Origin of the sequence: Pseudomonas sp. NFX183 (genome assembly GCF_047943075.1) — a bacterium.
In the GTDB taxonomy this organism is placed as follows: Bacteria; Pseudomonadota; Gammaproteobacteria; order Pseudomonadales; family Pseudomonadaceae; genus Aquipseudomonas.
The window spans coordinates 1928796-2810000 of record NZ_CP181333.1 but is presented as its reverse complement, the minus strand read 5'-3'; the positions used below and the strand labels follow the sequence as shown (position 1 = coordinate 2810000).

The window sequence follows — 881205 nt, the reverse complement described above, 5'->3', positions numbered from 1 at the left end:
TGAATGCAGTTCCCAGGTTGAGCCCGGGGATTTCACATCCAACTTAACAAACCACCTACGCGCGCTTTACGCCCAGTAATTCCGATTAACGCTTGCACCCTCTGTATTACCGCGGCTGCTGGCACAGAGTTAGCCGGTGCTTATTCTGTCGGTAACGTCAAAACACTAACGTATTAGGTTAATGCCCTTCCTCCCAACTTAAAGTGCTTTACAATCCGAAGACCTTCTTCACACACGCGGCATGGCTGGATCAGGCTTTCGCCCATTGTCCAATATTCCCCACTGCTGCCTCCCGTAGGAGTCTGGACCGTGTCTCAGTTCCAGTGTGACTGATCATCCTCTCAGACCAGTTACGGATCGTCGCCTTGGTGAGCCATTACCTCACCAACTAGCTAATCCGACCTAGGCTCATCTGATAGCGCAAGGCCCGAAGGTCCCCTGCTTTCTCCCGTAGGACGTATGCGGTATTAGCGTCCGTTTCCGAACGTTATCCCCCACTACCAGGCAGATTCCTAGGCATTACTCACCCGTCCGCCGCTCTCAAGAGAAGCAAGCTTCTCTCTACCGCTCGACTTGCATGTGTTAGGCCTGCCGCCAGCGTTCAATCTGAGCCATGATCAAACTCTTCAGTTCAAACATCTTTGGGTTTTTAAGAAACCCTAAACTTGGCTCAGCAATCGTTGGTTACATCTTTGATTTCTCGCGGAGTAACTTGTGATGCTGATAATCTTGTTGACTATCAGTCTGACTCCACAAGCACCCACACGAATTGCTTGATTCAGTTGTTAAAGAGCGGTTGGTTAAGATCTTTCGTCTCAACCGAGGCGCGCATTCTACAGCAGCCTCATTTGCTGTCAAGTGATTATTTTCAGAAGTTTTCGAAGATTTCTTCAACAACTTCAACCACTTGCGCTTCCGATCTCTCGTTAGCGGGAGGCGAATTCTACAGCGTTACACGCTGCTGTCAACACCTCTTTTTCTCCGCTTTCGACCGAGAAGATCGAAACGTTAATAGAGCCAAACAACACTGCCCTACCAACTCCTTCTGGGCTTCGATGAACTGAAGCAACTCGCTGTCGAATCTCGCTTAACTCTTTGTTTACCAAGGAGTTTTCCGTTTCGACTGCGCCGGAAGTGGGGCGAATTATAGACAGATATAAAACGCCGTCAACACTTAATTTCAGGTTTATTCGGATTTAAGCGTAATACGCGCAAATGCCTTCTTACCTGCCTGGCAAACGTGGGTAGCCCCCAGCTCGTATATAAAGGTGCGATCAACAACCTCACCATCTATACGCACGCCGCCGGAACCCAGAAGGTCACGCGCAACCGCCGAGTTCTTCACCAGGCCAGCCTTATTAAGGACAGCAGCGATCGGCATCGCTTCAGCAGCAGTCAGCTCGATCTCCGGCAGATCATCCGGCAACTCGCCATCCTTCATGCGATTGCCTGCCGCACGGTGAGCACTTGCCGCAGCCTCTTCACCATGAAAGCGCGCCACAATCTCTTCGGCCAACTTGATCTTCACGTCACGCGGATTGGCACCCGCCTCGACATCAGCACGCAGCGCATTGATCTCGTCCATCGAGCGGAAACTCAACAGCTCGAAGTAACGCCACATCAACGCATCCGGAATCGAAACCAGCTTGCCGTACATCACACCCGGCGCTTCCTGGATACCTACATAGTTACCCAAGGACTTGGACATCTTCTTGACGCCATCCAACCCCTCCAGCAACGGCATAGTCAGAATGCACTGCGCCTCTTGCCCATACGCACGTTGCAGCTCACGCCCCATCAGCAGGTTGAACTTCTGATCAGTACCCCCCAACTCAACGTCCGCGCGCAACGCCACCGAGTCATACCCTTGAACCAGCGGGTACAGGAACTCGTGAATCGCGATCGGCTGATTAGTGGAGTAGCGCTTGTCGAAGTCATCGCGCTCAAGCATGCGTGCCACGGTGTACTGGGATGTCAGGCGGATAAAGTCAGCCGGCCCCATCTGGTCCATCCAGGTGGAGTTGAAGGCCACTTCGGTCTTGGCCGGATCGAGAATCTTGAACACCTGAGTCTTGTAGGTCTCGGCATTGTCGAGAACCTGCTCACGGGTCAGCGGCGGGCGCGTCGCGCTCTTGCCGCTTGGATCACCAATCATCCCGGTGAAGTCACCTATAAGGAAGATGACTTGATGCCCCAGCTCCTGGAACTGACGCAGCTTATTAATAAGCACGGTGTGACCCAGGTGCAAATCCGGCGCCGTTGGATCGAAGCCAGCCTTAATACGCAGGGGTTGGCCACGCTTGAGCTTTTCGATCAGCTCGGCCTCGACCAACAATTCTTCCGCACCACGTTTTATCAGCGCTAGCTGCTCTTCAACCGACTTCATAACAGACCCGCAAGGCTCAGATTCAAAAGGGAACCAACCATACAAGATCAGGGACTAATTACAAGTTTTGCCCTGCGCACGGACACCGTTCAGCAAGCCCAGCATTCGCAAGCTTGCGCCACAGATGATTTGGTTATATTTTATACAGTTATTTCATCTTCATCATGTCATTCATCTTTTCCATTTCATCTTCAAAGTCAAAATTACTTATGACCACAGAACCGTCTAAAGCGCCGCCGCTTTACCCGAAGACCCACCTGCTCGCCGCAAGTGGTATCGCCGCTCTTCTCAGCCTGGCACTCCTGGTATTCCCTTCCAGTGACGTAGAAGCCAAACGAACATCCCTGAGCCTTGACCTGGAAAGTCCAGTTGAACAACTGACACAAGATCAAGACGCTGCCGACGCGCAACAAGCCACAAATGCACCCACTGAATCACCCTTTGCGCAGATAGAAAGCACTCCCGAAGACACTCAACACGCCACTCAAGAGCCGCCTGCGGCCGTCGCGGCCAAGAATTCCCTGCACCGCGAAGTGATCGTGGCCAAAGGCGACACTCTCTCGACGCTGTTCGAGAAAGTGGGCCTGCCCGCCTCTACTGTTAATGAGGTGCTGGCCAGCGATAAACAAGCCAAGCAGTTCACACAGCTCAAGCACGGGCAGAAGCTTCAGTTCGAGTTGGCACCCAACGGCCAGCTGAACAACCTGCACAGCAATGTCAGCGACCTCGAAAGCATCACGCTGACCAAAGGCGCCAAAGGCTTTGCCTTCAACCGCATCACCACCAAACCGGTGATGCGCTCGGCCTACATACATGGCGTGATCAACAGTTCGCTGTCGCAATCGGCCGCCCGCGCGGGCTTGTCCCACAGCATGACCATGGACATGGCCAGCGTGTTTGGCTACGACATCGACTTCGCTCAGGACATTCGCCAAGGCGATGAATTCGACGTGATCTACGAGCAGAAAGTCGCCAACGGCAAAGTGGTCGGCACCGGCGCCATCCTTTCGGCGCGTTTCACCAACCGTGGCAAGACCTACACCGCCGTTCGCTATACCAACAAACAAGGCAACACCAGCTACTACACGGCTGATGGCAACAGCATGCGCAAGGCCTTCATCCGTACGCCGGTAGACTTCGCCCGCATCAGCTCGCGTTTCTCCATGGGCCGCAAACACCCGATCCTCAACAAGATCCGCGCTCACAAAGGCGTCGACTATGCCGCCCCGCGTGGCACGCCGATCAAAGCAGCCGGCGATGGCAAGGTGCTGCTGGCCGGGCGTCGCGGTGGCTACGGCAATACCGTGATCATCCAGCACGGCAACACCTACCGCACGCTGTATGGCCACATGCAAGGGTTCGCCAAAGGCGTATCCACAGGCAGCAACGTCAAGCAAGGCCAGGTGATCGGCTACATCGGCACCACAGGCCTGTCCACTGGCCCGCACTTGCACTATGAATTCCAGGTGAACGGCGTTCACGTCGATCCATTGGGCCAGAAGCTGCCAATGGCCGACCCGATCGCCAAAGCCGAGCGCGCACGCTTCCTGCAGCAAAGCCAGCCGTTGATGGCCCGCATGGACCAGGAGCGCTCTACCCTGCTGGCCTCGGCGAAGCGCTAAGGTATGCCGCGCTATATAGGTGTGATGTCCGGGACCAGCCTTGATGGCCTGGATATCGCCCTGATCGAACAAGACCCGGCGATCAACTTGATCGCCACGCACTACATCCCGATGCCCGGGACCCTGCGCGCCGAGCTGCTAAGCCTGTGCGCCAGCGGCCCGGACGAGATCGCCCGTTCAGCGATTGCTCAGCAACACTGGGTAACGCTCGCCGCCCGAGGCATCCATGCCTTGCTGCAACAGCAGAACCTCAAGCCCGAAGACATTCGCGCCATTGGCAGCCACGGGCAGACGATCCGCCACGAGCCGGCCCGCGGCTTTACCGTGCAGATCGGTAACCCTGCGCTGCTCACCGAGCTGACAGGCATCACCGTGGTCAGCGACTTCCGCAGCCGCGACGTCGCCGCCGGCGGCCAGGGCGCGCCGCTCGTGCCGGCTTTTCATGAGGCGTTGTTCGGTGAACGTACCGGCAACCGTGCCGTATTAAACGTTGGCGGGTTCAGCAACCTCAGCCTGATCGAGACCGGCAAACCGGTAGCCGGCTTCGACTGCGGCCCCGGAAACGTCTTGCTGGATGCCTGGATTCACCAACAGCGCGGCGAGCACTTTGACCTTGACGGCCAGTGGGCCGCCAGTGGCAAGGTTGAGCCTCAGTTGCTCAGCCGCCTACTCAGCGACCCCTTCTTCCTCACCCAAGGCCCGAAAAGTACCGGACGTGAAGTCTTCAACCTGAGCTGGCTGCAGCACCACCTTGGCACACTGCCCGCGTTTAAGCCTCAGGACGTACAGGCAACCCTGCTTGAACTGACGGCGCTGACCATCGTTGAATCCTTGCAAACTGCACAGTCCGAGACTGAAACGCTACTGGTCTGTGGGGGCGGCGCGCATAACGCCACACTGATGAACCGTCTGGCGGCGCTGCTGCCGTCCACCCAAGTCAGCAGCACCGCCACTTATGGCGTCGATCCCGACTGGGTCGAGGCCATGGCCTTCGCCTGGCTGGCCCATTGCTGCCTTGAAGGCATTGCCGCCAACCGCCCCAGCGTCACCGGCGCACGTGGGCTGCGAGTACTGGGCGCGATTTACCCGGCCTAACTCCCAGACAGCAAAACGCCGCTTGGCTTTCAAAGCCAAGCGGCGTTTTTTATCTGCCGTGGATCAGATCGAGAACGAAGACCCGCACCCACACGTCGTGGTGGCATTCGGGTTCTTGATCACGAAACGCGAACCTTCCAGACCTTCCTGATAATCCACCTCGGCACCTGCCAGGTATTGGAAGCTCATCGGGTCCACGACCAGGCTGACGCCTTCGCGCTCGACGATAGTGTCATCATCGGCCACATCTTCATCGAAGGTAAAACCGTACTGAAACCCTGAACAACCGCCGCCCGTAACAAATACGCGCAGCTTCAAGCGATCATTACCCTCTTCATCGACCAGGCTCTTCACCTTGTGCGCAGCACCGTGGGTGAATTGCAAAGCCGTGGGGGTGAAGGACTCAACGCTCATGCTGATAATCTCCCGGCGTACCGCCGCCATATGCGTAATGGCGGGCATTATCCGCTTCTCCTAGAAAAGCGGTCAACTATTGTTACGGTATATCAATCTGCGTTGCCGCCATTAAAAACACAAAAGGCCCGATCAACGGGCCTTTTGCACACCAGCAGTCAAGCCTTACGGCAGCATGCCCGCGTGGGACAGGCCCAGCTTCTCATCCAGACCAAACAGGATGTTCAGGTTCTGCACCGCCTGGCCCGAGGCGCCCTTGACCAGGTTGTCGATGACCGACAACACCACCACCAGGTCGCCATCCTGGGGACGGTGCACGGCGATGCGGCAAACGTTGGCACCGCGCACGCTGCGGGTTTCCGGATGGCTGCCAGCTGGCATTACATCGACGAACGGTTCGTTGGCATACCGCTTTTCAAACAGCGCCTGCAGATCTACCGAACGATCGACCACGGTTGCGTACAGCGTGGAGTGAATGCCACGAATCATCGGCGTCAGGTGCGGCACGAACGTCAGACCGACATCCTTGCCCGCAGCACGCCGCAGCCCTTGACGAATTTCCGGCAAGTGGCGGTGCCCTTTTACCGCATAGGCCTTCATGCTTTCCGACGTTTCGGAGTACAGCGAACCTACAGCTGCCCCGCGACCTGCGCCGCTCACACCCGACTTGCAGTCTGCGATCAGGCGCGAAGTGTCCGCCAGCCCGGCTTCGAGCAATGGCAGGAAACCCAACTGCGTGGCAGTCGGATAGCAACCCGGCACCGCGATCAGGCGTGCCTGCTTGATCTGCTCGCGATTGACTTCAGGCAGGCCGTATACCGCCTCTTCCAGCAATTGAGGCGCGCCGTGCGGCTGGCCGTACCACTTGGCCCATTCGTCAGCATCCTGCAGACGGAAATCGGCCGACAGGTCGATGACCTTGGTGCCCGCCGCCAGCAGTTCACCGGCCAGTGCATGCGCCACCCCGTGAGGCGTCGCGAAAAACACCACGTCACAGGCGCCAAGGGTCTTGATGTCCGGCACGCTGAACGCCAGGCCGTCGTAGTGGCCTCGCAGGTTCGGGTACATATCGGCCACGGCCAGCCCGGCCTCGGATCGGGAAGTGATAACCACCACCTCAGCTTGCGGATGCTGAGCCAACAGACGCAGCAATTCGACACCGGTGTAACCCGTGCCGCCGACGATACCGACCTTGACCATAAACCTGCCCTCAACGAACCCACTGGAAAGCCGTCGATAATAGGGGCCACATCGTCCTGCGACAACCGTCAACGTGACGTACGGGCGCATGAGCCACTACTATCTTCAGTTACCGTGAACCTGGGAATAACTAGAAATGCTCTATCTATGGATCAAAGCCTTCCACATCGTCGCCATCGTCTGCTGGTTTGCCGGGCTGTTCTACCTGCCACGCCTGTTCGTCTATCACGCCCAAAGTGAAGACACCGTCAGCAAGGAACGCTTCAGCGTCATGGAGCGCAAGCTCTACCGCGGCATCATGGGCCCGGCGATGATCGCTACCCTGATATTCGGCAGCTGGCTGATCTACCTCAACCCTGCGATCTTTCAATCCGGTGCCTGGATCCACGCCAAACTGACCCTGGTCGTGCTGCTCATCGGTTACCACCATATGTGCGGCGCACAGGTAAAACGCTTTGCCCGTGGCGAAAACACCCGCAGCCATGTCTTTTATCGCTGGTTCAATGAAGTACCGGTTCTGATATTGCTGGCTATCGTAATTTTGGTCGTGGTCAAACCGTTCTAACTTCAATCACTCGGGGTACCTCCAATGTCGCTGCCCGCTTTGCTTGAACAACGTCTGCGCCTGCCCGTGGTGGCAGCGCCGATGTTCCTGATTTCCAACCCGCAACTGGTACTGGCCTGCTGTCGCAATGGCGTGGTCGGGAGTTTCCCGGCACTGAACCAACGTGAAAGCAGCGGCTTCAAGGCCTGGCTGGAAGAAATCGAAGCAGGCCTGGCGCAGCTGGATAACCCCGCGCCGTATGCAGTCAACCTGATCGTGCACAACAGCAACCCTCGCCTTGAGGCCGATCTGGCGATCTGTGTGGCGCACAAAGTGCCGATCGTCATCACCAGCCTGGGTGCGGTGAAAGAACTGGTCGATGCCGTGCACAGCTACGGCGGTCTGGTGTTTCACGATGTCACCACCCGGCGCCACGCCGAGAAAGCCGCAGAGGCCGGTGTCGACGGCCTGATCGCGGTGGCTGCAGGCGCCGGCGGCCATGCCGGCACCTGGAGTCCGTTCGCGCTGATCGCCGAGATTCGGCAGTTCTTCGACAAAACCCTGCTGTTGGCAGGCTGCCTCAACCATGGCCACGAGATCCTCGCCGCCCAGCTGTTAGGCGCAGACCTCGCTTACTTCGGTACACGCTTTATCGGCACCACTGAAAGCCATGCCCCGGATGCGTATAAAGAGATGCTGCTCACATCGCGTGCCGCGGACATCGTGCACACTCCCGCTGTGTCCGGCGTGCCCGCCAGCTTTATGCGCCAGAGCCTGGAAAACGCCGGTTTCGACCTCGCAGCCTTACAGGGCAAAGGCGAAGTCAACTTCGGCTCCAAGCTCAAGCCGTTGAGCGACGAGGCCAAGGCATGGAAAACGGTGTGGTCTGCGGGCCAGGGCGTCGGTGAGATTGATGATCTGCCCGGCGTCGATGAACTGATTGCCCGCCTGGATGCCGAATACCGCAAGGCCCGCGAACAGGCGACACAACTGCGCTGGCCACGCTGATACACTCGCCAGGCCTGCCGATTGAAGCGGGCCGGCAACTCCCCTCCTTTACCAGTGACAAGGATGCCCGCATGAGCGACAACCGTTTCAAGATCGTGTTTGACGGAGCCTTGCTCCCGGGCGTCGAAAGCACCACGGCCAAACTCAACCTGGCCGAGCTGTTCAAGAGCGATGTCGAGTCGATCGAAAAGCTCTTCACCGGACGCCCGGTTGCGCTCAAGCGTGACCTGTCGCGCGCCGATGCCGAGACCTACCTGACGGCGCTGAAAAACGCCGGTGTTGATGCCCGCATCGAAGATGAACAACCCGTGGCATTCAGCCTTGCCGAAACCCATGAAACGCAGACCAGCGCCGCTGATTTTTCGCGCGCCGCCGCCTCGCCTTACGCGCCACCCCGTGCAGCCGTGGGGGATAACACCGAGGCATTCGCAACGCTCAAGGTTTTCACCATTCACGGGCGTATCGGTCGTCTGCGCTACCTGGCCTGGACGCTGGTATTGACCCTCGCCATGCTGGTCGCCGCGGGCATCATCAGCACCGCCAGTTTCGCCGTGGCCACCGCCTCGCCAACAGCCGGCGCTATTCTCGGCGCGCTGCTGGGTTTCGCGCTGTTTGTTGCGCTGGTCTGGGTCAGCGTGCAAATCGGCGTGCAACGCCTGCACGATCTGGGCTGGTCTGGCTGGCTGTATTTCCTGAACCTGGTGCCATTTGTGAACAGCATTTTCCCGCTGTTGCTGCTGGTGCTGCCCGGTAATCCAGGTGCCAACCAATACGGCCCTCCGCCACCACGCAACTCCACTGCGGTGAAGGTGCTGGCGACCTTGTGGCTGGCGTTCATTCCGGTGATGCTCGCCATCCTGGTCACACTGGGCATGAACGGCTACCTGAATCAACTCGAAGCCAACATGAGCAATAGCTACGAAAGCAGCTCCATCAATGCCGATGACGACACCGATCAAAGCGTCATCGTTGATGAAGAAGACGGCGCGCAAAGTGCTGACGACGCAGCCGAACCTGTAGACTCTCCAGAACAGTGAGAAACGCCCGGCGCCTGTGATGCCTCTGTCACAGGCCCGGCGGCGTTGCGATGGAGAAAGGCATGACCCGTTACGCTCTGATCACCGGTGCCTCCAGCGGCATTGGCCTGGCCTTGGCCGAAGCATTGGCCCGTCGCGGCCGCAGCTTGATTCTGGTGGCCCGCCAGCGTGATCAGTTGGAAAGCATTGCAATCGAATTGACTCAACGCTTCGGCGTCGAGGTGTTGTTTCGCGCCTGCGATCTGGGCGAGCCGCTGCGCTTGTCCGGGTTCCTGCTGGAGCTTGAAGAGGGCGAGCGGCAGATCGATCTGCTGGTCAACTGCGCCGGCATCGGCACCAGCGGACCGTTCCTGGCCCAGGACTGGATGACCGAACAAGACCTGATCGAAGTCAACATCCTGGCCCTGACCCGTATGTGCCATGCCCTGGGCAATGCCATGGCGCTGCATGGCGGCGGGCAGATTCTTAACGTTGCTTCGGTCGCCGCGTTTCAGCCGGGCCCCTGGATGAGCAGCTATTACGCCAGCAAGGCGTATGTGCTGCACTTCTCCGAAGGGCTGCGCGAAGAATTGAAGACCTGTGGCATCAAGGTCTCGGTGCTGTGTCCTGGCCCTACGCGCACAGCCTTTTTTGGTACCGCGCAAATGGACACCGCCAAACTCGACCGCAGCCAACAACTGATGAGCCCGGAAGAAGTCGCGCTCTATACCGTGCGGGCCTTGGAAAGAAACAAAGCCATCATCATTCCCGGGCGGCGTAACCGTTGGCTGGCGTTCAGCCCACGCCTGAGCCCCCGCTGGATGACGCGCAAGATTGCCGGCGCCATCAACAAGGCCTATTGCCCACGTTGACGGCCTGGGTACACTCCCCTGCACTTTCACAATGGAGAAACAGCTGTGGATACTCTGTTCACCAAGATCATCAACAGGGAAATACCGGCGAAGATCATCTATGAAGATGACCAGGTCCTCGCTTTCCACGACATCGCCCCGATGGCGCCCGTGCATTTTCTGGTCATTCCAAAAAAGCCGATCCGCACCCTCAATGACCTCACCGAAGACGATAAAGCCCTGGCCGGCCATATTCTGTTTACCGCTCAGCGTCTGGCTGTGGAACAGGGCTGCGAGAAAGGCTTTCGCGTGGTGATGAACTGCAATGAAGAAGGCGGGCAGACCGTTTATCACATTCATATGCATGTGCTGGGGCAGCGCCAGATGAACTGGCCACCGGGCTGATCAGCCTTCCTGCAGAGGTCGCGGCCCAGGGCTGCGACTTCATGCCCTTAACTCAGCGCAAACGCTTCGCCCTCTCTTGCGGTAAACTGGCCGCCGAGATTCTTCCCGGAGGTCAGCATGACTACCCAACGTCACTACTCGCCGATTGACCGTCTGTTGCTGCAAGCCGACATGGCCATGCGCACGCTGTTGCCGTTCAGCGGCCAACCGTACCGCCCATCGCCCGCAATCGTGCAGCCGGATTCGCAGATGAGCGAGAGCGACACCCGCCACGTCGTCGGCCTGATGCGCATCAACCATACCGGCGAAGTCTGTGCCCAGGCGCTGTACCAGGGCCAGGCGCTGACCGCCAAGCTGCCGCAGGTGCGTGCGGCGATGGAACACGCCGCCGAGGAAGAAATCGACCACCTGGCCTGGTGTGAGCAGCGCATTCGTCAGTTGGGCAGCCATACGAGCGTGCTGAACCCACTGTTTTACGGTTTGTCGTTTGGTATCGGCGCCGCTGCCGGCCTGATCAGTGACAAGGTCAGCCTTGGCTTTGTCGCTGCGACGGAACATCAGGTGTGCAAGCATTTGGATGAACACCTGGAACAGCTGCCGGCCGAGGATGAAAAGTCCCGGGCCATCCTCGAGCAGATGCGCATCGATGAAGAACACCACGCAGAAAGCGCACTGGATGCCGGCGGTTTCCGCTTCCCGGCACCGGTGCGGTTTGGCATGAGCCTGTTGGCCAAAGTCATGACCAAGAGCACCTATCGCATCTAAGTGCATTGAATCTGACCCACAAAAAAGGGCGCCACACAGGCGCCCTTTTCTTTTGCCGCTTGGCGATCAACCCAACTCGATGATTTCATAATCATGAGTGATTGCCACACCGGCCGCGCCCAGCATGATCGACGCCGAGCAATACTTCTCGGCCGACAGCTCGATGGCACGCTTGACCTGGGCTTCTTTCAGCGCCCGGCCCTTCACCACGAAATGCATGTGGATCTTGGTGAACACCTTCGGGTCTTCAGTGGCGCGCTCGGCTTCCAGGAAGGCTTCGCAGCTTTCCACGGCCTGGCGGGATTTCTTCAGGATGCTGACCACGTCGAAATTGCTGCAACCGCCGACACCCAGCAGGAGCATTTCCATCGGACGTACGCCCAGGTTACGGCCGCCGGCTTCCGGCGGGCCATCCATGACCACCACATGGCCACTGCCCGACTCACCGAGGAACATGGCTTCGCCCGCCCATTGGATGCGTGCCTTCATCGCCCAGACTCCACTGCTAAAAAAGGGTCGCCAGCTTAGCACAGGGCCCTGGAACCGCAGCGTCCTGCCTGCAAAGCGATCAATGACAGCGTTTGCTCGGTAAATTCCTTAATCGAGGCAGAATGTGTCTGGTAAGCTGGCGCCAATTCAATGGCGCATTGCCATCCTTTGTACAGCGTGTATCAATGCCGACATCGCTGGATAAAAAAATAAATCCAACCACACCGTGCAGTCTTTCCGGGATACAACCATGGTTGCTCTTACTCCCACACCCAAGATCAAGAATCTCGACAAGCTGCTGATGCATTGCCAGCGCCGGCGTTATCCGGCCAAGCACAACATCATCTGCGCGGGCGAACGTTCCGAAACACTGTTCTTCATCATCAAAGGCTCGGTCACCATCCTGATCGAGGATGAAGACGGTCGCGAGATGATCATCGCCTACCTCAATACCGGCGATTTCTTCGGGGAGTTGGGGCTGTTCGAACAAGCCGGCAAAGAGCAAGAGCGCAGCGCCTGGGTGCGCGCCAAGATTGAATGCGACGTTGCCGAAATCAGTTACGCGAAATTCCGCGAATTGGCCCAGCATGATCCCGACATCCTTTACGCCCTGAGCGGCCAGATTGCCCAGCGCCTGCGCGACACCACGCGCAAAGTCGGTGACCTGGCGTTCTTTGACGTCACCGGCCGCGTGGCCCGCTGCCTGCTGGAGCTGTGCAAGCAACCGGATGCCATGACCCATCCGGACGGCATGCAGATCAAAGTCACGCGCCAGGAAATCGGGCGCATTGTCGGCTGCTCACGGGAAATGGTCGGTCGCGTACTCAAGGACCTGGAAGAGCGCAACCTGGTGCACGTCAAAGGCAAGACGATGGTGGTGTTCGGCACGCGTTAACCCGGCAGAAAGCCGGCCAGCATTTGACGGTACAAGGTATCCAGCCGGCTGATCGCATCCGGCGCGGGAAAGGCTTCATGCAGTGCGATATGGCTGTCGGCACGTACGCGCTGGTCGAGGCCGCAGGCTTCATTGAAACGGTTGACCGCTGCAATCAATTCTTCGCGATCGTCATCCAGCAACAGGGCGCCGTGCACCAACCCCACCGGGCGGCCGCCGCTCTGTCGCCAGCGCTGGGCGGTGCCCACCATCTTGCGACCGTTGAGATTGACGTTGTAACGACCGTCGCAAAACGCTCCGTCGACTTCACCGACGGACGCGTCACCGCCCAACTCAATCAATAAGTCGCAGATCGGCTGGCACAAACGCTGGTAACCGGTTTCGATGCGCCCTTGATCGCCTTCGCTGCGCGGCGGCGCGTAAACCAGGGCGATATTGACGGTAGCGCCAGACTGCGGCACCGGCTCGCCGCCGGTTTCACGTAGCAACACCGGCCAACCGGCATCGGCTGATACGCGGCTCGCGGCTTCAAACGCGGGCAAGCGGCTCAAGCGGCGCGGCATGACCAGTGCTTGATCGCAGGGCTGCCAGAACAGCAGCCCGAACGCTCGCTCGCCAGCGCAAACGGCCGCCAACAGGTCTTGTTCGGCAGCGAGGCCTGCTTCTACGGTCATCGATAGGGGTCGAATCATCAAACACCTACTTCTCTGGATAGACACAAAACTAATGTGGGAGCTGGCTTGCCTGCGATACAGGCACCGCGGCGTATCAGTTACACCCTGGTGATGCTATCGCAGGCAAGCCAGCTCCCACACAAGCCCGCTCGCGCATTTTTGACCGTGTTTCAAATCAATCCAGGGTCGAACCGCTAACCGCCACACCACGCTCAGGAAAAAACAAACGCTGCAGCTCCGCCCCCGGGTTCTCGGCGCGCATAAAGGTCTCGCCCACCAGGAACGAGTACACCCCGCTGATTTCCATCAGTTCCACATCAGCGCGGTTGAGGATGCCACTCTCGGTGATCACCAGACGGTCACGCGGGATACGCGGCAGCAGGTCCAGCGTGTTTTCCAGGCTGACCTCGAAGGTGTGCAGGTTACGGTTATTGACCCCCACCAACGGTGTATCGAGGGTTTTCAGTGCACGTTCCAGCTCATTGCCGTCGTGGACTTCCACCAGCACATCCAGGCCAACGCTTTTGGCCACGGCCGCCAACTCAGCCATCTTCACGTCATCCAGTGCAGAGACGATCAGCAGCACGCAGTCGGCGCCCAAGGCACGGGCCTCGACGATCTGGTACGGGTCAACCATGAAATCCTTGCGGATCACCGGCAACTTGCACGCCGCGCGGGCCTGTTGCAGGAACAGGTCGCAACCCTGGAAGAAGTCGATATCGGTCAGTACCGACAGGCAGGTTGCGCCGCCCTTCTCGTAGCTCTTGGCAATGTCTTCAGGATTAAAGAGCTCGCGGATCACGCCCTTGCTGGGTGAGGCTTTTTTGATCTCGGCAATGACCGCGGGCTGCTTGTCCTTGGCCTGCTTTATCAGGGCGTTGGCAAAACCACGCGGCGCATCGGCGATCTTCGCTTGAGCTTCCAACTCGGCCAGGCTGACGCGGGCGCGACGCTCGGCGACTTCTTCAGCCTTGCGGGCCAGGATTTTTTCCAGAACGGTCGGCACACTCATCCTTCATTCTCCATCTTGAACACCGCAGTAAAGGCACCCAGTTCTTCGAGCTTCTCGCGAGCGAGCCCGGTGTGCAATGCATCATGTGCGAGGGCCACGCCCTCTTTGAGACTGTAGGCGTGATCGGCGGCGTACAGTGCCGCGCCGGCATTGAGCACGATCATTTCGGCAGCTTTCTGGCCGTTTTCCGTTTTGCGACGCCCCAGGGCATCCCGAATCAGTTCAAGCGAGGCGGCCGGGCTTTCCACCGCCAGGCCATGCAGGCTCTGGCTTTTCATGCCGAGGTCTTCGGGCTCGACCCAGTACTCGGTGACTTGGTCGTTCTTCAGTTCCGCCACAAAGGTCGGGGCGGCCAGGCTGAACTCGTCCAAACCGTCTTTGGAATGCACCACCAGCACGTGCTTGCTGCCCAGGCGTTGCAACACCTCGGCCAACGGGCGGCACAGCGCCTGACTGAACACACCCACCACCTGATGTTTCACACCGGCCGGATTCGTAAGCGGGCCGAGCATGTTGAACAGAGTGCGCAGGCCAAGGTCCTTGCGCGGGCCGGCCGCGTGTTTCATCGCACCGTGGTGGGATTGGGCAAACATGAAGCCAATGCCGACGCTGTCGATGCAGCGCGCCACTTGTACCGGCGTCAGGTTCAGGTAGATCCCGGCTGCTTCCAGCAAGTCGGCGCTGCCGCTCTTGCCAGAGACCGCGCGGTTACCGTGCTTGGCGACGGTGCAACCGGCCGCCGCGACCACAAAGGAGGAAGCCGTCGATACGTTGAAGATATTCGCACCGTCACCGCCGGTGCCGACCACGTCGACCACGCCGTCGAGGGTCTTGAGTTCGACCTTGTCGGCCAGCTCACGCATCACCGACACGGCGCCGACGATTTCGTCGATGCTTTCGCTCTTCATGCGCATCGCCATCATGAACGCGCCGATCTGCGCGTCGGTGCATTGGCCGGTCATGATCTCGCGCATCACATCGCTCATTTCAGCGGTGCTCAGGTCCAGATGGCCGACGATACGGCTCAGGGCAGTCTTGATATCCATGAAAAGTCCTTAGCGCGTGCCGCCGCTCTGCTTGAGAAAGTTAGCGAACAGCTCGTAGCCCTGCTCGGTCAGGATCGACTCGGGGTGAAATTGCACCCCTTCGATATTCAGTGTCTTGTGGCGCAGGCCCATGATCTCATCGACCGAACCGTCTTCCAGCTGGGTCCAGGCGGTCAGCTCCAGGCACTCGGGCAGGGTCTCACGCTTGACCACCAGCGAGTGGTAACGGGTGACCGTCACCGGCAGGTTCAGGCCGTGGAATACGCCCAGGTCTTTATGGAACACCGGGCTGGTTTTGCCGTGCATTACCTGGCGCGCGCGAACCACATCACCGCCAAAGGCCTGGCCAATGGACTGGTGGCCCAGGCACACGCCCAGGATCGGCAACTTGCCGGCGAAATACTTGATTGCTTCCAGGGACACACCGGCTTCGGTCGGCGTGCAGGGGCCTGGCGAAACTACGATGCGCTCCGGGTTCAGGGCGGCGATTTCGGCGACCGTCAGTTCATCATTGCGCACGACCTTGACCTCGGCACCGAGCTCGCCCAGGTACTGCACAACGTTGTAGGTAAAGGAGTCGTAGTTATCAATCATCAGCAACATGTGGGTTCAAACCTCTTGAATTCACTGATTTCGAATGACCGCCTTCCAGGAGTGACCCGCTGCCAGACGCACGTTCCGGTTGCCAGGGTGAGCCGGCAAGGGGCGTCAAACAACGGGTGAAGAAGGCAAATCGGTACAGGTCCGGCCAGGCCGGCAGAGAAAAATGTCAGGCGCGCCAACGCCAACGGGCGTGTGCCTTGACTACTCGCATCAAGAGTTTGCTGATGATCAACACGGGGAGGGTCTCGTTCATACGTTCAGGCACAGTAACGTAGCCTCGCCAGCGGTGCAATATGGAGCCGCGAATACGGGGTAATCACGACGAAATCTTTATAGGAAAAAACTGTTTTCTTCACGGAAAACCCTCACTACATTGCTAGTGTTTCGCTTCCGATACAAAAACAACTAAATGGAATTTTGCATGTTCAGACCTCCGTTTTTCGCACCGCTTGCCGGCTGCCTCTTGTCACTGGCCTGCACGCAGGCGTTCGCAGCCTCCTCACCGTATTCAACCATGGTCGTTTTCGGCGACAGCCTGGCCGATGCCGGTCAGCTCCCCGATGGCTCGAATGGCGCCACATTACGCTTTACCAACCGCACCGGGCCGACCTTCCAGGGCGATTACGGCCTGGTTTCGTCGACCTTGCTCGGTTCCCGGCTGGGCGTTACGCCAAACGACTTGAATGCCTCCACCTCGCCGGTTCGCGCGGCGCAAGGCTTGCCCGACGGCAACAACTGGGCAGTCGGCGGCTACCGTACCGACAACATCCTGGATTCCATTACCTCGGTCTCCAACGCGGCGATTCCGCCTGGCAACCCGGGTGGCGGTACGGTGCTTCGCAGTCGCCAGGGTTATCTCCCGGCAAACGGCGGGCGGGCCGACCCCAACGCGCTGTATTTCCTGTCCGGTGGCGGCAATGACTTCCTGCAAGGCCGCGTCCTCAGCCCAGGCCAGGCCGTTGCCGCCGGCGGGCGCCTGGCCGACAGCGCCCAAGCCCTGCAACAAGCCGGCGCGCGCTACATCATGGTGTGGATGTTGCCCGACCTGGGCCTGACTCCGGCCATCAACGGCACGCCGCTGCAGGCGTCGAGTTCGGCCCTGAGCAACCTCTTCAACCAGTCACTGGTGCAGCGCCTGTCTCAGATCGACGCGCAGATCATCCCGTTGAATATTCCGCTGCTGCTCAATGAAGCCTTCGCCAGCCCGGCCCGCTTTGGCCTGGCCACCGGACAAAACCTCACCGGCACCTGTTTCAGCGGTAACAGCTGCACCGCCAACCCGACCTACGGCATCGGCGGCACCAACCCGGACCCGACCAAGCTGATCTACAACGACTCGGTCCACCCCACCATCGCCGGGCAACGCTTGATCGCCGACTACGCCTATTCACTGCTTGCGGCGCCGTGGGAACTGACCTTGCTGCCGGAGATGGCCCAAGGCACGTTGCGCGCCCACCAGGACGAACTGCGCAACCAATGGCAGGCGGACAACGGCAACTGGCAAGCCGTGGGCCAATGGCGCGCCATCGTGGCCGGTGGCGGCCAGCGCCTGAACTTCGATGATCAAAACAGCTCGGCCAGCGGCGACGGCAGTGGCTACAACCTGAATGTCGGGGGCAGCTACCGGCTCGACGAAAACTGGCGCGTAGGCGTGGCAGCCGGCCTGTATCGGCAGACGCTTGAAGCCGGCGCCAGCGATTCGGACTACAAGCTCAACAGCTACATGGGCACCGCCTTCGCCCAATACCAGCAAAACCATTGGTGGGCCGATGCCGCGTTGACCGGCGGCAAACTGGACTTCGACAGCCTCAAGCGCAAGTTCGCCCTGGGCGTCAGCGAAGGCTCGGAAAAAGGCGACACCGACGGCTGGCTCTGGGCCCTCAGCGGCCGAGTGGGTTACGACATTGCCGGCGCCGGCAGCGACTGGCACCTGTCACCGTTCATCAGCGCCGACTATGCGCGGGTCGAGGTCGATGGCTATTCGGAAAAGGACAACCGCTCCACCGCACTGACCTTTGATGATCAACAACGCGACTCCAAGCGCCTGGGCGTCGGCCTGCAGGGCAGCTACCGTGTCACGCCGCAAACCCAGGTGTTTGGCGAAGTAGCCCATGAGCATGAATTCGAAAACGATACCCAGAAGGTGAAGATGTCGCTCAACAGCGTGCCAGGGATCGATTTCAAGCTGGACGGCTACACGCCGCGCAGCAATTCGGATCGCTTAAGCCTCGGCGTCAGCCACAAACTGACTCAAGAGCTGGCGTTACGGGCGGCGTATAACGTGAGGAAGGATGACAATTTGACCCAGCAAGGGGTGAGTGTCGGGGTGAGCCTGGATTTCTAAAACGGTCTAGAGCACATCACAAAACAACTGTGGGAGCTGGCTTGCCTGCGATGCAAACACCTCGGTGATCAGTTAGACCGAGGTGATGCTATCGCAGGCAAGCCAGCTCCCACAGTTGGATCTCTATCTGGCTTTAGTTTTGCGGGGTTTGCTCGGCCAACGCCACCGCACGGAACATCGCGCGGCGCTTGTTCAGGGTTTCTTCCCATTCCAGCGCCGGCACCGAGTCAGCCACAATTCCGCCACCGGCCTGCACGTGCAGCTCACCGTCCTTGATCACCGCCGTACGGATCGCAATCGCGGTGTCCATGTTGCCGTTCCAGGCGAAATACCCCACGGCGCCACCGTACACACCACGCTTGACTGGCTCCAGTTCGTCGATGATTTCCATCGCACGAATCTTCGGCGCGCCCGACAAGGTGCCCGCCGGCAGAATCGCGCGCAGCGCGTCCATGGCGGTTAAGCCTTCCTTTAGCTCGCCGGTCACGTTGGAGACAATGTGCATCACGTTGGAATAGCGCTCGATGACCATCTTCTCGGTGAGCTTCACCGAGCCGATTTCCGAGACGCGGCCAGTGTCATTGCGGCCCAGGTCGATGAGCATCAAGTGCTCGGCGATTTCCTTGTCGTCGCTCAGCAGGTCTTCTTCCAGCGCCAGGTCGGCCTCTTCGGTCGCGCCACGTGGGCGTGTGCCGGCAATCGGGCGCACGGTGATCAGGTTGTCTTCGACGCGCACCAGCACTTCCGGCGAACTGCCCACCACGTGGAAGTCGCCGAAATTGAAGAAGTACATGTACGGCGTCGGGTTGAAGCAACGCAGCGCGCGGTACAGGTCGATCGGTGCGGCCTTGAAGTCGATGGACATGCGTTGCGACGGCACCACCTGCATGCAGTCACCGGCGAGGATGTATTCCTTGATGGTATCCACCGCGCGCTCGTAGTCATCCTGGGTGAAGCTGGAGCGGAACACCGGGTCGGCAGCCGGTGGACGGCTGAGGTCCAGGCCACGGCGCGGGGTGATTGGCTGGCGCAGTTTTTCCAGCAGCGCTTCAAGGCTGGCCTGGCCTTGCTCGAAGGCGTCGGCCTGGGAAGGATCCGCCAGCACAATCGCGTGCATTTTGCCGGCGAGGTTGTCGAACACCACCACCGCGTCGGAGACCATCAGCAGAATGTCCGGCACGCCCAGCGGGTCCGGGTTCGGGCATTTGCCCAGGCGTTTTTCCACGTAGCGCACGCAGTCGTAGCCGAAGTAGCCCACCAGGCCGCCGTTGAAGCGCGGCAAGCCAGCGATGGTCGGCACGTTGTAGCGCGCCTTGAAGGCTTCGACGAAGGCCAGCGGGTCTTCAACGTCGTGGTTTTCGATCTCGACGCCATCGAGCGTGATGCTCACATGATGGTCGTGCACCCGCAGCACGGTGCGGCACGGCAGGCCGATGATCGAGTAACGGCCCCACTTCTCCCCGCCCTGTACCGATTCCAGCAGGTAGGAGTTGGGCTCGTCGGCCAGTTTCAAGTAGATCGACAGCGGCGTATCGAAGTCGGCCAGGGTTTCGCAGGCCAACGGGATACGGTTATAGCCGGCAGCGGCCAAACGCAGGAATTCTTCGCGGATCATGAGGTGCCTCGTGGCTTGAGGGTCAAACGGTCAGGTGTGCAAACGTGCCGCAGCGCGGCCAGGATCAGTCAGGCGCGCCAACGCCAGCGGGCCAGGGCCTTGATGACTTTCATCCAGAGTTTGCGAGTGACCACCACGATGGCGTTTCCAGAAGGGGTTGGTTCGATGTCGGGCAACGTTATCTCAGCGCCCGCTCCCAAGCAACCGGGGATTAGCAGCCGCAGGTCATCAATCACCAGCGCCGGCGCTTCTTCGGCAATCGGTCGGCCATGGTTATAGCCATAACTGAGCGCCACACACTGCACGCCCGCGGCTTTGGCGGCCAGCACATCACTGCGCGAGTCACCGACAAACAACGACTGGGAGGCCGGAATATTGGCCATTTTCATCACGAAGAACAGCGCCGCCGGGTCGGGTTTCTTCTGCGGCAACGTATCGCCACCGATGATCCAGCGGAAGTAACGGCCAATCTTCATGTGATCCAGCAGCGGCGCGACAAAACGCTCCGGCTTGTTGGTGATCAGGGCCATTTCCACACCCTGCTTGTGCAGCCACTTGAGCGTGTCGCGTACGCCGGGGTAAACCACGGTCAGCTCGTGGCCATTTTCATAGGCCGCGTTGAACAATTCCAGGGCGTGTTCGGCCTCCACTTCATCGACACCTTCAGCATCGATGTTGTTGGCCAAGGCCCGGCGCACCAGCATCTGCGCGCCGTTGCCGACCCACATGCGTACCGACTCGATCCCTGCAGGCTTGCGCCCCAGCTTGAGCAGCATCTGGTCCACCGCCGCTGCCAGGTCCGGCACCGAATCGATCAACGTACCGTCCAGATCGAACATCACCAGCCGTGGCAGTTTGCCGGGGAACAGCTGCTCAAAGCCGCTCATGGACGCGCCAGCGCCAGCTCGGCACGCATCTTGTCGATGACGGCCTGGTAGTCCGGGGCATTGAAGATCGCCGAGCCGGCCACAAAGGTGTCGGCGCCGGCGGCTGCGATTTCGCGGATATTGTTGACGTTGACCCCACCGTCGATTTCCAGGCGGATGTCACGGCCTGACGCATCGATCAGCGCGCGGGCTTCACGCAGTTTGTTCAGGGTGCCGGGGATGAATTTCTGCCCGCCAAAGCCTGGGTTGACGCTCATCAGCAAGACCATGTCGACCTTGTCCATCACGTACTCAAGCACGCTCAGCGGAGTGGCCGGGTTGAACACCAGGCCTGCCTTGCAGCCGCCTTCGCGGATCAGTTGCAGGGTGCGATCGACGTGCAGCGTGGCTTCCGGGTGGAAGGTGATGTAGGTCGCGCCGGCCTCGATGAAGTCACCGACAATACGGTCCACCGGGCTGACCATCAGGTGCGCATCGATGGGCGCGGTGATGCCGTACTTGCGCAGCGCCGCGCAGACCATCGGGCCGATGGTCAGGTTGGGCACGTAGTGATTGTCCATGACATCGAAGTGCACGAAGTCGGCGCCGGCGGCCAACACCTTGTCCACTTCTTCACCCAGGCGGGCGAAATCGGCGGAGAGAATCGATGGAGCGATAACGAAGGGCTGCATGACGCACCTTTTTTGAGCTAAATCACGATGGCGCGCATTGTATACCTCATGCTTTGCTGCGCGCACCGTGACCTAACTCAACGGTTAATACGCAGCCCGGTAGATTTTCTCGATATCCGCCGCGCTGAGCTTGCGCGGGTTGTTGCGCATCAGGCGTTCAATGCCCGCCGCTTCCGTGGCCATGGCGGGGATTGCGTCCTCGGGCACCCCGAAGCTGCGCAGGCCTGCCGGGATCTCCACGGCGGCGCACAGTCGCGTCATCGCCTCGACGGCCTGGTCGGCGGCGTCGTTGACACTCAAGCCGCTGACATTCACGCCCATGGCCTGGGCAATGTCCTGCATGCGCTCCACACACGCCAGCTTGTTCCAGTGCATCACGTAGGGCAGCAACAGCGCGTTGCTCACGCCATGGGCGATATTGAAACGCCCGCCCAGCGGGTACGCCAAGGCGTGCACCGCGCCCACTCCGGCATTGCCGAACGCCATGCCGGCCATCAGGCTGGCGGTGGCCATGTCGTCGCGGGCCTGCAGATTGGCCGGGTTGGCGTAGGCTTTGGGCAGCGCGTTGGCGATCAGCTTGATCGCGCCAATCGCCAGGGCGTCGGTGATCGGCGAGGCATTCAGCGACAGGTAGGATTCGATGGCATGCACCAACGCATCCACGCCACTGGCAGCGGTGACACTGCGCGGGCACGTGAGGGTCATTTGCGGGCTGATCAGCGCGACGTCCGGCAGCAGGTAATCGCTGACGATGCCCTTTTTCAGCTGTGCAGCCTTGTCGGAGAGGATCGCCACATTGGTCACCTCCGAGCCGGTGCCGGCCGTGGTCGGGATAGCGATCAGCGGCGGGCCCTTGCGCGGCACCTGGTCGACGCCGAACAAATCCGCCAGCGCGCCGTGGTAACCGGCGTAGGCCGCGACGCTCTTGGCAATGTCGATGGCACTGCCGCCGCCCACGCCGATCAAGCCGTCATGCCCGCCTTCGCGGTACACGCGCATGCAGTCTTCGACGATGGCGATTTCCGGGTCGGGCAGCACGCGGTCGAAAATTTCATAGGTACGCTCGCCCAAGTGTTCGAGCGCCAGCGCCACGGTGCCGGATTTGACCAGCGCGGCGTCGGTGACAATCAGCGGGTTATCCACATCCAGGCGCGTGAGTTCAAAGGCCAGCTGTTCGATGGCGCCGGCGCCGGTCAGCAGTTTGTGGGCGATCTTGAATGAGGAAGTACTCATGTGCGCGGCCTCTTATTAATGATGGGCTGGCACAAGAGTAGCTGGGGATTTTCGGTTGTGAACTATTCACCCACTGAATGGCACGATCAATGTGGGAGCTGGCTTGCCTGCGATGCGGACGACTCGGTGTCACAGGCAAACCGAGGTGATGCTATCGCAGGCAAGCCAGCTCCCACAGTTGATCGGGTTGCACAGTTAGACCTGGGCGGTGCGCAGTTTCTCGCTACGGCCGCGCAGCCATTCAAGCGTCAGCAACAACAGCACCGAGAAGGCAATCAGCAGCGTGGCCGCCGCCGCAATCGTCGGGCTGAGGTTTTCGCGGATGCCGCTGAACATCTGCCGAGGCAGGGTGGCTTGCTCGGGGCCGGCGAGAAACAGCGTTACCACTACTTCATCAAACGAGGTGGAAAAGGCAAACAGCGCCCCCGATATCACCCCCGGCGCGATCAGCGGCAAGGTCACGCGGCGGAACGCGGTCAGCGGCGAAGCGCCCAGGCTGGCTGCCGCCCGCACCAGGTTATGGTTGAAGCCCTGCAACGTCGCCGACACGGTGATGATCACAAACGGCACACCCAGCACCGCGTGCACCACGATCAACGAGAAGAAGCTGTTGCCCAGCCCCAACGGCGCAAAGAACAAGTAACTGGCCACACCGATAATCACCACCGGCACCACCATCGGTGAAATCACCAGGGCCATCACCAGCGCCTTGCCGGGGAAGTTGCCGCGCGTCAGGCCAATCGCCGCCAGCGTGCCGAAGACCATGGCCAGCACCGTGGCCGCCGGGGCGACGATGATGCTGTTCTTCAGCGCGCGCATCCATTCGGCCGAGGCGAAGAAATCCTGATACCAGTGCAGCGAGAAGCCTTGCAGCGGGTACACCAGGAAACTGCCGCTGTTGAACGACAGCGGGATAATCACCAGCACCGGCAAAATCAGGAACAGCAGGATCAGGCCGCACAGGATCCGCAAACTGTAGAACCACACCCGCTCCACCGGTGACATATAAGGGCTCAGCATCGCAAGGTCTCCTCAGCTCAGGCGCAGGCGACTGGCGCCCACCAACCGGTTATAGATCAGGTACAGCACCACAGTCGCCAGCAGCAGCAAGCCGCCCAAGGCCGTGGCCATGCCCCAGTTGATGCTGGTGTTGGTGTAGAACGCGACGAAGTAGCTGACCATCTGGTCGTTCGGGCTGCCGAGCAGCGCCGGGGTGATGTAGTAACCAATCGCCAGGATGAACACCAGCAGGCAACCGGCGCCCACCCCGGCGTAGGTCTGCGGGAAGTACACGCGCCAGAAGCTGGCGAACGGGTGGCAACCCAGGGAAATCGCCGCGCGCATGTAGGTGGGCGAGATGCCTTTCATCACGCTGTAGATCGGCAGAATCATGAACGGCAACAGGATGTGCACCATCGAGATGTAGACCCCGGTGCGGTTGAACACCAACTCCAAGGGCTGATCGATCAGGCCCATGCCCATCAGTGCGCTGTTGATCAGGCCGCCGGACTGCAGCAACACGATCCACGCCGCCACCCGCACCAGAATCGAGGTCCAGAACGGCAGCAGCACCAGAATCATCAGCAGGTTGCTTTTACGGGCCGGCAGGTTGGCCAGCAGGTAGGCCAATGGATACGCCAGCAGCAGGCAGACGAAGGTAATCACCAGGCCCATCCAGAACGTGCGGGCAAAGATGTCCAGGTAGATCGCCTGATCAGGCGTGGCCGGGGCCACTTCGCCGAGGTCGTCGATGCGGTGATCGACCGCCGCCAGCAGGTAGTAAGGCGTGAGGCTGCTGGTGTTGCGCCGGATCGCCTGCCAGTACGCCGGGTCGCCCCAGCGTTCGTCGAGGCTTTCCAGCGCTTCCTTATAAGAGCCGGGCGCTTCGGTAAACGGCAGCGCCCGCGCAGTTTTGGTCAGCAGGCTACGGTAGCCGGCCAGTTCCATGTTCAAGCGTTTGGACAGATCGCCCAGGGTCTGGTTTTTGCGCGCTTCGCCCAGGTCTTCGCTGAGCGCCTGGTAGACCGGCTCACCTGGCAGGCCACGACCGTCCCAGGTCTTGACCGCCACCACGGTACGCGGCAAACCGCCCACCACTTCCGGGTTGCCGACGCTTTTGTAAAGCAGCGCAACAATCGGCACCAGAAACACCAGCAGCAAAAACAGCACCAGCGGCGCAATCAAGGCCTGGGCCTTCCAGCGGTTAAGCCGCTCGGCACGCGCCAGGCGCTGCTTGAGGGTGGGGCTGTTGACCTCGTTGGAGGGAACGGCGATGGCCATGGCTGACTCCGGAATACTGAAAAATGACCACAAACCTATGTGGCCTGGGCCTACGCTGTGGCGAGCGGGCTTGCCCCGCGTTGGGCTGCAGAGCAGCCCCAAACCAACCGCCGCGTTCTGGCTGAACGAACTCGGTGAATTCAATGGGGCCGCTGCGCGGCCCAACGCGGGGCAAGCCCGCTCGCCACAGGGAACAGGCTCGACTGAAGGCCGTTACTTGGCCGCCCACGAATTGAAGCGCTGCTCAAGCTGCTCGCCGTTATCCGCCCAGAAGCTCACGTCGATCTGCACCTGGTTGGCGATGTTTTCCGGCGTGGTCGGCATGTCCTTCAGCACGTCCTTGGCCAGCAGCGGCACGGCCTGGGTGTTGGCCGGGCCGTAGGCGATGTTTTCCGAGTAGGTCTTCTGCTGCTGCGGCTGTACCGAGAAGGCGATGAACTTCTTCGCCGCTTCGGCGCGGTCCTTGGCCAGGCCCTTGGGAATGGCCCAGGCATCGAAGTCGTAGATGCCGCCGTTCCACACCACTTTGAGGTTGCTTTCTTTTCGCACGGCAGCAATGCGGCCGTTGTAGGCCGAGCTCATCACCACGTCACCCGAGGCGAGGTACTGCGGCGGCTGTGCGCCGGCTTCCCACCACTGGATCGAAGGCTTGAGCTCGTCGAGCTTTTTGAACGCGCGGTCCTGGCCGTCTTTACCGGCCAGCACTTTGTACACGTCTTTGGGCGCCACGCCGTCGGCCATCAAGGCGAATTCCAGGGTGTACTTGGCGCCCTTGCGCAGGCCGCGTTTGCCCGGGAATTTCTTGGTGTCCCAGAAATCCGCCCAACTGGTCGGGGCGGTGGCCAGTTTGTCGGCGTTGTAGGCCAGCACCGTGGACCACACAAAGAAGCCCACACCGCACGGCTGGATCGCGCCCTTCACGTAGTCGGCGCTATTGCCGAACAGTTTCGGGTCGAGCGGCTCGAACATGTCTTCGTCGCAGCCACGGGACAGTTCCGGCGATTCCACTTCCACCAGGTCCCAAGACACGCTCTTGGTGTCGACCATGGCCTTGACCTTGGCCATTTCGCCGTTGTACTCACCGGCGACGATCTTGCCGTTGCCCGCGCTTTCCCACGGTGCGTAAAAGGCTTTGACCTGGGCCGCCTTGTTCGCGCCACCAAAGGACACGACTGTCAGGTCCGGGCCTGCCATGGCCTGTGTCGCGCCCATCAAGCCGATGACTAGGGCGGAATATTTAAGGGATCTCAACATTGTTGTTCTCTCCACGTGCAGGGTTGGTGAAGCCATGGGGCGATTAATTCGCCTCTAGAAGTGGGTCGAGTGCGCGAACGTGCTCGACTTGCCAGCCAATCGGTACCACGTCGCCGACCGCCAGGGCTGGGTCCAGCTCGGCAATCGGTTGTTTCACAAAAAAATCGGTCTTGCCGCAGACTTCCAGGCGCACGCGCACGTGGTCGCCCAGGTAAATAAATTCCGCCACGCGCCCGGAGAAGCGGTTCACGCAGGACTCGCTGGAGCCATTGAGGCTGACGCGCTCCGGGCGTACCGATAACGTCACCGGGCCGCCGAGCTGGCCGACATTCACCGCCAGCGCCTCGACCTTTTCACCGCGCGCCAGCTCCACCACGCAACGCTCGCCTGTGTGGCTGTGCAGGCGGCCATTGAGGCGGTTGTTCTCGCCAATGAAGTTGGCCACGAAGGTATTTTTCGGCTCTTCGTACAAGGTGCGCGGCGCGGCAATCTGCTGGATCTCGCCCTGGTGAAACACCGCCACGCGGTCGGACATGGTCAGCGCTTCGCCCTGGTCGTGGGTCACGTACACCACGGTGACGCCCAGGCGCTGGTGCAGGTGCTTGATCTCCATCTGCATGTGTTCGCGCAGTTGCTTGTCGAGGGCGCCGAGGGGTTCGTCCATCAGCACCAGCTGGGGTTCGAACACCAGCGCTCGCGCCAAGGCCACGCGCTGTTGCTGGCCACCGGAGAGTTGCGCCGGGTAACGCTGGGCGAAGGCATCGAGCTGGACCATGCTCAGCACGCGTTTGACCCGCTCGCTGACGTCGGTTTTGCTCAAGCCACGCACCGACAGCGGGAACGCCAGGTTCTCGGCGACGGTCATGTGCGGAAACAACGCGTAGTTCTGGAACACCATGCCGATGTCGCGTTTGTGCGGCGGCACGTGGTTGATGGCGCGCCCGGCCAGCAGGATTTCCCCGGCGGTGGGCGTCTCGAAACCGGCGAGCATCATCAGGCTGGTGGTCTTGCCCGAACCGGACGGCCCGAGCAGGGTGAGGAACTCGCCCTTGCGAATCTCCAGGTTGAGGTCTTTGACGATCAGGTTCTCGCCGTCGTAGCTCTTCTGCACGCCACGAAAGCTGACCAGCACATCATTTGAATCCACCTCGCTCATACCCACACCTTTTTGTTTTGGACGGCTGTGGCACAAGCGTAGTCCAGGCGCGAGGCCCCGGAAATCGGGGGCCAGGAGAGATTTGCATCAGCAGGATGGAAGGTTCGGGGTAGGGATTGCCCTACACGGATGGCGGGCACAGAACAGTGCAGCGGCAATCATCAGCGCCTGCCGGCAAAGCCCATGTCGTAAACAGACACGCGCCCCTGTTGGAGCCGGTTTGCCGGGCTTACAGAAGTTTGTGCTCCATGGCGTATTTCACCAGCTCGGCCAGCGAGGTGATATTGAGCTTTTGCATCAAACGCGCTTTATGCGTGCTGATGGTCTTGCTGCTCAGCGCCAACTGCTGGGCGATGTCATTGACGTTGGCGCCCTGGGCCAGGCGCTCGAACACCGAGAACTCACGCTCCGACAGCAGCGAATGCAGCGGCCGCGCATCGGTAAGGCCGACCTCAAAGACCTTGCGGTCGGCCAGGTCCGGGTCGATGTAACGCCCGCCCGCCGCGACCTTGCGAATCGCCGTCAGCAGCAGCGCCGGGTCGCTGTCCTTGGTGGCGTACCCCGCCGCGCCGACCTTCAAGGCGCGGGCGGCCATCTGTGCTTCATCGTGCATCGACAGCACCAGAATCGCCGGCGGATTGTGCAGCGCGCGGATGCGCGCAATTGCTTCCAGGCCATTCACGCCGGGCATCGAGATATCCAGCAACACCACCTCGCACGCGACATGGCGCAAGGTCTCCAGCAATTGCTCGCCGTTGCTGGCCTCGCCGACCACCAGCAGGTCTTTGGCCAGGCCGATCAATTGCTTGATGCCTTCACGGACAATGGTGTGGTCTTCGGCTACCAATACGCGAATCACAGGGGCTTCCTCTTGTGGTTATGCATCCAACGGCACCGTGACACTCAAGGTGGTGCCCTCCCCCGGTTCGCTGTGCAGGCTCAGTTGCCCGCCCATCATCAATACGCGCTCGCGCATGCCGACGACGCCAAAGGACACCGGGCGGCCCTGGGTTTCGACAAACCCGACGCCGTCATCGCTGATGGTCAGCCGCAGGTCTGCGCCCTCCACGCTCAAGGTCAGCTCGACAGTATGCGCCTGGGCATGGCGCATCACATTGGTCAGCGCCTCCTGCAGGATGCGGAACAGGCCGATGGCCTTGGCATCGCTCAGGGCCGGCAGGTTTTCCGGGACTTGTACCAGGCAGGGGATGTGGGTGCGGGCCTCGAAGCGCCGGGCTTGCCATTCGATGGCCGAGGCGATGCCGGCGTCAAGAATCGGCGGGCGCAGCGCGGTCGCCACATCGCGCACAAGCTGAAACAGCTGGGCGATCAGGCGCTTCATGCTGTTCAAGCGCTCGTTCAGGCCTGGGTCCAGTTGGGCATAGGCCAGCTCGCACATCGAGGTTTCGAGCTTGAGTACCGTGAGCATCTGCCCGAGTTCGTCGTGCACCTCACGGGCGATGCGCGCCTTTTCTTCTTCGCGCACGGTTTCCAGGTGGGCCGACAGCTCGCGCAATTGTGTTTCGCTTTGCAGCAGGGCAGCCACATAACGGCGGCGCTCGGTGACGTCATTCAGGTAGACCACCAGGTATTCGGCATCGGCAAAGCGCAGGAAACTCAGCGACACGTCGGCCGGCAGGATGCTGCCGTCGGCGCGCACGCAATCGGCCGCGAAGGTTTGCGGGCCTTCTTCGCTGGCACGCGCGCGCTTCCACACATTGAGCCAGCGGTCCATGTTCAAGGTCGGGTCGAAATCGATCAGCGGTCGCTCGATCAGCGCGCCCGGCCCATAACCCAGCATGGTTTCGGCGGCGCGGTTGGCGTAACGCACGTGGCTGTCCCAATTGACCCACAGGATGCCGACGGTGCTTTGATCGATGGAGAACTGCGTCAGCCGCAAGGCTTCGGCGCCGGCAGCGCGTGCGGCACTCTCTTCGCGGGCAGCCAGCAGGTTGTGTTCGAGCACGCGCTGGTGACGGCGTTGCCAGAACACCACTGCGAGGCTGGCGAGCAAGAACATCGCCAACAGCAGGCTGAGGTTTTGCCACAGGCCCGGCGATTGCGTCAGCTGCGGGTATTTAGGTTGCAGCCAGCGGCTGTGCAATTGGTCGAGGTCGCGGGCCGGTATCGCGCGCAACGCGCTTTGCATGATGCCGGCCAGTTCCGGCCATTCGCGGCGGGTGGCCACGCGCAGCAATTGCGGCAGGCCGATATCGCCGACCACCGTCAGCCCGGCAAACTCGGCCTCACCGGACAAACGGCTCAATTGCGCCTCATCCACCACGGCATAACGCGCCTGCTGGCTCACCAGCAATTGCAGGGCCTGGCGCTCCATGGGCACGCCTTGCAGATTGAGGTTGGGATAGTTGCTGCGCAGGTAATCGGCCAGCGTGCTGGGCATGCGTACGGCAACGCGAGAACGCTCGTCGAGTTTTTCCAGCTCCACCGCGCCGCCGCCTTCGCGGATGCCGACGATATGCTGGGGCACGCGCATATAAGGGTCGCTGAATAACCACAGGCGCAAGCCGGCCGGTGTTTGCTGAAGGCCAGGGGCGATATCCACCTCGCCGTCGCGCACCGCAGCGTCCAATTGCTCCTGGCTGGGGAAGTTGCGCCAGGTCAGCTCGATGTTCAGCGCCTTGGCCAGCCACTGCATCAACTCGACATTGGCCCCGAACAAGCGCTGCAGGCGCCGATCGTATTGCGCGTAAGGCGCCTGCAATACCAGGCCCACGCGCAGTTCCGAATGCTGGGCCAGCCACTCACGCTGCTGCGCATTGAGCGGTGCCTGCGGTATGGCAGGCGCGGGCGCAGCGTTCGCCATCAAGGCCAAGCACAAACCGCCGATAACCAGCAGACAGCGAAAACCCATGATCCACGTCTCACATCACTGACAAATACTGACCAACCCATTAGGCTGCTGGAATCACTTCTGGCCGGGAATTAACGATGCCCTTTATCCACCGTTCGGCACTGCCAGCATTGTGCCTGTCGCTGCTATTTACCAGCGCCTTTTCTGTTCAGGCCGCCGATGCGCCTGCACCCGCCGCCGAAAAGCCGGTTGAACGCCAACCCCTGCCCGAGCGCAGCCAGGAAGAAGCCAGCGCCCTGGAGCGTCAAGTGCCGCAACAGGAACAGCAACAATTGCAGGCCGGCAGCGATTCATTCCTGGCCCTGTGGAAGCCGGCCAACAGCGCCGAGCCCGAAGGCGTGGTGATTATCGTGCCGGGCGCCGGGGAAAGCGCTGACTGGCCGCAAGCAATCGCACCGTTGCGGCGCAAATTACCCGACGCCAACTGGGGCACGCTGAGCCTGTCACTGCCGGACGTGAACGTCGACACCTTGCCGCCGCGCGTCCTGGAATCGCCCAAGGCCGCCGTCGATACCAGCAGCAAAGACGGCAGCACCGCGGCCAAACCCATCGAACAAGCCGCCAGCGCCGAAGCCGAAGGCACTGATCCTGCAGTAGTGCCGGGCGCCGATGAACAAGACAAGACCGACGCCAAACGCATCTTCGACCGTATCGATGCCGCCGTTGCCTTTTCCCAGACCCAGAGCGCGCGCAGCGTGGTACTGCTTGGCCATGGCACGGGCGCCTGGTGGGCGGCGCGTTACCTGAGCGAGAAACAACCGGCCCAGGTGCAAAAGTTGGTGATGGTGGCAGGCAAGACGCCGGCGGCCAGGCAGCCAGACCTGCAACAACTGGCCCCGGCGCTGAAGGTGCCGACGGCGGATGTTTTCTACCAGGACGACGCCCAGGCGCGCAAAAACGCACTGGCACGCGTCCAGGCCGCCAAGCGCGGGAAGAATGACAGCTATAAGCAGGTGTCACTCAAGACCTTGCCCGGCAACAGTTCGGCTGAGCAGGAGCAGTTGTATCGGCGGATCCGCGGGTGGTTGAGCCCGCAGACTGCTGCTGAGTAACCTTGATCTGATAACCCAATCAACTGTGGGAGTTGGCAACTCAGGATTTGTGCTGGCTAGCGAAAATCCCGGCGCTCGCGAATCAACGCATAGGCGTTATGCAACTCACGGGTTCGCTCGGTCGCTTCGCGCACCTGTGCGGCGCTGGCGCCAGTGCCGGCAATCTTGTCCGGGTGGTGGCGACTGAGCAGGCGACGATAGGCGCGTTTGATCACACTCGGCTCGCTGGTGGACGTGACCCCCAAAATTCGCATCGCATCCTGATAGGCGCCCGCGCGATTGGCCAACGGCTTGCGCTCCTGCACGTAGTCGGCAGCCAGCGCCTGCAACTGTTGCGGCGTCCAGCCTAGCCATTTGCCCCACAGGTCGATCAAGTCGCGCTCGGCGTTATCCGCCTTGCCGTCCGCCCAGGCCATGCGCCAACAGGCGCGCAGTAAACCCTCTGCGGCATGGGGCTGGGCCTTGAGCACGCGCAGGTAATTGCGCACCCGGTCGGAACCGGACTTGCCCCGATTGAACGCGCTGATCGCCCGGCGCTGGGCCGACTCGGTCATGTCCAGCGCACGCATCTCCTGGCGCGCTTGCTGGATATGCCCATCCACCACGCGGCCATTGCTCTTTGCCAGGCGCCCCAACAGCACGAACAGCAGTTCGTCATTGCGCAACGCCGGGCGCCCGCCCAGCCGCTCGCGCAGTTGCGCCCAACTTTGCAGCTGAAGGCGGCGATCCAGCGCCTGCCCCAGCAATGCCCCCAACAAGGCCCCCGGAATACTGGCAATGGCAAAGCCAGCCCCGGCACCGATCAGTGTCCCTGGCCACAACATCTTATTGCCCCGCAGTCAGCAAGGTTTCAACCTGTGCCAGACGCTCCAGCGTGCCGACATCAATCCAACGCCCCGTCATGTGTTCCCCCGTTACCAGACCTTTGACCATGGCCGCCCGCAGCAGCGGCGCCAGCTTGAAGGCACCGGCACTGCAACCCGCGAACAATTGAGGGTCGAGCACTGAAATGCCACTGAAGGTCAGGTTATCGGCACCGGGCGCCGCATCATGAAGCAACCCTTGATCCAGGTAGAAATCGCCGCCGGTGGGGTGATGCGCCGGGTTATCCACCATCACCAGATGCGCCAGGCCCTGTAGTGGCCGGCGCAATTGGGTGAAGTCGTAGTCGGTCCAGATATCGCCGTTGACCACCAGGAAGGGCTCATCCCCCAGCAACGGCAACGCCTGGAAAATCCCCCCGCCGGTTTCCAGCGGCTCGCCTTCGGCCGAATACTGGATGCGCAGGCCAAACTGCGCACCATCGCCCAGGTAGCTTTCGATCTGCTGGCCGAGCCAGGCATGGTTGATCACGATTTCGCTGAAGCCGGCCTTGGCCAGCGCCTCAAGGTGATACTCGATCAGCCGCTTGCCGCCCGCCTGCACCAGGGGTTTGGGCGTGTGCAAGGTCAGTGGGCGCATGCGCTCACCCTTGCCGGCCGCCAGGATCATGGCTTTCATACGCTCGCCTCGACAGGTTGGCGCAGGCTGGCGAGCAGTTCGCCCAACTCGGCCAGCTCAGGACGGTCTGCCAGCACCGCTTCTATATAAGCAAAGAAGCGCGGCACGTCCGCCAGGTAGCGTGGCTTGCCGTCGCGATGGCAGATACGCGCGAAAATACCGATCACTTTGAGGTGACGCTGCACGCCCATCAAGTCACTGGCACGCTGGAATTCTTCGAAATCGGCCTGCACGGGAATGCCCAGTTGCCCGGCACGTTCCCAATAGCCCCGTTGCCACGCGCGTACGCGCGCTTTCGGCCAACTGAGGAAGGCATCCTTGAACAGGCACGTGATGTCGTAGGTGACCGGGCCGTAGACGGCGTCCTGGAAATCCAGCACACCGGGGTTCGGTTCGCTGATCATCAGGTTGCGCGGCATATAGTCGCGATGCACCAGCACTTTAGGCTGGGCCAGGGCGCTGTCGATCAAGTGATCGCTGACGCGCTGCCACAAGGCCTGTTGCTGGGTATCCAACTCGATACCCAAGTGCCGGCGAACGTACCATTCCGGAAACAGTTCCAGCTCTCGGCGCAACAAGGCGACGTCATAGCTGGGCAGCGGCGCGTCCATCGGCAATTGCTGAAAAGCCAGCAACGCGTCGATGGCATCGGCGAACAATTGATCGGCGTTTTGCTCGTCAATCACGTCCAGATAGGTTTTTTTGCCCAGGTCATTGAGCAAAAGAAAGCCGCGCGGCAAATCTTCTGCATAAATTTTTGGCACATTTATTCCTGATTTCGCCAGCAAATCAGCGATATCGACGAAAGGTTTGCAGTTTTCCTGGGGGGGTGGCGCATCCATAACGACGAAACTTTGCCCACCGCCTTCCCACCGGAAGTAACGCCTGAAACTCGCGTCGCTGCTGGCCGCGGTCAATGTGGCCGGGGGTACGGCGCCCCAGTCCTGAGCGTTGAAAAGGATCGGCAACTGCTCATCCAGCCAGACTTTCAGCTGTTGTAAACGTAGATCTTGCTCGGGCATTACAAGGGTCTCCGACGGCGCTAGCCGTCAAGCGGGTCATGCTTTATTATCACGCATCTTTTTCAGACCATCGAGAGGCGTGCGGCCCACACCGCGGGCAGATGGCACGCAGGAAGCCCGGACTAATAAGATGGCATTGAAATCCCCCGCGTTTCGTAGAAAATTTCCGTTGCTGGTAACCGGCAGTCTGCTGGCCATGCAACCTTTCGCCACCTCATTCGTGGTCGCCGCGGAACAGTATGACTGCTCAGTCTCTGCTTCGGGTGCCTGGGATTGCGCGCCAAAAACCGCCGCAGCCCCGTTGCCACCACGCCCGGTGCATGACGGCGCAGCCGTCAGCTCGGCCGGCAGCACGGCGCAAGCCAATGCTGGCGGCAGCGCCGAGGCCGAACCGAAGACCGCTCTGGTCACCGAAGCCAAGGGCCGTGGCCTGCGTTCGCGCAGCGCCGACTACAGCCACCTGGACTGGGTGCCTCGCGAGAAGCTGACCGCAGCCCAACTGGCTGAAACCGGTCCTTATTGCTCCGGCGCGTACATCGAACCGGTTCGTCCTGGTATGAACGACAAGACGAACAAGAGCGATGCGCCCACCTTCATCGGCGCCAAGGCCTCGCGTTACGAGCAGGAACAACAGGTCGCGACCCTGGCCGGTGACGTCGTCATGCGTCAGGGCAGCATGCAGCTGGAGGCTCAGGAAGCCAGCCTGTATCAGGCCGAGAACCGTGGCGAGCTTAACGGCGACGTGCGTCTGCGCGACAACGGCGCCCTGATCGTGGGCGACCATGCCCAGGTCCAGCTCGACACCGGCGCCGCCCAGATCGACAACGCCGAATACGTGCTGCACAAGTCGCGTATCCGCGGTAACGCGCTGTACGCCAAGCGTGCCGAGAACGCGATCATCCGTCTCAAGGACGGTACGTACACTACCTGCGAGCCGGACAGCAACGCCTGGCAGCTCAAAGGCAACAACATCACGTTGAACCCGGCCACCGGTTTCGGTACGGCGACCAACGCGACGTTGCGGGTCAAGAACATTCCGATCCTGTACACCCCGTATATCTACTTCCCGATCGACGACCGTCGTCAATCCGGCTTCCTGCCGCCGAGCTTCAGCACCGGCAGCGAAACCGGCTTTACTCTGGTTACGCCGTACTACTTCAACCTGGCACCGAACTACGATGCCACGTTGTATCCGCAGTACATGACCAAGCGCGGCATGATGGTGGAAGGCGAATTCCGCTACCTCACCAAGTCCAGCGAAGGTCAGTTCGGCGGCGCGTACCTGAACGATGACAGCGACGAGCGTAAAGGTCAGAGCGACTACGAAAAAGACCGTTACATGGTCAACTGGCAGCACAAGGGCGGTCTGGATTCACGTGTAGCGACGCAGGTCGACTACACCAACATCAGCGACCCTTACTTCTTCCAGGATCTGAAGACCTACCAAGAAGGTGTTCAGCCGCGAGACTACGTCAACCAACAGGGTTCCGTGGCTTATCGTGGCGACGATTTCCAGGCGCGCCTGAACCTTCAGGCCTACCAGCTGGCGACGATCTCTCAGATCACCCCGTATAACCGGTTGCCGCAGATCACCTTCAACGGGTCTCTGCCGTACCACCCGGCCGGGCTGAACTTTACCTACGAGACTGAAGCTGTTCGATTCGAACGCAGCCTCGATAGCGGAAACTTTACCGACGAGAACGGCTTCGTCTCGCCACGTCTGGATACCTACGTCACCGGCCTGACCCGTGCAAACGGTACTCGTCTGAACGTTGCGCCGGCTGTTGAATACCCGATGAACTGGACCTACGGCTTTATTACGCCGAAGCTCAAGTATGTCTACACCAAGTACGATCTTGACCTTGATAGCACGGGCAAGAACGACATCGCTATTGCGCAAGCAAACTCAACTGCGGCGAGCCCTTATGCAGGCGGCGTCTTCAAAAGCTCACAAGACCGTGCAATCCCGATTGCCAGTATCGACAGCGGCCTGTACTTCGACCGCAACACGAACTGGTTCGGCAAAGACTATCGCCAGACCCTGGAACCACGTGCCTACTATCTCTATGTGCCTAACAAGGACCAGAGCGATATCCCGGTATTTGACACCAGTGAATACTCGTTCAGCTACGCCTCGCTGTTTCGCGATAACCGCTTCAGCGGCTCCGACCGGATCGGCGACGAGAACAAGCTGTCGCTGGGCGTAACCAGTCGCTGGATCGAAGACAACGGTTTCGAGCGTCAGCGCGTGTCCGTGGGCCAGGCGGTGTACTTCAAGGATCGCCAGGTTCAACTTCCAGGCATCCTTGCGTCCGACCGTGCAGATGCACAGTCTGACGTTTCCCCTATTGCCCTGGAATACGAATACCGCTACAACCGCGACTGGCGCGCAACCGCCGACTACAACTGGGATACCGAGGAGCACAGCGCTCGTTCCGGCAGCGCGATGCTTCACTATCAGCCAGAAGACAACCCGAACAAGATCATCAACGTCGGTTACCGCTATCGCAACGACCAAGTGGTCTACAACCAACTGACCGGCAAATGGCAGTTTGGTGGCGATTACGGCCAGCCAGGCGATCAGAACTTCATCAAGGATTACTACAAAATCCAGCAACACGATTTCTCGATGATGTGGCCGATCATTCCTCAGTGGAACCTGATCACCCGTTGGCAGTATGACTATGCACGCAACCGTACCCTGGAAGCCTTTGGTGGTTTCGAGTACGACAACTGCTGCTGGAAACTGCGCGTCATCAACCGTTACTGGGTTTCCAACGACGAATACAGCCAGATCGCCCCGCTGAACGAAAAGGGTGACCACGGGCTCTTCTTCCAGATCGTCCTTAAAGGACTCGGCGGCCTGACCGGCGCCAAGGTAGAGAGCTTCCTCGACAAAGGCATTCAAGGTTATCGTGAACGTGAAGATCAAGCTTTCTGATTGTCTGCGCCCACTCGTGCTGGGCGCACTGTTCCTGGGGACCGCTTCGGCACACGCTGCGGTCCAACCGCTGGACAAGGTTGTGGCCATCGTCGATAACGACGTGATCATGCAGAGCCAACTCGACCAACGGGTCAAGGAAGTTCAGCAAACCATCGCCAAGCGTGGCGGCGGCGTACCGCCTACCAGCGTGCTGGACCCGCAGGTTCTGGAGCGCCTGATTGTCGAAAACCTGCAACTGCAGATCGGCGATCGTTCCGGCATCCGTATTTCGGACGAAGAGCTGAACCAGGCGGTCGGTACTATCGCTCAACGCAACAACATGAGCGTTGACCAGTTCCGCGCGGCGCTGGCTCACGACGGTTTGTCCTATGAGGACGCCCGTGACCAGATCCGCCGTGAAATGATCATCAGCCGTGTGCGTCAGCGCCGTGTGGCCGAGCGGGTTCAGGTGTCCGAGCAGGAAGTGAAGAACTTCCTGGCATCGGACCTTGGCAAGATGCAGCTTTCCGAAGAACTGCACCTGGCCAATATCCTGATCCCGACGCCAGACAGCGCCAACGCCGAACAGCTCAATGCTGCCGCCGCAAAAACCCAGGCTGTTTATGACCGCCTGAAAGCCGGTGCAGACTTTGCCCAGACGGCAATTGCCGTCTCCGGCAGTGACAACGCTCTGGACGGTGGTGACATGGGCTGGCGTAAAGCTGCTCAACTGCCACCTCCGTTCGACCGTGAGCTGAGTGCGATGAACGTGGGTGACATTACCCAGCCAGCACGTACGCCGGGTGGCTTTATCATCCTCAAGTTGCTCGGCAAGCGCGGCGGCGAGACCTCGCTGAAAGACGAAGTGCATGTTCGTCACATCCTGGTCAAACCAAGCGAAATCCGCACCGAAGCGCAAACCAAGGAACTGGCCCAGAAGATCTATGACCGCATCGAAGGCGGTGAAGACTTCGCTACATTGGCCAAGAGCTTCTCGGAAGACCCGGGTTCGGCCCTCAACGGTGGCGACCTGAACTGGATCGACCCGAAAGCGCTGGTGCCTGAGTTCCAGGACGTGATGGCCAAGACCCCGCAAGGCGTTCTGTCCAAGCCGTTCAAGACCCAATATGGCTGGCATGTACTGGAAGTCCTTGGCCGTCGCGCCACTGACAACACCACGCAGGCCCGCGAGCAGCAAGCACTGACCGTGTTGCGTAACCGCAAATACGATGAAGAGCTGCAAACCTGGTTGCGTCAGATCCGTGACGAAGCCTACGTGGAAAACAAGCTGCCAGGCGCCGAGCAAACAGGCACCGACCAGGCAGCACAGTGAAACCCCAGCGTTTCGCGGTAACACCCGGCGAGCCGGCCGGCATTGGTCCTGACCTGTGCCTGCTGCTCGCCTCGCACCCTCAGCCACACCCCCTGATAGCCATTACCAGCCGCGACCTGCTCCTTGAGCGGGCCGCGCAGCTGGGTGTGGCCGTCAATCTGCTGGACGTGTCGCCGGGCAACTGGCCCGACCTGCCGGCACCTGCGGGCAGCCTGTACGTTTGGGACACGCCGCTTGCAGCCAAGGTGGTTGCCGGGCAACTGAACAAGGCCAATGCGGCCTTTGTACTGGAAACCCTGACGCGCGCCGGTCAAGGCTGCATCGACGGCGACTTCGTCGGCATGATCACCGCGCCGGTACACAAAGGCGTGATCAACGAATCCGGTATCGCCTTTTCCGGCCACACCGAATTCCTCGCCGAGCTGACCCATACCGCTCAAGTGGTGATGATGCTGGCCACACGCGGCCTGCGCGTTGCACTGGTGACGACGCATTTGCCGTTGCGTGATATCGCCGATGCGATCACCGCCGAGCGCCTGGAGCGCGTCACGCGCATCCTGCACGCCGACCTGCAACAGAAATTCGGCATTGCCCAACCGCGCATCCTGGTCTGCGGGCTCAACCCGCACGCCGGTGAAGGCGGCCATTTGGGCCATGAAGAAATCGACATCATCGAACCGACATTAGAGCGTCTGCGCCAAGAAGGCATGGACCTGCGTGGGCCGCTGCCTGCAGACACTCTGTTTACCCCCAAGTATCTGGAGCACTGCGATGCAGTGCTGGCGATGTACCATGACCAGGGGCTGCCCGTGCTGAAATACAAAGGCTTCGGCGCCGCAGTCAACGTGACACTGGGCCTGCCGATCATCCGTACCTCCGTCGACCATGGCACTGCCCTGGACCTGGCGGGCAGCGGCAAGATCGATACCGGCAGCCTGCACGTGGCCCTGGAAACCGCCTATCAGATGGCCGAGACCCGTATATGACTGAGCATTACCAACACCGGGCGCGCAAGCGCTTCGGGCAAAACTTCCTGCACGATGCTGGCGTAATCGACCGCATCCTGCGCTCCATCCACGCCAGGCCGGAAGACCGCCTGCTGGAAATCGGCCCGGGCCAGGGCGCCTTGACCCAAGGCCTGTTGGCCAGTGGCGGGCAACTGGACGTGGTGGAGCTGGACAAGGACTTGATCCCGATCCTCAACCAGCAGTTTGCTGACAAACCCAATTTCAATCTGCACCAGGGCGACGCGCTGAAGTTCGACTTCAACAGCCTTAACGCCGCGCCCAACAGCCTGCGGGTAGTGGGCAACCTGCCGTACAACATCTCCACGCCGCTGATTTTTCACCTGCTGAACAACGCAGGGATCATCCGCGACATGCACTTCATGCTGCAAAAAGAAGTGGTTGAGCGTTTGGCGGCCGGCCCTGGCGGTGGTGATTGGGGCCGTCTGTCGATCATGGTTCAGTACCATTGCCGCGTTGAGCACCTGTTCAATGTCGGCCCTGGCGCGTTCAACCCGCCGCCGAAGGTCGACTCGGCCATTGTGCGCCTGGTGCCTCACGCCGTGCTACCGCACCCGGCCAAGGATCACAAACTGCTGGAGCGCGTGGTACGCGAGGCGTTCAACCAACGTCGCAAAACCCTGCGCAACACGCTCAAGGCACTGCTCAGCAACGCCGAAATCGAAGCCGCCGGCGTCCATGGCAGCCTGCGCCCCGAGCAACTGGACCTGGCCGCGTTTGTGCGCCTGGCTGATCAGCTTGCGATCCAGCCCGCGCCGACCGTGGAATAAGCTGTAATTCGATACAAATGTGGGAGCGGGCTTGCCCGCGATGGCGGTGCATCAGTTACACATTCAGTGACTGACACTGCGCATTCGCGGGCAAGCCCGCTCCCACATTTGCTCAACGTTATACCGATAACGCTTGCCGGCTGCCCGACACATGTCTGGCCTAGTGCCCTCCTCATGGCCTAGACTGATCCGCATCTGCTGTCCTCCGCTTTTGCTTTTAAGGCCTCTTGCATGTCCGATCCTCGCTACCAGATCGACGTCAGCGTCGTCACCCGCTTCCTGGCGGACCAATCGCAACCCGAACACAACCGTTTCGCCTTTGCCTACACCATCACGGTGAAGAACAACGGGCAGGTGCCGGCCAAGCTGCTGTCGCGCCATTGGGTGATCACCGACGGTGACGGCCAGGTCGAGGAAGTGCGCGGCGCCGGCGTGGTTGGCCAGCAGCCGTTGATCGACATTGGCGCCAGCCATACGTATAGCAGTGGCACGGTGATGACCTCCAAAGTCGGCACCATGCAGGGCACTTATCAGATGAAAGCCACTGACGGCAAACTGTTCGACGCTGTCATCGCGCCCTTCCGGCTCGCCGTGCCGGGAGCCCTGCACTGATGACGACGTACGCGGTCGGCGACCTGCAAGGCTGCCTGGAACCCCTCAAGTGCCTGTTGGAGCAAGTTGCGTTCAACCCGGCGAGCGACCGCCTGTGGTTGGTGGGTGACCTGGTCAATCGCGGGCCCGAATCCCTGCAAACCCTGCGCTACTTATATAGCCTGCGTGATTCGCTGGTATGCGTACTGGGCAACCACGACCTGCACCTGCTGGCGGCCGGCAATAACATCGAGCGTTTGAAAAAGGGCGACACGCTGCGCGAGATCCTCGAAGCGCCGGATCGCACCGAGCTGCTGGAGTGGCTGCGTCGGCAAAAGCTTATGCATTACGACGAAGGCCGCAACATGGCTTTGGTCCATGCGGGCATCCCGCCCCAGTGGACGGTGAAAAAAGCCCTCAAGTGCGCCGCCGAAGTCGAGAGCGCCCTGGCCGATGACAACCTTTACACCGCCTTTCTCGACGGCATGTACGGCAATGAGCCGGTCAAATGGGACAACGACCTTACCGGCGTGGCCCGCCTGCGCGTAATCACCAACTACTTCACCCGCATGCGCTTCTGCACCGCCGAAGGCAAGCTGGACCTCAAGAGCAAGGAAGGCGCCGACACCGCCCTGCCCGGCTACAAACCCTGGTTCGCCCACAAGGAGCGCAAGACCCGTGACACGAAGATCATCTTCGGCCACTGGGCGGCCCTGGAAGGCAAATGTGATGAACCCGGCGTGTTTGCCCTCGACACCGGTTGCGTGTGGGGCGGCGCCATGACCCTGATGAACATCGACACCGGCGAGCGCCTGAGCTGCCAGTGCGAATCCCCCCTTTCTGTGACACAGCCGGCCGCCAAGCCATAGGAGCCCGCCATGAGCGAATTCAAACGTATCCCTCCCGAACAAGCCCAGGCGCTGCGCGAGCAAGGCGCGGTGGTGGTCGACATCCGCGATCAGCCGACGTATGCCGCCGCGCATATCAGCGGTGCGCAGCATTTGGATAACACCAACATTGCGGACTTCATCCGCGCTGCCGACCTCGACGCGCCGGTGATCGTCGCCTGTTACCACGGCAACTCCAGCCAGAGCGCGGCCGCCTACCTGATCAGCCAGGGCTTCTCTGACGTGTATAGCCTGGACGGCGGCTTTGAGCTGTGGCGTGCGACCTATCCTGCAGAAATTGCCTCAGGCGATTCGCAATAATTTTTTTCACACCCCGCTACCCCGCGTGACGCTTGGGCTCGCGCCGTTTCTGACGAACGGCGCAGCCAAACTAATTACGTATCCCGCCTTGACCTCCCGGATTCCGAACTATCCTTAAGCGCAGGCCATCCGAATCAGGGGAGAGCCGGTACACCGGCGTGCGGGTCATCGGTAGCGTTTCAGGGTGTTTGGGGGGAAAACGGCCATTGGTTGATCACCAATGACTGCCAGCATCGACTGATTGACCCGGCGTCGGCTCCACGTATCGAGCGAGGTGACGACGTCATGAGTATCTTTAGCCACTTCCAACAACGCTTCGCGTCCACACAGCAGGAAGAACTCACGCTGCAAGAGTATCTCGAGCTGTGCAAACAGGACCGCAGTACCTACGCGTCTGCCGCCGAACGTCTGCTATTGGCGATTGGTGAGCCGGAGCTGGTGGAAACCGCGAATAATTCGCGCCTGTCGCGAATATTTTCCAACAAGGTGATCCGCCGCTATCCGGCCTTTGAAGACTTCCACGGCATGGAAGAATGCATCGACCAGATCGTCTCCTACTTCCGCCACGCCGCCCAAGGCCTGGAAGAGAAGAAACAAATCCTCTACCTGCTCGGCCCCGTCGGCGGCGGTAAATCGTCTCTGGCTGAAAAGCTCAAACAGCTGATCGAGAAGGTGCCCTTCTACGCGATCAAGGGCTCGCCGGTGTTCGAGTCGCCTTTGGGCCTGTTCAACGCCACGGAAGATGGCGCGATCCTCGAAGAAGACTTCGGCATTCCACGGCGCTACCTCAACACCATCATGTCGCCCTGGGCCACCAAGCGCCTGGCGGAGTTTGGCGGTGACATCAGCCAGTTCCGCGTGGTGAAACTCTACCCGTCGATCCTCAACCAGATCGGCGTGGCAAAAACCGAACCGGGCGATGAGAACAACCAGGACATCTCGGCGCTGGTGGGTAAGGTCGATATCCGCAAACTCGAGGAATTCCCGCAGAACGACGCCGACGCCTACAGCTACTCGGGCGCGCTGTGCCGGGCCAACCAGGGCCTGATGGAATTCGTGGAGATGTTCAAGGCGCCGATCAAGGTGCTGCACCCACTGCTGACCGCCACCCAGGAAGGCAACTACAACAGTACCGAAGGCCTGGGCGCGATTCCGTTCACCGGGATCCTGCTGGCCCACTCCAACGAATCGGAATGGCACACCTTCCGCAACAACAAGAACAACGAAGCCTTCATCGACCGGATCTACATCGTCAAGGTGCCCTACTGCCTGCGCGTCAGCGATGAGATCAAGATCTACGACAAGCTGTTGTTCAACAGCTCGCTGGCCAAGGCGCATTGCGCGCCCGATACCTTGAAGATGCTCGCCCAGTTCACCGTGCTGTCGCGCCTCAAGGAGCCGGAGAACTCGAACATCTATTCGAAGATGCGCGTGTACGACGGCGAAAACCTCAAGGACACCGATCCCAAGGCCAAGTCGATCCAGGAATACCGCGACACCGCGGGTGTGGATGAAGGCATGAACGGCCTTTCCACTCGTTTCGCGTTCAAGATCCTGTCCAAGGTCTTCAACTTCGACCCGCACGAAATCGCCGCCAACCCGGTGCACCTGCTGTACGTGCTGGAACAGCAGATCGAACAGGAACAGTTCCAGGCCGAAACCCGCGAGCGCTACCTGCGCTTCCTCAAGGAATACCTGGCGCCGCGCTACATCGAGTTCATCGGCAAGGAAATCCAGACCGCCTACCTGGAGTCCTACAGCGAGTACGGCCAGAACATCTTCGACCGTTACGTGCTGTATGCGGACTTCTGGATTCAGGACCAGGAATACCGCGATCCGGAAACCGGCGAAATCCTCAACCGTGTGGCCCTCAACGAGGAACTGGAGAAGATTGAAAAACCCGCCGGCATCAGCAATCCGAAGGATTTCCGCAACGAAATCGTCAACTTCGTGCTGCGCGCCCGCGCCAACAACAACGGCAAGAACCCAACCTGGCTCAGCTACGAGAAGCTGCGGGTGGTCATCGAGAAGAAAATGTTCTCGAACACCGAGGATCTGCTGCCGGTTATCAGCTTCAACGCCAAGGCCAGCAAGGAGGACCAGCAAAAACACAACGACTTCGTCACTCGAATGGTCGAGCGTGGCTACACCGACAAACAGGTACGGCTGCTCTCCGAGTGGTACCTGCGGGTTCGTAAATCACAGTAAGGCAGCGACAGGCGTGTACTGCCGGGCCTTTGGCCTGGCAGCTGACCGCTTGTCTCTAAGCTTCCAGCTCGCGGCTTGAAGCTTGTAACGTGAAGCTGCCCGGAGGGCTCCCCATGAGCTATGTGATCGACCGACGCCTCAATGGCAAGAACAAGAGCACGGTAAACCGCCAGCGTTTCCTGCGGCGTTACCGTGACCACATCAAAAAGGCCGTTGAAGAGGCCGTCAGCCGCCGCTCCATCACCGACATGGAGCATGGCGAGCAAATCAGTATTCCTGGACGCGACATTGACGAACCGGTGCTGCACCACGGTCGCGGCGGCAAACAGACCGTCGTGCACCCGGGCAACAAGGAGTTCACCACCGGCGAACATATCCAGCGCCCCCAAGGTGGCGGCGGCGGTAAAGGCCCAGGTAAAGCGGGCAATTCCGGCGAAGGCATGGACGAGTTTGTGTTCCAGATCACCCAGGAGGAATTCCTGGAGTTCATGTTCGAAGACCTGGAGCTGCCCAACCTGGTCAAACGCAACCTGACCGGCACCGACACCTTCAAGACCGTGCGCGCCGGCATCAGCAACGAAGGTAACCCTTCCAGGATCAACATCATCCGCACGCTACGCTCGGCCCATGCCCGGCGTATCGCGCTGTCAGGCAGCAGCCGCGCCAAATTGAAACAGGCGAAGGAAGAGTTGGCGCGCTTAAAACGCGAAGAGCCAGACAACTTCGGCGATATCCAGGCAATCGAGGCAGAAATCGAGAAGCTCAGCGCGCGCATTCACCGCGTGCCGTTTCTCGACACCTTCGACTTGAAATACAACCTGCTGGTCAAACAACCCAACCCCAGCTCCAAGGCCGTGATGTTTTGCCTGATGGACGTGTCCGGCTCGATGACCCAGGCGACCAAAGACATCGCCAAGCGCTTTTTCATCCTGCTGTATCTGTTTCTGAAGCGGAACTACGACAAGATCGACGTGGTGTTCATCCGCCATCACACCAGCGCCCGGGAAGTCGACGAAGAGGAGTTTTTCTACTCGCGGGAGACCGGCGGCACCATCGTATCCAGTGCGTTGAAACTGATGCAGGAGATCATGGCCGAGCGTTACCCGGCCAATGAATGGAATATCTACGCAGCTCAGGCGTCCGACGGCGACAACTGGAACGACGACTCGCCGATCTGCCGCGATATCCTGATCAACCAGATCATGCCGTTTGTGCAGTACTACACGTACGTCGAAATTACTCCCCGTGAGCACCAGGCCCTGTGGTTCGAATATGAGCGTATCGGTGAAGCCTTTGCCGACACTTTCGCCCAACAGCAACTGGTCTCGGCCGGCGATATCTACCCGGTCTTCCGTGAACTCTTCCAGCGCAGGTTAGTGACATGACCGCCAAAAAAGAGCATAAGCGCCAACCCATTTCCACCGGCTCCGAGTGGACCTTTGAACTGATCCAGGCCTATGACCGGGAAATCAGCCGCATCGCGGCAGGTTATGCCCTGGACACCTACCCCAACCAGATCGAAGTGATCACCGCCGAACAGATGATGGATGCCTACGCCTCGGTCGGCATGCCGTTGGGTTATCACCATTGGTCCTACGGCAAACACTTCCTGAGTACGGAGAAGTCCTACACACGCGGCCAGATGGGCCTGGCCTACGAGATCGTCATCAACTCCGACCCGTGCATCGCCTACCTGATGGAAGAAAACACCATCTGCATGCAGGCGTTGGTGGTCGCCCACGCGTGCTACGGGCACAACAGCTTTTTCAAGGGCAACTACCTGTTCCGCACCTGGACCGATGCCAGTTCGATCATCGATTACCTGGTGTTCGCCAAGCAGTACATCATGCAATGCGAGGAACGCCACGGCATCGACGCGGTTGAGGACCTGCTCGACTCCTGCCATGCGCTGATGAACTACGGCGTTGACCGCTACAAGCGCCCGTACCCGATTTCCGCCGAGGAAGAGCGCCTGCGCCAGAAGGAGCGCGAGGAGCACCTGCAGAAGCAGATCAACGACCTGTGGCGCACCATTCCGAAGAAAACCGGGAAAAACAGCGATAAAGACAATGCGCGCTTCCCCGCCGAACCTCAGGAAAACATCCTGTATTTCCTGGAAAAACACGCGCCACTGCTGGAGCCATGGCAGCGCGAAATCGTACGTATCGTGCGCAAGATCGCCCAGTATTTTTATCCACAGCGCCAAACCCAAGTGATGAACGAAGGCTGGGCGACGTTCTGGCACTACACGTTGATGAATGACCTGTACGACGAGGGCCTGGTCACCGACGGCTTTATGATGGAGTTCCTCACTTCCCATACCAGCGTGGTGTTCCAACCCGGCTTCGACAGCCCGTACTACAGCGGCATCAACCCCTACGCGCTGGGCTTTGCCATGTACCGCGACATCCGGCGCATGTGCGAACACCCCACCGAAGAGGATCGCCGCTGGTTCCCGGAAATCGCCGGCAGCGATTGGTTGTCGACCATCAAATTCGCCATGAGCAGCTTCAAGGACGAGAGCTTCATCCTGCAGTACCTTTCACCCCAGGTAATTCGCGACCTCAAACTGTTCAGCATCATGGATGACGACCTCAAGGACGACCTGCTGGTGCCGGCAATTCACGACGAGCCCGGCTACCGCACCATCCGCGAGACATTGGCGGCGCAATACAACCTGGGCAACCGCGAGCCTAACGTGCAGATCTACAGCATCGATGTGCGCGGCGACCGCTCGTTGACCCTGCGTCACCAGCAGCACGACCGCAAACCCTTGGGCGAATCCACTGAGGAAGTGCTCAAGCACCTGCATCGGTTGTGGGGCTTCGATATTCATCTGGAAACCCTGCAGGGCGACCAGGTGATGAAGACTCACCATGTGCCACCGCGCAGTGATCACGGCGACAACGACTACGGCCGCCTGGACCTCGCCGTCGTTCATCTCTGACACAGCAAAGCCTCCATTGGTCAGGCGCAGGCGGTATCCTGTGCCGCTAATGGAGGCTTTTTCATGAAAATCTACACAGTTGGCGGCGCGGTGCGTGATCGTTTGCTCGGCATCGAGGTCACCGACATCGACCGCGTGGTCGTCGGCGCAACCACTGAAGAAATGCTCGCCAAGGGCTACAAGCCGGTGGGTGCTGACTTCCCGGTGTTCCTGGACCCGAAAAACGGCGATGAGTACGCCCTGGCCCGCACCGAGCGCAAGAGTGGCCGGGGTTATGGTGGCTTTGTGTTTCATGCCAGCCCCGAGGTCACACTGGAAGAAGACCTGATGCGTCGCGATCTGACCATCAACGCGATGGCGGAGGACGGCGACGGCAACCTGACCGATCCTTACCACGGCCAGCGCGACCTGCAGGCGCGCATTCTGCGTCATGTTTCCCCGGCGTTCGCCGAAGACCCCTTGCGTGTACTGCGTGTTGCGCGCTTCGCAGCGCGTTATGCCTCCCTGGGTTTCACGGTAGCGCCCGACACGCTCGGACTGATGCGCCAACTCAGTGAGTCCGGCGAGTTGGAAGCCCTGACGCCCGAGCGAAGCTGGAAGGAAATCTCCCGGGCCTTGATGGAAGATCAACCTCAGGTGTTCATCCAGGTGCTGCGCGACTGCCATGCGCTGAAAACCCTGATGCCGGAAGTGGACGCGCTGTTCGGCGTGCCGCAGCCGGAGGCCCATCACCCCGAGATCGACACCGGCCTGCACACCCTGAGCGTGCTGCAACAGGCCGCCCTGCACAAACAACCCCTCACGGTACGCTGGGCCTGCCTGCTGCATGACGTGGGCAAGGGCCTGACGGCTGTGGATAAGTTGCCGCAGCATATTGCTCATGAAAAGACAGGCTTGACGCTGATCAAGGCGGTCAACGAACGCTTCAAGGTGCCAAGGGACTGCCAGGAGCTGGCGCTGCTGGTGGGCCAATATCACACCCATGGTCATCGCGCCCTGGAGCTGAAAGCCTCGACATTGCTGGAGCTGCTGCAGAGTTTTGACGTGTACCGCCGGCCGCAGCGCTTTGAGGAATTTGTGGCGAGCTGTGAAATGGATGCACGCGGCCGCAAAGGCCTTGAGCAACGAAGTTATCCACAGGCGGATTATTTACGCGGCGCGGCCAAGGTTGCGCGCGAAGTCGCGGTGGCGCCCTTGCTGGAGAAAGGCTTCAAAGGCCCCGAGCTGGGCGAGGCGCTCAAGCGCGAGCGGCTCAAGGCGCTGAAAACTTACAAGGAACACCACAACGCTTAGCCGGCGAGCTGTTGTGGCGAGCGGGCTTGCCCCGCGTTGGGCTGCGCAGCGGCCCCAGTAAAAACACTGAGATTTTCCTGGTAAACCTCAGCGCCTGTTGTGGGGCTGCTACGCAGCCCAACGCGGGGCAAGCCCGCTCGCCACATGGGATTTGCTAGCCAGCGTCCACGTTTGAATCCGGGCAGACGAGCGTTACAGGAGATTTTTCGGGGTGAGTGGCTGGTTTTGCCATTCAAACGCGACAGGTGCCAGCACCTGGTCGATCTGCGCATCGCGCCACAGCTCGGCCAATGTCTTGCCCACCTCAGGATGCACGCGATCCGGCGCCATCAACGACAGCGGCCACAGCACAAAGGCATTTTTGAGGATTTCTGCGCGCGGCAGGATCAAGCCGTCGAAATTCCCGACCAGTTCGCCATACAGCAGCACATCGATATCCAGCGGCAGCCCTTTGCGGTCCGGCGCATAGCGGCCATTGTCGGCCTCAATGAATTTCAACCGGCGATCCAGCTCCATCAACGGCAAGTCGGTATAGGCCGACACCACCAGGTTGAAAAACGGCCCGCTTTTGATCCCCACCGGCTGGCTTTCGAACACGGGCGAGCAGCGCATATCCGTCAAGAAGCTCGCCAGCGTATCCAGGCCAGCGCGCAGATGGCGCTCACGCTCGATATTGCTGCCAAGGCCAAGGTAAACCTGAGTTAGCGACATCCGCGCTCGATCTCCACGCCCACGCCTTTGGCTGCCGGCACGGCACCCGGCTTGGTCAGCTTGAGGCGCAACCAGGGAATCTGGAACTCGCTCATCAGCACTTCGGCCAGGCGTTCGGCGAAGGTTTCTACCAGTTGGTACTGGGACTGCTCGGCAAAGGCCTGAATACGCGCGGACACGCTGGCGTAATCGAGCGCCAGGGTCAGGTCGTCACCCGCAGCGGCAGGGCGATTGTCCCAGGCGAAGCTCAGGTCCAGGCGCAGGCATTGCTTGATGCCGCGCTCCCAGTCGTAGGCCCCGATCACGGTGTCGACTTCCAGGCCTTCGATAAACACTCTGTCCAAGCTCTTCTCCGCAGCACGACAAGGGCGCGTTGCCCCGTTAGAATCAGGGCGTCCTCGCCCGGAATAGTTAGCATGTTTTGGTCACTGGCGATTCTCGCCTACCTGCTCGGCTCGCTGTCCTTCGCCATTTTGCTCAGCCGCCTGACGGGAAATCCCGATCCGCGAATGAGTGGCTCAGGCAATGCCGGTGCCACCAACGTGTTGCGCCTGGCCGGCAAAAAACTCGCCGTGCTGACGCTGCTGGGCGATATCTGCAAGGGCCTGTTGCCCGTACTCATCGCCAGCCTCGCCGGCCTCACCCTGCAACAGCAAGCCTGGGTGGGCGTGTACGCTGTCCTCGGCCATCTGTTTCCGCTGTACTTCCGCTTTCGCGGCGGCAAGGGTGTCGCCACGGCGGCCGGCATGCTGCTGGGCATTTACCCTCCAGCAGCGCTGCTGGCCGTGCTGGCCTGGCTGTTGACGTTCTACCTGACCCGCACCAGCTCATTGGCCGCATTGATCGCCACGCCGCTCACCCTGCCATTGCTGGCCTGGCAGGCGCCTGCAGCGCTGTTGCCGATGAGCGTGCTGACACTGCTGATCGTCTGGCGCCACCGCGGCAATTTACGCGACCTGTTTGCCGGGCGCGAACGGCATTTTTAAATACGTTCGATGAGCCCGGCTCACGTGAGCCCTTACAGCGGTGAAAGTTGCTCCATCGGCCAGCGTGCCTGCACGCTGATCGCCAGGCTTTCATGCTGGCCGGCCTGCAGACGCTGGCAACCGGCGTAGGCGATCATTGCACCGTTGTCGGTGCAGAACTCAGGGCGCGCATAAAACACGTCGCCCTGCATGTCGCCGAGCATTTTTTCCAACGAGGTGCGCAACGCTTTGTTGGCACTGACGCCGCCGGCGATCACCAGGCGCTTCATGCCCGCCTGTTTCAGGGCGCGCTTGCACTTGATGGTCAAAGTCTCCACCACGGCCTGCTGGAACGCCAGTGCGATGTCGCAACGGGCTTGCTCACTGTCGTCCCCGGCGCTGACGCTTTGCTGCCAGGTGTTGAGTGCGGAGGTTTTCAAGCCGCTGAAGCTGAACATCAGGCCCGGGCGATCGCACATTGGACGCGGGAAGGTGTAACGGCCCGGCACGCCTTTTTCGGCGAGACGTGCGATTTCCGGACCGCCCGGATAATTGAGGCCCATCATCTTCGCGGTCTTGTCGAACGCTTCACCGGCGGCATCGTCCAGAGACTCACCCAACAGCGTGTATTGGCCAATCGCATCGACCTGAACCAGCTGCGTATGCCCACCGGAAACCAACAAAGCGACGAACGGGAACTGTGGCGGTGTTTTTTCCAGCATGGGTGCCAGTAAATGGCCTTCCATGTGGTGCACGCCGAGGGCCGGAATGCCCCAGGCAAACGCCAGCGCCTGGGCGCAAGAAGCCCCAACCAGCAGGGCTCCGACCAATCCGGGGCCGGCGGTGTAGGCAATCGCGTCGATCTCGGTCGGCACGCAGCCGGCCTCGTCCAACACCTGGCGAATCAACGGCAGCATGCGCTTGACGTGATCGCGGCTGGCGAGCTCCGGCACCACACCGCCATAGGCGCGGTGCAGGTCGATCTGGCTGAACAGTGCATCGGCCAAAAGCCCGCGTTCACTGTCGTAAAGTGCGACACCGGTTTCGTCGCAGGAGGTTTCAAGTCCCAGTACTAGCATGGGTTTGCGCCTTGTAGAGGCTGAATTCGAAGGCGCGCATAATAGTCGCCACTCCCCCTCCCGACTAGCGGTTTTCGATCAGAGGCTTTGCATTCCGGGCAATGAGGGGTTAACATCCGCAACCCTTAAAAACCGACGACCTCAGCCGCGAATTTTTTGCGACGAGAACGTTGATTCCCGGTAATGAAAGAAGGTAGCTCTGGATGCCAGCCGTCAAAGTAAAAGAGAACGAACCCTTCGACGTAGCTCTGCGTCGTTTCAAGCGCTCCTGCGAAAAAGCCGGTGTTCTGGCTGAAGTTCGTAGCCGCGAATTTTATGAGAAGCCAACTTCTGAGCGTAAGCGCAAAGCAGCAGCCGCTGTTAAGCGTCACGCTAAGAAAGTTCAGCGCGAGCAGCGCCGCGCCGTTCGTCTGTACTAATACACAGACTTACGTAGCAAGCTTCTGCCAAGCCCGGCCCTCAGCCGGGCTATTGGCATTTGCGGATATCGCTTGATGCTTCACCGTCGACGCCGCACACGCGACCGAGACACTGCTTCACACGTCAGGACTGGCTCTTTTGCCAGCGGTGCGCGTCTCTTCTGACGAGCCTAACAAGGCTACTGACGAGCACACTCATTCTTCAAACAGACGATCAACCGTGTCGGCTGTGCCCAACGATGCGTTTCCGAGGCCCGCCATTGGCCAACACCGGACGCCCGGGCAACATTTCCAGGCCGAACACTGATAGAAATTAACGTCAGTGAATGTTCGGCAGATACACTCCCTGACAGCCCAACCAGACGACAGTTGATCGAGCCGCACAATGTGTGCGCCTGAACACTTCGCGGGCCTCATTGATACGCAGTGATGACGAGAACGCCATGGCCGGGCTAATTCCCCAGAGCTTTATTGACGACCTTCTGAACCGCACCGACATCGTCGATGTTGTCAGCTCGCGTGTGCAACTGAAAAAAGCCGGCAAGAACTACACCGCCTGCTGCCCGTTCCACAAAGAAAAGACCCCCTCGTTCAGCGTCAGCCCCGACAAGCAGTTCTACTACTGCTTCGGCTGCGGCGCGGGCGGCAATGCCCTCGGCTTTCTCATGGACCACGACAACCTGGACTTCCCCCAGGCTATCGAGGACCTGGCCAAAGCCGCCGGCATGGAAATCCCCCGCGAAGAAAGTGGCCGCACGCACAAACCGCGGCAGCCCACCGACTCGCCGCTGTACCCGCTGCTGACGGCCGCTGCCGACTTCTACCGCCAGGCGCTCAAAAGCCATCCGCAGCGCAAGGCCGCTGTCGAATACCTCAAGGGTCGCGGCCTTACCGGTGAAATTGCCCGGGACTTCGGCCTGGGTTTCGCGCCGCCAGGCTGGGATAACCTCTACAAGCACCTGAGCAGCGACACCCTGCAGCAGAAAGCCATGATCGACGCCGGCCTGCTGGTGGAAAACGCCGAGACCGGCAAGCGCTATGACCGCTTCCGCGACCGCGTGATGTTTCCGATCCGCGACAGCCGTGGCCGGATCATCGCGTTCGGCGGCCGAGTGCTCGGCGACGACAAACCCAAGTACCTGAACTCCCCGGAAACCCCGGTGTTTCACAAGGGTCAGGAACTCTACGGTCTGTTCGAAGCGCGTAAAAACAACCGCAACCTCGATGAAATCATCGTGGTTGAGGGCTACATGGACGTGATCGCCCTCGCCCAGCAAGGACTGCGCAATGCCGTGGCCACCCTGGGCACCGCCACCAGCGAAGAACACATGAAGCGCCTGTTTCGCGTGGTGCCCAGCGTGCTGTTCTGCTTCGACGGCGATCAGGCCGGCCGCAACGCCGCCTGGCGCGCGCTCGAAGCCACGCTGTCGAGCCTGCAGGATGGCCGCCGTGCACGTTTCCTGTTTTTGCCCGAAGGTGAAGACCCGGACACCCTGGTGCGCTCCGAAGGCACCGATGCGTTCCGCGCGCGCATCAATCAACATGCGCAGCCGCTGGCCGACTATTTCTTCCAGCAATTGACCGAAGAAGCCGATCCGCGGTCCCTTGAAGGCAAGGCCCACATGGCCACGCTCGCGGCACCGTTGATCGACAAAGTACCGGGCGCCAACCTGAAGTCACTGATGCGCATGCGCCTGCTGGAAATCACCGGTTTGAGCGGCGAGGCCGTCAGCCAGCTGGTGCACAACGCGCCGCAAGACGCACCGCCGGCTTACGACCCAGGCATGGATTACGACGCCATGCCGGACTACTCGGACTTTCACCAACCGCAGGAGGCCTACGCGCCCCAGCAGGAGTGGACACCGAAGAAACCCGGCGCCGGCGGCAAGAAATGGGACAAGAAACCCTGGAGCAAGAACGGCAAGCGCGGCGATCGTGATGAGGCCTACGCGCCACGCACGCCGGTGGCGGTGGAAGCCCCTACGCTGATTGCGTTGCGTACGCTGATCCACTACCCGCAATTGGCGAAGAAAGTTGAGAGCGCCGATCATTTTGCCAACGAGAGCAACACTTACGCTCAGGTACTGATCGCCTTGATCGAGGCGGTACAGAAAAATCCTAAGCTAAACTCAATTCAGTTGATGGCTCGCTGGCATGGCACCGAACAAGGCCGCCTCTTGAAAGCACTCGCAGAAAAGGAGTGGCTAATTGACGGCGATAACCTTGAACAACAGTTTTTAGACACCATTACTAGGTTATCCGCGGGTCAGCACACGCAGACCCTCGATGAACTCATCAAGAGAGCAAGGCAGCCGGGATTATCGGCTGAAGAGCAGATTCAGATAGCAAAACAGATGCGCGACCTCTTAAAACAGAATGTTTCCGCATCAAACCCGACCTCAGCTGGCGTGTGAGGTCATAGCTCGGGTATAATCCTCGGCTTGTTTTTTGCCCGCCAAGACCTTCAGTGGATAGGGTGTTATGTCCGGAAAAGCGCAACAGCAGTCTCGTATCAAAGAGTTGATCACACTGGGTCGTGAGCAGGGTTACCTGACTTACGCCGAGGTCAACGACCACCTGCCTGAGGATATTTCAGATCCAGAGCAGGTGGAAGACATCATCCGCATGATTAACGACATGGGGATCAACGTATTCGAAACTGCGCCAGATAAGGATTCCCTTATGCTGGCCGACGCCGATACTGACGAGGCTGCGGCCGAAGAGGCAGCAGCAGCGTTGGCAGCAGTGGAGACCGATATCGGTCGCACGACGGACCCTGTGCGCATGTACATGCGTGAAATGGGGACGGTCGAGTTGCTGACACGCGAAGGCGAAATTGAAATCGCCAAGCGTATCGAAGAGGGCATCCGTGAAGTGATGGGCGCAATTGCGCACTTCCCTGGCACGGTTGACCACATTCTCTCCGAGTACACCCGCGTTACCACCGAAGGTGGCCGCCTGTCCGACGTTCTGAGCGGTTATATCGACCCGGACGATGGCATTGCGCCGCCTGCTGCCGAAGTACCGCCGCCTGTCGATGCGAAAGCCGCGAAAGCCGACGACGATTCCGAAGACGACGATGCTGAAGCCAGCAGCGACGACGAAGATGAAGTTGAAAGCGGTCCGGACCCGATCATCGCGGCCCAGCGTTTCGGTGCGGTTTCCGATCAAATGGAAATCACCCGCAAGGCGCTGAAAAAGCACGGTCGCAGCAACAAGCAGGCGATTGCCGAGCTGATCGCCCTGGCTGAGCTGTTCATGCCGATCAAGCTGGTGCCGAAGCAATTCGAAGGCCTGGTTGAACGTGTTCGCAGTGCCCTTGAACGTCTGCGTGCCCAAGAGCGCGCAATCATGCAGCTCTGCGTACGTGATGCGCGCATGCCGCGTGCTGACTTCCTGCGCCAGTTCCCGGGCAACGAAGTTGACGAAAGCTGGACCGACGCACTGGCCAAAGGCAAGGCGAAATACGCCGAAGCCATTGGTCGTCTGCAGCCCGATATCATTCGTTGCCAGCAGAAGCTGACTGCGCTTGAGACTGAAACCGGTCTGACGATTGCCGAAATCAAGGACATCAACCGTCGCATGTCGATCGGTGAGGCCAAAGCCCGCCGCGCGAAGAAAGAGATGGTTGAAGCGAACTTGCGTCTGGTGATCTCCATCGCCAAGAAGTACACCAACCGTGGCCTGCAGTTCCTCGATCTGATCCAGGAAGGCAACATCGGCTTGATGAAGGCTGTGGACAAGTTCGAATACCGTCGCGGCTACAAGTTCTCGACTTATGCCACCTGGTGGATCCGTCAGGCGATCACTCGCTCGATCGCCGACCAGGCCCGCACCATCCGTATTCCGGTGCACATGATCGAGACGATCAACAAGCTCAACCGTATTTCCCGGCAGATGTTGCAGGAAATGGGTCGTGAACCGACCCCGGAAGAGCTGGGCGAACGCATGGAAATGCCTGAGGATAAAATCCGCAAGGTATTGAAGATCGCTAAAGAGCCGATCTCCATGGAAACGCCGATTGGTGATGACGAAGACTCCCATCTGGGTGACTTCATCGAAGACTCGACCATGCAGTCGCCAATCGATGTCGCCACTGTTGAGAGCCTGAAAGAAGCGACTCGCGACGTACTGTCCGGCCTCACTGCCCGTGAAGCCAAGGTACTGCGCATGCGTTTCGGCATCGACATGAATACCGACCACACCCTTGAGGAAGTCGGTAAGCAGTTTGACGTGACCCGTGAGCGGATCCGTCAGATCGAAGCCAAGGCACTGCGCAAGCTGCGCCACCCGACGCGAAGCGAGCATCTGCGCTCCTTCCTCGACGAGTGATACCAGAACCCCCGGCCCAGGCCGGGGGTTTTGCTTTGTGCAGATCACTTTCTACAGATTAACTGCCGCGCAACACCCCACCCCCGCAATGCCCGTCTACACTCGAAACATTCCCCGTGCCATAACGAGACCGTTATGCCCAGACTGCCGACCGTGATACTGCTGTCGCTGCTCACCTGGACCGCAACGGCTGGCGCGTTGACTCTCACCGATGAAGAGCGTGGCTGGCTGGCGGACCATCAAGAGCTGCGACTGGGAGTGGACACCTCTTGGCCACCCTTCGAATACCGTGACGAAAATGGCCGTTATCAGGGCCTTGCCGCCGACTACGTACGCCTGATCCAGGACCGCCTGGGCGTCAGGATCAACCTGATCGAGCCCGCCAACTGGACCGCCGTGCTCGAACAGGCCAAAAACAACCAGCTCGACCTGCTGCCCGGCATCATGTCCACCCCGGAGCGCCAGGGCTTCCTGGCCTTCACGCGGCCTTATCTGGACTTTCCCATTGTCATCCTCGCCCACGAAGGCGGCGCCAAACCGCGCAACCTCAAGGACCTTTACGGGCTGAAGATCGCCGTGGTGGAGAACTACGCGCCCCACGAATTGCTACGCACCCACCATCCCGACCTCAACCTGGTCGCCATGCCAAACGTCAGCTCGACGCTGCAAGCCCTGGCCACCGATGAAGTGGATGCCGTCGTCGGTGACCTTGCCTCCAGCGTCTGGAGCCTGCGCCAACTCAAACTCGATGGCTTATACGTCAGCGGTGAAACGCCCTACCGCTATCAACTGGCAATGGCCGTACCGCGCGATGAGAAAATGCTGGTGGGTATCCTGGACAAGGTGCTCGCCGACCTCAGTTCGGACGAAACCGACGCCATCCAGCAACACTGGGTAGGCAGCTTCACCGATCACCGCATGTTCTGGGCCGACCTGCTGATGTACGGCCTGCCAGCCGTGCTGCTGTTGAGTACCGTGCTGGCCATCGTGATTCGGATCAATCGTCGGCTCAGTTCGGAAATATCCCGGCGGGTTGCCCTTGAGCAAGAACTGCGCAGCAGCGAATACCACTACCGCGGCCTGGTGGAGAGCCTGTCCGCCATCGCCTGGGAAGCCAGCATCACGGACTTCACCTACAGCTATGTATCGCCGCATGCCGAAGAGCTGCTCGGCTACCCCCGCGCGCATTGGCTGATTCCAGGGTTCTGGCGCAACATCATCCACCCCGCCGACCTGACGCGCGCCGAGGCTTACTGCTACCGGGAAACCCGCGCCAACCGCGACCACAGCCTCGATTACCGAGTGATCACCGCGGACGGGCGCTGCCTGTGGGTACGTGACATTGTCAGCCTTATCGAACACGGGCATGAGCCGGTGCTGCGCGGCTTGATGATCGATATCAGCGAAGCCAAGCGCACCGAAGAAGCCCTACAGCTTTCCGAGCAGAAATTTGCCTCGGTGTTCCAGCAATGCCCGGACATCCTGGTGATTGCGCGGATGTCCGATGGCTGCCTGCTGGAGGTCAACAAGGCGTTCGAAGACCAGATCGGCCTGAGCGCCGAGCAAGTGGTGGGCAAGACCGCCACAGAACTGAATATCTGGGGCATTCAGGGCGTCGGGCCCGACCTGCTGCAACGCGTGCAGACCACCAGCATCCGCAACCTCGAAATGTCGTTCCGACGCAGCAACGGCCAGGCGTTTACCGGGCTGATCTCGGCGCAACCGTTCCAACTCGACACCACCGAAGCCCTGGTGGTGGTGGTGCGCGTATCACCCAGCTCAAAGAAACCCAGCAACAGCTGCAAACGTCCGAAGAGAAATTCGCCAAAGCCTTCCACGCCTCACCCGATGGCCTGCTGCTGAGCCGTCAACGTGACGGGCTGCTGATTGAAGTGAATGAGGGCTTCAGCCGTATTACCGGTTTCACCAGTGTGACCTCGCTCGACCAGTCAACCCTGGACCTGGGTATCTGGGTCGACCTCAACGAACGCAAACACATGTTGGAGCTGATGCAGCGCGACGGGTTTGTGCGCGATTTCGTCTGCCATATACGCCGCAACGACGGGCAGATTCGCCTCTGCGAAGTGTCCAGTCGCCCACTGCCCATCGGCGATGAAGATTGCATGCTGACCATTGCGCGAGACATCACCGAACGCCAGTTCATGCAGGAAAAACTGCAACAGGCCGCCACGGTGTTTGAGAGCACTGCCGAAGGTGTGTTGATCACCGACACCCGGCAGAACATCAGTGCCGTCAACCGCGCGTTCAGCGAAATCACCGGCTACAGCGAAGCCGAAGCCCTTGGCAGCACGCCGCGCCTGCTCGCCTCCGGCCTGCACGACAGCGCATTCTATGCAGCCATGTGGCACCAGTTGACCGCCCACGGGCACTGGCAGGGCGAGATTTCCAACCGCCGCAAGAACGGCGAGCTGTACCCCAGTTGGCTGACCATCAGTGCCGTGCGCAACCGCGAGCAATTGATCACCCACTTTGTCGCCGTGTTTGCCGACATCTCCAGCCTCAAGCACGCCCAGGCGCGCCTCGACTACCAGGCACACCATGACCCACTGACCGGCTTGCCCAACCGCACCCTGTTCGAAAGCCGGTTGCAGGCCGCACTGAATGGCCAGCAGGAAAGCGGTAACCAAGGCGCCGTGCTGTTTCTGGACCTGGACCGCTTCAAACACATCAACGACAGCCTTGGCCACCCCATCGGCGACCTGCTGCTCAAGGACATCGCCGTGCGCCTCAAGGAGCAACTGCGCGATGTCGACACCGTGGCACGCCTGGGCGGCGACGAATTCATCATCCTGCTGCCCGGCCTGCAACACGCCAGCGATGCCGCGCACCTGGCCAACAAGCTGCTCGCTTGCTTCACCCCGCCGTTCCAGGCCGGCGAGCACGAGTTCTTTATCAGCGCGAGTATCGGCACCAGCCTGTACCCGCAGGACGGCACTGACGTCGCCACCCTGGTGAAAAACGCCGACGCGGCGATGTACCGCTCCAAGGCCAAGGGCCGCAACCGCGTCGAAAGCTACACCCGTGACCTCACCGCCCAAGCCAACGAGCGCGTGGCCCTGGAACACGAACTGCGCCGCGCCATCGAACGTGACGAACTGAGCCTGTATTACCAACCCAAGCTGAGCCTGGCGACCCACGAACTGATCGGCGCCGAAGCCCTGATCCGCTGGCGCCATCCAACCTTTGGCGACGTGCCGCCTGAGCATTTCATCCCCCTCGCCGAAGAGAACGGCATGATCCTGCAGATCGGCGATTGGGTACTGGAACAGGCCTGCCAACAACTGCACGCCTGGCAAACGGTTTATGAGGATTTCGGCCCACTGTCGGTCAACCTCGCCGGCGCACAACTGCGCCACCCCAACCTGCTCGCGCGCATTGAACAGCTGCTGCGCGACTACCGTCTGGAGCCCGGCTGCCTGCAATTGGAGATCACCGAAAACTTCATCATGAGCCAGGCCGAGGAAGCCCTGGAAGTGCTGCACCAACTCAAACGCCTGGGCGTGCAGCTGGCGATTGACGATTTCGGCACCGGCTATTCATCCCTCAGCTACCTCAAGCGCTTGCCGCTGGATTTCCTCAAGATCGACCAGTCCTTCGTGCGCGGCTTGCCCGACGATCCGCACGACGCCGCCATCGTGCGCGCCATCATCGCCCTGGGCCACAGCATGCAATTCACCATCATCGCCGAAGGCGTGGAAAACCCCGCGCAACAAGCCTTTCTTGCCGCCGAAGGCTGTGAACAGATGCAAGGCTACATCGTCAGCCTGCCCCTGCCGCCCGAGCTTTTTGCCGAGGCTTTTCTTCATCTGAGGGTTTCAGACTTTTCGGATGGCACAGCGGGGAAACCATCGTTATAATCCGCGACCTGTTACAAGGGCCTATAGCTCAGTTGGTCAGAGCAGAGGACTCATAATCCTTTGGTCCACGGTTCAAGTCCGTGTGGGCCCACCAAACAAAAAAGCCGCGCAATGCGCGGCTTTCGCGTGTCTGGCGTATGGAAAAGGCGACGCTGACTCCCACGCCTTTTCCAGCAATGAAAGATTTGTTAATTGTCCTCAACTGCTGCGGCACAGACCATGGCCGGCCACTCAACCAGCACGAGGAACCTGGCTCCATGCCTCAGGCCAACCGTTCACCCCGCGCCTTTTTTACCCTCAGCCTGCGCACCGCAGGCGCTCTCGTAATCACCTTCGCCACCCTGAACTGCGCACACGCAGCATCGCCCGCCCCGGCCACCATCAAGGCGTACAAGCTCTGCACCGGCGCAGACAACGCCTCGCACGTTTTGGAGGGCACCATCGACCCGAGCATGCGCAACGACGTCACTGCCATTCATTTCAAGACAACCCCGGCGCACGCTTCTTACGATTGGCATAACGATCCCGAGCCGCAGTACGTCATGACACTCTCCGGCACCTTGGCCTTCGCTACCCGAGGCGGCGAGACGTTCACCCTGCACCCCGGTGAAGTGCTGGTCGCCGAAGACAACACCGGCACCGGCCATCGTTGGAAGCTGATCGACGACCAGCCATGGCGCCGTGGCTACGTGGTGCTCAAGCCTGGCGCGCCGGACTCGTTTATCCCGAACGATCCCGCCGCCGCGAAAGTCTGCAAGGCGCCTTAATCTCGCAGATCGCAGCGCTCCAGACGGGCGCAAGCCTGTAACATGGCGACCCATTGCCGCCCGCACTGGAGCCCTGCCCTTGCCCGTCCTCGATGAAATCGATCGCCAACTGATCGCCGCCTTGCAGATCAACGCCCGCGAAAGCGTGGCCATGCTTGCCCGGCAATTGGGCATTGCGCGCACCACGGTGACGTCGCGCCTGGCGCGCCTGGAGAAAACCCAGGTGATTACCGGCTACGGCGTGCGCCTCGGGCAGCGTGTGGTCGACGGTGGTTTGCAGGCGTATGTCGGGATCACCGTGCAAGCGCGCTCGGGCAAGGAAGTGTTGCGTCGGTTGAGTGCAATGGCGCAGGTGCAGCAACTGTGTGCGGTGAGTGGCGAATTTGATTACGTGGCCTGGCTGCGCACCGATTCACCGGAGCAGCTCGATCAATTGCTGGACCAGATCGGCAGTGTCGACGGCGTGGAAAAAACCACCACGTCGATCATCCTCAGTAACAAATTGGACCGTGGCCAGCCAGTCTGACCACCCTCTTCGTCACTCTGACTGAAAACAATCCAATCCGACGACACTTTGCGTCTTATTAACGAACGCTACGCTCCCTAAACTGGCTGCCATCTTTTCCTATACTCAACGGGCCACATCCCGCCGAGTCGCCAGTAAGGTCAGCCATGAGCATTCCGTCCAGCACCATCAGCAAGACCCATCGCCACCCCGCCGACGGTAAAAAACCCATCACCATTTTTGGCCCGGATTTTCCGTTTGCCTTTGATGACTGGATCGAGCATCCGGCCGGCCTGGGCAGCATTCCGGCCGCCAACCATGGCGCCGAAGTGGCGATTGTCGGTGCGGGGATCGCGGGCCTGGTGGCCGCTTACGAGCTGATGAAGCTGGGCCTCAAGCCGGTGGTGTACGAAGCGTCGAAGATGGGTGGCCGCTTGCGTTCCCAGGCGTTTGAAGGTGCCGAAGGCATCATCGCCGAGCTGGGCGGCATGCGTTTTCCGGTGTCGTCCACCGCGTTCTACCACTATGTGGACAAGCTGGGTTTGGAGACCAAGCCCTTCCCCAACCCGCTGACGCCAGCCTCTGGCAGCACGGTGGTCGACCTCGAAGGCCAGACCCACTACGCACAAAAACTCTCGGACTTGCCGGTGCTGTTCCAGGAAGTCGCCGACGCCTGGGCGGATGCGCTGGAAGCTGGTTCCCAGTTCGGTGATATCCAGCAGGCCATCCGCGATCGCGACGTGCCGCGCCTCAAAGCGCTGTGGAACAAGCTGGTGCCGTTGTGGGACGACCGCACCTTCTATGACTTCGTCGCCACGTCCAAGGCCTTTGCCAAACTCTCGTTTGCGCACCGCGAAGTGTTTGGTCAGGTAGGTTTCGGCACCGGCGGCTGGGACTCGGATTTCCCCAACTCGATGCTCGAAATCTTCCGCGTGGTGATGACCAACTGCGACGACCACCAGCACCTGGTGGTCGGCGGCGTGGCGCAAGTGCCCATGGGCATCTGGCGCCACGTGCCGGAGCGTTGTGCGCACTGGCCGGCCGGCACCAGCCTCAGCTCGTTGCATCGCGGCGCGCCACGGGCCGGTGTGAGCCGCATAGCCCACGCCGCCGATGGCCGCTTCGCCGTGACCGACAACTACGGCGACACCCGCGAATATGCCGCCGTGCTGACCACCTGCCAGAGCTGGCTGCTGACCACCCAGATCGAATGCGACGAAACCCTGTTCTCGCAGAAAATGTGGATGGCCCTGGACCGCACCCGTTACATGCAGTCGTCGAAAACCTTCGTGATGGTCGACCGCCCGTTCTGGAAAGACAAAGACCCGGAAACCGGCCGCGACCTGATGAGCATGACCCTCACCGATCGCCTGACCCGTGGCACTTACCTGTTCGACAACGGCGACGACAAGCCGGGCGTGATTTGCCTGTCGTACTCGTGGATGAGCGACGCGTTGAAAATGCTCCCGCAGCCCATCGACAAGCGAGTGAAACTGGCCCTCGACGCCCTGAAAAAGATCTACCCGAAAGTCGACATCAAGGCGCGCATCATCGGCGACCCGATCACTGTGTCCTGGGAAGCCGACCCGCATTTCCTCGGGGCTTTCAAAGGCGCGCTGCCCGGCCACTACCGCTACAACCAGCGGATGTATGCGCACTTCATGCAGAAGGACATGCCCGCCGAACAACGTGGGATTTTCATCGCCGGTGACGACGTGTCCTGGACGCCGGCCTGGGTTGAAGGCGCGGTGCAAACCTCGCTGAACGCGGTGTGGGGCATCATGACCCACTTCGGCGGCAGCACGCATCCGGAGAACCCAGGGCCAGGTGATGTCTTTGACGAAATCGGCCCGATCGCCCTGGCCGACTAAGGAGTTGAGCATGCGCGTTGCCCTGTACCAATGCCCGCCGCTGCCACTGGATGTGGCCGGTAACCTCAAGCGCCTGCACCCACTGGCGCATGAGGCCTCGGATGCCGATGTGCTGGTGCTGCCGGAGATGTTCCTCAGCGGCTACAACATCGGCGCCGAAGCGGTCGGCGCCCTTGCCGAACCTCAGGATGGGCCGTCCGCGCAAGCGATTGCCACACTGGCCAAAAGCGCCGGGTTGGCGATTCTGTACGGCTACCCGGAGCGGGCCGAGGACGGGCAGATCTACAACGCCGTGCAGTTGATCGACGCCCACGGCCAGCGCCTGTGCAACTACCGCAAGACCCACTTGTTTGGCGACCTGGACCACTCGATGTTCAGTGCTGGGGAAGATGATTTCCCGTTGGTGGAATTGAACGGCTGGAAGCTTGGCTTCTTGATCTGCTACGACCTGGAGTTTCCGGAAAATACCCGTCGCCTTGCGCTGGCCGGTGCCGAGTTGATCCTGGTGCCGACTGCCAATATGGTGCCGTTCGACTTTGTCGCCGACGTCACCGTGCGGGCGCGGGCCTTTGAAAACCAGTGTTATGTGGCCTACGCCAACTACTGCGGGCAGGAAGGCGAGATTCAGTATTGCGGGCAAAGCAGCATCGCCGCGCCGAATGGGCAGCGCATCGCCCAGGCCGGGCTGGATGAGACATTGATCGTCGGTGCGCTGGACCGCCAGTCCATCCTCGACGCCCGCGCCGCCAACCACTACCTGCAAGACCGTCGCCCCGAGCTGTACGGCGCACTGCACAAGCCCTGACCCAGCCGGTTCGCCAGCGGTTTGATAACATGGCCACCTCCTACGTTTCGGAAGTGCCCATGCCTGCGCCGGCCCACCCTCATCACCTTCACCTGACCCTGGCCAATGGCCTGCGGGTTACCCTGCGCCATGCGCCACGTCTGAAGCGTTGCGCTGCGGTGCTGCGCGTGGCTGCCGGCAGCCATGACGTGCCCTTGGCCTGGCCGGGGCTGGCGCACTTTCTTGAGCATTTGTTGTTTCTCGGCACGCAGCGTTTTCCCGCAAATGAAGGGCTGATGGCCTACGTGCAGCGCCATGGCGGGCAGGTCAACGCGAGTACCCGGGAGCGTACGACGGACTTCTTCTTTGAATTGCCGCTGACGACCTTTACCGACGGGCTTGAGCGCCTGGCGGACATGCTGGCCCACCCGCGCCTGGCGATTGAGGACCAGTTGCGTGAGCGCGAAGTGTTGCACGCAGAGTTTGTTGCATGGTCCCAGGATGCCCAGGCTCAGCAGCAGGTCGCGCTGCTGGAGGGCTTGGCCGCCGATCATCCACTGCGCGGTTTTCACGCCGGCAACCGGGACAGCCTGCCGGTGGAGCGTGAGGCATTTCAGCAAGCATTGCGCGAATTTCACACGCACTTCTATCAGAGCGGGCAGATGACGTTGAGCCTGGCCGGCCCGCAGCCGCTGGACGAGCTGGAAGCCTTGGCGCAGCGATTCAGCGAGGCACTGGCTTGCGGGCCTTTGCACCCACAGGCCGAGCCGCCTGCGCTGTTGCCCGATCAAGCAGTGAGTTATCAATACACCGCCGATAATCATCGGCACCACGTCATTGCCTGTGACGTGCCCCGCGAAGCGCTGGATTTTCTCTGCACCTGGCTGAACGCCCCGGCGCCCGGCGGGTTACTGGCCGAGCTGCAGACGCGAAACGTGGCCCACGCACTGCACGCGTCCGTGCTGTATCACTTCGCCGGGCAAGCGCTGCTGGATATCGACTTTTCCCTCTTCGCTCAAGACGGGTCGGCTACTCAGGTCGAAGCGTTATTGCACGACTGGTTGAGCTTTTTCGCACAGAGCGACTGGACGCCGTTGCGAGAAGAGTTCGCCTTGCTGAACGCTCGCCAGCAGCAAATCCAGGGCGCCCTGGCGCTGGCCCGCAACGACAGCGAGGATCTATCGGAACAGGGCGTGGCGGCCCTGAAGAACCTGCTCGATTCACTGCACCTACCGCCCTCCGAGCACGCTTGGCAACTGCCGCCCAACAACCCCTTCCTGCGCCCAGCGGTCAAGCAAGCGCGCGCCGGCCTGATTCGCGGCCAGACCAGCGCCCACCGTGGCTTGCGCACGTTCGCCCAGGATCGCTCGCGGGGACGACGGGAAGTGTCGGCGCTGACGTTCAGCCAGGCCTTGGCGGATGACACCAACGAAGGCGCGCTGTACCTGCAATGGCGCTTTGATTCGTTGGTACCCGCAGGCCTGGAACATGCGTTGCAGCCGTTGCGTGAGCAGGCCCGTCAGGCGGGCGTCGAATTGGCCTTCGAAACCCTCGGCAATGAATGGCGCGTGAAAATAGTCGGCCTTCACGAACCAATCGCGGCTGTGGTCGAGGCGCTGGCGCTTAACCTCAGCCAGTCCGATAGGCCGCTGCCGTCACCCGCACAAACGCCGATGATTGCCATTCGAGAGCTGCTCAAGGCGTTGCCTGCCTGCTGTGCCGGCATCGCTTCCGAGGCCGGTGAGACGCCAGCGTCATGGACCACCGCGCGTTGGCAGGGCCTGGGCACAGGTTTGCCCGCTGCCAGTGAAGCGGCGATCAAAACCGCAGCCGCGCGATTGCCAGGCCAGCCGGAAAGCTTCGAACACACGCCGAAAACCCTCGACGGCCAGAGGCTCTGGCACGAAGTGAATACCGACGCCCGCGAAGCCGCGTTGCTGCTGTTTTGCCCAACGCCAAGCCAATCCCTGGCCGATGAAGCGGCATGGCGACTGCTCGGGCATCTGCTCCAGGGGCCGTTTTACCAAAAACTGCGCGTCGAACTGCAAATCGGCTACGCCGTGTTCAGCGGCATCCGACAGATCAACGGGCAAACCGGCCTGCTGTTTGGCGTGCAATCACCCAGCGTATCCCTGGCCGGGATCTTCGAGCACGTGCAGACCTTCCTGGTGCAGCTTCCGGCGTTGATCGACAACAGCGCCGAACTGGGCAACCAAACCCTGGCAGAGCAATTCACGGCCCAGGCATTACCGGTCGCCCAAGCCGCCGAATTGCTCTGGCAGGCACAGCTGGCTGGCCATTCGTCGGGTTATCTGGCGCCACTTCAGCAGTTGATACAAACCTGCACGCGCGAGGATCTGCAACGTGCCGCAGGGCAACTCAATGACGCTGCAGCCGGTTGGCGCTGTGTGGCCAACGGCCCGCCCATCAATGGTTCCTGGCAAACGACAGGCTGATCATTGCTGGCCCTGCAAAAGGCTTTTGCCACCAAGACAGCGCTAACTTGAAAAGAATTGCGTAACATTCATCCGCACACCTCTGAACATCTCCGATTGGAGGTGGACTATATGTATGAGTAGTGAACGTCCCATCCCTTCGTAGGAGTATGAATATGACCTGGTCCAAGCCTGCTTACACTGATCTGCGTATCGGTTTCGAAGTCACCATGTACTTCGCCAGCCGTTGATTGGCTGAGTAATACAACGCCTCGGTTCGCCCGGGGCGTTTTTGTTTTGAGCTTTGCGTGATGGAGCAATCATGTTTGTCCAGATTCTAGGTTCCGCCGCCGGCGGTGGCTTCCCGCAGTGGAACTGCAACTGCGTGAACTGCGCAGGTTTTCGTGACGGCAGCCTGCGGGCCCAGGCGCGCACTCAGTCGTCCATCGCGATTTCCGACGATGGCGTGAATTGGGTACTGTGCAACGCTTCGCCGGATATCCGCGCGCAACTGCAAGGCTTCGCCCCGATGCAACCCGGCCGCGCGCTGCGCGATACCGGTATCAGCGCGATCATCCTGATGGACAGCCAGATCGACCACACCACCGGCCTGTTGAGCCTGCGCGAAGGCTGCCCGCACCAGGTGTGGTGCACCGACATGGTCCATGAAGATTTGAGTACCGGTTTCCCGCTGTTCACCATGCTCACGCACTGGAACGGCGGCCTGGCCTGGAACCGCATCGAGCTGGACGCCAGCTTCACCATCCCGGCCTGCCCCAACCTGCGTTTCACGCCGCTGCCATTGCGCAGCGCCGCGCCGCCCTACTCGCCGCACCGCTTCGACCCGCACCCAGGCGACAACATCGGCCTGATCGTCGAAGACCTGCGCACCGGCGGCAAACTGTTTTACGCCCCTGGGCTGGGCAAGGTCGACGCGCCGTTGCTGGAGATCATGGCCGGCAGCGATTGCCTGCTGGTGGATGGCACGATGTGGGACGACGATGAGATGCAGCGCCGTGGCGTCGGCACCCGCACTGGCCGCGAGATGGGCCACCTGGCTCAGAACGGCCCCGGCGGCATGCTCGAAGTGCTGGAGCAGTTGCCCGAGCAGCGCAAGGTGCTGATCCACATCAACAACACCAACCCGATCCTCGATGAAGACTCCCCCGAACGCGCCGAGCTGGTGCGGCGCAATGTCGAAGTGGCTTACGACGGCATGAGCATTGAATTGTAGGAGCAGACCACATGACTGACACACCGCTGACGCCCGCCGAGTTCGAGCATGCCTTGCGTGCCAAGGGCGCGTTTTACCATATCCATCACCCGTACCACGTGGCGATGTATGAAGGCCGCGCCACCCGCGAGCAGATCCAGGGTTGGGTCGCCAACCGTTTCTACTATCAGGTGAATATCCCGCTCAAAGACGCCGCGATCCTGGCCAATTGCCCGGACCGCGAGATCCGCCGCGAGTGGATCCAGCGCCTGCTCGACCACGACGGTGCTCCCGGTGAAGACGGCGGTATTGAAGCCTGGTTGCGTCTGGGCCAGGCCGTTGGCCTGGACCCGGACCATCTGCGGTCTCAGGAACTGGTGCTGCCCGGCGTGCGTTTTGCCGTGGATGCCTACGTCAACTTTGCCCGCCGTGCCAGTTGGCAAGAAGCCGCCAGCAGCTCGCTGACCGAGCTGTTCGCGCCGCAGATCCACCAGTCGCGCCTCGACAGCTGGCCGCAGCACTATCCGTGGATCGACCCGGCCGGCTATGAGTATTTCCGTACCCGCCTGGGCCAGGCCCGACGCGATGTGGAACACGGCTTGGCGATCACGTTGCAGCACTACACCACTCGCGAAGGTCAGGAGCGCATGCTGGAAATTCTCCAGTTCAAACTCGACATCTTGTGGAGCATGCTGGATGCCATGAGCATGGCCTATGAACTGAATCGCCCGCCGTATCACAGCGTGACTGATCAGCGTGTATGGCATAAAGGGATCACCCTATGAGCTTTGATCGCAGCAGAACACCGACCTGGCGCCAGGGCTATCGCTACCAGTACGAGCCCGCGCAAAAAGGCTACGTATTGCTCTACCCCGAAGGCATGATCAAGCTCAACGACAGCGCCGCGTTGATCGGTGGTCTGATCGATGGCGAACGCGACGTGGCTGCCATCATCGCCGAGCTGGATAAACAATTCCCCGGCGTACCTGAACTCGGTCAAGACATCGAGGATTTCATGGAGGTCGCCCGTGCTGAGCACTGGATCGAACTTGCCTGAAAAGCCACCCGTTGGCCTGCCGCTGTGGCTGCTCGCCGAGCTGACATACCGCTGCCCGTTGCAGTGCCCGTACTGCTCAAACCCGCTGGATTTCGCCGAGCAGGGTAAAGAGCTGAGCACCGAGCAATGGATCAAAGTGTTTCGCGAAGCGCGGGAAATGGGCGCCGCGCAACTGGGGTTTTCCGGCGGTGAACCGCTGGTACGCCAGGACCTTGCCGAACTGATCGCCGAGGCGCGCAAGCTGGGCTTCTACACCAACCTGATTACCTCCGGCATCGGCCTCACCGAGCAGAAAATCAGCGACTTCAAGAAGGCGGGCCTGGATCATATCCAGATCAGCTTCCAGGCCAGCGACGAGCAGGTGAACAACCTGCTGGCCGGCTCGAAAAAAGCCTTCGCGCAAAAGCTGGAAATGGCCCGCGCGGTGAAGGCGCATGGCTATCCGATGGTGCTGAACTTCGTCACGCATCGGCACAATATCGACAAGATCGACCGCATTATCGAGCTGTGCATCGCACTGGAAGCAGACTTTGTCGAGCTCGCTACCTGCCAGTTCTACGGTTGGGCACAGCTCAATCGTGTGGGGTTGTTGCCGACCAAAGAACAACTGGTGCGCGCCGAACGCATCACCAACGAATACCGGGCCAAACTCGAAGCCGAAGGCCACCCGTGCAAGCTGATCTTCGTTACACCGGACTACTACGAAGAACGCCCAAAAGCCTGCATGAACGGCTGGGGCAGTATTTTTCTGACCGTAACACCGGACGGCACCGCCCTGCCCTGCCACGGTGCCCGACAGATGCCGGTGCAATTTCCCAACGTGCGCGACCACAGCATGCAGCACATCTGGTACGACTCGTTTGGCTTCAACCGCTTTCGCGGCTACAACTGGATGCCCGAGCCGTGCCGTTCATGCGATGAAAAGGAAAAGGACTTCGGCGGCTGCCGCTGCCAGGCGTTCATGCTCACGGGCGACGCGAGCAACGCCGACCCGGTGTGCAGCAAGTCCGAGCAGCACGGCATCATCCTGCAAGCGCGGGAAGAAGCCGAACACGCCACCCAGACCATCGAGCAATTGGCCTTTCGCAACGAGCGCAACTCGCGGCTCATTGCAAAAGGCTGACAGTTCTAGCGTTTGGCGATGATGTACACGGCGTGAATGATGCCCGGGAAGTAACCGCACAGGGTCAGCAGGATGTTCAGCCAGAACGCGCCGGCGAAACCCACTTGCAGGAACACACCCAGTGGCGGCAGCAGAATGGCGATGATGATGCGAATGATGTCCATGGGTCAGCTCCAGATAATCGGCTCGTGTGAGCCGTGTAGCTAATCGACCTTGGGCATTCGTGAGGGTTCAGTGGGATCTGGCACTGGGCCAGCTTGAAGTGCGCGGGCAAAAAAACGCCCCCAGCCAAAAGAATCAGGCTGAGGGCGCCGCGTAGGCCGCGAGACGGTTCTGGAATGTGGGTTAAACGGCGATGCCCTTGCGGCATTGCAACTGCGCGGTGCGCACTCGGGAGAAGGCGCGAGCCAGGCGCAAAAGCATTTCGTCGATATTGCTTTTGCTGACCGTCAAGGCTGGGGTGAAGCGCAGGCCGTTGGGTTGCGCGGCGTTAAGGATCAAACCTTCGTGCAGTGCTGCTTTTACGACGGCATCTGCAGAATCATCCGACAATGTCAGGCCCCACATCAGGCCATGGCCGCGCAATTGGCCGTGATCGTAGCGATAAGCCAGGCGGGCGAGGCCTTCGCCAAGGTAAAGGCCGGACTCGCGCACCTGCTCCAGAAAGCCCGGCTCCAGTACCGTTTTTAGTACCGCCTCCCCGGCCGCTGCCATCAACGCGTTGCCATGGTGGGTGCCATCCAGCTCGCCCAGCTCGAAGCAACAGGCCTTGCCACGCGCCAGCAGGGCCGCCAACGGCACGCCGCCGCCCAGGCCTTTGCCAAGGGTGATGATGTCGGCGCGCACGCCGTACTGTTGTTCGACGAGCAGAGTGCCGCAGCGGCCGATGCCGGTGTGCACTTCATCAAGAATCAGCAGGATGCCCAGCTCGCGGCACAGGCGTTCAACACCTTTCAGGTAGTGCTCGGTGGCGGGGATCACGCCGGCTGCGCCCTGAATCGGCTCCAGCATGATGGCCACCGTCTGTGCATCGACCGCCGCGTGCAACGCAGGCAGGTCGTTGAAAGGCACATGGCTAAAGCCCGGCAATTGCGGTTCAAAACGGTTGCCGCCCGCCCCGGTCGAAGCCGCCATCGCCGCGAAACTGCGGCCATGGCAACCGTTGCTGGCGCTGATGATGTGGTACGCGCCGCCGCGGTGCTGTTGGCCCCATTTGCGCGCCAGCTTGATCGCAGCCTCGCAGGCTTCAGCGCCGCTATTAAGCAGGTATCCCTGATCACTGCCCGTGTACTGGCACAACCGGTCGACGAGGTTCAGTTGGGGGCGATTGTGCAAGCCATTGCCGGGGTTGATCAGCGCCTGAGTCTGATCGGCGAGGGCCTTGATCAGCACCTGCGGGCTGTGGCCCAGGCTGTTGGCGGCGCTGCCCTGACTGAAATCAAGGTACGCACGGTTGTCGCTGTCCCAGAGCCAGGAGCCCTGGCCGCGCACGAAGACCTGCGCAGGCCTTGCGACGGTGGGCATCAGGGCATCGCTGGGCAGATCCTCGTGCGGCGCGTCGAGGATCAGATCGTCCAGGCTCGGTGCAGGGCGACGAAACAGATTCACACCTCACCCCCAATGGCAACCTGACCTTGGTCGCAATCCTGTGCGAAGACTGCCTCGAGGTTTTTTGTCTTGCCTATGTAAACGCCATCAACATAAACGCTATTCATTGCCAGATCCGGCCCTGTAAGCCTTGCGAATAGGCGCTAGACTAGGCGTCTCGGGGCCCCACCGGCCATTTCGATTTTCCAGCTTTTTCGATAAGTAAGCCTTATGGATTTCAAGCAACTGCGTTATTTCGTCGCGGTGTATGAGGAAGGCCACGTGGGCCGCGCTGCGGAGCGTCTGTCGATCTCTCAACCGGCCCTGTCGCAACAGATTCGCCAGCTGGAACAGAACCTGGATGTGAGCCTGTTCGAGCGCAGCAGCAAGCGCCTGCTGCCGACGCTGGCCGCGCATACCTTGTACAACCACGCATTGCCGCTGATCGACGGTATGCAACAGGCCGTCGAAGCCCTGCGCAACTTCAAGGGCCAGGCCATGCGCACGCTGGCCATCGGCGTGCTGCAAACGGTGCACACCAGCCTGGTCCCGCAAATGCTTGAGCGCGTGCGCAAGGCCCAACCGCATCTGGTGGTGCAGATCTACGAATTGACCGGCCTGGAGATTGAACGGCGCTTGCTCAACGGCTCGCTGGACATCGGCATCAGCTACCTGCCGCCGCGCCAGCCGGGGCTGCACGGCGTGCTGTTGTATGAAGACGAATTAAAGGTTGTGATCCCGGAAGACCACCCCTTGCGCGAATTCAAGAAGGTCTCGCTGAAACAGGCGGCCGAATTACCGATGTTGCTACTGGGAGAGGAGTTTCAGGTGCGGCAGATCTGGCAGGGCCAGCTCGCCAACCTCGGGCGCCGGCCACAGGTGCAGGCCGAACTGAATACCATGGTCGGCATTCTCGACAGCCTGCCCCATACCAAGCTGGCCACGGTTCTGCCCGGGCGCTCCCAGGATGAGCACAACAGCAAGGCGCTATTGTGGAAACCCTTGAGCGAACCCCGGGTGGCGCTGAAAGTAGGCTTGGTGTGCCGCGATGTACAGCGCCAGCAAGCAACGGTGGCGTTATTGCGCACGCTGCTGGAAGACGTGATGAATGCCCCGCAGGCGCCTGCCTGACTTTTTCGCGGGCAAAAGAAAACCCCGCCGAAGCGGGGTTTTGCAGACTGTTTCCCTGACATCCATTTCACTCCGCCGTCCTGGCAGAATCCTACGTGTCCGTGTTGTTGCTTTGCGCTTCCTGCGCGACGTCCATGTGAAGTAGATTATCCGTGGATCCAATTTGGCGATAGAGGACGAATAGCAGCACGTCATGTAAGAGAATGCTTACACGCCCTCCAAGCCCTTAGAACAGTGCCTCATCCAGCAAAAACAGCGATTCGCTACCGGCTTTTACCGACGCACTCAGCGAATGGATACGTGGCAGCAGGCGGGCAAAGTAGAAACGCGCCGTGCCCAGCTTGCTCGCGTAGAAGTCTTCCTCAGACTCTTTGCCCCACGCGGCCTTCGCCATGCGGGCCCACATGTAGGCGTACGCCATGTAGCCAAAGGCGTGCAGGTATTCCACCGACGCTGCACCGATTTCATTCGGGTTGGTCTTGGCGCGGTCCAGCACCCAGGCGGTCAACTCATCCAGGTTATCCACCGCCGCGCTCAGCGGTCGGGTGAACTCAGCCAATTGGGCGTCCGCTGTGGCAATGAACTGACGGATCTCGTCGGCGAACAGGGTATAGAACGTGCCGTTGCTGCCGACAATCTTGCGCCCCATCAAGTCCAGCGCCTGAATGCCGTTGGTGCCTTCGTAAATCTGCGTGATGCGCACATCACGCACCAGTTGCTCCTGACCCCACTCGCGAATGTAGCCGTGGCCGCCAAACACTTGCTGGCCGAGCACGGTGGTTTCCAGGCCCAGATCGCTTAGGAACGCCTTGGCGACGGGTGTGAGCAGTGCCACCAGATTGTCCGCACGCTCACGGGCGGCGGCATCCTCGCTGAACTTGGCGATGTCCAATTGCGTTGCCACGTACGTGGAGAACGCGCGACCGCCTTCATTCGCAGCCTTCATGGTCAGCAGCATGCGACGCACGTCCGGATGCACGATGATCGGGTCGGCCACTTTGTCTTTAGCCTGGGCGCCGGTCGGTGCGCGGCTTTGCAGGCGATCACGCGCATATTCAATCGCGTTCTGATAGGAGCGCTCGCCGGAGGCCAGGCCCTGGATACCCACCCCCAGACGCTCGTAGTTCATCATGGTGAACATCGCCGCCAACCCACGGTTGGGCTCGCCCACCAGGTAACCCACGGCTTCGTCGAAGTTCATCACGCAGGTCGCAGACGCCTGAATGCCCATCTTGTGTTCGATCGAGCCACAGCTCACCGGGTTACGCGCGCCCAGGCTGCCGTCGGCATTGACCATGAACTTGGGCACCAGAAACAGCGAGATACCTTTCGGACCGGCCGGCGCGTCCGGCAGCTTGGCGAGTACCAGATGGATGATGTTTTCGGTGAGGTCGTGTTCGCCGCCGGTGATGAAAATTTTGGTGCCGCTGATCGTGTAGGAACCGTCCGCCTGCGGCTCAGCCTTGGTGCGGATAATCCCCAGGTCGGTGCCCGCGTGCGCTTCAGTCAGGCACATGGAGCCGGCCCACTCGCCGGAATACATCTTCGGCAAGTAGGTGGCCTTGAGTGCTTCACTGGCGTGAGTGTTGATCGACACGCAGGCGCCAGAGGTGAGCATCGGGTACAGGCCGAACGCCAGGCTCGACGAGTTGATCATTTCCTCAACCTGGGCCGACACCGCCTTGGGCATGCCCATGCCGCCAAAGACAGGGTCGCCGCCTACACCCACCCAGCCACCTTCGGCGTAGGTTTTGTAGGCCTGGGGGAAACCATCCGGTGTGCTGACCACGGTATCGGCCCAACGGCAGCCTTGCTCGTCGCCATTACGGCTCAGCGGTGCGATGGATTTGGCGGTGACCTTGCCGGCTTCCTCAAGGATAGCCTCGACGGTTTCGGCATCCACGGTGTCTGCCAATGCCGGCAATTGGGCCCAAGTGGTGGCGACCTCAAAGACTTCGTTGAGGACGAAGCGCATATCACGCAGCGGCGCTTTGTAATCAGCCATGGCAAACCTCGTGAGAACGTGAAAAGTAAGTCGGTAGGATCGGTTTTACAGGCTCCGAGTGTACCCGAACAACTTTTCAGACACATAGGGTCCGTTCGTGACTATTAAGTATTTATAAGTCACACACAGATCTAATGTAGGAGCTGGCTTGCCTGCGATGGCATCACCGCAGTTTCACTGACCTACCGAGGTGACTGCATCGCAGGCAAGCCAGCTCTCACACAAGCCCGCACACAGTTACCCGCAGAAGCATCAGCCGCCTACAGGGCAAACAACTCAGCAGGCAAGCTCATCAGGCACTCGCTGCCCGCCTCCACCGCGGCCCGGTGCGTGGCCGTACGCGGCAGCAAGCGCTTGAAGTAGAAGTCGCAGGTCGAAAGCTTTGCCTGGGCAAACTCGGCGTCGTCGTGTGCCTGAGCCGCTATCGCCATACGCAACCACAGGTAGGCGAGGATGATGTAACCGCTGTACATCAAGTAATCCACCGCCGCGGCGCCCACTTCATCCGGGTTTTTCATGGCGGCCATGCCGACCTTCATTGTCAGCTCGCCCCATTGCTGGTTCAGTTGATCGAGTTGCGCCACGTGGGCCTTGAGCTGCGGGTGTTCGGCATTTGCCGCGCAGAATTTATGCACGATTTTGGTAAAACCACGCAGCAGCTTGCCCTGGCTACCGAGCACCTTGCGCCCCAGCAGGTCGAGCGCCTGGATGCCATTGGTGCCTTCATAGATCGGCGCGATCCGCGCATCGCGTGCCAGCTGTTCCATGCCCCATTCGCGAATATAGCCGTGGCCTCCGAATACCTGCATGCCGTGGTTGGTCACCTCCAGGCCCGTGTCGGTCATAAAGGCTTTGCAGATCGGCGTGAGGAACGCCAACAGGTCTTCAGCCTCCTGGCGCTGACCCGCGTCGTTGCTCAGGTGCGCGGTGTCGAGCAATTGCGCGGTGAAATACGTCAGCGCGCGGTTGCCTTCGTTGAAGGCTTTCATGGTCAGCAGCATGCGGCGTACATCAGCGTGCACGATGATGGGGTCGGCGGCTTTTCCCGGGGCCTTGGCGCCGGTCAGCGAGCGCATTTGCAGGCGGTCGTTGGCGTATTTGATTGCGCCCTGGAAGCTCGCCTCGCCATTGCACAGGCCCTGCATGCCGGTCCCCAGCCGTGCGTGGTTCATCATGGTGAACATGCAGTTGAGGCCTTTATTCGCCTCGCCAATCAGGAACCCCTTGGCACCGTCGAAATTGAGCACGCACGTGGCCGAGGCCTTGATGCCCATCTTGTGCTCGATGGAGCCGCAGTGCACCGCGTTGCGCTCACCCGAATCGGCATGGAACTTGGGCACGATAAACAGCGAGATACCTTTGGTGCCCGCCGGCGCATCCGGCAGTTTGGCCAGCACCAAGTGGATGATGTTCGCACTCAGGTCATGCTCGCCGGCCGAGATGAAGATCTTGCTGCCGGTGACCGCGTAACTGCCGTCGGCCTGGGGCACGGCACGGGTCTTGATCAGCCCCAGGTCGGTGCCGCAGTGGGCTTCGGTCAGGCACATGGTGCCGGTCCATTCGCCGGCGGTGAGTTTGGTCAGGTAGGTGTCTTTCTGCTCCTCGGTGCCGTGGGCGTGGATCGCCGACATGGCGCCATGGGTCAGCCCCGGGTACATGCCCCAGGACGTGTTGCTGGAACCGATCATTTCGCTCAACACCAGCCCCAACGAGTGCGGCAGGCCTTGCCCACCGTAGGCTGGGTCCGCTGCCACGCCATGCCAGCCGCCTTCCACGTACTGGGCGAAAGCTTGCTTGAAGCCCTTGGGCGTGGTGACCACGCCGTTGTCGAAATGGCAGCCTTCCTCATCGCCGCTGCGATTAAGCGGCGCGAGCACGTTTTCGCAGAATTTGGCGCCTTCTTCGAGGATCGCACTGACCATATCCGGGCTGGCGTCTGTGGCGCCGAGGGCCGCGTAGTGGCCGTGAAAATCAAACACGTTGTCGATCAGAAAGCGCATGTCGCGCAGGGGAGCTTTGTACTCAGGCATGGCGATGTCTCCGGCAGCAGATGGTTTCAACCTACTGCCGGCCACCGCCGCAAACAATCACTGTAGAACCGCTGAATACACCGCCATCACTCAACCGGCAGCACTCGCCATACGCACCGCGCCTCGCCGGGTTTGCCCGGCCGCGACCACACAGTTACGTCCGGCGCCCTTGGCGGCATAAAGCGCCTGGTCGGCGGATTTGAGCACTTCTTCCGGGGTGCGCTGTTCCGCCTGGCGTTCGGCCACACCGATGCTGACGGTTACCGACACGCTCGACGCGCCGCTGCCCGCGCGGCGTTGGCGGCCCTGCTGGTCGTCATGAGGGCGGTCGGGGTTGCGCAGCTTGATGTCGTAGTGGGCGATGATCTCGCGAATTTCTTCGAGGTACGGCATGCACTCATCCAGCGTCTTGCCGGCGAAGACCACCGCAAACTCCTCGCCGCCGTAACGGTAGGCACGCCCGCCGCCATTGACCTTGGAGAGCTTGCTGGCGACCAGGCGCAATACCTGGTCGCCGACATCATGGCCGTGGGTGTCGTTGAAACGCTTGAAGTGATCGACGTCACTCATCGCCAGCACGTAGTTGCGCCCAAGGCGCTGCATGCGTTCGTTGAGCGCGCGGCGGCCCGGCAAGCCGGTCAGCTCGTCACGGAAGGCCATTTGATACGCCTCATGTGCCACGCCCGCGGCGATCATCAGCATCACCTGGCTGCACATGATGTTCAGGGTGAACGGCAGGATGAAGGTCTGCGGCAACATCCAGAACAACCCGAGCAAGCCAACCAGTTGCGCGGCATGCAACGGGCGCGGCTGATACCAGTACTGCGCCGCCAGGGTGACAAATCCAATCAGGAACATCTGGTACGACAGCTGGATCAGGCTCATCCAGCTGCCGTGCAAAGCCGGCCAGCGAATCTCTGCCAGCCAGCTCAACAGCGCTTGCGGGAAGCTTTGCTCAAGCGCCAGCGCCACGCTGCCGACGGCGAAGAGCACGGCGCAACGGGCCACGAAGTCGCGAAACAGGTGGGTTTTTTCCTGCCACAGCGCGTAGATGCTGAACAGCAGCGGCAGCAACAGGCAGCACAGATGGAACACCACCGCCGCGTCTTCCCGGACTCGGCCATTGTCGCGGTAGTAGTCGGTCTGGGTGTCCAGCAGGAAATAAACGACGTACACCGTGATCATCAGGAACAGTTCACGCTGGCGCCGATACACCGCGCAATACGAACCGCCGAGCAGCAGCACCAAGGTCGGCAGCACGTTGAACAGCGAGGTGAAGAACACATTGAGGTCCTTCACGTACGCAGCCGATAGCCCCGCCAGCAGTAACAGCAGTGAAGGTAGGAAATGACTGAAACGTACAGCGGACGCGCGTGACAAGGGTAAAGCTCCGACCCACTCAAAAAGATGGCACAGTGCCTTCACTGATCACAGTTAAGCACATTCAATGTGATGCGTATCACATTGCCATCACTTTAACGGCCGCTCGGCCTAATCCCTGAGCGCCACGCTGCGTTTTTTTATAGGTCATTGCGCAAAAAACAGGCGGATGCAATGCGCAGGCCATCCCGTACTGTCAGTTATGACAGTAGTCGCCGACAGGATTGGCATGTTTACTTGCGGGTACCACTCAATACCGCCCAGCGAGTATTCGGGACAGGGAGTGTCCCTTAAACACGATGGGAGTGACCCTCATGGAAACCTTGGTATCCGAACTGGTGAGCACCAGCTCTCAGTTCCTGATTCGTAACGCCATACCCTCGCTGCCGCCCTTGATCGTGGTGGATGCTCTGCCCGGAACCGGCGGCATGGTGCCTCTGACGGCGGCTGAACGTGACCTGCGAATCCGGATTCCAGCGTTGCCGCAACCGGGGCCTGCCGGGGCCCAGCCCATTATCCGGGTGTATGCCGAGCTGCCCCCGCCGAATGAACACCAAGTCATCGCTTACCTCCAGTTGCCGTCTTACCCCACAGCAGACATTGAAATGCCAGTGCCGCGCCGCTTCGTGGGCAGTGAAGGCGATTATCTGCTGACCTACATTCTGGAAGCCGGTGACAACGTTCTGCGCGCCAGCGCCAGCACCCCGCTGCGGGTGCATAAAACGCCACCTTTTGGTTACCTGACCATCACACCGCCAGCCCCGCTGCTGCCATTGAACCTGGCAACTGCGACGATTACCGATGAGTATCTGGCCAGCAATGACCCGGTCGTGTTCCGGATTCCCGAGCACACAGAGATCAACACCCAGGTTGCGCTGAGGGTCATTCCCTACTACGGCATTACCGACCGGCACATGCAGTTTCCTTTCGCACCTCCGGGCCCTGTTACCTTGCCCGACTATCCGGCCCCGCGCCTGATTTCAGTACCGGCCTCCGTGATTCGCGAGCGCGGCAACGGCCTCATGCAACTGACCTACCGCTTCCTGGACCGGCTAGGCAACCGCTCTCGTGATTCGTTGATTCTGGAACTCAGGGTCGCGCTGCAATTGACCCCTTCAAACATTGCCGCTCCGCGCGTGACACAGGCGATTGCGCCCGACAACACGGTGACACAGGCCGATATCGACCTGAGCGGGCTAGGCGGGATGGAGGTTTGGCTGGACAGTGTCACCAATTTGCAGATCAACGACGCTGTGGCCGTTGTGGTGGGCACGAATACCGTCTTGGCGCCGCCTGTGGTTTACGTGGGCCAACCACTGCCGCTGCGCCTTGTGATCACGACGGCGCAATTACTGGCCATCCTTCCGGGCGCCGCCAGCAACAACACGCCCGCCCAGATAAAATTCCGCATCACCAGGGGGACCACCTTCGTGGAGGGACCTACCAGAAATCTCATCTTGAACTTCTCGCCGTTGATGACGCTGGCGCAGCCGCAGGTGCTCAACCTTATCGGCGGCAATCTCACTTGCGCCTCGCCGCAGCCTTCGAGCCTGACCTTTTTAAACCGATCTATCGGTGTATTTATCCCGCCCTCTGCGCTCCTGCGTGCCAACACGGCGGGGACATTGACGTGCGTAATGAGCCGTCAGGATGACGGTTCGAACCCCATTACGCCCCCACTGACTGTCCCGATTGTGTGGGCTGCCGCGGCTTCCACCACCGGGCAAACCGTGTACCTGCAGTATTCGGCCACCATGCGGGTGATCGGCAGGGGCGTCATGTACCTCAGCTACACGACGCAGAATGCCGCCGGGCAATTGCTTCAGTCGCCACCGACGGACATTCCAGTCAGGGGCGTTTTGCCGGGCAACACTTACTGCGACGGCGCGCCTTATATCCCGACACCTTAAGCGCCACGTTGCTGGCCCCACAAAAAAGCCGCCGCTCCCGAAAGAGCGGCGGCTTTTTCATGAACTCGCCGAGGTTTAGTAGCCCAGGTCGAAGTTCTCTTCCTTCATGTCCATCAGGTTGTTGGCGCCCGACAGCATGGTTGCAACGTGGGTGCGGGTACGCGGCAGAATGCGCTGGAAGTAGAAGCGCGCAGTCTGCAGCTTAGCGGTGTAGAAGGCCTCTTCGCTGGTGCCGGCAGCCAGTTTCTCGGCAGCCAGGCGCGCCATGTCGGCCCAGAAGTAAGCCAGGCACGCATAACCGGAGTACATCAGGTAATCCACCGAAGCGGCACCGACTTCTTCACGGTCTTTCATCGCGGCCATGCCGACCTTCATGGTCAACTCGCCCCATTCCTTGTTCAGTGCAGCCAGCGGTGCGACGAACTCTTTAACCGCTTCGTTTCCTTCGTTGGCCTGGCAGAACTTGTGCACGATCTTGGTGAAGCCCTTGAGCGCTTCGCCTTGAGTCATCAGCACTTTACGGCCGAGCAGGTCCAGCGCCTGGATACCGGTGGTGCCTTCGTACAGCATCGAAATGCGGCTGTCGCGAACGTTCTGCTCCATGCCCCACTCGGCAATGAAGCCGTGGCCGCCGTAGATTTGCACGCCGTGGTTGGCGGCTTCAAAACCGACTTCGGTCATGAACGCCTTGGCGATCGGGGTCATGAATGCCAGCAGGGCATCGGCCTGCTTCTTCGCTTCGTCGTCGGTGCCGTATTTGACGATGTCCACTTGCTTGGCGGTGAAGTACACCATCGCACGGTTGCCTTCGGCGAAGGCTTTCATGGTCAGCAGCATGCGGCGCACGTCAGGGTGCACGATGATCGGGTCAGCGGCTTTGTCCGGTGCTTTCGGGCCGGTCAGCGAACGCATTTGCAGGCGATCGCGGGCGTATTTCAGGCCACCCTGGAAACCGATTTCAGCGTGGGACAGGCCTTGCAGCGCAGTGCCCAGGCGTGCGGTGTTCATAAAGGTGAACATGCAGTTCAGGCCTTTGTTCGCCGGGCCGATCAGGAAACCGGTGGCCGCGTCGAAGTTCATCACGCAGGTGGCGTTGCCGTGGATACCCATCTTGTGTTCCAGGGAACCACAGGACACCGCGTTGCGCTGGCCAATCGAGCCGTCTGCGTTTGGCAGGAATTTGGGCACGATAAACAGCGAAATGCCTTTGGTGCCAGCCGGTGCGTCCGGCAGGCGGGCCAGCACGATGTGGACGATGTTGTCGGCCATGTCGTGTTCACCGGCCGAGATGAAGATCTTGGTGCCGGAGACTTTGTAGGAACCGTCGGCCTGAGGCTCAGCCTTGGTGCGCAACATGCCCAGGTCGGTACCGCAATGGGGTTCGGTCAGGCACATGGTGCCGGTCCACTCGCCCGAGACCAGTTTAGTCAGGTAGGCATTTTGCTGCTCTGGGGTGCCGTGCTCGGAGATGGTGTTCATCGCACCGTGCGACAGGCCCGGGTACATGCCCCACGACCAGTTGGCAGTGCCAACCATTTCGCTGACTGCAAGGCCCAGGGACTCCGGCAGGCCTTGGCCGCCGTGCTCCACGTCGTGGGCCAGGCTTGGCCAGCCGCCTTCAACGAATTGTTTGTAGGCTTCTTTGAAACCCGTCGGGGTCTTAACGCCTGACTCGCTCCAGGTACAGCCTTCGATGTCGCCCACGCGGTTCAACGGTGCCAGCACTTGCTCACAGAACTTGGCGCCTTCTTCGAGGATGGCGTCAACCATGTCCGGGGTAGCGTCCTGGCAAGCCGGCAGGCTCTGATAGTGCGCTTCATAACCGAGCAGTTCGTCACGAACGAAGCGAATATCACGCAAGGGGGCCTTGTAGTCAGGCATAGCGATAAACCTCTGCTGATGTATCTGGGATGAACAACCGCGTGGATGCGTCGTGGCGGTCAAACAGGTGTTTGAAACATACGTTTACGACCTGGGGTTGTCAAGCATCGTCCCGCTGCCATTTGTCATGACGCGGATCAACATCAGGCACGGCAAGGCCTGCGGCAAGGCGCCACATGATTGAGCGGTGTAAAAGTTCAGTCAGACGAAGCGGGGCCAATGTGGAAGCGGGCTTGCCTGCGATACAGACGCCGCGGTGTACCAGGGGGACCGAATAGAAGCTGTCGCAGGCAAGCCAGCTCCCACACAAGAGCCGGCATACCTGGAAAGAGAGGGGTTAAGCGTAGGTATCGATCAGCGTGCCCAGCATTTCATCCGAAGCCTTGGCGACTTTGACGCCCAGCTCCACTTGAAACTTGCCTTGGGCCATTTCAACCATGTTGCTCGCCGAGTTGGATGGCTGGGCACGGTCGTTGGCTTGTAGACGGTCGCTTTGTGCGTCTGATGGCTGGGTCGTCGCGGCGCTGGCAATCTTGCCGGCGGCCTGGTCGACGCGGTTCTGCCCGGCCTGAATCGTGCTCAGCCCCGAATAAAACGCGCTGCTTCCAGAGATTTCCATGGCGTAAGCCTGCCTTTAGAGAATCGTGAACCTGAATTGAAGCAGACATCCCGGCAAAACGCCCGTCAAAAACACTAATGGCATAATGCCTTAGCGATAGCCAAAATCAGTCAAGCAGGTCCAGTTCCAGGTATTCGGCGACGGCTTCGGCGCTGGCCTGCTTGAGTTTTGGCACGCGCCCAAGGCAAGGCGCAGGTAACCGCTCAGCCAGGGTGGCGAGGTTCTCTTCCAGACGAGAGGTCTTGGGGTCGATGATATTCGCCACCCAGCCTGCCAACGGCAAGCCGTCTCGCGCTATGGCTTCCGCAGTGAGCAACGCATGGCTGATACAGCCCAGACGCACGCCCACTACCAGGATCACGGGCAGCTTGAGCGCCTTGGCCAGGTCCCACAGGTTGTCCTGATCGGCCAAGGGCACCCGCCAGCCACCCGCGCCTTCAATCAAGGTGAAATCCGCCTGCCGCGCCAGAATCTGCTGCATCGGTTTCAACAGCGATTGCACCGTCAGCGCCACGCCCGCCTCCCGCGCCGCCAGGTGCGGTGCAATCGCGGGCTCGAACGCCACCGGGTTGACCTCGGCATAGCTCAACGGCAACGAACACTCAGCCAACAGCGCCAAGGCATCGGCATTGCGTAATCCTTTGGGGGTGACCTGGCAGCCCGAAGCCACGGGTTTGCCAGCGGCGGTGCTTTTACCCGCAAGCCTTGCGGCGTGCAGCAGGCCAGCGGCGATGGTTGTCTTGCCGACATCGGTGTCGGTGCCGGTGATGAAGTAAGCGGCGCTCATAGAGGTTTCTCCAGTACGGCATACACCACTTGGTAGGTGGCGGGCAGGCCTTGGGCCTGACGGAACTGCTCGTAAGCGCCCACCAGTGCAACAATCCTCGCGCGCCCCGTCAACCCTCCCGGGCGGCCCGGGTTCAGGTTATGCGCGCCCAATGCTTTGAGCTCGTGGGTCAGACTGCGCACATCCGGGTAATGCAGCACGTGCGGCCGGCGCTCCAGGCTCACCACCCGCAAGCCGCTGGCGGCGCACAGCTGTTGATAAGCCTCAAAAGTGCGGAAGCGATTGACGTGCACCAGGCCATCCGCGGCCCGCCAGCTTTCGCGCAGCTCGCTCAGCGTGCCCACGCACAAGCTGGCAAACGCCAACACCCCGCCAGGTTGCAGCACGCGATAAGCCTCGCGGAGCACGGCGTCAAAATTTGCACACCACTGCACCGCCAGGCTGGAGAAGATCAGCCCGCAACTGTTGCCCTGCAACGGCAGGCGTTCAGCATCACCGGCAATAAAGTGCTCGGCGCCGCCCAATGGCCGCGCGTGGTTGAGCATGCCTTCGGCAATATCCACCGCCACGCCCTGGCTGGCGGGCAATCGCTCGCCCAGCACGCGGCTGAAAAAACCTGTGCCCGAGCCCAGGTCCAGCCAGCGTTGCGGCGCGGCGCCCGTCGGCAGGCGAGCCAACAGCTCGTAACCCACTGCGCGCTGCAACGCGGCCACGCTGTCGTAACTGGCGGCGGCGCGGGAGAAAGACGCCGCCACCTGGCGCTTGTCCGGCAAGGCGCCCGGCAGTGTTGGGTGGGATAAATCAGTCATCAACGCACTCGTGCAAAAAAGCCTGTATGGCCCCCGCTACACCGTGAGGGTCTTCCAGAAGAAAAGCGTGACCGGCCTGTTCAATCAGGCCGATTTCTACATCGGGGAGCAGCGCCAGCAAGTCGCCAGCCGCCTGCGCGGGCACCAGACCATCCAAACCGGCGAACAGATGCAACTGTGGGCCGCGATAGCCGAGCAAGGCTTCGCGGGTATCCAGTTGAGCCAGCAACTCAAGGCCGGTCATCAATTCGCTGGAAGGCGTATTCGGCGCGCCGCTGACCAGCAAACGCGAGAGCCCGCGCGGGTCTTGCGCCCCCTTGGCACACAGCAGGCCGAAGCGTTTGAGGGTGACCTGGGAGTCGGCATGGCAGCCGGCGAGAAACGCATCGAACGTCTCAGCCGGCATCGCGCTGGGCCAGCCGGCATGGGCGACGAAACACGGGTTGCTCGCCAACGTCAGCAAGCCGCAGCAACGTTCGCCGCGGCGCGCCGCCAGCTCCGACGCGAGCATGCCGCCCAGGGACCAACCACCCAGCCAGGCGTTATCGGGCAGCGTGGCGTCGAGTTCGTCGAGCCATTCACCCAAGTCACTCGATTGCAGCGTCGGCAATGGCTCGATCTGCACCTGCAGGTGTTCGTCGAGGCCGCGCAAGGCTGCGGCCAGGGGCTCCAGTGGCGATACGCCAAGGCCCCAGCCGGGCAGCACTATCAGTCGATCACGCATGGTTGGGCTCCATGGCGCCTAACAAGCGGAAACACTCTTCCAATGCGTTTAACAATAGCTGCACCTGCGCCACGCTGTGGGCCGCCGTCAACGTCACGCGCAAACGCGCACCGCCGGCAGGTACGGTGGGCGGGCGGATCGCGGTGACCATCAGGCCGCGCTCGCGCAACAGCTGCGACAGGCGCACGGCGCGGGCACTGTCGCCAATCAGGATCGGCTGGATCGGCGTGAAGCTGTCCATCAGGTCCAGGCCGAGCTGTTCGGCGCCCCGGCGGAACTGGCGGATCAGACCATTGAGATGCTCGCGTCGCCAATGCTCGGTGCGCAGCAGCTCCAGGCTTTTCAAGGTTGCGCAGGCCAACGCCGGCGGTTGGCTGGTGGTGTAGATGTAAGGCCGGGCGAACTGGATCAGGCTTTCGATCAGCTCTTCGCTGCCCGCCACAAACGCTCCGGCGGTGCCAAAGGCTTTGCCCAGCGTGCCGACCAGCACCGGCACATCCTCCTGACTCAAGCCGAAATGCTCGACGATCCCGCCGCCAGTGGCACCCAGCGGGCCGAAGCCGTGGGCATCATCCACCATCAACCAGGCGCCTTTGGCCTTGGTTTCACGGGCCAGCGCGGGCAGGTCGGCCAGATCGCCGTCCATGCTGAAAACGCCGTCGGTGACCACCAGCGTGTTGCCGGTAGCCTTCTCCAACCGCTTGGCCAGGCTGGCGGCGTCGTTGTGCAAGTAGCGGTTGAACCGCGCACCGCTGAGCAAGCCGGCATCCAGCAACGAGGCATGGTTCAACCGGTCTTCCAGCACCGTGTCGCCCTGCCCCACCAGCGCCGTGACGGCGCCGAGGTTGGCCATGTAGCCGGTGGTGAACAGCAACGCGCGCGGGCTCCCGGTCAGGTCGGCCAGGGCTTCTTCCAGTTCATGGTGCGGCGTGGCATGGCCAACCACCAAGTGGGACGCGCCACCGCCCACGCCCCAACGGGACGCACCGGCGCGCCAGGCTTCGATCACGTGCGGGTGATTGGCCAGGCCCAGGTAATCGTTGTTGCAGAACGCCAGCAACGGTTGGCCGTCCACCACGACTTCAGGGCCTTGCGGGCTCTGGAGCAAAGGGCGTTGACGGTAAAGGTGTTCGGCACGACGGGCAGCGAGACGCGCGGCGAGATCAAAAGACATGCAGGCCTCGGATTAGCGGTTCAACTCGGTCAAAAATGTGGGAGCGGGCTTGCTCGCGAATGCGGTGCGTCAGTCAACCTATCTTTCACTGATCCACCGCATTCGCGAGCAAGCCCGCTCCCACATTTGGAATGCATTCCAAATAGGGGGATCGGCGTCAAACCGCAGCGTTATAGAACTGCTCGCTGCTCTTGTGCTCCACCAGCGCCTGCTCGATCGCCGCCTGATGCACTTCATCGGCATGCTCTTCACGGGCTTCCGGCAGGATGCCCAGGCGCGCAAACAGCTGCATGTCCTTGTCAGCCTGCGGGTTGGCGGTGGTCAGCAGTTTGTCGCCGTAGAAGATCGAGTTGGCACCGGCGAAGAATGCCAGGGCCTGCATCTGCTCGTTCATGGCTTCGCGGCCGGCCGACAGGCGCACGTGCGACTGCGGCATCAGGATGCGCGCCACGGCGAGCATGCGGATGAAGTCGAACGGGTCGATGTCATCGGCGTTTTCCAGCGGCGTACCGGCCACCTTCACCAGCATGTTGATCGGCACCGACTCCGGATGCTCCGGCAGGTTGGCCAGCTGGATCAGCAAGTTGGCGCGGTCGTCGAGCGACTCGCCCATGCCGAGGATGCCACCCGAGCAGATCTTCATGCCCGAATCGCGCACATAGGCCAGGGTTTGCAGGCGTTCGCTGTAAGTGCGCGTGGTGATGATCGAACCGTAGAACTCAGGCGAGGTGTCGAGGTTGTGGTTGTAGTAGTCGAGGCCGGCCTGGGCCAGGGCCTCGGTCTGGTCCTGGTCGAGACGGCCGAGCGTCATGCAGGTTTCCAGGCCCATGGCCTTCACGCCTTTGACCATTTCGAGCACGTACGGCATGTCTTTGGCCGACGGGTGTTTCCACGCGGCGCCCATGCAGAAGCGGGTCGAACCAATAGCCTTGGCGCGGGCGGCCTCTTCGAGGACCTTCTGCACTTCCATGAGCTTTTCTTTTTCCAGGCCAGTGTTGTAGTGGCCCGACTGCGGACAATATTTGCAATCTTCCGGGCAGGCGCCGGTTTTGATCGACAGCAACGTCGACACCTGCACGCGGTTGGCGTCGAAATGCGCGCGGTGCACGGTCTGCGCCTGGAACAACAGGTCATTGAAAGGCTGCACAAACAGCGCTTTGACTTCGGCTAAGGACCAATCGTGACGCAGGGTGGCAGTGGTGCTGGCGCTCATGGGCGATTCCTTGATTATGCTTGGGCTTTCGCTGCGGGAAGGGCAATACCCACAGTCACGACACGGATGCTCGGCATATTTAAGGAAGATTCATGCACTGTCAACCAGGATACAAACTCGAGGTTTACATCTGGCTAAAAAACAACCAGACCTGTTTAATTTGCGATGAGGCCACAGAATCGGCCGATTGTGTGTGCAACGTCTGCGAAACAGAGCTGCCATGGTTGCTGGCGCAATGCGAGGTGTGCGCCTTGCCGCTGCCAACCAGTGGTTTGATCTGCGGCCAATGCCTGAAAAACCCGCCTGCGTTTAAACACGTCGTCGCACCGTGGTCTTTCAGCTTTCCGGTCGACACCCTGATCAGCCGCTTCAAGCATCAGTCACGCTGGCCCCTCGGCCACCTGCTCGCGCGCCTGCTGGGGCATCACCTGCAACACCGTTTTGACAACGCCGAACTCGAGCGCCCCGACTGCCTGCTGCCCGTGCCCCTGGCGCGTAAACGCCTGCGCGAACGCGGCTTCAACCAGGCGCTGATGCTGTCACGCTGGCTGAGTGAACAGCTTGATATCCCACACAATGACCACCTGTTGTTACGCCCCCATGAAACCGTCGCGCAACAAGCCCTCGACGCCAAAACCCGCAAACGCAACCTGCTCGCCGCATTTGCACTGGCTCCCGACGCTCAGGTGCAAGGCCGCCACCTGGCGCTGGTCGACGACGTACTGACCACCGGCGCCACCGCCCACAGCCTGGCGCGGTTGTTGATGGACGCGGGCGCACGGCAAGTCGATGTGTACTGCCTGGCACGCACACCTAAACCCGGGGCATGACTTGACTCGCGTGCGCCACGCCTGCAACGTCCGCTGACCTTATAGAAGCGTATCCACATGTCTCTGCCGACCTCGCTCAGCCAACACATCATCCGCCGCCCCCAGCGCATCGCCTTGCTGGCGCACATCGCCGAGCAAGGCTCGATCACCCGTGCGGCCAAAAGCGCCGGTTTGAGTTACAAGGCCGCCTGGGATGCCATCGACGAGCTGAACAATCTGGCGCAAAAACCGCTGGTGGAACGCAGCGTCGGCGGCAAAGGCGGCGGCGGCGCCAGGCTGACGGCCGAGGGTGAGCGCGTGCTGCGCCTTTACCAGCGTTTGCAGGTGTTGCAGGCCCAGGTGCTGGGCTCGGATGAAGACGCGAGCGACTTCAACCTGCTCGGCCGGCTGATGCTGCGCACCAGCGCGCGCAACCAATTGCACGGCCGGGTCATCGCGATTGAAAGCCATGGCCGCAATGACATGATCCGCCTGCAACTGTCGGGCGACTTGAGCCTGAGCGCGCAGATCACCCACGACAGCACGCAGCGCCTGGAACTGGAGACCGGCGTGGAAGTGGTCGCCTTGATCAAGGCCGGCTGGCTGGAGTTGCTCGGCCTGGAGCAGGCAGCAACACCTGGACACAATTGCATGAGCGGCATGATCGAGACGATTCTCGACGCCGACGATGGCCCCAGCGAGGTGCGCATCACCCTGCCCAACGGCCAGGTTTTATGCGCCCTGGCGCAGCCCGCCGCGCTCAAGGCACTGAAGGCCGCCGAGGGCCAGCCGATTCAGGTGCAGTTCTCGCCCAGCAACGTGTTGCTCGGCACGCCGGTGTAGCGCGAGGGCTACTTCAAACTGCAACAATTTCGTCACGCGCGCTCCTTAAGGTGTCTGCAAAAACCGCAGGGAGCCTGAAATGAGCCTATTAGAAGACAACCAAGCCACCGACCTCGAACAGATGGTCGGCCTCACCCGCCGCCGTTTCATCGGCGCGGGGGCCTTGTGCGGCGCCGCGATGTTCCTCGGCGGCAACCTGCTGAGCCGCAGCGCCCTGGCTGTCAACGCCGCGTCCAGCAGCCCGTTGCTGGGCTTCCCCAGCATCGCCGCCGACACCCGCGACGCCATCAGCCTGCCACCCGGCTACAGTGCTTCGGTGTTGATCAGCTGGGGCCAGCCATTGCACAAAAACGCGCCGGCGTTCGACCCCTCTGGCAACGGCACCGCCAAGGCCCAGGAGCAACAGTTCGGTGACAACAACGACGGGATGAGCCTGTTCGCCTTCCCCGGTGACGACAACCGCGCGCTGATGGCGATCAACAACGAATACACCAATTACCGTTACCTCTACGCCCACGGCGGCGCGCCGCAATCGGCCGAAGACGTGCACAAGGCTCAGGCCAGTGAAGGAGTGTCGGTGATCGAAGTGCGGCGCACGGGCGACACCTGGCAGTTCGTGCAGGACTCGCGCTACAACCGGCGCATCCACGGCAACTCGCCGATCCGCCTGAGCGGTCCGGCGGCCGGCCACGACTGGCTGAAAACCCGCGCCGACAAAACCGGTGAAAAAGTCCTCGGCACCTTCCAGAACTGCGCCAACGGCAAGACCCCGTGGGGCACCTATCTGACGTGCGAAGAGAACTTCACCGACTGCTTTGGCAGCAGCAACCCACAACAGGCCTTCGACGCCGGGCAAAAACGCTACGGCGTGGTGGCAGCCAGCAAAGAGATCAACTGGCATCAACACGACCCGCGTTTCGACATGGCCAAGAACCCCAATGAACTCAACCGCCATGGCTGGGTAGTGGAAATCGACCCATTCGACCCGCAATCCACGCCGACCAAACGCACCGCCCTGGGCCGCTTCAAGCACGAAAATGCCGCCCTGGCTGAAACCCGCGATGGCCGCGCCGTGGTGTACATGGGTGATGACGAGCGCGGCGAGTTTATCTACAAGTTCGTCAGCCGCGACAAGATCAACCACAAGAACCCCAAGGCCAACAAAGACCTGCTCGACCACGGCACCTTGTATGTGGCGATCTTCGACGCAGGCGATGGCAACGCCGACCACCCCAAGGGCACCGGCCAATGGGTCGAACTCAGCCATGGCAAAAACGGCATCGACGCCAGCACCGGTTTCTCCAGCCAGGCCGAAGTGCTGATCCACGCGCGCCTGGCCGCCAGCGTGGTCAAGGCCACGCGCATGGACCGCCCGGAATGGATCGTGGTCAGCCCCACCGACGGCCAGGTCTATTGCACCCTCACCAACAACGCCAAACGTGGTGAGGAAGGTCAGCCGGTAGGCGGCCCGAACCCGCGTGAGAAAAATGTCTACGGCCAGATCCTGCGCTGGAAAGCCGATGCCGATAACCATGGCTCCAACACGTTCTCCTGGGACCTGTTTGTAGTGGCCGGCAACCCCGGTGTGCATGCCGGCACGCCGAAGGGCGGCTCGTCCAATATCAACCCGCAAAACATGTTCAACAGCCCCGACGGCCTGGGTTTCGACAAGGCCGGGCGCCTGTGGATTCTCACCGATGGCGACTACAGCAACGCGGGTGACTTCGCCGGCATGGGCAACAACCAGATGCTGTGCGCCGACCCGAGCACCGGGGAAATCCGCCGATTCATGGTCGGGCCAGTGGCGTGCGAGGTCACCGGCATCAGTTTTTCGCCGGATCAGAAGACGCTGTTTGTGGGCATCCAGCACCCGGGCGAAACCGGTGGGTCGACCTGGCCGGAGCATCTGCCGAACGGCAAACCGCGTTCGTCGGTGATGGCGATTCGGCGCGATGATGGTGGGATTGTCGGCGCCTGATAGGCCCAATCGGGGGCAAGCCCCCTCCCACACTTGACCGCGTTCCTACAGGTTAAACGCGGCCTGCTGTGGGAGGGGACTTGCCCCCGATGAGGCCAGTACAGACACCACCTATCTATCGCCGTGTGCGTTACCATACCGGGCCGGACGCGGCGCCCTGCTGCGCGCAGGAGTTCGCATGGCCCATCCGTTTGAAACACTCACCCCCGACCTGGTTCTCGACGCTGTCGAAAGTATCGGCTTCCTCAGCGATGCTCGCATTCTGGCGCTCAACAGCTACGAAAACCGCGTCTACCAAGTGGGTATCGAAGACTCTGAACCGCTGATCGCCAAGTTCTATCGGCCGCAGCGCTGGACCAACGAAGCGATCCTTGAAGAACACCGTTTCACCTTCGAATTGGCCGAGTGCGACGTACCGGTGGTCGCCCCGTTGATCCACAACGGCGAAAGCCTGTTCGAACACGCGGGTTTCCGCTTCACCCTGTTTCCGCGCCGCGGTGGCCGTGCGCCAGAGCCGGGCAATCTTGATCAGCTGTATCGCCTGGGTCAGCTGCTCGGCCGTTTGCACGCCGTCGGCTCAACCCGCCCGTTCGAACACCGTGAGGCGTTGGGGGTGAAGAACTTCGGTCACGACTCCCTCACGACCTTGCTGGAAGGCAACTTCATTCCGAAAAGCCTGCTGCCAGCCTACGAGTCCGTGGCCCGCGACCTGCTCAAGCGCGTGGAAGAGGTCTACAAAGCCACGCCGCACAAAAACATCCGCATGCACGGCGACTGCCACCCCGGCAATATGATGTGCCGCGACGAGATGTTCCATATCGTCGACCTGGATGACTGCCGCATGGGCCCGGCCGTACAGGATTTGTGGATGATGCTCGCCGGTGATCGCCAGGAATGCCTGGGCCAGCTGTCGGAATTGATGGACGGTTATCAGGAATTCCACGACTTCGACCCGCGCGAGCTGGCGCTGATCGAACCCCTGCGCGCCTTGCGCCTGATGCACTACAGCGCCTGGCTTGCGCGGCGCTGGGATGACCCGGCGTTCCCTCACAGCTTCCCGTGGTTCGGCAGCGAACGCTATTGGGGCGACCAGGTATTGGCGTTGCGTGAACAACTGTCGGCGCTCAATGAAGAACCGTTGAAACTGTTCTGACCCTGCCGCTACGCTTCGTGGGCACTGGCTTGTCGGGTCGCCGCATCGCTGCGATGCAGGCACCTCGGTGTATTAGTCACATTGAGGTAACGCCATCGCAGGCAAGCTCCCACAGAAAAGCAGCGTCCCATCGCCTGACAAAAATCCTTACAATTGCGCCTTTGTCAGCTGCCTATGCAAGGATTCTGCAATGCAACCCGCCAACCCCCGCAAGGGTTACATCCTGGGCCTGAGCGCCTATGTCATCTGGGGCCTGTTCCCGATCTATTTCAAAGCCATCGCCAGCGTTCCCGCCGCCGAAATCATTGTGCACCGCGTGCTGTGGTCGGCGCTGTTTGGCGGTTTGCTGTTGATGGTGTGGAAACACCCGGGCTGGCTTCGTGAACTGCGCGATAACCCCAAGCGCCTGGCGATTCTGGCACTGAGCGGTGCGTTGATTGCCGCCAACTGGCTGACGTATGTGTGGTCGGTCAACAGCGGGCGCATGCTCGAAGCGAGCCTGGGTTATTACATCAATCCGCTGGTGAATGTGCTGCTGGGCATGCTGATTCTCAGCGAACGCCTGCGGCGCTTGCAGTGGATGGCCGTCGGGCTGGCGGCGGTGGGTGTGGCGCAGCAGGTATGGCAGGTGGGCAGTTTGCCGTGGGTGTCGCTGGTGCTGGCGCTGACCTTTGGCTTTTACGGGCTGATCCGCAAGCAGGCGCCCGTCAAGGCGCTACCGGGGTTGGTGGTGGAAACCTGGATGCTGGTGCCGATCGCTGTCGCCTGGCTGCTGTTCAACCCGTCGGCGCACAGCGCACAGCTTGAATTTTGGGGCACTTCCGAAGCCTGGTGGCTGGTGGCGGCCGGCCCGGTCACGCTGATCCCGCTGGTGTGTTTCAACGCTGCTGCGCGGCATTTGCCCTACACCGCCCTGGGGTTTTTGCAGTATGTGGCGCCCACTCTGGTGCTGTTGGAAGCGGTGTTCCTGTTCGGCGAACACTTGGCCACCAGCACGCTGATCGCGTTCGCGTTTATCTGGGCCGGCCTGGTGGTCTACAGCCTGGACGCCTGGCTGACCCTCCGCAAACGCTGATCAAATAACGTACAAACCTCTGCAAGCCACAGCGGGCCTGGCTTGCAGACATCAACCCCAAGGTTATCCACAACCTGATCCCCGCCATTTGTGCACAAGCCCTTGAAACTGCTCGTTTTTTGCTCAACTCGAGAAGAAGCCCGGCCGGCGTGGCCTGGCGCCGGGTCTCTACAGGTTATCCACAGGCCCATGCAAGATTTCCATGCATAACCCTGTGGGCCGTTATTCTTCGTGGTGCAACTCCACCATCAAGTCATCCGCCAGGGTTTCCAGGGACAGTTGCAAGGTATCCAGGGATAACGCTGTCGGCACCTGCAGCAATGCCTCGGCGGTAAACAACGGATCACCGCTCATGGGCGCCGGGCGCACATCCGTGCTCAGGCTTTCAAGGTTCACCCCCTGCTTGCTCAACAGCGCCGTGATCTCGCGCACGATGCCCGAACGGTCGTTACCCACCAGCGTCATCAGGATCGCCTTGGACGCCGCGGTCTGCCCTGAACTGCCCTCACCCACCTGCACGCGAATGCCGTGTGTGGATAAGTCCTCCAGCGCGTTCACCAAACCCTGACGACTTTCGGCGGGAACACTGACCCGCAGGATCCCGGCAAACTGCCCGGCCATGTGCGCCATTCGGCTCTCCAGCCAGTTGCCATCGTGGGCGGCAATATTCTGCGCAATGCGTTCAACCAGGCCGGGTTTGTCGGCGGCAATAATAGTGAGTACAAGATGGTCCATGGCGAAGCCCTCTGAATTCAATCTACAAGGTGGACGCAGGCGCCCTCGAAAACAAATCGTGTACCATTTTTATATTTATCTGGAACAATCTGATAGTTTTTTGAGAACATCCAATACCCCACTGTGACCGCACGACCAAAGTGGGTCGCTAAACGACGTATTTAGTCAAATTTTCACAACCGCAACTCATCATGTAGTATGCAAAACCGCGCACTACATAACGTTAGGTCGATGTCTGCCAAGGCACCAACGTATCGCGACAACCCGCCAGCCCAGCCGCCTTAACGGCATGTACTGGGGGATCGGGTTCGTGGTTTAAATGGCCAGAGGCTTCATTGGTAAATTGAAAAGCTGAAAAGCGCATAAGCTCCGCAGAGTGAGGCAAGCAATGACTGAACACGTTCAAGTCGGTGGCCTGCAGGTCGCCAAAGTCCTGTTCGACTTCGTGAACAACGAAGCCATTCCCGGTACCGGCATCACTGCCGACCAGTTCTGGGCCGGCGCCGACAAGGTCATTCACGACCTGGCACCGAAGAACAAAGCCCTACTCGCCAAACGCGACGATTTCCAGGCGCGGATCGATACCTGGCACCAGACCCACGCCGGCCAGGCCCACGACCCGGTGGCCTACAAAGCCTTCCTGCAAGACATCGGATACCTGCTGCCAGAAGCCGCAGACTTCCAGGCCTCGACCCAAAACGTCGATGACGAAATCGCCCGCATGGCCGGCCCTCAGCTGGTTGTGCCGGTGATGAACGCCCGTTTCGCCCTCAACGCATCCAACGCGCGTTGGGGCTCGCTGTATGACGCGCTGTATGGCACCGACGCCATCAGCGAAGCCGACGGCGCCGAGAAGGGTAAGGGCTACAACAAAGTGCGCGGCGACAAAGTGATTGCCTTCGCCCGTGCTTTCCTCGACGAAGCCGCACCGCTCAGCGCCGGCAGCCATGTCGATTCCACCGGCTACAAGATCGCTGATGGCAAGCTCATCGTCAGCCTCAAAGGCGGCAGCAACAGCGGCCTGCGCGATGATGCACAACTGATCGGTTTCCAGGGGCCGGCGGACCAGCCGATCGCCATTTTGCTGAAACACAACGGCCTGCATTTCGAGATCCAGATCGACGCCAGCACGCCTGTTGGCCAGACCGATGCGGCCGGCGTCAAAGACGTGCTGATGGAAGCCGCGCTGACCACCATCATGGACTGCGAAGACTCCGTCGCCGCCGTGGATGCCGATGACAAAGTGGTGATCTACCGCAACTGGCTCGGCCTGATGAAGGGCGACCTGGCCGAAGAAGTGGCCAAGGGCGGCAAGACCTTCACCCGTACCATGAACCCCGACCGCGTCTACACCGGCGTGGATGGCCAGGACGTGACCTTGCACGGCCGTTCGCTGCTGTTCGTGCGCAACGTTGGCCACTTGATGACCATCGACGCGATCCTCGACAAAGACGGCAACGAAGTACCGGAAGGCATTCTCGACGGTCTGCTCACCAGCCTGGCGGCAATCCACAGCCTCAACGGCACCAGCAGCCGCAAGAACAGCCGCACCGGCTCCGTGTACATCGTTAAACCGAAAATGCATGGCCCGGAAGAAGCTGCGTTCACCAACGAGCTGTTTGGCCGTATCGAAGACGTGCTGAACCTGCCGCGCAACACGCTCAAAGTCGGGATCATGGACGAGGAGCGCCGCACCACGGTCAACCTCAAGGCTTGCATCAAGGCCGCCAGCGAGCGTGTGGTGTTTATCAACACCGGCTTCCTCGACCGCACCGGCGACGAAATCCACACCTCCATGGAGGCCGGCGCGATGGTGCGCAAGGCGGCCATGAAGGCCGAGAAATGGATCGGCGCCTACGAGAACTGGAACGTCGATATCGGCCTGAGCACCGGCCTGCAAGGGCGTGCGCAGATCGGCAAAGGCATGTGGGCGATGCCCGACCTGATGGCGGCGATGCTTGAACAGAAAATCGCTCACCCACTGGCCGGCGCCAACACCGCTTGGGTACCTTCGCCCACGGCGGCTGCACTGCACGCGCTGCATTACCACAAGGTCGATGTGTTCGCGCGTCAGGCCGAACTGGCCAAACGCGAGCGCGCGTCGGTGGACGATATCCTGACCATTCCTCTGGCCAGTAACACCGATTGGTCCGATGAAGAAATCCGCAACGAGCTGGACAACAATGCTCAAGGCATCCTTGGTTATGTTGTGCGCTGGATCGATCAAGGCGTCGGCTGCTCGAAAGTGCCAGACATCAATGACGTCGGCTTGATGGAAGACCGCGCCACCCTGCGCATCTCCAGCCAGCACATCGCCAACTGGCTGCGCCATGGCATCGTCAACGAAACCCAAGTGATGGAAAGCCTCAAGCGCATGGCGCCGGTGGTAGACCGTCAAAATGCGGGGGATGCCCTGTATCGCCCCTTGGCGCCGGATTTCGACAGCAACATCGCGTTCCAGGCAGCGGTGGAGTTGGTGATTGAAGGGACCAAGCAACCCAATGGTTACACCGAGCCGGTGTTACACCGTCGGCGCCGTGAGTTCAAAGCCAAAATGGGTGTGTAACTAGCGAATGGAGACGTCCCTGATCAAAAGATCAGGGACTGATCCTGCAAGAGCAATCAAGTCACGGATAGAGGTAGTTCAACTCAGCCGTCCCCTTGATCTCCAGGTCGCGCCTTCCATCGTTAAACTTCCCACTGAACGTATATTTTAAGTTGTCGGTTGAGTTGGCGGACGTCACTTCAACCGTACCGGCAACAGGCAGAAGCATATCGCCCATGCTGCATCCGAATCTGGAATCAGCCTCCTCGAACTTGTACGTCGTGGTGCCATCCTCGATGGCGGGAACAAATGACATCGAGACTGAAGTACGGGTCGCAGAATCTGTACTTTGAAAGTGATTACTGTCACCCGAAACGCTCGTGGAGCTGGTGGTGCGTAAAAGCTTACCGTTGTGGAAAATGTCCGCTTTAATCTTGCCAGCGATTTTCATGACTGACTCCTGGTGGTGAGTGAAGGGGGCGACCATTCCCGACCGCCGCGCACTCATCCAGTAAACAGCCCCACCTATTGCTTGCCTACTGTCAGAATTGACAGTGCTCGCCTGATACCGACCAGTGGAAGTTACTGCGCCATTCCCAACTCGCGCTTGACCATCTTCGCCAACTTCACGCTGTCGATAGGCTTGAGCAAAAAGTCCACCACACTCAAGTGCATTGCATCGATGACATCCGGCGCTTCAGCGTCCCCGGACATGATGATGATCGGTAGCGCCGCCCGAGGAGAGCTGCGCACTTGGCGAATCAATTCCAGGCCATTGCTCGGCGCCATGCGCAGGTCGGTGATCAGCAAACCGATGGAGCTGCTGGAGCTCAACAAATCCCACGCCGCCTCTCCACTGTCGGCGGTCATGCAGCGAATGCCGTCCAGGCCCAGAATCTCCGCCAGCAATTCGCGTGCATCTTTGTCGTCGTCGACGATCAACACACGTTGTGGCGGTAAATCAGGCTCCAGCATCACAGCGCTCAGTGCCTCGCGCTCTGCATCACTCAAAATATCGTGGTCGGGCATACGTTTCTCAGCAGTTTTCATCAATCTCCCAGCACACTCGTCAGACATCTGCGGAAGGGCGAACAATGTGCACTTCGTCGGAAAGTTTGACTAGTGGGCGTTCTACGGGGTTTGCACGATAGCCATGTAAGGTTTTTCCCTAGTCGCCAATGGTTTGACCGCTACCTAGACTTACGTCCAATGGGCACCCAGGGCACGGGGGCCGACCATAAAGGACGATAACGACAAGAAACTGCGGTCACTGTTATGAGTAAAGCTGATGCTTTCACGCAGGCGGGAAAAACCGCCGTGTTGCAGAACATCCACGGCACCCTGCAATTCCTGCAACGCTTTCCCCCGTTCAACCAGATGGAAAACGCACACCTGGCGTATCTGGTCGAACAGTGCCAACTGCGCTTCTACGGCCAAGGCGACAGCATCCTCAAACCGTCGGGCGGGCCGGTGGAGCACTTTTTCATCGTCAAGCAAGGCCGCGTGGTCGGCGAGCGCCCGCTGCTCAATCAAGATGCGACGCAAACCACCTTCGAAATCACCACCGGCGAGTGTTTCCCCCTCGCTGCGCTGCTGGGCGAACGCGCGACCCGCACCGAGCACAAGGCCGCCGAAGACACCTTCTGCCTGCAACTGAACAAGCCGGCCTTTATAAAGCTGTTCGCGCTTTCGAGCCCGTTTCGCGACTTCGCCCTGCGCGGCGTCAGCAGCCTGCTGGACCAAGTGAACCAGCAGGTGCAGCAAAAAGCCGTGGAAACCCTCGGCACCCAATACTCGTTGAACACGCGCTTGGGCGAATTGGCCATGCGCCATCCGGTCACTTGCAGCCCGAGCACGCCGCTGCGCGAGGCGGTCACACTGATGCATGAGCAGCAAGTGGGCAGCATCGTGATCGTCGACGCACACAAGGCGCCTCTGGGGATTTTCACCTTGCGCGACCTGCGTCAGGTAGTGGCCGATGGCATCAGTGACTTCAATCAGGTCATCGAATGCCATATGACCCAGGCGCCGTTCTATTTGAGCCCGGACCACAGCGCCTTCGACGCCGCGATTGCCATGACCGAACGGCACATCGCCCATGTGTGTCTGGTCAAAGACCAGCGCCTGTGTGGCGTGGTCTCCGAGCGCGACCTGTTTTCCCTGCAGCGGGTGGACCTGGTGCACTTGGCGCGCACCATCCGCAATGCGCCACGCGTGGAAAACCTGGTGGCGATTCGCGGTGAGATCGGCCAATTGGTCGAACGCATGCTCGCCCATGGCGCCTCGTCCACCCAGATCACCCACATTATTACGCTGCTCAACGATCACACCGTGTGCCGGGTGATCGAACTGACCCTGGCCGACAAGGGCGACCCCGGCGTGCCGTTCAGTTGGTTGTGTTTTGGCAGCGAGGGCCGCCGCGAGCAGACGCTGTATACCGACCAGGACAACGGCATCCTGTTCGACGCCAAGGATGCCGCCGAAGCCGCCGAGATTCGCGGCCGCTTGTTGCCCTTGGCACAGCAGATCAACCAGAGCCTGGCGTTGTGCGGCTTCAGCCTGTGCAAGGGCAACATCATGGCCGGTAACCCCGAACTGTGCCTGTCGCGGGCCGAATGGGCGCGGCGCTTTGGGGCGTTTATCCGTGAGGCCACGCCGGAGAACCTGCTGGGGTCGAGCATCTATTTCGATTTGCGCGTGGTGTGGGGCGATGAACAGGGCTGCGAACAACTGCGCCAGGGCATTCTCGATCAAGTCGCGGACAACCGGCTGTTCCAACGCATGCTGGCCGAAAACGCCTTGCGTCAACGCCCGCCGGTGGGGCGTTTCCGCGATTTTGTGCTGACACGCAAAGGTGGCGAAAAGGCCACCCTCGACCTCAAGGTGCAGGGCCTCACACCCTTTGTCGATGGCGCGCGCCTGCTGGCCCTGGCCAACGGCATCCACGCCAACAACACCCTGGAGCGGCTGCGCCAGTTGGTGGACAAAGAAGTCATCGAGCGATTGGACGGCGCCGCGTACGAAGAGGCCTACCACTTCATCCAGCAAACCCGCATGCAGCAGCACCAACTGCAAACCCGCGAGAATCAGCCGTATTCCAACCGCGTCGACCCCGACAGCCTCAACCACCTGGACCGGCGCATCCTGCGTGAATCCCTGCGTCAGGCGCAGCGCCTGCAAAGCAGCCTGACCTTTCGGTACCAACTGTGAGTTTGTTCAGCTGGCTGCGTGCGAAAAAGCCCGGGCTCGACGCGACTCAGCAGAGGCGCCTGGCGCAGTTGCCCGCACCTGCCGTGCTGGGGGATGGCGCCTTGCGCAACCAGCGCTGGGTAGTGGTCGACCTGGAAACCAGCGGCCTGAACCTCAACCGCGACCACGTGCTGTCCATTGGCGCGGTGGTGATTGAGGACGGTGCGGTGGATTTCTCGCAAATGTTCGAGCGCACCTTGCACCGTGCCGAAACGAAGCTCAGCCCCAGCGTGCTGATTCACGGCCTGGGCCCCAGCGCCATCGCCGCCGGCACCGACCCGGTCGAGGCGCTGCTGGACTTCATGGCGTTTGTTGGCGACAGCCCGCTGCTGGCGTTCCATGCCCCTTTCGATCAACACATGCTGAGCCGCGCGCTCAAGGACAGCCTGGGCTATCGCCTGGCGCACCCGTTCCTCGACGTCGCCGACATCGCCCCGCTGCTGTGCCCCGACGCGAATATCCGTGAAGCCGGGCTGGACGACTGGATCAACCACTTCAAGCTGCAGGTCGGTGAGCGCCATCACGCCAGCGCCGACGCCCTCGCCACGGCAGAGTTGATGCTCATCCTGTTGAGCCGTGCGCGTGCGCAGCACATCGACTCCCCGCAGGCGCTTCAAACGCGCGTGAGCCAATGGAAACGGCGTAAACAGGCGCCATCGTTTTAATAGCACCGCCCGACAGACGCCAATTGCGCGCGTTCCTTGCCTCTGACACAATCGCGAATAATTCTCGTTAGTTTAAACCTCTTGTTTATTCGGTGATGCCTTGTCGTCGGTCCAGACCCCACACACTGAGCTTGTTGGCGCGTTGTATCGCGACCATCGTGGCTGGCTGTTGGCGTGGCTGCGGCGCAATGTGGCCTGCCCCAGCCGCGCCGAAGACCTGAGCCAGGACACGTTCATGCGCCTGCTGGGCCGTGACGAGTTGCGCGAACCCCGCGAGCCGCGGGCGTTTCTGGTGGCTATCGCCAAGGGGCTGCTGTTCGACTACTTCCGGCGCGCGGCCCTGGAACAGGCCTACCTCACTGAACTGATGCTGATCCCGGAAAGCGAACACCCGTCGCCGGAAGAACAGCAACTGATCCTCGAAGACCTCAAGGCCATCGACCGCTTGCTCGGCAAACTGTCGAGCAAGGCCCGCGCCGCCTTCCTCTATAACCGCCTCGACGGCCTGGGCCACGCCGACATTGCCCAGCGTCTTGGCGTGTCGGTGCCCCGCGTGCGCCAGTACCTGGCCCAAGGCATTCGCCAGTGTTACATCGCACTGTATGGCGAGCCGCTGTGAGCGTGGTCAGCGCCAAGCCGGTCTCGGCGCGCGTGCTGGATGCCGCGATTGCGTGGCAACTGTCTCTGGATTCAGATGACGGCAGCTTCGTTGCACAGGAAGAATTCGCCAAATGGCTGGCCAGCGATGAAGAACATGCGCGCGCCTGGCGCCAGCTGGGCATGCTCGACCAGCGCTTCAGCGTGGCCTCAGGGCCCGCGCGCGCAGCGCTGCTGCAGTCGCGCGAAGGCATTCGCCAGCGCGTGCGCAAACTTGGACGCGGCGTGGCAAGCATCGCGCTGCTCTGCGCCCTGGCCTTGTTTGCCGGCGAGCGTTATGTGCCGATCCATTATTGGCTGGCCGACCAACGCACCGCCACGGGCGAGCAACGCACGCTGAAACTGGCGGACGGCACGCTGATCAACCTCAATACCCACACGGCCATCGATGTGCGTTTCGACGAAAAACGCCGGCTGATCGTGTTGCAGGAAGGCGAAATTCTGGTCGAAACCGGCCACAACGATGCGCGCCCGTTTTATGTACAAACCCGCGATGGCAGCCTGCGAGCGCTGGGGACGCGGTTTATCGTCAAGCGCGAAGACCATGCCACACGCCTGAGCGTGCTGCAGTCCGCCGTGGCTGCTCAGCCCCAGGCGCTGCACAAGGAACAGATTTTCAAGGAAGGCCAGCAAGTGCTGATGCGCAGCGACAGCCTCGACCCTGCGCGTGCCGTCTCTGCCGCCGCCGACGCCTGGACGCGCGGCATGCTGGTGGTCGACAACGCCCGCCTGGGCGATGTCGTCGAGGACCTCAGCCGCTACCGCAGCGGTTATCTGGGTGTGGATAAAACCGTGGCCGATCTGCGCATCACCGGCAGCTTCCCGCTGCACGACACGACGCTGGCGCTTAACGCGCTGCTGCCGACGCTGCCGGTACAGATCGAGCAGCACACACCGTGGTGGACCCAGGTGGTCGCAAGGCCGGCACAAGGCGGTTCGGTTAGCAATAATTGAATCGAGCCTATCTCGAAACGTTACAAAAAACTGTCATTTCTCACAGGTACGCCGCCCAGTTTTTTGCCATCCAATGAGCCTTCGTTTTTTCCAGCGTCCTGCTGGTGAAGCGATCCTGTTCGGCTAACGAGGATGGACCCATGTCAACCCAACTCAACATCTACAGTCAAAACTATGTCTTCGCCTTTCCTGGCCAAGGCAGCGATCCGTGCGGCGCTCTGGCGGAGCTGTATCAGCATGTACCCGAAGCCAGAGACCGAATTGACACGATTCTGGCAATCATCGAAACCGAGGCAGCGGCGCACGAGCCTGATCCCCATCCAGGGTTAATCACCCAGGTTCTGTTGACCCGCGATCACGCCCTGCCGCTGCCTTCAGGTGTGGCGCAACTGGCGCTGTATGGTGCTGCGGTGGTGCTGAACCAGTTGCTGCAGGCAACGGGCATTGTTCCCTCCCTGATTGTTGCGCAAAGCTTCGGCGAAATTGCTGCCCGAGTGTGTGGTGGCGTGCTCGACATTGCGCAGGGTGCCCGCGCGGTCTGCGCCCTTAACGCCGCCTACCGCAGCGAGGAGGGGCGAGGCAGCATGCTGCTGGTCAACCTTTCAGCGCAGGACACGCAAGCGCTGCTGGACCGCTACCCCGAGTCGAATCTGGTGCTGGGCTCCGTCAACGCGCCAGCCCAATGCATCATCAGCGGCGAGACCGCAGACCTGGAGCACTTGCTTGCTCACCACGATGACAGCGCGCACCCCTTGCGCCCGGTCTCGATCGCTTACGCGTCGCACTATCCGCCTCACACGGAGGTCGCCCGGCGACTTCACGAAAACCTGCAGCCACTGGCACCCAAACCCTTCAAAACACCGATCTACTCAACCGTGCTGGGGCGTCGCTACGAACCCGAGGACGATTTGCATCACATGTTTACCCTGGGCGTCACGCAACCCACCAACCTGCCCCACACGTTGGCGCAACTGCCGACGGACAAACACACCGTGTTTATCGACCTTGGGGTGAACAGCGGCCTGTCGGTGTGCATACGCAAAAGCCTGCACCCCGCACAGACCTACGCGCCGCTGGCGCAACCCATCGAAACCCTGCGCCATTTGCTGGTCAATGCGCCCGAAGCACACAAGGCCGTGGTTGCCTTGCGCCAGCTGGCCAACGGGCCAGTCGATGCCGAGGTTCACGCGCAGATGGCGAAGATTTTCAGCGACCCCGAACTCCATCCTCGCGCCAACCAGAGTTTTCATGAGGGCCATCGGCACACCTACCAACGCCTGCAGCACCTGATGCGCCAGCTGCCCGACGGTATCCATGGCTTCGCGCAGCCGCAGTTATTGATGGCCGAGGCCACCCACGCGGCGCTCAATGATCCCTCGCTGTTCATGGGCTGCGTGATTCAGCAGGGGTTGTGTATCGGTACGCTGCTGGCGTTCGAGCAGGATCACCCGAGCGCCACCCAGTGGCGACGCAAGCTGGAGGCCGGTGAGAGTCTAGGGGTTTACGCGCTGACCGAGATAGGTCGCAGCAACTCCCACATGGGCGCGTGTGTCGAGGCCTTATTCGACGCCGACACGCGCACCTTCGTGCTCAACACACCGAACAAGGCCGCGCTTAAATTCGCCAACGTCGGGATCAGCAACCTGGACAAGCTGGGCGTGGTGTTTGCCCAAGTGATCGTTCAGGGCCAGCCCTGTGGCGTATTCGCGTTCATGCTGCCATTGAGTGACGCCAACGGCCCGCGCCCGGGAGTTTCCATGTCGTCACCGGCGGAAATTCGCGCAGTGCCGCTGGATTACGGCCTGGCGAGTTTTGACAACGTGCGCCTGCCCTTCGACGCGTGGCTGCGCGATGGCGCTTCGATCGACGCGTCCAATCACTTCCACGACCCGCTGGGCAGTACGGACCGTCGCCTGATTCGCTCACTGTTTGCGCCCAAGAATGTGTGGGCGATGGTCGGCGTCGGCTTGAGTTCGGTGATGCTTGCCTGTGCAACCCTGGCCCTGACCCACGCCAACCGACGCACGACCCAGGCGCGGATCGGCAACGGCACCGGCCTGTTGGCTTTTCGCACCCAACGCCGCGCGCTGTTCGGTTGCCTGGCCACGGCGTATGTCATGAAGTGCTTTGCCAACGACTCCGCCCGCCTGTGGATTGAAGGCACGGCCAGTCAGGCGTCACTGCACACCACCGGCACAGGCGACGTGACGTGGACACCGTGGGCCGCCATCAGCCAAACCCTGGCGCTGACCAAGGCGCTGTGTGCACCCGCCGCCGAGGCGCTGGCGACAGAGTGTCGGTTGCGCTGCGGGGTGGCCGGTGCGCTCAACCTCAATCGCTTCGCCGACTATGAAGGCATGGCCAAAATCTATCAGGACGCCGGTGGCAATAACCGCATGATCCTGCTGGACGCCGCCAAGGTACTGATCGGCCAACCCTTGAGTGAACCCACACCGCCCAACCCCCAGGCCGGGCTGGATGACACCGAATACTGGCAAGCCATGGCTCACACCCTGGAGTACCGTCTGCTCAAGCAGGTGGCCGACCATGTTGCCCGGCACCGTGGCGAGGGAGAGGACGACATGCAGGTCTGGAACGCGCAGTTGATGGTCGTTGCCCGCGCAGGAGAGGCCTACGCCCAGCGTCTTGCCATCCAAAGCGCAATCCGCGCCGGCAGCTTGCTGCCCCAAGGGTTGGCCAAGGAACTGGGCAACGCGCTATGCGGCCTCTACGTGTTGGACTACCTGAACAAGCATGCTGCCTGGTTCATCAGCGAAGGCCTTATGGACATCGCCCGCTACCGCGCCCTTGAGTCACGGCTTGATTCGCTGAGCGACTTGCTGGCCACACAGGTTGACGTGTTGATCGAGGCCTTCGGTCATGGCGCAGCCACACGCGCGGCAATCGCCCAGACCGATCACTACCCCGACGCCCTGGCCGACAAACTGCAGTGGGCGGTCGGCTGAAGAACCCAGCTACCCTGAGCCTTGAGGGCCATGCCGTACGAACAGTTGCGCACATCCGCAGATTTATTTTCGCTTGGCCCTATCACTTTTTGATTCTCGTCCGGCACCTAGGCAATTGAGAAATGTTTCCATTCAGGAGCCGCCCTATGTCCCGCACGCTAGACACCTTGTTGCGCCCCAGCCTGTTAGCCGTGGCCATCGCCCTGAGCGCCCCGCTGGCGAGCACCACGCTGATTGCCGCCGAACAGGCTTCCAGCGTGCGCGCCTACAACCTGCCGGCTGCGCCGTTGGCCAGCACGCTCAACCAGATCGCCAGCCAGGCTGGCCTTGCGCTGACCCTCAACCCAGCATTGGCGTCGGGCAAGACCTCGGCACCGGTCAAAGGTCAGTTCGATGCGCAGGGCGCGCTGCGAGAGGCGTTGCGTGGCACCGGGCTGCAACTGGAGCAAAGCATCGCGGGGACGTTTACGCTGGTGGCGATTCCGGAAGGCGTTGTGGCGTTGGCTGAGACCAGTATCACCGGGCAAGGCAGCTATGAAAGTGCGTGGGGACCTGTGGACGGGTATGTCGCAACGCGCACAGCTGCGGGCACCAAGACAGACACACCAATCATTGAGGCGCCCCGCTCAATGTCTGTGGTCACGCGTGCCCAGATGGAAGACCGCGGCGTGCAGAACCTCGATGACGCTGTGCGCTACATGCCTGGCGTGATCGCCAGCAGCTACGGCAGCGATTCCCGAGCGGACTGGCTTCGAGTACGTGGCTTCGAGCCGACGCAATTCCTCGACGGTTTGCCGTTGCCCAAAGGTTCTTATGCCAACCCGAAACAGGAAACCTGGAACCTGGACCGCATCACACTGTTGCGTGGTCCAGCGTCCTCGGTATACGGGCAAACCCCGCCGGGCGGTATGCTCGACATGGTCAGCCGTCGCCCACAGGCGGAAAGCAGCAACGCCGTGCGCGCCGAAGTCGGTAGCAACAATCGCAAGCAAATCAGCTTCGACAGCACCGGCAAAATTGATGACCAAGGTCAGTTTCTCTACCGTGTCGATGGCGTAGTTCGCGACAGCGGTACACCTATCGACCATATCGAGGATAAGCGCTACAACATCGCGCCGAGCCTGACCTGGAACATAAACGACGACACTCACCTGACCCTGCTCTCGCAGTTCACCCGCGACGATACCGGTATCAGCGGTCAGTTTTTACCGTTGCAGGGCACCAAGCTGAGTTCGCCGGCGGGTAAGATTTCCCATCACAAGAACCTTGGCGAGCCGGACCAGGACTACTACGACCGCACATACTATGCCTTGGGTTATGCCTTCGATCATCGCTTCAACGATGTGTGGCAGTTCAAGCAAAACCTGCGTTACACCAAGAGCGAACTGGCTTTCAACACCACCTATTCCAGCTATGGCGATACCGCCGTCGGCGCAGATGGAATGCTCAAACGCATTTACGACAAAGTGGACGAAGACATCGCCCAACTGGCTGTCGACAACAACTTCCAGGCCGACTTCCAGACTGGAGCCCTGAGCCATACCCTGTTGCTCGGCCTGGACCACCAGCGCTCCAATACCGACTACCACTGGATCGAAGGCAACGCGGCGAGCATCAACCCGAACCGCCCAATTTACAACCAGCCACGCCCAGCGGGTGCGCCGTTCACCTTCTACGATTACAACCAGAAAACCGTGCAGACCGGCCTCTACATCCAAGACCAAATTGCCCTGGATAAATGGCGCCTGACCCTGGGAGGACGCGAGGACTGGATTCATACCGGCACAACGTTCTTCAACATGAATGACGCCACCAACACCCAACGTGACAAAGCCTTCAGCGGTAATGCTGGCCTCAGCTATGTATTCGACTCTGGCATCACGCCGTACATCTCCTATACCGAGTCGTTCCAGCCCACTGCTGGCGCCAGTGCAAGCGCGACCGAGTCGTTCAAGCCAACTCAGGGTAAGCAGACCGAAGTGGGTGTGAAGTACCAACCGGTAGGCAGCAAGACCCTGTTGACCGCCGCCGTATTTGACCTGCGCCAGCAAAACGTTTCGGTGACACAGAACAACATCACCAGTCAGATCGGCGAAATCAGCGTGCGCGGCCTGGAGCTGGAAGCCACGTCGGAAGTCACCGACAATCTGAAACTGGTGGGCTCGTATACCTACACCGACACCGAAATCCTCAAGGGTGACGATAAGGGCAACCGCATGAAGCTGGTGCCACGTAACCAGGCGTCGCTGTGGTCTGATTACACGTGGCATTCGGGTGTGCTGGATGGCTTTGGCGTAGGCGCTGGCGTGCGTTACGTGGGCGACACCTACGGCAATACTGCTAACACCGCCAATGGTCACGTTGGTTCCTATACCGTTTACGATGCTGCCGTGCATTACGACTTGAGCCGTATCAACCCGGTACTCGCGGGTGTCTCGGTGGATGTCACCGCCAAGAACATCTTCAACAAGGACTACTTGTCGACCTGCGACGGCGCTTGGTGCTACTACGGTGATGAACGCAATGTCGTGGCAGCTGTGAACTACAAGTGGTAAACCACTGACGCGGTCACCCAAGGGTCACGGTAACGCCGTGGCCCTTTTGCATTTGGATGAACCATGAAAAGCAAAACCATCCGCCGCTGGTCCTTCATCCACACCTGGACCAGCCTGATCTGCACAGTCTTCCTGCTGCTGCTCGCCCTCACCGGCCTGCCGTTGGTGTTTCACCATGAGATCGATCACCTGCTGGGCAATGAGCCTGAACTGGCGCAGATGCCCGCCGATACCCCGCAGCTGAACCTTGAGCAACTGGTGGCCAAAGCCCAGGCGCATCGCCCGGGTGAGGCGATGCAATACCTGGCGTGGGACGAAGACGACAAGAACGGCGTGATCGCAATCATGGCCGCCACGGCTGGCACCGAACCCAACTCGTCGCACACTTTCATGCTCGATGCGCGCACCGGTGAAGCCGTCGAAACCCCAGCGGCCAATGGCGGGCTGACGCTGTTCCTGCTGCGCCTGCATGTGGACATGTTCGCCGGCCTGCCGGGCAAGTTGCTGCTGGCCTTCATGGGCCTTTTGTTTGTGCTGGCGATTGTCTCGGGCACGGTGCTGTACCTGCCGTTCATGCGCCGCTTGAAGTTCGCCACCGTGCGCCAGGACAAGTCCACGCGCTTGCGTTGGCTCGACCTGCACAACCTGATCGGCGTGGTCACGCTGACTTGGGCGCTGGTGGTGGGCGTGACCGGTGTGATCAGCGCCTGCGCCGACCTGATCATCGCCGCCTGGCGCCAGGACAGCCTCAGCGCGATGATCGAACCCTACAAAAACGCGCCGCCACTGACCCAACGCGCGCCGGCCACCGAGCTGCTGAGCATTGCCGCCAAGGCCGCGCCCGGCATGGAGCCGGACTTTATCGCCTTCCCCGGCACGCGTTTTTCCAGTGAGCACCATTACGCGGTGTTCATGAAGGGCAGCACGCACCTGACCTCGCACCTGCTCACGCCGGTGCTGATCGACGCCAGCACCCTGGCCGTCACCGCTATCGCTGAGCGGCCGTGGTACATGGACGCCATGGGCATGTCGCAGCCATTGCACTTTGGTGACTACGGCGGCATGCCGATGAAGATTCTCTGGGCGGTGCTCGATGTGCTGACCATCATCGTGCTGGGCAGCGGCGTTTACCTGTGGATCGTGCGGCGCAAGGCGGCCAGGGTATGAAGCCGCGTCAGTCGAACTTCTGGAAGGTGTTTGGCATTCCGCTGGGAATTGGCGTGCTCAGCGCGGCCGGGCTGTTTGCCGCGTTGCTCGGCGATGGGCTGTGGGATTCATTGAGCTGGGTCGGTTTGGGGATTCCTGCAGTCATTGGTGTTTGGGCGTTATTCAAGCGGCGCGGCTGAGGGCGCTATCGCCGGCAAGCCAGCTCCCACCTTGAAATGCATTCCCCGAGTGGGAGCTGGCTTGCCTGCGATGAGGCCCTCAAAAACACCCAAAGCCCCTCTCGCCAGCCACCGCGCAACCCTCTAGGCTAGCCACTGCCCATTTCGAGGAATGCCCATGTCCACGCCCAGCATGACCTTGTTCCACAACCCTGCCTCACCCTTTGTTCGTAAAGTCCGCGTGCTGCTGATCGAAACCGGCCAGCAGGACCGCGTGGCCCTGCAAGGCTGCATGCCGACACCGGTCAACCCGGACGCGCAGCTGGTGCACGAAAACCCCGTGGGCAAGATCCCGGCCCTGCGCCTGGCCGACGGCAGCGCCCTGCACGACAGCCGGGTGATCCTCGATTACCTCGACCACCAGCATGTCGGCAACCCGCTGATCCCTCGCGACGGCTCGGCGCGCTGGCGCCGCCTGACCCTGGCCTCAATGGCCGACGGCATCATGGACGCCGCCGTGCTGGTGCGTTACGAAACCGCCATGCGCCCGGCAGAAAAGCACTGGGACCAATGGCTGGATGAGCAGCGCAACAAGATCCGTCGCACCCTCGCGGAGTTGGAAGCCAATGCGATTGCCGAGCTGGCCAGCCACTTCGACATTGCGTCGATCAGCGTGGCCTGCGCCTTGGGCTACCTCGACTTCCGCCACCCAGACCTGCAATGGCGCGCTGCGAATCCCCAGCTTGCCGATTGGTACGCCAAGGTCAGCCAGCGGCCTTCGATGCTGCAGACCCAGCCGCCGATCTGACCTTGTGCAGTGAGCCCGCTTCCTGTGGCGAGCGGGCTTGCCGTGGCGAGCGGGCTTGCCCCGCGTTGGGTGGCGAAGCCGCCCCAATCAATCAGAATGCGGTCCATCAGGCACTCCTCTGTGATGGGTTCTGGGGCTGCTGCGCAGCCCAACGCGGGGCAAGCCCGCTTGCCACTGCAACAGGGAACAGCAGGTTAATCCTCGCCACCAATTGCGTCTTTATCTGCTGATCTTCCCGTAACCCGATCATTGCACGGCCTCCAGGTCAAACTGCAGCGGCTCGGCCACCTTGCGCTTGCCCACGCCATACCAATCGAGTTTGCGCGTCAGCACCATCACTGTGCCCAGCAGCCCGAACAGCAACAGCGAGCCCATCAGCAGCGCGTAATCCTCGGCACTGAGCAGCCCGTACAACAGGCCATACAGCGCCGCCAGCCCCGCCGAAAAGCCCAGCCCATGGGCAATGCTGCGCAGCACATGGCACACGTAAAAGCCGATCAACAACACACAGGCGCTCGCCGACAACAGGTACGCCGGGCCAAAGCCGATGTGCTCGGACAACGACAACAACAGCAGGTAAAAGAACGCCAGGGCAACGCCCACCAGCGCGTATTGAATCGGGTGCACCGCCAGGCTCTTGAGCACTTCGAACAGGAAGAAGCCGGCAAACGTCAGGGCGATAAACAGCAGCGCGTATTTGATCGCGCGGTCGCTCTTGAGGTACTGGTCCACCGGGTCAATGAAGTTCACGCCAAAGCTGCGGTTGCTGAAACCATCACAGCTTCGCCCGTCCAGGCAGGTTTGCAGGGCTTGCTCCAGGTTGGTGGAGAAAAATGTGGTCTGCCAGTTGGCCGTGAAGCCTTTGTCGGTGACGGCCCGTTGAGCCGGCAGGAAGTTGCCGATGAAGCTTGGGTGGGGCCAGTTCGATGCGAGCGAGACCTCGCTGACCTTGCCCACCGGCACCACTTGCAGTTGTTCGGTGCCTTGCAGGCGCAGGTCAAAAGCGAAGTCCAGCACGGCCGGTTTCTTGCTGTCCTGTTCCGGCAATGCCACGTGCACGCCCTCCCCCAGCCAGTCCACTTGAGTACCCGGCGAGAAGTCCAGGCGTTGGTCGCCCAGCTCCAGTTTCAGTGCGTTTTCAATGCCGCGAATATCGCTGATGCCCACCGCCAGAAACGCTGGATCAAAGCGGTAATCGGCAAAGTCTTGCGTGATGCCCAGCTGCGCAGGCAGCTCGAAACGCCCACTGATGCGGGTGTCGGCATGGAACAGTCGCGCCTGGTAAATACCCCGCGACCGCAGCTCGGTTTGCACCTTGCCATCGAGTTCAAAACGGTCCGGCAGGAAATACAGACGACCGCGCTCTTCACGGTTTTCCTCGTAGCGTTTATTGAGCTTTTCATTGAGTTTCCACTCGCGCACGGTCTTGCGGTAAGGCACCACCATCACCGGGCCGTTGAGGTGCTGGCTGTAACTGGAGCTACGGGCGATATCCATCAGCACGCTGTCGCGGGCGTATTGGCGGTCAGCAATGATGCCGTTGATCATCAGCAACGGAATCAGCAACAGCAGAATCAGTAGCGCAATTGCGCCAAGTTTGAAAAGCAGGCTGCGGTTCATGGGGCTCTCCCTGTTTTGATGGGCAGAGCGTGAACCGCGCAGATGGGAGATTTATGTGGGCAATGTGGAGACTGTGTGGAGATGCAGCACCACTTGCACCCCGCCCTGCACATTGCCGATCTGCAACGCGCCGCCGTGCAGCTTCATCACTTCTTCAACAAAGTTAAGGCCCAGGCCGGTGCTTTTGCGCCCGCTCGCCGGGCGTGGCAGCGAGTAGAAACGCTCACTCAGGCGCGGCAAGGCGTAGTCGGGAATGGCCGCAGCCTGGTTGAACAGGCTGACCTGCACGTCGTTGTGCTGCGTGCGTGCGCTGAACCTCAACGTGCCACCGGGCGGCGTGAAGTCCAGGGCGTTATCGAGCAGATTACCCAAGGCCTGGCGCAGCAGGAACGGCTCGCCAAATACCTTCACATCCGCGCCAATCGCCTGTTCGACCTGCAAGCCGGCGCCTTCAATGCGCGCGCATTGAGCCTTGATCACCTCGTCGACCAAGGTCGCCAACGGCATGCTGACTTGCTCTTCCAAACCTTGGCGCTGCTCCACTTGGGCCAGGTTCAGCAGGCGCTCGATCAACTGTTGCAAGCGCGCGCTTTCACTGTCGATATTGCCGACGAAGCGCTGCTGTTGCTCACGGGTCATGTCGCCCTGCAACAGTTCCGCCGCACCACGAATTGCCGCCAGTGGGCTTTTCAGTTCGTGGGTCAGGGTGTGCACATAACGCTCGACGTAGGCCTTGCCCTCCAGCTGCGTGCGCATGTGCTCGACGGCGGTCGATAGCTGCTTGAGCTCGCCGCCGCGGTAATGCGGCAACTCGGCGCGCCGACCTTCGCTCACGGCCTGGGCATACGCCGTCAGCCGATGCAGCGCCACGCTCAGCCACCACGACAACAGTGCGCCGAGCAGCAGGCCGAGGATCACCAAGCCGGCGCCGTACCACAGCAGGCGGTGCTCGGTACGGTCGACATAGGGCTGCAACGAGCTGTTGGGCTTGGCCACGGTGACCACGCCGATGATCTGGCCGTTGTCGCGGATCGGCGCGCCCACGTGCATCACCGACGAGTTAGGGTCATTTAGCTCATTACGGGTCGACCGCGCGCCATATTCGCCGCGCAGGGTCAGGTACACGTCGTTCCATTTGGAATAGTCCTGGCCGACCGCCTCGCCCGTGGAGTCGAGCAACACAATGCCCTTGGCGTCCGTCACGTAGATACGGTGGTTGACCTGGTTTTTCGGCAGGCCCCAGATCGTCGCGCCCGGCTGGCGGCTGCCGTACGCCTTGAGCAGCTCCGGCCAGTGGCTTTGGCCGAGGGTGCCGTTCTTCACGTCCAGCCGCAGGATTTCGGCCAGCAGGTTGGCCGTGTCCACCAGGGTTTCTTCGGTGGACTGGCGCACGCCAGGGCGGATCTCTTTCATCACGGTGTTGAGCACAAAATAGCCGGTCAGGCCGATAAACAGCGCGTACACCAAAAAAATCCGCAGCCCCAGGCGCATCAGCTATGGCTCGGGCTGTAGCTGTAACCCAGGCCACGGTGGGTCTGGATCGGCTCGGCGTCGGCGGCCACGCTTCGTAGTTTGCTGCGCAGGCTTTTGATATGGCTGTCGATATTGCGTTCGTAGCCAGCGTCGGCAGGCACGCCCACCGCGTCGAGCAGTTGCTCGCGGCTGAACACGCGTTCGGGTTGCTCGAGCAGGCTTTGCAGCAAGCGAAACTCATGACGCGTCAGGCTCAGGGGCTGACCGCGGTAATGGATTTGCACGCGTTCCAGGTCAACCTGGAACACAGCAGGCGCAGCGCCTGGGCTGACGCGCTTGAGGATGGCCCGCACCCTCGCCGCCACTTCCCGCGGGCTGAACGGCTTGACCACATAATCGTCAGCACCGATCTCCAGGCCCACCACCCGATCAATCTCGCCGTCACGGGCGCTGAGAAACATCACCGGCACTTCACTGAAACGGCGCAATTGCTTGCAGGTTTCAAAGCCGCTGATGTCTGGCAGGCCGATGTCGAGGATGATCAAGTCAGCGGGCGACTGGCGCTGATGGGCCAGCGCCTCCTGGCCAAGGCTCAGCCAGGTGGTGGTGAAGCCCTCGCCTTGCAGGGCGAAAATCAGCGTGTCGGCTATCGCCGCTTCGTCTTCGACAATCAGGATATGCGGCATGTGGGTCCGTCAGCAGTCCGGTTTGTCGGCAGTGTAACGACGCGCCGGGTTCACCGCTGCGCCGAATTCACGCAGGGCCTTGGCGCCGATCAGCAGCGGGTAGTTGAAGCTGCTGCGGTCAGTGAGGTTGACCTCAACGGTGCGCTTGACGTTGCCCAGGCACATTTCCAGGTCGATCACCGGGCGCTTGGCCACGGTGGCCTCGTCCTTGTCATCGTCTTCGTCGGCGCGGCTCTTGATTTTGCTGATGCGCGAGACTTTGTGTTCGTAGACTTTGTTGGAAGCGTCCTTGCCGCCGAGGCGGAAGCGCACCCAATCGTCGCCATCGCGGGTGAAGGTCTCGATGTCTCGGGCCGACAGCGAGGCGGTCAGCGCGCCGGTGTCCATCTTGGCCTTGAAGGTTTCGCCGATCTCCGGCAACTGGATGTATTCGTAGCGACCGTAAAGGGTCGGTTCGGCGGCCAGGACAGGCTGGGCAGCCACAACAGGAAGAACGAGGGCGAACGCGGCAAGGAGCAATTTCACGAAGTGATTTCCTCGAAAGAAGTAGGCGGATTCTAGACCGCAAAGGCAGCACTTAGTTAGTTCTCAACCATACCGGGAACATTGTGAAACATTCGTCCAGCGATTTGCGATTTGGCCTCTAGACTCAGCTTGCTTATCATGGCCCGCCCACAGGATTCCAAGAGTTACTTATGCGCCGCCTGCTCACCGGCTGTTTCGTCACACTGCTGCTATTGCTCAACACCCTGGTGCTGTTCGGGCCGTTGATGCTGTTTGCCCTGCTCAAGCTGGTGGCGCCCGGGCGCTATCGCGACTATGCCTCGTGGGCCGTGATGTGGATCGCCGAGACCTGGGCTGAAATCGACAAGCTGATTTTTTCGCTGTGCATCCCCACCCAGTGGGACATCCGCGGTGGCGCGCAGCTGCGTGGCGACACCTCTTACCTGGTGATCAGCAACCATCAGTCCTGGGTGGACATTCCGGCGCTGATCCAGGCGCTCAACCGGCGCACGCCGTTCTTCAAATTCTTCCTGAAAAAAGAGCTGATCTGGGTGCCCTTCCTCGGCCTGGCGTGGTGGGCGCTGGATTACCCCTTCATGAAGCGCTACACCAAGGCGTTCCTGGCCAAGCACCCGGAGCTGGCAGGCCAGGACCTGAAAATCACCAAAGAGGCCTGCGAGCTGTTCAAGCGCCAGCCGGTGACCGTGGTGAATTACCTGGAAGGCACGCGGTTTAACGCGGCCAAACACAAGCAGCAGGATTCACCGTATGCCCGGTTGCTCAAACCCAAGGCGGGCGGCGTGGCGTTTGTGCTGGCAGCGCTGGGTGAACAACTGGATGCCGTGCTCGACGTGACCGTGGTCTATCCGCAGCAAAAGATTCCAGGTTTTTGGGATTTGATCAGCGGCGCGGTGCCCAAAGTGATCATCGACATTCGCACTCGGGAGCTCGACCCGGCGCTATGGCAGGGCGATTACGAGAATGATCCGGCCTTTCGCCAGACCGTCCAGAACTGGGTGAACCAGCTCTGGAGGGAGAAGGACGCGCGCATCGCCCAACTGCGCGCGGAGCCTATTTAGCTGCCAGTACCCCAGGCCGAGGCCAGCTTGCCCAACACCGATTCGTTGGCGCCCTGACCACCCAGGTATTGCAGGATCACCGGCGCAAACTTGCCGATCATGCTGTTATCCATGCCCAGCGCGCTGAAGGCGGTGTTCAGGTCGTTGGTGTTCTTCACGTTACCCAGCACGCTGTCCAGGCCGCTGGTCTTGCTGCCGCCGCTCTGGCCGAGCATCCCGCTCAAGGCGCCGAGGCTGCCCAGGGAGTTGTTCCCCGCGAGCTTATCCAGGCCGGGCACGCTTTTGCCCAATTGCGAATAGTCGGTGCTGCTCAATTGGTTCTTGGCCAGGCCCAGCATGGCGCCGGTACCGCCGACGGCTTGTTCAGGGGTGACGTTCAGTTGCGAAGTCAGGGCGCTCAGCAGGCCTGCGGTCTGAGAACTTGGCGCTGCTGCAGCCGCCTTGTTGTTGCTGCCCTGGGCGCTGGAAACGGCGTTGGCCACGTCACCGAGGCTGAAACCTGCGGCAAACACCGGGCTGGCGGCCACGGTCATCAGGCAGGACAGGGCAAAACCGCGTGAAATCTTCATCAAGACAACCTCTGAATGTAGGAGCTAAAAGCAGGCGTTGGACTGACAGTCCCGAAGGATTGTTCCCACCTGAAGATTAGTTCAGAAAAAGCTGCATCCAAATCACCCTACCGCGCGTATACCCAGCATGCACCGCTCGGAGTCGGATGGAATGAATGCTCAAGCTGGACTACCCTCTGCCTACCGTGCGCAGTCCCGTCGCCCTCGTTCGAGAGCCTGGAGAAGCCCTATTTCCACCAACGATGCTGACCCGTTGCAGCCCCTGCTGGCGCAGTGCGCCCTGGGCAACCGCCAGGCGTTCGAGACCCTCTACCGCAGTGTCTCGCCACGCCTGCACGGTGTTGCATTCCGGTTCATGGGGCGCAAGGACCTGGCTGAAGAAGTGCTCCAGGAAGCCTTTGTGCGCATCTGGTACAACGCTTCGCGCTACGAGGCACACTTGGCGGCGCCGATGACCTGGATGGTGAATATCACCCGTAACCTGGCCATCGACCAGTTGCGCAAGCACCGTGAACAGCCCTTGGCCGACGGCCAGCAGGACGCAATGCTTGACGACAGCCCCAGCGCCCACGAGCAACTCGACAGCGAGCGCGAGGCCCGCGCCCTGAACCGCTGCCTCGACACGCTCGATGGCATGCAGCGCCAATCGATCACCGTGGCTTACTTCCAGGGCCTGTCGTGCTCGGAACTGGCCGACCACTTGGCGGCGCCCCTGGGCTCGGTCAAATCCTGGATTCGCCGTGGCATGGAGCGCCTGCGCAGGTGCCTTGAATCATGAACTACCAAACCACCGCCCTGCGCCGCGCCCTCGCCGCCGACTACGCGATCGGCCTGATGCCGGCTACCGCCCGTCGGCGCTTCGACGCCCTGTTACTGGAAGACGCCGCGCTGCGCGTCGAACTCGGCCACTGGCAGGATGCGCTTGCCAGCCTGACCGGCGCGTTGCCCGAGCGGCCGGTGCCGAATCATGTGTGGGCAGGCATCAAGGCACGGATCGAGCCGCAAGTGCTGCATGTGCCAGCGAAGAAGCCGTTCTGGATGAACTTCCGTCTGCTGGCGGCTGCGTGCGCGGTCGTCGTCGCCGTGTTGGTCGGCGTGCTTTATCAGCGTGATATCGGCGCCGAGTACAAAGCCACGCTGGTCGCGGCCAACCAGCAACCGGCGCTGCAGATCCAGGCATTTGGCGATCACCTGCAAGTGGAGCCGTTGACGTTGGCGGCTGTAGAGCCGACGCGCGCTTTGGAACTGTGGGTCATCCCGGCTGGCGGAAAGCCGATTTCCCTGGGCTTGGTGCCTAGTGCCGGCAAGGGCCGAATCCAGTTGAGCAAGGAACAACAGGCACTGCTGACGGCACCCGTGACCCTCGCGGTCAGCCTGGAACCACAAGGCGGTTCGCCAACGGGCCAACCAACCGGACCGGTGCTGTACCAAGGCGCACTGGCTTCCCGCTGACACCACTCACCCCCTGTGGGAGCGGGCTTGCCCGCGATAGCGGTGGGTCAGCCAAGGATAGGTCAACTGGCCCGCCGCCATCGCAGGCAAGCCCGCTCCCACATTTTAATCTTCGTCGGCCAGGCGACTTGCTCACGGCGCTTGCAGGCCTAAGCACTCGACGCAAAAAGGGCGACCCATGGGTCGCCCTTTTGTTTGGCCTAAGCCTTACGCCGCACTGAACAACTTATGCGGGTCGATCACAAACTTCTTCGGCACACCCGCATCGAACTCGCCGTACCCACGCGGCGCGTCATCCAGGCTGATGACCTGCACGCCAACGATTTCGGCAATGTTGATACGGTCCCACATGATCGCCTGCATCAGCTGGCGGTTGTACTTCATCACCGGGGTTTGGCCGGTGTGGAAGCTGTGGGATTTAGCCCAGCCCAAACCGAAGCGAATGCTCAGGCTGCCCATCTTCGCGGCGGCGTCGACAGCGCCTGGGTCTTCGGTGACGTACAGGCCAGGAATACCGATTTTGCCCGCCACGCGGACCACGCCCATCAGCGAGTTGAGCACGGTGGCCGGCGCTTCTGCCTTGGCGCCTTCATGGCCGTGGCCACGGGCTTCGAAGCCTACGGCATCGACGGCGCAGTCAACTTCCGGCTCGCCCAACAATGCGGCGATCTGTTCGTGCAGAGGCGTGTCTTTGGACAGGTCGGCAATTTCAAAACCCTGGGCCTTGGCATGGGCCAGGCGGATCGGGTTGACGTCGCCGATGATCACCACAGCGGCGCCCAGCAACCGTGCCGAAGCGGCTGCGGCCAGGCCAACCGGGCCGGCGCCGGCGATATACACCGTGCTGCCCGGGCCGACGCCGGCGGTGACGGCGCCGTGGTAGCCGGTGGGCAGGATGTCGGAGAGGCAGGTCAGGTCGCGGATTTTCTCCATGGCCTTGTCGCGGTCCGGCAGTTTCAGCAGGTTGAAGTCGGCGTACGGCACCAGCACGTATTCGGCCTGGCCGCCGGTCCAGTCGCCCATATCGACGTAGCCATAGGCGCCACCGGCGCGGGCCGGGTTAACGGTCAGGCACACGCCGGTGTGTTGTTCCTTGCAGGAGCGGCAGCGGCCGCACGCGACGTTGAACGGCACCGAGACCAGGTCGCCGATTTTCAGGTTTTCGACGTCGCTGCCCTTTTCGATCACTTCGCCGGTGATTTCATGCCCCAGGACCAGGCCGGTCTGGGCGGTGGTACGGCCGCGCACCATGTGTTGGTCGGAGCCGCAGATGTTGGTGGAGACCACGCGCAGGATGACGCCGTGCTCAATCTTCCTGCCACGGGGGTCCTGCATTTTGGGATAGTCGATTTTCTGTACTTCGACCTTGCCGTTGCCGAGATACACGACACCACGATTACCAGACATGCTTTCACCTCGCTGTTGTTTTTATGGAACCGCGTTGCCCAGGCAGGCAGCGCGTTTAAGTGCTCGGGTTACAGATGCTGTTTTTGCGTTGTTTGTGAGGGCCTCATCGGGGGCAAGCCCCCTCCCACAGGGGAATGCATTTCACCATGTGGGAGGGGGCTTGCCCCCGATGGCTTCAGTCAGAGCACCACCGTTCTATTGGCATTCAAGAACACCCGTCGCTCAATGTGATACCCCACCGCCCGGGCCAATGTCAGCCCTTCGATATCCCGCCCCTTGGCAATCAAATCCTCGGGATAGTGGCTGTGGTCCACCACCTCCACGCCTTGGGCAATGATCGGGCCCTCGTCCAGGTCATTGTTGATGTAATGCGCGGTAGCGCCGACCAGCTTCACGCCCTTGTTGTAGGCCTGGTGATACGGCTTGGCGCCCTTGAACCCCGGCAGCAACGAGTGATGAATGTTGATGGCCTTGCCATCCAGCTTGCGGCACAGCTCCGGCGACAGCACTTGCATGTAGCGCGCAAGAATCACCAGTTCGGCGCCGGTCTCTTCAATCACTTGCCACACCTGACGCTCCTGGGACGGTTTGTCGTTGGAATCGAGGGGGAAATGGTAGTAGGGAATCTGGTGCCAGTCAGCCAATGGCTTGAGATCAGGGTGATTGGACACCACCGCGACCACGTCCATCGACAATTGGCCGATGCGCTGGCGGTACAACAGGTCGTTGAGGCAGTGATCGGCCTTGGAAACCATGATCACCACTTTTGGCCGGTAGTTAGGCGCCGTCAGCTCGAAGATCATGCCAAAGGCTTCACCGCGCGTGGCCAGGCCGTCGCGGAAGGCTTGCTCGTCAAAACCGTCGGGCTGGCGGAATTCCACACGAATAAAAAACCGGCCCGAGAGGCGGTCATCGAACGAATGGTGCTCGGTGACGTAGCAGCCCTGTTCGAACAGGTAGCGGGTGACCGCGTCCACCGTGCCGAGCACGCTGGGGCAGTCGGCAGTCAAAATCCATGTATCAGGTGCGCGGCTCATCGTGTGTAACTCCTCAGGCTTGAACACTCAGGCCGAATTCGGCGGACGCATCCTGCAGCCACAACCACCAGTAGTCCGAGAAGCTGCGACGAATCACCAGTTCCCAGGTGTCTTCGGCCGTGTGGCGGATCACCAGTTGCGACTTGGCGAACACCGTGCCCACCGCCTTGCCCACCGGGAAATTGTTGGGGTGCACGTCGTAACTGGTGGACTTCATCAGCACGTCGCGCACATTCGGGCCGCTGAGTTCGAGGATTTGCTGGCCGCCGCTGACGTTGACGACCTGGATGTGCAGGTCGCCCAAGGCGGCGCGCAGGTTTTGCTCGGCGGCGAATTCTTCACCGCTTGGCACCACCAGCAGCCACTCATCCGGGCCGAGCCATTGCAGGCTGGTTTCGCCGTTGATGATGACTTGCAGGGCGCCAGGCAGTTCGATGCCGAGGGCTTTGTGCACGCCGGCAGCGAAGGCCGCATCGTGGCCATCGCCACGAAGGGTCAGGTGGCCGAGCAGTTTCTTTTCACGTACGGTCACGCCGGCATTCTTGCGGCCCTTGCCGACCAGGCTGGCGAGGTCGGCATGGTGCAGCGACGACTCGGCCTTGGCACCGGTGGTGGGGCGTTGTTGGTAAACATTGGCTGCTGTCATAAAGCACCTATCTGAATTCTGTTGTGCGGCTAATGGCCTCATCGGGGGCAAGCCCCCTCCCACAGGGGAATGCATTTCAACATGTGGGAGGGGGCTTGCCCCCGATACAGGCGCCTCGGTCTATCAGATGTTCTGCCGCTCACCTTTCGGGTCAAAGAACACCGAGGACACAATCTCCGCCTCGATCACGCTGCCATCGGCCTGCGGTGAGAACACCCGCTCGCCGATGCGCTTCAAACCGCCCTTCACCACCGCCATCGCAAACGAGTAACCCAGCGAGTTATGCGCATAGCTTGAGGTGACGTGACCGACCATCTTCATCGGGATCGTCTGCTTCGGATCGAACACCAGCTGCGCGCCTTCCGGCAGCCACACGGTCGGATCAATCGGCTTCAAGCCCACCAGTTGCTTGCGCTCTTCACGCACGCAGTCTTCACGGTTCATCCCGCGCCAGCCGATCCACGAGAACGGTTTGGTACGGCCTACGCACCAGCCCATGTTCAGGTCGTCCGGGGTCATCGAGCCGTCGGTGTCCTGGCCGACGATGATGAAGCCCTTTTCGGCCCGCAGCACGTGCATGGTCTCGGTGCCGTACGGCGTCAGGTTGTACTTCTTGCCGGCCTCGACGATCTGCTCGAGCACGCCCATGGCGTAGTCGGCCTGCACGTTGACCTCAAACGACAGCTCACCGGTAAATGAGATACGGAACACCCGCGCCGGCACGCCGCCGACCAGGCCTTCTTTCCAGGTCATGAACGGGAAGCCGTCCTTGTCCAGGTCGATGTCGGTGACCTCACTCAGCAGCTTGCGGCTGTTGGGGCCGGACAGGGTCATGGTCGCCCAATGGTCGGTGACCGAGGTGAAGTACACCTTGAGGTCCGGCCACTCGGTCTGTTGGTAGATTTCCAGCCACTGCAATACGCGAGCGGCGCCGCCGGTGGTGGTGGTCATCAGGAAGTGGTTGTCGGCGAGGCAGGCAGTCACGCCGTCGTCGAAAACCATGCCGTCTTCCTTGCACATCAGGCCGTAGCGCGCCTTGCCCACGTCGAGCTTGGTCCAGGCGTTGCTGTAGATGCGGTTGAGAAACTCGCGGGCGTCCGGGCCTTGAATGTCGATCTTGCCCAGGGTGGACGCATCCAGCAGGCCGACGCTGTCGCGCACGGCCAGGCATTCGCGTTTGACGGCGGCGTGCAGGTCTTCGCCATTGCGCGGGAAGTACCACGGGCGTTTCCACTGGCCGACGTCTTCAAACTCGGCGCCGTTTTTCACGTGCCAGGCCTGCAGCGCGGTGTAACGCACCGGCTCGAAGATGTGCCCACAGTGGCGGCCCGCAACGGCGCCGAAGGTGACCGGCGTGTAGTTGGGGCGGAACATGGTGGTGCCCATCTGCGGGATGGTCACGTTCAGCGAACGGGCCGCAATCGCCAGGCCGTTAACGTTACCCAACTTGCCCTGGTCGGTGCCGAAGCCCAGCGCGGTGTAGCGTTTGACGTGCTCGACCGACTCGAACCCTTCGCGGGTCGCCAGTTCGATGGCGGCGGCGGTCACGTCGTTTTGCAGGTCGACAAATTGCTTCGGCGCCCGTGCAGTGGCTTTCTCGTGAGGCACCTGGAACAGTGCCAGCGTCGGCTCTTCCAGACGGCTCAAGGCTTTGGGCAGCGTGCCTTCCACCGGCGAAAAACCGGCTTCGCTGGCCGCGCGCACGCCGCCTTCAAAACCGTCGGCCAGGGAATCGCCAAGGCCGTAGACGCCATTGATGCCACCGACGCACACGCGTTTTTGCGGCGCTTCGCCCGGTACGAAACCGAGAATGTCTTCACGCCAGGTCGGCTTGCCGCCCAAGTGCGAAGCCAAGTGCACCACCGGGCTGTAACCGCCGGAGCTGGCGACCAGGTCGCACTCCAGCCACTCGCCGGGGCTGGTGACTTTGTGCGCTTTGACGTCGATGGCCGCCACGCGGGCGCCGGTCACGTGCTTGCTGCCACGCGCTTCGATCACGGCGCTGCCGGTGAGGATGCGAATGCCTTTGGCGCGGGCTTCTTCCACCAGCGCACCGCGAGGGTTGTGGCGCGCATCGGCCACAGCCACGACGGTGAGGCCGGCGTCGAACCAGTCCAGCGCTACGCGGTAGGCGTGGTCGTTGTTGGTCGACAGCACCAGTTTTTTGCCCGGAGCCACGCCGTAACGGCGCACGTAAGTCGAGACCGCGCCAGCGAGCATGTTGCCCGGCACGTCGTTGTTGCCGTACACCAAAGGGCGCTCGCAGGCACCGGTTGCCAGCACCACACGCTTGGCACGCACACGGTGGATGCGCTGACGCACCACGCCAATCGGCGCACGGTCACCGAGGTGATCGGTGAGGCGTTCGTGAATGGTCAGGAAGTTGTGGTCGTGGTAACCGTTGACGGTGGCGCGAGGCAGCAGCACCACGTCCGGCAGGGCTTTGAGTTCAGCGATCACGCTGGCAACCCATTCGGTGGCGGGTTTGCCGTCGAGGCTTTCACGGGAATCCAGCAGCGAGCCGCCGAATTCTTCCTGCTCATCGGCGAGGATCACACGGGCACCGCTGCGCGCGGCAGCCAGTGCGGCGGCCAGGCCAGCAGGGCCGGCGCCAACCACCAACACGTCGCAGTGACGGTTGAAGTTGTCGTAGGTGTCCGGGTCGTTCTCGGTCGGCGAGCGACCAAGACCTGCGGCCTTGCGGATGTACTTCTCGTAGGTCATCCAGAACGATTGCGGGTACATGAAGGTTTTGTAGTAGAAACCCGGCGGCATCAGCTTGCCGCCGACCTTGCCGAGAATGCCCATCATGTCGTTGTTCACGCTCGGCCAGCCGTTGGTGCTGGTGGCGACCAGGCCTTGGTACAGCGCCTGTTGCGTGGCGCGCACGTTAGGGATTTGCGTGGCTTCGGTGGCGCCGATCTGCAGCACCGCGTTCGGCTCTTCGGCGCCGGCGGCAAAGATGCCGCGCGGGCGCGAGTACTTGAAGCTGCGGCCGATGATGTCGACGCCATTGGCCAGCAAGGCGGCGGCCAACGTGTCGCCCTCAAAACCTTTGTAGCTCTGGCCGTTGAAGGTAAACGTCAGGACTTTATTACGGTCGATGCGACCACCGTTGGACAGGCGATTGATCTGGCTCATACCTTCTCTCCAGAAGCCTTGGCGGTGAATTGCGGCTGGGTGCCTATCTTGTAGGTTTCAAGAATTTCGTAGGTCACGGTGTCGCGCGTGGCGTTGAAATACTGGCGGCAACCGGCGGCGTGAATCCACAGCTCGTGGTGCAGGCCACGCGGGTTATCGCGGAAGAACATGTAGTCGCCCCACTGCTCATCGGTGCAGGCGTTGGGGTCCAGCGGGCGCGGGATATGCGCTTGGCCGGATGCGTGGAATTCCTCTTCGGAGCGCAGTTCGCCACAGTGAGGACAGAAGATATGCAACATAGGAATTTCTCCTGTTAGTGGGCGACGGCCGCAGCGCCGTGTTCGTCGATCAACGCACCGTTGTGGAAACGGTCGATGGAGAAAGGCGCGGCCAGCGGGTGCATTTCACCCTTGGCCAGGCTTGCGGCAAACACGTTGCCTGAGCCCGGCGTGGCCTTGAAGCCACCGGTGCCCCAACCGCAGTTGAAGAACATGTTCGGCACCGGCGTCTTGGAGATGATCGGGCAGGCGTCCGGCGTGGTGTCGACGATGCCGCCCCACTGACGGTTCATGCGCACGCGCGACAGCACCGGGAACATCTCGACGATGGCCTGGATGGTGTGTTCGATCACCGGGTACGAGCCACGCTGGCCGTAGCCGTTGTAGCCGTCGATACCGGCGCCGATCACCAGGTCGCCCTTGTCGGACTGGCTGATGTAACCGTGCACGGCGTTGGACATGATCACGCTGTCGATAATCGGCTTGATCGGCTCGGAAACGAGCGCTTGCAGCGGGTGGGATTCGATCGGCAGGCGAAAACCCGCCAACGAAGCCATGTGCCCGGAGTTACCGGCCGTCACCACACCGACGCGCTTGGCGCCGATAAAACCCTTGTTGGTTTCCACGCCGATGCACACGCCGTTTTCTTTGCGAAAGCCGATCACTTCGGTCTGCTGGATCAAGTCCACACCGAGTGCGTCCGCCGCGCGGGCAAAGCCCCAGGCCACGGCATCGTGACGGGCCACGCCGCCGCGCCGTTGCACGGTGGCACCGAGTACCGGGTAGCGGGTGTTTTTCGAGCAGTCGAGGTACGGGATCTCGTCGGCGACTTGTTTGGCGTTGAGCAGTTCGCCGTCCACGCCGTTGAGGCGGTTGGCGCTGACGCGGCGCTCGGAGTCACGGATGTCTTGCAGGGTGTGGCACAGGTTGTAGACGCCACGCTGGGAGAACATCACGTTGTAGTTCAGGTCCTGAGACAGGCCTTCCCACAGTTTCATCGCGTGTTCGTACAGGTGCGCCGACTCGTCCCACAGGTAGTTGGAACGCACGATGGTGGTGTTGCGCGCGGTGTTACCGCCGCCCAGCCAGCCTTTCTCGACCACGGCCACATTGGTGATGCCGTGTTCTTTGGCCAGGTAGTAGGCGGTCGCCAGACCATGCCCGCCACCGCCGACGATGACCACGTCGTAGACCTTTTTCGGCGTGGGCGTGCGCCACATCTTCTGCCAGTTTTCGTGGTGGCTGAGTGAGTGTTTGAAGAGGCCGAAGCCCGAGTAGCGTTGCATAGTCATTACTCCAAAACCGCGCTCAGCGATAAACCGGGAAATCAGCGCACAGGGCAGACACGTGCTTGGCCACGTTGGCCTCGACGTCGGCGTCGCCGAGGTTGTCGAGGATGTCGCAGATCCAGCCGGCAAGCTCGATGCATTGCGGCACTTTGAAGCCACGCGTGGTCACCGCCGGGGTGCCGATGCGCAGGCCCGAGGTCACGAACGGCGACTGCGGGTCATTCGGCACGGCGTTCTTGTTGACCGTGATGTGGGCGCGGCCAAGGGCGGCGTCCGCCTCTTTGCCGGTGAGGCCCTGACGGATCAGGCTGACCAGGAACAGGTGGTTGTCGGTGCCGCCGGACACCACGTCGTAGCCGCGCTTGATAAACACACTGGCCATGGCCTGGGCGTTTTCGATCACTTGTTGCTGGTAGACCTTGAAGCCAGGCTCCGCCGCTTCCTTGAAGCACACCGCCTTGCCGGCGATCACATGCATCAGCGGGCCACCCTGGGCACCGGGGAAGACGGCGGCGTTGAGTTTTTTCTCGATTTCTTCATTGGCCTTGGCCAGGATCAAACCGCCACGCGGACCGCGCAGGGTCTTGTGGGTAGTGGTGGTAACCACGTCGGCATACGGCAGCGGGTTCGGGTACAAACCAGCAGCCACCAGGCCGGCGACGTGGGCCATGTCGACAAACAGCAGCGCGCCAACCTTGTCGGCAATCGCGCGGAAACGTGGGAAATCCAAAGTCTTGGAATAGGCAGAGAAACCCGCCACCACCATCTTCGGCTTGTGCTCCACCGCCAGGCGCTCGACTTCGTCGTAGTCGATCAGGCCGGTGTCGGTGTTGATGCCATATTGCACCGCGTTGTACAGCTTGCCCGAGGACGACACTTTGGCGCCGTGGGTCAAGTGACCGCCATGGGCCAGGCTCATGCCGAGGATGGTGTCGCCGGCGTTCAGCAGCGCCAGGTACACCGCGCTGTTGGCGGACGAGCCGGAGTGCGGCTGCACGTTGGCGTAATCGGCGCCGAACAGCTGCTTGGCGCGCTCGATGGCCAGGGCTTCAACCTTATCCACATGCTCGCAGCCGCCGTAGTAGCGCTTGCCGGGGTAGCCTTCGGCGTATTTGTTGGTGAGGCCGCTGCCCTGAGCTTCCATCACGCGTTTGCTGGTGTAGTTCTCTGACGCGATCAGCTCGATATGATCTTCCTGACGCTGCTCCTCGGCATTCATCGCCGCCAGCAAGGCGTCGTCATATCCCTGGATCTGGTCTTTTTTGCTGAACATCGCGTCTCTCCCAGCCTTTCGTATTGTTGAGGCCCGTGCAGGGCCCTTTGATGCGATGGTAGGGCTGGCGCAGACAGGTCAAATGCCTACGGACGCCACGCAAAGGTGCGTTTACGACATAGCGGCAACAACGCAGAACAAATGTGGGAGGGGGCTTGCCCCCGATAGCGGTGGATCAGCTTGCACATGTGTCGGCAGACACACTGCCATCGGGGGCAAGCCCCCTCCCACACGGGTTAGGCGATGATCTTGCGCACAAGTAGCAACATCAGGAAATGCAGTGGATACAGGGCATACGCCCAACGGCGCATGGCCGGAGGCGAGACGTTTTTGGCCTGTCGCAACAAGACCAAACCGGCCAACGGCGCGATCAGGCAAGCGGCCAATCCCAAAAGCGCCACGGGCGTGCCGCTGTTGAGCAAAATCTGCCATTGATTGGCGGCCACACAGACCAACCCTGGCAACGCGCTGAAATACCAAGGTCGACGAAACACCATCAGCATCGCCAGCGGCAGCAAGACACCGAAAAAACCGAACATCAACTGCGTGGAAAACACCGCGGCCAAAGCGAGGGCGATCAGCGCCAATGCTCGATCAAAAAGCGCCTTCTGCTGCCATCCTCGGGCAACCAGCAGGCCCAGCGCCAGGGTCGGCAGCACGTTCAAGGTATCGGCATCGTCGATAAACAGTCGGTACGGCACTTCGCTGATCACACTGAACAGCAGCAGCCAGCCCAGGTACCGCCATTGGCCCGTTACCGGCGCATCTTTGACCCGGTGCAGGTTCGCCGCAATCGCCAGGCAAAACCACGGGAATGCGAGGCGCCCCGGCACGTACAGGCCATCCAGGCTCCAACCCACATAGCGCAGGTGATCCAGGACCATGCTCAGCAGCGCCAGCCACTTGAGCAGGTCCAAGGCGCCATCGCGCGCCTGCTTGGCAGGAATCGTTTCAGTACCGTGCATAATTCCCCAGTGACTTTGCATTTACAGTGCGTGCGCCCGCCCAACATTCTTGGTTACAGTGCGCACCAACATCGACCACAGGAATGGGCCATGACCGACAAGAGCCAACAATTCGCCAGCGACAACTATTCCGGCATTTGCCCGGAAGCCTGGGCCGCCATGGAACTCGCCAACCAGGGCCATCAACGCGCCTACGGCGATGATGAATGGACCCACCGCGCCGCCGACGGTTTCCGCAATCTGTTCGAAACCGACTGCGAAGTCTTCTTCGCCTTCAACGGCACCGCCGCCAACTCGCTGGCGCTGTCCTCGCTGTGCCAGAGCTACCATAGCGTGATTTGCTCGGAAACCGCCCACGTCGAAACCGACGAATGCGGCGCGCCGGAGTTTTTCTCCAACGGCTCCAAGCTGCTCACCGCCCGCACCGAAAACGGCAAGCTGACCCCGGAATCGATCCGCGAGATCGCGCTCAAGCGCCAGGACATTCATTACCCCAAACCACGCGTGGTCACCCTGACCCAAGCCACCGAAGTCGGCAGCGTGTACACCCCGCAAGAAATCCGTGCGATCAGTGCCACCTGCAAAGAACTGGGCCTGAACCTGCACATGGACGGCGCACGCTTCTCCAACGCCTGCGCGTTCCTCGGCTGTTCCCCGGCCGACTTGACCTGGAAAGCCGGCGTGGACGTATTGTGCTTCGGCGGCACGAAAAACGGCATGGCGGTGGGTGAAGCCATCCTGTTCTTCAACCACAAGCTGGCCGAAGACTTCGATTACCGCTGCAAACAGGCCGGTCAGCTTGCATCAAAGATGCGCTTTCTCTCGGCGCCGTGGGTGGGCCTGCTGGAAAACGACGCCTGGCTCAAACACGCACGCCACGCCAACCACTGCGCGCAATTGCTGAGCAGCCTGGTGGCAGACATTCCTGGTGTGGAATTGATGTTCCCGGTGCAAGCCAACGGCGTGTTCCTGCAACTCTCGGAAGCGGCCATCGAGGCCTTGACGGCCAAGGGCTGGCGCTTTTACACCTTCATCGGCAAAGGCGGCGCGCGGTTCATGTGTGCGTGGGATACCGAAGAAGAGCGCGTGCGCGAATTGGCGGCAGACATCCGCGAAGTGATGGGCGCCTGAATTCACCACTGAACAAAATGTGAGAGGGGGCAAGCCCCCGATAGCAGTCTTTCAGTCAATGCATCAGTGACTGTTCCACTGCCATCGGGGGCAAGCCCCCTCCCACATTTGACCCTGCCCGTTTGAGGGTTTGGCCTATCAGAACTCGATCCGCACATCACCCTTCGGCACACTGCAGCACGACAGGATGTAGCCTTCGGCCTCGTCTTCTTCGGTAATCCCGCCGTTGTGGTCCATCTCGACCTCCCCGCCCAGCTTCATCACCTTGCAGGTGCCGCAGATGCCCATGCCGCAGGCTTTGGGAATCAGCAGGCCAAGCTTGGCCGCAGCGGCGTGGACGGTTTCGCCCGGCGCCACACGAATGCTCTTGCCCGACGCAATGAATTCCACCTGATGCAGGTCGGCCAAGTCGATTTCCGGTGCGTCGGCCGCCTGTTCGGCTTGCTCCACCGCGTCGGCACGCGCTTCCGGCGGTGTCGCGCCAAAGGACTCTTCGTGGTAGCGCGTCATATCAAAGCCCGCCACTTCCAGCAGGCGCTTCACCGCGTTCATGTACGGCGTAGGGCCACAGCAGAACACTTCGCGCTCAAGGAAGTCCGGCACCATCAGTTCGAGCATCTTGTGGTTCAGGTAGCCGCGATAACCGGCCCAGGGCTCGCCCAGGCCGTGTTTTTCACAGATCAGGTGCAGGCTGAAGTTGTCGATCCGCGACGCCATGTGTTCCAGCTCGCGGTGGTAAATGATGTCTTTGGGTGAGCGCGCGCTGTGGATAAAGGTCATGTCGACATTGGCGTTGGTGTCGTAATACCACCGCGCCATGGACATCACCGGCGTGATGCCGACACCGCCGCTGAGGTAGAGAACCTTGGGGTTGCTGAAATCGATGGCATTGAACAGCCCCACCGGCCCGTGCACCGCCAACTCCTGGCCTTCATGCAGTGTGTCGTGCAGCCAGTTGGAAACCTTGCCGCCCGGCACGCGTTTGATCGTCACCGAAAAGCTGTACGGCACCGACGGTGAACTGGAAATGGTGTAGGAGCGCATGATCGGCTGGCCGTCGATTTCCAGCTCCAGGGTGACGAACTGCCCCGGCTTGAAAAAGAACAGGATCGGCTGGTCGGCCATGAAGCAGAAGGTGCGCACGTCCCAGGTTTCCTGGATGACTTTGACGCAACGGACAATGTGCCGACCATTGGCCCAGGTCTGGGTGGTGACCGGATTCAGGAAGCTGTTGGACATGCTGTTCTCCGCAGCCGTATATCGGCCTGATGGTGGCGATTCTGCGTAACGCGAGAAACGTCCATTTACCTATCTGCGACATTCACATACTTATCGCGACCAGCCCCCATACCACGGGGGTTGCGCGTCGGGATCAGAGTGGGCCATGTCGCTAATGGACAAGGTTCTGGCCTTTGCCGGGCCCACACTCGCTCCCAACAACGACGCTTTCTTTACGCCTTGCTGCAAAACCTGATCAGCCACTATTCGCCGGCCACACAGAATGGCCCTGAGGACACACACGATGGACGTCACCGCAACCTTAAGCTTGGGCGATCCGCTGGAACCCGCACGCAAGGCCACCGCGCAAATGCTGCAAGAGCGCGAGCGCACTTTTTCGCTGCCGCAGCCGTTTTACTCTGACGAGCGGCTGTTTGATATCGACATGCAGGAGATCTTCCAGAAAGAGTGGTTGATCGCCGGCATGACCTGCGAGATCCCCACCAAAGGCAATTACCTGACCCTGCAAGTGGGCAAGAACCCGATCATCGTAATCCGTGGCGCCGAAGGCGTGGTGCATGCCTTTCACAACGTGTGCCGCCACCGTGGGTCGCGCTTGTGCACCAGCGACAAGGGCAAGGTTGCCAAACTGGTGTGCCATTACCACCAGTGGACCTACGAGCTGGACGGCCGCCTGCTGTTCGCCGGCACCGAGATGGGCGCCGACTTCGACATGAAGCAGTACGGCTTGAAACCCGTGAACGTGAAGACCGCCGGCGGCTACATCTTCATCAGCCTGGCCGAGAACCCGCCGGCCATCGATGACTTCCTGTCGACGTTGAACCACTACATGGAACCCTACGACATGGAAAACACCAAGGTGGCGATCCAGACCACCTTGTTCGAAAAGGCCAACTGGAAGCTGGTGCTGGAAAATAATCGCGAGTGCTACCACTGCAACGCCTCGCACCCGGAATTGTTGAAAACCCTGCTGGAATGGGACGACGTCACTGACCCGCGCGCCGACCAGGCCTTCAAGGACCACGTCGCCGCTTCCGCCGCCGCCTGGGGTGCCGAGAAGATCCCTTACGCCCACGCCAGCTTCGGCCTGCGTAACCGCATCGTGCGCATGCCACTGCTCAAGGGCACCGTGTCGATGACCCTGGACGGCAAGCAAGGCTGCAACAAGCTGATGGGCCGCATCAAGAACCCGGACCTGGGCTCGATGCGCATCCTGCACCTGCCGCACTCGTGGAACCACTGCATGGGCGATCACATCATCGTGTTCACCGTGTGGCCGATCAGCGCTCAGGAAACCATGGTCACCACCAAGTGGATCGTGCACAAGGACGCCGTCGAAGGCGTGGACTACGACGTGGAGCGCATGCGCAAAGTGTGGGACGCCACCAACGATCAGGACCGTCGCCTGGCCGAAGAAAACCAGCGCGGGATCAACTCCACCGCCTATCAGCCAGGGCCTTACTCCAAGACGTATGAGTTTGGTGTGGTGAATTTTGTGGATTGGTACAGCGAGCGCTTGCTGAGCAACCTGGGCGCTGCGCCGGCGCCATACCTCAAGGGCGTGGCCGCACACGAGTAACTGACACGCGACCGATCAAAATGTGGGAGCGGGCTTGCCCGCGAATGCAGTGGATCAGCCAGCCCATCGGGTGACTGACACACCGCCTTCGCGAGCAAGCCCGCTCCCACATCAGGTTTCCACACTGCTCAAGAATTGATCAACTCCCTTGCAACCCTTTCCCGCCTTGCCCTCCAGCCTTCGCCCAACAACTTATCCACAAAGCCACCCACAGCAATTGTGGGCAAGTGCGCGGTCTTCTGAAAATAAATGAAGAAAATCCGTGACTTATTCCAGCCGTGCGCTTTCGTAATCGTTTGATCACTTATTGATCAACTCTCTGATAGCCGCTAAATACGTGGCCTGTGGCAGTACGCGAACACCTTATCCACAGAAGCACCAACAGACTTTGGGGGCAACTTTACCGATGCTGTGGAAAACCGCGTCAACCCTTCATAAATCGCGGGTTTCAAGGTTTTGATTGAGCAAATAGCGCGAATTGATCAAATTTTGATCGCATCAATGAAAGCCTTTATCTACGTGGCCTGCAGCCGGTAGCGAACATCTTATCCACAGAAGCGCCAACAGACTTTGGGGGCAAGTCGGTACCGGCGAAAGAAGTTATTCATAGAAAAACCCCAGGAAAAACCGCTGGTTAGCCTGGTTGTTTTTCGTACAGGGGGCTACAGGGCTTGATTTACCGGGGTTGTGGACAACCGCGAACAGGTTATCCACAGACGGGTCAACAGGGATTGTGGGTAAGCCCACTAATCAATGTGGGAGCCGGCTTTTCTGTGGGAGCCGGGCTTGCCCGCGATGCAGGCAACTCGGTTTATCAGTTAGACCGAAGTGAGGCTATCGCAGGCAAGCCAGCTCCCACACAAACCAGCTCTCACAGGGCATCAGCGCACCACGCCTTCTTCAATCAGCAGCTTGAGAATGGCCTCAGCACCCGCCTCGGGACTAAGCCCCTTGAGCACTTGCCCGCCGCCGCCGCTGGCCTTGGCCGTGGCGGCCTTCATGCGGTCGGCGCCGCTCTTGGCCTTGATCACCTTGAGGCGCTTGGGCCGAGGCTTGGCCGGCTGCAGCACCGCACCTGTGAATAACTCATCCTGTTCAATCTCGACTTCATGGGCGGCCAATTCTCCGCGCTGCCCAGGGCCGTAGGCGCTTTGCCGTGGCTTGGGCGCGGCGTTATCCACCGTGGCCAGAAACGGCAGGCGCACCTTCAAGCGCCGCCGCTGCCCGCGCGGCAAGGCTTGCAGCACGTGGGCGATGCCGCCGTCGATGGACTCCACCTGCGCCAGGCCGACAATCAGCGGCCAGCCCAGTTGCTCGGCCAGCAGAAACGGCAACATGCCCGAGCCCTCGCCGGTTTCCGCCTGGCTGCCGGTGAGCACCACCTGGGCACCGGCACCGCGCAGGTAATCGCTGAGGGCAGGCAAGGCGTCAGCGCCGTCCGGCTGCTCAAGCACATGCAATTGCGGCAAACCCATGCCCAGGTAACTGCGCAACGTCGGCTCGTGAATGTTGCCGGCGTGCAGCACCTGCAACTTATCCCCAGCCATTTGCAGGCCCAACTCGACGGCGCGAGCATCCTGCTCCGCGCGGCGTGGCCGGCCAGAAGTGGGGTGGGCGCCGATGGATACCAAGCTGATTACAGGTGTTGTCATGGTCATGTCCTTAAGCCGCATCGCGCTTGGCGCCGTTTCGGTAGGCCTCGACCGCAGCGATCAAGGCTTGCAGAATCGCGGCGCTCTCGCCGATCACCGACAGGTCGGCACGCTTGATCATGTCGCAGCCGGGGTCGAGGTTGATCGCCACCACCTTGTCGCAGGCGCCAATGCCTTGCAGGTGCTGGATCGCCCCGGAAATGCCCACGGCCACGTAAACCCGCGCCGTGACCCAGGTGCCACTGGCGCCGACCTGGCGATCACGCGCCATAAAGCCATCGTCCACCGCCACCCGCGAGGCGCCTTCGGTGGCGCCCAGGGCCGCGGCGGTCCGGTGGAACAGTGCCCAGTCCTTCACGCCATTGCCGCCGGAGAAAATAAACTCCGCTTCGGCCATGGGAATCGCGCCGGGGTCCACCGCCACCGCACCGAGGTCTTCGATACGCGGCAAGCTGCGCGCCAAGGGTGTGGATAACTCCACGGGCAATGCCTCGTGACGTGTTTCGCTGACCGGTTCGGCGCACTCCACGGCCGCCAGGATCAGGCGCGGCAATGGCCGGGCCAAGTCTTCCTGGCCCGCACCCGCGCGGCCGATGCATTCTTCGCCCTTGATCTGCCAGACCCGCGTGGCCGGGCGCTCCTTGAGGCTGGCGGCAAAACGCCGACCCAATTCACCACCACCGCTGCGGCTGTCCGGCAGCAGCCAGTGGCGCGGGTTGAACTGGTTATCCACAGCCCGCAGGCCCTGGACGCGTTGCTCCGGTGAATAACCGTCGAATTCGTGGCCTTCCAACACCAGCAGGCGATCAACGCCGGCCGTGGCAAAGGCACTTTCCTTGTGTTCGCCAAACACCACCGCCAGCACAGCGCCGTCGCTGCCGGCGAGTTGCCGCGCCATGCCGAGCACGTCGCGGTCGTGGCTGCTCAGGCGGCCGCCGACCATGTCCGGCACCACGCTGATATAAAACGCCGGCGCCGGTACCTGATGCAGCGGCAACTGCACTTGCACCGCCGCTGTGCGCTTGGCCGCGCCGCCCTGCTGGGCACCGCTGCGGTCAATGCGTTTGATGCCGTTGGGGCCGATAAAACCGACCCCATGCATGTTCTTGCGGATGACGCCGTTGGGTCCCATCCAGCTGTGTTGCAGCGGCTGCATCGCCGCATGCAGCGGGTGCAGGCGGTTGCGGGCAATCCATTCGGCCCGTGGGTCGCGGCGGATAATGTCGCTCATCAGTGCACCTCCGCAGGTTCACGCTTAATCGGGGCTTTTGCCGGGGCGGCGTCTTCGAGCAAAGCGTCAGCCACCAGCTCGGCGATGTCTTTGATCAACGGGCGCGGTTCAACCACACCTTCGAGCATCGCCGTGCACTGCGGGCAACCCACAGCCACCAGCTCGGCGCCGGTTTCGCGGATGTCTTCCATGCGCATATCGGGAATGCGTTGCTTGCCGGGAATGTCAGTGATCGGCGCACCGCCACCGCCACCGCAGCAGCGTGAACGGAAGCCCGAGCGTTGCATCTCCTTGACCTCGATGCCCAGCGCGCGCAGCACTTGGCGCGGCGCCTCGTATTCGCCGTTGTAGCGGCCCAGGTAACAAGGGTCGTGATAGGTCACGCTGTCGCCTTTGTGCTGGCCCAGGTTCAACGCGCCGTCGCCGATCAGTTCGGCCATGAAGGTGCTGTGGTGCTGCACCCGGTAGCTACCGTTGAAGGCGCCGTACTCGTTTTTGAGTACGTGGAAGCTGTGCGGGTCGCAGGTGACGATGCGCTTGAAGCAGTATTTTTCCAGGGTCTGGATATTGCGCGTAGCCAGCAACTGGAAGGTGGCTTCATCGCCCAGGCGGCGCGCGACGTCGCCGCTGTCGCGCTCTTCCAGGCCGAGCACCGCGAAGTCGACCTTGGCCGCTTTCAGCACTTTGACGAAGGCGCGCAGGGTGCGTTGGTTGCGCATGTCGAAGGCGCCGTCGCCGACCCAGAACAACACGTCGGCGCTGCCTTTTTCACTGAACAGCGGCAGGTTCAAATCCGCCGCCCAGTTCAGGCGGCCGCCCGGTGCAAAACCGCCGGGGTTGTCGGTGGCGATCAGGTTTTCCAAGACTTCGGCGCCCTTGTTCGGCGTGGCGCCTTTTTCCAGGGTGAGGTGGCGGCGCATGTCGACGATGGCGTCCACGTGCTCGATCATCATCGGGCACTCTTCCACGCAGGCGCGGCAGGTGGTGCACGACCACAGGGTTTCGGCATCCACCAGGCCGTTGACGATCGGCTGGTGCGGGTTACCGGCATGTTCGCCCACCGGTTTGCCGGGATACGGGCTGCCGGCGAACTTGGCATCGGTGCCACCGGCCAGGCCGACCACCATGTCCTGAATCAACTTCTTCGGGTTCAGCGGCTGGCCGGCGGCGAACGCCGGGCAGGCGGCTTCACACTTGCCGCACTGCACGCAGGCATCGAAGCCGAGCAGTTGGTTCCAGGTGAAATCCTTGGGTTTTTCCACGCCCAGCGGCGCGGTTTTATCGCTCAAGTCCAGCGGCTTCAAGCCGGTGGAACGGCCGCCACCAAAACGTTCGGCGCGGCGGTGCCAGGCCAGGTGCAGTGCACCGGCGAAGGCGTGTTTCATCGGGCCGCCCCAGGTCATGCCGAAGAACATTTCCGACACGCCCCACAGCACGCCCAGGCTCAGCAATGCCGCCAGCAGCCAGCCGCCGAAGTCGGCCGGCAGAATCCCGGCCACCGGCAACGTCACCAGGAAGAAGCTCACCGAGAACGCCATCAGGCTTTTCGGCAGGCGCATCCACGGGCCTTTCGACAGGCGCGACGGCGGGTTGCGACGGCGCAGGTAGACGAACGTGGCGCCGACAAACATCAGCACCGAGGCCAGCAGCAAGGCGTAGCCGAGAATGCGGTTATGCAGGCCGAAACCGTGCACCAGAATCGCCAGCAACGCCGACAGCACAAAGCCCAGGGCGGTGGCGACGTGGGTGTTGGCGATGTATTTGTCGCGGGCGACCACGTGGTGCAGGTCGACCATGTAACGCTTGGGCATGGCCAGCAGACCGCCGAGCAGGTCGACCTTGGAGGCGCGGCCGCGGCGCCACATGTTCACCCGGCGCAGGGCGCCCAGCAAAGCCAGGCCCAGCGCCGCGAACAAAAGAACAGGCAGCAAGGTGTTCAACATGGTGAAGCTCCCACAAACCGCACATATCTACTGTGAAACTGGCCTGAATGTGGGAGGGGGCTTGCCCCCGAAAGCGGTGGGTCAGCTACAGCTGTATCACCTGACCCGCCGCCATCGGGGGCAAGCCCCCTCCCGCCTTTTTGACCGAGTTCACCTCGTCAGAAATCCTTGCACAGGCGCAGGGCGTCATAGATCGCGGCGTGGGTATTACGCTGCGCCACACAGTCACCGATGCGGAACAGCAAGTACCCCTCGCCCGGCTCGCTCAGGCACGGCTGCGGCTGGATCGCGAACAGCGCTTCGATGTCCATCTGGCCTTTGTTGCGTGAACCCTGCTTGAGCGCGTAGTAGATCTCTTCATCCGGACGCACGCCGTTCTCGACCACCACTTGATCGACCACGCGTTCTTCCTTGGCGCCGGTGTATTCGTTCTCCAGCACCGCCACCAGCTTGTCGCCTTCGCGGTAGACCTTTTCCAGCATCATGTCGCCGGTCATGATCACTTCTTTCGGGTACATGCTGCGGTAGTAGGTCGGGAACGACGTACCGCCCACGGCCACGCCCGGCTTGATGTCGTCGGTGACGATCTCGACCTGGCTGCCTTTGTCGGCCAGGAAGTCCGCCACCGACATGCCGGTGAATTCGCAAATGGTGTCGTACACCAGCACGTTCTTGCCCGGCGCAACTTTGCCGTCGAGCACGTCCCAACTGCTGACCACCAGGCCTTCGGCCGCGCCCCAATGTTCGTTCTGCTCCAGGAACGGGTGCCCGCCGACGGCCAGCACCACCACGTCCGGGCGCAAGTCGAGGATCGCATCGGCGTTTGACGCCACGCCCAGGCGCAGGTCGACGTTCAAGCGCGCCAGCTCCAGCTGGAACCAACGCGTAATACCGGCAATCTGGTCGCGCTGCGGTGCTTTGGAAGCGGTGGTGATTTGCCCGCCGATAAAGTCTTTCTTCTCGAACAACGTCACGTCATGGCCACGCTCGGCGGCGACGCGTGCGGCTTCCATCCCGGCAGGGCCGGCACCGACCACCACGACTTTGCGTTTGGGCCCGGTGGACTTCTCGATGATGTGCGGCACGCCCATGTATTCACGCGAGGTCGCGGCGTTCTGGATGCACAGCACATCCAGCCCTTGGTACTGGCGGTCGATGCAGTAGTTGGCGCCGACGCACTGTTTGACCTGGTCGATCTGGCCCATCTTGATCTTGGCGATCAGGTGCGGGTCAGCGATGTGCGCACGGGTCATGCCAACCATGTCCACGTAGCCGCCTTCCAGAATGCGCGTGGCCTGGTTCGGGTCCTTGATGTTCTGCGCGTGCAGCACCGGGGCCTTGACCACTTCCTTGATACCGGCGGCCAGGTGCAAAAACGGCTCCGGTGGATAACTCATGTTCGGGATCACGTTGGCCAGGGTGTTGTGGGTGTCGCAACCCGAGCCCACAACGCCGATAAAGTCGAGCATGCCGGTGTCGTCGTAATACTTGGCGATCTGTTTCATGTCCTCGTGGGACAGGCCGTCCGGGTGAAATTCATCGCCGCACAGGCGGATGCCCACGCAGAAATCCGGGCCGACCTCAGCCCGCACAGCCTTCAATACCTCAAGGCCAAAACGCATGCGGTTTTCAAAGCTGCCGCCCCATTCGTCGGTGCGCTTGTTGACGCGCGGGCTCCAGAACTGGTCGATCATGTGCTGGTGAACCGCCGACAGTTCCACGCCATCCAGGCCACCGGCCTTGGCGCGCGCCGCCGCGCTGGCGTAGTTGCCGATCACCCGCCAGATTTCTTCCGGCTCGATGGTTTTGCAGGTGGCGCGGTGCACCGGCTCGCGGATGCCCGACGGCGACAGCAATGTGGGCCAATGCTCGCCATCCCAGCGCGAGCGACGGCCCATGTGGGTAATCTGGATCATGATCTTGGCGCCATGCTTGTGCATGGCATCGGCCAGGTTCTGGAAGTGCGGGATGATCCGGTCATCGGCCAGGTTCACCGATTTCCACCAGCCTTGCGGGCTGTCGATGGCCACACTGGAAGAACCGCCGCAGATCGCCAGGCCGATCCCGCCCTTGGCTTTCTCTTCGTAATACTTCACATAGCGGTCGGTGGTCATGCCGCCGTCGGTGGCATACACCTCGGCGTGGGCGGTACTGAGCACGCGGTTGCGGATGGTCAGTTTGCCGATCTGGATCGGCGCGAACATTGCTTCGAAAGCCATGGCACGGTTCCTCGACTTACAACGGCTTGACGGTGAACAGGCCGTCGTCGTGGCCCTCTTCGGAGCCTCCGTACACTTGCTCGGCCACGGTGCGGATCTGACTGCCACGCGCCTGCAGAATCTGGTCCATGGCGCCGGCAAACCAGCCGGTGAACATGTAGTCGACCTTGCGCCCGACCTTGCCGTACACGTAGACAAATGCCGAGTGTTCGAGCTTGACGCTGGCGGTGCCTTTGTCGAGGTCGATGTCCTGGATCTTGAACAGGCCCCAGCCGCGTTGCGACAGGCGCTTCATGTAGTGCTCGAACACCGCGACGCCTTCCAGGCCGTGGCATTCAGCTTCTTTTTCACACCAGTGCCAGGCGGATTTGTAGCCGGCCTTGTAGAGGATTTCGGCGTAGGCATCTGCGCCCAGCACTTCCTCGATACCGATGTGGTTGTTGACGAAGAAATGGCGCGGCACGTACAGCATCGGCAGGGCGTCGGAGGTCCAGACACCGGTTTCGCTGTCGACTTCGATTGGCAATTGCGGGGCGATCTTGGCCATGGAAACTTAACTCCAGAAAATTCGTTTGAATGCCCCAGGCACCGAATGGCCTGGGGAAAAGAAGTGTTGGCGGTGGCTTATTCGCCCCAGACGTCCTTGAGGACGTTGACCCAGTTTTCGCCCATGATCTTGCGCACCACGCGCTCGCTGTGGCCGCGCTTGAGCAGGGTCTCGGTGAGGTTGGGGAACTCGCCCACGGTGCGGATGCCCAGCGGGTTGATGATCTTGCCGAAGCTGGTCAGGCGGCGGGCGTAGCCCTTGTCATGGGTCAGCATTTCGAAGAAATCCTGGCCATGGCCCTGGGTGAAGTCGGTACCGATGCCGATGGCGTCTTCGCCGACGATGTTCATGGTGTATTCGATGGCTTCGGCGTAGTCATCGATGGTCGAATCGATGCCCTTGGCCAGGAATGGCGCGAACATGGTCACACCGACAAAACCGCCGTGGTCGGCGATGAACTTCAGCTCTTCATCGGACTTGTTGCGCGGGTGCTCTTTCAGGCCGGACGGCAGGCAGTGGGAGTAGCACACCGGCTTTTTCGATTCGAGGATGACTTCTTCGCTGGTCATGGAGCCGACGTGGGACAGGTCGCACATGATGCCGACGCGGTTCATCTCGCCGACGACTTCACGGCCAAAACCCGACAGGCCGCCATCGCGCTCGTAGCAACCGGTGCCGACCAGGTTTTGGGTGTTGTAGCACATCTGCACCACGCCCACCCCGAGCTGCTTGAAGATCTCGACGTAGCCCAGCTGGTCTTCAAACGCATGGGCGTTCTGGAAGCCGAAGATGATGCCGGTTTTGCCCTGTTCCTTGGCTTTGCGGATGTCGGCGGTGGTTTTCACCGGGATCACCAGGTCGCTGTTCTCACGGATCAGGGTCTGGCTGGCCACGATGTTATTGATCGTGGCCTGGAAGCCTTCCCACACCGACACGGTGCAGTTGGCGGCGGTCAGCCCACCTTTGCGCATGTCCTCGAACAGGTCGCGGTTCCACTTGGCAATGATCAGCCCGTCGATAACGATGCTGTCGGCGTGCAATTGCGCTGGGCTCATCAGGCGTCCCCTTATTGGCGATTCATGCGCCGAATCGTCTGCCGGCGCTTTGGGGCCAGCATATGCCCAGGGGCTGAACGAACCGGGTGCAAAAACGACAGGGGAATTGCCGAAAGCGTCAATCTGCGACAAAGGCCTACATGACACGTCTGACTGACGACTGTTCTTTGTCTTACGCTTGAGCCAGAATTCCGCATCACCTGATATGAGACGGCGCAATGAAATCGATTTTCCTGGCTTTGGCACTCATCGCAACCGGCGTCCACGCGGCCGAAGACACCGACAACACGCCCTGCGATGGCATCGAAAACGACAAACAAACCCTGGAATGCGCCACTTACAACAAAACCACCGCTGAACAATTGCTCAAAGACAACTATCAAGGCCTGCTGGAACGCATGGGTTCGACCTATGGCAGCAACAAGTCGCAACTGGCCGACATTACCGCTCGTCTGAAGGATGCTCAGCAAAAGTGGGAAAAACTGCGTGACGCCGATTGCGCAGTGGACACCTTCCCGGCAGTCAACGGCAGCAAGGAATACGCGATTCAACTCAATGACTGCCTGGCGCGGATGAGTGATGAGCGGTCGGAGTTTTTGGAGTCGATCGGGCAGGAATAAGCGACAATCTCTGCCACTTTCCTCTGTATCAAGGCCATTCATGACTATCTGCGGCATCGAAATCAAAGGCAGCGAAGCCATCATCGCTGTCGCCTCCCTGGACAACCAGGCGCTGACCCACGTCGCCCTGGCCACCAAGAAAATCGCCCTGGAAGACGACGATGAGGCAGCCAACGTCAAAGCCTTCGCCGCGCAGGTGAAAGCGTTTGTGCAGGCAAACGCCATCACCCGCATCGCGATCAAGAAGCGCAGCAAGAAAGGCGAGTTCGCCGGTGGCCCGACCACGTTCAAGATTGAAGGCGTGTTTCAGCTGCTGGAGGGGGTTGAGGTGACACTGCTGTCGCCGCAGACCATCAATGCGCAGAACAAGAAGCACAATTTTGATCTGCCCGCTTCGCTGAACAAGTATCAGCATGAGGCCTACAAGGCGGCGTGTTCGGCGCTGGTAAAGAAATAAGCCACGACGCCTATCAAATGTGGGAGGGGGCTTGCCCCCGATGTCGGTGTTTCAGTCACTTATAGGCTGCTGACCCACCGCTATCGGGGGCAAGCCCCCTCCCACATTGGTTTTGTGGTGCGCTTCAGCGCTTGTGCAGCAGCCAATCCCCGAAGGATTTGTCTTCCAGGGCATAGCCGCCCCGGCTCGACTTCCACACCAGCTCCTTGTCGCGCAAAGCATCGATGCACGCCTGAATGGTCTGGGTGCCCGGCACCACATCGCTGCCCATGTCCTCCAGCGCTTTGCTCACCGCTGTGAGGGTGCTGTCGGTGAACGGCGCAAAGGGTTCGTTGTTCTGCGAACGCTCCACCATCACCTCCAACACGGCGCGCTGGGGGATGGTGAGGTTGTTCCAGGCGCTTTCGAACTCCGTCCACACGCCCGCGCGCAGGAATTCAGCACGACTGTGCAGCAACTGGCCCAAGTTGCTCGCTTCGCCCAGCTCCAGCGCCACTTCGCCAATAATGGTGCGCAGCATCTCGGGGCGACGGCCTACCAGCTCGAAGGCCTCGTCGATATCCGCCGCATCGAATTGATTGGTGCTGGCCAAATGCGCGTTGAGGTGCGCGGTGTAGGCTTGGGTGAACGCTTTGCCGAGCAAGGGAAACGGCGTGATGCTGGAGCCGAAGAACGGCTGGCTTTTGCCGAGGACCAAATGTGCGAGCTTGTCGCGGTTGGAGCCGGTGAACACCAGGCGCAAGCCGCTGCCCTCTTCGTCACGGCCTTGGTTGAGCTGATCCCGGGCGGCTTTCAACGCGAACATCGCGTTAATACCGGACTCGGTGGTTAAAGCATGCTGCGCTTCGTCAATCACCAGCACCACGGGTTTTTCCGCGGCGCTGTGCAGCAACTCCAGGGCTTGGGTCAGTGTTGCACCGACGGGCAATTGTGGCTTGGTGAAGTCCCAGGACAGGGTGCGCAGAAAGCTTAGTTTCTCGATGCCGATGTTCTTGGCGAGTTTGCGAATGCCCTTTTCATAAGGCACCAGCGCAGCGGCAATGGCGCTGGCGATCAACTCCGCCGGATCTTTCTCTTTATCGGCCCAGAGATCGACATACACCGTCAGCCAACCCCGCAGCTCGCACTCGGGGATCAGGTCTTCACGCAAAAAGGTGCTTTTGCCGGTGCGGCGCGGCGCCGCGAGAAACAGGCCAGAGGTAAAATCCTGAATACCGGCCCCCACCAAACCGTCGGCAATGCTGCCTGCCAGGGCGGGGCGGCGGAATACGAAGCCGCTGTTCTTCGACATGCTTTTATACTCAATTATGGAAAGGACTATAAATTATAGTAGCGAGTATAATTGACTATAATTACCCGTCAAACCACCTCCCGTCGCCGATCCTCCCTTGGGCACTTGGCAAACCGCGCCCGATAGCTGCGCGTGAAATACGACGGCGACTCAAACCCGCACGCAATACTCACCTCCAGCACACTCATGTCGCTCTGACGCAATAGCTGCCGGGCTTTTTCCAGGCGTAGGCCGAGGTAGAAATTGCTTGGTGTGTCGTTCAGATGCAGACGAAACAACCGCTCCAACTGGCGCCGGGTGACTTTGATCGCCTCGGCCAATGCCAGGGTGGTCAGCGGCGGTTCGGTGTGTTGTTCCATTTCACCGATCACTTGCACCAGCTTCTTGTTGTTGATGCCGTAGCGCGTGGCGATCTGCATGCGCTGGTGGTCTTTGCGTGGGCGGATGCGGCCGAGCACGAATTGTTCGGAAACCTGAATCGCCAGGTCCGGGCCGTGGGCCTGGGCGATCAGGTCGAGCATCAGGTCGATGGACGCCGTGCCGCCCGCGCAGGTGATGCGACGGCGGTCGATTTCGAACAGCTCCTGGGTCACGGTGAGCTGTGGATAAGACTCCTTGAACGCATCGATGGCTTCCCAGTGCAGCGTGAGGCGGTGGCCATCGAGCAAGCCGGCCTCAGCGAGCACACAGGCGCCCGTGTCGATGGCGCCAAGGGTGACGCCGTCGTGGTCGAGGCGGCGCAGCCAGTGCTCCAGCGCGGGCGTGGTGAACTTCAAGGGTTCGAAGCCGGCGACCACCATCAGCGTCGCGCCTTTTTTCAGCGGCTCCAATGCGGCGTCGGCGTTGACCGACATGCCATTGCTCGCCAACACCGCTCCGCCGTCGGCGCTCAGCACGTGCCAGCGGTACAGCTCGCCGCGAAAGCGGTTGGCCACGCGCAGCGGTTCCAGCGCAGAGATAAAGCCGATGGCCGAGAAACCCGGCATCAGCAGAAAGTAGAAATCCTGGGACATGGTGGCGCTCTCGTAGGACGGGCAGCGTGGTCACTGTGATACGCCAGTTCAACCGGCCATTCAAGAGCACAGGTCGCTGCAGTGCAAGAGCTGGTCGCCGCCGTGCGCTTTGCCGCCCCTCAAGCTGCGTAACTTGATCCCACGGCGCACAAAGACGCCGGAACCCACAATAACGACCTGCCGAGGGATCCACCATGAACCGACTGATCAGCCGCTGCGTGCTTGCACTCAGCGCCAGCGCCATTTTGAGCACCCACGTGATGGCAGCCGATGCGGCGTCTTGCCAAAACGTGCGCATGGGCGTGGTGAACTGGACCGACGTGATCGCCACCAGCGCCATGACCCAAGTGTTGCTCGACGGCCTCGGCTACAAGACCAAACAGACCAGCGCGTCCCAGCAAATCATCTTCGCCGGCATTCGCGACCAACGCCTGGACCTGTTCCTGGGTTACTGGAACCCGCTGATGACCCAGACCATCACGCCATTCGTCGACGCCAAGCAAGTCAAAGTCCTCGAGAAACCCAGCCTGGAAGACGCGCGCGCCACCCTCGCCGTGCCGACTTACCTGGCGAACAAGGGCCTGAAAACCTTCGCCGACATCGCCAAATTCGAGAAGGAACTGGGCGGCAAGATCTACGGCATCGAGCCGGGCTCGGGCGCCAACACCCAGATCAAGGCGATGATTGCCAAGAACCAGTTCGGCCTGGGCAAATTCCAGCTGGTGGAGTCCAGCGAAGCCGGCATGCTCGCCGCCGTCGACCGCGCGGTACGCCGCAAGGAAGCCGTAGTGTTCTTTGGCTGGGCGCCACACCCGATGAACGTCAACGTCGCGATGACCTACCTCACCGGCAGCGACGATGCCCTGGGCCCGAACGAAGGCATGGCCACGGTGTGGAGCGTCACGTCGCCGACCTACGCCGAACAGTGCCCGAACGTGCACAAGCTGCTGACCAACCTGACCTTCACCGCCGCCGACGAGAGCCGGATGATGCAGCCGTTGCTGGATCACAAGGACGCCATTGAGTCCGCCAAGCAGTGGCTCAAGGACCACCCGCAAGACCAGCAGCGCTGGCTTGAAGGCGTGACCACCTTCGACGGCAAGCCCGCCGCGGCCAACCTGCAACTGACCAGCAAATAACCCTATTCGAATCACCGTGTCGCAGCCGCTGTGGGCTGCGAACGGCATCACTACGCCCGCCTGTAAGGAACCGACTCATGAACCACGACGTCATCATCACCTGCGCACTCACCGGTGCTGGCGACACGACCGGCAGAAGCCCACACGTGCCGGTCACTCCCAAACAAATCGCCGCCGCCGCCGTGGAGGCCGCCAAGGCGGGCGCCACCGTGGTGCACTGCCACGTGCGTGATCCGCAAACCGGCAAGTTCAGCCGCGACGTCGCGCTGTACCGCGAAGTGATGGAGCGCATCCGCGAGGCCGACATCGACATCATCGTCAACCTCACCGCCGGCATGGGCGGCGACCTGGAAATCGGCGGCGGCGAGAACCCGATGGAGTTCGGCCCCAACACCGACCTGGTCGGCCCGCTGACGCGCCTGGCGCACGTTGAAGAGCTGCTGCCGGAAATCTGCACCCTGGACTGCGGCACGCTGAACTTTGGCGATGGCGACACCATTTACGTGTCCACCCCGGCCCAGCTGCGTGCTGGCGCCAAGCGCATTCAGGAACTGGGCGTTAAGGCTGAGCTGGAAATTTTCGACACCGGCCACCTGTGGTTCGCCAAGCAGATGATCAAGGAAGGCCTGCTCGACAACCCGCTGTTCCAACTGTGCCTGGGCATCCCCTGGGGCGCGCCGGCCGACACCACCACCATGAAAGCCATGGTCGACAACCTGCCCGCCGACGCGGTGTGGGCCGGCTTCGGTATCGGCCGCATGCAAATGCCGATGGCGGCCCAAGCGGTGCTGCTGGGCGGCAACGTGCGAGTCGGCCTGGAAGACAACCTGTGGCTGGACAAGGGCGTGCTCGCCACCAACGGCCAACTGGTGGAACGCGCGAGTGAAATCCTCAGCCGCCTGGGCGCGCGGGTCATGACCCCGGCGCAAGGCCGAATCAAGATGGGCCTGACCAAGCGCGGCTAATTTTTCCAAACACTACTGCACCCTGTGGGAGTCGGGCTTGCCCGCGATAGCGGTACACCAGCACCGAATACTCCAACTGACACACCGCAATCGCAGGCAAGCCAGCTCCCACATTGATCACCGAATTATTCAGGGAACGTCGACATGCGCTTTATCACCGAAATCAAAACCTTCGCCGCCCTCGGCAGTGGCGTTATCGGCAGCGGCTGGGTGTCCCGCGCCCTCGCCCACGGCCTGGATGTAATCGCCTGGGACCCGGCGCCCGGTGCCGAAGCGGCCCTGCGCAAACGCGTCGCCAATGCCTGGGGCGCCTTGGAGAAACAAGGCCTGGCACCGGGTGCATCCCAAGACCGCCTGCGCTTTGTCGACACTATTGAAGCGTGCGTGAAAGACGCCGACTTCATCCAGGAAAGCGCCCCGGAACGCCTGGATCTGAAACTGGAACTGCACAGCAAAATCAGCGCAGCGGCCAAGCCGAATGCACTGATTGGGTCGAGTACTTCGGGTCTGTTGCCGAGTGAGTTCTACGAAGGTTCCACCCACCCGGAACGCTGCGTGGTCGGCCACCCGTTCAACCCGGTTTACCTGCTGCCGCTGGTGGAAGTGGTGGGCGGCCAAAACACCGCGCCCGAAGCGATACAGGCGGCGATCACGGTGTATGAATCCCTTGGCATGCGCCCGCTGCATGTGCGTAAGGAAGTGCCGGGGTTTATCGCTGACCGCTTGCTCGAAGCGCTGTGGCGTGAGGCGCTGCACCTGGTGAATGACGGAGTGGCGACCACCGGCGAAATCGACGATGCGATCCGCTTTGGCGCCGGCTTGCGCTGGTCGTTCATGGGCACCTTCCTCACCTACACGCTGGCGGGCGGCGATGCCGGTATGCGCCACTTCATGGCGCAGTTCGGCCCGGCGCTGCAGTTGCCGTGGACGTATTTGCCGGCACCGGAGTTGACCGACAAGTTGATCGACGATGTGGTCGATGGCACCAGCAATCAGTTGGGCACACACAGCATTTCGGCGCTGGAGCGCTATCGTGATGATTGCCTGTTGGCGGTGCTGGAGGCGGTGAAGACCACCAAAGCCAAGCACGGTATGAGCTTCGCCGAGTAACTGCTGTTGATTTCCTGTGGGGGCTGGCTTACCTGCGACAGCGGTGTACGACTCACCGCCGCCATCGCAGGCAAGCCAGCTCCCACATTTAACCGAGTACATAGCCGGAATTTATGTGATGCCAGCACTCACCACCTACACCACAAAGATCCAGCCCGACTGGGTGGATTACAACGGCCACCTGCGCGATGCGTTCTACCTGTTGATTTTCAGCTACGCCACCGACGCGCTGATGGACACCCTGGGTCTGGACAGTGAAAACCGTGAGGCCAGCGGCCATTCACTGTTCACGTTGGAACTGCACCTGAACTACCTGCGTGAGGTGAAACTCGGTGCCGAGGTCGAGGTGCGCACTCAGCTGATCGCCCACGATGCCAAACGCCTGCACCTCTATCACAGCCTGCACCTGGTCGGTGAGGAGAAGGCGCTGGCCGGCAACGAACAGATGCTGCTGCACGTCGACGTCGCCGGTCCGCATTCGGCGCCGTTCACCGAGGCCACCCTGGAAAAACTCAGCGCGATCAGCGCGCAGCAGGCCGAGTTGCCACGCCCCGCCCTCCTCGGCCGCGTGATTGGATTGCCGCCCAAAAAACAATAAGGAGCCCCCATGCAAACCGCCGCCGCTGTTGCCGATTTTCGTATTTACCCAACCATCAGCGACCTCGCCGAGGTGCAGGTGCTGACCGATCAGCTACGCGTGCGATGGGCCGATGGCCGGGTGAGCCCGTTTCATCATCAGTGGCTGCGCGACAACTGCCCGTGCACGCAATGCGTGTACAGCGTGACCCGCGAGCAGGTGTTCGAGATTGTCGATGTGGACGAACACCTGACTGCCGTCAGCGCGCAGATCGATCAGGGATGCCTGAGTGTGCAATGGAGCGGCGGCCATCGCAGCCACTACGATCCGGGCTGGTTGCGGGCCCATGCCTATGACGACGAATCACGCGCCGAACGCCGTGCAGCCAAACCAGCATCGCAGCGATGGGACAGCACCTTCGTGTTGCCCGTTTTCGACTACGCAGGCGTGATGGAGGACCCGAACATCTTGCTGCAATGGTTGCTGGCCTTGCGTGACTCGGGCCTCACGCAAATCCGTGGCGTGCCCACCGAACCTGGCTCGCTGGCGCTGATCGCCAAGCGCATTTCGTTTATCCGCGAGAGCAACTTTGGCGTGCTGTTCAACGTGCAGTCCAAGGCCGATGCCGACAGCAATGCCTACACCGCTTTCAACCTGCCGTTGCACAGCGATTTGCCCACGCGCGAGCTGCAGCCGGGACTGCAATTTCTGCATTGCCTGGTGAACGAGGCCACGGGCGGCGAGAGCATTTTTGTCGACGGGTTCGCCATCGCCCATGCACTGCGCAGCGAGGCCCCTGAAGCGTTTCGTGCGTTGTGTGAAATCCCCGTGGAGTTTCGCAATAAAGACCGTCACAGCGACTACCGCCGCCTGGCGCCGATCATTGCGCTGGATGCCTTGGGTGACGTGGCGGAAATCCGCATGGCCAACTTTCTGCGCGGGCCGTTCGAGGCGCCGGTGGAGCAGATGCCGTTGTTGTATCGCGCGTATCGGCGCTTTATTGCGATGACCCGCGAGGACCGTTTCAGGCTGGTCAAACGGCTGAATCCGGGGGAGTTGTGGTGCTTTGATAACCGCCGCACCTTGCATGCGCGCAATGCGTTTGACCCGGCTTCCGGGGCGCGGCATTTCCAGGGGTGTTACATCGATCGGGATGAGTTGCTCTCGCGGATTCTGGTGTTGCAGCGGTAGACGGCGGCGCGGCCATCGCGGGCAAGCCCGCTCCCACATTTGACGGCGTTCACAACTCAAAAGGTGGGAGCTGGCTTGCCTGCGATGAGGCCAGTGCAGTCACCACAAAACCCAGGCAAAAAAAGCCCCGATCAAGCCGTGACAAGACCGGGGCAGAGTGCTTGGTGTGAGCGTGACATCCCGAGGGTGACCAAACCTTCAAGCTGCGTGCCTGGCATTCAGTGTGCCTATTACTTCTGTCGGTAAATGACCCGAAAACGACCTGCTCATAGCCATATGAGCCATTCGTCAATTCTGCCCTTGCCGACCGGCCGGGGGCCTACCAGAATCCCAGTCAGTCCCCGCTCCCTACACCAGGATGAACGTCATGATGCACGCGGATTTGATTGACCAGGATGACCTGCTGGGCCAACTGCGCTCGCTGGGTTTTGAAGTCGCCAGCGGTGCCACCGCCGAGCAGGCTTGCGAGTGCGCGGTACGTGGTTTGAGCGCTGCGCGGGCCAAGGCGCTCAAGGGCATGGTGGAACAGATGTACACCGGCAGTGCGACGATCTTGCCGGCTGTGCGCCAGGCGATCGACAAGCAGTTGTTGCCTGCTTTGGTGCAGTTCAAGCAGAACTCCGGCGCCTGACAATCCCCTGTGGCGAGCGGGCTTGTCCCGCGTTGGGCTGCGCAGCAGCCCCATTCCAGGCAATGCGGTGTATTAGACGAACCTCAACACGCGGTTTTGGGGCCGCTGCGCAGCCCAACGCGGGGCAAGCCCGCTCGCCACCAGGTTGGGTTAGAGCCTTACACTCGCAAACGTCGACTCGTTCCTGGCCTGGCTCAACGCCGACATCGGCCCGGACAACGGTGACAACACCAGCGCCTGCGGAATCGGCATCATCGCCACTTGCTGGGTAGTGTTGGACCCTACGCGCTCATCGCGCGGCGGAATGCCGAAGTATTCGCGGTAGCACTTGGAGAAGTGCGGCGTGGACACAAACCCGCACACCGAGGCCACTTCGATGATCGACATCGGCGTTTGCTTGAGCAACTGCCGTGCACGAATCAGGCGCAGCTTGAGGTAGTAGCGCGACGGCGAGCAGTGCAGGTATTTCTGGAACAACCGCTCCAGCTGACGACGCGACACGGCGACGTACACCGCCAGCTCGTCCAGGTCGATCGGCTCTTCGAGGTTGGCTTCCATCAGCGCGACGATTTCCTGCAGCTTCGGCTGGTTGGTGCCGAGCATGTGCTTGAGCGGCACGCGCTGGTGATCCTGTTCGTTGCGGATGCGTTCGTACACAAACATTTCGGAGATGGCGGCGGACAATTCACGGCCGTGGTCGCGGCTGATCAGGTGCAGCATCATGTCCAGCGGCGCGGTGCCGCCAGAGCTGGTGAAGCGATTGCGGTCGAGGGTAAACAGGCGCGTGCTCATGGCCACGCGCGGGAAGGCTTCCTGCATCGACGCCAGGCATTCCCAGTGCACGCTGCAATCAAAACCGTCGAGCAAACCGGCGCAGGCCAGGGCCCAACTGCCGGTGCACACCGCGCCAAGACGACGCGACTGACGCGCCTGGCTTTGCAGCCACGAGACGTGCTCACGGGTAACGGTACGCTGGATTCCCACGCCGCCGCACACGATCACAGTGTCCAGGGCCGGGGCTTTGTGCATGGAGGCATCGGGGGTGATTTGCAGGCCGTCGCTGGCCCACACCTGGTTGCCGTCGACACTCAGGGTTGTCCAGCGATACAGCTCGCGGCCGGACAGCTGGTTGGCCATGCGCAGCGGTTCCACTGCCGAGGCCAGGGAAATCAGCGTGAAATTGTCCAGCAGCAAAAAGCCGATGGATTGAGGCGCACGGTTCTGGGGTTGAGCCCCGGAGTTGAACGACGTCATCGCGGTATCTCCTCACACAAAGCGGGTGATGGCCTCAGGCGAGGCTCTTGTTATTGCGCTCACCCTGGAAAGGAGAGGCTTTGAATTGATAGAGCAAATGCCATGCCTAAAATTGAATGGCCATTCAATAACTCCTGAAAACGACCTGATGACGCGTCTATATAAGCCCGCGTAAGGAGTGCGGGATAGGCCCCGAAAAGGCCGTTGGAGTGAGCCTGCTCACGGGGTGTGAGCAGATCGGTAGCACTTATGGGAAGGCGCTTTGAGCGCGTGGGAAAAGTCTGTCACCGCACGCACAGGTGACGGGTGGTCGGGCGAGGAATCGTCTGAGGGCTACTTGTCTGTTTGCGACGCGCTAAAAGGTGGCGCTTTTGGGTCCGGGTGTTCACTTTATGAGCAGTGTTGGACGGACTACCGCTATCGGGGGCAAGCCCCCTCCCACCTTTTGAATTGTGAATACCTTCAAGTGTGGGAGGGGGCTTGCCCCCGATTAGCCGCAACTCGGTCTCAGCACTCGACAGCACTCACCGCCAACCCGCCCCGCGAGGTCTCCTTGTACTTGTCGTGCATGTCCGCGCCGGTATCGCGCATGGTGCGGATCACCCGGTCCAGGGAGATAAAGTGCTGGCCATCGCCACGCAGCGCCATCTGCGCCGCGTTGATGGCTTTTACCGCGGCAATCGCGTTGCGCTCGATGCACGGCACTTGCACCAGCCCGCCCACCGGGTCGCAGGTCAGGCCGAGGTTGTGTTCCAGGCCGATTTCGGCGGCGTTGCACAATTGTTCCGGCGTGGCGCCAAGGATTTCCGCCAGCCCCGCCGCGGCCATGGCGCACGCCGAACCCACTTCACCCTGGCAGCCGACTTCGGCGCCGGAGATGGAGGCGTTCTTTTTGCACAAAATTCCCACGGCCGCCGCGCTGAGCAAATAGTCGACCACGTTGGCTTCGGTCACCTCGTCGCTGAATTTCATGAAGTAGTGCAGCACCGCCGGGATGATCCCCGCCGCGCCATTGGTCGGTGCAGTAACCATGCGCCCACCCGCTGCGTTTTCCTCATTCACCGCCAGGGCGAACAGGTTGACCCACTCCATCGCGCTCAAGGTCGAGCCAATCACATTGGGCTTGTTCAACTCCTGCAAGCTGCGGTGCAACTTGGCGGCGCGGCGCCGCACGTTCAAACCACCGGGCAGGATGCCTTCGTGCTTGAGGCCCTGCTCCACGCAATCCTGCATGGCGCGCCAGAGTTTCATCAGGCCGCTGCGGATTTCTTCTTCGCCGCGCCAGGTCTTTTCGTTGGCCAGCATCAACTCGGCCACGCGCAGGTTATGGGTTTTGCACAGCTGCAACAGCTCTACAGCGCTGGAAAAATCGTACGGCAGCTCGGTGCGGTCCATATCCGCCACGCCGCTTTGCGCCTGGGCTTGGTCCACCACAAAACCGCCGCCGACCGAATAGTAGGTATCGCGGTGCAGCTCGCCGTCATCGCCGAACACCACAAGGGTCATGGCGTTAGGGTGAAACGGCAGGTTTTCGTCGAGCAGGCGCATGTCGCGCGCCCAGACGAAGGGCACCGGCAGGCGGCCGTCGAGCAAGAGCGTGTCGGTCTCGCGCAGGGTATGAATACGCAGGCCGATGTGCGCCGGGTCGATTGCGTCCGGCCATTCGCCCATCAGGCCCATGATGGTGGCGGTGTCGCTGCCGTGGCCGATGCCGGTGGCCGACAAGGAGCCGTACAGCTGAACTTCAACACGCCTGACCTGTTCCAACAGTTCACGTTCACGTAATGCCTGGACGAACAACGCCGCGGCGCGCATGGGGCCGACGGTGTGAGAACTAGAAGGCCCGATGCCGATCTTGAACAGGTCGAAAACACTGATAGCCATTGCGGTAGAACTCCTCGATAAGCACGGCCAGGCTTGAACGAGGTGCTACGCTCAGATCGCCCAGATGGCGGCATCATCAAGCTTTTGCTTGCCCTCACGGCGTCTCACACCGACGTAACCATGCTCACCAACGCCGCCCTCGTGCGATCGGGCGTTTTGGCCGTTTTTAGCGGTGCAGATCGGCAAAAACTGCGGTTTTGCCATTGGAAAAACCTGTAAGCGACGTCACCGACACTGGATACGACCATCCCTGTACTGGATACGACGCCCCCTGTAGGCGTCAGATTTTCACTGGTACATGATCAGTCTCGACTCGTTTGCAAGGCACCGTGCCGTCGCCTCGATGCACGCCCCAACCGCAACACATATAAAGCGCGGCGAATGCCGCCAGAAAAGACACAGGAGTCTACCCCGATGAAAGGTTCACCCTCGTTGTTGTTGGCCGCCATGCTGAGTCTGCCAGTTGTGGCACACGCTGCAGAACCGGAACAGTGCAAGACCGTCAACTTCTCCGATGTCGGCTGGACCGACATCACCGTCACGACCGCGACCACCAGCGAAGTCCTCAAGGGCCTGGGCTACAAGCCGCGCACCACGATGATTTCGGTACCGGTGACTTACAAGTCACTGGCCGACGGCAAGAACATGGACATTTTCCTCGGCAACTGGATGCCGACCATGGAAAACGACATCAAGCAGTACCGTGATGCCGGCACCGTGGAAACCGTGCGCGCCAACCTGGAAAACGCCAAGTACACCCTGGCGGTCCCGGAGGCGCTGTACAACAAGGGCCTGAAAGACTTCGCCGACATCGTCAAATTCAAGGATGAACTGGGCGGCAAGATCTACGGGATCGAGCCGGGCAACGACGGCAACCGCACCATTCAGACCCTCATCGACAAAGACGCCTTCGGCTTGAAAACCGCAGGTTTCAAAGTGGTCGAGTCCAGCGAAGCCGGGATGCTCTCGCAAGTGGAACGCGCCTCCAAGCGTGACCAGGCCATCGTGTTCCTGGGCTGGGAACCGCACCCGATGAACACCCGCTTCAAGATGAAGTACCTGACCGGCGGTGACGACTCGTTCGGCCCCAACTACGGCCAGGCCACCATCTACACCAACGTTCGCAAGGGCTACACCCAGGAATGCAGCAACGTTGGTCAATTGCTGAAAAACCTGTCGTTCACCTTGAACATGGAAAGCACCCTGATGGGTAACGTCCTTGACGACAAGATGAAGCCTGACGCCGCGGCCAAAGCCTGGCTGAAGAAGAACCCGCAAGTGCTCGACACCTGGCTGGCCGGTGTGACCACCGTGGATGGCAAACCCGGTTTGGAGGCCGTCAAAGCTTACCTGGACAAGTAATCGCTGACCCCGGGCCGGTGCGCTGGCCCGGGATGTTTTCCCCTTCGCATGTGGACATTCACTACCATGCTGACTGAACATAAAATCCCACTAGGCCAGTACATCGCTGCCTTCGTCGAATGGTTGACCCAACACGGTGCCAACTACTTCGACGCAATCGCATCGACCCTGGAAACGATGATCCACGGCGTGACGTTTGCGCTGACCTGGTTCAATCCGCTGGCATTGATCGGTCTGATTGCGCTACTCGCTCACTTCATCCAACGCAAATGGGGCCTGACGGTGTTTGTCATCGCCTCCTTCCTGCTGATCCTGAACCTGGGGTACTGGCAGGAAACCATGGAAACCCTCGCGCAGGTGCTGTTCGCCACCCTGGTCTGCGTGGTCATCGGCGTGCCGCTGGGCATTGTTGCCGCGCACAAACCGATGTTCTACACCCTGATGCGGCCGGTGCTCGATCTGATGCAGACCGTGCCGACCTTCGTCTACCTCATCCCTACCCTGACCCTCTTCGGGCTGGGTGTGGTGCCTGGGCTGATTTCCACGGTGGTGTTCGCGATTGCCGCGCCGATCCGCCTGACCTACCTGGGCATCCGTGATGTGCCGCAAGAATTGATGGACGCCGGCAAGGCCTTTGGCTGCTCGCGCCGTCAGTTGCTCTCACGCATTGAACTGCCCCACGCCATGCCGAGCATTGCCGCCGGCATTACCCAATGCATCATGCTGTCGTTGTCGATGGTGGTGATCGCGGCCCTGGTGGGCGCTGACGGCCTCGGCAAGCCAGTGGTCAACGCACTCAACACCGCCGACATCGCCCTGGGCTTTGAAGCCGGCCTGGCTATCGTGTTGCTGGCCATCATGCTCGACCGCATCTGCAAACAACCCGACGCCAAAGTAGGGGGTGATGCATGAGCATTATCCGATTCGACAATGTCGATGTGATCTTCTCCAAAGACCCGCGCGAAGCCCTCAAGCTGCTCGACCAGGGCATGCACCGCAACGAAATCCTGAAAAAGACCGGGCAGATTGTCGGCGTTGAAAAAGCCAGCCTGGACATCGAGAAAGGCGAGATCTGCGTGCTGATGGGCCTGTCCGGCTCCGGCAAGTCGAGCTTGCTGCGCTGCATCAACGGCCTCAACACCGTCAGCCGTGGCCAACTGTTTGTGGAGCATGAAGGTCGCCAGATCGACATCGCTTCATGCACGCCGGCCGAGCTGAAAATGATGCGCACCAAGCGCATCGCCATGGTGTTCCAGAAATTCGCATTGATGCCGTGGCTGACGGTGCGTGAAAACATCAGCTTCGGCCTTGAGATGCAGGGCCGTCCGGAGAAAGAACGCCGCGCGCTGGTGGATGAAAAGCTCGAACTGGTGGGCCTGGCCCAATGGCGCAACAAGAAGCCCGACGAGTTGTCCGGCGGCATGCAACAGCGCGTCGGGCTGGCCCGCGCGTTGGCGATGGATGCCGATATACTGCTGATGGACGAACCCTTCTCCGCCCTCGACCCGCTGATCCGCCAGGGCCTGCAGGATGAACTGCTGGAGCTGCAACGCAAGCTGAGCAAGACCATTGTGTTTGTGAGCCACGACCTGGATGAGGCGCTCAAACTGGGTAGCCGCATCGCGATCATGAAAGACGGCAAGATCATCCAGTACAGCGTGCCGGAAGAGATCGTGCTGAACCCGGCGGACGACTATGTGCGTACCTTCGTCGCCCACACCAACCCGCTGAACGTGCTGTGCGGCCGCAGCCTGATGCGCACGCTGGACAACTGCACGCGGGTCAACGGCTCGGTGTGCCTCGATCCGGGCGGCGATTCCTGGCTGGACCTGGCCGAAGGCAACACGATCCAGGGCGCCCGCCAGAATGGCGCGGTGATGAACCTGCAGAACTGGGCACCGGGGCAAGCCGTGGAAGGGTTGGGCCGGGTACCGACGCTGGTGGATTCCAATATCGGCATGCGCGATGCATTGCAGATTCGTTATCACACAGGCAACAAGCTGGTGCTGCATAACAACAACCAGGTGGTGGGGATTTTGGGGGACAGCGAGCTTTACCATGCCCTGCTAGGCAAGAACCTGGGCTGACAAACACTGCACATCTCAATGTAGAAACTGGGTCAATGTGGGAGGGGGCTTGCCCCCGATTGCGGTGTATCAGTAACAGAAGTACTGACTGACACATTGCTATCGGGGGCAAGCCCCCTCCCACATTTAGTTCTGTTTACATATTTGGACTCAGTGGTGTCGGTGAGGACACCACCCGTCTTCAACTATCAGCTATAGACACGGCCAAGGAGCTGCCGATGGCTTTCAAACTGATCGAGCACGTCCCGGGTGATCTGTTCCTGGGCAAAGCCCATCAGGTCGTACTCTTGAGGTCCGTTATGCAGGTAGACCTCGGCCCGGTAGTAACGCGTGCGCTCTTCTTCAGGCAAGTCGCTCGGTGCCGACGAGTAAGCATCCAGGCTCACCTCATAGACAAACGGGTTGCCCTCTTCCATCTCGATGCGCACACCGATGCAACGCTTGGATTTGCCCAACAAGGTCTGCACTTCCAGCCCTTGCTCACGCAACGCCGTCGCCGCCTCTTCCAACGCCGGCGTGACATGCTTGTCCATAAAGCGCTGCACGGTGGCCTGGCTCGGTTGCAGGTCCAGGGCAGTCAAACGCTCGCTGAAACCACGGCGGCCACGCTCAGCCAATTGCGCTTGCTCCTGTTCGATGGCCACGTCCTGGCGCATGGCCTTGTGCAAACCGAACATGAACAGAATCAGCACCACCGAGAACGGCAGCCCCGCCAGCACCACCATGGTTTGCATGGCTTCGAAGTTGCCGGCAAACAGCAGGCCGATGGTCACCAGAGTGATCACGACCGACCAGAAGATCCGCAGCCAGTGCGGCGCATCTTCGTCCACATTGCCGCCTTTGCACGACAGGTTGGCCATCATCACCGCGCCGGAATCCGCCGGGGTCAGGAACAGCACAAAGCCCACGAAGATCGACACGCCGATCACAATTTTCGACGCAGGGTAATGCTCCAGCAATTGGTAGATGGCCATCGACGGTTGTTCCAGCGCCGTCTTGCCCAACTCCACGGCACCGTGGTTGAGCACCAGGTCCAGCGCCGAGTTACCGAAGATCGACAACCACGCCAAGGTGAACCCCAGCGGGATCAGCAGCACGCCGGCCACCAGTTCACGCACGGTGCGGCCACGGGAAATACGCGCGATGAACATGCCCACGAATGGCGCCCAGGAAATCCACCAGGCCCAGTAGAACAGCGTCCACAGGCCCATCCAGCGCTCGGTCTTGTCGGCGTCGCCTTCGTACACATACAGGTCGAAAGTTTTCAGCACGATACCGTTGAGGTAGTCACCGGTGTTCTGCACCAAGCCATTGAGCAGGTGCAGGGTCGGGCCGAACAGCAGCACAAAGATCAGCAAGCCGCTGAACAGCACGATGTTGAGGTTGGACAGGCGGCGAATGCCGTTCTCCACACCCGACACGGCGGCGATGGTCGCCACGGTGCTCATCACGACGATCACGATCAACAGGTTGGTGTTGCTGTGCGCCATGCCGAACAGGTTTTCAAGCCCCGACGACACCTGCATCGCGCCAATCCCCAGGTTGGTCACCAGGCCCAGCAGGGTCACGAACATGCCGAAGCCGTCCACCGCGTGGCCGGCCGCGCCCTTCACCCAACGCTCGCCCACCAGCGGGTACAACGCCGAACGCAAGGCCAGCGGCTGGTTATGGCGATACGCGAAGTACGCCACGGCCAGGCCGACCAAGGCATAGATCGCCCAGCCGTGCAGGCCCCAGTGCAGGAACGTCAGTTGCAGCGCCTGGCGTGCCGCGCTATTGCTGGCAGCCGCGCCTTCGGGCGGGTTGAAGTAGTGGTCCAACGGCTCCGAGGCACCGAAGTACAACAGCGAGATGCCGATGCCCGACGAGAACAGCATGCCGGCCCAGGCGCCGTAGCTGAAGTCCGGGGTGTCGTCCTTGCTGCCCAGTTTCAACTTGCCGTAGGACGAAAACGCCAGGCCGACCACAAACACCAGGTAGGCAGCGATGACCACCATGTAGTACCAGCCGAAGCTTTTCGACAGCCACGCCTGTGCTACGCCGAGCATGCGCCCGGCCTCCTGCGGGGCGATGATCAGAATGGCGGTCAACAACAGAATGAGCGCGGTGGAGGTGTAGAACACCCAACCGTTGACCCGGACCTTTTCCGGCGGGGTCTTTATAAGAGAGGCAGAACTCATGGCGCAGATGCTCCGGGCAGTGCGAGAGAGAAACACAAGGCAACGGTTATCCCGGGACATCGATTTTTCGGCAGTCGACGGACGGGTGTTATAAAGACACCCCGAAAATTCTTGAGCCGCGCCGAAGCAGTGGCCAGGCCCTGATACGGCCTGTTTCAAGGGTTTTTGCAGGTGTCAGAGGCAGTGGCTCACAGGTAGGAAATATCTGCAGGTCGCGACCATTTGTCGCAGATCTTATTCTTTGTTGATTGAACGTTCAATCAAAACAAAATAGACTGGCCTTCAAGCCGACGGACGTTTATCGCCCAACGGCAGGCCTAAGGAGAGGTGCTACATGCCCAAGGTCGGTATGCAACCCATACGCCGCCAGCAGTTGATCGAAGCCACCTTGACGGCCATCGATCAGGTCGGAATGGGAGATGCCAGCATTGCGCTGATCGCCCGTTTGGCCGGCGTCTCGAACGGCATCATCAGTCACTACTTTCAGGACAAGAACGGCCTGATCGCCGCGACGATGCGGTACTTGATGAATGTGCTGATCGAGAACGTCCACGAACGCAGGCAAGCGCTGAAGGACGACAGCCCACGGGCGCACCTTCGGGTGATCATCGAGGGCAACTTCGACGCCAGCCAGGTCAACGGACCGGCAATGAAAACCTGGCTGGCCTTCTGGGCCGCCAGCATGCATCACCCGTCATTGCACAGGTTGCAGCGGATCAACGATCAACGTCTGTATTCCAACCTGTGCTGCCAGTTCCGCCGAGTGCTGCCGCTGCCGCACGCACGCAAAGCAGCCAGAGGACTGGCGGCCCTGATCGACGGTTTGTGGTTGCGCGGCGCCCTGTCGGGAGACGCTTTCGACACGGAGCAGGCGCAACGGATCGCTTACGAATACATGGATTTCCAATTGGCCAAGCAGGTGAGTTAGAGCACACATAACCGCTCAATCCCTGAACGTCTGCCGCTCAGTGTTGCCAGAAACCCCATGGCTCACCGGCGGCGGGTAACGCCAACCACTTATGCACTTGCGAGGACTTTATGGCCCGTTTCGAACTGCAAAAACTCTACATTGACGGCGGCTACAGCGACGCTGGCAGCGATGCCACCTTCGAAGCCATCAACCCGGCTAACGGTGAAGTTCTCGCCCAAGTGCAACGTGCTACCAAGGAAGACGTTGAACGTGCCGTGGTCAGCGCCGAAAAAGGCCAGAAAATCTGGGCCGCGATGACCGCCATGGAGCGTTCGCGCATCCTGCGTCGTGCCGTCGACATCCTGCGCGAGCGCAACGATGAGCTGGCCGCCCTGGAAACCCTGGACACCGGTAAAGCCTTCTCCGAAACCCAATACGTCGACATCGTCACCGGCGCCGACGTGCTGGAATACTACGCAGGCCTGGTGCCGGCCATCGAAGGCGAGCAGATCCCGCTGCGCGACACGTCGTTCGTCTACACCCGCCGCGAGCCGCTGGGCGTGGTCGCCGGTATCGGCGCGTGGAACTACCCGATCCAGATCGCCCTGTGGAAATCCGCACCGGCCCTGGCGGCGGGTAACGCAATGATCTTCAAGCCAAGCGAAGTCACCTCGCTGACCACCCTGAAACTGGCCGAGATCTACACCGAAGCTGGCGTGCCGGCTGGCGTGTTCAACGTCCTGACCGGCAGCGGCCGTGAAGTCGGCACCTGGCTGACCGAGCACCCGCGCATCGAGAAAGTCTCGTTCACCGGCGGCACCGACACCGGCAAGAAAGTCATGGCCAGCGCCTCGAGCTCCTCGCTCAAAGAAGTCACCATGGAACTGGGCGGCAAGTCGCCGCTGATCGTGTTCGAAGACGCCGACCTGGATCGCGCGGCCGACATCGCGATGATGGCCAACTTCTACAGCTCCGGCCAGGTCTGCACCAACGGCACTCGCGTGTTCGTGCCTAAGCACCTGCAGGCAGCCTTCGAAGCCAAGATTGTTGAGCGTGTTGCGCGCATCCGCATTGGCGACCCGCAAGACGAGAACACCAACTTCGGCCCGCTGGTCAGCTTCGCCCACATGGAAAGCGTGCTCGGCTACATCGCCAAAGGTAAGGAAGAAGGCGCCCGCGTCCTGTGCGGCGGCGACCGTCTGACCGATGGCAACTTCGCCAAAGGCGCCTACGTGGCCCCGACCGTGTTCACCGACTGCACCGACGAGATGACCATCGTCCGTGAAGAAATCTTCGGCCCAGTGATGAGCATCCTCACTTACGAGACCGAAGAAGAAGTGATCCGCCGCGCCAACGACACCGACTTCGGCCTGGCTGCTGGCCTTGTGACCAAAGACCTGAACCGCGCTCACCGCGTGATTCATCAGCTGGAAGCGGGTATCTGCTGGATCAACGCCTGGGGCGAATCCGACGCCAAGATGCCGGTCGGTGGCTACAAGCAATCCGGTGTGGGCCGTGAGAACGGCATCAGCTCGCTGAACAACTTCACCCGCATCAAATCGGTACAGGTTGAGCTGGGCGACTACGCCTCGGTGTTCTAAATCCCGAGCTTTGTGTTGCCTTTGAGGCCGCCATCGGGGGCAAGCCCCCTCCCACATTTGAAGGTATTCACAATTCAAATTGTGGGAGGGAGCTGCCCCCGATGAGGCCCGACCTGACCACACTTCAAAGAGGGTGCATCCAATGTCCCAAGAATACGATTACATCATTGTGGGTGCCGGCTCCGCCGGTAACACCCTGGCGACCCGTCTGACCGAAGACGAAGGCGTCACCGTCCTGCTGCTGGAAGCCGGCGGCCCGGATTACCGTTTAGACTTCCGTACCCAAATGCCGGCCGCGCTGGCGTTCCCGCTGCAAGGCCGCCGCTACAACTGGGCCTACGAAACCGATCCAGAGCCGCACATGGACGGTCGCCGGATGGAATGCGGTCGCGGCAAGGGCCTGGGCGGCTCCTCGCTGATCAACGGCATGTGCTACATCCGTGGCAACGCGATGGACTACGACAACTGGTCGAAACTGCCAGGTCTGGAAAACTGGACTTACCTCGACTGCCTGCCGTATTTCCGTAAAGCCGAAACCCGCGACATCGGCCCGAACGACTACCACGGTGGCGAAGGCCCGGTCAGCGTGACCACGCCGAAAGCCGGCAATAACCCGCTGTTCCACGCCATGGTTGAAGCCGGCGTGCAGGCCGGCTACCCGCGCACCGAAGACTTGAACGGCTACCAGCAAGAAGGCTTCGGCCCGATGGACCGTACTGTCACGAAAAATGGCCGTCGCGCCAGCACCGCACGCGGTTACCTGGACACGGCTAAAAAGCGTTCGACCCTGACCATCGTCACCCACGCCCTCACCGACAAAGTGTTGTTTGAAGGCAAGCGTGCCGTTGGCGTGCGTTACCTGATCGGCGCTGCCGAAGAGCGCGTTGAAGCCCGCGCGCGCAAAGAAGTATTGGTATGCAGCGGCGCAATCGCTTCGCCGCAACTGCTGCAACGCTCCGGTGTGGGCCCGGCCAAACTGCTCGAAAGCCTCGACATCCCGGTGGTTCATGACCTGCCAGGCGTCGGCGAAAACCTGCAGGACCACCTTGAGCTGTACCTGCAATACGCCTGCACCCAACCGGTGTCGCTGTACCCGTCGCTGCTCTGGTACAACCAGCCTGCGATTGGTGCCGAGTGGCTGTTCAACGGCACTGGCATCGGCGCCAGCAACCAGTTCGAGGCCGGCGGTTTTATCCGTTCGCGTCCGGAATTCGAATGGCCGAACATCCAGTACCACTTCCTGCCAGTGGCGATTAACTACAACGGCAGCAACGGTGTGAAAGAGCACGGCTTCCAGGCACACATGGGTTCCATGCGTTCGCCGAGCCGTGGCCGCGTGCAATTGAAGTCGAAGAACCCACGGGACTACCCGAGCATCCTCTTCAACTACATGGCCACCGAGCAGGACTGGCAGGAATTCCGTGACGGCATCCGCCTGACCCGTGAAATCATGCAGCAGCCGGCGCTGGACCCCTACCGTGGCCGCGAAATCAGCCCGGGTATTGAAGTGCAAACCGATGAGCAACTCGACAAGTTCATCCGCGAGCACGCCGAAACCGCGTTCCACCCATCCTGCTCGTGCAAGATGGGCACCGACGAGATGGCTGTAGTGGATGGCGAAGGCCGTGTGCATGGCATGCAGGGTCTGCGCGTTGTGGATGCGTCGATCATGCCGATCATCACCACCGGCAACCTGAACGCGCCGACGATCATGATCGCCGAGAAAATCGCCGACAAGATCCGTGGCCGTCAGCCGCTGCCGCGCAGCACCGCCGACTACTACGTCGCAGGCGATGCGCCGGTGCGTGGCAAGCCGATGCGTGAAGTCGGCCCGACCGCGCAGTAACTGATACACCGCGGCGCTCCTATCGGGGGCAAGCCCCCTCCCACACTTGATCGGGTGCACAGGGTCAAAATGTGGGAGGGGGCTTGCCCCCGATAGGGCCCGACCAGACGCTGCAAAACCTCTTTCCTTGATCAGCTCCCCGCCCCAGGCCTACTCTGTTGCCTGCCCGCGATGAGCCGCCCACAAGGAAGGCCCCATGTTTGACCACCACGCCACTCTCAAAAAGCACTTCAGTGCCCTGCGCACCCGCGCCGAATTTTTCTCGCTGCGTTACGTCCGCGAATCCGGCCAATACCTGTCGGTCCGCAAGAACGTCGCCGAGCCGCCACACCTGAACCACGACGAGGGCGCCATGCTCACCGTGCGTCTCAACGGCGTGGAAGCCTACGCCGCTACCAACGACATCTCCCTTGCCGGCCTGCAAGCCGCCCTTGAGCGCGCTGAACAGCAAGCCCGGCGGATCTTGCCCCACGCCCTGCTCGACCTGCACACGCAGCCGGTCTCCAGTGACGTCGCCGACTACCTGTCACCGGACCTCGACCAGCCCTTCCCGTCCTTGAGCGACTGCTACCAACTGTTGGGCGATGAGTCTGCCAGCGTGCCCAAGGACGAGCGCCTGGTCAGCTGGGAAGTCAGCCTGGGCACCACCCGCGTGGAGCAGATCTACCTCAACAGCGCCGGTGCCGAACTGCGCCAGGCTCAGCGTTTCGTCTACCCGGGCCTGAGCGTCACCGCGTTTGACGGCAACGACAGCCAGACCCGCACCCTGGGCGGCACCAACTTCGGCCAGCAAGGCAGTGCGAACGTGATTCGCCGCTTCGGCCTGGCCGGCGCCGCCCGCCAGGTGGCCGACGAAGCCCTGCAACTGCTGCTCGCGCCCAACACACCCAACGGCCCGCGCGACCTGCTGCTGATGCCCGACCAGATGATCCTGCAGATCCACGAGTCCATCGGCCACCCGCTGGAGCTGGACCGCATCCTGGGTGATGAGCGCAATTACGCCGGCACCAGCTTTGTGAAGGCCAGCGATTTTGGCCACCTGCAATACGGCTCGCCCTTGCTCAACGTGACCTTCGACCCGGACATCCCCGAGCAGCTCGCCAGCTACAGCCATGACGACGACGGCACCCGCGCCACCAAGCAGTTCCTGATCCGCGACGGTTTGCTGCTCAAGCCACTGGGCGGCGCGCTGTCGCAATTTCGCTCGGGGCTCGGCGGGGTCGCCAACAGCCGCGCGTGCAGCTGGAACCGCGCGCCGATCGACCGCATGGCCAACCTCAATATCGAGGCCGGCGACAAAACCCAGGCCGAGCTGATCAGCGGCATCGAGCACGGCATTCTGATGAGCACCAACCGCTCATGGTCCATTGATGATGCGCGCAATAAATTCCAGTTCGGCTGCGAGTGGGGCCAACTGATCGAAAACGGCGAGCTTAAAGGCGTGGTGAAGAACCCCAACTACCGTGCGATTTCCGCGCAGTTCTGGCGCAAGCTCAGCGCCGTCGGCGACGCCAGCACGTTCAAGGTGTTGGGCACGCCGAACTGCGGCAAAGGTGAGCCCAACCAGGTGATTCGCGTAGGCCACGCGTCACCGGCGTGTGTGTTCAGTGATGTCGACGTATTTGGGGGAGATGCCTGATGAACAACTTCAAGGCACTGGTGGACTGGCTCAAGCAGGCCATCACTGACAAGGAACAATTTCACCTCGGCTACGCAGACGAATCATCCGAGTTCGTACGCTTCAACCACGCCCAGGTGCGCCAGGCCGGCCAGGTGCAACAGGCAAGCCTGAACCTCAAGCTGATCAACGACGGCCGCCACGCCGACCTCGGCATTACCTTGGCCGGTGAGCCGGAACTGGACCGCCAGCGCCTCGCCGATGGCCTGCAACAGTTGCGCGAAACCTTGCCTTTGCTGCCACAGGACCCGTACCTGCTGCTGAACCACAATGCCTGGCAAAGCCATAACGAGCAGCTACGACCGCTGCCGGAACTGGCCCAAGTGCTGGAAGACATCAGCCAGGCCGCAGAAGGCGTGGACCTGGTCGGCTTTTACGCTGCTGGCCCGATCACCCGAGGGTTCGCCAGTTCGGACGGCGCGTTTGGCTGGCATCAGGCCAACAGCTTCAACTTCGATTTCAGCCTGTTCCACGCCAACGGCGAAGCGGTCAAAGCCAGCTACGCCGGGCACACCTGGGACAGCGCCGAATTCAGCGCACGCTTGCAGCAGGCTCGCGAGCAACTAGAGTTTCTTGGCCGCCCACTGCACAAGCTCGCCCCCGGGCAGTACCGCGCCTACCTCGCCCCCGCGGCGCTGGAAGAAATCATCAGCATCATCACCTGGGGCGGGTTTTCCGCTCAGGCCATCGCCAGCAAAGCCAGCTCGTTGCAAAAGCTGTATGCCGGTGAGCAGTCGTTGAGCCCATTGGTCAAAGTCGATGAGCAGATCAGCGGCTCGCTGAGCCAGGCGTTCTCCACCGAAGGCTACCCGCGCGGGGACGTGACGCTGATTAACGCGGGCAAGGCCGAGGGCCAGTTGATCAACTCGCGCAGCGCCGCCGAATACGGCCTGAGCACCAACGGCGCCAGCAGCGACGAGTCGCCCAGCGCCTTGCAGATGGCGGCGGGCGGCCTCGCCCAGGCCGATATCCTCAAGCAGTTGGGTACCGGGCTGTACATCAGCAACCTGTGGTACCTGAACTATTCGGATTTGCCGGCCGCCCGCCTGACCGGCATGACGCGCTTTGCCACGTTCTGGGTGGAAGACGGCGAGATCAAGGCGCCGGTCAGCACCATGCGCTTTGATGACAGCGTCTACAGTTTGCTCGGCTCGCAGCTCGAGGCGCTGACCGCTGAGCGGGAGTTGCTGTTGTCGGCCAGTACGTATAGCCAGCGCAATACCGCGTCCAACTTGTTGCCAGGCGCGTTGGTCAAACGCCTGACTCTCACCTTATAAGCACTGCGACTCCCCTGTGGGAGCTGGCTTGCCTGCGATAGCATCGCTGCGGTGTCACTGATACACCGATGTGACTGCATCGCAGGCAAGCCAGCTCCCACACTGTTCTGTGCTCGTTCCTTACACCCTCGTTTAGCTCCTTCCTACCGCAAAATCCCATCTCACCCATCTGCTCGTGCGGCATGTTGTCGCCCGTAAAAAACCTCGTTATAACGGTTAGTGGCACCCCGCCACCAACCCCACGTGTGCGCACGTGATGCATGACCTTGCCTGGATTGGGCAAGCTGGAGCGTTGACATGGACCATGGAAGTTTTGTCATAGAAGGGCTGTTCAAACACTACAACGTTCACGTTGAGCAGCTCGGTAACGATTCGGAAAAGAAAACCGTCCTGATGGTCAATGGGGCACTGTCCACCACCCGCTCCTTCGCCCGCACCAGCAAGTGCCTGGCGGAACACTTCAATGTGCTGCTGTTCGATCTGCCGTTCTCCGGCCTTTCGCGCGAGCACAACAGCAACCTTGACCTGGTCACCAAGGACGACGAAGTCCAAATCCTGCGTGCCCTGGTAGAACGCTTCCAGGTCAGCCACCTGGTGTCGGCCTCCTGGGGCGGCATCTCCACGCTGCTGACCCTGGCGCACAACCCGCCCTCTATCGAAAGCTCGGTGGTGATGGCCCTGGCGCCCAATCTCAACCAGGCCATGCTCGACTACGTGGAGCGCGTGCGCGTGCTGATCGAAGCGGATGACAAGTCTGCCGTTGGCCACCTGCTCAACGAGACCGTTGGCAAGTACCTGTCACCGCGCCTCAAGCGCAATAACCACCGGCACCTGTCGAACATGGCCACCACCGAGTACCGCCAGGCGCGCTTTCATATCCACCAGGTGCTGGGCCTGGGCGATGGCAATTACCTGCCGGCGCTCACGCAGATCGAAACCCCGGTGCATTTCATCAACGGCGCGCTGGATGAGTACACCCCGGCCGCGGAGGCCCAACTGTTCAAAAAATACGTGGGCCGCAGCACCTTCGCCGTCGCCGAACACACCGGCCACTTGCTCGACCTTGAATCCCGCGAGGCTGCGCTGGCGGTGCACCGGGCGCTGCTGGATTTCCTCGTCGGAGCGCACGCGACATTGTCAGATTTAGACGAACCGCCAGTGGGAAAAGGAGCGACGGATGGCGCATAATCGCCGACACATAGCCTGCTAACAAAAAGGTAGCTCATGCCCAATCGCGCCCCTCTCGACGCCAAGACCGCCCGCTGGCTCCCCTGGGTGGTGGCGATTGCCTTCTTCATGCAGTCGCTGGATGGGACGATTCTCAACACAGCACTGCCGGCCATGGCCCGGGACCTCGCGGAAAACCCGCTGCGCATGCAAGGCGTGGTGATTGCTTACATGCTCACCGTCGCCTTGCTGATTCCGGCCTCGGGCTGGGTCGCCGACCGGTTCGGCACCAAGAAAATCTTCTTTGGCGCGATCATGCTGTTTAGCATTGGCTCGCTGCTGTGCGCCCTGTCCAGCAGCTTGACCATGCTGGTAGGCGCGCGGGTCATCCAGGGCTTGGGCGGCGCGCTGATGCTGCCGGTGGGGCGGTTGGTGGTCTTACGCGCTTATCCGCGCTCCGAACTGGTGCGGATCATGGGCTTCATTACCATTCCCGGCCTGCTCGGCCCGTTGCTCGGCCCGACCATGGGCGGCTGGATGGTGCAATACCTGACCTGGCACTGGATCTTCCTGATCAACCTGCCGGTGGGCATGATCGGTTGCTACGCCGTGTGGAAACTGATCCCCGACCTGCGCGGCAGCGAGCGCACGCGTTTCGACAGCGTGGGGTTCGTGCTGTTTGGCGCGGCGATGGTGCTGATCACCATCGCCATGGAAGGCCTGGGCGAATTGCACTTGCCGCATTTGCGCGTGATGTTGCTGCTGTTTGGCGGGCTGGCGTGCCTGGCGGCGTACTGGCTGCGCGCCGGGCATATCGACAACCCGCTGTTCTCGCCGGTGCTGTTCAAGACGCGCACCTTTGCCGTGGGCATTCTCGGCAACCTGTTTGCGCGACTCGGCAGCGGCGCGCTGCCGTTCCTGGTACCGCTGCTGTTGCAGGTGGCGCTCGGTTACTCGCCGTCCGAAGCCGGGATGAGCATGTTGCCGCTGGCGGCAGCGGCGATGTTTGCCAAGTCCATCGCCCGGCCGTTGATCGAGCGCTTGGGCTACCGCGTGGTGCTGACCGGCAACACCCTGGCGCTGGGCATCATGCTGGCGAGCATGGGCCTGGTCAGCGAGCACACGCCCTATCCGCTTCTACTGGGAATGCTGGCGGTGCTGGGCGCGATCAACTCCTTGCAGTTCACCGCGATGAACACTGTCACCCTGATCGACCTCGATGACGCCCAGGCCAGCAGCGGCAACAGTTTGCTCTCGGTGGTGGCGCAACTGTCCCTGAGCCTTGGGGTAGCGTGCGCCGGTGCGCTGCTCGGCGGTTTTACTGCCGAAGCGGGCAACGACGGGGTGGAAAGCGTGCTCGGCGCGTTCCAGCTGACCTTTCTCACCGTGGGCATCATGGCGATGCTGGCGGCGGCGATCTTCCTGCAACTGTCGCCAAAAGACGGCAAACGCGTGGTCAGCCCCGAGCACGACATTGAGCATTAGCAGCAGCGGCACGCTTCAAGCTGGAAGCCTCAAGCCTGCGGCTTGCAGCGCGTAACTTGCCGCTGCCCGCCTCCCCTCGTCTAGAACTTGCGAAGAAATCCGTAGCGGGCTGTTACACTGCGCGACATTTTGTTTTGCAGAGCCAGTCCCGTGACTACCATCGCCACCGCTTTTAATACTTTGCCGCTCTCCGCCGCCATGCTGGCTAACCTCGACTCGCTGGGTTATGTCGAGATGACGCAGATCCAGGCGCAAAGCTTGCCGGTGATCCTCAAGGGGCTGGACCTGATTGCCCAGGCCAAGACCGGCAGCGGCAAAACTGCCGCCTTCGGCATCGGCCTGTTGAACCCGATCAACCCGCGCTACTTCGGCTGCCAGGCGCTGGTGATGTGCCCGACGCGTGAGCTGGCCGACCAGGTCGCCAAGGAAATCCGTCGCCTGGCGCGTGCCGAAGACAACATCAAGGTGCTGACCCTGTGCGGCGGCGTGTCCCTCGGCCCGCAGATTGCCTCGCTGGAACACGGCGCCCACGTGATCGTCGGCACCCCGGGCCGTATCCAGCAGCACCTGCGCAAGGGTTCGCTGGTGCTGGACGGTTTGAACACACTGATCCTCGACGAAGCTGACCGCATGCTCGACATGGGCTTCTACGACGCCATCGAAGACATCATCAGCAAGACCCCGCCACGCCGCCAGACCCTGCTGTTCTCGGCCACCTACCCGGTGAGCATCAAGCAGCTGGCCTCCAAGTTCATGCGCGCGCCGCAGCAAGTGAAGGCCGAAGCGTTCCACTCCGACGACCAGATCGAGCAGCGTTTCTACGAGATCTCGCCGGAAGAGCGCATGGACGCCGTGACCAAGGTGCTGGCGCATTTCCGCCCGGCCTCGTGCGTAGCGTTCTGCTTTACCAAGCAGCAAGTGCAGGAAACCGTGGATCACCTGACGGCCAAGGGCATTTCCGCCGTCGGCCTGCATGGCGACCTGGAACAGCGCGACCGTGACCAGGTACTGGCGATGTTCGCCAACCGCAGCACCTCGGTGCTGGTCGCCACCGACGTGGCCGCGCGTGGCCTGGACATTGACTCGCTGGACATGGTGATCAACGTCGAATTGGCCCGCGACTCGGAAATCCACATTCACCGTGTAGGCCGTACCGGCCGCGCTGGCGAAACCGGCATCGCCATCAGCCTGGTGGCGCCGTCCGAAGCGCACCGCGCCCAGGCCATCGAGCAACTGCAGAAGTCGCCGCTGAACTGGGACCAGCTGGACAACCTCAAGCCACAAAGCGGCGGCCCGTTGCTGCCGCAGATGAGCACCCTGTGCATCGCCGCCGGCCGTAAAGACAAGGTTCGCCCGGGCGACATCCTCGGCGCATTGACCGGTGACGCCGGCATCCCTGGTGCCCAGGTCGGCAAGATCGCGATCTTCGACTTCCAGGCCTTTGTGGCCGTGGAGCGCGGGATCGCCAAGCAGGCGCTGCAGCGTTTGAATGACGGCAAGATCAAAGGCCGTTCGTTGCGCGTGCGCATCCTGTAACAGCACCGCGTAGCCACTGTGGGAACCGAATCAATGTGGGAGCTGGCTTGCCTGCGATAGCATCACTTCGGTGTAACTGATATACCGAGGTGCCTGCATCGCGGGCAAGCCCGGCTCCCACAGAAGCCAGCTCCCACATTTGATTGCATTTCAGATCAATTTTTTTGTGAGGACATTGCTGTGCGCTCGACCGAAGTTGTGATCATTGGCGCCGGCGCCGCAGGCTTGATGTGCGCGCTGACGGCCGCCGGGCGTGGGCGCAAGGTGATGTTGATCGACCACGCGAACAAGGCCGGCAAAAAGATCCTGATGTCCGGCGGTGGCCGCTGCAATTTCACCAACATGTACACCGAGCCGGCCAACTTCCTCTCGCACAACGCGCATTTCTGCAAGTCTGCGCTGGCCCGCTACACCCAATGGGATTTCATCGGGCTGGTGGCCAAGCACGGCGTGCCGTACCACGAGAAAAAGCTCGGCCAGTTGTTCTGCGATAACAAGTCCAGCGACATCCTCGGCATGCTGCTCGATGAATGCATTCAAGCCGGCGTGAGCATGCACCTGGACACGTCGGTTCAGGAGATTGCCAAGCTGCAAGCCGGTTATCAGTTGCAAACCACCCTGGGTGAGTTGCGCTGCGAATCCCTGGTGATCGCCACGGGCGGCCTGTCGATTCCGACCCTGGGCGCTACCGGGTTCGGATATCAGGTAGCCAAGCAGTTCGGCCACGAACTGCTGCCGACCCGCGCAGGGTTAGTGCCGTTTACCATCACCGACCAGCTCAAGGACTTGTGCGGCGAGCTGTCCGGCACCTCGGTGGACTGCCTGGTCAGCTGCAACGACCAGAGTTTTCGCGAGAACATCCTGTTTACTCACCGCGGCCTGAGCGGGCCGGCGATCCTGCAGATTTCCTCGTACTGGGAAACCGGCGACACCGTGGAAATCAACCTGCTGCCCGACCACGACGCCCACGCCTGGCTGCAACAGCAACAGGTCGAGCGCCCCAACAGCGAGTTGAAAACCCTGCTGGGTGAGATCTTCACCAAGAAGATGGCCAACCTGCTGGCCGACACCTGGTTTGCATCCAAACCGATGAAGCAGTACACCCACGCCGAAATCGCTGACATCGCGCAAAAGCTGTCGAGCTGGCAACTGGTGCCGGCGGGCACTGAAGGCTATCGCACGGCCGAGGTAACGCTGGGTGGCGTTGACACGCGCGAAGTGTCGTCCAAGACCATGGAATCGCTGAAAAGCCCGGGGCTGTACTTCATCGGCGAAGTGCTGGATGTGACCGGTCACCTGGGCGGGTTCAACTTCCAGTGGGCTTGGGCGTCGGGTTATGCCGCCGCGCAATATGCCTGACGCCGCTTAAACCTTGAAATGCAAAACCCTGTGGGAGCTGGCTTGCCTGCGATAGCGGTGGTGAATCCAACATCGCTATCGCAGGCAAGCCAGCTCCCACATGTGTCTTGTGGTGTGCCTGGAAGTTATTTTGCGCATCGATGTGATCGCTACGCTTGCCGTGGCGTCCTTGATAGCTCAATTTAGCGGCATCGTCCCGGAAGACTCCAGACTTCATGTCATCGACCTCGTTCAAGCAGTCCATGCGGCGCCTGTGGGCGCTGGATAAATTCAGCTACAGCGTACGGGTGTTCATCGCCCTCACCGGCAGCATGGCGCTGTGCTGGTATCAGGACGAAATGACGCTGCTGATCCCGCTGTTCCTGGGGATTATCGCCAGCGCCCTGGCCGAGACCGATGACAGTTGGCAAGGCCGCCTCAACGCTCTGGCGGTGACGCTGGTGTGCTTCAGCATCGCCGCGCTGTCGGTGGAGCTGCTGTTCCCTTACCCGTGGATGTTCGCGATCGCCCTGGCCCTGGCCAGTTTCTGCCTGACCATGCTGGGTGCGCTGGGCGAACGCTATGGCGCGATTGCTTCGGCGACGCTGATTCTGTCGGTGTACACCATGATTGGTGTGGACCAGCGCGGTGGCGCCGTCTCTGATTTCTGGCATGAACCGCTGCTGCTGGTGGCCGGTGCTGCCTGGTATGGCGTGCTCTCGGTGCTGTGGCAGGTGCTGTTTTCCAACCAGCCGGTGCAGCAAAGCCTGGCGCGGCTGTTTCGCGAGTTGGGGCGTTATCTCAAGCTCAAATCGTCGCTGTTCGAACCGATTCGGCAGTTGGACGTGGAAGCGCGCCGCCTGGAACTCGCCCAGCAAAACGGGCGCGTTGTGGCAGCGCTGAATGCGGCGAAGGAAATCATCCTGCACCGCGTGGGCAATGGTCGGCCCGGCTCGAAGGTCAGCCGCTACTTGAAGCTGTACTTCCTCGCCCAGGACATCCACGAACGCGCCAGTTCCTCGCACTACCCGTACAACGCCCTGGCTGACGCCTTTTTCCACAGCGACGTGCTGTTCCGCTGCCAGCGCCTGCTGCGCCAGCAAGGCAAGGCCTGCCAGACCCTGGGCGAGTCGATCCAGCTGCGCCAGCCGTTCATTTATGACGACAGCTTTGCAGAAGCGCTGGGCGACCTGAATGCCTCGCTGGAACACCTGCGCATCCAGAGCAACCCGGCCTGGCGCGGCCTGCTGCGCTCGTTGCGCGCCCTGGCAGCCAACCTGTCGACGCTCGACCGCCTGCTCGGCGACGCCAGCAACCCCGACGCCCTCGCGGACGCCACCGACAGCAACCTGCTGGACCGTGCGCCACGCAACCTCAAGGAAATGTGGACGCGGCTGCGCACGCAACTGACGCCGACCTCGCTGCTGTTCCGCCATGCCTTGCGCCTGGCCCTGGCGCTGACCATCGGCTACGGCACCCTGCATGCGATTCACGCCTCTCAAGGTTATTGGATCATCCTCACCACCCTGTTCGTGTGCCAGCCCAACTACGGCGCCACCCGGCGCAAACTCGGCCAACGGATCATCGGCACGGCTATCGGCCTGACCGTGGCCTGGGCACTGTTCGACCTGTTCCCAAGCCCGCTGGTGCAATCGCTGTTCGCCATCGCCGCCGGCCTGGTGTTCTTTATCAACCGCACCACCCGCTACACCCTGGCCACGGCGGCAATCACCTTGATGGTGTTGTTCTGCTTCAACCAAGTGGGTGATGGCTACGGGCTGTTCCTGCCACGGCTGTTCGATACGCTGATTGGCAGCCTGATCGCGGGCTTGGCAGTATTCCTGTTCCTGCCGGACTGGCAGGGCCGGCGCCTGAACAAGGTGCTGGCCAACACCCTGACCTGCAACAGCATCTACCTGCGCCAGATCATGCAGCAATACGCCGCCGGCAAGAGCGACGACCTGGCCTACCGCCTGGCCCGGCGCAACGCGCACAACGCCGATGCGGCGCTGTCCACCACGCTGGCGAACATGCTGATGGAGCCTGGGCACTTTCGCAAAGAGGCTGACGTAGGCTTCCGCTTTTTGGTGCTGTCGCACACCTTGCTCAGTTACCTGTCGGGGCTGGGCGCACACCGCGAAACCCAACTGCCGGCCGAAGTGCGTGAGCACTTGATCGACGGCGCCGGCAACAGCCTGGCAGCGAGCATCGACGAGATCGCCACGGGGCTGGCCAACAAGCAGCCGATCGCGATTCAAAGCGACGCCGAAGAAGCCCTGGCAGCGGACCTGGAGCAGATGCCGGATGAGATCGATGAAGGGCAGCGGTTGGTGCAGACGCAGTTGGCGTTGATCTGCCGGCAGCTGGGGCCTTTGCGCACGCTGGCGGCGCACCTGATCAAGGACACCCGCGCGGCTTAATGGCTGCGGTGCTTCCTGTGGCGGGTGGGCCTCTTGTGGCGGGTGGGCTTCCTGTGGCGAGCGGGCTTGCCCCGCGTTGGGGCGCGAAGCGGCCCCAGAAAAGACCGCCACGGTGCATCAGTTAAATCAAGGTGTCAGGTATTGGGGCTGCTGCGCAGCCCAACGCGGGGCAAGCCCGCTCGCCACAAGAAGCCCGCTTGCCACAGGAAGCCCGCTTGCCACGAGAAGCCTGCTTGGCACGATAAAGCATTCACCCCGTTCACATCCCATGCGCCTTCATCAGCCGCGCATAACTGCCATCGACCTTCATCTTGGCAATTTCCCGGTCGAAACCGGCAACAATCTGCGCATGCTCGGGGTTCTTCAGGCTGACCAGAATATGCAGGCTGTTTTCGCTCAACGCCTGGGGTAAAAACTCCACCGCATTGCGCACCCGTGGCGACTCGCGCGCCAGGTAATAGCGGGCGACATATTCGTCTTCCAGCGTCAGCCTCACGCGTTGCGCCGCGAGCATGCGCACGGCCATGGCGAAGTTATGCACCGGCACTTTCTGCAACTGCGCATCCTGGTCGAACGCCGCCGAATAGGCATACCCGCGCACCACGGCGATGGGCTCACCGTGCAGCTGTTCCAGGTTCTGATACTCAATGGGGTCGTCCCGGCGCTTGATAAACCGCACGCGGTTGAGCAGGTACTCAGCGGAAAATTGCCCCAGTTGCGTGCGCGCCTCGTCGTACCAGGCATTGATCAACACGTCATAGCGGCCATCACCCACGCCCATCAACGCGCGTGCCCAAGGTACCTGCTCAAAATCACTGGCGTAGCCGGCGCGCGCCAGGGCCGTGCTGACAATGTCGGTGGCCAACCCACCGTTGATCAATGTCGAATCAGTAAACGGTGGCCAGGCATCCGCCACCAAACGCAGACGTTGTGCGACCGCTGGCGTGGTCAGCAACAACACTCCTATCAAAGCAACGGCACGAGAAAATCGCGGCATGCTTAAAGTCCTTGGCGGGCAGGCAGTGGCTTGGTAACAGTAGCTCATCAATGAGCCTGCATTGCAGATTACACAAAGAACCGGGCCGCGCGCGCACGGAATGATGGCAAATTGACGCCATTCACAAAAATGCTGAATTTAGACAGTTCTGACCGTCACGCTTACTATCGGCTCCAGCCATTAACAAGAGAACACACCATGACGGTTAGTTGGGTCTGCAAACACCAGGAAGACTTGGGCAAGGACCAGCTCTACGCCCTTTTGCGCTTGCGCAGCGAGGTCTTTGTCGTTGAACAGCAGTGCGTGTATCCGGACCTCGACGGGCAGGACCTTTCGGGTGATACCCACCACCTGATGGCCTGGAAAGATGACGAGCTGGTGGCCTACCTGCGGCTGCTGGACCCGCAATCCCAGGGCGGTGACGTGGTGATTGGCCGAGTGATCGTCGCGCCAGTGGCACGCGGCACCGGGCTGGGCCATCAAATGATGGAAGAAGCCCTCAAGCGCATTGACGACATCTGGCCTGAAACGCCGATCTTTCTGTCAGCCCAGGCGCATTTGCAGGGGTATTACGGGCGGTACGGTTTTGTGGCTGAGGGTGAGGAATACCTGGAGGACGATATTCCGCACATTGGTATGCGGCGTCAGTGAGGGCCCCATCGCAGACAAGCCAGCTCCCACCTTTGGCAGCGTTCACAACTCAACAGGTGGGAGCTGGCTTGCCTGCGATGAGGCCAGACCAACCACCAGCCGGTGTCAGGGATAACCCAACACCTGCTTGATCGCCCCCAGATTCGCCTCGATCCACTTGCGGTCAATCGCCCCCCAGCTACGAATCCGATAGCGCCCGGCATGATTGCGCGCGCCGTCTTCCTGCTCGAACTCACACAGGATATCCAGGTCGGCCAATGCCGCAATCGTGTCCTGCGCCGTGCGCCGCGGCATGCCGGTGGCGTCGGTCAACGCCGGGACGCTGCTGGCCAGCCCGCTGTCGATCAGGTACGCCACGTACAGGCGGCGATAGAAACTGCTTTTGGTCTTGCTCACGTCCATGCTTGGTCGCCTGGTGAGGTTAGGGCTTGCCCTGCAAGTCGCGATACGTGAGGTACACCCGCAGGTCGAATTCCACCTGATGGTAGCCGGGCATCATGTATTCGCAGAGTTTGTAGAACGCCTTGTTGTGGTCCGATTCCTTGAAGTGTGCCAGCTCGTGCACCACGATCATGCGCAGAAATTCCGGCGCCGCCTCTTTGAACAACGCCGCGATGCGAATCTCTTTCTTGGATTTGAGATTGCCGCCCTGCACCCGTGAAATCGTGGTGTGCAGGCCCAAGGCGCGGTGGGTCAGGTCCAGGCGGTTGTCGAACAGCACTTTGTCGATGGCCGGCGCGTTACGCAGGTGTTCCTGCTTCAAGGCCAGGGCATAGCTGTACAACGCCTTGTCACTTTGCACCGCATGGCGCTCGGGGTAGCGTTGCTCCAGGTAGGCGCCCAACTGATCCTTGGCGATCATCTGGCGCACTTGCTCCTGGAGCGCTGCGGGGTAAGCCTGGAGGTATTTCAGCGCGGTCATGGGGTCTGCAACAGGGTTCGAATGGGCGCCAGTGTAGCGAATTCAAAGCAGACGGGGGTGAGACCAATCGGCCACTTCGTCAGCAATCAGGGGCTGAGCCGCCCATGCTCCTTGGACGAACGAGCAACCATTGGCCTTCAGCCATTGCGCCTGCTCGAGTGTTTCCACGCCTTCGGCGATCACCAACACATCAAAATGCCCGCACAACTGGATGATGCTGCGGGCCATCGCGGCGTCCCGCACCGAACCCGGCAGACGCGCCACCAATTGCGGGTCAAGCTTCAACGTGTCGAACTCCAGGTCACGCAGATGGGCCAGGGAACACTGGCCCAAACCAAAGTCATCCAGGGCGATACGCACGCCGATCCGCCGCAGCAACCTGAGCTGCTTGTTGGTTTCATCAAGGTTGCTCATCAGGCTGTCTTCACTGATTTCCACCTCCAGCTGCCGCGCCTGCAACCCATGTCGCTCGAGTACCTGCTGCAGCTGGCCGGCCAGGTTGGGCATGTTGAACTGACTGCTGCTCAGGCTCACGCTCAGCACCAGTTCTTCATCGAAGCTGGTTTGCCAGGCCTGGCGTTGGGCGGCGACCTGCTGGTAGATCCAGGCGCTCAACTGGCTGATCAGCCGCGCCTCTTCGAGCAACGGCAAAAACAAGCCCGGCGGCACATCGCCGACGCTCGGGTGCTGCCAGCGCAACAACGCTTCGACGCCACGCAAGCGTCCGTCTTCCAGCGAGACCTGGGGCTGGTACACCAAGGTGAAATCCTTGTTTTGAATCGCGGTACGCACGCTGTCTTCAAGCATCAGACGCGAGCGGGCGCGGCCGTTCATTTCCTGATCGTAATAGCGATATTGCTGACGCCCCGCACGCTTGGCTTCGTACATGGCGATGTCGGCCGCGCGCAGCAGGCCATTGAGGTCAGAGCCGCAGTCCGGGAAAGTCGCAATGCCAATGCTGACGCCGAGCATCACATCCAAACCGTCGACCTGCTGACACACCGACACGCGCTCGATCAGTTTTTCCGAAATCTTCGCCGCCTGTTCCGGGAATTCCAGCTCCACCAATGCGGTGAACTCATCCCCGCCCATCCGCCCAAGAATGTCGTAGGAACGCAGACACGCCTGCATTTGTTCAGAGACCCAACGCAGCACCCGATCTCCGGCGTCGTGGCCCAACGAATCGTTGACCCGCTTGAAGCCGTCGAGGTCCAGGTAGAGCAGCACCAGCGACTGCTCGTTTCGCTCGCTGCGCAGCAACGTGTTTTCCACTGCCTGGTGAAAGCCGCGTCGGTTCAGCAGGCCGGTCAACGGGTCGGTCACCGCCTGGAACTCCAGTTGCTGGTGCAGATGGCGCACCTCGGACATGTCCAGCACCGTCACGACCATAGCCTTCTGCTCGGCGGGTAACGGCGCGCAGGACAACGCCACCGGCACCTGCTGGCCGCGACTGGTGCGTAAAATGGCGTCGTGCTGGCGCCATGTCTCACCCTTGCGATACGCCTCGTACATCGGGAACCCCAGCCAGGCCGGCACATGGGGCTTTTGCAGAAAGCTCAAAAAGCTTTCGCCCTGCAACTCGGCCATCGTCGCATTCAGCAGCCGAGAAATGGCCGGGTTGGCGTACTCGATCACACTGCCCTCGCCCACCACCAGGATGCCCTCGGCGGCGTTGTCGAGCACCGAGGCGTTAAAGGCGCGCGCGGATTCCAGGTCATGGCTCAGGCGCTGCAAGGCACGGCGGTTGCGCTGGTGTTCCAGCAACGCCTGCACCTTGGGCTTGAGAATGTGTGGGTCGAAGGGCTTGAACAGGTAATCAATGGCGCCGCTGGCATAGCCTTCCAATACGGAGGCAGGCGACTGGGCATGGGCGGTCAGGAAGATAATCGGCGTCATGCGTGTGCGTTGGCTGCCACGCATCAGGCGCGCAACCTCAAAGCCGTCCATGCCGGGCATGCGCACATCCAGCAAGACCAGGTCGACTTCGTGTGCGAGCAGTAACTCCAACGCTTCCAGCCCGGAAGCGGCGGTCATCACGTGCCAATCTTCACGCTGCAAAAGCGCACGCATGCTGATGAGGTTTTCCGGGTAGTCATCAACCACCAGAAGAACCGAACTGCCGTCGCCGGGGTGTGGAGCGCAATCCATGCTACGTCTCTTCCTTGAAGGGCTGTACCGGTCACTTCTGATATAAAAACCGGACAAACACTGAGGCCTCACTCTAGCCCCGGTTCTAGAAAAGCAGAAGTGACCCGGGTGCCATCATTGCGCCAAAGCTCAGGAAGCCGACTAACGGTCAAGCGCTACAGCCCGCGCCCCATGGGAAACATGGCTTTTTGGCATTCCTCTGACGCCAATAAATTGCCAGCAATTGTTTAACAACCGGACGATCACCGCCTATAAAGAACCTGAATGGCCCCCGGGCCAAAGCCTCACCTCTGTAAAAAGGCCAACACCATGATCGACCTTTCCACCTGGAACCTGAGCATTCCGGTCGGCTCGCCGCCCACGACCATCGACACCCCGAAACTGCTTAGCGGCTTCAAGGACCAATATTTCCAGGCCGAAGGCAGCGACGTGCAATTCTGGACACCCGTGACCGGCACGCGCACAGAAAACGCCGTCTACCCGCGCAGCGAATTGCGCGAAACTTACGCCGACGGGCGTCTGCGCAACTGGACCTACCCCGACGCCGACAACTTTCTGCGCGCCACCCTGGCCGTCAACCAGGTGCCCTCCAGCGGCAAAGTGGTCATCGGTCAGATCCACGCCTATGACAGCCAGAAACCCCTGATCAAGCTCGAATATCAATTCAAGGAAAAGACCCAGACCGGCAACATTGTCGCCAAAGTGCGCATGCGCCCGGACGAGGATGACGGCCGCGTGATTATCGTGGCCTCCAATGTGCCGCTGGAGAAGAGTTTCACCTACGTGATCAACCTCAATAAAGCCGGGCTGCTGACCGTCGAGGCCGCCGACGGCCAGTGGAATGAGCGCATTGGTGCCGCGTGGGGCGCCAAACCGCTGTATTTCAAGGCCGGCGCGTATGTGCAGGACAACAGCGGTAATAGCAAGGAAGGCGCGCGGGTGACGTTTGCGAAGTTGGATATTGATCACGAGTAATGATTGAGAGAAGCCCCGGCAATACCGGGGCTTCTGAGAAGTAATATTTATTCAACACACATCAACATGAAACCCATCGACGAATCACCCGCCGGTTTATTATCGCCCACCTTAAGTGTCAAGACATTCACGTAGTTAATTGCCGGCAGACTGCCCAACTTCGCATGGCCATAGAAGATATGATCATTGGAGCTTACATCTGTTACTGAAACTGAACAGAAACGCGGCGGCTATTTGAAAACAGCCGGGCACAAAGCGGACTTTGTATTCTGAGAAGTAATCAGGCTGCGCCGTTAACTTCACCTCTTTCAGCCACTGGGGCGATTGCGCAATGACCTGGCCTTTATTATCAACAGACGCGGTGAATATCCGGCCATCCGCGTAGGCAAAAGACCCCGTTGCCGCCAACACCAGAACAGCGCCAACGACTTTAATAAAATCCATCATCAATTCTCCATCATTGAATATCATCAAGGCCGAACCTTAAATGATTCGATTCCGATAAAAGCGCACTTTCAATGACGCACGACTAAGACAGAAAAACTGGAGAAACAAAGAGAACATAACATATCTCTTCACGGAAACTTCTGATTGTGAATTCGGGGGCCTTTCGATTTGTAGGCAATGTCCGATTAGCCAAAGAACAATTCACCGGTTAATCCAAACGATCAAACCCTTCACTATTCCCTGGCGCTCCTGCCAACGGCCGTCTTGTTATGGCGGCTGTGCGTGGGAGACCTTCGGGTCTGCCGGGTCTTAACTCCTCGGTCTGCGAACCCGCGTACAGCTGCCACCCAATTTGTTTCGCAGCAAACGGTGGTCATTCTTCTGTCGAGTTAAGGATTCACCATGACCCAACAACTACCACCCCGCCGCTTCACCCCATGCACCGAAACCGCCACCGATTACCCCGTGCTATTAATCGACAGCGACGCCCCACTGCTCGACCTCCACCCCTGCCTGCGCGAACGCCTAAACGCAGCCCTTGAACACCTCAACCTGATCGCCTGCTCCAGCCTGCCGGACTTCGCCGAGCGCGACCTGAATAACATAGCCAACACCGCGCGCATTCTGGTGCAGGACGTGAGCGATGTGTTTCGTGTCATCGAACATCGAGGCTTCGATAGGCCAACTGCTGGCTAATCAAGGCCTCACTTCAAAAAAAACCAGATGTCCCCTATATCGGACATTTTTTGGAAAAGCGTCCCAAATGTCCGCTTTAACGGACATTTCAATAAATACAACAGATAAATCCCGACCATAAATAAGCCCGCATTAGTGCGGGCTTAATTTTTAACATCTGATACTCAGTTCATCTTGGCGTTCTATTCGCCTTTTAAAGAGCGCTGGCACATCGTTCCCTTCAAGATCGGCTGGTTCTTCGAAGAACTACCCGCAGTACCGAACGCATCATAACGCGCAATAGATATCACGTACGCCGGTATCGGCCGCAGGGTAATTGCCAGCCACAGGTCAAAATCAACGTAGGCTCCCCATGGCCATGCTTGGCGTCCTCGACTCAACGCTTCTAGCATTGACCACCCGCGAAAAACATATGTGTACCACGACGTCATTGGGCCCTTGACTTAAATGCAACCAGATATTACAGGACTGTATAAAAATCAGTATTTTTTAAAACCAATGGTGGGACTATATGTAGGAAATACCAACCAGAACACTCCGACACGCTTCCGAAAAAACACACAAAGATTCAACTGAAAAACAATAAAACTTCAAAAATTGAAATTGACAATTACAATAGGCACTCATACGGTTTAAGCGCATCGCAACTCTGCGAATGCAATACCCCTGAGGAACTATATATGAAACGAGTAATTATAGAACCGACGCTTAACAATCAGTCAAACGACGCATACCAGACCCCTCACTTCTCAATCAAGACGGTGACTGTGCCCCACTACAAGTTTACTCCCAACGACGGGAGGAGCATTGTCGAAGCTTCAGACAGCAGAAAGCTAGACGTTAAATAATGATGTACCGCCTGGGCTCCGGCCCAGGCAGCCACTAAAAATAAACTTCACTAATAGGTGGTCAGGCGGCTATGTGTACTGCGAAAAAAAAATGGCTCTCGAACGACATATTTTTGGTGCTTAAAGATGGCGCGGCTTATTTGTGGGATTATAGAAATCACGCTCAATATCAAATAAGTACTGGAGAATTTGAGCGGCTAGTGAATTTTTCCGCAGGCGATTACGTATCAGACACAGACGATGACATAGCCATAGACACATCTGGAGTACTGCATGAAGTCAAACCAACCGATGAATGGGGTTGGGACGTGCTATCAAAAATATTCCATATTGGAACATCTCATCCAAATTCGCCAACTCCAGACAAGCCTGAAATGTACATTGAATACGCTAAAAGCTACTTGAATTTTTGTGAGTCAATACATAAAAACGAACCTAATATTTCTTTAATAAAAGGTGGCGAAAGAACATTACTGCCACCTCCAAACATTTCAGCCATTAAGGAAGCGAGCCTTTGGGAGACCCTTTTGGCACGTCATACATGCCGAGACTTCTTTGATACTTCAGTGTCAATATTGTCACTGGCAACCATACTGTATGGAACTTTAGCAGACAAAAAAGATACCGATTACGACGCTCCGGTTGGCGCTCAAAAGTTCGGCTTCAGAAGGACATCTCCTTCAGCCGGAGGTCTACAGGCGACGGAGGGTTATGTATGGGTACGAAACGTCGAGGATCTCGCACCTGGCATTTATCATTATATAAGTGAGCAGCATACGTTGGAGAAAGTACGTGATCTTCCTCCTGAAGTGCTGTCTACTTATTTATGCGGCCAGCACTGGGCAAATAATTTAGCATTCGCAATTTTTTTCACCTCTCGCTTTGACAAGCTTTGGTGGAAATACCCCCACTCTCGTGCCTATCGCCCAATGCTGCTGGACGTTGGACATTTATCACAAACTGCAAATTTGCTAATCACCGCGCTTGGCTTACATCCTTGGTTGACCGGTTACTTTCATGACAAAGAAATAAATGAACTCTTAGACGTAAACATTCCCTCGGAACAGGTCATTTTTTTGGTGGGGGCGGGGCATGGAACGGGGAGTTCGTACACCACCGAAGTAAGGGAACTGCTAGACGGAATCAGATGAGGGACTGGGCATGTTCAATGCAAAACATGATGACATTGTAATTCTTGGCCTTAAAGATGGACATGACGGGGCAGTAGCTCTCATTATTGGTAACCACTTGGAGTTTTCCGTCGAAGCAGAAAAAGATAACGGCCTTCGTTTTTCAAGTGTGACGGCCGACACACTTTTGAAAATTTTTCACATGATCAATAAACCCGTGGACATAGTAGCTCAGAGTGGATGGAGTACAGGCCTGAGCTCAGAAAGCGACAGCATTGGCGCAGGTTACTCTGGATTAAAGCAGATCATTCATCACAAACGCTCAATATTTGGTCACGACGTTACTTATTTTTCATCTTCCCATGAGCGCTCACACCTTTTATGCGGATACGGGCTCTCCCCCTTCCCACAAGGACAACCTTGCTACGCATTACTCTGGGAGGGCTACTTCGGTGCATTCTATCGAATCGATGAGAACGTGAATATTATTAAATTAGGTAGTGCACTTGATAACCCCGGGGACAGATTTGCTTTTTTATATGCGCTCGCGGATCCTACTTTTAATCTTGGCGCCGGACAAATTCGTTTGAGTGATGCTGGCAAACTCATGGCGCTCGCTGCTTATGGTGAAAACGGTGAAATTGATGAGGACGCCAAGCACATAATAGCGACACTACTCGACGAGAACATGAATTTTAGACAGCTTCACAAGCAACATTTCCGCAACAGTGAATATTACAACATTGGACTTGACGACCCTCGACTTGCATCACTTGCACATCACCTGTCAAACGCAATTTTCAATCTATTTCGTGACGCCGTACAGCAACTAGTTTTTGATGATGCCCCTTTATTGATCGTCGGCGGATGCGGATTAAACTGTGACTGGAACTCCAAATGGAAAGAAACACAACTATTCTCTGATGTATTTATTCCTCCGTGCACAAACGACAGTGGATCTGCAATTGGAACTGCGATTGATGCGTTATTGCATACCAAGGGACTTGCTAAGATAACTTGGTCACCCTATGCAGGTGAGCCATCACACACTGACATAGATAGCACCGGCACCTTCATTAGTGAACCCTATGATAGGCGACGTGTTGCGCGATTGCTTCATGAAGGCTGCATATTTGGCTGGGTACAAGGCAGATATGAAATGGGGCCTAGGGCCTTGGGAAATCGCTCAATATTAGCGGCGCCCTACCCTAGAGAAAACCTCGTTAGATTGAACACAATCAAGAAGCGCGAGGGATTTCGGCCTATTGCGCCGATATGTTTAGAAGAATGCATGCCTGAATACTTCTACCCGTCTAACCCCTCACCCTTCATGCTGGAATTTCGCAAAGTTATTTCATCTAAAATTCCAGCTGTAACGCATGTTGATAACTCTGCGCGACCCCAATCAGTGAATGCATCGCAGAATCTTCGCATGCACCAGTTACTGAGCGCCTATCGTGATGTGTCAGGAGTCGGAGTACTTTGTAATACCTCCCTAAACTTTAACGGCCGCGGCTTTATTAATAGGTTGAGCGACCTGTATCGATTCGCCAGAGAACATGAACTCGACGGTTTCGTATTCGAAGACACACTTTTTCTTAATCCAGTGCGGCACAATGAAAATGTCAAGTAAAATCATTTACGTGCAAGCGCTATCTAGCCTATCACTATGGCTTGATATCTTTTTGATCTTCACGGTTCCCGTTTATCTATGGCATGCCTCTCCTTCCTCGATAGCGCTTCTGGCTTTTTGCTTGGGCGCCCCAATGTTGTTTCTTGGCCCTATCGTCGGAACGCTGATAGATCGGCATGACGTAAGGAAAACACTGGTATTTGGCGCCTTACTCCGCACACTATCTACTGTAGCGCTAGCATTGTCTCCAGACCTTCAGAGCTTTCTGTTCTTCGTTTTGTTCAAAGGTGTGTCAAACTTATTCTACTTCCCCTCAATAACCATTATGGTTCGACAGCTGATACGCTCTGAAGAGCGTAAATCTTTCTTCAGCTACGTTAGTATATTTGATCAATCCGCCAAAATTTTTGCGCCGCTATTTGCAGGTTTATTAACGCTAATATTATCACCTAAGGATTTATTCTTTCTGTCTGCTGCCGCCGTTTTATTAACCCTTCCACCCCTAAGACTTATTTGTCTGACATTCCAAACGCAAATGAACGACTGCTCTACGAACACTCTCTCATTCTATCGCGACATAGCAAGAGGGCTTTCCATATTCAACGCCTTGCCCTTTCAACTACGCATAGGCTTTTTGTATTCCCTACTGACGTCGCTGGCTTTAGGAATTTACGACCCGCATCTGGCGTCCTTTCTAGCCTACGAAGGCTTACCTCCAGTTAATTTTTCAGTAATCGTTTCCGCAACAGCCGGAGGCGCGATAGGTGCCGCGCTGCTGATGAAGTTAAAATTGAACAATGTCGATGAGATTCTACTTCGATCACACGCATTAGCTATTTTCTCCGCAGCATTAATACTGACTGCTGCTTTAGTATTTTTCAAAGTCCCTGGTAGAGCTTACCTCTATCCGTTTGTTTGGTTTGTGAATGGCTTTAGCTATGAGATATTAATAATATCTTCAAACATAATCCTCCAACAATTATGCCCTTCTGAAAATATCGGAAGAGTCTCCATGTCGTTCAGAAGTATCCAAATGCTATGCGTTATAATTGGACCTTCCTTAGGGACACTGCTAATAATCGCAGGCGGTCGCCCAGCGCCTTTTATTTTGGCTGCATGCATGGCTTTTTTAACAGCGTCAGTGTCAATTGCAGTCTATTTATACTTGTACAGAAAACAGCCGCCTCCCCCTATCAGTTAGTGCAGAAGCGAACGATTCATCTGGTGTGCCTCCTGTCACTTAAAAGTGCCTAATCAATTTCCAGCCACAAAAAAGCCCGCATCGCTGCGGGCTTTTGTTTAAACGCCTGAGGCTCAGTTCACCTTGGCGTTCAACTCACCTTTCAGGTAACGCTGGTACATCGCTTCCAGAGAGATCGGCTTGATCTTCGAAGCATTACCGGCCGTACCGAACGCTTCGTAACGAGCGATACACACGTCACGCATCGCGGTCACGGTGGCACCGAAGAATTTACGTGGGTCAAATTCGCTCGGGTTGGTGGCCATCAGGCGACGCATTGCGCCGGTGGACGCCAGGCGCAGGTCGGTGTCGATGTTGACCTTGCGCACGCCGTACTTGATGCCTTCGACGATTTCTTCAACCGGCACGCCGTAGGTTTCTTTGATGTCGCCACCGTACTGGTTGATGATCGCCAGCCACTCTTGCGGCACCGAGGAAGAACCGTGCATCACCAGGTGGGTGTTCGGGATGCGTTTGTGGATTTCCTTGATGCGGTCGATGGCCAGGACGTCGCCGGTAGGCGGCTTGGTGAACTTGTAAGCGCCGTGGCTGGTGCCGATGGCGATGGCCAGGGCGTCAACTTGGGTCTTTTTCACGAAGTCAGCGGCTTCTTCCGGGTCGGTCAGCATCTGGCTGTGATCCAGCACGCCTTCGGCGCCGATGCCGTCTTCTTCGCCGGCCATGCCGGTTTCCAACGAACCCAGGCAGCCCAACTCGCCTTCAACCGAAACGCCGCAGGCGTGAGCCATGGCCACGGTTTGTTGGGTCACGCGTACGTTGTACTCGTAGTCGGTTGGGGTCTTGCCATCTTCGCCGAGGGAGCCGTCCATCATCACCGAGCTGAAGCCCAGTTGGATGGAGCGCTGGCACACGTCAGGGCTGGTGCCGTGGTCCTGGTGCATGCACACCGGGATGTGCGGGAATTCTTCGATGGCGGCCAGGATCAGGTGACGCAGGAAGGGGGCACCGGCGTATTTGCGGGCACCGGCCGAAGCCTGAACGATCACTGGGGAGTCGGTCTTGTCAGCGGCTTCCATGATGGCGCGCATCTGCTCAAGGTTGTTGACGTTAAAGGCTGGGACGCCGTAGCCGAACTCGGCTGCGTGGTCCAGCATTTGACGCATGCTGATAAGTGCCATTGTGTTGTCTCTCCCGATCGTGGGTCGTTAATCGTGCAAGCCTGCCGTAGCGGCGGCTGCTATTCAAGTTATTGCAGATCAAGGGGTTAAGGCTTGGCCTGCTGAATCGTTATTGCAGTGTCCGATTCAAAATCCATGTCACTTTGGAACCGGATCTACTGTGGGAGCGGGCTTGCTCGCGAAGGCGGTGTATCAGCTACCTGATGCTTACCTGACCCACCGCTTTCGCGAGCAAGCCCGCTCCCACATTTGGATCTCATCACATGAGAGATCGCGTTCTGTGTTACTGGGCCTTGCAGCCTCGCCCAATCAAATCATCAGTGGCGACCCAGTAAATCAGGCCTTCCTCACCTTTTTGGTGAAACGCCAACTGGTCGTTGCTGTACAGCACGCCCGAGGCAGCAACGTCCTGTTTAAGACGATAAACCTGGTCCGAACCGCCGAGGCGTACATCCACCTCGGAACGCGCCTGGTTGGCAAAGCGCCAGTTGACCTCGGCCTTGCTGTCGCACGTCCAGGTGGTCCACTTGTCGGCCGGCTCTGCCTTGTTGAACATGTTCATGCTGCTGCAGCCGGCCAACAAGGCCAGGGCTGCCAGGGCGAAAACGCCTTTCATTGCCAATCCTCGAACGGCGACCCAAAAGGCCGCCAAAGCTGTCGGTTAGTTGATCAGACCCGTCAAGGGCAACCCTGTTCCTGACCGTTGGGCGCGGCGTCGTATTGCTCCAGCCGCTCGTTGCCGATGCGCTTGTTGATCACCGGCATGGTTTCGGCTTGCCAGTCAGCCTGGTAGCAGCTCTTTTTCTGCGTAGGCGCAGGCTCTGCAGCGGCAGGCTTCGCGCTTGGCGTGCTGCCGCAGCCGGCCAACAGGCCCGCTGCGATCACCAGTGCCAACGACTTGATCATGGGAATACTCCTTTTCCGGATCACGAGCCTTAGCCTTTGGCTCGAGTTTCCAGCACTTCAACGGCCGGCAGCACTTTGCCTTCGACGAATTCGAGGAACGCGCCGCCACCGGTAGAAATGTAGGAGATCTGGTCAGCAACGCCATATTTATCGATGGCGGCCAAGGTGTCGCCACCCCCGGCAATGGAGAAAGCCGAGCTTTCAGCAATGGCGTGGGCCAGTACTTTGGTGCCGTTGCCGAACTGGTCGAACTCGAACACGCCAACCGGACCGTTCCACAAAATGGTCTTGGACGACTTCAGCAGTTCAGCGAAGTTGGCCGCGGTTTGCGGGCCGATGTCCAGGATCATGTCGTCGGCTGCCACGTCGGCGATGAGCTTGACGGTGGCTTCGGCGCTCTCAGCGAACTCCTTGGCAACCACCACGTCCACCGGCAGCGGCACGCTGACTTTGGCCGCGATGGCGCGCGCGGTGTCGAGCAGGTCCGGCTCGTACAGGGACTTGCCCACCGGGTGGCCGGCTGCGGCCAGGAAGGTGTTGGCAATGCCGCCGCCGACGATCAATTGGTTGCAGATCTGGCTCAGGCTGTTGAGCACGTCGAGCTTGGTGGACACTTTGGAACCGGCCACGATGGCCGCCATTGGCTGCGCCGGAGCGCCCAGGGCCTTGCCCAGTGCATCCAGTTCTGCGGCCAGCAGCGGGCCGGCGGCGGCGACTTTGGCGAACTTGGCCACGCCGTGGGTCGAACCCTCGGCGCGGTGCGCGGTGCCGAAGGCGTCCATCACGAACACGTCGCACAGGGCCGCGTATTGCTGAGCCAGTTCGTCGCTGTTCTTTTTCTCGCCTTTGTTGAAGCGCACGTTTTCGAACAGCACGATATCGCCTGGCTTGACGTCAACGCCGCCCAGGTAGTCAGCCACCAGCGGCACGTCGCGGCCCAGGGCCTTGCTCAGGTAGTCGGCTACCGGCTTGAGGCTGTTTTCGGCGGAGAACTCACCTTCGGTCGGACGACCCAGGTGGGAGCAGACCATCACGGCCGCGCCTTTTTCCAGGGCCAGCTTGATGGTCGGCAGCGAGGCCAGGATTCGCGCATCGCTGGTGACAACACCGTCCTTGACTGGGACGTTGAGGTCTTCGCGAATCAGTACGCGCTTACCTTGCAGATCGAGGTCGGTCATCTTCAACACGGTCATGGGTCGCAGTTCCTGAATTACTGTTGAGGTTGTGTGGAGGCGATGTGCAGATAATGTTCGGCAACATCCAGCATTCGGTTGGCAAACCCCCATTCGTTGTCGAACCAGGCCAGGATGTTCACCAGCCTGGGGCCGGAAACGCGGGTCTGGCTGGCATCGACAATCGCCGAATGCGGGTCATGGTTGAAATCGCAACTGGCATGCGGCAACTCGGTGTAGGCCAGCAAACCCTTGAGCGGGCCGCTGGTGGCGGCGTCGCGCAGAATCCGGTTGACCTCCGTCGCGTCAGTGTCGCTGACAGTCTGCATGGTGATGTCCAGGCAAGACACGTTCACCGTCGGCACCCGTACGGCTTTGGCTTGAATTCGCCCGGCAAGTTCCGGTAACAATCTTTCGATACCTCGCGCCAGGCCGGTAGACACCGGAATCACTGACTGGAAGGCCGAACGCGTGCGGCGCAGGTCTTCGTGGTGATAGGCGTCGATGACCGGCTGGTCGTTCATCGCCGAGTGAATCGTGGTGATCGACACGTAATCCAGGCCAATCGCCTGATCCAGCAGGCGCAACAGCGGCACGCTGCAGTTGGTGGTGCAGGAGGCGTTGGACACCAGCAGCTCGTTGCCGGTCAGGCAATCCTGGTTGATGCCATAGACGATGGTGGCGTCGACATCCGCCTCGCTGGCCATCGGCTGGGAAAACAGCACACGCGGTGCGCCGGCGTCGAGAAAACGCTGGCCATCGGCACGGGTGTGGTAAGCACCGGAGCATTCCAACACCAGGTCGACGCCCAGCGCCGCCCAGTCGATGCCCTCGGGAGTGGCACTGCGCAGGACTTTCACGCAGTCGCCATTGATATGCAGACAGTCGCCTTCTACGCGCACTTCGCCGGGAAACCGGCCGTGGGTGGAGTCAAAGCGTGTCAGGTATTCGATGCTGGCCATGTCGGCCAAATCGTTGATCGCAACAATTTCAAACCCTGCCGCCGCCCCTCGCTCAAACAGAGCACGCAAGACGCAACGACCAATGCGGCCGTAGCCGTTGAGTGCAACTTTGTAGGGACGCGGTTGGGGCATGGGGTTCTCGATCAATGTTAGTTCGGTGTTGAATGTTCTGACGCCATCGCGGGCAAGCCCGCTCCCACCTTAGACCGAGATCGAATGTGGGAGCGGGCTTGCCCGCGATAGCGCCAGTACAGACAACGCAGACTGACTTAGTCTTCCAGCAGTTCTTCAGCCTGACCCAGGATGTTTTCCAGGGTGAAACCGAACTCTTCGAACAACGCTGGCGCCGGCGCCGACTCACCGTAGGTGGTCATGCCGATCACGCGGCCTTCCAGGCCCACGTACTTGTACCAGTAGTCGGCGTGAGCCGCTTCGATGGCGATACGCGCGCTGACCTGCAACGGCAGAACCGATTGCTTGTAGTCGGCGTCCTGGGCTTCGAACAGGCTGGTGCACGGCATGGACACAACGCGCACGTTGCGGCCCTGGGCAGTCAGCTTGTCGTAGGCCTGAACGGTCAGGCCGACTTCGGAACCGGTGGAGATCAGGATCAGTTCCGGCTCGCCAACGCAGTCCTTGAGCACGTAGCCACCACGGCTGATCGCAGCGATCTGCGCGTCGGTACGCACTTGGTGCTGCAGGTTCTGACGCGAGAAGATCAGCGCCGAAGGGCCGTCCTTACGCTCGATGGCGTGCTTCCAGGCCACGGCGGATTCGACCGCGTCGGCTGGGCGCCAGCAATCCAGGTTCGGCGTGGTACGCAGGCTGGTCAGTTGCTCGACCGGCTGGTGCGTCGGGCCGTCTTCGCCCAAACCGATGGAGTCGTGGGTGTACACATGGATCACGCGCTTCTTCATCAGCGCGGCCATACGTACGGCGTTGCGCGCGTATTCCATGAACATCAGGAAGGTCGCGCCGTAAGGCACCAGGCCGCCGTGCAGAGACACGCCGTTCATGATGGCGCTCATGCCGAACTCGCGCACGCCGTAGTACATGTAGTTGCCGCTGGCGTCTTCGGCCGAGACACCTTTGCAACCTTTCCACAGGGTCAGGTTGGAACCGGCCAGGTCAGCCGAACCGCCGAGAATCTCCGGCAGCAACGGGCCAAAGGCGTTCAGGGTGTTCTGGCTGGCTTTACGGCTGGCGATAGTCTCGCCCTTGGCCGCCACTTCGGCGATGTAGGCCGAGGCTTTTTCCGAGAAGTCGGCAGGCAGGTCACCGGCCAGGCGACGCACCAGTTCGTTGGCCAACTCTGGGAATTCGGCGGAGTAGGCCGCAAAACGCTGGTCCCACTCGGCTTCGGTCGCCAGGCCTTTTTCCTTGGCGTTCCATTCGGCATAGATGTCAGCCGGGATTTCGAACGGGCCGTGGTTCCACTTCAGCGCTTCACGGGTCAGGGCGATTTCCGCGTCACCCAGTGGGGCGCCGTGGCAGTCTTCTTTACCTTGCTTGTTCGGCGAGCCGAAACCGATGGTGGTCTTGCAGCAGATCAGGGTCGGCTGCTCGCTCTTGCGCGCGGTGTCGATGGCGGTCTTGATCTCTTCCGGATCGTGGCCGTCGACGTTGCGGATCACTTGCCAGTTGTAGGCTTCGAAACGCTTCGGGGTGTCATCGGTGAACCAGCCTTCGACTTCGCCGTCGATGGAGATGCCGTTGTCATCGTAGAAGGCAATCAGCTTGCCCAGGCCCAGGGTACCGGCCAGGGACGCCACTTCATGGGAAATGCCTTCCATCATGCAGCCATCACCCAGGAACACATAGGTGTGGTGGTCGACGATGTTGTGACCAGGGCGGTTGAACTGCGCGCCCAGGACTTTTTCAGCCAGTGCGAAGCCAACAGCATTGGCCAGGCCTTGGCCCAGGGGACCGGTGGTGGTCTCGACGCCTGGGGTGTAGCCGAATTCAGGGTGACCCGGGGTGCGGCTGTGCAACTGGCGGAAGCTCTTGAGGTCATCGATGGTGACGTCGTAGCCGGTCAGGTGCAGCAGCGAATAGATCAGCATCGAGCCGTGGCCGTTGGACAGCACAAAGCGGTCACGGTCGGCGAACGACGGGTTGCTCGGATTGTGTTTCAGGTAGTCACGCCAAAGTACCTCGGCGATATCCGCCATGCCCATCGGGGCACCGGGATGGCCGCTGTTGGCTTTTTGCACGGCATCCATGCTGAGGGCACGAATGGCGTTGGCACGCTCACGACGGCTGGGCATCGCTGATCTCCTGGGGTTGCTTAAAAGAAACGGAAAAAAGGATCGGCATTTTCCCTCAGCCACCGCCTGCGGGCAATCACAGATAGTCACTTGAGGTGTTTTTCCTGCGGTTTGCCCGCCAATCGCTTGCAGAAAAGCCTGACTGCTTCGTCTAAAGGTTATAGCGGGTGCTTATAACTACCGATTATCGACCAATATCAAAACTTTTTGATATTGACCTTGCGGGGATATCCACCCGTCACTAGACTGCTGGCCTTATGAACCTACCCGTGCCCTCCCTGCGTCCTGACGACGGCGACGACCTGGCAGCCTTATGCAAGGCCGCTGGTGATCCGTTACGTCTGAACGTATTGCGCGCGCTGGCCAACGATTCTTTCGGCGTACTGGAACTGGCGCAAATCTTCGCCATTGGCCAGTCCGGCATGAGCCACCATCTGAAGGTCCTGGCCCAGGCTGACCTGGTGGCCACCCGCCGCGAAGGTAATGCGATTTTTTACCGTCGCGCCCTGCCCCACACCGAACTGCTCGGCGGCAAACTGCACGCCGCGCTGCTGGAAGAGGTGGACAGCTTGGGCTTGCCCGGCGACGTGCAGTCACGCATCAGCCAAGTTCACGGGCAACGCGCCGCCGCCAGCCAGGATTTTTTCTCACGGGTCGCCGAGAAGTTTCGTGCCCAGCAGGACCTGATCGCCGGCTTGCCGCAATACCGCGAAAGCGTACTGGCGCTGTTGGACAAACTGAGCTTCAGTCATTCGGCCACGGCGCTGGAAGTGGGCCCTGGCGATGGCGGTTTCCTGCCGGAGCTGGCGCGCCGCTTCAAGCAGGTGACGGCGCTGGACAACAGCCCGGCGATGCTCGAACTGGCGCGCCAGTTGTGCGAGCGCGAGGCGCTGGGCAATGTCAGCCTGCAGCTGGCGGACGCGTTGAATGACACAACCCTGCGGGCCGATTGCGTGGTGTTGAACATGGTCTTGCACCATTTCGCCGCCCCCGCCGACGCCCTCAAGCAGATGGCAAACTTGCTGCAACCCGGCGGTAGCCTGCTGGTCACAGATTTATGCAGCCACAACCAGAATTGGGCCAGGGAGGCCTGCGGTGATCTCTGGTTGGGTTTTGAACAGGACGATCTGGCCCGTTGGGCCACCGCTGCGGGACTCGTTCCCGGGGAAAGCCTCTATGTAGGTTTACGTAATGGTTTCCAGATTCAGGTCCGCCATTTTCAGCGGCCGGCTGGCGACACTCACCATCGGTAAATATCAGGAAAACATCGAGATGAGCGAATACTCCCTTTTCACCTCCGAGTCCGTGTCTGAAGGGCATCCGGACAAAATCGCCGACCAGATTTCTGATGCGGTGCTGGACGCCATCATTGCTGAAGACAAGTTCGCCCGTGTGGCGTGCGAGACTCTGGTGAAAACGGGCGTGGCGATCATCGCCGGTGAAGTCACCACCACCGCGTGGGTCGATCTGGAACAGATCGTCCGTGACGTCATCACCAAGATTGGCTACAACAGTTCCGACGTCGGTTTCGACGGCGCAACCTGCGGCGTGATGAACATCATCGGCAAGCAGTCGCCCGACATCAACCAGGGCGTGGACCGCGCCAAGCCTGAAGATCAGGGCGCTGGCGACCAGGGCCTGATGTTCGGCTACGCCAGCAACGAAACCGAGGTGCTGATGCCGGCGCCGATCACCTTCTCGCACCAGCTTGTGCAACGTCAGGCCGAGGCTCGCAAAAACGGCCTGCTGCCGTGGCTGCGCCCGGATGCCAAATCCCAGGTGACCTGCCGTTACGAAGGCGGCAAGGTGGTGGGTATCGACGCCGTTGTACTGTCGACCCAGCACAACCCGGACGTGTCCTACGCCGACCTGCGCGAAGGCGTAATGGAGCTGATCGTCAAGCACGTGCTGCCGGCCGAACTGCTGACCAAGGACACCCAGTTCCACATCAACCCGACTGGCCAGTTCATCATCGGTGGCCCGGTGGGCGACTGCGGCCTGACCGGCCGCAAGATCATCGTCGACAGCTACGGCGGCATGGCCCGTCACGGCGGTGGCGCGTTCTCGGGTAAAGACCCATCCAAGGTTGACCGTTCGGCGGCCTACGCCGGTCGTTATGTGGCCAAGAACATCGTCGCGGCCGGCTTGGCCGAGCGTTGCGAGATTCAGGTTTCCTACGCTATCGGTGTGGCCCAGCCTACGTCGATCTCGCTGAACACCTTTGGCACCGGCAAGATCAGCGACGACAAAATCGTCAAGCTGGTGCGCGAGATCTTCGACCTGCGCCCTTACGCGATCACCACCATGCTTGACCTGCTGCACCCGATGTACCAGGAAACCGCAGCCTACGGCCACTTCGGCCGTACCCCTGCGCAGAAGACTGTCGGCGACGACACCTTCACCACGTTCACCTGGGAAAAAACCGACCGCGCCAACGACCTGCGCACTGCCGCCGGCCTGTAAGCACGCGCTCCCCCAAAAGCCCCGCGGGTTCGCCCGGCGGGGCTTTTTTATTGCCTGCGCGACAGGCATCACGCGTCTGGCGCCCTGAGCACTCAACCGGGAGGCAAACCCGGCGACTGCCAGCCGCAAGCCAACAACGACTTGCTGAGCGTGCAGGCTTTTAACGCCGCACAAGAGCAGGTCAAAAGTTGTAACAAACTGGCCGACGCCCAAGCCAAAGCCGACGCCAGGCAGCAAACACAGGAAGCCAAGATGGATAAGAACGACGCGGTGAAAGCGTTGGGCGATCTGTTCAAGTAGTTCGAAACACCCGGTAAAAAGCCCCGCACTGTCGGGGCTTTTTTGTGGCCGCCTGGATCACTTAGGCTGGGCGCCCCTTCCGAGCAAGGATGCTCATGATGCGTTTATTGATTGCTCTGTTACTCAGTGCCTTGCCCTTTCTGGTGTGGGCAGAAGACTGTCCCGAGGACGCCAGGTCACAGGTCAGCGCGCTGGCCAGGCAGATCACGCTGTGGGATGACAGCTACCACCGGCTCGGCCAATCCCCGGTCAGCGATGAACTCTACGATCAGGCGCGCCACCGCCTGGACCACTGGCGAACGTGTTTCCCCAACAACAGCCTGACGGCTGACAAGCCACTCGCCAGCTCGCGGGGCACACGGCCTCACCCGGTCGCGCATACCGGCCTTGAAAAGTTACTGGATGAACAGGCGGTCGATGACTGGCTCAGGACCCGGCAAGACGTATGGATTCAACCCAAGGTCGATGGTGTTGCGGTGACGCTGGTCTATCGTCAGGGCCGGTTGAGCCGGCTTATCAGCCGAGGTGACGGACGCCTCGGCCAGGATTGGTCGACTGCCGCACGCCGGATCCCCGGCATTGTCCAGCAACTGCCGGAGCCCATCGACCTGGTGCTGCAAGGCGAACTCTATTGGCGCCTCGACGCTCATGTGCAGGCGACACAGGGCGGGCTGAATGCTCGCAGCAAGATGGCCGGGCTGATGAACCGCCTTCAGTTGAGCGACACCGATGCCGCGGGGATCGGGCTTTTTGTCTGGGCCTGGCCCGACGGCCCGACCGACTTCAACGAGCGCCTGAACACCCTGGCACGCTGGGGCTTCACCGATAGCCATCGCTACAGCCAGCGCATTCAAAACATCGCTGAAGCCTCACACTGGCGCAGTTACTGGTACAACCACCCGCTGCCTTTTGCCAGCGATGGCGTGGTATTGCACCAGGCTGTGCATGCGCCCGCCAAACGCTGGCAAGCCAGTGCTCCCTACTGGGCGGTGGCCTGGAAATACCCGGCCGCCAAAGCGCTCGCGCTGGTACGTAAAGTGCGGTTCAACATCGGCCGCACCGGGCGCATTACGCCCATTCTTGAGCTGGAACCGGTGCGACTGGATGACCGGCACATTCACCGCGTGAGCGTCGGCTCCCTGAAACGCTGGCAGGTGCTGGATATCCGCCCCGGCGATCAGGTGTCCATCAGCCTTGCCGGCCATGTGATCCCCCGGTTGGAGCACGTGATCCTGCGCAACGAAAACAGGGTGGAAGTACGAGCGCCCGATGCCCGAGACTTTCACGCCTTGAGCTGCTGGCAACTGGACCCCGGTTGCGAGGAGCAATTGCTGGCCCGCCTGACCTGGCTGAGCGGCAATCAAGGCCTGGCCATGCCGCATATTGGCCGCGAAACCTGGAACATATTGATCCAGGCCGGTCTAATCGCCGGCATTCTCGATTGGTTGACCCTGGATGCGGCAGAGCTTGCTAACATTGACGGCTTAGGCGAACGCAGCCGCGCGCGGATGCTCGAAAGCATTCAAAACGCTCGGCAACGTCCCTTTGCACAATGGCTCAAAGCCTTGGGTGTACCGCCCTCGGCACGTAACGACCTGGACGGCGGCTGGCAGACCCTGGCCGCCAGAGACACCCAGGCCTGGCTGGCCACCGATGGCATCGGCCCGGGCCGCGCAGCGCAATTGAGCGCCTTTTTTCGCGACCCGCAGGTACAGGCGTTGGCTCAGACACTCCGCGAGGCGGGGATAGACGGGTTCTAACCTGGCCCGACCACTTTTTAACCAACGGCAGAATTCATCCTGCCATTTGATTGCACCCTGGAGCCTTTATGAAATTTCTTGCCCCTTTTGCCTTGTTAACGGTTGCAAGCTTCATGGCGACACCGCTGCTGGCCGCCGAAGAGGTGCCGGAACTCACCGGCTGCGCCGCCAAGCGCCAAGCCATCAGCACTCAGATCGAGCAAGCCAAGGCACACGGCAACAGCGAACAACAGGCTGGCCTTGAAAAAGCCCTGAGCGAAGTCACCGCCAACTGCACCGATGCATCCCTGAGAAAAGAACGCGAAAACAAGGTGCTCGACGCCAAGCACGAAGTCAGCCGCCGTCAGGCCGACCTCGACAAGGCGATGAAAAAGGGTGACGCGGACAAGATCAACAAGCGTAAAGACAAGCTGGCGCAGTCACGCAAAGAGCTGCAGGACGCTGTTGAAGAACTCGACCAGTAAACCCGGTCAGTGATCCCGAAACTGCTTATGGCAAGCCGTGCAAGCATCTTCGACTTTCTGCACCGCAGGCCCCAGGTTGCTGGCTTTGTAAGGCTGCACCTGGCTGGCGATCACCAGCTCACCGGTGGCCGTTTCAAGGTTTCGGGCCAACGCCTGGAACCGTGCCTGTTGTTGCCACACGCTGTCCTTGGCGCTGGTGTGATCTTCTTCGCGCACGCTGGGAAAATGCTTCCAAGGCTCGTGGGACAACGCGTCAAGCTTGACCGCGCCTTCGGCGAACTTCGCGCCATCAAAAGGAATGCGCCCACGCAACATGCCGCCCAGGTCCTCACCGGTCTTGAGCATTTGCTTGAAGATTGCCTTGCGCTGACCCAGAGGTGAATTCGGATCAACACCGCCACAGGCGGATAACGTCAGGCAGGCCAGCAATACAACGGTCAGTGTTTTAAAAGTCATGATGGCTTCAGGTCACGGGAACGGCGGCCAGTATCCTCGCCCCGCCCGTAAAGACCAATAGCCCTATTAATAATAAGGGTTGCCCAAACGTGCTGCGGCGCGGGCAATCGCTTCAGGAAGTGTTTGTATGAATGTCACCTTGAAACCCTGGAGCCGCCGCCTGGCGTGGGCTCTGCCGATCATTGCACTGCTGGCCGGCTGCGATGGCAACAAAGACGCCGGCAAAGATGAAACCGTTAAACCCCATGCTGTCGCCACGTATGTGAGTGCACCGTGGGAAGCCTTGCCGGCTGTTTCCGACAGCGACCTGCTCGCCGGGTTTGAATCCTGGCGCAGCGCCTGCCAACGCCTGAAGGCCGACCCGATCTGGGGCGCGACCTGCGCAGCAGCGACCAGCGTGCCGGGCAACGCCCCGGCAGTGCGCAGCTTTCTCAAGGAGCGCCTGGATGTGTTCGGCCTGCGCTCGGCAGACAACACACCGAACGGCCTGATCACCGGCTACTACGAACCGGTCTACCCCGGCAGCCTGACCGAAACCGCCACCGCCCATGTGCCGGTGTACGGCGTGCCGGATGACCTGATCATCGTCAACCTGGAAAGCATCTACCCGGAACTCAAGGGCAAGCGCCTGCGCGGCCGCCTCGAAGGGCGCGTGCTCAAGCCTTATGACGACGCCAGCACCATCAACGGCCAAGGCTCCACTGCCAAGCCGATCGCCTGGCTGACCAACCCGATGGACCTGCAGTTCTTGCAGATCCAGGGCTCGGGCCGCATTCAACTCGCCGGCGGGCGCCAACTGCGTGTGGGGTATGGCGACCAGAACGGCTACCCGTACCGCCCGATCGGGCGTTGGCTGGTAGAGCAAGGCGAGTTGAAAAAAGAAGACGTGACCATGGGCGCCATCAGCGCCTGGGCCAAGGCTAACCCACAACGCATTCCACAACTGCTGGCGAGCAACCCCAGCTACGTGTTTTTCAGCGCTCGCCCGGACAGCAATGAAGGCCCGCGCGGCTCACTGAATGTGCCGCTGACGGCTGGCTACAGCGTGGCGGTGGATCGCAAGGTGATTCCGCTGGGCAGCCTGTTATGGCTGTCGACCACCCAACCTGACGGCTCGCCCATTGCCCGGCCCGTGGCCGCACAGGACACCGGCGGCGCAATCACCGGCGAAGTGCGCGCAGACCTGTTCTGGGGCACCGGTGATGCAGCGGGTGAGTTGGCGGGGAATATGAAGCAGCAGGGTCAGATCTGGATGCTGTGGCCTAAAGGCGCAGCGTTGCCGCAGGTGCCGGATGCGCCTGCCGGCACCTGAGTGCTTTCTGATAGACGCGATTCATGGTGTTGAGCAGGCCAGTGTGGCGAGCGGGCTTGCCCCGCGTTGGGCTGCGAAGCAGCCCCAATAGAGGCGCCGAGCTCTTTCAGGAGGAACTGGGTGTCCGATTTTAGGGGCGCTTCGCGCCCCAACGCGGGGCAAGCCCGCTCGCCACACCAAGTTCGCTCGCCACAACAAGCCAGCTCACACGATGAAATCGCATCGGGCCTTAGATCGAGACAAAAAAGAAACTCGCGATCAATGCCATGCCCAATGCCCAGACCAGCGAACGCAGCATCGCCCAGTCTGCCAGGTAGCAAATGATGTACAGCAGCCGACTGGTGATAAACAGCACCGCCAGCACATTGATGGTCACCAGTGATGCCGTGCCGGCCAAGTGCGCAATGATCACTGCCGCCGCAAATGCCGGCGTCACTTCAAAGCTGTTGAGTTGCGCACTGTGAGCGCGTTTGGCGAACCCATCGAGGGTGTCCAGGAAAGCCCGAGGGTCATGGTTCTGCCGAGGCCCGAACTTGCCGCCGCTGAACTTGGCCACACCCGTGCACAGATAAGGCAGGAAAATTGCGATCAACACACACCAGAAAGCCACCGTCATCACCGATTCCTTTTGTAGTTTTTAGCCAGCGGTTAGAGTTTTAGCACTAAAAATGCCACACCGCACTTAACCGCTATGAACCGCGCCACCGCCAAAGGTTCTACCGGCCTTTTGCCCTATGGCCTGCAACATCCCGCCGCTGCTGCGGTCCATCCACCCATTAACCAACGCTCACTTCACCTTCCAAGGACCCCGGATGCTTGAACTTGTCGCCGCCTTCATTTGCCTCACTACCCTGCTCACGTATGTGAACTTCCGTTTTATAGGCCTGCCGCCCACCATCGGCGTGATGGTCACTGCCCTGCTGTTCTCACTGATCCTGCAAGGCCTGAGCTTCATCGGCTACCCAGGCCTGGAGGAGCGTATTCAGCAATTGATCGGCCAGATCGACTTTGGCGATCTGCTGATGAACTGGATGCTTTCGTTCCTGCTGTTCGCCGGCGCCTTGCACGTCAACCTGAATGACTTGCGCAGTTATCGCTGGCCCATCGGCCTGTTGGCAACCTTCGGCGTGTTGATTGCCACCGTGGTCATCGGCAGCCTGGCGTTCTACATCTTTGCCCTGTTCGGCTGGCACGTGAGCTTCCTCTACTGCCTGCTGTTCGGCGCGCTGATCTCGCCCACCGACCCGATTGCGGTGTTGGGCGTGCTGCGAACGGCCAACGCATCGAAACCGCTGAAAACCACCATTGTCGGCGAGTCGCTGTTCAATGACGGCACGGCGGTTGTGGTGTTTACCGTGCTGCTGGGCATCGCGCAGTTGGGTGAAACGCCAACCGTCGGCGCCACGGCCATGCTGTTCGCCCATGAAGCGATTGGCGGGGTGGTGTTCGGCGGGCTGATCGGCTACCTGGTGTACTTGATGATCAAAAGCATCGAGCAGCACCAGATTGAAGTAATGCTGACCTTGGCGCTGGTGATCGGCGGCTCGGCGTTGGCCACCGAGCTGCACGTCTCGGCACCGATTGCGATGGTGGTTGCCGGCCTGATCATCGGCAACCTGGGCCGCAAGCTGGCGATGAACGACATGACACGACGCTACCTGGACGGTTTCTGGGAATTGCTCGATGACATGCTCAACGCGCTCCTGTTCGCGTTGATCGGCATGGAGCTGTTGCTGTTGCCGTTCAACTGGCTGCACGTATTGGCAGCCAGTTTGCTGGCGGTGGCGATCCTGCTTTCACGCCTGCTGACCGTGGCCCCGGCGATCCTGTTGCTGCGCCGCTGGCGCACCGTACCGCGCGGCACTATCCGCATCCTTACCTGGGGCGGCTTGCGTGGCGGGGTGTCGGTGGCACTGGCATTGGCCTTGCCGTTGGGGCCGGAGCGTGACTTGTTGCTGAGCATCACCTACATCGTGGTGCTGTCGTCGATCCTGCTGCAGGGTTTGAGCATCGGCAAGCTGGTCAAACACGTGACCAAAGATGAACCGGCTCCGCAGACCGATACCCACTGATGGACGCGGGCGGCGAGCTGACTTCGCCGCCCGCATTACGGTCAGAGGGTCTGCACGATGATCTGGCTTTTCAGGTCATTGAACATCGCCTCGATCATCGGCTGCATCGCCTTGAACTACGCAGGGCTGCACACCGCTTCGGGATGACTGAACGCCAGGGTGCGAAAAACCAGTACGGTGTTGCCGCTGCGCTCGTAACGGGCGTCGTAGGTAACATCCGCGCCCTTATGCGAAACGGCCTTGGGCACCTTGAGTATTCTTTTCGATGGTCACCGAGCGATCCGCCGCATCGTCCCTGGCCTGCGCCATGCCGAACACGCCCAGCGCCACGGTCAGCGCGCACCCTCAAAAAAGGGGAAACCCGCATTAAGATCCTTCTTTCATGAATGGCAAAGCCGCGCAGCGACTTTGCCATTCATTTATGACGAATCGGCTTACCGCTCCTTGTTGACCTGCTGGGGATGGCGCGGGTCTGCGGTCTCGCCCGGCAGACTGTTTTCGCTGCGAATCTGTGCGTGGCTGATCAGCGCAAAGATGAAACTGCCGCCGATGATGTTGCCCGCCAGCGTCGGCCCGGCGAACACCAGCCAAAAATCCTTCCACGGCAGTTCGCCCGCAAACACCAGGTACGAGACTTCCGCCGAACCGACGACGATATGGGTGAAGTCACCCAGCGCCATCAGGTAGGTGATCAGGATGATGATGAACATTTTCGCGCTTTCCATGGACGGGATCATCCACACCATGGTGGCGATCATCCAGCCGGAAATAATGCCCTTGGCGAACATCTGACCGGTGTCGTTTTCCATGACTTTGCGACCGATTTCGAGGAAGGCCATGTCAGTCTTGGTGTCGAAGATCGGCAAATGCAGCATCACATACGCCACCAGCAAGGTGCCGCACAGGTTGCCCACCAGCACCACTGCCCACAGGCGCAGCAATCGTGCGGCGTTGGCCAGGGTTGGCTTGCTCATCACCGGCAGCACGGCCGTCAGGGTGTTTTCGGTAAACAACTGCTGACGGGCGAGGATCACCGCCAGGAAACCTGCGCAGTACCCGAAACTGGCGATCACTTTGAACCCTTCGCCGTCCGGTAGCCGCGAATTGAGCAGACCCATGCCCATCAACGACAGGCCCATGGTCAGGCCGGCGGCCAGCGCCGACCACCACAATGCGGCCACGGTGCGTTCCAGTTCCTGGTCGCCCTGGGTGCGGATGATTTCATGCAGAACCGCCGCGCGGGGCGGCTGATTCTTGTCGACGTCGTGCTGTTCTTCCTGCGACAGGTTAGGGGTCTTGCCGTCTGCTTGCGTAGCCATGGTGATACCTGAACGGGGGGCGTTGTTCAGGTACGACCTTTGACCTATCAATAGCGTTCACTGGCCAGCGACAGGATTAGTCCTTGATGCCGTCTTCCTGGAACTGGTCCTTCACGTACTTGATCTCTGTGCGACCGTGGGGCGCCGGCAAGCCGTCTTCGCCGAGGTTGACGAAGACCATTTTTTCTACGGTCAGGATGCTTTTGCGCGTGATCTTGTTGCGCACTTCGCAGGTCAGGGTGATCGAGGTGCGGCCAAACTCGGTGGCGGTGATGCCCAGCTCGATGATGTCGCCCTGGCGCGAGGCGCTGACGAAGTTGATTTCGGAGATGTACTTGGTCACCACCCGCTGGTTGCCCAATTGCACAATCGCGTAGATGGCCGCTTCTTCGTCGATCCAGCGCAGCAGGCTGCCGCCGAACAGGGTGCCGTTGGGGTTGAGGTCTTCGGGTTTTACCCATTTGCGGGTGTGGAAGTTCATGTTCACTCCAAAGCGCGTTGCGAAATGATGGGCAACATCATGGCAGAGCCCGGGCCCAAGCTCTATGAGCCATTGCCTATCAAGCCCATGAGCGATCTTCATATGCCCGACAGAAAGGCTTGGGAAGTCTGGCGCACACAGCTATAATCGCCACCGCTTCAAAACGGTCATCTGTAATTGATACCGTTCTCCCGCCACCTGTCCGAGGGGCGCTGCAGCAGGCTCGACCTGTCAGGCTCGGATGGGGCGTTGTCAGGCCTGGTTTATCGGGTTTGATACTAAACGCACAACGGCGCCCATTCGCACACTACGAATGGAGGCTCTTCATGAGCGCTGTAATCTCGCCTGCAGGTTTTACCGACTACAAAGTCGCCGACATGTCCCTCGCTGCCTGGGGCCGTCGCGAAACCTTTATCGCCGAATCCGAAATGCCTGCCCTGATGGGTCTGCGTCGCAAATACGCCGCTGAGCAACCGCTCAAAGGCGCGAAGATTCTCGGCTGCATCCACATGACCATTCAGACTGCCGTGCTGATCGAAACCCTGGTTGCCCTGGGCGCCGAAGTGCGTTGGTCGTCCTGCAACATTTTCTCGACTCAAGACCAGGCCGCTGCTGCTATCGCTGCTGCCGGCATCGCGGTTTATGCCTGGAAAGGCGAAACCGAAGAAGAGTACGAGTGGTGCCTGGAGCAAACCATCCTCAAAGATGGCAAGCCATGGGACGCCAACATGATCCTCGACGACGGCGGCGACCTGACTGAGCTGCTGCACAAGAAATACCCGCAGATCCTCGACCGCGTCCACGGCGTGACCGAAGAAACCACCACCGGCGTGCACCGCCTGCTGGACATGCTGGCCAAGGGCGAGCTGAAAATCCCGGCCATCAACGTCAACGACTCGGTGACCAAGAGCAAGAACGACAACAAGTACGGCTGCCGTCACAGCCTGAACGATGCCATCAAGCGCGGCACCGACCACCTGCTGTCGGGCAAGCAAGCCCTGGTGATCGGCTACGGCGACGTGGGCAAGGGTTCGTCCCAGTCCCTGCGTCAGGAAGGCATGATCGTTAAAGTCTCCGAAGTTGACCCGATCTGCGCCATGCAAGCGTGCATGGACGGTTTCGAAGTGGTTTCGCCGTTCATCAACGGCCAGAACGACGGCACCGAAGCGAGCATCGACAAGGCCCTGCTGGGCAAGATCGACCTGATCGTGACCACCACCGGTAACGTGAACGTGTGCGACGCGAACATGCTCAAAGCCCTGAAAAAGCGCGCTGTGGTGTGCAACATCGGTCACTTTGACAACGAAATCGACACCGCTTTCATGCGCAAGAACTGGGCATGGGAAGAAGTGAAGCCGCAGGTACACAAGGTTCACCGTACCGGCGCCGGTGACTTCGACCCGCAGAACGACGACTACCTGATCCTGCTGGCCGAAGGCCGCCTGGTTAACCTGGGCAACGCCACTGGCCACCCAAGCCGCATCATGGACGGCTCGTTCGCCAACCAGGTACTGGCGCAGATCTTCCTGTTCGGCCAGAAGTACGCCGACCTGTCGCCAGCCCAGAAAGCCGAGCGCCTGACCGTGGAAGTACTGCCCAAAAAACTCGACGAAGAAGTGGCCCTGGAAATGGTCCGCGGCTTCGGCGGCGTGGTGACTCAACTGACCAAGACCCAGGCCGACTACATCGGCGTGACGGTTGAAGGTCCGTTCAAGCCGCACGCTTACCGCTACTGATATGCCTGCTGCCCGCTCCCCCTGTGGAGCGGGCTTCTAATGTGGGAGGGGGCTTGCCCCCGATAGCGGAATGTCAGTTAACAACTATGTCGACTGATACATCGTCATCGGGGGCAAGCCCCCTCCCACATTGACGGTGTACATCTCCCGGTTTTATGAGTTTCCAAGGGTATTACCATGTCCCAAGACCGTCGCTACAGCTTCGAGTTCTTCCCGACCAAGACCGACGCTGGGCATGAAAAACTGATGGCGACTGCCAAGCAGTTGGCCAGCTACAACCCCGACTTCTTCTCCTGCACCTACGGCGCCGGCGGTTCGACCCGTGATCGCACGATCAACACCGTGTTGCAGCTGGAAAGCGAAGTCAAAGTTCCCGCCGCTCCGCACTTGTCGTGCGTGGGCGACAGCAAAGCCGACCTGCGCGGCCTGCTGACCCAGTACAAGCAAGCCGGCATCAAGCGCATCGTCGCCTTGCGTGGCGATTTGCCGTCCGGCATGGGCATGGCCAGCGGTGAGCTGCGCTACGCCAATGACCTGGTGAGTTTCATCCGTGAAGAAAGCGGCGATCACTTCCATATCGAAGTGGCGGCGTACCCGGAGATGCATCCCCAGGCACGCAATTTCGAAGACGATCTGCGGAACTTCGTTCGCAAGGCCAACGCCGGTGCCGACAGCGCGATCACCCAGTACTTCTTCAACGCCGACAGCTACTTCTACTTCGTCGAGCGTGTACGGGCCATGGGTGTGAACATCCCGATCGTGCCGGGCATCATGCCGATCACCAACTACAGCAAGCTGGCGCGTTTCTCCGACGCTTGCGGCGCTGAGATTCCGCGCTGGGTGCGCAAGCAACTGGAAGCCTACGGCGACGACGTCAAAAGCATCCAGGCGTTTGGCGAGCAGGTCATCACCCAGATGTGCGAACAACTGCTGCAAGGTGGCGCGCCAGGGTTGCACTTCTACACCCTGAACCAGGCCGAGCCGAGCCTGGCCATCTGGAACAACCTCAAGCTGCCACGCTGAGGCTTGCTCCGTGACTCAAAGGCCCTCGTCAATACGAGGGCCTTTTTGTTTTAAATGCGCTACATCAACGTGGCCGCGAATGCGTGTGCCAGCGCTTCTCTTTAGCGCAAGAGCGTCGTAACCTCAGGGCATGCCTGTCATTCTCAAGTTGTTGACTGCTGTGTTTTTTACTTGCCTGAGCCTCACCGCTTTCGGTGAGAAACTGCGCATTGTCACCGAGCCCTGGGCCCCCTACGTCTACGACGACAAGGGCAGCATGCGCGGGCTGGATTACGAAACCACGGTAACCGTGTTCCAACGCCTGGGCGTGGACGTGCAATGGCAATTCCTGCCCTGGAAGCGCTGCCTGGCGATGCTCGACCAGGGCAATGCCGATGGCGCGCTGGACATCTTTCACAGCCATGAGCGCGACGCCTTGCTGCTTTACCCCAGCGAGCCGCTGTCGGATGTCGAGTTCGTGCTGTTCTACGCCAACGACCGCCCTCATCCGGCCGAAACCCTCGATGATCTGCGCGGGCTCACAATCGGTACATCCCCGGGCTACCTCTACGGCGAAGATTTCAGCGAGTCGACCTTGTTCAACCGCGAGCCGGCGCCCAGCCATGAGGCCAACTTCGGCAAGCTGTCGCTGGGGCGCATCGATCTGGTCATTACGGACCGCCGAGTGGGCCAGCATGTGATCAAGGCCATGGGCCTGGAAGGCAAGGTCAGCCAGGCGCCCGTGGTGGTCAGCCGCCAGCCGCAGTTTCTCGCGGTGCGCCGTGGCGCCGGCATGGATTTGCTGGTGCAGCGCTTCGCCGCCGAGCTCAAGCGCTTCAAACAAGAGCCGGCTTACGCCGCCTTGAGCGCAAAATACGGTGGAATCCAGGCCATTACGGCCTCTGAACACACCGTTGAGCAGCAGGAAAGCAGCGCGCCGTGATTGCTCTGTTATACTCCGGCCTTTCCGCCAGGCTCACGCCCGGCCGCTGAGGTCTTGAAAAAGGCACCTAACCCAGCTACTGCGCAGCTTTCAGCCCGCGCGAGCCGGTGGAGTGCCCGCCAGACGCAGCAGGACCGGACGGGGTTGCGCTCCCCTAAGCGCCATTCACGCCCGGCAAGATTATCCCTTTGGGCCAAGCCCTAACTAAAACAGGATTACTCATGTCCTTTGCTTCCCTCGGTCTCTCCGAGGCTTTAGTCCGCGCCATCGAGGCAGCGGGCTATACCGAGCCTACTCCGGTGCAACAGCGGGCCATTCCCGCCGTGTTGCAAGGTCGCGACCTGATGGTTGCGGCTCAGACAGGTACTGGTAAAACCGGTGGTTTCGCCCTCCCGATTCTGGAGCGCTTGTTCCCCAACGGTCACCCGGACAAATCCCAGCGTCACGGCCCGCGCCAACCGCGCGTACTGGTCCTGACCCCTACCCGCGAACTCGCCGCCCAAGTGCACGACAGCTTCAAGCTGTATGCCCGCGACTTGAAGTTCGTCAGCGCCTGCATCTTCGGCGGTGTCGGCATGAACCCACAGGTTCAGGCCATGTCCCGCGGTGTTGACGTGCTGGTCGCCTGCCCGGGTCGTTTGCTCGACCTGTGCGGCCAAGGCAGCGTTGACTTGTCCCACGTGGAAATCCTCGTGCTGGACGAAGCCGACCGCATGCTCGACATGGGCTTTGTCCATGACGTGAAAAAGGTCCTCGCCCGCCTGCCGGCCAAACGTCAGAACCTGCTGTTCTCGGCAACGTTCTCCCAGGACATCACCGCCCTGGCCGGCAAGCTGCTGCACAACCCGGAACGCATCGAAGTCACGCCGCCGAACACCACGGTCGAGCGGATCGAGCAACGCGTATTCCGCCTGGCTGCCAGCCACAAGCGTGCGCTGCTGGCCCACCTGATCACCGCCGGCGCCTGGGAACAAGTGCTGGTGTTTACCCGCACCAAGCACGGCGCCAACCGCCTGGCCGAGTACCTGGACAAGCACGGCCTTACCGCCGTCGCCATCCACGGCAACAAGAGCCAGAACGCGCGCACCAAAGCCCTGGCCGATTTCAAGGCCGGTGAAGTGCGCATCCTGGTCGCCACCGACATCGCCGCGCGCGGCCTGGATATCGACCAGTTGCCGCACGTGGTCAACTTCGAGCTGCCAAACGTCGACGAAGACTATGTGCACCGTATCGGCCGTACTGGCCGTGCCGGTCGCTCGGGCGAGGCCATTTCGCTGGTCGCCCCGGACGAAGAAAAACTGCTGAAAAGCATCGAGCGCATGACCAAGCAGAAAATCGCCGACGGCGACCTGATGGGCTTCGATGCCAGCGCCGTAGAGGCTGAAAAGCCTGAAGTGCGCGAGCGTCCGGATGTGCGTAACCCACGCAACCCGCGCGGTCCGAAGGGCGATGGCCCGAACGGCGGCGGTGGTGGCGGTGGCCGTCGCGACAAGGGCAAGGACAAGGGCGGCAAGGAAAAAGCGCCCACCAACGGCCGTGGCGAACGCCCAGCCCGTGAGCAAAAGCCCCGTGAAGGCACCCCGGCCCGCGAACAGCGCCAGCCAAGCCAGCCGCCACGCGCCGCCGCCGACCGCGCCCCGGACGAGTTCCTCGACGACGACGTGGATAACTTCGGTAACCGCGTCGACTACGTGCCTCAGGCCAAACCGGCCCAGGGCCGTGGCCGTCGTCCAGGTGCACCGGCACAGGGTGCAGGCGCAGGCGCTCCACGTGGCGGCCAGCCGCAGGGCGGCCGTCAGAATGGTCCGCGCAACAGCAGCGGCGGCACCACCGGCACGCCGCCTGCCAAACGCAGCGGCCCGCGCAATGGCGCACCGCGTGACGGTCAAGCCCGTCGCGAAGACTCGCGCAGCAACAACCGCCGCCCGTCCCGTGACGACCAGCCACGCTCGTCCGAACCTGCCGTGCAGAACCCGCGCGGTGGCCCGGCGCCGAAAATCATCCACAAGGAGTCGAAGGCTGACCGCTTCCCGACACCCGAGCAGTTGGATCAACTGCCAGGCCGTCCTCGTGGTGAAAAACCCGCGTTGCTGACCCGCAACCGCTGATTTTCAACGCGCCATAAAAAATGCCCCGCATCCAAAGATGCGGGGCATTTTTGTGTGCGAGGCGAAAATTACTTCGCTTTCACACCTTCAAACGTCACGTACAACTCAACCGAGTTGGACGCTGGGCCCAGGTCCATCTGCTTGCCGAAGTCCTGGCGATTGATGGTGGTGGTGCCTTCGAAGCCGGCACGGTAGCCGCCCCATGGATCCTTGCCTTCACCCAGGAACGTGGCCTTGACCACCACTGGCTTGGTCACGCCCAGCAGGGTCAGGTCGCCGGCTACGTCAGCAGTGACTTTGCCATCAGCATTCTTGCCGGTTGGCGTGACCTTGGTGGACACGAACTTGGCGTCGGCAAACTTGGCAACGTCCAGGAAGTCTTTGCTGGCGATGTGCTTGTCACGTTCGGCGTGGTTGGTGAACACGCTGGCGGTGCGCACGTTCACTTCGATCTTGGCATCTTCAGGCTTGGCAGCGTCGAAGCTGAACTTGCCGTCCAGGTCCTTGAAGGTACCGGTGATGTAGCTGTAGCCCAAGTGGCTGATCTTGAAGTCGACGAAGGCGTGCTGGCCTTCTTTGTCGATCACGTAGTCAGCGGCCATCGCTGAACCGGCGGACAGCAGAGCAGAACCGATTGCCAGAGCGGCGAGTGTCTTTTTCAACATGCTTTCTATTCCTTGTGAGTCGAGGTTGAACATCAGGCTTTGCGCCCCAGCATTCGCAGGAGGGTCGCATCACGATCGATAAAGTGGTGTTTCAATGCAGCCACGCCGTGCAAACCGGCAAAGACCACCAACACCCAGGCAAGGTACAAGTGCACCACACCGGCTGTGTCTGCCTGGTCCGGTAGCCCGGAAACCACGGCAGGAATCTCAAACAGGCCAAACACCGGGATACCGACACCGTCTGCGGTGGAAATCAGGTAACCGGCAATCATCACGGCAAACAGCCCGAGATACAGGAACGCATGGCCAAACGCAGCACCCAAACGGGTCAAACGACTGTAGCTGGCCAGCGGCGGCGGTGGCGGGCTGACCAAACGCCAGACGATGCGCACGAGCATGATGGCGAACAGCGTGATGCCGATGCTCTTGTGCAGGTCGGGCGCGTCTTTGCGCCAGGCGCTGTAGTAGTCGAGACCGACCATCCACAGGCCCAGCGCGAACAACCCAAACACCACCAGGGCCACGCCCCAGTGCAAAACCATGCTGACCCAACCATAGCGGGCCGGTGAATTACGTAGCTGCATGTCCCAAATCCCGTAAGAACTGTGCCCAAGACTAGCGATTTACCTATCGAATTAAAGCGGAAAATTTCGCTTTGAAATATCGAGAAATACGATCAAGAGGTTATGCACAGTACGTTAACAATGGATTAAGGACTATTCCTGAGAAACGTGACAGACCGTCCCGCGTTTACTGCCAATTCATCCGTAATGGGTTGTGACACCGCCTGGCATTGCATAGGCTTGCGCGATTGTTACGCCTGCGCCGGCCGCAGGACCGCTTCGAGGAGATAACCGATGGGCTTGAATAACCAGTGGATGCAACGCGACCTCGCGGTGCTCTGGCATCCCTGCACCCAAATGAAAGACCACCAGCAACTGCCGCTGATCCCGATCAAGCGCGGTGAAGGCGTGTGGCTGGAAGACTTCGAAGGCAAGCGCTACCTCGATGCGGTCAGTTCCTGGTGGGTCAACGTATTCGGGCACGCCAACCCGCGCATCAACCAGCGCATCAAGGATCAGGTCGACCAACTGGAACACGTGATCCTCGCCGGGTTCAGCCACCAGCCGGTGATCGAGCTGTCCGAACGCCTGGTCAAAATGACGCCCGAAGGCCTGACCCGCTGCTTCTACGCCGATAACGGTTCGTCGTGCATCGAAGTCGCGCTGAAGATGAGCTTTCACTACTGGCTCAACCGCGGCCTGCCGAACAAAAAGCGCTTCGTGACCCTCACCAACAGCTACCACGGCGAAACCATCGCCGCGATGTCGGTGGGCGATGTGCCGTTGTTTACCGAGACCTACAAGGCCTTGCTGCTGGACACCATCAAGGTGCCGAGCCCGGACTGCTACCTTCGCCCCGAAGGCATGAGCTGGGAAGAACATTCCCGGAACATGTTCCTGGCCATGGAACAGACCCTCGCCGAAAACCACGCCAGCGTGGCCGCCGTGATCGTCGAACCGCTGATCCAGGGCGCCGGCGGCATGCGCATGTACCATCCGGTGTACCTCAAGCTGCTGCGCGAGGCCTGTGACCGCTACGGCGTGCACCTGATCCACGACGAAATCGCCGTGGGCTTCGGCCGTACCGGCACGATGTTCGCCTGTGAACAGGCCGGCATCCGTCCGGACTTCCTGTGCCTGTCCAAGGCCCTCACCGGCGGCTACCTGCCGTTGGCCGCCGTGGTCACCACCGACGACGTCTACGACGCCTTCTACGACGACTACCCGACCCTGCGCGCCTTCCTGCACTCCCACAGCTACACCGGCAACCCGCTGGCCTGCGCGGCGGCCCTGGCGACCCTGGATATTTTCGAAGAAGACAACGTCATCGAAAACAACAAGGCGCTGGCCCAGCGCATGGCCACCGCCACCGCGCACCTGGCGGACCACCCGCACGTGTCCGAAGTGCGCCAGACCGGCATGGTGCTGGCCATCGAGATGGTCCAGGACAAAGCCACCAAGACCGCCTACCCGTGGCAGGAACGCCGTGGCCTGAAAGTCTTCGAACATGCCCTGGAGCGCGGCGCGCTGTTGCGGCCGTTGGGCAGCGTGGTGTATTTCCTGCCGCCGTATGTGATCACACCGGAGCAGATCGACTTTTTGGCGCAAGTGGCCAGTGAAGGCATCGATATCGCCACCAACGATAAAGTCAGCGTTGCGGTGCCGAAAGACTTCCACCCAGGCTTCCGTGATCCGGGCTGATAGCACCTACTTAAATTTTCCAGAGAACAGAAATGAGACTGTCCCGCTTTTTCACCGACACCCCGCTGAGCCTCGGCGAACACGAACTGCCCGAAGCCCAGGCCCACTACATCAGCCGTGTATTGCGCATGGGCGAAGGCGATGCCGTGCAACTGTTCGACGGCTCCGGCCAGGAGTTTTTGGGCACGTTGCTGGAGGTCGGTAAAAAACGCGTCAGCGTGCAGCTCACGCAAAGCTTCGCAGGCCAGAGCGAATCGCCGCTGCACATTCACCTCGGCCAGGGCCTGTCCCGGGGCGAGCGTATGGACTGGGCGATTCAGAAAGCCACGGAGCTGGGCGTGAATGAAATCACGCCGATTTTCAGCGACCGCTGCGAAGTGCGCCTCAAGGACGAGCGCGCCGACAAACGCCTGCTGCACTGGCGCCAGGTGGCGATCAGCGCATGCGAGCAATGCGGGCGTTCGACGGTGCCGGTGATTCATCCGCCGCTGCTGCTGGCCGACTGGTTAAAGCAGGCCGAGGCGGAGTTGAAGCTGGTGCTGCACCCGGTGGCCGCGCCGATGATCAGCCATGCCAAGCCTGCCAGCCTGGCGTTTTTGATCGGGCCTGAAGGTGGCTTGACCGATAACGAAGTCGACACCGCCCAAAGCGCCGGCTTCCACGCCGCCCGCCTCGGCCCGCGCGTGCTGCGCACTGAGACGGCGCCAGTGGTGGCGCTGGCCGTCGCCCAGCAACTGTGGGGCGACTTCTAACCCCGCTGTGCAAACCCAAACCCAATGTGGGAGCGGGCTTGCTCGCGAAGGCAGTGTGTCAGTTGATAAATAGGCTGACTGATCCACCGCATTCGCGAGCAAGCCCGCTCCCACATTTTGGATTGGGTTGTCAGTCCACCGGGTCACTGACCGGCCTGGCAATAATCGCCTTCAACTCAGCCGTCATCGGGAACTCCAGGTTCAAGCCCTTGGGCGGGATCGGCTGTTCAAACCAGCGCTGGTAGATCCCGTTGATTTCCCCGGAGCGGTAAAGGTCAGCCAGCGTCTCGTTGACCACCGCCAGAAACTGCGGGTCGTCCTTGCGCACCATGCAGCTGTAGATCTCCCGCGACTGCTCCTTGCCCACCACCACCCAGCGGTGCGGATCGCGGGCCTTGGCGCGCTCGCCGTAGAGCAGCGCATCGTCCATGTAAAACGCCGCCGCGCGGCCGGTCTCGAGCATCTTGAAGGCTTCGCCGTGGTCGTTGGCACTGATCACCGACAGGTTGCTTTTGTGTTCGGCGTTGTAGTGCTTGAGGTACCGCTCATTGGTGGTGCCGGCGGTGGTCACCACGTTCTTGCCCTTGAGGTCGTCAAACCCGTTGATGCCGCTGTCCCTGGCGGTCAGCAACTGGCCCTTCACGTAGATAAACCCGTACGAAAACGCCACTTGTTTCTGGCGCTCGGCGGTCACCCCGGTGGAGCCGCATTCCAGGTCCACAGTGCCGTTCTGCACCAGCGGGATGCGGGTCTGGGACGTCACCAGGGTGTACTTCACGCCAAGGTTGGGCACGCCGGTTTTCTGCTGGATGCGCTCGACGATCTTGCTCGCCAACTCCACTGAATAACCCATGGGTTGGCCGCTGTGGTCACCTACGTAGGAAAACGGCACAGACGCATCGCGATAACCCAGCGTGATGGACTTGGCGCTGGCGATCTTGCCCAACGTGCCGTCCAGAGGTGCTTCAGTCGCCTGAACCTGAGCGCCCAACAAAAGCCCCAGGGTGCAGCCGGTCAACAGGATTTTTTTCATTGTTATCCTCCGTTGGTGGTGTGACGAATCAAGCCGCGCGGGGCGCCAGGCCCTGCATATCAATGGAAGGCGCAAGCTGGCCGATCAGCTCGGCCAGCAGTTGGCCACTGCCACAGGCCAAGGTAAAGCCGAGCGCACCGTGGCCCAGGTTCAGCCACAGATTGCGATAAGCACTCGCGCCAATCAGCGGCACACCGGTCGGCGTGGCCGGGCGCATACCGGCCCATTCGACGGCGTGGGCGTAATCGCCGCCATGGGGAAACGTCTCCAACGCGTGGCGTTTGATCAGCGCCAGGCGCTTGGGCTCAAGGCGGGCGTCAAAGCCGACAATGTCGACCATCGCGGCCACACGCAGCTGCTCGCCGATCCGCGCGTAGACGATCTTGCGGTCGTAGTCGGTGATGCTCACATTCGGCGCCCGGTGCTGCACGCCAATCGGCACGCTCAGGCTGTAGCCTTTGAGCGGATACAGCGCAAGGGCCAGGCCCGGCAACGCTAACTCGGCGCTGCGATGCCCGGCAGCGATTACAAGCTGGTCGACCGGCATCGTTTCATCGCCTAAATCGATGGCCTGCACCGCACCGTCGCCGTGACGTAGCCCCGTAACCTTGCGGCCAAGCAAAAAGGAACAGCGCCCGGAGGCCTCAAGCCGCGCGGCCAGTCGTTGGCAGAAGGCATGGCAATCTGCGACCTCTTCATTTGGCGTGTAAATACCGCCGACAAAGCCATCCCCCACAAGCGCCGGCTCCAGGCGCGCGCAATCGGCGGCCGACAGCACCTGTTGTTGCAGAAAATCGGTGACCTTGCTGCGCGCAAGCTCAAAGGTGCCGGTACTGCGAAAGGTCACCAGCTTGCCGTTGCGCCGCCAATCGAAGCCGTCCAGTCGATCATCCTCGCGCCATTGCTGCAAAGTGGCCTGGCTCAAAGACGCCAGGCGCAGCAGGTGAGCGGCGTTACGCTTGTTCACCGAACCCCGGCAGGCGCCCAGAAAGGACGCCATCCAGCGCCATTGTCGGGGATCGAGACGCGGGCGCAGGGTCAACGGCGAGTCCCCACGCAGCAGCCAGCCCAGCGCTTGCAGGGGCACGCCGGCGTCGGCCAGCGGCGCGACATAGCGGTAAGACAGTTGCCCACCGTTGGCAAAACTGGTTTCGCTGCCCAGGCTGTCGCGCGCGTCGATCACCGTGACTTCATGGCCTGCGCGCACCAAAGCGTATGCACTCGCCAGACCGATGACACCGCCGCCGATGATGCAAACCCGCTTGGCCATTCCCCTCACCCGCACTTGAGTTAACAGGCCTCAAGCCTAGGGGCAGGTGACAGGCCACCGACAATGAATAAAGATGGCTCACCTATAAACAAAGGTTATGGACGTGCCATGCGCTTGCGTCATATCGAAATCTTCCAGGCCATCCGCCAGACCGGCTCCGTCAGCGCCGCCGCGCAGTTGCTGCATGTCTCGCAACCGGCGGTGACCAAGGTATTGCAGCATGCCGAGCTGCAACTGGGCTTCCCGCTGTTTCTGCGCGTGCGCGGCAAACTGCAGCCCACCCCGGAAGCCCTGGCGCTGGAAAGCGAAGTCGAGAAGGTCACCGAGAGCCTGCAAGGTGTGCGACGGCTGGCCAAGAGCTTGCGCCGCGAGCCGGGCCAGAGTGTGCGCATCGGTGCGATCCCTGCCCTGGCATTGTCACTGCTACCGCCTTCGATTCTGGAGTGGAAGCGCGCCTACCCGGACATCGCCTGCGAGCTGTCCAGCGACCATAGCCGGGAGCTGGTGCAGAAGCTGTTGATGCGTGAGATCGACCTGGCGCTGACGCTTAACTTCTCCGGCCATCCGGGTTTGACCACGCAAGTGTTGGCCAATGGGGGGCTGGTGGCGCTGGCTTCCAAGGGTTACTGGCCTGAGGCCCAAATGAGCAAACCGTTGCCACTGACTGACCTGGCGGGTGCGCCGTTGATTGGCCTGTCCAGTGCCGACCCCTTGGCGGCAAAGCTCGACAGCTACCTGGAAAATGTCGACCCGCCGCCACGAGTGACCATTTCTGTCCAGACCTATTCCCTGGCCCGGGCCATGGTGGAGTCCGGCGCCGGCCTGACCGTGATCGATCCCTTCACCGCCCTCGGCGCATCGACGGCCACCACCTGCATCCGCACGCTCACCCCGCCGCTGCCGATCACCCTGTACGCGCTGACCCGCGCCGATGAACCGCCGCCGCATATGCTGGCGAACCTGCTGCAGATTTTCGGCAAGCGCGCGTGTGAACTGCTGGAACGCTTGTGAGAGCACCATACAACCAATGTGGGAGCGGGCTTGCTCGCGAAGGCGGTGGGTCAGTCAGCTCATGTGTCACTGACAACCCGCCTTCGCGAGCAAGCCCGCTCCCACAGTTTTTGACCGCATCGGCTTTTAAAGCACGTAATGCATGATCGCCACAAAGTGCAGCAGGCTGCCGCCGATCACGAACAAGTGCCAGATCCCATGGGAGTGGCGCAGGCGATCTTCCAGGGCAAAAAAGATAATCCCGACGGTGTACAACACTCCGCCCGAGGCCAGCCATACAAACCCCGCCGTGCCCAGCGCAGCAATCAGCGGCTTGACCGCCACCAGCACGATCCAGCCCATCACCGCGTAAATCACAATCGACAGAATGCGCGCCTCGGAGCGCGGCTTGATCTCTTGCAGGATGCCGATCACCGCCAGCCCCCACACGATTCCAAACAGTGTCCAACCCCACGGCCCGCGCAGCGTTACCAGGCAAAACGGCGTGTAGCTGCCGGCGATCAACAGGTAGATCGAAAAGTGGTCGACCTTCTGCATGATCTCTTTTCGTCGCCCGCGCACGCTGTGGTACACGGTGGACGCGCTGTACAGCACCAGCAGCGTAAAACCATAAATCGCCACGCTGACGATCTTCCAGGGGCTGCCGTCCAGGCTTGCCACCACCAACATCCACACTGCGCCAACAAAAGCTGCTACGGCCCCGACCAAATGGCTCCAGGCGTTAAATCGTTCCCCGTGATACATGTGTCACTCACCTCGAATAACCGTTCCCACCTTGAGCATTCTGACGCCACCCTACCGATATCAGGTAACACCCTTTCTTCATTTGCCCAAATACACACGTCCATAGATGATTCGCTTCATCCTGTGGGAGCAGGCAAGCCGGCTCCCACGTAAAAGCGTCCTATCGGTAATTGCCATGCCCGAGCTAGAACCCGCCCCACCTCATCCCAGCCTATGGCAGCTGTTTTACAATTTTGCCATGGTCGGCCTGTTCGGCTTTGGCGGCGTGATGCCCTGGGCGCGGCAAATGATGGTCGACCGGCGCCGCTGGGTCAGTGAGCAAAGCTTCAATGAGCTGCTGACCACCGGCCAGTTCTTCCCCGGCCCCAATATCGCCAACGTCGGCATCATCTACGGCCGGCGCCTGCATGGCTTGCCCGGTGCGGTTGTGACCGTGTGCGGGCTGTACCTGTTCCCCTCGTTGATCACCGTGCTCGCCGGATTTGCCTATGCCAAGTGGTGGAGCCACGACGTGGTGCAGCAGATCTTCGGCGCGGTGATGCCGATTGCCACGGGTTTGATGCTCGGCACCACGCTGCGCCTGCTCAAGGCCATGCCTCGCACGCTCGCCAACTACAGCGCCTTCGTGTTGACCTTCGTATTGATGGCTGTCTTCGTGTTGCCGCTGTGGATGGTCTTGCTGATCTGCATTCCCAGCTCCCTGGCCTTGAGCTTTATCGGTTCGAACAAGGTGGCCGGCTGATGCAAACCGTGCTGTTGCACCTGATGATCCAATGCGCGCTGTGGTCGCTGATGGCGATTGGCGGCAACACGGTGGCCATCGGCGATATCCATCGCTACACCGTGGTCGATATGCACTGGATCACCGACGCGCAATTTGTCGCCTTCTTCGCCTTGTCCCAGGCGCTACCGGGGCCCAACGGCATGTTCCTGGTGTTTATCGGCCAGCAGGCGGCGGGCTTGCCTGGCGCGCTGGTGGCGTTATTGGCCAAGCTGGTGCCCTGTTCGGTGCTGGCTTACCTGGGCGCCGGCTGGCTGGAACGGCACACCCGAACGCCGTGGGTGCAACGGGTTAAACGCAGCCTGCTGCCGATCTCCATCGGCCTGATCCTCGCCTCAACCTACATCCTGATGAACAGCCTGGAAAACAACGCGACCAGCCTGGTGCTGACCCTGGCCAGCGCCGCCGTGGTGTATTACACGCGGCTCAACGCGATCTGGCTGATCATCGGCGGCGTGCTGCTGGGCCTGGGCAGTGCATGGCTGGGAGTGAACTGCTTTTAGAGGCACAATCGACCGCATTCGACTAAGAGCCACGGCCATGCTGATCGACGAAGAATTCACCCTCAAGAAGCTCGAGATCTTCCTGGCGTTCATGCGCACCGGCAACCTGGCCCGCGCCGCCGCCGAGTTGCAAACCAGCAACGTCAGCGTGCACCGCGCCATCCACTCGCTGGAAAACGCGCTGCGCTGCCCGCTTTTCAAACACGAAGGGCGCAACCTCACCCCGCTGGAAAGCGCGTACGTGCTGGAGGAGCGCGCGCAAAAGCTGGTGGCCGACGTGGTCGACAGCGTGCGCCTGACTCGCGAAGCCGCGGGTTTCTCGGCTGAGCGCTTCAAGCTCGGCTCGCTGTATTCGCTGACGGTCAAAACTGTACCGCAGCTGATCATGGGCCTGAAAATCAGGCGCAGCGAACTCAATATCGACCTGATCCTGGGCTCCAACTTCGACCTGCTCTACAAGCTCAAGAACATGGAAGTGGACGCGATCCTGATCTCCCTCGACGAACGCGCCAACGACCCGGACTGCGAACAGATCGCGCTGTTCACCGACGACATCTTCCTCGCCACCCCGGCCGACTCACCCTTGGACCGCGAGCAGGAAATCGACCTGGCCGATGTGCGCGACGCGACCTTCATCACCCTCACCCAAGGCTTCGCCACGCACCAGGACGGCAACCGGGTGTTCAACCAGGCGGGGTTTGAGCCGAAGGTGGCGATGCAGGTCAATGACATCTTCACGCTGTTGAGCATGGTCAGTTCGGGCGTGGGTTATGCCCTGCTGCCGGGGCGGATTGCGGCGGTGTATGAGAACCGCGTGAAGCTGATACCGCTGCAACCCAGGTATCGGTTGCAGCAGCACATTGGTGTGGTGTTTTTAAAGGCCAAGGAGCGCGACCCGAATTTGCTGGCGTTGCTGGCAGAGTGTCGGATGTATGCCAATCGGCAGCCTTGAGACCGCCATCGCAGGCAAGCCAGCTCCCACAGTTGACTGTATTCACACATCAACATGTGGGAGCGGGCTTGCCCGCGATGAGGCCCTCAAAACCAACAGCAATTAGCCGACTAAACCGCGCACGATGAAGTACAGCAACGACGGCCCAAGCAAACACCCAAGCCCGGTATGGAAAGTGGCAGTCAGCGCGCCATACGGCACCAACCGCCGATCTGTCGCCGCCAGCCCCGCCGTCACCCCACTCACCGTACCGGCCAGCCCACCAAACACCATCGCCGAGCGCGGGTTATCCAGGCCCATCCAGCGCGCCGCCACGGGCGTGCCGACCATCACCAGAATCGCCTTGATCAGCCCTGTCGCAATCGACAGCGCCATCACATCCGAGGTCGCGCCAATCGCCGCACCGGTCACAGGGCCAACGATGTAAGTCACGGCGCCCGCGCCGATGGTGGTCATGCTGATCGCATCGCGATACCCAAACGCCCAGGCCATGCTCGCGCCAACGATGAACGGCAGGATGGTGCCCAGCAGCAACGCAATCACACCGATCAGCCCGGCTTTGCGCGCCTCAGTGGCCTGCACTTCAAACGCGGTGGCAACAATGGCGAAATCGCGCAGCATCGCGCCGCCCATCAAGCCGATGCCGGAGAACAGCGCCATGTCCGCCAGGCCTTTTTGCCCGCCGGTGAGTGTGCCGCCGACCCAGGCCAACACCAGCCCGATCACGATGGCAATCGCCGAGCCATGAATGCGCCCGAACGTCAGGCGCTTGGACAGCACCACGGAAACCCACATCACCACACCGACGAAGGCAAACGCGGTGACCAGGCTGTTATTTTCCAAACCTTTTTCAATCAGAGGCCACATATCAGCGACCTCCCGCAGCAGCGATCAGCGGCTCTTCGGCGGGCAAGGGTTCACCCTTGTGCGTGCGGCTGATCAGAGCAATGGTGCAACCGCAGACCACCACCGAACCGATGGCGGCCAGCACAGCGACCGGGCCGCCGTGCAGCGCGGTCACCACGTTTTGTTGCGCGGCCATCGCCACCACCACCGGAATGTACATGGCGCCCCAAAAGCCCACGCCCATTTCGCAGTCCTTGGTCATGCCACCGTGTTTTTGCATCCACAAGCGCGCGCAGATCAACAGGATCATGGCGATCCCGACGCCGCCCACATTGGATTTGACGCCCAGCAACACACCGAGCATGTCGCCGAGGATCACTCCCGCCAACATGCAGATCGCCAGCAAGGCCACACCATAAATAATCATCGTTGTTGTCCTCAAAGTGCTTCATCGAAATTGTTGTTTTTGTGCTTCGAAAGCCTTGGGTGCAGCTTTATCGGTGGCGGCGTTCCTCCTCTTGCAGCAGGGCCTGCAGGGTGTCCAGGCGCGCGCCTTCGCAGGCAATCACCGTGCCCTGCTCAAACACGCGGCGTGACAGGCCAGTAAGCACCGCGCCCGGCGGCAGTTCGATTTGCAGGCGCACGCCACGCTCGTAGGCGCCTTGCACGGTGCCGCGCCAATCGACGATGCGGCACATGTTGAAGGCCAGGTCGTCGCGCAGTTGCTGGGGGTTGTGAATCGGCCGCGCGCGGGTGCTGCTCAGGTAGGTAATGCGCGGCGCCTTGAGCGTGACGAATGCTTGCGCCAGCGCCTGGGCAGGCGCCTCCAGCAGCGCGCAATGCGACGGCACGCTGACCGCCAGGCGCTTGGCGACGCCGTTGCCCTTGATGCGCGCTGCGACGAGCTTCATCGCCGCATCGCTGCCAGCAATCACGGTTTGGTTATCGCCGTTGATGTTGGCCAAATACACCGGCGTTTGCGGGCTGTGGATGTTGCTCAGTATGTTTTCGACTGTGGATAACTCAGGGCCGATCAGCGCGGTCATCCCAAAGCCTTGTGGATAAGCGTTTTGCATCAGCTCGCCGCGCAAGCTGACCAGTTTTACCGCGTCGGCAAACGCCAGGGCGCCCGCGATAACTGCCGCCGGGTAGGCGCCGATGGACAGGCCCGCCACGTAATCCGGCGTGTGTTGCAGCTGACGGGCATGGGCCACGCCGACAATCAGCAGGCACAGTTGAACAGCGCGCGTACTCGCCAAGGCTTGCGCCGAATCGAGCAGGCGAACGTCTTCACCCAAGGCGTCACTGGCCTCATCCAGAACGTCGGCCGCCAGCGCGCGGAGCATGCCCGTACGCTGGGCGCCCTGCCCCGGAAACACCAGAAGGCTGCTCATGCCACCGCCTGCCACGGGTCAACCACCAAGTGCGCGCCGCTGACGGTTTTCAGCAGTACTCGGCGCGAGCCTCCCGCCCACTCGCGCAAGGCGACGGCGCCAAACGGGGTTTGCAGTTGCAGGTCCACGGCACACGGCGCCGTGTCCAATAACGCGAGCAGGTCCTCGGCATCACCGCGCTCCAAACGCTGGGGCGTGCGCAGGATCAAATCCAGGTCGCTCTGCGCATGCAGTGCTTCAACTCCACTGGCCAACTCAAAACCCGCGCTGCCCGTGACGCCCCACGTCTCCTGCGCCAACACTGGCCGCAGTAAATCGAGCGCGCGCAACGCGGGTAAATCCCGTGGTGAGGTCACAGCGCGCAGCGCCTCGGGCACTACTCGCCGTTGCACCGCCGCGATGGGCATCACCGCCGCAAATCGCTGCTCACGCAAACGCCCGCGTACGCCGACGGCCACCCGGCCCGGCTCGGCGATGGCGCGGCGCACCACCACCGGATGACCGGCGTTGATCGCGTCCACCGCCCAAGCCGGCGCGTCGGCGGGCAGATGCGCCGGGGCCATGCCCCAGAGCAAATCGTGAGCGTTCACCATTGCTCCCGCAGCAGTTGGCGTACGTGGCTGGAAGCGGCACGGTGGGTGGCGCCCAGGCGTCCTTTTAAATCGGGGCCCGCGACATCGTCGATGGCATGCAGCAGGCAATCACTGACGCGCACCACATCGTCTGCCGTGGGGTGTTCAATCTGGCTGACCGACAGCGTCTCCCAGAGCAAACCAAGGCTGGCATAACTGTCGATGTCGTAGGCCATCGGCGGCACGCTGGCGGCCAGGGCTTCCAGCTCTTCGACACTGCGCAGGGTCACCCGCGCCGCCGACGACTTGCCCATCGCATGCACCATCACGCCGGGATCGCGCAGAGCAATCAGGCGGTTGGCCTGGTAGCCGTGGGCGAGGAACGCGCCGGACATGGCCTTGCCCACCAGCAGCGCAATCACCGGGTGCCCGGCCAACCGAGCGCGGGCGTAGCTGTCGGCGGCGGCGGCCAGGGCTTGATGGATGCCCAAGGCTTCTTCGCGACGGCCATAGGCTTGGCTGGGCACATCGACGATGGCGATGATCGGGCGCTTGTCGCCACGGGCGATGGCACCGTCCACGGCTTTGGCCAGGCCCCAGCCTTCGAGCAGGCCGACTTCGCCATTGCGCGCACGCGGGAAACGGTTGTGCGCGTCGGTAACCACGGCGATGAAGCGCACGGCTTGCTCACCCAGTACGCCGTCGGCGACTTTCAGCGAGGCCGGCAAACCGTCCACAGGTGTGGCGCCGGCACTCAATGCGTTGAACCACTGCAGGCCTCTCATGAGCGATCTCCTTGGTACAGGTCGCGCACCGTCGCCGCGTCAATTTGCGGCGTGGCGTCCAGCTCGGTCAGGCGCGTCAGGTAGAAATCGACCTGACGGCTGCGCGGGTGTTCGGGCATACCTTGTTGCAACAGCGCGGTAACCGTCTGTTGGATCTGCGCCACATCGTCCGCCACGTAACGGTCAGCCAGGCCGCTGTTGAAGCGTTGCTCGCCGCCGGTGAGGCTCCAGATAAACGGGCGGTCGCGGGAGTCGTATTCTTCCAGGCCTGCCTCCTGCTCGATCACTTGCGGGCCATTCAGGCCCAGGCGTGCTTCGCGAGTGACCACAAGGTAACTGCACAGCCCAGCGGCGATGGACATGCCGCCAAAGCAACCGACACTGCCCGCCACCACGCCGATCACCGGCTGGTACTGACGCAGGTCGACAATCGCCGCGTGGATATCGGCAATCGCCGCCAGGCCGAGGTTGGCTTCCTGCAAGCGCACGCCGCCGGTTTCCAGCAACAGCACCGCGCCGGTCGGGATGCCCTTGCGGTTGTCTTCAGCCGCCAGCTCCAGGGCACCGGCAATTTTTGCACCGCCGACTTCACCAAGGCTGCCACCCTGAAAGTTGCCCTCGATAGCGGCCACCACCACCGGCTTTCCGGCGATGCTGCCTTTGGCGATCACCACGCCGTCATCGGCCTGGGGCACCACGCCTTGGCGGCTGAGCCAGGGCGACATCACGCGCTGGAAGGGGTCGATCAGTTCGCGGTACGTGCCGGCGTCGAGCAAGGCCTTGGCCCGCTGCCGGGCTCCCAATTCAACGAAGCTGTGTTTGTTGAGCAAGTCAGTCATGGCCGATCTCCTCGAAGCCTTGCTCCAGGCGCAAACGCACCACGCCGGGCGTGGCGCCGAAGTCGTGGATATCGATTTTCAACGCCGGCGGCGTGTGTTCCTGAAAGATCCGCTCGAACAGATGCTGCCAGCGCTGTTCGGCGCCATTCACCGAGGTCTGCACCTGGATGGTCAGCGTGCCGGGCGTGCCCGGTTCCAGCAGCACTTCCAGGTCGCCGGAGCCGACGCAACCCACCAGCGCACGGCCTTTGGGCGGCTGCCCGGCGGGGAATTCAAAGGATAAGGTTTCCATCAAAACGCTCCGTCGAGGCGGTCGATAAACAGGCAGGCGGCCAACAGGTCAGCGGCGCCGCCGGGGGAGGCATTCAGGGCCAGCAATTGGTCGTCCAGTTCGTGCAATTGGCGGCGACCGGCGAGGGTCGCGCTGCCGCCTGCGTCCAGTACCGCTTGGGCGCCGCGTTGCATGGCGTGCAGGCCTTCGGTGCCGGCGCGGTAGAGCACGCAGGTGTCGGCCAGGTCGGTCATGATGGCGAGCAAGGCATCCAGGCGTGCGTTCTGCTCACCCGCGTTTTGCTGACGGCTTTTGTGCAGTTGCGGCAGGCCGCGTTGCATTACAGACGGGAAGCCCAGTTGTGCTTCTTCACGGGCGCCGCGCGCGCCGTAGCGTTGAGCAACCTGGGCGCCGTGGCTCAGTGGCTGCGGGGCGTAGCGGTCGTTGAGCAGTGCCAACTTGGCCGCCGTCAGCGTGACGCTGCGTGGCTCCAGCGCCGCAGCAGCAGTGAGCAAACCGAGCGCCCAGATCGCGCCGCGATGGGTGTTCACGCCGTTGGTGGTGGTGAGCATCGCCTGCTCGCCTTCACGGCCGATGCGCCCGAGGGCTTCGCGCAAAGGCAAACCCACTTCGCCGAACTCAAGCGCGGCTTCCGCCATTTCCTTGAACATCGGCCACAGCGACAACGCCGAAGCGTGCATCAACCCCAGGTGCAAATCGCTGTGGGCACCATTGCCGCGGCGGTCCACCAAGGCGGGTTTGGGCGACAAGTCGGCCTCATCGATCAGCGCATCGACGGCCATGTCCGCCAGGCGATCAGCCAGGCTCAGTTCGTGCAGTTTAAGGGCGCGCATTTACCAGCTCCTGAACTTGGCGGGCGGGTTGTACAAGCCACCGGACCACTCCACCAGGTCGGCCACGCTTTTGGCGGCCAGCAGTTCGCGGGTGGCGTCGGTGCGGCGAATGCCGAGGTCTTCAGGCAAAGCGATCAGACCTTCGCGGCGCATGCGCGCGGTGTCCTTGGGGTTGTGGCGCAGGCCGATGGCGGTGACGCCAGCGACGGCGGCGATCATCGCCTGGCGCTCTTCCAGCGAGCGCGCCTTGTACAGGTAGGCGATGCCTTCTTCGGTGAGCAGGTGGGTGACGTCGTCGCCGTAGATCATGATCGGCGCCAGCGGCATGCCGCTTTTGCGCGCCACTTCCACCGCGTCGAGGGTCTCGACGAAAGTGGGTTTGCCGCCTTCCTGGAAGGTTTCGACCATTTGTACGACCAACTTTTTGCCACGCTCAAGCAAGGCTTGCGGCGCGTCGTCGTGGCGCATGTCCAGCCAGGCCGGGGTGCCATGGCGACGGCCGCGCGGGTCGTGGCCCATGTTCGGCGCGCCGCCAAAACCGGCGAGGCGGCCACGGGTCACGGTGGAGGAATGCCCGTCGCCATCCACTTGCAGGGTGGCGCCGATAAACAGGTCCACGGCGTATTGGCCGGCGAGCTGGCAGAACATCCGGTTGGAGCGCATCGAGCCGTCGCGGCCGGTGAAGAACACATCAGGCCGCGCGGCGATGTAGTTTTCCATGCCCAGTTCGGTGCCAAAGCAATGCACGCTCTCCACCCAGCCGCTTTCGATGGCGGGGATCAGGGTTGGGTGCGGGTTGAGGGTCCAGTTGCGGCAGATTTTGCCTTTAAGGCCGAGGGATTCGCCGTAAGTCGGCAGGATCAACTCGATGGCGGCGGTGTTGAACCCAATGCCGTGGTTGAGCGACTGCACATTGTGTTTTTCGTAGATGCCACGGATCGCCATCATCGCCATCAGCACATGCACCGGCTTGATATGGCGCGGGTCGCGGGTGAACAGCGGCTCGATGTAGAACGGCTTGTCGGCCACCACCACAAAATCCACCCAGCTTGCGGGGATGTCGACGCGGGGCAAATCGGTAACGTCATCCACCAACTGGTTGACCTGCACGATGACGATGCCATCGCTGAACGCGGCAGGCTCGATCAACGCTGGGGTGTCTTCGGTGCTGGCGCCGGTGTAAATGTTACCGGCGCGGTCGGCCATGAAACCGGCCGAGAGCACGACGTTGGGGATCAGGTCCACCACCAGCCGCGCGTAGAGTTCGATGTAGGTGTGGATCGCGCCGATTTCCAGCAGGCCGTCTTCCAGCAGCTGGCTGATGCGCAGGGATTGGGTGCCGGCGAAAGAGAAGTCGAGCTTGCGGGCGATGCCCTTTTCAAACAGGTCCAAGTGCTCGGAACGGCCGACACTGGGCATGATCATGTGCAAATCGTGGAGCTTGGCCGGGTCGGCCTTGGCCAGGGAGCGCGAGAGGAAGTCGGCCTGCTTCTGGTTGTTGCCCTCCAGCACCACGCGGTCGCCAGGGAGGATCAGCGCTTCCAGAGCCTCGACGATTCTGTCACTGGGCAACACCGCCCCGTTTGCGTATTTTTTGACCAGCCCGAGGCGCCGCTGCTTCTCGTCGCGCCGCCGCGTCCAGCGCGAGTCGGGGGTGATGGTTGTTGTCATGGTCGCTCCACGGGGTTTGCTGTCGTGGGCTGTACCTTAGGAGTGAACGTGGGGGGTATCAATCAAGCCCAACGGCGGATCGTTACGGTTGGAGTAATGGATCGTCAGCAATCGCGGACTCAAGCCGAACAAAGATTAAAAATGGGGGAGCTCGCTGCCTGCGATTGCGGACTGTCAGTCGACATATCTGCAGCTGATCTACCGCTATCGCAGGCAAGCCAGCTCCCACATTTGATTGGCGGTGTTGCGAAGAATCACGTCATTGCCACTGACGCACAGCCAACACATCTTCCACTCTATTCAGCAGAGACATCGCGCCCCCCATCAACTGCCCAAGCAACGCCTCATCCTCATCCATATACCCTTCATATTCCGCCAGGTTTCGGCGCTCATGACATAACGCCAGTAACCTCACCTGCACCCTGCTCACGTCGGCGGAGTGAATCAGACATTGAAAGACCAGATAGCGTTTGTCAGAACGATACCCTTGCAGGCGCAAGGCCGTGAGCGCGATGGCGTGGGCGGCGTTGTAGGCCAAGTCGAAACGACTGGCGAACGATAGCTGTGGGTTACCCGCATCCCTTAACCGATCCCGCGCCGAGCGCATCAGCCCGTCACACTCCTTGCGATCCGGCGGCTCAGCCTTCAAGCCACCGCTACGTTGCAGATTTTCCAGATTTGCCTTGCTGTCCATCCATGGATTCCAGGGGGTTGCCCCCGATCAGATTGATCTTGTCCTGCTGCACGACCCGCTGCACAAAACTGTTCCCGGCATTCCATTTGCCGATCCAGTCTTCAAGGGTGTAAAGCGTCGGGTTGATGGTGCGGCCCAGTTGCTCTTCCAGCGGTATGAGCTGCTCCATGACTTCACTGTAGTTGAGGCTTTGGCCGATCAGCATCAGATCTATGTCACTGGATGAGTGCGCCTCACCCTTGGCGATGGAGCCGTAGATAAAGGCCCAGGTTATCTGCTCGGCGAACGGTGCCAATGCATTGCGCAGGGGTTCATCCAGGCTCAGGGTCTTGCGCACGATGGCCAACAACTCCGAGTAAATTGGGCATTGGGAATTAGCTTGGTAGTGGGTCTGATTGCCTTGGCGCGTCATGCTCAAGATACCCGCCAACTGCAAACGCTCGAGCTCGCGGGTAAGGCTGCCCTTGCCCACCTGGGCCCAGCGCGCGATCTCGTTGGTAAAGAAACTTTGATCGGGCTTGCCGAAAAGCAGGCCCAGCACTTTCTGCTGAGTGTTGGTGAAGAGTGCAGTGCTGAGCGGCAAGGTTTGCATGGCAGCGGCCAAAGAGTCCCAAAAAGGGAACGATAGGTCCCTTTTTGGGAACGATCAAGTTTTAAGGGGATGGGATATTGGAAATGATCAATCAGCAAATACTGGATTTGAGCCGAATGAAGATCGAAAGGTGGGAGCTGGCTTGCCTGCGATAGCGGTGGGTCAGCTATTAAGATGTCGACTGACACGCCGCCATCGCAGGCAAGCCAGCTCCCACATTTGTTCGGTGGTGTCTGTTAAAAATCGGTCCCTGTTTGGGACCGCTTCAACCTACCGGCGCAGGGCTGACGTGTTCCAGCGCTCTATCGACCAGCAACTGACTCAACTCGGCCATTTGCTGAATGCCGAGCATGATTGCGCGCTGGGAGGTGTCCAGGTTGAAGGCCAGATTGCAGGTCATGGCGTTTAGCGAGGACAAAGTTTCGCTGGCGTTGACCAGCAGGGTTTCAGTGTTCTGATGGGGGTCTACGGTGAAAAGCTTGGAAGCAGGTGGATTAGGGGTAGGTTTGACCATGATGAAACTCCTAAACAGTTAGTAAGGAGCGCCACCGTTCGCTTGCACGCGAATGAGGGTGGCGACCGTGCGCAGGTGTGCAAGACCGGGCCTGTTTAGGACACCCAGCAGGTCCGAAGACCTCCTGCGCGCAGCCGCCATAAAGCAGCGAGCACAAAAAACGCCCGTGGTTGGCTGGGCGTTTTTACGCCTAAACAGTTTCGTCGGACTTGCACGTCCGTGTCACCGTTTTTTTCGATGACGGAGCGAAGACTAGCCGCCATGACTACCCACAACAAGTTCACGCACAGCCCGAAATCTTGCAGGAAAAATCCGAGGCCCTCCTACAAATCTCAAAGCAAAAGCGCTTCCCGTGGCGAGCGGGCTTGCCCCGCGTTGGGCTGCGAAGCGGCCCCATTAAGGTAAACGCAGTGTGTCAGGTTTATAGAGACGGCAGGTTTGGGGCTGCTACGCAGCCCAACGCGGGGCAAGCCCGCTCGCCACGAAAAATGGTGCAAGCCACAAGGGTCAGGCCAGGCCGGATTCGACCAACAAGGCTTCAAGCCCCATAAGGTCGGGCACCTTCGCCACATGTTCCCCCACTTGCACCGCTGCCAGCTCCAGCGGGCACAGCGGCACGTCCACGTAACTCAACTGGCTATCCAGCTTGTACGAACGCGGAATGCCCTGAATCACCATCGCAATAAACTTCAACGTCGGCCGCCCGCCCAGCGCGTTCAGCACCACAATCCGCGAGCGCTCGCCGGTCACGCTGGCCTCGCCGCACACGGCTTCAAAGCTGATCAACGGCAACTGCCGGTCGCGCCATGTGACTTGCCGCAGGTACCACGGCGGTGCGTCGCTGGCCGGTTCGCCGCGCTGGAAGTCGATCAGTTCGGCGATGGCGACGTTGGGCAGCACCAGGTGGCGGTCGGCCAGGGGTAGCAGCAGGCCAGTGAGTTGGCTGGTGCGGTGGTCAAGCATGGGACTTGCTCCAGTAGGCGATGCTTTCCAGCAGCACCGACTCTTGGTACGGCTTGCCGAGGTAGTCGTTGACTCCGATGGCCATGGCGCGGTCGCGGTGTTTTTGGCCGGTGCGTGAGGTGATCATGATGATCGGCAGGCGCATCAAGCGTGGGTCGTTGCGCACCTGGATCGCCACTTCGAAGCCGTCCATGCGCGGCATTTCGATGTCGAGCAGCATCAGGTCCGGGGTGTGTTCTTCGAGCAACGCGATGGCGTCGATGCCGTCTTTGGCGGTGAGCACGTTCATGCCGTTGCGCTCCAGCAGGCGGCTGGTGACTTTGCGCACGGTGACCGAGTCGTCCACCACCAGCACCAGCAGCGGGCGCTTTTTCAACGGGTCGTTGAGGATCAGCGGCGCGTCCACCGACTGGGCCGGCAACGCCGGTTGACGGGCGCGGATGTGCGCCAGCAAGTCGATAATCAGCACCACGCGACCATCGCCCAGAATGGTCGCCCCGGACAAACCCTGCACGCCGGCAAACTGTGGCCCCAGGCCCTTGACCACGATCTCGCGTGTACCGGCCATGGCGTCCACGTGCACAGCCACGCGCCGCTCGTTGCAATGCACCAGCAGCACCGGCACGGGCTGGTATTGGCCGAGCAGTCTGGGCCGGGCGACGGTGTGCAGCAGGTCGCCCAAATAGAACAATTCATAACGCTGGCCGGCGTATTCGTAACGCGGCGGATCTTGCTGATAGTGCCCGGCCAGCTCGTGGGGCAACACGCGCACCAGGCCTTCAATGGTGTTGAGCGGGATCGCATATTGGTCGTCCGCGCATTGCACCATCAGCGCGCGATTGACCGACACGGTAAACGGCAGGCGAATGCGAAAGTGCACGCCCGCGCCCGGCGTCGAGTCGATGAACATCGAGCCACCGAGCTGGCGCACTTCTTCGTGCACCACGTCCATGCCCACGCCGCGCCCGGAAATCTGGGTGATTTTTTCGGCGGTGGAAAAGCCCGGCTGCAGGATGAACTGCAACACGTCGCGGTCGCTCATGTCTTGATCAGGCGCGAGCAGGCCGCGCTTGATCGCCTTGCGCCGCACCGCGTCCAGGGGCACACCGGCACCGTCGTCGCGCATGTCGAAGACGATGTCGCCGCCTTCGTGGGTCAGGTCCAGGCTGATACGGCCCTTCTCGGGTTTACCGGCCAACACGCGCGCCTCGCGGGACTCCAGGCCATGGTCGACGGCATTGCGCAGCATATGTTCAAGCGGCGCCACCATGCGCTCCAGCACGTTGCGGTCCATCTCGCCTTCGGCATTGCCGACCACGAATTCAACGTCCTTGCCCAACTCCTCCGCCACCTGGCGCACGATGCGTTTGAGGCGCGGCAGCATGCGTTCGAACGGCACCATGCGCGTGCGCATCAGGCCTTCTTGCAGCTCGGTGTTGATGCGTGCCTGTTGCTGCAACAGGTTGTGTGCATCCCCGTTGCGACGGTCGAGGGTTTCCTTGAGGTCCAGCAGGTCGGAGGCCGATTCGGACAGCGCGCGCGACAGCTGCTGCAGCTGCGAATGCCGGTCCATTTCCAGCGGGTCGAATTCTTCATAGCCCAGGCGCTCGGCCTCGGCCCGCTGACGACTGAGAATGCGGCCCTGGGTTTCGGTGTCGAGGCGGCGCAGTTGGTCACGCATACGCTCGATGGTGGTTTCGACTTCGTTGAGCGCGATACGCGCGTCGTTGACCTGCTGCTCGATACGGCCACGGAAGATCGAGGTTTCACCGGCCAGGTTGACCAGATCATCAAGCAAGTCGGCGGAAATTTTCACCATGTCGGCGCCGGGGTCCACCGCCGCTTCGGCCTTGCCGGCCGGCAAGGCTACGGGCGCCAGCGGCTCGTCACCGGGGTGCACCAGGCTCCTGATGCGCTTGATGAGTTTATCCACCGACCCCACCGGCAAACCGCCCGCCACCGCGTCGATCATCTGCGCCAGGCGGTCATGGCAGCCTTGCAGCAAGGCGAACAGTTCCGGCGACGGCGCAAGCAAACCGGCAGACAGGCCTTCGTAGAGAAACTCCAGCTCATGGGCCAAATCGCCAATCGGCCCGATTTCGACCATGCGCGCGCCGCCCTTGAGGGTGTGCAAGTCGCGCAGCAAGGTTTCCACCTCCTGGCGATTGCTCGGCTCGGCCTGCCAGCGCAGCAACGCGCTGCTTGAACTGTCGAGAATATCGGCGGCTTCTTCGAGGAAGATATCCAGCAACTCGGGATCAGCCGCTGCGGTTTCAGGTTCTGTGGGCGTGTTGGCGGGCGCGTTGTTCTGGCGCAACGCGCGCAACTGGGCGATCAAGTCACTGGAGTCGCTCAGGGGTTGGTGGTCTTGCAATTGATCGAGCTGCAAGGCCAGCCGCTCATGGCTGGCCATCAATACTTGGGACAGTTCGGTCGAGTAACTGTAGCGGCGGTCCACCAGGCCTTCGTACAGGCATTCCAGCTCATGGGCGAGGTCGCCAATCGGGCCGATTTCGGCCATGCGCGCGCCGCCCTTGAGGGTGTGCAGGTCCCGCTGCAACGACGACAACGGCGCCGCGCTGTCCGGTTCCAGCAGCCAGCGTTTCAGCGACTGCCCGGCGCTGTCGAGGATGTCGACTGCCTCTTCCAGGAAAATCTCGACGATCTCGTCGTCCATCGCCGTGTCCTGGCCCAACCGGGCCGTGGCGGCGCCCAGTTCGGAGATGCTTGGGGCGCGCCCGCCGTCGCTTTTGATCAGGCCGGTGGCGGACGGGTCGAGGGCTTCGTCCAGCAGTTCGCGCAGGGCGTCTACCCGAGCCGGCGCCGGGCTGATTTCCTGGCCGGCCGCCAGTTGGTCGAGCATGTTGATCAGCGCTTCATGGGCCTGTTCGGCCTCATGGAAAAACCGTTCGCTGACCGCCAGGCTGCTCTCTTCCACAGCGCCATAGAGGTCGAGCAAGGCTTCGCAGAGTTCGTCGATGGCGTGCAGGTCGGCGATGTGTGCGCCCTCGCCCAAGGTGGTCAACTCGTCCAGCAGCGCGGTCAGCTCCTGGCGTTCGCCGGGGTGTTGCTGCCAGCGGCGCAGCAGGCTTTCGGCATCCAGCAGGATGTCCATGCCCTGGGCCAGGAAGTTGCTGATCAACTGCGCGTCGCGCTTGATGCGCAGCCCGGTGTTGGGCGCGTCGAGCAAGGCTTGCAGCTGCTGGTCGAGCAGGCTTTGCGTGCGGCTGATCAACTCTGCCGCGCCCTTGATCGGCACCAGCGGATCACTGTCCAGCTGACGCAACCCGCGCTGGAACAGGGCTTCGGCTTCCAGCAGCAGTTCCACTTCATCCAGGTCCAGCGGCAGGCGGTGGGCCTTGTATTCGCGGGTCAGGTGATCAAGCGGTCGCGCCAGTTCGGCCATCGGCAACACGCCGGCCATGTAGGCGCTGCCCTTGAGGGTGTGCAGGGCACGTTGCAGTTCATCGCTGACTTGCAGCGGCATATGCTCGGCGGCCTGTTGCAGAAAGTGGTTGAGGCTCTCCAGGTGGCTCTGGGCTTCGTTGCGAAAGATCTCCAGCAACATCGGGTCATGGGGCTCTGCGGCCGGTTGAGTGCCGCTGGCCAAGGCGTGGGCACGGGCCGCCAGGGCGTCGACTTCATCGCGCTGGCGTTGGTCGTCGGCCGCAAAGTCGGCGATCAGCTCCGGCAGCAGGGCCACGGCCTCATCCAGCACCTGTTGCACGTCAGCGTCGAGCGCCACGCTGCGTTCGAGCACGCGGTTAAGCAGGTTTTCCACGGCCCAGGCCAGCTCGGCCAGTACCAGGGCGCGGACCATCCGGCCGCTGCCTTTGAGCGTGTGGAAGGCACGCCGCATCTCGCTTTGCGCGGTTTTGTCGGCGCTGTTGGGCAAGTAGCGGTGCAGCACTTCAAGGACTTCATCGGTTTCTTCGAGGAAGACTTCGCGCAGTTCATCGTCGACAGGTTCTTCGCCAACGGGCGGCGGCAAGAGGCTGCCCGGACGGTGCAGGGCAGGCGGATTCAGGCGTGACGTGGGGTTGGCCAACGCATCGAATTGGGACTGGCTCGGCGCGATCTCTGTCGACAGGGCGCCATCCGGCGCGGCCAGGGCCTGGCGCCAAGGCTTTTCGACCGGCAGATAGCCGAGTGCAGCCAGGCCTTGGGTGGCCAGCTCCAGCACGCGTTCGCCGGCGGCGTCGGGGTCCTGGAGCATGCGTTCCAGGTAGTATTCCAGGCTGCTGACCACGTCGGCGAAATGCGCCAGCTGCGCCTCGGGCGGTGGCGCAGCACCGGTCATTAACTGTTCATCGACATAATCGGTGCAACCACGCATCAGGCTCGCCGCGCGCGGCAGCGGAATCATCGCCAACGCGCCGCGCACCTGGCTGAGCAGCTCGGGCAGTGACTCCAGGCGCTGGCGGTCCCAATCGGCCTCAAGGCAATCGATCACCAGCTCTTTGGCCTGGCGCAGGCATTGGCAGGATTCGCGGATCACCAATTGATGAATCTGGATCAGGTCGGTGGTGGGCAGGCGGCTTTCTTCGCGGCTCTCCGGCTCGACGGTGCCGGCCATGCCCGCCAGCGTGGCCTCGACGTAGAGCAAGGCGCCGGCAACATCCATCAACACCGCGTCATTGGGCTCGCGCTGGCCCTGCACCAGGCTCAGCACCACCGCCAGTTGATCGATGATGACCTTACGCGGCTGGCCGAAACCCAGCACCGCCAAGGTGTCGGCGATCTGGCGCAGTGGCGCCAGCAAGGCATCGAGGTCGTTGGTGTGTTGGCGGTCGCTGCGCACGAACAGGTCGAGGCGCTCCTTGACCCGCACCAGTTCCTCGCACAAGGCGCCGAGCACCGAGCCCATGGCATTGCGGTCCGGTCCGGCCAAACGCGCACGCTCGGCATCGACCACGGCGCTGTCGGGCAAGGCTTCATCCAGCCCGTAACGTTCCTTGAGGCTTTGCATGCGCGGCGTCGGGCGGGTGACCTTGGCCACGTAGAACAGCAAGCTTTTTAGCAGTTCATCCGGCGCTGGCTGGTTAATGCCGCCGATGCCCTGGACCAGCAGACGCTTGAGTTGCTTGTCGCTGGCCTTGAGCAGGCTGCGCAGCGCCGGGCTGTTGGCGATCACGCCGGTGAGCATGCCTTCGACCAGCGCCGAGGTGACTTGCCACAACGGCAGCAATGGCGCGCCCTGGCACAACGCTTCGAGGCGCGCGAACACCCGCGCCATGTCTTCCAGGTTGCTGGGGCCGTGGTCCTCGCGCAACAGACCGGCCAGGGCCTGTTGCAGCAGTTGATGCCACTGGCGCAGTTGCTCGTGAAGGTCCGGCAGTGTGCGTTGGGCCAAGGCCTCGTCGGGCAACGGCGCAATCGACAACAGCTGCGGGCTGAACAGGCTGGTCTCCGACAGCAGGCTTTCACCGCGCGCACTGCGCAGGTCGTTGAGCAGCGGCAACACCACCAGCGGCAGGTCGCGGCGGGCGCTGTGCACGCGGTCGAGGTACAGCGGCAGTTGCCCGAGGGCCTGTTGCAGCAGGCGGATGCTTTCATCGCGCTGGCTGACGCGCTCGGCTTGCAGGGCCAGGGCCAGCGCTTCGATCTCTTCGGCCAGCAGCGCTGCGCCGTAGAACTCGACCATCTGCAGCGCGCCATGCACTTGGTGGATACCGGCCAGGCACTCGGCAATGGCGTCGCTGTCGCGGGTTTCGACAAACGCGTCCAGCGCCGAACGGGCCTGTTTCAGGGTTTCGGCAATGTCGCCCTTGACCCATTCGAGGGCCACGTAGTCGTGCCGATCAACCATAACTGCTCCGCTTAGAATTCGTGAATTGCGTGTGTTGCCAAGATCTGAAGACCAATGAAGATCTAGTGTGGGAGCGGGCTTGCTCGCGAATGCGGTGGGTCAGCTAATAGATCAGGTGACTGATGCACCGCATTCGCGAGCAAGCCCGCTCCCACATTTGGATAGCATTTCAATCATCGGCCGGTTTAGGCGGTGGCAGGGTGAAACCCGACACCGACCGGCGCAACTGGCTGGCCATTTTTGCCAGGTTGCCGATGCTCTCCGCCGTGGCGGTCGAGCCCGATGACGTCTGCGTGGTGATCTGCTGGATCACGTTCATCGTCAGGGAAATCTGCCCCGCCGACGAGGTCTGTTGCTGCGCCGCGTTGGAAATACTCTGGATCAACGCCGCCAGGGTTTTCGACACGCCTTCGATCTCTTCCAGCGCCACCCCGGCGTCTTGCGCCAGCCGCGCGCCGCGCACCACTTCGGTGGTGGTCTGTTCCATGGAAATAACCGCTTCATTGGTGTCGGTCTGGATCGCCCGCACCAGGGTTTCAATTTGGCGTGTGGCGGCGGATGAGCGCTCGGCCAACCGCTGCACTTCGTCGGCCACCACGGCAAACCCGCGCCCGGCGTCACCGGCCATGCTCGCCTGGATCGCGGCGTTGAGGGCCAGGATGTTGGTCTGGTCGGCAATGTCGTCGATCAGGCTGACGATGTCGCCAATCTCCTGGGACGACTCGCCCAGCCGTTTGATGCGCTTGGCGGTGTCCTGGATCTGCTCGCGAATGTTGTCCATGCCGTGGATGGTGTTGTGCACCACCTCATTGCCCTTGTTGGCAATTTCCACCGAGCGCTCCGCCACCGCCGAGGACTCGGCGGCGTTGGCCGACACCTGGTCGATGGATTGGGCCATCTGATTGATCGCGGTAGAGGCCTCGGCGATTTGCTGGGCCTGATGCTCCGAGGCCTGGGCCAGGTGCATGGCGGTGGCCTGAGTTTCCTGCACCGCACCGGCCACTTGCCCCGCCGTGAGGTTGATGGTCGCCACCAGATCGCGCAGCTGGTCCACCGAATAATTGATCGAGTCGGCGATGGTGCCGGTGAAGTCTTCGGTGACCGAGGCGGTCACCGTCAGGTCACCATCGGCCAGGTCCTCGATTTCATCGAGCAGGCGCATGATCGCGTTCTGGTTGCGCTCGTTTTTCTCGGCGGTTTCATGCAGCTGGCGGTTGGTCTCGCGCACCATCACCAGGCCAATCAGGATGATCGAGGTCAGCGCCAACAAGCCCAATACGTAGCCGCCGATGGTGTCAAAGCTGCGCCCGCTGGCGAGGTTTTCAAACCCGGTGGCCAGGTGCGAGGCTTCATCGAGCAGGGTTTGCGACAGGTTGAAAATATTGCTCGCCGAGGCGCGTACCTGGAACAACTGCGGCGAGGTTTCGAGGATTTCATCCACGGAGCCGGAGACAAATTCAAACAGCTCGGCGATTTCCGCCAACCGTGCACGGGCGTCGTGGTCTTCAACCTGAGCAATGCGCAGGCCGGCGTTGCCCTGGAGCATGCCGTTAAGCACTTGGCCAAAACGGTTGGCGTCGCGGCCAAAGGCATCGGCGGCCTGCACCGAGGTTTCGTCGCCGGCCAACACGGTGTTGACTGCGCCGAGGATGCGTTCGGCCAGCAATGATTGGCGCTGGGCCAACACCACCTGGCTGGCCGGGGCGCCGCGTTGCAGCAGAATGTCGACGACCTTTTCCGATTCCATCTGCAATTGCGGCACGGTTTCGGCAAGCGTCGCGGCCACTTGGTGCAACGACAACACGGTCTGTTCGCTGGCGAGAATCGCGTCGGTGTTTTTCAGCAGTGCTTCCCAATCGGTCTGCACCGCGCGCATTTCGGCGCGTACCGCGTTGGGTGCAGCCGGCAGGCCGGTCTCGGTATCGCCTTTTTTCAGATAGCCCCAGCGCTGAGCGAAGTCGTTGCGTGCATCGCCCAGCAGCTTGAACGCGGCCGCCTTGCCGGCGGCGGCTTCCGTGGCGTTTTTGGCGATGCGCTGGGACAGCACGCGCAGCTCACCGGCGTGGCCGATGTACTGCTTGTCGTACGTGGACTGGGTATTGAGGTACGCGAAGTTGGCGAACAACAGCATGATGAACACGATCAGCGCGATAAACAGCACGATGATCTGCGAACGGCTGCGCGATGCGGCTTGCGGTTTGGGCGTGGTAGCGGTGGTCATGCGGCAACATCCATGAAGCCTGGGGCCTGGGCCAAAGCAAAGGGGCTGAAGACCTGCCACAGCTGGTCACTGTCGAACTGGCCCTGGATAAACGGCGCAGTGGGCGCGGTGCTCGCCAACAGTGCGTCTTGTGCGAAATGCTGCATGCCCACCACCTCGTCCACCAGCAGCCCGACAAACAAGTCGTTGAATTCCACCACCAGCACTCGCCGTTGCTTGCGGGCCCTGGACAGCCCGAGGTCGAGGAACCCGCCCAGGTCCATCACCGGCAGCAAACGCCCACGCAGGTTGGCCACGCCTTTGACCCAGGGCTTGACCCCGGGCATCAAGGTGCAGCGCGGTTCATGCAACACCTCGGCGACTTCGCCCATCGGCGCCACGTACCAATACGGCCCCAGGCGAAAACCGATCCCGCTCCAACGTTGCAGGCGGGTTTCCTGGGACGGCAGGTCGGCGGCCAGCAGGCGGCAGCGGCGGTCGATGTCCAGCAGCAGCTCGAAGGCGGTTTGTGACTCGGTCATGATGGCGTGCCGTCAGCCGGCCAACACCTTGTTCAGGGTGGCGATCAGGGTTTCTTCGTCCACGGGTTTGGTCAGGTAATCCTTGGCGCCCTGGCGTGCGCCCCAGATCTTGTCGGTTTCCTGATCCTTGGTGGTGATGATGATGATCGGGATGCCGTTGGTTTCCGGCTCCTTGGACAGCTGGCGGGTAGCCTGGAAGCCATTGAGGCCCGGCATCACGATGTCCATCAGTACGGCGTCGGGCTTTTCCTGACGGGCCAGGGCCACGCCGTCTGCGCCGTTTTCGGCTTTGAGGACCTGGTGGCCGTGCTTTTCCAGCATGCCGGTCAGTTTGTACATTTCGGTCGGCGAATCGTCGACGATCAGAACACGTGCCATGGTTTTCCCCACTACATTGGTGGACGCCGGCCCTTGTGAGGCGGTGTCAGTGTGCTTGTTCTACTGCGGCGAAGCCGGGCACGTAGGCCTTGATCGCGCTCAGCAGTTCTTCCTTGCTGAAAGGCTTGGTCAAAAACTGATCGACACCCACGATGCGCCCCTTGGCCTTGTCGAACAGGCCGTCCTTGGAGGACAGCATGATCACCGGAATCGACTTGAACGCCGGGTTGTTCTTCACCAGCGCGCAGGTTTGATAGCCATCCAGGCGCGGCATCATGATGTCGACAAAGATAATGTGCGGGTGATGATCAACAATCCGGGCCAGTGCATCGAAACCGTCGATGGCCGTGATGACTTCGCACCCCACGTTCTTCAACAGGGTCTCGGCGGTGCGGCGGATCGTTTTCGAATCGTCGATCACCATCACTCTCAAGGCGTTGGAATGCTGTTCCATATCTGCTCTACCATCGCCACAGCGAATCGGTTTTCGGTGTGTACTGCCTGATGTTGCACAGGATGAGCGCTGCAAGCCTTGGAATTCAAGGGCTGCTGCACCGTGGGAGTCTTTTTAGCACAGTCTCCGGGCGCAATCTATCGAGCAACCGGCCAGGTGGTTTTTCCTTGACCCACAACAGCCGCAGCGCCACTCTGACGCCACTTTTATGCGCCCTAATTTGCTAGAGGAAATCCCCCATGAGCGTTCGCGTCGGCATTGTCATGGACCCTATTGCCAGCATTTCCTATAAAAAGGACAGTTCGCTGGCCATGCTCCTGGCCGCCCAGGCCCGCGGCTGGACGCTGTTCTATATGGAGCAGCCGGACCTTTACCAGGGCGACGGCGAGGCCCGCGCACGCATGCGCCCGCTGCAGGTGTTTGCCAACCCTGAAAAGTGGTTCGAGCTTGCGGATGAAATCGACAGCCCCTTGAGCGATCTGGACGTGATCCTGATGCGCAAGGACCCACCGTTCGACATGGAATTCGTCTACTCCACTTACTTGCTGGAACAGGCCGAGCGGGCTGGCGTGCTGATCGTCAACAAGCCGCAAAGCCTGCGTGACTGCAATGAAAAGCTGTTCGCCACCCTGTTCCCACAGTGCACGCCGCCTACCGTGGTCAGCCGCCGCGCCGATGTGTTGCGTGAATTCGCCGCCAAGCACGGCGACGTGATCCTCAAGCCGCTGGACGGCATGGGCGGCACGTCGATCTTCCGCCACCGTGCCGGCGACCCGAACCTGTCGGTGATCCTGGAAACCCTGACTGCGCTGGGCACCCAGCAGATCATGGGCCAGGCTTACCTGCCGGCGATCAAGGACGGCGACAAACGCATCCTGATGATCGACGGCGAGCCGGTGGATTACTGCCTGGCGCGTATCCCGGCCGCAGGCGAAACCCGTGGCAACCTGGCAGCCGGCGGTCGCGGTGAAGCGCGACCACTGTCGGACAAAGACCGTTGGATCGCTTCCCAAGTCGGCCCAACCCTGCGCGAAAAAGGCCTGCTGTTCGTAGGACTGGACGTAATTGGTGAGAACCTCACCGAAATCAACGTCACCAGCCCGACCTGCATTCGCGAGATCGACAACGCATTTGGCACGAACATCGGCGAAATGCTGATGGCGGCCATCGAGCGCAAGCTGCAAGCCAAGTGACATAGAACAGCCGGACACACACCAACATTGCGTTATCATGCGGCACCTGTGAAACGCGCGATGTTGGTTTTTTTGTCATGACGCTCCCGCCCGATCTGCCCCCCGAACTCTCCCACAGCGGCGTGCGCCCGGCTGATCGGCTCGGATTTACCCTGTTTCTGGCAGCGCTGATCCACCTCGCCTTGTTACTCGGCCTGGGTTTCACCTTTGCCGAGCCCAAGCAGATCACCAAAACCCTGGAAATCACCCTCGCCACGTTCAAGAGCGAAAAAAAGCCCGAAAAGGCTGACTTTCTCGCCCAGGACAATCAGCAAGGCAGCGGCACGCTCGACAAAAAGGCGGTGCCCAAGACCACCGAAGTGGCGCCGTTCCAGGACAACAAGGTGAATAAAGTCACCCCGCCGCCGACGCCCAAGCCTGAGGTCAAGCAGGCCGCGCCCAAGGCCGCCGTGACCACTGTTGCGCCGAAACCGCAAAAAGCCCCGACCCAGCGCGAGAAAACCAAGACCGAGCCGCAGCCCGAACCGGTCAAGCCGGCGCCGACCTTCGACAGCTCGCAGCTCTCCGACCAGATCTCCAGCCTCGAAGCCGAACTGGCCAACGAACAACAGCTGTACGCCAAGCGCCCGCGCATCTATCGCCTGAACGCCGCCTCGACCATGCGCGACAAAGGCGCCTGGTATAAAGACGAATGGCGCAAGAAGGTCGAACGCATCGGCAACCTCAACTACCCGGACGAGGCCCGGCGCCAGCAGATCTATGGCAATTTGCGCTTACTGGTGTCGATCAACCGCGACGGTTCGTTATATGAAGTGCAGGTGCTGGAGTCGTCCGGCCAACCGTTGCTGGACCAGGCGGCCCAACGCATCGTGCGCCTGGCCGCGCCTTTCGCGCCGTTTACCGGCGACTTGAACGACATAGACCGCCTGGAAATCATCCGCACCTGGAAGTTTGCCCGGGGTGATCGGCTTTCCAGTAACTGATCGCTCCTGCACTCTGCCAAAGGCAGCGGGCCCTCGTGGCGAGCGGGCTTGCCCCGCGTTGGGCTGCGAAGCGGCCCCAATAGGGCCACCGCGTTCTGCCTGAAAAACCACAGCGCCAGATTTCAGGGCCGCTTCGCGCCCCAACGCGGGGCAAGCCCGCTCGCCACGACAAGCCGGCTCGCCACAACAGCCCCCGCTCGCCACAATTAGCGTCCGCCGCAGCTTGTCAGTTCGCCCCTCCGACGCCACACTAGCGGACATGAAAAATGTCAGCCCGACCTACCTCAAGCACCAATTCCTGATCGCCATGCCCCATATGGCCGACCCGAACTTTGCGCAGACCTTGACCTACATCGTCGAGCACACGGCCAATGGTGCCATGGGGTTAGTGGTGAACCGCCCGCAAGAGCTGAACCTGGCCGATATTCTTGAGCAACTGCGCCCCGAGATCGACCCGCCGGCGCGCTGCCAAAACGTACCGATCTACATCGGCGGGCCGGTGCAGACCGATCGCGGTTTTGTGCTGCACCCCACCGGGCCGAAGTTCCAGGCCACGGTCGACCTGGAAGGCGTGTCACTGTCCACGTCCCAGGACGTGTTGTTCGCCATCGCCGACGGCGTGGGGCCTGAGCAAAGCGTGATCACCCTCGGCTACGCCGGTTGGGAAGCCGGGCAACTGGAAGCCGAACTGGCCAGCAATGCCTGGCTGACTTGCCCGTTCGACGCCGACATTCTGTTCAACACAGCCAGTGAACTGCGCCTGGAAGCGGCGGCAGCCAAGTTGCGGGTCAACCTCAACCTGCTGACCAGCCAGGCGGGGCACGCCTGATGGCCTTGCGTTTGATCCTCGGTTTTGACTACGGCACCAAACAGATCGGCGTAGCGGTCGGCCAGGTGATTACCGGCCAGGCCCGCGAGTTGTGCACCTTGAAAGCCCAGAACGGCGTGCCGGACTGGAACCAGGTCGAGGCCCTGATCAAGGAGTGGAAGCCCGACGCCGTCGTGGTCGGTCTGCCTTTGAACATGGACGGCACCCCCAGCGACATGTGCCTGCGCGCCGAAAAGTTCGCCCGCCGCCTCAATGGCCGCTACAACCTGCCCTTCTATACCCACGACGAGCGCCTGACCACCTTTGAAGCCAAGGGTGAGCGCCGTGACCGTGGCGGGCAGAAAGGTAGCTACCGCGACAACCCGGTGGACGCCATCGCGGCCGCCCTGCTGTTGCAGGGTTGGCTGGATGAAAACACCGCTTTATTTGAATCCTGACTGACGCGGCTTGCCGCGTCTTTTTACGTTTGAGCCCGGACCTTGCCTGCGCGAGGCCTTGAAGGAGCCACCATGAGCCTGCCCAATCCCGCCGACCTGATCAGCCAGATGGCGATTCGCCTCAAGGCGCACCTGCAACACCGTGCCATCAGCGAACCGCGCTTTATCGGCATTCGCACCGGTGGTGTGTGGGTGGCCCAAGCGTTGTTGGAAGAACTGGGCAGCGATTCGCCGCTGGGCACGCTGGACGTGTCTTTCTACCGCGACGACTTCAGCCAGAACGGCCTGCACCCGCAGGTGCGCCCGTCCGCGCTGCCGTTCGAGATTGAAGGCCAGCACCTGGTGCTGATCGACGACGTGCTGATGAGCGGTCGCACCATCCGCGCCGCCATGAACGAGTTGTTCGATTACGGCCGCCCGGCCAGCGTGACGCTGGTGTGCCTGCTCGACCTGGACGCTGGCGAATTGCCGATCAGCCCGGATGTGGTCGGTGCCACCCTGTCGCTGGAGGCCCACCAGCGGGTAAAATTGTCCGGTCCCACGCCGCTCGAACTCGAACTGCAAGACCTTGCCCTTTAAACCGCCTTGTACAGAGTCCCCGCGATGACGCCTCTAGATGCCAAGCGCCCGCTGCAGCTCAATGCTCAGGGCCAGTTGCAACATTTCTTGTCCCTCGACGGTTTGCCCCGCGAACTGCTGACTGAAATCCTCGACACCGCCGACTCGTTCCTCGAAGTCGGTGGCCGCGCGGTGAAGAAGGTCCCGCTGCTGCGCGGCAAGACCATCTGCAATGTGTTCTTCGAGAACTCCACCCGCACCCGCACCACCTTTGAACTGGCGGCCCAGCGGCTGTCGGCCGACGTGATCACACTGAACGTGTCGACCTCGTCGGCGAGCAAGGGCGAGACCCTGCTCGACACCCTGCGCAACCTCGAAGCCATGGCCGCCGACATGTTCGTGGTGCGCCACGGCGACTCCGGCGCCGCGCATTTCATCGCCGAGCATGTGTGCCCGAACGTGGCAATCATCAACGGCGGCGACGGCCGCCACGCGCACCCGACCCAAGGCATGCTCGACATGCTGACGATCCGTCGGCACAAGGGCGGTTTTGAAAACCTTTCGGTGGCCATCGTCGGCGACATCCTGCACTCGCGGGTCGCGCGCTCGAACATGCTGGCCCTCAAAGCCCTGGGTTGCCCGGACATCCGCGTGATCGCACCGAAAACCCTGCTGCCGATCGGCATCGAGCAGTACGGCGTGAAGGTCTACACCGACATGACCGAAGGCCTCAAGGACGTGGACGTGGTGATCATGCTGCGCCTGCAACGCGAGCGCATGGCCGGTGGCCTGCTGCCGAGCGAAGGTGAGTTCTACCGCCTGTTCGGCCTGACCACTGCGCGGTTGGCCGGCGCCAAGCCGGATGCGATCGTCATGCACCCAGGGCCGATCAACCGCGGGGTTGAGATTGAGTCGGCGGTGGCCGACGGCAGCCAATCGGTGATCCTCAACCAAGTGACCTACGGCATCGCCGTGCGCATGGCGGTGTTGTCCATGGCCATGAGCGGGCAAACCGCGCAACGTCAATTCGAGCAGGAGAACGCCCAGTGAAGCTCAGCATTCTCGGCGCCCGAGTCATCGATCCGGCCAGTGGCCTGGATCAAGTTACCGATCTTCACCTGGAAGCCGGCAAAATCCTCGCCATTGGCGCTGCGCCCGCGGGTTTCAACGCCAGCGAGACGATCGACGCCAAAGGCCTGGTGGCCGCGCCTGGTTTGGTCGACCTGAACGTCGCCCTGCGTGAACCGGGTTACAGCCGCAAAGGCACCATCGCCAGTGAAACCCGCGCCGCCGCTGCCGGTGGCGTCACCAGCCTGTGCTGCCCGCCGCACACCAAGCCGGTGCTCGACACCTCGGCTGTGACCGAGCTGATCCTGGACCGCGCCCGCGAAGCCGGCAATTGCAAAGTGTTCCCCATCGGCGCGCTGAGCAAAGGCCTGGAAGGCGAACAACTCGCCGAGCTGATCGCCCTGCGCGACGCCGGTTGCGTGGCATTCGGCAACGGGCTGGACAGTTTTCGCAGCACGCGCACGCTGTGCCGCGCCCTGGAATACGCAGCCACCTTCGACCTGACGGTGATCTTCCACTCCCAGGACCGCGACCTGGCCGAAGGTGGCCTGGCCCATGAAGGCGCCGTCGCCAGTTTCCTCGGCCTGCCGGGCATTCCCGAAACCGCTGAAACCGTGGCCCTGGCCCGTGATCTGCTGCTGGTAGAGCAAAGCGGTGTGCGGGCGCACTTCAGCCAGTTGACCAGCGCGCGCGGCGTGGCCTTGATCGCCCAGGCGCAAGCGCGCGGCCTGCCGGTGACGGCGGACGTGGCGTTGTACCAGCTGATTCTGACCGATGAAGCGCTGATCGATTTCTCCAGCCTTTACCACGTGCAGCCACCCCTGCGCACGTTGGCCGACCGCGACGGTTTGCGCGCGGCCGTGAAGTCGGGTGTGGTCTCGGCAATCTCCAGCCATCACCAACCCCACGAGCGTGATGCCAAGCTGGCGCCGTTTGGCGCGACCGAGCCGGGCATCAGCAGTGTCGAACTGTTGCTGCCGCTGGCGATGACCCTGGTGCAAGACGGTCTGCTCGACCTGCCAACGCTGTTGGCGCGCCTGAGTGCCGGCCCGGCTGAGGCCTTGCGCCTGCCGGCGGGCAAAGTGGCGGTGGGTTCAGCGGCAGACCTGGTGCTGTTTGATCCGGCCAGCTCCACGGTTGCCGGGGAACACTGGCTGTCCAAGGGCGAAAACTGCCCGTTCATCGGCCATAGCCTGCCGGCGACGGTGCGGTACACCCTGGTGGATGGGCGGATCAGCTACCAGGCCTGATAAGTCGCAAAACCTGAAGTGGGCACAGTACATGTGGGAGCTGGCTTGCCTGCGATGCAGGCACCTCGGTTGTTCAGCCAGACCGAGGTGATGCTATCGCGGGCAAGCCCGGCTCCCGCATAGACCGTGCTCAGATTGAATTAATGCGCGCTCAGCGTCCGCTGTTGCGCTCGGCATTGCGGATCGAAACCTGCGTATTCAGCGTCCAGAAGTCATACAGCACGCCCACCAGGAACAAACCGCCAGTCAGCAGGTAGATCAGGCCGGTGATCCATTTGCCCTGATACATGCGGTGCAGCCCGGACACGCCCAGGAACGCCAACAGTATCCAGGCCACGTTGTATTCGATCGGCCCGGCGGTGAAACGCAGGTCTGCTTCACGGTCCATGGCAGGGATCAGGAACAGGTCGATCAGCCAGCCAATACCGAAAAGACCAAAGGTGAAAAACCAGATCGTCCCGGTCACCGGCTTGCCGTAATAGAAGCGGTGCGCCCCGGTAAAACCGAAAATCCACAGCAGGTAACCGATCACCTTGCTGTGGGTGTCCTGCTGCATCACATCCTGTCGATAGGTGTTCATGGAGTACCTCTTTTGCCTCGATAGATAAATTTTTTCATTTTCTTTGTGACTTTTTTACGGGCGCCCGACACACGGCAAATGGTATCTTCCCTCCCGCAAAGCCTTATGCCACCTGACCTCTGCAGGACGATAGCGGCAATTCGTCGCGCTTTTCCTGAATTTGACCCCAGGGTTCAGTCGACAAACGGCCTAAGAACGACACAAAAAGCTGTTATAAAGTTGCGCGCAAACCTAAAAGAGCCACGCCTAATGCGACCATTTTTCAAGACATGGCTAACCATCTGCCTATTAATGCCACTGGCCGCCCACGCCACCAATCGTGAGCAACGTCTTCCTAACGTTAACGGTTTCACCCCTAAAGTTCACAGCACACCAGGCACCGCCAAATCGGTAAAGCTGACCGTCAACCGCCCGACTCAACTGAGCAAGGCCCACCACGGTAAAGTAACGCCCGGCCTGATGGCAGTTAACACCAAACAAAGCAGCAACGTCCTCAGCCGCGCGGTTAATGTGCTCGGTACTCCTTATCGTTGGGGCGGCAGCAGCCCAAGTAAAGGGTTCGACTGCAGTGGTTTGGTGAAATATGCGTTTAATGACGTCAAAGCGGTGGATTTGCCACGCACCTCCAACGCCATGGCCGCCGGTCACGGGCTGAAGGTTGATCGTAAGGACCTGAAACCGGGCGACCTGTTGTTCTTCAAATTGAAGAGCCGCCAGGTCAACCACGTTGCCATCTACCTGGGCAACGACCGCTTTATCCACGCACCGCGTCGTGGCAAGTCGGTCAGCATCGACACGTTGAAAAAGCCGTTCTGGGACAAGAACTACGTGATTGCCAAACGGGTTCTGCCGAAAGAGCAGAACAACAACCTGCGGGTTGTGCAGCGCTGATTTCAGTCTGATATGCGGTAACCAATGTGGGAGCGGGCTTGCTCGCGAATGCGTTAGATCAGTCAACTAAGAGGGTGACTGACACTGCGCATTCGCGAGCAAGCCCGCTCCCACATTTGATTTTCATTGCCCGCAAGACCTCAGATGTCCCCAGGCACCCTCGCCTGCCCCCGCGCATCTTCCCGGCTGATCAGCCCCTCGCTGACCAACGCCTTCAAGCTCATGTCCAACGTTTTCATCCCCAGCGCCCCACCGGTCTGGATCGCCGAGACCATCTGCGCCACTTTGTCTTCACGGATCAGGTTACGAATAGCCGGTGTACCCAGCATGATTTCGTGAGCCGCCACCCGCCCACCGCCAATCTTCTTGACCAGCACTTGCGACACCACCGCCTGCAACGACTCCGACAGCATCGAGCGCACCATGGGCTTTTCCGCTGCCGGGAACACGTCCACCAGCCGGTCCACGCTCTTTGCGGCCGAGGTGGTGTGCAAGGTGCCAAATACCAGGTGCCCGGTCTCAGCGGCCGTCAGCGCCAGGCGGATGGTCTCAAGGTCGCGCAACTCGCCCACCAGAATCACATCCGGGTCTTCACGCAGCGCCGAACGCAGCGCCGCCGAAAAGCTGTGGGTATCGCGGTGCACCTGACGCTGGTTGATCAAGGCCATTTTCGGCCTGTGGATAAATTCGATGGGGTCTTCGAGGGTGAGGATGTGCTGGCGCCGATGCCCGTTAAGGTAGTCGATCATCGCCGCCAAAGTGGTGGATTTGCCCGACCCGGTCGGCCCGGTGACCAGCACCAGGCCGCACGGCAGTTGCGCGATACGCTGGAACACCGCCCCCAGCCCGAGGCGTTCAAGGCTCTGCACTTCGGCGGGAATGGTGCGAAACACCGCCCCCATGCCGCGATCCTGTTGAAATACATTCACCCGGAACCGCGCCACGCTCGGCAGTTCGAAGGCAAAATCGGTTTCAAGAGATGTTTCGAAATCCTTTTGTTGGTAGCGGTTGAGCAAAGGGCTCAATAACTCCGCAACTTGCGGGGGCGTGAGCACCGGGCCCTCCAGCGGCCAGACCTCGCCATCGACACGCAGCATCGGTGCCAGGCCGGCCGACAAATGCAGGTCGGAGGCGCCACGGCGCACGCTGGCCGTCAGCAATTCAGTGATATCCATAGGGCTTTCCATTTCCAGTAGAATGCCGCGGACTCCATATCCACGGGTGCATCTTGAATGTCGACGATAGCAGACAACATTGGCCTGGTTAGCGAGCGGATCCGCGCCGCGGCCCACGCAGTGCAACGTGACGAAAACAGCATCCACCTGCTGGCCGTGAGCAAGACCAAACCCGCGCAAGCCGTGCGCGAGGCCTACGCCGCCGGGATGCACGATTTTGGCGAGAACTACCTGCAGGAAGCCTTGGGCAAACAGGCGCAATTAACCGACCTGCCCTTGAGTTGGCACTTCATTGGCCCCATTCAATCGAACAAGACTCGTGCGATCGCCGAGAACTTCGCTTGGGTACATTCCGTGGATCGCTTGAAAATCGCTCAACGCCTGTCCGAACAACGCCCGGTCGACCTGCCGCCGCTGAACATCTGCATTCAGGTCAACGTCAGTGGCGAAGCCAGCAAATCCGGCTGTACGCCCGCCGACTTGCCGGCCCTGGCCCATGCGATCAGCGCCTTGCCGCGCCTGAAACTGCGCGGCTTGATGGCGATTCCCGAGCCGACTGAAGATCGCGCCGCGCAAGATGCGGCATTCGCAGCGGTGAGAGACCTGCAAGCCAGCCTGAATCTGGCGCTGGACACACTTTCCATGGGCATGAGCCACGACCTCGAGTCGGCCATCGCCCAAGGCGCCACCTGGGTGCGGATCGGTACCGCCCTGTTTGGCGCCCGCGACTACGGCCAGCCGTGAAATGGCTGACTTTCCTCTGAATAAGGACCTGTCATGAGCAACACGCGTATTGCCTTTATCGGCGCCGGTAACATGGCGGCCAGCCTGATCGGCGGCCTGCGGGCCAAGGGCCTGCAAGCCCAGCAGATCCGCGCCAGCGACCCGGGCGCCGACACCCGCGCTCGCGTCAGCAGCGAGCATGGCATTGAAACCTTTGCTGACAACGCCGAGGCCATCCAGGGTGTCGACGTGATCGTGCTGGCGGTGAAACCGCAGGCCATGAAGGCCGTGTGCGAAAGCCTGCGCCCGAGCCTGCAGCCACACCAACTGGTGGTCTCCATCGCTGCCGGCATCACCTGCGCCAGCATGAACAACTGGCTCGGTGAACAGCCGATCGTGCGCTGCATGCCCAACACCCCGGCGCTGCTGCGCAAGGGCGTGAGCGGCCTGTACGCCACCGCCGAAGTGACGGCCGAGCAACGCGATCAGGCGCAAGAACTGTTGTCCGCCGTCGGCATCGCCGTGTGGCTGGAGCAAGAGCAGCAACTGGACGCGGTCACCGCCGTGTCCGGCAGCGGCCCGGCGTACTTCTTTCTGTTGATCGAAGCCATGACCGCCGCCGGCGTGAAGCTGGGCCTGCCCCACGAAGTGGCTGAGCAACTGGCCGAACAGACAGCCCTGGGCGCCGCCAACATGGCCGCCGACAGCGACGTGGACGCCGCCGAACTGCGCCGCCGTGTAACGTCGCCGGGTGGCACCACGCAAGCGGCCATTGAATCGTTCCAGGCCGGTGGCTTTGAAGCCCTGGTGGAAAAAGCCCTGGGTGCCGCGGCACATCGTTCGGCCGAGATGGCCGAGCAACTGGGCAAATAGTCGTCCCCTGCAACTGGACCCGATAGGAAACAAACATGCTCGGAATCAATGACGCTGCCATTTTCATCATCCAGACCTTGGGCAGCCTGTACCTGCTGATCGTGCTGATGCGCTTTATCCTGCAACTGGTGCGGGCGAACTTCTACAACCCGCTCTGCCAGTTCGTGGTGAAAGCCACCCAACCGCTGCTCAAACCGCTGCGCCGCGTGATCCCAAGCCTGTTCGGCCTGGACATGTCGTCGCTGGTGCTGGCGCTGCTGCTGCAGATTTTGCTGTTTATGGTGATCCTGATGCTCAACGGCTATCAGGCCTTCACCCCGCTGCTGTTGCCATGGGGCCTGATCGGTATCTTCTCGCTGTTTTTGAAGATCATCTTCTGGTCGATGATCATCAGCGTGATCCTCTCGTGGGTCGCACCCGGCAGCCGTAGCCCTGGCGCGGAGCTGGTAGCCCAGATCACCGAGCCGGTGCTGGCGCCGTTCCGTCGGTTGATCCCGAACCTGGGCGGCCTGGATATCTCGCCGATCTTCGCGTTTATCGCGATCCAGCTGCTGCAAAGCTGGGTGATCCCGCGCCTGGCCTACTACGCGTTCATGCCTAAAGAACTGTTCGGCCTGATTTGAAACGCGGATAAGTGTGGGAGCGGGCTTGCTCGCGAATGCAGTCGATCAGTCGATATTTTCGCTGACTGACACACCGTATTCGCAAGCAAGCCCGCTCCCACATTTTGTATCCGCGTACTGAATTGACTCCGTGCAGGCCTTTGCTTGCCGCTGGGTGCAGCGGTCTTTAGACTTACGCCTCATTTAAACGAGAGCAGGGTCGATGCCAGCTGCCTTCCCCCCCGATTCTGTTGGACTGGTCGTGCCCCAAGTGGCGCACTTCAGCGAACCGCTGGCCCTGGCCTGCGGCCGTTCGCTGCCGGCCTATGACCTGATCTACGAAACCTACGGCCAGCTGAACGCCACGGCGAGCAACGCCGTGCTGATCTGCCACGCCCTGTCCGGCCATCATCACGCCGCCGGTTTCCACAGTGCCGACGAGCGCAAGCCTGGCTGGTGGGACAGCTGCATCGGCCCCGGCAAGCCCATCGACACCAACAAATTCTTTGTGGTCAGCCTGAACAACCTCGGCGGCTGCAACGGTTCCACCGGCCCGAGCAGCCTCAACCCGGAAACCGGCAAACCGTTCGGCGCGGATTTCCCGGTGCTGACCGTGGAAGACTGGGTGCACAGCCAGGCGCGTCTGGCTGACCTGCTGGGCATCGGCCAATGGGCCGCGGTGATCGGCGGCAGCCTGGGCGGCATGCAAGCGCTGCAATGGACCATCACCTACCCGGACCGCGTGCGCCATTGCCTGGCCATCGCTTCGGCGCCGAAACTGTCGGCGCAGAACATTGCCTTCAACGAGGTGGCCCGCCAGGCCATCCTCACCGACCCCGAGTTCCACGGCGGTTCGTTCCAGGAAGCGGGCGTGATCCCCAAGCGTGGCTTGATGCTGGCGCGGATGGTCGGGCACATCACTTACCTGTCCGATGACTCCATGGGCGAGAAATTCGGCCGTGGCCTCAAGAGCGAAAAGCTCAACTACGACTTCCACAGCGTCGAGTTCCAGGTCGAAAGTTACCTGCGCTATCAGGGCGAAGAGTTTTCCGGGCGTTTCGACGCCAACACTTACCTGCTGATGACCAAGGCGCTGGACTACTTCGACCCGGCCGCCAACTTCAACGACGACCTGGCGAATACCTTTGAGGGCGCCACCGCCAAGTTCTGCGTGATGTCGTTCACCACCGACTGGCGCTTCTCGCCGGCCCGCTCACGTGAACTGGTGGATGCGCTGATGGCCGCCAAGAAAGACGTCTGCTACCTGGAGATCGATGCTCCGCAAGGCCATGACGCCTTCCTGATTCCGATCCCGCGCTACCTGCAGGCTTTCAGCAATTACATGAACCGCATAACTCTGTGAGAACGCCATGAGAGCCGACCTGGAAATCATCCAAGACTGGATCCCCGCCGGCAGCCGCGTGCTCGACCTCGGTTGCGGTGATGGCGAACTGCTGAGCTGGCTGCGCGACAACAAGCAAGTCACCGGCTACGGCCTGGAAAATGACCCGGACAACATTGCCCAGTGCGTGGCCAAGGGCATCAACGTGATCGAGCAGGACCTGGACAAGGGCCTGGGCAACTTTGCCAGCAACAGCTTCGACATCGTGGTGATGACCCAGGCTCTGCAAGCCGTGCACTACCCGGACCGCATTCTCGACGAAATGCTGCGTGTGGGCCGCCAGTGCATCATCACCTTTCCCAACTTCGGCCACTGGCGCTGCCGCTGGTACCTGGCCACCAAGGGCCGCATGCCGGTGTCGGACTTCCTGCCGTACACGTGGTACAACACCCCGAACATCCACTTCTGCACCTTCGAAGACTTCGAAGCCTTGTGCGGAGAGCGTGAGGCCAAAGTCATCAACCGCCTTGCCGTCGATCAACAGCATCGCCACGGCTGGGCGAGTAAGCTATGGCCCAATCTGTTGGGCGAAATCGGGATCTACCGCGTCAGCAGTCCTGGCCTCACAGACCATCAAATTGCCGTCTAACCATTTTCAAGGAGGACGAACATGAGTCGTTTGGCTGTATTTCTACTCACCGCGTGCCTGGGCGTCAGCGCCATGGCGGCGGATGCCATCGATGGTAATCGCCAGAAAGAATTCGGCGATATCACGGTGCATTACAACACCCTGACTACGAGCTTCCTGACGCCGGAAATGGCTCAGGAAGCCGGGATCGTACGCAGCAAAGAGCTGGGCATGATCAATGTGTTCGTGAACAAGGGCGTCGAACCGATCGACGCAACCGTCACCGGCACGATCAAAGACCTGGGCGGCAAGAGCGAAATGCTCACGTTCAAGAAAATCATCCAGAACGGCTCCACGCTGTACGTTGCCCAGTACGCGGTGCCACAGCAGGAAACCAAGATTTTCACCATCAATGTTGAAACCGGCGGCAAAGCCCACGGCTTCCAATTCAACCAAGAACTGTTTCCGGCCGACTGATGAACCTCACACAACTCGTACTGGCCAGCCATAACGCCGGCAAACTCAAAGAGCTCCAGGCGATGCTCGGTGATTCCGTGCAACTGCGCTCGATCGGCGAGTTCAGCCAGGTCGAGCCGGAAGAAACCGGCCTGTCGTTTGTCGAAAACGCGATCCTCAAGGCCCGCAACGCCGCGCGTATCTCCGGTTTGCCGGCGTTGGCGGATGATTCGGGCCTGGCGGTGGACTTCCTGGGCGGAGCGCCTGGCATTTATTCGGCGCGGTATGCCGACGGCAAGGGCGACGCGGCCAACAACGCCAAGTTGCTGGACGCCCTCAAGGACGTGCCGGACGCGATGCGCGGCGCGCAGTTCGTCTGTGTGCTGGCGCTGGTGCGGCATGCCGATGACCCGCTGCCGATCCTCTGCGAAGGCCTGTGGCATGGGCGCATCCTGCATGCGGCCAGTGGCGAGCACGGGTTTGGCTACGATCCGCTGTTCTGGGTGCCGGAGCGTAATGTTTCCAGCGCCGAACTGAGCCCGGCCGACAAGAACCAGATCAGCCACCGCGCCCGCGCAATGGATTTGCTGCGCCAACGCCTGAGCCTGAAATGACCCAGAACACCTCTGCGCCGCCGCTGATCCACGGCGGCGCGCAAACGCCTCGGGCGGCCCTGCCGCACCTGCCGCCCTTGGCGCTGTACATCCACATTCCGTGGTGTGTGCGCAAATGCCCGTATTGCGACTTCAACTCCCACACCGCCAGCAAGGTGCTGCCGGAAGACGAGTATGTAGACGCGTTGCTGGCTGACCTTGATCAAGACCTGCACGCGGTTTACGGCCGCGAACTCAGCTCGATCTTCTTCGGTGGCGGTACGCCCAGCCTGTTCAGCGCCGCTGCACTGGGCCGTTTGCTCAAGGGCGTGGAAGCACGCATCCCGTTTGCCGGCGACATCGAAATCACCCTGGAAGCCAACCCCGGGACCTTCGAGCAAGAGAAGTTCGTGGCCTACCGCGCGCTGGGCATCAATCGCCTGTCCATCGGCATCCAGAGTTTCCAGCAGGAGAAGCTCGAAGCCCTGGGCCGCATTCACAACGGTGACGAAGCCGTGCGCGCCGCCGGCATGGCGCGCCAGGCCGGGTTTGATAACTTCAACCTGGACCTGATGCATGGCTTGCCCAATCAATCCCTGGACGACGCCCTGAGCGACTTGCGCCAGGCCATCGCCCTCAAGCCGACGCACTTGTCGTGGTACCAGCTGACCCTGGAACCCAACACCGTGTTCTGGAACCAGCCGCCCGTGCTGCCGGAAGACGACACGCTGTGGGACATTCAGGAGGCCGGTCAGGCGCTGCTGGCCGAACACGGTTACGCGCAATATGAAGTCTCGGCGTATGCCCAACCGGGCCGCCCGGCGCGGCACAATCTGAATTACTGGAGCTTTGGCGATTTTATCGGCATCGGCGCCGGCGCCCATGGCAAGCTCAGCCACCCGGACGGGCGCATCGTGCGCACCTGGAAGACGCGAGCCCCCAAGGACTACCTCAACCCGGCCAAAAGCTTTCAGGCCGGGGCGAAAGAACTGACCCATGAAGAGCTTCCATTCGAGTTCCTCATGAACGCGTTGCGGCTCACCGAAGGCGTCGACGCCAAGCTCTACGCCGAACGCACCGGCCTTGATCTGGCGAGCCTTGACGAGGGCCGCCGTGAGGCAGAACAAAGTGGCTTAATGCAGGTCGAACCGTCACGCCTGGCGGCGACCGACCGCGGGCAACTCTTTCTCAATGACCTGTTGCAGAAGTTTTTGAGCTGACGCTCTAAGGAATTCGAATGGATTTGGTACTCGACCTGCTCGCCACCGTATCCCGCTGGAGCCGTAGCAACCTGTCGGAAATCTCTCTGGCTCTTGTCGGCTGCTTGCTGGTGTTGTTCGGCGCCGATATCAAAGGCTGGGTCGAGGCCCGCCTGGGCAGCATCGCGGGCGCATTGCGCGTTCCCTTAATGGCGCTGGTGTGCATGATCGGCAGCGGTGCGGCGTTGATCTACGCCACGCCATGGATTGTGCGGGGGTTGAGCCAGTTCAATAACTACAGCCTGGCGCCGGTGCTGGTGGTGGTGCTGGTGTTGATTGGGGTTGTGGCAGACCGTCGCTGAACCCGAAGCCAACACAAAACCAAATGTGGGAGCTGGCTTGCCTGCGATGCACACACCTCGGTGTATCAGTGATACCCAGGTGATGCTATCGCAGGCAAGCCAGCTCCCACATTGGATTGCATTTCAGATGTGCAGCTAATTAAGCCAGCTTCTCGAACTTCAAATCCCAAACGCCATGCCCCAACCGCTCGCCGCGGCGCTCGAACTTGGTGATCGGACGCTCAGCCGGGCGTGGCACGCATTTGCCGTCTTCGGCCAGGTTGCGATAGCCAGGGGCGACGTTCATCACTTCCAGCATGTACTCGGCGTACGGTTCCCAGTCGGTCGCCATGTGCAGGATGCCACCGACTTTAAGCTTGCTGCGCACCAGCTCCGCGAACGAAGCTTGCACGATGCGACGCTTGTGGTGACGGGCTTTGTGCCACGGGTCCGGGAAGAACAGCATCAGGCGATCGAGGCTGTTGTCGGCGATGCAGCGGTTGAGCACTTCAATCGCGTCGCAGTCGTAGACCCGCAGGTTGGTCAGGCCTTGGGTCAGCACGCCGTTGAGCAACGCGCCGACACCCGGACGGTGTACTTCCACACCGATGAAGTCCTGCTCCGGCGAGGCCGCGGCCATTTCCAGCAAGGAGTGACCCATGCCGAAACCGATTTCCAGGGAGCGCGGGGCCGAACGGCCAAACACCTGGTCGTAGTCCACTGGCGCGTCGGCCAATGGCAGGACGAACAGCGGCGTGCCCTGCTCCAGGCCCTTTTGCTGGCCTTCGGTCATACGGCCCGCGCGCATCACAAAGCTCTTGATGCGGCGGTGCTTGGACTCGTCGCCCTCTTCCACGGTGTTCGGCGTTTCGTTTGATTCAGTCATCAATAGCTCTTACTTGATCAGACCATCCAGCGGCGAAGAGGCGCTGGCATAGAGTTTTTTCGGCATACGGCCGGCGAGGTAGGCCAGGCGGCCCGCGACGATCGCATGGTTCATGGCTTGCGCCATCATGATCGGCTGCTGGGCATGCGCGATGGCCGAGTTCATCAGCACCGCATCGCAACCCAGCTCCATGGCAATGGTAGCGTCGGAGGCCGTGCCTACGCCCGCGTCCACCAGCACCGGAATCTTGGCTTCTTCGAGGATGATCTGCAGGTTGTACGGGTTGCAGATACCCAGGCCGGAACCGATCAGACCGGCCAGCGGCATTACCGCAATGCAGCCGATTTCTGCCAGCTGGCGGGCAATGATCGGGTCATCGCTGGTGTAAACCATCACGTCGAAGCCTTCCTTGACCAGCGTTTCGGCGGCCTTCAGGGTTTCGATCACGTTGGGGAACAGGGTCTTCTGATCGGCCAGTACTTCCAGCTTCACCAGGTTGTGGCCGTCGAGCAGCTCGCGAGCCAGGCGGCACGTGCGCACCGCTTCAATCGCGTCGTAGCACCCGGCGGTGTTCGGCAAGAAGGTGTAGCGGTCCGGCGACAGCACTTCGAGCAGGTTCGGCTCGCCCTCGATCTGGCCGAGGTTGGTGCGGCGCACGGCGAAGGTAACGATCTCGGCGCCCGAGGCTTCGATGGCCAGGCGGGTTTCTTCCATGTCGCGGTACTTGCCGGTGCCGACCAGCAGACGGGACTGGTAGGTACGACCGGCCAGAACGAAGGGCTTGTCGCTACGAACGATGCTCATGGGAAATCCTCGAGGTGGGATGAGGTTCTGCAGAATGCGGGTTGGCGCGCTGGCGCGCCGGGCGACTAGCCGCCGCCGATGGCATGGACCACTTCGACCTGATCACCTTCGGTGAGCGCGGTCTCGGCGTGCAGGCTACGCGGGACGATATCCAGGTTGAGCTCCACTGCGACACGACGCCCGGTCAAGTCCAGACGGGTCAGCAGGGCCGCAACGGTTTCACCGTCGGGCAGTTCAAAGGATTCGCCATTCAACTGAATGCGCATGCCACGGGCCGCCATCGTTTTTAGGGGCCAGCATTCTAGCCCGATTGGCGTTGTCGGCCCAAGCCCCTCGGTCAGATGACCTGCAGGCGCCATGCGGTGAGGCCAAGAAAGAACCAGCCCAACAGGAATGCCAGCCCGCCAAACGGCGTAATGATGCCGAGTTTGCTGATACCGGTCAGGGTCAGCGCATACAAGCTGCCGGAAAACAGCAGGATACCGACGGTAAACGAGATGCCCGCCCAGCTGACCAGCCGGCCAGGAATGTGCGCGGCCAGCAGCGCCACGCCGAACAGCGCCAGGGCGTGCACCAGTTGGTACGTCACGCCGGTATGGAAGATCGCCAGGTACTCGGCGCTCAAGCGGTTTTTCAGGGCATGAGCCGCAAAAGCACCGAGGGCAACGCCGGTGAAGCCGAAAAAGGCAGCCAGCATCAGAAAGCTACGCAGCATGAGGAACTCCAGTCAGACTCAAAGGGCCGGGTCTGTATAATGGCCCGCTCAACGGGTTCGGCCAAGCCATCTCTATGCTGCGTCTCCTCTTCAAGCGTTTTCTCAAAGTCGTGAAATGGTTTGCCATCGGCAGTGTGCTGCTGGTGTTGCTGTTTCGCGTCGTGCCGCCACCGTTCACCGCATTGATGGTGGAGCGCAAGGTCGAATCCTGGGTCGACGGTGAGCCGATTGACCTGCAACGCACGTGGGTGGCGTGGGACGAGATCTCCGACGACCTTAAAGTGGCGGTGATGGCCGGTGAAGACCAGCGCTTCCCGCAGCATTGGGGCTTCGACTTTGACGCGATTCAAGCGGCGCTGCTGCACAACGAACGCGGCGGCTCGATTCGCGGCGCCAGCACGTTGAGCCAGCAAGTGTCGAAAAACCTGTTTCTGTGGACCGGCCGCAGCTATTTGCGCAAAGGCCTGGAGGCCTGGTTTACCGCGCTGACTGAGGTGCTGTGGCCCAAGCAGCGAATTCTTGAGGTGTACCTCAACAGCGTCGAATGGGATGAAGGTGTGTTTGGCGCCGAAGCGGCGGCCCGGCATCACTTTGGCGTGAGCGCCAAGGGGCTTTCCCGTCAGCAGGCCAGTTACTTGGCGGCGGTGTTGCCCAACCCTCGGGTGTGGAGCGCCAGTCATCCAACCGCCTATGTGGCGCGACGGGCGGCGTGGATTCGCCAGCAGATGAGCCAGTTGGGTGGCGATAGTTATCTGGTCGAACTGAACAATTCGCGCAAGGCACCCTGGGCTGACTGACACAACACAACCCCCGTGGGAGCTGGCTTGCCTGCGATAGCGAAATGTCAGTTTGCAGAGAGGCTGGCTGACAGGGCCTCATCGCAGGCAAGCCAGCTCCCACAGAGAACCGCACTGGATATCGGATTTTCGACTCCAAACAAAAATGCCCCGATCTTTCGATCGGGGCATTTTTTTGCCTGTTCGCAGCGTTTAGGCGGCGATGGACAGTTTCAGCTTGTTCATCGCGCTTTTCTCAAGCTGACGAATCCGCTCGGCCGACACGTTGTACTTCTGCGCCAGGTCGTGCAGCGTGGCTTTTTCTTCTGCCAGCCAGCGCTGGTAGAGGATGTCACGGCTACGGTCGTCCAACACTTCCAGCGCTTCGTGCAGGTTGTGGTTGGAGTTGTCGCTCCAGTCGGCATCTTCCAGTTGACGCGCCGGGTCGTACCGGTGGTCTTCCAGATAGTTGGCCGGCGACTGGAAGGCGCTGTCGTCGTCCGCTTCGGCGGCCGGGTCGAACGCCATGTCATGGCCGGTCAGGCGGCTTTCCATCTCGCGCACTTCACGGGGCTCCACACCGAGGCTTTCGGCCACACGGTGGACTTCCTCGTTATTCAGCCACGCCAGGCGTTTCTTCTGGCTGCGCAGGTTGAAGAACAGTTTGCGCTGGGCCTTGGTGGTCGCGACTTTCACGATGCGCCAGTTGCGCAGGATGAACTCGTGAATTTCCGCCTTGATCCAGTGCACAGCAAACGACACCAGACGCACACCCATTTCAGGGTTGAAGCGTTTTACAGCCTTCATGAGGCCAACGTTGCCTTCCTGGATCAGGTCAGCCTGGGCCAGACCGTAGCCGCTATAGCTACGGGCGATATGTACGACAAAGCGCAGGTGGGCGAGCACCATCTGCCGAGCCGCCCCCAAATCCTGCTCATAGTAGAGACTCTCGGCCAGTTCACGCTCCTGCTCGGGCGTCAGCAAAGGAATGCTGTTAACCGTGTGCACATAGGCCTCCAGGTTCGCACCCGGGACCAGAGCATAAGCAGGTTGCAAAGAAGTGGTCATACGAAAAAACCTCCGACTCACATAACTCGTGCAGTTCAGCACTGCGAAAATTGACCGGGAACCGTAGGACAAGTTCCCTAAACCACTGATACGGTCAATACAAACGAAACCACATTAATCTGACATTAACTACTTTGGCGCCAGCTCACGTAAGTGACGAGCGACCGCAATCCACGCACCGATATACCCCAACAATACCGCGCCAAGCAAGAGTGACAGCCCATCGGCGACCGGCACGCCGGCCAGGGCAAAATCGCTGCCGTACAAGCCAGCAAGCCCGACTACCGCGTCGTTCAGCCAGTCAAGGCCAAAAGCCAGCACGCCCCAGGACAAAATCCCGGCACCAAAGCCATAAAGCGCGCCCATGTACAGAAAAGGACGACGCACATAGCTGTCCGTGCCGCCGACCAGTTTAATCACTTCTATCTCGGTGCGACGGTTTTCAATATGAAGACGAATGGTATTACCTATCACCAAAAGTAATGCAGACACCAACAGCACCGTCAGGCCGAACACAAAGCGGTCGCCCAGCTTGAGAATCGCGGCAAGACGCTCTACCCAGACTAGATCAAGTTGCGCCTGTTGTACCTTCGGCATCTCTGCGAGTTTTTGTCGCAAGGCCTCCAGCGCCGGCTTGTCGACTTCATTAGGCGTCACCAGCACCACACCCGGCAGCGGGTTTTGCGGCAACTCTTTAAGCGCCTCACCCAGGCCGGATTGCTGCTGGAACTCCTCAAGCGCCTGATCGCGGCTGATGTACTCGGCGTCCGCCACACCCGGCAGGTTCTTGATGTCATCGCGCAAGCTCTCGCCGTCTTTCGCGCTGGCGTCGAGGTTCAGGTACAGCGAAATCTGCGCCGCACGCTGCCAGGAACCACCCAGGCGCTCGACATTATTAAGCAGCAGCGACAAACCCATCGGCAGGCTCAGCGCCACGGCCATCACCAGGCAGGTGAAAAAGCTGCCGATGGGCTGCTTGCCCAGGCGGCGCAGGCTGTCGAGCAGGCTGGCGCGATGGCTTTCGATCCAGGCGCGCAGCAGCGTGCTGAAATCCGGGCCATCGTCTTCGTCGCGTTTTTTCTTCTGCGGCTGCGGGTCGGCGGCTTTAGGCGCCACACGCTCGGACACTTTAGGGCTGCGTGTTGCACTCATACGCCGGCCTCCCCATCGCCGATCAGACGGCCGCGTTGCAGGGTCAGCATGCGGTGGCGCATGCGCGCGATCAGCGCCAGGTCGTGACTGGCGATCAGCACGCTGGTGCCCAGGCGATTGATATCTTCGAATACACCCATGATCTCGGCCGCCAGGCGCGGGTCGAGGTTACCGGTAGGTTCGTCCGCCAACAGCAAGGCCGGGCGGTGAACAATGGCGCGGGCGATGCCGACGCGCTGTTGCTGGCCGGTGGACAGGTCGCCCGGATACAGGTCGGTCTTGTCCGACAGCGCCACGCGCTCAAGGGCCGAGTCCACCCGCTTGACGATTTCGGCCTTGGACAGCCCGAGAATCTGCAACGGCAGCGCAATGTTGTTGAACACGGTGCGATCAAACAGCAACTGGTGATTCTGGAACACCACGCCAATCTGACGGCGCAGGAACGGAATCTGTGCATTGCTGATGGTGGCCAGGTCCTGACCCGCCAGCAGCAACTTGCCGGTGGTCGGGCGCTCCATGGCCAGCAGCAGTCGCAGCAGCGTACTTTTGCCCGCGCCCGAATGACCGGTTACAAACAAGAATTCGCCGCGACGCACTCGAAAGCTCAGCTCATGCAAGCCCACATGCCCGTTGGCGTAGCGTTTACCGACCTGTTCGAATCGAATCATGAACGCTCCCGCTCGGCGAAAAGTGCCTGTACAAAGGGTTCGGCTTCAAAGGTGCGCAGGTCGTCGATGCCTTCACCGACGCCGATGTAACGAATCGGCAACCCGAACTGTTTGGCCAGAGCAAAGATCACGCCGCCCTTGGCCGTGCCGTCGAGCTTAGTCAATGCCAGGCCGGTGAGTTGCACCGTCTGGTTGAACTGTTTGGCCTGGCTGATGGCGTTCTGGCCGGTGCCGGCGTCAAGCACCAGCAACACTTCGTGCGGCGCATCGGCGTCGAGCTTGCTGATGACGCGGCGGACCTTTTTCAACTCTTCCATCAAGTTGTCTTTGGTGTGCAGACGACCGGCGGTATCGGCAATCAATACGTCAATGTTACGGGCCTTGGCGGCTTGCACGGCATCGAAGATGACGGACGCGGAGTCGGCGCCGGTGTGCTGGGCGATGACCGGAATTTTGTTGCGCTCACCCCAAACCTGCAGCTGCTCCACGGCGGCGGCGCGGAAGGTGTCGCCGGCGGCGAGCATGACTTTCTTGCCTTCCGACTGCAGCTTCTTGGCCAACTTGCCGATGGTAGTAGTTTTGCCGGCGCCGTTGACACCGACCACCAGAATCACGAACGGCTTGTTCGGCGTGATCACCAGCGGCGCTTCCACGGGCTTGAGCATCGCAGCCAGTTCAGCCTGCAGCGATTTGTAGAGCGCGTCGGCGTCGGTCAGCTGTTTGCGCGCAACCTTCTGCGTCAGGCTCTGGATGATCACCGCAGTGGCTTCGACGCCCACGTCGGCGGTCAACAGGCGGGTTTCGATATCTTCCAGCAACTCGTCATCAATGACCTTCTTGCCCAGGAACAGGCTGGCCATGCCTTCGCCGATGCTCGCGCTGGTTTTGCTCAGACCCTGCTTGAGGCGGGCAAAGAAGCCGGTTTTGCTGGTTTCAGCGGCAGGGGCGACGGGCTCCGGTGCAACGGGTGGCTCGATCACGGCAGGCGCGGCAACGACGACAGGAGCTGGCGCTGGCTCAACCACTGCCGGCGCAGGCGTTTGGATGACGGCTGGCGCCTCGACCACAACGGCCACCGGCTCGACCACGACCGGAATCGGCGGCGTCACGTGCTCAGCCTGCACATCCTCGACCAGTGCCACAGGCTCCTCGGCAACCGGCAGCTCAAGCCACGGCTTGTGTTCAGGCTGAGGCTCGGGTTCCGGCACCTCCTCAACCACCGGCTGCAACACCGGCTCGGCCATCGGCAACACCACCGGCGCCGGGATTTCAGCGACCGGTTCGGCGTCAACTATAGGTTCGGGAATCGGCTCAGGCTGAACCTGTGGCTGTTCGACGACGGTTTCCTGCGGCTTTTTGCGCAGCCATCCGAACAGGCCTTTTTTCTCGCCAGCCGCAGCTGGGCTCTTCTTGTCGTCGTTGGAACCAAACATGGAGGACGGCTATCTCAAAGTAGCGATGCGCCAGGGCGCCTCGGTAAATAAATTCGATGCAGAACAGACTGCTTTAACGCTCGCTTGTTCATGCGCAACATTCTGCAAGGCGTAAATAAAGGCCTCAACAAATCGTTTCAATAAAGGACTGAAGCGATAAAATCGGCGAAAAGTGGAAGATCATCGGGGAAAACCACCCTCTATTCCAACATTTCTACGACTGGATCCGGGACAAGATGGCCGCCGCAGTGGCCGTCCCTAAATCGGATCAGTATCCTAGCACCTCCTCGCCCGCCGACGCTAAGACCAAGCGGGCAGCCCAACAGGTTTAAAAACGAATGAATGCTCTAGCCCGCCGCGCTGCAGGCCTGCTGCTCAGCACAGTTTGTCTGCCCCTTTCAGCCTTGGCTGCCGACCCACAACCCACCCACGAATTCACCCTGGATAACGGCCTCAAAGTGGTCGTGCGCGAAGATCATCGCGCGCCGGTGGTGGTTTCACAGGTTTGGTACAAGGTTGGTTCGAGCTACGAAACACCCGGCCAGACCGGGTTGTCCCACGCCCTGGAACACATGATGTTCAAGGGCAGCGCCAAGGTCGGTCCCGGCGAAGCCTCGCTGATCCTGCGCGATCTGGGCGCCGAAGAAAACGCCTTCACCAGCGACGACTACACCGCCTACTACCAAGTGCTGGCCCGTGACCGCCTGGGCGTTGCCTTCGAGCTGGAAGCCGACCGCATGGCCAGCCTGCGCCTGCCGGCCGACGAGTTCAGCCTCGAGATCGAGGTGATCAAGGAAGAGCGCCGCCTGCGCACCGACGATAACCCGATGTCCAAGGCCTACGAGCGCTTCAAGGCCATGGCCTACCCGGCCAGCGGCTACCACACGCCGACCATCGGCTGGATGGCGGACCTGGAACGCATGAAAGTCGAAGAGCTGCGTCACTGGTATCAATCCTGGTATGTGCCAAACAACGCCACGCTGGTAGTGGTCGGTGATGTGACCCCGGATGAGGTCAAGAACCTGGCCCAGCGTTATTTCGGCCCTATCCCCAAGCGTGACGTGCCACCCGCGAAAATCCCGCTGGAACTCGCCGAACCCGGCGAACGCCTGCTGACGATGCACGTGCAGACCCAACTGCCGAGCGTGATCCTTGGTTTCAACGTGCCGGGCCTCGCAACCGCCGAAGACAAACGCTCGGTACAAGCCCTGCGCCTGCTCTCGGCCCTGCTCGACGGCGGCTACAGCGCGCGTATCTCGGAGCAACTGGAACGTGGTGAAGAGTTGGTGTCCGCCGCCTCGACCAGCTACGACGCCTACACCCGGGGTGACAGCCTGTTCACCCTGACGGCCACGCCGAACCAGCAGAAGAAAAAGACCATTGCCCAAGCCGAAGCCGGCCTGTGGCGCCTGCTGGACGAGTTGAAAGCCAAGCCGCCGACCAGCGAAGAACTGGAGCGTATCCGCGCTCAAGTGATTGCAGGCGTGGTTTACCAGCGTGACTCCATCACCAGCCAGGCAACGGCTATCGGCTCCCTGGAAACCGTCGGCCTGTCCTGGAAACTGATGGACACCGAACTGGCCGACCTGCAAAGCGTGACGCCGGAAGATATCCAGAAAGCTGCACAGACTTATTTCACCCGCGAGCGTTTGAGCGTCGCCCATGTTTTGCCTGAGGAGACCGCTCATGAGTGATCGTAAAAGCAGCCGCCTGATTTTTCCTGGCCTGGTCGTCGTCACCCTGATCGCCGCCAGTGCCGTGTACTTCCTGCGCCCAAGCGAATCCGTCGCCAGCCAGGCCCTAGATAAAGCTGAATCGGCGAACAAACTGCAATCGCTGGCGGAACTGGATGGCAAGGCGCCGACCAACCGCAAGCTCGACGTGCAAACCTGGACCACCGCTGAAGGCGCCAAGGTGCTGTTCGTCGAAGCCCACGAATTGCCAATGTTCGACATGCGCATCCTGTTCGCCGCCGGCAGCAGCCAGGACGGCGACACGCCCGGCCTGGCACTGCTGACCAATGCGATGCTCAACGAAGGTGTACCGGGCAAGGATGTCAGCCAGATCGCCAGCGGCTTTGAAGGCCTGGGCGCCGACTTCGGCAATGGTGCTTACCGCGACATGGCGCTGGTTTCGCTGCGCAGCCTGAGCGACAGCGACAAGCGCGACGCGGCCCTGGCGCTGTTCGACGATGTGATCGGCAAGCCGACCTTTCCTGCCGATTCCCTGGCGCGGATCAAAAACCAGATCCTCGCAGGCTTTGAATACCAGAAGCAGAACCCGGCCAAGCTGGCCAGCCTTGAGCTGTTCAAGCGCCTGTACGGTGACCATCCCTACGCCCACCCAAGCGAAGGCACGCCCGACAGCATTGCGAAGATTAACCTCGCGCAATTGCAGGCGTTCCACGCCAAGGCCTATGCGGCGGGCAATGCGGTGATTGCAGTGGTCGGTGACCTGACCCGTGCCGAGGCCGAAGCCATGACGGCCAAGGTCTCCGCGTCGCTGCCTAAAGGCCCGGCCCTGGCGAAGATCGCCCAGCCGAGCGAACCGCAAGCCGGCTTGAGCCATATCGAATTCCCGTCCAAGCAGACCCACCTGCTGTTCGCGCAATTGGGCATCGACCGCGCCGATCCGGACTACGCGGCCTTGTCGCTGGGCAACCAGATCCTCGGCGGCGGTGGTTTCGGCACCCGCTTGATGAGCGAAGTGCGTGAAAAGCGCGGCCTGACCTACGGTGTGTACTCCGGCTTCTCGCCCATGCAGGTGCGCGGCCCATTCATGATCAACCTGCAGACCCGCGCCGAAATGAGCGGCGGCACATTGCGCCTGGTTGAAGACGTGCTGGCCGACTACCTCAAGACCGGCCCGACGCAAAAGGAACTGGATGACGCCAAGCGTGAGCTGGCCGGCAGCTTCCCGCTGTCCACCGCGAGCAACGCCGATATCGTCGGTCAGCTGGGCGCCATGGGTTTCTACAACCTGCCGCTGAGCTATCTTGAGGATTTCATGAAACAATCCCAGGCCCTGACCGTAGAGCAGGTCAAGGCTGCAATGAATAAACACTTGAGCGCCGACAAGATGGTCATCGTGACCGCCGGCCCGACGATTGCGCAAAAGCCACTACCGCCCCCCACTGATAAACCTGCCGAGCAGCCGCTCGGGGTTCCGGAGCATTAATGGCCAGTTCATCTCGCCCAAAAAAACCCGTCCACAACGTGCATAACGGTGTGGGCCAACTGCGCATCATTGGCGGTGAATGGGGCAGCCGCAAGCTGAGCTTCCCCGACGTCGTAGGCCTGCGCCCGACGCCGGATCGCGTGCGTGAAACCCTGTTCAACTGGCTTGCGCCGTACATCGGCGGCGCCAAGGTGCTGGACCCGTTCGCCGGCAGCGGCGCGCTGTTCCTGGAGGCGCTGTCCCGTGGCGCGGCCCAGGGCCAGGCGCTGGATGCCAGCAATGTGGCGGTGTCCAGCCTCAAGGAACACCTGGGCACCCTGCGCTGCACCACCGGCCAGGTCCAGACCGCCGACGCGCTGCGCTACCTGGAAACCCAGGCGGCGACTGAATATGACGTGGTGTTTCTCGACCCGCCGTTCAATAAGAACCTGTTGCCGACCGTGTGTGCATTGCTGGAAGAGCGTCAGTGGCTGGCGGCGGATGCGTGGATCTACACTGAAAGTGAAACCGCGCCGTCTACCCTCGGCCTGCCGGGCGCCTGGCGCCTGCACCGCGAGCAGAAGTCCGGCCGGGTGTATTACGCGTTGTGGCATCGCTTGGTCGAAAACGCCGCCTGATATGTGGCGAGCGGGCTTGCCCCGCGTTGGGCTGCGCAGCGGCCCCAAAACAGTCACCGCATTCACTCTGTCGGATCGCGGTGACTGAGCCGGGGCTGCTGCGCAGCCCAACGCAGGGCAAGCCTGCTCGCCACGTGAAGCCTCGCTTGCCACAACAAGCCTGCTCGCCACAGAGATGTCCATGACCCCTTCCGTCGACCTGTTCAAACCCGCTTTCGGCCTCGGCAACCCCCACCTGCAAACGCTGTGGGGGCCGTTGTGGCGTCCCACCACGCATATCGAACGCCAACGCGAACGCTTGTGGCTGGACGACGGCGACTTCCTCGACCTTGACTGGCACGGCCCCCATGACGCGCAAGCGCCATTGGTGCTGGTGCTGCACGGGCTGACCGGCTCGTCCAACTCGCCCTACGTGGCCGGCTTGCAAAAAGTCCTCGCCGCCCAGGGCTGGGCAAGCGCAGCGTTGAACTGGCGCGGGTGCTCGGGTGAGCCCAACCTGCTGGCGCGCAGTTACCACTCGGGCGCCAGCGAAGACCTGGCAGCAGCGATTGCGCATCTGCGCGCCAAGCGACCGTTGGCGCCGCTGTATGCCGTGGGTTATTCGCTGGGCGGCAATGTGCTGCTCAAGCACTTGGGCGAAACCGGCGAAGCGTCGGGGCTGCATGGCGCGGCCGCGGTGTCGGTGCCGTTTCGCCTGGATCAGTGTGCGGATCGCATCGGGCTGGGGTTTTCGCGGGTGTATCAGAAGCACTTTATGCGCGAGATGCTGGCGTATATCCGCGTCAAGCAACGGCGCTTTTTACAGGATGGCCAAGCTGACGGGCTGAAAACCCTCGAGGCATTGGGCTCGCTGGAGAAGATGCGTACGTTCTGGGATTTCGACGGGCGGGTGACGGCGCCGCTGCACGGTTTCCTCAGCGCCGAGGACTATTACCGTCGCGCGTCGAGCCGGTATTACTTGAGTGACATTCGCACACCCACTCTGATCATCCACGCCGCCGATGACCCGTTTGTGTTCGCCCACAGCCTGCCGGAGGCCAGCGAACTGTCGGACTGCACCGAGTTTGAGCTGCTGGCCAAGGGTGGGCATGTGGGGTTTGTCGATGGTTCTCTCAGGCGCCCGAGCTACTACCTCGAACGCCGAATCCCGCAATGGCTACTGACACAACGCGGTTAAAAAATGTGGGAGCGGGCTTGCTCGCGAAGGCGGTGTATCAGTCACAAATCTATCGACTGACACTCTGCATTCGCGAGCAAGCCCGCTCCCACATTTTGATTGGGTTTGCAGGAATGGCGGCTTAGTCGCCGGTTGCGATTTGCCGCGCCGGATCGGTAATCCACTCGCTCCACGACCCCGCATACAGCTTGCCCAGCGGGTAACCCGCCAGGCTCAGCGCAAACAGGTTGTGACACGCCGTCACGCCAGAACCGCAATACGCCACCAACTCTTCCGGCGAACGGCCCTTCAACTGCGCAGCGAAACGCTGCTTGAGCTGCTCAGCTGGCAGGAAGCGACCGTCACTGCCCAGGTTTTCGCTGAACGCCGCACATTGGGCGCCCGGAATGTGCCCGGCAATCGGGTCGATAGGCTCCACGTCGCCGCGAAAACGCGCTTGGGCGCGGGCATCGATCAAGGTCATGCCCGGTTCGCCCAAGCGTTTTTGCAGGTGCTCGGCGTCCAGCACGAGGTGATTGTCCGGAGTGCCGGCAAACGTCCCCGGCTCAACCACGGGCGCGTCCAGGCTCAGCGGGAAGCCGGCCGCGTGCCAGGCCTTGAGGCCTGCATCCAGAATAAACACGCCATCGCGTTTGCCCAGCCAGGCCAGCAGCCACCACGCGCGGGCGGCATAGGCGCCGGGGCCGTCGTCATACAGCACGATGTCCGTGTCGGCATTGATGCCCCAGGCCCGCAGTTGCGCGGCCAAGGTGTCCGCCGCCGGCAACGGATGACGCCCGGTCACGCCCTTTGTCACCGCACCGCTGAGGTGGCGCTCCAGGTCGGCATATTGCGCACCTTCGATATGCCCTTCGGCGTAGCTGCAAAGCCCGTAGTCCGGGTCTTCCAGGGCAAAGCGGCAATCCAGGATCACCAGCCCGGCCGCCTTCTGGCGCTCGGCGAGTTGCTGGGGGCTGATCAGTTGGGCAAGCGGCATGACGGACTCCTGTGAACAGATTCGAGAAAGGTCCTACTTCACTTCTTCCAGTGCCTGGTTCAACGGCACGTAAAACTCTTTGAACAAAGCGTCTACCGCCTCTTTGGCCTGGGGCGTGACAAACCCCGCCTCCAGCACCAGCACCTGGTACACCCCACGCTTGATCGCCTCGGCGCTCAAGTGGGCGGAATTTTCATTGGTGGTGCACAGAAATCGCACCCACGAGGTGAGGATGATCCAGGCATTGAGGGTCAGCGCCTCGGTTTGCACCGGGTCCATATTGAGGATGCCGGCATCGACAAACCCTTGATAGATAGCGCCGCCCTGGATCAGGCAACGCTGGGAAAAGCGCCGGTAGCCGGTGGCCAGTTCCGGGTCGCTTTCCAGCAGGTGTTCCAGGTCGCGGTGCAGGAAGCGATAGCGCCACATGCCCGCCAGCACGGCCTGCAGGTAAAAACGCTTGTCTTCGACGGTGACGGCGCGGCCCTGGGGCGGGCGCAGGAAACTGTCCACGAGGGCTTCGTATTCGCGAAACAGCACGGCGATGATCGCCTGCTTGTTGGGGAAGTGGTAGTACAGGTTGCCCGGGGAAATTTCCATGTGGGCGGCAATGTGGTTGGTGCTGACGCTGCGCTCGCCCTGCTGGTTAAAAAGCTCCAGGCTGGTTTGCACAATGCGCTCGCTGGTCTTTACTCGTGGTGCCATAGGGGATCAGCTTCTAAACACGTGATGGGGCATCTTACGGCCTATCCTTGTCTGGATAAATCCGCATGTTGCTGCAATGATATTTGACAATTTAGAGCAATGACTCTAAAAATCCAGGCAGACCTATAACAATCGGGAACTGCGCCATGTCTGCCAACGTTGCCTACCTGCAAGATTCCCAGGCGCTGGATCAACTCCAGGACCTGTTCGACGCCCAGCGTCGCGCCTATGCCGCCAACCCGATGCCACCGGCGGCGCAGCGCCAACAATGGCTCAAGGCATTGCGCAATGTACTCAGCGACGAACGCCAGGCCCTGATCGACGCGATCAGCCAGGACTTCAGCCACCGTAGCGCAGACGAAACCCTGTTCGCCGAGTTGATGCCGAGCCTGCATGGCATTCACTACGCCAGCAAACACCTCAAAGGCTGGATGAAACCTTCCCGCCGCGCTGTAGGCATCGCCTTCCAACCGGCATCCGCCAAGGTCATCTATCAACCACTGGGCGTGGTCGGCGTGATCGTGCCGTGGAACTACCCGTTGTATTTGGCCATCGGCCCGTTGGTCGGCGCGTTGGCGGCCGGTAACCGGGTGATGCTCAAGCTCAGCGAATCCACGCCCGCTACGGGTGAACTGCTCAAGGCGCTGCTGGCGAAAATCTTCCCCGAAGACCTGGTGTGCGTGGTGCTGGGCGAAGCCGAAGTGGGCATGGCGTTTTCCAAATTGCGCTTCGATCACCTGCTGTTCACCGGCGCCACCAGCATCGGCAAACACGTGATGCGTGCGGCGGCTGAACACCTGACCCCGGTGACGCTGGAGCTGGGCGGCAAGTCGCCGGCAATAGTTTCCTCCGATGTGCCACTCAAGGACGCCGCCGAGCGCATTGCCTTCGGCAAATGCCTGAATGCCGGGCAAACCTGCGTGGCGCCGGACTACGTGCTGGTGCCCGAAGATCGCATCGAGGGGTTCGTCGAGGCTTACAGCAAGGCAGTTCGCGGGTTTTACCCGACCCTGACCGACAACCCGGACTACACCGCCATCATTAATGATCGGCAGCAGGCCAGGCTGAATGCCTACGTCAAAGACGCCACCGACAAAGGCGCCACCCTGATCACCTTGTACGACCAAGGCCAGGCACGGCGCATGTCCCATAGCCTGTTGCTGAATGTCAGCGATGAAATGACTGTGATGCAGGACGAAATCTTCGGCCCGGTGCTGCCGATCGTGCCGTATCGCGGCATTGATCAGGCCTTTGCCTACGTCAACCAGCGCCCTCGTCCGCTGGCCCTGTATTACTTCGGCTACAACAAGGGCGAGCAGAACCGCGTGCTGCATGAAACCCACTCCGGCGGCGTGTGCCTGAACGACACCCTGCTGCATGTGGCTCAGGATGACATGCCCTTCGGCGGCATCGGACCTTCCGGCATGGGCCACTACCACGGCCACGAAGGATTCCTCACATTCAGCAAGGCCAAGGGCGTGCTGGTGAAACAGCGCCTGAACGCGGCGAAATTGATCTACCCGCCCTATGGCAAGTCGATCCAGAAGTTGATTCAGAAGTTGTTTGTACGCTGATTCCGCCACTCTCGGGACAACAATAATAATGAACCCTAGCCTGACTGAAACACCTGCGCTGTCGCGGCGCGGCGTCTTGAAAATCGGCCTGTGTGCCAGCGCGTTCCTGGCCACTGCCGGGCTGGGTGCCAGCCTCAGCGGGTGCTCCAGCAGCACCCCGGCCAGCGGCTTTGCAATGCTGCGCAGCAGTGACTTGCCGTTCTTGCGCGCAGTGATCCCGGTGCTGCTCGATGGCGTGGCCAGCGCCCAGGACGTGGTCGCCGGGATTGAAGACACCCTGAAAAAACTCGACTACAGCCTGCAGCACCTGTCGCCGGAGATGTTCAAGCTTACCCAGCAACTGTTCGACGTGCTGGGCATGGGCATCACCCGTGGCCCGCTGACGGGGATCTGGGGCAGTTGGGAAAATGCCAGCAGTGAACAGATCCGCAACTTCCTGCACCGCTGGGAAAACAGCTACCTGAACCTGCTGCGCATGGGCCAGGGCTCGTTGCTCAAGCTGGTAATCATGGCCTGGTACTTCCGCCCGCAATCCTGGGCCCATTGCGGCTACCCCGGCCCGCCGAAGATTTAGGCCTGACAACCTGATTAGAAAATGTGGGAGCTGGCTTGCCTGCGATGGCGGTGTATCAGCGACGAATTGATCGGCAGGCAAACCGCTAGCGCAGGCAAGCCAGCTCCCACACTGGTCGCAACTTCGTACAAAAAAAATAAGAGTGCACACCTATGCCCGTACCCGATCTGTTCCGCGACGGCCTGGCCCGCGGCTGGAAAACCCACAATGGCGCCGCACTCGACAGCGACCTGACGCTGGAAGCCGATGTGGTGATCATCGGCAGCGGTGCCGGCGGAGGCACCACTGCCGAAATCCTCAGCGCCGCCGGCTACAAGGTGCTGCTGATCGAAGAGGGCCCGCTCAAGACCAGCAGCGACTTCAAGCTGCTCGAAGACGAGGCCTACGCCAGCCTGTACCAGGAAGGCATTGGCCGCATGAGCAAAGACGGCGCGATAACCATCCTGCAGGGCCGGGCGGTGGGCGGCACCACATTGATCAACTGGACCTCCAGCTTCCGAACGCCGGACGCCACCCTCACCCACTGGGCCAGCGAGTACGCGGTAAAAGGCCACAGCAGCGCCGAGATGGCGCCGTGGTTCGAGAAGATGGAACAGCGCCTGGGCATCGCCCCGTGGGCCATGCCACCGAATGCCAACAATGATGTGATCCGCAAAGGCTGCGAAAAGCTCGGTTACAGCTGGCACGTGATCCCACGCAACGTGCGCGGCTGTTTCAACCTGGGGTATTGCGGCATGGGTTGCCCGGTCAACGCCAAGCAGTCGATGCTGGTGACTACCATTCCGTCCACCCTGGAAAAGGGCGGCGAACTGCTGTATCTCGCCCGCGCAGAACGGCTCAAGTACAGCGGCGACACCATCAGCAGCCTGGAATGCGTGGCCATGGACGAGCGTTGCGTCGCGCCCACCGGTCGCAAGATAACCGTCAAGGCCAGGCATTACGTGCTGTCGGGCGGCGGCATCAACAGCCCGGCGCTGCTGATGCGTTCGGACGCGCCCGACCCGCACTCGCGCGTGGGCAAGCGCACGTTCCTGCATCTGGTGAATTTCTCTGCCGGGCAGTTTGACGAGGTGATCAACCCGTTCTACGGCGCGCCGCAGTCAATTTATTCCGATCATTTTCAATGGCTGGACGGCACCACCGGCAAAATGTCCTACAAGCTGGAGGCACCGCCCTTGCACCCAGGGTTGGCCAGCACGCTATTCGGCGGTTACGGCACCGGCAATGCGCTGGATATGAGCCAGTTGCCCCATACCCACGCCATGCTTGCCCTTTTACGTGATGGCTTTCATCCCGACAGCCGTGGCGGCACGGTGGAATTACGCGGTGACGGTACGCCGGTTCTCGATTACGCAGTATCGCCCTACGCCTGGGACGGCCTGCGCCGAGCCTTCCACAGCATGGCCGAGATCCAGTTCGCGGCGGGCGCCAAGTCGGTCAAGCCGTTGCATCACGACGCGCGTTACGTCAGCACCCTGGCCGAAGCACGCAGCCTGATCGACGGCCTGAGCCTGGAACTGCATCGAACCACCCTGGGCAGCGCCCACGTGATGGGCGGTTGCGCCATGGGCGAAGACCCGAAAAACGCCGTGGCTGACAGCCTCGGTCGCCATCACCAGTTGCGCAATCTGTCGATCCACGATGGCTCGTTATTCCCCACCAGCATTGGGGCTAACCCGCAATTGTCGGTGTATGGATTAACCGCGCAACTGGCGACAGCGTTGGCCGAACGTCTGAAAACAGCGTGAAAAAACAGGTTATTCGCGGTGTCTATAGTGCTTTCTTCTGCATAAGTTGACTTGGCCGACCGGGATGGCTGCGATACCATCCGGTTCCCCAACGGACTCCGCCAGGACGACGCGATGAACCGAGTGTTGTACCCAGGTACCTTCGACCCGATTACCAAAGGCCATGGCGATCTGGTCGAACGCGCCTCTCGCCTGTTCGACCATGTGATCATCGCGGTCGCTGCCAGCCCCAAGAAAAACCCGCTGTTTCCCCTGGAACAGCGCGTGGAGCTGGCGCGTGAGGTCACCAAACACCTGCCTAATGTGGAAGTGGTGGGTTTTTCAACGCTACTGGCACACTTCGCCAAAGAGCAGAACGCCAATGTGTTCCTGCGTGGCCTGCGTGCAGTATCGGACTTCGAATACGAATTCCAGCTGGCCAACATGAACCGCCAATTGGCGCCGGACGTGGAAAGCCTGTTCCTCACGCCGTCGGAGCGTTATTCGTTCATTTCCTCGACGTTGGTCCGTGAAATCGCCGCTTTGGGCGGAGATATCACCAAATTCGTACACCCGGCTGTGGCGGATGCGCTGACACTGCGCTTCAAGAAATAACTTCTGAAGCGCGGGCTTGTCTGTGCTGAGCCTGACTTGTTCATGCTGAGCCCGGTTTGTCTGTGCTGAGCCTGGCTTATCTGTGCTGAGCGGGCTTATTGTGGCGAGCGGGCTTGCCCCGCGTTGGGCTGCGAAGCAGCCCCAATAAAGCCACCGCATAATTTCAGCCAAAACACGGCCGCCTGTTTTCAGGGCCGCTTCGCAGCCCAACGCGGGGCAAGCCCGCTCGCCACAACAGGCACGGAGCTCGCCACAATAGGCGCGGCGCTCCCTACAACAAGCCCAGCGATCGCCACAGCTCGCACTGCGGGCGCCAATGCGGCACAATTGCGCGCATTCGTTTTCAGATGCCCTGGCTGACAGCCCTGGCAGGAGTTTCCATGTCCCTGATCATCACCGACGATTGCATCAACTGCGACGTCTGCGAACCTGAGTGCCCGAACGCTGCGATTTCCCAGGGTGAAGAGATCTACGTGATCGACCCCAACCTGTGCACCCAATGTGTCGGCCACTACGACGAGCCTCAGTGCCAGCAAGTGTGCCCGGTGGATTGCATTCCGCTGGATGAAGCACACCCTGAGACTGAAGAGCAGTTGATGGAGAAGTACCGGAAGATTACCGGTAAGGCCTGAGACTCTGTGGCGCCCATCCGGACCTCATCGCAGGCAAGCCAGCTCCCACATTTAAACGTGTGAATACGGTCAAGTGTGGGCGCAGGCTCGCCCTCGATGGCGGCATCAGCCCTCACACAACACTCAGCTCTGGCACTTAGGGCAAAACACACTCGCCCGCTGCCCCAACACCACATTGCGCAACTCGCTGCCGCAGACCTTGCACGCCTCGCCGCCCCGGCCGTAGACGAACAGTTCCTGCTGAAAATACCCCGGTTGCCCGTCACCGCCGATAAAGTCCCGCAATGTGGTGCCGCCACGCTCGATGGCGGCGGCCAGCACACGCTTGATCTCAATTGCCAGCTTCAAGTAACGCCCGCGCGAAATGCCACCGGCGGCGCGGCGCGGATCAATCCCGGCGGCAAACAGCGCTTCGGTCGCATAGATATTGCCCACGCCCACCACCACCGCGTTGTCCATGATGAACGGCTTCACCGCCACGGACTTGCCGCGGGACAGCTGGAACAGCCGCTCGCCGTCAAACAGGTCAGTCAACGGCTCCGGCCCCAGGCGAATCAGCAATTCGTGGTTGTGCGGGTCCTGGCTCCAGAGCATCGCGCCAAAGCGCCGCGGGTCGGTGTAGCGCAGCGCCATTCCCGACTCCAGCTCGATGTCCACATGCTCATGCTTGAGCGCGGGCGAACCGGCTTCCACCAGCCGCAGGTTGCCTGACATGCCCAAGTGGCTGATCAAAGTGCCCACTTCGGCATTGATCAACAGGTACTTGGCCCGCCGCTCCACCAGCACGATGCGCTGCCCGGACAGGCGCACATCCAGGTCCTCCGGGATCGGCCAGCGCAGGCGCCGCTCACGCACCACCACACGGCTGACGCGTTGGCCTTCCAGGTGCGGCGCAATCCCGCGCCGGGTGGTTTCGACTTCTGGTAACTCGGGCATGTGTACCTCGTGAAAAAAGGGTCAGTGCGCGCCCAGTTCGCGGATCGACAACTTCATGCTTTCGAAGTCGTAGTCCGAAAGGCCCACGTAATCCAGCACCAGATGGCCGATGGCATTCCACTCATGGTCCACGGCCTGGTTACCCAGCACGCGACAGGACGAACAGATGTGCTCAGCCATTTTCAGGATGGCCAGCAGGTTTTTAAGTTGCGGCGTGCGCGACGACTCATCGCTGAAAATCGCCAACGCGTTGTGGTGGTTGGCGATCGCGTCGGTCACATGCTCCGGCAGACGCCAGGATTTGGCGGTGTAGTAGCCGACCACGGCATGGTTGGTGTTGAACGCGTTGTTCTCGGTGTCGACCACGCGGCAATCGGGCCCGGCATTGGCGTAGGCCTGCTCCAGCACCGTCATGTAATCGGGGAACCGCTTGAGCATCAACGGCACGCCGCAATCGTGGAACAGCCCCAGGGCATAAGCCTCGTCCACCGCCTGCGAGCCGGTGCGCTTGGCCAGCGTCAGGCAGGTCATGGCCACATCCTGGGCGGTGTCCCAGAAGCGGTTGAGGGTGACAATGGTGTCGTCGCTCATCTCGCCTTTGATCGACTGTGCGTTGATCAAGTTGATGATCGAACGGCTGCCCAGCAGGTTCACCGCGCGCTGGATCGAGGCAATCTTGTTGCTCAGGCCGTAATACGGCGAGTTGACGATCTTCAGCAATGCGCCGGACAGGCCCGGGTCCTGGGAGATCAACCGCGCGATCACTTCCAGGTCCGGGTCGGGCATGTACTGCTCCATCTGCAAATCCACCATGATTTGCGGTTGAGGCGGCACGCTGATGCCTTGCAGGGCCTGTTGGATCTGTTCGGCGGAAAGCTCTTGGGACATAAGTACACACTCTGGGCTAGGCGGCGATTCTAACCCTTATGAAGACTTGACCGACACCCAAATGCCGAACTGAAACCGGATCAAATGTGGGAGCGGGCTTGCTCGCGAACGCTCGGTGTCAGTCACCGAATACAGTCGCTGATCCACCGCTTTCGCGAGCAAGCCCGCTCCCACATGTCCGGCGGCGCCGCGAATTCATGCACAACACGGTATACTCCCGCTCTTTTTTCCGGAGCGACGTCATGTCCCTGCCAAGCCTGCGTCTCAAAGCCAACGCCGATCGTCGTTTGCGCAACGGCCACCTGTGGGTCTACAGCAACGAAATCGACGTGGCCGCCACCCCACTTCACGGCTTCCAGGCAGGCGACCAGGCTATCCTGGAAGCGGCCGGCGGCAAGACCCTGGGCATCGTGGCCATGAGCCCGAACAACCTGATCTGCGCACGCCTGCTGTCGCGCGACATCAAGTTGCCTTTGGACAAGTCGCTACTGGTGCACCGCATCAACGTCGCGCTGTCGCTGCGTGATCGCCTGTTCGACAAGCCGTTCTACCGCCTGGTGTACGGCGACTCCGACCTGCTGCCGGGCCTGGTGGTTGACCGTTTCGGCGACATCCTGGTCGTCCAGATCGCTTCGGCGACCATGGAAGCCCACAAAGAAGACGTGATCGCCGCCCTGACCCAAGTGCTCAAGCCAAGCGGCATCCTGTTCAAGAACGACTCCGCCGCGCGCGACGCCGAAGGCCTCAACCGCTACGTTGAAACCGTGTTCGGCCTGGTGCCGGAGTGGGTGGCGCTGGAAGAGAACGGCGTGAAATTCGAAGCCCCGGTAATCCAGGGCCAGAAGACCGGCTGGTTCTACGACCACCGCATGAACCGCGCCCGCCTGGCGCCGTATGCCAAAGGCAAACGCGTGCTGGACCTTTACAGCTACATCGGTGGCTGGGGCGTGCAGGCCGCAGCCTTCGGCGCCAGTGAAGTGTTCTGCGTCGACGCTTCGGCCTTCGCCCTCGACGGCGTGGAGCGCAACGCTGCGCTGAACGGCGTTGCCGAGAAGATGACCTGCATCGAAGGCGATGTGTTCGAAGCCCTCAAAGAGCTGAAAGCCAGCGAAGAACGCTTCGACGTGATCGTCGCCGACCCACCGGCTTTCATCAAACGCAAAAAAGACATGAAAAACGGCGAAGGCGCCTACCGCCGCCTGAACGAGCAAGCCATGCGCCTGCTCAGCAAGGACGGCATCCTGGTCAGCGCATCCTGCTCGATGCACTTGCCGGAAGACGACCTGCAAAACATCCTGCTGACCAGCGCCCGTCACCTGGACCGCAATATCCAGATGCTCGAACGCGGCGGCCAGGGGCCGGATCACCCGGTGCACCCGGCGATTGCCGAAACGCGCTACATCAAGAGCATTACGTGCCGGTTGTTGCCTAATAGCTAAGCAACAAACGCAGATCAAAAGGTGGGAGCGGGCTTGCCCGCGAAAGCGGCAAGTCAGTCGATGAATGAGTTGACTGACACTACGTATTCGCGAGCAAGCCCGCTCCCACATTTTGGTTTGTGGTGTGTCAGGGCAACTTTCCTATCACCGCAAACCACAACAATTCGGGAACCGTCCTTCAACGGTTTTGATTGAATTCCACATTTCGCAGACTAGTATCGGTTTCTGGAATTACTCCGGAAAATAAAAACAATGTCTGGGCCCTACCTCTCCCGCTTCATCCTCATCACCTGCATTTCCCTGATCAGCTTTTTCCCTATCAACATTCTGCTGCCCTCGTTTCCCGCACTGGCTGCCAGGTTCGACACACCTACCGCAGAAATCGCACTGTCGATCAGTCTGTTCACGCTGGTGTTTTCAGTGTCCCAATTGATTGCCGGCCCGCTGTCGGATAAATGGGGCCGCAAGGAAGTCCTGCTCGGTTGCATCACGCTGTCGATCCTGGGTGCGATAGGTTGCGCATTATCGACGGACTACCTGAGCTTCCTGCTGTTTCGCTCGGTCCAGGCCATGGGTTGCGGCTTCTTCGTACTGGGCCACGCGTTAGTGGAAGACCTGTTCGAAGAACAGGATCGAGCCCGTGTGCGCCTCTACTACATGACCCTGAGCGGCTCGTTCGTCGCCTTGTCACCGCTGATCGGCTCCTGGTTGCAAACCACCTTCGATTGGCAAGGTAGTTTCTATGGATTCGCACTGATGGCGTTGGGGATGTTGATCCATGCGTTCTGCATACTGCCCTCCAAGTCCGCCAGCCCGCACCGCACGCCGGTGTCGATCATCGGCACGCTGAAAGATGTCGCGACCAATCGCGACTTCCTGCGTTACTGGTGGATCGCCGCGTTGGTGTTCGCCTGCTACTTCGCCTTGATCAGCGTGACACCGTTGATTTTCATGGACTCGTTGAAACTCTCCGAATACCAGTACGCACTGGTACTCATGGTGTATGGCGTGGCCTATCTGCTGGGTGGCTTGGCGGCGTCGTATCTTCAAAAACGCATCTCGCTGTCCCGGCAAATCAACATCGGCCTTGGATTGCTGCTTATCGCAGGCGTGCTTCTGATGCTGATCGTCGGTCTTGGAGCCATCACCACCATCACCCTGCTGATCCCGATGCTGATCAGCGCCCTGGCCGTAACTCTGGTTCGCCCCGCCGCGATTTCCGCCGCCATGTTGCTGTTCTCCAGCAGCGCCGGCACCGCCGCCTCGGCCGGCAACAGCATCATGTTCATCACCGCTGCCGTCAGCAGCGCCGCCCTCGCCCAAGCCGGGGCCAACCTGCTGATGACCATCGCCATCAGCTTCATCGTGCTCAGCGTTTGGGGCGTGATGACGAACGCGCGGGTCGGCCGCTGACCATGAAACTTGCACACCCACACGTCTCGTAAGCGCTATCTACACGCTGGCGGCCATTCCCTCCGGCCGCCAGCGGTGTAGAATCGACGCTATTCATCGCCAGTCATCCCCCGGCGGGTTTATGAGCTCGAGGCCCAAGCACGCGGCGATCCCGCGACGCGAGTGGCAACGTTTGGACACACGGCCATTTTCTGAGTGTTCCAGACGTCAATAGAAGCTCACTTCCCTTTAGTACTTGATTAGCCGCCCGGAGTGCTCCATGCCTGATTACCGCTCGAAAACATCCACCCACGGCCGCAACATGGCCGGCGCGCGCGCACTGTGGCGTGCCACGGGGATGAAAGATGACGACTTCAAAAAGCCGATCATCGCGATTGCCAACTCGTTCACCCAGTTCGTACCCGGCCACGTCCACCTCAAGGACCTGGGCCAACTGGTCGCCCGCGAGATCGAACGCGCCGGCGGCGTGGCCAAAGAATTCAACACCATCGCCGTGGATGACGGCATCGCCATGGGCCATGACGGCATGCTGTATTCGCTGCCGAGCCGCGAGATCATCGCCGACTCCGTGGAATACATGGTCAACGCCCACTGCGCCGACGCCATCGTGTGCATCTCCAACTGCGACAAAATCACCCCCGGCATGCTGATGGCCTCCCTGCGCCTGAACATCCCGGTGATCTTCGTCTCCGGCGGCCCAATGGAAGCCGGCAAGACCAAGCTCGCCTCCCACGGCCTCGACCTGGTGGACGCCATGGTCATCGCCGCCGATTCCAGCGCGTCTGACGAGAAAGTCGCGGAATACGAGCGCAGCGCCTGCCCAACCTGCGGCTCGTGCTCCGGCATGTTCACCGCCAACTCGATGAACTGCCTGGTCGAAGCCCTGGGCCTGGCCTTGCCGGGCAACGGTTCCACGCTGGCCACCCACAGCGACCGCGAGCAGCTGTTCCTGCAGGCCGGCCGCACCATCGTCGAGCTGTGCAAGCGTTACTACACCGACAATGATGAGTCGGTGCTGCCGCGCAACATCGCCAACTTCAAGGCGTTCGAAAACGCCATGACCCTGGACATCGCCATGGGCGGTTCCACCAACACCATCCTGCACTTGCTGGCCGCCGCCCAGGAAGCCGAGATCGATTTCGACCTGCGCGACATCGACCGTCTGTCCCGCCACGTGCCGCAGCTGTGCAAGGTCGCGCCGAACATCCAGAAGTACCACATGGAAGACGTGCACCGCGCCGGCGGGATCTTCTCGATCCTCGGCTCGCTGGCCCGTGGCGGCCTGCTGCACACCGACCTGCCGACCGTGCACAGCACGAGCATGGCCGAAGGCATCGCCAAGTGGGACATCACCCAGACCACCGACGAAGCCGTGCATCACTTCTTCAAGGCAGGCCCGGCCGGCATCCCGACGCAAACGGCGTTCAGCCAGTCCACCCGCTGGGACACCCTCGATGACGACCGTGAAAACGGCTGCATCCGCAGTGTCGAGCACGCCTACTCGCAAGAAGGCGGCCTGGCCGTGCTGTACGGCAACATCGCGCTGGATGGCTGCGTGGTGAAAACCGCCGGTGTGGATGAGTCGATCCACGTGTTCGAAGGCAACGCCAAGATCTTCGAAAGCCAGGACAGCGCCGTGCGCGGCATCCTCGCCGACGAAGTAAAGGCCGGCGACATCGTGATCATCCGCTACGAAGGCCCGAAAGGCGGCCCGGGCATGCAAGAGATGCTCTACCCGACGTCGTACCTGAAATCCAAAGGCCTGGGCAAAGCCTGCGCCCTGCTCACCGACGGCCGTTTCTCCGGCGGCACCTCGGGCCTGTCCATCGGCCACGCTTCGCCAGAAGCGGCTGCCGGCGGCGCGATTGGCCTGGTGCAGGACGGCGACAAAGTGCTGATCGACATTCCGAACCGCTCGATCAACCTGTTGATCAGCGACGAAGAACTGGCCGCCCGCCGGGTTGAGCAGGACAAGAAAGGCTGGAAACCGGTCGAGAAGCGTCCGCGCAAGGTCACCACTGCGTTGAAGGCTTACGCCTTGCTGGCCACCAGCGCCGACAAAGGCGCTGTGCGTAACAAAGCGATGCTCGACGGCCTGTAAGCCTCGCGCATAAAAATGCCCCGCCACGTGCGGGGCATTTTTTTATCTGGGTAAACCCTTCAGCAGTAAGCCGAGTTCAAACATGAGCATGCGGTCGAATGTGGGAGCTGGCTTGCCTGCGATCGCGGTGGGCCAGCCGACTTTTGTACTGCCTGACACACCGCCTTCGCGAGCAAGCCCGCTCCCACAGTGATCGGGCTCCAACTCAAGCATGCGGTCGAATGTGAGAGCGGGCTTGCCTGCGATAGCGGTGGGCCAGCCGACTCACGCACTGCCTGACATACCGCCTTCGCGGGCAAGCCCGCTCCCACCCCACAGTGGATCGGGTTCCACCTTAAGAATGCGGTCGAATGTGGGAGCTGGCTTGCCTGCGATAGCGGTGGGCCCGACGACTCATGTAGGGCCTGACACGCCGCCTTCGCGGGCAAGCCCGCTCCCACAATTGATCGGGTTCCAACTTAAGCATGCGGTCGAATGTGGGAGCTGGCTTGCCTGCGATAGCGGTGGGCCAGCCGACTCATGTACTGCCTGACATACCGCCTTCGCGGGCAAGCCCGCTCCCACAGTTGATCGGGTTCCAACATGAGCATGCGGCCGAATGTGGGAGCTGGCTTGCCTGCGATAGCGGTGGGTCCGACGACTCATGTAGGACCTGACACGCCGCCTTCGCGGGCAAGCCCGCTCCCACAGTTGACCGGGTTCCACTATGAGAATGCGGTCAAAATGTGGGAGCGGGCTTGCTCGCGAAGCAGGCGGCTCGGTCTTACTGAATCTCGTCCGGCTTGACGATCACCCAGTTCTTGTCCGCCGTCACCGGCAGCCCTTCCTTGGCCTGGGCCGCCGCGTGTTTGGCCATCATGCCGTTGAGTTGAGTCATGTATTTATCCTTGCGGTTGATCCACAGGTGGACGCCACCCTTGGCCACGTCCACATCGTGAAACAACATGTAGCCGTCGCTGGTGGGGGTGTCGCCGCCGACGATCACCGGTTTTTTCCACTCATCGATGTAGGTGAGGATCGCTGCGTGCTTGCCGGCCATCCAGGTCGCCGGGGTCCACAGGTACGGGGTCAGTTCCAGGCCGAGGTTGGCCTTCTCGTCATACTTGCCGGCGGCGATCTGCTTACGCGCGGTGGTCAGCTCGCCGGTCTTGCGATCCTTGAGCAAGGTGCTCACGCCGATGACGTTCTCGGGTTTGACGTTGTAGCCGTACTTCGGATCGGCGGCGACCATGCGCACCAACTCCTCGGACGCGGCGGTCATCACATACACCTCGATGCCGTTTTCCATCAGTTTGTTGAACAGCTCAGCCTGGCCGGTGAAGACTTTCGGCGGCTGCACGTCCATGGTCTTGACCACGTCACCGTCGTAATAGGTGACCGGCACCGGCTTGCCCGACGCCATCATCTCGTCGACGTAGCCCTTGAGTTCCTTGAGGGTGAAGCCGGAGAAAATCTGCGCAACCCACGGGTAGCAGACCATGTCGTCCACTTCGCAGAGTCGGTAGTAGTAGCTGAACAGGCTTTCCTTGTGGTCGGCGGTGTCTTTGAACGGAATCAGCTTGAGGGACGGGTCCATGGTGTCGCGGGTGATCAGGCCTTTGTTCTCAAGGTACGGCAGCAGGGACTCTTCGAGGTCGTAGCGGTAACTGGTGTTGTCCATGTCGAACACCGCGAAGTTACCCTTGTTGGCGTTGGCGGCGATCATCTTGTTCAACTGCTCGGCGGCAGGCGCCGGCCAGTGCTTCAACTCGGTGGCGGCAAATGCCTGGCTGGCGAGGCCCAAGCAGAAGGCGGCGGCCAGTAGTGTTGGCGCGAACTTCATAAGCGATTTCTCCCTGAGTGAAAGACATCGACGCTAACAAATCTGTGTGACAGTTATCGCCCGAGCACGACCGCTTGCGTCGTGATTGCGCCAAGGGCGTGTGCCTGAGCGTCAAAGGCTTATTCCAAAAACGACAGTCACCATTCCATATCGGTATTAAATCAATATATTTCAAGCTGTTAGGCTTTCCGGTTCGCAATCGCAGGCTCACGCGATTGGCTGCCTTCTCAACGGAGCTTCAATGAATCTGCCCCTGATTCTCAACGTACTGGTGTTCGTGGCCCTGCTTTTGGGCCAGGCACAAACCCGCCGCACACACTGGAGCCTCGCCAAGAAGGTCCTGTTCGCGCTGGTGCTCGGCGTGCTGTTCGGCGCGGCGTTGCACACGATTTATGGCGACGGCAACCCGGTGCTCAAAGCCTCGATCAGCTGGTTTGATCTGGTCGGCAATGGTTACGTGCAGTTGCTGCAAATGATCGTGATCCCGCTGGTATTCGCCTCGATCCTCAGCGCCGTGGCGCGTCTGCATAACGCCTCGTCCCTGGGCAAGATCAGCTTCCTGACCATCGGTACGCTGCTGTTCACCACGGCAATTGCGGCGCTGATCGGTATCGGCCTGACCAACCTGTTCGGCCTTACCGCCGAGGGCCTGGTGGCCGGCACACAGGAAATGGCGCGCCTGCAAGTGATCCAGAGTGATTACGCAGGCAAGGTCGCCGACCTGAATATTCCGCAGCTGCTGCTGTCGTTCGTGCCAGCCAATCCGTTTGCCGACCTGGCCCGGGCCAAGCCGACGTCGATCATCAGCGTGGTGATTTTTGCTGCGTTTCTCGGGGTTGCCGCACTGCAACTGCTCAAGGACGACGTGGAAAAAGGCCAGAAAGTGCTCAACGCCATCGACACCCTGCAAGCCTGGGTGATGCGCCTGGTGCGCCTGGTGATGAAGCTGACGCCCTACGGCGTGCTGGCGCTGATGACCAAAGTGGTCGCCGGCTCCAACCTGCAAGACATCATCAAGCTCGGCAGTTTTGTGGTGGTGTCGTACCTGGCGCTGGGCCTGATGTTTGTGGTGCACGGCCTGCTGCTGTCGCTGGCCGGGGTCAACCCGCTGCGCTTCTTCCGCAAGGTGTGGCCAGTGCTGACCTTTGCCTTCACCAGCCGCTCCAGCGCAGCCGCCATCCCGCTGAGCATTGAAGCGCAGACCCGCCGCCTGGGTATCCCGCAATCGATTGCCGGTTTCGCCGCCTCGTTTGGCGCGACCATCGGCCAGAACGGTTGCGCCGGTCTCTACCCGGCCATGCTCGCGGTGATGGTTGCACCGACCGTGGGCATCAACCCGCTCGACCCGCTGTGGATCGCGACGCTGGTCGCAATCGTGACCTTGAGTTCGGCAGGTGTAGCCGGTGTTGGCGGAGGCGCGACCTTTGCCGCGCTGATCGTACTGCCGGCGATGGGCTTGCCGGTGTCACTGGTGGCGCTGCTGATTTCCGTGGAGCCGCTGATCGACATGGGCCGTACGGCGCTGAACGTGAACGGTTCGATGACGGCGGGCGCGATTACCAGCCAGATCATGGGGCAGACGGATAAAGCGTTGCTCAATGCCGATGAGCACGCTGAGTTAGCGCAGGCCTGATAGACCGCTATCGGGGGCAAGCCCCCTCCCACACTCGATCGCGTTCACTCGGTCAACTGTGGGAGGGGGCTTGCCCCCGATGCTTTTAGGCTTTTTCCCAGACTTCGAAGGTGTACGCGGGCTTATCGCCCTCGGCCGGGTTCTCGACATTCGACACCAGCTTCCACTGGTTCAGATCAAACTCGGGAAACCACGCGTCCCCGTTCGGGCTCAACGCAACCCGCGTCAGATACAGGCGATCCGCCTGCTCCAACCCTTGCGCATACAACTGCGCACCGCCGATCAGCATCAGCTCATCCACGCCCTGCTCCAGCGCCCAGGCCTCGGCCCGTTCCACCGCCGCAGCCAGCGACGGAAAAACTTCCGCACCTTCAAGCTTAAGATCGGTCTGACGGCTGACCACGATATTCAGGCGCCCCGGCAGCGGTCGGCCCAGCGAATCCCAGGTCTTGCGCCCCATGATGATCGGCTTGCCGAGCGTAGTGGCCTTGAAATATTTGAAATCCCCCGGCAAATGCCAGGGCATGCTGTTGTCGACGCCGATCACGCGGTTTTCACCGAGGGCTGCGATCAGGCTTAAAGGGAGAGTTTTTTTCATGGCGACGAGAATACCAGAGCTGCGAGTCAGCGGTTATGCTCCAACCTCACTTGCTCAACAGGACGGCGCGTGACTGCTCTGAATCCCCTGCACACCCTTTGGCTGACAGAAACCGTGCGCCTGCGTGAAGAACACGCCGGCCCACTCGAAGACCTGGAAGCCAACCGCCTGGCCCGCACGGCCGGTGGCGACTTGCCGACGCGCATCCAGACGCGCGCCCTGCACTTGGCCGAACGCGACGGACTGACCGCCGCCCTCACCCGCTGGCTGCAAGGCGCCCGTTTGGCGTTGGTGCTGTTGGCCGTGGCCGCGGTGATCAGTGGCGCCGGCCTGGCGTTTGCCGCGCTGGGTAACGGCCTGACTCCGGTGAATGTGTTCTGGGCGCTGGGCAGTCTGCTCGGCTTGAATCTGATTCTGCTGCTGAGCTGGGCCTTGGGCCTGGCGTTTGCCGGCGAGCACAGCGCCAGCCTCGGCCGCCTGTGGCTGTGGCTCAGCGAAAAATTCGCGCGTGATGCCAAGGCGGCTCAGCTGGCGCCGGCACTGCTGCTGTTGCTGCAACGCCACAAACTCAATCGCTGGGCAGTGGGTGTGCTGGTCAACAGCCTGTGGTTGCTGGCATTGCTCAGTGCCATGGTGATTTTGCTGACACTGCTGGCCACCCGGCGCTACGGTTTTGTGTGGGAAACCACCATCCTGGGCGCCGACACCTTTGTCGCCGTCACCCAAGCTCTCGGCAGCCTGCCCGCGCTGCTGGGCTTTAACGTGCCGACCGTCGACATGATCCGCGCCAGCGGCGACTCCGCCCTGAATATCGAAAGCGCACGCCAAGCCTGGGCCGCCTGGCTGGTGGGCGTGCTGCTGGTCTACGGCCTGCTGCCGCGGTTGATCCTCGCGCTGCTGTGCCTGTGGCGCTGGAAACGCGGGCGCGCCGCCCTGCGCCTGGACCTCAACCTGCCCGGCTACAGCCCGTTGCGCGAACGCCTGATGCCAAGCAGCGAACGGCTCGGTGTCAACGATGCAGCGCCCGAACAGCTGCACCAGGTCAGCGGTGGCGTCAGCGAACTGCAGAGCGACGGCGCCCTGCTGGTGGCCATCGAACTCGACGATCAACACCCGTGGCCGCCCAAATTACCGGCGAGCATCAAAAACGCCGGCATTCTGGACAGCCGCGAATCGCGCAACAAACTGCTGGAACAGCTCACGCGCTTCCCACCCGCACGCCTGGCCATCGCCTGCGACCCTCGTCGCTCGCCTGACCGTGGCAGCCTGGCGCTGATCGCCGAACTGGCACGCAGCGCCACGGCCACCCGCGTGTGGCTGCTGCAGGCACCGCCCGGCCAGGCGCTGGACGCCGAACGCCTTGGCGATTGGCACGCCGCGTTGCACCAACTCGAACTGCCCTTCGCCGACTGCGCGCCGCTCACATGGCTGGAGACCGGTCATGACTAAACCGCTGAAACTGGCCGTGGTCGGCCACACCAATGTCGGCAAGACGTCGCTTTTGCGCACGCTGACCCGTGACGTCGGCTTCGGCGAAGTCTCCCATCGCCCCAGCACCACGCGGCATGTGGAAGGCGCGCGGTTGTCGGTCGATGGCGAAGCCTTGCTGGAGCTGTACGACACGCCCGGCCTGGAAGACGCGATCGCATTGCTCGATTACCTGGAGCGCCTGGATCGCCCCGGCGAGCGCTTGGACGGCCCGGCACGCCTGGCGCGTTTCCTGGAAGGCAGCGAAGCGCGCCAGCGTTTCGAACAGGAGGCCAAGGTTTTGCGCCAACTGCTGGCCTGCGACGCCGGCCTGTATGTGATCGACGCTCGCGAGCCGGTGCTGGCCAAGTACCGCGACGAGCTGCAAGTGCTGGCCAGTTGCGGCAAGCCGCTGCTGCCGGTGCTCAACTTCGTCAGCAGCAGCGACCACCGCGAACCCGACTGGCGCGAAGCCCTGGCCCGCCTGGGCCTGCATGCGCTGGTGCGGTTCGACAGCGTCGCGCCGCCGGAAGACGGGGAGCGCCGCCTGTATGAAAGCCTGGCCCTGCTGCTGGAGAATGCGCGGCCGCAGCTGGAACGGTTGATCCTCGATCAGCAAGCCCAGCGCCAGGCCCGCCAGCAGAGCGCCGCGCGGTTGATCGCCGAATTGTTGATCGACTGCGCCGCGTGCCGGCGCAGCGTGGTCACCGAGGATGAACAGCAAGCCATCGGCGATTTACGCAAGGCCGTGCGCCAGCGCGAACAAAAATGCGTGGAAGCCCTGCTCAAACTCTTCGGCTTTCGCCCGCAGGACGCCACCGCCAGCGACTTGCCGCTGCTCGACGGCCGTTGGGGCGATGACCTGTTCAACCCCGAAACCCTCAAACAACTTGGCGTGCGCGTCGGCGGCGGGATCGCCGCAGGCGCCGCCGCCGGGGCCGGCGTGGATTTGCTGGTTGGCGGCCTGACCCTGGGCGTCGCCGCGATTGCCGGTGCGATTGCCGGCGGTGCGCTGCAAACCGCGCGCAGCTACGGCAGCCGTCTGCTGGGCAAGATCAAGGGCCATCGTGAGCTGACCGTCGACGACAGCGTGCTGCGCCTGCTCGCCTTGCGCCAGCGCCAGTTGCTCAAGGCCCTGAACCTGCGTGGCCATGCAGCGATGCACAGCATCAAGGTCGACACGCCTCAGGACAAAACCTGGCGCGAGGGCAAGCTGCCGGACGCGCTGCATAAAGCCCGCGCGCACCCGCAATGGTCGTCCCTCAACCCTCACGCCAAACTCAGCCAGGCCGAGCGCCAGGAACAGGTCGAGGCGCTGGCCCTGCGCCTGGATGAACGCTAAGCCGCAAGCAGTCGCCGGGCTTTGGCCTTCAACACTTCAAGGTCCAGCACCGGCACGTGCATGTTTTTGGCCTGCTCATCCCAGTGGCGTATGCGCAGGCTCACCGAACAAAGCGGGTCCTGCTCGAACGCCTGGGCTTCTTCGGCGCTCATCATGCCGCCCTGGTAACCCAGGGTGCGGCGGCTGGCTTCGCTCAACCGGGCGTAATAGGCCGGCTGGCTGAAGGTCAGGTAACGCTTGGCCTGCACGTGATACTCCACCAGCCTGGCCATGCGTTCGCTGAACCCTGCGCGGCGCAAATAATCCGCGCCTAGCCGCTCGTGGCTGGCCACGCCGTAACCGCCCATGTTCTCGCCGCCCTGGCCACAGAGGTGCCCGATGTCGTGGAAAAACGCCGCCAGCACCACTTCATCGTCAAAGCCCTCAGCCATGGCCAGCTGTGCGGCCTGGGACATGTGTTCGATCTGCGACACCGGCTCGCCGATGTAGTCGGCCGTGCCATGCTGCTCGTACAAGCCGAAGAGTTCGGCAATCGCCTGTTCCGGGTTAATCACGCCTCACCCCACACCGTGCTGATGTTTCGTTCGGCCATCGCCGGCCCGACGCTCATCCCCACGCCGGTGTGCATCAACGCCGCGCTCACGCCCGGTGCTACGCGCAGGAACGAAAACGGCCCCGGCCCACGCGCGCCATACACGCCCTGCCAGCGCTCCACCACCTGAACCTTGCAACCCAGGGTCTGCTGCGCCAGTTCGATCATCCAGTCATCGACCTGCTCGGTATTGAACGGCGAGGCATCGCGGCCGTAGTCATGGGAATCACCGATGATCAGGTCGCCATAAGGCGTCGGGCTGATCAGCAAGTGAATGCCGTGTGCATGCAAATGCGGTGCATCGCGCAGGATTTGCGCCTGCACGGGCGCCGCTTCCGGCAAATCGGCGAAGGCGCCGTAATGCACACAACTGAGGCCTGTGAGCAACGCGTGTTGCAGGTTCAGGTTGACGGCTGGGCAGGCGCGCAGCATTTGCAGGCGACAGACACTCGGGTTGAGTTCGGCGATCGATTCCGCCAGCAGGGTTTGGTAGTCGTGGCCGGAGCACACAATGACCTGCTCGCCACGAAAGCTCCCCGCCGTGGTGTGCACGTGGCCGGGCTCAACGTCGCGCACCAGCGTGGAGAAATGAAACTCCACCTTCAATTCGCTGCGAAGGTAGTTGATCAGCGCCGGAATCGCTTCGCGCGAATACAACTGCTGATCGTCCTTGCCATGCAGCGCGGCGCGGTGATGGCGGAACTGGCCGCCATATAGATCTTTCATCGCGGCGCCTTGCAGCAGTTCGACGTTGTAGCCGTAAGCCTGTGCACGACCGGCGCAAAAAGCTTCCAACAGCTGTTCTTCCGCCTCTGTACGCGCAAACAGGTATGAGCCCTTGCGCTTGAGCTGCAGGCCGGCGACCTGCGCCCAATGCCCCCAGATATCACGGCTTTGCAGGGCCAGGTCGAGCATCGGCCCCGGCGGTTGGCCGGTGACCAGCGCCTGGCCAAAGTTGCGCACAGAGGCGCCGAGCGGCGTGGCGCTGCGCTCGAATACCTTGACCTTGAGGCCGCGTTTGGCGGCGGCGTAGGCGTGGGACAGGCCAAGGATGCCGGCGCCGATGATCAATAAGTCGCTGTGTTGTGTCATTAAAGAGTGTCCTGAATTCGAAGCCGCTATCGCAGGCAAGCCAGCTCCCACATTTTGATTTGTGAACACCGTCAAATGTGGGAGCTGGCTTGCCTGCGATGAGGCCATAAGCCCTAACGAAAACCTTACTGACCGGCCACCTTCTCGGACTTGCCGTCATAGCGCTTGCGCCATTCAGTCAGGATGCTGTCGCGGTTTTTCGAGGCCCACGCAAAGTCGTTCTTGATCAGGCGCTGCTCATAATCGGCCGGCAATTCGGTCTGCGGCTTGGCGATACCGGGCTGAGCAAGTACAGCAAAGTTATCTTTGTACAGGTCCATCGCCGCTGCACTGGCGGAGAAGTCAGCGAGCTTTTTAGCTGCATCGGCGTGGGCGGTGCCTTTGATCACGGCAGTCGCTTCAATGTCCCAGCCCAGGCCTTCTTTGGGCAGGATGATGTCCAGCGGCGCGCCCTGGCGTTTCAGTTGAACGGCGGGGTACTCGAAGGAAATACCAATCGGGAATTCACCCGAGGCCGCCAGCTTGCACGGCTTGGAACCGGAGTGAACGTACTGGCCGATGTTCTGGTGCAGGTCGTCCATGTACTGCCAGCCTTGCTTCTCGCCGAAGGTTTGCAGCCAGGCACTGACATCCAAAAAGCCGGTGCCGGAGGAGGCCGGGTTGGGCATCACGATCTTGCCCTTGTACTCAGGCTTGGTCAGGTCTTGCCAGCTCACCGGCTTGGTCAGGCCCTGTTTCTGGGCTTCGATGGTGTTAAAGCAGATGGTTGCGGCCCACACGTCCATACCCACCCACGCCGGCGGGTTGGCAGCGTCGCGGTAGTTTTTGCCGATTTTGTCCAGGCCTTTCGGCGCATAGTTATCCAGCATGCCTTGCTGATCGAGAATCGCCAGGCTAGAGGCCGCCAGCCCCCAGACTACGTCGGCTTGCGGGCGGTCTTTCTCGGCCAGAAGCTTGGCGGTGATGATGCCGGTGGAGTCGCGCACCCATTTGATCTCGACGTCGGGATTGGCCTTTTCGAAGGCCTGCTTGTAGGTCTTCAACTGCTCGGCTTCGAGGGCCGTGTACACGGTCAGCTCGGTCTTGGCGAAGGCATTCAGGCTGAATGCGGTGAGTACGGCAGCGACCAGCGCCAGGGGCTTGAACATGGAGCACCTCCTTCAAGGATGGTTATTGGCCGGGCGCGGTCTGGCGCCAGGCTTGAGAGCGACGCAGTGCGCCACGTGAGGCCCACGCCAGCAGCAGCGAGACGCCGGCCGAGGTGAACAGAATCAAGGTCGACATGGCCGCCGCACCGCCCACGTTGCCGGCGTCGTCCATGTTCAATACGGCGACGGCGGCGAGGATGGTGTCGGGGCTGTAGAGGAAAATTGCGGCCGACACGGTGGTCATCGCCGACACAAACAGGTAGCGCACGATGTCCAGCAGCGCCGGCAGGCAGATCGGCACGGTGACACGCAGGTAGTGGCGGTACAGCGGCGCCTTGAGGGACAGCGCGGCGGCTTCGAATTCGCTGTCGAGCTGGCGCAGCGCCGTGGTCGCGGTCATCTGCGCGGTGGTCAAATAGTGCGCAATGGTGCACACCACCAGCAGGGTCATCGTCCCGTAGAACACATGCAGCGGGTTGCCGCCCAAATTGAAAAAGAACACGTAGCCCAGGCCCAACACCAGGCCCGGCACGGCCATCGGCACAAAGCTGAGCATGCGCAGGGCCAGGTTCAGGCCCTTCTGGCTTTTGGTCTTTTCCATCAGGTAGGCGCCGGTGAAGATCAACACGCTGCCGATCAGCGCCGTGCACAGCGCCATGGTCAGGCTGTTGCGGTAAGCCAGCCAACCGCCGCCGGCCGTGTCTTCGAATTGGTAGTGGTTGAGCGACAACGACAGGTTGTACGGCCAGAATTTCACCAGCGAGGAATACACCGCCATGCCGAATACCAGCAGCAACACCGCGCAGATCAGCAACACAATGGCCAGGTAGCAACCATCGCGCAGCCGCGACGGTGCCGGCTGGAACACCTGAGCGCGGCCGCTCATGGCATCGCCCTGCCGACGGCGCAGCCAGGCATCGACGCCAAAGCTGAACAGCGCCGGCAGCAGCAACACCATGCCGATCAACGCGCCGCGACCGAACTGTTGCTGGCCGACCACCGCCTTGTAGGCTTCCAGCGCCAGCACCTGATAATCGCCGCCGACCACAACGGGCACACCGAAGTCGGTGATGGTCAGGGTGAACACCAGGCAAAACGCGGCGAACACGGCTTGGCGCGTGGCCGGCCAGGTGATGCTGCGAAACGCCCGCGCGGGGCTGGCGCCCATGCTTGATGCCGCATCGAAAAGCCGCGCATCCGCCAGCGACAGAGCCGACAGCAGGATCATCAAAGCGTGTGGGAAGGTGTAGATCACCTCGCCGAGAACAATGCCCCAGAAGCCGTAGATATTGTCCGAGAGCACACCGCGCAACAGGCCTTGGTTGCCGAACAGATACACCAGCGCAATCCCCGGCAGCATCGACGGCGCCATCAACGGCAGCAGTGACAGACCTCGCCACATCGCTTTGCCGGGAATCAGCGTGCGTTGAAGGGCGTAGGCAAACAGATAGGCCAGCGGTACGACGATGGCCGCCACGCTGAGAGAGACTTTCAGGCTATTGCCCAGCAGCCAGTGGAAGTTAGCGCTGGTGAGCATTTCCCGCGCCGCAGCAAGACCGCCGCCCTGCCCGACTTCGCTGCTGAAACCGCGCCAGAAGATTGCCAGCAATGGCAGCAATACGGCGACACCCAGCAGCACCAGCCACAGCAGTTTGCCGCCGAGCACAAAAATACGGTCGCCGTTTTCGGCGCGCGATACCGGGCGCGGCAGGGTCATCACAGCCGCCATCTCAGGCAAACACCTGCAGGCTGCGCGGCGGCAAGGCGACCCAGATGTCCTGGGCACCCAGGCGCGGCATGGCTTCCGGGGCCAACTCAGCCAGCAGCGCGTGGCCGGGCACTTGTTCCAGTTCAAAACGCATGCGGCAGCGGTTACCAAGAAACGTGATTTCGCGAACCTTGGCCGGGAACAGGTTTTCTTCATGCACCGGCGGGTTGACGCTGATGGCTTCCGGGCGGCAGAACAAGCGCCCGGATTTCGCCACGCCTGCATCGTCGGCCAGGCGCATGTTCAGCCCGCCGACCTGGGCATGGCTCGCACTGTTGCGGCTGAACGGCAGCCAGTTACCCTGGCCGACAAACTCCGCCACAAACGGCGTGGCCGGGCGGTCGTAGATTTCCTGGGGCGTGGCGTATTGCTCGACCTTGCCGTTGTTCATCACGGCAATGCGGTCGGCCATCAGCATGGCCTCGTCCTGATTGTGGGTGACCATCAGTGTGGTGATACCCAGGCGCCGCTGCAGCTGACGCAGCTCGGTGCATAAATGCTCGCGCACGCGGGCGTCGAGGGCCGACATGGGCTCGTCGAGCAGCAACAGCGAGGGCGCCGGTGCCAGGGCACGGGCCAGGGCGACGCGTTGTTGCTGGCCGCCGGAAAGCTGGCCGGGGTATTTCTTTTCGCTGCCCAGCAGGCCGACCAGTTCGAGCATCTGGCCGACGCGCTTGCGCACCTCATCGCGGCCGCTGCCGGTGAGGCCGTAGCCGATATTCGCCTCGACGGTGAGGTTGGGAAACAGTGCGTAGGACTGAAACAGAATGCCGTAGTCCCGCGCCTGCGGCGGCAGTAGGGAAACGTCGCGGTTGCCCAGGCGCAGCTCACCGCTGTCCTGGCGTTCAAGGCCGGCGATGCAGCGCAGCAAGGTGGTCTTGCCGCAACCGGACGGGCCCAGCAGGCACACCAGCTCGCCAGCGGCGACGTCCAGGGACACATTGTCCAGCGCAGTAAAGGCACCGAAGCGTTTGTGGATACCGCGCACCGTCATCGGCGCGCCGGGGTGGGTCAGGGCTGTGTTCATGGAGGCACCTCATCAAACGGATGAAGGCCATGCTAGGTGGGCAATGCGTACCTGATGTGGCAGGAAGGCAAAATGCGGTGATAGTGGTATTGGTGGATTTGGGTAGGATTTGGAGGCTGTGTCGTCAGGGCTGACGCCATCGCGGGCAAGCCCGTTCCCACATTTTGATGTGTGAACGCATTCAAAGGTGGGAGCTGGCTTGCCTGCGATGGCGATTCAAAGGCCACCAGCAAGGTTCAGAGGGGCGACATTTCCTGCGCCAACCCAAGAAACGCCGCCGGCAGGCGCGCCGACTTGCGTTCCTTGAGGCAGTACAAATACTCCGCAATCTGCGGCGCGTTCTCGATGGTCAGCACGCGCAACTGCGGGTCATGAGGCACTTCCTGACGAGCGATGATGCTGATGCCGATGTTGCGCAGCACCGCCTCGCGGATCGACTCACGGCTGCCAATCTCCAGCAACGGCCCGTAACTCACCCCGGCGCCCTGCAGCATTTCTTCGCTCAGCCGCCGCGTGGTAGAGCCCGCCTCACGCATCAGCAAGGTATGCCCGGCCAACGCATTGAGCGGCACGTGATCGAGCGTGGCCAGGGGATGATTGCGGTGCACCGCCAACACCAAAGGATCGGTGCCCAGCACGCGGCGAATCAGGCGGGGGTCTTCCAGCAGTTGGGAGGACGCGGCGACATCGACGCGGTAATCGTCCAGCGCTTCAAGCACCTGCTGGGAGTTGCCGATTTCCACCGACACCTCCACTTGCGGCAGGCGTTCGCGAAAGGCTTTGACCAGGTCGAGGATATAGTACGGCGCCGTTGCGGCAATCCGTAACGTGCCCTGGACCTGTCCGTTGTTGCGCAGGAAGAACTCGATGTCGGCTTCCTGCTGCAACAGCGCCTTGACCATCGGCAGCAGGCGCGCGCCGTCGTCGCTGACGGTAAGGCGGCGCCCGCCACGGTAGAACAGCTCAACACCGTATTGGCTTTCCAGGTTGCGAATCTGGGTAGTCACCGTGGGCTGGCTCAGCCCGAGTTTTTTCGCCGCCTGGGTAATGCTGCCCAGGCGGGCGACCATAAAAAACGCCTTTAACTCGGCACTCAGCACACCACCCTCACATCAATTATTTGCGCAACAGGCGCAGGCCATTGAACACCACCAGCAGGCTGACGCCCATGTCGGCGAACACCGCCATCCACATGGTCGCCATGCCGAGGAAGGTGACTGCGAGGAAGATCGCCTTGATCACCAGCGCCAAAGCGATGTTCTGCTTGAGGATACTCGACGTTTGCCGGGAGAGCCGAATGAAAGCCGGGATCTTGCGCAAATCATCGTCCATCAAGGCCACGTCGGCGGTCTCGATGGCGGTGTCGGTACCGGCGGCGGCCATGGCAAAACCGATCTCGGCGCGGGCCAGCGCCGGGGCATCGTTGATGCCGTCGCCGACCATGCCCACGCGGTGGCCTTGGCCGTAGAGGGTTTCGATGGCTTGCAGTTTGTCGGTGGGCAACAGGTCGCCCTGGGCCTGGTCGATGCCGACCTGGGCCGCAATCGCCTGGGCGGTGTGGGTGTTGTCGCCCGTAAGCATCAGGGTCTTGATGCCCAGGTCGTGCAGTTGCTGGATGGCTTCGCGGCTGCTGTCCTTGACCGTGTCGGCCACGGCGAACAATGCCAGCGGGCCGGACTTGTCGAGCAGCAACACCACGGACTTGCCTTGTTTCTCCAGCGCGAAGAGCTTTTCTTCAAGCTCGGGTGAACACAGGCCAAGGTCTTCCACCAGGCGGTGGTTACCCAAGTGATAGGTTTCACCGTTGATATCGCCGCGCACACCACGCCCGGCCAGGGCCTCGAAGTTATCCACAACGTGGCTCTGCAGGTTTTTATCCACAGCCGCATTGGCGATGGCCAGCGACACCGGGTGGTCGGAGCGACCGGCCAGGCTGGCAGCCAGGGCCGGCGCACTGTCTTCGAGATTGGGAAACAGCGCCAGGTAATCGGTTTGCACCGGCTTGCCGTGGGTGATCGTGCCGGTTTTGTCGAGGGCCAGGTAGTCGAGCTTGTAACCGCCCTCCAGGTACACGCCGCCTTTGATCAGGATGCCTTTACGCGCTGCCGCGGCCAGGCCGCTGACGATGGTCACCGGGGTGGAGATCACCAATGCACAGGGGCACGCGACTACCAACAGCACCAGGGCGCGGTAGATCCAGTCGAACCAGACGCCCGCCATGAACAGTGGCGGGATAATCGCCACACCCAGGGCAAACAAGAACACCGCCGGGGTGTAAACCTTGGCGAAGGTGTCGACAAAGCGCTGGGTGGGCGCCCGAGCGCCTTGGGCCTGTTCCACGGCGTGAATAATGCGCGCCAGCGTTGAGTTGTTCGCCGCTGCGGTGACCTTGTATTCCAGCGAACCGGCCTGGTTGATGGTGCCGGCGAAGACTTTATCGCCCACGCCCTTTTCAATCGGCAGGCTTTCGCCGGTGATCGGCGCTTGGTCGATGGTGGATTGGCCAGCGGTGACTTCACCGTCCAGGCCGATGCGCTCGCCGGGCTTAACCCGCACGATGGCGCCAAGTTCGATGCTTTTGACTTCTTGTTCGATCCACCCACCGTCGGCTTGCTGCACCGTGGCTTGTTCCGGGGTCATCTGCATCAAGCCACTGATGGCATTGCGTGCGCGGTCCAGGGACTTGGCTTCGATCAACTCGGCGACGGTGAACAGGAACATCACCATCGCTGCTTCCGGCCATTGGCCGATCAGGATCGCGCCGGTGACTGCGATGCTCATCAGCGCGTTGATGTTCAGATTGAGGTTCTTGAGCGCGATCCAGCCTTTTTTGTAGGTGGTGAGGCCGCCGCTGAGGATCGACACCAGTGCCACCAGTGCAATCACCCACGTCGGGGCTACGCCGGTGAAATGCAGCACTTCAGCGCCCAGCGCACCAACGCCGGACAGCGCCAGCGGCCACCAGTGTTTCTTGGCCGGCGGTGCAGCGGCAGGGGCGCCTTCTTCGATCGGGTCGGCCTGCATGCCGATGGATTTGATCGCGTCGATGATCGGCGCAGTGCTCGGCAGGTCATGGGTGACGCCGAGGATACGGTTGATCAGGTTGAATTCCAGCTGCTGCACGCCAGCGAGCTTGCCCAGTTTGTTCTGGATCAGCGTCTGCTCGGTGGGGCAGTCCATGGCTTCGATGCGAAAGGTGCTCAGGCGCGAGCCGGCGGTCGGCGCTTCGCTCAATGTGACCACGGCGGGCGCTGCCTTGCTGGAGCAGCAAGTGTCGCCGTGGCTGGCGTGGTCGTGCTTTTTGACCGGCGTCAGTTTGGCGCCGTGGTCGTGGCTATGGTCATGGTCATGATCGTGCTTGTGATCATGCTTTTTTGGGGTGTGGATGGAGTCGCTCATTCTGTCGCGTCCGTAAAGGTGCCTGTTGCCAAGTAAAGACCCTGTAGCCACTATAGGGTCAAGCACCCATTTGGAGATTGCTGCGATGAAGATCGGTGAATTGGCCAAACTGACCGACTGTCAGGTGGAAACCATCCGTTATTACGAGAAGGAAGGCTTGCTGCCGCCCCCGGCGCGCACCGATGCCAACTACCGCGTGTACACCCAGGCGCACACCGAGCGGCTGATCTTTATCCGCAACTGCCGCAGCCTGGACATGACCCTCGAAGAAATCCGCAGCCTGCTCGGACTACGCGACAGTCCTCAGGACCAATGCGAAAGCGTGAATGCGTTGATTGATGAGCATATCCACCACGTGAAAGCGCGGATCGATGGGCTGCTGGCGTTACAGGAGCAATTGCTGGACCTGCGCCAACGCTGCGGCGGTGGGCCGGGAATGGATCAATGCGCGATTTTGCAGCGGCTGGAGGTCAGCGGCAGTGTGGCAGCCAGCGAGGCGGAGCCTTCGCATGTGGGCAGAAGCCACGGCCATTAACTCTAGTGAACAGGGTTCTAATGTGGGAGGGGGCTTGCCCCCGATGGCAGTCTGTCAGTCACTAACCGGGTGACTGAACCACTGCTATCGGGGGCAAGCCCCCTCCCACACAATCCCATCCATTGAGACCAAGACAGTCTTTAGATGGCCACGTCAGCCTTGATGCTTGGGTCCGCGTCGTAGCCGACGATTTCAAAGTCTTCGAACTTATAGTCGTAGATCGACGCAGGTTTGCGCTTGATCACCAGTTCCGGCAGCTTTTTCGGCGTGCGCGCCAGCTGAGTGCGGATCTGTTCCATGTGGTTGCTGTACGCGTGGGTGTCGCCAGTGGTGACGATGATCTCGTGCGGGATCAGGTCGCATTGCTGGGCCAGCATGTGGGTCAGCAACGCCAGCGCGGCGGTGTTGTACGGCAGGCCGAGAAAAACGTCGGAGCTGCGGATGTACAACTGCATCGACAGATGGCCGTCATGCACAAACGCCTGGTACAGCAGGTGGCACGGTGGCAGCGCTTGCTTGCCGTTGCGCGCGTTTTCCTGCGGGCTCTTGGTTTCGTCCGGCAGGTATTCGACGTTCCAGCCGTGGAACAGGATGCGACGGCTGTTGGGGTTGTTCTTCAACGTGTCGACCATGTAGTCGATCTGGTTGATCTTGCCGCCGTCCTTGGTCGGCCAGGCGGTCCACTGCTCGCCGTACACCGGGCCCAGGTCGCCGTCTTCGGTGGCCCATTCGTCCCAGATTTTCACGCCGTTTTCGTTGAGCCACTTGATGTTGGTGTTGCCACTCAACATCCAGATCAGTTCGTTGGCGATGCTCTTGAAATGAAGCTTCTTGGTGGTCAGCAGCGGGAAGCCGTCGGCCAAGTTATGCCGATACTGACGGGCGAACACAGCCTTGGTGCCGGTGCCGGTGCGATCGCCCTTGGTCAATCCATTGGTCACGACGTCGTTCAGTAGTTCGAGATATTGCTTCATGTTTTTACCCGTATCGTTGAAGCCGAGGCTACGCAAAAGCCTCGGCATTCGAATTTAAAGCGCGGCGTTCTTGATGCCCTGCGGACGGTTGTAAGCCCACCACAGCAGGCCCAGGCCCGCCAGAATCATCGGCATGCTGAGGATCTGGCCCATGGTCAACCAGCCCCACGCCAGGTAGCCCAGCTGTGCATCCGGCACACGCACGAACTCGACGATAAAGCGGAAGATCCCGTAGAACAGCGCGAACATCCCCGACACGGCCATGGTTGGGCGTGGCTTGCGCGAGAAGATGTACAGAATCAGGAACAGTGCCACACCTTCCAGGGCGAACTGGTAGAGCTGCGACGGATGGCGCGGCAACTGCGCCGGGTCGCTGAATGGCGGGAACACCATGGCCCACGGCACGTCGGTCGGCTTGCCCCACAGCTCGGCGTTGATGAAGTTACCGATCCGCCCGGCACCCAGGCCAATCGGCACGAACGGTGCGACGAAGTCCATCAGCTGGAAGAACGACTTGCCGTTGCGACGACCAAACCACCACGCGGCGATCATCACGCCGACAAACCCACCGTGGAATGCCATGCCGCCCTTCCACACTTCGAAAATCAGCGTCGGGTTGGCGATATAGGCTGGCAGGTCGTAAAACAGCACATACCCGAGCCGCCCGCCGACAATTACGCCCATCGACATCCAGAACACCATGTCGGAGAGCTTCTCCTTGGTCCAGGTCGGGTCGAAACGGTTCAGGCGCCGGGAAGCCAGCAGCCAGGCACCGCCGATGCCGATCAGGTACATCAACCCGTACCAATGGATTTGCAGCGGACCGATAGCCACGGCCACCGGGTTGATCTGCGGGTAAGGCAGCATTGCGACTCCTCGTTAAATCATTAGTCATGACGCACCGGACCATGCCGGTGTGCGATTAAGCCTGCGTTACAGCCGCTATTTCAAATTAAGAAGTTCACACGCGCCCAATAGCCACGCATGTTAACGGATGGAAGGCGTGCGGCCCAACTTCGATACGATGGAACGCCCGCCGTTGTGTGGGTAGAGTGAGGGAAAACACAAAAGGGATCGCCTGATGTGCCTGATAGTTTTCGCCTGGCGGCCGGGCCACGCCCAACCGCTGATCGTCGCGGCCAACCGTGATGAGTTCTACGCCCGCCCCAGCCTGCCGCTGGCCCAATGGCCGGATGCGCCGCACATTTACGCCGGCCGCGACCAGGAAGCCGGTGGCACCTGGTTGGGGGTAAACGCCGAGGGGCGTTTTGCGGCCCTGACCAATATCCGCGACCCGCACCAGCCGCCGTCACGTAAGTCACGCGGGGAACTGGTGGCACGATTCCTCGCCGGTTCGCTGTCAATTGACGACTACTTAGCCGACGTTAACGGCCGTTCGATTGAATATTCCGGATTTAACCTGTTAGTGGGCACGCAGAACGAGCTGTGGCATTACAACGCCAATGAGACTACGCCGACACAACTGAAGGCCGGGGTTTATGGGTTGTCCAACGCCGGGCTGGATACGCCATGGCCGAAGCTGCTCAAGGCCAAGGCGGCGTTTAGCGAATTACTGGAAAACCCGCAGCCGGAGGCTTTGCTGGACATCTTGAGCGACCCGCAAACCGCGCCGTTTGCGGACTTGCCGGACACCGGCGTGGGGTTGGCGACCGAAAGTCTGCTGTCGAGCGTGTTCATCGCCAGCCCCAGTTATGGGACGCGGGCGAGCACGGCATTGATTGTGAATGCCGACGGGACGCGGCAGATGGTCGAGCGCAGCTTTGGGCCGCTGGGTGGTCGGCTGGGCGAGGTAGAACTCAGGATTTAGCGGCGCTTGGGCCGGCCTCATCGCAGGCAAGCCAGCTCCCACAGTGTGGAATGCATTCCCCTGTGGGAGCCGGGCTTGCCCGCAATGGAGGCCCCTCGGTCTAGAGGGTTTTTGCAGAAGCCGGGTTGATCATCCGCGTCAGCCCCAGGTTCTTCAGCGCCAACTGCAGCGAGCTGTGGATAACTTGCGGGTTGTCGATGGTCATCAGTTCGGCGAGCAATTCCTTGGCCATGTTCAGGTTCACCTGGCGCAGCATCCACTTCACCTTCGGCAAGTTGGTGGCGTTCATCGACAAGCTGTCAAAGCCCATCGCCATCAACAGCACCGCTGCGGCCGGGTCGCCGGCCATTTCACCGCAGATGCTCACCGGCTTGCCTTCGGCATGGGCGTCGCGCACCACGTGTTGCAGCGCTTGCAGCACGGCTGGGTGCAGGTAGTCGTAGAGGTCGGCCACCCGCGGGTTGTTGCGGTCCACGGCCAGCAGGTATTGGGTCAAGTCGTTGGAGCCGACCGAAAGGAAGTCCACCTGCCGCGCCAGTTCTTTGGCCTGGTACACCGCCGCCGGAATTTCGATCATCACGCCAATCGGCGGCATCGGCACGTCGGCGCCTTCGTCACGGACTTCGCCCCAGGCGCGGTGAATCAAATGCAGAGCCTCTTCCAGCTCATGGGTGCCGGAGATCATCGGTAGCAGAATGCGCAGGTTGTTCAGGCCTTCGCTGGCCTTGAGCATGGCGCGGGTCTGTACGAGGAAAATTTCAGGGTGGTCGAGGGTCACGCGAATGCCGCGCCAGCCAAGGAAGGGGTTGTCCTCCTTGATCGGGAAGTAGGACAGTGACTTATCGCCGCCGATGTCCAGGCTGCGCATCGTCACCGGCAACGGGTGGAAGGCTTGCAGTTGCTCGCGATAAATCGCCAGCTGCTCCTTCTCGCTCGGGAACCGTTGGTTGATCATGAACGGCACTTCGGTGCGGTACAGCCCTACCCCTTCGGCGCCGCGCTGTTGCGCGCGGGCCACATCGGCGAGCAGGCCGGTGTTGACCAGCAGCGGCACGCGGTGGCCGTCGAGGGTCACGCACGGCAGTTCGCGCAGCGAATCCAGGCCCAGCGCCAGTTGTTTCTCTTCTTCCACCACCTCGGCGTATTGCTTGCGCAAAAGCTCGCTGGGGTTGGTGAAGACTTCGCCGCGATGGCCATCGACGATCATGTCGATGCCGTCGACCTTGGAATACGGCAGGTCCACCAGGCCCATGACCGTCGGAATACCCATGGCCCGGGCCAGGATCGCGACGTGGGAGTTACCCGAACCCAGCACCGAAACCAGGCCCACCAGTTTGCCTTCCGGCACTTCGCCGAGCATGGTGGCGGTCAGCTCTTCACTGATCAGGATGGTGTCGTCGGGGTAGACCAGGTTGGTGGTGCGGTCTTCCTGCAGGTAGGCCAACAGACGGCGACCAAGGTCACGCACATCCGAGGCACGCTCGCGCAGGTAGGCGTCGTCCATCAACTCGAAACGGTTGACGTGATCGGTGACCACTTGGCGCAGCGCGCCCTGGGCCCACTGGCCGGTCTTGATCACGGTTTTGACTTCATTACCCAGCGACGCGTCGTCGAGCATCATCTGGTACACGTCGAACAGCGCGCGCTCTTCGGGGCGCAGTTGCGTGGCCAGCTTGGTCGACAGGTTGCGCATGTCGGCGCGCACGCCTTCCAGGGCGGTCTTGAACAGTTTGATTTCGGCGTCGATGTCGTGGACGGTCTTGTCCGGCACCACATCGAGGTCGGCCGGTGGCAGCATGACCACCGCCGTACCGACGGCAGCACCCGGCGAACCCGGCACGCCGACGAACTTGGCTTCCTGGATGCCCTTGCCCTGACGGCCCAGGCCGCGAATCGAGCCCGTCGCCTCGGCGTGGGCAATAACCCCGGCAAGCTGCGCGCTCATGGTCACGAGGAAGGCTTCTTCACCTTCGTCGAACTGGCGACGCTCTTTTTGCTGGATGACCAACACGCCGACAACGCGGCGGTGGTGAATGATCGGTGCGCCGAGGAACGAGGCGTAGCGCTCTTCGCCGGTTTCGGCAAAGTAGCGGTAACGCGGGTGATCAGCCGCGTTTTCGAGGTTCAGGGGTTCTTCACGCGTCCCCACCAAGCCCACCAGACCTTCATTGGGCGCCATGCTGACCTTGCCGATGGAGCGCTTGTTCAGGCCCTCGGTGGCCATCAGCACAAAACGGTTGGTCTCGGGGTCCAGCAGGTAAACCGAGCAGACCTGGCTGCCCATGGCTTCCTTGACGCGCAACACAATAATCCCCAACGCCGCCTTGAGATCCTTGGCGGAGTTAACTTCCTGGACGATCTTGCGCAGCGTATTGAGCATGGCTCGGGGTCGAACTCCGTCGTCAGTCGCGCGCTAAAAGGCGCGGGGCAAGCTCTTTGAGAGCGCGACGATAAACCTCGCGCTTGAATGTCACCACCTGGCCCAACGGGTACCAATAGCTGACCCAACGCCAGCCATCGAACTCCGGTTTACCGGTCAAATCCATCCGCACCCGCTGCTCGTTGGAGATCAGGCGCAGGAGAAACCATTTCTGCTTCTGGCCGATGCACAGCGGTTGGCTGTGGGTACGCACCAGGCGTTGCGGCAAACGATAGCGCAACCAGCCCCGGGTACAGGCCAGAATTTGCACATCTTCGCGCTCAAGGCCGACTTCTTCATTCAACTCACGGTACAAGGCGTCTTCAGGGGTTTCGTCGGGGTTGATTCCACCTTGAGGAAACTGCCAGGCATCTTGGTTGATTCGGCGAGCCCATAGCACCTGTCCGGCATCATTCGTAAGAATAATCCCGACATTAGGACGGAAACCATCGGGGTCGATCACGGCAACAACCTCGCAAACGCATGTCGCCGCATTGTTCCACAAAGGTTGTTCCAGCGGCAACGAGGCTTCTTACCTTATGTGCACTCTTGTGAAAAGACCGTATTCTGGACGCCTTTTTACAGACTTTTCAGCGAGTAACTGCAATGCGCCTGGCTTTATTCGACTTGGACAACACGCTTCTGGGCGGTGACAGCGATCACGCCTGGGGCGATTACCTCTGCGAACGCGGGATTCTCGACGCGGTGGCCTACAAGGCCCGCAACGACGAGTTTTACCAGGACTACCTGGCCGGCACGCTGGATAACGCCGAGTACCTGAACTTCTGCCTGGAAATCCTCGGCCGCACCGAGATGGCCCAGTTGAACGAGTGGCACAACGATTACATGCGCGACTGCATCGAGCCGATCATGCTGCCCAAGGCCGTGGAACTGCTGGCCAAACACCGCGCTGCGGGCGATAAGCTGGTGATCATCACCGCCACCAACCGCTTCGTCACCGCACCAATTGCCGCACGCCTGGGCGTTGAAACCCTGATCGCCACTGAATGCGAGATGGAAAATGGCCGCTACACCGGGCGCAGCACCGATGTGCCGTGCTTCCGTGAGGGCAAGGTGACGCGCCTGAATCGTTGGCTGGAAGAAACCGGGTACAGCCTGGAAGACAGCTACTTCTACAGCGACTCGATGAACGATTTGCCGTTGCTGGAGCAAGTGACCCACCCGATGGCAGTGGACCCGGATCCGAATTTGCGGGCTGAGGCCCAGAAGCGTGGCTGGCCGGTGATTACGCTGCGTAGCTGATGGCCCTATCGGGGGCAAGCCCCCTCCCACACTCGACCGCATTCCAAAGGATCTACTCGGTTAAATGTGGGAGGGGGCTTGCCCCCGATGCAGCCGACGCGGTCTCAAGCCTTAAACCGGCTTGGCACCCATCAACCCGGCAATCGCCACAAACCCCACCAGGCTGACCACCGCCAGCACCAACGTGAAATTCAGGCTACCGCCCTCGCCTTTACGCAGGCGATTAAGCCGCGCCACCAGCCAGAACCAGGCCAGCGCCGCCACGGTGTAGAGGATGCTGGAGTCCAGAATCCAGGTTTGCCCCAGCGGCCAGCCGGTCATATGCACCAGCCACCAGCCGGTAAACGGCATGCTGACCATGCACACCCCCATCAGCAACCACACAAACGCCCACGGACGTTGCACGGTAGCGGTCGGACCGACGCTGCGTTTGCGCCAGGCCAGTACCGCAAGGCCCAGGCCGCTGAGCAGCAGTAACACAGTGGCGGTGATGTGGATCACCTTGAGGGTGGTCAGCGTTTCCATGGTCTTGATTCCTTGAAGGCCGCTCAGTCAGCGTAGTCGCTTAACCGAGGAACAGCTGGTAGGCCGGGTTTTCGCTTTCATCCCAGTACGGGTAGCCGATTTGCGCCAAGGCCGCCGGCACCAGATGGCGCTCGTCCGCCGGCACTTGCAGGCCTGCGACCACACGGCCATCGGCCGCGCCGTGGTTGCGGTAGTGGAACATCGAGATGTTCCAGCGCCCGCCCAGTTTGTTGAGAAAGTTGAACAGCGCGCCCGGACGCTCCGGGAACTCGAAACGGAACACCAGTTCATCGCTGACTTTGGCCGCATGCCCGCCGACCATGTGGCGGATGTGCAACTTGGCCAGTTCGTTCTCGGTCAGGTCCAGCACCGGGAAACCCTGACTGGTGAGGCTGGCGATCAGCGCGCTGCGCGGGTCGTTTTCCGGGTGCGTCTGCACGCCGACGAAGATGTGCGCCTCGCGGCCGGAGTGGTAGCGGTAGTTGAATTCGGTGATCTGGCGCTTGCCCACGGCCTCGCAGAACGCCTTGAAGCTGCCCGGTTGCTCGGGAATGGTCACCGCGATGATGGCTTCGCGGCCTTCACCCAGCTCGGCGCGTTCGGCCACGTGGCGCAGGCGGTCGAAGTTGACGTTGGCGCCGGAGTCGATGGCCACCAGGGTTTGCCCGGTGATGCCCCGCGTTTCCACGTATTTCTTGATACCCGCCACGCCAAGCGCGCCAGCAGGCTCGGTGATGGAGCGCGTGTCGTCGTAGATGTCCTTGATCGCCGCGCAGATTTCATCGGTGCTGACGGTGATCACTTCGTCCACATAGTCTTTGCAGATGTCGAAGGTGTGCTGGCCGATCTGTGCTACCGCCACGCCATCGGCGAAGATGCCGACGGTTGGCAGCACCACACGCTCGCCCGCCGCCATGGCGGCCTGCAGGCAGTTGGAGTCATCCGGCTCGACACCGATGATCTTGATTTCAGGGCGCAGGTATTTCACGTACGCCGCAATACCGGCGATCAGCCCGCCGCCGCCCACCGGTACGAAAATCGCGTCCAGCGGCCCAGGGTGCTGACGCAGAATCTCCATCGCCACGGTGCCCTGCCCGGCAATGGTGTGCGGATCATCGTAGGGGTGAATGTAGACGTAGCCTTTTTCGTCGACCAGTTTGAGCGAGTAGGCCAGGGCTTCCGGGAAGGAATCGCCGTGCAGCACCACTTTGCCGCCACGCGAACGCACGCCTTCAACTTTGATTTCCGGGGTGGTCTTGGGCATCACGATGGTGGCCTTGACCCCCAGCACCTTGGCCGCCAGGGCCAGGCCCTGGGCGTGGTTGCCGGCAGACGCGGTGACCACGCCGCGCGCACGTTCCTCGCTGCTCAGTTGGGTCAACTTGTTGTAGGCGCCGCGAATCTTGAACGAGAACACCGGCTGCAAGTCTTCACGCTTGAGCCAGACCTTGTTGCCCAGCCGCTCGGAGAGCTGGCGGGCGGTCTGCAAGGGGGTTTCTACGGCAACGTCGTAGACGCGCGAGGTGAGGATCTTTTTGACGTACTGTTCAAGCATCGGCGGGAATCACTGAGCAGGTTGGGCAGGGCCAAGGAGTCTAACCCGGCTTTTGGCCGGGCGACCACACGAATCCCGAGGTTTTGTTGGGTTATACTCGCCGCCCTCGATAACTCCCCGCCCGTTCCGGAGCCCGCATGACCCAGGATCAACTCAAACAGGCAGTGGCCCAGGCCGCCGTCGATTTAATCCTTCCTAAACTCGACGACAAGAGCATCGTCGGTGTCGGCACCGGCTCCACCGCCAACTGCTTTATCGATGCGCTGGCCCAACACAAAGGCGCGTTTGACGGCGCCGTGGCCAGCTCCGAAGCCACCGCCGCACGCCTCAAGGGCCATGGCATTCCGGTGTACGAGCTCAACACCGTGAGCGACCTGGAGTTCTATGTTGACGGCGCCGATGAAAGCGACGAACACCTGAACCTGATCAAAGGCGGCGGCGCCGCCCTGACCCGCGAGAAGATCGTCGCGGCCGTGGCCAAGACCTTTATCTGCATCGCCGACGCCAGCAAGCTGGTGCCGGTCCTCGGCGCATTCCCGCTGCCGGTGGAAGTGATCCCGATGGCCCGCAGCCACGTGGCCCGCGAGCTGGTCAAGCTGGGCGGCGACCCGGTGTACCGCGAAGGCGTGTTGACCGACAACGGCAACATCATCATTGATGTGTTCAACATGCAGATCACCAACCCGGTGGAGCTAGAGACGCAGATCAATGCGATCGTCGGCGTGGTGACCAATGGGTTGTTCGCCGCGCGTCCGGCGGACGTATTGCTGCTGGGCACCTCTGAAGGCGTGAAAACCCTCAAAGCTTAAAAAACCGCGAATCCCCCTGCGGGATCCGGGTTTGTGTGGGAGCGGGCTTGCTCGCGAATGCGGTATGTCAGTCGCTGGATCAGTTGCCTGACACACCGTCTTCGCGAGCAAGCCCGCTCCCACATTTGCTATGTGCTGACCTCGATATTTATGTAACAAAAACGCTACTTTTCGCTGCATCCCCTCGCCAAAATCGTGCGCCACCCCGCGGTATGTCGTACCTTCCTCAGTATCAAATCCGTTACAAATTACAGCCAGGCGACCCACGCGTTTAACAATGCGCCACTTTGCAGTCGCTCAAGGAATGAGGCGCGCATTGTGCAATGGGTCTGGGCTTGACCTTCCCCACACCTCAAGGACGACCTTGTGATAAAGCCCCTAGCCCTCGCGATCAGCGTGGTCGGCAGCCTGCTGTCGACACATACCCAGGCCTACGATTACAGCCAGCACGCCAACACCACCCTGGAAAAGCTGATCAACGATTACCCCGGCCGGTATCGCGGCACCGCCAATTTCGCCGGCGCAGCAGATTGGATGCAAAGCCAGATGGGCTCGGCCTACAGCCTCAGTCGCCAGAACTTCACCTGGAACAACGGCACTCGCGCCTCGCAAAACGTGGTGGCCTACGCTGCCGGCACCACGGCGCAATACGTGGTGATTGGCGCGCATTTTGACACCTACTTCGGCCGCCCGACCCTGCAAGGCCTGGACGACAATGGTTCCGGCGCCAGCGTGCTGACGGAGGTGGCGAAGAACCTGGGCGGCCTGCAGTTGGAAAACGGTCTGCAAATCGTCGGCTTCGGCGCGGAAGAAGAAGGCCTGCGCGGCTCCAAGGCGTTTGTCGACTCACTCAGCGCCAGCCAGCGCGCGAACATGCTGGCGATGATCAACCTCGACAGCCTGATCACCGGCGACATAATGTACGCCCACGCCGGCCAGAACAGCACGGCCAACCCCGCCCTGGCTTCGCTGCGCGAGCACACATTCCAGATCGCCAAGGAATTGAACATCCCACTGTTCACCAACCCTGGCCTGGACCCGCAATACCCCAAGGGCACCGGCTGTTGCAGCGATGGCGAGCCGTTCGAGCCGCTGAACATCCCGATTCTGTATATCGAAGCCACCCACTGGGAGCTGGGCGACCTGGACGGCTACACCCAGACCAACAACCCGAAAATTCCGGGTGGCTCCACCTGGCATGACCCGGCCGAGGACAACAAAGCCGTGCTCACCGATGCCTTCGGCCAGGCGCGCATCGACCAGCGCCTGCGTGACTATTCGCGCCTGCTCAGCCGCCTGGTGCTGGAGTTGACCAACGCCGACCTGATGGCCTCGACCGCCTCGGGCGGCGCCGTTGCGCGCAACATGCAAGACAATTTGCAGCGCCAGCACCAGGCCATGGTGCGGCTGCATGATCGGCGCTGGCTAACCTTGCAGTCCGCCAGCCGCGAGGTCGGCAGCTTTGATGGCGAAATTGGCGTGGATGGCGAATACAGCCCGGACAGCGGCTTCGACAGCCCGCTCAACCCCGAGGCGCGGCGCCTGGGCGTGCATGCGCTGGGCGACTACCAACTCACGTCCAGCCTGAACATCGGCGCCAGCCTGAGCTACCTCAACGGGCGCGACACCCTCGAACACCGCGGCAAACTCGACAGCGACACCTGGCAGGCGGCGGTCTACGCCTTGCTCAACGACGGCGGGCCGAGCTGGCTGGCCGGCGACCTGAGCGTCGGGCGTACGCGCTTTGATTCCAAGCGCAACCTGTTGATCCAGGCCAATGGCGGCCCGATCTTGCTCAATCAGCAACTGAGCGGCAACACCGACGCTCTGTCCTTGGGCGCGCGCGTCCTGGGCGGCTATGACTTCGACTTCGGCGCGGTCAAGAGTGGTCCGTTTGCCGGTCTGGATTACAGTCACGCGCGCATCGATAAATTCCACGAGAAACAGAACCTGCGCACGGCGCTTGAGTACCAGGAGCAATCCTTCGACTCCCTGGAAGCCAGCCTCGGTTGGCGCGTACGCGGTGCCGTCGCCCTGCCGTATGGCTTGAGCCTGCTGCCTTACGGCGACATCGCCTGGGTCAAGGAATTGGCTGACGGACGTCTCGACGACCTGCAACTGACCGCCCACGCCGACGGCCGGGCGCGCACCGCCAAACTGGGTGCCGTGGACAAAAGCTTTGGCCGCGCCCAAATCGGCAGCCAGCTGGCGATCACCCCGCAGCTGGGCGTTTACGCCGAGGTAAACAGCCGCCTGGGGCATGCCGAAGGCAGCCAGACCGGCTATTCGCTGGGTGTGCAGTGGATGTTTTGATCAGGGTTTCTTGAACACGTAAAACAGGTTCGGCTCGCTGACCAGGTACAAGCTGCCTTGGTCGTCCATGGCGATGCCCTCGGCCTGAGGCACACGTTTTTGCAGGCCATGGCGCCCGTTGAGCAGAGAAAGGCTGCTTAGCGGGCGACCGTCGATGTCCAACTCCAGCACCAGAAACGACTCATCCGACAGCGCCAGCAGATGGCCGCTGCGCTCGTCGTATTGCAAGCTCGACAAATCGCGCACAAACAGTCCGGCATCGCGCTTGGGGTTGTTGATGACGTGCACCGAGTAGGTTTTTTCCGGCTTGAAATGAGGGAAACCGTGCACCTCGTAAATCAGCATCGGGTCACGTTCCTTGGCCACAAACAGGCGCTTGCCGACCGAGTCGTAGGCCAGGCCCTCGAAACCCTTGTTGCCGCCCATGTGTACGCCCAATGTCATCTGCTCCGCATCGGCGGCGTCGAGGAACTGGGTGTCGTCGTTCACGTGCACTTTGATCAGCCGCTGCTGACGCTCATCGCTGATCACGTAGATATTGTCGCTGATGAACTCCACCGCTTCGGCATCGCCAAAGCCCACCAGTGGAATGCGCCGCAAAATCTTGCCCTCCAGGGACAGTTCAACCAGCTCGGCGTTTTTATTGGTGACGGTAAACAGGCTTTTGCGCACCGGGTCATAGGTGAGGGCTGAGACATCATCGTCGAGGCCTTCGATCACCTTGGCTTCCAGGCTGACGCGATAATCGGCCAGGCCGATGGAGCGCTCATCGGCAGGCTGGCGCCAGGCCTGCCAGTTAAACCATGCGCGCTCGAACAGACGCAATTGCTGTGCGACCACACCAGCGGCCACCAGGGCGATCAGCAGCACAGTAAAAAACGCGGGTTTGGGGCGGGCGAATCGACGCATCAGGGCAGCTCGAAGTCAAAAAGTGGCGAATGAATATCACGCCTGTCTGAATTTAAACTTAAACGCTGCCGGATGTCTGGCGAATGCCGCTATTGGGGAAATGTCCGACGTAATCGTGGGTTATTTCTGTTTCTCGAAACGGTAGAACAGGTTCGGCTCACTGACCATGTACAACGTGCCGCTCTCGTCCATGGTCACGCCTTCGGCACGTGGAATGGTGCGCTTGAGGCCGTTGAAGCCGCCGAGCAAGGTCATGAAGCTGACTTGCTCGCCCTTTTCATCCAGCTCCAGCAACAGGTGGGAGTCGGCCGACAATGCCAGCAAGTGGCCAGTACGCGGATCGACGGCAAGGGCCGAAAGGTTGCGCATGTCCAGCTCGGTGCTGGCGAGTTTTTGCTTGTCGCCCGTCAGCGTGGCGCCATCGCTCTTCCAGGTGAACAGCGCCGGTGGCCGCTCCTCGCCCAGCACGATCTGTTGATTGCGCTTGTCCCAGGTGATGCCTTCGAAGGCTTTGTTCTGATCCTTGGACGGGCCCAGGTCGTAGCTCTTGAAGTCAGCGATATTCAGTTGCTGGGTGCCGGCATCGACTTTCACCACGGTGAGCGTGTGCATGCGCTCATCGACAATGGCCATCAAGCCGTTCTCCATCATCGTCAGGCCTTCCGGGTTGTTCCAGCCGTTGAGTGGCATCTTGCGCAGCACATCGCCTTGCAGGCTCAACTCAACCAGGAACGGGTTTTTGCCCATCACGGAAAACAGGGTTTTGGTCTGCGGATTGTAGGAAAGATCCGAAGCCTCATCCTTCTCCATGCCGGGCAGTAACTTGCCGTCGATGACCGCATGGTAGTCCGGCAGCCAGACGCTGGCCTGCTGCTCAGCCGGCGTTTCAAAGCGTTCCGCCACCCACAGTACGCCACGATCATCCCAATGCATGAGCCAGGCAACGCCATACACAATCGCCCCGGCGAGGAACAGCCAGGAATACCAGCGCAGGGCAAAACGGGAACGGGGCTTGGGTGCAGCGGAGGGCAAAGTCACGGCCATTGAGCGCTTTTCCGGAAAGTCAGCGTTAGGTGATAGCACAGGATCAGCGGGCCCGCGCGCAGGAGGCTGTGGATTATCCGGATGGTGTGTGAAAAAAATGCAAAAGCCAGATGTTTCGGACCACTCAGACCAATGTGGGAGCTGGCTTGCCTGCGATGCAGGCACCTCGGTGTGTCAGTGACACTGAGGTGATGCTATCGCAGGCAAGCCAGCTCCCACATTTGAAGGCATGCCGTCTTTAGCGAACGCTGCTTTCGAAACGGCTCACACCCGTCAACTCCAGCACCAGCTCATCCCCCACATTCAGCGGCCCCACACCGGCCGGGGTGCCGGTGAGAATCACGTCACCGGCCTGCAGCGAGAAGCAGCCAGCCATGTGCTGGATCATCGGGATAATCGGGTTGAGCATCTGCGAGCTGTTGCCGTCCTGGCGCACTTCGCCATTGATGGTCAGGCGAATACCGATATCGGTCACATCCGGGAACGTGCTGCCGACCACGAACGGTGCAATCACCGCCGCGCCATCGAACGATTTGGCGATTTCCCAGGGCAGGCCCTTGGCTTTCAGCTCGGCCTGTTTGTCGCGCAAGGTCAAATCCAGGGCCGGCGCGAAGCCGGAAATGGCGTCCAGTACTTCTTCACGGCTGGGTTTGTTCGACAGGGGCTTGCCGATCAACACCGCGATTTCCGCCTCGTAGTGCACCGAACCGCGGTCGGTCGGGATGGCGAAACCGCCTTCCAGCGCGACCACGCAGCTACCCGGTTTGATGAACAGCAACGGTTCGGTGGGCACCGGGTTGTCCAGTTCCTTGGCATGTTCGGCGTAGTTACGCCCGATGCACACCACTTTGCCCAGGGGAAAGTGGATGTTGGTGCCGTCGACGTACTTGTGCTGGTAGCTCATGAAACGACTCCTACAGGGGCGATTAAACAGCGAAGATCTTGCCAGGGTTCATGATCCCGTTAGGGTCGAACACCGCTTTGACTGCCTTCATGTATTCGATTTCAACCGGCGAGCGGCTGTATGTCAGGTAATCACGCTTGGTCATGCCCACGCCGTGTTCGGCGGAGATCGAGCCGTTGTACTTCTCGACGGTTTCGAACACCCACTTGTTGACGGTGGCGCACTTGGCGAAGAACTCGTCCTTGCTCAGGTTTTCCGGCTTGAGGATGTTCAGGTGCAGGTTGCCGTCGCCGATATGGCCAAACCAGACAATTTCGAAATCGGGGTAGTGTTCGCCGACGATCGCGTCGATTTCTTTCAAAAACGCCGGCACTTTGGAGACAGTCACCGAGATGTCGTTCTTGTAGGGCGTCCAGTGGGAAATGGTCTCGGAGATGTACTCGCGCAGCTTCCACAGGTTGTGCAGTTGGGTTTCGCTCTGGCTCATCACGCCGTCCAGTACCCAGCCTTGTTCGACGCAATGCTCAAAGGTTTCCAGGGCGTGGTTGGCGACTTCTTCGGTGGTGGCTTCGAATTCCAGCAGCGCGTAGAACGGGCAATCGGTTTCGAACGGTGCCGGCACGTCGCCACGGCCCATGACCTTGGCCAAGGCTTTGTCGGAGAAGAATTCGAAGGCGGTCAAGTCCAGCTTGCTCTGGAACGCGTGCAGCACCGGCATGATCGAGTCGAAATCCGTGGTACCGAGCACCATGGCGGTGAGGTTTTTCGGCGCACGGTCCAGGCGCATGGTGGCTTCGACCACAAAGCCCAAAGTGCCTTCAGCGCCGATGAACAGCTGGCGCATGTCGTAGCCGGTGGCGTTCTTGATCAGGTCGCGGTTCAGTTCCAGCACATCACCCTTGCCGGTGACCACTTTCATGCCGGCCACCCAGTTACGGGTCATGCCGTAACGAATGACCTTGATCCCGCCGGCATTGGTGCCGATATTGCCGCCAATCTGGCTCGAACCGGACGACGCGAAATCCACCGGGTAATAAAGACCTTTTTCTTCAGCGACGTTCTGCAATTGCTTGGTGACCACGCCCGGCTGGCACACGGCGGTGCGGTCGGTGAGGTTCACTTCGAGAATCTGGTTCATGTAGTCGAACGACACCACCACTTCGCCATTCGCCGCCACCGCAGCAGCCGACAGCCCAGTGCGGCCGCCGGAAGGCACCAGCGCAACCTTGTGTTCGTTGGCCCAACGCACGATGGCTTGCACCTGTGCGGTGGTCTTGGGGAACACAATGGCGCTAGGCGCGGGTGCGAAGTGCTTGGTCCAATCCTTGCCGTAAGCCTCCAGGGAGTCTGCATCGGTCAGCACTTTGCCAGGCTCAACCAGGGTCTTCAGCTCATCAATCAGGGCAGGATGGGTCATCGACAGAACTCTCGAACAATTCATGGTCATCCTGAGAACGCTTCACGTCGCAGGAATGGGTGTTTAGCGGGGCACGTATGCTAGCATACCGCCCCCGCAGGACAGAGCCCAAGGGCGTTTCTGCGGTGACGGCTTTCCTGCCGTCCGGGTCAGCTTGCGCTGCTCGATTCCCTGCCATTTTTCTCCGGGATACAGGTTTACGCAGATGAGCAAGACTTCTCTCGATAAGAGCAAGATCAAGTTCCTTCTTCTGGAAGGCGTCCACCCATCGGCTGTCGACGTACTGAAGGCCGCTGGGTACTCCAGCATTGAGTACATCACCAGTTCTCTGCCGGAAGCCCAGTTAAAGGAAAAGATCGCCGACGCGCACTTTATCGGCATTCGCTCCCGCACTCAGCTGACCGAAGAGATCTTCGACCACGCCAAGAAACTCGTGGCTGTCGGCTGTTTCTGCATCGGCACCAACCAGGTCGACCTCAACGCAGCGCGCGAGCGCGGCATCGCGGTGTTCAACGCACCGTACTCCAACACCCGTTCCGTTGCGGAGCTGGTATTGGCCGAGGCCATCCTGTTGCTGCGCGGCATCCCTGAGAAGAACGCTTCCTGCCACCGTGGCGGCTGGATCAAAAGCGCGGCCAACTCCTTCGAAATCCGCGGCAAGAAGCTGGGTATCGTCGGCTATGGCTCGATCGGCACACAGTTGTCGGTTCTGGCCGAAGGCCTGGGCATGCAGGTGTTCTTCTACGACACCCTGACCAAGCTGCCGCTGGGCAACGCCACTCAAGTGTCGAGCCTGACCGAGCTGCTGGGCATGTCCGACATCGTCACCCTGCACGTACCGGAAACCGCTGAGACCCAGTGGATGATCGGCGAGAAGGAAATCCGCGCCATCAAAAAAGGCGGCATCCTGATCAACGCAGCACGTGGCACCGTGGTTGAGCTGGACGCCCTGGCTGACGCGATCAAGGACAAGCACCTGATCGGCGCCGCGATCGACGTGTTCCCGGTGGAGCCACGCTCCAACGACGACATCTTCGAAAGCCCGCTGCGTGGCCTGGACAACGTGATCCTGACCCCGCACATCGGCGGTTCCACCGCTGAAGCCCAAGCCAACATCGGCCTGGAAGTGTCGGAGAAGCTGGTCAAGTACAGCGACAACGGTACCTCGGTGTCCTCGGTCAACTTCCCGGAAGTGGCGCTGCCGGCTCACCCTGGCAAGCACCGTCTGCTGCACATCCACCAGAACATCCCTGGCGTGATGATGGAGATCAACAAGGTCTTCGCAGAAAACGGTATCAACATCTCCGGTCAGTTCCTGCAGACCAACGAGAAAGTCGGCTACGTGGTCATCGACGTCGACGCCGAGTACTCGGACCTGGCGCAAGAGAAGCTGCAGCACATCAACGGCACGATTCGTAGCCGCGTGTTGTTCTAAGGTTTCAACGCAGCACAAAAAAGGGAGCCCCTCGAGGCTCCCTTTTTCACATCTGAACAAATCTTACTTGACGTTAACCGTGATGACTTTCGAGGCTACAGTCGGGTTGAACTGCATGTGCAGTTTGTCGCCGGCTACCAGCTGCAAGGTGTGCTTGCCAGGGGTGAGGGTCAGCTCGGTTTCGGTCTGGGCCTTGCCGTAGTGGATCACGGTGTCGGTGGCCGGGATCGGCACGCTGGCGTCAGGCAGCTCTTTCTGGTCGATCAGCAGGTGGTGGTGGCCGGTGCCTGGGTCCTGGCTGGTGGCCGGGGCCAGTTTCAAGCCTTCCATGCCGAATTTGACGGTGAAGGTTTTATCGACAGTGGCGCCGTCTTTTGGCGACACGATAAAGACTTTGGCGCCTTCAGGCGGCGCGCTGCGTGGGATACCGTCAGCAGCGGTAGCCAACATCGAAGCACCCAGCAGAACGCTGGCCAGGGTGGCACGGGACAAAAAGGCTTTCATTCGCTTCTCCAGTTTTTCTATGAAATCTGTAGGGTTATGACAACTTCGCGACAAATTGCTGTCCAAGGCACTCAACACCATAGCAAAGCGATGCTGAACGGCCCCTCGCGTAGACGAATTCATCAGGAGCGACCATGCGCTTTTCGCCTGGCCTTGTACTTTTGCTGCCCCTTCTGAGCCCTTTGGCTCACGCCGAATTGATTGATGATGTGTTTGATCGTGGCGAACTGCGCATCGCCCTGGAGGCCAACACGCCGCCGTTCAACTTCAAGGACGGCGACAAGCTCACCGGCTTTGAAGTGGAACTGGGCGAGCAGCTGGCGAAGGAAATGGATGTGCGCCCCTCATTCATCACCACCGATGACGCCGACCTGCTGCCAGGCGTTGAAACCGGCAAGTACGACGTAGCCATCAACCATATCGCTATGACTGCCGAGCTGCAGGATCGTTTCGACTTCAGCGATCCTTATAAGGAAACACCTGAGCTGGCTATTCCCTTCCAAAAGGGCAACCCGGCGTTCAAAAACAGCCTGGACAAGGCGTTGCAGCAGGTGAAGGCGGATGGTCGCTTGAAGGCGCTGACGCAGAAGTGGTTTGAAGGCGACACACCGGTCCTCAAGACACCCTAGATCAATTGTGGGAGCGGGCTTGCCCGCGAAGACGGAGTGTCAGTACCAGAAACGGTGACTGACGCACCGCCTTCGCGAGCAAGCCCGCTCCCACATGTTGATTCAAGGGAGGGTTTAGCGTTGGGCCAAGGCCGCAGCCGCCTCAGGCAACTGCAGCTCACTGAACACCAACACGCCGTGGCGCTTGAGCAACGCCGCCGTCACGCCTTCGCCGCTGACCTTAACCCCAGTGAACGTGCCGTCATAGGTCAGCACGTTGCCGCAGGACGGGCTATTGGCCTTGAGAATGGCGACACGGATATTGTGGCGTTGCACCAGCGCCAGGGCTTGGCGGGCGCCATCGAGAAAGGCGGCGCTGAAGTCTTCACCTTCAGCGGTCAGCACCTGGGCACGGCCCTCCCACACATCGATGCCCTGCCCGCCCGGGATTTCGGCAGAGGGCCGGGGCGTCGGCAAACCGCCCGAGACCTCCGGGCAGATCGCCACCACACGGCCTTCAGCCTGCCACGCCGCCAATTGATCAAACGGGCCGCTGGCGCCGCCGTCGTAGCGCACTTTGTGCCCGAGCAGGCAGCGACTGATCAGAATCTTTTCCATGTTTAAAACGGCTCGTTACCCCGCCGGCGAAACCAGCCGGTCAGGGACAGGCGTTCGCGCGTGGCGGGCAGGACTTCGTGGGGCACCTCCCCGGACAGGAACACCACCAGGCTACCGCCGGTGGGCACCACGTCGTATTCGACGCCGCCCTTGAGGTACATGCGCAGCTGGCCGCCATGTTCGGGCAGCCAGGCGTCGTTCAAGTAGACCACTGCCGAGACCATGCGCCGGTCATCATCGCGAAAGCGGTCCAGGTGCTTGAGGTAAAACGCACCCGGGGGGTACATCGCAAAGTGGCTTTCGAAATCTTCCAGGCCCAGGAACAGCCCGCGGTTCATGGCCGACCGCAGGCTGTCCATCACGCCCATGTAGGTCTCGCAGACCGCTGCATCACCCTCTTCCAACCATTGGATACGGTCACCGCGAATACCCTCGCGAATCTCCTGGGCCGGCCCGCGCCCTACGGCTGCGGGTGCCAATTCCCCCTCAGCCGCACGTTTACGGCACTCAGCCGCCAGTTCCAGGGTCAGAGCCTGGGGCAGGAAGCCGTTCTGCTGCGACCAGCCTTTTTCAGCCAGGTCGTCGACAATGCGTTGCAGCAGGGGATGATCGAGGGGTATTTGCATGGCGCGCATAGTATCCATACGCCTGTGAATCCGACAGAGCCGCCGAGCGTCTGAATACACTTTAGTCAGGTGACCGATAGGATTTCTCGACAAATCCTACGCCCGACACGGACAATAGTGGCCGACTGACAGGAGTCCATATGCGTCGTTTGTTTTTTTCCGTGCTGATGTTCTGCGTTTTGCCCGCTTGGGCAGACGGCCATGACCAGTTGTACAAGGTCGCCGGCTGGGCCGAACAGCGTGCGCATTTCAATGACGCTCTGAGTGCCGCTCAGCAACGCTACCGCAACAGCCTGCCGCCGGCGGTGTACCAGGCACTGGTCGACAACAGCAATAAACGCTTCGCCGCCCAGGCCGTGGACCAGCGTGCCGAGGCGCAATTGCGCAAAAACCTGGCGGATCCGAAACCCGCTCTGGCGTTTTTCCAATCGCCGCTTGGCCGTAAGATTGTCGCCGCCGAGTTGCTGGCCACGCGCCGCGACCAGTTGGCGAAAAACGCCCAAGGCCTGCCGCACATCGAGGCCGATGCCACTCGCAGCCTGATCATCGGCCACCTGGCCCAGGCGCTGCCTGCCCGTGAAGCCGGTGCGGAGGTCAGCCTGGCGATTGCCGGTGTGGCCGCCGATAGCTTGAGCCAGATGATTCCGGGTCTGTTGGGCGGTGGGCAGGCTCAGGGCATGTTGAATGGGCAGCGTGAGCGGCTGATGCAGCAGATCGGCAATGACCTGAACAATACGTTGCTGTACGTCTATCGGGATTTATCTGACCCGGAACTGGAAGAATTCGCCACGTTTGCCGAGTCGCCGGCAGGTCGGGCGTATTACAAGGCGGCGTTGGCAGCCATTCGCGCAGGGCTTGCAGTAGGCCAGAGCACCTCAAGCCTGTCGCAGTAAAAACTGTGGGAGCTGGCTTGCCTGCGATAGCGGTGGGACAGCACCTCAAAGGCTAACTGACAGATCGCTATCGCGGGCAAGCCCGCTCCCACATTTGGATTGTGTTACTTCAGGTGATCCGTGAGAAAGCTGAAGTATTGCTCGCGCATCGGCGCAATCTCATTCGCCAAATGATGCCTGCCACGCGGGATCATCAACACTTCAGGCTGATCAAACTTGCCCCGCAGCACCTGCAAGTTGTGCTGCCAGTCCACCGTCATGTCTTCCTCACCCTGCACAACCACCGGCCGCCGTGGGCTGCGCGGTGCGGCTTCGATGCGCTTGATCCAGCGTGCCAGCGCGCCCACCCAGGCGGTCGGCAAGTGGCGCGGCTGCAGCGGGTCAGCTTCCAGGAACGGTTTGAACGCTGGGTCATTGGTATTCTCGCTGAACCGCCGCGCGATGCCTTTGACGAAGGGCCGCAGCAGGTAATAGCTGACCTGCGACCAACCCCACGCACGCGGGCGCACCAAGGGTGACAGCAGGAAGGTCTTGCCCTGCGCCGGGCTGTCGGCGCCGTGATTGAGCACATGGTCCACCACCACTGCGCCGCCGGTGCTTTGCCCGAACAGATGCCAGGGCTGGGGCAGTTGCAGCGCCGTGGCCTGGGCAAACAGCGCCTGCACCACGTTCTGGTACACCGCAAAATCATCGATGCTGGCGCGTGCGCCGCTGGACAGGCCATGGCCGGGCAGATCGCAGGCAATCACCACACAGCCTTGGTCCAGCGCCCAGTCCACCACATGACGGTACAGACCCATATGGTCGTAGAAGCCGTGGAACACGAACATGGTTGCCACGGGCTGAGGTGGCCACCACACCTGCGCCACCACTTGGAAGCCATCCACATCGAAACGCCCCAGGCGGCTCACCGCCGGTACTTTGCGCGCGGCCAGGTCCAGCCCGTAGAAGCGCTGGTAGACCCGCGCCTCGGCGCTGAGCGGTTGCGCATCCACAAGTGGCCGCAAGCTTTCGCGCAGATGATCGGGATCAAAGCTCACAGGCATAAAGGGTTCCAGACTGACGGTGAAGATGAATATCGAGCTGCGATATTCATCTGTCAGGACAAGCATGGCAAGCTACGCGACCTTCGAGGATTGATCTGAATGCGACAGCCCTACCGTTCCGCCTTGTTCGCCAGCCTGATCCTGGTCATCTGCGCCGGCGTGCTGTGGGCGGCGTATGACTGGTTCCAGGGTCGCTACCTGCGCGCATTCAGTGAGCACACGGCGGTGTTTTCCGGCGACGCACTGCGCCTGCCCGCCGAACTTGCCGGCCCAGGCCCGATTCGCCTGGTGCACTTCTGGGACCCGGCCTGCCCGTGCAACGTTGGCAACCAGCAACACCTGGGCGAGTTGATCGAGCACTACGCGCCCCAAGGCGTCGAGTTCTACGCTCTGCAAAAGGCCGGCAGCCACGGCCAACTGCCCGACAACCTGCGCAAGATGAAACCCCTCAATGCCCTGTCCGGTGCCGAGCAGATACCGGCCACACCTGCCGTCGGAATCTGGGACCGAAGCGGCAAACTTGCGTATTTCGGGCCGTACAGCGAAGGGCTTACGTGCAATTCCAGCAACAGTTTTATCGAGCCGATCCTGCAAGCCCTTGAGGCCGGGCGCGAAGTAGACGCGACCCACACGCTGGCGGTGGGCTGCTACTGTGCGTGGAGCAAGGCCTCAAACTGAACACAGGCTGTTCAACTGGCAAACTCCAATCACCCGATCAACAGCCTGTTGTATCGTAGGATTTCGCAGAGTTTGTAAGCATAGGAATACATGAGCCAGTTAACCATCATCCTCTGGATGCTCAACGTTATCGTTGACACGTCCGGCCAACTGGCCTTTAAAGCCGCCGCCTCGGCCAGCGCCGAACATGACGGGCTGGCTCACTGGAAGCACATGCTCAAGCGTCCGTGGATCTGGCTCGGCGTGATCTGTTATGTCTTCGAATTCGTGTTGTGGCTGGCGTTCCTGACACTCGTGCCGCTGTCGGTGGGTGTGATGCTGGGTTCGATCAATATTGTCGTGATCATGATTGCCGGGCGTTTTCTGTTCAAAGAGCGCCTGAGCAAATGGCGCCTGATCGGCATCATGCTGATCGCCTGTGGCGTGACTGTCGTAGGGTTTGAATGATGAAACGCTTCTATATCCTGGGTTTTCTCGCGCTGATCATTTTCGACACGTTGGCGCAGGTCAGCTTCAAGTTCGCCTCGGTGCATGCCGAGCCCCTGACCATGGACGCAGCCTGGCTGATTCGCGTGTTCGGCGCGCCGTGGATCTACGGCGCCTTCGTCGGCTATATCGGCGCGTTCTTCACCTGGATGACGCTGCTCAAATACGCACCGGTGGGCCCGGCGTTTGCCGCCTCCCACCTGGAGCTGATCAGCGTGACGCTGATCTCCGTGTGGCTGTTCGATGACACCCTGACCCTGCCTAAAATCATTGGCGGCGCGTTGATTATTGCGGGCATTCTCTGCCTGGCGCGCAGCGAAGACAAAGAGAGCAAGCAGCTTGAGGTCGAGCCGTCGCAGGCCCCGGCGTGATGAGCCGCCATTGGGAAATCCCGCCAACTGCGGGGCTCCCTTTGCGCTGGCAAGATTTACTCGCACGCTCGGGCAACCTGGCCGAATTGCTGGCCCGCCAATTCTCTATCCCACTGCCAGCACTGCCCTGCTCCGGCACGGCGGCGCTGATCATCGCGCTGCGCACCTTGCAGCAACGCATGCCCGGCCGCACCCAACTTATCGTGCCCGCCTACACCTGCCCGCTGGTGGCACTGGCCGCCTATTACTGCCCGCCATTACGCGTGGTGCCTTGCGATCTACAGCCCGACAGCATTGACCTGGATGAACAGCAACTGACGCAGTTGTGCGACGAGAACACCCTGGCCGTGGTGGTCACTCACTTGGCAGGACGTGTGGCTGATGTCGATACCGCCAAGCGCATTGCCGGGGCTGTCGGCGCGGCGGTCATCGAGGACGCTGCGCAAGCCATGGGCGCGCTCGACGGTGGCCACAGCGTTGGGCTCAAAGGTGATGTGGGTTTTTTCAGCATGGCGCTGGGCAAAGGCCTGACGACCGCCGAAGGTGGCGTGCTGTTCAGCCGCGACCCGGTGCTGCATCAGGCGCTGCACCGGCAATGCCGGCAGGACCTGCCATTCAGCCTGCGCTGGGAGCTGCAACGCACCGCTGAACTGTGGGGTTACGCCCTGGCCTATCAGCCGCGCGGTTTGTACTACGTGTACGGCAAAGGGTTGCGTGCGGCGCTGGCGCAAGGCGATGAAGTGGCGGCCGTGGGCGACGACTTTTCGGTTAACGACATCCCGTTGCACGGCCTTGGCGGCTATCGCCAGAAGGTCGGCGCCGCGGCGCTGGCTCGCTTGCCGGCGTATCTGCAGCAAGGCCGCACTCGAGCCTTGCGCCGCGCAGCACGCTTGAATGCCTTACCCGGCGTCTCGGTGGTGATGGACAGGCCCGGACAGCAAGGCACCTGGCCGTTTCTGATGGTGATAATGCCCTCTGCGCCAGCGCGTGATGCAGCGATGGCGCAGCTGTGGACCTCGGGGCTGGGCGTGACCCGACTGTTTATCCACACATTGCCGGAGTATCCGGCCGTCGCTGCGCTGTTGCAGCCTGGCAGCGATATCACTCAAGCCCAAGCCTTCGCCACGCGCACGCTGTCGATCAGCAACAGCCATTGGCTGACCGACGCACACTTCGAAAAGATACTGACCCAGCTGAAGGCTATCGTCGCCAGCCTTGATTGATGCGCGCCACCAACCGGCTGTTCAACGCGTTCTGCTGTTGTTGCCAGATCTGCACCTGCGCCTCAGGCAACGCTTCCTGACCATCGGAGGCGCTCAGCCAGCGCTTGAACTTGCTTTCATAGTGATAGGCCGACACATCGCCGGTAATGTCCGCGCCGATGATCCGCCCCTCGCAGGCGTCGATCAGCTCGTTCAAGTGCTGCTCCAGAAACTCACCCTGATCCCAATTGGTGTTGACCACCTCGGGGCTCAACACGTCTTTGTCGATCGACAGGTACACCGGCAGCGAACGGTCAAACTGCGCCAGGAACGCGCGCATCAATTCATCCGGATGACTGAACGCGCGATTGCTGCGACCGGCGCCGACCCAGTTCATCCAGCGCGTGTCGACGTTGATATTCCAGTAGGTCAATTTGCGCTTGAGCAGCGGCGACCAGTGATTCTCCCAGGCATGGCCCAGGCCGATATCCTGCGAGCCGATACCCAGCACATGCACGTGCTCGACCTGCGGCAACCGGCTGGCCCAGTAGACCCACGAACCGCAGTGAATGCCGAATGGATAGCGCATGTTGTCCGGATGGTTGTCGCAAATGATCAGCTGGAACTTCTGCTGGCTGGGCAGTCGGTTCAGCAACAACTGGCTAAGGTGGTGATAGTCGCCGCTGCCGGTAAACACACAGCCATAGTCGCCGGGCATCTGTGCGTGCAGGGCCGTCTCCAGCTCCCGGAACTGCGCCCAACGGCAGCCGAAGCGGATTTTTTCCTGCCAGGCCTGCAGTGGCATGGTCAGTGCGCCGGGAATGTCACTGACGGCGCCGTCGAAATCCAGAATCAGCGGCGGTCGATCCTGGCTCATGAAGTGTGCTCCTGTTGCCACTGGGCATCGCTTTCAAAATGGTGGCGGAACCGATTGCCCAGTTTGCGCAACAGCGGGTTACGCACCCAGACCAGGTGGCGGGTGAAAGTGAAATCGGCGCCGAGGCTGGCCTTGACCTGTGGGTCGGTCCAGCCGGCCACGTAAAACTTCAGCCCATTGGCCACCGCGTACTCCAGGTTCACAAACCAGCTGACAAAGTACAGGTTGAACTCCAGCGCTTGCGGGTAGTTGAGGCCGATGTACTTGTCGAGCAGCTTGTCGCCTTCCACGTAGCACAGGTTGTAGCCGATCAGTTCGTCGCAGTGCCAGTAACAGAACACCCGCCCGTTGCTGCTGGCGTCCCTGAGCACGCCACGGAAAAACTCCGGCGTGAGCAGGTCAAAATGGATCTCGCTCTGGTCGTAGACGGCCCGGTACAGCGCGTACAACTGCGCGAGCCAGGCGTCATCGTCGAAACGCTCATCGCCGGTTTCCAGGATTTCCACGTGCATCGCCTCACGGCTGCGCAATTTGCGGCGGATATTGCGCCGACGGCTGTGGGACAAGCGCGCGAGGTATTCGTCGACCGTGCTGAAGTTGATCGGTACATACGCCAGCGCCTGGCCTTCCAGGCTGATGAAGCCGCGTCGGGTGCAGTCATCGATCAGCGCTTGCGCGTAGCGGTTGTCCGCGTCGCTGAGCAGCGGCGAGTCGCAGGGCACGTCTTTGATGACGGTGAGTCTGCGCTGAGGCGCGCACTCATGTTGCAGCCACTGCGCCAGAGCCTGAGGCGAAACGGCCTGGGGGAACGGCGAGTATTCGCTGACCGTGGTGCCGACAAAGCAGCTGTCGATCCGCAGCCACGCATTCCAGAGCGTATAACCAGGCCAGTTGCGCACACGCTCCACGAACGCGTCGTCGGCGGTGGTCAACAGGTCAAACGGTGTGAAGAAGTACGGCAAGCCCTGATCGGACAAGCGAGCCTCAAAGCCCACCGGCGGGTGCTGCAAAAAGCGCCCGATCAGCGATGGCGCCTCCAGGCAGCATGCGTAGGTAGCCTCGGGGCGGCTGGAGTCTGACAGTGGTTGCGTGGCGCAAGTCATGACAAAAAGCTCAAAGATGACAGGTGGGATAATACTGCCTATGGGGTGTTCTCCACTTGAACCTCGGCTGTCGGCAAGGCACATCAGCATTTCCCTCAGCACCCGTCAAAAACCTATTAGACTCCGCTGACTTGAAAGGTGAATGACCAAGGACCGTCCATGAAACGCAGCCTGACCGTGCTCGCTCTGCTGATTGCCGCCCTCATGGCCGGCGCTGGCGTGTATGTCTACAGCAAGCAACCCACCCGCCAGGGCACCGAAACGCTGGCCAACCTGCAAAGCACAGTCACCGTGCGCTACGACGACCGGGGTGTGCCGCACATTCGCGCCGAGAACGAAACCGACCTCTACCGCGCCCTGGGCTACGTGCATGCCCAGGACCGGCTGTTCCAGATGGAGATCATGCGGCGCCTGGCCCGAGGCGAACTGGCCGAGGTGCTCGGGCCCAAGCTGCTGGACACCGACAAGTTGTTCCGCAGCCTGCGTATTCGCGAACGCGCCTTGAGTTACGTGGAGCACATCGACCACGACTCGAAGGCATGGAAGGCCTTGCAAGCCTACCTGGACGGCATCAACCAGTATCAGGACAGCCACGCCAGCCCGATGGAGTTCGACGTGCTGGGCATCGCCAAGCGGCCGTTCACTGCCGAGGACACCATCAGCGTTGCCGGGTACATGGCCTACAGCTTTGCCGCCGCGTTTCGTACCGAGCCGTTGCTGACTTACGTACGCGACCAGTTGGGCAGCGACTACCTGAAAGTCTTCGACCTGGACTGGCAGCCCAAAGGCGCGCTCAACCTTGCCGCCAGCGACTGGAACACCCTCGGCGCCCTCGCCTCGTTGAGCGAGCAAGCCCTGGCCGACAATGGCCTGCCACAGTTCGAAGGCAGCAACGCCTGGGCCATCAGTGGCAGCCGCACCAAAAGTGGCAAGCCTTTGCTGGCGGGTGACCCGCATATTCGTTTCTCAGTGCCGTCGGTGTGGTACGAGGCGCAGCTGTCGGCGCCGGGCTTTGAGCTGTACGGTTATCACAACGCGCTGGTGCCGGTGGCGTTCCTGGGCCACAACCTGGATTTCGGCTGGAGCCTGACCATGTTCCAGAACGATGACCTCGACCTGATCGCCGAAAAGGTCAACCCGGACAACCCCAATCAAGTCTGGTACCACGGCCAATGGGTCAACATGACCAGCAGCGAGCAGCAGATTGCGGTGAAGGGCGAGGCACCGGTGACCCTCACCCTGCGCCAGTCGCCCCACGGCCCGATCATCAATGACGTGCTCGGCGAAAATGCCGGCAAGACGCCGATTGCCATGTGGTGGGCATTCCTGGACACCGAAAACCCGATCCTCGAAGGCTTCTACCAACTCAACCGCGCCGACACGCTGGCCAAGGCGCGCGCGGCGGCGGCGCTGGTTTCTGCACCCGGCCTGAATATCGTGTGGGCCAACGCCAAAGGCGATATCGGCTGGTGGGCGGCGGCGCAACTGCCGGTGCGCCCGGCTGGCGTGAATGCCGGGTTTATCCTCGACGGCAGCACCGCCCAGGCCGACAAGCTGGGCTTTTACCCGTTCAGCGCCAACCCGCAGGAAGAAAACCCGGCGCGCGGTTATGTGGTGTCGGCCAATGCCCAGCCAGTGTCGCCCACCGGTATGGAGATTCCCGGTTATTACAACCTGGCCGACCGTGGCCAGCAGTTGAACACGCAGTTGAGCGACAAGAGCGTGAAATGGGACGTGACCAACAGCCAGGCCTTGCAACTGGGCACCACCACCGCCTATGGCCCACGCTTGCTGGCGCCGCTTTTGCCGGTGCTGCGTGAGGTGGTCAAAGACCCGGCGCAGTTGCAACTGGTGGAACAACTGGCCGCCTGGAAAGGTGATTACCCGCTGGAGTCCACCAGCGCCACGCTGTTCAACCAGTTCATGTTCAACCTCACGGACGCGGCGTTTCACCCGAAACTCGGCGACGGCATGTTCAAGACCCTGCTCACTACGCGCGTGATCGATGCGGCATTGCCACGCCTGGCCGCCTCGCCGGACTCGCCATGGTGGAACGGCTCGCGTGCGGACACCGTCAAGCTCGCCTGGGACAACAGCCTGGCGCACCTCAAGGCCACCTTCGGCGATGACCCGACACAGTGGCAATGGGGCAAGGCGCATACCCTGACGCAGGGCCACCCGCTGGGGCAGCAAAAACCGTTGGATAAAATCTTCAACGTCGGCCCGTTCCCCGCACCCGGCACCCACGAAGTGCCGAACAACCAGTCCGCCATGATCGGCCCGGCACCCTGGCCAGTGACGTACGGCCCATCGACCCGGCGCCTGATCGACTTCGCCGACCCGGCTCACGCCTTGACCATCAACCCGGTGGGGCAAAGCGGCGTGCCGTTTGACTCGCACTATGACGACCAGGCGCAAACCTACATCGAAGGCGGCTACGAACAGGCGCATTTCAGCGATGAGGAAGTGACGGCAAATACCCGGGGTACGTTGAAGCTGTTGCCAGCGCGGTAATACCGATCACTGTGGGCTGGTTTTTGTGGGCGCTGGCTTGCCTGCGATGCAAGCCGCTCGGTGTTACTGATAGACCGCGGTGATGCTATCGCAGGCAAGCCAGCTCCCACACAAGCCTGCGCCAGCCTACGACACGCTCAAACCGGCGCCGCAAAGTTAAGTCGGAACTGTTGCGGCGTCACGCCCAGCCGGCGGTTGAACACGCTGCGCATGTGCTGGGCGTCGCGAAACCCGCATTGATAGGCCACGGTCTTCAGCGGCGCAGGGCTGCTTTCGAGCATCACCCGCGCCGCATCCACCCGTGCCCGCTCGACGAACTCGGCCGGGGTGATGCGCGCCTCACGGGCAAACACCCGCGAGAAATTGCGCGCGCTCATATTTGCCGCCTTGGCCAGGTCGGCGATGGTCAAATCACCGGTCAGGTTCGCCAGCACGTACAACTGCACCAACGCCACCGCCGAAGTGCTTTCGGCGTGGGGCGTCAGGAATGGACTGAACTGCGACTGCCCGCCCGAGCGCTGGGTAAACACCACCAGGCGTTTGGCCACGCTCAGCGCGACTTCCGGACCGTGGTCCTGGGCCAGCAGAAACAGCGACAAATCGATGCCGGCCGTGACCCCGGCTGAGGTGTAGAGGTTGCCGTCCTGCACGTAGAGGCGGTCGGCGTCGACCTGGGCCGAGGGGCACAGGCGCGCCAGGTCGGCGGCATCGTTCCAGTGGGTGGTAACGGTTTTGCCGTCCAGCAATCCGGCTCGCGCCAGCATGAAGGCGCCGTTGCAGATCGAACCGAAGCGCTGCGCCCGCGCGGCGGCGGCACGTAGCCAGTCGTCAAACTGCGCGCCGAAATCCTCGAAGGGCAATTGCGGGCCGCCGGCAACCAGCAGCAGGTCGTAGGCTTGCAGGGCTTCGCTGTAATGCCGGTGGGCCTGCAGCGACAAGCCATTGGAGGCGGCCAGGGTGCCGTGGCCCAGGCCGAGCACTTCAAGCTGGTAGTGCTCTTGCGGCGGCAGAAAGCGGTTGGCCTCGCAGAACACATCCAGGGGGCCGGTCACGTCCAGTGACTGGACGCCGGGAAAGATCAGGATGGCGACGGTTTTGCCCATGCTGCAAACACCTTTTCTAACTGAATAAATGCAAAAGCCCTGTGAGAGCTGGCTTGCCTGCGATGGCATCACCTCAGTCTAACTGACAGACCGAGTCGCCAGCATCGCAGGCAAGCCAGCTCCCACAGTTGACCGTGTACAGCCTTGGCACGATGTAGCGCTACTTTGGCCGACATCGCATCCTCACCGCGATAGCCCCCTCGCGCAGGCGCGACCAGACTGGACTCATCGGCGCCCCCCCGGCGCTATCGTGAGGAGAACGACCATGAGCACCACCATCGCCGGCATCCGGATCCCGGACAGCGCCTTGGCCAAGGCCACCACCGAGTACATCCGCGACGTCGAATCCGACCTGCTCTACCACCACTCTCGCCGCGTATTCCTGTTCGGCGCCTTGAGCGGTGAGCGCAAGCAGCTGGCCTACAACCCGGAGCTGCTTTACGTCGGCGCCATGTTCCATGACCTGGGCCTGGTTGAAGGCCATCGCAGCGACAACGAGCGTTTCGAAGTGGACGGCGCCAACGCCGCCGCTGCGTTTCTCAAGCGGTACGGGCTGAGCGATGACGATATCGAGCAGGTGTGGCTGTCCATCGCCCTGCACACCACGCCGGGCGTGCCGCAGCACCTGCGCCCCACCGTGGCGCTGGTGACTGCCGGTGTCGAGATGGACGTGCTGGGCATGGACTACGCCGCGTTTTCCAGCGTGCAGCGCGAAGCCGTGGTGCATGCGCATCCACGCGGTGAAGGGTTCAAGGAATGCATTATCTGTGCGTTTGCCGACGGCTTGCGCCATCGCCCGCAGACCACGTTTGGCAACGTGAAGACCGACGTGCTGGTGGATCAGGAGCCGGGGTTCAAGCCGATGAATTTTGTCGAGGTGATTCGCAAGTCGCCGTGGGTTGCCTGAAACCCAACTTTACAAACACTGCAAAACGACTGTGGGAGCTGGCTTGCCTGCGATGAGGCACTGTCAGTCGACTCATCTGTCGACTGACACACCGCTATCGCAGGCAAGCCAGCTCCCACATTTTTTTACTCCACTGCGCCAGTTAGACCGGTGCAGGCGCCCGGCGCTTGTCCGGCTGTTGCCAGCCGTCCGCCGCCGCTTCTTCAATCGCTTGCTGGATGGCTTTCTTGCGGTGCTCTTCGGCACGGCGGCTGAAGAACCACACCAGGAAGGTCACCAGCGACACCGCCAACAGAATCAGGCTGGCCACGGCGTTGATCTCGGGTTTAACCCCAAGACGCACGGCCGAGAACACTTCCATCGGCAAGGTGGTCGAGCCGGGGCCCGACACGAAGCTGGCCAGTACCAGGTCATCCAGCGACAACGCGAACGACATCATGCCGCCCGCCGCCAACGACGGCGCGATCATCGGGATGGTGATCAGAAAGAACACCTTCCACGGCCGCGCACCCAGGTCCATCGCCGCTTCTTCAATCGACAGGTCCAGCTCACGCAAGCGCGCCGACACCACCACCGCCACATACGCCGCACAGAACGTGGTGTGGGCGATCCAGATAGTGACGATGCCACGCTCCTGGGGCCAACCGATCATCTGCGCCATGGCCACGAACAGCAGCAACAGCGACAGACCGGTGATCACCTCGGGCATGACCAGCGGCGCCGTCACCAGGCCGCCAAACAGCGTGCGGCCCTTGAAGTGGCTGATGCGCGTCAGCACAAACGCCGCCAATGTCCCCAGTGCCACGGCGGCCACCGCCGTGTAGCAGGCGATTTCCAGGGAGCGTGCCACCGAGCCCATCAACTGGGTGTTGTCCAGCAGGCCCACGTACCATTTGATCGACCAACCGCCCCACACCGTCACCAGCTTGGATTCGTTGAACGAGTAGATCACCAGGATCAGCATCGGCAGGTAGATGAACAGCAACCCCGCCACCAGCATGAAACTCGAGAAACTGAAGCGCTTCATATCTTGCCCTCCATCTCTTTGGCTTGGCTGCGGTTAAACAGGATGATCGGCACGATCAGGATCGCCAGCATCACCACCGCCAGGGCAGACGCCACCGGCCAGTCACGGTTGTTGAAGAATTCTTGCCACAGCACTTTACCGATCATCAGGGTTTCCGGGCCGCCGAGCAGTTCCGGGATCACGAACTCGCCCACCACCGGAATGAACACCAGCATGCAGCCGGCGATGATGCCGTTCTTGGACAGCGGCACGGTGATTTTCCAGAAGCTGTTGAAGGTGCTCGAGCCCAGGTCGGACGCGGCTTCCAGCAGGCTCTGGTCGTGTTTGACCAGGTTGGCGTACAGCGGCAGGATCATGAACGGCAGGTACGAATAGACCACGCCGATGTACACCGCGATGTTGGTGTTGAGGATCTGCAGCGGTTCGTTGATCAACCCGATGGACATCAGGAAGCCGTTGAGCAAACCGTTATTGCTGAGGATGCCCATCCACGCATACACGCGGATCAGAATCGCGGTCCAGGTCGGCATCATGATCAGCAGCACCAGCACGGTCTGCATCTCTTTGCGCGCAGTGGCAATGGCATACGCCATCGGATAGCCGATCAGCAGGCACAGCAGCGTGCTGAAGAACGCCATCTTCAGCGAGCCCAGGTACGCAGCGATGTAGAGCTCATCACCTGCCAACAAGCCGTAGTTAGCCAGGTTCAGCACCAGTTGCAGCTTTTGTTCAACGTAGGTGTAGATCTCGGTGTACGGCGGGATTGCCACGTCGGCTTCGGCAAAGCTGATTTTCAGGACGATGAAAAACGGCAGGGCAAAAAACAGGAACAGCCACAGGAACGGAATCCCGATGACCACCTGCTTGCCGCTCGGGACGAGGCGGTTCAAGCGCCGCTTGAGCTTTTTTGTGTTCATGAGCGAAGCACCACGCCGCTGTCGTCTTCCCACCACACGTACACCTGGTCACCCCACGTCGGGCGCTGGCCACGGCGTTCGGCGTTGGCGACAAAGGACTGCACCAGCTTGCCGCTCGGCAGCTCGACGTAGAACACCGAGTGGCCGCCCAGATAGGCGATGTCGTGCACCTTGCCGCTGGACCAGTTGTGTTCGCAGGTCGGCATTTGGGTGGTGACCAGCAGCTTTTCCGGGCGGATGGCATAGGTCACCGACTTGTCTTCCACGGCAGTCGCGATGCCGTAACCCACGTAGATGTCGCGGTCCAGGTCCGGGCACTTGAGCACCGCGTGGCCTTCGGCGTCGTCCACCACCTGGGTGTCGAAGATGTTTACGTTGCCGATGAACTCGCACACCAGGCGGCTGGTAGGCGTTTCGTAGATGTCGATCGGGCTGCCGATCTGCGCGATCCAGCCCAGGTGCATGATCGCGATGCGCTCGGCCATGGTCATGGCCTCTTCCTGGTCGTGGGTCACCATCACGCAAGTCACGCCGACGCGCTCGATGATCTCCACCAACTCCAGTTGCATCTGCGAACGCAGCTTCTTGTCGAGGGCGCCCATCGGCTCATCGAGCAGCAGCAGTTTCGGGCGCTTGGCCAGGGAACGCGCCAGTGCCACACGCTGACGCTGACCACCCGACAGTTGATGCGGCTTGCGCTTGGCGTACTGGCTCATCTGCACCAGCTTGAGCATCTCGGCCACGCGGGCGTCGACTTCAGCCTTGGGGATCTTGTCCTGCTGCAGGCCGAACGCGATGTTCTGCGCGACCGTCATGTGCGGGAACAAGGCGTAGGACTGGAACATCATGTTGATCGGCCGCTCGTACGGCGGCATGTCGGTGATGTCCACACCGTCGAGGTAAATGCGACCTTCGGTTGGGCGCTCGAAGCCTGCGAGCATGCGCAGCAAGGTGGATTTGCCCGAACCCGAACCGCCGAGCAAGGCGAAGATCTCGCCTTTCTTGATTTCCAGGGACACATCGTCCACGGCAATCGTCTCGTCGAACTTCTTCGTGACCCGGTCGATTTTGACCAACACCTTTTTCGGTGTCTGGTCGCCCTCGAGGGCTTTCTTATAGGCGCCGGAGGCAACTGCCATTTACGAAACTCCCAACAAAATTTGAGGTTCGCCCAATACGGGCGAAACCTTGGATAGTTTGAGCTTTAAGCCTTACTTGCCCGTCTTGACCTTGGTCCAGCTACGGGTCATTAAACGCTGCACGTTCGGGGGTAACTCGAAGTTGACAAACGTCCGGTCGAGAACCGCCTGCGGTGGGTAAACCGCTGCGTCGGTGCGTATCGATTGCTCCATCAGTTTGTCCGCCCCAGGGTTAGGGTTGGCGTAACCGACGTAATCACTGACCTGAGCGATCACCTCAGGTTGCAGTAAATAGTTGATGTAGGCGTGGGCCTCTTTAACGTTGGTCGCGTCCGCCGGAATCGCCAGCACGTCAAACCACAGGTTGCCGCCTTCTTTCGGAATCGCGTAGGCGATCTTCACGCCCTTGCCCGCCTCGGCCGCGCGGGCCTTGGCCTGGAACACATCACCGGAGAAGCCTGCCGCCACGCAGATGTTGCCGTTGGCCAGGTCCGAGATGTACTTGGACGAGTGGAAGTAAGTCACGTAAGGACGCACTTTCAGCAGTTTCTCTTCGGCCTTTTTATAGTCGGCCGGGTTGGTACTGTTGGGGTTCAGGCCCATGTAGTTGAGCACCGCCGGCAGCATTTCATCGGCCGAGTCCATGAACGAGACGCCACAGGTGGCCAGCTTCTTCATGTTCTCCGGCTCGAACAGCACGGCCCAGGAATCGATATGGTCGACGCCCAGTACTTCTTTGACTTTGTCGACGTTGTAACCGATGCCGTTGGTGCCCCACAGATACGGCACGGCGTACTGGTTACCCGGATCGTTCTTTTCCAGACGCTTGAGCAGCGCCGGGTCGAGGTTTGCATAATTGCTCAGCAATGACTTGTCGAGCTTCTGGAACGCCCCGGCCTTGATCTGCTTGCCGAGGAAGTGGTTCGACGGCACGACCACGTCGTAACCGGTACGCCCGGCGAGCAACTTGCCTTCCAGGGTTTCATTGGAATCAAACACGTCATACACGGGTTTGATGCCGCTGGCCTTTTCGAAGTTGGCCAGGGTGTCGGGGCCGATGTAGTCCGACCAGTTATAAATATGCACAGTCGGCGCGGCCTGCACGCTGACAGCCAGCGTGATACCTGCACCCACCAGCACGGCTTTGCGAAATAAAGAAATTGGCAAGTGGAGGTCCTCTTAAATAGTTGGGCCTTAAAGTTGTTGCCCGGCAACAAAACCGGCGCGCAACTTACCCTCGATAAACCGATCCGGCAAAACTTTCTGTCATTTAATTTGTGGGAGTCGGTCTAGGTGGGAGCGGGCTTGCTCGCGAAGGCGGTGTGTCAGCCAGCAGGTGTATCAACTGATACACCGCTTTCGCGAGCAAGCCCGCTCCCACACAAGCCCCCTCCCACAGGGTTTAAGGCTTATTTACCCGATTTGATTTTGGTCCAGCTGCGGGTCATTTCACGCTGAGTTGCAGCCGGCAAGTCAGCAATGGCGTAGAGCTTGGCTTGCACATCGGCGGACGGGTAGATGCCCGGGTCGCTGGTGATGTCTTTGTCGACCAGTGGGGTCGCTTTCTCGTTACCGTTCGGGAAACGTACGCTGTTGGTGATGGCAGCCATGACTTTCGGCTCCAGCAGGTAGTTCATGAACTTGTAGGCAGCGTCGACGTTTTCGGCATCTTTAGGGATGGCGACCATGTCATAGAAACTGCCGGCGCCTTCTTTCGGAATGTCGTAGGCCACCTTGACCTTGCCACCGGCTTCAGCTGCGCGGGATTTGGCCTGCTGGATGTCACCCGAGTAGCCCACGGCTACGCAGATGTTGCCGTTGGCCAGGTCCGAGATGTACTTGGACGAGTGGAAGTAGCCAATCGATGGGCGCAGCTTGAGGAACAGGTCCTCGGCTTGCTTGAGGTCGGCCTTTTTCTGGGTGTCGGTCGGCAGGCCCAGATAATGCAGCGCCACCGGCAGCATTTCGGTTGGCGAATCGAGGAAGCTCACGCCGCAGCCTTTCAGCTTGGCGAGGTTCTCCGGCTTGAGGATGGTGTCCCAGGATTCGATCTTGTCGATGCCCAGTGCAGCCTTGACCTTCTCCGGGTTGTAGCCGATACCGATCGAGCCCCACATGTACGGGAAGGCGTGCTTGTTGTCCGGGTCGCTGACCGACACGGCCTTGAGCAGGGATTTGTTCAGGTTGTCGTAGTTGGACAGCTTGGACTTGTCCAGCTCCTGATAGACACCGGCCTTGATCTGCTTGGCGAGGAAGTTGTTCGACGGTACGACAATGTCGTAACCGGACTTGCCTGCCAGCAACTTGGCTTCCAGCGTCTCGTTGCTGTCGAAAACGTCGTACACCACTTTAATGCCCGACTCTTTTTCAAAGTTGGCGATGGTGTCCGGTGCAATGTAGTCGGACCAGTTATAGACGTGCAGCACTTTATCGTCTGCCTGGGCCGCGCCCGCCATTGCGCCCAACAGGGACAAGGCGAGGAGGGTCTTGCCAGCGTTCTTCAAACCTAATGCCTTCATTTGGTGATGCTCCAATTTTTCTTTTTTGGGCCACATTTTTTACACGTTCAGCGGCCCTTCCAAAGGGCAACAAAACAGGGCGACAGTCTGGCAAGTTCAGGGGCCGGCTTTCAACCAAAGCACCCTTATTACTGCGTTTTTGTAACTGCCCGGACGCAGCGCCCGAAGCCGCTGCGCCCTGAGCCTAGCACTTAGCCCTGCAATGCCGCCAAAGTCAGGTCCAGGCACTGGCGAGCCTTGTTGACCAGTTCGTCGATTTCCGCCTTGCTGATCACCAGCGACGGCGAAATGATCATGGTGTCGCCCACGGCGCGCATGATCAGGCCGTTATCGAAGCAGAACGTGCGGCAGATCATGCCCACGCCACGGCCTTCGTAACGTTTGCGCGTGGCCTTGTCCTGCACCAGCTCAATCGCCCCGAGCATGCCGACTCCGCGAACTTCACCCACCAACGGGTGATCAGCCAGTTCCCTCAGACGTTTCTGCAAATACGGTGCCGTTTCGTCGTGCACACGGTTAACGATTTTTTCATCGCGCAGGATGCGGATGTTTTCCAGCGCCACAGCTGCCGCTACCGGGTGACCGGAGTAGGTAAAACCGTGGTTGAAATCGCCGCCTTCATTGAGCACGGCGACCACGTCGTCGTGCACGATCAGGCCGCCCATGGGGATGTAACCCGAGGTCAGGCCCTTGGCGATGGTCATCATGTGCGGCTTGAGGTCGTAGAAGTCGCTGCCGAACCACTCACCGGTACGGCCAAAACCGCAGATCACTTCGTCAGCAACAAACAGGATGTCGTACTTGGCGAGGATTTCCTTGATGCGCGGCCAGTAGGTTGCTGGCGGCACGATCACGCCACCGGCGCCCTGGATCGGCTCGGCAATAAAGGCACCGACGTTGTCCACGCCCAGTTCCAGAATTTTCTCTTCCAACTGGTTGGCGGCCCATACCCCGAACTCTTCCGGGCTCATGTCGCCGCCTTCGCCATACCAGTACGGCTGGGCGATGTGGGTGATGCCCGGGATCGGCAAGTCGCCCTGTTCATGCATATAGGTCATGCCGCCCAGGCTGGCGCCGGCCACGGTAGAGCCGTGGTAGCCATTCTTGCGGCTGATGATGGTTTTCTTGTTCGGCTGGCCTTTGACCGCCCAGTAGTGGCGGACCATGCGCAACATGGTGTCGTTGCCTTCGGAGCCTGAGCCGGTGAAGAACACATGGTTCATGCCAGCCGGTGCGATGTCGGAAATCACCTTGGCCAGCTCCAGCACCGGCGGGTGAGCGGTCTGGAAGAACAGGTTGTAATACGGCAGTTCTTTCATCTGCTTGGCGGCGGCGTCAGCCAGTTCATCGCGACCGTAACCGATCGCCACGCACCACAGGCCGGCCATGCCGTCGAGGATCTTGTTGCCTTCGCTGTCCCACAGGTAAACGCCGTGGGCTTTGGTGATGATCCGTGGGCCTTTCACTTTCAATTGCTTGAAGTCACTGAACGGCGCCAGGTGGTGATCGTTGCTCAAGGCTTGCCATTCACGGGTTTGCGGGTTGTTGCTGGACATACCAATCTCCTAGACTTTTTCAGGTGAGGGCGCGCCAATCCTGCGGCGCACCCGGCGCATCAGACGGCGAAGAGCAGGAATTCCCGCTCCCATGAACTGATCACGCGCTTGAAGTTTTCATGCTCGGCCCGCTTGACCGCGACGTAGCCTGTGATGAATTTTTGACCCAGGTATTTCTCGATGGTCTTGCTGTTTTCCATGCGTTCCAGGGCGTCTTCGATGGTCAACGGCAGGCGCAGGTTGCGCCGCTCGTAGCCACGACCCACCACGGGCGCGCTCGGGTTGTGGCCTTCGACCATGCCGATGTAGCCGCACAACAGGCTGGCGGCAATCGCCAGGTACGGGTTGGCGTCGGCGCCGGGCAGGCGGTTTTCGACGCGACGGTTCTGCGGGCCGGCATCCGGCACGCGCAGGCCCACGGTGCGGTTCTCTTCGCCCCACTCCACGTTGACCGGCGCCGAGGTGTCGGGCAGGAAGCGGCGGAACGAGTTCACGTTGGGGGCAAACAGCGGCAGCAATTCAGGGATGAATTTTTGCAGGCCGCCAATGTGGTTGAGAAACAGCTGGCTCATGGTCCCGTCTTCATTGGAGAAGACGTTCTTGCCGGTGGCGATGTCGATGATGCTCTGGTGCAAGTGCATCGCGCTGCCGGGCTCACCGGTCATCGGCTTGGCCATGAAGGTGGCGGCCACGTTGTGCTTGAGCGCGGCTTCACGCATGGTGCGCTTGAACACCAGGATCTGGTCGGCCAGGGACAGGGCATCGCCGTGACGGAAGTTGATTTCCATCTGCGCCGTGCCGTCCTCGTGGATCAGCGTGTCGAGGTCCAGCTCCTGCAGCTCGCACCAGTCGTAGACGTCCTCGAACAATGGGTCGAATTCGTTGGCCGCTTCTATAGAGAAGGATTGGCGACCGGTCTCAGGACGCCCGGAACGGCCGATCGGCGGTTGCAGCGGAAAGTCCGGGTCTTCGCAGCGTTTGGTCAGGTAGAACTCCATCTCCGGCGCCACGATGGGCTGCCAGCCTCTGTCGGAGTACAACTTGAGGACTTTCTTGAGCACGTTGCGCGGCGACAGCTCGATCGGGTTGCCTTGCTTGTCGTAGGTGTCGTGAATCACCTGGGCGGTGGGCTCGATGGCCCAGGGCACCAGGAATACGGCGTTCTGGTCCGGGCGGCAGATCATGTCGATGTCGGCCGGGTCGAGCAATTCGTAATAGATGTCGTCTTCGACATAGTCGCCGGTCACGGTCTGTAATAGAACGCTCTCGGGCAGGCGCATGCCTTTTTCGGCGATGAACTTGTTGGTCGGCGAGATCTTGCCCCGGGTGATGCCGGTGAGGTCGCCAATCATGCATTCGACTTCTGTGATCTTGTGGTCTTTCAACCAATCGGTGAGCTGGTCGAGGTTGTTACTCATAAATGCCTCTGGGCTGTGTTTCCTGACATCCATTAAAGGTCAGGCGTAAGTTGACGCAGCATCCGCGTCGCGTTGCATCGCCCGCTGTCGACAGGCCGAACCAAAGGCCTGGAAGATCGCGAGGTAGTGCGGGTTAGAGCTTACCTGCCATTCGGGGTGCCATTGCACTCCTAAAGCAAAAGCCTTGCCCGCGGTGTAATAAAAAGCTTCGATCAACCCATCAGGCGCAGTGGCTTCGACCTGCAAGCCGGGCGCCAGGCGGTCAACGCCCTGGCTGTGAATCGAGTTGACCTGGATCGTCTGCGGCAAACCCAGGCTTGCCAATACCCCATTCGGGGAGATCGCCACGGCGTGCGCCGGGCCGTACTGAACGTCCAGCGGCTGAGTGTCGTCTTCGCGGTGATCCATCATGCCCGGCACTTCATGAACCTTCTGGTGCAGGCTGCCGCCAAATGCCACGTTCATTTCCTGGAACCCACGGCAGATGCCCAGCACCGGCACGCCTGCCGCAATCGCAGCACGCAGCAACGGCAAGGTGGTCTGGTCGCGTGCAGAATCAAGAGCAGTCCCGGGCGCGCTGGCCGGGCCGTCGTAATGAAAGGGTTCGATATTGGAAGGAGAGCCGGTAAATAGAATGCCATCCAGGCCGTCAAAAATATTGGCCGGGTCGAGCAGGTCGCCCAAGGATGGAATGATCAATGGCAAGCCCTTGGCAGCGGTGGCCACTGCACGGACGTATTTGTCGCCACTGATGTGATAAGCATGCAGACCGACCTGTTTGGAGCAGGCGGTGACGCCGATTAACGGCAGGCGAGACATGAAGCACCCCGGTATTATTGCTGTTATGGGTTTGAATCGAGCTTAGCCTTGTTCATTTTTTTACACAACACCCCCGTAAAAAATACAACACGGCCCGCTCAAGCCTGCTAGTCCCAAGCCCTCCAAACCCAAAAAACCGCCCCAAAAAGCCCCAAAAAAGGCCTCATGGCGCTTTTTTAGGGCAAAAAAGGCCTCGCTTGACTTCGGCATGCCGTTCGGGTTGACTGAAACCAGAAAAGATCAATGATTGATATTTTTAACAACAAAGGTGTTGCATCATGTCGGTACCCCCGCGTGCCGTTCAGCTTAACGAAGCGAACGCGTTCCTTAAGGATCATCCTGAGGTTCTGTACGTAGACCTTCTAATTGCGGATATGAATGGTGTGGTGCGCGGCAAGCGCATCGAACGCACCAGCCTCCACAAGGTTTACGAGAAGGGCATTAACCTGCCTGCCTCTTTATTTGCCCTGGATATCAACGGCTCGACGGTGGAAAGCACCGGCCTGGGTCTGGACATCGGTGATGCTGACCGAATCTGTTATCCGATCCCCGACACCCTGTGCAATGAACCCTGGCAAAAGCGCCCCACCGCGCAACTGCTGATGACCATGCACGAACTTGAAGGTGAACCTTTCTTCGCCGATCCTCGCGAAGTACTCCGCCAAGTTGTCAGCAAATTCGACGACCTCGGTCTGACCATCTGCGCCGCCTTCGAGCTTGAGTTCTACCTGATCGACCAGGAGAACGTGAACGGCCGCCCCCAACCGCCCCGCTCGCCGATCTCCGGCAAACGCCCGCACTCGACACAGGTCTACCTGATCGACGACCTCGACGAATACGTCGACTGCCTCCAGGACATTCTGGAAGGGGCCAAAGAGCAAGGCATCCCTGCCGACGCCATCGTCAAGGAAAGTGCCCCGGCGCAGTTCGAAGTGAACCTGCACCACGTGGCCGACCCGATCAAGGCTTGCGACTACGCAGTACTGCTCAAGCGCCTGATCAAGAACATCGCCTACGACCATGAGATGGACACCACCTTCATGGCCAAGCCTTACCCGGGCCAGGCAGGCAACGGCTTACACGTACACATTTCGATCCTGGACAAGGACGGCAAGAACATCTTTGCCAGCGAGGATCCCGAGCAGAACGCCGCATTGCGTCACGCGATCGGCGGTGTGCTCGAGACCCTACCCGCCCAAATGGCGTTCCTGTGCCCTAACGTCAACTCCTACCGTCGTTTCGGCGCACAGTTCTACGTGCCGAACTCGCCGTGCTGGGGCCTGGATAACCGCACCGTGGCGATTCGCGTACCGACCGGCTCGTCCGATGCCGTACGTATCGAACACCGCGTGGCCGGCGCCGACGCCAACCCTTACCTGCTGATGGCTTCGGTCCTGGCAGGCGTGCACCACGGTCTGACCAACAAGATCGAACCGAGCGCACCCGTGGAAGGCAACAGCTACGAGCAGAACGAACAAAGCCTGCCGAACAACCTGCGCGATGCCCTGCGCGAGTTGGACGACAGCGAGGTGATGGCCAAGTACATCGATCCTAAGTACATCGATATCTTCGTTGCCTGTAAGGAAAGTGAGCTGGAGGAGTTTGAACACTCCATCTCCGACCTTGAGTACAACTGGTACTTGCATACCGTGTAAGCGGTTGCGGTATTCAATGCGGTGGGCAAGCTTTCTGTGGCGAGCAGGCTTGCCCTGCGTTGGGCTGCGAAGCGGCCCTAAAACCGGACGCCGAGTTCTTGCTGAAGGAACTCGGCGTTTCTATTGGGGCTGCTTCGCAGCCCAGCGCAGGGCAAGCCTGCTCGCCACAACAAGACTGATCCCCAGCCCCCACCTCATCCCAGGTATGGATCATCCACTGGCTCTGCGTACAATGCGCTCTGCCTTGTAGGAGACTTCCATGACTACCCGCCCCGCCGCTCCTCGCAAACCCCGCGCCCGCAGCCAGGCCCGGATCGATGCGATCCTCGACGCCGCCCGCACCTTGCTGGCGACCCAAGGCGTGGCCAGTCTGTCGATCTACAGCGTGGCCGAGCGCGCGCAGATTCCACCGTCGTCGGTGTACCACTTCTTTGCCAGCGTGCCGGCGTTGCTGGAAGCCCTGACGGCCGATGTGCACGCGGCGTTTCGGGCGGCGATCCAGGCGCCCATCGAGCACGAGCTACTCAAGCATTGGCGTGACCTGTCCTGCATCGTCGAGCAACGCATGCTCAGCATCTACGACCGTGATGCCGCCGCACGCCAATTGATCCTGGCCCAGCACGGGCTGACCGAAGTGACCCAGGCGGACCGTCAGCATGATCTGGAATTGGGGGATTTGATGCTGGAGGTGTTCAATCGCCACTTCGAAGTGCCGACGTTGCCCACCGATGTGGATGTGTTTGCCCTGGCGCTGGAACTGAGCGACCGCGTTTACGCGCGCTCGGTGCATCAGCACGGACAGATTACGCCGCGCATGGCCGAGGAAGGAATGCGGGTGTTTGATGCGTATGTGGGGCTTTATTTGCCGGCGTATTTACCCAAGCGGTAAAGCTCGTGGTGACTGGGCCGGCCTCTTCGCGAGCAAGCCCGCTCCCACACTTGACCGAGTTCCAACGCTGGAATGCATTCAAATGTGGGAGCGGGCTTGCTCGCGAAGGCGGCCTCCAGAGCGACGACAATCACAACTTGGCGATCGACACCTCGGTGGACTTAACAAAGGCAATCACTTCGCTGCCAATCACCAACTCCAGCTCTTTGACCGAGCGCGTGGTGATCACGGAGGTCACGATGCCGGACGCCGTCTGCACGTCGATTTCCGACAGCACGTCGCCTTCGACGATTTCCTTGATGGTGCCTTTGAACTGGTTACGCACGTTGATGGCTTTGATAGTCATGATGGTTTTCCTCTATGAGTTATTGGGCCCAACGCAATTGCGTAGGCAGCGGTGAAACAGGTTCGGGCTCCGGCGGCGTGCCGGGCAACGACAGCACACGGTTGAGCACTTCGGCTTCCAGCGCCGCCAGGCGATGTGAGCCCCGGGCGCGTGGGCGCGGCAGGTCGACGATCAGGTCGAGACCGATCTCGCCGTCCTCGATCAGAATCACCCGGTCGGCAATCGCCACGGCTTCACTGACGTCGTGGGTCACCAGCAACACGGTGAAGCCGTGCTTCTGCCACAGGTTTTCGATCAGTTGCTGCATCTCGATACGGGTCAGGGCATCCAGCGCACCCAGCGGCTCATCCAGCAGCAGCAGGCGCGGCTGGTGAATCAACGCGCGGGCCAGCGCCACACGCTGCTTCTGGCCACCGGACAAGGCCGCCGGCCACTCGTTGGCACGCTCGGCCAGGCCAACCGCTTCCAGCGCTTCAAGCGCCTTGGGACGCCAGTTGCCCTTCAGACCCAGACCCACGTTGTCGATGATTTTTTTCCACGGCAGCAGGCGCGCTTCCTGGAACATCAACCGCGTGTCTTCAATTGCATCGCCGAGTGGCGCGGAGCCCGCCAGCAGCTCACCGCCGCTGCCTTTGTCCAGGCCAGCCAGCAAGCGCAGCAAGGTACTTTTGCCGCAGCCGCTGCGCCCCACCACCGCCACGAACTGGCCAGCGGGAATGTGCAGATCAATCTCTTTAAGTACTTCCCGCGCACCAAAGGCCTTGCGCAATTTGCGCACCGCCAGCGGGATGCCCTTGAGCAGGCGCGGAGGTTGTTGAGCCGTCATGCCGCACCTCCTTTATTCACTTGATAGGCCGGGTGCCAGCGCAGCCACACACGCTCCAGGCCACGCGCGGCCAGGTCGGCCAGCTTGCCGAGGATGGCGTACATGACGATGGCCAACACCACCACGTCGGTTTGCAGAAATTCACGCGCATTCATCGCCAGGTAACCGATGCCGGAGCTGGCCGAGATGGTTTCCGCCACGATCAGCGTCAACCACATAAAGCCCAGGGCGAAGCGCACGCCCACCAGGATCGACGGCAGCGCGCCCGGCAGGATCACCTGACGGAACAGGCTGAAGCCGGACAAGCCGTAGCTGCGCGACATTTCCACCAGCGCCGGGTCGACGTTGCGGATGCCGTGATAGGTGTTCAGGTAAATCGGGAACAGCGTGCCGAGGGCGACCAGGAAAATCTTCGCGGTCTCGTCAATGCCGAACCACAGGATCACCAGCGGAATCAGCGCCAGGTGCGGCACGTTGCGGATCATCTGCACCGAGCTGTCCAGCAGGCGCTCGCCCCATTTCGACAGGCCGGTGATAAAGCCCAGGGCCAGACCGATGCTGCCACCGATCACAAAACCCAGGCCGGCACGCCAGCCGCTGATGGCCAGGTGTTTCCAGATTTCACCGGTGCGCACCAGGTTGACCCCGGCTTCGATCACAGCGCTCGGCGCCGGCAGAATGCGCGTCGACAACCAGCCCGCCGATACCGACAGCTGCCACACCGCCAGCAACAGAATCGGCAGCACCCAAGGCGCGACACGATGGCTTAATTTTTCATAGTTCATGACTACGCCTCAGCTCTGCGACGCCGCTTTGGGAAGGATGTCGTTGGCGACCATCTCGCCGAACGGGCTGACGTAACCGGCGCTTTTCGGCAGCTCGGGACGTTCGATATCCAAGTGCGGGAACAGCAGTTCGGCAACCCGATACGACTCTTCCAGGTGTGGATAACCGGAGAAGATGAACGTGTCGATGCCCAACGCAGCGTATTCATTGACGCGTGCCGCGACGGTCGGACCATCGCCCACCAGCGCGGTGCCTGCGCCGCCGCGTACCAGGCCAACGCCGGCCCACAGGTTGGGGCTGACTTCGAGGTTGTCGCGGTTGCCGCCGTGCAAGGCGGCCATGCGCTGCTGGCCCACGGAGTCGAAGCGTGCGAGAGAAGCCTGGGCACGGGCGATGGTCTCGTCATCCACATGGGAGATCAGTTTGTCCGCGGCTTTCCATGCTTCGTCGTTGGTCTCGCGCACGATCACATGCAGGCGAATGCCAAAGCGCACGGTGCGCCCGAGCTTCGCGGCCTTGGCGCGCACCTGTTCGATTTTTTCCGCGACCGCCGCCGGTGGTTCGCCCCAGGTCAGGACCATTTCAACCTGTTCGGCTGCCAAGTCCTGGGCCGCTTCGGAAGAACCGCCGAAGTACAGCGGCGGACGCGGTTGCTGGATCGGCGGGTAGAGCAATTTGGCACCTTTGACCCTGATGTGCTCGCCGTCGTAGTCCACGGTTTCGCCTTCGAGCACGCGGCGCCAGATGCGCGTGAATTCCACCGAGGCCTGGTAGCGCTCTTCGTGGCTGAGGAACAAGCCGTCGCCGGCCAGTTCTTCCGGATCACCGCCGGTGACCAGGTTGAACAGCGCACGACCGCCGGACAGGCGATCCAGGGTCGCGGCCTGACGTGCAGCCACCGTCGGGGAAATGATCCCGGGGCGCAGTGCGACAAGGAATTTCAAACGCTGAGTCACCGGGATCAGCGAGGCGGCCACCAGCCACGAGTCTTCGCAGGAGCGGCCGGTGGGAATCAGCACACCGCCAAAACCCAGCCGGTCAGCGGCCTGGGCCACTTGCTGCAGATAACCATGATCGACGGCGCGAGCGCCTTCGGCGGTGCCAAGGTAACGGCCGTCGCCGTGGGTAGGCAGGAACCAGAAAATATTGAGGCTCATGGAGTTGTCTCCTGAAGAAATCGGATTACGGCGCTGTGGCAACGGCGGCGGGTGGCGTCCAGATCACGTCCTTGATGTTCAAGGGTTTGGGGATCAGTTTGAGCTGGTAGAAGCTGTCGGCGATTTTCTGCTGGGCGGCGACCACGTCCGGGGTCAGGAACAGCGCGCCGTAGCCCTGGCGCTTCACCGAGGTCAGGGTGATGTCAGCCGGCAGGCCAAGCAGCGGCGCGACTTGTTCGGTGACTTCCTGCGGGTTGGCCTTGGACCATTCGCCCACTGCGCGCACTTCTTCCACCAACGCCTTGATCACTTCAGGGTGCTGCGTGGCGTACGGCTTGGTGGCCAGGTAGAACTGGTGGTTGTCGGCGATGCCGGTGCCGTCACGCAGGGTGCGTGCCTGCAGTTGTTTCTCGGCGGCAGCCTGGTACGGGTCCCAGATCACCCAGGCGTCGACGCTGCCACGCTCGAACGCGGCGCGGGCATCGGCGGGCGGCAGGAACACGGTCTGCACGTCGGTGTATTTCAGGCCGGCATCTTCCAGCGCACGCACCAGCAGGTAGTGCACGTTGGAGCCTTTATTGAGCACGATTTTCTTGCCCTTGAGCTCGGCCACGGATCTGATCGGCGAGTCTTTCGGCACCAGGATCGCTTCGCTGGTCGGCGCCGGCGGCTCGTAAGCTACATAGAGCAGATCGGCACCGGCCGCCTGGGCGAAGACCGGCGGGGTTTCGCCGGTAACGCCGAAGTCGATGGAGCCGACGTTCAGGCCTTCGAGCAGTTGCGGGCCACCGGGGAATTCAGTCCATTGCACCTGCACGCCTTGGGCGGCCAGGCGTTTTTCCAGAGTGCCCTTGGCTTTGAGCAGCACCAGCGTGCCGTACTTCTGATAGCCGATCCGCAGGGTTTCGGCGGCTTGGGCTTGAACCATGGCGCCGAAGGACACAGCCGCAACAAACAGTGCGACCAGACCACGACGCAAGATGACAGTGCGCATGGCGCTCTCTCCAAAAATGCGATGAGGGGGTTGGCTGCACCTGCTTGGCCGTTGGCGGCTGAGTAAGGTGAGTACTACAAAATCCGGTGAGGCTTAAATGCTCCAGCGAGCACTCAACAAACGTTCATTCAACACATTGGGGTCCAGCGGTTTCGGGCGACGGGCCATGGCGCTATAGAACGTCTCCAGGGCCTCGTGCAAACGCTGTTCAAGCACGGGCACCAGCTGCGCCTGGGCGCTGCCTTCGGCATAAGCGATCTGGCTGTCCTCGGCAAAAATGCCGTGGAGCAATTCCTGGGCCTTGAGGGCCGACAGCACGGGCTTCAGTGCGTAGTCCACCGCCAGCATGTGCGCGATGCTGCCGCCCGTGGCCATGGGCAATACGATCTTGTGCGCCAGGGCGCGTTCGGGCAGCAGATCCAGCACGGTTTTCAGCGCGCCGGAGAACGAGGCTTTGTACACCGGCGTGGCAATGACCAGGCCGTCGGCGTTGGCGACCTGTTGCAGCAGGTCGATGACCTTTGGGCTGTCGAAGCGCGCATGCAGCAAGTCTTCGGCCGGGAAGTCCCGTATCTGATAACTCACCACTTCCACGCCTTTGTCTTGCAGCCACTGACGGGTTTTTTCCAGCAAGACCCCGGAGCGGGAACGCTGGCTGGGACTGCCTCCAAGTGTTACGACCAGCATGCAGGTATTCCTTGAGCAAGTGTCGGCGGTTCGCTGTGTGGCGATGCCGCCAAGATGGGACAGACCATATCAGGTGATTTATATATCTATAAATCTTATTTTTTCATTTGTTTATTCTATAAATGCATATGCACTTTATAATCCTGGGGCGAAAAAAAAGGCCGTCGAAACGGCCTGAAAACCCCTGCTATGTGATTCGGCTTTAACTTGAATTCGGTGGTGCATGTACCGGCGCCATCGCGGGCAAGCCCGGCTCCCACAGAGGAATGCGGTCAACTGTGGGAGCCGGGCTTGCCCGCGATGGCGGTGCCAGTCTTAACGGTTGGGCTGTGGGGTAAGGCGCAGGTACGGCTTCACGGCGCGATAGCCTTTGGGAAAGCGCTTCTTGATCTCTTCCTCATCCTTGAGCGACGGCACGATCACCACCTCATCACCGTCCTGCCAGTTGGCGGGCGTGGCCACCTTGTGGTTGTCGGTCAGCTGCAGCGAGTCGATGACCCGGAGGATTTCGTGGAAGTTGCGGCCGGTGCTGGCCGGGTAGGTAATCGTCAGGCGGATCTTCTTGTTCGGGTCGATCACGAACAAGGAGCGCACGGTGAGGGTGTCACTGGCGTTCGGGTGGATCAGGTCATACAGGTCCGAGACTTTGCGATCGGCGTCGGCGAGGATCGGGAAGTTGACGACCGTGTTCTGGGTTTCGTTGATGTCTTCGATCCATTTGTGGTGCGAGTCCACCGGGTCGACCGACAGGGCAATGGCCTTGACGCCGCGCTTGGCGAATTCGTCCTTGAGCTTGGCGGTAAAGCCAAGCTCGGTGGTGCACACCGGGGTGAAGTCCGCCGGATGGGAAAACAGCACGCCCCAGCTATCGCCCAACCATTCGTGGAAACGAATCTTGCCGGCGCTGGAATCCTGTTCGAAGTCGGGGGCGATGTCGCCCAGTCTTAGGCTCATGGTGTGGCTCCTGGTGAGTGCTTATGGAGCCCACTGTGCATGGGTTGAAGATTATTTAAAAAGAATAAATATCGATTTATTTAGACGATAAACGAATATTAAAAATCAATTCATTGGACGCGGGAAAGACCGAGGATCAACATCCATCACAAGGTTCGAGAAGGCCTTGAGACGCTGTACAAAGAAGGGATTCAGGAAGGGCTTGCGGGGGTTGAGCCCGACTTGAAAGTAAAGCACCCTGCCCGGCGTTGCGCCGGGCAAGGTTTTACGCTCTTACTTGAACGCGTAGCTGTAGCTAACGATTACGCGGTTTTCGTCCTGGGCACGGGTGTTAACCAGGTCGGTACGCCACATAGCGTTTTTCCAGGCGACGCCGAGGTTTTTCAGCGGGCCTTCTGGAACAACGTAAGCCAGAGTCAGGTCGCGTTCCCACTCGGTTTTATCACCGGCGGTGGTCTGGATGTTGCTGCCTTTGAGGTAGACAACACCAGCAGTCAGGCCTGGCAGGCCAACCTTGGCGAAGTCATACGCGTAGCGAGCTTGCCAGGTGCGTTCGCCAGCACGGGCGAACTTCTGGATTTGCATGTCGGTGGTGGTGCTGTTCGAAGAGCCATCACCTTGGTTCAGCCAAGGGAAGTCGCTGTCGCCCTTGGTGTACTGGTAGCCACCACCGAAGGTGTGACCGGCAACCGAGTACAACGCCAGGTAGCTGTACAGATCGTTGTCGACCTTGCCTTTAACCTTGGTGGCGTTGGTCGGGTGATCCGAGTAGTAACCCGAAGTGTAGTAGCCCGCTTCGTTGCCGTTGGCGCCGTTGTCGCGGCTGCGGTAGTAACGCAGGTCACTTTTCAACACGCCAGGACCGATAGCCCAGTTGTGGACCAAGCCCAGGAAGTTCTGCGCGTAGAAGTCTTTCAGCTCGCCGTAGTAGTACGAAGCGGTCAGATCTTTGGTGATTTTGTAGTCAGCACCGGCGTAGTAGAACTTGTTGACGAAGTTGCCAGCGTCATAGTTCGAGCTACCGTTGGCACCCGCCAGCGACAGGCCTTCGTTGTTGCTGGAGTTACGGCCCTTGGAGTGCTCGATCTGACCGGCAGTCAGGGTCAGGTCCTTGATCTCGTTCGAGGAGATCTCGCCACCTTGGAACGTTTGCGGCAGCAGACGACCGTCGTTGGTTTTGATAACCGGGTTGTTTGGCTGCAGGGTGCCGATTTTCAGCACGGTCTGGGAAACCTTGACCTTACCGGTCACACCCAGGCTGGCGAAATCGTTGACCGCTTTGTTGCCATCGCTTGGGAACACAGTGCCGCCAGACGCGGTGCCCGTGTAGTTACCGTGATCGGCACGGCTGGAATCCAGACGTACGCCGTACAGGCCGATAGCATCAAGACCGAAACCAACGGTCCCTTCGGTGAAGCCGGAGATGAAACGCAGGTCAAAACCTTGGCCCCATTCAGCGTTCTTGCTGCGGGTGTTCGAGGTCGCCGAAGGCTTCAAATCACGGTTGTCGGTGTTGATGTAAAAGTTACGCAGACCCAGTGTTACTTTGCTGTCATCGATGAAACCGGCGGAGTTTGCCTGTTGGGCAATCGCAGCGACAGCCACGGCCAACGCCAATGTTGACTTCTTCATGTACCGCTCCTCTCATTTCTAATTTTTGTATTTCTTAGGTCCTGGGTCTGACGCCCCGGATCCACAGATGCGCGATTAGCGCCAGATAGTGACTACCAAGTCAATCGTAACTTTGTATGTCTACTACCTTCGTCTAACCGCAGTTAATTTGGTCCCTGCAGGGTAATGAGTTTTTCATACACCCAAAAAGAATTGTTTCATTCTTTTTCATACGATCCAGGAATAAGCCTTTCCATGAGGCGAGCCGATCAGCGTAGACCAACCGCTCCATAAGCTAATTCCTAAAGGGTATTTACCAGCCTTTTTTTAGATCGATTAGTGTGGCCGTACTGTTGCATACGTCACCCACGATCAAAAAGGCGACGCCATCATGGCCAAAGGCACATCCTCCCGTCAATTTGTTACAGTTTTTGTGTCACTAATACTTTCTTTTGGTGTCAAAGCGGCCGATTTAACCATCGGCTACCAAACCGGCATCGACCCCAGCAAAGTCCCACAGGCCGACGGCCTCTACGAAAAAGCCCTCGGCGAGAAGATTGCCTGGCGCCGTTTCAACAGTGGGCCCGACGTTGTAACCGCGATTGCGTCTGGCGATGTGCAAATCGGCAACCTCGGTTCCAGCCCCCTCGCAGCGGCGGCTTCACGCAATCTACCCATCGTGGCCTTTATCGTATCGGCGCAGATCAATGCTTCTGAAGCCCTGGTTGTGCGCAATGGCAGTGGCATCGACAAACCGCAGGACCTGATCGGTAAAACCATCGCTACGCCCTTCGTCTCAACCTCTCATTACAGCCTGCTCGGCGCGCTGAAACATTGGGGGCTGGACACCAAACAAGTCAAAGTAGTGAACCTGCAGCCCGCGGAAATTGCGGCCGCGTGGAAACGTGGCGATATCGACGGCGCGTTCGTGTGGTCACCGGCGCTGGGAGAAATCCGCAAGACCGGAAAAACCCTGACAGACGCAGCCCAGGTGGGCCAGTGGGGGGCGCCGACGTTTGAGGTGTGGGTAGCGCGCAAGGATTTCGCGGAAAAACATCCTGATGCAGTGGCCAAGTTTGCCAAGGTCACGCTGGATGCATTCGCCGACTACGCCGCCCATAAAGACGGCTGGACAGTGGATTCGGAGCCGGTGCAGAAAATCGCCAAACTGACAGGTTCAAATGCGGCCGATATTCCTGAGCTGTTGGCCGGCAGCACCTTCCCGGACGCCCAGGCGCAACAAACCGATGCCCTGCTTAAAGGGGGCACGGCGAAAGCGATTGGGGAAACGGCGAAGTTTTTGAAGGAACAGGGGAAGGTTGAGACGGTGTTGCCGGACTATTCGGCCTTTGTGACCGATAAATTCATCAGCCAATAAGGTAATCAAATGTGGGAGCTGGCTTGCCTGCGATAGCATCACCTCGGTTTATCTGAAAAACCGAGTCGTCTGCATCGCAGGCAAGCCAGCTCCCACATGAGCCAGCTCTTTATCAGGCAGGAAGATCAGGCTTACAGAGCCTTCTCGAAAATCTTCGAGTTACGCTGATAGTTGTACAGCGACGCCCGCGCTGACGGCAGGCGGTCGACGCTGCTCGGCACAAACCCGCGCTCCCGGAACCAGTGTGCGGTTCGCGTGGTGAGCACAAACAGCGTCTTCAAACCCTGCGCCCGCGCACGGGTCTCGATGCGCTCCAGCAACACGTCGCCGCGTGCGCCGTGACGATACTCCGGGTTGACCGCCAGACACGCCAGCTCCCCTGCATCCGAATCCGCGATCTGATACAGCGCCGCACAGGCGATGATCATGCCTTCGCGCTCAACCACGCTGAACTGCTCGATCTCACGCTCCAGCACTTCCCGCGAACGCCGCACCAGAATGCCCTGCTCTTCCAGCGGGCTGATCAGGTCGAGCAAACCGCCCACATCCTCAATCGCCGCCTCGCGCACCTGTTCGAATTGCTCCTGGGCCACCAGCGTACCGCCGCCGTCCCGGGTGAACAGCTCGGTGAGCAACGCGCCATCTTCGGCGTAGCTGACGATATGGCTGCGCCCTACTCCGCCCCGGCACGCTTCGGCGGCGGCGTCCAACAGTTCAGCTTGATAGTTGCTGCCCAGGCGCTGCAGGTGCGCCGGCACTTGCTGCGGACGCAGCTCGCGGACCAGGCGACCATGTTCGTCGATCAGGCCCAGATCGGCGCCAAACAGCAGCAGCTTGTCGGCGCCCAGGTCGATGGCGGCGCGGGTGGCGACGTCTTCGCAGGCCAGGTTGAAGATTTCGCCGGTCGGCGAGTAACCCAACGGCGACAGCAGCACGATGGAGCGCTCGTCCAGCAGGCGGTTGATGCCCTTGCGGTCGACCCGGCGCACTTCGCCGGTGTGGTGGTAATCCACGCCTTCAAGCACTCCGATCGGCCGTGCCGTAACCAGGTTGCCGCTGGCGACGCGCAGGCGCGAGCCCTGCATCGGCGAGGAGGCCATGTCCATCGACAGGCGTGCTTCGATAGCAATGCGCAGGTGGCCGACCGCGTCGATCACGCACTCCAGCGTCGCGGCATCCGTGATGCGCAGGCCTTCGTGGTAAGCCGGGGTGAGGCCACGCGCTTCAAGGCGCGCTTCGATTTGTGGGCGCGACCCGTGAACCAATACCAACCGCACGCCCAGGCTATGGAGCAGCACCAGGTCGTGGACGATGTTGCCGAAGTTGGGGTGTTCCACACCATCACCGGGCAGCATGACCACAAAGGTGCAGTCGCGGTGAGCGTTGATGTAAGGCGAAGCGTGACGAAGCCAATTGACGTATTCGGGCATAAAACCTGGGCCTGTAATAAAAAGCAGCCAAAAAAGGATGAAACATAAAAGCGCACAGCGGGCTGATGGTTATCGTCGGAACAGGCTTGGCGACACGCTCGCTCTCCTTATGTACGAATGGGCAGGGGTTAATTTATGCAGGTTTCAGGCAGTAATGGTCGATCAGTTCCCGCAATAGACGCACTGTAGGCGTCAAGCGTGACATTTCGAGGTACTCGCCCGGCTGGTGGGCGCAGGCAATATCGCCAGGGCCAAGCACCAGAGTTTCACAACCAAGGCGCTGAAGATAAGGCGCTTCGGTGCCGAACGCTACTGCTTCGGCACGATGACCGGTCAATCGTTCCGCCACCCGCACCAGCTCGGCGTCTTCGGCCTGCTCGAACGGCGGCACTTCGGGAAACAACGGCGCGTAGTCGATCTTGACTTTATGGCGCTCGGCCAGGGGTTCGAGCTTTTGCCGGATAGCGTCGCGCAGCACCTTGGGGTCCATGCCCGGCAGGGGCCGCAGGTCGAACTCCAGGGAACATTGGCCACAGATACGGTTGGGGTTGTCGCCGCCGTGGATACAACCGAAGTTCATGGTCGGTTGCGGCACGCTGAATTGCGGGTTGCGGTACTCGCGCTGCCAGGCCAGGCGCAGGCCGCGCAGTTCACCAATGGCATCGTGCATCGCTTCCAGAGCACTGTGGCCCAGGCTTGGGTCCGACGAATGGCCGCTTTGCCCAAGGATGTCGATGCGCTCCATCATCACGCCTTTGTGCAGGCGGATCGGCTTGAGGCCCGTCGGTTCGCCGATCACCGCCGCGCGGCCCAACGGGCGCCCGGCCTCGGCCAGTGCGCGGGCGCCGGACATCGAGCTTTCTTCATCGCACGTGGCGAGGATCAGCAGCGGTTGTTTGAACGGCTGGTCCAGCAACGGCAGCACGGCTTCGATGATCAGCGCAAAAAAGCCTTTCATGTCGCAGCTGCCCAGTCCTACCCAACGGCCGTCAACTTCCGTCAACTTGAGCGGATCGGTCTTCCACTGCGCGGCGTCGTAGGGAACGGTATCGCTATGCCCGGCCAGCACCAGACCTCCAGGGCCACTGCCGAAGCTGGCGAGCAGGTTGAACTTGCCCGGGCTGACTTGCTGGATGTCGATGGCAAAACCCAGATCGCCCAGCCACCCGGCGAGCAGGTCGATCACCGGGCGGTTGGTCTGGTCGAGAGACGCTTGGGTGCAACTGACCGACGGCGCGGCAATCAATGCGGCGAATTGCTCTTTCATGGACGGTAACGGCATGCGCGGCCTCTCAACTTCCCGGATGAGCCCCACTATAGAACCATCTGCACGCCACAATAAACCGTTGCGGCGCGTTGCCGGGCTCAGTCCTGTACACTGCACGACCTTGGCAGCCACTCTTTTCCCCGGCTGCGCTCCCGATCCTGGATTTTCCGGCCATGCAGAAAGAAACCGAAATCAAGCTCCGCGTCAGCCGCGAAACACTCGCCGCGCTGCGTGAGCACCCGCTACTGAAAAAACGCAACAAAAGTGGCTGGGAACGCCGTGAGTTGATGAACCAATACTTCGACACCCCCGAGCGCGACCTGGCTCAGGCCAAAGTCGCCCTGCGTTTGCGCAAGGACGGTGACGAAATCATCCAGACCCTCAAGACCCGTGGCCAAAGCGTCGCTGGCTTGTCGGAACGCAACGAGTACAACTGGGACCTGCCCAAAGCCAAGCTCGACGTGAAGAAACTCGACGGCGAATGCTGGCCCGAGCAACTGGCCGAGTTGGACAAAAAGACCCTCAAACCGATTTTCACCACCGACTTCGTGCGTGAACGCGCCGAAATCGCCTGGGGCCGTGGCAAGGCCAAGGTCGTGATCGAAGCCGCTCTGGACCTGGGCCACGTCGTGGTCGGCAAGCAGAAAGAAGAAATCTGCGAGCTGGAACTGGAGCTGCGCGAAGGTGAACCGGCCGCCCTGCTGGAACTGGCCGCCGAACTGGCCGCCACCCTGGCGCTGATGCCGTGCGATATCAGCAAGGCCGAGCGCGGCTACCGTCTGTATGACGCCAGCAGCTACTCGCTGAGCCTGCCTGCGCCGCAGATCCACGCCGAAATGCCGCTGGACGACGCCTTCGCCGCGATCATGTGGCACCTGTTGGGCAGCAGCCAGCGCCTGGCCGAGCAATATCGCTTCAATGGCCACTGGCGCTTGCTGCAGGACTGGGTCGAAAACCTCGGTGAACTGCGCGCGCTGATCGGCAGCCTCGGCCAGGCCGCCCCGCGTCAATCCACCAGCGAGCTGCGCAGCGCACTCGATGCATTGCTGGAAGACTGGCGCCCACTGGTGCAGGCCGGTGACGACGATGAAGACATCCGCAAAGCCGCACCTGAACAGTTTGTTGAAGAACTGCAAGACGTGCGCTGGGGCTTGTTCTCGCTGAACACCTCGCGCTGGCTGCTGGCCCGCACCTGGACCGCCGACCGCAACGTGCGTGGCAACCGCCAGGGCGCTGCGCAAATCACCAACTGGCTGCCGCGCCTGCTGGCTGACGACGCCGTTGCCCTGCAACTGCAACGTTACCAGCAACAACCGGAAGACCTGGCCGAGCAACTGCCGCGCATTGAACGCATCCAGGCCTGGCTGCACCACGCGCGTCAGGTGGTGGACATTCCGGAACTGGACCGTTTGTACGGCGAGCTGAACAAGCTGGCGGTACTGGCTAATCAGCCGATTACCGACGAGTCGCTGGATGCGCGTATGCATCAGGCGATTGCGGTGTATCAGAACCGTGCATGGAAGACGTTGCTGCGTCTGTAATACCAGGCAACTCGGTCAAATGTGGGAGCGGGCTTGTCCGCTCCCGCAGTCAGCGCAACACTGGCAGGCTGGTGGTGGACTTGATCTCCGACAGGGCCACAATCGAGTTCACCTCCTGAATCCCCGGTACCATCGACAGCTTCTCGAAGAAAAACCGCTCATACGCCTCGATGTCAGAGGTAACGATGCGCAGCAGAAAATCCACCGCCCCCATCAGCACATAGCACTCCAGGACTTCCGGAAACCCGCGAATCGCTTCGGTGAATTCGGTGAAGTTGGACCGTCCGTGAGCATTGAGTTTGACCTCGGCAAAAATCTGCGTGTTGAGGCCGATCTTCTTGCGGTCCAGCAGCGTGACCTGCCCGCGAATCACGCCCTCCTCTTTAAGCCGTTGAATACGCCGCCAGCATGGCGATTGCGAGAGACCCACCTGCTCGGCGATCTGCGCGCTGGAAAGCGAGGCGTCCTCTTGCAGCAGGGCCAGAATGCGGCGGTCGTAGGCGTCCAACTCACTGTGCATAAAAATACCTATGAAGGCGCTAAGCCTGAATTACTTGAGTCGTTTTTTCACCAATAGGGCGCATCTTAGATAAGAAATCTCCGCGTGCGAATGTAAAAATTTCTCCAGTCGAATCTGGAGAGTCAGCATGCACGCCGTCGAAACCACCTGCCCCGCTACGCGTCTCGATGCATGGGCCGTCAACAGCGCCCACTGCCAAGCGCATTATCAGATCACCGCCGAGGCAGAACCGGACCTGCTGTGCCGGGTACTGAATTACTTCGCGCTGCAGTTCCTGACGCCGCAACAGGTCAATGTGAGCCGTGACCACGACCTGCTGAGCATTGATATCGTGATGAACGGCCTGAGCTGGCATCGCGCCCAGGTGATCGGTGAAAAGATTCGAAACCTGATCAGTGTGTGCTCGCTGGAGGTGTGGCAGGCCGATTCCGTGCGGCCTCAAGCGGTGGCGGCGGCCAATCAGTAAAAACCTGCAATACACCCTGAGCGGTGGGAGTTAAGAGGATGGCTAGCCTGAGATTACGCCCGCCGTCACTCAGGAATTCTTCATGCTCGCCGCCTTGCACGATCATCGATTGGAACTGCATCAACTGTTACCTGCATTGGTCGAGCAGGGGCTGATTACAGCGGACGAGGCCCAAAGGTCAGCGAAAGCACCCGCCACTCGACATCCGTTGGAAAGCATCGCGGCTGAAGGGCCTTGCCTCGAAACGTTGACTCAATGGCTTGCCGGGCATGTCGGGCAACCTTATCTGCGTATCGACCCGCTGAAGATCGACGTGGCGGCGGTGGTGCCGTTGATGTCCCACGCGTTCGCGCAACGCCACGCCATCCTCGCGGTGGCGGTGGATGCGCAGACCGTCACCGTCGCCAGCGCCCAGCCGCATATCCGTGGATGGGAGGCCGGTTTGGCACAGGTGCTCAAGCGCTCGATCAGGCGCGTGGTCGCCAACCCCCGAGAGATTCAGCGCTGTATCGGTGACTTCTACCGGCTGGCCAAGTCCGTCAGCGGTGCCGATCAAAAAGTTGCGGTGGCTGGCAACTTCGAACTGCTCAACCTCGGCACCGGTGATCAGGAGCCGGACGCCAATGACGCGCATATCGTCAACATCGTCGACTGGCTGTTGCAGTACGCCTTCGGCCAGCGAGCCAGTGACATCCATATCGAACCCTGTCGCGACCAGGGCCGCGTGCGTTTTCGCATCGACGGGCTGCTGCATGACGTCTATCAGTTTCCAGCCCAGGTCACCATGGCGGTGGTCAGCCGCCTGAAAAGTCTGGGCCGTATGAATGTGGCGGAAAAACGCAAACCCCAGGACGGCCGGGTCAAGACCAAGAGCCCGGCGGGCATCGAAGTGGAGTTGCGCCTCTCAACACTGCCGACAGCGTTTGGCGAAAAACTGGTGATGCGGATTTTCGACCCGCACGTCTTGCTCAAGGATTTTGACCAGTTGGGTTTGTCTGCCGATGATCAGCAACGCTGGCATGCCATGGCCGGCCAGGCCAACGGCATCATCCTGGTCACCGGGCCTACCGGCTCAGGCAAGACCAGCACGCTCTACACCACGCTCAAGCACCTGGCGACCCGCGAGGTCAACCTGTGCACGGTGGAAGACCCGATAGAGATGGTGGAACCTGCCTTTAACCAGATGCAGGTGCAGCACAACATCGACCTGACCTTCGCCAGCGGTGTTCGCGCACTGCTGCGCCAGGATCCGGACATCATCATGATCGGTGAGATTCGCGATCAGGAAACTGCAGAAATGGCCATCCAGGCCGCGCTCACCGGGCACCTGGTGCTATCGACCCTGCACACCAACGACGCACCCAGCGCTATCAGCCGTTTGCAGGAACTTGGCATTGCTCATTATTTGATCAAAGCTACGCTGATAGGTGTGATGGCGCAGCGCTTGGTGCGGCTTTTATGCCCTCACTGCAAACGTGGGGTGACTGGGCAGGGCAATACCCATGAAGCGGTTGGCTGCGCGGACTGCCGTGATAGCGGTTATCGAGGCCGGGCCGGGCTCTACGAAATCATGGTGATGGACGAGAAGCTCAAGGCGCTGATCACCCCCGGCGCGGACGTGCAGGCCTTACGTCGCGCATCGCGGAGCCAAGACATGCGCAGCCTGCGGATGAGTGGCATCGACAAAGTGAATGCCGGGCTGACAACGATGGCAGAAGTATTACGGGTAACGCCTGGGGATTCAGAAACAAATGATTTGCTTGTTGCACCCTGAAACCGTCCTTATCAGTGACCAGACCGTTACAATCGGCCGCACGTCGCTTCACTGACACCATCAGATAGGGAATCGCTATGCAGATCGGAACCGTACTGCTTCTTTTCGTCGGGTTGGCCGTGGCCATCCTTTTCATGGGCTTCAAGGTGGTGCCTCAGGGTTACCAGTGGACGGTCGAGCGTTTCGGCCGCTACACCAACACCCTTAAACCTGGCCTCAACATCATCATCCCGGTCATGGACCGCATCGGTCGCAAGATCAACGTGATGGAAAGCGTGCTGGATATCCCGCCCCAGGAAGTGATCACCGCCGACAACGCCACCGTGCAGATCGACGCCGTGTGCTTCTTCCAGGTGGTCAACACCGCCCAGGCCGCCTACGAGGTCAATAACCTCGAGCATGCCATCCGTAACCTGCTGCAAACCAATATCCGTACCGTGCTCGGCTCCATGGAGCTGGACGCGATGCTTAGCCAGCGTGACGGCATCAACGAAAAACTGCTGCGCACCGTGGACGAAGCCACGGCGCCGTGGGGCATCAAGATCACCCGGATCGAGATCAAGGACATCAGCCCACCCGCCGACCTGATGGCCGCCATGTCCGGCCAGATGAAAGCCGAGCGGATCAAGCGTGCGCAGATCCTGGAGGCCGAAGGCCTGCGGGCATCGGCGATCCTGACCGCCGAAGGCAAGAAGCAGGCGCAGATCCTTGAAGCCGAAGGTGGACGCCAGGCAGCCTTCCTCGAATCCGAAGCCCGTGAACGCCAGGCAGAAGCAGAGGCCCGTGCGACCCAGGTGGTTTCCGAAGCAATCGCCACCGGTAACGTGCAGGCCATCAATTACTTCGTGGCGCAGAAATACATCGATGCATTGGGCAAGCTGGCGTCGGCCAACAACAGCAAAGTCATCCTGATGCCGCTGGAAGCCAGCCAGGTGATTGGCGCCGTCGGTGGGATCGGCGAAATCGTCAAGGCAACGTTCGACAACAAGAAAGGCTGAGGCGATCGCCATGTGGGATTTCCTGCAGCATCTGTCGTTCTGGGATTGGTTGGCACTGGGTACGGTGCTGTTGATTCTTGAAGTATTCGGCGCCGGTGGCTACCTGCTGTGGATGGGGATTGCTGCCGCTGCTGTGGGCGTGATCAAGTTTTTGATCCCACCGCTCGGGCTGGAATGGCAACTGCTGCTATTCGCCGTGTTGTCGATCCTCACAGCGGTGTACTGGTGGAAGCGCCAGCGCAGCAGCGCCAAAGTCAGCGATCAGCCGGGGCTGAATATGCGCGGCTCGGAATTGATAGGGCGCACCTTTGTGGTGCATCAAGCCATCGTCGATGGTCGAGGCAAGATAAAAGTCGGCGATGGCGTGTGGATGGCAACCGGGACGGACAGCCCCGTCGGCGCTCAAGTCCGTGTCATTGGTCAGGATGGCGTGGTTTTACAGGTCGAAACTGTTTAGGTTTAGTCAGTGATGGAACTCGCCTGGGTTATCTACAATCAAACTGTTCAGATAACCCACCCGGAGTCACCCACCATGCGTCTCAAATATGCTGTCGCGACCCTCGCTGTGCTTTCCCTACCTGTCGGTTCAGCCATGGCCGACAGCTTCTGGCGCAATGTCATCTCGTCGGGCGCCACGACTGGCTCGACGTACCTGACCTTCAAGGACCACAAGCTGGTGGTCGCCGCCCAAGACGACGCCGGTAGCTTCGTCGCCAGCGACGGCGGCATCCGCGGCCCGTACCTGGAAGCTGCCATGCAGAAAGTTCGCGCCGACAACCCTGGCCTGCAGGCCACGGACATGGAGTTGGCCAACGCCATCCTCGCGAAAAATGCTGTGACCGAGTAATACCTGCCCATAAAAAATGCCGCTTTTTAAGCGGCATTTTTTATGCCTGTCTCTCTACGATCTCCGCCGCCGCCCAGGCCTTCTGCTTTTTCCCGTTGAAAGCGGAAAACTCCTGCCGAACACAAAAGTACCAAGCGCCACACTGAGATTCTCTTAGTTAAAGTGAATCCTCTCCCATGCAAAAACTTGCTTACGCTTTGGCTCTCTCTGCGTTAGCTGCACCCTTGGCTCAAGCAGAAAATTGGTACGGGTCGGCAAAACTCAACAGTGCCCGTCAGAACCTCTCCAGTGCGCAATTGACCAGCCCACGCGTCACTGATCGCGTGGAGGCCCCTGACAGTAACAAGGCGCTCACTGGGTCATTGGCTTTAGGTTACGCCTTTGCCGATGGCTGGCGCCTGGAAGGGGAATACACCACGCGCAGCAGCTCGACGTTCGACTCCTATTGGGCCCCCTTCAATGTCAACGTTAACCGCCTGGAGGTCGACAGCCAGCGCGTGATGCTCAACGGCTATAAAAACATCCCGGTCAATGACTGGCTGTCGTTCTACGCAATGGCCGGTATCGGCATGGCGCAAATCGATGCCGCGGGGTACCAGAGCAATGCGACTCGCCAGTTCGCCAGTAACCGCCACTACAACTTTGCCTACAGCGCAGGCTTGGGCCTGGAGGCCAAGGTCAGCGAAAAGGTCACTTTGGGCACAGGTTGGCGTTACGTGGACATGGGCAAGGTCGAAACCGGCTACAACACCTTCGCTAACCGGATAAACGCCCGCGATGAACAGCTCAAGGGCAAACTCAAAGAGCAGAATGTGTTTCTTGAAGCGCGCGTTTCATTCTGACCTGCAACAGAAAATGCCGCTGATAAGCGGCATTTTTATGCGCAACATGACAATTCGTTCACCGACGACAGGCTATATTCAGTCGAGCCGTGCAACCATGCGGTACTGATACCTCTATTACTCATCGCCTATCTGAAACGGATGCCTTCGTCGTTATGAGCCAACAGCCCTTTCTGCCGTTTTCCAAACCTACCATTGATGAAGCGACCATCTCGGCGGTCGGCGATGTACTGCGCTCGGGCTGGATCACCAGCGGGCCGAAAGTGCAGGCGTTCGAAGCACAGCTTTCGGAATACTTTGGCGGCCGTCCGGTGCGGACCTTCAATTCCGGCACCTGCACCATGGAGATCGCGTTGCGCATCGCCGGCATCGGGCCTGGCGATGAAGTGATCACCACGCCGATTTCCTGGGTCGCCACGGCAAACGTGATTCTGGAAGTAGGGGCCACGCCGGTATTTGCGGATATCGACCCGGTCACCCGCAATATTGACCTGGCTCAGGTAGAAGCCGCGATCACCCCACGCACCAAGGCGATCATTCCGGTGTACCTGGCGGGCCTGCCCCTGGATATGCCGATGCTCTACGCGCTGGCCAACAAGTACAACCTGCGCATTGTCGAAGACGCCGCCCAGGCATTGGGCTCCAGCTGGGATGGCGAGCGTATCGGCGCGACCGGCGACTTCGTCTCGTTCAGCTTCCAGGCGAACAAGAACATCACGTCTTCCGAAGGCGGTTGCCTGGTGTTGAACAACGCCGAGGAAGCCCGTCTGGCTGAAAAGTATCGCCTGCAAGGTGTTACCCGCACCGGCTTCGACGGCCTGGACGTGGATGTGCTGGGTGGCAAATTCAACATGACCGACATAGCCGCAGCCATCGGCCTGGGGCAATTCGCGCATATCGAGAAGATCACTGCGCATCGCCAGAAACTGGCACGCCATTACTTCAAGTGCTTCGGCAGCGATTTTGAAGCGCAATACGGCGCGCAACTGCCGCCAGCGGATTTCGAAAACAGCAACTGGCACCTGTTCCAGCTGGTACTGCCGGAGCGTCAGGATGGTCTTCCCGCCCGCGCTACGTTCATGGAACAGATGCAGGCCCACGGCGTCGGCATTGGCTATCACTACCCGCCAATCCACCTGCTGAGCTTGTACCGGGCACAGGGTTTCAAGGAAGGCATGTTCCCGGTGGCTGAGCGTGTTGGGCGTTTGATCGTGTCGTTGCCGATGTTCACGGCGATGACAGAGGCGGATGTCGAGCGGTCGGTTGCGGCGGTAAAAGCGGTACTGAAAGCGAGCTGAAAACAAACTGCCAGCTATCCGCAATCAACTGTGGGAGCTGGCTTGCCTGCGATGCCGGCACCGCGGTGATTCAACCACACCGCAGTGATGCTATCGCAGGCAAGCCAGCTCCCACATTGATTTGCGCTGTTCCAACGGCTCGCGTTTACTCGCCGATGGCCGCTTTGTAGCCTGCAGCATCAAGCAGTTTTTCCAGGTCAGCCGGGTTGCTTGGCTTGAGCTTGAAGATCCAGGCGCCATACGGGTCGGAGTTCAGCAGTTCAGGGCTGCCACTCAGTTCCTCGTTAACGGCGATCACTTCGCCAGCAACTGGTGAGTAGATATCCGAAGCGGCTTTCACAGACTCAACCACACCAGCCTGGCCTTCAGCGTCAAACTTGGCGCCGACTTCGGCCAACTCAACAAACACCACATCACCCAAAGCTTCCTGAGCATGGTCGGAGATACCGACGGTCACAGTGCCGTCGGCTTCCAGACGGGCCCACTCATGACTTTCGGCAAAACGCAGGTCGGCAGGGATATCGCTCATAGTCTGTGTCCTCAAGAAGAAATGTCAGCGGCCTCAGGCCTGCCGGAAATAGTTAGATCAAGGTTTTGCCATGGCGCACGAAGGTCGGTTTGACCACTCGAACCGGGTACCACTTGCCGCGGATTTCCACTTCGGCCCGATCGGCGGTGGCCGTCGGTACGCGCGCCAAGGCAATGGATTTGCTCAGCGTAGGAGAGAAACTACCACTGGTTATCTCCCCTTCGCCAACATTGGCGATACGAACCACCTGATGAGCGCGTAAAACACCACGCTCTTCCAGTACCAGCCCGACCAATTTGAACTGCACACCTGCGGTCTTTTCCGCCTCAAGGGCAGCGCGGCCGATGAACTGACGCTCAGCCGGTTCCCAGGCGATGCTCCAGGCCATATTGGCCGCCAGAGGCGAAACGTCCTGGTGAATATCCTGGCCGTACAGGTTCATGCCGGCTTCGAGGCGCAGCGTATCGCGGGCGCCAAGGCCGATGGGTGAAATACCGGCCCCTACCAGATCGTTGAAAAAGCCCGGAGCCTGCTCGGCCGGCAGGACAATTTCCAGACCGTCTTCGCCGGTGTAACCCGTGCGGGCGATAAACCAATCGCCATCGGCCTGGCCTTCAAAGGGCTTGAGCTGGTGGATAAGCGTGCCGCGGGCCTGCGTGACCAGCTCGGCGATTTTCTGCCGGGCGTGCGGGCCTTGAATGGCGAGCATGGCCAATTCTGGCCGCTCATGCAGCTGCGCCGCGTAGTCGCCCAGCTGTGCTTGCATCCAGGCCATGTCCTGATCACGCGTAGCGGCGTTGACCACCAGCCGGTAACCGGTCTCGGTGCGGTAAACGATCATGTCGTCCACCACGCCGCCCTGCTCATTGAGCATGGCGCTGTAAAGCGCACGGCCGCAGCCATGCAAACGATCGACATCATTGGCCAGCAGGTGCTGAAGCCATTCCTTGGCCTGAAGGCCTGTGACATCGATCACGGTCATATGAGATACGTCAAACACCCCGCAGTCGCGTCGCACCTGATGGTGTTCTTCAACTTGCGAGCCGTAGTGCAGAGGCATATCCCAACCGCCAAAATCGACCATTTTCGCGCCGAGGGCGAGATGCAGGTCATACAGAGGCGTACGCTGTCCCATGGGTTTCTCCTTCCGGGATTGGCGAAGATGCACAGAGCTGCTGTTTGCGCTCAACACCTCTGACTACAAGGCCTGCAGCGACATACAGCGACTCGATCCGAAGGACGGAGCGCACCGAATGCCGCGCATTGTAGCCGCAAGCCGTAGGACTGGCACCTAACCGATTTGCCGAGCGGAGCGTCGAATCAGGCCGATCACCGGCAACAGGCCCACCAACACCAACGTGAGTGCGGGTAATGAGGCTCGCGCCCATTCCCCTTCGCTGGTCATTTCAAAAATTCGTACGGCCAGGGTGTCCCAGCCAAACGGGCGCATCAGCAGGGTCGCAGGCATTTCCTTGAGCACATCGACAAACACCAGCAGCGCCGCGCTCAACGTCCCCGGCAGCAACAGCGGCAGATACACTTTGCAAAACAGTCGCGGTCCACTCACGCCGAGGCTGCGCGCTGCTTCCGGCAACGAAGGGCGGATTCGCGCCAGGCTGTTTTCCAACGGCCCGTAGGCCACTGCCAGGAAACGCACCAGATACGCCAGCACCAACGCCGACAGGCTGCCCAGCAACAGGGGCTTGCCCGCGCCGCCGAGCCAACTCGACAACGGCACCACCAGTTCACGGTCCAGGTAGCTGAACGCCAGCATGATCGACACCGCCAGCACCGAGCCCGGCAAGGCATAGCCGACATTGCCCAGGCTGATCCCGGAGCGAATCGCCCGCGTGGGTGCCAGGCGATTGGCAAAGGCCAATATCAACGCCACGCTGACTGTAATCAGTGCCGCGATGCCACCCAGGTAGAGGGTATGGATGATTAAGCCGCTGTAGCGCTCATCCAGGTCGAACCGGCCACGTTGCCAGAACCAGGCGACCAGTTGCAGCATCGGGATGACAAAGGCGCAGGCGAACACCAAGCCACACCACGTGCTGGCTGCCGCCGCCTTGAAACCGCGCAGGTGATACAACGCCTTGCCCCGTGGCCGCTCATTACTCGGGCGGCTGGCGCCTCGGGCGCGTCGTTCGCCGTACAGCACCAGCATCACCACCAGAAGCAACAGGCTGGCCAATTGGGCGGCGCTGGAAAGGCTGAAAAAGCCGTACCAGGTCTTGTAGATGGCCGTGGTGAAGGTGTCGAAGTTGAACACCGAGACAGCGCCGAAGTCCGCCAGGGTTTCCATCAATGCCAAGGCGACGCCGGCACCAATCGCCGGCCGCGCCATGGGCAATGCGACACGCCAGAACGCTTGCCATGGCGATTGACCGAGCACCCGCGCCGCTTCCATCAGGCCTTTGCCCTGCGCCAAAAATGCAGTACGCGCCAACAGGTAGACGTAGGGATAGAACACCAGCACCAGCACGATGATCACGCCGCTGGTAGAGCGCACGCGTGGCAGGCGCAAGCCGTTGCCGAACCCTTCGCGCAGCAGGGTTTGCACCGGCCCCGCGAAATCCAGCAGGCCGACAAACACAAAGGCCAGCACGTAGGCCGGAATTGCGAAGGGCAGCATCAACGCCCAGTCGAGCCAGCGCCGCCCCGGGAATTCGCAGAGGCTGGTCAGCCAGGCCAGGCTTACGCCCAACAGCGTCACGCCGGTGCCAACGCCCAACACCAATGTCAGGGTGTTGCCCAGCAGGCGGGGCATCTGGGTTTCCCACAGGTGCGACCAGATTTGTTGATCGATGCTCTGCCAGGACAGCAACAACACGCTCAGCGGCAGCAGCACCAGGGCGGCGACGGTGAAGACCGGCAGGTACCAGCGACGTTGGGCGGGGTGGGCCAAGGAAAAGCTCTCTGGAAATGATGGTTTTGAAGTCGCGGCTAACACTGTGGGAGCGGGCTTGTGTGGGTGCCGGGCTTGCCAGCGATGCAGGCACCTCGGTGTGTCAGTTACACCGAGGTGACGCTATCGCAGGCAAGCCAGCTCCCACACAAGGTCGCTTCTACAGTTAGATCTTTACTCAGTTCCAGCCAGCGCGATCCATCAGGCGAATGGCCTCAGCCTGACGTTTACCGGCCACTTCCACCGGCAGAGTATCGGCCACGAACTTGCCCCAGGTCGCGACTTCCGCCGATGGCGGCACGGCGGGGTTGGCTGGGAACTCCTGGTTCACATCGGCAAAGATCTTCTGCGCCTCAGGCGTGGTCATCCATTCCACCAAGGCCTTGGCGGCTTCCGGGTGCGGCGCATGTTTGGTCAGGCCGATGCCCGACAGGTTCACATGCACGCCGCGGTCGCCCTGGTTCGGCCAGAACAGCTTCACCGCAAGGTCCGGTTTCTGCTTGTGCAGGCGGCCGTAGTAGTAAGTGTTGACGATGCCCACGTCGCACTGCCCGGCGTTGATCGCTTCGAGCACCGCGATGTCATCGGAGAACACGTCGGTAGACAAGTTGTTGACCCAGCCCTTGACGATTTCTTCGGTCTTGGCCGCGCCATGGGTTTCGATCAGCGTGGCGGTCAGCGACTGGTTGTAGACCTTCTTCGCTGTACGCAGGCACAGACGCCCTTCCCATTGCTTGTCGGCCAGCGCTTCGTAGGTGGTCAGGTCACCGGGTTTTACCCGGTCGGTGGAATAGGCGATGGTCCGCGCGCGCAGGCTCAAGCCGGTCCACGCATGGTTGGAAGAGCGGTATTGCAGGGGAATATTCTTGTCGATCACCGCAGAGGTGAACGGCTGCAGGATGCCCATCTGTTCGGCTTGCCAAAGGTTGCCGGCATCAACGGTGAGCAGCAGGTCAGCCGTGGCGTTTTCGCCTTCGGCCTTGATCCGCTGCATCAAGGGCGCTTCCTTGTCGGTGATGAACTTCACCTGCACGCCGGTCTTTTTGGTGTAGGCGTCGAACACCGGCTTGATCAGTTCGTCGATGCGCGAGGAGTAGACCACGACTTCGTCGGCTGCCTGCACGGTGGTGCTGCCGATGAGGGTGAGTGCCAGGGCAGTCAGGAGGCGCTTGGGTGCCAACATGGGTGCGGTCTCTCATTTGCAAAAAGAGGGCAAATGATAAGGACTCACATTTGGTGGCGCTTGCTAGAGGCGTTACCAGATGTTGCATAGTTGGGATTTGCGCCGGATGGGCTGGCCTCATCGGGGGCAAGCCCCCTCCCACAGGGGGCATATTTCAATTCAGGGCTTTGCCAGGTCTGGCAGGTCGCCCGTCAGCCCGAGGGCCTGGCGCACAAACACGGCCTTGGCTTCGGGCATCTGGTCGACCAGTTTCAAGCCTGCATTACGCAACCAGCGCAATGGCAGTTGGTCAGCCTGGAACAAGCGTTCAAAGCCCTCCATCGCGGCCATCAGTGCCAGGTTGTGCGGCATGCGTCTACGCTCGTAGCGGCTCAGCACCTTCACATCCGCCAGGCGTTCGCCGCGCTCGGTCGCAGCCAACAGCACCTCGGCCAGCACCGCCGCGTCAAGGAAACCCAGGTTCACGCCCTGCCCGGCCAATGGGTGGATCACATGGGCGGCATCGCCAATCAACGCCAGGCCTTCGGCCACGTAGCGCTTGGCGTGGCGCTGGCGCAGCGGTACGCATACGCGCGGGTCGGCGCTGATCACATTGCCCAAGCGCCCTTCAAACGCGCGCTCCAGTTCACGGCAGAAGCTGTCGTCGTCCAGCGCCATCAAGCGTTCGGACTCCGTCGGTGTGGTCGACCACACGATCGAACACCAATCCTCCTGCCCATCGCGCACCAGCGGCAAAAACGCCAGCGGGCCGGTATCGGTAAAGCGTTGCCACGCTGTGCGCTGGTGCGGCTGGTTGCTGCGCACGCTGGTGACGATGGCGTTGTGCAGGTAATCCCATTCGCGCGTGGCGGTGCCGGTCAGGCGGCGCACGGCGGAATTGGCGCCGTCGGCGGCCACCACCAGCGGCGCACGCAATTTGCGACCGTCGGCCAGGGTCAGCAGCCAGTCATCGCCGGAGCGACGCATCTGCTCCAGGCGCGCGTTGGCCAGCAGGCCCAGGTCGCAGTCGTGCAGGCGGTCGAGCAAAGCATCCTGAACCACCCGGTTCTCGACGATATGCCCGAGCACTTGGGCATGCACACTGGCTGCCGAAAAATGGATCTGCCCGGTGCCGCTGCCGTCCCACACCTGCATTTCACCGTAAGGGCTGGCGCGCCGTTCGACGATGCCATCCCACACGCCCAGGCGCTCCAGAATGCGCTGGCTGGCGGCCGACAAGGCGCTCACGCGGGGTTCGAAGGCCGCATCCTGGTCGAACGGTTTGACGCTCAGCGGGCTGCCATCGAGCAGCAGCACCTGCAGGCCACTGCCCTGCAACGCCAGCGCCAGGGCGCTTCCGACCATTCCGGCCCCGACAATCAGCACATCTGCGCGCATGTCCATGCTTTAAGCCTGCTTTGCTGGCGGCTTGCGCCGCACGTAAAGGGTTTTGTCGACCCGCGCCACCAGAGTGCCGGAGCCGTCATGAATCTGTACTTTGAGAAGGGGCAAGTACTTCTCGCCGCCTTCGGTTTGCCGGCGAATCTCGTCCAGCAAGGCCTCGTCGATGGAAAACTCAGCGTAGACCGGGCCTTTGCCCGGCGACACGAAGTCGATGCTCGCAGCTTTGTCCCAGACGATGTAGTCGCGCCCCAGGTTCTCCATCAACAGCAACATGTAGAACGGATCGACCATCGAATACAGGCTGCCGCCAAATTGCGTACCGACGTAATTGCGGTTGTACCAGCCCAGGCCCATGCGCACCTTGGCGTGGCGAAAATCGGCGCTGAGCGCCTGCACCCGAATTCCCGCGCCCAGGTACGGCGGGTACAGGGACAGCACCCAGCGCAACAGCCGCGCCTTGCCCAGGCGTCGGGTCAGCCAGTTAAGCATCAGGGCGTGTGCCCAGGCCCATGGCCTGACGGGCGAACCAGCGTTTGGCGGGCGGCAACAAATCCAGGCCCAGCAGGCCCAGGTTACGGCCCAATGTCACTAACGGTTGCGCACTGCCAAACAGTCGGGTCACCTGATCGGAGAAACCTACGGTCAGTTGCTGGTCCTGGCGCTGGCGCTCGCGATAGCGCTGCAAGGTTGCCAGGTCGCCCGGCACTGCCGGCCCGGCCAGCAAGGCCTCGGCCAAGGCGTTCGCGTCGCGCAGGGACAGGTTGAAACCCTGCCCGGCAATCGGGTGCAGGCTGTGGGCGGCATTACCGAGGATCGCCAGGTGCGAGCGCACTTGCTCTTCGGCCTCCACCAGCGTCAGCGGGTACAAATGGCGGGCGCCGACTTGTTTCAGCGTGCCCAGGCGGTAGCCGAACGCGCCCTGTAATTCACTCAGGAAACTGCGTTCATCAAGGTTGGCCAGGCGCTGGGCGTCCATGCCGATGCGCGTCCACACCAGCGCGCAACGGTTGTCCGGCAGCGGCAGCAAGGCCATTGGGCCTTCGTCGGTAAAGCGCTCGAACGCCTCGCCGTTGTGCGCTTCGCTTGGGGTGATATTGGCGATCAGCGCGCTCTGGTTGTAGGGCCGGGTTTTGACGCCGATGCCCAATTGCTCGCGCAAACCGGAGCGGCCGCCATCGGCCAATACCGCAAGGTCGCATTCGAGCACGGTTTCGTCGTTGAGCGTCAGGCGATAACCGTCGGGCAGGGGCTCCATGCGGGTGACTTCGGCCGGGCAGCGCCAACTGACTACTTGTTTGTCCAAACCTTGCCACAGGCACTGGCCGAGCCAGGCGTTTTCCACCACGTAGCCGAGGGCCGGCACGCCCTCCTCCATGGCGGACAGGCGCGCAGTGGAGAAGCGGCCTCGGTCCGACACGTGAATCTGTTTGATCGGCTCGGCGCGGCGGGAAATGGCCTGCCACAGTCCCAAACGCTGATAAATCTGCCGAGCGCCGTAGGACAACGCCGAGGAACGCGCGTCGTAGCTCGGTTGGTAACTGTCGCCTGGCGCGAACGGCTCTATCAGCACGATTTTCCAACCCCGTGCCTTGGCACCCGCCTGCAAGGCCAACGCCAGACTGGCGCCTACCAGTCCACCGCCGATGATGGCCAGGTTGACCCGGCTCATCGGGCAGCCGCCATCAGCGCTTCGATGTCAGCGACGGTCTTGGGCACGCCGCCGGTCAGAATTTCACAGCCTTGCTTGGTCACTACCACGTCGTCCTCGATGCGTACGCCAATGCCACGCCATTTCTTCGCCACGTTCTGGTTGTCCGGCGAAATATAGATGCCGGGTTCCACGGTCAACGCCATGCCGACTTCCAGCACCCGCCATTCGCCGCCCACCTTGTATTCGCCCACATCATGCACGTCCATGCCCAGCCAATGGCCGGCGCGGTGCATATAAAAAGCGCGGTAGGCTTCGCTGGCGATCAACTCGTCGACGTCGCCTTGCAGCAGTCCCAGCTTTACCAGCCCGGCGGTGATGACGCGCACCGTTGCCTCGTGGGCCTGGTTCCAATGTTTGTTCGGCGCGATCTCGGCAAAGGCGGCTTCCTGGGAGGCCAGCACAATCTCGTAGATCGCCTTTTGCTCGGGCGAAAACCTGCCGTTGACCGGCCAGGTGCGGGTGATGTCGCTGGCGTAGCAGTCGATCTCGCAACCGGCGTCGATCAGCACCAGGTCGCCGTCCTTGAGCACGGCGTCATTCTGCTGGTAATGCAGGATGCAGCTGTTACGCCCGGCAGCGACGATGGAGCCATAGGCCGGCATTTTCGCGCCGCCCTTGCGGAATTCGTAATCCAGCTCGGCTTCGAGGCTGAACTCATATAACCCGGCGCGGCTGGCCTGCATCGCCTTGACGTGCGCCGCACAGGAAATTCGCGCGGCCTCGCGCATCACCTTCACTTCTGCCGCCGATTTATACAGGCGCATGTCGTGAAGCAGGTGATCCAGGGCAACAAACTCGTTCGGTGGCTGGGCGCCCAAGTGCGCTTTAGAGCGAATCACGTTGATCCACTCCATCACGTGCCGGTCGAATTCGGCGTTGCTGCCCATGGCCGAATACACCCGGTCACGGCCTTCGATCAGGCCAGGCAGGATGTCGTCGATGTCAGTGATGGGGAAGGCATCGTCGGCGCCAAAGTCACGGATCGCGCCTTCGGTGCCAGCGCGCAGGCCGTCCCACAATTCGCGCTCGGCATTGCGCTCGCGGCAGAACAGCACGTACTCGCCGTGCTGGCGACCGGGCATCAGCACGATCACCGCTTCCGGTTCAGGGAAGCCGCTCAGGTATTGAAAGTCGCTGTCCTGGCGGTAAACGTGCTCGACATCACGGTTGCGGATCGCCACGGCGGCGGCCGGCAGAATTGCGATGCTGTTGGGTTCCATCTGCGCCATGAGCGCCTTGCGGCGACGGGTGTATTCCGCTTTCGGGATATGGATCATGGGCAGATGGGCTTCCTTTCTTAGTGCAGCGACGGCTTGGGTGCGGCTGGCTCAGCGGCTTTCTTGGTCTCGGTGAACAGCAGAAGCGGCGCGACGCGCAGGTATTCCATGACTTCCATGTAATCGCCTTCGCCGTCTTCGGACTCTTCCAGGGCGTCTTGCACCTGGGAAATGGCCGCCAGGTCCTGCAGCACTTCCTTGGCGTCGGTGCTCAGTTCCAGGCCGCCGGCGTTCACGCCGAAACCATGGAGGAAACCCTGGCACCATTGGCCCAGCGCGGCGGCGCGCTCGGTCAGCGGCGCGTCGTCGGTCGGCAGCAGCAGGACCACGGTGACGTCATCACCGGTCAGCTCGCCTTTGACCATCTCTTGCAGGCCGATCAGCGCGTTACGCACGTTCTCGGTCGGCTCGGTTTCCAGCAGCTCGGCTACATCAGCCAGCCAATTGTCGGCATCAAAGCCAACACCGGTGCAGCTGCGGCCCAACAGTACGCCGTGCAGTTCGGCAGGCGAGCAAGGATGACCGCTGGTGCTCAGCAGTTTGGAAAAAGCGTCGTACGGGGAGTTCTGAATAGGCATGGTGAGCTAGGCGCCAGACGGCGCAATGTCTAGAATGAAGCGCTGTATCCTAGCACCGGCAGACGTACCAAGACTATCGAGGGCGTCAGATCGTTTATCCTGCAGTTGCCATTCATCAGACAAATCCAGTGGAACCCAATGGAAGACACCGACCTGCAAGCGCTGATGGCCAGACTCGAATTGCTAATTGATCGGGTCGAGCAACTTAAGAGTCAAAACGGACTCCTATTAGCTCAGGAAAAGACCTGGCGCGAGGAACGCGCTCACCTCATTGAAAAAAACGAAATCGCCCGGCGTAAGGTCGAATCGATGATTTCGCGCCTGAAGGCCCTGGAGCAAGACTCATGAGTTCAAGCAATAGCGTTACCGTGCAGATCCTCGACAAAGAATATTCGATCATCTGCCCCCAGGAAGAACGCAGCAACCTGGTGAGTGCTGCCCGCTACCTGGATGGCAAGATGCGTGAAATCCGCAGCAGCGGCAAAGTCATCGGCGCCGATCGTATCGCCGTGATGGCCGCGCTGAACATTACCCACGATTTGCTGCATAAGCAGGAACGGCCTGACGTGCAGGCCAGTGGTTCGACGCGCGAGCAAGTGCGCGACCTGCTGGAACGGGTTGATCTGGTACTTTCTACCGATCCAGAGCCACCCAAGGGCTGATTGCCGAGTCTGTTTAAGGTATACTCGCCCCACTCCCTGGCGTGTTTGCCAGTCGGCGATGTCCCTGAGCCGATTCGCACTACCCTGGAAGTTGCACGTTGGGCTGGTGTGCATGTCCGCTAGACGGAAAGCCTTAAAGCCTACTGCATCTTCCACCTTGAACTTTCGGGTTCAAGGGCTAAGTCGACAGCGGCTCTGTCGGGGAGCCTGAATTCCAAACTCAATGCCAGTCCTCGGACTGGCATTGTTTTATGAGCCGAAAAACCATGACCGAACCTGCGCCGCTTTCCCGTCCGCAACTTCGACGCATGTTGCGCAAAGCCCGCCGCGAACTGACGCCGAGCGAGCAGCGCAAGGCCGCCCTTGGCCTGTATCGGCAACTGGCACAGCACCCGCTGTTTCGCCGGGCCAAACATATTTCCTTATATCTACCGACGGACGGTGAAATCGATCCGCGCCTGCTGCTGCGCGCCGCTCAGCGCCGGGGCAAGGCCACTTACCTGCCAGTGCTCAGTGCCTGGCCGCGAACCAAGATGGTGTTCCAGCGCGTGCGGCCTGGGGATAAGTTGTCGCCCAACCGTTTTCGTATCCTGGAGCCGCAAGTGAATGCCAATCGCCAGCGCCGCGTCTGGGCACTCGACCTGGTGTTGTTGCCGCTGGTGGGGTTCGATGATGTGGGTGGGCGTCTGGGCATGGGCGGTGGGTTTTACGACCGCAGCCTGGCCTACCTCGCCAGGCGCCAGAGTTGGCGCGCGCCAGCGCTGCTGGGGCTGGCCCATGAATGTCAGAAAGTCGAGCGCCTGGCGCAGGCAAGCTGGGATGTGCCGCTGGCGGGCACCGTCACGGATAAGCAGTGGTATGTCGCACAAACGTCGCTGGAACCAGCGACGCCTTGAAGGGTATTAACGCTTGAACGGTTGCGGCTGCTGCTGAGCCAGCTCAACCGGCGCATCGGTCTTGTTCGACCACAAGCTCTGGGCATACCCGGTGGTCACGACGCCCAGACCAAACAAAATAACCAAAATCCATAGTAAATCCGGTTTACGTTGCATCGATTGCCCCCCTTCAGGCACCTCGTACACGATGACAACAACGTTCCAAAGTAGTCCGTTGCAGCTGCGCCAAGCTTAAAAGCGCGCATTCTGCGGTAACGGGAACCAACACGCAAACCTTGGCGCCAACCGACTGTCGGTTTGTCATGGAATTGCCCGACAACTTGCCCAATGCCTTTTTCAGGAGCCCAACAATGGCCTACTGGTTGATGAAATCCGAGCCCGACGAACTGTCCATCAAGGGCCTGGAAACGCTCGGCGAAGCTCGCTGGGACGGCGTGCGCAATTACCAGGCACGCAATTTCCTGCGCGCCATGGCCGTCGGTGACGAGTTTTTCTTTTACCACTCCAGCTGCCCCGAGCCCGGCATTGCCGGCATCGGCAAGATCGTCGAGGCAGCCTACCCGGACCCGACAGCGTTGGAGCCACAAAGCCACTATTTCGACGCCAAGGCCAGCCCGGAGAAAAATCCGTGGAGTGCAATCAACGTGGCCCACGTCGAGACCTTCGCAAAAGTGCTGGGCCTGGGCTATCTGAAACAACAAAGCGCCCTCGCCGAATTGCCTTTGGTGCAAAAAGGCAGCCGACTGTCGGTGATGCCGGTGACCGCCGAGCAGTGGGCGGCGGTGCTGGCACTGCGCTGAAAGGGCAGAACCCTGCGGTCACACTTCTGGCGCATGCATCTGCGTGCCATGCGGGTTAGGCTTGCGCTTCATTTGACCGGTATCAACGGCCGCTCCGGCGCTATCGGTCAAACTAGGACGCTAATGCCGCAGGATGCAGCCATGTCTACGAACCACCATATGTCGCGCCTTTTCGCCGTCGCCCTGATCGTCCTGTTACTGGGCGCAGGCGGTTTCGGTTACTGGCGATCAACCCAGGACCGCCTGCCCGAAGGTTTGAGCATGGGCAATGGCCGCCTGGAATCCACCGAAGTACAGATCGCCGCCAAGATCCCCGGGCGCTTGGCCGAAGTGCGCGTGGATGAAGGCGACAAAGTGCTCAAGGGCCAATTGCTTGCGCGCATGGACACCCGCACCCTCGAAGCCCAGCGCGCCCAAGCCGAAGCCGAGGTGCTGCGCGCCAGGGAAAACTTCGCCGCCGCCGAGGCCAATGTGCAGTTGCGCCAAAGCGAGCAGTTGCTGGCCAATCAGGAACTCAAGCGCACCCAGGAGCTGTACAAGCGCGGCTTCGCCAGCAGCCAGTTGATTGACCAACAGCAAGCACGCCAGAACACCGGTAATGCCGCGGTGATCGCCGCGCAAGCCCAGGTCAACTCGGTGAAGGCTGCCATCGGCGCCGCACAGGCCCAGGTTGCGCAGCTCACCAGCGAAATCGACGACAGCAGCCTGCGCGCACCCATCGACGGCATTATCCAATTGCGCCTGGCCGAGCCAGGTGAAGTGCTCGGCGCCGGCGGTCGCGTGTTGCTGCTGATTGATCCGAATGACCAGTACATGAACCTCTACCTGCCCGCCTCCGTCACCGGTCGCCTGACCGTTGGCAGTGACGCGCGCATCCTGCTCGACGCCCTGCCCCAACAACCGCTGCCGGCCAAAATCAGCTTTGTCGCGGCTAAATCGCAGTTCACGCCCAAGGAAGTGGAGACCCGCGACGAACGCCAGAAGCTGGTGTTTCGCGTCAAGCTGCGCCTGACCCAACCCAGTGCCGTACCGCAAGCCAAACCGGGCATGCCCGGCGCCGGCTACGTGCGCACGGCAGATATCGACTGGCCGGCCAACCTGCAATGACCGGCCTGGCGCTGCACGCCACGGGCATCAACCATCGCTACGGCAAGCAACAGGCACTGATCGACATTGCCTTCAGCCTGCCCGCCGGCACGCGCTGCGGGCTGATCGGTCCGGATGGCGCGGGCAAATCGAGCTTGCTGGGGTTGATCGCCGGGGTTAAAAAACTTCAAGACGGCCAGCTGGAAGTGCTCGGCGGCTCCATCGAGGATCGCCGCCACCGCAACAGCCTGTACCCGCGTATTGCCTTCATGCCCCAAGGCCTGGGCGGCAACCTGTATCCGGAATTGTCCATCAGCGAGAACATCCGCTTCTTCGCCACACTGTTCGGTCTGTCGAAAGCCGATTGCGAACAGCGCATGCATAACCTGCTGCTGGCCACCGACCTTGCACGCTTCGCCGAGCGCCCGGCCGGCAAGTTGTCCGGCGGCATGAAACAGAAACTCGGCCTGTGCTGTGCACTGATCCACGACCCGGACCTGTTGATCCTCGACGAGCCCACCACCGGCGTCGACCCGCTGTCGCGCCGACGTTTTTGGGAACTGGTCGACAGCGTACGCCGCGAGCGCCCGCAACTGACGCTGCTGGTGGCAACGGCCTACATGGAAGAAGCCGAGCAGTTCGAACATTGCCTGATGCTCGATCGCGGCACACTCATCGCCGACGGCCTGAGCCGCGAACTGGCAGCCGCGACACCCAGCGGCAAACTCGATGAAGCCTTCACCCATTTTCAGGGCGACAGCGCCCACAACAATCAGCCGTTGGTGATCCCGCCGCGCGAAAGCGCCAACACCGATATCGCCATCGAAGCCCACGAGCTGACCCTGCGCTTTGGTGATTTCACGGCGGTAAACAAGGTCAGCTTCGCGATTGGCCGCGGTGAGATTTTCGGCTTTCTCGGCTCCAACGGCTGCGGCAAGACCACCACGATGAAGGTCCTCACCGGGCTGATGCCGGCCACCGAGGGCAGTGCCACGCTGCTCGGCAACCCGGTGAACGCCAAGGACCTGGCGACCCGCAAGCGCGTTGGGTTCATGTCGCAAAGTTTCTCGCTGTACGGCGAACTCAGCGTGCGCCAGAACCTGATGTTGCACGCGCAGCTGTTCGATTTGCCCAAGGCCGACAGCGGCCCGCGTATCGATGAGTTGATTCAGCGCTTCGACCTCGGCGAGGTGGCCGAGCAGCCTTCCGGCGAATTGCCCCTTGGCCTGCGCCAGCGCCTGTCATTGGCCGTGGCGGTGCTGCATCGCCCGGAAGTGCTGATCCTCGATGAGCCCACCTCGGGCGTCGACCCGGCGGCGCGGGATGACTTCTGGCGGCTGCTGATCGAGCTGTCCCGCGAACAAGGCGTGACGATCTTCCTGTCCACCCATTTCATGAACGAAGCCCAGCGCTGCGACCGCATCTCTCTGATGCACGCGGGTAAAGTGCTGGCGTGCGACACACCCGACGCCCTGCAACAGCAATTTCACGGCGACACCCTGGAAGCCGCGTTCGTCACCTGCCTGGAGCAAGCTCAAGGCGCCCCCGAACCCGCAGCACCGAGCAGCACCGTCAGCGAAACCAGTGCGCCGCCCGTGAGCAAACGTGGTTTCAGTCTTTCTCGGCTGCTGGCCGTGGCCAGCCGCGAAGGCAAAGAGCTGCTGCGCGACAAAGTGCGCATGGCCTTTGCCCTGCTCGGGGCGATGTTCATGATGGTGATCTTCGGCTACGGCATTTCCCTGGACGTGGAAAACCTCGCCTTCGCCGTCTACGACCAGGACCAGACCCCGCAAAGCCGCGCCTACCTGGAAGCCTTCCGCAGCTCGCGCTACTTCGCAGAGCAGGCGCCGATTCGCGATGCGAGCGAACTGCACCGGCGCCTGCAACGCTCGGAAATCAAATTGGCCCTGGAAATCCCGCCGGGTTTTGGCCGCGACCTGTACGCCGGCCGCCAACCCACCGTGGGCGCATGGATCGACGGCGGCATGCCGTTTCGCGCGGAAACCAGCCGTAACTACGTGGAAGCGATACACCAAGGCAATCTCCAGCAACTGGCCGACCTGAGCAGCCTGCCCCGCAGCACTCAAGCTGCCGCCAAGCTGGAAACGCGCTTTCGCTACAACCAGGACGTGGTCAGCGTGAATGCCATCGGCCCCGGCGTGATGGCGCTGATCCTGGCGTTTATCCCGGCGATGCTCACCGCGCTGGGCATCGTGCGCGAAAAAGAGCTGGGCTCGATCACCAACTTCTATGCCACGCCCCTGACCCGCCTGGAATTTCTGCTGGGCAAGCAGGCGCCGTACCTGGCCGTTAGCCTGGTCAACCTGGCGTTGCTGGTGGCCATGAACCGTTGGTTGTTCGGCGTGCCATTCAAGGGCAGCGGCCTGGCGCTGGCATTCGGCGGCCTGCTGTATGTGTTGGCCACCACCAGCATGGGCTTGCTGATTTCGGCATTCACACGCACGCAGATCGCGGCAATCCTGGGCACCATGATCATCACCAGCCTGCCGACCATCCAGTTCTCCGGGCTGATCGTGCCGCGCTCATCCCTGGAAGGCGCCGCCGCGCTGATGGGCATGCTGTTTCCCGCCGGGCACTTTCTGGATATCGCCGTGGGCACCTTCACCAAGGCCCTCGACCTGCGCCAGTTGTGGCCGCAATGCCTGGCGCTGTTCGGGTTTTTCGTCGGGTTCACCGGCCTGAGCCTGATCATGCTCAAGAAGCAGGAGGCCTGATGCACAAGCTCGCTCATATCCTGCGCCTGGGCTTCAAGGAATTGACCAGCCTGCGCCATGACAGCGTATTGCTGCTGTTTCTGGCCTACGCCTTCACCGTCGCGATCTACATGCCCGCCGCCGGTTCGGTGATTGGCGTGCACAACGCCAGCGTGGCCTTCGTTGATGAAGACCACAGCGCGCTCTCGCGGCAAATGGCCGAGGCGTTGCAACCGCCCGAATTCCAGCCGCCTGCACCGCTGGCCTACGACCAACTGGACAGGGTCATGGACAGCGGCGAGTACACGTTCGTGATCAACGTGCCGGCCAACTTCCAGGCTGACCTGCTGGCCGGGCGCCAGCCGGGTGTGCAGGTCAACGTGGATGCCACGGCGATGAGCCAGGCGTTTATGGGCGCAGGTTACATCGGCAGGATTTTCCAGCGCGAATTGCTCAACTACAGCGGCCAAACCGACGCCAGCCAAAAGGCGCCTGCACTGCTGACCACCCGCGCGCTGTTCAATACCAACCTGGAAGGCGGCTGGTTTCTGGCGGTGATCCAGATCGTCAACAACATCACCATCCTCGCGATTGTGCTGACCGGCACCGCGCTGCTGCGCGAACGCGAGCACGGCACCCTCGACCATTTGCTGGTGCTGCCGCTGACCGCGCTGGAAATCATGCTGGCAAAAATCTGGAGCAACATGCTGGTGGTGGTGCTGTGCACGTGGCTGTCGCTGGAGCTGGTGGTCAAAGGCCTGCTCGGCGTGCCGTTGGCCGGCTCCTTGAGCCTGTTTCTGTTTGTAACGGCACTGTATTTGTTTGCGAGCACCGCGCTGGGGATATTCCTCGCCACGCTCGCCCGTTCGACGCCGCAGTTCGGGCTGCTGGCGATTCCGGTGATCATCCCGATGCTGTTGCTGTCGGGCGGCAGTACGCCGTTGGACAGCATGCCCGAGTGGTTGCAATGGGTGATGCAGGGATCGCCGTCGACACACTTTGTGAGTTTGAGCGCGGCGATTCTGTTCAGGGACGCAGGCGTGAGCGTGGTGTGGCCGGATGTGCTGGCGCTGGCGGGGATTGGGTTAGTGTTTTTTGCAGTGGCACTGGCTCGGTTCAGAAAGAGCCTGGCCTCTTAATTGTGGCGAGCGGGCTTGCCCCGCGTTGGGCTGCGCAGCAGCCCCATTCAGATTCACCACATTGTTTCAGGTGTACCGCGGCGTATGGTATTGGGGCGGCTTCGCCACCCAACGCGGGGCAAGCCCGCTCGCCACGACACGCCCGCTCGCCACATGGAACCGTTACTGGATGATCAGGTTGTTGAACAACAGGTCTTCCACCACCGGCTTGCCGGTCTCGTCGTTCATCACTTGCTGGGTTTGCTTGAGGGCTTCCTGGCGCAGCTTTTCTTTGCCCTCAACGGTGCTCATGGCCTCATTGGTCTGCTGAGTAAACAACGCCACCAACTGATTCCGGATCAACGCATCGTTGGCTTTGACCGCAGCGGCGGCTTCAGGCCCGGTCACGCGCAAGGCGATGTCGGCCTTGAACACCTTGAGTTTTGCGGAGCCGTCCAGGCCATAGTTGCCCACGAACGGCGGCGTCAGGCTGATATAGCTGACCTTCGGTGCCTCGCCTTCTTTCGCTTCTTCGGCCTGGGCTGCCATCGGCAAGGTCAGGGCAAGCATCAACAGGATCCACGCTTTCACAGTTCATTCCTCAAATTCGGTTGCCGGGTAGCATAACGCTAGCAAGGCTGAGCACAAGCTTATGGCGACTTATCAGGCCTGGGCATGCTCGTTGACCCACGGGCGTACCCTCCTACACTTATCGGCCATGACGCCAAAAGGAATAGTCCGATGAAAGCTGTGCTGTGCAAAGCCTTCGGCCCCGCCGAAACCCTGGTGCTGGAAGAGATCGCAAGCCCGGCGATCAAGAAGAACGAAATCCTGCTGGACGTGCACGCGGCCGGGGTGAATTTCCCGGACACCTTGATCATCGAGGGCAAATACCAGTTCAAACCGCCCTTCCCGTTCTCGCCGGGTGGCGAAGCGGCGGGCGTGATCAGTGAAGTGGGCGAGAAGATCAGCCATTTGAGAGTCGGCGACCGGGTCATGGCGCTGACCGGCTGGGGCAGCTTTGCCGAACAGGTCGCGGTCCCCGGCTACAACGTGCTGCCGATCCCGCCGAGCATGGATTTCAACGTCGCCGCCGCATTCAGCATGACCTACGGCACGTCGATGCATGCCTTGAAACAACGGGCCAACCTGCAGCCCGGCGAAACCCTGCTGGTGCTCGGCGCCTCTGGCGGCGTGGGCCTGGCCGCCGTGGAAATCGGCAAGGCCATGGGTGCCCGCGTGATCGCCGCCGCCAGCAGCGCCGACAAACTCGCCGTGGCCAAGGCGGCCGGTGCAGACGAGTTGATCAACTACAGCGAAGCCAGCCTCAAGGATGAGATCAAGCGCCTGACCGACGGCAACGGTGTCGATGTGATCTACGACCCGGTGGGCGGCGATCTGTTTGACCAGGCCGTTCGTGGCATCGCCTGGAACGGCCGCCTGTTGGTGGTGGGTTTTGCCAGCGGACGTATTCCCGAGCTGCCGGTGAACCTGGCGCTGCTCAAAGGTGCGTCGGTGGTCGGGGTGTTCTGGGGTTCGTTTGCCCAGCGCCAGCCGCAGGACAATGCGGCGAATTTCCAGCAACTGTTCACCTGGTACGCCGAGGGCAAGTTGAAGCCGCTGGTGTCGCAGGTGTATCCGCTGGAGCAGGCTGCCCAGGCGATTAATGATCTGGGGCAGCGCAAGGCAGTGGGCAAGGTCGTCGTTCAGACCCGCTGATTGATCTGAAACGCGGTCAATGTGGGAGCGGGCTTGCTCGCTCCCACATTTGGATTCCCATCGTTCTGAAGAACGCAATCACGACTCACACTTGCCTATTAGCGACATGTTCATAAGAGAACATGCAATCACTCCGATTTCCTGTGTTTGCGGATAAGAGGCGATGCTATTTTCGGTAACGAAACTGTAACATTCGCATCCGCAGTCAAAACAAGAAATTTGGAGCTCTTGAATGTTTGCTTTCTTTCGTCCTGCCGCACACCAGGCGCCCCTGCCTGAAGAAAAAATAGACAGTACCTACCGACGGCTGCGCTGGCAGATCTTCGCCGGTATTTTCTTTGGTTACGCCGGTTATTACCTGCTGCGCAAAAACTTCTCGCTGGCCATGCCGTACCTGATCGACGAGGGTTACACCCGTGGTGAGCTGGGCCTGGCGATGTCGGCGATTGCAATTGCCTACGGCTTGTCCAAGTTCCTCATGGGCCTGGTGTCCGACCGCTCCAACCCACGCTATTTCCTGCCCTTCGGCCTGCTGATATCGGCCGGGGTGATGTTCATTTTCGGTTTCGCGCCTTGGGCAACGTCCAGCGTGACCATGATGTTCATTTTGCTGTTCATCAACGGCTGGGCCCAGGGCATGGGCTGGCCGCCGAGCGGACGCACCATGGTGCACTGGTGGTCGCAGAAAGAACGCGGCGGCGTGGTGTCGGTCTGGAACGTGGCGCACAACGTCGGCGGCGGCCTGATCGGCCCGCTGTTCCTGCTGGGCATGGCCTGGTTCAACGACTGGCACGCGGCGTTCTACGTGCCGGCGACAGTCGCGTTGCTGGTGGCGGCATTTGCCTTCATCACCATGCGTGACACCCCGCAATCGGTCGGCCTGCCGCCAATCGAGGAATACAAGAACGACTACCCGGAAGGCTACAACGCCAGCCACGAAGACGAATTCAGCGCCAAGGAAATCTTCGTCAAGTACGTGCTGCGCAACAAAATGCTGTGGTACATCGCCTTCGCCAACGTCTTCGTCTACCTGCTGCGCTACGGCGTACTGGACTGGGCGCCGACGTACCTCAAGGAAGCCAAGCACTTCGACGTGGATAAAACCTCGTGGGCGTACTTCTTCTATGAGTGGGCGGGTATTCCGGGCACGCTGCTGTGCGGCTGGATGTCGGACAAGATCTTCCGTGGCAACCGCGGCCTGACCGGCATCGTGTTCATGGCGTTGGTCACCGTGGCGACCCTGGTTTACTGGCTCAACCCGCCAGGCAACCCGATGATCGACATGATCGCGCTGTTCTCCATCGGCTTCCTGATTTACGGCCCGGTGATGCTGATCGGCCTGCAGGCGCTGGAACTGGCGCCGAAAAAAGCCGCGGGCACCGCTGCGGGTTTCACGGGCTTGTTTGGTTACCTGGGCGGTTCAGTGGCAGCGAGTGCGGCCATGGGCTACACCGTGGACCATTTCGGCTGGGACGGTGGTTTTGTGTTGCTGGTGGGCGCGTGCCTGTTGGCGATTGCATTCCTGATCCCAACGCTGTGGCACACCAACAGCGTCAGCGCAGCGCGTTAATCGCCTGAGCAATCCTTTGCACAACGCTTGAGCCGCGCCTCCAGATTTTTATCTGGCATGGCGTGGCTACGCAGGGCGTTAACGGTCTGCTCGACATAATCGCGCGTGGTGCCGTAACGCCCGCAAGCGCTTTGCAGCACGTGATTGAGCACGATATCGGGCAAGTTGCCGGCGTAGCTGGGCAAATGCCGCTCCAACACAAACCCCAACGCTTGTACCTGACTGCCATCTTCCAGACGGCAGCTGAGCCAGTGCGGCCGGTACGAAGGGTAAGGCATCTCGCGTTGCCACAAGGCGTAAAGTGAGGCCTCCAGCTGATCCTCCGGCAAGCGGTAGGCAAACCCGCTGCATGAGCCGCCGCGATCCAGACCGAACACCAACCCCGGCAACTCCGGCGTCCCCCGATGCTCGTGCGACCACAGGTACAAGCCCCGGTGATAGCCGTGAACCCGCGCGCGCATGCGCTGGGTCGACGAGCATTCGGGGCGCCAGATCAGCGAACCATAAGCGAACAGCCAGACCGGCCCACCCTTGTGCTTGGCCATGGTGGCCTGCATCGAACTCATTAATTGCTCGTGAGTCAGTTGCGGCCCCAGATCGAGCCGCGGAGGGTAAGCCAATTGCAAAAGATCGGTTTCAATAACGGTCATGGCGGATCGCTTAGGTCTCCTTTATCACTCAAATAAGCTGTTACCAGTTGTAAGCAACTTTACCGTAATAAAACGCGCCGCTGTAACCGTACGGCGAAAAAGTGCTATAGGCGAGGTTGCCGCCACTGCTGGCGTAAGCGTTGACCTTTTCCGGGTATTTATCGGTGACGTTGTCGCCGCCCAGGGTGAAGGTCCAGTTCTTGAGCTTGTAGTCCGCCGACAGGTCCAACACCCAGGCGGCCTTGAAGGTCTGGTCGTTGACCTTGTCCGCCTGATAACTGGTGAATTCACCGTAGCGAACCAGGTTGCTGTGCAGGGCCCAATGGCCATAGGTGAAATCGTTACCCAGGCTCAGTTTGTGCTCAGGCGTGGTGTCGCCGAGCAAACCGATGCGCTCACGACGGTCCACCCGCACCAAGTTGGCGCCCAGGCTGTCCAGAATCGCCGGGTTAGGCTTCACGTCGGTCACTTTGGTGTGGTTGTAGTTGTAGCCCACGGTGCTGTTCCAGCGGATGCCGTTATCGAACTGGAAGCGATAATTGGCGACCAGATCGACGCCGTCGGTGCTGGTGTCGGTGGCGTTGGTGAAGTAACGGGCGCTGGTGTAGTTGATGTTGCCAACCCCATTGGCTTGCAGGTAGGCGATGGTGGCCGGGTTGAGATTGAGGTTGGAGGACAGGCTGATGCGATCGCGGATGTCGATGCGGTACACGTCGAGCGTCACGGTCAAGTCATCGGCAGGCTCCAGCACCAGGCCAAGGCTGTAGTTGCGCGACTTCTCGGCTTTCAGGTCTTCGGCGCCGAGCAGGCGGGCCACCTGGCTGTTGGCCGGGAACGTGCCGGCTTCCTGAATGGTGTTACCGATCAACTGGGACGAGGTGTAGGCAAAGTTCTGCTGGGCCAGGGAAGGCGCGCGAAAACCATTCGAGACGCTGCCACGCAAGGCCACTTGCGGGGTGAAATCATAACGGGCCGACAGCGAACCGCTGACGTTGGAACCAAAGTCGCTGTAGTCCTCATGACGCACGGCGGCCGAGGCGCTGAGCTTTTCGGTGAAGTTGGTTTCCAGGTCCAGATACTGGGCCCAGCTATGCCGCGCGCTGCTGCCGGCGTCGGCATCACGGAAACCACCCAGGCCCGAGCTGCCGCTCTGGTAGTAGGACGCAGGCTCTCCGGCTTCGATTTCATAGCCCTGGCGCAGGTATTCGCCGCCAAACGCCACCGACACCGGATACGGCAGAAAGCCCACGTCGAATTCGCGCGACAGGTCCAGGCTGACTTGCTTCTGGTCATTGCTCAGGGTGCCGTTATCGAACTTGCGCGGCGTGGCCAGGCCCAGTGAGGTGTTGATGGTTTCGGTGTTCAGCGCGTACTGGTTCTTGCCGTAGTTGGCCGACAGGTCGTAATGCCAGTCGTAAGCCAGCAAGCCGCGCAGGCCGACGACCAATGAGGTGTCTTCCAGGTTGCCTTTGATCAACGGCAGATAACCATTAGGGTTCAGCGCCGGGATGTTATTGGACGCATTGCTTGCCCGGTAGAACGCCGCCGTCTCGCCGCGACGCTTGCTGTAGCCGCCGAAGGTGTAGAACTGGGCTGCATCGTTGAAGGAATATTCCGAGTTGAACTGGAATTTGCCTTCATTGGTGGCCGGTTCGCCCTGACGGAACACACGCTGCCCATACGTGGTGGAACCGATGCTGCCAGGGCGGAAGTCGTCGCCGGCGCGGTTGGTGTAATCGTTGTCGGCACCTTCGCCCGAGACATTGATAAAGCCGTTGTCGCCCAAGGCAAACCCGGTATTGCCGCTGACATTGCGCTGGATGCCATCACCCTTTTTGTACTCGCCGAACTTGGTCGAGATCGAACCGCCGTGGTCGTCGTGCTTGAGGATCACGTTGATCACGCCGGCGATCGCGTCAGAGCCATAACGCGCTGACGCGCCGTCACGCAGCACTTCGATGTGGTCGACTGCCGACAACGGTATCGCATTCAAATCCGCCGGGGCCGAGCCACGCCCCACCGCCCCGCCAAGGTTGACGAAGGCGCTGGTGTGGCGGCGTTTGCCATTGACCAGCACCAGCACCTGATCCGGCGACAGCCCGCGCAGTTGCGCAGGGCGCACCAGTTCGGCGCCGTCCACCAGGCTCGGACGCGGGAAGTTGATCGACGGAATCAGGCGCGCTAACACTGCGCCCAGCTCATCGGAGCCGGTGCTGCGCAGGGTATCGCCGGAAATCACATCAATGGGCGACAGCGAAGCACTGGCTGTGCGCTCTTGGGCGCGAGTGCCGGTAACGATGACGGTGTCGAGTTTTGGTGCATCAGTGGCCGCTGTCTGCGCGGCCATGACGGGATTGAATCCCACAGCAGTCAGCAAATTGGCCGACAAAATTGCTGTGTACAGCGCGTGCTTCTTGTAGCTCCCCATACCGCTCCCCTCAGAATCAAACTTCAGAACGTCAATGCTCTGAGTTCCTACGATCGATCCGGCTGGCGGGCGGTGGCGGTCAGTTATTGGTTATTGGCAGATAGTCGGTAGTCCGTTGAGATATAGCTTAATGATATCTATGTAACAAATTAAATACCTTTAAAGCATAAGCAAAAGCATAAGCGCCGCACCTGTTCATCAGGATTGTGGCCGGCAATCCCGGTAATTTCAGCCGCGGTTCAGCCTGACAACGCGCCAAACCCTCAAAATAGCGCACAGCACGACCCACTTAGCCGTCCAACCGCCTATCGAGGTCGCACCCATGAAGAAGTTTCGATTGCCCAGCCTGTTGTTCCTGGCCCAGGCCACCACCGCACTGGCGGCCGAAGTACCGCCGGCTGATGACAACAAGGGGTTCTGGTACGCGCAGACCAGCGTCTACACCCGGCATTTCGCGCCCGACCCAAAGCACAACAACAACCAGGACCTGATCGGCCTGGAGCGCAATGAAGCGTCAGGTTTTGTGTATGGCGCGGCGACATTTCGCAATTCGTTCAGCCAACGCTCTTACTACGCCTATGCAGGCAAGCGCTATGACATGGCCGACTATCCGGTGTATGTGAAACTCACGGGCGGGTTATTGCAGGGCTATCGCGGCGAGTACCGCGACAAGATCCCGTTGAACCGTTTCGGCGTTGCGCCGGTGATCATCCCGTCCGTGGGCGCCCACTATGGGCCGGTAGCAGCAGAGCTGGTGTTACTGGGCTTTAATGCCGCGATGGTCACCACCGGCCTGCGCTTTTAAGGGCGCGGTGCGTAGGCGAACACATCGGCGCGCATCTGGTGCGCATCCATACCCGCTTCAACCAGCGCATCCAGCGTGCCGTAGATCATCGCCGGCGAGCCACTGGCGTAGACATGCACGGCCTTAAGGTCGCTGATGTCTTCACACACCGCTTCATGCAGGAGCCCGCAACGGCCTTCCCAGCCACAGAGGTCGCTGACCACTTTGTGCAGGAACAGGTTGGGCAGTTTCAGCCACTGGTCCCAATGCTCGATTTCGTAGAAGTCTTCCGGGCGACGCACGCCCCAGTACAGGTGTACCGGGTGCTTGAAGCCAGAGGCGCGGCAATGCTCGATCAGGCTGTGCATCTGCGCCATGCCGGTGCCGGCGGCGATCAGTACCAGCGGCCCGTCCGGCAGTTCAGCCAGGTGAGTGTCGCCAAACGGCAACTCGATGCGAGCCATCTGATTACGCTGCAACTGTTCGAGCAGGTTACGCGCGCTGTCCTCACGGGCCAGCACATGCAACTCCAGCTCACGCCCGGCGTGGGGCGCCGAGGCCAAAGAAAACGCCGATTTCTCGCCATTCTCCCGCTCGATCATCAGGTATTGCCCGGCGTGGTAACGCACCGGCTTGCCGGCCGGAGCCCGCAGGCGCACGCGCCATACATCGCCACCGATTTCCACACACTCACTCAATTGGCACGACAACTTGCGCAACGGCAACTCTCCCGGCGCCAGCACGCCATCCCACAACACAACGCAATCTTCCAGCGGCTCGGCGATGCAGGTGTAGAACTCACCATGGTCGCGCACCTCGCCGGCTTGCTGCACCCGCCCTTCTACCAGCAGCGCCGCGCACACATGGCACACGCCATTGCGACAGGCCTGCGGGCACTCGTAGCCCAGGCGGCGTGCACCTTCGAGGATCCGCTCGCCAGGGACCAGTTCCAGTACAGCGCCGGAAGGTTGCAGGGTTACACGCATCAATCTATTCCCAATTCTTTCCAGATTGCATCGACACGCGCAGTCACGGCGTCATCCTTGACAATTACCCGGCCCCATTCGCGCGTCGTTTCACCCGGCCATTTGTGGGTGGCATCCAGGCCCATTTTCGAGCCCAGGCCTGACACTGGTGATGCGAAGTCGAGGTAGTCGATCGGCGTGTTGTCGATCATCACCGTGTCGCGCTTGGGGTCCATGCGGGTGGTGATGGCCCAGATCACGTCGTTCCAGTCCCGGGCATTGATGTCGTCGTCGGTGACAATAACGAACTTGGTGTACATGAACTGTCGCAAAAACGACCACACGCCGAGCATTACCCGCTTGGCGTGGCCCGGGTACGACTTCTTCATCGTCACGATGGCCATGCGGTACGAGCAGCCTTCCGGCGGCAGGTAGAAGTCGGTGATTTCCGGGAATTGCTTCTGCAGGATCGGCACAAACACTTCGTTGAGCGCCACGCCCAGAATGGCCGGCTCATCCGGTGGACGGCCGGTATAGGTGCTGTGGTAGATCGGTTTGATGCGGTGGGTGATGCGCTCGACGGTGAACACCGGGAAGCTGTCGACTTCGTTGTAGTAGCCGGTATGGTCGCCGTAAGGGCCTTCATCGGCCATTTCGCCTGGATGAATCACGCCTTCAAGGATGATTTCGGCGGTGGCCGGCACTTGCAGGTCGTTGCCGCGGCACTTCACCAGTTCGGTACGGTTACCGCGCAGCAGGCCGGCGAACGCGTATTCGGACAGGCTGTCGGGCACCGGCGTGACGGCGCCGAGAATGGTCGCCGGGTCAGCGCCCAGGGCCACGGAAACCGGGAACGGCTTGCCGGGGTGTTTTTCGCACCACTCACGAAAGTCCAGTGCGCCGCCACGGTGGCTCAGCCAGCGCATGATCACCTTGTTGCGGCCGATCACTTGCTGACGGTAGATGCCCAGGTTCTGGCGATCTTTGTTCGGGCCTTTGGTGACGGTCAGGCCCCAGGTGATCAGCGGGCCGACGTCGCCCGGCCAGCAGGTCTGCACGGGCAGCATGCCGAGGTCGACGTCATCGCCTTCGATGACCACTTCCTGGCAAACGGCGTCTTTGACCACCTTGGGCGCCATGGCGATGATCTTGCGGAAGATCGGCAGCTTCGACCAGGCATCCTTGAGGCCCTTGGGTGGCTCGGGCTCCTTGAGGAAGGCCAGCAGCTTGCCGATCTCGCGCAGCTCGCTGACCGACTCGGCGCCCATGCCAAAGGCAACACGGTCGGGAGTGCCGAACAGGTTGCCGAGCACCGGAATATCAAAGCCGGTCGGGTTTTCGAACAGCAGCGCCGGGCCCTTGTTACGCAGGGTTCGGTCGCAAATCTCAGTCATTTCCAGCACCGGGGAAATCGGCATCTGGATACGTTTCAACTCTCCGCGCTGCTCAAGCTGCTGCACGAAATCCCGAAGATCCTTGAATTTCATTAACCATGCCACCCGTAAAATAGGCGTACATCCTACCTGCTCTTACGAGCGCTGGCAGCTTATTGCACATCATTGCGGCTTACATCTGTTCGCACCGAGGCCTGGCGCAGGGTGCGGAAGAACGGCTCCAGGAACCCTTCCACATACCGCGTGCCCACGCTCGAGAGGTGGTTGTCATCGGTATACAGAGACTGGCCGCCGAGTTCGACGCGACACCACCCGTTGGTGTCGCACAGCTTCGGCGCCGGGTCCAGGAGTTGAACACCTGAATCGGCCGCTGCGATCTGCTCAAAGACACTGCTGATAAAGGTTTGACGCTGCTGGTGTTCGGCCAGGGGCAAGCCTTCGCGGTCGGTCGGGCGCCCCAACATGGCCAAACGGCTAAGCCGGTACGGCACATTGAATTCCTGCAGCGGCACTTCCTTGACCAGCCATACCCGATGACCACCGGCGCGTAATTGCTGCACCAAGGTATTCAAACCGTCGCTGAATAGCTGCTCAGCCACGGCGCGGTCATATTTCCCGGTCGCCGGGTCATGGATCGACGCACCGGTATCACCGGAGCGCTGCCCATACACGTAGAGACTCCAGCGCGCCACCAGAACCACATCACTGAAGGGCTCACGCTTTAGCAACTGCGTAACGCGCTCGTTGAACGCCCCGCACCCTGGGGTGTTTTCTTTGCGGTAGAACGGCAGGCAACCGGCGTAGCCCGCCTGGGTGATGCTGAAGTCGTACTGTTTTGAAGCATCGCTCAACGCCGGAATCAACGCCGAGGCATGGCTGTCGCCCCAGACCAGCGCCTTGACCGTGGCCGCCTTCGGACCGAAATGGCACAACTCACGGTGCTTGTTTTTCTTGTCGTCCGACAAGCAGTTCATAAGCGTGGGACTCCAGGTGTACGCCTGGGCAAATTGCAGCGCCTGAGGCGGCAGCCGCCACGCAAAACCATCCGACCACACCAGGCTCTTGCCGATCAGGCCGAGGCTGACGAGCGCCATGACGCCCGCGGCCAGGATTGCCCGATTGCCCGCCAACAGACGCCGCTCGCGAAAGGGCCCCTCAACGAATCGCCAGGACCCATAGCCCAGCAACAGGCTCAGGAAAAACAGCCCCGCAATCTCCACAGGCGCCAGGCCGAAAATGCTGGCGTACTTGCCAAACACCAGCACCGGCCAGTGCCACAGGTACCAGGAATAGGAAATCAGCCCCACGCCTACCAGCACACGGCTGCCCAACAACCGGCCTACCAGTGTGGTGTGCTGGCCGTTGGCCCAAATAAGCCCCACTACGCCCACTACCGGCAACAGCGCTGCAACCCCTGGAAAGGCGGTGCTGGCGTCATAGCCCAATACCGCCACCAGAATCATTCCCAGGCCGAACAAGCTGACGGTCTGCGCCAGCATCGGGCTTGCGCGCTGCGCCCGCGCCGGCATAACGGCCAGCATGGAGCCCGCCAGCAACTCCCAGGCCCGCATTGGTAACAGGAAAAAGGCCTTGTCCGGTTCTCGGGACACCGCCCATACGCTGGCAGCAAATGACGCGAGCATCAGCACAAACAAGGCACCACGCCATTGCTTGAGCCGGCTCGACAACAGCGCCAGCAAGAGTGGGAAACCGATGTAGAACTGCTCTTCAACCGAAAGCGACCACGTGTGCAGCATCGGCTTCATATCGGAGGCTGTATCGAAGTAGCCGTCCTGACGCATAAAGAAGAGGTTGGAGATGAAGATCACTTGGTTGTGAATCGAGCGTCCCAGCTCTGAATAGTCCTTGGGCGCCATCAAAAACCAGCCAACCACCAATGACACGAACATCATGACGACCAGTGCCGGCAGGATGCGCCGGGCCCGGCGAGCCCAGAAATCGAGAAAACTGAAACGCCCGGCCTCACGCTCGCGCCAGATGATCGAAGTGATCAGGAACCCTGAAATCACAAAGAACACGTCAACGCCTACAAAGCCGCCAGTGACGCCTGGAACTCCAAAATGGAACAGCACAACAGCCAGGACAGCGATGGCGCGCAGGCCGTCAACGTCCCTTCGGTAAGCAAGAGCGGTCATAAATCGTAGGTCAGCCTGATTCGAATGGAGATGAGCGTAGCCGCACTCAGTCTATTTGTTTCTTAACTGACACTATTGTCCTGCAAAGCTCCCTTTCTCGACACAAAAAAAAAGGCGCCCCGAAGGGCGCCATTTTTTCAGACCTGGAGCGTCGTGTTACTTACGCTTCATCGACAGGAAGAACTCGTCGTTGGTCTTGGTGGTTTTCAGCTTGTCGATCAGGAACTCGATGGCGGCTACTTCGTCCATCGGGTGCAGCAGCTTGCGCAGGATCCACATGCGCTGCAGTTCGTCGTCGGCGGTCAGCAACTCTTCGCGGCGGGTGCCGGAGCGGTTGATGTTGATCGCAGGGAACACACGCTTCTCAGCGATACGACGGTCAAGAGGCAGTTCCATGTTGCCGGTACCCTTGAACTCTTCGTAGATCACTTCGTCCATTTTCGAGCCGGTTTCAACCAGCGCGGTGGCGATAATGGTCAGCGAGCCGCCTTCTTCGATGTTCCGCGCAGCACCGAAGAAACGCTTTGGTTTCTCCAGGGCGTGGGCATCGACACCACCGGTGAGGACCTTGCCGGAGCTTGGGATCACGGTGTTGTAGGCACGGGCCAGACGGGTGATGGAGTCGAGCAGGATCACCACGTCTTTCTTGTGTTCGACCAGGCGCTTGGCCTTCTCGATCACCATTTCGGCAACCTGCACGTGGCGGGTTGGCGGCTCATCGAACGTGGAGGCAACCACTTCGCCGCGCACAGTGCGCTGCATTTCGGTTACTTCTTCCGGACGCTCATCGATCAGCAACACGATCAGGTGAACTTCCGGGTTGTTACGAGCGATGTTCGCTGCAATGTTCTGCAGCATGATGGTCTTACCGGCTTTCGGCGGTGCGACGATCAGACCGCGCTGGCCTTTACCGATCGGGGCGCACAGGTCGATGACACGACCGGTCAAGTCTTCGGTGGAACCGTTACCGGCTTCCATCTTCATGCGCACAGTCGGGAACAGCGGGGTCAGGTTCTCGAAGAGAATCTTGTTTTTCGCGTTCTCGGGACGGTCGAAGTTGATCGTGTCGACCTTGAGCAGGGCGAAATAACGCTCGCCTTCCTTAGGAGGGCGGATCTTGCCAACGATGGTGTCACCGGTGCGCAAGTTGAAGCGACGGATCTGGCTCGGCGAGACATAGATGTCGTCTGGGCCGGCAAGATAGGAAGCGTCTGCAGAGCGGAGGAAGCCGAAGCCGTCCTGGAGAATCTCCAGCACGCCATCACCGGAGATTTCCTCGCCGCTTTTCGCGTGCTTTTTGAGCAGGGAGAAAATCACGTCCTGCTTGCGCGAACGGGCCATATTTTCTATGCCCATTTCTTCGGCCAATTGGAGCAGGTCGGTAATCGGCTTTTGCTTGAGTTCAGTCAGATTCATATAGGAATGACGTAATCATTTATGGAGGGGGGAAATTAAGCTTTTGGCTTAATGAGGCCGCGCCGCAGAGAAGGCGACAGGATCGCGTACTAATCGAAAAGGAATGCGTCGGCGACGGCTTGCAGGGGGCAGTGGAGAAACCAGTGCGGGGCCGAATGTACCACCTGAATTTCGGAGCGTCTAGCCCTGTTTCACGAAAAAGCCCCGCAATTTGCGGGGCTTTTTTGACGACGATTAAATGTTCGCGTCGAGGAAAGCTTGCAGCTGGGACTTGGACAGCGCGCCTACTTTAGTGGCTTCGACGTTGCCGTTCTTGAACAGCATCAGGGTCGGGATACCACGCACGCCGTGCTTGGCCGGAGTCTCCTGGTTATCGTCGATGTTCAGCTTGGCGATGGTCAGCTTGCCGTCGTAGGTGGTTGCAATGTCGTCCAGAACAGGGGCGATCATTTTGCAAGGGCCGCACCATTCAGCCCAGTAGTCAACCAGGACCGGGCCTTGAGCCTTGAGTACTTGTTCCTCAAAGTTCGCGTCGGTGACGTGCTTGATAAGATCGTTGCTCATGGATGTCTCCGGATTGTAAGCAAAAAAAACGTGGCCCATCATAGCCGCCCTTCCCCCGTTCAGGAAGCCGCCTCTGATTGACTCTTGCTATGGTCACGCATGAGTTTGGGTATAGCTCAACTTACGGTGTCACGGGAGTCACGAAGGCAATGCCAGTGCGCAATGCCGCATTGCGTACGTGTTCCTGCATGGTTTTCTGTGCTTGCGCACTGGCGCGCCGAGCCAGTGCACGCAGTATCTTGCGGTGCTCCTGCCAGGTTTCCATGGCTCGTTCCGGCCGGATGAACGGTAGTTTCTGACTCTCCAGAAACACCTCGGCGCTGGCACTCAGAATGCTCACCATCGCCTGGTTACCACTGGCCAGCAGAATCCGCTGGTGAAATTCGAAGTCGAGCCGGGCAGCGGCTTCAAAATCGCCGGCCTTGAGCACCTTGCGCATCGCCTCGACATTGTCTTCCAGGCTGTCCAACTCATCGATGCTCAACGTTACGGCCGCCAGCCCGGCGGCAAAACCCTCCAGCGCATAGCGCAGCTGGAAGATATCCAGCGGAGTGGCCTGGGCGGCGAAAGGCCAGGCAAAACCCGGCGCCTCCTGCACCTCTTGCACAAACACACCCTTGCCCGGCTGCACGCTGACCACGCCCAGGGCACTCAATGACGACAACGCCTCGCGCAGCGATGCCCGACTCACGCCCAACTGCACCGCCAGGTCGCGCTGTGAGGGCAACGCATCGCCCGCTGCAAAGCCCTGCTCCTTGATCAGTTTGCGGATGGCCTGCAGGGCCGCTTCCGGTACGGCTTGGGCGATGGAATTCATAAAAAACTCATAGTTCCAGACAACTGAGCCGCTAGTTGTAAAGCTATTCGCAGCCGGCGGCAAGCCACGCCCCAAAGGGGCTCGCAGGCTTTTACCGGCGCTCGAAAAAGGTGCGAAAAACGCAAGCACTGTTCAGACCAGTAAGACCACCGCACCTCAATAAATCCCGGCCCTGCAGGCGATACCAGCGGTGATGGCATGGGCTGTGCACTGAGCAAAATCAGAAAATCCCTTCGCCCTTTTCGGAGAGTTGCCATGACCAAGCGCTACAGCGCCCTGCTCACTGCCCTGTTTGCCAGCCTGATGCTGAGCCAGGCACCCGCCCAGGCCAATGGTCTGGACGACATCGTCGCCCGTGGCACCCTCAAGGTCGCCGTGCCTCAAGACTTCCCGCCGTTCGGCTCGGTCGGCCCCGACATGAAGCCCCGCGGCCTGGACATCGACACCGCCAAGCTGCTGGCTGACCAGCTCAAGGTCAAACTGGAGCTGACGCCGGTCAACAGCACCAACCGCATTCCTTTCCTCACCACCGGCAAGGTCGACCTGGTGATTTCCAGCCTGGGCAAGAACGCCGAGCGGGAAAAAGTCATCGATTTCTCCAAGGCCTATGCCCCTTTCTACCTGGCGGTGTTTGGTCCGCCTGACGCGCCGATCAGCACCACCGACGACCTCAAGGGCAAGACCATCAGCGTGACCCGCGGCGCCATCGAAGACATCGAGTTGACCGCCGTTGCGCCCAAGGAAGCCACGATCAAGCGCTTCGAAGACAACAACTCGACCATCGCCGCCTACCTGGCCGGCCAGGTCGACCTGATCGCCAGTGGCAACGTGGTGATGGTGGCAATCAGCGAGCGCAACCCGAAACGCGTGCCGGCGCTGAAAGTGAAACTCAAGGACTCGCCGGTCTACGTGGGCGTGAACAAAAACGAGCCGGCGCTGCTGGAGAAGGTCAACCAGATCCTGGTAGCGGCCAAAGCCGACGGCAGCCTGGAGAAAAATGCGATGCAGTGGCTTAAAGAGCCGTTGCCCGCCGACCTTTGAAGCGACGGAGCTGATTCATGGCGTATCAATTTGACTTTATGCCTGTGCTCGCCAACACCGACCTGCTGTTGCGCGGCGCGCTGTTCACGCTTGAGCTGACGGCCATCGGCGCGATTCTCGGGGTGGCCCTGGGCACCGTCGGCGCCGTGGTGCGGGCCTGGAAGATCCAGCCGTTTGCGTGGTTCTTCGGTGTGTATGTCGAGTTGATCCGCAACACGCCGTTTCTGGTGCAGTTGTTCTTCATCTTCTTCGGCCTGCCCTCGCTGGGGCTGAAAATCACCGAATGGCAAGCCGCCGTGCTGGCGATGGTGATCAACCTGGGGGCCTACTCCACCGAGATCATCCGCGCCGGCATCCAGGCGATCCCTCGCGGCCAGCTGGAAGCCGCTGCCGCACTGGCAATGACGCGTTTCGAGGCGTTCCGCCACGTGGTGCTGCTGCCGGCGCTGGGCAAGGTGTGGCCGGCCCTGAGCAGCCAGATCATCATCGTGATGCTCGGCTCGGCCGTGTGTTCGCAGATCGCCACCGAAGAGCTGAGCTTTGCCGCTAACTTTATTCAGTCGCGCAACTTCCGCGCCTTTGAAACCTACGCGCTGACCACGCTGGTGTACCTGTGCATGGCGTTGATGATTCGCCAGTTGCTCAACTGGATCGGCCGGCGGTTTGTGATGAGGAACAGCCGATGAGTGATTTTTCGTTCTGGGACATCGTGCGCAACCTGGCGGTTGGCCTGCAATGGACCCTGTTGCTGTCGCTGGTGGCGTTTGTCGGCGGCGGCCTGATCGGTCTGCTGGTGATGACCATGCGCATCAGCCGCAAAGCCTTCGCGCGCAATATTGCGCGCACCTATATCGAACTGTTCCAGGGCACGCCGCTGTTGATGCAGCTGTTCCTGGTGTTTTTCGGCATCGCCCTGTTGGGCGTGGATATTTCGCCCTGGCTGGCGGCGGCCATTGCCCTGACCCTGTTCACCAGCGCCTACCTGGCCGAGATCTGGCGCGGCTGCGTCGAATCCATCGCCCACGGGCAATGGGAAGCGTCGGCCAGCCTGGCACTCAACCCGCTTGAACAACTGCGCTACGTGATCCTGCCCCAAGCGTTGCGGATTGCCGTGGCACCCACCGTGGGTTTCTCGGTGCAGGTGGTCAAAGGCACCGCCGTGACCTCGATCATTGGCTTTACCGAACTGACCAAGACCGGCGGCATGCTCGCCAACGCTACCTTCGAACCCTTCATGGTCTACGGCCTGGTGGCCCTCGGTTACTTCCTGCTCTGCTACCCCTTGTCCCTCAGTGCCCGCTACCTGGAAAGGAGACTGCATGCCTCTGCTTAGAATTTCCGCCCTGCATAAGTATTACGGCGATCACCACGTACTCAAGGGCATCGACCTGACAGTCGAAGAAGGCCAGGTGGTGGCGATCATCGGCCGCAGCGGCTCGGGCAAGTCCACCTTGCTGCGTACCCTCAATGGCCTGGAATCGATCAACGACGGTGTGATCGAAGTCGATGGCGAGTACCTCGATGCCGCGCGCGCCGACCTGCGCAGCCTGCGGCAGAAAGTCGGCATGGTGTTCCAGCAGTTCAACCTGTTCCCGCACCTGACCGTGGGCGAAAACGTCATGCTCGCGCCGCAAGTGGTGCAAAAAGTGCCCAAGGCCAAAGCCGCACAGCTCGCCAGGCAGATGCTGGAGCGCGTCGGGCTGGGGGAAAAGTTCGACGCCTTTCCGGATCGCCTGTCCGGTGGCCAGCAGCAACGCGTCGCCATTGCGCGCGCACTGGCCATGTCACCCAAGGTGCTGCTGTGCGACGAAATCACCTCGGCCCTGGACCCTGAACTGGTCAATGAAGTGCTCAGCGTGGTGCGTCAACTGGCCAACGACGGCATGACCCTGATCATGGTGACCCACGAAATGCGCTTCGCCCGGGAAGTCGGCGACAAACTGGTGTTCATGCACCAAGGCAAAGTGCATGAGGTGGGCGACCCCAAGACATTGTTCGCCAACCCCAAAACGCCGGAATTCGCCAACTTCATTGGCTCGGTGGAACAGCCGAGCTGACCAGTTCGAAACTGCCCTGCGCCTCAAGGTGTGTTTCGCTACGCACCTGGAAGGCGTCGGCAGCCAGGTCGGTGTCGATATCGACCTGGGCCGTGAATTGACGTCCTGCCCTCGGCCCCCCGGCCACTCGCGCTATCAACGTTTGGCCGGGCAACAGGTGCCCGCTGACGGTCTCGCCGGGTGAGTGCGCGAGCGCCCAGCCGACGGCCTGCCCATCTAAACGGGCGTGTTTGAGGTTCAGGCGCAAACGCCCCTGGCGCCCAAAACGAAAGCCCTCGCCATCGGCAGCCACGCCGATAAAACGCAATGCGATTGCCGCGGGCTCAGCACACAGTACATTCACACTCAGCGAGCGAGTGCGGAGCGCCACGGAAGGGCTTTCAACGAGCGCCTCCCTGCGAATAACGCCGTAGTCTATACGCGGCTGGCTCACCGATAACCGGCAATTTTCAGACCGGGCATCAGCCGTCGCGAGGAGTGCGCAGAGCATGACCAAGGGCACGCTTTTAAGCTTAACGGCCATGGCACACCGCCGAGGTGGTTTCATAGAACTTGTCATTGTCGGGTTGGCTCTTGAGGTCAATGCGTAGCAGGCAGGTGGAAGCGTCCGGCAATGAAACACGCAGGCTTTGCGCCTCATTGACGTCATTGAGGAACACCATGCCCTCGCCCACCACGCTGGTCAGGAAGCGATCGCCCCTGCCAAACACCGAGGCACCCTGGGGCAATGGCCGGCCCTGCTGATCCTTTGCAGTGAGCAAAATACGGCGCACTTTCACCACATCGAAATCCACGGCATTAAAGGATCCACGACCCGCCGTGAGCACCTGCGTGCCGTTTTTCAGGTCGACGCGCCTGGGCAAGGACGGGGTCTGCACCTCGACCCGGCTGTTGGTGTAGGCCGGCAGGCCTGCGATCACGGCTTGCCCGCTGAAATCGGTCCACACCGGGCCTTGGGGGGTCTCGACTTTTGCCGCGCCGATATCCCCGACAGAGACGATGCCGAAGGTGTCCTGCACGGGGTAAGGCGAAAAGGTCAGCCCGCCTGCGTGAGCCACCACGCCGCCTTGCAGCTGCCCGGTGTAACTGCTGCCCTGCGGGTCGCGGCTGACACCCAGGCCGACCCGGGTATAACGGGGCAGCAGGTCCACCTGCCCGCGCACCGATGCCTGCCGGGCCTTGAGGTCGCGCTCGACGCCCACTTCGTAATTCACATACTCGTTGACCCGTTCGCTGAGCGATGTGCCGGCGGTGAACTGATCACCGCGACGACTGGTGTAACTGTGCACACGACGGTCCCCACCCAATGGCACGCTGACCTGCAACCGCACGGACAGGTCGTTGTCCAGCGCCCGTTCGCGCCGGTTGCCTGCACGCGTGACGTCACGATCCGACCGAGTGCCGCCCACTTGCGAATCGGCAATCAACGCGACATCGGCGCGGCTGAATGACTTGTTCCACGAGGTAAACACATGCTCGCTCGTTCGCCCGTCAAATTGAGCGCTGCGGGTATAGCCCAGCGAGAACACACCCAGCGTGGGATCGGCCCAGCTCATGCCTGCCGTGTACTGGTTCTTGAAGCGCGAACCCAATTCGTCGGGCCGGGCGACGCGGCCGGCTTCAGTGACCTCACGATAACCCTGGGTCTGGGTGGTCGCACTGAGGTTGACGTCAACATTGGCCAGCACCGGGCTGCTCACGGAGACGCTGCTGCGCGACCCGGACACTGCGTTTTTGCTGTCTCGCGACAGGTTGTGACGTGCCCCCACGGAAACCCGCTGCATGAACACGCTGCTCAGGGTGCCGCCCGCCGACCCATAGTCATCGGCGCTCAACACGCCTAAGCCCGCCGACGAATCGCGCCCCAGCCCCCATGTGCCGCTGGCCATGGCGACCCGCGGTGACGGCCCCTCTTCGAGGGTGTTTTTGCGCAGCTTGCCAACCGAAAAATAATAACCAGGCGCCGCCGGGCCAGCCCCGGCGAACGAAGCCGCCGGCACCACGAAGCTGCGCCTGACACCGCGCACATCGATCACGCTGACGTCCAGGTCACTGGTGGCATTGAGCAAAGGCAACCCCGCAAGCCTGAACGGGCCTTCGGGCACCAACGTGCTGTGGATCAACGCGCCGGACTGGCGCACTTCAACCCGCGACTGGCTCTGGGCGAGGCCTTCGACCACCGCATTGTTGCCGCCCGCAGCGGCACGGGATTGGCCATCGGGGTAAAACTGCAGCCCGGACAACTGGACCCCGCCAAACAACGGGTTATGGCTGGAGATCTGGCCGACCTGGAAAGTCGACTGCAACGCAGCAACATCCCGCTGGGCAAAAGCGTAAAGGTGTTCGGTACGGGTCTTGCCGTTGTCGGACACATAGAACTGGCGACTGCGAACCACCCAATCGTCAAGGTTGAAGCCTGCCTCGGTGTAGGCCGAGATGAACCGGCTGGGCCCACTGCGCGAATGACTGTCAAAACCCAGCACGTCATAGTTGAACAGCGCTGCTGCGCCGCCCGTGGAAAAGGGCCCGGCCTCCCACTGCGGCGCACGCAATGACTGGGTCGGCACAACCAGCGTCACTTCCTCGGTACCGGGACGCAGCCTCAGCATTGTGGTCGGGAACGCAGCGAGAAAGTCATGACAGGTCGCGTCCGGTGTAGCGCCTTCGTGGAGGATTTCGCGCGGCTTTACCAGCCCGGCTTTTTCCAGCAGCCCAGGCGTAAAACACAATCGCCCCTCGTGATCGAAACGTGCATCCACCAGCCCAAGCGGGTTTCCATTGACCCGCAGGCCCACCACATGGACACCTTCACGAAAGCGCGCTGCACTGCGAAAGTAGTCGGAGACCTTTGGGTCAATACCGTGGGTTGTCAGTGCCGCAAGGTCAAAGCCCTCTCCCAGCTCCAGCGCAGAAACAACGCCGGGCAAGCTCCAAAGGGCTGCAAACCCCATGATCAACGTGGGCCTGCCGGGCCCGAAAAATGCCGCAATGCGGTGACTCGAAGGGTTCATCATCGGCCGATCAACCCTCATCGGTGTGGATCGGGGCGCGGTAGTTTTCTACCGAAAACCCATAGACCGTGGCGGGCTGGATCTCGACCTCGGCCATACCGTCCAGTGGGCCATCAACCTGTGCGGTCAGTGCTTCACCGGGCAAAAGGTAGGCGCGCGGCAACGTGGCCGGGGCGCCTTGTGGAAGCAGCCGCACCTCCGGCGCCAGGCGCACCACATAGGCACTGTCGTTATGGACCGTGAGGCCCTGCCCGGTCCGCCGCCACTTCAGCAGCTCCCAGGGTGTTGAGTGCCGAGGCAAACCTTTGGGGTGCAGGATCAGCGGCAAATTCTGCCGAAGGGTGATACCGATGGTCGCACCGCCCGCCGTGCGCGCCTGGGGGATGCCCTCGAACGACACGCGCTTGAGGCGTTGGGTCTTGAGCGGCTCACTCTGGGTGCTGATAAAACGCACCAGCTGCGTGTCGCCCGCTTCCACTCGCGTGATGGGCGGGGTGACGATCAACAGCAGTTGCTGGTCCTCGGGCACGCTCTCCACCACCGAATGAAGCAACGCCGGCCCTTCATCGGTGTTCTTGATGTTTATTGTGGCTTCGCCCTCTTCCTCATAAAGCATCACCACCGTTGTTTCCGGCAGCATGCCGTCCGCCTGTGCAACACCGGTAAAAAAACCACAGGCACTTGCACTCCAAAACACTATAAAACTTATGATTGAAAACCCACGCACTCGACGTCCCCCACAACCGACAAAGTTGACAATGGGCAGTTAAACGCCCACAAAAAAACAGCCAACCAGAAAGTGTCAGTTTCTTGATTGGCTGTTTTGCGCTGTTTAGATGTAACTCAATACCAGTGTGGCGCGCCCATCAAGGGAGACATCGCGACTCAAGTCCAGATCCTGCGCCCGGTTGATGACCGCCTTCACCGCAAGCGTGCCGGTCAACTGGTTAATAGAGGCCGGCGTAAAGGTGGTGCTATTGCGCCATGAATACTGAGCAGGCGATTGAGCAACTTTGCCATCGCTGCTCAACCAAACGCCGGCGCCATTACGCAGGATGGGGTACAGCGCCACACCGGCAGAACGCAGATCCCTGAGCGTGACCGAATAGCCACCGGTTCGCCGAGCGCCTACAGAACCCAGACCAAAATTCTGCGCCTCGGTAAAGCCTGGGCCCAGGACACCTGGCACTTTGCTGCCCGCCTGCAAGTCGGTGAAGGAGAGGCCGAACCTCGCCGGCGTTGTGCCGCAATTGACCACCAGAGAAGTGGTCTTCTCTTCGCGCGTGTTGAACGCGGTCTGGGATAATTCGCCGGAACGAATCGTGCCGTAATCAATGATGCCGCTGCCGGCCAGGCTGAGGTTACAGGCGGCGGGTGTAATCGTGCCCCTGACGACCAGCTGGGCGCTGGTGGTCGCCTGAGCGGTCAGGGTTGCAGCCAGGCAGGCGATACCGAGAGTCAAACCAACAATTGTTTTCATTTTTGTCCTGTCACTACGAAGTTAACAGGCGCTGTTTATTCGCGTTCTGGCGAATCCATCGCCCAACCACTTATCTTCCCGGACATACATAACGATAAATAAATAACACCCAGGCAACATTGCCGAGTGACAGTCTGTCGCTTTGGTACCTCATTAAAAAATCGGACAACACATCAGTTATTGTCAGAGTGATGAAAATAAACAGTGGCTCTCAGTTAATAACAAGGTAGTCCATAACAAAGCAAACTAAGAGAACAGCGACTCAACCATTGTAGGCAAATTCAAAATCCGCCTTGAACACTACAAAAGCCAAAATGCCTACATCATCGACTGACTTATTCGTCGCATGCTTACAAAACCGGCCTACATTTCCCACATGAATTCCCCACAGACAGCATCAGGCAAATTACTGAAGCACAACGCGTTGGCGCCAGCGTTCGATCGTGGCACGATGGTCAGGTTATCGACCGAGACCCCCAAACCATGCCGCAATCCCAAGCCAAGAATCTGTCCTTGATCGCCGCTATCGACCTGGGCTCCAACAGCTTTCACATGGTCGTGGCCAAGGCCCAGAACGGCGAAATCCGCATCCTCGAGCGGCTCGGCGAAAAAGTGCAACTGGCTGCCGGGATCGACGACGAGCGCCAGCTCAATGAAGAATCCATGCAGCGCGGGCTCGATTGCCTCAAGCGCTTTGCCCAACTGATCAACGGCATGCCCTTGGGCGCTGTGCGCATCGTTGGCACCAACGCCTTGCGTGAAGCCCGCAACCGCGGCGAATTCATCCGCCGCGCTGAAGACATCCTCGGGCACCCGGTAGAAGTCATTTCCGGCCGCGAAGAAGCGCGCCTGATCTACCTCGGCGTCTCTCACACCCTGGCCGACACCCCCGGCAAACGCCTGGTAGCGGACATCGGCGGCGGCAGCACCGAATTCATCATCGGCCAGCGTTTCGAACCGCTGCTGCGCGAAAGCCTGCAGATGGGTTGCGTCAGTTATACCCAGCGTTATTTCAAGGACGGCAAGATCACCCCGGCGCGCTATGCCCAGGCCTACACCGCGGCGCGCCTGGAAATCATGAGCATCGAACACGCCCTGCATCGCTTGACCTGGGATGAAGCCATCGGCTCATCCGGCACCATCCGCGCCATCGGCCTGGCCCTCAAAGCCGGCGGCCATGGCACCGGTGAGGTCAACGCCGAAGGCCTGGCCTGGCTCAAGCGCAAACTGTTCAAGCTGGGCGACGCAGAGAAAATCGACTTCGACGGTATCAAGCCTGATCGGCGCACCATTTTCCCGGCCGGCCTGGCGATTCTCGAGGCGATTTTCGACGCCCTCGAACTGCAACGCATGGACCACTGCGACGGCGCGCTGCGCGAAGGCGTGCTCTATGACCTGCTGGGCCGCCATCACCATGAAGACGTGCGTGAACGCACCCTCAGCTCGTTGATGGAGCGCTATCACGTCGACCTCGAACAAGCCGCGCGCGTGGAGCGCAAGGCCCTGCATGCCTTCGACCAAGTGGCCGAGGACTGGGACCTGGCAGACGGCGTGTGGCGCGAGCTGCTCGGCTGGGCCGCCAAGGTGCACGAAGTGGGCCTGGACATCGCCCACTACCATTACCACAAGCATGGCGCCTACCTGATCGAGCACTCGGACCTCGCCGGTTTCTCCCGCGAAGACCAACAGATGCTCGCGCTGCTGGTGCGTGGCCATCGCCGCAACATTCCCAAGGACAAGTTTGCCGACTTCGGCAGCGAAGGCAGCAAGCTGATTCGCCTGTGCGTGCTGCTGCGCTTTGCGATCCTGTTCCATCACATCCGCGGCACCCAGGAAATGCCCCAGGTAACCCTGCGCGCCCACGGCGACAGCCTGGACGTGGTGTTCCCCAAAGGCTGGCTGGATGAAAACCAGCTGACCCAGGCGGACTTCGCCCAGGAAGCGGAATGGCTGACGCGGGTGGGGTTCAGCCTGAACCTGCGCTGAGCCGATCTAAAGAACACTGCAAAAACACATGTGGGAGGGGGCTTGCCCCCGATGGCGGTGGACCAGTCAATGAATCTGTTGACTGACACTCCTTCATCGGGGGCAAGCCCCCTCCCACATTTTCAGAGCGCGTTGGCTTTAGTTCACCGCAAGAATCGGGCTACCCAGCTTCTCCAGCAACGTCGCCTGCGCACTGCGCGGGTTCTGGTTGCCGGTCGGCGTGTTGCGCACGTAGCGGCCGTCCGACTGCAGGCTCCAGCTGTGCGTGTTGTCAGTGAGGTAGCTTTCCAGCTCTTTCTTGACGCGCATGATCAGCTTCTTGCCTTCCACCGGGAAGCAGGTCTCTACACGCTTATCGAGGTTGCGCTCCATCCAGTCGGCACTGGAGAGGAACATCTGCTCTTCGCCGCCGTTGAGGAAGTAGAACACCCGCGTGTGCTCCAGGAAGCGGCCGATGATCGATCGCACGTGGATGTTATGCGAGACCCCGGCGATGCCCGGACGCAGGCAGCACATGCCACGCACCACCAAGTCGATGCGCACACCGGACTGGCTGGCCTTGTACAGCGCGCGGATGATCTTCGGATCGGTCAGCGAGTTGAACTTGGCGATGATGTGCGCCGGTTTGCCGTCGAGGGCGAACTGGGTCTCGCGGGCAATCATGTCGAGCATGCCCTTTTTGAGCGTGAACGGCGCGTGCAGCAGCTTCTTCATGCGCAAGGTCTTGCCCATGCCGATCAGCTGGCTGAACAACTTGCCGACGTCTTCACACAAGGCGTCGTCGGAGGTCAGCAGGCTGTAGTCGGTGTAGAGCTTGGCGTTGCCGGCGTGGTAGTTGCCAGTGCCCAAGTGCGCGTAACGCACGATCTCGCCGGCTTCGCGGCGCAGGATCAGCATCATCTTGGCGTGGGTCTTGAAACCGACCACGCCGTAGATCACCACCGCACCGGCCGCTTGCAGACGGCTGGCCAGTTGCAGGTTGGACTCTTCGTCGAAGCGCGCACGCAACTCGATCACCGCGGTGACTTCCTTGCCGTTTCGCGCGGCGTCTACCAGTGCGTCGACGATTTCCGAGTTGGCGCCGGAGCGGTACAGCGTCTGGCGCACAGCCAGAACATGCGGGTCCTTGGCGGCCTGGCGCAGCAGGTCGACCACCGGGGTGAAGGACTCGAACGGGTGCAGCAGCAGAATGTCCTGCTTGCTCACCACGCTGAAGATGTTCTCGCTGTTTTGCAGCAGTTTCGGGATCTGCGGAGTGAACGGCGTGTATTGCAGCTCCGGGTGGCTGTCCAGGCCGGTGATGCTGAACAGGCGCGTCAGGTTCACCGGGCCATTGACCTGGTACAACTCGGACTCGGCCAGGTTGAACTGCTTGAGCAGGTAGTCCGACAGGTGTTTAGGGCAAGTGTCGGCCACTTCCAGGCGCACCGCGTCGCCGTAGCGGCGCGAGAACAGCTCACCGCGCAGGGCGCGGGCCAAGTCTTCGACGTCTTCGGAATCCAGCGCCAGGTCGGCGTTACGGGTCAGGCGGAACTGGTAGCAGCCCTTTACCTTCATGCCCTGGAACAGGTCATCGGCGTGCGCGTGGATCATCGACGACAGGAATACATAGTTGTCGCCAGCGCCCCCCACCTCTTCCGGTACCTTGATGATTCGTGGCAACAGACGCGGCGCCGGGATGATCGCCAGGCCTGAATCGCGGCCGAAGGCGTCGATGCCTTCCAGTTCGACGATGAAGTTCAGGCTCTTGTTCACCAGCAGCGGGAACGGGTGCGTCGGGTCCAGACCAATCGGGGTGATGATCGGTGAAATCTCGTCACGGAAGTAACGGCGCACCCAGGTCTTGATCTTGGTGGTCCAGTGCCGGCGACGGATGAAGCGGACCTGATGTTTTTCCAGCTCCGGCAGCAGGATGTCGTTGAGGATCGCGTATTGGCGGTCGACATGGCCGTGCACCAGCTCGCTGATGCGCGCCAGGGCCTGGTGCGGCTGCAGGCCGTCGGCACCGGCTTGTTCGCGGGCGAAGGTGATTTGTTTCTTGAGGCCGGCGACGCGGATCTCGAAGAACTCGTCCAGGTTGCTGGAGAAAATCAGCAGGAATTTCAGCCGCTCCAACAGCGGGTAGGACTCATCCAGCGCCTGCTCGAGTACGCGGATGTTGAATTGCAGTTGTGACAACTCGCGGTGGATGTACAGGCTGCTGTCATCCAGGTTGGTGACCGCGACCACCGGGGCCGGCGCGGGCGCTTCGGCCACCACGGCAGGCGGTGCGGGCTCCAGCTCCGGCGGGGTTTCGGTGACTTGTTCCACCACCGGGTGAGCGTCTTTTACGGCAACTTCTGAGAGTCCTTCGGTATTCATTGAGTGTTCCTGTGAGGGCTATTGTTGCTCTCTAAGCAATTGGGCGGCGCGGGCGGCGAAGTAGGTCAGAATGCCATCAGCGCCGGCACGTTTAAAGGCAGTCAGGGATTCGAGGATCACCGCTTCACTCAACCAACCATTCTGGATCGCGGCCATGTGCATCGCGTATTCACCGCTGACCTGATAGACAAAGGTCGGCACCTTGAATTCCTCTTTGACCCGATAAAGGATGTCCAGGTAGGGCATCCCTGGCTTGACCATCACCATGTCGGCACCTTCAGCCAGATCCGCCGCCACTTCGTGCAGGGCTTCCTGGCTGTTGGCCGGGTCCATCTGGTACGAGGCCTTGTTGGCCTTGCCCAGGTTCAGTGCCGAGCCCACCGCATCGCGGAAAGGCCCGTAATAGGCGCTGGCGTACTTGGCCGAGTAGGCCATGATCCGCACATTGACGTGGCCGGCCAGTTCCAGGGCTTCGCGAATCGCCTGGATGCGACCGTCCATCATGTCCGACGGCGCGACGACCTGGGCGCCAGCGGCTGCGTGGGACAGCGCCTGTTTGACCAGCGCATCGACGGTAATGTCGTTTTGAACATAGCCGTCTTCGTCAAGAATGCCATCCTGGCCGTGGGTGGTGAACGGGTCCAGCGCCACGTCGGTGATCACACCCAGCTGCGGGAAACGCTCGCGCAGCGCGCGGGTAGCACGCTGGGCAATACCTTGCGGGTTCCAGGCTTCGCTAGCGTCAAGCGACTTGAGTTCAGAGGGCGTCACTGGAAACAGCGCCAGCGCCGGAATCCCGAGTTCCACCCAGTTCGCCGCTTCGATCAGCAGCTGATCAATGGTCAAGCGCTCCACACCCGGCATCGATGCCACTGCTTCCCGACGGTTTTCACCGTCCAGCACAAACACCGGCAAGATCAGATCGTTCGTCGTCAGCACGTTTTCACGCACCAAACGGCGAGAAAAATCATCACGGCGATTGCGGCGCAGGCGGGTAGCAGGGAACAGGCGATTGGCAGGGGTAAAGCTCACGACAGACTCCTGAGCCCGTGTTTACGGGCGAGCGTTGCAGTTATAAGCGGCCATTATGACGAAGGAATGACAGTTGTGCTTATCGATGCGACCTGCAGTCGCATTCGTCGCATATGTAGGAATTGTTCACTTCGTGACACATCTCGATACTTTCATGAATGTCCACGAAGGCGTAGGCTGCGCGTTCATTTCGCCAGCACCCCAGACCATGCTTCAACAATTTCTGCATGACTTCGGCTACTTTGCGCTCTTCCTGGGCACGTTCTTCGAAGGCGAAACCATTCTGGTTCTCGCAGGCTTCCTGGCGTTCCGTGGATACATGGATATCAACCTGGTGGTGGTCGTTGCCTTCTTTGGCAGCTATGCCGGTGACCAGCTGTGGTACTTCCTGGGGCGCAAGCATGGCCGCAAACTGTTGGCGCGCAAGCCGCGCTGGCAATTGATGGGCGACAAAGCGCTGGAACATATCCGCAAGCATCCGGATATCTGGGTGTTGAGCTTTCGGTTCGTCTACGGGCTGCGCACCGTGATGCCGGTGGCGATTGGCTTGTCCGGTTACCCGCCTTTGCGTTACTTGCTGCTCAACGGCATTGGCGCTGCGGTGTGGGCGGCGGCGCTGGGCGCTGCGGCTTATCATTTTGGCGCGGTGCTGGAAGACATGCTCGGCAGCATCAAGAAATATGAGCTGTGGGTGTTGGGCGCACTGCTGTTGCTGGGCTTGGGCCTGTGGCTGCGTCGCCGCTTCAAGAACGCGCGCATTGCCCGCCAGGCCTGCGAAGATGCCAAGGCCCGGCTGGCCGCAGAGCGACTTGCCGAGCCCACCAAGGTCGACGCGCCTAAGACGCCAATCGAGTAAGCCGGTTTCTGCAGCAGTAGAGACCGATCACGCTGAGCAAGCTGTAACTCACCAGGCCCAGCCAGCCCAAATTGCTGGCCGGCCACAGCCCGACCAGCGGTGCCAGCCATACCAACGGTACATTCAGCCCCAGGCGCACCAGCTCAGCCTTCAGGGCCCAGGGGCGATTCTCCAACGCCACGCCCAGCGTGAACAACCCTAACGCCATCGCGCTCCAGCCCAGGATCAACGCCGCCGTGGGCAGCCCTTCGCCTGCATTCATCAGATAGCTGCCAAACCCCACATATGCCGCAAATTGCAGGGCAACGTAGACCTGCTGGCGTGCGTCCAGCGGCACTTCGAATTTGCGGAACTGGCTCAAGTCGGGCTTGGCCAGCGGGTACTTGGCCTTCACGTCCGCCGGGCGCCAGCCGGTGCGCATGAACCAGATGCGCAGCTTGTCCCACCCGCGCTCGGTACGCCGCGCATCACTCCACAACTGTGCATAAAACTGCAGGTTGGCCCACAGCGGGTTCCAACTGGCCAAGGGCGTGGTCACGCCAAAGATCACCGGTTCGTTGTCGTCTTCTTCCTGGAAGCTGCCGAACAGCCGGTCCCAAATAATGAACACGCCGCCATAGTTGCGATCCATGTAAAGAGCGTTCTGTGCATGGTGAGCCCGATGATTGGACGGTGTGACGAAGAACCATTCGAACCAGCCAAGCTTGGGCACGTGACGGGTGTGCACCCAGAATTGATACAGAAGATTGAGCGAGGCCACGCTGATAAACACCACCAGCGGCACGCCCACCACGGCCAGGGGCAGGTAGAAAATCCAGCTCAGCAAGAAGCCGGTGCTGGTCTGGCGCAAGGCGGTGGTGAGGTTGTAGTCCTCACTCTGGTGATGCACCGAGTGCGCGGCCCACAGGATGTTGCGCTCATGGCCGCAGCGATGCAGCCAGTAGTAGCAGAAGTCGTAGAACACAAAGGCGAACACCCAGGTCCACACACTCTGGGCCGAGAGCTCGACCAACGCCAGGTGCTTGAGGGCGAAGGCGTAAGTCAGCAGCCCGACCCCCTTGGTCAGCAAGCCCGTGGTGGTGGACAGCACACCCGTGCTGAGGCTGTTGATGGCGTCGGCCACCCGATAGTTGCGCGCGCCGCGCCAACGGTCGGCCAGCAGTTCAACCACGATCAAGGCAATGAAAAACGGTACCGCGTAAGGCACGAAGTCCATGGGCTAGTCCGGTCTGTTTTTGTTAGATCAAGATTAGGTGTAGCGGCGCGAGATCCCATTGGCAACAGATGACAAATTAGTAGACATTTAACGCCATGAAATAGGGAGAAATACTCATGAGCAAAAAGATTGCAGTGATCCTTTCCGGCTGTGGCGTGTACGACGGCGCAGAGATCCACGAAAGCGTGATTACCTTGCTGCGCCTGGACCAGCGAGGCGCCCAGGTCCAATGTTTTGCGCCGGATATCGCGCAACATCACGTGATCAACCACCTCACCGGCGAAGAGATGCCCGAGTCGCGTAACGTGCTGGTGGAGTCGGCGCGGATTGCTCGGGGTGACGTGAAAGATATCCGTGAGGCCCGCGCCGAAGATTTCGATGCGCTGATCGTGCCCGGCGGGTTTGGCGCGGCGAAGAACCTGTCGAACTTTGCCGTGGAAGGTGCGGGTTGCAGCGTCAACCCGCAGGTGCTGGCGCTGGCGGAAGCCTTCGCCGAAGCGAGCAAGCCGGTGGGGCTGATCTGCATTTCGCCGGCACTGGCCGCGAAAATCTACGGCCCAGGCGTGACGTGCACCATCGGCAACGACGCCGACACCGCCGCTGCCCTCGACAAGATGGGCGCCACCCACCGCGACTGCACAGTGGAAGACATCGTCGAGGACACCCCGCGCAAACTGGTGAGCACCCCGGCCTACATGCTTGGCAAGAACATCAGTGAGGTGGCCTCAGGTATCAACAAACTCGTGGATCGGGTGCTGGAATTGACCCACGAAAATGATTGAGCGCGTCCCGAACACTTAAGGGTGGTTAGCCCACCGTTGTGGCAGGCAGGCTCTTCGTGGCGAGCAGGGCTTGTTGTGGCGAGCGGGCTTGCCCCGCGTTGGGCTGCGCAGCAGCCCCGATCCAGACAACGCGGTCAGTCAGTTAATCTGCGGCGTGAAGTTTTGGGGCGGCTTCGCCCCCCAACGCGGGGCAAGCCCGCTCGCCACAAGAACACTGCTCGCCAACGTCAGGCCTCGCGCATCAACTTGGTCAATATCCTGTCCAGCGCATTGGCAAACGCCTGCTTATCCTTTTCCCCATGGGGCGGCGGGCCTCCGCCCATCTGGCCCTGCTCGCGCAGATCCGTGAAAAGGTTACGCACCGCCAGCCGTTCGCTCATGTTGGCCGGGCTGAATTCCTTGCCGCGAGGGTCAAGGGCCGTGACGCCCTTCTTCACCAGCCGGTCGGCCAAGGGCACATCGCTGCAAATCACCAGCTCACCGGACACGGCGTGCTCCACCAGGTAGTCATCCGCCGCATCCGGGCCGCTGGGCACCACGATCAACTTCACACAAGCAAAGCTCGGTTTGATCTGGCTTTGCCCCGCCACCAATACCACCTCGAAGTGGCGCTTGAGGGCGAATTTCACCACCTGGTCCTTGGCCGCCCGTGGGCAAGCATCCGCATCGATCCACACGCGCATGGTCAGGCTGCCACGCGGCGTTTTTCTGCCAGGCGGCTGCGGCCGTACAGCACCACAATCGCCAGGATCGCCACGGCCTGCGCACTCAACGAATACGCGTCGGCGTGGATGCCCAGCCAGTCGAAGTCAAAGAACGCCACCGGCCGTGTGCCAAAGATGCCGGCTTCCTGCAAGGCCTTCACGCCATGGCCGGCGAACACCACCGACAGCGCACACAGCAGCGCCGCGTTGATGCCGAAGAACAACGCCAAGGGCAGCTTCGCCGAGCCGCGCAGGATCACCCACGCCAGGCCCACCAGCAGCACCAGCGCCGTGGCGCCACCGGCCAGCACCGCGTTGTGCCCGGCGGGGCCGGCTTGCAGCCACAGGGTTTCGTAGAACAGGATCACTTCGAACAGCTCGCGGTACACCGAGAAGAACGCCAGCATGGCAAAGCCGAAGCGCCCGCCGCCGCCCACCAGGCTGCTCTTGATGTAATCCTGCCAGGCCGCCGCGTGGCGTCGGTCGTGCATCCACACGCCAAGCCACAGCACCATCACACTGGCGAACAGTGCCGTGCAGCCCTCAAGCAATTCGCGTTGGGCGCCGCTGACGTCAATCACATACGCCGCCAATGCCCACGTCGCCAGACCGGCCAACAGCGCCAGACCCCAACCGACGTTGACGCTGCGCACCGCCGATTGCTGGCCGGTGTTACGCAGGAAAGCCAAAATCGCCGCCAGCACCAGGATCGCTTCCAGACCTTCACGCAACAGAATCAGGAGGCCGGAGATGTAACTCAACGACCAGCTCAAGCCATCGCTGCCCAGCAAGCCGGCAGATTCAGTGAGTTTGCCCTTGGCCACGTCCAGACGCTGCTGAACCTGCTCGATCGGCAGGCCGTCCTGCAATGACTGCCGGTAGGCCATCAGGGCTTTCTCGGTGTCCTTGCGCACGTTGGCGTCGACGTTGTCCAGCGAGCTTTCCACCAGCTCAAACCCTTCCAGGTAGGCGGCTACCGACAAGTCGTAGGCCTGTTCGTGATCACCGTTGCGGAACGCGGCGAGGCTCTTGTCCAGCGTGGTCGCGGTGTAATCGAGCAACTGCGCCGGGCCACGCTTGACCTGTGGTGGCTGCGCACGTTGGGCGCGGAACGTCGCGGCGGCGGCCGGGCCGTTTGCGGCGAGCACTTCATTGGGGGTCTGGCGGGCCAGGTCGGCAAGGTTGAAGGGTTGTTCGCTGTTTGCCGCAGCCGGGTCAGCGGTGAAACCGGCGATGTAGGTCGCCAGGTCCCAGCGTTGACGGTCATCCAATTGGTCAGCGAAAGACGGCATGTCAGTGTCCTCGACGCCCAGACCGAGTGTGTTGTAGATCGCGTAAAGGCTCAGGCGGTCCAGGCGCGCGGCGTCGCGCAGGTTTGCGGGCGGCGGCATCATGCCCGTGCTGGCCGGGCCATCACCGGCGCCCGCAGTGCCGTGGCATACCGAGCAGTGTTGGGCATAAAGCGGTGCGCCGCGCGTGGGGTCTGGTGTGATCGCCGGAGCCTGGCTGACTTCGTACGCCACTGCCAACTTGGCACCTAATTGACGGGCCTGGTGGGCGACGGTCGCGCCCTCTTCACGCGCGGTCACCGCCGCCAGCAATTCGTTGACGCCCTTTATCAAATCGGCGCGTTCGGGCTTCTCGGGTAAATCCGCTACCAGGCCCTGCAATACACCAAGAAATTCCACCTGTTCGCGGTATTCGGATTCATCCACGACCTTGCCCGCGTCCACCGCTGGCGGGTAGTCGGCACCGATGTAATCGAGCAGATGCAAGGCTTGAGGCGCGCCCTCGGCAGTTGCCGCCAACAGATTAAAGCTGCACGACATCAGCGCCGGCAGCAGCAGCCAGGCGAGAAAACGGTAAAGGGCAGTCATGAATGAATCTCAAAGGGAAATGCGAAGTAACACATTGTTTAACGTTAAGGGGTTTGACTCAAGACGTCAGTGATAAGGCGATGGAAATATCGCCGTCGACATGATGGCAATCGCACAAAAAACGGAGCAAAAAGCCATTGTTTTGCCATTAATGGCGCTTATAATGCCGCGCCCTGTTATTGCGAAAGGGAATTTAATTCCTCGTTTTTATGAGGAATAGGCACATCGGCTGATTATTTTCAGGGAAGAAGTTTGTATGGCATTTCGCGCCTTAACCCCGCTCGCACTCGCGGCGGTGACCTTGCTGTCCGGTTGTTCGATGTTTCGCAGCTACGACACTGAGCTGCAAGCCACCAACCAACAGCTGGCCACCGGCAATGTCGACGGTGCCCTGACCCTGCTGGAAAAAAACAATACCGGCGACGACAAAGACCTGCTCTATTTCTTCGAAAAGGGCGAGCTGTTGCGCGCCAAGGGCGACCTCACCGGCAGCCAGACCGCCTGGCGCAGCGCCGACCTGCAGGTCTACAAGTGGGAAGAGTCAGTCAAATTCGACAGCGAAAAGTACCTCGCCCAGTTCGGCAGTTTCCTGGTCAACGACAAAGTGCGTCGCTACGAAGGTTATGACTACGAAAAAGTCATGCTCACCACCCAGATGGCCTTGAACCTGCTGGCCGTGAACGACTTCGACGGTGCCCGCACCGAGATCAAGAAGACCCACGAACGCGAAGCGGTGATCGCCGACCTGCGCGACAAGGAATACCTCAAGCGCGAAAACGAAGCCGAGCGCCAAGGCGTCACCACTCAGATCAAAGACTTGCGCGGCTACCCGGTGGAGGCACTGGACGCGCCGGAAGTGGTCGGCCTGAAAAACAGCTACCAGAGTGCGTTCAGCCATTACCTGGCAGGCTTTGTCTACGAAGCCCTCGGCGAAAAAGACCTGGCTGCGCCCGGCTACCGCAAGGCCGCCGAACTGCGCCCCAACACGCCGCTGCTGGAGCAGGCGTTGCTTGAGCTGGACAAGTCCAAGGTCGGCGCCGATGAAACCGACGTGCTGATCGTGGTCCAGAGCGGCCTGGCACCGGCACGTGATTCGATCCGCCTGCCATTGCCGATCCCGATCAATGGCAACCTGGTGATCACCCCGCTGTCGTTCCCGGTGATCAAGGCCGACAACTCCACCGCGACCTTTGCCCAGATCGGCGTGGACGGCAAGCAACAGAACCTCACCGCACTCAACAGCACCACGGCCATGTCGCGCCGCGCCCTGCGTGATGACATGCCGGGGATCATCCTGCGCACCACCGTGCGTGCGGTCAGCCGTGGCGTGGCGCAGAACAACCTGAACAAGACCAACCCCATGGCGGGCCTGGTGCTGGGCATCGCCTCGGCCGTGACCGAAGGCGCCGACACGCGCACCTGGCGCACGCTGCCGGACCTGACCCAAGTGACGCGACTGCGCCTCAAGCACGGCGACCACCAGGTCAGCCTGCCCAACGCCCTGGGCGGCACGCTGGTGACGGTCAAGGCCGACCAGCGCTATCAGGTGATCACCCTGCGCGTGGTCGGCAACCAGGTATTCGCCGGTGGCCTCGCGGCCCACGTGGTGCCGAGTGCTGCCAACCAGGCCATCGCCCTCAAACAACCTTAAGGAGCACGCTATGCGTCATTTCATTCTCGGCGCCCTGGCGCTGGTCCTGCTCGCTGGCTGCGCGACCCCGCCGCCGCCGGAGCCTGGCAGCGCCGCCAGCAAAATCGTGGTGATGGGCACGTTCAAAGGCATCGCCGTCGGTGCCATTCGTGTGGCCCGTGAAAATGGCTTTCTCACGGCCAAGGTGCAGCTGAGCAACATCACCAGCAGCAACCAGATGATGTATTACCGCTTTGCCTGGCTGGGCGCCGACGGTTTCCCGGTGGGCGATGAAGAAACCTGGAAAGTGCTGAACCTGTACGCCAACCAGGCCACGTTCTTGCCGGCCATCGCCAACCTGCCTCAGGCGGCGGACTTTCGTCTTGAAGTGAAAACGCCTTGAAGCCTTCACCTATCAGTTTTCAGAGAGATTTCCCCATGTTTGCACGCGTCTCGATTCTCGCCGTGGTTGCCCTGTTGGCCAGCGGTTGCTCCAACACCTCGCCGGTCCTTGGCGGCAAGAACATCAGCTACGGCGACTCTAAGGCCGTGGAATTGGTCACCAACGAGTTCGGCTCGACCGACCTGCAGATGATCGCCGAAAGCATGACCCGCTCCCTGGCCCAGTCCGGCATCTTGCAGGGCCGCCCGGTCGTGCAGGTGTATGACGTGAAGAACAAGACCAGCGAGTACATCGACACCCGTGAGATCACCACGTCGATCAAGACCCAGCTGATGAAGACCGGCACTGCGCGCTTCGCCAGCGACAACACCGATATGCAAAGCCAGGTTGACCAGCTCAAGCTGCAAAACCAGAGCGGCCTGTACAAAAAAGCCACCGTCAGCAAGACCGGCAATATGGTCGCCGCCAAGTACCGCCTGGAAGGCTCCATCAGCTCCATCGTCAAGCGCAGCTCGGACTACAAAGACGTCTTCTACAAATTCAGCCTTCAGCTGATCGACGTCGAGAGCGGCCTGGCCGAATGGATGGACGAGAAAGAAATCCGCAAAACCACGGAGCGCTGAGCAATGCGTGCATGGATCGGCATGATCGGCCTGCTGTGCGCCTTTGGCGCCTCGGCCGCCCCGAAGATCGCGGTGACTGACCTTGCCTACGAGGCGCGCGTCGAGGAGTACATCCACGCGGTCTCGGCCAGCAACAACTTCCAGGCCAGCGCCTATCAGGCCAGCGGTGCGTCGAGCTACAGCGAGTATGAGAGCCGCACCAGCTACATCGAACAGGCCGAGCTGCGTAAATTCAGCGGTGATATCAAGGGCGAAATTCTCAAGTCGCACCAGTTCCAACTGGTACAGGGCACGCCTTACACCGCCGACGCCAAGGGCGATGTGTATGACGTGATCAAGCGCATCAAGGCCGGCAACTTCAAGGGCGCCGACTACGTGCTGTTCGGCACCCTGTCAGACATCGACTTCACCCAGGACATCAACGCCCTGGACCACACCAACAGCTACTCGGCCGTGCTGGGCCTGACGCTGGTGGCGGATTTCAGCCTGATCAACACGCGCACCTTCGAGATCACCTCGGCGTTTACCGCGATGGGCGAAGGCCAGAACACCAAGCTGGTGAACAGCCGTGATGTGCGCGTGAGCCTGAACCGGCCACGAGTGGTAAGGGAGGTGTCGAAAGCCTTGGGTGAGGATGTGGCCAGGCAACTGGCAGAGCAGCTGGGCGGCGGGTATCAAGACCCCGGCAAGCCTGCGCTGCGCAACAACCTGCCCAGGGATGAAGCGCCGAAGATTCTGCGCTGAAGCTGCGGTTGCACACGCAACACAAAACAAATGTGGGAGCTGGCTTGCCAGCGATGCAGGCACCGCGGTGTATCAGTTACACCTTGGTGACGCTATCGCAGGCAAGCCAGCTCCGACATTTTTAGCCGGCTTTGTCAGCCTCAGGTCGTTGCGCGATGCAAGCTGGCCAGGAAACCCGCAGCCCCCACAAACAACCCGGCAAAGGTGCGGTTCATGCGTCTTTGCTGTCTAGGCGTGCGCAGCAGGCGCAAGACCTTCGACGCCAGCCCCGTATAGCCCGCCATCACGATCATATCGACGCTGATCATGGTCGCGCCCAGGATCAGGTACTGGATCAGCAGTGGCGCCTGCGGGTTCACGAACTGCGGCAGCACCGCCAGCATGAACACAAGAGCCTTGGGGTTACTGGCATTGACCAGGAAGCCACGGAACATCATCGCCAGCGGCTTGCCGATCGGGCGTATGGCCGAGTCTTCGCTCATGTCCATGGGCAGCGCGCGCCATTGCTTGACCGCGAGGTACACCAGGTACGCCACGCCAAACCATTTGATCGCATAAAACGCGTTCGAGGACGCCGCCAGAATGGCGCCCAGGCCGCCCGCGACCACGGCAATCTGCATCGCCAGGCCCAGTTGCAGGCCAATGGCATTCCAATAGCCGCGCAGGAAACCGTATTGCAGGCCGCTGGACATCGACGCGATGGCGCCAGCGCCGGGGGACAGGGAAATGATCCAGCTGGCCACAAAAAAGGCCAGCCATGTGTCGAGTGCCATTACACACCTCAGAGGGAGAGTTAGCGATTGAGCCTAAAACTAACTCCGCCGAGCAAAGGCTGGCTAGATATTTTTACAGGATGTAAATACTAGCGGTCGCCAGGGAACACATGGGTGCCTGGCCAACGCCGCACCGAGCGCTGGAAGAACAAGCTGTTAGGCACTTGCACCATCGCACTGTCGGTGCCGGCGTCCTGCACTTCGATCAGCGTGGTGTAGAGCAGGTTGATCGCCACGACCCGGCCTTTGACGCCGGGTTTGTCGACGGTATCCACCAACTCGACAATGTCACCCAGGCGGAACGGCCCGACGGTGAAAATCAAGATCGCGCACAGCAGGTTGGACAGCACCGACCACATGGCGAAAAACGCCACGGCGGCCACCGCGACAAACCCCGACAGCGCCGTCCACAGCACCGTGGCTGACACGCCGAGACGGCCCAGCACGAAGATCAACGCGCTGCCCATGATCAGCCAGCGCAGGCCGCCACGCAGGGGCATCAGCAGTTGTGGCGGGAACGGGTAACGCTCCCCCAGACGATTCAGGCCCTTGGCGACGAAGCGCTGGGCGAGGTAACCCGCCAGCAGGATCAGCAGGATTTGCACACCGATCCAGACCGGTTCGACCCACTGCGTCGGCAATGGCAATTGCAGCGCTTCCATCAGGACAGCGCCTCCAGCTCCGCTTGCAGGGTTTCCAGCAGTTCGAGGGCTTCCATCCAGGTTTCCTCCAACTGACCTTCACGCACCTTGAGTTTGGCTTGTTCGGCCAACAAGTCGCGCAACTCGTCCTTGCGCGCCGCCTCGTACACGGCGCTGTCGCCCAGGCTGGTTTCGATCTTGGCCAGGCGCTCGTGCACCTTGCCCAGCTCGGCTTCCAGCTTGTCGGCTTCGCGCTTGTGCGGCGCCAGCTGCTGACGCAGGGCGGCGGCGGCCTGGCGCTGGGCCTTCTTGTCGGTCTTGTCCGGGTTGACCGGCGTATTGCTGGCCGGCGCGTTGCGCAGACGGTAGTCCGTCAGCCAACGCGCGTAATCGTCCAGGTCGCCGTCGAACTCTTCGACTTTGCCGTCAGCCACCAGCAGGAAGTTGTCGGTGGTGCTCTTGAGCAAGTGGCGATCGTGAGACACCACCAGTACCGCACCACTGAATTCCTGCAAGGCCATGGTCAGCGCCAGGCGCATTTCCAGGTCCAGGTGGTTGGTCGGTTCGTCGAGCAGCAGCAGGTTTGGCCGGTCCCAGGCGATCAGGGCCAAGGCCAGGCGGGCTTTTTCGCCGCCGGAGAAATTCAACACAGGCTCATCGATGCGTGCGCCACGGAAGTCGAAGCCACCGAGAAAATCACGCAAGGTTTGCTCACGTTCGGTCGGCGCCAGACGCTGCAGGTGCAGCAACGGGCTGGCCTTGGAATCGAGGGAGTCCAGCTGATGCTGAGCGAAGTAGCCCACCACCAGGTTCTCGCCACGCGTCAGGCGGCCGGCCAGGGGTTGCAGTTCACCCGACAGGTTCTTGATCAGCGTCGACTTGCCTGCGCCGTTGGGGCCGAGCAAACCGATACGCGCGCCCGGCGTGAGCTGCAGCTTGACCTTCTCCAGAATGGTTTTGTCGCCATAACCCAGGCGTGCATCCGAGAGGTCCAACAACGGGCTGGAGATTTTCACCGACTCACGGAACACGAAATCGAACGGCGAATCGACGTGGGCCGCCGACAGCTCTTCCATGCGCTCCAATGCTTTGATCCGGCTCTGGGCCTGACGGGCCTTGGTGGCCTGGGCCTTGAACCGGGCGATGTAGCTTTCCATGTGCGCACGTTGCGCTTGCTGCTTCTCGAAGGCTTGCTGCTGCTGAGCCAGGCGTTCGGCGCGGGCGCGCTCGAATGCGGTGTAGCCGCCACGGTAGAGCGTGATTTTCTTCTGTTCGACGTGGGCGATATTGTCGACCACGGCGTCGAGGAAATCCCGGTCGTGGGAAATCAGCAGCAAGGTGCCCGGGTAGCTCTTGAGGAAATCTTCCAGCCACAGGATCGCATCGAGATCCAAGTGGTTGGTCGGTTCGTCGAGCAGCAGCAGGTCGGACGGGCACATCAGCGCCTGGGCCAGGTTCAGGCGCATGCGCCAGCCGCCGGAGAAGTCGGCGACCGGGCGGTCCATCTGTTCATTGGTAAAACCCAGGCCGGCCAGCATCTTGCGGGCGCGAGCGTCGGCGGTGTAGCCGTCGGCACTGTCGAGTTCCGAGTGCAGACGGGCCTGGGCGGCGCCGTCCTGGGCTTTCTCGGCCTCGGCCAGGTCGTGTTGCACCTGGCGCAGGCGCAGGTCGCCATCGAGCACGTAGTCGATCGCGATGCGGTCCAGGGTGTCGATCTCCTGACGCATATGGGCGATGCGCCAGTCGGCCGGCAGCAGGCAGTTCCCGGAATCCGGGGTCAGCTCACCGAGCAACAGGGCGAACAACGTGGATTTGCCGGCGCCGTTGGCACCGATCAGGCCGGCTTTGTGACCGGCGTGCAGGGTCAGCTCGGCGTCTTCAAGAAGACGTTGCGGGCCACGCTGTAATGTTAGACTTTGAAGTCGGATCATAATGGCGGCGGAGTCTACCAGCTTCGTTGGCCGCTGGCTTGGGTGTGAATATGTGCGCTGACCTGTGGAGCTTTGCCCTCTCGACGTATGCCCACCCGGGCATTGAAGCTGCTTGCCTGCGCTTGCAGGCACAAGGCGCGGATGTGTGCCTGTTGCTCTGCGGCGCCTGGCTGGAGCAGCGCGGCGTTGCAGCGACCGCCGAACGCATGCAGGCGTTGCGCCAGATTGCGCAGCCGTGGCAGCAAGACGTGGTCGAACCCTTGCGACAGGTACGCGTGCAGTGGCGAGCCATGGCGCAGCAGGATGCGCAATTGGCGGCGCTACGCGAACGGGTCAAGGCCCTGGAGCTGGAAGCTGAACGGCAGTTGCTGACGCACCTGCAAGTGCTGGCGCAAACATGGCCGACTGGCGAGAAAGGCGGTCAATCGAGATGGCTTGAAGGCTTGGCGACCGGAGCCGCCAACCTTGACCACGACGCGCTGCAGTCGCTGCGCGTCGAGGCCACCGGCACTTAGGAAGCGCTGGTTGGGGTGGTGCTTGGCGCTGCCGGTGCAGGCGTGCTGCTGGCCGGCGCAGTTGGAGCGGTGGACGCTGCGGGGGTTGCAGCCGGAGCTGCCGGGGTTGCTGGCTTGGCCGGTGCAGGCTTGGCGGCTGGCTTTGCAGCAGCGGGTTTTGCGGCTGGCTTAGCAGCTGGTTTTGCAGCAGCCGGTTTGGCAACTGGCTTGGCCGCTGGTTTTGCAGCAGCAGTTTTAGCGACTGGCTTGGCCGCTGGTTTTGCAGCAGCGGGTTTAGCGGCTGGCTTGGCGGCTGGTTTTGCTGCAGCCGTTTTAGCGGCTGGCTTGGCAGCTGGTTTTGCAGCAGCAGTTTTAGCGGCTGGCTTGGCGGCTGGCTTGGCGGCTGGTTTTGCAGCAGCCGTTTTAGCGGCTGGCTTGGCGGCCGGTTTTGCAGCAGCCGTTTTAGCGGCTGGCTTGGCGGCCGGTTTTGCAGCAGCAGTTTTGGCAGCTGGCTTGGCGGCCGGTTTTGCAGCAACAGTTTTAGCGGCTGGCTTGGCGGCTGATTTTGCAGCAGCAGTTTTAGCGGCTGGCTTGGCGGCTGGTTTTGCAGCAGCGGTTTTAGCGGCTGGCTTGGCGGCCGGTTTTGCAGCAGCAGTTTTAGCGGCTGGCTTGGCGGCCGGTTTTGCAGCAGCAGTTTTAGCGGCTGGCTTGGCGGCTGGTTTTGCAGCAGCAGTTTTAGCGGCTGGCTTGGCGGCTGGTTTTGCAGCAGCGGTTTTAGCGGCTGGCTTGGCAGCTGGTTTTGCAGCAGCGGACTTGGACGCTGCCTTAGTCGAAGCCTTCGACGCAACGGCTTTTGCTGGCGTGCGAGCGCCCAGTGCTTTAGCCACGGCTTCTTTCACACGACCAACGCCCTGGGCCAGTTTCAGGCTTTCCTGAGCATCGCGTTTGAGTTGGGAAATGTAGGTGCGGGTTTCAGCTTGGCGATCCTTGAGGGCGTCCAGCAGATCCTCAAGTTCCTTAACGGCGTCTTTGGCTTTGGCTTGTGCCTTGGCCTTGCCGGCAGTGGCGGCGTCTTGCAGTTTGGTACGGGATTTGTGCAGCTTTTCTTGCGCTTTACCGCGTTGTTTTTCCAATTTGGCGAGCAGTTTTTCTGCATCAGCCAAGGCTTGGGAACACGCGCTTTCCAGATGTTCGAGCAAGCTGCCCGAAAGTTGTTGGAGTAAATGCAACGGGGTATTTACAGGCTTCTGTTTGGCCGACATGGTTTACCTCCTGGCTGACGTGGGTGCGGCTCATACTAGCCCTCTGCTCTTACCGCCGCTAGGGCATGTTGACAGTATCGTTTGCCTTGCGTTGCACCGTAGGAAAATTCTTATCGATATAACGAAAAACCACGGCACTTTTTGCGCACTCACACTGGCATAATCCGTCGCACTTTCGGCGGGAGAATAACCATGTCGCGTTACCTTTTTTTAATGCTTGGCTTGGTGGTTTCCATGACCCATGCGGCAGAACAATCGCCGTCAAAAACTACTACCCAAGACCCGCACGGCCTTGCTTACAGCCTGGGCGCCAGCCTCGGCGAACGACTGCGCCAGGAAGTACCCGACCTGCAGATTCAGGCGTTGATCGATGGCCTTAAACAAGCCTATCAGGGCAAACCACTGGCGCTGGACAATGCACGTATCGAACAGATCCTCGCCGAGCACGAAGCGCAGAGCGCGGCCGAGGCTGAGGCGCCGCAAAGTGAAAAAGCACTCGCTGCCGAACAGCAATTTTTATCCAAGGAAAAAGCAGCAGCCGGCGTGCGTGAGTTATCGAATGGCATCCTGCTCACGGAGCTGACGCCTGGCACCGGCAGCAAGCCGTTGGCCAGTGATGAGGTGCAAGTGAAATACGTAGGGCGGTTGCCCGACGGGACTGTCTTCGATCAGAGCACGCAACCGCAATGGTTTCGCCTGGACAGTGTGATCAGCGGCTGGAGCAGCGCGCTGCAACAGATGCCGGTCGGCGCGAAATGGCGTCTGGTGATCCCATCCGCCCAAGCCTATGGCGCCGACGGTGCTGGCGAGTTGATCCCCGCTTATACGCCGCTGGTGTTCGAGATCGAATTGCTCGGTACTCGCCACTGACCCAATAAAAAACGGTGCGCCATGCGCACCGTTTTTTTGTCTCGCCGCCAAGGCTCAGGCCTGGGTGGCGGCCTCTTCCTTGTGAGCGTTGTGCAACACTTCGATCAGGCAATCTTCCAGCTCGAAACGTTCGTGCAACAACCCGCCAAGCTCTTTGAATTTTTCGGCAACGCATTTGCCGGCATCGCACAACTCGGTGAACACCAGCAGTTTTTCCGTGATGACATCGATGCGCGGGTAGATGGTTTCGGCCAAGTCCAGACCACGCTGATCATCAAAGGCTTCCGCCTCTTTGGTCAGTTGTTCGTAGACGCCGAAATGTCCAGCAGACACGTAGTCCACCAACACAGCGCAAAAGTCTTGCAGCGGCTCGCGATTCTCACCCAATGCTTCGGGCTTGGCGCCGAGAGCATCAAAGGCCCGAACCAGTTCGTGACGTGCCTTCAACCAGCTGTCGATCAGCTTGTGCACCCCACCCCAGCGTTCCTGAGCATTCTGACAACTTTCCAGCATGATGATCTCTCTTCCCTATAGGGGGCGCTGCCGCCTGTGCCCGCGCAACACTCAAGGATAAAAGCAGCAGCCGGACAAGGCCGCATTTGGCAAACGGTTTCGATAATGCGTGCGGGCCAGATTATGCCCGCATGACTATGGCTTCAAGGTACGCAGGAGAGAAAGTTCATACAAGTGTTTAATCCCGTCCTACGACCCGCAACACACTTTCAAGGCCTTGCGAGACCCCATCGGCGACTTAAAAACAACCGAGAAAACTGCAGGGCGCCCAACATCAGCATGGCCAAAAAGAACAGCAAGCTCCATTCGGGAACGCTGAGGTCGAACAGTGTCCAGTTGATCTCAACGCAATCGACAGTGCCTTTGACGGTCAATTGCAATGCTTGCCACAGCGACAGGTTTTCAATCATGTAGTGCAGGCTTGGCCAGCAATCGGTGGTCTGCTCCGGTGCGGCATTTTGTAGCAGCACCTGGCGTACGGCAGTGATAGCGCCGAGCAATGCGCAGCCCATGCTGGCAAACCCGTAGAGGTAAACCGCAGAGCGCTTTGGATTATGAATCGCCGCGACCAGATTGATCAGCGTGAAGGCTGCCAGAAAGATACGTTGCAGCTGGCAAAGGAAACACGGGCGTAGCAGCGCGCCGTACTCGAGATAAAACGACGCGCCCAACGTCAGCACACCAGCCATGAACGCCAGGAAAAACAAGGAGCGTGAAGGGGCCAAAGACATTGTTATCCGTACCGCAAGAGATAGGCCGTCACGGTAGAGGAAAGGCCTGACCCCTTTCAATACTCGTTAGAGCAGGCAATTCCGCGAGAGCATAGGGATATCTCGTCAGACCCTGGATGACTTTAAGCAGCTATCAGTAGGAATTTACTACGTAGCGCTTTAGACCCAGCATTTACAGGCTAACGAAGGGTTGGCTCTCAGAAACATCCGAGCCAACCTTCGCCCTCTTTCCTACTTCAGACGCGCGCGGGCATGGGCAACGGCGAGGCCAGCAAGCGACTGTCAAGCAGCCCCAGACCCTCCTGGAACAGCTGGTTGCTGCGCTCGGTGTCACCCAATTGGGCCAACAGCCGTGCCAGCTCAGCGCAGGCCTCAGGGTTGCGTTGCACCTGCAGGCTGCTTTCAAGGTAATCGCGCGCCTTGCCCCACAAACTGTTTTGCAGGCACAGGCGGCCCAGGGTCAGCAACAAGCTGGCATCTCCCGGGTGGTCCTTGAGCCAGCCTTCGGCAAACTTCAACTGACGGGCCGAATCAGCGCCCCGCAACAAACCATAAAGCCGGATCAAGTGGCTGTCATAGCCGCGTTTGATGGCGCTGCGCAGCACCTCTTCAGCCTTGGCGTCGGCACCCAGCCGGCGCAGTTGCTCGGCGTAAGCCAGAACCAGCTGTGGCTCCTGGCGCTGGGCGGAAGTGAGTTGCTCCCACGCCCGATCAAGAGACTGTAAGCCTGCCTCGCCCTGCTCTTCACGCTGGGCCGCCAGCCCGAGGTTTTCACCCCAGGCGCGACGCTCCAGCTCGGCCAGCTCGCTGGCGGGAAGGACTTTGTCTTTTCGCAGCTCCGGCAACAAGCGAATCACTGAAGACCAATCGCCCCGCTGCTGATGCAGACGCTGCAACTGGCGCAACACCTGCGGATTGTGCGGATGACGCTCGTGCATCGCCTGCAAGGTCACCAAGGCGCCTTCTGTATCGCCACGGTCCATCTGCAATTGCGCATGGCTCAAGGCAACCGCCAGCTCAGCCTGAGGCTGGCGCTCCAGAGCGCGCTCCAGCAAACCGTCGGACTCTTCATAACGGCCCTGCTCATTGGCCGCACGTGCCGCGCCAAGGTAGTACAACAATGGCTGGCGCTCCGCTTCGGCGGCGCGGTGCAGGTGGCGTTCGGCACTGGCCCAGCGACCTTCAGCGAGGTCCATCTGGCCCTGCTCGATCGCAATTTGTACCCGGCGACTGCGGTTACGTCGCGACCATGGGTTGACCACACCACCGGAGGTGCTGAGCAGGCTCAGCAACACACGGATCAGATAGATCGCCAGGCCGACGGCAAACACGGCCACCAGCGTCGCCCACAGGCTCGACTCGTAATGCAGCAGATGGGGATAGGTAATCAGCACGTAGCCGGTGTGCTTGGAAATGCCCACGCCCAGCCCCAGGGCGATCGCAATTGCCAGGACCAGGATCACATAGAAACGCTTCATCGGCTCTACTCCTGGGTCGCCGGCGTGCCCGCCGACGCCTTGGCTTCATCGGCAGACAGATGACGACGTTCGAGGTAGGCCTGCACCGCGGCCAGGCTGGCCGCCAGGTCAGGCGTGGCCACGGAAACGGCCTTGGGCTCAAGCTCGGCAATACGCGCGAGCATCGCTTTGCTCTGCGGGTTGTCCTGGTTGAAGTTGTCTTGCAGCACGCTGCGCGCCTCGCCCAGGGAACGGCTGTACACCGCCGTTTCACCATTGAGCGCAGCCCATTGCGCCTGCTCAAGGGCCAGGCTCAGCGCCAGGCGTACCTGGTTCAAGCCTTGACCGGCAAGCAACGGTCGAATGTTGTCGTCCGGGTTGAAATCGATGCGGAAGTAGCGGGAAATCTCCTCCCACCATTGGCTCAGGCGACCTTGCATATCGCTGGTCGGGCGACCTTGAGAGGCCGGCTCGCTGAGTTGGTATTCCGGGGCAATAGCCGCCAGCTGTACAACCTGATCGCGCAGCGCGGCGAGTTGCAGATAAAGCCCGGTGCGGTCCGGCTGCTCGGTACTGCGCAACGCGGCAAGGCTCTTGGCCAGTTGCTCGCGTGCGGCGTAGGAACCCGGATCGCTTTGCTCACGCAGAATTTCGTCAGCCCCCTGGACCAGAGACTGAGCGCTGTTGATGTCCTGCAGGGCAGACAAACGCAAGCTGGCCAGACGGATCAAATGCTCGGCTTCGGCCAGACGCCAGTCCTGGCGACTGGCACCCAGCACGGTTTCCAGGCGCTGGCTCAAGCGCTGCTGATCGCCCTGCAACTGGGTTACCAGACGGCGGCGTTCTTCCAGCTCATCTGCACCGGGCAATTGCGCCAGCCGGGTAGTCAGCTGTTGCTGGCTCTGCTTGAGGGACTGGGATTGCTCGTCGAGTGCCTGCACCTGGCTCGACTGTTGTTGGCTGCCGGCTTGCAGGGCGCGGACCTGCCAAATGCCCCATCCGCCAGCGGCAACACCTGCGGCGCCGAGCAACAAGGCCACGATTGCCAGGCCATTGCCACGGCGTGGCGCGGCGACCGGTGACTCAGCCGGCGCATCAAGTGCGGGCTGGGTTTCATCTTTAGGCAAGGCTGTTTCGCTCACGTATCCGTCCTTTGCGTATCAGAGAGTGGGCGCGGCTTGCCTCACAAGGCAGCGCTGCGCAACGCCACTAACAAAGCCGCGGCACTCGCACCGCGACAATCCACAACTTTTTCTGCGCCAGCGGCCCGCGCTATTTCATAGACGCGGGGGCTGGGCACGAACAATGGCAGCCGCGCCACCTGCGGCCAATCGGGGCCAGCCAACGCTTGCAGGTGCAAAAAACCCTGCCCACTGCTGACCACCACGCCGTTCAAGCGTTCCAACTGTATGCGTTGCATCAGCTCCCCGGTGTCGTAAGCCGGCAGGGTGCGACGATACAACTCCAGATAATCGACACTAGCACCTTGCTCGCGTAAACGCTCAGCCAGCAGCTCTCGCCCGCCTTCGCCACGCAAGATCAATACCCGGGCATCGGGGCGTGCGATAGCCTCGCGCAAGGCGGGCAGTGCAAGCAAAGCCTCGCTGTCGTCGCCGGTTTGCGGATAATGAACAGTGAGGTCGTGATCGGCCAGTACTTGCGCAGTGGCCGCGCCGACGCTGAACCAGGGCAGCTGCGGCCAACGCCGATCCAGCTGTTGCAAGGCCAGGCGTGCGGCAGGCTTGCTGACCACGATGACCGCGCTATAACGGCCCAGATCACAAAAGACCGCTTGTTGCTCAGCCGTCACCGGCAAGGCCTGGATCGCCAACAATGGCAGGCTGCTGCTGAAAATGCCGGCCTCGGACAACGTCGCGGCCAGGACCGTGGCTTCCTCGGCAGGCCGCGTCAGCAACAGACGCCAGTCGGTCACTGCGGGCCAGCCTCGCCATAGATTTTTTGCAGAATCACACCGGCGCCTTTTTCCAGCAGCTCTTCTGCCACCTGGATTCCCAGCGCGGTAGCATCACGCTGCGGCCCGCGAACCTGGGCGGTGAGCAGCGTGCCGCCTGCGGGGTCGCCTACCAAGCCACGCAGCCACAGGTTTTCACCCTCAAGCACGGCGTAACAGGCGATTGGTACCTGGCAGCCACCGTTGAGGCGTTTGTTCAGCGCGCGCTCGGCCGTGACACGGACTTCGGTGTCTTGATGATCAAGGGGTTTGAGCAGGGCGTGAATTTCACTGTCAGCAGTGCGGCATTCGATCCCCACAGCGCCTTGTCCGCCCGCGGGCAAGCTGTCTTCTACGCTGATGGCCGAGGTGATGCGGTCTTCGAAGCCCAGGCGAATCAGGCCAGCCGCCGCGAGAATAATCGCGTCATATTCGCCCGCATCCAACTTCGCCAGACGGGTATTGACGTTGCCGCGCAGAAACCGAATTTGCAGGTCCGGCCGGCGAGTCAGCAACTGCGCCTGGCGACGCAGGCTCGAGGTGCCGACGACACTGCCCAAGGGCAGTTCATCCAGCGACGCGTAAGTATTGGAAACAAACGCGTCACGCGGGTCTTCGCGCTCGCAGATGCAATACAGGCCAAGACCTTCGGGGAAGTCCATCGGCACGTCTTTCATCGAATGCACGGCGATGTCGGCTTCGTTTTCCAACAGTGCGGTTTCCAGTTCCTTGACGAACAAGCCCTTGCCGCCAATCTTCGACAATGGCGAGTCGAGCAGCTTGTCGCCGCGACTGACCATGGGCACCAGAGACACTTTCAACCCCGGATGGGCTTGCTCAAGGCGTGCTTTGACGTATTCGGCCTGCCACAAGGCCAGGGCACTTTTACGGGTGGCGATGCGGATTTCGCGAGAGGACATGGATCAATCCGTACTGAATAGATACGGCAGATAATAACAGCTCAGGCAAACACGCTTTGATTTGAATCAGCAAGTGCGGGGCCTCCCTGGCCGCGTCGCACCGGGATACAGAATGCAGACCTCGCCAAAGCCCCTGGCTAAAGCTGCTGCATCATCTTGCGCACACCGGCGACATGGCGTCGGCTGACGATCAAGGCATCGCCGTTAAGCCCTTTGAGGAACAACTGAAAGTGCCCCAGGGGCGTGCGCTGCAAGCGTTCTATTCGCTCGCGGGCCACCAGCGCATTGCGGTGGATGCGCACAAAGCGGTCGCCGAATTCGTCCTCAAGGGCCTTGAGCGGCTCATCGAGCAACACTTCACCCGTCTCGTGACGCAAGGTCACGTACTTGTGGTCGGCGATAAAGTAGACCACCTGGTTCAGCGGAATCAGCTCGATACCTTTACGGGTCCGCGCGCTGATATGGCTGCGTGGCCCATTACCACTCTGAGCGGCTGGCTGGGTCAAAGCGGCGAGCTGGACGCGGTTGGGACGCTCGGCCTTTTTCAAGGCTTTGAGCAGCGCCTCAGCACTCACCGGTTTGGCAAGAAAGCTGACACCGCTGTCTTCCAGGGTCTGCGCAGAAAACTCTTCGTGAGCTGCACACAACACCACGGCAGGCGGCGATTCTCGCTCGCTCAGGCGGGCGGCCACTTGCAAGCCATCAAGGCCCGGCAGGCGAATATCGAGCAACACCACATCCGGTTTGAGGCTGTCGATCAGCGTCAACGCCTCTTCGCCGTTGGTGGCGCTCGGTTCAAGGACTGTATAACCCTCGAGTTCACTGACCAAACGGCTCAGTCGCTCGCGGGCTTGGGGTTCGTCATCAACGATCAGGACATTCATATTGCGCTGGATTCCTGCGTGAGTCTCGCACAAGGATAGCGTAGACAGGTGCGGTGACTTGCGTCACAGCGATCCACGCTAAGACTAGCGCGAGCGGCAAAAAGTGCCCCGGCAGCGGCACCCATATTTACCCGGACCTGTTCAATTGCGCCCAAGACCTGCTGCCTTCGGGCATCGTCGTAGGGTTTGCTGATACACAATCCGAATACCCCCCTTTTTTAATGGATAGTCTGGGCTATGACCGCATCACCCGACTTTGGTGCATTCACGCTCTATCAGTGCAACTGTAGACGCTCGCTGAGACGATATTGCTCAATCGTCAAATATCGTTTCAATTAGGGCCCGCTCCAGTCTCTTCCCGGAAGCGTTCGGCGGCAAGGCACTTAGCCATCCTTGGCACAAATAAAAATGCCGACCACCCGCAGCACCGCCTCTAAGTGCAACCCTGTTATTATCGGCGGCACACCTCCACGCCTCTTTTAAGCAGATCACGAGCGAATCCATGAGCACCGACAAGACCAACCAGTCCTGGGGCGGCCGCTTCAGTGAACCCGTCGACGCCTTCGTCGCGCGCTTCACCGCCTCCGTCACTTTCGACCAGCGCCTGTACCGCCACGACATCATGGGCTCGATCGCCCACGCCACGATGCTGGCCAAGGTCGGCGTACTGACCGACGCCGAGCGCGACAGCATCATCGATGGCCTGACCACCATCCGCGGTGAAATCGAGGCCGGCACGTTCGACTGGCGCGTCGACCTGGAAGACGTGCACATGAACATCGAAGCCCGCCTCACCGATCGCATCGGTGTGACCGGCAAGAAACTGCACACCGGTCGCAGCCGTAACGACCAGGTGGCTACCGATATCCGCCTGTGGCTGCGTGACGAAATCGACCTGATCCTGGCCGAAATCACCCGCCTGCAAAAAGGTTTGCTGGAGCAGGCAGAGCGGGAGTCCGGCACCATCATGCCCGGCTTCACCCACCTGCAAACTGCGCAACCGGTGACCTTCGGCCACCACTTGCTGGCCTGGTTCGAGATGCTCAGCCGCGACTACGAGCGTCTGGTGGATTGCCGCAAGCGCGCCAACCGCATGCCGTTGGGCAGCGCCGCACTGGCCGGCACTACCTACCCGATCGACCGCGAATACACCGCACAACTGCTGGGTTTTGACGCGGTTGGCGGCAACTCCCTGGACGGCGTGTCGGACCGTGACTTCGCCATCGAATTCTGCGCTGCCGCCAGCATCGCGATGATGCACTTGTCGCGTTTCTCCGAAGAACTGGTGCTGTGGACCAGTGCGCAATTCCAGTTCATCGACCTGCCAGACCGCTTCTGCACCGGCAGCTCGATCATGCCGCAAAAGAAAAACCCCGACGTGCCCGAACTGGTGCGTGGCAAAAGCGGCCGTGTATTCGGCGCGCTGATGGGCTTGCTGACCTTGATGAAGGGCCAGCCATTGGCCTACAACAAGGACAACCAGGAAGACAAAGAGCCGCTGTTCGACGCCGCCGACACCCTGCGCGATTCGCTGCGTGCGTTTGCCGACATGATCCCGGCGATCAAGCCCAAGCACGCGATCATGCGTGAAGCGGCCTTGCGCGGGTTCTCCACGGCAACCGACCTGGCGGACTACCTGGTGCGCCGTGGCCTGCCATTTCGCGACTGCCACGAAATCGTCGGCCACGCCGTTAAGTACGGCGTAGACACCGGCAAGGACCTGGCGGAAATGAGCCTGGAAGAGCTGCGCCAATTCAGCGACCAGATCGAGCAGGACGTGTTTGCCGTGCTGACCCTGGAAGGCTCGGTGAATGCGCGTAACCATGTGGGCGGCACTGCGCCGGCGCAGGTCAAAGCTGCGGTCGTGCGTGGCCAGGCACTGCTCGCCAGCCGCTAAAAAGCCTCAGACCCGCGCGGTCAAAAATGTGGGAGCGGGCTTGCTCGCGAATACGGTAGACCAGTCGCTATATGTATTGACTGACACACCGCTTTCGCGAGCAAGCCCGCTCCCACATTTGATTTGTGCACGGCTGATTACTTCTTGGCAGCAATCATCGCCATAAACGCCGGCATCGCCGCCTCCCTGTCCGCCGCCACTTTCTGCGCGTTGGGCATCGCGTGCAGTCGCTCCAGCAGCGCTTTCGCCTTCGGCAACTCAGCCAGCAGATCCAGGCCAAACAGCTTCTCGCCCACGGCACAGGCGAGGTTCACGCTGTACATGAAATACAGATCGGCCAGCGTGAAGCTCTCCCCCGCCACGTACGGCGCAAACTTGCCGTGTCGGCCTAAAGAACTGATCCCCAACAGCAACTCAGCCCTGGATTTTTCCTTGATCGCCTCCGGCACCGGCATACCGAAGAACGCCTCGGCGAAACACGCGCGGGCGGGCAACTCGATGTACAGCTCGATTTCCCTGCACAGCGCCAGCACCTGAGCCCGCTGAAAAGGCTCGGCCGGCAGCAACGAAGGGCCTTCCTGAGTGTGTTCGATGTACTCCAGAATCACGCTGGTTTCGTTGATAAAGCCTTGCTTGACGCCCAGCACCGGCACTTTGCCTCGCGGGCTTACCGCAAGCGCTTCAGGCGTCTGGCCTGCATAAAATGGCACTTCTTCAAACGGCAGGCCTTTCTCCAGCAGCGCCAGTTTGACCATGTTGTAGTAGTTGCTGACCGAAAATCCGTAAAGCTTGAGCATCGCGAATGCCTCCAGGCCGAGTGTGGGGTTGGCTGCGGAAGTTATAGAGCGTGCGGCCCGACCTGACCAGCAGCATCACCTGCCTGAATGGGGGTAGACTGGCGCCCTTTCCTTGAGGAGCCCCGCCATGAGCGAGCCGACCGATATCGACAACGACGAAGAAGAATTCACCGAAAGCACGCTGACCCAGGCCATCGAAAACCAGATCGAAAGCGACAACCCGCCTGCCGCCAAAGCCACCTTCAACAAGCTGACCCTGGTGGGCTACGAGCGCGAAGACATTCTGAATCTCATGGCCCACGTGCTGGCTGTGGAAATCGACAAGATGCTTGAAGAAGACCGCGCCTTCGATACCCAATGGTATGAAACCGCGCTGCGCGCACTGCCGGAATTACCCCCGGAAAACGACTGAATCGAGCACTTTCGTGGCCGGGAAGCCTGCTTCCTCGCCACAAACCTGCGCCATATCAAGACCCACGACTTTCTCACTGGACAGCCCGGCAAAGTGCGTTCACCTTATGCCCTGCTAGCCTCTAATAAATTTTAGAAAGTCTGGAGTCCTTATGTCGTATACCCCTGAGTTGGTTGCCGAACTGGAAATCCTTGTACTCTTCCCCTTGGACAGCACCAAGGAAGGTCTGAAAGTCCACCAGACCGCCGCCCCCACTGCCATCGCCGCGGCCAAGCGCCTCCATGCAAAAGGCCTTATCGACCAGCCAGACGGGGGCTACCTGACCAGCCTTGGCCGGGACGCTGCAGAGCAGGCCCAAACCCTGCTGACCATTCTGACGACTGCTACCACCAAAGAAGCTGCCTGATCCCTGATACCGCCCATGGAGTCCGCTTTCTGCGGATTCCGAGGGCATTGCTGTGGATGGCACAAAATTCTGACGCCAGAAACCATTTCCCTCTAAACCTCCTACGCTTGTGTCTGTAAACTCCTAGACGGCCGCCCACGTCGGGCCCTGCGAGCCAACGAGTTCGACATGACCCGCACCCATGAAATCCGCCCCGACCTGGACGAAGGCATCGACCGCAAGGTGCTGGCCCAATTGCGCGCGCGCTTCATGGCCCTCAATGAAGGGCGCATGGCCCGGGCCGTCGAAGGTCTGACTCCGCGCCAGCAAAGCGTGTTGACGCTGTTGCCGCTGTTTTTCCACGTCAACCACCCCCTGCTGCCAGGTTATGTCTCGGGCAGCACGCCGGCCGGGCTGTCCAATTTCGAACCGGACGCCCAGGCGCTTACTGAAGCTCAGCGCCTGACCCGTTCGTTCTCCTACAAGCCACGCCATGGCAATCCGCCACGGCCTATCCTTGGCCTGTACCTGATGGGCAGCCTTGGCACCCTGGCTCAAGCGGACCAAAGCGATATGGACGTGTGGGTCTGCCACTCGCCCGAACTTGGCGAAACCGAACTGGCCGAGCTGCGCAAAAAGTGCCAGTTGCTGGAAGCCTGGGCCCTGACCATGGGCGCCGAGGCGCATTTTTTTCTGATCGAACCGACGCGCTTTGTATTGGGTGAGCGCGACACGCAACTGAGCTCCGACGACTGTGGCACCACCCAGCATTACCTGCTGCTGGATGAGTTCTACCGCACCGCCATCTGGCTGGCCGGGCGCACGCCGATCTGGTGGCTGGTGCCGGTGTACGAGGAACGCCGCTACGCCGAGTTCACCCATACGCTGATTTCCAAACGATTTATCCGCGCCGACGAGACCCTGGACCTTGGGCACCTGGCCCACATCCCTCCGGGCGAATTCATCGGCGCCGGGCTGTGGCAATTGTTCAAGGGCATCGAGTCGCCCTACAAATCGGTGCTCAAGCTGCTGCTGACCGAGGTTTATGCCAGCGAGCACCCGAACGTGTACTGCCTGAGCCTGCGCTTCAAGCGCGCCGTATTCGCCAATCAGGTGGACCTGGACGAGCTGGACCCGTACATCGTGGTTTATCGCCGCATCGAGGAATACCTCAAGGCGCGCAATGAGCCGGAGCGCCTCGAACTGGTGCGGCGCGCGCTGTACCTGAAGGTCAATCGCAAGCTCAGCGTCGGCCAACGCAGCACCGGCTGGCAACGCCGCCTGCTGGAGCGCCTGGCCAATGAATGGGGTTGGGACCAACGCCAACTGGCTCTGCTGGACAGCCGCAGCCAGTGGAAAGTGCGCCAGGTCGCCTCCGAGCGCCGCGCACTGGTCAACGAACTGAATTACAGCTACCGCTTCCTCACCCAGTTCGCCCGCACCGAGCAAACCGCCAGCCTGATCAACAAGCGCGATCTGAACGTGCTGGGCCGGCGCCTGTATGCAGCGTTCGAACGCAAGGCCGGCAAGGTTGAGTTCATCAACCCCGGCATCGCGCCCGACTTGGCCGAAGACACGCTCACGCTGGTGCAGTCCCCCAATCGCAAGGAACCGGGCCAGTATCACTGGGGCCTGTACAACGGCAACCTTACGGCGCTGGAATGGGAGCACTTCGCGCCGATCAAGCGCAGCCGCGACCTCTTGGAAATGCTCACCTGGTGCCATCGCAACGGCGTGATCGACAGCAGCACCCGTCTGGCACTGCACCCGGGCGTCAGTGACATGACCGAATTCGAGCTGTTCAACCTGCTGGGCAGCCTGCAACAAACCATCGCCCTGCCCCTGGCCAGCGTCGATGAGGATCGCCTGTTGCGCTCGGCGGTGCCGGAAGAAGTGCTGTTGCTGATCAACGTTGGTGTCGACCCGCTCAAACATCATCGCGACTTGAACATCCTGATGACCACCGAACGCACCGACTCCCTGAGCTATGCCGGCGTGCGCGACAACCTGGTGCTGACTCTGGATCAGGTCACGCTCAATAGCTGGAACGAGGTCATGGTCAGCCGCTACGACGGCCCCCACGCACTGCTCGATTGCCTGCGTGACTACCTCAATCAATTGCCGTCGGACCACTTGCCACGCCTGCGAGTGCGCTGCTTCTGTCACAACCGTGCGCAGTTCATTGCCCAGCGGGTAGAAGAAATTTTCGACACCGCGCAAAACCTGCTGCTTAGCCAGTCCAATCACCGCTACCTGTTGCAGGTGCAGCAGCACTACCACGTGATGGAGCTGATGCCGGGTCAGGCCACCCATGTGTCACTGCCGACCCAGGACGCGCTGATTGCCTACCTCAGCGAAGAACTGGCCAGCTACAGCCCACTGCACCTGGACGCCATGGCCCTGGAAGACCACGACCTGGCGCTGCTGCTGCCGATGGGCCTGGCCGATTGCGTGCAGGTGTTCTACCGGGTCAATGAAGGTTTTGCCGAGTTGTATGTGTTGGATGAGTTCAACGCCCTCTGGCAGCAACGCCTGCCGTTTCATGATGAGCAGAGCCTGTTGGCGCCGTTGCAGCGTTTTCTGCAATCGATCATCTATCGCCGCGAAGCGCTGGCGCCGCTGGATACGCAGCAGCCGTTGGGCGAAGTGCAAATCTTGTATTACCAACTGTTGCCATCAGGCAGCAATCGCGCACGCGGCATCGAGCCGCGCCCCGCGCCGCAGAACCCGGCCAATAAGCCGTTTTATGACGTGCAGGCGATTATCGGCAAGGCGGCGCCCGGCCAAGTGGGCATCACCCTGTACTGCAACCAGCGGGAGTTTTGCGAACTGGAGTTTGGCGACCAGCTGTTTGCCGTGGTCGCCCAGGAAATCGTCGGGCAACGTCGAGAAACCGAACGTTACCGCTGCTACATCACCGACCTGGACCTGTCCGGCCTGCTCGGTGATGTGCAAAGCCCGAGCAACCTGTACCTGCGTTACAAGGCCGAGCTGGAGCTGTCGCTCAACAACGCACTGAAGCAGGTTTAAAGCGGCTCTTGTTACAGAGAGAACGCGCCGCCGTCTTTAGGCTGGCCTTCAACGCTGAGCAGTTCAAGCTTGAGGGTTTTGCCGCCGGGTGCCGGCCAGTCGATATGCTGGCCCACTTTCAGGCCGAGTAACGCACTGCCTACCGGCGCGAGGATCGAGATCTTGCCCTCGTCTGCGTTGGCATCCTTGGGGTAAACCAGGGTCAGGTGATAGTCCTTGCCGCTGCCTTGCTCACGGCAATGCACGCTGGAGTTCATCGTCACGACACTTGCAGGCACATCCTCGTGGCCAACCACTTCTTCGGCGCGGTCGAGTTCGTGCTGCAGGGCTTCGACGCCCGGCGAGTCCTCGCCTACACGGTCGATCAATTGCTCAAGACGCTGCACGTCGAGACGGGTAAGTATGATGGAAGGTGCGGTCATGATTCAGGCAGACTCCTTTTTTCTGCACAAAAAAGCAAAACCCCGCCAGAAAAAGGCGGGGTTCTCACGGACCTCGATGAGTTGAGGTGTACCCGGACACTACCACAGCGACACAAATAAACAAGACGACCTCAGGCACGCTCCCTGCGTTGCTCGGCCTCTGCGCAGATCACCCGGCGCCGGTTATCGTCGGCGGAGCGCCATTCACGAATGTCTTCCACATGGCGGAAGCACCCGAGGCAGACTTTCTGCTCGTCCAGGCGACACAAACTGATACAAGGTGACGGTACCGCCGGGCTGACATTGCTGAACAGCGGCTTGGGCGGGCGTACGGGTGCAGGCTGGGTCACCATCAGATCTCGTCGAAGTCCAGGTCAGCGCCGGACTGTTCCTTCGTGAGGCGAGCGAGCATTTCGCTCAGCAGCTCCTCGGTGGTGTCGTGCGCCCAACGATTTTCCTCTTCGTCGTAATCGAAGTGAAAACCACCGGTGCGGGCCGCCAGCCATAGCTGACGCAACGGCTCCTGACGGCTAAAGATCAGTTGGGTGCCGTTTTCAAACTTGACGGTCAGCACGCCGGCTGAGTTTTCCAGGTCCACGTCCAGGCCGCTGTCGTCGAAAATATCTTCCAGCGCCTGCTGGGTCGCATCCACCAGGTCGTGAAAACGGGCTTCGGTCAAACTCATTGTGGCAACCTCAAAAGTGTCTGGTTTTGCTCAAGCGCCGCACGATACGGGCGAGCCCCGCTGATTGCAAAGGATACCGAGTTCATTACCGATGGAGGTATGAAATATCCCCGGCCAGCGTAGCCTGCTTCGCGCCCAAGTCGGCAAACCCCCGCCGGACGGGTATTTCGGCGCATAGGCAAGCTGGCGGGTGGTCGGTATACTCGGGCGCAATTAATGCATATTCAAGGATTTCGCCATGAAGCGCCTGATCTCTTCCCTTGCTGCGCTCGTCGCGGTCGCTTGCCTCGTCAGTGCCTGTGGTCAAAAAGGCCCGCTCTACCTGCCCGATGACAGCAAAGACCCGAATGACCAGGCGCAGTCGTCACAAAAGCCGTCAAAAGCGCATAAGCACGACACCTATCAATAAGGGAAACCCATGGACGCTTTTAACTACCGGGACGGCGAGCTGTTCGCGGAAGGCGTGGCGTTGTCCGCGATTGCCGAGCGCTTTGGCACCCCGACCTATGTGTACTCGCGTGCGCACATCGAAGCCCAATACCGCTCTTTCACCGACCCACTGAACGGCGTTCCACACTTGGTGTGCTACGCGGTCAAGGCCAACTCCAACCTGGGTGTACTCAATGTCCTGGCGCGCCTGGGCGCCGGTTTCGACATCGTCTCCCGTGGCGAGCTGGAACGTGTGCTGGCAGCCGGCGGCAAGGCTGACAAAATCGTCTTCTCCGGCGTCGGCAAGAGCCGCGAAGACATGCGCCGCGCTCTGGAAGTCGGCGTGCATTGCTTTAACGTCGAGTCCACCGACGAGCTGGAGCGCCTGCAAGTCGTCGCCGCCGAGATGGGCGTTCGTGCGCCGATCTCGCTGCGCGTCAACCCGGACGTCGACGCCGGCACTCACCCCTACATTTCCACCGGTCTCAAAGAGAACAAGTTCGGCATCGCCATTGCTGACGCCGAGGACGTGTACATCCGCGCCGCGCAGTTGCCGAACCTGGAAGTACTGGGTGTCGACTGCCATATCGGCTCGCAACTGACCAGCCTGCCACCGTTCCTGGATGCGCTCGACCGCCTGCTGGCGTTGACCGATCGCCTGGGCGAGTGCGGCATCTACCTGCAACACATCGATCTGGGTGGTGGCGTGGGTGTGCGTTATCGCGATGAAGAACCGCCGCAGATCGCCGACTACATTCAGGCCGTGCGCGAGCGCACTGAAGGCCGCGGCCTGACCCTGATGTTCGAGCCGGGCCGCTACATCGTCGCCAACGCGAGCGTGTTGCTGACCCAGGTCGAGTACCTCAAGCACACCGAGTACAAGGACTTCGCCATCGTCGACGCGGCGATGAACGACCTGATCCGCCCGGCGCTGTACCAGGCCTGGATGGATGTGACAGCCGTCAAGCCACGTGCTGGCGAAGGCCGTAATTACGACATTGTCGGCCCGATCTGCGAGACCGGTGACTTCCTGGCCAAGGAGCGTCAGCTGGCCCTGGAAGAAGGCGACCTGCTGGCCGTGCATTCGGCCGGTGCCTATGGGTTTGTCATGAGTTCCAACTACAACACGCGCGGCCGTGCCGCCGAGGTGCTGGTGGACGGTGATCAAGCGTTTGAAGTGCGTCGCCGCGAGACGGTAGCCGAGTTGTATGCTGGCGAAAGCCTGCTGCCGGAGTAAGCCATGCTGCTGCGTTTTACCAAGATGCACGGGCTGGGTAACGATTTCATGGTCCTCGACCTGGTCAGCCAGCACGCGCACATCCTGCCCAAGCACGCTAAACAATGGGGCGACCGTCACACCGGCATTGGCTTTGATCAATTGCTGATCGTCGAGGCGCCGAGCAACCCGGAAGTGGATTTCCGTTACCGGATCTTCAACTCCGACGGTTCCGAAGTGGAACAGTGCGGCAACGGTGCGCGTTGCTTTGCGCGTTTTGTGCTGGACAAGCGCTTGACCGCCAAGCGCCAGATTCGCGTCGAGACTAAAAGCGGCGTGATCGAGCTGGATATTCGCAGCGACGGCCAGATCAGCGTCAACATGGGCGAGCCACGTCTGGTGCCGGCGGATATTCCGTTTCAGGCCACCGAGCAGGCGACCAGTTATGCGCTGGACGTTGATGGCAAGCACGTGGATATCGCCGCGGTGTCGATGGGCAACCCGCACGCTGTGCTGCGGGTCAACGACATCAATAACGCCCCGGTGCATGAATTGGGGCCGAAAATCGAACATCACCCGCGCTTTCCGGCACGGGTCAATGTGGGCTTCCTGCAGGTGATCGACCGTTCCCGCGCACAATTGCGTGTGTGGGAACGCGGCGCCGGCGAAACCCAGGCCTGCGGCACCGGCGCTTGCGCTGCGGCCGTGGCCGCGATCAGCCAGGGGTGGATGGATTCGCCACTGTTGATCGACCTGCCCGGCGGACGCTTGTCCATCGAATGGGCAGGCCCTGGCCACCCGGTGATGATGACCGGGCCGGCCTCGCGCGTATACGAAGGACAGGTCCGCCTATGAGTGAGCAAAGCTAATGACCGACAAGCCTCAAGTACCCGCCCAAGCATCCCCGAGCGAAAGTCTGGAGGCCGCTGCTGTCGCGGCGTACCTTGAGGCTAATCCGGACTTCTTCGTCGAACACGAAGAGCTGTTGCCGGCCCTGCGCATTCCCCACCAGCGCGGCGATACCGTGTCGCTGGTAGAGCGGCAGATGAAGATTCTGCGCGAGCGCAATGTCGAAATGCGTCATCGGCTCTCGCAGTTGATGGACGTGGCCCGCGACAACGACCGACTTTTCGACAAGACCCGTCGCCTGATTCTTACCCTGATGGACGCCACCAGCCTGGAAGAAACGGTGATTGCCGTGGAAGACAGCCTGCGCCAGGACTTCCAGGTGCCGTTTGTGAGCCTGATCCTGTTCAGCGACAACCCGATGCCGGTGGGTCGCTGGGTCAGCGGTGGCGAAGCGCAAACCGCGATTGGCGGCTTGCTCTCTGAAGGCAAGACCATCAGCGGCACCTTGCGTGAGCATGAGCTGGATTTCCTGTTTGGCGCCGAGCAGCGCAAGCAGATCGGCTCCACCGCCGTAGTCGCCCTCAGCCATCAAGGCCTGCACGGCGTACTGGCGATTGCCAGCCGTGACCCGCAGCACTACAAAAGCTCTGTAGGCACGCTGTTTTTGACCTACATCGCTGAAGTGCTCGGCCGGGTACTGCCGCGCTTTACCACCGCCCTGCGCGCGGTGCGCTAGCCATGGAACGGCAACTGGACGCTTATTGCGCTCACCTGCGCAACGAGCGCCAGGTGTCGCCCCATACGCTGGAAGCTTATCGGCGGGACTTGAACAAGGTCCTGGCGTACTGCGAAAAACAACAGATCGCCAGCTGGAAAGCCCTGGATATCCAGAGCCTGCGCAGCCTCATCGCGCGACTGCACCAGCAAGGCCAGTCTTCACGCAGCCTGTCGCGATTGCTTTCGGCGGTGCGCGGCCTGTATCACTACCTCAACCGTGAAGGCCTGTGCGATCACGACCCGGCCAATGGCCTGGCCCCGCCCAAGGGCGAACGGCGCCTGCCCAAAACCCTCGATACCGATCGCGCCCTGCAACTGCTCGACGGTGCCGTCGAAGACGACTTCCTTGCCCACCGCGACCAGGCCATCCTCGAGCTGTTCTATTCCTCGGGCCTGCGCTTGTCAGAATTGACCGGCCTGAACCTCGATCAACTGGACCTGGCGGACGGCCTGGTGCAAGTGCTCGGCAAAGGCAGCAAGACCCGTGTGCTGCCGGTCGGCCGCAAGGCTCGGGACGCCTTGCAGCTGTGGTTGCCGCTGCGTCTGTTGACCAACCCCGCGGACGACGCGGTGTTTGTCAGCCAGCAAGGCCGACGCCTCGGTCCACGGGCGATCCAGGTGCGGGTCAAGCTCGCCGGCGAGCGCGAGTTGGGGCAGAACCTGCACCCGCACATGCTGCGACATTCCTTTGCCAGCCATCTGCTGGAATCGTCCCAGGACCTGCGCGCGGTGCAGGAGCTGCTCGGCCACGCCGACATCAAGACCACGCAGATCTACACCCACCTCGACTTCCAGCACCTGGCGACGGTGTACGACAGCGCCCATCCACGGGCCAAACGCATCAAGGGCGGCGACTCATGAGTATCAAGCTGATCACCTTCGACCTGGACGACACACTCTGGGACAACGTACCCGTCATCATCGGCGCCGAAGCGTCGATGCGCGAATGGCTGGCGACCCATGCCTCCAAGGTCGGCGATTTGCCTCTTGAGCATTTCGCCAGCCTTCGCCAGCAGGTGCTGGAGCGCCATCCCGAGCTCAAGTACCGCATCAGCCTCCTGCGCCACCGCGTGCTGATGCACGCGTTTGAAGAGGCGGGTTATCCACAGCCCGAGGCCACGCAAATGGCAGACGTGTGCTATGAGGCGTTCATTCACGCCCGGCACCAGCTCACGCCTTTTCCTGAGGCCGAGCCGATGCTTCAAGCATTGCGCCAGCATTTCCTCCTGGGCGTGATCACCAACGGCAACGCCGACGTGCAGCGCGTGGGCCTGGCAGACTATTTCCACTTTGCGCTGCGCGCCGAAGATATCGGCATCGCCAAGCCGGATGCGCGACTGTTTCAGGAAGCGCTGCAACGCGCCGGCGTGGACGCCAGTCAGGCCGTGCATATTGGCGATCACCCCGGCGATGACATCGCCGGGGCCCAGCAGGCCGGGCTGCGGGCAGTGTGGTTCAACCCGACAGGCAAGGCATGGGAAGCGGATAAGCGCCCGGATGCGGAAATTCGTAGCTTGAACGAGCTGCCGCCGTTGCTTCGCAGTTGGCAGTAACGCTATCGCGGCACCACTAAAAATCAACATGTGGGAGCGGGCTTGCTTGCGAATGCGGTGTATCAGTCAGCCCATCAGCAACTGCCAGAGCACTTCGCGAACACGCCCGCTCCCACATTTGATGGGTGGTGACCCGTAGGATTTATTACATCCATGAAAAAGCCCGCAGCGACGGCGGGCTTTTTCATGCAAGCGAGCGGCTGACCTCAGATAGGACGGCTACCGTACTTGTTATCCGGCTTCTTCGGTGGATCTGCTACCACGTTGGCCTCGACTTCCTGCACTTTGCCGCCTTTGGCGAGGAATTCTTCCATCGCACGGGCCAGCGCATCGCGCTCTTTGTTCTTGGCTTCAACGCTTGGCAGTTCATCTACCGAAACAGCGGCCTTGGCTTTGCCTTTGGCTGCCGGGACAGGTGCATCATCACCACCGTCGTCGTCAGCAACGTCCTCAGCTGCCGCCTCAAGACCTTCTTCGGCCTCGTCGTCGTCACCGACTTCGAGTTCGTCGTTTTCCAGATCATCGTCGCTCATGTTCTACCTCATGACTTGCGAAAAGCAGATTAGTTATAGCCCAGCTTCACCCTCTGTCGAGGTCGCCGGAAAAAAATCAACATCCACCGGATTACCAGTGGCTTATGCCCCATCACCGTGCAAGGTGGCGAGGACTTTACGAGCACCGCCATGATCACGGTGCTCGCCCAGATAAACACCTTGCCAGGTCCCCATCGCCAAGCGGCCGGCCTTGACCGGCAAACTCAGCTGGCAGCCCAGGAGACTGGCCTTGAAGTGCGCCGGCAGATCATCCGGACCTTCGTCGTTGTGTTCGAACCCTGCACGCCCTTGCGGCACCAGCGAGTTGAAAAAACGCTCGAAGTCACGGCGAACCGCCGGGTCGGCATTTTCGTTGACCGTCAACGAAGCCGAGGTGTGCTGCAACCACAAATGCAACAGGCCCACACGGCACGCCTTCAATTCAGGCAGGCCGGCGAGCAACTCATCCGTCACCAAGTGAAAGCCCCGGGGCTTGGCCCGCAGGGTTATCAGGGTCTGTTGCCACATACAGTTCTCCGCCCATCGGCGCGCATTCTAGCGCGCTCTGGAAAAAAACAAAGTACCGAATACACCTACATGCCTGTAAGAGATTCACACCCTTAAAAGTGCCGTGTGGATCCCATCACAAAGTCGGCATAAACCCGTACACCTTTAGCCACAGACAAACCCCAGACAAAAAAATGCCCGGCAAGCCGGGCATCTTTTTTTTCGCGTACTTACAAGTTGTAGCCACGCTCGTTGTGTTGTGCCAGGTCGAGGCCCACGGCCTCTTCTTCGTCAGTAACCCGCAGGCCCATGACCATGTCCAGCACCTTGAGGATGATGAAGGTCACGATAGCCGTGTAGATCACGGTGAAGCCGACGCCTTTGCACTGGATCCAGACTTGCGCTGCGATGTCAGTGGTCGCCGCGTTGAAGCCGCCCAGAGAAGGCGCCGCGAACACGCCGGTCAGGATCGCGCCGAGGATACCGCCGATACCGTGCACGCCGAAGGCGTCCAGGGAGTCGTCGTAGCCCAGTTTGCGTTTCAGGGTAGTGGCGCAGAAGAAGCACACTACGCCCGCCGCCAGACCGATCACCAGGGCGCCCATTGGGCCCACGGTGCCCGCAGCCGGGGTGATTGCAACCAGGCCGGCGACGACGCCCGAGGCGATGCCCAGTGCGCTTGGCTTACCGTGAGTGACCCACTCGGCAAACATCCAGCCCAGCGCGGCAGCAGCGGTCGCAATCTGAGTGACCAGCATCGCCATACCGGCAGTGCCGTTGGCCGCAGCCGCAGAACCGGCGTTGAAGCCAAACCAACCGACCCACAGCATGGCAGCACCGACCAGGGTGTAACCCAGGTTGTGAGGCGCCATCGGGGTGGTTGGGAAGCCTTTACGCTTGCCGAGTACCAGGCACGCCACCAGGCCAGCCACACCGGCGTTGATGTGCACCACGGTGCCGCCGGCGAAGTCCAGCACGCCCCAATCGCCCAGCAACGAACCCGGACCGCCCCACACCATGTGCGCAATCGGTGCGTAGACCAGGGTGAACCAGACGCCCATGAAGATCAGCATCGCGGAGAACTTCATACGCTCGGCGAAGGCACCGACGATCAGCGCAGGCGTAATGATGGCGAACGTCATCTGGAAAGTGACGAACACCGCCTCAGGGAATAGCGCCGCAGGGCCGGTGATGCTCGCCGGGGTGACACCCGACAGGAACAGTTTGGACAGGCCGCCCACGAACGAGTTGAGGTTGACGACGCCTGCTTCCATACCGGTAGTGTCGAACGCCATGCTGTAGCCGTAAACGAACCACAAAATGGTGATCAGACCGGTGATGGCGAAGCACTGCATCATCACGGAAAGAATGTTTTTGGAGCGAACCATGCCGCCGTAGAACAGCGCGAGGCCTGGAATGGTCATGAACAGTACCAGCGCGGTGGACGTGAGCATCCACGCGGTGTCGCCGGAATTGAGGACTGGAGCAGGTACTGGGTCCGCCGCCATGGCCAGGGCCGGCATTACGAGGGACAACAGGGCTCCTAGCCCTGCGAATTTACGCAGAGTCATATTGTTTTCTCCTGGGGCGTTGGGGTTTGGCGGCTTAGATTGCGTCGGTATCGGTTTCGCCGGTACGGATGCGAATAGCCTGTTCCAGATTGACCACGAAGATCTTGCCGTCACCGATTTTGCCGGTGTTGGCGGCCTTGGTTATCGCCTCGATAACCCGGTCAAGATCCTTGTCGTCAATGGCGACATCAATCTTCACCTTTGGCAGAAAATCGACCACGTATTCCGCGCCGCGATACAGCTCGGTGTGACCCTTCTGCCGACCGAAGCCTTTGACCTCAGTAACGGTAATGCCCTGCACGCCGATCTCGGACAGCGACTCGCGTACATCGTCCAACTTGAACGGCTTGATGATGGCAGTGACTAGCTTCATGAAAACTCTCTCCCGAATTGGTGGACTTGCCCCAGGAAAACAAACCCGTCTCAAGTCTAAGCGCAGTGCCTGGCTTTGTAACGCGTCGTCGCCTCGGCATTTACCGTTGCGACGCCAGCGAACCACTGGTGACGAAACCTGTACCCCTGATCCGTCGGCGCACTGCATTCGTCACAGCGACTGCATCAGTGCATGGGTCATGATCGTCTAAGCAGAAACCTTGCCAGCTCCGTAAAAATCACTGAAATCAGTCCTTTGCCCACTTATGCCCACCCGCGGGGCGTTTTGGCGACGCCAATGCGCACAAAAACAGTGCGCGGCCGCCCGGAGCACTGCGCGAAAAGCGTGCGCTCCAGGCGGTGAAAAAGACTATAGACGCTGCGTGATACACTGCCCGCCAACAGTTTTTCCGGAATGTTTCCCATGCTCGCGCCCAAAGATCTCCTCGACGCCCTGAGCGGCCACGCCTCTCGCCTGTTCAGCGGCGATACCCCGCTGCCTCGCAACGAAATCGAAAGCCAGTTCAAGGCGCTGCTGCAAAGCGGCTTCAGCAAACTCGACCTGGTGAGCCGGGAAGAGTTTGATAGCCAAATGGTGGTGCTGGCCCGCACGCGTGCACGGCTGGAGAGCCTCGAGGCGAAGGTCGCGGAGTTGGAAGCACGGCTGACGCCACCTGCTGCTGAATAAACACGGTCAATGTGGGAGCTGGCTTGCCTGCGATAGCATCGCCTCAGTCTTTCTGATACACCGAGGCGTCTGCATCGCAGGCAAGCCAGCTCCCACATAAAGCGCTGTAAACGACTCCGGATACGTTCTGTAAAACCTCCTCCGCCTCGCTCTTCCCCACCTCGTCTACCCTTGAAAAACCCGCAGGAAGCGGCCTCTCTTTCAAGGAACGAGCATGTCCCTCGCCATCGTCCACAGCCGCGCCCAGATTGGCGTCGAAGCCCCTGCCGTCACGGTTGAAGTGCACATGGCCAATGGTCTGCCGTCCCTGACACTGGTGGGCCTGCCGGAAACCGCCGTCAAGGAAAGCAAGGACCGCGTGCGCAGCGCCATCCTCAATTGCGCGCTGCAATACCCAGCCCGGCGCATCACCCTCAACCTGGCGCCCGCCGACCTGCCCAAGGACGGCGGGCGTTTTGATTTGGCGATTGCCTTGGGCATCCTGGCGGCCAGTGTGCAGGTGCCGGCGTTGATGCTCGATGACGTGGAATGCCTGGGCGAATTAGCATTGTCCGGCGAAGTACGCGCAGTGAAAGGCGTGTTGCCGGCAGCGCTGGCAGCCCGCAAGGCCGGGCGCACCGTGATAGTGCCGCGGGCGAATGCCGAGGAGGCGTGCCTGGCCTCCGGGTTGAAGGTGATTGCGGTGGATCACTTGCTGCAGGTGGTGGCGCACCTGAATGGGCAGGTGCCGATCGAGCCCTACAAGTCTGATGGCTTGCAGTACCTGAACAAGCCCTATCCAGACCTGAGCGAAGTACAAGGGCAACTAGCGGCCAAGCGCGCGCTGCTGATCGCTGCGGCGGGCGCGCATAACCTGCTGTTCAGCGGGCCGCCCGGCACCGGCAAGACTTTGCTGGCCAGCCGGCTGCCGGGGTTGCTGCCGCCGTTGAGCGAGCAGGAAGCGCTGGAAGTGGCGGCGATCCAGTCAGTGGTCAGCCTCGCACCACTGAGCCATTGGCCGCACCGCCCGTTCCGTCAGCCACACCATTCAGCCTCGGGGCCAGCGCTGGTGGGCGGCGGATCAAAACCGCAACCGGGGGAAATCACCCTCGCCCACCACGGCGTGTTGTTTCTGGATGAGTTGCCGGAGTTCGATCGCAAGGTCCTGGAGGTGCTGCGCGAACCGCTTGAATCGGGACACATCGTCATTTCTCGTGCCCGCGACCGAGTGAGTTTCCCGGCACGTTTTCAACTGGTGGCGGCCATGAACCCCTGCCCTTGCGGGTATATGGGCGAGCCCAGTGGACGCTGTCGGTGTACGCCGGAGCAGATTCAGCGCTATCGCAACAAACTTTCCGGCCCCCTGCTGGACCGGATCGACTTGCACCTTACCGTCGCCCGGGAAACCACGGCACTTAACCCGACCCAGCAGCCTGGCGATAACACGGCAAAGGCCTCGGCACAGGTGGCCGACGCCCGCGAGCGCCAACTCAAGCGCCAGGGTTGCGCCAATGCCTTTCTGGATTTGCCAGGGTTACGCAAACACTGCCAATTGGCGAAAGCCGATGAAGGCTGGCTGGAAAGCGCCTGCGAGCGGCTGACGCTGTCGCTGCGCGCGGCACATCGCTTGCTCAAGGTGGCGCGCACGCTGGCAGACCTTGAGCGGGTTGAGAATATCGCTCGGCATCACTTGGCCGAGGCATTGCAATATCGGCCTGCGGCGGTGAGCTAGCCTGAAAACGCAAAATCCATGGCAAGCGGTTTGGTGTGGCGAGCGGGCTTGCCCCGCGTTGGGCTGCGCAGCAGCCCTAAAAACCGGCGACGCGGTCCAACAGTTGAAACATGGCGGCCGCACTGGGAGCGCTTCGCACTCCAACGCGGGGCAAGCCCGCTCGCCACGGAGGAATATGCTGGCCGCCAAAAGTAGTGTGGATACTTATACGGTGAAAACCAGCAACAGCCTCGCCACTTCCATCACTTCATCCAGCGCCGCCTCTGCCGACTCGGTAGAAGGATTCAGCATCAAGTCATCGGCATACCCCATCGCCATGGCGAAGATCTGCCGGGCTGCGCGTTGGGGCGAATCACAGCGCAAAACGTCGGGCGAGCGCTAAGCCTCAACGAAACCGATCGACCTCATGCCGCAAACCAGCTGCCAGGGTTTCCAGCTCTTTGGCGGTAACGGCCAGGTTCGACACCACTTCACGCTGCTCGCTGTTGGCCAGCGCAATGCTCTGCAAATTGCTGCTGAGCAACGTCGCGGTGCTGCTCTGTTCCTGGGTTGCCGTGGTAATTGCCGCAAATTGCTGACCGGCCGAGCGACTTTGCTCGTCGATACGCGCCAGCGCCGAAGCCACGTCGGCGTTGCGCGACAGGCCTTCCTGCATCAACGCATTGCCGTGCTCCATGGTGCTGATGGCATTACCGGTTTCCTGCTGAATGCTGTGGATCATCCCGGAGATTTCATCGGTGGCCTGGCGGGTGCGCGAAGCCAGGTTGCGCACCTCGTCAGCAACCACGGCGAAACCACGGCCTTGTTCACCGGCGCGGGCGGCCTCGATGGCCGCGTTGAGCGCCAACAGGTTGGTCTGTTCGGCGATCGAGGTGATCACGCCGACAATCCCGCCGATTTCCTGGGAGCGTTGGCCGAGGGTATTGATCACCGTGGCCGTGCTGTTCAGCGCGGTGGCGATATGTTCCAGGGACGACGACGCCTCTTGCATCGAGGTACGGCCGATGCGCGTCTGCTGGGCGTTTTCCTGGGCCAGTCGTTCGGTGTTGCCCATGTTGTCGGCGATGTTCAGCGAGGTGGCGCTGAACTCTTCCACCGCGCCGGCCATGCTGGTGATCTCGCCGGACTGCTGCTCCATGCCCTCATAGGCACCACCCGACAAACCGGACAAGGCCTGGGCTCGGCTGTTGACCTCTTCGGCGGCCTTGCGGATATGCGAGACCATGGTCGACAGGGCTTCACCCATCTGGTTGAAGCTGCGTGCCAATTGGCCTATTTCGTCATTACTGGACACATTGAGGCGCACACTCAAGTCACCCGCGCCGAGGGCTTCGGCCTGGCGCACGAGGTCACTCAGGGGCTGCAACTTGCTGCGCAACAGCCAGACCGCCGCGCCCACCGCGAACAACATTGCCAACACGCTGCCAATCACCAGGCGAATACCAACGGCCCAGGTCACCTCGCGAATTTCGGATTTCGGCATGCTCGCCACCACCGACCACGGGCCGCCTTCAAACGGCACCGAGACGCTGTAGAAATCTTCGTTCTTGTCGCTCCAGAAGCGCCCCTCGCCCGGTTTTTTGGCCAGGTCGAGCATCACCGGTACCGCCTGGTCCAGCGCCTGCACGCCGGCCGGGGGCACCAGCCAGTGTTTCTGTTCGTCCAGCAGCGCAAGGGAACCCGTTTTGCCGATACGGAAGCGCTTGAGGTTTTCAAACTGGGCTTTCTGGGCGTCGGTGTAGTCGAAACCGACAAACAGCACCGCAATCACTTTGCCGCCGGCATCGCGCACCGGTGTGTATTGGGTCATGTAGGAGCGGTCGAACAGCACGGCACGGCCGACGTAACTTTGCCCGGCAAGCAGGCGTTGGTAGGCCGGATGCTGGTGGTCCAGCGCCGTACCGATGGCGCGGCTGCCGTCTTGTTTGGTCAGGGACGTGCTGATGCGGACAAAGTCTTCGCCGCTACGCACAAATACGGTGGCCACGCCGCCAGAGGTGTCCTTGAATTCATCGACCTCATCGAAATCGTTGTTCAACAGGTTGTTGCCCAGGAACAGGCTCGGGGTTTGTACACCCGCCACTGCGACCTGCTGCTCGCCGCGCACACTCAACCCCGCACCGAAGCGCTTTTCAAACAGCCCGCTCAAACGCTGGGTACTTTCGCGCAAGGTGCTGTGGAAGGTATTGAGTTGGTCGGCGAGCAAACGCGCTTCGCTGGCCAGGTGTTCCTCGCGGGTGTCGAGGTTGGCGGAGTCGAGCGACCGCAAGGCGAAAACCGTACTGCCGCTGATGACGACAGCCAGTATCACGGCTAATGCGAGGCCTAACTGGGAGGCAATCCGAGCGCGAGGTTGAGACATGACAGCTCCTGGCCGAGGCCAGGATCATCCTGATCTCATAGCGCTACTCGGCAAATTATCGAGTGGGAAACGTTGGTGCACGGTTGTTCCAACACACCTTATTCGGCGGGCGCGAGGAATACTTGAGCGATTCACAGGGGTATCGCGCAAACGATTGCACAAATGCTTCAGTCGAGGCGCTCGACCTGGGGCAACTCCATGGCCTTGACCTCACCCTGGAGAAATTCCGCCAAGCGCCTTAAACGCTCACCACCGGGGCGGGTTTTCGGCCACACCAGGTAGTAATTTTCCCCACTGGCCACGGCGGTCGGCCACGGCAGGCTCAATCGTCCCTGGGCCACGTCTTCGGCGACCATCAGCAAATCGCCCATCGACACCCCGTAACCTCGTGCTGCGGCAATCATGCCCAGCTCAAGCGTGTCGAACACCTGCCCGCCCTTGAGCGAGACCTGAGATGCCAGCCCCATGCGCTGCAGCCAATTGCGCCAGTCGCGGCGGTCGGGCGTGGGGTGCAGCAGCTCAGCGCACGCCAGGCGCGTTACGTCCCACGGCCCGTCTGCCAGCAGGTTGGGGGCGCCCACGGGGATCAGCAGTTCGGGGAACAGGTAACTGGCCTCCCAGTCCGCCGGAAAGTGCCCGTAGCTCAGCAATACCGCGCAATCGAATGGCTCTTGGTTGAAGTCCACTTCGTCCACGCTCATCCACGCACTGGTCAGTTGCACCTCATTGCCCGGCTGCAACGCCCGGAAGCGGCTGAGCCGCGCCAGCAACCAGCGCATGGTCAGGGTCGACGGCGCTTTCATGCGCAGGATGTCGTCCTCTGCATTCAGGGTGTGGCAGGCGCGCTCCAGCGCAGCGAAACCCTCGCGCACGCCGGGCAGCAGCAAGCGCGCCGCTTCGGTGAGCTGCAGGTTGCGGCCGCTGCGCTGGAACAGGCGGCAGGCAAAATGCTCTTCAAGTGTGCGGATATGCCGGCTGACGGCACTTTGCGTGATCGACAGCTCCTCTGCCGCGCGGGTAAAGGAGTTGTGCCGTGAAGCGGCCTCAAATGCGCGCAAGGCGTACAACGGAGGGAGACGACGTGGCATAGGGAAACCTCCGACAGAGCAAGCCCAAACCCTACCATGAGTTTTAATCATGCGAACGATCGCTTTTATCCTTTTGTGTAATGCGTTGGGAGCGCCGAGAATCAACCCCTCCCCAACCCTCTGACTTTTTGAGCGTGATGACCATGCAGCATCCGGTGCGTACTGAACTCTGGGCCATTCTGCGGCTGTCGGGGCCGTTGATTGCCTCACAGTTGGCGCACATGTTGATGGTGCTGACCGACACGCTGATGATGGCCCGCCTGAGCCCCGAAGCCCTGGCCGGCGGCGGCCTGGGCGCGGCGAGCTATTCGTTTGTGGCGATTTTCTGCATCGGCGTGATTGCTGCAGTGGGCACGCTTGTGGCCATCCGCCACGGCGCGGGCGACATCGAAGGCGCCACCCGCCTGACCCAGGCCGGGCTGTGGCTTGCCTGGCTGATGGCACTGGTGGCCGGCTTGCTGCTGTGGAACCTCAAGCCCGTCTTGCTGATGTTTGGCCAGACCGAAACCAACGTGCACGCGGCGGGGCAATTTCTGACCATCCTGCCATTCGCCCTGCCCGGCTACCTGAGCTTCATGGCCTTGCGCGGCTTTACCAGCGCTATCGGCAAAGCCACGCCAGTGATGGTGATCAGCCTGGGCGGCACGGTGCTCAACTACTTCCTCAACCACGCCTTGATAGAAGGCATGTTCGGCCTGCCGAAACTGGGATTGATGGGTATTGGCCTGGTCACCGCGATTGTCGCCAACAGCATGGCCTTGGCGCTGATGTGGTACATCCGCAGCAACCGGGCTTACGCCGCCTACCCGCTTAGTTCAGGCCTGCTGCGCCTCAACACCCTGTATCTGCGCGAGCTGTGGCGCCTGGGCCTGCCGATTGGCGGCACCTATGCGGTGGAGGTCGGCTTGTTTGCCTTCGCGGCGCTGTGCATGGGCACCATGGGCAGTACGCAACTGGCGGCGCATCAGATTGCCCTGCAAATCGTCTCGGTAGCGTTCATGGTGCCGGCGGGGATGTCGTACGCGATCACCATGCGCATCGGCCAGCATTACGGCGCCGGGCAGTTGCTGCAAGCGCGCATGGCCGGGCGGGTCGGCATCGGATTCGGTGCGGCAGTGATGTTGGGATTTGCCGCAGTGCTGTGGCTGTTTTCCGATGCGCTTATCGGGCTGTTCCTCGACCATAACGACCCGGCCTTCCATGACGTTATCGTCCTGGCCGTCAGCCTGCTGGCCGTGGCGGCCTGGTTCGAATTGTTCGACGGTGTGCAGACCATCGCCATGGGCTGCATCCGTGGGTTGAAGGACGCCAAGACGACCTTTCTGATGGGCTTGGGCTGCTACTGGCTGATCGGCGCGCCGGCGGCGTGGTTGATGGCGTTCACCCTCGGCTGGGGGCCGACCGGTGTGTGGTGGGGCCTGGCGTTGGGCCTGGCCTGCGCGGCCGTCAGTTTGACCTGGGCGTTTGAGGCGAAGATGAAAAGGATGATTCGGCGGGAGCCGGAGGCTCATCCTGCATTTCAAGCCATGCAACCTGACTAACGGATGTACTCGATCAATGTGGGAGCTGGCTTGCCTGCGATAGCATCACCTGGATAGGCCTGACACACCGAGGTGCCTGCATCGCAGGCAAGCCAGCTCCCACACAAGCCAGTTCAGCCCAGCAAAGCCTGCTGGCTCTTGCCGAACGTCAAATACTCCACCAACTCCGGCAACGGCAATGGCTTGCTGATCAAATACCCCTGCGCCTGATCGCAGCCAAACAAGCGCAACAGCGCCAGTTGCTCAGGCGTTTCAACACCTTCAGCCACCACTTCCAGGTTGAGGTTGTGCGCCAGGTTGATCATGGCGTGCACCAGCTTGCGGTTCTCTTCGCGCTCTTCCATGCCGCCGACAAAGCTCTTGTCGATCTTCAACAAGGCAATCGGCAGGCTGTTGAGGTGCACGAACGACGAGAATCCGGTGCCGAAGTCATCCAGGGAAAACCGCACGCCCAGGCGGCCGAGGGCGTCCATGGTCTGTTTGACCAAGTCACTGCGGCGCATGACGGCGGTTTCGGTCAATTCGAACTCCAGCCATTGTGCTTCCACGCCGCGCTCGGCAATCAGCCGGCTGAGGGTCGAGAGCAGTTGGCTGTCCTGGAACTGGCGAAACGACAGGTTGACCGCCATGTGCAGCGGCGGCAAGCCGCGTTCGCGCAGGTCTTGCATGTCGCGCAGGGCGCGGGAGATCACCCAGTAGCCCAGCGGCACAATCAGGCCGCTCTGTTCGGCCAGCGGCACGAACTCACTGGGTGGCAACAGGCCGCGTTCGCCATGGCGCCAGCGCACCAAAGCTTCCAGGCCGACAATATGCCCGTCGTCCAGGTCCAGGCGCGGTTGGTAGTGCAGTTCCAGCTCGTCGCGGCGCAATGCGCGGCGCAGTTCACTTTCCAGGTCGGCCAGGCTGCGCGCGTTGCGGTTGATGCGTTCGTTGAAGATATGAAAGGTGCAGCCTTGCGTACTTTTGGCTTGCTGCATGGCGATATGCGCGTGCCACATCAGCGGGTCGGCGCCAGCACGCGCGCGGGCATGCGCCACGCCCAGGCTGCAGCCGATCAACAGGCTTTCGCCATCCACCCAATAGGGTTCGGCCATGGCTTCGGTGATGCGTTCGGCCATCCATTCGGCACGCTGGGGCGCGCGGCGCGTATCAATCAGCAGGGCGAACTCATCGCTGCCCAGGCGCGCCAACTGGTCCCCGGCTTCGAGCTGGCTCTTGAGGCGCGAGACCACTTGCAGGATCAACCGGTCGCCGGCCTGATGGCCTAAGGCGTCGTTGGCATGGCGAAAATTATCGAGGTCGAGATGGCCGAGCGCCAGGCCGCGGCCTTCGTTTTCAACCAGACGCGCCGCCAGCAGGGTCTGGAAACCCTGGCGATTGGCGATCCCGGTGAGCGGGTCCTGTTCGGCCAGGCGCTGCAAGGTGGTCTCCAGCACGCCGCGCTCGCGGACATGGCGCAGGCAGCGGCGCAATGTATCGGTATCCAATACGTCACGGATCAACCAATCGCTGACACCCAGCGGCGAAACCAGAGGTTCCTGCTCCAGCAACAATATGCACGGCAAGTTGCAACGGCCGGGGCAGGGTTGCAGGCTGGGCGTGGTCAATAACACGGCCGAGTGGTCGTCATCGAACAGACGACTCACCGAGTCCCAGTTGGGCGCACTGATCAGCACAGCCCCATCGCCCATCGGCGCCAGGCACTCGCGCAACAACGCTGCCCACGCTGGCTCATCGGCCAGTAGCAGCAAACGCAAGGGTTCGACAGGCGTAGACAAGCTAGCTCCCTAGACTCTGCAAAATTTCGTTGGCGGCGGGCATTATGACGCGCGGCCTGATAATCACCAATGATAAGGGTTATCAAATACGCTGACTGTAAGCATTCGTCCCGATCTTCAGGACAGAAGGCCCACACATCCTGCGGCAAAGTATCAAAACCGGCAAATTTAGATCGAGTGGTACGTCACACTGTCGTTCTGTGAGAGCAGAATCCTGCGAGCCTGTTAAAATGCCCGCCCTTTTGAACAACGACTCCCTGAATTCTGTATGTCCCGACTCAATCCCCGGCAGCAAGAAGCCGTGAACTACGTCGGCGGCCCTCTATTGGTGCTCGCCGGCGCAGGCTCCGGCAAGACCAGCGTGATCACCCGCAAGATCGCGCACCTGATCCAGAACTGTGGCATCCGCGCCCAGTACATCGTCGCCATGACCTTTACCAACAAGGCGGCGCGCGAAATGAAAGAGCGTGTCGGCACGCTGCTCAAGGGCGGCGAAGGCCGTGGCCTCACGGTGTGTACCTTCCACAACCTGGGCCTGAACATCATCCGCAAGGAGCATGCGCGGCTGGGCTACAAGCCCGGTTTCTCGATCTTCGACGAAACCGATGTGAAGTCGCTGATGACCGACATCATGCAAAAGGAATACGCAGGCGACGACGGCGTGGATGAGATCAAGAACATGATCGGCGCCTGGAAAAACGACCTGATCCTGCCGCCCCAGGCCCTGGAAAACGCGCGCAACCCCAAAGAGCAGACCGCCGCCATCGTCTACACCCATTACCAGCGCACGCTCAAGGCGTTCAACGCGGTGGACTTCGACGACCTGATCCTGCTGCCGGTAAAGCTGTTCGAGGAACACGCCGACATCCTCGAAAAGTGGCAGAACAAGGTCCGCTACCTGCTGGTGGACGAATACCAGGACACCAACGCCAGCCAATACCTGCTGGTGAAGATGCTGATCGGCACGCGCAACCAGTTCACCGTGGTGGGCGACGACGACCAGTCGATCTATGCCTGGCGCGGTGCGCGCCCGGAAAACCTGATGCTGCTCAAGGACGACTATCCGTCCCTGAAAGTGGTGATGCTGGAGCAGAACTACCGCTCCACCAGCCGTATCCTGCGTTGCGCCAACGTGCTCATCTCCAACAACCCCCACGAGTTTGAAAAACAACTGTGGAGCGAGATGGGCCACGGCGACGAAATCCGCGTGATCCGCTGCCGCAATGAAGACGCCGAAGCCGAGCGCGTGGCCGTGGAAATCCTCAGCCTGCACTTGCGCACCGACCGGCCCTACAGCGACTTTGCGATCCTGTACCGCGGCAACTACCAGGCCAAGCTGATCGAACTGAAATTGCAGCACCACCAGGTGCCGTATCGCCTGTCGGGCGGCAACAGCTTTTTCGGACGCCAGGAAGTAAAAGACCTGATGGCTTACTTCCGCCTGATCGTGAACCCGGACGACGACAACGCCTTCCTGCGCGTGATCAACGTCCCACGCCGGGAAATCGGTTCGACTACGTTGGAAAAGCTCGGCAACTACGCCACGGAACGCAAAATCTCGATGTACGCCGCCACCGACGAAATCGGCCTGGGCGAGCACCTGGACACACGCTTCACCGACCGACTGTCGCGCTTCAAGCGCTTCATGGACAAGGTGCGCGAGCAGTGCGCCGGCGAAGACCCGATCAGCGCGCTACGCAGCATGGTCATGGACATCGACTATGAAAACTGGCTGCGCACCAACAGCTCCAGCGACAAAGCCGCGGATTACCGCATGGGCAACGTCTGGTTCCTGATCGAAGCGCTGAAAAACACCCTGGAAAAAGACGAAGACGGCGAGATGACCGTCGAAGACGCCATCGGCAAGCTGGTGCTACGCGACATGCTCGAGCGCCAGCAAGAAGAGGAAGACGGCGCCGAAGGCGTGCAGATGATGACCTTGCATGCGTCCAAGGGCCTGGAATTCCCCTACGTGTTCATCATGGGCATGGAAGAGGAAATCCTCCCGCACCGTTCCAGCATCGAAGCCGACACTATCGAAGAAGAACGGCGCCTGGCCTACGTGGGCATCACCCGCGCGCGTCAGACGTTGGCCTTCACCTTCGCCGCCAAGCGTAAGCAATACGGCGAAATCATCGACTGTGCCCCCAGCCGGTTCCTCGACGAACTACCACCGGACGATCTGGCCTGGGAAGGCAATGACGACACCCCGACCGAGGTGAAAGCCGTTCGCGGCAATACCGCCTTGGCGGACATACGCGCGATGTTAAAGCGCTAGAATCGACTACTTTTTAATCTACTTTCGGCGCACACCGCGCCATTAGAGGAAGCTTTCCGTGGAAGCACTGCACAAGAAAATTCGCGAAGAAGGCATCGTGCTTTCCGATCAGGTACTCAAGGTCGACGCCTTTCTGAACCACCAGATCGACCCGGCGCTGATGAAACTGATCGGCGACGAATTCGCCGAGCGCTTCAAGGACTCGGGCATCACCAAGATCGTCACCATCGAAGCCTCGGGCATTGCGCCGGCGATCATGACCGGCCTGAACCTTGGCGTGCCGGTGATCTTCGCTCGCAAGCAGCAGTCCCTGACCCTGACGGAAAACCTGCTGTCGGCGACCGTTTATTCCTTCACCAAGAAGGTCGAAAGCACCGTGGCGATCTCCCCGCGTCACCTGACCAGCAGCGACCGCGTGCTGGTGATCGATGACTTCCTGGCCAACGGCAAGGCGTCCCAGGCGCTGATCTCGATCATCAAGCAAGCCGGCGCGACCGTTGCGGGCTTGGGGATTGTGATCGAGAAGTCGTTCCAGGGTGGCCGTGCCGAGCTGGATGCGCAGGGTTATCGGGTTGAGTCGCTGGCGCGCGTGAAGTCGCTTGCCGGTGGCGTGGTCACGTTCATCGAGTAATGGGCAGCACCGCAAACCCCAAGTGAACACAGATCAAAATGTGGGAGGGGGCTTGCCCCCGATAGCAGTGGGTCAGCCAACACATTGGGTGACTGATACACGGCAATCGGGGGCAAGCCCCCTCCCACATTTGGTTTCGTGGTGGTTTTTAGTGTGCGGTGGCCTGCAGGCCGGCGAGCAACAGGCGCTGGTACAGATCTTCTTTCAGCCCGTCTGGCTTATCCAACCGCATCCGTTTGAGATGCTCAGGAAACGCCTCCGGCTCCGGTGCATCCAGCGCCGCCTTGCCCAACTCCAGAATCTCCGTCAGCTTGAATTTGCTTTTGAGCCAGTTCAAAGCGCGCAACAAATCCTTCTCCTCATCCGTGAAGTCAGTGCCCAGCGGATACTCCGGAAACAGCCGGTGATGCCGCGCCTGAATGCCTTTGAGCCGCTCGGGCGTATTGTCGGCAAAGCGTGGGTCCAGCTGGAAATCCTTGGGTAATTTGCCGGCCTTTTGTGCCTGTTCGATCAAGTCGTTCTGAAAGCGCGAGTCGGTGATATTCAGCAGCGCCTCGATCACCTTGGCGTCTGTCTGCCCACGCAAATCGGCAATCCCGTACTCGGTGATGACGATATCGCGCAGGTGCCGGGGAATGGTGCAGTGGCCGTACTCCCAGACAATATTGGAACTGACCTCCCCGGCCGACTCGCGCCAACTGCGCAGGATCAGGATCGAACGCGCGCCTTCCAATGCATGGCCTTGCGCAACAAAGTTGTACTGCCCGCCGACGCCGCTGAGCACGCGGCCATCTTCCAGCTGATCGGCCACACCAGCGCCGAGCAAGGTCACCATGATCGCGCTGTTGATAAACCGCGCGTCCAGGCGTTGCAGGCGCTTGAGCTCTTCCTGGCCATACAGCTCGTTGATGTAGCTGATGCGCGTCATGTTGAATTCGAGGCGCTTGGCGTGCGTCATTTCCTGCAGGCGCTGGTAAAAACTGCGCGGCCCGAGAAAGAAACCGCCATGGATCGACACGCCGTCAGGTTGCGCCGCGTCGTCCAGCGTACCGGCATTGGCTTGCGCCTGGGTCGCCACATCCGGGTAAACCTTGCGCCGGATAATGCCGGCGTCAGCCAGTACCAGCAGGCCGTTAACGAACATTTCGCTGCAGCCATACAGGCCGCGGGCAAAGGGCGACACACCGCCTTCGCGGCTGATCAGGGGCGCCCATTGATACACATCAAGGTCGGTGAGCAGCAGTCGATAAGCCTCGTTATCCGCCTGGCGCGCCAGCAAGGCCGCGGTCAGCGCATCGCCCATGGAACCGATACCGATCTGCAATGTGCCGCCATCGCGCACCAGCGTGCTGGCATGCACACCGATAAAGTGGTCCTGCAAGCCCACCGGCATATTGGGTGTGGAGAACAGCGTGGTGCTGTCCTTTGCGTCGATCAGGTAATCGAAAGCGTCCATGCCCAGTTCGGCATCGCCCGGCATGTAGGGCAGATCGGAATGCACTTGGCCAACGATCAGGATGGTCTCGCCATCCTCACGGCGCTTCTCGATCATCGGCAGCAGGTCGAGTGTGATGTCGGGGTTGCAGCTCAAGCTCAGGCGATCCGGATGCTCAGTGCTGCTGGCCACCAGTTGCGCCACCAGATTCAGGCCGGCAGCGTTGATGTCGCGCGCCGCGTGACTGTAATTGCTGCTGACGTAATCCTGCTGCGCCGATGCGCTGTGGAGCAGGCTGCCGGGCTGCATGAAGAACTGCTGCACGCGGATGTTCGCGGGCAGGCTGTCCTTGTGCAGGTCGGCGAGAAAATCCAGCTCGGGGTAGTCGCCAAATACGCGTTCGATGAAGGGCTCGAGAAAGCGCTTCTGCAAACCGTCGCCCAAGGTCGGACGACCCAAGGCCAGCGCGGTGTAGATCGTCAGCGCCCGCTGCGGCAACTTGGCGATGCGCCGGTACAGCGCGTTGACGAACAGGTTAGGCTTGCCCAGGCCCAGGGGCATGCCCATGTGGATATGCGCGGGCAGGCGCGCCAATACGTCGTCAACTGCTTGCTCGATTGAACACAACTGCACCATCCGACCCTCCTGAACATTCCATGATTAGGGGTTGGACCGAGCTTGCCGGGTCTTTGCTGCAATGAACAGCCTGCAAACTTAAATCACGGGCACAAAAAAGCCGCTGGGCAGCGGCTTTTTGGCGAAGATCGGTTTATTTAAGCCCCGACATCTTCTCGATCGCACCTTTAAGCTCGTCATCCGAGCAATCGGCGCAGGTGCCTTTAGGCGGCATAGCGTTGAGGCCAGTGATCGCCTTGGCGAGCAGGCCGTCGAGGCCGCCCTGGTGATCGGCGCGGTCTTTCCAGGCAGCGGTGTCACCGATTTTCGGTGCGCCCAGCAGGCCGGTGCCGTGGCAGGCGTTGCAGTGCTTGGCGATCACGTCATCCGGCGTTTTTGCACCGCCGCCGCCACCGGCTGCCACCGCCACTTCCATCCCTTTGCATTCCTGGCCCTGAACACAGACTTGGCCGACAGGTTCCAGGCGCTTGGCAATTTCATCATTGGTCGCAGCTTGAGCGCTGACAGCCCATAGGGCCAGTACGGTTGCTGGTGCAGCCAGCATTTTCATAATTAGGTTCACGCGTTCACCCTCAATGGTGGCTATTCACGCCTGCGGCCACGGTTTCGCAGGCGGCGAAAGTATAACGGTTAGCCCGACCGGCCGAAACAACCCTATTAACTAAAGGGAGATTCGGCCGTGCGGAATACAGCTGCGGGAGTGTCTGCAACGCTGGCAGCACGCCTCTTCTGTCAAAAGTTCGCGGGTGTGGCTGCGCTGATTAGTCGCGCCGGCACGTCGAACGGGTTGCGAAAACGATGCGGCTTGGTGCTTTCAAAGTAGTAGCTATCGCCGGCTTCGAGCACAAAAGTTTCAAGACCGACCACCAACTCCAGGCGACCTTCCACCAGAATTCCGGTTTCCTCGCCTTCATGGGTGAGCATTTCTTCGCCGGTGTCGGCGCCCGGCGGGTAAATCTCGTTGAGAAACGCGATCGCCCGGCTCGGGTGTGCGCGGCCGACCAGTTTCATGGTGACGGCGCCGTCCGATATGTCGATCAGCTCATTGGCTTTATAGACGATCTGGGTCGGTTTTTCCTGGAGGATCTCCTCGGAAAAGAACTCGACCATCGACATGGGGATGCCGCCCAGCACCTTGCGCAAGGAGCTGATCGAGGGGCTGACACTGTTTTTTTCGATCATCGAAATGGTGCTGTTGGTGACACCCGCGCGCTTGGCGAGCTCGCGCTGGGAAAGACCCTTCAGTTTACGGATGGATTGCAGTCGTTCGCCGACGTCCAATGCAGGAGCCTCCTAGGATTCAGGCGTTGTTGTAATTGAGCGTTATCATGGCGACAGCGTTCAGTATTTACAACACTTGGGCCTAAATCCTGGCCAGCTCCACTCGTAGGCCGTGCTCAAGCCCCGGAATAGAGCCTTGGCACGCGGCGCAGGTTGCAGAAGATCTGGTAGGGAATGGTCTCGGCAGCGCTCGCAACGTCGCTGGCGAGAATAGTTTTGCCCCACAACTCCACGGTGGAACCGAGCCCGGCCTGCGGCACGTCGGTGAGGTCGACACACAGCATGTCCATGGATACACGGCCCAGCAACTGGCTGCGCTGGCCCGCCACCAACACCGGTGTGCCAGTGGGCGCGTGACGTGGATAACCATCGGCATAGCCCATGGCGACCACGCCGATCCGCATCGGTTTGGGTGTGATGAACTTGGCGCCGTAGCCCACCGGCTCGCCGGCCGGCAGTTCGCGCACGCAGATGACCTTGGATTCAAGCGTCATCACCGGCTGCAAGCGCGCGGCAATCGCCTGGTCTTCACCAAACGGCGTGGCGCCGTAGAGCATGATGCCTGGGCGCACCCAGTCGCTGGAGACGTTCGGCCAGCCCATCACTGACGGCGAGTTGCGCAGGCTCACCTCAGCCGACAAGCCTTGGCGCGCCGCTTCAAACACCGCCACTTGTTCATTGCTGCGTACACAATCGAGCTCGTCGGCACGGGCGAAGTGGCTCATCAATACGATTTTCGCCACTTTACCGCTGGCCAGCAGGCGCTGATAAGCCCCGTGGTAATCCTTGGGATGCAGGCCGACACGATGCATGCCCGAATCCAACTTGAGCCAGATGGTCAGCGGCTTGCTCAACCGGGCCTGCTCAATGGCTTCCAACTGCCACAGCGAATGCACCACACACCAGAAATCATGCTCGATGATCAGCGGCAGCTCGTCGGCTTCGAAGAACCCTTCCAGCAACAGCACCGGCGCGCGAATCCCGGCGGCACGCAGCTCCAGTGCTTCCTCGATGCACGCCACGGCAAACCCGTCGGCTTCGGCTTCCAGCGCCTGGGCCACGTGCACGGCGCCGTGGCCATAGGCATCGGCCTTGACCACGGCGAGGGCCTTGGCCCCCGTGACTTCACGGGCCAGTTGGTAATTGTGGCGCAGGGCTTGGAGGTCGATCAGGGCACGGGCAGGACGCATGGCGGCAGGCTTCTAGGCGGCAGAGTGAGGAAAAAACCGGCACCGACAGACAGCATCGGCACCGGGAGAGGGATCGTTGGTTAAGGCAGCGCGGCCACGACGGACAGCTCTACCAGGATTTCCGGTTCGCACAGTTTGGCTTCAACCGTGGCACGGGCCGGGGCAACGCCTTTAGGCAGCCACTTGTCCCACACCGCGTTCATGCCGGCGAAATCGGTGTCGATGTCTTTCAAGTAGATCGTCACCGACAGCAGCTTGGATTTGTCGGTGCCGGCCAAGTCCAGCAAACGCTCGATATTGGCCAGGGTTTCACGGGTCTGCTGTTCAATCCCGGCACTCATGTCGTCGCCGACTTGCCCTGCCAGATACACGGTACCGCTGTGAACAACGATCTGGCTCATGCGCTCATTGGTGAGCTGGCGCTGGATTGACATGTTTTGCGGACTCCTGGTGGTTGCCGTAACGGGAAATATCGAGGCCTTCGGCGCTGATCTGCGGAGTTTTCTTCGCCATCAGGTCGGCCAGCAAACGACCAGAGCCACAGGCCATGGTCCAGCCAAGTGTGCCGTGCCCGGTATTGAGGAACAGGTTCTTGAAGGGCGTGGCACCGACAATCGGCGTGCCGTCGGGTGTCGTCGGGCGCAGGCCGGTCCAGAACGTGGCTTCGGTCAAATCGCCGCCCTGAGGATAAAGGTCGTTGACGATCATCTCCAGGGTTTCACGCCGGCGCGGGTTCAGCGACAGGTCAAAACCGGCTATTTCAGCCATGCCGCCAACGCGGATGCGGTTGTCGAAACGGGTGATCGCGACCTTGTAGGTCTCGTCCAGAATGGTCGAGGTCGGTGCCATCGCCGGGTTGGTGATCGGCACGGTCAGCGAGTAACCCTTGAGCGGGTACACTGGCGCCTTGATCCCCAGCGGCTTGAGCAGTTTCGGCGAGTAGCTGCCGAGGGCCAGTACATAACGGTCTGCGGTTTCCAGCGTGCCGTCGATCCACACGCCATTGATGCGGTCGCCTGCGCAGTCGAGGCGCTGGATGTCCTGCTCGAAGCGGAACTCAACGCCCAACTGCTTGCACATGTCGACCAGGCGCGTGGTGAACATCTGGCAGTCGCCCGTCTGGTCGTTCGGCAGGCGCAGCGCGCCAGCAAGAATATCCGTAACGCTGGCCAGGGCCGGCTCAACGCGGGCGATACCGGCGCGGTCGAGCAGCTCGAACGGTACGCCAGATTCTTTGAGCACGGCGATGTCTTTGGCCGCGCCGTCCAGTTGCGCCTGGGTGCGGAACAATTGCGTTGTACCGAGGCTGCGGCCCTCGTAGGCAATGCCGGTTTCAGCGCGCAGCTCGTCGAGGCAGTCGCGGCTGTACTCGGACAGGCGGACCATGCGTTCCTTGTTCACTGCGTAGCGGCTTTGGGTGCAGTTGCGCAGCATCTGCGCCATCCACAGGTATTGGTCGATATCGGCGGTAGCCTTGATTGCCAACGGCGCGTGACGCTGCAGCAGCCACTTGATCGCCTTGAGCGGCACGCCCGGCGCAGCCCAGGGCGAGGCGTAACCAGGCGACACCTGGCCGGCGTTGGCGAAACTGGTTTCCATGGCAGCGGCTGGCTGACGGTCGACCACGACGACTTCAAAGCCGGCCCGCGCCAAATAGTACGCACTGGTCACACCAATAACGCCGCTACCCAAGACCAGAACGCGCATTTTTATATCCTCATCGCGGGCTTGGCCGCTGACGTGTGTTATTGGAGCAATGATGAGCGCAGTATAAAAAGCAATTGCCAGTGCATTTCACTATATAAATGCCTATATTTGGCGACAATTCTCGGCAAAAACCCTTTTCACAGAGGCGTATCCCCTATGCGTACCAACACCCAGACCAAGCGGGAGCTGGACAAGATCGACCGCAATATCCTGCGCATCCTGCAAACCGACGGGCGCATTTCATTCACGGAGCTGGGGGAAAAAGTCGGGCTGTCGACCACGCCGTGCACCGAGCGCGTACGCCGCCTGGAACGCGAAGGGATCATCATGGGCTACAACGCGCGGCTCAATCCGCAGCATTTGAAGGGCAGTTTGCTGGTATTTGTCGAGATCAGCCTCGATTACAAGTCCGGCGACACCTTTGAAGAATTCCGCCGCGCCGTGCTCAAACTGCCCCATGTGTTGGAGTGCCATTTGGTGTCGGGGGATTTCGACTACCTGGTGAAAGCGCGCATTTCCGAGATGGCCTCGTACCGCAAATTGCTCGGCGACATCTTGCTCAAGTTGCCCCATGTGCGCGAATCAAAGAGCTATATCGTGATGGAAGAGGTGAAGGAAAGCCTGAACCTGCCAATTCCGGACTGACCGACACAATACGGTCAATGTGGGAGCGGGCTTGCTCGCGAAAGCGGAGTGTCAGTCACCAGACTCATCGACTGATTCACCGCCTTCGCGAGCAAGCCCGCTCCCACATTTTGACCGCGTATAGTCGCTAGACCAGCACCTGCCGGGTGCTGGCCATGTATTCGTGGATTTGCTTCTCAACCCGCGGATGAATCAGCTCTACGGGCCGCCGCCCGTTGGGGCACGGCAAGGTCTTGGTGGTGCCGAACAACCGGCAGATCAGCGGGCGTTCGTCGTACACCGTGCAGCCGTTGGGCCCAAGGTGCACGCAGTTCAGCTCGTCCATGGCTGCGTCCTGCTCGGCTGCGGTCTTGCGTGGCAGGCGCGACATTTCCTCGGGCGAGGTGGTCACCGGCCCACAGCAATCGTGGCAACCCGGAACACACTCGAACGAAGGAATCTGCCTACGCAGCGCGCTGATTTTCTGACTGTTGCAACTCATCGGAACACATACCGGACGGCGAATAGGCGTGGATTCTGACGCAAAACGCCCTGCGCAGACAGCTTCGTCCGACCGCTGTATCCTGCGTCAAATTTTCCAAACAGGGATGCTCCCCATGACCGCCAGCGCCCGGCACACCGCTTCCTACTACGCCGCCAGCAGCGTCCCACAACCCGATTACCCGGCGTTGACGGGTGAGGTCAGCGCCGATGTGTGCGTGATTGGCGGCGGTTACTCCGGGCTCAACACCGCCCTGGAACTGGCCGAGCGCGGTTACAGCGTGGTGCTGCTGGAGGCGCGCAAGATAGGCTGGGGCGCCAGTGGTCGTAACGGCGGCCAGCTGATTCGCGGCGTCGGCCATGGCCTGGACCAGTTTGCCAACGTGATCGGCACCGACGGCGTGCGCCAGATGAAGTTGATGGGCCTGGAAGCCGTGGAGATCGTGCGCGAGCGCGTCGAGCGCTATCAAATCCCCTGCGACCTGACCTGGGGTTACTGCGACCTGGCGAACAAACCTCAGCACCTGCACGACCTGGCCGAAGATGCCGAAGAACTGCGCAGCCTCGGCTATCGCCATGAAGTGCGCCTGCTGCAAGCCAACCAGATGAGCAGCGTGATTGGTTCCGACCGCTACGTGGGCGGTATGATCGACATGGGCTCCGGCCATTTGCACCCGCTGAATCTGGCCCTCGGCGAAGCCGCCGCCGCGCAGAAGCTGGGCGTAAAGCTGTTCGAGCAGTCCGAAGTGACGCGCATCGACTATGGCCCTGAAGTCAACGTGCACACCGCCCTTGGCAATGTGCGCGCCAAGACCCTGGTGTTGGCGTGCAACGCCTACCTCAATGGCCTCAACCCACACCTGAGCGGCAAAGTGCTGCCCGCCGGCAGCTACATCATCGCCACCGAACCATTGAGCGAAGCCCAGGCCGCCAAACTGCTGCCGCAGAACATGGCCGTGTGTGATCAACGGGTAACGGTGGATTACTTCCGGCTGTCCGCCGACCGCCGCCTGTTGTTCGGCGGTGCCTGTCACTATTCCGGACGGGATCCACAGGACATCGGTGCCTACATGCGTCCGAAAATGCTCAAGGTGTTCCCACAACTGGCCGACGTGAAGATCGACTACCAGTGGGGCGGCATGATCGGCATCGGCGCCAACCGCTTGCCACAGATTGGCCGGCTGGCCGATCAACCCAATGTGTATTACGCCCAGGCCTACGCCGGCCACGGCCTCAATGCCACGCACCTGGCCGGCAAGCTGCTGGCCGAAGCCATCAGCGGCCAGCAGCAGGGTCGTTTCGATTTGTTCGCCCAGGTGCCGCACATCACCTTCCCCGGCGGTAAACATTTGCGTTCGCCGCTACTGGCATTGGGAATGCTCTGGCACCGGTTCAAAGAGCTGGTCTGATCAATCGCGCCAGAACGGTTTCAGGCCTTCCTCGCGCGCTTGCTCGACGCTCAGCCCGACGTCGCGCAGTTGTTCGCGGGTCAAATGCAGCAAAGCCTTGCGCGTGTGGCAGCGATGCCAGAACAAACGCCAGCGGCTGATATCCCGCGGCGCCGTCGCGCGCTCTTGCCCTGCCTGCAATTCCTGACTGTGTAACATCAGACGCACATCGCTTATGCCGCTCATTTTGCTGCCCCTCATTTGCCTGTTGCCATGAGTGACTAGCGTGAGCGCAGCGGCAAAACCATGACAGATTCAACACATCTTTATTAAATCCATACAGATACTGCCCATGGACGCCTGAATCCTGTATTTTCGCCTAATCTGTACTGGTCCTCGGGAGCGACCGCCATGACCCTTTACGTCAACCTCGCCGAATTACTGGGCACGCGCATCGAACAGGGCTTCTATCGTCCCGGCGATCGCTTGCCGTCTGTGCGCGCGTTGAGCGTTGAACATGGGGTTAGCCTGAGCACCGTGCAACAGGCCTATCGCTTGCTGGAAGACAACGGCCTGGCGATGCCAAAGCCCAAATCCGGCTACTTTGTGCCGGTTGGGCGCGAGCTGCCGGCGCTGCCGGAGGTAGGCCGCCCGGCCCAGCGGCCGGTGGAAATCTCGCAATGGGACCAGGTGCTGGAACTGATACGCGCGGTGCCGCGCAAAGACGTCATACAGATGGGCCGTGGCATGCCGGATGTATTGTCACCGACCATGAAACCCCTGCTGCGCAGCCTTGCACGGGTGAGTCGCCGCCAGGATCTGCCGGGGCTGTATTACGACAACATCCTCGGCTGTATGGAGTTGCGCGAACAAATTGCACGCCTGTCATTGGATTCCGGTTGCCAGCTGACGGCCGAAGACATCGTGATCACCACCGGTTGCCATGAGGCGCTGTCCGCCAGCATTCACGCGATCTGTGAACCGGGCGATATCGTCGCGGTGGACTCGCCAAGCTTTCACGGCGCCATGCAGACCCTTAAAGGCCTGGGCATGAAGGCCCTGGAAATCCCCACGGACCCGATCACCGGCATCAGCCTTGAAGCGCTGGAGCTGGCGCTGGAACAGTGGCCGATCAAGGTCATCCAGCTGACGCCCAACTGCAACAACCCGTTGGGCTACATCATGCCGGAGGCACGCAAACGTGCGTTGCTGACCCTGGCCCAGCGCTTTGACGTGGCGATCATTGAAGACGATGTGTATGGCGAATTGGCCTACAGCTACCCTCGCCCGCGTACGATCAAATCCTTCGATGAAGACGGCCGCGTGCTGCTGTGCAGCTCGTTCTCGAAAACCCTGGCGCCCGGTTTACGCATTGGCTGGGTAGCGCCCGGGCGCTACCTGGAGCGGGTGCTGCACATGAAATACATCAGCACCGGTTCCACCGCGACCCAACCACAAATCGCCATTGCCGAGTTCTTGAAAAGTGGCCATTTCGAACCGCATTTACGGCGGATGCGCACTCAATACCAGCGCAATCGCGACCTGATGCTCGACTGGGTCAGCCACTACTTCCCGGCCGGCACACGCGCCAGCCGGCCTCAAGGCAGCTTCATGCTCTGGGTGGAACTGCCGGAAGGCTTCGACACGCTCAAGCTCAACCGCGTGTTGGTCGAACAAGGCGTACAGGTGGCGGTAGGCAGTATCTTTTCCGCCTCCGGCAAATACCGCAACTGCCTGCGCATGAACTACGCTGCCAAGCCGACGCCGCAAATTGAAGAAGCAGTACGCAAAGTCGGCGCCGCCGCGATCAAGATGCTCGCCGAGACGCCAGACTGACCTTTCGCCGGAATTAGCCGTCTTATGCCCACAATCGCCCTGACCTGGAAGCAGCGCCCTTGATGATCCAACGGCTTTTACCGTTTTTCCTGCTGGGCGCTCTGGCGCTGGGCGGCTGCGCAACAGTCGACACGCCGCGCATCCCCAGCGACGCCCTGCCCGCCGCGCAATCCTCATTCGGCCGGTCGATCCAGGCGCAGGCGGCGCCGCATCAAGGCCGCTCAGGTTTTCGTTTGCTGCCCAACAGCAGCGAAGCCTTCATGGCTCGCGCCGAACTGATCCGCAACGCCCAGAGCAGCCTCGACCTGCAGTACTACATCGTCCACGACGGCATCAGCACGCGCATGCTTGTGGACGAACTGCTCAAGGCCGCCGACCGCGGCGTGCGCGTGCGCATCCTGCTGGATGACACCACCAGCGACGGTCTCGACCAGGTCATCGCCACCCTCGCCGCCCACCCGCAGATCGAAATTCGCCTGTTCAACCCGCTGCACCTGGGCCGCAGCACCGGCGTCACGCGGGCCATGGGGCGGCTGTTCAACCTGTCGCTGCAACATCGGCGCATGCACAACAAGTTGTGGCTGGCGGACAACAGCGTCGCCATCGTCGGCGGCCGGAACCTGGGCGACGAGTATTTCGACGCCGAGCCCAACTTGAATTTCACCGATATCGACATGCTCAGCGTGGGCCCGGTGGCCGAGCAACTCGGGCACAGCTTCGATCAGTACTGGAACAGCGCACTGAGCAAGCCGATTGATGACTTCGTCTCCAACAGCCCCTCCAAACGTGACCTGGCCGCCGCCCGCGTGCGCCTTCAAGATTCACTCGCCGAGTCCCGCCAACAGAACCATGCGCTGTACAACCGCTTGCGCACCTACCAGACCCAGCCACGCATGGACATCTGGCGCCGCGAGTTGATCTGGGCCTGGAACCAGGCGCTGTGGGACGCGCCGAGCAAGGTGCTGGCCAAGGCCGACCCGGACCCGCAGTTGCTGCTGACCACCCAACTGGCGCCGGAGCTTGAAGGCGTCAACCATGAGCTGATCATGATTTCGGCGTATTTCGTCCCCGGCCAGCCTGGGCTCGTGTATCTGACCGGCCGAGCCGACGCGGGAGTGTCTGTGAGCTTGCTGACCAACTCGCTCGAAGCCACCGACGTACCGGCGGTACATGGCGGCTATGCGCCGTACCGCAAGGCACTGCTGGAGCACGGCGTAAAACTCTACGAGCTGCGCCGCCAACCCGGCGACCCCAGTGCAGGCAGCGGCCCGCATCTGTTTCGCCGGGGCTCGCTGCACGGCTCGGACTCCAGCCTGCACAGCAAGGCGATGATCTTTGATCGGGAAAAGTCGTTTATCGGCTCGTTCAATTTTGACCCGCGCTCAGTGCTGTGGAACACCGAAGTCGGCGTGCTGGTGGACAGCCCCGAGCTGGCGGAACACGTGCGCAACCTGGCGCTGCAAGGTATGGCGCCGGCGCTGAGCTACCAAGCGAAATTGCAGGATGGCCAAGTGGTATGGGTCACTGAGGATAACGGCCAACTGCACACGCTGACCGATGAACCCGGCAATTGGTGGCGCAGGTTTAATGCCTGGTTTGCCACTTCAGTCGGTCTGGAGCGGATGCTTTAAGTTCAGAGTAGATCCCTGTGGGAGCCGGGCTTGCCCGCGATGGCGGAGTGTCAGGTGCTGTGTTGGCACCTGACACTCCGCTATCGCAGGCAAGCCAGCTCCTACAGTTGATTGCATTTCAAATCAGGCGGGCTGTGCGACGCCAAATGCACCCTGGCGCAACAACAGCACCACCAGCCCCAACGCGCCGGCCGCCATCAGCAACGGCAACGCGTGCCCGCTGATCCACTGGCTGCCCGCACCGGCCACCAACGGCCCTATCAAGCAACCGATGCCCCACAACTGCGCCACGTGAGCATTCGCGCGCACCAGCGCATCGTCGCGGTAACGCTCGCCGATCAGGATCAGTGACAAGGTGAACAATCCACCGGCACTGGCGCCGAAGATCACCCACACCGGCCAGATCAGCGGGGTGTGCATCAGCAGCGGAATCGCCAGGCTTGAGATCAGCAACAGCACCGCACAGCTCAAGAACAGCGTGCGACGCGGCAGGTAGTCAGCCAATGCGCCGATGGGCAATTGCAACAGCGCATCGCCCACCACCACCGTGCTGACCATGGCCAAGGCGACCTCGGCCGTGAAACCCTGTTGCAGGCAATACACCGGCAGCAGCGTCAGAATCATCGCTTCGAACGCCGCGAATAAAGCCACCGCCCAGGCAATCGCCGGCAGGCTCAGGCAAAAACGCCATAAGTCGCCAAAGGTGACACTGAAGGATTCAGCTGTCGGCGCGCCGGAGCGCCCCAGCAACAGTAATGGCGCGACCATCAGCAGGCATACGCCCACCCAGAAGCCGTAATCATGGTCGGTGCCGATCAGACCCAGCAGCAGCGGCCCCGACAGCTGGCTCAAGGCATAACTGCAGCCATACAGCGCCACCAGGCGGCCACGCCATTGCTCCACTACCAACTGGTTGATCCAGCTTTCGCCAAGGATAAATACGATGGTCAGGATCACCCCGATCATCAGCCGCAACACCAGCCAGACCGGATAGCTAGGCAGGATTGCCAGCAAGCCGATGGACACTGCACCGGCCCACAGGCACAGGCGCATCAGGCTGGCGGTGCCCAGCCATGAGGCCATGCGGCTGGAGACCTTTGCGCCCAGCAGTACGCCGAAGGCCGGCATGGCCGCCATCACCCCAATCGCGAAACTGCCGTAGCCCCAGCCTTCAAGGCGCAGGGACACCAGCGGCATGCTGACGCCCAGGGCCAGGCCGACACTCAGTACCGAGGCCAGGACGGCGAAATAAGTCGCCCAACGCATGTCCACGCTCCTGTGGATAATTTTCAGGGTTTCAAACGAACTGTAGGAGCGAGCCTATGTGAGAGCCGGGCTTGCCCGCGATGCAAGCACCTTGGTGTGTCAGTCACACCTCGGTGATGCTATCGCAGGCAAGCCAGCTCCCACAAAAGCCAGCTCCCACATTTGGCCTGCGGTGTTTCCTACAGGGTTACAGCTTGATCCAGGTCGCCTTCAGTTCGGTGTACTTGTCGAACGCGTGCAGCGACTTGTCGCGACCGTTACCGGACTGCTTGAAGCCACCAAACGGCGCGGTCATGTCACCGCCATCGTACTGGTTGACCCACACGCTACCGGCGCGCAAGGCCTTGGCCGTCAGGTGCGCCTTGGAGATATCCGCCGTCCACACCGCTGCGGCCAGGCCGTATTGGGTGTCGTTGGCGATGGCGATGGCTTCTTCGGCGCTGTCGAAGGTGATCACCGACAGAACCGGGCCAAAGATTTCTTCCTGGGCAATCTTCATGGCGTTGGTCACGCCGTCGAAAATCGTCGGCTCAACGTAAGTGCCACCGGTTTCTTCCAGGGTGCGCTTGCCGCCCGCAACCAGCTTGGCGCCGTCGGCGTGGCCAGCTTCGATGTACGACAGCACGGTATTCATCTGCTGGGTGTCCACCAGCGCACCGACGTTAGTTGCCGGGTCCAGCGGGTTGCCTGGCTTCCAGCCTTTGAGGGCCTCGATCACCAGCGGCAGGAATTTATCCTTGATGGAGCGCTCCACCAGCAGACGCGAACCGGCGGTGCAGACTTCGCCCTGGTTGAAGGCGATGGCGCCAGCGGCGGATTCGGCCGCCGCTTGCAGATCCGGAGCATCGGCGAACACGATGTTCGGGCTCTTGCCGCCCGCTTCCAGCCACACGCGCTTCATGTTGGACTCGCCGGAACGAATCAACAGCTGCTTGGCGATTTTGGTGGAGCCGGTGAACACCAGGGTGTCGACGTCCATGTGCAGCGCCAGCGCGTTGCCAACCGTGTGGCCGTAGCCCGGCAGCACGTTGAACACGCCTTTTGGAATGCCAGCTTCAACGGCCAGGGCCGCGATGCGGATGGCGGTCAGCGGGGATTTTTCGGACGGCTTGAGGATCACCGAGTTACCGGTGGACAGCGCCGGGCCGAGTTTCCAGCAGGCCATCATCAGAGGGAAGTTCCACGGCACGATCGCGCCGACAACGCCGACCGGCTCGCGGGTCACCAGGCCCAATTGATCGTGCGGAGTGGCGGCGACTTCGTCGTAGATCTTGTCGATGGCCTCGCCGCTCCAGCTCAGCGCGTTGGCTGCGCCAGGCACGTCAATGCCCAGGGAGTCGCTGATCGGCTTGCCCATGTCCAGGGTTTCGAGCAGGGCCAGCTCTTCGGCATTGGCCTTGAGCAGCGCGGCGAAACGGATCATGACGGACTTGCGCTTGGCCGGTGCCAGACGTGACCAGACGCCGGAATTAAAGGTGGCGCGGGCATTTTCTACAGCGCGCTGGGCGTCGGCGGCGTCGCAGCTGGCGACGGTTGCCAGCAGGCGGCCATCGACCGGGCTGATGCATTCGAACGTGTCACCGGAAACAGCGGCGGTGTATTCGCCATTGATGTAGGCGCGGCCTTCGATCTTCAGATCCTTGGCGCGTTGTTCCCAGTCGGCACGGGTCAGGGTGGTCATGCGAGTGTCCTCCTCTTATTGAATACAAGGGCCAGGTGATGTCCCCCCGGCAGCCTCAAAGAATTCTTGCCCGGCCAGCCTGCTGTTCGGCTCAAGGCAGCTGCCACCCTAAACCAGCGGCTGGGGGTGTTTCAATATATTTGACACAACGCCGGTAAACGCCCTTGCGATGTTCATTTTAATAAACATAGACTTTGGACTCTCCAACCGCAGGCCAGACGGGACACGCACATGAGCATCCAGGACATCGTCGACTTCAGCCAAGCCAATACCGCCCCCGAACGCTACCGGCCTGCTGCCGAAAAAGTCCTCAAGGGCGATCCCGAGCAAACCCTCTACAACCACTACAACAGCCCGTGCGGCCAGATGAGCGCCGGGGTCTGGGAAGGTGAAGTCGGGCAATGGAAGGTCAACTACAGCGAGCATGAGTACTGCGAAATCGTGCAGGGCGTTTCGGTGCTGCGCGATGCCGACGGTAACGCCAAGACCTTGCGTGCTGGCGACCGCTTCGTGATCCCCGCAGGTTTCAGCGGCACCTGGGAAGTGCTGGAACCGTGCCGCAAGATCTACGTGGTGTTCGAACAGAAAGCCTGATCAGCAAATCACAGGCAAAAAAAAGCCCGACTCGTGAGAGACGGGCTTTTTTTCACAAGGAAGAAAATCAATTACTTGATTTTGCCTTCTTTGTAGATCACGTGCTTGCGAACGCGCGGGTCGAACATTTTCTTTTCGAGCTTGTCCGGGGTAGTACGCTTGTTCTTGTCGGTAGTGTAGAAGTGACCAGTACCGGCGCTAGAGATCATTCGAATCAATTCACGCATGATAAAGCTCCTTAGATCTTGCCAGCGGCGCGGATTTCGGCCAGCACGACAGTGATGCCGCGCTTGTCGATGATACGCATGCCTTTGGCAGATACACGCAGGCGAACAAAACGTTTCTCTTCTTCAACCCAGAAGCGGTGATGCTGCAGGTTCGGCAGGAAACGACGACGGGTTTTGTTATTTGCGTGGGAAATGTTATTCCCAGTCACCGGACCCTTACCGGTAACTTGACAGACTCTCGACATGCCTCAGCCCTCTAAAACCACATGCCCAACCCGGCATGGGTTGGCCGCTTAATCTCTCAGTCATTTGGCGCCAGGCGCCGCGTTTCTTTAAGGGTCTTACCGGCTACACCTACAGTGAAGGAACCGGGCCCCTAGAAAAGAGCGCTGCTTTATACCAGAAAGACCAAGGTGCAACAACAGCCCGTGTGTTTTTACCGGCGTAAATCTTGGCGACAGACGCCTGAACCGTTGCCAGGAGTGGCCGCTGTCACAGCCGACCGCTCGTCGCACAGAATGATTTACAGCGCCCGCACGCACGATGAAGTGCGCGGCGAAACGCGCTGAGGCGCCATCAAAACAGCATTTGCGCCAAAAGCACAGGCAAAAATGGACTGGTCATTTATCAATCAGACCACTACGGTAGGCTTTTTCCAGACTGCACTCGCAGATGGGCCTTCGATCTGCAAAGGAAACCGAACATGCGCCTCGCTGCCCTACCGCTATTGCTAGCCCCTCTATTTATTACGCCGACGGCCCTGGCTGCTACCAGTTTGAGCGTGTGTACCGAAGCCAGCCCTGAAGGGTTCGATGTGGTGCAATACAACTCGCTGACCACTACCAATGCCTCGGCCGACGTCCTGATGAACCGCCTGGTGGATTACGACGCCGCCAGCGGCAAGCTGGTGCCGAGCCTCGCGGACAGTTGGGACGTTTCGCCAGATGGCCTGACGTACACCTTCAAGCTGCACCCGGATGTGAAATTCCACCGCACCGAATACTTCACCCCAAGCCGCACCCTCACCGCCGAAGATGTGCGCTTCAGTTTCGAGCGCATGCTCGATCCGGCCAACCCATGGCACAAGATCGCCCAAAGCGGTTTCCCGCATGCCCAGTCGCTACAGTTGCCGACGCTGGTCAAGAAGATCGACGCCCTCGACCCGCTGACCGTGCGCTTCACGCTCGATCACGCCGACTCGACCTTCCTCGCCGCGCTGAGCATGGGTTTTGCCTCGATCTACCCGGCCGAATACGCCGACAAGCTGCTCAAGGCCGGCACCCCGGAGAAACTCAATAGCCAACCGATCGGCACCGGCCCGTTTGTTTTCGTACGGTTCCAGAAAGATGCCGTGGTTCGCTACAAAGCCAACCCGGACTATTTCGCCGGCAAACCGGCTGTGGATAACTTGCTGTTCGCCATTACCCCGGACGCCAACGTGCGCCTGCAGAAATTGCATCGCGACGAATGCCAGATCGCCCTCTCGCCCAAGCCGCTGGATGTAGGCGAGGCCGAAAAAGACCCGGCATTGAAGGTGGAGAAAACCGCCGCCTTCATGACTGCATTCGTGGCCATCAACAGCCAGCATCCGCCGCTGGACAAGCCGGAAGTGCGCCAGGCAATCAACCTGGCTTTTGACAAGAACAGCTACCTCAAGGCTGTGTTTGAAGGCACCGCCGAGGCGGCCAATGGTATTTATCCACCCAATACCTGGAGCTATGCCAAAGACCTGCCGGGTTATCCACAGGACATTGCCAAGGCCAAGACGCTGCTCGACCGCGCGGGGCTCAAAGGCGGTTTCAAGACCACCATTTGGACACGCCCAACCGGCAGCTTGCTGAACCCCAACCCTAACCTGGGCGCACAACTGTTGCAGGCAGACCTGGCCAAGATCGGCATCCAGGCAGAGATCCGTGTGATCGAATGGGGCGAACTGATTCGCCGCGCCAAGGCCGGTGAACATGACCTGCTGTTCATGGGCTGGGCCGGCGATAACGGCGACCCGGATAACTTCCTGACCCCGCAGTTCTCTTGCGCGGCGGTAAAATCCGGCACCAACTTCGCCCGCTACTGCGACCCCGCGCTGGACAAACTGATCAGCGCCGGCAAGACCACCAGCGAGCAAGGCGTGCGCACCAAGCTGTATCAACAGGCCCAGGCGCAAATCCAGCAGCAGGCGTTATGGCTGCCGCTGGCGCATCCGACCGCATTTGCCCTGACACGCAAGAATGTCGAGGGCTATCAGGTGAGCCCGTTCGGGCGCCAGGACTTCTCGAAAGTCAGCGTCAAGCCCTGATGACCTGCCCCGCCCTTGTGGGCGGGGCTACATCCACCCGTATTCCGCCATCGACAATGGATCACCATCGCCGACGATGATGTGATCCAGCACCCGCACATCCACCACCTCCAACGCCTTTTGCAGCAACTTGGTCAATTTTCGATCAGCCGCACTCGGCTCGACACTCCCCGAAGGATGGTTGTGACACAGAATCAGCGCTGCAGCGTTGTACGCCAACGCACGCTTGACCACTTGCCGCGGGTAAACAATGGCAGTGTCGATGGTGCCCTGGGACAGCGCCTCAAAGCCAAGAACGCGGTGCTTCGAGTCGAGAAACAGGCAGCCAAAGATCTCGTGGGGTTCATGGCGCAGCAGCGCCTTGAGGTAATCACGCACGGCCAGCGGGCTTTCCAGCACCGAGTCCGCGCGCAGGCGCTCGGCCATGTGCCGCCGGGACATCTCCAGCACGGCCTGCAACTGGGCAAACTTTGCCGGCCCTAACCCCAAATGCTGGCTGAACAGCGTCTGGTTGGCCTCCAACAGCGGGCGAAGCCCACCAAATTGCGCCAATAAATGCCGCGCCAGGTCGACCGCGCTTCTGCCCGACACCCCGGTGCGCAGGAAGATCGCCAGCAGTTCGGCGTCCGACAACGTTGCCGCGCCCCATTCCAAAAGCTTCTCCCGCGGACGTTCCGCCACAGGCCAATCGCGAATACTCATCCCACCTCCGTGTGCATGTGCGCCGCTGTTGCCCGGCGGACGCTGTGTTATCTTAAGCCCTCTTTTTTGCGTGCGATTTCTCCTGGGGAGGGGGGATCGCAGGCGTCACTGAACTGGCATCACTGAACTGGAAAGGCAAACCAATGCAGCGTCTGTATCGGAAACGCATCGTTCTCGGCGTCGGCGGCGGCATTGCCGCCTACAAGAGCGCAGAGCTGGTTCGCAGGCTTCTGGACCAGGGCGCCGAAGTGCGCGTAGTCATGACCCGCGGCGGCAGCGAGTTCATCACCCCGCTGACCATGCAAGCCCTGTCCGGCCACCCGGTTCATCTGGACCTGCTGGACCCGGCGGCCGAAGCCGCGATGGGCCATATCGAGCTGGCCAAATGGGCCGATCTGGTACTGATCGCCCCGGCAACCGCCGACTTGATCGCCCGCCTGGCCCAAGGCATCGCCGATGACCTGCTGACCACCCTGGTGCTGGCCACCGACGCCACCGTCGCCATCGCCCCGGCCATGAACCAGGCCATGTGGCGCGACCCGGCGACCCAAGCCAACACCCAGCTCCTGCAAAGCCGAGGCCTCAAGGTGTTCGGCCCGGCATCCGGCAGCCAGGCATGCGGCGACGTCGGCATGGGCCGCATGCTCGAAGCCACCGACCTGGCGCTGTGCGCCGCCGAGTGTTTCCAGCACCTGGCCCTCACCGGCAAACACGTGCTGATCACCGCCGGCCCGACTCAGGAAAACATCGACCCGGTGCGCTACATCACCAACCATAGCTCAGGAAAAATGGGCTTTGCCTTGGCCGAAGCGGCGGTTGAGGCAGGCGCACGTGTCACCTTGATCACCGGCCCGGTGCATTTGCCGACGCCTGATCGGGTCACGCGAATCGACGTAGTCAGCGCCCGGGACATGCTGGCGGCCTGCGAGGCAGCCATTCCCTGCGACCTGTTTATTGCCTCGGCAGCGGTTGCAGACTACCGCCCGGAAGTCGTAGCCCCGCAAAAGCTTAAGAAAGACCCTACAAGCAGCGACGGCCTGCTCCTGCAAATGGTGCGCAACCCCGACATCCTGGCAACCATCGCCACGCGTGCGGACCGCCCTTTCAGCGTCGGCTTTGCCGCCGAAACCGAGCACCTGCTGGACTACGCAGCACGCAAATTGAAAGACAAAAACCTCGACCTGATCGTTGCCAATGATGTCGCCAACCCGAGCATCGGCTTCAACAGCGAGGAAAATGCCATCAGCGTGATCGACAGCGAGTTGCACGCCACCGTTTTCGCCCAGACCAGCAAAGGCAAGATTGCCCGCCAACTGATCTCATTTATCGCCCAACGGCTGAACCAGGTTTAATTGACATGCACGCTTTGCAAGCCAAGATTCTCGACCCACGCATCGGCAACGAATTCCCACTGCCGGCCTACGCCACCCCAGGCTCCGCCGGGTTGGACCTGCGCGCCATGCTCAAGCAAGACACTGTTCTTGAACCCGGCCAGACCCTCCTGATCCCTACCGGCCTGTCGATTTACGTTGGCGACCCCGGCCTGGCGGCATTGATCCTGCCGCGCTCCGGCCTGGGCCACAAACACGGCATTGTGCTGGGCAACCTGGTCGGCCTGATCGACTCCGACTACCAGGGCGAGTTGATGGTGTCGTGCTGGAACCGCGGCCAGACCGCCTTCAACATTGCTGTTGGCGAGCGTATCGCGCAACTGGTGCTGGTGCCGGTGGTGCAGGCGCACTTCGAACTGGTTCAGGAGTTCGATGAGACTCAACGCGGCGCAGGCGGTTTTGGGCATTCCGGCAGCCACTGACTAAGCTGAATCAGGCCGGACGCTTTTGTCCGGCCCGATGCCACCGCAAGGCTTTTCAGGACGAAGAATGCGCGGAATTAATCAGCGAGATTTCATCATTGAAATCAACACATTACGCAGCCATAAGCACGGAGTGCCAGCTCCGATGGCACTTTTGCACCACGAACTCTCTGCCGAAAACGCCGTCATACCCTTCAGTTTGAGCCTGCCGGTCAGCCACTTTAAGGCCAGCTTTGCCCCCTTCAGATGGAGTTTCCCCCCGCGATGAGTACCGCAGCCCGAGTAGCCCCGACATTCCCCGACAGCATCTTTCGCGCCTACGACATTCGTGGCGTCGTGCCCAAGACCCTGACCGCCGAAACCGCCTATTGGATCGGCCGTGCCATCGGCTCCCAAAGCCTGGCCCAGGGCGAACCCAATGTATCGGTAGGCCGCGATGGCCGCTTGTCCGGCCCGGAGCTGGTGGAGCAACTGATCCAGGGCCTGGCCGACAGCGGCTGCCACGTCAGCGATGTGGGCCTGGTGCCGACCCCTGCGCTGTACTACGCAGCCAACGTACTGGCTGGCAAGTCCGGCGTTATGCTCACCGGCAGCCATAATCCGTCGGACTACAACGGCTTCAAGATCGTCATCGCCGGCGACACCCTCGCCAACGAACAGATTCAGGCGCTGCACGAGCGCTTGAAGACCAACGATCTGACCACCGGCACCGGCAGCATCACCAAAGTCGATATTCTTCAACGCTACTCTGACCAGATCACGGGCGACGTCAAACTCGCCCGCCGCCTGAAAGTGGTGGTGGACTGCGGCAACGGCGCGGCCGGCGTGATTGCCCCGCAACTGCTCGAAGCCCTGAACTGCGAAGTGATTCCGTTGTTCTGCGACGTTGACGGCAACTTCCCTAACCACCACCCGGACCCGGGCAAGCCTGAAAACCTGGTGGACCTGATCGCCAAGGTCAAGGAAACCGGCGCCGACGTCGGCCTGGCCTTCGACGGTGACGGCGACCGTGTCGGCGTGGTGACCAACACCGGCGAGAACGTGTTCGCCGACCGCCTGCTGATGCTGTTTGCCCGCGACGTGGTGGCCCGTAACCCCAACGCCGAAATCATCTTCGACGTGAAGTGCACCCGCCGCCTCACCCCACTGATCAAGGAATACGGCGGTCGCCCACTAATGTGGAAGACCGGCCACTCGTTGATCAAAAAGAAAATGAAGGAAACCGGCGCGCTGTTGGCCGGCGAAATGAGCGGCCATGTGTTCTTCAAAGAGCGCTGGTTCGGGTTCGACGACGGCATTTACAGCGCCGCCCGTCTGCTGGAGATCCTCAGCAAGGAAAAATCCACGGCGCAGAAGCTGTTTCAGACCTTCCCGAATGATATTTCTACGCCAGAGATCAATATCCATGTGACCGAGGAGAGCAAATTCAGCATCATTGACGCACTGCACGATGCGCAATGGGGTGAAGGCGCCAACCTGACCACCATTGATGGTGTGCGAGTCGATTACGCCAAAGGCTGGGGCCTGGTTCGCGCGTCCAACACCACACCGGTGCTGGTCCTGCGTTTCGAGGCGGATACCGAGGCTGAGTTGCAGCGCATCAAGGACGTGTTCCACGCCCAGTTGAAACGTGTTGCCCCTGATCTCCAATTACCGTTCTGATTTTTTACCGGAGCCCTGAATGACCCTCGAACGCGAAGCCGCTGCCAATACTGCCAAGGTCCTGTCCGAAGCGTTGCCTTACATTCGACGCTACGTCGGCAAGACGCTGGTGATCAAGTACGGCGGCAATGCCATGGAAAGTGAAGAGCTGAAAACCGGCTTTGCCCGCGACATCGTGTTGATGAAAGCTGTCGGGATCAACCCGGTGGTGGTGCACGGTGGCGGCCCGCAAATCGGCGACCTGCTCAAGCGCTTGTCGATCGAGAGTCACTTCATTGATGGCATGCGCGTCACTGACGCGCAGACCATGGACGTGGTGGAGATGGTCCTCGGTGGCCAGGTCAACAAAGACATCGTCAACCTGATCAACCGTCATGGCGGCAGCGCCATCGGCCTGACCGGCAAGGACGCGGAGCTGATCCGCGCGAAAAAACTGACCGTTACCCGTCAGACGCCGGAGATGACCCAGCCGGAAATCATCGACATCGGCCAGGTAGGTGAAGTGATCGGCATCAACACCGACCTGTTGAACCTGCTGGTCAAAGGCGACTTCATCCCGGTGATCGCGCCAATCGGCGTGGGCGCCAACGGTGAGTCGTACAACATCAACGCCGACCTGGTAGCCGGCAAAGTGGCCGAAGCGCTGAAGGCTGAGAAGCTGATGCTGCTGACCAACATTGCCGGCCTGATGGACAAGGAAGGCAAGGTGCTGACGGGCTTGACCACCCAGCAGGTGGACGAGTTGATCGCCGACGGCACCATCTACGGCGGCATGCTGCCGAAGATCCGTTGCGCGCTGGAAGCCGTGCAAGGCGGCGTCGGCAGCTCGCTGATCCTGGATGGCCGCGTGCCAAATGCAATCCTGCTGGAAATCTTCACCGATACCGGTGTGGGCACGCTGATCAGTAATCGCAAGCGTCCTTAAGCACTAGAAACAAAAAGGCCCCGCTCAATCGAATTGAGCGAGGCCTTTTTTTGTGTCCACGGAATCTGCTGCAAATGGAGATCCCCTGTGGGAGCGGGCTTGCTCGCGAATGCGGTGGGTCAGAAACATATTCAGTAAATGACACACCGCCTTCGCGAGCAAGCCCGCTCCCACACAAGCTCTCTCACACAGAGAATCAGTGTCAGACACCAAATTGCTCGCGATAAGCCTTAACGGCCGGCAAATGCTGCTTGAGCTGCGGATCGTCTTCTAGGAACTGCAACACCTGGTTCAGCGACACAATGCTCACCACCGGAATGCCGAAATCACGTTCCACTTCCTGAATGGCCGACAACTCACCGTTGCCGCGCTCCTGACGGTTCAGCGCGATCAGCACGCCCGCGGCCTTGGCGCCATCTTGGGACGCGATGATCTGCATCACTTCACGGATGGCGGTACCGGCGGTGATCACGTCGTCGATGATCAGCACGTCGCCCTTGAGCGGAGCCCCAACCAGGCTACCGCCTTCGCCATGTGCCTTGGCCTCTTTACGGTTGAAGCACCACGGCAGATCCAGCCCGTGATGCTCAGCCAACGCCACGGCAGTCGCGGCCGCCAGCGGGATGCCCTTGTAGGCTGGACCAAACAAAACATCGAAGGAAATGCCGCTTTCAACGATGGCTGCCGCGTAGAAACGACCCAGCTGAGCCAGGGCCGAACCCGAGTTGAACAAGCCTGCATTGAAGAAGTACGGGCTGGTGCGCCCGGACTTCAGAGTGAACTCACCGAAGCGCAAAACGCCGCGATCGATGGCAAAACGAATGAAATCGCGTTGATACGCCTGCATGAAAAAAGCCTCAGATACCACGGATTTAGCTAATTAGGTAGACGGCGTGTATCATACACGCACGCGATTTTTGGGGCCATTTATGCGGATCATCAGTGTGAACGTCAATGGTATTCAGGCTGCAGTCGAGCGTGGTTTGCTCAGTTGGCTGCAAGCACAGAATGCCGACGTCATCTGCCTGCAGGACACCCGCGCCTCCGCCTTTGAACTGGACGACCCAGCCTTCCAACTGGATGGCTACTTCCTTTATGCCTGCGATGCCGAAGTGCCCACCCAAGGTGGCGTGGCTTTGTACTCGCGGTTGCAACCCAAGGCGGTCATCAGCGGCCTCGGCTTCGAGACAGCCGACCGCTACGGGCGCTACCTGCAAGCCGATTTCGACAAGGTCAGCATCGCGACCTTGCTGCTCCCTTCGGGGCAGAACGGCGATGAAGACTTGAACCAGAAGTTCAAGCTAATGGACGATTTCGCCCGTTATCTGGATAAACAGCGACGCAAACGTCGCGAGTACATTTACTGTGGCTCGCTGTACGTGGCGCAACAGAAGCTGGATATCAAGAACTGGCGCGACAGCCAGCAATCCCCGGGCTTCCTGGCGCCGGAACGGGCCTGGATGGACGAGATTATCGGCAACATGGGCTATGTTGACGCCCTGCGCGAAGTCAGCCGCGAAGGCGACCAGTACAGCTGGTGGCCGGATAACGAACAGGCCGAGATGCTTAACCTGGGCTGGCGTTTCGACTACCAGCTGCTGACCCCGGGGCTTCGCCGCTTTGTTCGCAGCGCACGCCTGCCGCGTCAGCCACGCTTCTCGCAGCACGCGCCGCTGATCGTGGACTACGACTGGACATTGACCATCTAAGGTCTTTTTCCAGGCACAAAAAAACCGACATCGCTGTCGGTTTTTTTGTGGGCGCTCACTATTTGACCAATCGCCAGGTAAAGGGATAGCGATAGGCAATCCCCTTGCTGGCTTTGATTGCGCCAATGATCGTCAGCACCACCGTGGCGATCGCCAGGGCAGTCATCAGGAAAAAGCCAATCACCGCAAAAGCCAGCACGATGCAAACCAGCCAGGCAATGGCCACGGTGATCTGGAAGTTCAAGGCCTCCTTGCCCTGATCATCAATGAACGGGTCCACTTCCTTCTTCATCTGCCACAGGATCAGCGGCCCGACGACACTGCCGAAGGGAAACACAAACCCCAAGAACGCCGCAAGGTGACACAACATCGCGCCCTGACGCACTTCGTAAGGAGGCGTGGGCACAGGCAGTTGGTGGTCACTCATGGCGTTGCTCCTTGCGGCCGTTTCAGTCAGCCAGTGCGGCGTTCTGCAGTTCGAAGATTTCGGTCATGCCTTTCTGGGCCAGGGCCAGCATGGCGTTCAGGTCGGCCGGCTGGAATGGCGCGCCTTCGGCGGTGCCCTGCACTTCGATGAAACCACCGCTGCTGGTCATTACCACGTTCAGGTCGGTCTCGGCAGCCGAGTCTTCCAGGTAGTCCAGGTCCAATACAGGCTCGCCTTGGTACATGCCGACCGACACGGCAGCAATCATCTGCTTGAGCGGGTCGCCTGCTTTCAGGCCGCCACGCTTCTTGATCACTTTCAGCGCATCAACCAAGGCCACCATGGCGCCGGTGATGGAGGCAGTGCGGGTGCCGCCGTCAGCCTGGATCACGTCGCAATCGACGTACAGGGTCACGTCGCCCAGCTTGGACATATCCAGCGCTGCGCGCAGCGAACGGCCGATCAGGCGCTGGATTTCCAGGGTGCGGCCGCCTTGCTTGCCACGGCTGGCCTCACGCTGGTTACGCTCGCCGGTGGCGCGCGGCAGCATGCCGTACTCGGCGGTCAACCAACCCTGACCCTGGCCCTTGAGGAAGCGCGGCACGCCGTTTTCGACGCTGACGGTGCAGATCACCTTGGTATCGCCAAACTCGACCAGTACAGATCCCTCGGCGTGTTTGGTGTAGTTGCGGGTGATGCGGATCGAGCGGAGCTGATCGGCAGCGCGACCACTTGGACGTTTCATAGGGGATACCTGTACGGAGGACGAAAAACTGCCGAGCATTATAGAGCCGCCAGCCGATTCGGGGCACTTCTAAAAAATTCGGTTACGAATGGCGGGCCTGGCGCCCATTGTTTGGGCGCGTTCGCCTCACTGCGCTACAATCCTGCGCCTTCTCAGCCTGTCGGCTTCAATTTACCCATCAGCCCGTATTTGCGGGACTGCATCGCGAGGTACCTCCATGGTTCACAGCATGACCGCCTTCGCCCGCGTCGAAAAAGCCGGCGTCCAAGGCACCCTGAGCTGGGAACTGCGCTCGGTCAACAGCCGTTACCTGGAGCCGCACCTGCGTCTGCCGGAATCCTTCCGCGACCTCGAAGGCGCCGTGCGTGAAGCGCTGCGCCAGGGCATTTCCCGCGGCAAGCTGGAATGCACCCTGCGTTTTACCGAAGAAACCACCGGCAAGCCGCTGCAGATCGACCGCGACCGCGCCGCGCAACTGGTCGCCGCGGCTGAAACCATCGCCGGCCTGATCAAGCAACCCGCCGCACTGAACCCGCTGGAAGTGCTGGCCTGGCCCGGCGTACTGGTGGCCGACGCCACCGACCCGCAGGCCCTTAATGCCGAAGCCCTCGCCCTGTTCAACCAGGGTTTGCAGGAGCTCAAGGCTGGCCGCGAGCGTGAGGGCGCCGAACTGGCGCGCCTGATCAGCGAGCGCCTGAGCGCGATCGAGGAAGACGTGGTCACCCTGCGCGAGTTGGTGCCGCAGATGCTCGCCACCCAGCGCCAGAAGGTTCTGGACCGGTTCACCGACATGAAGGCCGACCTCGACCCGACGCGCCTGGAACAGGAAATGGTGCTGCTGGCGCAGAAAAGTGACGTGGCCGAAGAGCTCGACCGCCTGAGCACCCACATCCTCGAAGTGCGCCGCGTGCTCAAGTCTGCCGGCGCCGCTGGTCGGCGCCTGGACTTCCTGATGCAGGAACTCAACCGCGAAGCCAATACACTGGGCTCCAAAGCGTTTGATCCGCGCAGCACACAAGCTGCGGTCAACCTCAAAGTGTTGATCGAGCAGATGCGCGAACAAGTACAGAATATTGAGTAAGGCAACTTCCATGACCCACAGCACCGGCACCCTTTACATCATTTCCGCCCCTTCGGGCGCGGGCAAGAGCAGCCTGGTCAAGGCTTTGACCGACGCTGACGAGCAGATCCGCATCTCGGTCTCGCACACCACCCGCGCCATGCGCCCGGGCGAAGTGAACGGCGTGCACTACCACTTCGTCGAGCGCACCGAGTTCGTCAAGATGATCGAGCACGGCGACTTCCTGGAGCGCGCCGAAGTGTTCGGCAACCTCTACGGCACCTCGCAAAGCCACCTGCAGCAGACTCTGGACGAAGGCCACGACCTGATCCTGGAAATCGACTGGCAGGGTGCCGAGCAAGTGCGCCAACTGATGCCGAAGGCGCGTTCGATCTTTATCCTGCCGCCGTCGCTCGAAGCCTTGCACCAGCGCCTGACCAACCGTGGCCAGGACAGTGACGAGATCATCGAAGGCCGCATGCGTGAAGCCGTCAGCGAAATGAGCCACTACGTCGACTACGACTACCTGATCATCAATGACGATTTCGCCAGCGCCCTGGACGATTTGAAGGCGATTTTCCGCGCCAATCAGCTCCAGCAAAAACGCCAACAGCAGCGTTTCGGCAAATTACTCGCCGAACTGCTTGGCTGATTGGCCCTTCCCAAAACCGCTGCAAGGGCTTTACATTGGCACTTGTAGCCGTTTTGCGAGGCCGCGGGAAAATCAGCGCTTCCCTAAACGCTGGTGATTTTTTAAACTGTTCAGTCCGCTCGCCCAGCCGGGCAGCGCGCATCTTGCATTCGCTCCGAGGAATACCATGGCCCGCGTAACCGTTGAAGACTGCCTAGAACACGTGGATAACCGCTTTGAGCTGGTCATGCTCTCTACCAAGCGTGCCCGTCAACTGGCCACTGGCGGCAAAGAGCCTCTGGTCCAGTGGGAAAACGACAAGCCTACCGTTGTAGCCCTGCGTGAAATCGCTGAAGGCCTGATGAGCTACGAGTTCATCGCCAACGCTGAAATCGTTGAAGACGAACCGCTGTTTGCAGCGTTCGAGGACGAGTCCAACGAGGCCGTCTAAGCCTATGCCTGGTCGACGTAGCACGGCGCGGGGTCACAGCCAACGGCAGGAGTTAACACTTTGCCGAGCATAGACGCCCTCGCCGATCGCTTATCGACCTACCTCGGCCCAGACCAGGTCAACCTGGTCCGCCGAGCGTATTTCTACGCCGAACAAGCACACGACGGCCAACGCCGCCGCAGTGGTGAGGCGTATGTCACGCATCCTCTTGCCGTGGCCAATATTCTTGCCGACATGCACATGGACCATCAGAGCCTGATGGCGGCGATGCTGCATGACGTGATCGAAGACACCGGCATCGCCAAGGAAGCGCTCAGTGCGCAATTTGGCGAAACCGTGGCCGAACTGGTCGATGGGGTCAGCAAACTGACCCAGATGAACTTCGAAACCAAGGCCGAAGCCCAGGCGGAAAACTTCCAGAAGATGGCCATGGCCATGGCCCGAGACATTCGAGTCATCCTGGTGAAGCTGGCCGACCGGCTGCACAACATGCGCACGCTGGAAGTGCTGTCCGGCGAAAAACGCCGGCGCATCGCCAAGGAAACCCTGGAAATCTATGCGCCCATCGCCAACCGGCTGGGCATGCATGCCATCCGCATCGAATTCGAAGACCTCGGCTTCAAGGCCATGCACCCGATGCGCTCTGCGCGCATCTATCAGGCGGTCAAACGCGCCCGGGGCAACCGCAAGGAAATCGTCAACAAGATCGAAGAGTCGCTGAGCCATTGCCTGGCGATCGACGAGATTGAAGGCGAAGTCAGCGGCCGGCAGAAACACATCTACGGCATCTACAAAAAAATGCGCGGCAAGCGTCGGGCCTTCAACGAGATCATGGACGTGTACGCGTTCCGGATCATCGTCGACAAGGTCGACACCTGCTACCGCGTGCTGGGCGCTGTACATAATTTGTACAAACCCCTGCCAGGCCGCTTCAAGGATTACATCGCCATTCCCAAGGCCAACGGCTATCAGTCGCTGCATACCACGCTGTTCGGTATGCACGGGGTGCCGATCGAGATCCAGATCCGTACGCGGGAAATGGAAGAGATGGCCAACAACGGCATCGCCGCGCATTGGCTGTACAAGTCCAGCGGCGACGAGCAGCCAAAAGGCACGCATGCCCGCGCCCGCCAGTGGGTCAAAGGCGTGCTGGAAATGCAGCAACGTGCCGGCAACTCCCTGGAATTTATCGAAAGCGTGAAGATCGACCTGTTCCCGGACGAGGTCTACGTGTTCACGCCCAAAGGCCGGATCATGGAGCTGCCCAAAGGCTCCACGGCGGTCGACTTTGCCTACGCGGTACACACCGACGTGGGCAACAGCTGCATTGCCTGCCGGATCAACCGTCGTCTCGCGCCGCTGTCCGAGCCGCTGCAAAGCGGCTCCACGGTCGAGATCGTCAGCGCACCCGGCGCGCGCCCGAACCCGGCCTGGCTCAACTTCGTGGTCACCGGTAAAGCGCGCACACACATTCGCCACGCGCTCAAATTGCAACGCCGCTCCGAGTCCATCAGCCTCGGCGAACGCCTGCTGAACAAGGTGCTCAATGGTTTCGACAGCGCCCTGGAGAAAATCCCGGCCGAGCGCGTGCAAGCGATGCTCCACGAGTATCGCCAGGAAACCATCGAAGACCTGCTGGAAGACATCGGCCTGGGCAACCGCATGGCGTATGTGGTCGCCCGGCGCTTGCTCGGCGAAGGCGAACAGCTGCCAAGCCCCGAAGGCCCGCTGGCGATTCGCGGCACGGAAGGCCTGGTGCTCAGCTACGCCAAGTGCTGCACGCCGATCCCGGGCGACCCGATTGTCGGCCACTTGTCGGCTGGTAAAGGCATGGTCGTGCACCTGGACAACTGCCGCAATATCACTGAAATCCGCCACAACCCCGAGAAATGCATTCAGCTCTCGTGGGCCAAGGACGTCACCGGCGAATTCAACGTCGAGCTGCGCGTTGAACTGGAGCATCAGCGCGGCCTGATCGCCCTGCTGGCCAGCAGCGTCAATGCGGCCGACGGCAATATCGAGAAAATCAGCATGGATGAGCGCGATGGCCGCATCAGCGTGGTCCAGCTGGTGGTCAGCGTGCACGACCGCGTGCACCTGGCCCGCGTGATCAAGAAACTGCGCGCCCTGACCGGGGTGATTCGTATCACCCGCATGCGCGCATAGCCGATCTCTTACAAGGAGTCACTCATGACCAAGACTGTTATCACCAGCGACAAAGCCCCTGCTGCCATTGGCACTTACTCCCAGGCGATCAAGGCGGGCAACACTGTCTACATGTCCGGCCAGATTCCACTGGACCCAAAGACCATGGAGCTGGTTGAAGGCTTTGAAGCACAAACCGTCCAGGTCTTCGAAAACCTCAAGTCGGTGGCTGAAGCCGCTGGTGGTTCGTTCAAAGACATCGTCAAGCTGAACATCTTCCTCACTGACCTGAGCCACTTCGCCAAGGTCAACGAGATCATGGGCAAGTACTTCGAACAGCCGTACCCAGCCCGCGCCGCTATCGGCGTTGCCGCCCTGCCAAAGGGCGCACAGGTTGAGATGGACGCGATTCTGGTCATCGAGTAAAACACCCGGCGCAGCCTCCACAGGCTGCGCCGACTTCGTTTCAGAAGGATTTCGTGATGCGCAAAGCGCTTGTAGCCTCTTCGTTGCTCGCCTTATTGCTCGGCGGCTGCGCCAGCAACCCCGCCGACCTGGATGTGAGCGGCACCTGGATCAACCAGGCCGCCATCAACGCGGCAGCCAAGGGCGGTCCTTTGCGTGAAGCGCTGCAAACCTATGGTCCGAACCTCGAATGGGAGGTCAACACCAAGGCTTCGCAGGCGCGTTACTACAACGGTTTTGAAGTCGCCGAAGGCAAGCTGCTCAGTGAAAAACCCGGCGCCTGGAGCGTCGATTTCTACGGCAGCTCCGCCACCGAACTCAAGCGCAAAGGCAAACAACTGCTGCAAGTGGCCAACGACAACGAGCCTGAGCAGCTGTTCGCCCGTGCCAATGACCCAGCCCCCGAAGGCGCGCCACTGGGCGCCAACTTCGAGCGCGCCCTGTATGCCGCCTATATGGGTGGCGACTGGAAGATCACCGACGGGAACGGCGACGGCGCCACGGTGCAGTTCCAGGCTGACGGCAAAGTCGCCGGTTTGCCCGGTGTCGATCGGTACTCGCTGTGCCTGGCGGGTGACTGCGCCTCAATGAGCGGCGGCTACGACAGTATCTGGCTGCAACTCAACGGCCAGGGCAACCCGTGGATCTTCGCGCGCAAGGGCAAGCAGCTGGAAATCTTCCAGGCCGTGAACACTGCGCAGGCCGATGAAGTGCCTTCGTTTACGCCGGGGCCACGGCAGTGGTTGTTGGAAAAACAGTGATACAGAACAAAGGAGCCCACCGGCTCCTTTTTCTTTAGTCTGCGCCATGGTTTTTTCACCGGCAGACGGGCCACTCCATGCACACGCTACTCCTCATCAGCCTGATCCTGCTGGGCGGCTGCACACACATGCAGCAGCAAACCGCGGACATCAGCGGGCTATGGATCAACCAGGCCGCCATCGATACCGCCGCCCAGGGGCGGCCGCTGCTTAAAGCCCTGGACGCCAACGGCATGAACCTGGAATGGAACATCGACACCCGTATCGGCAAAGCGCAATTGAGCACTGCGTTCGAGGTGGGTGAAGGCCAGCTGCTGCCGAAAGCGCCTGGCATTTGGTCGGTGGATTACAACGGCCATGGCAGCGACGAATTGCAATTGAACGGCGAGCAACTGGTCCAACAGACCAGCAAGATTCACGCAGGCCAAACGTTTAGCCGCCCCACCCAACCCGCTGCCGCAGGTGCCAAGTGGGGCACAACGTTCAGGCAAGCCCTGAACTCAGCCTACATGGGCGGTCAGTGGAAAATTATTGAAGGCCAAGGCACAGGCAACCTTGTGAGGTTCAGCGCCGACGGCGGCGTGTCCGGCCTGGGCAATAATGACCACTACGAACTGTGCCTGGGAGGCGATTGCGCCACTCAAGGTGCCGGCAATGACGTCGTCTATCTGGGTAAAGATGCTGTCGGCGAGGACTGGATTTTCGTGCGCTACGGCAAACAGTTGGAAATTCTGCAGGCGATCAACCTTTCCCAGCCAGACGAAATCCCCCAGCTCAGCCCAGGGCCACGCCAATGGCTGCTGGAAAAGCAGTAACAAAAAAGGAGCCTCACGGCTCCTTTTTCACATCTAGCACTTACCTTCAAGGATCGCCGCATACCCTTCGCGATAAGTCGGGTAGGTCGGCACCCAACCCAACGCCTTGGCTCGGGCATTGCTGCATCGCTTGCTGCCGGCGCGGCGCACACTGGCGTCGTCAGCCCATTCGGTCACGCCCAGGTAGTCGCGCAACCAACCCACCACTTCTGCCAAGGGCGCGGGCGCATCGTCAACGCCGATGTAAATGCTATCCAGCGAACCGCCCTGCTCCACATGCCGCAGCAGGAAGGCCAGCAATCCGGCAGCGTCATCCGCGTGAATCCGGTTGCCATATAAAGGTGGATCAACCGCCACGCGATAGCCTTGGCGCACTTGGGTCAGCAGCCATTCACGGCCGGGCCCATAGATACCGGTCAACCGCACAATGCTCGCCGGAATGCCACTATTGAGCGCCACTTGCTCAGCTTCCAGCATGACTTGGCCGGAATACCCCTTCGCTTGAGTGTCGGACGTTTCGTCGACCCACTCACCCTTCTGCTGGCCGTACACACTGCTGCTCGACACAAACAGCAAATGCTTGGGCTCCTGGCCGTAGTCGTTCAGCCACTCCAACACATGCTGCAACCCTTGCACGTACGCCGCGCGATAGCCGGCCTCATCGTGGTCGGTGGCAGCGGCGCAATACACCAGGTAATCCACTGCGCCGATTGGCCAAGTGTCAGGGCAATCCTTTTTGAACAGGTCACCGGCGATGCCGATGACACCCTCTGGAAGGCGTGAAATATCACGTCGCAGGCCATGAACCTCCCATTCCGAGGCCAGCAATTGGCTAGCCAGCCGACTACCCACATCGCCGCAACCGGCAATCACAACAGAAGGCGCAGACATCACAAAACTCCATTCTTAAAGGCGCAGATTAGCCGCCGAAGATGACCAGCGGCCAGTAAAAGGACAAATTAAGTAACTGTATTACTTTTGTTAACAAGAATTACTTGCAATAATAACCGCCCATTTGTCCTCGACCCATCAGGGTCTGGCAGGACGATCACTCATTTTTTCTCTCAGGTCCGGCCAGCATGACACGTAATACAAACCCCGCTTCGCCAACCAAGCCTCTCAGCCCATCTCGCGCCTGGCGTGCGATTGCTGCGCTGCTGTTCAGCGTTCTGCTGGCACCGACCGCCGCATTCGCTGACGCGACCGCCCCAGCCACTCCGGCCGCGGCCCAGCAGAATGCAGCCACGCCGGCAGCACCTGCCGCAGCACCTGTGGCCACCGACCCGGCCCAGGCCGCAGCCCCTGCGCCTGCCGACGACTCCGGTGTTGTACTGGAAGAAGACAACAGCCTGGGCATGGCCCATGACCTGTCCCCGTGGGGCATGTACCAGAACGCTGACGTGGTGGTAAAAGCCGTCATGATCGGCCTGGCCATCGCCTCGATCATTACCTGGACCATCTGGATCGCCAAGGGCTTCGAGCTGCTGGGCGCCAAGCGTCGTCTGCGCACTGAAATCGTCCACCTGAAAAAAGCCACCACCCTCAAGGAAGCCAGCGACACCGCTACCAAAAAGGGCACCCTGGCCAACCTGCTGGTCCACGACGCGCTGGAAGAAATGCGCCTGTCGGTCAACACCCGCGAAAAAGAAGGCATCAAGGAACGCGTCAGCTTCCGCCTCGAGCGCCTGGTGGCGGCCTGCGGTCGTAACATGAGCAGCGGCACCGGCGTGCTGGCCACTATCGGTTCCACCGCACCGTTCGTCGGTCTGTTCGGTACCGTGTGGGGCATCATGAACAGCTTCATCGGCATCGCCAAAACCCAGACCACCAACCTCGCCGTCGTTGCCCCAGGCATCGCCGAAGCCCTGCTGGCAACCGCATTGGGCCTGGTTGCCGCAATTCCTGCAGTGGTGATCTACAACGTCTTCGCCCGTTCGATTGCCGGCTACAAGGCTCAGGTATCGGACGCGTCGGCAGAAGTCCTGCTGCTGGTCAGCCGCGACCTCGATCACGCCCCTACCGAGCGCAGCTCGCAACCGCACATGGTGAAAGTGGGGTAATCGGCCATGGGCCTGCATTTGAATCAAGGCGACGATGAACTCGTCGAGAACCACGAAATCAACGTCACGCCGTTTATTGACGTGATGCTGGTGCTGCTGATCATCTTCATGGTGGCGGCACCGTTGGCCACCGTGGACATCAAGGTCGATCTGCCGGCCTCCAGCGCCAAGCCTGCGCCGCGTCCGGAGAAGCCGATCTTCCTCAGCGTCAAGGCGGACCAACGCCTGTTCCTGGGCGAAGAAGAAGTCAAAGCTGAAACCCTGGGCCCGGTGCTCGACGCCAAGACCCAAGGCAAGAAAGACACGACGATCTTCTTCCAGGCCGACAAGGGCGTGGACTACGGCGACCTGATGAGCGTGATGGATGCCCTGCGGGCAGCCGGCTACCTCAAGGTAGGCCTGGTCGGACTTGAGACGGCAGCCAAGAAATGATCACGACGCGCCACAAACTGACGCGTTATGGCACCAGCCTCGCCATCGTGCTGGGCGTGCATGCCGTCGCGATCATCATCGCGCTTCAATGGTCCGCGCCGCATCAGGTGACGCTGCCACCGGCCGCCATGGTCATCGACCTGGCGCCGATGCCGGCACCACCGCCTCCCGCGCCGCCAAAGGTGGTCACGCCGCCACAGCCGCCGGCTCCAGTGGAAGAGCTGCCTTTGCCGAAAATGGCCGAGGCGCCCAAGCCAACGATCCAGGTGCCCAAGCCGGTCAAGCCCAAGCCCAAACCCCAGCCGCCCAAGCCTGTGGAGAAAAAGCCCGAGCCGCCCAAGGAGAAGCCTTCCGAAGAGCCGCCGAGCGAAACCCCACCGACCAATGCGCCGGCTGAAAAATCCGCTCAACCCGTGCCCGGCCCGTCGCCAGCCCAGGTAGCAGCAAAAGCGTCCTGGGAAGGCACCCTGCTGGCGCACTTGCAGAAGTACAAGAAATACCCGCCAGGCGCTCAACAGCGTGGCAAAGAGGGGCTTAACCGCCTGCGCTTCGTGGTCGATGCCGAAGGCAATGTGCTGTCCTACGAGTTGGTGGGCCGCTCCGGCAACGCCGACCTGGACCGCGCGACCCTGGACATGATTCGTCGTGCCCAGCCATTGCCCAAGCCACCGGCCGACATGTTGAAAGGCGGCAGCGTCGAGATCGTCGCGCCGTTTGTTTACAACATCGAGAAGCGTCGCCGCTAAGGATTGCGAAGCGGGCCAATGTGGGAGCGGGCTTGCTCGCGAAAGCGCAGTGTCAGTCGATACATTCGTCACTGACACCGCACATTCGCGAGCCAGTGCGCTCCCACATTTTGTTTGTTGCCGCTAAAAATCCATTTTTCAGTTAAATCCGAGCCACTCCCCGCTCAATCCCCAGCAAAGTTCTGATAACGTGCGTCTATCGATTGCAGCCGGTATGCTTGGCTCGCAACCTCATGGACGCCCGCTATGACTCTTACAGAATTACGCTACATCGTGACCCTCGCCCAAGAGCAGCACTTCGGCCACGCGGCCGAGCGTTGCCATGTCAGCCAGCCGACGCTGTCGGTGGGTGTGAAAAAGCTTGAAGACGAACTCGGTGTGCTGATTTTCGAGCGCAGCAAGAGCGCTGTACGCCTCACGCCAGTGGGCGAAGGCATTGTCGCCCAGGCCCAAAAGGTGCTGGAACAAGCCCAAAGCATTCGCGAGCTGGCCCAGGCCGGCAAAAACCAGCTGACTGCACCGCTGAAAGTCGGCGCCATCTACACCGTTGGCCCGTACCTGTTCCCGCATTTGATTCCGCAACTGCACCGCGTCGCGCCGCAGATGCCGCTGTATATCGAAGAAAACTTCACCCACGTGCTGCGCGACAAACTGCGCAACGGCGAGCTGGACGCGATCATCATCGCCCTGCCGTTCAACGAAGCGGACGTGTTGACCTTGCCGCTCTACGACGAGCCGTTCTACGTGTTGATGCCGGCCTCCCACCCGTGGACGCAAAAAGACACCATCGACGCCGGCCTGCTCAACGACAAGAGCCTGTTGCTGCTCGGCGAAGGCCACTGCTTCCGCGACCAGGTACTCGAAGCCTGCCCGACCCTGACCAAAGGCAACGACGGCGCCAAGCACACCACCGTGGAATCCAGCTCGCTGGAAACCATCCGCCACATGGTCGCGTCCGGCCTAGGCATTTCGATCTTGCCGCTCTCAGCAGTGGACAGTCATCACTACGCCCCCGGTGTGATCGAAGTGCGCCCACTCACGCCGCCGGTGCCATTCCGCACCGTGGCGATCGCCTGGCGCGCCAGCTTCCCACGCCCGAAAGCCATTGAGATCCTCGCCGACTCGATCCGTCTGTGCTCGGTGGCCAAGCCGCCTGCTGCGAGCTAAGCCTGGGTATGACTGAGCTGTCGCACGTGTCGGTCACCGCACTCAAGGGTGTTGGTGAAGCCATGGCCGAGAAATTGGCCAAGGTCGGCCTGGAGAACCTCCAGGACGTGCTGTTCCACTTGCCCCTGCGTTATCAGGACCGCACGCGCGTCGTGCCTATCGGCCATTTGCGCCCAGGGCAGGACGCGGTGGTCGAAGGCACCGTCAGTGGCGCGGATGTGGTGATGGGCAAGCGCCGCAGCCTGGTCGTACGCCTGCAGGACGGTACTGGTGGCCTCAGCCTGCGCTTCTACCATTTCAGCAACGCCCAGAAGGAAGGCCTCAAGCGCGGTACCCGCGTGCGTTGCTACGGCGAGGCACGGCCTGGCGCGTCGGGCCTGGAAATTTACCACCCCGAATACCGCGCCATTACCGGCGACGAACCGCCGCCGGTGGATACCACCCTCACGCCGATCTACCCGCTGACCGAAGGCCTGACCCAACAACGCCTGCGCCAACTGTGCATGCAGACCCTGACCATGCTCGGCCCCAAAAGCCTGCCTGACTGGCTGCCGGTGGAACTGGCCCGCGATTACCAACTGGCGCCGCTGGACGATGCCATCCGCTATCTGCACCACCCGCCCGCCGATGCCGATGTCGACGAGCTGGCCCTGGGTCATCACTGGGCGCAACATCGCCTGGCCTTTGAAGAGCTGCTGACTCACCAGCTGTCCCAGCAGCGCCTGCGCGAAAGCATGCGCTCCCTGCGCGCGCCAGCGATGCCCAAGGCCACGCGCTTGCCTGCGCAATACCTGGCGAACCTGGGCTTCGCGCCAACCGGGGCCCAGCAACGGGTTGGCAATGAAATCGCCTACGACCTCAGTCAGAAAGAACCGATGCTGCGCCTGATCCAGGGTGACGTGGGCGCTGGCAAGACCGTGGTCGCCGCCCTCGCCGCCTTGCAGGCACTGGAAGCTGGTTACCAAGTGGCGCTGATGGCGCCCACCGAGATTCTCGCCGAGCAGCACTTCATAACCTTCAAGCGCTGGCTCGAGCCGCTGGGCCTGGAAGTGGCGTGGCTGGCCGGCAAACTCAAGGGCAAAGTGCGCGCGGCGGCGCTGGAACAGATCGCCAATGGCGCACCGATGGTGGTGGGTACCCATGCGCTGTTCCAGGACGAAGTGAAGTTCAAAAACCTTGCGCTGGTGATCATCGACGAACAGCACCGCTTCGGCGTGCAGCAGCGCCTGGCCCTGCGCCAAAAAGGCGTGGGCGGGCGCATGAGTCCGCACCAGTTGATCATGACCGCAACACCGATCCCACGCACCCTGGCCATGAGCGCCTACGCCGACCTCGACACCTCGATCCTCGACGAACTGCCGCCCGGCCGTACCCCGGTCAATACCGTGCTGGTCACCGACACCCGCCGCGTGGAAGTGATCGAGCGCGTACGCGGTGCCTGCGCCGAAGGCCGTCAGGCGTACTGGGTATGCACGCTGATCGAAGAGTCCGAGGAGCTGACCTGCCAGGCCGCCGAAACCACCTATGAAGACCTCACCAGTGCCCTGGGCGAACTCAAGGTCGGGCTGATCCACGGCCGCATGAAGCCTGCGGAAAAAGCTGCGGTGATGGCCGAATTCAAAGCGGGCAACCTGCAATTGCTGGTGGCCACCACGGTGATCGAAGTGGGTGTGGACGTGCCCAACGCCAGCTTGATGATCATCGAAAACCCCGAGCGCCTGGGCCTGGCCCAATTGCACCAATTACGCGGCCGCGTCGGACGGGGCAGCGCTGCCAGCCATTGCGTGCTGCTCTACCATCCACCGTTGTCACAGATCGGTCGTCAGCGCCTGGGCATCATGCGCGAAACCAACGACGGCTTTGTCATCGCCGAAAAAGACCTCGAGCTGCGTGGCCCCGGTGAAATGCTCGGCACCCGCCAGACCGGCCTGCTGCAATTCAAGGTCGCCGACCTGATGCGCGACGCTGACCTGCTACCCGCCGTGCGTGATGCGGCGCAAGCGCTGCTCGAACGCTGGCCGGATCACGTCAGCCCGTTGCTTGATCGCTGGCTACGGCATGGGCAGCAATACGGCCAAGTGTGACGCCTGACTCACTTATCCAACCAACAGTTGTATCAAGCTGGTTATACTTCGGTGACTGTAAGAAATTGGATCAGGCCATGTCAGAAGTAGCCCTCGCCACAGCCCCACTGACCGCCCCGCCGGTCATTCGGGCTCTGCTCGCAAAGCTCGCCATTCCTTATACGGAAGTCGCCGAACAGGCTGGCCTGAATCCCGCGCAAAAGGTCCAGGCGGTCTTACTGGAAGATGCCGTTGGCGCCCTCATGGTGCTGTTCCCGCAGAGCCAGTTGCTCGACCTCAACCGACTTGCCGAACTCACCGGCCGCCGCCTTACCGCGGTGTCGCCGGATCGCATCGAGCGCATGTTGGCCAAGCATGAGTTGAGCCTGCTGCCAGGCCTGCCGGCCCTGACCAGTTCGCCCTGCCTGTACGAAGGCAGCCTGCTGAGCGAGCCGAGCCTGCTGGTGCATTCGGGCGAAGCCGGGCTGTTGCTGGAAATCGCCAGCAGCGACTTCAAGACTATGCTCACCAAAGCCAGCGCCGGGCAGTTCGGCGAGCCGTTGAGCAACATTCGCCCGAACCTCGACCGCCCCAATGATGACCGCGAGGAAATCACTCAGGCGATGCAGGCGTTCACCGCCCGCCGTATCCAGCAACGCCTGGAAGCGACCATCGAAATTCCACCGCTGGCCGATACTGCGCAGAAGATCATCAAGCTGCGCGTCGACCCCAATGCCACCATCGATGACATCACTGGCGTAGTGGAAACCGACCCGGCCCTGGCCGCCCAAGTGGTGAGCTGGGCCGCGTCGCCGTACTACGCCTCGCCAGGCAAAATTCGTTCAGTTGAAGACGCCATCGTGCGCGTGCTGGGCTTTGATCTGGTGATCAACCTGGCGTTGGGCCTGGCCCTGGGTAAAACCTTGAGCCTGCCCAAAGACCACCCGCACCAGTCCACGCCGTACTGGCACCAGTCGATCTACACCGCCGCCGTGATCGAAGGCCTGACCCGTGCCATGCCACGCGCCCAGCGCCCGGAAGCCGGCCTGACCTACCTCGCCGGTCTGCTGCATAACTTCGGTTATCTGCTGCTGGCCCACGTGTTTCCGCCGCACTTCTCGCTGATCTGCCGTCACTTGGAGGTCAACCCGCACCTGTGCCACAGCTATGTCGAGCAACACTTGCTGGGCATCAGCCGCGAGCAGATCGGTGCCTGGCTGATGCGCTACTGGGACATGCCGGACGAACTGTCCACCGCCCTGCGCTTCCAGCACGACCCCACCTACGACGGGCAATATGCCGAATACCCGAACCTGGTGTGCCTGGCGGTGCGCTTGTTGCGCAGCCGTGGCATTGGCTCCGGGCCGGATGAGGCGATTCCGGATGCGCTGCTTGAGCGTTTGGGCTTGAGCCGTGACAAGGCCGAGGAAGTGGTCGGCAAAGTACTGGATGCCGAGGTGCTGTTGCGTGAGCTGGCATCGCAGTTCAGCCAGGGTTAACTGCTTCGCCTGAAAAACCGCTATCGCCGGCAAGCCAGCTCCCACATTCGACCGAGTTCCACCTTTGGAATGCAGTCATATATGGGAGCTGGCTTGCCGGCGATGAACTCAACTCGGTCGAACTGAAAGACTTACTTCTTTTTCTTCGGCTTCAAATACTTGGTCAGCCCCTGGAACCAGATCACCAGCGCCGGGTTGCCCTTGATCTGGATCGACTTGTCCTGAATCCCCGTCATGAACGCCAGTTGCTTGTTCTTCGCCTGCATCGTGGCGAAGCCGTAGGCGGCATCTTTGAAGGCGATAGCAAACGCAGGCTGCGGGTGAACCCCTGAGCGGCTGGTGATGCGCTGGTCTTTAACGATGAAGTGACGGGCAACTTTGCCGTCGAGGGTCTGCAACTGGAACGCCAGGTCTTTGTCACCCAGCTGTTGCTGGAAAGCAGGATTGGTGCGGCTGGCTTTGCCCATCATCAGGCCAAGCACCCACAGCAGAAGACGAAATTTCATGCACACGGCCTCGGTATCATTATTAAGTGGCCGAAGCAGTGTAACGATTTGTTGGAGGAACGCCACCGATCTCGCGCTTTAGCGGGAGATCGGCTGGCGTTTAACGCTTATAGCAACATGTTACTTAAACGTTAGGGCAAGGCACCGGCGCCCAGTCGGCCAGGTTTGGATCGCGGCAAGTGCCTTCGATCTGCGCTTTACCGGCGCTGGCGACCTGCTTGCTTTCAGCTTGCTTGGTCTGCGCGGTCTGGATGGTTTTTTCGGTGGCGACCGCTTCTTTCGGCACGGTCGGCAGCGCTGCCTTTTTCGCCGGCTTGACGGCTTTTTTGCCTTTGGCCGGCGTCACCACCGGCGTGGTATCAGCGGTGGCCACGGTCACTACGTCGGCACGCTGCACACCCACTTGTTGCAGGTCTTGCTCGTACGCCTGGGTGTAGTTGTTCAGGTCTTCACTGGCTTTGCCATTGACCGCGACGATCAGGTCATTGGACTCCTTGAGGCCGGAAACGATTTCCGCCAGGCGCTTGCGGCCTTCGGTGTCGTTGACGGTCTTGGCTTTACGATCAGCCACCAGCTTGGTGAATGCGCTCTGGTAGCACTGCTGCGACGCCTTGGCGTATGCGGTGCTGCGGTCGATGTCCGAGGCGCTTTTGTTGACGTCAGCCGCGTAGGACGCAATGCGCTGGTTGTCATCGCTGATCTGCTTCTGACGCTCGGTGTAGTAACCCGCCGCGCCACCCGCCAGGGCACCGCCCGCGGCACCGATGGCAGCGTTACGGCCGCGCTTGTCGGAGTCGCCGGTCAGCGCGCCCAGCAGAGCACCGCCGGCAGCGCCGATGGCCGCACCGGTAACAACCGACTTGGTCATGTCCGAGTCGGTCGCGCGCAGGTGCTGCACTGGCTCGTAGCAGTTCGGGTAGTACTCGACCTTGGTGCTCGACGCGACCTTGGACGCCGGCGACGTGGCGCAGCCAGTCAACACGGTGCTGAAACCAGCCGCGATCAGCAGCAAGTGACGCTTGGAAACCGCCTTACGGGAAAAAAGCATAGGTGTGTTCTCTGTTAAGTTTGACTTGCCCAGCACGGCCCACCGCCGCCTGAGTCCCTTCCAAGCTCGCCATACAACCAGCGATCAAGACCGCTGACCGCTCGCTGCGAGCAATTCCTTCAAAATCGTTGCCGGGTCGGCCCGCTGTTGTTTGCGGTAGTTGCCGACATGGCGAACGAACAGTGTCGCGCGCGTCACCAGGCTCTTTCCGAGCACTGGCTTGCGATCCAACTCTTCCTTGATTCGTTGAAACTGCGCCTGGATCACCGCGTCGGTGTAGCGCGTGCCGGTGGCCAGGTTGTCGATGTAGATCGCCACCGCGCCGTCGAGCGCGCTGCGGCCATTGTCGATGGCCGTGGCAAACAGCTGCGCGCTGGCCGCGTCCTTGTTGTCCAGAGCCTGCTGACGACTCTTCTGCAAGTTCATCAGGCGGATGTTGTAGTTGCTGATGGTCTCGGCCACCAGCGCGGCCGATTGAATCAGGTTGCCCGCCGCCTCTTCGCGTTGCTGGGCGATCAGCGAAACGTTGCGCTTGAGTTCTTCGTTGACCAGGCCCAGTTCGGCTTGCAGCTTGGGATCGACGCTGGCAGCGATGATGCTGTCCAGGCGCTTGGTCGGGTCCTGGGCGTCGTCGATGGCGTCGGTCAGCGAGGCCAGGCGGCCTTCTTTCTGCCACTGCGCGAACAGCTCCTTGTAGCGCGAACGCGGCGCGGACAACGCCCCAATCGCCACGCGAAAACCGGTGGTCTCGTTGCTCTGCTCGGTGCCGTCGGCGGCGAACAGCGGGTATTCGCGGCGCATGCCAGTGAACAGCGTGCCCTCGCCTTCCAGGTAGTTGCCGCCCTTGACCACAAAGCCGCCGTAGGTGCCCTGACGGCGCCCGGCGTGCACCAGTTGGAACGATTCCTGGACCATTTCCGCCGCATTGCCGATCACATCGAACATGCCGATCGGGTTGGGCAATTTGGTGCCGATGGGCATCAGGCGTGCCGCCTGGCCGGTACCACCGGCGACTTGGTTGAACACCGCGTAATCACCCAGCGGCCCGTCGCTTTCACTGCCTTCGACACGGCGCGGAAACAGCCGCCCTTCGAGGTCCTGACGGCTCACTGCCTGGCCACCGCGCGCGGCGAATTCCCATTCCACTTCGGTGGGCAAGCGCACAAAACCGAGGCCACCGTCTTCGGCCGAAGACCCACGACCACTGACCGGCAGCAAGTCGCGGTGGTATTTCATCAACCAGGCGCTGTACACCGCCGAGAAGCGCTCGGCTTCAAAGCGCGAGAGTTTCACCTTGGGCAAGCGTGCAGCCATGCCGGTCGGCGCATCGCAGGCTGGCGCCGGCTCGCCACTGGCGAGCGACTGTGCCTGGGACATCACTTGGGCATACTGGCGCGCGGTGACTTCGTACTTGCCGATGAAGTACAGCATCGGCTTGAGCGGGGTTTTGGCGTCGGTCTTCGGCATCAAGGGCGCAATGACTGCGTTCCAGTCCTTGGGCAAATCCTTGAGCGTGAACTGGCCGTTGATAAAGTCGCGCCGGTAGCCGGAGATAAACGACTGCTGATAACCCGCCTCACCCTCGGCAAAGGGGTAACCGAGGCTGATCTCGCGGTCATCCAGGGTGCCCTGGGCCAGCACATAGGCGTAGCGGAACACCATGTTGCCTTCGCACGGCAGCGGCAGACTCACGTCATCGGGCAACGGTTTGGGGTTGTCGAGTTTGTCGCTCGCCTCATCCGCCCACGCCATTGAAGCCAAGCTCAGCGCCATCGCGGCGCCCAGTAACTTATACATCTCTGATTCCTTCAGAAGCCTGGATACACGCAACTCGCCAACCGCCACAAGCCGCCGCCACGGCGCTGACGCCGAGGACTGCAGCCAGGGCCAGGGCGTAATGAGGCGCCAACAGGTGACTGGCGTATTCGCCCGGCACCTGCACGAATAATTTGTTCAAACCCGCCTCGGCCAGGCCATACAACCCGGCACTGAGCACGGCGGCAAACCCTGCGCTGTACAGCGCCTGCAGCACCACAAACAACAACAGCCCGGCAGTGGAAAACCCCAGCAGGCGCAACACCGACAATTCCCGACGCTTGCGCGCCACGGCGGCCAACACGCCGGCGAAGATCGCCGCAAATGCGCCCGCCAAGGCCAACCCGGCGATGATCCAGAACACGATCGACAGGTTGCGGCTCAACGACTGCACCTGGGCGATGGCGTTCGCCTGGGTCGACACCAACAGGTTCTGCCCGGCGAAAAACACCCGCAACCGCTCCACATCGGCGAGGTTGCGGGCATACAGACGAAACGCCGGATAAACCCGCTGCTCATTCACACCGACCGCGTCACCGTCCCAACTCAACGCCGGCACCGCGCGGCCGTCGCGGTAATCTTCCGCCGCTTCCAGCAGGCGCAAATCGGCAAACAAACCGTCCCGCGCAAACGCTTCCAGCGGCAGCACCGCCAGCACCTGCAACCGCGTGCGCTGGGCTTCGACGCGCCCTGCCACTTGCCGCGCAAAGCTGGTCTCCAGCCAATCGCCAGGCCGCGCCGCGAGTTTTTCCGCGGCGGTGTGGCTCAGCACGATCTGGTCCAGGCCCCGAGGCATCGGCAACCCCACGAGCAGCGGATCACCCGCTGCAGTCGGCAGCATTTCCAGGGTCAGCGTGCCCACCTGCGCGGTCGCCGCAATCTGGCGGGTACGCGGCACGGCAAAGGCCACATCGCGACGCTGGGCAAGTTGCTCGATAAACGCTGCGTTGAATCGACCGCCGCCCAACGGAATAATTTCACGGTTTGCGGGGTCGGTCTCCAGGCGTTCGGTCAAACTGCTAACCAGTCCAAATTTCAGGCCGAATAACACCAGCAACGGCGCGATCACGGCCACCAATGCCAGCACCGAACAGGCCGACAGCCAGGCGTCGTTGCGGTAATCCTGCCAGGCCAGGGACGCCACCAGACCGATGCGCATCAGCACGCCTCCCCGAGGGTGGCCGTGACGCCGCCGTCGGTGTCACGGCGGCAACTGATGCGCCGCACCTGCAAACCACTGGCGCGGGCCAGCGGCTCGTCATGGGTGGCGATCACGCACGCCGCGCGATGTTCGCGGGCCTGGGCCAGCAGCGCCTGCATCACGCGTTCGGCGTTCAGCGGGTCAAGCGACGCCGTCGGCTCATCCGCCAGCACCAGTTGCGGCGCGTGAGCCAGTGCACGGGCGCAGCTCACGCGTTGGCGTTGGCCCACCGACAGCGCAGCCGGTTTCTTGCCCAACTGATCGCTGATCTCCAACTGCTCGGCCAAACGCGCGATGCTGCCGTCGTCCTTGAGCCCCAGCAGTTGCCGGGACAAGGCGATATTGCTGCGCACATCGAGAAAACTCAGCAGGCCACCGGTTTGCAGCACATAGCCCAAGTGCGTGCTGCGCAGCGCGGCCAACGTCGACTGCTGATCGGCGCGCCACAGAGCGCCGACATCGACCTGATCAAATTCAAACCGGCCAACCTGATCCGGCGCCAACACCAGCGCCAGCACGTCGAGCAAGGTGCTTTTGCCACAGCCGCTCGGCCCGACAATTGCCAACTGCTCACCCGCGCGCAGCGCCAGCGCCGGAATCACCAGGCTGTAGCGCTGGCTGCCAACGCCGCGGCTTTTGTGCACTGCGCTCAGGTTCAGCATCACGGCAGCGTCGACAAGGGCACGCGGTACAACGCATCGCCCGGCTCGGCATCGCCGAAACGGACCCAGTTGGCCACGTCATTGTGAAAGGTTTCGTAGAGGCGGATTTTCGAATCCAGCTCGTCGATAAAGTCTTCCTGCTCGGCCACGCTCAACGACAACCACAAATCCTGGGTCATGTTCAGCGACTTGCTGCGGTACGGCAGCCCTTCCAGGTATTCGCCGAGGATGCCGCCGTCGGCCAGGTTGCCGCCCTTGCGCAGCGCCTGTGGGTCGCGGCTCATGTAGGCGGAGGCACTGGCGATTTCCTGGAAGAAATCCTTGGGCGAGGTCTGGGTCTTGCGCGCCGCATCGACGATCAGTTTCAGCGACTGCTGCAGGTCGTTGAGCTGCAATTTGGTCAGCATCACGCACACCTGGAACGCCGGCAGCGCCGGGTTGGTCAGGTCGCGGTCGGCGGTCCAGGCGCTGACCAGTTGCGGCGCCTGGCTGGCGGTTTTGCGGCCAAGGAAATCCATGTGCATGGCGTAGCCGACGGCCGCGGACTTGTCGGCCAAGGTCGGCGCGGCGCTCAGCAGCGGCACCGGTTGCGGCGTATTGCTGCGCACCTGGTGCACGAGGTTGGCGAACACGCTGCCGATCTCATCGACACGCTCACCCAGCTTGCGCACATCACCACCCGGCACTGGCGTGTAGAGGTCGCCGATCTGCGGGTTGGCGTCGGCGGTGAGCACGCGGTACTGGGTTTCGGCACCGGCATGGGTTTTCTTGCCGGCGTCGGTGCGCAGGTGCAGGGCGTAGATCTTGATCTGCTTGCCCAGCGCGGCCTGGCGCACCTCGGCTTCGTTCATCTGGGTGGCGGCAAACGGGTCGTTCTTGCGCAGTGCGCCAGCGTCGGTGACCAGCAGGATGATGCGCCCACCGTAGCCGGACCAATCCATGCCATCCACGGCCTGCATCACCCCGGCAAACGCGTCTTCGTTGAACGAGTGGCTGGACACGGTGGAGGCTTTGACCTGCCGCGCCATGTCGAGAAAGCGCTGCGGGTCGCGGCCCTGATCAAGGCTGATCAGCGTCTTGGCGACGTACTCAAGCCCTGGGGTTTTCTTGATGCTGTTGCGAAAACCCACCAGCCCGAAGCTGACGCTGTCCAGCTCACCGCGCTCGGCGATACGGGTTTGCAGCTCGTGCACCACGTCGCGGACTTGGTCGATGTAAGGCTGCATCGACACTGTGGTGTCGACCACCAGCACCACGGCGGTGCGGAAGGCGTCGGCGTTGGTGTTGATCGCTCGGGCGGCCGGCTTGGCGGCCGCGCTGCTGCCGGGGTCGATAGAGGCCACATTGAGCAACTGCACCGGCTGGCCGTTTTCGTCGAAGCTCTCTTTGGAGTCGAAAATCGGCAGCAGGTAGAACTGGTCCTGCGGCACCGCGCTGGCGGTCGGCTCCAGCGCCAACACCTGTTGATTGTCTTCGCTGTTCTTCTGCGCCATGGCCAGAACGCCTTTGGCGGCCGCAGGGTCGGCCAGCAGTTTTTCCACCTCGCTGGATTGGCGCAGGAACATCACCGGCGCCCGGCCCGAGCGCTCGGTGAATTTGAGCACCAGGCTTTGCTTCCAGTCGCTGACCTGTGCGGCCGGCAACCAGCCGTCGCTGCGCCCATCGGTGGCGGCGCCGACGCGCAGCCACGGGCTGCCATCGACGTCTTTGCGCTGGTAAACGTAGAGTACGGAAAACGCCGGCAGCCCCTCGTCGGAAGCACCACCGGCATCGTGGGACAGCTTGGCGCCCGGCTTGCTCAGCACCCGCTGGAAAAGGGTCTTCTTGCCCGCCATCAGCAAGGGGCGCTGGCCGCCGTCCGCATCGGCCACAGCCGTTTTTACTTCAGGGGGCGCGGGCGTTTTCGGCACCACCGCAGCGGGCGGCGCCGCTGGCGTATCGCCGCGGCTCAACCACCAGTAGCTCGCGCCACCGATGGCAAGCGCGACAGCTACTGCGACTGCAGCCAAGGCCAGCACCGGCCCACGGCGCTGCTCGGACACGTTGCTGTGTTGGGTCGGCGTCACCACCGGTTGGCGCACCGGCTGCGGCTGGGGTTTGTCGGTCGGAATGTCGATAGACACCGGCGTCATGCCCGCCAGGTCGAAGCTCAGCGGAATCGGCAACGGCCGCACCAGCGTGGCTTCCGGCGAGTCGGCCGGCAGTTGGTCCAGCGCGCGCAGCAACGCCGCCGCGTCCGGGAAACGCTCCGCCGGGTCCTTGGCCAACAGCTTGCGCAACACCTCCTGATAACGGCCATGGTGCACCGGCAATTCCGGCAGCGGTTCGGTCAGGTGCGCCAGCGCCGTGGACAGTGCATCGGTGCCGCTGTAAGGCAACTCGCCGACGAGGATTTCATAGAGCACCACGCCGAGTGCGTAGAGGTCAGCGCGGCCATCAATCTCCTGGCCCCGCGCCTGCTCCGGGCTCATATAGCTCGGCGTGCCCACGGCAAACCCGGCTTGAGTGAACTGGGTACGGTCATCCAGAGACTTGGCGATGCCGAAGTCCGACAGCACGGCGGTGCCGTCAGCGCGGAACAGAATGTTCGCCGGCTTGACGTCACGGTGCACCAGGCCCTGGGCATGCGCATAGCCCAGCGCCGAGGCGATCTGGCGGATCAACGTCACGCCCTGCTCCGGTGTCAGGCCGGCGGCAATGCGCTCTTTGAGCGTGCCGTTGGGCAGGTATTCCATGGCCATGTAATACAGCTCACCGACGTTGCCGATGTCATGGATGGTCACCGTGTGCGGGTGCGACAGGCGCGCCAGGGTCTTGCCCTCGCGCAGGAAACGCTCGCAAAAACTTGGGTCCGCCGCCAGCGCCGCCGCCATCACTTTCAACGCCACCTTGCGCTCCAGCGAACGCTGGGTCGCCAGGTACACGCTGGCCATGGCGCCTTCGCCGATCTCGCCTTCGATGTCATAACCCGGAATCACGATGTTCATGGCGAAACCTTCACGACAATGGCGGTGATGTTGTCCGGCGCGCCCCGGTTGAGGCCCAGGTGCACCAGGCTGCGCACGATTTCATCCGGCGCGTCATGGCCCAGCACTTCGCGGATTTCATGATCCTCGACGGTCTTGTTCAGGCCGTCGCTGCACAGCAGGTAGCTGTCACCGGGCGCAATCAGCAGGTCGACCACCGCCACCTCCAACTGCGCCTCCACGCCGATCGCGCGGGTGACGATATTGGCGCGAGGGTGCACACGGGCATCGGCTTCGCTGAGCAAGCCGCTGTCTTGCAGGTCCTGCACGTAGCTGTGGTCGCGGGAAATGCCTTCCAACACGCCCTCGCGCAAGCGGTACAGGCGGCTGTCGCCGGCCCACAAACACACGCCGCGCAAGCCGCGTGCGGCCAGGACCACCACGGTGCTGCCCATCATGGTCACGCCACGGTTGGCGGTTTCTTCGCGCACGGTTGCGTTGATGCGGATCAGGTCATTGCGCAGGGCCGCCGAATATTCGTCGAGGGAACGCCCCACCGGCACAGCACGCAGGCTGTCGACGATCAGGCTGCTGACGTAGTCGCCCGCCGCGTGCCCGCCCATGCCGTCGGCCACCACCCACAGACGGTTTTCCGGCAGGTCCAGGCAGGCGTCTTCATTGACCTGACGGACCATGCCCACATGGCTTTTGCTCGCGGATTTGAACGTCGCCCCCATCTACACCACACCTTCTTGTCCGAGCAAAAACTGCGCAAAATCGCCGGCGGCAGGCAAACCCTGACACCGCAATAAACCTGGGGAAATTACCTGCGAGCCACGCCCCCACCACAGGCTCGCGCCCTCGCAGGCCTGTTCGGCGAGCGCGGTCATGCGGCTATGGGGCACGGTGGCGGCAACGCGTTGCAGGCCGGCAAAGCGGCTGTCCACGGCGCGTTGCTCACTGGCCGGGATGCCGAGTTTGTCGATGCCATCGTTGAAGCCTTCAAAGGTCGCGCCGGCATCCAGTGTGCTGAGCAGCAGCTCTTCGGCCTGCTCAAACCAGGTGTCCGGCCCGCCCACCAGGGATGCGGGGTTGGTGTCGTGATCGAGCAACGCCACCACCGCCAACGGAAAATACCGGCCGACCCGGTCAATGCTCGGCATGACCACACCCGCTGCCGCGTCCGGCCCGCACACACCCGGCGCAAGCACAAAGCGCCACAACGGGCTGACCAGGTACACATTGAGCCAGTCGCCGCCCAGGCTGTTCTGGCTGGCCAGCAGACCTGCCGCCAGCCAGCTGTCCCACGGGCCGATAAAACTCTGGGGCAAGGCGCGGCTGACAAAGTCACCGCGGCTGGCCAACTTGCCGTAGAAGCCCAGCGTCGTCATAACCGCTCCGGCAGGCTGAAGCCACTGAGTACGCGGCTCTTGAACGGGTTGAAGGCGCTGTTGGCGCGCAGCTCGTAGGCGATGCTCGCCCCGTCCACCCGCAGGCGCAGGTTGAAACGGTCCGGCGAGTTGCCGGCGGTGAGGTCCGACTGTTCCAGCAAGCGGAACCAGGCCCACGGGCCGTCCAGGGTCACGCCCGAACGGCCACTGGCCGACGGCGGCATGATCGAAATACGCACCACGCCGATGCTGCCGGGGTTCGGCCATTGCATGGCAACAGGGCGGCTTGGGCCGTGGTCGTAGCTCAATTGCTGGCCATCCAGATCAAGCAGGAACTGGGTGATGGTCGGGTCCATCGACACCGGTTTAAGTTCGAAACGCACAATGGGCTGCGTACCACCGGCGCGAAAAAACGCATCACGAATCGCCGCCGCACGCTGGAACGTCTGCAATACGCCTGGCGCAATCCCGAGCTTTTGCGCGGCGCCCGGCTGCCAGCGCCAGGTCTGCGCGGAGGTGTCCACGTAAGGCTGCAGGTACTTACGGAAATAGTTGTCCATCACCCCGCCCACGCCGAAGAACTGGCCGAAGTCATCCAGCGTGGCGTCGCGAGCGCTGCCCGGCGACATCGGATAGCGCCCGGCCAGCGACTGGCGGTACACGTTGACCACTTCGCTGACCCACGCCGCGTTCAGTTGGTTACGCACGCCGCCCATCATGCTGTTGGTGGTGGAGTTGACCACCGACTTGACCATGCCCTGTACCAGCGGCGGCTGGCGTTCGGCATTCAGGCTGACCCGCGTGGCCGCAGCCGCCGCCTGGTTCTTGGCCTCACCAAGCAAGGCGTCGCCACTGGCGCCGACCATGGCACTGACCTGCACGTACAGCGCATTCATGTCTGCCAATAGGCCGTCGATGGCGGCGGGTTCGCCTTCATTCTTGCTGACGATGCTGTTGAGCTCGGCAAAGTGCGCGGTCACCGGATCGTCTGCCGCTTGCGGTGCGTTGGCGGTCGGTTGTTCCTGGCCGAGCAGGCTGCCGAGGCGCTCCTTGAGCTTGTCGACGCCGCCTTCCACCGGCACGCCTTTGGCGGCCAATTGGCGCTCTTCGGCTTGCAGGTCGGTTTCCTTGGACACGGCCACCAGCAGTTTTTTCAGCGGCGAGGTCGGGCCGGAAATCACCCGCAGTACATCGGCCGCCTGGGCCACGCTGGTGATCGGCACGAAGTCGATGTCGGCGAGCAAGGCGTCCCATTGGCGCTGGTAGTCCTGGAAGTACAAGCGACGCACGTCGGCAGCGAGGCTGACCACGTTCTGCTGGTCGGCCTGTTCACGGCCCAGCACCCATTGCTCTTCGGCGAGGGTGCCGGTCTGGTTCAGGCTGCTTAGCAAGAACGCCTGGCGATACCCTTTGGCGGTGAAGAACCCACTCAGCGGCTCACCCAGCGGCTTGCCGCTTTTGCGGCTGAACACCAGCGCAGCATCGCGGCCTGCGGCTTCGTTGATGCGAAAGTCCGGGATGCCGTCGGGCAGCTTCTGGCGCTTGACCCGGTCATAGACGCGCTGGGCCACCGGCAGTTGTTGCAGCTGGCGACGCAGGTCGTCGATCAGCCGTGGGTCCAGGCGCGCGTTTGGCGGATGGCGTTCGAACAACGCCTGCAAGTGCTCGGTCAGCGCCTGACGCTGGTCGGTCGGCAGGTCGCGCGGCAGGTTGCGGTCCCAATCGAGAGCGATCCAGGCCTTGATGAAGTCCGGGTCGTAATGCTCGGCATCGGCGAGCATCAGGTAGGCCTTGAGGCCTTCGTACAGGAAATCGGAATTGCCGCCACCGTGCAGTTGTTCTTCGATGCGCGTCACCAGGCGAGGCGCAAACACGGCGATCAACAGCTTGCGGTAGACGCTGGCAGATTCGGCTTCGAGCATGTCGCCCTGGTACAGGCCCAGCCCTTCGGACCAGCTTGGCGAATCACCCGCGAGGCTCTTCACCGCATTGAGCAACGGCAGTACGGCGAGCACTTCGCGCTGCGCCGGGCTGAGGTTCTGTACAGCCTGGCCCAACGGCGCGACCTTCTGATCCACCTGGGCGATATACGCCTGGTTGGCGCGATAACTCACCCACCACAAACCACTGACCACCACCACCAAGGCGACGGTGGCTGCCAGCACGCCGCGTGCGATCCACTTGCGTCGACGCTCGACCTTCGGGTTCACACCCACCAGCCCGCGCTCGGCGAAGGCCACGGCGGTGAAGAGTTTCTCGATGAAGTAGCTGCGCCCGGTGCCGCTCTGGCGCGCCAGGTGCTGGCGGTCCAGGTTCATGCTTTGGGCCATGGCGCCGATCAGGCGATCAATCGGGCTGCCTTCCTGGGTGCCGCTGGTGAAGTACACGCCGCGCAGCAGCACGCGCTCTTCAAAGGCATTGGGTTTGAACACGCCTTCGAGGAAGCTTTGCAGGCAATCTTTCAAGGCGCCGAACTGCTGCGGGAAGCCGTAGATCAGGTCGCGCCGCGCCGGGTCGCGCTCCTGTTGCAGGCGCTCCACCAACCGTTCGTTGAGGCGCTGCTCAAGGCCGGCGAACTCGCTTTGCAGCGTCGCCAACGGGCTGTCGCTGTGCTTGCCGTCATCGAGCGCAAAGGTCATGCCCCACACCTGGGCGCGCTCTTCCTTGCTCAGGTTGTCGAAGAACTCCATGAAGCCCGGCACCAGGTCGAGCTTGGTCAGCATCAGGTAAATCGGGAAACGCACGCCCAACTGGGTGTACAGCTCCTGGATACGCAAGCGAATCGCCGCCGCATGGGCGGCCCGTTCGGCGTCCGTGCCAAGCAGCAGATCCGAGAGGCTGATGGCGATAAACGCGCCATCAATCGGGCGGCGCGAGCGCTGCTTTTTCAGCAGGTCGAGAAAGCCTAGCCATGCCGCCTTGTCCACCGTCGAGTTGCTGTCCTGGGTGGTGTAGCGGCCCGCGGTGTCGAGCAAAACGGCTTGGTCGGTAAACCACCAATCGCAGTTGCGCGTGCCACCGACGCCCCGCACCGCACCCGCGCCCAATTGCGCAGCCAGTGGAAAATGCAGGCCCGAATTGACCAGCGCCGTGGTCTTGCCCGACCCCGGTGGGCCGATGATCACGTACCACGGCAGCTCGTAGAGGTTGCGGCGTTCATCGCCACCGAGCTTGGCCTTTTTCAGCAGCGCCAGGGCCTCGTCCATGCGCTGGCGCAGGGTGCTGAGTTCTTCGGCGGTGGCGACACTGTTGGGGTCGGCCGGGGTTTCCGCGGCCAGGCTGCGCATCACTTCGGCGGCCTGGCGGCGGGCCTGGATAATGCGGAACACGCGATACGCAATCCACACCGCAAACACCAGAATGATCAGCGCCCAGCGCCGCCCTTCTGGCACCAGCACATCGAGCAGCGGCCCCACAAACCAGATGATCAGGCTCAGGGCAATCAGGCCCAGCACGGGAATCACCCAGCGAATCATGAAACTGAAAAACGCCTTCACTCGACGCCCTCCGCCAATACGGTGATTTCAACCCGACGATTGCGGGCACGGCCTTCTGCGGTGGCGTTGGTGGCCACAGGCTCGGTGTCACTTCTGCCTTCGGCGCTGAAGCGGTCTGCCTGGCCGGTCTTGGCTGCCAGGATCTCCAGCACCGACTTGGCGCGGGCTTCGGACAGCGCCCAGTTGGACGGGAAGCGCAGCGTGGCAATCGGGCGGTTATCGCTGTGCCCGGTGACGCGCACCTGGCCCTTGACCTTGCGGATGGCGTCGGCGATGCGCAGCATCAGCGGCTGATAGTCATCGACGATGCTGGAGCTGGCCGAGGCGAACAGCTCATCGCCCCGGATCGTCACCACCGAGCGGTCGACCTTGTCTTCCACCGCCACGCGGCCCGCCTTGATGTCTTCCACCAGGAAACCGGCCAAGCGCGGCCGCTCGATGACTTTGGGCTGCGCCACCGGACGGTCGATGGCCTGCACCGGGATCTCGCCCAGGGCATGAATGTTCTTGAACACCGGCTCGGCATCCGACGCCAGTTTCATGCGCAAGCCGAACAGCAAGGCCAGCAGCAGCGCCAGGCCGATGGCCACGGCGATCCACGGCGGCATGAATTGCGCCAGGCGATCACGCGCCACGGTCACGCCGCGCCAGTGCGGCGACAGCTCGCGCTCGTGCTCGCCACGCGCACTGCGAATGGCGGCGGCGGTGCGTTCACGCAAGGCTTCAAGCTGGCTGCGACCGTCGTTCATCACGCGGTAACGGCCCTCGAAACCCAGGCACATGCACAGGTACAACAGCTCCAGCAGGTACAGGCGCTCGCGCGGGCTTTGCAGGCAGTGGTCGAGCAACTGAAAGACTTTTTCACCGCCCCAGGCTTCGTTGTGCACCGTGATCAGCAGGCTCTGCTTGCCCCAGTCGCTGGTGCTGCCCCACGGCGTACTGAGCACCGCTTCATCGAGTGCGGTGCACAGCGCGTAACGCGCCAGCAGCACTTCATTGCGCGCCACGCCAGCGGCTTCGGCGCGCTCTTCGAACTGGCGCAGGTAACCCAGCAACTGCGCACGCAGGCTGGCCGGTGCCGGGTGCGCGATGGTGTTGCGCAGGCGCGTCAACAGCGCCAACAGTGGGCCGGCGGCGCTTTCCAGCGGGTTGAGGCCCTGGCTTTTGCCGGTCAGGATCGGCGCGGCCGGCACCGACAGCGGCGCCGGCTCTGCACGCGCAGGTTCCGGCGCACGGCCACCCGGGCGCGGCATGAACTGGGTGCGGTCATCATCATTGGGATGCATCGCGGATTATCCTCGGATCGCCCAGAAGGCCAGGTTCAAACCCGGGAATTGCCCGGCGATGTGGAAGGCAAAGCCGCCGGAGTTATTCAGTTGCTGCCAGTGCTCGCTGCCGCGGTCCAGCTCGTAATAGGTGCTGCCTGCGTGGTACGGAATCTGGCGTGGCGCCACCGGCAGCGGCAGCAGGCCGATGCCGGGCAGTTGCAGGTTGACCATGTCGCGGATGTGCTCCACCGAGCCGACTTTGCTCTGCTGGCCGAAACGCGCGCGCAGGGTTTCGCCGGGCACATCGGCGCGCACCACCAGGATGAAACTGGCGCTGTCGAGCAGGGTTTTGTCGGCGAGCATCGCCACGTGGATGCCGTAGGCCTTCTCCACAATCGGGATCGGTGTGGCTTTGCTGTCGATCAGCATCGACAGCGCCTCACGCAACGCTGCCATCACCGGGGTGAAGCTCAGCGACAGGTCATCGTGCTGGTATTGCGGGTATTCCTGGGGGCGACGGCCTGACGTCGAAAAGGTGGAAAACTCACCGGCCAGGCTCACCAGTTCGCTGAAAAAACGCTCCGGGTGCAGCGGGCTCAACTGGCTGAAATGCTGGAGCAGCGGCTGCGCGCGGTTGACCAGTTGCAGCAGCATGAAGTCGGCAATCTCCGACGCGCCACCGGCGCCCGAGGCGACCACGCGGCCGGCCAGGGCTTCGCCGCGCTGGTGCAGCAGGCCCAGCAATTCGCTGCGAAAGGCCGTCAGCGGTTTGCTTGCGGCCACGTCCAGCACAGGCGGGATGTAGGTGTCATCCAGCACCAGCGCGCGGTCGGCGCGTTTTTCCTTGATGCGCACCAGGCCGATGGCGGCGTAGTCGCTGATGCCATCCTGCGCAGTCAGCAGGCGCAACGCACGCGAGCCCACGGCCACGGGCGCGCGGTTTTCGAACGGGGCGTTGTCATCACGCACTTCACGCACCTGGCTCACGTAACGCGCGGCGCCGAGGTCTTCGCCGTCATCGACGGTGTCACGCGCGCCAGCACGCTTGAGCGGCAAGGCCAGGTACACCAGGCCATCGCGCAGGTTGTCGTCGATATTCAGCGGGCTCGGCGCCAGGTCATCCTGGGGAATATTGAACGGCGTGCCATCCGGCAACAGGCCACGGGCCGACACAATCGCCAGCTTGCCCTGGGCCAGCAGGCCCTGGTCGATGAGCAATTCGGAAAACCCCCAGGCACCGGCGGACAACGGGCGGCTGCGGGCGTCAATCAGGTTTTCCAGGTAACGGTCATGCTGCTGGAAGTGCTGCGTTCCGATGAACATGCCTTCCGACCAGACCACGCGATTGTTCCAGGACATGGGAGCTCCGTTTGCTTCTTATTGGGCAGGGCTGGATGGGGGAACCGCGACGTCGGCGCGTACGGCGCGCACATCGAGGCTGATCTGGTATTCGGTGTATTGGCGTGCCGGGACGGTGAGCACCGTGCGCCATTGCGCGCGGTCCAACTCGCGATAGCCCACCAGCAGGCCGATCTGGCGCGTGGACGGGTCGAGGTTACGCTGGATACTCAGTTGCTGGCCGGGTTGCACCATCACTTCGTCCTGGTCCAGCAGATCGAGGCCGAGCGTGGATTGCGCGCGATCAGCCAGCGCGAAGTAATCGGAGCGGCTGAAGGTGGCGGCGTTTTTCAGTTCGAAGATGCGTACGCGAACCGGAGCGGCCTGGCCGTTGGCGCCGGGGTTGAGCCCGGCAATGGCGTGAAAATGCAGTTCGATGGCGGCGGTGTCCGCTTCGGCTTCAGTGGCCGCCTCGGGCTTGGCGGCATCCTTGGCACACGCCGTCAGCAGCAGCGCCGTGGCGACTGCGAGTAAAAACCTGGGAATCATCCTGCGTCCTCAATGACGTACTTAGCTATCCGTTTTATCCATTACTGCGTTGCGGTTTAGCGACGCTGTCGTGCGCTGTGTTCTTCGTAGGCCCGGCTGAATTCGCGACCGAACAGGTCCTGGAAATCTTCCTGGGCTTCGCGCGAGATATTGCTGTAAAGCTCGGTGAACTGCTGCCAGTACTGGGCCTGGCGCGAGCCGTTGAAAATGCTCGACAGCCCGCCGGGCTTGCCCATGCGCTCTTCCAGTTGCGCCGGCTCAAAGCGCGCGAGCAAGTGCTTGATGGCCGCTTCTACACCGGCCATCACCGCCAGTTGATGGGCGCGCAGGTCGTCGAAACTGTCGCGCACGGCGATGTCCGGCGCCATAAACGCTTGGTTTCCATGACGCAGCAGCAGCAGTAAGGCTTCATCGGCATTGGGCGCAAACTTCAACGGATTGTTTTCGGCGGGCCGGATCATCGTCTGCTGCATGCGGAACTCGCCCTTGAGGCTGGCGCGGGCGCGCAATACGTCGATCAGACCTTCGACCATCAACCGGTAGCTGCGGCCGATGCTCTCCATCTGCGCGCAGGCATCGGCCTTGTCCAGGCGCAACTGGTCGAGGCCGGCGCCGCGCAGGAAGGCTTGCAACAGGTCGGGCTGTTGGCTGTCAGCCGCGGGGAGCACGGGCTCGGCCACGGGCGGCGACTGCATGACTGGCGGCGCGGGAGGCGACTGGATGACCGGCGGCACGGGAGGCGGTGCAACGGGCGTCGGGCTACTGGCCACGGGCGCGGGTGTGTCGCCAAACACGTCCCAGTCTTCGGGAATCACCGAGGCTGACGGCGCCGGCTTCTCCACCACTGGCATGGCAACGGGGGTCGGCGGGCGAAAGTCGTGTTGCTCGGACGGCACATGGTCCGCCACGGTCGGTGGTGGTACGGCGGTCGGGGTGAGGAAATCGAACAGGTCCGGTAGCGTGTCCATCGACGAGGCGCCATGAAACTGCGGCGCGATCACCGGCGTCGGCGCGGGCGCGTTCACCACCGCGCCCATCAACGCCTCGAAGCTGTTCGGCGAATCGCCGGCAAACGGCTGGCTATCGATGGCTTGCACGTTGAAGTCGATACGCGCCTGAATTTCGTAGTCGCCGATGCGGATCAATTCACCGTCTTGCAACGGTTCGCTGTTCCCTCGGCGCATACGAATACCGGCGTTAACCAATTCAACGCCATTGGTGCTGTTATCGGTTAAATAGTAACGGCCATCTTTGTATTGAATAACGCAGTGTTGCGAGGAGACAAGGCGCTCTGGATCTGGCAATACCCAGTCATTATCAGAACTGCGGCCAATAGCCATCACGCCCTGATTCATGGACTTTTCAGGGCATTGCCCAGGGGTGATCTTGTGATAACTAGTGATAGTCAAGCACAGCGACATCTTGCCTCCTTGCTGATACATCGCGCGCGGTCTATCCAAGGGTCTACCTGAAGGAGCCAGGCTTCCCGAGAGATACCGCCAGTCGCGTTAACGACCGTAAAAATAGGCTTTTACCAGCATGATCGGTGATCTTAACTGGCTTCTATGACAAAAATCCTGTCCTGGTGCGCCGTTCGACCCGCCAGTCGCGCAGGGTGTTAAGCACCGCACATCTGTCACAGAGGGCGAATAGCTTACCTTGACAAGGCGTAACTACTACACCAAAAATGCACAACTTCTTGAACATCAGTGATGGCACGGTAGTGGCACTCTGGCTATATGACCAAGAAAACATGCAAAGTTCATCGCGCAACTAATGCATGCATTGCCCGGCATCTAACGGGCTGATAGGGAGATCGAATCAAGTGGATGTGCCGTTGCTGCTCGCCGCCGTTTCCGCGACTTCGCCCTGTGGCGAAGACATGGAATATGACGCGCAATTTCTCCAACTGGAGCGTGACGCCAAGGGCCAACCCGAGCGCAGCATGGGCGACGCTATCCTGCCGGCTGAGCCACCGGAATGGCGCAGCATCCAGCAGCAAAGCCTCGACTTGTTGCAGCGCAGCAAAGACCTGCGCATCACCCATTTTCTGTTGCAAAGCTCCCTCGCCCTTCAGGGTGTGGCCGGGCTGGCCGAAGTCCTCACGCTGATCAACGCGCTGCTGCGCGAGTACTGGGCTGACCTGCACCCGCGCCTGGATGCCGACGACGATAATGACTCCACCGTACGCATCAATGCCTTATCTGGCCTGACCAGCGACGCGACCATTCGTCTGCTGCGTGAAAGTATCCTCACGCGCTCGCGCACGTTCGGGCCGGTGAGCCTGCGTGCTGCGCTGAACGCCAGCGGCTTGATGAGTTTCCCCGACGAACAGCTCGGTGCCCAGCAACTCAACGCCGCATTTCTGGACAGCGATCCCGAACAACTGCAAGCCACGCGCGATGCCTTGAGCGCCGCGCGCGCCGCCTGCGAAGCCATCGAACAACAGGTCAGCGACCAGGTCGGTTCGGCCCAGGGCGTGGACCTCAGCCTGTTGAAGCAACCGCTCAAGCAAGCGCTGCAAGTCCTCAACCAATTCGTACCGAACAGCGATACCAGCAGCGAACCCGAGGCCGTCAGTGACGACAATGCCCCCTCGGTCGATTTCGCCGCTGCCCCCGCCGCACCGCGCCCCACTGGCGACATCGCCAGCCGCGATGACGTGCTGCGCAGCCTCGACAAGATCCTTTCGTACTACACCCGTCACGAGCCTTCGAGCCCGCTGCCGGTGCTGTTGAACCGGGCGAAGAATCTGGTGCACGCCGACTTCGCGGCCATCGTGCGCAATCTGATTCCCGACGGCATGTCCCAATTTGAAAACCTGCGCGGCCCGGACGGCGAGTAAGCCGCCCGGCTGTGCAGTAACAACACCGTCGCTCAAGCGACCAGGAGCAGCAACGTGGCGAAGCAAAGTTCTCAGAAATTCATCGCGCGCAACCGTGCGCCTCGAGTGCAGATCGAGTACGACGTCGAGCTTTACGGCGCCGAGAAAAAGGTCCAGCTGCCCTTCGTGATGGGTGTGATGGCCGACCTCGCCGGCAAGCCTGCCGAACCGCTCGCACCCGTGGCCGACCGCAAGTTCCTTGAAGTGGACGTCGACAACTTCGACTCGCGCCTCAAGGCCATGCAGCCACGCGTAGCGTTCCACGTACCGAACGAGCTGACCGGCGAAGGCAACCTGAGCCTGGACATCACGTTCGAAAGCATGGACGACTTCAGCCCGGCCGCCGTGGCCCGCAAGGTCGATTCGCTCAAGCAACTGCTCGAAGCCCGCACCCAGCTGGCCAACCTGCTGACCTACATGGACGGCAAGACTGGCGCTGAAGAAATCATCATGAAGGCGATCAAGGACCCGGCATTGCTTCAGGCACTTGCCAGCGCGCCTAAGCCTGCAGGGGACCAGTAATCATGACCGACAACATCGCCCGCGAAGGCTCCCAGATCCTGGGTGCCACCGAAGAAGCCAGCGAGTTCGCCAACCTGCTGCTGCAAGAATTCAAACCCAAGACCGAGCGTGCCCGCGAAGCCGTGGAAACCGCCGTGCGCACCCTGGCCGAACAGGCTTTGGCACAGACGGACCTGGTGTCCAATGACGCGATCAAGTCGATTGAATCGATCATCGCCGCCATCGACGCCAAGCTCACCGCCCAGGTCAACCAGATCATCCATCACCCGGATTTCCAGCAGCTGGAAAGCGCCTGGCGTGGCCTGCACTACCTGGTCAACAACACCGAGAGCGACGAGCAACTGAAGATTCGCGTGCTCAACATCTCCAAGCCGGACCTGCACAAGACCCTGAAGAAATTCAAGGGCACCGCGTGGGACCAGAGCCCGATCTTCAAGAAGATGTACGAAGAAGAATACGGCCAGTTCGGCGGCGAACCGTACGGCTGCCTGGTCGGCGACTACTACTTCGACCAGTCGCCACCCGACGTGGAACTGCTGGGCGAGCTGTCGAAAGTCTGCGCCGCCATGCACGCCCCGTTCATCGCTGCGGCCTCGCCGACCGTGATGGGCATGGGCTCGTGGCAGGAACTGTCGAACCCGCGCGACCTGACCAAAATCTTCACCACACCGGAATACGCCGGTTGGCGCTCGCTGCGTGAATCGGAAGACTCGCGCTACATCGGCCTGACCATGCCGCGCTTCCTGGCGCGCCTGCCGTATGGCGCCAAGACCGATCCGGTGGAAGCCTTCGCCTTCGAAGAAAACACCGACGGCGCCGACAGCTCCAAGTACACCTGGGCCAACGCCGCCTACGCGATGGCGGTGAACATCAACCGTTCGTTCAAGCACTACGGCTGGTGCTCGCGCATCCGTGGCGTGGAATCCGGCGGTGAGGTGGAAAACCTGCCGGCCCACACGTTCCCGACCGATGACGGTGGCGTGGACATGAAGTGCCCGACCGAAATCGCCATCAGCGACCGCCGTGAAGCGGAACTGGCGAAGAACGGTTTCATGCCGCTGCTGCACAAGAAAAACACCGACTTTGCCGCCTTCATCGGTGCCCAGTCGTTGCAGAAACCGGCCGAATACGACGACCCGGACGCCACTGCCAACGCCAACCTGGCCGCGCGCCTGCCGTACCTGTTCGCCACCTGCCGTTTCGCGCACTACTTGAAGTGCATCGTGCGCGACAAGATCGGTTCCTTCAAAGAGAAGGACGAGATGCAGCGCTGGTTGCAGGACTGGATCCTCAACTACGTCGACGGCGACCCGGCGCACTCCACCGAAACCACCAAGGCCCAGCACCCGTTGGCTGCCGCCGAAGTGATCGTGGAAGACGTCGAAGGCAACCCGGGTTACTACAACTCCAAGTTCTACCTGCGCCCGCACTATCAGCTCGAAGGGCTGACCGTGTCGTTGCGCCTGGTATCGAAGTTGCCTTCGGCGAAAAGCGCCTAACCCACGGATGAGCTGGCTCTTCTGTGGGAGGGGGCTTGCCCCCGATAGCATCACTGGGGTGTGACTGACACACCGAGGTGCCTGCATCGGCGGCAAGCCCCCTCCCACACAAAGGCACTGCCCATTTGGAGTTACTCAAATTCAGTGGCAAGAGCCACACAGGGAGAAAACATGGCTGTTGATATTTTCATCAAGATCGGCGACATCAAGGGCGAGTCCATGGACAAGGCCCACAAGGACGAAATCGACGTGCTGAACTGGAGCTGGGGCATGGCCCAGTCCGGCAACATGCACGTTGGCGGTGGCGGCGGTGCGGGCAAGGTGAATATCCAGGACCTGTCGCTGACCAAGTACGTCGACAAGGCATCGCCAAACCTGATGATGCACTGCGCCAGCGGCAAGCACATCGACAAGGTCAAGCTGACCGTGCGCAAGGCCGGTGGCGAAAGCCAGGTCGAGTACATGGTGATCAACCTGGAAGAAGTGCTGGTCACGTCCCTGAGCACCGGCGGCTCGGGCACCGATGATCGCCTGACCGAAAACGTCACCCTGAACTTCGCCCAAGTGATGGTCGACTACCAGCCGCAGAAAGCCGACGGCACCAAAGACGGCGGCGCGATCAAGTTTGGCTGGAACATCCGTTCCAACACCAAGCGCTGATAAACCCGGTGGCCGTGGCTCGCCGCCACGGCCCCAGGCATCGGCCCCTCGCAGAAACCGTCCCTCTCACAACCCGTCCGTGGAGCTGCTTTGGTGGTAACTGAAATCGCTTCCCGCGACCGTCTGCAACCGTCCCTGCTGGACCGGTTGACCGACGACGACCCAACCAATCCCAAGGAAAGCGCCGACAAACGCGTGCTGTCCCTGACCCAATTGAAAGCCTCGGTGCTGCGCGACCTGGCGTGGCTGCTCAACACCACGTCGTTGCTGGACGCCGATGCAACGCTGCATACCCCGGCCGGTACGTCGGTGGTCAATTACGGCCTGCCGGCACTGGCGGGCAACAGCGTGTCCAGCGTGGACATCAAGGCACTGGAAGCGCTGATCTACCAGGCCATCGCCACCTTTGAGCCGCGTATTCTGCGCCACACGTTGCGCGTCAAAGCCCGCATCGGCCACGGCGAGATGAACCACAACGCGCTGAGCTTCGAGATCGAAGGCGACCTGTGGGCGCAACCGGTGCCATTGCGCCTGCTGCTGCAAACTGACCTCGACCTGGAATCCGGCCATGTGCGCGTGGTGAATGCCGACCAGCGGAGGCGCCCATGAACCCGCGCCTGCTGGAGCTGTACAACCAGGAACTGCACCACGTGCGCGAAAGCGCCGCCGAGTTCGCCAAGGAATACCCGAAGATCGCCAGTCGGCTGACCCTGTCCGGTATGGACTGCGCCGACCCGTACGTCGAACGCCTGCTCGAAGGTTTTGCCTACCTCACCGCCCGCGTGCAGCTCAAGCTCGACGCCGAGTACCCGACGTTCACCCACAACCTGCTGGAAATCGCCTACCCGCACTACCTGGCGCCGACGCCGTCGATGACCGTGGTGCAATTGCAGACCGACCCGGATGAAGGCTCGCTGGCCAGCGGCTTCCCGCTGCCGCGCGACACCGTGTTGCGTGCTGCGCTGGGCCGCGAAACCCAGACCTGCTGCGAGTACCGCACCGCGCACCCGGTGACGCTGTGGCCGTTGCAGGTCAGCGGCGCCGAGTACTTCGGCAACCCCGCCGCCGTGCTCGGTCGCCTGGCCGCCAGCGAGCCGAAGGCCAAGGCCGGTTTGCGCCTGACCCTGCGCACCGGCGCTGAATTACCCTTCAACAGCCTCGACCTCGACAGCCTGCCGCTGTACCTCAGCGGCGCCGATGAGCAGCCGTTTCGCCTCTACGAACAACTGCTGGGCAACGCCTGCGCGGTGTTTGCGCGCAAACCCGGCGGTGATTGGGTCGAGCGGCTGCCGCAGGACGCGTTGCGTTCGCGCGGCTTTGACGACGCCGACGCGGCCATGCCGGTGGTGGCCCGCGCATTCCAGGGCTATCGGCTGTTACAGGAATACTTCGCCCTGCCCCACCGCTTCCTGTTCGTCGAATTCGCCGAACTGAGCCGCGCGGTCAAACGCTGCGACGGCCAGGAGCTGGAACTGATCGTGCTGTTCGACCGCCACGAGCCGAGCCTGGAAGGCAGTGTTGGCGCGGCGCAGTTCATGCCGTTCTGCACGCCGGCGATCAACCTGTTCCCCAAACGCGTGGACCGTATTCATTTGTCTGACCGCGTCAACGAACACCACGTGATTGCCGACCGCACGCGGCCAATGGATTTCGAGATTCACTCGCTGAGCGGCATCACCGGCCACGGCACCGGGCCGGAGCAGCCGTTCCTGCCGTTCTACGCGGTGCGCGACCCGTCACGCTATGGTCGCGATCAGGCTTACTACACGCTGCGCCGCGAGCCGCGCGTGTTGTCCAGCGACCAGCGCCGCAACGGCCCACGCTCTACCTACGTGGGCAGCGAAACCTTTGTCAGCCTGGTCGACAGCCAGCAAGCGCCCTACCGCCACGACCTGCGCCAACTCGGCGTGACCGCGCTGTGCACTAACCGCGATCTGCCGTTGTTCATGAGCGTGGGCAACGGCAAGACCGACTTCACCTTGGCCGACAGCGCGCCCGTGTTGTCGGTGCGCTGCGTCGCGGGCCCGAGCCGCCCACGCGCCAGCCACGCGCATGACGCCAAGGCCTGGCGCCTGATCAGCCAGTTGTCGCTCAATTACCTGTCGCTGAGCGAACAGGGCCAGGGCGCCGGCGCCTTGCGTGAACTGCTGCGCCTGTATGGCGACAGCAACGACGCGGCGCTGCAATTGCAGATCGAAGGCCTGCGCGAAGTCAGCAGCAAAGCCGTGACCCGGCGCCTGCCGATGCCTGGCCCGATTGTGTTTGGCCGCGGGTTGGAAATTACCCTGGAGTTCGATGAAAACGCGTTTCGCGGTACCGGTGTGTTTCTGCTCGGTGCGGTGCTGGAGCGCTTTCTGGCACGTTACGTGTCGATCAACAGTTTTACCGAGACGGTGATCCGTACCACCGAACGCCGCGAGATCATGCGATGGAAAGCCAAGCCCGGGCGGCGTCCGACCCTGTGAACACACTGGATGCGATGCATCAGGAGCCCTGGGAATACGATTTCTTCCAGGCGCTGCGGCGTATCGAGTGCGAATCGCCGCAGCTGCCGCGCCTGGGCCATTCCCTGCGCCTGGCGGATGACCCGTTGCGCCTGGGGCAACAGGCCGATTGCACCTTCGCCCCGGCCACTTTGGCCTCGGTCGATCCCGGTGGCGACGGCAAACCGGCGCGGCTGGAGCAGTTCTTCTTCGGCCTCGGCGGCCCCAACGGCCCGTTGCCGCTGCACATCACCGAGTACGTGCGCGAACGTCAGCGCAACAACGCCGACAGCACCAGCAAACAGTTTTTGGACGTGTTCCACCATCGGCTGCTCAGCTTGTTTTACCGGGCCTGGGCCGAGGCGCGGCCGACAGTCAGCCACGACCGCCCGGACGATGATTACTGGTCCGCACGCCTGGCGGCGCTGAGTGGCCGGGGCATGCCGAGCCTGCTCAATCAGGGGCTGATTCCTGACACCGCGAAGCTGCATTACAGCGGCCACCTGTCAGCGCAAACCCGCTACCCGGATGGCCTGAAGGCGATTCTGAGCGAGTATTTCGGCCTGCCGGTGGAGATCGAAGAATACGTCGGCCAATGGCTGGAATTGCCCGAGCGCAGCCGCGTGAGTGTCAGCGCCAACCAACTGGGCGTGGACTTCTGCCTGGGCAGCCACGTGTGGGACCGCCAGCATAAATTCCGCATCCGCCTCGGCCCGCTCACGCTGGATGACTACATGGGCATGCTGCCCGGCAGCCAGCCGTTCAATGAGCTGGTGGCGTGGGTGGCCGAGTACCTGGGCCATGAACTGGACTGGGACCTGAACCTGGTTTTGCAACAACCCGAAGTACCGGCGCTGCAGCTCAATGGCCAGTTCCGCCTGGGCTTCAACACCTGGCTCGGCCGACCCGAGCATGACGCCAACGACCTAATCCTGGCTCGGCATTACGCCGACCACGCCACCACCTCAAGGAATCCAGAGCATGGGTGAAATCAGTCGCGCCGCACTGTTCGGCAAACTCAACAGCGTGGCCTACAAGGCCATCGAAGCCGCCACTGTGTTCTGCAAACTGCGGGGCAACCCGTACGTGGAACTGGCCCACTGGTTTCACCAGTTGCTGCAGCTGCAGGACTCGGACCTGCACCGCATCATCCGTCAGTTCAACGTGGAGCCGGCGCGCCTGGCCCGAGACCTGACCGAAGCGCTGGACCGCCTGCCACGGGGCTCGACGTCGATCACCGACCTGTCGTCCCATGTGGAAGAAGCCGTGGAACGCGGCTGGGTCTATGGCAGCCTGATGTTCGGCGAAAGCCAGGTGCGCACCGGTTACCTGGTGCTCGGCATTCTCAAGACCCCGAGCCTGCGCCACGCGCTGCTGGGTTTGTCTTCCGAGTTCGACAAAATCAAAGCTGAAGCACTGAGCGAACGCTTCGACGAATACGTCGGCGACTCGCCCGAAAATGCGTTGAGTGCCAGCGACGGTTTCAACGCCGGCGCGGTACCCGGCGAAGCCAGCGGCGCCATGGCACCGAGCGCGATGGGCAAGCAGGAAGCCCTCAAGCGTTTTACCGTGGACCTGACCGAACAGGCGCGCAGCGGCAAGCTCGACCCTATCGTCGGGCGCGATGAAGAGATCCGCCAACTGGTGGATATCCTCATGCGCCGTCGCCAGAACAACCCGATCCTCACTGGCGAAGCCGGTGTGGGCAAGACCGCCGTGGTTGAAGGTTTTGCCCTGCGCATCGTCGCCGGTGACGTGCCGCCCGCGCTCAAAGACGTGGAGCTGCGCAGCCTCGACGTGGGCCTGCTGCAAGCCGGCGCCAGCATGAAAGGCGAGTTCGAACAGCGCCTGCGCCAGGTCATCGAAGACGTCCAGGCCTCGCCCAAGCCGATCATCCTGTTCATCGACGAAGCCCACACGTTGGTCGGTGCCGGTGGCGCCGCGGGGACCGGTGACGCCGCCAACTTGCTCAAGCCAGCCCTCGCCCGTGGCACCTTGCGTACCGTGGCCGCCACGACCTGGGCCGAGTACAAAAAACACATCGAAAAAGACCCGGCCCTGACCCGCCGTTTCCAAGTGGTGCAAGTGGCTGAGCCGTCGGAAGACAAGGCGCTGCTGATGATGCGCGGCGTGGCCTCGACCATGGAGAAACACCACCAGGTGCAGATCCTCGATGAAGCCCTGGAAGCTTCGGTGAAGCTGTCGCACCGCTACATTCCGGCGCGCCAGCTGCCGGATAAATCCGTGAGCTTGCTGGACACCGCCTGCGCCCGCGTCGCCATCAGCCTGCACGCCGTGCCGGCCGAAGTCGACGACAGCCGCCGTCGCATCGAAGCGCTGGAAACCGAGCTGCAAATCATCGCCCGCGAGCATGCCATCGGCATCGCCATCGGCGCACGCCAGAGCAACAGCGAAGCCTTGCTGAGTGCCGAACGTGAACGCCTGGAAACCCTGGAAAGCCGCTGGGCCGAAGAGAAAACCCTGGTCGATGAGCTGCTCGCCACCCGTGCAACCCTGCGCGAGAAAGCCGGTGTTGTGGACAGCGGCAACGATGAGTTGCGCGCACAGCTTGTGGACCTGCAACAACGCCTCACCGCCCTGCAAGGCGAAACCCCGCTGATCCTGCCGACCGTGGATTACCAGGCCGTGGCCTCGGTGGTCGCCGACTGGACCGGCATCCCGGTGGGCCGCATGGCGCGCAACGAACTGGAGACGGTGCTCAACCTCGACCAGCACTTGAAAAAACGCATCATCGGCCAGGACCACGCCCTGCAGATGATCGCCAAGCGCATCCAGACGTCCCGCGCCGGCCTCGACAACCCGAGCAAGCCGATTGGCGTGTTCATGCTCGCCGGCACCTCGGGTGTGGGCAAGACCGAAACCGCGCTGGCGCTGGCTGAAGCCATGTACGGCGGCGAGCAGAACGTCATCACCATCAACATGAGCGAGTTCCAGGAAGCCCACACCGTGTCGACGCTCAAGGGCGCGCCACCGGGCTATATCGGCTACGGCGAAGGCGGTGTGCTGACCGAAGCGGTACGGCGCAAACCCTACAGCGTGGTGCTGCTGGACGAGGTGGAAAAAGCCCACCCGGACGTGCACGAGATTTTCTTCCAGGTGTTCGACAAGGGCGTGATGGAGGACGGCGAAGGCCGCGTGATCGACTTCAAGAACACCCTGATTCTGCTGACGACCAACGCCGGCACCGAGTTGATTTCTCAGGTGTGCAAAGACCCGGCGAATGTTCCCGAGCCGGAAGAAATCGCCAAGGCGTTGCGCCAGCCATTGCTGGAAATTTTCCCGCCGGCACTGCTCGGCCGTTTGGTGACGATTCCTTACTACCCGCTAAGCGACGAGATGCTCAAGGCAATTACCCGCCTGCAACTCAACCGCATCAAAAAGCGTGTGGAGACAACGCACAAAGTCGCCTTCGACTACGACGACGCGGTGGTCGATTTGATCGTCTCGCGCTGCACCGAAACCGAAAGCGGCGGGCGCATGATCGACACCATCCTGACCAACAGCCTGCTGCCGGACATGAGCCGTGAATTCCTCACGCGCATGCTCGAAGGCAAGGCGCTGGCGGGTGTGCGTATCAGCACCCGGGATAATGAATTGCACTACGACTTCAGCGACGCCGATTGATCTGACGAGATGCAGTCCAAATGTGGGAGGGGGCTTGCCCCCGATGGCGGTGAATCAGTCACTGCATGCATCAACTGACACACTGCTATCGGGGGCAAGCCCCCTCCCACATTTAGAGCTGGTTTCTTCAGTTACTAGGCAATTTACGGGTTAACCGATGCTATTCAACCAAGCCTCACGCCTGGCCAAAGTCACCAGCCCTCTGGGGCCGGATGTGCTGCTGCTCAATGAAATGGGCGGCGGCGAAGAGCTGGGGCGGCTGTTCAACTATGAGCTGCAACTGACCTCGCTGGACGCCAACATCGACCTCAACCAGTTGCTGGGCAAGCCGATGAGCGTGGGCCTGCAACTGGCAGACGGTGGCGAGCGGCACTTCCACGGCATCGTCGCGCGGTGCAGCCAGAACATCGACCAAGGCCAGTTCGCCAGTTATCAGGTGACGCTGCGCCCGTGGTTCTGGTTGCTCAGCCGCACCTCGGACTGCCGGATTTTCCAGAACCTGAGCATCCCGCAGATCATCAAGCAGGTGTTTCGCGACCTGGGTTTTTCCGACTTCGAAGACGCCCTGAGCCGGCCGTACCGCGAGTGGGAGTACTGCGTGCAGTACCGCGAGACCAGCTTCGATTTCGTCAGCCGCATGATGGAACAGGAAGGCATCTACTACTTCTTCCGCCATGAACCGGACCGCCATGTGCTGGTGCTGGCCGACGCCTATGGCGCCCACACCACGGTGCCGGGCTACGCGTCGATTCCGTATTACCCCAAGGACGAGCAGCAGCGCGAACGCGACCACATGCACAACTGGCACCTGGCGCACGAAGTGCAACCGGGCTCGCTGGAGCTCAATGACTACGACTTCCAGCGCCCCAGCGCCAGCATCGACGTACGCTCGGCGATGCCACGCCCGCACACCGCCGGCGACTACCCGCTGTACGACTACCCCGGCACCTATGTGCAAAGCGAAGACGGCGAGCACTATGCGCGCACTCGCATCGAAGCCCTGCAAACCTTGCATGAACAGATCGAGTTCAGCGGCAATGCGCGTGGCCTCGGCTCAGGCCACCTGTTCAGCCTCACCGGCTTCAGCCGCCAGGACCAGAACCGCGAATACCTGATCGTTGGCTGTCGCTATTACATCGTCCAGGAAAGCCTGGAAAGCGGTGGCGGCTCGGGTTCGGCGCAATTCGAAAGCAGCCTCACGTGCATCGACGCCCAGCAAAGCTTCCGCCCGCTGGCGAACACCCACAGGCCCATCGTCAAAGGCCCGCAGACCGCCTTGGTGGTCGGCCCCAAAGGCGAGGAAATCTGGACCGACCAATACGGCCGCGTGAAGGTGCACTTCTACTGGGACCGCCACGACCAATCCAACGAGAACAGCTCGTGCTGGATTCGCGTGTCGCAATCCTGGGCCGGGAAAAACTGGGGCTCGATGCAGATCCCGCGCATCGGCCAGGAAGTGATTGTGAGCTTCCTGGAAGGTGACCCGGACCGGCCGATCATCACCGGCCGGGTGTACAACGCCGAGCAAACGGTGCCTTACGACCTGCCGGAAAACGCCACCCAGAGCGGCATGAAAAGCCGTTCGAGCAAGGGCGGCACACCAGCCAACTTCAATGAAATCCGCATGGAGGACAAGAAGGGGCTGGAGCAGTTGTACATCCATGCCGAGCGCAATCAGGACATCGTGGTGGAGGTGGATGAAAGCCACTCGGTGGGGCATGACCGCAATAAGAGCATTGGGCATAACGAGACGGTGACGATTGGGAATAACCGTGTGCGCATCGTCAAGCACGAAGACATCCTTTCGGTGGGCCTGAGAAAGACCGACAGCATCAGTCAGAGCTACGTGATTGAAGTGGGCGAAAACCTGCGCCTGGTCTGCGGCAAAAGCATCCTGGAGTTGAACGCCAGCGGGCAGATCAACCTGAGCGGCGTCAATATCAGCTTCCACGCCAGCGGCGATGCCGAATTCAATACCGGCGGCGTGCTGCACCTGAACAACGGCGGCGGCCCCGGCGCGACGCCCGATGGCCAGGGCATGAAAGCCAGCATCGACGCCAATATCAACGCCGCATTCCCCGCGCCTAAAAGCTCCTGACGAGACCTGTTTGCCATGACGTACCGAATCAACGAATTCCAGTTCCAACTGCCGGCCGCCGAGCTTCAGGACGCGTCGATCAATATCCTCAAGTTCCCTGAACTGGGCACGTCATTGATCATCAGCCGCAGCTTTCTCACCGAAGGCGAGACCCTGCACAGCAACTTCGATGACCAGCTCAAGCGCCTGGAAAAACAGGTGCAGGACTTGCGCTGCCAACCGAGCGTGACCGTGCGTTTGGGCGCCGCCCAAGAGGTGGAAGGCATCGAGCTGCGCAGCCAGTTCAACAAGGGCAATGACAAGGTGTTCCAGTACCAGCTGGCGCTGGTGCTGCCGGGTACGCGCAAGATGCTCGCCTTGAGTTATGTGAAGGCTGACACGCTTGGTGATGCGGAAGCGGCGCATTGGGCGACGATTAAAAATTCGCTGTCGTTCGACGCTATTTCTTGATGAGCAACCTGCATGTCTGACGCGTTATGGGCGGCCCGAATGGGCGATGCGCTGTCCCACACTTCGATGATGGCGGACATCCTCGGCGGTGTGCTGGAAGTGGCGGCCAATATCGCGATCACTGCCGTGGCAACGGCTGCCGTGGTTGCGGCCACCGGTATCACCGTGGCCACCGGCGGCCTCGGCTGCTTCCTGCTGGGTGCGGTGGTGGGCACGATTGTTGGCCTGGCCATGAGCAAAAGTGGCGCGGACAAAGGGCTGACCAAGATATGCGATGCTTTCAGTAACGCCCTGTTTCCGCCCACGGTGCAGGCGAATATTCTCACCGGTTCCACCAATACGCTGACCAACAACATTCCCGCCGCCCGCGCGGCTGGGGCGATCAGCTCCCATGTCACCCCGGCCGGTACCGAGCTGGAAGAAACCAAACCTGAGCCGGAGCCCAGCTACCTGGACATGGCCGAGGGGTTCTTCTCGCAGATGTGGCGCCCTACCGTCGCCACACCTGCGCCGGGTGCTGTGCCGAAGCCGCTGGACCTGGTGGTGTGCATGAAGCACCCGCCAATGCCGCCGCAGTTTCTGGCCGAGGGTTCGGAAAAGGTTACGGTCAATGGTCAACCTGCCGTGCGCAGTGGTGATCGCAGCACCTGCGATGCGACGGTGGTGTCGTCGGGGCTGATTTCCTCCAACGTGACCATTGGTGGCGGTTCGGTGGTGGTGCGTGAAATTCGCAGCGGCAAAACGCCAGGCGTCGGGCTGGCGGTCACGGCACTGTTGATGCTCAAGGGTGGCAAGGGCAAGTTCCTCAGCAAGTTACCGTGCATGTTGGTCAGCGGCGCGACGTCGATGGCCATCAGCAGCGCAATGGGCGCTGCGGCCAACGCCGCGATGGGCTCGTCGAACCCGGTGCATGCTGCGACGGGCGCAAAGGTACTGGGCGATGTCGAGGAACTGGATTTCGTGCTGCCGGGCATTTTGCCGATCGGTTGGCAGCGCTTTTACAACAGCCGCGACGAACGCCAAGGTAGCCTGTTCGGTACCGGTTGGAGCGTGGCCTACGAAGTGTGCGTCGACATTCAGCCGCATCCCGAGGGCGGCGAAACGCTGGTCTACACCGATGAACAGGGCCGGCCCATCGACATGGGTTCGATTCCGTTGGGCGGCGCAGTATTCAGTGCCGGTGAAGGGCTCGCGGTACGGCGACACCTGAATGGGCAGTTGCTGATCGAAAGTGACGACGGCGTGTACCGCTTGTTCGAAGCTGCTCCAGCAGACCCGTCGCGACTGCGTCTGACCCAACTGGGTGATCGTAACGACAACCGCATCTATATCGACTATGACGAAGCCGGACGTCTGGTACGCCTGCGCGACACGTTCGATCTGGTTCAGGTTGAGCTGATCCGTGATCAGGGTCATGTAGCTCATATTGAGCGCCTCTACCCGGATCAACGTCGCGAAGTGCTCGTGAGCTACGGCTACGACGCGGCGGGCAATCTCGCGCAAGTGCGTGATGCAACAGATCAAGTCCAGCGGCGCTTCGTCTACGATGCCGGGCGCCGAATGGTGGAACATCAATTGCCCACCGGATTGCGCTGTTTCTATGAGTGGGCACTGGTTGAAGGCCTGGAATGGCGCGTGGTTAGGCATTGGACCGATGAGGGCGACTCTTACCAGTTCGACTATGACCTGCAGGCCGGTCTTACGCGCATCACCGACGGCCTGCAGCGTGTGAGTACGCGGTACTGGAACACTCAGCACCAGATCATTCAGTACAGCGACAACCTCGGCCAGACTTGGCTGTTTGAGTGGAATGACGAACGTCAGTTGCTCAGCGCTACCGACCCACAGGCCGGGCGTTATGCCTACAACTACGACGAGAGCGGCAACCTGATCGGCGAAACCGACCCGCTGGGCCGCAGTGATTCGACCTTGTGGCTGGAACATTGGGCATTGCCGCTGGTGGAAACCGACGCCGCCGACAACAGTTGGCAGTATCGCTACGACCCACGCGGTAACTGCATCGCCGAGACCGATCCGCTGGGCTATATCACCCGTTACCGCTATGACGCGCACGGCCAGCCAGTGGAAATCATCGATGCCACTGGCAAAAGCAAACAACTGCGCTGGAACCCGTTTGGGCAGTTGGTCGAGCATATCGACTGCTCGGGCTACCCGACGCGTTTCAGCTACGACGACCGTGGCTATTTGCAGGTCATCACTGATGCCTTGGGTGAACGCACGCAGTTCAGCTACGACGCCCAGGGCCGTTTGCTCAGCAGCCAATTACCGGACGGCCGCACCGAACATTTCCAGCGCGATGCCAGCGGGCAGTTGGTGGGCTATACAGATCCCGCCGGGCACACCACGCTCTATCAACACAACCGGCGAGGCCAGGTACGCCAGCGCACCGACGCCCATGGTCGCCAGGTGCAGTTCGGCTACGACAGCTACGGGCGTCTGCAAGCGTTGGTCAATGAAAACGGTGAAAGCTATCGGTTTGCGTGGGATGCCGGCGATCGGCTGGCGGAACAGCAAGACCTCGACGGCAGCGCCAAGCGCTACGACTACGACCGGCTGGACAACATCACAGCGGTGACTGCCGTTCCAGCGCCTTATGGCAATGGCTTGGCGGTGGTCCCCGAAACGCCGCCAGCGCCCATCGTTCATCGGCTGGAGCGTGATGCGGTCGGCCGACTGGTCGCCAAGACCACCGACGATGGCCGCACTGAGTACAGCTACGATGCGGTGGATCAGCTCACGGCGGTCACCTTCACTGATCTGCAAGGCAATGCCCAGGCGTTGGGTTTCGCCTACGACGCTGTCGGCCAGTTGCTTGCCGAACAAAGTGACGGCGGCAAGCTGCAACATCACTACGACGAACTCGGCAACCTGATCCAGACCCAACTGCCGGACGGGCGCTGGCTCAATCGCCTGTACTACGGCAGCGGCCACCTGCACCAGATCAACCTCGACGGCCAGGTCATCAGCGACTTCGAACGCGACCGCCTGCACCGAGAAGTGCTGCGCACCCAAGGCCAGCTCAGCACCCGCAGCGAATACGACCGCAGCGGCCGCCTGCGCTCACGCCAACGCCGCCTTAACAGCCAGCCATCGCTGATGCCTGCGGCGACGCAAAAGCAGTTCGAATACGACCCCGCCGACAACCTGATCGGCAAACTCGACCAGCAACCCGCGGCACAACACCGTCAACTGCTGCACTACGACGCCACCGGCCGCATCATCGCCAGCCAAGACAGCCTGCACGGCCAGCGCGAAACCTTCGCCTACGACGCCGCCGCCAACCTGCTCGACGGCCCGCAGACGGGCGCCGGGTTAGTGGTGCATAACAAGCTGCTGACCTATCAGGACAAGCGTTATCGCTACGATGCGTTTGGACGGATGATCGAGAAGCGCAGCGCCAAGCGCGGCGTGCAGCGGTTTGTGTATGACGCAGAAAGCCGGTTGGTTGAAGTGCGTAATGAAAGCGGCAGCGTGGTCAGGATGGCGTATGACCCGCTGGGGCGACGGGTTGAAAAAACCGAGCATGGCAGCGATGGGTATCCGTTGGGGGAAACCCGGTTCATGTGGGATGGGCTGCGGTTGTTGCAGGAGCACAAGCACAGTCAGACGAGCCTTTACGTTTATGAAGATGAAGGCTACCAACCTTTGGCTCGCGTCGACGGTGCCGGGCCGTTGCAGAAAATTCGTTATTACCACAACGACCTGAACGGGTTGCCGGAGCAACTGACCGAAGCTGACGGACACAGCGTCTGGCAGGCGACTTACCGGGTGTGGGGCAGCACGCTGGAAGAGGCGCGCGAGCCTTATTACATCGAGGAACAAAATCTACGGTTTCAGGGGCAGTATCTGGACCGGGAGACGGGGCTGCATTTCAATACGTTCAGGTTTTATGATCCGGATGTGGGGCGGTTTACGACGCCGGATCCGATTGGGTTAAACGGAGGATTGAATTTCTACGCGTACGCGCTCAACCCGTTCGGTTGGAACGACCCACTAGGGTTGTCCTGCCGCCTGAACTCAGTGGGTAGAACACCAGGTAAAGGCAGCCGCACAGGAAAAGCCGTAATTGCTAGGATGAGAGCTGAAGGCAAAATAATTGGCTCCGGAAAAAACATGCGGTTCCAGAGTACTGATAAAAAATGGTATTCGATCAAAGACGCGGATATGGCTCATAAAACCGACGCCGTTAAGTATTGGAACAGCAAAGGCGGTTATCACGGAGCTAAAACAAAAGAAGTACGGGGTTGGATGCGTGACCCTGATAACTACGAGCTGGAATATTATTCCCACAACCGATCCAAAGGCGCGCTGCTGACTGACAGGTACAAAGACCCCGGTGACTTTATCGGCCCCGCAGAAAAACCTAAATATTATTAAGGATTATTGTATGAAAGATTTGGCGGACGAGAATCCAACACTGGCAGATGAGATCATGGCCACTATGGCGGCAGGCAACGATCTCGATGAACAAAACCGTAAAACTGAAGCGCACACCCTATACCAAAAGGCATGGAGTTTACTGCCGGAACCAAAGCTTGAGTGGACCCCCTTATCGTCTTGGGTCACTGGCTCCCTCTTCAACCTTCACTTCGAAAATGGCGAGTTCAACGCAGCCGAGCCATGGGCTCAAAAGACTCTTGAGGGCCGAGAGTCGGATATAGATACTGGTCCATTAATTAATGTGGGGATGGTATCTCTCGAACTGGGAAGAAGTGCCGAGGCGTATAAATACTTTGATGAAGCTTATAAATTCGGTAAGGCACGCGCCTTTCAAGAAAGACCAAAGAAATATTTGAATTTCTATCTGGATGAAAAGAAAAAGAAGCATTGATTGCTCGTCCCCACAAAAAATGGGCACCCAACCCAGTCGGCGTGCCCATTTTTTCCCATCCCGCCTCCCTTCAGACGGTCCCGCGATTACGGGTTGACGCTGTCTTTAAGCGACTTGCCCGGCTTGAACGCAACGGTGTTGCTGGCCTTGATTTTCACTGGCTCACCGGTTTGCGGGTTTTTGCCGGTGCGGGCGCCGCGGTGGCGTTGCAGGAAGGTGCCGAAGCCAACCAGGGTGACGCTGTCCTTGCGATGCAGGGCGCCGGTGATTTCTTCGAGAACGGCGTTGAGTACGCGGTTGGCCTGTTCTTTGGTGAGATCCGCTTTTTCAGCGATGGCGGCTGCGAGTTCTGGTTTACGCATAAGTGAAGCCTCTTTGACGGTTTTTTGTTGTTATGTCCGTGCTGCTCTCTCGTGGAGCAGCGCCCAAGGCGCCGCAGGCTCTACTCTGCGGCAGACGGGAGTGAGGATGGCATGCCCTCGCACGCTCCGCCAGTCTCGCGGCGACCTTTATAGAGGTAAGAACGTGCTGATTCCGACAGAACGACCGGTATTTACGCCAGTAACGGCGGAAGTTCTTTGTTCAGGGCCAGTTTTTCCATCACGGCGCTGCCGGTCAGGGCGTAGCCGAGCAGGCGGCCGCTGGCGTCGCGGCACAAGGCCTTGATGTCGGCGCCCTGCCCTTCGACGCTCCACACGCCTTCGGTGCCGCGTGGCGGTGGGGAAACCACCAGCGGGCAGATCGGGGTTTTCACGGTGATCGGCATCGGCCCGTAGCTCACGGCCGTGGCGTTGCCGGCCAGGGTCTGGGCCAGGGCGCGGGCGCAGCTCATCAGCGGCATCACATAAAGCAGGTTCAGGCCATCGACCTCGGCGCAGTCGCCCAGCGCGTAGATGTTGGCGTGGGAAGTCTTGAGGTGGCGGTCGACCATGATTCCACGGTTGATTTGCAGGCCGGCGGCGGCAGCCAGGTCCACCCGTGGGCGCAGGCCGATGGCCGAAACCACCAGGTCGCAGTGAATCACTTCACCGTCGGACAGGTGCGCTTCCAGGCCATCAGCCGTGCGCTGCAGGCGATTGAGCACCGGGCCCAGGTGGAAACGCGCGCCGAGGCCTTCCAGCCCGGCTTGCACGGCGGCGGCTGCCGCCGGGTGCAGCAGGGTCGGCATGACCTGCTCGCACGGCGCCACCAGGTCGATTTCGTAGCCGCCGAGAATCAGGTCGTTGGCGAACTCACAGCCAATCAGGCCGGCGCCCAGCAGCAGCACGCGGCGTTTGCCGGCGGCGGCGGCGCGAAAGCGCGCGTAATCTTCGAGGTCGTTGATGGGGAAAATCAGCTCAGCCGCGTCGCCTTCAACCGGGACACGCACGGTTTCTGCGCCCCAGGCCAGGATCAGGTCGCGGTAGATCACCGCTTCCTCGCCGATCCACAGGCGTTTGTGGCCCGGGTCGATGCCGCTGATGCGGGTGTGGGTGCGCACTTCGGCCTTGAGTTGCTCGGCCATGGCGCCCGGTTCGGCCATGCTCAGGCCGTCGGCTTCCTTGTTCTTGCCAAAGCCGGTGGAGAGCATGGGCTTGGAGTAGGAGCGCCCGTCATCTGCGGTGATCAGCAGCAACGGGGTCTCGCTGTCGAGCTTGCGAAACTCCCGGGCCACGTTGTAACCGGCCAATCCTGTGCCGATGATCACGACAGGTGCGTTCATTCCTTTCTCCTTGAAGTACGTTTCAAAAATCGATGATTAACCGATTTCGATCATTTCGAAATCCATTTTGCCCACGCCGCAGTCCGGGCACAGCCAGTCTTCCGGAACGTCCTGCCACAGGGTGCCCGGTGCGATACCGTCATCCGGCCAGCCGTCTTTTTCGTCATAGATCAGGCCGCAGACTACACATTGCCACTTCTTCATTACTTGCTTCCTCAGGGTCCAGGCATCTTGGCCGACGGTCGATAGACCAACGTTGCCGTGCGGCTCAGGGCGTTTTGTACTGATCGGAGCCGGCAGATGCAAGCATGTTCGGCGCAAACGGCCGGTTCAGCCCGGCAAAAGCTCAGGATGCCATGGTAAGCTCGCCGCCTCTTTTGCTGCCAATACTGACTCACCGTGCCGCACTCAATCGCCCCTCCCGATGCTTGCCAATGGCTGACCCAGAGCCTCCTGAGCCCACTGCCCGCGCCCTTGACCCTTGACTGGCTGTTCGACGAAGGCTCGCTGACGCGGCGGCTGACGGGGCTGTCCGACGATGGCTTCAGCGTGACGCCGCTGTTCGAAGGCTGGCAGCCGTTGCGCGACGATGAATGCACGGCGCTGAGCCTGGCCCCGGCCACTGTCGGTTGGGTGCGCGAGGTGTATCTGCGCGGCCATGGTCAGCCGTGGGTGTTCGCGCGTAGCGTGGCGGCGCGCAGTGCCTTGCAAGGCGACGGGTTGCACATGGACGAACTGGGCAGCCGTTCGCTGGGCGAGTTGCTGTTTTGCGACCACGCCTTCACCCGCCAGGCCATCGAGGTGTGCCACTACCCACGGCAATGGCTGCCGACTGCGGACCAGGCCGACGGGTTGTGGGGACGCCGCTCGCGCTTTGATCGCGGGCAGCTGAGCGTGCTGGTGGCGGAAATTTTCCTGCCGCGCTTCTGGCAGGCGTTGCATGACCGTGCGGAGAACTGCTGATGTATCAACGTCTGCTCAAGTCCCTGAACCACCTGAACCCCAGGGCCTGGGATTTCATTCAATTGACCCGCATGGACAAGCCCATCGGCATCTACCTGCTGTTGTGGCCGACGCTGTGGGCGCTGTGGATTGCCGGCAAGGGCTCGCCGTCCTTGCTCAATATCGTGATTTTCGTGCTCGGCGTGGTGATGACCCGCGCCGGCGGCTGTGTGATCAATGACTGGGCCGACCGCAAGGTCGATGGTCACGTGAAACGCACCGAACAACGCCCACTGGTGAGCGGCAAGATCAGTTCCAAAGAGGCGCTGGTGTTTTTTGCGGTGCTGATGGGCATCAGCTTCCTGTTGGTGTTGCTGACCAACGCCACCACCATCCTGCTGTCACTCGGCGGCCTGGCGTTGGCGGCGAGCTACCCGTTCATGAAGCGTTATACCTACTACCCGCAGGTGGTATTGGGCGCGGCATTTTCGTGGGGCATGCCGATGGCGTTCACCGCTGAGACCGGTCACCTGCCTGCCACGGCATGGCTGCTGTACATCGCCAACCTGTTGTGGACGGTGGGCTATGACACGTATTACGCGATGACCGACCGCGACGACGACTTGAAGATCGGCGTCAAATCCACTGCCATTCTGTTCGGCGATGCCGACCGCGTGATCATCCTCACGTTGCAAGGCCTGTCGCTGGTCTGCCTGGTGCTGGCGGGTATGCGGTTCGAGCTGGGCGGCTGGTTCCACCTGGGGTTGCTGGCGGCGGCAGGCTGCTTTGCCTGGGAGTTCTGGTACACCCGCGACAAGGACCGCATGAAATGCTTCAAGGCGTTTTTGCACAACCACTGGGCCGGGTTGGCGATTTTTGTCGGGATTGTGGCGGACTACGCGTTCCGTTGACCCTGTGGCGAGCGGGCTTGTCGTGGCGAGCGGGCTTGCCCCGCGTTGGGGCGCGCAGCGGCCCCTCTCAGGGCCACTGTGTTTCGTCAGAAAGACCGAGGCGTCAGGTTTTGGGGCTGCTTCGCAGCCCAACGCGGGGCAAGCCCGCTCGCCACAACAAGCCCTCAAACCATAACAAGCCTGTTAGCCCTAACAGGCCTGCTCGCCACAATTAGCTCACTGGCCGCTAAGCGATCAGGGCTTGGCGACCTTCCAGGCACCGTCCATTTTGCCTTCACCGGTCATGTCACCGGCCTTTTTGTCCATCACGAAGGTGTAAAGCGGCTTGCCGCTGTAGGCCCATTGGCTTTTTTGGTCATCACGGGTGATCACGGTCCACTTGCCCATTGGCTTGTCGGTGGATTCGGCCATCAACGGCGGCCAGTTGGTGGCGCACTTGTCGTTGCACATGGACTTGCCATCGGCGTCTTTGGCAAAGGTGTAGAGCGTCATGCCCTTGTGGTCCACCAACATGCCGTCTTTGGTCATCGCAGGGTCTGCCGCGAATGCCAGTGTCGGCAGCGTCAACGCGGCCGTTACCAGCAGGGCTTTCCAAGAAAAAGTAGTTTGAGTCATCGGAACCTTCCTTTTGTGGTTGTCAGGATTCGGACCCAAAGGGTAGTCCAGAGTGCCGAGAATTGCCCAAGCGACTAAATTACTGTCACACGACTGCAATAATTCCGTTATCTAATGCGGCGCAAGACAGTTAAATGACAAGAGGATTTAGGCATGGTTGGCAGGAGCATTCTGATCGTTGACGACGAAGCGCCCATTCGCGAGATGATCGCCGTTGCGTTGGAAATGGCCGGCTATGACTGCCTGGAGGCGGAGAATTCCCAGCAGGCCCATGCCATCATCGTCGACCGCAAGCCGGACCTGATCCTGCTGGACTGGATGCTGCCCGGCACCTCCGGCATCGAGCTGGCCCGCCGCCTCAAGCGTGACGAGCTGACCGGGGACATCCCGATCATCATGCTCACCGCCAAAGGCGAAGAGGACAACAAGATCCAGGGCCTGGAAGTCGGCGCCGATGACTACATCACCAAGCCGTTTTCGCCACGCGAGCTGGTTGCCCGCCTGAAGGCCGTGCTGCGCCGTGCTGGCCCTACCGATGGCGAAGCGCCGATCGAAGTCGACGGCCTGATTCTGGACCCGATCAGCCACCGCGTGACCATCGATGGCAAGCCAGCCGAGATGGGCCCGACCGAATACCGTCTGCTGCAATTTTTCATGACCCACCAGGAACGCGCCTACACCCGTGGCCAACTGCTGGACCAGGTGTGGGGAGGCAACGTGTACGTGGAAGAGCGCACCGTCGACGTGCATATCCGCCGCCTGCGCAAAGCCTTGGGCGATGCCTACGAGAATCTGGTACAAACCGTGCGCGGCACCGGCTACCGCTTTTCCACCAAAGGCTGAGCCAGCCCTTCCCTTTCCTTAACAGCTGACAAGGACGCATGTTTAAGTGAACCAGAACTGGCATGGCACCCTGATTCGCCACATGCTGTTATTGATCACCGGCTGCCTGGTGGTCGGCCTGGTCAGCGGCCAATACGGCTGGAGCCTGGCCGTCGGCATCGGTCTGTACCTGGGCTGGACCCTCAAACAGCTGCTGCGCCTGCATGAATGGCTGCGCCAGCACAAACCCGACGAAGCACCACCCGACGGCTACGGCCTGTGGGGCGAGGTGTTCGACAGCATCTACCACTTGCAACGTCGCGACCAACGCGTTCGCGGGCGCCTGCAGGCGGTGATCGACCGGGTGCAGGAGTCCACCGCCGCGCTCAAGGACGCGGTGATCATGCTCGACAGCGATGGCAACCTGGAATGGTGGAACCGCGCCGCCGAAACCCTGCTGGGCCTCAAGACGCCCCAGGACAGCGGCCAGCCGGTGACCAACCTGGTGCGTCACCCGCGCTTCAAGGAGTACTTCGAGCAGGACAATTACGAAGAAGCCCTGGAAATCCCCTCGCCCACCAATGACCGCGTACGCATCCAGCTGTACCTGACGCGCTACGGCAACAACGAGCACCTGATGCTGGTGCGTGATGTGACCCGCATCCACCAGCTGGAACAGATGCGCAAAGACTTCGTTGCCAACGTCTCCCACGAGCTGCGTACGCCATTGACGGTGATCTGCGGCTACCTGGAGACGCTGCTGGACAACGTCGACGAGATCAACCCGCGCTGGAGCCGCGCCCTGCAGCAAATGCAGCAGCAAGGCTCGCGCATGCAGACGCTGCTCAACGACCTGCTGTTGCTGGCCAAGCTTGAGGCCACCGATTACCCGTCGGACAACCATCCCGTCGCCGTGCAGAGCCTGTTGCAGACCATCAAGAATGACGCCCAGGCGCTTTCCGGCGAACGCGGGCAGCAGATCACCCTGGAAGCCGACCCGTTGGTGCTGCTCAAAGGCAGCGAGGGCGAGTTGCGCAGCGCGTTTTCCAACCTGGTGTTCAACGCCGTGAAGTACACCCAGGACAAGGGCAATATCCGCATTCGCTGGTGGGCCGATGAACACGGCGCACACCTGAGCGTGCAGGACTCCGGCATCGGCATCGACGCCAAACACTTGCCGCGCCTGACCGAGCGTTTCTACCGTGTGGACTCCAGCCGCAACTCCAACACCGGCGGCACCGGACTGGGCCTGGCCATCGTCAAGCATGTGCTGTTGCGCCATCGCGCACGGTTGGAAATCAGCAGCGTGCTGGGGCATGGCAGCACGTTTACCTGCCACTTTCCGCCGACGCAGGTAACGCGTTCGCGGCTGGTCGGGAATGATGAATAACCTGAGAACGATGCCGAGATAAGTGTGGGAGCTGGCTTGCCTGCGATGGCGGTGGGTCAGCTGAACATACCCCCAACTGACAGTCCGCTATCGCAGGCAAGCCAGCTCCCACATTGGATTTGTATCGTTCCTGCAGGCCCCGCCCGGCAGCGGGCACTAGGCAAGCGCCCCGTCAGCCGCTACATTGGCCGACTTGCGCCTGCCTTTCAGGCACTTCTGTCACCCCTTATTGAACACACGGAACCTGCAAAACCCCATCATGGACCCTTCCCCTGGCATCACCCTCGCTACACTCTTCGCCGACTTCGGCATGATTCTTTTTGCACTGATCCTGGTACTGCTCAACGGTTTCTTCGTTGCGGCGGAATTCGCCATGGTCAAACTGCGCGCCACCCGGGTCGAGGCCATCGCCCACAAGAACGGCTGGCGCGGGCAGATCCTGCGCACCGTGCACAGCCAGCTCGACGCCTACCTGTCGGCCTGCCAGCTGGGCATCACCCTCGCCTCCCTGGGCCTGGGCTGGGTCGGTGAGCCGGCTTTTGCGCATATCCTCGAGCCGTTGCTGGGCGCGGTGGGCGTAGAGTCGCCGGAAGTGATCAAGGGCGTGTCGTTCTTTGCCGCCTTCTTTGTGATCTCCTACCTGCACATCGTGGTGGGTGAATTGGCCCCTAAATCCTGGGCTATCCGCAAACCCGAGTTGCTGTCGCTGTGGACCGCGGTGCCGTTGTACCTGTTCTACTGGGCGATGTACCCGGCGATTTACCTGCTCAACGCCAGCGCAAACGCGATTTTGCGTATTGCCGGCCAAGGCGAGCCTGGCCCGCACCATGAGCACCATTACAGCCGTGAAGAACTCAAGCTGATCCTGCACTCCAGCCGTGGCCAGGACCCGAGCGACCAAGGCATGCGTGTACTCGCCTCCGCCGTGGAAATGGGCGAACTGGAAGTGGTGGACTGGGCCAACTCTCGCGAAGACCTGGTCACCCTGGACTTCAACGCCCCGCTCAAGGAAATCCTCGCGCTGTTCCGCCGCCACAAATTCAGCCGCTACCCGGTGTATGACGCGGTGCGCAATGAGTTTGTCGGCCTGCTGCACATCAAGGATTTGCTGCTGGAACTGGCGGCACTGGACCACATCCCCGAGTCGTTCAACCTGGCCGAGCTGACCCGCCCGCTGGAGCGCGTATCGCGCCATATGCCGTTGTCGCAGTTGCTGGAACAGTTCCGCAAAGGCGGCGCGCACTTTGCTCTGGTAGAGGAAGCCGACGGCAAGATCATCGGCTACCTGACCATGGAAGACGTGCTGGAAGTGCTGGTCGGCGATATCCAGGACGAACACCGCAAGGCCGAGCGCGGCATCCTCGCCTACCAGCCGGGCAAACTGCTGGTGCGTGGCGACACGCCGCTGTTCAAGGTAGAACGCCTGCTGGGCGTCGACCTGGACCACATCGAAGCCGAAACCCTCGCCGGGCTGATCTACGACACCCTCAAGCGCGTGCCGGAAGAGGAAGAAGTGCTGGAGGTTGAAGGCTTGCGAATCATCATCAAGAAGATGAAAGGGCCGAAGATCGTGCTGGCCAAGGTGCTGTTGCTGGATTGATCAGATAGAGCGTGGGGGGTGAGCGACTCGTCCCCGCGTCGATGATCAGGCCGGCAGCGGGGAGAAGCAGATATCGACTTCCAACTGCGCTGCGGCAGACAAATTGACCAACGCGTCCAGCGAGAACTTGTCGATCTTGCCATTGAGGACGTCATTGAGCCGAGGCTGGCTGATATTGAGCCGCTCAGCGGCCGCTTTCTGAGAGAGCTCCCAACTGCGGATGGTGTTGCACAACGCCAGCAGCAACTTTGAGCGCAGGCGCATATTGGCGGCTTGCTGGGGAGTGTCCTCCAGAGCATCCCAGACGTTGCTGAAGCGTTCGGTGTGAATCTTTGGGTCTGTCATAGGCTTAACCTAACTCCTGCAATCTGGCACGCGCCAGTTCGATATCGCACCCTTCGGTTTTCTGGGTGGTTTTGCGCAGCGCGTGCAACACATAGACAGCCTCTGGGCGATTGACCACATAGAACACTCGAAACGCGCCTGATTGCTCAGTGATCCGAATCTCACTGACGCCCCGTCCGATAGTTCTCATGGGCTTGCAATCAAAAGGCTGTTCGCCCTGTTGCAGAAGATCCAACTGAAAACCGGCTGCCCTTCGGGCGTCGAGAGGAAATTCCTTGAGGTCCTTGAGTGAGCTTCCTAGAAACACCACATCCTTGTGCCTGCGCATTGGCTTCTCCTTTGCTGGAAAGAAAAAGCGTAATAGACGATTCAGGCCATGGCGGTGGAGCTTTGTTTCAAGGCATAGCAAAAGCTCGATAACACTGATGCGTTATCGAGAGCCTATATCGAAACAGATATAAATCAAGCCAAGCACCGGGAATCAGACGGTCGGTTGATTCCCGTTATGCAGGCAATCACGCACCCGGCACAAAGTGCTTCTGCGCCGTGCCGCGTGCGATCAGGCGGGAAATATAGTCGAGTTTCTGCGCGTCCTGGTCGATAAACCGGAAGGTCAGTTGCAGCCAGTCGCTGTCGGGCTTGGGCTCGTAGGCGACGACGGCGTGCAGGTAGCCGTTGAGGCGTGCCACTTCGGCGTTGTCGCCTTGCTCAAGGTCGAGCACCGCGCTTTCCAGTACCTGCGGCAGGACTTCACCGCGACGCACCACCAGCAGCGCTTCCTTGATGCTCAGCGCCTTGATCACGCATTGCTGGGTGCCGCTGGAAAGGCGTAGCTGGCCCTGGCCACGGCCGCCGGCCGGCGCTGCCCCTGGCGTTTGCACCGGCGGGCTGTTGAGCAGGCCTTTGCTTGGCGCAGCCACCGGCGCCGGTTTGACGGCTTCAGGCTTGCCGCCGGTCAGGGCACTCAGGGAGTCGTTGCCGAAGGCCGAGTTCATCTTGGTCGGTGCGCTGGCGATCAATGCGTCGAGGCGGCCGATCTTGTGCAGGGCCTGCTTGACCTTGTTCAGCAATTGCTCGTTGGTGAACGGCTTGCTGACGTAGCCGGAGACGCCGGCCTGAATGGCCTGCACCACGTTCTCCTTGTCGCCACGGCTGGTCACCATCACGAACGGCATGGCTTTGAGATGGGCCTGCTCACGGCACCAGGTCAGCAACTCCAGGCCCGACATCTCGGGCATTTCCCAGTCGCACAGCACCAGGTCGAAGGTCTCGCGCATCAGGATGGATTGCGCCTTTTTGCCGTTCACCGCATCTTCGATCTTGATCCCCGGAAAGTAGTTGCGCAGGCACTTCTTCACCAGGTCGCGGATAAACGAGGCGTCGTCCACCACCAATACACTGACTTTACTCATCGACCCTTCATCCTATAAAAACTTCGGCACGCAAAACGCCTGACTGATGGCATTTTGCCAAAACTCGCGATTCACAGAAGGACTTTATTGTTCCTGCCGCGCAAAAAATTCAGATGCCGCAAACGAAAACGCCCGACCAAAGGCCGGGCGTTAATTTCTCGGGCAACCTTACTTATCGTCAGATTCGCCCGGAACATTAGGGATTTGATCGGCCGTGCCTTCAACTTCGGCTTTCATGCGCTTGAGGCCCATGTGCCGCACGTCGGTACCGCGTACCAGGTAAATGACCAGTTCCGAGATATTGCGCGCGTGGTCGCCGATACGCTCCAGCGAACGCAGCACCCAGATGATGTTCAAGACCCGCGAGATAGAGCGCGGGTCTTCCATCATGTAGGTGGCCAGCTCGCGCAGTGCGGTCTTGTATTCGCGGTCGATGGTCTTGTCGTACTGCGCTACCGACAATGCCAGCTCGGCGTCGAAGCGCGCAAAAGCGTCGAGGGCATCGCGCACCATGTTGCGCACCTGGTCGCCGATGTGGCGCACTTCCACGTAGCCGCGCGGCGCTTCGCCTTCTTCGCACAACTGGATGGCGCGACGGGCGATCTTGGTGGCTTCGTCACCGATGCGCTCCAGGTCGATCACCGACTTGGAGATGCTGATGATCAACCGCAGGTCGGACGCCGCCGGCTGGCGACGCGCCAGAATGCGCAGGCATTCTTCGTCGATGTTGCGTTCCATCTGGTTGATCTGGTCATCAATCTCACGCACTTGCTGGGCCAGGCCCGAGTCGGCCTCGATCAGCGCGGTGACGGCGTCGTTGACTTGCTTCTCCACCAGCCCGCCCATCGCCAGGAGGTGGCTGCGCACTTCCTCAAGCTCGGCGTTGAACTGCGCGGAGATGTGATGGGTAAGGCCTTCTTTGCTAATCATGGGTTTGCTCCGCAAAAGCTGTAAGCCGCAGGCTACAAGCTGCAAGCTGATGTGTGTCGTTGATCAAACTGCTTTTACTTGCCGCTTGAAACGTGCGGCGTGCAGCTGGGGCTAGCCATAGCGACCGGTGATGTAGTCTTCGGTCTGCTTCTTCGCCGGGTTGGTGAACAGGGTATCGGTGTCGCCAAATTCCACCAGCTTGCCCATGTACATGAACGCGGTGTAGTCGGAAACCCGCGCCGCCTGTTGCATGTTGTGGGTCACGATGACGATGGTGAACTTGGATTTGAGTTCGTAGATCAGCTCTTCGACTTTCAATGTGGAGATCGGGTCGAGTGCCGAGCACGGTTCGTCGAGCAGCAGCACTTCCGGCTCCACGGCGATGGTGCGGGCGATCACCAGACGTTGCTGCTGGCCGCCGGACAAACCGAGGGCCGACTCGTGCAGGCGGTCCTTGACCTCATCCCACAGTGCCGCGCCTTTGAGCGCCCATTCAACGGCTTCGTCGAGGATGCGTTTCTTGTTGATGCCCTGGATGCGCAGGCCGTAGACCACGTTTTCGTAGATGGTCTTGGGGAACGGGTTGGGCTTCTGGAACACCATGCCCACCCGGCGGCGCAGCTCGGCCACGTCCTCGCCCTTGCGGTAGATGTTGGTGCCGTAGAGGTTGATCGCGCCTTCTACACGGCAACCGTCGACCAGGTCGTTCATGCGGTTGAAGGTGCGCAGCAACGTCGACTTGCCGCAGCCGGACGGGCCGATGAAGGCAGTCACGCGCTGCTTGGGGATGTTCATGCTGACGTCGAACAGCGCCTGCTTTTCACCGTAGTACAGGCTCAGGCCCGGCACTTCGATGGCCACGGTTTCCTGGGCCAGGCTCAGGCTCTGCTTGTCGCGACCCAGGGCCGACATGTTGATGCCGTGGGTGTGGGTTTCATGTTGCATGGGATGCTCCCTGTGCTACCAATTCGTTTCGTTGAACCGCCGGAGCGGTTTACTCAAAAATCTGCGTGTGACGCGGTTAAGTGTGGGAGCTGGCTTGCCTGCGATGGCATCACCGCGGTGTACCTGTTCCACCGAGTTGCCTGCATCGCAGGCAAGCCAGCTCCCACATTGGGCCGTGTTAACTGTCCAGCGCCTTGTATTTTTCGCGCAGGTGGTTACGGATCCACACCGCCGACAAGTTGAGCGTGGCGATCACCAGCACCAGCAGCAAGGCGGTGGCGTACACCAGTGGCCGCGCAGCTTCGACGTTGGGGCTCTGGAAGCCGACGTCATAAATATGGAAGCCCAGGTGCATGATTTTCTGGTCCAGGTGCAGGTACGGGTAATTGCCGTCCAGCGGCAGCGACGGCGCCAGTTTCACCACGCCTACCAGCATCAGCGGCGCCACTTCACCGGCGGCGCGGGCCACGGCGAGGATCATGCCGGTCATCATCGCCGGGCTGGCCATCGGCAGCACGATCTTCCACAGCGTTTCCGCCTTGGTCGCGCCCAGTGCCAAGGAGCCCTCGCGCACGGTGCGAGGAATCCGCGCCAGGCCTTCTTCGGTGGCCACAATCACCACCGGCACCGCCAGCAGCGCCAGGGTCAGCGAGGCCCACAGCAGGCCCGGCGTGCCGAACGTGGGTGCCGGCAGGGCTTCGGCGAAGAACAGACGGTCAACCGAGCCACCCAGCACATACACGAAGAAGCCCAGGCCGAACACGCCGTAGACAATGGCCGGTACGCCCGCCAGGTTGTTCACCGCAATGCGGATAATCCGCGTCAGGGTGTTCTGCTTGGCATATTCACGCAGGTACACCGCCGCCAGTACACCGAACGGCGTCACGATCATCGCCATGATCAGGGTCATCATCACGGTGCCGAAAATCGCCGGGAAGATCCCGCCCTCGGTGTTGGCTTCCCGTGGGTCATCGCTGAGGAATTCCCAGACCTTGCTGAAGTAGAAGCCGACCTTGGTCATCGTGCCCATGGCGTTCGGCTGGTAGGCGTGCACCACTTTGCCGATGCCGATTTCCACTTCTTTGCCGTTAGCGTCGCGCGCCGTCAGGCTGTCGCGGTTGAACTGGGTGTGCAGGTCCGCCAGGCGCGCTTCGATGTCCTTGTAGCGGTTGTTCAGTTCTGCGCGGCCCGAGTCCATATCAGCTTGGGCGGTAGCGTCGAGCTTGCCTTCCAGCTCCAGCTTGCGACCGTGCAGGCGGATACGCTCCAGCCCGGCGTTGATCGCGCCGATGTCGGTTTTTTCCAGACTCTTGAGTTGCGCAGCCAGCTTGTTTACGCGGTCAACGCGGGCCTGCAGCTCCGGCCACGCGGCTTCACCTTCGGCGATGACCTTGCCGTCCTGTTTGACGTTGACCAGGGTGCCGTAGAAGTTGCCCCACTCACGCCGCTCGATGGCCATCAGGTTGGCCGGCTTGGTCTGGTCCTTGAGCCACTCGCCGACGATCCAGGTGAAGTCGTTGCCGTTCAGGTCGCGGTTGCCGACCTTGATCAGCTCGCGGGTCATGAACTCCGGGCCCTGGTCGGGCACCGGCAGGCCAGCGCTTTTCAGGCGCTCGCGTGGCACTTCTTCCTTCTGCACCACTTCGCCGATGACGATATGGTTTTCCTGGCCCGGCACGTTGTAGTTGGCCTGGATCAGGTCGGCCGGCCAGAAGTGGCCCAGGCCACGCACGGCAATCACGGCCAGCAAACCAATAGTCATGATGACCGCGATGGACACCGCGCCACCGCTGATCCAGACGCCCGGGGCGCCGCTCTTGAACCATCCATTCAGGGAGTTCTGTTTCACAGACTTCTACCTTTCTTAAAGCGACGAGTATTTCTTGCGCAGACGCTGACGAATCAGCTCGGCGAGGGTGTTCATGATGAAGGTGAACAACAGCAGCACCAGCGCCGAGAGGAACAGCACGCGGTAGTGGCTGCCGCCGACTTCCGACTCGGGCATTTCCACCGCGACGTTAGCCGCCAGGGTGCGCAGGCCTTCGAACAGGTTCATCTCCATCACCGGGGTGTTACCGGTGGCCATCAACACGATCATGGTTTCACCGACCGCACGGCCCATGCCGATCATCAGCGCCGAGAAAATCCCCGGGCTGGCGGTCAGGATGACGACGCGGGTCATGGTCTGCCATGGCGTGGCGCCCAGGGCCAACGAGCCCAGGGTCAGGCCGCGCGGCACGCTGAACACGGCGTCTTCGGCGATGGAGTAGATGTTGGGGATCACCGCAAAACCCATGGCCAGGCCGACTACCAGGGCGTTGCGCTGGTCGTAGGTGATGCCCAGGTCGTGGGAGATCCACATGCGCATGTCGCCGCCAAAGAACCAGGTTTCCAGGTACGGGCTCATGTACAGCGAGAGCCAGCCCACAAACAGGATCACCGGGATCAGGATCGCGCTTTCCCAGCCATCGGGAACGCGCAGGCGGATCGACTCAGGCAAGCGGCTGAACACGAAGCCGGCCACCAGAATGCCAATCGGCAACAGCATCAGCAGGCTGAAAATCCCCGGCAAATGCCCTTCGACATACGGCGCCAGGAACAGGCCGGCGAAGAAGCCGAGGATCACCGTCGGCATCGCTTCCATCAGTTCGATCACCGGCTTGACCTTGCGGCGCAGGCTCGGGGCCATGAAGTAGGCGGTGTAGATCGCAGCAGCAACGGCCAGTGGTGCGGCCAGCAACATGGCGTAGAACGCGGCCTTCAGGGTACCGAAGGTCAGCGGCGCCAGGCTCATCTTGGGTTCGAAATCAGTGTTGGCGGCGGTCGATTGCCAGACGTATTTAGGCTCGTCGTAGTTTTCGTACCAGACCTTGCTCCACAACGCGCTCCAGGACACTTCCGGGTGCGGGTTGTCCAGCAGCAGCGGTTGCAGCTTGCCGCCCGCTTCGACGATGACGCGGTTGGCGCGTGGCGACAGGCCGAACACGCCTTGGCCATCGACCACCGGGTCGACCAGCAGCGTGCGGTGCGCGGTGCTGTGGAACACGCCGAACTTGCCGGATGCGTCGAGGGCGGTGAAGCCTTTGCGACGTTCTTCAGCGGTGATTTCAACGATAGGCGCGCTGCCCATCTGGAAGGTACGGATCTGTTTCAGGCGTTGCTCGCCGTCCGGGTCGCGGGCCATGAACCACTGGGCCAGGCCGCCTTTGGAGTTACCCACGATCAGCGAGATACCGCCCACCAGCTGAGTGCTGGCGGTGATTTCGGCGTTGCCGTCTTCGAGCAGTTTGTAGCGACCGTTGAGACTCTTGTCGCGCAGGCTGAAGACGTCGGCAAGGGCACGACCGTTGATCACGTACAGCCACTGCTGGCGTGGGTCGATGAAGATCGCCTTTACCGGCTCGGTCATTTGCGGCAGCTCGATACGCTTCTGCTCGCTGGTGACTTCGCCAGTCATCATGTTTTCTTCGCGGCTCAGGCTCAGCACGTTCAAGTAGGAACCTGCGGAACCGGCAACGACCAGCGAGGAATCGGTGGCGTTAAGTGCGACGTGCTCCAGCGGGCGACCCTGCTCGTCGAGCACGATCGGCGTTTCGCCGTAAGGGTATTCAATGGCCGGGGTGATGGTTTTCTTGCCGTCCGGGTAGGACACCTTATAAGTGTGGCGGAACACCAGGGACTGGCCATTGGACAAACCCAGGATCACCAGCGGGCTGCCCGGCTGGTCTTCACCAATGGACGCAACGCTGGCGCCTGCCGGCAGCGGCAAGTCGACACGCTTGAGTTCAGCACCCGTGTCCACATCAAAGAACAGCGCCTGGCCCTTGTCGGAAACCCGCATGGCAACCTGGTTCTGCTCTTCGAGGGAGATCATCAACGGCTTGCCGGCGTCCTGCATCCAGGCGGGCGTCAGCGCATCTTCCTTGGTCAGCGAGGCGCCCTGGAACAGTGGCGCGACGACGTAGGCAAGAAAGAAGAAAATCAGGGTAATGGCGCCGAGGACGGCGAGGCCGCCGATCAACACGTACCAACGGGTCAGGCGATCCTTGAGCGCGCGAATGCGGCGCTTGCGTTGCAGCTCAGGCGTATTGAAATCAATGCGCTTGGGGGGAGAAGTCGTCGTCATGGTGGAATTGGCCAGATCATTCATGCGCACACCCTAGCGATCCTGTATGACAGAAAGATGACAATGCAGTGACGCAGCAAAGCCGCCGCGTAGCAGAGCTGGCAGCGGACTGAAAAATTAGCGGTGTAGACGGTTTAATGTGAGAGCGGGCTTGCCCGCGATGGCATCAATGCGGTCTCAACGCTACACCGCGTCGCCAGCATCGCGGGCAAGCCCGCTCCCACACAAAAGCATGCATCTACACCAGGTCTTGCAGGCTTAGTTGCCTTCTTTCAAACCCAGGTCAGCCAGGGCCTTGGCAGCCACTTTGGCTGGCAGCGGGATGTAGCCGTCTTTGACGACCACTTCCTGGCCCTGTTTGGACAGAACCAGCTTCACGAACTCAGCTTCCAGCGGAGCCAGAGGCTTGTTCGGGGCTTTGTTGACGTACACGTAGAGGAAGCGCGACAGCGGGTATTTGCCGTTCAGGGCGTTTTCTTCGCTGTCTTCGATGAAGTCAGTGCTGCCTTTCTTGGCCAGGGCCACGGTCTTCACGCTGGCGGTTTTGTAACCGATGCCCGAGTAACCGATGCCGTTCAGCGAGGAGCTGATCGACTGCACAACCGACGCCGAACCTGGTTGTTCGTTCACGTTAGGTTTGTAGTCGCCTTTGCACAGGGCTTCTTCCTTGAAGTAGCCGTAGGTGCCGGATACCGAGTTACGACCGAACAGTTGCACCGGCTTGTTGGCCAGGTCGCCGGTCACACCCAGGTCGCCCCAGGTTTTGACATCAGCTTTGGCGCCGCACAGACGCGTCGAGGAGAAGATCGCGTCGACTTGTTCCATGGTCAGGTGCTGGATCGGGTTGTCCTTGTGCACGAACACGGCCAGGGCATCCACAGCCACCGGGATAGCGGTTGGCTTGTAGCCGTACTTCTGCTCGAAGGCCGCCAGTTCGGTGTCCTTCATCTTGCGGCTCATCGGGCCCAGGTTGGAGGTGCCTTCAGTCAGCGCAGGCGGTGCAGTGGCGGAGCCGGCAGCCTGAATCTGGATGTTGACGTTCGGGTATTCCTTTTTATAGGACTCAGCCCACAGGGTCATCAGGTTAGCCAGGGTGTCGGAACCAACGCTGGACAGGTTGCCCGATACACCGGTGGTCTTGGCGTAAGCCGGAATTGCCGGGTCAACACCAGCGGCTACCGCGTTAGCGGTCGCAACGCCAGCAGCGACAAAAGTCATTGCCGCCATCAAACGTTTCAGTTTCATGCCTTGCTCCTAGCAGATAGGGATAGTTGGATCGGGGCCAAGTATCGGTAGGCCGTGTGAACACTCTATGTCCGCAATGTGACAATTAGATGAAAGGCCAGCATTTGTGAAAAACCTGACAGGAAGGGGAAAGACCAGTAAATCCGGGACTTGCGAGGAGGTTGAAGCGCATGAAGCGGTGTTTCAGAAATACTCTGTAATCGTTGGCCAACCACAAACCCTGTGGCGAGCGAGTGCCCTCGCCACAGGGTCATTGCAGGCTTTTAGCGCCCGCGCTTCCACAGATAGCCACCCACCAGCATCCCCATCACACACAGCACGGCGACATAGTAGGCAGGGCCCATCGGGCTTTCCTTCATCAGCAGCGACACCGCCAGCGGCGTCAAACCACCAAACACGGCGTAGGCGACGTTGTAGGAGAACGACAACCCGCTGAAACGCACCACCGGCGGGAAGGCTTTTACCATCACGTAAGGCACCACGCCGATCACCCCGACAAACAGGCCGGTCAGGGTGTACAGCGGGAAAAGCCAGTTGGGGTGATCGATCAGGCTGTGGTACAGCGTCCACGACGTTGCCAACAGCAACAGGCAACCGATGACCAGCACGCGGCCAGCGCCAAAACGATCAGCCAGCGCGCCGGAAGCGATGCAGCCCAGGCTCAGGGTCACGATGGCCAGGCTGTTGGCTTGCAATGCGATGGTCGGGCTGAAGTGGTAGACGGTTTGCAGCACGGTCGGGGTCATCAGGATGACCACTACAACACCGGCCGACAGCAACCAGGTCAACAGCATCGACAACACGATGGCGCCACGGTGGTCGCGCAATACCGCGCGCAATGGCAGCTCGGCGGCCAAGGTTTTGCGCTGCTGCATTTCGGCGAAGATCGGCGTCTCATGCAGCCAGCGGCGCAGGTACACCGAGAGCAGGCCAAACACGCCGCCCAGCAGGAACGGGATACGCCAGGCGTAATCGGACACTTGTTCCGGGCTGTAGAGCGTGTTGATGGCGGTGGCCACCAGCGACCCCAACAGGATGCCGGCGGTGAGGCCGCTGGTCAGGGTGCCGCAGGCATAGCCGATATGGCGCGGCGGTACGTGTTCAGAGACAAACACCCAGGCGCCCGGTACTTCGCCGCCGATGGCCGCGCCCTGGATGACGCGCATCAACAGCAGCAGAAGCGGCGCCCACAGGCCGATCTGCGCGTAGGTCGGCAGCAGGCCCATGATCAGGGTCGGCACGGCCATCATGAAGATGCTCAACGTGAACATCTTCTTGCGGCCGAGCAGGTCGCCAAAGTGCGCCATGATGATGCCGCCCAACGGACGAGCCAGGTAACCGGCGGCGAAGATGCCGAAGGTCTGCATCATGCGCAGCCATTCCGGCATATCGACGGGGAAGAACAGTTTCCCGACCACCGTGGCGAAAAACACGAAAATGATGAAGTCGTAAAATTCCAGCGCCCCGCCCAAGGCAGACAGCGACAGGGTTTTGTAGTCGTTGCGGGTCAGCGGGCGCGACGGTTGCGCGCTGCTTGCGGGCACGGAGGACATGGCAAGGCTTCTCTTATAGTAATGACGGCAAGCCCGGGACTTGCGGCGGGTCTGGCAAGATAGCAAATCGCTTGAAAAAGCACAGCGCCCACCGAATAACACTTTGCAGGCGCGCGTTATTCCCCGTTTCTTCCCTTTATTAGCCATCAGAAGCACAGTTGCGGGAAAAAGCCGCATTACAGCCAGGATTTGCCGACCAAATGAGCGCCGGGAGGTCGTCGTGGCGCCAGCGTCTCGATATACTCGGCCCCTGCAAGCGCAAGAACCCCAGTCTTGAGGGGCTGCTGTGCCAAAACGTCGTTGGGTGCCATCCAGCCGATTTGGCAGAGTTTCCCTTTAGTACGCCTTACGAGAAACGCATCGAGCGGTGTATGTTGGTGCTGAAACGTTTTTCCAGAGACGGCTATCCACTTGAAATACCCATGAAGCGTCACGGGTCAGAGGCACCCTCGGCATGATCGAACTCGAACAAGAAGATCCTATCCCGCAAGGCGATCTCGCCCTGCAAATCACCGCACTCCCGCGTGAAACCAACGGTTTTGGCGATATCTTCGGCGGCTGGCTGGTCGCGCAGATGGACCTGGCCGGCACCGCCATGGCCAGCAAAGTGGCCGGCGGACGTGTCGCCACGGTGGCGATCGATCGCATGGCGTTCCTGGTGCCGGTGGCGGTCGGCGCACAATTGTCCTTCTATACCCAGGCCCTGGAAATCGGCCGCAGTTCGATCCAGATGATGGTCGAGGTGTGGAGCGACGACCCGCTGTCCAGCGAATGGCGCAAGGTGACCGAGGCGGTATTTGTGTTTGTCGCCATCGACGGCAGCGGCCGTACCCGCTCGGTGCCATCGCGCGCGCGTTAAACATCGCCGGGTTTTGACGGTCAATTGCCCCATTGCCTGCCATGAGAGAGCACTGCTATGCCTACGCCCCACGTTGAAACCGTGAAAATCGACGAGCTGGACTGCTGGCGCGTCCGCCACAACGGCGCCGAAGTGATGGTGGCCCAACAGGGCGCGCACATCTTCAGTTACCAGCGCCAGGGCGAGCAGCCAGTGATCTGGCCAAACACTGAGGCGGTATTCAAGCAGGGCAAAGGCATTCGTACCGGCGTGCCGGTGTGCTGGCCATGGTTTGGCGTATTCGACCGTAACCCGCAAAGCGTGAAGGCGATGCGCCAAAGCGACCAACTCGCGGGGGCCCATGGTTTTGTGCGCACGGCACTGTGGGAATTGGCTGCAACCGAACTTGAAGGCCAGGCATTGCGCGTCGACCTCGTATTGCCGGTGCCGGCGGGCGGCTTTCCCGGCTGGCCGCATCAGGTCGACCTGAAGCTGAGCCTGCTGCTGGACGATCAACTGCATATCCGCCTGACCAGCCACAACCGTGGCAGCGACACCGTGACCCTCAGCCAGGCGCTGCACACCTATTTTGCCGTGAGCGACGTACGCAACGTGCAGGTCGAAGGCCTGGACGGGCTGGCCTATATCGACACCGCCGACGGCTGGAGCCACAAACAGCAATCCGGCCTGCTGCACTTCAGTGCCGAGACCGACCGCATCTATCTGGACACGCCGGCGCAGTTGAGCATTGTCGATAAAGACTGGCAGCGTCGTCTCCAGCTCACCAGCCAAGGCTCGAACTCGACCGTGATCTGGAACCCCTGGACCGAACGCGCCAAGGCGTTCGACGACATGGCCGATGACGGCTGGCAGGGCATGCTGTGCATCGAAACGGCGAATGTGCTGGATGATGTGGTGGCACTGGCGCCGGGTGAAAGCCACACACTGGGCGTGAGCATCACAAGTCTCGCCTTGTAAATAACGAGCAAAATGTGGGAGCTGGCTTGCCTGCGATAGCATCACCGCGGTGTATCAGTCACACCAAGGTGGCTGCATCGCAGGCAAGCCAGCTCCCACACTGATTTGCGTTGTGGCTTAGAGGTCGGATTCCTTCACTGCCCGCACCTTCCCCGCATCCAGCGCATACGCCGCATCCGCCAAATCGTTATTGACCTTCTCCACCTTCAGCGTGCCCGTAACCCACAACGGCGTGTAGATATCATCCAGCTTCAGCCCCTTGGGATAACGCACCAGCACCAACTGGTTGGGCGGCGGAGGCGGCACGTGGATGCAGGCGCCTGGGTACGGCACCAAAAAGAACAGCGTGCTGCGGCCCTTGGCGTCGGTTTCCAGAGGCACCGGGTAGCCGCCGATGCGGATGTTCTTGCCATTCATGGCGGCCACGGTCTTGGTCGAATACATCACCGCCGGCAAGCCTTTGCTTTGCTTGAGGCCACCTTTGTCGGTGAACGTGCCTTGGGCTTCGGGGGAGTTGTGGTCGATCTCGGGCATGGCTTCGAGGGCTTTCTGGTCCGACAGCGGCATCAGGTCGAGCCAGTCGGTTTCCGGCAGTTCGCCAGCGTGCGCCAGGCCAGAGCCCAGCAAGAGGAGAGTCAACAGAAGACGGCGCATGGTGAGGCTCGGCAAGTACAGGTGGCGAGCATTCTAGCCCTCTGCGCCTGCGCAGCGCAGAGGGCTTTGTCGCTTAATTACTTTTTACGCAGCAGACCGTAGATCACCAGCAGCACGATGGCGCCGATCAGCGCACCGATAAAGCCTGCACCTTGACCTGCCTGGTAGATGCCCAGGGCCTGACCACCGTAGGTGGCGACCAGAGAACCTGCGATACCCAGCAGGATGGTCATGATCCAGCCCATGCTGTCGTCGCCTGGCTTGAGGAAACGCGCCAGCAGGCCGACGATCAAGCCGATAAAGATGGTTCCGATGATACCCATGGCATTTCCCTCTGATTGAATGTGAGTCATGCCAAAGCCTAGTCAGGCTTTGCCATCCTGCAATCAGAGAGACGGCGGTGACCAATGGTTCCCGCCGATCCTCAGGTTATTGCTCGGCGATCAGCGCTTCGACCTTGAGGATCTGGGCTTGCAGCGTCGCACGGTCCTTGCAGCGCAGGTTGGCGTGGCCGACCTTGCGTCCAGCCTTGAAGGCCTTGCCGTAGTGATGCAGATGGCAATCATCGATCGCGATCACGCGCTCAACCGGCGGCACAACGCCGATGAAGTTGAGCATGGCGCTTTCGCCGACCTTGGCCGTGGAGCCCAGTGGCAAGCCCGCCACCGCCCGCAGGTGGTTTTCGAACTGGCTGCACTCGGCGCCTTCGGTGGTCCAGTGCCCGGAGTTGTGCACACGCGGCGCGATTTCGTTGGCCTTGAGGCCACCGTCGACTTCAAAGAACTCGAACGCCATCACACCGACATAATCCAGCTGCTTGAGCACACGGCTGGAATAGTCTTCGGCCAGGGCCTGCAACGGGTGATCGGTGCTGGCCACGGACAGCTTGAGGATGCCGCTGTCGTGGGTGTTGTGCACCAACGGGTAGAAGCGGGTTTCGCCATCACGGGCACGCACGGCGATCAGCGAGACTTCACCGGTGAAGGGCACGAAGCCTTCCAGCAGGCAGGCGACGCTGCCCAGCTCGGCGAAGGTGCCGACCACATCGGCGGCGGTACGCAGCACTTTCTGGCCCTTGCCGTCATAACCCAGGGTGCGGGTTTTCAGCACGGCCGGCAGGCCGATGGAGGCGACTGCAGCGTCCAGGTCGGCCTGGGACTGGATGTCGGCGAAGGCCGGCGTCGGAATGCCCAAGTCCTTGAACATGCTCTTTTCGAACCAGCGGTCGCGAGCGATGCGCAAGGCTTCGGCGCTCGGGTACACCGGCACGAACTGCGACAGGAAGGCCACGGTTTCAGCCGGGACGCTTTCGAATTCGAAGGTCACCAGGTCGACTTCATCGGCCAGTTGGCGCAGGTGATCCGGGTCGCTGTAGTCAGCCCGCAGGTGTTCACCGAGGGCCGCCGCGCAAGCGTCCGGCGCCGGGTCCAGGAAAGCGAAGTTCATCCCCAGCGGGGTTCCCGCCAAGGCCAGCATGCGGCCCAGTTGGCCGCCACCGATTACACCGATTTTCATCAATCAATAACCTCAGGCGATGCGTGGGTCTGGATTGTCCAGCACGCTGTCTGTCTGCTCAGCACGGAATTTTTTCAGCACCGCATGAAACTGCGGGTGCTTGGCGCCCAGGATGCTGGCAGACAGCAAAGCGGCGTTGATCGCGCCGGCCTTGCCGATCGCCAGGGTGGCCACCGGGATACCGGCGGGCATCTGCACGATGGACAACAGCGAATCCACGCCCGAGAGCATCGACGACTGCACCGGCACACCGAGCACCGGCAGGTGGGTCTTGGCCGCACACATGCCTGGCAGGTGCGCCGCACCGCCGGCACCGGCGATGATCACCTCGATGCCACGGGATTCTGCTTCATCGGCATACTGGAACAGCAAATCCGGGGTGCGGTGGGCAGAGACCACTTTCACTTCATACGGAATGCCGAGTTTTTCCAGCATATCGGCGGTGTGGCTAAGGGTGGACCAATCGGACTTGGAGCCCATGATCACGCCAACCAATGCACTCATCGTCGTGCCTCTTCTCTCTGGGCGCCCGCAGGCGCGTCAAAAAACAACAAGCCACGCAGGAAATCCGGCGTGGCTTGTTGTACGAAATTTGGCCGGTTGGACCGGCCGAAGGCCGCGCAGTATACCGTAATAATCCAGATAAACAGCCCCTGGAATGACCATCTGTCCAGTGGCGCAAACCAGCGGTTTTATTGACTCCTGGGTCAGCGAAACCAGCGCAAATTCCCCATGGAAACGGGGTCAGTGTGGGAGCTGTCTGGCCTGCGGTAGCATCACCTGAATATGCCTGATGTACCGAGGCGTCTGCATCGCAGGCAAGCCAGCTCCCACACTAACCGCGTTCAACTGGAGGGGACTGCGCCGCCCCACCTTCCAACTTGCGCCACAACAACCGTACGTTGGCCTTGCGCACCAACGCGCAGCGATACAAACGAATCTCCAACGGCACATGCCATTGCGGCCCGCCGCACACCACCAGTTCGCCCCGCGCCAGTTCGGCACGCACACTCAGTTGCGGCACCCAGGCAATGCCCAGCCCTTCCAGCGCCATGCTTTTGAGGCTATCGGCCATGGCGGTTTCGTAGATGGTGGTAAAGCGCAGGGAGCGCTGGCGCAACAGCAGGTTTACCGAGCGCCCCAGGAATGCTCCGGCGCTGTAGGCCAGTAACGGCACACTGCCCTCGCCTTCCAGGTCAAACAGCGGCTTGCCGTCGGCATCGGCGGCGCACACTGGGAGCATTTCGGTGTTGCCCAGGTGCAGCGACGGGAAGATTTCCGGGTCCATTTGCATGGCCGCGTCCGGGTCGTAGAACGCCAGCATCAAATCGCAACCGCCTTCGCGCAGCGCATGCACCGCGTCGCCGACGTTGGTGGCAACCAGCCGCGTGGCAATGTTCAGGCCTTCATTGCGCAGTTGCGCGATCCAGCGCGGGAAGAAGCCCAGCGCCAGGGAATGCGCTGCCGCCACTTGCATGACCTCGCCCTGCCCGCCTTCCAGATGATGCAAATGGCGCAGCACTTCGCCGAGCTGCTCGACCACCGTGCGCGCGGTGACCAGAAACAGCTGCCCCGCCGCGGTCAATTCGACGGGCGTGCGTGAGCGGTTGACCAGGGTCAGGCCCAGCGCGGCTTCCAGGCTGCGAATACGCCGGCTGAAGGCCGGCTGGGTGACAAAGCGCCGCTCCGCCGCCTGGGAAAAGCTGCGGGTCGCCGCCAAGGCGCTGAAGTCTTCCAGCCATTTGCTCTCAAGGTTCATCACTTCCTCCCACGGGTACGCACCATTTTGGCACGCACGCCCGCCATGATAACCGGGTCACACCGACATTATGCCGTTTGTGCATAGGCCAGTGTTTAACAGCATTGGCCCAAAAACTCCCACAAGCCTAGCATTCGCAGCGTTCCGGCCAGTTCCGGGTCCATATCGAGATGATTTCCGTCATGTCCTCCGCTGCATCATTCCGCACAGAAAAAGACCTGCTTGGCGTACTCGAAGTACCTGCTCAAGCGTATTACGGCATCCAGACCCTGCGAGCGGTGAACAACTTCCGCCTCTCGGGCGTTCCGATTTCGCATTACCCGAAATTGGTGGTCGGCCTGGCAATGGTCAAGCAAGCGGCCGCTGACGCCAACCGCGAGTTGGGCCAGCTCAGCGAAGCCAAGCACGCTGCCATCAGCGAAGCCTGTGCCCGTCTGATCCGCGGCGATTTCCACGAAGAGTTCGTGGTGGACATGATTCAAGGCGGCGCCGGCACTTCAACCAACATGAATGCCAACGAAGTCATCGCCAACATCGCGTTGGAGGCCATGGGCCACAACAAGGGCGAATATCAGTACCTGCACCCTAACAACGACGTGAACATGGCGCAGTCGACCAACGACGCCTACCCGACCGCGATCCGCCTGGGTCTGCTGCTGGGCCACGACGCACTGCTGGCCAGCCTCGACAGCCTGATCCAGGCGTTCGCCGCCAAAGGCGTCGAATTCAGCCACGTGCTGAAAATGGGCCGCACCCAACTGCAAGACGCCGTGCCGATGACCCTCGGCCAGGAATTCCGTGCCTTCGCCACCACCCTGGGTGAAGACCTGGCCCGCCTGAAAACCCTGGCGCCAGAGCTGTTGACCGAAGTGAACCTGGGCGGCACCGCCATCGGCACCGGCATCAACGCCGACCCGCGTTACCAGGCCCTGGCCGTACAACGCCTGGCCGTTATCAGCGGCCAGCCAGTGGTCCCGGCTGCCGACTTGATCGAAGCCACCTCTGACATGGGCGCCTTCGTGCTGTTCTCCGGCATGCTCAAGCGTACCGCGGTGAAGCTGTCGAAGATCTGCAACGACCTGCGCCTGCTGTCCAGCGGCCCACGCACCGGCATCAACGAGATCAACTTGCCGGCACGCCAGCCAGGCAGCTCGATCATGCCCGGCAAGGTCAACCCGGTTATCCCGGAAGCCGTGAACCAGGTTGCGTTCCAGGTAATCGGCAACGATTTGGCCCTGACCATGGCGGCCGAAGGCGGCCAACTGCAGTTGAACGTGATGGAGCCGCTGATCGCCTTCAAGATCTTCGACTCGATCCGCCTGCTGCAACGCGCCATGGACATGCTGCGCGAACACTGCATCGTCGGCATCACCGCCAACGAAGCGCGTTGCCGCGAACTGGTGGAGCACTCCATCGGCCTGGTGACCGCGCTGAACCCGTACATCGGCTATGAAAACGCCACCCGCATTGCGCGTATCGCCCTAGAAAGCGGCCGCGGCGTGCTGGAACTGGTGCGTGAAGAAGGCTTGCTCGACGACGCCATGCTCGACGACATCCTGCGCCCCGAAAACATGATTGCCCCACGTCTGGTCCCGCTGAAGGCCTGACGGTTGTTGCACTGCTCACCAGGTTGAGGGACTAGACACCTCTCACCTTTTGAGGGCCTGAAGGCTCGTTCTTCAGGCCCTTTTTTTTGCCCCAAGGTTGTGAAATGACGCCCATAAAAAATCCAATATCGCCCTGCAAACCCTCCTTGCCTGCAACAGCTTGGCTGAAACCTTTAATCGCCCCGTGCAGACGGATCACGCTCTCCTAGGTATAGTGCCGCCCCTCTTCGCGTCAGAGATTGTCGGTAACGAGGTCCTGGACAGCGCGAAACCGCATGAATAACAACACCCGCAAAAGGATTGGGGTCGAAGCGTCGTGCACTGCCTGGTGCCGAGCGATGCGTCGCACCGTCCTGCGTTTTTGCCATTAGAAAAATCAGCGAGGAACACTCCATGCTCGAAGTCATCAACGACTTCCTCTCAGGGAAAGTACTGATCGTGCTCATTGTCGGGCTCGGCGGCTATTTCACGATTCGCTCGCGTTTCGTTCAGTTGCGCCACTTTTTCCACATGTTCTCGGTGTTCAAAGACAGCCTGAAGAGCAGCTCCGGCCAGCTCAGCTCGTTCCAGGCGCTGATGCTCAGCCTGGCCGGCCGTGTGGGTGCCGGTAACATCGCAGGCGTCGGTATCGCCGTGACGCTGGGCGGCCCCGGTGCCGTGTTCTGGATGTGGGTCACCGCGCTGGTGGGCATGTCCTCGAGCTTTATCGAATGCTCCCTCGGCCAGCTGTACAAGCGCACCGACGCTGAAGGCACCTACCGCGGCGGCCCGGCCTACTACATTCAGCACGGCCTGCAGAAGCGCTGGCTGGGTATGGTCATGGCGTTCCTGTTGCTGGTGACCTTCGGTTTCGCCTTCAACGGCCTGCAAGCCCACGCTGTGACCCACTCGCTGAACAACGCGTTCGGCCTGGACACCACCTACACAGGCCTCGCGCTGGCGGTATTGCTGGGCCTGGTGTTCATTGGCGGGATCAAGCGTATCGCCTCGATCGCCGACCTGCTGGTGCCGGTCAAGACGCTGGTCTACATCGCCGTGACCCTGTACGTGATCGTGCTGCAATTCGACCATGTGCCGGCCATGCTCGCGACCATCGTCAAGAGCGCCTTCGGCCTCGACCAGGCCTTCGGTGGCCTGGTGGGCAGCGCGATCATCATGGGTGTGAAGCGCGGCGTGTTCGCCAACGAAGCCGGTTTGGGCAGTGCGCCTAACGTGGCGGCAGTGGCCTCGGTAGAACACCCGATCGCCCAAGGTGTGGTGCAAGCGTTCAGCGTGTTCCTGGACACCTTCGTGATCTGCACCTGCACCGCGTTGCTGATCCTGCTCTCCGGTTTCTACACCCCGGGCTTTGAAGGCGACGGCATTGCCCTGACCCAGAACTCCCTGGCGGCGGTCGTCGGCGACTGGGGCCGGATGTTCATCTCGGTGGCCCTGGCGTTGTTCGTGTTCACCTCGATCATGTACAACTACTACCTCGGCGAGAGCAACCTGCGCTTCATCGTGGGCGACAACCGCAAGGTGCTGATGGGCTACCGCGCGCTGGTGCTGGTGCTGATTTTCTGGGGTTCCATCGAGAACCTCGGCACCGTATTCGCCTTCGCCGACATCACCATGACCCTGCTGGCGTTCGTCAACCTGTTCGCCCTGGCGTTCCTGTTCAAGATCGCCATGCGCATCCTGAACGACTACGACAGCCAGCGCGCGGCGGGCATCAAGACGCCGGTGTTCGACTCCAGCCAGTTCCCTGACCTGGACCTGGACCGCAAGGCCTGGCCTGCGAACCCGGTGAAGCCTGAGCCTGGCGCTCAAGCCTCGGCTGAACTGAACGCTCAAGCGCCACGCTGAGCGCAGCAAGCCTAGATAGATGACACGCCGCCCGGCCTTGGGCATGCTCTGGGCCCGGCGGCGTTTTTCGTTCAGGAGAAGTCTCGATGACCACAGCTAACACCATCATGGTGCTCTACACCGGCGGCACCATCGGCATGCAAGCCAGCGCCAACGGCCTGGCCCCGGCATCCGGTTTTGAAGCGCGCATGCGCGAACAGCTTGCCACCCTGCCACTGCCTGCCTGGCGCTTCCGGGAAATGGCGCCCCTGATCGACAGCGCCAACATGACCCCGGCCTACTGGCAGCGCCTGCGCGTCGCGGTGATTGAAGCCGTGGACGAGGGCTGCGACGCAGTACTGATCCTGCACGGCACCGACACCCTGGCTTACAGCGCGGCGGCCATGAGCTTCCAGTTGCTCGGCCTGCCGGCGCCGGTGGTGTTCACCGGTTCCATGCTGCCCGCCGGCGTGCCCGACAGCGACGCCTGGGAAAACGTCAGTGGCGCCCTGCACGCGTTGGGCGAAGGCTTGTCGCCGGGCGTTCAGCTGTATTTCCATGGCGCGCTGATGGCGCCGACCCGTTGCGCGAAAATCCGTAGTTTCGGTCGCCACCCGTTTGCTGCCCTGCAACGCAACGGGGGTGTCGCCCAGGCCGAAATGATCCCGGCCGCCCTGCATTACCGTCAGCCCAAAGCGTTGGCCAACGTCGGCGTGCTGCCGCTGGTGCCGGGTATCGCCGCCGGGCAGCTCGATGCGCTGATCGACAGCGGCATTCAGGCGCTGGTGCTCGAATGCTTCGGCAGCGGCACCGGGCCGAGTGACAACCCGGCCTTCCTCGCCAGCCTCAAGCGTGCGCAGGACCTGGGTGTGGTCGTCGTCGCAATCACCCAATGCCATGAGGGCGGCGTGGAACTGGACGTGTACGAAGCTGGCAGCCGTCTGCGCGGCGTGGGCGTGCTTTCCGGTGGCGGCATGACCCGCGAAGCGGTGTTCGGCAAGCTAAACGCCTTGCTCGGCGCCGGCCTCGAAATCAGCGAGGTCCGCCGCCTGGTAGAACTGGACCTGTGCGGCGAACTGAGCTGACCGGCATGTAACTTGCTCCCCTTCCAGCCATCCCCTGGCTGGAAGTTCCCATGCTGCACTCCCACCTCACCACCCTCAATGCCGTCTCTTTGGTGCTCAACACTTTCAAGGCCGAAGGTTTGCCGTTTGAGGCGCTGCTGGCCGGCAGTGGTATCTGCGCGGCGGACCTGAGCCGCTCCGACACGCGCATCACCACCAATCAGGAGATGCGTGTGTGTGCCAACGCCGTGGCCCTGCGCCAGGATGTCGGCCTGGAGCTGGGGCGCCAAATGCATGTGTCGGCCTACGGCATGCTCGGTTACGCCCTGCTCACCAGTGCCACCTTCGGTGACGCTTTGCGCCTGGCCCTGCGTTATCCGGCGCTGTTGGGAACACTTTTCGAGCTGAGCCTTGAAGAGGACGGCGATCGCATCTGGTTCACCGCCAGCGACTACCGCGAAAACCCTGCGCTGGAAATGTTCAACGTCGAACTGTGCCTGGCCTCGCTCAAGGTGATCTGCGACGACCTGCTCGGCCAGCCCCTGCCGCTGCTCGCCGCACGCTTTGAACATGACGCCCCGGACTACCGCACGCGCTACACCGAACGCTTCCCTTGCCCGTTGCAGTTTCAGGCCACCGCCAACGCCTTTGCCTTCGACAAGCACTGGCTCGACCGGCCGCTGCTGCTGGCTGACGCAATTACCCACCAGGCCATGGCCGAGCGCTGCCGCAAACAGAACCTGGAGTTCACCGGGCGCCAGGCCTGGCTGGGCAGGATTCGCCAGCTGCTCACCGCCCAACTCAACGCGGCACCTGGCCTGGAAGGCCTGGCCGAGCAGATGAACTGTTCGGCGCGCACCCTGCGTCGGCATCTGCACGACCTGGGCTGCAGCTATCAGGAACTGCTCGACGAGCTGCGCTTTGAGCGCGCCAAGCAACTGCTGGCCGAAGACCAATGGCCGATCTATCGGATTGCCGAGGCGTTGGGCTTCAGCGAAACGGCAAGCTTCAGGCATGCGTTTGTCCGCTGGAGTGGCGTGGCGCCGAGCCAATTTCGACCGTGACGCCCCATTGAGGGGCGAATTTCGGACAGACAATTTGGCCATATTCATCCCCTTTTGGCCGCTCCTGCCATTCTCATAAACCGCGTCCGCCGCAAGACTGCATCCACCGATACAGCCTGCGGAGAACAACAAATGCTGACGATCTACTCGGACGATCACCACCTGCACCACGGCCGTTGCGAACTGATGGACGGGCAACTGATGCCGTGCTTTGAGATGCCCTCGCGTGCCGACCACGTGCTGCAACGGGTCAAGGACCGTGAACTGGGGCCGGTCAACGCGCCACAGGACTTTGGCCTGGCACCGCTGCAACGCATTCACAGCCGTGACTACCTGGATTTCTTCAAAGGTGCCTGGGAGCGCTGGACCGAATTTGGCCAGGACGGCGACCTGCTGCCCTACACCTGGCCCGCCCGCACCTTGCGCCGCGTGTTGCCCACCAGCCTGCACGGGCAGCTCGGTTACTACAGCTTCGACGGCGGCGCGCCGATTACCGCCGGCACCTGGCAAGCGGCCTACAGCGCGGCGCAAGTCGCCCTCACCGCCCAGGCCGCCATCCAACAGGGCGCCCACAGCGCCTTCGCCCTGTGCCGCCCGCCGGGGCATCACGCCGCCAGCGACTTGATGGGCGGTTATTGCTACCTCAATAACGCCGCCATCGCCGCCCAGGCCTTTCTCGATCAGGGCCACAAAAAAGTCGCGATTCTCGATGTGGATTACCACCACGGCAACGGCACCCAGTCGATTTTCTATGAGCGCAGCGATGTGCTGTTCACCTCGATCCACGGCCATCCGGAAGCGGAATTTCCGTTTTTTCTGGGTTATGCCGATGAGCTGGGCGACGGCGCGGGTGAAGGTTTCAACTTCAACTATCCGCTGCCCGCCGGCTCCGGCTGGGACACCTGGAGCGCCGCGCTGGAGCAGGCCTGCCAGGAAATTACGCGCTACGGCGCCGACATCATCGTCGTGTCCCTGGGTGTGGACACCTTCAAGGACGACCCGATCTCGCAGTTCAAGCTCGACAGCCCGGATTACCTGGCCATGGGCGCGCGTATCGCCCGGCTGGGCAAACCCACGCTGTTCGTGATGGAAGGCGGCTATGCGGTGGAAGAAATCGGCATCAACGCCGTCAACGTTCTCGAAGGTTTTGAAGGGGCAGCCCAATGAACATGCTCAAGTCACTCGTGCTCTGCGCCGCCGTTATCAGTGGCGCGGCGCATGCCGAAGAGAAAACCCTGCGGGTCTACAACTGGTTCGACTACATCACGCCCAAAGCGCTGGATGACTTCAAGGCACAGCACTCCGACATCAAGCTGGTGTACGACATTTTCGACACCAACGAGGCGCTGGAAGCCAAGCTGCTGACCGGCAACTCCGGCTATGACGTGGTGGTGCCGTCCAACGTGTTTCTGGCCAAACAGATCGAAGCCGGCGTATTCCAGCCGCTGGACCGCAGCCAGCTGCCGAACTGGAACCACCTCGATCCCAAGCTGATGAAGCTGATCGAAGCCAACGACCCGGGCAATAAATTCGCCGTGCCCTACATGTACGGCACCATTCTCATCGGCTTCAACCCGGCCAAGGTCAAGGCCGCGCTGGGTGACAACGCACCGGTGGACAGCTGGGACCTGATCTTCAAGGAAGAAAACATCAGCAAGCTCAAGCAGTGCGGCGTCGCGCTGCTGGACTCGCCTTCGGAGATTCTGCCGCTGGCCCTGCAACACCTGGGCCTTGACCCCAACAGCAACAACCCCAAGGACTATGAAAAAGCCGAAGCGCTGCTGATGAAAATCCGCCCCTACATCACGTACTTCCACTCCTCCAAGTACATGGCCGATATCGCCAACGGTGACATCTGTGTGGCCGTCGGCTATTCCGGCAGCTTCTCCCAGGCCGCCAACCGCGCCAAAGAGGCGAAGAACGGCGTGACCGTGGACATGCGCCTGCCCAAGGAAGGTGCGCCGATCTGGTTCGACATGCTCGCCATCCCCAAAGGCGCCAAGAACCCGCAGGACGCCTACACCTTTATCAACTACCTGCTGCAACCACAGGTGATCGCGCCAATCAGCGATTTTGTCGGCTACCCCAACCCCAACAAAGACGCGACCGAGCAGGTGGATGCGTCGATTCGCAACAACCCCAACCTGTACCCGACCGAGGCGGCCATGGCCACGCTCTACACCTTGAAACCACTGGGGCGCGACGCCGAGCGCGCTCGCACGCGGGCCTGGACCAAGATCAAGTCGGGCACCTGACACCCCACCGCCAACGGACAGTCAGTGACCCTGAGACTGACTGTCCGCCACCCATCTGCTCACAAAAGAACCTGCCACCCGAGCAGCGCTGCAACCTCCCTGGTCGCTGAGCCCGTCGGCCACCGGCAACGCACACTCCCCGCCGCCGCTAACTAAGTAATGCCCGCCCCCTCCTCATCGCGCCTAACGTGAGCGCGATTGTCGCCGCAAGATCAGCCAGGAACCGCTACAGCCAGGGTCTGCGCGCTGAGGCCCACGGGCGACCTCGCGTATTTCTCAAGGCCAAGGAGTGCCCATGAAAGACCTCGTTCCAACCGAAAACAGCGGATTACTAGCGCAGCTGGCCACCGGCCCGTCCCTGCGTGAAGTGGCTTGCACCACCTTGCGTGCGGCGCTGCGCGAGCTGTATCCGGAGCTGGATATCAACCCGGACCTGGCCATCGTCAACGCCCCGCAATGGCTCGAACTGGGCGGCGACATCATCCCCGCCAAGCCGGCAACGGACACCCTCACCGGCGCCCTGACACGCAGTGCAATCTCCCGCGTGCCAGTGACTTACCTTGATCGCGAACACTACTTGGCGTACCCCTCAGGCAATGGTCCCGACGTGCACCTGCCCGTCAGGATCGACGCGATAGGCCGACTGATCAATGAGCTGGCGCCGTTGCTGTTCGTGGCCTTCCAGGAGCAACAGATAGATTTCTGGAACCGGAGCGCAGGCACCACCGGCCCACGCTGGCAGCTATTTGCCCAGTCGCTGCGCGATGTGTGGAACGTGCAGGAGGTTCATGGCTGGAACGCCGACGACTGCGCCGTGGCGCGGGCGGTGTTCCACTGTCCCGAGTTCGTCAAGCGCCAGCCCCACGACCCGTACGCGACACGCGCCTACCTGGTGGACATCGATGCGCAGGACGCCAACGGCGCCCAGCACATCAGCGTTACGGCCATGGCCGTGCTGATCGCGCATCACGGTGAACAGACCATCATCCTCAGCTACTCGATCGATACCGGCTATGCAAAATTTGCCAGCCTGGAGGCCTTCGGCCAGGCACTGCTGCCCTATATCGCCGACTTGCCCGGCAAAACCCTGAACTGGCGCTTGCTGGAACCGGACGGCAACTTTTTCGAACACCAGGCCTTCAGCCTGATCAGCTTGCAAATCGAAGCCATGGGCGATCTCGACCTGGCCGATGCGGCCCCCAAATCGCTGTTGCCCGCCCGCGCTATCGGCATGCAAGGGGCCGAGCTGGCGCTTCTCGATCAGTCGCGTATTGGCACCACGCGACGGGCATTGCCGGCCTGGCTGCTGCAGGCCTCCGAAACCGATCAGTCAGCCTACGGGCGCTACATGATGGACCTGGCCGCGCTGAGCCTTCAAAGCGACGGCAAGACCTTCATGGACGAACTGCCAACCCTCACCGACTTCACCCGCACGGCCTTGCGCACAGCGCTCATCAAGGACCATCCGCAGGCCTCATCACTGGATCTGGACCGCGTGACAATAACGATCACCAGCCAAGTCGTGTGGGGGACCGTCGCGCTGCCTAGCCAGACGCAAACCCTGACCTTGAGCCTGGTCGAGCTGGCCTTGCAAAACCTCGTCGCGCTGCCGCTGGGCAACAAGACTGTGAGTTACCAGAACGGCAGCCCGACACCCGCGTGGATGACCGCAGACTACCTGGAGCAACTGGTCACCCAGGCAGACATCGGCAAGCACTACCCCGAACGGGTCAACACACTGCTGCTGGCCAATCCCGAGCAAGCCTTGCGGCGCCAACAGTTGTACGCCGGACAACTGAGCCTGCAACTGCCCTTGCTGGCGCTGCAGTACAAGATTCGAGGCCTGTTCGACGTTGACGAACAGGGTTATCGCTACGTGCACGCGGTCATGGCCAGCAGCGCGCAACACCGCCGAGTGGATGGCGTCACCGTGGTAATCCGGCCGCTGACACTGCGCCCCCGGTGGCGCGTGAGCGGCGCCACCGACAGCGTCGATAACATGTTTCTCATTGGGCCACAGGACCCTGCGAGTGGCCCTTGCCTGTTGTATCGACCATTGTCCAACGAACCCTTGGTGCAGTTTCCCTCACAGGCCAACCTGCTTTACGCCATCAAGCAGGACACGCCGTTACGCCAGTCGGTACTGGCCTGGTTGCCCGACGCTGTGCGCCAGGATTACGCCCAGTTTGTCTTCCCCGGCAGCGTGCCTTCACCCTGGGTCCTGCCGACGCTGCTCAGCGAGCCGGTGAGTTCGATGGTGATGAGCGGCCCGATTGAGTTCGGCACCCAGGCGCTGGGCGCGGACTGCCTCGCGGTGCTGTACAACGCCAACGCCCGCGCCCTGTTGACACTGGCCGACCGTCAATCGGTGTCCAATGCCGAGGCTCGCTGGGAAAGCTTCAAGCATGCAGGCTGGATTGTTCTGAATGCGGCGCTGCCGTTCATGGGCCGCACAGCGGGCGCCGCAGCCTGGATCTGGCAACTCATGGATGACCTGCAGCAGGTTATCGAGGCCCGAGAAAGCGGCGATCAAACGGCGGGCGTGAGTGCTGCCGTGGACTTTTTTCTGACCCTGGGCATGGCCCTGGCGCTGCACATCAGCCTGCAGCGCGCGCCGGCGCGTGCGCCTGAAAAACGCCCGCCGCCGGCAGCGTCGTTACCGGCCAAACCGTCGATCATCCAGCACCCCACGCTCGACACCGCGCACCTGCCGACTGACCATGACATCAACCTCCACACCCGCGGCGCCCTCACGCGTAACCGCAACAGCCTGGACGCGACACTGGACAGTTTCAGCCTGGCCAAACCCGCCGGGCTGGGCGACATAATCACCCAGCCCGGCCCTCATCTGCACCTCTACCCCAAGGGCCAGGCGTGGTACGTCCCGGTGGCGCAGCGCTGGTTCGAAGTGACGCTCGATGAAAACGACACCGTGCTGATCATCGACCCCAAAGACCCAAACCGCGAAGGCCCGGCCTTGATTGGCAACCGTCTCGGCCAATGGTTTGTCGACACCCGGTTGCGCCTGCGCGGCGGCGGAATGCGCAGCCGGCGACAGAAAGGCCAGCGCCTGAGGCCGCCGAAAATCCGCGAACTGCGTGAGCAACTGGCAGCCTTCGACACACATGTCGAACAACGACGCCAGGACATGATGGGTTTGCAGCAGGCCATCGATCACGCGCCACCGGCCGATCGCGCAGAGGCCCGCACCACCTACCTGACGCACGTCAGCAGGCGCCTGGAAGAATTGGACGTACCGATCGCCCAGCTCAAATCGCTGAACATCCTCGATACCGTGCCGACGTATCAGGAAGCCATGCTCGGCTACCTGCATGACCAGATGATCCTGGCGCGAAGTGCCACCGCCGAACAGATGATCCGCTTTCGAGACGGCCTGCACACCGTGTCTGAATACCTGGACAACGAGGACTTGCCAGACACCCCGATGGCCCTGGAAGACTGCCGTGCCGTCGACGCGTCGACCCAGGCCATGGTCGAGCGCATCAGTTACCTGCAATCACGGTTCAAGGAGGCCCGCGCCCTGGGGGTCAAAGGCGTGGAACTGGTGCTGCGCCACGAACAGGTGCTGCCCAAGATAACGCTGGATGACCTCAAGGCGTTCCGGATCACCCTGTCACGCTTCCTCTGCGTGAATGAAGCCGCCTCGGCCAGCAAAGACACTGCCCGTTCGGTGATCGCCCAGATGGTCGATCGGGCCGAACTGGCGGTACAGAGCCTGTGCGAAGCCTTGCAGCCAGACAATCTGGCCACGCTGGATGAACAGATCGAGGTCCTCGACAGCCTGGTAGACCAGTTCACTGGACTGGATCAAAGCCTGGCCGATTTGCCGGCCGATTTTCCACTGGACGTGCATCGCCCGGCCCTGGAGACCTTGCAGCAGCTCACCGAAGAGTTCGCCCAACGGGCGGTCAAGCAAATGACCACGCTGCTGCGCGAGCGCAAGGCCCTGGAGTCGGCGATTGCCGGTCCCTCGACGCCTGTGCCCAGACCGCAGAAAAAGGTGATCAAGACCCGCTTCCAGGGCATCGTGGTCGGCGAAGAACGCCCGCCACAACGGGGAGAACCGACCCCGCTGGTGGAGGTCAAGCAAGCACTGACCGGCAAGGTGATTGCCCTGTTTCATAAAAAGGACGGGGTATGGGTTGAGCGTGAGCGTACGGGGGCGCGGCCCACTGCGCGGGCGCAGTCGCGAAACGTGGCCGCCGGTATCGCCAGTGCTCAGGCGCTGCTCGACGATGTCGAACAGTTCATCACGCGCACCCAGCGCCTGGCCGGCGAGGCAAAACGCCTGCCCGTGGAGATCGAAGAGCGTTTCCACCGCCGCGCCGCGCAGCTGGCCCAGGCTGGCGAGGACATTGAGGAGGCATTGACCGCCAGCAATATGACCGAAAGCGGCTCACCGTCGGCCGCCTTGATCAACCGCAGCCTCGATGCCGCGATCAAACGCCTCTACGCCGAGGGCCTGCGCACCCGGCTCGACATGCTCAAGCAGCGCCCACCGACGGCCGCGCATGTCGAACTGCTGTACCGTGAAAACGAGATCATCATCAAACCGCTGCCAGGCCCACGCAGCAAGCTTTCCGGCCGCCACAAGGGCTATTTGAAGGAGTACGAAATCCTCGACGCCAAACACTCGAATGCGCTGTGGTACGCCCACTTTCACTACAAGGACCTGGTCAGTCCCGAGGAGGCCTACACCGCCGCGCACCTCAAGACCCAATCGCAGCGGCGTCTGGGCGGCAAGTATGAAGCGCCGGCCAAGGCCGATGACCGCGACAATATCGCGGTGTACCGCAGTGAGATCGGGCCGTTGCTGGCGCGATCACTGTTCTTCAAGACTGCCGCCTTGCCGGTGCCCCGGCGCTGAAGGTGGTGGCTGACAACCCCAGGCGCGGTACAACCGTCCAAGCGCCTGCGCGATGCTCGCCGGCGGCACGGCGGCAAACCCCAAGACCAGCCCGGCGCGCTGGTCGGGAGCAGTGCTGGAATCCGGCAGCCAATAGGCGCTCAAGCCATTGACCTCGACCCCCACGGCGTGGGCCTGCGCCACCAATTGCTGTTCGCGGGCGAGGCTGTCCACTCGCACCGTGAGGTGCAAGCCTGCCGCGACAGTGGGCAGGCTGCTCACGCCCGGCAGCTCACCGGGCCAGCCGCTCAACAGCGCGTCACGCCGGCTCAGTGCAGCACGTCGCATACGCCGGATATGCCGCTGAAAGTGCCCCGCCGCCATGAACTCCGCCATCACCGCCTGGGTACTGACCTCCGAGTGGCGCATGTCGACCGCACGGCGCCGCGCAAACGCATCCACCAGGGCCGGCGGCAACACCAGGTAACCCAGACGCAACGCGGGAAACGCCACTTTGCCGAATGTGCCCACGTACAACACCCGCCCCTTGCGATCCAGCGCGGCCAAAGGCGACAAGGGTGCGCCGCTGTAGCGGTACTCGCCGTCGTAGTCATCCTCGATGATCCAACCGCCCGTGCGCTCGGCCCAGGCCAGCAATTCCAGGCGGCGGGCCAGGCTCATGACCACGCCCAACGGGTACTGGTGGGAGGGGGTGACATACGCCACGCGACAATCGCTCAGGGTATTGAGCACCTGGCAGTCAATGCCCTCGCCGTCCACGGGTACGCCGTGCAGGCGCCCACCGGCCAGGGTAAACGCGTGACCGGCGGCGCGGTAGCCCGGATTTTCTACCGCCACGCCATCGCCCGGCTCTACCAGCAACTGTGCACAAAGGCTGATTGCCTGTTGCGCGCCGCAGGTGATCACAATTTGCTCAGCGGCACATTGCATTCCCCTGGAGCTGCGCAAATAAGCGGCAATCAGACCGCGCAGGCGCGCGTCACCCGCCGGGTCGCCGTAGCACAGCTGCTCAAGGTCCGGTTTGCGCCAAAAAGCCCCATTCAGCTTGGCCCAGACCTCAAACGGAAACAGATCAAAGGCAGGCACACCCACGCGAAATGCCCGTGGCGGCCCCGACGGAGGCCGGGACAGATGGTTGGTTTTTACCCGCGCCAGGCTGGTGCTGTGGATAACTTCATGGTCCAGATCTTCCGGCAAATCCGCGCATTTTGTGGATAAGGCTGGGGATAAGCCTGTTGAAAACCCTGTGGATACTTTTGTGGATAGTTTTTTCGGCGTCGGCAACTGGGCAACGTAGGTGCCGTCGCCAACGCGACTCTCGATAAATCCCTCTGCATACAGCTGGTCATAGGCGCGCACCACACTGTTGCGGGAAATCGACAACGCCGCCGCCAGATCACGGGTGGCGGGCAACCGCGTGCCGCTGACCAGCCGCCCGTCCAACACGCGCTGGCGCAGGGCGTCATACAGCTGGCGCGTCAAACCCAGGCGGCGATCCAGCTCAATCCCAGCGGGGTTGAATGACAGCGGCGGTGTGATGGACGACATATTGGACCTATGAAATTGGTGCCAGTTGGCTCTTACAACAGACCAATAGCCTGCCTAGGATGCAGGCATTCGCCAAGGAATATTTCCATGTACACACCCCGCGCCTTTGCCCTCGACGATTTGCCCGAACTGCAGCAACTGATCCAGCACACTCGCCTGGCGCAGTTGGTGACCTTTGGCGAGCAGGGCCTGCAGGCCAGTCACCTGCCGCTGCTGCTCAACCCCGATCAAGGCCCGAACGGTACGCTTTACGGGCACATGGCCAAGGCCAACCCCCAATGGCGCGACCTGCAAAATGGCAGCGAAGCCCTGGTGATCTTTGCCGGCGCCGACGCCTACATCAGCCCGGCGTTTTACCCGGCCAAGGCCGAGCACGGCAAAGTGGTGCCCACCTGGAATTACATCGCCGTGCATGCGTACGGCAAGGCCGAGGTATTTGCCGATGCCGAGCGCTTGCTGGCGGTGGTCACGGCGCTGACCGATCGCCACGAAGGCAACCGCGCCCAGCCCTGGAGCGTCAGCGATGCCCCCGCCGACTACATTGACGGCATGCTCAAGGCCATCGTCGGCTTCGCCCTGCCCATCGAGCGCCTGATCGGCAAACGCAAACTCAGCCAGAACCGCAGCCAGGCCGATATCAACGGCGTGCGCGAGGGCTTGGCCGCCAGCATTGATGTGCGCGATCAGACGCTCGCGCGCTTTATCCCTCAAGGAGGCACAGAATGAGCCAGATCGATATCCGCCCCGTCACCGCAGCCGACCATGCCGCCTGGCTACCACTGTGGCAGGCGTACTTGAGGTTCTACGAAACCCAATTGCCCGACGCCGTCAGCCAAAGCACCTGGCAACGCCTGATCGATGCCAGTGAGCCGACCCATTCCGCCCTGGCCTGGCAGGACGGCAAGGCGGTGGGCATGGTCAACTTCATCTACCACCGCTCCAACTGGAGCATCGAAAACTCCTGCTACCTGCAGGACCTGCTGGTGGAGCCGGCCCAACGCGGCAGCGGCGTGGGTCGCAAGCTGATCGAGTTTGTCTACGCCACCGCCAAGGCTGACGGTTGCTGCAAGGTCCACTGGTTGACCCACGAGACCAACGCCACCGCGATTCAACTCTACGAACGCATTGCCGAACGTCCTGGCTTTATCCAATTTCGCAAAGGTCTTTAAGGAGCCCCGCATGCCTATCTCACCCGCCGACTGGAAAGGCGTTCCCGCGCCCACCGTTCAAGTGCTCGAAGGGCGTTTTATCCGCCTGGAAAAACTCGACCCCGCGCGCCATGGCGATGGCCTGTTTCGGGCCCTTGAAGGCCCGGGCGCCGATCCGAAGCTCTGGGACTACTTGCCTTACGGCCCCTTCCCCGAGCGCGCCGCGTTTGATGCCTGGCTCAACAACCATGCCCAGCACAGCGACCCGTATTTCTTCAGCGTGATCGACCGCCAGAGCGGCGAGGTGCAAGGCATCCTCAGCCTGATGTCCATCGTCCCGGCCCAGGGCCGCATCGAAATCGGCCACGTGACCTTCGGCGCGTCGATGCAACGCTCGCCCAAAAGCACCGAGGCGGTGTACCTGCTGGCCAAACACGCTTTCGAGCAGGGCTACCGTCGCCTGGAATGGAAGTGCAACAACGCCAATGCCCGTTCCAAATACGCGGCGCAGCGCTTGGGCTTCAGCTTTGAAGGCGTGTTCCGCCAGCACATGGTGGTCAAGGGACAGAACCGCGATACGGCGTGGTATTCGATCCTGGATTCGGAATGGCCAACCCTTGGAGCGGGGTTTGAAGCGTGGCTGTCCGAGGCGAACCAGCATGGTTCTGGCCAACTGAAAACACTGGCCGAGTGCCGGGCCTGATTCTCAGCCACAACACAAAACCATTGTGGGAGCGGGCTTGCTCGCTCCCACAGTTGATCTGCAGCGGGGCCACTGCTGTCATCTCTCCGACACATTCCTGCAACCACCCTTCGCTATACAGGTCGACTCGTTTCCATAACAAGGTCGTCCGCCATGCCCCCGTCGCCCCACCGCCTCGCACTCGCCATCACGTTATTGGCCAGCGGCCTTGCTGAAGCGGCGCCTGCGCCGACCAAAACCGTGCAGATCGACACGCCCACCACCACGGGGAAAACCCTGACCGGCAGTGATTCGTTGACCACCACGGCGGCGGGCAGCCTCACCACCTCCGGCGTGGCCGTCACGCTCAAGGACGGCACCAGCGGTGCGGGCGTGGTGATCACCAACGCGGGCAAGCTGGTCTCCAGCGGCGGGCGCGCTATCGACAGTTCGGGCACGCTCACCGGGGCGCGCAACTACAGCGTCTACAACCTCGCGGGCGGTGTGATCCAGGGCGCCAATGACGCGCTGCGCATCAACAGCAATTTTGCCAGCGGCAGTTTGTTGATCGACAACAGGGGCACCATTCGCTCGGCCACCGGCCAAGGGCTGGACCTGGATGCGATCCGCAGCGCCAACGTGACAACCACGATCATCAACCGCGCCGGTGGGTTGATTCGTGGCGATGCCAGTGACGGCATGAAGACCGGCGCCAACGCGAACATTACCAACTATGGCGAGGTCTCCACCGGCGACACGTTCTCGCGCGATGACAAATTCGACGGCGTCGATATCGACTCCGCCACCGGTGTGACGGTGACCAACTACGGCCTGATTTCCGGCGGTCGCCATGGCATCACCACCGACCTGGGTGCGTCGCTGACCAACTACGGCACGGTGATTGGCCGCAACGGCTCGGGCTTTGGCTCCGACGGCGACGGCACGGTGATCAACCACGGCACCATCACCGGCGCGTTCTCCGGGTTGCAGCCGGATGGCGACGGCGATGGCGTGGACATCGACAAAATCGCGCATATCGAAAACTACGGCATCATCCAGGGCATCGGTGCCGGCGGTGTCGACAAAAATGGTTTTGCCAACGGCAGCGAAGGCATCGCCCTGGGCGGCGGCTATGTGTACAACGCCAAGGGTGCGCGGGTCAGCGGCGCCAACAACGCGATCCTGGTGGACGACGGTAGCGACGGCCCGGGCGTTGCCGCGACCACCCTGGAAAACCACGGCGTCATTGAGGGTCTGAATGGCTTTGGCGTGAAGTTTGTCGGCAACTTTGCCGACACCGTGATCAACGGCGGCACCATCAGCGGCAGCAATGGCCTGGCTCTGGATCTGGGCGGCGGCGATGACACGCTGGTGTTGCTCAATGGCAGCCGCTTTGTCGGCCTGGTGGATGGCGGCGCCGGCTACGACCGACTGAGCCTGGATGATGCTGCAGGCGGCAGTTTCGGTGACAGCCGCAACGTCGAATGGCTGGCCGTGAAACAAGGCACCTGGACCCTCACCGGCAGCGGCGATTTCAGCGACGGCGGCGAGATTTACAGCGGTGCCAAACTGATCAACCAGGGTGGCATTGCCGGTAACGTGACAGTCGATGCCGGCGGTATTTACGCCGGGGGTGGCTCGGTGGGCAGCCTGGTGGTCAACGGCACGCTGCAAACCAATACCGCGCTGGGCACCGCCACCATCGCCCGCGACTTGACCATGGGCAGCGGCTCGACCCTGGCCTATGGCGTGAATGCCGATGGCAGCAGCGCGCCGATCAAGGTAGGCGGCACGGCCAACCTCAATGGCGCAACCCTGGCAATCAACCCTGCCAGCGGCACGTATCCATGGCAGAGCCATTACACCGTGCTGCAAGCCGGCAGCATCACGGGTCAATTCGGTACCGTCACCAGCGACTATGCATTCCTCACGCCAAGCCTGGATTACAGCCCTACCCAAGTCGGCCTCACGTACACCCGTAACGACATTGCCTTCAATCAGTTCGCCAGTACCGGCAACGGCGCCAGCGCGGCCAACAGCCTGGCAGGCCTGGGCACTCACAATCCGCTGTATAACGCCTTGCTCTCCACCACCACCGCCACGGCAGGTGCAGCCATCGAGCAATTGGCCGGCAGCAGCACTGCCAACCTCACGGGCGCCACCCTCGGCGCCAGCGCCCAAATAGGCAACAGCATGCTTGCGGCGATGCATCAATTGGGCGGCGGCGCGGGCTTGATGGTCGGGCTTGATCAGCGCGACACCCCAGTGCTCGCCGCCAGCGGCGTACCCAGTGAGGCGCGCAACCTCAATGACCCGAACGCGCGCGGTCGCCTGTGGCTGCAGGGCATCGGCAGCTACGGCAAGCTCGACGGCGAGCACGGCAGCAACGGCCTGACCCAACGCACCAAAGGCACGGTGCTGGGGGCCGATTGGGCCCTCGACAGCGACTGGCGCGTGGGTTTGCTGGGCGGTTATTCGAAGACCGACCTGGACACCACCGGCGTGGACGGCAGCGTCGACAGCTGGCACGCCGGCGTCTACGCCATGCGCCAGAGTGGGCCTCTGGCCTTGCGCCTGGGCGCGGCTTACAGCGGGCACCAGGGCGACAGCAAACGCACGGTGGCCTTCAACGGTTTCAACGACCGCCCCAAAGGCGACTATGACGCCAACAGCCAGCAGGCCTTTGCCGAACTCGGTTATGCCATGGGCAGCGGCCACCTGAGTGCCGAGCCATTCGCCAACCTCGGCTACCAGCGCTACCAGCGTGACAGCTACAACGAAAAAGGCGGCGCCGCCGCGCTGCATGTCGACGGTCAGACCCAGGACAATTTCAGCAGCACATTCGGTTTGCGCCTGGCGCACCTGAGCCAACTGGACAACGGCATCAGCCTCACGCCCCGTGTCAGCGCCGGCTGGAAGCACACCTACGGCGATGTCGACAGCAGCACGCGTCAGGCTTTCCTGGCCGGCGGCACGGCGTTCAATGTCGAAGGCAGCGCTCTGGACCGCAACAGCCTGCTACTCGAAGCCGGGCTGGACGTCGGCTTGTCGGCGCGCCACAGCCTGGGCCTGGGCTACACCGGCGAGATGGGCAGCAACAGCCGCAATCACGCGTTGGTCGGCCAATGGCAGATGAGTTTTTAATCGCTCAGCACTAAAGACAACTCCCGCGAATCAGGGGTCGGTAGCCTGACAGTTATCGCCCCGTCATCTCGCTAAATTCCCGGCCTCTTATTCCATGAGGCTGGATTTACATGTCACTTGCACAAAAACAGTTCGCTAAAGCCCTTACCCTCATGCTGGTGGTCACTGCTGCTCCGTTTGCACAAGCGCAGAGGGACATGGAGCACGACAGCGACTGGCTTAACGAGATCCCTCTGGGCGACCTGCCCGCCGTGCACGACCGCGCGCCTCCCGCGCCTGGCGATGAGTTCTACTTCGTCGAGCATGCCACCACCCATAACGGTAAACAGGCGGCGATCATGCTCGATTACGCCATTGATCAACTGTTGGAGTCTGGCGCGCTGGGCAAGCGGGAACAGGATGCACTTGAGCACCTGGGCAGTTACCTGGGCAGCCTGGCGCCAGGCAACGTCGGCGCGGTGCTTGAGCAATTGGCGGGCAGCCAGCATGCCAACCTGGGCACCGCCACCCAAGACAGCCTGAAACAGCTGAACGCCAACCTGCTGTCGGCGATCCGCGAGCTGAGCGGCCAGACACGCGAAGGCGCTCGGGTGTGGCTCAACGGCCTGGGCAACAGCGGCAAGCTCGACGACCAGCGCGGCAGCGCCGGTTTACAACAGCGCACACAAGGCCTGATGGTCGGCGCCGACTGGTCGGTGAACCCCGCCTGGCGCGTCGGCGTCATGGGGGCCAAGTCAGGCAGCAACCTGAACGCCAAACGTTTCAAGGCCGAACTGGAAAGCTGGCACCTGGGCGTCTATGCCTTGCGCCAGGACGGCCCGCTGGCACTGCGCCTGGGGGCGATTTACAGCCACCACGACGGGCGAAATAAACGCAGCGTCGACGTCGATTTCCTCAACTTGCGCGACCAACTCAAGGGCAAGTACAGCGCTCAGAGCCAGAACGCATTCGTCGAGTTGGGTTATCAGCTGGGCGGTGCCGCAATCAGCATCGAACCCTTTGCCGGTCTCGGTTGGCAGCGCTATCACCGCGACAGCTTCACGGAAAAAGGTGGCGTGACAGCCCTTAACGTCGGCGAACAAACCCAACAGAACCTGGGCAGCACCTTCGGCCTGCGCCTGTCGAGCCTGTATGCCCTGGGCAATCAGATGAGCCTCACGCCCCACTTGAGTACACGCTGGCAGCACCTCTATGGCGACGTCAGCAGCACGGTTCGCCAATCTTCGGCATGGGATAAACGCGATGATTTCGACAGCGGCTTCACCCTCAGAGGCACCGCCCTGGATCGCAACAGCCTGGGCCTGCGCGCCGGTCTCGACCTTGCACTGTCGACCCAGCACACGTTGGGCCTGACCTACACCGCTGACGTTGGCAGCAACAGCCGCAATCAGGGGTTGATGGGCCAATGGGCCATGGGCTTTTGACCCACACTTTATTTCAGGCGAAAAAAAAGGGGGGCACCTGCCCCCCCGAGGATTAAGCGGTCGTCTTGAAGGCTGTTATTCAGCCTTCGATTTCAATCAGGATTTCGCCAGGGTTGACCCGGTCGCCCTTGGCCACATGAACGGCAGAAACTTTGCCGGCAATCGCGGCCTGCACTTCGGTTTCCATCTTCATGGCTTCGGTAATCAGCACGGCCTGGCCAGCCTTGACCACGTCGCCTTCCTTGACCAGCACGTCGACGATATTGCCCGGCATTGCCGTGCTGACATGGCCCGGCTCGGTCGCGTGCTTGCGCTTGCTGCCGCCGCTGCTGACGAACTCGTTGAGCGGTTCGAACACCACTTCTTCGGGCATGCCGTCGATGGACAGGTAGAAGTGGCGCTTGCCTTCGGCCTTGACGCCAACCCCGGTGATATCCACGCGGTAGCTTTCACCGTGCACGTCGATCACGAACTCGGTCGGCACGCCTTCGCCACCGGCGCGCGCTACGCCGCCGGCCTCAGGAATCGGCAACAGCACTTCCGGGCTCAAAGTGCCGGCGTCACGCTCCTCAAGGAACTTGCGCCCGATGTCCGGGAACATCGCGTAGGTCAGCACGTCTTCTTCGGACTTGGCCAACGTGCCGATTTCGCCGCGCAGCTTGGTCATTTCCGGTTTGAGCAGGTCAGCAGGGCGGTGGTCGATCACCTCTTCGCTGCCGATGGCCTGGCGGCGCAGTTTTTCATTCACCGTGCCCGGCGCTTTGCCGTAGCCGCCTTGCAGGTAGAGCTTCACTTCATTGGTGATGGTTTTGTAGCGCTCGCCGGCCAGCACGTTGAAGAACGCCTGGGTGCCGACGATCTGCGAGGTCGGGGTAACCAGCGGCGGGAAACCGAGGTCTTCACGCACGCGCGGGATTTCGGCCAGCACTTCGCTCATGCGGTTGAGCGCGCCCTGCTCTTTCAACTGGTTGGCCAGGTTGGAAATCATCCCGCCCGGCACCTGGTTGACTTGCACGCGGGTGTCGACCGCCGTGAATTCGCTTTCGAACTGGTGGTATTTCTTACGCACGGCGTAGAAATACAGACCGATTTCCTGCAGCAGCTCCAGGTCGAGGCCGGTGTCGAACTCGCTGCCTTTGAGGGCGGCAACCATCGACTCGGTACCTGGGTGGCTGGTGCCCCAGGCGAAGCTGGAGATGGCGGTGTCGATGTGGTCGGCACCGTTTTCGATGGCCTTGAGTTGGCACATCGCGGCCAAACCCGCCGTGTCGTGAGAGTGGATAAAGATCGGCAGGCTCTGCTCGGCTTTGAGCGCCTTGACCAGCTCGCCCGTGGCGTACGGCGTCAGCAGGCCGGCCATGTCTTTGATGGCGACCGAGTCGCAGCCCATGGCTTCCATTTGCTTGGCCTGGGCCACAAACGCATCAATGGTGTGCACCGGGCTGGTGGTGTAGGCGATGGTGCCTTGGGCATGTTTGCCGGCGGCTTTCACCGCTTCAATGGCCACGCGCAGGTTACGCACGTCGTTCATGGCGTCGAAGATGCGGAACACGTCGATGCCATTCACGGCCGCCTTGGCGACGAAGGCTTTGACCACGTCGTCGCTGTAGTGGCGGTAGCCCAGCAGGTTCTGGCCGCGCAACAGCATTTGCAGGCGGGTGTTGGGCAATGCGGCGCGCAGTTTGCGCAGGCGCTCCCACGGGTCTTCTTTGAGGAAACGTACGCAGGCGTCGAAGGTCGCGCCGCCCCAGACTTCCAGCGACCAGTAGCCGACTTTGTCGAGCTTGTCGCAGATCGGCAGCATGTCGTCGGTGCGCATGCGGGTCGCCAGCAACGATTGGTGGGCGTCGCGCAGGATGGTGTCGGTGACAAAGATTTTCTTGGACATTGTTGTATTCCTCACAGGCCTGCGTGGGCGGCGATGGCGGCGGCGATAGCCAGGGCCAGCTCTTCGGGTTTGCGCTTGATCGAGTAGTTGGTCAGCTCAGGGTGGCTTTCCACAAAACTGGTGTTGAACTGGCCGCTGCGGAATTCCGGGTTGCGCAGGATTTCCTGGTAATAGGCGGCGGTGGTCTTCACGCCTTGCAGGCGCATGTCGTCCAGGGCACGCAGGCCACGGTCCATGGCTTCTTCCCAGGTCAACGCCCACACCACCAGCTTCAGGCACATGGAGTCGTAGAACGGCGGGATGGTGTAGCCGGTGTAGATCGCCGTGTCGGTACGCACGCCGGGGCCGCCGGGTGCGTAGTAACGGGTGATCTTGCCGAAGCTGGGCAGGAAGTTGTTTTTCGGGTCTTCGGCGTTGATGCGGAACTGCAACGCGAAACCACGGTGCTGGATGTCTTCCTGTTTTACCGACAGCGGCAGGCCCGAGGCGATGCGGATCTGCTCACGCACGATGTCGATGCCGGTGATTTCCTCGGTGATGGTGTGTTCCACCTGCACGCGGGTGTTCATCTCCATGAAGTACACCTCGCCCTCGGCGAGCAGGAACTCCACGGTACCGGCGTTCTCGTAACCCACGGCCTTGGCTGCGCGCACCGACAGGTCGCCGATGTAGGCGCGCTGTTCCGGGGTCAGCTGCGGGCTTGGAGCGATTTCGATGAGCTTCTGGTTGCGGCGCTGGATCGAGCAATCACGCTCGAACAGATGCACCACGTTGCCAAAGCTGTCACCGAGGATCTGCGCTTCGATGTGCTTGGGATTGACGATGCATTTTTCCAGGAACACTTCCGCCGAACCGAAGGCCTTGGTGGCTTCGGAAATTACGCGAGGGAAGGCTTGTTCGAGTTCTTCGCGGCTGTTGCAGCGACGGATACCACGCCCGCCGCCACCGGAGGTGGCCTTGAGCATCACCGGGTAACCAATGCGGTCACCTTCGGTGAGGGCTTCGGCGATGTCGGCAACGTTGCCTTCGGTGCCGGGCGTCACCGGTACGCCGGCCTTGATCATGCTGCGGCGCGCTTCGGTCTTGTCGCCCATGCGGCGAATCACCTCGGCCGACGGGCCGATGAATTTGATCCCGCGTTCGGCGCAGATGTCTGCCAGTTCGGCGTTTTCCGACAGGAAACCGTAACCGGGGTGCAGCGCATCACAGCCGGTTTCCACGGCCAGGTTCACCAGCTTGCGCGGGTTCAGGTAGCCGGCCAGAGGCTCGGCACCAATGCTGTGGGCTTCGTCGGCACGTTTGACGTGCAACGCATGGCGGTCGGCGTCCGAGTAAACCGCGACCGAGCGAATGCCCATCTCGGCGCAGGCACGCACGATTCGTACGGCAATCTCACCACGGTTGGCGATCAGGATCTTTTTTATCACTTGGAAATTCCCTTGAGCCGATTGCTGCGTCTTCAACCCGCTGAGTCCGGGTCGGCGCGTGACCAAATGTTTCATGACAGTCGCGAGACACACACTAGGCGCAACGGAGGATTAACAAAAATCAATAATTATTGGGTTGTGTATAAGTAAACACTTATAGTTGGCCGAACGGCCTGGGGCGAGAGTATTCAGATAATGCGTAAGTCATTGATGCGTATGACATTACGCCAGTTGCAGATTTTCAACGAAGTCTGTGATTTGCGCTCCTACAGCCGTGCCGCCGAGGAAATGTCCCTCACACAACCGGCCGTAAGCCTACAAATTCGTCAGCTGGAAGAGCTGATCGGCCAGCCGTTGTTCGATTACGTCGGCAAAAAGCTCTACATGACCGAGGCCGCCGAAGCCTTGCAACGCGCCAGCCGGGATATTTTCGGGCGCCTGGAAAACCTCGATATGCAGCTGTCGGACATGCAGGGCTCGCTGCAGGGCCAGCTGAAGCTGGCGATCGAATCCAGTGCCAAATACTTCGTGCCGCACCTGTTTGCCGCCTTCAAGCGCCAGCACCCCGAGGTGCAGTTGCACCTGACAGTCGTCAATCGTGCCCAGGTGATTCGAAGGCTTTCAGACAACCGTGATGACTTGGTGATCATGTCCATGGTGCCGCAGGACATGGGCCTGGAATTTCTGCCGTTCCTGAACAACCCGATTGTCGCCGTGGCGCCGCTCGACCACCCCTTGAGCCTTCAAGGTCCGCTGCGCCTGCAGGACCTGGAACCTTACACGCTGCTGGTGCGCGAGCCGGGTTCCGGCACGCGATTGGCCTGCGAGGAGTACTTCAAGGAAAAGCGCGTGCATTTCACCCAAACAGTGGAAGTGGCCTCGGCCGAGGCGCAGCGTGAATGCGTGAGCGCGGGGTTGGGCGTGGCGCTGCTGACGCGCCACGCGATCAACCTGGAACTGGCCACCGGCGGGCTCAAGGAGCTGCCGGTGGAAGAACTGCCGCTGTACCGCAGTTGGTGCCTGGTGCAGGCCAAGGCCAAGCGCCTGTCACCGGTGGCCCATGCGTTCCTGGGCTTTATCCGCAGCGAGCGGGTGCAGATCAGCGCGTTGGCTGAGCGTTTCGCTGGGCAGCCGCGGGTGCCTGCCAGTGGAGTTCAGGGTAGTCCGTGATGCTCTGGAGCAATTGGCGCTCTTCGCAACGGTCTTCGATTGCGCGACGAAACGCCATGCGGCGCTGGTCTTCTTGCTGACGACGGGTTTTGACGGTGCTGCTGTCTTCGTATTGCCGGGCCATGTTGAGTCTCCCAATGCGAGTACGGGGAGTTCAGGATGGGCGCGGCGGATGACGGTTTGGCGGCGTGGGGGTTACAGGACGATGAATATTCCGAAATTGAAGGAGATTCCCTGTGGGAGCTGGCGTGCCTGCGATGCAGGCACTGCGGTTTTTCAGTTAAACCGAGATGACGCTATCGCAGGCAAGCCAGCTCCCACATTTGGACCGGGTGCGATCCTGAATCAGTCGTCGAGGGCTTTGACCGATTTTGGCGAGAGACGCAGGCTGCGCAAGCTGCGCTTCACGCTCTTGAGGTGGTTGACCAGGCTCGGGCCGCGCGCCATGGCCACGCCCATCGCCAGCACGTCGATCACCACCAGGTGGGCGATGCGCGAGGTCAGCGGGGTATAGATTTCGGTGTCTTCGTGCACGTCGATCGCCAGGTTGACCGTCGACAGCTCTGCCAATGGCGTCTGGCTTGGGCACAGCGTGATCAGCGTCGCGCCGCTTTCACGCACCAGGTTGGCGGTGATCAGCAAGTCTTTGGAGCGACCGGACTGGGAGATGCAGATCGCCACATCCGTCGGCTTCAGCGTGACCGCCGACATCGCCTGCATGTGCGGATCGCTGTAAGCCGCTGCGGTGAGCAGCAGGCGGAAGAATTTGTGCTGGGCGTCCGCAGCAACGGCGCCCGACGCACCGAAGCCGTAAAATTCGACGCGCTGGGCCTGGGACATTGCGGTCACGGCCTTCTGCAACTCCACCGGGTCGAGCTTCTCGCGCACTTCCATCAGGGTGTGCAAGGTGGTGTCGAAGATTTTCAGGCTGTAGTCGGCGACGGAATCGTCTTCATGAATCGCAAATTGCCCAAAGCTCGCACCCGCCGCCAGGCTCTGGGCCAGCTTGAGTTTCAAGTCCTGGAACCCGGAGCAACCGATGGCGCGGCAAAAACGCACGATGGTCGGCTCACTGATGCCCACGCTGTGGGCCAGGTCGGCCATGGAACTGTGCATCACGGCCGCAGGGTCAAGCAGCACGTGATCGGCAACCTTGAGTTCCGATTTGCGTAACAGGTGGCGCGACTGGGCGATATGTTGCAACAGGTTCAAAGGGCAGGACTCTTGTTATTGGCAGGCGCCAGGGATGTAGCAAGCTTGTAGTTATACTACAAGAATTGCCGTTTTGCCCGTCCGATGCATCACTAAATCGCCCTGATGCCCTTTGAATCAGCGGGCAGCCGCCGTGTAGCCACACAGGCGGGCTGGCCGTCTTTAAGGAAAGTCTGCATTTTTGCGTAACAAATCTGCCAGCCCCTCGGCCTCCACCGGCCGACTGATCAGATAGCCCTGCACCTCGTCACAGCGCTCCCCTCGCAGGAAATCCAGCTGCTGCTGATCTTCCACGCCTTCGGCCACCACCTTGAGCGCCAGCCCATGGGCCATGGCGATGATTGCACGCGTAATCGCAGCGTCCTCACGGCCTTGGCCCAGGCCGCGAATGAACGTCTGATCGATCTTCACGTAATCCACGGGAATGCGCTTGAGGTAGCTGAGGGACGAGTAGCCGGTGCCAAAGTCGTCAATGGCCAGCTTCACGCCCAGGTCGCGCAGTTGCTGGAAGGTGGCAATGATGTGCTCGACGCTGTCGAGCAACTGGCTCTCGGTCAGCTCCAATTCGAGGTATTGCGGGTCAAGGCCGGTTTCTTCGAGCACCTGGCGCACCAGGCTGACCAACTTGCCTTGGCGCAACTGGTGCACGGAAAGGTTCACCGACACCCGAATCGGCGCCAACCCCTGGCGCTGCCATTCGCACGCCTGCCAACAGGCTTGGCGCAAGACAAATTCGCCCAGCGGCACGATCAGGCCTGTTTCTTCGGCCAGGCCAATAAAGTCCCCCGGCGGCACCATGCCCCACTGCGGATGCTCCCAGCGAATCAGCGCCTCGGCGGCGTTCAGCTTGCCCGTGGCCAGGCACAGTTTCGGCTGATAGAACACCGTGAGCTGGCGTTCGTCGATGGCCTTGCGCAAGTGGTTCTCCAGCTGCAAACGCTCAAGCGTGCTGGCTTGCAGGCTGTCGGTGTAGAACTGGAAGTTATTGCCGCCCAAGTGCTTGGCATGTTGCATGGCCATGTTCGACTGACTGACCAACGCGGAAATTTCCCGCGCATTGTCCGGCAGCAGGCTGACACCCATTGAAGCGCTGACCACCAGCTCATGCCCGTCTACCGTCACTGGCACCCGCAGCTTTGCCAGCAGCCGCGTGGCCACTCGCGCCAGGCTCGACAGGTTGCCGTAGGCGTCGAACAGCACGGCGAACTCATCGCCGGACAGACGCGCAATGGTGTCAGCCTCGGGCAACGCGTTGATCAGGCGACGCGCCATTTTCTGTAACAGCTGGTCGGCGACTTCATGGCCCAGGCTGTCGTTCAGCAACTTGAAGCGGTCCAGGTTGATATGCAGCAACGCCAGGCTACGCCCGCCCTGACGCACACGCGCATGGGCTTCGCGCAGTCGCTCGCGGAACAGCGAACGGTTGGCCAGGCCCGTCAACTCGTCATAGTGCGTGAGGTAGCGCATGCGCTCCTCAGACTCACGCCGCGCCGACAGATCGGCGAAGAAGCCCACAATGTGGCTGACATTTCCGCGAACATCGCGCACCACGTTCAGTTGCAGCCATTGGGGATACAGTTCGCCATTCTTGCGTGTTTCGACCAGCTCGCCCTGCCAGGTACCGTGGCTGAGCAGGGCCTGGCGAATCACCGGAAAGTGACGACGGGCGTCGCGGCTGCTGGGCAGTTCCACGACGTTGCGGCCGAGCATGTCGTCGATTTCAAAACCGGTGACACGGCTGAAAGCCTGGTTGACGGCGATCAGCGCATAGTTCGGGTCAAGAATCACGATGCCTTCGCTGGCCGCCTCGAACACGGTCGAGGCCAGCCGCTGCTGTTCTTCCAGGGCCTTGCCGGCGCTGATGTCGCGGCGGGTGCCAAGCATGCGCGTTACCCGCCCACTGGGCGAGCGCTCCACGGCGCGGCCGCGGTCTTCGATCCAGACCCAGTGACCGTCGCCGTGGCGCACGCGGTATTCAACCTGATAGTCCTCGGTACGGCCTTTGAGATGCTCCACCAGTGCGCGCTTGAGCAGCGGCAAGTCGTCGGGGTGCAGGCGCGGCTTGAGGTGGCTGAGCATTGCCGTGACGTATTCAGGTTCAAGGCCGAACAACTCTTTGAGCTGAGTGTGATGGACTTCGTCGGTTTGCAGGTTCCAGTCCCACAGCCCCAGTTCGCTGGCCTGCAGCGCCATGGCCAGGCGCGCTTCACTTTTGTTCAGGGCCAGGCTGGCGGCGTCCAGTTCCTGGTTGCGTTGCGCCACGCGGTCTTGCAGACCGATCTGGGCCTCGCGCAGGTCCTGTTCGACCTGGCGGCGCTGCTCGACTTCGCGCACCAGCTCCTGATTCAACTGCTCGCTGCGCTGCTGCGCCTGCTGTAAATGCTCGATCAGCGCCTGGTTCTGAAAGCGTCGCAGCAGGCCACGCTGGATCAGGCGGTTGACCTGCCACGCCACCAGGCTCAGAGAACCCAGCAGGATCAGACCAAGCACGCCCCAACCTTGCTGCTGCGCCGTGCCGTTCCAAAACAGATAGAGGATGGCCGGCACCAGACACGGCACGGCAAAGGACAGGAATGCGGGCAGGCTCACCGCGTAAGCGACGCTGGCCGACAGCATTGCCGCACCGATCAGGCCGAACACCCAGGCCTGCTGCATGAAGCTGTCCGCCGGCACCAGCGCGATGGCAGCGGTGGCTAACGTCAGGCCACTGACCGCCGAGCCGAGCATGAACATGCGCCGCCAGATCGGTTGAGCCTGGCGGCTGGGCATGGCCGAATCAAACGCGGCCACTTGGATCACGCGCAAGGCCACCAGGGCGAGCAGCCAGACCAGCCACACGCTGTCCAACAGATATTGCTTGGGGTTCCACAGCAACCAGGCGCAGACCAGGCCGTTCACCAACATCAATAAAGTCGGCAGCAATGAGCCCTGGTACAGCAGGCGAGTGCGTTCGACCGCCATCTCGGTTGCATAACGTTTACGAATGATCTGCGCAGGCGCCGCCGAAGGGCCGAACAGGTCAGGACTGAGAGTCATAGGCAGTGTTCTTATAATGGTGAGCCCGAAACGTGCACGGAGCATACACAAGCAAACGCTTGGGCCAAACTGCTCCAAGTCATAAAAACCGCACGATAATCCGCCGCAAAACTCGGAGCCAGACAGCTTGAGCGAGGTGCTGCGCGGGCTGTGGCCTATGACCGACCGGTCATCAGCCCCGCCAGAATGTTTGTCCGGCTCCAAACACGCCCGACGTTTTCGAGTGACCACCCGGCATTGGGATTTGCCCCACTCCCCCGGGCACCCTAGAATGCGCCGATGCGCGATGATCTCTCCCTTTTGCTGAACTCCCTCAACGATGCCCAACGCCAGGCCGTAGCAGCCCCCGTTGGCCGTCAGTTGGTCCTGGCCGGTGCTGGCTCCGGTAAAACCCGAGTGCTGGTGCACCGTATCGCCTGGTTGATCCAGGTTGAAAACGCGTCCCCGCATTCCATCCTGTCGGTGACCTTCACCAACAAGGCCGCTGCCGAGATGCGCCACCGCATCGAGCAGTTGATGGGCATCAGCCCGGCCGGCATGTGGGTGGGCACCTTCCACGGCCTGGCGCACCGCTTGTTGCGGGCGCATTGGCAGGAAGCGGGGCTGAGCCAGACCTTCCAGATCCTCGACAGCGACGACCAGCAACGCTTGGTCAAGCGCGTGATCCGCGAGCTGGGCCTGGACGAACAGCGCTGGCCCGCGCGCCAGGCGCAATGGTTTATCAACGGCCAGAAAGACGAAGGCCTGCGCCCGCAACATATTCAGGCCAGCGGCGATTTGTTCCTGGCCACCATGCGCAGCATTTATGAAGCCTACGAGGCCGCCTGCGTGCGTGCCGGCGTGATCGACTTCTCCGAGCTGCTGCTGCGCGCCCTCGACCTGTGGCGCGACAACCCAGGCTTGCTGGCGCATTACCAGAAGCGCTTCCGGCATATCCTGGTGGACGAGTTCCAGGACACCAACGCCGTGCAGTACGCCTGGTTGCGCTTGCTGGCCAAAGGTGGCGACAGCCTGATGGTGGTGGGCGATGACGACCAGTCGATCTACGGCTGGCGTGGCGCGAAAATCGAGAACATCTACCAGTATTCCGACGACTTCCCGGACGCGATCACTATCCGTCTGGAGCAGAATTACCGCTCCACCGCCGGCATCCTCAAGGCTGCCAACGCACTGATCGCCAATAACACCGGGCGCATGGGCAAAGAGCTGTGGACCGACGGCGGCGAAGGCGAAGCGATCAACCTGTACGCCGCGTTCAACGAGCACGATGAAGCGCGTTATGTGGTGGAAACCATCGAAAGCGCGCTGAAAACCGGGCTGGCGCGTAACGATATCGCCATCTTGTACCGCTCCAACGCCCAATCGAGGGTATTGGAAGAAGCCCTGCTGCGCGAACGTATTCCGTACCGCATCTATGGCGGCCAACGCTTCTTCGAGCGTGCGGAAATCAAGAACGCCATGGCGTACCTGCGCTTGCTGGAAGGCCGTGGCAACGATGCGGCGCTGGAGCGGGTGATCAATGTTCCGGCACGTGGCATCGGCGAGAAAACCGTCGAGGCCATCCGCGACCACGCGCGCCACGCCGATGTGTCGATGTGGGAAGCCATGCGCTTGCTGATCGCCAATAAAGGCCTGACCGGCCGCGCTGCCGGTGCCTTGGGTGTGTTCGTTGAGCTGATCGAGAACCTGGCCGCCAAATGCGCGGAAATGCCGCTGCATTTGATGACCCAGACCGTGATTGAGCAATCGGGCCTGATCGCCTATCACGAAGCGGAAAAAGGCGAGAAAGGCCAGGCGCGGGTAGAAAACCTTGAAGAACTGGTCAGCGCCGCCCGCGCGTTCGAAAACACCGATGACGATGAAGAGCTGACGCCGCTTGCTGCCTTCCTCGGGCATGCGTCGCTGGAAGCCGGTGATACCCAGGCCGATGAGCATGAAGACAGCATCCAGCTGATGACCTTGCACAGCGCCAAGGGACTGGAATTCCCGTATGTGTTCCTGGTGGGCATGGAAGAAGGCCTGTTCCCGCACAAGATGAGCCTGGAAGAGCCCGGCCGCCTTGAGGAAGAGCGCCGCCTGGCTTACGTGGGCATCACCCGTGCCATGCAGAATCTGGTGATGACCTACGCCGAAACCCGACGCCTGTACGGCAGCGAGACCTACAACAAGGTGTCGCGCTTCGTACGTGAAGTGCCGAAGGGACTGATCCAGGAAGTGCGCCTGTCCAACAGCGTCAGCCGACCGTTCGGCGGCGGCCAGCAGCAAAATTCCAGCACCCTGTTTGCCGGCTCCGAGATTCCGGAAACCCAGTTCAGCCTTGGCCAGCAGGTCAGGCATTCGGTGTTCGGCGAAGGCGTGATTCTCAACTTCGAAGGCGCGGGTGCCCAGGCGCGGGTGCAGGTGAATTTCGCCGAAGGCAGCAAGTGGCTGATGATGGGTTACGCCAAGCTCGAAGCGATCTGAAACACTGCATGCTCACTGTCAGGCGCCCGGCTAGCCGGGCGCCTGCAATGTGAAGAATCGTGCACCTCCCTTGTTTTTCGCCCGCTCGGGCCAATATCTGTAACTAGTCCTACAGACCCTTCGGAATTGGTCTTACGTAAAAGCCCGAAACATTATGCCGCTAGCCACTGTCACGACACCTGTGCAACATGGCGCGCGTGCAATCCACAAATGGGAATTCCCTTTATGAAACGTTTTCTTAGCATCGCCATGGCGTTGTGCATCGGCCTGACGATGAGCCTCGACGCCAACGCCAAGCGCTTCGGTGGCGGCCAAAGCATGGGCTCGGCACCGACTCACCAGACCAGCCAAATGGCTCCTTCCGCCGGTACCGGCGGTGCTGCGGCAACTGCAGGTGCAGCCGGTGCTGCTGGCGCGGCTGCCAAGGCCGGCGGTGCTTCGCGCTGGTTAGGCCCTCTGGCCGGTATCGCCGCCGGTGGCCTGCTTGCGTCCATGTTCATGGGCGGCGGCTTCCAGGGCATGCAGATCTTCGACATCCTGATCATGGCGGTCATCGCCTTCCTGATCTTCCGCTTCATCGCCGCCCGTCGCCGCAAGCAGCAGGAGCACATGGCTCCAGCCGGCGCGCCGATGCAGCGTGAAGTGTTCGAGCAAAAACCAGCCATGGGTTCGATCTTCGGTGGTTCGGGTGCACCTGCTGCCGCCCGTCCGGTAATCAATGCACCGGCCTGGTTCAACGAAGAGCGTTTCGTCGAAGCGGCCCGCAGCCACTTCCAGTCCTTGCAACAGCACTGGGACGCCAACGAAATGGACAAGATCTCCGAGTTCGTGACCCCGCAACTGCTTGAGTTCCTCAAGCGCGAACGTGCCGACCTGGGCGACGGTTTCCAGTCGACCTACATCGACGACCTGCGCGTACAACTGGAAGGTGTGGATGATCGCGCCGACAAGACCATCGCCACCCTGACCTTCAGCGGCGTGTCGAAGACCTCGCGTTTCGACCAGGGCGAAGTGTTCAGCGAAAGCTGGAACATGGAACGCGCCCAGGGCGACAACCAGCCTTGGCTGGTCGCCGGTATCCGCCAGAACGGCTGATAACCGCACGCTTGAGCACTTGGTAATAAAAACCCCGGACATGTTCCGGGGTTTTCTATTTCGCGGTTGCACTTATAGCGAGCTACTGTATAAAACGCCCTATTAACCGCGCCAACTAGCAAGAGGATCCCGGCCGTGGAAGAAATCATCGAACAATTGCGTGAAGCCAACGAACCGGTCCCGGTTCCTCTGGAACTGCCTGACGAAGACCAAATTGTGGAAATCGAAGAACAACTGTTCATCGACATCCCGTTTGTCTTCCGCGAATTCCTGCTCACCGTCAGCGACGTGGTGTATGGCAGCCTGGAGCCGGTGACAGTTACCGACCCGCAGTCCCACACCTACCTGCCGGACGTTGCCGCCAACGCCTGGGATGCCGGTGTTGACCGCAGCATGATCCCGATCTGCCAGGACGGTGACGACTACTACTGCGTCGAAGAAGACGGCACCGTGGTGCTGTGGTCCGGCGAAGAAGAACTGGTTACCGAAGAAACCTGGGAATCGGTGTGGCACTGGGCGCGGGACGTCTGGCTGGAAAGCTGATTCCGCAAAGCTTTTGTGGCAAAGGAGCTTGCTCGCGCTGGGCTGCGAAGCGGCCCCAACCAGGGCGACGCGTTCTTTCAGATGTTGCGATGTGGCGGTTTTAGGGCTGCTGCGCAGCCCAACGCGAGCAAGCTCGCTCGCCACAAGAATGCGCCACTCGGCTTAGTGCTCCGGCGTGTCCTTGTGGTTATCCAGGGTCTCCAGCAAGGCAACCTGCATCCGCGTATGCACGCGGATGAACCACCGCCAGAGCACCGCCGCCACCGCTGCCGCCACCACGGCGATCAGCACCAGCAACTTGTTGGTTGGCAAGATACTGGCCGACAAGGCTGCCAGCAGCAGGAAAATCACCAGCAGCGACAGGATGGGGATCAGTTCGGCGATCACTCGTCGTACGCGCTGGGTATGCCTTCCGGCCATTTCCGGCTTGACGCTCATCTCTGCCAGCAACATCGACAGCGCCTTGAGCTTGCGATACGCCGCAATCAAAAACGGCAGCGACAACAGCAACGCCCCGCCCCAGATCAACGCCTTCTGCCAGCTTGGGTCACTTATCCAGCCCTCCAGATACCCACCGATGCGCGCCGCAAAAAAGCTGCCGGCAAAAAAGATCGCCACCACCAGCGCCAGGTTTACCCCCACTTGCAGGATGATCTTGCGAATCATCGACGCCAGCATTGCGCCCTCGCCCTGAGGCTGGATGCTGCGCAACCATTCGCCATACATACCGAACACCCGGCTCATGCGCTTGGGCATCACCGCCGCAATCTTCAACGATAACGGGTCGGCGCCGCGAATCAGGTACGGCGTGAGCAGCGTGGTGATCGCCGACACCGCCACGGCCACCGGGTAGAGGAAGTCGCTGGTCACCTGCAAGGTCATCCCCAATGCGGCGATGATGAAGGAAAACTCTCCAATCTGTGACAGCCCCATGCCTACGCGCAGCGAGGTGCGGCCGTCGTTGCCGGCGATAAACGCCCCCAGGCCACAAGACAACATTTTGCCCAGTACCACCGCCACGGTGATGACCGCGATGGGCCAGGCGTATTGCAGCAGGATCTGTGGGTCGATCATCAAGCCAATCGCGACAAAGAAGATCGCGCTGAACATGTCGCGAACCGGCTCTATAAGGCGTTCGATCTTAATCAACTGACGGGACTCGGCCATGATCGCGCCGATCAGAAACGCCCCCAGCACCATGCTGTATTCGAGCTTCACCACCAGCAGGCAGAAGCCGAAACACAGGCCGAGCACAGTGATCAGCAGCATCTCGTTACTCTCGAACTTGGCCACATAGGCCAGCAGGCGCGGCACCAGCAGAATGCCGATCACCAGCGCGACGATCATGAACAGCGAGAGTTTGCCGACGGTGGAAAACACCTCGCCGGAGCTGACTGTGCCGCTGACGGCGATGCTCGACAGCAAGGCGATGATGCCTATACCGAGGATGTCTTCTACGATCAGCACGCCGAAAATCAGCTGGGCAAAGCGCTGGTTTTTCATCTTCAGGTCGTTGAGTGCCTTGACGATGATGGTGGTTGAGGAGATCGCCAGGATCGCGCCGAGGAACAGCGAGTCCATGGTGTTCCAATCGAACCAGCGGCCGATTTCGTAGCCGATCCAGATCATCAGGATGATTTCGAGGAATGCGGCGATAAACGCCGTGGCGCCGACCTTGAACAGCTTGCGCAGGCTGAACTCCAGGCCCAGGCAGAACATCAGGAAGATCACCCCCAGCTCGGCGAGGGTCTTGATGGTGTCTTCGTCGTGGATCAGGCCGAACGGCGGGGTGTGAGGGCCGATGATGAACCCGGCGACGATATACCCCAGCACCACCGGTTGCTTGAGGCGGTGAAACAGGATGGTGACAACCCCTGCCACCAGCATGATCACGGCCAAGTCCTGGATAAAGCTGATGGCGTGCATGGCGAGGGGCTCCTTGAGGGTACTGGCGCTTTCCCCACTTCCACCGGCGCCTATGAACGGTCGCAATAAGCGGAAGGAAAAGTCGGCCTTAATCGTAAGAAATGCCCTGAGACGGGCTTTTGAAGGTTAACACCGCGACTTCCGGCAGAAAGCCGGTGCAATATATGGAAACAGATCGGTGCAGGCGTGACGGCAAGCCGCCCACCGGCGTCCCGTTAGGGATGGCGCTGCAAAGATTTCAGCACCCGCAGAGGTGCCACCCCAACCGATGCCTACAACCCGTGAGTGTGCTATGGAACCCGGAAACGCCCAGCTTTCGATGACGGTACTGATGACCCCTGACATGGCCAACTTCTCAGGCAATGTTCACGGCGGCACCCTGCTCAAGTACCTCGACGAAGTGGCCTACGCCTGTGCGAGCCGTTATGCCGGTCGCTATGTAGTGACCTTGTCGGTGGACCAGGTGATTTTTCGCGAACCGATCCATGTCGGCGAGCTGGTGACCTTCCTCGCCTCGGTCAACTACACCGGCAACACGTCGATGGAGGTGGGCATCAAGGTGGTGACCGAGAACATCCGCGAGCGCTCGGTGCGCCATACCAATAGCTGCTTCTTCACCATGGTGGCCGTGGACGACCAGCGCAAACCCGCCGCCGTGCCGCCACTGCAGCCGCACAACAGCGAAGACAAGCGCCGGTTCGTGCAGGCGCAGCAGCGCCGGCAGATTCGCCAGGAGCTGGAAAAGCGCTATCAGGAAATCAAGGCAGACGGGCCGTAAGACCCGAGCTGTAAACCAGATCAAAATGTGGGAGCGGGCTTGCCCGCGATAGCGAGCTGTCAGTAGTGCATGTATTGGCTGACCCACCGCTATCGCGGGCAAGCCCGCTCCCACATTGGGTTTTGTGGGTTTACAGACCGATCGGTGTGGCTTCGAAGCGCACGCGAGGATGGGCGATGCGGTCCTGGGCGCGGACCAGTTCCAGCTCGTAGCTGGCGCAAGCCTGAGTTTCCAGCAGCACTTCATGCACCGCGGCGGCGGTGAATTCGAAGGCTGCCAGCAGGCTGTCACCCAGCAGCACCCGCGCCAGGAACAGCCCCGACGTCAGGTCGCCCACGCCCACCGGCTGACGCGGGAACGCCAGCAGTGGCCGACGCAAGTGCCAGCTGCCATCGGCAGTCACCAACAGCATCTCAAAACCGTCCGGCAGCTTGCCCGGATAATCCAGGTGCTTGACCAGCACGGCCTTGGGCCCGCGTGCCAGCAGCGCCTTGGCCATGCCCAGGCAATCGAACAGCGATTGCGGCTTGCGCCCGGCAAAGCTGTCCAGCTCCAGTTGGTTGGGGCAAAGGAAATCCGCCATCGCTGCCGCTTCGTCCAACAGGAAATCGCTGACTTCCTGGGGCACGATGCAACCCTTTTCCGGGTGGCCCATCACCGGGTCGCACAAGTACAAGGCCTTGGGGTTGATGGCCTTGATGCGCGCCACGCCGGTCAAAATCGCACGGCCTTGGGCTGCGCTGCCGAGGTAGCCGGACAGCACTGCATCGCAGTTACCCAACTCGCCAATTGCGGCAATCCCTTCCACCAGCGCCGGAATCTGCTGCGGCGCCAACACTTCGCCGGCCCACTGACCATACTGAGTGTGATTGGAGAACTGCACCGTGTTGAGCGGCCAGACATTCACCCCGACCCGCTGCATGGGGAACACGGCGGCGCTGTTTCCGGCGTGGCCAAAAACCACATGAGACTGGATCGCAAGCAGATGAGGTGTGCGTTTCATGCGGGAGATTTCCGTAAAGCCATTGAAATTCTGGCCGCGCAGTATGCGACTAAACACGGCCTGTACGACAGACCAGAGACACAGTTAAGCTGCTCTCACTTTGTTGGAGTTCATCGCATGCTGACCCTGGGAAACATCTTTGTGTTGATGCTGCTGGCGACCGGCGCCGCCTGGGTCTGGCATAACCACGGCCTGCGCGAGCGGGCGCTGGAGCGGGTCAAGCAGCATTGCGCCAAGCTCGATATCGAGCTGCTCGATGGCGCGGTGGCGTTGAAACGCATCGGTTTTGTGAGGGACGCCAAGGGTCGGCGACGTCTGGCGCGCATCTACAATTTTGAGTTCACCGTGACCGGCGAAGCACGCCATCCCGGGACGATCACTCAGTTTGGTGCTCACAGCGCGCAGATCGAACTGGCGCCCTACCCGTTCGAGATCAAAACGCCGCTGCCCAGCGCTGAAGTGATCGAGCTGAGCCAATGGCGCCAGGACCACGCCAGCAAGAACCGTCACTGACGGCAGGCGGTCAAGGCGTCCTGCAATGCAGCCACGTCCTGTGGCTGACTGAAGATCAATTCAATACGTGAGTCACGGCGCCATTCGCTCAGTTGCCAGAGGAGTGCGCCGTTATCCACAGCGTTGGAGCTGAGCCAACCTTCAGGGCTGTGGATAACCAGTTTGGCGCGGCGCCACACCAGATTTGTCAGCCAGCGGTGCAGGCGCACGGTGTCGAATTGCTGACTAGGGTGCCAACGCCAGCCGATGCTCCAGCCGCCTTCTTGAGCCTGGCTGAGGCAGATTGGCAGCGTCGGATCGGTCCAGATGGCCGGCATCTGCGCTAAGCCTTTGGGCACTTCGACGTTATCCACAGCAGTGCGGCCTTGCGCGTTCAAGCCGGGCAACAGGTCGAGCGGCACGTGTGCCTGGCGCGTCCAGTAAAGCGGGCAGTCGGGTAATTGCTGTTCAATGGCCTGGCGCTGTGCGGCATTCAGCGCCTCATCCTTGTTCAACACCAGCAGCCCGGCACTGGCCAGCGTCTCGCGTTGCGCATCAGGCAAGGGTTTACCCGCCGCCAGCGCCTGGGCATCCAGCACCAGTACGCACGGCTGAACCGCCAGCACGTCCTGCCACGGCGCCTGCCGCAGTTGCTTGAGCAACTGCGCCGGGTGGCCCAGGCCCGAGGGTTCGATAAACAGCCGATCAGGCTTGGCCTTACGCAGCAGGCGGCCCAGGCCTACCTGGAACGGTGCACCATTCACACAACACAGGCAGCCACCTGCCACCTCGCCCAAAGCAATGCCGTCGTCATCCTGAGTGAGCAAGGCAGCGTCCAGACCGATCTGCCCGAACTCGTTGATCAACACGGCCCAGCGCTCGTTGGCCGGGCGTTGGGCCAGCAGGTGTTTGATCAGGCTGGTCTTGCCGGCGCCCAACGGCCCGGCAATCACGTGGGTGGGAATGTTCTGCAGCATCAGTGGCATCATTCAGACCGTGTAGAGAGCTTGATCCTACCCGGTTATGCGAGCCAATCCAGCGTCAGGATCAACCGTCGCTCATCAGCCTTGAGTGCAGGCGAGCGATGAATCAAGCCGTGAGCTTCGTTGCCATGCCATTGGGTGCCCTTGAGCATGGCGACTTCGCCACAGAGGATCTGCTCGATGCGCTCGGTAGGTTCCGCGTCCGACTGGGCCAGTTTGCGGCGGTCCATAACGCCTTCGCGCAGCCACTGGCTGCCAATGCCGGCGTAGGTGGTGATCAGTCGCACCGGCACGTGGTCAACGTGAAAACGCGGGCACATGGCCTTGTCCAGCAGCCGCAAGCGCACGCCAATGCGCTTGGCGCCCAGCAAACAGGCAAACGCGCTGACCAACCAGGACACATCGGCAATAAAGCCTTCGTAGCCTTCAAGGTCGCGGCAACTGGATGCCAAACCCTGCAAATTCGGTACAGCGTCTTCGTTGTTGAGCTCAATTACCCTGGAATCGGCCAGCGGCTCATTGAGCGCCACCAGCAGGGCACCGAATTCGGCGATATGCAGCGGCAGTTGACGCTGCCAAACCGCCAGGTTCACCCCGTCTTCCAGAATGTCAGCCAGCGCCAGCGGGGTTTCACCACGCGTTTGGCGGATCACGGGGCGCAATGGGATAACCGGGGCCAGCATCAGGCGACCTGCTCAAGCCAGGGGCCAAAGGGGTCAGCCAGCAGGCGCCAACCTTCAACGCCAACGGCCATTTCTTCATCGGTGAGCAAGCAGGCGTCCAGTTCGGCACGCATGTGGTTGAAGTCGATGTTTTGCCCGATGAACACCAATTCCTGGCGGCAATCACCGGTACTCAGCTGCCAGTTGGCCATGATCGCCGCCACGCTTTCTTGATCCTGCGGCCATTGGCTTTTCGGCACAAAACGCCACCAGCGCCCGGCAAAACCATGGCGCATCAGCCCGCCAGCCTGGGACCAACTGCCTGCATCCTGATGCTTGCTGGCCAGCCAGAAAAAGCCCTTGGAGCGCAGCAGTTTGCCGTTCACCCACGGGCGGTCGATAAAGTCGAAAAAACGCTGAGGATGAAACGGCCGGCGCGCGCGATAAGCCGTCGAGGCAATGCCGTATTCTTCGGTTTCCGGCACATGTTCACCGCACAGTTCCTGTAACCAGCCCGGCGCCTGGGCAGCGCGCTCGAAGTCGAAGCGGCCGGTGTTGAGGATTTTGTTCAGCGGCACTTCGCCCATGACCATAGGGATAATTTCGGCCTGAGCGTTGAGGCGTTCGAGAATCGCCATCAGTTCCTCGCGCTCACGGCTGCTGATCAGGTCGATCTTGCTGATCAGGATTACGTCAGCGAATTCGATCTGCTCGATCAGCAGGTCAGTGATTGAGCGCTCGTCCTCCTCTCCCAGGGTTTCACCGCGTGAGGCCAGGCTTTCGGCGGCCTGGTAGTCGAGCAGGAAGTTCATGCCGTCGACCACGGTGACCATGGTGTCCAGGCGCGCGATATCGGCCAGGCTTCGCTCGTTTTCGTCGCGGAAGGTGAAGGTCTCGGCCACGGGTAACGGCTCGGAAATGCCGGTGGATTCGATCAACAGGTAATCGAACCGACCTTCTTTGGCGAGTTTTCCGACTTCTTCCAGCAAGTCTTCACGCAAGGTGCAGCAGATGCAGCCGTTGCTCATCTCCACCAGTTTTTCTTCGGAGCGGTTGAGGGTGACGTCACGCTGCACCTCGCTGCCGTCGATGTTGATTTCGCTCATGTCGTTGACGATCACCGCCACCCGCAAATTGTCGCGATTGCGCAGGACGTAGTTGAGCAGCGTGCTTTTGCCGGCGCCGAGAAAGCCGGACAACACGGTAACGGGGAGACGATTGGGCATCAGGTGTTCCTCATCAGAGTTGGCCGGTCAAATCGCCCGTTGATGGCGTTCGCGCAGCTCTTCACGTTCTTTGGCTTCGATACTCAGGGTCGCTGTGGGGCGCAGCAGCAGGCGTTTCAGGCCAATGGGGTCGCCGGTTTCACGGCACCAGCCGTATTCGCCACGGGCCAGCAGTTCAAGCGCGTCGTCGATCTTGTCCAGCAGCTTTTTTTCGCGCTCCAGCAGGCGCAGTTGCCATTGGCGCTGTTCTTCGGCGCTGCCCACATCGGCGGGGTCGCTGTTGGTTTCCTGCTCGCGCAGCACCAGGAACTCGGCTTCGATGCGCGCTTGCAGTTCAAAACGCTGGCCCAGCAGCAGCTCGCGGAAGAAGCCTTGCTGGGCTTCATTCATGTAATCGTTGGGCGATTGGGCAAGGAGGTCTTGTTCAGTCATGGAGAACAGTTCACGGGTCAGGCTGTGTCTTTATGTTATAGTATAACAACATAAATAAGCCAATCCCCTTGCTCGTCACGACGAAGGGCGCAATGCTTGAGCCCGTTCCGGTCCCCGAGAAACCTTATGAAATATCTGCTGTGCGCCCTGTTATTGGCAGTGGCAGGACCTGCCTGCGCACAAACGCCGAGCCTGGCGGCTACCTGCGTGCGCAGCGCCAACCTGCTGGCTTGCGTGGATCCGCTGGGGAATGCCTACAGCGTGGCGGCTGCCGGCAGCACCACCTATTTGCGCGGTTTCGAGGTGATCGGCAAACGCTATTGGGCACAGACCAACAGCCGCTATGGGCAGCTGACGTTCTTTACCGGGTTGGCGTCCGATGGTGAGGCGTGGGTCGGCTACACGCGCCGCGTGGGCTGGACCACCATCAACCGGTTTTCCAGCTCAGGCGGCACCCGTGCGAAGTTCACGTGCAGCCGTATTACCGGCTGCTAGACTTGGCCGTTCTTCTGCTCCTGAACCCACGCCATGTAGCTGTTCATCGGCGGGTTCTTCTCGAAGTACTTTTTCAAGCCTTCGAAAAGCCCATCCGCCACCGCCTGTTGATGGCGCGCAGTGACCAGCCGCTGAGCGTCCTGGGTGTTGGAAATGAACCCGGTCTCGACCAGGATCGACGGCACATCCGGTGACTTGAGCACCGCAAACCCTGCCTGCTCCACGCGCTTCTGGTGCAGCGTGGTGATGTTTTGCAGGCTGCCCAACACCGAGCTGCCCAGCTGCAGGCTGGAGGCGATGGTGGCGTTCATCGACATGTCGAGAATCACCCCGGCCAGCATCGGGTCCTTGTCCTTGAGATTGAGCAAGGTGGTGGCACCCAGCAAGTCCGCACCATTTTCACGCTGCGCCATGAAGCGCGCCGTGGCGGAGGTTGCGCCGCCTTCAGACAACGCATACACCGACGCCCCGGAGGCCGTGAGCCGTGGCGCGGCGTCGGCGTGCACCGAGATAAACATATCCGCCTTGTGCTGACGGGCGATGTCCACGCGCTTGCGCAGCGGTACGAAGAAGTCATCGTTGCGCACCAGTTTCACGTCAAAGCCTTTTTCACGCTTCAAGCGTTTGGCCAGCAATTGGGCGATGGACAACACCACGTCCTTTTCGCGCTGGCCCTTGGAACCGATTGCGCCTGGGTCTTTGCCACCGTGGCCGGGATCGACCACTACGATGATGTCGCGCTTGGGATGCGCCTTGTCCACCGGCGCCACCAGAGGCTGCGGCTGCGCGGCGATCTGGCGCGGCGCTTGGGTGGCGCTGCTCAGGTCGAGTACCAGGCGATGACCTTGGCCATCCTGCGGCGGCAACAAGAAACTGTTGACCTGCATCGGTGCGGCCAGGTCCAGCACGATGCGCGTATCGCCTTTACCAAAATGCCCGGAGCGGATCGAAGTGATTCCGCTGTTCTTCAAGGCCAACTGCGAGAAATCGCCGCTGAGCCCGGCGCCGCTCAGGTCGATGATCAAGCGCTCCGGTGAGGTCAGGGAAAAGGTCTTGTATTGCACCGGGCCGCTGAGGTCGAACACCAGCCGCAGTTTGTCGTCGGAGCGCCACAGGCGCGCATTGCGAATCTGCGTGGCAAAAGCCCCCAATGGAAAGGAGAACAGAGGGCTGACCAGCAGCAGGTTGAGGAGCTGACGTCTGTGCATGACATATACCGCGAATAGAGGAGCGTCCCTGCTCGACATGACTGAAGAAAGGCTGGAGCAGAAAAATCATCGTCGACTCAATAGTTATAATATAACATGTCTTTTTATTTCCAACGATGGACCTGCTCATGAATGCGCTGACTCTGCCGGATATCGCCGCGCAGGCTTCACGCCAAGCCTTGCCGCTCGACTGGGTAGGCATGTGCGGCATCGCCTTGCCCATTCTTATCGACGGCCAACGCCTGACTGCCACCGCCGATGCTGGCGTCAGCCTGGACGACGGCGAGGCCCGCGGCATTCATATGTCGCGCCTGTACCTGGCCCTGGAAATGCTCGACCAGCAGCTTCTTACGCCTGCACTTCTGCGTAATGTACTGCAGCGCTTTCTTGAGAGTCATGAAGGATTATCTAAGAACGCCTACCTACGAATTCACACAGATTTGCTGCTCAAACGCCCGGCATTGGTCAGCCCATTGGCTGGCTGGAAAGGCTACCCGGTGTGCATCGAGGCACGTCTGGAAAACCAGATGTTCCACGTGGAACTAAAAATTGACGTTACCTATTCCTCAACCTGCCCCTGCTCCGCTGCGCTCGCCAGGCAATTGATTCAGCAGCAATTTCTTGAAGATTTCGCCAACACACCACTGCAACACGAAGACGTACTGACCTGGCTCGGCAGCGCCAACGGCATCGTCGCCACGCCCCACAGCCAACGCAGCAGCGCACAACTCTCCATTGAGCTGGACGCCAATCAGTCCACCTTGCCGCTCACCGACCTGATCGATGACGTCGAAGCCGCGCTCGGTACCGCCGTGCAAACCGCGGTGAAACGTGCGGACGAACAAGCCTTCGCCCTGGCCAACGGGCAGAACCTGATGTTCTGTGAAGACGCCGCACGCCGCCTTAACCTCGCCTTGAAACGCTCGGATGCCGTCAAAGCCTTCCACCTGAAAGTGATCCACGCCGAAAGCCTGCACGCGCACGATGCCGTGGCTGAAAGCCGCTGGACGAGAGACTCTGCATGATCACCTGTAACGCTTTGCGCTGGGGTGCACCTGGGCAACCGCTCACCCCAGCACTGGATTTGACCCTGGAAAAAGGCAGCCTCACCGGCATCATTGGCGCCAACGGCACCGGCAAAAGCAGCCTGCTCAAAGTGATCGCCGGTTTGCAAAAACCGCTGGCGGGCAAGGTCAGCGTGGAGGTTCCGCGCCGGGGTGGCCTGTCGTTTCTGCCGCAGCAGCAGCACTTGGATCGCCAGTTCCCCATCAACCTGCAAGAGCTGGTCGCCGCCGGCTTCTGGGGCACACAACTCACGCCAGCCCAACGCAACGAACGTCTGCAGGCGGTGCTGGAGGACTGGTGCCTCAGTGGGCTGGAAAATCGCCCGCTGATGGCCTTGTCCGGCGGCGAACTGCAACGCGCCCTGCTCGCCCGCATGAGCCTCGCCGAAGCGCCCGTGTTGTTGCTCGACGAACCCCACGCCGCCCTCGATGAAGACGGACAGGCGCTGTGCTGGAAACACATTCACGCCTGGCACGACCAGGGCCGCACGATCATCGTCGTCTGTCACGACCTGGCCTCCGTGCGCCACCACACCCAGCACGTGGTGCAGATCAAAAGCACCGGCTGCGTGTTCGGCCTCAGCAAAGAGCTGATCCGCCCCCAACCCCAAATGCAGGTGGCCTGATGCACTTTGCCGCCCACCTGTGGATGCCTTTTTTCGACTTCGTGTTCATGCGCCGCGCACTCATCGGCGGGCTTGTACTCGCCTGCAGCACCGCGCCGCTGGGTGTGTTTCTGATCCTGCGGCGCATGAGCCTGATCGGCGACGCGGTGGCTCACGGCATCCTGCCCGGCGCCGCGCTGGGCTTCTGGTTTGCCGGGCTCAGCCTGCCCGCGCTGACCATCGGCGGCCTCGGTGCCGGCCTGAGCATGGCCGGTTTATCCGCGTGGATCACTCGCCGCACCGGCCTGCGTGAAGACGCCAGCCTTGCCGCCATCTACCCGATCTCCCTCGCCGCCGGCGTGCTGATTCTCGGCATCGCGGGCAAGCGTCTGGACTTGCTGCACCTGCTGTTCGGCTCCGCGTTGGCCGTGGATGAAACCACCCTCACCGGCATGCTCTGGGTCTCCGGTTTCAGCCTGATCGCCATGGCGCTGATCTACAAACCGTTACTGCTCGACACCCTCGACCCACTGTTCCTGCAAACCGTCAGCCGCCTCGGCCCACTCGCACACGGGCTATTTCTGACCTTGGTGGTGCTGAACCTGGTGATCGGTTTCCAGGCCATCGGCGCGTTGATGGTGGTGGGTTTGATGATGTTGCCGGCGATTGCTTCACGCTTCTGGAGCCGGCGCCTGCCGGTGTTGATTGCAGTATCGGCGGTGCTGGGATGCCTGTCGGTGTGGTTCGGTTTGTTGCTGTCGTTCTACTACTCACTGCCCAGCGGCCCGGCCATCGTGCTGGTGGCGGGCGGCGGGTATTTGCTGTCCGTGGTCTTCGGTCCGGTGCACGGCTTGCTGCGCCGCCCGCCCTTGCTTACATCCCAATGAGGTGTTTCCCGATGCGCGCTCTACTCGTGATGTTCAGCCTTCTGCTGCCCTTGTCGATGGCTCAGGCCGCCGACAAACTTCAAGTGGTGACCAGCTTCAGTATTCTGGATGACATCACCCACCAGATCGGTGGCGATCACATCCAGATCAGCAACATGGTCGGCCCGGACGCCGACGCCCATACCTACGAACCCACGCCGGACGACGCCAAGGCGTTGCTCAAGGCCCGGGTCATCATCAAGAACGGCCTTGGCTTCGAGCCCTGGCTGGACCGCCTGGTGACCAGCACCGAAACCAAAGCCACGGTCGTGACCGCCAGCAAAGGCGTGATCTCTCACACCATGGAAGAAGACGGCGAAACCATCCCCGACCCGCACGCCTGGCATAACCTGGCCAACGCCGAAATCTATGTGAACAACATCACCAAGGCGTTGATTGCCGCCGACCCGGCCAACACAGCCGATTACCAGCGCAACAGCCAAACCTACCTGAAAGAAATCTACCGCCTGCTGGCCGAGGCCAAGACCCGGTTCGGCACGCTGCCACCGGGCAACCGTCGCATCGTCACCTCGCATGACGCCTTCGGTTACCTGGGCCAGGCCTATGGCATTCAGTTCCTCGCGCCCCAGGGTCTGTCGACTGAACGCGAACCGTCTGCCGCCGAAGTCGCGGCGCTGATCACCCAGATCCGCAAAGACAAGGTCAAAGCCGTGTTCATGGAAAACATCAAGGATTCGCGCCTGCTCAAGCAGATTGCTGACGAAAGCGGCGCGCAGATCGGCGGCACGTTGTACTCCGACGCCCTCGCCGCCCAAGGCCCGGCCAGCACCTTTACCGGGCTGTTCGAATACAACCTCAACACCCTGTGCGCGGCCCTGAACAAGCCATGACCCTGAGCATGCTCGACCTGGAAGAGGCTGCCATGGGCAGCCGCTTTCCACTCCACACCGTGCTCGACGCCGCGGCGTGGAACAGCGACGGCCTGATTGCCGCCGTCGCCCAGCAACACGGCAGCGGTGAGGTGTTGATGCTGGCCTGGATGAACCGCCAGGCCCTCACCGAAACCCTGGCCACCGGGCAAGTCTGCTATTGGTCGCGCTCGCGCGGGCAGCTGTGGCGCAAAGGTGAAAGCTCCGGTCACTGGCAACAGCTGGTCGAGGCCCGGCTGGATTGCGACGGCGACGCCGTGCTGCTGATCGTCGACCAACAAGGCCCGGCCTGCCACACCGGCCGGCCCACCTGCTTCTACAACGCCATCGACGGCGCCCACGTTCACATCATCACCTCGCCCCTAAAAAAGGAGCCCGCTGCATGATCCGCAAGAACCCTTCCGGCGATCTGCCGGTGATTGCCGAATCGGCCTACGTGGATAAAACCGCGATCATCTGCGGCAAGGTCATCATCGGCGAAAACGTCTTCGTCGGCCCTTACGCCGTGATCCGTGCTGACGAAGTCGACGCCACCGGCGACATGGACCCGATCACCATCGGCGCCAATTCAAACATTCAGGACGGCGTGGTCATCCACTCCAAATCCGGCGCGGCGGTGACCATTGGCGAATTTACCTCCATCGCGCATCGCTCCATCGTCCACGGCCCCTGCACCGTCGGCGACCGCGTGTTTATCGGCTTCAACAGCGTGCTGTTCAACTGCGCCGTCAGCGATGGCTGCGTGGTGCGCCACAACTCGGTGGTCGACGGCCGCGACCTGCCCGCCGCGTTCTACGTGCCCTCCACCACCCGCATTGGCCCGAACACCGACCTGTCGCAATTTCCGCCGGTGAGTGTCAGCGCCTCAGAGTTTTCTGAAGACGTGGCGCGCACCAACGTCGACCTGGTGCGTGGTTACAAAGCCCTGCAAAACGAGTTCTGAACCATGAGCCGCCTGCTGATTCGCAATGCCCGGCTGGTGAATGAAGGCCGGGAGTTCGATGCCGATGTACTGGTCGCCAATGGCCGCATCGAGAAGATTGCCGCCAGCCTCGAAGGCTACAACGAGCCGCTGGAAATTGACGCCCGGGGTCAATGGCTGCTGCCAGGCATGATCGACGACCAGGTGCACTTTCGCGAACCTGGCGCGCCCGACAAAGGCAGTTTTTACAGTGAATCCCGCGCGGCGGTGGCCGGTGGCATCACCAGTTTCATGGACATGCCCAACACCCACCCTGCCACCCTGAACCTGGAAGCCCTGGCCGATAAGAAGCGCCGCGCCGCGTTGCACTCGGTGGCCAACTACGGCTTTCACTTTGGCGTGAGCAACGACAACCTGGACATCGTCGCCGCCCTCGATCCGCGTGAAGTGGCCGGGGTGAAAGTGTTCATGGGCGCCTCCACCGGCAACATGCTGGTGGACGACCCGCGAATTCTCGAGCGGCTGTTTGCCGAAGTACCGACCATCCTTCTCGCCCACTGCGAACACACGCCGAGCATCCTGGCGAATGAGCAGCGCCTGCGTGAGCGATTCGGCGAGCACATTCCCGCCGTCGCCCACCCGCTGATCCGGGATGCCGAAGCCTGTTTTCGCTCATCGTCTTTTGCGGTGGAACTGGCCCAGCGACACGGCACGCGCCTACACGTGCTGCACCTGACCAGCGCTCGCGAGTTGGCCCTGTTCGAAGACAAGCCTTTGGCCGAGAAACGCATCACTGCCGAGGTTTGCCTGCACCATCTGCTGTTCGATGACCGCGACTATCACCGCCTTGGCCACCAGATCAAATGCAACCCGGCGATCAAGACCCGCGCTGACCGCGACGCGCTGCGCCTGGCCTTGCTGAGTAATCGTCTGGATGTGATCGGCAGTGATCATGCGCCGCATACCTGGGCGCAAAAACAGTTGGGCTATCGCGAAGCGCCGTCAGGCCTGCCATTGGTGCAGCACGCGCTGCCGGCGTTGTTGGAGCTGGTGATTGACGGGCATTTGCCGCTGACCACACTGGTGGCGAAGACCAGTCACCGTGTGGCCGACCTGTTCGCTATCCCGGATCGAGGCTATCTACGCGAGGGCTATTGGGCCGATCTGGTACTGATCAAACCTGAGCCCGAAGGCAAACCCGTCAGCAGCCAGCCGATTCTCGCACGCTGCGGCTGGACGCCCTTCGCCGAGCGCAGCTTTCGCCACAGCGTCAGCACCACCCTGGTGTCCGGCCACCTGGCGTGGCACAACGGCCAGGTGATCGACAGTTGCCAGGGGCTGCCCCTGCACTTTCTGCGTTAAGCGCGGGGTTTGACCGTACCGCAATCGTTGCCCAGCCATTGGGCGTGAGTGTCCAGGCTGCCCTTCTGCTGAACGCCGGTGGCATTGAACGTACCGTTGACGGTGGTGGTGAATTCCTGCTGGCTCTGGAAGGTCGCAACGCCAGTGCCCTGGGCTTTCGGGCAGCTGAAACGGAATTTCCACTGGTTGCCGGTTTTGTCGGTCACTTGCTGTTTGCAGCCCGATTGCGGGTCGGTCAAGGGAATGGAATCAGACGCGACCTGGGCAGGCGTCAGGCAAACCTGCACGCCTTTGCCGGCCATGGTGATGCCCTGTTTTTCGAGCATGGCGCGCTGTTCGGGCGTCATCTGTTGCTTGAGCTGACCGAGGATCAGCGACAGGTCGGGCAAGTCCTGGTTATCGACTTTCATATTGCTGGTGGTCAATTCCCACAAGCCCGGCGCCAGCATCTGCGCCTGAGCCGCCACGGGCAGCGTCAATCCAACAACCATGGCCAAACCAAGCAGACGAGCATTCATCGGGTAACTCCTGGGTAATTGTGGGCGTTAGACGCTGCAAAGGCGCCAGTGTTGCACGGCAAATAAAATAGCGACATTCGTCGTCGAACATGGTCTGTTAGGGCACTGGATTGCCTGGAGTGATGTCGTTCATGGATTTTTTTGGCCCGCACCTGCTCGCCTACTTCATTGCCACGCTGCATTTTCTCGGGACGCTCGCCGCGATCCACGCGGTGCTGACCGTCAGGACCGCCCAAGGCTCGATCGCCTGGGCCTTGTCGCTGATGTTCATGCCTTACCTGACGCTGATTCCCTACCTCATCTTCGGCCGCAGCACCTTTGACGCGTACATCCAGGCGCGTCGCCAGGCCAACCAGGAAATGCACACCGCCATCACCGCGCTGAACTGGCGCCCGTGGGTCGAAGAAGCCCTGACAGCGCGCAACTCCCACGCCTATGCGTCCTTGCGCGCGATGCCCAAATTGGGCCGCATGCCGTGCCTGGCCAACAATGACGTGCGCTTGCTGATTAATGGCGATGCCACGTTCAGTGCGATTTTCGCGGCTATTCGCCAGGCTAAGACGGCGGTGCTGTTCCAGTTTTTTATCATTCATGACGACGATCTTGGCAGGCAGTTGCACACCCTGCTGAAGGAAAAAGCTGCCGAAGGTGTAGATATTCACGTGCTCTACGACCGCATCGGTAGCCACGCCCTGCCCCACAGCTATGTGCAGTCGCTGCGCGACGCCGGGGTCAAAGTCAAAGCGTTCGCCACCCGCAGTGGCTGGCTCAATCGGTTCCAGGTCAACTTTCGTAACCACCGAAAAATCGTGGTGGTCGACGGCCTCACCGGCTTTGTCGGCGGGCATAACGTCGGCGATGAATACTTGGGCAAAAAACCGCCACTGGCGCCGTGGCGCGACACTCACGTGCAGGTTACCGGCCCGGTGGTGGCGTGCCTGCAGGAGTCGTTTGCCGAAGACTGGTTCTGGGCCGCGCGCGAGCTGCCGCCGCTGATCCTGCCTGACGCCTACCCCGAAGACGGCGTGCTCTGCCAATTGCTCGCCAGCGGCCCGGCCGATCCGTATGAAACCTGCTCGCTGTTTTTCGTCGAGGCTATCCATGCCGCGACCGAGCGCGTGTGGATCACCAGCCCGTATTTCGTACCCGATGAAGCGGTGTTCGCCGCCCTGCGCCTGGCGGTTTTGCGTGGGGTCGATGTGCGCCTGCTGCTGCCGTCGCGGCCTGATCACCGTATCGTCTACGCCGCCTCCAGCCTCTACGCCATCGAAGCCGTACGCGCTGGCGTGCGCGTGTTCCGCTACAAGCCGGGCTTCCTGCATCAGAAAGTGGTGCTGGTGGACAGCGAAATCAGCGCAATCGGCAGTGCGAACATGGACAACCGTTCGTTCCGGCTGAATTTTGAAGTGATGTTGCTGACGGTCAATGAAGCGTTTGCCAGCCAGGTGGAGCAGATGCTGCTGGATGACTTCGCACAAGCGCATGAAGTCAGCCACGAAGAAAGCCGCGAGACCCGCCGCCTGCAACAGCTGGGCATGCGAGTGGCGCGTTTGATCTCACCAATTCTCTAACAAACAACACAGAAACAAATGTGGGAGCTGGCTTGCCTGCGAAAGCGGTGTATCAGTCGACCCATCTGGTCCTGATACACCGCTTTCGCCGGCAAGCCAGCTCCCACAGTTTTTTGATCTGCAGTGTGCTGAAGATCAGCGGTAAATATCTTCCCGCGTCCACGGCAGTTCATGGCTGCCATCAGCGTGAGGCTTCACTGCCAATATCTGGTGCAAGTTGATCCAGCCCCGCGCAAACGCATACGCGCACCCGGCCAGGTACAGCCGCCAGATCCGCAACGCTTGCTCCGGCACCATCTTGGCGGCCGCTTCGAGGTTGTCTTCCAGGCGTTCACTCCAATGGTCCAGCGTACGCGCGTAATGCAGGCGCAGGCTTTCGACGTCGACCACTTCCAGCCCGACTTCGCTGATTTCCGCCGTCATCATCGCCAGGTGCGGCAGCTCGCCGTTGGGGAACACATATCGCTCGATAAAATCGCCGGCGCCACGGCCTACGGGGCGACCGTCGGTGTGCTTGGCGGTGATGCCGTGGTTCATCACCAGGCCGCCTTCGCGCACGGCGCCAAACAGCACCTTGCAGTACTCCGCCAGGTTGGCGTGGCCGACGTGCTCAAACATGCCCACGCTCACCACCTTGTCGAAACGACCGTCCTGCGGCAGATCGCGGTAGTCGAGCAGTTGCAGGTCTACCTGGTCTTCCAGCCCCTCGGCCTTGACCCGTTCACGGGCCAGCGCCAACTGTTCTTTGCTCAGCGTGATCCCAAACACTTTGACGCCGAACTCGCGCGCCGCAAAACGCGCCAACCCACCCCACCCACAGCCGACGTCGAGCAAATACTCGCCTGGCTGCAGCCGCAACTTGCGGCACAGGTGGCGAAATTTGTCTTGTTGGGCTTGATCGATGGATTCGCTGCCGGTTTCGAAATAACCGCAGGAGTACGCCATGTCCTGATCCAGCCACAGCTGGTAGAACTCGTTGGACAGGTCGTAATGGTAGGAAATGGCCGCGGCATCAGTGGCCTTGTCGTGGATCGAGCGTACCGGACGACTCTCCTCGTCGTCTTCAATCAGGGCGTGACTCAGCTCGTCGCATACTCGGATTACTTCGCTGATGGAGCCTTCCAGCTCCAGTCTGCCCTCGACGAAGGCTTCGCCCAATGAGTCCAGCGTTGGATGAGTCAGGCTGGAAACGACCGTGGGGTCCTTTACCACGATCGTCACACTGGGCTCGGGACCCAGGTTAAATTCATGGCCGTCCCAGAGTCGAAGACGCAGCGGTAGCTTGAGATTCTGTAAGGCCGGTGGAAGTTGCGCGAGCATGAGTAGTCCCCCCTTGTTTCAGACGTCTGGAGTGAGGGTAGACCATCCGAAGACAAAGTAGGAGGCTATCGATTTGATAGCACTTAACTATGAGGCTCGATGCTCGAGCAAACCGTCCTGGATCCACTGTTTCAGCCAGGTCACCGCTTGCAGTGGCGCCCCCTCTCCATAAGTGACTGCCAACCCTGTGCACAGTTCTGAAAAATTCCAGCCGGTGGTCACCATGCCCGCCAGCGCACAAGCTTCAGCCGGCTCAAGGCTGCGGTAATGGCACACATTCTGGTGACGCCACACCAGGCACATCTGCGCCAGCTCCAGCGCCTGGCTGTCAGGGAAATCCGACTCATCCTTGCTGGCCCGCCAAATCGCCACGCTATTGAACTGACACAGCACCTGTTGCACCGAAGGCGCCAGGCCTACCTGCAAACCCGGCCAGTTTTCGGGGGCCAGCTGCGCCATGTCATTCACACCCAGCGGCTCACCCTGCGGCGCATCGAACGCCAAGGTAAACGCCCACTCCAACCGCGCCAACTCGGCCAGCGGCGCGCTGTGCTCTTGCACCAGATGCTCGACGAGAAACGCCGGGAACCGCTCGCCCAGCCAACGCAGGCTGTAATGGGCCGACGGATAGCGGCGCACATAGGCGTCCGTCAGTAATGCAAACTCGTCGTCACCCAGCCAATAGCGGATGGCGCCGAAGTCATGCCGCAACACTTCCTGAAGCCGCGACACATAGGCGTTGTGGTAAATCGCCAGGCCCGTGTCCACATCCAGAGTCGGCCCGCCCAGCAAGGTCGCGGCAAACCCACTGTTGGCCACCGAGCTTTCGGACAATAGATGCTGCTCAAACGCCAACTGCCAGTCGATCAGGCGCATAACGCCCTCCTGGCCAACGCACTGGCGCCCAGTTCACGGGCCTTGCTCAACTCGGCGAGCAGCTCTTCGAACGGCGGGAAATGGTCATCGCGCTCCAGCAATGTCGAGACCGGCCCCAACAGCTCCAGCGTCTGTTGATACAGCGCCCACACCGGATCGCACACCGGGTGATCATGGGTATCGACCACGTAGTCGCCGTAATCCCTATGCCCGGCCAAGTGCAGTTGGCGAATGCTTTCAGGCGGCAGGCTGCGGATAAACGTCCAGGCGTCGAAGCCGTGGTTACGCGAGCTGACATACACATTGTTCACGTCCAACAACAGCTGGCAGCCGGTCAGGTGGGCCAGGGCCCTGAGGAATTCCCACTCGGTGAATTCGTCGGCCTTGGAACGCACATAGCTGGAAACGTTTTCCAGCACCAGCGGACGCTGCAAGACGTCTTGCACTTGGCGCACGCGGCCGGCCACGTGGTAGAGACTTTCTTCGGTGTAGGGCAGCGGCAGCAGGTCATGCAGCTGATGGGCGTTGCCGCGGCTCCAGCACAGGTGATCGGAAACCCACGCCGGCTGAATGCGCTCGGCGAGCTGCTTGATGTGTTTCAGGTAATCGATATCGAGGGCATGCGGCCCGCCGATGGACAGGGACACACCGTGCATCACCAGGGGATAGCGCTCGGCTATCGCATCCAGGTAGTACAAGGCTTTACCGCCCTGGACCAGATAATTCTCGGAGATCACTTCAAACCAATCCACGGCCGGCGATTGTTCAAGGATCTGCTGGTAGTACTCACTGCGTAAACCCAGGCCGTAACCCAGACTTGGAAGGGACGCGGACATGACTCACTCCAGGGCAAAGTGTCCGCAGCGGTGGGGGGCGTCCGCTGCGGGTGCACTCGGTGCCGGTTACTCGCCGACGGTGCCGCCAGCCTTCATGCAGGCAGCAGCGGAGGGCTTGGCGAGGAAGCCCTGGCCTTTGCAAGAACCCTGACCTTTGCAAGCATGGTCCTTGGTTTTGCAGTCGTTCTGGCCTTTGCACGCGTTGATACCGTAGCAGTGCACAGCCGTGTCAGCGGCTTGAGCCTGAGTCACAACACCAGCAAACAGGGTAGCGGCGGCCATCGCAAGGGCGGCACCAGCAGCAGCGGATTTGAAGTTCATTTTTAGAGTCCTCATGATCGGTAGGGGTGCCGGTATGAACGGAGTGTTCAGTCTCGACATACCACTAGAGTGAGGACCCTTATCGGCGTTACAGCTGTATGCAGATATTTCTGAAATTATTCTTCAAGCTTCAAAAGTGGCTCCTGAAACCGCAGCAAACGCCCGGCGTTGCCCAGTACCAGCAGGGTGCTCAAGTTATGCAACACCGCCGCAATCATGGCGCCGGCCGCGCCCAGCCAGCCAAACGCGGCAAACACCACAATAGCCAGCGTCCAGCCCAACCCGATGATCACGTTGACCTGCAACGTGTGGCGGCACTGGCGACTCAACCGCACACACGTGCCCAGGCGCCGCAGGTCGCTGCCGATCAACACCACATCCGCCGACGCCAGCGCGATGTCCGCACCGCCCGCGCCCATTGCTACACCGACCACGCCCGCCTTGAGCGCCAGCGAGTCATTGATGCCATCGCCGACGACCATTGGCCGGAAGCCACTGCCGATTTCCCTGAGCACGCGGTTGAGCTTGTCTTCCGGCAGTGCCTGGGCTTCGACGTCGCTGATACCGACATCCAGCGCCAGGCTGTCGGCCACGCTTTGACGGTCACCGGTCAGCAGCAGTTGGCGGCCCAGGCCCAAGTCGCGTAGCTCCTGCAGGGCCTGGCGCGCTTCCGGCTTGACGCTGTCGGCGAGCAGCAGCCAGGCGAGGAACTGGCCGTTCAGCGCCAGACCGGCAATCGGGCCGTCATGATCAGGGACGCGGGTGGTCACGATGCCCAATTGCTCAAACAACTCCGGGCGCCCCAAAGCCGCTTCGCCCTGCTCGGTCTGCGCCACCACGCCCAGGCCCTGGCGTTCGCGAATATTCGTCAGCCCCAGCATTTGTTCCTGCGTTGCCAGCCCCGCCAACGCACGGCTGACCGGATGGCTGCTGGCCGAACCCAGGCTGGCGGCAAGGTTCAACAACACCTGCCGATCCGGCGCCGTGGTGTCGATGGATTGCAAACGTAGCGTGCCAAACGTCAGCGTGCCGGTCTTATCCACAACCAGCGAGGTCAGGTCCGCCAACTCCTCGAGAAATGCCGAGCTGCGAATCAAAATTCCGTGCCGCGCCGCCACTGCAATCCCGGCAATCGCCGTGGCCGGGGCAGACAGCACCAAGGCGCACGGGCACGCCGCTACCAGCACGGCCAACATCGCCTGGGCGTCATTGGTCACAAACCAGGTCACCGCCGCCAGCAGCAACACCAGCACCATATAACTGCCGGCGTAACGCTCCAGCAGCCGCGTGATCGGCGGCTTGGAACGTTCGGCGTTCTGCATCAGCGCAATGACTTTGCCCAGGGTCGATTCGTTACCGGTGCGCGTCACTTCCAGGCGCAGCAAGCCGTCGAGGTTGATCGCGCCACCAAACACCTGCACGCCCACGCTGGCTTCCAGCGGCACCGACTCACCGGTGATCGGCGCCGTGTCCAGGCTCGCCTGGCCCGACAGCACCACACCATCGGCCGGCACGCGATCACCGGCACGCACTTCGACGATATCGCCGCTGTTCAGCGTGCCGTTATCCACTTCCACAATGCTGCCGTCGGCCTGCACCAACCGCGCATGGCTGCGGGTCAGTTTGCCCAGGGCATGAATCGCTTCCTGGGAGCCAATCACGCTGCGCTCTTCCAGCACGTGGCCGAAAATCATGATGATCGGCAGCAATGCAGCCGTCAGCAGATCGCCCGTGGCCCACGCGCCAATCATCGCCAGGGCGATCAATTGGTCGGTGATGCCATGCAGGCTCGGGTAACGCAGGCTGTACCAGGCCGAACGCATCACCGGCACGGCCACCAGCAAGGAAGCGACGCCGAGCAGCAGTTGGCTGACACCGTTCTGGTCCGGCGCCAGCCAGCGCCACACCAAACCCAATACCAGCAAGCCCAAGGCCAACATGGCCAGGGTCAATTGCCGGGCAGCACTGCGCTGCTCGGCGGACGTCAACATAGGTGCGCTCATTGTTCGGCTCCCTGGATGATCAAGCGGGAGTCGTCTTTGGGATCGACCGTGGTCACCGAACCGGCCTGGCCGAGAATCTTCGGCAAGCGTTCGCGATACAGACGCAGCATGAGGCCTGGGTCTTTGACCTGGGCCAGGCTGGCGACGGTGGCCGTTTGCGCTTGGGCATTGGCCAGGCGTTCGCTGGCTTGGGCGTGGGCCACTTGTACGACTCGGTCAGCCTCCTGATTGGCGGCTTGGGTGAGTTTTTCCGCGTCGGTGCGCGCATTGGCCACGGCTTTATCGGCTTGTTGGCTGGCCGTCAGCACTGCGTTGAAGGCATTCACCGCCGGGCCCGGCAGGCTTGATTGCACATCGACACGCGTCACTTCGATGCCCAACCCCAAACCGGTGGAGGCCAAGTCTGCCAAGCGTTTATTGATGCCTTGCACCAGATCGCCGCGCAGCCGCTCACGGCGTTCGGCGGCGCCGTTATCGCTGCCGATCAATTCCGGGCGCGCCACCAGAATGGTGTCCAGGTCGCGCGCCGCCGCCAGCGCCACAGCGCTGCGCGTCACCAGGCGATCCAGCGCCGGCAGCACGTGCTCGCCTTGCAGCACGAACGCGTAGGGTGCGGTGACCTTGTAGAACACCCGCACATCCAGCTGCACCACACCGGCGTCGCCGGTCAGCAAGTAGCCGGAGCCTGCCAGCGCGTCGCTCAACGGCGCGGCAAAGGTGGCCACGCGGTCGGCCTGGGTCGCCGCGTCGGAACGCAGCAGGTTCTCCACCCGACGCTCAATCACACGGTCGGCTGCCGGCAGCAATACCACCTGCTCGAACGGCTGCGGCCACGCCAATAAAAGGCCGGCATTTTGAATACGGTCCAGCGCGCCGAAGTGCAACACCACGGCGCGGTTCTGCGGGTCGATCTGGCGCACATTGGAAAACGCCCAGGCCAACGCCGCCAACACCGTCACCGCGTACAGCGCCAGGAAGGTCAGGCGCCCAGCCTGGATCCATGGGCTGTCCGGGCTGTCACGCTCACTCATGGCTGAACATCCTTCGGCCCGTCCACCAGTGCGCGGAATGGCGCGGCGTCAGTGCGCAGGATGATTTTGGTGCCCGGCGTCACCACCGTGCCCAAGGTGTCCAGCGAGCGCAGCAGGTTGTACAGCTGCGGATTGCCGGCGTAGGCACGGCCATAGATCTGCGCCGCTTCGACCCGCGACTGCGCCTCGATATCCGCGGCTTTCACCGTGGCATCGGCCTGCACGATGCGCGCATCACGTTCGGCGGCGGAGCGAATCTGCGCCGCTTCACGTTTGCCCACGGCGGTGCGTTCGGTGGCGATGGTCTCGCGCTCGGCGCGCATGCGGTCAACGGTGGCGGTGAGGGTGACCGACGGCAAGGTCAGGCGTTCAACGCCGACTTGCGCCACGCGCACGCCATAAGTGGTGAGCAATTGTTGATCAATCTGCTGGCGCAACTGTGCCTCAAACTCAGCGATGCGCACTTGGCTGGCGTCGGTGTTGACCAGGCTGGACAGGTCAAAGCTGGCCGCAGTGGTCTCCAGCGCCGAGCCGACGAAGGTGCGAATCTGCCGCGCCGCTTCATCCGGCTGGTTCTGCACCGCGCGCATAAAACGCTGCACATTGTCGGCATCGCCCTGCACCTGCCACGCCACGTAGGCCTGCACGATAATCCGCAAGCCATCGCGGGTGCCCACGTCCTGCAAACCGCTGGAGGTGGTGCGCAGGCGCAGGTCTACCGGGATCGCCGCTTCGAACGGCGCCGGCCAGCGCCAGCCCAGGCCTGGCTCCAGCAGCACCCGCGACGGGTTGCCGAACCGCGTAATCACCGTGGCTTCGCCAGAACGCACCTGCACCAGGCTGGCGGCCGCCACCGCAAACAGCACCAGCAACGCCACCCAGGCCATGCGCCGCCAAGGAAACGGGCCAGCGGCTTGCTCATCACCATGAGGGTGATGGTGGTGGCCGTGATGATGATGACCATGATCGTGAGAATGAGCGCTCAACAGACAGACTCCTTATTGAACGGCTTTACGCGGCGCCATAGGGTCGGCCGGCAAGGTAAAAGAACGCAGATCGATCGTCGGTGCGCCGTCGGCGCCCAGGCGGTGATCCAGAATAAGCAGCTTGGCGTGGGCCAGGCCTTGGCTGAGTTGGCCGAGGTACTGTTCCAGCACGAATGCCTGGCCGGCGGTGGCGTAGGCTTTTTGTTCGGCGCTGAACCGCAGGTCGGCCGCTTGCGCGCCAGCATTCACTTCGCGCGCGGTGGCCAAGGCCTGATCGCGAGCAGTGCTTGCTTGCAGCAAGGCCTGGTTGGTCTGTTCGCTGGCAGCGCCGCGTTCGCGGGAGATCAGCGCCTGGGCGCCGATCTGCGCAGCCTGCACGGCGTGATAGGCATTGGCAGCGCCAGCCGGTGGGTGAATCGCTTCGACCACCGTGGCCAGAATCTCCACGCCGCTGTTGAGTTTCTGCAAGTCCGCCTGCACCGAGCGGCCGATTTCGTCGGCCAGTTGGGTGCGTTGCTCACCGAGCAATTCGTCGAGCGTGCGCGAGGCAAAGTCGTGCACCAGGATGCGGCTGGCGGTGCTGCGAATCAGCGTCGGCACATCGGCGCTGTTATAGGTGGCGGCCAGCGCCGCCTGATCGGTCAGGCCAATGCGGTAGACGAACCGCACGTCCATATTGACGATCTGGAAGCTCTGCTTGTCGCCGCTGCTGCTGGCGATCACTTGGGATTTGTCATTCACATGGCTGGCGTCCCACAACCGGTTGGCGATCGTCGGCGCCGGGCCTTCGGCGGCGGCCAGCTCCGGTGTAGCCGCCTCGCTGACGCTGGTAGCGAGTTCATGCACCACGCCATTTTCGATAGCGATGACGCGGCCCAACGGCCACGGCAATCCGGCATGCAGGCCAGGGCCGAACACCGCCACTGGTTTGCCGAAGCGTTCATACATCCCACGGCCTTGCAGGGGCACTTCGTGCACGCCGGTCATCGCCCAGCCTACGGCCAATACCACCAGCAGCACCGGCAGGAATGCCCGGCGCATGTAGGTAAACGCCCAGATCTGGCGCAGATCGATACCGAAGCGGTTGTGCAACTCGTGCTGCAGCGCCTGCAAGGGTTGTGGCGGCCAACGCAGCAAACCGGCAATAAAGCTTTGCGCCATCAAGCGTGGTTCGAGGCGCGGCTGGCGTGGGCTGAACAGCGACAGTACGGCCCTGAGCAAAAACTCCACGGCGACCAGCCCCGGCAGCAGGCCGATCAACACGGCCAGGCGCAAGGGCCATACAGATTGCGCGCCGGCAAACAGCAGGCAGATCGCGCTGACCACCAGGCACGCAATCGCCACCCGGCTTAATTGCGCCAGCTGTGAGGCTTCCGGCCATTGCGCAGCCGTTTCCTGCGCCAGGCGGCGCTCGAACACCAGCAAGCCAAAGGCCAATGCCAGCCCCAGCGCGGCGCCAATGCTTGCCGATTGCCCCACGGCTGCAGCGGGCAGTGCCAGGTTCCAGAATTCGACAATGCTCAACAGTGCCAGCAACGACCAGCCACTCAACCACAGCACCGGCGCGCCAATCTGCGCCAGCAGGCTGCTGCCGAAACGTCCGGCAAACCGCGCGTACCCGCCCGTGTCTTCAAGCCGCGGCTCGATCAATTCCACCGTCGGCTCTTCCAGCGCCTGCGCCCGCCAATCGGCGACCCACCACGCCGATTGCAAGCCGGCCACCAACACCAGCAAGGCCGACGCGCAGTTGATCAGCACCACCGGCCAGATCGACAGCGGCGCAAACAGGGCGACAAACAATGCCAGCACCCAAGCGCAAACGGCCAGGGCCGTCAGGCTGATGCCGGCCTGGCGCAATCGACGGGCATGAAACAGCCCCTGCTGAAAACGCGGCAAGCCTTCAACCGAAGCGCCGTCAGCCTCTAGATCCACTTGCATCCACTCACGCCCGTTTGTACACAATTCGTTACGATATAACACGCGGCGTGAAATTTTCGTTCGAAAACACCCTGGTTGAACCCTACCGAGAATCCCTGTGGGAGGGGGCTTGCCCCCGATGACGGTGTATCAGCAACAGATCAGCTGACGGCCCCACCACTATCGGGAGCAAGCCCCCTGTCACATTCGTACGTCATTACCTTCGAGACCGTGACTAACCCCCCACAAACACGAGCCATCACTGGTGCAGCCGCCGATTAATCGGCACACTCCAAAACAGTTTTTCGCGGGTAAACGGACAAGGAAGCGCCACCTCCCATGATTTCGATCTATCAGCTCAAACCGCGTTTTCAAAACTTACTGCGCCCACTCGTGCAGCGCCTCTACGACAACGGCACCACGGCCAACCAGATCACCGTGCTGGCCGGCGTGGTGTCCTTGCTGGTCGGCCTGCTCATCGCAGGCTTTGCCCAACACCTCTGGCTGTTTGCCCTGATCCCGTTGTGGATGATCCTGCGCATGGCTCTTAACGCCATCGACGGCATGCTCGCCCGGGAATTCGGCCAGCAGTCGCGGTTGGGCGCCTACCTCAATGAATTGTGCGACGTGATCGCCGACAGCGCGTTGATCCTACCCTTTGCGCTGATTCCCGGCGTGAGCCTGGCGCCAGTGCTGCTGGTCACGTTGCTGGCGGTGTTCAGCGAATACGCCGGGGTGCTCGGCCCAATGGTCGGGGCGTCGCGGCGCTACGACGGGCCGATGGGCAAGAGTGATCGCGCGTTTGTACTCGGCGTATTGGCCACCGGCGTGGCGCTGGGCTGGCTCGGCGCGGGTTGGGTCAACGCGGTGATGTGGCTGGTCGCGGCGCTGCTCGCCTACACCTTGGTCAACCGCGTGCGCCAGGGCCTCAAAGAAACGACGTCCCCTTCTGCATAAGGAATTTGCGATGCGTGAACAGCAAGAGCACAGCTTCGGTACCCACGATGGCGTCGAGCTTTTCTACCGGCACTGGCCGGCCACTGCGCCGCTTGGCGACGAGCCGCGCAAGGCGATCCTGCTGTTCCATCGCGGCCACGAGCATTCGGGGCGCATTGCCCACCTGGTCGATGAACTGGACCTGCCGCACTTCGACTTCTTTGCCTGGGACGCCCGTGGCCACGGCCAGTCGCCCGGCGCGCGCGGCGACAGCCCAAGCTTCGCCACCAGTGCCCGCGACGTGCAAACCTTTCGAGACCACATCGGTGCCACTTACGGCGTCGAAGAAGACAATTGCGCGGTGATCGCCCAGAGCGTCGGCGCGGTGATCGCAGCCACGTGGGTGCACGATTACGCGCCGAAAATCCGCGCACTGGTGCTCGCCTCTCCGGCGTTCAAGGTCAAGCTCTACGTGCCATTCGCGCGGCCAGGCCTGGCGCTGATGCGCACATTTCGCGGCAACTTTTTCGTTAACAGCTACGTCAAGGCCAAGTTCCTCAGCCATGACCCGCAGCGTGTCGCGTCCTACGACAGCGACCCGCTGATCACCAAGGCGATCTCGGTGAATGTGCTGCTCGGCCTGTACGAAGCTGCCGACCGCGTTGTCGCCGATGCCCAGGCGATCCAGGTGCCGACCCAGCTGCTGATCTCCGGCTCGGACTTTGTGGTGCACCGCAAACCCCAGCAGCAATTTTTCGACCGCCTGGGCAGCCTGAAAAAAGAACTGCACATCCTGCCCGGCTTCTTCCACGACACCCTCGGTGAACGCGACCGTGCCGTGGCCGTGAGCAGCGCCAGGCGCTTTATCCTGCAGAACTTTGCGCACCCGCTGGACCGCGCCTCATTGCTCGACGCCGACAAGCTGGGCGCCACCTGCGCCGAGTCCGAATCCCTGGCCGCGCCGCTGCCGCGCAACTCTTTGCGCGACCTGTACTGGCGCATGACCCGCGCCAGCATGGGCCTGGGCAAGAACCTCTCGGACGGGGTCAAGCTGGGCTTTGACACCGGCTTCGATTCCGGCAGCACACTGGATTACGTGTACCGCAACAAGCCCACCGGCAAAGGCGGGCTGGGGCGGATGATCGACACCAACTACCTCAACTCCATCGGCTGGCGTGGCATTCGCCAGCGCAAGCTGAATGTCGAAGAGCTGTTGCGCCTGGCCATGGCCAAGTTGCGCAGCGATGATCGCCAGGTGCGCATTGTCGACATCGCTGCGGGCCACGGCCGCTACATTCTCGAAGCCTTGCAGGGCGTATCGCCGCTGCCGGAGTCGATCCTGCTGCGCGACTACAGCGACATCAACGTGCGCGACGGTGGCGCGCTGATTCACGAAAAAGGCCTGGGGGATATCGCGCAGTTCGTCAAAGGCGATGCGTTTGATCGCGCGGACCTGGCGGCGCTCGACCCCAAGCCGACCTTGGCGGTGGTGTCCGGGCTGTATGAATTGTTTGCCGATAACGCCATGGTCGGCGGTTCGCTGGCCGGCCTTGCCGAAGCCGTGGAGCCCGGCGGTTACCTGGTGTACACCGGCCAGCCGTGGCACCCGCAGCTGGAACTGATCGCCCGCGCGCTGACCAGCCATCGCCAGGGCCAGGCCTGGGTGATGCGCCGTCGCAGCCAGGCAGAAATGGATCAACTGGTCGAGGCCGCAGGCTTTCGCAAGATCACTCAGCGTGTGGACGAATGGGGCATTTTCACGGTGTCTCTGGCACAGAAGATCTGAGCATGCGCGAACCCGGTTTATTGAAACCTGCGGTCCTGTGGTTGCTGCTGTTGGCGCCGCTGTTTTTCAGCACCTACGGCTTTGCCACCTGGGTCACCAGCCAGCGCAGCGACGTCGGCACGCTGGTGTTCGGCTGGGAACCCCATATGCCGTTCTGGGCCTGGACCATCGTGCCCTACTGGTCCATCGACCTGCTCTACGGCTTCTCGCTGCTGCTGCCCACTAGCCGCCATGAACTCAAACAACACGCGCTACGCCTGCTGACCGCCCAGGTGATTGCCGTGAGCTGCTTCCTGATCTGGCCGCTGCGGTTCACCTTTGAACGGCCGGCGCTGGATGGCGTATTCGGCTGGCTGTTTGCCGTGCTGGCAGGCTTCGACAAACCGTTTAATCAGGCACCGTCGCTGCACATCGCGCTGCTGGTGATTCTGTGGATCATGTACCAGCGCCACAGCCAGGGCTTCTGGCGCTGGATGGTGCACGGGTGGTTCGCGTTGATCGGGATTTCGGTGCTGACCACTTATCAACATCACTTTATCGACTTACCCACAGGCGCCCTCGCCGGCTGGCTATGCGTGTGGCTGTGGCCGCTGGAGCACCCGAGCCCGCTGTTGAATGCGCGGCTTACGCGGGATCGAAAACGCTGGCGGCTGGGCGCGCGCTACGGCCTGGGCGCGCTGGCCTTGGTGATTCTCGCGTTAACGCTCGGCGGTTGGTGGCTGTGGCTGCTGTGGCCGGCGGTTTCCCTGGGTTTGATCAAGGCCAATTACTTGGTACTCGGCGCGCCGGGCTTTCAAAAACGGCTCGACGGCACGCTGACGCCTGCCGCGCGCTGGCTGTATGCGCCTTACCTCGCGGCCGCGTGGCTCAACTCACGCCTGTGGACACGCAAGCATCCACAGCCTGACCTGATTGTGGATAACGTCTGGCTCGGTCGAATACCCGCCGCACGCGAGCAAGGTTCATTCAAGGCGATCGTCGATCTGTGCGCCGAATTGCCGATTAATCCACAGGGCCGCGCTTATGCATGCGTCCCCGTGCTGGACCTGATTGCGCCGACACCCGCCGAATGCCTGCAAGCCGCCCAAGCCATTGAGCGCCTGAGAGCAAGCGGGCCATTACTGGTGTGCTGCGCCCTCGGTTACTCACGCAGCGCCACCGCCGTTGCAGCCTGGCTGCTGCACAGTGGGCGCGCCACAACGCTGGACAAGGCACTGGCTATTATTCGTACAGCGCGGGCCCATGTGGTCCTGCACCCCGCTCACCGCGAAGCGTTGGAGGGTTTAGCCCATGCCCGCTGATATGGAACTCCAGGTGGTCGCCAGCCTGCTGCGCCGTGGTCGCTCGCTGGATCAGTTATCCACAGGCCTGACGCTGCTCGGCGTGCTTTTCGGCCTGGCCCAGCTGCTGATGGCGAGTGTCGCGCCAATCTGCCTGCTGCTCAGCCTGTGGATGATTGTCCTCGGGCTGCTGCAAAAGTACTGGGCGCTGCGCGTCGCCTTCGATGCCGACCTGTTCGCGCTGCTCGCTCGCGACACCGAGCGCACCCCCGACCTCGACCAGGCCCTGCAAACCCTTGGCCTGCAATCGGCCAAGCGGGCCGGCCGGCCCTGGACCGAACGCCGTCGCGGCGCCCTCAAACTGCTGCGCAAGCAGGCCTGGCTGCTGGGCGCACAAATGCTGCTGACCCTGGCCGTGATCCTCGCCAGCCCTTGGCTACCTTTCGCCGGATAAGGAATCCCCATGTTCGAACCTGTGGCTGCCACCCTGATTACCTCAATGGCCCGCACCGTAACCGGCGCCCGCAGCCTGTGGCTGGGGTGCGCGCCGGTGCCGGTGCAGCGCATCTATTTCGCCAACCACAGCAGCCACGGCGACTTCGTGCTGGTGTGGGCGTCGCTGCCGCAGAACCTGCGCAAATTCACGCGCCCGGTGGCCGGCAGCGATTACTGGAACAAAAGTGCGCTGCGCCGTTACATCATCAACCGCGTGTTCAGCGGCGTGCTGATCGACCGCGAGCGCAAAGACCCTGTGGATAACCCTCTGCAACCCATGCTCGCCGCTTTGGAAGGTGGCGACTCGCTGATTATCTTCCCCGAAGGCACGCGCAATCTCGAAGACGGCTTGCTGCCCTTCAAGAGCGGCCTGTACCACCTGGCAAAAAGTTACCCACAGGCCGAACTGATCCCGGTGTGGATCGCCAACCTCAACCGGGTCATGCCCAAGGGTCGCGTACTGCCGCTGCCATTGCTGTGCACCACCAGCTTTGGTGCTCCCCTGCAATTGGAAGATAACGAAGACAAAGCCGCCTTCCTCGCCCGCACCCGCGACGCCCTGCTTGCCCTTGCCCCGGAGCATGTCTGACATGGATAGCCAAACCCTGATGTTGTTCGGCGGGATCGGCGCCATCCTGGTGCTCGCCTCGCTGATCGGCCTGATCCTCAAGTTGCGCACCCGCGGTACGCCAAATGCGGTCGTCGACAACCTCAACGCCCGTATCAATGCCTGGTGGGTGATGGTCGTGGTGATCGGCATCGCCTTCTGGCTCGGCACCGGTGCGGTGATCCTGCTGTTCTACGCGGTGTCGTTCTACGCCCTACGCGAATTTCTCACCCTCACCCCGACCCGGCGCAGCGACTACCCGGCGCTGGTGGCCGCGTTCTACCTGGCCTTGCCGCTGCAATACCTGCTGATCTATTCCGATTGGTACGGGCTGTTCTCGATCTTCATCCCGGTGTACGTGTTCCTGCTGCTGCCGATCCTCGCTTCGCTGGGGGGCGACAGCACGCACTTCCTGGAGCGCGCGTCGAAGGTGCAATGGGGCCTGATGATTGCAGTGTTTTGCGTGTCCTTCGTCCCGGCCCTGCTGACCCTCGACATTCCTGGCTACGAAGGTCGCAACCTGTTGCTGATCGCCTACCTGGTGATCGTGGTGCAGCTGTCGGACGTGCTGCAGTACGTGTGTGGCAAGCTGTTCGGCAAACACAAGATCGCGCCCAACCTGTCGCCGTCCAAAACCGTCGAAGGTTTCGTCGGCGGGATTCTGCTGTCATCCCTGATCGGCGCAGCGCTGTGGTGGACCACGCCGTTCAACCCGTGGCAGTCGTTCTTGATCGCGCTGCTGATCAACCTGCTCGGCTTTGCCGGCGGCATTGTGATGTCGGCGATCAAGCGCGACCGGGGCGTGAAAGATTGGGGCCATATGATCGAAGGTCACGGCGGGATGCTGGACCGGCTGGATTCGGTGTGTTTTGCCGCGCCGATTTTCTTCCACCTTGTTCGCTACTGGTGGACTTGAGAAATACCACCTCAAGCTCAACGCGGATCACCTGTGGGAGCAGGCAAGCCAGCTCCCACAGTGGTTTTGCGGTGTTTTCAAGTGTTCAGCCTGGCAGGTGCCCCAAAGGCAAGGCGCCTGGGGTTTTCACGGTCTGGATCGCAAAGTTGCTGCGGATGTCCCTCACGCCCGGCAGCTTCAACAGGCTGCCGGTGACGAAGCGCTCGTACCCACGCAAATCCGGCACCACCACCTGCAACAGAAAATCCGACTCCCCCGACACCAGAAATGCCGAGATCACCTCGGGCAATGCGGTCACCGCCTCGCGAAAGGCATTGGCCTCGGTGTCGTTGTGCCGCTCCACCTTCACGCCGACGAACACCATCATGCCCAGGCCCACTTCATCGCGATCCAGGGTCGCTTGATAGCCGCGAATCACGCCGGCTTCTTCCAGCAGCCTCACACGGCGCAAACAGGGTGAGGCAGACAGGCCGATCTCATCCGCCAGTTGCACGTTACTCAGGCGCCCATCGCGTTGCAGGGCTTCAAGAATCTTGCGGTCAAAAGCATCTAGTTTCAGATTTGGCATAAATGAATGGCCGCAAGCTTAATCAATGGCAGACAGTGCCAAGAATAGACGCCTTTTAAGCTGAATACGCAAGCACCTGCCCCGGCCTTCCCTCCTAGAATCAGCCGACACATCAAGGGGGTGGAACATGACAGAGCTGTGGCTATTTCTGATGGCGCTTTCGGTGGCGTTTCTGCTGCCGGGGCCGGACATGATCCTGTTGCTGCAAACCGGCGCACGCCAGGGCAAAGCGCTGGCGCTGACCACGGCCATCGGCCTGGGCCTCGCCCGGGCCTGCCATGTGGTGTTGGCGGGCATGGGGCTGGCGACCTTGTTCAAGGTCGCGCCCTGGACCTTCGACGTGGTGCGCCTGGGCGGTGCGGCCTACCTGTTATGGCTGGGCGTGCAATGCCTGCGCGCCAACGGGCTGCCATCGCTCGACGCCTCTCACGGCGCACCACCCGCCCATGCCTGGCGCGTGGCCTTTCAACGCGGACTGCTGACGAACCTGCTCAACCCAAAGGCCCTGCTGTTCTGCTCGGTGCTGCTGCCGCAATTCATCAACCCGCAAGCCGGCCCGGTGGCGGCGCAGTTTGCATGGCTGGGGGTGATGCTGGTGACGGTGGGCTTCGCATTTGACTGCTGCTACGCCCTGGCCGGCGCGCGCATCGGCCGCTGGCTGGCCAGCAATCGCTCGGCGCAGCGCCTGCAGCAGTGGTTATTCGGCAGCCTTTTGATCGGTTTTGCGGTGCGCCTCACTTTTGTGCAACACGCCTGAGCGTTTGCGGCCTATTCACGTCATCTTTTGTATCAAAGACGCGTGTAAGATACGCCGCACTTAGCCAGGGATGCTCACCATGTTCGATGCGTTGAAAGCGATCAGCCGCCGTTTTCTCGGCCTGTTACCCACGGTGGTGAGTGCCCTGTTCGGCCAATGGCAGCCGCCTTTCTGGCTGCGCGCCATCGGCCGAGGCCTTGCGAACCTGGGCCGCAACGCTCGCGCCTATCCGCGCCAGGCCGGCGCCGGCGTGTTGGGCCTGGTGTTAGTGGCTGGCGCCGGGTTCTACGGCTGGCACTGGTATTCAAACCTGCCGCAGCCGCACACCGTTGGTTATTCGTTGCACAAGCCGAACCTGACGGATTACACCCAGCAACCGCCGGTGGTGGATAACTTGCAGGTGCGTTTCGCCGAGTCCGTGGCCCCCTTGGCGGCGATTGGCAAACCGGTGACTGAGGGCATCACCCTCAAACCCACCGTGGCAGGCGCCTGGCGCTGGTCCGATGACCGCACTTTACTGTTCGTGCCAGAAAAAGACTGGCCAGTAGACGCCCACTACACGCTGGACCTGGCGAAGAAAAACCTCCTGGCCGACGGCGTGTTGCTCAACCAGTACAGCAGCCAGTTTTCCACCCAGCCATTCCGCGCCACCCTGGCACAAAACGAGCTGTATCAAGACCCGTCCAACCCGACGCTGAAACAGCTGGTCGCGACCTTCCACTTTTCCCACCCGGTGGATGAAGACAACCTGCGCAAGCGCGTGTCTGTGACCCTCGGCAAAGGCCTGGCCTACCGCGACGCGCAGTTGCCCAACCGCCCGGAAATCACCTTCGACGACAACAAGCTCAACGCCTACGTACGCTCCGCCGCCCTCGCCACGCCACTGGAAAGCACGCCGGTCAGCGCCAGGCTCGACGAAGGCATCAAGGCCCGTGACGGCGGCAACGCCAGCACCGCGCCGCTGGTGTCGGAAGTCACCGTGCCCGGCCGTTATCGCCTGACCTTCACCGGCGCCGAAGTCAGCTTTGTCGACAATGAACGCGGTGAACCGGAACCGGTGCTGATGTTCAGCAGCTCCAGCGCCGTCGCCGATGACACCATTGCCCGTAAGGTCCAGGCGTGGCTGCTGCCGGAAAAAGCCCAGGACGACACCCGCCCCTATACCAGCAACGACATCGACGACGCCCTGCTCGCCCGCAGCACCAAGGTCGCCCTGACCCATGTGCCCAGCGTCGAGCCGCTGAACACCTTGCACGCGTTCAAGTTCAAGGCCCCGGCCGGTCGCGCGCTGTATGTGCGCGTGCCCGCCAACCTGGAAGCCATCGGCGGCTATCTGGCGAAAAACCCTACGGCCTCGTTGATCAGCATGCCGGCGTATCCGCGCACGCTGCAGTTCCTGTCCAACGGCGCGCTGCTGAGCCTCAACGGCGAAAAACGCCTGGGCTTCATGGCCCGTGGCGTACCCGGCGCCCACGTGGAAATCGCCCGCCTGCTGCCCAACCAGTTGCAACACCTGGTGGACCAGAGCAGCGGCAGCTTTGCCCGGCCGAACTTCGGCAATGAATACTTCGACCGCATGGTGGAGCGTCAGTCGCTGGATATTCCGCTGTCGTCCAATGACCCGGCAAAAACCGTCTACGACAACGTTGACCTGAGCCATTACCTCACCGCCAACGGCGGGCGTCGTGGCATTTTCGTGCTCAAGCTCAGCCCTCAGGATGACCCCGCAGAACGTACGTTCGAGTACGACCGCAGCAGTACCAGCGACCTGCGCTTTATCGTGGTGACTGACCTGGGCATCATCGCCAAGCGTTCCAGCGACGGCAGCCATGATGTGTACGTGCAGTCGATCGGCAATGGGTCGCCGGTGGCCGACGCACAGGTCGACATCATTGGTCGCAACGGCCTGCCGGTTAGCAGTGGCCGCACCGACACCGAAGGCCATGCGCATTTCGCCAAGCTGGATGAACTGCGCCGTGAGAAAACGCCACTGATGTATGTAGTTACTCGCGGCAATGACCAGTCCTTCCTGCCGATTGCCCGCCAGTCGCAGCAGCTGGATTTGTCGCGCTTTGATGTAGGCGGTTTGGAAGAAGACGGCGCAATTGATCGCCTCAGCGCCTACCTGTTTACCGACCGCGGCCTGTATCGCCCTGGCGAGACCGCGCACTTGGGCATGATCGTGCGCAGCGGCAACTGGAAAGGCGCCCTGCAAGGCCTGCCGGTGGAGCTGCAAATCACCGACCCGCGCGGCCTGGAAGTGATTCGCCAACCCCTGAAGCTGTCCACCAGCGGTTTTGAAACCTTTGATTTCCCCAGCAGCGAAGTCGCCCCCGCAGGTGATTACACCGCGACCTTGCAGTTGATTGGCGAGAAAAACACCCGCACCGACCTGGGCAGTGTCAGCTTCAAAGTCCGCGATTTCGAGCCGGACCGCATGAAGGTCAGCCTGAGCCTGCACGACACGCCCGTATTGGGCTGGATTCCACCGGACCAGGTGGTGGCCAAAGTCACTGCAATGCACTTGTTCGGCGCTCCGGCAGCCGGCCGCCGGGTGACGGCGAAGATGTCCTTGAGCCCGACGCTTGCGGCCTTCGACCGTTATCCCGATTACCGCTTCCGCCTCAACAACTCGTTGGAAGACGCCAGCACCGAAGACCTCGCCGAAACCACCGTCGACGACAACGGCCAGGCCGTGCTCGACCTTAACCTGCAACGCTTCGCCAACAGCACCTATCGCCTGCAGGTCATGACCCAGGTGTTCGAGGCTGAAGGTGGGCGTAATGTGGCGGCGCAAAGTGCGCTGCTGGTGTCGTCCGCGCCGTATCTGGTGGGTGTGAAAAGTCAGGATTCGCTGTCGTACGTCGCCAAGGACGCCCCGCGTCAGGTGCAGTGGCTGGCCGTCGCGCCGGACCTCACGCCATTGGCGGTGGACGGCCTGACCAGTGAAGTGGTCGAGCACCGTTATGTGTCGGTGCTGGTGAAACAGTCCAATGGCACCTACAAGTACGAGTCGCGCATCAAGAACATCAGCCAGCCCGCCTCGCCATTGACGATGACCAAGGACGGCGCCAAGCAGACCCTGAACACCGGCACGCCGGGCGATTTCACCCTGCAACTCAAGGATGCCAACGGCAACCTGCTCAACCAGATCGACTACAGCGTGGCCGGACGTGGCAACACGTCGCGCTCCCTGGAGCGTAACGCCGAGTTGCAGCTGCGCCTGGATAAACGCAGCTACGCCACCGGCGATGAGATTGCGATCAGCATCCGCGCGCCGTACACCGGCGCGGGTTTGATCACCATCGAGCGCGACAAGGTTTACACCCAGCAATGGTTCAAGGCCGACAGCACCAACAGCGTGCAACATATCCGCGTGCCTGCAGGCCTTGAGGGCAATGCCTACGTCAACGTGCAGTTTGTGCGCGACATTGGCTCGTCCGAGGTTTATATGAGCCCGCTGTCCTACGGCGTGGTGCCGTTCAGCATCAACCTCGATGCGCGGCGCATGGCGCTGAAGGTGGAAGGCCCGGCTAAGATCGAACCGGGGCAAACCCTGGACATCAAGGTCACCGCCGACCGCCCAGGCCGCGCGGTGGTCTACGCGGTGGACGAAGGCATTCTGCAAGTGGCGCGCTACCAGACGCCAGACCCGTTGGGTTTCTTCTTCCAGAAGCGCGCACTGGAGGTCGGCACCAGTCAGATTCTTGACCTGATCCTGCCTGAATTCAGCCGCTTGCTCAGTGGGGCGGCGCCCGGTGGCGATACGGAAGGCGCCCTGGCCAACCACCTCAACCCGTTCAAGCGTAAACATCAGCCGCCGGTGGCGTGGTGGTCCGGGCTGGTGGACCTGCCGGCCGGTGAAACCGTGCTGCATTACCAGGTGCCGGACAGCTTCAACGGCAAGCTGCACCTGTTTGCGGTGGCGGTGGATGCCGACAGCGTCGGTGTGAGCGAGGCCAACACCGAGGTGCGTGGGCCGATCGTGATCACACCGAACGTACCGGCTTTTGTCGCGCCGGGGGATGTGTTCAACGTGAGCGCTGGCGTGTTCAGCAACCTCGACGCGGCGGCCGATGTGAAGTTTGAAGTGCAGACCAGCGACGGCCTCACCGTGCAGGGCGACAAAGGCAGCACCTTGTCATTGCAACCGCGCAAGGAAGGCACCGCCGAGTTCAAGATCAAGGTCGGCGAAACCCTCGGTTCGGCGGACCTGCGCTTTATCGCCGTGCTGCCAGACGGCAAACGCATCCAGGTAGCAGAAACCACCTCGATCCGCCCACTGAGCGAACATCGCGTGGCCCTGAGCCTGGGTCGTTTCGACAGCGCCAGCAAAGAGCTCAAGCCAACGCGCGAGCTGTTCAGCCAGCTGCGCGACGTGCAACTGGGCGTGGCGGCATCGCCGCTGGTGTGGGCCAACGGCCTCAAGCATTACCTGGATGACTATGGCTATGCCTGCACCGAGCAATTGGTGTCCAAGGCCATGCCGGCGTTGATCTGGGGCGGCACCGCGCCAGAAGCCGAGCAAGCGTTCACCAGCGCAGTGCGTATGTTGCGCCAGCGCCAGAACCAGGCCGGCGGCTTCGGTTTGTGGGCCGCCAACCCGGATGTGGCGCCTTATGCCAGCCTGTACGCCACCGACTTCCTGATCGAAGCCAAGGAGCGTGGGCTGCCGGTGCCGGAAGATTTGCTGGTGCGCGCCAATGCTTATCTGACAGACCTGGCCAACGGCCCGAGCGAAGGGCTGTCGGAATTGCGCAACCGCGCCTACGCCAGTTACCTGCTGAGCCGTCAGGGAATTCTGGTGAGCGGCGCCTTGAGCGATATCCGCGAGCGCTACGAGAGTTACTTCAAAGACACCTGGCAGAACGACTTGGGCGCCGCGTACCTGGCCGCCAGCTACAAGCTGCTCAAGCAGGACCGCCAGGCCGATACGCTGTTCCGCAAAATCCCATGGCGCTCCCTTGTGGATAAGTGGGACAGCGACGGCCTGTATTACGACCCGCTGGTGCACGACGCCGAACACCTGCACCTGCTGGCACGCCACTTCCCTGAGTTGCTGGACGATGTACCAGCAGCCTTGCTGGATAAGCTCGGCAAGCGTCTCAACGAGCAACGCTACAACTCGCTGTCGGCCGCTCTGCTGCTGCGTGCCCTGGACAACTATGGCCAGCGCGCGCAAAGCGACATGACCCTCAAAGCCACCGCCTGGCTGGGCGACAAGCAGCAGCAACTGCTGGAAATGGCCGGTCAGCCGCCACGCGCCGCCGTACCGGGTGCCACGCAAAAACTGGTGATGGAAAAAACCGAGGGCCCGGCCGCGTTCTACATGCTCAGCGAGGCCGGTTTCGACAAGGGCGCCAAGCTCAAGCCGATCAACAATGGCCTGGAAATCATCCACGAATACCTCGACCTCAAAGGCGAGCCGGTGAGCAAAGTGGCGGTGGGCGATGAGTTCCTGGTGCGTCTGCGCCTGCGTGCGACCGACCGCGACCAAGTGCAACAAGTGGCCGTGGTCGACCTGCTGCCCGGCGGCGTCGAGCCTGTGTATAACTTGCCGCCGGAGCCGGAAACCGCCAGCACCGATGAAAGTGAAGGCGACGATTCGGAGTACGTGGAAACCGCCGACGGGGATGAAGCGGATGCCTGGCAGGCGCCTATCGGCGAAACCGAACTGAGCAACTGGCAGCCGGACTACGTGGACGTGCGCGATGATCGGGTGGTGTTGTACGGCACCGCGCTGCGCGATGTGGGCACTTTCGTCTACCGCGTGCGCGCCACCAACGCCGGCACCTTCAACACGCCACCGGCCTACGCCGAAGGGATGTACGAAACCACCCTGCAAGGGCGCGGCAAAGTAGGCCAGCTTGAAATTACCAAGCCTTAAACGCCTGACGCCGCTGCTGGCAGCGGCGGTGGTGCTGGTGGGCTTGCGGTTGTGGCCGCACGCCCCGCTGGAACAGGCCGTCACCTCGTCGCGGGTGGTGTTGGCCGACGACGGCGCGCTGCTGCGCATGACGTTGGCGGATGACGGCCAATACCGGTTGTGGCTGCCGCTTGCGCGCATGTCGCCGTCACTGGTCGAGGCGTTGCTGCTCAAGGAAGACCGCAATTTTTATTGGCACCCGGGGATCAATCCCCCGGCGTTGCTGCGCGCGGCCATGGCCACCTACAGCGGCGGCCAACGCCAGGGCGGTTCGACCTTGAGCATGCAACTGGCGCGGCGCTTGTGGGATTTGAACACCCGCCAAGTGCCGGGCAAGTTGCAGCAGATGGCCTTGGCGTTGTGGCTGGAGGCGCGCTACAGCAAGCACGACATCCTCGAGGCCTACCTGAATCTGGCGCCCATGGGCGGCAATATCGAAGGCGCCGAGGCGGCCAGTCGCATTTACTTTGGCAAATCGGCAGCACAGTTGTCGTTGTCCGAAGCACTGGCGCTGGCGGTGATTCCCCAGCAACCGGGGCGACGCGCGCGCTTCGGGCCCTCGCTGCAAAACGCGCGGCTGCGCTTGATGGCCGACTGGCGCGAGACTTATCCACACGACCCACGAAACGACAGCTTGCTGGACTTGCCACTGGAGGCGCGCAACCGCCAGCAAATCCCGTTTCTGGCGCCGCACCTGAGCGAACAGTTGCTGGCTTCACAGGCTGGCAACGAGTTGAACACCACGCTCAACCTGCCGCTTCAGCAACTGCTCGAGCGCCTGATTACCGGATTTATCGCCGAGCGGCGCAGCACAGGCGTGGAGAACGCCACAGCGATCCTGATCGACAGCCGCGACCAGAGCGTAAAAGCACTGGTGGGCTCGGCGGATTACTTATCCACAAGCATTCACGGGCAGGTCAACGGCGTGTTGGCGCGGCGCTCGCCGGGGTCGACCCTCAAGCCGTTTCTGTATGGGCTGGCGCTGGATCAGGGTGTGATCCACCCCATGAGCATCCTCAAGGATTTGCCGAGCAACTTTGGCTACTTCCAGCCGGAAAATTTCGACGGCAGTTTTATCGGGCCGCTGACAGCGCGGGATGCTTTGATCCGTAGTCGCAATATCCCGGCGGTGTGGCTGGCCAGCCAAGTCAAATCACCCTCGCTGTATGGTTTGCTACAACGCGCCGGCATCCAGGGCCTGCGCGGCGAAAGCCATTACGGCCTGGCGCTGGCCCTCGGCGGTGGTGAGATGACGCCCGAGGAGCTGGCGCGGCTGTATGTGATGCTGGCCGGTGACGGGCATCTGCGGCCGTTACGGTATTTGCAGGAACAGCCGCCATCCACTGGGCCGCAACTGCTCACGCCGCAGGCCGCGTTTATGGTGCGCGATATGTTGCGCCGCAACCCACGGCCGGATGGCTTGCCGAGCCGCCATTGGCGCACCGCGTGGAAAACCGGCACCTCGTGGGGTTTTCACGATGCGTGGAGCGCGGGTCTGGTCGGGCCGTACGTGCTGGTGGTGTGGGTGGGTAACTTCGATGGTCGACCAAACCCTGCGTTTATCGGCGCCAAGACCGCTGCGCCGTTGTTCTTTCGCATCGCTGACGCCCTGCCGCTGGCGCTGCCCAACGTGGTGATAAAACCTGACAAACCACCCGCCGGGTTGGTGCGCATCGACGTGTGCGCCGCTTCCGGTGAGTTGCCCAACCGCTGGTGCCCGCAAACCCGCAAGACCTGGTACATCCCCGGTGTGTCGCCGATTCGTGTGTCGAACCTGCACCGTCCGGTGTTGATCGACACCCGCACTGGCAAGGCCGCGTGCCCGCCATTCGATGCGCAATACACCCGTGAAGAAGTCTTCGAATTCTGGCCAAGCGATGTGCAGCGCCTGTATCGTGCTGCCGGCCTGCCCCGGCGCACGCCGCCTAATGTAATGAAAAATTGCCAGCCCAACCGCATCAGCGACCAAAGCGAAGCGCCGCAGATTCGCTCGCCGCTGACCCAGGTGAGCTACCAGTTGCGACTGTCCCAGCCGCAGGAAAGTATCCCGCTCAATGCCAACGCGGCCAGCGACGCAACCACGCTGTACTGGTTTGCCGACCAGACGCTGATCGGCCAAGGCCCGCCGCAAACCACGTTGAACTGGCGGCCGGGCAAGTCGGGCGAATATCGGTTGCGCGTGAGTGACGATCAGGGCCGCAGTGCGAGCCGCGGGTTGAAGGTGGAGTTTGTGCCGTGATCACATCGCTCATGACTGGGTAATGTGGTGAGCAGGCTTGTTGTGGCGAGCGGGCTTGTTGTGGCGAGCGGGCTTGCCCCGCGTTGGGCTGCGCAGCAGCCCCAATAAGGGCACTGAGGTGTTCCTAATAAAACTCAGCGTCTGGTTTTGGGGCTGCTTTGCAGCCCAACGCGGGACAAGCCCGCTCGCCACAGAGGGTTTTGGCAGCCTTTTAGAGTTGTTCTAGATCAGGCGTCTTCATCGCCGAAACTGGCTTTGCCTGCGCTCTTGGCAAAATGGTTGTACGCCGCACCCAGCTTGCGTTGCTCGAAGATCGAAAACACCAATGTGCCGAGCAGGATCAGCATCCACACCAGAAACAGCTTCAAGGTATCCACCTGAGCCACAAACAGCAGCAGCGTGACCACGCCGCCGATGACCATGCCCAATCCCATCCACGCACCCAGCACCCGACCCACCGCCAGGCGCATGCCCTTGGGCAGGACCAGCTGGGTCGCCACCATCACCACGATGATCGTCAGGAAAAAACCAAACGCCGCCATGAACGGAATCGGGAAACCGCCCTCGCGGTACAGCCAGGCCAGCAGCCGATACACGGGGCCCAGTGGCGCCATTTGCTGACACGTGTCGGGACCGGGTAAATGCAGTTGGGCAAAATGCGCGGGCGTCATGGCCATGATGCCCACGCCGATCATCCCGACCACGGCGGCATAGAAACCACCGGCACGCCACAGCGGCGTCAGCACGCGAGTGTTTTCTACATCCTGGGTCAGCGCCAGGCCGAACACCGCGTTACGCTGTTTGCCTTGGGCAATCGCAGGTTTGCCGTCGCGCTCACAAGCATCGCCAATCAGCATCACGTCCAAGTCCTGGACCAGCAGGGTCTCGCCTTGGCGTCGGGAACTGCCGACGAGTTCGTAGTCGTCGGGGGCCTTGTTGCCGAACAGATCAATGCCTTCGGCGATCACGCGGATCTCACCCGTTGCATCCTGCAGGCGAAAGTCATTGCAGCGCGCCTCGCCGGATACCCGGCTCCAGCTCCATCGCCCGTCGTCGTCTTTCTTGCCGTCCTCGACAACCCAGACATAGCCCACACACGGCTTGCCATTCACCGGCGACAGCTGGGTTTTGTCGGCAATCACTTTGCCGCGCACTTCCACCAGGCCCATCGCCAGCGAGCGAATCTGGCTGGTGGCCAGCCGCTGTTCGGTTTTATAGAAGTTGGGCCCGAAGCTGAGCAGCAGGCCGACCAGAATGCCCACGGGGAAAAACAGCGCTATAAAAATGTGCGGTGCGTAAGCAATCAAGCTGATGATGCCTGCGAGCAACACCAGCGCCAACGCGGTTTTCCACTTGGGTTTCTTCGCGACGACGCCTGCCTGGGTGGTTTTCATGCCCCCGGCACCTCAAGCTTTACGCCTTCGTAGCGGGTTTCTTCGGCGCTGATCGCCAGCAACGGAATACGCTGATAGCTGAGCATTCGCGCAAAGAACAGGTCGGGGAACACCGCGATGGCGATGTTGTAGAGGTTGACCGACTCGTTGAAGAACTCACGCCGGTCGGCAATGCGCTCTTCCACCGCCGAAATGGCCTGCTGCAATTCGACCATGTTCGGCCCGGAGATCAACGCCGGATAACTCTCTGCCACCGCAATCACCGACTTGAGCGCGGCATTGAGCTGGTTGGACGCATCCACCTTGTCGTTGAGGCTGCTGGCATTCAAGTATTGGTTACGCGCGTCGCTCAGCCGCGTAAACAGCGCGTTCTCGTGGTTCATGGCGGTCTGCACCACGCGCATCAGGTCGGGGATCTGGTCGGCCCGTTGCTTGAGCAGCACGTCAATGTTGGCGAACGCCTTATCCACATCGTTACGCCGCATGACCAGGCCGTTGTAGACCCCGACCATCCAGCCGATCACGCCCACGACAATGATCAGCACGACGATGCCGGCGATTAGCAGTTCTATGTTCATGGAAGGCATCCCTGGCTGAGTTATCCACAGGGAGGCATTCTAGGGGGAACCTGACAGGCGTATGCGGTATTGGCGCACAAAAACGATAAACGCCGATGACCGGTTGCTTCGGCGGTTTTCTACACGTTTTTCGCCCATAAAAAACCCTCGATTGCCGAGGGTTTTTTAAGTGATTGTGATGAAACAATAAAGATTGTCACAGTGCCCCTCGTATTCCGGGGTCCGTAGGTCATTACAAAGCTAGCTCCATAAAAATAAAATTTGTCACAAAACTCAAAATCTCCAAAAAAACGGCTCAATTGCAAACAATAAAGATTGTCACGAGGCCTTTGGGGTTGCGAAATTCGTAAAGAGATGCGCTGGAACCGTTGGCAACGCACATCACACAGCACGCCGACTCATTACGGCATGTCGAGGTAGGCGGGGTGTGAGTATGTCCCCCACCTGTTATCGCTGATGCAGAATTGACCCATCTGCCGACCTGGCGTTGCCCCATAAGGAGTTAACCCAAAGTCAGACCTGCTACCGCTTTACGAAGTAGAAGCTTGGGTCAGGGAAATCTCGGCAGCTGGGTCAAGTCTGCATAAACGGCAACACATCAGGCCTCTTCATCGAACTCCGCGCCTATCCATGAAACGGTGCCTTTCGCGGTTCTACCCACTTCCAATAGAAACAACTGGCCATTTAGTCCAGGCTGTGAGAAATCAATGCCGTCATCTTTAGGTGAGTAACGTCGGCTGCCTGGTTGCGTTGGACGGAATGCCGAGAGTAGGTATCTTTGGGCATTTATGCCTTGGTACGCAGGCAAGTCTGCGGAGATACCACCTACATAAACCAGTGGAAGAAATCTATTTGGGTAATCGGAATACTTCGGAGCGTGATGGCCTTATGCCACCCCCCAGTCTGGGCTCCGCGAAAAGGGGGCACGCCTTTGGATAGACCGAAACGCCGAGTACGGCACTCAGATAGACGGATAATAATGGACAATGCCCAAGCCCAAGCTATAAACGGTATAGCGGTGACCGCCGACAAAAACTGGATCACTGTCAGGCCTGACCAAATACATTAGATCGAAGTGCGGGATGAGCACTTGTAAAATTGTAGATTTTTTATAGTGGGCCGCAATTAGTTCTACGGCGCCCAATATAGATTTCTAATCGAGCGCACCCACTTGTTTTGAAGGACATTTTAGTTATCTGTATAAAGCAAAACGGTAAGATATTTTAATTTTATAGTGGCAAGGAATGGTGGCCCTTCCCATTATCAACTCAACAATAGGAGTTACATTGCAAATGTGAAATGCAGGCCAGGATATTTATAAAAATGGTTAATCACATTTGTTTAAAGAGCAAGCGGAGAGCATTGTCCTACCAGGGCGACGCTTAACAATTAGGTAAGCCCAAGAACGTGAAGTACTTGGGCGCTTTACCTAACCGAGGAAGTCCTGGCAGTAGCCTCCCTGAATTTGCAAGCCTCTAAGCTGTCCCTAGGCACGCCGTATTTCATAGTGATATGACGGTCAGGGCGAAAGGTGATTATAGCTTGAAATGCCCTACTAAGGTATTGAACGACATGGCTAATTTTGATAATTCATGACTGGATGAGCTTGTCTGATTTGCACCACATGCGGTTTGCGTCGACAGATCATGAATGTTGACGAGGTTTTTATCCACCTCACGGGCAACTTGCGCCTGCTCTTCAGACGCACTTGCAATTACCAAGTTTCGCTCATTTATCTGACCAACGCCTTCACTGATCCTCTCCAGGGCATGGCCAGCTTCAGCGGCGAGTGTTTGAGTACTTTTGACAAGGTTCCGGCTTTTTCCCATTGCCTGAACCGCATCATCAGCGCTGTTACGCACCTGACTGATCATTATCTCGATCTCCCCTGTCGAAACCTGTGTACGATGCGCCAAAGCGCGTACCTCGTCGGCTACGACAGCAAAGCCACGGCCCTGCTCACCAGCCCGTGCGGCTTCGATTGCAGCATTTAAAGCTAGTAAATTGGTCTGCTCAGCTATGCCACGGATTACGTCCAGAGCCTTCGTAATGCCGTGAATCTGTCCGGCCAATGCCTCGACAGACTGGGTGGAATCGATAATTTCCACTGTCACCGTATTAATAGACGTCACCGCCTGCGCCACTTGTTTCTGGCCTTTCAGCGCATTATCAGCCGTCTGAGTGGAAATCTGGGAAGTGCTGACTGCATTGCGTGCCACCTCTTCCACTGCGGCAGTCATTTCATTGACTGCAGTAGCAGCTTGTTGAATTTCATCGTTTTGTCGCACCAGATCACGGGAACTGTCTTCAGTCACTGACGTGAGCTCTTCCGCTGCAGACGCCAGTTGATTCGAAGCATCTGCTATCTGCCGCACTGTGTCTTTGAGATTGTCCTGCATGTGGGATAGTGACCGTAGCAACTGTCCAGTTTCGTCGGTACCTCGTACTTCGATGGACTGTGTCAAATCACCTTTGGCAACTCGCCCTGCAGCTTCAACTGATCGCTGAATTGGACGAATGATCATGTTAGTGACAACCATACCGAGTGTTGCGGCACCTACTACAGCGACCAAGCACCCTATGATAAGTATCCAGGTAACCTGTTTGTTAGCGATATCGCCAGTTGTGACTACGTCAGCAGCCTGTCGTGCATTTGATTCGACCATGATCTTGATCTCATCCACAGCGATACGGTAAGCAGGTCCAACGCTGCTTGTGGCGACTTTTCGAGCCTGGTCAATGTCACCATGAGTGAGTGCAGTAAAACCGGTCTCGACGGCTGAAATGTAGGTCATCCAGTCACGTTCGAATTTGTCGACAGCAACTCGCTCGTCATTTTGTAGCGGTGTTTCACGGTAAATTCTGAAGGCAGTCTCGGCATCGGATCTGTTATCACGATACGACTGGATGACGGCATTGACGTCGGCGGCGCTGGCGTTCGCAGCGGTCAATACGATGGCTTTGAAAAAGTCCCGGTTAGTGGCAATCACATTTGCCTTGAGCGTATCGGTCTTCTGAATCGAGACCAAATTGGTGCTAACGGTCTCTTGTAGTTGACCGTACATCTTGCTGATGCCGGACTGGCCCAGTGCTGCCACAGCTATGGTGATAAGGGAGCACAAACCAAAAGCAAGCAGCAGTTTAGATTTCAACTTGACATTTACCAACAAAGACATAAAGTTCTCTTAGGGGTTTATAGAAATTTGAAACGGAGCTTTATATCGGCCGGATCCCGGAAGACTTGAGGGATTGTTGGAAAATCTTGATGCGTTTCTCGTCGTACCAGCGAATGTATGAGTCCATGCCTTGAATGAACTGCTCAATGCTCGTTGACTGCCAGTTGTGAGAAGAACAGCTCCGTCTTTAGCCGGCCTAAGAAGCCTTCACAAGCCGCGTTATCAGGTGAGCACCCCTTGCGCGACATCTACCGAATCAGCTTCGCATCAGCGATGCGGGATAGCCAGCCGGGCCATCGGTAGTGTGAACCACAGGCCGTTTATCGTTGCCGGCCACCGTTTTAACGGCGGCATCCAGCATCGTGTTGAAGAGCCCGGCGTCGGGATGGGTGCCGATCGACCAACTGATAACCTTCCCATCGAAGCAGTCGATGATTGGAGACAGGTACACCTTGCCGGCCCGGATCTGGAACTCCGAGATGTCAGTCAGCCATTTCTCATTCGGAGCAACAGCTTTGAAGTCCCGGTTGACGAGATTCTCCGGCGCGGGACTGACCTCTCCGAGGTAAGAACCGTATCGAGGCCGTTTGGGCTTGGAGACCACCAGGCGCTCCTGCTTAATCGAGCGCTCCACCACCTTCTCTGACGAACGCACGCCCGCCCACTCAGCAAAGCCCTCATACGTCGGTAGCCATAGCAGCGATTATTGCACTCGAAGATGTCTGCCATAGCACGACGCACTTCGGTGTATTTTTCACCCACCTGCATTCGGGCTCGTGAAAGGGAGGCCGGCATTGTCGAGCGAGGAAAGCGAAGGCTGATGCCCAGCGGTGATTGGCTAGCCCGAAATGAACTATATGCTCTGATTAGACAAAAAGCGTATGCGTGCGACGCTGCTGGCTATCCGGAGTGAGTTGAAATACCGGCGTCATGAACCCATCCAGGTTCAAGGGCAATGGCTTACCCGAGTAGTGAGTGGGTACTTTAATTACCACGCGGTACCGGGAAACTTGAAGCGGCTGAGTGGCTTCAGGAAAGCCGTTTGTCGATACTGGCGCCAGGCGCTCATGCGACGTAGCCAGCGAAATCGGCTGCAATGGTCTCGCTTCGGGTTGCTCACAAATCACTACATACCCAGCCTAAAGAATGCACACCCATACCCTGAGGATCGCTTCGCGTCACGTACCCGAGGCAGGAGCCGTATGCGGTAGTTCCGCACGTACGGATCTGTGCGGGGGGGGGGGGGCGGGTAACTGCCATCCCTACCGCGACCGATGAGGTGGGCCACTTCCTCATTCAAGCATGGGACGAAGAAAACTTCTTTCGTAGCTCACGATCAACTTCAACGCCGTCGCCTCTTCCACCAGGCGCACACACTCCTCATCCTGCGCAGCCTGATCGCGATACCGTTCGTAATCCGCGAGGGTAGCGAAACTGAACAAGCAATAGGCAATGTTGTTGGCACCTTCAGCGGGCAGAAAGTAGCCGTGGTGCTCGCCTCCCAGACGGGTCACCAGACCGATCCACTGGCGCGAATAGCTTTCGAATGCAGCGAGTTGGTAAGGATCGATAACGTATTTGACGTGACAGGTGATCATGCAATCAGTCCTTTGAATTAAGGGCCATCATTCTACCCTCTACAGGTTTCACTCTCGCACCCTAGTATCAAGGCGCAATCACGCAAAGTGTGTTGGGCGGACGCTTACTACGCCGCGCCGCATTTTGCCAAATGACTTCACGACTTTCATGGTCTTCACGCTTCTCGACACCGGTGAATCGCCCCGGGTTTTCTAGACACTCTCAAGGCTCGCTGCGTAACGCTTTTCAAACTCTACCGGTGACAGCTGATTGTTGAAACTGTGGCGTCGTTTTGGGTTGTAAAACATCTCGATGTAATCGAACACATCATCTCGAGCATCCTGGCGTGTAGTGTAGATTTTACGCTTGATCCGTTCCCGCTTCAGCAACTGGAAAAAGCTCTCCGCCACAGCGTTGTCGTGGCAATTACCTCGACGACTCATGCTGGCTACCAGGTTGTTAGCTTTCAAGAAGCTTCGCCAGTCTGAGCTGCTGTACTGACTGCCTTGATCCGAGTGGATCATCACCTCTTGCTTCGGCTTACGTCTCCAAACCGCCATCAGCAGTGCATCAATGGCTACGTCGCTGGTCATCTGCGACTTCATTGACCAACCAATGATCTGGCGTGAAAACAGTAAGGGGCCGGCGAACACACCTTCCGAACCCCGGCATTAAGGTCGATTGTGTCCGCGTAATTTAAGCGGACGCAATTACCCTTAATATCAGGATCGCCATGCGTGAACGTAAGTCCTACTCAAAATCATTTAAAGCCCAAGTGGTTCACGAATGCCAACAGCCTGGTGTTTCCGTAGCGGCCATCGCGATGAGTCACGGTATCAACGCTAATGTCGTACGCCGCTGGTTACCGCTTTTTCGTGATCAGCAGGCAGTCGTGTTGCCAGCGTTTGTTCCCGTCAACGTCGCACCGGTCAATCCCAAGCCAAAGGCTCAAGCATCGGCGGTTATTGAGCTGCCATTTGGCAAGCAAACCATCACGGTGAAATGGCCCGCTTCCGATCCCGAGGGCTGCGCTCAGTTTGTCCGTGGATTTGCCCTATGATCCGCGTCGACAGCATCTGGCTCGCCACCGACCCCATGGATATGCGTGCTGGCACCGAGACCGCTCTGGCCAGGGTGATTGCGGTGTTCGGTGCGGCGAAGCCGCACTGTGCTTATCTGTTCGCCAATCGCCGTGCTACCCGCATGAAAGTCCTGGTGCATGATGGGATTGGTGTCTGGCTGGCCGCACGACGGTTGAACCAGGGTAAGTTTCACTGGCCAGGTATTCGACAAGGTTGCGAGATGGAACTGGACGCCGAACAACTTCAGGCCCTGGTGCTTGGCCTGCCTTGGCAGCGTGTCGGCGCTGGAGGCACCATCACACTGCTTTAAAAATGTAATTCGCGTCTTGGCGTGCTGTCGCCAGCGATCTGCTTTGGTAAAATCCAGGGCATGACTTCCTTGCCCAACCTCGACCAAATGACCTCCGACCAACTGCGTGCGTTAGCAGCGCAGTTGATGTCGAAGGTCGACACCATGGGTAGGAAGATCCATCACGATCAGACCCTCATCGAACAGCTGACTCATGAAATCGCCGTCCTCAAGCGACATAGGTTTGCCAAACGCAGTGAGCAGATCAGCCCCGAGCAAGGCAACTTGCTTGACGACTTGCTGAATACTGATCTTGAGGCTATCGACGCCGAATTGAGCGCACTCTTGCCGGCCCCGGCTCCAGAGCAAACACGTCAAAAACCCAAGCGTGCACCGCTGCCAGCCCAGTTTCCACGTACCGTGATTCATCACGAACCGGAAAACACGCAGTGCTCTTGCGGCTGCCAGCTTCAGCGCATCGGCGAGGACGTGAGCGAGAAGTTGGATTACACGCCGGGCGTGTTCACGGTCGAGCAACATGTGCGTGGAAAATGGGCCTGCCGTCAGTGCGAAACACTGATCCAAGCGCCAGTTCCGGCTCAAGTGATCGACAAGGGGATTCCGACCGCAGGTTTGCTGGCTCATGTGATGGTGGCGAAGTTCGCTGATCACTTGCCGCTGTACCGGCAGGAGAAAATCTTTGGACGCGCCGGTTTAGCGATCCCGCGCTCAACACTGGCCCAATGGGTCGGACAGACCGGTGTACAGCTTCAGGTACTGGCTGATGCTTTGCGAGAAGCGGTTCTAGCGCAACGAGTTGTCCACGCCGACGAGACGCCGGTGCAGATGCTTGCGCCCGGTGAAAAGAAAACCCATCGAGCCTATGTTTGGGCTTACTGCACTACACCGTTTTCGGCGCTTAAGGCGGTCGTCTATGACTTCAGCCCGAGTCGCGCCGGTGAGCATGCGCGTAACTTCCTTGGTTCCTGGAATGGCAAGCTGGTGTGCGATGACTTTGCTGGCTACAAAGCCGGTTTCGAGAAAGGCATGACCGAAATTGGCTGCATGGCTCATGCGCGTCGCAAGTTTTTCGATCTGCACGCGGCGAATAAAAGCCAACTGGCCGAACAGGCACTGCACTCGATTGGCGGCCTGTACGAAGTTGAGCGCCAGGCGCGCGAGATGAGTGACGAGGATCGCCGCCGAATACGGCAAGAAAAAGCAGCGCCGTTGTCAAAAGCACTGCACGAGTGGATGCTGACTCATCGCGATCTTGTGCCCAACGGATCAGCAACAGCCAGAGCCTTGGATTACAGTCTTAAACGCTGGATAGCGCTGACGCGCTACCTGGAAGACGGTGCTGTGCCCATAGATAACAATGCAGTCGAGAACCAGATCAGGCCGTGGGCACTCGGACGCTCCAACTGGTTGTTTGCCGGATCGCTTCGCAGCGGTAAACGAGCGGCGGCCATCATGAGTTTGATCCAATCGGCACGCATGAATGGGCATGATCCGTATACCTATCTCAAAGATGTGCTGACGCGGTTGCCGACGCAACGTGCGAGTGAGATTGAGCAGCTACTTCCGCATCAATGGACACCTGCCTGATCTGCGCAAGGTGGTTCACCATCCGCTTACATTCAAGAGTGTGCACAGCCCGGCGCTTCAATTGCCAGCGTCGCGCTCGGCCATAGCCTCAATACAAACCTCGTCCACAAATGGATTCGCCTGCAAACGCAGAAAAGCACCGCGCTGCAACCTGCTTTTATTCCGCTCCCGATGCAGCTGACGGGAGCAAACTCGCAAGCTGCATCGTCGAATATCTTTGTTGAAATCCAGCATTCCCGGCGCAAGTTCTTCGAATTGCACGCTACTAACAAGAGTCAGCTCGCCGAGCAGGCCCTGCGTTTACGAAATCGAGAGAGAAGTCCGCGATCTGGCGCTGGATTTACGGTGCCGAATACGGCAATAAAAAGCCGTACCGGTGATGGATATGCTGCATGCCTGGATGATCGCCCAGAGTGATCTTATGCCCGAAGGTTCTGCTATCAGCAGAGCACTCGATTACAGCCTTAAACGCTGGGCAGCGCTGTCGCGCTACCCTCGCTGACGGGGCTGTACCCATTGACAACAACTGGGCCGAGAACCAGATCCGGCCGTGGGCTCTTGGACGCACGAACTGGATCTTTGCAGGATCCTCGCGCTGTGGTAAACGCGCGTCGGCGCTGATGAGTATGATCCAGTTGGCCAAACTCAACGGGCATGACCCATATGCTTACTTGAAATACTTTCTGGCGCGACTGCCAACGCTGCGTGCGAGTGAGATCCCCGAGTTGTTGCCGCATAACTGGATGCCGTTACGCAACCCGGATCCCCGTTCGTTTAGCTAACGCGAGGTGTTTTCCTCACCGCTTACTGTGACCCTATCAGCGATTGATGGCGAAGTGCCTGGTTTTTGAGGATTTCAAGTTTGCTGCGCACCTGCCGCTATTCTTTTCAAGGAAATGACGTTCCTAACTCCATTTGACCTCCTAATGAGTAATCTCTATGTCTTGGTTGATAAGTCTGAAGCTGAAGTCCAAGCTACTAACTGCATTTGGTCTATGCGCGTTGATCACTGTTGTTGTGGCAGCGCTGGGGCAGTCCGGCATCGCCACGCTGTATGGCCAACTGCAAGATACTGTGACTAACAACCTGGTCTCGATCCAGAAAACCGACGCAATCAAGGCAAACGTGATTTCCACCAACCGTGATTTCTTCAAGGCCATTGTGCTAACGGCTGCGAACGCGAGCCCTGACGAGGTCAACGCCGTTATGCAGTCGTATCGCGATAATCAGTCTGAGGCTCAAGCTGCATTCAAAATTTACCGCGCCACCCCGCTAGAGGCAGACGAACGGGCTGCGGGCGACGATTTCGAACGTGACTGGCCAGCCTACATTTCTGCGGTGGACTCGGGTTTTGCCGCGCTCAAAAGTGGCGATATTACCCAAGCTAGAAGGCTAGCTACCAGCAGCGTGACACCGGCCTACCTCAAAGTCATTGCTGAGATCAAGATCATAATCGAGTCCAACACTCGACAGGCTTTTGATGTCGCGAAAGCAGGCGAAAGCACTAACAACCAGGTGACCTTGGTGCTTATCGTGGGCTGTATAATCGCCATGTTGTGTGCTGGCTTACTTGGAATGATCGTCACTCGCATGATCACCCGACCGATTTACCTATCGGTAGAAGGCGCAGACCGCGTCGCTCAAGGTGATTTGACGCAAGCCATAGAGGTTCGGGGCACCGATGAAACTGGACAGCTGTTACAGTCTCTTTCCGTTATGCAAAGTAATCTTAAAGGCACCGTTCAGCACATTGCCGACGCCTCGAACCAACTGGCTTCCGCAGCCGAAGAATTGACTGCGGTAACAGAAGACAGCACGCGTGGATTGGTGCGACAAAACGACGAAATCCAACAAGCGGCTACTGCGGTTAACGAGATGACGGCTGCCGTGGAAGAAGTGGCGCGCAACGCAGCCAGCACCTCTCAAATCTCCAGCCAGACTGCTGAAGACGCATTGAAGGGGCAGAAGCAGGTACAGCAGGCCGTGACTGCTATCAATACTGTGGCAGAGGAAATTACTGATTCCACGCAACTGGTCGAGGCATTGGCCGGACAGATCCACGACATTACCAAGGTATTGGAGGTCATCCGTGGTATTGCTGAGCAGACCAACCTGCTTGCGCTTAATGCTGCGATTGAGGCGGCACGTGCCGGCGAGCAAGGCCGTGGTTTTGCTGTAGTGGCCGACGAAGTACGTGCTTTGGCGCACCGTACTCAAACATCCACTGGCGAGATCGAGGCTATGATCAGCAGGGTTCGTGGCGGTGCTGACGATGCAGTGCAGGCCATGGGAAAAAGCCAAAACCTTGTTCGTAGCACTCAATTACTTGCCACTGAAGCCGGCCAGGCACTAGAGCGGATCAGTAACGGCGTTAGCCAGATCAATGAGCAAAACCTGGTGATAGCAAGCGCAGCAGAGGAGCAGGCTCAAGTAGCGCGCGAGGTGGATCGCAACTTGGTTAACATTCAGGATCTATCTACCCAAACTGCGGCGGGTGCCAACCAAACCAGCGCTTCTAGTCACGAGCTATCTCAGTTAGCCATTTCGTTTAATAAATTGGTAGGGCAATTCCGATTGTAGGTTGACACAATAAAAATTGTGTATTGTGTCCGCTTAAACGTGGACACAATTTTCATTCATGAATGTGTGAGTTCCCGAGGTGTGTTCGCCATCCGCTTACTGAAAACAGATCGAGCACCACGGCCAAATACAGCCAGCCTTCATATGTTCGGATGTAGGTAATGTCTGTGACCCAAACTTTGTTGGGTTCTCTGACATCGAATTGGCGCTTCAGTAAGTTCGGTGAGGCAACGGCTGGCTTACCGCCGTATTTTCCAGGCCTCCGTCGATACCCAGTCTGAGAACGTAAACCTTCAAGGCGCATCAACCTAGCCACCCGGTGACGGCCACAGCTCTCACCAACCTCTCGCAGGTCATCATGGATCTTTCGATAGCCATAAACGCCACCGCTTTCCAGCCAGGAGTGTTTGATCAATCCAAGCAGTCGCTGATCGTCCTTGGCTCGCGCAGATTTTGGTTCTGATAGCCACGCGTAGTAGCCGCTGGGATGAACCTTGAGCGTCAGGCAAAGCCGTCGAATCGCGTAATGACCCGCTTGCTGCTTAATAAAGGCGTACTTCAGCCGCACTCCTTGGCAAAGTACGCGGCGGCCTTTTTTAAGATGTCTCGCTCCTCCGTCACCCGTTTCAGCTCGGCACGTAGACGACGAACCTCAGCGCTCTGATCATCCTCCTCAACGCGCTGTTCCTGAGGCTTGGTGTAGCGCTTAACCCAGGCATAGAGGCTGTGCACAGACACACCCAATCGTGCAGCCACCTCCGAGACAGGAAGCTGCTTTTCGGTCACTTGCTTGACCGCCTGGATTTTGAATTCTTCGGGATAACGCTGGTTGCTCATGGCACCTCCTAATGGGCCTCATTTTAAGGCTTGGAGGTGTCTACGAAACTAGGGGCGATTCAGGGTGCCATTGGCGATGGGCGCAGTGCGTCCGACCCAAGGTAAAACTCTGGCCGTTATGCAGGTGTGCGGCGGCTCTCAGTCTTTCAACGTGGTGAATCAGTTGCGGGTACTAGGTCGCTGGATGCGCATGGTGACGATCCCCAATCAGTCTTCAGTGCCCAAAGCGTTTACCGAGTTTGACGAGAATGGACGTATGAAGCCTTCGTCCTACTACGATCGCCTGGTCGACGTGATGGAGGAGCTGATGAAGTTCACCCTGCTATTGCGTGACCGTCAGGACTACTTGGTAGACCGTTACTCGGAACGCAAAGAGTCGGCTGAAGAGCTGTCGAAACGAGTGAATCAGCGCTCCATCTGAAGATAGGTTAGAAAAATATTCAGCAATTCCGTGGGCACCCGAGTTAACGGAGCGCGCCGCCTTAACAATGCCAGCTGCGATCGCGTACTCGCTTGGGTTGATTCTACTCGGCTGCGGCTGGATTAAAATGACATGCCTTCAGACACCTGAATCAGCATTTCTTCGACTAGATGTGTGCCGTGAGATGTAGTGACCATCGCCGATGGGCTTTCTCCCAAAAAACGGGCTTTGGGTTTCGAAAGCCATTGTTTGGCCTTCCCTTTGTCACCGAAGATCACCTCGGCCATGGCGGTAATGTGTCCAAACCGGAACAGGTGGTCACTCTCATGCAACGTTAAAAGCTGATTGGCTGCCAATTTTGTTTTGAGCGCTTTGGGTTGAATTATTCTGTCGCGTTCTTCGTCGCTTAGGGTTCCATCATCACAAAGCACCTTGATCAGGCTGGCCGAGAAGCCAGCTACAATCATGTCGTGAATGTCCAGATCCGAAGCATTGACGGAGATATGAAGAAGCGCCTCCAGACGCGTGCGGTAAGCATGATAGGCATCATGACGCAGGACGCCAGCAAACATGGGTCGCACTGATGCTGCGTTGTCCATGGGCGTCAGCACTAATGTGCCATCCGCTACCGTTAGCTCCAGGTCGTCCCCAACACCTAACCCCATTTGGTCAAGCAACTCTGGAGGTAGGTCAATGATGATGTCGCCAGTACCGTCCTCAGTATTATGGCACTTGACTATCCAACGCTCGCTCATGATTGTCCGGCCCTCATCCGCGATTAGAGAATGACACACATCATTATGCTCGGGCGCAGAGCTGACCAAAGGAACGTGCACTCCTCCGGTAGACATGCACTGCCGCTGCTCGAACGCCGGATAGCGAGTGCAACAGCAAAAAATGGGGCAATGGCTTTGCCGCCTTTCCACCGTCACATGGTTACGAGCTTGAGCGTGATCTGGCAACTACACAAAAAGGATATGACATGAACCCTGATGAGCTTTATGTTTCCGTCGACGTCGAGACTTCTGGACCTATACCAGGCGAATACAGTCTGCTTTCCATTGGAGCTTGCCTTGTAGATCAACCTGCCACGTCCATCTATCTTGAACTACGACCTGACAGTCCAAAACACGACCCAGAAGCACTGGCAGTATCGGGGCTGAGTCTGGAGAAGCTGGAGCGCGAAGGACTCACTCCGCAACAGGCGATGCTGACATTTGGTGAATGGCTGAAATCATCCTGCCAAACGGGGCAGAAGGTCATTTTCGTAGGACTCAATGCACCGTTTGACTGGTCATTCGTCAACTACTACTTCCACAAATACTTGGAAACCAACCCCTTTGGTTTTACCGCTATCGACATGAAGGCCTACTTCATGGGAGCTGTAGGTTGCAGCTGGCAGGAAACAAAATCATCCAAGATGACCGCTGCCCTGAAGCCACTCAGCGAACCGAACCATAACGCATTGGATGATGCTCGCTTTCAGGCAGAGCTCTTCGCGCTAATGCTGGCGGGTAAGGTAACCGCTGACATGCCTCCCATGGCACCGACTTGAAGCTTATCTAAGCCAGGTTGCCTCAACATATCTGCCGCCCCTGAACGACCAAGCCTTGATGCCTTCTGGTTTTTCGGACTTGCCAACGATAACGGCTATTGGGTGCGGCAGATCCTGCGTGTAACGCGCAGCAAATCTGGAGAAACTTCCTATATCTGCCGGAGAAATCACCGGAACAGATTGGGGATGCGTATGCCAATAGCCCACCAGACGTAACCCTTGTTCGTTGGCAGCTTGGATCTCCTGACGGCACCGCTCCGCATCCAACTCTAGCCAAGACCAGCCTGACCGATCGGCGCGATGAGGCAACGTGGCCAAGGCCAGCAGCAACCCTTTCGGACTAACCGGGTTGACGAATAACTGTCCCCCTCGCTCCACGCCAAAAAGGCCCTGCCGATGACTATCCAAGATGTTCGCGACAGCTTGCGACACCAATAGCTCGGAATCCACCTCCGCCCATCTCCAGCGCCAAGCGATATCCGTCATACCATTTCATCCTTAGGTTCCGGCCATCCGCGCTCGAGTAGGAGTTGCTGCGCCCCCTCTGGCAGTTTGGGCCCATGGTATTGGCCTCCTAGGCTCGGCACATCTTCAGGCCTGTAGATACTGCTGACCCAAGATGCAGTGGCAATGTTGCCGGTCAATGCGCGTAAAGCCGTGTGGGACACCATAGAGGCAATATTGGTCATCCCCAGTGATCCGCCTGGAATAAAGCTCTCCCCACACGCCGGCAGTGGAACCACACCTCCTCCCGGCCACTCTGTAAACTTATGAAGAAAATCGCCGATGTCCGTGAATAAATGACGGCCATCAAAGGTACCGGCTGGTGCGAATAGCGCGTGGCCTACCTGGGTATACGGTTCGCTCCAGGCTTGTAAAAGTCCCCAAGAAACGCCGCTGGATTTGGCTCGCCATACAGTGACCTCCGACTGCCAGTCTGCTGTCGTAATCACCACAAGATCTGCGTTATCGAATACTTCTGGTTTGCTGCTCATAACTACTTCGGCGAAAGTCGAATAAGCGGTGCATTCTGTAGTCGGAAGATCTAACAGAATCTTGTCCCTCAACGCTGAGGCTTTCAGCCTCCCTAGGCTATCCGCTCCCAGAACGTGCCTACCCAGATTGGCTGACACCAGAGTGTCAGGATCGATGAGGGTAAGGTGGCCGACACCGGAGCGTGCCAATTGTATTGCCACCGCACTGCCTAACGAGCCAACGCCAACACAAACGACCCGAGCATTTTCAAGGTGCTTTGCAGTGCCGCTTATATCGCGGGACAGAATGGACGCACGATCAAGCACGTCTAGGGCAGTTGCGCGGACAAGTGCCGGAGGATGTGCATTTGCGATGGCTGGCCGGCGGCGCGCTGTGCGCAAGCCAAACTTTGCCCCCCGCTCTTGCTGTACGCCAAGCGAGCGCACATTGAGGCAATAAGTTGGAGCATCCGTCCCCCCAGGAAGCTCCAGGACAATCCATCGACTCGCCAACGTTCCATGCAGCTCAAACCATGCCAGCAATTGCTCGGCATCGTCTGGTTGAAGGTGTGGCGTGAGCCACAGCAATAAATCTTCTGGATTCGGGGTGCGGATATCCGGATAAGTCTGAAGCTTGACGTAAAAACCAGGTGTTTCGGCCGCGCGAATGACAGCGGAGCGCCCAACAACCCGTCGGTAATGCCCTTTGAGTGCAGCTATGTTCGATGCTAGCCAAACCGTTTCCTGACCGGATGGCAGAGCCCGGCGCGGATCGCTGAGAGCAAACAACTGCGAGGCAGCCTGAGGTCGATCCAAAAGTAAAAGGTTCTGGTACGACTGTCCGTGCTGAAAAGACCAGTAGGTAGTGATCTCATTCTGAAATTCGATATCGCGCGTTGCCTGACTTGATCCCATCTTGGACAACGAAACGATCTGGGCCAAGCGAGCAAGGCTGTCCTCTACCACGACCTCCGGAGAGCCCATAATGGGGCGTTCCTGAAAGCCATGAAGGCAAAGCCCCGACTTAGTGGCATGCGGCCAAACCAGCCATGGAGAAGGTTCGACGTTCAGCCGCAAGAGCCCACGGGGAAAGTTGGAGGGGAAACCAATACGCAGTCGTCGCTCCTGCCCCGTGTAATCGATGGGCAAGGGGAAGTGAAAGCACGCCGCTTCGTCAGCCCGCATGGGTGCGGGCTGGAGCAATGCATCGGCTGCATCCTGACCTAGGGTATTTCGCAGTGCTGCGATTCCGCGCTGCAATGGCGTCTTAAGAGGATCAGCCAAGGCGTCCAACTGGCTTTACGCTCGACTGAGAGGTTCCGCCACCGCTGGCCCCTCCGAAGAGCGAACCCATCGAAGCAGAGTTTCGAGTAGTGCCATCCGGTCGACCGGGCATCGTCCAATTCGCAGGGATCTCATTGTTCACTGCCGTAATGAATGCCGGTGCAATACCAAAATTCTTTTTCACTGCCTCGGCAAAGGAATCGTTGGATTCAAAACTTTCTAAACCCAATGACACAGATGCACTGGCGTCCGCATGCCACTTGGTAAATGCTTGGCGATAGCCTTGCCCCTCGCCGGGTCGATTCCACTTCTCTGCAAAGTTTTCGCCGTTATCAGCAGGGTTGCAGACAAAGCAATCGCTACCTCTTTGCGCGATGTGCTGCGGCATTCTGCGAACGATTTCCAGAATTGCATCGAGCGGTGCCAGAGGCTTCGACTGGGACTCCTTCACGACATCCAGGTACGCGTGAGTGGCCAGAGTAGTGATAACTGCAGATATGGGCCGAGTATCAGCGCTCCTTGTTTTGATGGCCCATTCATCGCGATGCCGCTTAAGCAGCTTTATGGTCGCACGCAGGGGATCTTGATCGATGTAGTCCTGATAATGCGGCAAAGGATCTTGTGTCGCGGCATCAAGCATTCGCTGGCTTTTGGCAATCACCAAGCTTTCCAAGGAGATTTCCTGGGCGGAAGCGACCTGCAACCAATTCGAGTAAGGAATAGGGCTGCTTGCTTTCCACCCTGTGACCCGATCCGGAACCTCCAGCTTTCCCTCGCCATTTGCTTCGCCATTTCCGTTGATCGCGCGGGCAGGTGTGACATCGATGTGAAAACCTGGATTTTCATCGGCATAAACGATCCGAATACCACGACGTAGTTGCTTAACTTCTTCCTGAACGCGGGAGCCTTCTCTAAAACGCTGTTCAATCGCCTCTAGAACTTCCTTCGCACCAGCGCCTTGAGCGTGAGGGAGCCAGATAATCGCGTCCGCATCAATGGTGTCCAGATCCGCAGGCGCGCCGGGAATTGGCTTGATGGTGGTTTTCAGCCGCATTGAGCCCTGAACGAAGATATGGGCCTCAGCGAGCAACGGATTGTCAGAAGCCGAGAGGATTTTTTCCAGTTGGGAGTAGCGGTCGTTGATTTTTTCGTACTGCGCTTCCGACAGCGAGATTTCCCGCGCGGCGCGAAGCAGAAAATATTCCCAACTGCTGCGCTTGGTCTGTTCGTTGCTCAAAAGCATTTACATAGCCTCCTGGGCCACCGAGCCCAATTGCAGTGTTTGCGTAAACCGATCTTGGTTGTCCTTGTCCCGATCGAAGATCAGGTACGTATGTTGATGCTGCGTTGTGAGCAACGCGCCAAACTCGATAGCCAGTGCCGCAGGGATGGCGGCGAAGACGTGGATAGGATTAGGAGTCAGAGCCTCAAGCTGGCTCAGTCGTATTTGGAGCGCGTCGCGAAAGGCATGAATCACCCTACGGTTCTGTACCATCGCGTAGCTTGGTTCAGGAATCGACAGCTCTGCAATACGTGCACCGGGTAGAGCGTCGGTCACGTCGCGAACTGGAACTTGCGCAGAAATGGAGAGCACCAACGCCAGTGGACCATCGCCGTTGGGTGGAGGCGTAAATAGAAAACTGGGCGGCTCAGCAGACTGATCGGGCCAGCGCAAAAGATGCTCGCGGTGAAAAGAGAAGATTAAGCGTTTGGAACGATCGCCGATGCTCTGGCCCAACATCATCAAAGCTGGGATATCGGCCAAGCCTACTACTGCTAGCGCGGGCGAGTCGCCATAGGTGCCGCCGCGACGCTTGAGTTGCTGCTCCAGCTCGTACTGGATGCTGTCTTTGACGTTCTGCCAATAGGCAGCGTCCCTGCCGCGCGGTCCGGGCGCAGGGAAGGCAATTTTGATGCCTTGATCGAAGGCGGTTAATCCCTCCGCAGACATCGCAGTCAACAGATCGCGAACGGGAATATCGTTGATCGTCTGGAAATGCTGACTCTGGACAATGAGAGGAATCGCTCTGCCACCATCAGGGGTCGTTGCGGCGATTCGGATGCGCTCTAGGTATGCTTGGTGTAAACCACTCAAATCATTTTCAGGATAACCGTCTGCGTCACGATCAATTTTGTCATGACAGCCTGGGCACAGGAGCATCAGGTTAGCAGTATCGTTCGTGTGCGCCTCAGCATCATGATCCGCGCGTCCCCGAGGCCCCTTGGGACTGGCGGGTAGGATATGCGCCACTTCGCCCCATTTCATTGGCTTGCCGGCACGATAGTCGAACGTTAGATCTGTGCCGCACAGTTCGCAATGACCAGCGGTCTGTGTCCATACGATCCGCTTCGTCTCATCATTCGTGTTAAAGCGCCCACTCGCGGGCTTAGCGTCTTCTGGTTCTGCCATTTCGACCTACCCCCGAGAAACATCCATGATTGAAAACGATGATGGCAAGATAAGATCATATTAAGGTCATTTGCCGCGATTTCAAGGTAAGCGTCTGCGGATCACACCTTGCTTTTCGATTGCAGTTCAGGACGGATGGCTTACCGAAAACCTACGCGTAGCTATGAGAACGGGAAGAAGCTGCCTACCCATTTCCGAAAGTTGATATTCAACCCTGCGAGGTAACTCACCGAAATCAACCCGCTCAATGAGACCATCATTAGCCAGCTGCCGCAGTTGCTCCGTCAGTACTTTTTGCGTGACGCCTGGCAAATCCCGCTTTAGCTGCAACGTGCGCATTGAGGGATCGGAGTAGAGCCTGAAAAGAATGGGTAATTTCCAGCGCCCCTGGATCATCCGGATCACACGAGCCACGTGCGCGACTGAACCCTCGGCCCCAAGACAGATTTCACGCTCCTCCTGAGGGATAGGCACATAAAGGTGCGTACTGGTTTTGTCCATCATCTAGCTCTACCTTACGAAGTTAACAGCATTGTAAAAGGGAACTGGCACGTGGACTTGAATTTGGACGGTAAGAAGGCGCTGATCACCGGCAGCAGCAGAGGGATTGGCGAAGCAATCGCCAGGAAACTCGCCCTTGAGAAAGCCGTTGTCATCGTCCATGGTCGCGACGAAGCGCAAGCAGAAAAAGTGGCCAATGAGATCATTACCTTGGGCGGATGTGCCCATGTTGTGGTGGGTGATCTTACACACGATGACGAGGTGCAGCAGTTGGTAGAGGCGGCGGAAAATCTCGCCGGATCGATAGACATATTGATCAATAACGCTGGCGGCTCGGGTGGCGTGAAAGAAAGCTGGCATAATACGCAGCCTGCCTCATGGGCGTCCGCCTATGATCGAAATGTTCTTGCTGCTCTAAGGGTCACGACGCGCTTATTACCCAAAATGCAGCAAGCGAAATGGGGGCGGGTGATCAATATTTCCAGCCTTGCTGCAACGATGCCGCCACCCACTGCGCCAGATTATTCGGCTTGCAAGGCCGCGATCAACGCAATGACTGCATCCATGGCCAAAGCAGTAGCGGCGGACGGGGTGACCGTCAATGCCATATCTCCTGGCACCATACACAGTTCGACCCTTGACGCACGTTTTCGCGAGGTGGCCGAGGAGCGAGGCCTGTGCAGCAAAGATGCGCCATGGGAAGAAATCGAACGCCTTGTTCTGCCATTGTTTGCTCAAGTTCCTGTAGGTCGAGTCGGCCAGCTGGATGAAATCGCAGCGGCCGTTGCATTCCTTGCCAGCCCAATCGCGGGGTACATTACGGGCATCAATTTAAGGGTCGATGGCGGTCTTTCTCCCGTTCTCTAGTATTCTTGCCAGGTGATGTTAAGCGGGCGCCCACTTATGCGGTAGCAAATGCGTAATCTCACCCTGCCCGCTGCGGCGGCAAGCGCGTAAGAACGTCCATCGAATAGGCATACGGATCATGCCCTTTTAGCCGGGCCGTTTGGATCAAGCTCATGTTCGCCGCGGCGTGTTTTCCGCTGCGCAGTGAGCCGGCGAATAACCAGTTTTTATGGCCTAACGCCCACGGCCGGATTTGATTCGTAAGTGTCCAGGGAAAGCATATTCGACGGGCTGTCGAATGGGTCTAGCACATCCGCTAGATATCCGAGGTATTGCCACCGCAAAGAATGGTAGCGACCGTTTTCTGGGATTTACATTGTCCGGATTCCAATATGGCCGCCACGCCTACCGCCCCCGCCGGTTCAACTACCAGTCCAAAATGCCTGTGGCAAAACTTCATTGCTGTCGGCGCCGATGCCGAAGTGACCCAGTTGCCGAGATTTCACTGCCCCAGCCTGACTCCTCGTGAATCATTGTCTGTGCTGGATTTTGCAGGTTTGGAGATGGTGCAGTCTTGCGTCGGCAGTTGGGTCAATCCAGGGGCAGCGCCAACAGCCTCCCAACCGCAGGTCATGACAAATAACTACCCGCCGTCACTTATCTTTTCGAGCAGCATCGGGAGTATCTCGGCGGCAACCCCGATCAGCATCAACTCCTTTTGGTCACCCATTGCAACATCAGCCTTATTCACATGAATGACTGAAGCACCAGAAGCTAATGCAAGGTCGGGAAGGCCTGCGGCGGGCATGACTATCCCAGAGGTGCCCACCGAGACCATAAGATCGCAATTCTTGACCAGAAGGATTGCCGCCTTCCAGGATGAGGGTGGCAAATCCTCTCCGTACCAGACTACCGCCGGGCGCATTCTTCCATTACAACGCTGACATCTAGGAGGCTCGATCAGAGCGCCATCCTCAGGCACTGCGGATTGATCAGGAGATACAACCGCGGGCCTATGGCAGGCGAAGCACTTGGGCATTGCTAAGCTTCCATGTAAATGCAAAACATTTGAAGATCCTGCTCGCTCATGGAAGTCATCAATATTCTGGGTGATCACAGAAACCTGGCGCAGTGAGTGAGCCATGCGTGGTATCGCAAGATGTGCGGCATTTGGCTCGGCCTGAGCGACTCGGAGACGGCGCCATAGATACCATCCCCATACCAAGGAAGGATTTTCCCGGAAGGCCCTGGCCGTCTCTAGGTCCCTCGGATCGAGCCCGGCCCAGACACCTGAAAGTTTTTCGCGATACGTAGGGATACCGCTATCGGCGGAGATACCAGCGCCCGTGAAAAAGACCACCTTCTTGGCCTTCTGTAGTAGGTCTGCAGCTTGTTCTACGACAGTCATGGCACCAATTTTCTCCCATCTTCGCGCTTTGGATTAATGAGCTGTTGATGAGTACTAATACTATTTGCCCAAGCAGGTCATCTTCGATGAGCAAGGAGTTGGCTCGTGTGCCTGCTTGAAGGAGGCACGTGGCCATAAGCAGTCCGTTGCAAAGGCAGTTTTCAGTGCCTGCCAAATGTATTACCAGTCTTCCATTGAGGAGCAAAAAACAGGGCTGAATGTTCCTATACCCATTTTTTTTGCTTGCTCTTCAATTCGGCCAGCCTGCAGCACATCTTGCTTAGTGGGAAAGTGGCGTAACAAAAAATGAGCATCTCTTCTAACGCGCTCGGACACCTCTGTGTCGCTAGCGAGTTCCATCAGGAAAGCGTGAGCTTGTGCAACACACCTTGTCCGTTCGAATGGCATCGTCATTTTAGCCTCCACGTGTTGAAATCGATAGATCAATGCAATAGAGAATAGCCAGTCAATAGATATCCTCACCGTCTACACCCGAATCCATGTAACCAGGGCTTATCAGGTATTGGGTGAGCAGTTTGTGATGCGGGTAGCGATTCTCGAAGCGTTTAATCAAACCATTGAAAATTTCTTCTCCCGCAGGTGTCCCGGTAACTCGACGGATCACGAAGTCGGCGATGGCCAACCGCACTTCAATTTCACTCTTGTCGAGTGGGATCCTCTCTACATCGTCATCAAGCTGGATGCTCGGACCATACCTCAAGGGTTGTTTTGTCATTTTTCCCTACCCGCCCGAAGAGTCTGATTGGTCAAAATTAACCGTACATAAGATTCCGGTTGATACTGCTACCGCATTTGCTGACTCAAATGTTGGATGCTGAAAAAACATACTCCACATTCCAAACGAATGAAATCACCGGAATTCTGTGTACAGTTGTAAATTCGAGCGCATAAGTGTAATTTTTGATCGAATCCTACTGAGCACAGCATTGAAATCATGGTAGCCTGGAAGTATGTGAAGTGGCTAGGGCGAGCAGAGATAAAAAAGCTTAAGCTAGCGTAAGAAAAACAAAAAATCTGTTACTTGCGGGTAAAAGATTTAATCACTACAAGTTAATTACCATTATAGGCGCGGATTCTCCTGAGGAACTCCAACGTGCCGCAATTTCTATAAATAAATAGTACGCGCGGGTAGTCAACCGACACGCCCGAGTTGACTCACCCCCCTACAATATAGGACATTTTTTTATGAAAAAATCTTCAAAATCACAGACTAACCAACAATCAACTACAGAATCGCCACTACTTTAGTTATGCCCCCTAAAATGCATAGTAGAGACTGCTTCAAATAAACATAACTGCAAACACAAACAATCTTATTTGCTTCTTTCTATTGCGTAGTTAAAGGCAAAGATTGCATTTACTACCTTCAACACTTCCCGACATATATATCGGATAAGTAAACAGCAAAAATTCGCTTAAGATAAGCACTTGAACTGAGCAAACTCGTCAAGTGATGCCCTATTACGCGAGTGTTACCAACAAATTTCCACTGGTGAAGAAAGTGATCTATGCTCCGTTCCCTGGCGAATTTATGGAATCAGCGTTACGTAGAGGGAAGGAGGTCCAGGGGATAAAAAACTTCCGAAAAAATGATTTTCACATCCAGAAAATCAGACTAACTAGAGGCAAGGGTAGTTGGAGACTTGTATTGCCATCATTCTTCGTGGATGACAATATTGCGAAACAAGTCGTAAATGAAAATACGCTTTATCCCCTTTTTACAGTTTTAGGCCGTGGCGTACACGATAGTAAATACACCCCTACACAGGGATGGAAAATCTGCAGAACGTGCGTGACCGAGGATATACAGAGTTATGGCTCTCCGTACATACACGTAGCGCACCTGCCTCGTTCTGTAACGCTGTGTTATAAACATGCTGTACAACTACATGATAAATGCTTATCTTGTGGAATTTCGATCTACGCGCATCAAATGGCGTCCCTTACCGACTGTAGCGCTTCATTTCCTGAGCTTGCTACCGCTATAGGAACACCTCATCACGACTACGCGATTTTCGTTAAAGATCTGTTAAATTTTCGGGGTTCGACTTATAATAATTTAAGCGTAAGCCGTCATCTTTCTGAAAAATATGTAAGATTGATGTATGGCGAAAATTATGCCCTTGGTTACTCTTCATACCGCAGCGATATCAGTCAATTTTTAGGAATGGCATTCAAAGACACAAACAGTGAATATCACTCTTTTGATATGTCCTTAGCGCTGGCTTTTCTTGTATTCAAAAACGCAGATTCATTCATCTCATTTATTCAACGACCCATTAACAAACCAAATCCACGCGAAACGGTCATCAGTTCAGCGCCTCAGTGCTGATCAGTAGCTAAAGTATTTGAGCCGACCTCAGGGCTTCCTGAGGTCAACGTAGCTCCCCTGCAACAGAGAGGATTTCTAACACCTCCTCTTCAGTTACATTAGACAGCCTAATCCCAGCAAATCGGTATACGACGCTCAAAGCGCTTCGTTTAGATAGAAGATACTTCCTCGCCGCCCACCTTATTTTACGAACTTGATGGTCATGATCAGATTCGAGCATATCGCTCATCAAAAGAGTGCTGATTGGGAATTTATCAGGCATCCTCAAAAAGTCTTGGGAATGGGCGACTCTTCTGCTTAGCGCGGCGCGGGTAACCTTTTGCGGTTTGCCCTGCGAAAACAGGATCTGGTCCCTGGCGATCAGCAAATCTCGAGAAAGGGCCTCGTCCCTTCCCGCCCAATCGACCAAACCCGTTATTCGCTTAATGAACGGATGGCCAGATACATACTGGGCTAACCAATTCCTATCATGGCGGTATAACCAATGGTAGCCAGGCTTTTCATGGCACTTCACGTTCTTGCTGCTGGAGAACGCCTGCCGACGCGCCTCAATTTCGCTCACCTCTACGGGCGCACCAGTATCGCTGCCCCCAGTCGCTTCCCCAATGCAAATATCAGCTTGGGGATGGAAGGATTTGAGATGCTCAAGGCCTACCTCGAGAAGCCAGCAGAGAAAGTAGAATTTCAAGGGCTGTACGACCGTCCTGCGTGGGCGCACGACACCCAACACCCATTCCCAGGAGCAACTGAGCTCCTCAAACTCGTTACCGCGAGGGCTAAAGAGCAGACGAGGGGTCAAGAAACTCTTTAATGCCTGTAGCCTCACCCGGCCAGCCTTGAGAAACCCCATCTCATCCAGACGATGTCCAAGGAAGTTCCTGGCCAGTAGATTATGTACATCCGCAGGGTGTTCGAGTCCCCAAAGTTGCATTTCACTTACTTCATCAGCTGCAGGCCCGCCAAGAGACTGCATCACTGGCAACCCTGCCACTTCTGCCGGAAACAGCATGCAACGCCAGTCTGCTCCATCCGGAAACTTAATACCGCGGAGTACCTCTCCATGGAGGGGGCAGATGCAAGTGCCCGTCGCTTGGTGAATACGATGCCAGTAGGCTGAGCCGCAATGTTGAATGTCTTCTTCAACACATCTCTCGCAGTATCTGAAAGATGCGTGCTTGAGGAATCCTGAGGCTGTGATGCCTAGGCTCATCTTGAGGCCTGTGCCGTCGTTACTAGTCATGGCGACACGCGCAGCACGGCTCTTCGAGTCACTCAAGAAAGGTTCGTACAGAGGCAAAAGGGTAAAACGCTCAATCAACTGCTCTACCGAATATGCTGATGCCAACCGTTGCGACAGAGCACCCAAGCAGCATGGCAAGATAGAGCCACAGGTTCTGGAATACACACCAAACAGCTCCTGGCTTGTCCGGCGATAGCTGTCGTTCGACAACAGCCTGTGATAACGGACCGCCAGGCTGTAGAGAGACTCGTCAGGGAAAGGTTGAGGAAATCCATGCAAGCGATCCATAGACCTGATCTTCCGGGTTCATGTCACCAGGCCGACTCCTTATCCACCCAGCCTCTCTGTTCGAGCTGAGTCTGCATATCAACGCCTTCAGCGAAATGGGCAGTTGGTGCTGGCTCGTTGGAAACCGGAACTACCGGTTTACTAACAGGAGTTTCTGCTGCTTTTTGGCTGTGTGCAACAGGTGTGATCGCGGCCTGGGTGATCAAAGAGAGATACGATCTGTCTGCGCGACGCGCCAAATCGTAATTCATCATCTGAGCAATCTGGTCCTTCGTGGGCATCAAGTCCTCGAAGTCAGCAATCTGCAATGGATCCCCGCTTCGCAAAGCCTCTATGGGCTTGTGAAGGATGGCCATCTGATCGTCATACACCTCCTGTAGGAGCGCCGGTGTGATCGAGTCAGTGTTCTCCCAGATCGCGTGCCGTTGAGCTAGCTGAAGAAGCTTGACCAGGAAATCCGTGTCTCCTTGAGTGAGATCATAGATTTTGGAAAGGAGCTCACCCGTTAACGGAACGGGAGTTTTGGTCCAGTCGTATGCCCAAAGCTGCGACACCAAATGCGCCCAATACGGGTCACCTTCGGGAAACCTATCAAAGGCGATAGGACCCATTCCCGCCGCACGCCGGGCATTTCGCACAACACCAGAAAACAGTGGAAGCATGGCATTCGTGCCGACGTAGACCAGCGGGATACCGGCGTCATTCGATAGCTGCACGAAAAAATTGAGCAGCTTTTCGCGGTCTTTCCCGCCTCGGGATGAGCAAAGATGCTGCATCTCATCAATGATGAGAACCCCGATGAAGTAGGCCTTGCATAGCTGACTAATTTTTTGAAGCATGACGCTGATGCTGCGGCCAGTAGCGGATCTGCCTGAGTACTTCTCAATGCCCAATGCGTCATCCAACGACGAGAAGAATGCGGCGCAAAAACCGCCCAATGAGCCATCGTGCGGACAGTCGATCTTGAGCCAGACTACCTGCGTCTCGATGAAGATCTGCCGCTTATACTTACTGTGGCTGATTACTTGTGGATAAAGCCTGGCGATGGAGTTCAGCGCAGTCGTTTTACCCATGCCACTCAACCCTATCAGAGTCAAAGTTTCAGCGGTGGACATGAACCCATGCCCCTTGATCTCCGCAGAAGAAGGCAAGCGATGCCTAACGGTTGACGCATGCAATGGGTTGCGCCCGGTATACCCATATCGAATCAACTGACTGAACAAATCTTCAAGTCTGAGATGGATATGAAAAGGTACGACGACATCCTTCATTCTGTTGATGCCATGGCCACGTAGCTTCGGGTCCAAGGCTCGCTCTGCCTCATCAGGCCGAGGAGGCAAGTGTCCGATGCGCCGGACCACATCAACGTCCGACAGAATCTTCGGAAGGCACTCAATCAGTGGGTTACCGTCGTATTGAGGCATGCCAGTCAGGTTGTAATCTGCCGGCGCAAATCTGACCTTACTCATGGTTAGCCTCGTTGTCCGCGCTGATTACCAATTTCAAGAAGGCCGCGCTCCTGCCCGAGACAGGCTTTACGTAGTCTGGTTTAGGAGTTTCCATCGCGGCAGGGGACTTATCCACAAGGCGAAGCTGATTTAGATCAGCTGTATGCAGGTCGCGCTCATTTTGGGCTTCTGTGGCACGTTTCGAGCGCTTGTCACGCTTGAATTCCGCGTGCGATGTCGGATCCCCTTGGCCTTTGCGTTTGGCCTGCGCCCGCTGATGGATCTCCTCCTGGTGGCCTTGAAGGAGTGCTGCAGTGTTAGCATCCTCGTACCTACCATCAGGAGCGACCTGACTCAAAACCTTGATCATATCGAGAACCTCCTCCATACGAAGCCCGCCATACTTAGCTCGCTGCTGCGGTAAGATGGTTAAAGGCTCGAAACCCACCTCAGATTTCATCCAACAGTTCTCGATAGAGTTTGGGTCGTAGAAAACCCTTACGTACCTCGTTTTAAAGTTGTGAGATCGCTCCAACCACTCTGAGCGTATGGCGGTTTCACACGTGTACTGCATACCTTGGAAATTGATGCCTCCGCGGCTAATTCGACACTCCTGCGATGGCAGTAATGCGATCTTTAGCTCTGCCGGTGACACGATTTTCGAATTCAGAAGATTATTTGCCATTGACCAGTTCCACATGGCTATCGGCGTAGGCTCCACTTCTGCCGTGATCATCTCCCGGGTCAGGAGATGAGGGACGCGGAGGCTTTTGTTGTGAGCCAAAACACCGGCGATGACCATCTCAGTGAACTCATCGATGTCGAAGATTGCGTCGAGCTGATAGTCGCGGTCACCTCGCTCCATCTTCCGAGCGTCTACGCCACCTGGGACGAACTTCAAATCCAGTTGTCCGTTTATCAGCCGGAATCGGCTTTCAATGATGCTTTTCCAGTCAGGCCGGAACGGTGGCAAAATCTTCAATGCGGTGCCAAGTGTTTTCGTCATCGTCTCCCCAGCTTCACTGAGTAGTTCGGCGCGATCTGCGACAAGCTCTACAGGAAGATGAGAGCAAGGCCAGTCAGCTTCGTCGATTTCAATGTTGTAGCGCTTGCAATACTCTTTCTTCGGCGTACAAGCATTATAAATGGCATGTCGAGCGCCATTCCAACTAGGCCCTTCAAGACCGACATGAATACCTACAATCATTCTGGTAAAAGTATCAACCACTACATACAATACTGGCCTGCCGATCAGCCACAATCGATTTACACGATGCACTAGATAAACATCAGCAATCGTCGAGTCGATCTCGTAACGATGGCCTGCACCGATCAACCCTTGAGAGGCAGATCCAACTAACGCGCGGTGGTCTTTATTATAGCGGATTGCACCACCACTTTTCTTCAGCTTATAGAGCTCATCAAAGAATTTTTTCCCATTATGTTCAAGCTGGTTTATAGACGGGTAGCTGCCGCGAACCAGATTCCCTTTCGAACCATCGGGCTTAACCGACCTGTAAAACTTATTGAGCATCCAATCATAAGCTTTCTTTAACTTACCGCACTTGCCACTGGCAAAGCGCCCATAGGCCAAGCGAATGTGCGCGATGTGCCGCGACTCGAGCAGAATTGCACCACCGTCATCCACAACTACACCACGATATTTAAGCGGTCGACCAGGAACGATACCTGAAGCACGACTTTTTTTCTTCCCTGGTCCTCCGCACGCGCTGGTATTCCACAAAAAGGCGTTACGTGTCTGCCCCATGCTCCAATACCGATAGAGCAGCCTATAAATTTGCTTCCGGTCAACCCCCTCCATCATTGCATGATCGGCAACAAGAGCACCGAAGTTCGACGTCAAGATATCGAGGGGGGCATGGTCTTCCACCAAACAACGCACCCGCTCCCAGTTCCTATCTCTGCTGGCCTTTTCATTCTCACCGATCTCGTCATCACTTCGAAGCAAGTGCAGAGGTACCAGTTCTGGATTAATAACTGCCGCTCCGCTATTGATCTCTTCGATCAGCAAAGAGCTTACAACCCGCCATGGTTTCCTCGGCTTTAAGCCAAGTTCGATGACTAAGACAAATTCATCCTTTATGCCTAAAACCCTGACCGGCTTATTCAGAAGCCCAGAGCCTTCACCTGGAGAAACGATACAGTTAACCCCAAGACTAAGCATGACGAAGCACCTCTATTTTTGGTGTACTGGAATCGAATGACTCACTAACCCAAACTCGCAAAGGTTCAGATAAGCTTATCAACCTATCGGTGAGATCCGTCTCCAGCTTGCCTGTCCAGAGAAGATGATAAAAGAGGCGTTTAACACCCATATACTCGATAAAAATTATTCGTGAGGCTTTTTGAAGTAGTACCTTAAGTGGTAATTGTTCAGTATCACATCCCGCTATAAACTCGAGGAGGCTATTTATGTTTTTATCAGTAGGTAACGAAGGATGAATGTTCGCATAAGTTCTAAGAACGACGAGATTTGATATTTTGATTCGAGAGAGATTTTCATGGAGAACCAGTTTCCACTCTACGTTCCTCACGGCCCAGTACTTAGCTTCGATCTCGAGCTTTTCCGCCATGCGATTCTGTTCCCTTCGGTCGGCCTCCTCAAATTCCTTGCGGTATTTCACCGAGCGTGCAGCTAGCCTCGCTTCGCCCGCCGAATCTATAAACGTTATGAGGAAGTCGGTGGTCATAACCACTGGGACCTGAGTACCAGGATACACAGGGTGAAGGTAATTCAAGCTCGAAGCTATCGCCTGAGTTTCAGCTTGTGTTAGGAGCGGAAACTGCTCGCGGATGTCGATGATGGAAGGGTCATGCTCGAGGATCAGGAGATAATCGCGCTCAGCGTTGGATAGCAAATGATGACTGCGATGAAATTTCACTCCTGGTACAAGATGGGACACTCCACTCGACTTGATATCCCATATCTTGATCCAAGGCTCATAGGACTCTCTGACGCCAGATCCACGACCCGATTTGATTTTTCTATCAATTTTCTTCTGGGTCATCAGCTTCGAAGTGGCTGGTTTAGTCGCTGCAGCAGGTACAGATTTCATTTCAAGAGTCGCTCATCGTTGAGTGACCCACTCGATCGGATCGGAACGGCACAGGTAGTTGTGGCGAAATCAGGAGCGGGCTCAGCCAGGGCAGCAGTAACTGGGGTGCAGAAGGGATTGTGAACCTATATTCAAAGACTAGGCTCTGCCCCGACTAACGGCCGGGGCAGAGCCCTGTGACAACCTTTCCTAACTTGTGACAACCTTTATTCTTTTGTGACAATCTTTATTCTTGAAAAACAGTGATGCCTTACGAGTCCAACGTATTACTCCACCGTCACCGACTTCGCCAGGTTACGCGGCTGGTCCACGTCGGTGCCCTTGAGCACGGCAACGTAGTAGGACAGCAACTGCAGCGGGATGGTGTAGAGGATCGGTGACAGGGTGTCGTGGATGTGCGGCATGTTGATGACGTGGGTGCCTTCGGCGTTGGTCATGCCGGCTTTTTCGTCGGCGAACACGATCAGTTGGCCGCCGCGGGCACGCACTTCCTGCAGGTTGGATTTGAGCTTCTCCAGCAGTTCGTTGTTCGGCGCGACGGTGACCACTGGCATGTCGTCATCCACCAGGGCCAGTGGGCCGTGTTTCAGCTCACCGGCTGGGTAAGCTTCGGCGTGGATGTAGGAGATTTCCTTGAGTTTCAGCGAGCCTTCCATCGCCACCGGGTATTGCGCGCCACGGCCGAGGAACAGGGTGTGGTTTTTGTCGGCGAACAGTTCAGCGACTTTTTCCACGGTGCTGTCCATGGCCAGGGCTTCGCCGAGGCGGGTTGGCAGGCGGCGCAGTTCTTCGACCAGCGTGGCTTCGACGCCTTCGGCGAGGGTGCCGCGGACCTGGCCCAGGGACAGGGTGAGCAGCAACAAGCCAACCAGCTGGGTGGTGAAGGCTTTGGTGGAAGCCACGCCGATTTCGCGACCGGCCTGGGTCAGCAGGGTCAGGTCGGATTCGCGCACCAGCGAGCTGATGCTGACGTTGCAGATCGCCAGGCTGGCGAGGAAGCCCAGCTCTTTGGCGTTGCGCAGGGCCGCCAGGGTGTCAGCGGTTTCGCCGGACTGGGAGATGGTCACGAACAGGGTGTCGGGTTGCACCACCACCTTGCGGTAGCGGAACTCGCTGGCGACTTCGACCTGGCACGGGATGCCGGCCAGTTCTTCGAGCCAGTAACGCGCAACCATGCCGGCGTGGTAGCTGGTGCCGCAGGCGACGATCTGCACATTGCGCACTTTGGCGAACAGCTCGGCGGCTTGTGGGCCGAAGGCGTTGACCAGCACTTGGCTCTGGCTCAGGCGGCCTTCCAGGGTGCGTTGCACCACAGACGGTTGCTCGTGGATTTCCTTGAGCATGAAATGGCGGAATTCGCCTTTGTCAGCGGCTTCGGCGCCGTCGCGGTATTGCACGGCTTCGCGTTCGACGGAGTTGCCGTTGATGTCCCAGATCGCCACGCTTTCGCGGCGGATGTCGGCGATATCGCCTTCTTCCAGGTACATGAAACGGTCAGTCACCTGGCGCAGCGCCAGCTGGTCGGAGGCGAGGAAGTTTTCGCCCAGGCCCAGGCCGATCACCAATGGGCTGCCACTGCGCGCGGCAACCACGCGGTCTGGCTGGCTGGCGCTGACCACGGCCAGGCCGTAGGCGCCGTGCAGCTCTTTAACGGTGGCCTTGAGGGCGACGGTCAGGTCGCCGAGGTCCTTGAGCTTGTGGTTCAGCAGGTGGGCGATGACTTCGGTGTCGGTGTCCGAGGTGAACACGTAGCCCAGGCCTTTGAGCTGCTCGCGCAGCACTTCGTGGTTCTCGATGATGCCGTTGTGCACCACCGCCAGGTCACCGGAGAAGTGCGGGTGGGCATTGCGTTCGCACGGCGCACCGTGGGTGGCCCAACGGGTGTGGGCGATGCCGAGGCGGCCAACCAGCGGCTCGCCGAGCAGGGCTTGCTCCAGTTCACTGACCTTGCCCGGGCGACGCATACGCTCAAGCTTGCCGGCGTTGGTAAAGACCGCCACACCGGCGCTGTCGTAGCCGCGGTATTCCAGACGCTTGAGGCCTTCAAGCAGGATGGCGGTGACGTTGCGTTCAGCGACTGCGCCTACAATTCCACACATGGTTTTCTCCTAGATGATTGCCGCGCATATCAGCGTAATGCCGCGGGCTTGGATCTGGTCGCGGGCCTCAAGCGGCAGGCGATCATCGGTAATAAGGGTATGGACGCTGCTCCAGGGCAGTTCCAGGTTGGGAATCTTGCGGCCGATCTTGTCAGACTCGACCATCACCACCACTTCACGGGCGACCTCGGCCATCACGCGGCTCAGGCCCAGCAGTTCGTTGAAGGTGGTGGTACCGCGCTGCAGATCGATGCCGTCGGCGCCGATGAACAGTTGATCAAAGTCGTAGGAGCGCAGTACTTGCTCGGCCACCTGGCCCTGGAACGAGTCCGAATGCGGGTCCCAGGTGCCGCCGGTCATGAGCAGCACCGGTTCGTGTTCAAGCTCGCTCAAGGCGCTGGCAACGTGCAGGGAATTGGTCATCACCACCAGGCCGGGCTGATGGCCCAGCTCGGGGATCATGGCGGCGGTGGTGCTGCCGCTGTCGATGATGATGCGCGCGTGTTCACGCAAGCGCATCACGGCCGCACGTGCGATGGCGCGCTTGTAAGCCGAGATGGGCTGGGCGGCGTCGCCCACCAGCTCCTGAGGCATGGTGATGGCGCCCCCGTAGCGGCGCAGCAACAGGCCATTGCTTTCCAGCGCGGCCAAGTCCTTGCGGATGGTGACTTCCGACGTTTCGAAACGCTTGGCCAATTCGTCCACGCTGACTTCGCCCTGTTCATTGAGCAAGGTCAGGATGTTGTGGCGTCGTTGGGGAGTATTTCGTTTCGACATGGTGATGATAAGTTTCGTTTCGAAAGATAACGAAGGCAATCAAAACCTATTGGCGAAAGATCGTCAAGCAGCGCGAACAAAATTTTTAAGCCCACCACACCGCAAATGTGGGAGGGGGCTTGCCCCCGATAGCAGAGTGTCAGTCGATTCGTAAGCTGACTGATCTACCGCCATCGGGGGCAAGCCCCTCCCACATTGATTGTGGATAACTCAGGTCTTTTTGATTTTGACCGGGCGTTTCCAGCCGTCGATGTTGCGCTGGCGGGCGCGGGCTACGGCCAGTTGCGACTTATCCACATCCAGGTTGATGGTTGAGCCCGCAGCAGTGTTGGATCCGTCGCCGATAGTGACGGGAGCAATCAGCGAGTTATTCGAGCCGATAAATACGTCCTCGCCAATCGTCGTCTGATACTTGTTCGCACCGTCGTAGTTGCACGTAATCGCACCCGCACCGATGTTGCTGCGAGCACCAATCACCGCATCGCCCAAATAAGCCAGGTGGCCGGCCTTCGCGTCGTCGCCCATGCGCGCGTTCTTCAGTTCGACAAAGTTACCCACATGCGCCCTGACACCCAATACGCTGCCCGGACGCAAACGCGCGAACGGGCCAGCATCGCTGCCCTCGCCCATCACCGCACCGTCGATATGGCTGTTGGCTTTGATCACCACGCCTTTGCGCAAGGTGCTGTCCTTGATCACGCAGTTCGGGCCGATCACTACGTCGTCTTCGATGATCACGCGACCTTCGAGGATCACGTTGATGTCGATCAGCACATCGCGGCCGACGCTGACTTCACCGCGTACGTCGAAGCGCGCCGGATCGCGCAGGGTCACGCCTTGGGCCATCAAACGGCGAGCTTCGCGCAGCTGGTAATGACGCTCCAGCTCAGCAAGCTGCTTGCGGTCGTTGGCGCCCTGCACTTCCATGGGGTCGTGGGGCTGCTCGGTGGCGACCAGCAGGCCATCACTCACGGCCATTTCGATCACGTCAGTGAGGTAGTACTCGCCCTGGGCGTTGTTGTTGGACAGGCGGCTCATCCAGTCAGCAAGCTTATTGGCCGGCACCGCGAGAATCCCAGTGTTGCCTTCAGTGATGGCGCGCTGGGCTTCGCTGGCGTCTTTGTGCTCGACGATAGCGGCCACCTTGCCGCCCGCATCGCGCACGATGCGGCCGTAACCGGTGGGGTCATCCAATTCAACGGTGAGCAGACCCATTTGGCCGGGCACGACGTGCTTGAGCAGGCGTTGCAGGGTTTCCACTTCGATCAACGGCACGTCGCCGTAGAGGATCAGCACTGTGTCGGCGCTGATGAACGGCACGGCCTGCGCGGTGGCGTGGCCGGTGCCCAGTTGTTTGTCCTGCAACACAAAATTCAGGTCATCCGCCGCCAGGCGTTCACGCACCACATCGGCGCCGTGGCCGATCACTACGTGAATCCGCTGGGGGTCCAGTTGCCGGGCGCTGTGGATAACATGGCCGAGCATGGAATTACCCGCGACCGGGTGCAGCACCTTGGGCAGGGCCGAACGCATGCGGGTGCCCTGGCCTGCGGCGAGGATGACGATTTCAAGAGACATGAATGGCTACCAATCCTGGGCGGTCCGGCTTCAGACCAGAGAAGTGTTTTGCTAAAAAAGAAAAAGGGTAGCCGAGGCTACCCTTTTTAATCAATCGCACATGAAGCATGACGGCTGGGCCGCTTACTTCTTGCGGATCTGCTGGAGCGTGCGCAGCTGGGCTGCAGCCTCGGCCAGACGTACAGCAGCAGCGCTGTAGTCGAAGTCCGCGCCCTTTTCGTTCAGGGCCTTCTCGGCAGCCTTGACGGCTTCCTGAGCGGAGGCTTCATCCAGGTCGCCAGCACGTTGCACGGTGTCGGCAAGTACCTTGACCATGTTCGGCTGAACCTCGAGGAAACCACCAGAGATGTAAAACACCTCCTTTTCCCCGCCTTGCTTGGTCAGTGTGATCGGACCTGGCTTCAAGCTGGTGATCAACGGCGCGTGGCCCATGGCAATACCCAGGTCACCGAGTTCGCCGTGTGCAATCACCATTTCTACCAGACCGGAGAAGATTTCCCCTTCCGCGCTGACGATATCGCAATGGACTGTCATAGCCATCTGATTGCCTCAACCTGATGAGCGCCCGTTGCCGGGCGCCGGGATTACAGTTTCTTGGCTTTCTCGATCGCTTCTTCGATGCCGCCGACCATGTAGAACGCTTGTTCTGGCAGGTGGTCGTAGTCACCGTTGAGGATGCCTTTGAAGCCAGCAATGGTGTCTTTCAGGGAAACGTATTTACCCGAAGCACCGGTGAAGACTTCAGCCACGAAGAACGGCTGCGACAAGAAGCGCTGGATCTTACGAGCACGGTTTACCAACTGCTTGTCGGCTTCCGACAGCTCGTCCATACCCAGGATCGCAATGATGTCCTTCAGTTCTTTGTAACGCTGCAGCACGTACTGAACGCCGCGAGCGGTGTCGTAGTGCTCCTGGCCGATCACGTTCGGGTCCAGCTGGCGCGAAGTCGAGTCGAGTGGATCGACCGCTGGGTAGATACCCAGGGAAGCGATGTCACGGGACAGAACGACGGTGGCGTCCAAGTGGGCGAAGGTGGTCGCAGGCGACGGGTCAGTCAAGTCATCCGCAGGTACGTATACCGCTTGGATCGAGGTGATCGAACCTTCTTTGGTCGAAGTGATACGTTCTTGCAGAACGCCCATCTCTTCAGCCAGGGTCGGCTGGTAGCCTACTGCCGAAGGCATACGGCCCAGCAGCGCGGATACTTCAGTACCGGCCAAGGTGTAACGGTAGATGTTGTCGACGAACAGCAGAACGTCGTTACCTTCGTCACGGAACTTCTCGGCCATGGTCAGGCCAGTCAGTGCTACGCGCAGACGGTTTCCCGGCGGCTCGTTCATCTGACCGTAAACCAGTGCCACTTTGTCCAGAACGTTGGAGTCCTTCATCTCGTGGTAGAAGTCGTTACCCTCACGAGTACGCTCACCCACACCGGCGAACACGGAATAACCGCTGTGCTCGATGGCGATGTTACGGATCAGTTCCATCATGTTTACGGTTTTGCCTACACCGGCACCACCGAACAGACCGACTTTACCGCCTTTGGCGAACGGGCAAACCAGGTCGATAACCTTGATGCCGGTTTCCAGCAGATCGTTGCCGCCAGCTTGTTCGGCGAACGAAGGTGCTGGACGGTGAATGCCCCAGCGCTCTTCGGTGTCGATCGGGCCAGCTTCGTCAATCGGGTTGCCCAGTACGTCCATGATCCGGCCCAGGGTCGCTTTACCGACCGGTACGGAGATGGCTGCGCCAGTGTCGACAACGTCCAGACCGCGCTTCAAGCCTTCGGTGGAACCCATCGCAATGGTACGAACTACGCCGTCGCCCAGCTGCTGCTGAACTTCCAGAGTAGTTTCCGCGCCTTGTACTTTCAGCGCGTTGTAGATGCTCGGTACGCTGTCGCGTGGAAATTCCACGTCGATAACGGCGCCGATGATTTGAACGATACGTCCGCTACTCATAGCTGGATCCTCTGAATATTTGAACCGTTAAACCGCGGCAGCGCCGCCGACGATTTCCGAGATCTCTTGGGTGATCGCAGCCTGACGCGCCTTGTTGTAGATCAGCTGCAAATCGCTGATCAGATCACCGGCGTTATCGGTAGCGTTTTTCATCGCGATCATCCGCGCCGCTTGTTCAGCTGCGTTGTTCTCGACCACCGCCTGGTACACCTGCGACTCCACGTAGCGCACCATCAAGCCGTCAAGCAGCTCTTTGGCGTCTGGTTCGTAGAGGTAGTCCCAGTGGTGCTTGAGTTCCTGATCCGGAGTCGCCACCAGTGGAATCAATTGCTCCACGGTTGGCTGCTGGGTCATGGTGTTGATGAACTTGTTGGATACCACGGACAGGCGGTCAATCCGGCCTTCCAGGTACGCATCCAACATCACCTTCACACTGCCGATCAAATCATTGATCGACGGCTCTTCACCCAGGTGGCTGATAGCTGCAACGACGTTACCGCCGAAGTTACGGAAAAAGGCCGCACCCTTGCTACCAACAACACACAGATCAATCTCGACGCCGTTTTCGCGGTTTACCGCCATGTCCTTGACCAGGGCCTTGAACAGGTTGGTATTCAGACCACCGCACAAACCACGGTCACTGCTCACTACCACATAACCCACACGCTTAACGGCGCGGTCGATCATGAACGGGTGGCGGTATTCCGGGTTGGCGTTGGCCAAATGCCCAATTACCTGGCGGATACGTTCCGCATAAGGACGGCTAGCAGCCATGCGCATTTGTGCCTTGCGCATTTTGCTGACCGCCACTTTTTCCATGGCGCTGGTAATCTTTTGCGTGCTTTTGATGCTCGCAATCTTACTGCGAATCTCTTTTGCGCCTGCCATGTAACACCTATCAGGTTAGCAAGCGGGAGCCTTGCGGCTCCCGCTGCGGCTTACCAGGTTTGGGTGGCCTTGAACTTCTCGATACCGGCTTTCATGCCAGCGTCGATTTCGTCATTGAAGTCACCCTTCACGTTGATCTTGGCCAACAAGTCGGCGTGATCGCGGTTGAAGTAAGCAATCAGCGCTTGTTCAAAGCTGCCGACCTTGGTGATTTCGACGTCAGTCAGGAACCCACGCTCAGCGGCATACAGCGACAACGCCATGTCAGCGATCGACATTGGGGCGTATTGCTTCTGCTTCATCAGCTCGGTAACGCGCTGACCATGCTCAAGTTGCTTACGGGTGGCTTCGTCCAGGTCAGAAGCGAACTGGGCGAATGCCGCCAGTTCACGGTACTGAGCCAGAGCGGTACGGATACCACCGGAGAGCTTCTTGATGATCTTGGTCTGAGCGGCACCACCCACACGGGATACCGAAACACCGGCGTTCACAGCAGGACGGATCCCGGAGTTGAACATGGCCGATTCCAGGAAGATCTGACCGTCGGTGATGGAAATCACGTTGGTCGGAACGAACGCGGAAACGTCGCCAGCCTGGGTTTCGATGATCGGCAGTGCGGTCAGGGAACCGGTTTTGCCGGTCACTGCGCCGTTGGTGAACTTCTCTACGTACTCTTCGGATACGCGGGATGCGCGCTCCAGCAGACGGGAGTGGAGATAGAACACGTCGCCTGGGTAAGCTTCACGGCCTGGTGGACGGCGCAGCAGCAGGGAAATCTGGCGGTAAGCCACTGCTTGCTTGGACAGATCGTCATAAACGATCAGCGCGTCTTCACCGCGGTCGCGGAAGAATTCACCCATGGTGCAACCGGAGTACGGTGCCAGGAATTGCAGCGCAGGAGATTCCGAAGCACTGGCAGCCACGATGATCGTGTTGGCCAGGGCGCCGTTTTCTTCCAGCTTGCGAACCACGTTGGCGATGGTCGATTGCTTCTGACCAATGGCTACGTAGACGCAGAAAATGCCGCTGTCTTTCTGGTTGATGATCGCGTCGATCGCCAGAGCGGTTTTACCGATCTGACGGTCACCGATGATCAGCTCACGCTGGCCACGGCCGACCGGAATCATGGCATCGACAGCCTTGTAGCCAGTCTGTACAGGCTGGTCTACCGACTTACGCCAGATCACGCCTGGAGCAACTTTCTCGACCGCGTCGGTCTCGGTGTTGCCCAGTGGACCTTTACCGTCAACAGGGTTACCCAGTGCGTCGACTACGCGACCCAGCAGTTCCTTACCAACCGGAACTTCCAGGATGCGGCCTGTGCACTTGGCGCTCATGCCTTCAGCCAGACTGGTGTACGCGCCCAATACAACGGCACCTACGGAGTCTTGCTCCAGGTTGAGGGCCATACCGTAGACGCCGCCCGGAAACTCGATCATCTCGCCGTACATTACGTCGGCCAGACCGTGAATCCGCACGATGCCGTCAGATACGCTGACGACAGTGCCTTCGTTACGGGCTTGGGAGGTCACATCGAGCTTGTCGATGCGGCCCTTGATAATTTCACTTATTTCGGAAGGATTGAGTTGCTGCATTGCTCTGCTGCCCCTTCAAACTCAAGATTTCAATGCTTCGGCAAGTTTCGCGATTTTGCCGCGAATCGAGCCATCGATAACCAGGTCGCCGGCACGGATAACAACACCCCCAATCAGGGATGCGTCCTCCGAAGCTTGCAGGCGCACTTCCCGATTGAGTCGTGCACTGAGAACCTTGGCGAGTTTGTCTTGCTGTTCTTGGTTCAATGCAAAAGCACTGGTCACTTCAACGTCTACCGACTTCTCTTCTTCGGCCTTGTACAGGTCGAACAGAGCGGCGATCTCCGGCAATAGCGAGAGACGGTCGTTTTCGGCAACGACGTGAATGAAGTTCTGCACTTTCACATCAAACTTGTCGCCGCACACTTCAATAAAAGTGGCGGCCTTGTCTGCGCTCGTCAGGCGCGGGGCCTTGAGCACGCGCTGCATGGTGTCGTCTTGCGACACTGCTGCAGCCAGGCCGAGCATGGCTGACCAAGAGGCCAGCTGCTGGTGGGCCTGGGCGTGCTCGAAGGCTGCCTTAGCGTAAGGTCGGGCCAACGTGGTCAGTTCTGCCATGATCGCCCTCGCTTAAATTTCAGCAGCCAGTTTGTTAACCAGCTCCGCGTGCGCGTTTTGATCGATTGTGGCACCGAGGATCTTCTCAGCACCGCCGACCGCCAGAGCACCCAGTTGGGCACGCAGCGCGTCTTTGACGCCGTTCAGTTCCTGTTCGATCTCGGCATGAGCCGAAGCCTTCACACGGTCAGCTTCGACGCGGGCTTTATCAACAGCCTCTTCGACGATCTGGTTACCGCGCTTCTTGGCTTGCTCAATGATTTCAGCTGCCTGTGCTTTAGCTTCGCGCAGTTGATGACCCGCTTTCTCTTGGGCCAACTCCAGGTCGCGAGCTGCACGGGTGGCAGCGTCCAAGCCGTCTGCGATCTTCTTCTGACGTTCGTGCAAAGCCGCGATGACCGGAGGCCACACGAACTTCATGCAAAACACTACAAAAATGAAGAACGCAACGGATTGGCCAATCAGGGTTGCATTAATGTTCACGCCAACACCTCGCTCATTCGTTGTCCATCACCCCAATCAACTCGAAAAATTCGAGTGATTAGCCAGCGAGTTGACCAACGAAAGGGTTCGCGAAGGTGAAGAACAGAGCGATACCAACGCCGATCATGGTCACGGCGTCGAGCAGGCCGGCGACGATGAACATTTTAACTTGCAGCATTGGAACCATTTCTGGCTGACGCGCTGCGCCTTCCAGGAATTTGCCGCCCAGCAGGCCGAAACCAATGGCAGTACCCAGGGCGCCCAGGCCGATCAACAGTGCAACAGCGATAGCGGTTAGACCAACTACAGTTTCCATCTTTCCTCCCGACTTTTACGTCGTATGGTTTAGGTTTTTTAGATTTTAAAGCGGTAAAACAAATCGTTTCATAGCCCGGTAGGGCCCACCTTCCCGTGTTACCGGGAAGGACATCAGACTAGTCGAGACTGGTCTTAATGGTTCTCTTCGTGCGCCATCGACAGGTAGACGATGGTCAGCATCATGAAGATGAAGGCCTGCAGGGTAATGATCAGGATGTGGAACACAGCCCACGCCCACTGCAGAACTACGCCCAGGCCGCTAAGCCAGAGCAGACCACTGCCGAACATCACAGCGATCAGAATGAACACCAGCTCGCCGGCATACATGTTGCCGAACAGTCGCAGGGCCAGGGAAATCGGCTTGGCGACCAGCGTTACGAACTCCAGCAGGAAGTTCACCGGGATCAGCAGGGCTTGAACAAAGATGTTCTTGCTGCCGAACGGGTGCAGGGTCAGTTCGCCGATGAAGCCGCCGATGCCCTTGACCTTGATGCTGTAGAAAATGATCAACGCAAACACCGACAGGGCCATGCCCAGGGTGGCGTTAGGGTCCGTGGTGGAAACCGCACGGAATGGAATGTGGTGATCGCCGGTGATCAGGATGGCCAGCTGAGGAATCCAGTCGACCGGAATCAGGTCGACGGCGTTCATCAGGAACACCCAGACGAAGATGGTCAGTGCCAGCGGTGCAATCACCGGGCTACGGCCATGGAAGCTGTCTTTCACGCTGCCATCGACGAATTCGACCAATACTTCAACGAAGTTCTGCAAAGCACCCGGCTGACCGGAAGTCGCCTTCTTTGCCGCCATGCGGAAAATCAGGACGAAGATCAGACCCAATGCGACAGACCAACCCAGAGTATCCAGGTGGAATGCCCAGAAGCCCATTTCTTTGGCTTCTGCTGCGGTGTGGGCGAAGCCCCAGCCGCCGTTGGGAAGCTGACCGAAGGTCAGGTTCTGCAAGTGGTGCTGGATATAGCCCGAAGCGGTTGTTTCTGCCATGGTTGCCTCAAACGCCCTAAGGTTTCGAAAGTCTTGTTTTCATTAGCAGGGGAGCGAACCAGCTGACCAGTTGGGTCAACACGAAGACGCCGAATACAGCCAGCGGCGCCAATGGCTTCACACCTGCAAAGGTCAGTGCAAACAGCACTGCCGTCAAAATCAGTTTCCCTGCTTCGCCGGCATAAAAAGACCGGACGATAGCCTGGGCTGCTCGGGCGCCGGAAAACCGAAAGGCCCTGTGAGCAAAATACATATTGGGCAGCAAGGCTATCAGTCCTCCGCAGAGTCCTGAATATCCGGCTACGACTCCATGCCAATACCAAAGCGCCAATGCGGCGATCAGCAAAATGACAAATTGAGCCAATAAAACCGGGAAAACGGCCAAGCGATGGAACGGCAACGTGTTTGGCGTGCGGGTTTCCATCACTCTTGCTCCTCAATGGTCGGCTGCCGAGAATCAATAACTTGGCATAATTTGTGCCGACAAAATGCGCGCAGAGTATAGGGGCGGTTCAGCCCCTATTCAACTGTCGGGTAGTGTTTTCCGATCGCGCGCTACATAAGCAAATGTTTCAGCGGATGTGGGCAAGGACGCCCTGAAGCTCATCGAGTGAGTTATACCCGATGACCAATTGCCCTTTGCCTTTCTTGCCGTGGCGGATTTGCACCGCAGAGCCCAGCCGCTCGGCCAGGCGCTGCTCGAGGCGCGCAATATCCGGATCAGGTTTGGCCGTTTCGACCGGTGCAGGTTTACCGCTGAGCCACTGGCGAACCAACGCCTCAGTCTGACGAACGGTGAGGCCGCGTGCGACAACGTGTCGCGCCCCTTCAACCTGTTGATTTTCCGGTAAACCGAGCAAAGCACGGGCATGACCCATTTCCAGGTCGCCGTGGGACAGCATGGTCTTGATGACTTCCGGCAGCGCGATCAGGCGCAACAAGTTGGACACGGTGACGCGGGACTTGCCCACCGCATCCGCGACTTCCTGCTGCGTCAGTTTGAATTCCTGCTGCAAGCGCTGCAGCGCGATTGCTTCCTCGATGGGATTGAGGTCTTCACGCTGAATGTTCTCGATCAATGCCATGGCGATCGCGGTTTCGTCCGGCACATCGCGCACCATCGCCGGGATAGTGTCCTTGCCGGCCTGCTGGCTGGCGCGCCAGCGGCGTTCGCCAGCGATGATCTCAAAGCGGCCGCCGCCAATCGGGCGCACCACGATCGGCTGCATCACGCCTTGGGCTTTGATCGAATTGGCCAGTTCCTCCAGCGCCTGTGGATCCATGTCCCGGCGCGGCTGGTATTTGCCGCGCTGGATCAGGTCCAGCGGCAGGTGCTGCAGCTCGCGCTCGTCGGCCTGCACGGCTTGTTCTTCAAGCGAAGTGACAGTCGGACCACTCAGCAGTGCATCCAGTCCACGTCCGAGACCTCGTTTCTTGACGGCCATGGGGATTCCTTAAGTTGGCTGGGCTGCAGCGGTGCGTGAGTTGCGGCGTTGACGGCGAACCATCTCGCCGGCCAGTGCCAGGTAGGCAATGGCGCCGCGAGATGACTTGTCGTACGCCAGCGCGGGCATGCCATAGCTTGGCGCTTCGGCCAAACGGATGTTACGTGGGATCACCGTGTCGTAAAGCTGATCGCCAAAGTGTTCCTTGAGCTGGGCCGACACATCATTCATCAAGCTCAGGCGCGGATCGTACATGGTCCGCAACAGGCCTTCGATTTGCAGGTTCGGGTTAAGCAACTCTGCGATACGCTTGATGTTATCCACAAGGTCACTCAAGCCTTCGAGCGCGAAGTACTCGCACTGCATGGGGATAATCACCCCATCGGCTGCTACCAAGGCGTTCAACGTCAGCATCGACAGCGACGGTGGGCAGTCGATCAAAATGTAGTCGTAATTCTCGCGGATCGGCGCCAGGGCGCTGCGCAGACGGCTTTCTTTCATCTGCATTTCCAGCAGCACCACTTCGGCCGCGGTCAAATCGCGGTTGGCCGGCAGCAGTTGATAACCACCGTGCTCGGAATAGTGCATGGCCTGGGCCAGGTCGCACTCGCCAATCAGCAAGTCGTAGACCGAGTTTTCCAGGCCGTGTTTATCCACACCGCTACCCATGGTGGCGTTGCCCTGTGGATCGAGATCGATCAACAGCACCCGGCGCTTGGTAGCGACCAGGGATGCTGCGAGGTTGATGCAGGTGGTGGTTTTGCCCACGCCACCTTTCTGGTTCGCTATCGCGAATACCTTAGCCATTCTTGCTTGTGTTCCCAATCATGCCGTGCGGCGCAGTATCAGCAGATGGCGTTGGCCTTGGCAACCGGGTACGGCCAAGGCGTGTTCGCTATCGAGGTGGAAGTCTGCCGGCAATGCTAACAGCTCGTCGCTTGGATGAACGCCCTTCATTGCCAGCCAACGGGTGTCGCGGTCGCCTAAGTGGCGGGTCCAGTTGCTGAAGTTCTCCATGCTGCTGAATGCCCGGGAAACAATCCCGTTGAAAGGCTGTTCAGGCACGAAGGCTTCGACGCGACTGTGGATAACATTCAGGTTATCCAGCTTGAGTTCGAGTTTGACCTGGGTCAGGAAGCGGGTTTTCTTGCCATTGCTGTCCAGACATGTCACTTGCGACTCTGGAAACAGGATGGCCAGCGGAATGCCAGGCATGCCGCCGCCGCTGCCAACGTCCAACCAACGGCCGTTTTCGATAAACGGCATCACGCTGAGGCTGTCGAGCAGGTGGCGCGAGACCATTTCGTCCGGGTCGCGCACTGCTGTCAGGTTGTAAGCCTTGTTCCATTTGATCAACAGGGCCAGATAGCCCAGCAGCAAGTCGTGCTGTGCATCGGTCAGGTCCACGCCCAACTGGCGTGCACCTGTGGATAACTCTTCGGCGTGTTGCGAGGTGACCAACGAACTCAAGCGCTTTGCTCCAACTGACGGCCCGCGCCGCGTTTTTTCAAATGAATCATCAACAGCGAAATGGCTGCCGGCGTGACCCCAGGAATACGTGAAGCCTGGCCGAGTGTTTCCGGCCGAGTTATCCCCAGCTTGCTTTGGATTTCTTTCGACAACCCGGAAATCCCGGTGTAGTCGATGTCCACAGGCAGTTTGGTGTCTTCACTGGCGCGCAAGCGGGCGATCTCGTCCTGCTGGCGGTCAATGTAACCGGCGTATTTGGTCTTGATCTCAACCTGCTCGGCGACTTGTGGGTCTTCGGCACCGTGACCGGTCACTTCAACCAGGCCAGCGTAGTCGATTTCCGGGCGGGACAGCAGGTTCAGCAAGTTGTATTCGTGGGTCAGCGGCGTGCCGAATTTTTCGGCAATCGCGTCGCCTTGCTCGGTGCCGGGGCGAACCCAGGTACTTTTCAGGCGCTGCTCTTCCAGCGTGATGCTTTCGCGTTTTTTGCAGAAGGCGGCCCAGCGTGCGTCATCGACCAAGCCCAGCTCGCGGCCTTTTTCGGTCAGGCGCAGGTCGGCGTTGTCTTCGCGCAGGATCAGGCGGTATTCGGCCCGGGACGTAAACATCCGGTACGGTTCCTGAGTCCCGAGAGTAATCAGGTCATCGACCAATACACCGATGTACGCCTCGTCGCGACGCGGGCACCAGCTGTCTTTGCCTTGCGCGCGCAGTGCCGCGTTGGTTCCGGCCAGCAAACCTTGGGCGCCAGCCTCTTCGTAACCGGTGGTGCCGTTGATTTGCCCGGCGAAGAACAGGCCGCCGATCACTTTGGTTTCGAGGCTGTATTTCAGGTCACGCGGGTCGAAGTAGTCGTACTCGATGGCGTAGCCCGGACGCACGATGTGCGCGTTTTCCATGCCGCGAATCGATTGCACGATCTGGATTTGCACGTCGAACGGCAACGACGTGGAAATCCCGTTCGGGTACAGCTCGTGGGTGGTCAAGCCTTCGGGCTCGATGAAGACCTGGTGGCTCTCCTTGTCGGCAAAGCGGTGAATCTTGTCTTCGATCGATGGGCAATAACGCGGGCCAATGCCTTCGATCACACCGGAATACATCGGCGAACGGTCGAGGTTCGCGGCAATGATTTCGTGGGTGCGGGCGTTGGTGTGGGTAATCCAGCAGCTGACCTGTTTCGGGTGCTGTTCTTTGGCGCCCATGAACGACATCACTGGGATTGGCGTATCGCCGGCTTGTTCGGTCATCACCGAGAAATCCACAGAACGCCCGTCGATACGCGGCGGGGTCCCGGTTTTCAAGCGGCCGACACGCAACGGCAATTCACGCAGGCGTTTTGCCAGGGCAATCGACGGCGGATCACCGGCGCGGCCGCCCGAATAATTCTGCATGCCAATGTGGATAAGTCCGCCGAGGAAGGTACCGGTGGTCAGCACCACGGATTCTGCGAAGAAACGCAGGCCCATTTGGGTGACAACACCGCGTACCTGGTCTTGTTCGACGATCAGGTCATCCGCTGCTTGCTGAAATATCCACAGGTTCGGCTGGTTTTCCAGGGTTTCACGCACCGCGGCCTTGTAGAGGATGCGGTCAGCTTGTGCCCGGGTAGCCCTAACGGCTGGGCCTTTGCGGCTGTTGAGCACGCGAAATTGAATGCCACCTTTGTCGGTAGCCATGGCCATCACACCGCCAAGGGCATCGATTTCCTTGACCAGATGGCTTTTGCCGATCCCACCAATGGCGGGGTTGCAACTCATGGCACCGAGGGTTTCCACGTTGTGCGTCAGCAACAGGGTTTTTACACCCATGCGTGCTGAGGCCAGTGCTGCCTCGGTACCGGCATGACCGCCGCCGATGACGATCACTTCAAAACGGGAAGGGAAATCCACCACGCACCTCGTGCCTGCTTATGTAGGTAATCAGGAATTGATTGTTGAAAGAGTTTTAGAGCTTTGGCGGCAAGTATAGGGACTTAGCCCTTCCTAAAGAACCCTTTGCACAAAATTTAACCAGCTGTGGATGAATCACAGACAATAGAAATTAAAAGAGAGAAGTTTATAAGATCTTTGTTTTTATGTTTATTTCTACTGAGCCTGCTTTCTGTGGATAGATCTCTACAGGCCTCTATTTACGTTGTGTACAGCGATTCAAAAGTCTGTGGTCATGTGCCAATGAGGCCGTTGGATAAGTGCTTTAAGCCTGTGGATTAAACAGATGGTTATCCACAAGGGGGGGTTTACTCAGGTTTCAAGCCCTGTTATCAACTGGGCACAGGGGCGGTTATTCACAGGGCTTAATCCACAGATATTGCGTATTTCACCCACGACGAAGCCACCGCGTTTTTTGAACGCAGTAAGGAATGCTGCAAAAAGAGAGCTATTGTGAGAAGTCGACGGCGCAGTTAATAATAGCGATTATCATTAACCTGCCTTAACGCGCCCTATGCCTCCTTCACACACGGCTGCAGTCCAGCACATCTATGAGCATCACCATTCGTGGCTGCAGGGATGGCTCAAAGGTAAATTGCATAACGCTTGCGATGCAGCCGATGTGGCACACGATACTTTCGTGCGTATCTTGGGCGGGCGCGATGCGGCGCAGATCCTCGAACCCAGGGACTACCTGGCAACCATTGCCAGGGGCTTGGTCATTGATCGTTATCGCCGGCATGCGATTGAACGCGCGTATCAACAGTCGTTGGCTGAGCGCCCTGAAGCTGTCGCCATCAGTGAAGAAGACAAGGCCATTATCATTGAAACGCTGGTAGCTGTGGATAAGACCCTGGCTGACCTGGGCGATCGGGCCCGGCGAATTTTCATGCTGTCGCAGATCGAAGGCCTGACTTATCAACAGATCGCCGATCAGTTGCAGGTGTCCCTGACCACCGTGAAGAAACACATGATCCGCGCGCTTACCGAGTGTTCACTGATCATGGCCAGCCTGTAATGGTTGCCCCGGATCGAAAGGTCTTCGAAGCTGCTGCCACTTGGTATGTGCATTTTCAGTCGCAACCTCCAACGCCGGCTGAGCACTATGCCTGGCAACAATGGCTCAATGACGACCCGGCACACCTGGCAGCGTGGAACCAGATGGAGCAATTGCAACGCAGCCTGGGTGCCCTGCCTCAGGATTTCACCCGCCGCGCCTTATCGGCCACGCAGCAACGGCGGCAGGTGCTCAAGTGGATGCTGGTGCTGGGCGGCACCGGCTACCTGGGCTGGAATGTTCAACACGCGCCTTCCCTGGGCAATGTGTGGGCGGACTACCACACACGCGTCGGCGAACGGCGAAGGATCGAACTGGCCGATGGCACTCGAATAGACCTCAACACCAGCACCGCCATTGATGTGGTGTTTGATGGCCGCCAGCGTTTGATCCGCCTGCGCGAAGGTGAAGTGCTTATCCACACCGGAAAACTGGGTGGGCAAGCGCCCTTTTATATTGAAACCCGCCAGGGCCGAGTTCAGGCATTGGGAACGAGGTTTACCGTGCGCCAACTGGCGGATTCGACGCGAGTGGGGGTGCTGGAAGACCGAGTGAGCATCTCGCCTGCAGACCAACCCGATCGCACTCGGCTGCTGGCTGCCGGTGAAAGCGCTGACTTCGACCGGGAAAATGTCGGCCCCAACCACGCCTATCGCCGGACCCAGGCGGCTTGGGTCGATGGCCAAGTGATCGTCCTGGATGCGCGACTTGGGGATCTGATCGAGGACCTGGCACGCTATCGCTCAGGTGTTCTGCAGTGCGATCCGGCCTCGGCGCCTCTGCGGGTCTCCGGCACGTTCCGCCTCGACTCCACCGATGCAGTACTGGCTAACCTGCAAGCTACTCTGCCGATCCAGGTGAAATATTTCACTCGCTATTGGGTTTCGGTGACGCGCGTGGGTTGAGCGAAAAAATAATCCACAGAGGGGTTATCTTTTTTTTACCTGACCCGGCCCTACGGGTAATCACGACGCTACCTTCAGGGCTTATCCACCTATGCGCCTTCCCGCCAAACTCCGCCAGCAACTCTCTTACCACGGCATGACCTACGGTTTACTGCTGTCCACGGCCGCCACCGCCGGTGTCTTTTTGTCCACAAGCGCCCTGGCAGCCAGTGCTGCGCAGCATTACACCATTGCCGCCGGGCCCCTTGACGCAGCGTTGAGCCAATTTGCCGCCAAGGCCAACGTGATCCTGTCCTTCTCACCCCAGCAGACTGCGCGCTTGAATACGCCGGGGCTGGAAGGTGACTATTCGGTGGATCAAGGCTTTGCGCTATTGCTGCAAAACTCGGGGTTGCAAGCCGTAACACAGGCGCCCGGAAGCTATGTACTTCAGGCTTCGCAAGATGGGCCATTGACGCTCGCCCCCACCACCGTCAGCACTTATCAACAGGCCGGTTTCAATCAGGACATTGCCGGTGATGTTGGCTACAAGGCGCAAAACAGCCGCGTCGGTACCAAAACCAGCACCGCGCTGTCGGAAACCCCGCGCTCGGTATCGGTGGTCACAGGCCAACGCATCAAGGACCAGAAGTCGCAGACGCTGACGGAGGTGCTGGGGTATGTACCGGGGATCTTCGCGCCACCGTTTGCTGCCGGTGATAGCCTCGCGGGCGACCTGTTTTTCATTCGTGGTTTCAATGCCACGGATTATGGCTACGGCCTGCTGCGCGATGGCCTTCGGGTACAGGGCAATCGGTATGACACCACCAGTGAACCCTATGGCCTGGAGCGCGTAGAGATTTTCCGCGGCCCTTCTTCTCTGCTCTATGGGGAAAACGCGCCGGGCGGGTTGGTCAACCTGGTCAGCAAACACCCCACCGCCACGCCCCAGGGCGAAGTGCAATTGGGTTACGGCTCCAACAATCGGCGCCAGCTGGGTGTGGATATCTCGGGGCCACTCAATGACAGTGGCAACGTCCTGGGCCGCGTGGTCATGCTCGGTCGAAAATCCGACACCCAGACCGACCACGTGCCCGATGATCGCCTGTACATCGCGCCCTCCCTGACCCTGAACATTGATGACTACAACACCCTGACGCTGCTGACCAACTACCAGAAGGACCACACCAATCTGGAACTGGGCCTGCCTGCGGCCGGCACTTTACTGAAAAACCCGAACGGCAAGCTGTCCAAACACACCATGCTCGGCGACCCGGACTGGAACACGTTCGAGCGCGAAGCCTGGAGCGCCGGGTACGAGTTCAGCCACAGCTTCAATGACGATTGGCAGTTCCGCCAGAACTCGCGCTACATGCAGTCGCGCATCAACCGCCATGAAACCTGGCCCGGCGCGCTGAACAATCGCGGCTTCGGCACCCAGTTGAACATGACCGCCTACGACCGCTACAACAAGTCGATGGTGTATTCCCTGGATAACCAGCTCGAAGGCAAATTCCAGGTCGGTGACCTGGAAAACACCCTGCTGGTTGGCGCCAGCTACGACCGCACCTCGTTCAATCAGGACTGGGATGCGGGCTTCGCCGGCACCATCAATGTGTATAACCCGGTGTACCTGCGCGACCCGCTCACCCCGATCGCGGTACAGAACACCCTCCTCGAACAGCAGATGAAAGGCGTTTATGCACAGGTCCAAAGCAAATACGACCACTGGCTGTTCCTGCTCGGCGGTCGCCAGGATTGGGTCGAGAGTGATTTTCGCGACAAGGTGAACAAGGCCAGCAACACGGGCTCTGACGACAAGAAGTTCACGTACCAGGGCGGAGTGATGTACCAGTTCGACAACGGCGTGACGCCGTATGTCAGCTACTCCACCGCCTTCGTCCCGGTGCAGCAGATTTCCAACGCCGGTTCACCGTTAAAGCCGATCACCAGCAGCCAGTACGAAGTGGGTGTGAAGTACGAGCCGATTGGCTGGGACACCGCCATGACGCTGTCGGTGTATGACCTGCGCAAGCAGGATGACACCTACCTCGATGCCACCACCAACAGCTATCGCCAAGTGGGCGAAAGCCGCGCCAAAGGGGCGGAGGTGGAAATCAACAGCAACCTTACGCCGAACTTGAATGTCACTGCGGCCTACACCTATACCGATGCAAGGATTACCAAGGATTCCGCCACTTCACTGGTCGAAGGGCATCAGATGACCGGGGTGCCACGTAACCAGGCGTCGGTGTGGGGCAAGTACCGCTTTCTGGATGGCCAGCTCAAGGGCTTGTCCCTGGGTGGCGGAGTGCGCTACTTCGATAGCACTTTCTCCTACACCGCGCCGACGCTGTACGGGAAATTGGATGCCGGAAGCGTGACATTGGTGGATGCGGCGATCGGTTATCAGCTCGACAAACACTGGTCGGTGGATCTGAACGCGAAGAATCTGTTCGACAAGGAATATGTATCCGGTTGCAACGATGCAGGTCGCTGCTACTGGGGCGACAGTCGGACGCTGCTTGGGACGGTTTCCTATAACTGGTAAAGGCGCACAGTAGCCCTGAAGAACTCAGGCGTTCTTCAGGGCGTTTTGCCGGCAAGCCGGCTCCCACAGGATATGTGGATAACTGGGCTATTTGCCGATGCAGAAGCTTGAAAAAATCCGTCCCAGCAAATCATCCGAACTGAATGCACCGGTGATCTCGCCCAGCAGCTGCTGGGCCTGACGTAAATCCTCAGCCAGCAGCTCCCCTGCCCCCGCCAAGGTCAGTTGCGCCCGACCGTGCTCCAGCGCCGCGCTGGCGTGGCGCAGCGCCTCCAGGTGCCTGCGACGTGCACTGAAGCTGCTTTCCGAGGTTTGCTCATAGCCCATGCAGGCTTTGAGGTGGTCGCGCAGCAACTCCAGGCCATCGCCGGCCGACTTCGCACTCAGGCTGATAGTGACATGGCCATCCTCGCTGGTTTCCATGGCAATAGCTTCGCCGGTCAGGTCGGCCTTGTTGCGAATCAAGGTGACCTTGGCCGGGTCCGGCCGTTGCTCGAGAAATTCCGGCCACAAGGCAAAAGGATCCACAGCCTCTGGCGCGGTGGCGTCCACCACCAACAACACCCGGTCCGCTTCGCCGATGGCCTTGAGTGCGCGCTCTACGCCAATCTTTTCGACCTGGTCGTCGGTATCGCGCAGACCTGCAGTGTCGACCACGTGCAGCGGCATACCGTCGATGTGGATATGTTCGCGCAAGATATCCCGGGTGGTGCCGGCGATCTCGGTAACGATGGCCGCCTCGCGACCTGCCAGGGCATTGAGCAGACTCGACTTGCCGGCATTTGGCCGTCCCGCGATCACCACGGTCATGCCATCGCGCAGTAGAGCCCCCTGCCCGGCTTCGCGCAGCACTGTGGATAACTCATCGCGGACTTTGTCGAGCATGGCCAGGACGTGCCCATCGGCGAGGAAGTCGATTTCCTCCTCCGGAAAATCAATCGCTGCCTCGACGTAGATGCGCAAGCTGATCAATTGCTCGGTCAGGTTATGCACACGCAACGAAAATGCACCCTGCAACGAACGCAATGCATTGCGCGCGGCCTGTGCAGAACTCGCCTCGATCAAGTCGGCAATGGCTTCAGCCTGGGCCAGATCGAGTTTGTCATTGAGAAAAGCCCGCTCGCTGAACTCCCCCGGACGCGCCAGGCGGCAACCCAATTGCAGGCAGCGCTGCAGCAGCATATCCAGCACGACTGGACCGCCGTGCCCTTGCAATTCAAGCACGTCTTCGCCGGTGAACGAGTTGGGCCCGGGAAAATACAGCGCCAGGCCTTCATCCAGCACGGTTGCATCGGCGTCCAGAAAGGGGCCGTAGTGGGCGTAGCGCGGTTTCAACTCGCGGCCGCTGATGGCCTGGGCCGCATAACCGGCGAGCGGCCCGGAAATTCGAACGATACCGACGCCGCCGCGACCTTGAGCGGTAGCGACAGCAGCGATGGTTTCACGAGGAGCGCTCATCAGCAGGTTCCAGAACAAAAGTGACGGAAAGCAAAACGCCCCACTAGGGGGCGTCTTGAGTGGTTATCCACAGAGTAAATTACGCCGCAGCTTTTTTGGTAGCCGCTTCGATTTTACGTGTGATGTACCACTGTTGAGAGATCGACAGGCAGTTGTTGACGACCCAGTACAGCACCAGACCAGCAGGGAACCACAGGAAGAAGAAGGTGAAGATGATTGGCATCATTTTCATCACTTTGGCCTGCATCGGATCCGGCGGAGTCGGGTTCAAGCGCTGCTGGATGAACATGGTCGCGCCCATGATGATCGGCAGGATAAAGAACGGGTCTTTGATCGACAGGTCAGTTATCCACAGCATGAACGGAGCCTGGCGCATTTCCACGCTTTCCAGGAGTACCCAGTAAAGCGACAGGAAGACCGGCATCTGCACCAGAATCGGCAAGCATCCACCCAGCGGGTTGATCTTCTCTTTCTTGTACAGCTCCATCATGGCTTGCGACATTTTCTGCCGGTCATCGCCATGTTGCTCTTTCAGCGCGGCCAGTTTCGGGGCCACGGCACGCATACGTGCCATCGACTTGTAGCTGGCGGCCGACAGAGGGAAGAAGATCCCCTTGATCAGCATGGTCAGCAAGATAATCGAGAAACCCCAGTTACCGACGATGCTGTGGATATGTTGCAGCAGCCAGAAGATTGGCTGGGCAATGAACCACAGAATGCCGTAATCCACAGTCAGTTCCAGACCTGGGGACAACTCTTTCAGCACAGCCTGGCTTTTCGGGCCGGCATACAGCGTGGCGCTGGTTTCAGCCTTGGCGCCTGGTGCGACGGTCAACGCCGGGCCAGTAAAACCAATAATGTAGTTGCCTTGGCTATCTTTGCGGGTTTGAACCAGGTTGGCTTCACCCTTGTTCGGGATCCATGCGGTCACGAAGTAGTGTTGCAACCAGGCAACCCAGCCGCCTTGTACGGTTTCTTTCAGCGCGCCCTTGTCGATATCTTTCATCGACACTTTTTTGTACGGCTCGCTACTTGTCCACAGGGCAGCGCCCAGGTAAGTCGCGGTGCCGGTGGCAGTGCTGGAAGAAGGATCGGCGCTGTTGTCACGCTTGAGCTGGGCAAACAGGTTGCCGCTCCATGGCTTGGCGCTTTCGTTGTCGATCAGATAGGTGACTTTCAGATCGTACAAACCGCGGGTAAAGCTGAAACGCTTGATGTAGTTGACGCCGTCCTGACTGAATTTCAGGTCAACGTTCAACTGGTTCTGGCCATCAGCCAGTTGATAAGTCTTCTGTTCGGTCGAATAAACCGGACGACCGGTAGCACGAGCATCCGGACCGTCAGTGCCGGTCAGGCCGCTTTGTGCCAGATAAGTGCGTTCACCACCGTTATCGAACAGTTGGAACGGCACATCCGGATGGTCTTGGCGACGTGGATACAGCGGCAGTTTCAACTGCGCGATATCACCACCTTGTGGGTCGATAGCCAGGTCGAGCACATCCGTTTTCACGTGGATGAGGTCTTTGTTGGTGACCACTGGCGTTTCTAGAGGGGCGCTTGTCTCGCCATTCGCGCTGGGAACATCGGCACTCGCGGACGCATTGTTACCCAACGGGGTGTCCGGAATAGCCGGCGCAGCCTGATTGGTAGCAACATTCTGAGTCGGCAGGGCAGCCTGGCCGTAGTCCTGGTTCCACTTAAGAACCATGACGTAGGACACGATTGCCAGGGCGACGATCAGGATCGTGCGTTTAATATCCATGATTACTCGGCCATCGAAGAAGAACGGGAGGTAGGGATAGGTGGAACCGGGTCAAAACCACCGGGATTCCACGGATGACAGCGGCCTAAACGACGAAAGGCCAGCCAGCCACCGCGCAGAAGACCATGATTTTCTATGGCCTCTAACGCGTAGCAGGAACAACTGGGGTAGAAACGACAGTGGTCGGCCATCAGAGGACTAATGGCATAACGGTAAAACTGGATCGGAACGAGGGCCAGTTTACGCATTGGTGCTGTCTACCCCTACAGTTTCGGTGCTGACTGCTGGTGCCGGCTTGTTGGTACGCGCCAAACGTTTCCAGAGCTTGCCGAAATGCTGAATCAATTCGGGGTTTTCTACGTCCCCCAAGCCTTTGCGCGCGACGATAACAATATCCCAACCAACCAGAGTTTCCTGGTGGAGGCGAAACGATTCGCGCATCAGACGCTTGAGGCGATTGCGCTCAACGGAGAGCTTTACGCTCTTCTTGCCGATCACCAACCCGAGGCGGGGGTGATCCAGATCGTTGTTACGCGCAAGGAGCAGGAGATTTTTCCCCGGAACCTTGCCGGTGGGGGAGTCAAAGACTGCCTTGAAATGCCGGGGGGTTAGCAGACGCTTTTCCCGACTGAAGTCCTGACTCACCACCAGTACCGGATTATCAAACTGCCAGACGCGCACGACCTTTGGCGCGGCGACGCGACAAGACAGCACGGCCGTTCTTGGTGGCCATGCGAGCACGGAAGCCGTGAGTACGGGCGCGTTTGATGGTGCTTGGTTGGAAAGTACGTTTCATGGCGTTGTTACCTGGTTCGTCCACAACGGGCCGGAATGGCCCCCGTTTTAAGAGACCGGCGATTCTAGAGAAAGCAAGCCTCTAGGTCAATTTCCAACCAGCTTTTCCTTTAATTAGATCTCTGCAGGTAATTGGGCCTTTTCGGCTCGCCCGGCTTTCACGAGCAATGCCATAGATATAAAAATAAAGAAGGAAGTTATTTAAAGCTTTTCTGTAAAGCTTATAAAAGCTAGGGAGGCCATTCTCTGTGGATAACTGCTCTGAGCCCATATTCCACCTGATGTACAGAGAATGACAACTAGGAGGAGAAACGGTGCTCTGCCTGTGCTGCGCTGTCGGATAACCTGTGCGTGGAATGGGTTGTTATCCACAGGCCAGTTACCCACAGACTTTCGACCCCACTTGTACAACGAGCTTAGGGGCGCTTATCCACAGAGCTTATGCACAGACCATTGGTCGGCTTTTTTGCGCTTAACGCATTGATTTTGGGTGCCCTGTGAGCAACCTACATGTGGATAAGTGGGCGTCTGGCCGCTACAATGGCGGCTGTTTTTGCCTCACCGGCTTTCAACTTAGGGGATATCCGTGTCAGTGGAACTTTGGCAGCAGTGCGTGGAGCTTTTGCGCGAAGAGCTGCCTGCCCAGCAATTCAACACCTGGATCCGTCCGCTACAGGTCGAAGCCGAAGGCGACGAGTTGCGTGTCTACGCGCCGAATCGTTTTGTTCTCGATTGGGTTAATGAGAAGTACCTGAGCCGCGTTCTCGAATTGCTCGATGAGCACGGCAATGGCCTGGCGCCCGTACTCTCCCTATTAATAGGCAGCAAACGTAGCTCTGCACCGCGTGCCGCGCCGAATGCACCGTTGGCAGCGAGCGCCTCGCAGGCTCAGGCCGCAGCCGCGCCTGTTAATAACTCGCCAGCACCCGTTGCCCAGACGCCTTCGCAATCATCGGCGCAGAAAAACGCGCCTATAAATGAAGAGCCGTCCCGTGACAGCTTCGACCCAATGGCCGGTGCCAGCTCGCAGCAAGCACCGGTACGCGCCGAACAGCGCACCGTGCAGGTAGAAGGTGCGCTCAAGCACACCAGCTACCTGAACCGTACGTTCACCTTTGAAAACTTCGTCGAAGGTAAATCCAACCAGCTGGCCCGTGCGGCCGCCTGGCAGGTAGCCGACAACCCCAAGCATGGTTACAACCCGCTCTTCCTTTATGGTGGCGTCGGCTTGGGTAAGACGCACTTGATGCACGCTGTGGGTAACCATCTATTAAAGAAGAACCCGAATGCCAAGGTCGTGTACCTGCACTCGGAGCGCTTCGTCGCTGACATGGTCAAGGCCTTGCAGCTCAATGCAATCAACGAGTTCAAGCGGTTCTACCGCTCGGTTGATGCGTTGCTGATCGATGACATTCAATTTTTTGCCCGCAAGGAACGTTCTCAGGAAGAGTTTTTCCACACCTTCAACGCCCTGCTCGAGGGCGGTCAGCAGGTCATCTTGACCAGCGACCGTTACCCGAAGGAAATCGAAGGCCTGGAAGAACGTTTGAAGTCGCGCTTCGGTTGGGGCCTGACCGTTGCGGTAGAACCGCCGGAGCTGGAAACCCGCGTCGCGATCCTGATGAAAAAGGCCGACCAGGCGAAAGTCGATCTGCCACACGATGCGGCCTTCTTTATTGCTCAACGCATTCGCTCCAACGTGCGTGAGCTCGAAGGCGCGCTCAAGCGGGTCATTGCTCACTCGCACTTCATGGGCCGCGATATCACCATCGAGTTGATCCGTGAATCCCTGAAAGACTTGCTGGCCCTGCAAGACAAGCTGGTGAGTGTGGATAACATCCAGCGCACCGTGGCTGAGTACTACAAAATCAAGATTTCCGACTTGTTGTCCAAGCGCCGTTCGCGCTCGGTGGCACGTCCGCGTCAGGTGGCGATGGCGCTCTCCAAAGAGCTGACCAACCACAGCCTGCCGGAAATCGGTGATGTGTTTGGCGGTCGCGACCACACCACGGTCTTGCACGCGTGCCGCAAGATCAACGAACTTAAGGAATCCGACGCGGATATTCGCGAGGACTACAAGAACCTGCTGCGTACACTGACTACGTGATGACACCAGCGCAGCTTATTAAGGCAAGGGACTAGACCATGCATTTCACCATTCAACGCGAAGCCCTGTTGAAACCCCTGCAACTGGTCGCAGGCGTCGTCGAGCGCCGACAGACCTTGCCGGTGCTCTCAAACGTATTGCTGGTTGTCGAAGGTCAGCAATTGTCCTTGACCGGTACCGACCTTGAAGTCGAGCTGGTCGGCCGCGTGCAGCTGGAAGAGCCTGCTGAGCCGGGCGAGATCACCGTACCCGCGCGCAAGCTGATGGATATCTGCAAAAGCTTGCCAAACGAAGCGCTGATCGACATCAAGGTCGATGAGCAGAAGTTGGTGGTCAAGGCCGGCCGCAGCCGTTTTACGCTGTCCACCTTGCCAGCCAATGACTTCCCGACCGTCGAAGAAGGCCCTGGCTCGCTGACCTGCAGCCTGGAACAAAGCAAACTGCGCCGTTTGATCGAGCGCACCAGCTTCGCCATGGCCCAGCAGGATGTTCGCTACTACCTCAACGGTATGTTGCTGGAAGTCTCTGAAGGCATCATCCGCGCCGTGGCCACCGACGGTCACCGGTTGGCGATGTGCTCCATGCGTGCCGATATTGGTCAGCCAGATCGCCACCAAGTGATTGTTCCGCGTAAAGGTATCCTGGAGTTGGCGCGTCTGCTCACCGAGCCGGACGGCAACGTCAGCATCGTTCTGGGCCAGCACCACATTCGCGCCACTACCAGTGAATTCACCTTCACGTCCAAGTTGGTCGACGGCAAATTCCCGGATTACGAGCGCGTGCTGCCTAAAGGTGGCGACAAGCTGGTGATCGGCGATCGTCAGGCCTTGCGCGAAGCGTTCAGCCGTACCGCAATTCTGTCGAACGAGAAGTACCGCGGTATCCGTCTGCAACTGGCCAATGGTCAGTTGAAAATTCAGGCGAATAACCCTGAGCAGGAAGAAGCGGAAGAAGAAGTAGGCGTTGACTACAACGGCGGCTCGCTGGAGATCGGCTTCAACGTCAGCTATTTGTTGGACGTGCTGGGCGTAATGACCACCGAACAGGTTCGCCTGATTCTGTCGGACTCCAACAGCAGCGCCCTGGTGCAAGAATCTGATAACGACGACTCGGCTTACGTAGTTATGCCGATGCGCCTGTAATCATGCTCAGCAGAAGCTAGATGTCCCTCAGTCGCGTCTCGGTCACCGCGGTGCGCAATCTGCACCCGGTGACCTTCTCCCCCTCCCCCCGCATCAATATCCTCCACGGCGCCAACGGCAGTGGCAAAACCAGCGTGCTGGAAGCCATTCATTTGCTGGGGCTCGCCCGTTCTTTTCGCAGTGCACGTCTTTTGCCGGTGATTCAATACGAGCAGTTGGCATGCACTGTATTTGGCCAAGTTGAATTGGCTGAAGGCGGACACAGCAGCCTGGGAATATCTCGTGATCGCGGCGGGGAATTTCAAATTCGCATTGACGGGCAAAATGCTCGCAGCGCTGCCCAGTTGGCGGAAATTCTGCCTCTGCAGTTGATCAACCCCGACAGCTTCCGTCTGTTGGAAGGTGCACCGAAGATCCGCAGGCAATTCCTCGATTGGGGAGTGTTCCACGTGGAACCGCGTTTCATGGCCACTTGGCAGCGCCTGCAGAAGGCCCTGCGGCAGCGGAACTCATGGCTGCGGCATGGTACACTTGACGCCGCTTCGCAAGCAGCCTGGGACCGGGAACTGTGCCTGGCCAGCGACGAAATAGATGAATACCGCCGCGCCTATATCAAAGCCTTGAAACCAGTCTTTGAGCAGACCTTGAGTGAGTTGTTGGATCTCGAGGGTCTGACGCTGAGCTACTACCGTGGTTGGGATAAAGAGCGTGAGCTGAGCGCAGTGCTCGCCACGTCCTTGCAACGGGATCAGCAAATTGGCCATACCCAGGCAGGCCCCCAACGGGCTGATCTGCGTCTTAGATTAGGCGCACATAATGCCGCGGATATCTTGTCCCGCGGTCAGCAGAAGTTGGTGGTGTGCGCACTGCGTATCGCCCAGGGGCATTTGGTTAGCCAAGCCCGACGCGGTCAGTGTATTTATCTGGTGGATGACTTGCCGTCCGAACTCGACGAGCAACACCGCCGTGCGTTATGCCGCTTGTTGGAAGACTTACGCTGCCAGGTATTCATTACCTGTGTAGACCACGAATTATTGAGGGAAGGCTGGCAGACGGAAACGCCAGTCGCTTTGTTCCACGTGGAACAAGGCCGTATCACCCAGACCCACGACCATCGGGAGTGAAGGCATGAGCGAAGAAAACACGTACGACTCGACCAGCATTAAAGTGCTGAAAGGTTTGGATGCCGTACGCAAACGTCCCGGTATGTACATTGGCGACACCGATGATGGTAGCGGTCTGCACCACATGGTGTTCGAGGTGGTCGACAACTCCATCGACGAAGCGTTGGCCGGTCACTGCGACGACATCAGCATCATCATCCACCCGGATGAGTCCATCACCGTGCGCGACAACGGTCGCGGCATTCCGGTAGACGTGCACAAAGAGGAAGGCGTTTCGGCGGCAGAGGTCATCATGACCGTGCTCCACGCCGGCGGTAAGTTCGACGACAACTCCTATAAAGTCTCCGGCGGTTTGCACGGTGTAGGTGTGTCGGTAGTGAACGCTTTGTCGGAAGAGCTGATTCTGACCGTTCGCCGTAGCGGCAAGATCTGGGAACAGACTTACGTGCACGGCGTGCCACAAGAGCCGATGAAAATCGTCGGTGACAGCGAATCCACTGGTACGCAGATCCACTTCAAGCCATCGGCTGAAACCTTCAAGAATATCCACTTCAGCTGGGACATCCTGGCCAAGCGTATTCGTGAACTGTCCTTCCTCAACTCCGGTGTGGGCATCGTTCTCAAGGACGAGCGCAGCGGCAAGGAAGAGCTGTTCAAGTACGAAGGCGGTCTGCGTGCGTTTGTTGAATACCTGAACACCAACAAGACTGCGGTCAACCAGGTGTTCCACTTCAACATCCAGCGTGAAGATGGCATCGGCGTAGAAATCGCCCTGCAGTGGAACGACAGCTTCAACGAGAACCTGTTGTGCTTCACCAACAACATTCCTCAGCGTGATGGCGGCACTCACTTGGTGGGTTTCCGTTCGGCGTTGACGCGTAACCTGAACACCTACATCGAAGCCGAAGGCTTGGCCAAGAAGCACAAGGTCGCCACCACCGGTGACGACGCACGTGAAGGCCTGACCGCGATTATCTCGGTGAAAGTGCCAGATCCCAAGTTCAGCTCCCAGACCAAAGACAAGCTGGTGTCTTCCGAAGTGAAGACCGCTGTGGAACAGGAGATGGGCAAATACTTCTCCGACTTCCTGCTGGAGAACCCGAACGAAGCCAAGCTGGTTGTCGGCAAGATGATCGACGCTGCACGTGCGCGTGAAGCGGCGCGTAAAGCCCGTGAGATGACCCGTCGTAAAGGCGCGCTGGATATCGCCGGCCTGCCGGGCAAATTGGCAGACTGCCAGGAGAAGGACCCTGCCCTCTCCGAGCTGTACCTGGTGGAAGGTGACTCTGCTGGCGGTTCCGCCAAGCAGGGTCGTAACCGTCGCACCCAGGCGATCCTGCCGTTGAAGGGTAAGATCCTCAACGTTGAGAAAGCCCGCTTCGATAAGATGATTTCCTCTCAGGAAGTCGGCACGTTGATCACAGCCCTGGGCTGCGGTATCGGCCGCGACGAGTACAACATCGACAAGCTGCGCTACCACAACATCATCATCATGACCGATGCTGACGTCGACGGTTCGCACATCCGTACCCTGCTGCTGACCTTCTTCTTCCGTCAGTTGCCGGAGCTGATTGAGCGTGGCTATATCTACATCGCTCAGCCGCCGTTGTACAAAGTGAAAAAAGGCAAGCAAGAGCAATACATCAAAGACGACGACGCCATGGAAGAGTACATGACGCAGTCGGCCCTGGAAGATGCCAGCCTGCACTTGAACGACGAAGCTCCGGGTATCTCTGGTGAGTCGCTGGAGCGTCTGGTTAACGATTTCCGCATGGTCATGAAGACTCTCAAGCGTCTGTCGCGCCTGTACCCTCAGGAGCTGACCGAGCACTTCATCTACCTGCCGGCCGTCAGCCTGGAGCAGTTGGGCGATCATGCAGCGATGCAGGATTGGCTGGCCCAGTACGAAGTGCGCCTGCGTACCGTCGAGAAGTCTGGCCTGGTGTACAAAGCCAGCCTGCGTGAAGACCGTGAGCGTAACGTGTGGCTGCCGGAGGTCGAGTTGATCTCCCACGGCTTGTCGAACTACGTCACCTTCAACCGCGACTTCTTCGGCAGTAACGACTACAAAACCGTCGTTACCCTCGGCGCGCAATTGAGCACCCTGCTGGACGACGGTGCTTACATTCAGCGCGGCGAACGCAAGAAGCAGGTCAAGGAATTCAAAGAAGCCCTTGATTGGCTGATGGCGGAAAGCACCAAGCGTCACACCATTCAGCGATACAAAGGTCTGGGCGAAATGAACCCGGATCAGCTGTGGGAAACCACCATGGACCCAGCTCAGCGTCGTATGTTGCGCGTGACCATCGAAGACGCCATTGGCGCAGACCAGATCTTCAACACCCTGATGGGTGATGCGGTCGAACCTCGCCGTGACTTCATCGAAAGCAATGCCTTGGCAGTGTCCAACCTGGACTTCTGATTCAGGTCAGCCTGCTAAAACAAAAAGGCCAACGCTCAGCGTTGGCCTTTTTTATTGGGTCTGAAAAAGCAGTTTTTATAATGCTCCACGTGGAACATCGAGCTTATTGGCCCGGGTTTACCGCCGCCACACTCTCCAACCGATAACCGTATCCGTAGATTGTCAGCAGTTGCCAGCCACGGTCGGCCGTCAGTCCCAGCTTGTTGCGCAGGCGATAGATATGCGTGTCCAGCGGCCGCGAGGAGACCATCTCCTCATGAGACCAGAACCGTTCATACAGATATTCACGAGACAATGGGCGCGCCAGATTGGCGAACAAGCAACTGGCCAAGCGGTATTCACGCTCAGTCAGGTTGATAGGTTTGCCCGCACGAGTGACGGTCAGCTCAGCATCGTCAAAGGTCAGATCGTTGAAGCTCTGCACTTCATGGGCCGTCGATTTTTGCAGACCATGGCGACGCAGCACGGCCGTGATCCGGGCTTTCAGTTCATTGGGCCGGAAGGGTTTGCTGACGTAATCATCCGCCCCACTGTTCAGCGCCGTGACGATGTCGCTCTCGGCGTCCCGACTGGTGAGCATGATCACGGCGGGCGGTGACTCCATGTGCTCGCGGGTCCAGCGCAGCAGCGCGATACCCGTGATGTCGGGCAGCTGCCAGTCGAGTATCAGCAAGTCAAAGGTTTCCCGGCGCAGTTGGCGTAGCAGGTCTTCACCACGCTCGAAGCAATGCACGGACCACGGCTGTTCCGCGGTGCTGGGAATCTGTCGCAGTGTCTGCTCAACCCGGCGCAACTCAGCGGGCTCGTCATCCAGTATTGCGACACGCATGGGTGGGTCCCTTCTACTAAAAAAACGGCGCAAATGCCGGCCATCGAATCTGAATAATTGTGGTCAGATTCAGCGGACCATGAATCTATCGATACGCTGATATCAAAGAGCCTTTAATCCGTTGGAAGACCTCGATACCTTGGAGGAAAGATACCCACTCCTGCCCGTAAGGAAAAGGTTCAGCATGAATCGCTCAGGAAAGTCTAACAGTGAGACCGATATGAGCTTCACTGGGTTCAGTACACCGCTCATATCGAAAAGGGAGAGGCCGGGGCATATGGCGCGTTCAACTATCCACTCTCGACACCTCTACACGCCTGCGACGGTGGCCCGGTGATGCTGTGGCGCAAATCCGAAAAACGCCAACCCACTCGAGCACAACTGCTGTTCCACGGTTTGATACGCGAGTGGCTATTGATTGGCCTGGTTCTGCTGCCCTTCACTGTTTACCTGTCCTTGAGCCCAGGCCTGGCCCTCAATAACCCGCTGTACGACAGCCTTCGTCGCCTGACCCCATTGCCGGTCGATTCACGGATCCTGCTGGTGACCATTGATGACCAGAGCCTGAAAAAGCTAGGCCAGTGGCCTTGGCCGCGCAGCGTGCATGCTGACCTGATTGACCGGCTCAGTGCTGCTCTACCGGCAGGCATATTGTTTGATGTGATCTTCAGCGAGCCCGGCGATGCGGCGGATGACCAACGACTGGCCGACGCGGTGTGCAAGGCCGGCAATGTGTTGTTGCCCACGGCGAGTTCCGACGCGGCGGATGAGCAACTGTTGCCACTGCTCAAATGTGCCAAAGGCATGGGCCAGATCAATGTCGAAGCCGATAACGATGGTGTGGTACGCAGCCTGTATATGCGCGAGGGCCCGCCCGGCAACACGCTTGCGCAGCTGGCATGGCTTGCCTATACGTTGAGTGGGCAAACCTCACCCATGCCGGGGCTCGCCAAGGAACCTGACGGTCAGCATTGGCATCGTGAACACGCGGTTCGTGTTCCTTACACCGCGCAGGGCCACTTTCCCAGCGTGTCCTACGTCAGCGTATTACAGGGCGAGGTACCGCCCGACGTGTTGCGTGGTCGGTTGATATTGGTCGGTGCCACGGCCTATGGAATGGGTGATCGCTTTGTCACGCCCCTCTCCTCCACAGTGGGCTCCACGGCCGGAGTGGAGATCCAGGCCAACATCCTCAATGGATTGCTGCTGGGGCGCAGCATCGTCGATCTTCCAGGCTGGCTTGCCGCACTGATGGCCGCATCGCTGGTGGCGTTGCTGCTGGGGCTGCTGTTGTATCGGCCGCGCTATGCACTGTGGATGACCCTGGCTTGCATGGTCACCGCACTGCTCGGCTCATGGGCCTTGCTGCGCCTGGGGCATTGGTGGTCACCTGCAGCGTGTCTGATCGGGCTGCTGCTCAGCTACCTGATCTGGAATTGGCGCCGCCTGAGCGTGATCCTTGCTTACTTCGGCTGGGAACTGGCACGCCTGGATAACGAACCCAAAGTGCTGCCCGAGCGCCGCCGTGCGCCCGCCAGCAAAGGTGACGTGTTGCAGGGGCGCATCTTTGCGCTTGAGCAGGCGGTAAGCCGCACGCGCGACACGCGGCGATTTATGGCGGACGGGTTGGAGTGCCTGCCGGTGGCGACTCTGATTACCGATCCCCACGGCAGCATCCTGCTGGCCAACCGCGTCGCCCGTGAGGTGTTCGGCAACGATCTGGTGGCCACAAATCTATTGGAACAACTCGCCGACCTCGGCTACCCGCCGCTGCATAACGGCGTTCGCCCTGCCCTGTCGGCGCTGCAGCTTATCGAGTTCCGTGATATCCACCAGCGCAGCCTGCGCATGGAGCTGGCACCCTTGCTGCCGGCCGAAGGTGATGTCGCCCTTGGCTGGCTGCTGAGCCTTACCGACTTGAGCAAGGAGCGTGAAGCCCAACAACACCGCGAGACGATGTTGCGCTTCCTGTCCCATGACCTGCGTGCGCCGCACTCGGCGATCCTGGCGTTGCTGGATGTGCACAACGGCGATTCACCGATATTTGCCCAGATCGAACAACAGGTGAAACGCGCATTGAGCCTCACCGAATCCTTCGTGCAGTTGGCCAAAGCCGAAGCCGACGGCTACCACTTCCAGCCAACGCTATTTGCCATGCTGGTCATGGATGCCTTTGACCAGGTGGCAGTGATCGCGCAGCTCAAGGGCATTCACTTGGTACACGACTTGGATGAGGCGGATGAGGGCATGGTGTCAGCCGATCAATCATTGCTGACCCGGGCGCTGTTCAACGTGCTGGAAAACGCCATCAAGTACTCCCCGTCAGGCACCACCGTCACGCTGAGCCACGGCAGCGCGCAAGGTTGGTTGGAATGTCGCATCAGCGATCAGGGACTGGGCATCGCGCCTGGGGATTTGCCGGAGCTGTTCAGCCAGTACCGACGCTTCGATTCAGCCCAGGGCAGTGAGGGTTTGGGTTTGGGGCTGACCATGGTCAAAGCCGTGATTGAGCGCCATGGCGGCCGTATTCTGTGCGAGAGCGAGTTAGGCAAGGGCTCGACCTTCAGCCTGAAACTGCCCCTGCTCGATACGTGAAAACCCTGGTTTTCTGCTGTGCATAAAAAACCGGTCAAAAAGACCGGTTTTTTAATGCGCAAAAAACTTATGCACGTTTTTCGCGATTTTATTAGCTTGAGAAATATGTAAGTAAATCAGCTTCTTACGAACCAAAAACGGCGATTCGCCAACAAACCGTACACAGGTTATCCACAGAAGCTCAAATCGCCGGCGTCTCTACCACCACAGGCTCGGGAGGCAATGAACCCATGGCCCGTTGCTGCGCTTCATTCCACGCTGCAGCGCGGTCATTCAATGCTGCAATCGCACGTGGCCCTTCGCCTTCTGCGTACATCGGCTCGCCAATCACTACCGTGATGGTGCCTGCGCGTTTGGCCCAACCGGTCTTCGGCCAGAACTTGCCGGCGTTATGCGCAATCGGCAATACCGGCAGGTTGGCATTCACCGCCAAAGCGGTGCCGCCCCGCGAGAATTTGCCTACGGTGCCGTAAGGCACACGCGTACCTTCCGGAAAGATCAGTACCCAAACGCCATCCTTGAGCAACTCATCGCCTTTTTTGGCGACGTGCTTGAGCGCCGCCTTGGGGTTGTCACGATCAATGGCGATCGGGCGCAACATGGCCATGGCCCAGCCAAAGAACGGCACATACAGCAGCTCGCGCTTGAGCACCTGGCTCAACGGCGAAAAGTACGCGGAGAGGAAGAACGTTTCCCAGGTGCTCTGGTGGTTCGACAGAATCACGCAGGGCTGCTCCGGGACGTTTTCAGCGCCCTTCACTTCGAAACGGATGTTCAGGAACACCTTGGTCAGCCACAACGCGCAGCGGCACCAATAAACGTTGATAAAGCGATAGCGCGCCTTGAACGGCAGGAACGGCGCAATAAAAAAGCTCAGGGTGCACCAGAGAAACGAACTGGTGCCCAGCAGCAGGTAAAAGAAAAAGGTTCTGATGGCCTGCAAGATCGACATGGCGGCATTTACCGTTGCGGGACACGGCCCGCCTGTTAAAAGCGCACTCCCGAACAGTCCTTGGTCAGGAAGTCGAGGGCGGCTAGTTGTTGATAAGTTCTGCGGCAACCGCCGCCAGATCGTCAAAAATCAAAGTGCCTACCGGCAGGTCTTTCGCCTGGGTCTTTTCGCCTTTCCCGGTCTTAACCAAAACTGGCTGAGAGTCGACGGCTTTGGCCGCCTCCAGGTCACCGAGGCTGTCCCCGACGAACCATAGCCCAGCCAAGGGCACCTTGTAATGTTCTGCAATGGTTTTCAACATGCCAGGCTTGGGTTTGCGGCAATCGCAGCCCTCATCCGGCCCGTGAGGGCAGTACACCACCAGCCCCACCTCACCGCCCTGCTCGGCCACCAACGTGCGCAAGCGCGCGTGCATGGCGTCCAGGGTGGCGATGTCGTAATAACCACGGGCGATGCCGGACTGGTTGGTGGCGATGGCCACCGTCCAGCCGGCTTTGCTCAACTGCGCGATGGCCTCGATCGAGCCGGGCAGTGGAATCCATTCCGCCACCGACTTGATGTAAGCGTCGGAGTCGTAATTGATCACTCCGTCCCGATCGAGAATCAGCAGTTTCAACATGATCAGCCCAGTACGGAAATGTCAGCGATGTTGATGAACAAACCCCGCAGACGCGCCAGCATGGCGTAGCGGTTTTTCCGCACGCCGGCATCGTCGGCATTGATCATCACGGCTTCGAAGAACGCATCCACCGGCTCACGCAAGGTGGCCAGGCGCGCCAGAGCTTCGGCGTAGTTACGTTCAGCGAGCAGCGGCTTCACTGCGTTTTCGGCCTTGGCGATGGCCGAGTTCAGCGAGAACTCCTTGGCATCGGCAAACAGGGACGGGTCGACTTCGGTATTGCCGAGGTTGTCGGCCTTGCTCAGCAGGTTCGACACGCGCTTGTTCACGGCAGCCAGCGCATCGGCTTCCGGCAGCTTGCGGAAAGCCTGTACGGCCTGCACACGCTGATCGAAGTCCAACGCCGAACCCGGTTGCAGGGCACGGACCGACAGGTACACCGAAACATCCACGCCTTCGTCTTCGTAACGCGCACGCAGGCGGTCGAACACGAACTCCAGCACTTGCTCGGCCAAACCGGCTTGCTTGACCTTGCCACCGAACTGGCCGACCGCAAACACCACGGCCTGGGTCAGGTCGAGGTCAAGCTTTTTGTCGATCAGGATACGCAGCACGCCCAAGGCAGCACGGCGCAGGGCGTACGGGTCTTTGCTGCCGGTGGGCAACATGCCGATACCGAAGATACCCACCAGGGTATCCAGCTTGTCGGCGATGGCCACGGCCGCACCGGTCAAGGTGGTTGGCAGCTCAGCACCGGCACCGCGCGGCATGTACTGCTCGTTCAGCGCCAGGGCTACATCGTCCGGCTCGCCGTCGTTGAGGGCGTAGTAGTAACCGGCAACGCCTTGCATCTCCGGGAACTCGCCGACCATTTCGGTGGCCAGGTCGCACTTGGACAGCAAGCCAGCGCGGGCAGCCCAGGCAGCATCGCCACCAATACGTGGCGCAATGTAGGCCGCCAGCTTGGAAACGCGCACGGCTTTGTCGTAGACGCTGCCAAGTTTTTCCTGGAACACCACGTTTTGCAGGCGCAGGTTGAAGTCTTCGAGCTTCTGCTTCTTGTCTTGCTTGAAGAAGAACTCGGCGTCGGTCAGGCGCGGGCGCACGACTTTTTCGTTACCGGCGATGATCTGCTGCGGGTCCTTGCTTTCGATGTTGGCCACAGTGATAAAGCGCGGCAGCAACTTGCCATCCACGTCCAGCAGGCAGAAGTACTTCTGGTTGTCCTGCATGGTGGTGATCAGCGCTTCTTGCGGCACGTCGAGGAAACGCTCTTCGAACGAGCACACCAGCGGCACTGGCCATTCAACCAGCGCGGTCACTTCGTCGAGCAGGCTTGGCGGCACGATGGCGGTGCCTTCCTGCAGGCGGGCCAGCTCTTCGGTGCGCTTGCTGATCAGCTCACGACGCTCATTGGCATCGGCCAGCACGTAAGCGGCGCGCAGGTCGGCGGCATAGTTGGCGGGCGAAGTGATGCGCACGGCTTCTGGGTGGTGGAAGCGGTGACCACGCGAATCACGGCCCGCCTTTTGAGCGAGGATGGTGCAGTCGATGACCTGGTCACCGAGCAGCATCACCAGCCATTGGGTTGGGCGTACGAATTCTTCTTTGCGAGCACCCCAGCGCATGCGCTTGGGGATCGGCAGGTCGTTGAGGGAATCTTCAACGATGGTCGGCAACAGGCTCGCCGTCGGCTTGCCGGTGATGACCTGGCTGAAACGCAGTTTCGGGCCGCTCTGGTCGATCTCGCTCAGCTCGACGCCGCACTTCTTGGCAAAACCCAGGGCTGCTTGAGTCGGGTTACCTTCCGCATCGAAAGCGGCTTGGCGCGGCGGGCCGTCGAGGTTGATGCTGCGGTCCGGCTGCTGGGTTTCCAGCGCGGTCAGCAACACAGCCAGGCGACGTGGCGCGGCGTAGACTTTTTTCGCAGCGAACTTCAGGCCGGCTGTGTGCAGGCCTTTTTCAATACCGGCCAGGAACGCCTCGGCCAGGGTGTTGAGTGCCTTGGGCGGCAGCTCTTCGGTGCCCAGTTCAACCAAAAAATCTTGAGCACTCATTGTGCAGCCTCCAGCTTAGCCAACACTTCATCACGCAGATCCGGGGTTGCCATCGGGAAGCCCAGCTTGGCGCGAGCCAGCAAGTAGGCTTGGGCGACGGAACGCGCCAGGGTGCGTACACGCAGGATGTATTGCTGGCGCGCGGTGACCGAGATGGCACGGCGGGCATCCAGCAGGTTGAAGGTATGGGAGGCCTTCAACACCATTTCATAGCTTGGCAACGGCAGCGGCTGGTCGAGTTCGATCAGGCGCTTGGCTTCGCTTTCATAGAAGTCGAACAGCTCGAACAGCTTGTCGACGTTGGCGTGTTCGAAGTTGTAAGTGGACTGCTCCACTTCGTTCTGATGGAACACATCGCCATAGGTGACTTTGCCGAACGGACCGTCAGCCCACACCAGGTCGTAGACCGAGTCCACGCCTTGCAGGTACATGGCCAGGCGCTCGAGGCCGTAAGTGATCTCGCCGGTCACCGGGTAGCACTCGATGCCGCCCGCTTGCTGGAAGTAAGTGAACTGCGTCACTTCCATGCCGTTGAGCCAGACTTCCCAGCCCAGGCCCCAGGCGCCCAGGGTCGGCGATTCCCAGTTGTCTTCGACGAAACGGATGTCGTGCACCAGTGGGTCCAGGCCGACATGTTTCAGCGAGCCCAGGTACAGCTCCTGGAAGTTGTCCGGGTTAGGCTTGAGTACCACCTGGAACTGGTAGTAGTGCTGCAGGCGGTTCGGGTTTTCGCCGTAGCGGCCGTCAGTCGGGCGACGACTGGGCTGCACATAAGCGGCGTTCCAGGTTTCCGGGCCAATGGCCCGCAGGAATGTAGCGGTGTGGAAAGTGCCGGCGCCTACTTCCATATCGTAGGGCTGAAGTACCACACAACCTTGCTCGGCCCAGTATTGCTGGAGGGCGAGGATCAAGTCTTGGAAGGTACGCACGGCTGGCGTAGGCTGGCTCACGAAATTCACCTGTTACTTGGGCTGCGATTTAAAGAGCGGGAGTATACCCGATTCGGCCGCGCCACCATCCCCTGGAGCCTTATGCCACGCTGCTTTTGGTGTTCTGAAGATCCGCTGTACATGGCTTATCACGATCAGGAGTGGGGAACGCCGCTGCGCGATGCGCAGGGTCTGTTCGAGTTGCTTTTGCTCGAAGGGTTCCAGGCGGGCCTATCCTGGATCACCGTTTTACGCAAACGCGAGCATTATCGAAAGGTCCTGTTCGGCTTTGATGCACAGCGCCTGGCGCGCCTCAGCGATGCCGAGATTGACGCGCTGATGCTCGACCCTGGCATCGTGCGCAATCGCCTCAAGCTCAACGCCACCCGCCGCAATGCCGCGGCCTGGCTGGCGCTGGAAGACCCGGTGGGTTTGCTCTGGTCGTTCGTCGGCGGCGTGCCCAAGGTCAATCACTTCAAGGATCGCAGTGAGGTCCCGGCGATTACGCCCGAGGCTGAAGCCATGAGCCGCGCCCTGAAAAAAGCCGGTTTCACCTTCGTCGGGCCAACCATTTGCTACGCCTTCATGCAGGCCAGCGGGATGGTCATGGACCACACTCAAGACTGCGACCGTTACGCGGACTTGGCCAACGCCGGTTAGAATGCCGGCTTTGCGCACCACACACGATCAGGAGTGACCTGTGGAAAAGTTTAAAGGCGCCTTGCTGGTAGGCGCTCTTCGGTTGTTTGCCTTGTTGCCTTGGCGCGCTGTTCAGGCCGTCGGCACGGCAATTGGCTGGATCATGTGGAAAACCCCCAACCGCTCCCGCGAAACAGTGCGGATCAACCTCTCCAAATGCTTCCCGGACATGGACCCCGCCGCCCGCGAGCGCCTGGTCGGCCAGAGCTTGATGGACATCGGCAAGTCCCTGACGGAAAGCGCCTGCGCCTGGATCTGGCCGGCCCAGCGCTCCATCGACCTGGTGCGAGAAGTCGAAGGCCTGGAAGTGCTGCACCAAGCCCTGGCTTCGGGCAAAGGCGTGGTGGGCATCACCAGCCACTTGGGCAACTGGGAAGTGCTCAATCACTTTTATTGCAACCAGTGCAAACCGATCATTTTCTACCGCCCGCCCAAGCTCAAGGCGGTGGATGAACTGCTGCAAAAACAGCGCGTGCAATTGGGCAACCGCGTGGCGGCGTCCACCAAGGAAGGCATTCTCAGCGTGATCAAGGAAGTGCGCAAAGGCGGCCAGGTGGGCATTCCCGCCGACCCGGAGCCGGCTGAGTCGGCCGGGATCTTTGTGCCGTTCTTCGCCACCCAGGCGCTGACCAGCAAGTTTGTACCCAACATGCTTGCGGGCCATAAAGCGGTGGGCGTGTTCCTGCATGCGCTGCGGCTGCCGGACGGTTCGGGTTACAAAGTCATTCTGGAAGCGGCGCCGGAAGACATGTACAGCACCGACACCGCCACGTCCTGCGCGGCGATGAGCAAGGTGGTGGAGCGCTATGTCGGCGCCTACCCGAGCCAGTACATGTGGAGCATGAAGCGCTTCAAGAAGCGCCCGCCGGGTGAGGCGCGTTGGTATTGATTCACCCAGGTCTAAGCCCAATGAAGACCTAATGTGGGAGCTGGCTTGCCTGCGATGGCATCACCTCGGTGTAACACAGAGACCGAGTTGTCTGCATCGCAGGCAAGCCAGCTCCCACAGGGATCGCATCAGGCCTGGCGGTCGAGCTTTTTCAGGAACACCGTCATCTCTTTTTCGGCCTGCTTGTCGCCATGGGCCTGGGCCGCTTCAATGCCCTTCTCCCACGCCAGCCGCGCCGCCGCACTATCACCCAACCCCGCCTGCGCCTTGCCCAACAACTTCCACGCCGCCGAATACTTCGGATCGAATTCCACGCACTTGTGCAAATGCTCCGCCGCCTTGGCGTTGTCCTTCAAATCCAGATAACCCTTGCCCAAGCCGAAGCGCAGCAGCGAATTATCCACACCCTTGGCGAGCATTTTTTCCAGGGATTCGAGCATGGTGGCGTGTCCTTTTAGCTAGGTAAGGTTTTCAACCGCGTCATCGCGGGCAAGCCCGCTTGCGCGTTAAAAACGCGATCACCTGTGGGGCGGGCTTGCCCGCGGTGACGACGGCAGGCTCACCTGAATGGTTTGATCAGAAAAAGCTCAACCCCACGTGGAACAACTTCTCCACGTCGCGGATATGTTTTTTATCCACCAGAAACAGAATCACATGGTCGCCCGTGACGATCACCGTATCGTCGTGGGCGATGAGCACCTCTTCGTCACGAATGATCGCGCCAATGGTGGTGCCCGGCGGCAAGCCGATATCGCGGATGGCCTTGCCGATCACCTTGCTCGACTTCGAATCGCCATGGGCAATCGCCTCGATGGCCTCCGCCGCGCCCCGGCGCAGGGAATGCACGCTGACGATATCGCCACGGCGCACGTGAGCAAGCAAGGTGCCGATGGTGGCCAGCTGCGGGCTGATGGCGATGTCGATATCGCCGCCCTGGATCAGGTCGACATAGGCCGGGTTGTTGATGATGGTCATGACCTTCTTCGCCCCCAGCCGCTTGGCCAACAGCGAGGACATGATGTTGGCCTCGTCATCGTTGGTCAGTGCCAGGAAAATATCGGCGTCGGCGATGTTCTCTTCCATCAGCAGGTCGCGGTCCGAGGCGCTGCCTTGCAGTACGACGGTGCTGTCGAGGGTGTCGGACAAATGCCGGCAGCGCGCCGGGTTCATCTCGATGATCTTCACCTGGTAGCGGCTTTCGATGGCCTCGGCCAAGCGCTCGCCGATCTGCCCACCGCCGGCGATGACGATGCGTTTGTAGGTCTCGTCCAGCCGGCGCATTTCGCTCATGACCGCGCGAATATTCGCTTTGGCGGCGATGAAAAATACTTCGTCGTCGGCCTCGATCACGGTATCGCCCTGGGGCAGGATCGGCCGGTCGCGCCGGAAAATCGCCGCCACGCGGGTTTCCACATTCGGCATGTGCTCGCGCAACTGGCGCAGTTGCTGGCCCACCAGCGGACCGCCGTAATAGGCTTTAACGGCGACCAATTGCGCCTTGCCCTCGGCAAAGTCGATCACCTGCAAGGCGCCCGGAATTTCGATCAGACGCTTGATGTAGTGAGTCACCACTTGTTCAGGGCTGATCAGCACGTCCACTGGAATCGCGTCGTTGTCGAAAAGCCCTGCACGGGTCAGGTAAGCCGCCTCACGGACACGGGCGATTTTGGTCGGGGTGTGAAACAGGGTGTGGGCGACCTGGCAGGCGACCATGTTGGTCTCGTCACTGTTGGTGACGGCCACCAGCATGTCGGCATCGTCGGCACCGGCTTGGCGCAGCACCGTCGGGAATGACGCGCGGCCTTGCACGGTGCGGATGTCGAGGCGGTCGCCGAGGTTGCGCAGGCGCTCGGCATCGGTGTCGACCACCGTGATGTCGTTGGCTTCGCTGGCCAAATGCTCGGCCAGCGTGCCGCCGACCTGCCCTGCCCCAAGGATGATGATTTTCATCCGGTCACTCCCTTAAACCCATTAGCCGCGCGCGGCGGCAATCTTGATCAGTTTGGCGTAGTAGAAGCCATCGTGTCCGCCTTCTTGCGCGAGTAACTGGCGGCCGTGGGGCTGCTTGATGCCGGCCGCGGTGGCGAGGTCCAGTTCGCGCGCGCCGCTGGTGCGGGCGAGGAAGGCTTGAATCACCTCGGTGTTCTCGGTGGGCAAGGTCGAGCACGTGGCGTAGAGCAGGATGCCGCCGACTTCCAGGGTCGGCCACAGGGCGTCGAGCAGTTCGCCTTGCAGCACGGCCAGGGCGGCAATGTCGTCGGGTTGGCGGGTCAGCTTGATGTCCGGATGACGGCGAATCACGCCAGTGGCGGAGCATGGCGCGTCCAGCAGAATGCGCTGGAAGGGTTTGCCGTCCCACCAAGTGGCGGTGTCGCGGCCGTCAGCGGCGATCAGCTCGGCGTTCAGGCCCAGGCGGGCGAGGTTTTCACGCACGCGCACCAGGCGCTTGGCTTCCAGGTCGACGGCGACGACAGCGGCGAGGTCTTTTTCGACTTCCAGAATGTGACAGGTCTTACCGCCCGGCGCGCAACAGGCGTCGAGCACGCGTTGGCCGGGCGCCAGGTCGAGCAGGTCGGCGGCCAGCTGCGCGGCTTCGTCCTGCACGCTGATCCAGCCTTCGGCAAAGCCTGGCAGGCTGCGTACGTCGGTGGCTGCTTCCAGCACGATGCCGTCGACGCTGTACACGCACGGCGTGGCGTTGATGCCGGCGTCGGTGAGCAATTGCAGGTAGGCGTCGCGGCTGTGATGGCGACGGTTGACCCGCAGAATCATTGGTGGGTGCGCATTGTTGGCCGCGCAGATGGCTTCCCATTGCTCAGGCCAGAAGGCTTTCAGGGACTTTTGCAGCCAGCGCGGGTGTGCGGTGCGCACCACCGGGTCGTGTTCCAGCTCGGCCAGCAACGCTTCGCCCTCGCGCTGAGCGCGGCGCAGCACGGCGTTGAGGAGCGCCTTGGCCCAAGGTTTTTTCAGCTTGTCGGCGCACCCAACGGTTTCACCGATGGCGGCGTGGGCCGGCACGCGGGTGTAGAGCAGTTGATAGAGGCCGACCAGCAGCAGCGCTTCCACATCCGCATCCGCGGCTTTGAACGGCTTTTGCAGCAGCTTGGCTGCCAGCGCCGACAAGCGTGGCTGCCAGCGCGCGGTGCCAAAGGCCAGGTCCTGAGTGAAACCGCGATCACGGTCTTCAACCTTATCCAGCTGCGTAGGCAGCGAACTGTTCAGCGAAGCCTTGCCATTCAGGACGGCGGCGAGGGCCTTGGCGGCGGCCAGACGCGGGTTCATTGAACGACCGCCCCGAGAACCGTGCCCAGGGCAAATTTCTCACGACGGCTGTTGAACAAATCGCTGAAATTAAGCGCTTTACCGCCGGGCAATTGCAGACGGGTCAGGCAAAGCGCCTGTTCGCCGCAGGCGACCAACAGGCCTTCTTTGCTGGCGCCGATGATTTCACCGGGGGCGCCCTTGCCTTCAGCCAAGGTGGCGGCCAGCACTTTCAAGGCTTCGCCACTGAGTGTGCTGTGGCCGATCGGCCATGGGTTGAAGGCACGCACCAGGCGTTCCAGCTCTACGGCCGGGCGGCTCCAGTCGATGCGCGCTTCGTCTTTATTGAGTTTGTGGGCGTAGGTGGCCAGGCTGTCGTCCTGCACTTCGCCTTCTAGGGTGCCGGCGGCCAGGCCGGCGATGGCCTGGACCACAGCAGGCGGGCCCAGCTCGGCGAGGCGGTCATGCAGGCTGCCGCCGGTGTCTTGGGCGGTGATCGGGGTGGTGACTTTCAGCAGCATAGGGCCGGTGTCCAGGCCCGCCTCCATGCGCATCACGGTCACACCGCTTTCACGGTCGCCGGCTTCCACGGCGCGCTGGATCGGCGCCGCACCGCGCCAGCGTGGCAACAGCGAAGCGTGGCTGTTGATGCAGCCCAGGCGCGGGATATCCAGCACCGCCTGAGGCAGGATCAAGCCATAGGCCACGACCACCATCAGGTCTGGCTTCAACGCCGCCAGTTCCGCCTGGGCCTCGGCGTTGCGCAGGGTTGGAGGTTGCAGCACAGGGAGGTTGTGTTCCAGCGCCAGCTGCTTGACGGGGCTTGGCATCAGTTTTTGCCCGCGACCGGCCGGGCGGTCCGGCTGGGTGTACACCGCGACAATGTCATAAGGGCTGGCAAGCAGCGCCTTGAGGTGTTCGGCAGCGAATTCGGGAGTGCCGGCAAAAACAATGCGCAGTGGCTCGGTCATGGGAGGTCTCGGTTAAAAACAGTCACAAAAGAAAAAGGCTTGCCGCAGCAAGCCTTTGGAAGAAGGGCATCAAGCTTGCTGGCGATGCTTTTTTTCCAGCTTCTTCTTGATCCGGTCGCGTTTAAGCGTGGACAGGTAATCAACAAACAGCTTGCCGTTAAGGTGGTCGCACTCGTGCTGGATGCACACGGCCAGCAGGCCATCGGCGATCAGCTCGTAGGGCTTGCCGTCACGGTCCAGCGCCTTGATCTTCACGCGCAGCGGGCGTTCGACGTTCTCGTAGAACTCCGGCACCGAGAGGCAGCCTTCCTGGTATTCGCCCATCTCTTCGGTCAGCGGTTCGAACTCGGGGTTGATAAACACCCGCGGTTCGCTGCGATCTTCCGACAGGTCCATGACCACGACGCGCTGATGCACGTTGACCTGGGTGGCGGCGAGGCCGATGCCCGGGGCTTCATACATTGTTTCAAACATGTCATCGACCAACTGACGAACCTTGTCGTCCACTACGGCCACCGGTTTGGCGATCGTGCGCAGGCGCGAGTCGGGAAATTCGAGGATGTTCAAAATAGCCATAAGCGTAATTGCTGCACATGTGAGGTAGAGGCAAATCGGCGGTGGGATGGACCCAGGCAGCCGGTGTGAAAGGTTCGAAAGCCGCGAAGGCTATGGCATTTCACGCGAACGCACATAATAAAGGAGATTGACCCCATGAGGAAATCGCTACTCGTCTTGCTGCTGTGGACGCCGCTCACGATGGCCTTGATCCCACCGCCCGGCCAGCGCCTGGAGCCAGCAACGCAGCAGGCTATCCAGTCCTTTTTACTGCACAACCGCATACTCGACACGGCTCACGACCTGGACAACGCACCTTACATTGTCGCGGCCGATGCCGGCCGGGTGCTGGGTGCCAACGGCGACCGCGTGTATGCAAGGGGCGCCCTGGACCCCACACAGCCCAATTACGGAATTTTTCGCCGCGCCAAGGCCTACACCGACCCCGACACTCAGGAATTGCTGGGCATCAATGCCGACAACATCGGCACCGCGCGCTTCGTAATGGCCGGCGATCTCACCACGCTGGCGGTGCAGCGAGTCACCCAGGAAGTACGTCCCGGCGATCGTCTGCTGCGCGCCGAACCTCCGGTCGAGTCGGCCCCCGTGAAGCGTGCCCCCTGTGTTAAGGGGCACATCATCGACATTCCCAAAGGCGTCACCCAGATTGGCGTGCTGGACGCCGTCACCCTGAACAAAGGCCGACGCGACGGGCTGGTTGAAGGCCAATTGCTCACCGTGATCAAAGCCGGCGCGACGGTCCGCGACACCCTCACTGGCACGGCAACCCAACTCCCCGATGAGCGCGCCGGCACGCTGCTGGTGTTTCGCACCTATGAAAGGCTCAGCTATGGCCTGGTTCTCAGCGCCTCACGCTCGCTGGCAGTCATGGACCGATTCGAGACTGCCCAACAAACACAATAAATAGCCTGCTAAATAAGTTACCAACAGAGTTATCCACAGCTTGTTCCGGTCAAGGATGATCAAATGTATCCGATAAACAGCAGCGAAATTTCCCCGTCAGAACTGGAAGCTCGACTACGCTTGCACAGGCTGCCGGAACTGGGTTCCAAGCGTTTTCGTGTGTTGCTCGAAGCCTTCGGCTCTGCCTCAAAAGCCATCAGCGCCCCTGCCAGTGCATGGCGTTCCCTCGGGTTGCCGGCCGTCAGCGCCGATGCCCGCCGCAGCCCTGAAATACGTGACGGTGCCAGTGAGGCATTGGCGTGGTTGGCGCAGCCGGCCCAGCATTTGCTGATGTGGGACCAACCTGATTACCCGGCACTCCTCGCCCAGATCGATGACGCCCCGCCGTTATTGTTCGTCGCCGGTGACCCCAAAATCCTGGAAAAACCGCAGTTGGCCATGGTCGGCAGTCGCCGTGCTTCGCGACCCGGCATGGACACCGCAGCGGCCTTTTCCCGCAGCTTGGCGAGCGCCGGTTTTGTCATCACCAGTGGTCTTGCTTTGGGTATAGACGGCGCGGCGCACCAGGCGGCGCTGGATGTCGGCGGCCAGACAATCGGCGTGCTCGGTACCGGGCTTGAAAACTTTTATCCACAGCGCCACCGACAGCTCGCAGCCATGATGATTGCCCAGGGCAGCGCGGTGGTTTCCGAGTTTCCGTTGGACGCCTCGCCACAAGCTGGCAACTTCCCCCGGCGCAACCGGATCATCAGTGGCCTGTCGCTGGGTGTGCTGGTGGTGGAGGCCAGCATGGCCAGTGGCTCGCTGATCACCGCGCGGCTGGCGTCCGAGCAAGGGCGCGAGGTGTACGCGATCCCGGGCTCCATCCATCACCCTGGCGCCAAGGGCTGCCATCAATTGATCCGCGATGGCGCAACGCTGGTGGAATCCATCGAGCACATTCTGGAAGGGTTACGTGGCTGGCAGGCGCTGTCCCGTCCGGCACCCATGCCGGTCACTCATCCGCTGGTGGCGTTGCTGCACGCCGCGCCTCACACCAGTGAAGGCTTGGCCATTGCCAGCGGGCGGCCGTTGTCCCAGGTGCTGGCAACCCTCACCGAGCTTGAGCTCGAAGGCCAGGTGATCTGCGAAAGCGGGCGCTGGCTTGCGCGCTGCTAGGTTTTGTAAAGAAGATCGGTAAACTGCGCAGAGCTTTAGTCCGGAGAGTGAGTAATGGTCAACAGGTGGCGTGTGCTGGAAACCGCACGGGAAATTCGCGCAGGCGCGGTGATTGCCTACCCGACCGAAGCGGTCTGGGGCCTTGGCTGCGATCCGTGGAACGAAGAAGCGGTGGACCGGCTGCTGGCGATCAAGAATCGGTCGGTGGACAAGGGCCTGATCTTGGTGGCGGACAATATTCGCCAGTTCGATTTTCTCTTTGAAGACTTCCCGGACACCTGGATCGAGCGCATGGCCAGCACCTGGCCTGGGCCCAATACCTGGCTGGTGCCCCATCAGGACTTGCTGCCTGAGTGGGTAACGGGTGTGCATGACACGGTGGCGTTGCGGGTGACTGATCATCCGCTGGTGCGGGATTTGTGCTCGCTGGTGGGGCCGCTGATTTCCACCTCGGCCAACCCGCAAGGGCGCCCGGCTGCGCGTACGCGGCTTCGCGTGGAGCAATACTTCCGTGGCCAGGTAGATCGGGTATTGGGCGGCGCCCTGGGTGGGCGCAAAAACCCGAGCCTGATTCGCGATTTGGCGACGGGTGAGGTGGTGCGGCCTTCCTGAGACCGCGGTGCGGCCATCGCGGGCAAACACGCTCCCACACTCGACCGCGTTCCTTCCGTTGGAATGCGATCAAAATGTGGGAGCCGGGCTTGCCCGCGATGAGGCCCTTACAACCTCAAAAGATCTACCGCCTTATGGCAGCAGAATGGTCGACCCCGTCGTCCGCCGCCCCGACAGCTCAGTCTGCGCCTTCGCCGCGTCCGCCAGCGAAAACCGCTGGTTGATATCAATGCGCACCTTGCCGCTCTTGATCATCGAGAACAAATCATCCGCCATCGCCTGCAAGTCTTTCGGGTTGCTGGCGTAAGTCGCCAAGGTCGGCCGGGTGACATACAGCGAACCCTTCGCCGCCAGAATCCCCAGGTTCACCCCATCCACCGCGCCCGACGCATTACCAAAACTCACCACCAGCCCACGTGGCGCCACGCTGTCCAGCGAGGTCAGCCAGGTGTCCTTGCCGACGCCGTCGTACACCACCGGGACTTTTTTGCCGTCGGTCAATTCAAGTACGCGTTGTGCGACGTTTTCCTTGCTGTAGTCGATCGTTTCCCAGGCGCCGAGGGATTTGGCCAAGGCGGCCTTTTCCGGTGAACTCACGGTGCCGATCAACTTCACGCCCAAGGCCTTGGCCCATTGGCAGGCCAGCGAACCCACACCACCGGCAGCAGCGTGGAACAGAATGGTTTCGCCGCCCTTCAATTCGTAGGTTTGACGCAGCAGGTATTGCACGGTCAGGCCTTTGAGCATCGCACCGGCAGCCTGTTCGAAGCTGATGTCGTCCGGCAGGTGCACCAGGTTGGCGGCGGGCAGCACGTGCAATTCGCTGTAGGCGCCCAGCGGGCCGCTGCCGTAGGCCACACGGTCGCCGACTTTGAATTGCGTGACCTCGCTGCCCACGGCATCGACCACACCGGCGCCCTCTGCGCCCAGGCCCGATGGCAGGGCCGGCGGCGCGTAAAGGCCGCTACGGAAGTAGGTATCGATAAAGTTCAGGCCAATGGCTTTATTGCGCACACGAACCTGCTGCGGGCCAGGCGCTGCCGGCGTGTAGTCCACATACTCAAGCACTTCGGGGCCGCCATGGGCGCTGAACTGGATACGTTTGGCCATCTGCACTTCTCCTGAGGTCGAATTCGCGTAGCCCTCTATCCCACTCCTATGCTTGATCTTCGTCAACTGCGGCGCACCTAAGTGCAGTGCCACGTAAGTGCAGTGGTATCCTGTGCGCCCATTTGCCGCCGACGCCGCATGGCCTCGCGTAGCTTTGCCCGATTCAAGGTGATGCCATGACTACCCGCACCGAGGCTGTTAAAGCCTACCTGCTCGACCTGCAAGACCGTATTTGCAGCGCCCTGGAAACCTTCGAGACGGACACTCGCTTTATCGAAGACGCCTGGACCCGGCCTGCCGGTGGCGGCGGTCGCACCCGTGTGATCGAAAACGGTACGGTCATCGAAAAAGGCGGCGTTAACTTTTCCCACGTGTTCGGCAGCGGTCTCCCACCGTCCGCCAGCGCGCATCGCCCTGAGCTGGCCGGTCGCGGGTTTGAAGCCTTGGGCGTGTCGTTGGTGATCCACCCGCACAACCCGCATGTGCCGACGTCCCACGCCAATGTGCGCTTTTTCATCGCCGAAAAAGAAGGCGAAGAACCGGTGTGGTGGTTCGGCGGCGGCTTCGACCTCACGCCCTACTACGGCAACGAGGAGGACTGCATCCACTGGCACCGCGTTGCCGAGCAGGCCTGTGCGCGATTCGGCCCGGACGTGTACTCGCGCTATAAAGCCTGGTGCGATACGTATTTCCATATCAAACACCGTAACGAACCGCGCGGCATCGGCGGCCTGTTCTTCGACGATTTGAACGAGTGGGACTTCGACACCTGCTTCGCCTTCATCCGCGCCATCGGCGATGCGTACATCGACGCCTACCTGCCGATTGTGCAGCGCCGCAAGGCCCTGGCTTACACCGAACAGCAGCGCCAGTTCCAGGAGTTCCGCCGAGGGCGCTACGTCGAATTCAACCTGGTCTACGACCGTGGCACCCTGTTCGGCCTGCAGTCGGGCGGGCGCACCGAGTCGATCCTGATGTCGCTGCCGCCGCAAGTGCGCTGGAGCTATGACTGGAAGGCCGAGGCCGGTAGCGAAGAAGCGCGTCTCACCGATTACTTCCTGCAAGACCGCGACTGGCTGGGCCTCGCCGCGCCCAAGGCGGCCGTCTGATGGACCGTTATGTGGTGTTCGGCAACCCTATCGGCCACAGCAAGTCGCCGTTGATTCATCGCATGTTCGCCGAGCAAACCGGCGAGCAACTGGACTACAGCACCTTGCTCGCGCCTTTGGAGGATTTCACCGGCTGTGCCCGTGAGTTTTTTCAGCAAGGCCGTGGCGCCAATGTCACGGTGCCCTTCAAGGAAGACGCCTACCGCTTGGCCAACAGCCTGACTGAACGTGCCCAGCGCGCCGGGGCGGTGAACACCCTGAGCAAGCTGGCCGACGGCACCCTGCTGGGTGACAACACTGACGGCGCCGGCCTGGTGCGCGACCTGAAAGTGAACGCCGGGCTGGACCTGCAAGGCCAGCGCATCCTGTTGCTCGGTGCTGGCGGCGCCGTACGTGGCGCGTTGGAGCCCTTGCTGGCCGAGCAGCCTGCCGCGCTGATCATCGCCAACCGCACGGTGGAAAAGGCCGAGTTGCTTGCCGAGCTGTTTGACGATCTGGGCCCTGTGTCGGCCAGCGGTTTCGACTGGCTGCGTGAGCCGGTGGACCTGATCATCAATGCCACGTCCGCGAGTCTGTCAGGCGATGTACCGCCGATTGCCAGCAGCCTGATCGAGCCGGGCAAGACCTTCTGCTACGACATGATGTACGCCAAGGAACCCACCGCGTTTTGCCGCTGGGCGACAGAGCATGGCGCAGCCGTGGCGGTGGATGGCCTGGGCATGCTCGTGGAGCAGGCGGCGGAAGCGTTCTTCCTGTGGCGCGGCGTGCGCCCGGATTCGGCGCCGGTGTTGGCTGAGCTACGCCGCCAGTTGGCGTAACACAACGCCAACGTGGGCACGGTCAAACTGTGGGAGCTGGCTTGCCTGCGATGCAGACGACTCGGTCGGTCAGTTAGACCGAGGTGATCCTATCGCAGGCAAGCCAGCTCCCACAGTTTTAACCGCATTCAGTCTTCGAAATGGATGGGGCAGTTGTCGGCCCCTTCCAGTTTTTTCAATTCTTCTACTACCTGCGGCCGGGCCCTACGCAACGTCAAACTACGCCCCATTCCCCGCAACCGCCGTGCCTCCTGGTGCAGCATCTCCACCCCGGAATAGTCGATAAAGTTGATCTGCTGCGCCTCGATCACCACCCGCTCACCCTGCAAGCTCTGCAGGCGCACTTGCAGGTAATGGCTGGCGCCAAAAAAGATCGAGCCCCCCACCCGCAATACATCTTCATCACCGTCGCGCCACTGCTGAACACGCGGTTGCGAAGTGCGTTTGAGGTAGAAGAACAGCGACGCCAGCACCCCGGCGTAAATCGCCGTTTGCAGCTCCAGCAGCAAGGTGGCCACGCACGTCAGGCTCATCACCACAAATTCTGCGCGGCTCACGCGAAACAGCGCGCGGATGCCGCGATGATCCACCAGGCCCCAGCAAATCAGCAGGATGCTCGCGGCCATGCTGGGGATTGGTATGTGCGCGATCAACGCCGCCCCAAATACGGCAAACAACGCCACCCAGCCGGCGGAAAACACGCCTGCCAACGGTGAGCAAGCGCCCGCCTCGTAACTGAGGCCGGAGCGGGTAAAGGAACCGGCCGACAAGTAGCCGGAGAAAAATCCGCCGACGATATTGGATAAGCCCTGCGCGCGGACTTCTTGATTGGCGTCGAGCAGTTGCTGCGAACGCGCCGACAGCGAGCGCGCAATCGACAAGCTGGTCACCAACCCGAGCATGCCCACCGCCACCGCGCTCGGCAGCAGGCGCAGGAGCATGTCCAAGTCCATCGGCAATGGGCTGAACGGCGGCAGTGTGCCCACAAACGAACTGACCCGCGCCACATTCCCGAACATCGACGGCCACAGCCACGCCACCAGGCTGCCCAAGGCCAGGGCGATCAACAGTGTTGGCCAACGTGGCACCAGGTACTTGAGCAGCGCGCCCACCAGCAAAGTGCCCAGGCCCAGGGCGAGGGAGGCGTGGTCCCATTCGCCACTGTGATCGATGAGCGCCAGCAAACTCTTGATCGCTGTGGCTTGGCTGGGCAGATCCAGCCCCAGCAGGTTGGGCAACTGCCCCAAGGCGATCACCACGGCAGCGCCGAGGGTGAACCCCAGCACCACCGAATGAGAGACGAAATTGACCAGCGCGCCGAAGCGCAGCATGCCCAGCAGCCATTGGAAAACGCCAGCGAGGACGGTCAGCAGCAGGATCAGCGTGATGTAGTCCTGCGACCCTGGCACAGCCAAAGGGCTGATGCTGGCGTAGAGCACGATGGAGATGGCGGCGGTAGGGCCGCAGATCAGGTGCCAGGAGGAACCCCAGAGGCAGGCGATCAATACCGGGATGATGGCGGCGTACAAGCCGTATTCGGGTGGGAGACCGGCGATCAGCGCGTAGGCAATCGACTGTGGCAGCGCGAGCACGGCACCGCTTAAGCCAACCATCGCATCCCGGCCGACGCTGGCGCGGGTTTGGCGCGGGAGCCAGGCGAGGAAGGGCAAGAGTGTATGGCGGTTGGGCCGGGGCATGAAAGGCTCGGTTCGAAAGGTTTGCATCAGGGTATCAGCACACACAGTCCCCCGTGGGAGCTGGCTTGCCTGCGATAGCATCACCTCTGTCTAACTGACAGACCGAGTTGTCTGCATCGCAGGCAAACCAGCTCCCACAAAAGCCAGTTCCCAAAAAGGATCGATTTCGGGGGGTTATAGCTTGGCTTTTACGGCGGCCAACGCATCCTGGCCATCCACGGTTTTTACCCCATCGAGCCACTTGTCCAACACCGCCGGATTGGCCTTGATCCAGGCCTTCGCCGCATCAGCATTGCTGACTTTTTTATTCACCACCTCAGCCATGATGCTGTTCTCCATCTCCTGGGTAAAACTCAGGTTGGTCAGTAGTTTTCCGACATTCGGGCAGGCTTGTGCATAGCCCTTGCGGGTCAAGGTATACACGCTGCCGGTGTCACCGAAGTACTTCTCGCCGCCCTTGAGGTAATGCATGTTCAACTGCACGTTCATCGGGTGCGGCGTCCAGCCGAGGAAGGTCACAGAACTTCTGTTTTTTAACCGCCCGCGACACTTCGGCCAGCATCGCCTGTTCACTCGACTCGATCAGCTTCCACTGGCCGAGGTCGAAGTCGTTCTTCTTGATGATCTCCTGCAGCGAAATATTGGCCGGCGCGCCGGAGCCGATGCCGTAGATCTTCTTGTCGAACTTGTCGGCAAATTTGTTCAAGTCGGCAAAGTCATGCACCCCGGCGTCCCACACGTAGTCCGGCACGGCAAGGGTGAATTCGGTGCCGTCGAGGTTTTTCGCCAGTTGCACCACATCGCCATTGGCCACGAACTTGTCATAGAAGCCCTGCTGCGCCGGCATCCAATTGCCCAGAAACACGTCCACCTGGCCGTCCTTGAGCCCGCCAAAGGTGATCGGCACCGCCAGGGTATCGACCTTGGCCTTGTAGCCCATGCCGTTCAACAGAAAACCGGTGATGGCATTGGTGGCGGCGATATCGCTCCAGCCTGGATCGGCCATCTTCACCGTGTCGCAGCTAGCGTCCGCGTACGCATTGGCGCTACTGAGCACCAACATGCCCAGCACTACAGTCAACTTTTGCATGGCCTTCCCTCGGTCTATTTATTGGTTTTGGCAGGGTTGTGGGTAACGTGCCTTGCGCTCCAGGTCGTCGAGGTCGATATGGTTGCGCATGTATTGCTGACTGGCGTCCACCAGTGGCTGGTGATCCCAGCTCTTCAGCTTGCCTTGGGTCAGCGCCTCAAACACCAGGCGACGACGGCGTTGGCTGGCGAGCACCTGCTGATGGATCGCCGGGATGTCCCATTTGGCCCGCGCCTCACTCAAAAACGCCTCGAACAGTGGCCGGTGTTCCGGTGACTGGCTGAGGTTTTCCCGCTCGTGCGGGTCGTTGCGCACATCGAACAGTAGACAAGGATCGTCCTCGCTGTAGATGAACTTGTACGCGCCACGGCGAATCATCATCAGCGGGCTGATGGTGCCTTCGGCCATGTATTCGCCAAACACTTCGTCGTGCCCGCCCTGCCCCTGCAAGTGCGGGACCAGCGAGCGGCCGTCCAGCGGCAAGCGTGGGTCCAGCTCGCCGCCGGCCAACTCCACCAACGTCGGCAACAGGTCGGCCGTGGAAACCGCTTTGGTCACGCGGCTCGCCGCGAATTGCCCCGGCGCACTGACCAGCAGCGGCACGCGGGCGGCCATTTCAAACCAGTGCATTTTGTACCAGAGGCCGCGCTCGCCGAGCATGTCGCCGTGGTCGCCGGAGAAGATGATGATCGTGTCATCGGCAAGGCCCGTGTCTTCCAGGGTTTGCAGGAGTTTGCCGACGTTGCTGTCGATGTAGCTGCACGCGCCAAAATAGGCACGGCGCGCATCACGGATCTTGTTCAGCGGCAGCGGCTTGTCCCACAGGTCGTAGACCTTGAGCAGGCGCTGCGAATGCGGGTCGAGGTCGGCCTGGGCCGGCGTCGTAGGCAATGGGATGTCGCTGTCGTCGTACAGGTCCCAAAACGGTTTGGGAATGGTGTACGGGTCGTGTGGGTGAGTCATCGACACGGTCAGGCAGAACGGCTGGTCACCCTCATTGCGGATATGGTCGAACAGGTACTGCTGGGCCTTGAACACCACCTCTTCGTCGAAATCCAGCTGGTTGGTGCGCACGCACGGGCCGGCTTGCAGCACCGATGCCATGTTGTGATACCAGGTGGGGCGCACGTCCGGCTCATCCCAGTTCACCGCCCAGCCATAGTCGGCGGGGTAAATGTCGCTGGTCAGGCGTTCTTCATAGCCGTGCAACTGGTCAGGGCCGCAGAAGTGCATCTTGCCCGACAGCGCGGTGCGGTAGCCGAGGCGGCGCAGGTAGTGGGCATAGGTCGGCACATCGCCAGGGAAGTCTGCCGCGTTGTCGTAGGCGCCGATCTTGCTCGGCAACTGGCCGCTGACCAGCGTGAACCGCGACGGCGCGCACAGCGGGCTGTTGCAATAGGCGGCGTCGAACACCACACCCTGTTCGGCGAGGCGGCTCAGGTTTGGCAGTTTGATCGGGGAAGGTCCGTAGAACGGAAGCAGCGGCGCGGCCATTTGATCGGCCATGATGAAAAAAATGTTCTTGCGCTTCATGAGTCTTCGGCATTCCATAGGCGGTGTTTATGCGAATGAGCATGCGGCCCATGGAAAATGGGGTAAAGCCCATGAAAAGCAATGTCTAGGATAAGCACAGCTTATGTATGAAGCCCTTGGCGATCTTTCCCTCGACCTGCTGCGCGCATTCGAGGCGGCGGCACGCCACCGCAGCTTTACCGCTGCCGCCGTGGAGCTGGGCACCACCCAGCCGGCCATCAGTCAGCAGATCAAACGCCTCGAAGAACAGCTTGGGCTGCGTTTGTTTGATCGCATCTACCGTGGCATCGAGCTGACCGACGCTGGCGCGCTGTTGTTTGAGCATGCGCAGGGCGGTTTGCAGACCATCAACCAAGGCCTCAGCGCGATCACCCAGCAAGACCAGCATGAAGTGCTGCAAGTGGCCACCGACTTTGCCTTCGCCGCCTACTGGCTGATGCCGCGCCTGCACCGCTTTCACCAGGCCAACCCGCAGGTTGACGTGAGCCTGGTCACCAGCGAACGCAACCACGCCACCTTGCGCAGCGATATCGACGTGGCGGTGTTGTTTGGCGATGGCCGTTTCAAACAGGGCGACAGCCTCTGGCTGTTCAACGAGGAAGTGTTCCCGGTGTGCAGCCCGCAATGGCTCAAGGACCAGGCCACGCCGCTGACCGTGCAGACGCTGCCGGACTGTCCGCTGCTGCACCTGCGCCAGGAAAACAACAGCCAGTGGTTCGACTGGAGCGGTGTGTTTCGCGAGCTGGGCATTACCACCGCGCCCACACCCGGCCAACTGCGCTTCGACAACTACACCCTGTTGATCCAGGCCGCGATTGCCGGCCAGGGCGTGGCCATCGGCTGGCGCCACTTGGTGGATAACCTGCTGGAGCAGAACTGGCTGTGCCGGCCGATCAGCGACACGGTGATCTCACGCTTCGGTTATTACGTGGTGCAGCCCCAGCGCAAACGCCGGGGGCAGTTGGTCGAGCGCTTTGTCGACTGGCTGGTGGCCGAGCAAGCCAGCAGCGCACAGTCGCTGACCGGGCTGGCCCTGCCGTCGATTGCGGTCTAGGATCGGCGCATATTGGATCCGGATTTCGCCATGCAACGTATCAAGGGCTACCACGCTCACATCTACTTCGACGCCAGCACGATCGACCAGGCGCGCCAGCTCTGCGAGGACGCGGCCAAGCTGTTTCCGTTGCGCATGGGCCGCGTGCATGAACGCCCGGTGGGCCCGCACCCGGACTGGAGTTGCCAGCTGGCGTTCGAGCCGGAATACATCGGTGTGGTGTTGCCATGGCTGGCTTTGCATCGCGAGGGGCTGGTGGTGTTCCTGCACCCTGATACTGGCGATGACCTGAAGGATCACACCGATTACGCGATCTGGATGGGCGCGATGCGCGAGCTGGACCTGTCTATTTTTTAACCAGTGCGTATAAAAATCCCATCCCCTTGTGCAAAGGCGATGGGATTTTTTATGTTTTAACCCAATATATGGGACCGTTATTTATATATTGAGATATCGACAGTCATAGGTTTATATTCGCCCATCTGCTTTTTTCAGCACCCACTCATTTCAGGTGAAGCGATGCAGGCGCAATTGATCGCGCTCGACTGGGGGACCAGCTCCCTTCGTGCTTATAAACTCGGCCCGGCCGGCAAGGTGCTCGACCAGCGCGCACTGGCGTTCGGCATCATGCACCTGCCCAGCGAACCCCGTGACATTGCCGGCGTGCGTTGCAGCGATGGCTTCGAGTTGGCGTTCGACGCGGCCTGCGGCGACTGGCTCGACGCCCAGCCCGACTTGCCGGTGATCGCCTGCGGCATGGTCGGCAGTGCCCAGGGCTGGAGTGAGGCGGCGTATCGCAATACGCCGGTCGATGTCGCAAGCCTCGGCCAGGCGCTGCACAGCGTGCGCAGCCTGCGCGGCGTGGCGGTGCATATCGTGCCCGGCGTGATCGAACAGGTGGGCTTGCCCAATGTGATGCGCGGCGAAGAAACCCAGGTGCTGGGCGTGCTGCAAGGCCTCGCGGCCGAGGTATTGATCGGCCTGCCGGGCAGCCATTCCAAATGGGTCGAGGTGGTGGAGGGCTGCATCACGCACTTCGACACCTTCATGACCGGCGAACTGTTTGCCGTGCTGAGCCAGCACAGCATTCTCGGCCGTACGCAAAAAACCTCCGACCACTTCCAGGCCGAAGCCTTTGATCGCGGCGTGCAGGTGGCACTCTCCAACGACGGCCAGCGTGGCGTGCTCTCGACATTGTTCAGCGCCCGCACACTCGGGCTGACCGCCGAACTGGCTCCCGACCAGCAACCGGATTACCTGTCCGGCCTGCTGATCGGGCATGAACTCGCCGGTTTACCGGCACCTGCAAAACACAAGCCCATCGTCCTGGTCGGCACCGCAGCGCTCTGCGCCCGTTACCAGCGCGCCCTGGCGCTCTGCGGCTTCGCCCACGTCAGCCTGGCGCAAGCGGCCACCGAACGCGGCCTGTGGCAATTGGCCGTGGCGGCCGGGCTCACTCAACCGGTCCTGGAGGCCTGACATGCTCAAGCAAGCACTCGCACACAACGGTTTGATCGCAATCCTGCGCGGTGTACGGCCGCACGAAGCTGAAGCGATCGGCCAAGTGCTCTATCAGGCCGGCTTTCGCGTGATCGAAGTTCCGCTCAATTCGCCGGACCCTTACACCAGCATCCGCACGCTGCGCGACAGCCTGCCCGCCGATTGCCTGATCGGCGCGGGCACCGTGTTGACGCCCGAGCAGGTCGAGCACGTCAAAGCCGCCGGTGGCCAAGTGATCGTCATGCCCCACAGCGATGCCAAGGTGCTACGCGCCGCGAAAGCGGCGGGCTTGTACCTGTCACCGGGTGTGGCCACGCCCACCGAAGCCTTCGCCGCCTTGGCCGAAGGCGCCGACGTACTGAAGCTGTTCCCGGCCGAGCAAATGGGCCCGGCCGTGATCAAGGCGTGGTTGGCGGTATTGCCGGCGGGCACATTGCTGCTGCCGGTCGGCGGCGTGACTCCGGACAACATGCAGGTGTATTTCGACGCAGGCGCCAAGGGCTTCGGCCTGGGGTCCGGGTTGTTCAAGCCGGGCATGTCTGTGGATCAAGTGGCGAGCAGTGCCCAGGCGTATGTCGCCGCCTGGAATGCGCTGAATTGATGGCCTGAAAAGAACGCAAGTTTTGCGCCCTCGGCGCTGCATCGACAAGAGAGATAAGAAGATGAAAATCACCAAACTGACCACCTTCATCGTCCCGCCGCGCTGGTGCTTCCTCAAGGTCGAAACCGACCAGGGCGTGACCGGCTGGGGTGAACCTGTGGTCGAGGGCCGCGCGCACACGGTGGCGGCGGCTGTTGAAGAACTTTCCGACTACCTGATCGGCAAAGACCCACGCAATATCGAAGACATCTGGACGGTGCTCTATCGCGGCGGCTTCTACCGAGGCGGTGCCGTGCACATGAGCGCCCTCGCCGGTATCGACCAGGCGCTGTGGGACATCAAGGGCAAGGCGCTTGGTGTGTCGGTCAGCGACCTGTTGGGCGGCCAGGTGCGTGACAAGATTCGCGTGTATTCATGGATCGGCGGCGACCGCCCCGCCGATACCGCGCGTGCCGCCAAAGAGGCCGTGGCCCGTGGTTTCACTGCCGTGAAAATGAACGGCACCGAGGAGCTGCAGTTTGTCGACAGTTTCGACAAAGTCGACCTGGCCCTGGCCAACGTTGCCGCCGTGCGCGATGCGGTGGGCCCGAACGTCGGCATTGGCGTCGACTTCCATGGCCGGGTGCACAAGCCCATGGCCAAGGTGCTGATGAAAGAACTCGACCCTTACAAACTGATGTTTATCGAAGAGCCGGTGCTCAGCGAAAACTACGAAGCGCTCAAAGAACTGGCGCCGTTGACCAGCACGCCGATTGCGCTGGGCGAGCGCCTGTTCTCACGGTGGGACTTCAAGCGCGTGCTCAGCGAAGGTTACGTCGACATCATCCAGCCGGACGCCTCCCACGCCGGCGGCATCACCGAAACCCGCAAGATCGCCAACATGGCCGAAGCCTACGACGTGGCCCTGGCCCTGCACTGCCCGCTGGGCCCGATTGCATTGGCGGCCTGTCTGCAACTGGACGCGGTTTGCTACAACGCGTTTATCCAGGAGCAAAGCCTGGGCATTCACTACAACGAGAGCAACGACCTGCTCGACTATGTGCGAGACCCGGGCGTGTTCGATTATGACAAAGGCTTTGTGAAAATCCCCAACGGGCCAGGCCTGGGCATCGAGATCAACGAGGAATACGTGATCGAGCGCGCGGCTATCGGCCACCGCTGGCGCAACCCGATCTGGCGGCATGCCGACGGCAGCTTTGCCGAGTGGTGATCAGCCCCTGACGAAATCGGACACAAAATGTGGGAGGGGGCTTGCCCCCGATAGCGGTGTATCAGTTGATGCATTCGGTGACTGGCACTCCTCATCGGGGGCAAGCCCCCTCCTACCTTTGGTCCAGTAAGACCTGTCCTCAATAAACATAAGAAGAGGCAACCCCCATGCACCCTGAATCCTTCACCGGGCAGGCTTCTCTCGTCACGCCCAGCAGAAAGCGTTTCTTCATCATGGTGCTGCTGTTTATCACCGTGGTGATCAACTACCTCGACCGCAGCAACCTGTCGATTGCCGCCCCGGCGCTGACCAGCGAGCTGGGCATCGACCCGGTGCATGTCGGGCTGATCTTCTCGGCGTTCGGCTGGACCTACGCCGCCATGCAGATCCCGGGCGGCTGGTTGGTGGACCGCGTGCCGCCGCGCATTCTCTACACCGTGGCCTTGCTGCTGTGGTCGATTGCCACCGTGATGCTTGGTTTTGCCGCCAGCTTTATCGCGCTGTTTGTGCTGCGCATGGCGGTCGGCGCGCTGGAAGCGCCGGCCTATCCGATCAACAGTCGCGTGGTCACCACCTGGTTTCCCGAGCGCGAGCGGGCCACGGCGATTGGCGTTTATACCTCCGGGCAGTTTGTCGGGCTGGCGTTTCTCACGCCGGTACTGGCCTGGCTGCAACACGCGTTCGGCTGGCACATGGTGTTTGTCGCCACCGGTGGCGTGGGCATTGTGTGGGCGTTGATCTGGTACGCGGTGTACCGCGAGCCGAAGGACTTCAAAGGCGCCAATGCGGCTGAAATCGAGCTGATCCGCGAAGGCGGCGGGCTGGTGGATATGCAGGCCAAGGCGGTCAAGGCGCCATTCAGTTGGGTCGACCTCGGGATCGTACTGAGCAAGCGCAAGCTGTGGGGCATCTACCTGGGGCAGTTTTGCCTGAACTCCACGTTGTGGTTTTTTCTGACGTGGTTCCCGACCTACCTGGTGAAATATCGCGGCATGGACTTCATCAAGTCGGGCTTGCTGGCGTCGCTGCCGTTTCTGGCGGCGTTTGTCGGCGTACTGTGTTCGGGGCTGTTTTCTGACTGGCTGATTCGACGCGGCACGTCGGTAGGCTTTGCGCGCAAGTTGCCGATTATTGGCGGGCTGCTGATTTCCACGGCGATCATTGGCGCCAACTATGTGGATTCGACGACGTGGGTGATTGCGTTTCTGGCGGTGGCGTTCTTTGGGAATGGCCTGGCGTCGATCACCTGGTCGCTGGTGTCGACCTTGGCGCCTGCGCGGCTGCTGGGGTTGACCGGTGGGGTGTTTAACTTTATCGGTAACTTGTCGGCGATTACGACGCCGATTGTGATTGGCTTTTTGGCCAGTGGTGATTCGTTTGCGCCGGCGATTACCTACATTGCGGTGCTGGCGCTGCTGGGCGCGCTGTCCTACGTGTTGCTTGTAGGCAAAGTCGAACGTATAGAACTGAAGGAATAGCCTGTGGCGAGCGACCCCTGTGGCGAGCGGGCTTGCCCCGCGTTGGGCTGCGCAGCAGCCCCATCAAGGCTACTGCGGTCTTTCAGGGAAACCCGCGTTATCCGGTTTTGGGGGCGCTTCGCACCCCAACGCGGGGCAAGCCCGCTCGCCACAGGTTAGTGTTAGTGCGAGGGATTAGTTAAGTACGCCGTCCAGAATCTCGTAGACGATGCCTGTGCCGACTGCAATCAAGACCACGTCCGGGCCGGAACGGCGCCATTCATAACCCGGGTAAACCGGCAGGCGTGCCAGGGCGCGGTTGTCCAGGCGTTCGCCGTAGTAGCCGCGTGGCAGTGGCTGGCCGCGGACCAGGCGTACATTCGGTGGCGGCGGTGCGCCACGGGCGAACTGGCCGTGGTTGTCGTGGATGATCTGCCGCACCGGGCCGAAGTCCTGAGGCGGGCCACGACGGTTGTTCTGCGGGCCACGATGGTCATCGCCGCGTTGCTCGTGCTGGCCTTGCGGGCCGCCACGGCCAGGGCCAGGACCATTGTCATCGCCCCGTTGGTCAGGTGGCGCGGCCTGCACCAAGGCACTCGCGCCGAGCATCAGCACGCCGAGACCAGCGATCAAGCGTTTAGGCATTTTCATGGGGTGTTTCCTCAGTACTGCACGAACAAAAAAGGGATTTCGAACCGGGTTCGAAATCCCTTGGTCTTGTCAGTTTAGGTACTGATTCGACAGTATGATTCCTCTGTATCAGGAACTTTACCTACTGCTACACGGCGTTTACTTACGGGCGTTGCGAACGCCTTCCGACAGCGCCGCGCACAAGGTCAACACGCCATCAATCGCCTGCTGATCATTTTTGGCAGTGGCGATGTGATCAATCAGCGCCGAACCGACCACCACACCGTCTGCCAGGCGCGCGATAGCGGCTGCCTGTTCCGGCGTGCGGATACCAAAGCCGATGCTGATCGGCAGGTCGGTATGCCGACGCAGGCGAGTCACGGCTTCTTCAACGTGCTCCAGGGTGGCCGCCCCGGCACCGGTCACACCGGCCACCGACACGTAGTACACAAAGCCGGAGCTGCCATTGAGCACGGTCGGCAGGCGTACGTCATCGGTGGTTGGCGTGGTCAGGCGGATAAAGTCGATGCCTGCTGCCTGGGCCGGGTCGCACAGCTCGCCGTTATGCTCAGGCGGCATGTCGACCACGATCAGGCCGTCTACGCCGGCTTCCTTGGCGTCGCTGATGAACTGCGGCACGCCATATTTGTGGATCGGGTTGAAGTAGCCCATCAACACCAGCGGCGTGTCGTTGTTGTCTTTGCGGAACTCGCGAACCATTTGCAGGGTTTTCGCCAGGTTCTGCTTGGCTTCCAGCGCGCGGATGTTAGCCAGTTGAATCGCCGGGCCGTCGGCCATCGGGTCGGTGAAGGGCATGCCCAGCTCGATCACGTCGGCGCCAGCTGCCGGCAAGCCTTTGAGGATCGCCAGCGAGGTGTCATAACCCGGGTCGCCGGCGGTGACGAAGGTCACCAGGGCGGCGCGGTTTTGTTCTTTGAGTTGCGCAAAACGGGTTTGCAGGCGGCTCATCAGTGTTTCTCCTGCTTCGACTGTTGCATATGGTGCATCACGGTTTGCATGTCTTTGTCGCCACGGCCGGAAAGGTTGACCACCATCAGGTGATCTTTCGGCAGGTTCGGTGCGCGTTTGAACACTTCAGCCAAGGCGTGGGCGCTTTCCAGTGCAGGAATAATCCCTTCCAGGCGGCAGCATGTGTGGAACGCATCGAGGGCTTCGTCGTCGGTCACCGAGGTGTACTGGACGCGGCCGATGTCATGCAACCAGGCGTGTTCAGGGCCGATGCCCGGGTAGTCGAGGCCGGCGGAAATCGAGTGGGCGTCAATGATCTGGCCGTCGTCATCCTGCAGCAGGAAGGTGCGGTTGCCGTGCAGTACGCCGGGCACGCCGCCGTTGAGGCTGGCGGCATGTTTGCCGGTTTCGATGCCGTGGCCGGCCGCTTCAACGCCGATGATCTCGACGCTGGTGTCATCCAGGAACGGGTGGAACAGGCCCATGGCGTTGGAACCGCCGCCGATGCACGCCACCAGGCTGTCCGGCAGGCGGCCTTCCTGGGCTTGCAGTTGGTCGCGGGTTTCTTTGCCGATCACGGCCTGGAAGTCGCGCACCATCGCCGGGTAGGGGTGTGGGCCGGCGACGGTGCCGATCAGGTAGAAGGTATCGTCGACGTTGGTCACCCAGTCACGCAGGGCTTCGTTCATCGCATCTTTGAGGGTGCCGGTGCCGGCGACCACCGGGATCACTTCGGCGCCCAGCAGCTTCATGCGGAACACGTTGGCCTGCTGGCGCTCGATGTCGGTGGTGCCCATGTAGATCACGCAGTCGAGGCCAAAACGCGCGGCCACGGTGGCGGTGGCCACGCCGTGCATGCCGGCGCCGGTCTCGGCGATGATGCGTTTCTTGCCCATGCGCCGCGCCAGCAGGATCTGGCCGATGCAGTTGTTGATCTTGTGCGCGCCAGTGTGGTTGAGCTCTTCGCGCTTGAGGTAAATCTTGGCGCCGCCGCAGAATTCAGTCAGGCGCTCAGCGAAATACAGCGGGCTTGGACGTCCGACGTAGTCGCGTTGGAAGTAGGCTAATTCTTCGTTGAATGCCGGATCGATCTTGGCGGCTTCGTATTCGCGGGCCAGGTCGAGGATCAACGGCATCAGGGTTTCAGCGACGTAGCGGCCGCCGAACGCGCCAAACAAGCCGTTGGCGTCTGGGCCGTTGCGTAGATCGGTCTGGGACTGAGTCATGGGGCGCTCCGGTAAAGAATGTGAGGAGAGGCAATGAGGCCCACTCTACCCCTGACACGCTACGCTGAAAACCGATAAGATCGCCGCAACCTGTCAGGAAAACTCACAGATGAGCCGAGACCTACCACCCCTCAATGCCTTGCGTGCATTTGAAGCCACCGCCCGGCTCAACAGCGTTAGCCAGGCTGCCGAGCAGCTCCATGTGACCCACGGCGCCGTCAGCCGCCAGTTGAAGGTGCTCGAAGAGCATTTGGGTGTCAGCCTGTTCGCCAAAGAGGGACGCGGCCTTAAACTCACAGATGCCGGCGTTCGGCTACGCGATGCCAGCGCAGAGGCGTTCGAACGTTTGAGGGATGTGTGTGCCGAGCTGACCCAGGCCAGCGCCGATGCGCCGTTCGTGCTGGGCTGCTCGGGCAGTTTGTTGGCGCGCTGGTTGATCCCGCGCCTGGGCCGCTTGAACGCCGACCTGCCGGACTTGCGCCTGCACCTGTCAGCAGGTGACGGCGATCTTGACCCCAGGCGTCCCGGCCTCGACGCCCTGTTGGTGTTCGCTGAGCCGCCGTGGCCGGCGGACATGCAGGTATACGAGTTGGCCAGCGAGCGCATTGGCCCGGTGATGAGCCCGCGCTTTGCCGGTTACGAGCGTTTGCGCCAGGCCCCGGCGCAAGCCTTGTGTGGCGAAGCCTTGTTGCACACCACCTCGCGCCCGCAAGCCTGGCCTAGTTGGGCGCAGCAATACGGCATTGCACCCGGCGCGTTGAAACACGGCCAGGGGTTTGAGCATTTGTATTATTTGCTGGAGGCAGCGGTGGCAGGGCTTGGGGTGGCAATTGCGCCAGAACCGCTGGTGGCAGAGGACCTGCGCGCGGGTCGCCTGGTGGCGCCATGGGGTTTCAGCGAAACCCCGGCGCACCTGGCGCTGTGGCTACCCAAGCGCGCCGCAGACGGGCGCGCGGGTCAACTGGCGCAGTGGCTCAAGGCAGAGCTGTTGCGCCAGCCGGTGTAGCCGGTGTTTCAGTCGCCGCGTTTGCACAGCAGGTAAGCCGCCAGCAGACCCAGCGCGCCAACGGCGACGCCGGCGGTAGTCCATGGGTGCTCTTGTGCGTAGTCCCGGGTTGCAACACCGGTTTCGCGGATTTTGACTTTGCTTTCTTCGTAGGCATCGCTGATTAGATGACGGGAGTGCTTGAGGGCATTCTCGGCATTGCTTTTCAGGGCCTTCAGCGTTTTGCGCGACTCGTCGGACGCATCGTCCTTAAGGCTCTCAAGGGACTTGAGAAGGCTCGAAATCTCGGCTTCCATGCTTTCCAGCGACGCTTTGCGTAAAGAAGTGTTGGCCATGTGGACTCTCCTGAAGTGATTGAGTGGCATGTGTAGATACCGACTCCAGCGTTTTCAGAAAGTGCAGTAAATCTGAACTTTTGAGTGGGAATAGTCGCCAGAAGCAGTACGAACATTGACTGCTACGCTCACTAAAGACCTCAGGAGAAACGCCATGTCTGATCATCACACGTACAAGAAAGTCGAATTGGTGGGTTCGTCGGCGACCAGCATCGAAGACGCCATCAACAACGCCATCGCCGAAGCGAACAAAAGCATCAAGCACCTGGAATGGTTCGAAGTGACTGAAACCCGTGGTCACATCAAGGACGGCAAGGCCGCGCACTTCCAGGTCACGCTCAAGGTGGGGTTCCGAATCGCCAGTAGTTGATCACGTCGGTTGAACTTTGCCGACTGGCCGATTGCCATAACCTGCGCTACAACCAATGGGTGCCGATGCGAAAGCGTCGGCACGCTCTTTTCGATCAGCGCAAGGAAAGTAACGGATGAAGAAGTTCCTGTTAGCGGTAGGTTTGTTGAGCATTGCGGGCACAGCCCTGGCGGCGGGCAAGCCTTGTGAAGAGCTGAAAAGCGAAATCGCAGCGAAAATCGACGCCAAGGGCGCCTCGGGTTACTCGCTGGAGGTAGTAGACAAAGGCGCGGCACCCAGCGACCACACAGTCGTCGGTAGCTGCGAAGCCGGCACCAAGGAAATCGTCTACAAGCGCGGTTAACCCCTTGCTCCAGACATAAAAAACGACGCACAGGTGCGTCGTTTTTTTTTGCCTGCGGATGTTAGCCCTTCATCAACTGCGCCAGCAGCTCGTAGGAATGAATCCGGTCGGCGTGCTCGTACAGGTCGCAGGTAAAGATCAGCTCATCGGCACCAGTCTGCTCAACCAGCACGTCCAGTTTTGCGCGGATCTTCGCCGGGCTGCCGACCATGGCCAGGCCGAGGAAGCTGCCGACCGCGTCTTTTTCATGGGGCAGCCACAGGCCGTCCATAGTCTTGACCGGCGGACGTTGCACCAGGCTTTGCCCGCGCATCAGCGCGAGGATGCGCTGGTACACCGAGGTGGCCAGGTAATCGGCCTGCTCGTCGGTATCGGCGGCCACCAGCGGGATGCCAAGCATCACGTAGGGCTTGTCCAATACGGCTGAAGGCTTGAAGTGATTGCGGTACACGCGAATAGCTTCATGCATCAGGCGGGGTGCGAAATGCGAGGCGAAGGCGTAGGGCAAACCGCGCTCACCGGCCAATTGCGCGCTGAACAAACTGGAGCCGAGCAACCACACGGGCACATTGGTTCCGGTGCCCGGCACGGCAATAACCCGTTGATCCGGCGTGCGTGGGCCCAGGTAAGCCATCAGCTCGGCCACATCATCAGGGAAGTCGTCGGCGCTGCCCGAGCGTTCGCGACGCAGGGCGCGGGCGGTCATCTGATCAGAACCCGGCGCGCGGCCCAGTCCCAGGTCGATCCGGCCCGGATACAGGCTTTCCAGGGTGCCGAACTGCTCAGCGATCACCAGCGGTGCATGGTTGGGCAGCATTACGCCGCCGGAGCCGACACGAATGGTTGAGGTGCCACCGGCCAGGTAGCCGAGCAATACCGAGGTGGCAGAGCTGGCGATGCCATCCATGTTGTGGTGTTCGGCCACCCAGAAACGGTTATAGCCAAACTTTTCCACGTGCTGGGCCAAGTCCAGGGAATTGCGCAATGACTGCGCCGGGCTGCCATTGGCGCGCACGGGCACCAGGTCCAGGGTCGAGAATTTCACGTCGGACAGCGATTTCATAAGCCTGCTTCTCCAATAGGTGCGCAGGCTTATAGACGAACCAAAACCTGCCGCTTCATGTGCATGTTCTATGCAATGAGGGCATATACCCGAGATTCAATAGTAGCTAGGGAAATTTCCTACTGGAATGCTAGGTTTCTCCGACAAGATGAACTTTGCCAGAGCTTCTATCCTCAGAACCTTACTGAAGCAAAACCACCGTTCGAGGAGACCGCTATGAGTATCGTTAAAAAAGCATCCGCGCATTGGGAAGGTGATCTGAAGACAGGCCTGGGTTCCATTTCCACTGAAACCGGCGTATTGCGCGAAGCGCCCTACGGCTTCAAGGCCCGTTTCGAAGGCGGCAAGGGCACAAACCCTGAGGAGCTGATTGGTGCGGCGCACGCCGGCTGTTTCTCCATGGCGTTTTCGATGATTCTGGGCGACGCCGGCCTCAAGGCTGACAGCATCGACACCCAGGCTGAAGTGACGCTGGACCAAGTGGAAGGCGGCTTCGCAATTACTGCTGTGCATTTGGTATTGAAAGCCAAGATCCCGGGCGCAAGCCAGGCGCAGTTCGACGAACTGAGCAAAAAGGCTAAGGAAGGCTGCCCGGTGTCCAAGGTGCTGAACGCCAAGATCAGCCTGGATGCCACGCTCGTCAGCTAATGCGGTCTGCTTAACCGCGTAGATCCAGTGTGGGAGCGGGTTTGTGTGGGAGCCGGGCTTGCCCGCGATAGGCACACCTCGGTTTTGCAGTTGCACCGAGGCGCTGCCATCGCAGGCGAGCCAGCTCCCACACACGCCCGCTCCCACATTTAGTTCTGCTTTAAATCAGAACTCGTATTTCCCCTATGTGGTCCTATAGCCTATGCAGCTAGGCGCACACTCGTGCGCATGCATTCAGGGAGCTTCACACATGAAACGTTTTGCCTTGGCGATCATCTGCGGTGTTTTGGCCACTTCGGCCGTGGCCGCTCCAAAAGATTGTGAAGAGCTTAGAAAAGAGATCGAGGTCAAGATCCAGGCTAACGCCGTGCCGTCCTACACCTTGGAAATCGTCAGCAAGGAAGAAGCCGACAAGCATGACAGCGCCATGGTCGTCGGCAGCTGTGAAAACGGCACCAAAGCCATCGTTTATCAGAAGAACAACGACTGATCAGATGCAGTTCACGCTGCGCTCCTGCGCCAGCAACTGACGCGCTGAGTTATACAGCCGAATGTTGGGCGTGAAGGCCAGCGAGCGCCCTTCCAGCACATAGCGCTGGCCTGCCTGGAAATTGTCGTACTGCAGGGTCATGAAACAGGTGCGGTCGTGCGTCTGGTCCAGCCCGCCAAAGCCTGTACCCGTGTTCACCTCGAAATCAAAGCGCACCATCAGCTCGTGGCTGCCGGGTGGCACTTGGAAAAAACGCCCGTCATTCAGATTCTTGCCGTCCAGGCGCTGGGCCATCACCAGTTTGGCGCCGGGTGTCGGGGTGGCGAAGTCGACCCAGGCCTGATGCGGATCCACTGGGGGAATCGGCGTAGAAGCACAGGCGCTGAGAAACAGGACGGTGACAGGTAGCAGGAGCTGGCGCATGGCAGGCACTCAACGGTAGGAAGGAATTGAGCCCGGCGCCGATGGCAGCAGACTCCTCATGAGTATAAACACGCCAGGCCATGGAAAAATTCCGTGCAGGCAGGATAGGCTGGCGAGCAAATTACCCAGGAGCAGTCGGAGCATGTTGAGGCGTTTTCTTCCAGGGTTAATGGTGGTGCTGCTCAGCGGCTGCTCAAGTGTCAGTTATTACAGCCAGCTCGCCAGCGGCCAATGGCAATTGCTGCGGGCCCGTGAGCCGGTTGCCGAGGTGATTGCCGACCCTTCTCGCCCACAGGTATTGCGTGAGCACTTGGTGCAGTCGCAAAAAGCCCGCACGTTCGCCAGTGAGCACCTGCACTTGCCCGACAACCAGAGTTACAGGTTGTACGCGGACATTGGCCGGCCATACGTAGTCTGGAATGTATTCGCTACGACGGAATTTTCCCTCTCTCCCGAAACCCATTGCTTCCCGATTGCCGGATGCGTCGCCTATCGCGGTTATTACAACCAGGGCGCGGCGCGCGGTGAGGCGGCGTTGCTGCAGCAACAAGGCATGGACGTGTCGATTGGTGGCGTCGAGGCCTATTCCACCTTGGGGTGGTTCAACGACCCGATCATGAATTCGATGATGAACTGGGGCGATGAGCGCCTGGCCACGCTGATTTTTCATGAGCTGGCGCACCAGCGTTTTTATGTGAAGGACGACACCGAGTTCAACGAGTCGTATGCCAACTTCGTCGAGCAGGAAGGCACTCGTCAATGGCGTGCGGCGCGGGGCTTGGCGCCTCTGAGCGATGCGGCGTTGCAGCAGCGTGATCAATTTATCCGAATGGTGCTGGATACCCGTAAACGCCTGGAAAAGCTTTACGCACAGCCCTTGGCAGTTGACGTGATGCGCCAGGCCAAGGCGGCGGAATTCGAGCGTTTGCGCAGCGATTACCGGCAAATGCGCGATAGCCAGTGGGGAGGTGATAAACGTTACGACGTGTGGATCAACCAGCCGATGAACAACGCGCGGTTGCTGCCGTTTGGGCTGTATGACCAATGGGTGCCGGCGTTTGCGGCGTTGTTTGCGCAGGAAGGTGGGGACTGGGTGAAGTTCTTTGCGGCGGTGGAGAAGATGGGTGGCTTGCCGGTGGAGCAGCGTAAGGCGGCGTTGCGGCGGTTGGAGGGTGGCGGCCGTTAGGGCCTCATCGCAGGCAAGCCAGCTCCCACACTTGACCCAGTTTCAACATGAGAATGCGGTCGAATGTGGGAGCTGGCTTGCCTGCGATAGCGGCATCAGCCGCGCCTCATGAACGCCTGATGCATCTGCGCCAGCGTCTCAAAATGCCAGGTCGGCGCCTCGGCATTCAACTCTTCAAAACTGCCAAACCCATACCCCACCGCCGCTGAATCCAGCCCATTGCTGCGCGCGCCGATCAGGTCATGCTTGCGGTCCCCGATCATCAACGTGGTCGCCGGGTCCAGGCCCTCTTCATTCATCAAGTGCGCAATCAACTCAACCTTGTTGGTGCGTGTGCCGTCCAGTTCGCTGCCGTAGATCACCTTGAAGTGCTTGGCAAAATCAAAGTGCCGGGCAATCTCGCGGGCGAATACCCACGGCTTGGACGTGGCCACATACAGCTGTCGGCCTTGGCCATTCAGTTCCTCAAGCAACGGCATGACGCCGTCGAATACGCGGTTTTCATACAGGCCGGTGACCTTGAAGCGTTCGCGATAAAAATTCACCGCTTCCCAGGCCTTGGCCTCATCGAAGCCATAGAACTGCATGAAGGCTTGCAGCAATGGCGGGCCGATAAAGTGTTCCAGCTTGGTCAAGTCGGGTTCATCAATGCCGAGTTTGCCGAGGGCGTACTGGATCGAACGGGTGATGCCCTCGCGCGGGTCGGTCAGGGTGCCGTCCAGGTCGAACAGCACGGTGGAGTAGTTCAGGGTCATCGGTCGAATCCTTGCGCCAGGTGCAGGTCTTTGAGCTTCACGTAGTTCGCGGCGCTGTAGGTGAAAAAGGCACGCTCTTTGTCAGTCAATGGGCGGATCTGTTTAACCGGGCTGCCCACGTACAAAAAACCGCTCTCCAGTTTCTTGCCCGGCGGCACCAGGCTGCCAGCGCCGATGATCACGTCGTCCTCCACCACGGCGCCGTCCATCACGATGCTGCCCATGCCGATCAGGATGCGGTTGCCCACCGTGCAGCCATGCAGCATGACCTTGTGGGCGATGGTTACGTCATCGCCGATCAGCAGCGGGAAGCCGTCCGGGTTGAACGGCCCGGCATGGGTGATGTGCAACACGCAGCCGTCCTGCACGCTGGTGCGCGCACCGATGCGGATGCGGTGCATGTCGCCGCGAATCACCGTCAGCGGCCAAACCGAGCTGTCGGCGCCGATTTCGACATCGCCGATCACCACCGCCGAAATATCGACAAAAGCCCCGGCGCCCAGGGTTGGCGTGTGGTTCTGATAGGTGCGAAGGGTCACGATAGCCTCTCTCTCTTCTGCTGATAGCTGCGGTGGGTGTTGATTGTAATTAAGATGGCCCCATCTTTGTTCTTACAAGTTTCTTCAGCCAAGGTGCCCACCGTGAGCGCGAACAACCCTCTTCTGCAGTCCTACGACCTGCCGCCGTTCTCGGCGATCCGTGCCGAGCACGTGCAACCGGCCATCGAACAGATCCTCGCCGACAACCGTGTTGCCATCGAAGGCATCCTGCAAAGCCAGGGTAAAAATCCTACATGGGCCGGCCTGGTGCTGGCGATGGATGAACTGAATGATCGCCTGGGCGCCGCCTGGAGCCCGGTCAGCCACCTCAATGCCGTATGCAACAGCGCTGAACTGCGCGAGGCCTACGAGGCTTGCCTGCCGGCATTGAGCGCCTACTCCACCGAAATGGGCCAGAACCGTGCACTGTTCCAGGCCTTCGAAGCCTTGGCCAACAGCCCCGAAGCTGCCGGTTTCGACGTGGCGCAAAAGACTATCCTTGAGCACTCGCTGCGCGACTTTCGCCTGTCGGGTATCGATTTGCCGCCTGAGCAGCAAAAGCGCTACGCCGAAGTGCAGAGCAAGCTCTCCGAGCTGGGCAGCAAATTTTCCAACCAACTGTTGGATGCCACCCAGGCCTGGACCAAGCACGTTACCGATGAAGCCACCCTCGCCGGTCTGACCGATTCGGCCAAGGCGCAAATGGCCGCCGCCGCCCAGGCCAAAGGCCTCGATGGCTGGCTGATCACCCTGGAATTCCCCAGCTACTACGCGGTGATGACCTACGCCCACGACCGCGCCCTGCGCGAAGAGGTCTACGCGGCCTACTGCACCCGCGCGTCGGACCAAGGCCCGAATGCCGGTAAGAATGATAACGGCCCGGTGATGGAACAGATCCTCGACCTGCGTCAGGAGCTGGCCCAACTGCTGGGCTATGCGTCGTTCTCCGAGCTGAGCCTGGCCACCAAAATGGCCGAGTCCAGCGACCAGGTGCTGAGCTTCCTGCGCGACCTGGCCAAGCGCAGCAAGCCGTTTGCCGCCCAGGACCTGCAACAGCTCAAGGCATATGCCGCCGAACAAGGTTGTGCGGATCTGCAAAGCTGGGACAGTGGTTTCTACGGCGAAAAACTCCGCGAGCAGCGCTACAGCGTGTCCCAGGAAGCCCTGCGCGCCTACTTCCCGATCGACAAAGTATTGGGCGGCCTGTTTGCCATCGTCCAGCGCCTGTACGGCATCGAGATCGCCGAGCAAAAAGGTTTCGACACTTGGCACCCGGACGTTCGCCTGTTCGAAATCAAGGAAAACGGCCAGCACGTCGGCCGCTTCTTCTTCGACCTGTACGCCCGCGCCAACAAGCGTGGCGGCGCCTGGATGGACGGCGCGCGTGACCGTCGCCGCACGGTTGACGGCGTGCTGCAAAGCCCGGTGGCTAACCTGGTGTGCAACTTCACCCCGGCCGACAGCGGCAAGCCTGCCCTGCTGACCCACGATGAAGTGACCACGCTGTTCCACGAATTCGGCCACGGCCTGCATCACCTGCTGACCCGTGTCGAACACGCCGGCGTCTCCGGCATCAACGGCGTGGCCTGGGATGCGGTGGAATTGCCGAGCCAGTTCATGGAGAACTGGTGCTGGGAGCCGGAAGGCCTGGCACTGATCTCCGGTCACTATGAAACCGGCGAGCCGCTGCCCCAGGACCTGCTGGAAAAAATGCTCGCGGCGAAGAACTTCCAGTCCGGCCTGATGATGGTGCGCCAGCTTGAGTTCTCGCTGTTCGACTTCGAACTGCATGCCACCCACGGCGATGGCCGCAGCGTTGCGCAAGTGCTTGAAGGCGTGCGCGATGAGGTCTCGGTGATGCGCCCACCGGCGTACAACCGCTTCCCTAACAGCTTCGCGCACATCTTTGCCGGCGGGTACGCGGCGGGTTACTACAGCTACAAGTGGGCGGAAGTGCTGTCGGCGGATGCCTTCTCCAAGTTTGAAGAAGACGGCGTGCTGAACGCCGAGACCGGCCGCGCCTTCCGCGAAGCCATCCTGGCGCGCGGCGGTTCGCAGGCACCGATGGTGCTGTTCGTCGATTTCCGCGGACGTGCGCCGTCGATTGACGCACTCTTGCGCCACAGCGGCCTGAGTGAGGACGCGGCAGCATGAGCGAAGGGCCTGTGATTACCAAAAAGCAATTTATCGCCGGGGCGGTCTGCCCGGCGTGCAGCGAGCCGGACAAGTTGAAGATGTGGACTGAAGACAACGTGCCGCACCGCGAATGTGTGGCTTGCGGTTATACCGACACGTTGAATGACCAAGGTCTGTCGGTGCCCAAGGAGTTGGGCACGCGGGTTAATACATCGGCATTGAAAGCGCCGGACCCGAAGGTGCAGGCCGTGCAGTTTTTTCCCAATCCGAAGCTGAAAAAAGACTGACGCCCATCAGGGTGTCAGCACCAGTTCAGCGTCTTTTTTGGTGTCGACACGGCTGCTATTGGCCGTGTTGAGCCAACTGTTCATCGAGCACAGGGCAAACGCACTGGTGCTGCAATCGCCATTCGCCAAGGCCGTACGCAACTTGTCGACATCGGCTTTCATCATGTAGCGAACGCTGTCCCTGAAACCGTTGCTGGTACCAAAACCGCCCAGTGTCATTTCGTTCAGCGCATCTTCCTTGCTCCAGCCCTGGATCACCACGCGGTACATCGCCGCCATCAAACCTGTGCGGTCCGAGCCGTGTTTGCAGTGCATCAGCACCGGGCCTTTGGTTTCTGCATCCTGGATGGCCCTTAACGCCGCGAGTACGTCCGAATCGTCGACGTGATTGGTGCGATAAGTCAGCTGCACCTGTTTGATATCAGATGTCTTGAGCCACGTTGCATCAGATTCCGGCAGAAAGTTGATCACCGTGGCGATCTTCAGATCTTCCAATACGGGGAGCGCATTGCCGTTGGGCAGCGCGCTGCGATACAGCGTGGGCGTCATTTGGTGCAGATTGAACTGGTCCCCCACAGGCTGGGCCCATTCCGGTGAGCGTAGGGAGGAGGCGCCGTCCGCCTGGGCGTGCGCGGTGGCGAACAGGGCCAGAAGCGCCATGCCGAGGGCAGGCAGCAATCGAATCTCGAACATGCGCGTTGTAACCGAATAGGGAAATGGCTGATGGGCCAAAGATTCGCCTACGCGGGGTCAATGCGGCGTGAGGTACTCGTCAAAGAATCGTGAATACCGACCTGATCTGCTGTTTTTCTCGCTGAACCGATTTTCTCAATTCTTAGCCTGCTATCATTTGTAACTATTGTTTGCCACTGTGTTCTATCCCTTTGGATCCAATTTCCTGGCAAGCCTTCACGCTGCTCCCAGAAGCGGCTGATAAACCCGTGACCACATGATGAGGTGCACCTATGTCTGATCAAGATCAAGACAATCCCCGGCGTGATTTTTTGCGCAAATCCTTGACCTTGATCCCGGTGGTCACGGTTGCCAGCACCGGCTTTGGTGGCTCGATGCTGATGGCCACGCCGGAACCGGTGCAGGCTGCCGAGGCTAAGCCGCCGGTCAGCGACAAAGCCTACGAACCGAGCTATTTCACGGCTGAAGAGTGGGCGTTTCTCAACGCCGCCGTCGCGCGTTTGATTCCTGCTGATGCCCAGGGCCCTGGCGCCTTGGAGGCTGGTGCGCCGGAATACATCGACCGCCAGATGAACACGCCTTACGCCGCAGGCGCGCTGTGGTTCATGCAGGGCCCGTTCAACGCCGATGCGGCCCCGGAGATGGGCTGGCAGAGCAAGCTGGTGCCCAAGGACATTTATCGCCTGGGCATTGCAGCGACGGATGCGTGGTCGAAGGCGTTTAACGGCAAGGCCTTTGCCGCGCAAGACAGCGCTACCCAGGACGATATGCTGCGCCGCCTTGAAGCCGGCGGCAGCGAAGTGACTGCGCACTTTGAGACGGTGCCCGCAAAGATGTTCTTCAACCTGCTGCTGCAAAACACCAAGGAAGGATTCTTCTGCGACCCGATCCACGGCGGCAACAAAGGTATGGTCGGCTGGACCATGATCGGCTTCCCCGGCGCCCGCGCCGACTTTATGGACTGGGTTGAACGCAACGAGCAATACCCCTTCCCGGCTGTTTCCATTCGCGGCGAGAGGGCATAAACGTGGCGACCATTATGAAGAAAGTGGACGCGGTGATCGTGGGCTTCGGCTGGACCGGCGCGATTATGGCCAAGGAACTCACGGAAGCTGGCCTCAACGTGGTAGCGCTGGAGCGCGGCCCGATGCAGGACACCTACCCGGACGGCAACTATCCGCAGGTCATCGACGAATTGACCTACAGCGTGCGTAAAAAACTCTTTCAGGACATCTCCAAAGAAACGGTGACCATTCGCCATAGCGTGAATGACGTCGCCCTGCCCAACCGCCAGCTGGGTGCGTTTCTGCCGGGCAATGGCGTGGGCGGCGCGGGCCTGCACTGGTCGGGCGTGCACTTTCGTGTCGACCCTATCGAGTTGCGCATGCGCAGCCACTACGAAGAGCGCTACGGCAAAAACTTCATTCCCAAGGACATGACCATCCAGGACTTCGGCGTCAGCTACGAAGAGCTGGAACCGTTTTTCGACTACGCGGAAAAAGTCTTCGGCACCTCCGGCCAGGCCTGGACCGTAAAAGGTCAAGTGGTGGGCGAAGGCCGTGGTGGCAACCCGTACGCGCCGGATCGTTCCAACCCGTTCCCGTTGGAGTCGCAGAAAAACACCGTCTCCGCACAGCTGTTTCAGAAAGCGGCCGCCGAGGTTGGTTACAAACCCTACAACCTGCCGTCGGCCAATACGTCGGGGCCGTACACCAACCCCTACGGCGCACAGATGGGCCCGTGCAACTTCTGCGGTTTCTGCAGCGGCTACGTGTGCTACATGTACTCCAAGGCTTCGCCGAATGTGAACATCCTGCCGGCGCTGCGTCAGGTTCCGAACTTTGAGCTGCGGGCCAATTCCCACGTGCTCAAGGTCAACCTCGACAGCACCAAGAGCAAGGCCACCGGCGTGACCTATATCGACGCCCAGGGTCGCGAATGCGAGCAGCCGGCTGACCTGGTGATCATAGGCTCATTCCAGTTCAACAATGTGCGCCTCATGTTGCTCTCGGGTATCGGCAAACCCTACGACCCGATTACCAATGAGGGTGTGGTGGGCCGCAACTTCGCCTACCAGAACATGGGCACCATCAAAGCCTTCTTCGACAAGGACACCCACACCAATAACTTCATCGGTGCGGGCGGCAATGGCGTGGCCATTGATGATTTCAACGCGGATAACTTCGACCATGGGCCGCACGGCTTTGTCGGCGGTTCGCCGATGTGGGTCAACCAGGCCGGCAGCCGGCCGATTGCCGGTACGTCCAACCCGCCAGGCACGCCAGCGTGGGGCAGTGCCTGGAAGCGCGCGACCGCCGATTACTACACCCACCAGGTGTCGATGGACGCCCACGGTGCGCATCAATCCTACCGGGGCAACTACCTGGATCTGGACCCGGTGTACCGCGATGCCTACGGCCTGCCACTGCTGCGGATGACGTTCGACTGGCAAGAAAACGACATCAAGATGAACCGCTTCATGATGGAGAAAATGGGCAAGGTCGCCGAAGCGATGAACCCCAAGGCCATTGCTGTGCTCGGCAAAAAGGTCGGTGAGCACTTCAACACTGCGGCCTACCAGACCACCCACCTCAACGGCGGCGCGATCATGGGCACCGACCCGAAAACCAGTGCGTTGAACCGCTACCTGCAGAGCTGGGACGTACACAACGTGTTTGTCCCAGGCGCGTCAGCTTTCCCACAGGGCTTGGGCTATAACCCTACTGGCCTGGTGGCGGCACTGACCTATTGGTCGGCGCGAGCGATCCGCGAGCAGTACCTGAAAAACCCCGGCCCACTGGTTCAGGCATAAGGAGCGATGACCATGAAAGCACTTGTTATCGCCTCCCTGGCACTCTTGAGCAGCTGTTCGGTAAGCGCCGCTGAAACCGACCTGGTCAAGCAGGGCGAATACCTGGCCCGCGCCGGTGACTGCGTGGCCTGCCACACCGCCAAGGGTGGCAAACCCTTTGCCGGCGGGCTGCCGATGGAAACCCCGATCGGCGTGATCTACTCCACCAACATCACCCCGGACAAGACCGGCCTGGGCGACTACAGCTTCGAAGATTTCGACAAGGCCGTGCGCCATGGCGTCGCCAAGAACGGTAGTACGCTTTACCCGGCGATGCCCTACCCGTCTTACGCGCGTGTCAGCGACAGCGACATGCAGGCGTTGTATGCCTACTTCATGAAGGGTGTAGAGCCGGTCGCCCAAGAGAACAAAGACAGCGATATTCCTTGGCCCTTGAGCATGCGCTGGCCCTTGGCGGCCTGGCGCTGGATGTTTGCGCCGGCCGTTGAGGAGCATCCGGCACAACCGGCCGCCGACCCGGTGGTCAGCCGTGGCGCGTACCTGGTTGAAGGCTTGGGACATTGCGGCGCCTGCCACACGCCGCGCGCCCTGACCATGCAGGAAAAAGCCCTCAGCGCCACTGACGGCAACGCCTTCTTGTCGGGCAGCGCGCCGTTGGAAGGCTGGATCGCGAAAAGCCTGCGTGGCGATCACAAGGACGGCCTCGGCAGCTGGAGCGAGGACGAACTGGTGCAATTTCTCAAGACCGGCCGCAGTGATCGCAGCGCCGTGTTTGGCGGCATGAGCGATGTGGTGGTGCACAGCATGCAGTACATGTCGCAGGACGATCTGACTGCTATTGCCCGCTACCTCAAGAGCCTGCCGGCGGTGGATCCCAAGGATCAGCCGCATCAGTACGACAAACAGGTCGCCGAGGCGTTGTGGAAAGGTGACGACAGCAAGCCGGGCGCGTCGGTGTATATCGACAACTGCGCGGCGTGCCACCGTACCGACGGCCATGGCTATACGCGAGTGTTCCCGGCGCTGGCGGGTAACCCGGTGTTGCAAACGGCGGATGCCACGTCGCTGATCAACATTGTGTTGAATGGCGGCACCTTGCCGGCTACGCACACGGCACCGTCGACGTTTACCATGCCGGCGTTTGCCTGGCGGTTGTCGGACCAGGAAGTGGCGGATGTGGTCAGTTTCGTCCGCGGCAGCTGGGGCAACAAAGGCGCGCCGGTAAAAGCCAGCGACGTGGCGGACCTGCGCAAGAGCGATATGCGCACCACCTCGGGCGATGACCTGGGGCAAGTGACGCAAAAGCACTGACCGCCAGACGGCACTGGTCATAACCATCACGCCCCTTTACTGTATATAAAAACAGTATTGGGGCGTTTTCATGTCTACACCTTTACCGCCCCGTGGCCGGGGCACGGCCACCAACCTGCACAATCGCTTTGCGCCTACGGTCAGTGTGGCCGAGGACGACGGCTGGTTTCAGGAGGTGCCGCCGACCCAGGGCACCGAAGTGCGTATCGAAACGGCCAAAAGCATCATCACCCGCAATAACTCGCCGGACCTGCCGTTTGATCGCTCGATCAACCCCTATCGCGGCTGCGAGCACGGTTGCATCTACTGCTACGCGCGGCCCAGTCACGCTTACTGGGACATGTCGCCGGGGCTGGATTTCGAAACCAAGCTGATCGCCAAGACCAATGCCGCCCAGGTGCTGGAACAACAGCTGTCGAAGCCGGGTTATGTGTGTGCGCCGATCAATCTGGGCTCCAATACCGACCCCTACCAGCCCATCGAGCGCGAGTACAGGATCACCCGGCAGACCCTCGAAGTGCTGCTGCGCTACCGCCACCCGGTGACCATCATCACCAAGGGCTCGCTGATTTTGCGTGACCTCGACCTGCTGACCGAGCTGGCCCGGCAGCGGCTGGTGGCAGTGATGATCAGCCTCACGAGCCTGGACGATGAGCTCAAGCGCATTCTGGAACCGCGCACGGCGGCGCCCAAGGCACGGTTGCGGGCGATTCGGGTGATGCGCGAGGCAGGCATTCCGGTGGGCGTGTTGTGTTCACCGATGATTCCGATGATCAACGACAGCGAGCTGGAAAGCCTGCTGACCGAAGCCCACGCGGCGGGTGCGCAAAGTGCGGCCTACATGATGCTGCGTTTGCCACTGGAGGTGGCGCCGTTGTTCGAGGAGTGGCTGGCGGCGCATTACCCGCAGCGCGCGGCCCATGTGATGAGCCTGGTGCGCCAGGTGCGCGGCGGTGAGGTGTACGACAGCCGCTTCGGTGTGCGCATGCGGGGTGAGGGGCCGTTCGCCGATCTGCTGGCGCAGCGCTTCAGCAAGGCGATCAAGCGCCTGGGGCTTAATCGTCGGGAAGGGTTTAATCTGGATTGCACGGCGTTCTGCCCACCGGGCAGGCAGATGGCATTGTTGTAAACTGACCAAGAAGAGCGCGACATGCCTGTAGGAATAGTCGCGTTTTGACATCACTGAAACCCGCGATCTAGAGCGGTTCATTCAGTTTGAGTTAAGTTTCGGCGGTTACCTTGTTCTGCGAGTGACTGGTGGGTCGAAACCGTGGTCTTCAGCGTTTTACAACTAATCCACTGGCCCAGCGTCGAAATGACCTGAACACTCTCCCTGCATTAATCAAGAGGATGAATCATGAGTGACAAGGATAAACAGCCGTTGGCTGCGTCGGCTTCAGCCCCTCAGGTGGCCGAGTCCGCCGATGCAGCGCTAAAGCACATCGTTGACGGCTTTTTGCATTTCCATCACGACGTCTTCCCCCAGCAAGAAGAACTCTTCAAAAAACTCGCCACGGCCCAGAGCCCACGGGCGATGTTTATCACCTGTGCAGATTCGCGGATCGTGCCCGAGCTGATCACCCAAAGCTCCCCTGGCGACCTGTTCGTCACGCGTAACGTCGGCAACGTGGTGCCACCCTATGGACAGATGAACGGCGGCGTTTCCACGGCCATCGAGTACGCGGTTCTCGCCCTGGGCGTGCAGCACATTATCGTGTGCGGGCATTCCGACTGCGGCGCCATGCGCGCGGTACTCAACCCCCAGAGCCTGGAAAAAATGCCGACAGTCCGGGCTTGGCTGCGTCATGCCGAGGTCGCCAAGTCCATGGTTGAGGACAACTGCGACTGCGCCAATGAAGGCGAAAGCATGAAGGTGCTGACCGAAGAAAACGTCATCGCCCAGTTGCAGCATTTGCGCACCCACCCTTCCGTGGCCTCACGCATGGCCAATGGTCATTTGTTTATCCATGGCTGGATCTACAACATCGAGACCAGCGAAATCCGAGCCTACGATGCAGATCAGGCGGCATTTCGACCGCTGAGCGGCGACGGACCAATCCCTTGCGCGACGCCTAAAGCGCGCTTCTAAAACACTTCCCTGCCGGGTAATGCGGTGGCTGCCATGGATGCAGCCAGGCATTGCCGCGCCCGGCGAATGCCTTGGGAGAGTCAATATGCGTGCTGCTCAATTGAAAGCTGTATTGCCTCGGGAGCTGCTCGCGTCCGTGGTTGTGTTTCTGGTCGCCCTGCCCTTGTGCATGGGCATCGCGATTGCGTCTGGCATGCCGCCGGCCAAAGGGCTGATCACCGGGATCATCGGTGGCCTGGTGGTGGGTTGGCTGGCTGGATCGCCGCTGCAGGTCAGCGGGCCCGCCGCAGGTTTGGCAGTGTTGGTGTTCGAACTGGTGCGCCAGCACGGCATGATGATGCTCGGCCCCATCCTGTTGCTGGCGGGGTTCCTGCAATTGGTGGCCGGGCGATTGCGTCTGGGCTGCTGGTTTCGCGTCACGGCGCCGGCGGTGGTGTACGGCATGCTGGCGGGGATCGGCGTGCTGATTGTGCTCTCGCAGGTCCATGTGATGCTCGACGGCGCGCCCAAGCCTTCCGGGCTGGATAACCTGGCGGGCTTCCCGGCCGCGGTGGTTGAGGCGATACCAACCCTGGGCGCAGGCCTTGGCTGGCAAGCGGGTTTGCTGGGGCTGTCGACGATGCTGGTGATGTACCTGTGGGATAAATTGCGCCCGCAAAAACTGCGGTTTGTGCCAGGCGCCTTGTTGGGCGTGGGCTTGGCGACGGTCACCAGCCTGGTGCTGGCGTTGCAGGTCAAGCGTGTGGAAGTCCCGGAAAACCTTGCCGATGCCATTGACTGGCTACGCCCCAGCGACTTGCTGAACCTGGCCGATCCGCAACTGTTGATCGCCGCGTTCGCCGTGGCCTTTATCGCCAGCGCCGAAACCCTGCTGTCGGCTGCTGCGGTTGACCGCATGCACAGCGGCCAGCGCTCGGATTTCGACAAGGAATTGTCCGCTCAAGGTGTAGGCAACATGCTTTGTGGCCTGGTCGGCGCGCTGCCGATGACCGGCGTGATCGTGCGCAGCTCGGCCAACGTGCAGGCCGGTGCGACCACGCGCTTGTCGGCGATGTTCCACGGTGTATGGCTGCTGGGGTTCGTGCTGTTGCTGTCGAGCGTGCTGCAAAGCATCCCGGTGGCGAGCCTGGCGGGCGTGCTGGTGTACACCGGGATCAAGCTGGTGGACGTGAAAGCATTTCGCGCATTGGGCCGATACGGGCGGATGCCGATGTTCACCTATGCCGCGACGGCGCTGGCGATCATCTTTACCGACTTGCTGACCGGTGTACTGGTGGGCTTCGGGCTGACGTTGGTCAAGTTGGCCTTCAAGGCGTCGCGACTGAAAATCAGCCTGATCGACCTGCCCCAGGACGGTGAGATGGAGTTGCGCCTGACCGGTGCGGCGACCTTCCTGAAAGTGCCGGCACTGACCCAAGTGCTGTCGACGGTGCCCGCAGGGACCACGTTGCATGTGCCGCTGAGCAACTTGAGTTACATCGACCATTCCTGCCTGGAGTTGCTGGAGGAATGGGGCCGGGCCAATGCGGCCAAGGGCTCGCAACTGGTGATCGAGGCGCGCGGCCTGAAGCGCAGGCTTGAAGGCCGGGTGCGCACGACGGTGGGGATAGGTTCGGCACCGTCCACTAGCTGACGGAACCCAATCAAAAATGTGGGAGCGGGCTTGCTCGCGAAAGCGGTGTATCAGTCAAAGCAATGTCGACTGATCTACCGCATTCGCGAGCAAGCCCGCTCCCACATGGGTTTTGCATCATATTGAAGAGTTAAGCCGGCTGATCCAACGCCAACTCAACCCCCAGCTGACGCGACAGGCACGGCCAGCGCTTCCACGCCGCTTCCGTGTTCGGGCTCTTGAGCGTCTCGCGGTAAGCCTCGACCGACTCCAGCGCAAAGCTGTCTTCGTTGAGCATTTCATCCACCGCCAAATGCACGGCTTCGTCCAACTGATTGGCAAATGCTTCGCCGATCAACTGATGAGCGATCAAGTTGGCCACGGTGGTGTCCGCCGGAATCAACGGCTGACCGAAGTGCGTGATGTACAGATCGTTGACTTCTTCTACCAGGCGATGGGCCAGGTAGGCCTCGTCCAGCAGGCCGTCGAGGCCTTCGTGGCCGGCAAGAATCGCGGGCGGTTGCAGGAAGAAATGCTCGGCGATTTTCAGTACCGGTTTGATCTGGCTTTCGATGCCAGCTTCGCGCGCCACGTCATTGGCGGCTTCCAGCAAGTCAGGGACAAGCTCGATGTAGGCGGTAACAAAACGGGTCATGACAATGTTGCGATCACCGTCAGCCAGGGAGATGGCCGAATGCAGGTGCGGCAATTGTTTTTCCAGTTGCTGGGCAAGCTGGCCAGTGCTGGCTTCGTGTTGATGGGCACGGGAAATCTGCTCGCGCAATGCGGCGGTGTTCATGAAAGCTCCATTGAAACAGGCGTAGGAAAAGGGAAAGAACAAGGTAGCTCGTTTATACGAGGGCCTAAGACGCGTTTGTCATAATTATTTCATGGTTATGCGCATGCGTTATATCGAATCGCCATCGTTCGTCGGATAAACGTTTGCGCCCCCGTATTTATTGGGCCCGCCCGTCTGTTTGTGCTCATTTGCCCCTACACATTGCGGGGTTGCCCCGGCTGTCTATACTCGATTTTGTACGCAATTAGCTGATGACGCCCAACTGCATGAAGCAGGCAAGGCTTGGCGGTTGTAAGCAGTATGGAAGCCGCTCCCTTCGCCGCAGGTGCAAACCGGCGGGATAACAAGAAACATAAAGGGGAACCCGCAATGACGCGACATCCACACGTTTGGATGGGCCTTCTGTTGTGGTCGGTATTCGGCCAGGCGCACGCCGCCTGGACAACGAATATGGCGCCAGGGGCTACTGAAGTCAGTCACGCCGTGTTTGACCTGCACATGACCATCTTCTGGATTTGTGTGGTGATCGGCATTGTCGTGTTTGGCGCGATGTTCTGGTCGATGATCCTGCACCGCCGATCCACGGGCCAGGTGGCTGCCAAATTTCACGAGAGCACGACCGTGGAAATTCTCTGGACCGTGGTGCCGTTGCTGATCCTGGTAGCGATGGCCATTCCGGCGACCAAGACCCTGATCAACATCTACGACAGCACCGAGTCGGATATCGATATCCAGGTCACCGGTTACCAGTGGAAGTGGCATTACAAATACCTGGGCCAGGACGTGGAATTCTTCAGCAACCTGGCCACCCCTGCCGAGCAGATCCATAACCAGGCCACCAAGGGCGAGCATTATCTGCTCGAAGTCGACCAGCCTTTGGTGCTGCCGGTGGGCGCCAAGGTGCGCTTTCTGGTGACTGCCGCCGACGTGATCCATTCGTGGTGGGTGCCGGCCTTTGCGGTCAAGCGCGACGCTATTCCCGGCTTCGTCAACGAGGCCTGGACGCGCATCGAGAAGCCCGGCATCTACCGTGGCCAGTGCGCTGAATTGTGCGGCAAGGACCACGGCTTCATGCCGATTGTGGTCGAGGTCAAATCCCAGGCCGACTACGACACTTGGCTCGGCGAGCGCAAGGCAGAAGCGGCCAAGCTCAAGGAGCTGACCTCCAAAGAGTGGACGCTTGAAGAGCTGGTGGCGCGTGGCGACAAGGTCTACCACACCACCTGCGTGGCCTGTCACCAGGCTGAGGGCCAAGGCCTGCCGCCGATGTTCCCGGCGCTCAAAGGCTCGCCGATCGCCACCGGGCCTAAGGAAGATCACCTGCACCGCGTGTACTTCGGCAAACCCGGCACTGCCATGGCCGCCTTCGGCAAACAGCTGTCGGAAGTGGACATCGCCGCCGTGGTGACCTACGAACGCAACGCCTGGGGCAACAACAAAGGCGACATGGTCACGCCCAAAGACGTGCTGGCTTTGAAACAGGCGGAAAGCAAATGACGGCCTCAACTGCGTATGCCCTGAACCGCACAGCCCATTCCTTTGCAGGAGAACGGCCATGAGCACTGTGATCGATGACCATGGTCACGCCGACCATGCCCATGGCCCCGCCAAAGGCCTGATGCGCTGGGTGCTGACCACCAACCACAAAGACATCGGCACGATGTACCTGTGGTTCGCCTTCACCATGTTCCTGCTCGGCGGCTCGTTCGCCATGGTGATCCGCGCCGAGCTGTTCCAGCCCGGCCTGCAGATCGTGCAGCCGGCGTTCTTCAACCAGATGACCACCATGCACGGCCTGATCATGGTGTTCGGCGCGGTGATGCCGGCCTTTGTCGGCCTGGCCAACTGGATGATCCCGCTGATGATCGGCGCGCCGGACATGGCCCTGCCGCGCATGAACAACTTCAGTTTCTGGCTGCTGCCAGCGGCGTTCCTGTTGCTGGTTTCCACGTTGTTCACACCCGGCGGCGGGCCGAATTTCGGCTGGACCTTCTACGCCCCGCTGTCCACCACCTACGCGCCGGAAAGTGTGACGTTCTTTATTTTTGCCATCCACCTGATGGGCATCAGTTCGATCATGGGCGCGATCAACGTGGTCGCGACCATTCTCAACCTGCGCGCCCCTGGCATGACCCTGATGAAGATGCCGCTGTTTGTCTGGACCTGGCTGATCACCGCGTTCCTGTTGATCGCGGTGATGCCGGTGCTGGCCGGCTGCGTGACCATGATGCTGATGGACATCCACTTCGGCACCAGCTTCTTCAGTGCTGCCGGTGGCGGTGACCCGGTGCTGTTCCAGCACGTGTTCTGGTTCTTCGGCCACCCCGAGGTGTACATCATGATCCTGCCGGCCTTCGGCGCCGTCAGCTCGATCATCCCGACCTTCTCGCGCAAGCCGCTGTTCGGCTACACCTCTATGGTCTACGCCACGGCGAGCATCGCGTTCCTGTCGTTCATTGTGTGGGCGCACCACATGTTCGTGGTGGGCATTCCGCTGGTGGGCGAGCTGTTCTTCATGTACGCCACGCTGCTGATCGCCGTGCCGACGGGCGTGAAGGTGTTCAACTGGGTCAGCACCATGTGGCAAGGCTCGCTGACCTTCGAGACGCCGATGCTGTTTGCCGTGGCCTTCGTGATCCTGTTCACCATCGGCGGCTTCTCCGGTCTGATGCTGGCGATTGCCCCGGCGGACTTCCAGTACCACGACACCTACTTTGTGGTGGCGCATTTCCATTACGTACTGGTGCCTGGCGCGATCTTCGGCATCTTCGCCTCGGCGTACTACTGGCTGCCCAAATGGACTGGGCACATGTACGACGAAACCCTGGGCAAGCTGCACTTTTGGCTGTCCTTCATCGGCATGAACATGGCGTTTTTCCCGATGCATTTCGTGGGACTGGCCGGCATGCCGCGCCGGGTGCCGGACTACAACCTGCAGTTCGCCGACTTCAACATGGTCTCCTCGATTGGCGCCTTCATGTTTGGCGCCACGCAGATCTTCTTCCTGTTCATCGTCATCAAGTGCATCCGCGGCGGCCCGCCGGCGCCGGCCAAGCCGTGGGATGGTGCCGAAGGTTTGGAGTGGAGCATCCCCTCGCCCGCGCCGTATCACACGTTCACCACGCCGCCGGAGGTCAAGTGAATACCCTGGCCCAGGCTACCTCGCTCTTCTGTGGGAGCTGGCTTGCCTGCGATAGCGGTGTGTCAGTCACCGAATCTATCAACTGCCAGACCCTCATCGCAGGCAAGCCAGCTCCCACAGAAAGTCAAAAGCGGGGTGGCTGCCATGCTTGAGTCCATCCCCATCAAGCGCCTGGTCACTCGTCTGCTGATTCTGGTGGTGGCGATGTTCGCCTTCGGCTTCGCCCTGGTGCCGATTTACGACGTGATGTGCAAGGCGTTCGGCATCAACGGGAAGACCGCCGGGCAGTACGAAGGTGAGCAAGTCGTCGACCCCACGCGCCAGGTGCGAGTGCAGTTCCTGTCGACCAATGCCATCGACATGGTCTGGGAGTTTCACTCCAAGGCTGACGAAGTGGTGGTCAACCCCGGTGCGGTCACCGAGATGCTGTTCGTCGCCTACAACCCCACCGACAAGGTCATGAAAGCCCAGGCAGTGCCGAGCATTTCCCCGGCCGAAGCGGCGATGTACTTCCACAAGACCGAGTGCTTTTGCTTCACCCAGCAAGTGCTGCAGCCCGGTCAGCGCATTGAAATGCCGGTGCGTTTTATCGTCGACCGCGCCATGCCCAAGGATGTGAAGCATTTGACCCTGGCATACACGCTGTTTGACATCACTGCGCGCCAACCGCCGGTGGCCGTCCATACCGGCGGCTAGCTACTGTTTGCCCCCTCAATCAGGAGAGCGAATACATGTCGTCTCATGATACGTACTACGTACCAGCGCAAAGCAAATGGCCAATAATTGCCACCCTGGGCATGCTCACCACCGTGTACGGTTTGGCTGTGTGGTTCAACGATCTGAAGGCGGCGCGCCCGGAATCCCACGGGCCGTGGATCTTTTTCGTCGGTGGGCTGCTGCTGGCCTACATGCTGTTCGGCTGGTTCGGCGCGGTGATCAAGGAAAGCCGCGCCGGTTTGTACAGCCCGCAGATGGACCGCTCGTTTCGCTGGGGCATGACCTGGTTCATCTTTTCCGAGGTGATGTTCTTCGTCGCGTTCTTTGGCGCCCTGTTTTATGTGCGGCACATGTCGGGGCCATGGCTGGGCGGTGAAGGGCACAAGGGCATCGCGCACATGCTGTGGCCGAACTTTCAGTTCACCTGGCCGCTGCTCAACAACCCTGACCCAAAAATGTACCCGCCACCGGAAGGCACCATCAGCCCTTGGGGCTTGCCGCTGATCAATACGATCTTGCTGGTCAGCTCCAGCGTGACCATCACCCTCGCCCACCATGCCTTGTGCAAGGGCCATCGCGGCGCACTGAAAATCTGGCTGGCGCTGACCGTGCTGCTGGGCTGGGCGTTCCTGGCCTTCCAGGCCGAGGAGTACATGCACGCCTACAAAGAACTGGGCCTGACCCTCGGCTCGGGCGTGTACGGCGCGACCTTCTTCATGCTCACGGGCTTTCACGGCGCTCACGTGACCATCGGCACCATCATTCTGTTCGTGATGCTGATGCGCATCCTGCGCGGGCATTTCAATGCCGAGCACCAGTTTGGTTTCGAGGCGGCCAGTTGGTATTGGCACTTTGTGGATGTGGTGTGGATCGGCCTGTTCTTCTTCGTGTATGTGCTGTGAGGCGCCTTACCACGGCGCATGAGACACCAGCTGGCCGCTGAAAAAGCCCCAGGCGATCAAGCCCACGGTGATCGCGGCCAGTACGACACGCACGGTCAAGGCAGTGACGAGGCGGTTGGAGTTGCCCTCGTCCTTGACCAGAAAGAACAAACCACTGAACAGGCTCACGACAGTTGCGATCAGCATCAGGGCAATGGCTGCTTTGAGCATGGTCAGGTTCCCTTCGGATGGGCGGGCAATGAAAACAAGTATAGCCAGCGCCATAAAAGACTTTCGCCCAGGACTCGCACCCACGCTGGTGGTGCTGGTGCTGCTGCCGTTGATGGTGGGCCTGGGGTTCTGGCAACTGGCGCGCGGCCATGAAAAACAGTTGCTGGTGGACAGCTACGCCGAGCGGCGTGTGGCCGACCCCATCAGCAGTGTTCAGCTCAATGAGATGCCCGACCCCGCCTTTCGCCGCGTGCGCCTGCGCGGCCAGTTCGACGCCGAGCACAGCGTGTTGCTCGACAACCGCATGCGCGACGGCAAGGCCGGCGTCGAGTTGCTGCAACCCTTTCATGATCAGGCCAGCGGCCAGTGGCTGTTGCTCAATCGCGGCTGGCTGCCGTGGCCAGACCGACGCACGCCACCGGTCTTCACCACACCCGATCAACCGTTGAATCTCGACGCCTGGGTATACGTCGCCCCCGGCGAAACCTTCCAACTGCACGCCGACCCAGCCACCACGCAATGGCCGCGCTTGCTTACCGCGCTGCACCCCGCCGCCCTGTGGACTGAATTGGGCCGTGGCGGTTTTGCCTACGAACTGCGCGCCGAACCCGGCCCGGGCACGTATGACACCACGTGGCCGGTAGTCGCCATGGGCCCGGAAAAACATTTGGGGTACGCCGTGCAGTGGTTCGCCATGGCCTTGGCGCTGCTGGCGCTGTACCTCTACCTCGGATGGCACAAAAAAAAGGAGAAGTCCCATGGGAGCGGCCATGAATCCACCCAGCATGTCTGAGGCGCCCGACCGGCGCAAAGGCCGCTGGCAGCTGATTTTGATCCTGATGATGGTGATCGGCCCGATGGCGCTGGCCACTTTCATGTACAAGTTGCAATTCTGGGTGCCGGACAGCCGCAGCTACCACGGCGAACTGATCGGCAACGGCCAGACCCGCGCCGACATTGGCGTGCAGGCCGATGAAGATCGCTGGCAACTGCTGGTCACCGCGCCCACTGCCTGCGCCGCTGAGTGCCAGCAGTTGGTATACCTGGCGCGCCAACTGCAAATCAGCCTGGGCCGTGATGCCTCGCGCGCCAGCCATGCCTTGGCCAGTGCGCAGCCAGTGAGCAGCGCCTACGCGGCCAAGCTCGAAGCCGAATACCCGCAACTGCAACGCTATCCGCTGGACCTGTCGACCTTCACCAAGGACGCCGCCGCACCCGGCGATGCGCAACTGTGGATCGTCGACCCGCACGGCAACTTGGTGCTGCGCTACGACGCCAAGGTCAAGGGCAAGGACCTGCTCAACGACCTGCGCTTGCTGCTGAAACTGTCGAACATCGGATAAGGGCATCGTCATGGCCAAACCTGGATTTCGCCTCGCGTTGTTTGCCACCTTGCTCGCGCTGATCGTCGTGCTGCTCGGCGCCTATACGCGCCTGACCCATGCCGGCCTCGGTTGCCCGGACTGGCCCGGCTGTTACGGTTTTATCAGCGTGCCGCAGAGCGAAGCCCAACTGGCGCACGCCGAGCTGCACTTCCCTGATACGCCGGTGCAGGCCGACAAGGGCTGGGCCGAGATGACCCATCGCTACTTTGCCGGCACCTTGGGGTTGCTCATCGTGCTGTTGGCGGCGCGTTCGTGGAGCCATCGGCGTGATCCAGGCCAGCCGGTGAAACTACCGCTGTTTGTGTTGGCGGTGGTGTTCGCCCAGGCCGCGTTTGGCATGTGGACGGTGACATTGAAGCTGTGGCCGCAAGTTGTAACCGGCCATCTGCTCGGCGGTTTTGCCACCTTGAGCTTATTGTTTCTGCTGACCCTGCGACTGTCCGGTGTGCTGCCCGCGTTGATCGTGCCCAAGCGCCTGCAATATTGGGCGACCGCCGGGTTGGTGCTGGTGATCGGGCAAATTGCGCTGGGCGGCTGGGTGAGTTCCAACTACGCGGCGGTGGCCTGTATCGACCTGCCCACGTGCCATGGCCAGTGGTGGCCGGCGGCGGACTTTGCCAACGGCTTTCACCTCACTCAGCACATCGGCCCCAATTACCTCGGTGGCCAGCTCGACAGCGAAGCGCGTACCGCTATCCACCTGACCCATCGCCTTGGCGCGATGTTGGTGACACTGGTGCTGTTGGGGCTGGCCTGGCAATTGCGCGCAGTGGGCATGACGCGACTGGCGGGCTTGTTGCTGATCGCCCTGGCGGTGCAAATCAGCCTGGGCGTGAGCAATGTGGCGTTCGGCCTGCCGCTGCCGGTGGCGGTCGGCCATAACGCAGGCGGCGCAGCGTTGCTGCTGACGTTGGTGCTGGTCAATTACCACGCGCGCACCAGCCTGGTCCGGGTGCGCCATCAGTTGCCGTTCGGATGGCGCTTCATTCCGCGCAAACACGTTTCGGGCCTCATCACCCTTAAAGGAGAGACGCCATGGCGACCTTGATCGACGCGCGCCGCGATCAGGCGATCTGGCGAGATTACCTGGAACTGACCAAGCCAAAGGTGGTGGTGCTGATGCTCATCACCTCCTTGGTGGGCATGTTCCTCGCCACCCGCGCCGGGGTGCCATGGGCGGTGCTGATTTTTGGCAACCTGGGCATTGCGCTGTGTGCCGGAGGTGCGGCGGCGGTCAACCATGTGGTGGATCGGCGCATCGATGCGGTGATGGCGCGCACGCACAAACGGCCGATGGCCGAAGGGCGGGTGTCGCCGGTGGCGGCATTGGCCTTTGCTTTGTTTCTGGCTGTTGCAGGCTTGGCCTTGCTGCTGGCGTTTACCAATCCATTGGCGGCCTGGTTGACGCTGGCTTCGCTGCTCGGCTACGCGGTGATCTACACCGGCTTCCTCAAGCGCGCAACGCCACAAAACATCGTCATCGGCGGCCTCGCCGGCGCGGCGCCGCCGCTGTTGGGTTGGGTTGCCGTGACCGGGCATGTCAGCGCCGAGCCGCTGCTGCTGGTGTTGATCATCTTCGCCTGGACCCCGCCGCACTTCTGGGCCCTGGCCATTCACCGCAAGGAGGAATACGCCAAGGCCGACATCCCGATGCTGCCGGTCACCCACGGCGAGCACTACACGAAGGTGCACATCCTGCTCTACACCTTCGCCCTGCTGGCGGTGAGCCTGATGCCGTATGTGATTCACATGAGTGGCCTGCTGTACCTGGCGTGTGCGCTGGTGTTGGGCGCACGCTTTCTGCAATGGGCCTGGGTGCTGTACCGTGGCAGCCAGCCGCACGCGGCGATCAACACCTTCAAGTACTCTATCTGGTACCTGTTTGTGCTGTTTATCGCCCTGCTCGTAGACCACTACTTACTGTTGAACCTATGACTCGAACTCAAAAAACCGTCTTTATCCTGGTGGCCATCGTCGCGTTGATCATGGGCCTGACCGTCAACAAAGTGCTCAGCGGCAAAGGCCAGGGCGACCCTACTGCGCTGATCGACGCGGGCATCATCCTGCTGCCGCAAAGCCGCCAGCTGCCGCCGGTGACCATGACAGACCAGAACGGCCAGCCGGTGCTGGTCAACGAGTTGAAAGGCAAATGGAGCCTGCTGTTTTTCGGCTACACCTTCTGCCCCGACATCTGCCCCACCACCCTCGCCCAACTGCGTCAGATCAAGAGCGAGCTGCCCAAAGAGGCGGTGGATAAGTTGCAGGTGATTCTGCTCAGCGTCGACCCGAACCGCGACACGCCGGCTCAGCTCAAGCAATACCTGGGCTACTTCGACCCGCAATTCGAAGGCCTGACCGGCGCGAATGTGGACGATGTGCAGAAGGTCTCGAATGCGGTGAGCATCCCGTTTATTCCAGCGGATACCAGCAAGCCCAACTACACCGTCGACCACAGCGGCAACCTGGCGCTGATCGGGCCGGACGGCACGCAGCGCGGGTTTATTCGTGCGCCGCTGAACAATCAAAAGCTGGTGGCGCAGTTGCCGGCGTTGCTGCAGCGTAAATAACAGGCACCGCACCATACATGTGGGAGCTGGCGTGCCTGCGAGGGCGGTGGATCAGAGGCTGATAGGCTGACTGACCCACCGCCATCGCAGGCAAGCCAGCTCCCACAGTGCTTTGTGCAAGGTTTGAACAACGCGTAGCGGGTAAGTGCGCCGGCCTCATCTTCCAAACAACACAAAACCAAATGTGGGAGGGGGCTTGCCCCCGAAGGCGGTGGGCCAGTCACCATCTTCGGTGACTGACACTGCGCCTTCGCGAGCAAGCCCGCCCCCACAGGAGTTTTGTGCAAGATTTGAACAACGCGTAAGCAGGCAAGTGTGCTGGCTTGATCTTCCAAACAACATAAAACAAATGTGGGAGGGGGCTTGCCCCCGAAGACGGTGGTTCAGTCGATAAGTTCGGTGACTGACACTGCGCCTTCGCGAGCAAGCCCGCTCCCACAGGGGGTTTGTGCAAGGTTTGAGCAATGCGTAAGCAGGCAAGTGCGCCGGCCTGATCTTCCAAACAACACAAAAACAAATGTGGGAGGGGGCTTGCCCCCGAAGGCGGTGGGCCAGTCACCATCTTCGGTGACTGACACTGCGCCTTCGCGAGCAGCCCGCTCCCACAGGGGTTTTGTGCAAGGTTTGAACAACGCGTAAGCAGGCAAGTGTGCCGGCCTGATCTTCCAAACAACACAAAAACAAATGTGGGAGGGGGCTTGCCCCCGAAGACGGTGGGCCAGTCACCCTCTTCGGTGACTGCCAAGTTGCTATCGCGAGCAAGCCCGCTCCCACATTTTTTGATCTTCAGAGTTTTGAAGATCGGGGCAGATCAGAACGCCGGCAGGATCGCGCCTTTGTACTTCTCAAGAATGAACGCTTTCACTTCCGGCGTGTGCAGGGCTGCAACCAGCTTCTTCACGGCGTCCGAGTCTTTGTTGTCTTCGCGGGTCACCAGGATGTTCACGTAAGGCGAGTCGTTGCCTTCGATCACCAGAGCGTCCTTGGATGGGTCCAGTTTGGCTTCCAGGGCGTAGTTGGTGTTGATCAGCGCCAGGTCGACCTGGGTCAGCACGCGCGGCAGTGTGGCGGCTTCCAGTTCGCGGAATTTGAGGTTTTTCGGGTTACCGGAGATGTCCTTGATGGTCGACAGGATGTTGGTCGGGTCCTTCAGGGTGATCAGGTTGTGCTTGGCCAGCAGCAGCAACGCGCGGCCACCGTTGGTGGCGTCGTTCGGGATCACGACATTGGCGCCATCCGGCAGGTCTTCGAGTTTTTTGTACTTGCTGGAGTAGGCGCCCAAAGGCTCCAGGTGCACGGCACCGACGCTCACCAGGTGAGTGCCCTTGGCCTTGTTGAACTCATCCAGGTACGGCTGGTGCTGGAAGAAGTTGGCGTCCAGGCGCTTTTCAGCCACTTGTACGTTCGGCTGCACGTAGTCGGTGAAGACTTTGACCTGCAGGTCCACGCCTTCTTTGGCGAGTGCGGGCTTCACAAACTCCAGGATTTCCGCGTGCGGCACTGGCGACGCGGCGACCGTGAGGGTCTCGGCAGCGTGGGCGGAAAACGCGGCAACGGCAGCGAAAGCAACCAGTAGTTTTTTCATCCAGCAAGCTCCTTGTTCGGGCATGCGCCGGCGGGGGCCGGCCATGGCCGTTATTTTCGAGAAAAGTGCACCACCAGCTTATCGCCGACGGTTTGCAGAATTTGCACCAGGATCAGCAGCATCACCACAGTGACAACCATCACGTCAGTCTGAAACCGCTGGTAACCAAAGCGGATCGCCAGGTCGCCCAAACCGCCGGCGCCGACAACACCGGCCATGGCCGTGTAGGAAACCAGTGTAATGGCCGTCACCGTAATCGCAGCGAAAATACCGGGGCGCGCTTCGGGCAGCAGTGCATTGATGATGATCTGACGCGTGCTGGCGCCCATGGACTGCGTGGCTTCGATGATGCCGCGGTCCACTTCACGCAGGGCGGTTTCCACCAGGCGCGCGAAGAACGGCGTCGCGCCTACGACCAGTGGCGGAATCGCACCGGCCACGCCCAGCGAGGTGCCGGTGATCAGTATGGTGAACGGGATCATCACGATAAGCAGAATGATGAACGGCAGCGAACGCAGGATGTTCACGATCAGCGACAGCAGCGCGTACAGGCCTTTTTGTTCGAACAGTTGGCGCGGGCTGGTCAGAAACAGCAGCACACCCAGTGGCAGGCCGAGCAGGATGGTGAAGAACAGCGAACCGAGCAGCATGGTCATGGTGTCGCCGGTGGCGAGCCAGATCTCGGACCAGTCAATATTGGCGAAGAAACTCAACAGGATTTCCATTAGCGCAGAACCTCCATGTGGACGTCTGCCGCGGTAAAGCGGGCGAAAGCGGCGTCCATGTCCCCACCGGTCACGGCGAGGGTCAGTTGGCCGTAGGGAATGTCTTTGATGCGGTCAATACGACCGGCGAGGATGCTGTAGTCCACGCCGGTTTCGCGGGCGACGGTACCCAGCAGCGGCGCGTAGGTTGCTTCGCCCTGGAACGTCAGACGCACGATACGGCCTGGCACGTGAGCAAAGTCATCGCGCTGCTCGCTTTCGTCGACCTGATCCGCTTCTTGCACAAAGCGCTTGGTGGTCGGGTGCTTGGGGTGCAGGAACACATCGGCCACCGAACCTTGCTCGACGATCACGCCAGCATCCATCACCGCCACTTGGTCGCATACGCGGCGGATCACGTCCATCTCGTGGGTGATCAGCACGATGGTCAGCTTCAACTCGCGGTTGATCTCGGCCAGCAATTGCAGCACCGAGGCGGTGGTTTGTGGGTCGAGGGCGCTGGTGGCTTCGTCGCACAGCAGAATTTTTGGCTTGGTTGCCAGGGCGCGGGCAATACCGACGCGCTGCTTCTGGCCACCGGACAACTGCGCCGGGTATTTCTTGGCGTGGTCCGACAAGCCGACACGGGCGAGCAGCTCAGCCACGCGCTGGTCGATTTCCTTGCGCGACAGTTCGCCAGCCAGCGTCAGCGGCAGCGCTACGTTGTCGGCGACGGTCTTGGAGGCAAGCAGGTTGAAGTGCTGGAAGATCATCCCGACTTGCTGGCGAAAACGGCGCAGGCCATTGGCGTCCAGGGCGGTGACTTCTTCGCCGTCGACATTGATCTGGCCACCGCTGGGTTGCTCCAGGCGGTTGATCAGACGCAACAGGGTACTTTTTCCCGCACCGGAGTGGCCAATCAGGCCGAACACCTGGCCGTTTTCGACACGCAGGCTGGTGGGGTGCAGCGCGGGGATTTCCTTACCGGCGACGCGGTAGGTTTTATGGACGTTATGAAACTCGATCACGTAGCGAACCTTGTGGGGCGCATGGAAAAGGGATCAGCGGTTAGCCGGGCGCGCATTTTAGCCTGTCCGTATAGTGTTTCTTAGCATTTATTTCGCATTCAACCAGCGATTTGGCAATAACGCGATCAAAGGTCATAAAAAAGGAACGGTGCAAATCCGTGTCAGTCACTACTTAAGCAACTCAATTTCCCAGGTGCCGTGCCTGGGGGTTTGCTCAAACGAGCCGGGGACCGCTCTGGCCAATTTGAATAAGGAGTTTTGACTGATGAGTACCAAGAAGCCAGCTACCCCGCCGAAGAGTGAACTCGCGGGCACCGATACCCTGGACCGTGGCAACACCAACGCCAAGCTGCAGGCCCTGGAAGAGTTCCGTTCCGACGCAACCGGCCAGGCGCTGCGCACCAATCAAGGCGTAAAGATTTCTGACAACCAGAACACCCTGAAAGTCGGCGCCCGTGGCCCATCGCTGCTGGAAGACTTCATCATGCGTGAAAAAATCACGCACTTTGACCATGAGCGTATCCCGGAGCGCATCGTGCATGCTCGCGGCACTGGCGCCCACGGCTATTTCCAGACCTATGAGAACCATTCGGCGCTGAGTAAGGCCGGTTTCCTGCGCAACCCCGAGCATAAAACCCCGGTGTTTGTGCGGTTCTCCACTGTGCAGGGCCCGCGTGGCTCGGGCGATACGGTGCGTGACGTGCGTGGTTTTGCTGTGAAGTTCTTCACCGACGAAGGTAACTTCGACCTGGTGGGCAACAACATGCCGGTGTTCTTCATTCAGGACGCGATCAAGTTTCCTGACTTCGTGCACGCGGTCAAACCTGAGCCGCATAACGAGATTCCCACCGGCGGCTCTGCCCATGACACGTTCTGGGATTTCGTCTCGCTGCAGCCAGAATCCGCGCACATGGTGCTGTGGGCCATGTCCGACCGTGCCATCCCCAAAAGCCTGCGCGCCATGCAGGGCTTCGGCATTCACACTTTCCGCTTGATCAATACCGAAGGTAAGTCGAGCTTTGTGAAATTCCACTGGCATCCAAAAGTGGGCACCTGCTCGCTGGTGTGGGACGAAGCGCAAAAGCTTGCCGGTAAAGATACCGATTACCACCGTCGCGACCTGTGGGAAGCGATTGAAAGCGGCGACTACCCTGAGTGGGAATTGGGCGTGCAAATCGTTGCGGAAGAAGACGAGCACAAGTTCGACTTCGACCTGCTCGACCCGACCAAGATCATCCCTGAAGAATTGGTGCCGATTACGCCGCTGGGCAAAATGGTGCTTAACCGTAACCCGGATAACTTCTTCGCTGAGGTTGAACAGGTGGCTTTTTGCCCGGGCCATATCGTGCCGGGTATCGACTTCACCAATGACCCACTGCTGCAAGGCCGTCTGTTTTCCTACACGGATACTCAGATCAGCCGTCTCGGTGGCCCGAACTTTCACGAGCTGCCGATCAATCGGCCGGTCACGCCGTTCCATAACGGCCAGCGCGACGCTCAACATCGCACCGTGATCGACAAGGGCCGCGCGGCCTACGAGCCGAACTCGATTGACGGCGGCTGGCCGAAAGAAACGCCACCGGCTGCGCAGGATGGCGGTTTCGAGACCTATTACGAACGTGTCGACGCCAACAAAGTGCGTGAGCGCAGCGAGTCGTTTGGCGATCACTTCTCGCAAGCCACGCTGTTTTTCCACAGCATGAGCCACCACGAGAAAGAGCACATCATCGCGGCGTACAGCTTCGAGTTGGGCAAGGTGGAGCGTGAGTTTATCCGCGCCCGTCAGGTCAACGAGATTCTGGCCAATATCGACCTGGAGCTGGCCAAGCGCGTAGCACAGAACCTCGGTTTGCCGGCGCCAACCAAAGGCACCGTGCCGCCGCGTGAGTCGTCGCTCAAAGAGTCGCCGGCGTTGAGCCAGGTGAACCTGCTGTCGGGCGATATCAAAACGCGCAAAGTTGCGATCCTCGCGGCTAACGGCGTGGACGGCGCGGCAATTGCTGCGTTGAAGAAAGCGCTGGAAGCTGAAGGTGCACACGCCAAGCTGCTGGGGCCAACTTCGGCGCCGGTGACCACCGCCGATGGCAAGAGCCTGAAGGTGGATGCGTCGATGGAAGGCATGCCGTCGATTGCCTTTGACGCGGTGTTCGTACCGGGCGGCGCCAAGTCGGTGCAGGCATTGAGCGGGGATGGTGTGGCGTTGCACTTCCTGCTGGAGGCGTACAAGCACCTGAAGGCGATCACGGTTGCCAATGATGCCAAGCCGTTGCTGGATCTACTGAAGCTTGAAGTGGATGCGGGGCTGATCGTGGGGTCGGATGCGAAAGCGTTCAAGGCGTTCTTTGCCGCGATTGCACAGCACCGGGTTTGGGATCGTGAGCCTAAGGCTAAGGCTATTCCGGCTTAAGTTATCGGCTGTTTGTTAGATCGCCATCGCGGGCAAGCCCGCGATGCTTTTATTGCGCCTTGCGCGGAATCAGCACTACCTGCGCCGGAATGTGTTTCACAATCTGCCGGTGAATCTTCAGGTCATACCCCGAATCAATTCGCTTCACCCGTTTGGTCAGCAATGTGGCCAGCCATGGGTAGTCCTGCGTGCGCGGCGCCTGGATGGTCACGTCGCACTGGTAATTCACCACGTCGGTGGCGATCGCGTCCAGTTGATGGCGAAGTTCTTCGATATCGACGAGGTTCAGGGCCACAGTGGTGCTTTCAGCGGCCGGGTCGATGACCTTGGCCGGCGGCTTGGCTTCAGCGGCTTTCAAGGCGGCTTCGGCTTTATCCAGCTCGGCTTTGCGCGCATGGCTGATGGCGCTGTTGACGCCACCGGTCAGTGCCGGGGCCTTGGGCATCAGCGCACGGGCCCGGCTCAGGGCCGTGGCGGCAGCGTTGACATCGCCTTTTTGCAGCACAATCTGGCTGCGCTGCAAGTAGGCCTCGGCCAATTGACGCTGGTAAGGCTCGAGGGCCGGGTCGTTGGGCGACTGGGCCTGTAACGCGGCCAATTCGTCTTCGGCAGTGGCAAGCTCGCTGCTGGCCAGGTTTTGCTCCAGCTGCGCGATGGCCGCAGCGCGTGCGTCCGGTACCTCGGGGGCGGCGGGCGGCGTACTTTGACAGGCGCCCAGCAGCAGGGAAAATGCGGCAAGGAGCAGATAACGGGCGTTGAACAGCTTCATTCCTGCGACTCTCTAGTTGCGCAAAAAGCGAGCAAGTCTACACCCCTCGACGGGGCAGGACAAAACTCAGCAGAAAGAGGGCGGCCGCCGTGACGACAATCGACGGGCCGGCTGGCGTGTCCTTGAACCACGACAGCGCCAGGCCCCCGCACACTGCAAGCATGCCCAACAGGCTGGCGCCGATCGCCATTTGCTCGGGTGAGCGCGCATGGCGTTGGGCGGCGGCTGCGGGAATGATCAGCAGCGAGGTGATCAACAATACGCCGACAATCTTCATCGCGACAGCAATCACCACCGCGATCAACAGCATCAGGGTCATGCGCAGGGCGGGCACGGGCAAACCTTCCACCGTGGCCAGCTCTTCATGCACGGTGATCGCCAGCAACGGGCGCCACAGAGCCACCAGCAAGAGCAGCACGGCGGCGCTGCCACCGAGGATCCACGCAAGGTCTGTAGGGCTGATCGCCAGCAGGTCGCCGAACAGGTAGGCCATCAGGTCGATGCGCACTTCATGCATGAAGCTCAGCACCACCAGGCCCAGGGACAGGGTGCTCGGCGCCAGGATCCCCAGCAGTGTGTCGGAGGCCAGCGGTTGGCGCTGTTGCAGGGTCACCAGCAGCACCGCCAGCAGCAGGCAGCCCACGGTGACGGCGATGGTCGGGCTCACGTCCAGCAAAAAGCCCATGGCCACGCCCAGCAGCGCGGCATGCGACAACGTGTCGCCAAAATAGGCCATGCGCCGCCAGACCACAAACGAGCCCAACGGGCCCGCCACCAGCGCCAGAGCCAAGCCTGCCAGCAGGGCGTAGAGCAGAAAATCAGCCATGCTTGCAGCTATCTCCATGAACGTGTGTGTGACGGGTGGCGGGATCGTCAACCACGGCGCCGTGCAAATCATGGGCGTGGTCGTGATGGTGGTGATAGATCGCCAGGCTCGGGGCATTCTTGCCGAACAGCTCGACAAACGCCGGGTCGCTACTGACCTGCTCCGGATGGCCGGAGCAGCAAACGTGGCGGTTGAGGCACACCACCTGATCGGTGGTGCTCATGACCAGGTGCAGGTCGTGGGAGACCATCAACACGCCACAGCCGTGGCGGTCACGCAGGCGGGTAATCAGGCTGTACAGCTCGGCCTGGCCGGCAACGTCAACGCCTTGCACGGGTTCATCGAGCACCAGCAGTTCAGGCTCGCGCAGCAAGGCGCGGGCCAGCAGCACGCGCTGCATTTCGCCGCCGGAGATGCTTTGCACCGGGCTGTCGATCACCTGTTCGGCACCGACCTCCTTGAGCGCAGCCTGCGCGCGGGCGCGGTCTACACCGGGCACCAGGCGCAAAAAGCGCAGCACGGACAGCGGCAGTGTCGGGTCGACGTGCAATTTTTGCGGCATGTAACCGACGCGCAGCTTGGGCTTGCGCCATACGCTGCCACTGTCCGGCTTCAATAAGCCGAGTACTGCGCGCACCAGCGTGGTCTTGCCGGCGCCATTGGGACCGATCAGCGTCACGATCTGGCCCGGCTCGATGCTCAGCCCGATGTTATCCAGCACGTTTTGCCCGGCGAACGTGACACCAACCCCTTCGAGGCGGATTAACGCATTGCTCATCAAGCCCCCTGGCAACCCGAGCAGAGCCCGACCACTTCGACCGTTTGCCCTTCGACCCTGAAGCCGACGTCGGCCGAGCTTTTGATGATGGCGTCGCTGATGCTTTTTTGTTCAAGCTCGATGGCCGCATGGCACTCGCGGCAGATCAGGAACTGGCCCTGATGCGCGTGTTCCGGGTGGTTGCAGCCAACAAAGGCATTGAGGGAGGCGATGCGGTGCACCAGGCCGTTTTCCAGCAGGAAATCCAGCGCGCGGTACACCGTCGGCGGCGCGGCGCGGCGGCCGTCCTGCTCGCTGAGCACGCCAAGAATGTCGTAGGCGCCCAGCGGCTTGTGGCTTTGCCACACCAGTTCCAGCACCCGACGACGCAGCGCGGTCAGGCGCAGGCCTTGACGGGCGCACAGGGTGTCGGCCTCTGACAGCGCGGTATGCACGCAGTGAGAGTGGTCGTGGGGACGGCTGGCAAGCGGTGTTTTAGGCATGAGCGGCGACAGACATTTGATAGAGACGTTATTATGTTACCCGTTCCTACGTCATTGAGTGGTCATCGTGTCCCGACTTTTTCCCGTTTTTGTCGTATTTGTCACCAGTTTGTTCATTGCTGGGGCCGCTCAGGCCGAGGTCAAGGTGCTGACGAGCATCAAGCCGTTGCAGTTGATTGCCGCGGCTGTGCAGGACGGTGTGGCCATTCCCGAGGTGTTGTTGCCGCCCGGCGCTTCGCCGCACAACTACGCCCTGCGTCCATCCGACGTACGGCGCGTGCAGTCGGTGGACCTGCTTTATTGGATCGGCCCGGACATGGAAAGCTTTCTGCCGCGCGTGCTTAAAGGCCGAAGCCTGCCAACCGTGGCGGTGCAGGATCTTGCGGGGATGAAGTTGCGGCGTTTCGCCGAAGATAGCCACTCGCACGCCGATGATGCTGACGAACATGACCATGATCACCGCCCAGGCAGCCTGGATGCGCATTTGTGGTTGTCGACGGTCAACGCTCGGGTGATTGCGGCGCGCATGGCGGCTGACCTGAGCACTGCCGACCCGGCCAATGCTGCGCGGTATCAGAGCAACGTGCAGGCACTCGATGAGCGTCTGGATGCGTTGGATGCCCGTTTGAAGGCGCGCTTGGCGAGTGTGGGCGACAAGCCTTACTTCGTGTTCCACGAGGCCTTTGATTACTTCGAAGACGCTTACGGGCTCAAGCACACTGGCGTGTTCAGCGTGGCCGCCGAAGTGCAGCCCGGAGCCCAGCACGTGGCAGCAATGCGTACGCGGTTGCAGGAAGTCGGCAAGACCTGTGTGTTCAGCGAGCCGCCGTTGCGTCCGCGCTTGGCTGAGACGTTGGTGGCGGGGTTGCCGGTGAAGTTGGCGGAGCTGGATGCGTTGGGCGGTTACACCCCGGCCACAGCGCAGGGTTACGAGCAGGTGCTGGAGAAGTTGGGGAATGACCTGGCTGGGTGCCTGGAGTCGTTGTAATAGACGACACAGAACCACTGTGGGAGCGGGCTTGTGTGGGAGCGGGCTTGCTCGCGAATGGGAGTGTCAGTAAATACCTCTGTTACTGACCCACCGCATTCGCGAGCAAGCCCGCTCCCACATTTTCTGACCGAGTGCAGCTTTAGAGTGCGAACGGCAGATGGAGCGTGACCTGCTGACGCTGCGCCAGCCGATGCTCGAACTCCGCAGGGTCATGAATCAATACATCCTGCCCGGCAAACGACTCCGCGGCGATCAGGCGTGACAGCCAGAAGCGCACACACGCTACCCGCAGCATCGTTGGCCACAACTCCGCTTCCTTGGCCGTGAATGGCCGCAGAGCCGCATACGCACCTAGCAGTGCACGGGCGCGTTGCCCATCAATCGCGCCCTCGGCGTCCGAACACCAGTCATTCAAGGCGATCGCCACGTCGTACAGCATCGGGCCTGAGCAAGCGTTGTAAAAGTCGATCAGACCGGTCAGGTGTGTGCCTTCGAACATCGCGTTATCGCGGAACAGATCGGCGTGAACGTTGGCGCGTGGCAGCGCGAGAATGTGAGCCTTGTGGGCTTCGATCTCGCTCAGCGCGTCTTGCAGCAGGCGCTGCTGCGCGTCGTTAAGGTGCGAGATCAGCTGCGCACCTTCGGTGAGCATCCAGTCCAGCCCGCGATCAGTCTTGCGCTCCAGCACTTTCTCGCCCTGAGTGGCCAGGTGCAAATGGCCGAGCAGGTCGCCAACCTGGGCGCAATGCTGTGCGTTGGCTTCCTTGATATGTTTGCCGGCCAGGCGTGGTTGCAGCAGCGCCGGTTTGCCCTTCAATTCGCGCAAGGCCACGCCGTCGGTGGTGCGCAGCGCATAGGGCACCGGCAAGTCAGCGTCATGGAGCACGTCGAGCAGTTCGATGAAAAACGGCATTTCTGCGACTGGGCCGCGCTCAACCAGGGTCAGAACGAATTCGCCCTGTTCCAGGCTGATAAAGAAGTTGGTGTTTTCGCTACCGGCGGCAATCCCCTGGAAATCAAGCAGGCGGCCGAGCCCGTAAGGGGCGAGAAAGGTTTCCAGCTCGGGCCGAGCCAGCGGGGTGAACACAGACATGGTTAAAACTGCCAGTACGGGCGCCGCGAGGGGCGGCGCCAATTTAAGTTAAGAAATCATTTCCATTCGAAGATCTTCCATGACGGAATCAGCATATCCGGCTGGTCAGAACGGATGAAGTTCGCATCGGTTCCGTCCGCGCGCACCAGGAAATACGGCGGCGCGCCCTTTACGGTGACCTTGATCGCGTACAGGAAACCGTTTTGGCGGTACTCCTGGATGGTTCTGTCACCTTCGGTGCGGATCGTGACTTCCGGGTCTGCCGAGGGTGCGCTGTCAGCTGCCGTGGCGGCCAGCGGCAAGAACGCAATCAAACCGGTCAACAACAGGCGATTTACTGTACGCATGATAACCTTGTCCCTTTGTCGTCATTGGTCCGGCTATTCTAGCGCCTGACCCGCCGAAAAGGTTGATCCTGCTCATGAGCCAAGCCCCCCTCGTCCTGGTGGACGGTTCTTCTTATCTGTACCGCGCCTTTCACGCGCTGCCACCGCTGACCACTTCCAAAGGCCTGCCGACCGGTGCGGTCAAGGGCGTGTTGAACATGCTCAAAAGCCTGCGCAGGCAGTACCCGGACAGCCCGTTTGCCGTTGTTTTCGACGCCAAGGGTGGGACCTTTCGCGATGAAATGTTCGCCGAATACAAGGCCAACCGCCCGAGCATGCCCGATGACATGCGCCTGCAAATCGAGCCGCTGCACCAAAGCGTCATCGCGCTGGGCTTCCCGCTGCTGTGCGTCGAAGGCGTCGAGGCCGATGACGTCATCGGCACTTTGGCCCGCAGCAGTGCGGCGGCAGACCGCCCGGTAGTAATTTCTACCGGCGACAAGGACATGGCGCAGTTGGTCGACGGGCACATTACCTTGGTCAACACCATGACCGGTAGCGCGATGGACATTGAGGGCGTGAAGGAGAAATTCGGTGTCGCTCCCGAGCAGATCATCGATTACCTGGCGCTGATGGGCGATTCGTCCGACAACATCCCGGGCGTTCCGGGCATTGGCCCGAAGACTGCGTCCGGCTTGCTCGTAGGCGTGAATGGCGGCCTCAAAGAGCTTTATGAACAGCTGGATATCGTGCCGACCCTGCCGATTCGCGGGGCCAAGAACCTGCCGGCCAAGCTGGAAGAGCACAAGGAGATGGCGTTCCTGTCCTATCAACTGGCGACGATCAAAATCGACGTACCGCTGGATGTAGGCCTGGAAGATCTGCACCTGATCGAGCCTGACCGCGAAAAGCTGCTGGAGCTGTACACGCTGCTGGAGTTCAGGAGCTGGATTGATGAGATTCAGCGCGACGCCAAGCGTGTCGAGCTCAAGGCTTCGACCGAGGCGGCGCCGTCTGCCGAAGCCGTGGCTGAGGTAGTAGCGGCCGCGCCGGTGGAGGCGTCCTACACGACCATCCTGGACCAGGCGACTTTCGATAGCTGGCTGAAGAAGCTCAACGACGCCAAGCTGTTCGCATTCGATACCGAAACCACCGGGATCGACGCGCAAAAAGCGCAGTTGGTTGGGGTTTCCTTCGCCGTGCAGCCGCATGAAGCCGCCTACATCCCGTTGACCCATTCCTATGTCGGTGCGCCCGAGCAGTTGGATCGCGACACGGTTCTGTTGGCGTTGAAGCCGCTGCTCGAAGACCCGACCAAACTCAAGGTCGGCCAGCACGCCAAGTTCGACATGAACATCCTGGCCAATTGCGCCATCGGTGGTAACCCTGCGCACGGCATCACCGTGCGCGGCATCGCCTTCGACACCATGCTTGAATCCTACGTGTTGAATTCCACCGCGACCCGGCACGACATGGACAGCCTGGCCAAGAAGTACCTGGACTACGACACTGTCAGCTTCCAGGACATCGCCGGCAGAGGCGTCAAGCAACTGACATTCGACCAGATCGCGCTTGAGCAGGCCGGCCCGTACGCGGCTGAAGATGCGGATATAACCCTGCGCCTGCACCAGGCGTTGCATGCACAGCTGTCAGCCATACCGAGCCTGGCCAGTGTGCTGACGGATATCGAAATCCCGTTGGTGCCGGTGCTGGCGCGTATCGAGCGCCAGGGCGCGTTCGTGGATAAGGACCTGCTGGGCATCCAGAGCATCGAGCTGGGTAACAAGATGGTTGAGCTGGAGCGCCAGGCGTTCGAGATCGCCGGTGAAGAATTCAACCTGGGTTCGCCCAAACAGCTCGGGGCGATTCTCTACGAGAAGCTTGGGCTGCCGGTGTTGAAAAAGACGGGCAAGGGGCAGGCGTCCACGGCCGAGGAAGTGTTGGCCAAGTTGGCCGAAGACGACTTCCTGCTGCCCAAAGTGCTGATGCAGTACCGCAGCATGAGTAAGCTGAAAAGCACCTACACCGACCGACTGCCCGAGCAGATCAACCCGCGTACCGGGCGTATTCACACCTCTTATCATCAGGCTGTGGCGGCGACCGGGCGCTTGTCTTCGAGCGATCCGAACCTGCAGAACATTCCGGTGCGCACCGCTGAAGGGCGGCGGATTCGTCAGGCGTTTGTCGCGCCCAAGGGCTACAAGCTGCTGGCGGCGGACTATTCGCAGATCGAGCTGCGGATCATGGCGCACTTGTCCAAGGATGAGGGCTTGATGAACGCGTTCCGTAACGACCTGGACGTGCACACCGCTACAGCGGCCGAGGTGTTCAAGGTTGAGTTGGCTGAGGTCAGTTCCAACCAGCGTCGCAGTGCCAAGGCGATCAACTTTGGCCTGATCTACGGCATGGGCGCGCAGAAGCTGGGCAAGGATATCGGCGTCGATACCAAGACCGCCAAGGCGTATATCGACGTGTATTTCGCGCGCTACCCTGGCGTTCGCGAGTACATGGAGCGCACGCGTGCTCAAGCGGCCGATCAAGGCTATGTAGAAACCTTCTTCGGGCGTCGGCTGTACTTGCCGGATATCAATTCCAACAAGCCTCAGGAGCGAGCAGCTGCAGAGCGCACGGCGATCAACGCGCCGATGCAGGGCACCGCGGCGGACATCATCAAGAAGGCCATGGTGTTGGTGGACAACTGGCTGACGGAGTCGGGCCTGGATGCCAAGGTCATCCTGCAAGTGCACGATGAACTGGTGCTTGAGGTGCGCGAGGACTTGGTTGCGCACGTCAGCGAGAAGGTCCGCGAGTACATGAGCGCAGCGGCCAAGCTGGATGTACCGTTGGTGGTGGACGTAGGCGTGGGCGATAACTGGGACGAGGCGCACTGATTTCGCGGCTCTGCCACTGCCGGGGTGGTGGCAGAGCGCTTTAGATCGGAAAACGGTGTCAGTTATTTCCAATAGTTTTTTTAACCTGCCGGAACTTAACCTGTGAACTGCTACTCAGAGTTACTGAATGGGTGGTGAAGCCCTTCAATGCTCCTATGTTGTGTTAAGTGTTGGCAGATATCTGGACCCCGCCCTAGCGGTCCGGAACTTGGACCCCGAACTTCCCCTCCCCATACGAAGTCCGGGGTTTTTTTTGCCTGCAGAAAAGTTATTCCGCGACTTCCGCGCCCTTGTCCGCCAATTCCATCCAACCGGCCAACACAGTGTAGGCGTCTTCCAGGCCCATGCGCTTGGGCGCCGAGAACAGCTGGATGGTGATCGCATCACCCCAACCCTTACGGATCTCGGACTGCACTTTGAGCAGGGTGTTCTTGGCTGCGCCGTAGGTCAGTTTGTCTGCCTTGGTCAGCAGGATATGCATCGGCATGCCGCTGGCGACGGCCCAATCGAGCATCAGCAGGTCGAAGTCGGTCATTGGATGACGGATGTCCATCATCAAAATCAAACCCTTCAAACTCTCCCGGCCACCCAAGTAAGCCTCCAGGTGACGCTGCCAGTGCAGCTTCAACGGGATAGGTACTTTTGCGTAACCGTAGCCCGGCAGGTCGACCAGACGCCGATCATCGTCTAGCTTGAAGAAATTGAGAAGTTGCGTGCGGCCCGGGGTTTTCGAGGTGCGTGCCAGGCTGGCATGGGTCAGGGTGTTCAACGCGCTGGACTTGCCGGCGTTGGAACGACCGGCAAAGGCGACTTCAAAGCCTTCGTCATCGGGGCATTGGTCTACTTTGGCGGCGCTGAGCATAAACGTGGACTGTTGGCACAGGCCGAGGATGGGATTCTTGAGTTGCATGAGATTTCCGATGTGGGCGGTGCCGAAAAAGGGTGCGGCAAGCGGTGTCGTTTCCGTTTCAGTAGCGCCAGTATATAATGCCGCAGATTTTGTGTGTGCTTTGTCCCAGCGAAGGATGAGGTTCACGGGAGCGAAAGACCTTCATTGCGCATTAGAACGCAAAACGCTCTCAAACCCTGAAAAGGTCGATGTATGACCCGATGGTTGCTCGCTTTTGGTGTCCTGATTCCGCTTTACGGCGCTCAGGCTACACAGGATCCGGAGGCGGTGTACAACCGAGTTTGCGTAGCTTGCCATGCCGGCCAGCTGCCTAACGCCCCAAACGGGGTGACCAGGCAGCCTGGCAGCCAAGACGGGCTAAGGGCATGAACACGTTGGTGCAAGACGTGACCCAGGGTTTCAAGGCAATGCCGCCGCGTGGTTTGTGCATGGACTGCAGTACTGAGGATTACCAGGCCATCATTGAATTGATGGTGAGTAAACCCGGTAGATAACTCTTAAACCCTTAGCCGTAGTTGGATTAGCTGATGAACAAACTGATCGTGAGTCTGCTGTTGACCTTGGGCATCACCGGTGTTGCCCATGCTGCAGGCGACGCTACAGCGGGTCAGGCGAAAGCCGCCGTGTGTGGTGCTTGCCATGGACCGGATGGCAATAGCCCGGCGCCGAACTTCCCCAAACTCGCCGGCCAGGGTGAACGTTACCTGACCAAGCAGATGCACGACATCAAGGACGGCAAGCGCACGGTGCTGGAAATGACCGGCTTGCTGACCAACCTCAGCGATCAAGACCTGGCGGACATCGCGGCGTATTTTGCCAACCAGAAAGGCAGTGTGGGGGCTGCCGACCCGAAACTGGTCGAAAAAGGCCAAGCGTTGTTCCGTGGCGGCAAACTCGCCGAAGACCAGCCTATCGGCGGCATGCCGGCGTGCAAGGCTTGCCACATTCCGGACGGCGGCGGTGTCGCAGCGGCGGGCTTCCCTCACCTGAGTGGTCAACATGCTCAGTACACGGCCAAGCAATTGAAGGATTTTCGCGAGAAGGTTCGCTATATCGATGGCGACGCGGGTAACAAAATGATGACTGATATTGCGGCCAAGCTGTCGGATAAAGACATCGAAGCGCTGTCCAGCTACATCCAGGGTCTGCACTGATCCGGGCAGGACGTTAACGCTCGATTAATCCATCGATGCAAGCATAAAAAGGGTGGCTTAGGCCGCCCTTTTTTGTGGCCAGTGCCGTTACACTAACGAACTCATGCCCGCGTAGACCTGTCACACCTAAAGGTCGCGTGAGGCGACTTTATTTGTCCAGGAGTAAAGCATGCGTAATCTGATCCTCAGCGCCGCTCTCGTCACTGCCAGCCTCTTCGGCATGACCGCACAAGCTGCCGATAATGTGCCGCTTGAAGCCGGTAAAACCTACGTTGAATTGGCCAACCCGGTGCCGGTTTCGGTGCCAGGCAAGATCGAAGTCGTGGAGCTGTTCTGGTATGGCTGCCCGCATTGCTATGCTTTTGAGCCGGTCATCAATCCATGGGTCGAGAAGCTGCCTGAGGATGTGAATTTCAAACGCGTTCCAGCGTTGTTCGGCGGCCCATGGGATGCTCATGGTCAACTCTTCATCACGCTGGACACCATGGGTGTAGAGCACAAAGTGCACGCAGCGGTGTTCAATGCCATTCAGAAAGAAGGCAAGCGCCTGGTCAAACCTGAAGATATGGCTGATTTCGTCGCCACTCAGGGCGTCGATAAAACCAAATTCCTTGAAACGTTCAACTCGTTCGCTGTGAAGGGCAAGATGGCCCAATACAAAGAGCTTGCCCAGAAGTACGGCGTACAAGGCGTACCTACGCTGATCGTCAACGGTAAATACCGTTTCGACATCGGCAGTGCTGGTGGCGAAGAGCAAGCGCTGAACGTTGCTGACCAACTGATCGCCAAAGAGCGCGCAGCCAAGTAAGGGGCCTACCATGCGCCGCTGGGGTACTGAACGTGTCGTTGGCCTGCATGATGCGAAGGTCAACGAGCATCACCTGGAATCCACAGGCCTTCCGGCAGATAGCCGCCTGCGCTTGCTCAGCTTCAATATTCAGGTGGGCATCAGCACCGAAAAGTATCGGCACTACCTCACCCGTGGCTGGCAGCATTTGCTGCCCCACAATGGGCGTGCCGTTAACCTGCAAAAAATCGGCAGCCTGCTGAACGACTTCGATTTGGTCGCCCTGCAGGAGGCTGACGGCGGCAGCATACGCTCCGGTTACATCAACCAGGTGGAACACCTGGCGCAGCTCGGCGCGTTCCCGTACTGGTATCAGCAACTCAACCGCAACCTCGGGCGTCTGGCGCAGCACAGCAATGGTGTGCTCAGCCGCTTGAAACCGACCGCCATCGAAGATCACCCCTTGCCAGGCCCCAAAGGGCGCGGGGCGATCCTCGTGCGTTTCGGCGAAGGCCCTGAAGCCTTGGTGGTGGTGATGATGCACCTGGCGCTCGGGGGGCGTACGCGCAACCTGCAGCTCGCCTACATTCGTGAATTAATTGGCAACTACAAGCACCAGGTACTGATGGGTGACATGAACACCCATGCCAACGACCTGCTGCAGAATTCCCCGTTGCGGGACCTCGGGTTACTGGCGCCGCAAGTCGAAGCCACGTTCCCCAGTTGGCGTCCGCAACGCTGTCTAGACCACATCCTGCTCAGTCCGACACTCACACTTGAAAGTGTGCAAGTACTGGCGCAGCCCATCTCCGATCACCTGCCGGTCGCGGTAGAGATTCGTCTGCCGGGTTCGCTTACGGCTGATGCATTACCCGCGTTGAGCCCAGGCCCTCGCGGACCCCTTGCATGAGCGACGACGCCCAGCGCTGGAAAGAGAAATACCTGAAAAGCGTCGAGCAGCAAGACAAGCTCGAACGTCGCTGGGCTGCCCGCCTCGACCTGTTACGTCGAGGCCTGGTGCGCAGCACGCTGGCGGCTGAGGGCACCGATCGCGCGGTTGACCAGTGCATGAAAGAGATGCGCGACGTCGTGCGTACCGACGACATGGACGCCGCCCTCGCAGCGCTGCTGCCGCGCCTTGAAAAGGCCGTGCTGGATTCGGAACAGCGCCGCGAAACCCGGGTTGACCAGATCAGCACTGCGCTCACGGCACTGGTTGCGCAGCTGCAAAAACTGCCGCTGCCGCGTGAAGTGGCACGCCCGCTGAAAACCTTTGCCAAGCAACTCGATGGTCGAGTCGGCCAGGCACGCGAGATTCCTTTGTTGCTCAGCGAGCTGAGCAGCCTGCAAGGTCAGGCGCTGAATAACCTGGACCCGGATGGCGAAACCCCGCGCTCTGGGCCGGGTTTGCTGCAACGCCTGTTTGGCGCGAAAGAGGGTTCGAATGAAGCGCCGGTGGCTGAAGCTGTACCCGCGCCGGCTGCGCCAAAATCCGCTGCGCCCAAGCCCACCCCTGAGCCTCAGGAGCCGGAGCAATCCGAAGAACTGACACAAGCCTTGCGCGCCTTTGCGCCACTGCCGCAAACGCCGGCAGCGTCACAACCCGAACACGTTGTGCCTGTCAAAGTAGCGGAGGTTGCCGGCGAAACCTTTGTCTTCGAGGCGCCGGCTGCAGAGGAGCCTGTCGTTCTGCCCGCCGAGGTACCTGAACCTGAAGCAGTGGAGGCGCTGGTTGAAGAAACCGCTCCAGAAAGCGCACTTGCCGCCTTTATCGAAGAAGCGCAGGTCGAGGTCGACACTCCGAATGAAACCGCCATTGGCAGCTTGTCTCTCCCGCCTGTGCTGGAAAGTCCCGAGCCTGACCCGGATGCGTTGGAATCGGATGGCGTCTACGCACTGCCGGACTCGCCGGAGCCTTCGTACAGCTCGGTTGCCAAGCACATCGAAGACACCTTGCTTGGCCTGCTGGAAGACCTGTCACTGCCCGAGCGTCACCGTCCTCAGGCTGAAGCCATGCGCGAGCGCCTGGCTCATGGCTTGAACTGGTACGAACTGTTGCCGATTCTCGATGACCTGGCGGTGTTGATGCTGGCGATCACCGACAGTGGCCAGCACGAGTTCGAGGCTTACCTCAAACAGCTCAATGAGCGCCTCGAAGCGTTCCAGGGCCATCTGCAAGTGGCCAGTGATGGCCACGCTGACAGCCGCTCGGCTGCGCGCGAGCTGGACACGCAGATTCGCGAGCAAGTCGACGGCCTGCAAAGCAGTGTGCAGGAGGCGGCCGACCTGGACAGCCTCAAGCACGTGCTGGAGAGCCACCTTGAAGGCCTGCTCGGCACCATGGATCAACATCAGCAGCAGCGTGATCAGCGAGAGCAGGAAGTGGCGGCGCGCCTCAAGGGGCTGGCTGAGCGGGTGGCGAATATGGAACAGGAAGCCCAGGGGTATCGCGAGCATCTGGAAGTCCAGCGCCAGAAGGCGTTGATCGATCCGCTCACCGGCCTGCCCAACCGGGCGGCCTGGAGCGAACGTCTGGACCACGAAGTCAACGCCTGGCACCAGCGCGGCAACAGCCTGTCGCTGGCCATGCTGGACCTTGATCACTTCAAGCGCGTCAACGACGGCTATGGGCACTTGGCGGGCGACAAAGTGTTGAAGATCATCGCCAATGTGCTGCGCAATTACCTGCGCCCGACTGACTTTATTGCGCGGTTTGGCGGTGAAGAGTTTGTGTTGCTGATGCCTGACTCCGCCTTGGCGGATGCGTTGGGCGTGGGCGAGGTGCTGCGCGCGGCCATCGAAGCGTGCCCTTTCCATTTCAAGGGCGAGCCGGTGACGATTACGGTGTCCATGGGCGTGGCGCAGTTCCAGCCGGGTGAGCGCAGTGACTTGGCGCTAAAGCGTGCCGACGAAGCACTTTATCGAGCGAAGGCGGCGGGACGTAATCAGGTGCAGGCGGCGTAAAAGATGTTCCATTTTGTAATTTGACCGCTCAAGCACAATCCGTACGTTACACTGTTGCATTATCGTCTTCAGCGTAATGTCTTCTGCCATGAAATCCTTTTACCTCGCCTTCGTACTGTTCCTGCTCGCCGGCTGCGCGAGCGGCCCTCGCCTGAACACCAGCCATCCTTCGCTCAATCACGACAATCGTGTGCAATTCGTTGTCGTCCATTACACCTCCACCAACCTTGAACGTTCCCTGGCGCTATTGACGCATGGCCAGGTCAGCAGTCATTACCTGATCGGCGATGATGCTTCAGGCACCATCTATAAGCTGGTGGATGAGAGCCAGCGTGCCTGGCACGCCGGGGAAAGCGAGTGGATGGGCCGTACCTGGCTCAACTCCAGCTCCATTGGTATCGAGATCGTCAACCCGGGTTATCGCGACACGCCGACTGGCCGCGTCTGGTACCCGTATTCCGAGGCGCAGGTGCAGTCGTTGGTGGTGTTGCTCAAGGACATCAGCAAGCGCAATGGCATCGATCCCAAGAACATCATTGGCCATAGCGATATCGCGCCGTTGCGCAAGCTCGACCCGGGCCCGTTGTTCCCGTGGAAGCGCCTGGCGGCTGAAGGGCTGGGAGCCTGGCCGAATGTGCAGGTCGTCGCTCGATTCCAGATGCAGTACGCCGCTAATCTGCCGAGCATCACTTGGTTCCAGGAAGAGTTGGCACGGTTGGGCTATCAGACACCACAGACCGGCGAGCTGGATGTTGCCACGCGGCACGTGATCGCGGCGTTCCAGATGCATTTCCGGCCGTCGCTGTTTGATGGCACGCCGGATGCCGAAAGCGCCGCGATCCTGCGCGCATTGAACCGGAGTTAGGCGCTAAAGCGGCAGCGCCATGTAGAACTGCGTGCCCTGCCCCGGCCTCGAGTAGACGCCCATGCGCCCGCCGTGCAGTTGCACGATTTCCTTGCACAGCGCCAGCCCCAGGCCGGCGCCGCCTTTCTTGCGTCCAACCTGCACGAAAGGTTCGAAGATGCGTCCCTGCTGGCCATAGGCGATACCTTCGCCGTTATCCTCGACGCTGATAATCACCCGCTCGCCATGCCGGCGCGCCTGCAGGCGAATTTGCCCGCCATCGGCGGTATGGCGCAATGCGTTGCCTAAAAGGTTGTCGAGTACGCGCTCAAGCTGGGCCTGGTCTGCGTACAGCCTGGGCAACCCGGATTGGGCTTCGACCAGCAATTCGACGTGCTGAGCATTTGCCAGCTCAGTAAAGCGTGCCCGTGCGTGTTCCAGCAGATCGGTAACATCACACGGCCCTAGCGTGAGTTTTTGCAGGCCGTTCTGGTAGCGCGAGAAGTTGAGCAAGTCGTTGATCAACTGCATCAAGCGCTGCATTTCTTCATTAACCGTATCCAGCAGGTCCGCTTCACGGGATTCTGCGGGAAACTTCGCGCGCTCGCGAAACAGCCCGAAGGCCATGTGCATACCAGTGACGGGCGTGCGCAGTTCGTGGGAGGCCCGCAAGACGAATTCGCTACGCACGCGCTCGAAGGCGCGCTGCTCGGTCACGTCGTGCAGCACCATCACCGCCCCAAGAATATGCCCTTGGGTATGACTGACTGGCGTCAGGCTGTAGGTCAGCAGGCGCAGTTCGCCCTCGACCTCCACTTCCAAGTCCTCAGGTGCCCGCTCCAGGTTGCCGCCGCGCAGCACCAGTTGCAGTTGCTCATCCATTTCCGGGCGACCCAATGCTTCGCCCAACCCCTGCCCCAAGCGTGCCTCGTCCCAGCCCAGCTGGCGCTGTGCCACAGGGTTGAGGTGTTCGAGGCGGCCTTGGCGGTCGATCATCAGCAGGCCATCGTCGATGCTGTCGAGCACCGCTTGCAGACGCTGCTGGCCGGCCAGCAGTTCGTCGACATTGGTTGCCTGATGCTGGCGCAACGCTTCGGCCATGATGCCGAAGCGGCGGGTCAGCTGGTTCATTTCCGCGGCCGACGAGATGGGCAGCGTCACTTCGAAATCACCCTGCCCGATCTTGTCGGCGGCTTTGGCCAAGGCTTCGATGGGGCCACCAAAGCGTCGGGCGATACCGTGTGCCGTAATGAAGCCGATGATCAACACTGCCAGCCCGACCAGGCCCAGAAGACCGGCAATCAACAGCGCCCGGTCGCGGGATTTGTGTTCACTCTCGTTGATATTATCCAGCGCGTGCTTGTGCTCGGCGATCAGGCCATTACGCAAGGCGTTAAAGGTTTCGGTCAGCTTCGGGTTTTTGCTATTTGCCACTGAGCTTTGCTGGGCTTCATCAAATGCCTTGAGGAAGTTCAGGTAGTCAACGCGTGCCTGGCTGAACCCGCTGAGCTTGCCGTCTTGCTGTTCATGGGCGATGCCCTCATCCAGCAAGGCGAAATACTGCTCTTTTGAGGTTTTCAGTACCTCGGGGTCCGGTTGCTCCTGCAGCATCAGGATCAACTGGTCGCCCAAGGTCTGACGCAGCTTGAGGCCAAGGTCCAGCGTGATGAAGTTGCTGCGGATCAGCGACTCCTGGCTCTTGGCCATTTGCATGACACTGACCAGTCCCAGAACCAGTCCCAGCAGGGCGACGGTGATCAGCGCTGAGATACTCAGGAACAAACGAGTGCGCAGTTTCATCGCTAGCTTCATAGGGTACAGCTCACAGGTTGTACTGTTTACGTTTGCGGTACAGGGTCGACGCGTCGATACCGAGAGTGCGGGCCGCCTGATCCAGCGTGTCACTGGTGGCGAGTACCGCGCCGATGTGGGCCTTCTCCAGCTCATCCAGGCTCAGCGCCGCACCGATGCGCGGCGCATTGTTGGTCGGCTGCTCGGCCATCCCGAGGTGGCTGATTTCAACCTTTTCCTGGGGGCAGATGATGCTGGCTCGCTCCACAACGTTTCGCAGTTCTCGGATATTCCCCGGCCAGCGGTAATTGAGCAGTGCTTCGCGCGCTTCATCGCTGAAGCCGCGTGCCGGTCGGGCATATTCCTTAACGAAGCGCGCCAGGAAGCGGTCGGCCAAGGTCAGAATGTCTTCACTGCGCTCACGCAACGGTGGCAAGTGCAAGGTGATGACATTCAGGCGGTAGAGCAAGTCTTCACGGAAGCGGCCTTCGCGCACCATGTCTTCCAGGTTCAGGTTGGTCGCCGCGAGAATGCGTACATCAGCGCGTCGGGTGACCGGGTCGCCCACGCGTTCATATTCCTTGTCCTGAATGAAGCGCAGCAACTTTGGTTGCAAGGTGAGGGGAAAATCGCCGATCTCGTCGAGAAACAGCGTGCCGCCATCCGCCTGGTTGACTCGGCCCAAGGTGCTTTCGCTGGCGCCGGTAAAGGCGCCACGGCTGTGACCGAACAGTTCGCTTTCCATCAGCTCTGCCGTCAGTGACGGGCAGTTGATGGTCACGCAGGACTTCTTCGAGCGCTTGCTCCAGCCGTGAATGGCGCGCGCCAATTCACCCTTGCCCGTGCCTGACTCGCCGAGGATCAAGATGTTGGCGTCGGTGCCCGCGACTTGGCGCGCGGTTTCCAGCACTACCATCATGGCCGGGCTGTGGGAGTCGAGGCCGTCCTTGGGCTGGCGAACTTCGCCTTCCAGGGCTTCGAGGCGAGCGGAGAGTTGGCGCACTTCCAATTGCTTGGCGGTAGCGAGGCGCAGTTGGTCTGGGCTGCACGGCTTGACCAAGTAATCGGCGGCGCCAGCCTGGATCGCGTCGACTGCGGTATCCACGGCGGAGTGTGCGGTCACAATCACCACGCGCATCCATGGCGCCTGGATGCGCATCTGCGCCAACACGTCCAGACCATTGTCCTCGCCCAGGCGCAGGTCCAAGAAGCACAGGTCGAACACCTGGCGCTGCATCAGCGCATCCGCCTGCGCGGCGCTGTTTGCGGTGGCTACGGTGTAGCCTTCATCTTCCAGGCAGTAACGGAAGGTGCGAAGGATCGCGGATTCGTCATCCACTAAAAGAATGCGGCCTTGAAGTTCCTTGGCTGATTCCATCTGTCCCGCGCTCCCCTTAACTATGAATGATGGTGTTTAGTCCCGGAATAATCGGGCAAGTTGCATGGTTTATTCTGATCGATAAAAGCCGTCTTCGCGCAGGTATCTGCACAACCTCCTACAAACGCGCGATTTACTGGCCTTTTCATGCCTCGTAGCCACTTCGGCAATGCTATTTCTCTTTTCGATCCCCTGACCCGACCACTGACCATCGTGCATTTCGCACGGCCTGGATAGGGGCATCGTGCAGGATGCTGGGCTATCGATCCGGGATGTATTATTAACTAATTGATTTTATTGAGTTTTATTTTGTAAAAAAACTGGCACGCGCCCTGCAATATCCCTCTCAACAGTGTCATGACCGAATAATCAGAATGCGGGAGAAATGCAGCATGACTCGCCAAAGCCTCAGCCAATTGCGTGTATCGCCACTGCGCTTGCAGCAAGGTCTGTTTGCCAGCCTGGCCTTGATGGTCACGTTGATTGCGGGCCAGCAATTCCAGCATTGGCAGCAGAGTCAGCAGCAAACCCTGCAATTTGAACGTCCGGTGATGACACAGCACCATTTCAGTTCCGTCAGCAGCGTGGCTGCCGACGTTACCGCCCCGCAATTGAGAGTGGCAGACCAGGATTCGACTCTTGGCGAGTTGCCTGCTCAAGAACGTTGGGTGTTCTAGGCAACAAAAAGCCGCTTGTGTTGAGCGGCTGCACGGCACTACCGCTGTTACCCCTATAAAAGCGTAAGGAGAATCACCATGTTGAGTTGGGCAATCACATTTCTGATCATCGCCATTGTGGCTGCAGTCCTGGGCTTCGGTGGTATCGCGGGCACCGCCACGGGTATCGCAAAAATTCTGTTTGTGGTCTTTCTGGTGATGTTCATCGCTTCGTTCTTCTTTGGTCGTCGCGGCCGAGGCTGAATATGACCACTTTGTTTATCAAAGCCTGTGCTGCCGCCCTGATTCTGGGCGGTAGCGGCTTGGCGATGGCCGCCAATGACGGTCAATCCCGGGCTAACGAATTGCTCAGTGCGGACAAGCAGTACCGCGAAACCTGGCAAAGCGTGGTGAAGAAAGAACAACGCCTGCCGGAATGGGTGATGAACCTGTCCGGTACGGCCGAACAAATGAATGCCGTGGAAGAAGATGGCGATAAGTATCTGGTCGGGCCACTCTGCGAGACTGCAGACACCTGCCTGAACAAGCGCCTGATCGTCGCCTTCAGCTACGACAAGGAAGACGCCTACGCCATGTTGGTGGAAGTCCCGGCCGGTTTGCCGGCAGACAAATCCCCGACGCGGCACGCCGATTACCGTTTTATCGGTAAGCCGAACGAAGGCATGAAACAACTGCTGATGGAACAGCTTAAGAAAGATCCGAATTGGTACTAGGTTCCGTCTGACGCATCTGTCGTCAACGGAGCCGGCGTCTATAGAAAGAAGCCCTTTGTTTCTTTCTGTCTGCACCACTCGCCAAGGGGGGTGCATGACCAGGGGGCCGGGTTGCTCTGATCGAGTCGGATCGGCGTGACCTACGGGTACAGGGAGTGCCTGCGCAAGGGCCGGGTCAGGCGAAAAGCTGCGACGCAAGTTCACAAGTCCTCAAGCTTGCTGAACTTGCGGCGGGCTTATCGCGCATTAATCCTCTTGTATGTCGCTCATAGTCGTTATTTTCTGTCTCGCCTCCTCCCAACCGTTACCTGGTGTGTCGGTGCGACCTTCTATCTAGAAAATTATGCTCGCGCTATAGGACTCTTCGGACGCCAACCCCATCTAATTCCAGGCATTTTTGCCGGTGACTTACAGACGTCCAACCTCTCTGAGCGAGCCGCTCGTGGCCGGTTCACGGCATATTCACCGGACGGAATGGCGGAATCGAACTGACCGTTCAGACAACTATTTTCAAAAAAAGCCATGCCGATTCGGCATAGGGTAGGCGTTTACGGCATTAGACGTCGCCCCCTTGCATGGGAATAGTTGCGCCTTTTTTCGCCTGCCAGTAAGCCATTTCGGCCACGCTGCGGTGACCTTCTACGGAGGCAGATGCACACACTTTTTCGCTTCCGAGCGTTCCAGATGGCGCATGTGCCTTAAGTCCACTTGAAGTAAGGGTAATGACATGAAGAAGGCAAAGCTAAGCCTCGCCTGGCAGATCCTCATCGGTTTGGTGCTGGGGATCGCAATCGGTGCAGTGCTCAACCATTTCAGTGCTGAAAAAGCCTGGTGGATCAGCAATGTGTTGCAGCCGGCGGGCGATATCTTTATCCGCCTGATCAAGATGATCGTGATCCCGATTGTGATTTCCTCGCTGATCGTCGGCATCGCCGGCGTGGGTGACGCGAAGAAGCTCGGTCGCATCGGCGTCAAAACCATCCTTTACTTCGAAGTGGTCACCACCATCGCCATTGTGGTCGGTCTGTTGCTGGCCAACCTGTTCCACCCAGGCGCTGGCATCGACATGAGTACCCTGGGTACCGTCGATATCTCCAAGTACACCGCCACCGCTGCCGAAGTGCAGCATGAGCATGCGTTCATCGAGACCATCCTCAACCTGATTCCCTCGAACATCTTCGCTGCCGTCGCCCGTGGCGACATGCTGCCGATCATCTTCTTCTCGGTGCTGTTCGGCCTCGGCCTGTCGAGCCTCAAGCCGGAACTGCGTGAGCCTCTGGTCACTATGTTCCAGGGCGTTTCCGAGAGCATGTTCAAAGTCACCCACATGATCATGAAGTACGCCCCGATCGGCGTATTCGCGTTGATCGCGGTGACCGTCGCCAACTTCGGCTTCGCCTCGCTGCTGCCACTGGCCAAGCTGGTGATTCTGGTTTACGTCGCCATTCTGTTCTTCGCCTTCGTGGTGCTGGGCCTGATCGCTCGCCTGTTCGGCTTCTCGGTGATCAAGCTGATGCGCATCTTCAAGGATGAGCTGGTGCTGGCCTACTCCACCGCCAGTTCCGAAACCGTGCTGCCGCGCGTCATCGAGAAGATGGAAGCCTACGGCGCGCCGAAGGCCATCTGCAGCTTTGTGGTACCGACCGGCTACTCGTTCAACCTCGACGGTTCGACTCTGTATCAGAGCATCGCGGCGATCTTCATCGCCCAGCTGTACGGCATTGACCTGTCGATCGGCCAGCAGCTGATGCTGGTGCTGACCTTGATGGTGACCTCCAAAGGCATCGCCGGCGTACCGGGTGTGTCCTTCGTCGTATTGCTGGCTACCCTGGGCAGCGTGGGCATTCCGCTGGAAGGCCTGGCGTTCATCGCCGGTGTCGACCGTGTGATGGACATGGCGCGTACCGCACTCAACGTGATCGGCAACGCCTTGGCCGTATTGGTCATCTCCCGCTGGGAAGGCATGTACGACGACGCCAAAGGCGAGCGCTACTGGAACTCCCTGCCGCACTGGCGCAGCAAACAGGCCTCGCCAACCGCCCAAGCCACTCGCGGCTGATAGCCCGCGGCGTGAACACAAACCCCGGAAAATTCCGGGGTTTGTCGTTTCTGCCAGCCCCGCTATCATTCGCCCCATCTTTCGGGGGATTCAACAGATGCTCAATGGCCTGTGGCTTGGCTTCTTTGTCGTGGCAATGGTGTCAGCACTGGCGCAATGGCTGATTGGCGGTAATGCCGGGATTTTTGCGGCGATGGTGGAAAGCATTTTCGCCATGGCCAAATTGTCGGTGGAAGTCATGGTGCTGCTGTTCGGCACCCTGACCTTATGGCTGGGCTTTTTGCGCATCGCCGAAAAAGCCGGGATCGTCGACTGGTTGGCCAAGGCCCTCGGCCCGCTGTTTCGCCGCCTGATGCCGGAAGTGCCGGCCGGCCACCCCGCTATCGGCTTGATCACCCTCAACTTCGCCGCCAATGGCCTTGGGCTGGACAACGCTGCCACGCCGATTGGCCTGAAAGCCATGAAGGCGCTGCAGGAACTCAACCCGATCCCCAACACCGCCAGTAACGCGCAGATTCTGTTCCTGGTGCTTAACGCGTCGTCGCTGACGCTGTTGCCGGTGACCATCTTCATGTACCGCGCCCAGCAAGGCGCAGCGGACCCGACGCTGGTGTTTCTGCCGATCCTGCTGGCAACCAGTGCCTCGACCCTGGTCGGCCTATTGTCGGTGGCGGTGATGCAGCGCCTGCGGCTGTGGGATCCGGTGGTGCTGGCCTACCTGATTCCCGGCGCATTGATCCTCGGTGGCTTTATGGCGTTGCTGGCGACCTTGTCCGCCACGGCGCTGGCCGGTTTGTCATCGATCCTTGGCAACCTGACGCTGTTCGGGTTGATCATGCTGTTTTTGCTGATCGGTGCGCTGCGCAAGGTCAAGGTGTACGAGGCGTTCGTCGAAGGCGCCAAAGAGGGTTTCGACGTTGCCAAGAACCTGCTGCCGTATCTGGTGGCGATGCTGTGCGCGGTGGGCGTGTTACGCGCCTCGGGAGCCTTGGACTTTGGCCTTGAAGGCATTCGCCACCTGGTGGCCTGGACGGGTTTGGACACGCGTTTTGTCGACGCGTTGCCGACCGCCATGGTCAAGCCCTTCTCCGGCAGTGCCGCGCGGGCGCTGCTGATCGAGACCATGCAAACCAAGGGTGTGGACAGCTTCCCGGCGTTGGTGGCGGCGACGATTCAGGGCAGTACGGAAACCACCTTCTACGTGTTGGCGGTGTACTTCGGCTCGGTGGGGATCCAGCGGGCGCGGCATGCGGTGGGGTGTGCGTTGCTGGCGGAGTTTGCCGGTGTCGTGGCGGCGATTTCGGTGTGCTACTGGTTCTTCGGTTAAGGCTTAAATGGCTATCGCAGGCAAGCCAGCTCCCACATGTTGATGTGTAAATACATTCAAAAATGTGGGAGCTGGCTTGCCTGCGATGAGGCCCTTAGCCTTTCGGTGCCGCATTGCCCTGCGCCACCACCCAATCCACCACCTGCCTATTCAACTGATCCCCCGCCCGCCCAAACGCGGCCACCACCGCCGGCACCTGGGTGGCACCCACCGGCTGCTTCACCTCAAACCGCCGGCTGGCAATAATGCGCTGATCACTGCCACGCACCAGCCTTGCGTCCAGTCGGACGACTACCTCTACAGCACTGCCGTGGTACTCGCTCTGAAACGCCTGCAATTGCCCGCCCAGCTCGTAATCGGCCTGTAAGTTGGTCTCGTCGGTACTCAACAGCGTCACCCGCCCATCGCGCTGGAAACCGTCCATGAACCGGTTGCGCAGCAACACGGGCGTCGGGTCGCTCCAGCGTGAGTTCGCATAGCTGCTGATCAGGTCACCGTTGGGCACCACAGCAATGCGCGGGCTGTCGAGAAACTCGCTGCTCTGCGGCTTGCTCACGCGCAGCGACCAGCTCACCGGCGCGCCTTGGGTGGTCGTCTGGGCCGAAGCCAGGCGGTACACGTCCGAAGGGTCGGGCTTGGGCAGGATCGAGCAGGCGCTGACCAGCACCAGGGCCACAGGGGCGATCATCTGATAAGCGCGCTTCATGGCGTGAACTCCTTATTCTTGTCGCTGCCCAGCAGGTAGCCGCTGGGGTTGGCTTCCAGGCGGCGGGAGATGGCGCGCAGCGAACCCAGGGTTTCGCGCAGTTCGCGCACGGCCGGCGCCAGTTCATTGAGGCCCTGCATGCCGCTGTTCACCGAGTCCTTGTTATTGGTCAGCAAGGTGTTGATGGTTGCGGTGCTTTGTTCGAGCGATCTCATTGCCTGCTCGGCGCTGCCGAAGGCTTGCTTGCCTTGATCGTTCAGCAGGCCGTTGGCGTTGCGCATCAGCACGGTGGTTTGCTCCAGGGCGGCCGTCGCCTGTTTGCTCACCTGCATCAATTGCTGCATCACCACCTTGATGTCACCGCGTTGCTCGGCGATGGCGCCAGTGGTTTGTTGCAGGTTGTCCAGGGTGTTGCTCAGGCGCTCGACGTTCTCCCGGGAGAACATGTGGTTGGCGTTGTGCAGCAGCAGGTTGATGCTGGTCATCAGGTCGTTGCTGTTATTGAGCAGGCGCGCGATCGGCGATGGCGAGGCGATGATTTCCGGCAGGTTGCCGTCCTTGCCCTTCAGTTCCGGGCTTTGCGGTGTGCCACCGCTGAGCTGGATGATCGAGGTGCCGGTGATGCCGGTCAGGGCCAGCTTGGCCTGCGTGTCTTCCTTGATCGGCGTCTGCCCGGCCAGGCGGATACGTGCCAGTACGCGGCGCGGGTCGTTGGGATCCAGGCGCAGGCTGGTGACGTCACCCACCTTGATCCCGCTGTACTGCACCGAGCTGCCTTGCGACAGGCCGCTGACCGCCTCGTTGAACACCACTTCGTAATCCTGGAAGGCACTGTCGACGCTGGACTTGGCCAGCCACAGGCCAAACAGCATCGCGCCGACCACCACGATTACGCTGAACAGACCGATCATCACATGATGGGCTCGGGTTTCCATGTCATACCTCGTTGAGCGATTGAGCGGCATCCAATGCCGCGCGGCCGCGGGGGCCGTGGAAATATTCGTGAATCCAGGGGTCGTTCGTTTCCGAGACGACATCAATGGCATCGGCCACCAGCACTTTCTTCTGCGCCAGCACCGCCACACGGTCGGTGATGGTGTACAGCGTGTCGAGGTCGTGGGTGACCAGGAACACGCTCAGCCCCAGCGCATCGCGCAAGGTCAGGATCAGTTGGTCGAATTGCGCCGCGCCAATCGGGTCGAGGCCGGCGGTGGGTTCGTCGAGAAACAGGATGTCCGGGTCCAGCGCCAAGGCTCGGGCCAGAGCCGCACGCTTGATCATGCCGCCGGAGAGTGACGCCGGGTACTTGTCGGCCGCCGACAGCGGCAACCCCGCCAGGGCAAGCTTGACCGCGGCCAGGTGCTCGGCGTCGGCGCGGCTGAGGCCCGCGTGCTCGATCAGCGGCAGGGCGACGTTTTCGGTGACGGTCAGCGAGGAAAACAGCGCGCCCTTCTGAAACAGCACGCCAAAGCGTCGCTCCACCAGTGAGCGTTGCTGTTCCGGCAGGCTCGGCAGGTTCTTGCCGAACACCCGCACCTCGCCTTCGCTGGGGCGGCGCAGGCCGACGATGCTGCGCAGCAACACCGACTTGCCGCTGCCGGAACCGCCCACCACCGCGAGGATCTCGCCCTTGTACAAATCCAGATTGAGGTTCTCGTGCACGCTCTGGCTGCCAAAGCGGTTGCACAGGCCGCGCACTTCGATCACCGCCTCAGTGGGCGCACGGTGTAGACGACTCACCAGCCCATCTCCATAAAGAACAGCGCGGCAACTGCGTCCAGCACGATCACCACAAAAATCGATTGCACCACGCTGGAGGTGGTGTGGGCACCGACCGATTCGGCGCTGCCGCTGACCTTGAAGCCTTCGAGGCAGCCAATGGCGGCGATCAGGAAGGCAAAGATCGGCGCTTTCACCATGCCCACCAGAAAATGTTGTACACCGATGTCCGATTGCAGCAGCGAGAGAAACATCGCCGGTGAAATATCCAGTGCCACCGCACACACCACGCCGCCGCCGACAATCCCCGAGAGCATCGCCAGAAAGGTCAGCATCGGCAGCGACACCAACAGCGCCATCACGCGCGGCAGCACCAGCAGCTCCATCGGGTCCAGGCCCAGGGTGCGGATGGCGTCGATTTCTTCGTTGGCCTTCATCGAGCCGATTTGCGCGGTGAAGGCGCTGGCGGTGCGGCCGGCGATCAGGATTGCAGTGAGCAGCACGCCAAATTCACGCAGGAAAGAGAACGCCACCAAGTCCACGGTAAAAATGGTCGCGCCGAAACTCTTGAGCACCGTAGCGCCGAGAAATGCCACCACTGCGCCGACCAAGAAGGTCAGCAAGGCCACGATGGGGGCGGCGTCGAGGCCGGTCTGTTCGATATGCGCAACCATGGGCGTAATGCGCCAGCGCTTGGGGCGCAAGATGCCGCGGGCAAAGGTTTCCAGGATCAGGCCGATAAAGCCGAGCAGCTTCTTGCTGTCTTGCCACACGGTGTCTACCGCGCGGCCGATGCGCGCCAGCACCTGGATGCCGGCGGCCTCTTCCGGGGCTTTGTCCGGCACACAAAAATCATTCAGCGAGCGGTAGACGGTTTTCAGCAGCGCGCGGTCGGCGGCGGACAGGCTGCAATCGGTCTGTTCGGCCGATTGCTCGATACGGTGCGGCCCCAGCAGCTCTACCAGCAGCGACGCGCCCGCGGTATCCAGGGCGCCCAAGCCATTGAGGTCGATGCGTGCGCCGGCGTCGTATTGGCCGTCGAGTGTGTCCGACAGCTTCTTCAGGTTTGCGTAGTGGGCAAGCGTCCAGTCCCCCGTAATCCTGAGTAACGGAGGAGCGGTAGTCGTGTCGAGATGGGCGGCGCCCGCCGTGGTACTGGTGGTCATAAGCTCCGAGCTTGTTTGGCTATCCAGAATTCCTACGTAATAGCACGATACGGCCTACTTTGGCGTGTCCGTTTGTGCTGTGTCAGTGACTTTGAATCGCAGCACGCCAATGACCTGGCCGTCCTCCGTCAGCACCCGCACTTGCCAGCGGCCTACCGCGTCGGCGGGGAAGTTCTGCTTGTGCGTCCAGGCGCGGTAGCCTTCGTCGCGCCCGCCGTGGATATCCAGGGCAATGCGGTCGACCTCTTTGCCGTTGAATTTCCACACATGGTAAATCCGCTCATCCAGCCCGCGCGGCGCGTTGATCGCGGTGTAGGCGTACAGCCCGCCACTGCGCAGTTGGGCGGCGGTGACTTCCTTGAGGTCATCTCCGGGCGTACGGTCCTGCAGTTGGGTGCTGATCGCCACTTCGGTCATCCACAGCGTGGCCGGCGGCACCCACGTGCGCAGGAACCAGCCAGCGCAGCCAATGGCGGCCGTCACCCCCAGCAGCATCGCCCAACCTTTGAAGCTGCGCAGCGGCAAGCTGACCGCCAGGCTCGGGATCGACAGCGCCATGGCCACACCCAGCGCCAATTTGTAACTTTCGGCGGTGGTCAGGTGCAGGATGATCGGCAGCGCGGTGAGCAGCGCAGCGAACAAGGTCAGTGTGTGCAGCGCCAGGAACAGCGAGCGTTTCGGCGCCAGCCATTTGTAGTACAGCGGGTCGGTGATCGACACCAGTGCCGCCGCGCCGAGCAGGCCGGTAAAAACCGACTGGCCGCTGTTCCAGGTGGTGGTGACGAAAAAGAAGGGCAACACAAAAAACAGACTTTCCTGGTGGATCATCTGGGTGGCGTAGCGCAGCAGGGGTTCGGGGATTTCGCGTTTGAAGACCTTGGCGAACAGCTGGGTGAAGCTGTTTTCCAGCATCAGCCACAGCCAGCTCACCAGCATGATCACGGCGATCCAGCTGGCCATGCCCTGCTGGCGATCCACCAGCATGAAGCTGCACACACCCGAGATAAAGCCGCCGAGTGCGATGACCCCAGGGTAGCGCTTGATCAGGACGAGAATGCGCTGGATAAGGGGCGGCAGCTTTGGCATGAGCGATCCACAATGTGTGTAGGAAAAAACCCGGACAGAATAACGTCTTAGTCCTGTGTTCGGTGCCTCATTACGCGATCCGTTTGCGATAAAGCCGCAGGCCGCCCAACACAATGGCGATCAGCCCGAGCACGCCCGCGCCGATCCAGGTCAGGCTGTCGTAGCTCAACAGCGGTTTTTCGATACGCCAATAGCCCGCCTGGTCAAACACTTGGCGCATGGCCTGGTTGGCCTGTTTCAGGTTGACGGCCTTGATGCGTTTGACCGGGTCGCTGAAGTGGCCGTCGGCGTAGTCGCCGGATGCACTCCAGTAGTAATCGGCCAGCGCACTGTTGCCCTGCACGGCCCACGCCTGGCGCGCGATGGCAGCTTGCTGCAGGCGGGCGAAGGTGGCTGCGTCGAGGCCGTCCTTGAGCAGTTGCGCCTTGAGCGCTTGCAGCACCTGTTCGGCTTGCGGCAGGTTTTCGCGCTCAAGGTCGGCATTCAGGCTCAGGAAACCGACACCGCCGAGCACTTCACGCTCGCTCCACGGGCCGTAGGACAAACCGTGCTTGAGGCGCAGTTGGCGGTACAGCGCCCAGTCGAGGTAGTCCTTGAGCAGGTCGTAGGTTTCATCATGCTGGTCGTCCAGTACCGGTTCCGGGAACAGCCAGTGCAGTTTGGCGCTGTCACCGATCCAGCCGTGGATCAGGTCGCGATGGCTGGCGGCGGCGTGCTGGATTTCCGGAAGCGGCAAATGCTCGCTCGGCTCGATGGGATCAAGTTGGCCGTAGGTGCGTTCCAGGTAGGCCGGCAGCAGCTTGTCGAGGTCGCCGACGATGATCAGGGTCATGTTGTTGGGCGCATACCAGTTTTTGCGCAGCGCTTGCAATTGATCGCGGGTCAAGTGGTCGACCTCGGCGCGCTCAGCGCACTTGAGCCCCAGCTCAACGGCCAATTGGTTGCTGGCGGTGTGGCCAAGGTCCTGGCGGTCGAGCAGGCGTTGCAGGTGCGAGTAATGCCCGCCGTCTTCGCGTTCGACCACGCGCTTGGCCGCAGAGATGTTGGCGTCGGTCAGTTCTGTGCGAGTGATGATGGCCAACAGCAAATCCAGCACTTTGCGCTGGTTTTGCGCGGGCGCTTCAATCACGAAAGTGGTGTCGGCGTTACTGGTGTAGGCGTTCCAGTCGCCGCCCAAGGCCTGCATGCGTTCTTCGAGGTCGCCTTCGCCGCCGCCGTCGATGCCACTGAACAACAAGTGTTCGAGCAGGTGCGGCAGCTCTTTTTCTTCACAAGGGAAGTCATCCAGGCCTACGCCTACCACCAGGCGGATAGCCACGTGCCCGCGCTCGGTGCCCGGTTTGAGCAGCAGCTGCAGGCCGTTGGGCAAGGTGTAGCCCTCGACTTGCAGGCGGTCAAAGGCAAAGGTATGTGCCGAGCCCATGAGCAGGCAGGCGAATAGCAGGCGACGCATAACAGCTTCCTGGCGAGTGAGGTCCACTGTTAACTGACTTCACTCACCGTCGTACGTTCAGGGTGAATGGGTGATGTCGGCGATATCTTCGGCCGAGAGTGCGCCGGTGTCGGACGTTTCGAGCACGACGTAGGCGCTGCTGCAGAACAGCGAGTTGAGGCGTTTCATGTCGGCAATCAGCTCCAGGTGCAGGGAACTGGTTTCCAGGCTCTGTACGATCTTGCGTTGCAGACGGCTGACGTGGGCGTGGGCCAGGCGGCGTTCCTGAGCGCGGAAGCGACGCTTCTCGCGCAGCAGTTGGCGGGCGCTTTCCGAGTCGGCACTGAGGAACACCGACAGGCCCAGACGCAGGTTGGCAATCAGCTGGGTGTGCAGGCCGGCCAACTCCTCCAGGCCTACTTCGGAGAACTGCCGGCGTTGCGAGGTTTTCTGCTGCTGGACTTTGCGCAGCATGCGCTCGATCAGGTCGCCAGCCAGTTTCAGGTTGATCGACAGCTCGATGATCTCGGCCCAACGACGGCTGTCCTGTTCGCTGAGGTCTTCACGCGGCATTTGCGCCAGGTAAAGCTTGATCGCGCTGTACAGGGCTTCAACGTCGTCACTGAGGCTGCGCATTTCCTGAGTGATGGCGGTTTGCTTGCCGCGCAACACTTCGAGCATTGCGGTGAGCATGTTGTCGATCAGGTCGCCTAGGCGCAGGGTTTCGCGCGCGGCGTTGGCCAATGCCAGGCTTGGGGTGTCGAGCGCGGCAAGGTCGAGGTGGCGCGGTTTGGCTTTGCCGTTGGTCTCGGCTTGTTCCGGCAGCAACCAGGCGCACAGGCGCGCCATTGGGCCGATCGTCGGCAGCAGGATGAGGCAGCGGCTGACGTTGTAGAGCAGGTGGAAGGTAATGACCATGCCTTGGGCGCTGTAGTCCAGGCCGTCCATCCAGCCTACGAGCGGGTCGAGCACCGGGATGATCAGCAGCAAGCCGATCAGTTTGTACAGCAGGCTGCCCAGTGCCACTTGTCGACCGGCCGCGTTCTGCATGCTGGTACTCAGAAACGCCAGCACGCCGCTGCCGATGTTGGCGCCGATCACCAGGCCGATGGCCACGTGCAGGCCGATCACGCCCGCCCCGGCCAGGGTTGCCGTGAGCAGTACGGCAGCCAGGCTGGAGTAGGAAATCATCGCGAACAATGCACCGACCAAGGCATCCAGCAGGATATCGCCGGTCAGCGAGGCGAACAGCACTTTGACGCCTTGGGCGTGGGTAATGGGCCCGGCGGCTTCGACAATCAGTTGCAGTGCCAGAATGATCAGGCCCAGGCCGATGCCGACGCGGCCCATCTGCCCTGCTCGCGTCTGTTTGCGCGACAGGAAGAAAATCACCCCGAGAAAAATCAGCAGCGGCGACAGCCAGGACAAGTCAAAGGTCAGCACGCGCGCCATCAACGCTGTACCGACGTCGGCACCGAGCATGGTCGCCAAGGCAGGCGTGAGCCCCATCAGGCCCTGGCCGACAAAGGATGTCACCAGCATTGCCGTGGCGTTACTGCTTTGCACCATGGCCGTCACCAGGATACCGGCGACAAACGCCAGCCAGCGCTTGGACATGTTCTGCCCGATGACTTGGCGCAAGTTAGAGCCGTAAACCCGCAAGATGCCGGTACGGACGATATGCGTGCCCCAGATAAGCAGGGTCACGGCGGAAAGCAGATTGAGCAAGGTCAGCATGCTCGGCCCCCCGTGTGGGTTAGCTCAAAAAGAGCAAATAAGAATTGCCGCGTGCCGCTCTACGTCTTGTACTTAAGCTGTAGTTGGCGAATGGGCTGCGCGCCAGCATCGCATAGCTAAAGTCGTGTTTGAAATAAAACTGTCATGAAATCAGTTTTTTGCAGATGAAAAAAAGGGGCTCGAAAGCCCCTTTTTCAGCAGCGGGTCAGTGTTATTGACCCGGAATGTCCTTGCGCAGTTTCACTGGATCCTGCTGTTTCTTCTTTTTCGCGATGGCGGTGCGCATCTTGATATTGATCGCCTCCACCGCCAGCGAGAACGCCATGGCGAAGTAGACGTAGCCTTTTGGCACATGCACGTCGAAGGATTCGGCAATCAGCACCGTACCCACCACCAGCAGAAACGACAGCGCGAGCATCTTCAGCGACGGGTGCTTGTCGATGAACTCGCTGATGGTGCCGGCAGCCAGCATCATCACCAGAACGGCCACCACGATCGCCGCCACCATCACCGGCACGTGAGAAACCATGCCGACCGCAGTGATCACCGAGTCCAGCGAGAACACGATGTCGATGATGGCGATCTGAATGATGGTGTAGATGAACTTGCCGCCGGCGCCTTTCGGCTCATCGTGGGTTTCGTCTTCGCCTTCCAGCGCGTGGTACATCTCCTGGGAGCTTTTCCACAGCAGGAACAGGCCACCGAAGAACAGGATCAGGTCGCGGCCGGAAATGCCTTGGCCGAAGACCACGAACAGGTCGGCGGTCAGTTGCATGACCCAGGTGATCGACAGCAGCAACAGGATTCGCGTGACCATGGCCAGGGCCAGGCCGAAGATCCGGGTGCGCGCCTGCATATGCTTGGGCATGCGGCTGACCAGGATCGAAATCATGATGATGTTATCGATGCCCAGGACGATCTCGAGGGCCGTCAGGGTGAAGAAGGCAATCCAGATTTCCGGATTGGTCAGCCATTCCATGTGTATTCCTTTGAGCAAATGTTAAACCGCGCAAGCTGCAGCGCCGCGCGGGTGAGTGGGTACGATTATAGAGTGCTGAACAGCGGAAAAATCCCCATCAGCAAAGCGGCGAACATTATGCACAGGCACACCAGCACTGCCCACTTGAGGGTAAAGCGTTGGTGATCGCCAAATTCGATACCGGCCAGGGCCACCAGCAGGTAGGTCGAAGGGACCAGTGGGCTGAGCAAATGCACGGGTTGGCCGACGATAGACGCGCGGGCCATCTCCACGGCGGTGATGCCATAGTGGCTGGCGGCTTCGGCGAGTACCGGCAGTACGCCGTAGTAAAACGCATCGTTGGACATGAAGAAAGTAAACGGCATGCTCACCAGCGCGGTGATCACCGCCAGGTAAGGGCCCATGGCTTCAGGGATGACTGCCAGCAGGCTTTTGGACATGGCGTCGACCATGCCGGTGCCCGACAGGATGCCGGTGAAAATACCGGCGGCGAAGATCAGCCCCACCACCGCCAGTACGCTGCCTGCGTGGGCAGCGACGCGGTCCTTCTGCTGTTGCAGACACGGGTAGTTGACGATCATCGCGATGCTGAACGCCACCATGAACAGCACTGGCAGCGGCAACAAGCCGGCGATCAGGGTGCACATCAGGGCAAAGGTCAGGGCGCCGTTGAACCAGATCAGCTTCGGACGGCGAGCATCCGGGAACTGCGACACGCTGATCTCGCTGTGGTCGATCTCGTCACCCTGCAGGTGCAGTTCGCCCAGGCGCGCTCGTTCGCGTTTGCCGTACATATAAGCAATCGCCAGGATTGCTATTACGCCGGCGGCCATGGCCGGGATCATCGGTACAAAAATATCCGAGGGGTCTACGTGCAGCGCACTGGCGGCGCGGGCGGTTGGGCCGCCCCATGGCGTCATGTTCATTACGCCACCGGCGAGGATGATCAGGCCGGCCATGATCCGTGGGCTCATGCCGATGCGCTGGTACAGCGGCAGCATGGCGGCGACGCAGATCATGTAGGTAGTCGCGCCGTCACCGTCGAGGGACACCACCAGCGCCAGCACGGCGGTACCGACCGACACTTTCAGCGGGTCGCCCTTGACCATCTTGAGGATCTTGCGCACGGCCGGGTCGAACAGGCCGGAGTCGATCATCAGGGCAAAGTAGAGAATGGCGAACATCAGCATCACGCCGGTCGGCGCAAGCTTGGTGATGCCCGCAAGCATCATCGGCCCGATCTCGGGTGCAAAGCCACCAAACAGGGCGAACAGGATGGGCACGATGATCAAGGCAATCAGCGCGGAAAGGCGCTTGGTCATGATCAGGAACATGAACGTGATGACCATGGCAAAGCCAAGGAAAGTCAGCATAGAAATACTCCAGGCGTAGCGCGGCTAGGGAATGGCGAACCGGTTTGGGGTCAGCGCAGTACGAAAGGCACGTGGCGTACGGGTGGAGTTGGAGCGAAAGGGCAAGGACGAGCGGACATCGGGAATCACCATTGTTGTTGTTAACAGCCGGTCTGTTGCCGACAGTGGGGGCGATCCTAGACGTGGAAGCTTTCAGCCAGCTTTCGCTGTGTAATCAGGTGATGAGAGGTTTTTCTGTTTCTTCTGTAGGGCGAGTCAGCTTGTGTGGGGCGAATTATGGAAGCTCCAGGCCGCCCGCCGCTTTGTGCAGCGCGCGCAGGTGCTCGCCCACCTGTTTGAGATTGGCTTCACACGCGGCAATTTCGGCGGCGCGGGAAGGCTCGAGCAGCACCCTCACCTCTTTATCCAGATCGCCGGTCAAAGATTGCAGCTGCTTCTGGCGCTCGGCGCTTTCCGATTCCAGGCGTTTGGATTCCGAAGGTTGTGGCAGGCCGTAGCCACTACTGCCCAGTAGTTCCGCCGGGCGGCTGAGGAAGCCGCTGTTGGCGAGGATCTGTTGCAGTGTGTTGTTGGCTTTTTCCATGCCGCCGTTTTTCAGCTCGCGGGCACCGAGGTAGCGTTGTTTGACTTCATCCTGGGCCAGCATCAGCTGTTTGCGATAGCTGGCCTGTTCCAGCAGCAACAGCGCGGCGCTGGTGCGCAGGTCGGCCTGGCTGAACCATTGGCGGCGTTCTTTTGCGCTGAGCGACAGCCAGTCTTCGACCTCGGTCTGCTTGATCGGCAAGTGTTTGCGCAGGACATCGAACATCGCCTGGTAACGCTCGCGGAACGAGTCGAAGTGATAACCCCGGCGCAATGCCTCGCGTTTATCCTCGAGGACGCTGGTGTCGGCCAGGCCGCGTGCACTGAGCACTTCCAGCAGACCGTTGGGGGTAATGTTGTCCAGCCCGGTCAGCTGTGGATTGGCGCTGCCACTGCGCAGGAGTTTCAGGCTTTCGACCGCGCAGTTGTTGGAGATGAAGAAGTAGTTGCCGTCGTAGCTCCAATGCATTTCGGCGGCATGCTCGACGGTGTCGTTGATCTCTTGGCGGGTGAGTTTCAGCGGTACGGATGCCAGCCCGCGCAGCTCGGTCTTGGTGTATTCGTCGATGACTTGGGCCAGTGGCAGCACGAACAGGCGTGACGGGTATTTGCCCACCAGGCCATCCCAGCTCGACAGCTGTACGTCACCGACAAAGGCGCGGTAGGACAGGACCAGGTGTTGGTCCAGATCCAGGCGGCAATCCGGGCCGCGCGGGCGACCGGGCGCGCAGATCACCAGGCGCAACATGCTATGGCCCCAGCGGCTGACCAGGTTCTGGTTGGCTTCGGCCAGCAGGTAGTCGATTTCGTACACGCGCTCCGGATCGATCTGACCCAGTGGCGTCTTGGCGAAATCGTTGCCTGCGTTCAGGAATGCGTAGGTTTTGGCGCAGGTGTCTTGCGCAGGCGGCGCCCAGCCGAAGTGTTCCTTGTAGTAGCGAAACAGCGCGGGGCGACGGCAGGCGTAGCTCGGGTCGAGGAGGAAGTACTCCATGTTGACTGCCACAAACTCCAGCGGACTGGTGGTTTCGTAGATGTCCGGGCTACGGGCAACCTGGTGGTTATGTTGTTCACGTTCGCCGCGACGGCCCACGTATTGCGGCCAGCCGGCGAGGTCCAGCAGGCGCGGGTCGTCACTCAAGGTAAAGCGGCGATCAGTCTGGCCACGGCATTGATCGGGCAGGCCGATCAGGCCGGTGATGTTGTTTTGGCGGCTGCAGCGCTGGATGAGCGTGCGGTCGTCTTTGGACCACAGGCGCGCACGGTCATAGATGTGGGTCAGCTCATGCAGCACGGTGGCGAGCATTTCGCGGCGCACAGTGCCGTGTGGGCGATTGGTTTTTTGGGTGGCGGCGCTGCCGTTGGTCAGGCTGGCGAGCAGGTTCTGATTCAGATCAAGCTCAGACACCAGTGAGGCCTGACCATAGGCGTTTTCAGGCATTTTGTCGGTCCAGCCGACATCGATACGTCGGTCCAGTTGCTCGACAAAGCGCGGCGGCAAAGCGCGCATCGCTTCATCAAGCAATGCCTGGCTGGCCTGCTGTTCGGCCGGGCTCAAGCCATCGGTCTTGAGCCGCAGTTGCAGGCTGGCCTGGGCTGCGCCTGCACAGAGCAGTACAGTCCCGGCCAATAGCCAGGCGACCAGGCGCCTCACAGAGCGAGGATGGCTTCGGCGAGCGTCTGGTCACTGGCATCGCGAGCTTCCGGCACGCGGGTTCGCAGGGTGTCGAAGGCGGCTTCCAATTGGGCGCCACGGATCTCGCCATTGGTGGCGACGAAACTGGCGGCATCGTCGTGGGCTTCGCGCACGACTTTGGAGTCGCGTATGGAGGTGGTGGTGTCCGAGGTGAAGTCGATGGTGCGGGCCGAGGCACGCACGACGATGTTACTGGTGGCCTTCAAGGTTTGCGCGTGGGCAACATCGGCCAACAACAGCAGGCCGAGAGCGGCGGCGATCAGCGGGCTACGCATGAAATAACTCCAAAATACAAAGATGATTATTGGACGAGAATTGCTTGCGCCAGTTCAAGGTCGCTTGCATGAAGTTTTGGCTGGGTGCGGCGCAGATAATCCAGCGCGGATTCCAGACGAGCGCCCCGCCATTGGCCATCAGTGGCGATAAAAGCGGCAGCGTCATCCTGGGCGGCCATTACCAACTTTCTGTCAAAGGGCGCTGACGTCACCGTGCTGGTGGCGTACGCACTGATGACGGTGCTCTGGGTGGACACATCAAAGGCCGAAGCCAAGGGTGACCAGCAGACGGAAAATAATACGGGAACGATCAACAGGCGGTATGAAAAAACCATAAGACTCGACAACTGAAAGCGAGCGCCAAGGCTAGCGCAACGCCCGGGCGAGAGCGAGCGCTGACACATGAGGTAGCAGCTGGCGCCCTTCTCTGTCGATCTGCGTCAGATAGCCAGGATCGCTTGAGCGAGCTGCGTGTCACTCGCCGCATTCAGTTGGGGGGCTTGTTGGCGGATCTGGGCCAAGGCGCTTTCCAGCTTCACGCCACGGATGGCGCCTTCGCTGGCCACAAAGCTGGCCGCGTCATCGCGAGCGGCCTGGACGACCTTGTTGTCACGCAGGGAGGACGTGGCATCCGAGCTGGCATCGGAGGTGGCTTTCAGCGCGCCGACGATCGAATCGGTGGTCACGATAAGGCTGCTTGCGTTGGCATTGGCAGCCACGGCCAACAGGGCTGCAGCACTCAGCAGGCGAAGACGGGACATGGAATGACTCCTGTAGATGAACAAATAAAGCGGCGCAAAGCGGCCACTGTGAAACCGACGTTGTTGCAATTGAGCATCAGACGTCGGTTCTACAAGGTTCGCCACGTGATGACGCGATCTTAAGCTGCCGTTTATCTATTCGGAAAGCCCCACCGTTTTAGTCGCGCCAGAACGGTTTGGACAGCTCGGCGATTCGGTCGCCCTGGCTGATGCCAGCGTCGGACAGCTCGCGAGCGTCGAGTTGTGCCAGTTGTTGGCGCTCATGGGCCTGTTTCGCCCATCGAGCCAGGGCACTGGCGGTACGAATAATCAGTCGTTTACTGGACGAGGCTCGCATGGGGATGGCCTTTCATGAGGTAGTGGAACTCCATGTTGGGCGTGTCTCTGACACCAATACAGATACACCAACTCTAAATTGTACTGCTTGACTGTAGTGTTTTTTAAACTGTACTGGTTACGAAGCAGCTCATCTGTTTGCGATCTAAAAGCTGAATCCCAGAAACAGCAAAGCCCGCCTCCGGTTACCCGGGGCGGGCTTTGCTTTGACAAATCTGGATGCTGGCGGTGGACCCGGCGGGTCAGGGCCAGCGGGCGCCAATTAGCGCCAGAACGGCTTGCTCAGCTCTTCGTAGCGTTGAGCTTCGCTGATACCGGCGTCAGCCAGCAGACGCGAATCCAGACGAGCCAGTTGATGGCGGCTGGAGATGCGGCGCTGCCACAACATCAGGTTGGCGAGAACGCGCAAAGGCAGGGAAGCCTGGGTGTTTACAGCTTTTTCTTCGAAGAACAGATCGGAACTGAGTGTACGTTCCATGATGACATCCTTCCGCTTGTGGCGGGATTAGGTAGTGGTTTAACTGATGCCAATGATCCTCTTCCGACGCAAGACTCTGTAGATACAGTTCACCTGTATTGTGAAGGGCCAGTTAACTGTTTATACCCGCTGTACTGTACGGAAATGGGGCAACTGTACCTGTCCGCACTTAAACAGTGCGAAATTGGCAATTTCGATGATGTATGTAGGAATATACGGCGGGAAATGACCGGTACAGCAGTACAGTTTTTTGCAGATCTGATTCTGATGCATTCGAGCTGATGCAACTGTATGAGCATCAGCTCGAATCTGTATCAATCACGCCTTGAGCATGTGCCCGGTTTCTTCCAGGTTAATGTGCCAACTCAGTGCCTCGCGCAGGATATGCGGGGTATGCCCGCCGATAGCACAGGCAGCATTGAAGTAGCTGTTCAGCGCATCGCGGTAGGCCGGATGCACACAGTTGTCGATGATCACCCGAGCCCGTTCCCGTGGCGCCAGACCGCGCAAGTCGGCAAGGCCCACTTCGGTGACCAGAATGTCGACATCATGCTCAGTGTGGTCCACATGGCTGACCATCGGCACCACGCTGGAAATGGCGCCGCCCTTGGCGATCGACTTGGTCACGAAGATGGCCAGGTGCGCATTGCGCGCGAAGTCCCCGGAGCCGCCAATACCGTTCATCATCCGCGTGCCACACACATGGGTGGAATTGACGTTGCCGTAGATGTCGAATTCCAGCGCGGTATTGATGCCGATAATGCCCAGGCGACGCACCACCTCAGGGTGGTTGGAGATTTCCTGTGGGCGCAGCACCAGCTTGTCCTTGTAGTGCTCCAGGTTGCCGAACACGTCGGCGTTGCGCCGTTCCGACAAGGTAATCGAGCTGCCGGAGGCAAAGCTCAGCTTGCCCGCATCGATCAGGTCGAAGGTCGAATCCTGCAGGACTTCCGAATACATCGTCAGGTCTTCGAACGGCGATTCGATCAAACCGCACATCACGGCGTTGGCAATGTTGCCAATCCCGGCCTGCAACGGGCCGAGCTTGTTGGTCATGCGACCGGCGTCCACTTCCTGCTTGAGGAAATTGATCAGGTGATTGGCGATGCCTTGGGTATCGGCGTCCGGCGGCGTCACAGTGGATGCGGAATCAGACTGGTTGGTGATTACGATGGCGACAATCTTTTCCGGCGGGATCGGAATTGCGGTGCTACCGATGCGGTCGTCGACCTTGACCAGCGGGATCGGCGTGCGCGTCGGCCGGTAGGTGGGAATATAGATGTCGTGCAACCCTTCCAGGTTCGGGTTGTGCGCCAGGTTGATCTCAACGATCACGTGCTTGGCGAAAATCGCAAAGCTGGCCGAGTTACCCACAGAGGTGGTCGGCACAATATGGCCTTGCTCGGTGATCGCGACGGCTTCGATCACGGCAATATCCGGCAGCTTGAGCTGGTTGTTGCGCAGTTGTTCGACGGTTTCGGACAAATGCTGGTCGATGAACATCACCTCGCCGGCATTGATCGCCTTGCGCAGGGTGCTGTCGACCTGAAATGGCATGCGTCGGGACAGCACACCGGCTTCTGTCAGTTGCTTGTCCAGGTCATTGCCCAGGCTGGCGCCGGTCATCAGGGTGATTTTCAGCGGCGAAGTCTTGGCGCGTTCGGCCAGGGCGTGAGGGACGGCCTTGGCTTCACCGGCGCGGGTGAAGCCGCTCATGCCGACGGTCATGCCGTCCTCGATCAGTGCGGCGGCGTCTGCCGCGCTCATGACCTTGTTCAACAACGAAGGCAAGCGGATACGATCACGGTACATGAATTGTTATCTCAGGCTACGGAAGCAAGGTGGGCAGTGTAGTGATTTCAAAAAATTTCGGCCCGCTACCATGGTCGAATGCCAGGCGGCGATTTAGAGCCTTTGGTCGGTTTTAATCCAGCAATAAAAAACCCCAGCCTACTGCAGGCCAGGGTTTCGGGTATTGCGCTGGCGCAGTGTTATTCGACGGCTTTGACCATGTCTTCGATGACCTTCTTGGCATCACCGAAGACCATCATGGTCTTGTCCAGGTAGAACAATTCGTTGTCCAGGCCCGCGTAGCCGCTGGCCATCGAGCGCTTGTTGACGATGATGGTCTTGGCCTTGAACGCCTCAAGGATCGGCATGCCGGCGATCGGCGAATTAGGGTCGTTCTTGGCGGCCGGGTTGACCACGTCGTTCGCGCCCAGCACCAGCACCACGTCGGCCTGGCCGAACTCGGAGTTGATGTCTTCCATCTCGAACACCTGGTCATAAGGCACTTCGGCCTCGGCCAGCAGCACGTTCATATGACCAGGCATACGGCCCGCCACCGGGTGGATCGCATACTTCACGGTCACGCCGCGGTGGGTCAGCTTCTCGGTCAGCTCTTTAAGCGCATGTTGCGCACGTGCCACCGCCAAGCCATAGCCCGGCACGATGATCACGGTGTCGGCATTGGTCAGCAGGAAAGTGGCGTCGTCGGCAGAGCCGGATTTGACCGGGCGCGCTTCTTTCGAGCCCGCAGAGCCCGCCGCATCGGCTGTGTTGCCAAAGCCGCCGAGCAGTACATTAAAGAACGAGCGATTCATCGCCTTGCACATGATGTACGACAGGATCGCGCCGCTGGAACCCACCAGCGAGCCGGCGATGATCAGCATCGAGTTGTTCAGCGAGAAGCCGATACCCGCCGCTGCCCAGCCGGAGTAGCTGTTGAGCATCGACACGACGACCGGCATGTCGGCGCCGCCAATCGGGATGATGATCAGCACGCCAAGCACGAACGCCAGGGCCAGCATCAATGCGAAGGCGCTGAGGTTGCCAGTGAACATGAACGCCAGGCCCAGACCCAGGGTTGCAAGGCCCAGCACCAGGTTCAGCTTGTGCTGGCCGCCGAACTGTACCGGTGCGCCTTGGAACAGGCGGAACTTGTACTTGCCCGACAGCTTGCCGAACGCGATCACCGAACCGGAGAAGGTGATGGCACCGATGGCCGCGCCGAGGAACAGTTCCAGGCGGTTACCGGCAGGGATCGAGTCGCCCAAGTGTTTGACGATGCCCAGGGATTGCGGCTCGACCACGGCGGCGATGGCGATAAACACCGCGGCCAGGCCGATCATGCTGTGCATGAATGCCACCAGCTCGGGCATCTTGGTCATTTCTACGCGCTTGGCCATGATTGAACCGGCGGTGCCGCCGATCAACAGGCCGACAATCACGTAACCAATGCCAGCAGTGGCCAGCTCAGCGCCCAGCTTATAGATCAGGCCTACGGTGGTAAGCACCGCGAGCGCCATGCCGAGCATGCCGAACAGGTTGCCGCGTCGCGACGTGGTGGGGTGTGACAAGCCTTTGAGGGCCTGGATAAAGCAGATCGACGCGATCAGGTAGAGCGTCGTTACAAGATTCATGCTCATTACTTTGGCGCCTCTTCTTTTACTTTCGGGGCTTTTTTCTTGAACATCTCGAGCATCCTGCGCGTTACCAGGAAGCCGCCGAACACGTTGACCGCCGCCAGAGCCACGGCCAGAGTGCCCATGGTCTTGCCCAAGGGTGTAACGGTAAGGGCCGCCGCCAGCATGGCGCCGACGATCACAATCGCCGAGATCGCGTTAGTCACGGCCATCAATGGCGTGTGCAACGCGGGTGTGACGTTCCAAACCACGTGGTAACCGACGTAAATCGCCAGCACAAAGATGATCAGGTTGTAGATACCGGGGGAGATAAGCTCTTCCATCGTCTGAATCCCTGCTTAGGCGTTTTTACGGATGACTTGGCCGTCGCGGCACATCAGGCACGCGGCGACGATGTCGTCTTCGAGGTTGATTTCAAACTGCCCTTCCTTGGTGAAGACCAGCTTCAGGAAGTCCAGCAGGTTGCGCGCATACAGAGCAGAAGCATCAGCAGCGACTGCGCCGGCCAGGTTGGTCGGGCCGCAGATGGTCACGCCGTTTTCCACGATCACCTGATCGGCGACCGTCAGCGGGCAGTTGCCGCCCTGGGCGGCGGCGAGGTCGATGACCACAGAGCCGGGTTTCATTTGTGCGACGGTTTCAGCACTCAACAGCGTCGGTGCCTTGCGGCCCGGGATCAGCGCGGTGGTGATAACAATGTCGGCTTGCTTGGCGCGTTCGTGCACGGCCAGGGCCTGGCGTTGCATCCAGCTGGAAGGCATGGGGCGCGCATAACCGCCGACGCCGACCGCGCATTCGCGTTCTTCATCGGTTTCGTAGGGCACGTCGACGAACTTGGCACCCAGGGATTCGATCTGCTCTTTTACTGCCGGGCGCACGTCGGACGCTTCGATCACCGCACCCAGGCGTTTCGCCGTGGCAATGGCCTGCAAGCCTGCAACACCGGCGCCGAGGATCAGCACGCGCGCGGCTTTGACGGTGCCGGCGGCAGTCATCAGCATTGGCATGAAGCGTGGGTAGTGATGGGCTGCCAGCAATACCGCCTTATAGCCGGCGATGTTCGCTTGCGATGAAAGCACGTCAAGGCTCTGGGCCCGCGAGGTGCGCGGTGCAGCTTCAAGGGCGAAGGCCGTAATGCCGCGCTCGGCAAGCTTGGCGATGGTTTCGTTGCTGAACGGGTTGAGCATGCCCACCAACACGGTGCCGCTTTTGATCAGCGCCAGTTCGTTGTCGCTGGGGGCAACCACCTTGAGAATCAGCTCGGCACCCAACGCATCCTCGGCACTGCCAATGGTTGCGCCTGCGGTTTCATAGGCGCTGTCCACGACACTGGCTTTAATGCCTGCACCGCTTTGAACAGTGACCTTATGGCCCTGGCCGATCAGCTTCTTGATGGTTTCCGGGGTGGCAGCCACCCGCGTTTCACCGGTCTGGGTTTCGAGAGGAACACCAATGTGCACGTCAAATCTCCTGCATGATCTTTTTGCTTTTGATCTTTTTGTAAAAAGGCCAGTGCACCGCGAGTGGCGCAACTGGGGCGGCCGATCAGCACGATCCCGCCGAAATGACAGCGGGGCGCGGCATTTTGCAGGCGAACTTTACGGCCATCAAGGGATTATGACGGGTGACGAAAAATTAACTACAAGTCACCCTGTGACTGATTGTCGCAATGCACACTAATAACCGTTTTAAATACAGGTGTTTAGAGGGGTTCAGGCTTTTTTGAGGCTTTTTCCAATCGTCGCTGTGAATGGGCGGGCATTGGCCGCATATGGTCGCTGCAAGCCATGTGGATCATAGCTTTGAGCCTCATTTCTGGCTGGCAAGTACAGTCTGCGTAAATGCGACATATCCGTACATCTGTAGGATTTAGAATATCTTGACTACAGGGTCAGTAACTAGCGTAGAGCCTTTAAACATTGGGGCTATAACGCTGTGATTGATCAATTAACCAGTCTCTGAAGGCGTGCAGTGAGGCGGATTCGACTTTTCGTTCGGGAATCATCAGGTAATACGCCTTCGAACTGCTGAGGGCTTCGGGGCTTGCGATCACTAATTGCTTCTCCTCAAGCTCGCGCTGGATAAGGAATGGCGGAATCAGCGCAATGCCCATGTCATGCATGGCGGCTTGAGACAACATCGAGAATAGCTCGTAACGAGGGCCTGTCATGTCACGGGGTATGTTCAGTTGTTGCGCGTTGAACCATTGGCGCCAGGCGTATGGCCGAGTGGTTTGCTGCAGTAGCGGCAATTGCGCGATCTGCTGAGGGCTGAAGTGGTCACGGTCACCCAACAAGCGCGGGCTGCACACCGGCAGCGGATTTTCCCCCATCAGACGGTGGGACTCGGTGCCGGACCAGTCGGCATCGCCGAAGTAGATCGCAGCATCGAATTCGGTATCGGCAAATAGAAAGGGGCGCGTCCGGTTGGTGAGATTGACGGTCACCTCTGGGTGCTGTCGTTGAAAATCTTTGAGGCGAGGGATCAACCATTGGGTACCGAAGGTTGGCACCACGGCCAATTCAATGACGTTGGCGCCCTGCTGTCCCATTATTGACAAGGTGTCGCGCTCTACGGCGTCCAGTTGCATGGCGACGCGCCGGCTATAGGACAGGCCCGCTTCCGTCAGTTTTACCCCGCGCCTTGAGCGCCGAAATAGCTCGACACTCAAAAACTCTTCAAGGCTGGCGATCTGTCGACAGATGGCGCCTTGGGTGATGGAAAGCTCGTGCGCCGCCTTGGTAAAGCTCTCGTGGCGGGCCGCAGCCTCAAAGCTGACCAGAGCAGTCGTACTGGGAATTTTTCTGCGCATGTACGGAGTACTCACTTATAAAGCGCGTCTGCGCCCTTCTCAGTCGTTTCGGAGTGAGAAATTAGCACAACCATATGCAGAAACCTCGTTTGCCCTCTGCGTCTGCCCAGCCTAGGCTGCACCCATGACTTCTGATTTTTTCCGCGAGGGCTTATTCATGGCTGGTAAGGCAAGCTTCAACTGGATCGATCCGCTGCTGCTGGATCAACAGCTCACCGAAGAAGAGCGCATGGTGCGTGACAGTGCTGGGCAGTTCGCCCAGGACAAGCTGGCGCCGCGTGTGCTCGAAGCCTTCCGCCATGAAAAGACCGACCCGGCGATCTTTCGCGAGATGGGCGAAACCGGCCTGCTCGGCGCGATGATCCCTGAGCAGTACGGTGGCAGTGGCTTGAATTACGTCAGTTATGGGCTGATCGCCCGTGAGGTCGAGCGTGTCGACTCTGGCTATCGCTCGATGATGAGTGTGCAGTCGTCACTGGTCATGGTGCCCATCAACGAATTTGGTACCGAGGCGCAGAAGCAGAAGTACCTGCCGAAGTTGGCATCCGGGGAATGGATCGGCTGCTTCGGCCTGACCGAGCCTAACCATGGTTCTGACCCGGGTGCGATGATTACGCGGGCGCGCAAGGTAGACGGCGGCTATAGCCTGACTGGCGCCAAGATGTGGATCACCAATAGCCCGATCGCCGATGTGTTTGTGGTGTGGGGCAAGGACGATGCCGGGGATATCCGCGGTTTTGTCCTTGAGAAGGGTTGGAAAGGTCTGAGCGCTCCGGCGATTCACGGCAAGGTCGGCCTGCGGGCTTCCATTACCGGTGAAATTGTCATGGATAACGTCTTTGTGCCGGAAGAAAACATTTTCCCGGATGTGCGTGGTTTGAAAGGGCCTTTCACCTGCCTTAACTCGGCGCGCTACGGCATCTCCTGGGGCGCGCTGGGTGCCGCCGAGTTCTGCTGGCATACCGCTCGCCAGTACACCCTGGATCGTCATCAGTTCGGGCGTCCATTGGCGGCAACCCAATTGATCCAGAAGAAGCTGGCCGATATGCAGACCGAGATCACGCTGGCGCTGCAAGGGTGTCTGCGTCTGGGGCGCATGAAGGATGAAGGAACGGCGGCGGTTGAGATCACTTCGATTATGAAGCGCAACTCGTGCGGCAAGTCCCTGGACATCGCCCGTATGGCGCGTGACATGTTGGGTGGCAACGGTATTTCCGATGAGTTCGGGGTGGCGCGCCACTTGGTCAACCTGGAGGTGGTCAACACCTATGAAGGAACGCATGACGTGCACGCCTTGATTCTTGGGCGTGCGCAAACCGGTCTTCAGGCGTTCTATTAATAGGAGCACGGCATGGGCGCGCTTTCACATCTGCGGGTACTGGATTTATCGCGAGTGCTGGCGGGCCCCTGGTCCGGGCAGATCCTTGCGGACCTTGGGGCTGAAGTGATCAAGGTCGAGCGGCCTGGTAATGGCGACGACACGCGTGCATGGGGGCCGCCCTTTCTTAAGGATGCATTTGGCGAGAACACCAGTGAAGCGGCGTATTACTTGTCGGCCAACCGTAACAAGGAGTCGGTGACTATCGACTTCACGCGACCGGAGGGGCAGAAGCTGGTGCGTGACCTGGCGGCCAAGTCCGACATCCTGATCGAGAACTTCAAGGTGGGTGGTCTGGCGGCATATGGGCTGGACTATGAATCGCTGAAGGAGATCAATCCCGAGTTGATCTATTGCTCGATCACGGGCTTTGGTCAGACGGGGCCTTACGCGACACGCGCCGGTTATGACTTCATGATCCAGGGGCTGGGTGGCCTTATGAGCCTGACCGGTCGGCCAGAGGGTGATGAAGGGGCTGGGCCTGTGAAGGTGGGCGTGGCATTGACCGACATCCTGACCGGGCTCTACTCGACGGTGGCCATTCTGGCAGCGCTGGCCCATCGCGATCATGACGGTGGCGGGCAGCACATTGATATGGCGTTGCTGGATGTGCAGGTGGCGTGCCTGGCTAATCAGGCGATGAATTACCTCACGACGGGTGTTTCGCCAAAGCGTTTGGGCAATGCTCATCCCAATATCGTGCCTTATCAGGATTTTCCCACGGCTGATGGTGACTTCATCCTCACGGTGGGTAACGACGGGCAGTTTCGCAAGTTCGCTGAGGTGGCGGGGCAGCCTCAATGGGCAGAGGATCCGCGCTTTGCTACTAATAAGCTGCGGGTGGCTAATCGCGCGGAGCTGATTCCGTTGATTCGCCAGGCTACCGTCTTCAAGACCACCGCTGAGTGGGTATCGCAGCTGGAGCGAGTGGGTGTGCCGTGCGGGCCTATCAATGACTTGGCACAGGTGTTCGCCGACCCACAGGTCAAGGCGCGGGGGTTGGCGATGGCATTGCCGCATGCGTTGGCGGGGATGGTGCCTCAGGTAGCGAGTCCGATAAGGCTTTCCAAGACGCCGGTGGAGTACCGTAGCGCGCCTCCTCTATTGGGAGAGCATACGGTTCAGGTGTTGCAAGGTGTGCTTGGGCTGGGGCCGGCGAGTGTGGCTGCTTTAAAGGAGGCGGGGGTTATATGAGCGTTTCCCTCTATATAGAGTGTGTGAAGGGCTTAATGTCGGTTGTTTTTTAATCAATCCTAACTAATTGATAGAAAAGCAAAATTAAGGGTTGACGGCAGATTCTGGAAGTCTATAATTCGCCCCACTTCCGGCGCAGTCGAAACGGAAAACTCCTTGTTAAACAAAGAGTTACGCGAGATTCGACAGCGAGTTGCTTCAGTTCATCGAAGCCCAGAAGGAGTTGGTAGGGCAGTGTTGTTTGGCTCTATTAACGTTTCGATCTTCTCGGTCGAAAGCGGAGAAAAAGAGGTGTTGACAGCAGCGTGTAACGCTGTAGAATTCGCCTCCCGCTAACGAGAGATCGGAAGCGCAAGTGGTTGAAGTTGTTGAAGAAATCTTCGAAAACTTCTGAAAATAATCACTTGACAGCAAATGAGGCTGCTGTAGAATGCGCGCCTCGGTTGAGACGAAAGATCTTAACCAACCGCTCTTTAACAACTGAATCAAGCAATTCGTGTGGGTGCTTGTGGAGTCAGACTGATAGTCAACAAGATTATCAGCATCACAAGTTACTCCGCGAGAAATCAAAGATGTAACCAACGATTGCTGAGCCAAGTTTAGGGTTTCTTAAAAACCCAAAGATGTTTGAACTGAAGAGTTTGATCATGGCTCAGATTGAACGCTGGCGGCAGGCCTAACACATGCAAGTCGAGCGGTAGAGAGAAGCTTGCTTCTCTTGAGAGCGGCGGACGGGTGAGTAATGCCTAGGAATCTGCCTGGTAGTGGGGGATAACGTTCGGAAACGGACGCTAATACCGCATACGTCCTACGGGAGAAAGCAGGGGACCTTCGGGCCTTGCGCTATCAGATGAGCCTAGGTCGGATTAGCTAGTTGGTGAGGTAATGGCTCACCAAGGCGACGATCCGTAACTGGTCTGAGAGGATGATCAGTCACACTGGAACTGAGACACGGTCCAGACTCCTACGGGAGGCAGCAGTGGGGAATATTGGACAATGGGCGAAAGCCTGATCCAGCCATGCCGCGTGTGTGAAGAAGGTCTTCGGATTGTAAAGCACTTTAAGTTGGGAGGAAGGGCATTAACCTAATACGTTAGTGTTTTGACGTTACCGACAGAATAAGCACCGGCTAACTCTGTGCCAGCAGCCGCGGTAATACAGAGGGTGCAAGCGTTAATCGGAATTACTGGGCGTAAAGCGCGCGTAGGTGGTTTGTTAAGTTGGATGTGAAATCCCCGGGCTCAACCTGGGAACTGCATTCAAAACTGACTGACTAGAGTATGGTAGAGGGTGGTGGAATTTCCTGTGTAGCGGTGAAATGCGTAGATATAGGAAGGAACACCAGTGGCGAAGGCGACCACCTGGACTAATACTGACACTGAGGTGCGAAAGCGTGGGGAGCAAACAGGATTAGATACCCTGGTAGTCCACGCCGTAAACGATGTCAACTAGCCGTTGGAAGCCTTGAGCTTTTAGTGGCGCAGCTAACGCATTAAGTTGACCGCCTGGGGAGTACGGCCGCAAGGTTAAAACTCAAATGAATTGACGGGGGCCCGCACAAGCGGTGGAGCATGTGGTTTAATTCGAAGCAACGCGAAGAACCTTACCAGGCCTTGACATCCAATGAACTTTCTAGAGATAGATTGGTGCCTTCGGGAACATTGAGACAGGTGCTGCATGGCTGTCGTCAGCTCGTGTCGTGAGATGTTGGGTTAAGTCCCGTAACGAGCGCAACCCTTGTCCTTAGTTACCAGCACGTAATGGTGGGCACTCTAAGGAGACTGCCGGTGACAAACCGGAGGAAGGTGGGGATGACGTCAAGTCATCATGGCCCTTACGGCCTGGGCTACACACGTGCTACAATGGTCGGTACAGAGGGTTGCCAAGCCGCGAGGTGGAGCTAATCCCATAAAACCGATCGTAGTCCGGATCGCAGTCTGCAACTCGACTGCGTGAAGTCGGAATCGCTAGTAATCGCGAATCAGAATGTCGCGGTGAATACGTTCCCGGGCCTTGTACACACCGCCCGTCACACCATGGGAGTGGGTTGCACCAGAAGTAGCTAGTCTAACCTTCGGGAGGACGGTTACCACGGTGTGATTCATGACTGGGGTGAAGTCGTAACAAGGTAGCCGTAGGGGAACCTGCGGCTGGATCACCTCCTTAATCGACGACATCAGCTGCTCCATAAGTTCCCACACGAATTGCTTGATTCATTGAAGAAGACGATAAAGAAGCAGCCCGAAATTGGGTCTGTAGCTCAGTTGGTTAGAGCGCACCCCTGATAAGGGTGAGGTCGGCAGTTCGAATCTGCCCAGACCCACCAATTTTGTGTGGGAAACGCCTGTAGAAATACGGGGCCATAGCTCAGCTGGGAGAGCGCCTGCCTTGCACGCAGGAGGTCAACGGTTCGATCCCGTTTGGCTCCACCACTACTGCTTCTGAAAGTTTTGAAAGCTTAGAAATGAGCATTCCATCCAGGTGATGGTGAATGTTGATTTCTAGTCTTTGATTAGATCGTTCTTTAAAAATTTGGGTATGTGATAGAAAGATAGACTGAACGTTACTTTCACTGGTAACGGATCAGGCTAAGGTAAAATTTGTGAGTTACTCGTAATTGAGTATTATCGAATTTTCGGCGAATGTTGTCTTCACAGTATAACCAGATTGCTTGGGGTTATATGGTCAAGTGAAGAAGCGCATACGGTGGATGCCTTGGCAGTCAGAGGCGATGAAAGACGTGGTAGCCTGCGAAAAGCTTCGGGGAGTCGGCAAACAGACTTTGATCCGGAGATGTCTGAATGGGGGAACCCAGCCATCATAAGATGGTTACCTTACACTGAATACATAGGTGTAAGGGGCGAACCAGGGGAACTGAAACATCTAAGTACCCTGAGGAAAAGAAATCAACCGAGATTCCCTTAGTAGTGGCGAGCGAACGGGGACTAGCCCTTAAGTGGCTTTGAGATTAGCGGAACGCTCTGGAAAGTGCGGCCATAGTGGGTGATAGCCCTGTACGCGAAAATCTCTTAGTCATGAAATCGAGTAGGACGGAGCACGAGAAACTTTGTCTGAATATGGGGGGACCATCCTCCAAGGCTAAATACTACTGACTGACCGATAGTGAACTAGTACCGTGAGGGAAAGGCGAAAAGAACCCCGGAGAGGGGAGTGAAATAGATCCTGAAACCGTATGCGTACAAGCAGTGGGAGCAGACTTTGTTCTGTGACTGCGTACCTTTTGTATAATGGGTCAGCGACTTATTTTCAGTGGCGAGCTTAACCGAATAGGGGAGGCGTAGCGAAAGCGAGTCTTAATAGGGCGTCTAGTCGCTGGGAATAGACCCGAAACCGGGCGATCTATCCATGGGCAGGTTGAAGGTTGGGTAACACTAACTGGAGGACCGAACCGACTACCGTTGAAAAGTTAGCGGATGACCTGTGGATCGGAGTGAAAGGCTAATCAAGCTCGGAGATAGCTGGTTCTCCTCGAAAGCTATTTAGGTAGCGCCTCATGTATCACTGTAGGGGGTAGAGCACTGTTTCGGCTAGGGGGTCATCCCGACTTACCAAACCGATGCAAACTCCGAATACCTACAAGTGCCGAGCATGGGAGACACACGGCGGGTGCTAACGTCCGTCGTGAAAAGGGAAACAACCCAGACCGTCAGCTAAGGTCCCAAAGTTATGGTTAAGTGGGAAACGATGTGGGAAGGCTTAGACAGCTAGGAGGTTGGCTTAGAAGCAGCCACCCTTTAAAGAAAGCGTAATAGCTCACTAGTCGAGTCGGCCTGCGCGGAAGATGTAACGGGGCTCAAACCATACACCGAAGCTACGGGTATCACGTAAGTGATGCGGTAGAGGAGCGTTCTGTAAGCCTGTGAAGGTGAGTTGAGAAGCTTGCTGGAGGTATCAGAAGTGCGAATGCTGACATGAGTAACGACAATGGGTGTGAAAAACACCCACGCCGAAAGACCAAGGTTTCCTGCGCAACGTTAATCGACGCAGGGTTAGTCGGTCCCTAAGGCGAGGCTGAAAAGCGTAGTCGATGGAAAACAGGTTAATATTCCTGTACTTCTGGTTATTGCGATGGAGGGACGGAGAAGGCTAGGCCAGCTTGGCGTTGGTTGTCCAAGTTTAAGGTGGTAGGCTGAGATCTTAGGTAAATCCGGGATCTTAAGGCCGAGAGCTGATGACGAGTTAACTTTTAGTTAACGAAGTGGTTGATGCCATGCTTCCAAGAAAAGCTTCTAAGCTTCAGGTAACCAGGAACCGTACCCCAAACCGACACAGGTGGTTGGGTAGAGAATACCAAGGCGCTTGAGAGAACTCGGGTGAAGGAACTAGGCAAAATGGCACCGTAACTTCGGGAGAAGGTGCGCCGGTGAGGGTGAAGGACTTGCTCCGTAAGCTCATGCCGGTCGAAGATACCAGGCCGCTGCGACTGTTTATTAAAAACACAGCACTCTGCAAACACGAAAGTGGACGTATAGGGTGTGACGCCTGCCCGGTGCCGGAAGGTTAATTGATGGGGTTAGCTAACGCGAAGCTCTTGATCGAAGCCCCGGTAAACGGCGGCCGTAACTATAACGGTCCTAAGGTAGCGAAATTCCTTGTCGGGTAAGTTCCGACCTGCACGAATGGCGTAACGATGGCGGCGCTGTCTCCACCCGAGACTCAGTGAAATTGAAATCGCTGTGAAGATGCAGTGTATCCGCGGCTAGACGGAAAGACCCCGTGAACCTTTACTATAGCTTTGCACTGGACTTTGAATTTGCTTGTGTAGGATAGGTGGGAGGCTTTGAAGCGTGGACGCCAGTCTGCGTGGAGCCAACCTTGAAATACCACCCTGGCAACTTTGAGGTTCTAACTCAGGTCCGTTATCCGGATCGAGGACAGTGTATGGTGGGTAGTTTGACTGGGGCGGTCTCCTCCTAAAGAGTAACGGAGGAGTACGAAGGTGCGCTCAGACCGGTCGGAAATCGGTCGTAGAGTATAAAGGCAAAAGCGCGCTTGACTGCGAGACAGACACGTCGAGCAGGTACGAAAGTAGGTCTTAGTGATCCGGTGGTTCTGTATGGAAGGGCCATCGCTCAACGGATAAAAGGTACTCCGGGGATAACAGGCTGATACCGCCCAAGAGTTCATATCGACGGCGGTGTTTGGCACCTCGATGTCGGCTCATCACATCCTGGGGCTGAAGCCGGTCCCAAGGGTATGGCTGTTCGCCATTTAAAGTGGTACGCGAGCTGGGTTTAGAACGTCGTGAGACAGTTCGGTCCCTATCTGCCGTGGACGTTTGAGATTTGAGAGGGGCTGCTCCTAGTACGAGAGGACCGGAGTGGACGAACCTCTGGTGTTCCGGTTGTCACGCCAGTGGCATTGCCGGGTAGCTATGTTCGGAATAGATAACCGCTGAAAGCATCTAAGCGGGAAACTAGCCTCAAGATGAGATCTCACTGGAACCTTGAGTTCCCTGAAGGGCCGTCGAAGACTACGACGTTGATAGGTTGGGTGTGTAAGCGCTGTGAGGCGTTGAGCTAACCAATACTAATTGCCCGTGAGGCTTGACCATATAACACCCAAGCAATTTGCTTGCTTCGAGCTGAAAAGCGAAAGAGCACCAGATTGCGGTGTGTGAAGACGAAATGAACCGAAAGTTCGAACCTCACAAAACACCGAAAGCTTTCACATACCCAATTTGCTGAAGCGAGGCCATGTGGTCACGACTCAGTACCCGAATTTCTTGACGACCATAGAGCATTGGAACCACCTGATCCCATCCCGAACTCAGCAGTGAAACGATGCATCGCCGATGGTAGTGTGGGGTTTCCCCATGTGAGAGTAGGTCATCGTCAAGATTAAATTCCAGAGCCCCTGTTTGCTAACGCAAACAGGGGTTTTGTTTATGTAGAAGTCCATGAATTTCACCGGCACGTGCACGCGCAACGCGCTGGTACACAGAATTTCTTGACGACCATAGAGCATTGGAACCACCTGATCCCATCCCGAACTCAGCAGTGAAACGATGCATCGCCGATGGTAGTGTGGGGTTTCCCCATGTGAGAGTAGGTCATCGTCAAGATTAAATTCCGAAACCCCTGTCTGTTAACGCAGACAGGGGTTTTGTCGTTTTGGAGGACTGCCGCCGACTGAGAGAAGGCAGGTAAGTCCTCCCGGGTCGACCACATCAGATCACCCTGAACCCGGCCCACAAAAAAGCCAGTGCCTGAAAGCGGACACTGGCTTGTCAGAAACGCTAACAGATCAGAATTGATAGCTTACCGTCGCACTGACGTTACGTTCTTCGCCCAAATAGCAGAAGTTCAGGCTGGCACAGGACGCTACATAGGTCTCATTGGTCAGGTTGTTCGCGTTCAACCTTACATCTACGCCTTTCAACCCAACCCTGCCCAAGTCATACCCCAAGGATGCGTCAAACAAGGTGTAGGCCGGTACCTTCATTGTGTTCTCCGCGTCTGCCCAGCTGTAGCCGACGTACCGAACCCCGCCGCCAAGTCGGAGGCCGTCAAAGGCGCCGCTATCAAACGTGTAGTCCGCCCACACCGATGCCATATGGCGAGGTGCCTGCGTGGGGGAGTTGCCTTTGTTCTCGATCAAGTTGTCGGCTGAGCTCAATGTACTGACCATCGATTTTGAGTATTTAATGTCGGTAAAGGTATAGCTGCCCAAAATCTTCAGGTTATCGGTCAGTTGCATGTGTGCTTCCAACTCCAGGCCCTGCGAGCGAACCGCACCTACTGCGCGATAGAAGTTTTCTTGTGGAAGCTTCGTCGCCAGGTTTTCTTGGTCGATGCGAAACCAGGAAGCTGTAAACAAGTCATCCGTCCCCGGCGGCTGATACTTCAAGCCCGCTTCCCACTGTGTTCCATTGGTGGGTGCCAGCGGGTTACCGGCGCTGTCTGAATAGGAGTTCGGGTTGAACGACTCTGAATAGCTGACATAGGGTGCCAAGCCGTTATCAAATAGATACAGCGCGCCGGCTCGCCCAGTCAGCTTGGTACGCTTGTCAGAAATCTCTGTGCCCAGCGGTCGACCCGCTTCAGTAATACGGTTCTCGTCAGAGGTCTCTACCCAGTCCTGACGCAGCCCTAGAGAGAACCGCCATTTATCCATTTCGATCAGGTCTTGTAGATAAACGCCAGTTTGCTCAAGGCGACGCAGATAGCTGGTCAGGCTGGCATTGCTGATAGCAGTGTTGCCATAGACCGGGTTGAATGCGTTGATTGGCTGCAGTGACCCGCTCGTCCAGTCCACCACCGTTTTACGTCGCTGATAATCAGCTCCCATCAGCACGGTATGTTGGGTGGCCCCGGTAAAAAATTCTGCCTGCAGCATGTTGTCGATGATGAACGCATGCAGCTTCTCATCACCTCCCGAGTAATAGCGATTCAACTCGTTACTGGTCGGTGTGGTCCAGCCATAGGCGTACACCTGATCCAATTGCACCTTGGAGTCGAGATAGCGCAAGTTCTGTCGCGCAGTAAACACGTCGTTGAATCGATGCTCGAACTGATAGCCGAACGACTGCTGATCACGTTTGTAGCCATCAACTCCAGGTTCACCTTCAAAGAAGTGGCTGGAGATGCGCTGGCCATTACGCTGATGCAATGCGCCGTCTGCCGGCATACCGCCGTGATAGCCGCCATCAGGATCATGCTGCAGGTACGCCTGGAGTGTCAGCGAGGTGTCTTCGGTAAAGTCGATGCTGAGTGTCGGCGCCAAGGCAAAGCGCTTTTCTTTGGCGTGGTCGAACTGCGTATCGGCCTTGTCCGCTAAACCGATAAGCCGATAGGCAATACGCTTGTCGTCATCCACGGGGCCACTGAAGTCAAAACCCATGCCCTGCTGGCCGTGACTGCCTGCCGTTGCTTGAACCTGATGGTAGGGCTCAAGCAATGGCTTTTTGCTGGTCAGCGCGACCAGGCCGCCGGGCGAGCTGCGTCCATAGAGGACAGAGGAAGGCCCCTTCAGAATGTCCACGCGCTCGAGAAAATACGGATCAACCTGCATGGTGCTATAGGTGCCGCTATCCCCCATGGACTTCAAGCCATCAAGGTAGATGTTGTCCACAGAACCATCGTTAAAACCGCGCATTGCCACGTAGTCATAACGATGGGTCGCGCCATAGGGGTTGGTCAGTACTCCAGGCGTGTAACGCATGGCTTGTGCGACGGTCTGGGAGCCTTGGTCGTCCATCTGCTCGCGCGTCACCACGGAGACGGTTTGCGACGTCTCCAGCAGCGCAGCGCTGGTCTTGGTTGCGATTTGGCTATGCGTCGCGTTATAGCCTTCCATGCTGCCTAAGGCATTACCCAGGGCGAAGCCTTTGATATCCGTGGTGGGCAGCGTCACGGTGCTGCTCTGCGTCTGGGTCTCCAGCACAAAGCTGACACCATCTTGCGATACGGCCTGCAAGCCAGAGCCGCTGAGTAGATGATTCAACCCCTGCCCGGCTGAATACTCGCCGTGCAGCCCGGCTGATTGCCGGCCTTGGGTTTGCCCAGGCGTGCTGGAGAGGGTAATGCCTGCCTGACGGGCGAATTGATTGAGCACCTCGCCCAGGGCGCCGGCAGGCAGGTCGTAGCGCTGGTTAACCTGCTCGATGTTTGCTTGCCCAGCCATGCCGGCGATCGGAACCGCGCCCATGCCCAGCGCGGTCGACAGCAATGCCGTACGGATGGATTTAGCCAAAAGGGGGTAGGAGGAGCACGATGAGTTGCCGGGATAACGCGCTGTCATGATCAAGATCCGTGGAGGCCGGTGAGGGCTGATTGAAAGGCTTACTGTCTAAGCCGGTCTCACGGAAAAAAACCGCCAAAAAAACTTTATATAAAACATAAAAAATCAGGCTGAACGTTCCAGGCTTACCCACCAACGCGTGCGATAGCGCACTTCAACAGACAGCGTCTGTGCAACGACCGCCAACAATTTATCCGTGTCCTCCAGGCGGAAAACCCCCGACAACCGCAAGTCGCTGGCTTCTGCCGAACAACCCAGATAACCATGGCGATAGCGCCCTACCTCCGACAGGAATGCAGCCAGGCGCATGTTCCGTGTCACGATCAGCCCATCGACCCAGGCGCCCATGTCCATATCCAGCGGCGGCGCCAGCGTGGCATGCGTGCGATGTACCAGGTAGTTCTCTCCTGCATGGACTTGAGTCGACAGTCCGTCTGCCGAGTGTGGTGAGTGAATGGCCACGTTGCCACTGACCACACTCAAGCGTGTGCAATCGCTGTCTTGGCGCACGGCAAAGCGCCCGTCGATACCTTCGAGCAAGCCATGCCGAGTTTGCACCAGCAGTGGCGCTGAAGAAGGCGCGCCGCACGTCACCAGGATTTCCCCGCGAACCAGCGTGATCAGACGCTGCTGTGCGTTGAAGTCCAGGTCCACGGCGCTGTCGGTGTTGAGTTGCACGCGAGCGCCATCCGGCAATTGCACGCTGCGCCGTTCCCCTGTGGCGGTCGCAAGGTCGGACGTCCAGCGCTGCCAGCCGGTCAGGTCGCGGCTTAACCAGGCTGCCGAGCCCACCAACATGACGCCAGACAACATCTTCAGTGCCTGCCGCCGGCCCACGCCTTGCGAAGCATTTTCCAAGGCCACGCGCGCACCGGGAATCGCGGCCATTTGGCTGCTCAATTCCTGCTGCAGTGCTTGTACCCGCTGCCAGGCCAATTCATGGTCGTCATGCGCCTCGCGCCAGCGCTCACATTGTGCATGCAAGCGCACATTGGCCCGGTTATTACGCAGGCGCAGTGCCCAAGTGATGGCCTGCTTGACCACCTGAGGATCTGGCCCCGGGCGCGCGGCATTATCCATCGGGGTCACGTTTCATAACGCACTACGTAGCAGTGATACAGCGCCTGCGCGATATACCGTTCCACTGTTCGCAACGACACCCCCATCTGCAGCGCGATCTGCTTGTGCGCCAACCCATCACACTGAGCCAGCAGAAACGCCTGACGTACTTTCGGTTTCAATCCGTCCAGAAGACGGGCGATTTCCTCCAGCAGTTCCAGCACCAACATCCGCGTTTCTGCGCTGGGTGCCAACGCTTCAGGCAGGTGGGCAATAGACTCAAGGTAGGCGCGCTGGATTTCTTCGCGCCGCCAATGATCAATCACCAGGCCGCTGGCGATGCTTCGCAGAAAGGCGCGAGGAGCTTTGAGTTCAAGGCGTTCGGTTTTTTGCAGCAAGCGCACGAACGTGTCCTGAGCCAGGTCCGCTGCATCCGCTGCATTGCCCAGGCGACTGCGCAGCCACCGGTTGAGCCAGCTGTGATGGGCGCTGTAAAGCGTCTGCACCACAGGTTCACCAGGGATGTACTCGGTAGATGGCATTCACACAGGCCCGGCCAAACGTCACAAATGATAATTAGTCTCATTGTCTGGGAGGCTGAAAAATTTTGCAACGCCAGAGCCTGCAGATCTACCGCCGGTCGGTTTCCTACTCAAAATGAGGATGCTTCTCACAAATTTCTAAGATTTATCCTGGCCTGGCCGAAAGCCTGACGAGCCATGCGTGCACCGAAATAGAGCGGTCGCAGAGTCCGCCTATCCCGTTACATGGAATGTTCCACTCGGCACGCTCATCCCCATTTGGCAAAAGAAGTCGATGAAATGAATCTTAAGTTCAGTCATAAAATTCTGCTGGCCGCATCAGGCGTCGTGGTTCTCGCGTTCGCGTTATTCACGCTTTACAACGACTACCTGCAGCGCAGCACCATCAAGCAAAACCTGGACTCGTCTATCCAGCAATCAGGCGAACTCACGGCCAGCAGTGTGCAGAACTGGCTCAGTGGCCGCATTCTGGTACTCGAAAGCCTGGCGCAAAACGTTGCCCATCAGGGCAGTCAGGCCGATCTTCCTGGCTTGGTTGATCAGCCTGCGTTCACCTCGAACTTCCAGTTCACCTACGTCGGGCAAACCAACGGGGTGTTCACCCAGCGTCCTGACGCGAAGATGCCTGACGATTACGACCCGCGTCAGCGCCCTTGGTACAAGCAGGCGGTGGCTGCCGATAAACCCATGCTGACTCCGCCTTACATGGCCGCAGTCGGCGGGCAGATCGTAACCATTGCTCTGCCCGTCAAAAAGAACGGTGAGCTGTTGGGTGTGGTCGGTGGTGACCTGAGCCTGCAAACCCTGGTGAAGATCATCAACTCGGTAGACTTCGGCGGGATCGGCCATGCGCTCCTGGTCAGCGCCGATGGCCAGGTCATCGTCAGTCCTGACCAGGACCAGGTGATGAAAAACCTCAAGGACATCTACCCAGGTACCAACCTGCGGATCGACAAGGTCAGCCAGGACGTGGTTCTCAATGGCCAGGACCGCATTCTTTCGTTCACGCCGATCAGCGGTTTGCCCGGTGCAGATTGGTACATCGGTCTGTCGATCGACAAAGACAAAGCCTACGCACCACTTGGCAAATTCCGTACTTCGGCGTTGATCGCCATGCTGATCGCGGTTGTCGCCATTGCCGTGCTGTTGAGCCTGTTGATCCAAGTACTGCTGCGCCCGCTGACCACCATGGGTGTGGCCATGCAGGACATTGCCCAGGGTGAGGGCGATTTGACTCGCCGCCTGGACGTAACCAGCAAGGACGAGTTTGGCGAGGTAGGCAGCGCCTTCAACCAGTTCGTCGAGCGTATCCACGCCTCTATTTCCGAAGTGTCTTCGGCAACGCGTCAGGTGCATGACCTGTCCCAGCGCGTGATGGCGTCGTCGAACGCCTCGATCATCGGCTCGGACGAGCAAAGCGCGCGCACCAACAGTGTGGCCGCGGCGATCAACGAGCTGGGCGCCGCTACCCAGGAAATCGCGCGTAACGCAGCTGATGCTTCGCAACACGCCAGTGGTGCCAGTGAACAAGCAGACGACGGGCGCAAGGTGGTGGAGAAAACCATCCTGGCAATGTCGGAGCTGTCGCAGAAGATCAGCCTGTCCTGCACTCAGATTGAAACCCTGAACGCCAGCACCGACAACATTGGCCACATCCTTGATGTGATCAAAGGCATCTCCCAGCAAACCAACTTGTTGGCGCTCAATGCCGCAATCGAGGCCGCGCGTGCCGGGGAAGCCGGGCGTGGGTTTGCCGTGGTTGCCGACGAAGTGCGTAACCTCGCTCACCGTACCCAGGAGTCCGCCGAAGAGATCCACAAGATGATCACGTCGCTGCAAGTGGGCTCGCGTGAGGCGGTGACCACCATGAACGCCAGCCAGACCTCCAGCGAGGAGAGCGTTGAAGTGGCCAACCAGGCCGGCGAGCGCCTGGTCAGCGTGACGCAGCGAATCGTCGAGATCGATGGCATGAACCAGTCGGTCGCGGCGGCTACCGAGGAGCAGACCGCTGTGGTTGAGACCCTCAATGTCGACATCAACCAGATCAACCTGCTGAATCAGCAGGGTGTGGCCAACCTCAACGAAACGCTGAAGGACTGCGATGCGCTGTCTCAGCAAGCGAGCCGCCTGAAGCAACTGGTCGACAGCTTCAAAATCTGACCGGGCCCTGCAGGAGCGAGGCGTCTCGCTCCTGCTGATCAGCTGAACATCTGGCGTACATTCTCCAAGGCAGTGTCGGCGAAGGTCTGCACAAACTGTTCAAACGCCGCCTGGGTGGTATCGACCGGCTCACCCATGAGCGTCCAGGTTGCCCGCGAACATCCTGCGCCGAGCGCTTCCACCTGCATGGCAGCCCACAGCCGGGCGACACCCAAGGTGTTGTAGAGTGTGGTCCAGGTCATGTACATGGCGTCGTCGTCGCGGCTGTTGAGTTGCTCAACGACGCAATGGCCATCGTGGAAATATTTCGTGCGCAAGGCGCCTATGCCTGTGCCCGTCATTTCGATGTGCGAGAGAGTCGGAACGAAGGCATCAAAGCCTGCAAAATTGCCCACCACTTGCCACAGATCAGCGGCCTCGCACGCGACGTCAACAGACGCCACCACCGGTGTGCCGTTTGGGTTGCGAATTAATGTATCGGGTTGCAGCAGATTCATAGAAATGTCCTGAACGGTCAGAGAAAGCCGATGGCCTTGAGGTGGTCGCAGCCCCTGCGCAACAGCGCCGGGTCCTTGTGCGGGTACTGCTCGCCCATCGCCTCCACACCCTGGCGTGCGTTCTCGTGACAAATCATCGTGATGTCGCTGATGTCTTCTGCGAGGTTATCCAGGTAGAAGCCCAGCACGCCAAACAGCGCGTTATCGGGGCCTACCGTTCGCAGCTCTGTCTGCCACTGCGCAACGCTCACTCGCTCGAAGCAGTGGCCTGCCTGACTGAATGCATCAAGGTAGTGATCCCAGCTCAAAGGCTGTGGGTTGTGCAGGTTGAATACGTTTCGTCTCGCAACAAAGCGGCCGCAGTGAAACGCAACAAAACGGGCAAAGAAGTCCACCGGCATCAGGTCGAAGTTCACCTGCAGGCGCGGCGCCAGGCCCAATTGCAACGAACCCTTGAGCATCATCATCAGGCGGTTGTTTTGCGGCTTGCAGACGCCGTTGCGGCTATTGAAAGCGATGTTTCCCGGGCGATAGATGTTCACCCATGCGCCTTGCTCGGCTGCACGCCCCAGCAAGCGTTCGGCGACCCACTTGGAGAGGTTGTAGCCATTCTTGAGGTAGAGCGGCAATGTGGTTGCAGCCGGCGTTTCAAGGATGTGTCCCTGGGCGTCGACACTGCTGCAGGCCGACAGGGTCGAGATGAAATTGAAGACTTTCTTGCAGTGGGTTTCACACAGGCGCAGGCACTCACGTATCGGTTCGACGTTGTCCTGGGCGAGTGAGGCGTAATCCATCACATGATTGACCCGCGCCGCGTTGTGCACCAAGACCCCGTGGTTACGGGCGAGGTGCTCATACACATCGCTGGCCAGGCCCAGCCGCGGCAAGCCCATATTGGCGGCATATACCTGCACCCGACTCAAATCCAGATGTTCCAGCCGGTACTCGCGCAATGCCTGGGTGAACCGCGTCGTCGCCGACTGCCCCGGCTGTTCACGCACCAGGCATGCCACCTCCTGCACACCGCCGGCCAACAAGGCTTCGACGAGGTGCACGCCGACAAAACTGTTGGCGCCCGTGACAATCACCTTGCGCGGATCGCCAGCGCGGTCCTCATGCAGCGTTTCTATATTCAGCGCTTGCGACGCATCCTTTTCCACCTGGCCTGACAGTGCATGCGGCAGTGCGCCGTCTTCCATGAGCACGCAGAGCGTACGAATTGTCGGCGCTTCAAAGAAGCTGCTCAGTGAAACGCTACGGCCAAACGCTTTGCGCAGACGCAGCAGCAGGGTAGACAGCAGAATGGAATGACCGCCCAGGTTGAAAAACCCATCGTCGATGGAAATGTCGCCATCCGGCACCGCCAACAACTCGCTCCACAGCGCCACCAACCGCATTTGCAGAGGCGTTCGTGCAGCATTGCAGTCGTTGCGCGCAGTTGCATGTTTCGGTATCGCCAGCAATGCCTGGCGGTCGATCTTGCCGTGGTGAGTGCGCGGCAGAGTGGGTAATTCTGTCCACACCTCGGGCTGCATGTAGGTCGGCAGCCATTGCCGCGCATGGTGCTTGAGGCCCGCCATGGTGGCGCCTGGTTCGGGTTGGGCGGCAAAGCTGAGGATCCTGCGGTCAGGATCAATCAACACCGCCACTTGGCGAAACAGCCGACTGCTGCGCAGGCATTGCTCAATCTCCTGGGGCTCGACCCGAAAGCCGCGGATTTTTACCTGATCATCCCGCCGACCGCCCAGTTCGATACCGTCGGCCGTCCATTTCGCCCGGTCGCCACTGCGGTATGCCCTCACCGATCGGCCGCCCGGCAGTGTCAGCTCAACAAACGGGCTGTCGGCCCCTTGCGGCGCGCTCACATACCCAAGGCCCAGGCCAGGGCCGACGATATACAGATCGCCCATCACCTGTTCATCCACCGGGTGCAGGTCGTCGTCGAGGATCAGCACCTGGCTGTTGGCAATGGGGCGGCCAAGATTGCGTGTGCTGTCACCGGGCTGGAACGTTCGGTGGGTGACCAGTACCGTCGTTTCGGTAGGGCCGTAGAAATTGTGCAGGTGGCATTGGCTCGCCAGGCATTCGATCACATGCGGCTCGCAGGCATCGCCGCCCGTCATCAAGTGAGTCAAACCCAAGGGCTGATCCAGCGGCAGAATGCTCAGCAGCGCCGGCGGCAGAAACGCGTGGCTGATGCCCTGTTGGCGAATCAGCTCGACCAGTTGCTGAGGATCGTGCCGTTGGCGCTCGCTCGGGACGATCAACTCGGCGCCGGCTATCAGGGCAGGGAAGATGTCGATCAGCGATGAGTCAAAACTGAGCGGCGAAAACTGCAGCACGCGGCTGTGCTCGTCCAACGACATACAGGCGCCAAGCCAGGCGGTGAAATGCGCAAGGTTGTGTTGGCTGAGCAGTACGCCTTTCGGTTGGCCGGTCGTGCCTGAGGTGAAAAGCGCCACGCAGGGCGCCTCGCTGCTGGGACGATGCTGCATCAGCGGGCGTGTGATGTCGGCACAGGTCGGGTCGACAGTGCTGACATTCAGGGTAACGAAATCGCCGCGCAAAGGGTGCTGACCCTCTACCACCAACACCTTGGCGTTGCTGCTTCGCAGCATGGTGCGCTGGCGTTGCGGCGGATGATCCGGTGCCAGTGGCAGGTACACCGCGCCGCAACCCAGCACCGCCAGAATGCTGGCATACAGATCAACGGATTTTTCCAGGCACACGCCGATCACGGTTGGCGTCTGCGCGTGTTCCAGCAGGGGGCGCAGGCCTTGCTGGATCGACACGGCGCGATCCAGTAATTGACGGTAGGTCAGCACGCTGCCCGCGATGTTCAGCGCCGGTCGTTCAGCAAAGGAATGAAGGCTGGCCTGTAACCGTTCGATCATCGGCACCTGGGCAGCCTGTAGCAGTGGCGGCTGCGCGGTACGGTTGAATCGATGCAGGAACGCCAACCCATCCAGCCCTTGCAGGCCTTGCTCAGGCCAGGCATTAGCGACGCTTGTTGCCGAAAAAAACGTAGGGTCTCGCGAGAATTGGCTGACCAGTGAGGCTACCCATTCCACCAGGGCATTCGTCGCTTGTCGGCGCAATCGCTCGCCGTTGCCGCTGGGCTCCTCGGTAATATCGCGTATCGCCAGTAAGCGACGGGTCTGGTCATAGCAGCGCAATTGCACCGCAGGAAGCCCGTGTTCAGACACCGGGCCAATGCCCAGTCGCAGGCTGATCCGCTGGGTTCTATCGGCAGGCACGCGCAGCGGTTGGCTGCCGTCTTCAATCATGACGTCGAGGGACTTCGTCGCGGTGACGTGTCCGTACTGCTCCAGCGTTTGCCTGATCGCTTCCAAGGCTTTGCTGGTGCCGCTCCATCCCATGTTCAAGCGCCTCATGGCTGCCTCCCCGATTCGGGTAAATAGGCGCTCAGGGCCAGGGCGACGCTCGGGGTGTGCAGCACACCGCTGTGGTGCAGAAAACCCATGATATTGCCGAGCAGCGGGTGTTGGCGGGTGATGGGAAAGTGCAGCGCTGCGACTTCGTCCTCAAGCGCACGGCGAACGTCGGCGCCGACGTCCAGGTGTTCGATCAACTGCAGATCGAAAGCTTTCTGCAGATCGTTGGTCAGGTAATGCGTCAAGAACACCGGCAGGGTAGCCGCGATGCTGTCGCGGTCGGCCGGGTTTGCCGACTGCCAGTAGATACGCACCAGGTGGGTCCAGAACTGTGCGTGGCGGCCTTCATCAAACAGGTGGTCGGCCATCAAGCCGCGTATGGACGGTTTGACGCTGTCATCTTTGGCAAACGCCGCGACGTCATGGGTGATGGTGTTCTCGGCGATAGCCACGCCAATCAATTCCACGGCATCACGCAGGTGCGGCGGCGCCAGCGCCTGGGCTGCGGGCAAGGCATGGCTCAGCTCGATTTGGCCGGGCAAGTCGAGCGGTTGCAGGCCCGTCATGGCCACGGTCTGTTGCAGGAAATCCAGCGCGACCAGCGCGTGGTAATCCTCATCGACCACGACGGTCATTGCGTCGTAGCGACAGGCGAGGGGGAAGGACAGCGAGAAGCGATTCTTGGCAATGCTGCGAGCGGTCTTGTCGACGATCTCGGTTTCGAAGATCACCACGTCATTGAGGAATTTGTAGAAGCTTTGCACCAGCACGAAGTCGCGCCACTGCGAGCAATGCTCCAGGAAAGTCGCGCTCAGCACCAGGGGCTGGCGGCTCGCGGGATAGATCAGCCTGTCGTCGTTTTCCAGCATGCGCCGCGGACGTGTTCGCAGGGTTGCACGGCGTTCCCAGTCATCGGCGAAGGAGCGATAGTCGGCGGCGTTCATGGCTGCCTCTCTTGCAGCGAGGCGCGCACGTCGTCCCAGAAGCGGAGGCGGCTGTGCACGGCGCCCAGAGCGATTTCATCGGCCTGGCGTTGGCGAGTCGGGTCTGTACCGATCAGGCGCTGAAGTAGCAGCTCTGCGGCGGGCCCATGCCCTTGCGTGTCCAGTTCGATGTGACGGTTCAAGTAGTAGCAGAAGGTCGGCGCCTGGTGGCCCTTGAATACATCGCCGCGCAGAATGCACGCGAACATGGTGGGAATGACACTCTCGCGTCCATGCAGGAAGGCGGACGCTACGCCGTGGGTGGGCGCGTTCAAGGCGATCTGCAACGTGCTTTCGACAAAGCGGGCTACGCCTGGCGGCGCATCGACCTGATGCAAGGCCGCGCTGGCTTCGGTCCCTTGACGCTGCAGCTCAATGAAGCGCCGGACGACGCGGGTGTCAGCGCCTACTTCGGCCATCGCTTGCAGGTACAGGTCGAAATGGCTGCAATGGCCCTGTGCGGGGTGTGCGTCGGACTCTTCGCCGAGCACGATTTCGTTGATGAGGCGTGCCGCTTGCGGGTCGAGGGGCGGCAGCCAGGGTAATTGCGTGCAGCTCAGGTCCTGCTGCAAGCGTTTGGTCAGGCTCATGAAGTCCCAAACGGCAAATACATGGTGTTGCATAAAACGCTGTAACTTGGTCAATGAAGTTATTTCTTTAAATAACGGATGGCTGCACAGCTGCAGTTTCTTTTGTTCAAGTAAGTGTTGATGCATGGTTGATGCCTATAAGTTATTGCGACTGCTCTGAAAACAGTGTTGGGATTTATAACCGGGCGTGCAGGCGTGGCGCATAGCCAGACCCCGCGCGCAGTAAGAACGCGACTAGACTGCGCAGCAAAATGAAGTGTTTGTTGTATGAGGCAGCGATAGTAAGCTGATTAAACGTTTGCGCGAGATGGTGAAAGTATTAGATATTTTTTCGAAATACAGTTTGTTGTAAGTAACTTGCTTGAATGGAAGTGGGACGTTTCTTTAAGTTAGCCGGGCATCAATAAATAGGCGATGTATACCGTGGGGCCCTTCCGCACAGAAAGGGGCCTTCACCGTATAAGGATCTACAAAACGCGTGGTCAAACTTACTGCGTGTCGAGTGTTGCGGCGGCTTCAAGACCGTTGAGGTAGGTGGAGATGACCTCCATGCCGCGCATCAGGTGGTTGCGCAACGTCAGGATGCTTTCGTCGGTTTTCTTCTGGGCCACCAGGCTCAGCAGTTCACGGTGATCTTCCTGGGACGTCTCGCCCAGCCCCATCGCTTCGAGGTTGAAGCGCAGAAAGCGTTCTTCCTCGTTCAAGCCGTGTTCAACCAACTTGAGCAAACGCTGGTTGGGTGCCTTGCTATAAAGCGCCATGTGAAACAGACGATTGAGACGGCCGATCTCGGCGTAATCTTTCTCCTGCTCCAGCGCTTTGATCAAGGCGTCGGCTTCGGCAATGTCGGCGTCGGTAAGCAACGGGATCGACAGGCGCAGCGCTTCGGATTCCAGCAGCATGCGCAGGGCATAGGTTTCAGCTGAATTGTCTTCGATCAACGGCGCAACCACGGCGCCCTTGTGCGTCACCACATGCAGCAAAGACTGGGCTTCCAGCTGGCGCAAAGCTTCGCGCACGGGCATGCGGCTGACACCGAACAGGCTGGCGAGCTCTTGCTGGCGCATCGCGGTACCACAGGGCAGTCGACCGTCGAGAATGGCATTGCGCAGGGTTTCTTCAATAACGGCGCGGGCAAGGTGGGCGGGAATAGGCCCGCTGATTTTGATGCTGCTTAACGGGTTCGGCTTCTGCGTCACGGTTACGCTATCCTCCTTATTGTTGAATGGAGTGTGTTTAATTGGATCCAATGCACACTAAAGATGGCCCACACGCTTGTCAAACAGCCAAAGTTTCCGTTTGTAAGGGCTTACAAGCTGTACTTTGTGCATCCCACAGCGGCGGGTCATGAACTTCGCCCCCGTATGAATGATTGCACTGTGCCATTGTTTTTTGTCGGTTGAGGCTTCACCATCCTTTGAAATTCCGTCTCTCTTCACGGACTGAACGCCTTGGCGGTAAGTTTTATTCCCTCTCGAATCCTTAGCTGGCTATTTTCAGCGATTCTGTTGGCTGGCTTGATGCTCGGCGGGCTGCATGCCGATTGGGATTTCTCTCAGATCAGCCGCAAAGCCACCGCCTTGTACGGGCCGCTGGGTGAGGGCCAGCAGCGGATTGACGCCTGGCAGCGGTTGCTCGCGACCCAAAAGCAGGTCGACGAGCAGGAGCAACTCAAGGTCGTCAATCTGTTCTTCAACAAGCAAATGACGTACGTGGAAGACATCGACCTGTGGCACGTGGTCGATTATTGGGAGACGCCCATCGAAGCCCTGTGGAAAGGTGCCGGAGATTGTGAAGACTATGCAATCGCCAAGTATTTCAGCCTGCGTCACCTGGGCGTTTCCAGCGACAAATTGCGCATTACCTACGTCAAGGCCTTGCGGCAGAATCGCGCGCACATGGTGCTGACGTATTATTCGACCCCGAACGCCATCCCGCTGGTGCTCGATAGCCTGATGGACGAGATCCTGCCGGCCACCCGCCGTACCGACCTGATTCCCGTGTATTCCTTCAACGCCGAGGGTTTGTACCTGCCCGGCGCCAAGGGCAACACGAAAGTCGGTGATACCAAACGCTTGTCGCGCTGGCAGGATGTGTTGAGAAAAATGCGTGCCGAAGGCTTCCCGGCCGAGCCTGCCAACTAGGAGTAACTGATCGGATGTCTCTGTTCAAACAACTATTGATCGCAATCTGTCTGTTCCTGGTGGTCGCCTTCAGTGGCAGCTTCATGGTCAGCCTGGAAAGCTCGCGCACCCAATACGTCAACCAGCTTCGCTCCCACGCGCAGGATGCGGCGACCGCACTGGCATTGTCGCTGACGCCCAATATCGACGACCCGGCCATGGTCGAACTGCTGGTCAGCTCGATCTTCGACAGCGGCTATTACGCAAGCATCCGCGTGGTGGACCTGGCCACGGATAAAACCATCGTCGAGCGCAGCGGCATTCCCGACAACAACGGTGTGCCCAACTGGTTCGTGAAATTGATCGGCCTGGAGCCGGCGGGTGGCGATGCGCTGGTCAATCGCGGCTGGGAGCAGGCGGCGCGCGTGGAGGTGGTCAGTCACCCGATGTTCGCCTTGGCCAAACTCTGGCAAAGCGCCCTGGGCAGCCTCGGCTGGCTGTTGCTGTGCGGCGCGGTCAGTGCGGTGCTTGGCGCGTTGTTGCTGCGTCGGCAGTTGAAGCCATTGGACTACATGGTCAAGCAGTCCCACGCCATTGCCCGTCGCGAGTTTCTCAGCTTGCCCGACCTGCCGCGCACGCCGGAACTGCGCCGCGTAGTGCAGGCCATGAACCAGATGGTGGAAAAGCTCAAGGCGCTGTTCCAGGAGCAGGCCGAGCGCAGCGAAAAGCTGCGCATCGAGTCCTATCAAGACAACCTCACCGGCCTCGCCAACCGGCGTTATTTCGAAATGCAGCTCAACGCCCGCGTGAGTAACCCGGAAGAGACCAGCTCCGGCTATCTGCTGCTGCTGCGGGTCAAGGACCTGGCCGGCCTCAACCAGCGCCTCGGGGGCCAGCGTACCGACCAATTGCTGCAAGCGGTCGGCGAACAGCTGCTGCGCGAGTGCGAGCCGTACCCGGAAACCCACAACCTCGTCACCCGTATCCGCGGCGGTGAGTTTGCGGTGCTGGCACCGGGGCTGGTGCGCGAAGAAGCGCTGCAACTGGCGCAGAACCTTGAGACCACGTTGCTCAGCCTGCAGGCCACTGGCGCCAGTGATGTCACGCCAGTTGCCTATATCGGCCTGGCACCGTTCAACCATGGTGACTCGCCTCAAGCGTTGTTGACCCTGGCTGACCAAGCCCTGGCCCAGGCCGAAGGGCAGGGCGACACCAGCTGGGTGTGCCTGGACCATAGCGCCGCCGCCAGCGTCGGCGACGATCACCATGCGTGGCACACACTGCTCGACCAGGCCCTGACCCAGCAGCGTTTCCAGCTGTACTTCCAACCGGTCGTCGCCAGCCAGGACCCGCAACTGGTCTTGCACTACAAAGTGCTGTCGCGCTTGCAGGATGAAGACGGCCACACGATACCTGCCGGGCGTTTCCTGCCGTGGCTTGAGCGCTTCGGCTGGACGGCGCGCCTGGACCGCTTGATGCTCGAGCAGGTACTCAAGCAAATGGCCGGCCACAGCCATAGCCTGGCGCTGAACCTGTCTGCCGCGACCTTGCAGGATGCTCAGGCGCTGAATCGGATTTTTGAGCTGCTGCGCCAGCACAGCAACCTGGGCCCGCGCCTGACCCTGGAAATCGGTGAAGAACAATTGCCGGAGCAGGCGCTGCTGGAGCAGTTGACCCAGCGCCTGCGCGAGCTGGGCTTCTCTCTGAGCCTGCAGCGCTTTGGTGGGCGTTTCAGCATGATCGGCAACCTTGCACGGCTGGGCCTGGCGTACCTGAAAATCGACGGCAGCTACATCCGCGCCATCGATCAGGAAAGCGATAAACGCCTGTTTATCGAGGCGATCCAGCGTGCGGCCCACAGCATCGACTTGCCGTTGATTGCCGAGCGCGTGGAAACCGAAGGGGAGCTGAAGGTGATTCGCGAGATGGGGATTTTCGGTGTGCAGGGGCAGCTATTCGGTGAACCGGCGCCCTGGAAATAATCCAAACCTAACGGGCACTCGCTTGTGTGGGAGCTGGCTTGCCTGCGATAGCATCACTTCGGTCCGCCTGATACACCGAGGTGCCTGCATCGCAGGCAAGCCAGCGCCCACAAAAGCCTACCCCGGTTTAGATTCGGTTTGCCTAACTAAATCAGATCAACCCAGTCTCTTCATCATTGATCAGGTGGCTCAACCCGCCCAACGCTTCCCGCGCGTGGGTACGGTCCATCAGCTTGGCCTGCGCCGCCGGCGGCAGGTCCGTCACGCTGATCACGCCCTTGCGCGTCAGCACCTGAATCAAGTCGTCCAGCACCCGAATCATCTCCAGGTCACTTTGCTTGAGCTGTGCCAGGCTGGTTTCCACCACTTCGTTGGCGTACCAGGCCTGGATCTCATGGTGATCGGCCGGCAGGGTCTCAGTTGATTCGGCAAAGGCGGCGGCCTCCACGCGACTCAGTGCACCCTGTGCATCACGTTGCACGTAAAACATAAGAAACCCTCGAAAATGAGCCACACGCGTTCACCAGCATAGGTCAATGGTGTGTTTATGAGCGCGAGTATGCGATGCAACCGCCCGTAAGAGCCAGTAACGCATCAGCCAAATAAATCGGCCGCCCGAGTGGGCGGCCGGTTCATCGCGTCTTAGGCGGTGTGATCGATCTTGATGGTCGGGTCGGCACCACTGATCAGCGAGTTGATGCTGGTGTGAGACCAATCGTTGCCTTCCAGCTTGATCGTCACATCGGCATTGGCCACGCCGCCAGCCGCGTTGAGCTTGCCTTCACTGCTGATTTGCAGGGTCGACACGCCGTCTACCGTGGTGATCTTGAGGTAGTTGTCGATGGTGCTGTCTGTCTCACCCTTCAACAGATCCTTGAGATCGATCCGGTCACCTTCCGAGGCTTTAAAGTCCTTGATCACATCGTTGCCCAAGTCACCCGCTTTCCACACGAAGGTGTCGGCACCCGAACCACCGATCAGGATGTCGTTGCCCTGGCCGCCGATCAAGGTGTCGTCACCGGTGCCGCCCAGCAGGATGTCATTGCCTTTGCCGCCGTCCAGGTAGTCATTGCCGCCCTGGCCGAACAGGATGTCATCACCCGCGCCGCCCAACAGTGTGTCGTTGCCGTCTTTGGCGCCGGACACGTCGAAGTCGGCATAGTGCTCGGTCACGTACTGGTGCACGTTCGAGGTGGTCACCGCCGTGACCGCCACGCCGGTCTTCTGTGCAACAAAGGCCTGCAGTGCGTTGTAACCCTCACCGGTAATACCGCTGAAGCTCACCAGGTCGCCGAAGATGATGTCGTTGCCGTCACCCCCGTTGATGGTGTCGTTGCCCGGCAGCGTTGCCTCGGTGTGGCCGAGGATGGCGTTGGCCAGGTCCTTCGGATCGATGTTGCTTTGCGGCTTGCCATCGCTGTCGTACGGCCGGAGGTCATTGAGGCTGACGTCGCCGTTGATACCGATGGCTTCTACCGCCGACAAGCCTTTGAGCAGTGCAAAGCCGCTGCTGGAGTTGTTTGTGGTCGCTGTGCTGGTGCTGCTGCCACTGCCGTCGAGGTAGGAGACTTCAAACGTGCCGTCACCCTGGGCGTGCACGGTGCCGATCACGCCATTGTCGTACCAGCCGCCACTGCGGACCTGTACCCATTGGTGCAATTGGCCGCGGCTGTCGATCAACTGCAGGTTAGTGCCGTTGACGTTGATGCTGAACGTGTTACCCAGCACATAGTTGTTGGTGCTGATGTAGTCGTCCAAGCGACCATCGGTGACGCCGCTGTTGTAGAAGTCAGTGACCACCGGGTTGGTCTGCTCGCCGTTCTGGAAGTACGTCGGCTGGCCGTCGGTGATGAAGTAGGTCAGGTTGGTCGCGCCGGTGTTGCCAGTCGCCAGGCCGCTCTGGAAGAAGTTGGCCGTGGTCTTGAACACGTCTTCATAGTTGGTACCGCCGCCCGACACCATCGAGTCCAGCACTGCCTTGAGCAACGTCAGGGCGTTTGGATCGTTGAGGTTGATGGCGACCGACTTGTTCACCTGGGTATCGAAATCCGCCAGGAAGATATTCACAGTCCCCGACGTGTTGGCGCCCAGGCTGTCTTTGAGCGAGTTGAACACCGAGGTCAACGAAGCCTTCGCGGCGTTGACCGACGCGGTGCTCATGCTGCCGGAACTGTCCACCATGAACGCGATGTTGTAGTTCTTGCCCTGCACCACGTTCAGGCCGCCGATATCGGCCACGACGATGTCGTTGCCATCGGTGCCGGTAATCGCGTCACTGCCCGAGGTGCCCGTGATCGAGCTGTAGGTGGCCGGGTACACCGTCACCGGCAATTGCGCGGTGGTGATGGCCGAACCGCCGAGGCTTTCGGTGGACGTCGAGGTGACGGTCAGGTTGAACTGGCCGCTGTAGTAGGTCGGCGGCTTGATGGTCAGGGTGCTCAGGTCCCAGCCGGTGACGTTGACTTCGCCCACGGTTTTGGTCGCGGTGAAGGTGTGCCCGGAAGCGTCGGTGAGCACGGAGCCTGCCGGTACGCCGCTGATCTTCACGCTCAGGGTTTCCGAGCCGTCGGTATCGGTCAGCGCGGTGGTGACCTTGGACAGCTTCACAGTGCCGTTTTCCTGGCCTTCGTTGAGCTTGTAGCCCACGTAGTAACCGTCACCGTTGCTGCCATGCAGGTCGGACACGGTCACGCCGGCGTTGGTCAGGTCAGTGACGCCGGTGTACAGCGCTGCGCCGCTGGTGCTCAGGTCTGTGGCCGCTGCGCCGTTGATCGACAGGTTGACGTCATAGCTGCCCGGGCCGGACTGGTTGGCGTGGTAAATCTCGATGCTGTAGTAGCCGCTGACGGTCGGCGTAATCGAGCCGCTGAACTTGCCACTGTTGGTGCCCCATTGCGCGCTGGCCACGTCTTTGCCGCCGACGTTGATCACCAGGCTGTCATCGCCGGTGCCGCTGAAGGTGTAGGACTTGCCGGCTTCCATGTACATCAGGCCGGAGATCTTCGAGCCCGCACCTGCCGCCACGTTGGCGGTGGATTCGACGTTGGTCACAATCGCGCTGCTGTTCGGCGTGCCGGCGTTATCAATGGCGTTTTTCAGGTCGGCCGGGGCCGCGCCGTTACCGTTGGTGCCGATACCGGCGATGCTGTTCCAGCTTTGCTTGAGCAAGCCCACCGAATTGACGTTGTTGTCAGCCACATTCAGGGTCGGTGCGTCGGCGACCGGCGTGATATCGACTTTCACCGTGGCGCTGGTGCCCAGGTCCTTGCCGTCGGTAGGCTGGAACTTGAACTGCGCGTAATCGGCCTGCTTGTTGCCAATGCCGGTGCCGCCATAACCGTCGGTGCCGGACTCGTTGGCGTTGGGCATAAAGCGCAACTGGCCGCCGTCGATCTGCGCCTTGGTGAAGGTCTGGCCAGCGGTCACGTTGGTCCAGGTGGAGCCGTCGGCCGCCAGGTATTGCAGCTTGCCGGCCACCGGCAGGTCGGTGATTTTCACGCCAAGGCTGGCTTGTGGCGAGTCCACATCGGTCACGCCGAAGTTGGCCCAGGTCAGGGCCAGCGGCGTGTCTTCGGTGCCGGTCACGGCGCTGCCGGTTGCCACTGGCGCATCGTTGACCGCCACGACATTGACCGTGGCGGTAGCGACGTTGGAGTAATTGCCGCCATCGGTCACGGTCACGGTGATGGTCCGTGGCGTGGTGCTCGGGTCGTGGCTGTTGTTGGTGAACGTGATGTTCTTGATCTGCTGCATGTAGTCAGCCAGCGACGCCGTACCGGTCAGGGTCAGCGTGATCTTGCCGGTGGCAGGGTCTGTGGTCGGGGTCACAGTGATGCCGGTAACGCCTGCGTAGTTCAGCGAATCGCCCTGCTGAGTGTTGGTCAAGACCACGGTGGCGCCGGTCAGTTGAGTGCTGTCCGGATCGGTAATCTTGATGTCGGTATCAGCAATCGACACGCCCGTGCCGCCTTCGGTGAACGAGGTCTTGTAGTCGGCACCGGTGGCGCCGCTGGAGTTGTTGGCATCCAGGTCGATGACCGGCGGCGCGTCGTTGTCGATGATGTTGGTGCTGACGCTGCCATTGCCGACCACCAGGTTTTCGAAGTTGCCGCCGGTGGTTTTATCGATGGTGATGACGATCGTTTCTGTCGGCTCGGTGATCTTGTCGTCGATCGTGCCGATGGTGAACGGCACGCTGCTGGCGCCGGCCGGGATCTTCACGGTGTACACCCCGGTGAAGTCCGAGCCGTCGGTGGCGGTGCCGCTGTACTTGAGCGTCACGGTCACATCGGTTTGCGCCGGGTTGCTCAGGGTCAGGGTGTAGTTCGCCGTGCCGCCTTCAGTCACCGACGCGTCGCCGGTAATGCTGATGGTGGTGTTGTTGATCACATCCGTCACCTTGGTGGTCACGGTGCTGCCGTCGACGATCAAATGCTCGTACTTGTCGCCGCCGCTGACCACGCCGGTGATCTTGGCGGTCACGTCGTTGGCGCCGACATACGCATCGTTAGGCGCAGTGGCGGTCGCGGTGTTGCTGGACTGGCCGTTGCCGATGGTAATGGTCGAGCCGTTATCCAACTTCACCACCAGGTCGGAACCGACGTTGGTTACGGCATTGCCGTTCTTGTCGACCAAGGACGCGGTGTAGGTGATCTGGCCGCCTTCGCTGACCGAGCCGTTGGCTTTGAGCGACACGGTCACGTCATCGATGGTGTCGTTGACGACGGTGGTCGCGCCGCCTGGGGTGATGGTCACGCCCTCGAAATTACCGCCGGTAGTGCCGGTGATCTTCACGGTCTGGGTGCTTTTGTCGATGAACACGTCATCGCCTGGTGCATTGACGGTCACCTGGCCGACCAGGGAGTCCTTGGCGATCTTGATCGTGGCGCCGTTATCCAGGGTGACCACCATGTCGCTGCCGGCCTTGTTGCTCAAGGTGGCGGTGTAGGTGATGGTGCCGCCTTCGTTGACCGCACTTGGCGCGCTCAGGGTCACGGTCGTCAGGTCGGTGGTGCCCGGTGTGTCGTATACGGTGGTGCTCACCGGATCCTTGACCGGCACCAGGTTCTCGAACTGCTCACCACCGGTGACGCCCTTGATGGCCGCAGTCACCGTCTGGTTGCCGGCGTACACATCGTTAGGCGCGACAACGGTGGCCGTGCTGGAACTCTGGCCGTCGGCAATGCTGATGGTCTTGCCGTTATCCAGCTCGACCACCACAGTTTTGCCGACGTTATTGACGGCATGACCGTCTTTGTCGACCAGGGTGGCGGTGTAGACGATGTTGCCTTTCTCGCCGACGCTGCCGGTGGCGGTCAGGAGGATTCTCACCGTATCAATGGTGTCGTTGACCACGGTGGTGGCGCCGCCTGGCGTCACGCTGAGGTTTTCGAAATTGCCGCCGGTCGTGCCGGCGATCTTGACGGTCTGGGTGCTCTTGTCGATGAACACGTCATCGCCTGGCGCATTGACGGTCACCTGGCCGACCAGGGAATCCTTGGCAATCTTGATCGTCGAGCCGTTATCCAGGGTGATCACCATGTCGCTGCCAGCCTTGTTGCTCAAGGTGGCGGTGTAGGTGATGGTGCCGCCTTCGTTGACTTCGCTTGGCGCGCTCAGGGTCACGGTGGTGGTGTCGATCGAGTCGGTAATCGTGGTGGTGGCTGGCGCTGGGTTGGTCGCCAGATTCTCGAAGTTGCCACCGGTGGCGTTGGTTATCGTCGTGTTGACGGTCGAACCATTGTTGTAAACATCGTTAGCCGGGGTTTCAAACACCACCGAGCCTGCAGATTTACCGGCTTCGATGACGATGGTCTGGCCATTGCTCAGCGTCACGGTGACCGGAGTTTGCGCCGGGTTAGTCAGCGTAGCGGTGTAAGTGATATTGCCGCCCTCAACAACCGAGTTATCGGCAGTCAGAGTGACGGTAGTGGTGTCGATCGAGTCGGTGATGGTGGTCACCGCTGGCGCTGGGTTGGTTGCCAGGTTCTCGAAGTTACCACCAGTGGCGTTGGTGATCGTCGTGTTGACGGTCGAACCGTTGTTGTAGACGTCGTTGGCTGGGGTTTCGAAAACCACAGTTCCGCTGGACTTGCCCGCTTCGATGTTGATCGTCTGGCCGTTGCTCAAGGTAACCGTCACAGCGGTTTGAGCTGGGTTGGTCAGCGTGGCGGTGTAGGTGATGTTGCCGCCTTCAACGACCGAAGGATCTGCCGTCAGAGTGACGGTGGTGGTATCGATCGAGTCGGTGATGGTAGTGGTCGCTGGCGCTGGGTTGGTTGCCAGGTTTTCGAAGTTACCGCCAGTGGCGTTGGTGATCGTCGTGTTGACGGTCGAACCATTGTTGTAAACGTCGTTGGCCGGAGTTTCGAAAACCACAGTTCCGCTGGACTTGCCCGCTTCGATGTTGATCGTCTGGCCGTTGCTCAGCGTGACCGTCACAGCGGTCTGTGCCGGGTTGGTCAGCGTGGCGGTGTAAGTGATGTTGCCGCCTTCAACGACGGATGGATCTGCCGTCAGAGTGACGGTGGTGGTGTCGATCGAATCGGTAATCGTGGTGGTCGCTGGCGCAGGATTGGTTGCCAGATTTTCGAAGTTACCGCCGGTGGCGTTGGTGATCGTCGTATTGACGGTCGAACCATTGTTGTAGACGTCGTTTGCCGGAGTTTCGAAAACCACAGATCCGCTGGACTTGCCCGCTTCGATGTTGATCGCCTGGCCGTTGCTCAAGGTAACCGTCACAGCGGTTTGCGCTGGGTTGGTCAGAGTGGCGGTGTAAGTGATGTTGCCGCCTTCAACGACCGATGAGTCCGCCGTCAGCGTGACGGTGGTGGTATCGATCGAGTCGGTGATGGTGGTCACTGCTGGCGCTGGGTTGGTTGCCAGGTTTTCGAAGTTACCGCCAGTGGCATTGGTGATCGTCGTGTTGACGGTCGAGCCGTTTTTGTAGACGTCGTTGGCCGGAGTTTCGAAGACTACCGAACCCGCAGATTTACCGGCTTCGATGACGATGGTCTGACCATTAGAAAGCGTCACAGTCACCGGAGTTTGCGCCGGGTTAGTCAGCGTAGCGGTGTAAGTAATGTTGCCGCCTTCAACGACCGATTGATCAGCCGTCAAAGTGACGGTGGTGGTGTCGATCGAATCAGTAATCGTGGTGGTCGCTGGCGCTGGGTTGGTCGCCAGGTTTTCAAAGTTGCCGCCAGTTGCACCGGCAATAGTGGTGCTAACGGTGGAACCGTTGTTGTAAACGTCGTTAGCCGGGGTTTCGAAAACTACCGTTCCGCTGGACTTGCCGGCTTCGATGTTGATCGTCTGGCCGTTGCTCAAGGTAACCGTCACAGCAGTTTGCGCTGGATTGGTCAACGTGGCGGTGTAAGTAATGTTGCCGCCCTCAACGACCGATGGATCAGCCGTCAAAGTGACGGTAGTAGTGTCGATCGAGTCGGTGATGGTGGTCACTGCTGGCGCTGGGTTTGTTGCCAGATTTTCGAAGTTGCCACCGGTGGCGTTGGTGATCGTCGTGTTGACGGTCGAGCCGTTGTTGTAGACGTCGTTGGCCGCGGTTTCGAAAACCACAGTTCCGCTGGACTTGCCCGCTTCGATGTTGATCGTCTGGCCGTTGCTCAGCGTCACGGTTACCGCGGTTTGCGCTGGGTTGGTCAACGTGGCGGTGTAGGTGATGTTGCCGCCTTCAACGACCGATTGATCAGCCGTCAAAGTGACGGTGGTGGTGTCGATCGAATCAGTAATCGTGGTGGTCGCTGGCGCAGGATTGGTTGCCAGATTTTCGAAATTACCGCCAGTGGCGTTGGTGATCGTCGTGTTGACGGTCGAACCGTTGTTGTAAACGTCGTTAGCCGGGGTTTCGAAAACCACAGTTCCGCTGGACTTGCCCGCTTCGATGTTGATCGTCTGGCCGTTGCTCAGCGTCACGGTTACCGCGGTTTGCGCTGGGTTGGTCAGCGTAGCGGTGTAGGTGATGTTGCCGCCTTCAACGACCGATTGATCAGCCGTCAAAGTGACGGTGGTGGTGTCGATCGAATCAGTAATCGTGGTGGTCGCTGGCGCTGGGTTGGTCGCCAGGTTCTCGAAGTTACCGCCAGTGGCATTGGTGATCGTCGTGTTGACGGTCGAACCATTGTTGTAAACGTCGTTAGCTGGAGTCTCAAACACTACAGTGCCGCTGGACTTGCCGGCTTCGATGTTGATCGTCTGACCGTTGCTCAGCGTGACCGTCACAGCGGTTTGCGCAGGGTTGGTCAGCGTGGCGGTGTAAGTAATGTTGCCGCCTTCAACGACGGATGGATCTGCCGTCAGCGTGACGGTGGTGGTATCGATCGAATCGGTAATCGTGGTGGTCGCTGGCGCAGGATTGGTTGCCAGATTTTCGAAGTTACCACCAGTGGCGTTGGTGATCGTCGTATTGACGGTCGAACCGTTGTTGTAGACGTCGTTGGCCGGAGTTTCAAACACCACCGAGCCTGCAGATTTACCGGCTTCGATGACGATGGTCTGGCCATTAGAAAGCGTCACCGTCACAGCAGTTTGTGCTGGATTGGTCAACGTCGCGGTGTAAGTGATGTTGCCGCCCTCAACAACCGAGTTATCGGCAGTCAGGGTAACGGTAGTGGTATCGATCGAATCGGTGATCGTGGTGACTGCTGGCGCAGTGCTCGGCACCAGGTTCTCAAAGTTGCCGCCAGTTGCACCGGCAATAGTGGTGCTAACGGTGGAACCGTTGTTGTAGACGTCGTTAGCTGGAGTCTCGAAAACTACAGTGCCGCTGGACTTGCCTGCTTCGATGTTGATCGTCTGGCCGTTGCTCAGCGTCACGGTTACCGCGGTTTGCGCTGGGTTGGTCAGCGTGGCGGTGTAGGTGATGTTGCCGCCTTCAACAACCGATGGGTCCGCCGTCAGAGTGACGGTGGTGGTGTCGATCGAATCGGTGATCGTGGTGGTGGCTGGCGCTGGGTTTGTTGCCAGATTCTCGAAGTTGCCACCGGTGGCGTTGGTGATCGTCGTGTTGACGGTCGAGCCGTTGTTGTAAACGTCGTTAGCCGGGGTTTCGAAAACTACAGTTCCGCTGGACTTGCCCGCTTCGATATTGATCGTCTGACCGTTGCTCAGCGTGACCGTCACAGCGGTTTGCGCAGGGTTTGTCAGCGTAGCGGTGTAGGTGATGTTGCCGCCTTCAACAACCGATGGGTCCGCCGTCAGGGTGACGGTAGTGGTGTCGATCGAATCGGTGATCGTGGTGGTCGCTGGCGCAGGATTGGTTGCCAGATTTTCGAAGTTACCGCCGGTGGCGTTGGTGATCGTCGTATTGACGGTCGAGCCGTTGTTGTAGACGTCGTTGGCCGGGGTTTCGAAAACCACAGTTCCGCTGGACTTGCCCGCTTCGATGTTGATCGTCTGGCCGTTGCTCAAGGTAACCGTCACAGCGGTTTGCGCTGGATTGGTCAACGTGGCGGTGTAAGTAATGTTGCCGCCCTCAACAACCGAGTTATCAGCAGTCAGAGTGACGGTAGTGGTGTCGATCGAGTCGGTGATGGTGGTCACCGCTGGCGCTGGGTTGGTTGCCAGGTTCTCGAAGTTACCACCAGTGGCGTTGGTGATCGTCGTGTTGACGGTCGAGCCGTTGTTGTAGACGTCGTTAGCCGGGGTTTCGAAAACTACCGTTCCGCTGGACTTGCCTGCTTCGATGTTGATCGTCTGGCCGTTGCTCAAGGTAACCGTCACAGCGGTTTGCGCTGGATTGGTCAACGTGGCGGTGTAAGTAATGTTGCCGCCCTCAACGACCGATGGATCAGCCGTCAAAGTGACGGTAGTGGTGTCGATCGAGTCGGTGATCGTGGTGACTGCTGGCGCTGGGTTTGTTGCCAGATTTTCGAAGTTGCCACCGGTGGCGTTGGTGATCGTCGTGTTGACGGTCGAGCCGTTGTTGTAGACGTCGTTGGCCGGGGTTTCGAAAACCACAGTTCCGCTGGACTTGCCGGCTTCGATGTTGATCGTCTGGCCGTTGCTCAAGGTGACCGTCACAGCGGTTTGCGCTGGATTGGTCAACGTGGCGGTGTAAGTGATGTTGCCGCCTTCAACGACCGAGTTATCGGCAGTCAGAGTGACGGTGGTGGTGTCGATCGAATCGGTAATCGTGGTGGTGGCTGGCGCTGGGTTGGTCGCCAGGTTCTCGAAGTTGCCACCGGTGGCGTTGGTTATCGTCGTGTTGACGGTCGAACCATTGTTGTAAACATCGTTAGCCGGGGTTTCAAACACCACCGAGCCTGCAGATTTACCGGCTTCGATGACGATGGTCTGGCCATTGCTCAGCGTCACGGTGACCGGAGTTTGCGCCGGGTTTGTCAGCGTAGCGGTGTAGGTAATGTTGCCGCCTTCAACGACCGATGGATCAGCCGTCAAAGTGACGGTGGTGGTGTCGATCGAATCAGTAATCGTGGTGGTGGCTGGCGCTGGGTTGGTTGCCAGGTTTTCGAAGTTGCCACCGGTAGCGTTGGTGATCGTCGTATTGACGGTCGAACCGTTGTTGTAGACGTCGTTAGCCGGGGTTTCGAAAACTACAGTTCCGCTGGACTTGCCGGCTTCGATGTTGATCGTCTGACCGTTGCTCAATGTCACGGTAACCGCAGTCTGCGCCGGGTTTGTCAGCGTAGCGGTGTAAGTAATGTTGCCGCCTTCAACGACCGAAGGATCTGCCGTCAGAGTGACAGTGGTGGTGTCGATCGAATCGGTGATCGTGGTGACCGCTGGGGTAGTACCTGGAACCAAGTTCTCAAAGTTACCGCCAGTTGCACTGGTAATAGTGGTGCTGACAGTCGAACCATTGTTGTAGACGTCGTTGGCCGGAGTTTCGAAAACTACAGTTCCGCTGGACTTACCCGCTTCGATATTGATCGTCTGACCGTTGCTCAGCGTGACCGTCACAGCGGTTTGCGCAGGGTTTGTCAGCGTAGCGGTGTAGGTAATGTTGCCGCCTTCAACGACCGATTGATCAGCCGTCAAAGTGACGGTGGTGGTGTCGATCGAATCGGTGATGGTCGTGGTCGCTGGCGCTGGGTTGGTCGCCAGGTTTTCGAAGTTACCGCCGGTAGCGTTGGTAATCGTCGTGTTGACGGTCGAGCCGTTGTTGTAGACGTCGTTGGCCGGAGTTTCGAAGACTACCGAACCCGCAGATTTACCGGCTTCGATGACGATGGTCTGACCATTAGAAAGCGTCACAGTCACCGGAGTTTGCGCCGGGTTAGTCAGCGTAGCGGTGTAAGTAATGTTGCCGCCTTCAACGACCGATTGATCAGCCGTCAAAGTGACGGTAGTGGTGTCGATCGAATCAGTAATCGTGGTGGTCGCTGGCGCTGGGTTGGTCGCCAGGTTCTCGAAGTTACCGCCGGTAGCGTTGGTGATCGTCGTGTTGACGGTCGAGCCGTTGTTGTAAACGTCGTTGGCCGGGGTTTCGAAAACTACAGTTCCGCTGGACTTACCCGCTTCGATATTGATCGTCTGACCATTAGAAAGCGTCACAGTCACCGGAGTTTGCGCCGGGTTAGTCAGCGTAGCGGTGTAAGTAATGTTGCCGCCTTCAACGACCGATGGATCAGCCGTCAGGGTGACGGTGGTGGTGTCGATCGAATCGGTAATCGTGGTGGTGGCTGGCGCTGGGTTGGTCGCCAGATTCTCGAAGTTGCCACCGGTGGCGTTAGTTATCGTCGTGTTGACGGTCGAACCATTGTTGTAAACATCGTTAGCCGGGGTTTCAAACACCACCGAGCCTGCAGATTTACCGGCTTCGATGACGATGGTCTGGCCATTGCTCAGCGTCACGGTGACCGGAGTTTGCGCCGGGTTAGTCAGCGTAGCGGTGTAAGTGATGTTGCCGCCTTCAACGACCGAGTTATCGGCAGTCAAAGTGACGGTGGTGGTGTCGATCGAATCAGTAATCGTGGTGGTCGCTGGCGCTGGGTTGGTCGCCAGGTTCTCGAAGTTGCCGCCGGTAGCGTTGGTAATCGTCGTGTTGACGGTCGAGCCGTTGTTGTAGACGTCGTTGGCCGGAGTTTCGAAAACTACAGTTCCGCTGGACTTGCCCGCTTCGATATTGATCGTCTGACCGTTGCTCAGCGTGACCGTCACAGCAGTTTGTGCTGGATTGGTCAACGTCGCGGTGTAAGTGATGTTGCCGCCTTCAACGACCGAGTTATCGGCAGTCAGAGTGACGGTGGTGGTGTCGATCGAATCGGTAATCGTGGTGGTGGCTGGCGCTGGGTTGGTCGCCAGATTCTCGAAGTTGCCACCGGTGGCGTTAGTTATCGTCGTGTTGACGGTCGAACCATTGTTGTAAACATCGTTAGCCGGGGTTTCAAACACCACCGAGCCTGCAGATTTACCGGCTTCGATGACGATGGTCTGGCCATTGCTCAGCGTCACGGTGACCGGAGTTTGCGCCGGGTTTGTCAGCGTAGCGGTGTAGGTAATGTTGCCGCCTTCAACGACCGATTGATCAGCCGTCAAAGTGACGGTGGTGGTGTCGATCGAGTCGGTGATCGTGGTGGTGGCTGGCGCAGGGTTGGTTGCCAGGTTCTCGAAGTTGCCACCGGTGGCGCTGGTGATCGTCGTGTTGACGGTCGAACCGTTGTTGTAAACGTCGTTAGCTGGGGTTTCGAAAACTACAGTTCCGCTGGACTTGCCTGCTTCGATGTTGATCGTCTGGCCGTTGCTCAAGGTAACCGTCACAGCGGTTTGCGCTGGATTGGTCAACGTGGCGGTGTAAGTAATGTTGCCGCCTTCAACGACCGAGTTATCGGCAGTCAGAGTGACGGTGGTGGTGTCGATCGAATCGGTAATCGTGGTGGTGGCTGGCGCTGGGTTGGTCGCCAGATTCTCGAAGTTGCCACCGGTGGCGTTGGTTATCGTCGTGTTGACGGTCGAACCATTGTTGTAAACATCGTTAGCCGGGGTTTCAAACACCACCGAGCCTGCAGATTTACCGGCTTCGATGACGATGGTCTGGCCATTGCTCAACGTCACGGTAACCGGAGTTTGGGCCGGGTTAGTCAACGTAGCGGTGTAAGTGATGTTGCCGCCTTCAACGACCGATGGGTCCGCCGTCAGGGTGACGGTGGTGGTGTCGATCGAGTCGGTGATGGTGGTAGTCGCTGGTGCTGGGTTAGTCGCCAGGTTCTCGAAGTTACCACCAGTGGCGTTGGTGATCGTTGTGTTGACGGTCGAACCGTTGTTGTAGACATCGTTAGCCGGAGTTTCAAACACCACCGAGCCTGCAGATTTACCGGCTTCGATAACGATGGTCTGGCCATTGCTCAGCGTCACGGTCACCGGAGTCTGCGCCGGGTTGGTCAGCGTAGCGGTGTAGGTAATGTTGCCGCCTTCAACGACCGATTGATCAGCCGTCAAAGTGACGGTGGTGGTGTCGATCGAATCAGTAATCGTGGTGGTGGCTGGCGCTGGGTTTGTTGCCAGGTTTTCGAAGTTGCCACCGGTAGCGTTGGTGATCGTCGTATTGACGGTCGAACCGTTGTTGTAGACGTCGTTAGCCGGAGTCTCAAACACTACAGTGCCGCTGGACTTGCCCGCTTCGATGTTGATCGTCTGACCGTTGCTCAATGTCACGGTAACCGCAGTCTGCGCCGGGTTTGTCAGCGTAGCGGTGTAAGTAATGTTGCCGCCTTCAACGACCGAAGGATCCGCCGTCAGAGTGACAGTGGTGGTGTCGATCGAGTCGGTGATCGTGGTGACCGCTGGGGCAGTACCTGGAACCAAGTTCTCAAAGTTACCGCCAGTTGCACTGCTAATAGTGGTGCTGACAGTCGAACCATTGTTGTAGACGTCGTTGGCCGGAGTTTCAAACACCACCGAGCCCGCAGATTTACCGGCTTCGATAACAATGGTCTGGCCGTTGCTCAAGGTAACCGTCACAGCGGTTTGCGCTGGGTTAGTCAGCGTGGCGGTGTAAGTAATGTTGCCGCCTTCAACGACCGAGTTATCGGCAGTCAGAGTGACGGTAGTGGTATCAATCGAGTCGGTGATCGTGGTGACCGCAGGTGTAGTGCTCGGCACCAAGTTCTCGAAGTTACCGCCGGTGGCGTTGGTGATCGTTGTGTTGACGGTCGAACCGTTGTTGTAGACATCGTTAGCCGGAGTTTCAAACACCACCGAGCCTGCAGATTTACCGGCTTCGATAACGATGGTCTGGCCATTGCTCAGCGTCACGGTGACCGGAGTTTGCGCCGGGTTGGTCAACGTGGCGGTGTAAGTGATATTGCCGCCTTCAACGACCGAGTTATCGGCAGTCAGAGTGACGGTAGTGGTATCAATCGAGTCGGTGATCGTGGTGACCGCAGGTGTAGTGCTCGGCACCAAGTTCTCGAAGTTACCGCCGGTGGCGTTGGTGATCGTTGTGTTGACGGTCGAACCGTTGTTGTAGACATCGTTAGCCGGAGTTTCAAACACCACCGAGCCTGCAGATTTACCGGCTTCGATAACGATGGTCTGGCCATTGCTCAGCGTCACGGTGACCGGAGTTTGCGCCGGGTTGGTCAACGTGGCGGTGTAAGTGATATTGCCGCCTTCAACGACCGAGTTATCGGCAGTCAACGTAACGGTAGTGGTATCAACCGAATCGGTAATCGTAGTGATCGCAGGTGTAGTGCTCGGCACCAAGTTCTCGAAGTTACCGCCAGTTGCACCGGTAATAGTGGTGCTGACAGTCGAACCATTGTTGTAAACGTCGTTAGCCGGGGTTTCAAAGACTACCGAGCCTGCAGATTTGCCGGCTTCGATGACGATGGTCTGGCCATTAGAAAGCGTCACAGTCACCGGCGTCTGCGCAGGGTTGGTCAGTGTTGCGGTGTAAGTGATCTGACCGCCTTCGGTGACAGTCTCGCCCGCCGTCAACGTAACGGTGGTGGTATCAACCGAATCAGTAATCGTAGTGATCGCAGGTGTAGTGCTCGGCACCAAGTTCTCGAAGTTACCGCCAGTTGCACCGGTAATAGTGGTGCTGACAGTCGAACCATTGTTGTAGACGTCGTTAGCCGGAGTTTCAAAGACTACCGAGCCTGCAGATTTGCCGGCTTCGATGACGATGGTCTGGCCATTAGAAAGCGTCACAGTCACCGGCGTCTGCGCAGGATTGGTCAGCGTCGCGGTGTAAGTGATCTGACCGCCTTCGGTGACAGTCTCGCCCGCCGTCAACGTGACGGTGGTGGTGTCGATCGAATCAGTAATCGTAGTGACCGCAGGCGTATTGCTCGGCACCAGATTTTCGAAGTTACCGCCCGTTGCCCCAGTAATAGTGGTGCTGACGGTCGAACCATTGTTGTAAACGTCGTTAGCCGGCGTATCCACCACCACGGTGCCAACCGATTCTCCGGCCTTGATGGTAATCACCGAGCCATTGCTCAAAGTGACCGTCACCGGCGTCTGTGCAGGGTTGGTCAGTGTCGCGGTGTAAGTGATCTGACCGCCTTCGGTGACAGTCTCGCCCGCCGTCAACGTAACAGTGGTGGTATCAACCGAATCAGTAATCGTAGTAACCGCAGGCGCAGTGCTCGGTACCAGATTTTCAAAGTTACCGCCCGTTGCCCCAGTAATAGTGGTGCTGACAGTCGAGCCATTGTTGTAAACGTCGTTAGCCGGCGTATCCACCACCACGGTGCCAACCGATTCTCCGGCCTTGATGGTGATCACCGAGCCATTGCTCAAAGTGACCGTCACCGGCGTCTGCGCAGGATTAGTCAGTGTCGCGGTGTAAGTGATCTGACCGCCTTCGGTCACTGTTCCGTTCGCTGTCAGCGTCACCGTGGTGGTGTCGATGGTATCGGTAATCTGAGTCACGGCCGGATTGGGGTCGAGGGTCAGTACCAGGTTGTTGCCGCCAGTGGTGCCGGTGACGTTGACGCTGATCTGGCTTGGATCGATGTAGGGGCTGTCATTCGGCGCCAGCGGTACGTTGACGGTGCCGGTGGTCTGGCCGGCAATGATGGTGATCACTGCGCCGTTGGACAGCGTGATGTTCAGGTTGCTGGAAGGCGCCTGGGTCACCGTGGCGGTGTAGGTCAGCACGCCGCCGGCTTCGGTGATGCTCGGGGTTGCGCTCAGCGACAGGGTGGACGCCTGCAGCACCAGGTTGCCGCTGTTGTCGGTCGAGCCTTGGGCGCCCGCCAGTTGGGTTTGTGTCGCCGTGGTCTGGCCCAGAGGGCCAGTCGGGAAGCCGATGGTCGGGTCGACACGGCCTGCGGTCGCGTCCAGCACGACGAAGCTGTGGCCGCCGCCCGCGGCGCCGTTACCGGCAGCGGTTGCGCCTGCGGCAGTGGCTTCCAGGTCGGTGGTCGGGTCGGCGCCGGCGGCGATGGCTTGCTGCAGCTCGGCAACCGACGGCGCGGCCTGCTCGGTGGCTGCGGCCAGGCCGAGGCTGGAGTCCGGCATGTCGGCGCTCCATTGGGTATCCCGACCGAGGTCCAGCGTGCGGCCGTCGGCCAGTTCCAGGCTGACCGCGCCGGACATGCCGGTGTCTACCTGGTCGCCCGCGAACAGGCGATCACCTTCAACGAGGACGCGGCGTGTCCCTTCCGGAGAAATAACGAAAACTTGACCAACAATGCTTTTGACGATGGCAACAACACTGCTCATTAAAGATTTCTCCGGCGATCCGTTTCTGATGATTTCCATGCGGCCGCTCGCAAGTGCGAGGGCCAAACAGGAGGGGGCGTAGTCTAATTACTTATTGGCGTCAAATAATTGGCTAGATTTATTCGCTATCTAGTTAATGCCAAACTATTGACCTTCTGGTCGCCATCCTAAACAATTGGCCCTGTAATGTCACATTGATATTCATGCGGCGAACCGTCCTACATGTGTGAAGCAGTTCCGCTTTTTGAACTTTCCGACGTACGGTCATTACGGTAGCCATTATCCGACTCAGCGAGGCCAATCGCTGTGATTTGAGACAAGAAGTCCTGGGGAATTTTTAAATGCGTTTGCACCTGTTCAAGGCAATACCGTTCGTACTCGCCGCCAGTTTTGTACAAGCCCAAACATTGCCCCAGGCCATGCAACAGGCATTAGACGTGCACCCGGAAATTCAAGCCGGCGTGAATAGCCGTATCGCCGCTGATTACGATTTACGCGCTGCACAAGGTGGTTACTTGCCTCGCGTAGACCTGAACGCCGGTTATGGTCGTGAAGGCACCGACGATTCCAACACGCGCGCCGCCAGCGGCCCGAACGGCAACCAGTGGGACACCCACAACCGCGGCGAATCGAGCCTGCGTCTGCAGCAGATGATTTTTGACGGTTTCGCCACCTCCAGCGAAGTCGGGCGCCAACAAGCCAACGTCAATTCCCGCGCTTACTCCTTGCTGGGTACTTCCGAGCGCACCGGGTTGACTGTCGCCCAGGTGTACCTGGATGTGCTGACACGCCGTGAGTTCGTGCGCCTGGCTGAAGAAAACCTGCGCAACCACGAACGCATTTACGACCAGATCAAGCTGCGCACCCAGCGCGGCGTCGGTAACGGTGCCGACCAGGACCAGGCCGAAGCGCGTCTGGCCCAGGCCCGCAACAACCTGATCACCGAGCAGACCAACCTGGCCGACTCCCAGGTCAATTACCTCAGCGCCGTCGGCCAGATGCCCGACCAGCTCGAGCGCCCGGCGCCGTTCGTGGCCATGCTGCCGGCTGACTTCAACGAAGCACGCCGCCAGATGCTCGACAACAGCCCGGTCCTGCGTTCGGCCGAGTCGGATATTTCCGCCGCCGAAAGTCAGTACGAAGCTGCCAAGTCCACCTTCTACCCGCACTTTGATGCAGAGCTGGGCACTAATGCCGACAACAACGTCGGCGGCGATGCCGGCCACAGCAACGGTTGGGAAGCCATGGTGCGCATGCGCTTCAACCTGTTCGCCGGTGGCAGCAACAAGGCTGACCTGCAATCGAAGTCCTACCAGGCCAACCAGGCACTGGATATCCGCAACAACGCCCTGCGCCAACTCAACGAAGAACTGGGCCTGGCCTGGAACGCCTTGAACAATGCCAACGCGCAATTGCCGGTAGCCCAGCAATACGTGGATCACAGCACCCGCGTGCGCACCTCTTACCAGCAGCAGTTCAGCCTGGGCCAACGTACCCTGCTCGACTTGCTCGACAGCGAGAACGAATTGTTCACCGCTTCGCGTCGTCTGGAAGAGATCAAGAACATTCAGTTATTTACTCAATATCGAATCAAGGCGACCATGGGCGAATTGCTCAAAAGCCAGGGCGTGGTCGCACCGATGGCCTCCGTCGTACAGAACGACGTGAAGCCAAAAGTCCAACTGCCTGGGATGAATTGAGTCACCCCTATAGCCCCATCTGTTAGTCGAGAGTGCAGCGCGTGGAATCCGAAGTCAGTCGAGTTCATCTCAGTCATGATCCACGCACGCTGCACGACGACCCGTTACTGGACGGGTTGTTGGCACTTTGTGCCTTGCATCAAAAACCGGCCAGCGCGGCCATGCTCACCACCGGCCTGCCGCTGCCTTCGCAGCGCCTGAGTGCCGAGTTGCTGCCGCGCGCAGCCGCACGTGCCGGCCTGCAAGGGCGGGTGCTGCAACGCAAGCTGGAACAGATTCCGACCATCGCACTGCCGGCGCTGCTGTTGCTCAAGGACGGTCGCAGTACCGTGCTGGTGGGTTGGCAAGGCGAAGACGAAGCCCGCATTCTGCTCAGCGAAAGCGACGGCGGTGAAGTGCTGATCAAGCGTGAGCTGTTGGTCGACGATTACATCGGCAAAGTTTTCTTCGCCCAGCCGCAGCACAAATTCGACGTCAACCATGGCACCCTGATCCCGCGAGCGCGCTCGTGGTTTCGCGACACCCTCAAGCGTTCGCGCTGGCTCTACACCGACGCCATCGCCGCCAGCTTCCTGATCAACATCATCGCCATGGCGGCGCCGCTGTTTGTGATGAACGTCTACGATCGAGTAGTGCCCAACCAGGCCACGTCCACCTTGTGGGTGTTGGCCGTGGGCATCGGCGGCGCGTACCTGTTCGACCTGGTGCTCAAGAGCCTGCGCAGCCTGTGCCTGGACCTGGCCGGCAAAAAGACCGACCTGATCATCTCGGCCACGCTGTTCGAGCGCATTGTCGGCATGTCCATGAAGTACCGCCCGGCACGGGTCGGCAGCTTCGCGCAGAACATCCATGAGTTTCAAAGCCTGCGCGATTTCCTCGCGTCGCTGACCCTCACCAGCCTGATCGACCTGCCGTTCACCCTGCTGATTTTCCTGGTGATCGCCATCCTCGGCGGCCACCTGGTGTGGATTCCGGTACTGGCTTTCCCGATTGCCCTGGGCATCGGCTACGCCCTGCAAAAACCGTTGGTAGCGACCATGGAGCGGACCATGGCCCTGGCTGCCGAGCGCCAGTCGAGCCTGATCGAAACCCTCGCAGGTTTGGACGCGGTCAAGGTCAACAACGCCGAGAGCGAGCGTCAGTACGGCTGGGAACAAACCATCGGCACCCTCAGCCGGCTGGAGCTGCGCGTGAAGTTGCTGTCGGGCCTGTCGATGAACATGACCCTGCTGATCCAGCAACTGGCCGGCGTGATCATGATCGTGTTCGGCGTGTACCAGATCATCGACGGCAACCTCAGCATGGGCGGCCTGATTGCCTGCTACATGCTCAGTGGCCGTGCGCTGAGCCCGCTGGCCTCGTTGTCGGGCCTGCTGACCCGCTACCAGCAAGCCAAGGTCACCATGACCTCGGTGGACCAGATGATGGAGCTGCCCCAGGAGCGCAATTTCGAAGAACGCCCGATGAGCCGCCGCACCCTGCAAGGTGCCATCGAGTGCCGTGGCCTGAACTTCACCTACCCGAACCAGCAGAACGCCGCGCTGAAAAACATCAACCTGGTGATCAAGCCCGGCGAAAAAATCGGCATCATCGGCCGCAGCGGCTCGGGCAAAAGCTCCCTGGCCAAACTGATCGTCGGCCTGTACCAGCCCGACTCCGGCGCCTTGCTGGTGGACGGCGTGGACGTGCGCCAGATCGACGTGAGCGAGTTGCGCCACAACATCGGCTACGTCGCCCAAGACATCCAGCTGCTGGCCGGCACCCTGCGCGACAACCTGGTCTCGGGTGCGCGTTATGTCGAAGACGAAATGGTCCTGCAAGCCGCCGAACTGGCCGGCGTGCACGAATTCGCGCGCCTGCACCCGCAAGGCTATGAACTGCAAGTTGGCGAGCGTGGGCAGAACCTGTCCGGCGGCCAGCGCCAGAACGTCGCCCTGGCCCGTGCGCTGTTGCTCAACCCGCCCATCCTGCTGCTGGACGAACCCACCAGCGCCATGGACAACACCGGTGAAGAACGCTTGAAACAACGCCTGCAAGCCGTGGTGCAAAACAAGACCGTGGTGCTGGTCACGCACCGTGCCTCACTGCTCTCGCTGGTGGACCGCCTGCTGGTGGTCGACCGTGGGCAGATCCTCGCGGACGGCCCGAAAGCCGTGGTTATGGAAGCGTTGAAAAAGGGGCAGATCAGTGTTGCTTAACTCCATCAAAAGCGCGGTCGGCCGCTACTTCAAAGGCTCCGATTCGTTGCAGGGCCAGCCGCTGCCTGAGGTCAACAAAGCGCTGATCGAAGATGCACCGCGGGTCATCCGCCTGACCATTTGGGCAATCATTGCGTTCTTCGTATTTTTGGTCGTGTGGGCGGGCTTCTCCAGCATCGACGAAGTCACCCGTGGCGACGGCAAGGCGATTCCGTCGTCCAAACTGCAAAAAATCCAGAACCTGGAAGGCGGCATCGTCTCCGAGCTGTTCGTCAAGGAAGGCCAGATCGTCGAAGCCGGCGCGCCGCTGATTCGCCTCGACGACACGCGGTTTGTCTCCAACGCCGGCGAAACCGAAGCCTTGCGCCTGGCCATGCAACTGCGCGTCGAGCGCCTGAGCGCGCAAGTGGACGACCGCCCGCTGAACATTCCCGACGACGTGCTCAAGGCCGCACCAAGCCAGGCGGCCAACGAGCGCTCGCTGTATGAAAGCCGCCGTCAGCAGTTGAAAGACGAAGTCGGCGGTTTGCAGGAGCAACTGGTGCAGCGTCAACAGGAACTGCGCGAGTTCACCTCCAAGCAAGGCCAGTACCGCAGCCAGTTGTCCCTGCAGCGTCAGGAAATCAACATGTCCGAGCCGTTGGTGGCCCAGGGTGCGGTGTCGCCGGTGGAAGTGCTGCGCCTCAAACGCGCCGAGATGGAAACCCGCGGCCAGTTGGACGCCACCACCCTGGCGATTCCCCGTGCGGAGTCGGCGATCAAGGAAGTGCAGCGCAAGATCGACGAAACCCGGGGCAAATTCCGCAGTGAAGCGCTGACCCAACTCAACGAAGCGCGCACCGAGCTGAACAAGGCCGAATCCACCGGCCGCGCCCTCGAAGACCGCGTCAGCCGCACGCTGGTCACCTCGCCGGTGCGCGGTATCGTCAAGCAGCTGCTGGTCAACACCGTCGGTGGCGTGATCCAGCCGGGCAGCGACATGGTCGAAATCGTGCCGCTTAACGACACCCTGCTGGTGGAAGCCAAGATCCGCCCGCAAGACATCGCGTTCCTGCACCCTGGGCAAGAAGCGATCGTCAAATTCACCGCCTATGACTACACCATTTATGGCGGGCTGAAGGCCAAGCTCGAACGCATCGGTGCTGACACCATCACCGACGAAGACAAGAAAACCACCTACTACATGATCACCTTGCGCACCGACCGCAGCCATTTGGGCACCGATGAGAAGCCGCTGCTGATCATCCCCGGCATGGTCGCCTCGGTGGACATCATCACGGGCAAGAAAAGCATCCTGAGCTACCTGCTCAAACCGATCATCAAGGCGCGGGCCGAGGCGTTGCACGAGCGGTAATCTCTATCGCCTGCCAGGGCCTCATCGCAGGCAAGCCAGCTCCCACATTTTGATTTGTGAACACATTCAAATGTGGGAGCTGGCTTGCCTGCGATGGCGCCATCAGCTTCACCACAGACCCCCACCCTAATGCATATCGATATTCACTAACGGTATTTAATCGCCCGTTCTTATATCTATAAAGTCACTCCCCTGTCCGACCGGGAGTGCCCTCATGTCCGCCACCTCTACTGTTCCAACAGCGACCCCAACCGCCCAAACCTTCGAAATCCGCCCATTCCCCGGCAGCGTTGGCGCCGAGATCGTCGGCCTGGATTTGTCTCGCCCGGTTAACGACCAGGACTTCGCACGCATCCACCGCGCGCACCTGGATCACCACGTCGTGGTGTTCCGCGACCAGCGCATCACCCCCGAACAACAGATCGCCTTCAGCCGCCGCTTCGGTGTGTTGCAGATCCACGTGCTCAAACAGTTCCTGCTGGCCAACCACCCGGAAATCCTGATCGTCTCCAACATCATCGAAAACGGCCAATCCATCGGCCTGGGTGACGCGGGCAAGTTTTGGCACTCGGACCTGTCCTATAAAGAGCTGCCAAGCCTGGGCTCAATGCTGCACGCCCAAGAGCTGCCCTCCGAAGGCGGCGACACACTGTTTGCCGACATGCACAAAGCCTGGGACCAACTGCCCGAGCCTCTACGCAAAGCGGTGGAGGGCCGCAGCGCCGCGCATTCCTACACCGCGCGCTACAGCGAAACCAAATTCGAAGGCAACTGGCGGCCAACCCTGACGCCTGAGCAACTGGCCCAAGTGGCCGAAGTGGTGCACCCGATCGTGCGCACTCATCCGGAAAACGGCCGCAAGGCGCTGTTCGTCAGTGAAGGTTTCACCACCCGCATCGTCGGCCTGCCTGAAGATGAAAGCCGCGACCTGCTGGCCCAGCTCTACGCCCACAGCGTGCTGGCGCACAACATCTACCGCCACCAGTGGCAGCCCCACGACCTGGTGTTCTGGGACAACCGCTCGCTGATCCACCTGGCCGCCGGTTGCCCGAGCCACCTGCGCCGCAAGCTGTTTCGCACCACCATTCAGGGCGATGCGCCTTTCTAATCCTGATCCTCGGCAAGAGAGTTGAAATGAACGCGCCCCTGCAAGGCCACGCGGCCAGCAACCTGAACACCGCCCAGCCGCTGTTGGCGGTGGACCACGTCAGCCTCGAATACCGCACCCCCGAGCGCGTAGTGCGGGCCACCCATCAAGTCAGTTTCGAGATCGACCCGGCTGATCGCTACGTGCTGCTCGGCCCTTCGGGCTGCGGCAAATCCACCTTGCTCAAGTCCATCGCCGGGTTTATCAAACCCTGCGAAGGCGAGATTCGCCTGCTCGGGCAAAAGGTCGAACAACCCGGCCCGGACCGCATCGTGGTGTTCCAGGAATTCGACCAGTTGCCGCCGTGGAAAACCGTCAAGCAGAACGTGATGTTCCCGCTGCTGGCGTCCAAAACCTTGAAGCGTCGCGAAGCCGAAGAGCGTGCGCTGTACTACCTCGAAAAAGTCGGCCTCAGCGCTTTTGCCGATGCTTACCCCCACACCTTGTCCGGCGGCATGAAAGCCCGTGTGGCGATCGCTCGCGCCCTGGCCATGCAGCCAAAAATCCTGCTGATGGATGAACCCTTCGCCGCCCTCGACGCCTTGACCCGACGCAAGATGCAGGAAGAACTGCTGCTGCTCTGGGAAGAGGTGCGCTTCACGCTGTTGTTCGTCACCCATTCCATCGAAGAAGCCTTGGTGGTGGGAAATCGCATCCTGTTGCTGTCGCCGCACCCGGGGCGCGTGCGTGCGGAAATCCACAGCCATCAATACGATCTGCACAGCCTTGGCGGTGTGGAATTCCAGGCGTCGGCGCGGCGCATTCATCGCCTGCTGTTCGATGAAGCGCCCGAGGCCGAACGTGAGTTGGGTTTCGCCGATATCCGCATCGCTTACTGAGGGGCCGACCTATGCGCCAGGAATTTGAAGTACACCTCGAACCGCTGCTCAGCGTCCCCGTTGAACGCGAGCTGCCGCTGCGCCAACGCTTGTGGCAGCAAGGCTGGCTGCGCAAGGGCCTGATCCTGATCGTGCTGGCGGTCCTCTGGGAGGCAGTCGCGCGTTACCAGAACAATGACCTGCTGCTGCCGAGCTTCTTGCAGACCTCTCAAGCGTTATTCGATGGCCTGCTCAGCGGTGAGTTGTTGAGCAAAGTGAGCATCTCGCTGGCGGTGCTGATCAAGGGCTACGTGATTGGCATCGTGCTGGCGTTTGCCCTGACCACGCTGGCGGTCTCGACCCAGCTTGGCCGCGACCTGCTGAGCACACTGACCTCGATGTTCAACCCGCTGCCGGCCATTGCATTGCTGCCGCTGGCCCTGCTGTGGTTCGGTCTGGGGCAGAACAGCCTGATTTTCGTGCTGGTGCATTCGGTGCTGTGGGCCTTGGCGCTGAACACGTATTCGGGGTTTCTCGGCGTGTCTGAAACGCTACGCATGGCGGGCCGCAACTACGGCCTCAAGGGCATGCGTTTTGTGCTGTTCATCCTGATCCCGGCGGCGCTGCCGTCGATTCTTGCCGGGCTGAAAATCGGCTGGGCATTTGCCTGGCGCACGTTGATCGCCGCCGAGCTGGTGTTCGGCGCCAGCAGCGGCAAGGGCGGTTTGGGTTGGTACATCTTCCAGAACCGCAATGAGCTGTACACCGACAAGGTGTTTGCCGGCTTGGCCGTGGTCATCCTGATCGGGTTGCTGGTCGAGAATCTGGTGTTCAACACCGTTGAACGGCTGACGGTGAAGCGCTGGGGCATGCAGCGTTGATATCTGTAGGAGCCTTCTCTTTCAAATAGGAATGATTGCCCTTTGCTCTGCTCGACCCGGATAATCCCGGCCGAACCTGACGTCGCCCTGACGTCAGGCATTCCCGGTAGAAGGATTTACGGCGATGCGGTTTTTTGTCTTGGCTGCGGCTTTATTTTTGTCGACGTCGGTGTTTGCTCAATTCAAGCCTGAAGCGGTGTCCATGCCCAAGCCGCATTACCCGGCAAACCTGGTCAACCTCCAAGGGCATGCGCGCATCAGCCTGAATATTCACAACGACGGAACCGTCAGCGATGTCAAAGCGATCAGTGCCACCCAGCCTGCATTCGGCGCGGCTGCCGTGGAGGCGGCCAGTCAATGGCGGTTCAAAGCCTGGGCGGTAAACGCCGATCAGCCAGCGGTGCTTGAGGCGCAAAACGATATGGTTTTCACGCCTGAACCGGCAAGCAAGGAAGAAGCGACTCAACTGTCTTTTACGCAAACTACCTATCAAACCTGCCGCGCGTTGAGCGAAGAAGTCAGCCAATTTCGCCGTGACCATCCCGCCCGCCCGTTGATCGCCATGAAGAGCTTTGCTATTACCCGTGTGGCGGTGATGTTTCCGGCGTTCACCGGTAAAAGCGACTACAACGAGAGCCTGGCCCGAGCCGATGAACTGGAACAATCCCTGCCGGATATCGTGCGCAAGTGTCAGGCTCATCCCAAATCCACTTATGCTCAGTACCTGCCGCGCAACTTGAGGCGCTACCTGTAAAGCCTGCTACGATTGCGTGCGCTTCACGCCCCACTGAACACGAGTGCTTGGCATGCAACTACCGGACATGAACCTGCTGGTCGCCCTCGACGCCTTGCTCGACGAGGGCAGTGTGGTCGGCGCCGCACGGCGGATGAACCTGAGCCCGGCCGCCATGAGCCGCACCCTCACGCGTATTCGCGAAGCGGTGGGCGACCCGATCCTGGTGCGCGCCGGGCGTGGTCTGGTGCCAACGCCCAAGGCGCTGCAGTTGCAAGGCCAGGTGCGCAACGTGGTGGAGCAGGCGGCGTTGTTGTTCCGCTCGGCAGACCAGGTTGACCTCAGCACCTTGCGCCGGCGTTTCAGCGTGCGTGCCAATGACTTCTTTATCGGCGTGTATGGCGGTCGGCTGTTCGACACCATGGAACGCATGGCACCGCTGTGCGAGCTGTGTTTTGTGCCCGAAGGCGACACCGATGACGAGGCATTGCGTGAAGGCCGGCTGGACCTGCGGGTGAGTAATTCCATGCCGTCCAGCCCCGAAGTGAAGGTGCAGAACCTGTTTTCCACCACCTTCGTGGGCCTTGCGCGCGAGGACCACCCACTGTTCGACGAAGAAATCACCGCCGCGCGGTTTGCCAGCTACTCCCACATCAGCATTTCGCGACGCGGCATCGCCCGCGGGCCAATCGACACGGCGCTCAATGCCCTGGGCCTGGAGCGCCGCGTGGCCATGATCGCCCCAGGCTTTCATGGCGCGATGTTCATGCTGCCCGATTCCGACCTGCTGCTGCCGGTGCCCAAGGAAGCCCTGCTGAGTGCCAATCGCCTGAAGCTGCCCCTGCGCGCATTCCAATTGCCGATCTCCTTGCCGACGCTGATGCTGGCCCAGTTCTGGCACCCGCGTTTCGACAAAGACCCAGCCCATAAGTGGCTGCGCGAAACCATGCGCGAAAGTTGCCACGCTACCTGGCTGGAAGCGCAGCCTTCCTGATTGTTGATTCTGGCGCGGTCAAAATGTGGGAGCTGGCTTGCCTGCGATAGCATCGCCGCACTTTTGCAGGCAGACCGAGGTGTTTGCATCGCGGGCAAGCCCGGCTCCCACAGGGTCAAGCGGTGGCCCAACAGTTGCGTCTGACGCACTTATAAGCTTCCGGCAAGTAACTTTTTGTTATGTGTGTGCCTGATTAAACTGCTCGGGTATTTCTAATCCCGAGTTACCTGTTCATGACCTCCCTCGCTGCCCCCGCCCTCCAGGCTGCAGCCAAACCCACTGCGCTCAACCCGCCCGTGTTCGGCCCGCGCATCATCATTGGCTTGGTCGGCGTATTGCTGGCGGTGCTGGTGTCCGGTCTCAACGAGATGGTCACCAAAGTCGCCCTCGCCGATATCCGTGGTGCGCTGTACATCGGTTTTGACGAAGGCACCTGGCTGGTCGCGGCTTATACGGCGACCTCCGTGGCGGCCATGGCCTTCGCGCCCTGGTGTTCGGTGACGTTTTCCCTGCGCCGCTTCACGCTGTGTGCCATCGGCGTGTTCACCGTGCTGGGCATCCTGTGCCCGTTTGCGCCGAACTACCAAACCCTGCTGGTGCTGCGCACCGTGCAAGGGCTGGCCGGTGGCGCGTTGCCGCCGATGCTGATGACCGTGGCGCTGCGTTTCCTGCCGGCCAACGTCAAGCTGTATGGCCTGGCGGGTTACGCACTCACCGCCACGTTCGGCCCAAGCCTGGGCACGCCGTTGGCGGCGCTGTGGACTGAATACGTCGGCTGGCAATGGGCGTTTTGGCAGATCGTCGCGCCCTGCCTGCTGGCGATGGCCGCCGTGGCCTACGGCTTGCCGCAAGACCCGGTGCGCCTGGAGCGCTTCAAGCAGTTCAACTGGCGCGGCGTGCTGCTGGGCTTCCCGGCGATCTGCATGCTGGTGATCGGCTTGTTGCAGGGCAATCGCCTGGACTGGTTCGAGTCCGGCCTGATCACCTTTCTGCTCAGCGGCGGCACGCTGTTGTTGGTGCTGTTTCTGATCAATGAATGGTCGCAGCCGATTCCGTTTTTCAAGTTGCAGATGCTCGGCCTGCGCAACCTGGCGTTTGCCTTGATCGTGCTGGCGGGTGTGCTGATGGTGCTGACGTCGGTCATCATCATCCCGTCGAGTTTCCTCGCCCAGGTTCAGGGTTACCGGCCGCTGCAAACTGCGCCGGTGATGCTGCTGATGGCGTTGCCGCAGTTGATTGCGCTGCCGTTGGTGGCGGCGCTGTGCAACCTGCGCTGGGTCGATTGCCGCTGGGTCCTGGGGATTGGCTTGAGCATGCTGGTGCTGTGCTGTGTGGGCAGCTCGCACCTGACGTCGGAGTGGATCCGGGACGATTTCTACGGCCTCTACCTGCTGCAAATCTTTGGTCAGCCCATGGCCGTGCTGCCGCTGCTGATGCTCTCCACTGGCAGCATCCAACCGATGGACGGGCCGTTCGCCTCGGCGTGGTTCAACACCGTCAAAGGCCTGGCCGCCGTGATCGCCACCGCCGTGCTGGACACGCTGACCACCCAGCGTCTGCACTTTCACTCGACCATGTTGGTGGACCGCCTGGGCAACTCGCCCCTGGCCGACGGCGACGCGCCGGGCCTGGCGCACCGCCTGCACGAGCAGGCCGTGGTGCTGACTTCTTCGGACCTTTATTACGTCATGGCCGCCGTCGCGGTGGCGCTGATTCTGCTGATTTTCTGGATGCCGACGCGGATTTTTCCACCGCGCGCACCGACCTAGCCAAAAGGATTTCTCATGAAACGCAAAGACAAAATTGCCGTCGCCGTTATTGCTGTGTTTGCCGTCGGTGTACTGGTTTATCTGGTTGCGCCCGGCCTGTTGGGCAGCAAGCGCCAGACCACCAACGACGCCTTCGTTGCCGCCGACTTCACCTTGGTGGCGCCGCGCGTGGCCGGTTTTATCAAGGAGGTGCTGGTGGAAGACAACCAGCGCGTGAAGGCCGGCCAGCTGTTGGCGTTGATCGATGACCGCGATTTTCGCGCCGCCGCCCAGGCGGCCGATGCCGACACGCTCGTCGCCCAGGCCCAACTGAAAAACGCCACCGCGACCCTCGAACGCCAAAGCTCGGTGATCGCCCAGGCCCAGGCCACCGTAGCGGCGGACCGTGCCGAAGTGGCTTTTGCCGAACACGAACTGAACCGCTACAACCACCTCGCCGGCGTAGGCGCGGGCACCGTGCAGAACGCCCAGCAAGCCAAGACCCGCATCGACCAGGCCACCGCGCGCCTGGCCAATGCCACGGCGGTGCTCGCGGCAGAACGCAAGCAGGTGGAAATCCTCACCGCCCAGCGCGATGCCGCCGAAGGTGGGCTCAAACGTGCCCAGGCAGCGCTCGAAATGGCCAGCTATCAGCTCTCTTACACGCGCATCGTCGCGCCGGTGGACGGCATGGTCGGTGAGCGCGCGGTACGGGTGGGCGCCTATGTGACGCCGGGCAGCAAGATCCTCGCCGTGGTGCCCTTGGCTGAGGCCTATGTGGTGGCCAACTTTCAGGAAACCCAGTTGTGGCACATGCACGCCGGCCAAGCCGTGCAGGTGCGCGTCGACAGCCTCGACGGCGAACTGCTCAAGGGTCATCTGGAAAGCCTTGCACCCGCCACGGGCGTGACGTTCGCCTCGGTCAAACCCGACAACGCCACCGGCAATTTCACCAAGGTGGTGCAACGCATTCCGGTGAAAATCGTGCTCGAACCCAATCAGCCACTAACCGAGCGCTTGCGTGTCGGCATGTCGGTGGAGGCCAGCGTCGACACCCAGCCTGTCGCGCAGCCGCGTGAGGTGGCCCAGCAATGAAGCCATTTGCCTGGCTCACCTTGAGCCTCATCAGCCTCAGTGCCTGTACCGTTGGCCCGGATTTCCAGCGGCCGCAAGGCCCGCACATCACCCAATGGGGCGAGCCCCAAGGGCGCCAAGCCGCCAGCCGCGCCGTCACCGAGCCTTTGCAGGAGCGTTGGTGGGACGTGTTCCACGATGCGCAACTCTCGGCCCTCACACGCCGTGCGCTCACCGATAACCTCGACCTGAAACTGGCCAGCAGCCGCCTGCAACAAAGCCGCGCCGTGCGCCAGGTGACCACCGCCGAGCGTTATCCCAACGTCAACGCCACCGGTGGTTATCAGCGTGAGCGCAACAGCGCTAAGGGCTTGAGTGATCCGTCCGGCGAGAATGGCCGTTCGGCGTTCAACCAATGGGACATGGGCTTCTCCGCCGCCTGGGAATTGGACTTCTGGGGCCGCGTAAAACGTGAAACCGAAGCCGCCGACGCCACCCTGCAAGTGGCCGAAGACGACCGCCGCGCCGTGCTGCTGTCGGTGCTCGCCGAAACCGCCCAGGACTACATCCAGTTGCGCGGTGTGCAGAACACCCGCGCCGTCACCGAGCAAAACCTCGACGTCGCGCGTCATAGCCTCAAACTCTCGCAACTGCGCCTGGCCGACGGTGTGGCGACCGACCTGGACGTGGCCGAAGCGGCTGCCCAAGTGGCCGCCATCGAAGCGCGCCTGCCGGATTTGCAGCAGCGCCAGGACCAATTGATCAACGCCCTGAGCCTGTTGATGGGCGAGCCGCCACAAGCCCTGCATGCGCAGTTGTCCAAGGACGCCGCCGTGCCGCAAACCCAGCGCCAGGTCGCCATCGGCTTGCCGTCGGAGCTGGCTGAACGTCGCCCCGACATCCGCCAGGCCGAAGCACGCCTGCACGCGGCCACCGCCACTATCGGCGTGGCCAAGGGTGACTTCTACCCGCGCATCACCCTGTCCGGCAGCCTGGGCTCCCAGGCCTTGCAGCTGTCGGATTTCGGCTCATGGGGCTCGCGTGCGTTCGCCTTCGGCCCGCAATTCAGCTTGCCGCTGTTCAACGGCGGGCGCCTGCAAGGCATGTTGAACCTGCGTGAAGCGCAGCAACAGGAAGCCGCGCTGGCCTACCAGCAAACCGTGCTGCGCGCCTGGCATGAAATCGACGACCAACTGACCCGCTACAACGCCAGCCAACTGCGCCGCGACAGCCTCGCCGAAGCGGTGCGCCAGAACCAGATCGCGTTGAGCACTGCGCAACAGCAGTACGTCGAAGGCGTGGTGGATTTCGTCAACGTGCTGACCGTGCAAAGCGCGCTACTGGCAACGCAAGAGCAATGGGTTGAAAGCTCCACCGGCGTATCGCTGGCCATGGTCGGGTTGTACAAGGCGTTGGGTGGCGGTTGGCAGTCTGTTTATCCCGCAGGCTAAACACAACACCCTGTGGGAGCGGGCTTGCCCGCGATGAGGGCATATCACTCAACATCACGTTGACTGAACTGCCGCTATCGCGGGCAAGCCCGCTCCCACAAGGGGTACTGCGTGATTACGGATTCTGCAGAAAAACCACATACCCGCGAAACCACTCATTCCCCTTCAAATACCCCGGCGCCTCCCACACGCCGCCCTGAATCAAGCCGACCTTGAATGGCAGCCCCAGCCGGTTCATGCGCGGTAAATACGCGGCGTAATCCGGGATGCTGTGGCGCCCTTGATACGTCTGCACCACCACTTCATCCACCACGCCTTTGAGCTGCGCGATGGCGGTTGGGTCGGCATTGCTGCTCCAGTCCATCAGCCCGGTGATGCTCAGCTTCAAGTCGGCGGGCAGGCGGTGGCGCAGGTCGCGCAGGAAGTCGGCGTATTCGTGCAGGTATTGGGTGCGGGCGTCGAAATCGATCTGGATGCCGACCACCGGGTTGCCCGCGTCGCGCCAGCGTTGCACCTGGCCGAGCAGTTGGGTGTAGACCTGTTCTGGCCAGTGCAAAGTGTGGGCGCGGTAGACCACCCAGACGTCGCCCCGGGTAAGGCGCGGGATGCCGAGGCCTTGGGCGATCAGTTGCACGCCGCGCTCGGGGGCGCGGCGGGTGGAGTTGATCTGGCCTTGCAGGATGTACAGGGTTTTTGCCTGCTTGAGGACTGGCTGTGGAGTAACGCCACTCCACAGCCAGAAGGCGTCGTAGTCGCGAGCATCTACGGCGCCAAAGGCCGGGCTTGCCAGCAGGAGCAAGCCGAGCCACAGGTGCTTCACCAGTAGTACTGCAGCGCTTTGCCCCACTGGGTGTCGGCGAAGCCGCTTTTGAGCTGGCGGAACCAGGCCTTGCGCACGGCAGGTTCAACGTCATCGCCGCCGCAGCTGTTGTAGCCGGCCGGTGCATAGCAGTTGATGGCGCGGAACAGTGCGTAGGCTTTGTCGTTCTTCGGCGCCTTGGCGTTGGCGATCACCTGCTTGTAGCCGTTGAGCCGCGAGAAGGTTTCACCGGGGAATGGCGACGCGGTGCTGCCCAGGCTGCCGGCGGCGCGTGTCTGCTCCAGGGGCATGCCGTCGAGGTTATTGCGCAAGATGAATTCACCAAAGCAGTTCAGGGCTTGCGGGTTTTTCGCATCGGTTTGCAAGGTGGCGGCGGTTTGCGCGATGGTCGGGCAGCTGTAGCCGGATTCGGCTTTTTCACCGTTCCACTGGAACAGCTTCAAACTCTGGCCGCCGCTGTAGACGTAGCCCAGGCTGGTGCCCAGCTTGTCTTCAGGGGCCGGCGTTGGCAGTTGCTTGAGGTCTTCGGCGAAGGTGGCGAACTGGCCGCGCAGCAAGTCCTTATAGAGCAGCACGAATTGCGCGGTCTGGCGCTCCACCGGGTCGTCGGCTTTGGCGATCTGCTGGCGCAGCAAGTCAGGCCCGGCAACGTTGCGCAGCAGGATGTAACGCACTTGCTTGGCGCTGATCGGCGAATCGGCGGCGAACACGTTGGCCAGCTGGCCGCTGCGCTCGTAGTTGAGTGCCAGGGCCAACTCCAACTGGTCGCGTTGCAGCGCCAATTTGGCCAGCGGCAGCAGTTGCAGCCACAGGTCTTGTGCGCCTTTCCAGTCTTGCTTGGCTTCCAGGGCCAGGGCGCGCAGGGTTTGTTGGCTGAAGGCGAAGTAATTCAGGCTCGACGGCACGCTTTGCGGCAACTGCTTCAAGGCGGCATCCGGTTGATGCTCGACGTACAGCGCGCTCACGGCTAACAAGTAGTCGTAAAACGCCGGCTCATCGGCAAACGCTGCTTTTTGCTTCTCAAGGTCTGCGCGGCTGAGCGCGGGCTGGTTGCCGCCACGCATCACCATCAGGTCGCTGACGAGTTGGATCATCGGCGTCTTGACCGTGTCGCTATTGACCATCAACAGCTTGAGGTCGGCCTCTTCGACCAATTCATCCACCGACACATTGCGCTGCTCGTCGGTGGCCTGGGTCAGCTGCCAGGCAAACGCCTCGGCGAGTTTTTCGTTGTCGTCCGCCAGCCAGTAAACCCGGCGCAGCAAGCCGCGCGCAGAGGCGCTGTACTCGCCCTGTGGATAAGTTTTCAGATACGCGTCGAAGCCTTTCTCGGCCTCGGCGAGCGCAGGTTTATCCACACGGTCGAGGTGCGGCACGCCGTCTTCGTCATAGGTGTTGGCCTGGGCCTGGTTGAGTGCGTTGCGCGCGGTCATGTACAGCGCGGTTTCTTTCAGCCAGGGCGAAGTAGCGTTCTGGGTGGCGACGAAGCCAGGCCCGGCGTCGGTGAAACGGCCGGTGTAGAAATCGGCGGCGGCTTGCAGGTACGTGCGAAACAGCTGACCTTCGGTCGACTGGATATCTTGCGGCGGCTCCACCACCGGGCCTACCCATTCACAGGCGGTGAGCAATTGCAGGCGCGCCTTCACCAGCAGATCGCGTTCGGTGGCTGGCACGTCGGCTTTGACCACCTGGCTGATAAACGCGGCGGCGCTGTTTTCGTCGTTGCTGCGGCAGCGGCTGCCTTCGCCATTGAGAAACGCATCGCCGGCAGCTTTAGCGTCGTCGCGCTTGATGCCCAGCGGTTCAAGCAGTGCATCGAGTGGCGAGGTGTTGGGGGCGTCGGACGTGCTGACCGGCTCGGCTTCGCCACGCGGCACAAGGCGATACACCGGGAACGGCACCGGGCCAAAACCCTCGGCCAGGTCATCTTCGCTCAGGGCATTGGGCGTCAGCGGCGCGGCTTTCCTGTCGGCCAGCAACAAGCGCAGATTGGCCCGGCTATCATTGCCAGGGCTCAGGAACGGCAGATTGTTGCAGGGGTCCAGCGTGTCACGCGACACCCGCCAGTCGGGGTAACACGAGTCGTCCGAACTGGCCTGGGCCGGTAGGGAAATGCCGGCAAGCAGGGCCAGAGCCAGAGGTGACAAAAAACCGATGCGCATGACGTGTCCTTGATCCTGAGTCCTTGGAGGGTGCCAATCATAGCTTGATCCGGCAGCAGCTTCGGTGAAGGCCTACACAAATTGCTGATTTGTCCGATTTTTGGTCGTGGCAATGCTCAGCGAAATCCAGGCGCAGTGGCGGGTCTATGAGCTTCAAGTCAAATCCCGCGGTGTGCCGCCCGACGGTTGTAAAACAGCGAGCGAAACCGGGGCTTTTGTCCTAGAGTGGCGCTTGTTTGCGCGTGTGCAGGGTTTGCCCGGGAAATGGGCAGTGTCAGGGGAATTGAGGTGCGACGGTCTGTGGTAGAGCAAGACGACAAAATTGGGACGTTTCCCGCAGTCAATCGCCTCACAGGCGCCTGGGAGGGTGCCGGTTGGCTCAGCCGATTATGGTGGGTGCCGATTCTGGCGCTGGCCATGGCCGTGCGTTTCTATGGCCTGACCGCTTCGGCGATCTGGGGCGACGAAGCGTCGAGCCTGCTGCTCAGCGAATACGCCATGGAGGACCTGTGGTTTCACGCCGCCCATGATGTGCACCCGCCGCTGTACTTCTTCATGCTGCGCGGTTGGATCGAGCTGTTTGGCGATGGCATCTGGTCGATTCGCGGCATGAGTGCCCTGCCCGGAATCGCGGCAGTGGGGCTGGGCATCTGGCTCACGCGACAGCTGTCCACGCGTCGGGCGGCAGTGCTGGCGGGCGTGCTGCTGGCGTTGTTCCCGACGGCGGTGCGTTACAGCCAGGAAGTGCGCATGTACTCACTGCTGGCCGTGTGGTTGCTGGGCGCCACGCTGGCGCTGGTGTACTGGGTGCGCCAGCCCGAGCGCACGCGTTACCTGGCCGTCTATGTAGTGCTGATGGCGGCCGGGTTCTACACCCACTATTTCACCGCGCTGTGTGTGCTGGTGCATTGGGCTTACCTGGGCGTGTTGTGCCGCTCACAGGCACCCGGCCAACGCTTGATCATTCGCCCGTCGTGGTGGTGCGCCAATGCGCTCATTGTGGCGTTATACCTGCCGTGGCTGCCGAACCTGCTGGACCTGACGCAGCACATTGAGCAGCTCAAGGTTGGCGGTGACATTGGCTGGGAAGATCCGGTTTCGCTGATTTCCGTGCCGTCGATGGTCTGGCAGTTCATGCTTCAGGATGAAGGCATCGGTTTCTGGCCGCCGCTGTTCTGGCTGTTCCCGCTGCTGTTGATCGCCGTCGTGGGCATCGCGGCCTGGCGTGATCGTGAGCGCTATCGCCCGGCATGCCTGCTGGCGCTGTTCTTCCTGCTGCCGCTGTTGCTGGTGTACGGCGTCTCTTTCATTTCCCCGGTATTTATCGAGCGCTACCTCACGGTCTACTCACTCGGCTTGCCGATCCTCATGGCCCTGGCCATCGACCGCCTGCCCAAACGCCTAGCATGGTTGGGTGCGGCGTTGTTTGTGTTGTTCGTGGGTGTGGAACTGCTGGGGTTGAAGAACAACGCCACCGTGGATGTGCATGATCAATTCAACGTGCCGGTGGAGTTCGTTAACCGCAACTATCAGGAAGACGACCGCATCGTCCTCAGCGATATGCTGTGGTACTTGCCCTACGTGTATTACGACGAGACCGACGCCCAATTGCAGCTCTACACGCCCCCCAAACCCGACGGCACGCCGACCCGGCCGAACGCCTACGGTTTCGGCACGTTGGTGGATCAGGACGGCGGGCGTATTTACCTGGACCGTTTGTCGGCATTACCGGCCGATACGCACCGCGTGTGGCTGATCAGCAGCACGGATATGCCGGACGAGTTCGCCCCGATTCCCGCCGATTGGCGCCAGCTTCTGCAGCAAGTCGGCGGCGGAGCGCGGGCGCGCTTGTTTGTGCTGTGCCGCGGGCCAGAGCCCTTGCAACCCGAGGGTTGCCGCTAATCAAGCATCGGCATTAAGTACATGCCCGGAACGCCTGTTCCGGGCCAATCCCTTCGAAAACACTCAGCGGGTTTACGACTTCGTTGATGGCACAGCAGTGCGTCACGCGGTTGTTGGCCTGGCTGGCGCCTGGGCTAGACTCACAGGAATGGTCTTTGTAGGAACCCACCATGGAATCGCCTGTGCACAGCTTGCCGTCACTGTTCAAACAGCTGGGGCTGCCGGATGACCCGGTGAGTATCGAGCAGTTTGTGACGGTTCATTCACCGCTCAAGCCTGAGCTGCATCTGGCCGATGCGTTTTTCTGGACGGCCAGTCAGCGAGCGTTTTTGCGCGAAGAGATTTTGGAGGATGCGGATTGGGCGGAAGTGGTGGACCAGCTGAGTGTGTTGTTGCGGACGGGGCGTGAGGGGTAAAAATAGTGGCCTCCCTGGTGTTTGGGATTTTGCCGACGGCTTGTACCGATAACCGTCAGGTGCGAGGCCAACGCTGACCCATGTGGGAGCCAAAGTGGAAAAACCAGCACGCCCACTCAAACCCGCTTTACTTACCCACAGCGCCCCGCGCCACCCATCACAAATTTGTTTCAAAACTTGACTGCTTTGGACGCATCCACCATATTGATAGTTAGCAAACTAACTGTATGCGAACAATCCAGTGCCTCATACCCTCGAACAACTCCAGATGAACCTCAGCAGCAGCATGGTGGTGGGCGCCCGCAATTGGCGCAAAATCTGCCAGACCACGCTGGTGAGCTACGGTATTTCCGAAGCCTGCGCCGTGCCGTTGTTGATGATCGGCCGCTTGGGCGACGGTGTGCACCAAGTAAAAGTCGCCCAGGCCTCCGGCATGGAAAGCCCGTCGTTGGTGCGCCTGCTTGATCAGTTGTGCGCCGGCGGCTACGTGTGCCGCACCGAAGACGTCCACGACCGTCGCGCCAAGGCCTTGAGCCTCACCGAGCGCGGCCGCGAACTGGTGCAAGCGGTGGAAGTGCAGCTGGTGCGCCTGCGTCAGGAAGTGCTGGCGGACATTGCCCACAGCGACCTTGAAGCCGCCCTGCGCGTGCTGCGGGCGTTCGAAGCGGCTGGGGTTGCAGCGCCTTGAACGGATTTTTTACCGGTTTTCCGCCAGCCCGCGATTGGTTCTACGGGGTACGGACGTTCGCAGCGTCAATGATCGCGCTGTACATCGCCATGCTCATGCAAATGCCACGTCCGTACTGGGCGATGGCCACGGTGTATATCGTCTCCAGCCCGTTTGTCGGTCCTACCAGTTCCAAGGCGTTGTACCGCGCCATCGGCACCTTCATGGGCGCAGCGGCGGCGGTGGTGTTTGTGCCGATGTTTGTGCAGGCGCCGTACGTGTTGGTGGTGGTGATTGCATTGTGGACGGGCATTTTGCTGTTCCTGTCCATGCACCTGCGCACCGCGAATAACTACGCGCTGATGCTGGCCGGCTACACCTTGCCGCTGATCGCCTTGCCGGTGGTGGATAACCCGCTGGCGGTGTGGGATGTGGCCGAGGCGCGTACCGAGGAGATCTTTCTTGGTATCGCCGTGGCGGCAGTCGTCGGCGCGATGTTCTGGCCGCGTCGCCTGATGCCGGTGTTCGATGGCTCGGTGACCAAATGGTTTGCCGATGCCCAGGTCTACAGCCTGCGTTTTCTCGCGCGCAACGTGCAGCCGGAAGAGGTCAGCACCTTGCGTGGCGGCATGGTCGCCACCTTCAACACCCTGGAATTGATGATCGGCCAGCTGCCCCACGAAGGCGCGCGGCCGCAGACCGTTCGCAACACCAAGGAACTGCGCGGGCGCATGATTCACTTGCTGCCCGTAGTGGATGCCCTCGACGACGCCCTCTACGCCGTCGAACACCGCGCGCCGGAGTTTCTCGACCGGCTCACGCCGGTGCTGGAGGCAAGCCGGCAGTGGCTGGAAAGCACCGTTGAAACCGCCCCGCTGGAAAGCTGGCGCGTGCTGCGCGATCAGGTCGATGCCCTGCAGCCCCAAGGCGAAGCGCTGGACGACCGCCACACACTATTATTCTCCAACGCGCTGTATCGCCTCGGCGAATGGATCGACCTGTGGCAAGACTGTCGCAGCCTGCAGGCCGCCATCCAGTGCGAAAGCCAGGACACCTGGCGCGCGGTGTACCGCCACTGGCGCCTGGGCCGGCTGACGCCATTTCTCGACCGTGGCTTGATGTTCTATTCGGCGTTTTCCACCGTCACCGCGATCATCGTCGCCTCGGTGCTGTGGATTCTGCTGGGCTGGACCGACGGCGGCAGCGCGGTGATCCTGGCGGCCGTGGCCTGCAGTTTTTTTGCCTCGATGGACGACCCGGCGCCGCAGATCTACCGGTTCTTTTTCTGGACCGCGATGTCGGTGCTGTTCGCCAGCCTTTATCTGTTTCTGGTGCTGCCTAACCTGCATGATTTTCCGATGCTGGTGCTGGCGTTTGCCGTGCCGTTTATCTGCATCGGCACGCTCACCGTGCAGCCGCGTTTCTACCTCGGCATGCTGCTGACGCTGGTCAATACCTCCTCGTTCATCAGCATCCAGGGCGCCTATGACGCGGACTTCCTGAACTTCGCCAACGTTAACCTGGCCGGTCCCGTGGGCTTGTTGTTCGCCTTTGTGTGGACGTTGATTGCACGGCCGTTCGGCGCCGAACTGGCAGCCAAGCGCCTGACCCGTTTCAGTTGGCGCGACATCGTCACCCTGACCGAACCTGCGACCCTCGCCGAACACCGGCACATGGCCGCGCAAATGCTTGACCGCCTGATGCAGCACCTGCCGCGCCTGGCCCTCACCGGCCAGGACACCGGCATCGCCCTGCGCGATTTGCGTGTGGCGCTGAACCTGCTCGACCTGCTGGCCTACTCGCCGCGTATCTACGGCGTGCCACGGGTACTGCTCAACCAGGTGGTGGAAGGCGTGGGCGGTTACTTCAAGGCCTGCCTGAAGGCGGGTGAACGCTTGCCCGCGCCGAGCGGTCTGCTGATGACCCTGGACCGCACGCGCCGCGCCCTCAACGGGCAAGGCCTGCAAGACGAAGACGACACCCGCCTGCATCTGCTGCACGCACTGGCCGGCTTGCGCCTGTCGTTGCTGCCTGGCGTGGAATTTATTGGCGGCACCGAAATGGAAGCGCCGCTGCCTGATGGAGCGCCTTTATGATCGGTGATCTGGATATCAGCGGGGTGTTCCTGCCCACGCTGCTGGTGCTGATGGGCATTACGTACGTGTTGTTTCTGGTGGTGCACGGGCTGTTGACGCGCATTCACTTCTATCGCCTGGTCTGGCACCGGGCATTGTTCAATGTGGGGCTCTACGCGCTGTTGCTGGGCGCGGTGGACTCACTCAGTCGATATCTGATGACATGAAAAAACCTTTTTTGACCATCGGCCGTGTTGTCCTGACGTTATTGATAGTGACCTTCGCTGTCGTCGTTGTGTGGCGCATGGTCATGTACTACATGTTTGCGCCCTGGACCCGTGACGGGCATATCCGTGCCGACATCGTGCAGATCGCTCCGGACGTGTCCGGGTTGATCCAGCAAGTCGACGTGCGCGACAACCAGCTGGTGACCAAGGGCCAGGTGCTGTTTGCCGTGGACCAGGACCGTTTCAAGCTGGCGCTGCGCCAAGCCCAGGCCGCCGTGGCCGACCGCCAGGAAACCCTGGCCCAGGCCAATCGCGAGTACAAGCGTAACCGCGGCCTGGGCAACCTGGTGCCAAGTGAGCAACTGGAAGAAAGCCAGTCCCGCGTGGCCCGCGCCCAATCGGCCCTGGCCGAGGCGCAGGTGACGGTGGACGCCGCCCAGCTCAACCTTGACCGCTCGGTGATCCGCAGCCCCGTGGACGGCTACGTCAACGACCGTGCGCCGCGCAATCAGGAGTTCGTCACCGCCGGGCGCCCGGTGCTGTCGGTGGTCGACAGCAACTCCTTCCACATCGACGGTTACTTTGAAGAGACCAAGCTCGACGGCATTCACGTCGGCATGGCCGTGGATATTCGTGTGATCGGCGACAACGCGCGCTTGCGTGGCCATGTGCAAAGTATTGTTGCCGGTATCGAAGACCGTGACCGCACCAGTGGCTCCAACCTGCTGCCCAACGTCAACCCGGCGTTCAGTTGGGTGCGCCTGGCCCAGCGAATTCCGGTGCGCATCGCCTTTGATGACGTGCCGGCGGACTTCCGCATGATCGCCGGGCGCACAGCCACGGTGTCGATCATCGATGACAAGACCGCCGCCAAAGAACACGCGCAGCAGGGAGAAAAACCATGAAACCGGCGGCGTTGCTGGCCACGGCTGGCTTGGGTTTGCTGCTGTCGGCCTGCCAGGTGGTAGGCCCGGATTACAAGTTGCCGGACAAGGCCGCTATCAACCGTGGCGACCTGCAAGGGCAGATCGCGGGCGAGGGCCACAACGTGGTGTCGGCGCCGGTGCCGGCGGACTGGTGGAAGCTCTACAAAGACCCGCGCCTGGACGAGCTGGTGCGTCAGGCCATGGCCTCCAACACTGACTTGCGAGTGGCCGCCGCCAACCTGCAACGCGCGCGTTTCCAGACCCAGGAGGCTGAGTCGGCAGGCGGCTGGAGTGCCGGTGCCAAGGCTGAGGCCCAACGTTTGCAGGAATCAGGTGAAGCGTTTTTGCTGACCGAGAAAGTCCCGGTCGGCAACATCGGCAGCGCCAGCATCAGCACCTCTTACCAGTTCGACCTGTTCGGCACCCTGCAGCGCGGCATCGAAAGCGCCCAGGCCACCACCGACGCCGCCCAGGCCGCCGCTGACATCGCGCGCATCACGCTGGTAGCGGATGTGGTGCGCTCCTACACCCAGGTGTGCGCGGCCAACGAAGAACTGGCGATCGCCAACGAGTCCCTCGACCTGCAGGCCCAGAGCACCAAACTGACCCAGCGCCTGCGTGACGCCGGGCGTGGTGATGAAACCCAGGTGACGCGTTCGCAAACCCAATACAAGTCGTTGCGCGCCGACATGCCGCGCTACGAAGCATTGCGCCAGGCGGGCTTGTTCCGGTTATCGATGCTGCTGGCCAAGCCGGTAGACCAACTGCCAGCGGGCACCGGCACTTGCGCCGAGCTGCCGCACATTGCCCAGTTGCTGCCGGTGGGCGACGGCGCGACCCTGCTCAAACGTCGCCCCGATGTGCGCCAGGCTGAGCGCCAACTGGCCGCCGCCACCGCGCGTATCGGCGTGGCCACCGGCGCGTTGTACCCGGACATCAGTATCGGCGCCACCGTGGGCACGGTGGGGCTGCTCGATGACTTGGGCACGCCGGCCACCAACCGCTGGGGCTTTGGCCCGTTGATCAGTTGGTCGGTGCCGACCAACGGCGCGCGTGCGCGCATTCATGAAGCCGAAGCCGCGACCCAGGGCGCCCTGGCGCACTTCGACGGCGTGGTGCTCAATGCCATCCGCGAAACCCAGACCGGCCTTGCGCAATACACCGCGCAGTTGCAACGCCGCGATGCGTTGGCCGATGCCGGCCAGTCTGCCAAAGAAGCGTCGCAGCAGACGCACCGCTTCTTCCAGGCCGGGCGCGCCTCGTTCCTGGCCGACCTGCAAGCCACGCGCACCTACACCGATGTGCGCGCGCAGCTGGCGGCGGCGAACACCCAGGTTGCCATGAGCCAGATCGATCTGTTCCTGGCGTTGGGCGGTGGTTGGGAAAGCGGACGAACGCAAGCGTCTCAGGCCAGCAAACCCTGAGCTAAAAGCTATGCTTTGTCAGGTGAGTCGCCGTGGCGGCTCACCTGACACTGCTCGCGTTTGCTCATGGGGATTCCAATAATGAAAAACCCTTATGCTCCCGCTTTCTGGTGCGTGTGCTTCGCACTGGTGTTGTTATCGGCTGCCTATTTCTACGGCGTCATGCTTGCCCATCAAATCGACAAGGCCATGGTGTTTCTCGACAGCGCGTGCCTGGTGATTGGCACGTTGTCCATTGGCGTGGTGGCGTGGGCGTCGTATCAAAATCAACGGGTGAAGAAAAAACTGCTCGAACAAGGCAAGACCCGCGTGGCGATCTGGGACACCAAAGTTGCCTTGCGCCGCGTCGAAACCGTGTTCGACCGCTATTTCTGGGGCAGCTACTGGCAGCCCGGGCGGACCTTCCAGGAAGTCATGGGCGAACTCACCGGCACCCCGCTGGAAAAAAGCCTCGAAGCCCTGAAAAAACAGTGCGTGCTGCTCGACCAGCAGGTAGCCGACGGTAGGCATTGGCTGAATAACGCACGGGAATTGTCCGACGTGGCCAACGCTATGGCACGCGAGCGCTACCAGCTGGATTTCTGCAACCCCAAGGCCGACACCCCGGGAAACGCCGTCATACACCGCGAATTCGAGGTGTTGGTGTACACCTGGACCGCACGTTTGAAGAGTTTTGATCATCAACTCGATGAGATTGAATTGGAGTACTCGTGAACCAACGGTTGACCTGACCCCTCTGAAAAGCTGGGCCGTTCGCGGCCGCCAGTGCTAATCTTCCCCCGTTTTCGGCGGGTTTGAGCCAACCCCTCTTGGGGTTCAAGGAAGACAGCCCACTTCTCACAGGATTTGATCAGGTCACTTCATGAATAAGCCAGCAGTCGTTCTTTTGGGTTTCGTTGTCGCCGTCGGCGTCGTCAGTGCAGGCGGCGCCTGGTACACCGGTAAGCAACTGGAGCCGGTGCTGCAGACCGCGATCCAGAACGCCAACAAGGAACTGCAGACCTCCATGGCCGGCGTCGACGGCAGCGTGAACCTGGAGCTGGTGTCCCTGGACCGTGGCCTGTTCAGCAGCACCGCTCACTACCGCCTCAAGGGTCAAGGCAGCGTATTCGGCGAAGAAAACCCGAACCCTGAGCTGCTGTTTGTCGACCACATCGAACACGGCCCGTTGCCGTTCTCGCGCCTGGTTTCGCTGAAGTGGCTGCCGGTTATGGCCACCAGTCACTATGAGCTGGAGAAGAACGCCACCACCGAAAAATGGTTCGCTGCCAGCAAAGACGTGTCGCCGCTCAGAGGCGTGGCCAATATCGGCTACAACCGTTCGGTCGATGGCAACGTCGAACTGCTGCCTCTGGAGCTCAAGGACGACAAGTCCTCGGTGAGCTTCTCCGGCGCCAACCTGGACTTCGACGGCACCGCCGAAGGCCAGAAGGTCAAGGCTGAAGGTTATATGAACAGCCTCAAGGTCGCGGTGATCGATGCCAACGGCGCGCCTTTTGAAGCCGAGCTGTCCGGCCTGACCGTGGCCAGCAACCTGGAAAAAACCACGTTTGGTTTCTACACCGGGCAAAACACCGTTGAGCTGACCGACACCAAAGTGACCTACGGCCCGCAGAAAGCCGTGCTGACCCTCAAGGGCTTCGAGCAGAAAGACACCAGCGAGACCAAGGACAACAACCTGGCCGGCCGCGTCGATTACAAAATCGACGAGATCGGTTACCAGGGCAAGCCTGTCGGTTCGGCCGCCATGGCCCTGAGCATGAAAAACGTCGACATCCCGGCCATGCTGGTACTGACCAAGCTGTATCAAGACAAGATGCAACCGGTGCAAGCCGCCGCCGCTGCTGGTCAGCCTGTGCCTGAGCTGCAACTGACCGAAGCCGAGCAGACCCTGGCCGAGGCCAACGTCAATCAGGTGCTGGCTGCCAAGCCGCAAGTGGCGGTGGAAAACCTGTCGCTGAAAACCACCCACGGCGAAAGCAAATTCAACCTGGTGGTCGACCTGACCAAGCCGGCTTCCATGGAGCTGCCGCCGGTTGAACTGGGCAAGCAGGTCATCGCGCTGCTGGATGCCAACCTGACCCTGTCCAAGCCAATGATCGGTGACGTCGCTGCATTGCAAGCGCAAGTGGGCGGCGTGACCGACCCTAAAGCCATCGAGCAGCAATCGCAGATGGCGGCCGAGATGGTCAGCGGCATGGCCGTCGGCACCCAGTTGGCTACCCTGGTGGGCACGGATGTGGTCTCCAAGCTGCATTACGCCAACAATGAAGTGACCTTCAACGGCCAGAAGATGACAGTTGAGCAATTCATCGGGTTTGTGATGGCCAAAGCCGGCGCGGTCAGCGGCGCGCAGTAAGATTTCTTACATCAGTAAGAAATAAATAATGGGGGAGCAGGGTTGCCTGGGGCAGCGGTCAAACAGTCGGCATACGGGCCGGCGGTGACCGGTCAGCCCAGGCAAGTCTGCTCCCCCATTGGCTTTTCTGTTGACGGGACAATTCTGAACAATTGTTCCGAATCGGACATATTCCTACATTCATAGGGGATAGTTCCTACAGGAAAGCTAGGCCGGGTCATCAGACGCCGGCACCCTGATGCAAACCGCTCAGGACCACCTATCGTTACAGCTTTCCGCGTGTAAGGAAGCTCACGATATGTTGCGAAACCTACCCATCAGTGCTTCAGGCCGGTTGCGACTGCTCATCGGGGCTGCCTTGTGCAGTCAATTGCTGATGCCCGGCCTCGCCCTGGCCGATCCGGCCTACGACGCGTTGATTATTCAGGCGCGTAACGGCAACTTCACGCCGGCCCTTACCCAGCTGCGCCAATTACCTGCCGAGCGCCAGACGCCAGGCCAGATCAGCGATCACATTGTGATTGCCGGCTGGGCCGGGCAAGACGCCGAAGTGCTGAAGGTGTACGAGGCGCAAGGCAAGAATCGCAACTTGACTACACAGGCGCTGGCCACGGTCGCCCGTACCTATCGCAATCAAAAGCAGTGGCCTCAGGCCCTGGCGGTTTATCAGCAGGCGCTGCTGCGTGAACCGAATAATATCGACCTGCAACTGGGCCAGGCCCTGACCCAGGCCGACGGTGGCCAAACCAACGAAGCGGTGCAACGCACCCGCGCACTGGTGGCGGCGCAACCCAATGACCCCAACCGCCGCATGGCCCTGGGCTACGCGCTGACCCGCGCGGGCTTGAACTACGACGCCCTGTTCGAGTTCGACCAGGCTTTTATCCGCGCGGGTGACAAACCCGAAGTGGTGCGCGAATACATCGTCGCCCTGCAAAAGGCCCGTTTGCCGGAGCCGGCCCTGCGCCTGTCGGCCAAGCACCCAGGCGTGCTCGATGTTGTGACCCAGCGCCGCCTGGAAGGGGACCTCGCCGCCGAACGTGTGCGCATGGCCGAGTACGCCACGCGCACCGAGAAAGAACGTTATGTGGTTGCTGATCGCGCCCTCAGCGACTACGACACACTGCTCGCCCGCTGGACCCCTGACCAGAGCGCCCATGACGACGTGGTGCGCTGGCGCATCGACCGCCTGGGCGCCCTCAAGGCACGCGCGCGCACCGCCGAGGTGATCCGCGAGTACGAAACCCTCACTGGCGAAGGCGTGCAGTTGCCGACCTACGCCTTGCGCTGGGTGGCTGCTTCCTACCTCGACCAGCGCCAGCCGGAAAAAGCCGAGCCGCTGTACCGCCAGGCGCTGACGGCACCGGACGCCGATCCCGGTGACCACGTCGAAGACAGCACCGCATTGTTTTACGCCCTGCTCGAAAGCGACAAGGTGATGCAAGCGCGCGAAGTCGCCAATAACCTGGCCACCAACCAGAAACCTCGCGTTGAACTCAAGGGCTTGCCCATCGGCAACCCCAACGACAGCTGGATGGACGCGCAGCAACTGGCGGCCCAGGCCGGCACTTACGGCGGTGACCTGCCAGGCAGCGAAACCGGGCTGGAAGCCCTGGTGGCGAAAGCCCCTGGCAACGTCGGCCTGCGCCTGGCCCAGGCCGATATGTACCGCGCGCGTGATTGGCCGCGGCGCGCCGAAGGCTCGCTCAAGGAAGTTGAAACCCAGGCTCCGCGTGATATCGGCCTGGAAGTGTCCCAGGCCTACACCGCCATGGACCTGCAGGAATGGCGGCAAATGGACGCGCTGACCGATGACGTGCTGGCGCGCAACCCCGACAGCCGCCAGGTGCAGCGCCTCAGCCGCCTGCGCGACGTACACGACATGGCCGAACTGCGCGTCGAAGCCTACACCGGTAAAAGCTACGGCGGTGGCGGTAATGATGATGTGGGCGCAGTGGCGGGCAGCCGCGACTGGGGCATCGAAAGCGTGCTTTACAGCCCGCCCATCGATGAAGACTGGCGCGTCTTCGCCGGCGCCGGCTACGCCACCGCAGACTTTACCGAAGGCACCGGCCAGCATCGTTTCCAGCGCGTCGGCGTCGAGCAGCGCACCCGCGACATGACCCTGGAAGCCGAGGTGTCCAACCACTCCTACGGTTATGGCTCCAAGCAAGGCGCGAGCGTGTCGATTGCCCGCGACATCAATGACAACTGGCAGTACGGCGGCAGCCTCGGTTACCTCCTGGCGACCACGCCGCTGCGCGCATTGAATGCCGATGTCACGGCCAACGGCGGCAGTGGCTTTGTCCGCTGGCGCGAGAATGAAAGCCGTGAATGGAAGCTGTCCCTGAGCCCGTCGCATTTCAGCGACGGCAACAACCGCCTCGAAGCGCTGCTCACCGGTCGCGAGGGCATCTACAGCTCGCCGCATGTGCAAGTGGACCTGGGCCTGGAGGTCGGCGCCAGCCGCAACACGAAGGACGACGTGGTGTATTTCAACCCGAAATCGGACTTCAGCGTGTTGCCCACCATGACGGTCAATCACGTGCTTTATCACCGCTATGAGACCCAGTGGAGTCAGCAGTTCCAGGTCGGTGCGGGCACCTATAGCCAGCGCGATTATTCCACCAGTGGGGTCGGCCTGATCGGCTATGGCCAACGTTTTCGCTGGAACGACGTGCTGGAAGCCGGCGCCAACCTGAGCCTGATCAGCCGCACCTATGACGGCGATCGCGAACGCGATCTGCGCCTGCTCGTCGACCTCACTTACCGTTTCTAAAAGAGCCTGAACATGACTGTCCTCAGCCGTTGTTTATTGGTCCTGGTTGTATTGCTGGCCGGCGCGTGCGCCCAGCAACCTGCGCCCTATACCCCACCCGCCGAGCGGCCGACACCTGCGCGTGAAGCGCCGTGGCCGAAAAACCATTTCCTGGGCATTGCCTACCACGACATCGAAGATCGCGACCCCGATCAGGCGGTGGTGGCGGTGCGCACCGAACGGTTGGTCGACCAACTGGCCTGGCTGCGCGAGAACGGCTACCGGCCGGTCAGTGTCGATCAGATCCTGGCAGCGCGCAGCGGTGGGCCGCAGTTGCCGCCCAAAGCCATCCTGCTCAGCTTCGACGACGGCTATTCCAGCTTCTATACCCGCGTGCTACCGATTTTGCGTGCCTATAACTGGCCGGCAATCCTGGCCCCGGTGGGCTATTGGATCGACACGCCGCTGAATAAACCGGTGGATTTTGCCGGCACACCGCGCGCGCGTTCCGACTTCCTGACATGGGAGCAGGTGCGCGAGATTTCCAAGTCGGGCCTGGTCGAAATCGCCGCCCACACTGACGCCAGCCACACCGGCATCCTGGCCAACCCACAAGGTAACCAGGAGCCGGCCGCCGCAACGCGACGTTATGACGCCGCCACTGGCACCTATGAAACCGAGGCGCAGTTCCAGGCGCGGATGCGCGCCGACGTCACGGCCATTACCCACAAACTGCGCGCCGTCACCGGCAAGGCGCCGCGTGTATGGGTGTGGCCTTACGGTGCCGCCGACGGCACCTCGTTGGCGGTCGTCGGCGAACAGGGCTACCAGATGGCCCTGACCCTGGACGACGGCCTCGACGACCTCGCCAACCTCAAAAGCAGCCCACGCTTCCTGGTGGCCTCCGACCCGGACGGCGAGCACTACGCCAACGCGATTGTCGGTACTCAGGCGCGGACCTCGATGCGCGTGCTGCACGTGGACCTGGATAACGTCTACGACCCGGACCCGGCCCAAGAGGCACGCAACCTCGACCAGCTGGTGCAGCGCGTGGTCGACATGGGCGCCAGCACCGTGTTCCTGCAAGCCTTCGCCGACCCCAAGGGTGACGGCCTGGTGCATTCGCTGTACTTCCCCAACCGCCATCTGCCGGTGCGCCGCGACTTGTTCAACCGCGTCACCTGGCAACTGCGTACCCGTGGCCACGTGGCGATCTACGCGTGGATGCCAGTGCTGAGCTTTGCGCTCGACCCTTCGTTGCCGCGTGTCACGCGAATGGACCCGAAAACCGGCCAGGTCGGCCTCGACCCGGACCAGTACAAGCGCCTGTCGCCGTTTGATCCGGCCGTGCGCCAGCAGATCGGTGAGATCTATGAAGACCTGGCGCGCAACACGGCCATCGACGGCGTGCTGTTCCACGACGACGCGGTCCTTTCTGATTTCGAAGACGCCAGCCCCGCAGCGCTCAAGACTTACGCCGCCAACGGCCTGCCGGGCAGCATTGCCGCGCTGCGTGCCGACCCTGCCGTGATGCAGCGCTGGACGCGTTTCAAGAGCCGCTACCTGATCGACTTTACCCAGGAACTGGCCGCAAAAGTGCGCGCCATCCGCGGGCCGCAGGTGCAGACCGCGCGCAATATCTTCGCCGAGCCGATGCTCAACCCGGCGAGCGAAGCGTGGTTCGCGCAGAACCTCGATGACTTCCTCCAGACCTACGACTGGACCGCGCCGATGGCCATGCCGCTGATGGAAGGCGAGACGCTGAAGAACTCCAACGCCTGGCTTGAAAAACTCGTGGCCACCGTCAAGGCCCGTCCCGATGCCTTGCAGCGCACCGTGTTTGAACTGCAAGCCAAAGACTGGCGCACCAAAGACGCGCCCGATATCGACGGCGCGCAGATGGCTGAATGGATGGGTGTGCTCAAACGCCAGGGGGTCAGGAGTTTTGGCTACTACCCGGACAACTTCCTGGAAAATTCGCCGGACCTGAAGACGGTACGTCCGGCCCTGTCCAACCAATGGAACCCTTGACCATGTTCGACAGAATCCTGGCTTTATTCGTGTTGGCGCTGGTGTTGGGTGTGCCCCTTGGCCTGATCTTTCTGGTCACCGGGCAGTTCCTGATGGACTTCGTGTTTTTCTACCCGCTGTTCATGTCGGCATTGTGGATCGCCGGCGGGCTGTACTTCTGGCTGCACTGGGAGCGTCACTGGCCGTGGAAGGAAGACACGCCGGCGCCGACCCTGGCCGGCAACCCGCTGATCTCGATCATCATTCCTTGCTACAACGAGGGCGATAACGCCGCCGACACCATTCATGCGGCGCTGGACCAGCTGTACCCGAACATCGAAGTGATCGCCGTCAACGATGGCTCCAAAGACAACACCGCTGCGGTGCTTGATGCCCTGGCGCTGGAACACCCACGGCTGCGCGTGCTGCACCTGGCGCAGAACCAGGGCAAGGCTGTGGCCCTGCGCATGGGCGCGGTGGCTGCGCGCAGTGAGTACCTGGTGTGCATCGACGGCGATGCCTTGCTCGACAAAAATGCGGCGGCCTACATGGTCGCGCCGATGCTGGACAACCCGCGCCTCGGTGCCGTGACTGGCAACCCACGCATTCGTACGCGTTCGACCTTGATCGGCCGGGTGCAGGTGGGCGAGTTCTCTTCGATCATTGGCTTGATCAAGCGCACCCAGCGGGTGTTCGGCCGCATCTTTACGGTGTCGGGTGTGGTGGTGGCGTTTCGCAAGAAAGCGCTGGACCGCATCGACTACTGGAGCACCGACATGATCACCGAGGACATCGATGTCAGTTGGAAGCTGCAACTCGATCACTGGGCCATCTTCTACGAGCCGCGTGCCCTGTGCTGGATCCTGATGCCCGAAACCGTCGGTGGCCTGTGGAAGCAACGCCTGCGCTGGGCCCAGGGCGGCGCCGAAGTGCTGTTCAAAAACATCCGTGGCATCTGGCAATGGCGCCATCGTTACCTGTGGCCGCTGTTGTTCGAGTACTGCTTGTCCACCGGTTGGGCCTTCACTTTCCTGCTCTCGGTGATCTTCTGGGGGCTGGGCAAATTCATGGTGCTGCCGCAGGCGATTGCCGTGGATTCGCTGGTGCCGCCGGCGTTTACCGGGCTGGTGCTGGCGATGGTGTGCCTGCTGCAGTTTGCGGTGAGCATTCTGATTGATCGGCGTTACGAAAAGGACCTGTGGAAAACCCTGTTCTGGACCGTGTGGTACCCGATGGTGTTCTGGCTGGTCAGTTTGCTCACCACATTGGTCAGCTTTCCCAAGGTGCTCTTCAACCAGCACCAGAAGCGCGCGCGTTGGGTCAGCCCGGACCGCGGTATTAAACCTAGCGAAGAGGAGGCGTGACGATGAAACTGGTCAGAACTCGCCAGAACACAGTGATGTGGATCATCGACGTGCTGCTCACCCTGCTGGCCTGGGCCGGGCTGGTCTGGCTGCTGGCACGCGGGATCGGCGCAATGCTGGAAACCCATGGCGGCCCGCGCATTGAAGCGCCGATTTTTGCGGCGCTCAACACCTTGCAGATCTACCTGTGGATCGCCTTGTTCAATGCGGTGATCCTGATCAGTTGGGCACGCTATCAACAGCGTCGCGGGCGCAAGTTTGCCCAGCGTCGCGCCGAAGCCAACGCGCTCAGCGATAAAAGCCTGAGTGAAAGTTTTAACTTGGGCGACGGCCACCTCGAGCAGTTTCGCAAGTCGGGTGTGCTGGTGATTCACAACGATGACGAGGGCGGCGTAGAAGATGTGAAGGCCCATGTTTCGCGCGACGTTGAGCGGCCAGGGCTGACCCTGGTGCCAGGGCAGGAAAAAGACAAAGGCGCAGGCTAATTGCCCCGTGCTCTTTACCCCGCGCTCTGTGGCGAGCGGTCTGTGTGGCGAGCGGGCTTGCCCCGCGTTGGGCTGCGAAGCAGCCCCAAACCTGACGCCACGATCTTCCTGACGTAACGCGGCGACACTGACCAGGGAACGCTTCACGCCCCAACGCGGGGCAAGCCCGCTCGCCACAAGAGGCGCTATTCCAGACTCATCCGATAAATGGGATCCAATTCACAAAACATCCGCGAACTTTTCTGTATTCCCCTGTACTAACCTAACTCGGTATTTAGTTGATGGCTAAGTAATGGCATCTGCTGGGTTGTTTGCCGAAGGGTTATCAAAAACAGTGGCCGCTTGTCGGAATAAAAGTTTCAACAACAAGCGCTTTCACCGTTTGATGATTATTTGTTGTTATTAATCAATGGGTTGCGGTTTTAATAAGTACGAATGCCCGACAAGTCCAGCTTCTTGGGCTAGCGCGAGTTCGATGTTAGTTTGCCGCCCCTTGATTTTCGATGGATCGAACATGTCTTTGTTATTGCCACGGACTCGGTATTTGCTGTGCACTTTCCTGCTCGCCTGTCTGGGCCTGAACAGCGCCACAGCCGCTCCCACGCCAGGGGATCAAGACTTGATCCGCGACCGGCAAAATCGCCTGCTCGAAGAGCAAGGCCGGCGCCTGCAAGAACTCCAGGACCTGCCCGGCAAAGAGGCCAAGCCCCAAGCCCCGGCGACGCCCGCTGACACCCGCTGTTTCCCAATCAAAGACATCGAGCTCAAGGGCGCCGACAGCCTGTCCGCTGCCGACCGCACGCTGTTGCTCAAACCCTATGTGGGCCAATGCCTGGGCGTCTCGCAGCTCAATGAGCTGCTTAAAGTCATCACCGACTATTACATCGCCAAAGGCCGCGTCACCAGCCGTGCCTACCTGCCGCAACAGGACCTGTCCAGCGGCCACCTGCAAGTGCTGGTGGTCGAGGGCAAGCTCGAAGCCTTGAGAAGCGCCGAAGGCAGCAACGTGACCGGTCGCGAGCTGGCCATGGCCTTTCCCGGCAAGGTCGGCGAGGCGCTGAACCTGCGCGAGGTCGAGCAACTGGTCGACCAGCTCAACCGTCTGCCGTCCAAACAGGCACAAATGGAACTGACCCCCGGCAAAGACGTGGGCGGCAGCGACGTGGTGGTCAAGAACACCGCGCAAAAGCCGTGGCGCGCCAGCCTGTCGCGCAATAACGATGGGCAAAGAAGCACCGGCGAGCAGCAATGGGGCGCGGGCCTGGAGTGGGACAGCCCGCTGGGGCTGGCCGACCAACTGGTGCTGCGCGGTGGTCATGACGCGATCAGCGACCACCAGAAAACGTCGAAAAACACCATGCTCTACTACAACGTGCCGTGGGGCTGGTGGAACTTCAGCTACACCTACAGCGAGAGCGATTACCGCGCGCTGGGTTACACCGACACCTTCAAGTTCAAGCAGTCGGGCGATAACGAAAACCACCAACTGCGCGCAGAGCGCGTGATTCACCGCGATGACGTGAGCAAGACCTCAGTCAACGTCGGTCTGGCTCACCTGCGCACCAACAACTACATCGACGACGCCCACCTCGAAACCAGCAGTAACCGCCTCAGCGAACTGCAATTTGGCATCAACCACGGCCGGCGCATCGGCAATGCCTTCGTCAACGTTGACCTGGGCGTGCAGAACGGCATCGGTGCATTTGACGCCCAGCGCGACGACCAGCATCGCGATCAGTACGGGCACCTCACGGCCACTCCCGATTACCGCAAATACACCGCCACCGTCAGTTATCTGCAGCCGTTCAGCCTGTGGGGCGAGTCGTTCAGCTTTACCAGCTTGGCCACCGGGCAACGCAGCGAAGACGTGCTGTTCTCGCCGCAACGCATCAGCCTCGGCGGCTCTTCTTCGGTACGCGGTTTCAAGGATCAGCAACTGTCCGGCGACAGCGGTGGCTACTGGCGCAATGAAGTGCGCTGGGCCCGCCCGGTCACGTTGGAATGGCTGCGCCCGGCCTTCGCCGAATACGGCACCAGCCTGGGTTACGACCAAGGCGTGATCCGCAACGACCGTTACAACGACGACTACCACGGCCGCGTTTCAAGCAACTCCGTGGAGCTGTTCGCCCGGGGCAAATACGTCAGCACCAGCGTGACGTTTGCTCACTCGTTAGAAAGGCCTGGGGTCGTGACGGAGCGCGAAGCACCGATCTACTTCCGCATGGATTTCTTCCTGTAATTCAACGCCCTGCTGCAACGAGAATCTGAAAATGGATGTTCGCCACTTTGCCTTTCTGGCCCGCCAACCTTCTGCTGTCCTGAAGCGCCGGGACGCGTTCCTTGGCCTGCCCAAGCGCGGCCTGGTACTGATTCTGGCCAACGCGCTGTTCTGGCAGCCGTTGCTCGCCCAGGCCGAAGGCATTGTGGTCAGCAATCCGGCCACCAGCGTCGGCCAGGCCGGCAATGGCGTGCCGGTGGTGAACATCGCTGCGCCCAATGGCAGTGGCTTGTCCCATAACCAGTTCAAGGACTACAACGTCGGCCCCAACGGCGTGATCCTCAACAACGCCACCGGCGCGGTGCAGAACACTCAGCTCGGCGGCTACATCGTCGGCAACCCGAACCTCAAGGGCGGCGCCGCCAACGTCATTCTCAACGAAGTCAACGGCGGCAGCCCCAGCCAGCTGCGCGGCTACACCGAAGTGGCGGGCCAGTCGGCCAAGGTTATCGTCGCCAACCCGTACGGCATCACGTGCAGTGGCTGCGGTTTTATCAACACGCCCAACGTGACCCTGACCACCGGCAAACCGGTGATGGACAACGTCGGCCGTTTGGACCACTACCAGGTTGACGGCGGCGCCGTGACCATCGACGGCGAGGGCCTGAACGCCAGCAACGTCGACCGCTTCGAAATCATCACCCGCTCGGCCAAGATCAACGCCCAGATCAACGCACGCGAGCTGGCCGTAATCGCCGGGCGCAACGACGTCGATGCCCAAAGCCTGAAAACCACCGCACGCGCCGACGACGGCAGCGCCAAACCCGAGCTGGCCATCGACTCCAGCGCGCTGGGCGGCATGTACGCCGGCGCGATCAAACTGGTAGGCACCGAAGCCGGCGTGGGCGTGAAGCTCGACGGGACCTTGGCGGCCAGTGGTGGGGATATTCAGCTTGATGCCAATGGGCATTTGAGCATGGCGCAAACCGCCGCGAGCGGCGCGGTCAACGTCAAGGCCGCGAGCCTGGACGCCAAGGGGCCGGTGTACGCCGGCACGGCACTGGACGTGCAAACCCAAGGCGACCTGACCAACCGGCAAAGCCTGGCCGCCCGTGACCGCATTGCGCTGTCCAGCGGCGGCACGTTGACCAATAGCGACATTATCGAAGCTGGCGTCAACACCGATAACACCCGCAACGCAGCGGGCGACGTCAGTCTGCGCGGCAAGACCGTCAACAACACCGGCACCAATGTCATCGCCAGCCGTACGTTGAGCGTCGATGCCCAGACCCTGAACAACCAGGGCGGCACCCTGAGTGCAAAACAGCACACGCAGATTACGGCAGGCACAGTCGACAACCAGAACAAAGGCCGCATTCTGAGCAACGGCGGCCTGGCCCTCACGGCCGATCGCCTGCAGAACACCCAAGGTGGGCTGGTCACCAGCAACGGTCCGCTGACCGCGGTTGTCGGTGAGTTGCATAACCGGGGCGGCGAAGTCTCCAGCCTGGACACCGCAGCGCTGACGGTCACCACCCTCGACAACGTCGCGGGGCTGGTCACGGCGGGTAAGGCGTTGAGCCTTAACGTCGGCAGCCTGAACAACCAGGGCGGTCTGGTCACCAGCCAAGGCTTGGTCAGTGTGGCCGGTAACAGCCTGGACAACCGTGAAAAAGGCTTGGTCGCCGGCGTCGAGGGTGTGCAGGTCACTGTCGCCAACATCGACAACCGCAACGGCGAGCTGTCCAGCCGTGCGGGCGTGCAGGTCACCGGCACGCAACTGGATAACAGCGATGGCGGGCTGGTGATTGCCGGCAGCGGCGCAGGCCTGAATGTCGATCAATTGCTCAACCGCAACCAGGGCCTGATCAGCAGCGAAGGGCTGTTGAGCGTCACGGCGCGCAACGTGGCCAACAACGGCGGTACGCTGTCCAGCGCCGGCCCGCTGACCCTCAACGCCCTTGGCGCGGTAGACAACCAGGGCGGGCGGCTGGTGACTGACGCCCGCCTGATCCTCAACAGCGCGAGTCTCGACAACAGCCAAAAAGGCACCCTGAGCGCACGTCAGGCCGCGCAGATCACCACCGCTGACCTGAACAACCAGCACGGCGGTCAGATCACCAGCGCCGAGGCCCTGACCCTGGACCTCAACCGTGGTCAGCTCAATAACCAGGGCGGACTGATCAACGCGCCGCTGCTGATGCTCAACAACCTCAAGGATGTGCATAACCAGGGCGGCGAGATTTCCAGCAGCCAGGCGTTCACACTCACCGCCGACAACCTGGACAACAGCGGCGGCAAACTGCTGAGCAATACCGCGCTGACCTTGCGCATCGGCCAGGCCCTGGCAAACGTCAAAGGCATGATCGCCGCAGCGTCGGTCGACGCGCACGCCGCCAGCCTCGACAACAGCGGCGGCACACTCACCAGCCGTGGCGACACCGTACTCAACGTTGATGGCCGCCTGACCAATCGCGATCAGGGCCTGCTCAACGCAGGCGCTGCCCTGACACTCAACAGCGCCGAGCTGGATAACCAGAATGGCTCACTGCTGGGCAGCGCAATTGCCCTGGACTTCGGCAACGCCACCGGCGACCTGAACAACACCGGGGGCCTGATCACCACCGCCGGCAATCTGACCATCAACCATCTGCGTGACCTGAGCAACGGCGGTGGCGAACTCTCCAGCGCGCAAACCCTGAACCTCAGCGGTCGCACGTTGAACAACAGCAACGGCAAGCTGATCAGCAATAACCTGCTGCTGCTCAATGCCACAAACCTGATCAACCAGAACGGCTTGATGTCCGGCTGGCAGGGCCTGACCGTCAGCGGTACCAACCTCGATAACCGCAACAACGGCACCTTGTCGAGCCGTTATGGCGACCTTAATGCCACGCTGACCGCCAGCCTGCTCAACAGCGGAGCGGGTGCGCTGGTGAGTCAAAAAGCGCTGTACGTGACCGCCGCCGAGCTGGACAACAGCAACACGGGCGTACTCTCCAGCGCCGCCGGCCAACGTCTCGACGTGGGCGGTTTGCTCAACAACGCCCAGGGCGGCGTGATCGACAGCGGCGCAGCCCTGAACCTGAACGCGCAAAACCTGGACAACAGCGCCGGCAGCATCAGCGGCGGCACCGCCACCACCCTCGACCTGCTCGCGACCCTGACCAACACCAATGGCAAGTTGGCCAGCGGCGGCCCGCTGCTGATCAGCCGTGCCGCGCAGATCAACAACCAGGGCGGCCAGATCGCCAGCCAGGGCCTGTTGACCCTGCTGACCGGCGGCCTGGACAACCGCAACCGTGGCACCCTGGCCGCCAACGACCGCTTGAGCCTCACCGCCAGCGGCCTGGTGCAGAACGGCAACGACGGCTTGATCTACAGCCAGAACGCCGACCTCAGCCTCACGGCCAACCGCGTGGAGAATGGCAAAGGCACCGTGCAAAGCCAGGGCGGCATGTCCGTCGACGTGGCCGACGCGCTGGACAACCAGAGCGGCAAACTGATCGCCCAGGCGGGCGATTTGAGTGTCAACGCCGCCAGCCTCGACAACCGTGGCGGCACCCTTGCCAGCCTCAAGGCCGCACTGCAAACCCGTGTGGTCGGCGTGCTGCGCAACGGTTATGACCTCAACAACAACCGTCAGGGCGGCGTGATGCAGGGGCAAAGCCTCAACCTGCAAGCCGGCAGCGTAGACAACTATGGCGGGCGCATCGCGGCGCAGGGCGGCAACGCACTGGTGACCACCGGCAATTTCGACAACCGCAACGGCGGGCTCTATGCCAAAGGCCTGATGCGCGTGGTCGGGCATGACGTTGATAACAGCGGCGACAACGACGGCCAGATTGCCGGTCAACAAATCGACCTGGACCTGAGCGGCGCACTTAACAACCGCCTGGGCATCATCGAAAGCGAAAGCACCCTCAAGGTGCGCGCTGCCAGCCTCGACAACCAGACCGGGCGCCTGCGTGCCCTGGGCACGGCGGGCACCACCGAATTCGCCATCGGTGGCCTGTTCGACAACCGCAACGGTGTGCTCGAAACCGCCAACAACGACCTGACCCTCAACGCCGGCAGCCTGCAGAACCTGGGCGGCAACGTACTGCACGTGGGCACAGGCAACTTCGGCATTGCCCCCGCCAACCTCAACGACGTGGGCGGCAGCCTGGTCACCCGTGGCGACCTGACCATTAGCCAGGGCCACTGGACCAACAGCAGCGTGATCCAGGCCGGGCAACTGACAGTCAACGTCGACACCCTCGACCAGACCGCCAGCGGCCAACTGCTCGGCGCCCGACGCTTCGTCGGCAGTGGCGCCAATTGGAACACCCAAGGCCTGATCGCCAGCGACGGCACGCTCGACCTGACGTTGAGCGGCGCCCTTAACAGCAGCGGGCGCATCAGCAGCCTGGGCGACCTCAACCTCAGCGCGGCACAGGCCACCCTGAGCGAAACGGCAAGCATCGCCGGCGGCGGCATCACTACCGCCAACATCGCCGGCACGCTCAACAACCGCGGGCGCATCACCGCCGCCACCGACCTGGTGCTTAACGCGGGCGCGATCAACAACTACGCGACCCTGGGCAGTGGCCAGCGACTGACCGCTACCACCGGTGCGTTACTCAACGATCACGGCCTGATCTTCAGCGGCGGCGACATGAGCCTGCGTGTCGACGCGTTGAACAACAGCTACGCCGATCTCTACAGCATGGGCAACCTGAGCGTCGACCGTGACGGCAAGGGCGGCCTGGCCAGCAGCATCCTCAACAGTTCTTCGACGATCCAGAGTGACGGCAACCTCAGCCTGTCCGCCAACTCGATCAAAAACGAACGGGCGGTACTGACCGTCAACGACGCGGGTGTCTATACCGCATCCGCCACCGAAGGCACCTGCATCGAGTACGTCAACGCGGGTGACTGTCATGCCGGTGGCACGGCGCGCAACTACGTGTGGGAGCTGGTGACCCGCGACAAACTGGAAGTGACCGCCGCCAGTGCCGGTTCGAGCATCACCTCGGGCGGTAACATGACGCTGGCGGGCGGTGACTTGCTTAACAGCAGCAGCTCGATTGCGGCCGGCGGCAACTTCACCGCGCGCCTGAACAACCTGGTCAACACCGGCATCGAAACCGGCGAGACCGAGACCTACCGGCTCTTTACATCGGCGCGCACCGAGCACCCAAGCGGCTGGTTCAATGCGGCTCGCGCACTGACCAATAAATACTGGTATCAAAGCCCTGGCTACAATCCCAATGACCTCGGTGGCCTGGAGGCTGCCGTGGCCAACTTCATCGGGATCATGGAGAGCGAGCGCACCCAGTTCGGCAAAGTCACCAAAATCGCCAGTGACGACCAACGTTACGCTGCGGTGATTCAGGCCGCCGGCGCGGTAGACGTCAAGGCGCAAGCCGGTATCGACAACAGCGTGGTGCGCCTGGGCTACAACTACATCGGTGCGGGCGCCAAAACCACCACCGGCGCCACGGGCGCCAGTGGCGCAGCCGGTTACTCGACGCGCGTCACCCTTAACCAGCAACTGCCGCCTGACCTCGCCCAACAGCAGATCAACCCGCTGAGCCTGCCCGGCTTCACCTTGCCCAGCGGGCAGGGCGGGCTGTTCCGCCTCAGTGGCGAAAGCGCCAGCGCGCCGGCCAGTACCGGCCCGCAAGGCTGGACCCTCGGCGGCGGCGGTGTAGACCGCACGCCGGTTACCGGCCCGGTCGTACCCGCCAGCGGCACCTCGGCCGACGGCGTGGTGATCAACCGTGTGCAAGGCCTGCCAGACAGCCAGTTCGTCTCCAATCCACAGAAATACCTGATCGAAACCAACCCGCTGCTGACCAACCTCAGCCAGTTTTTAAGCTCTGATTACATGCTGTCCAAACTGGGCTACGACCCAGACCAGGCCCAAAAGCGCCTGGGTGACGGCCTGTATGAACAACGCCTGATCCAGCAAGCCGTGATCGCGCGCACCGGCCAGCGCTTCATCGATGGCCAGACCAGCGACACGGCGATGTTCAAGTACCTGATGGACAACGCCATTGGCACCCAGCAGGCGCTTAACCTGTCGGTGGGCGTGAGCCTCACCGCCGAGCAAGTCGCGGCCCTGACCCATGACATCGTGTGGATGGAAAACGCCACCGTCGCTGGCCAGCAAGTGCTGGTGCCCGTGCTCTACCTGGCCCAGGCCAACAACCGCCTGGCGCCCAACGGCGCACTCATCACCGGCAACGACCTGAACCTGGTCAGCGGCGCCGACCTCAACAACGTCGGCACCTTGCGCGCCACCAATAACCTGGCTGCCAGCGCCGGGCGCAACATGGTCAACAGCGGCCTCGTGCAAGCCGGCAACCGCCTCGACCTGCTCGCCGGCAACAACCTCACCAACCGCGCCGGCGGCATCATCGCCGGGCGCGACGTCAGCGTCAGCGCAGTGAATGGCGATGTACTCAACGAGCGCACCGTCACCAGCCACCAGAGCAGCAGCGGCTACCGCAC

At 60.5% G+C, this 881205-nt stretch carries 762 protein-coding genes, 3 tRNA genes, 5 rRNA genes, 1 other RNA gene, 12 pseudogenes and 1 riboswitch (2 of these 784 running past the window's edge); of the genes and pseudogenes, 384 read left to right on the top strand and 399 right to left on the bottom strand.

All coding sequences use genetic code 11. The annotated features are described in order from the left end of the window. Both ACM530_RS12895 and tyrS read right to left on the bottom strand, forming a co-directional pair. Nucleotides 1–633: ribosomal RNA gene (locus ACM530_RS12895) — 16S ribosomal RNA — on the bottom strand; it reaches 904 nt to the left of the window's first position. A 553-nt stretch (nt 634–1186) separates the two neighbouring features. Continuing rightward, nucleotides 1187–2386 carry a tyrosine--tRNA ligase gene (gene tyrS / locus ACM530_RS12890; RefSeq protein ID WP_145157402.1) on the bottom strand — a complete coding sequence of 400 codons (1200 nt, stop codon included), beginning with the start codon at nt 2384–2386 and terminating at the stop codon, nt 1187–1189. A gap of 209 nt (nt 2387–2595) precedes the next feature. Here tyrS and ACM530_RS12885 point away from each other — a divergent pair, with 209 nt between their 5' ends. Then, entirely contained in the window at nt 2596–4008 is a 1413-nt protein-coding gene (locus tag ACM530_RS12885) for a peptidoglycan DD-metalloendopeptidase family protein (RefSeq protein WP_416364904.1), read from the top strand. Between the two features lie 3 nt (nt 4009–4011). Further along, complete coding sequence (locus tag ACM530_RS12880; protein WP_416364903.1) at nt 4012–5103, top strand: anhydro-N-acetylmuramic acid kinase; 1092 nt, start codon at nt 4012–4014, stop codon at nt 5101–5103. A 63-nt stretch (nt 5104–5166) separates the two neighbouring features. Here ACM530_RS12880 and erpA read toward each other — a convergent pair whose 3' ends face one another. Beyond that, nucleotides 5167–5517, bottom strand: coding sequence for an iron-sulfur cluster insertion protein ErpA (gene erpA, locus ACM530_RS12875; protein WP_003176443.1), 351 nt, complete (start codon nt 5515–5517; stop codon nt 5167–5169). Nucleotides 5518–5682: 165 nt separating this feature from the next. Beyond that, the gene (argC, locus tag ACM530_RS12870) at nt 5683–6717 is read right to left on the bottom strand and encodes an N-acetyl-gamma-glutamyl-phosphate reductase (protein WP_145157408.1); all 1035 of its coding nucleotides are present in this window, start codon (nt 6715–6717) and stop codon (nt 5683–5685) included. Nucleotides 6718–6853: 136 nt separating this feature from the next. Between argC and hemJ the strand changes: the two genes are divergently transcribed. The 6 genes from hemJ to coq7 all read left to right on the top strand — a co-directional run bounded on the left by hemJ (nt 6854) and on the right by coq7 (nt 11306). Continuing rightward, nucleotides 6854–7282: a protoporphyrinogen oxidase HemJ gene (gene hemJ, locus ACM530_RS12865; protein ID WP_416364902.1), complete on the top strand. Its 429-nt coding sequence runs from the start codon at nt 6854–6856 to the stop codon at nt 7280–7282. A gap of 24 nt (nt 7283–7306) precedes the next feature. Continuing rightward, on the top strand, nt 7307–8269 hold the full coding sequence (locus ACM530_RS12860) for an NAD(P)H-dependent flavin oxidoreductase (protein ID WP_169367715.1): 963 nt from the start codon (nt 7307–7309) through the stop codon (nt 8267–8269). A gap of 71 nt (nt 8270–8340) precedes the next feature. Further along, nucleotides 8341–9306: a DUF805 domain-containing protein gene (locus ACM530_RS12855; protein WP_145157412.1), complete on the top strand. Its 966-nt coding sequence runs from the start codon at nt 8341–8343 to the stop codon at nt 9304–9306. 62 nt (nt 9307–9368) lie between these two features. Continuing rightward, nucleotides 9369–10157 carry an SDR family NAD(P)-dependent oxidoreductase gene (locus tag ACM530_RS12850; RefSeq protein WP_416364901.1) on the top strand — a complete coding sequence of 263 codons (789 nt, stop codon included), beginning with the start codon at nt 9369–9371 and terminating at the stop codon, nt 10155–10157. 45 nt (nt 10158–10202) lie between these two features. Continuing rightward, nucleotides 10203–10541 carry a histidine triad nucleotide-binding protein gene (locus tag ACM530_RS12845; RefSeq protein WP_106575496.1) on the top strand — a complete coding sequence of 113 codons (339 nt, stop codon included), beginning with the start codon at nt 10203–10205 and terminating at the stop codon, nt 10539–10541. Between the two features lie 117 nt (nt 10542–10658). Continuing rightward, nucleotides 10659–11306 carry a 2-polyprenyl-3-methyl-6-methoxy-1,4-benzoquinone monooxygenase gene (gene coq7 / locus ACM530_RS12840; RefSeq protein ID WP_145157417.1) on the top strand — a complete coding sequence of 216 codons (648 nt, stop codon included), beginning with the start codon at nt 10659–10661 and terminating at the stop codon, nt 11304–11306. A gap of 66 nt (nt 11307–11372) precedes the next feature. Here the strand turns inward: coq7 and ACM530_RS12835 are convergent, their stop codons facing one another. After that, complete coding sequence (locus ACM530_RS12835; protein WP_005792019.1) at nt 11373–11795, bottom strand: OsmC family protein; 423 nt, start codon at nt 11793–11795, stop codon at nt 11373–11375. Between the two features lie 250 nt (nt 11796–12045). Here ACM530_RS12835 and crp point away from each other — a divergent pair, with 250 nt between their 5' ends. Then, nucleotides 12046–12690: a cAMP-activated global transcriptional regulator CRP gene (gene crp / locus ACM530_RS12830; RefSeq protein ID WP_106575498.1), complete on the top strand. Its 645-nt coding sequence runs from the start codon at nt 12046–12048 to the stop codon at nt 12688–12690. Here crp and ACM530_RS12825 read toward each other — a convergent pair. The 4 genes from ACM530_RS12825 to ACM530_RS12810 form a co-directional block, all read right to left on the bottom strand. Further along, complete coding sequence (locus tag ACM530_RS12825; RefSeq protein ID WP_416364900.1) at nt 12687–13382, bottom strand: biotin/lipoate A/B protein ligase family protein; 696 nt, start codon at nt 13380–13382, stop codon at nt 12687–12689. The two genes, crp and ACM530_RS12825, sit on opposite strands and share 4 nt — an antisense overlap. Nucleotides 13383–13539: 157 nt before the next feature. Next, nucleotides 13540–14376, bottom strand: coding sequence for an indole-3-glycerol phosphate synthase TrpC (gene trpC / locus ACM530_RS12820; RefSeq protein ID WP_145157423.1), 837 nt, complete (start codon nt 14374–14376; stop codon nt 13540–13542). Further along, on the bottom strand, nt 14373–15422 hold the full coding sequence (gene trpD, locus ACM530_RS12815) for an anthranilate phosphoribosyltransferase (protein ID WP_010206948.1): 1050 nt from the start codon (nt 15420–15422) through the stop codon (nt 14373–14375). Before trpD ends, trpC begins: the two co-directional genes overlap by 4 nt. 9 nt (nt 15423–15431) lie before the next feature. Continuing rightward, nucleotides 15432–16025 (bottom strand): aminodeoxychorismate/anthranilate synthase component II, encoded by a 594-nt coding sequence (locus tag ACM530_RS12810; protein ID WP_094951420.1) that lies wholly within the window; start codon nt 16023–16025, stop codon nt 15432–15434. 421 nt (nt 16026–16446) lie between these two features. Here ACM530_RS12810 and estP point away from each other — a divergent pair, with 421 nt between their 5' ends. Further along, the gene (gene estP / locus ACM530_RS12805) at nt 16447–18369 is read left to right on the top strand and encodes an esterase EstP (RefSeq protein ID WP_416364899.1); all 1923 of its coding nucleotides are present in this window, start codon (nt 16447–16449) and stop codon (nt 18367–18369) included. Between the two features lie 133 nt (nt 18370–18502). Here the strand turns inward: estP and trpE are convergent, their stop codons facing one another. The 10 genes from trpE to ACM530_RS12755 form a co-directional block, all read right to left on the bottom strand. Beyond that, on the bottom strand, nt 18503–19984 hold the full coding sequence (gene trpE / locus ACM530_RS12800; RefSeq protein ID WP_145157428.1) for an anthranilate synthase component I: 1482 nt from the start codon (nt 19982–19984) through the stop codon (nt 18503–18505). Between the two features lie 68 nt (nt 19985–20052). Beyond that, on the bottom strand, nt 20053–20871 hold the full coding sequence (locus tag ACM530_RS12795; RefSeq protein ID WP_145157430.1) for a phosphoglycolate phosphatase: 819 nt from the start codon (nt 20869–20871) through the stop codon (nt 20053–20055). Then, nucleotides 20868–21542, bottom strand: a complete 675-nt coding sequence (gene rpe / locus ACM530_RS12790; protein WP_003194703.1) for a ribulose-phosphate 3-epimerase — start codon at nt 21540–21542, stop codon at nt 20868–20870. The genes ACM530_RS12795 and rpe overlap by 4 nt, the downstream gene beginning before the upstream one ends. An 84-nt stretch (nt 21543–21626) precedes the next feature. Then, on the bottom strand, nt 21627–22775 hold the full coding sequence (locus ACM530_RS12785; protein ID WP_242201934.1) for an iron-containing alcohol dehydrogenase: 1149 nt from the start codon (nt 22773–22775) through the stop codon (nt 21627–21629). 195 nt (nt 22776–22970) lie between these two features. Further along, the gene (locus ACM530_RS12780; RefSeq protein WP_028618151.1) at nt 22971–23795 is read right to left on the bottom strand and encodes an ABC transporter permease; all 825 of its coding nucleotides are present in this window, start codon (nt 23793–23795) and stop codon (nt 22971–22973) included. A gap of 12 nt (nt 23796–23807) precedes the next feature. Beyond that, nucleotides 23808–25055, bottom strand: a complete 1248-nt coding sequence (locus ACM530_RS12775; RefSeq protein ID WP_242201933.1) for an ABC transporter permease — start codon at nt 25053–25055, stop codon at nt 23808–23810. 213 nt (nt 25056–25268) lie between these two features. Next, complete coding sequence (locus ACM530_RS12770; protein WP_416364898.1) at nt 25269–26309, bottom strand: ABC transporter substrate-binding protein; 1041 nt, start codon at nt 26307–26309, stop codon at nt 25269–25271. 43 nt (nt 26310–26352) lie between these two features. Then, entirely contained in the window at nt 26353–27465 is a 1113-nt protein-coding gene (locus tag ACM530_RS12765) for an ABC transporter ATP-binding protein (protein WP_145157440.1), read from the bottom strand. A 229-nt stretch (nt 27466–27694) separates the two neighbouring features. Next, a complete protein-coding gene (locus ACM530_RS12760) occupies nt 27695–28324 on the bottom strand; it encodes a response regulator (protein WP_416364897.1) in 630 nt (209 codons plus the stop codon). 18 nt (nt 28325–28342) lie between these two features. Next, on the bottom strand, nt 28343–30337 hold the full coding sequence (locus tag ACM530_RS12755) for an ATP-binding protein (protein WP_416364896.1): 1995 nt from the start codon (nt 30335–30337) through the stop codon (nt 28343–28345). A gap of 77 nt (nt 30338–30414) precedes the next feature. Here ACM530_RS12755 and ACM530_RS12750 point away from each other — a divergent pair, with 77 nt between their 5' ends. Then, nucleotides 30415–31389: an alpha/beta hydrolase family protein gene (locus ACM530_RS12750; RefSeq protein ID WP_416364895.1), complete on the top strand. Its 975-nt coding sequence runs from the start codon at nt 30415–30417 to the stop codon at nt 31387–31389. 56 nt (nt 31390–31445) lie between these two features. Here ACM530_RS12750 and ACM530_RS12745 read toward each other — a convergent pair whose 3' ends face one another. The 3 genes from ACM530_RS12745 to ACM530_RS12735 are packed head-to-tail and all read right to left on the bottom strand — an operon-like array spanning nt 31446 to nt 33911. Next, complete coding sequence (locus ACM530_RS12745) at nt 31446–32213, bottom strand: TerB family tellurite resistance protein (protein WP_145157446.1); 768 nt, start codon at nt 32211–32213, stop codon at nt 31446–31448. 1 nt (nt 32214) lies between these two features. After that, nucleotides 32215–32889: an N-acetylmuramate alpha-1-phosphate uridylyltransferase MurU gene (gene murU / locus ACM530_RS12740; RefSeq protein WP_242201928.1), complete on the bottom strand. Its 675-nt coding sequence runs from the start codon at nt 32887–32889 to the stop codon at nt 32215–32217. Continuing rightward, complete coding sequence (locus ACM530_RS12735) at nt 32886–33911, bottom strand: aminoglycoside phosphotransferase family protein (protein ID WP_369302033.1); 1026 nt, start codon at nt 33909–33911, stop codon at nt 32886–32888. Before ACM530_RS12735 ends, murU begins: the two co-directional genes overlap by 4 nt. A gap of 130 nt (nt 33912–34041) precedes the next feature. Between ACM530_RS12735 and ACM530_RS12730 the strand changes: the two genes are divergently transcribed. From ACM530_RS12730 to ACM530_RS12680, 11 genes are all read left to right on the top strand, one after another. Further along, on the top strand, nt 34042–36852 hold the full coding sequence (locus ACM530_RS12730; protein ID WP_416364894.1) for an LPS-assembly protein LptD: 2811 nt from the start codon (nt 34042–34044) through the stop codon (nt 36850–36852). Continuing rightward, entirely contained in the window at nt 36827–38167 is a 1341-nt protein-coding gene (locus tag ACM530_RS12725; RefSeq protein ID WP_119737679.1) for a peptidylprolyl isomerase, read from the top strand. The genes ACM530_RS12730 and ACM530_RS12725 overlap by 26 nt, the downstream gene beginning before the upstream one ends. Continuing rightward, nucleotides 38164–39153: a 4-hydroxythreonine-4-phosphate dehydrogenase PdxA gene (gene pdxA / locus ACM530_RS12720; protein ID WP_416364893.1), complete on the top strand. Its 990-nt coding sequence runs from the start codon at nt 38164–38166 to the stop codon at nt 39151–39153. The genes ACM530_RS12725 and pdxA overlap by 4 nt, the downstream gene beginning before the upstream one ends. Beyond that, nucleotides 39150–39962, top strand: a complete 813-nt coding sequence (rsmA, locus tag ACM530_RS12715) for a 16S rRNA (adenine(1518)-N(6)/adenine(1519)-N(6))-dimethyltransferase RsmA (RefSeq protein WP_416364892.1) — start codon at nt 39150–39152, stop codon at nt 39960–39962. The genes pdxA and rsmA overlap by 4 nt, the downstream gene beginning before the upstream one ends. A 231-nt stretch (nt 39963–40193) precedes the next feature. Further along, a complete protein-coding gene (apaG, locus tag ACM530_RS12710) occupies nt 40194–40574 on the top strand; it encodes a Co2+/Mg2+ efflux protein ApaG (RefSeq protein ID WP_106575521.1) in 381 nt (126 codons plus the stop codon). Then, a complete protein-coding gene (locus ACM530_RS12705; protein WP_416364891.1) occupies nt 40574–41422 on the top strand; it encodes a symmetrical bis(5'-nucleosyl)-tetraphosphatase in 849 nt (282 codons plus the stop codon). Before apaG ends, ACM530_RS12705 begins: the two co-directional genes overlap by 1 nt. 9 nt (nt 41423–41431) lie before the next feature. Then, entirely contained in the window at nt 41432–41761 is a 330-nt protein-coding gene (glpE, locus tag ACM530_RS12700; protein WP_106575523.1) for a thiosulfate sulfurtransferase GlpE, read from the top strand. A gap of 285 nt (nt 41762–42046) precedes the next feature. Beyond that, nucleotides 42047–43969, top strand: a complete 1923-nt coding sequence (locus ACM530_RS12695) for a PrkA family serine protein kinase (protein WP_003194732.1) — start codon at nt 42047–42049, stop codon at nt 43967–43969. Nucleotides 43970–44082: 113 nt separating this feature from the next. Further along, nucleotides 44083–45354, top strand: a complete 1272-nt coding sequence (locus tag ACM530_RS12690) for a YeaH/YhbH family protein (protein WP_106575524.1) — start codon at nt 44083–44085, stop codon at nt 45352–45354. Further along, nucleotides 45351–46916 carry a SpoVR family protein gene (locus ACM530_RS12685; RefSeq protein WP_404485436.1) on the top strand — a complete coding sequence of 522 codons (1566 nt, stop codon included), beginning with the start codon at nt 45351–45353 and terminating at the stop codon, nt 46914–46916. The genes ACM530_RS12690 and ACM530_RS12685 overlap by 4 nt, the downstream gene beginning before the upstream one ends. A gap of 63 nt (nt 46917–46979) precedes the next feature. After that, complete coding sequence (locus ACM530_RS12680; protein ID WP_416364890.1) at nt 46980–48209, top strand: multifunctional CCA addition/repair protein; 1230 nt, start codon at nt 46980–46982, stop codon at nt 48207–48209. Nucleotides 48210–48401: 192 nt separating this feature from the next. Here the strand turns inward: ACM530_RS12680 and folK are convergent, their stop codons facing one another. Together folK and folB are read right to left on the bottom strand one after the other, a co-directional pair. Further along, complete coding sequence (folK, locus tag ACM530_RS12675) at nt 48402–48920, bottom strand: 2-amino-4-hydroxy-6-hydroxymethyldihydropteridine diphosphokinase (RefSeq protein WP_369302029.1); 519 nt, start codon at nt 48918–48920, stop codon at nt 48402–48404. Beyond that, the gene (gene folB / locus ACM530_RS12670) at nt 48911–49264 is read right to left on the bottom strand and encodes a dihydroneopterin aldolase (protein ID WP_106575528.1); all 354 of its coding nucleotides are present in this window, start codon (nt 49262–49264) and stop codon (nt 48911–48913) included. The genes folK and folB overlap by 10 nt, the downstream gene beginning before the upstream one ends. 72 nt (nt 49265–49336) lie before the next feature. Between folB and plsY the strand changes: the two genes are divergently transcribed. Continuing rightward, on the top strand, nt 49337–49906 hold the full coding sequence (plsY, locus tag ACM530_RS12665; protein ID WP_416364889.1) for a glycerol-3-phosphate 1-O-acyltransferase PlsY: 570 nt from the start codon (nt 49337–49339) through the stop codon (nt 49904–49906). 32 nt (nt 49907–49938) lie between these two features. Here the strand turns inward: plsY and tsaD are convergent, their stop codons facing one another. Then, nucleotides 49939–50964, bottom strand: coding sequence for a tRNA (adenosine(37)-N6)-threonylcarbamoyltransferase complex transferase subunit TsaD (tsaD, locus tag ACM530_RS12660; protein WP_106575530.1), 1026 nt, complete (start codon nt 50962–50964; stop codon nt 49939–49941). 203 nt (nt 50965–51167) lie between these two features. On the opposite strand from tsaD, the gene rpsU reads away from it, so the two are divergent. The 15 genes and pseudogenes from rpsU to pqqE all read left to right on the top strand — a co-directional run bounded on the left by rpsU (nt 51168) and on the right by pqqE (nt 69348). After that, nucleotides 51168–51383, top strand: coding sequence for a 30S ribosomal protein S21 (gene rpsU / locus ACM530_RS12655; RefSeq protein ID WP_002551877.1), 216 nt, complete (start codon nt 51168–51170; stop codon nt 51381–51383). Between the two features lie 443 nt (nt 51384–51826). Then, nucleotides 51827–53797: a DNA primase gene (gene dnaG / locus ACM530_RS12650; protein WP_262209338.1), complete on the top strand. Its 1971-nt coding sequence runs from the start codon at nt 51827–51829 to the stop codon at nt 53795–53797. 67 nt (nt 53798–53864) lie between these two features. Next, entirely contained in the window at nt 53865–55715 is a 1851-nt protein-coding gene (rpoD, locus tag ACM530_RS12645; RefSeq protein ID WP_416364888.1) for an RNA polymerase sigma factor RpoD, read from the top strand. Between the two features lie 135 nt (nt 55716–55850). Continuing rightward, nucleotides 55851–59593, top strand: a pseudogene (locus ACM530_RS12640) (EAL domain-containing protein). A 17-nt stretch (nt 59594–59610) separates the two neighbouring features. Further along, nucleotides 59611–59687: transfer RNA gene (locus ACM530_RS12635), tRNA-Ile, on the top strand. Nucleotides 59688–59850: 163 nt separating this feature from the next. Further along, complete coding sequence (locus ACM530_RS12630; RefSeq protein WP_242200741.1) at nt 59851–60360, top strand: cupin domain-containing protein; 510 nt, start codon at nt 59851–59853, stop codon at nt 60358–60360. 79 nt (nt 60361–60439) lie between these two features. Beyond that, nucleotides 60440–60886: an Lrp/AsnC family transcriptional regulator gene (locus ACM530_RS12625; RefSeq protein WP_106575534.1), complete on the top strand. Its 447-nt coding sequence runs from the start codon at nt 60440–60442 to the stop codon at nt 60884–60886. Nucleotides 60887–61053: 167 nt separating this feature from the next. Continuing rightward, on the top strand, nt 61054–62736 hold the full coding sequence (locus ACM530_RS12620; RefSeq protein WP_416365094.1) for a flavin monoamine oxidase family protein: 1683 nt from the start codon (nt 61054–61056) through the stop codon (nt 62734–62736). Between the two features lie 10 nt (nt 62737–62746). Then, on the top strand, nt 62747–63541 hold the full coding sequence (locus tag ACM530_RS12615) for a carbon-nitrogen hydrolase family protein (protein WP_145157471.1): 795 nt from the start codon (nt 62747–62749) through the stop codon (nt 63539–63541). Between the two features lie 59 nt (nt 63542–63600). Further along, the gene (gene pqqF, locus ACM530_RS12610; RefSeq protein WP_416365093.1) at nt 63601–65976 is read left to right on the top strand and encodes a pyrroloquinoline quinone biosynthesis protein PqqF; all 2376 of its coding nucleotides are present in this window, start codon (nt 63601–63603) and stop codon (nt 65974–65976) included. Nucleotides 65977–66131: 155 nt separating this feature from the next. Further along, entirely contained in the window at nt 66132–66206 is a 75-nt protein-coding gene (gene pqqA, locus ACM530_RS12605; protein ID WP_003194766.1) for a pyrroloquinoline quinone precursor peptide PqqA, read from the top strand. 71 nt (nt 66207–66277) lie between these two features. Then, a complete protein-coding gene (gene pqqB, locus ACM530_RS12600; RefSeq protein ID WP_032883902.1) occupies nt 66278–67189 on the top strand; it encodes a pyrroloquinoline quinone biosynthesis protein PqqB in 912 nt (303 codons plus the stop codon). An 11-nt stretch (nt 67190–67200) separates the two neighbouring features. Next, nucleotides 67201–67953, top strand: coding sequence for a pyrroloquinoline-quinone synthase PqqC (gene pqqC, locus ACM530_RS12595; protein WP_416364887.1), 753 nt, complete (start codon nt 67201–67203; stop codon nt 67951–67953). Continuing rightward, nucleotides 67950–68225: a pyrroloquinoline quinone biosynthesis peptide chaperone PqqD gene (gene pqqD, locus ACM530_RS12590; RefSeq protein WP_416364886.1), complete on the top strand. Its 276-nt coding sequence runs from the start codon at nt 67950–67952 to the stop codon at nt 68223–68225. The genes pqqC and pqqD overlap by 4 nt, the downstream gene beginning before the upstream one ends. Next, the gene (pqqE, locus tag ACM530_RS12585; RefSeq protein WP_416364885.1) at nt 68197–69348 is read left to right on the top strand and encodes a pyrroloquinoline quinone biosynthesis protein PqqE; all 1152 of its coding nucleotides are present in this window, start codon (nt 68197–68199) and stop codon (nt 69346–69348) included. Before pqqD ends, pqqE begins: the two co-directional genes overlap by 29 nt. 5 nt (nt 69349–69353) lie before the next feature. On the opposite strand, the gene ACM530_RS12580 is transcribed toward pqqE, so the two are convergent. Then, on the bottom strand, nt 69354–69512 hold the full coding sequence (locus ACM530_RS12580) for a YqaE/Pmp3 family membrane protein (protein ID WP_010207008.1): 159 nt from the start codon (nt 69510–69512) through the stop codon (nt 69354–69356). A gap of 181 nt (nt 69513–69693) precedes the next feature. Continuing rightward, nucleotides 69694–70956: an aspartate aminotransferase family protein gene (locus ACM530_RS12575; protein ID WP_416364884.1), complete on the bottom strand. Its 1263-nt coding sequence runs from the start codon at nt 70954–70956 to the stop codon at nt 69694–69696. A 210-nt stretch (nt 70957–71166) separates the two neighbouring features. On the opposite strand from ACM530_RS12575, the gene ACM530_RS12570 reads away from it, so the two are divergent. Next, nucleotides 71167–72066 (top strand): LysR family transcriptional regulator, encoded by a 900-nt coding sequence (locus ACM530_RS12570; RefSeq protein ID WP_145157477.1) that lies wholly within the window; start codon nt 71167–71169, stop codon nt 72064–72066. Nucleotides 72067–72292: 226 nt separating this feature from the next. Here ACM530_RS12570 and ACM530_RS12565 read toward each other — a convergent pair whose 3' ends face one another. The 3 genes from ACM530_RS12565 to ACM530_RS12555 all read right to left on the bottom strand — a co-directional run bounded on the left by ACM530_RS12565 (nt 72293) and on the right by ACM530_RS12555 (nt 77481). After that, nucleotides 72293–74071, bottom strand: a complete 1779-nt coding sequence (locus ACM530_RS12565) for an acyl-CoA dehydrogenase C-terminal domain-containing protein (protein ID WP_416364883.1) — start codon at nt 74069–74071, stop codon at nt 72293–72295. 260 nt (nt 74072–74331) lie between these two features. Further along, entirely contained in the window at nt 74332–76101 is a 1770-nt protein-coding gene (locus ACM530_RS12560; RefSeq protein WP_416364882.1) for an acyl-CoA dehydrogenase C-terminal domain-containing protein, read from the bottom strand. A 90-nt stretch (nt 76102–76191) separates the two neighbouring features. Beyond that, on the bottom strand, nt 76192–77481 hold the full coding sequence (locus ACM530_RS12555) for a diguanylate cyclase (protein ID WP_416364881.1): 1290 nt from the start codon (nt 77479–77481) through the stop codon (nt 76192–76194). Between the two features lie 314 nt (nt 77482–77795). Between ACM530_RS12555 and ACM530_RS12550 the strand changes: the two genes are divergently transcribed. Next, entirely contained in the window at nt 77796–79391 is a 1596-nt protein-coding gene (locus tag ACM530_RS12550) for a hypothetical protein (RefSeq protein WP_416364880.1), read from the top strand. Between the two features lie 75 nt (nt 79392–79466). Here the strand turns inward: ACM530_RS12550 and ACM530_RS12545 are convergent, their stop codons facing one another. From ACM530_RS12545 to bioB, 7 genes are all read right to left on the bottom strand, one after another. Continuing rightward, on the bottom strand, nt 79467–81272 hold the full coding sequence (locus tag ACM530_RS12545) for a phenylacyl-CoA dehydrogenase (protein WP_145157486.1): 1806 nt from the start codon (nt 81270–81272) through the stop codon (nt 79467–79469). Between the two features lie 337 nt (nt 81273–81609). Continuing rightward, the gene (locus ACM530_RS12540) at nt 81610–81891 is read right to left on the bottom strand and encodes a pyrroloquinoline quinone biosynthesis protein PqqE (protein WP_065871814.1); all 282 of its coding nucleotides are present in this window, start codon (nt 81889–81891) and stop codon (nt 81610–81612) included. A 106-nt stretch (nt 81892–81997) separates the two neighbouring features. Next, nucleotides 81998–82678 (bottom strand): dethiobiotin synthase, encoded by a 681-nt coding sequence (gene bioD, locus ACM530_RS12535; RefSeq protein WP_416364879.1) that lies wholly within the window; start codon nt 82676–82678, stop codon nt 81998–82000. Further along, nucleotides 82675–83487, bottom strand: a complete 813-nt coding sequence (gene bioC / locus ACM530_RS12530; RefSeq protein ID WP_242200721.1) for a malonyl-ACP O-methyltransferase BioC — start codon at nt 83485–83487, stop codon at nt 82675–82677. The genes bioD and bioC overlap by 4 nt, the downstream gene beginning before the upstream one ends. Next, on the bottom strand, nt 83480–84211 hold the full coding sequence (locus tag ACM530_RS12525; protein WP_404485475.1) for an alpha/beta fold hydrolase: 732 nt from the start codon (nt 84209–84211) through the stop codon (nt 83480–83482). The genes bioC and ACM530_RS12525 overlap by 8 nt, the downstream gene beginning before the upstream one ends. Next, complete coding sequence (gene bioF / locus ACM530_RS12520) at nt 84204–85385, bottom strand: 8-amino-7-oxononanoate synthase (protein WP_416364878.1); 1182 nt, start codon at nt 85383–85385, stop codon at nt 84204–84206. Before bioF ends, ACM530_RS12525 begins: the two co-directional genes overlap by 8 nt. Nucleotides 85386–85542: 157 nt before the next feature. After that, the gene (gene bioB / locus ACM530_RS12515; RefSeq protein WP_242200713.1) at nt 85543–86598 is read right to left on the bottom strand and encodes a biotin synthase BioB; all 1056 of its coding nucleotides are present in this window, start codon (nt 86596–86598) and stop codon (nt 85543–85545) included. Between the two features lie 92 nt (nt 86599–86690). On the opposite strand from bioB, the gene ACM530_RS12510 reads away from it, so the two are divergent. From ACM530_RS12510 to rarD, 5 genes are all read left to right on the top strand, one after another. After that, complete coding sequence (locus ACM530_RS12510) at nt 86691–87428, top strand: ComF family protein (protein WP_416364877.1); 738 nt, start codon at nt 86691–86693, stop codon at nt 87426–87428. Between the two features lie 57 nt (nt 87429–87485). Further along, the gene (locus ACM530_RS12505) at nt 87486–88250 is read left to right on the top strand and encodes a TOBE domain-containing protein (RefSeq protein ID WP_416364876.1); all 765 of its coding nucleotides are present in this window, start codon (nt 87486–87488) and stop codon (nt 88248–88250) included. Between the two features lie 79 nt (nt 88251–88329). Beyond that, nucleotides 88330–90228, top strand: coding sequence for a PhoX family protein (locus ACM530_RS12500; protein ID WP_416364875.1), 1899 nt, complete (start codon nt 88330–88332; stop codon nt 90226–90228). A 178-nt stretch (nt 90229–90406) separates the two neighbouring features. Further along, nucleotides 90407–91381 carry a serine/threonine protein kinase gene (locus ACM530_RS12495; protein ID WP_242200707.1) on the top strand — a complete coding sequence of 325 codons (975 nt, stop codon included), beginning with the start codon at nt 90407–90409 and terminating at the stop codon, nt 91379–91381. Between the two features lie 190 nt (nt 91382–91571). Next, nucleotides 91572–92456, top strand: coding sequence for an EamA family transporter RarD (rarD, locus tag ACM530_RS12490; protein ID WP_416364874.1), 885 nt, complete (start codon nt 91572–91574; stop codon nt 92454–92456). 222 nt (nt 92457–92678) lie between these two features. On the opposite strand, the gene ACM530_RS12485 is transcribed toward rarD, so the two are convergent. Next, complete coding sequence (locus tag ACM530_RS12485; RefSeq protein ID WP_416364873.1) at nt 92679–93191, bottom strand: glycine cleavage system protein R; 513 nt, start codon at nt 93189–93191, stop codon at nt 92679–92681. A gap of 388 nt (nt 93192–93579) precedes the next feature. Here ACM530_RS12485 and ACM530_RS12480 point away from each other — a divergent pair, with 388 nt between their 5' ends. After that, a complete protein-coding gene (locus ACM530_RS12480; protein WP_416364872.1) occupies nt 93580–95757 on the top strand; it encodes a malate synthase G in 2178 nt (725 codons plus the stop codon). Nucleotides 95758–95818: 61 nt separating this feature from the next. Here ACM530_RS12480 and ACM530_RS12475 read toward each other — a convergent pair whose 3' ends face one another. Together ACM530_RS12475 and ACM530_RS12470 are read right to left on the bottom strand one after the other, a co-directional pair. Further along, nucleotides 95819–96187 carry a hypothetical protein gene (locus ACM530_RS12475; protein WP_145157499.1) on the bottom strand — a complete coding sequence of 123 codons (369 nt, stop codon included), beginning with the start codon at nt 96185–96187 and terminating at the stop codon, nt 95819–95821. Nucleotides 96188–96318: 131 nt separating this feature from the next. Then, nucleotides 96319–96765, bottom strand: a complete 447-nt coding sequence (locus tag ACM530_RS12470) for a response regulator (protein WP_145157501.1) — start codon at nt 96763–96765, stop codon at nt 96319–96321. Nucleotides 96766–97011: 246 nt separating this feature from the next. On the opposite strand from ACM530_RS12470, the gene ACM530_RS12465 reads away from it, so the two are divergent. The 9 genes from ACM530_RS12465 (at nt 97012) to ACM530_RS12425 (ending at nt 108915) form a co-directional block, all read left to right on the top strand. Next, nucleotides 97012–98946, top strand: coding sequence for a putative nucleotidyltransferase substrate binding domain-containing protein (locus ACM530_RS12465; RefSeq protein WP_145157503.1), 1935 nt, complete (start codon nt 97012–97014; stop codon nt 98944–98946). Beyond that, on the top strand, nt 98943–99650 hold the full coding sequence (locus ACM530_RS12460; RefSeq protein WP_242200698.1) for a PolC-type DNA polymerase III: 708 nt from the start codon (nt 98943–98945) through the stop codon (nt 99648–99650). Before ACM530_RS12465 ends, ACM530_RS12460 begins: the two co-directional genes overlap by 4 nt. Before the next feature lie 100 nt (nt 99651–99750). Beyond that, nucleotides 99751–100269: an RNA polymerase sigma factor gene (locus ACM530_RS12455; RefSeq protein ID WP_124418608.1), complete on the top strand. Its 519-nt coding sequence runs from the start codon at nt 99751–99753 to the stop codon at nt 100267–100269. Then, nucleotides 100266–101261 (top strand): FecR domain-containing protein, encoded by a 996-nt coding sequence (locus ACM530_RS12450; protein ID WP_416364871.1) that lies wholly within the window; start codon nt 100266–100268, stop codon nt 101259–101261. The genes ACM530_RS12455 and ACM530_RS12450 overlap by 4 nt, the downstream gene beginning before the upstream one ends. A gap of 140 nt (nt 101262–101401) precedes the next feature. Next, nucleotides 101402–104227, top strand: a complete 2826-nt coding sequence (locus tag ACM530_RS12445; RefSeq protein WP_416364870.1) for an acyltransferase domain-containing protein — start codon at nt 101402–101404, stop codon at nt 104225–104227. Nucleotides 104228–104373: 146 nt separating this feature from the next. Then, complete coding sequence (locus ACM530_RS12440; protein WP_416364869.1) at nt 104374–106782, top strand: TonB-dependent siderophore receptor; 2409 nt, start codon at nt 104374–104376, stop codon at nt 106780–106782. 63 nt (nt 106783–106845) lie between these two features. Beyond that, the gene (locus ACM530_RS12435) at nt 106846–107949 is read left to right on the top strand and encodes a PepSY-associated TM helix domain-containing protein (RefSeq protein ID WP_145157513.1); all 1104 of its coding nucleotides are present in this window, start codon (nt 106846–106848) and stop codon (nt 107947–107949) included. Then, a complete protein-coding gene (locus ACM530_RS12430) occupies nt 107946–108128 on the top strand; it encodes a hypothetical protein (RefSeq protein WP_119737602.1) in 183 nt (60 codons plus the stop codon). Before ACM530_RS12435 ends, ACM530_RS12430 begins: the two co-directional genes overlap by 4 nt. 157 nt (nt 108129–108285) lie before the next feature. Next, nucleotides 108286–108915 (top strand): glutathione S-transferase, encoded by a 630-nt coding sequence (locus ACM530_RS12425; RefSeq protein ID WP_145157517.1) that lies wholly within the window; start codon nt 108286–108288, stop codon nt 108913–108915. A gap of 246 nt (nt 108916–109161) precedes the next feature. Here ACM530_RS12425 and creD read toward each other — a convergent pair whose 3' ends face one another. Genes creD through ACM530_RS12405 form a run of 4 tightly spaced genes read right to left on the bottom strand, consistent with a single transcriptional unit; the run spans nt 109162 to nt 113219 of the window. Then, nucleotides 109162–110535, bottom strand: coding sequence for a cell envelope integrity protein CreD (creD, locus tag ACM530_RS12420; RefSeq protein WP_416364868.1), 1374 nt, complete (start codon nt 110533–110535; stop codon nt 109162–109164). A 51-nt stretch (nt 110536–110586) separates the two neighbouring features. Further along, on the bottom strand, nt 110587–112026 hold the full coding sequence (gene creC / locus ACM530_RS12415) for a two-component system sensor histidine kinase CreC (RefSeq protein ID WP_416364867.1): 1440 nt from the start codon (nt 112024–112026) through the stop codon (nt 110587–110589). Next, nucleotides 112026–112694 carry a two-component system response regulator CreB gene (creB, locus tag ACM530_RS12410; RefSeq protein WP_416364866.1) on the bottom strand — a complete coding sequence of 223 codons (669 nt, stop codon included), beginning with the start codon at nt 112692–112694 and terminating at the stop codon, nt 112026–112028. Before creB ends, creC begins: the two co-directional genes overlap by 1 nt. A gap of 9 nt (nt 112695–112703) precedes the next feature. Beyond that, nucleotides 112704–113219, bottom strand: a complete 516-nt coding sequence (locus ACM530_RS12405) for an ATP-dependent zinc protease (RefSeq protein WP_145157525.1) — start codon at nt 113217–113219, stop codon at nt 112704–112706. 170 nt (nt 113220–113389) lie between these two features. Between ACM530_RS12405 and ACM530_RS12400 the strand changes: the two genes are divergently transcribed. Further along, on the top strand, nt 113390–114277 hold the full coding sequence (locus ACM530_RS12400) for an acyltransferase (RefSeq protein WP_145157527.1): 888 nt from the start codon (nt 113390–113392) through the stop codon (nt 114275–114277). On the opposite strand, the gene ACM530_RS12395 is transcribed toward ACM530_RS12400, so the two are convergent. Then, nucleotides 114274–114846, bottom strand: a complete 573-nt coding sequence (locus tag ACM530_RS12395) for a DUF2780 domain-containing protein (protein ID WP_145157529.1) — start codon at nt 114844–114846, stop codon at nt 114274–114276. The genes ACM530_RS12400 and ACM530_RS12395 overlap by 4 nt on opposite strands. A 151-nt stretch (nt 114847–114997) precedes the next feature. Between ACM530_RS12395 and ACM530_RS12390 the strand changes: the two genes are divergently transcribed. Together ACM530_RS12390 and ACM530_RS12385 are read left to right on the top strand one after the other, a co-directional pair. Further along, nucleotides 114998–115624 (top strand): sigma-70 family RNA polymerase sigma factor, encoded by a 627-nt coding sequence (locus ACM530_RS12390; RefSeq protein WP_416364865.1) that lies wholly within the window; start codon nt 114998–115000, stop codon nt 115622–115624. Further along, nucleotides 115621–116298: an anti-sigma factor domain-containing protein gene (locus tag ACM530_RS12385; RefSeq protein ID WP_416364864.1), complete on the top strand. Its 678-nt coding sequence runs from the start codon at nt 115621–115623 to the stop codon at nt 116296–116298. The genes ACM530_RS12390 and ACM530_RS12385 overlap by 4 nt, the downstream gene beginning before the upstream one ends. 207 nt (nt 116299–116505) lie before the next feature. Here the strand turns inward: ACM530_RS12385 and fdhA are convergent, their stop codons facing one another. The 8 genes from fdhA to ACM530_RS12345 form a co-directional block, all read right to left on the bottom strand. Continuing rightward, nucleotides 116506–117705, bottom strand: a complete 1200-nt coding sequence (gene fdhA / locus ACM530_RS12380; protein WP_034116135.1) for a formaldehyde dehydrogenase, glutathione-independent — start codon at nt 117703–117705, stop codon at nt 116506–116508. Nucleotides 117706–117884: 179 nt separating this feature from the next. Continuing rightward, nucleotides 117885–118742, bottom strand: coding sequence for a formyltetrahydrofolate deformylase (gene purU, locus ACM530_RS12375; RefSeq protein ID WP_369302002.1), 858 nt, complete (start codon nt 118740–118742; stop codon nt 117885–117887). A gap of 13 nt (nt 118743–118755) precedes the next feature. Beyond that, on the bottom strand, nt 118756–119388 hold the full coding sequence (locus ACM530_RS12370; RefSeq protein WP_262209400.1) for a sarcosine oxidase subunit gamma: 633 nt from the start codon (nt 119386–119388) through the stop codon (nt 118756–118758). 123 nt (nt 119389–119511) lie between these two features. Further along, nucleotides 119512–122529 (bottom strand): sarcosine oxidase subunit alpha, encoded by a 3018-nt coding sequence (locus tag ACM530_RS12365; protein ID WP_416364863.1) that lies wholly within the window; start codon nt 122527–122529, stop codon nt 119512–119514. Then, nucleotides 122526–122828: a sarcosine oxidase subunit delta gene (locus tag ACM530_RS12360; protein WP_074847785.1), complete on the bottom strand. Its 303-nt coding sequence runs from the start codon at nt 122826–122828 to the stop codon at nt 122526–122528. The genes ACM530_RS12365 and ACM530_RS12360 overlap by 4 nt, the downstream gene beginning before the upstream one ends. 14 nt (nt 122829–122842) lie before the next feature. Then, nucleotides 122843–124093, bottom strand: a complete 1251-nt coding sequence (locus tag ACM530_RS12355; protein ID WP_010207084.1) for a sarcosine oxidase subunit beta — start codon at nt 124091–124093, stop codon at nt 122843–122845. Nucleotides 124094–124115: 22 nt separating this feature from the next. Beyond that, nucleotides 124116–125369, bottom strand: coding sequence for a serine hydroxymethyltransferase (gene glyA, locus ACM530_RS12350; RefSeq protein WP_106575582.1), 1254 nt, complete (start codon nt 125367–125369; stop codon nt 124116–124118). 236 nt (nt 125370–125605) lie between these two features. After that, nucleotides 125606–126334: a TraX family protein gene (locus ACM530_RS12345; RefSeq protein WP_416364862.1), complete on the bottom strand. Its 729-nt coding sequence runs from the start codon at nt 126332–126334 to the stop codon at nt 125606–125608. A 90-nt stretch (nt 126335–126424) separates the two neighbouring features. Here ACM530_RS12345 and ACM530_RS12340 point away from each other — a divergent pair, with 90 nt between their 5' ends. Continuing rightward, on the top strand, nt 126425–127465 hold the full coding sequence (locus ACM530_RS12340) for a threonine aldolase family protein (protein WP_106575584.1): 1041 nt from the start codon (nt 126425–126427) through the stop codon (nt 127463–127465). 138 nt (nt 127466–127603) lie between these two features. Here the strand turns inward: ACM530_RS12340 and gbcB are convergent, their stop codons facing one another. Next, a complete protein-coding gene (gene gbcB, locus ACM530_RS12335; protein ID WP_106575585.1) occupies nt 127604–128704 on the bottom strand; it encodes a glycine-betaine demethylase subunit GbcB in 1101 nt (366 codons plus the stop codon). 283 nt (nt 128705–128987) lie between these two features. On the opposite strand from gbcB, the gene gbcA reads away from it, so the two are divergent. Next, entirely contained in the window at nt 128988–130283 is a 1296-nt protein-coding gene (gene gbcA, locus ACM530_RS12330) for a glycine-betaine demethylase subunit GbcA (protein WP_416364861.1), read from the top strand. 881 nt (nt 130284–131164) lie between these two features. On the opposite strand, the gene ACM530_RS12325 is transcribed toward gbcA, so the two are convergent. The 6 genes from ACM530_RS12325 to ACM530_RS12300 form a co-directional block, all read right to left on the bottom strand. Next, the gene (locus ACM530_RS12325; RefSeq protein WP_242200652.1) at nt 131165–131935 is read right to left on the bottom strand and encodes an electron transfer flavoprotein subunit beta; all 771 of its coding nucleotides are present in this window, start codon (nt 131933–131935) and stop codon (nt 131165–131167) included. A 10-nt stretch (nt 131936–131945) separates the two neighbouring features. Further along, on the bottom strand, nt 131946–133166 hold the full coding sequence (locus ACM530_RS12320) for an electron transfer flavoprotein subunit alpha/FixB family protein (RefSeq protein ID WP_416364860.1): 1221 nt from the start codon (nt 133164–133166) through the stop codon (nt 131946–131948). Continuing rightward, nucleotides 133166–135109 (bottom strand): dimethylglycine demethylation protein DgcB, encoded by a 1944-nt coding sequence (gene dgcB / locus ACM530_RS12315; protein WP_416364859.1) that lies wholly within the window; start codon nt 135107–135109, stop codon nt 133166–133168. The genes ACM530_RS12320 and dgcB overlap by 1 nt, the downstream gene beginning before the upstream one ends. A 158-nt stretch (nt 135110–135267) precedes the next feature. Further along, nucleotides 135268–137328, bottom strand: a complete 2061-nt coding sequence (dgcA, locus tag ACM530_RS12310; protein ID WP_416364858.1) for a dimethylglycine demethylation protein DgcA — start codon at nt 137326–137328, stop codon at nt 135268–135270. Between the two features lie 16 nt (nt 137329–137344). Further along, nucleotides 137345–137875 (bottom strand): DUF5943 domain-containing protein, encoded by a 531-nt coding sequence (locus ACM530_RS12305; protein ID WP_016977793.1) that lies wholly within the window; start codon nt 137873–137875, stop codon nt 137345–137347. A 77-nt stretch (nt 137876–137952) separates the two neighbouring features. After that, nucleotides 137953–138930 (bottom strand): dipeptidase, encoded by a 978-nt coding sequence (locus ACM530_RS12300; protein WP_416364857.1) that lies wholly within the window; start codon nt 138928–138930, stop codon nt 137953–137955. Nucleotides 138931–139148: 218 nt separating this feature from the next. On the opposite strand from ACM530_RS12300, the gene ACM530_RS12295 reads away from it, so the two are divergent. Together ACM530_RS12295 and ACM530_RS12290 are read left to right on the top strand one after the other, a co-directional pair. Beyond that, complete coding sequence (locus ACM530_RS12295; RefSeq protein WP_119737558.1) at nt 139149–139550, top strand: lysozyme inhibitor LprI family protein; 402 nt, start codon at nt 139149–139151, stop codon at nt 139548–139550. 40 nt (nt 139551–139590) lie between these two features. Further along, on the top strand, nt 139591–140007 hold the full coding sequence (locus ACM530_RS12290) for a DUF3010 family protein (RefSeq protein ID WP_416364856.1): 417 nt from the start codon (nt 139591–139593) through the stop codon (nt 140005–140007). 124 nt (nt 140008–140131) lie between these two features. On the opposite strand, the gene ACM530_RS12285 is transcribed toward ACM530_RS12290, so the two are convergent. Further along, nucleotides 140132–141298 carry an AAA family ATPase gene (locus tag ACM530_RS12285; RefSeq protein WP_416364855.1) on the bottom strand — a complete coding sequence of 389 codons (1167 nt, stop codon included), beginning with the start codon at nt 141296–141298 and terminating at the stop codon, nt 140132–140134. A 68-nt stretch (nt 141299–141366) separates the two neighbouring features. Further along, nucleotides 141367–142311, bottom strand: a complete 945-nt coding sequence (locus ACM530_RS12280) for a GlxA family transcriptional regulator (RefSeq protein WP_106575597.1) — start codon at nt 142309–142311, stop codon at nt 141367–141369. 194 nt (nt 142312–142505) lie between these two features. Here ACM530_RS12280 and ACM530_RS12275 point away from each other — a divergent pair, with 194 nt between their 5' ends. From ACM530_RS12275 to ACM530_RS12250, 6 genes are all read left to right on the top strand, one after another. Then, nucleotides 142506–143450 (top strand): choline ABC transporter substrate-binding protein, encoded by a 945-nt coding sequence (locus ACM530_RS12275; RefSeq protein ID WP_416364854.1) that lies wholly within the window; start codon nt 142506–142508, stop codon nt 143448–143450. Between the two features lie 77 nt (nt 143451–143527). Next, entirely contained in the window at nt 143528–144415 is an 888-nt protein-coding gene (locus tag ACM530_RS12270) for a 3-keto-5-aminohexanoate cleavage protein (RefSeq protein ID WP_119737554.1), read from the top strand. 144 nt (nt 144416–144559) lie between these two features. Next, nucleotides 144560–145525: an L-carnitine dehydrogenase gene (locus ACM530_RS12265; RefSeq protein WP_416364853.1), complete on the top strand. Its 966-nt coding sequence runs from the start codon at nt 144560–144562 to the stop codon at nt 145523–145525. Nucleotides 145526–145643: 118 nt separating this feature from the next. Next, on the top strand, nt 145644–146123 hold the full coding sequence (locus tag ACM530_RS12260; protein WP_416364852.1) for a thioesterase family protein: 480 nt from the start codon (nt 145644–145646) through the stop codon (nt 146121–146123). Between the two features lie 9 nt (nt 146124–146132). After that, nucleotides 146133–147293: a gamma-butyrobetaine dioxygenase gene (locus ACM530_RS12255; protein ID WP_416364851.1), complete on the top strand. Its 1161-nt coding sequence runs from the start codon at nt 146133–146135 to the stop codon at nt 147291–147293. 367 nt (nt 147294–147660) lie between these two features. After that, the gene (locus ACM530_RS12250; RefSeq protein WP_416364850.1) at nt 147661–147924 is read left to right on the top strand and encodes a hypothetical protein; all 264 of its coding nucleotides are present in this window, start codon (nt 147661–147663) and stop codon (nt 147922–147924) included. 150 nt (nt 147925–148074) lie between these two features. On the opposite strand, the gene ACM530_RS12245 is transcribed toward ACM530_RS12250, so the two are convergent. From ACM530_RS12245 to ACM530_RS12235, 3 genes are all read right to left on the bottom strand, one after another. Then, nucleotides 148075–149178, bottom strand: a complete 1104-nt coding sequence (locus ACM530_RS12245; protein ID WP_005792167.1) for a GlxA family transcriptional regulator — start codon at nt 149176–149178, stop codon at nt 148075–148077. A 507-nt stretch (nt 149179–149685) separates the two neighbouring features. Further along, nucleotides 149686–151062, bottom strand: a complete 1377-nt coding sequence (locus ACM530_RS12240) for an L-serine ammonia-lyase (RefSeq protein WP_262209424.1) — start codon at nt 151060–151062, stop codon at nt 149686–149688. Between the two features lie 51 nt (nt 151063–151113). After that, complete coding sequence (locus ACM530_RS12235) at nt 151114–151266, bottom strand: hypothetical protein (RefSeq protein ID WP_178119641.1); 153 nt, start codon at nt 151264–151266, stop codon at nt 151114–151116. Nucleotides 151267–151476: 210 nt separating this feature from the next. Between ACM530_RS12235 and ACM530_RS12230 the strand changes: the two genes are divergently transcribed. The 3 genes from ACM530_RS12230 to choV all read left to right on the top strand — a co-directional run bounded on the left by ACM530_RS12230 (nt 151477) and on the right by choV (nt 154511). After that, nucleotides 151477–152424, top strand: a complete 948-nt coding sequence (locus ACM530_RS12230; RefSeq protein ID WP_145157577.1) for a choline ABC transporter substrate-binding protein — start codon at nt 151477–151479, stop codon at nt 152422–152424. Nucleotides 152425–152490: 66 nt separating this feature from the next. Then, a complete protein-coding gene (gene choW, locus ACM530_RS12225; RefSeq protein WP_076017809.1) occupies nt 152491–153336 on the top strand; it encodes a choline ABC transporter permease subunit in 846 nt (281 codons plus the stop codon). Beyond that, entirely contained in the window at nt 153333–154511 is a 1179-nt protein-coding gene (choV, locus tag ACM530_RS12220) for a choline ABC transporter ATP-binding protein (protein WP_106575606.1), read from the top strand. The genes choW and choV overlap by 4 nt, the downstream gene beginning before the upstream one ends. Nucleotides 154512–154699: 188 nt before the next feature. On the opposite strand, the gene ACM530_RS12215 is transcribed toward choV, so the two are convergent. Continuing rightward, entirely contained in the window at nt 154700–156634 is a 1935-nt protein-coding gene (locus ACM530_RS12215) for a BCCT family transporter (protein WP_369302018.1), read from the bottom strand. A gap of 391 nt (nt 156635–157025) precedes the next feature. On the opposite strand from ACM530_RS12215, the gene betI reads away from it, so the two are divergent. The 10 genes from betI (at nt 157026) to yccS (ending at nt 171949) form a co-directional block, all read left to right on the top strand. Further along, entirely contained in the window at nt 157026–157619 is a 594-nt protein-coding gene (betI, locus tag ACM530_RS12210; protein WP_065929460.1) for a transcriptional regulator BetI, read from the top strand. Nucleotides 157620–157729: 110 nt separating this feature from the next. Beyond that, complete coding sequence (betB, locus tag ACM530_RS12205) at nt 157730–159202, top strand: betaine-aldehyde dehydrogenase (protein WP_106575609.1); 1473 nt, start codon at nt 157730–157732, stop codon at nt 159200–159202. Nucleotides 159203–159344: 142 nt separating this feature from the next. After that, a complete protein-coding gene (betA, locus tag ACM530_RS12200) occupies nt 159345–161048 on the top strand; it encodes a choline dehydrogenase (RefSeq protein ID WP_416364849.1) in 1704 nt (567 codons plus the stop codon). Nucleotides 161049–161244: 196 nt separating this feature from the next. Next, nucleotides 161245–162687, top strand: coding sequence for a TldD/PmbA family protein (locus ACM530_RS12195; protein ID WP_242200619.1), 1443 nt, complete (start codon nt 161245–161247; stop codon nt 162685–162687). Next, entirely contained in the window at nt 162687–164003 is a 1317-nt protein-coding gene (locus ACM530_RS12190; RefSeq protein ID WP_416364848.1) for a TldD/PmbA family protein, read from the top strand. Before ACM530_RS12195 ends, ACM530_RS12190 begins: the two co-directional genes overlap by 1 nt. A gap of 297 nt (nt 164004–164300) precedes the next feature. Then, nucleotides 164301–165191: an alpha/beta fold hydrolase gene (locus tag ACM530_RS12185; protein ID WP_416364847.1), complete on the top strand. Its 891-nt coding sequence runs from the start codon at nt 164301–164303 to the stop codon at nt 165189–165191. A 36-nt stretch (nt 165192–165227) separates the two neighbouring features. Next, complete coding sequence (gene mdtD, locus ACM530_RS12180) at nt 165228–166655, top strand: multidrug transporter subunit MdtD (protein ID WP_416364846.1); 1428 nt, start codon at nt 165228–165230, stop codon at nt 166653–166655. A gap of 198 nt (nt 166656–166853) precedes the next feature. Then, entirely contained in the window at nt 166854–168191 is a 1338-nt protein-coding gene (gene dbpA / locus ACM530_RS12175; protein WP_232626477.1) for an ATP-dependent RNA helicase DbpA, read from the top strand. A 180-nt stretch (nt 168192–168371) separates the two neighbouring features. After that, a complete protein-coding gene (locus tag ACM530_RS12170) occupies nt 168372–169550 on the top strand; it encodes an NAD(P)/FAD-dependent oxidoreductase (RefSeq protein WP_145157600.1) in 1179 nt (392 codons plus the stop codon). A gap of 215 nt (nt 169551–169765) precedes the next feature. Next, on the top strand, nt 169766–171949 hold the full coding sequence (yccS, locus tag ACM530_RS12165) for a YccS family putative transporter (protein ID WP_145157603.1): 2184 nt from the start codon (nt 169766–169768) through the stop codon (nt 171947–171949). Between the two features lie 259 nt (nt 171950–172208). On the opposite strand, the gene ACM530_RS12160 is transcribed toward yccS, so the two are convergent. After that, nucleotides 172209–172946, bottom strand: a complete 738-nt coding sequence (locus tag ACM530_RS12160; protein WP_242200609.1) for a substrate-binding periplasmic protein — start codon at nt 172944–172946, stop codon at nt 172209–172211. A gap of 198 nt (nt 172947–173144) precedes the next feature. On the opposite strand from ACM530_RS12160, the gene ACM530_RS12155 reads away from it, so the two are divergent. After that, entirely contained in the window at nt 173145–173597 is a 453-nt protein-coding gene (locus ACM530_RS12155; RefSeq protein WP_145157608.1) for a GNAT family N-acetyltransferase, read from the top strand. 105 nt (nt 173598–173702) lie between these two features. On the opposite strand, the gene ACM530_RS12150 is transcribed toward ACM530_RS12155, so the two are convergent. The 3 genes from ACM530_RS12150 to ACM530_RS12140 are packed head-to-tail and all read right to left on the bottom strand — an operon-like array spanning nt 173703 to nt 176667. Next, nucleotides 173703–173999 (bottom strand): winged helix-turn-helix domain-containing protein, encoded by a 297-nt coding sequence (locus ACM530_RS12150; protein WP_106575620.1) that lies wholly within the window; start codon nt 173997–173999, stop codon nt 173703–173705. A 19-nt stretch (nt 174000–174018) separates the two neighbouring features. Beyond that, nucleotides 174019–174519: a M48 family metallopeptidase gene (locus ACM530_RS12145; protein WP_094949103.1), complete on the bottom strand. Its 501-nt coding sequence runs from the start codon at nt 174517–174519 to the stop codon at nt 174019–174021. 42 nt (nt 174520–174561) lie between these two features. Continuing rightward, nucleotides 174562–176667, bottom strand: coding sequence for a putative bifunctional diguanylate cyclase/phosphodiesterase (locus ACM530_RS12140; RefSeq protein WP_416364845.1), 2106 nt, complete (start codon nt 176665–176667; stop codon nt 174562–174564). Nucleotides 176668–176976: 309 nt separating this feature from the next. On the opposite strand from ACM530_RS12140, the gene ACM530_RS12135 reads away from it, so the two are divergent. Further along, a complete protein-coding gene (locus ACM530_RS12135) occupies nt 176977–177642 on the top strand; it encodes a polysaccharide lyase family 7 protein (protein ID WP_242200602.1) in 666 nt (221 codons plus the stop codon). 183 nt (nt 177643–177825) lie between these two features. On the opposite strand, the gene ACM530_RS12130 is transcribed toward ACM530_RS12135, so the two are convergent. Further along, nucleotides 177826–178113: a hypothetical protein gene (locus tag ACM530_RS12130; RefSeq protein WP_416364844.1), complete on the bottom strand. Its 288-nt coding sequence runs from the start codon at nt 178111–178113 to the stop codon at nt 177826–177828. Between the two features lie 378 nt (nt 178114–178491). Here ACM530_RS12130 and ACM530_RS12125 point away from each other — a divergent pair, with 378 nt between their 5' ends. The 4 genes from ACM530_RS12125 to ACM530_RS12110 all read left to right on the top strand — a co-directional run bounded on the left by ACM530_RS12125 (nt 178492) and on the right by ACM530_RS12110 (nt 183597). Then, the gene (locus ACM530_RS12125; protein WP_416364843.1) at nt 178492–178785 is read left to right on the top strand and encodes a fructose-bisphosphate aldolase; all 294 of its coding nucleotides are present in this window, start codon (nt 178492–178494) and stop codon (nt 178783–178785) included. A 919-nt stretch (nt 178786–179704) separates the two neighbouring features. Next, the gene (locus ACM530_RS12120) at nt 179705–180784 is read left to right on the top strand and encodes a SagB family peptide dehydrogenase (protein ID WP_416364842.1); all 1080 of its coding nucleotides are present in this window, start codon (nt 179705–179707) and stop codon (nt 180782–180784) included. Nucleotides 180785–180794: 10 nt separating this feature from the next. After that, complete coding sequence (locus ACM530_RS12115; RefSeq protein WP_416364841.1) at nt 180795–182396, top strand: carbamoyltransferase C-terminal domain-containing protein; 1602 nt, start codon at nt 180795–180797, stop codon at nt 182394–182396. Next, nucleotides 182386–183597, top strand: coding sequence for an MFS transporter (locus ACM530_RS12110; protein WP_416364840.1), 1212 nt, complete (start codon nt 182386–182388; stop codon nt 183595–183597). Before ACM530_RS12115 ends, ACM530_RS12110 begins: the two co-directional genes overlap by 11 nt. A 113-nt stretch (nt 183598–183710) precedes the next feature. Here the strand turns inward: ACM530_RS12110 and fba are convergent, their stop codons facing one another. From fba to tkt, 6 genes are all read right to left on the bottom strand, one after another. Further along, nucleotides 183711–184775 carry a class II fructose-bisphosphate aldolase gene (gene fba, locus ACM530_RS12105; protein ID WP_003177554.1) on the bottom strand — a complete coding sequence of 355 codons (1065 nt, stop codon included), beginning with the start codon at nt 184773–184775 and terminating at the stop codon, nt 183711–183713. Between the two features lie 283 nt (nt 184776–185058). Next, a complete protein-coding gene (locus ACM530_RS12100; protein ID WP_119737525.1) occupies nt 185059–185391 on the bottom strand; it encodes an MliC family protein in 333 nt (110 codons plus the stop codon). 62 nt (nt 185392–185453) lie between these two features. Then, the gene (locus ACM530_RS12095; RefSeq protein WP_106575624.1) at nt 185454–185681 is read right to left on the bottom strand and encodes a hypothetical protein; all 228 of its coding nucleotides are present in this window, start codon (nt 185679–185681) and stop codon (nt 185454–185456) included. Nucleotides 185682–185710: 29 nt separating this feature from the next. Then, nucleotides 185711–186874, bottom strand: coding sequence for a phosphoglycerate kinase (locus ACM530_RS12090; RefSeq protein WP_106575625.1), 1164 nt, complete (start codon nt 186872–186874; stop codon nt 185711–185713). 17 nt (nt 186875–186891) lie between these two features. Further along, nucleotides 186892–187947, bottom strand: a complete 1056-nt coding sequence (epd, locus tag ACM530_RS12085) for an erythrose-4-phosphate dehydrogenase (protein ID WP_106575626.1) — start codon at nt 187945–187947, stop codon at nt 186892–186894. A 137-nt stretch (nt 187948–188084) separates the two neighbouring features. Further along, nucleotides 188085–190082 carry a transketolase gene (gene tkt, locus ACM530_RS12080; RefSeq protein WP_124418633.1) on the bottom strand — a complete coding sequence of 666 codons (1998 nt, stop codon included), beginning with the start codon at nt 190080–190082 and terminating at the stop codon, nt 188085–188087. 257 nt (nt 190083–190339) lie between these two features. Here tkt and ACM530_RS12075 point away from each other — a divergent pair, with 257 nt between their 5' ends. From ACM530_RS12075 to ACM530_RS12055, 5 genes are all read left to right on the top strand, one after another. Further along, nucleotides 190340–191335: an ArsR/SmtB family transcription factor gene (locus ACM530_RS12075; protein WP_416364839.1), complete on the top strand. Its 996-nt coding sequence runs from the start codon at nt 190340–190342 to the stop codon at nt 191333–191335. Nucleotides 191336–191354: 19 nt separating this feature from the next. After that, entirely contained in the window at nt 191355–192545 is a 1191-nt protein-coding gene (gene metK, locus ACM530_RS12070) for a methionine adenosyltransferase (RefSeq protein ID WP_099234792.1), read from the top strand. Nucleotides 192546–192599: 54 nt separating this feature from the next. Continuing rightward, nucleotides 192600–192845 carry a hypothetical protein gene (locus ACM530_RS12065; RefSeq protein WP_416365092.1) on the top strand — a complete coding sequence of 82 codons (246 nt, stop codon included), beginning with the start codon at nt 192600–192602 and terminating at the stop codon, nt 192843–192845. Between the two features lie 95 nt (nt 192846–192940). Further along, complete coding sequence (gene ligB, locus ACM530_RS12060) at nt 192941–194605, top strand: NAD-dependent DNA ligase LigB (protein WP_416364838.1); 1665 nt, start codon at nt 192941–192943, stop codon at nt 194603–194605. Nucleotides 194606–194673: 68 nt separating this feature from the next. After that, nucleotides 194674–195069, top strand: coding sequence for a DUF1090 domain-containing protein (locus tag ACM530_RS12055; protein ID WP_145157637.1), 396 nt, complete (start codon nt 194674–194676; stop codon nt 195067–195069). A 6-nt stretch (nt 195070–195075) separates the two neighbouring features. On the opposite strand, the gene ACM530_RS12050 is transcribed toward ACM530_RS12055, so the two are convergent. Beyond that, complete coding sequence (locus ACM530_RS12050) at nt 195076–195525, bottom strand: c-type cytochrome (RefSeq protein WP_145157640.1); 450 nt, start codon at nt 195523–195525, stop codon at nt 195076–195078. Between the two features lie 127 nt (nt 195526–195652). On the opposite strand from ACM530_RS12050, the gene ACM530_RS12045 reads away from it, so the two are divergent. Next, nucleotides 195653–196837: a murein transglycosylase A gene (locus ACM530_RS12045; RefSeq protein ID WP_262206946.1), complete on the top strand. Its 1185-nt coding sequence runs from the start codon at nt 195653–195655 to the stop codon at nt 196835–196837. A 229-nt stretch (nt 196838–197066) separates the two neighbouring features. On the opposite strand, the gene ACM530_RS12040 is transcribed toward ACM530_RS12045, so the two are convergent. Further along, nucleotides 197067–197453 (bottom strand): MAPEG family protein, encoded by a 387-nt coding sequence (locus tag ACM530_RS12040; RefSeq protein WP_106575634.1) that lies wholly within the window; start codon nt 197451–197453, stop codon nt 197067–197069. 196 nt (nt 197454–197649) lie between these two features. On the opposite strand from ACM530_RS12040, the gene ACM530_RS12035 reads away from it, so the two are divergent. Beyond that, the gene (locus ACM530_RS12035; protein ID WP_242199849.1) at nt 197650–198909 is read left to right on the top strand and encodes a cation:proton antiporter; all 1260 of its coding nucleotides are present in this window, start codon (nt 197650–197652) and stop codon (nt 198907–198909) included. A 116-nt stretch (nt 198910–199025) separates the two neighbouring features. On the opposite strand, the gene ACM530_RS12030 is transcribed toward ACM530_RS12035, so the two are convergent. The 3 genes from ACM530_RS12030 to ACM530_RS12020 form a co-directional block, all read right to left on the bottom strand. Then, nucleotides 199026–199157, bottom strand: a complete 132-nt coding sequence (locus tag ACM530_RS12030) for a hypothetical protein (RefSeq protein WP_277933699.1) — start codon at nt 199155–199157, stop codon at nt 199026–199028. A 186-nt stretch (nt 199158–199343) separates the two neighbouring features. Then, a complete protein-coding gene (locus tag ACM530_RS12025; RefSeq protein WP_145157649.1) occupies nt 199344–200228 on the bottom strand; it encodes a formate/nitrite transporter family protein in 885 nt (294 codons plus the stop codon). A 76-nt stretch (nt 200229–200304) separates the two neighbouring features. Next, entirely contained in the window at nt 200305–200709 is a 405-nt protein-coding gene (locus ACM530_RS12020; protein WP_064454506.1) for an acyl-CoA thioesterase, read from the bottom strand. Between the two features lie 198 nt (nt 200710–200907). Further along, nucleotides 200908–201014: riboswitch (S-adenosyl-L-homocysteine riboswitch) on the top strand. A gap of 21 nt (nt 201015–201035) precedes the next feature. Between ACM530_RS12020 and ahcY the strand changes: the two genes are divergently transcribed. The 4 genes from ahcY to ACM530_RS12000 all read left to right on the top strand — a co-directional run bounded on the left by ahcY (nt 201036) and on the right by ACM530_RS12000 (nt 206498). Beyond that, a complete protein-coding gene (ahcY, locus tag ACM530_RS12015) occupies nt 201036–202445 on the top strand; it encodes an adenosylhomocysteinase (protein ID WP_145157652.1) in 1410 nt (469 codons plus the stop codon). Nucleotides 202446–202622: 177 nt separating this feature from the next. Then, entirely contained in the window at nt 202623–203468 is an 846-nt protein-coding gene (metF, locus tag ACM530_RS12010) for a methylenetetrahydrofolate reductase [NAD(P)H] (protein ID WP_145157656.1), read from the top strand. 130 nt (nt 203469–203598) lie between these two features. Beyond that, nucleotides 203599–204390 carry a substrate-binding periplasmic protein gene (locus ACM530_RS12005; RefSeq protein WP_416364837.1) on the top strand — a complete coding sequence of 264 codons (792 nt, stop codon included), beginning with the start codon at nt 203599–203601 and terminating at the stop codon, nt 204388–204390. A gap of 221 nt (nt 204391–204611) precedes the next feature. Further along, nucleotides 204612–206498, top strand: a complete 1887-nt coding sequence (locus ACM530_RS12000) for a DEAD/DEAH box helicase (protein WP_416364836.1) — start codon at nt 204612–204614, stop codon at nt 206496–206498. A 68-nt stretch (nt 206499–206566) separates the two neighbouring features. Here ACM530_RS12000 and ACM530_RS11995 read toward each other — a convergent pair whose 3' ends face one another. Then, a complete protein-coding gene (locus ACM530_RS11995) occupies nt 206567–207163 on the bottom strand; it encodes a YceI family protein (RefSeq protein ID WP_106575642.1) in 597 nt (198 codons plus the stop codon). Between the two features lie 32 nt (nt 207164–207195). After that, nucleotides 207196–207747, bottom strand: coding sequence for a cytochrome b (locus tag ACM530_RS11990; protein ID WP_106575643.1), 552 nt, complete (start codon nt 207745–207747; stop codon nt 207196–207198). Between the two features lie 273 nt (nt 207748–208020). Here ACM530_RS11990 and ACM530_RS11985 point away from each other — a divergent pair, with 273 nt between their 5' ends. Together ACM530_RS11985 and ACM530_RS11980 are read left to right on the top strand one after the other, a co-directional pair. After that, nucleotides 208021–209427, top strand: a complete 1407-nt coding sequence (locus ACM530_RS11985) for an adenosylmethionine--8-amino-7-oxononanoate transaminase (protein ID WP_262206954.1) — start codon at nt 208021–208023, stop codon at nt 209425–209427. Nucleotides 209428–209459: 32 nt separating this feature from the next. Continuing rightward, nucleotides 209460–210179: a 16S rRNA (uracil(1498)-N(3))-methyltransferase gene (locus ACM530_RS11980; protein WP_145157669.1), complete on the top strand. Its 720-nt coding sequence runs from the start codon at nt 209460–209462 to the stop codon at nt 210177–210179. A gap of 130 nt (nt 210180–210309) precedes the next feature. Here ACM530_RS11980 and ACM530_RS11975 read toward each other — a convergent pair whose 3' ends face one another. Both ACM530_RS11975 and ACM530_RS11970 read right to left on the bottom strand, forming a co-directional pair. Then, the gene (locus tag ACM530_RS11975; RefSeq protein ID WP_416364835.1) at nt 210310–211212 is read right to left on the bottom strand and encodes a transporter substrate-binding domain-containing protein; all 903 of its coding nucleotides are present in this window, start codon (nt 211210–211212) and stop codon (nt 210310–210312) included. 28 nt (nt 211213–211240) lie between these two features. Beyond that, complete coding sequence (locus ACM530_RS11970; RefSeq protein ID WP_416364834.1) at nt 211241–212482, bottom strand: D-amino acid dehydrogenase; 1242 nt, start codon at nt 212480–212482, stop codon at nt 211241–211243. A gap of 108 nt (nt 212483–212590) precedes the next feature. Here ACM530_RS11970 and ACM530_RS11965 point away from each other — a divergent pair, with 108 nt between their 5' ends. Next, nucleotides 212591–213493, top strand: a complete 903-nt coding sequence (locus ACM530_RS11965) for a LysR family transcriptional regulator (protein ID WP_242199844.1) — start codon at nt 212591–212593, stop codon at nt 213491–213493. Nucleotides 213494–213619: 126 nt separating this feature from the next. Here the strand turns inward: ACM530_RS11965 and trhA are convergent, their stop codons facing one another. Next, a complete protein-coding gene (gene trhA, locus ACM530_RS11960; RefSeq protein ID WP_124418644.1) occupies nt 213620–214237 on the bottom strand; it encodes a PAQR family membrane homeostasis protein TrhA in 618 nt (205 codons plus the stop codon). A gap of 175 nt (nt 214238–214412) precedes the next feature. Here trhA and ACM530_RS11955 point away from each other — a divergent pair, with 175 nt between their 5' ends. From ACM530_RS11955 to ACM530_RS11945, 3 genes are read left to right on the top strand one after another with little or no spacing between them, the layout of a single operon-like run. Then, complete coding sequence (locus tag ACM530_RS11955; RefSeq protein WP_106575650.1) at nt 214413–214979, top strand: chromate transporter; 567 nt, start codon at nt 214413–214415, stop codon at nt 214977–214979. Then, the gene (locus ACM530_RS11950; RefSeq protein WP_145157682.1) at nt 214979–215521 is read left to right on the top strand and encodes a chromate transporter; all 543 of its coding nucleotides are present in this window, start codon (nt 214979–214981) and stop codon (nt 215519–215521) included. The genes ACM530_RS11955 and ACM530_RS11950 overlap by 1 nt, the downstream gene beginning before the upstream one ends. A 37-nt stretch (nt 215522–215558) precedes the next feature. After that, nucleotides 215559–216473, top strand: coding sequence for a LysR substrate-binding domain-containing protein (locus ACM530_RS11945; RefSeq protein ID WP_242199842.1), 915 nt, complete (start codon nt 215559–215561; stop codon nt 216471–216473). A 102-nt stretch (nt 216474–216575) separates the two neighbouring features. Here ACM530_RS11945 and madM read toward each other — a convergent pair whose 3' ends face one another. The 18 genes from madM to pilG all read right to left on the bottom strand — a co-directional run bounded on the left by madM (nt 216576) and on the right by pilG (nt 235851). Next, nucleotides 216576–217340, bottom strand: a complete 765-nt coding sequence (gene madM / locus ACM530_RS11940; protein WP_145157686.1) for a malonate transporter subunit MadM — start codon at nt 217338–217340, stop codon at nt 216576–216578. Nucleotide 217341: 1 nt separating this feature from the next. Then, nucleotides 217342–217746, bottom strand: a complete 405-nt coding sequence (madL, locus tag ACM530_RS11935; protein ID WP_106575654.1) for a malonate transporter subunit MadL — start codon at nt 217744–217746, stop codon at nt 217342–217344. A gap of 67 nt (nt 217747–217813) precedes the next feature. Then, nucleotides 217814–218713: a malonate decarboxylase subunit epsilon gene (gene mdcH / locus ACM530_RS11930; protein ID WP_416364833.1), complete on the bottom strand. Its 900-nt coding sequence runs from the start codon at nt 218711–218713 to the stop codon at nt 217814–217816. Beyond that, nucleotides 218710–219306 carry a malonate decarboxylase holo-ACP synthase gene (locus ACM530_RS11925; RefSeq protein WP_416364832.1) on the bottom strand — a complete coding sequence of 199 codons (597 nt, stop codon included), beginning with the start codon at nt 219304–219306 and terminating at the stop codon, nt 218710–218712. The genes mdcH and ACM530_RS11925 overlap by 4 nt, the downstream gene beginning before the upstream one ends. Continuing rightward, nucleotides 219300–220070, bottom strand: coding sequence for a biotin-independent malonate decarboxylase subunit gamma (gene mdcE, locus ACM530_RS11920; RefSeq protein ID WP_416364831.1), 771 nt, complete (start codon nt 220068–220070; stop codon nt 219300–219302). The genes ACM530_RS11925 and mdcE overlap by 7 nt, the downstream gene beginning before the upstream one ends. Next, a complete protein-coding gene (locus tag ACM530_RS11915) occupies nt 220067–220909 on the bottom strand; it encodes a biotin-independent malonate decarboxylase subunit beta (protein ID WP_416364830.1) in 843 nt (280 codons plus the stop codon). The genes mdcE and ACM530_RS11915 overlap by 4 nt, the downstream gene beginning before the upstream one ends. Continuing rightward, the gene (locus ACM530_RS11910) at nt 220902–221201 is read right to left on the bottom strand and encodes a malonate decarboxylase subunit delta (protein ID WP_056857713.1); all 300 of its coding nucleotides are present in this window, start codon (nt 221199–221201) and stop codon (nt 220902–220904) included. Before ACM530_RS11910 ends, ACM530_RS11915 begins: the two co-directional genes overlap by 8 nt. Further along, nucleotides 221201–222034 carry a triphosphoribosyl-dephospho-CoA synthase gene (locus ACM530_RS11905; RefSeq protein ID WP_242199831.1) on the bottom strand — a complete coding sequence of 278 codons (834 nt, stop codon included), beginning with the start codon at nt 222032–222034 and terminating at the stop codon, nt 221201–221203. Before ACM530_RS11905 ends, ACM530_RS11910 begins: the two co-directional genes overlap by 1 nt. Next, on the bottom strand, nt 222035–223705 hold the full coding sequence (mdcA, locus tag ACM530_RS11900) for a malonate decarboxylase subunit alpha (RefSeq protein WP_416364829.1): 1671 nt from the start codon (nt 223703–223705) through the stop codon (nt 222035–222037). Nucleotides 223706–223964: 259 nt separating this feature from the next. After that, complete coding sequence (locus tag ACM530_RS11895; protein ID WP_242199830.1) at nt 223965–224399, bottom strand: hypothetical protein; 435 nt, start codon at nt 224397–224399, stop codon at nt 223965–223967. After that, nucleotides 224362–224991: a nucleotidyltransferase domain-containing protein gene (locus ACM530_RS11890; RefSeq protein WP_416364828.1), complete on the bottom strand. Its 630-nt coding sequence runs from the start codon at nt 224989–224991 to the stop codon at nt 224362–224364. The genes ACM530_RS11895 and ACM530_RS11890 overlap by 38 nt, the downstream gene beginning before the upstream one ends. A gap of 265 nt (nt 224992–225256) precedes the next feature. After that, a complete protein-coding gene (locus ACM530_RS11885) occupies nt 225257–225505 on the bottom strand; it encodes a DUF6124 family protein (RefSeq protein WP_145157709.1) in 249 nt (82 codons plus the stop codon). Between the two features lie 507 nt (nt 225506–226012). Beyond that, on the bottom strand, nt 226013–226468 hold the full coding sequence (locus ACM530_RS11880) for a chemotaxis protein CheW (RefSeq protein WP_053258465.1): 456 nt from the start codon (nt 226466–226468) through the stop codon (nt 226013–226015). Continuing rightward, nucleotides 226461–232277 carry an Hpt domain-containing protein gene (locus ACM530_RS11875; protein WP_416364827.1) on the bottom strand — a complete coding sequence of 1939 codons (5817 nt, stop codon included), beginning with the start codon at nt 232275–232277 and terminating at the stop codon, nt 226461–226463. Before ACM530_RS11875 ends, ACM530_RS11880 begins: the two co-directional genes overlap by 8 nt. A gap of 169 nt (nt 232278–232446) precedes the next feature. Then, a complete protein-coding gene (locus tag ACM530_RS11870) occupies nt 232447–234498 on the bottom strand; it encodes a methyl-accepting chemotaxis protein (RefSeq protein ID WP_416364826.1) in 2052 nt (683 codons plus the stop codon). Beyond that, entirely contained in the window at nt 234495–235019 is a 525-nt protein-coding gene (locus ACM530_RS11865) for a chemotaxis protein CheW (RefSeq protein WP_119737459.1), read from the bottom strand. Before ACM530_RS11865 ends, ACM530_RS11870 begins: the two co-directional genes overlap by 4 nt. 12 nt (nt 235020–235031) lie before the next feature. Further along, nucleotides 235032–235397 (bottom strand): twitching motility response regulator PilH, encoded by a 366-nt coding sequence (pilH, locus tag ACM530_RS11860; RefSeq protein ID WP_014720320.1) that lies wholly within the window; start codon nt 235395–235397, stop codon nt 235032–235034. A gap of 46 nt (nt 235398–235443) precedes the next feature. Beyond that, nucleotides 235444–235851 carry a twitching motility response regulator PilG gene (gene pilG, locus ACM530_RS11855; RefSeq protein WP_106575669.1) on the bottom strand — a complete coding sequence of 136 codons (408 nt, stop codon included), beginning with the start codon at nt 235849–235851 and terminating at the stop codon, nt 235444–235446. 239 nt (nt 235852–236090) lie between these two features. On the opposite strand from pilG, the gene gshB reads away from it, so the two are divergent. The 7 genes from gshB to ACM530_RS11820 all read left to right on the top strand — a co-directional run bounded on the left by gshB (nt 236091) and on the right by ACM530_RS11820 (nt 242169). Further along, nucleotides 236091–237044, top strand: coding sequence for a glutathione synthase (gene gshB, locus ACM530_RS11850; RefSeq protein WP_304629371.1), 954 nt, complete (start codon nt 236091–236093; stop codon nt 237042–237044). 77 nt (nt 237045–237121) lie between these two features. Then, the gene (locus ACM530_RS11845; protein ID WP_106575671.1) at nt 237122–238027 is read left to right on the top strand and encodes an energy transducer TonB; all 906 of its coding nucleotides are present in this window, start codon (nt 237122–237124) and stop codon (nt 238025–238027) included. 259 nt (nt 238028–238286) lie between these two features. Continuing rightward, nucleotides 238287–238856: a YqgE/AlgH family protein gene (locus tag ACM530_RS11840; RefSeq protein ID WP_106575672.1), complete on the top strand. Its 570-nt coding sequence runs from the start codon at nt 238287–238289 to the stop codon at nt 238854–238856. Continuing rightward, complete coding sequence (gene ruvX, locus ACM530_RS11835) at nt 238856–239293, top strand: Holliday junction resolvase RuvX (RefSeq protein WP_003195067.1); 438 nt, start codon at nt 238856–238858, stop codon at nt 239291–239293. The genes ACM530_RS11840 and ruvX overlap by 1 nt, the downstream gene beginning before the upstream one ends. Nucleotides 239294–239365: 72 nt before the next feature. After that, the gene (gene pyrR, locus ACM530_RS11830; protein WP_106575674.1) at nt 239366–239872 is read left to right on the top strand and encodes a bifunctional pyr operon transcriptional regulator/uracil phosphoribosyltransferase PyrR; all 507 of its coding nucleotides are present in this window, start codon (nt 239366–239368) and stop codon (nt 239870–239872) included. 24 nt (nt 239873–239896) lie between these two features. Beyond that, nucleotides 239897–240901 carry an aspartate carbamoyltransferase catalytic subunit gene (locus ACM530_RS11825; RefSeq protein WP_159960639.1) on the top strand — a complete coding sequence of 335 codons (1005 nt, stop codon included), beginning with the start codon at nt 239897–239899 and terminating at the stop codon, nt 240899–240901. Further along, nucleotides 240898–242169: a dihydroorotase gene (locus ACM530_RS11820; RefSeq protein WP_145157722.1), complete on the top strand. Its 1272-nt coding sequence runs from the start codon at nt 240898–240900 to the stop codon at nt 242167–242169. The genes ACM530_RS11825 and ACM530_RS11820 overlap by 4 nt, the downstream gene beginning before the upstream one ends. 151 nt (nt 242170–242320) lie before the next feature. Here the strand turns inward: ACM530_RS11820 and ACM530_RS11815 are convergent, their stop codons facing one another. Further along, nucleotides 242321–242749, bottom strand: coding sequence for an NINE protein (locus ACM530_RS11815; protein WP_416364825.1), 429 nt, complete (start codon nt 242747–242749; stop codon nt 242321–242323). A gap of 249 nt (nt 242750–242998) precedes the next feature. Here ACM530_RS11815 and ACM530_RS11810 point away from each other — a divergent pair, with 249 nt between their 5' ends. Next, on the top strand, nt 242999–243640 hold the full coding sequence (locus ACM530_RS11810) for a C40 family peptidase (RefSeq protein ID WP_145158570.1): 642 nt from the start codon (nt 242999–243001) through the stop codon (nt 243638–243640). Nucleotides 243641–243780: 140 nt separating this feature from the next. Here the strand turns inward: ACM530_RS11810 and ACM530_RS11805 are convergent, their stop codons facing one another. Further along, on the bottom strand, nt 243781–244815 hold the full coding sequence (locus ACM530_RS11805) for a type IV pilus twitching motility protein PilT (protein ID WP_416364824.1): 1035 nt from the start codon (nt 244813–244815) through the stop codon (nt 243781–243783). A gap of 57 nt (nt 244816–244872) precedes the next feature. Here ACM530_RS11805 and ACM530_RS11800 point away from each other — a divergent pair, with 57 nt between their 5' ends. From ACM530_RS11800 to ACM530_RS11760, 9 genes are all read left to right on the top strand, one after another. Continuing rightward, nucleotides 244873–245559: a YggS family pyridoxal phosphate-dependent enzyme gene (locus ACM530_RS11800; RefSeq protein ID WP_416364823.1), complete on the top strand. Its 687-nt coding sequence runs from the start codon at nt 244873–244875 to the stop codon at nt 245557–245559. A gap of 33 nt (nt 245560–245592) precedes the next feature. Then, nucleotides 245593–246411: a pyrroline-5-carboxylate reductase gene (gene proC / locus ACM530_RS11795; protein WP_416364822.1), complete on the top strand. Its 819-nt coding sequence runs from the start codon at nt 245593–245595 to the stop codon at nt 246409–246411. 35 nt (nt 246412–246446) lie between these two features. After that, nucleotides 246447–247034, top strand: a complete 588-nt coding sequence (locus ACM530_RS11790) for a YggT family protein (protein ID WP_145157732.1) — start codon at nt 246447–246449, stop codon at nt 247032–247034. Nucleotides 247035–247236: 202 nt separating this feature from the next. Further along, the gene (metX, locus tag ACM530_RS11785) at nt 247237–248376 is read left to right on the top strand and encodes a homoserine O-succinyltransferase MetX (RefSeq protein WP_416364821.1); all 1140 of its coding nucleotides are present in this window, start codon (nt 247237–247239) and stop codon (nt 248374–248376) included. Between the two features lie 7 nt (nt 248377–248383). Continuing rightward, nucleotides 248384–249004, top strand: a complete 621-nt coding sequence (metW, locus tag ACM530_RS11780) for a methionine biosynthesis protein MetW (RefSeq protein WP_003213768.1) — start codon at nt 248384–248386, stop codon at nt 249002–249004. A gap of 21 nt (nt 249005–249025) precedes the next feature. Further along, nucleotides 249026–249460 carry a DUF4426 domain-containing protein gene (locus ACM530_RS11775; RefSeq protein ID WP_106575685.1) on the top strand — a complete coding sequence of 145 codons (435 nt, stop codon included), beginning with the start codon at nt 249026–249028 and terminating at the stop codon, nt 249458–249460. Next, nucleotides 249457–250053: an RdgB/HAM1 family non-canonical purine NTP pyrophosphatase gene (gene rdgB / locus ACM530_RS11770; RefSeq protein ID WP_049711104.1), complete on the top strand. Its 597-nt coding sequence runs from the start codon at nt 249457–249459 to the stop codon at nt 250051–250053. Before ACM530_RS11775 ends, rdgB begins: the two co-directional genes overlap by 4 nt. Next, nucleotides 250050–251252, top strand: a complete 1203-nt coding sequence (hemW, locus tag ACM530_RS11765; RefSeq protein WP_416364820.1) for a radical SAM family heme chaperone HemW — start codon at nt 250050–250052, stop codon at nt 251250–251252. The genes rdgB and hemW overlap by 4 nt, the downstream gene beginning before the upstream one ends. 17 nt (nt 251253–251269) lie before the next feature. Next, entirely contained in the window at nt 251270–251593 is a 324-nt protein-coding gene (locus ACM530_RS11760) for a DUF3392 domain-containing protein (RefSeq protein WP_016972961.1), read from the top strand. A 139-nt stretch (nt 251594–251732) separates the two neighbouring features. Here ACM530_RS11760 and trmB read toward each other — a convergent pair whose 3' ends face one another. The 4 genes from trmB to ACM530_RS11740 form a co-directional block, all read right to left on the bottom strand. Further along, nucleotides 251733–252458, bottom strand: a complete 726-nt coding sequence (gene trmB, locus ACM530_RS11755) for a tRNA (guanosine(46)-N7)-methyltransferase TrmB (RefSeq protein WP_060753471.1) — start codon at nt 252456–252458, stop codon at nt 251733–251735. A gap of 9 nt (nt 252459–252467) precedes the next feature. Continuing rightward, nucleotides 252468–253262, bottom strand: a complete 795-nt coding sequence (locus ACM530_RS11750; protein ID WP_017530960.1) for a thiazole synthase — start codon at nt 253260–253262, stop codon at nt 252468–252470. Between the two features lie 65 nt (nt 253263–253327). Next, a complete protein-coding gene (gene thiS / locus ACM530_RS11745; RefSeq protein ID WP_015886354.1) occupies nt 253328–253528 on the bottom strand; it encodes a sulfur carrier protein ThiS in 201 nt (66 codons plus the stop codon). 71 nt (nt 253529–253599) lie between these two features. Then, the gene (locus tag ACM530_RS11740) at nt 253600–253977 is read right to left on the bottom strand and encodes a DUF423 domain-containing protein (RefSeq protein ID WP_106575688.1); all 378 of its coding nucleotides are present in this window, start codon (nt 253975–253977) and stop codon (nt 253600–253602) included. Between the two features lie 74 nt (nt 253978–254051). Here ACM530_RS11740 and mtgA point away from each other — a divergent pair, with 74 nt between their 5' ends. Beyond that, complete coding sequence (mtgA, locus tag ACM530_RS11735) at nt 254052–254774, top strand: monofunctional biosynthetic peptidoglycan transglycosylase (protein ID WP_145157741.1); 723 nt, start codon at nt 254052–254054, stop codon at nt 254772–254774. 192 nt (nt 254775–254966) lie between these two features. Here mtgA and rpoH read toward each other — a convergent pair whose 3' ends face one another. The 4 genes from rpoH to ftsY all read right to left on the bottom strand — a co-directional run bounded on the left by rpoH (nt 254967) and on the right by ftsY (nt 259074). After that, nucleotides 254967–255821: an RNA polymerase sigma factor RpoH gene (rpoH, locus tag ACM530_RS11730; protein ID WP_003176698.1), complete on the bottom strand. Its 855-nt coding sequence runs from the start codon at nt 255819–255821 to the stop codon at nt 254967–254969. Nucleotides 255822–255950: 129 nt separating this feature from the next. Then, on the bottom strand, nt 255951–256973 hold the full coding sequence (gene ftsX / locus ACM530_RS11725) for a permease-like cell division protein FtsX (protein WP_083356291.1): 1023 nt from the start codon (nt 256971–256973) through the stop codon (nt 255951–255953). Beyond that, complete coding sequence (gene ftsE / locus ACM530_RS11720; RefSeq protein WP_003213784.1) at nt 256970–257641, bottom strand: cell division ATP-binding protein FtsE; 672 nt, start codon at nt 257639–257641, stop codon at nt 256970–256972. Before ftsE ends, ftsX begins: the two co-directional genes overlap by 4 nt. After that, on the bottom strand, nt 257638–259074 hold the full coding sequence (gene ftsY, locus ACM530_RS11715; RefSeq protein WP_416364817.1) for a signal recognition particle-docking protein FtsY: 1437 nt from the start codon (nt 259072–259074) through the stop codon (nt 257638–257640). The genes ftsE and ftsY overlap by 4 nt, the downstream gene beginning before the upstream one ends. A 338-nt stretch (nt 259075–259412) precedes the next feature. On the opposite strand from ftsY, the gene ACM530_RS11710 reads away from it, so the two are divergent. From ACM530_RS11710 to ACM530_RS11695, 4 genes are all read left to right on the top strand, one after another. Next, nucleotides 259413–260768, top strand: a complete 1356-nt coding sequence (locus ACM530_RS11710; RefSeq protein WP_416364816.1) for a M16 family metallopeptidase — start codon at nt 259413–259415, stop codon at nt 260766–260768. Further along, the gene (locus ACM530_RS11705; RefSeq protein WP_145157752.1) at nt 260761–262251 is read left to right on the top strand and encodes a M16 family metallopeptidase; all 1491 of its coding nucleotides are present in this window, start codon (nt 260761–260763) and stop codon (nt 262249–262251) included. Before ACM530_RS11710 ends, ACM530_RS11705 begins: the two co-directional genes overlap by 8 nt. Next, on the top strand, nt 262251–262868 hold the full coding sequence (gene rsmD, locus ACM530_RS11700) for a 16S rRNA (guanine(966)-N(2))-methyltransferase RsmD (protein ID WP_416364815.1): 618 nt from the start codon (nt 262251–262253) through the stop codon (nt 262866–262868). Before ACM530_RS11705 ends, rsmD begins: the two co-directional genes overlap by 1 nt. A gap of 181 nt (nt 262869–263049) precedes the next feature. Further along, nucleotides 263050–264045 (top strand): hydrolase, encoded by a 996-nt coding sequence (locus ACM530_RS11695; RefSeq protein ID WP_416364814.1) that lies wholly within the window; start codon nt 263050–263052, stop codon nt 264043–264045. A 121-nt stretch (nt 264046–264166) separates the two neighbouring features. On the opposite strand, the gene ACM530_RS11690 is transcribed toward ACM530_RS11695, so the two are convergent. Further along, nucleotides 264167–265021 carry a sulfurtransferase gene (locus ACM530_RS11690; protein ID WP_242199812.1) on the bottom strand — a complete coding sequence of 285 codons (855 nt, stop codon included), beginning with the start codon at nt 265019–265021 and terminating at the stop codon, nt 264167–264169. A 33-nt stretch (nt 265022–265054) separates the two neighbouring features. Next, a complete protein-coding gene (locus tag ACM530_RS11685) occupies nt 265055–265726 on the bottom strand; it encodes a TetR/AcrR family transcriptional regulator (RefSeq protein ID WP_025859550.1) in 672 nt (223 codons plus the stop codon). 146 nt (nt 265727–265872) lie between these two features. Here ACM530_RS11685 and ACM530_RS11680 point away from each other — a divergent pair, with 146 nt between their 5' ends. From ACM530_RS11680 to ACM530_RS11660, 5 genes are all read left to right on the top strand, one after another. Continuing rightward, nucleotides 265873–267300, top strand: coding sequence for a coniferyl aldehyde dehydrogenase (locus ACM530_RS11680; protein ID WP_416364813.1), 1428 nt, complete (start codon nt 265873–265875; stop codon nt 267298–267300). Nucleotides 267301–267328: 28 nt separating this feature from the next. Then, a complete protein-coding gene (locus ACM530_RS11675) occupies nt 267329–267874 on the top strand; it encodes a twin-arginine translocation pathway signal protein (protein WP_416364812.1) in 546 nt (181 codons plus the stop codon). Between the two features lie 152 nt (nt 267875–268026). Then, complete coding sequence (locus tag ACM530_RS11670; RefSeq protein ID WP_416364811.1) at nt 268027–269622, top strand: GMC family oxidoreductase N-terminal domain-containing protein; 1596 nt, start codon at nt 268027–268029, stop codon at nt 269620–269622. Between the two features lie 114 nt (nt 269623–269736). Beyond that, entirely contained in the window at nt 269737–270216 is a 480-nt protein-coding gene (gene coaD / locus ACM530_RS11665) for a pantetheine-phosphate adenylyltransferase (protein WP_003176711.1), read from the top strand. 380 nt (nt 270217–270596) lie between these two features. Next, a complete protein-coding gene (locus tag ACM530_RS11660) occupies nt 270597–270848 on the top strand; it encodes a YfhL family 4Fe-4S dicluster ferredoxin (protein WP_003195146.1) in 252 nt (83 codons plus the stop codon). Nucleotides 270849–270971: 123 nt separating this feature from the next. Here the strand turns inward: ACM530_RS11660 and mutM are convergent, their stop codons facing one another. Together mutM and ACM530_RS11650 are read right to left on the bottom strand one after the other, a co-directional pair. Beyond that, nucleotides 270972–271784 (bottom strand): bifunctional DNA-formamidopyrimidine glycosylase/DNA-(apurinic or apyrimidinic site) lyase, encoded by an 813-nt coding sequence (gene mutM, locus ACM530_RS11655; RefSeq protein ID WP_145157771.1) that lies wholly within the window; start codon nt 271782–271784, stop codon nt 270972–270974. Nucleotides 271785–271805: 21 nt separating this feature from the next. Further along, on the bottom strand, nt 271806–272618 hold the full coding sequence (locus tag ACM530_RS11650) for an HDOD domain-containing protein (RefSeq protein WP_178119648.1): 813 nt from the start codon (nt 272616–272618) through the stop codon (nt 271806–271808). Nucleotides 272619–272914: 296 nt separating this feature from the next. Here ACM530_RS11650 and ACM530_RS11645 point away from each other — a divergent pair, with 296 nt between their 5' ends. From ACM530_RS11645 to ilvD, 3 genes are all read left to right on the top strand, one after another. Beyond that, a complete protein-coding gene (locus ACM530_RS11645; protein WP_003213799.1) occupies nt 272915–274111 on the top strand; it encodes a class I SAM-dependent rRNA methyltransferase in 1197 nt (398 codons plus the stop codon). A 252-nt stretch (nt 274112–274363) separates the two neighbouring features. Further along, nucleotides 274364–275524 (top strand): MFS transporter, encoded by a 1161-nt coding sequence (locus tag ACM530_RS11640; protein ID WP_242199808.1) that lies wholly within the window; start codon nt 274364–274366, stop codon nt 275522–275524. Between the two features lie 259 nt (nt 275525–275783). Further along, nucleotides 275784–277625 (top strand): dihydroxy-acid dehydratase, encoded by a 1842-nt coding sequence (ilvD, locus tag ACM530_RS11635; RefSeq protein ID WP_124418674.1) that lies wholly within the window; start codon nt 275784–275786, stop codon nt 277623–277625. A 763-nt stretch (nt 277626–278388) separates the two neighbouring features. Here the strand turns inward: ilvD and ACM530_RS11630 are convergent. Further along, nucleotides 278389–279447 (bottom strand): haloacid dehalogenase-like hydrolase, encoded by a 1059-nt coding sequence (locus ACM530_RS11630; RefSeq protein ID WP_145157782.1) that lies wholly within the window; start codon nt 279445–279447, stop codon nt 278389–278391. Between the two features lie 241 nt (nt 279448–279688). Here ACM530_RS11630 and ACM530_RS11625 point away from each other — a divergent pair, with 241 nt between their 5' ends. Further along, a complete protein-coding gene (locus ACM530_RS11625) occupies nt 279689–281080 on the top strand; it encodes an L-cystine transporter (protein WP_416364810.1) in 1392 nt (463 codons plus the stop codon). 85 nt (nt 281081–281165) lie between these two features. Here the strand turns inward: ACM530_RS11625 and ACM530_RS11620 are convergent, their stop codons facing one another. Then, nucleotides 281166–281678 (bottom strand): dihydrofolate reductase, encoded by a 513-nt coding sequence (locus tag ACM530_RS11620; protein ID WP_416364809.1) that lies wholly within the window; start codon nt 281676–281678, stop codon nt 281166–281168. A gap of 69 nt (nt 281679–281747) precedes the next feature. Between ACM530_RS11620 and ACM530_RS11615 the strand changes: the two genes are divergently transcribed. Next, entirely contained in the window at nt 281748–283127 is a 1380-nt protein-coding gene (locus tag ACM530_RS11615) for a DUF2868 domain-containing protein (RefSeq protein WP_416364808.1), read from the top strand. After that, complete coding sequence (locus ACM530_RS11610) at nt 283120–284487, top strand: GTPase/DUF3482 domain-containing protein (RefSeq protein WP_145157791.1); 1368 nt, start codon at nt 283120–283122, stop codon at nt 284485–284487. Before ACM530_RS11615 ends, ACM530_RS11610 begins: the two co-directional genes overlap by 8 nt. Here ACM530_RS11610 and ACM530_RS11605 read toward each other — a convergent pair. The 7 genes from ACM530_RS11605 to ACM530_RS11575 form a co-directional block, all read right to left on the bottom strand. Beyond that, nucleotides 284484–285038 carry a phosphonate degradation HD-domain oxygenase gene (locus ACM530_RS11605; protein ID WP_416365091.1) on the bottom strand — a complete coding sequence of 185 codons (555 nt, stop codon included), beginning with the start codon at nt 285036–285038 and terminating at the stop codon, nt 284484–284486. The genes ACM530_RS11610 and ACM530_RS11605 overlap by 4 nt on opposite strands. Further along, nucleotides 285038–286171 (bottom strand): TIGR03364 family FAD-dependent oxidoreductase, encoded by a 1134-nt coding sequence (locus ACM530_RS11600; RefSeq protein ID WP_416364807.1) that lies wholly within the window; start codon nt 286169–286171, stop codon nt 285038–285040. The genes ACM530_RS11605 and ACM530_RS11600 overlap by 1 nt, the downstream gene beginning before the upstream one ends. A 125-nt stretch (nt 286172–286296) precedes the next feature. After that, nucleotides 286297–287319 carry a putative 2-aminoethylphosphonate ABC transporter substrate-binding protein gene (locus ACM530_RS11595; RefSeq protein WP_145157799.1) on the bottom strand — a complete coding sequence of 341 codons (1023 nt, stop codon included), beginning with the start codon at nt 287317–287319 and terminating at the stop codon, nt 286297–286299. A 22-nt stretch (nt 287320–287341) separates the two neighbouring features. Beyond that, complete coding sequence (locus ACM530_RS11590) at nt 287342–289048, bottom strand: putative 2-aminoethylphosphonate ABC transporter permease subunit (protein WP_369301937.1); 1707 nt, start codon at nt 289046–289048, stop codon at nt 287342–287344. A 1-nt stretch (nt 289049) separates the two neighbouring features. Continuing rightward, nucleotides 289050–290114, bottom strand: coding sequence for a putative 2-aminoethylphosphonate ABC transporter ATP-binding protein (locus ACM530_RS11585; protein WP_416364806.1), 1065 nt, complete (start codon nt 290112–290114; stop codon nt 289050–289052). A 236-nt stretch (nt 290115–290350) separates the two neighbouring features. Continuing rightward, a complete protein-coding gene (locus ACM530_RS11580) occupies nt 290351–291214 on the bottom strand; it encodes a LysR family transcriptional regulator (protein WP_369301936.1) in 864 nt (287 codons plus the stop codon). A gap of 16 nt (nt 291215–291230) precedes the next feature. After that, on the bottom strand, nt 291231–293513 hold the full coding sequence (locus ACM530_RS11575) for a heavy metal translocating P-type ATPase (protein ID WP_416364805.1): 2283 nt from the start codon (nt 293511–293513) through the stop codon (nt 291231–291233). 85 nt (nt 293514–293598) lie between these two features. On the opposite strand from ACM530_RS11575, the gene cadR reads away from it, so the two are divergent. Next, nucleotides 293599–294048, top strand: a complete 450-nt coding sequence (gene cadR, locus ACM530_RS11570; protein ID WP_145157813.1) for a Cd(II)/Pb(II)-responsive transcriptional regulator — start codon at nt 293599–293601, stop codon at nt 294046–294048. A gap of 140 nt (nt 294049–294188) precedes the next feature. Here cadR and ACM530_RS11565 read toward each other — a convergent pair whose 3' ends face one another. Together ACM530_RS11565 and lgt are read right to left on the bottom strand one after the other, a co-directional pair. Continuing rightward, nucleotides 294189–295022, bottom strand: a complete 834-nt coding sequence (locus ACM530_RS11565) for a thymidylate synthase (protein WP_106575719.1) — start codon at nt 295020–295022, stop codon at nt 294189–294191. A gap of 54 nt (nt 295023–295076) precedes the next feature. Further along, the gene (gene lgt, locus ACM530_RS11560; RefSeq protein WP_056857664.1) at nt 295077–295889 is read right to left on the bottom strand and encodes a prolipoprotein diacylglyceryl transferase; all 813 of its coding nucleotides are present in this window, start codon (nt 295887–295889) and stop codon (nt 295077–295079) included. A gap of 214 nt (nt 295890–296103) precedes the next feature. Between lgt and ACM530_RS11555 the strand changes: the two genes are divergently transcribed. Then, nucleotides 296104–296850, top strand: coding sequence for an NRDE family protein (locus ACM530_RS11555; RefSeq protein ID WP_416364804.1), 747 nt, complete (start codon nt 296104–296106; stop codon nt 296848–296850). A 100-nt stretch (nt 296851–296950) separates the two neighbouring features. Here the strand turns inward: ACM530_RS11555 and ptsP are convergent, their stop codons facing one another. Continuing rightward, the gene (gene ptsP, locus ACM530_RS11550; RefSeq protein ID WP_416364803.1) at nt 296951–299230 is read right to left on the bottom strand and encodes a phosphoenolpyruvate--protein phosphotransferase; all 2280 of its coding nucleotides are present in this window, start codon (nt 299228–299230) and stop codon (nt 296951–296953) included. A 22-nt stretch (nt 299231–299252) separates the two neighbouring features. Beyond that, a complete protein-coding gene (locus tag ACM530_RS11545) occupies nt 299253–299732 on the bottom strand; it encodes an RNA pyrophosphohydrolase (RefSeq protein WP_003176750.1) in 480 nt (159 codons plus the stop codon). Nucleotides 299733–299875: 143 nt separating this feature from the next. On the opposite strand from ACM530_RS11545, the gene ACM530_RS11540 reads away from it, so the two are divergent. After that, the gene (locus ACM530_RS11540; RefSeq protein WP_416364802.1) at nt 299876–300532 is read left to right on the top strand and encodes an HAD family hydrolase; all 657 of its coding nucleotides are present in this window, start codon (nt 299876–299878) and stop codon (nt 300530–300532) included. A gap of 111 nt (nt 300533–300643) precedes the next feature. Here the strand turns inward: ACM530_RS11540 and ACM530_RS11535 are convergent, their stop codons facing one another. Both ACM530_RS11535 and ilvA read right to left on the bottom strand, forming a co-directional pair. After that, a complete protein-coding gene (locus ACM530_RS11535) occupies nt 300644–301057 on the bottom strand; it encodes a DUF2269 family protein (protein ID WP_416364801.1) in 414 nt (137 codons plus the stop codon). 40 nt (nt 301058–301097) lie between these two features. Then, on the bottom strand, nt 301098–302612 hold the full coding sequence (ilvA, locus tag ACM530_RS11530) for a threonine ammonia-lyase, biosynthetic (RefSeq protein ID WP_145157825.1): 1515 nt from the start codon (nt 302610–302612) through the stop codon (nt 301098–301100). A 137-nt stretch (nt 302613–302749) separates the two neighbouring features. Between ilvA and rpiA the strand changes: the two genes are divergently transcribed. Both rpiA and ACM530_RS11520 read left to right on the top strand, forming a co-directional pair. Continuing rightward, nucleotides 302750–303421: a ribose-5-phosphate isomerase RpiA gene (gene rpiA / locus ACM530_RS11525; RefSeq protein ID WP_005792336.1), complete on the top strand. Its 672-nt coding sequence runs from the start codon at nt 302750–302752 to the stop codon at nt 303419–303421. Nucleotides 303422–303787: 366 nt separating this feature from the next. Continuing rightward, nucleotides 303788–305734: an autotransporter domain-containing protein gene (locus ACM530_RS11520; protein ID WP_416364800.1), complete on the top strand. Its 1947-nt coding sequence runs from the start codon at nt 303788–303790 to the stop codon at nt 305732–305734. On the opposite strand, the gene ACM530_RS11515 is transcribed toward ACM530_RS11520, so the two are convergent. The 4 genes from ACM530_RS11515 to ACM530_RS11500 form a co-directional block, all read right to left on the bottom strand. After that, nucleotides 305735–306643, bottom strand: coding sequence for an SdiA-regulated domain-containing protein (locus tag ACM530_RS11515; protein ID WP_242199793.1), 909 nt, complete (start codon nt 306641–306643; stop codon nt 305735–305737). 120 nt (nt 306644–306763) lie between these two features. After that, entirely contained in the window at nt 306764–307687 is a 924-nt protein-coding gene (locus ACM530_RS11510; RefSeq protein WP_416364799.1) for an SdiA-regulated domain-containing protein, read from the bottom strand. 238 nt (nt 307688–307925) lie between these two features. After that, nucleotides 307926–308591, bottom strand: coding sequence for a fumarylacetoacetate hydrolase family protein (locus ACM530_RS11505; RefSeq protein ID WP_404485753.1), 666 nt, complete (start codon nt 308589–308591; stop codon nt 307926–307928). Nucleotides 308592–308613: 22 nt separating this feature from the next. Then, nucleotides 308614–310008 (bottom strand): FAD-binding oxidoreductase, encoded by a 1395-nt coding sequence (locus tag ACM530_RS11500; RefSeq protein WP_416364798.1) that lies wholly within the window; start codon nt 310006–310008, stop codon nt 308614–308616. 205 nt (nt 310009–310213) lie between these two features. Between ACM530_RS11500 and serA the strand changes: the two genes are divergently transcribed. Continuing rightward, entirely contained in the window at nt 310214–311443 is a 1230-nt protein-coding gene (serA, locus tag ACM530_RS11495; protein WP_010167810.1) for a phosphoglycerate dehydrogenase, read from the top strand. A 63-nt stretch (nt 311444–311506) separates the two neighbouring features. Here the strand turns inward: serA and ACM530_RS11490 are convergent, their stop codons facing one another. Next, nucleotides 311507–311947, bottom strand: coding sequence for a DUF4399 domain-containing protein (locus ACM530_RS11490; protein WP_106575730.1), 441 nt, complete (start codon nt 311945–311947; stop codon nt 311507–311509). A 134-nt stretch (nt 311948–312081) separates the two neighbouring features. On the opposite strand from ACM530_RS11490, the gene ACM530_RS11485 reads away from it, so the two are divergent. After that, the gene (locus ACM530_RS11485; RefSeq protein WP_369301931.1) at nt 312082–312576 is read left to right on the top strand and encodes a transporter substrate-binding domain-containing protein; all 495 of its coding nucleotides are present in this window, start codon (nt 312082–312084) and stop codon (nt 312574–312576) included. Between the two features lie 114 nt (nt 312577–312690). Here the strand turns inward: ACM530_RS11485 and ACM530_RS11480 are convergent, their stop codons facing one another. Together ACM530_RS11480 and ACM530_RS11475 are read right to left on the bottom strand one after the other, a co-directional pair. Beyond that, a complete protein-coding gene (locus ACM530_RS11480) occupies nt 312691–313173 on the bottom strand; it encodes a DUF523 domain-containing protein (RefSeq protein WP_416364797.1) in 483 nt (160 codons plus the stop codon). Between the two features lie 2 nt (nt 313174–313175). Next, a complete protein-coding gene (locus ACM530_RS11475) occupies nt 313176–313808 on the bottom strand; it encodes a 2OG-Fe(II) oxygenase (protein ID WP_145158572.1) in 633 nt (210 codons plus the stop codon). A 131-nt stretch (nt 313809–313939) separates the two neighbouring features. On the opposite strand from ACM530_RS11475, the gene ACM530_RS11470 reads away from it, so the two are divergent. Continuing rightward, nucleotides 313940–314692: a DUF2059 domain-containing protein gene (locus ACM530_RS11470; RefSeq protein ID WP_145157851.1), complete on the top strand. Its 753-nt coding sequence runs from the start codon at nt 313940–313942 to the stop codon at nt 314690–314692. 104 nt (nt 314693–314796) lie between these two features. Here ACM530_RS11470 and ACM530_RS11465 read toward each other — a convergent pair whose 3' ends face one another. Beyond that, nucleotides 314797–315738 carry an alpha/beta hydrolase gene (locus ACM530_RS11465; RefSeq protein ID WP_416365090.1) on the bottom strand — a complete coding sequence of 314 codons (942 nt, stop codon included), beginning with the start codon at nt 315736–315738 and terminating at the stop codon, nt 314797–314799. A 99-nt stretch (nt 315739–315837) separates the two neighbouring features. Here ACM530_RS11465 and ACM530_RS11460 point away from each other — a divergent pair, with 99 nt between their 5' ends. The 4 genes from ACM530_RS11460 to ACM530_RS11445 all read left to right on the top strand — a co-directional run bounded on the left by ACM530_RS11460 (nt 315838) and on the right by ACM530_RS11445 (nt 318496). After that, nucleotides 315838–316416 (top strand): DUF6436 domain-containing protein, encoded by a 579-nt coding sequence (locus ACM530_RS11460; RefSeq protein WP_369301929.1) that lies wholly within the window; start codon nt 315838–315840, stop codon nt 316414–316416. A 90-nt stretch (nt 316417–316506) separates the two neighbouring features. After that, entirely contained in the window at nt 316507–316863 is a 357-nt protein-coding gene (locus ACM530_RS11455; RefSeq protein WP_145157859.1) for an EamA family transporter, read from the top strand. Continuing rightward, nucleotides 316863–317273 carry a DMT family transporter gene (locus ACM530_RS11450; protein WP_145157862.1) on the top strand — a complete coding sequence of 137 codons (411 nt, stop codon included), beginning with the start codon at nt 316863–316865 and terminating at the stop codon, nt 317271–317273. Before ACM530_RS11455 ends, ACM530_RS11450 begins: the two co-directional genes overlap by 1 nt. Next, nucleotides 317273–318496, top strand: coding sequence for a DegT/DnrJ/EryC1/StrS family aminotransferase (locus ACM530_RS11445; RefSeq protein ID WP_416364796.1), 1224 nt, complete (start codon nt 317273–317275; stop codon nt 318494–318496). The genes ACM530_RS11450 and ACM530_RS11445 overlap by 1 nt, the downstream gene beginning before the upstream one ends. On the opposite strand, the gene ACM530_RS11440 is transcribed toward ACM530_RS11445, so the two are convergent. Both ACM530_RS11440 and ACM530_RS11435 read right to left on the bottom strand, forming a co-directional pair. Next, nucleotides 318474–319352, bottom strand: coding sequence for a hypothetical protein (locus tag ACM530_RS11440; protein WP_416364795.1), 879 nt, complete (start codon nt 319350–319352; stop codon nt 318474–318476). The two genes, ACM530_RS11445 and ACM530_RS11440, sit on opposite strands and share 23 nt — an antisense overlap. Beyond that, nucleotides 319349–320455 (bottom strand): GNAT family N-acetyltransferase, encoded by a 1107-nt coding sequence (locus tag ACM530_RS11435; protein WP_416364794.1) that lies wholly within the window; start codon nt 320453–320455, stop codon nt 319349–319351. Before ACM530_RS11435 ends, ACM530_RS11440 begins: the two co-directional genes overlap by 4 nt. Nucleotides 320456–320614: 159 nt before the next feature. On the opposite strand from ACM530_RS11435, the gene ACM530_RS11430 reads away from it, so the two are divergent. After that, nucleotides 320615–322969, top strand: coding sequence for a penicillin acylase family protein (locus ACM530_RS11430; RefSeq protein WP_416364793.1), 2355 nt, complete (start codon nt 320615–320617; stop codon nt 322967–322969). 137 nt (nt 322970–323106) lie between these two features. Here ACM530_RS11430 and ACM530_RS11425 read toward each other — a convergent pair whose 3' ends face one another. Further along, a complete protein-coding gene (locus tag ACM530_RS11425; protein WP_416364792.1) occupies nt 323107–324072 on the bottom strand; it encodes a GlxA family transcriptional regulator in 966 nt (321 codons plus the stop codon). A 265-nt stretch (nt 324073–324337) separates the two neighbouring features. Here ACM530_RS11425 and ACM530_RS11420 point away from each other — a divergent pair, with 265 nt between their 5' ends. Then, the gene (locus tag ACM530_RS11420; protein ID WP_416364791.1) at nt 324338–324979 is read left to right on the top strand and encodes an HD domain-containing protein; all 642 of its coding nucleotides are present in this window, start codon (nt 324338–324340) and stop codon (nt 324977–324979) included. Between the two features lie 142 nt (nt 324980–325121). Here the strand turns inward: ACM530_RS11420 and ACM530_RS11415 are convergent, their stop codons facing one another. The 8 genes from ACM530_RS11415 to ACM530_RS11380 form a co-directional block, all read right to left on the bottom strand. After that, on the bottom strand, nt 325122–326006 hold the full coding sequence (locus ACM530_RS11415) for an ABC transporter permease subunit (RefSeq protein ID WP_106575745.1): 885 nt from the start codon (nt 326004–326006) through the stop codon (nt 325122–325124). Continuing rightward, complete coding sequence (locus tag ACM530_RS11410) at nt 326003–326923, bottom strand: ABC transporter permease subunit (protein ID WP_416364790.1); 921 nt, start codon at nt 326921–326923, stop codon at nt 326003–326005. Before ACM530_RS11410 ends, ACM530_RS11415 begins: the two co-directional genes overlap by 4 nt. After that, nucleotides 326920–328062, bottom strand: coding sequence for an ABC transporter ATP-binding protein (locus ACM530_RS11405; protein WP_065893882.1), 1143 nt, complete (start codon nt 328060–328062; stop codon nt 326920–326922). The genes ACM530_RS11410 and ACM530_RS11405 overlap by 4 nt, the downstream gene beginning before the upstream one ends. Before the next feature lie 72 nt (nt 328063–328134). After that, the gene (locus ACM530_RS11400; protein ID WP_262206593.1) at nt 328135–329229 is read right to left on the bottom strand and encodes a polyamine ABC transporter substrate-binding protein; all 1095 of its coding nucleotides are present in this window, start codon (nt 329227–329229) and stop codon (nt 328135–328137) included. A 242-nt stretch (nt 329230–329471) separates the two neighbouring features. Further along, nucleotides 329472–330566, bottom strand: a complete 1095-nt coding sequence (locus tag ACM530_RS11395; RefSeq protein WP_106576071.1) for a polyamine ABC transporter substrate-binding protein — start codon at nt 330564–330566, stop codon at nt 329472–329474. A 206-nt stretch (nt 330567–330772) separates the two neighbouring features. After that, on the bottom strand, nt 330773–332137 hold the full coding sequence (locus ACM530_RS11390; RefSeq protein WP_416364789.1) for an aspartate aminotransferase family protein: 1365 nt from the start codon (nt 332135–332137) through the stop codon (nt 330773–330775). Nucleotides 332138–332196: 59 nt separating this feature from the next. Further along, a complete protein-coding gene (locus ACM530_RS11385) occupies nt 332197–333555 on the bottom strand; it encodes a glutamine synthetase family protein (protein ID WP_017139534.1) in 1359 nt (452 codons plus the stop codon). Between the two features lie 39 nt (nt 333556–333594). Beyond that, nucleotides 333595–334374 (bottom strand): gamma-glutamyl-gamma-aminobutyrate hydrolase family protein, encoded by a 780-nt coding sequence (locus tag ACM530_RS11380; RefSeq protein ID WP_416364788.1) that lies wholly within the window; start codon nt 334372–334374, stop codon nt 333595–333597. Nucleotides 334375–334652: 278 nt separating this feature from the next. On the opposite strand from ACM530_RS11380, the gene ACM530_RS11375 reads away from it, so the two are divergent. Together ACM530_RS11375 and ACM530_RS11370 are read left to right on the top strand one after the other, a co-directional pair. Beyond that, nucleotides 334653–336029: a glutamine synthetase family protein gene (locus ACM530_RS11375; protein ID WP_145157896.1), complete on the top strand. Its 1377-nt coding sequence runs from the start codon at nt 334653–334655 to the stop codon at nt 336027–336029. Nucleotides 336030–336288: 259 nt separating this feature from the next. After that, the gene (locus tag ACM530_RS11370) at nt 336289–336918 is read left to right on the top strand and encodes a TetR/AcrR family transcriptional regulator (RefSeq protein WP_416364787.1); all 630 of its coding nucleotides are present in this window, start codon (nt 336289–336291) and stop codon (nt 336916–336918) included. 130 nt (nt 336919–337048) lie between these two features. Here the strand turns inward: ACM530_RS11370 and ACM530_RS11365 are convergent, their stop codons facing one another. The 8 genes from ACM530_RS11365 to ACM530_RS11330 form a co-directional block, all read right to left on the bottom strand. Then, nucleotides 337049–337264: a TOBE domain-containing protein gene (locus tag ACM530_RS11365; protein ID WP_003213899.1), complete on the bottom strand. Its 216-nt coding sequence runs from the start codon at nt 337262–337264 to the stop codon at nt 337049–337051. A 19-nt stretch (nt 337265–337283) separates the two neighbouring features. Continuing rightward, complete coding sequence (gene ssuB, locus ACM530_RS11360) at nt 337284–338090, bottom strand: aliphatic sulfonates ABC transporter ATP-binding protein (RefSeq protein ID WP_416364786.1); 807 nt, start codon at nt 338088–338090, stop codon at nt 337284–337286. After that, the gene (gene ssuC, locus ACM530_RS11355) at nt 338087–338875 is read right to left on the bottom strand and encodes an aliphatic sulfonate ABC transporter permease SsuC (RefSeq protein WP_145157904.1); all 789 of its coding nucleotides are present in this window, start codon (nt 338873–338875) and stop codon (nt 338087–338089) included. Before ssuC ends, ssuB begins: the two co-directional genes overlap by 4 nt. 9 nt (nt 338876–338884) lie before the next feature. Then, nucleotides 338885–340033: an FMNH2-dependent alkanesulfonate monooxygenase gene (gene ssuD / locus ACM530_RS11350; protein WP_416364785.1), complete on the bottom strand. Its 1149-nt coding sequence runs from the start codon at nt 340031–340033 to the stop codon at nt 338885–338887. Between the two features lie 25 nt (nt 340034–340058). Next, nucleotides 340059–341027, bottom strand: a complete 969-nt coding sequence (locus ACM530_RS11345; protein ID WP_416364784.1) for a sulfonate ABC transporter substrate-binding protein — start codon at nt 341025–341027, stop codon at nt 340059–340061. 93 nt (nt 341028–341120) lie between these two features. After that, entirely contained in the window at nt 341121–341714 is a 594-nt protein-coding gene (ssuE, locus tag ACM530_RS11340) for an NADPH-dependent FMN reductase (RefSeq protein WP_106575754.1), read from the bottom strand. A 315-nt stretch (nt 341715–342029) separates the two neighbouring features. Then, nucleotides 342030–342668: a peroxiredoxin gene (locus ACM530_RS11335; RefSeq protein ID WP_003195267.1), complete on the bottom strand. Its 639-nt coding sequence runs from the start codon at nt 342666–342668 to the stop codon at nt 342030–342032. Between the two features lie 273 nt (nt 342669–342941). Further along, nucleotides 342942–344300 carry an OprD family porin gene (locus tag ACM530_RS11330; protein ID WP_145157909.1) on the bottom strand — a complete coding sequence of 453 codons (1359 nt, stop codon included), beginning with the start codon at nt 344298–344300 and terminating at the stop codon, nt 342942–342944. 370 nt (nt 344301–344670) lie between these two features. On the opposite strand from ACM530_RS11330, the gene tauA reads away from it, so the two are divergent. Beyond that, entirely contained in the window at nt 344671–345657 is a 987-nt protein-coding gene (gene tauA / locus ACM530_RS11325; RefSeq protein ID WP_262207125.1) for a taurine ABC transporter substrate-binding protein, read from the top strand. Nucleotides 345658–345788: 131 nt separating this feature from the next. On the opposite strand, the gene argA is transcribed toward tauA, so the two are convergent. Both argA and argE read right to left on the bottom strand, forming a co-directional pair. Continuing rightward, entirely contained in the window at nt 345789–347087 is a 1299-nt protein-coding gene (gene argA / locus ACM530_RS11320) for an amino-acid N-acetyltransferase (RefSeq protein WP_119737335.1), read from the bottom strand. Nucleotides 347088–347220: 133 nt separating this feature from the next. After that, a complete protein-coding gene (gene argE, locus ACM530_RS11315; RefSeq protein ID WP_416364783.1) occupies nt 347221–348369 on the bottom strand; it encodes an acetylornithine deacetylase in 1149 nt (382 codons plus the stop codon). Between the two features lie 158 nt (nt 348370–348527). Here argE and ACM530_RS11310 point away from each other — a divergent pair, with 158 nt between their 5' ends. After that, nucleotides 348528–349895 carry an inorganic triphosphatase gene (locus ACM530_RS11310; RefSeq protein WP_242199752.1) on the top strand — a complete coding sequence of 456 codons (1368 nt, stop codon included), beginning with the start codon at nt 348528–348530 and terminating at the stop codon, nt 349893–349895. Between the two features lie 49 nt (nt 349896–349944). Here the strand turns inward: ACM530_RS11310 and ACM530_RS11305 are convergent, their stop codons facing one another. Further along, on the bottom strand, nt 349945–350415 hold the full coding sequence (locus ACM530_RS11305) for an Lrp/AsnC family transcriptional regulator (RefSeq protein ID WP_003195279.1): 471 nt from the start codon (nt 350413–350415) through the stop codon (nt 349945–349947). Nucleotides 350416–350542: 127 nt separating this feature from the next. Between ACM530_RS11305 and ACM530_RS11300 the strand changes: the two genes are divergently transcribed. From ACM530_RS11300 to ACM530_RS11270, 7 genes are all read left to right on the top strand, one after another. Next, nucleotides 350543–350881 carry a hypothetical protein gene (locus ACM530_RS11300; protein ID WP_242199749.1) on the top strand — a complete coding sequence of 113 codons (339 nt, stop codon included), beginning with the start codon at nt 350543–350545 and terminating at the stop codon, nt 350879–350881. 82 nt (nt 350882–350963) lie between these two features. Beyond that, the gene (locus ACM530_RS11295; protein WP_416364782.1) at nt 350964–352655 is read left to right on the top strand and encodes a GspE/PulE family protein; all 1692 of its coding nucleotides are present in this window, start codon (nt 350964–350966) and stop codon (nt 352653–352655) included. Nucleotides 352656–352732: 77 nt separating this feature from the next. Next, entirely contained in the window at nt 352733–353653 is a 921-nt protein-coding gene (locus ACM530_RS11290; protein WP_024077991.1) for an SPFH domain-containing protein, read from the top strand. A 10-nt stretch (nt 353654–353663) separates the two neighbouring features. Next, on the top strand, nt 353664–354110 hold the full coding sequence (locus ACM530_RS11285) for an NfeD family protein (RefSeq protein WP_416364781.1): 447 nt from the start codon (nt 353664–353666) through the stop codon (nt 354108–354110). Nucleotides 354111–354185: 75 nt separating this feature from the next. After that, a complete protein-coding gene (locus tag ACM530_RS11280) occupies nt 354186–354500 on the top strand; it encodes a DUF2388 domain-containing protein (RefSeq protein WP_003176799.1) in 315 nt (104 codons plus the stop codon). A 176-nt stretch (nt 354501–354676) separates the two neighbouring features. Further along, the gene (locus ACM530_RS11275) at nt 354677–355342 is read left to right on the top strand and encodes an outer membrane protein (protein ID WP_416364780.1); all 666 of its coding nucleotides are present in this window, start codon (nt 354677–354679) and stop codon (nt 355340–355342) included. A gap of 155 nt (nt 355343–355497) precedes the next feature. Further along, nucleotides 355498–356640, top strand: coding sequence for a DegT/DnrJ/EryC1/StrS family aminotransferase (locus ACM530_RS11270; protein WP_145157933.1), 1143 nt, complete (start codon nt 355498–355500; stop codon nt 356638–356640). 145 nt (nt 356641–356785) lie between these two features. Here the strand turns inward: ACM530_RS11270 and gcvH are convergent, their stop codons facing one another. The 9 genes from gcvH to ACM530_RS11225 form a co-directional block, all read right to left on the bottom strand. After that, complete coding sequence (gene gcvH / locus ACM530_RS11265) at nt 356786–357169, bottom strand: glycine cleavage system protein GcvH (RefSeq protein WP_262207134.1); 384 nt, start codon at nt 357167–357169, stop codon at nt 356786–356788. A 52-nt stretch (nt 357170–357221) separates the two neighbouring features. Next, complete coding sequence (gcvT, locus tag ACM530_RS11260; RefSeq protein ID WP_242199735.1) at nt 357222–358304, bottom strand: glycine cleavage system aminomethyltransferase GcvT; 1083 nt, start codon at nt 358302–358304, stop codon at nt 357222–357224. A 156-nt stretch (nt 358305–358460) separates the two neighbouring features. Further along, entirely contained in the window at nt 358461–360077 is a 1617-nt protein-coding gene (locus ACM530_RS11255; protein WP_145157942.1) for an ABC transporter permease, read from the bottom strand. Nucleotides 360078–360255: 178 nt separating this feature from the next. Then, a complete protein-coding gene (locus ACM530_RS11250; RefSeq protein WP_369301912.1) occupies nt 360256–361260 on the bottom strand; it encodes an extracellular solute-binding protein in 1005 nt (334 codons plus the stop codon). A gap of 159 nt (nt 361261–361419) precedes the next feature. Beyond that, nucleotides 361420–362637, bottom strand: a complete 1218-nt coding sequence (locus ACM530_RS11245; RefSeq protein ID WP_416365089.1) for a 2-octaprenyl-3-methyl-6-methoxy-1,4-benzoquinol hydroxylase — start codon at nt 362635–362637, stop codon at nt 361420–361422. Between the two features lie 9 nt (nt 362638–362646). Beyond that, a complete protein-coding gene (locus tag ACM530_RS11240) occupies nt 362647–363132 on the bottom strand; it encodes a DUF4442 domain-containing protein (RefSeq protein ID WP_145157949.1) in 486 nt (161 codons plus the stop codon). Next, a complete protein-coding gene (ubiH, locus tag ACM530_RS11235; RefSeq protein WP_416364779.1) occupies nt 363125–364312 on the bottom strand; it encodes a 2-octaprenyl-6-methoxyphenyl hydroxylase in 1188 nt (395 codons plus the stop codon). Before ubiH ends, ACM530_RS11240 begins: the two co-directional genes overlap by 8 nt. Beyond that, a complete protein-coding gene (pepP, locus tag ACM530_RS11230) occupies nt 364309–365631 on the bottom strand; it encodes a Xaa-Pro aminopeptidase (protein WP_106575773.1) in 1323 nt (440 codons plus the stop codon). The genes ubiH and pepP overlap by 4 nt, the downstream gene beginning before the upstream one ends. Before the next feature lie 20 nt (nt 365632–365651). Next, nucleotides 365652–366209, bottom strand: a complete 558-nt coding sequence (locus ACM530_RS11225) for a YecA family protein (RefSeq protein WP_106575774.1) — start codon at nt 366207–366209, stop codon at nt 365652–365654. A 138-nt stretch (nt 366210–366347) separates the two neighbouring features. Here ACM530_RS11225 and ACM530_RS11220 point away from each other — a divergent pair, with 138 nt between their 5' ends. The 4 genes from ACM530_RS11220 to ACM530_RS11205 all read left to right on the top strand — a co-directional run bounded on the left by ACM530_RS11220 (nt 366348) and on the right by ACM530_RS11205 (nt 367767). Next, nucleotides 366348–366557, top strand: a complete 210-nt coding sequence (locus ACM530_RS11220) for a TIGR02449 family protein (protein ID WP_003177365.1) — start codon at nt 366348–366350, stop codon at nt 366555–366557. Beyond that, entirely contained in the window at nt 366554–366871 is a 318-nt protein-coding gene (locus tag ACM530_RS11215) for a cell division protein ZapA (protein WP_003213956.1), read from the top strand. The genes ACM530_RS11220 and ACM530_RS11215 overlap by 4 nt, the downstream gene beginning before the upstream one ends. 30 nt (nt 366872–366901) lie before the next feature. Next, a non-coding RNA gene (ssrS, locus tag ACM530_RS11210) (6S RNA) lies at nt 366902–367080 on the top strand. 57 nt (nt 367081–367137) lie between these two features. After that, complete coding sequence (locus tag ACM530_RS11205; protein WP_145158576.1) at nt 367138–367767, top strand: 5-formyltetrahydrofolate cyclo-ligase; 630 nt, start codon at nt 367138–367140, stop codon at nt 367765–367767. A gap of 6 nt (nt 367768–367773) precedes the next feature. Here ACM530_RS11205 and ACM530_RS11200 read toward each other — a convergent pair whose 3' ends face one another. Next, nucleotides 367774–367923 carry a hypothetical protein gene (locus ACM530_RS11200; protein ID WP_010207387.1) on the bottom strand — a complete coding sequence of 50 codons (150 nt, stop codon included), beginning with the start codon at nt 367921–367923 and terminating at the stop codon, nt 367774–367776. Nucleotides 367924–368117: 194 nt separating this feature from the next. Here ACM530_RS11200 and ACM530_RS11195 point away from each other — a divergent pair, with 194 nt between their 5' ends. From ACM530_RS11195 to ACM530_RS11180, 4 genes are all read left to right on the top strand, one after another. Then, nucleotides 368118–368567, top strand: a complete 450-nt coding sequence (locus tag ACM530_RS11195) for an EVE domain-containing protein (protein WP_404485826.1) — start codon at nt 368118–368120, stop codon at nt 368565–368567. Between the two features lie 141 nt (nt 368568–368708). Continuing rightward, on the top strand, nt 368709–369674 hold the full coding sequence (locus tag ACM530_RS11190; RefSeq protein ID WP_416364778.1) for an HlyD family secretion protein: 966 nt from the start codon (nt 368709–368711) through the stop codon (nt 369672–369674). Next, a complete protein-coding gene (rbbA, locus tag ACM530_RS11185) occupies nt 369671–372388 on the top strand; it encodes a ribosome-associated ATPase/putative transporter RbbA (protein ID WP_416364777.1) in 2718 nt (905 codons plus the stop codon). The genes ACM530_RS11190 and rbbA overlap by 4 nt, the downstream gene beginning before the upstream one ends. Continuing rightward, nucleotides 372388–373506 (top strand): ABC transporter permease, encoded by a 1119-nt coding sequence (locus ACM530_RS11180; RefSeq protein ID WP_145157967.1) that lies wholly within the window; start codon nt 372388–372390, stop codon nt 373504–373506. Before rbbA ends, ACM530_RS11180 begins: the two co-directional genes overlap by 1 nt. Nucleotides 373507–373668: 162 nt before the next feature. On the opposite strand, the gene ACM530_RS11175 is transcribed toward ACM530_RS11180, so the two are convergent. After that, nucleotides 373669–374076, bottom strand: coding sequence for a flagellar basal body-associated protein FliL (locus tag ACM530_RS11175; protein WP_106575780.1), 408 nt, complete (start codon nt 374074–374076; stop codon nt 373669–373671). 150 nt (nt 374077–374226) lie between these two features. On the opposite strand from ACM530_RS11175, the gene ACM530_RS11170 reads away from it, so the two are divergent. Together ACM530_RS11170 and glpT are read left to right on the top strand one after the other, a co-directional pair. Next, nucleotides 374227–375204 carry an NADPH:quinone oxidoreductase family protein gene (locus ACM530_RS11170; protein ID WP_416364776.1) on the top strand — a complete coding sequence of 326 codons (978 nt, stop codon included), beginning with the start codon at nt 374227–374229 and terminating at the stop codon, nt 375202–375204. Nucleotides 375205–375436: 232 nt separating this feature from the next. After that, nucleotides 375437–376774, top strand: coding sequence for a glycerol-3-phosphate transporter (gene glpT, locus ACM530_RS11165; protein WP_416364775.1), 1338 nt, complete (start codon nt 375437–375439; stop codon nt 376772–376774). Here glpT and ACM530_RS11160 read toward each other — a convergent pair. Further along, a complete protein-coding gene (locus tag ACM530_RS11160) occupies nt 376771–377424 on the bottom strand; it encodes a gamma-glutamylcyclotransferase (protein ID WP_145157976.1) in 654 nt (217 codons plus the stop codon). The two genes, glpT and ACM530_RS11160, sit on opposite strands and share 4 nt — an antisense overlap. A gap of 40 nt (nt 377425–377464) precedes the next feature. After that, nucleotides 377465–379852 (bottom strand): TonB-dependent receptor plug domain-containing protein, encoded by a 2388-nt coding sequence (locus tag ACM530_RS11155; protein ID WP_416364774.1) that lies wholly within the window; start codon nt 379850–379852, stop codon nt 377465–377467. A gap of 322 nt (nt 379853–380174) precedes the next feature. Between ACM530_RS11155 and ACM530_RS11150 the strand changes: the two genes are divergently transcribed. Next, nucleotides 380175–380657, top strand: a complete 483-nt coding sequence (locus ACM530_RS11150; RefSeq protein WP_369301904.1) for a sn-glycerol-3-phosphate transporter — start codon at nt 380175–380177, stop codon at nt 380655–380657. Here ACM530_RS11150 and ACM530_RS11145 read toward each other — a convergent pair. The 6 genes from ACM530_RS11145 to ACM530_RS11120 form a co-directional block, all read right to left on the bottom strand. Further along, a complete protein-coding gene (locus ACM530_RS11145; protein WP_416364773.1) occupies nt 380654–381622 on the bottom strand; it encodes a CDP-6-deoxy-delta-3,4-glucoseen reductase in 969 nt (322 codons plus the stop codon). The genes ACM530_RS11150 and ACM530_RS11145 overlap by 4 nt on opposite strands. After that, nucleotides 381622–383088 carry a 4-hydroxy-3-polyprenylbenzoate decarboxylase gene (ubiD, locus tag ACM530_RS11140; protein WP_145157988.1) on the bottom strand — a complete coding sequence of 489 codons (1467 nt, stop codon included), beginning with the start codon at nt 383086–383088 and terminating at the stop codon, nt 381622–381624. Before ubiD ends, ACM530_RS11145 begins: the two co-directional genes overlap by 1 nt. 59 nt (nt 383089–383147) lie before the next feature. Then, on the bottom strand, nt 383148–385151 hold the full coding sequence (locus ACM530_RS11135) for an acyltransferase family protein (RefSeq protein WP_416364772.1): 2004 nt from the start codon (nt 385149–385151) through the stop codon (nt 383148–383150). A gap of 156 nt (nt 385152–385307) precedes the next feature. Continuing rightward, nucleotides 385308–386567, bottom strand: coding sequence for a transcription termination factor Rho (gene rho, locus ACM530_RS11130; protein ID WP_003176825.1), 1260 nt, complete (start codon nt 386565–386567; stop codon nt 385308–385310). 234 nt (nt 386568–386801) lie between these two features. Next, nucleotides 386802–387131: a thioredoxin TrxA gene (trxA, locus tag ACM530_RS11125; RefSeq protein WP_106575789.1), complete on the bottom strand. Its 330-nt coding sequence runs from the start codon at nt 387129–387131 to the stop codon at nt 386802–386804. 121 nt (nt 387132–387252) lie between these two features. Continuing rightward, nucleotides 387253–387948 (bottom strand): FadR/GntR family transcriptional regulator, encoded by a 696-nt coding sequence (locus ACM530_RS11120; RefSeq protein WP_145157994.1) that lies wholly within the window; start codon nt 387946–387948, stop codon nt 387253–387255. A gap of 255 nt (nt 387949–388203) precedes the next feature. On the opposite strand from ACM530_RS11120, the gene ACM530_RS11115 reads away from it, so the two are divergent. The 4 genes from ACM530_RS11115 to ACM530_RS11100 are packed head-to-tail and all read left to right on the top strand — an operon-like array spanning nt 388204 to nt 391046. Next, on the top strand, nt 388204–388989 hold the full coding sequence (locus ACM530_RS11115) for a transporter substrate-binding domain-containing protein (protein WP_106575791.1): 786 nt from the start codon (nt 388204–388206) through the stop codon (nt 388987–388989). A gap of 17 nt (nt 388990–389006) precedes the next feature. Next, nucleotides 389007–389675: an amino acid ABC transporter permease gene (locus ACM530_RS11110; RefSeq protein ID WP_064454658.1), complete on the top strand. Its 669-nt coding sequence runs from the start codon at nt 389007–389009 to the stop codon at nt 389673–389675. Next, nucleotides 389672–390322, top strand: coding sequence for an amino acid ABC transporter permease (locus tag ACM530_RS11105; protein ID WP_262207159.1), 651 nt, complete (start codon nt 389672–389674; stop codon nt 390320–390322). Before ACM530_RS11110 ends, ACM530_RS11105 begins: the two co-directional genes overlap by 4 nt. Beyond that, nucleotides 390309–391046 (top strand): amino acid ABC transporter ATP-binding protein, encoded by a 738-nt coding sequence (locus tag ACM530_RS11100; protein ID WP_242199663.1) that lies wholly within the window; start codon nt 390309–390311, stop codon nt 391044–391046. Before ACM530_RS11105 ends, ACM530_RS11100 begins: the two co-directional genes overlap by 14 nt. On the opposite strand, the gene ACM530_RS11095 is transcribed toward ACM530_RS11100, so the two are convergent. The 4 genes from ACM530_RS11095 to ACM530_RS11080 all read right to left on the bottom strand — a co-directional run bounded on the left by ACM530_RS11095 (nt 391018) and on the right by ACM530_RS11080 (nt 395537). Continuing rightward, complete coding sequence (locus ACM530_RS11095) at nt 391018–391569, bottom strand: hypothetical protein (protein ID WP_416364771.1); 552 nt, start codon at nt 391567–391569, stop codon at nt 391018–391020. The two genes, ACM530_RS11100 and ACM530_RS11095, sit on opposite strands and share 29 nt — an antisense overlap. Further along, nucleotides 391559–393997 (bottom strand): fimbria/pilus outer membrane usher protein, encoded by a 2439-nt coding sequence (locus ACM530_RS11090; protein WP_416364770.1) that lies wholly within the window; start codon nt 393995–393997, stop codon nt 391559–391561. The genes ACM530_RS11095 and ACM530_RS11090 overlap by 11 nt, the downstream gene beginning before the upstream one ends. 70 nt (nt 393998–394067) lie before the next feature. After that, on the bottom strand, nt 394068–394766 hold the full coding sequence (locus ACM530_RS11085) for a fimbria/pilus chaperone family protein (RefSeq protein WP_416365088.1): 699 nt from the start codon (nt 394764–394766) through the stop codon (nt 394068–394070). A 123-nt stretch (nt 394767–394889) separates the two neighbouring features. After that, on the bottom strand, nt 394890–395537 hold the full coding sequence (locus tag ACM530_RS11080) for a DUF1120 domain-containing protein (protein ID WP_145158009.1): 648 nt from the start codon (nt 395535–395537) through the stop codon (nt 394890–394892). Between the two features lie 483 nt (nt 395538–396020). On the opposite strand from ACM530_RS11080, the gene ppx reads away from it, so the two are divergent. Beyond that, nucleotides 396021–397523, top strand: coding sequence for an exopolyphosphatase (gene ppx, locus ACM530_RS11075; protein WP_416364769.1), 1503 nt, complete (start codon nt 396021–396023; stop codon nt 397521–397523). A gap of 138 nt (nt 397524–397661) precedes the next feature. On the opposite strand, the gene ppk1 is transcribed toward ppx, so the two are convergent. Together ppk1 and hemB are read right to left on the bottom strand one after the other, a co-directional pair. Beyond that, the gene (ppk1, locus tag ACM530_RS11070) at nt 397662–399884 is read right to left on the bottom strand and encodes a polyphosphate kinase 1 (protein ID WP_106575798.1); all 2223 of its coding nucleotides are present in this window, start codon (nt 399882–399884) and stop codon (nt 397662–397664) included. An 18-nt stretch (nt 399885–399902) separates the two neighbouring features. Further along, a complete protein-coding gene (gene hemB / locus ACM530_RS11065; protein ID WP_416364768.1) occupies nt 399903–400916 on the bottom strand; it encodes a porphobilinogen synthase in 1014 nt (337 codons plus the stop codon). A gap of 208 nt (nt 400917–401124) precedes the next feature. Between hemB and ACM530_RS11060 the strand changes: the two genes are divergently transcribed. Beyond that, nucleotides 401125–401772 (top strand): DedA family protein, encoded by a 648-nt coding sequence (locus ACM530_RS11060; protein ID WP_416365087.1) that lies wholly within the window; start codon nt 401125–401127, stop codon nt 401770–401772. Here the strand turns inward: ACM530_RS11060 and ACM530_RS11055 are convergent. Beyond that, nucleotides 401753–402988 (bottom strand): sterol desaturase family protein, encoded by a 1236-nt coding sequence (locus ACM530_RS11055; RefSeq protein WP_404485872.1) that lies wholly within the window; start codon nt 402986–402988, stop codon nt 401753–401755. The genes ACM530_RS11060 and ACM530_RS11055 overlap by 20 nt on opposite strands. A 116-nt stretch (nt 402989–403104) precedes the next feature. Between ACM530_RS11055 and elbB the strand changes: the two genes are divergently transcribed. Next, nucleotides 403105–403770: an isoprenoid biosynthesis glyoxalase ElbB gene (gene elbB, locus ACM530_RS11050; protein ID WP_145158018.1), complete on the top strand. Its 666-nt coding sequence runs from the start codon at nt 403105–403107 to the stop codon at nt 403768–403770. 227 nt (nt 403771–403997) lie between these two features. Here the strand turns inward: elbB and ACM530_RS11045 are convergent, their stop codons facing one another. Together ACM530_RS11045 and ACM530_RS11040 are read right to left on the bottom strand one after the other, a co-directional pair. Further along, nucleotides 403998–404453: a YaiI/YqxD family protein gene (locus ACM530_RS11045; protein WP_416364767.1), complete on the bottom strand. Its 456-nt coding sequence runs from the start codon at nt 404451–404453 to the stop codon at nt 403998–404000. A 2-nt stretch (nt 404454–404455) separates the two neighbouring features. Then, nucleotides 404456–406351 (bottom strand): FTR1 family protein, encoded by a 1896-nt coding sequence (locus ACM530_RS11040; RefSeq protein WP_416364766.1) that lies wholly within the window; start codon nt 406349–406351, stop codon nt 404456–404458. Between the two features lie 256 nt (nt 406352–406607). Here ACM530_RS11040 and ACM530_RS11035 point away from each other — a divergent pair, with 256 nt between their 5' ends. From ACM530_RS11035 to ACM530_RS11020, 4 genes are read left to right on the top strand one after another with little or no spacing between them, the layout of a single operon-like run. After that, on the top strand, nt 406608–408002 hold the full coding sequence (locus ACM530_RS11035; RefSeq protein ID WP_242199652.1) for a COG3014 family protein: 1395 nt from the start codon (nt 406608–406610) through the stop codon (nt 408000–408002). A 10-nt stretch (nt 408003–408012) separates the two neighbouring features. Next, nucleotides 408013–408384, top strand: coding sequence for a YcfL family protein (locus ACM530_RS11030; protein ID WP_106575804.1), 372 nt, complete (start codon nt 408013–408015; stop codon nt 408382–408384). Nucleotides 408385–408419: 35 nt separating this feature from the next. Further along, nucleotides 408420–409007: a penicillin-binding protein activator LpoB gene (lpoB, locus tag ACM530_RS11025; RefSeq protein ID WP_106575805.1), complete on the top strand. Its 588-nt coding sequence runs from the start codon at nt 408420–408422 to the stop codon at nt 409005–409007. A gap of 3 nt (nt 409008–409010) precedes the next feature. Continuing rightward, nucleotides 409011–409751, top strand: coding sequence for a penicillin-binding protein activator LpoB (locus ACM530_RS11020; RefSeq protein WP_416364765.1), 741 nt, complete (start codon nt 409011–409013; stop codon nt 409749–409751). Between the two features lie 140 nt (nt 409752–409891). Here the strand turns inward: ACM530_RS11020 and ACM530_RS11015 are convergent, their stop codons facing one another. From ACM530_RS11015 to ACM530_RS11005, 3 genes are all read right to left on the bottom strand, one after another. Continuing rightward, nucleotides 409892–410524, bottom strand: coding sequence for a LysE family transporter (locus ACM530_RS11015; RefSeq protein WP_145158033.1), 633 nt, complete (start codon nt 410522–410524; stop codon nt 409892–409894). Between the two features lie 89 nt (nt 410525–410613). Continuing rightward, a complete protein-coding gene (locus ACM530_RS11010) occupies nt 410614–411186 on the bottom strand; it encodes a mechanosensitive ion channel family protein (protein WP_145158036.1) in 573 nt (190 codons plus the stop codon). After that, nucleotides 411186–413096, bottom strand: a complete 1911-nt coding sequence (locus ACM530_RS11005) for an ATP-binding cassette domain-containing protein (RefSeq protein ID WP_416364764.1) — start codon at nt 413094–413096, stop codon at nt 411186–411188. The genes ACM530_RS11010 and ACM530_RS11005 overlap by 1 nt, the downstream gene beginning before the upstream one ends. 50 nt (nt 413097–413146) lie before the next feature. On the opposite strand from ACM530_RS11005, the gene ACM530_RS11000 reads away from it, so the two are divergent. After that, nucleotides 413147–413611, top strand: coding sequence for a TIGR02444 family protein (locus ACM530_RS11000; protein WP_416364763.1), 465 nt, complete (start codon nt 413147–413149; stop codon nt 413609–413611). Here the strand turns inward: ACM530_RS11000 and ACM530_RS10995 are convergent. Next, complete coding sequence (locus tag ACM530_RS10995; protein ID WP_416364762.1) at nt 413608–414852, bottom strand: AlgP family protein; 1245 nt, start codon at nt 414850–414852, stop codon at nt 413608–413610. The genes ACM530_RS11000 and ACM530_RS10995 overlap by 4 nt on opposite strands. Nucleotides 414853–415044: 192 nt before the next feature. Here ACM530_RS10995 and ACM530_RS10990 point away from each other — a divergent pair, with 192 nt between their 5' ends. Beyond that, nucleotides 415045–415722, top strand: a complete 678-nt coding sequence (locus tag ACM530_RS10990; protein ID WP_416364761.1) for an FKBP-type peptidyl-prolyl cis-trans isomerase — start codon at nt 415045–415047, stop codon at nt 415720–415722. A gap of 54 nt (nt 415723–415776) precedes the next feature. Here ACM530_RS10990 and rsd read toward each other — a convergent pair whose 3' ends face one another. From rsd to ACM530_RS10950, 8 genes and pseudogenes are all read right to left on the bottom strand, one after another. Then, the gene (rsd, locus tag ACM530_RS10985) at nt 415777–416235 is read right to left on the bottom strand and encodes a sigma D regulator (RefSeq protein WP_106575814.1); all 459 of its coding nucleotides are present in this window, start codon (nt 416233–416235) and stop codon (nt 415777–415779) included. 209 nt (nt 416236–416444) lie between these two features. After that, a complete protein-coding gene (locus tag ACM530_RS10980) occupies nt 416445–416966 on the bottom strand; it encodes a disulfide bond formation protein B (protein WP_369301890.1) in 522 nt (173 codons plus the stop codon). A 236-nt stretch (nt 416967–417202) separates the two neighbouring features. Beyond that, entirely contained in the window at nt 417203–418444 is a 1242-nt protein-coding gene (locus tag ACM530_RS10975) for a heme biosynthesis protein HemY (protein WP_145158050.1), read from the bottom strand. A gap of 5 nt (nt 418445–418449) precedes the next feature. Next, complete coding sequence (locus ACM530_RS10970; RefSeq protein ID WP_416364760.1) at nt 418450–419565, bottom strand: uroporphyrinogen-III C-methyltransferase; 1116 nt, start codon at nt 419563–419565, stop codon at nt 418450–418452. Between the two features lie 41 nt (nt 419566–419606). Then, a complete protein-coding gene (locus ACM530_RS10965; protein ID WP_416364759.1) occupies nt 419607–420356 on the bottom strand; it encodes a uroporphyrinogen-III synthase in 750 nt (249 codons plus the stop codon). Further along, nucleotides 420353–421294, bottom strand: coding sequence for a hydroxymethylbilane synthase (gene hemC / locus ACM530_RS10960; RefSeq protein ID WP_369301887.1), 942 nt, complete (start codon nt 421292–421294; stop codon nt 420353–420355). Before hemC ends, ACM530_RS10965 begins: the two co-directional genes overlap by 4 nt. Before the next feature lie 137 nt (nt 421295–421431). Beyond that, nucleotides 421432–422178: a LytR/AlgR family response regulator transcription factor gene (locus ACM530_RS10955; protein WP_145158061.1), complete on the bottom strand. Its 747-nt coding sequence runs from the start codon at nt 422176–422178 to the stop codon at nt 421432–421434. Further along, nucleotides 422175–422291, bottom strand: a pseudogene (locus ACM530_RS10950) (sensor histidine kinase); the annotation flags it as partial. The pseudogene ACM530_RS10950 and the gene ACM530_RS10955, both read right to left, overlap by 4 nt. Before the next feature lie 389 nt (nt 422292–422680). Here ACM530_RS10950 and argH point away from each other — a divergent pair. Beyond that, nucleotides 422681–424075, top strand: coding sequence for an argininosuccinate lyase (argH, locus tag ACM530_RS10945; protein ID WP_008439335.1), 1395 nt, complete (start codon nt 422681–422683; stop codon nt 424073–424075). A gap of 137 nt (nt 424076–424212) precedes the next feature. On the opposite strand, the gene ACM530_RS10940 is transcribed toward argH, so the two are convergent. Further along, the gene (locus ACM530_RS10940; protein WP_145158067.1) at nt 424213–424872 is read right to left on the bottom strand and encodes a glutathione S-transferase family protein; all 660 of its coding nucleotides are present in this window, start codon (nt 424870–424872) and stop codon (nt 424213–424215) included. Between the two features lie 127 nt (nt 424873–424999). Between ACM530_RS10940 and ACM530_RS10935 the strand changes: the two genes are divergently transcribed. The 3 genes from ACM530_RS10935 to ACM530_RS10925 all read left to right on the top strand — a co-directional run bounded on the left by ACM530_RS10935 (nt 425000) and on the right by ACM530_RS10925 (nt 428699). Beyond that, a complete protein-coding gene (locus ACM530_RS10935) occupies nt 425000–425284 on the top strand; it encodes a hypothetical protein (protein ID WP_106575823.1) in 285 nt (94 codons plus the stop codon). A gap of 151 nt (nt 425285–425435) precedes the next feature. After that, complete coding sequence (locus ACM530_RS10930) at nt 425436–425690, top strand: TIGR02647 family protein (protein ID WP_010207442.1); 255 nt, start codon at nt 425436–425438, stop codon at nt 425688–425690. Nucleotides 425691–425858: 168 nt separating this feature from the next. Then, entirely contained in the window at nt 425859–428699 is a 2841-nt protein-coding gene (locus ACM530_RS10925) for a class I adenylate cyclase (RefSeq protein WP_416364758.1), read from the top strand. A gap of 11 nt (nt 428700–428710) precedes the next feature. Here the strand turns inward: ACM530_RS10925 and rnk are convergent, their stop codons facing one another. From rnk to cyaY, 3 genes are all read right to left on the bottom strand, one after another. Beyond that, complete coding sequence (gene rnk / locus ACM530_RS10920) at nt 428711–429121, bottom strand: nucleoside diphosphate kinase regulator (RefSeq protein ID WP_369301884.1); 411 nt, start codon at nt 429119–429121, stop codon at nt 428711–428713. Nucleotides 429122–429252: 131 nt separating this feature from the next. Then, nucleotides 429253–429471 carry a DUF1289 domain-containing protein gene (locus ACM530_RS10915; protein ID WP_106575827.1) on the bottom strand — a complete coding sequence of 73 codons (219 nt, stop codon included), beginning with the start codon at nt 429469–429471 and terminating at the stop codon, nt 429253–429255. Between the two features lie 2 nt (nt 429472–429473). Next, nucleotides 429474–429806, bottom strand: coding sequence for an iron donor protein CyaY (gene cyaY, locus ACM530_RS10910; RefSeq protein ID WP_094948747.1), 333 nt, complete (start codon nt 429804–429806; stop codon nt 429474–429476). Nucleotides 429807–430044: 238 nt separating this feature from the next. Here cyaY and lptM point away from each other — a divergent pair, with 238 nt between their 5' ends. Genes lptM through ACM530_RS10880 form a run of 6 tightly spaced genes read left to right on the top strand, consistent with a single transcriptional unit; the run spans nt 430045 to nt 434630 of the window. Further along, a complete protein-coding gene (gene lptM, locus ACM530_RS10905) occupies nt 430045–430215 on the top strand; it encodes an LPS translocon maturation chaperone LptM (protein WP_106575828.1) in 171 nt (56 codons plus the stop codon). Between the two features lie 9 nt (nt 430216–430224). Then, on the top strand, nt 430225–431472 hold the full coding sequence (gene lysA / locus ACM530_RS10900) for a diaminopimelate decarboxylase (RefSeq protein ID WP_242199633.1): 1248 nt from the start codon (nt 430225–430227) through the stop codon (nt 431470–431472). A gap of 3 nt (nt 431473–431475) precedes the next feature. After that, on the top strand, nt 431476–432306 hold the full coding sequence (dapF, locus tag ACM530_RS10895; RefSeq protein ID WP_242199631.1) for a diaminopimelate epimerase: 831 nt from the start codon (nt 431476–431478) through the stop codon (nt 432304–432306). Between the two features lie 13 nt (nt 432307–432319). After that, nucleotides 432320–433036 (top strand): DUF484 family protein, encoded by a 717-nt coding sequence (locus ACM530_RS10890; RefSeq protein WP_416364757.1) that lies wholly within the window; start codon nt 432320–432322, stop codon nt 433034–433036. A gap of 2 nt (nt 433037–433038) precedes the next feature. Further along, entirely contained in the window at nt 433039–433938 is a 900-nt protein-coding gene (xerC, locus tag ACM530_RS10885) for a tyrosine recombinase XerC (protein ID WP_416364756.1), read from the top strand. Beyond that, nucleotides 433935–434630: an HAD family hydrolase gene (locus tag ACM530_RS10880; RefSeq protein ID WP_242199622.1), complete on the top strand. Its 696-nt coding sequence runs from the start codon at nt 433935–433937 to the stop codon at nt 434628–434630. Before xerC ends, ACM530_RS10880 begins: the two co-directional genes overlap by 4 nt. A gap of 206 nt (nt 434631–434836) precedes the next feature. Here the strand turns inward: ACM530_RS10880 and sutA are convergent, their stop codons facing one another. The 4 genes from sutA to glnK form a co-directional block, all read right to left on the bottom strand. Beyond that, complete coding sequence (gene sutA, locus ACM530_RS10875) at nt 434837–435163, bottom strand: transcriptional regulator SutA (RefSeq protein WP_106575834.1); 327 nt, start codon at nt 435161–435163, stop codon at nt 434837–434839. Nucleotides 435164–435265: 102 nt separating this feature from the next. Beyond that, nucleotides 435266–435691, bottom strand: a complete 426-nt coding sequence (locus tag ACM530_RS10870) for a secondary thiamine-phosphate synthase enzyme YjbQ (protein ID WP_071485166.1) — start codon at nt 435689–435691, stop codon at nt 435266–435268. 209 nt (nt 435692–435900) lie between these two features. Next, entirely contained in the window at nt 435901–437241 is a 1341-nt protein-coding gene (locus ACM530_RS10865; RefSeq protein ID WP_145158088.1) for an ammonium transporter, read from the bottom strand. 34 nt (nt 437242–437275) lie between these two features. Further along, entirely contained in the window at nt 437276–437614 is a 339-nt protein-coding gene (gene glnK, locus ACM530_RS10860; protein ID WP_002555808.1) for a P-II family nitrogen regulator, read from the bottom strand. A gap of 423 nt (nt 437615–438037) precedes the next feature. On the opposite strand from glnK, the gene ACM530_RS10855 reads away from it, so the two are divergent. Together ACM530_RS10855 and ACM530_RS10850 are read left to right on the top strand one after the other, a co-directional pair. Further along, nucleotides 438038–438301 (top strand): accessory factor UbiK family protein, encoded by a 264-nt coding sequence (locus tag ACM530_RS10855; RefSeq protein ID WP_145158091.1) that lies wholly within the window; start codon nt 438038–438040, stop codon nt 438299–438301. Nucleotides 438302–438515: 214 nt separating this feature from the next. Then, the gene (locus tag ACM530_RS10850; RefSeq protein WP_369301882.1) at nt 438516–440012 is read left to right on the top strand and encodes a YifB family Mg chelatase-like AAA ATPase; all 1497 of its coding nucleotides are present in this window, start codon (nt 438516–438518) and stop codon (nt 440010–440012) included. Between the two features lie 204 nt (nt 440013–440216). On the opposite strand, the pseudogene ACM530_RS10845 reads toward ACM530_RS10850, so the two are convergent. The 3 genes and pseudogenes from ACM530_RS10845 to ACM530_RS10835 form a co-directional block, all read right to left on the bottom strand. Further along, nucleotides 440217–440378: pseudogene (locus tag ACM530_RS10845) on the bottom strand (TetR/AcrR family transcriptional regulator); the annotation flags it as partial. A 19-nt stretch (nt 440379–440397) separates the two neighbouring features. Beyond that, nucleotides 440398–442374: a methyl-accepting chemotaxis protein gene (locus tag ACM530_RS10840; protein ID WP_145158097.1), complete on the bottom strand. Its 1977-nt coding sequence runs from the start codon at nt 442372–442374 to the stop codon at nt 440398–440400. Between the two features lie 167 nt (nt 442375–442541). Further along, the gene (locus ACM530_RS10835) at nt 442542–443462 is read right to left on the bottom strand and encodes a LysR substrate-binding domain-containing protein (protein ID WP_124418743.1); all 921 of its coding nucleotides are present in this window, start codon (nt 443460–443462) and stop codon (nt 442542–442544) included. A 137-nt stretch (nt 443463–443599) separates the two neighbouring features. On the opposite strand from ACM530_RS10835, the gene ACM530_RS10830 reads away from it, so the two are divergent. Beyond that, nucleotides 443600–445003 (top strand): NorM family multidrug efflux MATE transporter, encoded by a 1404-nt coding sequence (locus ACM530_RS10830; RefSeq protein WP_416364755.1) that lies wholly within the window; start codon nt 443600–443602, stop codon nt 445001–445003. Nucleotides 445004–445116: 113 nt separating this feature from the next. Here ACM530_RS10830 and ACM530_RS10825 read toward each other — a convergent pair whose 3' ends face one another. Continuing rightward, entirely contained in the window at nt 445117–446781 is a 1665-nt protein-coding gene (locus tag ACM530_RS10825; RefSeq protein ID WP_416364754.1) for a putative bifunctional diguanylate cyclase/phosphodiesterase, read from the bottom strand. A gap of 268 nt (nt 446782–447049) precedes the next feature. Between ACM530_RS10825 and rep the strand changes: the two genes are divergently transcribed. Both rep and ACM530_RS10815 read left to right on the top strand, forming a co-directional pair. Beyond that, on the top strand, nt 447050–449059 hold the full coding sequence (rep, locus tag ACM530_RS10820; protein ID WP_053258644.1) for a DNA helicase Rep: 2010 nt from the start codon (nt 447050–447052) through the stop codon (nt 449057–449059). A 58-nt stretch (nt 449060–449117) separates the two neighbouring features. After that, on the top strand, nt 449118–449690 hold the full coding sequence (locus ACM530_RS10815) for a xanthine phosphoribosyltransferase (protein ID WP_094948722.1): 573 nt from the start codon (nt 449118–449120) through the stop codon (nt 449688–449690). A gap of 148 nt (nt 449691–449838) precedes the next feature. On the opposite strand, the gene ACM530_RS10810 is transcribed toward ACM530_RS10815, so the two are convergent. From ACM530_RS10810 to dadA, 6 genes are all read right to left on the bottom strand, one after another. Beyond that, a complete protein-coding gene (locus tag ACM530_RS10810; protein WP_416364753.1) occupies nt 449839–451761 on the bottom strand; it encodes an acetyl-CoA hydrolase/transferase C-terminal domain-containing protein in 1923 nt (640 codons plus the stop codon). Between the two features lie 133 nt (nt 451762–451894). Then, nucleotides 451895–452311: a c-type cytochrome gene (locus ACM530_RS10805; RefSeq protein ID WP_065931891.1), complete on the bottom strand. Its 417-nt coding sequence runs from the start codon at nt 452309–452311 to the stop codon at nt 451895–451897. 182 nt (nt 452312–452493) lie between these two features. Then, nucleotides 452494–453042 carry a cupin domain-containing protein gene (locus ACM530_RS10800; RefSeq protein ID WP_017135864.1) on the bottom strand — a complete coding sequence of 183 codons (549 nt, stop codon included), beginning with the start codon at nt 453040–453042 and terminating at the stop codon, nt 452494–452496. A 116-nt stretch (nt 453043–453158) separates the two neighbouring features. Continuing rightward, nucleotides 453159–454232, bottom strand: a complete 1074-nt coding sequence (alr, locus tag ACM530_RS10795; RefSeq protein WP_416364752.1) for an alanine racemase — start codon at nt 454230–454232, stop codon at nt 453159–453161. A gap of 80 nt (nt 454233–454312) precedes the next feature. After that, entirely contained in the window at nt 454313–454666 is a 354-nt protein-coding gene (locus ACM530_RS10790; RefSeq protein ID WP_416364751.1) for a RidA family protein, read from the bottom strand. Continuing rightward, complete coding sequence (dadA, locus tag ACM530_RS10785; protein ID WP_416364750.1) at nt 454638–455939, bottom strand: D-amino acid dehydrogenase; 1302 nt, start codon at nt 455937–455939, stop codon at nt 454638–454640. The genes ACM530_RS10790 and dadA overlap by 29 nt, the downstream gene beginning before the upstream one ends. A 156-nt stretch (nt 455940–456095) precedes the next feature. Here dadA and ACM530_RS10780 point away from each other — a divergent pair, with 156 nt between their 5' ends. Beyond that, on the top strand, nt 456096–456584 hold the full coding sequence (locus ACM530_RS10780; protein ID WP_003176896.1) for an Lrp/AsnC ligand binding domain-containing protein: 489 nt from the start codon (nt 456096–456098) through the stop codon (nt 456582–456584). 127 nt (nt 456585–456711) lie between these two features. Here ACM530_RS10780 and ACM530_RS10775 read toward each other — a convergent pair whose 3' ends face one another. Beyond that, nucleotides 456712–457065 carry a YkgJ family cysteine cluster protein gene (locus tag ACM530_RS10775; protein ID WP_016975913.1) on the bottom strand — a complete coding sequence of 118 codons (354 nt, stop codon included), beginning with the start codon at nt 457063–457065 and terminating at the stop codon, nt 456712–456714. Nucleotides 457066–457180: 115 nt separating this feature from the next. Here ACM530_RS10775 and ACM530_RS10770 point away from each other — a divergent pair, with 115 nt between their 5' ends. Continuing rightward, nucleotides 457181–458473, top strand: a complete 1293-nt coding sequence (locus ACM530_RS10770; protein ID WP_416364749.1) for an NAD(P)/FAD-dependent oxidoreductase — start codon at nt 457181–457183, stop codon at nt 458471–458473. Here ACM530_RS10770 and ACM530_RS10765 read toward each other — a convergent pair whose 3' ends face one another. Then, nucleotides 458474–458698 carry a DUF1127 domain-containing protein gene (locus ACM530_RS10765; protein ID WP_145158120.1) on the bottom strand — a complete coding sequence of 75 codons (225 nt, stop codon included), beginning with the start codon at nt 458696–458698 and terminating at the stop codon, nt 458474–458476. Nucleotides 458699–458863: 165 nt separating this feature from the next. Here ACM530_RS10765 and ACM530_RS10760 point away from each other — a divergent pair, with 165 nt between their 5' ends. Together ACM530_RS10760 and ACM530_RS10755 are read left to right on the top strand one after the other, a co-directional pair. Further along, on the top strand, nt 458864–460288 hold the full coding sequence (locus tag ACM530_RS10760) for a PLP-dependent aminotransferase family protein (protein ID WP_416364748.1): 1425 nt from the start codon (nt 458864–458866) through the stop codon (nt 460286–460288). 62 nt (nt 460289–460350) lie between these two features. Beyond that, entirely contained in the window at nt 460351–461919 is a 1569-nt protein-coding gene (locus ACM530_RS10755; protein WP_369301875.1) for a phospholipase D family protein, read from the top strand. Between the two features lie 123 nt (nt 461920–462042). Here the strand turns inward: ACM530_RS10755 and ACM530_RS10750 are convergent, their stop codons facing one another. Further along, on the bottom strand, nt 462043–463185 hold the full coding sequence (locus tag ACM530_RS10750) for an MFS transporter (protein ID WP_416364747.1): 1143 nt from the start codon (nt 463183–463185) through the stop codon (nt 462043–462045). Between the two features lie 187 nt (nt 463186–463372). Continuing rightward, on the bottom strand, nt 463373–464866 hold the full coding sequence (locus ACM530_RS10745; protein ID WP_145158132.1) for an aldehyde dehydrogenase: 1494 nt from the start codon (nt 464864–464866) through the stop codon (nt 463373–463375). A gap of 231 nt (nt 464867–465097) precedes the next feature. On the opposite strand from ACM530_RS10745, the gene ACM530_RS10740 reads away from it, so the two are divergent. Continuing rightward, complete coding sequence (locus tag ACM530_RS10740; protein WP_145158135.1) at nt 465098–465460, top strand: cupin domain-containing protein; 363 nt, start codon at nt 465098–465100, stop codon at nt 465458–465460. Nucleotides 465461–465531: 71 nt separating this feature from the next. Here the strand turns inward: ACM530_RS10740 and rpmG are convergent, their stop codons facing one another. Further along, on the bottom strand, nt 465532–465687 hold the full coding sequence (rpmG, locus tag ACM530_RS10735; protein ID WP_003176906.1) for a 50S ribosomal protein L33: 156 nt from the start codon (nt 465685–465687) through the stop codon (nt 465532–465534). Between the two features lie 11 nt (nt 465688–465698). After that, nucleotides 465699–465932 (bottom strand): 50S ribosomal protein L28, encoded by a 234-nt coding sequence (rpmB, locus tag ACM530_RS10730; protein ID WP_003176907.1) that lies wholly within the window; start codon nt 465930–465932, stop codon nt 465699–465701. 458 nt (nt 465933–466390) lie between these two features. Between rpmB and ACM530_RS10725 the strand changes: the two genes are divergently transcribed. After that, entirely contained in the window at nt 466391–467983 is a 1593-nt protein-coding gene (locus tag ACM530_RS10725; protein WP_404485942.1) for an ABC transporter substrate-binding protein, read from the top strand. A 27-nt stretch (nt 467984–468010) separates the two neighbouring features. On the opposite strand, the gene radC is transcribed toward ACM530_RS10725, so the two are convergent. Then, complete coding sequence (gene radC, locus ACM530_RS10720) at nt 468011–468685, bottom strand: RadC family protein (protein WP_119737230.1); 675 nt, start codon at nt 468683–468685, stop codon at nt 468011–468013. Between the two features lie 143 nt (nt 468686–468828). On the opposite strand from radC, the gene coaBC reads away from it, so the two are divergent. The 4 genes and pseudogenes from coaBC to argB all read left to right on the top strand — a co-directional run bounded on the left by coaBC (nt 468829) and on the right by argB (nt 473085). After that, nucleotides 468829–470037 carry a bifunctional phosphopantothenoylcysteine decarboxylase/phosphopantothenate--cysteine ligase CoaBC gene (gene coaBC / locus ACM530_RS10715; RefSeq protein WP_416364746.1) on the top strand — a complete coding sequence of 403 codons (1209 nt, stop codon included), beginning with the start codon at nt 468829–468831 and terminating at the stop codon, nt 470035–470037. Nucleotides 470038–470042: 5 nt separating this feature from the next. Beyond that, on the top strand, nt 470043–470498 hold the full coding sequence (dut, locus tag ACM530_RS10710) for a dUTP diphosphatase (RefSeq protein WP_106575855.1): 456 nt from the start codon (nt 470043–470045) through the stop codon (nt 470496–470498). A gap of 240 nt (nt 470499–470738) precedes the next feature. Beyond that, nucleotides 470739–472160 (top strand): annotated as a pseudogene (locus tag ACM530_RS10705) (phosphomannomutase/phosphoglucomutase); the annotation flags it as partial. Between the two features lie 19 nt (nt 472161–472179). After that, on the top strand, nt 472180–473085 hold the full coding sequence (argB, locus tag ACM530_RS10700) for an acetylglutamate kinase (protein ID WP_017735763.1): 906 nt from the start codon (nt 472180–472182) through the stop codon (nt 473083–473085). 202 nt (nt 473086–473287) lie between these two features. Here the strand turns inward: argB and pyrE are convergent, their stop codons facing one another. Beyond that, complete coding sequence (gene pyrE / locus ACM530_RS10695; RefSeq protein WP_063033848.1) at nt 473288–473932, bottom strand: orotate phosphoribosyltransferase; 645 nt, start codon at nt 473930–473932, stop codon at nt 473288–473290. Between the two features lie 82 nt (nt 473933–474014). Between pyrE and ACM530_RS10690 the strand changes: the two genes are divergently transcribed. Beyond that, entirely contained in the window at nt 474015–474794 is a 780-nt protein-coding gene (locus tag ACM530_RS10690) for an exodeoxyribonuclease III (protein ID WP_321145361.1), read from the top strand. Nucleotides 474795–474852: 58 nt separating this feature from the next. Here ACM530_RS10690 and ACM530_RS10685 read toward each other — a convergent pair whose 3' ends face one another. Together ACM530_RS10685 and rph are read right to left on the bottom strand one after the other, a co-directional pair. Then, entirely contained in the window at nt 474853–475221 is a 369-nt protein-coding gene (locus ACM530_RS10685) for a DUF4870 domain-containing protein (protein ID WP_145158149.1), read from the bottom strand. Nucleotides 475222–475243: 22 nt separating this feature from the next. Next, on the bottom strand, nt 475244–475966 hold the full coding sequence (rph, locus tag ACM530_RS10680) for a ribonuclease PH (RefSeq protein ID WP_106575860.1): 723 nt from the start codon (nt 475964–475966) through the stop codon (nt 475244–475246). Nucleotides 475967–476183: 217 nt separating this feature from the next. On the opposite strand from rph, the gene ACM530_RS10675 reads away from it, so the two are divergent. The 7 genes from ACM530_RS10675 (at nt 476184) to ACM530_RS10645 (ending at nt 482294) form a co-directional block, all read left to right on the top strand. Continuing rightward, on the top strand, nt 476184–477047 hold the full coding sequence (locus tag ACM530_RS10675; protein WP_416364745.1) for a YicC/YloC family endoribonuclease: 864 nt from the start codon (nt 476184–476186) through the stop codon (nt 477045–477047). 10 nt (nt 477048–477057) lie between these two features. Continuing rightward, a complete protein-coding gene (gene gmk, locus ACM530_RS10670) occupies nt 477058–477678 on the top strand; it encodes a guanylate kinase (protein WP_106575862.1) in 621 nt (206 codons plus the stop codon). Between the two features lie 166 nt (nt 477679–477844). After that, on the top strand, nt 477845–478108 hold the full coding sequence (rpoZ, locus tag ACM530_RS10665) for a DNA-directed RNA polymerase subunit omega (protein WP_003176920.1): 264 nt from the start codon (nt 477845–477847) through the stop codon (nt 478106–478108). Between the two features lie 60 nt (nt 478109–478168). Then, complete coding sequence (spoT, locus tag ACM530_RS10660; protein ID WP_083356111.1) at nt 478169–480274, top strand: bifunctional GTP diphosphokinase/guanosine-3',5'-bis pyrophosphate 3'-pyrophosphohydrolase; 2106 nt, start codon at nt 478169–478171, stop codon at nt 480272–480274. A 24-nt stretch (nt 480275–480298) separates the two neighbouring features. After that, entirely contained in the window at nt 480299–480679 is a 381-nt protein-coding gene (locus tag ACM530_RS10655; protein ID WP_003176922.1) for a RidA family protein, read from the top strand. Nucleotides 480680–480735: 56 nt separating this feature from the next. Continuing rightward, nucleotides 480736–481479 (top strand): hypothetical protein, encoded by a 744-nt coding sequence (locus tag ACM530_RS10650; RefSeq protein ID WP_124418757.1) that lies wholly within the window; start codon nt 480736–480738, stop codon nt 481477–481479. Nucleotides 481480–481556: 77 nt separating this feature from the next. Further along, nucleotides 481557–482294, top strand: a complete 738-nt coding sequence (locus tag ACM530_RS10645; protein ID WP_416364744.1) for a hypothetical protein — start codon at nt 481557–481559, stop codon at nt 482292–482294. 33 nt (nt 482295–482327) lie between these two features. On the opposite strand, the gene ACM530_RS10640 is transcribed toward ACM530_RS10645, so the two are convergent. Then, nucleotides 482328–483185 carry an SDR family oxidoreductase gene (locus ACM530_RS10640; protein ID WP_416364743.1) on the bottom strand — a complete coding sequence of 286 codons (858 nt, stop codon included), beginning with the start codon at nt 483183–483185 and terminating at the stop codon, nt 482328–482330. 188 nt (nt 483186–483373) lie between these two features. On the opposite strand from ACM530_RS10640, the gene exbB reads away from it, so the two are divergent. The 6 genes from exbB (at nt 483374) to ACM530_RS10610 (ending at nt 490261) form a co-directional block, all read left to right on the top strand. After that, the gene (gene exbB, locus ACM530_RS10635) at nt 483374–484354 is read left to right on the top strand and encodes a tonB-system energizer ExbB (protein ID WP_242199566.1); all 981 of its coding nucleotides are present in this window, start codon (nt 483374–483376) and stop codon (nt 484352–484354) included. A gap of 6 nt (nt 484355–484360) precedes the next feature. After that, the gene (gene exbD, locus ACM530_RS10630) at nt 484361–484786 is read left to right on the top strand and encodes a TonB system transport protein ExbD (protein ID WP_003195519.1); all 426 of its coding nucleotides are present in this window, start codon (nt 484361–484363) and stop codon (nt 484784–484786) included. Next, entirely contained in the window at nt 484783–485532 is a 750-nt protein-coding gene (locus ACM530_RS10625; protein ID WP_416364742.1) for an energy transducer TonB family protein, read from the top strand. The genes exbD and ACM530_RS10625 overlap by 4 nt, the downstream gene beginning before the upstream one ends. A gap of 246 nt (nt 485533–485778) precedes the next feature. After that, nucleotides 485779–486699 carry a hydrogen peroxide-inducible genes activator gene (locus ACM530_RS10620; RefSeq protein WP_015886540.1) on the top strand — a complete coding sequence of 307 codons (921 nt, stop codon included), beginning with the start codon at nt 485779–485781 and terminating at the stop codon, nt 486697–486699. An 8-nt stretch (nt 486700–486707) separates the two neighbouring features. Then, nucleotides 486708–488783 (top strand): ATP-dependent DNA helicase RecG, encoded by a 2076-nt coding sequence (recG, locus tag ACM530_RS10615; RefSeq protein ID WP_119737210.1) that lies wholly within the window; start codon nt 486708–486710, stop codon nt 488781–488783. Nucleotides 488784–488860: 77 nt separating this feature from the next. Further along, nucleotides 488861–490261 (top strand): aminoacyl-tRNA deacylase and HDOD domain-containing protein, encoded by a 1401-nt coding sequence (locus tag ACM530_RS10610; RefSeq protein ID WP_119737208.1) that lies wholly within the window; start codon nt 488861–488863, stop codon nt 490259–490261. Between the two features lie 131 nt (nt 490262–490392). On the opposite strand, the gene ACM530_RS10605 is transcribed toward ACM530_RS10610, so the two are convergent. The 13 genes from ACM530_RS10605 to tagH form a co-directional block, all read right to left on the bottom strand. Beyond that, nucleotides 490393–490767 (bottom strand): helicase, encoded by a 375-nt coding sequence (locus tag ACM530_RS10605; protein ID WP_106575870.1) that lies wholly within the window; start codon nt 490765–490767, stop codon nt 490393–490395. Nucleotides 490768–490891: 124 nt separating this feature from the next. Further along, nucleotides 490892–491815 carry a type VI secretion system-associated lipoprotein TagQ gene (gene tagQ / locus ACM530_RS10600; protein WP_106575871.1) on the bottom strand — a complete coding sequence of 308 codons (924 nt, stop codon included), beginning with the start codon at nt 491813–491815 and terminating at the stop codon, nt 490892–490894. An 84-nt stretch (nt 491816–491899) separates the two neighbouring features. Then, complete coding sequence (locus ACM530_RS10595; protein ID WP_242199564.1) at nt 491900–493612, bottom strand: formylglycine-generating enzyme family protein; 1713 nt, start codon at nt 493610–493612, stop codon at nt 491900–491902. Next, a complete protein-coding gene (locus tag ACM530_RS10590) occupies nt 493605–494789 on the bottom strand; it encodes an ABC transporter permease (protein WP_416364741.1) in 1185 nt (394 codons plus the stop codon). Before ACM530_RS10590 ends, ACM530_RS10595 begins: the two co-directional genes overlap by 8 nt. Then, complete coding sequence (locus ACM530_RS10585) at nt 494789–495493, bottom strand: ABC transporter ATP-binding protein (protein ID WP_416365086.1); 705 nt, start codon at nt 495491–495493, stop codon at nt 494789–494791. Before ACM530_RS10585 ends, ACM530_RS10590 begins: the two co-directional genes overlap by 1 nt. Next, on the bottom strand, nt 495493–498480 hold the full coding sequence (locus ACM530_RS10580; RefSeq protein WP_416364740.1) for a serine/threonine-protein kinase: 2988 nt from the start codon (nt 498478–498480) through the stop codon (nt 495493–495495). The genes ACM530_RS10585 and ACM530_RS10580 overlap by 1 nt, the downstream gene beginning before the upstream one ends. Beyond that, the gene (locus ACM530_RS10575) at nt 498477–499196 is read right to left on the bottom strand and encodes a PP2C family protein-serine/threonine phosphatase (protein ID WP_416364739.1); all 720 of its coding nucleotides are present in this window, start codon (nt 499194–499196) and stop codon (nt 498477–498479) included. Before ACM530_RS10575 ends, ACM530_RS10580 begins: the two co-directional genes overlap by 4 nt. After that, entirely contained in the window at nt 499197–499850 is a 654-nt protein-coding gene (tagF, locus tag ACM530_RS10570; protein WP_262207243.1) for a type VI secretion system-associated protein TagF, read from the bottom strand. Next, nucleotides 499847–503347, bottom strand: coding sequence for a type VI secretion system membrane subunit TssM (gene tssM, locus ACM530_RS10565; RefSeq protein WP_416364738.1), 3501 nt, complete (start codon nt 503345–503347; stop codon nt 499847–499849). The genes tagF and tssM overlap by 4 nt, the downstream gene beginning before the upstream one ends. Beyond that, nucleotides 503344–504633, bottom strand: a complete 1290-nt coding sequence (locus tag ACM530_RS10560; RefSeq protein ID WP_145158185.1) for a DotU family type VI secretion system protein — start codon at nt 504631–504633, stop codon at nt 503344–503346. The genes tssM and ACM530_RS10560 overlap by 4 nt, the downstream gene beginning before the upstream one ends. Nucleotides 504634–504639: 6 nt before the next feature. Further along, a complete protein-coding gene (tssK, locus tag ACM530_RS10555) occupies nt 504640–505974 on the bottom strand; it encodes a type VI secretion system baseplate subunit TssK (RefSeq protein WP_404485978.1) in 1335 nt (444 codons plus the stop codon). Nucleotides 505975–505992: 18 nt separating this feature from the next. After that, nucleotides 505993–506502 carry a type VI secretion system lipoprotein TssJ gene (gene tssJ / locus ACM530_RS10550; RefSeq protein WP_145158191.1) on the bottom strand — a complete coding sequence of 170 codons (510 nt, stop codon included), beginning with the start codon at nt 506500–506502 and terminating at the stop codon, nt 505993–505995. Between the two features lie 56 nt (nt 506503–506558). Then, entirely contained in the window at nt 506559–507923 is a 1365-nt protein-coding gene (gene tagH, locus ACM530_RS10545) for a type VI secretion system-associated FHA domain protein TagH (protein WP_416364737.1), read from the bottom strand. A gap of 404 nt (nt 507924–508327) precedes the next feature. Between tagH and tssA the strand changes: the two genes are divergently transcribed. From tssA to ACM530_RS10485, 12 genes are all read left to right on the top strand, one after another. Further along, complete coding sequence (gene tssA / locus ACM530_RS10540) at nt 508328–509347, top strand: type VI secretion system protein TssA (RefSeq protein WP_416364736.1); 1020 nt, start codon at nt 508328–508330, stop codon at nt 509345–509347. A 54-nt stretch (nt 509348–509401) separates the two neighbouring features. After that, on the top strand, nt 509402–509908 hold the full coding sequence (tssB, locus tag ACM530_RS10535) for a type VI secretion system contractile sheath small subunit (RefSeq protein ID WP_017135823.1): 507 nt from the start codon (nt 509402–509404) through the stop codon (nt 509906–509908). Nucleotides 509909–509910: 2 nt separating this feature from the next. Then, nucleotides 509911–511407 carry a type VI secretion system contractile sheath large subunit gene (tssC, locus tag ACM530_RS10530; protein WP_416364735.1) on the top strand — a complete coding sequence of 499 codons (1497 nt, stop codon included), beginning with the start codon at nt 509911–509913 and terminating at the stop codon, nt 511405–511407. A gap of 171 nt (nt 511408–511578) precedes the next feature. Then, the gene (locus ACM530_RS10525; protein ID WP_005792512.1) at nt 511579–512067 is read left to right on the top strand and encodes an Hcp family type VI secretion system effector; all 489 of its coding nucleotides are present in this window, start codon (nt 511579–511581) and stop codon (nt 512065–512067) included. A 93-nt stretch (nt 512068–512160) separates the two neighbouring features. Then, complete coding sequence (gene tssE / locus ACM530_RS10520) at nt 512161–512676, top strand: type VI secretion system baseplate subunit TssE (protein ID WP_242199548.1); 516 nt, start codon at nt 512161–512163, stop codon at nt 512674–512676. Beyond that, nucleotides 512673–514532 carry a type VI secretion system baseplate subunit TssF gene (gene tssF / locus ACM530_RS10515; protein WP_416364734.1) on the top strand — a complete coding sequence of 620 codons (1860 nt, stop codon included), beginning with the start codon at nt 512673–512675 and terminating at the stop codon, nt 514530–514532. Before tssE ends, tssF begins: the two co-directional genes overlap by 4 nt. Beyond that, nucleotides 514496–515539, top strand: coding sequence for a type VI secretion system baseplate subunit TssG (gene tssG / locus ACM530_RS10510; protein WP_119737185.1), 1044 nt, complete (start codon nt 514496–514498; stop codon nt 515537–515539). The genes tssF and tssG overlap by 37 nt, the downstream gene beginning before the upstream one ends. Continuing rightward, on the top strand, nt 515532–518195 hold the full coding sequence (gene tssH / locus ACM530_RS10505) for a type VI secretion system ATPase TssH (protein ID WP_416364733.1): 2664 nt from the start codon (nt 515532–515534) through the stop codon (nt 518193–518195). The genes tssG and tssH overlap by 8 nt, the downstream gene beginning before the upstream one ends. Nucleotides 518196–518352: 157 nt before the next feature. After that, nucleotides 518353–520293: a type VI secretion system Vgr family protein gene (locus ACM530_RS10500; protein WP_416364732.1), complete on the top strand. Its 1941-nt coding sequence runs from the start codon at nt 518353–518355 to the stop codon at nt 520291–520293. 15 nt (nt 520294–520308) lie between these two features. Then, nucleotides 520309–520743 carry a DcrB-related protein gene (locus tag ACM530_RS10495; protein ID WP_416364731.1) on the top strand — a complete coding sequence of 145 codons (435 nt, stop codon included), beginning with the start codon at nt 520309–520311 and terminating at the stop codon, nt 520741–520743. Nucleotides 520744–520755: 12 nt separating this feature from the next. Continuing rightward, on the top strand, nt 520756–525141 hold the full coding sequence (locus ACM530_RS10490; protein WP_416364730.1) for an RHS repeat-associated core domain-containing protein: 4386 nt from the start codon (nt 520756–520758) through the stop codon (nt 525139–525141). Nucleotides 525142–525151: 10 nt separating this feature from the next. Further along, nucleotides 525152–525595, top strand: coding sequence for a hypothetical protein (locus ACM530_RS10485; protein ID WP_262206770.1), 444 nt, complete (start codon nt 525152–525154; stop codon nt 525593–525595). Between the two features lie 86 nt (nt 525596–525681). Here the strand turns inward: ACM530_RS10485 and ACM530_RS10480 are convergent, their stop codons facing one another. From ACM530_RS10480 to ACM530_RS10470, 3 genes are all read right to left on the bottom strand, one after another. Then, nucleotides 525682–525957: an HU family DNA-binding protein gene (locus ACM530_RS10480; protein ID WP_003213368.1), complete on the bottom strand. Its 276-nt coding sequence runs from the start codon at nt 525955–525957 to the stop codon at nt 525682–525684. A 191-nt stretch (nt 525958–526148) separates the two neighbouring features. Beyond that, entirely contained in the window at nt 526149–527297 is a 1149-nt protein-coding gene (locus tag ACM530_RS10475) for an NAD(P)/FAD-dependent oxidoreductase (protein ID WP_106575895.1), read from the bottom strand. Nucleotides 527298–527333: 36 nt separating this feature from the next. Next, nucleotides 527334–527501: a rubredoxin gene (locus ACM530_RS10470; protein WP_003213373.1), complete on the bottom strand. Its 168-nt coding sequence runs from the start codon at nt 527499–527501 to the stop codon at nt 527334–527336. A 195-nt stretch (nt 527502–527696) separates the two neighbouring features. Here ACM530_RS10470 and ACM530_RS10465 point away from each other — a divergent pair, with 195 nt between their 5' ends. Further along, nucleotides 527697–528260 (top strand): chorismate--pyruvate lyase family protein, encoded by a 564-nt coding sequence (locus tag ACM530_RS10465; RefSeq protein WP_416364729.1) that lies wholly within the window; start codon nt 527697–527699, stop codon nt 528258–528260. After that, nucleotides 528260–529150, top strand: coding sequence for a 4-hydroxybenzoate octaprenyltransferase (ubiA, locus tag ACM530_RS10460; RefSeq protein ID WP_416364728.1), 891 nt, complete (start codon nt 528260–528262; stop codon nt 529148–529150). The genes ACM530_RS10465 and ubiA overlap by 1 nt, the downstream gene beginning before the upstream one ends. Nucleotides 529151–529384: 234 nt before the next feature. On the opposite strand, the gene ACM530_RS10455 is transcribed toward ubiA, so the two are convergent. Next, the gene (locus ACM530_RS10455; RefSeq protein ID WP_262206773.1) at nt 529385–529765 is read right to left on the bottom strand and encodes a hypothetical protein; all 381 of its coding nucleotides are present in this window, start codon (nt 529763–529765) and stop codon (nt 529385–529387) included. A 153-nt stretch (nt 529766–529918) separates the two neighbouring features. Here ACM530_RS10455 and phoB point away from each other — a divergent pair, with 153 nt between their 5' ends. The 3 genes from phoB to ACM530_RS10440 all read left to right on the top strand — a co-directional run bounded on the left by phoB (nt 529919) and on the right by ACM530_RS10440 (nt 533577). After that, on the top strand, nt 529919–530608 hold the full coding sequence (gene phoB / locus ACM530_RS10450; RefSeq protein WP_003195617.1) for a phosphate regulon transcriptional regulator PhoB: 690 nt from the start codon (nt 529919–529921) through the stop codon (nt 530606–530608). 82 nt (nt 530609–530690) lie between these two features. Continuing rightward, nucleotides 530691–531977, top strand: a complete 1287-nt coding sequence (gene phoR / locus ACM530_RS10445) for a phosphate regulon sensor histidine kinase PhoR (RefSeq protein WP_256676331.1) — start codon at nt 530691–530693, stop codon at nt 531975–531977. 259 nt (nt 531978–532236) lie between these two features. Continuing rightward, nucleotides 532237–533577 (top strand): hemolysin family protein, encoded by a 1341-nt coding sequence (locus ACM530_RS10440; RefSeq protein WP_010207573.1) that lies wholly within the window; start codon nt 532237–532239, stop codon nt 533575–533577. A 45-nt stretch (nt 533578–533622) separates the two neighbouring features. Here ACM530_RS10440 and ACM530_RS10435 read toward each other — a convergent pair whose 3' ends face one another. The 9 genes from ACM530_RS10435 to ACM530_RS10395 all read right to left on the bottom strand — a co-directional run bounded on the left by ACM530_RS10435 (nt 533623) and on the right by ACM530_RS10395 (nt 544133). Then, a complete protein-coding gene (locus tag ACM530_RS10435) occupies nt 533623–533922 on the bottom strand; it encodes a helix-turn-helix domain-containing protein (protein ID WP_242201190.1) in 300 nt (99 codons plus the stop codon). Between the two features lie 4 nt (nt 533923–533926). After that, nucleotides 533927–534250: a type II toxin-antitoxin system RelE/ParE family toxin gene (locus tag ACM530_RS10430; RefSeq protein WP_242201192.1), complete on the bottom strand. Its 324-nt coding sequence runs from the start codon at nt 534248–534250 to the stop codon at nt 533927–533929. A gap of 187 nt (nt 534251–534437) precedes the next feature. Further along, complete coding sequence (locus tag ACM530_RS10425) at nt 534438–535334, bottom strand: response regulator (RefSeq protein WP_242201195.1); 897 nt, start codon at nt 535332–535334, stop codon at nt 534438–534440. Between the two features lie 168 nt (nt 535335–535502). Next, the gene (gene phoU, locus ACM530_RS10420; RefSeq protein WP_053258703.1) at nt 535503–536264 is read right to left on the bottom strand and encodes a phosphate signaling complex protein PhoU; all 762 of its coding nucleotides are present in this window, start codon (nt 536262–536264) and stop codon (nt 535503–535505) included. A gap of 111 nt (nt 536265–536375) precedes the next feature. Continuing rightward, nucleotides 536376–537209: a phosphate ABC transporter ATP-binding protein PstB gene (gene pstB / locus ACM530_RS10415; protein WP_056860879.1), complete on the bottom strand. Its 834-nt coding sequence runs from the start codon at nt 537207–537209 to the stop codon at nt 536376–536378. Between the two features lie 178 nt (nt 537210–537387). Beyond that, nucleotides 537388–539058, bottom strand: coding sequence for a phosphate ABC transporter permease PstA (gene pstA / locus ACM530_RS10410; protein WP_145158240.1), 1671 nt, complete (start codon nt 539056–539058; stop codon nt 537388–537390). Between the two features lie 15 nt (nt 539059–539073). Beyond that, nucleotides 539074–541107 carry an ABC transporter permease subunit gene (locus tag ACM530_RS10405; RefSeq protein ID WP_416365085.1) on the bottom strand — a complete coding sequence of 678 codons (2034 nt, stop codon included), beginning with the start codon at nt 541105–541107 and terminating at the stop codon, nt 539074–539076. Nucleotides 541108–541593: 486 nt separating this feature from the next. After that, on the bottom strand, nt 541594–542580 hold the full coding sequence (locus ACM530_RS10400) for a phosphate ABC transporter substrate-binding protein PstS (protein ID WP_106575903.1): 987 nt from the start codon (nt 542578–542580) through the stop codon (nt 541594–541596). 263 nt (nt 542581–542843) lie between these two features. Beyond that, a complete protein-coding gene (locus tag ACM530_RS10395; RefSeq protein ID WP_145158243.1) occupies nt 542844–544133 on the bottom strand; it encodes an MFS transporter in 1290 nt (429 codons plus the stop codon). 454 nt (nt 544134–544587) lie between these two features. Here ACM530_RS10395 and ACM530_RS10390 point away from each other — a divergent pair, with 454 nt between their 5' ends. Beyond that, nucleotides 544588–544992, top strand: coding sequence for an acyl-CoA thioesterase (locus tag ACM530_RS10390; protein WP_003176975.1), 405 nt, complete (start codon nt 544588–544590; stop codon nt 544990–544992). A gap of 57 nt (nt 544993–545049) precedes the next feature. Next, on the top strand, nt 545050–545949 hold the full coding sequence (locus tag ACM530_RS10385; protein ID WP_416364727.1) for a D-hexose-6-phosphate mutarotase: 900 nt from the start codon (nt 545050–545052) through the stop codon (nt 545947–545949). A gap of 117 nt (nt 545950–546066) precedes the next feature. Here the strand turns inward: ACM530_RS10385 and ACM530_RS10380 are convergent, their stop codons facing one another. From ACM530_RS10380 to ACM530_RS10360, 5 genes are all read right to left on the bottom strand, one after another. After that, nucleotides 546067–546603: a DUF3299 domain-containing protein gene (locus ACM530_RS10380; protein ID WP_106575906.1), complete on the bottom strand. Its 537-nt coding sequence runs from the start codon at nt 546601–546603 to the stop codon at nt 546067–546069. Nucleotides 546604–546680: 77 nt separating this feature from the next. Next, nucleotides 546681–546926, bottom strand: a complete 246-nt coding sequence (locus ACM530_RS10375; RefSeq protein WP_010168336.1) for a GlsB/YeaQ/YmgE family stress response membrane protein — start codon at nt 546924–546926, stop codon at nt 546681–546683. A gap of 106 nt (nt 546927–547032) precedes the next feature. Next, nucleotides 547033–548118, bottom strand: a complete 1086-nt coding sequence (locus ACM530_RS10370) for a 5-(carboxyamino)imidazole ribonucleotide synthase (RefSeq protein ID WP_083356067.1) — start codon at nt 548116–548118, stop codon at nt 547033–547035. Nucleotides 548119–548130: 12 nt separating this feature from the next. After that, nucleotides 548131–548622 carry a 5-(carboxyamino)imidazole ribonucleotide mutase gene (gene purE / locus ACM530_RS10365; protein ID WP_003195648.1) on the bottom strand — a complete coding sequence of 164 codons (492 nt, stop codon included), beginning with the start codon at nt 548620–548622 and terminating at the stop codon, nt 548131–548133. 331 nt (nt 548623–548953) lie between these two features. Beyond that, on the bottom strand, nt 548954–549877 hold the full coding sequence (locus ACM530_RS10360; protein ID WP_106575908.1) for a LysR substrate-binding domain-containing protein: 924 nt from the start codon (nt 549875–549877) through the stop codon (nt 548954–548956). 182 nt (nt 549878–550059) lie between these two features. Between ACM530_RS10360 and aspA the strand changes: the two genes are divergently transcribed. Further along, complete coding sequence (aspA, locus tag ACM530_RS10355; RefSeq protein WP_025854459.1) at nt 550060–551484, top strand: aspartate ammonia-lyase; 1425 nt, start codon at nt 550060–550062, stop codon at nt 551482–551484. Nucleotides 551485–551515: 31 nt separating this feature from the next. Here the strand turns inward: aspA and ACM530_RS10350 are convergent, their stop codons facing one another. Further along, nucleotides 551516–551683, bottom strand: coding sequence for a hypothetical protein (locus tag ACM530_RS10350; protein ID WP_170036668.1), 168 nt, complete (start codon nt 551681–551683; stop codon nt 551516–551518). Between the two features lie 194 nt (nt 551684–551877). Here ACM530_RS10350 and ACM530_RS10345 point away from each other — a divergent pair, with 194 nt between their 5' ends. From ACM530_RS10345 to ACM530_RS10320, 6 genes are all read left to right on the top strand, one after another. Beyond that, complete coding sequence (locus tag ACM530_RS10345) at nt 551878–553329, top strand: alanine/glycine:cation symporter family protein (RefSeq protein ID WP_416364726.1); 1452 nt, start codon at nt 551878–551880, stop codon at nt 553327–553329. An 86-nt stretch (nt 553330–553415) separates the two neighbouring features. After that, nucleotides 553416–554393: an asparaginase gene (locus ACM530_RS10340; protein ID WP_242201203.1), complete on the top strand. Its 978-nt coding sequence runs from the start codon at nt 553416–553418 to the stop codon at nt 554391–554393. Nucleotides 554394–554443: 50 nt separating this feature from the next. Further along, nucleotides 554444–555436, top strand: coding sequence for an AraC family transcriptional regulator (locus ACM530_RS10335; RefSeq protein WP_416364725.1), 993 nt, complete (start codon nt 554444–554446; stop codon nt 555434–555436). A 132-nt stretch (nt 555437–555568) separates the two neighbouring features. Then, entirely contained in the window at nt 555569–556603 is a 1035-nt protein-coding gene (locus ACM530_RS10330; protein WP_404486018.1) for a histone deacetylase family protein, read from the top strand. Further along, entirely contained in the window at nt 556600–557691 is a 1092-nt protein-coding gene (locus tag ACM530_RS10325; protein ID WP_145158264.1) for a polyamine ABC transporter substrate-binding protein, read from the top strand. The genes ACM530_RS10330 and ACM530_RS10325 overlap by 4 nt, the downstream gene beginning before the upstream one ends. A gap of 295 nt (nt 557692–557986) precedes the next feature. Then, nucleotides 557987–562579: a dermonecrotic toxin domain-containing protein gene (locus ACM530_RS10320; RefSeq protein WP_416364724.1), complete on the top strand. Its 4593-nt coding sequence runs from the start codon at nt 557987–557989 to the stop codon at nt 562577–562579. Here the strand turns inward: ACM530_RS10320 and ACM530_RS10315 are convergent. Then, nucleotides 562535–564127 (bottom strand): PLP-dependent aminotransferase family protein, encoded by a 1593-nt coding sequence (locus ACM530_RS10315; protein WP_416364723.1) that lies wholly within the window; start codon nt 564125–564127, stop codon nt 562535–562537. The two genes, ACM530_RS10320 and ACM530_RS10315, sit on opposite strands and share 45 nt — an antisense overlap. Nucleotides 564128–564214: 87 nt before the next feature. On the opposite strand from ACM530_RS10315, the gene ACM530_RS10310 reads away from it, so the two are divergent. The 5 genes from ACM530_RS10310 to ACM530_RS10290 all read left to right on the top strand — a co-directional run bounded on the left by ACM530_RS10310 (nt 564215) and on the right by ACM530_RS10290 (nt 570525). After that, on the top strand, nt 564215–564853 hold the full coding sequence (locus ACM530_RS10310; RefSeq protein WP_145158274.1) for an FMN-binding negative transcriptional regulator: 639 nt from the start codon (nt 564215–564217) through the stop codon (nt 564851–564853). Next, nucleotides 564850–565296, top strand: a complete 447-nt coding sequence (locus tag ACM530_RS10305) for a GNAT family N-acetyltransferase (protein WP_145158276.1) — start codon at nt 564850–564852, stop codon at nt 565294–565296. Before ACM530_RS10310 ends, ACM530_RS10305 begins: the two co-directional genes overlap by 4 nt. 10 nt (nt 565297–565306) lie before the next feature. Next, on the top strand, nt 565307–565978 hold the full coding sequence (locus ACM530_RS10300) for a GNAT family N-acetyltransferase (protein WP_416364722.1): 672 nt from the start codon (nt 565307–565309) through the stop codon (nt 565976–565978). A gap of 153 nt (nt 565979–566131) precedes the next feature. Beyond that, entirely contained in the window at nt 566132–569101 is a 2970-nt protein-coding gene (locus ACM530_RS10295) for an autotransporter outer membrane beta-barrel domain-containing protein (protein ID WP_416364721.1), read from the top strand. A gap of 110 nt (nt 569102–569211) precedes the next feature. Further along, entirely contained in the window at nt 569212–570525 is a 1314-nt protein-coding gene (locus ACM530_RS10290; RefSeq protein ID WP_416364720.1) for an autotransporter outer membrane beta-barrel domain-containing protein, read from the top strand. 79 nt (nt 570526–570604) lie between these two features. Here ACM530_RS10290 and oadA read toward each other — a convergent pair whose 3' ends face one another. Both oadA and ACM530_RS10280 read right to left on the bottom strand, forming a co-directional pair. Then, entirely contained in the window at nt 570605–572413 is a 1809-nt protein-coding gene (gene oadA / locus ACM530_RS10285; protein ID WP_416364719.1) for a sodium-extruding oxaloacetate decarboxylase subunit alpha, read from the bottom strand. Nucleotides 572414–572424: 11 nt separating this feature from the next. Next, entirely contained in the window at nt 572425–573840 is a 1416-nt protein-coding gene (locus tag ACM530_RS10280; RefSeq protein ID WP_003213442.1) for an acetyl-CoA carboxylase biotin carboxylase subunit, read from the bottom strand. Between the two features lie 195 nt (nt 573841–574035). Between ACM530_RS10280 and ACM530_RS10275 the strand changes: the two genes are divergently transcribed. After that, on the top strand, nt 574036–575010 hold the full coding sequence (locus tag ACM530_RS10275; RefSeq protein WP_145158288.1) for a LysR family transcriptional regulator: 975 nt from the start codon (nt 574036–574038) through the stop codon (nt 575008–575010). Here the strand turns inward: ACM530_RS10275 and ACM530_RS10270 are convergent. From ACM530_RS10270 to ACM530_RS10260, 3 genes are all read right to left on the bottom strand, one after another. Beyond that, a complete protein-coding gene (locus ACM530_RS10270; protein ID WP_145158291.1) occupies nt 574940–575134 on the bottom strand; it encodes a PA3496 family putative envelope integrity protein in 195 nt (64 codons plus the stop codon). The two genes, ACM530_RS10275 and ACM530_RS10270, sit on opposite strands and share 71 nt — an antisense overlap. A 221-nt stretch (nt 575135–575355) precedes the next feature. Continuing rightward, the gene (gene hexR / locus ACM530_RS10265; RefSeq protein ID WP_010168370.1) at nt 575356–576222 is read right to left on the bottom strand and encodes a transcriptional regulator HexR; all 867 of its coding nucleotides are present in this window, start codon (nt 576220–576222) and stop codon (nt 575356–575358) included. A gap of 162 nt (nt 576223–576384) precedes the next feature. Beyond that, entirely contained in the window at nt 576385–579258 is a 2874-nt protein-coding gene (locus tag ACM530_RS10260; RefSeq protein WP_416364718.1) for an EAL domain-containing protein, read from the bottom strand. A gap of 279 nt (nt 579259–579537) precedes the next feature. Between ACM530_RS10260 and uvrD the strand changes: the two genes are divergently transcribed. The 3 genes from uvrD (at nt 579538) to ACM530_RS10245 (ending at nt 583359) form a co-directional block, all read left to right on the top strand. Then, on the top strand, nt 579538–581721 hold the full coding sequence (gene uvrD / locus ACM530_RS10255) for a DNA helicase II (protein WP_242201227.1): 2184 nt from the start codon (nt 579538–579540) through the stop codon (nt 581719–581721). A gap of 225 nt (nt 581722–581946) precedes the next feature. Further along, a complete protein-coding gene (locus tag ACM530_RS10250) occupies nt 581947–582816 on the top strand; it encodes a Tim44 domain-containing protein (RefSeq protein WP_416364717.1) in 870 nt (289 codons plus the stop codon). Nucleotides 582817–582951: 135 nt separating this feature from the next. Further along, a complete protein-coding gene (locus ACM530_RS10245) occupies nt 582952–583359 on the top strand; it encodes an SMI1/KNR4 family protein (RefSeq protein WP_017135771.1) in 408 nt (135 codons plus the stop codon). Nucleotides 583360–583521: 162 nt separating this feature from the next. On the opposite strand, the gene ACM530_RS10240 is transcribed toward ACM530_RS10245, so the two are convergent. Continuing rightward, nucleotides 583522–585285 carry a cation:proton antiporter gene (locus ACM530_RS10240; protein ID WP_177016739.1) on the bottom strand — a complete coding sequence of 588 codons (1764 nt, stop codon included), beginning with the start codon at nt 585283–585285 and terminating at the stop codon, nt 583522–583524. A gap of 292 nt (nt 585286–585577) precedes the next feature. Between ACM530_RS10240 and ACM530_RS10235 the strand changes: the two genes are divergently transcribed. Beyond that, entirely contained in the window at nt 585578–586063 is a 486-nt protein-coding gene (locus tag ACM530_RS10235) for an acyl-CoA thioesterase (protein WP_076013223.1), read from the top strand. A gap of 130 nt (nt 586064–586193) precedes the next feature. Here ACM530_RS10235 and pdxY read toward each other — a convergent pair whose 3' ends face one another. Then, nucleotides 586194–587066, bottom strand: coding sequence for a pyridoxal kinase PdxY (gene pdxY / locus ACM530_RS10230; protein ID WP_106575928.1), 873 nt, complete (start codon nt 587064–587066; stop codon nt 586194–586196). A 117-nt stretch (nt 587067–587183) separates the two neighbouring features. Between pdxY and ACM530_RS10225 the strand changes: the two genes are divergently transcribed. After that, a complete protein-coding gene (locus ACM530_RS10225) occupies nt 587184–587579 on the top strand; it encodes a DUF3301 domain-containing protein (RefSeq protein WP_145158305.1) in 396 nt (131 codons plus the stop codon). On the opposite strand, the gene ACM530_RS10220 is transcribed toward ACM530_RS10225, so the two are convergent. Genes ACM530_RS10220 through dksA form a run of 4 tightly spaced genes read right to left on the bottom strand, consistent with a single transcriptional unit; the run spans nt 587573 to nt 590861 of the window. Continuing rightward, entirely contained in the window at nt 587573–588535 is a 963-nt protein-coding gene (locus ACM530_RS10220; RefSeq protein ID WP_416364716.1) for a CobW family GTP-binding protein, read from the bottom strand. The genes ACM530_RS10225 and ACM530_RS10220 overlap by 7 nt on opposite strands. 44 nt (nt 588536–588579) lie before the next feature. Beyond that, nucleotides 588580–589224 carry a DUF1826 domain-containing protein gene (locus ACM530_RS10215; RefSeq protein WP_416364715.1) on the bottom strand — a complete coding sequence of 215 codons (645 nt, stop codon included), beginning with the start codon at nt 589222–589224 and terminating at the stop codon, nt 588580–588582. Continuing rightward, nucleotides 589224–590429, bottom strand: coding sequence for a zinc metallochaperone GTPase ZigA (zigA, locus tag ACM530_RS10210; protein ID WP_416364714.1), 1206 nt, complete (start codon nt 590427–590429; stop codon nt 589224–589226). Before zigA ends, ACM530_RS10215 begins: the two co-directional genes overlap by 1 nt. Before the next feature lie 27 nt (nt 590430–590456). Then, the gene (gene dksA, locus ACM530_RS10205; RefSeq protein ID WP_145158317.1) at nt 590457–590861 is read right to left on the bottom strand and encodes an RNA polymerase-binding protein DksA; all 405 of its coding nucleotides are present in this window, start codon (nt 590859–590861) and stop codon (nt 590457–590459) included. 126 nt (nt 590862–590987) lie between these two features. Between dksA and ACM530_RS10200 the strand changes: the two genes are divergently transcribed. Beyond that, the gene (locus ACM530_RS10200) at nt 590988–591356 is read left to right on the top strand and encodes a glutamine synthetase (protein ID WP_416364713.1); all 369 of its coding nucleotides are present in this window, start codon (nt 590988–590990) and stop codon (nt 591354–591356) included. Here ACM530_RS10200 and ACM530_RS10195 read toward each other — a convergent pair. After that, the gene (locus ACM530_RS10195) at nt 591353–592564 is read right to left on the bottom strand and encodes an N-acetylmuramoyl-L-alanine amidase (RefSeq protein WP_242201241.1); all 1212 of its coding nucleotides are present in this window, start codon (nt 592562–592564) and stop codon (nt 591353–591355) included. The genes ACM530_RS10200 and ACM530_RS10195 overlap by 4 nt on opposite strands. Nucleotides 592565–592692: 128 nt before the next feature. Here ACM530_RS10195 and folE2 point away from each other — a divergent pair, with 128 nt between their 5' ends. Genes folE2 through ACM530_RS10160 form a run of 7 tightly spaced genes read left to right on the top strand, consistent with a single transcriptional unit; the run spans nt 592693 to nt 598333 of the window. Then, on the top strand, nt 592693–593589 hold the full coding sequence (folE2, locus tag ACM530_RS10190) for a GTP cyclohydrolase FolE2 (protein WP_369302804.1): 897 nt from the start codon (nt 592693–592695) through the stop codon (nt 593587–593589). Beyond that, nucleotides 593586–594254 carry a metal ABC transporter ATP-binding protein gene (locus tag ACM530_RS10185; RefSeq protein WP_262206798.1) on the top strand — a complete coding sequence of 223 codons (669 nt, stop codon included), beginning with the start codon at nt 593586–593588 and terminating at the stop codon, nt 594252–594254. The genes folE2 and ACM530_RS10185 overlap by 4 nt, the downstream gene beginning before the upstream one ends. After that, nucleotides 594254–595120 carry a metal ABC transporter permease gene (locus ACM530_RS10180; protein ID WP_106575938.1) on the top strand — a complete coding sequence of 289 codons (867 nt, stop codon included), beginning with the start codon at nt 594254–594256 and terminating at the stop codon, nt 595118–595120. The genes ACM530_RS10185 and ACM530_RS10180 overlap by 1 nt, the downstream gene beginning before the upstream one ends. An 11-nt stretch (nt 595121–595131) precedes the next feature. Then, entirely contained in the window at nt 595132–596010 is an 879-nt protein-coding gene (locus ACM530_RS10175; RefSeq protein ID WP_416364712.1) for a metal ABC transporter substrate-binding protein, read from the top strand. Then, the gene (hisI, locus tag ACM530_RS10170; protein ID WP_416364711.1) at nt 596007–596435 is read left to right on the top strand and encodes a phosphoribosyl-AMP cyclohydrolase; all 429 of its coding nucleotides are present in this window, start codon (nt 596007–596009) and stop codon (nt 596433–596435) included. Before ACM530_RS10175 ends, hisI begins: the two co-directional genes overlap by 4 nt. Then, nucleotides 596432–596992 carry a carbonate dehydratase gene (locus ACM530_RS10165; protein ID WP_416364710.1) on the top strand — a complete coding sequence of 187 codons (561 nt, stop codon included), beginning with the start codon at nt 596432–596434 and terminating at the stop codon, nt 596990–596992. Before hisI ends, ACM530_RS10165 begins: the two co-directional genes overlap by 4 nt. 3 nt (nt 596993–596995) lie before the next feature. Continuing rightward, nucleotides 596996–598333, top strand: a complete 1338-nt coding sequence (locus ACM530_RS10160; RefSeq protein ID WP_416364709.1) for a dihydroorotase — start codon at nt 596996–596998, stop codon at nt 598331–598333. On the opposite strand, the gene ACM530_RS10155 is transcribed toward ACM530_RS10160, so the two are convergent. Then, a complete protein-coding gene (locus tag ACM530_RS10155) occupies nt 598330–598851 on the bottom strand; it encodes a DUF3617 domain-containing protein (RefSeq protein WP_119741192.1) in 522 nt (173 codons plus the stop codon). The genes ACM530_RS10160 and ACM530_RS10155 overlap by 4 nt on opposite strands. Nucleotides 598852–598982: 131 nt before the next feature. Here ACM530_RS10155 and cls point away from each other — a divergent pair, with 131 nt between their 5' ends. Next, nucleotides 598983–600422 carry a cardiolipin synthase gene (gene cls, locus ACM530_RS10150; RefSeq protein ID WP_416364708.1) on the top strand — a complete coding sequence of 480 codons (1440 nt, stop codon included), beginning with the start codon at nt 598983–598985 and terminating at the stop codon, nt 600420–600422. Nucleotides 600423–600557: 135 nt separating this feature from the next. Here the strand turns inward: cls and cfaB are convergent, their stop codons facing one another. The 8 genes from cfaB to hflK (ACM530_RS10110) all read right to left on the bottom strand — a co-directional run bounded on the left by cfaB (nt 600558) and on the right by hflK (ACM530_RS10110) (nt 609733). After that, complete coding sequence (gene cfaB / locus ACM530_RS10145) at nt 600558–601742, bottom strand: C17 cyclopropane fatty acid synthase CfaB (protein ID WP_145158346.1); 1185 nt, start codon at nt 601740–601742, stop codon at nt 600558–600560. Nucleotides 601743–601829: 87 nt separating this feature from the next. Next, nucleotides 601830–602618, bottom strand: a complete 789-nt coding sequence (locus ACM530_RS10140) for a putative DNA-binding domain-containing protein (RefSeq protein ID WP_416364707.1) — start codon at nt 602616–602618, stop codon at nt 601830–601832. Beyond that, a complete protein-coding gene (locus ACM530_RS10135) occupies nt 602609–603454 on the bottom strand; it encodes a DUF692 domain-containing protein (RefSeq protein ID WP_242201265.1) in 846 nt (281 codons plus the stop codon). Before ACM530_RS10135 ends, ACM530_RS10140 begins: the two co-directional genes overlap by 10 nt. Nucleotides 603455–603520: 66 nt before the next feature. Further along, nucleotides 603521–603775 carry a hypothetical protein gene (locus ACM530_RS10130; RefSeq protein ID WP_145158355.1) on the bottom strand — a complete coding sequence of 85 codons (255 nt, stop codon included), beginning with the start codon at nt 603773–603775 and terminating at the stop codon, nt 603521–603523. 116 nt (nt 603776–603891) lie between these two features. Further along, nucleotides 603892–605778, bottom strand: coding sequence for a cation-translocating P-type ATPase (locus ACM530_RS10125; protein WP_416364706.1), 1887 nt, complete (start codon nt 605776–605778; stop codon nt 603892–603894). Further along, nucleotides 605775–606809, bottom strand: a complete 1035-nt coding sequence (gene hflK / locus ACM530_RS10120; RefSeq protein ID WP_416364705.1) for a protease modulator HflK — start codon at nt 606807–606809, stop codon at nt 605775–605777. The genes ACM530_RS10125 and hflK (ACM530_RS10120) overlap by 4 nt, the downstream gene beginning before the upstream one ends. Beyond that, nucleotides 606806–607795, bottom strand: a complete 990-nt coding sequence (gene hflC / locus ACM530_RS10115) for a protease modulator HflC (protein WP_416364704.1) — start codon at nt 607793–607795, stop codon at nt 606806–606808. Before hflC ends, hflK (ACM530_RS10120) begins: the two co-directional genes overlap by 4 nt. A gap of 12 nt (nt 607796–607807) precedes the next feature. Further along, the gene (gene hflK / locus ACM530_RS10110; RefSeq protein ID WP_416364703.1) at nt 607808–609733 is read right to left on the bottom strand and encodes a protease modulator HflK; all 1926 of its coding nucleotides are present in this window, start codon (nt 609731–609733) and stop codon (nt 607808–607810) included. A 318-nt stretch (nt 609734–610051) separates the two neighbouring features. Between hflK (ACM530_RS10110) and ACM530_RS10105 the strand changes: the two genes are divergently transcribed. Genes ACM530_RS10105 through ACM530_RS10080 form a run of 6 tightly spaced genes read left to right on the top strand, consistent with a single transcriptional unit; the run spans nt 610052 to nt 615732 of the window. Continuing rightward, nucleotides 610052–610669, top strand: a complete 618-nt coding sequence (locus ACM530_RS10105; RefSeq protein ID WP_145158369.1) for a CDP-alcohol phosphatidyltransferase family protein — start codon at nt 610052–610054, stop codon at nt 610667–610669. 10 nt (nt 610670–610679) lie between these two features. Beyond that, on the top strand, nt 610680–612434 hold the full coding sequence (locus ACM530_RS10100; protein WP_416364702.1) for a bifunctional alpha/beta hydrolase/class I SAM-dependent methyltransferase: 1755 nt from the start codon (nt 610680–610682) through the stop codon (nt 612432–612434). A gap of 2 nt (nt 612435–612436) precedes the next feature. Beyond that, nucleotides 612437–613735 (top strand): phosphatase PAP2/dual specificity phosphatase family protein, encoded by a 1299-nt coding sequence (locus ACM530_RS10095; RefSeq protein WP_416364701.1) that lies wholly within the window; start codon nt 612437–612439, stop codon nt 613733–613735. After that, nucleotides 613725–614168 carry a hypothetical protein gene (locus ACM530_RS10090; protein ID WP_242201278.1) on the top strand — a complete coding sequence of 148 codons (444 nt, stop codon included), beginning with the start codon at nt 613725–613727 and terminating at the stop codon, nt 614166–614168. The genes ACM530_RS10095 and ACM530_RS10090 overlap by 11 nt, the downstream gene beginning before the upstream one ends. A 9-nt stretch (nt 614169–614177) precedes the next feature. Beyond that, nucleotides 614178–614798 (top strand): lysophospholipid acyltransferase family protein, encoded by a 621-nt coding sequence (locus tag ACM530_RS10085; protein ID WP_416364700.1) that lies wholly within the window; start codon nt 614178–614180, stop codon nt 614796–614798. Nucleotide 614799: 1 nt separating this feature from the next. After that, on the top strand, nt 614800–615732 hold the full coding sequence (locus tag ACM530_RS10080) for a phosphatidate cytidylyltransferase (protein ID WP_106575956.1): 933 nt from the start codon (nt 614800–614802) through the stop codon (nt 615730–615732). Nucleotides 615733–615817: 85 nt separating this feature from the next. On the opposite strand, the gene ACM530_RS10075 is transcribed toward ACM530_RS10080, so the two are convergent. Then, entirely contained in the window at nt 615818–616291 is a 474-nt protein-coding gene (locus tag ACM530_RS10075) for an Lrp/AsnC family transcriptional regulator (RefSeq protein WP_025854407.1), read from the bottom strand. Nucleotides 616292–616427: 136 nt separating this feature from the next. Between ACM530_RS10075 and ACM530_RS10070 the strand changes: the two genes are divergently transcribed. The 3 genes from ACM530_RS10070 (at nt 616428) to pbpC (ending at nt 625222) form a co-directional block, all read left to right on the top strand. Then, nucleotides 616428–617057 (top strand): LysE family translocator, encoded by a 630-nt coding sequence (locus ACM530_RS10070; RefSeq protein ID WP_416364699.1) that lies wholly within the window; start codon nt 616428–616430, stop codon nt 617055–617057. A gap of 79 nt (nt 617058–617136) precedes the next feature. Beyond that, nucleotides 617137–622944: an MG2 domain-containing protein gene (locus tag ACM530_RS10065; RefSeq protein ID WP_416364698.1), complete on the top strand. Its 5808-nt coding sequence runs from the start codon at nt 617137–617139 to the stop codon at nt 622942–622944. Beyond that, the gene (gene pbpC, locus ACM530_RS10060; RefSeq protein ID WP_416364697.1) at nt 622925–625222 is read left to right on the top strand and encodes a penicillin-binding protein 1C; all 2298 of its coding nucleotides are present in this window, start codon (nt 622925–622927) and stop codon (nt 625220–625222) included. The genes ACM530_RS10065 and pbpC overlap by 20 nt, the downstream gene beginning before the upstream one ends. 227 nt (nt 625223–625449) lie before the next feature. On the opposite strand, the gene ACM530_RS10055 is transcribed toward pbpC, so the two are convergent. The 6 genes and pseudogenes from ACM530_RS10055 to ACM530_RS10030 form a co-directional block, all read right to left on the bottom strand. Then, nucleotides 625450–626616 carry a hypothetical protein gene (locus tag ACM530_RS10055; RefSeq protein WP_416364696.1) on the bottom strand — a complete coding sequence of 389 codons (1167 nt, stop codon included), beginning with the start codon at nt 626614–626616 and terminating at the stop codon, nt 625450–625452. Next, nucleotides 626613–627194 (bottom strand): LemA family protein, encoded by a 582-nt coding sequence (locus ACM530_RS10050; RefSeq protein ID WP_145158389.1) that lies wholly within the window; start codon nt 627192–627194, stop codon nt 626613–626615. Before ACM530_RS10050 ends, ACM530_RS10055 begins: the two co-directional genes overlap by 4 nt. A gap of 1535 nt (nt 627195–628729) precedes the next feature. Continuing rightward, nucleotides 628730–630370 carry a methyl-accepting chemotaxis protein gene (locus tag ACM530_RS10045; protein WP_103696139.1) on the bottom strand — a complete coding sequence of 547 codons (1641 nt, stop codon included), beginning with the start codon at nt 630368–630370 and terminating at the stop codon, nt 628730–628732. Between the two features lie 40 nt (nt 630371–630410). Further along, nucleotides 630411–631147: pseudogene (locus ACM530_RS10040) on the bottom strand (IS3 family transposase); the annotation flags it as partial. 515 nt (nt 631148–631662) lie between these two features. Further along, nucleotides 631663–631968, bottom strand: a complete 306-nt coding sequence (locus tag ACM530_RS10035) for an NIPSNAP family protein (protein ID WP_044319746.1) — start codon at nt 631966–631968, stop codon at nt 631663–631665. A 192-nt stretch (nt 631969–632160) separates the two neighbouring features. Next, a pseudogene (locus ACM530_RS10030) lies at nt 632161–632583 on the bottom strand (IS3 family transposase); the annotation flags it as partial. Between the two features lie 98 nt (nt 632584–632681). On the opposite strand from ACM530_RS10030, the gene tnpA reads away from it, so the two are divergent. From tnpA to ACM530_RS10005, 5 genes and pseudogenes are all read left to right on the top strand, one after another. Next, entirely contained in the window at nt 632682–633008 is a 327-nt protein-coding gene (gene tnpA / locus ACM530_RS10025; protein WP_103724637.1) for an IS66-like element accessory protein TnpA, read from the top strand. Continuing rightward, complete coding sequence (tnpB, locus tag ACM530_RS10020) at nt 633005–633340, top strand: IS66 family insertion sequence element accessory protein TnpB (RefSeq protein WP_416364695.1); 336 nt, start codon at nt 633005–633007, stop codon at nt 633338–633340. The genes tnpA and tnpB overlap by 4 nt, the downstream gene beginning before the upstream one ends. A 60-nt stretch (nt 633341–633400) precedes the next feature. Further along, on the top strand, nt 633401–634927 hold the full coding sequence (tnpC, locus tag ACM530_RS10015; protein WP_099264962.1) for an IS66 family transposase: 1527 nt from the start codon (nt 633401–633403) through the stop codon (nt 634925–634927). Nucleotides 634928–635158: 231 nt separating this feature from the next. Continuing rightward, nucleotides 635159–635709: pseudogene (locus tag ACM530_RS10010) on the top strand (IS66 family transposase); the annotation flags it as partial. A 157-nt stretch (nt 635710–635866) separates the two neighbouring features. Then, nucleotides 635867–637507, top strand: a complete 1641-nt coding sequence (locus ACM530_RS10005) for a methyl-accepting chemotaxis protein (RefSeq protein WP_416364694.1) — start codon at nt 635867–635869, stop codon at nt 637505–637507. 88 nt (nt 637508–637595) lie between these two features. Here the strand turns inward: ACM530_RS10005 and ACM530_RS10000 are convergent. Beyond that, nucleotides 637596–638344: pseudogene (locus ACM530_RS10000) on the bottom strand (IS3 family transposase); the annotation flags it as partial. 64 nt (nt 638345–638408) lie between these two features. Here ACM530_RS10000 and ACM530_RS09995 point away from each other — a divergent pair. Beyond that, a pseudogene (locus ACM530_RS09995) lies at nt 638409–638765 on the top strand (NAD(P)H-dependent oxidoreductase); the annotation flags it as partial. Nucleotides 638766–638887: 122 nt separating this feature from the next. On the opposite strand, the gene ACM530_RS09990 reads toward ACM530_RS09995, so the two are convergent. Further along, entirely contained in the window at nt 638888–639520 is a 633-nt protein-coding gene (locus ACM530_RS09990) for an antitoxin Xre/MbcA/ParS toxin-binding domain-containing protein (protein ID WP_416364693.1), read from the bottom strand. A 227-nt stretch (nt 639521–639747) separates the two neighbouring features. On the opposite strand from ACM530_RS09990, the gene ACM530_RS09985 reads away from it, so the two are divergent. After that, nucleotides 639748–640320, top strand: coding sequence for an exonuclease domain-containing protein (locus ACM530_RS09985; protein WP_416364692.1), 573 nt, complete (start codon nt 639748–639750; stop codon nt 640318–640320). A gap of 3 nt (nt 640321–640323) precedes the next feature. Here ACM530_RS09985 and ACM530_RS09980 read toward each other — a convergent pair whose 3' ends face one another. From ACM530_RS09980 to ACM530_RS09960, 5 genes are all read right to left on the bottom strand, one after another. After that, complete coding sequence (locus tag ACM530_RS09980) at nt 640324–640806, bottom strand: Mov34/MPN/PAD-1 family protein (RefSeq protein WP_416364691.1); 483 nt, start codon at nt 640804–640806, stop codon at nt 640324–640326. Next, complete coding sequence (locus ACM530_RS09975) at nt 640803–642587, bottom strand: ThiF family adenylyltransferase (protein ID WP_074848054.1); 1785 nt, start codon at nt 642585–642587, stop codon at nt 640803–640805. Before ACM530_RS09975 ends, ACM530_RS09980 begins: the two co-directional genes overlap by 4 nt. Then, nucleotides 642571–643821 carry a nucleotidyltransferase gene (locus ACM530_RS09970; RefSeq protein WP_056854279.1) on the bottom strand — a complete coding sequence of 417 codons (1251 nt, stop codon included), beginning with the start codon at nt 643819–643821 and terminating at the stop codon, nt 642571–642573. The genes ACM530_RS09975 and ACM530_RS09970 overlap by 17 nt, the downstream gene beginning before the upstream one ends. After that, the gene (locus ACM530_RS09965; protein WP_416364690.1) at nt 643822–644988 is read right to left on the bottom strand and encodes an SAVED domain-containing protein; all 1167 of its coding nucleotides are present in this window, start codon (nt 644986–644988) and stop codon (nt 643822–643824) included. Between the two features lie 126 nt (nt 644989–645114). After that, a complete protein-coding gene (locus ACM530_RS09960; RefSeq protein WP_242201294.1) occupies nt 645115–645492 on the bottom strand; it encodes a winged helix-turn-helix transcriptional regulator in 378 nt (125 codons plus the stop codon). A 48-nt stretch (nt 645493–645540) separates the two neighbouring features. Here ACM530_RS09960 and ACM530_RS09955 point away from each other — a divergent pair, with 48 nt between their 5' ends. Continuing rightward, complete coding sequence (locus tag ACM530_RS09955; protein WP_242201292.1) at nt 645541–646356, top strand: SDR family NAD(P)-dependent oxidoreductase; 816 nt, start codon at nt 645541–645543, stop codon at nt 646354–646356. Nucleotides 646357–646374: 18 nt separating this feature from the next. Here the strand turns inward: ACM530_RS09955 and ACM530_RS09950 are convergent. The 4 genes and pseudogenes from ACM530_RS09950 to ACM530_RS09935 form a co-directional block, all read right to left on the bottom strand. Beyond that, a pseudogene (locus tag ACM530_RS09950) lies at nt 646375–646594 on the bottom strand (transposase domain-containing protein); the annotation flags it as partial. A gap of 384 nt (nt 646595–646978) precedes the next feature. Further along, nucleotides 646979–647743, bottom strand: coding sequence for an SIR2 family NAD-dependent protein deacylase (locus ACM530_RS09945; protein ID WP_416364689.1), 765 nt, complete (start codon nt 647741–647743; stop codon nt 646979–646981). 180 nt (nt 647744–647923) lie between these two features. Continuing rightward, the gene (locus tag ACM530_RS09940; protein ID WP_416364688.1) at nt 647924–648157 is read right to left on the bottom strand and encodes a BPSL0761 family protein; all 234 of its coding nucleotides are present in this window, start codon (nt 648155–648157) and stop codon (nt 647924–647926) included. A gap of 52 nt (nt 648158–648209) precedes the next feature. Next, nucleotides 648210–648479 (bottom strand): hypothetical protein, encoded by a 270-nt coding sequence (locus ACM530_RS09935; protein ID WP_416364687.1) that lies wholly within the window; start codon nt 648477–648479, stop codon nt 648210–648212. Nucleotides 648480–649256: 777 nt separating this feature from the next. On the opposite strand from ACM530_RS09935, the gene ACM530_RS09930 reads away from it, so the two are divergent. After that, entirely contained in the window at nt 649257–650096 is an 840-nt protein-coding gene (locus tag ACM530_RS09930) for a hypothetical protein (RefSeq protein ID WP_416364686.1), read from the top strand. A 43-nt stretch (nt 650097–650139) separates the two neighbouring features. Here the strand turns inward: ACM530_RS09930 and ACM530_RS09925 are convergent, their stop codons facing one another. The 20 genes from ACM530_RS09925 to mnmG form a co-directional block, all read right to left on the bottom strand. Then, nucleotides 650140–651624, bottom strand: a complete 1485-nt coding sequence (locus ACM530_RS09925) for a TnsD family Tn7-like transposition protein (RefSeq protein WP_416364685.1) — start codon at nt 651622–651624, stop codon at nt 650140–650142. 23 nt (nt 651625–651647) lie between these two features. Then, a complete protein-coding gene (locus ACM530_RS09920) occupies nt 651648–653093 on the bottom strand; it encodes an ATP-binding protein (protein WP_416364684.1) in 1446 nt (481 codons plus the stop codon). Next, a complete protein-coding gene (locus ACM530_RS09915; RefSeq protein ID WP_416364683.1) occupies nt 653086–655257 on the bottom strand; it encodes a transposase in 2172 nt (723 codons plus the stop codon). The genes ACM530_RS09920 and ACM530_RS09915 overlap by 8 nt, the downstream gene beginning before the upstream one ends. Then, complete coding sequence (locus ACM530_RS09910; protein ID WP_416364682.1) at nt 655250–656149, bottom strand: TnsA endonuclease N-terminal domain-containing protein; 900 nt, start codon at nt 656147–656149, stop codon at nt 655250–655252. Before ACM530_RS09910 ends, ACM530_RS09915 begins: the two co-directional genes overlap by 8 nt. Before the next feature lie 266 nt (nt 656150–656415). Then, entirely contained in the window at nt 656416–658248 is a 1833-nt protein-coding gene (gene glmS / locus ACM530_RS09905) for a glutamine--fructose-6-phosphate transaminase (isomerizing) (RefSeq protein ID WP_416364681.1), read from the bottom strand. 9 nt (nt 658249–658257) lie between these two features. Beyond that, complete coding sequence (locus ACM530_RS09900; protein WP_106575964.1) at nt 658258–659025, bottom strand: DeoR/GlpR family DNA-binding transcription regulator; 768 nt, start codon at nt 659023–659025, stop codon at nt 658258–658260. Between the two features lie 210 nt (nt 659026–659235). Further along, nucleotides 659236–660603: a bifunctional UDP-N-acetylglucosamine diphosphorylase/glucosamine-1-phosphate N-acetyltransferase GlmU gene (gene glmU, locus ACM530_RS09895; RefSeq protein ID WP_416364680.1), complete on the bottom strand. Its 1368-nt coding sequence runs from the start codon at nt 660601–660603 to the stop codon at nt 659236–659238. A 123-nt stretch (nt 660604–660726) separates the two neighbouring features. Continuing rightward, complete coding sequence (locus ACM530_RS09890; RefSeq protein WP_003177061.1) at nt 660727–661143, bottom strand: F0F1 ATP synthase subunit epsilon; 417 nt, start codon at nt 661141–661143, stop codon at nt 660727–660729. Nucleotides 661144–661187: 44 nt separating this feature from the next. Then, nucleotides 661188–662564, bottom strand: a complete 1377-nt coding sequence (gene atpD / locus ACM530_RS09885; RefSeq protein WP_017135118.1) for a F0F1 ATP synthase subunit beta — start codon at nt 662562–662564, stop codon at nt 661188–661190. Nucleotides 662565–662591: 27 nt separating this feature from the next. Beyond that, nucleotides 662592–663452, bottom strand: coding sequence for a F0F1 ATP synthase subunit gamma (gene atpG, locus ACM530_RS09880; RefSeq protein WP_003233565.1), 861 nt, complete (start codon nt 663450–663452; stop codon nt 662592–662594). Between the two features lie 50 nt (nt 663453–663502). Next, nucleotides 663503–665047 (bottom strand): F0F1 ATP synthase subunit alpha, encoded by a 1545-nt coding sequence (gene atpA, locus ACM530_RS09875; protein ID WP_017135120.1) that lies wholly within the window; start codon nt 665045–665047, stop codon nt 663503–663505. Nucleotides 665048–665068: 21 nt separating this feature from the next. Next, on the bottom strand, nt 665069–665605 hold the full coding sequence (locus ACM530_RS09870) for a F0F1 ATP synthase subunit delta (protein WP_145158401.1): 537 nt from the start codon (nt 665603–665605) through the stop codon (nt 665069–665071). Nucleotides 665606–665617: 12 nt separating this feature from the next. Then, nucleotides 665618–666088 carry a F0F1 ATP synthase subunit B gene (locus tag ACM530_RS09865; protein ID WP_016970692.1) on the bottom strand — a complete coding sequence of 157 codons (471 nt, stop codon included), beginning with the start codon at nt 666086–666088 and terminating at the stop codon, nt 665618–665620. Between the two features lie 58 nt (nt 666089–666146). After that, a complete protein-coding gene (gene atpE, locus ACM530_RS09860) occupies nt 666147–666404 on the bottom strand; it encodes a F0F1 ATP synthase subunit C (RefSeq protein WP_002555987.1) in 258 nt (85 codons plus the stop codon). 134 nt (nt 666405–666538) lie between these two features. Beyond that, entirely contained in the window at nt 666539–667408 is an 870-nt protein-coding gene (gene atpB, locus ACM530_RS09855) for a F0F1 ATP synthase subunit A (RefSeq protein ID WP_017848936.1), read from the bottom strand. A gap of 16 nt (nt 667409–667424) precedes the next feature. Beyond that, nucleotides 667425–667832 carry a F0F1 ATP synthase subunit I gene (locus tag ACM530_RS09850; RefSeq protein ID WP_010565865.1) on the bottom strand — a complete coding sequence of 136 codons (408 nt, stop codon included), beginning with the start codon at nt 667830–667832 and terminating at the stop codon, nt 667425–667427. A gap of 148 nt (nt 667833–667980) precedes the next feature. After that, nucleotides 667981–668853 carry a ParB/RepB/Spo0J family partition protein gene (locus ACM530_RS09845; protein ID WP_094949087.1) on the bottom strand — a complete coding sequence of 291 codons (873 nt, stop codon included), beginning with the start codon at nt 668851–668853 and terminating at the stop codon, nt 667981–667983. Between the two features lie 9 nt (nt 668854–668862). Then, nucleotides 668863–669660, bottom strand: a complete 798-nt coding sequence (locus ACM530_RS09840; RefSeq protein ID WP_017477894.1) for a ParA family protein — start codon at nt 669658–669660, stop codon at nt 668863–668865. A gap of 18 nt (nt 669661–669678) precedes the next feature. Further along, nucleotides 669679–670323 carry a 16S rRNA (guanine(527)-N(7))-methyltransferase RsmG gene (rsmG, locus tag ACM530_RS09835; RefSeq protein WP_145158405.1) on the bottom strand — a complete coding sequence of 215 codons (645 nt, stop codon included), beginning with the start codon at nt 670321–670323 and terminating at the stop codon, nt 669679–669681. Continuing rightward, nucleotides 670320–672212 (bottom strand): tRNA uridine-5-carboxymethylaminomethyl(34) synthesis enzyme MnmG, encoded by a 1893-nt coding sequence (mnmG, locus tag ACM530_RS09830; RefSeq protein ID WP_416364679.1) that lies wholly within the window; start codon nt 672210–672212, stop codon nt 670320–670322. Before mnmG ends, rsmG begins: the two co-directional genes overlap by 4 nt. Before the next feature lie 553 nt (nt 672213–672765). Here mnmG and ACM530_RS09825 point away from each other — a divergent pair. The 3 genes from ACM530_RS09825 (at nt 672766) to ACM530_RS09815 (ending at nt 676743) form a co-directional block, all read left to right on the top strand. Continuing rightward, nucleotides 672766–673269 carry a sigma-70 family RNA polymerase sigma factor gene (locus ACM530_RS09825; RefSeq protein WP_416364678.1) on the top strand — a complete coding sequence of 168 codons (504 nt, stop codon included), beginning with the start codon at nt 672766–672768 and terminating at the stop codon, nt 673267–673269. Next, a complete protein-coding gene (locus ACM530_RS09820) occupies nt 673269–674213 on the top strand; it encodes a FecR domain-containing protein (RefSeq protein ID WP_416364677.1) in 945 nt (314 codons plus the stop codon). The genes ACM530_RS09825 and ACM530_RS09820 overlap by 1 nt, the downstream gene beginning before the upstream one ends. 91 nt (nt 674214–674304) lie before the next feature. Next, the gene (locus ACM530_RS09815) at nt 674305–676743 is read left to right on the top strand and encodes a TonB-dependent siderophore receptor (RefSeq protein WP_262206824.1); all 2439 of its coding nucleotides are present in this window, start codon (nt 674305–674307) and stop codon (nt 676741–676743) included. 87 nt (nt 676744–676830) lie between these two features. On the opposite strand, the gene mnmE is transcribed toward ACM530_RS09815, so the two are convergent. The 5 genes from mnmE to rpmH form a co-directional block, all read right to left on the bottom strand. Then, a complete protein-coding gene (mnmE, locus tag ACM530_RS09810) occupies nt 676831–678201 on the bottom strand; it encodes a tRNA uridine-5-carboxymethylaminomethyl(34) synthesis GTPase MnmE (RefSeq protein ID WP_106575971.1) in 1371 nt (456 codons plus the stop codon). Nucleotides 678202–678280: 79 nt separating this feature from the next. Then, a complete protein-coding gene (yidC, locus tag ACM530_RS09805) occupies nt 678281–679963 on the bottom strand; it encodes a membrane protein insertase YidC (protein ID WP_242200580.1) in 1683 nt (560 codons plus the stop codon). A gap of 2 nt (nt 679964–679965) precedes the next feature. Next, nucleotides 679966–680211: a membrane protein insertion efficiency factor YidD gene (gene yidD / locus ACM530_RS09800; RefSeq protein ID WP_073636650.1), complete on the bottom strand. Its 246-nt coding sequence runs from the start codon at nt 680209–680211 to the stop codon at nt 679966–679968. Beyond that, nucleotides 680204–680608, bottom strand: coding sequence for a ribonuclease P protein component (gene rnpA, locus ACM530_RS09795; RefSeq protein WP_197629997.1), 405 nt, complete (start codon nt 680606–680608; stop codon nt 680204–680206). The genes yidD and rnpA overlap by 8 nt, the downstream gene beginning before the upstream one ends. Nucleotides 680609–680624: 16 nt before the next feature. Continuing rightward, the gene (gene rpmH / locus ACM530_RS09790) at nt 680625–680759 is read right to left on the bottom strand and encodes a 50S ribosomal protein L34 (protein WP_003213577.1); all 135 of its coding nucleotides are present in this window, start codon (nt 680757–680759) and stop codon (nt 680625–680627) included. Between the two features lie 585 nt (nt 680760–681344). On the opposite strand from rpmH, the gene dnaA reads away from it, so the two are divergent. Genes dnaA through gyrB form a run of 4 tightly spaced genes read left to right on the top strand, consistent with a single transcriptional unit; the run spans nt 681345 to nt 687553 of the window. Then, nucleotides 681345–682865, top strand: coding sequence for a chromosomal replication initiator protein DnaA (gene dnaA, locus ACM530_RS09785; protein WP_416364676.1), 1521 nt, complete (start codon nt 681345–681347; stop codon nt 682863–682865). Between the two features lie 38 nt (nt 682866–682903). Next, nucleotides 682904–684007, top strand: a complete 1104-nt coding sequence (gene dnaN, locus ACM530_RS09780; protein WP_083355987.1) for a DNA polymerase III subunit beta — start codon at nt 682904–682906, stop codon at nt 684005–684007. 20 nt (nt 684008–684027) lie between these two features. Next, nucleotides 684028–685131 carry a DNA replication/repair protein RecF gene (gene recF / locus ACM530_RS09775; RefSeq protein WP_010565854.1) on the top strand — a complete coding sequence of 368 codons (1104 nt, stop codon included), beginning with the start codon at nt 684028–684030 and terminating at the stop codon, nt 685129–685131. Nucleotides 685132–685135: 4 nt separating this feature from the next. Then, nucleotides 685136–687553 carry a DNA topoisomerase (ATP-hydrolyzing) subunit B gene (gene gyrB, locus ACM530_RS09770; RefSeq protein ID WP_145158421.1) on the top strand — a complete coding sequence of 806 codons (2418 nt, stop codon included), beginning with the start codon at nt 685136–685138 and terminating at the stop codon, nt 687551–687553. 103 nt (nt 687554–687656) lie between these two features. Here the strand turns inward: gyrB and ACM530_RS09765 are convergent, their stop codons facing one another. Beyond that, on the bottom strand, nt 687657–688382 hold the full coding sequence (locus ACM530_RS09765) for a response regulator transcription factor (RefSeq protein WP_242200576.1): 726 nt from the start codon (nt 688380–688382) through the stop codon (nt 687657–687659). Nucleotides 688383–688715: 333 nt separating this feature from the next. Between ACM530_RS09765 and ACM530_RS09760 the strand changes: the two genes are divergently transcribed. Next, entirely contained in the window at nt 688716–690977 is a 2262-nt protein-coding gene (locus tag ACM530_RS09760; RefSeq protein WP_416364675.1) for a CHASE2 domain-containing protein, read from the top strand. Nucleotides 690978–691158: 181 nt separating this feature from the next. Here ACM530_RS09760 and ACM530_RS09755 read toward each other — a convergent pair whose 3' ends face one another. The 4 genes from ACM530_RS09755 to glyQ all read right to left on the bottom strand — a co-directional run bounded on the left by ACM530_RS09755 (nt 691159) and on the right by glyQ (nt 695555). Continuing rightward, nucleotides 691159–691929, bottom strand: coding sequence for a lysophospholipid acyltransferase family protein (locus tag ACM530_RS09755; protein WP_106575978.1), 771 nt, complete (start codon nt 691927–691929; stop codon nt 691159–691161). 82 nt (nt 691930–692011) lie between these two features. Next, the gene (gmhB, locus tag ACM530_RS09750; RefSeq protein ID WP_177410061.1) at nt 692012–692551 is read right to left on the bottom strand and encodes a D-glycero-beta-D-manno-heptose 1,7-bisphosphate 7-phosphatase; all 540 of its coding nucleotides are present in this window, start codon (nt 692549–692551) and stop codon (nt 692012–692014) included. Next, nucleotides 692551–694605 (bottom strand): glycine--tRNA ligase subunit beta, encoded by a 2055-nt coding sequence (gene glyS, locus ACM530_RS09745; RefSeq protein ID WP_416364674.1) that lies wholly within the window; start codon nt 694603–694605, stop codon nt 692551–692553. Before glyS ends, gmhB begins: the two co-directional genes overlap by 1 nt. After that, a complete protein-coding gene (gene glyQ, locus ACM530_RS09740) occupies nt 694602–695555 on the bottom strand; it encodes a glycine--tRNA ligase subunit alpha (RefSeq protein WP_003187265.1) in 954 nt (317 codons plus the stop codon). The genes glyS and glyQ overlap by 4 nt, the downstream gene beginning before the upstream one ends. Before the next feature lie 81 nt (nt 695556–695636). Between glyQ and ACM530_RS09735 the strand changes: the two genes are divergently transcribed. Next, a complete protein-coding gene (locus ACM530_RS09735) occupies nt 695637–696194 on the top strand; it encodes a DNA-3-methyladenine glycosylase I (RefSeq protein ID WP_369302775.1) in 558 nt (185 codons plus the stop codon). Between the two features lie 40 nt (nt 696195–696234). Next, nucleotides 696235–697122, top strand: coding sequence for a lysophospholipid acyltransferase (locus ACM530_RS09730; protein ID WP_242200567.1), 888 nt, complete (start codon nt 696235–696237; stop codon nt 697120–697122). A gap of 128 nt (nt 697123–697250) precedes the next feature. On the opposite strand, the gene ACM530_RS09725 is transcribed toward ACM530_RS09730, so the two are convergent. The 5 genes from ACM530_RS09725 to def form a co-directional block, all read right to left on the bottom strand. After that, on the bottom strand, nt 697251–697562 hold the full coding sequence (locus tag ACM530_RS09725) for a hypothetical protein (RefSeq protein ID WP_145158432.1): 312 nt from the start codon (nt 697560–697562) through the stop codon (nt 697251–697253). A 136-nt stretch (nt 697563–697698) separates the two neighbouring features. Then, nucleotides 697699–699072, bottom strand: coding sequence for a Trk system potassium transporter TrkA (trkA, locus tag ACM530_RS09720; protein WP_106575983.1), 1374 nt, complete (start codon nt 699070–699072; stop codon nt 697699–697701). A gap of 21 nt (nt 699073–699093) precedes the next feature. After that, nucleotides 699094–700404 (bottom strand): 16S rRNA (cytosine(967)-C(5))-methyltransferase RsmB, encoded by a 1311-nt coding sequence (gene rsmB / locus ACM530_RS09715; RefSeq protein WP_145158434.1) that lies wholly within the window; start codon nt 700402–700404, stop codon nt 699094–699096. Continuing rightward, nucleotides 700401–701354, bottom strand: coding sequence for a methionyl-tRNA formyltransferase (fmt, locus tag ACM530_RS09710; RefSeq protein ID WP_416364673.1), 954 nt, complete (start codon nt 701352–701354; stop codon nt 700401–700403). Before fmt ends, rsmB begins: the two co-directional genes overlap by 4 nt. 69 nt (nt 701355–701423) lie before the next feature. After that, nucleotides 701424–701930 (bottom strand): peptide deformylase, encoded by a 507-nt coding sequence (def, locus tag ACM530_RS09705; RefSeq protein ID WP_016970668.1) that lies wholly within the window; start codon nt 701928–701930, stop codon nt 701424–701426. Between the two features lie 135 nt (nt 701931–702065). Here def and ACM530_RS09700 point away from each other — a divergent pair, with 135 nt between their 5' ends. From ACM530_RS09700 to ACM530_RS09690, 3 genes are all read left to right on the top strand, one after another. Next, entirely contained in the window at nt 702066–702833 is a 768-nt protein-coding gene (locus ACM530_RS09700; RefSeq protein WP_416364672.1) for a peptidoglycan-binding protein, read from the top strand. A gap of 63 nt (nt 702834–702896) precedes the next feature. Further along, nucleotides 702897–703991 (top strand): DNA-processing protein DprA, encoded by a 1095-nt coding sequence (gene dprA / locus ACM530_RS09695; protein ID WP_416364671.1) that lies wholly within the window; start codon nt 702897–702899, stop codon nt 703989–703991. A gap of 54 nt (nt 703992–704045) precedes the next feature. Continuing rightward, nucleotides 704046–704603, top strand: coding sequence for an L-threonylcarbamoyladenylate synthase (locus ACM530_RS09690; protein WP_106575988.1), 558 nt, complete (start codon nt 704046–704048; stop codon nt 704601–704603). Between the two features lie 132 nt (nt 704604–704735). Here the strand turns inward: ACM530_RS09690 and ACM530_RS09685 are convergent, their stop codons facing one another. Then, nucleotides 704736–705713 carry an NADPH:quinone reductase gene (locus ACM530_RS09685; protein ID WP_262206837.1) on the bottom strand — a complete coding sequence of 326 codons (978 nt, stop codon included), beginning with the start codon at nt 705711–705713 and terminating at the stop codon, nt 704736–704738. Between the two features lie 176 nt (nt 705714–705889). Between ACM530_RS09685 and hemF the strand changes: the two genes are divergently transcribed. Continuing rightward, nucleotides 705890–706822 (top strand): oxygen-dependent coproporphyrinogen oxidase, encoded by a 933-nt coding sequence (gene hemF / locus ACM530_RS09680; RefSeq protein ID WP_145158446.1) that lies wholly within the window; start codon nt 705890–705892, stop codon nt 706820–706822. After that, nucleotides 706822–707640, top strand: coding sequence for a shikimate dehydrogenase (gene aroE / locus ACM530_RS09675; protein ID WP_416364670.1), 819 nt, complete (start codon nt 706822–706824; stop codon nt 707638–707640). Before hemF ends, aroE begins: the two co-directional genes overlap by 1 nt. Before the next feature lie 128 nt (nt 707641–707768). On the opposite strand, the gene ACM530_RS09670 is transcribed toward aroE, so the two are convergent. The 3 genes and pseudogenes from ACM530_RS09670 to betC all read right to left on the bottom strand — a co-directional run bounded on the left by ACM530_RS09670 (nt 707769) and on the right by betC (nt 711960). Beyond that, a complete protein-coding gene (locus tag ACM530_RS09670; RefSeq protein WP_416364669.1) occupies nt 707769–709337 on the bottom strand; it encodes a SulP family inorganic anion transporter in 1569 nt (522 codons plus the stop codon). Nucleotides 709338–709511: 174 nt separating this feature from the next. Then, nucleotides 709512–710427: pseudogene (gene choX, locus ACM530_RS09665) on the bottom strand (choline ABC transporter substrate-binding protein). Nucleotides 710428–710445: 18 nt separating this feature from the next. Beyond that, complete coding sequence (betC, locus tag ACM530_RS09660) at nt 710446–711960, bottom strand: choline-sulfatase (RefSeq protein ID WP_416364668.1); 1515 nt, start codon at nt 711958–711960, stop codon at nt 710446–710448. A 103-nt stretch (nt 711961–712063) separates the two neighbouring features. On the opposite strand from betC, the gene ACM530_RS09655 reads away from it, so the two are divergent. The 6 genes from ACM530_RS09655 (at nt 712064) to ACM530_RS09630 (ending at nt 717803) form a co-directional block, all read left to right on the top strand. Continuing rightward, complete coding sequence (locus ACM530_RS09655; protein ID WP_416364667.1) at nt 712064–713014, top strand: choline sulfate utilization transcriptional regulator; 951 nt, start codon at nt 712064–712066, stop codon at nt 713012–713014. Nucleotides 713015–713044: 30 nt separating this feature from the next. Beyond that, nucleotides 713045–713371, top strand: coding sequence for a DOPA 4,5-dioxygenase family protein (locus tag ACM530_RS09650; protein ID WP_106575995.1), 327 nt, complete (start codon nt 713045–713047; stop codon nt 713369–713371). Nucleotides 713372–713533: 162 nt separating this feature from the next. Next, the gene (locus tag ACM530_RS09645) at nt 713534–714493 is read left to right on the top strand and encodes a 2-dehydro-3-deoxygalactonokinase (RefSeq protein WP_416364666.1); all 960 of its coding nucleotides are present in this window, start codon (nt 713534–713536) and stop codon (nt 714491–714493) included. 1 nt (nt 714494) lies between these two features. Further along, nucleotides 714495–715115 (top strand): 2-dehydro-3-deoxy-6-phosphogalactonate aldolase, encoded by a 621-nt coding sequence (locus ACM530_RS09640; RefSeq protein ID WP_145158462.1) that lies wholly within the window; start codon nt 714495–714497, stop codon nt 715113–715115. A gap of 61 nt (nt 715116–715176) precedes the next feature. Then, nucleotides 715177–716325, top strand: a complete 1149-nt coding sequence (gene dgoD / locus ACM530_RS09635; RefSeq protein WP_416364665.1) for a galactonate dehydratase — start codon at nt 715177–715179, stop codon at nt 716323–716325. A 167-nt stretch (nt 716326–716492) separates the two neighbouring features. Further along, nucleotides 716493–717803 (top strand): MFS transporter, encoded by a 1311-nt coding sequence (locus ACM530_RS09630; RefSeq protein ID WP_106575998.1) that lies wholly within the window; start codon nt 716493–716495, stop codon nt 717801–717803. Between the two features lie 174 nt (nt 717804–717977). Here ACM530_RS09630 and ACM530_RS09625 read toward each other — a convergent pair whose 3' ends face one another. The 3 genes from ACM530_RS09625 to trpB form a co-directional block, all read right to left on the bottom strand. After that, nucleotides 717978–718433: an RcnB family protein gene (locus tag ACM530_RS09625; protein WP_262206846.1), complete on the bottom strand. Its 456-nt coding sequence runs from the start codon at nt 718431–718433 to the stop codon at nt 717978–717980. A gap of 138 nt (nt 718434–718571) precedes the next feature. Beyond that, nucleotides 718572–719381, bottom strand: coding sequence for a tryptophan synthase subunit alpha (trpA, locus tag ACM530_RS09620; protein WP_119741286.1), 810 nt, complete (start codon nt 719379–719381; stop codon nt 718572–718574). Then, nucleotides 719381–720607 (bottom strand): tryptophan synthase subunit beta, encoded by a 1227-nt coding sequence (trpB, locus tag ACM530_RS09615; protein ID WP_262206847.1) that lies wholly within the window; start codon nt 720605–720607, stop codon nt 719381–719383. The genes trpA and trpB overlap by 1 nt, the downstream gene beginning before the upstream one ends. Nucleotides 720608–720716: 109 nt before the next feature. On the opposite strand from trpB, the gene ACM530_RS09610 reads away from it, so the two are divergent. Beyond that, entirely contained in the window at nt 720717–721613 is an 897-nt protein-coding gene (locus ACM530_RS09610; protein WP_145158470.1) for a LysR family transcriptional regulator, read from the top strand. Between the two features lie 8 nt (nt 721614–721621). Here the strand turns inward: ACM530_RS09610 and ACM530_RS09605 are convergent, their stop codons facing one another. After that, complete coding sequence (locus ACM530_RS09605; RefSeq protein ID WP_003170746.1) at nt 721622–721948, bottom strand: DUF883 family protein; 327 nt, start codon at nt 721946–721948, stop codon at nt 721622–721624. Nucleotides 721949–722102: 154 nt separating this feature from the next. Between ACM530_RS09605 and ACM530_RS09600 the strand changes: the two genes are divergently transcribed. Then, nucleotides 722103–722318: a dodecin gene (locus ACM530_RS09600; protein ID WP_145158472.1), complete on the top strand. Its 216-nt coding sequence runs from the start codon at nt 722103–722105 to the stop codon at nt 722316–722318. Between the two features lie 115 nt (nt 722319–722433). After that, a complete protein-coding gene (locus ACM530_RS09595; protein ID WP_145158474.1) occupies nt 722434–722661 on the top strand; it encodes a DUF1161 domain-containing protein in 228 nt (75 codons plus the stop codon). Between the two features lie 61 nt (nt 722662–722722). Here ACM530_RS09595 and ACM530_RS09590 read toward each other — a convergent pair whose 3' ends face one another. Beyond that, nucleotides 722723–723724, bottom strand: a complete 1002-nt coding sequence (locus ACM530_RS09590; RefSeq protein WP_106576004.1) for an LLM class flavin-dependent oxidoreductase — start codon at nt 723722–723724, stop codon at nt 722723–722725. A 216-nt stretch (nt 723725–723940) separates the two neighbouring features. Between ACM530_RS09590 and ACM530_RS09585 the strand changes: the two genes are divergently transcribed. Both ACM530_RS09585 and ACM530_RS09580 read left to right on the top strand, forming a co-directional pair. Further along, entirely contained in the window at nt 723941–724372 is a 432-nt protein-coding gene (locus ACM530_RS09585; protein ID WP_141156381.1) for an OsmC family protein, read from the top strand. Nucleotides 724373–724622: 250 nt separating this feature from the next. After that, nucleotides 724623–724862, top strand: a complete 240-nt coding sequence (locus ACM530_RS09580; RefSeq protein WP_010207769.1) for a DUF1161 domain-containing protein — start codon at nt 724623–724625, stop codon at nt 724860–724862. Here ACM530_RS09580 and ACM530_RS09575 read toward each other — a convergent pair whose 3' ends face one another. Next, a complete protein-coding gene (locus ACM530_RS09575) occupies nt 724863–725285 on the bottom strand; it encodes a hypothetical protein (protein ID WP_106576005.1) in 423 nt (140 codons plus the stop codon). A 142-nt stretch (nt 725286–725427) separates the two neighbouring features. Between ACM530_RS09575 and ACM530_RS09570 the strand changes: the two genes are divergently transcribed. Continuing rightward, a complete protein-coding gene (locus ACM530_RS09570) occupies nt 725428–726471 on the top strand; it encodes an aminopeptidase (RefSeq protein ID WP_416364664.1) in 1044 nt (347 codons plus the stop codon). Between the two features lie 95 nt (nt 726472–726566). On the opposite strand, the gene ACM530_RS09565 is transcribed toward ACM530_RS09570, so the two are convergent. Both ACM530_RS09565 and ACM530_RS09560 read right to left on the bottom strand, forming a co-directional pair. Then, complete coding sequence (locus ACM530_RS09565) at nt 726567–727226, bottom strand: HAD family hydrolase (RefSeq protein ID WP_145158478.1); 660 nt, start codon at nt 727224–727226, stop codon at nt 726567–726569. Then, complete coding sequence (locus tag ACM530_RS09560; RefSeq protein WP_145158480.1) at nt 727223–727765, bottom strand: gamma carbonic anhydrase family protein; 543 nt, start codon at nt 727763–727765, stop codon at nt 727223–727225. The genes ACM530_RS09565 and ACM530_RS09560 overlap by 4 nt, the downstream gene beginning before the upstream one ends. 102 nt (nt 727766–727867) lie before the next feature. On the opposite strand from ACM530_RS09560, the gene prlC reads away from it, so the two are divergent. Continuing rightward, nucleotides 727868–729919 carry an oligopeptidase A gene (prlC, locus tag ACM530_RS09555; protein ID WP_145158482.1) on the top strand — a complete coding sequence of 684 codons (2052 nt, stop codon included), beginning with the start codon at nt 727868–727870 and terminating at the stop codon, nt 729917–729919. Continuing rightward, on the top strand, nt 729916–730188 hold the full coding sequence (locus tag ACM530_RS09550; protein ID WP_065902760.1) for a YheV family putative zinc ribbon protein: 273 nt from the start codon (nt 729916–729918) through the stop codon (nt 730186–730188). The genes prlC and ACM530_RS09550 overlap by 4 nt, the downstream gene beginning before the upstream one ends. A gap of 6 nt (nt 730189–730194) precedes the next feature. Here the strand turns inward: ACM530_RS09550 and ACM530_RS09545 are convergent, their stop codons facing one another. After that, nucleotides 730195–730881 carry a dual specificity protein phosphatase family protein gene (locus ACM530_RS09545; RefSeq protein WP_262206851.1) on the bottom strand — a complete coding sequence of 229 codons (687 nt, stop codon included), beginning with the start codon at nt 730879–730881 and terminating at the stop codon, nt 730195–730197. 272 nt (nt 730882–731153) lie between these two features. On the opposite strand from ACM530_RS09545, the gene ACM530_RS09540 reads away from it, so the two are divergent. From ACM530_RS09540 to ACM530_RS09515, 6 genes are all read left to right on the top strand, one after another. Further along, on the top strand, nt 731154–731906 hold the full coding sequence (locus tag ACM530_RS09540; RefSeq protein ID WP_119741302.1) for a gluconate 2-dehydrogenase subunit 3 family protein: 753 nt from the start codon (nt 731154–731156) through the stop codon (nt 731904–731906). A 2-nt stretch (nt 731907–731908) separates the two neighbouring features. Continuing rightward, nucleotides 731909–733693: a GMC family oxidoreductase gene (locus tag ACM530_RS09535; protein ID WP_145158488.1), complete on the top strand. Its 1785-nt coding sequence runs from the start codon at nt 731909–731911 to the stop codon at nt 733691–733693. A gap of 12 nt (nt 733694–733705) precedes the next feature. Next, entirely contained in the window at nt 733706–735004 is a 1299-nt protein-coding gene (locus ACM530_RS09530) for a cytochrome c (RefSeq protein WP_145158490.1), read from the top strand. A gap of 70 nt (nt 735005–735074) precedes the next feature. Continuing rightward, nucleotides 735075–736133: a PA0069 family radical SAM protein gene (locus ACM530_RS09525; protein WP_178119645.1), complete on the top strand. Its 1059-nt coding sequence runs from the start codon at nt 735075–735077 to the stop codon at nt 736131–736133. 228 nt (nt 736134–736361) lie between these two features. Further along, nucleotides 736362–737093, top strand: coding sequence for a carbonic anhydrase (locus tag ACM530_RS09520; protein ID WP_106576015.1), 732 nt, complete (start codon nt 736362–736364; stop codon nt 737091–737093). 85 nt (nt 737094–737178) lie between these two features. Then, nucleotides 737179–738726 carry a SulP family inorganic anion transporter gene (locus ACM530_RS09515; RefSeq protein ID WP_262206854.1) on the top strand — a complete coding sequence of 516 codons (1548 nt, stop codon included), beginning with the start codon at nt 737179–737181 and terminating at the stop codon, nt 738724–738726. Nucleotides 738727–738856: 130 nt separating this feature from the next. Here the strand turns inward: ACM530_RS09515 and ACM530_RS09510 are convergent, their stop codons facing one another. Further along, complete coding sequence (locus tag ACM530_RS09510) at nt 738857–739504, bottom strand: hypothetical protein (protein ID WP_145158496.1); 648 nt, start codon at nt 739502–739504, stop codon at nt 738857–738859. A 369-nt stretch (nt 739505–739873) separates the two neighbouring features. On the opposite strand from ACM530_RS09510, the gene coxB reads away from it, so the two are divergent. The 4 genes from coxB (at nt 739874) to ACM530_RS09490 (ending at nt 744265) form a co-directional block, all read left to right on the top strand. Next, nucleotides 739874–741001: a cytochrome c oxidase subunit II gene (coxB, locus tag ACM530_RS09505; RefSeq protein WP_119741308.1), complete on the top strand. Its 1128-nt coding sequence runs from the start codon at nt 739874–739876 to the stop codon at nt 740999–741001. Nucleotides 741002–741059: 58 nt separating this feature from the next. Beyond that, nucleotides 741060–742646, top strand: coding sequence for a cytochrome c oxidase subunit I (ctaD, locus tag ACM530_RS09500; protein WP_106576019.1), 1587 nt, complete (start codon nt 741060–741062; stop codon nt 742644–742646). Between the two features lie 144 nt (nt 742647–742790). After that, nucleotides 742791–743342: a cytochrome c oxidase assembly protein gene (locus ACM530_RS09495; protein WP_369302755.1), complete on the top strand. Its 552-nt coding sequence runs from the start codon at nt 742791–742793 to the stop codon at nt 743340–743342. Between the two features lie 35 nt (nt 743343–743377). Beyond that, on the top strand, nt 743378–744265 hold the full coding sequence (locus tag ACM530_RS09490; protein ID WP_416364663.1) for a cytochrome c oxidase subunit 3: 888 nt from the start codon (nt 743378–743380) through the stop codon (nt 744263–744265). 6 nt (nt 744266–744271) lie between these two features. On the opposite strand, the gene ACM530_RS09485 is transcribed toward ACM530_RS09490, so the two are convergent. After that, on the bottom strand, nt 744272–744475 hold the full coding sequence (locus ACM530_RS09485) for a twin transmembrane helix small protein (RefSeq protein WP_016969525.1): 204 nt from the start codon (nt 744473–744475) through the stop codon (nt 744272–744274). 28 nt (nt 744476–744503) lie between these two features. Between ACM530_RS09485 and ACM530_RS09480 the strand changes: the two genes are divergently transcribed. The 5 genes from ACM530_RS09480 to ACM530_RS09460 are packed head-to-tail and all read left to right on the top strand — an operon-like array spanning nt 744504 to nt 748427. After that, the gene (locus ACM530_RS09480) at nt 744504–745268 is read left to right on the top strand and encodes an SURF1 family protein (protein WP_416364662.1); all 765 of its coding nucleotides are present in this window, start codon (nt 744504–744506) and stop codon (nt 745266–745268) included. Continuing rightward, nucleotides 745234–745818, top strand: coding sequence for a hypothetical protein (locus ACM530_RS09475; RefSeq protein WP_416364661.1), 585 nt, complete (start codon nt 745234–745236; stop codon nt 745816–745818). Before ACM530_RS09480 ends, ACM530_RS09475 begins: the two co-directional genes overlap by 35 nt. A 10-nt stretch (nt 745819–745828) precedes the next feature. Further along, complete coding sequence (locus ACM530_RS09470; protein WP_416364660.1) at nt 745829–746908, top strand: COX15/CtaA family protein; 1080 nt, start codon at nt 745829–745831, stop codon at nt 746906–746908. Beyond that, nucleotides 746896–747795, top strand: a complete 900-nt coding sequence (cyoE, locus tag ACM530_RS09465; RefSeq protein ID WP_106576024.1) for a heme o synthase — start codon at nt 746896–746898, stop codon at nt 747793–747795. The genes ACM530_RS09470 and cyoE overlap by 13 nt, the downstream gene beginning before the upstream one ends. Further along, nucleotides 747792–748427: an SCO family protein gene (locus ACM530_RS09460; protein WP_416364659.1), complete on the top strand. Its 636-nt coding sequence runs from the start codon at nt 747792–747794 to the stop codon at nt 748425–748427. Before cyoE ends, ACM530_RS09460 begins: the two co-directional genes overlap by 4 nt. An 811-nt stretch (nt 748428–749238) precedes the next feature. Here ACM530_RS09460 and ACM530_RS09455 read toward each other — a convergent pair. Genes ACM530_RS09455 through ACM530_RS09445 form a run of 3 tightly spaced genes read right to left on the bottom strand, consistent with a single transcriptional unit; the run spans nt 749239 to nt 751744 of the window. Next, on the bottom strand, nt 749239–750012 hold the full coding sequence (locus ACM530_RS09455; protein WP_106576026.1) for a MetQ/NlpA family ABC transporter substrate-binding protein: 774 nt from the start codon (nt 750010–750012) through the stop codon (nt 749239–749241). 50 nt (nt 750013–750062) lie between these two features. Beyond that, nucleotides 750063–750737, bottom strand: a complete 675-nt coding sequence (locus tag ACM530_RS09450) for a methionine ABC transporter permease (protein WP_106576027.1) — start codon at nt 750735–750737, stop codon at nt 750063–750065. After that, nucleotides 750737–751744 carry a methionine ABC transporter ATP-binding protein gene (locus tag ACM530_RS09445; protein ID WP_145158580.1) on the bottom strand — a complete coding sequence of 336 codons (1008 nt, stop codon included), beginning with the start codon at nt 751742–751744 and terminating at the stop codon, nt 750737–750739. The genes ACM530_RS09450 and ACM530_RS09445 overlap by 1 nt, the downstream gene beginning before the upstream one ends. A gap of 265 nt (nt 751745–752009) precedes the next feature. Here ACM530_RS09445 and katE point away from each other — a divergent pair, with 265 nt between their 5' ends. After that, a complete protein-coding gene (katE, locus tag ACM530_RS09440) occupies nt 752010–754151 on the top strand; it encodes a catalase HPII (protein ID WP_106576029.1) in 2142 nt (713 codons plus the stop codon). Nucleotides 754152–754200: 49 nt separating this feature from the next. Here the strand turns inward: katE and ACM530_RS09435 are convergent, their stop codons facing one another. The 4 genes from ACM530_RS09435 to zur are packed head-to-tail and all read right to left on the bottom strand — an operon-like array spanning nt 754201 to nt 757006. Then, nucleotides 754201–754920, bottom strand: a complete 720-nt coding sequence (locus tag ACM530_RS09435; protein WP_119741320.1) for a PA5502 family lipoprotein — start codon at nt 754918–754920, stop codon at nt 754201–754203. Between the two features lie 37 nt (nt 754921–754957). Next, a complete protein-coding gene (gene znuB, locus ACM530_RS09430) occupies nt 754958–755746 on the bottom strand; it encodes a zinc ABC transporter permease subunit ZnuB (RefSeq protein ID WP_094949676.1) in 789 nt (262 codons plus the stop codon). Next, entirely contained in the window at nt 755739–756524 is a 786-nt protein-coding gene (znuC, locus tag ACM530_RS09425; protein WP_416364658.1) for a zinc ABC transporter ATP-binding protein ZnuC, read from the bottom strand. Before znuC ends, znuB begins: the two co-directional genes overlap by 8 nt. Then, complete coding sequence (gene zur / locus ACM530_RS09420) at nt 756524–757006, bottom strand: zinc uptake transcriptional repressor Zur (protein ID WP_416364657.1); 483 nt, start codon at nt 757004–757006, stop codon at nt 756524–756526. Before zur ends, znuC begins: the two co-directional genes overlap by 1 nt. Before the next feature lie 58 nt (nt 757007–757064). Here zur and ACM530_RS09415 point away from each other — a divergent pair, with 58 nt between their 5' ends. Continuing rightward, nucleotides 757065–757994: a zinc ABC transporter substrate-binding protein gene (locus ACM530_RS09415; protein ID WP_416364656.1), complete on the top strand. Its 930-nt coding sequence runs from the start codon at nt 757065–757067 to the stop codon at nt 757992–757994. Nucleotides 757995–758136: 142 nt separating this feature from the next. On the opposite strand, the gene ACM530_RS09410 is transcribed toward ACM530_RS09415, so the two are convergent. Together ACM530_RS09410 and ACM530_RS09405 are read right to left on the bottom strand one after the other, a co-directional pair. Next, nucleotides 758137–759090, bottom strand: coding sequence for a homoserine kinase (locus ACM530_RS09410; protein ID WP_416364655.1), 954 nt, complete (start codon nt 759088–759090; stop codon nt 758137–758139). A 56-nt stretch (nt 759091–759146) separates the two neighbouring features. Beyond that, nucleotides 759147–759437: a DUF2782 domain-containing protein gene (locus tag ACM530_RS09405; RefSeq protein WP_145158523.1), complete on the bottom strand. Its 291-nt coding sequence runs from the start codon at nt 759435–759437 to the stop codon at nt 759147–759149. A 74-nt stretch (nt 759438–759511) separates the two neighbouring features. Between ACM530_RS09405 and polA the strand changes: the two genes are divergently transcribed. Continuing rightward, on the top strand, nt 759512–762307 hold the full coding sequence (gene polA / locus ACM530_RS09400) for a DNA polymerase I (protein WP_416364654.1): 2796 nt from the start codon (nt 759512–759514) through the stop codon (nt 762305–762307). A 268-nt stretch (nt 762308–762575) separates the two neighbouring features. Here polA and yihA read toward each other — a convergent pair whose 3' ends face one another. Then, complete coding sequence (yihA, locus tag ACM530_RS09395; protein ID WP_242200480.1) at nt 762576–763217, bottom strand: ribosome biogenesis GTP-binding protein YihA/YsxC; 642 nt, start codon at nt 763215–763217, stop codon at nt 762576–762578. Between the two features lie 192 nt (nt 763218–763409). Between yihA and ACM530_RS09390 the strand changes: the two are divergent. The 6 genes and pseudogenes from ACM530_RS09390 to ACM530_RS09365 all read left to right on the top strand — a co-directional run bounded on the left by ACM530_RS09390 (nt 763410) and on the right by ACM530_RS09365 (nt 768987). Then, nucleotides 763410–763711 (top strand): annotated as a pseudogene (locus ACM530_RS09390) (c-type cytochrome). Between the two features lie 33 nt (nt 763712–763744). Beyond that, nucleotides 763745–764371 carry a c-type cytochrome gene (locus tag ACM530_RS09385; protein ID WP_416364653.1) on the top strand — a complete coding sequence of 209 codons (627 nt, stop codon included), beginning with the start codon at nt 763745–763747 and terminating at the stop codon, nt 764369–764371. A gap of 169 nt (nt 764372–764540) precedes the next feature. Further along, nucleotides 764541–765179, top strand: coding sequence for a thiol:disulfide interchange protein DsbA/DsbL (locus ACM530_RS09380; RefSeq protein ID WP_119741330.1), 639 nt, complete (start codon nt 764541–764543; stop codon nt 765177–765179). 10 nt (nt 765180–765189) lie between these two features. Then, entirely contained in the window at nt 765190–766068 is an 879-nt protein-coding gene (locus ACM530_RS09375; RefSeq protein ID WP_416364652.1) for an endonuclease/exonuclease/phosphatase family protein, read from the top strand. Next, entirely contained in the window at nt 766065–768122 is a 2058-nt protein-coding gene (locus ACM530_RS09370; protein ID WP_416364651.1) for a diguanylate cyclase, read from the top strand. Before ACM530_RS09375 ends, ACM530_RS09370 begins: the two co-directional genes overlap by 4 nt. 88 nt (nt 768123–768210) lie before the next feature. Then, entirely contained in the window at nt 768211–768987 is a 777-nt protein-coding gene (locus ACM530_RS09365) for an N-acetylmuramoyl-L-alanine amidase (RefSeq protein ID WP_416364650.1), read from the top strand. Nucleotides 768988–768990: 3 nt separating this feature from the next. Here ACM530_RS09365 and ACM530_RS09360 read toward each other — a convergent pair whose 3' ends face one another. Both ACM530_RS09360 and algB read right to left on the bottom strand, forming a co-directional pair. Then, complete coding sequence (locus ACM530_RS09360) at nt 768991–770778, bottom strand: KinB sensor domain-containing domain (RefSeq protein ID WP_369302746.1); 1788 nt, start codon at nt 770776–770778, stop codon at nt 768991–768993. Nucleotides 770779–770788: 10 nt separating this feature from the next. Next, nucleotides 770789–772135, bottom strand: coding sequence for a sigma-54-dependent response regulator transcription factor AlgB (gene algB / locus ACM530_RS09355; protein ID WP_145158535.1), 1347 nt, complete (start codon nt 772133–772135; stop codon nt 770789–770791). A 392-nt stretch (nt 772136–772527) separates the two neighbouring features. Between algB and ACM530_RS09350 the strand changes: the two genes are divergently transcribed. The 5 genes from ACM530_RS09350 (at nt 772528) to ACM530_RS09330 (ending at nt 776911) form a co-directional block, all read left to right on the top strand. After that, nucleotides 772528–772812 (top strand): hypothetical protein, encoded by a 285-nt coding sequence (locus ACM530_RS09350; RefSeq protein ID WP_106576045.1) that lies wholly within the window; start codon nt 772528–772530, stop codon nt 772810–772812. A 78-nt stretch (nt 772813–772890) separates the two neighbouring features. Further along, nucleotides 772891–773055 carry a DUF1328 domain-containing protein gene (locus ACM530_RS09345; protein WP_003170804.1) on the top strand — a complete coding sequence of 55 codons (165 nt, stop codon included), beginning with the start codon at nt 772891–772893 and terminating at the stop codon, nt 773053–773055. A gap of 2 nt (nt 773056–773057) precedes the next feature. Next, nucleotides 773058–773525, top strand: coding sequence for an inhibitor of vertebrate lysozyme family protein (locus ACM530_RS09340; RefSeq protein ID WP_119741338.1), 468 nt, complete (start codon nt 773058–773060; stop codon nt 773523–773525). A gap of 727 nt (nt 773526–774252) precedes the next feature. After that, nucleotides 774253–775584 (top strand): glutamate/aspartate:proton symporter GltP, encoded by a 1332-nt coding sequence (gene gltP / locus ACM530_RS09335; RefSeq protein ID WP_145158539.1) that lies wholly within the window; start codon nt 774253–774255, stop codon nt 775582–775584. Between the two features lie 97 nt (nt 775585–775681). Beyond that, nucleotides 775682–776911: a nucleoside recognition domain-containing protein gene (locus ACM530_RS09330; RefSeq protein ID WP_145158541.1), complete on the top strand. Its 1230-nt coding sequence runs from the start codon at nt 775682–775684 to the stop codon at nt 776909–776911. A gap of 94 nt (nt 776912–777005) precedes the next feature. Here the strand turns inward: ACM530_RS09330 and ACM530_RS09325 are convergent, their stop codons facing one another. From ACM530_RS09325 to ACM530_RS09230, 20 genes are all read right to left on the bottom strand, one after another. After that, a complete protein-coding gene (locus ACM530_RS09325; RefSeq protein ID WP_416364649.1) occupies nt 777006–777617 on the bottom strand; it encodes an ABC-type transport auxiliary lipoprotein family protein in 612 nt (203 codons plus the stop codon). Next, a complete protein-coding gene (locus tag ACM530_RS09320) occupies nt 777614–778552 on the bottom strand; it encodes an MlaD family protein (protein WP_262206017.1) in 939 nt (312 codons plus the stop codon). The genes ACM530_RS09325 and ACM530_RS09320 overlap by 4 nt, the downstream gene beginning before the upstream one ends. 1 nt (nt 778553) lies before the next feature. Next, nucleotides 778554–779357 carry an ABC transporter ATP-binding protein gene (locus ACM530_RS09315; RefSeq protein ID WP_242200467.1) on the bottom strand — a complete coding sequence of 268 codons (804 nt, stop codon included), beginning with the start codon at nt 779355–779357 and terminating at the stop codon, nt 778554–778556. After that, nucleotides 779354–780502, bottom strand: coding sequence for an ABC transporter permease (locus ACM530_RS09310; RefSeq protein WP_145158549.1), 1149 nt, complete (start codon nt 780500–780502; stop codon nt 779354–779356). The genes ACM530_RS09315 and ACM530_RS09310 overlap by 4 nt, the downstream gene beginning before the upstream one ends. 54 nt (nt 780503–780556) lie before the next feature. Beyond that, nucleotides 780557–781588, bottom strand: coding sequence for a DUF5924 family protein (locus ACM530_RS09305; RefSeq protein WP_106576053.1), 1032 nt, complete (start codon nt 781586–781588; stop codon nt 780557–780559). A gap of 70 nt (nt 781589–781658) precedes the next feature. After that, nucleotides 781659–783041, bottom strand: a complete 1383-nt coding sequence (locus tag ACM530_RS09300) for a M16 family metallopeptidase (RefSeq protein WP_369302739.1) — start codon at nt 783039–783041, stop codon at nt 781659–781661. A gap of 57 nt (nt 783042–783098) precedes the next feature. Further along, entirely contained in the window at nt 783099–784757 is a 1659-nt protein-coding gene (locus ACM530_RS09295; RefSeq protein ID WP_416364648.1) for a Na/Pi cotransporter family protein, read from the bottom strand. A 211-nt stretch (nt 784758–784968) separates the two neighbouring features. Then, a complete protein-coding gene (locus tag ACM530_RS09290) occupies nt 784969–785736 on the bottom strand; it encodes a TerC family protein (protein ID WP_106576056.1) in 768 nt (255 codons plus the stop codon). Nucleotides 785737–785801: 65 nt separating this feature from the next. Then, the gene (locus ACM530_RS09285) at nt 785802–787109 is read right to left on the bottom strand and encodes a CitMHS family transporter (RefSeq protein ID WP_242200462.1); all 1308 of its coding nucleotides are present in this window, start codon (nt 787107–787109) and stop codon (nt 785802–785804) included. Nucleotides 787110–787383: 274 nt separating this feature from the next. Beyond that, on the bottom strand, nt 787384–789345 hold the full coding sequence (locus ACM530_RS09280) for a DUF4105 domain-containing protein (RefSeq protein WP_416364647.1): 1962 nt from the start codon (nt 789343–789345) through the stop codon (nt 787384–787386). Continuing rightward, complete coding sequence (locus ACM530_RS09275) at nt 789342–789662, bottom strand: DUF2388 domain-containing protein (RefSeq protein WP_145158555.1); 321 nt, start codon at nt 789660–789662, stop codon at nt 789342–789344. Before ACM530_RS09275 ends, ACM530_RS09280 begins: the two co-directional genes overlap by 4 nt. Before the next feature lie 26 nt (nt 789663–789688). Next, on the bottom strand, nt 789689–789997 hold the full coding sequence (locus ACM530_RS09270; RefSeq protein WP_416364646.1) for a DUF2388 domain-containing protein: 309 nt from the start codon (nt 789995–789997) through the stop codon (nt 789689–789691). Nucleotides 789998–790102: 105 nt separating this feature from the next. After that, nucleotides 790103–790423, bottom strand: coding sequence for a DUF2388 domain-containing protein (locus tag ACM530_RS09265; protein ID WP_106576061.1), 321 nt, complete (start codon nt 790421–790423; stop codon nt 790103–790105). Nucleotides 790424–790580: 157 nt separating this feature from the next. Then, a complete protein-coding gene (locus ACM530_RS09260; RefSeq protein WP_416364645.1) occupies nt 790581–790760 on the bottom strand; it encodes a DUF1127 domain-containing protein in 180 nt (59 codons plus the stop codon). A 261-nt stretch (nt 790761–791021) separates the two neighbouring features. Beyond that, the gene (locus ACM530_RS09255; protein WP_003214752.1) at nt 791022–791237 is read right to left on the bottom strand and encodes a DUF1127 domain-containing protein; all 216 of its coding nucleotides are present in this window, start codon (nt 791235–791237) and stop codon (nt 791022–791024) included. Nucleotides 791238–791555: 318 nt separating this feature from the next. Next, nucleotides 791556–793049, bottom strand: a complete 1494-nt coding sequence (locus ACM530_RS09250; protein WP_145158558.1) for an acetyl-CoA hydrolase/transferase family protein — start codon at nt 793047–793049, stop codon at nt 791556–791558. A gap of 179 nt (nt 793050–793228) precedes the next feature. Further along, the gene (locus tag ACM530_RS09245; RefSeq protein ID WP_416364644.1) at nt 793229–794665 is read right to left on the bottom strand and encodes an NAD(P)(+) transhydrogenase (Re/Si-specific) subunit beta; all 1437 of its coding nucleotides are present in this window, start codon (nt 794663–794665) and stop codon (nt 793229–793231) included. Next, nucleotides 794665–794985 (bottom strand): NAD(P) transhydrogenase subunit alpha, encoded by a 321-nt coding sequence (locus ACM530_RS09240; protein WP_003187417.1) that lies wholly within the window; start codon nt 794983–794985, stop codon nt 794665–794667. Before ACM530_RS09240 ends, ACM530_RS09245 begins: the two co-directional genes overlap by 1 nt. Nucleotides 794986–795000: 15 nt before the next feature. Continuing rightward, the gene (locus ACM530_RS09235) at nt 795001–796122 is read right to left on the bottom strand and encodes a Re/Si-specific NAD(P)(+) transhydrogenase subunit alpha (RefSeq protein ID WP_262206012.1); all 1122 of its coding nucleotides are present in this window, start codon (nt 796120–796122) and stop codon (nt 795001–795003) included. Between the two features lie 452 nt (nt 796123–796574). After that, a complete protein-coding gene (locus ACM530_RS09230) occupies nt 796575–797474 on the bottom strand; it encodes a LysR family transcriptional regulator (protein WP_416364643.1) in 900 nt (299 codons plus the stop codon). Nucleotides 797475–797631: 157 nt separating this feature from the next. Between ACM530_RS09230 and ACM530_RS09225 the strand changes: the two genes are divergently transcribed. The 8 genes from ACM530_RS09225 (at nt 797632) to rrf (ACM530_RS09190) (ending at nt 806131) form a co-directional block, all read left to right on the top strand. After that, complete coding sequence (locus tag ACM530_RS09225) at nt 797632–798813, top strand: acyl-CoA dehydrogenase (RefSeq protein ID WP_416364642.1); 1182 nt, start codon at nt 797632–797634, stop codon at nt 798811–798813. Between the two features lie 12 nt (nt 798814–798825). Further along, a complete protein-coding gene (locus ACM530_RS09220) occupies nt 798826–800046 on the top strand; it encodes a CaiB/BaiF CoA transferase family protein (protein WP_242200453.1) in 1221 nt (406 codons plus the stop codon). A 629-nt stretch (nt 800047–800675) separates the two neighbouring features. Further along, nucleotides 800676–802212, top strand: a 16S ribosomal RNA gene (locus ACM530_RS09215). A gap of 83 nt (nt 802213–802295) precedes the next feature. After that, nucleotides 802296–802372 (top strand) — tRNA-Ile (locus ACM530_RS09210). A gap of 30 nt (nt 802373–802402) precedes the next feature. Beyond that, nucleotides 802403–802478 (top strand) — tRNA-Ala (locus ACM530_RS09205). A 251-nt stretch (nt 802479–802729) separates the two neighbouring features. Continuing rightward, a 23S ribosomal RNA gene (locus ACM530_RS09200) occupies nt 802730–805621 on the top strand. A 170-nt stretch (nt 805622–805791) separates the two neighbouring features. Next, nucleotides 805792–805907, top strand: a 5S ribosomal RNA gene (rrf, locus tag ACM530_RS09195). Nucleotides 805908–806015: 108 nt separating this feature from the next. Beyond that, nucleotides 806016–806131, top strand: a 5S ribosomal RNA gene (gene rrf / locus ACM530_RS09190). A 182-nt stretch (nt 806132–806313) separates the two neighbouring features. On the opposite strand, the gene ACM530_RS09185 is transcribed toward rrf (ACM530_RS09190), so the two are convergent. The 3 genes from ACM530_RS09185 to ACM530_RS09175 form a co-directional block, all read right to left on the bottom strand. Continuing rightward, nucleotides 806314–808809 (bottom strand): TonB-dependent siderophore receptor, encoded by a 2496-nt coding sequence (locus tag ACM530_RS09185; protein WP_416364641.1) that lies wholly within the window; start codon nt 808807–808809, stop codon nt 806314–806316. A gap of 105 nt (nt 808810–808914) precedes the next feature. Beyond that, nucleotides 808915–809889, bottom strand: a complete 975-nt coding sequence (locus tag ACM530_RS09180; protein ID WP_145166187.1) for a FecR domain-containing protein — start codon at nt 809887–809889, stop codon at nt 808915–808917. A gap of 5 nt (nt 809890–809894) precedes the next feature. Next, nucleotides 809895–810410, bottom strand: a complete 516-nt coding sequence (locus tag ACM530_RS09175) for a sigma-70 family RNA polymerase sigma factor (protein WP_416364640.1) — start codon at nt 810408–810410, stop codon at nt 809895–809897. 279 nt (nt 810411–810689) lie between these two features. Between ACM530_RS09175 and ACM530_RS09170 the strand changes: the two genes are divergently transcribed. Then, nucleotides 810690–812570: a methyl-accepting chemotaxis protein gene (locus ACM530_RS09170; protein ID WP_416364639.1), complete on the top strand. Its 1881-nt coding sequence runs from the start codon at nt 810690–810692 to the stop codon at nt 812568–812570. A 38-nt stretch (nt 812571–812608) separates the two neighbouring features. Here the strand turns inward: ACM530_RS09170 and ACM530_RS09165 are convergent, their stop codons facing one another. The 5 genes from ACM530_RS09165 to ACM530_RS09145 all read right to left on the bottom strand — a co-directional run bounded on the left by ACM530_RS09165 (nt 812609) and on the right by ACM530_RS09145 (nt 819234). Further along, nucleotides 812609–813067 carry an SRPBCC family protein gene (locus ACM530_RS09165; protein WP_145166190.1) on the bottom strand — a complete coding sequence of 153 codons (459 nt, stop codon included), beginning with the start codon at nt 813065–813067 and terminating at the stop codon, nt 812609–812611. Between the two features lie 17 nt (nt 813068–813084). Further along, the gene (locus ACM530_RS09160) at nt 813085–816462 is read right to left on the bottom strand and encodes an amino acid adenylation domain-containing protein (protein WP_416364638.1); all 3378 of its coding nucleotides are present in this window, start codon (nt 816460–816462) and stop codon (nt 813085–813087) included. Beyond that, nucleotides 816459–817406 carry a diiron oxygenase gene (locus ACM530_RS09155; RefSeq protein ID WP_145166192.1) on the bottom strand — a complete coding sequence of 316 codons (948 nt, stop codon included), beginning with the start codon at nt 817404–817406 and terminating at the stop codon, nt 816459–816461. Before ACM530_RS09155 ends, ACM530_RS09160 begins: the two co-directional genes overlap by 4 nt. Further along, a complete protein-coding gene (locus tag ACM530_RS09150) occupies nt 817403–818161 on the bottom strand; it encodes a DUF3050 domain-containing protein (protein ID WP_416364637.1) in 759 nt (252 codons plus the stop codon). Before ACM530_RS09150 ends, ACM530_RS09155 begins: the two co-directional genes overlap by 4 nt. A 362-nt stretch (nt 818162–818523) precedes the next feature. After that, nucleotides 818524–819234, bottom strand: coding sequence for a GntR family transcriptional regulator (locus tag ACM530_RS09145; protein ID WP_242201948.1), 711 nt, complete (start codon nt 819232–819234; stop codon nt 818524–818526). A gap of 252 nt (nt 819235–819486) precedes the next feature. On the opposite strand from ACM530_RS09145, the gene lapG reads away from it, so the two are divergent. Together lapG and lapD are read left to right on the top strand one after the other, a co-directional pair. Beyond that, the gene (gene lapG / locus ACM530_RS09140) at nt 819487–820179 is read left to right on the top strand and encodes a cysteine protease LapG (RefSeq protein WP_106580708.1); all 693 of its coding nucleotides are present in this window, start codon (nt 819487–819489) and stop codon (nt 820177–820179) included. A 14-nt stretch (nt 820180–820193) separates the two neighbouring features. Next, nucleotides 820194–822140 (top strand): cyclic di-GMP receptor LapD, encoded by a 1947-nt coding sequence (lapD, locus tag ACM530_RS09135; protein ID WP_262207455.1) that lies wholly within the window; start codon nt 820194–820196, stop codon nt 822138–822140. A gap of 151 nt (nt 822141–822291) precedes the next feature. Here the strand turns inward: lapD and ACM530_RS09130 are convergent, their stop codons facing one another. Then, nucleotides 822292–822630 carry a hypothetical protein gene (locus tag ACM530_RS09130; RefSeq protein ID WP_016968775.1) on the bottom strand — a complete coding sequence of 113 codons (339 nt, stop codon included), beginning with the start codon at nt 822628–822630 and terminating at the stop codon, nt 822292–822294. Between the two features lie 152 nt (nt 822631–822782). Continuing rightward, entirely contained in the window at nt 822783–838796 is a 16014-nt protein-coding gene (locus tag ACM530_RS09125; RefSeq protein WP_416364636.1) for a LapA family giant adhesin, read from the bottom strand. Between the two features lie 341 nt (nt 838797–839137). Between ACM530_RS09125 and ACM530_RS09120 the strand changes: the two genes are divergently transcribed. The 11 genes from ACM530_RS09120 to ACM530_RS09070 all read left to right on the top strand — a co-directional run bounded on the left by ACM530_RS09120 (nt 839138) and on the right by ACM530_RS09070 (nt 852894). Then, nucleotides 839138–840496, top strand: coding sequence for a TolC family outer membrane protein (locus ACM530_RS09120; RefSeq protein WP_145159602.1), 1359 nt, complete (start codon nt 839138–839140; stop codon nt 840494–840496). A gap of 41 nt (nt 840497–840537) precedes the next feature. Continuing rightward, on the top strand, nt 840538–842694 hold the full coding sequence (locus tag ACM530_RS09115) for a type I secretion system permease/ATPase (protein ID WP_119738405.1): 2157 nt from the start codon (nt 840538–840540) through the stop codon (nt 842692–842694). Then, complete coding sequence (locus ACM530_RS09110) at nt 842684–844048, top strand: HlyD family type I secretion periplasmic adaptor subunit (protein WP_106577304.1); 1365 nt, start codon at nt 842684–842686, stop codon at nt 844046–844048. Before ACM530_RS09115 ends, ACM530_RS09110 begins: the two co-directional genes overlap by 11 nt. A gap of 214 nt (nt 844049–844262) precedes the next feature. Then, nucleotides 844263–845156, top strand: coding sequence for a TauD/TfdA dioxygenase family protein (locus ACM530_RS09105; RefSeq protein ID WP_416364635.1), 894 nt, complete (start codon nt 844263–844265; stop codon nt 845154–845156). A 26-nt stretch (nt 845157–845182) separates the two neighbouring features. Then, nucleotides 845183–846034, top strand: a complete 852-nt coding sequence (locus ACM530_RS09100) for an ABC transporter ATP-binding protein (RefSeq protein WP_145159606.1) — start codon at nt 845183–845185, stop codon at nt 846032–846034. An 11-nt stretch (nt 846035–846045) separates the two neighbouring features. Then, nucleotides 846046–846894 carry an ABC transporter permease gene (locus ACM530_RS09095; RefSeq protein WP_242201692.1) on the top strand — a complete coding sequence of 283 codons (849 nt, stop codon included), beginning with the start codon at nt 846046–846048 and terminating at the stop codon, nt 846892–846894. A 124-nt stretch (nt 846895–847018) separates the two neighbouring features. After that, nucleotides 847019–847648 carry a TonB family protein gene (locus tag ACM530_RS09090; protein ID WP_416364634.1) on the top strand — a complete coding sequence of 210 codons (630 nt, stop codon included), beginning with the start codon at nt 847019–847021 and terminating at the stop codon, nt 847646–847648. 52 nt (nt 847649–847700) lie between these two features. Continuing rightward, nucleotides 847701–848621, top strand: a complete 921-nt coding sequence (locus ACM530_RS09085; protein WP_416364633.1) for a LysR family transcriptional regulator — start codon at nt 847701–847703, stop codon at nt 848619–848621. 233 nt (nt 848622–848854) lie between these two features. After that, on the top strand, nt 848855–850390 hold the full coding sequence (locus tag ACM530_RS09080; RefSeq protein ID WP_262208238.1) for an MFS transporter: 1536 nt from the start codon (nt 848855–848857) through the stop codon (nt 850388–850390). Between the two features lie 15 nt (nt 850391–850405). Next, nucleotides 850406–851464: an HlyD family secretion protein gene (locus tag ACM530_RS09075; RefSeq protein WP_106577311.1), complete on the top strand. Its 1059-nt coding sequence runs from the start codon at nt 850406–850408 to the stop codon at nt 851462–851464. Then, the gene (locus ACM530_RS09070) at nt 851461–852894 is read left to right on the top strand and encodes an efflux transporter outer membrane subunit (protein ID WP_416364632.1); all 1434 of its coding nucleotides are present in this window, start codon (nt 851461–851463) and stop codon (nt 852892–852894) included. The genes ACM530_RS09075 and ACM530_RS09070 overlap by 4 nt, the downstream gene beginning before the upstream one ends. A 115-nt stretch (nt 852895–853009) precedes the next feature. On the opposite strand, the gene ACM530_RS09065 is transcribed toward ACM530_RS09070, so the two are convergent. After that, on the bottom strand, nt 853010–853714 hold the full coding sequence (locus ACM530_RS09065; protein WP_262208234.1) for a DUF3142 domain-containing protein: 705 nt from the start codon (nt 853712–853714) through the stop codon (nt 853010–853012). Next, entirely contained in the window at nt 853711–855876 is a 2166-nt protein-coding gene (locus ACM530_RS09060) for an outer membrane assembly lipoprotein YfiO (RefSeq protein ID WP_416364631.1), read from the bottom strand. The genes ACM530_RS09065 and ACM530_RS09060 overlap by 4 nt, the downstream gene beginning before the upstream one ends. A 288-nt stretch (nt 855877–856164) precedes the next feature. Between ACM530_RS09060 and ACM530_RS09055 the strand changes: the two genes are divergently transcribed. From ACM530_RS09055 to ACM530_RS08985, 15 genes are all read left to right on the top strand, one after another. Continuing rightward, a complete protein-coding gene (locus ACM530_RS09055; protein WP_416364630.1) occupies nt 856165–857778 on the top strand; it encodes a glycosyltransferase family 39 protein in 1614 nt (537 codons plus the stop codon). A 170-nt stretch (nt 857779–857948) separates the two neighbouring features. Then, nucleotides 857949–858194 (top strand): DUF2789 domain-containing protein, encoded by a 246-nt coding sequence (locus ACM530_RS09050; protein ID WP_145159625.1) that lies wholly within the window; start codon nt 857949–857951, stop codon nt 858192–858194. A 268-nt stretch (nt 858195–858462) separates the two neighbouring features. Further along, nucleotides 858463–858882, top strand: a complete 420-nt coding sequence (locus tag ACM530_RS09045; RefSeq protein WP_106577317.1) for a MarR family winged helix-turn-helix transcriptional regulator — start codon at nt 858463–858465, stop codon at nt 858880–858882. Beyond that, nucleotides 858879–860957, top strand: coding sequence for an FUSC family protein (locus ACM530_RS09040; protein WP_145159627.1), 2079 nt, complete (start codon nt 858879–858881; stop codon nt 860955–860957). The genes ACM530_RS09045 and ACM530_RS09040 overlap by 4 nt, the downstream gene beginning before the upstream one ends. Continuing rightward, nucleotides 860954–861163, top strand: coding sequence for a DUF1656 domain-containing protein (locus ACM530_RS09035; protein ID WP_016969155.1), 210 nt, complete (start codon nt 860954–860956; stop codon nt 861161–861163). Before ACM530_RS09040 ends, ACM530_RS09035 begins: the two co-directional genes overlap by 4 nt. Next, entirely contained in the window at nt 861160–862068 is a 909-nt protein-coding gene (locus ACM530_RS09030; RefSeq protein WP_145159629.1) for an efflux RND transporter periplasmic adaptor subunit, read from the top strand. The genes ACM530_RS09035 and ACM530_RS09030 overlap by 4 nt, the downstream gene beginning before the upstream one ends. After that, nucleotides 862065–863513 (top strand): efflux transporter outer membrane subunit, encoded by a 1449-nt coding sequence (locus ACM530_RS09025; protein ID WP_416364629.1) that lies wholly within the window; start codon nt 862065–862067, stop codon nt 863511–863513. Before ACM530_RS09030 ends, ACM530_RS09025 begins: the two co-directional genes overlap by 4 nt. Before the next feature lie 81 nt (nt 863514–863594). Continuing rightward, on the top strand, nt 863595–864227 hold the full coding sequence (locus tag ACM530_RS09020) for an NADH:ubiquinone oxidoreductase subunit N (protein WP_119738334.1): 633 nt from the start codon (nt 863595–863597) through the stop codon (nt 864225–864227). A gap of 148 nt (nt 864228–864375) precedes the next feature. Then, nucleotides 864376–865872, top strand: a complete 1497-nt coding sequence (locus ACM530_RS09015; RefSeq protein ID WP_145159633.1) for a YdgA family protein — start codon at nt 864376–864378, stop codon at nt 865870–865872. A 298-nt stretch (nt 865873–866170) separates the two neighbouring features. Further along, the gene (pgaA, locus tag ACM530_RS09010; protein WP_404486238.1) at nt 866171–868651 is read left to right on the top strand and encodes a poly-beta-1,6 N-acetyl-D-glucosamine export porin PgaA; all 2481 of its coding nucleotides are present in this window, start codon (nt 866171–866173) and stop codon (nt 868649–868651) included. A 12-nt stretch (nt 868652–868663) separates the two neighbouring features. Further along, the gene (pgaB, locus tag ACM530_RS09005; RefSeq protein WP_416364628.1) at nt 868664–870661 is read left to right on the top strand and encodes a poly-beta-1,6-N-acetyl-D-glucosamine N-deacetylase PgaB; all 1998 of its coding nucleotides are present in this window, start codon (nt 868664–868666) and stop codon (nt 870659–870661) included. A 2-nt stretch (nt 870662–870663) separates the two neighbouring features. Next, on the top strand, nt 870664–872004 hold the full coding sequence (pgaC, locus tag ACM530_RS09000) for a poly-beta-1,6-N-acetyl-D-glucosamine synthase (protein ID WP_124416133.1): 1341 nt from the start codon (nt 870664–870666) through the stop codon (nt 872002–872004). 2 nt (nt 872005–872006) lie between these two features. Then, entirely contained in the window at nt 872007–872489 is a 483-nt protein-coding gene (gene pgaD, locus ACM530_RS08995; protein ID WP_106577326.1) for a poly-beta-1,6-N-acetyl-D-glucosamine biosynthesis protein PgaD, read from the top strand. A 514-nt stretch (nt 872490–873003) separates the two neighbouring features. After that, the gene (locus ACM530_RS08990; RefSeq protein ID WP_416364627.1) at nt 873004–874728 is read left to right on the top strand and encodes a ShlB/FhaC/HecB family hemolysin secretion/activation protein; all 1725 of its coding nucleotides are present in this window, start codon (nt 873004–873006) and stop codon (nt 874726–874728) included. A 31-nt stretch (nt 874729–874759) separates the two neighbouring features. Beyond that, nucleotides 874760–881205 carry the 5' portion of a hemagglutinin repeat-containing protein gene (locus ACM530_RS08985; protein ID WP_416364626.1) on the top strand. 4447 nt of this gene lie beyond the right edge of the window, so 6446 of the gene's 10893 nt are visible here — the first part of the coding sequence; it begins with the start codon at nt 874760–874762; the stop codon falls past the right edge of the window.

Excerpts from the sequence above, each read along its gene's own strand:
- tyrS (WP_145157402.1), bottom strand. The coding sequence starts at position 2,386 with ATGAAGTCGGTTGAAGAGCAGCTAGCGCTGATAAAACGTGGTGCGGAA.
- ACM530_RS12885 (WP_416364904.1), top strand. The coding sequence starts at position 2,596 with ATGACCACAGAACCGTCTAAAGCGCCGCCGCTTTACCCGAAGACCCAC.
- ACM530_RS12880 (WP_416364903.1), top strand. The coding sequence starts at position 4,012 with ATGCCGCGCTATATAGGTGTGATGTCCGGGACCAGCCTTGATGGCCTG.
- erpA (WP_003176443.1), bottom strand. The coding sequence starts at position 5,517 with ATGAGCGTTGAGTCCTTCACCCCCACGGCTTTGCAATTCACCCACGGT.
- argC (WP_145157408.1), bottom strand. The coding sequence starts at position 6,717 with ATGGTCAAGGTCGGTATCGTCGGCGGCACGGGTTACACCGGTGTCGAA.
- hemJ (WP_416364902.1), top strand. The coding sequence starts at position 6,854 with ATGCTCTATCTATGGATCAAAGCCTTCCACATCGTCGCCATCGTCTGC.
- ACM530_RS12860 (WP_169367715.1), top strand. The coding sequence starts at position 7,307 with ATGTCGCTGCCCGCTTTGCTTGAACAACGTCTGCGCCTGCCCGTGGTG.
- ACM530_RS12855 (WP_145157412.1), top strand. The coding sequence starts at position 8,341 with ATGAGCGACAACCGTTTCAAGATCGTGTTTGACGGAGCCTTGCTCCCG.
- ACM530_RS12850 (WP_416364901.1), top strand. The coding sequence starts at position 9,369 with ATGACCCGTTACGCTCTGATCACCGGTGCCTCCAGCGGCATTGGCCTG.
- coq7 (WP_145157417.1), top strand. The coding sequence starts at position 10,659 with ATGACTACCCAACGTCACTACTCGCCGATTGACCGTCTGTTGCTGCAA.
- ACM530_RS12835 (WP_005792019.1), bottom strand. The coding sequence starts at position 11,795 with ATGAAGGCACGCATCCAATGGGCGGGCGAAGCCATGTTCCTCGGTGAG.
- crp (WP_106575498.1), top strand. The coding sequence starts at position 12,046 with ATGGTTGCTCTTACTCCCACACCCAAGATCAAGAATCTCGACAAGCTG.
- ACM530_RS12825 (WP_416364900.1), bottom strand. The coding sequence starts at position 13,382 with ATGATTCGACCCCTATCGATGACCGTAGAAGCAGGCCTCGCTGCCGAA.
- trpC (WP_145157423.1), bottom strand. The coding sequence starts at position 14,376 with ATGAGTGTGCCGACCGTTCTGGAAAAAATCCTGGCCCGCAAGGCTGAA.
- trpD (WP_010206948.1), bottom strand. The coding sequence starts at position 15,422 with ATGGATATCAAGACTGCCCTGAGCCGTATCGTCGGCCATCTGGACCTG.
- ACM530_RS12810 (WP_094951420.1), bottom strand. The coding sequence starts at position 16,025 with ATGTTGCTGATGATTGATAACTACGACTCCTTTACCTACAACGTTGTG.
- estP (WP_416364899.1), top strand. The coding sequence starts at position 16,447 with ATGTTCAGACCTCCGTTTTTCGCACCGCTTGCCGGCTGCCTCTTGTCA.
- trpE (WP_145157428.1), bottom strand. The coding sequence starts at position 19,984 with ATGATCCGCGAAGAATTCCTGCGTTTGGCCGCTGCCGGCTATAACCGT.
- ACM530_RS12795 (WP_145157430.1), bottom strand. The coding sequence starts at position 20,871 with ATGAGCGGCTTTGAGCAGCTGTTCCCCGGCAAACTGCCACGGCTGGTG.
- rpe (WP_003194703.1), bottom strand. The coding sequence starts at position 21,542 with ATGCAGCCCTTCGTTATCGCTCCATCGATTCTCTCCGCCGATTTCGCC.
- ACM530_RS12785 (WP_242201934.1), bottom strand. The coding sequence starts at position 22,775 with ATGAGTACTTCCTCATTCAAGATCGCCCACAAACTGCTGACCGGCGCC.
- ACM530_RS12780 (WP_028618151.1), bottom strand. The coding sequence starts at position 23,795 with ATGCTGAGCCCTTATATGTCACCGGTGGAGCGGGTGTGGTTCTACAGT.
- ACM530_RS12775 (WP_242201933.1), bottom strand. The coding sequence starts at position 25,055 with ATGGCCATCGCCGTTCCCTCCAACGAGGTCAACAGCCCCACCCTCAAG.
- ACM530_RS12770 (WP_416364898.1), bottom strand. The coding sequence starts at position 26,309 with ATGTTGAGATCCCTTAAATATTCCGCCCTAGTCATCGGCTTGATGGGC.
- ACM530_RS12765 (WP_145157440.1), bottom strand. The coding sequence starts at position 27,465 with ATGAGCGAGGTGGATTCAAATGATGTGCTGGTCAGCTTTCGTGGCGTG.
- ACM530_RS12755 (WP_416364896.1), bottom strand. The coding sequence starts at position 30,337 with ATGGGTTTTCGCTGTCTGCTGGTTATCGGCGGTTTGTGCTTGGCCTTG.
- ACM530_RS12750 (WP_416364895.1), top strand. The coding sequence starts at position 30,415 with ATGCCCTTTATCCACCGTTCGGCACTGCCAGCATTGTGCCTGTCGCTG.
- ACM530_RS12745 (WP_145157446.1), bottom strand. The coding sequence starts at position 32,213 with ATGTTGTGGCCAGGGACACTGATCGGTGCCGGGGCTGGCTTTGCCATT.
- murU (WP_242201928.1), bottom strand. The coding sequence starts at position 32,889 with ATGAAAGCCATGATCCTGGCGGCCGGCAAGGGTGAGCGCATGCGCCCA.
- ACM530_RS12735 (WP_369302033.1), bottom strand. The coding sequence starts at position 33,911 with ATGCCCGAGCAAGATCTACGTTTACAACAGCTGAAAGTCTGGCTGGAT.
- ACM530_RS12730 (WP_416364894.1), top strand. The coding sequence starts at position 34,042 with ATGGCATTGAAATCCCCCGCGTTTCGTAGAAAATTTCCGTTGCTGGTA.
- rsmA (WP_416364892.1), top strand. The coding sequence starts at position 39,150 with ATGACTGAGCATTACCAACACCGGGCGCGCAAGCGCTTCGGGCAAAAC.
- apaG (WP_106575521.1), top strand. The coding sequence starts at position 40,194 with ATGTCCGATCCTCGCTACCAGATCGACGTCAGCGTCGTCACCCGCTTC.
- ACM530_RS12705 (WP_416364891.1), top strand. The coding sequence starts at position 40,574 with ATGACGACGTACGCGGTCGGCGACCTGCAAGGCTGCCTGGAACCCCTC.
- glpE (WP_106575523.1), top strand. The coding sequence starts at position 41,432 with ATGAGCGAATTCAAACGTATCCCTCCCGAACAAGCCCAGGCGCTGCGC.
- ACM530_RS12695 (WP_003194732.1), top strand. The coding sequence starts at position 42,047 with ATGAGTATCTTTAGCCACTTCCAACAACGCTTCGCGTCCACACAGCAG.
- ACM530_RS12690 (WP_106575524.1), top strand. The coding sequence starts at position 44,083 with ATGAGCTATGTGATCGACCGACGCCTCAATGGCAAGAACAAGAGCACG.
- ACM530_RS12685 (WP_404485436.1), top strand. The coding sequence starts at position 45,351 with ATGACCGCCAAAAAAGAGCATAAGCGCCAACCCATTTCCACCGGCTCC.
- ACM530_RS12680 (WP_416364890.1), top strand. The coding sequence starts at position 46,980 with ATGAAAATCTACACAGTTGGCGGCGCGGTGCGTGATCGTTTGCTCGGC.
- folK (WP_369302029.1), bottom strand. The coding sequence starts at position 48,920 with ATGTCGCTAACTCAGGTTTACCTTGGCCTTGGCAGCAATATCGAGCGT.
- plsY (WP_416364889.1), top strand. The coding sequence starts at position 49,337 with ATGTTTTGGTCACTGGCGATTCTCGCCTACCTGCTCGGCTCGCTGTCC.
- tsaD (WP_106575530.1), bottom strand. The coding sequence starts at position 50,964 with ATGCTAGTACTGGGACTTGAAACCTCCTGCGACGAAACCGGTGTCGCA.
- rpsU (WP_002551877.1), top strand. The coding sequence starts at position 51,168 with ATGCCAGCCGTCAAAGTAAAAGAGAACGAACCCTTCGACGTAGCTCTG.
- dnaG (WP_262209338.1), top strand. The coding sequence starts at position 51,827 with ATGGCCGGGCTAATTCCCCAGAGCTTTATTGACGACCTTCTGAACCGC.
- rpoD (WP_416364888.1), top strand. The coding sequence starts at position 53,865 with ATGTCCGGAAAAGCGCAACAGCAGTCTCGTATCAAAGAGTTGATCACA.
- ACM530_RS12630 (WP_242200741.1), top strand. The coding sequence starts at position 59,851 with ATGCCTCAGGCCAACCGTTCACCCCGCGCCTTTTTTACCCTCAGCCTG.
- ACM530_RS12615 (WP_145157471.1), top strand. The coding sequence starts at position 62,747 with ATGCGCGTTGCCCTGTACCAATGCCCGCCGCTGCCACTGGATGTGGCC.
- pqqF (WP_416365093.1), top strand. The coding sequence starts at position 63,601 with ATGCCTGCGCCGGCCCACCCTCATCACCTTCACCTGACCCTGGCCAAT.
- pqqB (WP_032883902.1), top strand. The coding sequence starts at position 66,278 with ATGTTTGTCCAGATTCTAGGTTCCGCCGCCGGCGGTGGCTTCCCGCAG.
- pqqC (WP_416364887.1), top strand. The coding sequence starts at position 67,201 with ATGACTGACACACCGCTGACGCCCGCCGAGTTCGAGCATGCCTTGCGT.
- pqqD (WP_416364886.1), top strand. The coding sequence starts at position 67,950 with ATGAGCTTTGATCGCAGCAGAACACCGACCTGGCGCCAGGGCTATCGC.
- ACM530_RS12580 (WP_010207008.1), bottom strand. The coding sequence starts at position 69,512 with ATGGACATCATTCGCATCATCATCGCCATTCTGCTGCCGCCACTGGGT.
- ACM530_RS12570 (WP_145157477.1), top strand. The coding sequence starts at position 71,167 with ATGGATTTCAAGCAACTGCGTTATTTCGTCGCGGTGTATGAGGAAGGC.
- ACM530_RS12565 (WP_416364883.1), bottom strand. The coding sequence starts at position 74,071 with ATGGCTGATTACAAAGCGCCGCTGCGTGATATGCGCTTCGTCCTCAAC.
- ACM530_RS12560 (WP_416364882.1), bottom strand. The coding sequence starts at position 76,101 with ATGCCTGAGTACAAAGCTCCCCTGCGCGACATGCGCTTTCTGATCGAC.
- ACM530_RS12550 (WP_416364880.1), top strand. The coding sequence starts at position 77,796 with ATGGAAACCTTGGTATCCGAACTGGTGAGCACCAGCTCTCAGTTCCTG.
- ACM530_RS12545 (WP_145157486.1), bottom strand. The coding sequence starts at position 81,272 with ATGCCTGACTACAAGGCCCCCTTGCGTGATATTCGCTTCGTTCGTGAC.
- ACM530_RS12540 (WP_065871814.1), bottom strand. The coding sequence starts at position 81,891 with ATGGAAATCTCTGGAAGCAGCGCGTTTTATTCGGGGCTGAGCACGATT.
- bioD (WP_416364879.1), bottom strand. The coding sequence starts at position 82,678 with ATGAGCGCCGCTTACTTCATCACCGGCACCGACACCGATGTCGGCAAG.
- bioC (WP_242200721.1), bottom strand. The coding sequence starts at position 83,487 with ATGACTGATTTATCCCACCCAACACTGCCGGGCGCCTTGCCGGACAAG.
- ACM530_RS12525 (WP_404485475.1), bottom strand. The coding sequence starts at position 84,211 with ATGCGTGATCGACTGATAGTGCTGCCCGGCTGGGGCCTTGGCGTATCG.
- bioF (WP_416364878.1), bottom strand. The coding sequence starts at position 85,385 with ATGTCTTTTGATCTCGCCGCGCGTCTCGCTGCCCGTCGTGCCGAACAC.
- bioB (WP_242200713.1), bottom strand. The coding sequence starts at position 86,598 with ATGAGCGCCAGCACCACTGCCACCCTGCGTCACGATTGGTCCTTAGCC.
- ACM530_RS12510 (WP_416364877.1), top strand. The coding sequence starts at position 86,691 with ATGCACTGTCAACCAGGATACAAACTCGAGGTTTACATCTGGCTAAAA.
- ACM530_RS12505 (WP_416364876.1), top strand. The coding sequence starts at position 87,486 with ATGTCTCTGCCGACCTCGCTCAGCCAACACATCATCCGCCGCCCCCAG.
- ACM530_RS12500 (WP_416364875.1), top strand. The coding sequence starts at position 88,330 with ATGAGCCTATTAGAAGACAACCAAGCCACCGACCTCGAACAGATGGTC.
- ACM530_RS12495 (WP_242200707.1), top strand. The coding sequence starts at position 90,407 with ATGGCCCATCCGTTTGAAACACTCACCCCCGACCTGGTTCTCGACGCT.
- rarD (WP_416364874.1), top strand. The coding sequence starts at position 91,572 with ATGCAACCCGCCAACCCCCGCAAGGGTTACATCCTGGGCCTGAGCGCC.
- ACM530_RS12485 (WP_416364873.1), bottom strand. The coding sequence starts at position 93,191 with ATGGACCATCTTGTACTCACTATTATTGCCGCCGACAAACCCGGCCTG.
- ACM530_RS12480 (WP_416364872.1), top strand. The coding sequence starts at position 93,580 with ATGACTGAACACGTTCAAGTCGGTGGCCTGCAGGTCGCCAAAGTCCTG.
- ACM530_RS12475 (WP_145157499.1), bottom strand. The coding sequence starts at position 96,187 with ATGAAAATCGCTGGCAAGATTAAAGCGGACATTTTCCACAACGGTAAG.
- ACM530_RS12470 (WP_145157501.1), bottom strand. The coding sequence starts at position 96,765 with ATGCCCGACCACGATATTTTGAGTGATGCAGAGCGCGAGGCACTGAGC.
- ACM530_RS12465 (WP_145157503.1), top strand. The coding sequence starts at position 97,012 with ATGAGTAAAGCTGATGCTTTCACGCAGGCGGGAAAAACCGCCGTGTTG.
- ACM530_RS12445 (WP_416364870.1), top strand. The coding sequence starts at position 101,402 with ATGTCAACCCAACTCAACATCTACAGTCAAAACTATGTCTTCGCCTTT.
- ACM530_RS12440 (WP_416364869.1), top strand. The coding sequence starts at position 104,374 with ATGTCCCGCACGCTAGACACCTTGTTGCGCCCCAGCCTGTTAGCCGTG.
- ACM530_RS12435 (WP_145157513.1), top strand. The coding sequence starts at position 106,846 with ATGAAAAGCAAAACCATCCGCCGCTGGTCCTTCATCCACACCTGGACC.
- ACM530_RS12430 (WP_119737602.1), top strand. The coding sequence starts at position 107,946 with ATGAAGCCGCGTCAGTCGAACTTCTGGAAGGTGTTTGGCATTCCGCTG.
- ACM530_RS12425 (WP_145157517.1), top strand. The coding sequence starts at position 108,286 with ATGTCCACGCCCAGCATGACCTTGTTCCACAACCCTGCCTCACCCTTT.
- creD (WP_416364868.1), bottom strand. The coding sequence starts at position 110,535 with ATGAACCGCAGCCTGCTTTTCAAACTTGGCGCAATTGCGCTACTGATT.
- creC (WP_416364867.1), bottom strand. The coding sequence starts at position 112,026 with ATGCGCCTGGGGCTGCGGATTTTTTTGGTGTACGCGCTGTTTATCGGC.
- creB (WP_416364866.1), bottom strand. The coding sequence starts at position 112,694 with ATGCCGCATATCCTGATTGTCGAAGACGAAGCGGCGATAGCCGACACG.
- ACM530_RS12400 (WP_145157527.1), top strand. The coding sequence starts at position 113,390 with ATGCGCCGCCTGCTCACCGGCTGTTTCGTCACACTGCTGCTATTGCTC.
- ACM530_RS12395 (WP_145157529.1), bottom strand. The coding sequence starts at position 114,846 with ATGAAGATTTCACGCGGTTTTGCCCTGTCCTGCCTGATGACCGTGGCC.
- ACM530_RS12390 (WP_416364865.1), top strand. The coding sequence starts at position 114,998 with ATGAATGCTCAAGCTGGACTACCCTCTGCCTACCGTGCGCAGTCCCGT.
- ACM530_RS12385 (WP_416364864.1), top strand. The coding sequence starts at position 115,621 with ATGAACTACCAAACCACCGCCCTGCGCCGCGCCCTCGCCGCCGACTAC.
- fdhA (WP_034116135.1), bottom strand. The coding sequence starts at position 117,705 with ATGTCTGGTAATCGTGGTGTCGTGTATCTCGGCAACGGCAAGGTCGAA.
- purU (WP_369302002.1), bottom strand. The coding sequence starts at position 118,742 with ATGAGCCGCGCACCTGATACATGGATTTTGACTGCCGACTGCCCCAGC.
- ACM530_RS12370 (WP_262209400.1), bottom strand. The coding sequence starts at position 119,388 with ATGACAGCAGCCAATGTTTACCAACAACGCCCCACCACCGGTGCCAAG.
- ACM530_RS12365 (WP_416364863.1), bottom strand. The coding sequence starts at position 122,529 with ATGAGCCAGATCAATCGCCTGTCCAACGGTGGTCGCATCGACCGTAAT.
- ACM530_RS12360 (WP_074847785.1), bottom strand. The coding sequence starts at position 122,828 with ATGTTGCATATCTTCTGTCCTCACTGTGGCGAACTGCGCTCCGAAGAG.
- ACM530_RS12355 (WP_010207084.1), bottom strand. The coding sequence starts at position 124,093 with ATGCAACGCTACTCGGGCTTCGGCCTCTTCAAACACTCACTCAGCCAC.
- glyA (WP_106575582.1), bottom strand. The coding sequence starts at position 125,369 with ATGTTCAGCAAAAAAGACCAGATCCAGGGATATGACGACGCCTTGCTG.
- ACM530_RS12345 (WP_416364862.1), bottom strand. The coding sequence starts at position 126,334 with ATGCACGGTACTGAAACGATTCCTGCCAAGCAGGCGCGCGATGGCGCC.
- ACM530_RS12340 (WP_106575584.1), top strand. The coding sequence starts at position 126,425 with ATGACCGACAAGAGCCAACAATTCGCCAGCGACAACTATTCCGGCATT.
- gbcB (WP_106575585.1), bottom strand. The coding sequence starts at position 128,704 with ATGTCCAACAGCTTCCTGAATCCGGTCACCACCCAGACCTGGGCCAAT.
- gbcA (WP_416364861.1), top strand. The coding sequence starts at position 128,988 with ATGGACGTCACCGCAACCTTAAGCTTGGGCGATCCGCTGGAACCCGCA.
- ACM530_RS12325 (WP_242200652.1), bottom strand. The coding sequence starts at position 131,935 with ATGACAACACCTGTAATCAGCTTGGTATCCATCGGCGCCCACCCCACT.
- ACM530_RS12320 (WP_416364860.1), bottom strand. The coding sequence starts at position 133,166 with ATGAGCGACATTATCCGCCGCGACCCACGGGCCGAATGGATTGCCCGC.
- dgcB (WP_416364859.1), bottom strand. The coding sequence starts at position 135,109 with ATGTTGAACACCTTGCTGCCTGTTCTTTTGTTCGCGGCGCTGGGCCTG.
- dgcA (WP_416364858.1), bottom strand. The coding sequence starts at position 137,328 with ATGGCTTTCGAAGCAATGTTCGCGCCGATCCAGATCGGCAAACTGACC.
- ACM530_RS12305 (WP_016977793.1), bottom strand. The coding sequence starts at position 137,875 with ATGGCCAAGATCGCCCCGCAATTGCCAATCGAAGTCGACAGCGAAACC.
- ACM530_RS12300 (WP_416364857.1), bottom strand. The coding sequence starts at position 138,930 with ATGAGCCCAGCGCAATTGCACGCCGACAGCATCGTTATCGACGGGCTG.
- ACM530_RS12295 (WP_119737558.1), top strand. The coding sequence starts at position 139,149 with ATGAAATCGATTTTCCTGGCTTTGGCACTCATCGCAACCGGCGTCCAC.
- ACM530_RS12290 (WP_416364856.1), top strand. The coding sequence starts at position 139,591 with ATGACTATCTGCGGCATCGAAATCAAAGGCAGCGAAGCCATCATCGCT.
- ACM530_RS12285 (WP_416364855.1), bottom strand. The coding sequence starts at position 141,298 with ATGTCGAAGAACAGCGGCTTCGTATTCCGCCGCCCCGCCCTGGCAGGC.
- ACM530_RS12280 (WP_106575597.1), bottom strand. The coding sequence starts at position 142,311 with ATGTCCCAGGATTTCTACTTTCTGCTGATGCCGGGTTTCTCGGCCATC.
- ACM530_RS12275 (WP_416364854.1), top strand. The coding sequence starts at position 142,506 with ATGAACCGACTGATCAGCCGCTGCGTGCTTGCACTCAGCGCCAGCGCC.
- ACM530_RS12270 (WP_119737554.1), top strand. The coding sequence starts at position 143,528 with ATGAACCACGACGTCATCATCACCTGCGCACTCACCGGTGCTGGCGAC.
- ACM530_RS12265 (WP_416364853.1), top strand. The coding sequence starts at position 144,560 with ATGCGCTTTATCACCGAAATCAAAACCTTCGCCGCCCTCGGCAGTGGC.
- ACM530_RS12260 (WP_416364852.1), top strand. The coding sequence starts at position 145,644 with ATGCCAGCACTCACCACCTACACCACAAAGATCCAGCCCGACTGGGTG.
- ACM530_RS12255 (WP_416364851.1), top strand. The coding sequence starts at position 146,133 with ATGCAAACCGCCGCCGCTGTTGCCGATTTTCGTATTTACCCAACCATC.
- ACM530_RS12250 (WP_416364850.1), top strand. The coding sequence starts at position 147,661 with ATGATGCACGCGGATTTGATTGACCAGGATGACCTGCTGGGCCAACTG.
- ACM530_RS12245 (WP_005792167.1), bottom strand. The coding sequence starts at position 149,178 with ATGACGTCGTTCAACTCCGGGGCTCAACCCCAGAACCGTGCGCCTCAA.
- ACM530_RS12240 (WP_262209424.1), bottom strand. The coding sequence starts at position 151,062 with ATGGCTATCAGTGTTTTCGACCTGTTCAAGATCGGCATCGGGCCTTCT.
- ACM530_RS12235 (WP_178119641.1), bottom strand. The coding sequence starts at position 151,266 with ATGGCAAAACCGCAGTTTTTGCCGATCTGCACCGCTAAAAACGGCCAA.
- ACM530_RS12230 (WP_145157577.1), top strand. The coding sequence starts at position 151,477 with ATGAAAGGTTCACCCTCGTTGTTGTTGGCCGCCATGCTGAGTCTGCCA.
- choW (WP_076017809.1), top strand. The coding sequence starts at position 152,491 with ATGCTGACTGAACATAAAATCCCACTAGGCCAGTACATCGCTGCCTTC.
- choV (WP_106575606.1), top strand. The coding sequence starts at position 153,333 with ATGAGCATTATCCGATTCGACAATGTCGATGTGATCTTCTCCAAAGAC.
- betI (WP_065929460.1), top strand. The coding sequence starts at position 157,026 with ATGCCCAAGGTCGGTATGCAACCCATACGCCGCCAGCAGTTGATCGAA.
- betB (WP_106575609.1), top strand. The coding sequence starts at position 157,730 with ATGGCCCGTTTCGAACTGCAAAAACTCTACATTGACGGCGGCTACAGC.
- betA (WP_416364849.1), top strand. The coding sequence starts at position 159,345 with ATGTCCCAAGAATACGATTACATCATTGTGGGTGCCGGCTCCGCCGGT.
- ACM530_RS12195 (WP_242200619.1), top strand. The coding sequence starts at position 161,245 with ATGTTTGACCACCACGCCACTCTCAAAAAGCACTTCAGTGCCCTGCGC.
- ACM530_RS12190 (WP_416364848.1), top strand. The coding sequence starts at position 162,687 with ATGAACAACTTCAAGGCACTGGTGGACTGGCTCAAGCAGGCCATCACT.
- ACM530_RS12185 (WP_416364847.1), top strand. The coding sequence starts at position 164,301 with ATGGACCATGGAAGTTTTGTCATAGAAGGGCTGTTCAAACACTACAAC.
- mdtD (WP_416364846.1), top strand. The coding sequence starts at position 165,228 with ATGCCCAATCGCGCCCCTCTCGACGCCAAGACCGCCCGCTGGCTCCCC.
- dbpA (WP_232626477.1), top strand. The coding sequence starts at position 166,854 with ATGCTGGCTAACCTCGACTCGCTGGGTTATGTCGAGATGACGCAGATC.
- yccS (WP_145157603.1), top strand. The coding sequence starts at position 169,766 with ATGTCATCGACCTCGTTCAAGCAGTCCATGCGGCGCCTGTGGGCGCTG.
- ACM530_RS12160 (WP_242200609.1), bottom strand. The coding sequence starts at position 172,946 with ATGCCGCGATTTTCTCGTGCCGTTGCTTTGATAGGAGTGTTGTTGCTG.
- ACM530_RS12155 (WP_145157608.1), top strand. The coding sequence starts at position 173,145 with ATGACGGTTAGTTGGGTCTGCAAACACCAGGAAGACTTGGGCAAGGAC.
- ACM530_RS12150 (WP_106575620.1), bottom strand. The coding sequence starts at position 173,999 with ATGGACGTGAGCAAGACCAAAAGCAGTTTCTATCGCCGCCTGTACGTG.
- ACM530_RS12145 (WP_094949103.1), bottom strand. The coding sequence starts at position 174,519 with ATGACCGCGCTGAAATACCTCCAGGCTTACCCCGCAGCGCTCCAGGAG.
- ACM530_RS12140 (WP_416364845.1), bottom strand. The coding sequence starts at position 176,667 with ATGGATTGCGCTCCACACCCCGGCGACGGCAGTTCGGTTCTTCTGGTG.
- ACM530_RS12135 (WP_242200602.1), top strand. The coding sequence starts at position 176,977 with ATGATCGACCTTTCCACCTGGAACCTGAGCATTCCGGTCGGCTCGCCG.
- ACM530_RS12130 (WP_416364844.1), bottom strand. The coding sequence starts at position 178,113 with ATGATATTCAATGATGGAGAATTGATGATGGATTTTATTAAAGTCGTT.
- ACM530_RS12125 (WP_416364843.1), top strand. The coding sequence starts at position 178,492 with ATGACCCAACAACTACCACCCCGCCGCTTCACCCCATGCACCGAAACC.
- ACM530_RS12120 (WP_416364842.1), top strand. The coding sequence starts at position 179,705 with ATGTGTACTGCGAAAAAAAAATGGCTCTCGAACGACATATTTTTGGTG.
- ACM530_RS12115 (WP_416364841.1), top strand. The coding sequence starts at position 180,795 with ATGTTCAATGCAAAACATGATGACATTGTAATTCTTGGCCTTAAAGAT.
- ACM530_RS12110 (WP_416364840.1), top strand. The coding sequence starts at position 182,386 with ATGTCAAGTAAAATCATTTACGTGCAAGCGCTATCTAGCCTATCACTA.
- fba (WP_003177554.1), bottom strand. The coding sequence starts at position 184,775 with ATGGCACTTATCAGCATGCGTCAAATGCTGGACCACGCAGCCGAGTTC.
- ACM530_RS12100 (WP_119737525.1), bottom strand. The coding sequence starts at position 185,391 with ATGAAAGGCGTTTTCGCCCTGGCAGCCCTGGCCTTGTTGGCCGGCTGC.
- ACM530_RS12095 (WP_106575624.1), bottom strand. The coding sequence starts at position 185,681 with ATGATCAAGTCGTTGGCACTGGTGATCGCAGCGGGCCTGTTGGCCGGC.
- ACM530_RS12090 (WP_106575625.1), bottom strand. The coding sequence starts at position 186,874 with ATGACCGTGTTGAAGATGACCGACCTCGATCTGCAAGGTAAGCGCGTA.
- epd (WP_106575626.1), bottom strand. The coding sequence starts at position 187,947 with ATGCCCCAACCGCGTCCCTACAAAGTTGCACTCAACGGCTACGGCCGC.
- tkt (WP_124418633.1), bottom strand. The coding sequence starts at position 190,082 with ATGCCCAGCCGTCGTGAGCGTGCCAACGCCATTCGTGCCCTCAGCATG.
- ACM530_RS12075 (WP_416364839.1), top strand. The coding sequence starts at position 190,340 with ATGAACCTACCCGTGCCCTCCCTGCGTCCTGACGACGGCGACGACCTG.
- metK (WP_099234792.1), top strand. The coding sequence starts at position 191,355 with ATGAGCGAATACTCCCTTTTCACCTCCGAGTCCGTGTCTGAAGGGCAT.
- ligB (WP_416364838.1), top strand. The coding sequence starts at position 192,941 with ATGATGCGTTTATTGATTGCTCTGTTACTCAGTGCCTTGCCCTTTCTG.
- ACM530_RS12055 (WP_145157637.1), top strand. The coding sequence starts at position 194,674 with ATGAAATTTCTTGCCCCTTTTGCCTTGTTAACGGTTGCAAGCTTCATG.
- ACM530_RS12050 (WP_145157640.1), bottom strand. The coding sequence starts at position 195,525 with ATGACTTTTAAAACACTGACCGTTGTATTGCTGGCCTGCCTGACGTTA.
- ACM530_RS12045 (WP_262206946.1), top strand. The coding sequence starts at position 195,653 with ATGAATGTCACCTTGAAACCCTGGAGCCGCCGCCTGGCGTGGGCTCTG.
- ACM530_RS12040 (WP_106575634.1), bottom strand. The coding sequence starts at position 197,453 with ATGACGGTGGCTTTCTGGTGTGTGTTGATCGCAATTTTCCTGCCTTAT.
- ACM530_RS12035 (WP_242199849.1), top strand. The coding sequence starts at position 197,650 with ATGCTTGAACTTGTCGCCGCCTTCATTTGCCTCACTACCCTGCTCACG.
- ACM530_RS12025 (WP_145157649.1), bottom strand. The coding sequence starts at position 200,228 with ATGGCTACGCAAGCAGACGGCAAGACCCCTAACCTGTCGCAGGAAGAA.
- ACM530_RS12020 (WP_064454506.1), bottom strand. The coding sequence starts at position 200,709 with ATGAACTTCCACACCCGCAAATGGGTAAAACCCGAAGACCTCAACCCC.
- ahcY (WP_145157652.1), top strand. The coding sequence starts at position 201,036 with ATGAGCGCTGTAATCTCGCCTGCAGGTTTTACCGACTACAAAGTCGCC.
- metF (WP_145157656.1), top strand. The coding sequence starts at position 202,623 with ATGTCCCAAGACCGTCGCTACAGCTTCGAGTTCTTCCCGACCAAGACC.
- ACM530_RS12005 (WP_416364837.1), top strand. The coding sequence starts at position 203,599 with ATGCCTGTCATTCTCAAGTTGTTGACTGCTGTGTTTTTTACTTGCCTG.
- ACM530_RS12000 (WP_416364836.1), top strand. The coding sequence starts at position 204,612 with ATGTCCTTTGCTTCCCTCGGTCTCTCCGAGGCTTTAGTCCGCGCCATC.
- ACM530_RS11995 (WP_106575642.1), bottom strand. The coding sequence starts at position 207,163 with ATGTTGAAAAAGACACTCGCCGCTCTGGCAATCGGTTCTGCTCTGCTG.
- ACM530_RS11990 (WP_106575643.1), bottom strand. The coding sequence starts at position 207,747 with ATGCAGCTACGTAATTCACCGGCCCGCTATGGTTGGGTCAGCATGGTT.
- ACM530_RS11985 (WP_262206954.1), top strand. The coding sequence starts at position 208,021 with ATGGGCTTGAATAACCAGTGGATGCAACGCGACCTCGCGGTGCTCTGG.
- ACM530_RS11980 (WP_145157669.1), top strand. The coding sequence starts at position 209,460 with ATGAGACTGTCCCGCTTTTTCACCGACACCCCGCTGAGCCTCGGCGAA.
- ACM530_RS11975 (WP_416364835.1), bottom strand. The coding sequence starts at position 211,212 with ATGAAAAAAATCCTGTTGACCGGCTGCACCCTGGGGCTTTTGTTGGGC.
- ACM530_RS11970 (WP_416364834.1), bottom strand. The coding sequence starts at position 212,482 with ATGGCCAAGCGGGTTTGCATCATCGGCGGCGGTGTCATCGGTCTGGCG.
- ACM530_RS11965 (WP_242199844.1), top strand. The coding sequence starts at position 212,591 with ATGCGCTTGCGTCATATCGAAATCTTCCAGGCCATCCGCCAGACCGGC.
- trhA (WP_124418644.1), bottom strand. The coding sequence starts at position 214,237 with ATGTATCACGGGGAACGATTTAACGCCTGGAGCCATTTGGTCGGGGCC.
- ACM530_RS11955 (WP_106575650.1), top strand. The coding sequence starts at position 214,413 with ATGCCCGAGCTAGAACCCGCCCCACCTCATCCCAGCCTATGGCAGCTG.
- ACM530_RS11950 (WP_145157682.1), top strand. The coding sequence starts at position 214,979 with ATGCAAACCGTGCTGTTGCACCTGATGATCCAATGCGCGCTGTGGTCG.
- ACM530_RS11945 (WP_242199842.1), top strand. The coding sequence starts at position 215,559 with ATGCTGATCGACGAAGAATTCACCCTCAAGAAGCTCGAGATCTTCCTG.
- madM (WP_145157686.1), bottom strand. The coding sequence starts at position 217,340 with ATGTGGCCTCTGATTGAAAAAGGTTTGGAAAATAACAGCCTGGTCACC.
- madL (WP_106575654.1), bottom strand. The coding sequence starts at position 217,746 with ATGATTATTTATGGTGTGGCCTTGCTGGCGATCTGCATGTTGGCGGGA.
- mdcH (WP_416364833.1), bottom strand. The coding sequence starts at position 218,713 with ATGAGCAGCCTTCTGGTGTTTCCGGGGCAGGGCGCCCAGCGTACGGGC.
- ACM530_RS11925 (WP_416364832.1), bottom strand. The coding sequence starts at position 219,306 with ATGGTGAACGCTCACGATTTGCTCTGGGGCATGGCCCCGGCGCATCTG.
- mdcE (WP_416364831.1), bottom strand. The coding sequence starts at position 220,070 with ATGAGAGGCCTGCAGTGGTTCAACGCATTGAGTGCCGGCGCCACACCT.
- ACM530_RS11915 (WP_416364830.1), bottom strand. The coding sequence starts at position 220,909 with ATGACTGACTTGCTCAACAAACACAGCTTCGTTGAATTGGGAGCCCGG.
- ACM530_RS11910 (WP_056857713.1), bottom strand. The coding sequence starts at position 221,201 with ATGGAAACCTTATCCTTTGAATTCCCCGCCGGGCAGCCGCCCAAAGGC.
- ACM530_RS11905 (WP_242199831.1), bottom strand. The coding sequence starts at position 222,034 with ATGCGCGCCCTTAAACTGCACGAACTGAGCCTGGCTGATCGCCTGGCG.
- mdcA (WP_416364829.1), bottom strand. The coding sequence starts at position 223,705 with ATGACAACAACCATCACCCCCGACTCGCGCTGGACGCGGCGGCGCGAC.
- ACM530_RS11895 (WP_242199830.1), bottom strand. The coding sequence starts at position 224,399 with ATGGACAGCAAGGCAAATCTGGAAAATCTGCAACGTAGCGGTGGCTTG.
- ACM530_RS11890 (WP_416364828.1), bottom strand. The coding sequence starts at position 224,991 with ATGCAAACCTTGCCGCTCAGCACTGCACTCTTCACCAACACTCAGCAG.
- ACM530_RS11885 (WP_145157709.1), bottom strand. The coding sequence starts at position 225,505 with ATGGTCAAACCTACCCCTAATCCACCTGCTTCCAAGCTTTTCACCGTA.
- ACM530_RS11880 (WP_053258465.1), bottom strand. The coding sequence starts at position 226,468 with ATGCTTGACCACCGCACCAGCCAACTCACTGGCCTGCTGCTACCCCTG.
- ACM530_RS11875 (WP_416364827.1), bottom strand. The coding sequence starts at position 232,277 with ATGGTTGATCGGCACGACTACGTGGCCCTCGAATGGGTCAAGGGCGAC.
- ACM530_RS11870 (WP_416364826.1), bottom strand. The coding sequence starts at position 234,498 with ATGACCACCGCTACCACGCCCAAACCGCAAGCCGCATCGCGCAGCCGT.
- ACM530_RS11865 (WP_119737459.1), bottom strand. The coding sequence starts at position 235,019 with ATGACCGAGTCACAAACCGCCTTCGAGCTGCTGCTGGACATCGACCGC.
- pilH (WP_014720320.1), bottom strand. The coding sequence starts at position 235,397 with ATGGCACGTGTTCTGATCGTCGACGATTCGCCGACCGAAATGTACAAA.
- pilG (WP_106575669.1), bottom strand. The coding sequence starts at position 235,851 with ATGGAACAGCATTCCAACGCCTTGAGAGTGATGGTGATCGACGATTCG.
- gshB (WP_304629371.1), top strand. The coding sequence starts at position 236,091 with ATGAGCGTTCGCGTCGGCATTGTCATGGACCCTATTGCCAGCATTTCC.
- ACM530_RS11845 (WP_106575671.1), top strand. The coding sequence starts at position 237,122 with ATGACGCTCCCGCCCGATCTGCCCCCCGAACTCTCCCACAGCGGCGTG.
- ACM530_RS11840 (WP_106575672.1), top strand. The coding sequence starts at position 238,287 with ATGAAAAATGTCAGCCCGACCTACCTCAAGCACCAATTCCTGATCGCC.
- ruvX (WP_003195067.1), top strand. The coding sequence starts at position 238,856 with ATGGCCTTGCGTTTGATCCTCGGTTTTGACTACGGCACCAAACAGATC.
- pyrR (WP_106575674.1), top strand. The coding sequence starts at position 239,366 with ATGAGCCTGCCCAATCCCGCCGACCTGATCAGCCAGATGGCGATTCGC.
- ACM530_RS11825 (WP_159960639.1), top strand. The coding sequence starts at position 239,897 with ATGACGCCTCTAGATGCCAAGCGCCCGCTGCAGCTCAATGCTCAGGGC.
- ACM530_RS11815 (WP_416364825.1), bottom strand. The coding sequence starts at position 242,749 with ATGAACACCTATCGACAGGATGTGATGCAGCAGGACACCCACAGCAAG.
- ACM530_RS11810 (WP_145158570.1), top strand. The coding sequence starts at position 242,999 with ATGCGACCATTTTTCAAGACATGGCTAACCATCTGCCTATTAATGCCA.
- ACM530_RS11805 (WP_416364824.1), bottom strand. The coding sequence starts at position 244,815 with ATGGATATCACTGAATTGCTGACGGCCAGCGTGCGCCGTGGCGCCTCC.
- ACM530_RS11800 (WP_416364823.1), top strand. The coding sequence starts at position 244,873 with ATGTCGACGATAGCAGACAACATTGGCCTGGTTAGCGAGCGGATCCGC.
- proC (WP_416364822.1), top strand. The coding sequence starts at position 245,593 with ATGAGCAACACGCGTATTGCCTTTATCGGCGCCGGTAACATGGCGGCC.
- ACM530_RS11790 (WP_145157732.1), top strand. The coding sequence starts at position 246,447 with ATGCTCGGAATCAATGACGCTGCCATTTTCATCATCCAGACCTTGGGC.
- metX (WP_416364821.1), top strand. The coding sequence starts at position 247,237 with ATGCCAGCTGCCTTCCCCCCCGATTCTGTTGGACTGGTCGTGCCCCAA.
- metW (WP_003213768.1), top strand. The coding sequence starts at position 248,384 with ATGAGAGCCGACCTGGAAATCATCCAAGACTGGATCCCCGCCGGCAGC.
- ACM530_RS11775 (WP_106575685.1), top strand. The coding sequence starts at position 249,026 with ATGAGTCGTTTGGCTGTATTTCTACTCACCGCGTGCCTGGGCGTCAGC.
- hemW (WP_416364820.1), top strand. The coding sequence starts at position 250,050 with ATGACCCAGAACACCTCTGCGCCGCCGCTGATCCACGGCGGCGCGCAA.
- ACM530_RS11760 (WP_016972961.1), top strand. The coding sequence starts at position 251,270 with ATGGATTTGGTACTCGACCTGCTCGCCACCGTATCCCGCTGGAGCCGT.
- trmB (WP_060753471.1), bottom strand. The coding sequence starts at position 252,458 with ATGACTGAATCAAACGAAACGCCGAACACCGTGGAAGAGGGCGACGAG.
- ACM530_RS11750 (WP_017530960.1), bottom strand. The coding sequence starts at position 253,262 with ATGAGCATCGTTCGTAGCGACAAGCCCTTCGTTCTGGCCGGTCGTACC.
- thiS (WP_015886354.1), bottom strand. The coding sequence starts at position 253,528 with ATGCGCATTCAGTTGAATGGCGAATCCTTTGAACTGCCCGACGGTGAA.
- ACM530_RS11740 (WP_106575688.1), bottom strand. The coding sequence starts at position 253,977 with ATGCTGCGTAGCTTTCTGATGCTGGCTGCCTTTTTCGGCTTCACCGGC.
- mtgA (WP_145157741.1), top strand. The coding sequence starts at position 254,052 with ATGCTGCGTCTCCTCTTCAAGCGTTTTCTCAAAGTCGTGAAATGGTTT.
- rpoH (WP_003176698.1), bottom strand. The coding sequence starts at position 255,821 with ATGACCACTTCTTTGCAACCTGCTTATGCTCTGGTCCCGGGTGCGAAC.
- ftsX (WP_083356291.1), bottom strand. The coding sequence starts at position 256,973 with ATGAGTGCAACACGCAGCCCTAAAGTGTCCGAGCGTGTGGCGCCTAAA.
- ftsE (WP_003213784.1), bottom strand. The coding sequence starts at position 257,641 with ATGATTCGATTCGAACAGGTCGGTAAACGCTACGCCAACGGGCATGTG.
- ftsY (WP_416364817.1), bottom strand. The coding sequence starts at position 259,074 with ATGTTTGGTTCCAACGACGACAAGAAGAGCCCAGCTGCGGCTGGCGAG.
- ACM530_RS11710 (WP_416364816.1), top strand. The coding sequence starts at position 259,413 with ATGAATGCTCTAGCCCGCCGCGCTGCAGGCCTGCTGCTCAGCACAGTT.
- ACM530_RS11705 (WP_145157752.1), top strand. The coding sequence starts at position 260,761 with ATGAGTGATCGTAAAAGCAGCCGCCTGATTTTTCCTGGCCTGGTCGTC.
- rsmD (WP_416364815.1), top strand. The coding sequence starts at position 262,251 with ATGGCCAGTTCATCTCGCCCAAAAAAACCCGTCCACAACGTGCATAAC.
- ACM530_RS11695 (WP_416364814.1), top strand. The coding sequence starts at position 263,050 with ATGACCCCTTCCGTCGACCTGTTCAAACCCGCTTTCGGCCTCGGCAAC.
- ACM530_RS11690 (WP_242199812.1), bottom strand. The coding sequence starts at position 265,021 with ATGCCGCTTGCCCAACTGATCAGCCCCCAGCAACTCGCCGAGCGCCAG.
- ACM530_RS11685 (WP_025859550.1), bottom strand. The coding sequence starts at position 265,726 with ATGGCACCACGAGTAAAGACCAGCGAGCGCATTGTGCAAACCAGCCTG.
- ACM530_RS11680 (WP_416364813.1), top strand. The coding sequence starts at position 265,873 with ATGTCTGCCAACGTTGCCTACCTGCAAGATTCCCAGGCGCTGGATCAA.
- ACM530_RS11675 (WP_416364812.1), top strand. The coding sequence starts at position 267,329 with ATGAACCCTAGCCTGACTGAAACACCTGCGCTGTCGCGGCGCGGCGTC.
- ACM530_RS11670 (WP_416364811.1), top strand. The coding sequence starts at position 268,027 with ATGCCCGTACCCGATCTGTTCCGCGACGGCCTGGCCCGCGGCTGGAAA.
- coaD (WP_003176711.1), top strand. The coding sequence starts at position 269,737 with ATGAACCGAGTGTTGTACCCAGGTACCTTCGACCCGATTACCAAAGGC.
- ACM530_RS11660 (WP_003195146.1), top strand. The coding sequence starts at position 270,597 with ATGTCCCTGATCATCACCGACGATTGCATCAACTGCGACGTCTGCGAA.
- mutM (WP_145157771.1), bottom strand. The coding sequence starts at position 271,784 with ATGCCCGAGTTACCAGAAGTCGAAACCACCCGGCGCGGGATTGCGCCG.
- ACM530_RS11645 (WP_003213799.1), top strand. The coding sequence starts at position 272,915 with ATGTCCCTGCCAAGCCTGCGTCTCAAAGCCAACGCCGATCGTCGTTTG.
- ACM530_RS11640 (WP_242199808.1), top strand. The coding sequence starts at position 274,364 with ATGTCTGGGCCCTACCTCTCCCGCTTCATCCTCATCACCTGCATTTCC.
- ilvD (WP_124418674.1), top strand. The coding sequence starts at position 275,784 with ATGCCTGATTACCGCTCGAAAACATCCACCCACGGCCGCAACATGGCC.
- ACM530_RS11630 (WP_145157782.1), bottom strand. The coding sequence starts at position 279,447 with ATGAAGTTCGCGCCAACACTACTGGCCGCCGCCTTCTGCTTGGGCCTC.
- ACM530_RS11625 (WP_416364810.1), top strand. The coding sequence starts at position 279,689 with ATGAATCTGCCCCTGATTCTCAACGTACTGGTGTTCGTGGCCCTGCTT.
- ACM530_RS11620 (WP_416364809.1), bottom strand. The coding sequence starts at position 281,678 with ATGAAAAAAACTCTCCCTTTAAGCCTGATCGCAGCCCTCGGTGAAAAC.
- ACM530_RS11610 (WP_145157791.1), top strand. The coding sequence starts at position 283,120 with ATGACTAAACCGCTGAAACTGGCCGTGGTCGGCCACACCAATGTCGGC.
- ACM530_RS11600 (WP_416364807.1), bottom strand. The coding sequence starts at position 286,171 with ATGACACAACACAGCGACTTATTGATCATCGGCGCCGGCATCCTTGGC.
- ACM530_RS11595 (WP_145157799.1), bottom strand. The coding sequence starts at position 287,319 with ATGTTCAAGCCCCTGGCGCTGGTCGCTGCCGTACTCACCGCATTCAGC.
- ACM530_RS11590 (WP_369301937.1), bottom strand. The coding sequence starts at position 289,048 with ATGGCGGCTGTGATGACCCTGCCGCGCCCGGTATCGCGCGCCGAAAAC.
- ACM530_RS11585 (WP_416364806.1), bottom strand. The coding sequence starts at position 290,114 with ATGAACACAGCCCTGACCCACCCCGGCGCGCCGATGACGGTGCGCGGT.
- ACM530_RS11575 (WP_416364805.1), bottom strand. The coding sequence starts at position 293,513 with ATGAGCGACTCCATCCACACCCCAAAAAAGCATGATCACAAGCACGAT.
- cadR (WP_145157813.1), top strand. The coding sequence starts at position 293,599 with ATGAAGATCGGTGAATTGGCCAAACTGACCGACTGTCAGGTGGAAACC.
- ACM530_RS11565 (WP_106575719.1), bottom strand. The coding sequence starts at position 295,022 with ATGAAGCAATATCTCGAACTACTGAACGACGTCGTGACCAATGGATTG.
- lgt (WP_056857664.1), bottom strand. The coding sequence starts at position 295,889 with ATGCTGCCTTACCCGCAGATCAACCCGGTGGCCGTGGCTATCGGTCCG.
- ACM530_RS11555 (WP_416364804.1), top strand. The coding sequence starts at position 296,104 with ATGTGCCTGATAGTTTTCGCCTGGCGGCCGGGCCACGCCCAACCGCTG.
- ptsP (WP_416364803.1), bottom strand. The coding sequence starts at position 299,230 with ATGCTCAATACGCTGCGCAAGATCGTCCAGGAAGTTAACTCCGCCAAG.
- ACM530_RS11540 (WP_416364802.1), top strand. The coding sequence starts at position 299,876 with ATGCGCCTGGCTTTATTCGACTTGGACAACACGCTTCTGGGCGGTGAC.
- ACM530_RS11535 (WP_416364801.1), bottom strand. The coding sequence starts at position 301,057 with ATGGAAACGCTGACCACCCTCAAGGTGATCCACATCACCGCCACTGTG.
- ilvA (WP_145157825.1), bottom strand. The coding sequence starts at position 302,612 with ATGCTTGAACAGTACGTCAAAAAGATCCTCACCTCGCGCGTCTACGAC.
- rpiA (WP_005792336.1), top strand. The coding sequence starts at position 302,750 with ATGACCCAGGATCAACTCAAACAGGCAGTGGCCCAGGCCGCCGTCGAT.
- ACM530_RS11515 (WP_242199793.1), bottom strand. The coding sequence starts at position 306,643 with ATGCGTCGATTCGCCCGCCCCAAACCCGCGTTTTTTACTGTGCTGCTG.
- ACM530_RS11510 (WP_416364799.1), bottom strand. The coding sequence starts at position 307,687 with ATGGCCGTGACTTTGCCCTCCGCTGCACCCAAGCCCCGTTCCCGTTTT.
- ACM530_RS11505 (WP_404485753.1), bottom strand. The coding sequence starts at position 308,591 with ATGAGCTACCAGCACAAGTACGTCGACGGCACCAACATCCACTTTCCC.
- ACM530_RS11500 (WP_416364798.1), bottom strand. The coding sequence starts at position 310,008 with ATGACCCATCCTGCCCTGATTGATGAGCTGAAGACCCTGGTTGAGCCT.
- serA (WP_010167810.1), top strand. The coding sequence starts at position 310,214 with ATGAGCAAGACTTCTCTCGATAAGAGCAAGATCAAGTTCCTTCTTCTG.
- ACM530_RS11490 (WP_106575730.1), bottom strand. The coding sequence starts at position 311,947 with ATGAAAGCCTTTTTGTCCCGTGCCACCCTGGCCAGCGTTCTGCTGGGT.
- ACM530_RS11485 (WP_369301931.1), top strand. The coding sequence starts at position 312,082 with ATGCGCTTTTCGCCTGGCCTTGTACTTTTGCTGCCCCTTCTGAGCCCT.
- ACM530_RS11480 (WP_416364797.1), bottom strand. The coding sequence starts at position 313,173 with ATGGAAAAGATTCTGATCAGTCGCTGCCTGCTCGGGCACAAAGTGCGC.
- ACM530_RS11475 (WP_145158572.1), bottom strand. The coding sequence starts at position 313,808 with ATGCGCGCCATGCAAATACCCCTCGATCATCCCCTGCTGCAACGCATT.
- ACM530_RS11470 (WP_145157851.1), top strand. The coding sequence starts at position 313,940 with ATGCGTCGTTTGTTTTTTTCCGTGCTGATGTTCTGCGTTTTGCCCGCT.
- ACM530_RS11465 (WP_416365090.1), bottom strand. The coding sequence starts at position 315,738 with ATGCCTGTGAGCTTTGATCCCGATCATCTGCGCGAAAGCTTGCGGCCA.
- ACM530_RS11460 (WP_369301929.1), top strand. The coding sequence starts at position 315,838 with ATGCGACAGCCCTACCGTTCCGCCTTGTTCGCCAGCCTGATCCTGGTC.
- ACM530_RS11455 (WP_145157859.1), top strand. The coding sequence starts at position 316,507 with ATGAGCCAGTTAACCATCATCCTCTGGATGCTCAACGTTATCGTTGAC.
- ACM530_RS11450 (WP_145157862.1), top strand. The coding sequence starts at position 316,863 with ATGAAACGCTTCTATATCCTGGGTTTTCTCGCGCTGATCATTTTCGAC.
- ACM530_RS11445 (WP_416364796.1), top strand. The coding sequence starts at position 317,273 with ATGAGCCGCCATTGGGAAATCCCGCCAACTGCGGGGCTCCCTTTGCGC.
- ACM530_RS11440 (WP_416364795.1), bottom strand. The coding sequence starts at position 319,352 with ATGAGCCAGGATCGACCGCCGCTGATTCTGGATTTCGACGGCGCCGTC.
- ACM530_RS11435 (WP_416364794.1), bottom strand. The coding sequence starts at position 320,455 with ATGACTTGCGCCACGCAACCACTGTCAGACTCCAGCCGCCCCGAGGCT.
- ACM530_RS11430 (WP_416364793.1), top strand. The coding sequence starts at position 320,615 with ATGAAACGCAGCCTGACCGTGCTCGCTCTGCTGATTGCCGCCCTCATG.
- ACM530_RS11425 (WP_416364792.1), bottom strand. The coding sequence starts at position 324,072 with ATGGGCAAAACCGTCGCCATCCTGATCTTTCCCGGCGTCCAGTCACTG.
- ACM530_RS11420 (WP_416364791.1), top strand. The coding sequence starts at position 324,338 with ATGAGCACCACCATCGCCGGCATCCGGATCCCGGACAGCGCCTTGGCC.
- ACM530_RS11415 (WP_106575745.1), bottom strand. The coding sequence starts at position 326,006 with ATGAAGCGCTTCAGTTTCTCGAGTTTCATGCTGGTGGCGGGGTTGCTG.
- ACM530_RS11410 (WP_416364790.1), bottom strand. The coding sequence starts at position 326,923 with ATGAACACAAAAAAGCTCAAGCGGCGCTTGAACCGCCTCGTCCCGAGC.
- ACM530_RS11405 (WP_065893882.1), bottom strand. The coding sequence starts at position 328,062 with ATGGCAGTTGCCTCCGGCGCCTATAAGAAAGCCCTCGAGGGCGACCAG.
- ACM530_RS11390 (WP_416364789.1), bottom strand. The coding sequence starts at position 332,137 with ATGTCCAGCAACAACCCGCAAACCCGTGAATGGCAAGCCTTGAGCAAC.
- ACM530_RS11385 (WP_017139534.1), bottom strand. The coding sequence starts at position 333,555 with ATGAGTAACAACCTCGACCAGCTCACCGATTGGTTGAAAGACCACAAG.
- ACM530_RS11380 (WP_416364788.1), bottom strand. The coding sequence starts at position 334,374 with ATGTCTCGCCTGCCGTTAATCGGCGTCACCGCCTGCTCCAAACAGGTC.
- ACM530_RS11375 (WP_145157896.1), top strand. The coding sequence starts at position 334,653 with ATGTCGGTACCCCCGCGTGCCGTTCAGCTTAACGAAGCGAACGCGTTC.
- ACM530_RS11370 (WP_416364787.1), top strand. The coding sequence starts at position 336,289 with ATGACTACCCGCCCCGCCGCTCCTCGCAAACCCCGCGCCCGCAGCCAG.
- ACM530_RS11365 (WP_003213899.1), bottom strand. The coding sequence starts at position 337,264 with ATGACTATCAAAGCCATCAACGTGCGTAACCAGTTCAAAGGCACCATC.
- ssuB (WP_416364786.1), bottom strand. The coding sequence starts at position 338,090 with ATGACGGCTCAACAACCTCCGCGCCTGCTCAAGGGCATCCCGCTGGCG.
- ssuC (WP_145157904.1), bottom strand. The coding sequence starts at position 338,875 with ATGAACTATGAAAAATTAAGCCATCGTGTCGCGCCTTGGGTGCTGCCG.
- ssuD (WP_416364785.1), bottom strand. The coding sequence starts at position 340,033 with ATGAGCCTCAATATTTTCTGGTTCCTGCCTACCCACGGCGACGGCCGT.
- ACM530_RS11345 (WP_416364784.1), bottom strand. The coding sequence starts at position 341,027 with ATGCGCACTGTCATCTTGCGTCGTGGTCTGGTCGCACTGTTTGTTGCG.
- ssuE (WP_106575754.1), bottom strand. The coding sequence starts at position 341,714 with ATGCTGGTCGTAACACTTGGAGGCAGTCCCAGCCAGCGTTCCCGCTCC.
- ACM530_RS11335 (WP_003195267.1), bottom strand. The coding sequence starts at position 342,668 with ATGAGCCTAAGACTGGGCGACATCGCCCCCGACTTCGAACAGGATTCC.
- ACM530_RS11330 (WP_145157909.1), bottom strand. The coding sequence starts at position 344,300 with ATGAAGAAGTCAACATTGGCGTTGGCCGTGGCTGTCGCTGCGATTGCC.
- tauA (WP_262207125.1), top strand. The coding sequence starts at position 344,671 with ATGGCCAAAGGCACATCCTCCCGTCAATTTGTTACAGTTTTTGTGTCA.
- argA (WP_119737335.1), bottom strand. The coding sequence starts at position 347,087 with ATGCCCGAATACGTCAATTGGCTTCGTCACGCTTCGCCTTACATCAAC.
- argE (WP_416364783.1), bottom strand. The coding sequence starts at position 348,369 with ATGCCGTTACCGTCCATGAAAGAGCAATTCGCCGCATTGATTGCCGCG.
- ACM530_RS11310 (WP_242199752.1), top strand. The coding sequence starts at position 348,528 with ATGCAGAAAGAAACCGAAATCAAGCTCCGCGTCAGCCGCGAAACACTC.
- ACM530_RS11305 (WP_003195279.1), bottom strand. The coding sequence starts at position 350,415 with ATGCACAGTGAGTTGGACGCCTACGACCGCCGCATTCTGGCCCTGCTG.
- ACM530_RS11300 (WP_242199749.1), top strand. The coding sequence starts at position 350,543 with ATGCACGCCGTCGAAACCACCTGCCCCGCTACGCGTCTCGATGCATGG.
- ACM530_RS11295 (WP_416364782.1), top strand. The coding sequence starts at position 350,964 with ATGCTCGCCGCCTTGCACGATCATCGATTGGAACTGCATCAACTGTTA.
- ACM530_RS11290 (WP_024077991.1), top strand. The coding sequence starts at position 352,733 with ATGCAGATCGGAACCGTACTGCTTCTTTTCGTCGGGTTGGCCGTGGCC.
- ACM530_RS11285 (WP_416364781.1), top strand. The coding sequence starts at position 353,664 with ATGTGGGATTTCCTGCAGCATCTGTCGTTCTGGGATTGGTTGGCACTG.
- ACM530_RS11280 (WP_003176799.1), top strand. The coding sequence starts at position 354,186 with ATGCGTCTCAAATATGCTGTCGCGACCCTCGCTGTGCTTTCCCTACCT.
- ACM530_RS11275 (WP_416364780.1), top strand. The coding sequence starts at position 354,677 with ATGCAAAAACTTGCTTACGCTTTGGCTCTCTCTGCGTTAGCTGCACCC.
- ACM530_RS11270 (WP_145157933.1), top strand. The coding sequence starts at position 355,498 with ATGAGCCAACAGCCCTTTCTGCCGTTTTCCAAACCTACCATTGATGAA.
- gcvH (WP_262207134.1), bottom strand. The coding sequence starts at position 357,169 with ATGAGCGATATCCCTGCCGACCTGCGTTTTGCCGAAAGTCATGAGTGG.
- gcvT (WP_242199735.1), bottom strand. The coding sequence starts at position 358,304 with ATGGGACAGCGTACGCCTCTGTATGACCTGCATCTCGCCCTCGGCGCG.
- ACM530_RS11250 (WP_369301912.1), bottom strand. The coding sequence starts at position 361,260 with ATGTTGGCACCCAAGCGCCTCCTGACTGCCCTGGCACTCACCCTCATC.
- ACM530_RS11245 (WP_416365089.1), bottom strand. The coding sequence starts at position 362,637 with ATGCGCGCAGATGTGCTGATTGTCGGGGCCGGAATGGTCGGAAGCGCC.
- ACM530_RS11240 (WP_145157949.1), bottom strand. The coding sequence starts at position 363,132 with ATGCTTAACTGGCTGACCCGACGCCTGGGCAAGGCGCGGCTGTTGCGC.
- ubiH (WP_416364779.1), bottom strand. The coding sequence starts at position 364,312 with ATGAGCCGGGTCAACCTGGCCATCATCGGCGGTGGACTGGTAGGCGCC.
- pepP (WP_106575773.1), bottom strand. The coding sequence starts at position 365,631 with ATGATCCATATCCCGAAAGCGGAATACACCCGTCGCCGCAAGGCGCTC.
- ACM530_RS11225 (WP_106575774.1), bottom strand. The coding sequence starts at position 366,209 with ATGCCTATTCAGAACTCCCCGTACGACGCTTTTTCCAAACTGCTGAGC.
- ACM530_RS11220 (WP_003177365.1), top strand. The coding sequence starts at position 366,348 with ATGGAAGACACCGACCTGCAAGCGCTGATGGCCAGACTCGAATTGCTA.
- ACM530_RS11215 (WP_003213956.1), top strand. The coding sequence starts at position 366,554 with ATGAGTTCAAGCAATAGCGTTACCGTGCAGATCCTCGACAAAGAATAT.
- ACM530_RS11205 (WP_145158576.1), top strand. The coding sequence starts at position 367,138 with ATGACCGAACCTGCGCCGCTTTCCCGTCCGCAACTTCGACGCATGTTG.
- ACM530_RS11200 (WP_010207387.1), bottom strand. The coding sequence starts at position 367,923 with ATGCAACGTAAACCGGATTTACTATGGATTTTGGTTATTTTGTTTGGT.
- ACM530_RS11195 (WP_404485826.1), top strand. The coding sequence starts at position 368,118 with ATGGCCTACTGGTTGATGAAATCCGAGCCCGACGAACTGTCCATCAAG.
- ACM530_RS11190 (WP_416364778.1), top strand. The coding sequence starts at position 368,709 with ATGTCTACGAACCACCATATGTCGCGCCTTTTCGCCGTCGCCCTGATC.
- rbbA (WP_416364777.1), top strand. The coding sequence starts at position 369,671 with ATGACCGGCCTGGCGCTGCACGCCACGGGCATCAACCATCGCTACGGC.
- ACM530_RS11180 (WP_145157967.1), top strand. The coding sequence starts at position 372,388 with ATGCACAAGCTCGCTCATATCCTGCGCCTGGGCTTCAAGGAATTGACC.
- ACM530_RS11170 (WP_416364776.1), top strand. The coding sequence starts at position 374,227 with ATGAAAGCTGTGCTGTGCAAAGCCTTCGGCCCCGCCGAAACCCTGGTG.
- glpT (WP_416364775.1), top strand. The coding sequence starts at position 375,437 with ATGTTTGCTTTCTTTCGTCCTGCCGCACACCAGGCGCCCCTGCCTGAA.
- ACM530_RS11160 (WP_145157976.1), bottom strand. The coding sequence starts at position 377,424 with ATGACCGTTATTGAAACCGATCTTTTGCAATTGGCTTACCCTCCGCGG.
- ACM530_RS11155 (WP_416364774.1), bottom strand. The coding sequence starts at position 379,852 with ATGGGGAGCTACAAGAAGCACGCGCTGTACACAGCAATTTTGTCGGCC.
- ACM530_RS11150 (WP_369301904.1), top strand. The coding sequence starts at position 380,175 with ATGAAGAAGTTTCGATTGCCCAGCCTGTTGTTCCTGGCCCAGGCCACC.
- ACM530_RS11145 (WP_416364773.1), bottom strand. The coding sequence starts at position 381,622 with ATGCGTGTAACCCTGCAACCTTCCGGCGCTGTACTGGAACTGGTCCCT.
- ubiD (WP_145157988.1), bottom strand. The coding sequence starts at position 383,088 with ATGAAATTCAAGGATCTTCGGGATTTCGTGCAGCAGCTTGAGCAGCGC.
- ACM530_RS11135 (WP_416364772.1), bottom strand. The coding sequence starts at position 385,151 with ATGACCGCTCTTGCTTACCGAAGGGACGTTGACGGCCTGCGCGCCATC.
- rho (WP_003176825.1), bottom strand. The coding sequence starts at position 386,567 with ATGAATCTGACTGAACTCAAGCAAAAGCCGATTACCGACCTGCTCCAA.
- trxA (WP_106575789.1), bottom strand. The coding sequence starts at position 387,131 with ATGAGCAACGATCTTATCAAGCACGTCACCGACGCGAACTTTGAGGAA.
- ACM530_RS11120 (WP_145157994.1), bottom strand. The coding sequence starts at position 387,948 with ATGAATTCCATCGCCCAAGCCGTACCGGAAGCGGCCCTGCAGGCCATC.
- ACM530_RS11115 (WP_106575791.1), top strand. The coding sequence starts at position 388,204 with ATGACCAAGCGCTACAGCGCCCTGCTCACTGCCCTGTTTGCCAGCCTG.
- ACM530_RS11110 (WP_064454658.1), top strand. The coding sequence starts at position 389,007 with ATGGCGTATCAATTTGACTTTATGCCTGTGCTCGCCAACACCGACCTG.
- ACM530_RS11105 (WP_262207159.1), top strand. The coding sequence starts at position 389,672 with ATGAGTGATTTTTCGTTCTGGGACATCGTGCGCAACCTGGCGGTTGGC.
- ACM530_RS11100 (WP_242199663.1), top strand. The coding sequence starts at position 390,309 with ATGCCTCTGCTTAGAATTTCCGCCCTGCATAAGTATTACGGCGATCAC.
- ACM530_RS11095 (WP_416364771.1), bottom strand. The coding sequence starts at position 391,569 with ATGGCCGTTAAGCTTAAAAGCGTGCCCTTGGTCATGCTCTGCGCACTC.
- ACM530_RS11090 (WP_416364770.1), bottom strand. The coding sequence starts at position 393,997 with ATGGGGTTTGCAGCCCTTTGGAGCTTGCCCGGCGTTGTTTCTGCGCTG.
- ACM530_RS11080 (WP_145158009.1), bottom strand. The coding sequence starts at position 395,537 with ATGAAAACAATTGTTGGTTTGACTCTCGGTATCGCCTGCCTGGCTGCA.
- ppx (WP_416364769.1), top strand. The coding sequence starts at position 396,021 with ATGCCGCAATCCCAAGCCAAGAATCTGTCCTTGATCGCCGCTATCGAC.
- ppk1 (WP_106575798.1), bottom strand. The coding sequence starts at position 399,884 with ATGAATACCGAAGGACTCTCAGAAGTTGCCGTAAAAGACGCTCACCCG.
- ACM530_RS11060 (WP_416365087.1), top strand. The coding sequence starts at position 401,125 with ATGCTTCAACAATTTCTGCATGACTTCGGCTACTTTGCGCTCTTCCTG.
- ACM530_RS11055 (WP_404485872.1), bottom strand. The coding sequence starts at position 402,988 with ATGGACTTCGTGCCTTACGCGGTACCGTTTTTCATTGCCTTGATCGTG.
- elbB (WP_145158018.1), top strand. The coding sequence starts at position 403,105 with ATGAGCAAAAAGATTGCAGTGATCCTTTCCGGCTGTGGCGTGTACGAC.
- ACM530_RS11045 (WP_416364767.1), bottom strand. The coding sequence starts at position 404,453 with ATGCGCGTGTGGATCGATGCGGATGCTTGCCCACGGGCGGCCAAGGAC.
- ACM530_RS11040 (WP_416364766.1), bottom strand. The coding sequence starts at position 406,351 with ATGACTGCCCTTTACCGTTTTCTCGCCTGGCTGCTGCTGCCGGCGCTG.
- ACM530_RS11035 (WP_242199652.1), top strand. The coding sequence starts at position 406,608 with ATGGCATTTCGCGCCTTAACCCCGCTCGCACTCGCGGCGGTGACCTTG.
- ACM530_RS11030 (WP_106575804.1), top strand. The coding sequence starts at position 408,013 with ATGCGTCATTTCATTCTCGGCGCCCTGGCGCTGGTCCTGCTCGCTGGC.
- lpoB (WP_106575805.1), top strand. The coding sequence starts at position 408,420 with ATGTTTGCACGCGTCTCGATTCTCGCCGTGGTTGCCCTGTTGGCCAGC.
- ACM530_RS11020 (WP_416364765.1), top strand. The coding sequence starts at position 409,011 with ATGCGTGCATGGATCGGCATGATCGGCCTGCTGTGCGCCTTTGGCGCC.
- ACM530_RS11015 (WP_145158033.1), bottom strand. The coding sequence starts at position 410,524 with ATGGCACTCGACACATGGCTGGCCTTTTTTGTGGCCAGCTGGATCATT.
- ACM530_RS11010 (WP_145158036.1), bottom strand. The coding sequence starts at position 411,186 with ATGGAAGCGCTGCAATTGCCATTGCCGACGCAGTGGGTCGAACCGGTC.
- ACM530_RS11005 (WP_416364764.1), bottom strand. The coding sequence starts at position 413,096 with ATGATCCGACTTCAAAGTCTAACATTACAGCGTGGCCCGCAACGTCTT.
- ACM530_RS11000 (WP_416364763.1), top strand. The coding sequence starts at position 413,147 with ATGTGCGCTGACCTGTGGAGCTTTGCCCTCTCGACGTATGCCCACCCG.
- ACM530_RS10995 (WP_416364762.1), bottom strand. The coding sequence starts at position 414,852 with ATGTCGGCCAAACAGAAGCCTGTAAATACCCCGTTGCATTTACTCCAA.
- ACM530_RS10990 (WP_416364761.1), top strand. The coding sequence starts at position 415,045 with ATGTCGCGTTACCTTTTTTTAATGCTTGGCTTGGTGGTTTCCATGACC.
- rsd (WP_106575814.1), bottom strand. The coding sequence starts at position 416,235 with ATGCTGGAAAGTTGTCAGAATGCTCAGGAACGCTGGGGTGGGGTGCAC.
- ACM530_RS10980 (WP_369301890.1), bottom strand. The coding sequence starts at position 416,966 with ATGTCTTTGGCCCCTTCACGCTCCTTGTTTTTCCTGGCGTTCATGGCT.
- ACM530_RS10975 (WP_145158050.1), bottom strand. The coding sequence starts at position 418,444 with ATGAAGCGTTTCTATGTGATCCTGGTCCTGGCAATTGCGATCGCCCTG.
- hemC (WP_369301887.1), bottom strand. The coding sequence starts at position 421,294 with ATGTCCTCTCGCGAAATCCGCATCGCCACCCGTAAAAGTGCCCTGGCC.
- ACM530_RS10955 (WP_145158061.1), bottom strand. The coding sequence starts at position 422,178 with ATGAATGTCCTGATCGTTGATGACGAACCCCAAGCCCGCGAGCGACTG.
- argH (WP_008439335.1), top strand. The coding sequence starts at position 422,681 with ATGAGCACCGACAAGACCAACCAGTCCTGGGGCGGCCGCTTCAGTGAA.
- ACM530_RS10940 (WP_145158067.1), bottom strand. The coding sequence starts at position 424,872 with ATGCTCAAGCTTTACGGATTTTCGGTCAGCAACTACTACAACATGGTC.
- ACM530_RS10935 (WP_106575823.1), top strand. The coding sequence starts at position 425,000 with ATGAGCGAGCCGACCGATATCGACAACGACGAAGAAGAATTCACCGAA.
- ACM530_RS10930 (WP_010207442.1), top strand. The coding sequence starts at position 425,436 with ATGTCGTATACCCCTGAGTTGGTTGCCGAACTGGAAATCCTTGTACTC.
- ACM530_RS10925 (WP_416364758.1), top strand. The coding sequence starts at position 425,859 with ATGACCCGCACCCATGAAATCCGCCCCGACCTGGACGAAGGCATCGAC.
- rnk (WP_369301884.1), bottom strand. The coding sequence starts at position 429,121 with ATGACCGCACCTTCCATCATACTTACCCGTCTCGACGTGCAGCGTCTT.
- cyaY (WP_094948747.1), bottom strand. The coding sequence starts at position 429,806 with ATGAGTTTGACCGAAGCCCGTTTTCACGACCTGGTGGATGCGACCCAG.
- lptM (WP_106575828.1), top strand. The coding sequence starts at position 430,045 with ATGAAGCGCCTGATCTCTTCCCTTGCTGCGCTCGTCGCGGTCGCTTGC.
- lysA (WP_242199633.1), top strand. The coding sequence starts at position 430,225 with ATGGACGCTTTTAACTACCGGGACGGCGAGCTGTTCGCGGAAGGCGTG.
- dapF (WP_242199631.1), top strand. The coding sequence starts at position 431,476 with ATGCTGCTGCGTTTTACCAAGATGCACGGGCTGGGTAACGATTTCATG.
- ACM530_RS10890 (WP_416364757.1), top strand. The coding sequence starts at position 432,320 with ATGACCGACAAGCCTCAAGTACCCGCCCAAGCATCCCCGAGCGAAAGT.
- xerC (WP_416364756.1), top strand. The coding sequence starts at position 433,039 with ATGGAACGGCAACTGGACGCTTATTGCGCTCACCTGCGCAACGAGCGC.
- ACM530_RS10880 (WP_242199622.1), top strand. The coding sequence starts at position 433,935 with ATGAGTATCAAGCTGATCACCTTCGACCTGGACGACACACTCTGGGAC.
- sutA (WP_106575834.1), bottom strand. The coding sequence starts at position 435,163 with ATGAGCGACGATGATCTGGAAAACGACGAACTCGAAGTCGGTGACGAC.
- ACM530_RS10870 (WP_071485166.1), bottom strand. The coding sequence starts at position 435,691 with ATGTGGCAACAGACCCTGATAACCCTGCGGGCCAAGCCCCGGGGCTTT.
- ACM530_RS10865 (WP_145158088.1), bottom strand. The coding sequence starts at position 437,241 with ATGACTCTGCGTAAATTCGCAGGGCTAGGAGCCCTGTTGTCCCTCGTA.
- glnK (WP_002555808.1), bottom strand. The coding sequence starts at position 437,614 with ATGAAGCTAGTCACTGCCATCATCAAGCCGTTCAAGTTGGACGATGTA.
- ACM530_RS10855 (WP_145158091.1), top strand. The coding sequence starts at position 438,038 with ATGCTCGCGCCCAAAGATCTCCTCGACGCCCTGAGCGGCCACGCCTCT.
- ACM530_RS10850 (WP_369301882.1), top strand. The coding sequence starts at position 438,516 with ATGTCCCTCGCCATCGTCCACAGCCGCGCCCAGATTGGCGTCGAAGCC.
- ACM530_RS10840 (WP_145158097.1), bottom strand. The coding sequence starts at position 442,374 with ATGTCTCAACCTCGCGCTCGGATTGCCTCCCAGTTAGGCCTCGCATTA.
- ACM530_RS10835 (WP_124418743.1), bottom strand. The coding sequence starts at position 443,462 with ATGCCACGTCGTCTCCCTCCGTTGTACGCCTTGCGCGCATTTGAGGCC.
- ACM530_RS10830 (WP_416364755.1), top strand. The coding sequence starts at position 443,600 with ATGACCATGCAGCATCCGGTGCGTACTGAACTCTGGGCCATTCTGCGG.
- rep (WP_053258644.1), top strand. The coding sequence starts at position 447,050 with ATGTCCCGACTCAATCCCCGGCAGCAAGAAGCCGTGAACTACGTCGGC.
- ACM530_RS10810 (WP_416364753.1), bottom strand. The coding sequence starts at position 451,761 with ATGGTGCAGTTGTGTTCAATCGAGCAAGCAGTTGACGACGTATTGGCG.
- ACM530_RS10805 (WP_065931891.1), bottom strand. The coding sequence starts at position 452,311 with ATGAAAATGCTGGCTGCACCAGCAACCGTACTGGCCCTATGGGCTGTC.
- alr (WP_416364752.1), bottom strand. The coding sequence starts at position 454,232 with ATGCGTCCTGCCCGTGCCCTGATCGACCTCCAAGCCCTGCGCCACAAT.
- ACM530_RS10790 (WP_416364751.1), bottom strand. The coding sequence starts at position 454,666 with ATGTCAATCCAGCGCCAGCTCACCAATGAGCGCATGAGCCAGATCGTT.
- dadA (WP_416364750.1), bottom strand. The coding sequence starts at position 455,939 with ATGCGCGTTCTGGTCTTGGGTAGCGGCGTTATTGGTGTGACCAGTGCG.
- ACM530_RS10780 (WP_003176896.1), top strand. The coding sequence starts at position 456,096 with ATGCGTACCAACACCCAGACCAAGCGGGAGCTGGACAAGATCGACCGC.
- ACM530_RS10775 (WP_016975913.1), bottom strand. The coding sequence starts at position 457,065 with ATGAGTTGCAACAGTCAGAAAATCAGCGCGCTGCGTAGGCAGATTCCT.
- ACM530_RS10770 (WP_416364749.1), top strand. The coding sequence starts at position 457,181 with ATGACCGCCAGCGCCCGGCACACCGCTTCCTACTACGCCGCCAGCAGC.
- ACM530_RS10765 (WP_145158120.1), bottom strand. The coding sequence starts at position 458,698 with ATGAGCGGCATAAGCGATGTGCGTCTGATGTTACACAGTCAGGAATTG.
- ACM530_RS10760 (WP_416364748.1), top strand. The coding sequence starts at position 458,864 with ATGACCCTTTACGTCAACCTCGCCGAATTACTGGGCACGCGCATCGAA.
- ACM530_RS10755 (WP_369301875.1), top strand. The coding sequence starts at position 460,351 with ATGATCCAACGGCTTTTACCGTTTTTCCTGCTGGGCGCTCTGGCGCTG.
- ACM530_RS10750 (WP_416364747.1), bottom strand. The coding sequence starts at position 463,185 with ATGCGTTGGGCGACTTATTTCGCCGTCCTGGCCTCGGTACTGAGTGTC.
- ACM530_RS10745 (WP_145158132.1), bottom strand. The coding sequence starts at position 464,866 with ATGACCACCCTGACCCGTGCCGACTGGGAACAACGCGCCAAGGATCTG.
- ACM530_RS10740 (WP_145158135.1), top strand. The coding sequence starts at position 465,098 with ATGAGCATCCAGGACATCGTCGACTTCAGCCAAGCCAATACCGCCCCC.
- rpmG (WP_003176906.1), bottom strand. The coding sequence starts at position 465,687 with ATGCGTGAATTGATTCGAATGATCTCTAGCGCCGGTACTGGTCACTTC.
- rpmB (WP_003176907.1), bottom strand. The coding sequence starts at position 465,932 with ATGTCGAGAGTCTGTCAAGTTACCGGTAAGGGTCCGGTGACTGGGAAT.
- ACM530_RS10725 (WP_404485942.1), top strand. The coding sequence starts at position 466,391 with ATGCGCCTCGCTGCCCTACCGCTATTGCTAGCCCCTCTATTTATTACG.
- radC (WP_119737230.1), bottom strand. The coding sequence starts at position 468,685 with ATGAGTATTCGCGATTGGCCTGTGGCGGAACGTCCGCGGGAGAAGCTT.
- coaBC (WP_416364746.1), top strand. The coding sequence starts at position 468,829 with ATGCAGCGTCTGTATCGGAAACGCATCGTTCTCGGCGTCGGCGGCGGC.
- dut (WP_106575855.1), top strand. The coding sequence starts at position 470,043 with ATGCACGCTTTGCAAGCCAAGATTCTCGACCCACGCATCGGCAACGAA.
- argB (WP_017735763.1), top strand. The coding sequence starts at position 472,180 with ATGACCCTCGAACGCGAAGCCGCTGCCAATACTGCCAAGGTCCTGTCC.
- pyrE (WP_063033848.1), bottom strand. The coding sequence starts at position 473,932 with ATGCAGGCGTATCAACGCGATTTCATTCGTTTTGCCATCGATCGCGGC.
- ACM530_RS10690 (WP_321145361.1), top strand. The coding sequence starts at position 474,015 with ATGCGGATCATCAGTGTGAACGTCAATGGTATTCAGGCTGCAGTCGAG.
- ACM530_RS10685 (WP_145158149.1), bottom strand. The coding sequence starts at position 475,221 with ATGAGTGACCACCAACTGCCTGTGCCCACGCCTCCTTACGAAGTGCGT.
- rph (WP_106575860.1), bottom strand. The coding sequence starts at position 475,966 with ATGAAACGTCCAAGTGGTCGCGCTGCCGATCAGCTCCGCTCGATCCGC.
- ACM530_RS10675 (WP_416364745.1), top strand. The coding sequence starts at position 476,184 with ATGGTTCACAGCATGACCGCCTTCGCCCGCGTCGAAAAAGCCGGCGTC.
- gmk (WP_106575862.1), top strand. The coding sequence starts at position 477,058 with ATGACCCACAGCACCGGCACCCTTTACATCATTTCCGCCCCTTCGGGC.
- rpoZ (WP_003176920.1), top strand. The coding sequence starts at position 477,845 with ATGGCCCGCGTAACCGTTGAAGACTGCCTAGAACACGTGGATAACCGC.
- ACM530_RS10655 (WP_003176922.1), top strand. The coding sequence starts at position 480,299 with ATGACCAAGACTGTTATCACCAGCGACAAAGCCCCTGCTGCCATTGGC.
- ACM530_RS10650 (WP_124418757.1), top strand. The coding sequence starts at position 480,736 with ATGCGCAAAGCGCTTGTAGCCTCTTCGTTGCTCGCCTTATTGCTCGGC.
- ACM530_RS10645 (WP_416364744.1), top strand. The coding sequence starts at position 481,557 with ATGCACACGCTACTCCTCATCAGCCTGATCCTGCTGGGCGGCTGCACA.
- ACM530_RS10640 (WP_416364743.1), bottom strand. The coding sequence starts at position 483,185 with ATGTCTGCGCCTTCTGTTGTGATTGCCGGTTGCGGCGATGTGGGTAGT.
- exbB (WP_242199566.1), top strand. The coding sequence starts at position 483,374 with ATGACACGTAATACAAACCCCGCTTCGCCAACCAAGCCTCTCAGCCCA.
- exbD (WP_003195519.1), top strand. The coding sequence starts at position 484,361 with ATGGGCCTGCATTTGAATCAAGGCGACGATGAACTCGTCGAGAACCAC.
- ACM530_RS10625 (WP_416364742.1), top strand. The coding sequence starts at position 484,783 with ATGATCACGACGCGCCACAAACTGACGCGTTATGGCACCAGCCTCGCC.
- ACM530_RS10620 (WP_015886540.1), top strand. The coding sequence starts at position 485,779 with ATGACTCTTACAGAATTACGCTACATCGTGACCCTCGCCCAAGAGCAG.
- recG (WP_119737210.1), top strand. The coding sequence starts at position 486,708 with ATGACTGAGCTGTCGCACGTGTCGGTCACCGCACTCAAGGGTGTTGGT.
- ACM530_RS10610 (WP_119737208.1), top strand. The coding sequence starts at position 488,861 with ATGTCAGAAGTAGCCCTCGCCACAGCCCCACTGACCGCCCCGCCGGTC.
- ACM530_RS10605 (WP_106575870.1), bottom strand. The coding sequence starts at position 490,767 with ATGAAATTTCGTCTTCTGCTGTGGGTGCTTGGCCTGATGATGGGCAAA.
- tagQ (WP_106575871.1), bottom strand. The coding sequence starts at position 491,815 with ATGCTTTTTTCCCGTAAGGCGGTTTCCAAGCGTCACTTGCTGCTGATC.
- ACM530_RS10595 (WP_242199564.1), bottom strand. The coding sequence starts at position 493,612 with ATGTATAAGTTACTGGGCGCCGCGATGGCGCTGAGCTTGGCTTCAATG.
- ACM530_RS10590 (WP_416364741.1), bottom strand. The coding sequence starts at position 494,789 with ATGCGCATCGGTCTGGTGGCGTCCCTGGCCTGGCAGGATTACCGCAAC.
- ACM530_RS10585 (WP_416365086.1), bottom strand. The coding sequence starts at position 495,493 with ATGCTGAACCTGAGCGCAGTGCACAAAAGCCGCGGCGTTGGCAGCCAG.
- ACM530_RS10580 (WP_416364740.1), bottom strand. The coding sequence starts at position 498,480 with ATGAACATCGTGATTCCGGGTTATGACATCGAAGGCGAGATCGGCGAA.
- ACM530_RS10575 (WP_416364739.1), bottom strand. The coding sequence starts at position 499,196 with ATGGGGGCGACGTTCAAATCCGCGAGCAAAAGCCATGTGGGCATGGTC.
- tagF (WP_262207243.1), bottom strand. The coding sequence starts at position 499,850 with ATGACGACGCTGGGCTTCTACGGCAAGTTGGCCAGCCGCGGTGACTTT.
- ACM530_RS10560 (WP_145158185.1), bottom strand. The coding sequence starts at position 504,633 with ATGCATCCCAATGATGATGACCGCACCCAGTTCATGCCGCGCCCGGGT.
- tssK (WP_404485978.1), bottom strand. The coding sequence starts at position 505,974 with ATGTCCTGGAACAATCGCGTGGTCTGGTCGGAAGGCATGTTCATCGGA.
- tssJ (WP_145158191.1), bottom strand. The coding sequence starts at position 506,502 with ATGATTCCCAGGTTTTTACTCGCAGTCGCCACGGCGCTGCTGCTGACG.
- tagH (WP_416364737.1), bottom strand. The coding sequence starts at position 507,923 with ATGTCGCTGTGCTTGACTATCACTAGTTATCACAAGATCACCCCTGGG.
- tssC (WP_416364735.1), top strand. The coding sequence starts at position 509,911 with ATGACCGACAACATCGCCCGCGAAGGCTCCCAGATCCTGGGTGCCACC.
- ACM530_RS10525 (WP_005792512.1), top strand. The coding sequence starts at position 511,579 with ATGGCTGTTGATATTTTCATCAAGATCGGCGACATCAAGGGCGAGTCC.
- tssF (WP_416364734.1), top strand. The coding sequence starts at position 512,673 with ATGAACCCGCGCCTGCTGGAGCTGTACAACCAGGAACTGCACCACGTG.
- tssG (WP_119737185.1), top strand. The coding sequence starts at position 514,496 with ATGGAAAGCCAAGCCCGGGCGGCGTCCGACCCTGTGAACACACTGGAT.
- tssH (WP_416364733.1), top strand. The coding sequence starts at position 515,532 with ATGGGTGAAATCAGTCGCGCCGCACTGTTCGGCAAACTCAACAGCGTG.
- ACM530_RS10500 (WP_416364732.1), top strand. The coding sequence starts at position 518,353 with ATGCTATTCAACCAAGCCTCACGCCTGGCCAAAGTCACCAGCCCTCTG.
- ACM530_RS10495 (WP_416364731.1), top strand. The coding sequence starts at position 520,309 with ATGACGTACCGAATCAACGAATTCCAGTTCCAACTGCCGGCCGCCGAG.
- ACM530_RS10490 (WP_416364730.1), top strand. The coding sequence starts at position 520,756 with ATGTCTGACGCGTTATGGGCGGCCCGAATGGGCGATGCGCTGTCCCAC.
- ACM530_RS10485 (WP_262206770.1), top strand. The coding sequence starts at position 525,152 with ATGAAAGATTTGGCGGACGAGAATCCAACACTGGCAGATGAGATCATG.
- ACM530_RS10480 (WP_003213368.1), bottom strand. The coding sequence starts at position 525,957 with ATGCGTAAACCAGAACTCGCAGCCGCCATCGCTGAAAAAGCGGATCTC.
- ACM530_RS10475 (WP_106575895.1), bottom strand. The coding sequence starts at position 527,297 with ATGAACGCACCTGTCGTGATCATCGGCACAGGATTGGCCGGTTACAAC.
- ACM530_RS10470 (WP_003213373.1), bottom strand. The coding sequence starts at position 527,501 with ATGAAGAAGTGGCAATGTGTAGTCTGCGGCCTGATCTATGACGAAAAA.
- ubiA (WP_416364728.1), top strand. The coding sequence starts at position 528,260 with ATGTATCAACGTCTGCTCAAGTCCCTGAACCACCTGAACCCCAGGGCC.
- ACM530_RS10455 (WP_262206773.1), bottom strand. The coding sequence starts at position 529,765 with ATGACTCAAACTACTTTTTCTTGGAAAGCCCTGCTGGTAACGGCCGCG.
- phoB (WP_003195617.1), top strand. The coding sequence starts at position 529,919 with ATGGTTGGCAGGAGCATTCTGATCGTTGACGACGAAGCGCCCATTCGC.
- phoR (WP_256676331.1), top strand. The coding sequence starts at position 530,691 with ATGCTGTTATTGATCACCGGCTGCCTGGTGGTCGGCCTGGTCAGCGGC.
- ACM530_RS10440 (WP_010207573.1), top strand. The coding sequence starts at position 532,237 with ATGGACCCTTCCCCTGGCATCACCCTCGCTACACTCTTCGCCGACTTC.
- ACM530_RS10435 (WP_242201190.1), bottom strand. The coding sequence starts at position 533,922 with ATGACAGACCCAAAGATTCACACCGAACGCTTCAGCAACGTCTGGGAT.
- ACM530_RS10430 (WP_242201192.1), bottom strand. The coding sequence starts at position 534,250 with ATGCGCAGGCACAAGGATGTGGTGTTTCTAGGAAGCTCACTCAAGGAC.
- ACM530_RS10425 (WP_242201195.1), bottom strand. The coding sequence starts at position 535,334 with ATGAGTAAAGTCAGTGTATTGGTGGTGGACGACGCCTCGTTTATCCGC.
- phoU (WP_053258703.1), bottom strand. The coding sequence starts at position 536,264 with ATGATTAGCAAAGAAGGCCTTACCCATCACATCTCCGCGCAGTTCAAC.
- pstB (WP_056860879.1), bottom strand. The coding sequence starts at position 537,209 with ATGCAACATGAAACCCACACCCACGGCATCAACATGTCGGCCCTGGGT.
- ACM530_RS10405 (WP_416365085.1), bottom strand. The coding sequence starts at position 541,107 with ATGCAGGACGCCGGCAAGCCGTTGATGATCTCCCTCGAAGAGCAGAAC.
- ACM530_RS10400 (WP_106575903.1), bottom strand. The coding sequence starts at position 542,580 with ATGAAACTGAAACGTTTGATGGCGGCAATGACTTTTGTCGCTGCTGGC.
- ACM530_RS10395 (WP_145158243.1), bottom strand. The coding sequence starts at position 544,133 with ATGTCCTCCGTGCCCGCAAGCAGCGCGCAACCGTCGCGCCCGCTGACC.
- ACM530_RS10390 (WP_003176975.1), top strand. The coding sequence starts at position 544,588 with ATGATCGAACTCGAACAAGAAGATCCTATCCCGCAAGGCGATCTCGCC.
- ACM530_RS10385 (WP_416364727.1), top strand. The coding sequence starts at position 545,050 with ATGCCTACGCCCCACGTTGAAACCGTGAAAATCGACGAGCTGGACTGC.
- ACM530_RS10380 (WP_106575906.1), bottom strand. The coding sequence starts at position 546,603 with ATGCGCCGTCTTCTGTTGACTCTCCTCTTGCTGGGCTCTGGCCTGGCG.
- ACM530_RS10375 (WP_010168336.1), bottom strand. The coding sequence starts at position 546,926 with ATGGGTATCATCGGAACCATCTTTATCGGCTTGATCGTCGGCCTGCTG.
- ACM530_RS10370 (WP_083356067.1), bottom strand. The coding sequence starts at position 548,118 with ATGAAAATCGGTGTAATCGGTGGCGGCCAACTGGGCCGCATGCTGGCC.
- purE (WP_003195648.1), bottom strand. The coding sequence starts at position 548,622 with ATGAGTGCATTGGTTGGCGTGATCATGGGCTCCAAGTCCGATTGGTCC.
- ACM530_RS10360 (WP_106575908.1), bottom strand. The coding sequence starts at position 549,877 with ATGAACCTTGAGAGCAAATGGCTGGAAGACTTCAGCGCCTTGGCGGCG.
- aspA (WP_025854459.1), top strand. The coding sequence starts at position 550,060 with ATGTCCTCCGCTGCATCATTCCGCACAGAAAAAGACCTGCTTGGCGTA.
- ACM530_RS10345 (WP_416364726.1), top strand. The coding sequence starts at position 551,878 with ATGCTCGAAGTCATCAACGACTTCCTCTCAGGGAAAGTACTGATCGTG.
- ACM530_RS10340 (WP_242201203.1), top strand. The coding sequence starts at position 553,416 with ATGACCACAGCTAACACCATCATGGTGCTCTACACCGGCGGCACCATC.
- ACM530_RS10335 (WP_416364725.1), top strand. The coding sequence starts at position 554,444 with ATGCTGCACTCCCACCTCACCACCCTCAATGCCGTCTCTTTGGTGCTC.
- ACM530_RS10330 (WP_404486018.1), top strand. The coding sequence starts at position 555,569 with ATGCTGACGATCTACTCGGACGATCACCACCTGCACCACGGCCGTTGC.
- ACM530_RS10325 (WP_145158264.1), top strand. The coding sequence starts at position 556,600 with ATGAACATGCTCAAGTCACTCGTGCTCTGCGCCGCCGTTATCAGTGGC.
- ACM530_RS10320 (WP_416364724.1), top strand. The coding sequence starts at position 557,987 with ATGAAAGACCTCGTTCCAACCGAAAACAGCGGATTACTAGCGCAGCTG.
- ACM530_RS10315 (WP_416364723.1), bottom strand. The coding sequence starts at position 564,127 with ATGTCGTCCATCACACCGCCGCTGTCATTCAACCCCGCTGGGATTGAG.
- ACM530_RS10310 (WP_145158274.1), top strand. The coding sequence starts at position 564,215 with ATGTACACACCCCGCGCCTTTGCCCTCGACGATTTGCCCGAACTGCAG.
- ACM530_RS10305 (WP_145158276.1), top strand. The coding sequence starts at position 564,850 with ATGAGCCAGATCGATATCCGCCCCGTCACCGCAGCCGACCATGCCGCC.
- ACM530_RS10300 (WP_416364722.1), top strand. The coding sequence starts at position 565,307 with ATGCCTATCTCACCCGCCGACTGGAAAGGCGTTCCCGCGCCCACCGTT.
- ACM530_RS10295 (WP_416364721.1), top strand. The coding sequence starts at position 566,132 with ATGCCCCCGTCGCCCCACCGCCTCGCACTCGCCATCACGTTATTGGCC.
- ACM530_RS10290 (WP_416364720.1), top strand. The coding sequence starts at position 569,212 with ATGTCACTTGCACAAAAACAGTTCGCTAAAGCCCTTACCCTCATGCTG.
- oadA (WP_416364719.1), bottom strand. The coding sequence starts at position 572,413 with ATGTCCAAGAAAATCTTTGTCACCGACACCATCCTGCGCGACGCCCAC.
- ACM530_RS10275 (WP_145158288.1), top strand. The coding sequence starts at position 574,036 with ATGCGTAAGTCATTGATGCGTATGACATTACGCCAGTTGCAGATTTTC.
- ACM530_RS10270 (WP_145158291.1), bottom strand. The coding sequence starts at position 575,134 with ATGGCCCGGCAATACGAAGACAGCAGCACCGTCAAAACCCGTCGTCAG.
- ACM530_RS10260 (WP_416364718.1), bottom strand. The coding sequence starts at position 579,258 with ATGACTCTCAGTCCTGACCTGTTCGGCCCTTCGGCGGCGCCTGCGCAG.
- uvrD (WP_242201227.1), top strand. The coding sequence starts at position 579,538 with ATGCGCGATGATCTCTCCCTTTTGCTGAACTCCCTCAACGATGCCCAA.
- ACM530_RS10250 (WP_416364717.1), top strand. The coding sequence starts at position 581,947 with ATGAAACGTTTTCTTAGCATCGCCATGGCGTTGTGCATCGGCCTGACG.
- ACM530_RS10240 (WP_177016739.1), bottom strand. The coding sequence starts at position 585,285 with ATGCACGCCATCAGCTTTATCCAGGACTTGGCCGTGATCATGCTGGTG.
- ACM530_RS10235 (WP_076013223.1), top strand. The coding sequence starts at position 585,578 with ATGGAACCCGGAAACGCCCAGCTTTCGATGACGGTACTGATGACCCCT.
- pdxY (WP_106575928.1), bottom strand. The coding sequence starts at position 587,066 with ATGAAACGCACACCTCATCTGCTTGCGATCCAGTCTCATGTGGTTTTT.
- ACM530_RS10225 (WP_145158305.1), top strand. The coding sequence starts at position 587,184 with ATGCTGACCCTGGGAAACATCTTTGTGTTGATGCTGCTGGCGACCGGC.
- ACM530_RS10220 (WP_416364716.1), bottom strand. The coding sequence starts at position 588,535 with ATGCTGCAGAACATTCCCACCCACGTGATTGCCGGGCCGTTGGGCGCC.
- ACM530_RS10215 (WP_416364715.1), bottom strand. The coding sequence starts at position 589,224 with ATGCTGGCCCCGGTTATCCCATTGCGCCCCGTGATCCGCCAAACGCGT.
- zigA (WP_416364714.1), bottom strand. The coding sequence starts at position 590,429 with ATGCCCAATCGTCTCCCCGTTACCGTGTTGTCCGGCTTTCTCGGCGCC.
- dksA (WP_145158317.1), bottom strand. The coding sequence starts at position 590,861 with ATGACTGAACAAGACCTCCTTGCCCAATCGCCCAACGATTACATGAAT.
- ACM530_RS10200 (WP_416364713.1), top strand. The coding sequence starts at position 590,988 with ATGAAATATCTGCTGTGCGCCCTGTTATTGGCAGTGGCAGGACCTGCC.
- ACM530_RS10195 (WP_242201241.1), bottom strand. The coding sequence starts at position 592,564 with ATGCACAGACGTCAGCTCCTCAACCTGCTGCTGGTCAGCCCTCTGTTC.
- folE2 (WP_369302804.1), top strand. The coding sequence starts at position 592,693 with ATGAATGCGCTGACTCTGCCGGATATCGCCGCGCAGGCTTCACGCCAA.
- ACM530_RS10185 (WP_262206798.1), top strand. The coding sequence starts at position 593,586 with ATGATCACCTGTAACGCTTTGCGCTGGGGTGCACCTGGGCAACCGCTC.
- ACM530_RS10180 (WP_106575938.1), top strand. The coding sequence starts at position 594,254 with ATGCACTTTGCCGCCCACCTGTGGATGCCTTTTTTCGACTTCGTGTTC.
- ACM530_RS10175 (WP_416364712.1), top strand. The coding sequence starts at position 595,132 with ATGCGCGCTCTACTCGTGATGTTCAGCCTTCTGCTGCCCTTGTCGATG.
- hisI (WP_416364711.1), top strand. The coding sequence starts at position 596,007 with ATGACCCTGAGCATGCTCGACCTGGAAGAGGCTGCCATGGGCAGCCGC.
- ACM530_RS10165 (WP_416364710.1), top strand. The coding sequence starts at position 596,432 with ATGATCCGCAAGAACCCTTCCGGCGATCTGCCGGTGATTGCCGAATCG.
- ACM530_RS10160 (WP_416364709.1), top strand. The coding sequence starts at position 596,996 with ATGAGCCGCCTGCTGATTCGCAATGCCCGGCTGGTGAATGAAGGCCGG.
- ACM530_RS10155 (WP_119741192.1), bottom strand. The coding sequence starts at position 598,851 with ATGAATGCTCGTCTGCTTGGTTTGGCCATGGTTGTTGGATTGACGCTG.
- cls (WP_416364708.1), top strand. The coding sequence starts at position 598,983 with ATGGATTTTTTTGGCCCGCACCTGCTCGCCTACTTCATTGCCACGCTG.
- cfaB (WP_145158346.1), bottom strand. The coding sequence starts at position 601,742 with ATGCTCGCGCAACTTCCACCGGCCTTACAGAATCTCAAGCTACCGCTG.
- ACM530_RS10140 (WP_416364707.1), bottom strand. The coding sequence starts at position 602,618 with ATGCGCCTGATCGACTGGCAGTTGGCGTTTGAGCAGCATCTATTGTCC.
- ACM530_RS10135 (WP_242201265.1), bottom strand. The coding sequence starts at position 603,454 with ATGTCCGCGTCCCTTCCAAGTCTGGGTTACGGCCTGGGTTTACGCAGT.
- ACM530_RS10130 (WP_145158355.1), bottom strand. The coding sequence starts at position 603,775 with ATGAACTTCAAATCCGCTGCTGCTGGTGCCGCCCTTGCGATGGCCGCC.
- ACM530_RS10125 (WP_416364706.1), bottom strand. The coding sequence starts at position 605,778 with ATGAGCGCACCTATGTTGACGTCCGCCGAGCAGCGCAGTGCTGCCCGG.
- hflK (WP_416364705.1), bottom strand. The coding sequence starts at position 606,809 with ATGAGTGAGCGTGACAGCCCGGACAGCCCATGGATCCAGGCTGGGCGC.
- hflK (WP_416364703.1), bottom strand. The coding sequence starts at position 609,733 with ATGCAAGTGGATCTAGAGGCTGACGGCGCTTCGGTTGAAGGCTTGCCG.
- ACM530_RS10105 (WP_145158369.1), top strand. The coding sequence starts at position 610,052 with ATGATTTCGATCTATCAGCTCAAACCGCGTTTTCAAAACTTACTGCGC.
- ACM530_RS10100 (WP_416364702.1), top strand. The coding sequence starts at position 610,680 with ATGCGTGAACAGCAAGAGCACAGCTTCGGTACCCACGATGGCGTCGAG.
- ACM530_RS10095 (WP_416364701.1), top strand. The coding sequence starts at position 612,437 with ATGCGCGAACCCGGTTTATTGAAACCTGCGGTCCTGTGGTTGCTGCTG.
- ACM530_RS10090 (WP_242201278.1), top strand. The coding sequence starts at position 613,725 with ATGCCCGCTGATATGGAACTCCAGGTGGTCGCCAGCCTGCTGCGCCGT.
- ACM530_RS10085 (WP_416364700.1), top strand. The coding sequence starts at position 614,178 with ATGTTCGAACCTGTGGCTGCCACCCTGATTACCTCAATGGCCCGCACC.
- ACM530_RS10080 (WP_106575956.1), top strand. The coding sequence starts at position 614,800 with ATGGATAGCCAAACCCTGATGTTGTTCGGCGGGATCGGCGCCATCCTG.
- ACM530_RS10070 (WP_416364699.1), top strand. The coding sequence starts at position 616,428 with ATGACAGAGCTGTGGCTATTTCTGATGGCGCTTTCGGTGGCGTTTCTG.
- ACM530_RS10065 (WP_416364698.1), top strand. The coding sequence starts at position 617,137 with ATGTTCGATGCGTTGAAAGCGATCAGCCGCCGTTTTCTCGGCCTGTTA.
- ACM530_RS10055 (WP_416364696.1), bottom strand. The coding sequence starts at position 626,616 with ATGAAAACCACCCAGGCAGGCGTCGTCGCGAAGAAACCCAAGTGGAAA.
- ACM530_RS10050 (WP_145158389.1), bottom strand. The coding sequence starts at position 627,194 with ATGAACATAGAACTGCTAATCGCCGGCATCGTCGTGCTGATCATTGTC.
- ACM530_RS10045 (WP_103696139.1), bottom strand. The coding sequence starts at position 630,370 with ATGTCTTTGTTGGTAAATGTCAAGTTGAAATCTAAACTGCTGCTTGCT.
- ACM530_RS10035 (WP_044319746.1), bottom strand. The coding sequence starts at position 631,968 with ATGATCACCTGTCACGTCAAATACGTTATCGATCCTTACCAACTCGCT.
- tnpA (WP_103724637.1), top strand. The coding sequence starts at position 632,682 with ATGCGTGAACGTAAGTCCTACTCAAAATCATTTAAAGCCCAAGTGGTT.
- tnpB (WP_416364695.1), top strand. The coding sequence starts at position 633,005 with ATGATCCGCGTCGACAGCATCTGGCTCGCCACCGACCCCATGGATATG.
- tnpC (WP_099264962.1), top strand. The coding sequence starts at position 633,401 with ATGACTTCCTTGCCCAACCTCGACCAAATGACCTCCGACCAACTGCGT.
- ACM530_RS10005 (WP_416364694.1), top strand. The coding sequence starts at position 635,867 with ATGTCTTGGTTGATAAGTCTGAAGCTGAAGTCCAAGCTACTAACTGCA.
- ACM530_RS09990 (WP_416364693.1), bottom strand. The coding sequence starts at position 639,520 with ATGAGCGAGCGTTGGATAGTCAAGTGCCATAATACTGAGGACGGTACT.
- ACM530_RS09985 (WP_416364692.1), top strand. The coding sequence starts at position 639,748 with ATGAACCCTGATGAGCTTTATGTTTCCGTCGACGTCGAGACTTCTGGA.
- ACM530_RS09980 (WP_416364691.1), bottom strand. The coding sequence starts at position 640,806 with ATGACGGATATCGCTTGGCGCTGGAGATGGGCGGAGGTGGATTCCGAG.
- ACM530_RS09970 (WP_056854279.1), bottom strand. The coding sequence starts at position 643,821 with ATGCTTTTGAGCAACGAACAGACCAAGCGCAGCAGTTGGGAATATTTT.
- ACM530_RS09965 (WP_416364690.1), bottom strand. The coding sequence starts at position 644,988 with ATGGCAGAACCAGAAGACGCTAAGCCCGCGAGTGGGCGCTTTAACACG.
- ACM530_RS09960 (WP_242201294.1), bottom strand. The coding sequence starts at position 645,492 with ATGATGGACAAAACCAGTACGCACCTTTATGTGCCTATCCCTCAGGAG.
- ACM530_RS09945 (WP_416364689.1), bottom strand. The coding sequence starts at position 647,743 with ATGACTGTCGTAGAACAAGCTGCAGACCTACTACAGAAGGCCAAGAAG.
- ACM530_RS09940 (WP_416364688.1), bottom strand. The coding sequence starts at position 648,157 with ATGACGATGCCATTCGAACGGACAAGGTGTGTTGCACAAGCTCACGCT.
- ACM530_RS09935 (WP_416364687.1), bottom strand. The coding sequence starts at position 648,479 with ATGACAAAACAACCCTTGAGGTATGGTCCGAGCATCCAGCTTGATGAC.
- ACM530_RS09925 (WP_416364685.1), bottom strand. The coding sequence starts at position 651,624 with ATGGATCGCTTGCATGGATTTCCTCAACCTTTCCCTGACGAGTCTCTC.
- ACM530_RS09920 (WP_416364684.1), bottom strand. The coding sequence starts at position 653,093 with ATGAGTAAGGTCAGATTTGCGCCGGCAGATTACAACCTGACTGGCATG.
- ACM530_RS09915 (WP_416364683.1), bottom strand. The coding sequence starts at position 655,257 with ATGCTTAGTCTTGGGGTTAACTGTATCGTTTCTCCAGGTGAAGGCTCT.
- ACM530_RS09910 (WP_416364682.1), bottom strand. The coding sequence starts at position 656,149 with ATGAAATCTGTACCTGCTGCAGCGACTAAACCAGCCACTTCGAAGCTG.
- glmS (WP_416364681.1), bottom strand. The coding sequence starts at position 658,248 with ATGTGTGGAATTGTAGGCGCAGTCGCTGAACGCAACGTCACCGCCATC.
- ACM530_RS09900 (WP_106575964.1), bottom strand. The coding sequence starts at position 659,025 with ATGTCGAAACGAAATACTCCCCAACGACGCCACAACATCCTGACCTTG.
- glmU (WP_416364680.1), bottom strand. The coding sequence starts at position 660,603 with ATGTCTCTTGAAATCGTCATCCTCGCCGCAGGCCAGGGCACCCGCATG.
- ACM530_RS09890 (WP_003177061.1), bottom strand. The coding sequence starts at position 661,143 with ATGGCTATGACAGTCCATTGCGATATCGTCAGCGCGGAAGGGGAAATC.
- atpD (WP_017135118.1), bottom strand. The coding sequence starts at position 662,564 with ATGAGTAGCGGACGTATCGTTCAAATCATCGGCGCCGTTATCGACGTG.
- atpG (WP_003233565.1), bottom strand. The coding sequence starts at position 663,452 with ATGGCAGGCGCAAAAGAGATTCGCAGTAAGATTGCGAGCATCAAAAGC.
- atpA (WP_017135120.1), bottom strand. The coding sequence starts at position 665,047 with ATGCAGCAACTCAATCCTTCCGAAATAAGTGAAATTATCAAGGGCCGC.
- ACM530_RS09870 (WP_145158401.1), bottom strand. The coding sequence starts at position 665,605 with ATGGCAGAACTGACCACGTTGGCCCGACCTTACGCTAAGGCAGCCTTC.
- atpE (WP_002555987.1), bottom strand. The coding sequence starts at position 666,404 with ATGGAAACTGTAGTTGGTCTAACCGCTATCGCTGTTGCACTGTTGATC.
- atpB (WP_017848936.1), bottom strand. The coding sequence starts at position 667,408 with ATGGCAGAAACAACCGCTTCGGGCTATATCCAGCACCACTTGCAGAAC.
- ACM530_RS09850 (WP_010565865.1), bottom strand. The coding sequence starts at position 667,832 with ATGGAAACCCGCACGCCAAACACGTTGCCGTTCCATCGCTTGGCCGTT.
- ACM530_RS09845 (WP_094949087.1), bottom strand. The coding sequence starts at position 668,853 with ATGGCCGTCAAGAAACGAGGTCTCGGACGTGGACTGGATGCACTGCTG.
- ACM530_RS09840 (WP_017477894.1), bottom strand. The coding sequence starts at position 669,660 with ATGGCTAAGGTATTCGCGATAGCGAACCAGAAAGGTGGCGTGGGCAAA.
- ACM530_RS09825 (WP_416364678.1), top strand. The coding sequence starts at position 672,766 with ATGCCTCCTTCACACACGGCTGCAGTCCAGCACATCTATGAGCATCAC.
- ACM530_RS09820 (WP_416364677.1), top strand. The coding sequence starts at position 673,269 with ATGGTTGCCCCGGATCGAAAGGTCTTCGAAGCTGCTGCCACTTGGTAT.
- ACM530_RS09815 (WP_262206824.1), top strand. The coding sequence starts at position 674,305 with ATGCGCCTTCCCGCCAAACTCCGCCAGCAACTCTCTTACCACGGCATG.
- mnmE (WP_106575971.1), bottom strand. The coding sequence starts at position 678,201 with ATGAGCGCTCCTCGTGAAACCATCGCTGCTGTCGCTACCGCTCAAGGT.
- yidC (WP_242200580.1), bottom strand. The coding sequence starts at position 679,963 with ATGGATATTAAACGCACGATCCTGATCGTCGCCCTGGCAATCGTGTCC.
- yidD (WP_073636650.1), bottom strand. The coding sequence starts at position 680,211 with ATGCGTAAACTGGCCCTCGTTCCGATCCAGTTTTACCGTTATGCCATT.
- rpmH (WP_003213577.1), bottom strand. The coding sequence starts at position 680,759 with ATGAAACGTACTTTCCAACCAAGCACCATCAAACGCGCCCGTACTCAC.
- dnaN (WP_083355987.1), top strand. The coding sequence starts at position 682,904 with ATGCATTTCACCATTCAACGCGAAGCCCTGTTGAAACCCCTGCAACTG.
- recF (WP_010565854.1), top strand. The coding sequence starts at position 684,028 with ATGTCCCTCAGTCGCGTCTCGGTCACCGCGGTGCGCAATCTGCACCCG.
- gyrB (WP_145158421.1), top strand. The coding sequence starts at position 685,136 with ATGAGCGAAGAAAACACGTACGACTCGACCAGCATTAAAGTGCTGAAA.
- ACM530_RS09765 (WP_242200576.1), bottom strand. The coding sequence starts at position 688,382 with ATGCGTGTCGCAATACTGGATGACGAGCCCGCTGAGTTGCGCCGGGTT.
- ACM530_RS09755 (WP_106575978.1), bottom strand. The coding sequence starts at position 691,929 with ATGTCGATCTTGCAGGCCATCAGAACCTTTTTCTTTTACCTGCTGCTG.
- glyS (WP_416364674.1), bottom strand. The coding sequence starts at position 694,605 with ATGAGTGCTCAAGATTTTTTGGTTGAACTGGGCACCGAAGAGCTGCCG.
- ACM530_RS09735 (WP_369302775.1), top strand. The coding sequence starts at position 695,637 with ATGCCACGCTGCTTTTGGTGTTCTGAAGATCCGCTGTACATGGCTTAT.
- ACM530_RS09725 (WP_145158432.1), bottom strand. The coding sequence starts at position 697,562 with ATGCTCGAATCCCTGGAAAAAATGCTCGCCAAGGGTGTGGATAATTCG.
- trkA (WP_106575983.1), bottom strand. The coding sequence starts at position 699,072 with ATGAAAATCATCATCCTTGGGGCAGGGCAGGTCGGCGGCACGCTGGCC.
- rsmB (WP_145158434.1), bottom strand. The coding sequence starts at position 700,404 with ATGAACCCGCGTCTGGCCGCCGCCAAGGCCCTCGCCGCCGTCCTGAAT.
- fmt (WP_416364673.1), bottom strand. The coding sequence starts at position 701,354 with ATGACCGAGCCACTGCGCATTGTTTTTGCCGGCACTCCCGAATTCGCT.
- def (WP_016970668.1), bottom strand. The coding sequence starts at position 701,930 with ATGGCTATTTTGAACATCCTCGAATTTCCCGACTCGCGCCTGCGCACG.
- ACM530_RS09700 (WP_416364672.1), top strand. The coding sequence starts at position 702,066 with ATGAGGAAATCGCTACTCGTCTTGCTGCTGTGGACGCCGCTCACGATG.
- dprA (WP_416364671.1), top strand. The coding sequence starts at position 702,897 with ATGTATCCGATAAACAGCAGCGAAATTTCCCCGTCAGAACTGGAAGCT.
- ACM530_RS09690 (WP_106575988.1), top strand. The coding sequence starts at position 704,046 with ATGGTCAACAGGTGGCGTGTGCTGGAAACCGCACGGGAAATTCGCGCA.
- ACM530_RS09685 (WP_262206837.1), bottom strand. The coding sequence starts at position 705,713 with ATGGCCAAACGTATCCAGTTCAGCGCCCATGGCGGCCCCGAAGTGCTT.
- hemF (WP_145158446.1), top strand. The coding sequence starts at position 705,890 with ATGACTACCCGCACCGAGGCTGTTAAAGCCTACCTGCTCGACCTGCAA.
- aroE (WP_416364670.1), top strand. The coding sequence starts at position 706,822 with ATGGACCGTTATGTGGTGTTCGGCAACCCTATCGGCCACAGCAAGTCG.
- ACM530_RS09670 (WP_416364669.1), bottom strand. The coding sequence starts at position 709,337 with ATGCCCCGGCCCAACCGCCATACACTCTTGCCCTTCCTCGCCTGGCTC.
- betC (WP_416364668.1), bottom strand. The coding sequence starts at position 711,960 with ATGAAGCGCAAGAACATTTTTTTCATCATGGCCGATCAAATGGCCGCG.
- ACM530_RS09655 (WP_416364667.1), top strand. The coding sequence starts at position 712,064 with ATGTATGAAGCCCTTGGCGATCTTTCCCTCGACCTGCTGCGCGCATTC.
- ACM530_RS09650 (WP_106575995.1), top strand. The coding sequence starts at position 713,045 with ATGCAACGTATCAAGGGCTACCACGCTCACATCTACTTCGACGCCAGC.
- ACM530_RS09645 (WP_416364666.1), top strand. The coding sequence starts at position 713,534 with ATGCAGGCGCAATTGATCGCGCTCGACTGGGGGACCAGCTCCCTTCGT.
- ACM530_RS09640 (WP_145158462.1), top strand. The coding sequence starts at position 714,495 with ATGCTCAAGCAAGCACTCGCACACAACGGTTTGATCGCAATCCTGCGC.
- dgoD (WP_416364665.1), top strand. The coding sequence starts at position 715,177 with ATGAAAATCACCAAACTGACCACCTTCATCGTCCCGCCGCGCTGGTGC.
- ACM530_RS09630 (WP_106575998.1), top strand. The coding sequence starts at position 716,493 with ATGCACCCTGAATCCTTCACCGGGCAGGCTTCTCTCGTCACGCCCAGC.
- ACM530_RS09625 (WP_262206846.1), bottom strand. The coding sequence starts at position 718,433 with ATGAAAATGCCTAAACGCTTGATCGCTGGTCTCGGCGTGCTGATGCTC.
- trpA (WP_119741286.1), bottom strand. The coding sequence starts at position 719,381 with ATGAGCCGCCTGCAAACCCGTTTTGCGCAACTCAAAGAACAAAACCGC.
- trpB (WP_262206847.1), bottom strand. The coding sequence starts at position 720,607 with ATGACTCAGTCCCAGACCGATCTACGCAACGGCCCAGACGCCAACGGC.
- ACM530_RS09610 (WP_145158470.1), top strand. The coding sequence starts at position 720,717 with ATGAGCCGAGACCTACCACCCCTCAATGCCTTGCGTGCATTTGAAGCC.
- ACM530_RS09605 (WP_003170746.1), bottom strand. The coding sequence starts at position 721,948 with ATGGCCAACACTTCTTTACGCAAAGCGTCGCTGGAAAGCATGGAAGCC.
- ACM530_RS09600 (WP_145158472.1), top strand. The coding sequence starts at position 722,103 with ATGTCTGATCATCACACGTACAAGAAAGTCGAATTGGTGGGTTCGTCG.
- ACM530_RS09595 (WP_145158474.1), top strand. The coding sequence starts at position 722,434 with ATGAAGAAGTTCCTGTTAGCGGTAGGTTTGTTGAGCATTGCGGGCACA.
- ACM530_RS09590 (WP_106576004.1), bottom strand. The coding sequence starts at position 723,724 with ATGAAATCGCTGTCCGACGTGAAATTCTCGACCCTGGACCTGGTGCCC.
- ACM530_RS09585 (WP_141156381.1), top strand. The coding sequence starts at position 723,941 with ATGAGTATCGTTAAAAAAGCATCCGCGCATTGGGAAGGTGATCTGAAG.
- ACM530_RS09580 (WP_010207769.1), top strand. The coding sequence starts at position 724,623 with ATGAAACGTTTTGCCTTGGCGATCATCTGCGGTGTTTTGGCCACTTCG.
- ACM530_RS09575 (WP_106576005.1), bottom strand. The coding sequence starts at position 725,285 with ATGCGCCAGCTCCTGCTACCTGTCACCGTCCTGTTTCTCAGCGCCTGT.
- ACM530_RS09570 (WP_416364664.1), top strand. The coding sequence starts at position 725,428 with ATGTTGAGGCGTTTTCTTCCAGGGTTAATGGTGGTGCTGCTCAGCGGC.
- ACM530_RS09565 (WP_145158478.1), bottom strand. The coding sequence starts at position 727,226 with ATGACCCTGAACTACTCCACCGTGCTGTTCGACCTGGACGGCACCCTG.
- ACM530_RS09550 (WP_065902760.1), top strand. The coding sequence starts at position 729,916 with ATGAGCGAAGGGCCTGTGATTACCAAAAAGCAATTTATCGCCGGGGCG.
- ACM530_RS09545 (WP_262206851.1), bottom strand. The coding sequence starts at position 730,881 with ATGTTCGAGATTCGATTGCTGCCTGCCCTCGGCATGGCGCTTCTGGCC.
- ACM530_RS09540 (WP_119741302.1), top strand. The coding sequence starts at position 731,154 with ATGTCTGATCAAGATCAAGACAATCCCCGGCGTGATTTTTTGCGCAAA.
- ACM530_RS09530 (WP_145158490.1), top strand. The coding sequence starts at position 733,706 with ATGAAAGCACTTGTTATCGCCTCCCTGGCACTCTTGAGCAGCTGTTCG.
- ACM530_RS09525 (WP_178119645.1), top strand. The coding sequence starts at position 735,075 with ATGTCTACACCTTTACCGCCCCGTGGCCGGGGCACGGCCACCAACCTG.
- ACM530_RS09520 (WP_106576015.1), top strand. The coding sequence starts at position 736,362 with ATGAGTGACAAGGATAAACAGCCGTTGGCTGCGTCGGCTTCAGCCCCT.
- ACM530_RS09515 (WP_262206854.1), top strand. The coding sequence starts at position 737,179 with ATGCGTGCTGCTCAATTGAAAGCTGTATTGCCTCGGGAGCTGCTCGCG.
- ACM530_RS09510 (WP_145158496.1), bottom strand. The coding sequence starts at position 739,504 with ATGAACACCGCCGCATTGCGCGAGCAGATTTCCCGTGCCCATCAACAC.
- coxB (WP_119741308.1), top strand. The coding sequence starts at position 739,874 with ATGACGCGACATCCACACGTTTGGATGGGCCTTCTGTTGTGGTCGGTA.
- ctaD (WP_106576019.1), top strand. The coding sequence starts at position 741,060 with ATGAGCACTGTGATCGATGACCATGGTCACGCCGACCATGCCCATGGC.
- ACM530_RS09495 (WP_369302755.1), top strand. The coding sequence starts at position 742,791 with ATGCTTGAGTCCATCCCCATCAAGCGCCTGGTCACTCGTCTGCTGATT.
- ACM530_RS09490 (WP_416364663.1), top strand. The coding sequence starts at position 743,378 with ATGTCGTCTCATGATACGTACTACGTACCAGCGCAAAGCAAATGGCCA.
- ACM530_RS09485 (WP_016969525.1), bottom strand. The coding sequence starts at position 744,475 with ATGCTCAAAGCAGCCATTGCCCTGATGCTGATCGCAACTGTCGTGAGC.
- ACM530_RS09480 (WP_416364662.1), top strand. The coding sequence starts at position 744,504 with ATGAAAACAAGTATAGCCAGCGCCATAAAAGACTTTCGCCCAGGACTC.
- ACM530_RS09475 (WP_416364661.1), top strand. The coding sequence starts at position 745,234 with ATGGGAGCGGCCATGAATCCACCCAGCATGTCTGAGGCGCCCGACCGG.
- ACM530_RS09470 (WP_416364660.1), top strand. The coding sequence starts at position 745,829 with ATGGCCAAACCTGGATTTCGCCTCGCGTTGTTTGCCACCTTGCTCGCG.
- cyoE (WP_106576024.1), top strand. The coding sequence starts at position 746,896 with ATGGCGACCTTGATCGACGCGCGCCGCGATCAGGCGATCTGGCGAGAT.
- ACM530_RS09460 (WP_416364659.1), top strand. The coding sequence starts at position 747,792 with ATGACTCGAACTCAAAAAACCGTCTTTATCCTGGTGGCCATCGTCGCG.
- ACM530_RS09455 (WP_106576026.1), bottom strand. The coding sequence starts at position 750,012 with ATGAAAAAACTACTGGTTGCTTTCGCTGCCGTTGCCGCGTTTTCCGCC.
- ACM530_RS09450 (WP_106576027.1), bottom strand. The coding sequence starts at position 750,737 with ATGGAAATCCTGTTGAGTTTCTTCGCCAATATTGACTGGTCCGAGATC.
- katE (WP_106576029.1), top strand. The coding sequence starts at position 752,010 with ATGAGTACCAAGAAGCCAGCTACCCCGCCGAAGAGTGAACTCGCGGGC.
- ACM530_RS09435 (WP_119741320.1), bottom strand. The coding sequence starts at position 754,920 with ATGAAGCTGTTCAACGCCCGTTATCTGCTCCTTGCCGCATTTTCCCTG.
- znuB (WP_094949676.1), bottom strand. The coding sequence starts at position 755,746 with ATGGCTGATTTTCTGCTCTACGCCCTGCTGGCAGGCTTGGCTCTGGCG.
- znuC (WP_416364658.1), bottom strand. The coding sequence starts at position 756,524 with ATGAGCAATGCGTTAATCCGCCTCGAAGGGGTTGGTGTCACGTTCGCC.
- zur (WP_416364657.1), bottom strand. The coding sequence starts at position 757,006 with ATGCCTAAAACACCGCTTGCCAGCCGTCCCCACGACCACTCTCACTGC.
- ACM530_RS09410 (WP_416364655.1), bottom strand. The coding sequence starts at position 759,090 with ATGTCTGTGTTCACCCCGCTGGCTCGGCCCGAGCTGGAAACCTTTCTC.
- ACM530_RS09405 (WP_145158523.1), bottom strand. The coding sequence starts at position 759,437 with ATGCGTACAGTAAATCGCCTGTTGTTGACCGGTTTGATTGCGTTCTTG.
- polA (WP_416364654.1), top strand. The coding sequence starts at position 759,512 with ATGAGCCAAGCCCCCCTCGTCCTGGTGGACGGTTCTTCTTATCTGTAC.
- yihA (WP_242200480.1), bottom strand. The coding sequence starts at position 763,217 with ATGCAACTCAAGAATCCCATCCTCGGCCTGTGCCAACAGTCCACGTTT.
- ACM530_RS09385 (WP_416364653.1), top strand. The coding sequence starts at position 763,745 with ATGAACAAACTGATCGTGAGTCTGCTGTTGACCTTGGGCATCACCGGT.
- ACM530_RS09380 (WP_119741330.1), top strand. The coding sequence starts at position 764,541 with ATGCGTAATCTGATCCTCAGCGCCGCTCTCGTCACTGCCAGCCTCTTC.
- ACM530_RS09375 (WP_416364652.1), top strand. The coding sequence starts at position 765,190 with ATGCGCCGCTGGGGTACTGAACGTGTCGTTGGCCTGCATGATGCGAAG.
- ACM530_RS09370 (WP_416364651.1), top strand. The coding sequence starts at position 766,065 with ATGAGCGACGACGCCCAGCGCTGGAAAGAGAAATACCTGAAAAGCGTC.
- ACM530_RS09365 (WP_416364650.1), top strand. The coding sequence starts at position 768,211 with ATGAAATCCTTTTACCTCGCCTTCGTACTGTTCCTGCTCGCCGGCTGC.
- ACM530_RS09360 (WP_369302746.1), bottom strand. The coding sequence starts at position 770,778 with ATGAAGCTAGCGATGAAACTGCGCACTCGTTTGTTCCTGAGTATCTCA.
- algB (WP_145158535.1), bottom strand. The coding sequence starts at position 772,135 with ATGGAATCAGCCAAGGAACTTCAAGGCCGCATTCTTTTAGTGGATGAC.
- ACM530_RS09350 (WP_106576045.1), top strand. The coding sequence starts at position 772,528 with ATGACTCGCCAAAGCCTCAGCCAATTGCGTGTATCGCCACTGCGCTTG.
- ACM530_RS09345 (WP_003170804.1), top strand. The coding sequence starts at position 772,891 with ATGTTGAGTTGGGCAATCACATTTCTGATCATCGCCATTGTGGCTGCA.
- ACM530_RS09340 (WP_119741338.1), top strand. The coding sequence starts at position 773,058 with ATGACCACTTTGTTTATCAAAGCCTGTGCTGCCGCCCTGATTCTGGGC.
- gltP (WP_145158539.1), top strand. The coding sequence starts at position 774,253 with ATGAAGAAGGCAAAGCTAAGCCTCGCCTGGCAGATCCTCATCGGTTTG.
- ACM530_RS09330 (WP_145158541.1), top strand. The coding sequence starts at position 775,682 with ATGCTCAATGGCCTGTGGCTTGGCTTCTTTGTCGTGGCAATGGTGTCA.
- ACM530_RS09325 (WP_416364649.1), bottom strand. The coding sequence starts at position 777,617 with ATGAAGCGCGCTTATCAGATGATCGCCCCTGTGGCCCTGGTGCTGGTC.
- ACM530_RS09320 (WP_262206017.1), bottom strand. The coding sequence starts at position 778,552 with ATGGAAACCCGAGCCCATCATGTGATGATCGGTCTGTTCAGCGTAATC.
- ACM530_RS09310 (WP_145158549.1), bottom strand. The coding sequence starts at position 780,502 with ATGACCACCAGTACCACGGCGGGCGCCGCCCATCTCGACACGACTACC.
- ACM530_RS09305 (WP_106576053.1), bottom strand. The coding sequence starts at position 781,588 with ATGCCAAAGCTGCCGCCCCTTATCCAGCGCATTCTCGTCCTGATCAAG.
- ACM530_RS09300 (WP_369302739.1), bottom strand. The coding sequence starts at position 783,041 with ATGCGTCGCCTGCTATTCGCCTGCCTGCTCATGGGCTCGGCACATACC.
- ACM530_RS09295 (WP_416364648.1), bottom strand. The coding sequence starts at position 784,757 with ATGCTGACCTTGCTCAATCTGCTTTCCGCCGTGACCCTGCTTATCTGG.
- ACM530_RS09290 (WP_106576056.1), bottom strand. The coding sequence starts at position 785,736 with ATGGAATGGCTGACCAATCCGGAAATCTGGATTGCCTTCTTCACCCTG.
- ACM530_RS09285 (WP_242200462.1), bottom strand. The coding sequence starts at position 787,109 with ATGCTGACTTTCCTTGGCTTTGCCATGGTCATCACGTTCATGTTCCTG.
- ACM530_RS09275 (WP_145158555.1), bottom strand. The coding sequence starts at position 789,662 with ATGCGTAGCCCGCTGATCGCCGCCGCTCTCGGCCTGCTGTTGTTGGCC.
- ACM530_RS09270 (WP_416364646.1), bottom strand. The coding sequence starts at position 789,997 with ATGGTTTTTTCATACCGCCTGTTGATCGTTCCCGTATTATTTTCCGTC.
- ACM530_RS09265 (WP_106576061.1), bottom strand. The coding sequence starts at position 790,423 with ATGTCCCGTCTTCGCCTGCTGAGTGCTGCAGCCCTGTTGGCCGTGGCT.
- ACM530_RS09260 (WP_416364645.1), bottom strand. The coding sequence starts at position 790,760 with ATGCGAGCCTCGTCCAGTAAACGACTGATTATTCGTACCGCCAGTGCC.
- ACM530_RS09255 (WP_003214752.1), bottom strand. The coding sequence starts at position 791,237 with ATGGAACGTACACTCAGTTCCGATCTGTTCTTCGAAGAAAAAGCTGTA.
- ACM530_RS09250 (WP_145158558.1), bottom strand. The coding sequence starts at position 793,049 with ATGTACCGTGATCGTATCCGCTTGCCTTCGTTGTTGAACAAGGTCATG.
- ACM530_RS09245 (WP_416364644.1), bottom strand. The coding sequence starts at position 794,665 with ATGAGCATGAATCTTGTAACGACGCTCTACCTGATCGCGTCGATCTGC.
- ACM530_RS09240 (WP_003187417.1), bottom strand. The coding sequence starts at position 794,985 with ATGGAAGAGCTTATCTCCCCCGGTATCTACAACCTGATCATCTTTGTG.
- ACM530_RS09230 (WP_416364643.1), bottom strand. The coding sequence starts at position 797,474 with ATGCGCAGAAAAATTCCCAGTACGACTGCTCTGGTCAGCTTTGAGGCT.
- ACM530_RS09225 (WP_416364642.1), top strand. The coding sequence starts at position 797,632 with ATGGCTGGTAAGGCAAGCTTCAACTGGATCGATCCGCTGCTGCTGGAT.
- ACM530_RS09220 (WP_242200453.1), top strand. The coding sequence starts at position 798,826 with ATGGGCGCGCTTTCACATCTGCGGGTACTGGATTTATCGCGAGTGCTG.
- ACM530_RS09185 (WP_416364641.1), bottom strand. The coding sequence starts at position 808,809 with ATGACAGCGCGTTATCCCGGCAACTCATCGTGCTCCTCCTACCCCCTT.
- ACM530_RS09180 (WP_145166187.1), bottom strand. The coding sequence starts at position 809,889 with ATGGATAATGCCGCGCGCCCGGGGCCAGATCCTCAGGTGGTCAAGCAG.
- ACM530_RS09175 (WP_416364640.1), bottom strand. The coding sequence starts at position 810,410 with ATGCCATCTACCGAGTACATCCCTGGTGAACCTGTGGTGCAGACGCTT.
- ACM530_RS09170 (WP_416364639.1), top strand. The coding sequence starts at position 810,690 with ATGAATCTTAAGTTCAGTCATAAAATTCTGCTGGCCGCATCAGGCGTC.
- ACM530_RS09165 (WP_145166190.1), bottom strand. The coding sequence starts at position 813,067 with ATGAATCTGCTGCAACCCGATACATTAATTCGCAACCCAAACGGCACA.
- ACM530_RS09160 (WP_416364638.1), bottom strand. The coding sequence starts at position 816,462 with ATGAGGCGCTTGAACATGGGATGGAGCGGCACCAGCAAAGCCTTGGAA.
- ACM530_RS09155 (WP_145166192.1), bottom strand. The coding sequence starts at position 817,406 with ATGAACGCCGCCGACTATCGCTCCTTCGCCGATGACTGGGAACGCCGT.
- ACM530_RS09150 (WP_416364637.1), bottom strand. The coding sequence starts at position 818,161 with ATGCATCAACACTTACTTGAACAAAAGAAACTGCAGCTGTGCAGCCAT.
- lapD (WP_262207455.1), top strand. The coding sequence starts at position 820,194 with ATGTCTCTGTTCAAACAACTATTGATCGCAATCTGTCTGTTCCTGGTG.
- ACM530_RS09130 (WP_016968775.1), bottom strand. The coding sequence starts at position 822,630 with ATGTTTTACGTGCAACGTGATGCACAGGGTGCACTGAGTCGCGTGGAG.
- ACM530_RS09125 (WP_416364636.1), bottom strand. The coding sequence starts at position 838,796 with ATGAGCAGTGTTGTTGCCATCGTCAAAAGCATTGTTGGTCAAGTTTTC.
- ACM530_RS09120 (WP_145159602.1), top strand. The coding sequence starts at position 839,138 with ATGCGTTTGCACCTGTTCAAGGCAATACCGTTCGTACTCGCCGCCAGT.
- ACM530_RS09105 (WP_416364635.1), top strand. The coding sequence starts at position 844,263 with ATGTCCGCCACCTCTACTGTTCCAACAGCGACCCCAACCGCCCAAACC.
- ACM530_RS09100 (WP_145159606.1), top strand. The coding sequence starts at position 845,183 with ATGAACGCGCCCCTGCAAGGCCACGCGGCCAGCAACCTGAACACCGCC.
- ACM530_RS09095 (WP_242201692.1), top strand. The coding sequence starts at position 846,046 with ATGCGCCAGGAATTTGAAGTACACCTCGAACCGCTGCTCAGCGTCCCC.
- ACM530_RS09090 (WP_416364634.1), top strand. The coding sequence starts at position 847,019 with ATGCGGTTTTTTGTCTTGGCTGCGGCTTTATTTTTGTCGACGTCGGTG.
- ACM530_RS09085 (WP_416364633.1), top strand. The coding sequence starts at position 847,701 with ATGCAACTACCGGACATGAACCTGCTGGTCGCCCTCGACGCCTTGCTC.
- ACM530_RS09080 (WP_262208238.1), top strand. The coding sequence starts at position 848,855 with ATGACCTCCCTCGCTGCCCCCGCCCTCCAGGCTGCAGCCAAACCCACT.
- ACM530_RS09075 (WP_106577311.1), top strand. The coding sequence starts at position 850,406 with ATGAAACGCAAAGACAAAATTGCCGTCGCCGTTATTGCTGTGTTTGCC.
- ACM530_RS09070 (WP_416364632.1), top strand. The coding sequence starts at position 851,461 with ATGAAGCCATTTGCCTGGCTCACCTTGAGCCTCATCAGCCTCAGTGCC.
- ACM530_RS09060 (WP_416364631.1), bottom strand. The coding sequence starts at position 855,876 with ATGCGCATCGGTTTTTTGTCACCTCTGGCTCTGGCCCTGCTTGCCGGC.
- ACM530_RS09050 (WP_145159625.1), top strand. The coding sequence starts at position 857,949 with ATGGAATCGCCTGTGCACAGCTTGCCGTCACTGTTCAAACAGCTGGGG.
- ACM530_RS09045 (WP_106577317.1), top strand. The coding sequence starts at position 858,463 with ATGAACCTCAGCAGCAGCATGGTGGTGGGCGCCCGCAATTGGCGCAAA.
- ACM530_RS09035 (WP_016969155.1), top strand. The coding sequence starts at position 860,954 with ATGATCGGTGATCTGGATATCAGCGGGGTGTTCCTGCCCACGCTGCTG.
- ACM530_RS09030 (WP_145159629.1), top strand. The coding sequence starts at position 861,160 with ATGAAAAAACCTTTTTTGACCATCGGCCGTGTTGTCCTGACGTTATTG.
- ACM530_RS09025 (WP_416364629.1), top strand. The coding sequence starts at position 862,065 with ATGAAACCGGCGGCGTTGCTGGCCACGGCTGGCTTGGGTTTGCTGCTG.
- ACM530_RS09020 (WP_119738334.1), top strand. The coding sequence starts at position 863,595 with ATGAAAAACCCTTATGCTCCCGCTTTCTGGTGCGTGTGCTTCGCACTG.
- ACM530_RS09015 (WP_145159633.1), top strand. The coding sequence starts at position 864,376 with ATGAATAAGCCAGCAGTCGTTCTTTTGGGTTTCGTTGTCGCCGTCGGC.
- pgaA (WP_404486238.1), top strand. The coding sequence starts at position 866,171 with ATGTTGCGAAACCTACCCATCAGTGCTTCAGGCCGGTTGCGACTGCTC.
- pgaB (WP_416364628.1), top strand. The coding sequence starts at position 868,664 with ATGACTGTCCTCAGCCGTTGTTTATTGGTCCTGGTTGTATTGCTGGCC.
- pgaC (WP_124416133.1), top strand. The coding sequence starts at position 870,664 with ATGTTCGACAGAATCCTGGCTTTATTCGTGTTGGCGCTGGTGTTGGGT.
- pgaD (WP_106577326.1), top strand. The coding sequence starts at position 872,007 with ATGAAACTGGTCAGAACTCGCCAGAACACAGTGATGTGGATCATCGAC.
- ACM530_RS08990 (WP_416364627.1), top strand. The coding sequence starts at position 873,004 with ATGTCTTTGTTATTGCCACGGACTCGGTATTTGCTGTGCACTTTCCTG.